This window comes from Bradyrhizobium sp. SMVTL-02, assembly GCF_051853005.1.
GTDB lineage: Bacteria > Pseudomonadota > Alphaproteobacteria > Rhizobiales > Xanthobacteraceae > Bradyrhizobium.
Window position 1 is genome coordinate 4,363,171 of record NZ_CP182469.1, and the last position, 900,703, is coordinate 5,263,873.

Below are 900,703 nucleotides of genomic sequence, written 5' to 3' on the forward strand. Positions count from 1 at the left end.
TACTCATGTGTTCGATCCCCGTCTTGCGGGTCGTGGGTCGTGACCCAGAGTAGCAACGGTCTCCACGCTCTTCAGTAGGGGTGCCGGTCCTTCTTGGCCATCCAGGCCTTGTATGCCTTCAGACCGGTTTCCCGCTCGAAGTTTTCGGCCACTTCGATCCGGCGTTGCGACCACGGCTTGGCGAAATCCTCATACTGAAAGGCATCGTCGAATCCGATCGCACTCGTGTCCTTCAGGCTGGCGGCGAAGTAGACGCGGTCGATGCGCGACCAATAGATCGCGCTCATGCACATCGGGCATGGCGCGCCGTTGATGTAGATCTCGCACCCTTTCAACATGCGCGCGCGATGCTCCACCGGATCGGGCGAACCCGCTTCACGCGGAATCATCTCGAGGATCGTGCCGGCTCCATAGTCGGTGCCGAGCAGCGCCTTTGGGTTGAGACGTGCGGACGCGTCCATGATTGCCGTGACTTCAGCGTGAAAGACTGGAATGCCGGTGAGCAGCACGCGGTTCTGCCCGCGCCCGATAATCTCTCCGTCCTTGACGATCACGGCACCGAATGGACCACCCCACCCTTTCTCCACCGACTCGATGGCAAGCCGGCTCGCCTCCTCCATGAACTTCGGATTGCCGGCCGGCATTGCATTCGCGGCTCGCGTCGTAAATTTTCGCATGAATCAATCCTCCGCTTAACAGGCTTTCGGCCCAGCCGTGTAATTGACAGTTATTAAGGCCTTGCAACCCCACGTTGTCAATATCGGAAACCTTCAATCCGTCCATACGCCCGCGCTGCTTCCCAAAGAAAGCCGCCCGAAGGCGGCTGTCATCTGGCCTTGTGCCCTTCACGGAATCCTCGCGCCAACGATCATCTTGTCGAGAAGTGGCACGGCGGCCAGCACCGCCGTCTCGTTGAGGCCGGAGACCGCTAGCCGCACGACGTAGGAATTGCCGTCCTTGTCGAGATCGGCGTCATGCGCGATTACTTCGATCGGCTGGTCCTTCAGGGACGGATTGTCGTAGCGGTTGATGATGACCTTGGGGTTCACCGAGGCACGCGTGGTGATCTTGGCATTCTTGCCGGATGTCGTCGCCCAGTCCCTATCGCTCGTTGCGACCCATTGAACCAATTCGGTCCGATCCTTGTTGTAGCGCCCTTCGGCATAGATGATCACTTCGGCGTTGCCGAAGCTCTTTCCGTTGGGCACGAACATCGAGGCGCCGTACTTGAGACTCGCGGCCTCGTCCCTCGTCCACCCATCGGGTGCCTTCACGCGTGGCCTGAATTCCGGACACACTCGGTCTTGCCGATCGCAGACATGGATGATCTTGTCGACTTCAGCCCGTACCGGAAACATCGCGCCGCAGGTAGCGGTAGCGAAAGCCATGCCGAAGATGAAGCGGCGCATCGCAGTTCAGCTCCCTCAGATCAAGCACGAAACAGAATAACAACTAAAACGTGCGTGCCGGCGCAATTCCGCTCGGTTCCTCAGCTCGCTCGATCGGAACCAGCTCCCCACATCAGGGCTCTAATCCTCCAATGGCCGCCATGGCGCATACGTTAGTTGTTGAATTTTTTCATGGGTTCAATTACTTGGGCCGCAAATCCTGACAATTCAGATGCAGACTCCAGGCGATTACATGGACAGAGCGCCGCGCATATCTTTCACGTCACTCGGGTGTCCCAAGGCATTGGTGGATTCGGAGCGCATCATCACGCGCCTGCGCGCGGAAGGTTACGAGCTCGCCCGCAAGCATGACGGGGCCGACATCGTCATCGTCAACACCTGCGGCTTCCTCGACAGCGCCAAGCAGGAATCGCTGTCGGCGATCGGCGAGGCCATGGCCGAGAACGGCAAGGTGATCGTCACCGGCTGCATGGGCGCTGAACCCGAACAGATCGAGCAGGCCTATCCCGGCGTGCTGTCCATCACCGGGCCGCAGCAATATGAGAGCGTGCTCGACGCCGTGCACCGCGCGCTGCCGCCGGCGCACAATCCGCATCTCGACCTGGTGCCGCCGCAGGGCATCAAGCTGACTCCGCGTCACTACGCCTATTTGAAGATCTCCGAGGGCTGCAACAACCGCTGCACCTTCTGCATCATCCCAAAACTGCGCGGCGACCTCGTCTCGCGCCCGGCCGACGACGTGCTGCGCGAGGCCGAGCGCCTGGTCGGCGCCGGCGTCAAGGAGCTCCTGGTGATCTCGCAGGACACCTCGGCCTATGGCGTCGATCTGAAATATGCAGAGAGCCCGTGGAAGGATCGCCAGGTCCGCGCCAAATTCCTCGACCTCGCGCGCGAGCTCGGCGAGCTCGGCGCCTGGGTCCGGCTGCAATATGTCTACCCCTACCCGCATGTCGACGAGGTCATCGCGCTGATGAACGAGGGCAAGGTGCTGCCCTATCTCGACATCCCGTTCCAGCATGCGAGCCCCGAAGTGCTGAAGGCGATGAAGCGTCCGGCGGCGCAGGACAAGACGCTGGCGCGGATCAAGCGCTGGCGCCAGGAATGCCCCGATCTCGCTTTGCGCTCGACCTTCATCGTCGGCTTCCCCGGCGAGACCGATGCCGATTTCGCCTACCTGCTCGACTGGCTCGACGAGGCCGAGATCGACCGCGTCGGCTGCTTCAAATACGAGCCGGTCGCCGGCGCCACCTCGAACGCGATCGCAAATCCCGTCCCCGAAGAGGTCAAGCAGGAGCGCTTCAATGCGCTGATGGCCCGCCAGCAGAAGATCTCGGCACGCCGGCTTAAGCGCAAGGTCGGCACGCGCCAGCAGATCATCATCGACGAGGTCGGCCCGACGGTGGCCAAGGGCCGCTCCAAGGCCGATGCTCCGGAGATCGACGGCGCGGTCTATCTGTCCAGCCGCCGCCCGTTGCGTGTCGGCGAGATCGTCACCGCGAAGATCGGGCGCGCCGACGCATACGATCTGCACGGCAGCGTCGCGGGGTTTTGAGGGCGCTCCGTCATTGCGAGCGCAGCGATGATAGCTCCGAAGGTGCCATTTCCGCGAGGTCAAGATGGCACGACAGCAGAAGATTTCGGCGCCGGCTGGGCGGCAGCGTCGCGGGATTCCGAGCTTCAGGATGCCGCCAGCCATTTCGGCACCCAGCGCTCAGGGCGTGGGGCGCGGGTGAGATCGGCCTTCGCCTCGGACAGCTTCGCCGGTTCGCCGTCGATGGTCGGGCGCAGATCGTACTCGAAGCTCGGCATGATGCGGCCGTCGGCATAGAGTCCGAAATTCATCACGTACCAGAGGCCAAGCTCGGGCTGCGCGCGGCGCATCTCCTCGCGCAGATCGCGCAGCAGGGATTCGATCGAGCCTGCTTCCTCGAACGGCTGCGGTCCGCGCGTCAGCACGCGGGCCTGGTATTGGCTACCTACGATCGCGATCTCGAAACGCGTCTTGTCCCAGGGGTTCTTGCCCTTGGGCAGATGGGCGGCAAGCCGCCAGCCGAGTTCGGCCATCAGGCGATGGTTGGCCCAATAGTCCTCGCGATCCCGGCTCCATTTCTCCACGAAGCCGCGGAAGTCGGGCAGCTCCCATGCGCCGTCGTCCGGCGCAGCCGGCCCGCCGGCCGGCCGTTCGGCGAGCCATTGCGCGAGCTCGACTGTCTGGCACTCGACCTCCTCATGCGGCTTGAGATCGCTCCAGGCCTTGTCGAATTGCTGCGAAGTCAGCTTGGCGAGCATCCCGTCGAGGTTCGGTGCGAGCAGCTCGTAGTGGCCCTCCGACCCCAGTCCGACGATCGGCGGGTTGTCGCGGTCGAGACCGGCGCCATACCAGCCACCGACGGCCGAGCCGTCGGGCAATCGCATGAACAGCGAGAACCTGTCGCGCAACGGGCTGCCGTCGACGATCGGCGCGGAATCGGAGAACTGGCCCTGCAGGGCGAAGCAGCCGACGCTGCCCCAGGGGCGCCCCTTGAGCCAGCCGGCAAAGTCGACCAGCAGCGGCGGCGCTTCTATGCCCGGCGGAAATGCGCCACGAATGCTATCGAGATCAATCGGGTAAGGGGTATCGGACAAGGCTGAAAACTATCTGGTTGGTCGCGTCTCCCTTGGTCTGAACCGCATCATGATCGGTTCGAACCAATTGGCGTCCGTTGATCACAAACGCGCTAGAGGCTCAATGGTTTCTGCGCGGCGATCGATGAAATACAATCACAAGGTTGGTATTCGGACCGGGCTGTGCATGATCGGCACATCGTTGATCCTGCTTTCGCTTCCCGCCGCGGCACAATCCCCATCACTTGCGCTGGCGCGGCAATGATGCCTCGGCAGCGACGCGGTCAGTGACGAGCAGCGCCTCGGCCGACCTCGCCGATGCACGCCGAGCGCGGCGTTTCGCGAAACGCCGGCTTGACAAGTGCGGCCGTTCGGCTGTAGGGACGCGCCCCATGATCAACTCTCGGACCCACCGCCGCGCAGCTTTCCGTCGTCGCACCCGCGACGATGATGGGTTGCGCCATGTCCGACGACGCCGCTGAAGCTACTTCATTCAGCATAGTTTTCGAGAAGGCCGCACCCGCAAAGTGCGGCCTTCTTGCTTTTTTGTCGCCTTTCCCACCGCCTCCAGAGGAGTTCGACATGACCGCCGCCACCCATCCGTACGACGCGCTGATGGACATCACCGCACGGCCCAAGGCCGTGTTCGTCCGCGGCGCGGGCTCCTATCTCTGGGATGACGGTCGCAAGCGCTACCTCGATTTCGTGCAGGGCTGGGCCGTCAACTGCCTCGGTCACTCCCCTCCTGCGATCGCCGACGCGCTCTCCGCGCAAGCCAAGCGGCTGCTGACCTCGAGCCCTGCCTTCTACAACGAGCCGAGCCTGAAGCTGGCGCAGGCACTGGTCGCAAACAGCGCGTTCGACCAGGTGTTCTTTGCCAACTCGGGTGCCGAAGCCAATGAGGGCGCGATCAAGCTCGCGCGCAAATATGGCAGCCTGCACAAGGGCGGCGCGTTCGAGATCATCAGCTTTGAAGGCGGCTTCCACGGCCGTACGCTCGCGACGATGTCGGCCTCGGGCAAGAAGGCGTTCGAGCCGCTGTTCGAGCCGAAAGTATCCGGCTTCAAGAAGGCGAAGCTGAACGACATCGCCTCGGTCGAGAAGCTGATCAACGCCAACACGATCGCCGTGATGCTCGAGCCGATCCAGGGTGAATCCGGCGTGTGGCCTGCGACCGATGCGTTCCTGAGGGAGTTGCGTGCGCTGACCGAGACACACGGCCTGCTGCTGATTTTCGACGAGATCCAGACCGGCATGGGCCGGACCGGAAAACTCTTCCACTATGAGCACGCCGGCGTCGCGCCCGATATCATGACGCTCGGCAAGGGCATCGGCGGCGGCGTGCCGCTCGCGGCGCTGCTGGCGACCGAACGTGCCTCCTGCTTCGCGCATGGCGACCAGGGCGGCACGTTCAACGGTAACCCGATCATGTGCGCGGCGGGCCTTGCGGTGCTGGAGGAAGTCTCCAAGCCCGATTTCCTGAAGTCGGTCGCGGAGACCGGCCTGTTGCTCGAAAGCGAGCTGCAGAAGGTCTCGGCCCGGCACGGCCTCGGCGGTGTGCGGGGACGCGGGCTGCTGCTGGCGCTCGATCTCAAGCTGCCGATCGCACCTGGCATCGTCGCGCAGGCGTTCGAGGCCGGCGTGCTGCTCAACGCCCCGCAGGTCGACACCCTGCGCTTCATGCCGGCGCTGAACGTCACGCGCGCGGAGATCGCCGAGATGATCGATTGTCTCGACGGCATCTTGACCAAGGCGGGAGCGGCGAGACGCGTTGCCTAGAGCGTCATTGCGAGCAGCCCTTGCGACGAAGCACTCCAGACTGCCGCGGAAAGATTCTGGATTGCTTCGCTTCGCTCGCAATGACGGGACGCTACGGCTTCAAAATCGACGCACCCGTCGTCTTGCGGCTTTCGAGATCGATATGCGCTTTCGCGGCGTCCTTCAGCGCGTAGGCATGGTTGATCGGCACGTGCAGCTTGCCGTTGATGACCGCAGCGAACAGCGTGTCGGCGCCCTCCAGCAGCTCCTTGCGCGTGCCGATATAGTCGTTGAGCTTCGGCCGGGTCGCGAACAGCGAGCCGTGATTGTTCAGCTCGGCGATCGAGAACGGCGGCACCGGCCCCGAGGCATTGCCGAAGGAGACGAACATGCCGCGCGGCTTCAGGCAGGACAGCGAGCCCGGGAAGGTCGCCTTGCCGACGCCGTCATAGACGACGTCGCAACCCCCGTTGCGGCTGATCTGCTTGACGCGGGCGACGAAGTCCTCCTCGTTGTAGAGGATGACGTGGTCGCAGCCGTTGGCCTCCGCGAGCTCGGCCTTCTCGCGCGAGCCGACGGTACCGATGACGTGGGCGCCGAGCGCCCGCGCCCACTGACATGCGAGCAGGCCGATACCGCCGGCCGCGGCGTGGATCAGCACGCGGTGGTGCGGCTCGACCTTGAAGGTCTTGTGCAGGAGGTACCACACCGTCAGCCCCTTCAGCATCAGCACGGCGCCCTGCTCGTGGGTGATGTGATCGGGCAGCTTGACCAGCTTCTCCCAGGGCAGGTTGCGCTCGCCGGTATAGGCGCCGAGATTGTGGTAGTAGGCGACGCGGTCGCCGGGATGGAAATGCGTGACGCCCGGCCCGACCGCAACCACCTCGCCCGAGGCCTCGTTGCCGGCGATGAAGGGCAGCTCGGGCGCCTTGTAGAGACCGGTTCGGTAATAGACGTCGATGAAGTTGAGACCCACCGCGTGCTGGCGGATGCGCACCTCGCCGGGGCCGGGCGCCGGTACGTCGACGCTCTCATAGACCAGGGCTTCGGGGCCTCCGACCTTGTGCACACGGACGGCTTTGGTCATCGCCTGACCTCCTCTTCTCCAAGGCTGAGCGAAAGGCATCGCGCCCGCCTTGTCAACTCAACGCCGACGGGAAGGGCTAGAGCGACGGGTTGCGCGCCTTCCTGCGGTTGCGCTTGGCCAGCACGTTGAAGAATTCGACCGCCGCCGAGAACGCAATTGCGAAATAGATGTAGCCGCGCGGAATGTGGAATTTGAATCCATCCGCGACCAGCGCGACGCCGATCAGCACCAGGAAGGCCAGCGCCAGCATCTTCGTGGTCGGATGCTCGGCGACGAATCGCGACACCGGCCCGGACGAAATGTACATGATCAGGCAGGCGATCACGACGGCCGCGATCATGATCTCGATGTCCTGCGCCATGCCGATCGCGGTGATGATCGAATCCAGCGAAAACACGATGTCGATGATCACGATCTGGACGATCACCCAGAAGAAGGCGCTGCCGCCGGATCTCTCATCGCCCTCGTCGTCATCGGCCTCGACTTCGGCGTGGATCTCGTGGGTTGCCTTCGCGATCAGGAACAGGCCGCCGCCGATCAGGATCAGGTCGCGCCAGGAGAACTCATAACCTGCAAACGAGAACGCCGGCGCGGTCAGGCCGATCAGCCAGACCAGCACGCTGAGCAGGATGATGCGGAAGACCAGCGCCAGCGCCAGCCCGATCTGGCGGGCGCGGTTCGCCTGCTGCTGCGGGATGCGCGAGACGATCACCGACAGGAAGATGACGTTGTCGATGCCGAGCACGATCTCGAGCGAGGTCAGGGTCAGCAGCGCGGCCCACGCCTCGGGGCTGGTGATCAGATGCATCATGCGAAGGATCTTGCGAAGCGGATGAACGCGTCGCTGAAGCTGATCCAGAGCGCGATCGCACACAGCGCGGCGGTCACGCCGATACCGACGTGAAAATCCATCTCCAGCGTGTAGAGGGACAGCACCGCCCAGATCGCGATCAGCGACATCGTCAGCCAGCGCAGCCGCACGACCCGGACCGGATGCAGCACGTGGAACGGCACGAAGGTCAGCACCACCAGGGCGGCGACCAGCAGCGTGGACCACAGCGGCGGCCAGTGCAGCAGGAAAAGGTAGAACGCCGCCGCATTCCACAGCGCCGGGAAACCCCGGAAATGGTTGTCGTCGGCCTTCATGCGCAGATCGGCGAAATATAGTGCGCTGGTGACGATGATGGCGACGCCGAGCACGGGCGCCGCGACCGGCAGCAACAGCCCGCTCGCCACGATCGCGTAGGCCGGCACGAACACATAGGTGACGAAGTCGACTACGAGATCGAGCACGTCGCCTGACCAGTTCGGCTGCACGTTCTTGACGTCGAGCCGGCGCGCGATCGGACCGTCGATCGCGTCGATGATCAGCGCAACGCCCAGCCACTGAAACATCGCCGCCCAATGCTCGCGCACGGCCTCGAGCATCGCGAGCAGAGCGATCGCCGCACCGAAGGCGGTGAAGATATGCACCGAGAACGCCGCGGCGCGGATCGCGGGTGTCGGCTTCAGGGAATCCTCTCGGCTGTCCATGGCTTCTGCTATCAGAACGGGGCCGATTTGCACATAAGCCATTGCGGCGCCCGGTCGCACAATTCGCCATAAAATCAGGGAAATATAGGTGGACTTGAAATTGTCGCGGGGCGTGTCAAATGTCGTTCCATGACAGAGGCATCGACACATCTTGACGCGGCCGTGATCGGCGGTGGACCGGCCGGACTCGCAGCGGCGATCGCACTGGCGCAGGCGGGAGCACGGACCGCGCTCGTGGCACGGCGCCTGCCCTATGCCGACAATCGCACCACTGCGCTGCTGGGGGCCTCCGTCGACCTGTTGGAGAGCCTCGACGTCTGGCAACACTGCCGGGACAAAGCGGCCGCGCTGGAGGTCATGCGGCTCGTCGACGACACCGGGAGGCTGTTCCGGGCGCCCGAGGTCCGTTTCTCCTGTCACGAAATCGGGCTCGACGCCTTCGGCTACAACATCGACAACCGCTCGCTGATGCTGGCGCTGGAAGAGCGCGCAGCCGAGTTGCACGGGATCGTCCGCTTCGACGACGAGGCCGAAAGCGTCGTCATCGAAGCCGACGATGTCGCGGTCCGCACCACCTCCGCACAATTCCTCTCGGCCCGGCTCGTGGTCGGCGCCGACGGCCGGCATTCGCTGTGCCGGCAGGCCGCCGGCATCGCAGTGACGAGGCGCGAACTGGCGCAGACCGCTCTGACCTTCAACGTCGGCCACGCGCGGCCGCACCGCAACGTCTCGACCGAGTTCCACACGCCATACGGCCCCTGCGTGTTCGTGCCCCTGCCCGGCGGCCGCTCCAGCATCGTCTGGGTCTCTGCGCCTGCGGAAGCCGAGCGGCTGCGCGGCTTGAGTGACGAGGAGCTGTCCGCCGCGATCGAGAAGCAGTCGCATTCGATCCTCGGGCGCATGACGGTCGAACCCGGGCGTAACCTGTTTCCGCTGGCGATCGAGCGTCCAAGATCCTTCGGCCGCGACCGCATCGCGCTGGTCGGGGAAGCCGCCCATGTGGTCCCGCCGATCGGCGCCCAGGGCCTCAATCTCGGCCTGCGCGATGCCGCCGACATTGCGCGGCTTGCGGGCCAAGCGCTCGCGGGAGGCCAGGATCCCGGCGCGGATGACGTGCTCAAGCGCTACGATCGCGCCCGGCGGCCCGACATCCTGAGCCGGACCTTTGCGATCGACATCGCCAACCGCTCTTTGCTCAACGATTTCCTGCCGCTGCAGCCGGTCCGCTCGATCGGCATGCACCTGCTCGGCGCCATCGGCCCGCTCCGGCGTTTTGCCATGCGCGAGGGACTGACGCCGACCTGGCGAAGGTAGTTTTGGAAGGTAAGGGAGCTCACGGAAACGCCAGCCGTCCCGTCTGGATCGCCCACATCACGCCGGTGAGCGTGACCACCGACGCGAAGGTTCCGAGCAGCACCGCGACGGAGGCGGATTCGATCCAGGCTTCGTTCTGCCGGGCGATCACGAACACATTCAATGCCGGCGGCAGCGAGGCCATCAGAACGGCGGTCGCGGCCCATGGCTGCGCGAACGGGCCGAACGCCAGCATCAGGCCGAACGCTGCGAGCGGATGGATCAGGAGCTTCACCGCGATCACGCCGGGCACCTCCCACGGCACGCGGTCGAACGGGCGGAGCGCCACCGTCACGCCGAGCACGAACAGCGCCGTCGGCGCAGCCGCGTTCTGGAGGAAGGTGATGGCGCGGTCGAGCGCGACCGGCAGCTCGATATGGAGCGCGGCCACCGCCGCGCCGAAGCAGGCCGACATGATCAGCGGATTGAGCACGATCTGCTTCAGCACCACGCCGAAGGCATGCACGATCGAGGGATGATCGCGGTCGGAGAGCTCGATCAGGAGCGGCACGATCGTGAACAGGAAGATGCTGTCGCAGCAGAAGATCAGCGCGGTCGGCGCCGCGGCCTTGGTCCCGAGCACTGCGAGCGCCAGCCCTGGTCCCATGTAGCCGATATTGCCGTAGCCGCCGGAAAGACCGGCGAGCGTCGCCTCGCGCAATGTCAGGCGTCCCAGCACCTTGCCGACGACCAGCGCCAGCGTGAACGCGCTCACCGTCGACAGCGTGGTCGCGATCAGGAACGGCGGGTTGTTCAGCTCCGCAAACGGCGTCTTCGACATGATCGCGAACAGCAGCGCCGGCAGCGAGACGTAGAGCAGGAAGAAGTTCATCCAGGCGAGGCCCGATTCCGGCAGGGCCTTGACCTTGCCGCAGGCAAAACCAACGAAGATCAGACCGAAATAAGGTAGAGCCAGATTGAGGATATCGACCATTGATGAAGTATTTTCTGAGCACTTTGGGGCTATCCGCCCCTTACGCGGAGGTTAATTCCAGCTAAGGCCACTAGCATCGGCCACAATCCTGGTCTATCGACGGGGAATGATTAAAGCGAGGACCGCCAAATTCCAGATCGGACAGGTCGTCCGCCACCGGATCTTCTCGTTCCGGGGCGTGATCTTCGACATCGATCCGGAGTTCAACAACACCGAGGAGTGGTGGCTGTCGATCCCTGAGGAGGTGCGGCCCCACAAGGACCAGCCGTTCTACCACCTGCTCGCGGAGAACGCGGAGTCGGAATACGTCGCCTATGTCTCAGAGCAGAACCTGCTGCCGGATGATTCCGGCGAGCCGGTCCGGCATTCCCAGGTCGCCGAGATCTTCATCAAGAACAAGGATGGCGGCTACCGCCCGCGCAATCCGTCGCTGAACTGATCTTCGCCCGGACATGGCGGGCCGGCAAAAAAGGCGCTCGAATGAGCGCCTTTTTCATGTCCGGGATTGGGTCCCAGTTATTTCTGGGCAGTCGGAGGTGCGCCGGGCGCGCCGCCCTGCTGCTCGAGCTTCTTGCGCTGCTCGTCAGCCTTCTTCTGAAGCTCTTCCTGGAGCTTCTTCTGGGTTTCCTCGAACACCTTCGGATCGGTCGGCGGACCGTCATAGGCCTTCTGGAATTCGCCGGCGAGCGGCAGCGGCAGGGTCAGCGGCGCGCCGTTGGCGTTGATCGCCTGGACAACGAGATTCTGGCCCTTCTTCATGTTGTTGATGAGCTCGGGCGTGGCCTCGTAATCGGACATGCAGCCGTTCTGGAAGCAGATCACATACGGTTGCTGCAAGGGCGCGTTGCTGTCCACGATGATGCGGGTGCCGTGCACGAGCTGCATGCCGAGCGGCAGCGTCACGCGCAGGATCTTCTTCGGCTCGCCTTCCGGCTCGATGATCACGGCGGCGATCACCGGCTGGCCCGATTCGATGCGGCCGTCCTTGCCGGTGAAGCAGACCTGCTTGGCGTTGGCGTCCTGGCCCTTGAGGCAGAACTTGGTCCAGGGCGCGTAGATCAGCTGGATCTGCTGGTCGGCCGGCTGAGCCGCACCCTGCTGCGCCGGAGCGCCCTGCGCGGGAGCCTGCTGGGCCGGCTGCGCCTGGGCGGGCGCCGGAGCCTTGGGGGCAGCCTTCGGAGCTGCCGCCTTCGGGGCCGGAGCCGCCTTGGGCGCGGCGGGCGCACCGGGGGCCGGCGCCGGGGTCTGGGCTTCGGCAGCAAACGGAACGGCCAACGCCGTCGCCGTCAACAAGGCGAGAAGTCGCCCGCGCGGCCGGACGGACGCGGCCAAATAACGGAAATTCATTGCAGAAAACCCTTTCTGAACGGGAAGTGCCCGAACCGCTCCGAAGCACCGAACCAAGCCGCCTTGGGCGCGGCTCTCTCCCCGTCAATTGAGGCGGATAAGTGACGGGCTCGGCGCTCTTGCGCGATTGGGTGCCTTCTTAACGTGGCCGACGAAAAGATCAATGCCGACAAGCGCCTTTGACCACATCCGCAGCCGCGCCCGGTGAAAATCCCTGTGATAGGATTCGGGCCCGCGGGTCCTCGAATCAACGTATGCCGATGTTCATGTTCCAGCGCCTCTTCGAGGGCCCCGGTCGCCGGCTCTGCGCGCTTGCCTTTGCGCTCGCTTGCGTGCTCACTTCTGCGCTCACTTGGGGCCTGTCGGCGGGTGCTGCACGGGCCGAGGAAGCCCATGCCATCGCCATGCACGGCAAGCCGGCGATGCCGGCCGATTTCAGCCACATGCCCTACGCCAATCCCGATGCCCGCAAGGGCGGCCGGCTGATCTGGGGCATTCTCGGAACCTTCGACAGTCTCAATCCCTTCATCGTGAAGGGATTGCCCGTGCATCAGATGCGCAGCTACGTCGTCGAGAGCCTGCTTGCGCGCGGCCAGAACGAGCCCTTCACGCTTTATGGACTGCTCGCGAGGACCGTCGAGACCGACGACAACCGGACCTATGTCACGTTCCGCCTCGATCCCCGTGCCCGCTTCTCCGACGGCAAGCCGGTAACGGCCGAGGACGTGCTGTTCTCCTGGCAGTTGCTGCGCGACCGCGGCCGTCCGAACCTGCGGCAATACTATGCCAAGGCCACCAAGGCTGAGGCAACCGATTCCCTCACCGTCCGCTTCGATCTCACCGGGGCCAATGACCGCGAGCTGCCGCTGATCCTCGGCCTGATGCCGATCCTGCCGAAGCATGCGGTCGATGTCGCGACCTTCGAGGAGACGACGCTGACGGGTCCGGTTGGCTCCGGCCCCTACCGCGTCACGGCGATGAAAGCTGGCGCGAGCGTGACGCTCACGCGCAATCCCGATTATTGGGGCCGCGACCTCCCCATCAATCGCGGGCTCTACAATTTCGACGAGATCAGGCTCGACTATTTTCGCGAGGCCAACGGCCAGTTCGAAGCCTTCAAGCGCGGCCTTTACGATTTCCGCGTCGAGCCCGAGCCCTTGCGCTGGCACGACGGCTACGATTTTCCGGCCGCCCGGAGCGGCGAGGTGATCCGCGACACCATCAGGCCAGGTACGCCGCAGCCGTCCGAATTCCTGGTCTTCAACACGCGCCGCCCGGTCTTCGCCGACATCCGCGTGCGCCGGGCCCTGACGCTGCTGTTCGATTTCGAGCTGGTCAACCGCAACTATTTCTTTGGCCTCTATTCGCGGGTCGCCGGCTATTTCGCCGGCTCGGAGCTGTCGGCCTATGGCAGGCCTGCAGATGCGCGCGAGCGCGAGCTGCTCAAACCCTTCGCCGCACGAATTCCGCCCGACGTCATGGACGGCAGCTACCGCCTGCCGGTAACCGATGGTTCGGGCCGCGACCGCACCACGCTGCGCGCCGCGCTGAAACTGCTGTCAGAGGCCGGCTACGATCTCGACGGCACCGTGCTGCGCAACGGCGCGACCAGGGCGCCCTTCACCTTCGAGATCATGGTCACCACCCGCGACCAGGAGCGCATCGCGCTCGCCTTCCAGCGCGACCTCAGGCGCGCCGGCATCGAGGCCAGCGTGCGCGCGGTCGATCCCGTGCAATTCGACCAGCGCCGGCTCGCTTACGAGTTCGACATGATCCAGAACCGCTGGGACCAGTCGTTGTCGCCCGGGAACGAGCAGTATTTCTATTGGGGCAGCGCTGCCGCCGACAATCCTGGCACCCGCAACTACATGGGCGCCAGGGATCCCGCCATCGATGCCATGATCGGCGCCCTGCTGGAGGCCCGTGAACATACGGAATTCGTCTCGGCGGTGCGCGCGCTGGACCGCGCCCTGATCGCGGGCTGCTACACAATCCCGCTGTTTAACGTATCCGAGCAATGGATCGCGCGCTGGAATCGGATAGAACGGCCAAAGGCCACCGCGCTGTCCGGCTTTTTGCCGGAGACCTGGTGGTCGAAGGGTGAGCCTCAAGCGACGCAAACGAAGTGACGCCGTGAACCAGCCAGCCGTATCGCCGACGCTCGACACGTTGTTTCAGCGCACGCTGATGCGGCAGCCGCACGCGACCGCTCTGCTCGACCCCCTCAACAAGGCGCGCATCACCGGACATCAGCCGCGGCGGATGAGCTATGCCGAGGCCGACACCGCCATCGAGGCGCTGTCGGCCCATTTCGTCGAATCGGGCCTGCCGGCCAATTCCGTCATCGCGATCCAGTTGCCCAGCACGGTCGAGTTCGTGCTCACCGTGCTCGCCGCTCATCGCGCCGGCCTCGTCGTCGCCGTGCTGCCGCTGCTGTGGCGGCACGCGGAGCTGACCGCGGCGCTCAACCGCACCGCGGCGCGCGCCATCGTCACCATGAGCACGGTCGATGGCGTCAGCTATGCCGACCTCGCGATGCACGCCGCCGCCGAGGCGTTCTCGATCCGTCATGTCTACGGCTTCGGACGCGACCTGCCCGAAGGCATGGCCTCGCTCGACGACGTGCTGGCACGACCGCCCGGCACCACGCGCGCCGTGATCCAGGACGGCCGCAAGGCGGCGATGATCTCCTTCGACGTCACCGCGGAGGGCTTTCGCCCGGTGCCGCGGCCGCATTTCAGCCTGATCGCCGGCGGTCTTGCGATGTCGCTCGAAGCCGACGTCAAGCAGGGCGCGACGGTGATGGCGGCGTTCACGCCGATGTCGTTCGCGGGCCTCGCCTCCTCGCTCGCGGTGTGGCTGCTGTCGGGCGGCACGCTGGCGCTGCATCACCCGTTCGATAACGACGTGCTGGAGCAGCAGATCAACATGCACGAATGCGGGGTGCTGATCGCGCCGGCGCAGCTCGCGCTGCGGCTCGGCGATGCTGATCTGGCGGCGCGGATGCCGACGTTGCGCAACGTCATCGGCCTGTGGCGCGCGCCGGAGCAGGTGGCGGCGAGCGATGCCTGGATCGCGCCGCATGCGCCGCTCACCGACGTCTATTTGTTCGGCGAGGCCGGATTGTTCGGCGCCCGCCGCGGCGAGGACGGCATGCCGGTGCCGGTGATGCCGGGGCCGCACGGCGCGCCGCGCGAACAGGCCGGCTCCTCCATCGCGGGCGAGATCCTGGTGACGCCGAAGGGCACGCTCGGCCTGCGCGGTGCCATGGTGCCGATCGCGGCGTATGCCCCGCCGCGGCCGGTCGGCGAGACACTGATCGCTCAGCCGCCGCGGGACTATGTGGACACCGGCTATGCGGCGCGGCTCGACCGGGCGAGCGGCGCGATCTGTATCACCGCACCGCCCTCCGGCATCATGGCCGTCGGCGGCTACCGTTTCCTCTCCAACGACCTCCAGGAATGGGCGCGCCGACTCGGCCAGGGCGCCCTGCTCACTGCGCTGCCCGACCGCCTCTCCGGGCACCGGCTGGCAGGACGGGCCCAGGACAATGCGCGCGCCCGCGAGGCGCTCAGCGAGCTCGGACTCAACCCCCTGATGGTCGAGGCTTTTCGCGACCGCTCCGGGCCGGCTTGAACACAGTTTCAAGGGCTCCGTTGAGGCCGCATTAAGGCTCCGTTGACGCCGCATTAAGGCGACCAAACTAGATTGCGCAGCACCTGTTGCGTGATCAGAGTTTTTCGATGTCCCAGGCGGGCCCTATCCTGTTTGTGTCCAATGCCGGGCGTCCCGCCTTCGTTGCGGCGCTGGACGAGGCCCGGCTCTTCCCCGTGGTCGACACCGACTGGGCCAGCGCGACGCGCGCGGTCGAGCAGGTGCAGCCGGCCGCGGTGCTCGCCGCGATGCACAGCGGACATGAGCCGCATCTGGCGTTGCTCGCCAGGAAGATCGCCGACCAATCTCCCTACCTTCCCTTCGTGGCTCTGGATGCGGCGGGCACGTTGCCGCACAACGCCTTGCCCTTCGCTTCGCGCGGCGGCCATCCCGATCGCCTGAGTGCGCGCTTACGCGCCGCGCTGCGCGTCCGCACCTTGCATTCGACCGTGCTGCGCCGGCTGCCCGAGGCGAAGGTTGCGCTGCCCGAGGGCGATCCGTCGCGCGATGCCACCGTGCTCCTGATCGGCCGCGGCGCGGCCTATCCCGCGCTCTCCGTCGCGCTCGGCGAGCGCGTTGGCGTGGTCGGCGCGCTCTCAATCGAGGCCGCAGCGAAGCATCTCAACACCCGCGACATCGACGGCGTCGTGCTCGCCGAAGGCTTCACCGCGCGCGTGACCGATGCCTTCCTCACCGTGCTCGCCGAGGACACCCGCTTCCGCACCCTGCCCGTGGTCGTGACCGCGCACCAGCTGACTGAGACCTACGACCTGCCCAATCTCGAGCTGATCGGGGGCGAGCCGACGAGGATCGCCGCCAACGCGCTGCCGCTGATCCGCCAGCACGCGATGGAGGCACAGCTGAGCCGCACCCTGCGCTCGATCGACGCCGGCGGCTGGCTCGATGCGCGCAGCGGCCTGCTCACCACGGAAGCCTTCGCCCGCGATTTTGCCAAGGCGGTCGAGCAGACGCAGGCCCGCGGCGGCGGCCTGTCGGTGGCGCGCTTCGCCTTCGATCCCAACAATCCCCGCGCCCAGCTCGATGCCGCCCGCATCCTCAGCCGCCTGATGCGGCAGATGGATTTCGGCGTGGCCCAGAAGGACGGCTCGGTCATCGTCGTGTTCGCGGAGACCGATTTCCGCACCGCGCACATGATCGCCCGCCGGCTGTCGGCGGTGATGCGGCATACGTCGAACGGCAAGCACGAGATGCGCAGCGATCCCGTGATCAGCGTCGACTCGCTCTCGCCATCGGACACGGCAAGGTCACTGCTGGCGCGGCTCTCGGCTGACCCATCAAGGGCGGCGTCCTAGCTCTCTCGCGAGCTGCCCTAACAACCACCGTCATTGCGAGCGCAGCGAAGCAATCCAAACTGTCTCCGTGGAAAGCTTCTGGATTGCGTCGTCGCAAGGGCTCCTCGCAATGACGTGGCGAGGCTGGTGCGCTAGGCCGCCTTCTTGCTTTCTGCGAGTTGCGCCAGCTGGCGCATGATCTCGGTGGTGCCGGCGAGGCGCTCTTCCGGCGTCTCCCAGTCCTGCAGGAACACCACCTTCATGTCGGGCCGCACCTTGGCGGCCTGGCCGTAGCTGCGGATGAAGGTGACGAGACGATCGGGATAGGCGAAGGAATTGTCGCGGAAGACGATGACCGCACCCTTCGGGCCGGCATCGATCTTCTCGACATTGGCCCTGCGGCAGAACGCCTTGATCGCAGCGACTTTGAAGAGGTAGCGCACCTCGTCCGGCAGCACGCCGAAGCGGTCGCGCATCTCAGCGCCAAAGTTCTCGATCTCCTCCTCGGTGTCGAGATCAGCGAGCCGCCGGTACAGCGACAGGCGCACCGAGAGGTCGCTGACGTAATCCTCCGGGATGAGCACCGGCATGCCGATGGTGATCGACGGCGACCAGCGGTCGGCGGCGGGCTCGGAGACGCCGGCCTTGAGGTTGACGATCGCCTCCTCCAGCATCGACTGATAGAGCTCGAAGCCGACCTCCTTGATGTGGCCGGACTGTTCCTCGCCCAGGAGATTGCCGGCGCCGCGGATGTCGAGGTCGTGCGAGGCGAGCTGGAAGCCCGCACCCAGCGTCTCCAGCGATTGCAGCACGGTGAGCCTGCGCTCGGCCTGCGCCGTGATCTTCTGCTGCGCCGGCAAGGTGAACAGCGCGTAGGCGCGCAGCTTCGAGCGGCCGACGCGGCCACGGAGCTGGTAGAGCTGGGCGAGACCGAACATGTCGGCGCGGTGCACGATCAGCGTATTGGCGTTGGGGATGTCGAGGCCGGACTCTACGATGGTGGTCGACAGCAGGATGTCGAACTTGCCGTCGTAGAACGCGGTCATGATGTCCTCGATCACGGCGGGCGGCATCTGGCCGTGTGCGACCGCGACCTTCATCTCCGGCACGTTCTTGTCCAGGAAATCCTTGACCTCCGCGAGGTCATCGATGCGCGGCACCACGTAGAACGCCTGGCCGCCGCGATAGCGCTCGCGCAGCAGCGCCTCGCGGATCATCAGGGGATCGTGCGGGGCGACGAAGGTGCGGACCGCGAGGCGATCAACCGGCGGCGAGGCGATGATCGAGAGCTCGCGCACGCCGGTCAGCGCAAGCTGCAGCGTGCGCGGGATCGGCGTCGCCGACAGCGTCAGCACGTGCACCTCGGCGCGCAGCGCCTTCAGCCGCTCCTTGTGGCTGACACCAAAGTGCTGCTCCTCGTCGACGATCAGGAGGCCAAGGTCGCGGAACTTGATCGCCTTGCCGAGCAGAGCATGGGTGCCGACGACGATGTCGACGGAGCCGTCGGCAATGCCCTTCTTGACCTCGTTGAGCTGTTTTGTGGGGATCAGGCGTGAGGCTTGTGCGACGTTGACCGGGAACCCTTTGAAGCGCTCGCTGAAGGTCCGGTAGTGCTGGCGCGCCAGGAGCGTGGTCGGCACCACGACCGCGACCTGCTTGCCGTCGAGTGCGACGGCGAAGGCGGCACGCAGCGCGACCTCGGTCTTGCCAAATCCGACGTCGCCGCAGATCAGGCGATCCATCGGGCGGCCCTTTTCGAGGTCCCTCAGCGTGGACTCGATCGCGCCGAGCTGGTCCTCGGTCTCGTCATACGGGAAGCGCGCGCAGAACTCGTCATAGAGGCCCTGCTGCACCGGCAGTTTCGGCGCCTCGTGCAGCATCCGCTCGGCCGCGATCTTGATCAGCTCGCCCGCGATCTCGCGGATCCGGTTCTTCAGCTTCGCCTTGCGGGTCTGCCAGCCCGAGCCACCCAGACGATCCAGCTCGACCGTGGTCTGGTCGGAGCCGTACCGCGACAACAGCTCGATGTTCTCGACGGGCAAGAACAGCTTTGTCTCAGCAGCATAATGCAGCTCGAGGCAGTCATGCGGCGCGCCGGCAACATCGAGCGTCTGCAGGCCGATGAAGCGGCCGATGCCGTGCTCGACATGGACGACGATGTCGCCGGCGGCAAGGCTCGTCACCTCCGAGATGAAATTGTCGAGCTTGCGGCTCGCCTTGCGCGGCCGCACCAGGCGGTCGCCCAGAATGTCCTGCTCGCTGATGACAGCGATCTCGTCGGTCTCGAAACCGCTCTCGAGGCCGAGCACGGCGAGCATGGTCTCGTTGCGCGGGGTCGCCTGCACCGTGCGCCAGCTGTTGACGCTGGTGGTATGGGCGAGCTTGTGGTCACGCAGCATGGAGGTCATGCGGTCGCGCGAGCCTTCGGTCCAGAGCGCGATCACGACCTTCTTGCGCTGCGCCTGCAGCGCCATGACGTGGCTGACGACGGACTCGAACACGTTGACGGTGGTGTCGTTGCGCTCCGGCGCGAAGTCGCGGCCCTTGCGCGCGCCGGCATCGACGACGCTGGTTCCGTCTGTCGGCACCGAGAACGGCGTCAGCCGGGCCAGCGGGATCTCGCCGAGGCGCTTGGTCCATTCCTCGTCGGTCAGATAGAGCCGGTCGGGCGGCAGCGGCTTGTAGATCGCGCCGGCGCCGGGATGTTCCATCGCCTCGCGGCGGGCCTGATAGTAGTCGAGAATCTGCTTGAAGCGCTCGCGGACGGCGTCCTCGGCCTGCGGCTCGATCGCAACGGCGGCGCCCTGCAGATAGTCGAACAGCGTGTCCATCCGCTCCTGAAACAGCGGCAGCCAGTGCTCCATGCCGGGATGGCGGCGGCCCTCGCTGACGGCCTCGTACAGCGCATCGTCGCGCTCGGGCGCGCCGAACTCGGCGACATAGCCCATGCGGAAACGGCGGATGGTATCGGTGACGAGCTGGAACTCGGAGACCGGCACGAGATCGAGCGAGCGCATGTCCAGCAGCGTGCGCTGGGTCTCGGCATCGAAAGAGCGGATCGATTCCAGGCTGTCGCCGAAGAAGTCGAAGCGGACCGGCTGCTCGAGGCCGGCCGGAAAGAGGTCCAGAATGCCGCCGCGCACGGCATATTCGCCGGGTTCGCGCACGGTGGACGAGCGATTGTAGCCGTTGTGCTCCAGCCAGGCGACGACGGTGTCCATGGGCACGACATTGCCCGGCGCGACCGACAGCGCCTGCGCCGCGACGAGCTCGCGCGCGGGCACGCGCTGCACCACCGCGTTCACCGTGGTCAGCACGATCAGCGGCTTGTCGCTGCCGGTCAGGGACGCAAGCCGCGCCAGCGTGGTCAGGCGCTGGGCGAGAATGCCGCCATGCGGCGAGACGCGGTCATAGGGCTGGCAGTCCCAGGCCGGAAAGGTCAGCACCGGAAGATCCGGCGCGAAGAACCGCAGCGCGCGTTCGAGCTGCTGCATCCGCCCGCCGTCGCGGCAGACGACAGCGAGGCTGACTGCCGGCTTCTTCGGCCGCGCCGCGATCGCGCGGGCGAGATCCGAGACCACGAGGCCTTCGGCGCCTTCCGCGACATTGGCGAGCGTCAGCGCGCGGCCGGGCGTAAGCAGCTCGGCCGGCGATTTCATTCCCTGCTTCATGCGTTGCCATCCGCGATCGGAAACGCCTTGATGCGGGCAAACAGCGCACCGGTGACGTCAGCCGGCAGCACCTTGTCGCCGGTGATGGCGGCATAGAGATCGGGATCGTTGACCTCGAGCAGCCGCTCGAGCTGCGTCAGCTCGGCGTCGGACAGCTTGCCGATCTCGGCGTCCGCGAAGCGGCCGAGGATCAGGTCCATCTCGCGCGTGCCGCGGTGCCAGCAGCGGAACAAAAGCCGCTTGCGGCGGTCATCCAGCCCGCTACTCGATCGTGTCGTTCCCGTCATGTCTCAAATCCAGTCAAACGCAGAAAGCCCGGACGTGCCGGGCGGGGCTGATATAGCCACTCGGGGTGGCCATGTCAGCCCTCGATTTGGCATGGCCGGAGCCCGCGAAGGGCTACGAAAAAAGACGTGGATGCCCCGCACAAAGCCGGGCATGACGGGCCGAAACGATCCTAGATTCGCTCTCATGCGCCCCAGCCTGCTCAATCCGCTGTTTGCTCCCGTGACCAGCCTGCCCGGCGTCGGTCCGAAGCAGGACAAGCTGTTGCAGTACCTGCTCAGCCGCAACGAGACGCCGCGGCTCGTCGACCTGCTGCTGCACCTGCCGAGCCAGGTCATCGACCGCCGGGCGCGGCCAAAAATCCGCGACGCGGCCGTTGGAACCATGGTGACGCTGGAGGTTACCGTCGATCGCCACCGCCCACCTCCGCCGCGCAATTCGCGCGCGCCGTATCTGGTCTATGCCAGCGACGAGACCGGCGACGTCGTGCTGACCTTCTTCCGCGCCAAGCCCGGCTATGTCGAGAAGCTTTTGCCGGTCGGCGAGAAGCGCTTCGTGTCCGGCACGCTGCAGATGTATGACGGCATCCCGCAGATCGTGCATCCCGATCGCGTGCTGGATGAGGAGGCGATCTCGAAGCTCTCCGGCATCGACCCCGTCTATCCGCTGACGGAGGGTCTTGCGCTCGGCTCGCTCCGCCGCGCGATCGCGCAGGCACTGCAGAAGCTCCCCGCCCTGCCCGAATGGATCAGCCCCGACGTGCTGCGCCGCTGCCACTTCCCGCCAATTGCGGAGGCGCTCAATCGCGTGCACCAGCCCGTCGAGCTGACGGACATATTGCCGGACCAGCCGTTCTGGTCGCGCCTCGCCTTCGACGAGCTCCTGGCCGGCCAGCTCGCACTCGCCTTGATCCGCGCGCAGCTGCGCCGCCCTGCCGGCGTGCGCAATGCCGGCGACGGGCATCTGCGCAACAAGATCATCGACGCTCTTCCTTACGCACTCACACCCTCCCAGCGCAGCGCCGCCGCCGCCATTGCCGAGGACCTGAAGCAGCCGGTGCGCATGCTGCGGCTGCTCCAGGGCGACGTCGGCTCCGGCAAGACAGTCGTGGCCCTGCTCGCGGCCGCAGCCGTGGCCGAAGTCGGCAAGCAGGCCGCGCTGATGGCGCCAACCGAAATCCTGGCGCGTCAGCACGTCAAGACCATTGCCCCGCTCGCCGAGCGCGCGGGATTGCGCGTCGCGATCCTCACCGGCCGCGAAAAGGGCAAGGAGCGGCGCGAGATCATCGCCCGGCTTGCCGAGGGCGAGATCGATCTCCTCGTCGGCACCCATGCGCTGATCCAGGACGACGTGCTCTTCAGGGATCTCGCGCTCGCCGTCGTCGACGAGCAGCACCGCTTTGGCGTGCGCGAGCGCCTTGCGCTGACCTCGAAGGGCGAAGCCGTCGACGTGCTGGTGCTGAGCGCGACGCCCATCCCGCGCACGCTGGTGCTGACCTATTTCGGCGACATGGACATCTCCGAGCTGCGCGAAAAGCCGGCCGGCCGTCAGCCGATCGACACCCGAGCGGTGCCGATGAGCCGGATCAGCGAGGTCATGGAAGGTGTGGGCCGCGCGCTCGAAGCCGGCAAGCTGGTCTACTGGATTTGCCCGCTGGTGGAGGAATCCGAGGCCGAGGGCACCGAGCACCTCACCAACGCGACCAAGCGGTTCGAGAGCCTGCAAAAACGTTTCGGCGACCGCGTGGGCCTCGTCCACGGCCAGATGAAGGGCACCGAGAAGGACCGGGTGATGGGCCAGTTCGCCGGGCACGAGATCGGCCTCCTGGTTGCAACCACCGTGGTCGAGGTCGGCGTCGACGTGCCGGCCGCCACCATCATGGTGATCGAGAATGCCGAACGTTTCGGCCTTGCCCAGTTGCACCAGCTGCGCGGCCGCATCGGACGCGGATCGGAAGCCTCGACCTGCATCCTGCTCTACGGCGAGCCGCTCGGCGAGATGTCGAAGGCACGCCTGAAAGTGATCCGCGAGACCACCGACGGCTTCCGCATCGCCGAGGAGGATTTGAAGCTGCGCGGCGAAGGCGACGTACTAGGGGTCCGCCAGAGCGGCCTGCCCGGCTACCGCATCGCGCGCCCGGAGGTTCACGGCCAGCTCATCGCCCAGGCCAGAGACGAAGCGCTGCGCATCCTCAAGGACGATCCGAAGCTGAAGGGCGAGCGCGGCGAGGCGCTGCGCTGCCTGTTGTATCTCTACGAACGCGATGAGGCGATCCCGCTGATCGGCGCGGGTTAGCCACCTGCCCTTCGTCGCCCGATCTCATACGCCGCCACATGCGCGCGGGCGAGGTCCAGCAGCGGTGTGTCGATGCCGAGCGTATGGGCCCGATTGGCCATGTCGCCCAGGATATGTTCTGCCTCGGTGATCGAACCGCGCTCGATATCGCGCAGCATCGAGGCCTTCAGCGGCGAATCCAGCGTGGTGAACAGTTTTCGGTCGAACTCGATGAACGGTGCGCGTGGCTCGAAACCTGAGGCCGACGCAACAGTGCAGCATTCCGCAAACAGGCGGAAGATGGACTGCTCGCCGTTCGGCACGGCCAGGATGTCTCCGATGCTTGCGCGCATCAGGCAGGTGATGCCGGCCAGCGTCGAGAGCTGGACGAACTTCTCCCACATGTCCTGCATGATCGCTTCGCTGGCGCGCACGTCGATGCCGGGAACCTGGAGCAGCTTCTCCAGGGCGAGCGCGCGCTCGGTGAGCGAACCCTCGACCTCGCCGAAGACAATCGTCTGGTTGGCCATGAACTGGACGACGCGGCCATCCGCATCGAGCCCGGCGCTGACATTCGCGAGCCCGCCGAGGACGCGAGCGGCGCCGAACCTGGCGGTCAGAGCGTCGATATGTTTCAACCCGTTCAGGATGGGCAGGATCATCGTGTTGGCACCGACGGCCGGCGCAAATTGGTTCATCGCCTCGTCGAGCGAGTAGGCCTTCACGCCGACGAGCACGACGTCGAACGGTTCCTTGAGATCGCTGGCCAGAAGGACCTTCGGCTGCAGGGCGAAGTCGCCGTGCGGGCTCACGACCTGCAATCCATTCCGCCGCAATTGCTCGGCCCGCTTCTCGCGCACCAGAAAGGTCACCTCGCGGCCAGCCCGGACAAGGCAAGCTCCGTAATAGCCGCCGATCGCCCCCGCGCCGATGACAAGCACTCTCATTCGAACTCCCCTTGCAGAGGAACTGCGTCTGCAGAGACAATAGCAGATGGCCTCCGCGCCGTCTCATCCTCGCCATTGCGAGCGCAGCGGTCGCGGTAGGGACGCTCATTGCTGGGCGCCCCCCGCACAGATCCGTACGTGCGGCTTTCCCGCATACGGCTCCCACCTCGGGTGAGTAGCGGTGAAGCGTGTTCGGGGCCAAGGATGGAGGATTTGTGGCTTGGGGAGCAAGTCGGAGGCAAGCCGCGCGACCCGCTGCCACGTGGTCCCGTCAATCTGGCTGCGGCGCCGAAGCATCCGCCTCCATTGTTCGGTGACGAAGTAGCGGAAGGCGCTGAGCGCTCGGCTGTTGGTCGGTACCGCGTGGTAGTTGAAGTACCCGGTAACGACCTGCCGCAGCCATTTGCCCTGTTCGAGCACCGACTGGTGCATACGCCGTCGCATTCCCTGCTTCACGGCTTGCAGTTTCGCCCGCATGCGGTCTTTGCGAGACTTGCGCCTGATCTGGAACTTGCCTTGCTTGGATCGGCTGCAGATGAAGGTGAAGCCGAGGAAGTTGAAGGTCTCCGGCTTGCCGAGCCCGCGCCGCCTGCGGTTGTCCTCCGCATGACGTCCGAACTCGATCAGCCGGGTTTTCTCAGGGTGCAGTGACAGCGCGAACTCCTGCAGCCGTTTGCGCAATTCTTCGAGGAAGTGCCGGGCCTCATTCTCATGCTCGAAGCCGACGATGAAGTCGTCAGCGTAGCGCACGATGATCATGTCACCCGCGGCCTCGCGCCGTCTGAAGCGTTCGGCCCACAGATCGAGGGCATAGTGCAGGTAGATGTTGGCAAGCAGCGGCGAGATCACCGCCCCTTGTGCCGTCCCCTGTTCGCTGACCCTGACCGTTCCTTCTTCGAGAACACCCGCCTTGAGCCATTTGCGGATCAGACGGATGATACGCTGGTCGCCGGTCCGATGTTCGACGAAGCGGATGAGCCATTCCTGGTCCACCATGTCGAAGAACGAGCGGATATCGGCGTCAACAATGAAGTTCACCCGCCGGCTCTCGATTCCGACCAGCAGCGCATCCATCGCATCGTGCGCGCTGCGCCCGGGCCGGAACCCATACGAGAACCCGAGGAAGTCCTCCTCGTAGATCGCGTTGAGCACCGTAGCGGTTGCCCGCTGAACGATCTTGTCCTCGAGGGACGCAATCGCCAGCGGCCGCTGCCGCCCATCCTGCTTCGGGATATGGACCCGCCGCGACGGCTGCGGCCGGTACGCTCCCCGGTGAACACGAGCATGCAGGTCCTCAAGATTGGCCTTGAGGTCTTGCTCGTAGTCCCGCCACATCATTCCGTCCACACCCGGCGCGGCATGCTTCTTCAGCGCGAAGAACTCCGCCTCGAGCAGTTCAGGCGTGATGTGGTGAAGCAGCGCAGTGAACCTCTCCTTCTTCCTTTCCCTTGCAGTTCGCCGTATGCGTTCCAACGCCTGTGTCACGCTTGTCCGGCTCGGCGTCCGGGGCGTGCTTTGCTGGTCCGCATTCCCCTTGGTCGCGGCCCTTCGCTCCACCAACTCCTCCGCGGATCGCTCCGCTTCGTTCGCAGGCTTCGACGCTACTACGGCCGCCTCCGACTTCCCGCATCCGTTCGTCATCGGCTTTGGCTCCTCGCCTTCCCGATGCGGACCTTGGGGGCATGTTGCCATCGGTCAGATGCGGGACCTCCCAGGTTCCGACGCGGTCCTTTGCTGCGTGATGGGGTCTTCGACCACGGCAGAGCGTCAGCGCCTCGCATAACGGCGCCGCACATGTTGCCTTCGACGTTGCTTACCGGCTCGGCCTCTGCGAGTTTCTGTCTTTCGCGGCTCAATAGCCCACCCCACAGCATCGTTGTGTACGCTTCGCAGCCGCCGTTGCCGACGGCCACGCAACACTCACTACCGGGCGCTCGCTACCGCTTACCCGGACCGGACTTCCACCGGTTGGACCACGCCAGCTTGCCTGGCGCACAAGCAATCCAGAATCCCTCCGCGGAAAGACTCTGGATTGCTTCGCTTTGCTCGCAATGACGATGGGGGCGGTGCTCGGCACACGTTGTACGCTTGAGACGCGACCGGGACATCCAGGGCTTTCCGGAGTCGGTTTCGGCAGCTCTGGACGACTAGGTCTTCTTCTGCGCGATGCTTGCCGCGAATGCCTTCATCAGCGCTGCATCCACAGCCTCGCCCTTCGCATCCTCCGCGAGGTGCTCGAACCAGCGCGCAAAACCCTCGTAGATCTGGCTGGCCGGGTGATCCGTACCGAGGAAGCCGGAAATCTCCCGCATCTCCGCGACCCAGCGATAGGCCTTCGGAATCATGTCCGGCAGCGCCACTTCGAGCCGCGCCAGAATTGCGGGCTGGCTCAGCGCGAGTTCATCACGCAGCGCATCGGCGGCGCCTGCCTTTGTCGCCGCAATTACCATGGCCGAGCCGATGCCGGCGAGGCCCTTGACGATGCCGGCATAGGACATTTTCAGGGCGGAGGCGGCGCCGACCGGTCCGTCGACGATCCGTATATCGAGGCCGAGATCCCTGAGCGCCGCGACGTCCTTCGCATGCTCGCCGGACATGTAGAAGGCCGGGCTCTTGCCACCTCGCTGCGGCGGAAAGCCGATGATGCCGCCGTCGACGAACGGCGCCTGCGCCGAGCCGATGATCTCCTCGATCCGTTGCACGGTATCGACATTGACCGCGTTGCAGTCGACCACGACCGGCTTCTTCGCGCGCCGGACGATCAGTGCGGCCAGACGGTCGGCGAGTGCAACGGCTTCACCCGGCGGCACGATCGAGAGGATGATGTCGGCGTCTGCGATCGCCTCGTCCTCGGCGCCAATCATGCCGGCGTCCGCAGCGCGTTTCTGCGTCGTCTCACTCCGCCCCTTCAGCGAGGTCAGCACCCGCGCGCCGTTTTCGCTGAGACGGCGGGCCACGGCGCTGCCCATGGCGCCGGGTGCGAGGATCGCAATGGTCTTTGACATGGTGCACTCCAGGTCGAATTCCGAGCGAGGCGCTCGGACCGACCGGAGACTAGCAGAGGATGCGAGTCCTTGCGTGAAAGTGGCCATCCCGCAGCGGAATGGCCCTACTCCACCTTCGCAGGCTGAGGCTTGAGCGTCGAGGCGTTGGCGATGCGCGCGGCATTGGCCATGCCTGCGAGCGCGGCCGCCTTCTTCGGGTCGGGCGCCGAGCCCGGCTGCACCACGCCCGCCGACATGATCAACGTTGCGGCATCCTCGGCGCTGAGATCGACCTCGATGATCTTGCTCTTGGGCACGTAGAAGAAGAAGCCGGTGGTCGGGTTCGGCGAGCACGGCAGGAACACCGAGACGTGCTCCTCCTGCCCCGGCAGGCTGCGGGCGATGTCCTCGCTGGGCGATTGCGAGATCAGCACGATCGACCACATGCCCGGCGAGGGAAACTCGACCAGGCCGACTTTGCGGAAGCTCGAGCCCTTGCCCGAGAACAGCGTCTCGAACACCTGCTTCAGGCCGCGATAGATGGCGCGCACCGCCGGGATGCGGCCGAGGAAGGTCTCGCCGACATCCACCAGCGTGCGGCCGATCAGGTTGGCTGCGAGGAAGCCGACCAGGGTCAGCGTGAAGAATGCGACAATCAGTCCCCAGCCGGGAACGCCGTAGGGCAGATAGGTTTCGGGCCGATAGGCCAGCGGGACGAACGGCCGCACCACGCCGTCGACCCATGTGACGAACCACCAGACGAGATAGAGCGTGATCGCGATCGGACCCGTCACCACGAGGCCGGTCAGGAAGTAATTGCGGAAGCGGCCAATCAGGCCGGTATGCGGTTCCGGAGCGGGATCAAGCGGCGCAGGGACGTCGTCGCGGGGGGTCATTCGGGTTCCAGGTCGGTCGCTGCACTCAAGCTACGGTCTTCTAGCAGGTTTTGGAAGAGTGCAGCCCGGTCCCTTCTGCCTATTCCACGGTCACCGATTTCGCGAGATTGCGCGGCTGGTCGACGTCCGTACCCATGATGACAGCCGTATGATAGGCGAGCAGCTGCACCGGGACGGCGTAGACCATCGGCGTGAACGCCGCCGCCATGTCGGGCATGACGATGGTGACGAGCGAGTCGACGGTCGCCTCCTCCGCGCCTTTGGCGTCGGTCATCAGGATGATCTTGCCGCCGCGGGCGGCGACCTCCTGCATGTTCGAGACGGTCTTCTCGAATACCTGGTCAAAGGGCGCGATGACGACGACCGGCATGGTCTCGTCGATCAGCGCGATCGGCCCGTGCTTGAGCTCGCCCGCGGCATAGCCCTCGGCGTGGATGTAGGAGATCTCCTTCAGCTTCAGCGCGCCTTCGAGCGCGAGCGGGAAGCTGGTGCCGCGGCCGAGATAGAGCACGTCGCGCGATTTCGCGATCTCGCGCGAGAGCTTCTCGATCTGCAGCTCGGTGGTGAGCGCATCCGACATCAGGCGCGGAACCTCGACGAGGCCATGGACCAGCTTGGTCTCCTCCTCGTCGGACAATTCGCCCCTGGCCTTGCCGGCCGCGATGGCAAGATTGGCGAGCACCATGAGCTGGCAGGTGAAGGCCTTGGTCGAGGCGACGCCAATCTCGGGGCCGGCCAGCGTCGGCAGCACGGTCTCGCTCTCGCGCGCGATGGTCGAGGTGGGCACGTTGACGACCGCGATCGTGTGCACGCCTTCGGCCTTGGCGTAGCGCAGCGCCGCCAGCGTATCGGCGGTCTCGCCCGACTGCGAGATGAAGATGGCGAGATCGCCCTTGCGCAAGGGGGCCTCGCGGTAGCGGAATTCGGAGGCGACATCGACTTCGACCGGCACGCGCGCAAAGCGCTCGAACCAGTACTTTGCGACGAATCCGGCATAGCTCGCGGTGCCGCAGGCGGTGACGTTGATGCGCTGGATGGTCTTGAAGTCGAACGGCAGCTTGACCGGCAGCGCAACCCGCTCGGCCGCCATGTCGACATAGCGCGCCAGCGTGTGGCCGACCACCTCCGGCTGCTCGTGGATTTCCTTGGCCATGAAATGGCGATAATTGGCCTTGTCGACCAGCGAGGTCGAGGCGGCGTGCCTGATCTTCTCGCGCTGGACGGCGTGGCCGTCCTTGTCGAAGATGGTGGCGCTCTTGCGGGTCAGCACGGCCCAGTCGCCGTCCTCGAGATAGCTGATCGTGTCGGTGAACGGGCCGAGCGCGATGGCATCGGAGCCGAGATACATCTCGCCGTCGCCGTAGCCGATCGCGAGCGGCGGACCATTGCGGGCGCCGATCATGAGGTCGTCGTCGCCGGCGAAGATGAAGCCGAGCGCGAACGCGCCGCGCAGGCGCCCCAGCGCGAGCTTGACCGCTTCCACGGGCTTGTTGCCACGCGTGAGCAAATCGTCGACGAGATGCAGCACGATCTCGGTGTCGGTCTCGGTGTGGAACACCGTGCCCTTCTTCTCGAGCTCCTCGCGCAGCTCGCGGAAATTCTCGATGATGCCGTTGTGGACCACGGCGACGCGCTCGGTCGCGTGCGGGTGCGCGTTGTTGACGGTCGGCTTGCCGTGGGTGGCCCAGCGCGTGTGGCCGATGCCGGTCGTTCCCCTGAGCGGCTCGGCCTCCAGCCGCTTCTCCAGGTTCTTCAGCTTGCCCTCGGCGCGGCGGCGCTCGAGATACTTGCCTTCGAGCGTGGCGACGCCCGCGGAATCGTAGCCGCGATATTCAAGACGTTTGAGCGAATCCACCAATTGCTCTGCAACCGGTTCGCGCCCGAGAATGCCGACAATCCCGCACATGCGGACCAATATCCCCCAAATCGTCGAAAAATCGCCAAAACGACGCGCTCGGTTTTTAGCGAAATTCTGACGGACCCATATACTCAATAATTATTGCTGATTGAGACAGCATTCGCATGCACCATTGCCTGGCCTGCGTCGATGTGGCCGGCCTTTAACCCCGCACATTAACTTGTTGTCAACACGTTTGACCAACGATTCCGGGGTAGGAGAACAAGGCCATGAAAGGCTCATCCGACCGCAAAGGGCTGTCGTCACTGTATCTGCGTGCCAGCGAGACCTCGGGCACGCACCTCGCACATTGGCCGCCGCCCCAGCGCGGCAAGGAAAGCAAGCCGGTCTTCGTCAAGCATAAGCAAGGCGAACCCGCCAAGCGTGCCAAGCCGCGCGGCTGGCGCCTGACCCGCGCGATCTTCTCCGAATTCGCCGACGAGGAATAGCGGCGCGTCTCACCACCCCAGCACCAGGGCAAAGACGAGAAAAACGACGAACGTCCAGAACGCCAGTCCGGTGACCAGTGATGCGATCTCGGTCGGGCGGGGATCGCCGACCTGTTCCAGCACCCATCGTCCCGGCGGCATCACGACGCGCTTGACCAGGAACGCAATCGTATCGTCAACGACGTCGTCGTCCATGAGCCCAGCCCTGGCAACACCGATCGGGGGCCGGCACTCGGCCGCTCACTTCCCCGGCTTCTTGCCGCCGGTCTTCATCTCGCGATACCGCGCCGCACCGCCTTCCCGGATGGTCTGCTGGTTGCGCTCCAGCGCCATGGCATCGTCGGGCACGTCGCGCGTGATCACCGAGCCCGAGCCGATATAGGCGCCATTCCCGATCTTGACCGGTGCGACCAGCGATGAGTTGGTGCCGACGAAGGCGCCCTGCCCGATCACCGTCTTGTGCTTCTTGAAGCCATCGTAGTTGCAGGTGATGGTGCCGGCGCCGATGTTGGAATTGGCGCCGACGGTGGCATCGCCAATGTAGGAGAGATGGTTGACCTTGACGCCGGCCTCCAGTGTCGCCGCCTTGGTCTCCACGAAATTGCCGATGCGCGCGCCGTCGCCGAGCGAGGTGCCGGGACGCAGCCGCGCATAGGGGCCGATCGAGACCTTCTTGCCGAGCGTGGTCTCGACGATATGCGAGAAGGAATGGATCACGGTGCCGTCGGCGATCGACACGCCCGGACCGATCACCACGAACGGCTCGATGGTGACGTCCTTGCCGAACACGGTGTCGGCGGACAGATATACGGTCTCCGGCGCGATCAGCGTGACGCCGGCCTCCATCGCCGCCTTGCGCAAGCGCGCCTGCATCACGGCTTCCGCTTCCGCGAGCTGCGCCTTGGTGTTGATGCCGCGCACTTCGTCCTCGCTGGTTTCGATCACCACGGACTCCCATCCCTGCTTGCGGACGATTTCGACCGCATCCGTCAGATAATATTCGCCCTTGGAATTGGCATTGCCGATTTGCCCTAGAATTTCAAGCGCGCGGCGGCCGTCGATCGCCATCACGCCGGCATTGCACAGATCGATCTTGCGCTCTTCCGCGTCGGCATCGGCCTGCTCGCGGATCGCGACCAGGCGGTCGCCCTCGACGATGAAGCGGCCATAGCCGGTGGGATCGGCGGCGCGGAATCCGAGCGCGGCAATGGCCGCGCCCCTGGCGAGCGGCGCGCGCAGCCGCGCAAAGGTCTCGGCCGAGATCAGCGGCGTGTCGCCGAACGCGATGAGGAGATCATCGGCCCCGCGCGCGATGGCCTCGCGCGCCGCCAACACCGCATGCGCGGTGCCGAGCCGTTCGCCCTGCACGAAGGTGAGCGCGTCGGGGCGGATGCGCTTCGCCTCGTCCGCCACCACCTGATGATCCGGTCCGATCACGACAGCGAGGGATGTGCCGGTTCCCTTCGGTGCGGCGGCGAGCACATGGGCGAGCAGGCTCTGGTGTGCAACCGGATGCAGCACCTTCGGCAGGCTCGATCGCATCCGCGTGCCTTCACCGGCGGCGAGCACGATCGTGAGGCTGGAACGGGCGGTCATCGCAATCCTGTGAGATACGGCCGAATCAATTGGCGCGGCAGGCGGTGCGCCGCCTCGTGAGCTGCCGCCTTGCTACCTCCGCAAACGCCCGGAATTCAAGTGCGACGGAGTTTTCCTGTTAATGTTTCCTGATTGATTCGTGGAAGCCGGACTGGGGCTGGGCATTTAGCGTTCATGGCAAAGGATTCCGACCCACTGGCGGATGCCTTCGGCGCCAAGGAGACCGGCGGGCTGTTCTCCGGACTTTTGGCCGACGAAGCCGCATTCGATCGCCGCATGCTGTGGCGGCTCGGCTCGTGGGGAGTGACCGCCGTCGGCGCCGTCGTCATTGCCGTGATGGCCAACCAGGCCCAGCTCGGCTGGCGCCGTGACCAGGTGGCCTCGGCCGATCTCGCGCGCCAGGCCGACCGGCTGCAGCTGCTGACCAAGGAAAGCCAGAACGAGGCGCGCCGCCTCGCCGCCGCCATCGAGACGCTGAACACCGATCGCGACCGGCTCTATTCGCGCGTCACCGTGCTGGAGCAGGGCCTGGATTCCGTCACCGGCGCCATCGCCAGGCAGAGCGCAAAGCCACTCGATGCGCCGGCGCCTGACGCCCAGCCCGCATCGGCTGCACCCAGCGTCGGGCCGGTGGCCTCGGTGCCGGCGCCGTCCGCCGAGAAGCCGCGCGCGACCGCCAAGGACCAGGCGAAGGAGCCCGCAAAGGACGCTGCAAAGGATCCGGCCAATCCGCCGCCGCAGACTGCTGCTGCCGCTTCGCTGGTGTCGCAGGCGCCGGCAACGACCTCGGCCCTGCCGATGCTTCCGCTTTTGCCGTCCAAGTCGATCATGGCCCCGCCCGATCCCGCCGCATCCAGGCTGGTTCAGCCGGAAGCAGCCGAGAAAGCCACCGAGAAGAAGCCCGAGGCCACGCCCGCCCCGACCGAAGTCGCCGCTGTCGCACCGGCCAAGCCGCCGGAGGCTGCCGAAGCCGAAGCGCCGGCGATCGCGGTCCAGCAGACCCGCTTTGCGATCGAGCTCGGCGGCGCCAACTCGATCGACGGCCTGCGCGCGCTCTGGCGCGGCGTGACCAAATCCAATCCGGAAGTGGCAGCGCTGCGTCCGATCATCATGATCAAGGAGGGCGGCAACGGCATGCAGCTCCGCTTGGGGGCCGGCCCGCTGATCAACGCCGCCGCCGCCGCAAAGCTCTGCGCCGGGCTATCCGAGAGCAACCGCCACTGCGAGACCACCGTCTTCGACGGACAGCGGCTGACGATGCGTGGCGGTTCGGAGAGGGGACAAGAGAAGGCACAAGACAAGTCTCAGGACCGCGTGCAGGAGAACAACTCCGAGAAGACGCAGGACACCGCGCCGCAAGCCGAGACTGCGCCAGCGCCGGCACCGAATGCAAAACCGGACAAGCGACGGCGCAGCTACTCCTCCAAGCGCTCGTCGAAACGAGAGGAGCCCGCGCCTGCCCCGGCGCCGCAGCAGCCCGCCCCGCAGGCAAAGCCGGAGACGGCGTCAACGGGATCGACGCTGACGTCGTTCTTCAGGCGGTAGCGGGCTTCCCACTTGGGAAGCAAAGTCGAAGCGCAGGCGATCGGCAACACATTCACGCTGTGAATTCGTTCCAGATTTTCTCACGCAGACTCGCCGAAAACCACACACCTGCCCGGTTGCCCCCTACCCTTTTCCCGACCATATTGCGGCCATGACCAAAAAGCCCTTCCGCCTCACGCCCTACCAGGTGCAGTTCCTGATCGTCGTCGGCTTCGCCTCCGTCGGCTATGCGCTTTACCTGCGCTATCTCGGCATCGAGCTCTCGACCGTCGGCCTTGCCTGCGACGCCGGCCTGCAGACGCTGATCTGCAAGGCGCGCTCGGTGTCGACCGTGCTGTTCAAGAATTCGGTGTTCGGCATCGTCGCGCTGGTGGTGGCGACGCTCAACCTGATGCGGCCGTCGATCGTGCTTCTGACCGTCGGCATCATCGCCGCCGGCCTCGGCATCGTGCTCTACAATGTCGTGCTGTCGGGCCTTGCGATTGGCCTGCTCATTCTTGGATTTGCTCGGCCCGCGCCCGCCACAGCGTGAGCGCTAACAACAGAAACATCGCGCAGGTCCACAGCGACTGCCAGTTGTCGCGCCCCTCGTTGATGAGCACATAGATCGCCGACAGCGCGAGCACGCCGGCGAATACCGCTTCCGCGATCGGACGTAGGCCGATCTGCGGCCGGTTCAGCATCAAGAGCGCGAACGGGACCACCGCCATCGTCAGCGAGGCGTAGGGGAAATCGTGGTAGCGCGGGTCGAAAACGAAGCCGAGCGCGGTCCCGGCCGCGATCACTGCGGTCACCGCGAGCGTCAGGCCGAGCACGGCGGTGAGCTTCGACCACTTACGGCCCTCGCGCGGACCGAGCAGATCGAGAAAGGTCGGCAGACTGCGGCCGATCACCATCGCCTGCGCACAGAAGATCGGCGACAGGATGCCGGCGAGCAGCAGCGCGCCCCAATGCACCCAGCCGCCGAGCCCGAGGCTCTCATAGTACATCTTGTCGGCGCCGATCCCGAGCAGGCTCCCCGCCGTCGTTGCCGAGATCGCGACACCGAGCCAGGCCGAGAAGCGCGGCGTCCACGGCCGCCGGCGCAGCGTGATCAGCGCCACTGCGAACACCAGCACGCACAGGCCCATGCCGGCGCCCATGTACCACTTCCAGTACGGGAAATTGCTGATCGGCTGCCCCGGCGGATATTTCAGATTCCGGCGCACCGAGTCATAGAGTCCCCAATAGCCGCCAACGGTCCCTTCCAGCTTGCGCTTCCAAGGCTGGTCGTAGGACTCGATCAGGTTGACGCGAAACTTGTTCGCCTTTGCAAGGCTGAGGATTTCCGAAACGACGCGCGCCTGGTTGGTGCGTGACGGCAGCGCGCCCTCGCGCATGCGCCCCGCGCTCGGCCAGCCGGTTTCGCCGATCAGGATCTCCTTGCCGGGGAAAGCCACCGCCATGCGCTCGCGGATCGCCTCGACATGGGAGGCGGCGAATTTCGCCTTGACCGGAAAGTCCTCCCAATAGGGCAGGATGTGGATGGTGACGAAATCGACGGCGTCATAGACCTCGCGGTTCTTCAGCCAGAACTCCCAGACATCGGCATAGGTGACGGGCACGCTGACCTGCGCCTTCACCGAGCGGATGATGGAGACGAGGTCGGCCGTCGTCATCTCGCCGCGCAGCAGCACCTCGTTGCCGACGATGACCGCGGTGATGACGTTGGGGAAGTCCTTGGTGAGACGGACGGCGAGCGCAGCCTGCTCGACATTCTTGGTGCGGTTGCTGGAGAGCCAGATGCCCTGCAGCACCTTCAGCCCGCCGACCTTGGCGGCGATCGCCGGAACCTGGTCGAGCCCGTTCTCCATCGAATAGGTCCGGACGCAGTCGGTGATCTCCTTGAGCTGGCGCAGGTCCTGCTCGATCTGGTCGGCCTCGATATGGGTCCATGCGTTCAGCGGCGACTGTTCACCGCGGAACGGCGCATAGGAGACGCATTGAACCTTCTCGGCGGGATCGATCGGAGCGCGCGCGAGCGTGATTGGCGTGGCCAGCCACCACCACACGGCAGCAATCGCACCCAGTGAAACGAGCAGAAGCGCCAGTGGCGTACGAAGAGAAATCGGTTCCGTCCTCCGCGAAGGGCAGTCGATTACCTGCTCGCACGCCGTCTGCCAAGGGGGCACTCCGGACGGATCCCTCCCTCCTCCGAGGAATTTACCTGCGGCCGTTCGACAGAGGCCTAGGATCGTGACTTTGCTGGACAAAATTCGAAATACAGGTCATGGGACTCCGCGGGAATTTTCCGCCGCATTGGAGACCCATTTGGACGCCATCAGGGCGCGTCCGCGGGATCCTGACGCGGGCGGTCAGTGGAGAAGTTGGGGAATTCATGCGGCAACGGGTGCGTCAGTCACGTAATGCGGTCCTGCGGCAGTTCGCCGCCACCTTGGCCGTCTCCGCCCTTCTCGGTCTGGCCGGCCTTGATGGTGCCTCAGCCCAGAGCGGCGCGCCGGCCCCCGACCAGGGCAAGGCCGCCGCCCAGCCCGCCGACGCCGCCAAGGACGCCGCCCAGAACCAGCGCCGCACCGACGAATTCGCCGAAGCCGCCCAGGTCATCAACGGCCCGGCCGGCAATCCTGAGTGCGTCTGGCTCGGCCGGCGCGTGGTGCGGCTGATGTGGCGGGATGACCTCGATACCGCGTTCCGCCATCTCGACCTCTACGACCGTTTCGGCTGCCCCGGTGGCCACATCCAGGCGGCTTTCCGCTGCCTGACCCGCTTCGGCGGCCAGATCGATCCCAAGGTCGCCGAGACCCTGGATAGCCGCGTGCACGCTTGCTGGATCAACCCGGCCTCCCAGCCGCAGCAGGCAGCCGCTGCTGCTTCCCAGCCGGCAGCGCCGGCCGCCGGCAATGCGCCGGCCCCGCAGCCGGCCGCGAGCCCCTCGCCTGCGGCAAGCCCGACACCCGCGCCCCAGAAATAGTCGCGTTCGTTTCAGCTCTCGTTCAGGAACGATCGGGCATAGTCGCGGTTGGCACTGCCGCGCGTTCGAAAAGCCCATGCCCTCATAAGGACATGAGCCCATGACAGTTGTGAAACCGCGCGGCAGAGGTATGCTCCATTTGCCGCGGACTCGGTCGGATCTCGGGGTCGGATCCGCTTCCCTGCCACCTCAGCCCCTTTTGGTTTAGCCGCGATGCGCGTTGTCGCCGCCGTTCTGTTGCTCGTGTCCGCGCTTCATGCTGGGCTCTGGGGAGTCTTGCGCGACAGGGAACCCGCTCCCGATTTCAGGGGCCTGTTGCCCAGCGTCTCCTACGCGCCGTTCGAAGGCTCGGCCCATCCCGACATCGACAACATCCCGAGCGTGGAGAAAATCCGCGCCGACCTCAAGACGCTGTCGACCATGACGCGCGCGATCCGCCTCTACTCATCCACGGGCGGCGTGGAGCTGGTGCCGCCGATCGCGGCCGAGTTCGGCCTCAAGGTCACCGTCGGCGCCTGGATCGACAAGGACAAGGATCGCAACGAGCGCGAGATCAAGGCCGCGATCGAGCTCGCCCGCAAGAACAGCAACGTCGTCGGCGTCGTGGTCGGCAACGAGGTGATCTACCGCGGCGAGCAGAAGGTCGAAGACCTCATCGACATGATCAAGAAGGTCAAGGGCTCGGTCCGCGTGCCCGTCACGACCGGCGAGATCTGGAACATCTGGCGCGACAATCCCGACCTTGCCTCCAATGTCGATTTCATCGCCGCCCACGTGCTGCCCTACTGGGAAAACTTCCGCTCGGACCAGGCGGTCGACCAGGCCGTGGACCGCTACAACCTGCTGCGCAATCTGTTCCCCGGCAAGCGCATCGTGATCGCCGAGTTCGGCTGGCCGAGCCAGGGCTACAATTTGCGCAACGCCGACCCCGGTCCGTTCCAGCAGGCGCTGACCCTGCGCAACTTCGTCAGCCGCGCCGAAGCCATCGGCATGGAATACAACATCGTCGAGGCGATCGATCAGCCCTGGAAATTCTTCGAAGGCGGCGTCGGCCCGTATTGGGGCATCCTCAACGCCAGCCGCGAGCCGAAATTCGCCTGGACCGGCCCGGTGGAGAACCCCGACTATTGGAAGCTGATGGGACTCGCGCTGCTCGTCGGCATCCTGCTGTCGCTGCCGATCCTGCGGCTTGAGAAGCCGACCGCGAAGCAGGCCTTCCTGCTGTCGGCGACCGCCAATGGCGTCGGCGCCTGGGCCGCGACCGTGTTCGCGTTCTGGAACAGCCACTATTTCATCTTCGGCTCGGCCTTCGCGCTGACGCTCGGCATGATCCTGCTCGTTCCGCTGGTGCTGATCGCGATGGCGCGCATCGACGAGATCGCGGCGGTAGCCTTCGGCCGGCCGCCGCAGCGGCTGCTCGCCAGGGGCAAGCCGGTCGAGAACGTGCCGGAAAACTATTATCCGAAGGTCTCGATCCACATCCCCGCCTACTTCGAGCCGGTCGACATGCTCAAGCAGACGCTCGATGCGCTGTCGCGGCTGAACTATCCGAACTACGAATGCGTCGTCATCATCAACAACACGCCCGATCCCGCCTTCTGGCAGCCGATCCAGGACCATTGCCGTGCGCTCGGTGAACGCTTCAAGTTCATAAACGCCGAGAAGGTGCAGGGCTTCAAGGCCGGCGCGCTGCGCATTGCCATGGACCGCACCGCGGTCGATGCCGAGATCATCGGCATCCTCGACGCCGACTATGTCGTCGAGCCCGACTGGCTCAAGGACCTCGTGCCGGCTTTCGCCGACCCGCGCGTCGGCCTCGTGCAGGCGCCGCAGGAGCATCGCGACGGCGATCTGTCGATCATGCACTACATCATGAACGGCGAGTATGCCGGCTTCTTCGACATCGGCATGGTCCAGCGCAACGAGCTCAATGCCGTCATCGTGCACGGCACGATGTGCCTGATCCGCCGCGCCGCGATGGACATGGCCGGCGGCTGGTCGAGCGACACGATCTGCGAGGATTCCGATCTCGGCCTTGCGATCCAGGAGCTCGGCTGGGTCACGCACTACACCAACACCCGTTACGGCGCGGGCCTGTTGCCGGACACCTACGAGGCGTTCAAGAAGCAGCGCCATCGCTGGGCCTATGGCGGCCTGCAGATCGTGAAGAAGCACTGGCGCCGCTTCCTGCCCGGCGCGAGCCGGCTGACCTCCGACCAGAAGCGCGAATACGGCCTCGGCTGGCTGAACTGGCTGGGCGCCGAAAGCCTCGGCGTGGTCGTGGCGCTGCTCAACCTCGTCTGGGTGCCGATCGTCGCCTTTGCCGACATCGCCATTCCCGACAAGATCCTGACGCTGCCGATCATCGGCGCCTTCATCGTCTCGCTGGTGCACTTCCTGTCGATGTACCGCGCCCGCGTCGCGATCAAGCCGGGCCAGATGCTGGGCGCCATGATCGCAGCGATGAGCGTGCAATGGACGGTGTCGCGCGCGGTGGCGCAGGGCCTGATCACCGAGCACATCGCCTTCGCGCGCACCTCGAAGGGCGGCCTCAGCCGGATGTCGATCGAGTTCCAGGCGTTCTGGGAGGCCGTGATCGGCATCCTGCTCCTGGTCGGCGCCGGCGTGCTGGTCGCGTCCAACAGCTTCCGGCAGATCACCGAGATCTACATCTTCGCCGGCGTCCTGGTGCTGCAAAGCCTGCCGTTCCTCGCCGCGGTCGCGATCGCCATCCTCGAGCTCAGCCGCATCAACTCCTTCCAGTTCTGGCGCGACAGCGCGATCCGCACCGCCGAGCTGATCGGCCTGCGCCCGGTCGCCCTGCCGACCCCCGCCGGCACGCCGCAAGCAGTGCCGAACGAGGTCCGGCGCGAGGCGAATTGACGAGCCGAAGCTCGCCTGCGGCCATCCTTCGAGACGCCCGCCTGCGGCGGGCCGTCAGGATGGGGTGAAGCTTCCCAGCAGGCTATCAGACCCTCATGGTGAGGAGCCCGCCAAAGCGGGCGTCTCGAACCATGCAGGCCGAACCCTTCCGGGCCCCCCGGCAGTTCGGCGTGGATGGCGGCCCGCCAATCGGGTCGAAAATTCCGCCTCAAGCCGCGGGCGCCGCAAGCAAATCCCAGCAACTGCCGCCAGTTTCGGCAAACACCCCCGCTATTGACCTCCGCAGCCACTCCCCCTACACAGCGCGGGCCGAAAGCATGTTCCGGAAACGGCCGGTTTTCCCCGCAACGCGAGTTCAGCGTGGCGGCAAGACATGCTTCTCGAATGTCCGAAGACGATGGCGATCTCTTCATCGAGCCATCCGCGGCCATGGGAGCGCGTAGCTCAGCCGGTAGAGCACGTGACTTTTAATCACGGGGTCCTGGGTTCGAGCCCCAGCGCGCTCACTAAGAAACCCCATAAAATCAAGAGCTTATTCAAAGGAAGCGCCTCATTGTTTCGGTAATTCCGGATCGCGGGGCGTATGGGGCGCAAGTCCATTATCGTCGCCGCGAACAAGCACGGTGGCGATTGGGGCAGATGTTGGCGGCGGTGGAACGCCAAAAGGTAAGCGGACCGGGCAGAGGTGGATCATCCTCGCGATGGTCAAGGAACGAGAGGCCGTGGTTAGGAAGACTGAAAAATGGTGGTGAGACGATATCAACAACCACAAGCCGCCCAAGCCGCCGTTCACGCTCGACCAGTTCAAGACCATCCTGATGTGCCTGCATCCGGATGGCGCTCGCACGCCCGAAAGACTGAGCGAGGCATTCAGCCTGTTCAACGGTAAGAAACGGTAGCTCACCGCAGCGAGACGGTGATTCAACCAACCGGGCGAGCGCCTTTGCATTAGCGCGGCAACGTGGGGATAACTGCACGCATCGGTTGCCGAATCTTCGGCTCGCGCTCATTCAATAGCTTCGCTTTGGAGCAAGCAATCGAGTCTCCTCCGATGACGGAAATGGTGGAAAAAAGCCCATTCTAGCTGAAGGAAATCGTTCTCGTTGTACCTGCAATCGCGAGTGCACTTGCCATAAGCTTCCAAGTCGGCAGGTTTATGCCGTTCGGCGGGTTCGCATACTTCACCCTTTCAGAGCACTTGCTTTCCGCGTTATCAGCGCTGCCCATCGCCATGGTCACGACCTTCTATCTCGGGACGGTATTCGCTATCGCTGATCAGTTCGTCGCATCGCCCGGCTTGCACCAGCCGGGACCACGCTTTTGCTCAAGGTCCTCCTGTCGTGGACGAAGAGCACGACCGGAGGATGAGAGTTGCGGATTCTTGTAGCCGAGGACGAAGACCTGATCCGTGATGTAGTCGTGGACATCCTGCAGACGCACGGGCACGAGGTTATGGAAGCGGATAGCGGCGAGCGCGCGCTACAGCTCTGCGCCGAGGCCGCACCCGATCTCCTCTTCACCGACATCAGGCTGGCGGGCGCATTGTCAGGATGGGATGTCGCCATTCAATGCCGCGAGGCACACCCACGCATCCCGGTCATCTACGCCACCGGCTACACCCACATTGCGCCGCGTCCGGTGTCGGGCAGTATCATGCTCCACAAGCCCTTCAGACTTGAACGCCTACTTGAGGCAATGAAGTCGCTGATTGGCAAGTAGCCGGGCCGACGCTTCGCCGTCTCGTCGGTGAAACCAACGGCGCGGCATCACGTATGCTTTTCATGAAGTTTTGCGCACAACATCCGCTGGGTTTGTGAAGTTCATCCAGATCCCCCCATCTTTGGCCATCGCGCTTGCCCATGCCGCGCTCCGGGCGAGCCATGCGCGGTCCGCAATCGGACCGAGTTGGGCAACCCCGACGACGTCCCCTGCCGGACGACCATATCGTTGACACGAAGCGCCGGACCTAAAACAACGGCCCCAGCTTGGCGGCGGGCTGGGGCCGTGGAACGCTCCGGACGCAGGGGGGCATGGGCCGGAGCAATACGCCAACCCACCGGATTGCCGATTGTTCCCGTTCCTCATACCAGGCCGCGCGGCCCTTGCCTTCGGCCTCACGCCTTGCACGCCTCCCTTTCGGCATCGACGAGACCGATGGTCCGTCCGAGTGTTTGGTTACGGTGAACCCTTGGGGCCTCGCTCCACGACGGCGCCCAACGCCGCGCCTCCTTGCCAAGGATGGTCTTCGGAAATGGTTCGTTAGCTCCTGTGTGCTTAGTCTAAACACGTGCCGCCTACCGCCGATGCGGCACATGGAATGGGAATGCCGGCCCCGGCTGTTTACCCCAATCCTGCGGCTGGGGCCGTTTGAACTTTCACAGCATCGTTCAACCCGGACCTACAACCATGTTTAGAGGCATTGCTATAGCGCTATTTGGAATGACCATTCTGTCACAGTTTGACAAGTTGGTTTTCTCTGGTCGCAATACCGACGCTGCACTCAAGTTAGCGCGGGAGATCAGTCGCGGGTTTGGCTTCTAGCCCTGGTCCGCAATACTTATGGACCTGAACTGATAGCGCGCTCGAGCAGCCTTGACACGCATCTGCCCAGCTGAGTGTCCGGGGAAGATATACCATTTCAATCAGTATAAGCGCGGGGTTGCTGGGTTTCGGCAGTCTCGTTCGAGGCCAGGCAGCGTCGCGCTCGTTCGATCTGTGCGTCGGTAGCGCCGTGACTACGGGCGTACATCTCAGCCACTGTCGCCGAATATTTGGCGACATAGTATCGGACCTCACCGCAAGAGATGCGCCCCGTAGGTCTGTGCTGTCGCGAAGCGAAGGCTTCCGATCCTAGGGCAGTTAGCAACAACGCAACAGTGACCCCAGCCCGTACGATCATCCTCGCCGTCTCCCAACATTCTGTATGGCTTGTAGACAGAACAGGCCTGAATCGCGCAGGCGACGCAAATTAACAATCATGCACTGCTGCAAAGTGCTGTGATACTGTTGCTCCAATGCCGCGATGCTGGACATCCCTAAAGCGATCGGATGCGAGCTTCCAACGATGTCGAGGCAGCAAATTCGATTGTCGCCTTGGAACGGCCAGCCTAACTATGACTGCCGACGAACGCTCCTTCTACGGGTCGCCTTAGGAATACGGCTGGCTCTAGTCATCCTCCTCGCCTGAGCGGCTTGCAGGGTACGCGTCCGGCGTAGGCCGCAGGCTAGTGGATCACTCCCGTTGCCAGCGCGTGAGCAGCTTGGGGTTTTCTTTGTAGAACCTGACGAGCTCGATCAGGTTTTCCATTCCACACCCAGACGAAGACCTCAGATCGTTGCGAGACCCGGCACGCGCGGAGACCTTCCACGCGCAGGACTATCAAATCTGGCCTGCCCGAGCTTCGAGCCCCGGCCGGTTTGGTGCTGGCTGGGCCGTGCCACTCATACGTGCCTATGCAGCCCCCAAAACGCTATGAGGAGAAGGGCCATGGCTCCGATCACGAGCAGAATGAGAATGGCTTCCAGCATGACGAATCAAGCTCCGCCCCGAGCCAGAGGCTACACCCGAGCAGAAAATTGTTAAGGCGGAGCTGGCGTATCCGAACAGTTTCGAGGTGGCGCCGGCGCGCGCCGTCCATATTCTCGGAATGCCACCCCATTGCGCTCACCGCCGCACCGGCGTTGATTAGCAAGCCAGCTCCGGCGTATGGACCACTCTCGACAATCGTGTTGGTGAAGGTGATCGCCGCGGCCCCGTAAGTCACCGCGACAGCCTTGGGTCTGCGGTGAGATCGAGTTTGTCGTACAAAAGAGCCCATCGGAAACGAAATTCGCGGCCCCACCGTATCGGCGTCGGCGAACACCCTACGCCATTACGCAATTAAACGTATTGAACCACCATCCCCTTCGGCCCCATCCATCGCCGTCGCGGCGCAATAGGAACCTTTCCGGACGCCGGGAATCTTACAGTCGCAATCGGTCCTTTTTTGCTCGTGGATCGAACGATGGACAAAGCCGTTGCCTATGCCATCTCAGCGCTCCTCGTGGGCTTCGGTGCCTCGATACTGATCGCTGGCCTTTCCTCTGGCTCGCCCGTGCTTTGGACGGTGGTGGCGCTGGTCCCGATCACGATCGGACTCGTAAGCGCTTTTGGTCCGGCGTGAGTCATGGGGAAAATCGGCGATGGGTCAGTGCGCCTGCATTTTCCGAATCGACATTCCGTGGTCGCTCCGCTCATGCGTCGCGTTCAGGGGTGTAGGCGTGAGCCAGTTTCTATCGATGCTGCTGCTAGTGGCCGCCGTCGTTCTCACCGTCTGCTTCGGGGTGGCGGCCTGGCGCGTCTCTGACGAGAAGGATCTCGACGTCACCGGCCAGATCGCGCGCCAGTCCTATGGATGGAAGGCGCTTCCGACCCGGTAACCCTTGCGCTCGCCCTCGGCCGTCACTCGGCTGCCAGAGGGGCCTTACGTTCCAGCGCCTTTGTGTCGCTCCAGCATCGCCAGCTCGACCTGTTCCGCGAGCACGGTCAGATGATTGGCCAGCCGCTCAAACAGCTCGCGCTTGGCTCTGTCGGTCGCAAGATCGCGGATCAGTGCGCACTCGGCCGCGTCCGTGCGCAACTTCTCCAGCTGAGCCTGGTAGTCTTTCATCGCTCACTGCCCGACTGCTACTTTTTCCCGAATAGTTCGACAGGGGAGCTGCAGAGTCAATCCAGCTTGCGGAGGAGGACCTGCCCTCCCCCAAAACGGCGCGAGACAACACGCAAGAAAGGTGTAGGATTCCAGAAAACAGGAGGGAGCGGCATGTTTGAAATCACCGGTTTCGACACGGCAGGCGTCGTCAGCCTCAAGCGGCTGTCACTTGCGGCCGCCCTCAAGAAGGCCAGAGAGCTTGTCGAGGACGGGTGCTGGGACGTTCAGATCGTGGATCCGACCGGCCGGGTCTACACCTCGTTCGAGGAGCAGGCTGCCTAGCCACTCCGCCTTCGCTCTTCGGAAATCGGTCCCATCGGATTGCTGGCGTGGCCTGACAACCCAACCGATTACAGTCGCCTTCAGCTTTCCGGCGCCGGCGCCGCAGTCGGCATGCTCAGCGGAGCTCCGCCAATCGACACCGGCCCGAGGGGCTTCGATTCCCGAGCCAGCCGTTTGCGCATCGCTGCGGACAGTCCATAGCGCGCATTCGCGCGTCGAATGGAGGATGTGACGTCCGACATCATCGTATTTTGCAGCGCGTCGACCTTCGCGATCAGCGTGGAGAGCTGCGAAGATATCTTCCTCACATCGACCCGTTCGTCCGTGATGCTCTGTCGCAGGGACAGCAGCACCATCGAATCCTGCTGCAGCAGGGCTGCATTTTGTTGCAAGGCCTGGTTGTTCTCCTGCAGCGAAGCCGTGTGTTGCTGCTGGGCCGACTGGATATCCTTCAAGGCGGCGACCACCGGATCCGGTTTTGCTGCGGACGATTCCGGACGCGGCAACAGTTCGGCCAACTTGCGGACATTCAGCGACGGAAGCTCGGACGGCCATGTATAGATGGCCGCCGAACCGTTGATGGCGAGTGCGCACACCGAGAGCGCCAGCACCGATTTCCGGCTGGACCGCCTGGTCGGCACCGGAGCTTCGAGAGCTGCGGGTTCGGGGACTGCTGCGGCGGCTGCAAGGGCTGCGGGATCGAGCTGTTCGACAAAGCCTTGCGCTTCGGACGTCCTGGTCATCTGCATTGACCTCGTGAGCGAGCAAAAGGAAGCCGTCGCCGGAACGTCGTCGTGACGCATCCTTTACGCAGCACCCATACACCTGCCTAGAATTGTAAGCTTTTTGGATTAATTCCACGTTAGCGGGCCGGCCGGCGACCCCCGCCGAATACGGGTCCATGCGACGGGATGACCGAGATAGCTGGGGGCTAAGCCGACAATGGGTGTCGCCGCGGCCGACCGAACCGGCTCCGCACGAAGCAGCCTTCGCCGCGGCGGATTTTCCGAAGGTGACAGAATGCCACTGTTTTGCCCGACGGGTCAACCGGCAGCGGGCCGGAAGTATGGCGTCGAACGATGCGACGTGCCGGAGAGAGGTTGAACCTGATGATGGGCCCGGGCCAGCCTTTCCGCCGGCTGCAGAACACATTGCGCCAGCAGCCCTTGGCTACTGTGCATGGGGTTGTTTTCAGATTTCAGGGCGCCCTACCCCTCGTCCAGCGCCTCGAACAACTCCTCCACCCGCTCGAAAGGCGCATCGCGCATCGGGCTGTGATAGACGACGCGGTCGCCGTCGCGCTGGAGCGACTTCCCTCTCGACTTCCGCAACCGCCCGGGCAGGAACGTTGCCGCCACCGCACCGGGGCCGACGTCGAGACGGATGATGCCGCGCCGCTTGCACTCGATCCTGAGCGTGGCCGCGGCGAAGAAGTCGCGGGCGACCTTCGGCAAGGGACCGAAGCGGCGGGAGGTTTCCTCCTCGAGATCCTCGAGATCGTCCTCGTTGCTGCACCGTGCGGCGCGCGCATAGAGCTCGAGCCGCACGGGCTCGGACTGCACATAGGCCTCGGGGAGCATGTCGCCGACCGGCAGGTTGAGGTCGGGCACCCACACCGCGGCACGCTCCTCGTCGACCTTCTCCGAGGCCATTTTCAGCAGGTGGCTGTAGAGCACGGGCCCGAACACCTGGACATGGCCGGATTGCTGCTCCGAGAACAGATCGCCCGCGCCCCGCAGATCCAGGTCGCGCTCGCTGATGGCAAAGCCGGCGCCCGGCCGGCTGAACTCCTCGAGCACGGCCAGCCGCTTCTCGGACTGCCCTGACTCCGTCTCGGTCAGGAGATGGGCGAAGGCGCGGATGCCGCCGCGGCCGACCCGTCCGCGCAGCTGGTGCAGCTGGGCGAGGCCGAACTTCTCGGGCCAGCACACCACAATGGTGTTGGCGCGGGGAATGTCGAGGCCGCTCTCGACGATGTTGGTTGCGAGCAGGACGTCGGCCCTGCCCTCGACGAAGCTCATCATGCGATCGTCGATCTCGTCGGCCGCCAGTCTGCCGTGCAGGCAGACGATGCGGAGGTCCGGTGCCACCGCCTGCACCCGGGCCAGCATCGGATCGAGATCCTGGATGCGCGGGCAGATCAGGAAGCTCTGGCCGTGGCGGCGCTGCTCGCGCAGCAGCGCGGAGGCGATGGCGGCATCCGACAAGGGCGCGATCCTGGTCGCGACCGGAAGCCGGTGCACCGGCGGCGAGGCGATCACGCTGAGGTCGCGGAAGCCGGCAAGTCCGGCAGCAAGCGTCCGCGGAATCGGCGTTGCGCTCATCATGAGCACATGGACGTTCTTGGCGAGGCCGGCGAGCTTTGCCTTCTCGGCCGCGCCGAAATGCTGCTCCTCGTCGATGATGACGAGGCCGAGATCGTCGAACTTCACGTCCTTGGCGGTGAGCGCCTGCGTGCCGACCACGACCTTGATCCGGCCGCTGCGCAGCCCCTCTCTCGTCTCGCGCAGCTCCGCGCCAGAGGTAGCCCGCGACAAATTCCCGACCTCGATGCCGAACGGGGCAAAGCGTTTCCGGAACGTTGCGACATGCTGCCGGGCCAGCACCGTCGTCGGCACCGCGATCGCCACCTGCTTGCCGGACAGCACCACGGCGGCCGCCGCGCGCAGCGCGACTTCCGTCTTGCCGAAGCCGACGTCGCCGCAGACCACCCGGTCCATCGGATGGCCGGAGGCAAGATCATCCAGCACGTCGTGGATCGCCTTGGCCTGGTCGGTCGTCGTGAAATAGGGAAACCGCGCGACGAACTTCTCGTAGGCAGATCCCGGCGGCACCAGCTTTTCCGCGCGCCGCCGACGGCGCTGGCTGATGTGCTTGGCCAGCACCTTGCCGGCGATCTGGATCTCGCGCTCGGCCTCGCTGCGCCGTGCCCACCATGTGCTGCCGTCCGCCTTGTCGAGCGCCAGCTTGCCGAGCTCGGCGGCGTAAGGCCACATCAAGGCGAGATCCGTCGGCGGCACCAGAACCGCATTGTCGCCTGCGAACTTGAGGCGGATCATCTCCCGCATGGCGCCGCCGCCGGTGTTGACGGTCTGCAGGCCGTCGAGCACGGCAAGGCCGCGCTGGAGATGGACCACCACCGTGCCCTGCTCCGGCACATCGGCGTGGTCGAAGGCCGCGCTCCAGGCGCGCGCCATCGGCTGCGCATGATGCGCCCGGCTGCCGAGCACGTCGGATGCCGTCACGACGACGAGAGGCTTTCGCCCCGGCACGACGAAGCCCGCATCGAGATCGGCCAGAAGCGCCGCCTCGCCGCTTCCCCCGCGCGCCGCCTCGTCCCAATCCTCGCAGCGCTGCGCCTTGACGCCGCTCATCCGCTCCATGACGCGCAGATCGTCCTCCTGCGCAGCGACGAGGATCAGTCGCGAACCGGCCCGCCGCGTCTCCTCGACGAAAGCCCGCAGCGCCTTCCTTGCGGAGGTCAGCTTCGAGAATTCGGGCACGGCCGGGAACGATGCGGTCCGCGGCAACACCTTCATGCCCCTGGAGAGCTGCTTCCAGTCGCGGCGTCCGAGATATTCGCGCTCCCGCTCCGCGCGCGGCGCAGCCTCCTCGATCGTATCAAGCCAGCCATCGGCATGCGCCGGGACCCCTGCATCGGCGATCCATTTGGCGCGTCCGCAGTAGTCGAACAGGCTGCCGCGCTTGCCGCCCTTGCCGGCAAAGCCAAGCCGCTCCGACATCGGATCGACCACGAGCTCCTTCGTCTCGAAGATGATGTCGTGCTCTTTCGGATCAAACGCCACGATCCGGTCGATCACGCGATCCGAATGTTCAACGCGGAACGGACCGAGCGCGCCTGCGGGAAATATCTCGAAGGTCTGTCCGTGAAACAGCGCCCCGCCTGGATAGTCCGGCTCGTCGTCGAGATCGTATCCGAGGGCTTCGAGACGGCTCTCGAGGTCCTGCTCGGAAAATGCGCCACCCACCTTCAAGCTGACGCTGAGGCGCAAGAGGCTCGGGGGCGGCGGCAGGCGCTCCATCACCGCTTCCGCGGTCGAGACGAGAAACAGCGGCTTCCTGGATCTTGCGAGGCGCCGCAGCACCGAGGCTCGGCGCCCCGCGAGTTCATGCGAGGGCTCGAGCTGATCGAACGGCAAGGTGTTCAGCCGTGGAAACACCAGCACCTCGCAGGATGGATCGAGCGCGTGAATGACGCTGCCCAGCCGCTCCGCCCTGCTCTCGTTCTCGGCGAGAAACACGATGCCGCTGGGTCCGGACTGCTTCCATTGCGAGAGCAGATGAAGCGCCATCGAACCGAGCGGCGACGAGGACGAGATCGTGGCGCGCTGCGCCCCTTCGCTCTTCCTTGGCGACGCCTTGGTCTTGAGCGATGCTTTGGCTTTGAGCGATGTCCTGGACTTGGGCGATATCCCGGTCTTTGGCGATGCCCTCTTTAGCGATGCCTTGGCCGCCCGCGCCTTCTTTGCAAGCCTCACGTGAATCCGTTTCTGGTCGTAAACCGCCGCCAACTGTACGCGCGCCGCCCGCGTTTCGATTCGGCGACGCGCCGCCATGCATATGGGATTTGCCCGGCGAACGCACGCCTCGCGGCAACGTTCCGTGCATGGAAAGAAGGGAACCGGGACCCCCTCCGCACCTTACAACGCGGCGTCGATCGTGTCTCACTTGAACAACGGCCGATGCGATCGAAGATCGCATCGCCAATACGAAAAACCCCGGCGCTTGGACGCCGGGGCGTTTCGTTGGAAAATGATTTGGTCAGGCAATGACGCTTTCATAGCAGCGAATTGGTGGAGCGCCCGTGAACTGGTTCACACGCCCTGTCAGCGCTGCCGCGGCGGAACGGGGTACCGCGCGGCTCCGGTTTGAGCCAGCGCGAATGCGCACTCAAGGCGGATCTCGAGAAGGTGCTGCCGAGAGATCGCACCGCATTTCTCAATCAGTGCCTGGAGACGATGGCGGCCAAGCAATAGCCTCGCCGCGCGCGTGACGCGAGCATCGCCGACATGCTCGCGCCCGCTGCATCGGCTTTGCGGCAAGCTGGTGGTGAATGCGCAAAAGCCCTTCAGGCTTTCTTCAGACATTTGCGATCAGCTGATGGTCCATTTCCATCAGTCATTGTCGGTCGCGCATGAGTTTCGTCCAGATTCAGTGCACGCGCTGCAAGGTCATGTTCCGCGATCGCGCCATGCGGTTGCAGGACGGCTATTCCCGGCAATGTCCGAGTTGCGAGGTGGTGCTGTATTTCGCCGAGGATTCGCAACACCCTTTCATCAAGCGTGCGATGCGCAGTGCGCGCAAGGCACGCAAGGAGCTGCGCGAGGCCGAGGCGGTAAGGCGCGCCGCGCCGGAGCCGCGCATGGCCCGATCATTCGCCGGGCGGGTGCGAGCGGCGGGACGAGAGGACTAGCTGCGCCGCCGCTTCCTCGGAAACAGGCGATCGCGGATGTAGCGCGAGGTCGGCGTAAGGCGGATGCCGCGCGGCTTCTGCCAGGCGGCGCGGTCGATCTCCTTCTTGTCGCCGATTGCCAGCCTGCCCTTGGCGCCCTTGGCGATGAAGATCGCGTCGCTCATCTTCCGGCCGGAGCGCTTGTTCCTGGCCTTCACTTCCTTCCACAGGCTGATCCGGCCGAGCTTCAGCTTGGGCAGCTCCTCCTTGATCTCCCGCCGCAGGCAGTCCTTCTGGGACTCGCGCGCGCGTTTGCGGCCGCCCGGGAACATCCACAGTCCGTCCGACCGGCGTCTGACCAACAATACCTTGCCGCGCTTGGCGGCAACCAGCTTGGAAGACTTCGCCATTGCTGTCGCAATCGAGAATAGAATCGTCCGCGATCGTAACTTGTCTAATTGCATAGACAAGTTCGGGGCGCCTCTTGATCAAAGGCTGCGAGATCACCCGTCGCCGGCGCCCGCTGCTGTGTCCTCCGTCCTGATCCAGGCCATCATCATCTCCCAAGCCACCGACAGGATGATCGGCCCGATGAACAGGCCGACGATGCCATGGGCAAGCGTGCCGCCGATCACGCCGACGAAGATGACGATGGTCGGCGTGGTCAGGCCGCGCCCCATCACCAGCGGCTTCAGCATGGTGTCGATGAAGCCGACCAGGACCAGAAACACCGTCAGCACCAACGCCGTGGTGACGTCCTTGGCGGTCCAGATCCAGATGATGACAGGCAGCAGCACGAGGAAGGCGCCGATCTGCACGATCGAGAGCAGCAGCACGATGAAGGCGAGCAGACCCGCGCTCGGCACGGCCGCAAGCTTGAAGCCGATGCCGGCCAGCAGCGCCTGCACGATCGCAACGCCGATCACGCCTTGCGCCACGGCGCGGATCGTCGCACCGGCGAGCGACAGGAAATGCTCGGTCTGCTCGGGCACGATGCGAAACAGGAAACCGCGGCCGGCCGCCACCAGCCGCGGCCCATGCGGGAACAGGAAGCCGGCCACGAATACCGAGACCAGAAACTGGAGCGTACCGACGCCGGCATCGCCCGCCAGCGACAGCAGCGGCCCCGCCAGCGGCTGAAGATACGGCGCCACTTCGCGCAGCACTGCGCGGATGTTGGTGTAGGCCTGGTCCCAGAGCTCATAGAGCCAGGGGCCGACCAGCGGCCACGATTTGAGCTGCTCCGGCGCCGACTGCAGCGCGAGGTCGCCGGTGCCGAGCTGGTGCGCGAGCTCGCGCACGCCGTCCACCGCGCTGATGCCAAGCCAGGTCGCCGGGCCGATGACGATACCGAGCGTGATGAGGGTGAGGATCGCCGCCGCAGTCTTGGGACGTCCCCCGAGGACTTTGGCGACCCAGCTGAAGGCCGGATAGAACGCAACCGCAAGCACCCCGCTCCAGGCCAGGATCGGCACGAACGGCCGGATGATCAGAAAGGTCCAGATGATCAGCAGGGCAAGCAAGCCAAGCCGGATCACGAGCTGGATGATGTCCTCTCCCGTGAGGAGCTGACGGAGGCTTTTCACGGGCACGACCTTCCTTGCGGCATCGACGCGGGTTCCGGCACTTGCACCGGCCGTTATTGCCAGCCCCGGGCCGGGCGTCAAGACGACCGCCGTTCGCTTCGGACCCGCCGACCGCCGGATCAGGAACGCATCGGCCGAAAAGCATTCCGTGACAATGCCGAGCCGCGCCCGAGCGCCCGATCAGCATGCGGGAATTCACCGCGGCGGCCGCTTTTCGATCAAGCCAAACGGCACTCCCGGCTATTGGGGCCATGCCTACGCTATCGATGACAAGGTCCGCACCGGCCGGGTGCAAAGCAGGCTGCCGTTGCTCGCCATCCGGCGCGTCCATCGACCGCGACATGCGGCCGGGTCGGACCGAGCAGTGACATCGGCGCGGTTTGGCTAACGGCGATTAACCGGATTTCCCCTGACAGGTTTACGCCGATGCAAACGCCCGTCTCTACCCTGCAGCGAGGTCCCAGGAAACATTCTGTGCAATGGCCAACAGCATCTGGACGATCGAAGAATTCACCTGCACCGGTTGCAGCATGAACTACACCGCGACAAGGGAAGAACATGCCGAAGCGCATGTCGGCAACTTCAAGTGCAACATCTGCAGCAGCGTGGTGCACAGCTGGTCCGGCAAGCATCACTTCTTCGGCTGGCAGGCGGTGAAGACGAAGCCGCCGGTGTTCGGACGCCGCTGGGCGGGCGTGGAGTGGTAGGCTGAAGACGGCCATTGCGGTCTGCACGAACGATGGCTTCTGCTGGTCTGCGGAGCAAGCTACAATTGCCTCCCCGCAACTGATGCCGACACGCGATGACCGCTCCTTTCATTCCGCAGATCGCCCTGTATCGCAACTGGCTGGCCGAGCAGCGCGGCCTGTCCTTCGCGAGCTACGAGGACATGCGGCAATGGTCGGTGCGCGACCTCGACGCCTTCTGGCGCAGCATCTGGGACTACTACGACCTGCAATCGCCGACGCCGTTTGCGGGCGTCATCACCGAGCGCAAGATGCCGGGCGCGGTCTGGTTTCCGGGTGCGCAGGTTAACTACGCCCGGCAGGTGTTCCGGCATGTCCAGGCGGCCGATGCCGCCGGCCTGACCGCGATCGTCAGCAGCGGCGAAGACGGCAAGCTCAGGGAAACCAGCTGGCCGGAGCTGCGGTGCAACGCCGCGGCGCTCGCGTTGCATCTGAAGGAGAAAGGCGTCAAGCCGGGCGACCGCGTCGCAGCCTATCTGCCCAACATCCCTGAGACCATCATCGGTTTTCTCGCCAGCGCCAGCATCGGTGCGGTCTGGAGCGTCTGCGCGCCCGACATGGCCGCGCCCGCCGTGATCGACCGTTTCAAGCAGATCGAGCCGAAAGTGCTGATCGCCTGCGACGCCGTCACCTATGCCGGCCGGCGCCACGATCGGCACGATGTGCTGGCCGAACTGCGAGCATCGCTTCCCACCGTCGAGCACGTCATCCTGCACAGCGAGGCCCAAGCGCCTGCCGCGCCGGACGCCCTGCTCACCGACATCCTGGCCAGGACGGGCGCGGCGATCGACGCGTTCGAGCCGATGTGGCTGCCATTCGATCATCCGCTCTGGATCGTCTATTCCAGCGGCACCACCGGCCTGCCGAAACCGATCGTGCACGGCCATGGCGGCATCGTCATCGTGGTGCTGGCGCTGCTCGGCCTGCACAACGACATCGGCTGCTCCTATCACCCGAACTCGTTCGGCGAGCGCTATCACTGGTACTCTTCGACCGGCTGGATCATGTGGAACAGCCAGGTCGGCGGCCTGCTCAGCGGCACCACCTGCTGCATCTTCGACGGCAGCCCCGGCGGCAGCAGGGACAAGCCGGACTGGACCACGCTGTGGCGCTTCGTGGCGCAGGCGAAAGCGACCTTCTTCGGCGCCGGCGCGGCGTTCTTCGCCAACTGCGCCAAGGCCGAGATCGACCTTGCCGCCGCCGGCGACCTGTCGCTGCTGCGCTGCCTCGGCTCGACCGGCTCGCCGCTCAGCGCCGACACGCAGGCCTGGTTCAACGCGCGCTTCGCAGCTCTGTCGAAGACCAACGGCAGCAAGGCGCAGGCCGACATTTGGTGGGCCAACATCTCCGGCGGCACCGACTTCGCCGGCGCCTTCATCGGCGGCAATCGCCAACTGCCGCAGACGCCGGGCGCGATGCAGTGCCGTCTGCTCGGCGCGGCCGTCGAAGCCTTCAACGAACAGGGGCGTGCCGTCATGGACGAGGTCGGCGAACTCGTCTGCACCGAGCCGATGCCGTCGATGCCGCTCTATTTCTGGAACGACAAGGACTGCGCGCGCTACCGCGCCAGCTATTTCGAGACCTATCCGGATAATTTCGACGGCAGCGGCCGCGGGCCGGTGTGGCGGCACGGCGACTGGCTCAAGGTCAATCCCGACGGCTCTTGCATCATCTATGGCCGCAGCGACGCCACCATCAACCGGCATGGCCTGCGCATGGGCACGAGCGAGCTCTATTCCGCGATCGAGGCGCTGCCGGAGGTGCTCGATAGCCTCGTCGTCGACCTCGAATATCTCGGCCGGGACAGCTACATGCCGCTGTTCGTCGTGCTGCGCGAGGGCGTCGCACTCGACGCCCCGATGCAGGCCAAGATCAACAAGGCGATCGAGGCTGGCCTATCACGCCGCTTCTTGCCGAATGAGATCTTCGCAGTCGCCGAGATCCCGCGCACGCTGTCGGGCAAGAAGCAGGAGCTGCCGATCAAGAAGCTGTTGCTCGGCCAGCCCGTCGAGAAAGTCATCAACAAGGAGGCGATGGCCAACCCGGGCTGCCTCGACTGGTACCTCGCCTTCGCCCGCGACTATCTGGCGCGAACCGCCGCGTAGCTTTGATCAGCCTCCGCCGAAATTGGAGGGATCGAGATTTCTGTTCTCCGACGGCGGGATCGGCGGCCACCCGGGAAACTTGTACCAACCGGGCGGCACCGGCGCGTCCTCGGACGGACGGATGACCACGGGATGGTGCGTGCGGGCGTGATGCGCCGGCGCGGCGGCGGCGGCCGCCGCGCATGCCGACATCAAGAGGATCACAATCGGGACAGACCGCATCACGTGGGCTCCAGTCGTTCACCCAGGCTGGCATGTGGTGCGGGAACCATGCTGCGCCCACGCGTGAGCGCCGTCACGACCGGTCACAACGGCGGCACCAGACCATGCGAACGATCGGCCCAATTGCGCCGATACCGTTTGCACTCCGTTCACCGATCGCCGCTAGATCAGGAGGAATTCACAGCGACGAACCACGGAAATGGCCGAACTCAACGCCGTCCTTGCCCGTCTCAACGATCGCCTGCTCCGCCTCGAGGGCGAGTTGTTCGTGCTGCGCTCGCTGGCGCGCGCGACGCTGACCGCAGGCGACGATCATGCCGAGCGCATGCGCAAGCTGGTCGAAGCCGCCAAAGTCGCGCTCGACGACGAGGCGCAACGGCCGCTGGACAAGCCGACACGGAGGTATGTCGAGGCCGCGAGCGCCATGGTCGAGGAGCTACTGGTCGAGCCGACCAAGGCCCGACCGCTGTTCACGGTGATCGATGGCGGCAAATCCTCCTAAGGCGTCCTAGCGCAGGTACATGCCGGGCGCGCGTGCGCCGTTCGGAAAGCACTGTCCGTTCGAATAATTGTAGTCGTAGCCATCAGGACAGCGGCCGCCACGGCCATAGTACTCGGGACCGTCGTAGTTGCCTCGATAGTAGCCCCTCCCTCGGTAGGTCGGCTGGGGGGCCGTGTAGTAACCCGGCGCGTGATAGTCGTTCGGATAGCAGCGGCCGTTCGAGTGGTTGAAATCATAACCATCCGGACATTGCCCGCCCGGCCCGCCTCTGAACTGGACCTGTTCCACCATCGGCTCCGGCGATGCCGCAGGCACGCTTGCAAACGCAATCAGGCCGGCCAGCGCGAGTTCAATCATAACGACTCTCCAATGATGGGGGACGAACCCGGCAGGATTCGCACCCCACGAAACGATCTGCCGATTGACGCATGGGCGGGCTGAACCCTGCATGAACCGGAATTGGGCTGCGACAACGCGTCGTATCCCGGCCCTTGCGACAAGTCCCCCTGGTCAGATCGCCGTGGAATTCGTCGCCTTCAGCCGGCTGAGACCCGCCTCGATGATCGCGATCTCTTCGTCGATCTGGCCGATCGACACGCTGAAATCGTAGCCGGACCTGCTCTTCAAATCGACCGCGAGCCGCTGCCTGTGCATCATCAGTGCGTCGAGTCCGCGACGGTTCTTCAGACGCACATAGGCGTCCACGATCTGCTCAATCGCGCTCGGCATGAAATCGGTCCCGGCGAAAAGGCCCGCGCGGCGCACCCACGCGGGCGGGAGATATTCGGTGTCGCGGTACGCAATACAAATCCGCGACGGATTGGTCGATACGACAAGCTGGTTGAGAACGTATTACCGTGAGATGATTTCGTGACGCACGGCATGAAAAAGCCGCTGGCATTTGCGCCAGCGGCTACAGCCGGGTTCGAAAATGGATCCGGATTGAAATGTGGCCAGCCCCGGTTGATATGTTCTAGCGGCAGACGGGGATCGCTTCGGTTCGGAATGAAACACAGGAACCGCATGACGCGATCTGCCGTCCGACCGTGGCCGCCTGGCAACGCTGGCAAAAACATGTTCGCGGCGATTGCGATAGGCGCTGTAGCGGTAGTAACGGCCGATAGGGGTAACCGCGGTAGATCGTAGGCGGCTCCTCGCCATAATAGGCGCCGTGGTAGAAATTGTAGGGCAGCCCTTCAGGACAGCGATAGGCATCCCAGGTGGGGCGCAATCAGCGTCGCACTCGCTCCAGACAGCTGCAATGGGCCATGGAGGGCACCGGAACGACCGGCTGCGCAATCTTGGAAATCAGCGTGTCCCGCCGCCCGGCGCATTGTTGATAACCGCCGCAAACGGCCCGCAGCTGGTGACAGGGCGCCCGGACGTGTTATCGGGTATGACGCAGTTGCGAGACGGATCGGACCCCATGCGCATTACCCTCGTCGGTTCCCGCCATTTCGGTGTGACCACCCTGAACATGCTCCGGGAGCACAGCGTCTCGATCGTACGGGTCGTCGTGGCGGACGCCGAGGATCGCCTGGCCGCGGCGGCCAAGGCCGCCGGCATCGAGGTCGTGGTGCAGGCCAATCCGAAGCTGGTGGTGGCTTCCGAGATCGCTCCCGACACAGATCTGATCATCACGGCGCATAGCCATGCCCGGATCGGCAAGGACGCGCTCGCTGCCGCCACGTATGGCGGGATCGGCTACCACCCCTCGTTGCTGCCGCGTCACCGCGGCAAGGCCGCCGTGGAATGGACCATCAAGGAAGGCGATCCGATCGCCGGCGGCACCATCTATCATCTCGCCGACCGCATGGATGCCGGCGCCATCGCCGCGCAGGACTGGTGCTTCGTCAAGAAGGGCGAGACCGCCCGCGAACTCTGGGAGCGTGCGCTCGCCCCGCTCGGGCTCAAATTGCTGGCCGACGTGATCGATTATATCAAGGTTCACAAGGCGCTGCCGTCGAGGGTCCAGGACGAACAGTTCGCGACCTCGGCGCCAAGCCTCTGCTGAGTCTTTGCCCTCAGTCTCTGCCGGCGTTTACCCTTAACGTGAGCGGGCCTTGATTCTGCTTTGAAAATTGGAGTCGAGAACGCAAATAAACCATTGTTTCCACAGGAACAATTTTCCATTTGGCATCGCAACAAATTTCCGTCACATTTCGTCCGAATAAGCGTCAGCATATCAGACAAATTCAAGGACGGAATTCATGCGTTTTGCTCGCATCGCGGCGTTCTGTGCCGCTTCAGTTTTCGCCGGCACCCTCGCCGCTCCCGCCATGGCCCAGAGCCCCTATGACGGCAACTGGCAGGTCACCATCGTGACCAAGAGCGGCTCGTGCGAGCCGACCGCGAGCTCGATGCTGACGGTTGCCGACGGCAAGATCACCGCGCCCGGCGCTAACGTTTCCGGGACCATCGGCAGCGGGGGACTTGTGAAAGTTTCGATCAATGGTGCATATGCCAATGGTCAACTCAACGGCAACGCCGGATCGGGGAAGTGGAATGGAGCATCTGCAGGCATACCGTGCAGCGGGCGGTGGGAAGCGTCGCGCCAATAAACCAATCGAGGCTCGCGCCCGGAACCGGCGGCTGCTGATGGCGGCCGCCGTTTTGTTTGCAGCGGGGATCATCAACTCTGAAAGCAAGGCCCAGTCCGGCCCGTTCGCCCCGATGGCGGGCAGCTGGAGCGGCGGCGGCACCGTCACATTGGATGACGGTTCGAGCGAACGGATCCGCTGCCGGGCCAAATACGCTCCGATCGGACCCACCATGGAGCTGTCGCTGACCTGCGCCAGTGACGCCTACAAGTTCAACCTCGCGGCCAACGTCAGGGCCGAGGGCAGCGCCATCACCGGCAGCTGGTCCGAGGCCAGTCGCAACATCTCCGGTGCGCTCCAGGGCCGCGGCGGCGGCGGAAACTTCGAGGTGGTCGCCTCCACCGCCGGCTTCAACGCCAACATCGCGCTCAAAACCAGCGGCAACAAGCAGACCGTCACAATCCGCGCGGACAGCCAGTTCCGCGGCGCGAACATCTCGCTGTCGAAGTAAGACAATAAGTGATGCGACAATCGATCCGGCCTCGCCGGGTCGATTTTTTTATGTGCCAGGGAGGAACGCGGTGACCTCGATCTCGACCTTGGCCCGCTCGTCCACGAGGCCGCCGATATAGAGCAGCGTCGAAGGCGGAAAATTGCGCCCGAGCGTCTGCTTCCAGGCCGCACCGATGCCAGGACCTGCGGCCTGGTATTCGCTGCGGCTGGTCAGATACCAAGTCAAGCGTACGATGTGCTCGGGGCCCGCGCCGGCTTCCCCGAGAAGCTTGACGATCCGCTTGAGGGCGGTCGCCACTTGCGCCGCCATGTCGGGCGCATAATTGCCCGCCTCGTCGCCGCCGGTCTGGCCGGCGAGCACCACCCAGCGGCCTGGCCCCTCGACCACGACACCATGGGAAAAGCCGCGTGGTTTTTGCCATTCGGCCGGCTGCAAGATGCGCATGGGCAATGTCTCCGCATTTTTCTCGTTGTTCGATGATGCATTAACATGCCGCCCTGCATCGCTGCATCCGCAGATTTGGCGGTTGCAAACGGCGATGATGTCGCGGATACCGGCCGTCCCTTCGGATTCCACCCTTCCGCATCCACTGCAATGAGCACGACACCGTCCAAAACGATGGCTGCACTGTGGATGGCCGGCTGGCTGTCGCTGATGCTGATCATGGCGGTGGCCGGGCGCGAGACCACACGCGAGCTCAACGTCTTCGAGATCATGGAGATCCGATCGCTGGCGGGCTTCGTCCTGCTGGCGCCGATCATCTGTCGCGCCGGAGGCTTCAAGGTGCTCAGGACATCGCGGCTGCAGCACCACGTCGCGCGCAACCTGGTTCACTATGTCGCCCAGCTCGGCTGGTTCTTTGCGCTGACGCTGATCCCGATCGGCCAGGTCGTCGCGATCGAGTTCACCATGCCTATCTGGACCGCAATCCTCGCGGCGAGCTTCCTCTCCGAGCACATGACGCCGTGGAAGATCGCCGCCATCGTGCTCGGCCTCGTCGGTGTGATCGTGATCGTGCGGCCGGCCACCGGCGAGATCAATCCGGGCCAGCTCATCGCGCTCGGGGCCGCCATGGGGTTCGGCGTGTCGATGGCGCTGGTCAAATCGTTGACCCGCACCGAAAGCGCGCTCTCGATCCTGTTCTGGATGCTGGTGGTGCAGTCGGTCGCGGGCTTCGTGCCGACGCTGCTGGTCTGGATCTGGCCGTCGGCCTACGCCTGGGCCTGGGTCGGCGTGATCGCCGTCTGCGGCACCTTCTCGCACTACTGCCTTGCCAGCGCGATGCGCTATGCCGATGCGACGATCGTGGTTCCCATGGACTTCCTCCGGGTTCCGCTGACAGCAACCGCAGGCTGGCTGCTGTATTCGGAGCGGCTCGACGCCTGGACGGTCCTCGGCGCGGCGCTGATCCTGTGCGGCAATCTCCTGAACCGAAGCCGGCGCCGGTTCCCGCTCGCGCGCAGTGAACCTCGCGCCGCCTCACGCGACAAAACGAAGTCGCCGTGTGATTCGGATCACGTTGGAGAGCCTCTCCCTCGTGCACATTCGGCCACACAGCAGCGGGTTGGACGCGACGTACCGCCGTTTTGGTGGTGCGAAGTCGGGCACTTCGTGTAGGTTCGCCGCCGATTTGTTGCTGCCTGCAATTCGATTCTGGGGATTTCAGAATGCGCTATCTCACCCTGCTCGCCTCGCTCGTATGCGTGGCACTGTCGGTTAGTGCCGCGAAGGCCGACCGTCGCGTCGCCTTCGTCGTCGGCAACGGCTCCTACAAGAACGTCGCGCAATTGCCGAACCCGCCCATCGATGCCAAGGCGATGGCATCCACGCTGCGCAATGTCGGCTTCGAGGTGATCGAGGGCTCCAATCTCTCCCGCGACCAAATGACGGAGAAGCTGCTCGACTTCGGCCGCAAGGCGCAGGGCTCCGATATCGCGCTGTTCTATTATGCCGGCCACGGCATCGCCGTCGGCGGCACCAACTATCTGCTGCCTGTCGATGCCGACATCAAGTCGGAGATGGACGTCAAGCTGGGGGCCGCCATCAACATCGACCTGACGCTCGAGCAGACCATGGGCGATGCCAAGGTCAAGCTCGTCTTCCTCGACGCCTGCCGCGACAATCCGTTCGCCGCCAAGATCAAGTCGAACTCGGCGACCCGCAGCGTCAACGTGCAGAGCGGTCTGGCCGAGATGAAGTCCGGCGAAGGCACGCTGATCGCGTTCGCGACTGGCCCGGGCCAGACCGCGCTTGATGGCCAGGAGGGCAACAACAGCCCGTTCACCCGCGCACTGATCGACAACATCACCAGGCCCGGCGTCGAGATCCAGCAGGCGATGACGTCGGTCCGCGCCCAGGTCAATGAAGAGACCCACAAGGGCCAGCTGCCCTGGGGCCATACCAACCTGATCGGCGCCGTCTATCTCAATCAGGCACCGACGACCCAAGTCGCCAATGCGGCACCGACAGCCGCTGGTAGCGTCCCCGTGGCGGCCGGCGGCAGCTCGGATGGCGTCGAGCTCGAATACTGGCGCTCGGTGAAGGAGTCGAACAAGCCGGAAGAGCTCAACGCCTACCTCACCGCCTATCCCAACGGCCAGTTCAAGGCGCTGGCGCTGGCGCGGCTTGCCGCGATCAAGAGCGGACCGTCGACGACGACCCGCACCCTCAATGCCGGCGTCGATCCCGCAGCCTTCACCGATGAGGCCTCTCAGCTCACCGAGGACCAGATCGGCCTCGACAAGAACCAGCGTCGCGACGTGCAGCGTCGCCTCACCGGGCTCGGCTTCGACACCAAGCAGACGGGCGTATTCAGCGACGAGACCCGCGCGGTGCTCAAGCGCTGGCAGGCCGCACGCGGCTATCCCGCCTCCGGCTATCTCAACAAGCCCCAGCACAAGGCCCTGCTCTCGGAAGTCGCGGCCACACCGCCAACGGCGAGCGACAACAGCCAGAAGGCGGCCCGGCGCGCCAGTACCCCCGCGCCCGGCAGCGCGCCGGCACCGGCGCCCCAACAACGCAGCAGCCCGGGCGATGCGGCCGGTGCGGCCTTCGTGGGTGGCGTCGTCGGCGGCATGATGGGCGGCATGTTCCGCCGGTGAGCCATGACGGCAGCGTCAAAAGCGAAAGCCCGGCTCACGCCGAGCTTTTTCGTTGGTGCGGACGGCGTCGCAGCATACTCCGTCATTGCGAGGAGCCCTTGCTACGAAGCAATTGAGGCTATCCCCGCGGAAAGATTCTGGACTCGCGGAGCTGTCATCGGGCCGCGCTTCGCGCGGACCCGTTGGCTCGCAATGACGAGTTCTCTTACTTCCCCGCCGCCTTTCGCAGCGCTTCGTTGATGCGGTCCTGCCAACCGGGGCCGCCCTCCTGGAAGAACTCCAGCACGTCCTGGTCGATGCGCAGCGTGACCTGCTCCTTGATGCCGGGAACGGCGTTCTGCTTTGGCGGCGCCGCGGCGACCTTGGCCGTCACCTTCTTGAACGCCGCCTCGGCCTCGGTCCTGGCATCGCCAAGCGTGCGTGGCCGCCTCGGTTGATCCGCCATATCCTAGATTCCCTCGAACAGAGCCGTCGAAAGATACCGCTCCGAGAAGGACGGCACGATCGCCAAAATGGTCTTTCCCGCAGCTTCCGGCCGCTTGCCGATCTGGAGCGCGGCTGCGATCGCCGCGCCCGAGGAGATGCCGCCCGGAATGCCCTCATGCCGCGCCAGCGCGCGCGAGGTCTCGATCGCGGTGGTCGAGTTGATCTTCACGATCTCGTCGATCACCGAGCGGTCGAGGATATCAGGCACGAAGCCTGCGCCGATGCCCTGGATCTTGTGCGGCGTATGCTGGCCGCCTGACAACACGGGGCTCTCCTCCGGCTCGACCGCGATCATCCGTAGCGAGGGCTTGCGCGGCTTCAGCACCTGGCCGACGCCGGTGATGGTGCCGCCGGTGCCGACGCCGGCAACGAAGAAGTCGATACTGCCGCCGGTGTCGTTCCAGATCTCCTCGGCGGTGGTGCGGCGGTGGACCTCGGGATTGGCGAGATTCTTGAACTGCTGCGGCATCACCGAGTTCGGCGTCGTCTTCAGGAGCTCCTCGGCGGCGGCGATCGCGCCCTTCATGCCTTGCGCGGCCGGGGTCAGCACCAGCTCGGCGCCGAGAAAGGCCAGCATCTTGCGCCGTTCGATCGACATGGATTCCGGCATCACCAGCTTAAGCCGGTAACCGCGCGAAGCCGCCACGAAGGCAAGCGCAATGCCGGTATTGCCGGAGGTCGGCTCGATCAGCACGGTGTCGGGCTTGATGATGCCGGCCTTCTCCATGGCAATGATCATGGCCGCACCGATGCGGTCCTTCACGCTCGCGGCCGGATTGAAATATTCAAGTTTTGCCAAAATCGTCGCGTTCACCCCGTCCTGGCCCGGCAGGCGTCGCAAGCGCACGATCGGCGTGTCGCCAAAAGCCTCGACGATTGAATCGTAGATCCGGCCGCGGCCGGGTTGGTGCGCTGCACTCGTTTTGGACGATGCGTCCATCATGAACTCCCTTTGGCGATAATTTTGACCGCTGTCGCAGCTGTTCCGCAGTTACAGACAGCTTGCGGCGACGCGCAAGCGGCAATCACGTGATCCGGCCGGCCGATGCGCCCATCTGCAGAAGGCACGAGTTTACCGCGCCGCCGGCTGCCGCTGTCAATCTGTTCACGATTGACATGCTGAACTGCCGGACCAGCGTCCAGCCTTCCGATCATCGCTTGTGCCTTAGCCAAATACCCTCCCGACAGGCGGCGTCCGTTGCGGGCGGCGGGAGCGCAGAGAACGCCTGATGCATCAACGGATCGCCTTCATCGATACACTGCGCGGCGTCGCCGTCTTGCCGGGGGTGGTTCAGCATGCGCTCGAGGTGATCGTGCGGGAACACCCGACCGGCGCGTACCGTTCGATCTTCCACCACGCGATCGGCTACTACATGAATTTCGGCCGGTTCGGCGTCGCGCTGTTCTTTTTCGTCAGCGGCTTTGCCATTCCCTTCAGTTGTTCCGCCGGCGCGTCCCCCCGGCTCGCCTTCGTCGCCGAGGTCGTGACATCCTCGATCCTTGTCGGCTGGATGACATAATCTCTCGTCGAGAAACCCTGGATTTCGCGCGCAGACTCCGCCACAGCAAGCCGGTGGCGCTTGAGCCTGCTCTCGGCCGGCAAAGTGCGGCGCAGTAGTGGCGCGCCATGAGGCGTGAAGCAGCGCAGCGAAGTATCGCAATGCACACGGATTCTTTGCGCTGCGGTACCGAGGGCGCGAAACAAGTCAGGAGTCACGTCGTGGTGACGGCAATTTTATAAAAGCCAGCGCATTTGTGTTGCGACCTCGTCAAGTACTTCTGCTTATGTTAGACTTACGTCTTAATCAAGCAGGGAGGTCACCGCGATGTCAGCAGTTGCTGAAGTGATGTCGACCGTCGCGCTGAACCGCGATCCGCGTTGCAGCGATTTGCCCACCTGTCCCGTCTGCGCCGACTCCATGGTGGCCGCCGAAGCATCTGCCTACGTCTCGGACCACATGATCAGCTATCTCTGGACGTGCGACAATTGCGGCTACGGTTTCGTGACCAAGCATGCCGTCAAGCAGCGGATCGTCTGCAATTGACGTATCAGCGCGGGGCGATATCGCCCCTCGCCCAATCCTCGCGCGTACGCTGATAGAACTCGTCGAACGTTCCGCGTGCGACAGCGTCCCTGATGCCCTGCATCAGGGACTGGTAGTAAGCGATATTGATCTCGGACAGCAGCATCGCCCCCAGCGTCTCGCCCGCCTTGACGAGATGGTGAAGATAGGCGCGCGCATAGTTGCGCGTCGACGGCCATGAGCTCTCTTCATCGAGCGGGCGCGGATCGTCGGCGTGGCGCGCGTTGCGCAAATTCACCTGACCGAAGCGCGTGAAGGCCACACCATGCCGGCCATTGCGCGTCGGCATCACGCAATCGAACATGTCGATGCCGCGCTTCACCGCTTCGAGGATGTCGTCGGGCGTGCCGACGCCCATGAGGTAGCGCGGCCGCTCTTTCGGCAGCATCGGCGCGGTCTCGTCGAGCATGGCCAGCATCACCTCCTGCGGCTCGCCGACCGCAAGACCGCCGATCGCATAGCCGTGGAATCCGATCTCGACGAGGCCTCGAGCGCTCGCATGACGAAGCTGCGGGATGTCACCGCCCTGCACGATGCCGAACAGCATGTAGCCGTCGGGCGCGCTCTCGAAGGCGCGCTTGGAGCGCTCGGCCCAGCGCAGCGACAGGCGCATCGCGCGGTCGATGTCGTCGCGCTCGGCGGGCAGCCGCACGCATTCGTCCATTTGCATGGCGATGTCCGAGCCGAGGAAGCGCTGCACCTCGATCGAGCGCTCCGGCGACAGCTCGACCTTGGCGCCGTCGATATGCGAGCGGAAGGTGACGGCGTGCTCGCTGACCTTGCGCAGGTCAGCCAGCGACATCACCTGGAAGCCGCCGGAATCCGTCAGCATCGGCCCATTCCAGCCGGTGAACCGCTGCAAGCCGCCGAGGGCTCCGATCCGCTCCGCGCCGGGGCGCAGCATCAAATGATAGGTGTTGCCGAGCACGATGTCGGCGCCTGCCTCGCGCACCTCGCGCCAGTGCATGCCCTTCATGGCGCCGGCGGTGCCGACCGGCATGAAGGCCGGGGTCCGCACCACGCCGTGCGGCGTGGTCAGGCGGCCGGTCCGCGCGGCGCCATCGGCGGCGAGCAGCTTGAAATGATTGGGAAGGTCGGTGTCGGGACGATTCATGGCCGTGCTTATTGCGTGCCGGGCGAGGCCGATCAACCCGCCCGAACCCCAGGATGCCGTCGGACTGGGACAGATTTGACGCGGACTTCATGTTCCGCTCGGCTTGCCAAATAAAACGATACAGTTTAGTTTTAACGCGGGGCTGAACGAGATGCCGCGGTGAATGTTCCGGCGGCCGTATTTGTGTGATCGCCAGCCGCCGACAATGCCCTCCGCCTCATGTTCGACCGAAACGTCCGGCCCTTCGCCTGACCGGATATGGCAGACCGCCGCCCGCCTGACCGGACTTCTGGTCCTTGCCTTAAGTCTGGCGCTCGGCGCGTGCACCTCCCTGCCCCGCACGCCCTATACCGCCGCCGAGGCCGGTGCCTCGCGCGTGCTCGATATCGACGGGCTCCGCCGCTACGCCGACGAGCCGGTCACGAAGTTCAGCTTCGAGAAGGACACCGGCACCGCGACGAAAACCTATCTGGCGCTCTCCGGCGGCGGCGCCGATGGCGCCTACGGCGTCGGCGTGCTCAACGGGTGGACCGCAGCCAGAACCCGCCCCACCTTCTCGGTCGTCTCGGGCGTCAGCACCGGCGGCCTGATCGCGCCGTTTGCATTTCTCGGCTCCCAATATGACGACACGCTGAAGGAGGTCTACACCAGCGGAATCGCGGAGAGCCTCCTGAACGATCCCAGCATCATGCGCGTGCTGTTCGGCTCCGGCCTGTTCGGCAATACGCGGCTGCGCGAGCTGGTCGCTCGCTATGTCGGGCCGGAGATCATGGCACAGGTCGCGCGTGAGAACGCCAAGGGTCGCAGGCTGCTGATCGTGACGACCGATCTCGACACCCAGCGCACCGCGATCTGGGATATGGGCAAGATCGCGGCTGTGGGCACGCCCGAGGCGCTCAAGCTGTTTCGCGACGTGATGGCGGCTTCCGCCAGCATTCCCCTGGTGTTTCCGCCGATCATGATCGACGCCGAAGGCCAGGGCCGCCGGTTTCAGGAGATGCATGTCGATGGCGGCGTGACGGCGCCGGTCTTGACGCTGCCCGACGCGCTGCTGTTCCAGGGCAGTCGCCTGCCCGGCAATGCGAAGATGGAAATCTACATCCTCGTCAACAAGAAGATCGAACGCAACTTCGAGCTCGTCTCCAACAGCACCATCGACGTGGCCTCGCGCAGCCTGTCGGCGATCACCCAGTCGCAGACCCGCTCGATCATCTTCTCGACCTATGATTTCGCCAGGCGCAACCGGCTCGGCTTCCATCTCTCCTACATCGCGCGCGACTATCCGGCGCCCCCATCGGAAGGATTCGACACCGGCTATATGCGAGCGCTTTATCAGTACGGATATGAGAAGGCCGCGTCGGGCGAGGCCTGGACTTCGACGCTGCCGTGACGCGGGTGACGGAACGGCGTCTTATCGAAACCGTTGACGATACGGCCAATTCGGCCAGATTCGCGATGACGCCCCGGCTCCTGCGCGATATAGAGCGAATGACAGGCAACGCGCAGGAATCATTGGGCATGGGATTGACTGCGACCAGATCACGATCGGCAGCGCCACGGCGCGAGGTGCCGAAATCGCGCGGCGGACGGCCGACCAAGACCGCCGCGATCGAGCGCGACCAGCGGCTGATCGAGGTCGCCACCCGCCTGTTCCTCGACCGCGGCTTTGACGCCACCTCGCTCGATGCGGTCGCGGAAGCGGCGCGGGTGAGCAAGCCGACCGTCTATTCCCGCTACGGCGACAAGCGCGGCCTGTTTGCGGCCGTGCTGAGGCGCGAGATCGCGCGCTGGCTTGCACCGCTGTCGGCTGCGGCGGAAACGCAGCTCTCCAGCGCCTCGGACATTTCGGTCGAGCAGCGGCTGGTCGAGATCGGCCGCGAGATGCTGACCTTCACCTGCGGGCCCGATGCCGTCGCCTTCAGCCGCATGATGACGTCACAGGCCATCAACTTCCCCGACGTCGCCAAGCTCGGCAAGGAGGAAGGCTGGCTCAAGGCCGTTGCCACCACGGCGCGCTTCTTCGATCATTTGGTGGCGCAAGGCGCGCTGCACATCGAAGACACCACCATCGCAGCCGAGGTGTTTCTCGACGTCGTCGTCGGTCACACCCACCGCATGGCGACATTCGGAACGGCGCTTGAGATGAAGTCCGCGGAAAAGCGGATGCGCACCGCGATCAAGCTGTTCCTTGTCGGTGCGCTTGGCCCCGCCGATCGCGTCAAGGACGTCGGCAAGGGCCCGCGGCGGCGCCGCTCCCCCCGCTGACAATTCCGTGAGCTGGCGATCTTTCCCCAAGGGGCCGGCGCAACCGCATTGACCAAAACAAAACGATACGGTATGGTTTAGTTATCGGTACGGGCCGCTTTTCACCAGCCCCAAAGAGGTTCGTGCCGCTTCGATCGCCGCGGTGGGTACAGCCCGCCGCGACGCTCCGCGGCCGGCCTTTGCCCAAGGGTCGGCCGCGAATTCTTTACGATCATCCGGCCACTCGCTGGCCGAGGGTTTCGAGCATGACGACAGCCAAACGATGGACCTCGCAACTGCTTGCGATCGCCTTGCCCGCGCTGCTCATCGCGGCCCCGGCAGAGGCAATCGTGAGCACGGGCACGCCGACCGCGCTTCACAGCGACACAGATGGTGATGCTGACGCGGATCGCCAGGCGGTGAGCCGCGAGATCGAACGATTCCGCAGCTCCGCGATCACGATCAGCCAGGCCATGGCGATTGCTGAAGCCCGCCATGCCGGCGCCACCACCGCCGATGTGAGTTTCGACGGCGGCTCGGGCGTGCCGGTCTACCGGGTTAAGACCCTGCACGACGACCGGATCTGGCGCCACACCATCAATGCCGCGACGGGCGAGCTCGTCGGCGGCGAAGCCGCCCTGCCCCTCGCCGAGCTCGACCACGACGACCGCAGCAACCTCTCAGCGCTCGGTGCCATCAGGCACCGCCTTTCCGATGCCGTGCGCGTCGCCGAGCGCGCAGCCTCGGGCAAGGCCATCAGCGGCGGCCTCGTGCGCGAGCGCGGCCGGCTCAACTTCGCGATCGTCGTGATCAGCGGCGACGACCTCAAGGAGGTCATCCTGGAGCCGCCGGGCGCCCGCGCCAAATAGCGGCAGGTCCCTCGCGCGGCCACATTCCCGTCGAAAGGCCATTGACGGGCGCAAAACTCTCCCGCATAAGTCGCCGCCATGTTCGCGACCACCAAACGCACGACCAAAACCACCACGGCCCCAGGGGCCCGGGGAGGCGTGCGCACGTAGGTCGTCGACTTAAACGCATCAGCTCTACCGAAGCCCCGCCCTCGATGGTCCGGGGCTTTTTGTTGTCTAGAACCCAATGGAGGAGAATGTGAGTAACGATCCCGTCGTCGCGATTGTCGGCGTCACCGGTGCGGTGGGCGCCGAATTCATCGCCACCATGGACAAGCGCGGCTTTCGCGTCGGCAAGCTCAAGGCACTCGCAAGCGCCCGCTCGGCCGGCAAGACGGTGTCGTTCCGCGGCCAGAACGTCGTCATCGAGGAGTTGACCGAGCGCGCCTTCGAGGGCGTCGACATCGCCCTGTTCTCGGCCGGCAGCGGCATCTCGAAGAAGTATGCGCCCATCGCGGTCAAGGCCGGCGCCGTCGTGGTCGACAACTCCTCGGCCTTCCGCATGGATCCCAACGTGCCGCTGGTGATTCCCGAGATCAACGCGAACCGCATTCGCGACCACAAGGGCATCATCGCCAACCCGAACTGCGCCGCGATCACCGCGCTGGTGCCGCTCTGGCCGATCCACCAGAAGAATCACATCAAGCGCGTGATCATCTCGACCTACCAGGCGGCAAGCGGCGCCGGCGCAGCTGCAATGGAGGAGCTCGTCGAATCCACCCGCGCCAATCTCAACGGGCAGGTCTATACGCCCAAGGTGATGCCGCACCCCTACGCCTTCAATCTCTTCAACCACAACACCGCTGTTGATCCGGAGACCGGCTACAACGACGAAGAGACCAAGGTGATCAAGGAGACCCGCAAGATCTTCGAGGACGAGAAGATTGCGATCGGCGTCACCTGCGTGCGCGTGCCGGTGCTCCGCGCGCATTGCGAGGCCATCACCTTCGAATGCGAGAAGCCGATTACCGAGGACCAGGTCCGCGCCATCATGGCGCAGGCCCCCGGCGTGAAGGTCGTCGACGATCGCGCCAAGAACTACTTCCCGATGCCGATCGACGCCTCGGGCCAGGACGACGTCCTGGTCGGCCGAATCCGCAAGGACCTCAGCGATCCCTCAGGGCATTCGATCTCGATGTTCGTCGCGGCAGACCAGCTGCTCAAGGGCGCGGCGCTGAACGCGGTGCAGATCGCCGAGCTCTTGCCGCAGCGGGTGATGGCGTAACGCACTCTCTATCCGTCATCGTGAGGTGCTCCCCGTGCAGCGCGAGGCGCTGCACGGGGAGCCTCGAAGGATGCAAGGCCGAGGTGTCGCGGCGGGGTCGACGCCCTTCGAGGATCGCCGAAGAGGCGAGCACCTCCAGCGACAATGGCTTCGCCATTGCGCGGGGGCGACGGTGATGGGTTTGCGCTGGTCGCCTACGTCCCTGCCCGGAACAACAAACACGCATCGCCATACGAATAGAACCTGTACCCGCTCGCAATCGCGTGCGCATAGGCGGCCTTCATCGCCTCGAGCCCGGAGAATGCCGACACCAGCATGAACAGTGTCGATTTCGGCAGATGGAAATTCGTCATCAGGACATCGACCGCGCTGAAGCGATAGCCGGGGGTGATGAAGATCGAGGTTTCGGCCGCGAACGGCTGGATGGTGCCGTCTTCGCTCACCGCGCTTTCCAGCAGACGCAATGACGTGGTGCCGACCGCGACGATGCGGCCGCCATTCTTCTTAGCGGTGTTGAGCCGCTCGGCCGTCTCGGCCGGGATCGTGCCCCACTCGGCATGCATCTTGTGGCCATCGGTGTCGTCGACCTTCACCGGCAGGAAGGTCCCTGCCCCGACATGCAGGGTGACGCGGTTGATGCCAATGCCGCGCGTGCGCAGTGCCTGCTCCAGCGCGGGCGTGAAATGCAGGCCCGCAGTTGGAGCAGCAACCGCGCCCTCGTTCGCCGCGAACATGGTCTGATAGTCCGCAAAATCCTGATCGTCAGGCGTGCGCTTGGAGGCGATGTAGGGCGGCAATGGGGGGCTGCCGAGATCGGCGATGGCCTGATCGAGCGCCGGGCCGTGGAACGAGAACGAGAGCGTCACCTCGCCCTCGCTGCCCTTGACCTCGACTTCGGCGTCGAGGTGGCCGAGCAGGCAGACCTTGCCCTCATTGCCGAAGCGGATGCGGTCGCCGGCTGTGAGCTTCTTCGCCGGCTTCACCAGCGCCTGCCAGCGAGAGCCGTCGAGGCGCTTGATCAGCGTCGCCTCGATCTTCGGCTCGGTCTCGCGGCCGATCCGCCGGCCCTTCAATTGCGCCGCGATCACCTTGGTGTCGTTGACGACGAGTTGGTCGCCGGGCCGCAGCCATTGCGGCAGGTCGGCAATGGTCTGGTCGCGCAGCGCGCCGTTCTCGACCACCAGCATCTTCGCGGAGTCGCGCGGGCTCGCCGGGCGCAAGGCGATGCGCTCGGCGGGCAGGTGGAAATCGAAGAGATCGGTGCGCATGTCGGGTTCAATGCCGTGCAGTCAGACCCTCATGGTCAGGAGGCGCGTCAGCGCCGTCTCGAACCACGAAGGCAAAGCTGCGGCAGCGGGCCCTTCATCCTTCGAGACGCGAGTTCCGCGCTCCTCGGGATGAGGGTCAAGGACTTATCCCTTGTCAGCAGCCATCCGCGCCTTGACGATCTTGTCCGGGTTCTGCACCGGCTCGCCCCGCTTGATCTTGTCGACGTTCTCCATGCCCTCGGTGACCTTGCCCCACACCGTGTACTGGTTGTCGAGGAAGCGGGCGTCGTCGAAGCAGATGAAGAACTGGCTGTCGCCGGAATCGGGGTTGGCGGCGCGCGCCATCGAGGCGGTGCCGCGCACATGCGGCTCCTTGTTGAATTCGGCCTTCAGCTTCTTGCCGGAGCCGCCGGTGCCGGTGCCGTGCGGGCAGCCGGTCTGGGCCATGAAGCCCTCGATCACTCGGTGGAACACGATACCGTCATAGAAGCCTTCGCGGACCAGTTCCTTGATGCGCGCGACGTGGTTCGGCGCGAGGTCGGGCCGCATCTCGATGGTGACAGGGCCCTGCGTGGTCTCGAGGATCAAGGTGTTTTCGGTGACGCTCATGCTCGTCTCTCTTGCGTTGGGGGTGAAGTCTTCCGGTTACGGAACTGGATCGCGAATGGACGCCCCGCAGCGGCGCCGGCCATCGCTTCGGTAAATGGCATCGGGGTGCAGCGTTGCAACGCCTCCATCACCGCGATCCGGTATTGCAGCCGGTCATTGTCGGAGGCCTCCGCGGATTCATAGGTAATCCTCGGATGGCCTAGAATGTTTCCGGCCCGGTTAAAGCTCACGACCACGGTGATGTCGAGTGGCCGAGCCTTGGCGGGCGGCGGCGGCTTCCAGCAGGTGCGCAGATGCCGGAAGACGTCCTGGATGGTGTTGACCTGTGCGTCCTCGGCCTTCGCGCCTGAGACACCGATCAGCAGCACCGCGGCAGCGAGCAGAAGCCTGTTGCCGCAGCGCGCCATCGCGCTTTCCTACTTGATGTCGGAAGCGACCTGCACCTTCACCATCTTGTCGGGATCGGTGACGGTGCCGCTGGCGGAGCCAGGAGGCGCCTTCTTCAGCTTGTCGACGACGTCCATGCCCTGCACGACCTCGCCGATCACGGTGTACTGGCCATCGAGGCTGCCGCCATCCGCGAACATGATGAAGAACTGGGAGTTGGCGCTGTCGACGCTGTCGCCGCGGCGGGCCATCCCCACGATGCCGCGGGCAAAATGCACCTTGGAGAATTCCTGCTTCAGGTTCGGATATTTCGAGCCGCCGGTGCCGTTGAATTTCTCGCCGTCGCCGGTCTGCGCCATGAAGCCGTCCATCACGCGGTGGAACGGCACGTTGTTGTAATAGCCCTCGCGCGCAAGCGTCTTGAGGCGCTCGGCGTGCTGCGGCGCCAGATCGGTGCGCAGCTTGATGACGATGCGGCCCTTGGTGGTGTCGATGACGAGCGCATTGGCCTTGTCGAGATTCCCAGGCAGTTGCTGCGCCATCGCCGGCGCCGCGCCAACGAGCGCGGCAAAGATCGTGGCAAGAATTGCGAGACGACGGATCATGAAAACTCCGGATGAGGTGAGATGAAGACGCGCGCCGTTATCCGGCGAATTTGGCCTTGAGCAGGGTGGCAACGAGCGGCGGCACGAAGGTCGAGACATCTCCGCCCATCCCCGCGATCTGGCGCACCAAAGTGGCGGTGATCGGGCGGACCATGGGAGAGGCCGGCAGGAAGACCGTGTGCACCTCGGGCGCCATGGCCTCATTCATGCCGGCAAGCTGCATCTCGTAATCGAGGTCGGTGCCGTCGCGCAGGCCCCGAATCATAATGGTCGCGCCGTGCTTGCGCGCCGCGGTCACCGACAGGTCGTCAAACGTCACCGCTTCGAGCACGCAGCCGGCCTGGGCCGCAATTGGACCGCAGACGTCCTCGAGCATCTTCAGCCGCTCCTCGGTCGAGAACAGCGGCTTCTTGCCGGGATGGACGCCGATCGCGACCACCAGGCGGTCGCACAGCGGAACGGCATGCCGGACCACGTCCAGATGGCCGTTGGTGATGGGGTCGAAGGAACCCGGATAGAAGGCGATGCGCGGCATGGCCCCCTCCTACCGCGCCCGGCCCGGCCCGGCAAGCCGGGCAGGTTCCTTGTCCGTTTTTCCCTCCCGCTTGCCCGGAAATGTCTGCTGGAGGTGTCGGCAATGCCCGGTTTGTTTCGTCCTGGGGGAGCCACGAAACAAAACAGAGTGCGAACGAAACCATTTCCGGCCTCCGCGAAGACGTCCGGAAACCGGCCGTGGTTACTGATCCGGCCAACGAACGACGGGCCGCGTACTGGGCGTAAGCGGCCGCATCACAGGGGACTGTCAATGATCAAGGCTCTTTCAGCGATCGCTCTGTCTGCGTGTGTTGCCGCGGCCCTCAGCCTCCTGCCCGGCTTTGCCCCCACGGTCGAAGCCAGCGTGCCGCAGCCGCTGGCCAAGAGCGACCGGCTCGATATCCGCACCCTCGGCCGTGACTGCTCGCAGCAGGCCTGGCCGAATTTCGAGGCGTCCTGCCTGCGCCGCGCCGGCACCAGGGCGGATGTCCGCGAGGCCCGCCTCGTGACCGCCGACCGCACGCCGTAGTCGGCCTTGTCAGCTTCGCGTCAGCTAAGCCCCTCAGGATAAACCCCATGGATATTTGCGACGTCCCGTCGCACACTGCGTGATGCTTGCGCCCGTCGGAATGGCCCGCGGTGCGCGATCCCATCGGGGGGGTTGCCATTGTCCAGTACGCCCGCGGTCGCTTCCGGCCATCATCCTGATCCGCTGCCGTTTGCCATGACCATGGGCGCCCTCGGGGTGGTCTATGGCGATATCGGCACCAGCCCCCTTTACGCCTTGAAGGAAGCCGCCAAGGCGGCCGCCCATGGCGGCACGATAAGTCACGACGCTGTCCTAGGGGTTGCTTCGCTGATCCTATGGGCGCTGCTGCTGATCATCTCGCTGAAATATGCGCTGCTGATCCTGCGCGCGGACAATCGGGGTGAAGGCGGCATCGTTGCCCTGCTGGCCCTGCTCCACGCGCGCAACGCCCAACCCGGCACATGGCGGGCGCATCTGCTCGTGGTCGGCCTCGTCGGTGCCGCCCTGCTCTATGGCGACGGCGCGATCACGCCGGCGATCTCCGTGCTCAGCGCCATCGAGGGCCTCAAGGTCGACGCGCCTTCGCTGGCGACGGCGGTCGTGCCCGTGACCGTTGCAATCCTGATCGGCCTGTTCATGATGCAGAAGCAGGGCACCGGCTTTATCGGCCGCATCTTCGGCCCGGTGATGCTGACCTGGTTCGTCGTGCTCGCCGCGCTCGGCATCCACGGTATCGTCAAGCACCCGGCGGTGCTGGCGGCGCTCAGCCCGCTCTATGCTTTCGACTTCCTGATCCACCAGGATTTCCACATCTCCTTCGCCATCCTCGGCGCAGCCTTCCTCGCAGTGACCGGGGGCGAGGCCATGTATGCCGATATGGGCCATTTCGGCCGCCTGCCGATCCGGCTCGCCTGGTTCGCGATCTGCCTGCCGGCGCTGGTGCTGAACTATTTCGGCCAGGCCGCGCTGCTGATCACCGATCCCACGATGATCGAGAATCCGTTCTTCCAGCTCTGCCCCGACGCCCTGCATTATCCGCTGGTCGCCTTCTCTGCGGTCGCGACCGTGATCGCCTCGCAGGCGATCATCTCCGGCGTGTTCTCGCTGACCCAGCAGTCGATTCAGCTCGGCTTCCTGCCGCGGATGCTGATCCGCCACACCACCAGCGATGCGATCGGCCAGATCTACGTGCCCTTGGTGAACTGGCTGCTCGCCGCGGCAACGCTCGGGGCAGTGCTGAGCTTCGGCACCTCGGACGCGCTCGCCGGCGCTTACGGCATCGCCGTGTCGCTGCTGATGGCGATAACGACGCTGCTGGCGGCCCTGGTTGCGATCCAGTGGGGCTATTCACCCTGGCTCGTGGTCGCCGTGAACGGCTTCTTCTTCGTGATCGACGTGATCTTCTTCTCGGCGAATTCGATCAAGCTGTTCGAGGGCGGCTGGTTTCCGCTGCTGCTCGCCGGTCTCGTCGCCTTCCTGATGCTGACCTGGCGCGCCGGCGTGAAGCTGGTCGAAGCAGCACGAGCCCGGCTGCGCCAGCCGGAGGAGGACCTGATCGAGACCGCGGTCAACAAATGCAGGGCCAGGCTGCCCGGAACGGCCGTGTTCCTGGCCTCCGCGCCGCGCGGCGTGCCGCTCGCGCTGACACAGTTCGTCAAGCACAACCACGTGCTGCACGAACGCGTCCTGCTGGTCACCGTGCTGATCGAGGAATTGCCGCACATTCCCGACGAGGAACGCGCAGAGGTGATCGAGATCATTCCCGGCATCACCCGCGTAATCCTGCATTACGGCTTCATGCAGAACCCGACCATCTATGAAGGACTGGAGCTCACTTGCCGCCAGGGCAAGCTGCCCGGCATCGACCTCGCCGAGATCACCTATTACGTCGGCCGCGAGACCATCATCCCGCGCGAGGACGTCCCGGGCATGTGGGTGTGGCGCGAAGGCCTGTTCGCCTTTCTGCAGCGCAACGCCGAACGCTCGGCCGCGTTCTTCGGCGTGCCGACCAAGCAGGTGGTAGAGTTCGGGACGGAGCTGGAGATCTAGGGAATGACGCGTCGCCCGGATGGCGCAGCGCAATCCGGGACTTTTGCCTTGCGAGAACCCGGATTTCGCTTCGCTCCAGCCGGGTTACGGGCCTTCCTACGAGCCGTTCTCGCCGTTGCCGCTCTCCGCCTCTTCCGTGATGTGCTCGACCGAGACGACGTGCTCGTCCTCGGCAGTGTCGAACACGATGACGCCTTGCGTCGAGCGGCCGGCGATGCGGATGCCTTCGACCGGGCAGCGGATCAGCTGGCCCTTGTCGGTGACCAGCATGATCTGGTCGGCCTCCTCAACGGGGAAGGATGCCACCAGGTTGCCATTGCGGTTGTTGACGCTCATGGCGACGATGCCTTTGCCGCCGCGGCCCGTGGTGCGGTACTCGTAGGACGAGGTCCGCTTGCCATAGCCGTTGACGGAGACGGTCAGCACGACCTGCTCCTGCGCCGACATCTCGACATAGCGCTCCTGCGGCAGCTGGAAGCTGCCTGAAGCCTCCTCGGCCTCGGCATCCCCCGGCGCCTCTTCCGAGGCAGCCTCGCCCGCGACAGCGCGGCGCATCTTCAAATATGCCGAGCGCTCGTCCGAGGTGGTCTCGACGTGGCGCAGGATCGCCAGCGAAATCACCTTGTCGCCTTCGCCGAGCGCGATGCCGCGCACGCCCATCGAGGTGCGCCCGGTGAACACGCGCACGTCGGTGACGGGGAAGCGGATGCACTGGCCGCCGGCGGCCGTCAGCAGCACGTCGTCGCGCTCGGTGCAGATCTGCACGTCGACGATCGCCTCGTTGTCGTCGAGCTTCATGGCGATGATGCCGGAGCGGCGGACGTCGACGAAGTCGGACAGCTTGTTGCGGCGGACGTTGCCGCCCGTGGTGGCGAACATCACGTCGAGCTGGCCCCAGGTCGATTCATCCTCCGGCAGCGGCATGATGGTGGTGATGCGCTCGCCCTGCTCCAGCGGCAGAATGTTGATCATGGCCTTGCCGCGCGCGTTCGGCGCGGCCATGGGCAGCCGCCAGACCTTTTCCTTGTAGACCTGGCCGCGCGAGGAGAAGAACAGCACCGGCGTGTGCGTGGAGGCCACGAACAGGCGGCTGACGAAATCCTCGTCGCGGGTCTGCATGCCGGAGCGGCCCTTGCCGCCGCGGCGCTGCGCCCGGTAGGCCGACAGCGGCACGCGCTTGACGTAGCCGGCGTGCGAGACGGTGACGACCATGTCCTCGCGCTGGATCAGGTCCTCGTCCTCGACCTCGCCTTCCTGCTCCATGATCACGGTGCGGCGAGGTGTCGCGAACTCCGCCTTCACCTCGGCAAGCTCGGTCTTGATGATGTCGAGGATACGGGCGCGCGAGCGCAGGATATCGAGATAGTCGCCGATCTCGCCGGCGAGCTTTCCGAGCTCTTCGCCGATCTCGTCGCGGCCCAGCGCGGTGAGACGGGCGAGGCGCAGCTCCAGGATCGCCCTCGCCTGCTCCAGCGACAGGCGGATGGTGCCATCCTCGTTGATGCGATGGCGGGGATCGTCGATCAGCGTGATGATGTCCTCGACGTCGCGCGCAGGCCAGTCGCGCGTCATCAGGGTCTCGCGCGCGGCAGCCGGCGTCGGCGAGTGCCGGATCACCTTGATGATCTCGTCGATATTGGCGACCGCGATGGCCAGGCCGACCTGCTCATGCGCGCGCTCGCGCGCCTTGCGCAGCTTGTACTTGGTCCGGCGGGTGACGACCTGCTCGCGGAAGCCGACGAAGATCGTCAGCATGTCCTTGAGATTCATGGTCTGCGGACGGCCGGAATCGAGCGCGACGGCGTTGACGCCGAAGCTCGTCTGCAGCGGCGTGAACTTGTATAGCTGATTCAGCACGACGTCGGGCACCGCATCGCGCTTGAGCTCGACGACGACGCGATAGCCCTCGCGGTCGGACTCGTCGCGCAGGTCGGAGATGCCCTCGATCTTCTTTTCCTTGTAGAGCTCGGCGATGCGCTCGACCATCGTCGCCTTGTTCACCTGATACGGGATCTCGGTGATGACGATCGCCTCACGCTCTTTCCGGATCGTCTCGAAGTTGACCTTGCCGCGCATCACGATCGAGCCGCGGCCGAGATGGTAGGCGCTGCGGATGCCCTGGCGTCCGAGAATGATGCCGCCGGTCGGGAAATCCGGGCCCGGGATGATGTTGATGAGCTCGTCGATGGTCAGGGACGGATTGTCGATCAGCGCGACGCAGGCGTCGATCACCTCGCCGAGATTGTGCGGCGGGATGTTGGTGGCCATGCCGACCGCGATGCCGCCGGCGCCGTTGACCAGCAGGTTCGGGAACCGCGCGGGCAGAACCACCGGCTCCTTCTCGGAGCCGTCGTAATTGTCCTGGAAGTCGACCGTGTCGTCGTCGATGTCCTCGAGTAGCTTCAGCGCGATCTTGGTCAGGCGGGACTCGGTGTAGCGCATCGCCGCCGGCGGATCGCCGTCGACCGAGCCGAAATTGCCCTGCCCGTCGATCAGCGGCGCGCGCATCGAGAAGTCCTGCGCCATGCGCACCAATGCGTCGTAGATCGCCTGGTCGCCATGCGGGTGGTACTTGCCCATGACCTCGCCGACGGCACCGGCGGACTTCTTGTGCTTCTTGTCCGGGGTGTCGCCGCGATTGTTCATCGCGAACAGGATGCGGCGATGCACCGGCTTCAACCCGTCGCGCGCATCGGGTAGCGCACGCGCCACGATCACGCTCATGGCGTAATCGAGATAGGACTTCTTCATCTCCTCGTAGATGGAAACGGGGCGAATGTCCGAGGGATGCGCCGGCTGGTCGCCGGGCCTGTTGTCGTCGTCAGCCAAGGGGGAATCCGGTGAGTTTTTGTCTGCGAATCATATAGCGCATCGCACCCCTGATAACCACCCTTGTCGGTGCTTCGGGAAGCCTTTTTCCGACAGTTTTTCCAGTGACTTACGCCCTACCCGGCACCGCCCGGCACGAGACCGGAACAAGCGCTGCGAAACCGGCTCTCACGCCCCGAAAATCACCCGGTGCATGACGCGCCCGGGCATCAGCGTGAACAGGCCCGCCACCACCAGCGCACCGGCGAAGATGAAGGTCATCATCCGCCGGTGATCGGCGATGCGATGGGTGTGCGCCCGCCACACCGCCAGCGGCAGAACCACTAGGGTGAAGATCGACAACAAATGGATCGGGCTGAACGGCCCGATGAGGCGGATCTGGTGGATCCAGAACGACGAGGCGGCCACGACCAGCATCAGGACCACCCAGATCCAGCCGATCGAACGGTGCGGCAGCGTACCCTTGGGGGCGGAGAACTGGACGAGGCCGAGCACGAAGGCGGCCATGGCGGCAAAGGCGTGCAGCGGGATTGCAGGCGCGGCCTCAAGCAGCGGCGCAAGGCTCATGCGGGGCTCCCCCTCACAGGTTGAGCGCAACCTATGTGAACAGGATTAACATGAAGTCAATACGGTTCACATCGCGCCTCGCCAACGACTTGAGGCAGCGCGTGAGGCGAACTCGGAAAACCGAGCCGTGCGGGTCAATTGGTAAGAAGTCCCGCCGCTTCACGCGAGCAGGCAACATCCGGCAGCAACTGCTCACCTGCCTCAGAACGGGATATCGTCGTCCATGTCGCTGTTGCGGCCGCCGCCCGCGGCAACAGGACGGCGCGGCGCGCTGCTCACCGGACCGGAGGAGCCGAAGTCACCGCCCGGCTCGTCGCCGAAGCTACCGCCTCCGCCGCCACCACCGCGGCCATCGAGCATGGTCAAAGTCGAGTTGAAACCCTGCAGCACGACCTCGGTCGAATACTTTTCGACACCGCTCTGGTCGGTCCATTTGCGGGTCTGGAGCGCGCCCTCGATGTACACCTTCGCGCCCTTCTTCAGATACTGCTCGGCGACCTTGCAGAGCCCCTCATTGAAGATCACGACGCGATGCCACTCGGTCTTTTCCTTGCGCTCGCCGCTGTTCTTGTCGCGCCACGTCTCCGAGGTCGCGATGCTCAGATTCGCGATCGGCCGCCCGTCCTGCGTGCGGCGGATTTCAGGATCCTTGCCGAGATTTCCAACCAGAATGACCTTGTTGACGCTTCCCGCCATCGCCGCTCTCCACTCCAAATGCTGAATTCGTAAGACTGCATGCGCAGGACCGCACCGCGCCCCGCGGTTCTCTGCAATCTGTTTGACCCGACCCTATACGCTTGCGCGGACCGATCAGCCCATCAGCGCTCGGGTTATCCCCACATATAGCATCGCCTGCCGACTTGTTCGAGATTTGTTCTTTTCGGGTGGATGCGGAATATTGGACCCGGACGGTGCCTGAATGCCTCTAAAATGGCCCGGAACTTTTTCGGGTTCCCTAAATCATCGAAAACCGCTTAACATTCATCCAGTTACATCCACGCACTTGCCTTGAGACTGTTGCATTTCGGAGACGGACTCCGCCTCCCGATTGAGCTAGGGTTGCTTCGGAATGAGTTCATACGGGCGTCGCGCCTGATCGGCCGCTTGGGGGACCCTCAAGAAGCGGACCTTACCCGGGGAGACTGCAATGAATAAGATTTTAATTGGTACAATCGGTGCTGTGGCGTTGGGCCTGTCTGCTCCTGCCAGCGCGGCGGATCTGGCGGCGCGTCCTTACACCAAGGCTCCGCCGCCGGTGGTCGCGACCATCTACGACTGGAGCGGCTTCTACATCGGCATCAACGGGGGCTGGGGCTCCAGCCGCAATTGCTGGGACTTCGTGACTCCAGTGACCGGCACGCTGTTCAACGACGGCTGCCATGACGCAACGGGCGGCACGATCGGTGGTCAGGTCGGCTATCGCTGGCAATCGGCCAATTGGGTGTTTGGCGTGGAAGGCCAGGGCAACTGGGCTGATTTCAGCGGACGCAACATCAGCCCGACCGCGCCAGCTCAGCAGAACCGTACGCGGGTCGATGCCTTCGGCTTGATTACCGGTCAGATCGGCTATGCCTGGAATAACGTTTTGCTCTACGTCAAGGGCGGCGCTGCCGTCGTGGACGACAGATACGACCTCATCGTCGCGCCGGGCTTTGTGGGTGCTGGCACGACCTTCGGTTCGACCAGCGGAACACGCTGGGGCGGAACGGTCGGCGCGGGCATCGAATTTGGCTTCGCTCCGAACTGGTCGGTGGGCTTCGAGTACGATCACATCTTCCTCGGCACCCGCAACGTCGACTTCACCGCGGGCGGATTCTTCATTCAAACCGAACGCGTCCGTCAGGACGTCGATCTCGCCCTCGTCCGCTTGAACTACCGTTGGGGCGGCCCGGCGATCGCCAGGTACTGATCGCCAGCAAGTCTCGTCTGACGAAAGGCCGGCCTCGCGCCGGCCTTTTTGCTGTCTGCGAGCGAACAGGACGATCCGTCAGCGATTATGACGTTTTGCCCCTGTTGTGGCTTTTTGGGTACACAACTTGCGGCTTCGTTCGTGTAAGCACCACGCCAGTAGGACCACAGCGTCCGATGCCCTTCCGTTCACGGAAGGCAAGAAGAGAAACTGGGACTGGGATTTAAGTTGAAAATGAAGAAGGTTTTGTTGGCTTCGGCCTGTTTGTTCGCTCTGGCTGCCCCCGCGTCGGCGGCTGATCTCGCGGCCCGCCCGTACACCAAGGCTCCGGTGGCTGTGGCTTCGGTCTACAACTGGACCGGGTTTTACATCGGCGCCAACGCCGGTGGCGGCTCCAGCCACAATTGCTGGGATACGACCGCTGTTGTCGGCGTGGCCGTCCCGGTCACAGCTGAAGGTTGCCACGGTGCGACCGGCGCAATCGTCGGCGGCCAGATCGGCTATCGCTGGCAGTCCGCCAGCTGGGTGTTCGGCCTCGAGGCACAGGGCGATTGGGCAGACCTGAAGGGCTCGAACACCAGTTCGCCCGCCGCCTTGTTCCCGCTGGTGAACAACACCAAGATCGATGCTATTGGCCTCTTCACCGGTCAGGTGGGCTACGCCTGGAACAACGTGCTCTGGTACGTGAAGGGCGGCGCGGCCGTCACCCACATGGCCTAATCGCACGCGCGAGACTGAGGCAGAATGTTCTCCTCAGTGCAAAAGAGGAGCATGTGATGACGCTTTATGTTGGTTTGGACGTATCGCAAAAGGAAACGGAGATTTGTGTCATCGACGGTGACGGTCGGCGCACTTGGCGGGGCAAATGCTCCTCGGAACCGGAGTGCATCGCAATGGCGCTGCGCGAGCACGCTCCAGACGCAGTTCGGGTCGGCATGGAAACCGGGCCGCTGGCGATCTGGCTTTGGCATGGGCTGCGCGCTGTCGACGTTCCAATCGACTGCATCCACGCGCGCCATGTCGCGGCGGCGCTCTCGCTACAAGTTAACAAGACGGACGTGAACGATGCATTTGGGATCGCGCAAGTGGTGCGCTCCGGTTGGTACCGGCCCGTCGCCATCAAGAGCCTGCAGAGCTGTCGTATCCGAGCCCTGCTCTCAGCCAGAAGCGAACTCGTTGCGATTCGTACGACGCTTTACAATCAAATTCGTGGTCTACTGAAGACCTTCGGCGTGGTGCTCGCAGCCGGTAAGGGCGGAACGTTCGAGCGCGCAGTGCTCACGCGATGTCCGGCGGACCCCTTGATCCGAAGCGCCATTGACGCGCTGCTTGAGGCTTGGCGTGTTGCGGGAGAGCGCAGGCAGAGGCTCGATTCGCAACTTCTACGTCTCGCGCGCTCCCATGAGGCCTGCCAGCGCATGATAACGATCCCCGGTGTAGGCGCGATTACTGCATTGACGTTCACGACGGCCATCGACGATCCTAACCGCTTCTCCCGATCCACCGATGTCGGAGCGTTTCTCGGCCTGACACCTCGGCGCTATCAATCCGGCGAGGTCGATATCTCTGGCCGGATATCCAAGTCAGGCGACCGCATGGCCCGAAGCCTTCTGTTCGAGGCGGCCAACGCGCTCATGACGCGCGTGCGCAAAGATAGTGCACTCCGCCGTTGGGGGCAGCAATTGATGGCTCGGATCGGGTCGCGAAAGGCGAAGGTCGCCGTGGCGCGCAAACTCTCCATCATCCTGCATCGTATCTGGCTGGATGGCACGGAGTTCGCAGCTGCGCCGGCTACCTGAGCCTAGCTAGCTAAGCCAATATCTCTGTAGATCGTCCTGGAAGGACGCTGGCTGGATTATCCCGTAACTTCTTGGGCGGCTTCAGACCGCGGGAATCACATGGGGAGATCCACTGGCGAGGGCCATGATGAGGCGGCACATTCTTCCGACCTCGAAGACGACAAGGTCCGGTACCCAGGGCAGTTGACAGCGATTAGACGACAACAAGTTCAGCGGCACTCTGGCCGGCGTCACGTTCGACACCGCCAACGAAACCCGTTGGGGCGGCACCGTCGGCACCGGCATCGAGTTCGGCTTCGCTCCGAACTGGTCGGTCGGAGTCGAATACAACCACCTGTTCATGGGCAAGCACACCGATACCTTCACCTTCCTCGGCGTGAACACCCGCAGCGACAGCATCAAGCAGGACGTGGACATGGCCACGGTACGCTTGAATTACACCTTCGGCGGCCCGATCGTCGCGAAGTACTAAGCTTCGTCTCCGACGCTCTTGCGTTTCGAAAGGCCGGCCCGCGCCGGCCTTTTTGTTTGGCGGCACGCCCCAGCGCAGTTCCGCACGCCCTGCTGCTGCCAGATGCCGCCAGCACGCCAACATTCCGTTGACGATTCGCAACTCCCTCTGGAAATCCGCCTCCGTTCTTCCTACGTTCGCTGCCATACCCATCGGCGCCGATCCCGGTTCCGGGCGCAGCGCGCCTTTTTTATTGGCGCGATCGCGCACCTTTGGGCTTCCTTGAGGGCAACTCGGATGGATGAAGTGATCAAGGCGAAGCGCCAACAACAGAACGCGGGCTCGAGCCTGCGCGCAATTACGATCCGCGGCGCGCGCGAGCACAACCTCAAGAACATCGACGTCGAGATCCCCCGTGACAAGCTCGTGGTGTTCACCGGCCTCTCCGGCTCCGGCAAGTCCTCGCTCGCCTTCGACACCATCTATGCCGAGGGCCAGCGCCGCTACGTCGAATCGCTGTCGGCCTATGCACGCCAGTTCCTGGAGATGATGCAGAAGCCCGACGTCGACCAGATCGATGGCCTGTCGCCGGCGATCTCGATCGAGCAGAAGACGACCTCGAAGAACCCGCGCTCGACCGTCGGCACCGTCACCGAGATCTACGACTACATGCGCCTCCTGTGGGCGCGCGTCGGCGTTCCCTATTCGCCGGCCACCGGCCTGCCGATCGAGAGCCAGACCGTCTCGCAGATGGTCGATCGCGTGCTGGCGCTGCCCGAGGGCACGCGCCTCTATCTGCTCGCCCCCGTCGTCCGCGGGCGCAAGGGCGAGTACCGGAAAGAGCTCGCCGAATGGCTCAAGAAGGGCTTCCAGCGCGTCAAGATTGACGGCACCTTCCACGAGCTGGCGGAAGCCCCGACGCTCGACAAGAAATTCCCGCACGACATCGACGTCGTGGTCGACCGCATCGTGGTGCGTCCCGACATCGGCCAGCGCCTCGCCGAGAGTTTTGAGACCGCGCTGAAGCTCGCCGACGGCCTCGCCGTCATCGAGTTCGCCGACGCGCCGGCGGCCGCAGCGACGGAGGAGAAAAAGAAGACCGCAAAGATCCACGACAAGAGCGGGCCCGAGCGCATCCTGTTCTCGGAAAAGTTCGCCTGCCCCGTCTCCGGCTTCACCATCCCGGAGATCGAGCCGCGGCTGTTCTCGTTCAACAACCCCTACGGCGCCTGCCCCGCCTGCGGCGGACTCGGCGTCGAGCAGCACGTCGACGAGGACCTCGTCATCCCCGACAAGGAGCTGTCCCTGCGCAAGGGCGCGATCGCGCCCTGGGCCAAGTCCTCCTCGCCCTATTACGAGCAGACGCTGACCGCGCTCGGCAAGCACTACAAGTTCGCGCTCGACACCAAGTGGAAGGACCTCGCCAAGAAGACCAAGGACGCGATCCTCTACGGCTCCGGGGAGGACGAGATCAAGTTCTCCTACCAGGACGGCGTGCGCTCCTACGACACCAAGAAGCCGTTCGAGGGCGTCATCACCAACATCAACCGCCGCTATCGCGAAACCGAAAGCGAATGGGCCCGCGAGGAACTGGCGAAGTATTTCCACGACGTGCCCTGCGAGGGCTGCAAGGGTTTTCGGCTCAAGCCCGAGGCGCTCTGCGTCAAGGTCGGGGCTAAGCATATCGGCGAGATCTCGGAGCTGTCGGTCAAGAAGGCCGGCGAGTGGTTCGAGACCGTGCCGGAGGCGCTGAACAAGCAGCAGAACGAGATCGCCGGCCGCATCCTGAAAGAAATCCGCGAGCGCCTGACCTTCCTGCTCGACGTCGGCCTCAACTATCTCACCCTCTCCCGCTCCTCCGGCACGCTGTCCGGCGGCGAGAGCCAGCGCATCCGCCTGGCCTCGCAGATCGGCTCGGGCCTGACGGGCGTGCTCTACGTGCTGGACGAGCCCTCGATCGGCCTGCACCAGCGCGACAACGCCCGCCTGCTCGACACTCTCAAGAGGCTGCGCGACCTCGGCAACACCGTGGTCGTGGTCGAGCATGACGAGGACGCCATCCGGCTTGCCGACTACGTGCTCGATATCGGTCCCGGCGCCGGCATGCATGGCGGCAACATCGTCGCCGAAGGCACGCCTGCCGAGATCATGCGCAACCCGAAATCGCTCACCGGCAAGTACCTGACCGGCGAGCTCGAGGTCGAGGTCCCGGAGCGGCGCCCGCCGAACCACCGCCGCACCATCAAGGTGGTCAACGCGCGCGGCAATAACCTCAAGAACGTCACCGCCGAGATTCCGCTCGGCCTGTTCACCTGCGTCACCGGCGTCTCCGGCGGCGGCAAGTCGACGCTGCTGATCGACACGCTCTACCGCGCCATCGCGCGCAAGCTGAACGGCGCCAGCGAAGGCGCCGCGCCGCACGACCGCATCGAGGGCCTCGAGCACATCGACAAGATCATCGATATCGACCAGTCGCCGATCGGCCGCACCCCGCGCTCGAATCCGGCGACCTATACCGGCGCCTTCACGCCGATCCGCGAATGGTTCGCCGGCCTGCCCGAGGCGAAAGCGCGCGGCTATGAGCCCGGCCGCTTCTCCTTCAACGTCAAGGGCGGCCGCTGCGAGGCGTGCCAGGGCGACGGCGTCATCAAGATCGAGATGCACTTCCTGCCCGACGTCTACGTCACCTGCGACGTCTGCAAGGGCAAGCGCTACAACCGCGAGACGCTGGAGGTCCTGTTCAAGGGCAAGAGCATCGCCGACGTGCTCGACATGACCGTCGAGGAAGCCGCCGAATTCTTCAAGGCGGTGCCGCGCGTGCGCGAGACTTTTCAGACCCTGCACCGGGTCGGCCTCGACTACATCCACGTTGGCCAGCAGGCGACGACCCTCTCGGGCGGCGAAGCCCAGCGCGTCAAGCTGGCAAAGGAGCTGTCCAAGCGCGCCACCGGCCGTACGCTCTACATCCTGGACGAGCCCACCACCGGCCTGCACTTCCACGACGTCAAGAAGCTGCTGGAGGTGCTGCACGAGCTGGTCGCGCAGGGCAACACGGTCGTCGTCATCGAGCATAATCTCGAAGTCATCAAGACCGCCGACTGGGTCATCGACCTCGGCCCCGAAGGCGGCGACGGCGGCGGCGAGATCGTCGCCTGGGGCCCGCCGGAGGACATTGCGAAAGCGCCGCGGAGCTACACAGGCAAGTTTTTGGAGCCGGTGCTGAAGAAGGCGAGGAAGCCGAAGCGGCGGAGCACGAGCGAGGCGGCGGAGTAGTGCAGCCTCAGACTCCCTATTCCCTCGCCATCTTCGACCTCGACGGCACGCTCGCCGACAGCTTTCCCTGGTTCCTGCGCACCATCAATGACGTCGCCGATCGCTTCGGCTTTCGGCGCGTCGCCCACGAGGAGATCGAAGAGCTCCGGCATGCTTCGAGCCGCGAGATCCTTACCCGGCTCGAAGTGCCGCTGTGGAAGCTGCCGGCGATCGCCCGGCATGCGCGGCGGCTGAAGGCGGAAGCAGCAGCTGAGATTTCGCTGTTTGCTGGCGTCGAGGCGATGCTGCGGACGCTGGCCGACAACGGCGTGCAGCTCGCGCTGGTGACCTCCGACAGCGAGGCGAATGCCCGTGAGAAGCTCGGCGAGGCCGCGGCGTTGTTCGCGCATTACGACTGCTCGGCATCGCTGTTCGGCAAGGCCGCGAAATTCCGCCGAGTCGTTCGCCGCGCCGGCGTGGAGCCGAACCGCGTCATCGCGCTCGGCGACGAGGTTCGCGACATCGAGGCGGCGCGCACGGTCGGTATTCCCTGCGGCGCGGTCAGCTGGGGCTATGCGGCGCCGGCGGCCCTGCGGGCGCTGGGGCCGGATCACGTGTTTGAACGGATGGACGATATTGCATCGACGCTGTGCCCCGGTGCCGTAGCCCGGATGAGCGAATCGATATCCGGGAACGCCTGGGGATGAGGTCTGCTCTGTCCCGCATGTCGCTCCGCTCATGCGGGCTACCGCCCCCTCCATCGGCTTCACTTGTATGCCGCTGTGCAGCTTCTCGTAGCGCAATTTTCGCACAGTGGACCGCGCGGGTGCCAGCCGGCACCCGGCCTTCCCTGCGCCCGCGGCACTTTTGAGGGCGGCAACTGAAGCAAAGCTCGGGCAGAACTCGCCGCGAGAACGGGAAAGTGTGTCAGCGACTTCGAAGGCCCGGATGGAAGGGAAGCATGTCGCCCAAACCGTCATTGCGAGCGCAGCGAAGCAATCCAGATTGTCTGTGCGCAGGGCTTCTGGTTGCTTCGCTGGTATGACGTCAAAAACGGCCAGAGCATCGGTCAGGGACAATCCCCTTTGCTCAACCTCTTCCAGGGATCAGGCTCAGGGATAAGTGACTCTACGTACCTGGCCATTGCCAAACTACGATCTCACTGATGATCGTTCGCCGAGATTAGCTCAACACTTCGAGCACCAATTCCATGGTCATCAGCACGGGATTGTCGCCACGGATCAGACGGCCCTCCGCGATGCGGCCGGTATAGTCGATCAGCGCAACGTCGATTGCAGCCTCCAGCGCCCCGGGCCCGGGCGCAATCGCCCCGGCCGTGATCGCGAGCTCCGTCGCGAACGGCTCGGTCACGCCGCCATGGGTGAAGCGAGCGCCGATGGTCGAGCCGACGCCGCCATGAATCTTCGCCCGCGCGATGCCGTGTGCACCACAGAAGTCTTCGAGACAGAAGGCAAAATCCTGATTGGGTCGCAGGCGGAGCGCGAAGGCGCGGCTGCTCGTACGCGCGCCGGTGCTCGCAGCCGGGACCGGTCCGAACAGCTTAAAATTGGTCTCGGGATCCGGCGCGGCCGTGAACATCGCACCGTCAAGGCCGAAAGCCTCGACCTCGAACGGCTCTGCGATGATGGTCTCGTCCGGCAGCATGTGGCCGCCGCTTGCCTTGCCGTCGGCCTCGGTCCAGAGCCCATGGCAATGAAAGAACGGCGCGCCCTCGCGCATACCGAGCGTCATGCTGCCGAGCTTCGTGCGCGTGATGCCTTCGGGCCGATAAGTGTCGCTGTAGAACGCGGCATTCTCGCCGGTCTTCGACAGCGCCGGCATGACATAGCCGAACGGCCCGAGCGCGCCGCGGCGGAAATTCAGCACACCGCCGGCAAAGCCCTCCGCCGCAAGGCCGCGCCGCGCAGCTTCCAGCAGCGGCAGGCCGGCTTGAAGCGTGAAGGAGAAGGCGCGCCCCCTCGCCTCCACCCATTGGATGCGCTCAGCGACGGGCGCGCCGGGCTGCTTGATACTTCGCATCACCCGCGCTCAGCCTGCCTTGGTCTTGTCGAAGTCGAGCAGCCCCCGCGCCTCGAGCTCGTCGCGCACCATCCGCTTCGGCACCTTGCCGTAGCCGGATTTCGGCAGCGCTTCCCAGAAGAAGAAGCGCTTCGGCATCTTGTAACGCGGCACTTTCGACAACAGGAACGCCGCCATCTCGGCCTCGCTCACCGCCTTCGCGCCTTCCCGCGCTACGCAGACGGCAACTCCGACCTCGCCCCAGGTCGCGTCGGGCACGCCGAGCACCGCGACTTCGCCGACCGCGGGATGGGTCAAGATCTTCTCCTCGATCTCGCGCGGATAGATGTTGGAGCCGCCCGAGATGTACATGTCGGAGGCGCGGCCGGTGATGTAGACAAACCCCTCCTCGTCCATATGGCCGAGATCGCCAGTGCGGAACCAGCCGTTGCGGAACGCCTTGGCGTTGGCTTCGGGGTTGTCGTAGTAGCCGGCGAATACCGCAGGTCCGATCACGCAGATCTCGCCGCTCTGGTTCGCCTCGAGCTCGCGGCCCTCGTCATCCTGGATCGACACCTGCATGCCGGTGCGCTCGAAGCCGCAGGTGCCGATCTTCGCATGCGGGCCATCCTCGGGATCGTGCAACGCTGCCGGCAGCACGGTGATGTTGCCGGTGACCTCGCCGAGGCCAAAATACTGCACGATGACCTTGCCGAGCTTCTTCAGCGCCGCCTTCTGGTCCTCGCGATACATCGGCGCGCCCGCATAGATCACCTGTCGCAGCGAGGAATGATCGTATTTGTCGGCGGCGGGATGCTCGACCATCATCTTCAGGATGGTCGGCACCGTGAAGAGATTGCTGACGCGGTGCGCCTCGATCAGGCGGAACGCCTCGTTGATGTCGAATTTCTCCGTCGGCAGCAGCACGGTACGCACGCCGCGTGCGGTCTGCACCAGTTGGTGCACGCCGGCGCCGTGCGAGAGCGGTGCCACCACCAGCGAGGCATCCACCTCGGTCACGCCCGGGGTGAGATCGGCCAGATGGTTGGTGATGACAAATCCCATCTGGCCGTGGGTCAGCACCGCCGCCTTGGATCGGCCGGTGGTGCCGGAGGTGAAGAAGAACCAGCAGGGATCGTCGTGTTCGACCTCGACATTGGCGACGTCAGCGCCGGCTTGCGCGGCAATGGCATCGGCCACCGAGCGCTCACCGAACGTGGCCTTGCCGTCGAGGCTCCAGGTGAATTCCAGCACGCCGCCGTTCACCGCCGCCGCATGCTCGGGAAAATCGACGTGGCACAGAAACGCCTTCGCGCCGGAAGCCTCTGCGAGATAGGTGACCTCATCCGGCATCAGGCGGAAATTGGTGGGCACCCAGACCGCACCCAGCCGGAACGCGGCGAACATCGAGAAGAACATCTCGTCGCCGTTCTTGGAATGGACGAGGATGCGGTCGCCTTTCGTGACGCCGCGTGCCGCCAGCGCCGCGGCCAGCGCCGAGACCTGCGCGTCGATCTCGCGCCAGGTCCACGACCTGGCACCCCAGACGAAACCCGGACGCGTCCCGTGCCGCCGCGCATTCTGGGTCAGCATATAGGCGAGATTCATGACGCGGCGGGACATGCGCAGGGGCTGCATCGCGTTTCCTCTTCGGGCGCGGACGGCGCCCAAGCCGCCCGCTTGAGCCCATTTATCGCCATCGCCGGGGCCCCTGCAAGACCGCCCGCCGCACACCTGTCCTATGGTTGCCTGAACGCGAATGGGCTTGCCGTGATCGCCTTCTCCTTGGAACAGGCCTGCGCACCAAAACCGCCGCAATAGCTCCCATGCAGATCAAATCGGACAACGCGCGCGGCGCCGCGCTTCATGGGCGGCGCCAAAATCTCGTAGCTGCGGACATAGCCGTCGAACACCGGACGCACGCTGCCATCCGGCAGCGCGACCAGGATGTTCAGGACGCAGCCGCCGGTTCCGCAATAGGTGGTCGTGCGTTCGCCGCATTTGGTGTCGCGGAAATCGACGATGTAATCGTCGCGGCCGTCGCCGGTCAGGTCGACCTTGCGCACCGTATCCGGCGCAAAGCTCACCGCGCCGCCGCCCTGGCTGTCGCATTCCTCATTGGCATAACGCAGCGCCTCCTGAACGCCGGGCGGATAGTCGGCCGGATCGAGCGGTTTTGCGTCGTCGGCGCGCGCAGTGGTCGAAAACAGCGCAAGCAAGAGGATCACGCATCTCATCTGCGTTGGTCGTGCGCCGGACTGCGATCGTTCAAGGAATATTGAACATGATCGGCGCAACCTCGCTCAGTTCTCGCGTACAGAGTGCCGCATCATGTCAAAGCGTCCGCCCTCCTCGTCTTGTCGCTGGCGCTCGCCGGATGTGCCGTCGCCCCGCAAGCGCATCTGGCCCCCGATCCAGCCTTCAAGCCTGCACGCTATGCCTGGGATGGCGCCGGCGAGGATCCCAATCGGTCACGCGCTGCCTCCGCAGCATCGCGTACGACACGTGCCGCGCTTGCGTCGGAGCGTAACGGCTCGCAAGCCGGCCTTCAGCCCTATTCGAACGAATGGTGGCAGGCGCCGGACGGTATCGAGGCCGAGCAGGACGCCAGGATCAATCGCTCCCTCGTCATCTGCCGCGGCTGCCTCCATCCGCAGCCGCAGGCAGAAGATTCCAGGCTCGCCAAAGCAAGCGATTGAACCGAACTGCCTACGCCACGGTCTACAGAGATGCGCCCGGCCCACCGCCGTGCGCCATCATCTCACGGACATCTCATGCTCAGCCGTCGCTCCTTCGTCGCCGCCGCTCTGCTCGCCGGCATCGCCCCGGCATTCGCCGAGCCCCCCGCCGCAAGCGATCCGCTCGCCATTCTGACTGCGATCTACACCCGTGCTGCAAAGGGCAAGGGCGATGGCGGCGGCGCCTTCATCATCGAGAACAAGGCGGCCAAGGCCAAATATCTCTCCAAGGGCCTGGTCGGGCTGTGGAAGGCCGATGCGCATACGCCGAAGGGCGACGTCGGGCCGATCGATTTCGATCCGGTCACCAATTCGCAGGAACCGGACGTGAAGTCGTTCAAGCTGGAGTCCGAGAAGATGGAGGCGGACAAGGCGACCGTCGCGGTGACCATCACCGGTCATCGCAACGACCGGAAACCTGCCGACCTGATCGTGCGTTACGACTTCGTGCGCGAGGCGGGTAGCTGGCGGATCGACGACATCAGGGGCGCCTCCGACGGCGAAGCCTGGTCGACCCGCAAGATGTTGACGGACTCGCTCAAGAGCTGACCGGAGACAACATGAGCGATGTCATCGACAACAAAGCCGACCACCGCTTCGAGCTCGAGGTGGAGGGCCACCTCGCGACCGAGCATTACAGGCTCGACGGCCATGTCATTACCTTCGAGCATACCGAGGTGCCGAAGGAGCTCGGCGGCAAGGGCGTCGGCTCAAAGCTGGTGCAAGGCGCGCTCGACCAGGTCCGCGCCGCCGGACTGAAGCTGATCCCGCAATGCCCGTTCGTGAAGGCGTGGATCGACAAGCACCCCGAGTATCAGGATCTGGTGAAGCGATGAGCGCAGGCCCGGCCGTAGCCGGGCCGGTCCGCCGACATCTGTGGTCTATTGCCCGTGCTTGAGCATGTCCTGGTCATTCAGATCCCAGTCCTGCCACAGTAGCAGCACGCCGAGAAGCACCACCGCCGCGCCGAGGCTCGTGTGATAGATGCGCAGGAACCCTTCACCGGAATAACCGAGGGTATAGGGCGAGGCGATGAGCCACAACCCGACCAGGATCGTCGCCACTTCCTGCCAGCGTTGCAGCGCCACGTATTCGAGCTGGCTGATGCCAAACACGATCAGGCCAACTGCGACCGCATTCAGGATGATCATCGAGTCTCCGACGATTGCGGGCTGATCCTGGATGGGAAACCACGGCGAGACGACAATCAATGCACCCAGCAGCATTCCGGACCAGTCTTCCCATGTGCGATGAGTATTCAAAAAACCAAAGTCCGACATCGTACCCTCCTCTGACAGAGGCACACGTCGGCGGCTGGCGATCACGACTTCCGAATGTCTGGCGACCCTGCCTGCCGCATTCGGACGTATGTCCTGGGAAACACGTGGGAACCGCCGGTCTCCGCGCAAGAGCGGGAGCAAGGATTTTTCGATGACCGCGCGATATTCGCCCGTCATCAGCTCATATCGCACCGCAGCTAGAGCGCTAGCACGATGGCCTGGTCGTAATCGGCGATGGCCCGATCGTAATCGCGCCTGAAGCTGTAGACGCCGCGGTTGTCGTAGGCGCAGGCATAGTCCGGTGCGAGCCTGACCGCAGCGTCGAGATCGGATAGCGCCGCATCGAACTCGCGCTTCTCGTGAAGCCATGGCCGCGATTGCAATAAGCGCCCGCGAGCCTGCGGCCGGTCTCGCTCCCGGCGTCAATGACGCTCGAGCAGGCCGTGATCCGCTGGTCCGGCGTGCTGGTCCGCCCGACGCACGCCTTTCCAAGCCGGACTGCCTTCGACCGCAGCCAGCACCGGGACCGTCGAAGCGAGCGCTGCGGGCAAGGCCATGACGCTGAGCGTGGCACGCATTTTCCGGATATCTCCCCTGCGGCAACCTTCCTTGGTCGCATCTTGGCAAGGGCCGGTTCAGGCGCCTAGATCAGAGGCCGACATCGGTTGGGAAGGATTTCGCATGGCGGCAGTGGTACGCGACAACAAGGACAAGAGGCGCTTCGAGCTCGATCTCGGCAGCGAGATCGCCTTTGCCAATTACCGGCTGACGCCGTCGGCGGTGATCATCACCCATACCGAGACGCCGCGCGCACTGCGCGGCCGCGGCATCGCCTCCGAGCTGGTCAAGGGTGCGCTGGATCTGATCCGCCGCGACGGCAGGAAGGTGATCGCCGGCTGCGGCTTCGTCGTCGACTATCTGGACAAGCATCCGGAGGATGCGGACCTCGTCGCCTGAACGCAAAAGGGCCCGCGCGGATCGCGGGCCCTTCGACGACCGAGAATCGGTCAGTGCTTGATCTCGGGCGGCAGCTTGCCGCCATTGGCGGCGAGCTTGGACATCACCTGCTTGTGCAGCCACACGTTCATACTGGCCGAGTCGTTCATGTCGCCGCTATAGCCGAGCTCCTTGGCGAGGTCCTTGCGCGCGGCCAGGCTGGAATCGATGTCCAGCGCCTTCATGAGGTCGACGATCGAGGTGCGCCATTCCAGCTTCTCGCCCTTGTGCGCGGCGACCGCAGCGTCGACGATTGCCGCAACATCCACCGTAGCGGTGGGCGCGGCGGCAGGCGCTGATCCGGCCGGGGCGGCGCTGGCGGGCGCGCTAGCTGACGGTGCGCCGCCTGCGGGGGCGGCGGAAGCCGAGTGGCTGCCGAAGATCGCGCCCATGATTTTCCCGAAAATGCTCATGTCTGCTCCCCGAAAAGGATCCGTTGGAAGGCCTTGAGTGGCACTTATAGACGAAGTTACTGCGTTGCGCCCGCGAAGTTCTGCGAACGGACAACCAGCATGAGCTTATCTGCGGCGAAATGACGGCCGAATGACACCGGCCAGGTTGCATTGCGGCATCAAATTTCACCCAAGCGTGCGGGACAGGACTCGGAATTGAGAGTAGCCTTCCAGTTCAACTCGCGATCCCGTCCGGAATTCGCGTCTGGTTGGAATCGCGAAACTCAGAGAAGAGCGGCCGCTTGCGCCGTTTGCCGGCGCCGAGTGCGGCTGCCCGGCAAGGGAGCTAGCGACCATGGCGACACTTTATCAGGGCAATGTCCCCACGATGGCCCAGCCCACTGATGCGGCTGGACCAGTCATTCGAACCATTCACCTGTCCGATCTGCACGAGGCGCTCCGGCGCGGCTGGGAGGATTTCAAGGCGGTTCCGAGCCACGCCATCATCCTGTGCGTGATCTATCCGGTGCTGGGCCTCGTGCTCGCCCGCGTGGTGATGGGCTATTCCGTCCTGCCGCTGCTGTTTCCGCTGGCCGCCGGCTTTGCCCTGATCGGCCCGTTTGCAGCCCTCGGCCTCTACGAACTCTCCAGCCGACGCGAGCGAAATGAGGAGGCCAGCGCCTGGGATGCCATGGAGGTGCTGCGCTCGCCTTCGTTCGGCGCGATGCTCGGCCTCGGCACGCTGCTGCTCGCGCTGTTCGTGACCTGGGTTGCGACCGCGCAGGCGATCTATGTCGCAGCGTTCGGCTATGAGGGCGTCACCGGCATCTCGGATTTCCTGACGCGCGTGCTGACGACCCAACAAGGCTGGTGGCTGATCGTGGTTGGCTGCGGCACCGGATTTCTCTTCGCCATCGCCGCGCTCTGCCTCAGCGCCGTGTCGTTCCCGCTCATGCTCGACCGCCATGCCGGCGCCTTCGAGGCCATGGTGACCTCGCTGCGCGTCGTCGCCAGGAACCCGGTGCCGATGGCAGCCTGGGGCCTGATCGTCGCCGTGCTGCTTGCGCTCGGCACGATCCCGGCGTTCCTCGGCCTCGCCGTCGTCATCCCCCTGCTCGGCCACGCCACGTGGCATCTCTACCGTAAGGTGATCGTATCCGATCCCGGCGCGCGGCCCGTACCGCCTCCGCCGCATCGTCCGCGCAAACCGGCCGCCGACTTCCCCGCCAACCTCTTCCCGTGGCGGGACGCTTAACGATCTCGTGACATCCCATCCTGCCGATCCTGCTCAGCTCCGCGCAGGATCGGCCTGTCATGCGCCTTGCTTTGGCCGCGGTTACAATCAAAATTGGCTCCGACGGTCAGATCACTTCACGGAATCCATTTCATCTGATGACCCCGACGATTTCTCGTCTCGCTCTCGCAGCCCTCGCCCTCTCCGCGTCAATCCTGTCCGCCCAGCCAGCACTTTCCGTTGTTGCCTGCGGCTCGGGCAATTTCGAGGCTTGGCTTGCGGATTTCAAAGCCGATGCCGCGGCCAAGGGAATCTCGCAGCAGGCTATTAACGCCGGGCTAGCCGGCGTAACGCTCGATCAGGGCGTGCTGAACCGTGACAAGTCGCAAAAGGTCTTCACCCAGACCTTTGAAGAGTTTTCCGGCCGCATGGTGCCGCCGCGCATGACGCGCGGCTCCAACATGATGAAGCAATACGGCTCGGTGCTCTCGCGCATCGAGCAGACCTATGGCGTCCCGGGCGAGGTGCTGGTCGCGATCTGGGGTCTGGAGACCGATTTCGGCGTCAACACCGGCAAGTTCGCTACCATCCGCTCGCTGGCGACGCTGGCTTACGACTGCCGTCGCTCCGAGCAATTCCGCGCCGAGCTGCTGGATGCGCTGCGCATCGTCCAGCGCGGCGACCTCGCGCCCGCCGACATGAAGGGCGCATGGGCCGGCGAGCTCGGCCAGACCCAGTTCATGCCGTCGTCCTGGATGAAATATGCCGTCGACTTCGACGGCAACGGCAAGCGCGACCTGCTGCACAACGCGCCCGACGTGCTCGCCTCCACCGCCAATTATCTCGCCGGCTATGGCTGGCAGAGGGGTAAGGATTGGCAGCCAGGCAGCCCGAACTTCGCGGTGCTGCAGCAGTGGAACAAGAGCGAGGTCTATTCCAAGACCGTCGCCTATTTCGCCACCCAGCTCGCACGCGCTCCTTAAAATCGCAGGCGGCAAAACGCATGGGCCGATCGCAAGGCGACCGGCCCTCGCTTGGGTGCGTTTTTGCCTACCCTTTACTTGCCCATGGTAGCTTGCATCGCCTTGTTCAGATGCGCGCCGCACGCACCCATTTTGCCGTTGAGCAGCGCGTCCTGCGCCGCCGCGATCTCCTTCTGCGCGACGAACTTGCTCTCGCCGTCGGCCATGTTCTCGATCGCGGTCTCCGTCTTCTCCAGATTGGCCCCGCTGCAACCTCCCATGGCGTGCTTGGCCGCCTGGGCCGGCGCGACGGCTAAAGCGACGGCGGCAACTGCGATAACCCCGAGTAACTTCGTCATGATGTTACTTTCCTTCTCTTGTTCTTGGGACAGACCCGGCGACATTGCCGGAAATCTGCGACATGACTTTCGTCCGGTTGCGGCAACTTGCCGCAATAAATTCCCCGCGAGAAGTGCGTGATGTTGCGCGCCGCGCAGAGCCGCATGCGGAACTTCTGATTTTCATTACAACTTGGTAATCACGGCCAGCACGCTTCGCGTGTGTGCACCGCATCAGCGAGGCGGTGGTCAGCCTCAGAGCCTAATGGCGGAAAAAATTCCCGGACTCGTTGAAGCCACGGCGGCGATCCTGCCGGGCGGCAAAGACGAATCGCGACGAAACCCAACTCAACTTTTGCACCTTTAATTCATTCTTACGTCTCGCGATTCATGCGCTTCACGCATGTGAGATTTGGGGCTTAGAAGCTAATGTGTCATGTTGCAGATCACGGGATCGCAACATATTTCAATCTTCGCCTAAACCACGCGATCAGCCATAACCTATTGTATTCACGATATTTTGTTGCCGAACGCGGTTACTTCCGCCGAGCGCTTGAGCAGGACTGCCCAGAGGTTAATCGCTCCTTACCAATGCTATGCGTTCTCCGCTTAGCTGCATCGCAACATCGGAACTTTCGCACTGCATCACTCTCACTTATATTCATTTCAACGATGACGCCTAAGGCAAAGGCTGAATCGAACTACAGGAGACTACAATGCTGCTCTCGCTCATCCGCATGATCCAGGCTTTCCGGGATTATCAGCGCAATGTTGCCGAGCTGTCCCAGCTCAGCGATCGCGAACTGGCCGACATCGGTCTTGATCGGTCGGATATCCCGCGCGTTGCCGCCGGTCAGTATCAGGGCTGATACCGTTCAGCCCCTTGCCGGAACGGACCGATAGCGCCCGCCTCGTGCGGGCGTTGTCGTTTCCGGAGGCAGAAAACTCGATCTCGGCGATTCCACTTGTCGCCGAAAAGCGCTACCTGTCCGCCCCATGACAGGACATTCCAATAGTGTGCACGTGATCGGGGCAGGCCTTGCCGGCTCCGAGGCCGCCTGGCAGGTCGCCAAAGCCGGCGTGCCCGTGGTGCTGCATGAGATGCGGCCGGACCGCATGACCGAGGCGCACCGCACCGACGGGCTTGCCGAGCTCGTCTGCTCCAATTCGTTCCGCTCGGACGACGCTGCCAACAATGCCGTCGGCCTGCTGCATGCGGAGATGCGCCGCCTCGACTCGCTGGTCATGCGCGCGGCCGATGCCAACCAGGTGCCCGCCGGCGGCGCCCTTGCGGTCGACCGCGACGGCTTCTCCGCGGCCGTCACCAAGGCGCTGAACGACCATCCCTTGATCGAGATCACCCGCGGCGAGATCGCAGGCCTGCCGCCGGCCGACTGGAGCAACGTCATCGTTGCGACCGGCCCACTCACTTCCGCCCCACTGGCCGACGCCATCCGCGAGCTAACCGACGAGAACGCCCTCGCCTTCTTCGATGCGATCGCGCCGATCGTGCATCGCGAATCCATCGACATGTCGGTGGCCTGGTTCCAGTCGCGCTACGACAAGGTCGGCCCCGGCGGCAACGGCGCCGACTACATCAACTGCCCGATGACCAAGGAGCAGTACGACGGCTTCGTCGCCGCGCTGATCGCCGGCGAGAAGACCGCGTTCAAGGAATGGGAGACCAACACGCCCTATTTCGACGGCTGCCTGCCGATCGAGGTGATGGCGGAGCGCGGGCCCGAGACGCTGCGCCACGGCCCGATGAAGCCGGTCGGCCTCACCAATCCGCACGATCCCGCCACGAAGGCTTACGCCATCGTGCAGCTGCGCCAGGACAACAAGCTCGGCACGCTCTACAACATCGTCGGCTTCCAGACGAAGCTGAAATATGGTGAGCAGCAGCGCATCTTCCGCACCATTCCCGGGCTGGAGAAGGCCGAGTTCGCCCGCCTCGGCGGCCTGCATCGCAACACCTTCCTGAACTCGCCAAAGCTGCTCGACGGCCAGTTGCGCCTGCGCGCACAGAAGCGGCTGCGCTTCGCCGGCCAGATGACGGGCTGCGAGGGCTATGTGGAATCCGCCAGCGTCGGCCTGATCGCCGGGCTCTATGCGGCAGCGGATGCGCGCGGCGAGGCGCTGGTCAGCCCGCCAGGCACGACCGCGCTTGGATCGCTGCTCGGCCACATCACCGGCGGCCATATTGAGACGATCGAGCCGGGCACGCGCTCGTTCCAGCCGATGAACATCAATTTCGGCCTTTTCCCGCCGCTCGCGAGCGTGCCGACCAAGAAGCCCGACGGCACGCGGCTGCGCGGCAACGAGAAGACGGTGGCCAAGAAGCAGGCGATGAGTGCACGGGCGCTCGCCGATCTCGATCGCTGGATCGCCGATCACCTGCGCATCGCCGCCGCTGCGTGAGTTTTCGATGAGCCTCCCCAAAGATGACGCCGCGGAGCTCTCGGCGCGCTGGACCGAGGGCGTGCTGCTCAAGCGCGACGTGTTCTCGACCGTCGAGCGCGGCCGCTTCCGTGCCGAGACCGGCGAGGTCGACGCGGTGCTGCGACGGCTGGACGAGGTGCCGTGGTGGTCGTTCCTGCTGGCCCGTCATCTGTTCGCGCGCGAGAAGCGTGCGCTCGCGCTCGCCAAGGGCCTCGATGTCGGTCCCGAGCTGCTCTGGGCCGGACGCCGCGCCTTGGTCCGCGGCTTCGTCGACGGCGTCGCGTTGCATCTGGCAAAGCCCCATGGCGATGTCGCCTATTTTCGCTCGGCCAAGGCGGCGCTGCGGCGGCTGCGCCGTGCAGGCATCTGCCACAACGATCTCGCGAAGGAGCAGAATTGGCTGGTCGGCCGCGACGGCCGCGCCTATGTGACGGACTTCCAGCTCGCTGCGTGCTTTGCGCGGCGCGGCCGACTCTATCGCGTCCTTGCCTATGAAGACCTCCGTCACCTGCTCAAGCACAAGCGCTCCTATGCGCCCGAAGCGCTGACGCCGCGCGAGCGAAAAATCCTGGCAAAGAAGTCGTTCGCTGCGAGCCTGTGGCTTGTCACTGGCAAGAAGGTCTATCGCGCCATTACGCGCGGCCTGTTCAATTTCACCGACCGCGAGGGCGGCGGCCGCCGCCTCGTCAACGACGCGCCGGTGCTGGCCCAGCTGATCCGCAAGAACCCGGCCGTGCGCGACACCGCCATCGTCGCCTTTGCCGATCGCCGCTCCGGCGTCGGCCTCTATGCCTTCGTCGAGGCGGATCAGGCCACGCTCGAAGACCAGCTCCGGAGCGAGCTTTCGGCGGCCAAGGGTCCGAAACCGCCGGAGCACATCCAGGTCGTGCATGCCCTGCCGCGCGATACCAGCGGCAAGCCGCGCACGGAGATCCTGCAACTTGTCGCCCAGAACCAGCTCGACCTGATCGAGCCGATGATGAAGAACGACCAGGACCGCGCCTTCCTCAAGGACATTCTGGAACGGCGCAAGAACCTGCGCGACCGCTTCAATTTCGAGGCGGACCTGCCGGCCGGCTAAAGCGGATCCGGAAAATTGCGAAACGGTTTTCCGGAAAGATCATGTCCAAACAACAGCCTAAAGCGCGATGACGATTGATCCCAATCCCATCGCGCTTTCGCGCGGCGGCTCGTGCCTTGAAGCGTCCACAATGCCGATAGAGAAGCGGTCGAACGATACGGGGTTGGCGGGGTCATGGGAACTGGGGGGACGACGATGCATGGTATGGTTGGCGCTCTGACTGCCAGCCTTCTGCTGCTGTGGGCGGCGCCCGCGATGGCCGACTCGCCGGCCGAGCTGATCTCGAGCTTCCGCCTAAAGCACGGTGAGGTCCGCGTCGTCCGCGATGCCACCCTCGACCGCATCGCCATGGACCAGGCCCGCGCGATGGCGGCGAAGGACGATCTCAGCCACGACGCACTCGGCCCGTTCAACCGGCGGGTCGCCCCGGCCGGCGCAGGCCGGGCCGCCGAGAACATCGCCTATGGCTACGACAATTTCGAGAAGACGCTGGGACAGTGGATCGACTCCTCCGGCCATCGCAAGAACCTGTTGCTGCACAACGCCTCCCGCGTCGGCATCGCGAGCGCCAGGAATGCCAGCGGCAAGCGCACTTATTGGGCGATGGTGATCGCCGGTGATTACGAGCCGAAGGGCAAGAAGAACAAGAGCACGGACAAGGAGCCGCTGGTTGCCGTCAAACGCGAGGCTACACCCGCCAGCGCCAGCAAGCCCCAATCCAGCAACTGCCACGTCAAGCTGCTCGGCCTCTGCATCTGAGACGAGGCCCGGCCATCTTGCCCGGATTCGTCGACGCATCTAATTCATGCACGAAGATCGCGGGATGCGGAGGCGTGGGTGATGCACATTGACCGAATTCGTGCCGACACGCCGGCTACCTCTCGGCTCGCCTATCTCCACAACGCAGGCGCGGCGCTGATGCCGGCGCCGGTTGTCGCGGCGATGAAAGACCACATCGATCTGGAGAGCGAGATCGGAGGCTATGCGGCCGCCGACCGCGAGGCGAGCCGGCTTGATGCAGTCTACGGCTCGGTCGCGCGTCTTCTAAATGCCGCGCCCGATGAGATCGCTGTCGTGGAGAATGCGACGGTTGCCTGGCAGATGGCGTTCTACGCGCTTCCGTTCCGCAAGGGCGACCGCATCCTGACCGCCGAGGCGGAGTATGCGGCTAACTATGTCGCGTTCCTGCAAGTCGTCAAACGTACGGGCGCAATCATCGACGTGGTGCCGAGCGACGCCAGCGGAGAGCTCGATATCCGGGCGCTCGAACGCATGATCGACGCACGCGTGAAGCTGATCGCCATCACCTGGGTTCCGACCAATGGTGGGCTGGTCAATCCAGCGGCGGCAATCGGCAGAATCGCGCGCGCGCACGGCATTCCCTATCTGCTCGACGCCTGCCAGGCGGTCGGCCAGATGGCGGTCGACGTCGAAGCCATCGGCTGCGACATGCTGTCAGCGACGGGGCGCAAATTCCTGCGCGGCCCGCGCGGCACCGGGTTTGTCTACGTTCGCCGTGCCCTGCTGCAGCAGCTCGAGCCCCCGATGATCGACCATTTCGCGGCGCCCTGGGTCGCGCGCGATGAATATCGGCTGCGCGACGATGCGCGCCGTTTCGAGACCTGGGAGAACAATTACGCGGCCCGGCTCGGGCTCGGCGCTGCCGTCGACTATGCGCTCGACATCGGCCTCGGTCCCATCGAGCAGCGCTGCCGCATGCTGGCGGACCGCCTGCGCAGCGGCCTCGTATCCATTCGCGGCATCACCATTCGCGACCTCGGTCGCACGCCGGGCGCCATCGTCAGCTTCACGGTCGAAGGGCATGAGGCTGACGCCATTGTTCGCAGCGCTGCTGCGGCGGGCATCACGATCGGCGCTTCGGATCCGGCGAGCACCCGCATCGACGCGGAAATTCGCGCGCTGCCGCCGCTCGTGCGGGCATCTCCACATTACTACAATACGGACGCGGAGATCGACCGGCTGATCGGTCACCTCGCCGATTTGGCGCCACCTTAGCGCGGCGCGCACTCACGTGCAGCGCGCGCTCAGCCCGGATGCGCTGAGCCTCGCCATGACCTCTTCGAGATGGGCGCTGTCGCGGGTCTCGATGACGAGTTGCAGCAGTGTCGCCTTGGCCGGCAGGTCGGAGAAGGTCCGCTGGTGCGAGACCTCGATGATGTTGGCGCCGGCTTCGGCCAGCAGCGCCGCCACGGCTGCCAACTGGCCGGGCCTGTCGGGAATGTCGAGCGAGAGCTGAGTGAGGCGCCCCTCGCGCGCGAGCTCGCGCGTCAGCACCGAGGCGATCAGCCTCGTGTCGATGTTGCCGCCGCTCAGGACGAGGCCGACCTTCTGGCCGGCGAAGCGGGACGGATCGGACATCAGCGCGGCGAGGCCGGCGGCGCCGGCGCCCTCGACGACGGTCTTCTCGATCGAGATCAGGGCCGCGACCGCGCGCTCGAGCTCGGCTTCGTTGACGAGCGCGATGTCATCCACGAGGCGGCGGACGATTTCGGTGGTGATCTTGCCCGGCGATTTCACCGCGATGCCTTCGGCGAGCGTGTCGCCGCGCGCCGGAAGATTGCCGTCATGGATGGCATTGTACATGGACGGGTAGAGCCAGGCCTCGACGCCCTGGATCCGCAGCGTCGGCTTGATCGACTTCGCGGCAATGGCGATGCCGCTGATCAGCCCGCCGCCGCCGATCGGGACGACCAGCGTGTCGAGCTCAGGGACGGCCTTTAGCATCTCGAGGGCGACCGTGCCCTGCCCCGCGATCACGACCGGATCGTCGTAGGGATGAACGAAGATCATGCTGCGGGCCTCGCCGTGGCTGCGCGCAAAGGCAGCCGCCTCCTCCAGCGTCGCGCCTGTCACCACCACCTCGGCGCCGTGATGCCTGGTGTTCTCGACCTTCACCATGGGCGTGCCGATCGGCATCACGATGGTGGCGGGAATGCCGAGCCGCCTGGCGTGATAGGCGACACCCTGCGCATGATTGCCCGCGGACATCGCGATCACGCCCCGCGCGCGCTCCTCCGGCGTCAGCGCGGTGAGCCGGTTGAGCGCGCCACGCTCCTTGAACGAAGAAGTGAACTGGAGGTTCTCGAATTTGAGCCAGATATCGCAGTCGCAGATGCTGCTGAGCGTGCGGCTGTAGCTGCAGGGCGTCTCGACGACGGCGCCCCGGATGGTCTCGGCGGCGGCGCGAATGTCGCCAGGCGCAACCGGAAGGCCGCTCACCTCGGGGGACGTGGTTTGGGACAACTCAGCCATGGGACAGCATAGAGCATTTGCCCGGCTCGGGCGATAAGCCAACCGCTATTTGGTAAATTCCCGGGAACGTGAAGCCCGCCACAGCGTCCACAGTGTCCGCAGCCGCGACGAAGACAGCAGCGCAAACGGATTGCGTCCGGGCTGCGACAGGCGCTTGAGGTCGGCCTGCGCCTGGCTGAGCGGCAGAAATGCCGGCCGCACCTGCGGCGGCACCTGCGCCAGCAGCGACAAGGCCGTCGTCACATGCTGCTGCGCCTCGCCCGCGAGCTGGTCGAGCACCGCGCGCAGCCTCGGCGTGTCCTTGCCGGCGAACACGTCCTCCATGCTGCAGCCATGGCTCGCCAGCACCTGCTGCGGCAGGAACAATTGCCGGTGCACTGCATCGCGCGGCAGATTGGCGATGATTTGCACGATGCCCTGCGCCAGCCCGGCATGCCTCGCCAGATGCTCGGCCGCCTCCGACGGCGGTCCCAGAACTTGCGCCGCCAGACCGAACAATGCCGATGAGGTCGCGGCCAGATAACCCTCCAGCGCCGCCATGGTCGGCATGGGATCGTTGTAGAGATCAAACTGGTGCTCGTCGGCGAGCAGCGACAGCGGCTCGACCGGCAGTTCGAAATCGCGGATTGCGCGCAGCAGCTCAGCCGCGACCGGATTGCCCTCGGCGCTGCCATGGACGTGGCCGGAGAGCATGTCGGTCCACCATTGCAGGCGGATCTCGCCGGGCAAGGGCTGGCTCACCTGGTCGCGGACACGGACAATCTCGACATTGAAGGCATAGAGAGCCAGCAGCGCGCGGCGCTCGGCCGCGGGCGCGAACAGGGTCGCGGCGTAGTGCGGAAAGTCGTGGCTGCGCACGAGATCGGCGCAGAAGGCAGCGGAATCGGACGGCGGCGCAGGGCTGCTCATGGCACGGCGATCAGCGCCGCGGCGACGCGCCGCCGCTCGCCGATCATGATGTTGTAGGTGCGCACGGCCGGGCCGGTCTGCATCGTGTCCAGCACCACCCTCACCGCCTTGAGCGCCTGGCGCAGCTCCTGCGGCGGCAGCCAGGGGCCGGTTCCGGTGCCGACCAGCAGCGTGTCGATGCTGTTGGCCGCCGCGAACACCCGATCCAGCGAGTAGCGGTCGATCTTCGTCGGATCCGCCACGTCCCAGGCGCAGATCGCGTCGGGCAGGCACAGCAGCGATCCCCGATGCGACATGCCGGCAAAGGCGAAGCCGCCCTTGCCATAGGCGTCGATCGGCGCCGAGCGCGGGAAATGCGGTGCGTTGGGATCGCCGGCCATCTGGTTCGTCCGAATGAGCTTGCTGCCCCCGCAAACGCCTGCGAGGGACCGCAGTTCGGATCATGCCTTGTTTTTCTTCGCCGGCGCAGCCGTCTCGGGCGCATCCTCGCGATGCTCGCCGACGCCGAGATAGATCAGGATCGGCGCCGCAATGAAGATCGAGGTGTAGGTACCGACCAGCACCACGCCGAACATCATTACCGCTGTGAAGCTGTGGATGGCGTGGCCGCCGAACAGCAGCAGCGCGAGCAAGGCCAGCGTCACCGTGACGTGGGTGATGATCGAGCGCGACAGCGTTGAGTTGATGGACTCGTTGAGCAGCTGCGGCATCGGCATCTTCTTGTAGCGCCGCAACATTTCGCGGATGCGGTCGTAGATGACGACGGTATCATTGAGCGAATAGCCGAGGATCGTCAGCAGCGCGGCGATGCTGGTCAAGTCGAAATCGACCTGGCTGATCGACATGAAGCCGATCGTCAGCACGATGTCGTGCACGTTGGCGATCATGGCGCCGAGCGCGAACTGCCACTCGAAGCGGAACCAGAGATAGATCAGGATCGCGACGATCGCGAGCATCAGGCCGAGCATGCCATAGGCCAGGAGCTCACCGGCTACGCGGGGACCGAGCACCTCGGTGCGCTGAATGTCGACGCTGTCGCCGAGCGCGCCACGAAGCTTCTGCAGGGCTGCCTGCTGTGCGGCGTCGCCACCCGGCTGTTCCGCAACACGGATCAGGACGTTCTCGGGGCCGCCGAACTGCTGCAACTGGACTTCGCCGAGACCCAGGGCGTCGAGCTTGGTGCGCATCGCCGCGATGTCGGCGGTGCCGGACTTCGCCTTCACCTCCAGCAGCGTGCCGCCCTTGAAGTCGATACCGAGGTTCAGCCCGTGGGTGAAGAACAGCGTGATCGCGAGAATCGACAGCGCGGCCGATATCGGGAAGCTGATGCGGCGGAAGCGCGTGAAGTCGAAATGCGTGTTGTCCGGTACAATGCGCAGCGAGGGCAACAGGCCGAGCGCCGCGACCACGGTGAGGATGGCAATCAGGATGCCGAGCCCGATGAGAACGGTCTGAGTCACGATCAGGCTCCTAGATCGGCACGCTCTGCGGCCGCTGCCACCGCACCCACCAGGCGACGATCAGCCGGGTCAGGGTGAAGGCAGTGAACACCGTGGTGATGATGCCGATGCCGAGCGTCACGGCGAAGCCGCGCACCGGGCCGGTGCCGATGTAGAACAGCACCGCGGCGGCAATGAAGGTGGTGATGTTGGAATCGAGGATGGTGGCGAGCGCCCGCTTGAACCCGGCATCGATCGCCGAGATCGCGTTGCGGCCGCCGCGCAGCTCCTCGCGGATGCGCTCGTAGATCAGCACGTTGGAGTCCACCGCGATGCCCACGGTGAGCACGATGCCGGCGATGCCGGGCAGCGTCAGCGTGGCGCTGAGCAGCGACAACAGGCCGAAGATCATGGCGACGTTGATGGCCACCGCGATGTTGGCGAACACGCCGAACAGGCGGTAGGTCAGCAGCATGAAGACGATGACGAGGATCGAGCCGACGTAAGCCGCAAGCTCGCCCTTCTCGATCGAGTCCTGGCCGAGGCCGGGACCGACGGTGCGCTCCTCGACCACCGTGAGCGGCGCCGGCAGGGCGCCGGCACGCAGCAGGATGGCGAGGTCGTTGGCCGATTGCACCGTGAAATTGCCCGAGATCTGGCCCTGGCCGCCGGTGATGGGCTCGCGGATGACGGGCGCCGAGATCACCTTGTTGTCGAGCACGATCGCGAACGGCAGTCCCACGTTCTCGGTGGTGGCCTGCGAGAACTTGCGCGCGCCCGAGGTGTTGAACTTGAAGCTGACGACCGGCTCACCCGTGCGCTGGTCGAAGCTCGCCTGGGCATCGGTCAGATCGCCGCCGGCGACCAGCACCTGCTTCTTGACCACATAGGGCGTTGGCGGCGGCGACGCGCTCATCAGCAACTCGGATTCCGGCGGCAACCTGCCCGCTTGCGCCTGATCAGGCGGCACGGAGGTGTCGACCATGCGGAATTCCATCTTCGCGGTCTTGCCGAGCAGCTCCTTCAGGCGCGTCGGGTCCTGGAGACCGGGGACCTGCACGAGGATACGGTCGTTGCCCTGGCGCTGAATGACGGGCTCGACGGTCCCGAGCTCGTTGACGCGGCGCTCGACGATCTGGATCGATTGCTCGATGGTCTTGCGCATGCGGTCGAGCATCGCGGCCTGCGGGATGCTCAGGCGGATCACGCCGCCGCCGGCGTCGGTCACCTCAAGGTCGCGCTGACCGCTGGATCCCATCAGTCCGCCCAGCGGCTGGGACAATTCGCGCAGCTTGGCGAGCGCCGGCTGCACGTCGGTTTCCTTGGTGATGCGAACCTCGGCCGCGTCGTTGCGCACGGTCACGCCGCCGGTGAAACCGATCTTGGCATCACGCAGCGTCCGGCGAACGTCGTCGCGGATCTGGTCCAGCCGCTCCTTCTTCACATAGTTTGAATCGACCTCGAGCAGCAGATAGGAGCCGCCCTGAAGGTCGAGGCCAAGCACGATCCGGCGCTGCGCCCAGGCGGGCCAGGTCTTGACCGTCGCCTCGGGAAAGAAGTTCGGAACCGCACAGAGGCACACGATCAGCGCTGTCAGGACAATCCCCAGCGCCCTCCACCGCGTGAAATACAACATCGACTGGACCTGTCAGATCAGGAGACTCGGGAGACTCGCGGAAGCGCTCACTTCGACGCGGCGTCGTCCTTGGCTGTTTCCTTCGCGCTATCCTTGGATTCTTTCGCCGGCTCGCCCTTGGCACGCACGCCGGAGATCATCTGGCGCATCTGCCGCACGCGCACGCCGTCGGAAATCTCGAACTCGATCTGGTCGTCATCGACCACCTTGGTGACCTTGCCGACGAGGCCGCCCGAGGTCACGACGGTGTCGCCGCGGCGGATGTTCTTCACGAGGTCGGCATGGTCGCGCACCTTCTTCTGCTGCGGACGCAGAATCAGGAAGTACATGATCACGAAGATCAGGGCGAACGGCAGCAGCGACATCAACATGCTGTTGGTGTCACCGGCGCCCGCGGCCTGGGCATACGCAGGGGTAATCAACATTCGGACGATCCTCGTGAGAACGGGGGAAAGCCGGTCAGGCCCTCAGGGGCGACCGGCTCGGTCAAATTCGCGCGGACTATAGCGGCCACCGCCCCAATTGCAACGCTGCCAGACCGTCGATTTGGCCACCTTGCGGCGCGCGGTCAGGCCCGATAAGGCTGCATTCTCAGGAACTTCGGACATGCCCAAAAAACCAAGCAAAAGCCCGCCCGGCAAAGGCCCCCGCACCCCTGCCGGCAAGCCCATCCACGTCGCGGCAAAACGCCCCACGGAGGCCGTCAAGGCGGCCGTCAAAGGGGCCCCGGACCTTTCCCAGGAGCGCCTGGTCCGCGCGCTGGAGACCATTGCAGCACACCTCGCTGCCCAGGGCAGTCCGCCCATTGAACCCGAGTCGTTCGAGCAGGCCGATGCCTATGTCTGGCACCCCAACGGCCGCCTTTCGGCCGTGCCGCGGGTGAGCCGCGTCGAGCTGTTCCTGCTCAAGGGCGTCGACCGGATGCGCGACATCCTGATGGAGAACACCGAGCGCTTCGCGGGCGGCCTGCCCGCCAACAACGCCCTGCTCTGGGGCGCGCGCGGCATGGGCAAGTCGTCGCTGGTGAAGGCGGCCCATGCCAGCATCAACGCGGACCGCAAGGCTGCCGACAGGCTGAAGCTGATCGAGATCCACCGCGAGGACATCGAGAGCCTGCCGGCGCTGATGGAACAGCTTCGCGCCTCACCCTTCCGCTTCATCGTGTTCTGCGACGACCTCTCCTTCGACGGCAATGACGCCTCCTACAAGTCGCTCAAGGCCGTGCTCGAAGGCGGCATCGAGGGCCGGCCCGAGAACGTCATCCTGTACGCCACCTCCAACCGCCGTCATCTGCTGGCGCGCGAGATGATCGAGAACGAGCGCTCGACCGCGATCAATCCCGGCGAAGCGGTCGAGGAGAAGGTCTCGCTGTCGGATCGTTTCGGCCTCTGGCTCGGCTTCCACCGTTGCAGCCAGGACGAATATCTCGCCATGGTGCGCGGCTATTGCAGCCATTTCGGCATCAGGGTCGAGGACGAGGCCCTGGAGCGCGAGGCGCTGGAATGGTCGACCACGCGCGGCTCCCGCTCGGGCCGCGTCGCCTGGCAGTTCGTGCAGGAGCTGGCGGGACGGCTCGGCGTGAAGCTGAGGGTGCAGTAGCGGTCGGATTGCAACCCGGTTACGGCTGTCTTTCCCCGAAGACGGGGAATCTCTGGCTCGCAGCAGCGCCGGAGGGGACACGCTGGTGTGGTAGGAGATGGTCCAGAGGGACCAGCCGGGGCGGGCGCGGCTGCCAGACTGCCGAACAGCCCCGGGACCCAGAACGAGATGCCGCTCTCATCGGCGTTCGCGATTTGCGGGGAAAACGCCAGAGCTGCAACCACAATCGCGCCGGAGCTCGATACGTTGGAACGTGATCCGTAGAATACGCGCGATTTGTCGTCGGAGCATCGCTGATCCTACTTAGTAAAAATGCGCCTCGCGGGTGTCGGCGGCGGTGCCGCCGCGGGCGAAAGATTGAACGTCAGCCAGAGGTTCCAGCCCGCTGGCCGATTCTCGTTGGCGAACTCGCCGTAAGCCTTCAGGTTGAGATAGCCTTGCAGTTTGTCATTGATCGGGAAGATATAGCCCACCTGTGGGCCGACACCTGCCACCCGCGACCGGAAGCAGCCGACGCGATCGCCGGAGCCGCTGTCGCAGCCGAGTTGCTGATAGAGGTAACCCACGAGACCGACCTGCCACTGCTTGGTCAGGAATTGCGAAGCGCCCCAGTCGAGGTGCATGTCGACGCCATTCTGATATTGAGTAGCGGGGTTCTTGAAGTTGTATGTAAAGCCGAGCACTGCCGAAGCTTCGTGCCCGGTCTTTGGATCGAAATAGGTATAGCCGCCGCCGGCGTCGATCGCCCAATGCCCGATGCCTAAATTGGCAAGGCGGGCTGAGTCGTACATCCCGACCGGAATGTCTCCAGTAATGTAGGTCATGTAGTTGTGAACACCGGCGTTCCAGCGCAGTGCGAACTGTGGGTATATGTCGCCGAAGCCAATGATCGAGCTGCTAATGCTGTCGGAGCGCGAGAAAGGAAATACGCCGCCGCCAGGTCCCGTCACTGTTCCCGTGAAGGTCCCCGCCAAGGATGTGCTGTTGGCGCCGTAGGCTGCAAGAAAGCCGGCAGACGCCTGACCGCCGAACACCGGCGTTTCGAAGGCGTAGTTTGCGATCAAGAAGCCGATATCTAGATCGGCATGGACGTTGGCATTCGCGGTGGCCGTCACATTCGCCGGGATATTACCAATGGTGATCTCGCGAGCGCGCGCCACGTCGGCGCCGGCGGAGACCGAGTCATGATAATAAATGGTGGTCGCCGACCACCCCGGCGCCTGCTGGGGCACGGCCGCCAAACTACCATAGAGGCCGGGCACCCAGAAGCTGACACCGCCTTCATCAGCTCGCGCCGCACCAATGGCGAGGACGAGTAAGGTGGCAGTTGCTGCCGCGCCCAACCGACAAACCAAACCAGCCCTCGATACCGATTTCCCGCTCTTCATCTGCCAATCCCCCACTTCTCTACGGCCCTACTGTCACAACCGAAGAATATCCGGCGTGTGTGAGGACCGGAATCTAGTAGACACTACCACAGCGCGTCTTCGTGATCGGCGCTTTCCCTGCTTGTGCATCCTTTAGCCAGAGGCTGTGCCTTCCACACCACAGTTTTGCCGATTCCGCATAGCGCGCACGGATCCGTTCTCTCAAAGTTCACTGCAGAAGCGATACCCCCCGCCCACCTCGCGTCATGCGCGGACGAGGGTTGCGCGACCAAGCATTCCGAAATCTTACTGTTGGCGGACACCCCTTACCTCTCGGGGAAGAGCAGAGACAATTCGGCCCGCAATTGCCAGTTCGGCGCGCCGGTTGGACGAACGACGTTGTAATAGGCGGATATATACGTACTCACTGGCTGGTCACCGAGCTTGAACACCCGACCAATGCCGCCGCCAATCGGTACGGTCCACCGCTGATCCGATGCCGCCAGCCAGTTCGCGGTAATAACGGGTGAGCTCGTCAGGAACCAGCCGTGCGCCATGTTGTAGTTGACAAATGGCTGCGCGAGAAACTCGTTCACATTCGGGCGCAATGGATTGCCGCCAACTGACCACTGGTTGTTGAGCAAAACGCCGATCACCCAATGTCCCGGCGTTGTTAAGAAGACCGCCGTGGGACCAAGCAGTACTTTTCCCTGTCCAAGGATAGGATCGGTCGCAGACGGTACTGTGAATATCGGACCGACGCCCCAGATCAGAGCGCCCGGATGGGTGGGCGAGAAAAAGAACTGCTGGGTAATGTCGCCAATGCCATTCGTGTTGCTGTTAAAAAACGGGCTAGGTTGACTGATCACGGGCATGATGGTGCGCGAGATCAAGTTCCAGTCCGCGTTGATGTGCAGCGGCACGACGGGCTGAATGTTAAGCACTTCCTGAGTACGGTTGAACGGCCCGGCGTTGAAATTCGTGTTGCTTTGGAATGGAACGCTGACGAGATCGGCAATAGGGTTCTGTGACTTCTTCGCCAGATCTTCGTGTTCTTCCGCCGGACTAGAAGGAGCGGCGGCGACTGTCCGTGCAGTTGCCTCAGAAGTGCCGCGCTCAAATTTGTAGTTTGCACCGAACTTGACCATTTGAAGGTCGCGGTTCAATTGGATTGGCGGGACGGTGGGCGAAGCCCAGCTTCCCAGCCCAATGTAATCGTATTCGAGTTTGAGCGTCCAATTCGGTTTGAAGCCGTACTCGACACCCACCCCAGCTAACCAGCCGGAGCTGGTGTTGGACCCCTGCCAAGTGACGCCGGGGAAGTTCAACGAGGCATTGCTTTGCACCCAGCCACCGCCAAGCTTGGCGTAGAGAAGCCAAATATCCTCCACGAGGCCGACCCGGGCTGCCACCGTTCCAATCCAGTTCTGGCTCACGGAGCCGAGCGTAGGAGTGGGAAGCGCGGGATGACCAAACGTCGCCCCATCGAAATCACCTTCCACGCCAAACAAAAGATGGCCGGCCTGGAAATTGTAGCCGGCCTGAACGCCACCGATGAATTCGGTGAGGCCGCCATACAGATTGTTGCCTCTGATGTTCAGGTGGCCCCTGGTCCACGCTCCACCGAGATTTGCGCCAACGTAAAACCCTGACCAATTGTACGCCGGTGCGGGAACCGGCGGAGCCTTCACCGGCATATCCGCAGCACGCGCGGTCACACAGATCGCGAAGAGAGCAACGCTTGCAGAGGAATGACTTCATGGCTCCCCCAGGAGTAGGGTAACGTCAATGCCAGACCTTCCCGATGCTGCTCATTCAACTACTAAGCGTTGCCGCTGGCTGTCTCTCGCAGGCAACACCTGGACGAATTCCGATTTGCATGAAGCCGTCTTGCGGTTGATTCAGATCAATCCGAACCCAGGTCACGGTGTCAGTTTCGATCTTTTCCTGGGACGGATTCACATCATGAAAATGCGCTTTGCACTTTTCGGATGTGCGGCACTGGTTGCGCTGGCGCCGCTGGCAAGGTCGGCAAGTCAGGCCGGCCGTTCTTCATGAACGTCAATTTCATGAAGGCGCACCAGCCGAACCTTCCGCACCCAGACTTCATTCACAAGTCGCTGTCCAAGAGCAAATACGCAGATTCTTTGGTCGAGAACGTGGCATCAAAGCCGGAAGCAAGAACTCCGATATCGTCGGTGGCCTCGACTACATGGCCACCTTCGCGTCGCTCGCCGGCGCGAAACTGCCGGAGAACGACCTCGCGGGTCACCGACCATCTTTGACAGCTACGACAAGTCGCCGATCCTGTTTGGAACGGGCAAGTCGGTGCGCAAGTCCTGGTTCTTCTTTACCGAGAACGAGCTGTCCCCCGGGGCAGTGCGCGTCAATAATTACAAGTTCCTGTTGAACCTGCGCGGCGACGACGGCGCGACGACGGGCGGGTATGCGGTCGACACCAATCTGGGCTGGAAAGGACCGGAGAAGTACGTCGCCACGATGTCCGTTGTGAATTGGCCACGACCTAAAACTTAGTTGGCGTGCTCTGCTCAAAACCGTGCATCGCACCGCATTCGCGCGGCCGGGAGCTCTACGATCTCGCCTTCTAATCAAACGAAAAGATCCTCTTCCAGTCCTTCTTCATGTCCACAACGGCCCACCTGTTCAGCGCTGCAGCATCGAGAGCGACATCGAGCTTGCCGAAATGTGATTGGCGATCGTAGGCATATTCGCGTTCCGCGTCGGTATGGTGGACGATCAGGCCGAACCGCGCGCCGCTGGCACCGAGCGTCGCCCATTGCAGCATTTCGAGGTCGCCATCCGAGTTCCCGAAGGCGGCGATCGGACGCCGGCCAATGTGGCTGTTGATCCCGATCGGCTTGCCGGCCTTGTCGTCGATGAAATCGATCTCGGGCAAGCGAAATAGAACCGGCGTGCTGTCGCGCATTTCATAGCGGGTCTTGATTGACGATCCGACGACCTGCTCGGGAGGCACTCCATAAATCGTCTCGGTCCATGGCCGCATGAATTCGATGCCGCCCCCCGACACGATGAAGGTCTTGAAGCCGTTGGTGCGGAGGTAAACGAGCAATTCGAGCATCGGCTGATACACGAGTTCGGTGTAGGCGCGTTTGAAGCGAGCATCACGCGCGCTCGCGAGCCAGTCTGCGACGATCTTCTCAAACTCCGCTGTCGTCATGCCGGCGTGGGTCACCGCCACCAGCTCGGCCACGCCCTTTTCTCCGAAAGCTGCGAGCGCCTTCAGGTCCCCGCTCAGCACTGCCGCGAAGGGCTGCTTGTCCTTCCATTCCGGATGCATGGGCGCAAGAACCTTCACGCGATCCAGCACAAAAGCAAGCTGCACATACATCGGCTGCTCGATCCAAAGCGTCCCGTCGTTGTCGAAGGTCGCGATGCGTTGATCGGGTGGTACGAAATAGGGCCCGCCACTCTCCGTGACCCGTGCGACGAAGTCGACGATCGAAGCTTTGGTCGGGCCTTCATTCCAAGAAGGCAGAGGACCGGCTTGCGTCTGGGCCATGGCGGAGGTGGAACGCAGGGCGGCGGATAGAAACGGAAGCGTCGCCAGAGACGAGAGCAGTGCGCGACGGTCAAGGCTTGGAAATCGCATGAGCTGTTTCATTGTAGATCCGCATCGATTGTGCGGTCCCTACCGGTCGACTTTGAAAGTGGGTGCGAGGCCGGTGTATCGCTGCTGTTCGTCGCACGCTTGCCGATATGCTGCTTCGTGAGCAGCTGGATTCTGACCGCAATGAATTGGCGGGTGCCGAAGTGACGCCCGCCAATGCAGTATCGAGCCATTAGTCGCTACGACCGGCCGTCTTCATATTCTTAACTTGCTGCATGACCTGTTCCAGGTTGTAGCTGGCCGGGTCCTGCAGCGGCGGGAATTTGATGAAGGTCTCGAGGTGCATCAGCCAAAGTTGCTGGCCGATGGGCAGCAAGTTCCAGTCATAGACATAGGCGGTCGACGGAGAAGCAATCGCCCCGCCCATGCCGAAGAGTGTCTTCTGTTGCTGACCCACCGAGGTCTCGAAGGGATCGCGCTTGATGTTGACGACCTGGGTCCAGGAGTAGGGCCGCACTCCGTTAACGAAGCCGGCCGGGTCGTCGGACACCATTGCGAAATACATCTTCCAGTTCTTGTAGCGGACCGCCGACGGATCCTTGCTGGAGTAGTACAAGAAGTGGTCGCGTGCCGACTTCTCTGACTTGCCGCTCAGGTAGTCGATCTGGTTGATGCCGTCGAGCGTGGTCTTGACGATGCCGGGATACTCGCCGGCCTCGATCCGTTGCTTCAGTGCGTCGCCTTTGGGCCCGCCGGCGATCTCGACGAGAGTCGGAAGCCAGTCAAGGGCGGAAAACATGTCGTTCTTCACCGTGCCGGGCTTGATGACGCCTGGCCACCGGATCACCATCGGGGCGCGCATGCCGCCCTCCCAGGTGCTCAGCTTGCCGCCCTTGAACGGCGTGACGCCGCCGTCCGGGAAGGTGATGGTCTCGGCGCCGTTGTCGGTAGTGAAGACGACGATCGTGTTGTCGAGTTGGCCCATGTCTTGGAGCTTCTTGAGCACCACGCCGATATTGTCGTCCATCTGCTTCATGCCGGCTTCATTGATGCCCCAATCCTTGCCGCCGGGCTCGCCCACCATCGCCAGGTACTTGTCCGACAGCACGGTCGTGATGTGCATGCGTGCCGGATTGTACCAGACGAAGAACGGCTTGTTGGTGCGCCGCGGGTCGTTGCGATCGAGGAAGTCGACGACCTTGGCCGAGATTTCCTCGTCGATACCCTTCGATCGATCGAGAGTCAGCGGGCCCTCGTCCTTGCATGTCATGTTCTTGGCGGTGCCATCTGAGGACTTGCACGCGAGCATTGGACGCGGTGGCGTCAGGCAGACCGTGGTCTTGGGGTCCACCGCACCGGGAACCTCAGGTACGCCGGGGATCGGCGTGTTCTTGCATGGCGGCGCGACGGTCTGCTGGGCCGGGCTCTTGTTGATGTCGGGGAAGCTCACCCCCTGCATCGCATCGAGGTGATACAGGTAGCCCCAGTACTCCTGGAAACCATGCGCAGTTGGCAGCGAATCGGTGTGGTCGCCGAGATGGTTCTTGCCGAACTCCCCAGTGTTGTAGCCGAGATCGAGCAGGAACCTGGCAAGCGACGGCGTCCCGGGCCGCAGATAGGATGGGCTGCCGGGAATCTCTGGCAAGGTCATGCCGACGCGGACCGGCTGCATGCCGGTGAGGAAGGCCGTACGCCCGGCCGTGCAGCTCTGCTCGGCGTAATAGTGCGTGAACATCGCGCCTTCGTTGCCGATGCGATCGATATTGGGCGTTTCTCCGACCATCAATCCGCGGTGGTAGATGCTCGGCTGCATCCAGCCGATATCATCACCCATGATGAAGAGGATGTTTGGTTTTTGCGCCGGCTGTTGGGCGCCTGCCGGAGTGCTGATCAACCCTGAGGATGGAATTAACATCGTCGCACCGAGCAGCGCTAGACAGGACCGCTTGATCCAGCTTTGTGTCTTGCGCGGCGTCGCAACCGAAAGCTTGTCTTTGAATACGCAATTCAACATGGCATTGCTCTCCCGTTATGATGCGTTAGAGACACGTCGCCTGATGCACCGAAATCCAAGATGACTTGTGGATGTGTCGACCGGCTCCGCATGCCGCGCAGCCGGCCGGTAGCGCCGGCAGTAGTTCGGCGCGCACAAATGCGAGCCGCCTTTGATGACCTTGCGTGGAATCTTGACGTTGGTCGTTCTGGGGTCGTAGCTATCGGCCTCGCGGCCGCCGCGCGGGTTCTCTGGAATGCAGCAGGCTTTCGCGGCGTCGGCCTCATGCCGAGGCGCGTACCAGTCGGACGTCCACTCCCAGACGTTGCCGATCATATCGTACAGCCCGTATCCGTTCGGCGGAAATGCGGTGACCGGCGATGTCCTCTCGTACCCGTCGTCCCCAGTGTTCTGGCGTGGAAATTCGCCCTGCCAGGTGTTGGCCATGTGACGGCCTCCGGGCGTAAATTCATCTCCCCATGCGAACTCGGCGCCGTCCAGCCCGCCCCGCGCCGCGAATTCCCATTCCGCCTCGGTCGGCAAATCCTTGCCGGCCCATCTTGCGTAGGCGATCACGTCGCTGAACGCCACATGCACGACGGGATGATCGTCCAGCCCACGGATGTTGCTCCCGGGTCCATAGGGATGCCGCCAGTCCGCGCCTTTGGCGAAGGTCCACCACTGGCTGAAGTCCCGGAGATTGACCGGATATGCGGGCGGAGAGAACATCAGCGAACCCGCGTAGATCATATGCGGGAGAATTCCGGGGTAATCCTTTGGATCAGGTGTGATCTCCGCAACGGTGACGTGGCCGGTAGCTCTGGCGAATGCCTTGAATTGCCGGTTGGTCACTGGATGGCGATCCATCCAGAACGCATCCACGGTGACGCGGTGGACCGGCGCTTCTTCCGGATAATGCCGATCCGAACCCATCCGAAACGTGCCGCCCGGCACGTATAGCATCCCCTCATCTGCGGGATGCTGGAACGATTGTCCGGGAGCAGGCGACGATGTCGTATCAGCCAGCTTCATGCCGTTCTCCGGACCCGTGCATCATAGGCCTGCGCCACCACGGAAACGGAACGCCACTCTTCCAGGTTGATCTAGATCAAAGGTTGAGGGTTGGGTCTTTCACGCCCGCTGGGTCGCTGGCAAGCCCAGCCATGCCCGTTGCGCCGTCGAAACCGAAGCAGACTCAAGGCACTAGAAGATCGCACCGACAGCCATCGGCTACTTTGCATGGGGTTGTTTTTCGAAATTTGATTTTCCGGTCGCAAAGGCTCGGTACGCCGTTGGTTCGAGGCAGCTTCTCGGCTTGGTGATCGCTGCCGCTGGAATACTGGATCGCCCGCTCGAGTGCGCAATGCGCACAAGACGGGCGACGACAGCATATTTGTGGTGATCGTGCGCCCTACTCCGGGCTCGCGCCTCACGCCCCGTTCAGGAATTGAAGCGGGTCAACCGGGCTCGATCCCTTGCGGATCTCGAAGTGGAGCTGCGGCGACGCCACCTCACCGGATTGACCCGACTTGGCAATGACCTGACCCCTCTTGATGGTATCGCCGCGCTTCACCAGCAGCTCGCTCGCATGGGCATATGCGGTGACGTAGCCGTTCGAGTGCCGAACCAGGACCAGATTGCCGTACCCCTTCAGCTCGTTGCCGGAATAGGCGACGACGCCGTCTTCAGCCGCCTTGACCGGCGTACCTTCGGGCACTGCGAGATTGATGCCGTCGTTGGACTTGCCGTTGGTCTTGGCGCCGTAGCTCGTGACCACCTTGCCGCGCACGGGCCAACGGAAGGTCGGCAGCGCACTGGTGGTCTCAGCGGCTTTCGCCGGAACCTCCGCGGGTTTCTCTTCGACGTTGGTCGTGGCCTGGGCCAGACGCGCGCTCTGCACGGGGGCAGCCGCTGCGGCCATCTTGGTGGCAGGCGCGGGAGCAGCCACGACGGGCTGAAGTGTACCCGGAACCGGAGCAGCGCCGGCCGAAGCCGCCGCGAGGGCGGCAGTCCTGGCACCGGGCACTGTCAGCTTGGTGCCAAGCTTGAGCTTGGCCGAGGAATCGAGGCCGTTGGCGCGAGCAAGCTCAGCCGCCGAGATATGGTTCTTGCGCGCGATGCTGGCGAGCGTGTCGCCACGATTGACGAAGTGGGAACTCGCTGGCGCAGCGACGGCTGCAACCGGCTTGCCAGCAGGCGCCATCGCCGGAGCTGCGGCGACAGGAGCCGCCGCAGGTGCGGCAGCCGTGGCCGGATGCGGGATGATCAGCTGTTGTCCGGGCGAGAGCGCACGCGGTCCCTTATAACCATTGGCGGCGAGGATCGCCTGAGGCGTCACGTGATAGCGCTTGGCGAGCACGTCGAGCGTGTCGCTGGTCCCCACGATGATCTTGCTTCCGCCGGCGGGCTGGGCGGCTGCGACCGAGCGCGGCGGCACGGTGGCCGTAGTCTCGAGATGTGGCTGCGCCGGCGGCGCGTACGAGCTGACGCCGCGGCCGCCTCCGGATACGCCGCCGCCCGAAGTGACGGGATAGGATTGCGGCGCGGCCACCGCCGGCGGCGGCAAGGGCTGCGACTGATAATAACCGGGCTGCGTCTGCGGCCGCGCATATTGCGGCAGCTCACGCGGCTGCTGCTGCGGCGGCGCCTGCTGCACCGAACCGGTCTGGTCGGAAGCAAAGGGATTGGAGAAATTCGACTGGGACAGCCGCGACGACATGTCGGCGCTGCACCCTGCAAAGCTGAAGGAGATCAGCGCCAGCACCGCGAGCTGCGGCACGCGGCGCGAGTAAAGCAACTCGGCGACGACAGACATGGTTACTCACTCGTACGCAACAGAACTGGTGTTTTAAGTAAACACGCGCCGAGTAAATAACGGCTTAACCCTCCCAATAAGATGTTGGCGGAACAGCCAATCCGGAAATCTACAGCTCCCGTGCCACGCCGGGCAGTGCCGGTACGAAGCGGACGTCGACGAGTTCCTTGCGCTCGATCCCGGCTTCGGTCCGGGTCAGGCGAATCAGCGTCTGCACGCCCTGATGCGGCCCGACCGGGGCGATCAGGATGCCGCCGACCTCGAGCCGGTCGACCAGGTTCTCCGGAAGCTGCTCCACCGCGGCGGTGACGATGATACGGTCGAACGGCCCGATATTGGGCGGCAGGTTGAGGCCGTCGCCGAGCATCACCTCGACATTGTGACAATCCAGCGTTTCGAGCCTGGCGCGTGCCGCATCGGCCAGCTTGCGATAGCGCTCGACGGTCAGCACGTGGCCTGCGAGCCGCGACAGCACCGCCGCCTGATAGCCGGAGCCCGCGCCAATCTCGAGCACACGGTGGTGCTTCTGGAGCTGGAGCTGCTCGGTCATGTAGGCGACGACGAAGGGCTGGCTGATGGTCTGCCCGCACGCGATCGGCAGTGCGCTATCGCGATAAGCCCCCTCCCGATCCGCCTCATCGACGAAAAGCTCGCGCGGCACCTCCTCCATGGTCCTGAGCACCGCCTGATCGCTGATGCCCCGACGCCTCAGCGTGAGCTGAAACATCATCTTTTCCGGCGGATGCTGATAGGGAGTCATCGCTGCTCGCATTGTCTCGACAGGTCCGGATCATCGCTCCGGAGCTCAAGGCCCGGGCGAGAATCTTGTTCCTCCCCCGGAACCCATGATATCCTTTTGCTGCAGTATTTGACCACAAATTGGCCTGCAGCGGGCTGGACGCAAAGGCCATTTTCAGGCGCTTGTTCGCCGAAACGCGCATTGCGTCGATTCGCGTTATCTGCGAACGTTTTCGCAAATGGGCAAGGACTCACCGACAATGACTGCGACAGGGCTTTCAGGCCGCTCTGTATTCCTCGTCGAGGACGAGGTGATGATCAGGATGATGGTCGCGGACATGCTCGAAGAGCTCGGCTACAAGGTCGCAGCCGAAGCCGGCGATATCAACGAGGCCATGCGGCTCGCCCAGGCCACCGAGTTCGACATCGCCATCCTCGACGTCAACGTCAACGGCAAGGTCATCTCGCCGGTCGCCGATGTCATCAAGGCGAAGGGCTGTCCCTTCATCTTCGCCACTGGCTACGGCTCCTCTGGCCTGCCCGAGCAGTATCGCGACCGGCCGGCGCTGCAGAAGCCGTTCCAGCTCGACGCGCTCGGCAAGACCATCGAAGCCGCCCTGCGTGGCGGGTAGCGGTCCATCCGTGCTTGCGCCTTTCTTCACCTCTCCCTTCGGGAGAGGAAGAACGCGCGCTCTGGCCGCTACTTCAGCGTCGCGCTCAGCTCTTCCGAGAACGCTTCGTTGGTACGGTCGAGCCTGAGCGGCGTGACCGAGACATAGCGATCGCGCAGCGCGGCGAGATCGGTGCCATCGGCCGGCGTGTCCATCATCGCCGCGCGCTCGAAGCCAATCCAGAAATAGGGGTTGTTGCGGCCGTCCCTGCGCTCGTCGATCCTGAGAAAGCCGAGATTACGCTTGCCCTGGCGTGTGACGCGAATACCGAGCACGTCCTCCGGCGCGCAGGACGGGAAGTTGACGTTGATGACCGTATCCTTGGGGATTCCGGCATTGATCACCTTGCGCAGGATGTCGGGACCGAATTTCCGCGCGGTGTCCCACGGCGGCCGTTCGCGGGTCTCGACGCTGAACTCCTGCGACAGCGCGAACGACGGCAGGCCCAGGATGGTGCCTTCCAGCGCGCCGGCGATGGTGCCGGAATAGACCACGTCCTCAGCGACGTTGCGGCCCTTGTTGACGCCCGACAGCACGACATCCGGCGGCCTGGTGCCGAGGATGTGCCGCGCCCCCATGATCACGCAGTCGGTCGGGGTGCCGCGCACGGCAAAGTGCCGCGGACCGACCTCGCGCAGGCGCAAGGGATCGTTCAGCGACAGCGAATGCGACACGCCGGACTGGTCCAACTCGGGCGCCACCACCCAGACGTCGTCGGACAATGCACGCGCAATCTCCTCCACGACCTCGAGGCCGGGAGCGTGGATGCCGTCATCATTGGTGCAGAGAATGCGCATGTGAGAGGTCGATTCCAGAAGCGGGGTCCAAGCCGTCTTATCCGGCTACGGCCGATCAGGCAAACCGGGCCAATTTCGGGGGCGGCCAGGTTCCCCGGCCCGGTCCAATTACCGGCGGATGCGCCATTGCGGCAGGAAGCGTGCGAGCCGGCCCTCGACACGCAGCTGCAGCGCCGGCAGGACTGGGCTTTCGACGGGCGCCGCGACCACGCCAAGCGCCGCAAGCTGCGCAACGATCGGGTCCGCGGTCGGTTCTTGCGGAAAACGTTCGCGCGCCACCGTCAGCGCCTTGTCGAAATCCACGGTGTTCACGCCGGGCTTGGCACGCCGGCCCTGCACGAGGTCATCGTCCCAGAGCCGCGCGATCTCGATGTCGAGCACGCCGCGCAAACGCTGGTCGACGGCCTGGATGCCGGCACCTGTCACCGCCAATTGTCTGCCGACCCAGAAGATGTCGCGGTGCAAGGCCATGGACGGGAGTTTCGCATTGACGGGTGGCCGGCAGGATAGCCGGCCGCCCGATCTTCGCAACCAAACGTTTACACGGTTTCAGACACGCGATGCGTTTACTCGCGCGCGACCACCTTCAACCCGCCCATATAGGGCTGGAGGACGCTGGGGACCGCAATCGAGCCATCCTCCTGCTGATAGGTTTCCATCACGGCGATCAGCGCGCGGCCAACTGCAGTGCCGGAGCCGTTCAGCGTGTGCACGAACCGCGGCTTGCCGTCAGGCCCGCGCGAACGCGCATCCATGCGGCGGGCCTGGAAGTCGCCGCAGACCGAGCAGCTCGAGATCTCGCGGAACATGCCGCCGTCGCCCTGCCCGGGCATCCAGACCTCGATGTCATAGGTTTTCTGCGACGAAAATCCCATATCTCCTGCGCAAAGCGTCATCACGCGGTAATGCAGGTCGAGCTTCTGCAAGACCTGCTCGGCGCAGGACAGCATCCGCTCCAGCTCGTCCCTGCTGGTCTCCGGTGTCGTGATCGAGACCAGCTCCACCTTGGTGAACTGGTGCTGGCGGATCATGCCGCGCGTGTCGCGGCCTGCGGCACCCGCTTCGGCGCGGAAGCAGGGCGTCAGCGCAGTGAGCCGCATCGGCAATTGCTTCTCGTCGAGGATGGATTCGCGCGCGAGATTGGTGAGCGAGACTTCCGCGGTCGGAATGAGGCCGAGGCGCTCGGTCTTCAGCCGCTCGTCTGGCGAAGCGAGCAGCTCGCCCTTGATCGCCCAGAACTGATCGTCCTCGAATTTCGGCAGTTGTCCCGTGCCGAACATCACTTCGTTGCGCACCAGCAGCGGCGGGTTGATCTCGGTATAGCCGTGCTCGGTCGTGTGCAAATCGAGCATGAACTGACCGATCGCGCGTTCGAGCCGCGCCAGCCCCTTCTTCAGCACGACGAAGCGCGCGCCGGAGAGTTTGGCCGCCGCCTCGAAATCCATGTAGCCGAGCGCGGTGCCGAGATCGTCATGCAGCTTCGGCGTAAAGCTGTAGTTGCGCTTGTTGCCGAACACGTGGTGCTGCACGTTGCCGTGCTCGTCGACACCATCAGGCACTTCGTCGAACGGAATGTTCGGGATCGCGGACAGCTCTTTGGTCAGCTCCTCGTCGGCAGCCTTCGCGGCCGCTTCGAGCTCGGGCATCGTGGTCTTCAGCTCGGCCACCTCGGCCATCAGCTTGGCCGCGCGCGCTTCGTCCTTGGCCTTCTTGGCCTCGCCGATTTCCTTGGAGGCCGCATTGCGCCGCGCCTGCGCCTGCTCCGAGGCCAGGATCGCCGCCCGCCGCTTCTCGTCGATCGCCAGCAGCGACGCCGACAACGGCTTCAGGCCCCGCCGGGCGAGGCCAGCGTCGAAGGCTTGCGGATTATCGCGGATCGATTTGATGTCGTGCATGGCCGTGGTCCTGGGTCAGCGCTTAAATAGTCAACTTTCATGCTGACAACTTACATTGGCGCGCTTTCCCCTAGCATTCTGTCCTCGCCCGCGAAAGCGCGCGATCCAGTATTCCAGGGCCATCAGTGTTTCCCCGAGGGGCCGCGCGCACTGGACCTACTCGGCCGGGTTAGCCGGCGTCGACACGTCAGTGCCAGTGGCTGCCGGCGAGGCAGCTGCCTTCTTCTCCACCATCCCCACGGCGATGATCGAGCCCTCATAGAGCGCCAGCAGCGGAATCGCGAGCGAGCATTGGCTGAGCACGTCAGGCGGCGTCAGCACGGCCGCGATCACGAAGGCGATGACGATGAAATACCGGCGCTTCTCGCGCAGCATTTTTGACGTGACGATGCCGATACGCCCGAGCAGCGTCAGGATCACCGGGAGCTGGAAGGCGATGCCGAAGGCGAAGATCAGCGACATCATCAGCGACAGATATTCGCCGACCTTGGGCAAGAGCTGGATCTGCGCGGTCTCGTCGCTGCCTGCCTGCTGCATGCCGAGCGAGAAGCGGACCAGCATCGGCAGCACGACGAAATAGACCAGCGTCGCGCCCAGCACGAAGAAGAACGGGGTCGCGACCAGATACGGCAGGAAGGCCTGCTTCTCGTGCTTGTAGAGCCCGGGCGCAACGAACTTGTAGATCTGGGTTGCCACGATCGGGAACGAGATGAAGCCGGCGCCGAACAGCGCGAGCTTGAGCTGCGTGATGAAATATTCGAGCAGCGCCGTGTAGATGAACTTGGAGTTCTCGGGCCCTGCGACCCACACGAACGGCCAGACCAGCACGTTGTAGATCTGCTTGGCGAAGAAGAAGCAGAAGATGAAGGCCACGCCAAAGCCGAGCAGCGCCTTGATCAGCCGCGAGCGCAGCTCGATCAGGTGGTCCATCAGCGGAGCTTTACTGGCTTCGATATCGGCGTCGGTCATGACGCTTTGGCGTCCTTGATCGCTGCGGATGGCGCGGTGTCCTGCGCCACCTTTGCCTGCTCGACCTCACGGGTGATGGCGAGCGGCTCGTTCACGGCCGCATGCGCCTCGGCTTCGACGAAGGTCTCTGGCGTCGGCGCTTCCGGAGTGGTCGGCGCGACAGGCGGTTCGACAGCCGCGGCAGCCGGCGTCTCGGCCGGCTTGTCCAGTGCATCGATGCGAAGCGCGTCGCTGACGTCCTTCTGAAGCGAGGTCAGCGGATTGAATCCCGTGGCGGCTTCCTTGACCTCATCAAAGCTCTTCTTGAGGTCGGCCATCTCGGCCTCACGCATCGCCTCCTGGAACTGTCCCTGGAATTCGGCGGCCATCTTGCGGGCCTTGCCCATCCACTGTCCGACCATGCGCAGCACGCCCGGCAGCTCTTTCGGGCCGATGGCGATCAGGGCCACGACCCCGATCAGGACCAGTTCACTCCACCCGATGTCGAACATGAGATCTTCCGTTCACGCGAAGCCGCAACCGGCCCAATCCCTTGCGCGCAGGATCGGGCCGCTACCCGCGTCTCGCGTGCTCTCTGGCTCAGACGGCCTTGCTGCCGACGTCGGACCGTGCCGCGGTCGGCGCGGCGTTGTGCTCGATGGACTTGGCCGGCTCCGGCTTCTCGGCAGGCTTGTCGTCGTCCTGCATGCCCTTCTTGAACGCCTTGATGCCCTGCGCCACGTCGCCCATCAGATCCGAAATCTTGCCGCGGCCGAACAGCAGCAGGACCACTGCGATCACCAAGATCCAGTGCCAAATGCTGAGTGAACCCATCCTGCAACCCTCCAAACGCGCATGGCCGGGGACCCGGCCGATCTTTACCCAAAACTAGGCTTGGCGGGTGTCAAAAACAAGGACCAAGGCAGCGCCAATTCGCTGTTGGCGCTACGTAATCTTGCTAGTGTTAACCTACCGCAGGGCCGGTCAACGGCCGGTACATCAGTCCTCGGAGCCGCCTTCGCGAGCAGCCTCGCCGCTGCCCTCGTTGCTGGCTTCCGGCGCCTCCGGCTCGACCGCCGGCGCGAGCGACAGATCGAGGTCCTCGCCAGGTTCCAGCGGATCCTCGTCCTCACGCAGCGCCGGATCGTCCGACGGCGTCGGCACGCTGAAGCCCGTCGGCAGGCGCGAATCCAGCAGGCCCGTGCCTTTCAGTTCTTCCAGTCCCGGCAGGTCGCCGAGCTGTTCCAGGGTGAACTGCGACAGGAAGTCCTCGGTGGTTCCGAACGTAAGCGGACGGCCCGGCGTCTTGCGGCGGCCGCGCGGCTTGATCCAGCCCGTCTCCAGCAGCACGTCGAGCGTGCCCTTCGAGGTGACGACGCCGCGGATCTCCTCGATCTCGGCGCGCGTCACCGGCTGGTGATAGGCGATGATCGCCAGCACTTCGATCGCGGCGCGCGACAGGCGGCGCGTCTCGGTGCTCTCGCGCGTCATCAGCCAGGCGAGATCGCCGGCGGTGCGGAAGGTCCATTTGTTGGCGACCCGCACGAGATTGACGCCGCGCGAGGCATAGTCGGCCTGGAGCTGCTCGAGCGCGACCTTGACGTCGACGCCGTCAGGCATGCGCTTGGCCAGCGTCGCGGTATCCAGCGGCTCGCTCGACGCGAACAGCAGCGCTTCCAGCAGCCGTAGCTCTTCGGGACGGGCCTGGGTCTCGTTCTCCATCGGCTCGGCCTCTTCTACCCGCACTTCAGCCAGGCTTGCCATGGCAGATTCTCCTTCTTGCAATTAGGCGACCGGCGCGTCGGGCGCAGGAGCTGCGTCCGGAACCGGTTTAGGACGTCCCTTCCGGAAATAGATCGGCGCAAACGCTTCTTTCTGATTCAGCTCGAGCTGACCTTCGCGCACCAGCTCGAGCGCGGCGGCGAAGCTCGAGGCGAACACCGTCGCGCGCTGCGTGGGATCGGCGACGTGCTGGATCAGGAAGTCGTCGAGAACGCCCCAGTCGTCCTGTTCGGTGATGCTGCCGACCAGCCGCTCCAGCGTGGCGCGCGCTTCCGCAAGCGACCACACCGTGCGCTTGGCCAAATGCACGCTCGCCAGCACGCGCGACTGGCGCTGCGAGGCATAGGCCGTGAGCAGATCGTAGAGCGTTGCGGTATATTTCGGATGCTTGATCTCGGCGATCTGCTCGGGCTCGCCGCGCGGGAAGATGTCGCGCTGCAGTTGCGGCCGGTTCATCAGCCGGTTGGCGGCTTCGCGAATGGCTTCCAGCCGGCGCAGACGGTTGGCGAGCGCGGTCGCCATCTGCTCGGCGCTCGGCCCCTCGGCGCTCGGCGGCTCCGGCAGCAGCAGGCGCGATTTCAGGAAGGCAAGCCAGGCCGCCATGACGAGGTAGTCGGCGGCGAGTTCCAGCCGGATCTTTCGCGCGGCTTCGATGAAGTGGAGATACTGGTCGGCCAGCGCCAGGATCGAGATCTTGGCGAGATCGACCTTCTGCTGCCGCGCCAGCGCGAGCAGCAGGTCGAGCGGACCTTCATAGCCCTCGACGTCCACCACCAACGCCGGCTCACCCTCGGCGAGCTCTGCGGGCCGCCCGGTTTCAAACGATAGGATTTCTGCGGTCATGCGGATGCCGTGTTTGCCCGTGCGATCAATGCGTCCAGCTCAGTTCGGGCGGCCACCCGATCGAACGGCTGCGGCGCCTTGCGCGCGGCGAGCGCGGCTGTCGCCCGCGCCAGGGCCTTGCCGGACAGCTCTGGCGTCTGACCAGCGACCTCGCGCATTTCGTCGATGTTGCCGTTGCAATGCAGGGCCACGTCGCAGCCGGCCGCGAAGATGGCGCGGGTCCGCTCGGCGATGCTGCCCGCCAGCGCGTTCATCGACACGTCATCACTCATTAACAAACCCTGGAACCCGATTGCGCCGCGAATCACCCGAGCAATCATTGTCGCAGATGTCGTCGCCGGTTGGGCGGGGTCGACGGCGCTAAACACAACATGTGCAGTCATGGCCATCGGCAGATCCGCCAGCGGCTTGAACGCCGCAAAGTCGGTCCGATCGAGCTCGTCCATAGGCGTATCAACTGTCGGAAGCTTGAAATGGGTGTCGGCGGTGGCGCGGCCATGGCCGGGGATGTGCTTGAGCACCGGCAGCACGCCGCCTTGCTCCAGCCCCTCGGTCACCGCGCGGGCGATCGCTGCGACCTTGGCCGGCAAGGTGCCGTAGGCCCGGTTCCCGATCACGGCGTCGGCGCCCGGCACCGGCACGTCAGCCAGCGGCAAGCAATCCACGGTAATGCCGAGATCGGCGAGATCGGCCGCGATCAGCCGGGCGCTGAGCCGCGCCGCGGTGAGCCCGAGCGCCGAATCAGTGTCGTACAAGGTCGCGAATACGGCACCCGGGGGATAGACCGGCCAGTGCGGCGGGCCCAACCGCTGCACCCGTCCGCCTTCCTGGTCGATCAGGACCGGCGCGTCGGCCGCATTCGCAACCGTCCGCAATTCCGCAACCAGCGCCGCAACTTGCGCCGGGGTCGCGACATTGCGCTTGAACAGGATGAAGCCCCATGGGCGTTCGGCGCGGATAAACTCCCGCTCGGCGGCGGTCAGTTCCGTTCCGGATACGCCGGTAATGAAGGCCCGCGTGCTCATAACGGCCGATTAACCCTGGCCCGTCTGGGGGTCAAGGAACGGGCCGTTAATTCCTCTGGATGAAGCAGGTCGGCAAGCCGGCAGCCTTCAGGCTGTTGCAGGCGTGTGTCGCTTCCTCGGCCGACGCATAGGGGCCAGCGAACGCGCGGTATACGACCCCCTTGCCCTTGTCGGTGAGATCGACCCGCTTGATCACGGGTGAGCGCGATCCAAGCACGCTGCCATATTTGCTCTGGAGCACCCGGTAGGAGGCCGCGGCGCTGTCCTCGCTCTGTTGCGAGGAGACCTGGACGATGAAGCCACCGCTGCTCGCGGGCAGAATCTGCGTCGAATTGGTTGCAGCCATCCGCTGCGGTGACTCGGCCGCGGGCGTCGATTGCGGCGTGAGCGAGAGCGGCTGGTTGGCGCTGGCATTGGCCGAGGTCGGCGGATTGCGCGGCGCAGCCGGCGCGGCAACAGGCTTCGGCGCCGCAGCTGTCGGCTTGGCGGCAGCCGATTGCGGCGTGGCGCTGTCGGTCTGATCACCCTTCACGGCCACGGTCCTGATCGGGCGCGGCGAGTTGTTCGGCATCGTCCCGTTGCTCGGGGGCGCCCCTGCGCTCGGCGGCGGCACCGTAGACGGCGACACGCTCGCCACCGACGGCGGATTCGCATTCTGGTTCAGTGGTGGGAACACCACGCGGGGACCACCCGCCCTGGCGTTGACGTCGACAGGCGCCTCCTCGCGCGGCACGATCTTCTCGGTGCCGTCACCGGTGACCATGCGATCCGGCACCTTGGCCGAGGAGTCCGTCGGCGCGGGCACGATCTTGGTCGGGGTGTTGTCGGCCTTGATGATCGGCGGCTCACCGCTGCGGGGCGAGCCCACATAGGTCTTGTAGGCGAAGGCCGCACCGGTGCCGACCACCGCGAGCGCGAGGATCGCCGCGACCGTCATCATGCCGCCGCGCTGCTTCTTCGGCTCGTCGAGATCGGCCTCGGGATAGTCGCTCTGGAACGCGTAAGGGTCGTCCGGATAGGCCGGATCGCGCTGAAACTCCTCCTCACCCGTCTCCAGCCGTCCGTACAGCGCATCGTCGTAGCGCGACGGATCGGGCTGCTGAGAAGGCTCGTGGTAGGCTTGGTCCTGCTGATCGGCGTGATCCTGGGATGCATGATCCTGATAGGCCTGCGGCTGATGGAAATCAGGCTCGGGCGCGGCCGGCGGGGCGGAATAGCGGTGCAACGGATGAACCGGGCTTACGGAAACGTGATAGTCCGGCTCCGGCGCGGGTGCCGGCTGCGGCTGCACGTTGGCGCGGCGCATCCATGACGGCGGCCCGGGCGGAGGCGGCGGAGCCGGCTCGGCATAGTCCTGTCGATAATCGCCCTGCCGATAATCGTCGTCCTGATAGCTCTGCGCGGAGGCTGCCGGCGGGCGCGCGGCAGGCCGGCCCTGCGCGGCGAACGGATCGGTCTGCCCGATCAGGCGGGCGAGCTCGGCCAACGGATCGTTGTCCGCCTTCCCATGCAGATCGCCGCCGCGACCATAGTCATCGGAAGGAAACGGTCTGTCGTGATATCGTTCGGCCATCGTGATGATGCGTCCCTTCGGGAAAGCCGCGCGCCCCTCGACCAGGCACGGCTTCCGACCCACAAGGCATTCAACCAAGTCTCAGCGATCCGGCTTCTGCCGGTTACCCCCGAATTCCCCTTAAGTAGTTCGCCCCAAACTACCGCATCTCGTCCGGAGCATGGACGCCGAGGATGGCGAGGCCCGATGCCAGGATAGAGACGACGCCCTGGACCATTGCCAGTCGCGCCTTTGTAAGATCTGCATCATTATTGATAATGAAGCGTAAATAGGGCAAATCGCGCCCTTTCGTCCAAAGTGCGTGAAATTCGCTCGCTAAGTCATAGAGATAGAAGGCGATTCGGTGCGGCTCATGGGCCGCGGCGGCAGCTTCCAGCATGCGCGGATAAATTGCGAGGCGCTTAAGAAGGTCGAGTTCGACAGGGTCGGACAGCCGTTCCACCGCCGACTCAGCGAGCCAGGCCATGCGTCTGCCGGCGTCCTCCGGCAGTTCCGGGAACACCTCGACCCGCGCGTTCCGGAAGATCGAGTGGCCGCGGGCATGGCCGTACTGGACATAGAACACCGGGTTGTCGCGCGACTGTTCCATGACCTTGGCGAGGTCGAAGTCGAGGACCGCGTCGTTCTTGCGGTAGAGCATCATGAATCGGACCGCGTCCTGACCGACCTCATCCACCACCTCACGCAACGTGACGAAGTCCCCGCTCCGCTTCGACATTTTCACCGGCTCGCCATTGCGCAAGAGCTTGACGAGCTGGACGATCTTGACGTCGAGCGAGCCCTTGCCGGACGTAATCGCCTTCACCGCCGCCTGCATGCGCTTGATGTAGCCGCCATGATCGGCGCCCCAGACGTCGATCATCTCCGCAAAACCGCGGTCGAACTTGTTCTTGTGGTAGGCGATGTCGGAAGCGAAGTAGGTGTAGGAATTGTCCGACTTGATCAGCGGACGATCGACGTCGTCTCCGTAGGCGGTCGCCTTGAACAGCAGCTGCTCGCGGTCTTCCCAATCCTCGACCGGCGCGCCCTTAGGCGGCGGCAGGCGGCCCTCGTAGATGTCGCCCTTGGCCTTCAGGAAATCGATGGTCTCGGCGACCTTGTTGGTGCCGGTCTCGATCAGCGAGCGTTCCGAGAAGAACACGTCGTGGCGGATGTTGAGGGCGGCGAGATCGTCCTTGATCTCGTCCATCATCATCGTGATAGCCTTGGCTCGCACAGTCGGCAGCCACTCGGCCTCGCTCTTCGCGAGCAGCTTGTTGCCGTGCTCCTTCGCGAGCGCCACACCCACCGGCTTCAGATACGCGCCGGGATAGAGCCCTTCGGGTATGGCACCGATGTCGTCGCCGAGCGCCTCGCGATACCGCAGGAAGGCGGAGCGTGCGAGCACGTCGACCTGAGCGCCGGCATCGTTGATGTAATATTCGCGCGTGACGTCGTGGCCTGCGAACTGGAGCAGGCTCGCCAGCGCGTCGCCGAACACGGCGCCGCGGCAGTGGCCGACATGCATCGGCCCGGTTGGATTGGCCGACACATATTCGACATTGACCTTGGCGCCGCCGCGCACGCGGCCGTAATCCGCCCCCTCGCGCAGCACCGTCCGCAGCGCTTCCGCCCAGGCGGCCGGCTTCAGCGTCAGATTGATGAAGCCGGGACCGGCGACATCGACCTTGGCGATCAGCGCATCGGCGCGCAGCCGCTCGGCAATCCGCTCGGCGAGATCGCGGGGCTTTGCCTTTGCCTCTTTCGCAAGCACCATCGCGGCGTTGGTCGCCATGTCGCCATGGGAGGCATCGCGCGGCGGCTCGACCACCACGCGCGAGAAATCGATGCCCTCGGGCCAGCTGGAATCCGCCGCGAGCGCGCGGCAGGCGGCGTGCACGCGTGCGAGCACGTCGGCGAATAAATGCAGGGATGAGGATGTCTGGGGCATGGGCGCCGCCTAACGCAAATCCGGGGTCGAGTCAAAAAGCCGCTGGTGCTCGGTCAGGGCGAAACGGTCGGTCATTCCGGCAATGAAATTGCCGACCCGGCGGGCCCGGTCGCCCTCGTCGTCCGCCTCCGCCCCGACCAGCCATTCCGGCGGCAGCTCGGCCGGGGATTTCAGGTATTTCGCGAACAGGTCGAACAGGATCTGCTCGGCCTCCCCCATCACCCGCATCACCCGCTTGTGGCGGTACATGTGCTGATACAGGAAGCCCTTGATGGCGGCCTCCTCCTCGGCGACCTCGGCGGGGAACGCGATCAGCGCCCGGCTCTGCTGGCGCACGTCCTGGGCCGATTGCGGCCTCGTGGCGGCGAGGTTTCTCTGCGCCTCGGCGAATACCGCGCCGATCAGGTGCGAGATCAGCTCGCGCACCAGCTCGGCGCCGCGCCTGACGTCTTCGAGATCGGGATAATGGGCGGCGATCCCGTCGATGATCTCCGCAGTGAGCGGCATGACCTTGAGATCGTCGAGAGCGAACAGGCCCGCGCGCAGGCCGTCGTCGATGTCGTGGGCATCATAGGCGATGTCGTCGGCGATCGCGGCGACCTGGGCTTCAAGCGAGGCGAAGCTCCACAATTCGAGATCGTAGACCTTGATGTAGTCGGCGATCCCGACGGGAACGCCATGCTCGCGATAGCGTCCGACCGGCGCGCCGCTGCGATCGGTCAGCGGCCCGTTGTGCTTGACGATGCCCTCCAGCGACTCCCAGGTCAGGTTGAGTCCGTCGAACTCGGGATAGCGGTGCTCCAGCGAACCGACGACGCGGAGCGTCTGGGCATTGTGATCGAAGCCGCCGAACTCCTTCAGGCAGGCGTCCAGCGCCCGCTCGCCGGCGTGGCCGAAGGGCGGATGGCCGAGGTCATGGGCGAGCGCCAGGGTTTCCGTGAGGTCCTCGTCCAGCCCGAGCTGCCGGGCCAGCGCGCGGGCGATCTGCGCCACCTCCAGCGAATGGGTCAGCCGGGTGCGGTAGTGGTCGCCCTCGTGGAACACGAACACCTGGGTCTTGTACTTGAGGCGGCGAAACGCGGTGGAATGGATCACCCGGTCGCAATCCCGCCGGAACGGGCTGCGGGTCCGGCTCGGGGGCTCGGCGACCAGCCGGCCACGGCTGCGATCGGGGTCGCAGGCATAGGGCGAGCGGGGGGCTGCCATTCCGACGGACACGGCGAATTTAGTCCATATGCATTTGATTCTGCTTATGGTGGCACTTAACTATGTCAGGCGCGGGATACCAAATGAATTGGGTATGACGCGGGACTATCGGAGACCAGCAATGACGACTGCCGTGACCATCAGTGACCGGGCCGCCCGCCGGATTGGGGAGATCCTCAAGGGCGAAGGGTCAGGCGCGATGCTGCGTATCTCGGTCGAGGGCGGCGGCTGCTCCGGCTTCCAGTACAAGTTCGACATCGACCGCGCCCGCACCGACGACGATCTCGTGATCGAGCAGGACAATGCGGTGGTGCTGGTCGATTCCGCCTCGCAGCCGTTCCTGGCGGGATCGCAGGTCGATTTCGTGGACGATCTGATCGGCGCCTCTTTCCGCGTCAACAATCCCAACGCCACGGCATCCTGCGGCTGCGGCACCAGCTTCTCGATCTGACCGGCTAGACGCCGGTCATCTGCCTTTCCTCGTCCGTCCACTCGACGTCGCCCGGCATCAGTTCCGGCTGCAGCGGCGCGTCTTCCGACGCCATGTGGTAGCCGTCCAGCGCGCGTAGCAAAGCCGCGACCAGCGCCGGCTTGCGCAGCGGCTTGGCCAGGAAGTCCGACATGCCCGCTTCGCGGCAGATCCTGACGTCTTCGGGGAAGGCGTTGGCGGTGAGCGCGATCATCGGCAGGCCATCGAAGCGGCCGCCTTGCGCGCGGATCGCGCGGGTCGCGGCGAGACCGTCCATGTCGGGCATGCGCACATCCATCAGCACGACATCGTAGTCGCCTTCCGAGGCCGCCGCGACGGCCTCGACGCCGTCGGTGACGACGCGCAGCTCGACCTCGAAGGCCCCCAGCATCTTGCTCACGACCATGCGGTTGACGGCATCGTCCTCCGCGACCAGCACCTTGAGCGGCCGATCGAGGTCGGCGATGCGGGCCTTCAGCTCCTCTGCCTCGTCGCGCTCGGCGGTCGCACCGGGGGCCTGCGCCTGGCTCCAGGGCAGTACAAGCGTGAAGCGGAAGGTCGAGCCCTCGCCCGGCGTCGAGGTGACACCGATCGTGCCGCCCATCTGCTCGATGATGCGCCTGCTGATCGCAAGGCCAAGGCCCGTGCCGCCGAAGCGGCGGCTGATCGAGGCGTCGGCCTGCGCAAAGTCGCTGAACAGCTGCCCGAGCTTCTCGGGCGCGATGCCGATGCCGCTGTCGGTCACCGTCCACTCGACGGTCGCCAGCAGGTCGCGGCGCGCCTGGCAGTTGGCCGATAGCGTCACCTCGCCGTCGTCGGTGAACTTCACCGCGTTGGAGGCGAGATTGAGCAGCACCTGCCTGATGCGCGCGACGTCGCCGCGCAGCATCGGCGGCAGGTTCGGATCGAGCTCGACCCTGACGGAGATCCCCTTGCTCTTCGCGCTCGCGCGTACCACGGTCGCAACCGTCTCGACCAGCGCCTGCGGCGCGAAGTCGATCGCCTCGAACTGGAAGCGGCCGGCCTCGAGCTTGGAGAGGTCGAGGATGTCGTTGAGGATGCGCTGGAGATTGTCGCCGGACTCGCGGATCGTGGTGACGGCCTCGCGCTGCTCCGGATCGAGTTTCGTTTCCAGCATCATGCTGGCGAGCCCGAGCACGCCGTTCATGGGCGTGCGGATCTCGTGGCTCATCACTGCGAGGAAGTCGGATTTGGCGCGGCTCTCCGCCTCGGCCTTTTCGGCGCGCCAGCGCTCGGTGACGTCGCGGCCGAAGCCGCGATAACCGAGGAACTGGCCGTCGCGGTCATAGGCGGGCTTTGCGGTCAGCGACCACAGCCGCGCCTCACCGCCGGCGACGACCTCGAGGTTCATCTCGTGCAGCGGCTCGTTGTGCTCCATCAGGCCGACGATGTTGTAGGCCGCGGTCTTGTCCTCGGGGCAGAGCATGTCGAGCACGTCGGCGAACTGCGAGCCCTTCAGCAGCGGAAGCGGCAGCTGTGCCACGTCGGCGAAGCGCTGAGGCACGTCGACCAGATGCCCGTCGGCATCGGTCTGCCACAGCCAGTCGCTGGCGTTCTCCTGGAAATCCTTCAGCAGCAGCGAGATGATCTCGGTCTGCCGCTCGAGCTCAAGCTGGGCCTTGAGGTTACCGAGGAACAGATTGCCCTGCGAGACGATGTTGCGCGCCATGAAGAAGGCGAACAGCAGCAGGAACACCGCGGTGACCAGATAGGGCCCGGTGCCGCACAGCAGCAGCGCGCCGGTGCAGGCGACCGTGATGGTGGCGAGATAGACGAGGCCTGCGCGGGGGAAGGTTGACAGCGTGAAGGCGCCGCCGGACATCATGCCGACCATCAGGCAGGCGAGGATGAGCTGGCTGGTCGGCTCGATGCGGCTGAACAGGGCGAGCGGCAGCGTGCCCCAGATCGCGGCAAGGAAGAACGCCTGCCGCATCATCTGCTGCGCACCGCGAGGCGATGCCTCCTGCGGCGGGTTCTGGTGCGACCGCCGCCAGACCCGCACCGCAAGCGAGGCACTGACGGCCAGCGTCATCGCCCAGATCGCGAGAAAGTCGTTCCAGCCCTGGCCCCAGCACAAGATTAGCACGATGGCGACGTTGAGCATCGTGACGCCCATCGTCACCGGGATAGCCTGCGTCACTGCACCGATCTGCTTGGCACGGATGCGGCGCAGTTGCCGTTCGCTGAGATCAGCGGTCAGGCCGTCCTCGATCTCGAAGCCGCCGAGCCAATACAGGAACGCGCCGACGAGGCCCTCGTGCGGCTCAGTGTGATGTGAAGTCTCGACCGGCCATTCCATAAGCGGAACCTTTTCCCCATAAGGCCTGCGGCCCGCTTAAGCCGGGTTAATTTTGTGGGAGATTTTGCGGCGTCCTTGACGGGCACGTTTGCATTTTGTTCTAACCATGGCCCCTGCCCGGAGCCCTTCCCCAATGCCCATCAGAGTTGCCACCTGGAACGTGAACTCGGTCCGGCAGCGGATCGATCTCCTGCTGACCTGGCTGAGGGAGTGCCAGCCGGACATCGTCTGCCTGCAGGAGATCAAATGTGTCGACGAGGCCTTCCCGCGGCTGGAGATCGAGGCGCTCGGCTACAACGTCGTCACCCATGGGCAGAAGACGTTCAACGGCGTCGCCCTGCTCTCGAAGCTGCGGTTCGACGAGACCAAGTCCGGGCTTGCCGGCGACGACGAGGACGCCCATGCCCGCTTCCTCGAGGGCGTGGTGACGCTCAAGTCCGGCGTGCTGCGCATCGCCTGCCTCTATCTACCCAATGGCAATCCGGTCGGGAGCGACAAATATCCCTACAAGCTGAAATGGATGTCCCGGCTTCTTGAGTATTCCAAGGAGCGCCTCAAGACCGAGGAACCGCTGATCCTCGCAGGCGACTTCAACGTCATCCCGCATGCCCGCGACGTGCACAATCCGGCCGCCTGGACCGAGGATGCCCTGTTCAAGACCGAGACGCGCGAGAGTTTTCAGTCCCTGCTCGGCCTCGGCCTCACCGATGCCTTGCGGGCAGTCACCGACGAGCCTGGGCTTTACACGTTCTGGGACTACCAGGCCGGCGCCTGGCAGAAGAACCAGGGCCTGCGCATCGACCACCTGTTGATGTCGCCACAGGCTAGCGACAAGCTCGCCAATGTCGGGATCGACAGCTATGTGCGCGGCTGGGAGAAGCCGTCGGACCACGTACCGGTGTGGGCGGATCTGGATCTGGAAGCGGCGTAGTCGTCCGTTAAGAAGGCGAATTGAGCGGGGCGGGACGGCCGAACGTGCGCCATAGCTGGAGCAGGATGAGGCACAAGAGTTCTCTGAGCCAGGCGAGGATGCGGCGGAAGTTGTGGCCCACGGCTGAGAGGATGACGTTAGCCGCATCGCCGGCGCGGCCTTTGAGGTAGCAGCGGCCGAGGTGACCATCGGCCTTCAGGTGTCCGATGATGGGTTCGATGGCGGAGCGGCGGCGCAGCTCGCGCTTGATGACACCGAAGACGCCGCGCTTCTGGCCGGAGATGAAGATCCGTCGGGGATTTTGTGCGTCGTGGCCGCGGTATCCCTTGTCGACATAGGCCCGCTCGATCGCGCAGCCGGTGAGTGTCTCGGTGCGGTCGATGACGTCCCGCAAGGTGTGACCGTCGTACGGGTTATCGGGTAGCGCCCTGGCGTGCAGCACGAACAGGCCCCCTGGAGAACGGCGGTTGTTGGTGACGATGGAGGCTTTGACGCCGATCTATGGACCACGCCCGCGTTGCAAGAGGAATCGACAAAGGGATGAAGCGGTTTGCGCCAATCTATCCGGCTTCAATTTGGGGCTGTTGCCCCGAGCCATCATGGATATCCGCTCACTTCTGTCCTCAATAACTCGCCGGCCTCAAGAAGGGCCATGGAGTCGAACCAGGCTTCAGAAGTGTCGGTGGAACCGTTTCTCCATTCGTCCTTTCCGTCTCGCAAACCTCGGCGGGTTATTGTGCCTTCTGATCCCGACCTTGGATTTTCCTTTCCGGCCCTGTTTCTTATGCGGTGCGGCCCAGGAGGTTGGCGTCGTAGTCACGGCCCTTTGCGAGCATGCTCCAGGCCATGCGCGCAAGTTTTGCGGCCAGGGCAACAACCAAGACATTGGAGTGGAGCCGCTTCGACGCTGCCTCTAACCAGGCTGCGAAGCCATGCCGAGGCCAACTCTGACGCTGCAGAAGTACGGCTCTGGCACCTTGAATAAACAGCGTTCGCAGGTACCGATTACCGCGCCTCGATATGCGCCCGAGAATGGTTCGATCGCCGGTCGAGATTTGCTTTGGTACCAGACCAAGCCATGCTGCAAAGTCTCGGCCTTTATGGAAGGCATCACCGGTTCCGATGGCGGCGACCATCGCGCTTGAGATGATCGGCCCGACGCCGGGCGCACTCATTAGGCGGCGACAGTGTGGATCTTGATCAGCGAGTTCGTCGATTTCTTTCGTCATTGACGCGACCCGTCGGTCGAGATAGCGCCAGTCCTCGGCCAAGTCCTGAATGAGCTGGATCACGCGAGGCGATAAGTTGTCGTTTGGCGCTGAGAGAATCTGAGGAAGTGCCAGTCGGAGTGCTGCCGCTCCCTGCCGCACTGGTAGCCCTCGCTCAAGCAAAAAGCCCCGGATTTGATTGATGACCGCCGTTCTCTGCGTCACCAATCGACTGCGAACTCTGTGTAGTGCCTGTAAATCAAGTTGTTCGGCTGACTTCACTGGAACGAACCGCATTGTCGGCCGCTGAGCGGCCTCGGCGATCGCTTCAGCATCCCGAAAGTCATTCTTGTGACCCTTGAGGTATGGTTTGACGTACTGCGCCGGCAAGAGCCGTACTTGATGGCCTAATTTCTCGAGCCTGCGCCCCAGATGATGTGCGCCTGCACACGCCTCCATTCCGATCAGACAACGCGGAATATTGCCCAGCGACTGGTCAAGCTGATTTCTCGACCGCTTCTTGCGTAGCGTAATTGCGCCTGTGGCATCGAGACCGACGACGTGGAATGTGTTCTTCCCGAGATCGATGCCGATTGTGACAAGGTTCGTATTCGACATGGCTTGCGCTCCTGCTGCTGCCCCCCGCCGGGCTGCACGTTGCCGCTGAGAGCGGGCGTGGTCCATGCCATTAACTCGTAAGGCGCGGCTGCTTTGCCCTTGCCGATGCACTCCACCTCCGGGGCGTGGAAGGAATAAAGCTTGAAGCCGCGCTGGCGTTGCTGCTGCGAGCGGATCTGCGAGGCCCGGCTGAGCGGGAGGGCGAACGTGTTCTCAAGCACAGCCTGACCTTCGATCTTGCGGCGGATATCGCGGATGATCCGGCCCAGTCGGCTGCGCAGGATGCGCAACTGCCGCTGATGCCGCTTGAATTGCTTGGCATGGCCGTAGCGTCCCGCCATCATTGTCGCGGTTTTGGCAATGCGCAGATAGGACTGCCGCAGCTTGACCCCGTGCTTCCTCGCCAGACGGTTGAGCCCCTTGATCGCCGCGTGCAAGAGCTTGGCATCGGTCGGGAAGGTGATCGCCTTCGGCTGCACGGTGGTATCGACTGTGACCCGCTTGATGTCCTGGCTGCGTAACGCGCCGGCCTCGTGTGCCACCCGCAAGCTCTCGGCCAGCAACAGCTCCAGCTTGTCGCCGAGCCGCTTGCGCCAGTGGCTCAGGTCCGAGCGCTCGTGCGGGAATGCGTGCTGGAAGAACTCTTCGCCGGTGAAGTACTGTCGAGTGGGCCGAGGGAGTTTCACCCTCAGCCCCTCACAGAACCGGACGTGATACTCTCGCATCATCCGGCTCTTGTCACCCAACCGTTGCGTGACCAAGGCGCGTCCAGTGGACGAAGAAAGAGGGATTGCGCTTCGCAATGCTGTTCAGTCGCCGCAAGCTCCGTCCCCGGTGCCTTTTGAGCGACTTGTACTTCCGCCGGAGCCAAGCCCCGAGACGTTCATCAAAGTACGTGAACAGCTTCCACATTTCCGTTGGATAGAAACGCCCATAATACTGCCACCATCCTTGAAGGATCGGATTGAGTATTCGGGCTATATCCGCCAACGGAAGCGGCGCGTGCTGTGGCAGGCGCCAGCTCCTTATCCGCTCCCGCATGCGTTTGAGCGCCTGCAGGCCAACTGCGGGAAGGAAGCGCGTGAAGAGCTTTCCCCAACGGTTCTTCGCCCTACGGGGTCGGAAGGTGAAGCCAAGGAAGGTGAAGTGGATCTGCGGATGCGTCCCGCGTCGATTACTGTCTCTGCAATAAACCACTTGGGTCTTCTGCGGGTGCAGCGTCAGATGACAATCGGCCAATCTCATTTCCAGCGCTGCCTTCAGATGCTCGGCCTCCTGCCGTGTCCGGCAATGGCAGATTGCATCATCGGCATAGCGTTCGAACGGAATGCGCGGAAACGTCCGACGCATCCACGCATCGAAGCTATAATGCAGAAAAAGATTCGCCAGCAGCGGGCTTACCACTCCACCTTGCGGTGTTCCGGCTTCCCGTTTCTGGATGGTCCCATCAGGCATCTCTACCGGAGCCTTCAGCCATCGTTCGACGTACAGCAAAACCCAGGGCTCCTGGCAGTGCTTCCGAAGCGCTCTAACCAAAAGGGCATGATCGATCGTGTCGAAAAAGCCTTTGATGTCGAGGTCCAAAGCCCACTCATAGTCCCAGCATCGCTTGCGCGTTTGCTCGATCGCCTGATGCGCTGATTTTCCCGGCCGATAGCCATAGGAGTCAGGATCAAACACCCGATCCAACCCCGGTTCCAGATACTGCTTGACCACCATCTGTGCGACGCGGTCCGCGACCGTCGGGATGCCCAGAGGACGGATGCCGCCATTGGCCTTGGGAATCTCCACGCGCCTGACCGCAGGCGGGAGATAGCTTCCCGACGCCATGCGATTCCAGAGCTTGTAGAGGTTATTCCCAAGGTTATGCGCGAATTCGTCCAGGCTCTGGCCATCGACGCCCGCCGCCTTTCCATTCCCTGCCACCAGCTGGTAGGCCTCCCAGACCATACGCTTGGTGATCGGCAACGGTTTGTCCGGCGTCATGACGCTCCTCCCGACAAAGCCGGTTGGCGTCCGATGTCGGACAGGATAACGCAGCCCCTTCGCTCCATAGCCATTACAGCTACTTCAGCGCTACTACAGGCTCCTCCGCCCCTGTCTCGGGTTTTGGTGTTCTCCCTCGTGGTGTGCACCACTTGCGGATTTCCCTTAACACCCCGAGCCAGGTTCCCTCGTTCCGGATTGAAGCCTGTGATGAGATCATGCCGCCTATACACCGGCTGCCGCGTGGACCGTAAGCAGGTATCGCCCACACTCTTCCGAGCATCACTATCCCCATGCTCGTTTTGACAGCGCCTGGACCCATTTCGATGCGTCATCGGCGGTTCGCTTGCGCTCATCTTCTCATCACTCACCTGACGGCGTAGCCTGCCGCCTTTTCCCCAGCGCTCACCACCACGTCTCTTAAACGCAGCAGCCTGGAGTGGTTTGAAGCCTGCCCCTGCAGGCCGGCTCCGGGAGACCAACTCCCATCTTCAACACAGTTGTGCCGGCAGATACGCACCGGCTACGAGGCACACGGAAATATGGGTCGTGGACCCAGCGCTCGCACACCCCTCATCGGACAGCCCGTAAATGTGCTTGAGCAGCAACAGCCCGATCATGAAGCGGCTCGCGATCCCGGGCCGACCATTCTCGCTATAGAGCGGCGCGATCTCGCCGTCGATCCAGTCCCAATCGACCTTGCCGGCGAGCTGAACCAGCTCGTGCTTCATATTGATGATTTGGTCCAGCCTGGCCCGGAACAGATCGCCCGATCCCGTCGTCCTGTGCTTCTTCGGTCGCATCGCCACCTCCGATGCGATGACGGAATCATGGTTGGCGATTCGACGGAATCTTGAGGGTTCTGTGAGGTCGCGTGGCAGGCGCGAGCCGCGCGCTCTGTGGTGCGTGCGACCTCATAGAAGCCGGATTGAACGAAGCTGCGGAGTTGTGGGCGCTATGGGAATAGTGCAGCGGGTGCGGCTGCGGGGAACGCTCGCCTGTGGTCGCCGCGCGTCCGCGAGTCATTCATCGGATGTGAGGGGCCCGATTGATCGGGCCAAGGGCGCGATCCAGCGAGCGATTTGCAGCGCTGGGATGCGCTACCGAACGATTGGCGGGGTGTTCGGTGACGAGCGCGGCCACGGCGACTTCGGACGTTGCCACCAAGAAGGTGATTACGGAAGGGGTGGATGGTACAGACGCTGGTCATGACGTATCACAATGAAACGGCTGGTCGCGCGCGCAGGCTCGCGGGACGATATCGACGCGCCGCATGGTGCCGCCACAATGCGGGCAGACGGGGATCTCGCATTTGGTGAGGGGATCGGCGCCGGCTTCTTGATCAGTCGGAGCGTTGCGGACAGCAAGGAGTTGACGGCAGAAAGCGATTTTATCGTTGCGTCCGCCATTGGCGAGGAAACCATAGTGGCGGATGCGGTGGAAGCTGTCCGGCAGGGTGTGCAGGAGAAAGCGACGAATGAACTCATCGGCCTTAAGCGTCATCACTTTGGTTTTACGATTCTGCCGATAGTCCTTCCAGGCAAAGCTCACCTTGCCGTCGGCAAGCGAGATCAGCCTACTGTTGGCGATGGCGACGCGATGCGTATAGCGGCCGAGATAAGCCAGCACCTGTTCGGGCCCACCGAATGGCGGCTTGGCATAGACGACCCAGTCGGTCCATCGAAGTTGAGCGAGGCGCTCGGCGAATGCGGCGGGATCGGCGAGACGGGCGAGATCGCCAAAGAAGCCCAACTGGCCAGCCGCGAAGGCAGCTTGCAGCTCTTGCAGAAACAGGCGGCGGAACAGCCTGGAGAGGACGCGCACCGGCAGGAAGAAGCCGGGCCGGCAAGCGACCCAGTGTGTGCCGTCGAGTGAAGGTCCACCACCAGGCACGACGCAGTGGATATGCGGATGGTGTTGCAGGGTTTGACCCCAAGTATGGAGGACGGCGGTCAGACCGAGCTGAGCGCCGAGATGCTTGGGGTCGGCCGCGATGGTGGTGAGCGTCTCGGCCGCGCAGCGGAACAGAATGGCATAGACCACCGCCTTGTTCTGGAAAGCAATCTCTCTGGCCGGCGCCGGCAAGGTGAAGACGACGTGGAAGTATGGCACGGGAAGGAGTTCGGATTGTCGCTCGGCAAGCCATTGCGCGCGCGCCGAGCCTTGGCACTTCGGGCAATGCCGATTGCGACAGGAGTTGTAGGCGATCCGGGTGGCACCGCAGTCGTCGCATTGCTCGATGTGGCCGCCAAGCACAGCCGTCCGGCATGCCGTGATCGCGCCCATGACGCGCCGCTCGACGCGACCCAGATGTCCGGCACGAGCTTGCCGAAACGCTTCGCCGTGGCGGCGGAAGATATCCGCCACTTCCAGAACTGGAGTCATCAGGTCCGCTCAGCCGGGCGGCACGACCTCCAGGCGGAGCCGGTCAAGCGGACTTGGCGTATTGCTGATGGTCTTTGTGGCGACTTGGGTATAGCGCGCCGTGCTCTGCAGACTGGCATGGCCGAGCAGCACCTGGATGATGCGCACGTCGGCCCCGTTCTCCAGGAGATGGGTCGCGAATGTGTGCCGCAGCGTATGCACTGTCACCGACTTGCTCAAGCCGGCCGCCGTACAGGCTGAACGGCAGGCGGCGTGCAGCACGTTAGGGACGAGCGGACGCTCGTCGTCGCGGCCGGGAAATAGCCATCGTTTGGGCCGAGTGAGCCGCCAATACGTCCGCAGAATCCTCAAAAGCTGCGGCGAGAGCATAACGTAACGGTCCTTGCCGCCCTTGCCGTGCTCGACCCGGATCAACATCCGCTGGCTATCAATGTCGACAACCTTCAAGAGGACCACTTCCGATACGCGCAAGCCTGCGGCATAGACGGTGGTCAGCGCGGTACGGCTCTTGAGGCTTGGGATTGCTTCCAGGAAGCGCACGACCTCGTCGGCGCTCAGCACCACCGGCAGTTTGCGCGGTTTACGCGCATAGGCGATGCGCTCCGGAACGGTGTCATGACCCAGCGTCACACCGTAGAAAAACCGCAGTGCGCAGACGATCTGGTTCAGCGCCGGCCAGGACATCCCCGTCGCAACCAGATGAACCTGGAAAGCACGGATATCCTCCAGGTCGAGGCGGTCAGGAGAACGACCGAAATATCGGCTCAACTTCGCTACGGCGTTGAGGTAGGATTGCTGCGTCGCCGGTGACAGATTGCGGACCGTCATGTCCTCGATCATGCGGCGGCGAAGTGGGCTGATCTCAGCCATCGGAAAACCTCCTGTCTAAAGGGTTGGGCTTCGAAAACCCGCAATCCTCTCAGACAGGAGGCAATCCTTGCTATGCCTCCCTACATGCCGCGCCAGCGGCTTCGTTCAATCTTGAAAATGAAATTGCAAGGTTCCGACGCCCGAAGCATCAAACCCCTGCAAACGCAAAACAGTCCACAACGACAAATGCGATTCTAGCTCAATCGCTTAGCCACTCTTCACGGACGACGGCGTAAGCGCCATCAGGTGGTGGGCACGACGCCAAGGCGCCTTTGCCACTCTACGAGACCATACTTACTCGCGGCGGCCCTGCACCCATTGTTCCAGCATTTGCAGGCACATGGCGCGGTCATCGTCGGAGGCCTTGGCGAACGCCCGGTTGTAGCTTTCCTTGATCCAGGTCTCCTCGGCACCGGCGCTGTCGCGCGCCAGGGTCAGCCACATCAGGCCGCGCGCGGCCTGCCGCGGCAGGCGGTCGCCGTTGAACAGCATCTGGCCAAGCAGCGCCTGTGCCTCATGCTGGCCCTTCTGGGCGGCAAGGCCGAGCCAGCGGGCGCCGTATCGGAAGTCCTCGCGCGAGGCGTCCGGCGTCTTCAGGTACAGCCGGGCGAGATCGTACTGGGCGTCCGCGTTGCCGAAATAGGAGGCGGCATAGGAGAACATCTCCCGCGCCCGGTCCGGATCGGCCTTGATTTTCGAGTTCGGGATGCCGCTGAGATAGTAGCGGCCGAGCGCGACGAAGGCGTTGGCGACGACCTGGGCCTGCGGCGCCGACGGGCTATCCTCGGCATGCGCGTTGGCGATCCGGCTGAAATATTCGAAGGCCCGCATATCGTCCTGGGCGACGCCGTCGCCATTGGCGTACATGCGGCCGAGCTTCCACTGCGCGATGGGATGGCCGCCCTCGGCGGCATATTGCAGGGCGCTGAGCGAGGTTTCCTGGGTCGCCGGCGGCACCTTGCCTCGCACCGCACCCGCGGCGCCCGGCAGGGTGGTCACGACGGGAATGGTCGCGTCCTTCTGGTTGACCGGCGCGCCGTCAAAGGCGAGCGCAGGCGCGGCCAGCGCACCGGCTCCCAACACAAACGCAACAATGGCACGCCTAGATGTCCGCATAGCACTGTTTCTCGTGCGCGCCGCCCGGATGGGTCACAGCCCCCCCGACCGCTGGTCCAACCTGCTGAGCATATTTCCAGAGCGCACCCGACGTGTGGTTAGTCGCGCGAGCGCTCCATTTGGTCTTGCGCTGGGCGAGTTCCTGGTCGCTCAATTTTACGTTAAGACTACCGGCGTCCGCGTCGATCTCGATGATGTCGCCGTCCTCGAGTAGCCCGATCGGGCCGCCGATGGCGGCCTCAGGCCCGACATGACCGATGCAGAAGCCGCGGGTGGCGCCGGAGAAGCGGCCATCGGTGATGAGCGCGATCTTGCCGCCCATGCCCTGCCCCGTCAGCGCCGCCGTGGTCTGGAGCATTTCCCGCATGCCGGGGCCGCCCTTGGGGCCCTCGTAGCGGATGACGATGACTTCGCCTTCCTTGTAGGTGCGGTTCTGAACGGCCTCGAACGCGTCCTCCTCCCGGTCAAAGCACCTGGCCGGACCGGTAAACTTGAGGTTGGACATTCCCGCGACTTTCACGATCGCACCTTCTGGCGCCAAATTGCCCTTCAGACCGACCACACCGCCCGTGACGGTGATGGGTTTGTCTGCCGGGTGCACCACGTCCTGGTGCGGATTCCATTTCACGCTTTTGAGGTTTTCGGCGATCGTTCGACCGGTGACCGTAATGCAGTCGCCGTGGAGAAATCCGTTGTCGAGCAGCGTCTTCATCAGAAGCGGTATGCCACCTACTTCAAACATGTCTTTGGCGACATAACGGCCGCCCGGCTTCAAATCCGCGACATAAGGTGTCTTTTTGAAGATTTCGGCGACGTCGAATAAGTCAAACTTGATGCCCGCTTCATGGGCAATCGCCGGCAGGTGCAGCGCAGCATTGGTCGAGCCGCCAGAGGCGGCGACGACTGCCGCCGCGTTTTCCAATGCCTTGCGGGTGACGATGTCGCGCGGCCGGATGTTCTCGGCAATCAGGTCCATCACCTTCTCGCCCGCCGTCATGCAGAAGGCGTCGCGGATCTCATACGGCGCCGGGGCGCCGGCCGAGTACGGCAGCGCAAGGCCGATCGCTTCCGAAACCGTTGCCATCGTGTTGGCGGTGAACTGCGCGCCACAGGCGCCGGCCGAGGGGCACGCCACGCGCTCGATCTCGTCGAGATCCTCGTCCGACATGGCGCCGACGGAATGCTTACCGACCGCCTCGAACATGTCCTGGACGGTCACCTGCTGCCCGCGAAAATTGCCGGGCAGGATCGAGCCGCCGTAGATGAAGATCGAAGGCACGTTGAGGCGGACCATCGCCATCATCATGCCCGGCAGCGACTTGTCGCAGCCGGCAAGGCCCACCAGCGCGTCGTAGGCGTGACCGCGCACTGTCAGTTCGACGGAATCGGCGATGCATTCGCGCGACGGCAGCGAGGAGCGCATGCCGTCATGGCCCATGGCGATGCCGTCGGTGACGGTGATGGTGCAGAACTCGCGCGGTGTGCCGCCGGCGGACGCAACACCCTTCTTCACCGCCTGCGCCTGGCGCATCAAGGCGATGTTGCAGGGAGCGGCTTCGTTCCAGCACGAGGCGACGCCAACGAAGGGCTGGTGGATCTGCTCGGTGGTCAGACCCATGGCGTAGAAGTAGGACCGGTGCGGCGCGCGCGCAGGGCCTTCCGTCACGTGACGGCTCGGCAGCCTCTGCTTGATGTTAGTCTTCGCGTCCATCGCAACCAGTTTCCCCGGCCAACCCTTTCAGACCCGAAAAATCAGAGCCAAGATTTGAATCGACCTTGGGATTTCCCGTCGCCTTCGCGGATCGCCGCTCCCGCTTAAACTTAGAGCGATTTTATTCATCTTCGGGTGTGGCCAAAAAGCGGCGGTGATGCAAACGGCTGGCCAAGAGGGCTTAATCCGGAATGAGTGTTGCATGAACAGCACGATCGTTACCAGGAAGACACGGGGATCGCTACTTTGATACCGTCGATAAGGTATGGGTCGACGGCGAATGGCTCATAGCAAGCAAAGTGCATCCGCTTGGGAACGATGGGGCCGCACACCCACGAAGTGAGTCGCTGGCCCCTCCTCGCGATTGAGGTGCATCACTCGTGTCCCGGACAATCTGCAACGCGGATAGCGTTGCAGCGCAAACCGGGACCCGCGCGAATGGCCGAGCGAAACGGGATGGTCGACACATACGATAAATCGAATTCGGTAAAACGGAATATCTTTCCGGCGGCGGGTGACCAGCTCGCAGGGTGTTTTGCCGTCGGGCAAATGCAGGACTTATCGAAGGATGAGCGAATCGACGCCCGGGAGCTTTGCGATTCCGGAGTGGCCGCTCAGGCCGACACCGCCTTGCGGCCGAACGGAGCGACCAGGCGGACGAGCTCGCAGACAGCGACGAGGCCGGCGAGCCAGACTGCGCTGATAAGGCCGAGACGCGGCACGATAGCCGCAGTGAAACCCGCCTCGCCACCGAGAGCTGGCGTCGCGGCGAACAGCACGAGCTCATAGGTCGTGTAGGCGACAGCGAGCGCGCTCGCCAGCATCACCGGCGTGCGCCGCTGGGGCAGAGCGCTGAGCACGGCGGAAGAGGTCGCCGTCGCGACCAGCGCAGCGGCGCCGATCACAAATCCCCAGGCGAGAGTGCTGCCATCGACCGGATAGTGCAGCAGCCCGAAGCCGATGCTCTGGTTCACCAGCCAGGCCCCGGTGACGACGAGCAGTGCCGGTCGCAGCGAAAGCATTGCGGCTGCGACGACGGCGAAGGCCGCGAACGGCGTTGCGCAGCCGAGCGCGAAGCTTGCCAGCGCACATGCCGCGGTCAGCAGTGCGAGGCAGAACGTCGGCGCAAGGCGCGGTGCGACCGGGTGACGGCGGAAACGATCAACGTCGGGCGAAAGCATCTCGGCAGGCATCATGGATCTCCTGGCAATCCTAGCACATGTGCCGACGGCTCGACATGACATGAACGCGAGAAGCGGACCGACTGGATCTACGCCGGCTCCTTCTCCGCAGGCGTCCTGATCATCGCCCGCTCGCCGGCATCGACGAGCTGGCCGATGCCGGTCCGGCCTGCCAGCGCGCAACGAATGATGTGTTCGGCGACCGATCTGCGGAAGCCGTGGTCCTCCCCGTCGGGGCGATTGCGGCAGACCCGGTCCAGTGCCAGTTTCATGTTGATGCGGGTGCGGGTGTCGAAATGCTCGCTGATCATTCGCACAGCCTCGATGGCGTTGATGTCGGAGGCGGAAACGCTTCGATGACCGGCCGGGTTCCAAAACGCAAGCGAACGATGTGCCGGCCGACTAGGTCCGCCCTCTCGGACGCTGCGCCTGAGCCCAGGCCACGGCAACGTCGCGCGGCGGAACGTCGACGCGCCGGATCGGCGTCAATTCGCCCGAGGCGGAGACGATCGCCGTCTCCTCGCGGCGGCAGCGCGGGCACACGAACCGGACCTCATGCGGGGACGCCGACCAGCTCGAACGTTTCACATTGGCCGCCATCGGCCAGGCCTCGCATTGCGAGCACGACACCAGAAACCGCCCGGGATCGAGCATACCCATTCCATCGGACTCCGCGTCCTGCCTGCACCTCAATGACTAACCCATGTGAATCGTTCCGGTGCTCGGGCACCGTCAGCCTGATGCCGTGTGGAGTAAATGGTCGCCAGTCCGGCTTCGAACGGCTCAGTGCGCGCCCTTGAGGGTGCAGGAGGTGGAACAGGTGACCGTGGTGCCGTGGTCGCAGGCCTTGCAGGCGGCCACGCACTGGTTCATGTCGCGGGGATTATAGGAGCTGTAGTTCCGCATCGGGCAGGTCGAGGTCGACCCGGTGATATCCTGCTCCTGGTTGCAGGCTGCCGTTGCGAGGGCGAGAACAAGGACTGCAAGAAGGCGCATCGGATTGCCCTGTAGGAGCAGCGAAGTGACGTCAGCGAGGCACGTTGCACCGCAACGGGCCCGGCATTCCCGCTGCGAGCAACCGTGATAGTCCCACGCTCGCATTCCCGGAGGATGCGCGCCAAAGATTAAAAACGGATTGCAGCTGGCGTCAGGCCGCAGCTTTGGTCGCGATCGCCAGCCGCATGTCCACCGCGAGTTGGCGGTACTGTTCTGATAGTTTCAGATAGAGTTCGCGCTTGGTGCTGTCGGTGGCGAGCTTGGCGATCAGCTCGCATTCGGCGGTGAGCGTCTCGAACCGCTCCAGCCTGTCCTCAAGTTCTGTCATCGGCGTGTCCCCATCAAACGCCTAAGGGACAATCAACCTAAGCCCGGGAAATAGGTCACGGCGAACATCGTTATGGACTAGCATCAATTTTCGTCGGCCGCGGTGACGCCGCGGCGGCTCATTTCTGCTCCAGCCGCCAAGCGCCGTCCCAGCCCGCATCCGGCGGATTGGCCTCGAATTGCGCGGCGCGATCGATCAGCGTGCGCGAGGGGCCGTCGCCAGGGACGGCTTCGAGCGCCGCGTTGAAGGCGCCGCGGGCTTCGGCGAAGCGGCAGGCGCGATAAGCGACGAGGCCGTCGGCATAATGCTTTCGCAGGCTCGCTTGCACCTCCGTCAGCGCGCCTGCCCTGCCCATCACCTCGAAGATGGCCTGCGGAACGTTCTGGCCGGCGACGGCCAGACGATCGATCTCGCGCAGCTCGAGCTGCGCGCCGATCGCATCCGCCGTCGCCTGAGCGATCAGGATGCGGGTGCCATAGACCTTGTTGACGGCCTCGAGGCGAGAGGCGAGGTTCACGGCATCGCCCATCACGGTAAAGCTCATCATCAGCTCGGAGCCGATGCTGCCGGTCAGGACCTCGCCGGTGGCGATACCGATCCGCAGGTCGCACGGCGCGGGCATGGCGCGGATGCCGAGCAGATCCGGCAGCTGCTTCTGCAGCGCGGGCACTTGGTCGGCCATCTCGATGGCGGCAAGGCCGGCGAGCAGCGCCGGCTCGTCCCCCTCGATGAAGGGCGGGCCCCAATAGGCCATGATGGCGTCGCCGATATATTTGTCGATGACGCCGCGATTGTCCCTCACGGGAGCGGACATGACCGTGAAGTAGTGGTTCATGACCTTGACGAGGCCGCGCGGGGTCATGCCCTCGCTCATCGAGGTGAAGCCGCTCATGTCGCAGAACATGATGGTCATGACCCGGCGCTGGCCGTCGATGGCGACCTCCGGCCGGTCGATCAGGCCTTGCACCACCTTGGGATCGATGTAGCGGCCGAAGGTCTCGCGAATGCGCTCGTTGTGCCTGAGCTGCTCGATCATGCGGTTGAAGGCGGCGGCGAGCTCGCCGATCTCGTCCTGGGTGGAGACGGTGATGGTCTTGTCGAACCGACCGGCCTCGACCTCGCGGGTGCCGGCGAGCAGCAGTCGCACCGGCCGCGTAATGCCGCTTGAGACGAGGAGCGCGAAGGCAAATCCGACTACCGCCGCGAGCACGGTCACGAGACCCGAGATGATGATCGCCTGATGCTGGTGGCCGATCACGGTTGCGGTGGAGGCAAACACCTGCTTCAGCATGTCGGCGCGGATTGCGTCGATCTTCTGGTTGAACTGATCGCGCAACAGGTCGATGTGCTCGAGCGTGTTGCGGGCGCCAACCATCTCCTTGGCGTCGATCTGTTTGAGCAGCCTTGCGTGGTCCTCGTTCTGATCGCGACGCAGCTCGCTGACGGCGGTCTCGATGCGCGTCTCGATCCGCGCCAGCGCCGCGTTGTCGGACGGCGTCCTGGTGTCGTCGATGATCGCATTGATCAGCTTGCGTGCGCGCTCGGCCTCTTCCTCGATCTTGCGGTCGGCCTCCTCGAACTCGCGCAGCCGCGCCGCATAGGCCTCCTCGTCGGTCGGCGACTGCATTCTCATCATCACCATGCGCCGCAGCGCCACCGCCCGCTCCAGCGAGCGGACGTTGGCGCGCGCCAGGTCGCCATAGGCCGGGATGTAGCGATTGGTCAGCTCGTCAAGGAGGACACCAACCTGGCTCGACATCACCATCGACAGGATCGAGGTGACCAGCATCAGGACGATGAGTCCGAGGGCGATGCCGACGATCTTGCGCCGGATCGACTGGTTGAAAATCGGCATAGGTGCGGGGCAAAGTCTGAAAGACGGTTCAGGGAACTCAATACACCGAATTGGGCGGCGGGAACACGCGCAATCTGGCCGCCTTGACGCGCCAGACAGCGCACAACCACCGCGCGAGTCCCAATCGTTAACAAAGGTTAAAGTGCCTGCCCTTTTCTCCTTTGCGGAAGTTCCCTTGTTTCATCCGTTTTTTGCCGCATTGTTGCGACAGCGTGAGAAATGCGAAACGATGCCGTGACATCGTTTTGGTGTCGACTTTGATTCTCAAGCCGCATGTCGTCGCGGACCTTGGTTTGTAGTGGTTTCGCAGGGGGACCATCCAATGAACCAGTGCCTACGCTCGCTCGCGTGTGTCGTTGCCGTGGCCGCTTTGGCCTTTTTCCCTTCCGAGCTGGCGGCGAAGAGCAGTCATAAATCTTCAGCGTCGAAAAAGACGCATGAGGCGAAAGCCGGCAAGCAGCGCCATGCCGCGGCGAAATCCCGTCACGGCAAGCATGCCGAGGCCAAACGCAAGGCGAAGAAGCCGGACGACGAGCCCGCGGACAAGCCGGCCGCCCCGCCGCTCACCGGCGATCTCGCCGCGCTGAAGGATGCGATCGATCTTACGCGCAGGGGCAAGACCGACGACGCGAGCGCGGCGCGCGATCGCATCGCCGACCCCGCCGGGCAGAAGCTCGCCGATTGGTTCTTGCTGCGCCATTCCGAGAGCACCGCGAATTTCAAGCGCTATGCCGGCTTCCTCGCCGCCAATCCGGACTGGCCGAGCAGCGCCCTGCTCCGCCGCCGCGCCGAGGCGCGGCTGTGGCAGGAGAAGGCCGACGCCGCCACCATTCACAAATTCACCATGGACCGCCCGACCAGCGCCAAGGGCAAGTTTGCACTCGCGCGCGTGCTGCTCATCGAAGGCGAGACCGACCGGGCCGCGCGTTTGGTGCGCGAGGTCTGGCGCACGGACGAATTGTCCGAGCGTAGCGAGGAAGATTCCTACGAGGCGTTCCGCGATCTGCTCACCGCCGAGGATCACCGCGCGCGCATGGACAAGCGGCTTGGCGCCAAGGACTATGCCGCTGCGCGGCGCGCGGCAAAACGGCTCGGCGAGGATGCGCTCGCAATCGTCAAGGCCTGTGCTGCGGTCACGGGCAAGGCGAACAAGGCCAAGGATTATCTCGACGATGTCGCGAGCGAGGCGCGCCGCGATCTCGGCTATGTGCTGTGCCGCGCGCAATGGAATCTCCAGAAAGACCGCATCGACGATGCGGCCGAGGTGATCCTCGCGGCGGCGCCCGAGACAATGGCGGCGCAGGACACCGACGCCTGGTGGCGCGAGCGCCGCCTGCTGGCGCGCAAGCTGCTCGATCAGGGCAAATTCAAGACAGCCTACGACGTGGTCCGCACCGCGGCCGTGCCGGCGATGGAGGTCTACCGGGTCGATTATCACTTCATGTGCGGCTGGATCGCGCTGCGCTACCTCGACGATCCCAAAACGGCGATGGTGCATTTCGCCGCGATCGACGCGGGCTCAGCCAACCCGATCGCGCTGTCGCGCGGGCATTACTGGCGCGGCCGCGCGGCGGAAGCGTTGGGCGCGACCGCCGACGCCCGCATGAGCTACAAGGCCGCGGCGCGCTATTCGACCGCCTATTACGGCCAGCTCGCCCGCGCCAAGCTAGGGCTCGACCGCATCGAGCTGCGTGCGCCCTCGCCTGTGCTGGCCTCTGCCGACACGCCTCCTGCCGACGAGCGCGTCCGCGCCGCCGACATGCTGTACGGGATCGGCGAGCGTGACATGGTGTTCTACTACGCCGAGGATTTCGCCAAGGAGAGCACCGACGTCGCGGCGCTCGAAGCGCTCGGCGAATTGGCCGGCCGGCGCAACGACGCGCGCGTGATGCTGGAGGTCGGCAAGTCGGCCCTGGCGCGGGGGCTCGCGCTCGACCATTACGCCTTCCCGACCATCGGCATCCCCGAGCACAAGCAGCTCGCCCCGCCGATCGAGACCAGCGTGATCTATTCGGTGGCACGCACCGAGAGCTCGTTCGACCAGCGCGACAAGTCGCCCGCCAATGCCGTTGGCCTGATGCAGGTGACGCCGGAAGCCGGCCGCGACACCGCAAAACGCTTCGGCCTGACCTATGACTGGGACAGGTTGGTCTCCGATCCCGTCTACAACACGCAGATGGGCGCGGCCGAGCTCAGCGCGCTGCTGTCGGAGTACCGCGGCAACCAGATCATGACGTTCGCCGGCTACAATGCCGGACGTGGCCGGGTACGCGAATGGGTGCAGGCGCGCGGCGACCCCAGGGATCCCAATGTCGATCCGATCGACTGGGTCGAGCGCATCCCGCTGTCGGAGACGCGCAATTACGTCCAGCGCGTGATGGAGAACGTGCTGGTCTACCGCGCGCGGTTCGAGGGCAGCGGCATGGTCGCATCGAAATCCGAGCAGCGCGTCACGACGCAGGAAGTGAGCGCGGAGCCAACCGTATCGGCCGCAGCCCCGTCGCCCTAGCCTCGCGACCGCCGGGGCTGGAACGCGGCGCGGGCTGGACGCGGTGACTGCGGCCGACGGCTCTGCGCGGCCGGCAACGGCAGTTAGCGGTCACCTCCTTCCGTGATCAGACGGTCGTACTCGCGCAGATAGACCTCTGCCAGCGCGCGCGACAGCGCGCCCATCTGAATCATCCAGCTCCAGCTTGCCATGGCCGACAGCACCGCGATCGCCTCGAACGGGCTGCGGGGCCTCAGCATGTCCATGGCCGTCTGCCGCCGGTAGCAATCGTAGTCGCAATACCGCTCTTGCTTGGACACATGCCGGACGTAACTCGAGCCCAGCGGCCGGGCGCATGCGCTGCAGGCGGCGCCGTGGCTGGGATGTTCCTGATTGACGAGCATGAACCTCAATGTCGTGTCCTCTCCTGCCCAAGGCACGTCCGCCGCTGCGTCTCGCCGGCCTGTCTGCTCAGGATGCTGCGCGCGTCCGCCCCTCGATCGACCGCCCTGCTTCCAGATGAGTCGCGTAGCATTCGTAGCCGCAGTAGGGCAGCAGCGTCCTGGCGTCGCGCAGATAGCCGCCCTCGATCTCCTCGCAGCACCACAGACACCGCGTCTCGCGGAATGGGGTTCTGCCGTTCACCAATATGAATCTCACGTGGCACCTCCCAGCGCGAAGCAGTAGACCGTGTCGACCAGAGAGGCGGACGGCGGTGGCGCGCAGATATGGTTGCGGCCGTCGGGATTGTCTCTGTTGCGCTCGACCTTCTGCGACGGGATCAGGATGTATTTCCCGTCTTCCCGGCGCCGCGCGTAGATCCTGCCGTCGACGTAGCGTACCTCGGTCGGGTAGCAATCCGCATTGTTGCAGCAGCTCAGAACCGGGTTGTCCGGCATGCGCCAACCCGAATAGAACTTCTCGTGCAGCAGCTGGTCCTGAGGCGGGTGGTGACGATGCGAACCATCCGGTGCGGCTTCCTCCGCCTTCACGCCCGTCAGCAGCGGAAGCGGCAGCGCGATCGCCAACAGGAGCTTGCAGCTAAGGTTCAACTCACAGCCTCCAGACGAAGAAATGACCTGACGGGCTAGGTGGGGCAGCCGATCTTCATGCCACCTGGCACCGGAACAACCAGCTGCGGTCGCGTTCGCGACGGGCCCTGAACCGGTCGAGGCATTTCCGCGAGCAGAGCGGGGTCCGCCAGGAGTAGTATCGGATCAGGCCAAACTTGCCGGCACAGACGGCACAGCCTTTGGACTCGGAACGGCGCTGGAAGTAGTCGGGGCTATCGCACATCATCCTCTCCTCTTGACCTCTTTGCAGTCTTGGCTTCCTCGCGCGCAAAAGCAGGGGTTGCCAGGTCGTCACAGAAAATGCGGCTTCTCAATCGTGACCGCCTGATTGATCGGCAAGTCAGGGGGGACGCAGAGCTTGGCTCTTTGGGCGCAACACGCCGGGCGCTCCGGCAATTTGTGCTCCGCAATCGTCTCCTCTCGATTGACCGCAAGACTAGGCTCCTTGCAACGCACCGCTCAATTGTACGGAGGTAAATGCGCGCTAGAACTTGGATTGTGCGAGCTATACGTAGGTTTGTGCCGTAGTCTTCCGGACCTCCTCCACCCACCTTGCGCAACGAGACGGCGCAACGCTCACAAGCTGCACGGCAATCGGGAATTTTGCGGAGAGTTCGACTTTGGTCGGAGGGAATTGCCCCTGTTATGGCAAAGTGCTCTACTCGCCTCGACGCTGGCGAGCCGGGACGCTTGCGATGATGCCTGGCCAGATCATGAAAATCGGGAATTCGGCCGTACAATTCCTGCTCGGCGGCCTTGCGGCGCTTCGATCATTCGGCAACGGCGAGAAGGACAGACCCGCGGTCGCAGACGTCTTGCGGCAGAACACCGATCTGCGTGAGGCCGTGAAGCAATGGCGCCAGGTGTTCGAGCACAATCCGGTCATGTACTTCATGGTCGATTCGGCCGGAACGGTGCTCAACGTCAATACGTTCGGCGCCGAACAACTGGGCTACACGACGGACGAGCTGATCGGCCAACCCGTGCTGAACGTCTTCTTCGAGGAAGACCACGACCTAGTTCGTCAATGCGTCGCGTTGTGCCTGACGACCGTGGACCAGTCGCACACCTGGGAGATTCGTAAATTCCGAAAGGACGGGTCGGTGCTCTGGGTCCGTGAAAACGCCAAGGCGATGCTGCGCGGCGACGGCACGCCGATCCTGCTGGTCGCCTGCGAGAACATCACCCAGCGCAGGGAGACCGAAGATGCGCTGCGGCAGAGCGAAGCCTACCTCGCCCAGGCTCAGGAATTGAGCCACACCGGCAGCTTCGGCCTGAACTTCGCGACCGGCGAGGCGGTCTGGTCGAGGGAGACTTTTCGCATCTTCCAGTGCGACCCGGCGAGGAAGCCGACTCTTCGCTTCGTCTTTCAGCGCATTCATCCGGAAGATCGCGACAGGGTCCGCAGCACCCTCGAGCGGGCTTACCGCCTGGCGGAGGATTTCGATCACCAATACCGTCTGCTGATGCCCGATGGATCGGTCAAATATCTCCATTCCGTGGCGCGCGCGGTGCGACATCCATCCGGGCGCATCGAGTTCGTCGGGGCCGTGACCGATGTCACGGTTGCCAAGGAAGCGGAACAGAGGCTGCGTCGCAGCGAAGCCTATTTGAGTGAAGCTCAACGCCTCAGCCATACGAGCAGCTGGGCCTGGGACGTTCATCGCCAGGAGTTCGCCTATCGATCGGCTGAACTCTATCGCCTGTTCGGGTTTGAGCCGGACCAGGTCGATCTCCCGGCCCGGGCTTTCCAGCAACGTATCCTGCCGGAGGACTTTCAGCGGATCATCGCGGTGGAACGTGAAGCGATCAGGCAGAAGCAGCCCTTCCAGATCGACTTCCGGATTGCCCGCCCCGACGGTTCGATCAGGCGCGTCCACACCGAGGGACATCCGGTGATGGGCCGCGACGGTGAGGTGATGGAAATCATCGGCACGCACGTGGACGTCACCGAGCAGTTTGCGGCAAAAGATGCGCTGCACAAGGCGTTCGACGAGCTGAAGGCTTCCGAGCAGCGATTCCGCGACTATGCCGAAACCGCATCGGACTGGTTCTGGGAGACCGGGCCGGACCACCGCATCACGCGGATATCTGAACATGCCGACACCTCCACCGCCCCGCCAACCGGCTTGATCGGCCTGACCCCTTGGGACATCCCACCCGATGCCGAACTCGAGCCGGAGAAATGGGAGCAGCACCGCGCGGCGCTTGATGCCCGTGTCCCGTTCCGCGATCTGATCTACCGCAGCAGGGACCGCAATGGATCTCCAATCTACGTGCGCACCAGCGGCAAGCCGTTCCATGATACGCAAGGCAATTTTCTCGGCTATCGCGGCGTCAGCAGCGACATCACCGCGGCGATCCGCGTCGAACAAGCGGAAGAGGCGTTGCGCAAGGCGCAAAGCGAACTCGCCCATGTCACGCGCGTCACGACCCTCGGCGAGCTGACCACCTCGGTTGCCCACGAAATCACCCAGCCTCTTGCCGCCGTGATCTCCAATGCGGACGCCTGCATCGCCTGGCTCGACCGCGAACCGGCCGACTTGAAAGCCGCGCGACGGTCCGCCGAATGGATTGTCGAGGACGCCAATCGGGCGATCGAGGTCATCCGTCGGATCAGGGCGCTTGCTAAGAAGACCGAGATCGAAGTCGTCCCACTCGACATCAACGAGGTCGTCAGGGAGGCCGTGGCGCTGGTTCGGCGCGAGCTCGCGACCCACGCGGTATCGGTGCGCATGGAGCTGGCGTCCGATCTGCCACGGATCTGCGGCGACCGAATCCAGCTCCAGCAGGTGCTGATCAACCTGGTCATGAACGGCATTGAAGCCATGCAAGGCAATGTCGATCGCCTCCGCGAACTGGCGATCCGCTCGTGCCGGGCGAACGACGACGACTGCCTGCTCCTCACCGTGACGGACCGCGGCGTCGGCCTTGCCAAAGACGTCAAGGAACGCATCTTCACCCCCTTCTTCACGACGAAATCGGGCGGTCTGGGAATGGGACTCTCGATCTGCCGATCGATCATCGAGGCTCACGCGGGCCGGCTTTCGGCCTTTCAAAACGAGGGGCGCGGTGCAACATTCCAGATCGCCCTACCCCTGCCACACAAGGACATGTCGTGACTGACCGTGCCAAGCAGGCCGAGGGGAGCACCGGTGATCCGATCGTCCTTATCGTCGACGACGATCCGTCGATGCGCCGTGCGCTGACCAATCTTTTTCAATCGGTCGGCCTCAAGGTCGAAGCCTTCAGCTCGGCGGCGGAGATCCTGGAAGCCAAACCGCCCGCGGTCCCCAGTTGCCTCGTGCTCGACATCCGCCTGCCAGGCGCGAGCGGCCTCGACCTCCAGGCCGACCTCGCCAAGGCCAATATTCACACGCCCGTCATCTTCATCACCGGTCACGGAGATATCCCCATGACCGTGAGAGCCATGAAAAGCGGTGCCGTCGATTTCCTGACCAAGCCGGTGCGCGACCAGGACATGCTGGACGCGGTGCAAGCGGCAATCGAACGGGATCGCAAGCGGCGCGATGCCGAGAAGTCCATCTCGGGCGTGCGATCCCGTTTCGAGGGGCTGACGGCACGCGAACGCGACGTCCTCGCCCTGGTTGCATCCGGCCTGATGAACAAGCAGGTCGCCGCCGAACTCGGATTAGCCGAAATTACCGTAAAGATCTATCGCGGGCAGATCATGCGGAAAATGGGGGCGAAGTCGTTGGCCGATCTCGTCAGAATGACGGATGCGCTCGGAATCCCGCGCAACAGAGGTCACCTGCAAACCTAAGTATGCTTTCCAAGCTCGCTCTGGTGGCCCACTTTCCCTGAAGCGGCTGAACCGCGGCCGGCGGCTCCCCGTTCAGGAGCGATCATTTTGTCAGTACCTTCGATCATTTCCGTCGTTGATGATGATGCCTCCGTTCGCCTTGCGACGAACAACCTCCTGACGTCGCGCGGGTACACGGTCTACACCTTTGGCTCCGCTCAGGAATTTCTCCAATCCGCCGAACTGGAGACGAGCTCCTGCGTGATCGCGGACGTGCAGATGGCGGCCATGAGCGGTGTCGAGCTGTTGACGCATCTGCGCGGCCTCGGCCGCACCACGCCCTTCATCTTCATGACGGCCTTTCCGGACGAGGCCGTGCGCGACCGCGCGCTGAAGGCCGGCGCGATCGGCTTCCTCGCCAAGCCGTTTTCAACACGAGCTCTGATCGAGTGCCTGGAGACGGCACTTTCGGACGCCGGTGACGCCACGATGTGATGCGGTGGCGCGTGCCACCGGTCCTGAGGGCAAGCACTGCGCGCCGCAGCCACAGCGAAGCGCTCAATCGACCTTGATGTTGGCCGCCTTGATGATCGGCCACCACTTTGCAATCTCGGCTTTTTGCCGCACACCGAGCGCCTCCGGCGTGAGCTGGTCCTGCGGCGTCATTTCCAGGCCCTGGCTTTCGAGCTGCTTCTTCACGCCGGGATCGTTCAGCGCCTCCACGGCTGCCGCATTCAGTTTGGTCACGATCGCCTTCGGCGTGCCCTTCGGCACCCACATGCCCGACCACAGCGTCATGTTGAAGCCCTTCAGCCCGGCCTCGTCGCGGTCGGGATATCGGGCGCGGAGGCGAGACGCTTGTTGTCAGTGATGGCGTAGGCGCGGATGGTGCCGGCCCGGACCTGGTTGATGGAGTTGGAGGTCTGGTCGACGATGATATCGATCTGGCCGGCGATCAGATCGTTCAGCGCAGGCGCGGTGCCGCGGTACGGGACGTATTGCAGCTTGATACCGGACACGCTCTCGAAATAGACGCCGGCGATGTGGCTGCCGGAGCCTGCACCTGCCGTGCCGGCGGTGGGCGGCGACGGCCGCGACTTCAGCCATTCGATCAGCTCTTTCAGCGAGGTCGCGGGTATCGCGTTCTTGCTGACCACGATCATCGGGTTGCTCGGCAGCAGCACCACGGGTTCGAGATCGGCGACGAGATCGTAGCTGAGCTTGTAGACGGCGCCGTTAGCGACATGGGTGCCCAGATGGCCGAAGGAGATGGTGTAGCCATCGGGCGGCGATTGCACAGCGCGGCCGACGCCGATCGAGCCGCCCGCGCCGGTGACGTTTTCGATCACCAGCGGCTGGCCCAGTGCGACCCGCATCCGCTCGGCGAGCACACGCGCCATCGCATCCGACGGGCCGCCGGCTGCAAAGGGAACGATGATGGTGATGGGCCGCGAGGGATAGTCATCGGCGCGCGCTGCGCCTGCAATAGCGAGAATACCGATCAGTCCGGCCCAGACAGCCTTCTTCATTGTGTTCTCCCCAGCGATGTCTTTGTTGTTTTGTCTGCACCTCGCCCCGCTCGCGGGGAGAGGTCGAATTGCGAAGCAATTCGGGTGAGGGGGTACAGGCCTCACGAATATCTCATTCGCGCAGAGAGGCCCTCACCCCTGCCCTCTCAAGAACGGGGAGAGGGAGAAGCAGGTCAGAACTGCGCGTAGTCGATCGGCTTGTGGCGATCGAGCGTGCGGGTGACCGGCGGTAGCGGGTATTTCAAGCCGGTCGCGCAGTTGAATAGCATCACGCGATCGGTCTTGCTGACGCGGCCATCGGCAAGGCTGTCCTTGTAGGCGGCGTAGGTCGCAGCACCCTCGGGGCAGAGCAGCAGCCCCTCCTCGCGCGCGACCTCGTTGAGCGCCGCCGAGATCTTGTCGTCATCGACCGCAATCGCAAAGCCCTTGCTCTCGCGCACGGCGCGCAGGATCAGGAAATCGCCGATCGCCTGCGGCACGCGGATGCCGGAGGCGATGGTGTGGGCGTCCTCCCAGCGTGTGGCATGCTCGGTGCCGGCCTCATAAGCGCGTACCATCGGGGCGCAGCCCGAGGCCTGTACCGCGACCATGCGCGGGCGCTTGCTTCCGATGAAGCCGATCTTCTCCAGCTCGTCGAACGCCTTCCACATGCCGATCAGGCCGGTGCCGCCGCCGGTCGGATAGAAGATCACGTCGGGCACGTCCCAGCCGAGCTGCTCGGCGAGCTCGAGGCCCATCGTCTTCTTACCCTCGATGCGGTACGGCTCCTTCAGCGTCGAGGTGTCGAACCAGCCGACCTTGGCCTTGCCCTCGCCGACGATCTTGCCACAATCATCGATATAGCCGTTGACCCGGTAGACGGTCGCGCCTTGGAGCTCGATCTCGCTGACGTTCACCTCAGGCGTGTCCGCGGGGCAGAAGATCGTGGTCTTGATGCCGCAGGAAGTGGCGTAGGCCGCCAGAGCCGCGCCGGCATTGCCGTTGGTCGGCATCGCCATGTGCTTGATGCCGAGCGCCTTGCCCATCGACACCGCCATCACCAGGCCGCGCGCCTTGAACGAGCCGGTCGGCAGGCGCCCCTCGTCCTTGACGATGACCTCGTCGCCCCCGAGCTTCTTGCCGAGCTTCGGCAGCCGGATCAGCGGCGTGGTGACTTCGCCGAGCGAGACGATGTCCTTGCATTTGCGCACCGGCAGCAGCTCGCGGTAGCGCCACATGTCGCCGGGACGTTGCGCCAGCGCGTCCTTAGTCAGCGCCTTCTTCACGCCGGCCAGATCATAACGCACCAAGAGCGGCTTGCCGGCTTTCGAGAGATTGTGGACCTGGTCGGCGGCGTAATGGTCGCCCTCCATCGCGCATTCGAGATGGGTGACGAAGGTCGGGCGCTCGATGCTGAGGTTGTCGTTGTCGTGCATGGGGTGATTTCCTTCTCATTTTGCAAGCAGCTCTCTCTGCTCGTCGTTGCGAGCGCAGCGAAGCAATCCAGAATCTTTCCGCAGAGGCAGTCTGGATTGCTTCGCTTCGCTCGCAATGACGGCGGTGGGCGGCGATGCCAACCATCAAATATTCAACACCCGCCCGTATGCGTCCAGCACGGCTTCCTTCATCATCTCCGACAGCGTCGGATGCGGGAACACCGTGTGCATCAGCTCTTCTTCCGTGGTCTCCAGGTTCATCGCGACGACGTAGCCCTGGATCAGCTCGGTCACCTCCGCGCCGACCATGTGGGCGCCGAGGAGCTGGCCGGTCTTCTTGTCGAAGATCACCTTGACCAGGCCCTGGTCCTCGCCGAGCGCGATCGCCTTGCCGTTGCCGACGAAGGGGAAGCGGCCGACGCGGATCTCGCGGCCGCTCTCCTTGGCCTTGGCTTCCGTCAGGCCGACGGAGGCGACCTGCGGATGGCAATAGGTGCAGCCCGGGATCATGTTCTTGTCCATGGGATGCGGATGCAGGTCCTTGATCGCCTCGACGCAGATCACGCCCTCATGCTCGGCCTTGTGCGCGAGCATCGGGGGACCGGAGACATCGCCGATGGCATAGATGCCGGGAACGTTGGTCTTGCCGTAGCCATCGACCACGATGATGCCGCGATCGGTTTTGACACCGAGCTTTTCGAGTCCCAGATTCTCGATGTTGCCGACGACGCCGACAGCCGAGATCACGCGCTCGAACTCGGTGGCCACGGGCTTGCCCTTGCCGTCATCGATGGTGGCAACGACACTGTCGGCCTTCTTCTCGAGCTTCGTCACCTTGGTCGAGGACATGATCTTGATGCCCTGCTTCTCGAAGCGCTTGCGTGCAAGACCTGCGATCTCGGCGTCCTCGACGGGAAGGATCTGTGGCAGCACCTCGACCACGGTGACGTCGGAGCCCATGGTGTGGAAGAACGAGGCGAACTCGATGCCGATCGCGCCGGAGCCGATCACCAGCAGCGACTTCGGCATCCGGTCCGGCACCATCGCCTCGAAATAGGTCCAGACCAGCTTCTTGTCGGGCTCGAGCCCGGGCAACACGCGCGGCCGTGCGCCGGTCGCGACGATGATGTGCTTGGCCTGGTAGGTCCCCTCGCCCAGCGCGCCCTTCGGGCCCTCGACGTCGGACTTCTTCACGGTGACCTTGCCGGGCGCATCGATCGAGGCCGCGCCCCAGATCACGCTGACCTTGTTCTTCTTCATCAGGAAGCCGACGCCGTCGTTCAGCCGCTTCGAGACGCCGCGCGAGCGCTGCACCACGGCGTTCGGATCGAACGAGACCTTCTCCGCCGACAGGCCGTAATCCTTGGCGTGCTGCATGTAGTGATAGATCTCGGCCGAGCGCAGCAGCGCCTTGGTCGGAATGCAACCCCAATTCAGGCAGATGCCGCCGAGATAGGATTTTTCGACGATCGCGACCTTGAAGCCGAGCTGAGCGGCGCGGATCGCGGTGACATAGCCGCCGGGACCGGAGCCGATGATGATGATGTCGAAGGATGTATCGGCCATGGCGGCTCCCATTCAACTCAAGCGGTCGTTGCGCCGCGGGCGCGGCGTTTGAAGATGTAGGTTCTGATCAGCCATTCGATGAGAATGACCGCCGCCATGATGGCGAAGATGGTGAGCGCGATCGGCTCCCAGATGTTGCGCGACAGCGCCTCGCCGGCAAAGAAGGCAGCCTCAATGATCTCGCGGCCGTGCGGGCTGAGCGCGAGGATCAGCGAGACCAGCATCGAGATCCAGGGCCAGCGCGTCCTCATGCGCCATCTCAGACCATCATCATGACGGGGTTTTCGATCAGCTGCTTGAACGCGCCGATCAGTTCGGCGCCGAGCGCGCCGTCGATGGCGCGGTGATCGCAGGACAAGGTCACGCTCATCATTTGCGCGATCTCGATCTTGCCGCTGCGCACGACGGGACGCTCCTCGCTGGTGCCGACCGCGAGGATCGTGGCATGCGGGGGGTTGATCACCGCGGTGAAGTGGCTGATGCCGTACATGCCGAGATTGGAGACGGCGGTGGTGCCGCCCTGGTATTCCTCGGGCTTGAGCTTGCGCGAGCGGGCTCGCGCGGCAAAATCCTTCATCTCGTTGGAGATGGCCGACAGCGTCTTGGTCTCGGCCTTGCGGATGATGGGCGTGATCAGGCCGCCCGGCATCGCCACGGCAACGCCGACGTCGGAATGGTGGTGCTTGACCATGCCGCTTTCGGTCCAGCTCACGTTGCAGTTCGGGATCTTCTGCAGCGCGACCGCCATCGCCTTGATGACGAAGTCGTTGACCGAGATCTTGTAGAGCGGCTTCTTCTCCTTGTCCTTCGGCGCGGCGGCGTTGATTTCCTCGCGCGCGGCGAGCAGCTTGCCGATGTCGCAGTCGATCGTCAGGTAGAAGTGCGGGACGTTCTGGATCGACGCGGTCAGGCGCTGCGCGATGGTGCGGCGCATGCCGTCATGCGGGACGATGTCGTAGGAGCCGGGCTCGAACAGCGACAGGATCTGCTTGTCCGACATGGTCGGCGCGATCGAGGGCGCGCCTAACGGCGCCGCCGCGGGCGCCTTGAGGCCCTTGCCGGACTTGGCCTGCTCGACGTCACGCGCGACCACCCGGCCATGCGGACCGGTGCCCGTGATCATCGATACATCGATGCCGGCATCCTTGGCCAGGCGGCGCGCCAGCGGCGAGGAGAACACGCGGCCGCCATGGCCGTTGCTTTGCGCGGCCGGCGCTGCGGCCTGTGGCGCAGCGGCGGGCGGTGGCGCGGCCTTTGGCGCGGCCGGCGCAGGCGCGGGAGCCGGCGCGGCGGCAGGAGCCTCCGCAGCCTTCGGCGGCGCGGCCGAAGCGCTGGGCTTGGCGCTGCCTGCGGCCTTCACATCCTCGCCTTCGCCGGCGAGCACCGCGATCACGTCGTTGACCGGCACATCCTGCGTGCCCTCCGGCACCAGGATCTTGGCGATCGTGCCCTCGTCGATGGCCTCGACCTCCATGGTCGCCTTGTCGGTCTCGATCTCGGCGATGACGTCGCCGGATTTGACCTTGTCGCCTTCCTTCTTCAGCCACTTGGCGAGGTTGCCCTTCTCCATCGTCGGCGAGAGAGCGGGCATCAGGATGTTGATGGGCATGCTGACCTCAAGAAGAACTTTGCAAAACGTCGTCTCCGACAGCGGAGACGAACAGACCAGGTTTAGTTGCCGATGTCGCCCTGCCAGAGGCGCTCATTGGCAGGGATGGAACGCCAATTCTTCATCATGGTGATGGAGCGGTCGTCGGCAAGGTCGATCCAGGGGATGCCGAACTTGTCGAGGATGTCCTTGGAGCCCGGGAATGTGACGGACTCCCCGATCACCACCAGCTTGACCTTGAACAGCGCCAGCGCGCCGGCGCACATCGAGCAAGGGGACAGCGTGGTGTACATGACGGTGTCGTGGAACGTGATCGCGCCGGCCTCGCGCAGGCAGCTCATCTCGCCGTGCAGGATGACGTTGTTCTCCTGCACGCGGTTGTTGTGGCCCCGGGCGATGATCTTGTTGTCGCGTGTCAGCACCGCGCCGATCGGCAGGCCGCCCTGCGCGATCGAGGCTTCCGCCTCGCGGATCGCCTCCAGCATGAAATCGAAGTGATAGGATTCGATCGCCACGTCAGTGCCCCTTCCCGCGCGGCGTCGTGGTGCCGGTGTCGGTGGGACGCTCGATCTCGGCCTGGAACATGTCGAGGATCCGGTTCAGCGCGTCCTCCTCGGTATATTCGCTCTCGCGCGCATAGGCGCGCGCGGCGTGGCGGGCGAGATCGACGAGCAGCAGGCCCCACATGTCGGGCTCCTCGAAAGCGCGCTGGAACGCCATCGACAGCCCGCCATCCAGCACGAACACGCGCAAGATCTCGACCGCGTCGTCGCGGGTCATGACGTCGGGCGGCAGTGGCTGCTCCTTGGGGCCCGCCATGGTCTACCTGTAGCAGACGGCTTTGGCGGCCTCGACGACTTCCGCAGCCGAAGGCAGCGCGAGCTTCTCCAGGTTGGCGGCATAGGGCATCGGCACGTCCTTGCCGGAGACGCGCGCGACCGGCGCATCCAGATAGTCGAAGGCATTCTCCATGATCCGCGCGGCGATCTCGGCGCCGACGCCGCTCTGGGCCCAGCCCTCTTCCACCGTGACGGCACGGCCGGTCTTCTTGACGGAATTGACGATGGTCTCGGTGTCCATCGGACGCAGCGTGCGCAGGTCGATCACCTCGGCCTCGATGCCCTCCTTGGCGAGCTCGTCGGCAGCCTTGAGCGCATAGGTCATGCCGTTCGACCACGAGATGATGGTGACGTGGCTGCCGGAGCGCACGATGCGCGCCTTGCCGATCGGAACGATGAAATCGTCGAGCTTCGGCACATCGCCGGTGTGGCCATACAGCACCTCGTTCTCGAGGAAGATCACCGGATTGGGATCGCGGATCGCGGCCTTGAGCAGGCCCTTGTAGTCGGCGGCGGAGAACGGCGCGACGACCTTGAGACCCGGGACGTTCGAGTACCAGGCCGAATAGTCCTGGCTGTGCTGCGCGGCGACGCGCGCAGCGGCGCCGTTCGGACCACGGAACACGATCGAGCAGCCCATCTGGCCGCCGGACATGTAGAGCGTCTTGGCCGCGGAGTTGATGATCTGGTCGATCGCCTGCATGGCGAAGTTGAAGGTCATGAACTCGACGATCGGCTTCAGGCCGGTCATGGCGGCGCCGACGCCGACACCGGCAAAGCCGTGCTCGGTAATCGGGGTGTCGATCACGCGCTTGGCGCCGAATTCCTGGAGCAGGCCCTGGGTCACCTTGTAGGCGCCCTGATATTCGGCGACCTCTTCGCCCATCACGAAGACGTCGGGGTCGCGGCGCATCTCTTCGGCCATGGCGTCGCGCAGCGCTTCGCGGATGGTCTGCCTCACCATCTCGGTGCCGGCGGGCACTTCCGGATCGGGTTCGGCAACGGCCTGCGGCGCGGGCGCGGCTTTCGGTGCAGGCGCTTCGGCCTTTGCTGCGGCAGGCGGCGCGGATTCGGCGGCCTTCGCTGCCGGTGCAGGCGCCTTCGCAAGATCGGCTGCGCTCTCGCCGTCGGCGAGAATGGTCGCGATCGGCGTGTTCACCGCGACATCGGCGGTGCCCTCGGGGATCAGGATCTTGCCGAGCGTGCCCTCGTCGGTCGCCTCGACCTCCATGGTCGCCTTGTCGGTCTCGATCTCGGCGATCACGTCACCCGACTTGATCGTCTCGCCCTCTTTCTTCAGCCACTTGGCGAGGTTGCCCTTTTCCATCGTGGGCGACAACGCGGGCATCAGCACTTGAATTGGCATATCTACTCCAAAAGAAAGCTTGCGCGCGTTCAGCGGTAAACGTCGGTCCAGAGCTCGGCGGCATCCGGCTCGGGATCATGCTGGGCAAAGTCGGCAGACGCATTGACGATGTCGCGCACCTCGGCGTCGATCGCCTTGAGATCGGCCTCGCTGACCTTCGCCGCCAGCAGGCGATTGCGCACCTGCTCGATCGGGTCCTGGTCGTGGCGGACCTTCTCGACCTCCTCGCGCGTGCGATATTTCGCAGGGTCGGACATCGAATGGCCGCGATAACGGTAGGTCTGCATCTCCAGGATGAAGGGACCCTTGCCGGCGCGACACCAGGCCGCCGCCTCCTCGCCCGCCGCCTTGACGGCGCGGACGTCCATGCCGTCGACCTGCTTGCCGGGAATGTTGAAGGACACGCCGCGCTTGGAGAAATCCTGTTGGGCCGAGGCGCGCGAGACGGCGGTGCCCATGGCGTAGCGATTGTTCTCGATGACGTAGATCACCGGCAGCTTCCAGAGCTCCGCCATGTTGAAGCTCTCATAGACTTGGCCCTGGTTGGCCGCGCCGTCACCGAAATAGGTGACGCTGACATTGCCGTTGCCGCGATAGTGGTTGGCGAAGGCCAGACCTGTGCCGAGCGAGACCTGGGCGCCGACGATGCCATGGCCGCCGTAGAAGTGCTTCTCCTTGCTGAACATGTGCATGGAGCCGCCCTTGCCCTTTGAATAGCCGCCGCGGCGGCCCGTGAGCTCGGCCATGACGCCGTTGGCGTCCATGCCGGTGGCTAGCATATGGCCGTGGTCGCGATAGCCGGTGATGACCTGATCGCCCTCTTTCAGGGCCATCTGCATGCCGACCACCACGGCCTCCTGGCCGATATAGAGGTGGCAGAAGCCGCCGATCGCGCCCATGCCGTAGAGCTGGCCGGCCTTTTCCTCGAACCGCCGGATCAGGAGCATCTCGCGGAGCGCCTTGAGCTCCTGCTCTTTGGTGAATTCCGGAGGCGATGCGCCGTCGGTTTTGTCCTGTGCAGCGCCTGCGGCGGCTTTCTTGGGTGCGGCCATGGGAATTCCGGGTCAGAGAAAACTTTCGTCCTCTCTAACCCAAGTCAAACGCCCTTGGAAAGCACCGCGGCGACATCGCACGACTTTCGTTATGCCGCACTGCAACGTGACCGTAATATTGGAAAATCTTTGGCGCCGATCGGGCAACAAATCTCTGCCGGGGACGGCACGCGCAGATCCGCGGCCGCGCCAAGAAACGTTGGGTCAACCAAGTCCCGACTGAACGGGCGACGCCGAAACGGCGCCGCCCCCTCCACCGATCAGATCTTGCCGATCAGAAGAAGCCGAGCTTCTTCGGGCTGTAGCTGACCAGGAGATTCTTGGTCTGCTGGTAGTGATCGAGCATCATCTTGTGGGTCTCTCGACCGACACCCGACTGCTTGTAGCCGCCGAAGGCCGCATGCGCGGGATAGGCATGGTAGCAATTGGTCCAGACCCGGCCGGCCTGGATCGCCCGGCCGAAGCGGTAGCAGCGGTTGGCATCGCGGCTCCAGACGCCGGCCCCGAGGCCATAGAGCGTGTCGTTGGCGATCGCGAGCGCTTCCTCATCGGTCTTGAAGGTCGTGACCGAGACGACCGGGCCGAAGATCTCCTCCTGGAAGATGCGCATTTTGTTGTGGCCCTCGAACACCGTCGGCTGGACGTAGAAGCCCTTGGCCAGGTCGCCGCCGAGCTCGGCCCGACCGCCGCCGGCCAGCACCTTGGCCCCCTCCTGCTTGCCGATGTCGATATAGGAGAGGATCTTTGCGAGCTGCTCGCTCGATGCCTGCGCGCCGATCATGGTGTCGGCCACGCGCGGATCGCCCTGCTTGATCGCGGCGACGCGCTTCAGCGCCCGCTCCATGAAGCGGTCGTAGATGTCGGCGTGGACCAGCGCCCGGCTCGGACAGGTGCAAACCTCTCCCTGGTTCAGCGCGAACATGACGAAGCCTTCGATCGCCTTGTCGAAGAAGTCGTCGTCCTCGGCGGTGACGTCCTTGAAGAAGATGTTCGGCGACTTGCCGCCGAGCTCAAGCGTCACCGGAATCAGGTTCTGGCTGGCATACTGCATGATCAGCCGGCCGGTCGAGGTCTCGCCGGTGAAGGCGATCTTGGCGATGCGCGGGCTCGACGCCAGCGGCTTGCCGGCCTCGAGGCCAAAGCCGTTGACGATGTTGAGCACGCCCGGCGGCAGAAGGTCGGCGACGATCTCGGCCCAGACCATGATCGAGGCCGGGGTCTGCTCGGCGGGCTTGAGGATCACGCAATTGCCGGCGGCGAGCGCCGGAGCGAGCTTCCAGCAGGCCATCAGCAGCGGGAAGTTCCAGGGAATGATCTGGCCGACCACGCCGAGTGGCTCGTGGAAATGATAGGCGACGGTGTCGTGATCGATCTCGCCGATCGAGCCTTCCTGGGCGCGCACCACGCCGGCGAAGTAGCGGAAATGGTCGATCGCGAGCGGCAGGTCGGCCGCGCGAGTCTCGCGGATCGGCTTGCCGTTGTCCCAGGTCTCGGCGACCGCGAGACGCTCGAGATTCTCTTCCATGCGGTCGGCGATCTTGTTCAGGATCGCGGCGCGCTCGGCGACGCTGGTGTGACCCCAGGCGGCCTTCGCCGCATGCGCCGCGTCGAGCGCGGCTTCGACGTCCTGCGCGTCCGACCGCGCGATCCTGCAGACGATCTGGCCGTTCACCGGCGAGGCGTTGTCGAAATACTTGCCGGCGATAGGCGGCACGAATTTGCCGCCGATGAAATTGTCGTAGCGTTCGGCGAAGGGGCTCTGGGTGACGCCGAGGAATTCCACCTTGTTCATTTGCTCACTCCCGATGTTGCTGTTTGCGATCCGTCGTGTGTTCACGACTTGCGCAAACGATGATGCGGGAGGTGATTTCTGTCAGCCCGGGTGGGAGCGATGGCAGCGCGGACCTGTCGCAGTTCTGCGACACGTGCGCGCGAGGCAAGTGCGAGATGGAGAGTTGAGGGCATCCACATCGTCGTTGCGAGCGCAGCGAAGCAACCCAGACTGTCCCCGCGGAGGGATCCTGGATTGGTTCGCTGCGCTCGCAATGACGGTTGAGGGACCAGCAGGGCTCAGTGGTTCAATCCGAACCGCTTGAGCTTCCTGTGAAGCGTGGCGCGGCTGACGCCGAGAGCCTTGGCGGCGGCGGAAACATTGCCGCCCGCGCGGAGCAGCGCCCGCTGCAATACCGCGCTGACCGCGGGCAAGGTGGTCATGCGCGACATCGCCGCCGAGCAGATCGGCCGCAGGTACTGGCCGTAACGGGCTGCCGGGCGCGATCCCAAGTCCAATGCCAAGTCCCACCCGGGCGGAGCGGGTCGCGCCGATCACGAGATCGTCCGCATCGACGGCCACGAGGCCGCCACACTGGCCGTCCGCAGCCGGCGTCAGCACGATACGGGCATGGGCGAAGGCGCGGCGGAACATGTCGGCCTCGATGCGTTTGGCCGCCTCGCCCGCCGCCAGTGCGATCAGGCTGGAGAACGCATCGGTGCGGTCGGCGCGGCAGGAGGAGACGTCGAGCACACCGGCAAAGGCCGCCTCGTGGTCGTAGATCGGAACCGCGGTGCAGCTCAGAAGCGTGTTGCGGGTGAAGAAGTGCTGGTCGCGGTCGATCGTCAGCGGCCGCTGCTCGACGACGCAGGTGCCGATACCGTTGGTGCCCTCGTGCTCCTCGCTCCAGAGCGCGCCGGTCCACAGGCCCCAGGATTGGAACGTTGCATCGTCCGCGGGCGTGCCGCGACGGTCGACCGGCACCCCCTCGCCGTCGGCGAGCAGCACGCAGCAGCCCGAAGCTCCAACCGCCTGATAGAGCCGGTCCATGGCGCCTTGCGCGGCGGCAAGCAGAGGTGCGATGCGCTCGCGCGCCGCGCGAAGTTCCGCCTCCGTCAGCCGCTTCGGCAGGCCGCGGCCCGAGGGGTCGAGATGATGCAATCGGGAAGAGCGGCGCCAGGAGGCCACGAGCGCGGAACGAGCCGCCTGGCCTGATGCGATGGCGGCCTCGACACGGGCCGCGTGATGCTGGGGGGCTTGCCCATTCATCACCGTTTCCTCCGGGTGGCATTCATAAGACGTGCCCGCACGGCCGGATTGATCCTTGTCAATCTTGGAAGCCGCGCGTCGAACAAGCCATGCCCCCGCCGGTAAAGCTCCGTCAAGGCGGCAAAGCGACCGCAGACTTGCGACGTTCGATGTAGTGGAGAAGCACGCCAGGAGTCCCGGCGCCGGCTTTCGATGCCGGTTTCGAATCGCGCGAAAGCGCTAGTTCTGCGGGATCATCCGGACGAGATCATGCGGATTGACGTAGTCGAGCTGGAACCGGGCCCGCTCGTCCAACATATCGGGATCGATCCTCGAGGTGCGCAGCAGCGAGACGCGCTGCTCGCTCCTGGCACGCTCGCGCTTGAGCTGCGCCAGCTCGCTCGTCAGCGCGATGATCTCCTGATCGAGCTCCTGGCGCGCGTTGAGGCCGTATTTGCCGGTATAGGCGTTGACGCCGAAATAGCCGACGATGGCGGCCGCCATCGCATAGAGGGCAAGACCGGTCAGGATCGATTTCAGGCGCGCGCGGGAGACCATCTTGGGAAGATGCGGCACCTTGGTTAAGGGAGCGCTAACGCACTCACCCTACCCGTCTCGTAATCATGGCCGGGGCAGGCCCGGCCATGACGAGGGCGCGCGCTCAGCCGTGGTGCTTCGCCACGTGGGCGGCGAAGGCATCGATGTAGGCCTGGAGCACGCCCTTCAGCGAGTCCTTGGTGAGGTTGCCCTCCGCATCGAAGGCATCGCCGACGGCGTTCAGGTAGGTCTCGGGCTGCTGCATGATCGGACCGGCAATGCCGGGCAGAATGTTCTGCAGCGTCTTGGCCGCGCTGACGCCCCCGAGCGGTCCCGGCGAGTTCGAAATGATGCCGACCGGCTTGCCGTTGAACGAGCTCTTGCCATAGGGCCGCGAGGCGACGTCGATGGCGTTCTTCAGGACGCCCGGAATGGCGCGGTTGTATTCAGGGGTGACGAAGATGACGCCGTCGGACTTCTGGAGCTTGTCGCGGAAGGCCAGCCAGTCCGCGGGCGGCGCGCCCTCGAGGTCCTGGTTGAAGAAGGAGATGCCCGCCGGCGTGATGACCTCGAGCTTGAGCGAGGCCGGCGCGAGCTTGGCGAGCGCATTGGCGATCTTCAGCGAAAAGCTGTCCTTGCGCAGGCTGCCGGCGATAACGACGATATTGTAGGGCATGGGGTGTCCTTGAAACCTTGAGGGGAAGTGCCGGCCGGCACTTAAGCGATCCGGGTCGATGGATGCAAGTGCATGGACCGGTCCGATTTGGAAACGCTGCGTTTCGCGAAAGGCGATGGTCGTCCAAACCAGTCAGGCCGCCGAGGGCGGCCTGATGTTCGCACAACATCTGCAACAGCGATCAGATCGTCGGATTCCACGCCGACGGGATCAGACGGTACTTGGCGCCGTCCTTCTCGACATGACCTACCGAGGGGAAGGTGAAGTGGAAGCCGATAACGGTGGCCTTCTCGGCGGCCGCCATGTCGTAGAACTTGTGGCGTGTCGCCTGCGCCATTGCGGCATCGTAGTCGAACATCACGTGCCAGTCCGGATTGCGCAGGAAAAACTCCGGGATGTTGGTGACGTCGGACTGGATCAGCACCTTGGCATCGCCCGAGGCAACCGCGAACGAGCTGTGGCCGGGCGTATGGCCGGGCGTCGCGATCGAGGTGATGCCGGGCGCCACCTCCTTCCCCCACTCGTACTTCGTCACCTTGGTCTCGAGCCCGGCGAATGTCTTCTTCACGTTGGCGAAGTAGTTCTTCATCATCGGGTTGGACTCGGTCTTGGCCGCGTTGTCCTCGCTGGTCCAGAACTCCCAGTCTCTGCCTGGCACCATGATCTCCGCGTTCGGGAAGGCGAGCGCGCCGTCGGCGAGACGGATGCCGTTGGTGTGGTCGGGATGCAGATGCGACAGCAGCACGACGTCGATATTCTTGGGATCGACGCCGGCGGCCTGGAGGTTTTGCAGGGTGCGGCCGACCGCGCCCTTGCTCGGCTCGAGATTGGCGACCCCGTTGCCGGCGTCGATCAGCACGAGCTTGGAGCCGGTGTTGATCAGCTGCGGATTGAACGGCACCGTGACCATGCCGTTGGGCATGTAGGCGGCTTCGGCGGCGGCAGCGGCTTCTTCCTTCGGCACGTTGACGACGAACTTGTCGGGCATCGGGAAAGTGCGCGCGCCGTCGTTGATCGAGGTGCACTCATAGCGGCCGACCTTGTAGCGATAGAAGCCCGGCGCCTGCGTCCCGACTGGCGGCACTGAGGCATTGGCAACGGTCGGGCGAAGTCCGGTGGCGGCTGCCGCCCCGACGGCGGCGACGCCTGCGAGCAGGTGACGACGATTGAGATCGGTCATTGAATGAAGTCCCCTTCTGAGCGCGCTTTGCGGTTTTTCCGCTTTCAACGGCGGCGGGAATAATCCCCCGCTTCGCTCAGAAGGCAAGTCCTTCTTTCGGTGATGCGCCGTCGCGCATCACGATAATTTATTTGGGTTGATGAGGAATTTTTCGCCGGTGGCGCGTTTGGCGTACACCGCGATGTTGGCGGGATCGAGTGCCTCCTGAAGCGACACCACCTTGGTGTAGTGGCTGGCGAAGGTGGTCTTCAGCTCATTCACCACGCGCTGGCGCAACCGTGCGATATCGGCCGGACCGATCTTCTGGAGGAACGGGGTGAGCAGCCAGCCGCCGACGCCCCAGGCCATGCCGAAGCCGCGCGGCAGCTCGATCGGGCGAACATCGAGCGCGCCGTAGACATAGACTTGCTTGTGCACGCTAGAGCCGTAGCGGCTGTATTCCTTGGCAGACTTGTTGATCGCGACTTCCATGCAATTGAGGATGTCGCCGGCAAGCTTGCCGCCGCCGATCGCGTCGAAGGCGATGGTGGCGCCGGTCTCCACCAACGCGGCCGTGAGATCGTCGAGGAAGCTCGGCATGCTGGAATCGACGACGTATTTGGCGCCAATCTTCTTCAGGATCTCCGCCTGCTCCTTGCTGCGCACGATGTTGACCAGCGGAATGCCGTCGCCGAGGCAGATCTTGTTCAGCATCTGGCCGAGATTGGAGGCGGCCGCGGTGTGCACCAGTGCCTTGTGGCCCTCGCGCCGCATGGTCTCGGTCATGCCGAGCGCAGTGAGCGGATTGACGAACCAGGATGCCCCCTCCGCCGCCGTCGTGCCCTCGGGCAGCGGCTGGCAGTCCCTGACCTTCATCGTCCGGTACTGCGAATACATGGCACCGCCGATCATCGCGACCGTCTTGCCCAGCAGAGCCTTCGCGGCATCCGACGAGCCGGTCTTGACGACGACGCCGGCACCTTCATTGCCGACCGGCAGGGACTGGTCGAGCCGCGCGCCCATCGCGCGCATCGCGCCGTCAGGCACCTTTGCGGTGATGACGGGCGCTTCCTTCGTGCCCGAAGCCTTGGCCGTGCTCATATCGGCGGCGCCGACGAGCAGGCCGAGGTCGGACGGATTGATCGGCGCCGCCTCGACGCGGACGACGACCTCGTCGTCCGCAGGCTCGGGGGTCGGCACGTCGACGAGCGAGATCTCGAGCTCACCGGTCTTCTTGATCAGCGAACGCAGTTGCAGTCCGGTCTTGCCGTCGCTCATGTCGATCTCCCCTGTGTTTGCTAAGGCGCCGGCTTATGCCAGCGCCTTCAGTGCCGCCTTGCCGCCGTACAGCGCCTGCTTGCCGAGCTGCTGCTCGATGCGCAGGAGCTGATTGTATTTGGCGGTGCGGTCGGAGCGCGCAAGGGAGCCGGTCTTGATCTGACCGCAATTGGTGGCGACCGCGAGATCGGCGATGGTGGAATCCTCGGTCTCGCCGGAGCGGTGCGACATCACCGAGGTGTAGCCGGCCTTGTGCGCCATCTCGACGGCGGCGAGCGTCTCGGTCAGCGTGCCGATCTGGTTGACCTTGATCAGGATCGAGTTGGCGCGGCCGGCCTTGATGCCCTCGGCGAGGCGCTTGACGTTGGTGACGAACAGATCGTCGCCGACGAGCTGGCACTTCTTGCCGATGAGGTCGGTGAGCTCCTTCCAGCCGTCCATGTCGTCTTCCGACATGCCGTCCTCGATGGTGACGATCGGATAACGCGAGACGAGGTCGCCGAGATATTTGGCCTGCTCGGAGATCGAGCGGGTCTTGCCTTCGCCTTCGTAGACGTACTTGCCGTCCTTGAAGAACTCGGTCGAGGCGCAGTCGAGGCCGAGCACGATGTCGGTGCCCGCCTTGAAGCCGGCCTTGCCGATCGCGTTCATGACGAAGTCGAGCGCGGCGTCCGCCGACGGCAGGTTCGGGGCGAAGCCGCCCTCGTCGCCGACATTGGTGTTGTGGCCGGCCTTCTTGAGCTCCGACTTCAGCGTGTGGAAGACTTCCGCGCCGTAGCGCAGGCCCTCGGCGAAGGACGCCGCGCCAACCGGAAGGATCATGAATTCCTGGAAGTCGATCGGGTTGTCGGCATGCACGCCGCCATTGATGATGTTCATCATCGGCACCGGCAGGAGACGGGCCGAGGTGCCGCCGACGTAACGGTAGAGCGGCATGTCGAGCGAGTTCGCCGCAGCCTTGGCGCAAGCGAGCGAGACGCCGAGGATGGCGTTGGCGCCCAGCCGGCTCTTGTTCGGCGTGCCGTCGAGCTCGATCATGATCTGGTCGATCTGGGCCTGCTGCTCGACGTCGAGGCCGCTCAGAGCCTCGAAGATCTCGCCGTTGACGGCACCGACCGCCTTGGTGACGCCTTTGCCGAGATAGCGGGCCTTGTCGCCGTCGCGCAGTTCCACCGCCTCATGGGCACCCGTCGAGGCACCGGACGGCACGGCGGCGCGGCCGAGCGCGCCATCTTCGAGCACGACGTCCACCTCGACGGTGGGATTGCCCCGGCTATCGAGAATTTCGCGGCCGATGATGTCGATGATGGCGGTCATGATGTGCACTTCCGTTCGTTAGGGCTGATCGGTGGGCCGGGTCTTACACGGGCCGCAAGCAAATGTGAACGCTTGGACGCCCGGCTTCGGCTGACGCGTGGAGCACCCGAGACTAAGCTCGAGAAGATCCGGTCCGAGCGTCCATCCTCAATCCCAAGAAGTCGAGGTAACGCCATGAATCGCCGCCAGTTTCTTGCTTCGACCGCCGCCGTCCTTGTCGCCCGCCCAAGTCGTGCGCAGGAGGCCCCGTTCCGGACAAAATATTTCCCGATCAGCGCCGGCATTGGCTTGCACGATCTTGCTCCCGCCCCTGACGGCACAGTCTGGTTCACCGCCCAGGGTAAGGGCCTGCTCGGCAGGCTCGATCCGCGGGATGGCAGTTTCAAGACGGTCAGCCTCGGCGAGGGCGCCGCCCCGCACGGTGTGACGATCGGCCCCGACGGCGCCCCCTGGATCACCGAAGGCGGCCAGAACGCGATCGCGCGGGTCGATCCCGGCGATCTCAAGGTCACGCTGTTCCGCCTGCCGGAAAAGTTCGCTTCGGCCAATCTCAACACCGGTGTGTTCGACAAGACGGGTACCTACTGGTTCACTGGCCAGTCCGGGTATTACGGCCGCCTCGCGCCGAGATCGGGCGAGATGAACGTATTCAAGGCGCCAAAGGGGGTCGGCCCCTACGGCATCACCGTGACGCCCAAGGGTGATGTCTGGTACGCCTCGCTCGCCGGCAGCCATATCGCCAGGATCGACCTTGCGACGGGCACCGCCCATGTCGTCGAACCGCCGACGCCCAATCAGGGCGCGCGGCGGGTCTGGTCGGACTCGAACAGCCGGATCTGGGTCAGCGAGTGGAATAGCGGCCACGTCTCCGTGCACGATCCCGCCGACGGATCCTGGAAGACATGGAAGCTGCCCGGCGAGCGTCCCCGCACCTATGCGGTCTATGTCGACGACCAGGACAAGGTGTGGCTGACGGATTTTTCGGCCAATGCCATTGTGCGTTTCGATCCCGCCACCGAGAAGTTCAACGTCTTCGCCAGCGACAAGGCCAACGCCAATGTCCGCCAGCTCGACGGCCGTCCCGGCGAGCTGTGGGGCTGCGAGTCCGGCAACGACCGCATCGTCATGATCCAGACGATCGCCTCGGGTTGACGACGGCCGCGATTGCGTCCATCCCGACATCCGTAACAGGATGTGACGACGATGGCGAAAAAATCCCTCCAGCTCGGCCGCGCGGTCGAATGGCCGCACACTCCGGAAGAAGCCCAGCTCGACCGCGTGCCAAATCCACAAGCCGGCACGGACTATCTGGTCCGCTTCACCGTGCCGGAATTCACCTCGCTCTGCCCGGTCACGGGCCAGCCGGATTTCGCGCATCTGATGATCGACTACGCGCCCGGCCAATGGCTGCTGGAGTCGAAGTCGCTGAAACTCTACATCGCGAGCTTCCGCAACCATGGCGCCTTCCACGAGGATTGCACCGTGATGATCGGAAAGCGCATCGCGAGCGAGATCAAGCCGAAGTGGTTGCGCATCGGCGGGTACTGGTATCCGCGCGGAGGCATCCCGATCGACGTGTTCTGGCAGACCGGCAGGGTGCCGAAGGGACTGTGGTTGCCCGAGCAAGGCGTCGCGCCTTATCGCGGGCGGGGCTAACAGGAGAAGAACAACGATGAAATCGATGTCGACATTCCGCAGCGCTGCCTTAGGCCTTCTGGCCGCTCTTTGGATGACCGGCGCATCCGATGCTGCCGAGGTCCGGGTGATGATCTCCGGCGGATTGACGGCCGCTTACAAGGTGCTTGTGCCGGAATTCGAGAAAGCGACCGGCAACAAGGTGCTGACGGAACATGGCCCGTCGATGGGGACCACCACCAACGCGATTCCCGTGCGGCTCGAGCGCGGCGAACCGGCCGATGTCCTGATCATGGTTGGCTATGCCCTCAACGATCTCGCGAGCAAGGGCAAGGTCGTTGCCGGCAGTCAGGTCGATCTCACCAAATCGCCGATCGGGATCGCCGTGAAATCGGGCGCGCCGAAGCCGGACATCAGCTCCGTCGAGGCGGTCAAGCGCGCGCTGCTGGCCGCGAAGACGATCGCCTATTCCGACAGCGCCAGCGGCGTCTACGTCTCGACCGAGATGTTCGACAAGCTCGGCATTGCCGACGTCATGAAGGACAAGGCGCGCAAGATCCCGGCAACGCCCGTCGGCGAGATCGTCGCGCACGGCGAGGCCGAGCTCGGCTTTCAGCAGATCAGCGAGCTGAAGCCCGTGAAGGGCATCGACATCGTAGGTCCCTTGCCGAACGAACTGCAGAAGATCACGATCTTCTCGGCCGGCATTGCGACCGGTTCGAAGGAGCCCGAGGCTGGCCGCGCTTTGATCAACTTCCTCGCCTCCCCCGCCGCACGCGAAGCAATCATCGCGAGCGGGATGGACCCGATCCCGGCTGGTGGAGCGAACTGAGGCACCAGCGCCTCGCTCATGTTCCGGCCGGGGTGCAGCGTGAAACGCTGCGCCGCTGGCTCGGACCAGAGCGACGATTTCTGGACCCAGGAGCAGATCGACGTTGCGCGCCTGGCTTGGCTCTGCGAGTTGGTATGCCTAAGCCCAGTACAGGAACGCTTAGCTATGCTCACAGTCTATGGCGAAGGTCGTGGCTTCCGTGTCGTTTGGCTGCTTGAGGAATTAGGGTTGGCTTATCGGCTGCGGCCGGTCGATCTGCTGGCCGGCCAGAAGGATCCCGATTTCCTCGCGATCAACCCCGCCGGCTTCATTCCTGCGCTGCAGGACGGCGAGACGATCATGGTCGAATCGATCGCGATTCTCGAGTACCTGCTTGCCCGCCACGGCTCAGGTTCGCTTGCGGTCGCCCCGGACGACCCCGCCTTCGCGTCTTATCTGCAATTTCTCCACTTGGGCGAGGCCGGGCTCGCCGGACCGATGAACGCCGTCTTGGTCGGTCGCCAACTGGCACCCGAAGGCGAGCGAAATGCGCGGGTTACCTGCTGGGCACTCGAGACCTTCGAGAGCCGCCTCGGGTTAGTTATCCGCCGCATTGAGGAGTGCCCCTATCTCGCCGGCGAGCGATTCACTGCTGCCGATATCTCGGTCAGCTACGCCCTCCTGCTCGGTCTGCGAACTGGCAACTACGTCCCCGGTTCGACCGAGCGGGACTATCTCACTCGCACGACGGCACGCCCTGCCTACGCCCGAGCAATGGAAAGCTGCCAGGCCACCAAGACTTGGGCGGCGAGATCACCGGGATTGTAGTGATCGAGCCGCTCCTCCCCAACAAGCTTGCGAGTCTACGGGCTAGAGCGTTTCACATTTTGATTGAAGCATAACCGGCGCTGGCGAAGTAGTTGGCGCATTCGCGAGGCTGGATGTCTTGGACGAGGTGACCGATATGGCGCCAAGTCTCCTCGATTGAGCGCTTCTGAGCTTGCCGCATCCAGTGTTTGATCTTGGAGAAGGCCTGTTCGATTGGGTTGAGGTCGGGCGAGTATGGCGGCAGGTACCAGAGTCTGGCGCCAGCAGCCTTGATCATTTGCCTGACGGCTTTCGACTTATGGCTTCCGAGATTGTCGAGAATGACGATGTCGCCTTCACGCAGGGTTGGCAGGAGAATGTGCTTTACGTAACCACGGAAGCATTCACCGTTGATCGGGCCATCGAAGACGCAGGGTGCCGTGAGTTGGTCATGGCGGAGCGCGCCGAGGAATGTGAGGGTACGCCAGTGACCGTGCGGAGCGAAGCCGCGCAGGCGCGCCCCTTTGGGTCCCCAGCCTCGCAAAGGGGCCATGTTGGTCTTGATCCAGGTCTCATCGATGAAGACGAGCCGGCCCGGATCGAGCCCGGCCTGCCAGGCTCGCCAACGCAAGCGCCTACGAGAGACGTCGGCGCGAGCCTGTTCGAGGGCGAACAGTGTTTTTTTTGAACCGCAGCCCTTCCCGGCGCAGGAACAGCCAGACCGCATTGTGTGAGACCTTGACCCCACGGGCTGCCAGTTCCGCCTTCAGACCATGCAGCGTCAGGTGCGGCGTCTGAGTGATCCGCTCGACGATGAAGGCGCGGTGCGGATCAAGCACAGGCTTGCGGTGACCACCCATCTTGCCAGGCGCTACCGAGCCGGTCGTTCGATAACGCTGTGACCACTTCACAACTGACGAGACAGCAACGCCAAACCGTTCCGCCACAGATCGGCAGCTCTCACCTTTGGCAACAGCGGATACCGCACGCTTACGCAAATCGTTGGAAATTGGTCGGACCATCGGATGCTGGCCTCCAGCCCAGCCAGCATCTTGAATCATATTCGTCCCAGACCCGGAATCCCTTCCGATTCAATAAATCCGTGAACCGCTCTAATACGCGCTGAGCAGATCGACCTTCGCATTGGCCGCGACCAGCCGCCGCGCCAGGATCGCGGCGAGGTTGCGCATGATCTTCAGCGACGTTTCGGGGTGCAGGCGGCGGTAGTCGGCAAAGCTGTCGAGCGGCAGCTCGAGGCAGGTGACGGGCGTATCGGCAAAGACGTCGGCGCTGCGGCTCTGCTCCAGCATCGCCATCTCGCCGAACTCCATGCCGGGGCCGAGGGATGCGAGGCGCACGCCGCTGCGAAGCTTCACGCTGACCATCCCCCTCTGGAGAAAGAACAGCGAATTGGCGGGCTCGCCGGCGCCGATGATGCGCTGGCCGGCGGCGTAGTGCCGTGTGGTCGAGAGCTTGACGATTGCGGCGATCTCCTCCGCATCCAGTTCGGCGAGGAGCGCCTGCTCGCCGAGATGCGCGCTCTCCTTGACGTCAGTGAAGCCACCGAACCGGTAGATCACCTGGTCCTCGGCCCATTCGATGGCATCGTCGAGCAGGACGAAGCGGCGCAGCCGTCGCGGCTCGGCCGTACGGGCGGCGATCGCGCCCCACACCGCGGAGGCCTCCTCGAAGCCGGACAGGATGCCGGTGACGCCGGCATTGCCGAGCGCGGTCAAGGTCTCGCCGAGCAGCTCCGCACCGGCCGCGGTGATGTCGGGAACGCGGCGGAAATCGATGATCAGCAGCGGCGCATTCGGCGGCTCGCTGGTAAGCCGTCGCGTGACGTAGTCGATCGTGCCGAAATTCATCGCGCCAACCAGCTCGAGCACGCGGATGTCGCTATGACGCTCGTCGAGGATCTGCTGCTCGTGCGGCTGGCGGCTGCGACGCGAGGAGATGCCGTAGACGTCGTAATCCGCCATGATGCTGGTGCGCACGTCCGCGTTGCGGTTGAGCATGTGCAGGTCGAACCGCGCCGACAGCGCCTCGCAGACCTTCAGGCCGCGCACGCTGTTGTAATGGTTGTCGAGCAGCGGCGAGAAGGTGCCGAGCCCGAGCTGCGAGGGCAGCGCCGCGACGATGCCGCCGCCGACGCCGCTCTTGGCGGGGATGCCGACGCGATAGGTCCACTCACCGGCATAATCATACATGCCCGAGCTCGTCATCACCGACAGCGTGCGCGCGACGATGTGCGGCGTGATGACCTGGACGCCCGTGACCGGATTGATGCCGCGATTGGCGAGGGTTGCCGCCATCACTGCGAGGTCGCGCGCGGTGACCAGGATCGCGCATTGACGGAAATAGACGTCGAGCACGGCATCGACGTCGTCGGGCAGCACCGCGTAATTCCGCAGCAGCCAGGCAATCGCACGGTTGCGGTTGCCGGTGGCGGTCTCCGAGGCGTGCACGGCCTCGTCGACGCCGAGCTCGCGGCCGGCGAACTGGCTGAGCTTTGAGCGGACGCGCTCGAAGGCGCCCTTCCCGTCCACCTCATAGATCAGCCCCGAGCAGGCGATCGCGCCGGCATTGACCATGGGATTGAAAGGACGGTTGTCGTTGGTGAGCCGGATCGAGTTGAAGGCTTCGCCGCTCGGCTCGACGCCGATGGTGGCAGCGACGCGCGCCTCACCGACCATCTCCAGCGCCAGCGCGAAGACGAAGGCCTTGGACACCGACTGGATCGTGAACGGCACGTCGCTGTTGCCGACTTCGTAGACGTGGCCGTCGATGGTGACGAGCGCGATGCCGAAATGATCGGGATTGGCGCGCTTCAGCTCGGGGATGTAGTCGGCAAGCTCGCCGGAATTGTCGGTGCGGAATTCGGCGTGGCAATCGGCCAGGAAACGCCGCAGCGGTGGCTTGGTGAGATATCCGGTCAAGCGGGGCGAACTGGCTTCGCTGGCGGAACGGCTGGTCTGGGCGTCCACGATCTCACACCTCAATTTGCCCAAAATCGAAGCAATTCGCGTGCCATGCATACTGGTGGTGTCATGGTGAGGGACGATGCCCCGCTTACGTCTCCGAATGGACTTCAGCGCGCGTCGGAGGGCGCCCGCGGCTTGAGCAGCCGGGCGCAGACGAGGCCCAGCACCACCATGATCGCAGCGCTCGCGAGCAGCGTCGGCATCTTGCCGGCATGCTGGAGGCCGACGCCGTAGGCGAGCGGCCCGACCGTCTGCCCCATGAAGAAGAAGAACGAATGCAGCGACATCGCGGTCGCCCGCGCCCCGATCGACAGCTCGCTGGCAAACACCTGCAGGCAGCCATGGATCATGTAGAACCCCCAGCCCAACGCCAGCATGCTGGCGAATTGCAGCTTCCAGCCGGGACCGAAAGCAAGCGCACAGAGCTGCAACGCCACGAGGCTGCCGCCCGTGATCATCATGCCCTTGACGCCGAGCCGCGGCAGCATGCGCGATACGGTGAGAGTGTAGAGCAACCCGCCGACCGCAAACCCCGCGATCACGATGCCCGCGATCGAGAGAGATTTCTCGCCGAGATCGAACAGGAACGCGGCGATGAAGGGAAACAGGCCGAACACGCAGCAACCTTCGACGAACACTGCCGAATAGCAGAAGCGCGTGTTGGGATTGGAGAAGATCGTGCGGTAGCCCTGCCGCAACGTCTTGAAGTCCGTCTTCGGCGGCGCCGTCAGCGCGGCACCGCGGAAGCCTGCCGCAACCGCCACGGCCGCAATCAGGCCGAGTGCGCCGAGGATCACGAGCACGCCGCGCCAGCCGATGAAATCGCCGATGATTCCGCTGGCGGATGAGCCGAGCAGATTGCCGGTCATCGAGCCCGCCATCGTGCGTCCGATCGCAACCTGCCGCTTGGCGGGCGCAACGAGATCGGCGGTCAGGCCGAGCGCAACCGGAAACACGCCGCCCGCGGCGATGCCGGCGAGGATGCGGCTTGCGAACAGGCCCGAGAAGGAGGTGGCGAGAGCGCCCAGGATGCAGGCGACGCCGAGCAGCGCCAGGCAGGCCGTCATCAATCGCGCCTTGCCGAACAGATCGGCGGCCGCCCCGATCGCCGGTTGAACCAGCGCGTAGATCAGGGCGAAGCCGGCCGCGATGCTCGCGGCCGTCGTGATGCTGATCGCGAAATCATCCGCAACATGCGGCAGGACAGGATCGAGCGCACGCGTCGACAGTGCGGCCGAGAAGCCGGCAAGCGCAATGATGTTGATCGCGGGCGGAAATTTTTGGTCGGACGACGGCCTGGTCACAGGCTGATGCATCAGCGCGTGCTGCCCTTTGAGGTACTATTTGACGTATTCTTGGCCAGGGCGTCGAATGCCATCAGCCTGGCGATCAGCCCTTCGAACTCCCGCAGCGGCACCATGTTCGGGCCATCCGAGGGCGCGCGATCGGGATCGGGATGGGTCTCGATGAAGACGCCGGCAACGCCGACCGCAACCGCGGCGCGCGCCAGCACCGGTACGAATTCGCGCTCGCCGCCGGAGGAGGTGCCCTTCCCGCCCGGCTGCTGCACCGAGTGGGTGGCGTCGAAGATCACGGGCGCGCCGGTGGTGCGTGCCATGATCGGCAGCGCACGCATGTCGGAGACAAGCGTGTTGTAGCCGAAGGACGCACCGCGCTCGGTGACGAGCACGTTGGGATTGTTGGCGCTCGTGATCTTGGTCACGACATTGGCCATGTCCCACGGCGCCAGGAACTGCCCCTTCTTGACGTTGACGACCTTGCCGGTCGCGGCCGCCGCCAGCAGCAGATCGGTCTGCCGGCACAGGAACGCCGGGATCTGCAGGACGTCCACGGCCTGCGCCACCTCGGCGCATTGCGTGGCTTCGTGCACGTCGGTCAGGACAGGCAGGCCGAGCGATGAGCGGATTTCGGCGAAGATAGGCAACGATTGCGCCAAGCCGAGCCCGCGCGCCGCCGAAGCGCTGGTGCGGTTGGCCTTGTCGAAGGAAGTCTTGTAGACGAGCCCGATGTTCAGCCGCGCCGCGATCTCCTTCAGCGCGGAGGCCACCTCCAGCGCATGCTGGCGGCTTTCGAGCTGGCAGGGCCCGGCAATGATGGCGATCGGCAGATCATTGCCGAATTTGACCCGGCCAATGGTGACGATCGGCGCAGCTGAATTCGAAGAGTTCAAGGCAAATCCCTCGTTTCGCCGCGACCATAGCCGCCGCGAAGGTCGGATCAACCCTATTCGGCCCGGGCCATCCGAATATCAGGGTTGCGCCGGGGCTGCCGGCGCCGCCCTTGAGGTTCCTACTTCACCGCCGAGAAGGCAGTCGGCGTCAGCAGCTGGCTGAAGATGTTGTCGACGATCTGGCCGTCCGCTTCGCTCTCGGCGCGCGCTGTCATCCAGTCCGGATCGGTCGCGAACTTGCCCCACTTCGTCTCGCGCTCGGCAAGCGACTCCCAGGCCAGGAAATAGGTCAGCTCCTGGTTGGATTCGCCGATCAGGGTGGTGAAGAACCCGGCCTGCCTGATGCCGTGCTTCTCCCACAGCTTCAGCGTCACGGTCTCGAACCGCTTCAACAGCGCCGGCAGGCGGCCGGGCACGCAGCGATAGACGCGCATTTCGTAGATCATTCATTCTTCTCCCTGAACAGGTCCGCGGTTATAGCGGCTGGCCCGGACGGTGTCTTGAGCCCCGCCCGGCCGCCCCCTGTGGCGTTCTGCGCATGGCTTGAGCTTCGGCGCTGCGCCAGCCTCCCGCAATGCTGCCGCAATGGTCGGGCCGCTAGAAAGGCTCGGTTGCGGTTCAGGTGCCTGTCACATGCGGATTTTGCTGGTCGAGGATGAAGCGGAAATGGCCTGCGCGCTGGCCTCGGCGCTGAAGCGCTACGACATGGTGGTGGACCATGCCCCGACGCTGGCCGAGGCGGAGGAGGCCATTTCGGCCGACGTCCATGCCGCGGTCCTGCTCGATCGCCAGCTTCCTGACGGCGATGGCTTGGCGCTGATCCCAAAGCTCCGCGCGCGCGCGGACGGCGTGCCGATCATTGTGCTGACTGCGCGCGGCGAGCTCGCCGACCGCATCGCCGGGCTCGATAGCGGCGCCGACGACTATCTGGCCAAACCGTTTGCAGTCGAGGAACTGCTGGCGCGGCTGCGTGCCGTCCTGCGGCGGCCCGCCGGCCTCTCCCCCGAAATCATCCGTGCCGGCCGCCTCGCCTTCGATCTCGGCCATCGCGAAGCCAGCATCGACGGCCAGCCATTCGAGCTGCCCCGCCGCGAGCTGCTGGTGCTCGAAGCCTTGGTCCGCCGCATCGGGCGGACCGTGCTGCGCGCGGCGCTCGAAGAGGCGGTCTACAATTTCGACGACGAGATACAGTCCAACGCGCTGGATACACATATCTCGCGACTGCGGCGAAAGCTCGCGGAGGCCGACGCGGGCGTCGAGATCCACGGCATTCGCGGCGTCGGCTACCTCCTCAAGAAGCTGCCAGCCTGAAGACGCCAACATGAGCAAACACGACGATCCCTATTGCCTGCGCTCGCGACTGAGCTGGCGCCTGCTCTCGCTCCAGGCCGCGATCCTGGTCGCGCTGGTTGCAGTCGTCCTGACCGCGCTTTGCGCCTCCGGCTTCGTTCTGGCCGGGCGCGACGAGGACCGTGTCATCGACGTCGTCCAGCACGCGCTCACGCGCGACGCGCAAGGTGGACTGGTCTTGCGATCGACCGCCGAGCTGCAGCAGTTGCGCAGCGAGACGCCTGACCTCTGGTTCCTGGTGCGCGACAAGCAGGGACATTCGCTCCGCGAAGGCGCCGTGCCGGCCGAATTCGCCGCGATCGGCAACGGCCTCGACCAGATCAGCCAGGCGCGGCTCGGCTGGCAGATGTTCGAGGACGATCCGCGCAAGCCGGCCGCGCGGCTGAAGCGGGTCGACACCGATGCGGGCAACGTGCAAATCATCACGGCGACACAAGGACGTCCGACCGGCGCCAAGGCGCTGTTCGCGACCTCCCTCGCGTTGCTCGGCATCGCCCTGCCCGGCCTGCTCCTGATGGGAACGGCGACGTTCATTGCGACGCCGATGATCGTGCGGCGCGCGTTCAGGGGGCTCGATACCGCAGCCGACGAGGCACGGCGCATCGACATCCATCAGCGCGGCGCGCGGCTCCCGGTGGAGCGTATTCCGCTGGAGGTCGTGCCGCTGGTGACCGCCATCAACGACGCGCTGGCGCGGCTCGACCAGGGCTATGCTCGCCACAAACGCTTCGTCGCCGATGCCGCGCACGAGCTGCGCACGCCGATCGCGATCCTGAACACGCGGCTGGAGTCACTGGCCCCTGGGCCGGACAAGACCCGTCTGCTGGAGGATGCCGCGCGGCTGGCGACGCTCGCCGAGCAGTTGCTCGATATCCAGCGGCTCGACCGCTGCGGCCATCCCTTCACACGGGTCGATCTCGTCGCCGTTGCGCAAAGCGTCGCCGCCGACCTCGCGCCGCTGGCAATTGCCGCCGGCTACGAGTTGGCCCTCCACGCGCCGGCGACACCGATCGAGACGATGGGCGATGCGGCGGCGCTGGAGCGCGCGCTCACCAATCTCGTGCAGAATGCGATCCAGCATGGCCCGCGCCGCGGCACGATCGGGATTCGCGTCAGCAGGCCGGCGAGTGTCGAGGTCACCGACGAAGGCGCCGGCATCCCCGTCGATCAGCGCGAGCAGATCTTCGAGCCGTTCTACCGGCTGACGCCGCTCGATCGCGGTGCCGGCCTCGGTCTCAACATGGTGCGCGAGATCGTGCAGCTGCATGGCGGCCACGTCTCGGTGACGGACCGACCGGACGGCGGCGCCTGTTTCCGGATGGCGCTGCCGGAAGTGCGGCAGAGCTGATTCAATTCGCATTCGCACTCCATAGCGCAATGCTCTCGCAATGCGCTCCCGCGACACTGCATCCGTACCACCTCCGTCGAGGTGCAAACCAAGATGCCGGAGTGCGCATGCCCAACGATTTTCTTTCGTTTTTCGTGTCCTGGATGTCGTCCCCGCGCCGGGTGGGCGCGATCGTACCATCGGGTGCGGCGCTCGCCGATCTCATCACGCGCGAGATCAGTGCAACGACGGGCCCGATTCTCGAGCTCGGGCCCGGCACCGGCGCGTTCACCTACAAGCTGCTCAAACGCGGCGTCCGTCCGCAGGACCTCACGCTGATCGAATACGGCTCCGACTTCATGAAGCTCCTGCAAATGCGCTTTCCCGGGTCGCGCGTGCTGTGGATGGACGCGGCGCGGCTTGCGAACGAGCGCCTCTATGACGGCGCGCCCGTGGGCGCCGTCGTGAGCGGCCTGCCGCTGCTCAAGATGAGCAGGCGAAAGGTGATCTCGATCCTCAGCGGCGCGTTCGGCTATGTCCGCCCCGGTGGCGCCTTCTACCAGTTCACCTATGGCATGAGCTGTCCGATCCCGCGGCCCGTGCTCGATCGGCTGGGCCTGCGCGCAAAGCTCGTGGATCGTGCCTTGCTGAACGTGCCGCCCGCCGCCGTCTACCGGCTGACGCGGCGGCCACAGATGAAGCTGATCACGGGATCGCTTGCGCCTGAGCCGTCAACGCGGGTCGCTTTGGCGCCGATGCATCACACGCGCGACTACTCCGCCGCGCGCTGAGCCGTCAGACCAGCCGGCTCTGCACCATGGCCGCCTGAATGAACGAGGCGAACAGCGGATGCGGCTCGAACGGCCGCGACTTCAGTTCGGGGTGGAACTGGACGCCGATGAACCAGGGATGATCCTCGTACTCGACGATCTCAGGCAGCACGCCGTCGGGCGACAGGCCGGAGAATTTCAGGCCATGCTGCTCGAGGCGATCCTTGTAGGCGGTGTTCACTTCGTAGCGGTGGCGGTGGCGCTCGGAAATCTCGGTGGCGCCGCCATAGACCTGCGAGACGCGGCTGCCGCGGTTGAGCGCGGCCGGATAGGCGCCAAGGCGCATCGTGCCGCCGAGATCGCCGGCCTGCGAGCGCTTCTCGAGCTCGTTGCCGCGCAGCCATTCCGTCATCAGGCCGACCAGGGGCTCCTTGGTCGGGCCGAACTCGGTGGAGTTGGCGTCCTCGATGCCGACGAGATTTCGCGCGGCCTCGATCACCGCCATCTGCATGCCGAAACAGATGCCGAAATACGGCACGTCGCGCTCGCGCGCGAACTGCGCCGCCTTGATCTTGCCCTCCGCGCCGCGCTGGCCGAATCCGCCCGGCACGAGGATGCCGTTGACGTGCTCGAGGAACGGCGCCGGATCCTCCTTCTCGAAGATCTCGCTCTCGATCCAGTCGAGATTGACCTTCACCTTGTTGGCGATGCCGCCATGCGAGAGCGCCTCGATCAGCGACTTGTACGCATCCTTCATGCCGGTGTACTTGCCGACGATGGCGATGGTCACGTTGCCTTCGGGATTGCGGATGCGCTCGTTGATCTGCTGCCAGCTCTGCAGAACCGGCGGAATCCGCGAGCCGATGCCGAAGGCGGCGAGCACCTCGTCGTCGAGGCCCGCGTTGTGGTAGGCCTCGGGCACGGCATAGATGTTGTCGACGTCGCGCGCCTCGATCACGGCGCTTTCGCGCACGTTGCAGAACAGGCCGAGCTTGCGCCGCTCTTCCTTCGGAATCTCGCGATCGGTGCGGCAGAGCAGGATGTCCGGCTGGATGCCGATCGAGCGCAGCTCCTTGACGGAGTGCTGCGTGGGCTTGGTCTTCAGTTCGCCGGCGCTCGGGATGTAGGGCAGCAGCGTGAGATGGATGTAGACGGCGTGATCGCGCGGCAGCTCGTTCTTGAGCTGGCGGATCGCCTCGAAGAACGGCAGGCCTTCGATGTCACCGACGGTGCCGCCGATCTCGACCAGCACGAAATCGTAATCGTCGTTGCCGTCGAGAACGAACTCCTTGATGGCGTTGGTGACGTGCGGAACCACCTGGATGGTCGCGCCGAGATAATCGCCGCGGCGCTCCTTGGTGATGATGTCCTGGTAGATGCGCCCCGTCGTGATGTTGTCGGCCTTGGTCGCCGGCCGGCCGGTGAAGCGCTCGTAGTGACCGAGGTCGAGATCGGTCTCCGCACCGTCATCGGTCACGAACACTTCGCCGTGCTGATACGGCGACATCGTTCCGGGATCGAGGTTGAGATAGGGGTCGAGCTTGCGGAGGCGGACCTTGTAGCCCCGGGCCTGCAGCAAGGCACCGAGTGCCGCTGAAGCGAGACCCTTGCCGAGCGAAGAAACCACGCCGCCGGTGATGAATATGTACCGCGCCATGGGACTTAACCTCTAATCCCTCGAATTCGATTCGCCAAAGCGATTCGTATTCCGCCCCAAACATTTTGCGGGCCTGTGGGTGAGCCAGAACTAAGAGTGGTGACAGTGCTTTGATGGGGATTGTTGATGCAGGACGGTAGCCGCCGCCCTGCATGGCCCCCCTGCTTTATTGCGAGCGCGGTACCTGCGGCCCGGTCGGGGCCGGCGGCGGCTGCTCATCGGCCTTCTTCAGCGTATCCAGGATGCCGCCCGAAGTCGGGGCTGTGATCGGCGATCCTCCGGCCGGCTGGCCCTGCGACGCGGGCGTGCCGATGATCGACGACGGCGCGCGGCTGTAGCCCGCGTGCCAGGACAGGAACATGCTGGTGAGGAAGAAGAGCCCAGCCAGGACCGCGGTGGTCCGCGTCAGGAGGTTCGCGGTACCGCGGCTGGACATGAAGCCCGCGCCGCCCCCCATGCCGAGGCCGCCGCCTTCCGACTTCTGGAGCAGGACGGCGCCGATCATGACGGCGACGATCATGAGGTGAATGACGATGACAACGGTCTGCATAGTGTCCTTCCGTCACAAGCGGGCGGCGCCTGACGGCGGCCTATCGCGCTTCGCGGGTTTTCCTGAAGTTGCGCGGTGTTACACGATCAGAGGGGGTATTGCCACCCCCGATCGGCCCAGAACCAAAGCTTTGGGTTAGCTAGGGACAGCCCTTGGCAATGGCAAGGAAATCGGCCGCCTTCAGGCTGGCGCCGCCGACCAGCGCGCCGTTGACGTTCTTCACGGCCATCAGCTCGGCCGCGTTTGAGGGCTTGACCGAGCCGCCGTAGAGGATCCGCATCTTCGTACCCTCGGCCTTGAACCGTGAGGTCAGGAGTTCCCGGATAAACCCATGAATCTGCTCGACATCCTGAGCCGTGGGGGTCAGCCCCGTCCCGATCGCCCAGACCGGCTCATAGGCCACGACCAGATTGGCGGCGGTCGAGGCATCCGGGAGCGAGCCGTCGAGCTGACCGCGCAGGATATCGAGGGTCTGGCCGGCGTCGCGCTGCCCTTGGGTCTCTCCAATGCAAACGATCGCCGTGACCCCAGCCCGCCAAGCCGCTTCGGCCTTGTGCCTGACCAGGGCATCGCTCTCGCCGTGATCGGCACGGCGCTCGGAATGGCCGACGATGATGGCCGTCGCGCCTGCATCTACCAGCATTTCGGCGGCGATATCGCCGGTATGAGCACCGGAGCTCTTCGGATGGCAATCCTGCGCCCCCACCGCAACGTTCTTGCCGTGTGCCTTCTGGGCAAAGGCGGCGATCAGCGTCGCCGGCGGGCAGACCAGCAAGTCGGTCTTCGCGACCACATCTGCCGCGCCATTGAGCATGGCGTCGAATTCGGCAGCCTGGGCCTTCAGGCCGTTCATTTTCCAGTTGCCGGCAATCAGCGGTCGGATGGCGTCGGTCATGTCAATTTCCAGCGATACGAGGTTGTTCATGCGCTAGCAGAGGACCTGCCGCAGTTCCAGATTCTTGTTCTGACGCGTTTTCTGACGAAAAACGCTTTGGGGCTTTTAACCGCAGCTTCTCGCCGTCGCATGACCCGAGGTTGCGGGGGGGAAGCCGCCACTTTATGATGATCTATCAATTTGGTGACGCGCTTTTGCGGAATCTGCATTAAGACGCGCTCCCGTTCCCCTCCTGACCAAACAAGTTGGACCAAATGCTTCGAGGAATGCGCAAGGCCTCATCAAACTGGCTCGGCAAGACCATTATGGCCGTGGTGATGGGTGTGTTGATCGTCAGTTTCGGCATTTGGGGCATCGCCGACATCTTCAGGGGCTTTGGCCAGTCCACTGTAGCCAAGATCGGCCGCACCGAGATTTCGCTGAACGAGTTCCGGCAGATCTACACTGACCGCCTGCAGCAGATCAGCCGCCAGTTCGGCCGTCCGCTGACGCCCGACCAGGCGCGCGCCTTCGGCCTCGACCGTCAGGTGCTGCAGCAGACGATCGCGGAAGCTGCCCTCGACGAAGAGGCACGCCGGCTCGGGCTCGGCCAATCCGACGAGCAGATCCGCCAGGTCATCATGAACGACCCCAACTTCAAGGGCGTCGGCGGCAACTTCGATGCGAACCGCTTCCAGGCCGTGATCCGCAATTTCGGCTACACCGAGCAGCGTTACGTCGCCGAGCAGCGCAAGGTGTCGCTGCGCCGGCAGCTCACCGGCACGATCGGGGCCGGCATCGAGCCGCCGAAGGCCATGATCGACGTGCTGACGCGCTTCCAGAACGAGCAGCGCTCGATCGAATTCGTCAGGCTCGACGCGGCCCAGGCAGGTACCATCGACGCGCCCTCGCCCGAGGCGCTCGCCGCCTATTTCGAGGACCACAAGGTCCAGTTCCGCGCGCCCGAATATCGCAAGATCGCCTTCGTCGTGATCTCGCCGGAAGAGATCGGCAAATGGTCCGAGGTCTCCGACGAGGACGCGAAGAAATTGTTCGAGCAGCGCAAGGACCGGCTCGGCACCCCGGAGAAGCGCAAGATTCAGCAGCTTGTGTTCCCCAACGCCGCCGAGGCGCAGGCCGCGCGCGAGCGCCTCGTCGGCGGAATGTCGTTCGAGGACCTCGGCAAGGAGCGCGGGCTGACCGCCTCCGACGTCGATCTCGGGCTCGTGACCAAGTCGGCGCTCGATGCCGCGGTCGGCGATGCCGCCTTCGCGCTGCCGGCAGGTGAGATCAGCCAGCCGATCCAGGGCGCCCTCGGCACCTCCATCGTCAAGGTCGACAAGATCGAGCCGGGTGTCGAAGCCGACTACGCGAAGCTTGCCGGCGACATCAAGCGCGAGATCGCGACTGAGCGCGCGCGCGTCAAGGTCGCCGACCTGCGCGACAAGATGGAAGACGAGCGCGGCGGCGGCTCCAGCGTGATCGATGCGGCGCAGAAGCTCGGCCTCACCGCCGTGACCATCGACGCCGTCGATCGCTCCGGCCGCGGCCCGAACGGCCAGCCGGTGGCCAACATCCCGCAGGGCCTCGACGTGGTGTCGCAGGCCTTCAACACCGATGTCGGCGTCGACAACGACGCGATCTCGTTCAAGGGCGGCTATGTCTGGTACGACGTGCTTGCGATCACGCCGTCGCGCGACCGTAGTCTCGACGAGGTCCGCGACCAGGTCGAGGCGCGCTGGCGTCAGGACCAGATCGCGACCAAGCTGAAGGCCAAGGCGACCGAAATGGTGCAGAAGCTCGAAGCGGGCGGCAAGCTCGCGGACGAGGCGGCCGCGATCGGCGCCAAGGTCGAAACCGCAACCGGCTTCAAGCGCGACGACTCGCCCGCCAGCGTGCCCGGCACCGTCGTGGCGGCCGCATTCCGTACCGCCAAGGATGCCGTCGCTCAGACGCCCGTGAGCGGCGGCAGCGAGGTGATCGTGTTCCGCGTCACCGACATCGTCGAGCCCCCGGTCGATGCCGCCTCGGAGGCGGTCAAGAAGCTGAAGGACAGCCTCGACCGTGCCCTGACCGAGGAGCAGGTCGCCTCCTACGTCAACAAGCTTGAAACCGACATCGGGACCACCATTAATCAGGCCGCCTTCGCGCAGGTGACCGGCGCGAACCAGTGAGTTGAAAGCACGCGATGGACGACCTGAAATCGATTATTGGAAAAGTGGCGACCGGCGCCAGCCTGTCGCGTGACGAAGCCGCATCCGCCTTCGATGCCATGATGTCGGGCGAGGCGACGCCCTCGCAGATGGGCGGTCTGTTGATGGCGCTGCGGGTGCGCGGCGAGACCGTGGACGAGATCACCGGCGCAGTCGCGGCAATGCGATCCAAGATGCTGACCGTGACGGCACCGCCAGACGCGGTCGACATCGTCGGCACAGGCGGCGACGGCTCGGGCTCGGTCAACGTCTCGACCTGCGCCTCCTTCATCGTCGCAGGCGCCGGTGTGCCGGTGGCCAAGCACGGCAACCGCGCGCTATCGTCGCGCTCGGGTGCCGCCGACGTGCTGGCTTCGCTCGGGGTGAAGATCGACCTCAAGCCGCAGCAAGTCGGGCGCTGCGTGCGCGAATGCGGCATCGGCTTCATGTTCGCCCCGGCCCACCATCCCGCGATGAAGAACGTCGGCCCGACCCGGGTCGAGCTGGCGACCCGCACGATCTTCAACCTGCTCGGCCCGCTGTCGAACCCTGCCGGCGTGAAGCGGCAAATGGTCGGTGTGTTCTCCAGGCAATGGGTGCAGCCGCTGGCGCAGGTGCTCAAGAACCTCGGCTCCGAATCCGCGTGGGTCGTGCACGGCTCTGATGGCCTCGACGAGATCACCCTCACCGGCCCGACCTTCGTGTCCGCGCTTCAGAACGGCGAGATCCGCAATTTCGAGGTGACACCGGAGGAAGCCGGGCTCTCATGCTGCGAGACCGGTGCGCTCAAGGGCGGCGATGCCGACGCCAATGCGATCGCGCTGCAAAGCGTGCTCAACGGCAAGCCGAGTCCCTACCGCGACGTGGCGTTGATGAACGCCGCGGCTGCACTGGTCGTGGCCGGACGTGCCAAGGACCTCAAGGAGGGCGTTGCGATCGGCGCAAAATCGCTCGACAGCGGCGCCGCGAACGCGCGGCTAAAACATCTGATCGCGGTCTCCAACGCCTGAGCCTGACATGTCGGACATCCTGACCAAGATCGAGGCGTACAAGCGCGAGGAGATCGCCGCGGCCAAGCGCGCGCAGCCGCTGTCCGAGGTAGAGGCCAAGGCCAAGGCGCAGCCCGCGCCGCGCGGCTTCGTACGCGCGATCAGGGCCAAGCATGCCAATCGCGACTACGCGCTGATTGCCGAGATCAAGAAGGCCTCGCCGTCGAAAGGATTGATCCGCGCCGATTTCGATCCGCCTGATCTTGCCAAGGCCTATGAGGCCGGCGGCGCGGCGTGCCTCTCGGTGCTGACGGACACGCCATCGTTCCAGGGCCATCTTGACTTCATGGTAGCCGCGCGCGCGGCAACCTCGCTGCCGGTGCTGCGCAAGGATTTCATGTTCGACACCTACCAGGTGGCCGAAGCCCGCGCACATGGCGCCGACTGCATCCTGATCATCATGGCCGCGCTCGACGACGCCACCGCCAAGGACCTCGAAGACGCGGCCCTCGCCTACGGCATGGATGTGCTGATCGAGATCCACGACCGTGCCGAGCTCGACCGGGCGCTGAAGCTGCGTTCGCCGATGATCGGCGTCAACAACCGCAATCTGCGCACCTTCCAGACTACGCTCGCGACCAGCGAAACGCTGGCGCCGCTGATCCCAAGGGACAGGCTGATGGTCGGCGAAAGCGGCATCTCCACCCCTGCCGATCTCGCCCGGCTCGAGCGGGTCGGCATGTCGACCTTCCTGGTCGGCGAGAGCCTGATGCGGCAGGCCGACGTGACCGCAGCCACGCGAACGCTGCTCGCGCGCGAGAACGCAGCGCGCGCGACGGGCACGCGCTGACATGGCGCGCAAGGCCTCCGCGACCAAGACTTCGAAGAAAGCCGGCCCCGCCCTCACCCATATCGGCACCTCCGGCGAGGCGCGGATGGTGGATGTCTCGGCCAAGCCCGCGACCGAACGGCTCGCGGTCGCGGAAGGCCGCGTCGTCATGACGAAGGCCACGCTTGATCTGATCGTGTCGGGCAACGCAAAGAAGGGCGACGTGCTCGGCACCGCGCGCATCGCCGGCATCATGGCGGCGAAGCGCACCTCGGAGCTGATCCCGCTCTGCCATCCGCTCGCGCTCTCCAAGGTCACGGTCGACATCGAGCCCGACGCGAAACTGCCGGGCTGCCTCGTCCGCGCCAGCGTCAAGGTGACAGGTCCGACCGGCGTCGAGATGGAGGCGCTCACGGCCGTGTCGGTCGCCTGCCTCACCATCTACGACATGATCAAGGCCGTCGAGCGCGGCGTGCGCATCGAGGGCATCCATCTGGTCGAGAAGCTCGGCGGCAAGTCCGGTCATTACCGGGCCTGAGGTGCAAGCCTATTTCAGCGACGTGCTGATCGATCCGAATTTCAGCTTCAGCGTCGAACCGAGGTTGTTGACCACGGCGATGGTCGCAAAGCGTGATGCCGGCGGCAATCAGGACGTATTCGATCGCCGTCGCACCGGATTCGGGAATGGATCTTCAAAACGGTTTTCACGATCAACCCCTCACCGTGTCGTTGGCAGCGATGTTCTCTGACCCACGTGCCAACGGCGAGTTGAGGATCGCCAACGCCTTAGATGGTTAAGCCTTGGTTGATTGCGGCCTGTCCGCAGGAACTGTCCAGCAGCGCAGGTGTCTTGCGGCAATTCCTGCACGGCTTGCCTCCGGGTTTCTGTGCGATGATTCATGTCGCATTAACCGCGCTTCCTAACTTCTGCTCCATACCGTTCCCGTAAACCAACGGATGTTTTGAGGATCAGGAGCTGATCCTGGCGTGTGCGCGGCAGCGATCGACATGATGACGAAATTCGGCAGTCGCCTTTACGACCATGCCTTCGCGCGCAGCGGAGCAATCCGATGGCTGGTCGTGGGCGGCACGCTGCTGATCGCCGCGATCGCCGTCGGCGCGACGCTGATGGCGCAGAACTTCCGCGAACGCGCGCTGCGCAATTCCGGCCGCGAGCTGGAAAACACCGTCTTGATGCTGGCCCATCATTTCGATCAGCAATTGCAGGATTTCGCGGTCATCCAGAAGGACTTCGTCGACCACGTCCGCGCGATCGGCGTTTCCAACGCGGACGACTATCGCAAGCGCCTCTCGGGCCAGGACATCCACCGCATGCTGCGCTCGAAGATCGAGGCGCTTCCTTACATCGGCGGGGTCAACATCATCGATGCCGACGGCAATCTGATCAATTCATCGACGGCATGGCCCGTCCCAAAGGTGAACGTTGCCGATCGTGCCTATTTCCGCACCTTCAAATACGACCCTCATTCGCCTGATGTCCTGATCGAGCCGCTGCACAGCCGGATCTCCGGCGCCTGGACCATCCTGCTTGTGCGCAGGATCGTGGGCTCGAACGGCGAGTTCATGGGCGTGGTCGGACGCGGCATCGAGCCAGCGAATTTCGAGAAATTCTTCGAATCCGTGGTGCTCGGCGAAGGCGCGACGATCTCGATGCTGCATCGCGACGGCACGCTGCTCGCCCGCTATCCCCATTCCAACGAATTGATGGGACGGAATTTCAAGACCGGCGCGTTCGAGCAGCAGCGGGTCTTCGGGCTCGATCACTTCGCCGGACGCTTCATGAGCCCGGTCGACCGCGAGGACCGCCTGATCGCTTCGCACGCCCTGCCCCACTACCCGATCCTCATGATGGCCACCACGACACGCGCGGCGGCCCTGACGGACTGGCGCGAGCAGATCGGCATCCTGGTCTCGGTCGCCGCCTCTTCCGCACTCGCCATCGCCGGCGTTCTGATCGCGATCGTGCGCAAGCTGCTGGAGCAGCATCGCCTCTCCAGGGAACGCCTGATGCTGGAGAAGCAGCGTCTCGACCGCGCCGTCAACAACATGACCCAGGGCTTGCTGCTGTTCGACGCGGACCGGCGGCTCATGGTGTGCAATCAGCGCTACATCGACATGTATGGCCTCTCGGCCGCCGTTGTGACGCCGGGCTGCAGCTTCCACGACATCATCGCGCATCGCAAGACGACCGGCTCGTTCACCGGCGACGTCGATCAATATGTCGAACGCGTGCTGCGCGACATCCATGTGCGCAATTCGATGGTGGTCGACACCGCGGACGGCCGCTCGATCCAGGTCCTCAACGAACCGCTCACGGACGGCGGCTGGGTGGCGACGCACGAGGACATCACCGAACGGCGGCGCATCGAGGAGCGCATCACCCGTCTTGCCCATTACGACGCGCTGACCGATCTGCCCAACCGCGCCATGTTCCACGAACATCTGCGACAGGAACTCGCCGCCATCGTCGATGGCGAGGAGGTCGCGGTGCACTACATCGACATCGACGAGTTCAAGGGGGTCAACGACGCGCTCGGTCATCTCGTCGGCGACGAGCTTCTGAAATCGGTCGCAACCAGCCTCAGCCGTTGCGCCGGCCCGACGGACTTCGTGGCGCGGCTCGGCGGCGACGAGTTTGCCATCGTGCAGAGCGCGGTGACGTCGCCGGACCAGGTCAACGATCTCGTCGCCCGGGTCTTCCAGGCCATTCGGACGCCCTTCGACTGCATGGGCCATCATCTCACCAGCGACGCCAGCATCGGCATCGCGCTGGCGCCGGGACACGGCACGGCGGTCGACCAGATCCTGAAGAACGCGGACCTTGCGATGTACGCCGCCAAATCCGCGGGACGCCGCACCTACCGCTTCTTCGAGCCCGAAATGGATGCCAAGGTCCGCGAGCGTCGGCAGTTCGAGATCGACCTGCGCCACGCCATCGCGCATGGGGGCCTCGAGGTCTATTACCAGCCTTGCCTGGGCTTGAAGGACGACCGCATCACCGGCTGCGAGGCGCTGGTGCGCTGGCGCCATCCCGAGCGCGGCATGGTCTCGCCGGCCGAGTTCATCCCCATCGCCGAGGATACCGGCCTGATCAACGAGATCGGCGAATGGGTCCTGGCGACCGCCTGCCGGGATGCGGCCGGCTGGCCCGACGACATCCGCCTCGCCGTCAACGTCTCGCCGGTGCAATTCAAGAGCGGTACGTTGGCGCTGAAGATCATGGCGGCACTCGCCGCCTCCAACCTTCCGGCAAGCCGGCTCGAACTCGAGATCACCGAGGCGGTTCTGATTCGCGACGACGACACGGCGCTCGCGATCCTGCACCAGCTCCGCGCCATTGGCGTACGCATCGCGCTCGATGATTTCGGCACCGGTTATTCCTCGCTGAGCTATCTGCACCGCTTCCCGTTCGACAAGATCAAGATCGACCGCTGCTTCGTCGACGATATCGCCGGCCCGGACGGCTCCGCCAGCATCGTCCAGGCCGTCGTCAACCTCGCCAGCGCCCGCCGCATGGCGACCACGGCCGAGGGTGTCGAGACCGAGGAGCAGCAGCGCCTGCTGCGCACGCTCGGCTGCACCGAGATGCAGGGATATCTATTCAGCGCCGCCAAGCCTGCCGACAAGATGCTGGAGCTGTTCGCGCTGCATCGCAGCCGGCTCGCCCGGCGCGAAGGCAGCGCGGGCCGCCGGCGCGAGGCCGGTTAGGTCGGAACGTCGCGAAGGCCAGACCCAACCCCACCGCGCGATTTTTCGCGTAGTGTGAATCCCGGACTGCGCCGCGCTCCATCCGGGCGACGGATCACCGCGACAGCCCGCAAGACGAATTCGCCCGAGAGCGGTCATCCGCTCCCGGGCGATCGGTTTCTGGAGATCGGAAAGTCTAGTTCGGCACTGCAGCCTTCGGCGCGGGCTTGGCGGCGACCGCGTTCGCGGTGACGCCGTGGAGGAAGTCGTAGGCCGCATGCAGGGCCTTGTCGTCCTTCTCCTCCGGCGGGACGTAGGATTGCGATCCGGTCTGCTCGGCGCCGTCGGCGGCCTGCAGATGGCCGCGCATCTGGGACTCCGCCATCGTGTCCATCCGGCCCTTCAGCTCGGGCGGCACCTCCTGGAGGATCTCGATGTCGGGCGCGATGCCCTGGGCCTGGATCGAGCGGCCTGACGGCGTGTAGTAGCGCGCCGTGGTCAGCGCCAGGGCGCCGTTGCCGGAGCCGAGCGGGATGATGGTCTGCACCGAGCCCTTGCCGAACGAGCGCGTGCCGATGATCGTGGCACGCTTGTGGTCATGCAGCGCACCGGCCACGATCTCCGAGGCCGAAGCCGAGCCGCCATTGACCAGGATCACGAGCGGCTTGCCCTTGGTGAGGTCGCCGCCATGCGCGGTGAAGCGCTGGGTCTCCTCCGGGTTGCGGCCGCGGGTCGAGACCACCTCGCCGCGCTGCAGGAACGCGCTCGACACCGAGACGGCCTGGTCGAGCAATCCGCCCGGATTGTTGCGCAGGTCCATCACGTAGCCGACCAGCTTCTCCTGCGGCACCTGCTTGGAGATCGAGGCAATTGCCTTCTTCAGGCCGTCGGTGGTCTGCTCGTTGAACGAGGTCACGCGGATGTAGCCGATGTCGCCGTTCTCGACATGGAAGCGGACGGGACGCACATGGATGATCTCGCGCGTGATCGCGACGTCGAGCGGGGCGTCCGCACCCTTGCGCACGATGGTGAGCTTGGTCTTCGTGTCGACCGGGCCCTTCATCTTGTTGACGGCCTGCTCGAGCGTCATGCCTTGCACGGCCTCGCCGTCGATCTTGCTGATGAGGTCGCCGGACATGATGCCGGCCTTGGAGGCCGGCGTATCGTCGATCGGCGAGACGACCTTGACGAGGCCGTCCTCCATCGTGACCTCGATGCCGAGCCCGCCGAACTCGCCGGAGGTGGTCTCCTGCATCTCGGTCCAGGCCTTGTCGTTCATGTAGCGTGAATGCGGATCGAGCGATGTCACCATGCCGGTGATCGCGCCTTCGATCAGCTTGGAGTTGTCCGGCTTCTCGACATAGCTCGCCTTCACCCGCTCGAACACTTCGCCGAACAGGTTGAGCTTGGAATAGGCATCGTCCGCACCTGCCGCCGCCCTCGCCGCCCATAGCCCGCCCTGCGGACCGGATACCAGAAGGGTCAGGCACACGCCGGTGAGCGCGCCAAGGGGGAACAGCAGGGATTTCCGCATGGATGAGTTAGCCTTCTTGCTCGGGGCTCGGGAGCCGCCATGCAAATGGCGATCCAGCCCGGTTCTCACAATACCATTCGGGTTTCTTCAAGGCCGGCCCGCAACGCCGGTGGGGCACCCGCAAAAATCCCTTCGTCCGGGCCTAAACTTTTGGCAACGTTCCGAAACCGCCACTGCACGAATGGCGGAAGCGGTCGGCCCGCGCTTCGCAGCTATGCGATTTTAGGATGGTTTTGCAGAGGCGGACGGGTTAGGCGATGACACAAGGCTTCAAATTCTCGGGAGGACAACAATGAACGAAGCGCCCCGCATCCGGCCGGAACGGAACGTCGAACTCGGCGCCAGCAACGAGCCGTTCCAGAATCTGCACGAATTCATCCGGAAGGCGCGCGCCAACCTCAACCAGAACGCCTGGGACTATATCATCGGCGCCGCCGAGACCGAGACCACGATGCGCCGCAACCGGATGGCGCTGGACGAGATCGCCTTCCGCCCGCGCGTGCTGCGCGACGTTCGCAAGGTCGATGGAAGCGTCGAGCAGTTCGGCCGCAAGATGCGCCTGCCGGTGGTGCTGGCCCCGGTCGGCGCGCTCGAGATTTTCGACCCGGATGGGGCCGCGAGCGTCGCGCGTGCCGCCGGCACTTTCGGTGCGGCGCACATGCTGAGCTCGGTGTCCGAGCCCGGCCTGGAGAAGACCGCCGAGGCTGCCCCCGAGGCGCTGCGTCTCTACCAGCTCTATGTGCGCGGCGACGACGCTTTCGTCGCTGATGTCGTCAGCCGCGCCGAGAAGAACGGCTACGCCGCCTTCTGCCTGACTGTGGACACCGCCCATTACAGCCGTCGCGAACGTGACATCGCCAAGCGCTACGTTCGCGAAAGCCGCCTGCGCGCCACCGGCGGCGACTACCAGAAGGGCCTGGAGTGGCGGACCGTGAAGATGATCAAGGACAAGTTCAAGATCCCTCTGATCCTGAAGGGCATCGCCACCGCCGAGGATGCACAGATCGCGCTCGATCACGGCGTCGAGTGGATCTACGTCTCCAACCATGGCGGCCGCCAGCTCGATCACGGCCGCGGCGCCATGCATGTCCTGCCCGAGATCGTCGACGTCGTGAAAGGCCGCGCCAGGATCATGGTCGATGGCGGCTTCTGCCGCGGCACCGACATCGTCAAGGCGCTTGCGGCAGGCGCCGACCTCGTCGGCATCGGCCGGCTGCAATGCTGGGCCCTGGCGGCGGCCGGGGAAGCAGGCGTGGCGCGGATGCTGGAGCTGCTGGAAGACGAAGTGCTGCGCTGCCTCGGCCTTTTGGGCGCTACTTCGTTCGCCGAGGTCGGCAAGTCCTGCCTGCATCCGGCCACCGCGACCAACGCGCCGAGCGTGTTCAGCGCGTTCCCGCTGTTCGACCACGATCCCTATCGATACTGAGGAAAGGATGCAGTTGACCGCGCTCTCTCCCGGCAGCGCCGACGCACTTCTGTTCGATCTCGGGCGCGTGGTGCTCGATATCGATTTCTCCAGGGCGATCGCCTGCTGGGCGGGCCATGCCGGCTGTAAGCCCGAAGCCATTGTCGCGCGCTATGTGCGCGACAGCGAAGCCTACCGGCTGCACGAGGTCGGCAAGATCAGCGACGAGGACTACTTCGCCTCGCTGCGCTCATCGCTCGGGATCGCGATTTCCGACGCGCAGTTCCTGGAAGGCTGGAACGCGATCTTCGCCGGCGAAATGCCAGACATCGCGGAGCTTTTGCCGCGCGCGGCCAGGCAGATGCCGCTCTACGCCTTCTCCAACACCAACCGGCCGCATGTCGACCATTTCTCGAAGGAATATGCCGGCCTGCTCGGCCATTTCCGCGAGCTCTACCTGTCGTCCAGCATCGGCCTGCGCAAACCGGACGCGGAGGCTTTCGACCATGTCGTGGCGGCAATGGGCGTACCGGCGCACCGCATCGTCTTCTTCGATGATCTCGCAGAAAACATCCGGGGGGCGCGGGCGCGTGGATTGACCACAGTGCACGTGACCTCGCCCCGTGACGTCGGCGACGCGCTGAGGCAGCTGGGGATTTGAGCGGATCAGCCTTCCGGCAAGGCGTTCCGCGGAACTTTTTGCTAAAAATGCGGAACCAAATCACTTTGTGCATTTTTGTACAAAGTTCCGGGAACGGAATGCGCCCCTTCGGACTCTTGAGTCCGTTGGGACTTCTACATTGGAATTGGACTGATCGACGTGCTGGGCAAATCCTACCTCACCAAGCAAGCCTCTCTCCTGCTCGAGTTCGCAAGAACCACCTCGGACTCCGACCTCTCCGCCAAGCTGATCAGCAAGGCTGCCGACCTGAAATCTCGGGCCGATCCGCTGGCCGACAAGGATCAGGGTCCCAAAGCGCCGGACGTCAGTCCGGACGCGCCGGCAGTGAGTTGACCGATGCTGGCCGTGGCGCTCGTTCTTCTTGTGCTTGCCATGGCCGTCCTCGTGCCGGTCTGTCTCGCCTTCCGGATCATGCCGCGGCGAATTTGACGTCTATCCTCACGACAGAGCGGATGGCGCAGGTTGAATCCTCTTGCGTCTCCAGTGTTTTGCCTCTGGGCCCGCACTCGGCTAGAACTCTGGCCGCCGATTTGCCGAACGTGCCCAGCAGGAGTTTTCAGCCGTGGCCTTGATGCCGGTTTCTGACGCGCTTGCCGCGGTGCTTGCCGGCGCGGAGCCGTTGCTTGAGGAGACGATCTCGCTCGATCAGGCCTACCACCGCGTGCTCGCCCGCGACGTCGCGGCGCGGCGCACGCAGCCGCCGGAGGCGATGTCGGCCATGGACGGCTATGCCGTGCGAGCGGCCGACGCGGCGACGATCGATTCTGAGCTGACGGTGATAGGCGAGGTCGCGGCCGGGCGGCCGTTTGCAGGCTTGGTTGGCGCCGGCGAAGCGGTCCGCATTTTCACAGGCGGCGTCGTTCCGGCCGGAGCGGACGCGGTCGTGATCCAGGAGGATACCGTCGCGGACGGCAAGCGCATCACGATCAAGGAAGCAGCAATTCCCGGACGGCACATCCGGCGCGCCGGGATCGACTTTGCCGAGGGCGACGTGCTGTTGCGCAAGGGAACCCGGCTCACCGAGCGCGATCTCGCACTCGCCGCCGGGATGAATCACCCGCATTTGCCCGTCCAGCGCCGTCCGAAGGTCGCCATCCTCGCCACCGGAGACGAACTGGTGATACCGGGCGTAGCGCCCGGGCCCGGCCAGATCGTCTACTCCAACGGTTATGCCCTGCACGCGCTCGCCCGCCAGGAGGGCGCCGATACCATCGACCTCGGTGTGGCCGCCGATACGCTGGAGGCCACCACCGCCGGGATCCGCGAGGCACGCCAGAGCGGCGCCGACATCCTGATCACGACCGGGGGCGCCTCGGTCGGCGACCATGATCTGGTCCAGCAGGCTCTCAAGGCCGAGGGGATCGCGATGTCGTTCTGGAAGATCGCGATGCGGCCGGGCAAGCCGATGATGCACGGCCGGTTAGGGGCGATGCGCGTCATCGGCCTGCCCGGCAATCCCGTGTCATCCTACGTCTGCGCTTTCCTGTTCATGGTGCCGTTGATTCGCGCGCTGTCGGGCCGCACCATGATTCACCATCGCCGCGAGCGCGCCGTGCTCGGCCGCGACCTCAATGCCAACGACCAGCGCGAGGATTATCTCCGCGCGCGCCTGGAGCGGCGCGACGACGGCACGCTGATCGCCCTTCCCGTCGATCACCAGGATTCTTCACTGCTTGCAAATCTCGCTGCGGCACAGGCACTTCTCGTACGCGCGCCGTTCGCGCCCAAGGCCGAAGCCGGCTCGGTCTGCGAGGTGCTGCTGCTGCCCGCCTGAGCGCTGTCATCTCACGCGGTCCGCGAACTTTGTCGCGTTCACAGTAAATTAAGCAGTTGCGGAACATGTATCGAACATATAGTGTCCGTTCATGATTTGTTTCGAGCATGCAGCGGCTTATCGCTGAACTGAGCGTCTCGGAATCGAACGACATCAACCGGGGGATTTTGGTCGAGATGTTAACGCGCAAACAATACGAGCTCCTGCGGTTCATCAGCGAGCGATTGAAGGAAAGCGGCGTGCCACCTTCCTTCGACGAGATGAAGGACGCGCTCGACCTGCGCTCGAAATCGGGCATCCATCGCCTGATCACCGCGCTCGAGGAGCGCGGCTTCATCCGCCGCCTGCCCAACCGCGCCCGCGCGATCGAGGTCATCAAGCTGCCCGAGCTCCAAGCGGCCGCCGGCAACCGCCGCGGCTTCACGCCGAGCGTCATCGAGGGCAATCTCGGCAAGGTGCGCACGACCTCCAGCCCGCCCGCGGACGAAGGTGAGCGTCCTGTCGCCGTGCCCGTCATGGGCCGCATCGCGGCTGGTACGCCGATCGAGGCGCTGCAGACCCGCAGCCACACCATCAGCGTACCGCCTGACATGCTCGGCTCCGGCGAGCATTATGCGCTCGAGGTGCGGGGCGATTCGATGGTGGAAGCCGGTATCCTCGACGGCGACATGGCGCTGATCCAGCGCAACGAGAGCGCCGACACCGGCGACATCGTGGTGGCGCTGATCGACGACGAGGAAGCCACGCTGAAGCGCTTCCGCCGCCGTGGCGCCTCGATCGCGCTCGAGCCAGCCAACGCCGCCTATGAGGTCCGCATCCTGCCGCCCAACCGGGTGAAGATTCAGGGCAAGCTGATCGGCTTGTACCGGAAGTACTGATTTGACCTCGCGATCGTTCGACACGCGCTTGAGCGCTTGTCCGCTCCGGCTGGATAGTCTTTCAGGTTCTGCTCAGATTATCCGGCCACCTGCCCCGCGTTAGATCCTCCGCACGCCGCGCAAAGCACACAATCGCTTTATGGGCCTGTCGAAAACCGGGGAGACAACCATGCGCAAGATCGTCTTGAGCACTGTCACGATGGCGCTGATCGCAACGTCAGTGTCACCGGCCGCCGCCGCACGATCGCATCATGTCCGCAAGACGACGCCGGCGACGCGCGAGCAATTCCGCAACGCACGCGACGCCGTTGCACTGCCGTCGCAACCCGCTTGGCCGTATTCGGGCTGGTCGGCCCCTGCTGGCCGTTGACGAAGAAGCACGCCCAATGCACGGGAGCGGGCTTTGTTCCTCATGCATCTGAAAAAGATATTGTGATGGCATCCTGCGGACCCAAGCCGCAGATTTGCCCACAACCCAGCAGACCGTTGTATGCTTCCACTCTGATAGAGGCCTGCGCCTCGACAGGAGGCGCGGGTCGCTATCTTACGAATGAGGAGCACCCCGATGTGTGACTACAGCCTGCACGCCGTCGCGACGCGTCCTGCCGAAGTCGGCGAGACGATCGTCACGACAACCTTCCGCGGCACCTCGACGCGCGGCTTCGCCTCCGAAGCCGACATGTCGGTTGCGGTATGCCTGCTGCCGGGAACGGAGCTCGCCTTCGCCGACAACGTCCGTTACGACAATCGCTGGATCTGGACGCGTACCATCAACTCGCGCGTCGGCAAGTTCGGCAAGATCGATCCGCACATTCCGGATCGCCATCACGATGCGATCGAATTCCCCGACGGGAAATACGTGCTGGTGACTCAGCTCGTCGAAGGCCAGCGCGCAACCGTACTGCAATTGCCGGTGACCCAGCCACTCGGCGAGCGCGAGCACAAGCCGCAGACCAGCGCAGACAGGCCGACGGTCACGCGCCTGCCGATCGGCTGACCTAGCTGCCTCGGGCTCGCAGGTCGGGGCCATGATTGAAATCGCCATCGCCGGCCGTGGCCGGCGAGATGGTGTGGTTTGTATCTTCGCAAATACCTTCGCCGGAGCACCTGCCGCAGCTCTTCGTCGCACGAAGTTTGCGCTGCCTTGCCTGAATTTTGAACGTCCGGTCCGCAAGCAAATGGCCGATGCTGCCAAAAAGGCTCGAGGCGGACGTTCGATGAAGACCTTCATTCGCGTCGTTGAACTCTGGGTGCCCGACCGGACGCGTATGCGGCTGGAATTCGGCGGCGGTCTTTATGGCGAAGGGCTGTCCGCGTTCAAGGCCGCAAGCGAAGATCTGCGCTTCGGTCGTGACGACGGGCTTCCCGGCAAGGCCTGGGCTTCCGGCCACCCCGTGATCCTCACCAAATTCGCCAATTCCCATTTCAGGCGGACCGACCAGGCGCTGGCGGCGGGCCTGACCTGCGGCGTGGCGGTGCCGGTGTTTTCAGGCGAATTCCTGCAAGCCGTGATGGTGCTGTTCTGCGGCGATGACGACGCGCATGTCGGCGCGATCGAGCTCTGGCACAACGATCCCGAGACCTCCCACGAGATGGGACTGGTCGACGGCTACTACGGCACCGCCGACATGTTCGAGTTCAACTCGCGCCACACCAGGTTTCCGCGCGGCTTCGGCCTGCCCGGACGCACCTGGAAAGCCGGCCTGCCACTGATCATCAAGAACCTGCACAACGCCAAGAGCTTTCTGCGCTGGAAAGACGCCGCACAGGTTGGCATCAATCTCGGCGTCGGCGTGCCCTACCGGACCGACGCCGACCAGACCTGGGTGCTGACCCTCCTCTCCGCGCAGGCGACGCCGATCGCACGGCGCTTCGAGATCTGGGTGCCGGACGAGACCCGCTCAGCGCTGGTCTTCCGCGCCGGCGATTGCAGCGCCCAGACCGACCTTGCCGCGCTCTATGCGGACAAATCCATCGCCAGAGGTGACGGCAGCATCGGCGGCGCCTGGGCCACCGGCATGCCCGCCCTCAACGATGATCTCGCGCACGACAATTCGATCGCGGCCATTGAAGCCCGCGCGTCCGGGCTGAGTCAGATGGTGGCCTTGCCGGTGATCGGGACAGCCCGGCTCGACGCCGTGCTGGCCTGGTACCTGTAGCCCGCCCCCTCAATCCTCGACCTTCATGTCTGCCTCGGACGGCGTCGCATCCCGGTTACCGGGCGCCGCCGCTGGCGGCGCAAGGCTCGCGCCGAAATCGCCCTCGCCCGCGATGGCCGGCGCCCACGGGCGGTCTGTGCCTCCAGTCTTCACCGCCTGGACCGCAAAGCCGTCGCCCCGCCGCGTCAGCGCCAGTGCGCCCTGCGCGGCGAGGCGCCGACGGTCGACCACCATCGCCGCGCAATCCGGCGCAGCCGGCCGGGCCGTCACCACCAGCGCGGCGCGGCTGCAATCGTCCGCCAGCGCATCGATGCGCAAGGCCAGCGCGACGAGGCGACCATCGGCAAGCGGCGTCACGCAGCCGGCCTCGTCGCACGACACGCCATCGGCGAGCGAGGCACTGCCCGCATCGCGTGGATCAGCGTCGGCAGCCAGCCACTCCTTCAGCAAAAAGCTGTCCTTGCTCGCCCGGATCATGTGCAGGTGTCCGTCCCGGCCCCGCACCGCGACGCTTTGGCCGTCCCCGGCAATCAGGATATCCGGCGGCCGCACCGACAGGCCCCAGAGGATTGCAGCCAGCAGCACGACCCCGCCCGACCAGCGCAACGGCGTGCGCAAGAGGCCCATGACAATGATGCCGAGACTGGCCACGATCAGCGGCGCGATGCCGAACGCCGGGATGCGCCCGACCGCGCCCGGCAGGGCCGCCACCCAGCGCGACACCACGACCATCCAGTCGATCCCGATGCCCATCAGCCACCAGAACACGCCGTCGAGGCCGAAGGGAGCAGCGAGCAGCCCCAACAATCCCGCGGGCATTACCAGCGCCGAGACCACCGGCATCGCGCCGAGATTGGCGAGCACGCCGTAGGGCGTGACGCGGTGGAAGTGGAAGGCGGCATAGGGCGTGGTCGCCAGCCCCGCGATCAGCGAGGCTAGGAACAGCATCGCGATCTCGCGGCCGCCCCACAGCGCGATGCGCGCGGTCGCGGAATGCTCGGGCGAGGCAAACAGGTTCGGCATGCCGATCTGCACCAGTGCGACCAGCCCGAGCGTTGCCGCAAACGACATCTGGAAGGATGGATGCACCAGCGCTTCCGGCGCCACCGCGAGCACGATGAGCGCGGCCACGGCCAGCGTGCGGAACGTGATGGCGCGGCGATCGACCATGACGGCGATCAGCACCACCGCGGTCATGAAGAACGAGCGCTGCGTCGCGACCTCCGCGCCCGAGAGCAGAAGATAAAACGCCGCCGCAACCAGCGCCGCGGCCGCCGACCATTTCTTGATGGGGAAGCCGACCGCCAGTCCCGGGATCAAGGCCAGCAGCGCGCGCACCGCGAAGAACACGACGCCGGCGACGACGGCCATGTGATAACCCGAGATCGACAGCACGTGGCCGAGCCCCGAGACGAACATCGCGTCGTTGACGGGCGCAGTGATCGCATCACGCCGACCGGTCAACAGCGCGGTCGCGATCGCGCGGTTGTCGCCTTCGAGCGTTGAGCGGATGCGCGCATCAATCGCATCGCGCAGGCCCTGCATGAAGGCGGCGTAGCGCAGCCGCAAGCCGCCGGCATCCGGCGGCACTGCGGCCGTGATCGTGCCCATCGCGAAACCGGAGGCCCCGATACCCTGGAAGAACATGTCGCGCGAGAAATCGTAGCTGCCGGGGCGCACCGGCGAGATCGGCGGCATCAGCCGCGCCTTGAGCTGCACGAAGCTGCCGACCTCGGGCGCCGTTCCCTTGCGTACCGACAGGCGCACGCGCTCGAGCGTGACGTCGCTGCGCTGCGCCTCCATCGCGGTGACGCGCAGCACGAAACGATCGGTGAGCTCGCGGATGTCGCGGGTCTCGACGAAGCCCGACAGCGACACCGAATAGAGGGGTTTGGCCAGGACGGCGTGCGCGATGCGTGCCGTCTTCCAGGTCGCGACCGCAAAGCCGGCCGCGACCGCCGCGATCATGATCGCAGGGGCAAACATCCGGCTCCGCCGCAACAGGACAGCCCAAAGCAGCAGCGCGACGGCCGTCGCGGCGGTCACCCACAGCACCGGCTCGTGGTTTGCCGCAAAGTAGAGCCCGACGCCGCCGCCGAACGCTACCGGGACCCACGGCAACAGCCGCCCGGCGCCGGCCTCGGCGCTGGCCCATTGGCGCAGGGTCCCGGCGATGGTGGACCAGAGGTCGAGGCCTGCGGGTGCAAGGCCGCCAGCGGACGCGGAGCTCCCCGCCGGCCAGGTCCCTGCGATCCCTTGCGAGGCACGCTGCGGCCGGCCCGGCTCCGTCATTCCCCTGCACCTTAAGATATGCAACTGGCTCAGAGGCTACCTGAACGTGCGGACGGACGAATAGCGGTACAGACCGGGAACGAAGAGAGTTCGCCCTACTTTTCCTCTTCCATCGTCGCGGCGACGTGTGCGGCGAGGCGTCAGATCAGCGGCACCTTCGACGAGGCATGGTGATTGACGATCTTCCAGTCGCCATCCTCGCGGATGATGACCCAGCTCATCTTGACGATGAGATCGTCCCGTTCGCCGGCGAGGTCGAACGAGATGGTCGCGCCCATATTGATCAGATCAGGACCGGCTTGCGCTACGTTCACCTCGGAAAACGCCGCGCTCGGCTTGCGCCAGCGCGGCAGGCCGTTGAAATAATCGGCGACGCCGTCCCGGCCTCTGAACAGCTTTGGGTTCGAGCCGAAGAAGAACGCGTTCTTCGAATACAGCGACGACAGCGCGACCGCGTCGAGCGTCGCGAAGCCGGCGCACCATTTCGCGATGATGGCGGCAACGATGGCGTCGGCTTCGCTGCTCATGCCATCCCTCAACCTTTCGCGACTTCCTTCGCGAAGGTGTCACGCAGGCCGATGGTGCGCGAAAAGACCGGCTTGCCCGGCGTCGAGTCCTTGTCGCGCACGAAATAGCCCTGGCGCTCGAACTGCATCGGCTCCGTCGAATTGCTCTCGGCCAACGCAGCCTCGATCCGCGCATCGGAGAGGATCTCCAGCGAATTCGGATTGAGATCGGCTGCGAAGTTCGAGGCGTCCGGGCTCGGATTGGAGAACAGCTGGTTGTAGATGCGGATCTCCGCGGGCTTCGACGTCGCCGCAGGCAGCCAGTGCATGGTCGCCTTGACCTTGCGGCCGTCGGGCGCGTTGCCGCCCCTGGTCGCGGGATCATACGTGCAGCGCAATTCCACGACTTCGCCGGCGTCGTTCTTGATCACACCGGTGCATTTGACGAAATAGGCGTAGCGCAGCCGCACCTCGTTGCCCGGCGACAGGCGGAAGAACTTCTTCGGCGGGTTCTCCATGAAGTCGTCCTGCTCGATATAGAGTTCGCGGCCGAACGTGATCTTGCGCGTGCCCGCGGAAGGATCATCCGGATGGTTGATCGCCTCGAGTTCCTCGGTCTGCCCTTCCGGATAGTTCTCGATCACGACCTTGAGCGGCCTCAAGACCGCCATGCGGCGCTGCGCGGTGCGGTTCAGCTCCTCGCGGATGCAGAATTCCAGCATGCCGACGTCGACGACGCTGTTGGCCTTGGCGACGCCGATGCGCTTGACGAATTCGCGCAAAGCCGCCGGCGGCACGCCGCGGCGGCGCATCCCCGCCATGGTCGGCATGCGCGGATCGTCCCAGCCCGCGACATGGCCTTCCCGCACGAGCTGGGTCAGCACGCGCTTGGACAGCACAGTGTAGGTCAGGTTCAGCCGCGCGAACTCGTACTGATGCGGCTCTGACGGCACCGGCAGCTTCTCGATGAACCAGTCGTAGAGCGGGCGGTGGTCCTCGAACTCCAGCGTGCAGATCGAATGCGTGATGCCTTCAATGGCGTCGGACTGGCCGTGGGCATAGTCGTAGCTCGGATAGATGCACCATGCGTTGCCGGTGCGCGGATGGTGCGCATGCAGGATGCGGTACAGCACGGGATCGCGCAGGTTGATGTTGCCCGCGGCCATGTCGATCTTGGCCCGCAGCACGCGCGCGCCGTTCGGGAATTCGCCGGCCTTCATGCGGCGGAACAGGTCGAGGTTCTCCTCCACCGAGCGGTCGCGGAATGGCGAGTTCTTGCCGGGCTCCGTCAGCGTGCCGCGCGAAGTGCGGATCTCCTCCTGGGTCTGGTCGTCGACATAGGCGAGCCCGTCCTGGATCAGCTTCTCCGCCCATTCGTACAGGCGGTCGAAATAGTCGGAGGCGAAGAACAGGTTCTTGCCCCAGTCGAAGCCGAGCCAGCGCACGTCGGCCTGGATGGAATCGATATATTCCTGCTCTTCCTTGACCGGATTGGTGTCGTCGAAGCGCAGGTGGCAGCGGCCCGGAAACTCCTGGGCGATGCCGAAATTGAGGGCGATCGACTTGGCGTGCCCGATATGCAGGTAGCCGTTCGGCTCCGGCGGGAACCGGGTCACGATCTCCTTGTACTTGCCCTGATCGAGGTCGGCCTGGATGATGTCACGAATGAAATCGCGCCCAACCTCAGTCGCCACCGGTTCTGTCATTACGAAAATCCTGTAGGGAAATCAGCGGTACTTCTGCCAAATTCGGGAGGCTGAGCCAAGGCCTCAAGCCGTCCGCCGTCGGGCTTTAGTTATGCTCCGGTCCTGCTATACACCACCGCCTCCAATGCATAGGCCCTGCCAAGAATGACCGATTCCGTCGTCACCCGCTTTGCCCCCTCTCCGACCGGCTTCCTCCATATCGGAGGCGCCCGCACGGCGCTGTTCAACTGGCTCTATGCCAAGAAGCATGGCGGCAAGATGCTGCTCCGGATCGAGGACACCGACCGGGAACGCTCCACGGAAGCCGCGATCGGCGCCATCCTCGACGGGCTGAAATGGCTCGAGCTCGGCTGGGACGGCGAGGTCATCTACCAGTTCCGCCGCGCCGCCCGTCACCGCGAGGTCGCCGAGCAGTTGCTCGCCGACGGAAAGGCCTATCGTTGCTACGCCACGGCCGAGGAGCTCGCTGCCATGCGCGAGAAGGCGCGCGCGGAAGGGCGCACCCGCCTCTATGACGGCATGTGGCGCGACCGCGATCCGGCCACGGCGCCGAGCGACGTCAAGCCGACCATCCGCCTGCGCGCGCCGCAGACCGGCGAGACCGTGATCGAGGACCAGGTCCAGGGCCGCGTGGTCTGGCAGAACGAGAACCTCGACGACCTCGTGCTTTTGCGCGGCGATGGCAATCCGACCTACATGCTCGCGGTGGTCGTGGACGACCACGACATGGGCGTCACCCACGTCATCCGCGGCGACGACCATTTGATCAACGCCGCCCGCCAGAAGCAGATATACGACGCGATGGGTTGGACGCTGCCGAGCATGTCGCACATCCCTCTCATCCACGGCCCGGACGGCTCGAAGCTGTCGAAGCGGCACGGCGCGCTTGGCGTCGATGCCTACCGCGCCATGGGATACCTTCCCGCCGCGCTGCGCAACTATCTCGTCCGCCTCGGCTGGAGCCATGGCGACCAGGAGATCTTCTCGACCGAGGAGATGATCGAAGCGTTCGATCTCGTCAGCGTCGGCCGCGCCGCCGCCCGCTTCGACTTCGCCAAGCTGGAAAACCTCAACGGCCATTACATCCGTCACGCCGACGATCAATCACTCGTGAGGATGTTCGAGGACGTGCTTGACCATGTCGTGCCCAGCCGGGACGAGATTAAGGCGAAGTTGAACGACACCACGCGGGCGCAGCTGCTCAAGGCCATGCCGGCCCTGAAGGAGCGTGCCAAGACGCTGCTCGAGCTGATCGACGGCGCCTGTTTCATCTTCGCCGACCGGCCGCTGCAGCTCGATTCCAAGGCGCAGGCGCTGCTGACGCCCGAGAACCGCAAGCTGATCGGCCAGCTTCATTCCGCGCTGGAGAAAGTCGAGACCTGGAGTGCGGCCAGCGCGGAAGCCGCGCTGCGCGCCTTCGCCGAGGAAAATAGTCTCAAGCTCGGCGCGGTCGCCCAGCCCTTGCGCGCGGCGCTGACCGGGCGGACGACATCGCCTGGTATATTTGAGGTTTTGGACGTGCTGGGACGCCAGGAAAGCCTGGGGCGGCTCAAGGATCAGGCTACGACGTAAGTAGGCCATGCGTGCGGCTGATCTTGCAGCGCACACAGCAATAATATACCCATCTCCCCCGTACATTCTGGAACATCCGGCCTGCCCCACGATCTCATCGGGGCCTTCCGGGTCCGGCCCGTTTCACCATACATCGGGGACCTCTGATGGACGCAAAAGAAAGCCCAAAGACCGCCACGCTGACGGTCGGAAACAAGAACTACGATCTCCCGATCCTCAGCGGCAGCGCCGGGCCCGATGTCGTCGATATCGGCAAGCTCTACGGCCAGTCGGGTCTGTTCACCTACGATCCCGGCTTCACCTCGACCGCGAGCTGCCAGTCCAAGATCACCTACATCGACGGCGATGCCGGCGTGCTGGAATACCGCGGCTATCCGATCGAGCAGCTCGCCGAGCACGGCGACTTCCTGGAGACCTGCTATCTCCTGCTCTACGGTAACCTGCCGACCGCTGAGCAGAAGAAGGATTTCGATTACCGCGTGACCCATCACACGATGGTGCACGAGCAGATGGCCCGCTTCTTCCAGGGCTTCCGCCGCGACGCCCATCCGATGGCGATCATGGTAGCCGCCGTCGGCGCCCTCGCTGCGTTCTACCACGACTCCACCGACATCAACGATCCCAAGCAGCGCATGATCGCCTCCATGCGCATGATCGCGAAGATCCCGACGCTGGCCGCGATGGCCTACAAGTACACGGTCGGCCAGCCCTTCGTGTATCCGAAGAATTCGCTCGGCTTCGCCGAGAACTTCCTGAACATGTGCTTCGCGGTGCCTTGCGAGGAGTACAAGGTCAGCCCGGTGCTCGCCGACGCGCTGGAGAAGATTTTCATCCTGCACGCCGACCACGAGCAGAACGCCTCGACCTCGACGGTGCGCATCGCCGGCTCCTCGGGTGCCAACCCGTTCGCCTGCATTGCAGCCGGCATCGCCTGCCTCTGGGGCCCGGCGCATGGCGGCGCCAACGAAGCCGCGCTCAACATGCTCTACGGCATCGGCACGGTCGACAAGATTCCCGAGTTCATCGCCAAGGTGAAGGACAAGAACTCCGAAGTCCGCCTGATGGGCTTCGGCCATCGTGTCTACAAGAACTACGATCCGCGCGCCAAGATCATGCAGAAGATGTGTCACGCCGTGCTCAGGGAGACCGGCCATGGCGACGATCCGATGCTGAAGGTGGCGATGGAGCTCGAGAAGATCGCGCTCAGCGACCAGTACTTCATCGACCGCAAGCTCTACCCGAACGTCGACTTCTATTCGGGCATCACGCTGAAGGCGATGGGCTTCCCGGTCTCGATGTTCACCGTGCTGTTCGCGGTCGCCCGTACCGTCGGCTGGATCAGCCAGTGGAGCGAGATGATCGAGGATCCGCAGCAGAAGATCGGCCGTCCGCGCCAGCTCTACACCGGCGTCACCAAGCGCGATTACGTGCCGATCAAGGATCGCAAGTAAGTCCTGAGCGGACACGGCTCTTCGAACGGCGGTCGCGCATCCTGTTCGACCTCAAGGCCGAAGGCCTGATCGAGGAAGTTCGGCGCCCTGCCCCTTACGTCGGCGGCCCGACGGGTCTTGTCGCGCTCGATGGCTCGGTGGCGCTCGCGGCCCTCGAGCTGACTGGCCAGTGGCTCAGCGTCGGCATCGGCAACCTCTCGGGCGAGCTGCGCTACACCGAGCGTGTTCCGCTGCCGCCAAAGCCGACAGCCGAATCGGTCAGCCGCGTGTTTGGCGAAGCGCTGACATTGTTGCGGGACTGGACACGGCGGCGACGGATCAGGCTCGCGCAGATCGGCATCACCATTCCGGGCCTCGGCCGCTTGAGCGAGTGCGGCAACCCGATCATTCCCTGCAACATCGCACGCATCAGCGACAGGCTCGGCGAGATGTACGCGAACGTCCCGGTCGAGTTCACCAATTCGGTGGTGGCCCACGCCACGTTTCATCGCTGCCGCACGGAAAACTATCCGTTCAGCGGCGCGCACCTGTTCGTCTTCGTCGGTCAGGGCGTCGCGGGCGCCTGGATGGACGATCCCATCGAGGCCGACGCCCTGCAACCGGTCGAGCTCGGCCACATGGTGTTCGAAGCCGACGGCCCGCTTTGCCGCTGCGGTCACCATGGCTGCGTCGAGGCCTATACCTCGTTGCCCGCGCTCGCCGAGCTGCTCAGCGTGGCGGAGCCGGAGCTGCTGCGGCTTGGCAGCGATTGGGTGAATACAATCCCGATCTCCACGCGCGTGCGGCAGGAGTTGCGATCTCGCCTCCATCGCCTGGGCCTTGCGATCGGCAACACGCTGAACGTCAAGCCCTGTCACGGCGTCGCCATCTCGGGCTGGCCGTCACTCCTCGCGGAGGATGATCGGAAGGCGCTGGTCGACGGTATCGATGCCAGCCTGCTCGGCGGCCGCAAGCATGCGCAGATGTCGCTCGCCTTCGTGGCGCCGTCGACCGGCAACGATCCGCAGGCCGCGCTTGCCTTCGCAGCCTTCTGTCTCGCCAGAAGCGGCGGCATGCCCGCCGCATCGACGGAGGCGGCCTGATATGCCCTGAGCCGCGCCGTCTGCACGCGCCACGAAAGTTCACACCGGGAGGAACTGCCATGATCACAACAACAAGGCGTCCTCTGCTCGCTGGATCCGTTGCCGCGCTCGCGCTGCCGGCATTTGCCCGCGCGCAAGGCGCGGTCAAGCCGCGCCTGACCGCGATCTCGCAATGGTCCGCCGGCAGCGACGGGGCTGCGATCACGGCGCTCGGCAAGAAATTCGAGGAAAAGGGCGGCGTCTGGCAGCACTCGCCCGTCCCCGGCTTCACCACCGAGATGATGAACAAGCTCCGTGCCCAGATCATCGCCGGCGATCCGCCGGCGTGTTCGCAGCTCAAGGGCCCCGAAATTGCGGCCTGGTCTAAGATTGCGCCGACGGTCGATCTCGACGCCGTCGTCGCGGCCGCTGGTTACGAAAAGGTGGTAGCTCCCGACCTTGCCAAATTGCACAAGCCGGCGGGCAAGTGGATCGCGGCTGCCGCTGCAGATCTACAGCACCAACATGCTATTCCTGTCCAAGCGCGCGATGGACAAGGCCAAGACCGACAAGGTTCCCGTCACCTGGGCCGAGTTCAATGAGCTCGCCGAAAAAATGAAATCAGGCGGCGTCGCCTATCCCGTCGCCAATGGCGGCACCCGCCCCGATGACGGGCAGAAGTTCGAGGCCGCTCTCGCCGGCATCAGCCCGACGGCATACCGCGCAGCGATCATGAATCTCGAGAAGAAGGCCCTGGAGGGGCCCGAGATCAAGGCTGCGTTCGTGCAGGTCCGCAAGATCGCCGACTGGATGGACCCCAATGTCGGCGCCCAGCACTTTTCGACCAATCTCAAGCGCTTCGTCGACGGCGACATGGGCATGATGATCATGGGCGGCTGGGCGCAAGGCGTGCTCCGCAACGCCGGTTTCAAGTTCGAAGACTTCATGATCGCCCCGGGACCGAGCGACAATGGCAAGCCTGTGTTCCTGCTGAATGCCGATGCCTTCATCTTCTGGCAGCGCAAGGAGGCGGACCTGCAAGCCGGTCAGACGCTGATGGCCCAGCTCGTCATGGATCCGGCGATCCAGACCATGTACTCGCAGATCACGGGGTCGATCCCCGTGCGCACCGATGTCGATCTGTCCGGTGAAGGCTGGTCGGATGGTCAACGGCGGACCGCAGCCGCCCTGAAAGACGCGATCGCCAGCAATCAGGCCGTCCTCAGTCTTGCGCACAACATGGCGCAGGAAAACGGTTTGACCGCAGCGATGATCGACGTGATCACGGAGTACGTGAAGAACAAGACGATCAAGCCGGAGCAAGCAGCCACACGCCTCGCCGAGGCCGTCGAGAGCGCACGTTGACCATCGCCGTCTCGACAAGACCGGGCCGGCCGCCGACTGCCGAGGTGGTACGCCGGCTGCCCGAAGTTCTGGCGATCTGGGTGCCGCTGCTGTTGTCCGCCGCGCACCTCATTGCATTTTCGCTGTGGACGATCTGGATATCGTTCACACCATCCACTTTGGTCCCTGTTACGGGCTGGGTGGGCTTGCGCAACTATTCGGCGGTCGCGGCATCGCGGAACTGGCAGATCGCCTTCGACAATCTGCTGCTGTTTGGCAGCGCGTTCGTGCTGCTCAGTCTGACGACCGGGCTCATCCTTGCGATCCTGCTCGATCAGCGCATTCGCGGCGAGAACCTGCTGCGATCCATCTTCCTCTACCCCCTGGCGGTGTCGTTCGTGGTCACCGGCACGGTCTGGAGCTGGTTGCTCAATCCCGGCCTTGGTATCCAGAAGCTGGTCCACGACCTCGGCTGGACCTCCTTCCGGTTCGACTGGCTGATCGACCGGGACATGGCGATCTGGACCATCGTCATCGCCGCGATCTGGCAATCCTCCGGATTTGCCATGGCGCTTTTCCTCGCCGGCCTCCGCTCCGTCGACGCCGACCTGATCAAGGCCGCGCAGATCGACGGCGCCGGAGCTATCAGGATGTACCGGCGCGTCATCCTGCCGACGCTGTGGCCGATCACCATCACCGTCATCGTCATCCAGCTGCAATTCACGATTTCGACCTTCGACCTCGTCCGCGCGCTCACCAATGGCGGCCCTGGCATCGCAACCCAGCTGCCGGCGCTTGTCGTCTATGACCTGATGTTCCAGCGCAGCCTGCTCGGACGGGGAGCGGCCGCAGCGGTCCTGATGTTGCTCATTCTCCTTGCGGTTCTGCTGCCCTATGCAGCGTGGCGTTACGTCCAGCGGCGGCGGGCGATCCATGCGTGAGCGAACCTTCGCGCCAAGCCGGATCCTGATCTATCTAATCGTTTCGCTGATCGCCGTGGCATGGCTCACGCCGTTGGCTGTCGTCGTGCTGAACTCACTCCGGACCAACGAGGAGATCGCGCAGGGTTCGATGATCGGCTGGCCGCAGCATCTGGCCTGGAGCAACTACGCCGCGGCGTGGAGTGGTTTCTGCGTCGCCGAGACGTGCGCCGGCATCCGGCCGTACATGCTGAACTCCGCACTGGTGACCATTCCGGCGACGATCTTCTCCACCCTGCTCGGTGCAGTCGCCGGTTACGCGGTTTCGCTCTGGCGCTTCCGCGGCGACAGCTGGATCTACGGTATCGTCACGCTGGGCATCTTCCTGCCGCAGCAGATGCGTCTGCTGCCCTGGACCATCGTGCTGCGCGATACGGGCCTGATGAACACGCTGACGGGACTGGTCCTGATCCACACGATCCAGGGCCTCTCCTTCACGACCCTGTTCTGCCGGAACTATTACGTTGCCATCCCGCAGGAATTGATAAGAGCCGCGCGGATCGATGGCGCAGGGTTCTTTCGCATTTTCTGGCGCATCATCCTGCCGCTCTCGCCGCCGATCCTGGTCGTCACCGTGATCTGGCAGTTCACGCACATCTGGAACGAGTTTCTCTACGGCGTGACGTTCACGACCGGTCAGCAGCAGCCGGTCACCGCCGCGCTGATCGCGCTCTCCGCCGCTGTCGCCGATATCCCGCAACATGGCGTGCAAAGCGCCGCGGTGATGATCGCGGCGCTGCCGACGCTTCTGATCTATCTGATCGGCGGCAAGTACTTCGTGCGAGGCCTCACCGCCGGGGCCGTGAAATGATGAGGCCGTCATGGCAGCACTGAGCATTCGCAGCCTGTCGAAGCGCTACGCCAATCTTGAGGTGCTGAAGGGCGTCGATCTCGACATCGAGAGCGGCGAGTTCACCGTGCTGGTCGGGCCGTCGGGCTGCGGCAAGTCCACGCTGCTCAACATCGTCGCCGGGCTCGATCGCCCCAGCGCGGGGACGATCGAGATCGGCGGGCGCGTCGTCAACGACGTCCCGCCCAAGGACCGCGACATCGCCATGGTGTTCCAGTCCTATGCGCTCTATCCCTCGATGACGGTGCGCCAGAACATCACCTTCGGCATGGAATGTCGCCACGTGCCGAAAGTGGAGCAGGAGAAGGCACTCGCAAACGTCGCTCGCCTGCTCCAGATCGAGCCGCTGCTCGGCCGCAAGCCGTCGCAACTGTCCGGCGGCCAGCGCCAGCGCGTGGCGATGGGCCGGGCCCTGGTGCGCAATCCACTGCTTTTCCTGTTTGACGAGCCGCTCTCCAATCTCGATGCGAAGCTGCGCGTCGAGATGCGGATGGAGATCAAGCGCCTGCATCAGCGCATCGGCGCCACCATCGTCTACGTCACCCACGACCAGATCGAGGCCATGACGATGGCGACCCGGATCGCCGTCATGCACCGCGGCGTGGTGCAGCAATTCGCCGACCCTGATACGGTGTACCGCTATCCCGCCAATCTGTTCGTCGCCCGGTTCATGGGCTCGCCGCCGATGAACACGATGCCGGCACGGCTCGAGGCAGACAGCAGCGGGCCAGTGGTCGTGATCGGCGCCGGGCGCTCCGACGAGGTGCGTCTGCACCTGCAGGGCTACGATGCCGCGGCATCCTATGTCGACCGCGAGGTGGTGCTCGGAATCAGGCCGGAATGCATCGCCGAAGGGGACCGCGCGTTCTCCGGCGCGACCGGCGCGCCGGTCGTCGTCACCGCGCCGGTCGAGATGGTCGAACCCACCGGAGCCGAGACCATCGTACTGCTGCGGCTTGGCGGCGAACCCGCTCAGGCCCGCATCTCGCCAGACGTCCGCCCCGCGCCGGGCACCTCTGCCCCCTTTGCACTCGACACCCGCCGCCTTTGCCTGTTCGACCCCGAGACGGAGCGACTGATCGCATGACAAAATCGAGCTATGCCGGCCTCGCCGACCGGGTGGTGTTGATCACCGGAGGCGCCAGCGGCATCGGTGCCGCCTTCGTGCGCGCCTTCGCTGGTCAAGGCGCCCGCGTCGCGTTCCTCGATATCGACGACGCGGCCGGCGGCGCGCTGGTCGCGGAGGTCGCGGCGGCGACCGGTACCGCGCCGCTGTTCGTGCCCTGCGATCTCCTCGACATCGACGCGTTGCGCGGCGCGATGGCGGAGGTGCATCGAAAACTCGGTGACGCCGCGGTGCTCGTCAACAACGCCGCCAACGACCAGCGCCAGCTGCTCGCGGAAGTGACGTCCGCCGCGTTCGACTGGATGATCGGCGTCAACCTGAAGCACGTCTTCTTTGCCGCCCAGGCCGTGGTGCCGCAGATGCAGGCGCGCGGAGGCGGCTCGATCATCAACATGTCGTCGATCGCCTGGATGCGCGGCGCGCCGGCGCTGCCGGTCTATGCCGCTGCGAAGGCGGCCGTCGTCGGCTTCACCAACTCGCTGGCGCGGTCGGTCGGTCCCGACCGCATCCGGGTCAACGCGATCGCGCCGGGCATGGTGATCACCGAACGCCAGCGCCGGCTGTGGTATCCGGACGAGCGGGTCATCACCGAGTTTCGCACCCGTCAGGCCATTCCCGACGCGGTGACGCCTGAGGATATCGCGCGGATGGCCCTGTTTCTCGCATCCGACGACAGCCAACGTATCACCAGCCAGTGTTTTCGAGTCGATGGCGGCTTGGCCTAATCTTGCAGGGACCGTCGCTTATCGCCGGCCCTTCCGCATCGTGGCGAGCACGACGTCGGCGGCAAGCACGCTCGGCGATTTGTTGCCGGTCGACATGATCTGATCGAGGCGGGCGAAAGCCTCGACCTGGCGCCTGCGCAGCGGCGTGTCGGTCAGCACCTCGATGAGTGCCGGCGCGAGCTTCTCCGGCGTGCAGTTCTCCTGCAAATACTCCGGAATGACATCGTCGCCGATCACGAGGTTGGCGAGGATCACCGAGGAGACGCGGATTGCACGACGCAGGATGAAGGCCTCTATCGCGCCGACACGATAGGCCGTCACCATGGGAATGCCTGACAGCGCGAGTTCGAGCGTCACCGTGCCTGATTTCGCCAGCGCGGCATGCGCGATGCGAAAGGCGGCGCGCCTCTCGGCTTCGCCAATCACGATCTGCGGTTTGACCGGCCAGCTTGCGATGCCTTCGCGCACGGTGGCTTCGAGATGCGGCATGGTCGGTAGCATCAGCTCGAAGGCGCGCCCCTCCGCCTGCAACCGTCCGAGCGCCGCGCCAAACACCTCGAGATGATGCCGGATCTCGCTGCGGCGGCTGCCCGGCAGCACCAGCAGCACCGGCGGCTCAGTGTTGCGGCGCTTCTGCTCCTCAGCATTCGGCCGCAGCGAGGACAATTGCTCGATCAGGGGGTGGCCGACATAGCTGCAGGGCGGCCCGCCGAGCTTGCGGTATTCCTCCGGCTCGAACGGCAGCAGGCCAAGCACGTGATCGACGTAGCCGAGCATGGTACGCGCCCGGCCCGGCCGCCAGGCCCAGAGCTGCGGCGAGACGTAGTCGATCACCGGCATCGCGGGATTGCGCGCACGCACGCGGCGGGCGACGCGATGGGTAAAGTCGGGACTGTCGATGATCACGAGCGCGTCCGGCGCGGACTCGATCGCGGCATCGACGGTCTGGCGGATCAGCCGCAGGATTTTTGGTAATTGCTGCGCCACCGCGGCGAAGCCGACGATCGACAGCTCCTCGATCGGAAACAGCGTCTCCAGCCCCTCGCGCGCCATGGTGCGGCCGCCGACGCCGACGAACTGCACGCCGTCGCCGAGACGCTGGCGCAGCACCTTCATCAGCGCACTGCCCAGCCGGTCGCCGGATTCCTCCGTGGCAATCAGGAAGATCTTCCGCTCGGGATCGCGGGTCTGCATCATTTGGCAAGGCCGATGACGAAGAGATATTTGGCATCGGCAAGCCCAATCATCGCCTGCGGCTCGGCGGCAATGGTGTTGCCGGCGATGACGGCGATGCCCGCAAGGCCGGCCTTCGCGACACCTTCGATGGTGCGCGGGCCGATGGTCGGCAGGTCGAAGCGCAGATCCTGGCCGCTCTTCGGGGCCTTCACCAGCACGCCGCGACCAGTGGCGGCGCGGATGCGGCCCTCTTCACGCAGGCGCGCGACGCGCGCGAGCAGCGCGTCGGTGCCCTCGATGTCCTCGACCGCCACCACATGGCCGTCGATCACGACGGCAGCCTGACCGATGTCGAACGGGCCGAGCGCCATCAGCACCGCGCGCCCGCGCTCGATGTCGGCCTTGGCATTGTCGTTTGGCCAGGCCCGACTGATGCAGCCCTCGGGCATCAAGAGGTCGGGCGCGACATCCTTGATGCCGACCATGCGAAAGCCGTCCTGCTCGAGGATGCGGCCGACGCCGGAGAGAAGATGATCATCGCCGCCGCGAAAGGCACGGATGACGTTGCCGAGCAGGCGCAATGTCTTGAAGTCGAACCGGATCTCTGACAGCGAGGGCCGCACCAATGTGCCGATGAAGATCAGGTCGCGGCAGCCCTCCTCGCGGAACAGCCGCATGGCGCGGCCGAGCTGGCCGACCGAGATCCAGCGGTGGCGGAATTTTTCCACGCGCGCCGGATCGCAGGCCCCGCGCAGCGGAAACAGCACCGGCGTGATGCCGCGCGCAGCGAGCGACTCAGCCACCGCGAACGGCATCGCGCCGCCACCGGCGACCACGCCGACCGGCGATGAAATCTCCGAAGCCGCCGAGGTCATGTCCGCGGCCATCCCAGCGTCACTTCGAGATGGCGGGCAGACAGAGCGGGCGCTTGCCCTTGCCGATGAAGTCGAGGATTTCTGCGATGGCCGGATCTTCCCCCGCGAGCGGCCGCGCCGCCTCGAGCCGCTCGGCAAACGTGCCGGGGCCATGGAAGAGCTTCTGATAGAAGCCGCGCACCGTCGCGAGCCGCTGCTTGGTGAACTTGCGACGCTTCATGCCGATCAGGTTGAGGCTCTCTAGCACCGCATATTGGCCGTTGACGAGCCCATACGGGATGACGTCGTCGCGCACGCCACAGACGCCGCCGACCATGACATAGGGGCCGATGCGCGTGAACTGGTGCACCGCGGACAGGCCGCCGATATAGACGGCGTCGCCGATCTCGCAATGACCGCCGAGCGTCGCGGAGGTCGCGAAGATCACGTTGTCGCCGACCATGCAGTCGTGGCCGACATGGCTGTTGTTCATGAAGTAGCCGCCGTTGCCGACGCGCGTCAGCCCGCCGCCCTTGATGGTGCCGACGTTCATCGTCGTACCTTCCCGGATGGTGCAGCCCGAGCCGATCTCGAGCCGGGTCGGCTCGCCCTTGTAGCTGAGATCCTGGGGCGCGCCACCGAGCACCGCGAACGGAGAGATCACGCAGCCGTCGCCGATCGACGTATGGCCAATGATCGTGACCTGTCCGATCAGCTTGCAGTTTTGGCCGATCACGGCGTTCGAGCCGATGATGCAGAAGGGCCCGACCTCGGTGCCCTCGCCGATCACGGCGCCGTTCGCGACCCGCGCGGTGGGATCAATCTTACTCATCAAGAAGGTCTGATTGTGTGTTGAAGTAGCTTGGTTTTCCGGTGGTTAGCGCGACTATGCCCGATCTGTCCAGTGACGTATCATCTCGGCCTGTTTCAAGTGCCGGATGAAGCGGCCCTCACCGCCTTTCAACGTGTTCACGTGGAGCTTGAACTTAACATGGTCAGGGCTCTGGTACTCCTGCTCACACACCTCGCGGCTGCGCCCGTTGTCTCCGAGCGGGTGGAGATCGGCGAGCGCAACCGCATCGATCTCGGCACATTCGAGTGCCGCGACATCACTCGGAGCACGGTGCTCCAGCGGGTCTGCTACGATCGCGCGCGGCAGGACCTCGTCGTCGTGGCGGGCGGCGCCTATGACCGCTATTGCCGCGTCACGGCCGAGACGGTCGACCGCCTTCTGGGCGCACCGTCCATGGGCCAGTTCTTCAACCGGAATCTCAGGCGCGAGACCGCTGGCAGCCGCTACGACTGCCACGCGTGAATCCATTCGCGCTGGCTGGCTCTTCAGTCCGTCAGCATGGCGCCGACGTCGGCCTCCGCAACCACCTGGCCGTTGACCTTGGCGTCGCCGTGAAACCACCACATGGTCTTGCGGCGGCCGAGCGAGCGCATGTGATACTCGATGGTATCGCCGGGCAGCACGGGCTTGCGGAACTTGCACTTGTCGATCGTGAGGAAATACACCGCGCGCGGCTTCTCGGTGCCCTCGACCGACTTGATGCCGATCACGCCCGCCGTCTGCGCCATCGCCTCGATCATCATGACGCCGGGATAGACCGGGCGCTCGGGGAAATGCCCCTGGAAGGCCGGCTCGTTGAAGGTGACGTTCTTGATGCCGATGCCGCTGTAATCGGCGCGGATGTTGATCACGCGGTCGATCAGCAGCATCGGAAAGCGGTGCGGCAGCGTCTGGAGGATGGCGTTGATGTCCACCAGTTCGAACTTGATAGGCGATTCCTCCGTCATTCCCGTCCCTCGTCCTTCGGATCGGCCTTGCTGTCGCGTACCAGGCGCTCCACCGCGATGATCTCCTTGAACCATTGTTTGGTCGGCTTGGCGAAATGCCCGCCCCAGCGGCCGCCCGGCGGAATGTCGTCCTTGACCGCGCTCATCGCGGTCACCTGGGCACCATCGCCGATCTTGAGGTGATTGTTGATGCCCACCTTCGCTCCGAGCGCCACGTTGTCGCCGATGGTCAGGCTGCCCGCGAGGCCGATCTGGGCCGCCAGCAGGCAATGCCGGCCGATCGTGACATTGTGGCCAATCTGGACCTGATTGTCGATTTTGGTCCCCTCGCCGATGACCGTATCCCGCAAAGACCCGCGGTCGATCGTGGTGTTGGCGCCGACCTCGACGTCGTTCTGGATCAGCACGCGTCCGGTCTGCGGCACCTTCAGATGGCCCTCGGGACCGAAGAAGATGAAACCGTAGCCGTCCTGCCCGATCGAGCAGCCCGGATGGATCAAGACATTGTTGCCAATCAGAGCGCACTGGATCGCGGTGCGGGCGCCGACATTGCAGTCCCGGCCGATCTTGACGCCCGGGCCAATCACCGCGCCGACACCGACCACCGTGCCGCTGCCGATCTCGACATCCGCACCGATGACGGCCAGGGGATCGACGATCACGCCGTCCTCGAGCCGTGCCGTGGGGTCGATGATGGCGGACGGTGCAATGCCGTCGCTGCCGGTCCAGGATTGCGGCCGCAGCGCGTCGCCGTGCCATTCCCGGGCGATCGCGACGAAGGCGCGGAACGGCTGCTTCGCCCGCAGCACGGCCACGTGCGCGGGCACCTCGGCCTCGAAGCGCGGACTGACCAGGCATGCACCCGCCCTGGTTGCCTTGAGCTCATCGGCATATTTGAGGTTGTCGAAGAATGTCAGATGCATCGGGCCGGCCTCGTCCAGCGAAGCCAGGCCCGTGATGACTTGGCCGCCCCTCGTGGGGTCGACCAATTGCGCCTTGGTCAGCGTGGCAATGTCGGCCAGCGCCGTGGCAGGCGGCTTTGTGAAGAAGGTCGGCTGCGCCATTCCACCCCGTCGCGGTCCGGCTTCGGCATGAAGCGGTCAGGCCGCATCATGCCTTATCTGTTGGATTGGCACGATCCCTTTCGGAAACCGGCTCCACTGATCCGGATCGTGCCGTGCTGATCGAACTAGAACGAGGTGCCGCCGCCGAACCTGAACTCCTGCACACGGTCGTACTTGCCCTTGGTGAGCGGCACGGCGTAGTCGAAGCGCAGCGGTCCGAATGGTGACTGCCAGATCAAACCGACACCAACCGACGAACGGACGGTATTGCCGTTGTCATACACCAGGCCGGTACAGGTGCCAGGCGTGGCCGGGTTGATCGTCGACGGCGTACAGTTCGAATTCCTGGTCGTGGTTATTTCGTTGGTCGCCAACCACGTCGTCGGTCCCTGATAGTCAAAGAGACCGCCGGCGTCAGCGTAGACCGCGCCCTTCAGACCCACTTCCTTCGGCAGGAACCAGAACGGCATCTGCAATTCGAACGAAGCGCCCCAATATTTGGTGCCGCCAAGCGCGTCCTGCGTGCCATAGGGATTCAAATCGCGCGGGCCGATGCCGTTCGGGGCAAAGCCGCGGACTAGATTCGGGCCCATCTGGAACTGATCGAGCATGCGCAGTTCTTTGTTGCCGATCTGGTTCAGAACACCACCCTGAAGGTGGACGAGGCCGACGATGTCGGACACCAGCGGAGTGTAGTACTTCGCATCAATGACGGACTTCAGGTAGGAGACGTCGCCGCCGACGCCGGCAAAATCCTGACGGAAGTCGACGATCAGACCGTCGGTGGGGTTCTTGTTGTTGTCCAGCGTGTTGTAGTTCAGCGAGTAGCCGAGCGCCGAGGTCAGCGTCCTGCCGCCCGCAAGTTCCTTGCGCACCGGCAGCGAAGCTTCGCCGTCGATGTAGCAACCCAGGCCATTGGTTGAGGCGAGACTCAAACCATTGGCATTGGCAAAGGCTGGGCTCGGATTGAAGGCGGGGTTCGGGGTGCCGTCAGGCGGCAGAAACTGCACGTTGTTACAGTTCGCCAGATAGGACGGCAGCGTGATTTCCTGCTGGTAGATCGAGTAGCGCAGCTGGAGCGACAGGTCTTCACGCAGGCTGAAGCCGAGGCGCGGCGAGAAGCCGAGCGTCTTGGTGCCGTAGGAGATGTAGCTGTTGGACAGTTGCTGGCGCTGGTAGAGGTCGAGGCCGAGCGCGACGCGATAGTCGAGCAGGTACGGCTCGACGAACGACAGCGAATAGCCGCGCGCGTACTGGCCGTAGGTCACCGACGCCTTGGCGAACAGGCCGCGGCCGAGCAGGTTGCGCTCGGAGACCGAAACTTCGGCCAGCGCGCCGTCGGTCGTTGAGTAACCGCCCGAGATCGAGAAGTCGCCGGTCGATTTCTCTTCCATGTCGACGATCAGGATGACGCGGTCGCTCGACGAGCCGGGCTCCGTCGTGATCTTGACGCTCTTGAAATAGTCGAGGTTCTTCAGGCGCCGCTCGGCGCGATCGACCAGCGCGCGGTTGTAGGCATCGCCTTCCGAGATGTCGAACTCGCGGCGGATGACGTAGTCACGCGTGCGGGTGTTGCCACGCAGGTTGATGCGCTCGATATAGGTGCGCGGACCCTCGTCGATGTTGAACACGACGGACACGGTGTGCGCCTCGAAATTACGGTCGCCGCCGGGACGGACTACGGCGAAGGCATAACCGCGGCGCGACGCCTCGATCTGCATCTCCTCGACCGACTTCTCGACCGATTCGACGTTGTAGAGCGAGCCGACACCGACGCGCGAATAGGCCCGCATCGAAGACGGATCGAAGTTCGGAATGCTGGAGCGGAAGTCGACCGCGCCGACGCGATATTGCGCGCCTTCCTCGATCTTGAAAGTGACGTTGAAGCCCTTCTTCTCCGGATCGTATTCGGTCAGCGCCGCCACGACCTGGACGTCGGCGAAACCGTTCTTGAGGTAGAAGCGGCGGATCAGGTCGCGGTCCGCCTCGACACGATCAGGGTCGTAGATGTCGCCGCTGGCAAGGAAGCTGAGAAGATTCGATTCGCGCGTCTTGATGACGTCGCGCAGGCGGTAGGACGAGAACGCGACGTTGCCGACGAACTCGATCGATTTCACGCCGGTCTTGGCGCCTTCCACGATCGTGAAGATGAGGTCGACGCGGTTGTTCGGCTGCTCGATGATTTCGGGCGTGACGCGCACGTCGTAGCGGCCGGAGCGGCGATAGATTTCGGCGATTCGCAGCGTGTCGGACTGCACCATGGCGCGGGAGAAGGTTCCGCGCGCCTTGGACTGGACCTCGGCGGTGAGCTGCTCGTCCTTGATCTTCTTGTTGCCCTCGAAGGCGATGCGCCCGATCACCGGGTTTTCCACCACGGAAACGACGATCTGGCCGCCGGGGCCGCGGTTGATCCTGACGTCCTGGAACAGGCCGGTCTCGATCAGCGCCTTGAGGCCGTCATCGATGGCGGCTTGATCCAGGCGCCCGCCCGGACCCGGCTTGAAATAGGAGCGGATCGTCTCCACCTCGACGCGGCGATTTCCTTCGACAGAAATCGACTGGACGGTCTGAGCAAGCGCAGACGAAGACACCAGGACAGCCCCGACGGGGGCAACCACCGGCGCGCCGAACATGATCAGGGTCGCGAGCAAGCCCCCCCGGAGTCGCAGTCCAAACTTCATGCGCAACGCGCCCTTATCATTCCGCACCAGACCCACCCCAACGCCGGTCTGGAGATTCCCCAAGTTTCAGGCCGCTTGTAGCCAATTTCGCCGACGCCGCAAACGGCCGAACGCGCCGCAATTTCAATTTCATTCCAAGACGTTGCTCAACAGCAACGCCACAAAAAAGCCCCGATCAGGAAGCGGCCATCCGCAGAATGTCGTTGTAGGTCGCAAACACCATCAACATCAGCACCAAACCCAGCCCGATTCGGAACCCCATCTCCTGAGTCCGCTCGGACAAGGGCCGGCCGCGAACGACCTCCGCCGCATAGAACATAAGGTGACCGCCATCGAGCAGCGGGATCGGGAACAGGTTCAAGAGCCCGATAGACACCGACAGCACCGCACAAAGATTGATCACGAACTGGAACCCGGCACTGGCCGCCTGCCCTGACATCTTCGCGATCCCAAGAACGCCGCTGACCTCGTTCGGGTTACCGTGTCCGACAAACAGCGAGCCCAGGAATTTGAAGGTGCTGGTGATGATGAACCAGACCTGTTCCACGCCGATCTTGACCGCTTCGCCCACACCGACCGGAACGGTGGAAGTCTCGCCGGCCTGGGTCTTGTGCTCGACGCCGAGCACGCCGACACGGTGGCTGTTCCCGAACGGATCCTTGCGCTCGAGCAGCGCGGGGGTCGCAGTCAGAGCCACGATGGCGCCGTCACGCTTCACCTGGAATGCAAGCGCCGAACCGGCGTTCATCGCAACGATTCGCTGCATGTCGGCAAAGCTTTCGATCGGCTTGCCGTCGATCTGAACGACGATGTCCCCGATCTTGAAACCGGCCGCAGCCGCAGCGCCATCGGCGACGACGCCGTCGACGCGAGCGATCGTGCTCGGCTTGCCGTAGTAGAGCGCCATGCCGGCGAAGATCAGCGCGCCCAGGATGAAATTGGCGATCGGTCCGGCCGCGACGATGGCCGCGCGCGGGCCGACTTTCTTGTGGTGGAAGCTGCCGGCGCGCTCCTCGGCGGTCATCGCCGCAAGCGTCTCGGCCGATGGGGTCGAGGCCTCGCTCTCGTCGCCGAAGAACTTGACGTAGCCGCCGAGCGGGATCGCCGAGATCTTCCAGCGGGTGCCGTGGCGGTCGTTGAAACCGACCAGCTCGGGTCCGAAACCGAGCGAGAAGGTCAACACCCGAACGCCCGCCCAGCGCGCGACCAGGAAATGGCCGAGTTCGTGGAAGAACACGACGATGGTCAGGACGAACAGGAAGGGAACCGCGTAGCCGAGGAGCCCATGGCTCAATGCATTGAAACTATGGACAAAAAAGTCGATCATCGATTTCCCTCATCCAGCGCCGCAAGGCCCTGGCCCCAACCAATTAAGATGCCTTTAAGGCAATTTGAGGCAATAGGGCGGCGGCTCTATTTCGAGCAACATGGTCAACAGAGATTGCATCGTCGGCGGACGTCAGGGGCGCCAGGTTCCCGCCGCGGATCCAATCGTCGAGGGTCGCCTCGACCAGCCGCGCAATCGCGCCGAAGCGGATCTTGCCGGCGATGAAGGCGGCAACGGCGACCTCGTTGGCGGCATTGTAGACCGTGGTGGCCCCCTTCCCGGTCCGGAGCGAATCGTAGGCCAGTCGCAGTCCGGGGAACCGCTCGAAGTCCGGTGCCTCGAAGGTGAGCTGGCCGATCTTCGCGAGGTCCAGCTTGGCCGCCGGGCCCTTGATGCGATCGGGCCAGCCGAGGCAATGGGCGATGGGCGTGCGCATGTCGGGCGCGCCGAGCTGCGCCATGACTGAACGGTCGGAGAATTCGACCATGCCGTGGATGATCGACTGCGGATGCACGAGGACGTCGATCTCGTCGGGCGAGAGTGCGAACAGATAGGAAGCCTCGATCACCTCGAGCCCCTTGTTCATCATCGAGGCGGAATCGATCGTGATCTTCTGGCCCATGCTCCAGTTCGGGTGCTTGAGCGCCTGCTCGAGGGTCGCCTGCTCGATGTCAGCCGGCTTCCAGGTCCGGAACGGGCCGCCCGATGCGGTGATGATGACGCAAACCAGCTCGTCGCGATTGCCCGATGCCAGTGCCTGAAACAAAGCGTTATGCTCGGAATCGGCCGGCAGGATGCAGGCGCCCGCCTTCGCCGCGCGCTGCATGAAGAAATCGCCGGCGCAGACGAGGCATTCCTTGTTGGCGAGAGCGACATGCGCGCCGCGATCGACGGCGGCGAGAGCCGGCTTCAGCCCGGCGGCGCCACTGACGGCCGCCATCACCCAGTCCGCGGGACGCGCGCCGGCCTCGATCACCGCGCTTTCGCCGGCGCCGCATTCGGTGCTCGTTCCCGCCAGTAGAGCCTTGAGCTCGCCGAGCTTGGAGCTGTCCGCGATCGCCACGAAGCGCGCGTTGAATTCCTTCGCGAGCTTGGCCAGCGCTTCGACATTGCCGTTCGCCGTCAAGGCCTCGACGCGGTAGCGCTCGGGAGAGGCGCGCAGCAGATCCATCGTGCTGTCGCCGATCGAGCCGGTGGCACCGAGGACTGTGACGCTGCGAATGTCGGACGCAGCAAGCCTGTTATTACGCAAGGGGACGGCGCTCATATCCTCACCAAACCATAAGACCGCTTCCGGCGCTATGCACACCGTGACGGAGAAAGCCGATAAACCAGGCCGCCAGGATGGCGGCAACAAAGCCGTCCAGACGGTCCATAAGCCCGCCATGGCCAGGAATTAAGTGACTGGAATCCTTGACGCCGAACCGCCGCTTCACCGCGGATTCGAAGAGATCGCCGAGCTGCGATACCACCGAGAGCACGGCGCTGACGAGCAGCAGCGGGATCGCCTTGCCGACCCCGCAGGCTGCAAAGCCGGCGGCAACTGCAAGACTCGCGGCAAAGCCGCCGACGGCTCCGGCCCAGGTCTTCTTCGGGCTCACCCGCGGCCACAGCTTCGGCCCGCCCATGCCGCGGCCAGCGAAATAGCCGCCGATATCGGTCGCCCACACCACCAGCAGCACGAACATCAGCGCTGAGAAGCCGTTGACGAGATCCTTCCGGACCAGGATCGAGGCCAGCAGCGCCGCCGATGCATAGGCGAAGCCGGTGGCTGCCCATAGGAACTTTCCCCGCGCGATCAGCGTCACGATCGCACCGCCGACGAGGCCAGTGACGACGGAGGTCTTGAGCGCGCCGGCGGCAACGCACAAGCCCATCGTGGCAATGACGATGGTCCCTGCCCCCGTCAGTGCGGCGGAGCCGGCACCGACCACGATCAACCATTCCGCGAACAGGCCGATCGAGACCAGCGTGACGAGAAGCGCCCACAGCCAGCCGCCGGCATAAGCGATGGCAATGGTGAGCGGCGCCAGCACCAGCGCTGCGAGGACCCGCATCACCAGATTGCTCGGGGCAGGCTTTGCGCCCGCCGGTGCGGTGTCGGATTCGCTCACGAGGCGGTTTTCGCGACCAAACCGCCGAAACGGCGCTCGCGCCTGGCGAATTCGGCGATCGCGCTTTCCAGCGCCGCCTTGTCGAAATCGGGCCAGTGGATCGGCACGAAGACGAGCTCGCTATAGGCGGCCTGCCACATCAGGAAATTCGACAGGCGCTGCTCGCCGCTGGTGCGGATGATGAGATCGGGATCGGGGATCTCGGGCGCATCGAGATGCGCCCCAAGCGTCTCGGCGTCGATCGTGGCAGGGTCGCGCTTGCCTTCGGCGACTTCGCGCGCCAGCTTCTGCGCCGCCTTCGCGATCTCCTGCCGCGAGCCGTAGTTGAAGGCGACGACGAGCGTGAGGCGCGTGTTGTCGCGCGTCAGCTCCTCGGCCTCGTTGAGCAGCGCACAGATGTCGCTTTCAAGCCCGTCCCGCTCGCCGATGATGCGAACCTTGACGCCGTCGCGATGCAGGCTCGCCAGATCGTTGCGGATGAAGCGGCGGAGCAGACCGAAGAGATCACCGATCTCGCTCGCCGGACGCGACCAGTTCTCCGATGAGAACGAGAAGATGGTGAGATAGCGGATGCCGAGCTCGTGCGAAGCGCGCACCACGCGGCGCAGGGCCTCGACACCGCGGCGATGCCCTTCTGCTCGCGGCAGGCCACGCGCGGCCGCCCAACGCCCGTTGCCATCCATGATGATGGCGACATGCGCGGGCGCCCCGGACCGGTCGGGTCCTTCCGTAGCGGGCGCGGCGGCGTTGGACATGGAGGCAGCCTTAAACGGTCAGGATTTCTTTTTCCTTGGCGGCCAGCAGCTGGTCGATCTCCGCGATGGTGCCGTCGGTCGCCTTCTGCACCTCGTCGGCGTGACGCTTCTGGTCGTCCTCCGACATCTCGTGATTCTTCTCGAGCTTCTTGAGCACGTCGAGACCGTCGCGGCGGACGTGGCGCGCGGCGACCTTGGCGGCTTCGGCGTATTTGTGCGCGACCTTCACCAGCTCCTTGCGACGTTCCTCGTTGAGCTCCGGAATGCGCAGGCGCAGCACCTGGCCTTCGGTCGCGGGGGACAGGCCGAGATTGGAGTCGACGATCGCCTTCTCCACCGCCTTGACCATCGACTTGTCCCAGACCTGCACCGAGATCAGGCGCGGCTCGGGCACGCTGACGGTGGCGAGCTGATTGAGCGGCATGTGACTGCCATAAGCGTCGACCTGCACCGGATCGAGCATCGAGGCCGAGGCGCGGCCCGTGCGCAGGCCGCCAAGCTCGTGCTTGAGCGAGGCGACGGCGCCCTGCATGCGGCGCTTCACTTCGTTGAGGTCGAAATTACCCGTGGCCATCAGTTTGCTCCTTCAAAATCCCGGCGACCTCACCTCGCCCCTTCCCTCGAGGGCGCGGCAGATGAGCCGTCAGCCGGCGACGATGGTTCCGTGACCGACGCCACGCAGAATCGCACCGATCGAGCCCGGCTCAGCGATCGAGAACACGATGATAGGCAGCGATGTCTCGCGGGCAAGCGCGAAGGCGGTTGCATCCATCACCTTGTAGCCGCCCTCGATCGCCTGCGCATGCGTCAGCCGGTCGAACCGCGTGGCGCTCGGATCCTTCTTCGGGTCGGCCGAGTAGACGCCGTCGACATTGGTCGCCTTCAGGACCGCCTCCGCGCCGATCTCGGCGGCACGCAGTACCGCCGTGGTGTCGGTCGTGAAGAACGGATTGCCGGTTCCGCCGCCGAGCAGCACGATTCGGCCTTCGGCGAGGTATTTGTGCGCCGCAGTACGGGTGAACAGCTCGGAAATCTCGGGCATGACGAAGGCCGACAGCGTGCGCGCCGGCGTGCCCTTCCGCTCGATCGCCCCTTCCAGCGCGAGGCAGTTCATCATGGTGGCGAGCATGCCCATGGTGTCGCCGGTGGTGCGCGAGACCCCCCTTGAGGAGACCTCGACGCCGCGGACCATGTTGCCGCCGCCGATCACGACCGCAACCTCGGTGCCGAGCTTGCGGGCGGCGATCAGATCGTCCGCAACCCGGTCGACGGTCGGCTGATCGATGCCAAACCCCTGCTGTCCCGCGAGATACTCGCCGGACAGCTTGATCACGACGCGACGATAGACCGGATCAGTCATGAGCACTTTCCTTGTCCGGGCGCCGCTTCCGGCGGCACGCCGGAAGGAACGTTCCGGCGCTTACTTCTTGCCGCTGGCCGCAGCGACCTCGGCTGCGAAGTCGCTTTCCTGCTTCTCGATTCCCTCACCGAGAGCATAGCGCACAAAACCGGCGATCTTCACTGCGCCGCCGACCCTGCCCTCGGCTTCCTTCACCGCCTGCGCCACCGACTTGCCGGTGTCGTGGATGAAGGCCTGCTCGAGCAGGCAGACTTCCTTGTAGTAGGTCTTCAGGCCGGACTCGACGATCTTCTCGATCACGTTCTCGGGCTTGCCCTGCTGGCGATATTTGTCGGCGAGCACGTCCTTCTCGCGCTTGACGACCGCCGGATCGAGGCCGGACGGATTGAGCGCCAGCGGGTTGGCGGCGGCGACATGCATCGCGATCTGGCGGCCGAGGGCGGCGAGCTCGTCGGCCTTGCCCGGCGATTCCAGCGCCACGATCACGCCCATCTTGCCGGCGCCGTCGATCACGGCACCGTGGACGTAGTGCGACACCACGCCCTGCTTCACTTCGAGGGCGGCGGCGCGGCGCAGCGTCATGTTCTCGCCGATGGTGGCGATCGCGTCATTGATGGCGGCTTCGATCGTGACGTCGCCGACCTTGGCGGCCTTGATCTTCTCGACGTCGGCGCCGACGTCGAACGCGACCTGCGCGATCATCTTGACGAGGCCCTGGAACTGGCCGTTGCGCGCGACGAAGTCGGTCTCGGAGTTGACCTCGACCACGACGCCCTTGGTCCCCTTGGTGAGCGCGCCGATCAGGCCCTCGGCCGCGACGCGGCCTGACTTCTTCGCAGCCTTCGACAGGCCCTTCTTGCGCAGCCAGTCCTGCGCCGCTTCCATGTCGCCATTGGTCTCGGTGAGCGCGGCCTTGCAGTCCATCATGCCCGCGCCCGTCGATTCGCGCAGGTCCTTGACCATCGCAGCTGTGATCGTTGCCATCGTTGAAAATCCTTTGTGCCTGCCGGTTTGCCGCGGCGTGGCATCAAATCGCCCCGCCGCGGTCCATCTCAGGAATTCGCGTCAACTGAAATGGTGGCCGGATCCCGTCCGGCCAACCCATCGCTCTTTTTGACTATTCCGCTTCCGCGGTCAGCGCCTTGGCCTTGGCCACCCAGGCATCCGCGCGGCTGGGCAGACCGACTTCTTCGCCGATCGTGTGCGCGGTGTCGTGGTCGAGCTCGGCGAGCTGCCAGTAGTGGAAGATACCGAGATCGTTGAACTTCTTCTCGATCGCACCCGACACGCCCGGGAGCTTCTTGAGGTCGTCGGCGGTGCCGCGGGGGCCTGCAAGGCCCTGGAAACCGCTCGACGAGGGCGCCGGCAGCTCTTCGGCGACCGGCTGGGCCGAGGCGCCGATGTCGATGCCCGAATCGCCCTGGGCGCGCGAGATGCCATCGATCGCCGCACGCGCGATGAGATCGCAGTACAGCGAAATGGCGCGGCCGGCGTCGTCATTGCCGGGGACCACATAGGTGATGCCCTTCGGGTCCGAATTGGTGTCGACGATCGCGGCGACCGGGATGTTGAGGCGCTGGGCCTCTTGGATCGCGATGTCTTCCTTGTTGGTGTCGATCACGAAGATCAGGTCGGGCAGACCGCCCATGTCCTTGATGCCGCCGAGCGAGCGGTCGAGCTTGTCGCGCTCGCGCTGAAGCGTCAGGCGCTCCTTCTTCGTGTAGGAATTGGCTTCGCCGCCCGAGAGCACGTCGTCGAGGTGACGCAGGCGCTTGATCGAGGCCGAGATCGTCTTCCAGTTGGTCAGCGTACCGCCGAGCCAGCGCGAATTGACGAAATACTGCGCGCAGCGCTTGGCAGCATCGGCAACGCCGTCCTGCGCCTGGCGCTTGGTGCCGACGAACAGGATGCGGCCGCCCTTGGCCACCGTATCGCTGACGGCCTGAAGGGCCTGGTGCAGCATCGGCACGGTCTGGGCGAGGTCGACGATGTGGATGTTGTTACGGGTACCGAAAATGAACGGAGCCATTTTCGGATTCCAGCGGTGAGACTGGTGACCAAAGTGCACGCCAGCTTCGAGCAGCTGACGCATAGTGAAATCGGGCAGTGCCATCGTTCTAGTTCTCCGGTTGGTTCCTCCGGAAACGTGTGAGCAAAACGGAGCGTTCACGCCCCGGTTGCCACCGGACGGCCTTGTGAGCCATGTTTCCGTGTGAGATGGCGCGCTCTATAGCGCAATTTCGGCCAGAAGCAAGGAAATAAGGGTCTTTCGGGGGCGGTTTTCGCCCGCGAAGACCCCTACTCCGTCAATACCGCCCTGCCATCTAGCATTTTTGCTGATTGGGCGCGCACTTCTTTGCCGGAGGCGCGGCCGCCGGGCGTGGCGGAGGGGCGGCCGAATGCGGTGGGGCCACGGCCACCCGGGGCGGCGGCGGTGGTGGTGGAGCCGGCCGGGCCACCGGAGGCTGCGCGGGACGGGCTGCAGCAACCGGCGGCGGAGCCGGTCGCGGCGGCGAAGGCGCAGCTATCCTCGGCGGCGGCGGCGCAGCGCCCCGGGGCGGCGGCGCGGATACATGCGGCGGAGGCGGCGGTGTGGGCCGCGCCACGGCATGGGGCTGCGGCGGCGGTGTGACCGGTCTCGCCGCCTGCGGCGGAGCGGCCGATGGCCGATTCTGCGGCCTGATCGGCTCATGCGCAGCCGGGGGTGGCGGCGCAACCGGCCTTCCGGCCGCGGGCGGAGGCGCGCCGAGAGACTCGCGGGTTGCGGATTTGGCGCGATCCGCTGGCCCGGCCCCCGGCGGGGTCTGTGCCACCGGCGGCTTCGGCGGCTGGCCGGGCGCGGCAGGCGGGCTTGTCGTGGTGGGCGCAGCCGTCGCAGAACCGGCAGCATTTGGCGCACCGGGATGGGCAGGCAGCGTGGTCGCGCCGGGAGCCGCAGCCGTCGGGGTCCCCGGATGAGCCGGCGGCGCACCGGGTGCAGTCGCGGTCGGCGCGGCCCTCCCGTTCGGCACCGGGCCAGCCCCCGCCGGCGGTGCAGGCGGAGCGCCATGGGCCCCTGGCACCGGCAATGTGTTGGCCGCCGGCAGCCTGGTCTGTGGTGCAGCGTTCGGGGCCGCACCTGGTGCGGCGGCGCCCGGCAAGGCGTTTGGCGTGACGTTCGCCGACGCCGCCGGCGGCGCCCCGGGCCTCGCGTTTGGCGCGACGTTCGCCGGCGTCGCCAGCGGCGCCCCGGGCCTCGCCGTTGGCTGGACCGTCGCGCTCGGCGGCAACGGCGCCTTGCCCTGCTGGATCAGGGCAGCACGCTGCATCACCGCCTGCGGCACGGCGGGCGCCACCGGATTGGCGCGGCCGGCAACCGCCGGTGCCAGGTTGGCCGGTCCCACGCCGGCTCCCGCGGCAGGCGCCGGTGCCGGCGCCTGGTTGATCACGGTGTTGATGACCGTGGTGTTATGGATGTTGTTGAAGATGATGTTGTTCGGCGGCGGCGCGACATAGACCGGCGGCCTTACGAACACCGGGATCGGCACGAACACCGGCTGCGGCAGCACGAATAGGCCGACCACGGGCAGCGGCGGCGGCAGCACGACGAAATCCGGCGGCGGCGGCGGCAGATAGTAGACCGGCGGCGGCGGTGGCGGTGCGAAGCCGAAATCGGGGTCGCTGAAATACAGCACCGGGCGATCGACATAGACCACCTCCTCCGGCGCCGGCGGCGGCACGTCGTACTCGATCATCGCAAAGCTCGGCGGCGGCTCGACCGGCGCGGTGAGGATCGCAAGCCGGCGCCGCGCATCGCCCGCGTGCGGGCCGCGCGGATAGCGGCGTAGATACGACCAATAGGCCTCCGGCGTGTCGGTCCGGTACGTGCGTCGCCAGGTGATCGCCTCGCGGCGCGCCGCGGCGATCACCGTCACGCGCTTGGACATCGGATCGTTCGGATAGGCCGCGAGAAATTCCTCATACGCCGGCAGCGTGTCGCGCGAGAGCGCAGCGGCATAGGCATCCTGCGCACCGAGATCGCGGATCGGCTTGCTCCGGATCGCGGCGACCTGGTCCGGCGCCGTCTCCGGCGGCGGCGCGTCGGGCCCGCGCTCGAAGAAGGAGAACGGCGCCGATATCTTCTGCTCGTTCCAGGGCACCTGCGCGCCCTTGCTGGCCTCGTTGACGCGCAGGCGGACGCGGTCGAACACGTCAGCCAACGACAATCCGCCGGTGCGGATCATCTCCGCCAGCGACTGCGCATAAATGCCGTACGGCCCCGGCTCCTCCGGCGCGACCGTGCCTGGCGCGGCGTTGAAGGCGATCAGCATGTTCGGATCGGGTTCGACCAGCGCCAGTCCGCTCGCGATCGGCTGCCCGCCCTCGATGAAGGGCTGCGCGCGGGCCGCATCGAGCACGACGATGTTGGCCTTGAGCGGAATCGCCGCAAGCTGGCGCGCGTAATCGCTGATGCGCAGTGCTTCGGTCGGAATGTCGGTGTCGCGGGTGATGTTGGAATCGACCGGGATGAAATAGTTCTCGCCGGCGAGCTGCAAGCCGTAGCCGGCCAGATAGACCATCGCGACCGTGCCGGGGCCCGAAGCCTGCGCCTTCTGGACGAAATCGCGAAAACTCTTGCGCAGCGTGTCGCCGTCGAGATCGCGGGCGCCGACGACGTCGAAGCCCGCTGCCTGCAGCGTCTGCGCGATCAGGCCGGCATCGTTCGCAGTCGTCGCCAGCGGCGATTTGGCATAGGCCCCGTTGCCGACCACAAGCGCGATGCGCTTTTCCTGCTGCTGCGCGCGTACTGGCCCCGGTCCGCCAGCGGCAAGGACCACCATCGGCAGAAGAAGGCAGATGAAGACTTTGAGCGTCCCACGCATGGCTTGTGCCCGCTTATGTTGTTGAGTTGGCCACCGCACATCAGGAGCGCGGCCGGCTGAATGGCGCTTGAACGAAAGGCTTGCGTCACGAAAGGCTTGGATTGAGGCGGTGACATGGCGTGCGCCGACAACAGCCTGTTGCGTCAGTTCCGCATCAGCCTCGCGACCATAAGACGGCAGGAGCACCCCGCTCGCTCAGCCCTGCGCAATCAGATCCACCGTTCCGGTCGTGAGGCGATAGATGCCGCCGAGAACCTTGAGCTTGCCCTGCTCAGCAGCTGCATTGAGGATCGGCGCGGCCGATTTCAGCTTGGCGACGGTGTCGATCACGTTCTGGCGGATCGCGTTGTTCAGCACGTCCCCGCCCTGCTGCATTGCAGCCTTGGCGGCAGGCGCGAGCGCATCAACCAGCGAGGGAATGTGTCCCGGCGGGGACGTATTGTCGTTGATCGCCTTCAGCGTCGCATCAATCGCGCCGCAGGCATCATGGCCAAGCACGAGGATCAGCGGTGTGTTCAGCACCGCCACCGCATATTCCATGCTCGCGATGGTCTCGGTCCCGGCAAAGTTTCCGGCGACGCGACAGACGAAAAGGTCGCCGCGGCCGGTGTCGAACGCATATTCCGGCGCGATGCGGGAATCGGCGCAGCTCAGCACGGCTGCGAACGGGTTCTGCCCGCCGGCCAGCGCCTCGCGCTCGTGCTTGAAATCGTGGCGCCGCGCCACACCGTCGACGTAGCGCGCATTCCCCTCCATCAGCCGCTTCAACGAAGCGTCTGGTGACAGCACGTTCTGTGGCTTGGGCGGCGCCTTGGTCTCCTTCGCGAAAGCTTTTCCGGCAAAAGCCAGGCCGATCGCGGAGACGGTGACGTGGACAAGCGATCTCCGCGAAGGACCAACGTGGACGCCGCGACCATTAGCGCAATTCTCGCACATGCCTTGCTCCTCCCCATCGCGCCGCCCTCGTTGATGGAGCGGCAATCGTGCCACGCATCTTACTCCACAGCCTGCAACTCCGCGAGCTTCGTTCGCGCGGTCGCCTCGTCCAGCGCGACGAGCTCGGCGGGCCCGGGATTGGCCTCGCCGGCCGTCGCGACGGAAACCACCGCAACCCCGGCCAGCCCGCCAAGCACCGCCCCGCCCATAGCGGCGTCGTGCCTCGCACTGCTCTTGATGAGGTAGAAAACGCCCCATCGCAGCAGCGCACACCCCAGCCCATTCCCCGGAGCATGCTACCCATAATCAGCGCAAGGTTGCAACCGATCGATTATGACACTTTGCCTACAACGAGGGGCGAATGCAGCTACAGCTGCTGCACGTCCACCACGCCGGCGACCGCCTTGATCGCGCCGGCGATCTGCGGCGAAACCTTGAAGCGACCGGGCAGCTTCATCTCCACCTCGGTCTCGAGGTCGAGCATCATCACCAGCGTGACCTCGCCGTCGCCGTTGGAGCGCGGCGCAATCCCGGGACTGCCGACCTTTGGCGCGGCGCCGTTCGCGGCGGCGGCATCGGGTCCGTCAAGACGCTTCTTGATCGAGTCCAGCGGCTTGGTATCGCGCAGGAAGATGCGCAGGCCCTTCTGCGTCTTGGCTGCGGCATCGTCGAGCGGCTCGGCATGCAGCACGCGGGCGCGCACGTCTTCGCCCTGGAGCTCCGCGCCGAGCTGGAGCAGCACGGCGGCGCCGGGCTCCAGCACGTCGCGATATTGCGCGAGCCCTTCCGAGAACAGCACCGCCTCGAAATGGCCCGTGGGATCGGAAAGTCCCATGATGCCCATCTTGTTGCCGGTCTTGGTACGCCGCTCCATGCGCGAGACCACCGTAGCCGCGACCTTGCCGGCGGTGGCGCCGGTCTTCACCGCGCGCGAGAACTCGGCCCAGCTCTGCACCCGCAGCCGCTTCAGGACGGTGGCGTAATCGTCGAGCGGATGTCCCGACAGGAAGAAGCCGATCGCGTCGTACTCGCGACGCAGCCGCTCGGCCGGCAGCCAGGGCTCGATCTGCGGCAGCATGATGGTCGGCGCGTCCGCCGACATGCCGAACATGTCGTTCTGGCCGATCGTCTCGGCCTGATGCGCGCGCTGGCAGGCGGCCATGATCGAGTCCGCCCCGGCGAAGACGCGGGCGCGGTTCGGCTCCAGCGTGTCGAAGGCGCCGGCGGCAGCCAGGCTTTCGATGATGCGCTTGTTGATCGCACGCGGATTGACGCGCGCGGCGAAGTCGGCGAGCGAGGTGAACACTCCCCGCTTCGTGCGCTCCTCGATGATCTGCTCGATCGCCTGGATACCGACGCCCTTGAGCGCTGCAAGCGCGTAGTAGATGACCTTGTCGCCGACCTCGAAGGTCGCACCGGAGCGGTTGATGTTCGGCGGCTCGACCCTGATGCCGAGGCGCTGCGCCTCGGAGCGGAATTCGGAGAGCTTGTCCGTGTTGTTGAGATCGAGCGTCATCGACGCCGCGATGAACTCCACCGGATAATGCGCTTTCATGTAGGCGGTGTGGTAGGACACCAGCGCATAGGCCGCCGCGTGGCTCTTGTTGAAGCCGTAGTCGGCGAATTTTGCCAGCAATTCGAAGATGGTCTCGGCCTGCCCTTTGGGCACGCCGTTCTTCACCGCCCCCGCGACGAAGATGTCGCGCTGCTTGTCCATCTCGGCGCGGATCTTCTTGCCCATGGCGCGGCGCAAGAGGTCGGCGTCGCCGAGCGAATAGCCCGACATCACCTGCGCGATCTGCATCACCTGTTCCTGGTAGATGATGACGCCGAAGGTCTCCTTCAGGATCGGCTCCAGAACGGGATGCAGATATTCCGGCTCCTCGTCGCCGTGCTTGCGCGCGCAATAGGTCGGGATGTTGGCCATCGGGCCCGGGCGATAGAGCGCGACCAGCGCGATGATGTCCTCGAAACGGTCGGGACGCATGTCGACCAGCGCGCGCCGCATGCCCGCACTTTCAACCTGGAACACGCCGACCACCTCGCCGCGCGCCAGCATCTGGTAGCTTTCGGCATCGTCGATCGGCAGCGTCGCGAGATCGACATGGATGCCGCGCGGCTTGAGCAGTTTGCACGCGACATCGAGCACGGTCAGCGTCTTCAGGCCGAGGAAGTCGAATTTGACGAGGCCCGCCGGCTCGACCCACTTCATGTTGAACTGGGTCACCGGCATATCCGATTTCGGATCGCGGTACATCGGCACGAGCTCGCTCAAGGGGCGATCGCCGATCACGATGCCGGCCGCGTGGGTCGAAGCGTGGCGGGTCAGGCCTTCGAGACGCTGCGCGATGTCGAAGGCACGAGCCACCACCGGGTCCTCGTCGCGGAACGCCTGAAGTTTCGGCTCGCTCTCGATCGCCGCCGCAAGCGTGACGGGCGCGGCCGGATTCTGCGGCACCAGCTTCGTCAGCTTGTCGACCTGGCCGTAGGGCATCTGCAGCACGCGGCCGACGTCGCGCAGCACGCCGCGCGCCTGCAGCGTACCGAAGGTGATGATCTGGGCGACCTGGTCGCGGCCGTAGCGCTCCTGCACGTACTTGATCACCTCGCCACGGCGGTCCTGGCAGAAGTCGATGTCGAAGTCCGGCATCGAGACGCGTTCCGGGTTGAGGAAGCGCTCGAACAGCAGGCCGAACTTGATCGGATCGAGGTCGGTGATGGTCAGCGCCCACGCGACCAGCGAGCCTGCACCGGAGCCACGGCCCGGTCCGACCGGAATGCCGTGCGCCTTGGCCCATTTGATGAAGTCGGACACGATCAGGAAGTAGCCCGCGTACTTCATGCGCGTGATGACGTCGAGCTCGAACGCCAGGCGCTTGTTGTAGTCTTCCTCCGTCGCGCCCTGCGACAGGCCGTGCACGCGCAGACGGTTGGCTAGCCCCTCCTCCGCCTGCCGCTTCAACTCGGCGGCCTCGACCGCGGCGGCGTCCGAGCTCGCCGCGGCGCCGACGGTGAAGAACGGCAGGATCGGCTTGCGCGTCATTGGGCGGAACGAGCAGCGCTCGGCGATCTCGATCGTCGAGGCCAGCGCCTCCGGAATGTCGGCGAACAGCACCGCCATCTCGGCGCGAGTCTTGAAGCGATGATCGGGCGTGAGCTGCACGCGATCGGTCTCGGCGATCAACCGGCCGCCAGCGATGCAGAGCAGCGCGTCATGCGCCTCGTAGTCGTCGGTCGAGGCGAAATACGGCTCGTTGGTGGCAACCAGCGGCAGGCCCTGCGCATAGGCGATGTCGATCAGGCCGCTTTCGACGCGCCGCTCCCTGTCGATGTTGTGGCGCTGCAATTCGACGTAGAGGCGATCGCCGAACAGATTGGCGAGCCGCTCGCAGCGCGCCGCCGCGAGTTCGGCCAGACCGCCGGACAGCGCCAGCGAGATCGGTCCGTCCGGACCGCCCGTCAGCGCGATCAGACCCTCGGTCTCGCCGTCCAACCAGTCGAACTTGATGAACGGCGCATGGCTGTCGGGCGATTCCAGGAAGGCGCGCGAGTTCAGCCGCATCAGGCTGCGATAGCCGCGCTCCTGGGCGGCGAGCAGCACCACGCGCGACGGAGCCATCGCATTGCGCGCGTTGGGATCCTGGTCGCCGAAATCGACCGCAAGCTCGCAGCCGACGATCGGCTGGATCCCGGAGCCCGCCATCTTGTCGGAGAACTCGAGCGCCCCGAACAGATTGTCGGTGTCGGTCAGCGCCAGCGCCGGCTGATGGTCTTTCTTCGCAAGCTCGGCGAGCTTGGCGATCTTGATCGAGCCCTTGAGCAGCGAATAGGCCGAGTGAACGTGAAGGTGGACAAATCCGGCGCTCGGCATGGTCGCGTGACGGCCTCTTGCAGATGGGAGGGAGCGGTCGCCGCTCCTCGAGGCATCATGCACTCGCGCGGCCGACTCGCATCACAATGGTGGGGTCTCGCGCCGCCAGAGTCCACGCCGGAGCGGCCGCTTCGCCGCGTCGTCCCGCTTTTCCCCAAGGGCACCTTCGAAGAGGAGCACCGGTTTACGAAACCGCCGGGCTAGAGCTGCGGTATGACCTGGGCCCAGATCGCGATCATACCGACGAACAGCGTGATGGACGCCAGTGCAGCCGCCTCTTCCACGAAGATCCTGAACATGGTCTCGCTCCCTTGCTAGAACGTATGAAGAACATTGTTCTCATTTCGTTCACGGAGTCAAGCCTGGCCAGTGACCTCGCAACACAATGGTTAACTAAATGAATTTACACAATAAAAAGCCCCGACGCAAAGGCCGGGGCTTTTGATGAGGGCTCGCAAGGAGCGATCGGTATCAGTAACGGCCGACGAGCGGGCCGCCGAACTTGTAGTTCAGGCGGACGAGACCCATGTCGACGTCCTGGCGGATGCGCTCGGTGCCGCCCAGACCAGCAAAGGTGACATCCTTGTCCGACAGGAAGATGTGGTTGTACTCGACGCCAACCGACCAGTTCGGCGCGAAGCCGTACTCGAGGCCGGCACCGACCGTACCGCCCCAGCGGGTGTCGCTGGTCGAGGCGAGCAGCCCGCCGCCGAGATTGTAGATCTCGTACTTGTCGCTGACCACAGCCGCACCGCCCTTCACGTAGATGAGGACGTTGTTCCAGGCGTAACCGACCTGGCCGGTGATCAGGCCGAACGCATCGATCTTGGTGCGGTTGCGAGTGGCGAACAGCGCGCTGAGATTGTCGCCGGAGAAGTCGGCCCAGTTGCCCTGGCCTTCCACGCCGAACACCCACTGGCCCGACTGCCAGCGATAGCCGATCTGGCCACCGACGGTCCCGCCGGTCGCATCATGCGAGCCTTCGCGACCAACGCCGACGATATCCCAGGTCGCATGCGACGAACCGCCGCCGCCGTTGATGCCGATGTAGAAGCCGCTCCAGTCGTAGATCGCGGCCACCATCGCCGGCGCCTTGGTGTACGGCCGAGCCGCGAGATCGGCAGCCAGCGCCGGTGCAGCTGCGCTGAGCGCGACGAGGCTCACAGCGGCAAGCAACAAATTCTTCTTCATTTCAATCCCATTCCACTTTCGTCGTTAGGCCCCCTGGCCGTGGCGTCGTCATAACAGCGATCGACGGAATTGCTGTAACCGCGACGCAACAGTTCACGCCAAAGCCCCGCCCTTCGTTAATGAAGATTTATCGGAGCGCCGGAAACCCTTTGAAACAAGTGTTTTCGAGAGTTCCAATGTCGGCGAGACCAGATAAACTGCACGCGCGCGTAATATCGTCGCGCGCACGATCGTGTGATTGGAGAATAGAGAAATGCGCGGGCGAATCGCCCTTCCCATTGTCGCCACACTTTCGCTCGCAATCGCCACATTCGCGCTCGCGCTGGATGCAAGCACGCCCGCACGCGCATTTGGTACGCGTCACGCGTTCTGCCTCACGGGTGATGAATGGCCGGGGCTGAGCAATTGCAGGTTCGACACTTACGCTCAGTGTCAGGCAGGCGCATCGGGCCGCGCGCTGACCTGCATCGCCAATCCCTATTTCGGCGGACAGAGTGATGATCCCTACGCCTATCAGAATCGTCCGCGCACGCTGGCGCCCGGCACCTTGTTGTCGCGCTGAGATGCGCCGCGTCTGGCTTGCACTCGTTGCGACCGGCTCCCTCTTCGTGAGCGCGCAGGCGCGCGCACAGACCTATGATCCCACCTATCCGGTCTGCATGCAGATCTACGGCCAGGTGGGTTATTTCGATTGCCGCTACACCTCGCTCGCGCAATGCAGGTTTCTTGCCCTCGGGCGCTCGGCGAGTTGCGTTGCGAACCCGTATTTTTCGCAGCAGAGAGCCGCTCCGCGGTCGAAGCGCTCCGGCTGATTGGTGGCAGACGCAAATGCGCGCTCGTGGAGGGATGCAGTTGCGTTCGAGGATGAAGGTCCTGACGACGGCGGACGCCGCCGCCGACAAGGAGGCCGGAGCATCACCGCTGCGATCCGGCAAATACGAGGTTTAGCGCGGCAGCATCGACGCCGACATGGTCAAGGCCATCCTGGCCTCCCGCTTCCTGCATGTCCGCGAAACCACGACCACGCCCGACAAGACGGACATGACCACGTTCGACGTCGACCTGACGGGCCTCGCGCCGGGCCTGGACGCAGCTCAAGTCATCCTGCGCCTTGTCGGCGCTCAATCCCGTCAGCCCCTGGCCCGCCACGGTGCCGAGCGCCAGCGCAACGCCTCCGGCTGCTGCGGCGCAGTAAGGGCAGCCCGCGCCGGAACGCCAAGCCGGCCCATCGCTCAGAAAGCGGCTGGCGATTCACATAGCCTAATGCGTTCCGCGCCGCAAAACTTCAAAATCCTGTCCGGGATGAGGGCAACACGATGACGATGGATCGCATCGAACGGGCATTCATCGCGACAGCGATGCTGGGTTTCCTGGTGATGCTGGTGGCGATCATATGGATGATGGTGAGCTGACGGGCTACTGCTTGCGACAAGCCTTGTTGCAGGCCCTATCTCGGGATCGCCCTTTGCCTTGCCATGGCTATGTGGCCGACCTGGAGCCGTCTGCTCTAAGCATGATCCGGACCCGAAGGGCCGCGTTAGCGCAAAGTGTGAAGCGGTTTTCCGGTAGGATCTTGCTCCAAGAACAACCTGAAGCGCGATGACGTTTCATCAATCTCATTGCGCTTCAGGCCGGATCGCCCTCCCCGCGAACCGGTTCGACCGCGAGCAGTTCATCGCGGACGCGCTGCGCCCGTGCGATGTGATCGCTGTCGCGCAGTATCTTGAGGGCATCGCGAACCAGACCGCGCGAATAGGACAGGAGCTGCGCGTCGCCCGCGCGGGGGGTGTAGATCATTCGAACCTCATTTGGATCATGAGCGGGTTGCGCAATGGCGCAACGCTGCGCCTTACGTCTTCGGCTTCTCGATCAACCCGGCCAGGCTGCGGACCATCGCTGCGATGTCGATCGGCTTTTCCAACAGCACCACATCGTGAAATTCCGGAGCAATGCTGACCTTGTCGTAGCCCGTCGTGAATACGAATGGCACCTGGCGCGCCCTGAGCTCCTGCGCAATCGGGAAAACCATTTCGCTGCGAATGTTCACGTCGAGCACTGCGCCGTCGAGAACACCGCCGTCTTTGATGATCGGGAGCGCATCGTCGAGCTCGCCGACCGGGCCGGCAATTTCCGCGCCCGCCGACCGCAGCGCCCGGCTGATGTCGTCGGCGAGGAAATACTCATCCTCGACGACGAGGATACGACGTCCGGACAAGAGAGCGCGCCCACGCGACAACGTTGGCGATAGCGCCATGTCTCCTCCAGCACCCAGCAACGGATAGGAACATAGGCCGCAAGGCCGTCTTGATGCAAACGAAGCATTGAATGGCGGGTTCCATGAGCAACCGCGACATCATTGTCGTCGGCGGTTCCTCCGGAGCCACGGCGCCGCTGAAACGGATCCTGGCAGATCTGCATCCGGATGTTCCGGCTGCCGTCTTCATCGTCCTCCACCTTCCCGCGCAGGGCATCGGCATTCTGTCCACTGTCGCCGCGGGCGTCGGCAGGCTCCCCGTGCACCAGGCCCAAGACGGCATGAAGTTCGAGCGCGGCCACGTTTATCTCGGCGCCCCCGACCATCATTTGCTGCTGTCAGGCGATCATATTCGCCTCGGGCGCGGCCCGCGCGAGAACATGGTGCGGCCGGCGATCGACCCGCTGTTCCGCTCGGCTGCCCTGCATCACGGTCCCCGCGTGATCGGAGTGGTGCTGAGTGGATTGCTTTCGGATGGGGCTGCCGGCCTCAACGCGATCAAGCGGTGCGGCGGAATGACGATCGTGCAGGACCCGCTGGAAGCGATCGCAGCGGAGATGCCGCAGCGCGCACTGGAGGCAGCCACCGCCGACCTCTGCGTCCCCGCCGCGCGGCTCGGCGACGTCCTGTCTGAGCTTGCCCGGGAACCGCCCGGGGCCACGCTTCCAATCGCGCCGGATATCCGCCTGGAGGTCGAGATTGCCGCGGGGGAGAGAATTGGCACCGCAACGCTGGCCAACATTGCCGATCCCGCCGCGGTGACCTGTCCCAGCTGCGGCGGGGTTCTTTCCCAGGTGAAGGAGGCCCGTCCGATGCGATTTCGCTGTCAGGTCGGCCACGCCTTTACCGCGGATGCCCTCGCCAAGGAGCAGGAAGGGCAAGTGGATGAAGCGCTGCGGGTCGCTCTCCGGATCATCGAGGAGCGGGCCGAGCTGGTGCATCGCATGGCCGAAGACGGCCGCCGCAGCGGCAGGCCGGCCGTGGCCGAAATGTACGCGCGGCGCGCGGCCGAGTATCGCGAATATGCCGACATGATCCGGCGCGTCGTGCTACAATCGCTCGATCCTCCGATCCAGCGAAGCAAGTGAAAGGCCGATATGGCGGTATCCCTTGCACAGCGCACGCAGCAGCTTCACGACGAGCGGCGCCTTCTGGAGAAGGCCAACCTCGATATCGAGGAAGGCTGGCAGCGCATCCACAGGCAGGAAGATCGGGTGCGGGACCTGCAGGCTGGCGGATATGACTGCCGGCAGGCGGAACGGCTGGTGGAGTTGCTGAAGCAGACCCTGGTGGAATGGGAACGGCACCGCACCCTCATCATTCAGAGGGTGGATTATCTCCAACAGGAGCTGAATCCGGTGCCACCGCTCGCTTAGCGCAAGCCCTGGTCCGCGCCACGATGCAGAGGCCTACGCCTCCCGGATCAGGGCTCGGCCAAGGCCGAACGTTTTCCGCTTTTAGCTGTTGGGATGATGTCGATTTCTGCTATTTGCAGAGACTGGAATCCGTCGGCCCAAGGCAATCAGAGTAGCGGCAACCATGGACGAAGTCGACACGACGGCGGGGGAGCCGGAGCCTCAGGCCAAGGCCCCGCTGATCATTGGCGTCGGAGCGTCGGCCGGCGCAATCGACAGTATCGAGCGGTTCTTCGCCAAGCTGACATTGGCCGACGACCAGGCGATCGTCCTCGTTCTTCAGAATGCCGAGGTGCTCGATAAGGCACGGCTGCGCAAAATCGTCCAGCGCGCCGACGGCGCGCGTCTCGCCGACATCCGCGATGCGATGGCGGTCGAAGGCGGCGCGATCTATCTCAGCCCGGCGGCCATGATCACGACGATCCAGGACGGGCGCTTTGCGGTACGAAAAGCCGAACAGGGCCCGGGAGAGCGGGCCACGATCGACAGCTTCCTGGTTTCGCTCGCCGAGGAGCGTGCCGAGCAGTCGATCGGCGTTCTCTTGAGCGGGACCGGCGGCGACGGCACGCTCGGCGCAGCCACGCTGAAGGACCATGGCGGGCTTGCGATTGCCGAAAGGCTCGCCAGCGAGGAGTCCGACCACCTGGTCGACAGCAACAGGCCCGCGGCGATCGCGGACTACGTCCTGCCGCCCGAGGACATCCCGGAGCACATCCAGGTCTATGCCCGCCATCTCCGAAGGCTGGAGGAGAAGCAAGGCTTCGACGAGGTCCTGGCCGCGGCGGCGAGCTCGCTGTCGCGCATCGCCGACATCCTGCGCAACAAGACCGGCAACGATTTCCACGGCTACAAGCAGAACACCTTCCTGCGCCGCGTGCAGCGGCGCATGCAGGTCGTGCAGCTGGACGAGATCACCGCCTATGTCGACTTCCTGCGCAACGACAAGGATGAGGCCCAGCATCTCTTCAACGACCTCCTGATCGGCGTCACCGAGTTCTTCCGCGACAAGCGCGAGTTCGAGGTGCTGGAGACGCAGATCATCCCGAAGATCTTCGAAGGCAAGACAAACGGCCAGCAGGTTCGCGTCTGGGTGCTGGGCTGCGCCACCGGCGAGGAGGCCTATTCGATCGGCATCCTGCTGCGCGAGCACGTGGCCACTCTCGATTCCGCGCCGCAGGTGCAGATCTTCGCGACCGACATCGACGGCCGGGCGCTCGCAACTGCCCGCGTCGGGCGCTACCGCACCAACATCGAGCAGGACATGTCTCCCGAGCGCCTGGCGCGCTGGTTCGTGCGCGAGGGCGACACCTATTGCGTGGTGAAGGAATTGCGGGAGATGTGCATCTTCTCCCAGCACAACGTGATCAAGGATGCCCCGTTCTCCAAGCTCGATCTCGTCTCCTGCCGCAACCTGCTGATCTATCTCAACGCGGAGCTTCAGAACCGGGTGATCCCGCTGTTCCATTTCGCGCTGCTGCCCGAGCGCTTCCTGTTCCTGGGCAATTCCGAGAACGTGACGCGGCATCCGAAGCTGTTCGCGCCGGTCGATCGTCGCGCCCGGATCTTCAAGAAGCTCGATACCGGCACGCGGCTTCCGCCGGAATTTCCGATCTCGGCCTCGGCAGGGCGTGCGCCGGTCGAGGTGCCGCCGGTCCGCTCGTTCGGGCCGGATGTGGGCCTCGAACGCCGCGCCCAGCGCATCGCCGAGCGCTACGCGCCGGCCTATGTGATCACCGACGACAATTTCCAGATCCTGCATTTCTCCGGCCGCACCGGACGCTACATCGAGCCGACGGCCGGCGCCGCCTCGCTCGATCTGCTCCAGCTGGTGCATCGCGATCTCAGGCTGGAGCTGCGCACCGCGCTCTCCCGCGCCTCGGAAACCAACGAATCTGCCCTTGCCGAGCACGTCCAGCTCGGCGTCAGCGGCCATCGCGTTCTCGTCGACATCACCGTGGAGCCGATCCAGGATGGCGCCGGCGACCATCGTAATTTCGTCGTCTTGTTCAAGGATGGACCGGCGCCCGTCGCCGACGCTCCCGAGAACAATCCGGGCGTGCTGGTGCGGACCGAGCATGTCGAACGTCTCGAAGGCGAATTGCGGGCGACCCGCGAGCGCCTCCAGGCAACGATCGAGGAGCTCGAAAGCACCAACGAGGAGCTGAAATCCTCGAACGAGGAATATCAGTCGCTCAACGAGGAGCTGCAGTCCGCCAATGAGGAGCTGGAGACCTCGCGCGAGGAGCTGCAATCGGTCAACGAGGAATTGACCACCGTCAATGGCGAGCTGGCACACCGGGTTCAGGAGCTGACCCGCGCCACCAGCGACCTCAAGAATTTCCTCGAAAGCACGCAGATTGCGACCGTCTTCCTCGACAACGATCTCCGCGTGATGAATTTCACTCCCGCGATCACGCACATCCTGCATCTGGTCGAGACCGACGTCGGCCGCCCGATCGCCCACATCAAGGCGCGCATTCCGATCGAGGAGCTCTACGAGGACGTGCGCCGCGTGCTGCGCACGCTTGCCAGCGCCGAACGCGAGCTGACCGCGCCCGACAGCGGCACGCGCTACATCGTCCGCATCCTGCCCTATCGCAGCATCGACAATTTCATCGCCGGCGTGGTGATCACCTTCATCGACGTCACCGCGATCACCCGCGCAGAGGAGCGGCAGCGCCTTCTCCTCGCCGAGCTTCAGCACCGCGTTCGCAATACGCTGGGTGTGGTGCGGTCGATCGCGCGCCGCTCCGCGGAGACGAGCTCCACGGTCGAGGAATATGCCGCCCATCTCGACGGGCGCCTCAATGCCTTCGCGCGCACCCAGGCGCTGGTGACACGGGATCCGGAGGGCGGCGTCGATCTCGAATATCTGGTGATCGAGGAGCTGCTGGCCTATAATGCCCACGAGGGCGAGCAGGTGCGCGCGTCCGGGCCAGCGGTGCGTTTCCAGCCGAAGGCTGCAGAGACCTTTGCGCTCGCAATCCACGAGCTTGCGACCAACGCACTCAAATACGGCGCGTTGAGTCAGCCCGGCGGGCGGCTCGAAATCTCGTGGCGTATCGACGGGGCGGTCGCGCCTCCGCAACTGCTGTTCGAATGGCGTGAACGGAGCGGTCCGGCGGTGACACCACCGCCGCGCAAGGGGTTTGGCACCGAGCTTCTGGAGCGCACCCTTGCGTTCGAGTTGAAGGGGCAGACGACCATGTCGTTCAACGCGTCCGGCCTCATGTGCCTGATCGCGATCCCTCTGACCAGGCGCACCTTCCATACGCCGTCGCTGGAGGGATGATGCGCTCTCACGGGGCCGATGGCGGTGTGGCGCAAGCGGTTCTCCGCCGCTTCAACGCCTTGCGCCGGCTGTCCGACGAGGACGCCGCTGCACTGGAGCGTGCCATTGTCGAAGGTTTGTTGCGTGCCGGGCCGGGCGAGGACCTGATCACCGAAAGCGATCCCGTCGACAGCGTCTGCATTGTCCTCTCGGGCTGGCTGCTTCGCCACAAGACGCTGGAGGATGGGCGCCGGCAGATCGTCAATTTCATCCTGCCGGGCGAGACCGGCGACGCCCACGCTTATCTCCTGTCCGCCATCGACCATTCGATCACGACGGCGACGCCAGTTGCTTATGCCGAGATCAAGCGCGCGCGCTTCGAACAGCTGATGGCGGCCCACCGCACGCTGGCCGAAGCCTTCATGTGCGAGACGCTGCTGAACAGCGCGATCCAGCGTGAATGGATCGTCAACCTCGGACGGCGGGCGGCCTTCGAGCGCGTGGCTCATCTGTTCTGCGAAATCTTCGAACGGCTGCGGCCCGTTGGCCTGGTCGACGGCAATTCCTGCGCCCTTCCGGTGACGCAAACGGATCTCGCGGATGCGACCGGCCTCTCGGTGGTTCATCTCAATCGCACGATCCAGGAATTGCGCGCCTCCGGTTTGATCGTCCTGAAGGACCGGACCTTGACGATCGGTGATCTCGAAGCGCTCAAGAACGCGGCAATGTACTCGCCCAACTATCTCAGGCTCTACCGGACGAAGTGAACGATCTCCGGGGTTGAAGCGTCGATGCGACCGCCCAGGATGTTCCCGGATGTTTTCAGAAAGCAGCACTGCCCGACCCTGTTGGATCGAATGTCGCACGGCCCTTGCATTTATTGCGAAAGGAACGAGTGTGCTGCCATTAGCTTTTGTTAAAGCGGATGCATCGGGGAGCTTCTCATGATGAGGCGGATGCGAGGCGCTGACGCCTTCGGGGGAACAGTGCCGCTCATGGAGGACGGAGCGCTCGATCCGCTCGCCATGGACACACGCGCACAGCTTGTGGCGGGGCGGCAGCGATCGGGCCAACAACGCGCGACGTGAAAAGTCGTGGTGCGAACCGCTGGCGAACGGCTGGCGTTGGAGATCAGGATGCCACGCTACTATTTCGATCTTCGGGACGAAGACGAGCTAGCGCTCGACGAGGAAGGTCTCGAGCTTTCCGGCCTCCGCGCTGCCCAGGTCGAGGCCGCCAGGTCATTGGTCGATATGGCGCGAGACGCAGCCTGCTCGTCCGTTCCCGCGAATGGCCAACACCGTATGGCGATCGAGGTCCGCGACGCGAGTGGCCCCGTGATGCAGGTCAAGTTCACTTTCGAGGTCGAGACGCTGAAGCATTGAGACCGCCGCGGGCGGCCGCCGCCGGAAGCCGGCGGTCGCCCCGTGTGTGTCTTCGCGCCTCACATCGGCGTGTAGATCACCAGCTTCAGCGCCGGATCGTCATTGGCCTGAAAGCTGGTGTGCTCGAAGTGCAGCACGCCCTTTGTCGGATGGGTCAGCGTCTTGCGACCCGACAGGGTGCCGTGCACCTCGTGCGCGTCCCACCATTTGACGAATTCGGGACTGCCATCGCGCAGCCGCGCCAGCAATTCCGCAAAAGCCGGATCGCCGGCCCAGACGTCATGGGTGGCGCGAAACATCGCCACCATTCGCTTGGCCACATCGGCCCAGCCCGCGCCGTAGGATTTCCGCGTGCGCTTGTTGGTCATCATCAGGAGCAGCGTGTTGCGATCCTCCTCGGGCAACCGGCCAAATGCGAAGACCTCCTCGGCGGCATCGTTCCAGGCCAGCACGTCCCAGCGCCGCCCGGTGATATAGGCCGGATGCGGCAGGCTCTCGACCATCCGCTGGATCGGCGGCGGCACGATCTCGCGCGTGAACGCGCCCCTCGCACCATCGCGCGCCAGCGCCTTGAGATGCGCGTGCTCGGTCTTCGAGAGGCGTAGCGCGCGGGCCAGCGCGTCGATCGTGCTGACCGACGGACTGATGGTGCGGCCCTGCTCGAGGCGGATGTACCAGTCGACGCCGATGCCGGCGAGTTGGGCGACCTCTTCGCGGCGCAGGCCCGCGGTGCGGCGCCGCCGGCCGACGGGCAGCCCGACGGTCTTCGGCGACAGCTTTTCACGGCGGGACCTCAGGAAGTCGCCGAACTCGACGCGGCGCGGATCGGCCATGATGTCGCTCCCGCGATGGAGGGCCTTGGGGATACTAGGATAATACCAGGCCTTCTTGTCGCTGCAAGGGCGAGGCATAACCCCTCATCCGTCCCTGAGGTAAAACACCATGAAAGCTGCCGTGCTCAAATCCTTCGGCTCGCCGCTCGCGATCGAGACTGCTCCCGATCCGGTGCTCGGCACCGGCGAGGTCGTCATCGACGTCGTCGCCACGCGGGTGCTGTCCTACATGAACGAGGTCTTCAGCGGCGAACGCAACTACGCGCTCGACCTTCCGATCGTTCCCGGTCCGGGGGGCATCGGCCGGGTGCGCGCGATCGGCCCGGATGCGACAAGGCTCGCGGTCGGCGACTGGGTGTTCTGCGACCCGACGGTGCGCTCGCGCGACGACGCCGTGGCGCCCGATATCGCCCTGCAAGGCCTCACCGCCGCCGGTCCCGGCGGCCTGCGCCTGCAACAGCATTTTCGTCACGGCTCGTTCGCCGAGCAGATGCGCGTGCCGACCGAGAACGTCAAACCCCTCGGCACGATCACATCGGAGGAGGCGACACGATGGTGCGCGCTGGGCACGCTGCTGGTGCCCTATGGCGGCTTCCTCGCCGCCAATTTGCAAGCGGGCGAGACCGTGCTGGTCAGCGGCGCCACCGGCAATTTCGGCAGCGCGGCAGTGTCGGTTGCGCTGGCGATGGGAGCGGCCTGCGTGGTCGCGCCCGGGCGCAACGAAAAGATCCTCGCCGACCTCGTCCGCCGCTTCGGCAGCCGCGTGAAGCCGGTCAGGCTCAGTGGGAACGAGGACGCCGACCGCGAAGCGATGAAGCGCACCGCGCCCGGGTCGATCGACTGCGTGTTCGACATCATGCCGCCCTCGGTGAGCCCGACTGTGGTGCGCGCGGCGATCATGACGGCGCGCGCCTATGGCCGCGTCGTGCTGATGGGCGGCGTCGGCATGGCCGGCGGCGCTGGACTCGAGCTGCCCTACCCCTGGATCATGCGTAATTGCATCAGCATCCACGGCGTCTGGATGTATCCGCCGGACGCGGCCGCGCGCCTGATCGCGCTGGTGCGCTCGGGGCTGCTGCGGCTGGAGGAATACCAGACCACGGCCTTTGACCTCGACCATGCCAACGATGCCGTGGCGCATGCCGCGGCCAATGGCGGGCCGTTCAGATTGACGGTGATCAGGCCGTAAGAGACACCCGCCCGGCGATGCGCCGTCGGCGCCGTTTTGCCCGGCCCATCAAACGCCTGGCAGGCGTCGGGCCGGCACTGGCGGAAACAGCCCGGCTACTGTGCATGGGGTTGTTTTCGCAGTATTCTTATTCGAGCTCGACCACGTGGCCGTTCGACAGCGAGACCCGTCGGTCCATGCGGCCGGCGAGTTCCATGTTGTGGGTCGCGATCAGCATGGAAACGTGGGTCGCCTTGACCAGCTGCATCAGGGCCTGGAACACGTGCTCGGCGGTGCCGGGGTCGAGATTGCCGGTCGGCTCGTCCGCGAACAGCACCCGCGGCGCGTTCGCGACCGCGCGCGCGATGGCGACGCGCTGCTGCTCGCCGCCCGACAGCTCTGCGGGTCGATGGGTGATGCGGTCGCCGAGGCCGAGATAGCCGAGGATCTCCTTGGCGCGCTTGACGCTCTCGGACTTCTTCAAGCCGCGGATCATCTGCGGCATCATCACGTTCTCCAGCGCCGAGAACTCCGGCAGCAGCCGGTGCGACTGGTAGACGAAGCCGATGTCGGTGCGGCGGAGCTGGGTGCGCTCGATATCGGGCAGCTGCGAGGTCGGCGCGCCGTTGACATAGACCTCGCCGGAATCCGGTGCTTCGAGCAGCCCGGCAATGTGCAGCAGCGTCGACTTGCCCGAGCCCGAGGGCGCCACCAGCGCGACCGACTGTCCCGCCCACAGCGCGAGCTTGGCGCCGTCGAGGATCGTCAGCGGCACCTCGCCCTGCAAGTACTGCCGCTTGATCTCGTGGAGATAAATGACCGGTACATCGTCAGCCCCCTGCTGCTGCTCCATCAGGCCCTCACTCGTACCGGAGCGCTTCGACGGGGTCGAGGCGCGCGGCGCGCCAGGACGGATACAGCGTCGCCAGGAACGACAGCGTCAGCGCCATGATGACGACAGCCGTGGTCTCGCCGATGTCGATCTCGGCGGGCAGCTTCGACAGGAAGTAGAGCTCCGGCGAGAACAGCTCGGTACTGGTCAGCCAGGAGAGGAATTGCCTGATGGATTCGATGTTGAGGCAGATCACGAGGCCGACGACGAATCCGACCAGCGTGCCGACCACGCCGATCGAGGCGCCCGTGATCAGGAAGATGCGCATGATCGAGCCCTGCGAGGCGCCCATTGTGCGCAGGATCGCGATGTCGCTGCCCTTGTCCTTCACCAGCATGATCAGGCCCGACACGATGTTGAGCGCTGCGACCAGCACGATCATGGTCAGGATCAGGAACATCACGTTGCGCTCGACCTGGAGCGCGTTGAAGAAGGTCGAATTGCGCTGCCGCCAGTCGACCAGGAACACCGGCCGCCCCGCCGCCTCCGTCACGGCCTGGCGGAAGGCAACGATCTGATCGGGATTGGTGGTGAACACCTCGATCGAGGTGACGTCGTTGCTGCGGTTGAAATAGGCCTGTGCCTCCGCGAGGGGCATGAATACGAAGCCGAGATCGTATTCGGACATGCCGATCTCGAACACGGCGACGATCTTGTAGGGTTTGATGCGCGGCGTCGTGCCCATGGGCGTGACCGCGCCCTTCGGCGCCACCAGCGTGATGCTGTCGCCGGCATGCAGCGACAGCTGGTCGGCGAGGCGCCGGCCGATCGCGACGCCCTGCCCCTCGTCGAAACCTTCGAGCGAGCCCTGCTTGATGTTCTTGGCGATCGAGGTGAGGTTGTTGAGATCATCGGAGCGGATGCCGCGCACCAGGACGCCCGAGGCGTTCCACGGCGAGGACGCCAGCGCCTGGCCGTCCACCACGGGTGCGGCGAGCCGGATACCTTTCACCTGGCTGAGGCGGTCGGCGACGTCCTTCCAGTCGGTCAGCGGCGACTCCAGCGGCTGCACCAGGATGTGGCCGTTCAGGCCCAGGATCTTGTCCAGCAGCTCCTTGCGGAAGCCGTTCATGACGGCCATGACGATGATCAGCGTCGCCACGCCCAGCATGATGCCGAGGAACGAGAACCCGGCGATGACCGAGATGAATCCCTCCTTGCGGCGCGCCCGCAGGTAGCGCGCCGACAGCATCCACTCGAATGGCGCGAAAGGCGCGGTTTGCACGGTTTCAGTCATGGTGTCGTCCATCGCTCGATAATCCCATGATTCGGGGTCAATTGTGGCCGGATTGGCGGCCGCGATATCGGGCGATGAACAATATTCAGCCGACCAGCCGGGCGACCGCGTCCGCAGGCGACATGGTCTCGCGGGAGCCGTCACTGCGCCGCTTGATCTCGACCTTGGCGTCGGCGAGCCCCTTCGGCCCGATCATGATCTGCCAGGGGATGCCGATCAGGTCGGCGGCGGCGAATTTGGCGCCGGCGCGCTGGTCGGTGTCGTCGTAGAGCACGTCGACGCCCTTGGCCTGGAGCTCGGCATAGAGCTTTTCGCAGGCCGCATCGACGGCGGCATCGCCCTGCTTGAGGTTGAGCACCACCGCGCGGAACGGGGCGACGGCCTCGGGCCATTTGATGCCGGCATCGTCATGGCAGGCCTCGATGATGGCACCCAGCAGGCGCGAGACGCCGACGCCGTAGGAGCCGCCATGGATCGGCACGTCGACACCATCAGGACCCGCCACCAAGGCCTTCATGGGCTCGGAATATTTGGTGCCGAAGTAGAAGATCTGGCCGACCTCGATGCCGCGGGTGTTCACCCGCTTGTCCGCGGGCACTTCCTGTTCGAACCGCGCAGCATCGTGAACGTCTTCCGTCGCGGCATACACCGAGGTCCATTGCTTGATGATCGGCGTCAGGTCGCTGTCGTAATCGACGTCCTCGCCGGGCACCGGCAGGTCCAGCACGTCGCGATTGATGAACACGCCGGATTCGCCGGTCTCGGCGAGCACGATGAACTCGTGGCTGAGATCGCCGCCGATCGGGCCGGTCTCGGCGCGCATCGGGATCGCCTTCAGCCCCATCCGCGCGAAGGTGCGCAAATAGGCGACGAACATCTTGTTGTAGGCAACGCGCGCCGCCGCTTCATTGAGGTCGAACGAATAGGCGTCCTTCATCAGGAACTCGCGGCCGCGCATCACGCCGAAACGCGGACGCTGCTCGTCGCGAAATTTCCATTGGATATGATAGAGATTCAGCGGCAGGTTCTTGTAGGACTTCACGTAGGCGCGGAAGATCTCGGTGATCATTTCCTCGTTGGTCGGCCCATACAGCAGCTCGCGCTTGTGGCGGTCGGCGATGCGCAGCATCTCCGGGCCGTAGGCGTCGTAGCGGCCGCTCTCGCGCCAGAGGTCGGCGAGTTGGAGTGTCGGCATCAGCACCTCGATCGCCCCGGAGCGGTCCTGCTCCTCGCGCACGATCTGCTCGATCTTCTTCAGCACGCGAAAGCCGAGCGGCAGCCAGGCATAGATGCCGGCGGCCTCCTGCCGGATCATGCCGGCGCGCAGCATCAGCCGATGCGAGACGATCTCCGCCTCTTTCGGATTTTCCTTCAGGATGGGCAGAAAGAATCGCGACAACCGCATGGCAATACTCTGGGAATCAGTGAGGGGTTGCAGTGAAACCGGATTAAGAGCGAAAATACAAGACCGGGAATGAGGAAAAGCCGCTAAGGCGGCGGAATTCCTGTCATTTTTCCGTTGCCGTCAAGTTTAGCTTGAATCTCAGCCTCACCCGTTACGGCGGCGCCACCTCGAGTTCGTCCTCGAGCGTGACCTGCTCGAAATCGGTCACCAGCGCATCTATCCGAACATGCCAGCGGCCGCCGAAGGGCAGCTCGACCTTGCGCACATGCCAGTAGCCGTCCTGCCCGAGCGAGGCGCCGCGCGCCATCGGCTCGATGCCCCGTTCCGGCAGGTTGAGCGTCAGGGTCACCTGCTTGGCCGTCAGCGGCATCCCCTCGCCGGTCATGAGCTGGAGCACGAAGTCGTCGACTCCAACCTTGCCCGGGGAGACCAGTACCTGGAACATCGCCTTGTCGGTGTGGATGTGGAGCGCCAGCGGCGTCTCGGGGACAATGGTCCGCGGCGGCGGCGTGAAGCGCCAGCCGGCGACAAGCGCGAAGATGCCGAGCGCGATCCCGCATTCGAGCAGGATCGAGCGTCTGAGCGCGGGCGCGGCTTTGTGGTCCCGCGCCAGGGCCGATGTCAGCCGGAACCGATTGAGCGCGGCAAGCGCCAGCAGCAGGACGGCGAGACCAAGCTTGATCGAGAGGATCGCCCCGTAGCGCGTGTCGATCAGCGCGGATGGCCTTTCGAGCTGAACGATGGCGAGACCGAGGCCGGTCAACGCCAACACACCGACGGCCAGCACGGCAATCCGCGAAAAGCGGTTCACGACCGGTAGCGCCGCAGTCGCCGGCTTCGACACCAGCGCGGCGAGCGGCGCGAGGGCTCCGGTCCAGAAGGCAACGCCGAGACCGTGGAGGAAGACGGCCGGACGCGTCAGCACCTCGGGCGGTGCCGTCGCTGCGTGCCCGGTCATGGCGAGCGACAGGCCAATGCCGATGAATGCGATCATCGCAAAGGCGCGCGCGTACCACGCGCTGCGCAGCGCCATGATCGCGAGCAGCATCGCCGCGATCGCCACGAGCAGCGCGGGGCCGGCGCTGGTCGCGAATGCGACATTCCACGGAGCAGCCGTCACGAGCGCCGCCGGCGGCAGCCCGAGAAGATCGAGGCCCAGCGCACCGAGGGACGCAACCGCGCCCGGAATGCCGATGAGGAGCGCCACGAAAGGCACTGTCGTGCCCGTCATCGACCACGCGAGCCACCGCGCGAAAAACACGCCGCCGACGCCGACGAACAGGCCGAGATAGAGACCGATCCGCGCCAGCCAGATCAGCGCGCTCAATCCGCCGGCCGCACCGGCAGGCGGCTTCGTTGCGGTCGGAGCGCCGACCGAGAAGATCACCGATCCCGCGACGGGATGGCCGTCCTGCGAGATCACGCGATAACTGACCACGGCCGTGCCTTTCGGCAGGTCCGGCGGGATCACAATCGAAATGATCTCGCCCGATGCGTCGATGCGCGCGTCCTCCCGTTCCTTGCCCGCACCATCGATCAGCAGAATTGCGCCCGACGTCACCGCCTCGTTGAAGCGCAGCTCCACCGCCTTCGGTGCGGCCTTCAAGATGCTGCCGCTCGCCGGATCGACCGAGACGAGCGCGGCATGCGCCATGGCGTCGGTCGCGAAGCCGACGATCAGAACCAGCGTCGCGAGCGCGGCGAAGAGGCGCATCAGGGTTTTGGCAGCAGCTTCACCCCGGGCGCCGGCGACTTGCTCTCATGCGAATCCCCTGCCCCTTCCCCCGGGATTTCAATCCAGCGGCTGACGCCGGTCTCGCATTCCTGCACAACCGGGAAATACAGCGTCGTGTTCGGCTTGAGCGTGTCGGTCAGCACCGTGTGCATGACGAACTCGTCATAGTTCTTGTCTGACAGCTTGCCGCCGGACCATGCGACCTCCTTGACGCCGGAGGAGAGCTTATTGCCGTGATAGTCGTACTCGGCGGCGTATTTGCCTTCGACGACGTCGATGGTCCAGCCCGGCTTCGGCATCGGCTTCACCGCGATCACCCCTTCCGGGACCTGCACGCGGATTTTGACGGTCGGCGAGCCCGCGCAGCCGTGCGGGACCGCAAACACGGCCTTGTAGGACGCTCCGACTTTGGCCTGCTTGCTCTCCAGAAAAACATGAGCCGCCGCAGGCGATGCGGCGAACAAGCCAGCAAAAATGAGCCAAGACATTTTCAGCATCTTCGTTCTCCCGGAAACGAGATCATGCTCGTCACATTTTCATTCCCGAATGGTCGTGCATCTTCTTCTGCCCGCCATCGCCCGGCCCCTGCGCGCCTACGGCCTGCACATCGAGAGACACGGCGACCTTGCCGGCCTTCTCGAACTGAAGCGTCAGCGGAACCTTGTCGCCCTGCTTGAACGCCCCCTTCAGCTCCTGCAGCATCAAATGATTGCCGCCGGGCGCCAGCTTCACGGTCTTGCCGGGATCGATCACCAGCCCCTTGTCGAGCGGACGCATCTTCATCACGCCATTGTCCATCGCCATCTCGTGAACCTCGGCCTTGCCCGCGATCTCGGCGGAAACGCTGACCAGTCTGTCCGCGGCCGTCCCCTTGTTCTCGATGGTCAGATAGCCGCCCGCGACCTTGGCGCCGCCCGGCGTCGCCCGGCTCCAGGCCTGCGAGATGACGAGATCGCCAGCCTTGACGTCCTCGGCGCGCACCGGGGCTGCGAACATTGCGGCGGAGAGCGCCACGAGCGCGAAGATGCGTGAGAACTTGTTCATGTCGTTTGCCTTTCTTGTCGTCAACATCGCCCCACCCGTCAGAACGTGTACTTGGCGGCGAGAACGAAGGTTCGCCCCGGGAATGGATGGAACAGGAAATACTGCTCGTCGAAGAGATTATCGATGCCGAAGTCGAATGCGAAGTTCTTCGTCGCGTTGTAGTGCACCTTCAAGTCCACAACGAGGAAGTTGTCGAACGCACCATAGACGTGGGAGACGCGATCGGTGTTGTCCAGCGTCGAATACTGCTTGCCGCTGTAACGTGCGGCGACCGTGTAGGCCCAGCTGTCGTTCGGCCGGTAGGTCACGCCGAACTTGGCGCGCCAGTCGGGCACGAAGGGGACGCGCTTGCCGATCACGGTCGTGGGCAGGTTCGTCAAGGGATCAAATCCCGCCCAGCCCGCGTCAGCCAGGATACGCGAGTCGACATAGGTCACGCTGCCGAACAGCTGTAGACCGCTGACCAGAACATTGTCCTTGTCGGCGGACAACTCGATTCCCTGCAACCTGATCGCATCAACGTTGCTGATCACTGTCGTCGGCGTTTGCACCTTCGTGACCGGGTTGGTGACGAGGTTGGTCTGAGAAATGATCGCATGATCGGTGTGCTCCCGGAACAGAGTCAACCGGACGCGGCCGTCGCTCCATGTGCGCTCGATGTTCAGCTCGCCCGTAAGATCCTGCTCGGGCAAGAGGTTGGGATTGGCGATCGTCGCCACGCCGCCGACCGTCAGGTTCTGATAGAGCTCCATGACGGTCGGGTAACGATAGGCCTGCCCGAAGTTTGCCGTGACATTCCAGTCCTTGTTCGGGTCAAAGGACAGCGAGGCTTTCGGTGAAAAATTCGTCGAGGCGAGTTGCGGTTGTTGGACCGCCGCGGTCGATGTAATCGCGCCGGCAGCGCTCGTCGCGGTGCTGATATTGAAGCCGTCCTGGGCTCGCCAGGTCTCGAATCGTCCACCGAGCGTGAGCTTCAGATTTGGAAGGATTCTCCAGGCATCCTGAAGCCAGATTGCACCGGTGCGGGTCTCACCTTGCCCTTGCGAATAGAGCGTGCCCGTCCCGGTGTCTGCCGTCGCATACCACACCGACGACGCATAGACCGGACTTTCGAGGCGGTAACGATCACCATGCAGGCCAAAGCTGACCTCGTGCGGTCCGTCGTAACCGAACGGCCGCCAGATTCCCCTGGCATCGGCATTCTGCCAGTTGGTGCCGTCCATCCTCGTGATCTTCCCGTTCTGGGAATAGCCGACGCCCGTTGGCGTGACGGTGAACGGATTGAGCTGGATGTCCTGGAGATAGTTGTAGCTCGAAGCCGAAAGGTCGAAATCGTAGGTGCCCTTGGTGTCGCTCTTGATCGCGACGGCATTGCTGACGTGGGTTTGGTCCCATACGTATTTGCCCGTGGCAAATCCCGACAGGCCCGCAAATGTCGGAGCGCTGGTCGCAGCGGATCTCAAGTAGGTCTGGGGATCGGAGACCTGGTGGTTGTTCCAGATCCCGAACGAATAGGTCGCCTGGACCTGCGCCGTCAGGTCATAGGCGACGCGGACGTTACCGGACGTCTGCTGTGAATGCGCGAGGATGCCGGTACCAACCACGTTGGCCGGGATGCCCTGCTTGTTCAGCGCGGGAAACGCACCGGTCGTACCAGCCGGGATGCCGCCGCTCGTCGTATAGGTGAGCGGCTGCTGGTAGCTGTCGAGATAGTTGGCGCTGACGAGCCAGGACAGCTGGCCCTCGCGATTGCCGGCGGCCGCGCTGGTCTGGCTGGCCACGTAGGTGTCCTTGGTGCCGTATTGATTCCACGGCATCACCGAGACTGTTTCCTTGGCGGCCGCAAACGGCTTGTCGGGCATCCTTGACGAGATCAGCAGCACGCCGCCGATCGAGTTGCCGGGATAGGCGGCCGCGAACGGACCGTTGAGGTAGTCGATCCGACCAATCGCTTCCGGCGAGATCAAGTTCCACTTCGGCGAGGCATTGGTGTTGTTGTTGCCGATCAGCGCCGAGATCAGGAGATCGTCGTAGTAGATCAATGTCCGCGAGCTGGAATTGAGGCCCCAGCTTCGCGTCGCGAGCACGGCATTGTTGTCCCCGTCATTGCGCTTCCGGACGAACAAGCTCGGCATGTATTTGACGGCATCCTCGGGGTCTTTGAGATTGATCGTCTCATCGACCTCCTTTGCCGTGACGCTGAAGGAGCGCTGTGGCAATTGATAGCGCGTCACAGCAGCCGGCGGCTCCAGCGACGGCCGGATGCTGCCAGCCCCCTGCTCGGACGCGATGACGGCAGCCGCGCGCACGGGGGCGGGCTTTGCCGACCGATTCCGGGCGACAGTCGTCTGCACCGACGGTTTGCGCGGGTTCGGCTTCACGGCGGCGGGCGCAACGACGGTGACCGGCGGCAGCACGGCGTCGCCGCTCTGGGCGAAAACTCCGCTCGACGACGCAAGCAGCGCCGCCTGGATGGCGACGACGCTCACGCCGCGAGGGGCATGGCAACGTAACATGGGGTATTCCTGACGCCGGCTTTCTTCCCGGCTGTTCGACAGCATCGATCGCCAGCGGACGGACCGCGGCAATCACGAGGGTGGTCAGGAAAAGTGCGGGGGTGCGCGCGCCCGGGCGTTTGAGCCCCGATGGCTTGCAAGAGCGGATGCGTCCGCTCGATGCCACGCCACGCGTTCAGCGTAGCGGAGGGGAATGGCGAACGCTGTCTGCGGCGGCGAATCGAGCGAAGCGTTTGCCTGCGCTAGACAGCAGAGGGCACAGGTGCCGGCATGCGCAGTCGGCGAGCCGGTCCGATCGTTCAGGCCACCCTGGTCGCCCGTGCTATGGCAGATGACGGCGGCGGACAGCGGATCGGCCACGGGTTGCCCTGCCGCGAGACAAGCGGCAATCGGCGCCAGCACCTGCATCACCAAAGCAAGCAGGACCAGAGGTAGGAATTTTTGCAGCCGTGCGCGCATCCGCCGAACCATTTGTTCGTGCGCTAACTAAACACCGCGCCGGCACCCAAGTCGAGGCCAGTTCCGCCGCCGGCTGGGTCCCGCGCAAATTTCCTCAAATCTGAGATCGGGACCCGCCGCCGAGGGGCGGGATCCGCCAATTGAGGCAGCCAAGCAACCCGCCCATCCACAGATTTCTCATATATGTCATATGGTTAGATGGCCAAAAGCCCGATCATTTCGTTAGCTGCTCTTATTTTGAACAATCGTTGCCGAAAATGATGACAAGTGAGAAAAGTTGATCTAGCATCCTCTTGCTCAGGCGCCGACCGCGAGGTCGAGGCCTGGTGGTCCAAGTCTCGGGAGGAGCCCCTGGCGCGCAAAATGCAGCGTCGCCCCGTCAATCAAGATCAAATCTTAAGATCGGGGATAATAGGGTCGACACAATTTTTGAGCGGGGCCAGGGCCCCGCTCTTTTTTTGCCCACATGGCTTCAAAGCCGATGAATGCTTCCCCCAATCCGATCGAGCAGAGTTTGGGATCGCGGCACGGGCTGCGCTGATCTCACGCCGCTCGCAGATTGAGTGCCAACAACTCTTGTGAGAGACTTTCGGACATCGGTCGCGCAGGCAATGACGCGCCGACGACAAGATATATGGGAGCGAGCGATGTCCGGGACGAAAGATTTCTCGACGACGAGGCGCGATCTTCTTCAGGCGGCGGCGGCCGCCGGCGCCGGGGCTGCCCTGTTCGGCAGCATGGGCATAAATCCAGCACTGGCCGCCGAAGTCGGACGCAGCGAGAAGCCGCTGAAGGCGGCATTCTCCAACGCCGGCCTTCAGGCCACCTGGTGCGCGCAAGGCAAGCAGGCGGCGGAATTCTGGGGCAAGCTGTTCAACGTCGAAGTCACCTGGTTCGACGGCCAGCTCGATGCGGTGAAGCAGCGCGCGGCGATCGACAACATGGCGTCCCAGAAATGGGACTTCGTCGCGATCCAGGCGTTCGGCATCGGCACCCTCACCCAGCCGGTGCAGAAGATGATCGACGCCGGCACGCCCGTGATCGACATGGACACGCTGATCGCGCCGCTGGACCAGATCAACGTCCACTCCTTCCTTGCCCCCGACAACGAGTTCATGGGCGCCTCGGTGACGCAGGCGCTGTGCAACGCCATGGGCGGCAAGGGCAAGATCATCATGACGCAAGGTGCGCTCGGACATACCGGCGCGCAAGGACGGGCCAAGGGCTTCAACTCGGTCGTCAAGCAGTTCCCGGGGATCGAGGTGCTCGACACCCAGCCGGCCGACTGGGACGTGTCGAAGACCGCTCGCCTCTGGGAAACATACCTCACGAAATATCCGCAGATCGATGCGGCGTTCTTCCACAATGACGACATGGCGCTTGCGGCGGCCAACATCATGAAGGCGCGGGGCCGCACCAACATCCTGATCGGCGGCGTCGACGCCATGCCGCCGGCGATCCAGGCGGTGAGCGAAGGTCGCATGTTCGCAACCGTGCGCAATCCGTCCTGCCGCATCCACGGCGGCGCCATCATCGCAGGCGTCTCCGCCGTGGTCGGCGGCGAGAAGAGCGGACAGGGCATTCCCAAGAACGTCGTCACGGACGGCCCCGTGGTGACCAAGGCCAACGCCGCCGGGATGCAGTGGATGCAGGATCACTTCCTGATCTGAGTCTCCAAGATCTGATCTTTCATGCCTGAGGTGCGTTCGCCCATCCTGGAACTGCAGGGCATCACGAAGAGCTTCGGCGGCGTCGAAGCGCTTCGTGGTGTCGACTTCGCGCTTCTTCCCGGCGAGATCCACGGTCTCGTCGGCGAGAACGGCGCCGGCAAAAGCACCCTGATGAAGATCATCGCCGGCGTGCACACCGAGTTCTCCGGCCGTTTCCTGATCGACGGCAAGGAGACGCATTTTCGTTCGGCCCGCGATGCGCATGCGTCCGGCATCGCGATGGTGCATCAGGAGCTCTCCGTCGCCCCCGATCTCACGGTCGCCGAGAACGTCTTCCTCGGCAACCAGCCGACCAACGCCCTCGGCCTCGTGCAATGGCGGCGGATGGCGCGCGAGGCCGGCGAGCAGCTCGCCCGTTTCGGCATCGACGTCGATCCGATGACCCGGCTCGGCGATCTCCCGATCGGGCTGCAGCAGCTGATCGAGATCGCGCGCGTGCTGTTCTCCGGCGCGCGCATCGTCATCCTGGACGAGCCGACCTCCGCCCTCTCCCCGCCCGAGGTCGAACGCCTGTTCACGACGCTCAGGCGGCTGCGCGAGGAAGGCACCGCCATCGTCTTCATCTCGCATTTCATCGAGGACATCCTGCTTGTGTCCGACACCGTGACCGTGTTCCGCAACGGGCGGAAGGTCGCGGAGACCGCGAGCGCGGCGACCAGCAAGGGCGCGCTGATCGAGGCCATGATCGGCCGCGGCGGCGAGGCGATCGAGCACAGCTACTCCGACGATCTGATGCTGCCCCAGCCGAGCGATAGTGCAGTGGTCCTGAAGGCTGACCAGCTCTCGCTCTCACGCAGCCTGAAGGACGTCTCCTTCGAGGCGCGCGCCGGCGAGGTGCTCGGCATCTACGGCTTCATGGGCTGCGGCCAGCAGGAGCTCTCGCGCATCCTGTTCGGCAAGCTAAGGCCGGACAGCGGAACGCTGGCGGTCGAGGGTACGCCAAAGACCTTCGCCAGCACGGCGGCGGCGCGGCGCGCCGGCGTGGCGCTGGTGCCGGAGAGCCGGCGCGACATGCTGTTTCACCAGGAGCCGGTCTACAAGAACATCTCGATCAGCATTCTCGACCGCATCTCCTCCCTGCTGCTCAAGCCGGCACAGGAGCGCGACATCGCGAAGCGGCAGGTCGAGCAGTTGCAGATCAGGCCGCCCGTCGTCGGCCTCGAGCTCGGCATGCTCTCCGGCGGCAACCAGCAGAAGGTCGCGCTGGCAAAATGGCTGACCTACCCGCCAAAACTGCTCGTGTTGTGCGAGCCGACCCGCGGCATGGACGTCGGCGCCAAGAACGATGTCATCAACATCGTCCGCGACCTCCGCGCCAGGGGGCTCGCGATCATCGTGCTGTCGACCGAGCCGGAAACGGTGCTGTCGCTGGCCGACCGCATCCTCGTGCTCAAGCGCGGCGCATTGGTGCGGGAGTTCAAGAACGAGCCGGTCAGCAAGGATCGCCTGCTGGAAGCGGCGTGACGGAGAAGCACAATGGCGAGCAGTGAGACGGCTTTCGCGACCGGGCGACGCGCGCGAGGCCCTGCGCCCTTCCTGCGCTCGCAGATGCGCAACATCGCGCCGTTCCTGACGCTGATCTTTCTCTCCGCCTTCTTCGCCTTCGCCAGCCCCTCCTTCGCGACGCTCGACAACCTCGGCAATATCCTGACCCAGGTGTCGGTGACAGGCATCATCGCCGTCGGCCTCACCTTCGTGATCCTCTGCGCCGAGATCGACCTGTCGATCGCGAGCATTGCCAACGTCACCGGCATCGCGGTCGCCTATTTCACGCTGCAGGAATCCTACGTCAACATCGCCAACATTCCCCTGCCAGGCGCGGTCGCGATCATCCTGTCCATCCTGCTTTGCGCCCTGCTCGGCCTCGTCAATGCGCTGGGACTGACCGTGATCGGCATTCCCTCCTTCATCATGACGCTGGCGATGATGCAGATCGCGGCCGGCATCTCGGCGCTGCTGGTGCGCGGCCAGATCGCCTACAAAGTCCCGGGCCTGATCACGACGCTCGGCTCGGGATCGATCGGCGGCATCCCGTGGATCGTCATCGTCGCCGCCATCATGCTGCTCGGTGGGCACCTCGTGCTGACCTACACGCGCTTCGGCCGTTACGTCTACATGGTCGGCGGCAATCGCGAGGCAGCCGAATATTCCGGCCTCAACGTCAAGCTCATCCTGGGTGCGGTGATGGTGATCTCCGCGGTCTGCTCCGGCATCGGCGGCATGCTCGGTGTTGCCCATTTCGGCAGCGCGCAGCAGAACGAGTTCGACACGTACCTGCTCGACTCCATCGCTGCCGTCGTCGTCGGCGGCACCAGCCTGTTCGGCGGCCGCGGCGGCATCGGCAACACCATCGTCGGGCTGTTCGTGCTCGGCGTGCTCAACAACGGCCTCGACCACGTCAACATCGACAGCTTTTTGAAGATCCTGATCCGCGGGCTGATCCTGCTGGCCGCGCTGATCATCAACGTCTACGCCCAGCGCTTGAGGGAAAAAGCGGCGGAGTAGACGGCGCTCGAAACATAAAGTGCGAAAACAACCCCATGCACAGTAGAAACTGTGTGGGAGTTCAGCCGTTTACCGAGCCCGCCATGGCGCGAGCGCGACTGCACCAAAAAATTGCGACGCGTCGGGCAAAACAGGGGTAGGATGTCATCATCGGCAGCCGGCTCGAAAAGGCCGGTCCATCCACGGTCATTGCGAGCGTAGCGAAGCAATCCAGAGTGTTTCCGCGGAGGGATTCTGGATTGCTTCGCTGCGCTCGCAATGACGATGTGGCGGCAGGAGTAAGGCCGCCTCAGTTGGCGGCCTCTTTCATTCAGCCAAGAGCCGACTTCCGCTTTTGAGCCCTTAACGGACCCATGGACGCTGTAGTGGATTTGTCTGCGGCTGACCCAACTGAGACATTGGCGCGAGGCTTCTTCCCCGCGTCTTGTGTTCAGGACCACGGCGGCTCTTCGCTCTTCCCGACCGCCTCGTGGTGGGTCGTGACACCCGCCGAACGCAAGCCGGTCAGCAATACGGTTCGCACGGAGGCCGGATCGAATCCGATATCCTTGGCGTTTGGCGGATGTGCTTCGCTGCCCTTCAATCGGAGCGCCAAGTGCAATTGCTCGCAAAGGTGCTGAACGACGAGATTGACCTGATCGTCAGTCATGATCTGCCTTTCCTGCTACATTTTGCTCGCGAACGTAGTAGCACACATGAAAATGGGGCGGTACGCGATTGGACCTCGCCAAGGATCAACCCCACGCGATTGCCCATGGGCGGGCTCAAAAAATCGTCCGCCCGTCAGGGCAACCGAAAGTGACTGGCGGGCCACTAGAATAGAGCGTCGCTCTTGTCCGCGACGGACGCGCCTTCCATCCTTAACGATGCCCGCCCTCGGTCGAAGCCAATTGCGTCCGTCCCGCAATCTCGTCCGCCCGCCAGCATCGCACCGCATGCCCGTCGGCTCGCGTCTCCAGCAACGGCCCTGGCTCGTGGCGGCACACGTCCACAGCATAACGGCAGCGCGGGCTGAAGGCGCAGCCATTCGGCGGATTGAGCGGGTTGGGAAGGTCGCCGCCTGTGGTCGCCAGGGGTGCATGGCGCAGCGGATCGGGGATCGCGGAGATCAGGGCTTGCGTATAGGGGTGCGCGGGGCGCTCGAAGATCTCGCGCCAGTCGCCATTCTCGACGATGCGGCCGAGATACATCACCGCGACGCGGTCGCTCATGTGCTCGACGACGCCGAGGTCGTGGCTGATCATGATGTAGGACAGGCCGAGCGTGTCCTTCAGTTCCAGCAGCAGATTGATGATCTGGGCGCGGATCGAGACGTCGAGCGCCGAGACCGGCTCGTCGCAGATGACGATTTTGGGATTGAGGATCAGCGCGCGCGCGATGCCGATGCGCTGGCGCTGGCCGCCGGAGAATTCATGCGGGTAGCGGTCGGCCTGCTCGGGGCGCAGGCCCACATGCTTGAGCATGGTCGCGACGCGGTCCTCGATCTCGCTCTTCGCGGTCACGCCATGCACACGCAGGGGATCCTCGAGCGTGCGGCGCACGGTCTGGCGCGGATTGAGCGAGGCGTAAGGATCCTGAAACACGATCTGCACGGTACGCGCCAGGGCCTTGCGATCGGCGGACCGGCTGTCCGTCACGACCTCCCGCCCGTCCACCACGACCCGGCCGCGCGTCGGCTTCAACAGGCCAAGGATCGACAGGGCGACCGTCGACTTGCCCGAGCCGGACTCGCCGACGAGGCCGAGGCACTCCCCTCGCCTCAAGCTGAGATCGACGCCGTCGACCGCACGGAGCAGCCGCCGCTCGCGACCGAACAAGCCGCCGCCGAGCGGAAAATGAACCGCGAGATCCTCGACCCTGACGATGAGATCGTCGTCCGGCTTCCGCTGCGGCTCATGCATGGTGGTAACACCTGACGAAACCGCCGGCCTCGAGGACATCCGTCTGAGGCGCGACCGTCCGGCAGATGTCGGTCGCCCGCGCGCAGCGCGGATTGAACCGGCAGCCGTCCGGAAAACCGGTGATCGCCGGGACGACGCCCGCGATTTCCTTGAGCCGGGTACGGCCAAGCGCGGCGCGGCTGCCCAGCCGCGGCAGCGAAGCGACGAGGCCCTCCGTATAGGGGTGCGACGGCGCACGGAAGATATCGGCCGAGCCACGCTCCTCGACGATGCGGCCGGCATACATGACGGCGACGCGGCGACAGACATTGGCGACGAGGCCGAGATCGTGGCTGATCATCAGGATCGCCGTTCCCCGCTCGGCACACAGATTCCGCATCAGCTCTATGATTTCGGCCTGCACGGTGACGTCGAGCGCGGTGGTCGGCTCGTCCGCGATCAGGAGATCCGGACCGCAGGCCAGCGCGATGGCGATCATGACGCGCTGGCGCATGCCGCCGGACAGCTGATGCGGATAGTCGTTGACGCGACGCTCCGGCGCGGGCACGCGGACGCTCGCCAGCGCCTCGACAGCCAGCTGGTTGGCTTCCCGCCAGCTCTTGCCCTTGTGCAGCACGAACATCTCGGCGATCTGCCGGCCCACGGGAGAGACCGGGTTCAGCGCCGTCATGGGCTCCTGGAAGATCATGGCGATGCGGTTGCCGCGCAGCTCCCGCCGCCCGGCGGCGGAAAGGTTCTGGATCTCCCGTCCCTCGAACCGGATGACACCGCCGCCGATCGACAAAGGCGACCGCAGCAGGCCGATCAAGGCGAGCGCCGTGATGCTCTTGCCGCAGCCGGACTCGCCGACAAGGCCAAACGTCTCGCCGCGATCGATGCGGAACGAAACGCCTTCGGCCGCCGCAACGCGCCGCGATCCGTCATCGAGATCGATGCGGAGATCCTCGACCTCGATCAGCGGGGAGGCCGTCATGTCCGCCGGCTCCGGGAATGGGGATCGAGGATGTCGCGCAGGCCGTCACCGAGCAAATTGAGGCCGAGCACCGTCAGGAAAATCGCAAGGCCCGGAAACAGCGAGAGCCAAGGCGCCGTGGTGATCTGGTCGCGAGCCTCGGACAGCATGCTGCCCCAGCTCGGGAAAGGCGGGCGGACGCCGAGGCCAAGGAACGACAACGCGGCTTCGGACAGGACCGCGCTGCCCATGCCCAGCGTGCCGATGACGACGATCGGCCCTAACATGTTCGGCAGCAGCTGCGTGATCATGATGCGCAGATCGCCGTAGCCGAGCACGGTTGCCGCCTGCACATAGCCCTGGTTCCGTAGCGACAGCGCGGAGGCGCGTGCGAGGCGGCAGGTGAAGGACCAGTTGGTCAGCCCAAGTGCGATCAACAGGCTGGTGAGGCCGGGGCCGAGCACCGCCATGATGGCGAGCGCGAAGATCAGCGAGGGGATCGCGAGCATCAGATTGGTCAGGGCGTTGACGACATCGTCCCACCAGCCGCCAAAATAGCCGGCGCTCAGGCCCAGCGCCACGCCGATGACGCTGTTGATGAGCTGGGAGACGATGCCGACCGTCAGCGAGACGCGCGCGCCGTACAGGACGCGGGAATAGATGTCGCGGCCCTGCCCGTCGGTGCCGAACCACCAGGTCCAGCTCGGAGGCTCCTCCGCGTTCATCAGATTGGCGTCCATGACGGGATCGGTGTGCGCCAGCCAGGGCGCGAGCAGGCCGACCATGATCGCGAGCGCGAACAACGACCCGCCGATGACGAGATTGGCGCGGAGCTTCATGCGTATCTAATCCTGGGATCGATCACGCCGTAGAGCACGTCGATCAGCAGATTGATCGCGAGAAAGAACAGCACCACCACGAGAATGGAGCCCTGGACGGCGGGAATGTCGCGCTGCAGGACGCTGTCCACGAGCAGCGAGCCGATGCCGGGCCAGGAGAACAGTTTCTCGACCACGACCGCCTGCCCCATCAGCGCGCCGAACTGCAGGCCCATGGTGGTGAGGATGAGGACGAGTGCATTGCGCATCACGTGCCACTTCACGACCCGGGTCTCGCTCATGCCCTTCGAGCGCGCCGTGCGGACGAAGTCGGCGGTCATGATCTCCAGGACCGCGGCGCGCGTCGTGCGCGCCAGCAGCGCCATCGGCGAGACGCCGAGCGTCACGGCCGGCAGGATCAGATATTTGAGGCCGCCGTCGCCATACCCGAAGCTCGGCAGCCACCCGAGCTTCAACGCAAACAGGTACATCAACAGCAGTCCGAGCCAGAATTTGGCCAATGACAGGCCGGACACCGCCAGGACCATCGACACGGTGTCGACGAGGCTGCCCGGCCGCAAGGCCGCGACGAAGCCGAGCGGCACGCCGAGCAGGACCGCAAACGCCATGGAGGCGAAGATCAGTTGCAGTGTCGGCCATGCCCGCTTGGCGATCATGATCGTCACCGGCTCACGCGTCCGGAACGAGGCCCCGAGATCACCGGTCGCGAGCCTCGCGACATAGGCGCCGAAGCGCATGTAGACGGGCTGGTCGAGGCCGAGCTGCTTCTTCATGCGCAGCTCGACCTGCGGATCGCTGTCGTCGCTCATGGTCGAGACGATGCTGCCGGGAACAACGCTGAACAGGACGAAGACCAGCAGCACGACGGCGAGCACGGTCGGAATGGTCTGCAGGAGGCGACGGATCAGGAACGCGAGCATCTCAACTTTTCCCCGCTCCCTCCCTCGCCCGTGGCGCTGGAGGGAGCGCGCGTGTCACTTCGCGGGCGAGGTCTCGTCGACCCAGAGGTCTTCGACGTTCTGGTGGGTCAGCTCCGTCGCGTTCAACTGAACTCCGTGGAGCCAGGGCTGCACGGCCATGACCGCCTTGTTGTAGTTGAAGAACCAGACCGGCGCCTCTTCGTAGAGGAGCGCATTGGCCTTCCGCAGCAGCTGGCCGCGCTCGGCGACGTCGTCGGCCTGTCCGGCCTCGTCCATCAACTTGTCGAAGTCGGCGTTCTTGTAGTTCATGTAATTGCAGGCCGATTGCGGCGTCGCCGAGTGGAAGCATTTCAACGCGGCCTGGGGATCCGGTCCGGTCTGCTGGGAATAGATGAAGGCCTGATAGTCGCCGGTGCGAACCACCTCCGCCAGCACCGCTGTCTCGACCTGCTTGACCTTCGCCTTGATGCCGACCTTGTCCAGCATCGGGATCACGGCCGTGACGATCGGCAGGCCCCAGCTCTCGTTCTGGCTGGTGGTCCATTCGAATTCGAAGCCGTTGGGATAGCCCGCCTCTGTCAGCAGTTGCTTGGCCTTGGCGGGGTCGTAACCGTACGGCTTCATGGTCTTATCGTAGAGCGGCGAAGTCAGCGGCAGCCAGCTGGTGGCGCGATAGGCCTTGCCCTTGACCAGCTTGTTGATGATCAGGTCGGTATCGATCGCATAGTTGATCGCCTGCCGGACGCGCTTGTCGGCGAACGGCTTGAACGAGGTGTTCATCCCCATGTAGCGCGTGAAGACCTCGGCGACCTCGACGATGGTGCCCTTGAGGTCGGCGTCGGACTGGTAGGCGACATACTGCGCAGGTCCCAGCACCGAGGTATCGATCTCCTTGTTGCGGAAGGCGACATCGCGTGCCGCGGCCTCGCCCATGACGGACACGATGACCTTGTCGGCGTAGGGCTTACCGGGCTTGTAGAACCGGTCCCACCGCTCCAGGACGACGCGCGATCCCGGCACGTGCTCGACGAACTTGAAGGGGCCGAGTCCGATCGGTTTCTGGATGAAGCTCTCCTTGGCGGCCTCGTCGGCGGGATAGATCGAGGTCAGTGCGGTGAAGAAATAGAAACCGGGATCGACCTTCTCGGTCAGCTTCATCTCGATGGTGAAGTCGTCGATCTTCTTCAGGCCGGAAATATCCTTGGCCTGGCCCTTCTCCACGGCCGCGCCCCCCTCGATCACGCGGACATAGCGCGCGCCGGGATAGGCCTTGGCGCCATCCATGATGCGGTTGTAGGACCAGATGACGTCGTCGGCGGTCATCCTGCGGCCATTGTGGAAATAGGCGTCATCGCGCAGCTTGAAGGTGTGAACGAGGCCCCCACCGGAGACGACGTCCTCCTTGGCGAGTTCCAGGACCGGCTTTCCTTCCGCGGGATTCCAGATGTAGAGCGAGCGGTGCAGCGCCTTGGCGTAGATCTCGTCCTGGGCGCGCTGGGTGGTATGAATGTCGAGGCTCGTGAAGCTGGAGCCGTAGGGCGCCGTCATCCGGATGGTTCCCCCCTTGCGCGGCGTCTGGGCCTCCACTGATCCGGCGAGCGCCAGTCCCAACCCGGCGACGATCGCAATCATCCTGAACATCGTGAGTCCCCCAACAAGCAGGTTTGTTCCGCAACAGATTTGATCATTCGTCGCCTGTCGAAAGCAAGCTTCCTTTTGGTGGCAATCGACGCCGGTTCCTGAGGCAGTCTTTCGACGGGACCTCGGGGGAAAGGTCAACGTGGCGGGCCGCGGTCAGTGAGGCTGGGCTCGGCTGCGGCTCAAACGGTTTCCTGCTGCCGATGCATCTCTATTGACGCGCCGGCGCCGGCCTCTCGCCTCGTCATTGCGAGCGCAGCTCTCTCCACCGTCATTGCGAGGAGCCCTTGCGACGAAGCAATCCAGAGTGCCGCCTCCGAAAGATTCTGGATTGATTCGCTACACTCGCAATGACGGAGCCTGGAGGCACAGCTCGCGCTACGCCTTGTTTGACAGCTCCGGCATCCAGTCGCGCAGTTTTCGTGCGGCGCCTGTGACGTCAGCGATCGTCCGAAATGTCCCCGTCTCCACCATCATCGTGCGCGCCAGCCGCACGGCGCGGGCTTCGGTGATCGCCCGCTGCCTGGGGTCCTCGATCAGCTCGAAATCGATGTTGTGGGCGAGGCCGAAGATGCGGCGGATGATCTTGGCTGCGGCGAAGCCGATCGCATCAGTGAACAGGCGCTGCATGGTGGCCTGCCGCTCGGCCTCCAGCCGCGCGGCGCCCTTCTCGCCCGGAAAGAGCGAGGGCGGATAGGCGTCACCGGCCGCGCCGGCGCGCCAGAGGTCGAGGAATTTGCCGGCGAACCCGGTCCAGACCTGCTCGACCGCCTCCAGCACCCAGCCCTCGAACGCGGCCCGCTCGCCCGGCGCGCGCTCGTGGCCGGCGGAGGCGAAATAAGCCATCAGCAGATTGGCCAGTACCGCGCCGACGTCGAACCCCATCGGGCCGTAGAATGCGAATTCGGGGTCGATCACCCGCGTCTGGCCGTCCGTCACCATGATCGAGCCGGTGTGCAGGTCGCCGTGGATCATGGCCTCGGGGCTCGCCATGAACTTCAGCTTCAGCCGGGAGATGGCGACATGCAGCTCCAGATCGTCGCGCAGCTCCGCGGCCAGAGCATCGAGATACGGTGCCGTCCAGCGGTTCTGTTCGGCAATGCGGTAGGGATCGGTAAAGATCAAATCTTCGGTGATCTTGCAGAGCGCGTGGTTGCCGGCGAAAGCGGCGATGCCGTCCTTCTTCTCGGCCGCAGAGAGTGCGAGGTCGGAGGTGAAGAACAGCGTGCGCGCCATGAAGGTGGTGATGTCGTCCACGAAGCGCGGGTACTGCGTTCCCGCGACCAGGCCCCTGCGCATGATGATGTGGGGCTCGAGCAGCTCCATCACCGTCAGCGCCAGCTTTTCGTTGTGATGCAGCAGGGCCGGCACGAGGCCGGGAGCGAGCTGGGCCTGCCGGGACAGCGCGAGATATTCGTAATGGGCCCGCGACAACGGCAGCGGCCAGCTCTCGCCGACGAGGCGGACGTAAGGAAGCGCCTGCTTCACCGCGATGCCGCCGTGCGCGCCCTTGACGATGAAAACGAGATTGAGATTGCCGTCACCGACCTCGGTGATCACCCAGGACGCAGGATCGCCGCCGAGCGGCGCCTTCAGGTCCGGAAGGCCCGCGAGATAGTCCCGCAAGGCCGCCTCATGCAGAATCCGATAGTCCCCTGCCCGGTCCCCGGTCATGACGATCCCACCCCTCATTTGAGCATGATCTGCGGAAGTCCGGATCATGCACTTGGCATGGGCCGGATCGTTACTCCCGCTCCAGGAAGCTCGAGCCGATCTCGGCCTTTCTTTTGATCGGATCGTAATCGCAATAGACGCTATCCGCCACCAGCGTGTAGCTGGCGACGACGTTGTATTTGTCCGGCTTGACCGAGTTCAGCCCGATCACCGAGGTGCTCTTGCCGCCGTTCCACTTGAACGGCGTCGAGCTCTTGGCCTGCTCGCAGGCCATCACCGCCTCGTTGAAGACATAGCCCTCGACGAACGCCTTCAGCGTCCGGGCCTGAACGGCGATCTTCCATTCGAGATAGCCGATGGCACTGATCCCGGCCACAATCAGCACCAGAAGCGCGACGACGATCCTCTGAAAAGTCATTGATGCCCCCGAACAATGAAACAAGCGCAAAAATCTAGGCGAGTGACGCAACGAAGCAAGCCCACGCCTCGAGACGACCGCTTCGCGGTCCCCCAGGAGGCTAACGGACATCGGAGCCCGTTGAAACTGTTGCCGCGCACTCCGCCCTCATCCTGAGGAGCCCGCAAAGCGGGCGTCTCGAAGGATGCGCCGCACGAAGAAACCTAAAACGGCATGCCCATCATTTTCGACAGGCGTTCGATCGAGAGATAGCCGGCATGGTAGGCCGCCAGGCCGACGCCGTAGATGACGGCCGAGATGATCGTGGTCCAGATCAGCTTGCGGCCCATCCGCGTCAGGATCGGCGCGCCGGGGTCGGTGCCGGGAGCGCCGACGCCGTCCTCGTGCTGGCTGCGCACGCCGAACGGCAGAGTCAGGAACAGCGCGATCCACCAGATGACGAAGTAGATCGCAAGGGCGGTCGAGATCTGGATGGCCATGGGGCCTTAAGCCTGCTCGATCTCGACGAGGGCGCCGGAAAAATCCTTCGGGTGCAGGAACAGCACCGGCTTGCCATGGGCGCCGATCTTCGGCACGCCGTCGCCGAGCACCCGGGCGCCCTCCTTCACCAGCGTGTCGCGCGAGACAATGATGTCGACGACCTCGTAGCAGACATGGTGGATGCCGCCGTCGGGATTGCGCTCGATGAATTTTGCGATCGGCGATGCCTCGCCGAGCGGCTCGATGAACTCGATCTTGGTGTTGGGCAGTGTCGCGAACACGGTGGTGACGCCGTGCTCGGGCAGCGGCACGGCCTCGGAAATCTGGGCGCCGAATGCCGCGCCGTAGATCTTTGCCGCCTTGACGGCGTCCTTGGTCGCGATCGCGACGTGGTTGAGGCGACCCAGCATGCTTCTTCTCCCTCAGGGCGTGATCCGCAAGACCACGCCTCATCTACACCGTCAGGACGTGTACCAGACAGGGGGGCTTTTTGCCCCAATGTTCGTTGATGACGGCCCGGACGGCGCGTCGCACCGACTCGGCCAATGCATCCGGATCCCGCCGGCGCGCCCGCGGTAGCCCCTCGATCGTGGACATGACGGCATCGAAGACCAGGTCGTCAAAAGTCTCGCCTGCCCTGTTCTTCTCGGGGATGCCGACGAGATCGAGCTCGGGCTCGTCGGCAAGCTCGCCCTGCGCAGTCATGGCGATGGCGACGAACGCACAGCCGGAGAAGGCCATGCGGCGGCGCTCGACCACGGCACGGGACTTCGAGTCCTCCAGGATCGTGCCGTCCTTGTAGAGCCGGCCCGAGGGCACCTCGCCGACGATGCCGGGATCCCCGGGGCCGAGCTTGACGAGGTCGCCGTTGCGGCAGACCAGCACGCGCGGCACGCCGACGGCGCGCGCGAGCTTCGCGTGCTCGTGCAGATGCAGAGCCTCGCCATGGACCGGGATCAGCAGCTGCGGCCTCACCCAAGAGATCAGGTCGCGCAGCTCGTCGCGGCGCGGATGGCCGGAGACGTGGACGAGCGCGTCGCGGTCGGTGATGATTTCGACGCCCTGGAGCACCAGATTGTTGATGATCGAGCCGACCGCCTTCTCGTTGCCCGGAATCGTGCGCGAGGAGAAGATGACGCTGTCGCCGCGGTTGAGCGTGATTTCAGGATGGTCGTCATTGGCAATGCGGGCCAGCGCGGCGCGCGGCTCGCCCTGGCTGCCGGTGCAGAGCGCCAGCACCTTGTCGTGCGGCAGGTGGCCGTAGACCTCGGGCGAGCGGAAGTTCTGCACGCCGTCGAGATAGCCGGTCTCGCGCGCGACCTGCACCACGCGCTCCATGGCGCGGCCGACCACGACGACCTCGCGGTCCGCCGCCCTGGCGGCGTCGGCCACGGCTTTGACGCGGGCGACGTTCGAGGCGAAGGTCGTGACCGCGACGCGACCCTTGGCCGATTTGACGAGCTCGATGATGGTCTTGGCGACCTCGGCCTCCGAGGGCGAGCGGCCGTCGCGCACGGCGTTGGTGGAATCGCCGATCAAAGCGAGCACGCCCTCCTCGCCGAGCTCGCGCAGCCGCTTCTCGTCTGTCGGTGCCCCCAGCGTCGGGGTCGGATCGATCTTCCAGTCGCCGGTGTGCAGCACGATGCCGACCTCAGTGTGGATCGCCAGCGCGTGCGCTTCGGGAATCGAATGCGCGACGGGAATGAACTCGACGTTGAACGGGCCGACATCGACCCGGCCGCCTGATGGGACCACGGTCACCGGGATCTCGGGCGCATTGCGCTCGGCGGCGCATTTGGCCTCGAACAGCGCGGCGCTGAACCTCGTCGCATAGATCGGGCATTTCAGCTTCGGCCAGAGATCGATGATGGCGCCGAAATGATCCTCATGGGCGTGCGTCAGCACGAGGCCCATCAGGTTCTTGCGTTCCTTCTCCAGGAAGCTGATGTCGGGCATGATCAGGTCGATACCGGGCAGATGCTCCTCGTCGCCGAAGGAGACGCCGAGATCGACCGCGAGCCAGGCGCGCTGCTGGCGGTTGCCGAGGCCGTAGATCGACAGGTTCATGCCGATCTCGCCGACGCCGCCGAGCGGCGCAAACACCAGTTCGTCCGGCTTTGCCATCACGCAGCTCCCACCGAGCGGACCGGGCCGAAGAACACCTCGCCCGCCGCCACAGGAATGCGCTGGCCGTCCACGGTGCGGACGATCAGGCAGCCGGTGTCATCGATGGTGTCGAAAATGCCTTCCAGTGTCGTCGTTCCCGTGTGGATCGCGACTTTCTCGCCGAGGCCGGCGGCGCGCATCAGCCACAGTTTACGAATATCGGCGAAGCCGCGGCCATTGTCCCAAATGCCACGGAACTCGACCCAGGCGTCCGACAGGGCCGCAAACAGCTCCTCCGCGCCGATCTGGACGCCGAGTGCGGCCAGCGACACGGCGGGCGTCGGCGTGCCCTCCGGCGCGGCGACGACGTTGGTGCCGATGCCGACGACGATGGCAAGATGATCGCCGACGGCCTCTGCCTCGAGGCCAATGCCGACGAGCTTCTTGCCGTCGGCGAGGACGTCATTCGGCCATTTCAGGGCGTAGCGGGGCCGGCCCTCGCCGAGCCGCAGCGCGGCCTCGAGGCTGACCTTCTCCAGCGCAGCCTCTTCCGCCAGCCCCGCCGCAAACCCGATGGTGGCGGCAACCGCGGGCGCGATGTCCAGGACTTCGAGGACGCTGGCGGCGAGATTGCCCTTTGGGGCGATCCAGGCGCGCTGGCGCCGGCCGCGACCGGCGGTCTGCTCTGACGTGACGAACCACATCGGGCCGCGCTCGCCGGCCCGCGCGTGCTCGATGGCGTCGGTGTTGGTCGAGCCGGTCCGCTCGAAAGCCGCGAGCTTGTAGCCCGCGGCCTGTGCGCGAGGACCGAGCGCGAACCCCATCCTAGAACAGCGACTTTGCCGCGGCCGAGGCGACGCTCACCACCGGCCCCGCGAACAGCGCGAAAAGGATGTTGAACAGGCCCGCAACCGCCAGCACCGTCTTCACCTCGACGCGAACCGGATCGACCTGGCCGGCGGGCTCGTCGAAATACATCGCCTTGACGATGGCGAGATAGTAGTACCCGCCGACGACGCTGGTCAGCACGCCGATGACGGCGAGCGTGAACAGGTTCGCCTTGATGGCGGCGACGAAGACGTACCACTTCGCGAAGAAGCCGGCGAGCGGCGGGATGCCGGCGAGCGAGAACAGCAGCATCGCGAACATGAAGGCGAGCAGCGGGTTGGTGCGCGACAGGCCGGCGAAATCGCTGATCTGCTCGACGGCCTGGCCGTTGCGCTTCATGGCGAGGATGATCGAGAACGAGCCGAGCGTCATCGCGACATAGATCACGATGTACATCAGCACGCCCTGTGCGCCCTCGACCGTGCCGGAGGCAAGGCCGACCAGGGCGAAGCCCATGTGGCCGATCGAGGAGTACGCCATCAGGCGCTTGATGTTGCTCTGGCCGATCGCGGCGAAGGAGCCGAGCGCCATCGAGGCGATCGCCACGAACACCAGGATCTGCTGCCACTGCGAGACGATGCCGGGGAATGCGGTCAGCGTGACGCGGGTGAAGACGGCGAGCGCGGCCACCTTCGGTGCCGAAGCGAAGAAGGCGGTGACCGGGGTCGGTGCGCCCTCATACACGTCAGGCGTCCACATGTGGAACGGCACGGCCGAGACCTTGAAGCAGAGACCGGCGAGCAGGAAGACCAGGCCGAAGATGAGGCCGATGTTCGAGACGGTCGCAGCCGCGGCGATGCCGGTGAAGCTGACCGTGCCGGTGAAGCCGTAAACCAGCGAAGAGCCGTAGAGCAGCATGCCCGAGGACAGCGCGCCCAGGACGAAATACTTCAGGCCGGCTTCGGTCGACTTGGCGTTGTCACGGTTTGAGGCCGCCACGACGTAGAGCGCCAGCGACATCAGTTCGAGGCCGAGATAGAGAGAGATCAGGTCGCCGGCCGAGATCAGCACCATCATGCCGAGGGTCGAGAGCAGCACCAGGATGGCGTATTCGAAGATGCGGCGCGAGGGGTCGGAGAGGAACTCGGTCGACAGCACCAGCGTCACCGCCGAGCCGATCAGGGCCAGGATCTTCATGAAGCGGGCGAAGTCGTCGACGATGAAGCTGCCGCCGAAGGTCACGGTCTTCCCCGCCGGCTGGAGATATTCGAGCACGCCGACCAGGATCAGGAGCAGCACTGCCAGGGACGTCACCGTCCTGGTCGTTCCCTGCCCGCGATAGGCACCGAGCATCAGAAGCGCCATGGCGCCGACCGCGAGCACGAGCTCGGGCAGCACCGGCGCCAGTTGATAACCTGCAGTCGAAAAGCTCATGGCGATATCCTGACCTGCCCGATCATTGGAGCAGTGCGGCGGCCTTCACGGCCGTCACGGCGGTGTTGTAATTGTTGACGAGTTGCTGGACCGAGGCGGCCGACATGTCGAGCACCGGCTTCGGCCAGACGCCGAACAGGATCGTCAGCGCGATCATCGGGAACAGCGTCACGCATTCGCGCACGGTGAGGTCCTTCATGCTCATCAGCGACGGCTTGACCAGCGCCCCGAACACGACCTTGCGGTAGAGCCACAGCGCGTAGCACGCCGAGAGGATCACGCCGAAGGTGGCGAAGAACGCGGTCGGGATCGACACCTTGAAGGTGCCGAGCAGCGTCATGAATTCGCCGACGAAGCCGCTCGTTCCGGGCAGACCGACATTGGCCATGGTGAAGACCATGAAGGTCATCGCGTAGAGCGGCATCCGGTTGACGAGGCCGCCATAGGCCGCGATCTCGCGGGTGTGCAGGCGGTCGTAGACGACGCCGACGCAGAGGAACAGCGCGCCGGAGACGATGCCGTGCGAGATCATCTGGAACATGCCGCCGGCGACGCCCTGCATGGTGCCGGCAAAGATGCCCATGGTGACGAAGCCCATATGCGCCACCGACGAGTAGGCGATCAGCTTCTTCATGTCCTCCTGCATCAACGCCACCAGCGAGGTGTAGATGATGGCGATGGCCGAGAGCGTGAAGATCAGCGGCGCGAAGTCGTGCGAGGCCAGCGGGAACATCGGCAGCGAGAAGCGCAGGAAGCCGTAGCCGCCCATTTTCAGCAGGATCGCGGCGAGGACCACCGAGCCCGCGGTCGGTGCCTCGACGTGCGCATCGGGCAGCCAGGTGTGCACCGGCCACATCGGCATCTTCACCGCGAAGGAGGCGAAGAAGGCAAGCCAAGCCCAGGTCTGCAAGGACCGCGGCACCGCGGTGTGCATCAGGGTCGGAATGTCAGTGGTGCCGCCGTTCCAGTACAGCGCCATGATGGCGAGCAGCATCAGGACCGAGCCGAGCAGCGTGTAGAGGAAGAACTTGAACGAGGCGTAGACCCGGCGCGGACCGCCCCAGACGCCGATGATCAGGAACATCGGGATCAGGCCGCCTTCGAAAAACAGGTAGAACAGCACGAGATCGAGCGCCGAGAAGGTGCCGACCATCAGCGTTTCCAGGATCAGGAACGCCATCATGTATTCGCGGACGCGGTTGGTGATCGCCTTCCAGCTCGCGATGATGCAGAACGGCATCACGGCGGTGGTGAGGATCACGAGCGGCAGCGAGATGCCGTCGACACCCATGTGGTAGGTGATGCCGGTGGCGAGCCAGTTCGCCTTCTCGACGAACTGGAAGTCGGCGCTGTTGGGGTCGAAGCGCATGACCAGGATCACCGACACCGCGAAGGTGATCAGCGTGGTCCAGAGCGCGATCCAGCGCGAATTGCGCTTGGCCGCCTCGTCATCGCCGCGGCTCAGATAAACGATCAGCGCGCCGACCGCCGGCAGGAACGTCGTGACCGAGAGAATGGGCCAGGTTGTCATTTACTGGCCTCCAAAGCCGAACATGAACCAGGTGATCAGGCCGGCGGCACCGATCAGCATGGCGAATGCGTAATGATAGAGATAGCCGGTCTGGATCTTCACGACGTTGCGGGTGACGTCCAGCACGCGCGCGGAGACGCCGTCGGGCCCGAAGCCGTCGATGATGAAGCCGTCGCCCTTCTTCCAGAGCTGATAGCCGATCCACTTCGCCGGACGGACGAAGATGACGTCGTAGAGCTCGTCGAAGTACCATTTGTTGAGCAGGAACTGGTACAGCATCGGCTGCTCTTGAGCGAGCCGAACGGGGATGTAGGGCCGGCTGATGTAGAACAGGTACGAGACGAGGAAGCCCAGCACCATCATCACCGTCGGCAGGAAGGCGATGTGCTCGGGGATGTGGTGCATCTCCTCGATGATGTGCGGGTTCATCTTCACGGACTCGCGGAAGAACTCCTCGACGCCGTGGCCGGCGAACAGCTCCTTGAACGGCAGGCCCGCGACAAACGAGCCGACCGCGAGCACCCCGATCGGGATCAGGATCCAGAGCGGAGCCTCATGCGCGGCCTCATAATGATGCTCGTCATGCGGCTCGCCGTGGAAGGTCTTGAAGATCAGGCGCCAGGAGTAGAACGAGGTCAGGCCGGCGGCGATGACCGTCATCAGGAAGCCGTACACCGCGAACGGATTGTGCGAGGCGTAGGCGGACTCGATGATCGCGTCCTTGGAGAAGTAGCCGGCGGTGAGCGGGAAGCCGGTCAGCGCCAGCGTGCCGACCACCATCACCGCATAGGTGTAGGGGATCTTCTTCCAGAGGCCGCCCATGTTGCGGATGTCCTGCTCGTGGTGCATCGCGTAGATCACCGAGCCGGAGCCCAAGAACAACAGCGCCTTGAAGAAGGCGTGCGTGAACAGGTGGAACATGCCGACCGAGTAGGCCCCTGCTCCCATCGCGACGAACATGTAGCCGAGCTGCGAACAAGTCGAGTAGGCGACGATGCGCTTGATGTCGTTCTGGACGAGGCCGATGGTCGCCGCGAAGAACGCCGTGGTGGCACCGATGAACATCACCACGGCCTGGGCGGTCGGGGCGAGCTCGAACAGCGGCGACAGGCGCGCCACCATGAACACGCCCGCGGTGACCATGGTCGCGGCGTGGATCAGCGCCGACACCGGCGTCGGGCCTTCCATCGCGTCCGGCAACCAGGTGTGCAGCAGGAACTGCGCCGACTTGCCCATCGCGCCCATGAAGAGGAGCAGACAGGTCAGGGTCAGCGCGTCGGCATGCCAGCCGAGGAAGTTGATGGTCTTGCCGGTGAGGCCGGGCGCGGCATGGAAGATGGTCTCGAAATCGGTCGAGCCGGCCAGCATGAAGATCGCGAAGATGCCGAGCGCGAAGCCGAAGTCGCCGACGCGGTTAACGACGAACGCCTTGATGGCGGCCGCATTCGCCGAGGGCTTCTGGTACCAGAAGCCGATCAAGAGGTAGCTCGCCAGACCCACGCCTTCCCAGCCGAAGAACAGCTGGACCAGATTGTCCGCCGTCACCAGCATCAGCATGGCGAAGGTGAACAGGCTGAGATAGCCGAAGAAGCGCGGCCGGTACGGATCCTCGTCCATGTAGCCGATGGAATAGAGGTGCACGAGCGAGGACACGGTCGTCACCACCACCAGCATCACAGCGGTGAGCGTGTCGACGCGCAGCGCCCACCAGACCTGGAGATCGCCGGAAAAGATGAAAGGCAACAGCTGGATGCGGGCATCGTGGTGCATGAAGCCGACGTCGACCAGCGTCATCCAGGACAGCGCGGCCGAGACGAACAGCAACCCGGTGGTGATCAGCTCCGCCGCGCGCGAGCCCGCCGCGGCCGGCTCGGTTGGACCGTGACCGTGATCGTCATGGCCGTCGCCGGGCTCATGATGGGTCTCGTGGATGGCGGACGCATCCTCGTTGATCTTATCGGACGCATGGGCGTGCGCGCCGTGACCATGGTCGCCGTGATGCTCGACCTCGTCACCCGAGGGGTTGCGGGCATGCGCGCCGACCAGCGAGATCAGGCCGGCCAGAATGGCGCCCAGCAGGGGAAGGAAAACGATCGCCTGAACCATTTGAGAGCTCAGCCCTTCATCAGATTGACGTCCTCAACCGCGATCGAGCCGCGGTTGCGGAAATAGACCACCAGGATGGCGAGACCGATCGCGGCTTCGGCGGCCGCGACCGTCAGCACCAGCAGCGCGAAGACCTGGCCGACGATGTCGCCGAGGAAGGTCGAGAACGCGACGAGGTTGATGTTGACCGAGAGCAGGATCAGCTCGATCGACATCAGGATGACGATGATGTTCTTGCGGTTCAGGAAGATGCCGAGGATCCCGAGCGTGAACAGGATCGCGCCGACCGCCAGGTAATGTCCGAGCCCGATCGTCATTTCACCCACTCCGCGGCATCGGCATCCTGGAGTCCCTGCCCCGGCGCCACCTTGCGCATCGCCATGGCCATCTCGGGCGTGCGCGCGTTCTGAACGTTGATGTCCTGCCGCTTCACGCTCGCCTTGTGGCGCAGCGTCAGCACGATGGCGCCGATCATGGCGACCAGCAGCACCATGCCCGCGAGCTGGAAGTAGTGGATGTACTTCGTATAGAGCACGAGGCCGAGCGCTTCGGTGTTGCTGACATTGGCCGGGATCGCCGCCGTGATCGTCTTGGCGACACCGGGGTTGATGACCCAGAAGCCGACGGTGAGCAGCAGCTCGAACATGAAGACGCCGCCGATCACGAGACCGACCGGCAGGTACTCGATGAAGCCCTCGCGCAGCTCGAGGAAGTCGACGTCGAGCATCATGATCACGAACAGGAACAGCACCGCGACCGCGCCGACATAGACGACGATCAGCATCATGCCGAGGAACTCGGCGCCCATCAGCACGAACAGGCCGGAGGCGTTGACGAAGGCCAGGATCAGGTACAGCACGGAGTGCACGGGATTGCGCGAGACAATCACCATCACGGCGGAGGCCACGCAGACGCCTGCGAAGAGATAGAAGAACAGCGCGGGAAGGATCATGCCCTCACCTCACCGGTACGGCGCGTCGAGCTCGATCGCTTTCGCGATCTCGCGTTCCCAGCGGTCGCCGTTGGCGAGCAGCTTGGCCTTGTCATAGAACAGCTCCTCGCGGGTCTCGGTCGCGAACTCGAAATTCGGACCTTCGACGATGGCGTCGACCGGACAGGCCTCCTGGCAGAGGCCACAATAGATGCACTTCACCATGTCGATGTCGTAGCGCACGGTGCGGCGGGTGCCGTCATTGCGGCGCGGGCCGGCCTCGATGGTGATGGCCTGCGCGGGGCAGACCGCTTCGCACAGCTTGCAGGCGATGCAGCGCTCTTCGCCGTTCGGATAGCGGCGCAGCGCATGCTCGCCGCGGAAGCGCGGCGAGATCGGGCCCTTCTCGAACGGATAGTTCAGCGTCGGCTTCGGCTGGAAGAAATAGCGCATGGCGAGGAAGAACGCCGAGACGAATTCCGACAGCAGAAGCGAGCGAGCAGTGGCGTTGATGTTGATACCCATGACGGCCCTCACTTCGGCGCGATGCCGGCGAAATGCAGCACGCCGGCCACCACGATCACCATCGCCAGCGACAACGGCAGGAACACCTTCCAGCCGAGGCGCATCAGTTGGTCGTAGCGGTAGCGCGGCACGATCGCCTTTGCCATCGCGAACAGGAAGAACATGAAGAACAGTTTCAGCGCGAACCAGATGATCCCGGGCACCCAGTTGAAGGGCGGCAGATCCACCGGCGGCAACCAGCCACCGAGGAACAGGATCGTGGCCAGCGCGCACATCGTAACGATCGCGACGTATTCGCCGAGCATGAACAAGAGGTACGGCGTCGAGCCGTATTCGACCATGAAGCCTGCGACGAGCTCGGATTCCGCTTCGACGAGGTCGAAGGGCGGACGGTTGGTTTCCGCCAGCGCCGAGACGTAGAACACCACGAACATCGGGAACAGCGGCCAGACATACCAGTTCAGGATGGTGAGCTGCGGCAGCCCGATCAGGCTGGCGAGACCGCGTGCGTGCTGGGCCTCGACCACGGCCGAAAGGTTCAGCGTGCCGGCGCAGAGCAGCACCGTGATGATGACGAAGCCGATCGAGACTTCGTACGACACCATTTGCGCCGCCGAGCGCAGCGCGGCCAGGAACGGGTATTTCGAGTTGGACGACCAGCCGGCCATGATGATGCCGTAGATCGACAGCGACGAGATCGCGAAGATGAAGAGGACGCCGACATTGATGTCGGAGATCACCCAGCCGAGATTGGTCGGGATCACCGCCCAGGCGGCGAGCGCAAGCACGCAGGACACCAGCGGCGCCAGCAGGAACACGCCCTTGTTGGCGCCGGCCGGGATGATCGGCTCCTTCAGCACGAACTTCAGCAGGTCCGCGAAGGATTGCAGCAGGCCCCAGGGGCCGACCACGTTCGGGCCGCGGCGGATCTGCACCGCCGCCCAGATCTTGCGGTCGGCGAGCAGGATGTAGGCGATCGCCACGAGCAGGACGACGAGCACCAGGACGCTCTCGGCGACCATGATGATCAGCGGCCAGAGGAACCCGGTCCAGAATGCGCTTTCGAAGAATTCCATCAGATCACGCTCACTCCGCTGCGGTCAGCATCTGCCCGGAGGCAAGCCGCGAGCATTCCGCCATCACGGCGGACGCACGCGCGATTGGGTTGGTCAAATAAAAGTCCTCGACCAGCGGCTTGAACGGCGCCTTCTCGGGCGAGCCGCCCTTCCCCGCCAGCTTCTTGACCTGGTCGGCGGAGCCGGCCTCGATCTGGTCGAGACGGATCAGATGCGGCACGGCCTTGAAGATCGCCTGGCGCAGCGCGGGAAGCGAGTCATAGCCGAGCTTCTTGCCGAGCGCTTCCGACAGCGCACGAATGATCGCCCAGTCCTCGCGGGCCTCGCCCGGCGGAAACGCGGCACGACCCGTCATCTGCACGCGGCCTTCGGTGTTGACGTAGATCGCGGACTTCTCGGTGTAGGTGGCGGCCGGCAGGATGACGTCGGCGCGATGCGCGCCGCGGTCGCCATGGGTGCCGATATAGACGACGAAGGTGCCGTCCGGCGCCTTGATCTCGTCGGCACCGAGCAGGAACAGCAGGTCCAGCGTGCCGAACGTCGTCATCTGCGCAGCGTTCAGGCCGCCTGCGGTCGCGGCGAAGCCGATGTCGAGCGCACCGACGCGCGAGGCGGTCTCGTGCAGCACGCCAAACCCGTTCCAGCCGTCCTTCACCGCGCCGACGTCGAGCGCGAGCTTGGCGGCGGCGGCGAGGATGCCGGCGCCGTCGTGACGGGCGGCCGCGCCGGCGCCGACCAGGATGATCGGGTGCTTGGCGTTCTTCAGCACGTCCATGAAGGAGTGCTTGCCGGCCGCGAGCTCATTGAGCGTCTCGGTGCCCGCGCCGAGATGATCGTAATGATAGGTCAGATCGGCCTTGGCGCCGATCACGCCGACCTTGAAGCCGCCGGCGCGCCAGCGCTTGCGGATGCGGGCGTTGAACACGGCCGCTTCCTTGCGCGGATTGGCACCGATGATGAGCAGCGCATCGGCCTGCTCGACGCCGACCAGGGTCGGATTGAAGATGTAGGAGCCGCGGCCGAGCGCGGGATCGAAGGCGTCGCCGCCCTGCACCGCCAGATTGCTCGAGCCGTATTTGGCGAGCAGGTCCTTCAGCGCGAACATCTCCTCGACACCCGCGAGGTCGCCGGCAATCGCGCCGATGCGCTTGCCGTCGGTGCGCGCCGCCTTGGAGGCGATCGCGGCGAAGGCCTCGGGCCAGGTCGCCGCGCGCAGCTTGCCGGCCTCACGGATGTAGGGTCGGTCGAGACGCTGGGTGCGCAGCCCGTCGACGATGTGGCGGGTCTTGTCGGAGATCCACTCCTCGTTCACGGCCTCGTTGATGCGCGGCAGAATCCGCATCACCTCGCGGCCGCGGGTGTCGACGCGGATCGCCGATCCCAGGCCGTCCATCACGTCGATCGACTGGGTCTTGCCGAGTTCCCAGGGACGCGCCGCGAACGCGTAGGGCTTCGAGGTCAGCGCGCCGACCGGGCAGATGTCGACGAGATTGCCCTGCAGTTCCGACGTCAGCGCGTGCTCGAGATAGGTCGTGATCTCCATGTCCTCGCCGCGGCCGGTGGCTCCCATCTCGGGCGCGCCGGCGACCTCCGCCGAGAAGCGGACGCAGCGCGTGCACTGGATGCAGCGGTTCATCGAGGTCTTGACCAGCGCGCCGAGGTACTTGTCCTCGACCGCGCGCTTGTTCTCGGCGAAGCGGCTGGTGTCGACACCATAGCCCATCGCCTGGTCCTGAAGATCGCACTCGCCGCCCTGGTCGCAGATCGGGCAGTCCAAGGGATGGTTGATGAGCAGGAATTCCATCACGCCTTCGCGCGCCTTCTTCACCATCGGCGAACGCGTCGAAATCTCCGGCGGCTCGCCCTTGGGGCCCGGACGGCAGTCGCGCACGCCCCAGGCGCAGCTGGCGACCGGCTTCGGGCCGCCCTTCACCTCGACGAGGCACATCCGGCAATTGCCGGCGATCGACAGCCGCTCGTGATAGCAGAAGCGCGGAATCTCGGCGCCGGCCGCCTCGCACGCCTGAAGCAGCGTGTACTCCGGCGGGACATCGATCTCTTTGCCGTCGATGATGAGCTTGGTCATGTCTCTTACTCCGCCGCGACCATGTTCACGGGATCGCGGACGCCGGCATCGTCGATGTCGGCCTTGTGCGAATACTGGTCGATGCGCGCTTCGATCTCGTGACGGAAATGCGCGATCAGGCCCTGGATCGGCCAGGCCGCCGCGTCGCCGAGCGCGCAGATGGTGTGGCCTTCGACCTGCTTGGTCACCTCGAGCAGCATGTCGATCTCGCGCTTGTGGGCGCGGCCTTCGGCCATGCGGGTGAGCACGCGCCACATCCAGCCCGTGCCCTCGCGGCACGGCGTGCACTGGCCGCAGCTCTCGTGCTTGTAGAAATAGGAGATGCGGGCGATGGCGCGGATCAGGTCGGTCGACTTGTCCATCACGATCACGGCCGCGGTGCCGAGGCCCGAGCGCAGCTTGCTCAGGCTGTCGAAATCCATCGGCGTGTCGATGATCTGCTCGGCCGGCACCATGCGCACCGACGAGCCGCCGGGGATCACAGCCTTGAGGTTGTCCCAGCCGCCGCGGATGCCGCCGCAATGCTTTTCGATCAGCTCACGGAACGGAATGCCCATGGCCTCTTCGACGTTGCAGGGCCGCTCGACATGGCCGGAGATGCAGAAGAGCTTGGTGCCGACATTGTTCGGACGGCCGATGCCGGCGAACCACGCTGCGCCACGGCGCAGGATGTCGGGCGCAACCGCAATCGACTCCACGTTGTTGACGGTGGTCGGGCAGCCGAACAGGCCGACGTTCGCCGGGAACGGCGGCTTCAGTCGCGGCTGGCCCTTCTTGCCTTCGAGGCTTTCGAGCAGCGCGGTCTCCTCGCCGCAGATATAGGCGCCGGCGCCGTGGGCGACGTAGAGGTCGAACGGCCAGCCGTTGACATTGTCCTTGCCGATCAGCTTGGCCTCGTAGGCTTGGTCGATCGCGGCCTGGAGACGCTCGCGCTCGCGGATGAACTCGCCGCGGACATAGATGTAGCAGGCATGCGCATTCATCGCGAAGCTCGCGATCAGGCAGCCCTCGACCAGGAGATGCGGATCGTGCCGCATGATCTCGCGGTCCTTGCAGGTGCCGGGCTCCGACTCGTCGGCGTTGACGACGAGATAGCTCGGCCGGCCGTCGGTCGATTCCTTCGGCATGAAGGACCACTTCAGACCGGTCGGGAAGCCGGCCCCGCCGCGGCCGCGCAGGCCCGACGCCTTCATCTCGTTGATGATCCAATCGCGGCCCTTGTCGATGATGGTCTTCGTACCATCCCAGGCGCCACGGCGCCGCGCACCCTCGAGCCCCCAGTCGTGGAGGCCGTAGAGGTTCTTGAAGATGCGGTCCTTGTCCTCGAGCATATCAGTGCTTTCCGATCAACGATTGGACTGCTTGTAGGCAAGTCCGGCGGCGCAGACGGCGAAGGTCAGCGCCCAGAGCAGACTGGATTCCAGCGACGCGTTCAGGCTGAAGCGTTGCAGGAGAAAGATGAAGGCAGCCGCCACGGCGGCATGCATCGCGATGAAGCCCCACTTCTTCATGGCACCGCTCCGCTGCACCGAAGGCTGCGAGAGACCACGCATCAGGTGATCTCCTTCAGCGTGCTCGGCCCGGTGATCGGCGCCGAGAACTGGCGGCCGTTCTGCGGGCCGGGCTTGGGCGGATTGCCGGAGGCAAAGCCGTCGAGCACCTTGCCGAAGCTTTCCTTGGTCAGGTCCTCATAGGTGTCCTTGCCGATCAGCACCATCGGCGCGTTCACGCAGGCCCCGAGGCACTCGACCTCCTCCCAGCTGAAATTGCCGTCCTTCGAGAGATGGAAGGGCTCGTGATGGATGCGGTGCTCGCAGACGTGGATCAGATCCTCGACGCCGCGCAGGCGGCACGGCGTGGTGCCGCAGACCTGGACGTGGGCCTTCTTGCCGACGGGCGCGAGCTGGAACATCGTGTAGAAGGTCGCGACCTCCAGCACGCGGATATAGGGCATGTCAAGCATGTCGGCGATGACGCGGATCGCGGCTTCCGATACCCAGCCCTCGTTCTGCTCCTGCGCCCGCCAGAGGATGGCGATGACCGCGGAAGCCTGCCGGCCGGCCGGATATTTCGCGATCTGCTGCCTCGCGAATGCGAGGTTCTCCTCCGTGAACGCAAAGCTCGCGGGCTGGACTTCCTTCGGTGCTAATCGGCGAACGGACATCTCTTGATCTCTCACTGCATGCGGCGCGCGGTCTTGGCGTTCAGAGTCTTGGCGTTCAGGGTCTTGGCATTCAGGGCATCGATCCTGTCCTGCCAGAACGCGCTTGCGGTGCCGAAAACGTTGTAGCCGACGTGGGTCGAGACCTTGATGCGATCGAGGATCGACAGCTCGGTCACGGTCTCCATCCGGTTGCTCCGCGGATCGAACACGATCAGCTTCAGCGGAGTCTGCTCGAGGATGTAGCGCGACACCGCGTGGCTGCGGTCGCTGCCGTGCTCCTCGCACATGATGACGCTGTCGGCCTGGAGCAGCCGAGCGCCCCCCTTGATCGCCTCGATCTCGACGCCCTCGACATCGAGCTTGATCAGGTACTTGCCGCTGGCAGCGATCTTGCCATCGTCGATCAGGTTGTCCAGCGCCAGGACCGGCACCTCTTCCCCACCGGCCGATGCGTCGCCGGCGATGCTGAAGGCCTCGTGCTTGGTGCCTGACAGCCGCGCGGTGCCGCGAGCGGCGCCGATGGCGCACTTCATGGTTTCGAAGCGGTTGCCGTTCACGCGGGCGTTGTTGGCGAGCTTCGGATAGTTCTGGCCCGACGGCTCGATCGCGATCGCCCTGTGCGAGCCGAACGGCTTGCTCGACACCAGCACCGACCAGTAGCCGTAGTTGGCGCCGCAATCGAGCAGCGTGTAGTCGACGTCGATGGAGTCGGCGAACAGCAGCTCGAGCTCGTCCTCATAGTTGTAGGAGCGGTTGAGCAGCTTGCTCCAGTAGCCGTCGCCGTAGGGGAATTCGAACACGGCGTCGGGGTTGAGCTTGATCGCGATGTTGCGCCTGGGCAGCGTCTTCGCCAGCAGATTGGCGCAGGCGATGTAGCCCATGTGCGAGAAGTGCGAGGAGATCTTCGAGCCCGTCACCAGCGCCAAGGCAGCCGTCCGCTCCCACAGGTTGGCCCCTTCAAGGGCCCCCGAGGCGCGGTCAAACTGGATTGGCGCCTGCGCCGTCACCGATCGACCTCTCCGAACACGATGTCGAGCGAGCCCAGGATCGCCGAGACGTCGGCGAGCAGATGGCCACGGCAGATGTGGTCCATGGCCTGCAGATGAGCAAAGCCCGGCGCGCGGATCTTGCACTTGTACGGCTTGTTGGTGCCGTCGGAGACGAGATAGACGCCGAACTCGCCCTTGGGCGCCTCGACCGCGGCATAGACCTCGCCGGCCGGCACGTGAACGCCTTCGGTGTAGAGCTTGAAGTGGTGGATCAGCGCTTCCATCGAGCGCTTCATCTCGCCGCGGCGCGGCGGGGCGACCTTGTTGTCGGCGACGACGACAGGGCCCTTGCCGTCGGGCGCGTTCAGCTTCTGGATGCACTGCTTCATGATGCGCACGGCCTGGCGCATCTCTTCCATGCGGATCAGGTAGCGGTCGTAGCAGTCGCCGTTCTTGCCGATCGGGATGTCGAAATCCATCTCGGCGTAGCACTCATAGGGCTGCGACTTGCGCAGGTCCCAGGCCGCGCCCGAGCCGCGCACCATCACGCCCGAGAAACCCCACTCCCAGGCTTCCTTCAGCGGCACCACGCCGATGTCGACGTTGCGCTGCTTGAAGATGCGGTTGGCGGTGAGCAGGCGATCGAGGTCGTCCACGACCTTCAGGAACGGGTCGCACCAGGCCTCGATGTCGTCGATCAGCTTCTGCGGGAGATCCTGATGCACGCCGCCGACGCGGAAGAAGGCCGCATGCATGCGGCTGCCCGAGGCGCGCTCGTAGAACACCATCAGCTTCTCGCGCTCTTCGAAGCCCCACAGCGGCGGGGTCAGCGCGCCGACGTCCATCGCCTGCGTGGTGACGTTGAGCAGATGCGACAGGATGCGGCCGATCTCGCAATAGAGCACACGGATGAGCTGGCCACGGCGCGGCACCTCGATGCCGAGCAGCTTTTCGGCCGCTAAGCAGAAGGCGTGCTCCTGGTTCATCGGCGCGACGTAATCGAGGCGGTCGAAGTAAGGGATCGCCTGCAGATAGGTCTTCTGCTCGATCAGTTTCTCGGTGCCGCGGTGAAGCAGGCCGATATGGGGGTCGACGCGGGCGACGACCTCGCCGTCAAGCTCCAGCACCAGACGCAACACGCCGTGCGCAGCCGGATGCTGCGGGCCAAAATTGATCGTAAAGTTGCGGAGATTTTCAGGTTGCTCGTTCATGATCAGACCTTCGGCCCCGCCTTCTCGTCACCGGGAAGCGGATAGTCCGCCCCTTCCCACGGCGAGAGGAAATCGAACTTGCGGAATTCCTGGTTGAGCCTGACAGGCTCGTACACCACGCGCTTCTCCTGGTCGTCGTAGCGGACCTCGACGAAGCCGGTGAGCGGAAAATCCTTGCGCAGCGGATGGCCCTCGAAACCGTAATCGGTGAGGATGCGGCGCATGTCGGGATGGCCGACGAAGAACACGCCGTAGAGATCGTAGGCCTCGCGCTCGAACCAGTCGGCGCCGGGGAACACGTCGATCAGCGACGGGATCTGCGTGGTCTCGTCGGCGGCGACCCGCAGGCGGATCCGCGCGTTCAGGGTCGGTGACAGGAAGTGATAGATCACATCGAAGCGCATCTCGCGCGAGGGATAGTCGACCGCGGTCACGTCGGTGATGTTGACGAAACGGCAGTTCGGATCGTCGCGGAGGTACTTGACCACCTCGACGATCTTGCCGGCCTCGACATCAACCGTGAGCTGGTTGAAGGCCACCGTGTGACCGATGGCGGCGCCCGGAAGCGCGCTAACGATCGTTTGCCCAAGGGCGTCGAGCTTGCCGTCGTCCATGACGTAAAACCTTAGCGTTCGATGGTGCCGGTGCGCCGGATCTTCTTCTGCAGCAGCAGCACGCCGTAGAGCAGCGCTTCCGCCGTGGGCGGGCAGCCCGGCACGTAGATGTCGATCGGCACGATGCGGTCGCAGCCGCGCACGACCGAGTAGGAATAGTGATAGTAGCCGCCGCCATTGGCGCAGGAGCCCATCGAGATGACGTAGCGCGGCTCCGGCATCTGGTCGTAGACCTTGCGCAGCGCGGGCGCCATCTTGTTGGTCAAGGTCCCTGCGACGATCATCACATCGGACTGGCGCGGCGAGGCACGCGGGGCGAAGCCGAAGCGCTCGACGTCGTAGCGCGGCATCGACACCTGCATCATCTCGACGGCGCAGCAGGCGAGACCGAAGGTCATCCACATAAGCGAGCCGGTGCGCGCCCAGGTGATGAGGTCGTCGGTCGCGGCCACGAAGAAGCCCTTGTCGGACAGTTCGGAATTGACCTCGAGGAAGAACGGATCATTGGCCCCGACCGGCTTGCCGGTCGACGGATCCAGAATGCCCTTGGGGGCCGGCGCGACGACCGGACCGGCGGACGGTGCAGGATTCAATCCCATTCCAGTGCCCCTTTCTTCCATTCATAGGCGAACCCCACCGTCAGCACGGCGAGGAACACCACCATGGACCAGAAGCCGGTGGCGCCAAGCTTGCCGAACGCCACCGCCCAGGGAAACAGGAACGCCACCTCGAGGTCGAAGATGATGAAGAGGATGGCGACCAGATAGAAGCGGACGTCGAACTTCATTCGCGCGTCGTCGAAGGCGTTGAAACCGCACTCATACGCCGACAGCTTTTCCGGGTCCGGCTGCTGGAACGCCACGATGAACGGCGCGATCAGCAGCACGAGGCCGATGAGGCCCGCCACCCCTATAAAGACGACGAGTGGAAGATAGTTCTGCAGAATGCCGCTCATTGGCGAGCCCTTGTTTCCCGCGACGTCGGGGGAGCCGCGGATTCGTCCCGATTTGGAATTATTCTGAGCCTTAGCGCAGTGCACCAATAGGTGCAAGACACGCTCTTTTCAGGCCCTTTGCCGCCCCCGGAACGGTGGAAATCCCGGAATCAACCCGCGGCTGGTATGGAGCAGATCGACCGCCCCAGCAAGGGCGATCCCGATCAGTGCTGCGCGCTTGGCCGGTAGGTCCGTCGTTCGGGAAGCTTACTCTATTTAGGCCGCGGAGCGGCGAAATCCAAATTACAAGGAGGATAGTGCCCTTTGTCATACCGGCGACTGGTGAGTGCGGCCCGATCGCCGCGACGGCGGATTAGGACAGCCATTGCGCCTGTGCCCAGGCGCCGCTGGTCAGACTAGCCATGCATCCCGACGGGTCCGGGCCCCGTCTGGCGAATGCGTCGCTCCGGCACCCACCTCCGGGTCGATCGCGAGCGCGGCGTCGGCGACTTGCTGGGCCGTCGCACGCGCCGCGCGAGCTCATCGATGTCGCGATGGGTGATCAGGGTCTGTGGAACAGGCCGCGCCCGGGCAGCTCGCGACCACGGGAGGTCACCTCGCCGGTCTGGTTCTGCGAGACCGTGTCACGAACGAACAGCTGGTAATCATCGATCTGGTAGCCCTTCAGGTCGACGCCGAACAGCATCGTGTGCCTCACCGGGCCGGTGTTGAAGCGATACTCCAGCTGATTGTCGAGATCGGTCGGATTGGGCGTGTTCTTCGCATACCCGCAATAGGTGATGTCGACATGGGCAAAGCGCGCGTTCTGCCGGAACGACACGTCGTCGGTGAGATGGCGCTCGCACTGGTAGCCGAGCATCTCCTGCTCGCGCGTGAACTTGTCGACACCGGGATCGCCGATGAAGAAGCTAGGTGGGATCTTGCCGAACGGCCCGTTCGTCACCGTGCCCTGATCGGGCAGGAAGTTGATGCCGCGGGTGTCCTGCTTCGAGGCCGAGGCCAGCACCGTGAACGTAGTCTCGGCGTACGGCTTCCAGGTCACCGGCGGTGCGATGAAGTAATTGTTGTCGTGCTCTCGGCGGCGGTCACGACCACGCTGGGCGCGCCCCTGTTCGTCCGGGCCGCCCGCTCGATCCGCAACGACATCGGCCGGTCCGCAGCCTGAGGCCCGCCCGGCGGGCGCATAGATGAAACCATTTTGCGGAAGCCGCGAAACGATCCGGAAACAGATGCTCCTTAGAAGATCACCGCATAGACGGCGGCGAAGCCCGTCGGGAGGCTCATATGAACCACTCAATTCACTCTGCTGATCGTGCGACCCACCTGAAGATCGTGGTGGTGGCGCTGATCGCCGGCATTGCAGTGGCCGGTTTCGGGATCGCGGCCCGTACCAATGCGGATTACAGCCAGAGCGCCCAGTCCAGCCAGGTGGTTAAAGCCGGCAAGCCTGTCGTGATAACCAGCGCGGGCACGTCGGAGCTTCGCTGACACAGCGGAATTCGGGCTGACCATTGGCCGCCTCCGGGCGGCCTTTTTCATTTTCCAGAGCAATGCTTAGCCGAGATGCGCTGGAGAAGCGCAACGTCCTTGACTTCACCCTATCCCCCCTTTAAGTCCCCCCTCGTTCCGCGCGCGTTCAGCGAGCCACGCGGGAGTAGCTCAGTTGGTTAGAGCGCCGGCCTGTCACGCCGGAGGTCGCGGGTTCGAGCCCCGTCTCTCGCGCCACTTTTGGCAATCCCTTCATAGCCTTAACCGCAACATCCCGACGCCTTTCGCGGCTGTGCGGGCCATTGTCGGGGTCGGTCGGGAACCCGTGGCATAGTCGGCCCGCGTCCGAATCGTCTACGCCTTCCAGGACTTAACCAAGGAACCCCTACGCTTTTCACGCTTTTCCGGGGGCTTCCCTGTGATCGAGGAGGCCAGACATGGCAAAGAAGGATTCGGCAAAGAAGGCAGCCCCTCCTGCCACCATCACGCTCAAGCACCTCGCCGCCGATATCGCGGAGAGCCAGGACCTGTCCAAGAAGCATGCCGAGGCCGTCCTGACCGACATGGTCGATCTGATCACAAAGCACCTGAAAAAGGGCGACCGGGTCCGCATCGTGGGGCTCGGCATCCTCCAGGTCCGCAAGCGCGCCGCCCGCACCGGCCGCAATCCCTCGACAGGCGAAGCCATCCACATCAAGGCCAGCAAGAAGGTCGCGTTCCGCCCGGTGAAGGAACTCAAAGAGGCGATTTAAGGCTACCATTCGTTAAGCCTGATCGGATCTCGTTCCCGGCCGCATCACGGCCCGCTTTTCTGATATACCGCCTGCATCCCCCAAAGACCCGGCGGTTTGACCAGAAATGTCCTCCCTCACCTTTTCGCACACCGTGACCGAGCGCTTCCTGCGCTACGTCACCATCGACACCCAGTCCGACCCGGAATCCCCTCGCTCGCCCTCGACCGAGAAGCAGAAGGATCTCGGCCGCGTGCTCGCCGCCGAGCTGAAGGCCATGGGTGTTGCGGATGCCCATCTCGACGATTACGGCTATGTCTACGGCACCATCCCGGCCAACACGACCAAGAAGGTGCCGGTGATCTGCTTCTGCTCGCACATGGACACCTCGCCAGACGTCACCGGCAAGGACGTCAAGCCGCAGATGGTGAAGAACTATCGCGGCGGCGATATCGTGCTGCCGGGCGACACCAGCCAGGTGATCCGCTTCGCCGAACATCCGGCGCTGAAGAATCAGATCGGCAACGACATCATCACCACGGACGGCACCACGCTGCTGGGCGCCGACAACAAGGCCGGCGTCGCCGAGATCATGGATGCCGCGCATTTCTTCATCAACAACCCTGATGTGAAGCACGGCACCATCAAGATCCTGTTCACGCCGGACGAGGAGATCGGTCGCGGCGTCGACAATGTCGACCTGAAGAAGCTCGGCGCCGATTTCGGCTACACCATGGACGGCGAGAGCGCCGGCTCCGTCGAGGACGAGACCTTCTCGGCTGATGGTGCCACCATCACCATCAACGGCGTCAGTGCCCATCCCGGCTATGCCAAGGGCAAGATGGAGCACGCGATCAAGATCGCGGCCGCCATCATCGAGCGGCTGCCCAAGGAAGGCTGTTCGCCGGAGACGACCTCGGGCAAGCAGGGCTTTCTGCATCCGATCAGCATCGAGGGCGCGCTGGAGCAGGCAACGCTTTCCTTCATCATCCGCGACTTCACCGAGGAAGGGCTGAAGGAGAAGGAGGCGCTGCTCGAGGGCATCGTCAAGGACGTGATGAAGGACTATCCGCGCTCGACCTACAGCTTCGAGGTGCGGGAGCAGTATCGCAACATGAAGCAGGTGATCGACCGTCACCCGCACGTGCTCGAATACGCCATCGAGGCGATCCGCCGGGCCGGCCTGCGCCCGATGCGCACCGCCATCCGCGGCGGCACCGACGGCTCGCGCCTGTCCTTCATGGGCCTGCCCTGCCCCAACATCTTCGCCGGCGAGCACGCCTTCCACTCGCGCCTCGAATGGGTCAGTCGGCAGGACATGGAGAAGGCGGTGCAGACCATCGTGCACCTTGCGATGATCTGGGAGGAGAAGGCGTAGGTCTTGCTCCGGAAGGGCACGAAGCGGCTGTCCCGGTCCCGCATGCTGTTGTCCGATCCGATCAAATTCGGGAGACCGCTGAATGAGCCGCATATGTTGCGAGCCGGTCGCAGTCGCATGAGGCGTGTGCGGGCCGCCAACACCCTGCCCGGCACCGCCTATGGCATGACCTAGTCGATCCAGATGCGCTTCAACGAGCTAAATGCCGGCGGCGTAGCGGTGCAGCGGCCGCTCGCGACCGTCGTGATCGGCGGCATCATCTCCTCGACCGTCCTGACGCTCTTGGTGCTGCCGGCGCTCTACGTGCTATTCCGGCGTGACGGGGCGCGTGAAACGCCTAGAATGGCCCCCGATTTGGCGGCGTCCTGGGAGTGCTAGATTGGGCAGCCACGACCACCACGGCCATCATCATGACCATGGCGGCCATTCGCATGATCGTGGTCATGACCATGATCACGGACACGATCATGGTCATGGCCACTCTCATGTCCATGCGCCCGCCAGCTTCGGCAAGGCGTTCGCGATCGGCATCACCCTCAACACCGCGCTGGTCGTGGCAGAAGCGGTCTATGGCTACATCGGCAACTCCACCGCCCTGCTCGCCGACGCCGGCCATAACCTGTCCGACGTGCTGGGCCTCGTCTTGGCCTGGGGCGCATCCATTGCTGCAAAACGCGCGCCGAGCGGCCGCTTCACCTATGGGCTGCGCGCCTCCACCATCCTGGCGGCGCTCGCCAATGCCGTGTTCCTGCTGGTCGCGACCGGCGCGATCGGCTGGGAAGCGATCTTGCGCCTGCGCGAGCCGGAGCCGGTCGCCGGCGTCACGGTGATGGTGGTCGCCGGCATCGGCATCCTCATCAACGGCTTTACCGCCATGCTGTTCGCGCGCGGCCGCAAGGACGACATCAACATCGAGGGCGCGTACTTGCACATGGCGGCTGATGCCGCCGTGTCGCTCGGCGTCGTCGTCTCGGCAGCGCTGATCGTCTGGACCGGCTGGCTCTGGCTCGATCCCGTCACCAGCCTCGTCATCTGCGCCACCATCCTCTGGAGCACGACCAGCCTCCTGCGCGGCTCGATCGACATGTCGATGGCGGCCGTCCCCAAGGGCACGGACCTCGTCGCGATCAGGACGCTCCTGCTGGCGCGCCCGGGTGTGTCCGCGATCCACGATCTCCACGTCTGGCCGATCTCGACCACCGAGACGGCGCTGACCTGCCACCTGGTCATGCCCGCAGGCAGCGGCGATGCGTTCCTGATGGAGACCGCGCAAATGTTGAAGACATCCTTCCGCATCGGCCACACCACGCTTCAGGTGGAGACGCATCCCGATAATGGCTGCGCCCTGGCGCCCGATGACGTGGTGTAGGAGTCCTCCGGACCATCCACGTCATTGCGAGTGCAGCGAAGCAATCCAGACTGGGTCCGCGGAGGGAGTCTGGATTGCCTCGCTGCGCTCGCAATGACGGCGTGGTGAGAGCCGCGGCTACCCCACCTTCGCCGTCACGATCCAGATCGCCCCCTGGAGCGCCACGCTCTGCCCCCTCAGGAACGGCGCGAGTATCTCGCGGATGGAGGCTTTGGCGGCCTCATGGGTTTCCGGCGGATGGCCCTGCAAAGCACGGCTGGCCGGGCCGATCTGCAGCGAGCCGTCGACCGCGGCGTCGAGGCCGCCGCCGATGGCGATATCCAGCGCCAGATTGTGCGGCTCCATTGCGACGTCGACGAAGCCCGCGCCATTCAGGATGCGCATCACGCGCTCCTCCGAAGCAAAGGCGAACGGGCCCGGCTCCTCAGGCCCGACCGGCGGCATCTTCGGCACATGCTTATAGACCGCCATCAGCGGCGCCATCATCCAGGGATTCTCCTTCGGCTCGCGCCAGCAGACGAACGCCAGCCGCCCCGATGCCTTCAGGGCGCGGCGGAGATTGGTGAAGGACGCGACCGGATCGGCAAAGAACATGACGCCGAAGCGCGAGGCCAGGAGATCGAAGCTCGCCGGCTCGAACGGATGTACCGTCGCATCCGCCAGCACGAAATCGAGCGGCAGGCCCTTTGGCGCCAGCGACCGTGCCTGCGACAGCATCGGCTCGGACACATCGAGCCCGAGTGCAAAGCCATCGGGCGCGACAGCCTTCGCGAATGCGACCGTCGTCGCACCGGAGCCGCAGCCGACGTCGATCACCCGCTCGCCCGGCTGCGGTTTGGCGCGGTCGATCAGCACATCGGCAATCGGCCCGAGCAGCTTTTCCTGCACGGCATGGCGGTCAGCCCAGCGCTGGCCGCCGGGGCCATTCCAATAGGCGATCTGGTCGGCATTTTGCTCGTGTCCGCTGGGCTGTTCCATTGAGGCCTCTCATTTTGCCGGCGGGTGATACCACGTCAGAAGCCGATCAAGCTGCAAATGAACCCGGTTTGCTGCGCGACCACCCCTTGCTCCTTGCCCCGCCGGAGGGCTAAAGAGGCGCCGTGGGGCGGTTAGCTCAGCTGGTTAGAGCATCTCGTTTACACCGAGAGGGTCCGCGGTTCGAATCCGTGACCGCCCACCAGCCTACGCTCGCACAGCGACGCGGGCTGCCGCGCCGAAGCCCAAACGGGCGAAGGCGGGCTTTTCGCAGCGAGCTACGGCTACGCGAGCCCCCTCAGTCCTGCGGCCGCCCCGGCAGCAGCGGCACGGCATCGATCCACACGGCCGCCGACTGGCACCAGATCTGCCTGACAGGCCGCAATTGGTCGCGCTGGCGGATGCTGCCCCAGCGGATACCCCAATCCTCGGCCTCCTCGCCCTCCCCGCTGGTGAACAGCGGGGAACCGCAGTCGGCGCAGAAGTGCTGGAAGCGCATCCGGCCGTTGTCGCCGCGCTTGCCGTAGACCTTTGGCGTGCCGGCGGTGAGCTTCACGTCGGCCTTGGTGCAGATCGCGGTCACCCGGAATGGCGAGCCGGTCAACGTCTGGCAATCGGTGCAGTGGCACACCGAGACCGCCTCGGGGTCAATTTCGGCCGCGAACGTGATCTTCCCGCAATGGCACTGCCCGTCGACCTGCATGACCAGCCTCAGACAAAAACGGCGCCCGAAGGCGCCGTTTTATCATCTTTTGCTCGAGATCAGTGAGCGGTCAGGCCGCCGGCGGCTTCATCGCCGTCCGGCTTCACCGTCACCTTGGTGTCTTCTTCCCAGACGATCGGCACCGGCTTCTTGACCAAGGCCTTGGCGACGACATCATCGAGACGGGAGACCGGGATGATCTCCATGCCGCCCTTGATCGCATCGGAAATCTCCGTGAGATCCTTGGCGTTGTCCTCGGGGATGAGCACCGTCTTGATGCCGCCGCGGGCTGCGGCCAGCAGCTTCTCCTTGAGGCCGCCGATCGGCAGCACGCGGCCGCGCAGCGTGATCTCGCCGGTCATCGCGACATCGTGGCGAACCGGGATGCCGGTCATGACCGAGATGATCGCGGTGGCCATGGCCACGCCCGCCGACGGACCATCCTTCGGCGTCGCGCCTTCAGGCACGTGCACGTGGATGTCGCGCCGGTCGAACAGCGGCGGCTCGACGCCGTAGTTGATCGCGCGGGAGCGGACGTAGGACGCCGCCGCTGAGATCGACTCCTTCATGACGTCGCGCAGGTTGCCGGTGACCGTCATCTTGCCCTTGCCGGGCATCATGACGCCTTCGATTGTCAGCAGCTCGCCGCCGACATCGGTCCAGGCAAGGCCGGTGACGATGCCGACCTGCGGCTCGCTCTCGATCTCGCCGAAGCGGTACTTCGGAACGCCGAGTAGCTCTTCCAGAGTCTTCTCGGTGACCTTGACCGACTTCTTCTTGGAGATCATCAGCTCCTTCACCGCCTTGCGGGCGAGTGTGGAGAGCTCACGCTCCAGGTTGCGCACTCCCGCTTCGCGGGTGTAGCGGCGGATCAGAAGCAGCAGCGCGTCGTCGTCGATCGAAAACTCCTTGGAGTCCAGGCCGTGCTTGGACACCGCGTTCGGGATCAGGTGCTTGCGCGCGATCTCGACCTTCTCGTTCTCGGTGTAGCCCGCGATCCGGATGATCTCCATGCGGTCCATCAGGGGACCTGGAATATTCAGCGTATTCGCGGTCGTGATGAACATCACGTTGGACAGATCGTAGTCGACCTCGAGATAGTGGTCGTTGAAGGTCCCGTTCTGCTCGGGGTCGAGAACCTCAAGCAAGGCCGAGGACGGATCGCCGCGGAAATCGGCGCCCATCTTGTCGATCTCGTCGAGCAGGAACAGCGGATTGGACGACTTCGCCTTCCGCATCGACTGGATGATCTTGCCGGGCATCGAGCCGATATAGGTGCGGCGGTGACCGCGGATCTCGGCCTCGTCGCGCACGCCGCCGAGCGAGACGCGCACGAACTCACGTCCGGTCGCCTTCGCGATCGACTTGCCGAGCGAGGTCTTGCCGACGCCGGGAGGCCCGACGAGGCACAGGATCGGTCCGGTCAGCTTGTTGGCGCGCGACTGCACCGCGAGATACTCGACGATGCGTTCCTTGACCTTCTCGAGCCCGTAGTGATCGGAGTCCAGGATGGCCTGCGCGGCCTCAAGGTCTTTCTTCACCTTGGACTTCTTGTTCCACGGGATCGACAGCAGCCAATCCAGATAGTTGCGCACGACCGTCGCTTCCGCGGACATCGGCGACATCTGGCGCAGCTTCTTCAATTCGTGCTGCGCCTTCTCGCGCGCTTCCTTGGAGAGCTTCGTCTTGGCGATCTTCTCTTCGAGATCGGCGAGCTCATCGCGACCGTCGTCGTCGCCGAGCTCCTTCTGGATCGCCTTCATCTGCTCGTTGAGATAGTACTCGCGCTGGGTCTTCTCCATCTGGCGCTTGACGCGCGAGCGGATGCGCTTCTCGACCTGCAGCACCGAGATCTCGCTCTCCATCAGGCCCAGCACCTTCTCGAGGCGCGTGGTGACGGACAGCGTCTCCAGGATGCCCTGGCGATCCGCGATCTTGACCGCGAGATGCGAGGCGACGGTGTCGGCGAGCTTGGCGAAATCGGTGATCGCCTGCACGACGCCGACGACCTCGGCCGAGATCTTCTTGTTGAGCTTCACATAGCTCTCGAAGTCGGACACAACCGAGCGCGCCAGCGCTTCCGCCTCGACCGATTTCGCATCGGTATCGGCGAGCGCCACGGCGGTGGCTTCATAGTAATCGGCGCGATCGGTATACTTCTGCACGCGCGCACGCTCGAGCCCCTCGACCAGCACCTTCACGGTGCCATCGGGAAGCTTCAGGAGCTGGAGCACGCTGGCGAGCGTACCGGTCTCGTAAATGGCATCCGGCGCCGGATCATCGTCGGACGCGTTCTTCTGCGTCGCGAGCATGATCAGCGCGTCGTTCTTCATCACCTCTTCAAGCGCGCGGATCGACTTCTCGCGGCCGACGAAGAGCGGAACAATCATGTGCGGGAAGACGACGATGTCGCGCAGCGGCAGCACGGGATAAGCGTGCGCTTCGCCGTGGGCGATGGTTGGCCGGGGTTTTGGATTAGTCATGGCCTTTTCCTTTTGCTTTGCCCCCTTGCACGCAGCCCGCCATGCTCATGCGCAACCGCCACAAGGTGCCGAGGTGATCCACAAAACCGGTCAGTCCTCTTGCAAAGTTGGACCGGCTCGCCGGATCGGAACAGAGGCGAATCCTGAAGAGAAATTCTCGCCCGCCGACATTAGGTGGCTATCGACCCGGGGGGTGTCAAGTCATTGAAATACGCGCGTCATCAGGCGCTTACGCACACAACAAGCGACGCAACACCGGCTGCGGAGATACACGTCCGCAGCTCAACTCGATGAGACGATTGGAGCGTTCCAGCGCCGGAAATCAGGCGCTGGCATTCTCGACGGCGCGATCCGTCCGATCGGCGTAGATATAGAGCGGACGCGCCGTGCCTTCCACGACTTCGCGGGAAATCACGACTTCTTCCACACCTTCCAGGCCCGGCAGGTCGAACATGGTCTCGAGCAGAATTGCCTCGAGGATCGAACGCAGCCCGCGCGCGCCGGTCTTGCGCTCGATCGCCTTGCGGGCGACCGCGCCAAGCGCCTCGTCGGCGAAGGTCAGCTCGATGTTCTCCATCTCGAACAGCCGCTGGTATTGCTTCACCAGCGCGTTCTTCGGCTCGGTCAGGATCTTCTTCAGCGAGGTCTCGTCCAGGTCCTCGAGCGTCGCCACGACCGGCAGACGGCCGACGAACTCGGGGATGAGGCCGTACTTCAGGAGATCCTCAGGTTCGACGTGACGGAAGATCTCGCCGGTGCGGCGATCTTCCGGCGCGAGCACCTGGGCGCCGAAGCCGATCGAGGTCGACCGGCCGCGCGCCGAGATGATCTTCTCGAGGCCTGCGAAGGCACCGCCGCAGATGAACAGGATGTTGGTGGTATCCACCTGCAGGAACTCCTGCTGCGGATGCTTGCGGCCGCCCTGCGGCGGGACCGAAGCCACTGTGCCTTCCATGATCTTGAGCAAGGCCTGCTGCACGCCCTCACCCGACACGTCGCGCGTGATCGAGGGATTGTCGGACTTGCGGCTGATCTTGTCGATTTCGTCGATGTAGACGATGCCGCGCTGGGCGCGCTCGACATTGTAGTCGGCGGCCTGGAGCAGCTTCAGGATGATGTTCTCGACGTCCTCGCCGACATAGCCGGCCTCGGTCAGCGTCGTCGCATCCGCCATCGTGAACGGCACGTCCAGGATGCGGGCGAGCGTCTGCGCGAGCAGCGTCTTGCCCGAGCCGGTCGGACCGATCAGCAGAATGTTCGACTTCGCGAGTTCGACGTCGTTGTGCTTGGTCTGGTGATTGAGGCGCTTGTAGTGGTTGTGCACCGCGACCGACAGGACCTTCTTCGCATGGCTCTGGCCGATGACGTAGTCGTCCAGCACCTTGCAGATTTCCTTCGGCGTCGGAATGCCGTCGCGCGACTTCACCAGCGAGGATTTGTTCTCCTCACGGATGATGTCCATGCAGAGCTCAACGCACTCGTCGCAGATGAAGACCGTGGGACCCGCGATCAGTTTGCGGACTTCGTGCTGGCTCTTGCCGCAGAACGAGCAATACAGCGTGTTCTTGGAGTCGCTCGTGCCGACCTTACTCATTCATGTCTCCGTCCGCGGTTCGATCCCGTTCCGCTCGATCGCTCCAGTCCGACACGATGGCCGGGATGAAGTTCAAATAGAGCAAATTCCGTACCAAAAAAGACCTACGCGTTACTACATACCGTGCGAATCACGGTCACTCGATTCTCCCGCGATCATAGCCGATCAGTCGTAGCCAACCATGCTGTCACCCGACTATCAAGAATTCGCTAATCGGGGGTCGCGCGCTACCCGTGACAATACCGTGATTTGCGGTCTTGGCACGGGAGAAGTGACCGAAATCACCTCTAGCGTTGCTGGATTACCACGAAAAAACAAGCACGAAAGCGGAACTTTCTGCCTGCCGCAGGGCGCAAAACGACGTTTTGCATTGCGTTCACGCGCCCCTGGCGTGAACGCCGCCCCGATGGGACGCCCGCGATCCCGGGGATCGCTGTGGGCGGTCCGGTAGTGCTAAGGGGCCTTCGCCTGCGCCGGCTCCTCGGCGCGCTTGTCGATGACCTTGTCGACCAGGCCGAACTCCTTGGCGTCGTTGGCGGTCAGGAACTTGTCGCGTTCCAACGCATCCTCGATCGTCTTGTAGGTCTGGCCGGTGTGCTTCACGTAGATCTCGTTGAGCCGCTTCTTCAGGTTCAGGATTTCCTGAGCGTGCAGCATGATGTCGGTAGCCTGGCCCTGGAAGCCGCCGGAAGGCTGATGCACCATGATGCGCGCGTTCGGCAGCGAGAAGCGCATGTCCTTCTCGCCGGCGGCGAGCAGCAGCGAGCCCATCGAGGCGGCCTGGCCAGTGCAGAGCGTCGAGACCGGCGGGCGGATGAACTGCATGGTGTCGTAGATCGCAAGGCCCGACGTCACCACGCCGCCCGGCGAGTTGATGTACATCGAGATTTCCTTCTTCGGATTTTCCGCCTCGAGGAACAACAGCTGCGCGACGATCAGCGTCGACATGCCGTCCTCCACCGGACCGGTCACGAAGATGATGCGCTCCTTCAACAGGCGCGAGAAAATGTCGTAGGCGCGCTCGCCACGGTTCGTCTGCTCGACCACCATGGGCACGAGGTTCATGTAGGTTTCAACCGGATCGCGCATGAGTCACCTAGGGTTTTAGAGGCGGACATCGCCAGTCTTGGCTGCCAGTTGGGCTGGATGTGCCGGAAGGCCGATGGACGTCCCGTGATGCAGGAAGTTGGTAGAAGTAGAACGCGTAGGTACAGGGTGTACCGACAGATATAGCCCAATTCGCGCCTGACAAGTGCGGAGCGCATTAAGGCTTAATCCGCCGGGCAGTTGAAGCTGATTCGTAGCAAGAGGCCCAGCCGACCATCTGGCTAGCTGGGCCTCTTCGCTGATGATCCTTAACAGGAGACTGTCCTGGAGGCCCACCCCGACGGAAGCGGAACGGGACTCCAGATTCCAGTTTCGACGCGTTTCCTCTACGCGAACCGTTACCCACTTCGCTCGAAAACGCTCCAGAGCCTTCAGGCGGCCGTCTTTTCCGCCTCGTCGTCCTTGTAGAGATCCTCACGCGAGACCTTCTTCTCGGTCACGTTGGCAAGTTCGAGGATGAAGTCGACGACCTTGTCCTCGTAGATCGGTGCACGAAGCTGGGCCAGCGCCTGGGCGTTGCTGCGGTAGTAGTCCCAGACCTCCTTCTCGCGGCCGGGCATCTGCCGGGCGCGCTCGACCACGGCGCGGCCGACCTCCTCATCGGTCACCGTGATCTTGTTCTTCTCGCCGATCTCGGAGAGCACGAGACCGAGCCGCACGCGGCGATCGGCGATCTTGCGGTACTCCTCCTTCGCCTTGTCCTCCGTGGTGTCCTCGTCCGCAAAGGTCTTGCCGGCGGAGTCCATCTCGGCCTTGACCGAGTTCCACATCAGATTGAACTCCTCGTCGACCAGCGAGGGCGGCGCCTCGAAGCGATGCGCTTCGTCGAGACGATCGAGCAGCGCGCGCTTGACGCGCTGGCGCGTCGCGGTGGCGAACTCGGCAACCAGACGCTCGCGCGCGGCTTCCTTCAGCTTGTCCAGCGATTCCAGGCCGAGCGTCTTAGCGAACTCGTCGTCGATGGCAACGTCCTGCGGCGCCTCGATCAGCGTCGCGGTGGTCTCGAACTCGGCCGGCTGGCCGGCGAGCTTCTCGCTCATGTAGTTCTTCGGGAACGACACCTTCAGCGTGCGCGTCTCGTTGGCGCCGATGCCGATGAGCTGCTCCTCGAAACCCGGGATGAAGGTGTTGGAGCCGATCACGACCTGGATGCCCTCACCCGCACCGCCCTCGAAGGCTTCGCCGTTGATGGTGCCCTTGAAGTTGATGGTAACGCGATCGCCGGAGGCTGCCTTCTCGCCCTCGCCCTTGGCGGCATAACCGCGGTTGCTGTCCGCGATACGCTTGATCGCCTCGTCGACGTCGGCCTCGGTCACTTCAGCAACGGGCTTTTCGACCTGGAAGGTCTTGAAGTCGGCGAGCGCGATCGACGGCACCACCTCGATCGCGACCGTGTAGGTCAGATCGGTCTTGCCGGTCAGCAGCTCCTCGACCGCGGCCTGCTCGGTCGGCATCGTGATCTTCGGCTCGGTCGCGAGACGGAAGCCGCGCTCGGAGAACAGCTGCGTGTTGGTGTCGCGGATGGTCTGGTCGATGGTCTCGGCCATCACCGAGCGGCCATAGACCTTCTTCAGGTGGGTGACCGGCACCTTGCCGGGACGGAAGCCGTTGATGCGGACCTTGTCCTTGAGATCGACGAGCTTGGCGCCGGCCTTGGCGTCGAGATCAGACGCGGGAACGCTGATCTTGAACTCGTGCTTCAAACCTTCCGAGAGGGTCTCTGTGACCTGCATGGCGTCCAATCTTCTTTTCGTTCGGCCCCGGCGCACATGCGTCGGGACGCTATCATTGATCGATCCGGCGCGAGGCAAACCCCTCAACGCCGGTGGTTCATCAGGCCGCTTCGGCGGACAACCATCCGCGAGGAGCAGGCCCTCGTAATCCGTGCAAACGCGATAAGCGCTTGGTGCGGGCGGAGGGACTCGAACCCCCACAACTTTCGTCACTGGAACCTAAATCCAGCGCGTCTACCAGTTCCGCCACGCCCGCGTGAATTTGCATCAAGACCGGCCGCGATGCCGCGGGCGGCCGGGCTTATAACATGTGCCTGATCGTTCGCAGCAAAAAAATGGCCCGATGGAGGCAAGCTTCAAGTAGGCACGATGGCTGGACTTATCCAGCGCGGCGTGGTCCGGATCACCCCATGAAACCGCCGATTTTTGACCCGACGAGGCGCGAGGTTTTGGCCGGGCTTGGAGCTTCCGCGGCGGGCTTGATCGCGGGCGGAGCAACCCCGCCCGTGACCGCCCAGATCGCCCTCCAGGCAAGGTCGGGGACCCTGCCCCTTAAGCCGGGTCAGCCAGCTACACCAATCTGGGAGCTGGCCGCCGTGAGCCATCTCAGGGACGTCCGTCTGAAGCGCGGCGATCGATGCGAGGTTGTCTTCCGCAACGACCTGCCTGTGCCACTTGCACCAGTCTGGTACGGCCTCAATGCCCCTGCTGCGACCGACCCGCTCCGGGGACGCGCGCCTGCCGCACCAAACGCGGTTGAAACATCTATTATTTCAATACCTAACGCAGGAACCCTGGTGGCCGACTTCCGGCTCTTCGAGGACGGCCTGAAGCAGCCGGCGCGCCCGCTTCCGATCATCGCGGCGGAGACCAGCCCGGTTGCCGTCGATCGCGACCAGATCCTCTTGATCGAGGAATGGCGGCTGCGGCAGGATGGCACCGCGGTCCCGCCGGGCCAGGATCCCAAGGACACGACGCCGCTCTATACGATCAACGGGCAGACTTCATTCGAACTCTCAGCCGCGGCCAATGAGCGGCTGCGGCTGCGCTTTATCAACAGCTCCCAACGTACTGTTCTGGCGATCAAATTGGAAAGCCATGAGGTCCGCGTGATGGCCCTTGGCGGGCAGCCCGCCGAGCCGTTCCCGGCCCGCAACGGCGCCCTGGTGCTTGCCCCGGGCGGACGGGCCGACGCGTTTGTCGATGCGGCCGCATCGGCCGCATTCCTGCTGCATGACGGCAAGGAGGCGCGCCAGGTCGGCAGCCTCAAGGTATCAGGCCAATCGGAGCGGCGCGCGCCGCTGTTGCCGCCGCAGCCACTCCCGTCGAACGACCTGCCCGAGAAGCTCGATCTGAAGGGCGCCCTGCGGTTCGATGTCGCTCCGGGCGCCCCCGATGCCGGCTGGGCCCGGCCGGCGAACTTCTCCACGGCCTCTGCCCCGGCCTTTCGCGTCAAGCCCGGCCGCACCGTCGTGCTGGCCCTGGAGAGCCCCGCCCCCAACACGACAGTCTTCCATCTGCACGGCCACCATTTCCGCCTGCTCGACAAGCTCGACGACGGCTGGAAGCCCTACTGGCTCGACACGCTCGCGATCGAGCCCGGCCAGACCCAGCGCATCGCGTTCGCAGCAACCTCGCCCGGACGATGGCTCATCGAATCCGTCGTCACCGACTGGGCCGCGCCGCGCCTGGTGCGCTGGTATGGGGTGGAGTGAGCGCTCAGTATTCTATGCCGAGCGCATCATAGATCCGCCGGTGCACGGCCGGCAGTGTCTCGGTGAGATCCTCCGCGATCAGCCCCGGCCCCGCTTCGCTTGCCGCCTCGCCATGCATCCAGACGCCGATGCTGGCGGCTTCGAAGGCCGGCACACCCTGCGCCAAGAGCCCGGCGATGATGCCGGAGAGCACGTCGCCGGCACCGGCGGTGGCCAGCCATGGCGGCGCGTTGGCGGCGATGGTGGCGCGGCCATCGGGCGCGGCGATGGTGGTATCCGGTCCCTTCAGCAGCACCACCGCGCCGGAGCGCTCGGCGGCCGCGCGGACGCGCTCGAGCTTGGAGCGGCCCGGATGCTTGTTGCTGAGATCGGAGAACAGGCGCGGAAACTCGCCCTCATGCGGCGTCAGCACCACCGCACTGTCGTGCGAGGACTTGATCGATCCAAACAGGCGTTCGGGGCTTGCGGCAAAGCTCGTCAGTGCATCGGCGTCCAGCACCAGGTGGCGCTGCGCGGTGAGCGCGGTGTGGACCATGTCGCAGGTGCGCTCGCCGATGCCGGCGCCGGGGCCGATGATGCAGGTGTTGTAGCGCTTGTCGCCAAGTAGTTCGCCGAACTCGACCACGGTATCGACGGGACGTACCATCACCGCGGTGAGCGCGGCGGCATTGATCGCGAGCGCATCGCGTGGGCTCGCGAGCGTCACCAGCCCCGCGCCGGCCCGTAGCGCGCCGCGCGCGGCGAGGCGCGCCGCGCCGGTCGCCGCTGCGTCGCCCGACACCACGAGCACGTGGCCTCGCGCATATTTGTGGCCGTCGATGCGCGGCACCGGGAACGCCGCGCCCCAGAAATCCGGATCGTTCTCGAAAATCTGCGACCCGATCTCGTCCAGAAGCTGCGCGTCGATACCGATGTCGGCAACCCGCACCCGGCCGCAATGCATCCGCCCCGGCAGCAGCAGGTGCGCCGGCTTCTTGCGGAAGAAGGTGACGGTCTCGGTGGCATTGACCGCAACGCCCAGGACGGCGGCGCTGGTGCCGTTGATGCCGCTCGGCAGGTCGACCGCGAGCACCGGCGCGCCGTTGGCATTGATCGCCTCGATCATCTCCCGCGCCTCGCCCTCGACGGGACGGCTGAGGCCCGCGCCGAACAGCGCATCGATGATCAGCGCAGGCCTTCCGATCGCCTGCGGATTGAACGGCAACACCGGATGCTTCCAGCCGCGCGCGGCCGAGGCCGCATCGCCCTGGAGCTGGTCGCGCTCGCACATCAGAATCACCGAGACCTCGCGGCCTTGCGCGGCGAGCTCGGCGGCTGCGACAAAACCGTCACCGCCATTGTTGCCGGGACCGGCCACGATCAGGATCGGCCCCTCCTCCACCAGCGCATTGGCGGCCTCCGCGACCGCCTGGCCCGCGCTCAGCATCAGCTTGAAGCCGGGCGTCCCGGCCGCGATCGCGAGCTGGTCGGCGCGCTGCATTTCGGCGTTGGTCAGAACTTCCATGCCACTTCCCTGTACAAACGCCTCTTCAACAGGCATCTTTTGTGCCGATCCGTCCGCGGCGACGCCAATCTGCACAGATACTGAACTGTTTGCCTATTTCGTAGTCTTCGGTATTTTGGCCCGGCGGCACCAGCTATCAGAGATGCTCGTTAAAAGGCTGATAACGCTCCAATAATCAGGGGATCGCAACTTGGCATAGACCCTGCTTTCAAGGAAGCCGCTTCGGTTCGTCGTGCTCACTGGCATTTTTCAGGGTGTGGCCGGCCGTTGTTGCCGGACAGGTCAGGGATCCCGGCATAGCGAAGACAACACCGTGCGTTAAGAAAAGCGCATCCTGACGAAGACGTTGCTATTTGATCGAAAGGCCGGGGAGGCGCGCAGTGAAGAAAATCGAAGCCATCATCAAGCCGTTCAAGCTCGACGAGGTGAAGGAAGCGCTTCAGGAAGTCGGCCTTCAGGGCATCACAGTCACCGAAGCCAAGGGCTTCGGTCGGCAGAAGGGTCACGCCGAGCTTTACCGCGGCGCAGAATACATTGTCGACTTCCTGCCCAAGGTGAAGATCGAGATCGTGATCGGCGACGATCTGGTCGAGCGCGCCATCGACGCGATCCGCCGCGCCGCGCAAACCGGACGCATCGGCGACGGCAAGATCTTCGTCTCCAACATCGAAGAGGCGATCCGCATCCGGACCGGCGAATCCGGGCTGGACGCTATCTGAGCCGGGTGCTATCCCGAATTTTGCGACACTCTGACAAGAAATAAGGCTGCTTCGGCGGCCTGATTTCGTTTGTGCGGTCGCGCGCGAACTCGCCAAAAGCGAGAACAATCTTGCTCACCTGGAAACCGACCCGCAGAGCCAAAAGGGGTATGCATGAAGACCGCCAAAGACGTCCTGAAATCGATCAAGGACAACGACGTCAAATACGTCGACCTGCGCTTCACCGATCCGCGCGGCAAGTGGCAGCACGTCACGTTCGACGTCAGCATGATCGATGAGGACATTTTCGCCGAAGGGACGATGTTCGACGGCTCCTCGATCGCCGGCTGGAAGGCGATCAACGAGTCGGACATGTGCCTGATGCCCGATCCGGTGACCGCGACGATCGATCCGTTCTTCGCCGAGACCACGATGGTCATCACCTGCGACGTGCTCGAGCCGACCACCGGCGAGCCCTACAACCGCGACCCCCGCGGCATCGCCAAGAAGGCCGAAGCCATGGTGAAGTCGATGGGCGTTGGCGACAGCGTGTTCGTCGGCCCCGAGGCCGAGTTCTTCGTGTTCGACGACGTGCGCTTCTCCTCCTCCCCCTACAACACCGGTTTCCGCCTCGACTCCTCGGAGCTGCCCACCAACACCGACACGGAATATGAGGGCGGCAATCTCGGCCACCGCATCCGCACCAAGGCCGGCTACTTCCCCGTCCCGCCGCAGGACTCGGTCCAGGACATGCGCTCCGAGATGCTCGGCGCCATGGCCAAGATGGGCGTCAAGGTCGAGAAGCATCACCACGAGGTCGCTTCCGCCCAGCACGAGCTCGGCATGAAGTTCGACACGCTGACGCTGATGGCCGACCACCTGCAGATCTACAAATACTGCATCCACCAGGTCGCGCATATCTACGGCAAGACCGCCACCTTCATGCCGAAGCCGGTCTACGGCGACAACGGCTCGGGCATGCACGTGCACCAGTCGATCTGGAAGGACGGCAAGCCGGTGTTCGCCGGCAACAAGTATGCCGACCTGTCGGAGACCTGCCTGCACTACATCGGCGGCATCATCAAGCATGCCAAGGCGATCAACGCCTTCACCAACCCGTCGACCAACTCCTACAAGCGTCTGGTCCCGGGCTACGAGGCCCCGGTCCTCCTCGCCTACTCCGCGCGCAACCGCTCGGCCTCCTGCCGCATCCCCTACACCGCTTCGCCGAAGGCCAAGCGTGTCGAGGTGCGCTTCCCCGATCCGCTTGCCAATCCCTATCTCGGTTTCGCCGCGATGCTGATGGCGGGCCTCGACGGCATCAAGAACAAGATCGATCCGGGTCCGGCGATGGACAAGGATCTCTACGACCTGCCGAAGGAAGAGCTGAAGCAGATCCCGACCGTCTGCGGCTCGCTCCGCGAGGCGCTGGAAAACCTGGACAAGGACCGCGGCTTCCTCAAGAACGGCGGCGTGTTCGACGACGACTTCATCGACGCCTACATCGAGCTGAAGATGACCGAAGTCGAGCGCTTCGAAATGACTCCGCATCCGGTCGAGTTCGACATGTACTATTCGGGTTGAGCGGCCCGAACTCTCTGCAACAAGCAAAAGGCGCCTCGCGAGGGGCGCCTTTTCGTTCGGGGAGGCGTAGGGTGGCTGAGCATTGCAGATGTGCGAAGCGCGTTTGCATTGCTAGCCCACCCAACGAGATGCGAGCCGGCCGCTACCACGTAGCCGTAAAGGCCTTCTGCAGCTCGGCCGGGGCCGTCACGCCGCTCGCGATCAGCAACTGGGTGAGCACCCGCGCCTTCTGCGGATTGAGATCCTCGGACACGACGAACCCGTTCTTGTCGTCGTCGACCTCGACGTTTCGCGTGACGAAGCCGGAGCGAACGCGGGTGGAACGGACGACGATGATGCCCTTCTTCGCGGCCGCTTCGAGCGCATCGAGTGCCGACTTCGACGTGTTACCGTCGCCGACGCCGGCCAGCACGATGCCCTTGGCGCCGTGCGAGATGGCGTCCTCGATCGGAACGGCGTCCATGTTGGCGTGCGAATAGACGATCTCTACGCGCGGCAATTGCTCGCCCGCGGGGAGCTGATAGGTCGCACGCTTGAAGCCGGGAGCCTGCGCCATGAAACGGATGCCGCCGGCGCTGTCGACATAGCCGATCGGGCCGTCATTGGGGGAGCTGAAGGTCTCGATGCTCGTGGTGTTGGTCTTCGTCACCGACCGCGCGCCCTGAATCTTGTCGTTCAGCACGGCCATGACGCCGCGGCCGCGCGAGCGCGGATCGGCGGCCACCTGCACCGCCTCGTAGAGATTGCCGGGGCCGTCGGCGCTGACCGCGGTGGCCGGCCGCATCGAGCCGACGATCACCACCGGCTTGTCGCCGCGCACCAGGTTGTCGAGAAAGAACGCGGTTTCCTCCAGCGTATCCGTGCCATGGGTGATGATGACGCCGTCGGCTTCGTTCTTGTCGAAGGCATCCTGGATGCGGCGGGCCAGCGCGAACCAGACCTTGTCGTTCATGTCCTGGGACCCGATCGACGAAATCTGCTCGGCGTTCAGCTTTGCCAGCTTGTCGAGGCCCGGTACCGACTGCATCAGCTGCTCGCCGGTGATCTGGCCGGATTTGTAGGCGCCGGTCGCCCGCGAATCGGCCTGGCCGGCGATGGTGCCTCCGGTCGCGAGCACGAGAATACGCGGCAGGCTGCCGGCCGCAGCGTCCTTGCCCGGCTCTGCCGCCCGCGCGACTGCGCCGAGGCCGCCGGACCAGAGCGCAAGGGACAGCAGTGGAATGGCGAGCATGGATGTTCGAATTTGGCGACAGCTGGCTGGGCTGGCGGTAGGCTTCGTCATCGAATTGTCCTCGCGTTAAAGTAGGGATCGACATTCGATACGCCCATTGAGGCCGAAGATGGGTCGGCCTGCTGCTATCCCTATGGGTTGTCCCGTCGTGGCATGAAATGATCGAGCAGACCCGTCGGTAGTGGAAAGACGACCGTCGACGACCGTTCGCCCGCGATGTCATGGAGAGCCGCGAAATAACGCAGCTGCATCGCCTGGGGCTCCTGCGCGAGAATCCGGCCGGCTTCGACGAGCTTTTCAGCCGCCTGCTGCTCGCCCATCGCGTTGATCACCTTGGCCCGCCGCAAGCGCTCCGCCTCAGCCTGTTTGGCAATCGCGCGAACCATGGTTTCGTTGATATCGACGTCCTTGATCTCGATGCCGGTGACCTTGATGCCCCAGACGTCGGTCTGCTTGTCGAGGATCTCCTGGATGTCGGCGTTGAGCCTGTCGCGCTCGGCGAGCATCTCGTCAAGCTCGTGCTTGCCGAGAACCGAGCGCAACGTGGTCTGGGCGAGCTGGCTGGTGGCGGCCATGTAGTCGCCGACCTTGATAATTGCCCGTTCGGGATCGACGATGCGGAAGTACAGAACGGCGTTGACCTTGACGGACACGTTGTCCCGGGAAATCACGTCCTGCGGCGGCACGACCTGCACCATCACCCGGAGATCGACCTTCACGAGTTGCTGCACGACCGGAATGAGGAGGATGAGGCCCGGTCCCTTCACGCCGGTAAAGCGGCCAAGCGTAAAGACGACGCCACGCTCGTATTCGCGCAGGATGCGAATGGCCTGGGATAGAAACATGACGACGAGCAGCACGAGTGCCGCATAAGTCAGATATTCCAGCATCATGATGGACCTCCCTCGCCGGTTCGGGCCGGCGCGCGCCGTATCAGCAGCGTCAGGTCGACGACGCCCGCGACTTCGGCCGTCTCTCCGGGCTTGAACGTTTCGGCACCGCGCGCCTGCCAGCGCTCACCGTGGGCGAAGACATGACCTTCGTTCCCGTTCCAGTCGAGAACCTCGGCGGGCAAGCCTCGCATGGCCTTCGCGCCGACCAGTGCAGGAGCCGTGCGGATGCGCCGGAGTGAACCAAGCACGACGAGCGCAAAGCCGGCGAATACGGCCGCAGTGGTGCCGATCACCCACCACGACAATTGGTAGCCAGGGGCCTCGCCCCTGAAAAGCATCAAGGCTCCCAGCACGAAAGCGATGATTCCTCCGAGACCGATCACCACGGTCGGATTGAAGGCTTCGATGGTAAGAAGCACGAGCCCGACCAGCATCAGGGCGAAGCCGGCATAATTGACCGGCAGCAGATTGAGCGCATAGAGGCCGATCAGCAGGCAGATCGCGCCGACGACTCCAGGGGCCACGGCACCGGGAGACATGAACTCGAAGATCAGGCCGTAGATGCCGACCATCAGGAGAATGAACGCCACGTTCGGATCGGTGATGACCGCCAGGAAGCGGGATATCCCTCCGGGGTCGATGGCTTCAACGACGGCATCCTTCGTCGCGAGGCCTTGCGTCCTGCCGCCGGCAACCTCCACCACACGGCCGTCGAGCTGCCTCAGCAATTCGGCCTGATCGCGCGCGACGAGATCGATGGCATGAGCCTCGAGCGCGCCGTTGGCAGAGAGTGTGGCAGCCTCTCGGACCGCCTTCTCGGCCCACTCCGCATTGCGGCCGCGCAGCTCCGCAAGACTGCGGATGAAAGCGACAGCATCATTGGTCGCCTTGGCCGTCATCGGATCCTTGAGCTGATCCTTCTCGCTCTGCTGGTCACCGTCCTTCTTGTCCTTGCCGCCCTTGTCCGGCGTACCGCCGCCGAGCGGCCCGCCAATCTGCACCGGCGTCGCGGCACCAATATTGGTGCCTGGCGCCATCGCCGCGATGTGAGTGGCGTAAAGGATATAGGTCCCCGCACTCGCCGCGTGGGCGCCGGAGGGAGCGACGTAACCGACGACGGGAATCGGCGAGGCGAGCACATCCGCGATGATCTCGCGCATGCTGGAATTGAGCCCGCCGGGCGTGTTCATTCTCAGGAGCACGACCTCGGCGCGCCGTTCGCTCGCCCTGGCCAAAGCCTCCTTCACGTAGCTGGCTGACGCAGGGCCAATAGCCCCGTCGATCGAAACAATCAGGGCGACGCGGCCGCTCTCCTCCGCTGAACTGGGAAGGAGGCAGCAGGTCAAAGCCACGACGGTGATCGCCGCAACGAGGGCCGCCTTCATGGTCTGCACGGCAAGGGCTCCCTTGCAGAGGATATGGTGTTCCTCTCGAGAACCTCAATCCTGCGTGGAGACCAACGATTGTGCAACGCAATGGAAAGGCCATGCGGGATGGTGATGTGATCGATTGAGCAGAGGCAGTGGCGGGCCACGACGACGGCTGATCCGCCCTGCGCCAGGCGCTGCTACCGTGCCACCCTCACGCCAGTGGCCCCGGTCGCGTTGAACGTGCTCGCGATGATCTCGCTCGTCGGCTGCATCCCTCCGAGCGACCGGTGCGATGGCTCCTGCTCCTCGATCCTGACCCGGACGTTGCGGCGAAAGTCGCGGCTGCCCTGCCCTTCGACCTCGACCATCAGGTCGGTGATGCGTCGAGCAGCGGCTTCTTCTGCTCGGGATCGATCCGGTGCGCAAGGCCTCAGCGAGCGTACACTGAACCGCAAGTTCAGGAGCTGACCACGAGTCGTCGCAAGCCTTCATCATGCGCCGCCCCGTCGAGCATGCGCGCATGCTCCTGGAGACGAAGACGCAGCCGGTCAAGACCATCGCCCGCGCCGCCGGCTACAAGGACGAAAGCAGCTTTCGCAAGGCCTTCCGCAGGATCGACACAATTCCGACGCGCGTGCGTCTCCATTGCCGATCCGGAAGACCGCTGATGCTACGTTCGATTAATATCTAGGAACGCTAAGGCACCCGGCCTTGTTACCAGCCGAACTGAACAGCCATTACCAGCGCTCGAAAAATTCATCGCTAGCCACGTCCGGAGGCGACGCTCTCTGGTGCCGGCCAAACCAGGAGCCAGGAATGCATCAGACCACGAAAAGCGGGACCGCGGATGGAAACGGCGGCAGGCGGGCGAAGCGTCATCCCGTGATCCTTCGAGCCTCCTCCCTTTTGATAGCGGGCGTTTTGTCGGTTCTGCTGGTCAGCGCTGTCGTTCCACCCATCATCGCCGATCAGTCCGATAGGGCAGTGGTCAACGCCCCCCTGACCCTGTTGACGGCGCCGATCGATGGCGAAATTGGCTCGCTCTCCAAGCAGATCGGTAACGCAGTGGAACCCGGGAATTCGCTGGCACTCATCTCCAATGCGAGGGTCGACAAGTCCGCGCTGATAGCGTTGGAGCAGAAAACCTCTGACGCGCGTGCGAAGCTGGAAGCAACGAAGCAAAAAAAGATCTCAGACAAAGCCTATGTAAAGGCACTGAATTCCGAGATCGACGGTCAGACCGCAATGCTGCAAGCGCAATTTCAGTCGCAGATCGTCGCATTGCGCGCGAAGGTGGCGGAGTCGGACTCCCTGAGCCAGGCAAAAAAGTCTCTGGTTGACCGCCAGTCAACTCTGGTTGCGCGCAACGCCGCAAGCATGGACATGCTGAATCCGACGAAAGCGCAGTATTCAGCGGCGCTACACAACGCCGATGTGGATAGAGCCAAGCTCAATCAGAAAATCGCGCAACTCGAATCACTGCAGAAGGGCATCTATGTCGGTGACGACCTTGTCAGCACCGGAACCCTGATTCAGAAGCGCCGTGACATCGAGCTCGATGCGACGCGAATGGAGATCGAAGAGAACGAGCTGTCGGCAGCACTGCGGGATCAACAGGCGCTCGTTGACCGGGAGCGCCAAAGGATCGCCAGCCTTTCTGGCGCAGACGTCGTGATTTCAACTCCGGGCACGATCTTGACCATGGGAGTGACACCAGGTCGGCGCGTCACTGCCGGCGATGCACTCGCCTCGCTCGTCGATTGCAACAAGCGCTTCGTTGTCGCGATATTTTCCTATCGGCAGGCCGAGAGCATGAAGGTCGGAACGCGCGTCCGTATCGACAATGCAGACTTCAAATCGGGAACCGTCGAATCCATTTTGCCAAAGACGACCGACAAGGTCGACGAACGATACGCGGTACCCTTCCCACAGACCGAGCGGCGCGAACTTTACGCGATCATTGCGCCCGACGAAGCTGGCAGCGGGGCAGCGAAGTTTGGGCAGGCCGCGTCCAGTGAAACGACGCCCTGCACCGTCGGCCAGTGGGTCACCGTCACCAAGGACAAGGCGCTGGTTCCGTCCCTGTCCGTGACTTGGAGCCGGGTCGAAAAACTCATCGCCTCTGTGAGTGCCGACGAGCGGCAAGCCCCTGCCGAAAGCGAGGAAACTGCGCGTCGCATGGGTATCGCCGCCCTGACCAGCGCATTCCGTTCTGTTGCAGCGGCTTCCCAGCCTTCGGTGCCATGACGGTGCGGCCGTCCGGGAGTTGCAACGTCGCCGCAAGGCGATGCGCCATTGTCGCAATTTGGCTGGCAATGATGACGCCCGCCGCCGCAGGTCCGAATGAGGATACAGCTTCCGGCCCTGGAGCCGATTGCGCGGCCCTGGCGAAGGCCGTGACATCGCAGGCGGCCGGCGCAGGCGCGGTGTTCGTCCGCAGCTATGAGCCTGGTGAGGACGAAAGCGGCTTGCCGGCAGGATTGGCCACGTCCGCGTTCGTCTACGACAACGCGCTCGCGGCGATTGCCCTTGTGGCTTGTGGCGACGTGAGCCGGGCAAACCTGGTCGGGAACGCCCTGACCCGCGCCGTTCGGAGAGATCGCACATTCACGGATGGCCGGGTGCGCAATGCGTATCGCGCCGGTCCGTTGGGTGAAGGAGCGCCAGCGCTCCCGGGGTGGTGGGACGAGGACAAGAAAATCTGGGCCGAGGATCCCACACAGGACGGCAGTTCGACCGGCAACGCCGGCTGGACCATTCTGGCGCTGCTGACGCTGCATCAAGCCACCGGCGAGGCGTCGTTGATAGCTGATGCCGAGCGCCTGATGGACTGGGTGACGGCCAACGTCTCATCGGACGCCGGCTTCCTCGGCGGTTTTCATGGTTATGACCCGCATTCGGTCCCCATCACCTGGATTTCGACAGAACACAACGTCGACATTTGCGCGGCGGCAGCCTGGCTCTACCGCCTCACCGGCAAAGTCAGGCACGCGGAAGCTGCATTGCACGCGCGGCGCTTCGTCGAGCGGGCATTCACCGGAGATCATTTCCTGTTGGGAACGAAGCCCGACGGCACCCTCGCCGATCCCTCAATGCTTGCCCTCGACGTCCAGCTCTGGCCATGGATGGCGATTGCCGATGGGCCGGCCGAATGGCGAGACGCGCTGAAATTCGCCGCCACCCACCTGAGCGTCGGCGACGGGTTCGACTTCAACGGAGACGGGGACGGCGTGTGGATCGAGGGCACCGCCCAGGCCTCGCTGGCGTACCGGATTGCCGGCGATTCCGTGAAAAGCGGCCAGCTGCTGAAGACGCTTGAGGCCGCCCGCACGACCTCCGGTTTTCTCAATGCAACGCGAACCGCGCGCGTGTCGACCGGCCTTTCGATTGATCCAACCAACACGGCGCCGGACTTTTTCTACTTCAAGCGACCGCATCTGGCAGCAACCGCATGGGCGGCTCTGGCCGCCACGAGATGGAATCCGTTTAACGGAAAAAGGATTGACTGATGTTCGAAGCCGCCACTGACATCTCGTCCATCCTGTCGATCGATAGCGGTCTGCTGATCGGATTGCTCGTCCTGGCGCGGTTGCTCGATCCTGCCCGCAGCGGCGAGCGTATTCTGTTCGGCACGGTCGCCGGAGCACTGCTCGTTACATACGCGCTGTGGCGCTGGCACGACACCCTGCCCCCGCTGTCGGTCTCGGTAGAGGCTTGGTGGCAATACCTGTTCTTTGGGTTCGAAGCCATCGCCATCGTATACACGCTGATGTCGATCATCATTCTCGTCCGGAGTATCGACCGATCCGCGCAGGCGGACACGGCACAGAGCAGCATGGAACACGCGGGCAACTATCCTCCCGTCGATGTCTTCATCTGCACATACGACGAACCGCTCGAGATCCTGGAAAGGTCCATCCCGACGGCGCTGGCGCTTGACTATCCCCATGTCACCGTCTGGGTTCTCGACGATACCAGGCGCGAATGGCTGCGCGAATATTGCGAAGATGCGGGTGCGCGCTACATCACGCGAGCCAGCAACGAGCACGCCAAGGCGGGCAATCTCAACCACGCTCTTGCACTCACGGCCATGCAGACCAACGCTCCGGTCATCATGGTGCTGGATGCGGATTTCGCGCCGCGTCCGAATTTCCTGCGACGCACGGTCGGGCTGCTTGCGGGCCCACGGGTCGCCGTGGTGCAGACTCCGCAATTCTACCACAACCCAGATCCCATCCAGCACAATCTGCTGGCGGCGCGGAGTTGGGTCGACGACCAGCGGTTCTTCTTCGATGTCTTTCAGCCCGCCAAGGATGCGTGGGGATGCGCGTTCTGCATTGGCACATCTTTCGTCATTCGCCGCGATCGCTTGACCGAGCTCGGCGGATTTCCAGACAAGACGGTCACGGAAGATATCCATCTGACCTATGCCCTGCTGGCAAAGGGTTACGAGACCTGGTGGCTGAACGAGAGGCTGAGTGCCGGCCTCGCTGCCGAAGGCTTGCCTGAATACGTCACGCAAAGAGCCCGCTGGTGCCTCGGAACCATCCAGCTCGCTCTGCTTCGCGATGGGCCGATCCGTGGCCGCGGATTCTCGCTGACCCAAAGATGGCACTATCTGCACGGCGTCCTGAATTGGCTGTGCAAGCCATTCCTGCTCTTGCTGCTGGCGGCACCGTCCATCTACTGGTTTACGGACATTCCCGCCTTCGAGGCCGACTATCTCTCGTTCCTGCGATATGGCGTGCCTGCGCTGCTCGGCCAGATGATCTATATGGCCTGGGTCTCGAGGTCGCGTACCCTGCCGCTGTTCATGGAAGCGGCACACGCCATCGCCGCATTTGCGATTTCCGCAACTCTCGTCAGCGCCGCCGTCAAGCCGTTCGGCAGGCCTTTCAAGATCACCAACAAGGGCGGAGACCGCTCGGACCCCAAGCCCCAATGGAAGTTCGCGGCGCTGTTCGGCTTCATCGCGTTCGGGTCCGCAACCAGCATCATCTGGGCATTTGTTTCACCCTATGCCGCCAGCGAGATTTCGCCTCTCGATTATTTCAATCTGCTGTGGGCGGGCATCGCAATGCTGATCGCCTTCATCGCGTTTCTGGTCTGCTTCGAGCAGGGGCGCGGTGAGATATTGTTCGACGTCAACGAGACCACCGAACTGCATACCGATGGCAAAGTCGTTCCCGGTCTGCTGACCAGTTTATCGATGTCGAGCGCCCGCGTGGCCTGCAGTGGAAGCCGGACAGTCGATTCGATGAGCGGACCAATGCGGCTGCATCTCGATTCATTGGGCTGGATCGACGCGGAGATCTCGGATCGCGACAGGCTCACTATCGGGGTGCGGCTCAGGCCAACTGTTGCGCAGCGCAAGGCGCTCGCGGTCCGGCTTTTCGGCGCGCTGGACGGCGACGTTGCCGATACCGCCAGCATCCGCGGGACAATTGCCGGCACGATCAGGAAGGGCCTGCTAGGCTGGTAGCTCAGCCCCCCTCGACGCGCTCCGCCCTACGCCGCCGCCTTCTGCCGCGCCACCAGCGCCTCGCCAAAGGCCTCGAACAGCTTACGGTTGATGGGATTGTGCTGCGGGTCGTATTCGGCGTGCCATTGCACGCCGAGCGCAAAGGTCGGGGCTTCCGCGATGCGGATGGCCTCGATGGTGCCGTCCTCGGCGATGCCCTCGATCAGCACGCGCTTGCCGGGATCGAGGATGCCCTGCCCGTGCAGCGAATTGACCCTGATCCTCTCGCAGCCGAGAATCTTTGCGAAGGCGCCTCCCGGCGTCAGGTCGACGTCGTGACGGTCGGCGAACACCACGGTCGGATCGGGGTGGATCTCGCCGTTCTCGAGCCTGGGCATGCGATGATTCATGCGGCCCGGGATCTCGCGGATTTCGGGATGCAGCGAGCCGCCGAAGGCGACGTTCATCTCCTGGAGGCCGCGGCAGATCCCGAACAGCGGCACGCCGCGGGCGACGCAGGCCACCGACAGCGCCAGTGCCACCTCGTCGCGATGGATGTCGTAGGGCTCGTGCTTCTCGCAAGGGTCGACGTTGAAGCGGGTCGGGTGCACGTTAGCCCGAGCGCCGGTGAGGATGATTCCGTCGACGGTGTCGAGCAGCGCCCCGATGTCGGTGATATCAGGGGAGCCCGCGAACATCACCGGCAAGCCGCCGGAGACCTCGGCCACGGCGCGCAAGTTTCGCTCGCCGACCATCTGGACCTGAAATCGATTCTCGACGCGATAGGAATTCCCGATCACGCCGACGACCGGCTTTCTCATCTGTCCTTCCGACCTCCTTGCCGAAGAAGATTCTCCAAACATGCCCCTGGCATGGAACAAATTCAACCGAAGGGATCGCGGGACGGCAATGCTATTTTCGCGCAAATGGCGGGGCCAGCGCGCGGATATGGCCCCTTTTGGCCCCCGGAGCGTTGATGCTTTCAGGCCGGGACGCATCAATCGGCACCAGGCCTGGGTTGATCCCTACCGGAATTTCGCGAGAGAGTGGCGGCCTGCAGCGTTCCCGAAAAGGACCCGATGTGACCATTTCCAGAGAAGAACGGCCCCGGACCCGCACCGATCTGGCCCAAGATCAGGCTCAAGGTCAGGCTCAAGGTCAGGCTCGAGCTCTGGCCTGGGCCATCTCGGTCGGCGGCATTGGCGTCGTGCTGTTCACCGCGCTGCTCGCCTTCGCCTGGTACTTCGCCGCCACCCTCCTTCTGATCTTCACCGGCATGCTGTTCGGCGTCGGCCTCAATGCGCTGACCAATGCGCTCGGACGGCGCGTTCACCTGCCCCACACTGTGCGACTCGCGATCGTCTGCCTCGTCCTTGCGGTGCTGCTCGCAGGCGTTGTCTATCTCGGCGGCGCCACCATCGCCGAGCAGGCCTCGCTGCTCAGCAAGACCATCAAGTCGCAGATCGGGACCGTGAAATCGTTCCTGGATAACCACGGGATCGACACCAGCTTCTTCGATTTCGGCAACGGCGCGTCCGACTCCTCGGCCACGACGCCATCGGACTCGACGCCTTCGCCGGCAGCGACGCAGCGCGGTCCCTTGCCCGCCGCTGGCGCGCTGGCCTCCAGCGGTGGAGCGATCGTGAGCCAGACTTTCAAGCTGCTGCTCGGCACCATCCACGGCGTTGGCAACATCTTCATCGTGCTGTTTCTGGGGCTGTCCTTCGCCGCCCAGCCCGCCGTGTATCACGACGGCCTGCTGTTCCTCGCGCCTGCGAAGCATCGCACCCGCGTCACCCTCATCATTGACCGCATCGGCGAAACGCTGGAGCGCTGGCTGATCGCGCAGATCGTGGTGATGATCGCAGTCGGCGTCGTGACCTGGATCGGGCTCGCCATCATCGGCATTCCCGGCTCGTTCATCCTGGGGATCCAGGCCGGCCTGCTGGCCTTCATCCCCACCGTCGGCGCCATCATCGCCGGCGTCGTCGTGGTGCTGGCGAGCCTCGCCTCGGGCTGGATCCCGGCGTTGTCGGCCTTCCTACTCTTCATGGGCGTGCACACCATGGAGGGCTACGTGCTGACACCGCTCCTGCAGCGCCAGGCGCTCGACATCCCGCCCGCCACGCTGTTTGCGTTCCAGATCCTGCTCGGCGTCGTGTTCGGAATCTGGGGTCTCGCGCTGGCGCTCCCGCTGGTCGCCATTGCCAAGGTCATGATCGACCACTTCAAGACGTATGAGGCGCCGCCTCTGGCAGCATGATCCGGGCCCAAAGGGCCGCGTTAGCGCAAAGTGCCCAGCGGTAGAGACGGCATGACCTCGCTCAGGTCGTCAGCACGGTCTCGGTGTGCTCGACCTCCGGCGGCGCTGCAAAATACTGGCCGACCAGGCCGCGCCATTCGGTGAAATTCTCCGAGCCGCGGAAATCGACGGTGTGGTTCTCCAGCGTCCCCCACTTCACCATCAACCGGTAGCGCTGCGGCTTCTCGATCGACTTGTGCAACTCGAAGCCGTGAAAACCCTTGGAGCGGCCGAAGGCGGCCTTGGCCTTGGCCACGGCGGCCTCGAAATCCTTCTCGCTGCCCGGCTTGACGTCGATTTGCGCGATCTCGGTGATCATCGGTTTCCACCCTTTTGTTGATGGCCGTGTCTACCGCAGACGGCGACAAAGAAAAAGGCGCCGAAACGGCGCCCTGCCGGGCCGAAAAACGCAGGCCTGTCAGGCGAACAGCAGGACCGTGCCCGCCACGATCAGCGCGCAACCGATGAAAAGAGCCAGCGGCCGGTAGCTGCGCCGCGGCGTGTAGCGCCCCTGCGCACGGCGCTCGCGCTCGTATTCGGCCGCAGTCGAGAACAGGCAGGCGAAGCCGCCACGTGCCGAAGCTGCTTGAGCTTCGAGCGAGATCAGGGCGGCCTGCGGGTTCTGTCGACGGATCGATTCCATGACCGCGATGGTAGGGATCGATTGGTAAACAGCGGATCACCGCAGGGCCGCCCTCGAGCTCACGCCGTGACCGGACGCGCGTGCGGCGCACCGACCCGCGCCGCGCTCTGGCGGCGCCAGTTCTCCAGCGACAGCGGCAGCTCCTCCGCCGCCTCCACGCGGTTACGACCGCCGCGCTTGGCCTGATAGAGCGCGGTATCGGCCGAGGCCAGCAGCACCTCGAGCTCGGTGCCGGCCGGACCGCCGGCGACACCGATGCTGACGGTGGTGTCGACCGGGCCTTCGTCGACGACGACGCCGGAGGTCTCGAACGCCTCGCGCACGCGCTCGGCCACCAGCACGCCCTCCTCCAGCGAGCACGGCAGGAGCGCGGCGAATTCCTCGCCACCGATGCGGCCCGAAAGGTCGGAGATGCGCAAATTGTTGACGACGACGGTCGAGAACAGCCGCAGCATCTCGTCGCCGGCGGGATGGCCGAAGCGGTCGTTGATCGACTTGAAGTGGTCGATGTCGAAGATCATCACGGTGACGGGCCGCCCGGCCTTGGCCTCGCGATCGATCACGCGGCCGCAGGCTTCGGAGAAGCCGCGGCGGTTGAGCATGCCGGTGAGCGGATCGGTCGACGCCGCGGTGCGGTGCGCGGTGACGGTGCGCTCCGACACCAGCATGAAGATCACGAACACGGTGCCGACGGCGTAGAGCACGAGCTCCACCGCGAACACGGTGACCCAGATGCTCGAAGAGAAGCCGGCATCGTGCGGCCGCAGGAAGCTGCCGATCAGGATCGGCAGCATCAGCACGCAGCCGTGCATCACCGGCACGACGAAGGCCGGCCAGCGCCGTTGCAGGCTCTTGCGCCGCTCGACCCAGAGCTCGCTCGCCGTCACCGCCGCATACAGCGAGACGATGCCGGCGCCGATGATCATGCGCAGCATGGACGCCGTCGGATCGAGCAGCGTCACGGCGGCGACCCAGGCGAGCGCGCCGAGCACGAGGCCTGGCCAGTTCGGCTTGCGGCCGTGGAAGACGCGCGCCGCATTCCACACCATGCCGCAGGCCACGAAGCCGACGGCATTTAACGCCAGATAGAGATGCGGCCCCAGCCTCTCGCCGGCCGCCGTCCACAGTGCAACGGAGGCGGCACCGAGCAGATAGGCGGTGCCCCACCATTTCAGCGCAGGACTGTTCTCCTGCTTGCCGAAGAACACCATCATGGCGCCGAGCAGTGCGGCAACCATGGTGGCAACCAAATAGAGCGTGATGCTATCGAGCGACATCATGTCGGCCCCCTTGAAAACATAGCAGTTACGCGATCGGCACATCCGATTTGCGCGCCCTTCCGAATGCGACGCTATGTCCCCGCGGGTTCCATTCAGGTTTTCGCGCGTCCGCAAGTTTTCCGGAAACTCGTCGTCAATTTGCATACAAACGAACAATAAAAAGGGCGCTGAAAATCAGCGCCCTTTTGCATCTCATTGAAGCCGCTTTCGCGGCGAATGCGACAAAAGCGATTAACGCTTCGAGAACTGGAAGGACCGGCGGGCCTTGGCCTTGCCGTACTTCTTGCGCTCGACCACGCGCGAGTCGCGGGTGAGGAAGCCGCCCTTCTTGAGCACAGAGCGCAGCTCCGGCTCGAAATAGGTGAGCGCCTTGGAGATGCCGTGACGGACCGCACCGGCCTGACCGGACAGACCGCCGCCGGCGACGGTGCAGATCACGTCGTACTGGCCCGAACGCTGGGCCACCGAGAACGGCTGCTCGATCATCATGCGCAGCACGGGACGGGCGAAATAGACCTCGACCTCGCGCGAGTTGACGGTGACCTTGCCGGCGCCCGGCTTGATCCACACGCGGGCGACCGCGTCCTTGCGCTTGCCGGTGGCGTAGGCGCGGTTGAACTTGTCGACCTTCTTCTCGTGCTTGGGCGCCTCGGGCGCTGCCGCCGTCTTGAGCTGCGAGAGCTGGTCGAGCGACTGGATGGATTCGGCCATGTTATGCGGCCCTCGTGTTCTTGCGGTTCAACTTCGCGATGTCGATCTTCTCGGGCTGCTGCGCCTCGTGCGGATGATCGGCGCCGCCGTAGACACGGAGGTTGCCCATCTGCACGCGACCGAGCGGACCACGCGGGATCATGCGCTCGACGGCCTTCTCGAGCACGCGCTCGGGATGACGACCCTCGAGGATCTGGCGCGCGGTGCGCTCCTTGACGTGGCCGACATAGCCGGTGTGCTTGTAGTAGGTCTTCTGCTCGCGCTTGCGTCCGGTGAGGACCGCATGCTGCGCGTTGATGATGATGACGTTGTCGCCGCAATCAACGTGCGGGGTGTAGGTCGGGAGGTGCTTGCCGCGCAGGCGCATGGCGACGATGGTGGCGAGACGGCCGACGACCAGACCCTTGGCGTCGATCAGCACCCACTTCTTCGTCACCTCGGCCGGCTTTGCCGAAAAGGTTTTCATGTCAGAATTTCCGTCAGGGAGACATCGGCGCGAACACCGCACCGGACTGGGCGGGTTTCTAGAGAAGAGACGCCCGATGGTCAATGCCCAGCGACGGAAAATACCCTCATAAAATCAGCAACTTATAAATATGGTGTGATATTACCTGCAAAAAGCTCAAACATTTGGAATGGAATAGGTCGAGGTGACATGGGCGATCGGATCGGGTGAGGTCCCGGATAACAGGTTCACCTCCCCGACCGCCAGGCGCTTGCCGAGCTTGAGCAGCCGCGCCTCGGCCAGAACATCCTGCCCGGGTTGGCCCTTGCGGAGGAAATTGATGTTGAGATTGGTGGTCACGGCGAGGCCGATCGGCCCGATCGCGGACAGCAGCACCACGTACATCGCGAAATCGGCCAGCGCCATCAGGGTCGGACCGGACACGGTTCCACCCGGCCGCAGCATCCTTTCGCTGTAGCGCTGGCGCAAAAGGCTGGTTTGGCCGTCCGCGCTCTCGATCGTGATGTCGTCTCCGCGGAAGGCTTGGGGAAACTCGTCACGGAGAAACTGCTCGAGCTCCGCCACGCTCATTTTCGCTAACGCCATGCCGTTCCCCACCCTCGCTTCGCTTGCCCTGTTACATTAAGTTATCAGCGTCATCCAATTGCAATCATTCCACGGAAGTCGCGTCAATGTCCGTCCCGGCCGCCCGCGCCCCCTCACCGCAACCGCCGATCCTGCTGCGCGAGATCGTCGGCAACGTCGCCGTGCTCACGCTGAACCGCCCCGCCGCACGCAACAGCCTGTCGGAGGCGATGATTGGCCAGCTGCATGCGAGCTTCAACGCGATCGCCGAGGACAAGCGCATCCGCGCTGCCGTGATCGCCGCCAACGGCCCGGCCTTTTCCGCCGGCCACGACTTGAAGGAATTGACCGCGCACCGCACCGACCCGGACCGTGGCCGCGCCTTTTTCGCCGAGATGATGAAGGCCTGCAGCGCGATGATGCAGGCGATCGTGCATCTGCCCAAGCCCGTGGTCGCGGCCGTCCAGGGCATTGCGACCGCGGCCGGCTGCCAGCTCGTCGCCAGCTGCGATCTCGCGATCGCATCGGTGGACGCGAAGTTCGCCACGCCCGGTGTCGACATCGGCCTGTTCTGCTCGACACCGATGGTGGCGCTGTCGCGCAACGTGCCGCGCAAGCAGGCGATGGAGATGCTGCTGACGGGCGAGCCTGTCACGGCCAACCGCGCCCGCGAGATCGGGCTCGTCAATCGCATCGTTCCCGCCGGCGCCGAACTCGGCGCCGCGATCGACCTCGCGCAACAGGTCGCGCTCAAATCCGCCTACACCGTCAAGCTCGGCAAGGAGGCGTTCTACCGCCAGGCCGAGATGAGCCTGGCGGACGCCTATCGCTATGCCGCAGAGGTGATGACCGAGAACATGATGGCGCGCGACGCCGAGGAAGGCATCGGCGCCTTCATCGAGAAGCGCACGCCGACATGGCGGGATGAGTGACCCCCGTCATTGCGAGCGCAGCGAAGCAATCCAGTATCTCTCCGCAGGTAGCAGTCTGGATTGCTTCGCTGCGCTCGCAATGACAACAAGAAAAGATAAGAGATGAACCACGACGCCTATCCCGACAATTACATCCGCGGCATCCTCAACAGCGTGAAGTCGATCGCGATGGTCGGCGCATCGCCCGTCAACGTGCGGCCGAGCTATTTCGCGTTCAAATATCTGGCGCAGCGCGGCTACGACATGATCCCGGTCAATCCCGGCCATGTCGGCAAGGATCTGCTCGGAAAGCCGTTCGTTGCCTCGCTGTCGGACATCGGCCGTCCGATCGACATGATCGACATTTTTCGCAACTCCAGCCACATCATGCCCGTCGTCGAAGAAGCGCTCACGCTCGACCCTCTGCCGAAGGTGATCTGGATGCAGCTCGGCGCGCGCGACGATGCCGCTGCGGCGAAGGCGGAAGCGGTGGGAATCAAGGTGGTCATGAACCGCTGCCCCAAGATCGAATATGGCCGCCTGTCGTCCGAAATATCCTGGATGGGCGTGAATTCGCGCACGCTCAGCTCCAAGCGCGCGCCGGCACCGACGCAGGGCATGCGGCTATCCCTGAGTCGGATGAGCGTCGGTGGTGGCGATACCGCAGCATCCGATCGCGCCGCGAAAAACAAGACCGGGCAAAGCTGACGCAGTTGCGGAGGTTTCGTTTCGCGAGCGCGACAATGGGTCCAGATGATCCTGATGTGAAGCGGCGCCTTGACGGCGGGCGCCTCGCCCATCAGCATGCCGCGCGATTTCAGGCCACAAGAACAGGACGCCTTCTATGAGCGATCGACTTCCGGGATTTTCAACCCTCGCCGTGCATGCCGGTGCACAGCCCGATCCGACCACCGGCGCGCGCGCGACTCCGATTTATCAGACCACCTCTTTCGTCTTCAACGACGCTGATCACGCCGCCTCGCTGTTCGGCCTGCAGGCGTTCGGCAACATCTATACCCGCATTGGCAACCCCACCAATGCCGTGCTGGAAGAGCGCGTCGCCGCGCTCGAAGGCGGCACCGCTGCGCTGGCCGTGGCCTCGGGCCACGCCGCGCAGGTCGTGGTGCTGCAGCAGCTGCTGCAGCCCGGCGACGAGTTCATCGCCGCGCGAAAGCTCTATGGCGGCTCGATCAACCAGTTCACACATGCGTTCAAGAGCTTTGGCTGGAACGTGGTGTGGGCCGATCCCGATGACATCGCAAGCTTCGAGCGCGCGGTGACGCCGCGCACCAAGGCGATCTTCATCGAGTCCATCGCCAACCCCGCCGGCAGCATCACCGACATCGAGGCGATTTCGACGGTCGCGCGCAAGGCTGGCGTGCCGCTGATCGTCGACAACACGCTGGCCTCGCCCTACCTGATCCGCCCGATCGACCACGGCGCCGACATCGTCGTGCACTCGCTGACGAAATTTCTGGGTGGCCACGGCAACTCGCTCGGCGGCATCATCGTCGATGCCGGCACCTTCGACTGGTCCACCGGCGGCAAATACCCGATGCTGTCGGAGCCGCGGCCGGAATATCACGGCATCCGTCTCCAGGAGACCTTCGGCAATTTCGCCTTCGCGATCGCCTGCCGCGTGCTGGGCCTGCGCGACCTCGGACCGGCGCTTTCGCCTTTCAACGCCTTCATGATCCTCACCGGCATCGAAACGCTGCCGCTGCGCATGCAGAAGCACTGCGACAACGCCAAGGCGGTCGCCGAATTCCTTGCCGGCCATCCGGCGGTGGCCTCGGTGAGCTATGCGGGCCTGCCGAGCGACAAGTACAACCAGCTCGCGCGCAAATATGCGCCGAAGGGCGCGGGCGCGGTGTTCACCTTCAGCCTGAAGGGCGGCTATGACGCCGGCGTCAGCCTGGTGTCGAAGCTGCAGCTGTTCTCGCACCTCGCCAATGTCGGCGACACCCGCTCGCTGGTGATCCACCCGGCCTCGACCACCCACAGCCAGCTCGACGACGCCGCGAAGGTGAAGTCCGGCGCCGGTCCCGACGTGGTGCGGCTCTCGATCGGCATCGAGGACAAGGAAGATCTGATCGCGGACCTGGAGCAGGCGCTCAGCGCGTAGTTTGCCCGGTCGCTCCGAGCCGGTGCGAAGCACCGAACCCGGAAGCTCGAGATTCCGGGCTCGAGCTCTCGCGCGCCCCGGAATGACGGCGGGCCGTTTTGGCCGCCGTCAGTTAATACTCATTAACCATATCTGCCGCATACATCGTCCTTGGATCGCCCCTTTGATTCGGAGCCGACGATGCTGCGCTGGATGGTGCCTGCCCTTGCGGCGATGCTGACGGTTTCAAGCGCGCTCGCCGCCGATCTGCCGGCGACGGCGAAGCGGCGCGTGGCCGTGCCGCCGCAGGACCCGCCACAGGTCTATGTCGAGACCGATCCGGATGCGCTGATCTCGCCGGCCTATGGCATCGGCAGCTACATTCGCAACCTGCCGGGCACGCCGCTCCTGCCCGGCTCCAGCACCTTGCCGGGCTATTATGGCCGACCTTGGAGCTACGATTATCAGGGCCCGTATTACGGCGGGAAGCAGGTCGGTTATTTCTGGCGCCTGCCCTACGCGTGCGGCGTCTACGGCTATTGCTGATCAGCCGGGCTGACCCACGGGCACCGCGCGCGGCTGCGCGTGCGCAGACTGCCGTGATGCCAGCCGCTCGACCTGCATCACCGCCAGCGTCAGCACCACGATCGCGACCGCCTGGTGCGCTAGCGCGAGGCCGGTAGGCACTTGGTTGAGCAGGGTCAGAATTCCGAACACCGCCTGCAGGCTGACCGCCGCAAACAGCCAGAGCGCGCCGCCGGCCGCCGTGCCCACACGCGAACGCACAGCATCGAACGCATGCAGCGCCGCCAGCAGGAACAGCGCGTAGGCCGTCATGCGATGCTCGAACTGCACGGTCAGCACGTTGTCGAACATGTTGCGCCACCACGGGGTCTCGAACCACAGCCGCTCGGCCGACGGAATGAACGCGCCGTCAATCTGCGGCCATGTGTTATAGGCGCGGCCGGCGCGCAGGCCCGCGACCAGCGCACCGAAATAGATCTGCACGAACGTCACGACGAGGAGCAGCGCGCTGGTGAAGCGCAGCCGCGCAGATGCTGCGATCGGCGGACGCTCCTCGAGCCGCCGCACCGTCCAGACGATGCCGGCGAAGATCAGCAGCGCCAGCACCAGATGCGTCGCCAGCCGATATTGCGACACCTCGACCCGTTCCGACAGGCCCGAGGCCACCATCCACCATCCGACAGCGCCCTGCAGACCGCCGAGCGCGAACAGCAGCCATAGCCGCCGCTTGAGCTCACTCGACAGCCCGCCGCGCCACAGGAAGAACAGGAACGGCAGCAGATAGGCGACGCCGATGAAGCGGCCGAGCAGCCGGTGGCTCCATTCCCACCAGAAGATCTCCTTGAACTCGGACAGGCTCATGCCTGAATTGAGCTCGCGATATTGCGGGATCTTCTTGTAGGCCTCGAACGCCTCGCTCCACTGCGCTTCCGAGAGCGGCGGGATACTGCCCGTGACCGGCTTCCATTCGACGATCGACAGGCCGGATTCCGTCAGCCGCGTCGCCCCGCCGACCAGCACCATCAGTGCGATCAGCGCGGCCACGGAGATCAGCCACCAGCGCGCGGCGCGGCTCGGCTCGGAGGGGGTGGAAATCATCGTCATTTCAGAGACAAAACCAAGCCTGTGCCTAAGAGACTTGAACCGGACTGCGTGCCCCTTATAGTCCCCCGCTCCCGCAGCGCAAGTTACGCGAAAGCCGCAAATAGTCCGCCATGACGATCCGCACCCGCAAGTTCCTCGGCGCCATCCTGCTGCTGGTGCTGGCCACCGTCTGGGCCCTGCTCGGCATGGCGGCGGCGCAGATACCGTGGATCGCCCAGTCCGGCTGGCGGCAGGCGATCTACTATGTGGTCGTGGGCATGGGCTGGGTGCTGCCGGCGATGCCGATCGTGAGCTGGATGCAGCGGCCCGATCGGGTCAAGTCTGGCTCGTAGCGCTGCCGGTCGGCCTCACCGGCGCAAAGGCGACACCCGAGACCAGCACGCGCAGCATGCGGAGCGAGCGCACCCGGCCGTCCCAGGAAATCCGCGGCAGCGCCCGCAGATTGGTGCGCCCCTCCGCCTCCACGATGCCAGGGATCGTCGACACCGCGCTGGCAAAGCCCGCCTGCTCCGCCATCAGGACGTGGCTGCGCCGGAAGGAAGAGCGGTCGCCGAACGGAAACGCCAGATGCCTGACGTCGCGATCGAGCGCGGATTCGGCCACGGCCTTGCCCATCGTCATCTCGCGCAGCGCGGCGGTGTCCTTCATGTTGGCGAGAACGGGATAGTTCACGGTCGCGCTGCCGATCGTGACCAGCGGGTCGGCAGCCAGCTTGGCCAGATCCTCCCAATCCATCGACGCTTGGCGCGAGAGCGCGGCGAGGTCGACCCGGTAGCGTGTGCAGAGATCGGCGATCGCAGCCGACAGCTCTGACGGGGGCAGCGACCGCAGCCAGCTCTCGATATACGAGAACAGCGCCCGCTTTTCGGCATTGCCCGTGACGGTGAAACGCTGCTCCCTCTCGCCCATCATCAGACTGATGCGGCTCTCGCGCGCGATCACCTGCTCGAGCCCGAGCCACCAGGCTTCGCCGACGCCGTCGGGAAACGCCGTGGGCACATAGATCGTGAAAGGCACGGCGTGGTGGGCCAGCACCGGATAGGCGAAGTTGATGAGATCCTTGGATGCGCCGTCGAAGGTCAGCGCCACGAAGCGCCGCTTCTCCGGCAACGTCACCGCGCGCCGACAGACCTCGTCCATGCCGAGGAAATCATACTTCCACCGCTTCAGCGCCCGAATGGCGCGATCGAGAAATTGCGGCGTGATCTCATGCGCGCGCAGCGGCTGAAACCCGCCGCGCCGCCGCGGCCGAACATGCGCAAAGCACAGGATGGCACCGGCACCACGGCTGCGCAGCGCAGCCCGGCCGCTGAACCAGGTCAGCTCGAGGCGCAGCCGTTGCAGCCATCTGTCGTCGGATGCCAATATCTCACCTTCGCGCTCGCCGGCGGCCCGTTCCCTCGCCCCTCCTCATTACTCTTTGTTGACATTTCTTTGCAAAGGTCGGCCACAGGCCGGACTACGCATTTTTCGTTTTCTCGACAGGTTTCGCGAATGACCATGGCTGCGGCGATGCAAAGCCGGACGGCAGAAGCGCCAGCCCGGTCGAAAGCGAGCCGTATCGCGCGTGTCGATATCCTCAGCGATCTCGGCGAGGCCGAGGCCGTCTGGCGCGCCTTCGAGGAGCCCGGTCATCTCTTCACGCCCTATCAGCGCTTCGACCTGCTCGGCCCCTGGCAGCGGCAGGTCGGCGCTCACGAGGGCGCCTGCCCTTTCATCGTCGTCGCCCGCGACGCCGATCGCCAGCCGCTTCTGCTGTTGCCGCTCTCGCTGCGCCAGAGCCATGGTGTGCGCACGGCCTGCTTCATGGGCGGCAAGCACACGACCTTCAACATGGGCCTGTGGAACGCCGAGTTCGCAGGCGAGGCCAGCACCGCCGATCTCGACGTGCTGCTCGCGCCGCTCGGCGCGCATGTCGACGTGCTCGCGCTGACACAGCAGCCGCTGCGCTGGAATGAGCAGCAGAACCCGTTCACGGCGCTGCCGCGGCAGAGCGCGATCAACGGCTGTCCGCTGCTGACGATGGAGCCGGGCGGCCCGCCCGCATCACGGATCAGCAATTCCTTCCGCCGCCGCCTGAAGAGTAAGGAGAAGAAGCTCCAGACGCTCGCCGGCTACCGCTATCACCTGGCGACGACCGACGCGGACGTCACCCGCCTGCTCGACTGGTTCTTCCGCGTCAAGCCGGCGCGGATGGCGGAGCAGAAGCTCCCGAACGTGTTCGCCGAGCCGGGCGTCGAACAGTTCGTGCGCAGCGCGTGCCTCGCGCCGCGCGGCGAAGGCCGCATCATCGACATCCACGCGCTCGAATGCGACGACGAGGTGATCGCGATCTTCGCCGGCGTCGGCGATGGCCAGCGCTTCTCGATGATGTTCAACACCTACACGATGTCCGAGCATGCCCGCTACAGCCCGGGCCTGATCCTGATGCGCTACATCATCGATCGCTACGGCGAGCGCGGCTACCGCTCGCTCGACCTCGGCATCGGCTCGGACGACTACAAGCGGATGTTCTGCAAGCACGACGAGGACATCTTCGACAGTTTCGTGCCGCTGACCTCGCGCGGCAAGCTCGCCGCGATGGCGATGTCATCGCTCAGCCACGGCAAGCGGCTGGTGAAGCAGAACCAGATGCTGTTCGATTTGGCCCGAAGGCTGCGGCAGGCGTTCGGGTAGTTCTCTTCCCTTCTCCCCATGTGGCCCCTTGTGGGAGAAGGTGGCGCGAAGCGCCCGACTCGACTATTCGTGAGGATAGAGACCCCTCACCCGGCTTCGCTTTCGCGAAGCCACCCTCTCCCACAAGGCGAGAGAGTAAGAGCGATCACGCCGCCACCACGCGCAGCGGCTCAGCCGCGCCTGGCGCCTGCACGGGCTTGCTCAGCATAGTCACCTCGCTGAAGCCGACGGCCTTCAGCTGCTCGCACATCTCCGTGCGCGCGTCCGGCACCATCGAGGCATCGGGCACCACGACGGCGCGGGCGTTGGTCGTCAGCAGTTCCGCCGGAAGGTCGGACGCACCGCCGGCATCGAGCAGCACGTGGTCGTAGGCGCGCAGCAGCGCGTCGATCGCGAGGCCCACGCGCGGCGATTGCAGTAGGCTGCGGTCGAAGCCGGGACGGCCCGCCATGACCAGGTGCAGCCGCGAGAGCTTGTCGCGGGTGATCACCTGGGCGAACGAGGCCTCGCCCTGCATCAGCTCGGCAAGGCCGGGCGCGGAGGCGTCGACCGACACCGCGGCGATGGTCGGCGAGGACGCGGCAAGATCGACCACGACGACGCGCGCGTCGCGCGCCAGATGCCGCGCCAGCGTCAGCGCCGACAGCGTGACGGAGTCGCCGGGCGCGGTACCGAGCACCGTGACCTTCTTCGCCACCGCACCCGCGGCGCGCAGGCTGGCCGCCAGATGCTCGATCTCGGCGAATTCGGTGGCCCCGGCATCGGCCGCCATCTCCGGCTGAAGCGGCGCGGGTTCCGCTATCACCGGCTCGACGACGTGTTCGACGAGGCGCTCGACCGCCGGCCGGACCAAAGGCTCCTGGCGGACCGCTGCGTGCGTTTGTGACGCCGCCGGCGCCGGGGTGAACACAGCCGCCGCGCGCGGCGCGGTCTGACGGAGCAGCTCGCCGGTGACGACGACGCCAGACGAGAGCAGCAGCGTCGCGATCGTCGCGATCAGCACGATCGGCAGCTTCTTCGGATAGGCCGGCGTGTTGGAGACGATGGCGCGCGAGATGATGCGGCCGTCGGTCGGCGCGGTGTCGATGGTCTCGCGGGTATTGGCCTCGCGATATTTGGCGAGATAAGTCTCAAGCAGGTCGCGCTGCGCCTTGGCTTCGCGCTCGAGCGCACGCAATTGCACGTCCTGGCCGTTGGTCGAGGTCGCCTGCTTCTTGAGCTGCTCGAGGCTCGCCGTCAGGCCGTCGACCCGGCCGCTGGCGATGCGCGCATCATTTTCGAGCGAGCGCGAGATCTTGGCCGCCTCATCCCGGATCTGGTTGTCGAGGTCGCCGAGCTGCGCCTTCAGCTCCTTGATGCGCGGATGGTTGCCGAGCAGCGTGGACGATTGTTCGGCGAGCTGCGCCCGCAGCGTCACCCGCTGCTCCGACAATCTACGCATCAGCTCGGAGTTCACCACTTCGGATGCCTCGATCGGCTTGCCGCTCTGGAGCATCTCCTTGATCAGCCGCGCCTTGGATTCCGCATCCGCCTTCATCGAGCGCGCGTTGTTGAGCTGGGTGTTGACCTCGCCCATCTGCTGGTTCGACAGCGTGGTGTTGTTGGTGCCGACGAACAGGCTCGACTTGGAGCGGAAATCCTCGACCCTGGCCTCGGCGTCGGACACCTTCTTGCGCAGATTCTCGATCTCGCCCGCGAGCCACTGGCTCGCGTTCTTTGCCTGGTCCTGGCGGGCGTTCTGCTGCAGCACGAGGTAGCCGTCGGCGATCGAGTTGGCGACGCGCGCGGCAAGGTCCGGATCGGCGGACTGGAATTCGACCACGATGACGCGCGACTTGTCGACGGCGTACGCCTGGAGCCGCTCGTAATAGGCATCCAGCACGCGCTCTTCCGGCGTCATCGAGAACGGATCGCGACCGATGCCGACGAGGGCCGCCAGCGACTTCAGCGGCGAGATGCCCTGCAGCACCGGATCGAATTCGGGGCGTTCCGCCAGCTTGTTCTTCCTGATGATCTCGCGCGCGAGATCGCGCGACAGCACGAGCTGCACCTGGCTGGTGACGGCCTCGGCGTCGAGCGCCTGCCGCTCCTCGGTACGGTCGCCGTTCGGGCGCAGGAACACGTTCTCGCGGCCGTCGATCAGGATGCGGGATTCCGACTTGTAGCGCGGCGTGACGAGGTTGACGGCGGCAATCGACGCGACGAGCGCCAGTACCGTGGGCAAGATGATCCAGCCGCGCTTGCGCGTCAGTGCCGCACCGAGCGCGTGCAGATCGATGTCACCGGATTCGACTGCGGCCTGCTTCGCGATAGCCGGCGCCGGCCTTGCTTCAACCTTGGCAGCTTCGACCTCGGGCGCGACTTCGGCCACCTCCGCTTCGGCCACCTTGGGTTCGGACACCTTGGGTTCGGACACCTGGGTTTTAGACACCTTGGTTTCAGGCTTGGACTTCGAAACAGCCCGCTCGATCACCGCCTTGTCCTTGCCGGCACGCCAGAACGCTAAACGCATCGAACACTCCCGCAGGGGCAACGCCACCAAGCTACCTCAACCGGGGCGATTACACTCCATTAAGGTTGCCGCTGGGTTAATCGCCGCATTCCGCGCCTCGCGCCCGAGCACCCGTCATCGTTTATTAACCACGAAGGCTCTTAATCCGTCTCGATATTTCCTGGAATTGTTCGGTACGCGCCGTCGAGCGCTGGTTTTGATCATGCCCCCCTCACCCGACCAGCCGCTTCGCATCCTGCACGCCGTGCGCGCTCCGGTCGGCGGGATCTTTCGCCACATCATCGACGTCGCCAACGGCCAGGTCGACCGCGGCCATCATGTCGGGATCCTCGCCGACAGCCTCACCGGCGGCGAACGCGCCGACAAGGCGCTGGCCGAGCTCGCGCCGCGCCTCAAGCTCGGCGTGTACCGCATTGCGATCCGCCGCGAGCCGTCGCCCGATGACTTCATGGTGTGGATGCGAATGCGGCGCCTGATCGCGAAGCTCAAGCCTGACGTCGTGCACGGCCACGGCGCCAAAGCCGGCGCCTTCATTCGCATGCGGCGGCGCACCGACGACACCATTCGTATCTACACCCCGCATGGCGGCTCGCTGCACTATCCGCTCAACACCTTGAAGGGCGAATTCTACGCGCGACTCGAACGCTCGCTGATGGGCGCGACCGACCTGTTCCTGTTCGAGAGCGCCTTCGCCCGCGACACCTATCAGCGCATCGTCGGCACGCCCAAGGGCGTGGTGCATTGCGTCTTCAATGGCGTCACGCCGGAAGAATTCGAACCCGTCGTCACCGCCGAGGATGCGACCGACCTCTGCTATGTCGGCGAGTTCAGGCACATCAAGGGCGCGGACCTGCTGGTCGATGCCGTGGCACGGCTGCGCGAAGGCGGCAAGAACGTCACGCTCACCCTCGGCGGAGACGGCGAGGAGACGGCGGCGCTGAAGGCGCAGGTCGACGGACTTGGTCTCTCAGGTGCCATCCGCTTCATCGGCCACGTGAAGGCGCGCTACGGCTTCTCGAAGGGTCGGCTGCTGGTCGTTCCCTCGCGCGGCGATTCCATGCCCTATGTCGTCATCGAGGCGGGCGCGGCCGGCGTTCCCATGATCGCGGCGAAGATCGGCGGCATCCCCGAGATCTTCGGCCCCGACAGCCCCGCGCTGTTCGCGCCGAGCGATCCGGAGGCCATGGCCGAGGCGATCGCTGCGGCGCTGGACGATCCGCAAGCGACCGCGCAACGCGCGGTGTCCTTGCGTGAGCGCATCTCCGCACATTTCTCCCAGCAGGCCATGGTCGACGGCGTGCTCGCGGGCTACCGCGACGCTTTTACCAATCATTAACCATCCTTAAGGCCGCTTTAGAAAATCTTCCGATTTGTTCGGTAATCGAGTGCCAGGGGATGCCTGCCCGGGGCCGCAAAGTGGCGCCCACGGGTTGTTGGAATGGACGTGGACGCCCGTGGAACCGCTCAACGCACGCTCGATGCTCGATGCCGCGACCGGCGCCGCGGCGAGGCCCGCCGACCAGCCCTTTGTGGAGCGCCGCCGCCGGCTCTCGCCGGCCGCACTCGAGGTCGTCAACCAGAAGGTCGCCCGCGCTTATTCGCCGATCGTGATCGCCGGTTTTGTTCGCCTCGCCGATTTCGTGTTGCTGAGCCTCGTCGGCATCGCGGTCTATATCGGCTATGTCATGCCGCTCGCCGGCGGCTTCAGCTGGGTCTATCCTGTGGAGATCGTGGCCGTCGCGATCGCAGCCGTGGTCTGCTTCCAGGCTGCCGACCTCTACCAGGTGCAACTGTTCCGCGGTCAGCTCCGGCAGCTGACGCGGATGATCTCGTCTTGGTCGTTCGTCTTCCTGCTGTTCATCGGCGTCTCCTTCTTTGCCAAGTTCGGCAGCGAAATTTCGCGGCTGTGGCTCGCCGCCTTCTACTTCCTCGGGCTCGCCGGGCAGATCGCGGAGCGTCTGGTGCTGCGCTCGCTGGTGCGCGCCTGGGCGCGCGAGGGCCGGCTCGACCGGCGCACCATCATCGTCGGCTCCGACCGCAACGGCGAGCAGCTGGTCGAGGCACTGAAGGCGCAGGACGATTCCGACATCCACGTGCTCGGCGTGTTCGACGACCGCAATGACAGCCGCGCGCTCGACACCTGCGCCGGCGCCCGCAAGCTCGGCAAGGTCGACGACATCGTCGAGTTTGCCCGCCGCACCCGCGTCGATCTCGTGCTGTTCGCGCTGCCGATCTCCGCGGAGACGCGCATCCTGGAGATGCTGAAGAAGCTCTGGGTGCTGCCGGTCGACATCCGCCTCTCCGCGCACACCAACAAGCTGCGCTTCCGTCCCCGCTCCTATTCCTATCTCGGCGAGGTGCCGACGCTCGACGTGTTCGAGGCGCCGATCACCGACTGGGACCTGGTGATGAAATGGCTGTTCGACCGCATCGTCGGCGGCATCGCGCTGCTCGCAGCGCTGCCGATCATGGGACTGGTGGCATTGGCCGTGAAGCTCGACAGCCCGGGTCCCGTGCTGTTCCGTCAGAAGCGCTTCGGCTTCAACAACGAGCGCATCGACGTCTACAAGTTCCGCTCGATGTACCACCACCAGGCCGACCCGACGGCGTCGAAGGTGGTGACCAAGAACGATCCGCGCGTCACCCGCGTCGGCCGCTTCATCCGCAAGACCAGCCTCGACGAGCTGCCGCAGCTCTTCAACGTGGTGTTCTCCGGCAATCTTTCCCTGGTCGGCCCGCGCCCGCATGCGGTGCAGGGCAAGCTCCAGAGCCGGCTGTTCGACGAAGCCGTCGACGGCTATTTCGCCCGCCACCGCGTCAAACCCGGCATCACCGGCTGGGCCCAGATCAACGGCTGGCGCGGCGAGATCGACAATGAAGAGAAGATCCAGAAGCGGGTCGAGTTCGACCTCTACTACATCGAGAACTGGTCGGCGCTGTTCGACTTGGTCATTCTCCTGAAGACGCCGGTCTCGCTGCTGACCAAGAACGAGAACGCATATTGAGTTTCCGTCATGCCCCGCGAACGCGGGGCATCGAGTACGCCGAGACGCCGAGGCTGGACCTCGCTGCCGAGAGTACTGGATCGCCCGGTCAAGCCGGGCGATGACAGCCGTGTTTGTGGTGTACAAGTTGCGTAAGCGTATGAGCGTGTGATGACGTATGCGGCGACAGCCGGTGGAGTGAAATTGGCCGCACCGGCTGCGCCCGGCGTGCTGGCGCTCCAGCGCGTGCTGGTGTGGCTGGTCGGCGCCTCCGGCGCCATCGTCTTCATCGAGCCCAGCCCCTACGAGATCGCGACGCTGCTCGCGACCGTCACCTTCTTCGCCACCGGCCTGCGCCTGCGGCTCGTGCTGATGCCGCTAGTGCTGATGCTGGTCCTGCTCAATGTCGGCTACACCATCAGCGCGATCCCGCTGTTCGAGCAGCCCGAGGTGGTGAGCTGGATCGCGACCTCCTGGTACATGGCGGTGACCGTCGTGTTCTTCGCCATGGTCACGTCCGAGGACACTGCCGCGCGGCTCGACATGCTGCGCCGCGGGCTCGTGGCCGGCGCGATGGTCGCCTCGCTCCTGGCGGTCGCCGGCTACTTCCGCCTGGTGCCGGGCGGCGACGACCTCCTCACGCTCTACGGTCGCGCGCGCGGCACGTTCAAGGACCCGAACGTGCTCGGCGCCTTCCTGATCCTGCCGGCGCTGTTCGCGCTGCAGAGCGTGGTCTCTGACAAGCTCGGCAAGGCGTTCCGCAACGTCATCGCCTTCGGCGTCATATCGCTGGCGATCCTGCTCGCGTTCTCGCGCGCCGCCTGGGGCGGACTGGTGCTGACCTCCGCCTTCATGCTGGCGCTGATGGTGCTGACCAGCCGCACCAACGCGCAGCGCTCGCGCGTCGTCATCATGGCGATCGTCGCTGCGGTGCTGGGTCTCGCGCTGATCGCGGTGCTGCTGTCATTCGATTCCACCGCCGAGATGTTCAAGCAGCGCGCGAGCTTCGATCAGAGCTACGACGAAGGCCGCTTCGGCCGGTTCGGCCGTCACATCCTGGGTGCGGAGATGGCGCTCGACCTGCCGTTCGGCATCGGCCCGCTGCAATTCCACCGCTACTTCCCCGAGGACACCCACAACTCCTACCTCAACGCCTTCATGTCCGGCGGCTGGCTCTCCGGCGTCTGCTATCCCGCGCTGGTCTTCACCACCGTCATCATGGGCTTCCGGCACATCTTCGTCCGCGTGCCCTGGCAGCGCGCTTATCTCGCGATCTTCTCGGCCTTCGTCGGCACCGTCGGCGAAAGCTTCGTGATCGACACCGACCACTGGCGGCACTTCTGGATGATGCTGGGCGCGATGTGGGGCATGATCGCCGCGGCGCAGGCCTATAAGGCTAGCGGAGCTTCTTCAGCTTGAGATTGGGACGCTTCTCCGGCGGCGTGTCGAGCAGGCTCTTCAGCGATTCCGTTGCCGCAACCACGCCCTTGTATCCCTCGGTCGCGAAGCGCAGCAGCAGGCGCAGTTCATCGTCGGAATAGCTGCCCAGGACCTTCTCCATCGCCTGCTGCATCGGGACGTAGAGTTGGCCGATCTTCATGGCTGCCTCCGGCACGACGGCGATGAACACCTTGCGGCGGTCCTTCTCGTCCCGCTCGCGGCGCACAAGGCCAGCCTTCTCGAGCCGATCGATCACGCCGGTGATCGCGCCCGTCGTCAGGCCGGTGACCTCGGCGAGCCGGCCGGCGGTGACGCGCCCCTCGAGATAGAGGATGTCCATGCATTCGAGGTCGGAGTTCGCAATTCCGGCAACATTCGCAACGGTTTGGCCATAGAGCACGCCCTGCGCCGAAGATCTGCGCATCGCCGCCTCGAGCTCCTGCAACAGCGCAGTGCGCGCCTTCGTCCTTGACAAGGTCGGCCTCTTATCTTATTCGACATATATCTTAGTCGCTAAGAGATTTAGCGACCGTAATTTCTCCTAGCACCACGGAAACGTCGGGAGCAAGCCATGTCCAGCCGTCCACGCAAGGCCCTCATCATCGGTGCCGGCATCGCCGGGCCCGTCGCCGCCATCCTGCTGCGCCGCGCCGGCATCGAGTCCGCGATCTACGAGGCGTGGCCCTACTCAAAGGGTATCGGCGGCGGCCTCCAGATCGCGCCGAACGGTATGCATGTGATGGACGAGATCGGGCTCGCCAACGAACTGATCAGCCGCGGCTCGGTGGCGGAGGCCTTCGACTTCTATTCGCAGGGCGGCGAGAAGCTGGGCTCGATCAACCGCGACATGGCACGGCGCTTCGGCCAGCCGGCCGTCAACATTTCCCGCGCCACGCTGAACGAGATCCTGATCGACAAGGCCTGGTGCGCCTGCGTCTCGCTCTACTTCGAGAAGCGCCTGATCAAGGTCGAGGATCGCGGCGACCAGCCGATCATCGCCTACTTCTCCGACGGCACCACCGCCGAAGGCGACTTCCTGATCGGCGCCGACGGCGTGCACTCGGTCGTGCGCCGCCAGGTCGTGCCTGATGGTCCGCAGCCGTTCGACACCGGCCTGATCGGCTTCGGTGGCTTTGTGCCGCATGCCGTCCTCGACGGCAGGCCGATCGGCCGGCATGTCGAGACGACGTTCGGCCAGAGCGGCTTCTTCGGCTACGGCTATTGCAGCCCGGATCCGAACGAAGGCGTGATGTGGTGGAGCACGCAGCCCGCGCACGGCATGGACGCGGCGATGTTCCGCGCGCTCGACCACGCGACGCTGAAGCAGCATCTGCGCGGCTTCCACCGCGGCTGGCACGATCCGATCCCCGACATCATCGAAGCGGCCGAGAACATCGTCGTCACCGACACGCTCGACGTCGCGACCTTGCCCACCTGGTCGCGCAAGCGCTCGCTGCTGATCGGCGATGCCGCGCATGCGACCAGCCCTCACGCCGGCCAGGGCGCCTCGCTCGCGCTCGAGGACGCGATGCGGCTCGCGCGCCTGATGCAGGAGGGCCAGGAGCTCGGCGCCACCTTCCAGGCCTTCGAGGCCGAACGCCGCCCGCGCACCGAGAAGATCGTCGCCATGGCCCGCCGCAACGGCAACAGCAAGCGCGAGTTCAGCGCCACCGGGGCGTGGATGCGCAATCAGATGCTGAAATGGCTATTGCCGCTGGGCGCCAAGGGCATGGAGTTCATGTATGCCTATGACGCGCGGGCGGCGTGATCCCTTCTTCCCCCTTTCCCCGTTCTTACCGGGAGAAGGTTGGGGTGAGGGTCTCCCGGCGTAAAACGGTGAAGCGTTGGACTCGCAGAGAGTCCCCCTCACCCGCCCCGCGTTCCGCGTGTCGGCCTCTCCCCGCAAGCGGGGTGAGGCGAAGGAGGCGCCTAGCCTTCCACCCTGAACGTCAGCCCGGCATTGTCCTGCAGCCGCTTGATCAGCTTGTGCTGCATCGCTGCGCCCGGCGTCCAGAAACCGCCCGGAACGTCCGTCGCATCACGCAGCAGGCAGATCGCGCATTCGGAGATCATCTTGGAGGTCGAGCCGTAGCCGGGATCGCGGTCGCCGGTGACGCCGGCACGGACCATGCGGCCATCCGGCGCGATCGCGACATAGAGCAGGTTGAACAGACCGTTCTCGCGCTCTTCCTTCGACGGTCCCTCTCCCGGCTTCGGCGCATTCGGGCCGGTCTTCTCGGCGTTGGCCGCCATCACGCGCTTGGCGTTGGCCTCGCCCTTCTCGCCGGGGCCGGTCAAAACCATCTCGTCGTAGACGAAGTCCTGGCCGTAGGGAAAGCCCATCAGCATGTTGGAGCGATGGACGTTGCGCGTGTTGATCAGCGCCATCATGAACGGCGCGGCCCAGGACTGCAGGTCCTCCTCGAAGACGGCCCTGTTGCCCTTCGGCTGCTTCGGTCCGGTGAAGCCGGGCGTCAGCGCGAAGTGATCGTTGAGGATGGCGACGAGGCTGAGATCTTTGGCGACGGCATCGAAGGTCGCTTTCGCGCTCGCCGCGGTGCCGCCCGACAGGGTGCCGCGCATGTCGCGCACACGGCCCTTCACGCGGGCCGCCGGCGCGCCGAACACACGCTTCGCCTCCTCCTGCACGAAGAACGTGCCGAGCTCGAACGGCACGGAATCATAGCCGCAGGAGAACACGATGCGCGCGCCGCTCGCCTTCGCCGCATCAGCGTACTTGTCGATCATCTGCCGCATCCAGACCGGCTCGCCGCAGAGATCGAAATAATCCACGCCCGCAGCGACGCAGGCTGCCAACAGGTCCTCGCCGTAGAACTGATACGGCCCCACCGTCGTGATCACCGACTTGGTCTGCGCCACCATCGCCTTCAGTGAGCCCGCGTCGGACGCATCCGCCACGATCAGCGGCGTGTCGGCCGGCGCGCCGATGGCATCACGCACCGATTTGAGCTTGTCGAGGCTGCGGCCCGCCATCGCCCATTTGAGCGCCTTGTCGTCCCTGTAGTGCGCCGCCAGATATTCGGCGACGAGCTGGCCGGTGAAACCGGTCGCGCCGTAGACGACGATGTCGAATTTCGCAGAGCTCATGACTGGCCTTTACTTCTTCGCGTAGCTCACGCCCATGCCGGCACGGACGTCGCTTTGAATACCATAGGGCGGGATCGGATAGCGCAGGCCGTTCTTCGACAGCGCCTTCATGCCCTCGATCGCCTTGGCGAGATGCGAAGGCTTCAGGGCCATCAGCATCTCCTCGTCCGGCACGCCGCCATAGCGCCGTTCGGCATAGCATGGCAAGGACAGGCTGGGCTCCCCCGTTTTCAGCGCCCGGCCCCAGGAATCCGCGCAGGCGGTCTCGCCGACCACGCCCCATTCGAATTTCCTGTAGCCGGTATATTGCAGCCCGTTGATCAGGATGATCATTTGCCCCGGCGTCGCGTAGACGAGGCAGATGTCGGGCGGATCGAGCCGGCCGCTCGCGAGCGGGCTGACCGCGAGCGCCTGATAGTGTCCGAACGGAACCACATCCAGCGCCTCCTGGCGCTTGCGGGCGTCCTCCGCGGTGCCGTGCCAGACCCCGACATAGTTCTCGCCGGCGAGCCATTTGTCGTCCTGTGGCGCAAGCCCGATCACCGCGCGGCACTGGCTGCCGACCAGATCGTCGGCGGTGATGCCGACGGTCCAGCCCAGACGCGCGGCCATGCTGACGATCTGGTCGGTGGTATGGATCGCGTTCGGGCGCCGGATCTTCGGGATCGCTTCCATGTCGGCAGCTTGTGCGAACAGCTTCATGCCGATCACCGTCGTCTTCAACCGCAACAGGCTGTTGAGATCGGCGACGAGGCCGGCAAGGTCGATCCTCTCTGCACTCTGCTGCTGCATCGCGTCCTCCCGACCGGCGGTCGCGCGCCGGTGCTGTGTTGTTGTTGTGCGACCCTCGTTCTAGTCCGTGCCCGGGCCCGGTAGCAACTCGCCGGTCCGGCCCATGATGCGGTAGGTCAGAAGACCGATCCACTCGCGCATGGCGACATCGGTCCTGCCGAGCCCCTCCTTGCCGAGATGGGTGAACGCGAAGAGATCGTCACGCCCGCCCATGCGCCAGTCCACCGGGTAGGCCTCGACCTCAAATCCGGCCTTGTGAAAGATCCCCATCGCGCGCGGCATGTGGAAGGCCGACGTCACCAGCAGCCAGCGTTCGCCGGGCTTCGGCGAAACCAATTGCCTGGTGAAGACCGCGTTCTCCCAGGTGTTGCGCGAGTCCCGTTCGACGATCAGGCGCTCCTTGGGGATCCCGAGGTTCTCCAGGATCGGCGCGGAGTAGTCGGCTTCCTTGGCATCGGTGGAGACCAGGTTCGCCGAGCCCCCGGTGAAGACGATGCGCGCATTCGGATAGCGGCGCGCGAGCTCGGCAGGTGCCAGCATGCGATCGGCTGCGGATGCGACCACCGGCGTGCGATGCGCCGCCGACAGATCGGTGTCGACGGAGCCGCCGAGCACGATGATGCCGTCGGGCGCGCCGCGCGCCGGGTCCCACTTCGGAAAGCGCGACTCCAGCGGATAAAGCAGCAGGTTGCCGAGCGGCGAGTACGCCGCCAGCGCCAGCAGGACGAGCGTCGTCACCGCAAGCTTGCGACCGAGCGCGGCAAAGCGCGTCAGCATCAGCACCAGCGACAGGATGCCGAGCTCGACCAGCAGATTGATCGGCAGCAGCGCCGTGCCGATTGTCTTGGACAGGACGAAATACAGGGGAGCCTCGTTCGAGTGAAGGTGCCATGCGCGGGCTTGACCAGCCCATCCATGATCGGAAATCTTCTTGAAAGAGGATCGCTCGCCGGGTCAAGCCCCGGGCATGACAAGCAAGAACCGATTGGACGGCCGCAAATGACCCATCACCACCTGCATTCCAGCCCCGAGACCTGTCATTGGGGCTTCTTCGAAGCCAAGCTCAAGCCGGTGCTGACGCTCAAAAGCGGTGACGAGGTGACGGTCGACACCATCAGCGGCGGTCCGGACATGCTGCCCGACCGCGACAAGTTTCACATTCCGCCCGAGATGTACGAGGTTCACGCGAGGAGTGAGCGCATGCTGCCCGGCCACATCCTCACCGGCCCGATCGCGGTCGAGGGCGCCGAGCCCGGCGACGTGCTCGCGGTCGAGATCCTCGACGTCCAGCTCCGGCAGGACTGGGGCTGGAACATGATCAAGCCGTTGTCCGGCACCCTGCCCGACGATTTCCACGAGACGCGCATCCTCAACATCCCGCTCGACCGCACGCGGATGGTCGGCCGCATGCCATGGGGGCTGGACCTGCCGCTAAAACCGTTCTTCGGCGTCATGGGCGTTTCGCCGCCACCTGCCTGGGGCCGCATCTCCTCGCTGGTCCCGCGCGCCATGGGCGGCAATCTCGACAACAAGGAACTCGGCGCCGGTGCGACGCTCTATCTGCCGGTATTCGTTCCGGGCGCGCTGTTCTCCTGCGGCGACGGCCATGGCGTGCAGGGCGACGGCGAGGTCTGCGTCACCGCGATCGAGACCGCGCTGCAGGGCCGCTTCCGCCTGACGCTGCGCAAGGACCTCAGGCTGGACTATCCCCGCGCCGAAACGGCGACGCACTACATGACCATGGCGATGGACCCCGATCTCGACAGTTGCGTGGTGCGCGCGCTGCGCGACATGATCGCCCTGCTCGGCGAGACGCGAAACCTGTCGCGCGAGGACGCCTACACCTTGTGCAGCCTGGCGGCCGACTTGCGGGTGACCCAGACCGTCAACGGCTCCAAGGGCATCCATTGCATGATCGAAAAGTCGATCGTGCACGGCTGAGCCGGCCCGCATCTGCTGACCTTTACACGCTACGCCGCCGCACGGGGTTCCGCGCAGCGCGTTGTCGCGCGCCAGAATTCAAAAGTGATTCCAATGCGTTGCGCGGAGGTCCGCGAGCGCATTTGACTTCCACCCCCGAACCTAAATAGAGTCTTAATCGTAACTTTTATGTACCCGAGTAAGAGGCTAGCGTTCGGCCATGGCCACCGAAAAAGCCGAGACTGACCGCATTCCTGTAACCTTGGCGCTCTCGACCATCACCTATCTGGAGAAACTGGTGAGACAGGGCACCCACGGCACCAGCGTTCCCGGCGTCGCACGAACCCTGATCGAGGAAGGCATCCGCCTCGCCATCAAGGACGGACTTCTGTCGATTCGCGACAATGGCAGGCCGTGAGCGCGCGCCGGACCTGATGCGGACGGATCTTGCGATGGCCGACATCTGCAACCTGGGACCGTACCAATGCCTGTTCTCTCACCAACCTGGACCGACGAACGAATTGAACTTCTGAAGCAGCATTTCGAGGCCGGCCTCTCCTGCCGCGAGATCGCGGCCGACATCGGCGTCAGCCGCAACGCGGTCATCGGCAAGCTGTCCCGGCTCAATCTGACGCGCAGCCGCGCGGTCGAACACCGCAGGCTCGAGCGGAGCCTGGCGCCGCCGGCGCGCGCGAGACGCGCCGTGCCGCGGCTGCAATACGAGATGCTCGCCACGATCTACGGCGAGAGCGACGCGCCCGCGGTTGCAGGTCCCATCGACGACGCCAATCGCTGCTCGCTGCTGGAACTGTCCGAGAACCGCTGCCGCTGGCCGATCTCGAGCCCGGGCGAGGACGATTTCTGCTTCTGCGGCAATACCGCGCCCGACGGCCAGCCCTATTGCACAGGTCACAGCCGCCTCGCCTACCGGCCGAACTCGCGCGCCCGCATGATGCGCGGCTAAAGCAAGATCCGGAAAAGCGCGAAGCGGTTTTCCGGAAAGATCATGCGTAAACAACAACCTGACGCGCGATGCCGATTCATCCACGCGCGTTAGCGTCTGCTTGACGCGAACCGGTTATCCACGTCGCTCGAAAACGCTTGCCCAAAAGAAAAACCTCCGGCGGGGCATCACCGGAGGTTCCTGGAGGCTTAGCGTGAAGCTAAGAGCCGCAACTTTCGTATCTGGCCGAGCTCTATATAGCTGATTAACTCAGGTAAGTAAATAAGTTTGAAGGGATCGAATCGCATGGCTCGTCTTCGTTCCCGGCAGAGGCCTCCTGTTTTCCCGAACTCCTTCTGTCAAGGAAAAGCCCCGGCGGTTTCCCCGCCGGGGCTTCATCGAGTCCGATGGACCCCAGCTTACCAGTTGCGCTGGGCGCGCAGCAGCATGCTGTAGGTGTCCTGGTCCTTCAGCTCGTAGGTGGCCGCCGGCTTGGCGACGCCCGTCAGTGCACCGGTCGTGATCACGCCGGAATACTTCTGGTCGAGATGGCTGTAGGTGAAGTCAGCCGAGAAGGTCAGGTTCTTCACCGGCGTCCAGCGGGTGATGACACCCACCTGGCCGATGTTGAAGTCCGGGTTGCAGGTGCCGGTCAGGGTAGCGAACGCGGCGCTGCCGCAGATCAGACCCTTGGCCGTGCTGCTGTAGTTGACCGCAGCCCACGCGCCGTAGAGCGCCGTGTTCCAGTACGGGCTCCAGTTGTGGGTGTAGGCGCCACGGAAGCCGTAGGTCTTGGTCAGCTCGAGGCCGCCGCCCGGACCGAACACCGCGTCAGACACGCCGGCGAAGCCGATGCTCTGATACGCCGCGTTCGAGCTGCCGAACATCGAGTAGCTGGTCGCGGCCAGTTCCTGGAAGTTGTAGCGGCTCGCACCGTCGGTGTAGACGCCCGAGATGTTGATCACGTCGCCGGCGCCGGTCGGGATGTTCTTGATCTGCAGAGCGAGCTGGACGGCCCAGCCCCACTTGTCCTCGGGATGGCCGGTGACTTCGGTGGCGCCATAGTAGCCGACATGGTTGTCGTGCGCGGCGACCGACGCCTGGAACAGGCCCCAGGCCTGGTCGACGCGGACCATGCCGACGATGTCGGGAGCGCGGGTACCGCCGAGGTTGTTCGAGCCGTAGGCACCGCCGAGGACGCCGGTGGTGCTCATGCCGGCAGTGTTCCAGATGTTGGTCTGGAACACCTGCGTCTGGTCCTGCACCGAGAACGCGGCCGTCACGCCCTGGCCGAAATCGGCCGTGTAGGTGGCCTGAACGACGCCGTTGGTGGTGCCGCTGCCGCCGACGAGCTGGTCGAAGTTGTTGCCGGGATAGTTGATCCAGGGCGCGTCGAACTGCGAGACCGCCTTACCCAGCGTGAAGCCTGCGAACTGGATGAAGGCGTAGTAGACGCCGAGCGCGCCGCCCGAAATCGCGCCGTCGGTGCCATTGACCGCGCCGCCGTTCGATCCGACCAGACCCGTGCCCGCAGCGTTGAGCCCGAGCGTGCCGCTGTACTGGGTGCCGCCCGTTCCCGAACCGGTGCCGACATAGTTGCCGGTCGTCCAGGTGAAGACCGCGTCGAAATAGGTGCGGACCACGCCGTACTCGGTCGCGGTGCGCGTGTCGATGTTGAGGTCTTCACGAGCGCGCATCGAGTAGTAGTTCGTCAGACGGTTGTTCGCCGCGAACACGTTGCTGTACTGGCCGTTGTAGTTGCCGCCGGCATTGAGCGCCACTTCGGCACGCAGATAACCGCCGAGCTTGATGCAGGTGTCGCTGCCCGGGATGTAGTAGAAACCCGCGCCGTAGAGCGAGCAGACCTTCACGTATTCGACCGCCTTGGCCTTGACCGGAAGATCAGCCGCCTGAGCTCCGCCGACGGCGATCAGAGCCGCCGCAGTGCCGAGCAAAAGGCTCTTCACCATTTTCATTTAAAACCTCCAAGTTGCTCATTTTACGGAGACTGGACCGTGAGGCCCCCCAGATCCCCGTCTCTTCAAATCCGCTCGGCCGCTTCGCGCTTTCGGACACACCCGCTTTCGACGCGAGGGACGTGAGCGAACCACCTGCAACGGGACGATCGAGTACCCCCCACCGTCGCGAAGCAATATGCCTGCTCCATTACACTAATCAAAATAGTTTATTAGATCAGCTTTGTGGTTTCACTAAACCTGTGCCCCGAACGCAACACCCGGAGTGGCCGAATATGCTGACCTGCTCATCTTTGTAGTTTTAGTGACAAAATTACCCTGCTCTGCACTTGCGTCAGGACAGGCTTGCGTGGACTATGCCCCGCACGAACACCGGCCTGAAGAATCGTTTCACGGGAGTGATGCTGTGTCCGCGACGAGGAAAGAAGGAGCGCGCCTGCGCTCCATCGGCAATCTGGATATCATCAGGCGCTTCACCTGGGAGATATCCTCGATCAACATGTATCTGGAGGAGCTGCGTCAGTTCTGGGCGAGAACGCTCGGCATCAGCGGCCCGCAATGGTTGATCCTGATGGCCATCTCCGACCTCGACAAGGACGACGGCGTGCCCGTCAACGTCGTCTCCAAGCTGCTCCACGTCGATCCCTCGTTCGTCACCACCCAGTCCAAGCTGCTGGAAAAGAAGGGCCTGCTCCGCCGGCGGCCCTCGCCGACCGACGCGAGGGTCGTGCGGCTGTCCCTGGTCGACAAGACCCAGAAGCACATCGCGAGCCTCAACGAGCAGTACAAGACGATCCGCGAATTCGTCTTCCAGGAGTTCGACGAGAACGAACTGACGGAATTCACCGCCAAGCTCGCGACGCTGAAGACGAGGCTGGAGAAGGCCTGCGTCAGGATCTCGCTCGATTTCTGAAACGCGAGGCGCTCAGGCGCGCCGTCCGGCGCCGAGCCGCGTCTCCAGCCAGTCGAAGATGTATTCGTTGGCAAGACTCGGATTGTCCGCATGGGCCTGCGCCGCGCCGGTCTCGGCCGCGGTGAACACCTTCAGCGCGATGTCGGAGCTGGCGAGCCGGGACTGCTGAACGATCTGACGTGCGCGGTCGGCCTTGAGCCAGCCTTCCTCGCCGAGCGTGATCAGCACCGGGCACTCGGCGCTGGAGGCCATCAGCGGCGCATGCGGCACCGGGACGATGCTGAGGTCGCTCATCGCAAAACGGCTGGCGAAGAAGGATCGTTCGTGCAGATCCCACAGGCCGCCGTCGCAGACCGCCGCAGCCAGCCGCGGCTCCTGCAACACCGCGCGCGCCACGAAGGAGGAGCCCCACCCGTCCGCCACGATGGCGACGCGGTCGAAATCGACGTCGTCGCGCGTTTCCAAATAATCCATGACGCTCGCAATCGAGCTCTCGAGGTCGCGACGCTGCAGAAGCGCATCGGTGTAGTCGTCGCGCTGGTCGCCGAGCAGGTCCAGCGCCAGCATCGACAGTCCGCGCTCGCGCGCATGCGGGGCGAGCTTGAACAGGAATTCTTCCTTGCGGTGTCCAGGCTCGCCGATGCAGATCACCGTCGGCGCCCGCCCTCGCACCGACGGCGCGGGCAGGAAGTAGCCCTGCAACGCATGATCCTCGACCCAGGGAATCGTCACGACCTCGCCCGCCGGCGCGCGCGCCGTGAGATAGCGGCGGGCACATTCCCGCATCGCCAGCACCGCAACCCAGCGGCGCTCGTCGGCCGGATCGAGCGGCATTGCGGCTGCGCCGTAGTAGTTGAGGGCGCGAAGCCAGTTGCGCTGCGCGGTCGCCATGTGGCCTTCGGCAAACGCGGCCTCGGCACGGTGGCGATTGGTCCGCGCAAGCTTCTTCCACTCGCGATGCCAGGATTGCTCGTCGCCCCGCTTGAGCTGGCGCGCGATCATCAGGCATTCCGCGATCGTGGCACCGCCCTCCTGGGCCGCGGTGAGGAGCCGCGTGAATTCAGCGGAGATGTCCTCTCTCTCCGGGCAAAGGGTCCAGGGGTCGGAGAGGCATGCGGGCATCATCGGAGCTACGCTCTATCATCGCGTTACTCCTGATTGAGTAAACTATTTTGCTTCGGCAACCAAGCTGCCGCGCGCGCCATTACAGGTGTTTGAGATCACCATCGCTTGAACGATGCTTGAACGATGGACCGTCTCGCATGCGTGACATTCCAATTCGTCATGCGGCTGCGAATATTTGGCAAGAGGTGGCACGTCAAATGACCTGCGCACCTCTTGTCATGACGATCATCATACCCATATCCGCGCGCCGCCGGCCGTCACGGCGAAGCAGACTCAACCGAGTCGCCAGCCGACCTCCTGCGTAAAGCTTTCGTAGAAGGCGCGGTCGTAGGCCTGCTCGGGCGTGGCGCGGACGCGCTCGTCGAGGCGCCTGGCGTCCTCGCCCACCAGGATGCGCCAGCGCTCCGCCTTGACGCCGTCGAGGATGATCTTCGCAGCCTGCGCGGCCGTCGTCGGCGCATCCTCCAGGAAGCTGCGGGCGCGCTCGGCGAATGCCGCCTGGATGTCCTCGTCCGACATCTTGTCGGCGTCCGGCACGCCGGCGGTGACCATGCGCTTGCGGGTCAGCGCGACCTCGTCGGCGTTGAGCCGCTCCGAGCCGTCCGCGCTCTGCACCTTGCGCGAATTGGAGACGATCGATGTGCCGATATGGCCGGGCATCACCACCGAGCATTTGACGTGCGGGGCGTGCAGGCGAAGGTCGTTGATCAGCGCTTCGGTAAATCCCTTCACCGCGAACTTGGCCGAGCTGTAGGCGGTGTGCGCCTGGTTCATGCCGATCGAGGCCCAGAAGCCGTTGACGCTGGCGGTGTTGACGATGTGGGCCTCGTCGGCCGCGACCAGCATCGGCAGGAAGGTGCGCACGCCGAGATAGACCCCGCCCCAGCAGATGTTGAAGGTGCGCTCCCACTGCTCGCGCGTGTTGGTGAACAGGCTGCCGCCGCCGCCGATGCCGGCATTGTTGAACAAGAGATGGATCCTGTCCGTCTTCTGCTGCTGGGCGAGCTCGTCGCGGAAGCGCTTGAGATGATCCTCGATCGCGACGTCGGCGACATGGGTCGTGACGCGCAGGCCCTGCGGCAGCTTCTCGACCTCGCACAGCCGCTTGGTCTCGGCCATGGCGGCCTCCGAGACATCGCACATCGCGACATTGCAGCCCTCGGCAACGAGCTGCCGCGCTAGCTCGCGCCCCATTCCCGTGCCGCCGCCGGTGATGACCGCGATCCTTCCAGCAAAATCCTTCATGGGACTTTCGGCCCCTCCCCTTGTCGGTATGTTTCTTGTCACTGCGCAGCTCACGCAGCCGCCCGCAAAATGTAGCAGCGTCGCATTCGCACGTAAAAGCAGAACGGCGCCGCCATGGGCCGGCATCCGTTATTTCGGCCTGCGGACTATTCGAAAGGCTCGAGTGCGGCACGTCGCCATCGATGATGACCGCATGCCATTCTCGTCCGCGATGGCGAGGACGCGCACGACCATCGCCTCGTCGTCATGCTGAACAGAGAATGCATCGGCGCGACGAGTACGGAATCGCCCTCGCGTATCCCGCGGTCTTGTGGCGGTCCCGCGCGCCCGGCGAGTATCCATACCAAACCGAGCCTATCGGCATGCCCACCCCCCGTGAGCGGCCTCACAGGCGGAAAGCGGCGCGGCGCTTACAAGTGCCCGCCCTTTCCGGCTCCCGTATTTGTCCGGCTTCGGTTTAGGGGCAATTTTTACAATCCGAATCGTCAAATGAAGGTGGACGCCGGGTCGAGTTGTCAGGGCCAGCGTGTTGTTTGTGTCACAGGCTCTGGCACTCCGCTTGCATCCTCTTTGTGGTCTGAAACTAGCGATGAGAGGTGACAGGAATGTTCGTGACAGTCGTTGCCGTGCTCTGCCGGCTGGGCGCATCCGCCTCGGGCGCTTGCGTCGAGGAAATCGTGACCGATAGCAACATGACGCCCGAAATGTCCATGATGCAGTGTGCGATCGGTGCACAGGCACCGCTGGCGAAATGGATGGGCGAGCATCCGATCTATCACGCCAACTGGCGTCTCGAGCGCTACAAATGCGTGCCGGGTCACTACGAGATCAAGGGCCACGCCTGAGGGCCCCGCAAAATTACTGGTGCCGGATCGACGGCTACCAGGACGACTGATCCAGGAGGAAACGCCCCGGGGGCCGCCTTATCCCTCCATGCGGGCACCGCCAGCGCCGGACCGTTCGCGTCAGCGCGCTCTGTGACGATGATCACGTCACATCCTTAAGCCACCTCACGAAAGATGATCGCACGTGCCCGCCGTCCCCCCCGGCGTCGGCATCAGCGCATAGTTCGCTCCTGATGTCGTCTTTCGCCCAGTCCCCGGCCCGACGATGAGATGTTCGATCCAGTTAAAGTCATTAACGGAACGCAGATTTCGCCTGAGGCATGCAAAGAGATGGAGGCGCGTCAAACGGCAGTCTGGGTCAGCGTAGAGAGCAACGGATACTGCCTCAGATACTACGCTGCAGGCTGGGTATTGCAGCGATGATCGAGCAATCCGAGGAGCAATTCAGACGATACGGCGTGCCGTTCATTTTCCTGGCCAGGCCTGGCACGTACCGACACCTTGACATCACGCTATCACATCGGCCGCTGGGTGCTTGGAGGGCATCGCGGAGGCGGGACGTTTGCGGCAGAGTTCCTTGCCCAGCGCAATGATCTTCAGTGCGTCGTCCTTTCTTCTCCGGCTGCGGCGTATCGCGCACGATTGACGGCGAGGGGATGGGTCAGCCGTTTGAAGACCGAAGTCTTTTTGATCCTTATGATTCCTTGAGGAAAATACCGGATAACCCGCGCAGGATATTCCTGATCTCCGACCCGCGCGACTCCAACATCCCGTTCTCAACACAGGAACTGTATTTCAATGGGCTGAGTCGCTTGGACATGCTGCTTGGCTTGCCCCACTCGCGAAGGCCCGAGGCCCGACGTATCATAGCCTCGTCGATTTTGGCCAAGCGGCCGAAGGAATGTGTGCAGGCGGTGTGGCGACTGACGTCTTGCTGCAAACCTTGCGTGCGATGCCAATGCAGTCAGATCGCATATCAAACCAGGCTGACGCCACGGCCTCAAAAAGCGTCGCCCGTTCGTTAGCGACAACACTCGCGACATCAAAAGCCGCCGGGCGGCTGCGCTTGCACATATCGCGCCTTCAACGAACGCCGCCACGATCGAGGCCGTCGCGCACAACTCGGTGCTGAGCCAGGCCGAGATGCTGTCGGAGAAGACGGTGATGGTGCTGGCGGAAGAGACGACAAGGATGGTGGGGCATCTGAGGTAGCTGAAGCGGTGCCCCGAGCTGCGGACGCTATTTGCTGGCCACGAGGCCCATCCACAATCCGGCACGATGACGCCACATCCTGTTTTGCCCGACGCGTCAAATGGATTCGGAAAAACGTCATTCAGCCGTTGGCATCGCTACCGTGCATGGGGTTGTTTTCGGCATTTTGGTTTCCGGCGTCCGCCGTCGCGACGGACCGTCGTGCACATGTCACCGGCGGGAGCAGGCTCCGCGCCGACGACCGACCGACAAATGAGTTGAGAAAAAATGGTCGGAGCGAGAGGATTTGAACCTCCGACCCCTAGTCTCCCAGTGATGCCGAGGCCGAACAGCGACAAACATCGGCAATGCCCACGGATGACCAATAATCTCCACTTCTCAATCGGATAGCTCAGCTCTCTAATGCGCAGTGGTTACCAACAGATACCACCAAACCCCAGGCCAATGTTTCCCAAAAGTTTCCCAAATTGGCTATAACCGCCTCCGGCACATCATTACAGACTAGGGCGCTAGAGGGGCGAAGGGCATGGCTACCGGTCGAAATAGGCTCGCGAGTAAGGCGGTCGAAAAAGCCATTGCGGAGGCCAAGGACGGCCGGAAGCGGATTGAGCTGAGCGACGGCGGCGGCTTGGTCCTGCGCTGCCCGCCGTCTGGCGTGGCCAAATGGACCTTCGCCTATCGCTCCCGCGCCAAGGGCGGCATGCGCCGCGTGACGCTCGGCCTCTATGGCGCCAAGGCCCCGGGCCTCAGCCTCAAGCTCGCCCGGGAGGCTCGCGACCGGGAAGAGGCCAGGAATGGCCAGGGCGAGGACCCCAAGGCCGCACAAGAGCGCCAGCTTGTCGAGCACAGGAAGGGCATCCTCACGTTCGGGGAGCTGTGCGACCAATACCTCGCGTACATCAAGGCCGTCGACCCCCGTACCGGCAAACCGCGCAAGAGCAGTTGGAAAAACGACGAAGGATACCTGAAGCGCCCCAGGGCGAAGTTCGGTAAGCGCTCAGTGGGCTCGATTACCCGGGGAGAGATTAGGGAGTTCCTCGAAGAGATCGCTGAGACCTCTCCGTCTTCGGCAAACCGGACCCAATCAGTTATCCGCACCATGTGGGGGTATGCGAACGACCGGGAGATTTTGACTGAGAACTTTCTGCACGGCATGAAGAAAGTTGGCGGCAAGGAAGTCGAGAAGGACCGCGTTCTCACGCTCGACGAACTGAAAGCCTTCTTTGCGATCCTCAACGATGAGAAAGCGGGCATCACGGACGGGACGCGCTTAGCGCTGAAAGTCGTATTGCTGACAGCCCAGCGCCCGGGCGAAGTCGCGGGCATGATGCGTTCCGAGCTTCACGGTCTCGACGGGGAAAAGCCCCACTGGATCATTCCCGCTGTACGGACGAAGAACAAGAAAGCCAAGCACACAGTCCCGCTCTCCCCGACGGCGGTCAAGTTGATCGAAGCGGCCTTGGAGATCGGCAAGCCAGAGAAGGGAGAGGACAAAAGTGACAGACCCGTGTTCGCCAGTCGCTTCGAAAGCGTTGGGGTGCTTGCGCGCCACTCTATGAGCCAGGCTGTGCGGCGCTTGTTGGAAGACAAAGAGCTGGTAGCCTTCACGCCCCACGACCTCAGGCGAACGGCCGCGACAATCGTTCAGGCAGCACGGCTGCCAGTCGATTACGTCAAGGCGTTGCTGAACCACAACGATAAAGGTGTGACCGGCGTGTATGCCCGTTGGCACATGTTCGAAGAGAAGCGAGAGGCAGTTGCAGCGATTGAACAACAGGTAACACACGTCGTGGGTTGACAACGGCTGCGAAGCAGAGCGCGTCCCGCCTCTACTTCTTTCCTTTTGCTCGCTCCGCCTGCCGTTTTCTATACAGCTCCGGCTGCTCGCGTTCAAAGCGCTGCTACGTGATCTAGCGTTGGTGACCAGCCCCTTCCTCGAAGGTTGGGGCTGGTCCCCTTTGCCGCTTGGCGCGGCTCGACGCAGCCGATCAGTTCTGATTCGCCTAGGTTTTACGGCGGTCCCTGAGGAGAAAATAGAGGTTGTCATGGCGGCTGGCGTCGTGTCTCGCACAGAAGTCGGCGAAGATCGTAGCCGCGTCCTCCGGCGAAAACTGCTCTACGCGGTCACGTAGCCCGATTGAGGGGCCGTTAACTAACGAGTCGGCGACAGTCCCAACGTTGCGCATTTTTTTGTACTCCATAGGTGATGAAATCGACGCACACTGAAAGTCTGCACTTAAGGTTGTCGGAGTGGCTAAACTGCGGCGCGTTCACCCCGCACCCTCTAGAAGATCGCGTATGCGCGCAGCGATCCGCCGCGCGTCCTTCGGCCTAAGATTGGGCTTCACGTTATCGAGTATGCCCAACACTGCCCGAGCCTCCTCTGCATCAAATGTCGCGACTTGGCGATCTGCCAGGCTCAAAGACTGATCGGCCGCGCGGGCCTGATTGGCTGCAAGCACCTCAAGCGCTTGCAGCCGTAGGGCTGTGATGTGCCGCTCGAATATGTGCATCCTTTGGTCTGTACCCTACAGGCGTCTCAAGCGGTGGTGGCTAGCCCGTCTCTGGGCACGAGCTAGCCACCTTTGCTCCCGAGAGGCTGCGTTCTCAAGGTGCGACCGCTTTGTATCGCTGAGAAGTGGCCTTGGAACCTATCAAAATTGGTGGGGACGAGAACTGGCACAACTACCTGAATTGGTCGGCAGCATGGTCCGCCACTGAACGCTAAGCTGGTTGCTCTTTTTGCATGCGGAAGAAGAGGACCCCCGTGGCCAGACTCGCACGCGTTCGTTGCATCAGTAAAACCGACAGGACGAATCCACACGAGAGAATCAGCAGCATCGGCGGGGTATATTCGAACGGAAGTCAGTGGAAGCAATCTGTCGTTCAGACTATCAGAGACATCGAAAGCGGCGCGTGGGAATTCTATATCCAGGAAGACGGGCTCACGGCTGGTTTGATCGTGGCCAAACACGAAGGGCACAAGTACATCAAGACAACAGCGGACGGAATTCAGCCGAACAATCTCCTCTCGCTCCCTGAGTGTCCGTGATGGTTATAGACCCCAGATCGCGCTCACCGGCCTGCACGTCTAGAAGCCAGCCAGTCTGCCAGCGGATCGCTTGAAGCGCCATCGGTAGCAAGACCAGACGCCCGGTCCAGATACCAATCAATCGCCTTGCGATCCCAACGCTGAGTGCCGGGGATAGCCTCCGGCACCAAGCCCTTCTTAATCCACGTATTGAACGCGTCCTTGGAGCAGCCACAATAGGCGGCCGCGTCGGCCTTAGTGAGGCCCCGAGGCGCGATCTGATCGGCGCGTAGTATCCGCTCCGAACGTCTCAGCTCTGCGGGCGAAGGTTTGTCACGCTGATGATCACCGTCCATTTGGACCTATTGTAGAAGTTAGCGGCAACGTGACTCGGCGCCCCGAGCTGGAACTAGAGGCGCTGTCCCTACCACGCCCCGCTAACTTCAACACGGCCAGCCTCAAGCGTCTGAAGCTGACGGCGGAAAGTATCGTCCGGAAAGCCCGTGGCACAACTACCAGAATCGGTCGGCCCCACGTCGTCAGGCACTCTCTAATCTGGTCCGACAGCTTGCCGAAACAGGAGACACCCAGCATGCCCAAACGCGTGCGCATTCGTTGCATAAACAAGACCGACCGGCGAAGCGCTCATGAGAGAATCAAATACGTCGGCGGGCTGAATTCAGACGGAACGCGATGGAAGCTATCCGTTAAGGAGACTATCCGAGACCTCGAAAGCCGCGAGTGGGAGTACTACGTCGAAGAATCAGGCGTCACTGTCGAAGTCATCGTCGCCACTGACGGCCGACACAAGTACATCAAGACAACAGTGGATGGAATTCAGCCGAACAACCTCCTCTCCCTCCCTGAGTGTCCGTGAGGAATTATGCGTGCTAGATCGCAGGCAGTGCGGGCGCGACTCGGCGCTGTTCGGTTGCGTTGGATCAGACGCTGTCCCTACCGCACCCGCGCTGCGATTGAGATTAGCGGTGACGTGACTCGGCGCCGGACCGTTCTGGTTAGATAGCGCTGTCCCTACCACATACCGCTAATCTCAATGTGGCTGTGTATTCGGGCTAGCTTTCCAAAAGCTGACGAGGCCCGCGTGCGGCAATTTACAAACGAAAAGCGGCCCGTGTGTGGGCCGCTCGCCGCTAAGCTAAACTCATACGCCTACAGGCGGTCTTTCTTGCCGGTTTTCTTTCTCGCGCGAAGCCGATCTTTTTCAGCCGTCAGTTCGCGCACTTTTTTACTAGTATCTTCTAGTATTGCTTCAAGCTTGGCGTTGCTTATACGCCCCGGTATCGGTTTTGGAGCCGCGCGCGGGTGACGTAATCGGTAAAGTTGGATGGTCAATCCGTAGTACTTGTTCAAAAGTCCCGTAAGTTCAGCATCCAAACCGCTAAGGTGACCGTACTCACAGAGCTTTATGTGTTCGAAAACTTGTGCCTGCACTTCATTGGACTGTGCCACGGATAAGCGCTTCTTTTTGAACAGCAACTCCGAGAGTCGGTCGCGAATATGCTTTTCCACGTCTTCACGTTGGCTAATCACGGTACGCATGGTTCCCTTGCTCCTTTGAAATATTCGGTCAGCTCGTTGGTGCGCACGCACTCAGGCCGCAGACAAAAGCCGTTCAGCGCGCTCGCGCTCAGCGGCGGCTGTACCCGGGCGACGCGCCGGGTGGTTGATCAGCCAAGCTATTGCATGCTTGCGGCTGATAGCCCTTACGACTTCACGCTTCCGCCCCTCGTCGGGCTCGACCTCATGAGTACAGCCGAGGCCGCATCCCCCCGTGCAATTGGGGTAGGTTGGGCATCGCGCCCCGTAGAAGGCCGGAGCGGCCCCCGGCTCTTGCGTCTCTTCGATCAGATAGAGCTTGCCGTTCGGTTTGTGCATCAGGCGGGAGTGAGTCTCGCACCAAGCCCCGTCTACCGGGTCGCGCTCAAGGCTGATGCGTGTGACGATGGCTGTATCGACTGCGGTGTTGAAGGTCTTCGAGTTCGAGACGTTGCGGATGACTTCCATTTTAGTTCCCCTACAGGCTTCTTAGTGAAACGCCGCAGAGACTGATGGAAGCCCCCGCTGGCGGCGGGAGGCTAAGAACCTGTAGAGGACAGGCGCGCTTATTCGTGCTGTTTCCAGCCTTATTTCGCGGCCCTCCCGCCATAGCTGAACGTCAAACGGAAATCCGGACACAAAAATAGCGCCGTTGACGTTCGGCGCTTTGGGCGCCTCTAATGGGGTTCTTAGGCCCCACACGATCTATCGACCGTGCAACCATACAATGCACAACCGTGCCGTTTCTGTCAACGCCAAATCCGATCTACGTCACTGATTTTACGGGATTTTTGTAAGGTTACGCTCATTACAAAACTGACGCCCATTGCGACCTAGAACGATCAGAGCGCAGCGAACGGCCCGCTGATCTCCCCGTATCTCTGCTTCAGTTGCCGCAAGCGCTGAAGGCCAAGCGCTCTCTCAAGCATCGGCTCGCCGCAGCATTTCATCACGACCCGAATGGCGCGAGCCGGAATGTCCTGCCGTCGTGAAGCCGCCCACGCTAGGAACGGCAACACGACTTCGGGAAGTTCGTCAGTGAGGCGAAGCACGTTGATTGCATCGCCCCCACATTGCCTCAGCTTCGCGAGCGCGTGTGCGAGGACATCGGGCGTATCAGCCTCGACGGCCGCAGTGCGCGGCGCGAATTGCAGTTTGACTACACTGCTCACTCTACGCCCCTGCCGAGCCGAACGACCTTGACTTCGATACGCGCAACGCTGTCAGACTTGATGTCTGTTACCTCGAAGGCTTCACCCGTGCGAATGAGCGTGATGCGACATCCTTGCAGCAACGGCCATGGCAGCGTCTTGCGATCGAAAGTGAAGATGGGGACGCTTGTGGTTATGAGCGGGCTCAGCGAATGGCCGCGCGCATGCACCTTGTTATCGCCCATCACCACGGTCTCAGGCTTCGCCATGAAGACAGCGGTCACAGTCACAGCCCTGTCAGGCTGAGGCGCTCCGGGGAAGTTAGGCCTCCCCGGAGTCACGGGCATAACCAGAACGGGTTCGCCCATGTTGTCGTCAATGGCTGCGCTGACACGCTGCATGCCTGCGCGCCACGTTTGTGGGAATAGCATCGTCATTGTTGCTCCCCTGTCGGCGGCCCCTGTGTGGGCTTGACCGAATTGTCGCCAGGTCCCTGCATTCCAGTGCCGAGCTGGCCGTTGAGTTGAACGCGTGCAGCCGCTTCAGCACGAGCCACGACGGCTTGAAGGTAAGCGGACGGCTCGACGGTGACCGTGATGTTCTGATGCATCTCAGCCTCGCCGCTCACAGTCCCGTGGACTTCGGTCGACGTTGATACCTTGCCGTCGCCCCATCCCTGCGAGGGCCGCGTTGAGCCCGCAATGATGGAGTCCTGCCAGCCCTGAGACTGAATGATGCGCGCAGTATCGGCCGAAGGCAGACGACCGATGTCCGATCTCAGGATAGCGTCGCTCATTCCCTGCGGGAGCCGCGCTAATCCCGCTATGATAGAGTCCTGCCAGCCCTGAGACTGAATGATGCGCGCAGTATCGGCCGAAGGCAGACGACCGATGTCCGGCCTCAGAATAGCGTCACCCCATCCCTGCGAGGGTCGTGTTGAGCCTGCTATGATGGAGTCCTGCCAGCCCTGAGACTGAATGCCCATATCGACTGATGGCAACCGACCGATGTCAGGCCTCAAAATAGCATCAGGCCGCAGCACTCTACGCCCGCCACCAGTCCTGGGGTTCGGGTTGTCGGAGTCGTATTCCCACGGGATGTCTGTATTAATCATTCCGGGGATAACTCTACGCCCGCCTCCAACTCTTGGGTTGAGGTTGCTGTTTGAAGGCGGAATGCTCTGCAAGAACAGGATTGTCTCAAGGACACCCGCACCGAGTAGCGTAGCCGCCGTGCCGACGCTAGCGATCTTGCCGAGCTTACTGGCGGCCCCTGCCGCACCTCCGGCTGCGTTTGCACCACCCGCAATCGCAGCGCTACCCGCCAACCTCTGCAAGGCTGCGGACGCTTCGACCGCCGACGTGGTGAGCGTCGCGAACGCTTTGACGAACATGCCTCCCGCCGTCAGCCCAGCCACGGCTGTAGTCGCCGCAGCGAACTGAGTGGCAAAGGACTGCATGGACGGGCTGAGCGTATTGAACGCATTCGCGACCGCCGTGGCCCCGTTTACCAGCGGGGTGATCCAGCCCTCTGAAGCTTTCACGAGAGTATTTTGCAGAGCATCGAACGAGGCGCTTAACCTGTCCGTCGCGGCTGCAAGACCTTTCGACATTTCCTCAAAGACTCTTTGACTGTAGCCGTCAGCGTGGAGCTGATCATTCTTCGCTTCGTTGTACTGATCGCGGGCACCCAATAGCGCATTTGCGCGAGCGCCCTGCTTGTCGCCAAGGAACGCCTGCAACAGCATGGGGTTGTTCGCGTTCAGCATCGCGTCGAGCAGCTCGCCGCCGCGAATGCCGCCCTTGGTCAGGTCGAAGTAATCGTTCGCGGTTTTGGTGAGATGCTTTCTGTCGGTCTCTGAGAGCTTTTCGCCATCAGACGTTCGGGCCTTGACTACGGCCTCAGCGAACTTACCGCGATCAGACAGTAGCTTGTCGCCTTGCTCTTCAATGGTGCGGTTGAACGTGTCGATTGCCTGCTTCGACAGGCTCTTGCCGAACTTACGGGCCAAGCTCGCGCTCAGACCCTCGCCGGAGATCGTTCCATGCGACGAATATTCGTCCAAGTTGATCCCAGCTTGCGCGGCAGCCTCACGACCTTTCGCTGTCGGCGCCATCATGCGCGCGAAGAATTGTCTGGCGAAGACGCCACCTTCACTGCCCACGATGCCACTGCGCCGAAGGGCCATGCCCATGGCGAGGTTCTGTTCGGGCGACACGTTGACCGTATGGGCCGCCGCAGCGGAATAGCGGGTGTAGTCGAGCACGTCCTCAAAGGACATGTTGGATTTCTTCGTGGCTACCGCCGCTAGGTCGTTCAGGTGTTTGACCTTACGCTGTGCGTCTGCCGGGCTTTCGAAATGAACGCCGTATTGGGAAATCATCGCCTCCATGAGTTCCGCGTTGTGCTCCGCCGTAACGCCCATGGCCTTTGCGCCAACCGCAGTCGGGTCGGTGATTGCAAGGTTGGTCCGCGCGTCGTACTTCAGGCGCCCAAATATCTCGTGGGTCTTCTGAGTGGACTCCACGCTGTTGCCCGTACGCGCTGCGAGCGCGTTCTGTTGCTTGCGAAGCTCTTTCATCTCGGCTTCGCTGTAGCCGGTGCGCGCCTTAATCGACTGATCTTCTCGCAGGTATGGAATTGCGTGTTTGATCGCGTCGACGCCAGCGTGTGCGACTCTCAGGCTCGCGTATCCCGCAACCGTCGCAGCGATGGCCTTATGCGCCGAGTGGATTTGATGCAGGACGCCCAGATGCTTTTGCGCGGCAGCCGTAGCGGTGTTGATGCCCCCAGCGTGTTTACCCATGCCGTCGCCGCTGAAGGCCTCTTTGGCGACACGCTCGGCTTGCTTTAGCGTCGCGATCAGCTCGCGCAGCTTTGGCGACGCGAGATCGTTTGCACTGATCGTTGCTGTAACTGAAGGGTTGGACATTGCGTCGTCCTTTACATATTTTTCTGTGCGCGGTACGCATCAAGGTCCGCGAACATGTCCGCGTATTTTATGAGTTTTGAGAGCCGCATAGACTCAGCGTCGCTGACGCTGAGTCCCCGGTCGCTAATCAACGCTGCGATTAGACGGCGGGCGGCGCGGAAGGGTTTCTGTCGGGCACAACCTGCACGATGATCTCAGCGATCTTGTTCCTGAGGCGCATGAAGTCCGAGACCGAAAGGTCCGACAAGATCAGGTCGTCCACGCCCGTCATCGCGGCGGCGAACTGCATGATGGACTTATTGTCGAACACGTACTCGAAACCGTCGCTGTCTTTGGACGGTTTGATCTGGAACGGGTCGTTGTATTTGACCAACAGCCCCGCTTTTGGTTCTTTCAACGTCAGCTCGCTAACGTCGCCATTGTGGGTCTTGAGCGGCTGAGACAGTGCGAAAGTGATAGTCATGGTGAGTGTCCTTTGGGTTAGGAGTTTGGGATCAACTTCAAAGCGTCAAAGCCGCAATGAGGGACTTGCAGCACGAGCTTGTCCCCCTTGGACATGCGGGTAATCCTGCCGGGCTGCAAATTTACCTTCTCACAGTGAGCAGCTCGCGCTTTAGGTTTCCGCAGCGTCAGCTCATCGCCCTTGCGGAGGTCAAACTTGTAGGTCATACCGCGTGTCCTTTGCGGTTAGGGGTTGGGGATCAGCTTCGAGGCGTCGAAGCCGAGCTGAGCGAAGGCCTGGGCCAGCGGCGTTCCCACATTCTCGTGGGTATCGAGAGCGAGCTTGATCTGCTTCGCTTCTTGCGTCATGCCCTTGCCGTTCGTGTACAGCGTGCTGTAACGAATCTCAGCGAGGCGCTTGAGCTTCGCGGGCTCGACGGCGCTTGCATCTGCGCGCGGCGCCTTGACCTTGTACCCGTTGTTTTTGTTGAATGCGTTCATGGTGCTGCGAATTTCGGCAAGGCGTGCAGCGCGCGGGTCGTCATTGGTCATGGTGGTCTCTTCTACGGTGTCAGTGTCAGTGGTTTCGGTAGGCAGGCCGCGCAAGAAAGCGATGGCCTGATCGACTGAAAGGCTTTCAGGTCCGCGCGACGTAACAAGCTCGGCCGTCGCGGCCGGTCTGTCTTTTGCCTCGGGTGAAGTAAAAATGGCCGTGCGCCATGCGGCGGACGAGTCGGATCGCAGTGCAGTTCGCTTCGCCCCGTCTTTCGTGATGGCAAAGCCTAGTGTCTTCGCGGTGGTTTCGGTGACGGTCAGCCCGAAAGGAGGTAGGACTGCCAGGTCGAGATGGTCCGAATGTCGAGTGGCGATGCGCTCGGCCGGTTTGAGCAGATCGGTATAGGCGGCAATCTCGTAACCGAGCGCCTCAGCGTCCGCGCGAGACATCGTCTCACCGGATGAGAGGAGTACGTCTCGGCGGGAAGCCGGGTGGGTGTAGACGGTAGTCATGCGTTGACCTCAGTATCGGTGATGGCGTCGTGCGCCCATCGGGACATACGGCCCGACCCGGACGGCTCTTCCGGCCCCACCTTCGCAGATGGCTTCGAGGCGGCGGATTTCGTGTTGCAGCGTCTTGGCGTCTGAGCGGTGCCAGGTCGTCCACATGTCCCCGTTGCGGACTTGTGCTGTGGCTTGCCCAGCTAGGAGTTGGTAGTAGGCCGCGCGCAACGCGGATAACATCGCACAGGGACTGTCTACGGTCGGTGTGTAGTTAGTCATCGTGTTGCTGTCCTGGTTTTGCGGGCGGCTCGTCCCTTTCGGGCTCGAAGTCGTCGCGATTCTTTGGCACGGGGTACGGCAGGCCTGCCGCTTCGAGTTGCTCGCGCTCTGCTTTTCGTTGAGCAAGCACCTCTTCAAAATCGAGGCCGCGCTCACCAAGCTTCGCTTCGAGCGTGGACAAGCCATTTTCAACCTCAAGGATATCTGCCATCGCTGCCTTCAGCGGATCGGCGACTGGCTTACCTTCGCCACGCCACACAGCGTTACTGTAAGCGTCGGTAGCCTGCCAGAATGCGGGGGCGCCGTTCGGAAGACGGATGCGGCCCGTCTCGCAAGCCTCTTCGAGCCAAGCAGCAAACACCGCTTGGTAGAACGGCTCAACGATGGCACTGCGTCTGCGCTTATTGATCCGCCACGGCAGCTCTTGCGCAAGGCGCGAAGCGCTGAACGAAGTTTGCGAGTAGTCACCGCTCACGTCTTCTGCCGATGAGCCTGCAGCCTTCGCAGCCTCTCGGCTGAGCGACTTGTCAAGCACGTCATGAACCATGTTCGGGCTGTTTGGCCGGTGCATGACCAGCTTGTCGCCCTTATACATATGGGTGACTAAACCCGGTTGGAGGTTGACCCTGACGTTCTCGTAATATGACGCCCGCGCCTCCGCCCAGGCCTCCGGCGAAACGCCAGCGGGAGCAGGAACATCCATCGCGTCGACGGTAGTGAGCGACCGCAACGCTGCATCGCGGGGCAAGTCGGATTCCACTGTCGCGGCGACCATAGATTGAACAAGCGCAGCCGCAAGTCCGAACTCTCTTAGCGTCGACTTTGAGTGCGCGGGGGTGAGTGCGGCAGCTAGCGGCGAGATGCCACGTATCTGGCCGGGCACGATGATGTCAAAAAAATGCGCAACCCTCGTGCGCCCCCACGATGTACGAGCTTTGACGAAGACAGCCTGAGGCGCCGAACTGAAGTTGCCAAGCACGAAAGGCCTGACCCAATAGCCCTCAACCCTGCCGTTCTTATCGAACTGCACGCCCTGCATGATGCTACCCCCGCCATTGCCTTCCGCGACCCGGGTGATGGTCTGGTCTAGCTGACGAACGTCCAGCATGTTGACCTTCGTGCGCGAGACCGCGCCCACTGATTTCTGCCAGTCAATAGCAAACAGGGTCTCGCCCGTGAGCAAGAAGCTCTTATAAGCAGCGACGGCCAACTGATGCAGCGAGTGACGGCCGGACGCGTCGCACTCTGCGCCGTTCTTTGCCCATGCTTGCCAGGCCGTTTCGATCTGGTGCGACAGCTCGCGTGCGGCTTCCTTCGAGATACCGAGGGCGCCATAGTTGGGCCGCGACGAAAGCGTGAGCCCGTTCCCCACTGCATATGTCGCGAAGCCCTCGACCAGCGCAGCAATGACGGGGTTGCACATCAACAGATCAAGCGTGATCGAAGAGACCAGGGACCGCTCGCGGCTGATCTCCGAACCCGGCATTCCCCAATAGGGCTGCCAGCCAAGATTTCCAGCCGTGAAGGGCGCACCGTCGTATCGTGCCCATACCAGCGAGGGCTTGCCATCAGTGCCGGACATGATTCCGGCCTTTTCCGATACACCCACCATGCTGGATATCGCCGTGGCGGGGCTGATCGCGCTCTGTGCGGCAGACGCCGCAGCGGCAATAGACCGTGACGGCCGACTGCGCGTGGATCGCTTAGCCATTTTCGGTTAGCCCTTCTTGCGGCTGGCGTTGAAGGCCTTCATGCCGACTTTGATCTCAGCGAGGCGCGCAGCCTTCGGATCGGCCGCGATGTTGACAGTCGAAGGGCTGACACCGATGGGGCCTTCGCGGTCCATCGCGGCGAGGTACGGGTTAGCGGCCGGGGCCTCAGCAAGAATGCTGCGAGCGGTCTCTGCATCAAGAGCCGAGCCGAGCGCGAGCTTTTGAGCCATTGCCGGATTGCGCTTGCCCTCGGGGCTTTCGAGAATAGCCGCGATGCGCAGGCGCTCGGCTGCGATAGCGGCATTGCGATCTCCGCTGACAGTTGCGGCGACGGTGGGTTTTTTAGACATAGTTACCTCGTGGGTTGGGATGAAAGAGCCGCGAGTCTTTTCGCGGCCTCTAGGAACGATGACGATTTGCCGGGCTGTGCAAACGGCTTTGTGGTCGCGGCCTGCACGTGTGGGTGTTTCGCTATGGCCGTCGCGTAAACCAAGCAGTCGAGAGGCTCATTGCGTTTGACTATGCGATGGTAGGCGTATCGCGGCGCGCCCTTCACCACCTTGATTCGCAGCTCTTCGGAGGCGAGGCCCTCGAAGTAGTCAGCGTCCAAATGATCGGGCAGCCTGATGTAGCCTGGTCCGATCTCTTGCAGCGCCAGCGCTTTTTGCACCGCGAGCTTGCCTGCGTCAGACCCCACGATGAGCAAGCGCATTTGGCCCTTGAGCCGCCCACCTTGGGTGAGCGGCAGCCGGTCGAAACCTTCCTTGCCCTTCACCGCGTATGACGCTCGGGACTTCCGGCGTTGTGCCAGCACGAACTTGACGACTTGATCGGCATTGAAGCCGGAGTCGATGGCCTGTATCTGAACGGGCAACGTGCGCCCGTCTGTCGTCTTGAATGTCGACCCCATCGCTTCGTCAAGCTGACGCCAGACTGCATCGCCGCTTGTATCGCCCATCAACTTGATATGGTTGAGAACGCTGAACGTCTGATCGCTGTGCACTCCGAGAAAGGTGGCCTCAAGCCGGTCAGCCTGAACGTCAACGCCCGCTGAGACGAAGAGCAGGTTCGCCGCATAGGGCGGCCCGATCTTCTCGGCGCGCTGTTGCAACTCAGACGAGCTTAGCTCAACCTCTGTGCCCGCGTCGTACACCTGAGCAAGCGTTGTATTGTAGAAGGCCTGCTTCTGCTCTGGCGTCGCGGCCCCTTCGTATTGTTGCGCAACCGAGGCCATGGTGCTGAAGAGCGATGTCAATTCGGTCAGGTGATAGGATCGAATGCCCTTCTCGCCTGTCGCCGTGGCTTGCCAGCGCCCAGCTTCGATCATTGATCGGCGAGCGCGTTCATCGTGGATGACGCCGCACTCTTCGCAAACGAGGTGGGCGGTCTCGGGCTTGCCCGGCTCCCATTTCAGGTTCTCAAAGTCGATTGGCGCTGAGTGCTGACAGTCGGGACAAGCAACAAAGAACTTCCGTTGATCTCCCCGCAAATACCAAGCATTGATGCGGGAGCCGACCCGAGTAGTCGGCGTGCTGACGATGATGATCTTGCGGCCTTTGCCTTCGAACGTCTTCGTTCGCTTGACTGCCAGGCCGATAGGATCACCCTCAACACCTGCTGACGTTGCGAACCTATCGATCTCATCGAGAAACAGGTATTTAATAGCGCGCGCCGCGAGTTCGTCGGCCTTGAAGGAGGACGCGAAGCTCAACTGCCCACCCGGGAATGTTTTCGCAGATACGGAATCAATCCCGCCGCTGCTTCCCTTGCGTGTGTCTTGACCCTTGCCGATAAGCGCCCTCAACGCAGGCGACGAGGCCACGAGCGGGTCGAAGCGTTCGCGTACAAACTCCTCCGAACGCCCTCCGGTCGGGGAGACGTGGAGCAGTGGCCCCGGGTCGCTCGCGATGCAGTGGCTCATAATTGCGTTGATAGTGGTCGACTTGCCGGTTTGCGATGCCAGCATAAGCACGATGATTTCAACGGCATCTTCAGCGACGGCGTCGATTGGCTCGCGCTGGTATGGCGCGAGACGCAACGGCCCCGGCAACGCGTTCGCACTGGCGGGAAGGATAATCTCGCTTTCAGCGAATGCGGTAGGCGCGACAATCGGCGGCGGCGCCCAAGCGTAGAGCCACGCCTGCGCCAGTGCGGTGTCGGGCATGGCGGTAGATACTTTCAGTTATGACAGCGCTTCGGCCTCAAGCGCGGCTAGAAAGCGGTCGCTATCGGAGAGCACGCCAAGCACGTCCCTCACCTCTTGGGTGACGATGCGCGCGATGTCTTTTGTGTCGGTCTTGCCCACTGCCTTGTCAGCAATGCGCGGACCAAGCGAAAGCAAAGCGGTTCGAACTTCGGCGATAAGGCGGATGCCGGTCTGTGTGACGGCCTCGCGTGATATAAGCGAGCCCCGGAGCTTCCCGTTCTGTATGCGCATCTTTTCGACGCGCTCCCGGTCTAACTCGGCCCTTGCCGCTGTGTAATCACTACTGGTCCCGCCCTCGCCCCTGCCGTTCGCGGCATGACCAAGCGTCTTATCTTTGTCGTTGAACGTCCGCGCGATCTCGACGGCGCGCTCGAAGTCCTGTTCGGCCTCTTGCTCCGACAGGCCAGCTTCCGCTAGCGCGCGGCGCACGCTGGTGCGGCTGATGCCGATCTCGTCAGCGATCTTGCTGAAGATACCCTTGGGGCGTCCCATGTCGGGCTGTCCTTTCTGTGCACGTCCGCCGCGTTTTGGGTAACGGACGATCAAAAATTCAATGATTTCAATGCGAAACAGTGCGCGCAGTGGACCGCTCGGCCCTTCGGAGGGGCTCGGAGGGGACCCATGAAGGCGCTTGCCATGGCCTCACGGGCTTCCGCGTGGGTGCTGCTTGTGATCGGCGCGCAGTTAGTCCGCGCTGTGAGCTGATCGCCCGCGCGGTCGTGTGCGCCCATGCTGCGTCGGTGACATAGTCGACGCGCGCTTCCTAGGCCGCACGGGCGATGCTGACGCGCGCAGTCGCGAGAGCTAAGCTGCTCGGCCTGCCGCGTGGGATAGATGCGCGCGGCGCCCTTGCGGAGCCTGCCAAGACGCACCAAGGCGCCGCGCGCTGCGCCCGCACTCCGGGTGGCGCACAACCCATCAAGCGGCATGTCCAACCGCGAAGGCGTGCGCCCGTCCTAGGCGGGCGGGTCTTAGGTCAGAACTCGCTTGGCATTTTCTCTGGCAGTTGCCGAGCGAGTAGGAGGTTGTGGGTTCGTCGGAGCTTGGCAGCGATAGAGGTGTGTCTGCGCGATACCGAAAAGGCCCGCTTACGATAGGCTGACGAGGCACGCTCGTCATGCCAGGCCGCGACCGCTTGCAGGTCGCCCCATGTGTGGTCGGTCATTGTGTCCCATCTCAATCGTTGTCTGGCGGCGCCACGTAGGGCAAGCCTTCGGCCAATAGCTGTTTCTGAATCTCGGTCGGCAGTCGTTCAGCGATTTGCTTGTTGGCTTCCTTTTCCCACGCTGTGCGAGCCGCTGCGCCCTCTTGACCCATGGCTGTGCCTGGGTGCTCTGCGTAAACGCCCTTGATCGGCAGCCGCTCGCGGCTCTTCCTAAATGCGACAAACGTGCCACCATTGGCATGCACGAGGAACGCGTTCCTGATCTTCAACGAGGCAGAGCCGCCACCCGTCAGGCGATGCGTAGAAGCAGTCAATCCGCCCGCACCGATCTTAGCTCCTGACACGTTCAGGATGCCGATGCGCAGCTTGTCTGCTGTGAACGAGGCGCTTAAGTCGCCTTGAGTCGTCCGCCTGAGCTTTGTGACGCCAGGCTTAATCCTAGCGACGGGGACACCCACGTCTTGCGCGATGATCTTCAGAGCAACTTTGCGTGCTGCCGTCGCTGACTTGTCTACGGCGCGTCGGATTGCATTCTTCAGGCCACGCGTCGACAGGATGTCGGCCCACGCTTCGAGCTTGCTGCCGTCTAAATCTACCTTCAAGATTGACACCGCGTGCCCCTGTCTTTTGTGTGTTACTTCTCCGCGCGTCTTTCCCGCGCGATGCGATCCAACTCCATCTCGGAGCGAATACGTTCGCGCGCCGCATTTTCCATCACGGCAAAGCCGATGACCGCAAGCTGGGTCACGCTGTCGGCAGCAATGTGATGTGCATTCGTCGCGAGTACGGTTTGGGCGAGCGCGATGAAGTCACTCGGCATCGTCGTCCCGATCTGGCTTGAAGCTGTTGCCCGTTGAGGACGCCCTGAAATAGTTGACAGGTTCGCTGGTCCAAGAATCGGAAGAGCACTGTCCCGGCCCGCTCGCGGAGCCACGGCCGACGCATGACGCGAACAGCGCCACAAGCGTTTCAAGAGCGTTGGCTTGCCTCTCGGCTGCTTTGGCCGTTCGGAGTTGCGCTGCGAGCTGATGCTCTGCGGTCTCGGCCAGGCTCTCAGCAGCCTGAATTAGGCGTAGGCGCTCGTCAGCGCGAATCGCGTCAATGTCTAGGGTGATCGTTTCAGCCTCGGGCGCGATGGTGCGCGGTCGCAGGCCTTCAATCAATCCGGCAATCACCGGATCGGTGGTGTGTTTCATGGCAGTCTCGTGTATGGCGGGGATGAGGGAAATCACGGCCAGTGCGACGCCGGACCTCTAGGCCACAGCGCCGCACCACCGAAAGGGACATCGCACTGCCCGCAACAGCGCGCTCCCACCCATAGGCAGACTCGCCGCCACTAACTCTACGATTTCCCGGTAAGCCATTGACCTGAAAGACTGAACGACTTTCCGGCCGAACGACTGAGCGCCTTAAAGCTCCGAGAACGACTCGCCCGCCCGACTAAACGACTTGTTCGGCCAGAAGGCTGTTAGTTCGAGCGCGGTTGTTTGAGAGTGTAGGGGCGACGGCGCGTGCGGGAGGCCCATCTATATTGGTCCCAAAGCCGTTGAGCTATGCTCTGGTGCGTGAAGACGCGTTCCCCGCTCTCTTCGAGCACCAGCTCGCGAGTAAGCCACTCTAAACGCAGCTCGGCCTCCAACGGGCATTTGCCATCGCAGATAGCCGCCGCGACGGCTTCAATCTGTTCTTCGATAAGACCCCGGAGGACTTGGATGCGGGGTAATGCGTCCATTGTGCTGCTCTCCGGCTGATGAAAAATGGCGCGCCATTCTACGCTCTAAGTTCCGGCTGGCACCTACCAGAACTGGTCGGTCTGCCATTACCCGAAGCGCCCCACTAGCCCAGGTAGTACCTCCGCGAGTTTTTAGCCCTACGCTGTCTTGGCGTCGGTAGACTCAATCCGGAGGGACGGCCATGTACTTCCATCTCTACCGGGACGTGAATAATCAGTGGCGTTGGTCGCTACATGCGCGAAATATGCGCAAGGTCGCTGAGTCCGGCGAGGGCTATCACCACAAGGCCGACTGCTTCGCGGCTATCGAACTTGTAAAAAGCACCGACCGCGACACGCCTATCCGCGAGTAATCCCACCTCTCTCATTTCGGTTTGACTGTCGGGCTTTCAGTCTCTCAGACCTGCTAGCCTTACCCCCGCCCACTGCCATCGCCCCGTTCTAAAGAACGGGGGCGGAGAGATGGCAATCAAGATGGGAAAATTTCTGGCACTTTCTAGCACTTTCTGGCACTCGCCGAATTCACCAATGAAATCAGCACTTAAGGTGCCAAAACGAGGTGCCAGACAGCTGCCAGAATGAGGTGCCAGCCAGGTGCCAGAATGGGTGCCAGAATGGGTGCCAGACCGATTTGCATTGGCACCTATTCTGGCACCCATTCTGGCACTTGTTCCACTTGGCGGTTCGGCCTTCGCCGCTGATTTTAAACCTTTGCTTCCAGCCGCCGTCCTGACCGCCTGAGAGCCTTTCAGCCCGCGTTGGGCTCAACGGCTGGAGGTCGTTCAGGCGATCAGCGAGGCACCCGCCCTGCCTTCTCGCAGCGCTGGAAGCCAACGCAAAAGGGGCGGCCGGACATTGGTCCGACCACCCTGATTCGCCCCCGGAGAATGTGGGCGCCCGAAGTCGTGGAGACCTCGGGTCGACAGCAATCAGGCTGCCAACTTATAGAATGGCAGCGCCTTGGTCCCGCAGATGGTCAGTAGGTCGGCCTCCACCGCTTCCCGCACGCAGGCCTGTACTGAAGCCCGCCCCAGCTGTTCCAAGCCTGCCGATTTGCGCCGCGTGTTGACCGCAGTCACGATCTCCCGCATTTGCAGCTCAAGGCGCTCGCGTGCTGATCTCAGTGACTCGTCGTCGGCCTTCTGCCGCTTAGCCTCGTCGTCGAAGATCGCTAGCACGTCTTCCATTCGGTCTTCGCGCCTGTCGGGCATTTTGACCGTGGGCGCTTCCTCTTCGTCGGTAGAGCCCTCATCGCTGACGGCGCACATCGCTGTGTATTCCTCGACAACGCAGCTCCCCACGTCGTTGCCCCAGCGGTTCTTTCCGAGCACCACTTCGCGCAGCTTGAACTTCAAGTGCTCGCCCTTCGCGCCGTCGCGGACCTTGTCGCCGGAGATGCGCTTCACGCCAGCCTTCTCTTCGGACAAGTCGAGGACCGAGTCGACCGCCGCGCGAATTGCGAACGTACCCGCTCCCTTGCCGCTTTTATTCCAATGGTGGAGGACCACGACGCAAAGGCTGAACTCCTGAGCGATGTCTTCCAGCGCCGAGAACATTTCACTGACGCCGTGGGTGACGTTCATGTCGGCGCCCCCGATGAGGCGTGTCAGGTTGTCGAGCACAAGCAGCCTCAGAACATGCCCTTGCTGATCGTTGTATCGCGCAATCATCGCCCGCAGCTTTTGCGCTGCGGCCTGAACGCCTGCACCGAAATTGGGTAGGTCAGTGCGCACAGCGATACCACGCCCCTCGCTGGGGCGCTCGCGATAAAGGGCTGTTAGACGCTTAGACATACCCTGTCGGCCTTCACCGGCAACCAGCATCGCGCCGCCCTGAATGACGTTGCGCCCTAAGAATTTGACGCCGCGTTGCACGCAGTCTGCCATGTGCAGAGCGAGGAACGTCTTGCCGGTGTTAGAGTCACCTTGGAGCGCGACTACGCCTGAGGCGGGCAGCACGTCTTCAATGAGGTCGTCTGTGACCGTGAAGGCCTGAGCTACCTCCGCCTGCCACAAAAAACCGGCATCCAGCTTAGCCGCCTCCTTGTCTTGCTTCTCTAACTGCCGGGCTTTCTTGTAACGCTGCTCTTCTAGCGCTTTCACGGCATCGGCCGCCCCCTCAACTTCAAGAGTAACGTCATCTGCGAGCGCTTCGATAGCGCGGTCCAGGTCGTCAATATCGTTTTGCAGTTTATTCGACTGCTCGGCCATGGCCTTAACCTTGTTTCTTTCCGCTCTTGCAACGCGCTCGGCCTTTTCGGTTTCAAGCCGCTCCTTCCACGCGTCCCACTTTGCTTCGGTGCCGCCATTCGTGATGTACGCATCCCGCTCAGCGACTTCGTCCTCATCGTCCACCGACGCACCGAACGCGGCGCCCGTCGAGCTGGCGTTTCGAAACCACTCACGAGCGATCTGCCTTGCATTATATTCTCCGGAGCGCGGCTTGCCCCCAACGAACTCGCCCGCCCCGTCCCACGACTGGAAGAAGGAAGCCAGGTGCTCGACCGGCATGGTGGGCCACTCACGTAGGACGTGCCTTGCGGCCTTGAAGCGGTTAGCGGAGCAGTCGTCGGACGGTTCGTCATAGAGCTGGGCGAATTCAGCGTTCGCGCTCTTGAGGCCTTCGAAGTCGTAGTCACCGAGCGGCGCGCACAGCTCTTCCCACCCCGGAATGTCGGCCTGTTCGATGCGTTGGATTACATCGCGTTCCTTCGTCGCGGGAATGTCATTGACAGCCGACGACGATGCGCCGATCAGCTCGACGATGTAATCCGGTAGCGGGGGGATGGTGCCAGCCGTGTACGCTGCGATGAACGCGTTCAGCGTCTTGGTGTCACCGTATGTTTTCCCGTTTTCGCGCACTGAGCCAGGTGCAACGAACTGACCGCCGCGCCCGCGAACGTCGCAGCCGTATTCGGTTTTCAACTTACCGGCCGAGTTTGTGAACGCGTTGTCGGGGTCGCTGAAGATATAATGGCGTCCGCCTGATTGCGTCGTTATTACCTGAACGCCCTCAGGCACGCCGCCGCGCTCCGCGAACAACGCAGCGATCTTCTCGGGGCCGTTGAACTTCGTATCTGCGTCGATCACGACCAACTTCGCAGGGCCGCACGCGACGCTGGGGACCGCATCCCTGTTTTTGTCGCGCCACATCCTCTTCACTACGGCCTCATTCGTGGTGGCGCCAACAAACACCGTCAGCGAAGTATTTCCGTCTTCGCGTGCCTTCTCTACCGCCGCAGCGCGCTCGCCCGCGCTGATCTCGGTGTCGAGTTTGTTATAGCACTTCACCAAGGGCACCTTTCCCGACGAAGGGAATACGGGTACACCGCTGCGCGCAAGACGCATCGCGTTCTGCTTATTCATCACGCGGCGTGCGTCATCTCGGTTAGCCGTCTTTTTTACTTCAGACATTCCCGTCACCCGTCTCAGCGCTGAAGCCGAACAACTCTTCGTAGAGAGCCGTGTTGGCGTAATGTGCTGCCTTCTCGTCGAGGGCTTTGACCGCGCTCATGCGATCAGCGACGAGCGCGGCAACTTCGGGGTATTTGATACCCATCCCCCGCACGTCGATTTCTGTTCGAAGGTCGTCCAAGGCGTCTTGGTACTCTGCCTTCTGGTCGGCAAAACTCTGCTCTAGATTGAAAAGTCGCTCGGCATATTCCGCTAGGTCGCGATCCCGCTCGTGAGCCAACCGGGCGTCCCGGCTGGCCTCGTTTTCAACGAACTGCAATTCGACTTGCGAGGGTAAAAGGCCCGCCGCCAATATCGCGAAGACCATCTCATTACGGTGGTCTGCGCTGATCACGATCATACCCGCTTTGCATGTCGCAGGAGCGATCAGCGTCCTTTCGAGTCCATCGATACCTTTGAATTTCGCGGTTGCGGTGCCGTGTCGTGTGTACGTCATTGTCTGTGGTCCTTTACGCTGCGGCCCTGGTGGCGGCGCGTTTGTGGTTGCGGGTAGGCCCACGCTTGGTGGTGTTTGTCCTCGTGGGGGACATGATACCGGCCATCAGCCTTGTTAGTTCGGCCTTCGACTGGCCGACGCGCCCTTCAAGCTCATCAGCTCTGGCTGAGATCAGTAGCGCCACAAGACGCTGAGCCTGATCGGGATCGAGCCTACCGATTAGATCACGGTTTGCCTCGTCATTACGCCCCAACTCGTCGAGTGCTCTCAGAACGCCACGCGCAAGCGGTCGAATGCGCCTGGACTTCGCCTCGGCATTGGCATCGTTGATACCCGCGTCAATGAACCGGCTCTCGATAGCGTGCATTAGTGCATGCTGGGCGTCGGGCTTCAGCGCGGCGATAGCGTGAGCGGAGGTCTCGCCATCGAACAGCGATCCCACCTCAATCTCGCGGAGGTCCGGTTTGGTTCGGCCGCGTCGCTTTGTGCTGAGCGACTGACCGACTTCACGATGAGCGGATTGCAGTTCGGCGCGCCCTCGGGCGATCAACACACGGGCCTGCTCGACGCTCACAGCTGCGGCCATAGCGATCTGATCGCGCGCATCGGTGAAGCCCAGCGCTCTTAGGTTATCGTCTGCCCAGGCTGCGAGAATCGGCCGCTCAAGCTTCGAGGCTCGCTGCAAGCGCTTAAGGCATTCCCGCGCGACGTATTCGCTCGCAGGCGACGGGTTAAGCGCCGCTTCGATCAGGCGGCGGCGGGCGCGAAGCTCAGCGAGCTGTAAGCGCTGCACATGCCTCTCAGGGCCGAATAGCTCAACGTTGGTTTCGTCAGCGGAGCCCATGATCGCGTCGCCACGAGCGTCCGCAATCGCTGTTAGCGGCGCGTCGCCGCCTTCCTCAGTGGGCAGCGGACTAATAGGCTTCTCGCGCTCGACGCGCTGCCCTGTCCTTGGGCTAACGAAGCTTTCGGGCTCAAGGCCGATGCCGGTGAGACGCGTCACCTCAGCGTCGCGCTCTGCCTGTGACATGGACAGGAAACCTGCGCGGCTGATCGCGCACTTAGTGGTGTCGGACATGGATCATCTCATCGCCGCCCAGGATCAGGCTGCGCATTCGGGTTGATCGGGTGGGTTCAGCCGCTAAGGCTCACTCGGAAACGAGGAGCGCGTCACGGGCTGCGGCCATTTCGGTTTCAGGCCAGCGATTTTGTTTTCCGAGCTTACGTGGTTTCGGGAGGGCCCCGGCCGAAAGCATACGGGTGAACGTTGTCACGCTCGGATTGCCGAGAATCTCAATGAAGAGATCGCGACCGCCAAGTCGGTGCGGGTGGGGGAAATCGTGGGGGATGGTAGCGCGTGACGTGCGCCCTTCGTGGTCGTGCATTGTCGTGGCTCCGGGTTTGTTGGGTTCTCGGAGCCCGCCTGCGCATGCGGGTAGTATTGCTTGTTAAGCGCTTCGTGGGGTCCGCTAAGCGGACGGCCTGCCTCTCGGCAATACCTGCGACTGTTCGCCGCTACACAGCCGGGGAGGACAATTCGAGATTGTCGAGTCCCCCGCTCGGCGCCGTGTTCGTCTCCGTTGCACGACGCTTGCAGAATTAGGTGTACGCGCAACTCCTGCGCCTTGTCGATTAAATAGCCTATCTGAGAGCTACGGAGCGCCAAGTTGAGCCGTACTGAGTATTACAACGCGCAACAGGGCTGGAAGTTTTCTCGGATTCCATTCGTTGAGCCGCAAAAATCTTCTTCCAGGACGCCCCCCCCCCCGGGCCGTTGTTTCCCAGGTGTTTCCCGAGCTGAATTTTGAGAGTGAAGGACCTCCGGCTAAGTCCTTGATTTTATTGGTCGGAGCGAGAGGATTTGAACCTCCGACCCCTAGTCTCCCAGACTAGTGCGCTAACCGGGCTGCGCCACGCTCCGAACGCCGTTCCATTAGCTAGGATCGCCGCTTTGCGCAAGGCGAGGTCGCACCATTTTGGCGTACCTTCCAAAATCTCCCCGGAACTGGCCGGAAAGCAGCGGCCCCCTACCCGTCCTTCAGCGCCTGATCCAGCATCTCCCGGCAGGCGACGAGGTCGGCGAGTGCCCGGCCGAGGCGCTCCCGGTCCAGCGCGCTGGGGCTGGCGGGCGCGGCCGGGGTGCCGCCCTTGCGGAAGGTGGTGAGGATTTCCTCGTCGTCGACCTCGGTGAAGCGGAAGTCGATGCCTTCCTCCTCATCGCCGTGGTAATCGTCATCGTCGGCATCAGTGATGCCCTTGATGGGGCCCTCGTCCTCCGGCTCCATCAGGCTCGCGCCGATGGCATCCTCGATCGCCCCGAACGAGACCGCGGCCGCGCCGTCGGCAAGGCTCTGCACCGACTTGACGCCGTGCTCCTTCAGGATGCGCTGCACCCCGCGGATCGTATATCCCTCCCCGTAGAGCAACCGGCGGATGCCCTTGAGCAGGTCGACGTCGTCAGGGCGGTAGTAGCGGCGGCCGCCGCTGCGCTTCATCGGCTTGATCTGGGAGAAGCGGGTCTCCCAGAACCGCAGCACGTGCTGCGGAATGTCGAGTTCCTGCGCTACTTCGCTGATGGTTCGGAACGCATCCGGCGCCTTGTCCAAATGCCAATCCTTTCCGAAAGGCGGTTATGCCTCGGGTTGAACCTTGCTGCCGTCGCCGTTGGTGCGGTGCTGCGCATTGATCCGCTGCTTCAGGATCGCCGACGGCTTGAACACCATGACGCGGCGCGGCGAGATCGGCACCTCGGTGCCGGTCTTCGGATTGCGGCCGATACGCTGGCCCTTCTTGCGCACCATGAAGGAACCGAACGAGGACAGCTTCACCGTCTCGCCCTTCTCCAGGCAGTCGGTGATCTCCTTCAGCACGAGTTCCACGAATGCGGACGACTCCGTCCGCGACAGGCCCACCTTCTGGTAAACGGCTTCGCAGAGATCGACACGCGTTACGGTTTTACTGTGATCGGTCATCGCCCTGCCCCACATCACGGCGAACAATTGTTGTCTGAAATTATGAGGTTACGATACGGCGGTCAACAGCGCTCATCAATGCAGACGCATCGATAATCGGCGCCGACCCCGGCAAAATTTTATTGACTGTGGCGCTACCAGCGCACCAGCGCCGAGCCCCACGTGAAACCGCCGCCCATCGCTTCCAGCAAAACCAGGTCGCCCTTTTTGATGCGGCCGTCCTTGCGCGCCACCGCCAGCGCCAGCGGGATCGAGGCGGCCGAGGTGTTGCCGTGACGGTCCACGGTCAGCACCACCTTCTCCGGCGCGATGTGCAGCTTGTGGGCGGAGGCGTCGATGATTCGCTTGTTGGCCTGGTGCGGCACGAACCAGTTGATGCCGTCGGCATTGAGCCCGGTCGCCTGGAAGGCATCGACGATCACGTCGGTGATCATGCCGACCGCGTGCTTGAAGACCTCGCGGCCCTCCATGCGCAAGTGGCCAACGGTCTGGGTCGAGGACGGCCCGCCATCGACGAACAGTTTTGCCTTGTGGCGGCCGTCGGAGCGCAAATGCGTGGTCACGATGCCGCGGTCGGTCGCGGCATTGCCCGGCTGCTCCTGCGCCTCCAGCACGACCGCGCCGGCGCCGTCGCCGAACAGCACGCAGGTGCCGCGGTCGTTCCAGTCGAGGATGCGCGAGAAGGTCTCCGCGCCGATCACCAGCGCGCGCTTGTAGGCGCCGGTGCGCAGGAAATTGTCGGCGGTCGCGAGCGCGAACACGAAGCCCGAGCACACCGCCTGCAGGTCGAAGGCCGCGCCATGGTTGATGCCGAGCCCGTGCTGCACGGCCACGGCCGTTGCAGGGAACGTGTTGTCGGGAGTCGAGGTCGCCAGCACGATCAACTCGATCGACTGCGCGTCCACCCCGGCATCGCTGAGCGCCGCCTGTGCCGCCTTGATGGCGAGATGCGAGGTGAACTCGCCCTCGGCCGCGATGTGCCGCTCGCGAATGCCGGTGCGCTGGACGATCCACTCGTCGGAGGTGTCGATACGCGCCGCCAATTGGGCGTTGGTCACCACCTGCTCGGGCAGGTAGGAGCCGCAGCCGAGCACGACCGAACGAATTTTCGTCACGAAACAGCCTCCTGCGCGGCCTGCACGGAATTGAGTGCACCACCCTCGCGGTTGAGCATCTGATTGATCTTGTTCAGGAGATCGAATTTGACCATGTCATAGCCAACATCGATCGCGTAGGCAAAGCCTTCGGCGTTGATTCCGCCATGGCTCTTGACCACGACGCCTTTCAAACCCAGGAACACCCCGCCATTGGATTTATTGGGATCCATCTTGTCGCGGAGGGCCTGGAAAGCATTGCGGGCGAAGAGATAGCCCAGCTTTGACAACCAGCTTCGCTGCAATTCGTTGCGGAGCAGCTCCGCCATCTGCCGTGCGGTTCCCTCGGCGGTCTTGAGCGCGATGTTGCCGCTGAAACCCTCGGTCACGATCACATCGGCCAGCCCCTTGCCGATGCCGTCACCCTCGACGAAGCCGACATAGTCGAGCTCCGGCAGGTTCCGCGCACGCAGGATCTCGCTGGCCTCGCGTATCTCCTCGTGCCCCTTGATCTCCTCGGCCCCGATGTTGAGAAGGCCGACCGTGGGCCGCGTCTTGTTGAACAGCACGCTCGCCATCGCCGCGCCCATCACGGCCAGTGACACCAGATGGTGCGCATCGCCGCCGAGGGTGGCGCCGAGGTCGAGCACGACGGACTGGCCGCGCTTGGTCGGCCATATCGCGGAGATGGCCGGGCGATCGATGCCGGGCAGCGTGCGCAAATGAAAGCGCGACATCGCCATCAGCGCCCCGGTGTTGCCGGCGGAGACCGCAACGTCGGCCTCGCCCTTCTTCACCGCGTCGATGGCCAGCCACATCGAGGAGGTCCTGCGGCCGCGGCGCAGCGCCTGGCTGGGCTTGTCGTGCATGCTGACGGCAACGTCGGTATGGATGATCTTCGAGGCGGCCTTGAGCTGGGGATGCTTCTCGAGCTCGGGCTCGATCTTGGCCCGGTCGCCGACCAGCAGGAACTCGGTGTCGCGATGCCTGCCAAGCGAGATGGCCGCGCCTGGAATGACCACGGCGGCGCCGTCATCGCCCCCCATGGCGTCAAGCGCGATACGAACCTTGCTGGGCATGAAAGTCCTGGAAACCTGGTCTGGTGCGGTCATGAACGAGCGGGGCCGCAAAATGGGTTCGCCATGGACATGGCGACCGGCCCAGCGCCACGCCGCACCCGGACCGGGGCGCGACAATAGCGTTTTGTTATCCCGAAACAACCTCTTGCCCCCAGCCTTTTGCTTTCAGGGCGATCCGGCGGCGGATCAGCAAATCCGCCGGAAATTGCATCAAAATCAAACAGATAAATCTGAATCTCAAACCACTGCCGCAGACGCCTCCTGCGCCGTGGCAAGCGGTCTTACGGGGAATCGGCAGCTACCGGTTCTTTTTGTTGTCCTGAAGCGCCTTCAGCACCGCGAACGGATGGTCCTCCGGATCGGGGGCGGTGACCTCCGCCTCGAACACGGCCCCCTCCCTGCGCGGATAGGGATTGATCGCCAGGAACAGGGCATCGGTGGCGAGCCGGCCGAGGTCGATGACACCATTGAGAATGGCCTCCGGCGGATCTGCGACCTCCGGCGGCTCCTCATCGTCCTGCCCCTCCGCGATCAGGTCGGCGAGGCGCCGCGCCTCGGCCTCGGGGGCGAACATCAGGTCCACCTCCTCGTCGATCTCGCTCTCGATCGGATCGAGCGTGACCACGCAGGTCTGGCCGATCCGGGCCCGGACCTGCCCGGTGACCTGAACCCGGCCGCCGCTCTTCGGCACGACGTCGAAGCTGGCGTGCGCGGACAGGATCTCCCGGAGGCCCGCGAGCTCCGCCATGGCCTGCCGCTCGGCCGCCGATGCCTCGAGCTCGCGATGCAGCCCGGTGTCAGGGATCTGCGCCACGATGACGGGCGCCCGCCACGGATCGGGCGAGGATGTGGTGTTGGCTCGGCTCATGGCGTGACATCCTCCCTGAACGCCGGCGGAAATTTGAACGACGCACCGAGCAGTGCGGCCTCGTCGGTCCGGCCGAGATCGGCCTCGGTGGCCCTGGCATAGGCTGCGAGCTGCCGAGCCTGGTTCATGCCGGCGCCATTCAAGATATTCTTGCAGATCGCCGCCGCCAGCGCGTCGCCCTCGCTCTCCACGGCCTGGTCGTACGCCTGGACGCGGCCGTAGAATGCCTCGCCGAAGGCCCGCATCCGCTTCGGCACGGTCTGGTCGCCGACCCCCATCTCGCGCAGATTGTCGTCCATGTCCTCGCAGAAGCGATCGAACAGCGCCTGAGACAGCTCCGTGGCGTGCTGGACCGTGCGCAGGCGGCGCAAGAGCAGCCACAGATGCAGCAGCAACAGGTCGAAACGCCCGTTAACCGTGTCCGGGACGCCCAAGTCGCGGTAAAATAGGGGTTCTCGCGCCTGCGTCACGATCATGCCATAGATGGCTTCAATGGTGCCCGGCGGGGTTAGCCGGGGTTTCCTGAAGTGATTGAACGGCCAAAGCATTGTGGTTTCCGCAAGCGGGCGCGCGCGTGTTGCATTCAGAGCCTCCGCCCGGTACTTCAGCGCCTCGCGCGACGCAAGGGGACGGAATCAGTTCCGCTATGACGATAACGAATCAGACCGGCCTGCGCGCGGACACGCGGCGCGGCCTTCATGCACGCTGGCGCGGCCTGCGCCTGGCGGCCGCGGCGGCATTGGTCGGCGTGGCGCTTGCGGCATGCACCGGCGAGCAATTCCAGAAAGGGTACATCCTGCCGCCCGGCGCGCTGGAGCAGATCCCGATCGGCGCGAGCCAGGACCAGGTGCTGATCGTCATGGGCACGCCTTCCACCGTCGCGACGCTCGATGGTGAGGTGTTCTACTACATCTCGCAGCGCTCGGAGCGTCCCGTGGCGTTCATGAACCAGAGGGTGGTCGATCAACGCGTCATCGCGATCTATTTCGACAAGAACCGGCGCGTGCGCCGGCTGGCGAATTACGGCCTCCAGGACGGCAAGATCTTCGACTTCATCAGCCGCACCACGCCGACGTCGGGCCAAGAGATGAGCTACCTCGCGCCGCTGTTCAAGCTGCTCAGCTTTAACTGAGCCTTCAGCCTGCGGCGTCGTGCCGCCGGTCGCGACTTGCCGTTGCGCAGCGGGTTCCCTAGGCTCCCAGCAAAACAAGAAGCTGGGAGTGGATTCGTGTCCAAGAAAATTCAGAACATTTTGTTGTCCCGCCGCCGCGTGCTTGCCGGCGTTGCCGGCCTGTCGGCGGCGGCGATTCTGCCGCGATCGAGCCTGGCGGACTGGAAGCCCACCGAAAACGTTCGTCTGATCGTGCCGGCCGCGGCCGGCGGCTCGACCGACGTGATGGGCCGGCTCCTGGCCGCGCACCTGCAAACCGCCTGGGGCCAGTCGGCCGTCGTGGAGAACCGCTCCGGCGGTGGCGGCACGATCGGAACCGCCGAGGTGGTCCGCGCCAAGCCCGATGGTCACACCATCCTGATCGGCAACCCCGGCCCAAACGCGATCGCCTACAGCATCTTCAAGAACCTGACCTACAAGCCGGACCAGCTTCAGCCGGTCTCGAACATGATCCGGATCCCGAACATCGTGTCGGCGCATCCGAAGACCGGCATCAAGTCGATTCCCGAGCTGATCGCGTATCTGAAGGCCAATCCGGACAAGCTCAGCTACGCCTCCTCCGGCGTCGGCCAGAGCCCTCACCTCACCGGCGCCTGGTTCCTCCAGCTCACCGGGCTGAAGATGACGCATATCCCCTTCCGCGGCGCCGGACCCGCACTGCAGGCGGCCCTCGCCGGCGATATCCAGATCCTGTTCGACAATCTCTATCCGAGCCTGCCGCAGGTGCAGAACGGCACGCTGAACGGTCTCTGCGTCACCACGACCGAGCGCAGCGACCTCGCGAAGGATTTGCCGACCATGCGCGAGAGCGCGCCGGAGCTGGCGAACTTCGACGTGTCTTCCTGGTTCGCCGTCTTCCTGCCCAAGGGCGTCTTGCCCGAGGTGCTCAATGCGCTCAATCTACAAATCAAGGCGATGCTGGAGCGCGAGGACGTCAAGAAGCAGATCGCCACCATGGGCGCGCGCGCCGACTACGGCACGCCGGAGCAGTTCGCCGCCTTCGTGGACGCCGAGACGAAGAAGTTCGCCGGCATTATCCAGAAGGAAGGCTTGCAGATGGATGTGCAGTAGGCACGCGCGAACACTACTGCCTCCTTCGTCGTTGCGAGCGCAGCGAAGCAATCCAGAATCTCTCCAGGGAAAGACACTGGATTGCGTCGTCGCAAGAGCTCCTCGCAATGACGGAGGTGAGAGCGCGCAGCCACCAAACAAAAACCCCGCGGCTCGCGCCGCGGGGTTTTCTCTTGTCTCGCTATTGCCGCTCAGTGCGCCAGGATCGCGAGCAGCAGCAGGGCCACGATATTGGTGATCTTGATCATCGGGTTCACCGCGGGGCCCGCCGTGTCCTTGTAGGGATCGCCGACGGTGTCGCCGGTCACCGCGGACTTGTGGGCATCACTGCCCTTGCCGCCGAAATGGCCGTCCTCGATGTACTTCTTGGCGTTGTCCCAGGCGCCACCGCCCGATGTCATGGAGATCGCGACGAACAGGCCCGTCACGATCACGCCGAGCAGCATTGCGCCGACGGCAGAGAACGCCGCCGACTTGCCGGCCGCGCCGCCGCCCGCGATCGCGTAGATCAGGAAGTAGACGACGATCGGCGACAGCACCGGAAGCAGCGAGGGGATGATCATCTCCTTGATCGCCGCCTTGGTGAGCAGGTCGACCGCCTTGCCGTAGTCCGGCTTGTCGGTGCCCTGCATGATGCCCGGCTTCTCGCGAAACTGGCGTCGCACCTCCTCGACGATCGCGCCGGCCGCACGGCCCACCGCGGTCATGCCCATCGCGCCAAACAGATACGGCAACAGACCGCCGAACAAGAGGCCCACCACCACATAGGGGTTGTTGAGCGAGAAGTCCGGATTGACGCCGGCGAAGTAGGGATGCTGCCCGGACCCCGCAACGAAGAACTTGAGGTCCTGGTTGTAGGCCGCAAACAGCACGAGGGCGCCGAGACCGGCGGAGCCGATCGCGTAGCCCTTGGTCACCGCCTTGGTGGTGTTTCCGACCGCGTCGAGCGCGTCGGTCGACTTGCGCACCTCCTTCGGCAGGCCAGCCATCTCGGCGATGCCGCCGGCGTTGTCGGTGACGGGACCGAAGGCGTCGAGCGCCACGATCATGCCCGCCAGCGCCAGCATGGTCGCGGTCGCGATCGCGATGCCGAACAGACCGGCCAGGCTGTAGGTGATCAGGATGCCGGCGATGATGACGATCGCGGGCAGGGCGGTCGCCTCCATCGAGACGGCAAGACCCTGGATCACGTTGGTGCCGTGACCGGTCACGGAGGCCTGGGCAATCGACTTCACCGGCCGATAGTCGGTTCCGGTGTAGTATTCGGTGATCCAGATGATCAGCGCGGTGACGACGAGGCCGACCACGCCGCACTCAAACAGCGCCATGCCGGTGTAGTCGACGCCGTCTAGCTTGCCGAAACCGATCAGGGCGTAGATCACGCCGCCGATGCCGATCAGCGACAGGATGCCGGTCGCGATCAGGCCCTTGTAGAGCGCCCCCATGATCGACTGGCTCGGCCCGAGCTTGACGAAGAAGGTGCCGATGATCGAGGTGATGATGCAGATCCCGCCGATGGCGAGCGGCAGCGTCATCATGTTGGCGAGGATCGGCGTCTTGGCGAAGAAGATCGCCGCGAGCACCATGGTGGCGACCGCGGTCACCGCGTAGGTCTCGAACAGGTCGGCGGCCATGCCGGCGCAGTCGCCGACATTGTCGCCGACATTGTCGGCGATGGTCGCGGGGTTGCGCGGATCGTCCTCGGGAATGCCGGCCTCGACCTTGCCGACGAGGTCGCCGCCGACGTCTGCCCCCTTGGTGAAGATTCCGCCGCCGAGACGGGCGAAGATAGAGATCAGCGAGGCGCCGAAACCGAGTGCCACCAAGGCGTCGACCACGGTGCGGCTGTCGGGCGCGAGCTTCAGGGAGTGGACGAGGAAGCCGAAATAGAGGGTCACACCCAGCAGCGCGAGACCGGCTACCAGCAAGCCCGTGATGGCACCCGCCTTGAAGGCGAGTTCGAGACCGCCGGCCAGCGACGTCGTCGCAGCCTGGGCGGTGCGCACATTGGCGCGGACCGAGACGTTCATGCCGATGAATCCGGCCGCCCCCGACAGGACGGCGCCGATGGCAAAACCGATCGCGACATAGAGGCCGAGGAAATAGGCAAGCAGCACGAAGATGACGATGCCGACGATACCGATCGTGGTGTACTGGCGCCGGAGATAGGCCTGTGCGCCTTCGCGCACCGCGCCTGCGATCTCCTGCATGCGCGGCGACCCCGCATCCGCGCCCAACACCGAAGACGTCGCCCAAATCGCGTAGACGACGGAAAGCACTCCGCAGAGCACTATCAACCATAATGCAGTCATGTGATTTTTGCCTCAGATCCTTGATGTACCCCCGGCGCCTTTTGTTGTCCGTCGTGCGGTGCGGCGCCTTGATGTTGAACAAAGCCGCCCCTTTCCCGAAGGGGCGGCTCCAGTCGGTCACAAGCTTGCCAAAATCAAATTGAGCGTGCAACGCCGGATCAGGCCGAAAAGACCGATCTCGGCAAGTATTTAGACCGGTCCTTAGAACAAGGATGCCGGTTTCGAGCAATTTGCTAGAAGTGACTGTAGGACAGCCGCTTCAAGGTCAGTTGCCGCCCCTGCCCGTCCAGGAAGCGTGGCCGCTCGTGGCCTGCGACGATCCTGCCGATCGCGGCAACAGGAAGGCCCACCGCCCGGCCGGCTGCGATCAACGCATCGCTTTGCGCCGGTGGAACAGTGCACAGGACCTCGTAATCGTCGCCTCCGGCAAGCCACGTCTCGACACCAACGACGTCCCGGGCAATCAGTCCCGCCGCGGCAGCCGAGAGCGGCACGCTCGCCACGTCGACCGTGGCCGAGACGCCGGACGCCGCACAGAGTTTCGTCAGATCGCCGGCGAGGCCATCGGAGACGTCCATCGCGGCCGACGCATGGTCGCGCACGGCCTGCGCCAGCACGTTGCGCGGCTGCGGCACGCGATAGCGCGAGACCAGCAAATCCCGTGCAGCGGGATCAGACATGAGTGCCGCAGCCACCGCGCCGCCGGTGAGCGCGTCGAGACCGAGCGCGGCATCGCCGATCGTACCCGTCACCAGGATGCGGTCGCCGGCCCTGGCGCCGGTGCGGCCGACCATCCGTCCCTTCGGCACGCGGCCGAATGCGGTGATCGAGATCATCTGCGGTCCCGGCGTCGACACCGTGTCGCCCCCGAGCAGCGGGCAGCCGAACGCCGTGGCGTCCTCGCCCAGCGCGTCCGCAAACGGCCGGAGCCAGGAGTCCTCCTTTCTGCGCAGCGCCAGCGTCAGCACGAAGCCGGCAGGCGCAGCGCCCTTGGCGGCGAGATCGGACAGGTTCACCCGCAGCGCCTTGCGCGCGATCGTGTCGGGAGGGTCGGTGGCAAGATAATGCACGCCCTCGACCACGGCATCGGTGGTGACGACGACGTCGTCGCCGGATGAAGACAGGACCGCCGCGTCGTCGACCAGCCCGAACGCGCCGGGATCGCTCGCCAGCGGCTTGAAATAGCGCGCGATGAGGGAGTCTTCGGCGGAAATTTCCGGTGTGTTCGTCATCGGCGCTAGCCCCAAACTCCACTGTCATCGCCCGGCTTGACCGGGCGATCCAGTAGGCCGAGACGCCTGATATCAATAACCGCTGCCGCGGCGTACTGGGTCACCCGCCTTCGCGGGTGATGACAGGGGACTGAAGGTCTACCCCCGCCCGAACTCGTCGCCGCGAAACTGGCGGCCGATCTGGTCGAGCACGGCGTTGACCATGCCGGTCTCCTCGCGGTCGACGAAAGCGTTGGCGACATCGACATATTCGGAGATGACGACGCGGCCCGGGACGTCCCTGCGATGCTCGAGTTCGTAAGCCCCGGCCCGCAGCACTGCACGCAGGATCGCCTCGATCCGCTTGAGAGGCCAGCCTTTCGACAGCGCCTCGTCGATCAGGGGATCGAGCTTCTTCTGGTCGCGCACGACACCGGAGACGACGTCGCGGAAGAAGGCGGCTTCCGCCGGCAGATATGTGTCGCCCTCGACCTCGTTGCCGAGCCAGTGGCTCTCGAACTCGGCGAAGATGTCGTTGATGCCGGCCCCGGCGATGTCCATCTGGTACAGCGCCTGGACAGCCGCAAGCCGCGCGGCACCGCGCCGGTTCGCCTTCTTCTCGTTAAGCCCCGCCGGCTTCTTGATGTTGTCAGCCATCTCTTTAGGCCCGCGCCAGGCGGCGTTTGATACGCAGCATCGCAAGCGCCGCGCGCGCGGCATCGCCGCCCTTGTTGAGCTCGCTGGCACGCGCCCGCGCCCAGGCCTGGTCCTCATTGTTGACGGTGAGGATGCCATTGCCGAGCGGCAGCTTGCGCGCCACGGCGAGGTCCATCAGCGCGCGCGAGGATTCCTGCGAGACGATCTCGAAATGGATGGTGTCGCCGCGGATCACGCAGCCGAGCGCGATCACCGCGTCATAGGGCTTGCCGTTCGCCGCCGCGGCATCCACCGCGATGGCCACCGCCGCCGGGATCTCCAGCGCGCCGGGAACCGTGATGACGTCGTGCGTCAGGCCGGCTGCCTTCAGCTCGGCCACCGCGCCCTCCAGAAGCGCGTCCTGGAGATCGTCGTAGAACCGGGCCTCGACAATCAGCGCCCGTGCGCCGGAAATGTCGGTCTGGTCCTTCAGGGGTGCGCGCCGCGCGTCTGCCATCGTTCCATCCGTTTCGAAAGGGGTCGGCGCTATGTAGTCGCCGGAAGCATGTAAGCCAAGTTTTAAAGACACTGTCATTCCGGGGCCGCTCGGCGAGCCGAACCCGGAATGACGGCTCTGCCGTCACTTCATTTCCGTTAGCCGCGCCGCGTAGCGGGCCATCAGGTCGACCTCGATATTGACCTCGGCCCCCGCCTTCCAGCTGCCGATGGTCGTGACCGTCAGCGTATGCGGGATGATCAGCACCGAAAAGGTCACGTCGTCGACCGCATTCACCGTCAGCGAGACGCCGTCGAGCATGATCGAGCCCTTGGTGGCGATGAACCGTGCCAGCTCGCGCGTGGTCGAGAGCACGAACCGCGCCATATCGGGCAGGTCCTCTCGGCTGACGATGGTCGCGATGCCATCGGCATGGCCGGCAACGATATGGCCGCCGAGCTCGTCGCCGATCTTCAGCGCACGCTCGAGGTTGAGCTTCGTGCCCAGCTTCCAGTGCTTTGCCGTCGTCAGCGCCAGCGTCTCGGCGGCGGCATCGACGTCGAACCAGGTCCTTTGCTTGGAGTCCCTGCCGTCCGCAACGCCCGAGGCAACCACCGTCAGGCAGACGCCGTTGCAGGCGATCGAGGCGCCGTCGGCGATGGTGGTCTGATCGTAGCTGCAGGCGATGCGCAGCCGGTGCAACTGGCCCTGTGCCGTCGGCGTGAAGCTGACGATCTCGCCGATATCGGTGACAATGCCGGTAAACATGTTAGGCGCGCTCGTAGATGGTGAGAGTATCGTGGCCGAATGTCTCGCTAGCATGAACCTTGTAGGCCTGCGACTGCGTGATTTTCGACAGGGGCGATGCATCGAGCGCATCGACGCCGCCCTCGCCGACCGCTTCCGCCCCGCGGAACAGCCAGATCTCGTCGACGAGATCGGCCGCGACGAACGAAGCCGCAACGCGGCTGCCGCCTTCGACCATCAGCCGCGTGATGCCCTTCTCGGACAGCGCATGCAGCACGGCCGCCAGATCGAACCCGGATGCACTGCCGGGAGGCATGCGCATGATTTGCGCACCGGCCGCGCCAAGGCGCGTCGCGGCGGCCGCTTCCGCAAGCTCGGAAGCGATCACCCAAAGCGGTGTCTCGCGCGCGGAGCGCACAAGCTGGCTCGATGCCGGAATGCGCAGGTTCCGGTCGAGCACCACGCGCACCGGCGAGCGGTCCGCCATGCCCGGCAGGCGACAATTGAGCTGCGGATCGTCCGCCAGCACCGTGCCGATGCCGACCAGGATGGCATCGCTGTGCGCGCGCAAGAGATGCACGCGATTGCGCGCCGCCTCGCCGGTGATCGCAAGCGGCTTGCCGCCGGCCGCGCCGATCTTGCCGTCAGACGAGACCGCGAGCTTCAGGATCACATGCGGGCGCTTGTCGCGGATGCGGCGGAAATGGCCGGCGTGGTCGAACGCGGCCTCGGCCGCGCAAAGACCGACATCCACCGTGATGCCGGCGGCGCGCAGGCGCGCATGACCCTTGCCCGCCACTTCCGGATTGGGATCCTCGATCGCCGCAACCACCCGCTTGATGCCGGCTGCAATCACCGCATCGGCGCACGGCGGTGACTTGCCGAAATGCGAGCACGGCTCGAGCGTGACGTAGAGCGTGGCACCGCGTGCCGCCTCGCCCGCGCGCCGCAGCGCTTCGGGCTCGCCATGCGGCCGTCCTCCTGGCTGCGTCCAGCCGCGGCCGACGATGGCGCCGTCCTTCACGATCACGGCGCCCACGGCCGGATTGGGCCAGGTGCGCCCCTGCCCGCGTCTACCCAGCGCCAGCGCAAGCTCCATGAAACGGCGGTCAGCGTCCTTGGCCTCGCGGGCCTTCTGCGCAAACTGATCCTCCAGGATGCGGAAGATCATTTGCGGATCGCGGCGAGCCGCGCTTCCTCCTCACCGGAGAGCTCGCCGAGCACGTCGGCGAAATCCTTGGCTTCGCGGAAATTGCGGTAGACCGAGGCGAAGCGCACATAGGCGACGTCGTCGAGCGTGCGCAGATGCTCCATCACGGTCTCGCCGATCACCTCCGAGGAGATCTCGGCCTCCCCCCCGGTCTCGAGCTCGCGCACGATGGTGGAGACCATCTTCTCCACCCGTTCCGGCTCCACCTGCCGCTTGCGCAGCGAAATCTGCACCGAGCGCATCAGCTTGTCGCGGTCGAACGGCACGCGGCGGCCGTTGCGCTTGATCACCGTAAGCTCGCGCAGCTGCACGCGCTCGAAGGTGGTGAAGCGGAAATTGCAGGCGACGCACACGCGCCGCCTGCGGATCACGGACGAGTCCTCGGTCGGACGCGAGTCCTTTACCTGCGTATCGAGACTGTTGCAGTTCGGGCACCGCATCCGCTTGCCTTGATCAGTTTACCTTGGGGTTATTGGTAGATCGGGAACCGGTCGGTGAGCGCCTTGACCCGTTCCTTGATCGCCGCTTCCACCAGCGGCGCCTTGCCGTCGTCGGACTGCGCGATCGCGTTCAGGACCTCTGCGATCATGCCGCCGACCTGCTGGAATTCGGCGAGACCGAAGCCGCGGGTGGTCGCGGCGGGCGTGCCGAGACGCAGGCCCGAAGTGACGAAGGGCTTCTCGGGATCGAACGGAATGCCGTTCTTGTTGCAGGTGATGGCGGCCCGGACCAGCGCCTTCTCCGAGACGTTGCCCTTCAGGCCCTTCGGCCGCAGATCGACCAGCATCAGGTGATTGTCGGTGCCGCCGGAGACGATATCGAACCCGTGGCTCTTCATCGCCTCGGCCAGTGCCTTGGCGTTCTCGACGACGTTCTTGGCATAGACCTTGAAATCAGGACGCAGCGCCTCGCCGAAGGCCACCGCCTTCGCCGCGATCACGTGCATCAGCGGGCCGCCCTGCAGGCCCGGGAAGATCGCCGAGTTGAGCTTCTTGGCGAGCGTCTCGTCATTGGTGAGGATCAGGCCGCCGCGCGGACCGCGCAGCGACTTGTGCGTCGTCGTGGTGGTGACGTGCGCATACGGCACCGGTGAGGCGTGCACTCCACCTGCGACGAGGCCGGCGAAGTGCGCCATGTCCACGAGCAGATACGCGCCGACGCTGTCGGCGATCTCGCGGAAACGCTTGAAATCCCAGGCGCGCGAATAAGCCGAGCCGCCGGCGATGATCAGCTTCGGCTTGACCTCCTCGGCCTGCTTCTGCACCGCATCCATGTCGATGATCTGGTCCTCGCGGCGCACGGTGTAGTGCGCGGCCTTGAACCACTTGCCGCTCATGTTGACGGGCGAGCCGTGGGTGAGATGGCCGCCGGCCGCGAGGTCGAGGCCCATGAAGGTGTCGCCGGGCTGGAGCAGCGCCAGGAACACCGCCTGATTCATCTGGCTGCCGGAGTTCGGCTGCACGTTGGCAAAGTTGGCGCCGAACAGCTTCTTGGCGCGATCGATCGCGAGGTTCTCGGCGACGTCGACCCACTCACAACCGCCGTAGTACCGCGCGCCCGGATAACCCTCAGCATACTTGTTGGTCATCACCGAACCCTGCGCTTCCAGCACGGCCCGGCTGACGATGTTCTCGGAGGCGATCAGCTCGACCTCATGGCGCTGCCGGCCGAGCTCGCCCTTGATGGCGGCGGCGATTTCCGGGTCGGCCTGCTCGAGCGTGGCGGTGAAAAAAGAATCGGGCGCGGAGGCGGTCTTTGCTAGGGTCATCTTGCGAATATCTCCACCGCCGCAGCCTTTTGGCGGGCTCCGGGCGGGTCTGGTGTGGCGATCGGAAGCACGCGCGATCTACCACATCGCCCGCCCTCGGCCAAGCATTTGCGGGTCGGGCCTGATATTTATGCAAGATATGGTGGGGACCGGGAATTTGGACGGCAGGACGGTTTTCTGGAACCGCCCTGGTCGTCGTTCTCCCGGAAGGGACCGTTTTGGACCCCAAAAAGCTATAGGCCGGTATACCCCGCCTTCACGGGGTCCACGCTGCCGTCGAGCTGGCGCAAATAGGTCAGGCCACAGACCGTCAACCTGTGCGGGTCCGTCTCGCCCGCTTCCATCAGCGTAGCGAGGTAGTTCGTCACCTTTTCGCGCGCCTCCTCGCTGGCCGCCGCCGTGCGGTTGGCGAGCAGGTCATAGGTCTGCATGATGCGGTCGATGGCAGCTTCCATTGCACCCTCTGGTTCTGTCGGATCTCGGGAGTCTTGATCAGGCAACCGCGCGGGCCTCGGATTGCGTTTCGAACCGGGCGATCGCCTTGTTGGCCAGCCTGATCTTGTTGAATTCGCCGTGCTGGAGCAGCTTGATGATGATCTCGAGCAGACGTTCGTTGGTGACGAGTGTATCCGGGATTGCGCCGGAGCGGCGGAGGTAATTCGCGGCGATGGCGTAGGCATCGCTCACGAGTTCGACGTTCATGGCCTGCAACCCGCGCCCGCCCGGCATGGCATCCTCCGATCCAGAGAACTAACGACAATGCGGCGACCCGGTTCCGCACGCGCGGGCATTTTTTCGCACCTGCACAACGTCAAAACGCACCGGTCCGGGCAAGCCGGGCCGATGCGCTGGGGGAAGTCAGGCAGGGAGGCTGGCCGGTCTTGTTGTCGGGCCGGCTTGGCCTTCCCCTGGAACTCAGAGGCGGTACAGGATCTGGTCGGTCCAGAACCGCTCGAGACGGTGCAGCGACTTGTTGAGCGTCGAGAACTCCTCGCCCGAGATGCCGCCGACCTGCTCGACCGTCTTGACGTGCTTCTGGTAGAGCGCGTCGACGATGCGGCGGACTTCCTGGCCCTGCGGGGTCAGGCGGATGCGCACCGAGCGGCGATCAACGCGCGAGCGCTGATGATCGAGGAAGCCGAGCTCGACGAGCTTCTTCAGATTGTAGGAGACGTTGGAGCCGAGATAGTAGCCGCGGGTGCGCAGCTCGCCGGCGGTCAGCTCCTTGTCGCCGATGTTGTAGAGCAGCAGCGCCTGCACCGAGTTGATGTCGGCGCGGCCGCGGCGATCGAACTCGTCCTTGATGACGTCGAGGAGCCGGCGATGCAGCCGCTCCACCAGAGTCAAAGCTTCCAGATAGAGCGACTGCACCGAACCCTGCTGGCCGGAGACGCGCTCTGCGGTATCTGCCGCAGTTGCGACGGCTTTCATCATGACACTTCCCCTGTTGTCGTTTTTATCGACACTTATTCGACGAAACTTGTGTCCCGTCCGATAGGTGCAACTTAAGGGGCTCGTTTGAAGATCGGCTTAAATAAGAGAATAAAGAGATCATGAATTTAAGACAGTGAATTGCGGATTAAGCCTGTGCGACAAGGACTTTTCGCAACCCTCTGTTGACCTTCACAAGGTCCTGTTCACCCTCCGTCCGCCGCAACTGTCGCATTCCAGAACAGCCCCGCCCCGTTTCGAAACGGGCGCGTAACGGCTGTGGCGGAACCGGCTGGTTAGTGAAAACTTACCGCAAATTCGAGGCAACCGGCGGTCAACCAATCGCAACACTCTCGTGTCCGGGACAAGCGCAGCGCCGGGACGAAGCAAGCCCTAAAGCGAGATCGCGGAGACATGGCCCCCGGCCCTGCAACGCATCACGCCGCAAGTGCGGCGCGCTGCGCCGCGTCCGGGACTCGAGAGCATTTGCGTATCGTAAGGTGTCTTCCTACGGCGGCCGTTCGCGCGCTGCCATCCAGGCGAGCGCGAGATAAGCAGCGAGCATGAAGACCTCGACTCCAACCACGACCAGGCTGCCGCCGTAGATTCCCGGGAACATCAGCTCGATCACCGCCATCGACACCACGGTCGTCAGCCACACCACCGCGCCCCATGGCGTGGCGAGCCACAGGCCGACCGCGGCGACGAGCTCGATCACGGCGAAGTAGACGGTTGCGCCCTGCCAAGCCATCGACTGGTTCTCGAACGCCTCGTCCTCGCCGCCGACGAAGCCCGTCACCTGCGCCCAGTGATAGAGGCCCTTGAGGATCGAGAGCAGCGCCATCACCCGCAGGAACAGCACCAGCCGCCGCGTCCAGACATTGTCGTCGGACTCGGGCCGCTCCGACGAGATCGCCGCCACCGAGAGTGCGCTCTCTCTGGCATTGTCTCGGGCAGCGTCCCTGGCATTGTCACGGGCCGCATCGCGGGTGGAGATCTCGGACATGGGACCCTTGTGACTGCTCCGGTCCGCAAAATCAATCGGCTGCCACAGGTGAAGCCGCGGTGACGGGAACCATGCGAGCTGGTATAAGAATAATTCCAGCTGGAGGAAGAATGATGGCGATCAAATACGGGCGTCCGATCGAATTGCGCGAGGTGTCGCGCCGGGATGGCGGCGCAGCCTCTCCTGCCCTCGATCTGACCGTCCGCCCGCGCCGCAACCGCAAGGCTGAATGGGCCCGGCGGATGGTGCGCGAGAACGTCCTCACGACCGACGATCTGATCTGGCCGCTATTCCTGATCGACGGCAACAACAAGCGTGAGCAGGTTGCCTCGATGCCGGGCGTCGACCGTCTCAGCGTCGACCAGGCCGTGCGCGAGGCCGAGCGCGCCATGGAGCTCACCATCCCCTGCATCGCGCTGTTTCCCTATACCGACCCCTCCTTGCGCGACGAAGAGGGCTCGGAGGCCACCAATCCAGACAATCTGGTCTGCCAGGCGGTGCGCGCAATCAAGAAGGAATTTCCGGAGATCGGCATCCTCTGCGACGTCGCGCTCGATCCCTTCACCAGCCACGGCCATGACGGCCTGGTCTCCGACGGCAAGATTTTGAACGACGAGACGGTCGCGGTGCTGGTGCGCCAGGCCTTGGTGCAGGCCGAAGCCGGCTGTGACATCATCGCCCCCTCCGACATGATGGACGGTCGCGTCGCCGCGATCCGCGAGGGGCTGGACCGCGCTGGCCTGCTCGACGTGCAGATCATGGCCTATGCGGCGAAATATGCCTCCGCCTTCTACGGTCCGTTCCGCGACGCGATCGGCTCGGCCAAGACGCTGACCGGCGACAAGCGCACCTACCAGATGGACAGCGCCAACACCGACGAAGCGCTGCGCGAGGTCGAGCTCGACATCGCCGAGGGCGCCGACATGGTGATGGTGAAGCCGGGCATGCCCTATCTCGACGTCGTCCGGCGCGTGAAGGATACCTTTGCGATGCCGACCTTCGCCTACCAGGTCTCCGGCGAATACGCGATGATCGCGGCGGCGGGCAACAATGGCTGGCTCGACGGCGAACGTGCGATGATGGAGAGCCTGCTCGCCTTCAAGCGCGCCGGCGCCGACGGTGTGCTGAGCTATTTTGCACCGCAGGCGGCGGAGAAGCTGCGCAGCCAAGGATAAGGTGCCGTCGGGTGGGCAAAGCGACTTGTCCGCCATAGCTCGAAGAGCGAAAGCGTGCCCACCGCTCCACCCATCGTGCACGACAGCGGGCAATGGTGCGCGCACGGCGCTACGCGCCTTTGCTCCCCTACAGGACTGCCGACCCGCCGCCCCCGAATCGCCGGAAATTTTCGGCTTGTTGACGCCCGCGCGCCCTTGGCAGGGGGATAGCCTGTTCCCATGTGCTGCGACGGGGCTTCGCTGGAGAACGGACGATGGCGTACGACTCGGGTAATTCAGGCGCCTGGCGCAATGACGGCGCCATGCAACCGCACGCCTACGATCCGTACCTGCACCCGGAACTGTTCCGCGGCGTCGCGACGCGGCGCGTGTTCGCGTTCCTGATCGACATGGTCGTGATCTCCGTTCCCGTTATCCTCGGCTACATCTTCATCGCCCTGTTCGGCGTGGTCACGCTCGGCCTCGGCTGGGCGCTGTTCTGGCTGGCGTGGCCGGCCTCCGTGATCTGGGCCATCATCTACTACGGCGCCTGCATCGGCGGGCCGTCCTCGGCCACCATCGGCATGCGGGTCATGGATCTGGAACTGCGCACCTGGTACGGGGCATCAGGCTATTTCGTGCTGGGCGCCACCCATGCCGTGCTGTTCTGGGTGACGGTGTCATTCCTGTCGCCCTTCGTGGTGCTGCTGGCCCTGTTCAACGGCCGTCGGCGCCTGCTGCACGATTTCGTGCTGGGAACGGTCGTGATCAACAATTCCGTCCGCGCACCCGTGCCGCAAACGGCCAGACCGTATTGATCAAGGACCTGTCAACCAGCACCGACTAAGCTGACGTATCTGACCTGCCGAGCAGACCGATTGACCGAGAGCTTCCGTAGCGCGATGCTGATACTCACTTCGGAGGCCCACGACGTCCCTTGACCCAACACTCGCGCGACACCCCCCAGTTTTACCTCACGGCGCCCTCGCCCTGCCCGTATCTGCCGGGCCGGCATGAGCGCAAGGTGTTTACGCACCTCGTGGGGGACCGCGCCGGTGACCTCAACGACCTCCTGACCCATGGCGGGTTCCGCCGCAGCCAGTCGATCGCCTACCGGCCGGCCTGCGACCAGTGCCGTGCCTGCGTCTCGGTCCGGGTCATCGCCAATGAGTTCCGCCCCTCGCGCAACTTCCGCAAGGTGATCGCACGCAACGCCGACATCATCGGCGAGCAGCGCAGCGCGGTACCGACCTCCGAGCAATATTCGGTGTTCCGCGCCTATCTCGACGCCCGCCACCGCCATGGTGGCATGGCGGACATGACCGTGCTCGACTACGCCATGATGGTCGAGGACAGCCATGTGGAGACCCGTATCATCGAGTACCGCAAGCGCGGCCCCGACAGCGGCATCACCGGCCGCGGCGAGGAGCTGATCGCGGTGGCGCTCACCGACGTGCTCAGCGACGGCCTCTCGATGGTCTATTCCTTCTTCGAGCCGAGCCAGGTCAGCCGCTCGATGGGCACCTTCATGATCCTCGACCACATCGCCCGCGCGCGACGTCAGGGCCTGCCTTACGTCTATCTGGGCTACTGGATCGAAGGCTCCAAGAAGATGGACTACAAGGCCCGTTTCCTGCCGCAGCAGCGCCTTGCCCCGTCAGGCTGGCTGCGGATCGACGCGCAGGGCGATACGGCATCCGAGCCGCAGGATTAGCTTTCTGTGATCCCCGGCTTGACCGGGCCTGACCGGGCATCCAGCACGCCGCGGCTTCTCGGTCCAATCACGACTGCCTCTACTGGGTCGCCCGGGCAGCGACAGCGCTGCGTGGTCATCCGAACAACGTATCGGCCAGCAGCTTCACATTCAGAATCACGATCACGCCCGCGACGATCCAGGCGATCGCGGCGACGGACACCGGTATCGCGAACTGGCCCATCTTGCGCCGGTCGGACACGAAGCGCACCAGCGGGATGACGGCGAAGGGCAGCTGCATCGACAGCACGACCTGGCTGAACACCAGCAAATCCGCCGTGCCGCGCTCGCCATAGATCGCGGTGACGATGATCACCGGAATGATCGCGATGCCGCGCGTCAAGAGGCGGCGCGCCCAGCTCGGCAGGCGCAGGTCGAGAAAACCCTCCATCACGATCTGGCCGGCGAGCGTCGCCGTCACCGTCGAGTTGAGGCCCGAGGCAAGCAGCGCCACCGCGAACAGCGTCGAGGCAATGCCGAGGCCAAGCAGCGGCGACAGCAGCTCGAACGCCTGCCCGATCTCGGCGACGTCGGAATGGCCGCTTCTGTGGAAGGTCGCGGCAGCGACGACGAGGATCGCGGCGTTGATGAACAGCGCCAGCATCAGCGCGATGGTGGAGTCCGTCGTCGCCCATTTGATCGCTTCGCGGCGGCCTTCGTCGTTGCGCTGATAGGCGCGCGTCTGCACGATCGAGGAGTGCAGATAGAGATTGTGCGGCATCACGGTGGCACCGATGATGCCGATCGCAATGTAGAGCATCTCCGGATTGGTGAAGATCTCGCTCTTCGGCACGAAGCCGCGCAGGACCTCCGCGACCGGAGGAGCCGCTGCTGCGATCTGCACCACGAAGCACGCCGCGATCACTGCCAGCAGCGCGATGACGAAGGCTTCCAGGAAACGGAAACCGCGGTTCATCAGGATGAGGAGCAGGAACGCATCGAGCGCGGCGAGCAATGCGCCGCCGATCAGGGGAATGCCGAACAGCAGCTTCAGCGCGATCGCGGTGCCGATCACCTCGGCGAGATCGCAGGCGATGATCGCGGCCTCGCAGGCGAGCCAGAGCAGGAAGTTCACCGCCGGCGAGTAGGTGGCGCGGCAGGCCTGCGCGAGATCGCGGTCGGTGACGATGCCGAGCCGCGCCGCGAGCGACTGCAGCAGGATCGCCATCAAATTCGAGAGCAGGATGACCGAGAGCAGCGTGTAGCCGAACTTCGAGCCGCCAGCGAGGTCGGTCGCCCAGTTGCCGGGGTCCATGTAGCCGACCGAGACGAGGTAGCCCGGACCGACGAAGGCGAGCAGCCGTCGCCACCACTGGGCCGCGGCCGGAATGGCGACCGTGGCGTTCACCTCGGCGAGGCTCTTGGTGGTTGGCGCGTCGGTGCGCCAGCCGGCGGTCTCGGGGGTCAGGTCGGGCGAGCGGGCATCCATGCGGCCAGAATACCGAAGTCAAACCTTATTGCAACTCATTTGCAACTGCATCTAGCCGCATCAGTTCCCCGGGACGGCCGCTTTTTGCCCGCCCTGTCGGAAACCGGGTGGGTTTGGCCGTGCCGGAAGCGAATGCTGGCGCCGTTCCGACTTTGCAGGAAATGAGCCATGTCAAATTCGCCGCGCCTCCCTGACATCTTCAGCCGCCTCGCCTGGTCCAATCTCGCGGCGCAATCCGCCGAGCAGATCGCACTGGCCGCCGCCCCGATCGTCGCCGTGCTGACGCTCGGGGTCGCCGAGGGCGAGACCGGCGTGCTGCAGACCGCGCTCACCCTGCCCTTCGTGCTGTTCGCCATTCCGGCCGGCCTGCTCGCCGACCGCATCTCGCGGCGCGCGCTGATGGCGGGGGCCGAGGCGCTGCGGGCCGCAGCCCTTGGGGCCATCGTGCTCCTCCTCGCGCTGAGCGCGCTCAATCTGCCGCTGCTGGCACTGCTCGGCTTCGCTGCCGTGTGCGGCACCGTCGTCTACAGCGTCGCTGCGCCGGCGCTGGTGCCCTCGCTGGTCAGCGCGGACCTGTTGCCCGCAGCGAATGCAAGGATCGAGCTTGCACGCACCATCGCCTTCGCAAGCGGGCCGGCGCTCGGCGGCGCGCTGGTCGGATGGTGGGGAGCAAGCCTCGCCTTCGGCTTTGCCGCGGCCCTGTCGGCGATTGCCGTGGTGCTGCTCTCAGGCATCTACGAGCCCGCCCGCGCGCCGATGCCACGGCGCCATCCATTCCAGGAGATCCGCGAAGGCGCGGCTTTCGTGTTTCACCATCCGCTGCTGCGACCGGTGTTCATCACTCAGTTCATCTTCAACACCGGCTGGTTTCTGCAGATCGCGGTGTTCGTGCCGTATGCCGTGCGTCATCTCGGCCTGACCGCCACCGGCGTCGGCACGGTGCTCACGATGTACGGTGTCGGAATGGTGATCGGCGCGCTCTTCGCCACGCGCGTGATGCAGCGCATTGCCTTCGGCACGGTCGTCGGCCTCGGCCCGGTCACGGGCTTCATCGCCTCGGTCGTGATGGCGCTGACGGTGCTGGTCCCCTCGCCCTGGCTTGCGGGCGTGAGCTTCTTCCTGCTCGGCGTCGGCCCGATACTCTGGGTGATCTCGACCACGACGCTGCGCCAGTCGGTGACGCCGCCGCGCCTGCTCGGCCGCGTCTCCGCCATCAACATCATGAGCTACGGCGCCCGCCCGCTCGGCTCGGCCCTCGGCGCAATCGTCGGCGGGCTCTGGAGCGCGGAGGCGTGCCTTTATCTCGCAGCAGCCGTGTTCGGCGCGCAGGCGCTGGTGATCCTGCTGTCGCCGGCGGCAACCCTCGACCGGCAGCCGGATATGGTGGGGGATGAGGTGGCGATGGGGTGTTAGGCGCCACCGTCATTGCGCGCGCAGCGACTTGTCCGCCGAAGCTTTAGCGAAGGCGAAAGCAATCCAGAACTCCGCGGAAACAGTCTGGATTGCTTCCTCGCAAGGGCTCCTCGCAATGACGGGAGTAGGCGCAAGCAGTCGGGCCTATCCCGCCAGATACCGCTCATAGCTCCCCGTCACCGGCTCACTGGCCTCGACCTCGGGATCGAGCGTGTAGAGGTCCTGCGCACGGCCGATGCCGCGCAGTGCGTAGCGGCCGGTGGAGACGAGATAGCGACGGCCGGCGGCATCCAGGCCCTTGTAGAACTCCGCTGATGCCAACAGCTCGCGATCGACCGAGCGGCTCATCGAGGCGATGCGGCTGACCTCGTTCACGGTCGGGCCCACCACCGTGAAATCGAGCCGGTCCTCGCTGCCGATATTGCCGTAGAAGACCTCGCCGACATGCAGGCCGATATAGGCGGAGGTGGTGGGACGGCCGGCGGCCGCCCGGCGCGCGTTCAGCGCCGCGACGTTCTGGCGGAACAGATGCTCGGCGCGAAGCGCCGCGCGCCGCGCATGCGCCATGTCCTCGCCCGTGAACATCGCGAGCACGCCGTCGCCGATCAGCTTCAGGACGTCGCCGCCGGCGTCGTGGATCGCGTCGATCACGGCCTGCGCATAGTCGTTGAGGAAGGGAATGATCTCGTCCGGGCCGATGCTCTCGCTGATCCCGGTCGAGCCGCGCAAATCCGAATACCACAGCACGGCGTTGATGCGCTCGGTGACGCCACGTGAGATGCGGCCGCCAAGCACCTGCTCCGAGGCGCCTCGGCCGAGATAGACCCGTCCCAGGGTGCGCGCGATGTCAACCTGCTGCGCCGACTTGATCGCGAGCCCCAGCACCGGCACCAGATCGCGCAGGGACTCCAGCTCGGCTTCGCTGAAGCCGCTGTCGCGGCGCGTGGTCCAGCAGGAATAGAGGCAGTCCATCAGGCCGAGCGCGCCGTTCTCGCCGAAGCGATGCACGAAGGCGAGATAGTGCTTGTGGCCCTTCTCGGCGAGCTCGCCGATCTGCGAGAAATCCAGCGCCGCCGCGTCGGCGAGATCGATCAGCATCTCGTCGTGGCCATGCTCGAGCATGTGGAAGAACACCGAGCGGCGCCAATGCTTGGCCGCGTCGCCCTCGGCCGTCGAACCGTATTCGAAGGCGTCGCGTTCGTTGCTGGGACGGTCGCTCCAGCGGAAGCCGCGGCCCTCATAGATCGGATGCAGCGTGTCGATCACGACCATCCCGCGCGACAGTTCCAGGCCCTCGGCGCAGCAGCGCTCGCAAAAGCCGCGGAGCAGTTCGTTTTCAGGCAGGCCCGTGAGCCCCTGGCCGGTCAGCCAGTTCATCAGCGCGAGGCGCGAGGTCAATTGCATACGCCATTATGCCGTGCATTCGTGACCAGCGAAAGGCGCTAGCCTCGCGCGGGCCGAGCGTAAGGTTCCCCGTCCCGCGCAGGTCGAATATGCCGCAGCTGCGGTTGACGCGTTCGCGACGCGGGCGGCAAATGCTTGCGATGATGACGTTGTCGGCCAGAATCGAGAGCACGCGCGGATGAGCCAGCGCCAGCTTCCGATCATCCTGGCGCTCGGCACCACGCAGACGCTGGCCTGGGCGTCCAGCTACTACCTGCCGGCGCTGCTTGCCGATCCCATGGCGCACGACCTCGGCATGTCCTCCAACTGGATCTTCGGCGCGTTCTCGGCCTCGCTGGTGATCTCGGCGATGCTCGGCCCGCGCATCGGGCGGCAGATCGATCTCGTCGGCGGGCGGCAGGTGCTGTCGGTCTCCAACCTCACCATCGCCGCCGGCCTCGTCCTGCTCGGCGTCTCGCAGTCCGTCGCCGTGATGGCGATCGCCTGGCTCGTGCTCGGCATCGGCATGGCGATGGGTCTCTATGATGCCGCCTTCGCCGCGCTCGGCCGCATCTACGGCACCGAGGCGCGCCGGCCCATCACCGGCATCACGCTGATGGCGGGCTTTGCCTCCACGGTCGGCTGGCCGCTTACCGCCTGGGGCCTTGCCCATATCGGATGGCGCGAGACCTGCTTTGCCTGGGCCGCCGCCAACATCCTGATCGGCCTGCCGCTCAACTTCTTCATGCTGCCCGCGATCAAGGGCGCGAGGCAGGCGGCAGCGACCGCCGAAAAGCCGCATCTGCCGCTCGATCGCACCATGATCCTGCTCGCCTTCGTCTTCGCCGCGGTCTGGACCGTCACCGGGGCGATGGCCGTGCATTTTCCGCGCATTGTGGAGGCAACGGGCGCGACACATGTCGAGGCGATCGCGGCCGGCGCGCTGATCGGCCCGGCGCAAGTGGTGGCCCGCATCCTCGAAGCGAGCGTTCTGAGCCGATTTCATCCGCTGTGGTCGACGCGGCTCGCCTGCCTCACCCATCCGATCGGCGCTGCCGTCGTCGCCATCTTTGGCGGTGCCGCCGCAAGCGCCTTTGCGCTGTTCCATGGCTCCGGCAACGGCATCCTGACGATCGCCCGCGGCACGCTGCCGCTATCCATCTTCGGCCCCAAGGATTTCGGCTACCGCCTCGGCATCATCGGCGCGCCGGCGCGGATGGCGCAGGCGGTGGCGCCCCTTGTGTTCGGCCTGCTGATCGACGTCATGGGCGCCAAGGTGCTGATCGTGTCGTCCGCGCTCAGCCTCTCGGCGCTGGCGGCGCTGTTCCTGATCCGCGCCGAGCGGCGGCCGAATTGACTGCACTGCCGCTTTCGCGCACAAGCGGGCCATGACCAATGACAACAGTCCGCCCCGCACCTTGAAGGGCCTCTTGCGCTGGGCGACCACGCCGCCGCAGGCCTGGGGCGTCTATCTCCTCGCCGTCCTCCTGGTGTGGCTGCTGTCGTTCTATGCCGGCACGCTGAAGCCGAAGAAGACCCCCGAAGCAAGTCCGCCCGCAGCGACCGCGCCGAAGAGCTGATTCAAGCGTCAGTCGTAAAACTCGGGCGCCATCTTCTGGCCGTCGCGCTGGGCCTTGTCGTGGTTGATCCAGAGCTGCGCCTTCTCCCTGGTGACGGTGTCGGCGATCTTCTGCATCGAGGCCGCGCTCATCTCCTTGTTGACGTTCATGCTGGGCACGCGGCGGTTGTCCCAATTGTCCTTGAAATGGACGGCGTCGCCGGAGAGGACCACCGCGCCGGTCTTGGGCAGCTTCACCAGCAGCGACTGGTGCCCCGGCGTGTGGCCGGGCGTCGACAGGATGGTCACGCTGCCGTCGCCGAAGACGTCCTTGTCGCCTGCGAGCAGCTCGACCGGATGCGACGCCTTGAAGCGCGGCTCGTTGTTGGCACCGGGCCAGTCATATTCGGCCTTCTGCACATAGAGTGTCGCCTGCGGGAACAGCTCGACATTGCCTGAATGGTCCGGGTGCGTGTGCGAGACGGCCATGGCCTTGATGTCATCGGGCTTGAGGCCGATCTGCTCGAGCTGGGCGGCGAGTGTCTTCGGCCGGCGCCAGGTCACGGCCTTGGGGTCGGCCGGTACCAGGCCGTTGGGCATGGAAGCGACGGCATCGGCGATGCCGGTGTCCCACAGGAACCAGCCAGTGGCATGCTTGACGAGGTAGCAGCTGTCGACGAAGTCCATCGTCTTGCCCTCGTTGATGGCGGGCGTCCAGCGCGAGATGTCGCCGGCAGTGCCCTCGCCGCAATTGAGGACGTAGAGCCTTTCGACGCCGGTCTTCTCCGACTGCGCAATCGCTGCATGACTGAGCAAGGCGAAAGCGGCGGCGGCGAAAGCGAGCTTGATCCTGGACGTCATCCGTGGTCCCTCCTTGGCAAGCGTTTGGGAAGCTGCGACCGAGGATCAACCCCGGCCACACCGCAGAATTCCGCGGCCGCCGATCACGTCAATGCGGGCAGGTCTCGACCTCGACCGTGACGTGGCTGAGGCCCTTCAGCCCGGCGAGCCGCTTCTTGTAGGCGGCCGGCTGCTTCGGCTTGTCCGACACCACCGACACCAGCACGGCGCAATGACCGGGGCCGACCTGCCAGAGATGCAGATCGGTGACGCGATCCTCGCCAACCTCGATGCGGGTCCGGATCACCCGTTCCAGCTTCTCGTCGGCGCGCACGTCGAGCAGGACCGCGCCTGACGCCTTGATCAGGCCGAACGCCCAGCTCGCTATTACCACGCCGCCGATCAGGCCCACGGCCGGATCGGCCCAGACCCAGCCCGAATACATCGCGACCACGAGGGCGCCGATCGCCAGCACCGAGGTCGCCGCGTCCGCCATGACGTGGACGTAAGCGGCACGGAGGTTGTTGTCGTGATGATGGTGGTGATGATCATGATCATGATGCGCATGGCTGCGGTCATGGTCATGGCCGTGACGGTGATGGTCGTGGCTGTCGCGCAGCAGCCACGCGCTGGCGAGATTGACGCACAGCCCCAGCGCGGCGACCGCGATCGCCTCGCCATAGACGATCGGCACCGGCGTGATCAGCCGCAGCACGCTCTCATAGGCGATCTCGACCGCGATCACTCCGAGGATGATGGCGCTCGAGAAGGCGGCGAGATCGCCGAACTTTCCGGTGCCGAAGGTGAAATGCGCATTCCCCAGATGTCGCCGCGCGAAGCGGTAGGCGAAGGCGGCAATGCCGAGCGCCGCCGCATGTGTCCCCATGTGCCAGCCGTCGGCCAGCAGCGCCATCGAGCCGAACAGCGAGCCGGCGACGATCTCGCCGACCATCATGACCAGCGTCAGCACAACCACCAGCCAGGTGCGCCGCTCGTTCTCGTCGTGCTTCTCGCCGAGAAAGGCGTGGTCATGAGTCCACTGCTCGATGGAATGGGAGTGCATCGGTCAAATCTCCGGAAAACGGAATCCGAGGGCCAATATAGGCCCCGGAAGCATATCTTTCTAACGTAAATGCCGGTGAAACCGGCGATTGACAGTTCTGCCTAGTTTCGCTGTAATCAGCCCATGGGGATTTGAGCGATCTCCCCACGAGGCGACATGCCCAAGTATCGCGTCCCGTTCAGTTCCTACGAGGACGCATCAACATGTCTACTTTCACGACCATATCATCCGACAAATTGGCGCGCCTGATCGGCACGGCCAATGCTCCTGTCCTGATCGACGTCCGCACGGAGGAGGATTTTGCCGCCGACCGGCGGCTGATTCCCGGCTCCATCAGACGCAGCCACGAGACCGTTGCGGAATGGGGCGGCGAATTTGCCGGCCGCTCGGCCATCGTTTCCTGCCTGCGCGGCGCCAAGCTCGCGCAGGGCACGGCCGCCTGGCTGAGGCAGCTCGGCATTGAGGCCGAGACGCTCGATGGCGGCTTCGAGGGTTGGAAGGAGGCCAAGCTGCCGCTGCTCGACACGCGCAAGCTGCCGCCGCGCGATGCCAGGGGACGCACGGTCTGGGTCACGCGGGCGCGGCCGAAGGTCGATCGCATCGCCTGTCCCTGGCTGATCCGCCGCTTCGTCGATCCCAACGCGGTGTTCCTGTATGTGGCGCCGTCCGAGGTGGTCGCCGTCGGCGAGCGCTTTGGCGCAGCCCCCTTCGACGTCGAGAACGTGTTCTGGAGCCACCGCGGCGAGCTCTGCACCTTCGATGTCATGATCGAGGAGTTCGGCATTGCGACGCCGGCCCTGCTCCACCTCGCGACATTGGTGCGCGGCGCCGACACCGCGCGGCCCGATCTGGCGCCGGAGGCACCCGGCCTGCTCGCGGCCTCGCTCGGGCTGTCGCGGATGTACGATGACGATCTCGAGCAGCTCGAGGCCGGCATGACGCTCTACGACGCGTTCTACCGCTGGTGTCGCGATGCGACGGCCGAGACCCACAACTGGCCGACCAACAAGGTGAAGGCGTAATGGATATTCGCGCCGATCAAACGGAAGCTGATGCCGGTCACGGCATCAGCTTCAACGAGGCCTTCCGTGTCTGGCTGCGCGTCGCCTGCCTGAGCTTTGGCGGCCCAGCGGGCCAGATCGCGGTAATGCACCGTATTTTGGTCGAGGAGAAGAAGTGGATCTCCGAGGGCCGTTTCCTGCATGCGCTGAACTATTGCATGCTGCTGCCGGGGCCTGAGGCGCAGCAACTGGCGACCTATGTCGGCTGGCTGATGCATCGCACCGCCGGCGGGCTGATGGCGGGCGGGTTGTTCATCCTGCCCGGCATCATCGCCATCATGGCCTTGAGCTACATCTACGCGGCTTTCGGCAATGTCAGCTTCATCGAGGCGCTGTTCTTCGGCCTCAAGGCCGCCGTGCTCGCCATCGTGGTCGAGGCCGTGGTGCGCGTCGGCAAGCGCGCGCTGAAGAACCACATCATGATCGCGCTCGCGGCAATCGCCTTCGTCGCAATCTTCTTCTTCGCCGTCCCCTTCCCGATCATCATCATCGCCGCCGGCGTGATCGGATATATCGGCGCGCGGCAAGGCCGTCCGGAATTTGCCCCGGCCGGTCACGGTCATGGCGGCAGCAGCGCCCTGATCGACAGCATGCTCGGGGACGCCGTGCCCGATCACGTCAAACCCGACACCGGCCGCGCGATCCGCGTGGGCGCGTTGTGGCTGGCGCTCTGGCTGGTGCCGGTGATCGCGCTGCTCGCCGCGCTCGGACAGGCCAACGTGTTCAGCCAGATCGCGCTGTTCTTCTCGAAGATGGCGCTCGTCACCTTCGGCGGCGCCTATGCGGTGCTGGCCTATGTCGCCCAGCAGGCGGTCGAGCATTATCACTGGCTGAAGCCGCACGAGATGCTCGACGGCTTGGGCATGGCCGAGACCACGCCGGGCCCGCTGATCATGGTGCTGCAGTTCGTGGGCTTCATGGCGGCCTATCGCGATCCGAGCGGTCTGTCGCCGATGGTCGCGGCCACGCTCGGCGGCCTGCTCGCAACCTGGGTCACCTTCACGCCCTGCTTCCTCTGGATCTTCGTCGGGGCCCCCTACATCGAACGCCTGCGCGGCAACACCGGCCTTGCCGGCGCGCTCAGCGCGATCACCGCCGCGGTCGTCGGCGTGATCCTCAACCTCTCGATCTGGTTCGCGCTGCACACGCTGTTCCGCGAGACCGTGCCGGTGCACACCTTCCCGTTCGCGTTCGACAGACCGGTGCTGACCAGCGTCGACATCCCGGCGCTGCTGCTGGCGATCGCGGCCGCGACCGCGATCTTCCGGTTCAAGCTGGGGATGCTCACGGTGCTGGCGGGGAGCTGCGCGGCGGGCGTGGTGCTAAGGCTGGCGGGGGTGATCTAGTCCGGGAGCAGCCGCGAGAACCGGAAATTGCAGTGTCTCGCGCCGCCGGCGAGCGTTTGTGTCCTCTCCAGATTGATGCCCCTCGTCGCATAGGCGTCGAAATCAAGCCCGCAAATGTTCGGCAGAATGTCCTTGTCGCCATGGCGCGCCGCGAATTTGCAGAAGCCGCAAGCCTTGTAGGGCGGAAGCAATCCAGACTGTCTCTGCGGAAGGATTGCTGTTTGAAGTGTGAATTGGGGAGCGAGGGCCTCCCCACTTGCTCCGTCATTGCGAGCGCAGCGAAGCAATCCAGACGGTCTCCGGGGATGCATTTCTGGATTGCTTCGCTTCGCTCGCAATGACGGAGGTCGCCGCGAGCACCATCACCCTCACTCCGGATGACGAGATCAGCGAGTTCGCCGCGGCAGGACTACCGCATCATCATCCGTGCGATCGCCTCGCCGATCACCACCGTCGTGAAGTGCGTGTTGGCGCGGCAGTCGGACGGCATGATCGAGGCGTCGGCGACGCGCAGGCCGCTGATCCCCTTCACGGTGCCGTCGGGATTGACCACGCCATCGGGCTCGCCAGCGCCGCTCATGCGACAGCCGCCGGCGGCATGCTGGATGTCGCCGGTCTCTCTCCGAAGCAGCCCATCGAGCTCGTGATCGGGCAGGCTAGCTGCCTGGGGCAGCGTCAGGTCGGTATCGGCCAGCCTGATCCAGTCGGCGATGCCTGACAGCGCCGGCTGCGAGGTGATCACGGCGAGGCGTTTCACCGCATCCATCATCCGCAGCATGTCGCGGGGATCGGCCAGCATGTTCTCCTCGATCACCGGATCGATCGACGGATCGGTCGAGGCAAGCTTGAGGGTGCCGCGCGAGTAGGCGTTGAACAGCCCGGCGCCGATCGCACCCGGCATGCCGATGCCGCGATGGTTGAAGGCAATCAGGATCATGTCGCGCTTGCCGCCGTTGGCGAGGCCCGAGGAATAGGTCACGCAGCAATTGGTGTGGCGGGTATCCGGATCGGTCGGCCGCAGATTTTCATGAAGCTGGATGGTGGCGCGAAACAGCGGGTGGTCGAAGAAGTGGCGGCCGACCGGCAGATCGCGCTCGACCGCGATGCCCATTGCCTTCAGCTCCTCTGCAGGTCCAATGCCCGAGCGCAGCAGGATCGCCGGACTGTGGATCGCACCGGCACACAGCACGATCTGACGCGCGCCGATCTCGTGGGTGCCCTGCCCCTCGATGTGCACGCGGACGCCGGTCGCCCGTCCGTCGCTGATCAGCACGCGATCGACCAGCGCGTGCCCGCGGATCTCCAGATTGGCGCGGCTGCGCGCGGGTTCGAGATAGCCCTCGTTGGTGGTGATGCGGCGCAAGTTGCGGCTGTTGATGGGATAGCACGCGACGCCCTCGCCGTCGGGGCCATTGACGTCGGCGCACCAGGGATAGCCGCTCGCCAGCGCCGCATCGCGCAGGCCGCGATCGATCGGGCCCCATGTCTCGGGCGGCGCACGATAGACCGGCAGCGGCCCGCCGCGACCGTGGCCTGCGGCGTCGCCGAACTCCAGATCGTCCTCGATCACCGAGAATAGCGGCATCACTTCCTTCGCCGACCAGCCGGTGCAGCCATTGGCAGCCCATTCGTCGAAGGCCTCGGCAACGCCGCGGATAGCAATCTGGCCGTTCATCATCGATGAGCCACCAAGCCCCCTCCCGCGCCAGTAGAAGCGCGGCTCCTGCCCTGCCACGCGGCGCGTCAGGAGATCAGGCCACTGCCATTTCTCCTGGTACTCGCGCTTGTGGATGATCGGAATCGGGTTGGGCGTCCTCACCTCCCAAGGCGCTTCATCCGCGCGCCAGTCGAGACCGGCCTCCAACAGCAGGACGCGGCGTGCGCAATCTTCGGAGAGCCGTGCGGCCACCGCGGCACCAGCGGACCCGCCGCCGACAACAATGACATCGTACATCGCGTTACTTCTCAACGTTCCAGAACACCGGGATGGCGGACGGTATCAGACCGCGCAAAGTCGCGCGATAGGCGACGGGTGGGGCGAACTGACTCCACGGAATTGCGGGCGCCTGATCGTACATCACGGCTTGAATCTCGCCCGCGATCTTCTTGCGGTCCTCCTCGGCGGGGGCCTTGGCAAACGCTTCCATCAGAGGGGTGATGCGCCTGGATGATCGGCCTTGCTGTAGACGAACGGACCGGAGCCGACGATTGACGATGGAGGAGACAGGTCCGCGCTACACTCTCGCCGTCGTCGCCCAGATTGACCGCACGACCCAAGATTCCAGAGACAGCGACGCATGCGGAGAAGCCGCGGCGTACTGGATGCCGTGCCTTCGCGGGGCATGACACCGGGATTGTGGCGGCAGGGGCGGCCCGCGCCCTACCCGATCACGCGGCCGAACTTGTTCGACTTCGGGAAACCCTTCGGGGCCAGCCGGCCCGCGTCGGCGCGGGTGCCCTGCCACTCCGCGAGCTCCTTCATGGTCGCACTGAACTCGCGGCCAGCGGAGTCCTTCCAGGTCAGGCCGGCCTTGGCTTCGAACACGGCGACGTCGGAGAGGCCGCCATCCTTGTACTTCTGCAGGCGCACGCCGCGGCCGCGTGCCATCTCCGGCACCTGGTCGAGCGGGAACACCAGCATCTTCCGGTTCTCGCCGATGACCGCGACGGTGTCGCCTGTGACCTCGGTGATCGCGCGCGCCTCGTTCGGCATGTCGACGTTGAGGACCTGCTTGCCCTTCTTGGTGGTGCCGACGCAATCGTCCTCGTTGACGACGAAGCCCTGGCCCTCGTGACTCGCGATCAGGAACTTGCGTCCGCCCTTGTTGACGAACAGCGCGACGGGCGCGGCCTCCTGCTCGAGGTCGATGAAGAGGCGGATCGGCTCGCCGTGGCCGCGGCCGCCCGGAAGCTTTGCAACGTCGAGCGAGTAGAACTTGCCGTTGGTGGCGAACAGCAGCAGCTTCGAGGTCGTCTCGGCGAAGAAGGCGAAGCCGAGCTTGTCGTCCTGCTTGAAGGCAAGGCCCGAGAGATCCTCGACATGCCCCTTCATGGTGCGGATCCAGCCCTTGTCGGAGACGACGACCGTCACCGGCTCGCGCTCGACGAAGGCTTCCTCGATCGCGGCGAGATCGTGCTCGGGTGCGTCGGCGAAGGTGGTGCGGCGCTTGCCGAGCGGCGTCTTCGGTCCGAACATGTCGCGGACCTTGCCGATCTGCTCGCCCACCTTCTTCCACTGCTCGGCTTCGGAGGCGAGCAGTGCGTTGATGCCCTTGAGCTCGGCACGGAGGTTCTTGTCCTCGGTGCGGATCTCCATCTCCTCGAGCTTGCGCAAGGAGCGCAGGCGCATGTTGAGGATGGCTTCCGCCTGCACCTCGGTGAGCTTGAACGTCTTCATCAGCTCGGGCTTCGGCTCATCCTCGGTGCGGATGATCTTGATCACCTTGTCGATGTTCAGATAGGCGATCAGCAAGCCGCCGAGGACCTCCAGCCGGTGCTCGATCTGCGTCTTGCGGTAGTTGCTGCGGCGGATCAGCACGTCGCGCAGATGGTCGAGCCATTCGCGCAAGCACTCCGCGAGCCCCACCACCTTGGGGATGCGGCCCTTGATCAGCACGTTGAGGTTCAGAGGAATCTTGCTTTCCAGCTCGGTCAGCCGAAACAGCGATTCCATCATCAGGGCGGGATCGACGTTCTTCGACTTCGGCTCGATAACGATGCGGACGTCTTCGGCCGACTCGTCCCTGACGTCGCCGACCAGCGGCAGCTTCTTCTGATCCTGCAGCTCGGCGATCTTCTCGATCAGGCGCGACTTCTGCACCAGGAAGGGAATCTCGGTGACGACGACGACCCAGGTGCCGCGCGCGCCCTCTTCCTGCTCCCAGCGGGCGCGGACGCGGAACGAACCGCGGCCTGTGGTGTAGGCTTCAGCGATCGCCTGCTTGGAATCGACGATGATGCCGCCGGTCGGGAAATCCGGGCCCTTGACCCACCTCAAGAGCGCCTTGGACTTCGCGTCGGGCTTCTCGATCAGATGCAGCGCGGCGTCGCAGAGCTCGGCGGCGTTGTGCGGCGGGATCGAGGTCGCCATGCCCACCGCGATGCCTTGCGCGCCGTTGGCGAGCAGGTTCGGGAAGCCGCCGGGCAGAACCACCGGCTCCTTCGATTGGCCGTCGTAATTGGCGCGGAATTCGACGCCGTCCTCGTCGATGCCTTCGAGGAGAAGCCGCGCGACGTCGGTCATGCGCGCTTCGGTGTAGCGGTAGGCGGCGGGGTTATCGCCGTCGATATTGCCGAAATTGCCCTGGCCGTCGACCAGCGGATAGCGCGAGGAGAAATCCTGTGCGAGGCGGACCATGGCGTCGTAGATCGCCTGGTCGCCGTGCGGATGGAACGAGCCCATCACGTCGCCGACGATCTTGGCGGACTTCTTGAACGCCGTGCCGGGGTCGAGCCTGAGGAGGCGCATGCCGTAGAGGATGCGCCGGTGCACCGGCTTCAGGCCGTCGCGCGCGTCCGGCAGCGCACGGTGCATGATGGTGGACAGCGCATAGGCGAGATAGCGCTCTTCCAGCGCTTCCCGCAGCGGCACCTCATGGATTTCGGCCGGCTCTTCCGGCGGAACTATTCGTTTGCCCATATGGCCTTTTACTTTCAAAGACTTCCGGCTGGGCCTCGGGCAATTCCCCAAAAACCTGGCCAATTCTCCCCCGCTGGGGCGCGATTCGGGCGGATATATAGCAGGCTGGGCCGCGACATGCGCCCCCTGCCCCGCGTCAGGGCCATGGCACGAGTTATCCACAGGGCGCCCGCCGCCGCTCCGGGCGGTCTGTCGTGGCCCCCTCGCATACGCTCCCCAGCGCCTGCGATGAAAGCCTCGCCCAGTGCGCTATCGTCTCGGATGCCGGCCTGGCGCCGCCTCCCGAATGCCGAGCGGCGACCGCACCACGCAGCGGAAGCCGACATGGCTGGTCGAAGTATCGATCGCCTCGGCATGCCGCGCCGCCGGGCGATACCGGCGGCAGCAATTCGGCGCGCAGAGGTGCGAGCCGCCCTTCAGCACCTTTCGCCGAATCCTGATGTCCGGCAGGCTCGGGTCGTGGCTTGCCTCCTCGTCGCCGCCACGCGGATTTCTCGGAATGCAGCAGGGCTTCGCCGCTTCGGCCGGATGCCGCGACGACCACCAGTCCGAGGTCCACTCCCAGACGTTCCCGATCATGTCGTGGAGGCCGTAGCCGTTCGGCGGAAAGGCCATGACCGGCGAGGTACGCTCGAACCCATCCTCGCCGACGTTCTGGACAGGGAAGTTTCCCTGCCAGACGTTGGCCATGTGCCTGCCGCCCGGCATCGGCGCATCACCCCAGGCAAACTCCTCGCCGTCGAGCCCGCCGCGCGCAGCGAACTCCCACTCCGCTTCGGTGGGCAGGTCCTTGCCCGCCGGCGCCCATAGAAGGAGACGTGCACGACCGGGTGGTCGTCGAGTCCCTTGATATCGCGGCCGGGCTGTAAGGATGGCGCCAATTGGCACCGCGCATGAAGGACCACCACTGGCTCCAGTCGGCAAGATCCGTGATGCGCGGCAGCGCCGAGAATACCAGCGAGCCGGCGTAGAGCATCTCCCTGAGCGCACCGGGATAGTCCTCGAGATCAGCGACACCTGCGCCTGGCCGGTGGCGTTGACGAACTTCTTGAACTGCCGGTTGGTCACCGGCGTGCGGTCGATCCAGAAACCGTCGACGCAGACACGATGGCTCGGCGCTTCCTCGGGATAGTGGTGATCGGATCCCATCCGGAAGGTGCCGCCGGGAATGAAGACCATCTCGCCGGTCTTCATGTCGTCCGGCAACCACTCGCAGTGATCCAGATCGGCCCGCAGCATGCAGCACACCACCCCTTCCCGCCGCGATCCGCAGCGCGTTTCGACTCATATCGCTTAGGTTGCAAAGGGTATCCGGAGTTGCGGCGGCTGTGATGTGCAGATTGTGCCAGCACGCCGCGGCAATAGCCGAGATCGGGCGATGCAACGCCTCATATCCGCTCAATTCACCCCTCCTAACGCCGGATTTGTCTCGCGTCGCATTCGATCAGTAGGATCAAAACGCGAACTCAATTCACAGCACCTCTTCGCGTTATGGTGGTATTTCATTTGTCCCTGCCGCACAAATGTCGCGCTTCAAGACAAGTGTACGACCATGTCGCAGTCTCTTCTGGTTGATTCACGGAAGCTCGACGATTTCGAGGGCCTGCACCAGGCCGTGCACGGCTCTCACGTCGACGTCATGCAGCTCGGACGCGGGCGGCTACGCGGGACGCTGTCCCATGTCGGCATCGGCGATTTCTCGCTCAGCATCGGCGCCTTCAACATCGGAATGCGCACGCAGCGCACCTCGAGCGACGACAAGCTGATCATCGGGATGCTGCTGGCGGCCGAGCGGCGCGTTGCCCATTGGTCCTTCGACATGCAGCTCAACGACGTGCTCGTGATCCCGCCGCTGCTCGAGCATGACGGCGTCTTCCACGGCGCATCCGCTTATGCGGCCATGCGGTTCGATCTCGATGAAGTGGCGGCGCTGTTCGGCGGAGAGGGGCGTCTGAGCGATCCCGACACATGGCGCAAGCGCGGTCATTTCCGGGCGGACCTCGCGACCGGCGCGGTGGCCTCGCGTCGCCTGGTCCGGATCATGTCCCATCTGAGCGCCCACAAGGACGGCCTGACGCCCTCGACGGCCGATTTCTGGAGACGATCGATCGTCGAATGCATGGCTGCCAACGTGATGTCGTCGCTGCCGCCCGATGATAGCGGCAGACTTCGTTCTGCAAGGCGGCTCATCCGCAAAGTCGAGGAGTATCTTGACCGGGCTGGCACGCGCCCGGTGCATGTTTCGGAAATATGCGCCGCGTTCATGGTGTCGCGACGCACTCTGCATCGTGCCTTTCAAGAGGTATTCGGGCTCGGCCCCGTCACCTTCCTGCGCCACAAGCGGCTGTGCGCCATTCACTCCATCTTGCGCAAGAGCAGGCCGGGTTCGACCACCGTGGCGACGGTCGCGATGCAGCAGGGCTTCTACGAGCTCGGGCGCTTCTCGCAGTATTATTCGATGATGTTCGGCGAGCGTCCCTCACAAACTCTGGGAGCCACATCATCCACTCACTCGGACGATGGGCACGCTCAGGCAACCTCCATCCTCTTTGACAGATGAAGCGACGAGCGGATCGCGCGACTTTGTCCAGTTGAGGATCGATCGGCTCCTTCTAGCGGGCTACTCCCCGGCTGCGGCAAATGGAAACAAAAGAGGCCGCCCTACCGAGGCGGCCCAACTGCCGTCGCCCCCCAGCAGGACGGCGTCACGATGCCGGCGATACCTTCATCCCTGTGGTGGCCCTTTCGTCGCCGAAGGTCGCCGCTCCCTGACATGCAGATCGGAGAGTGCTTGTAACCGACTTACGCGCGACCTTACGCCGGTGGACGATACGGATATGCGCACCGCGAATGGTCCGCCAGCTATGGGAAATCCTAATCCGAGTCATTTAGCCTCCGAGGTTCAATGAATAGCGACGGTTGGCTCAGCAGCGTGCTTTCCAACTCACGCCCGGGATAGCCGATCGCAAGGTCAATGACCGTGATGCGCGTCACGGGAACTTCGAGAATTAAATTGGCTGATGGCTGCCTAGATTGGGGCGGCGGGTGGGGTCGGTGCTCTCGGCCCGCGCTCTCAGCGCGTCTATGCTGCACAAATCGACGCGTCCATGTTCTAGCGGATTCGGACGCCCGCTGGTGATCAATGGGGCCGAGCGGCGGTCGCCGGGCTTCTCAACAAGAAGCCGGTCAACTATCGGGCCGCAAGGCAGCCAACAAGCACGCGCGTCTTGCAACATGTGATTAGGATCACGGCCCTAGCGTACGACTTGTAAGATTGTCGCGCCTATCAGTTGTTTGCTGTTCTTTGAGGAAGCACACTATGAACGTCGTGATTAAAAGACTTAATGGCCTGTGGCACCTCGTCGTCGGATCGTGCCAGCTCCGAACCCCCTTCGTTGAGACTCAGGACCGGGAGCTGGTCGTAACGTACGCCCGGAGGATTTACCCTGGCGCCAAAGTCTTCGAACGCAGCTGACCTCAGAGCGACGCACTCGAGCGGATGTTGTCTGATACTCGAGCTGACTGGCAGGTGCGTAGAAGAGACCGCTCGCGCGGAGCACTCGGCGCACTCCTTGAGCGCGTCTGGAGAGTGTTCCGATCCGGTCACGGTCGGATGGCTATTGTTGTGTCGAGCTTCAATCGAGAGTGTCCCGGACACACCGTGAAGTGTGCAGACGAGATCGCGGAGCGACACTCTCGCGCAATCGGCGGAGCCTGGCGCTAGAGCACAGCCCTACTCGCCCGGCGGGCAGATCGGCTATCTGCACGACTGGGAAATAACGGGTAATCTAGCGAATGCGGTTACTCGTCTCGGTGCAGACTATTCAGGGACGATCACGCTGCGCCGGGTTGGCCCGTGTAGCGTCAATGGCTTAGAGCAGAAGCAGGCGCGCATGCAGCTGAAAGTTTCGTCCCGGCGGCTGGAAGGCACGTTGATCATGGACGAGGATCAATGCCGCATCGTCGCATCTGGATCATCGGCGCGGGACTGTTGAGCTGCGGCAGCGGACAAGACGTTCCGATCAATCTCCTGATCGGCAAGGCGGTCGAGACCGAGGCGGCTGATGGCGCGCGACTTTGCAGCGCCGCGATTCCGAAGTGCTGCTTGCTCGCGGCGCGACGTCCGCGACTGCTGTGATGCCGGCGCAGCGCCAACGCACGCTCCTGCGGCCGCGACTGGCTCGGCTGCTCCACCTAATCCGCAAACTATCAGAGAGGCGCTGCACGACTCTGGGAGGCGAGAGCTTTGCGTGGCCTTTCCCAAATGTACAGTTTGGAGCCGCAAGCTGTTCTTGAGATTGTGTCCGGGCTGCGACGGAACTGCCGTCGGGCGAGCATCGCTCCGGCGAAGGCGCGCCGGATGATTGCTGTCGCGATCGCATTCACCCTCTGCCGCAGAAGTGTGAATGATGGCAGCTCCGACAGCACGGCATCCTCTCAGTGCGGCCTGCCGAGCACGAACGCGAATGGCAGGACGAAGATCTCGTCGCCGGCCTCATCGCTGACATGCAGGGCCCACTGACGCCAATCTTCCAGGTTGGTGGCGGTGATGAGGGACTGCACCCTGCGGGTGGCCTCTTCACACGCCTCGATCAAGTCGGATACGAATGTACCGCGACGATCCATCAGTACGCCCTTAGCGTTCGAGCAATGAAAATGAACCTGAGCCATGTACGCCTCCTTGCAACATCCGGTGAGCAAGCTCGACCCTGCATGTCGGAGTCATACTAGGCTGCAAGGGATTGTCCGTGATCATCCGCACATGTGCGGCTTGCCCGCCTCGCCGAGCCGTGATCGGTCCGGCCTCAAATCACGCACACCACACATCGGCGGACAAGACATGATCCAACGTCAGCGTTAGACCAATGGCGGGCGTCAGCGGTGCCTGCCGGGTCGGTAGCCGAAGCCTCCGCGGCAGCTGTGTATCGTACCCACGTCCCGTCGGGCTCGGCCCGCCCGCTGCTGCTGAAGCGGCGCATTGCTGGCAGAGACGGCAACAGAACGCGGCATCATCTCGCAGTGCCTGCAAACGCGACGGAAGAGGCTCGGAACTCTATCTCATTATAGTGGCGGGGCTGAATTGCCCCGCCCTTGACCCGCTGAGGTCCGTCCGAGCATCTCTACATTTATCGGCTATTCTACTCGCTACCCGCGGCCGTAAATAGAACCGACGGCCGTTTCGGAGTGATGCAGTGGCGGCCTTAGGTTGGTTATGAACGCCACGAAGCACAGCGCTCCGATCGCGAAGATGATAGGACTGAAAATGTAGTTCAGGTTCATCTGTCTTCCTCGCCGCCTTTTATGGTTCTAGGACTGCATCATGCAGGCATGAACTGGACCATGAGCAGATCAACCCCAATCGTCCGTGACGGCGCTCACAATCCCGAAAATTGCTTCCTCTGCCTCCCCGGAGTCACGCAGCGGCCCTTTGCCTGGCTATCTTCGCGATGATGGCGCGGCTGCACGCCGCGGCGGACTGGACAGCGTTCCACGACATCTTGACCGGCAGCATGCGGAAAAGCCTTGTTGCGGTCGACATCGGCGGCCCTCTGTCCTGGTCTTGGGCTACCCTTGCGCCTGTCGGCAGCGGCGGTCGTTGCGTGCGATGGGCGCGAGCATGTGGAGCAGCATTCCGTTGATGACATCGAACACGCGGCCCGTGAGCGCGTTGGCATTGCCACGCGTGATTTCCGTCACAGATAGAAATGTCGCCCTTCAGTATGGTTTGAGCCACATGTTGGTCATTGCAACCCCTGAGGAGGGAACTCATGAGTGGAATGCGCGAGCTGATCGATACGGAACTCGACGCCGTGAGTGGAGGATGTCACGGGCATCATGGGCATCATCATCATGGGCTCAGCTTCGGAAATTTCGGCAATATCGGCAATTTTGGGAATATCGTCATAGAGCAGAACATAGCCGTGCAGATTGGTGTGGCTATCGGCAATAACGCTAGCGTCACGCAGCAGCTCGCTCAGCTGAACGTCAGTTCTATCCACTAAACCGCGGATGTCCGAACACTTCTTGCCCGCTTCCGATGGTGTTTGGATACGAATTCAATCGAGAATTCTCATGGACATGGGCACCGTCGCTCAAGGCGCTCGGGAAGGTGTCGACACGGTGTCGATGCCCAACGAGCGTACCTGTTGCTCATCTCGCCGCGCGCAAGCTCGTGTCCATTCCTATTCCCTCACCGCCCAAGCCGGCGGCCGTTAGCAATTCGTACGATGTAATGACCACTTCCTACAACCGCTGTGTTCGCCGTCGCCGGATCACAGTCATGAACGCGCTTGCGTCGGCCAATGAGGCCGCTGCCCAGATGATCGTCATCTCTGTGCGTCACCCGGAATAAGGTGCAGTCGGTGGGACGCTCCAAGGTTGGGTCAACGCGCAGGATCCCGCTCGGCCCGACGCCCACGACTCGGGAACCTCCTGTCTCGCCTCAGGGTTCGGCCGGTATTGCTTGTCGACCTCGGGTACGACGCCGATTTGGATCAACTCGTCATCAGGAGGGGCGCCCGGGCTTACATCCGGCCGAAAAGCAACCGCAAAAAACGACCTGTTTTTTGGCCCATAACTCTTCCGAACTCGCAATGTCGCTGAACGCTTCTTAAGCAGGATCAAGCAATCTCGTCAGGTCGCAAAGCTCTACGACAATCTCTCGGCCACCTGGCGCGCGTTCGTTCAGCTTGCGCCAAATAGACGTTGGCTCCGCGCTCAATCTTTACAAGTCGTGTCGTGCCTCAGAAGTGCCGTTGGGGCAAAAGTCACACACACGGCGTGGATCAAACGAGTCATATCCTGGCCAAAGCTGACTGCCCTGTCGGGCGCTCGTGATTTTCATCACAGATTCTGAAACCATCCTCCAGTATCAACACGCGTAGGGAAGCACTGGCTTGCTGTGGGCCAGATGTTGTTCACCCGCAACCCCTGAGGAGGGAATCATGAATGAAGTGCGTGAACTGATCGATATGGAACTCGACGCTGTGTCCGGTGGCGGGCTCTTCGACGTGAGCAACTTGTCCGGCAACATCGTCGTGCAGCCGCAGATTGCTACGCAGGTTGGTGTTGCCATCGGCGGCTTCAGTGTCTTCGGCAATGGTGGTGGCGCCAACCTCACGCAGCTGCTCGCTCAGGCGAATGTCAGTTCGATCGGCTAAATCATAGATGCCCGCACACTCCTTGGCTGCTCCCGGGGGTGTGCGGGTACAAGTCGATCACGGAACCGTGCCCGTCGTGAGGCGTCCCGCCATCGCCTGAACGCCCAGGACAGATCAATCCGGCAACGTAAAGCGGATACATCCGCTGCCGGCTTTTGTGACCAACCGATCCAGGAATGGCTTCGGCCAGCGTTCGAGCTCGTCTCTCCATTTCACCGCGGTCAACCCTCCAAGCGCCGCCCCCGCATTGCATTTCATCAGATCGGCGCGCTGTCGTCGTACAGTCCTCTTCAAAAACGTCCTTTCGTTGGTGAAGTGATCAAGGTATCGGCTGAGTAGCAACTTGGCTGAGACCCTCTACTGGGCCGCAGCGTCGGACGAAACAAGACGGCTGGTGAGTCGGTCAAGAGGGGGACGACTTTTCGCGCCCCGATTGTCCCACGCTCGATCTCAGTAATGACCGGCCAACGCGTCCGCGGAGTTGGAGAGCTGGCTCACCTTGCGGCCGGCCTTACAATCAATCGCTGCTGGCAGTTCGTATCAATTCCGATTCGCCTGACCGCTGAAGCTAGCGGCGGCGATAGCAATCTGCACGACACGAGGATGAGTCGTCCCATCCGACAAGCTCGCAGAAATTGTTGGCGCCAGTCTGTGGGGATCACGACCTCCATAGGTGCCCTGCACTTGCCGTCACACGAAGCAGACCGCTGCGGTGGTTACAACGCCGATTGGATCGGAGAACTCGCCATCAGGAATAGCGGTTGGGCCAACATCCCGCCGAAGGTAGTCCATGCGTCTACCGAGCCCGCAATATCGTCGAACGCGTCTTCAACAGGATCCAGCAATGTCGTCGGGTCGCAACGCGCTACGAGAACGTCGGCGGTCAACTGCCGCGCATTCGTTCAGCTTGCGGTGGCTCCGCGCTAATCGCCCCCTGGATGATCGACGTGCCTGAGACGGCCAGAGTCGTTTGAGGCTTGCGCTAGATCATGCCGGATAAATCAGAAGCGCCGTGGAAGCAAAAGTCGGACACGCCTACAGCGGAAATCAAACGGGTGATATCGCAGCCGGAGCTGACCGCCACGTGCGGCGTGCGTGAGGTTTATCACAGATAGAAAAACGACCATCCGGTAAGAACACGAGCAGTGAGGCACCGGTTTGCTTTGAACCAGATGTCGTTCACACAACCAGAGGGAAGTCATGATTGAAGCATGTGAACTGATCGATATGGAACTTGACGCCGTGTGTGGAGGGTTCTTCGACCTGAGCAATCTGTCCAACAACATCGTCGCGCAGGCGAACACTGCCACGCAGGTTGGTGTGGCTCAGGGCGGCTCGAGTGTCTTCGGTGCCGGTGGTGCCGCTGCCGTCACGCAGCTGCTCGCCCAGTCCAACACCAGCTCGATCGGCTAAGTCAACCTGAGGAGGGAAGTCATGATTGAAGCATGTGAACTGATCGATATGGAACTCGACGCCGTGTGTGGAGGGTTCTTCGACCTGAGCAATCTGTCCAACAACATCGTCGCGCAGGCGAACACTGCCACGCAGGTTGGTGTGGCTCAGGGCGGCTCGAGTGTCTTCGGTGCCGGTGGTGCCGCTGCCGTCACGCAGCTGCTCGCGCAGTCCAACACCAGCTCGATCGGCTAAGAGGAGGGAAGTCATGATTGAAGCGTGTGAACTGATCGACATGGAGCTCGACGCCGTGTGTGGAGGGTTCTTCGACCTGAGCAATCTGTCCAACAACATCGTCGCGCAGGCGAACACTGCCACGCAGGTTGGTGTGGCTCAGGGCGGCTCGAGTGTCTTCGGTGCCGGTGGTGCCGCTGCCGTCACGCAGCTGCTCGCCCAGGCCAACACCAGCTCGATCGGCTAAGTCAACCTGAGGAGGGAAGTCATGATTGAAGCATGTGAACTGATCGATATGGAACTCGACGCCGTGTGTGGAGGGTTCTTCGACCTGAGCAATCTGTCCAACAACATCGTCGCGCAGGCGAACACTGCCACGCAGGTTGGTGTGGCTCAGGGCGGCTCGAGTGTCTTCGGTGCCGGTGGTGCCGCTGCCGTCACGCAGCTGCTCGCGCAGTCGAACACCAGCTCGATCGGCTAAGTCACCGTTGCCCGCACACTCCCGAGCGGCTCCCGGGGGTGTGCGGGTCCTAATTTCAATCGAGAATCCTCATGGACACAAGCAGCCCTACTAACGCAAGCGGTGGATCTGGCAGAGCCGCACGATGCGCGGTTTGTGATGGCAAATTTGGACTCGTCCGGCACCACTCGTGGCGAACCTCTCTCTGTTCCAAGAAGTGCGTCGATCGCTTCAGAGCTCGCCGGGAAAATGATCGCAATTGGCTATCCTGGCTTCGAATCGCTTTGGACCAGGCGCCAGAGAATCGAGCGAGGGCTTGATGACTTCCCAGATTTCAGAACGAGGCAAGGAATACTTAACAGCAGCACAGAGCTTGTTCCGCGCTGCCCAATCCATGACCGACCGAGTGATTGCGGGCCAGCTTAAGGCTCTCGCCGACGACTACGAGCGGCGAGCCGAGAAGGCGTCGCATGCTGACGCGGCCAAGGCCATTGCGCGATCGGCCCCCGCTTCTGAACGCGAGTGACGTACGTGACCTGACGGGCAGGTTCCCAAGGTGATGAGCCACTCCTCTCCAGCGCCGTCGCTCGCCCGCTGCGCTTCCGCGCCGTGGGAGCGCGCCCACGCCTCTGCGGCCGCCGCGGAGTATTTCGCCAAATAGTACAGCACGAGCGTGCAGGAGGCGCGGCGAAACAGGCCAGGTTGCGGCTCGCCAGCCGTCGCGTCCGGCGCAAAGGCAAACGGCGCCGCCGAATGCGCGAGTCCTCTGATCAAGATTTTGGGCTTACCCCGTTGTTCCGGGCAACTCCGTGCCCCAGGCATCATGGCCCCGAAATCACTGCCCTCGCCTGCTGCCGTAGCAGCGCATTGACGAAGCCGGCGCGGGCGTCGGAATGGCCCTGCCCGCGTGGCTCCAGCACGTGGCGCAGCAGGAACAGGCCGGTGAGCCGGAATCCGTCCTGGAGATCCTGCTCGGTGAGTTCGCTCGCGGTTTCGCCATGCCGCAGGAACGGCGGCAGCCGCAGCAGCCGGTCGCGCCACGGCTCGCCCGCGCCGCGCGACACCGCTCCGCCGGATTTGGGCGAGACGTAGATCAGGTCGGTGGTCTCGCCGGTCACCGCGCAATTCTCCAGCGCGAGCCCGAAGCCGAGCTCGGCGAGCATCGCCAGCTCGAAGTGAATGAGATGCACCGCCGCACTGCCGATGTCGTCGAAATCATCGAGCGAATGTTCGAGCAGCGCAAAGATCTCCTCATGCGGATCGCGCTCCGGCAGGAGCCGCGCGATCGAGGCGAGATGGGTGACACCATAGACCCCATGGGACGATCCCAGCAGCGTGGCCGCCCGCAGCTTCAGCCCTTCGATGGCGTAGGTGCCGAGATGCTCGTCGAGCCGTGCCCGCCACACCGCACTGACGCTGTTGCCGGGCTGCAGCAGCGGCCGCAGCCGCGAGCTGGCGCCACCGCGCACGAGGCCGAGATGCCGGCCGTGCGCGCGCGTCAGCAGCTCGACGATGGCGCTGCTCTCGCCATGCCGGCGCACGCCCAGCACGATGCCTTCGTCGGTCCATTCCATGGGATAAGTGTAGCGCAATTCGGGCTATCGTGGGGTAGGCAAAGCGAAGCGTGCCCGCCAATTTTCATTCACGGAACATTGGCGATTGCGGTGGGCGCGGCGCGGCAAGGCGCGCCTTTGCCAACCCTGCGGCATCGCGCAAGACGTCACGCGTTGAACCAGCCCCGGGCGTCGCCGGTGAAGGAGAAATACAAGCCCATCGCCGTCAGCACGCACGAGACGATCTCGATGGCACTATCGAGCTCCATGCCCTTCTCGCCGATGATCTGGCCGAGCGAGATCACCGACAGTACGAGCGCTGCCGCCAGCACCCATCGCGGCCAGTTCTTGCGCCACCGCGCGGCCAGCCAGACGAAATAGACGAGAAGCAGGATCATGCCGCCGGCGAGCAGGGTCGCCGTCATGATCATCTGCTCGGTCATCTCGGCGTTGGGCGTGCGGTCCTGCACGGCAACCGAGACGGCATCCAGCATCAACGATGCATAGAGCAGCGCCTCGAAGCGCTGGACGTTGGCGGGCAAGCTCATCGGTGATCGATCTTTTCTTGGTTATTCTTTGGGGAAGTCGAGGCCCATTTCGCGGTAGCGATCGGGATCGTCACCCCAGTTCTCGCGCACCTTGACGAACAGGAACAGATGCACCGGCACGTCCAGGATCTGCATCAGCTCCTTGCGCGAGTCCGCGCCGATCGACTTGATGGTGGCGCCGCCCTTGCCGAGCACGATCTTGCGCTGGCTTTCGCGCTCGACGAAGATTGTCTGCTCGATCCGCACCGAATGATCCTTGCGCTCCTCCCATTTGTCGGTCTCGACCGTGGACTGGTAGGGCAATTCCTGGTGCAGCTTCTGATAGATCTTCTCACGCGTGATCTCGGCCGCCAGCTGCCGCATCGGCGCGTCCGACATCTGGTCCTCGGGGTAGAGGAACGGGCCCGGCGGCACCATCTCGGCGAGCGCCGTGCGGATGTCGTCGACGCCGTCGCCCGAGATCGCCGCGATCATGAAGGTCTTGGCGAACTTCATGCGCTCGTTGGCGGCCTGCGCCAGCGCCAGCAGCTTGTCGCGCTGGACCAGGTCGACCTTGTTGATGACGAGGATCTTCTCGTGGTTGACGCTGGCCGCCTTGGCGAGGATCGCCTCGGCCTCCTCGTCGATCCCGGTCTTGGCATCGAGCAGCACGCAGACGAGGTCGGCGTCGTGCGCCCCGCTCCAGGCGGTCGACACCATGGCGCGGTCGAGCCGGCGCTTGGGCGAGAAGATGCCGGGCGTGTCGACCAGGATGATCTGCGCGTTGTTTTCGATGACGATGCCGCGGATCAGCGCGCGCGTGGTCTGCACCTTGCGCGAGACGATGGTGACCTTGGCCCCGACCAGCGCGTTGACCAGTGTGGACTTGCCGACATTGGGCGCGCCGATCAGCGCGACGAAGCCACAGCGCGTTGCGGCAGGCGCCTCGCCGCTTGCTTCAGCCGTCATTGCCGCCGCCAACGCCTTCACGTTCAATCATCACCGAGGCCGCCACCTTCTCTGCCGCGCGCTTGCTGCCGCCGACGCCTTCGGCAGGCGCCAGGCCCGGCAGATCGACGGCGACGCGGAATTGCGGATCGTGATGCGGGCCGGTGCGCTCGACCTCGCGGTAGACCGGCGTCGGCAGCCCCTTGCCCTGCGCCCATTCCTGCAGAACCGTCTTGGGATCGCGCAGGGGGCGCCGCGGCTTGTGCATGCGCTCGGTCCAGTTGCGCCTGACGAACTCGGCCGCCGCGGCATGGCCGCCGTCCAGGAAGATGGCGCCGATCACGGCCTCGCAGATGTCACCGAGGATGGATTTGCGTAGGCGCGCATCGGCGCTGGAGCCGACCGAGCCGAGCTTGATATCGTCGAGCAGGCCGAGCGACTTGGCGACGTCCGCGCAGCTCTCCTTGCGCACGAGCTCGGCGAGCCGCTTGGACAGCTCACCCTCATCGGCATTCGGGAAAGCATGATAGAGCATGTCAGACACGACCAGACCGAGCACGTGGTCGCCGAGGAATTCGAGCCGCTGATAGCTGTCGCCGCGCTTGCGTCCGGACTTCAGCGCCGAGACATGCGTGATCGCCTGCATCAAGAGGTTCGGATCAGTGAAGCCGTGGCCGATGCGCGCCTCGAGCGCGGCGTTCGCGTCCGCCGCCTTGGCCTTGCTGCTCCGCGCCCGCTTCTTCTTCGCCGGCTTCTTGGTTTCAGGAGTCTTCGTTTCAGGAGTCTTCGTTTCAGGCGTCTTGGTCGCAAGCGTCTTGGCGGCAGCTTCGCCGTCGGGGACGGCTTGCGCGTCGATCGGTTCGGTCGTGATGTCCTTGGCTTCGTCTTTCATCGGACGATTTTGAAGAAGCGGTTCCAGCGCACCGCCCACGGCCAGCGCCAGAACATCCAGGCATGCTCGCCTTCGGCGATCGAGAAGAAGATCATCTGGGCGCGACCGATCAAATTCTCCTGCGGCACGTAACCGACCTGGCCGAGGAAGCGGCTGTCCGTCGAGTTGTCGCGGTTGTCGCCCATCATGAAGAAGTGGCCGGCCGGCACGGTGTAGACGTTGGTGTTGTCCATGTAGCCGTTGTCGGCGCAGTCCAGCGTCTCATAGGAGACGCCATTCGGCAGCGTCTCCTTCCAGCGCTTCACCCGGGAGATGCCGCCGCCTTCCGAGCCGCACGGATCCTCGCCGACATATTCGCTCATGCGCTGACGCTCGACCGGGGTATCGTTGATGTAGAGCAGGCCGTCCCGCATCTGGATGCGATCGCCGGGAAGGCCGATGACGCGCTTGATGTAGTCGGTGGAGTCGTCCTTGGGCAGGCGGAACACGACGATGTCGCCGCGGTTCGGGTCCGAGCCCCAGATCCGCCCCGAGAACAGCGGCGGCGAGAACGGGATCGAGTAGTGGCTATAGCCGTAGGAATATTTCGAGACGAAGAGATAGTCGCCGACCAGCAGCGTCGCCTTCATCGACCCCGAGGGAATGTTGAACGGCTGGAACAGGAAGGTGCGGATCACGAGCGCGATCAGGAGAGCATGGATCACGACCCGGATCGTTTCGCCGACGCCGCTCTCAGTTTTCGTTCCCGAAGTCACGCTCATTGCTCTCTCAATTCCGGCCGGCGATCACAGAGCGCCCTCCTCCCGCGAACGGCCCATCGGTTCGCGGCGCAAGGAGATTGTCCTGATTCTGATAATGAGGGCCAATTCCGGCGTAAAGCCGAATTCGCCCGCCTGATTGCGTCGGCGGACTTTTAGACGGTTGTCGGGAGCCACGCAATCAAGGATCGCACTGAAACTGCCCAAGCTATTGATTTGCAGCACGAATTTTAAATAGGGCCACCAAACGGTCAGGGCTTGGCCAGCGGCACGGCGGAAATGACGACGAAGGCCTGCGCGAGCGGCCAGTCGTCGGTGATCGACACGTCGATCCGCGGCTCGAATCCCTCCGGCGTCAGGGCCTGAAGCCGGGCCAGGGCCCCGCCGGTGAGTTGCATGGTCGGCCGCCCCCCCGGCAGGTTGACCACCCCCATATCGCGCCACCAGACGCCGTGCCTGATGCCGGTGCCGAGCGCCTTGGAGCAGGCCTCCTTGGCGGCGAAGCGCTTGGCATAGGTCGCCACCACCATCTTCTCGTTCTTGGCCCGCCGCTCCGCCTTTGCCCGCTCGGCCGCGGTGAAGATGCGGTCGAGGAAGCGCTCGCCATGGCGCTCGATCACCTTGGCCACGCGGGTGATGTCGATCAGGTCGGAGCCGATGCCGATGATCATGCCCGGCTCCGGCCGCGGTCCATCGCAGCGCGCATGCTGCGCACCGTCTCGGCAAGGCCCACGAACAGCGCTTCGCCGATCATGTAGTAGCCGATGTTGAGCTCCATGATCTCCGGCAACGCCGCGATCGTCTCGGCCGTGGCGTAGTCCAGCCCATGGCCGGCATGGACTTCCAGCCCCGCGTCCTTCGCCAGCTTCGCCCCCGCCACGATCCGCTGCCATTCGGCCGCGGCCTTGTCGGTATGGCCATCGACGACGGCATCGCACCAGGCGCCGGTATGGATCTCGATCACGGGCGCGCGCAGGCGCGCCGCCATCTCGATCTGCGCCGGATCGGCGGCGACGAAGAGCGAGACGCGGATGCCGGCATCGCTCAGCCGCGCGATATAGGGCGCGAGCGCATGGTGCTGCCCGACCACATCCAACCCGCCTTCGGTCGTTACCTCCTGGCGCCGCTCCGGCACCAGGCACACCGCATGCGGCTTGGTCGCCAGCGAGATCCGCACCATGTCGTCGGTCGCAGCCATCTCGAAATTGAGCGGCTTGGAGATTTCCGCCTTCAGCCGCGCCATGTCCTCGTCGCGGATGTGCCGGCGATCCTCGCGCAGGTGCGCCGTGATGCCGTCAGCGCCGGCCTCGATCGCCAGCAGCGCAGCGCGCACCGGATCGGGATGGCGGCCGCCGCGCGCGTTACGCACGGTTGCAACGTGGTCGATATTGACGCCGAGGCGGAGCGGGGTTGCGGGCATTTCAGGACTCACGAAATCAGAGGGACAGACGCATGCGAGAGACGTCTATCCATTAACACGTTCGACGCGGGCGACGACCGCCTTGGCGCGCAGCTGCGCCAGGATCGCGCTCAGGTGCTTCAGGTCGTAGACTTCCAGGTCGATCGTCGTCTCGGTGAAATCGGGCGAGCGGCGCTGCATGCTGATATTGTCGATGTTGCCGTCGTGCTCGGCGATCACGGTCGCGATCTGCGCCAGCGCGCCTGGCTCGTTGACGTTCTCGACCTTGATGCGGGCGGGGAAGCGCTGCGGCGCGGTGTCCTCGATGTCCCAGCGCACATCCAGCCAGCGCTCCGGCTCCTCCTCGAAATCCTTCAGGGCCGGCGCCTGGATCGGATAGATCGTGATGCCTTCGCCCGGGGTGACGATGCCGACGATGCGGTCGCCAGGCACCGCGCCGCCGTTCGGCGCGAACTTCACCGGCAGGTCGGAATTGATGCCGCGGATCGGGATCGCGACCGGGCTGCGCGGCGGCTCGGACGACTTCTCCTTGGGCTTGGCGGCGAGGCCCTTCTTGATGCCGTAGCGGGCGACGCGCTCCTCCTTGTAGTCGGGGTACATCGCGCGCGCGACGTGCGAGGCCTTGATCTCGCCACGGCCCACGGCCGCCATGACGTCCTCGATCGAGGTGCGCGCCAGCCGCGGCAGCGCGCCCTTGAGCTTGTCGTCGGCGTATTCGATCTTGGCACGCTCGAACAGGCGCTCGACGATGCGCCGGCCGAGACCGACATATTGGTCGCGCACGGCGGTGCGCGTGGCGCGGCGGATCGCGGCGCGCGCCTTGCCGGTGACCGCGAGCGTCTCCCAGGCGGATGGCGGCGCCGACTGCGCCTCGGAGGTCAGCACCTCGACCTCGTCGCCGTTCTGCAGCTCCGAGGACAATGGTGCGAACTTGCCGTTGATCTTGCAGCCGACGGCGCTGTTGCCGACGTCGGTATGCACGGCATAGGCGAAGTCGATCACGTTGGCATGGCGCGGCAGCGCGATCAGCTTGCCCTTGGGGGTGAAGCAGAACACCTGGTCGTGGAACAGCTCGAGCTTGGTGTGCTCGAGGAATTCCTCGGGATTGGCGCTCTCCGACAGGATGCCGACGGTGTGGCGCAGCCAGGCGAACGCGTTGGATTCGCGCTTGAGGTATTCGGTCGGCGAGCCCGCGCCTTCCTTGTAGAAAACGTGCGCGGCGATGCCGCGCTCGGCGATCTGGTCCATCTCCTCGGTGCGGATCTGGAGCTCGGCGCGCTGGTTGCCCGGGCCGATCACGGTGGTGTGGATCGAGCGGTAGTCGTTCTGCTTGGGCGTCGAGATGTAGTCCTTGAAGCGGCCCGGCACGACCGGCCAGGTGGTGTGAACGATGCCGAGCGCGCGGTAGCACGCCTCGACGTCGTTCACGACGACGCGAAAGCCGAAGATATCCGACAATTGCTCGAAGCCGATCGACTTGCGCTCCATCTTGGTCCAGATCGAGAACGGCTTCTTGCGGCGGCCGTAGACCCGCGCCCCCAGGCCCCGGTGGCGCAGATTGTTGGAGAGCTGGTCCTCGATCTCGCCGATCAGGTTACGGTTGCGCTCGGCGAGCGCATCGAGCCGCTGCATCACCACCGAATAGGCCTCGGGGTCGAGCGTGCGGAAGGACAGATCCTCCAGCTCCTCGCGCATTTCCTGCATGCCCATGCGGCCCGCGAGCGGCGCATAGATGTCGAGCGTCTCCTCGGCGATGCGCCGGCGCGATTCCGTCGGCACGAATTCCAGCGTGCGCATGTTGTGCAGACGGTCGGCGAGCTTGACCAGCAGCACGCGGACATCGTCGGCAATCGCCAGCAACAATTTGCGCAGGTTCTCGGCCTGCTTGGCCTCGCGCGACACCAGCTCCAGCCGCTTCAGCTTGGTCAGGCCCTCGACCAGCGCGCCGATCTCGGGCCCGAAGATCTGGTCGATCTCGGCCCGCGTCGCTTCGGTGTCCTCGATGGTGTCGTGCAGCAGCGCGGCCACGATGGTGGCATCGTCGAGCTTGAGGTCGGTGAGAATCGCCGCGACTTCCAGCGGGTGCGAAAAATACGGATCGCCCGAGGCCCGCGTCTGCGAGCCGTGCGCCTTCATGGCGTAGACATAAGCGCGGTTCAGCAGGTCTTCGTTGGTGTTGGGATTGTAGGACCTGACGCGCTCGACGAGGTCATATTGGCGCATCATGCGCGCGCGCGGCCTTGCCGGGCGCATCACCGGCGCAGTCGGGGCCATGGCAACCGATTCGGTTGCGGCCTGCATCTGCGTTGATCTCCGGCGCCGATATGCCATGCCGTCCTGCCTTCAAACGGGCCATGAAGCGACCCGTTGTATACATCCTAGCTCCGATCGCGTGCGCGTCCGATCAATTCGGTGACAGGTGCGCGGCGCCAACCGACAACACCATGGTAACCACGAAAACGCCAACAAAAGCAAAGGCCCGAACAGCTGTTCGGGCCCCTGATAAGATCACAAGAAGTCGATGATTGCGACGGGACGATCTACTCGTCCTCCTCGGGCTGCTCTTCCGGCGGCGCGAGGCCTTCGAGGCCCTTCAGGAGCTCTTCTTCGGTCATGCGCTCAACAGCAACTTCGGTATCGTCCGCATCGACGCTGGCGCCGGCGGAACCGATCAGCGGCACCGTATCCGGCTCGGGCTCGTCGACCTCGACAAACTTCTGGAGCGAGTGCACCAGCTCCTCGCGGAGGTCCTCCGGCGAGATGGTCTGGTCGGCGATTTCGCGCAAGGACACAACAGGGTTCTTGTCGTTATCGCGGTCAACCGTTAGTTGTGAACCAGACGAGATCATGCGGGCGCGGTGGGCGGCCAGCAGGACCAGGTCAAACCGGTTGTCGACCTTGTCGATACAATCTTCTACGGTGACGCGAGCCATGGACTGTCGCTCCGTTGTGGGTGAGGCGAAATATGTGGATGATTGGGGCTAGTTATAGGGGCCAAGGCGGTTTCGCAAGGCCAATTTGTGATTTGGCCTCGCCAAATGGCTCTGGTACCCCCACATTAGGGCTGGGATGGGTGATTTCCCGGGCTGCCAGCGAGGGCGGCGCCGGGCGTATGAGAGTCCGCCATAACTATACCTTGATTGCCCCGACTTCTCCGGATTTGCGGATTCGACGGGTTTAGGCGCCAGCTTGGGACTGCGCGACTGGCTGCCGCCGCGCCAACAATAATCGATCAATCACGACACACTACGCGAGCAAACTGAATGTCACCTTCTCCTACCAACAAGATCGCGCTCTTCATCGACGGGGCCAATCTCTACGCGACGGCGAAAACCCTGGGCTTCGACATCGACTACAAGCGCCTGCTGAAGGAGTTTCAGAGCCGCGGGACGCTGCTCCGGGCGTTCTACTACACCGCCATCATCGAGGATCAGGAATACTCCTCGATCCGCCCGCTGATCGACTGGCTGGACTACAACGGCTACACCGTCGTCACCAAGGCGACCAAGGAGTTCATCGACGCCTCCGGCCGCCGCAAGGTCAAGGGCAACATGGACATCGAGCTGGCCGTCGACGCCATGGAGCTCGCCGAGCACATCGACCAGATGGTGCTGTTCTCCGGTGACGGCGACTTCCGCTCCCTGGTCGAGGCGGTCCAGCGCCGTGGCGTGCGGGTCACCGTGGTCTCCACCATCGCCAGCCAGCCGCCGATGATCGCCGACGAGCTGCGCCGCCAGGCCGACGTCTTCACCGACCTCGTCGAGCTGCAATCCAAGCTCGGCCGTGACCCGTCCGAACGCCCCGCCCCGCGCGACCGCGGCGAGCGTGGTGAGGGACGCCACCATGCCCCGCAGTTCCTCCAGCGCGCGACAACCATGGCGCCGAGGGGCGATGACGACTTCGAGGAGTGAGGCGGCACGGTCAAGCCGCCAGCCTCCCACCCTCGTCCCCGACCGTGACTGTCCGCTCTGCCCGCGCCTGGTCGCCTTTCGTCAGGCGAACCGCGCGCGCGAGCCGTTGTGGCACAACGCTCCGGTCCCGCCCTTCGGCGACATCACGGCGCGCCTGCTGATCGTCGGCCTCGCGCCGGGCATGCAGGGCGCCAACCGTACCGGCCGCCCGTTCACCGGCGACTATGCCGGCGACCTGCTCTACGCCACGCTGCTCGAATACGGTTTTGCCAAGGGGACCTATCAAGCGCGGCCTGACGACGGGCTGAAGCTGGTCGACTGCCGCATCGCCAATGCGGTGCATTGCGTGCCGCCGCAGAACAAGCCGCTGCCGGTCGAGATCAATACCTGCCGCCAGTTCCTGGTCGCGAATCTCGAGACGATGCCGAAGCTGCGCGCCATCGTCGCGCTCGGACGGATTGCGCACGACAGCGTGCTCAAGCCGCTGAAGCTGAAGGCCTCGCAAGCCCCCTTCGGGCACGGCGCGGTGCATCAGGCCGGCCCGTTCAAGCTGTACGACAGCTATCATTGCTCGCGCTACAACACGAACACCGGCGTGCTGACCGCCGACATGTTCCGGTCGGTGTTCGCGAGGATCAAGGCCGACCTCGACTAGAGCGGTTCACGGATTTATTGAATCGGAAGGGATTGAACGAAGCCGCTGGCGCGGCATGTAGGGAGGCATAGCAAGGATTGCCTCCTGTCTGAGAGGATTGCGGGTTTTCGAAGCCCAACCCTTTAGACAGGAGGTTTTCCGATGGCTGAGATCAGCCCACTTCGCCGCCGCATGATCGAGGACATGACGGTCCGCAATCTGTCACCGGCGACGCAGCAATCCTACCTCAACGCCGTAGCGAAGTTGAGCCGATATTTCGGTCGTTCTCCTGACCGCCTCGACCTGGAGGATATCCGTGCTTTCCAGGTTCATCTGGTTGCGACGGGGATGTCCTGGCCGGCGCTGAACCAGATCGTCTGCGCACTGCGGTTTTTCTACGGTGTGACGCTGGGTCATGACACCGTTCCGGAGCGCATCGCCTATGCGCGTAAACCGCGCAAACTGCCGGTGGTGCTGAGCGCCGACGAGGTCGTGCGCTTCCTGGAAGCAATCCCAAGCCTCAAGAGCCGTACCGCGCTGACCACCGTCTATGCCGCAGGCTTGCGCGTATCGGAAGTGGTCCTCTTGAAGGTTGTCGACATTGATAGCCAGCGGATGTTGATCCGGGTCGAGCACGGCAAGGGCGGCAAGGACCGTTACGTTATGCTCTCGCCGCAGCTTTTGAGGATTCTGCGGACGTATTGGCGGCTCACTCGGCCCAAACGATGGCTATTTCCCGGCCGCGACGACGAGCGTCCGCTCGTCCCTAACGTGCTGCACGCCGCCTGCCGTTCAGCCTGTACGGCGGCCGGCTTGAGCAAGTCGGTGACAGTGCATACGCTGCGGCACACATTCGCGACCCATCTCCTGGAGAACGGGGCCGACGTGCGCATCATCCAGGTGCTGCTCGGCCATGCCAGTCTGCAGAGCACGGCGCGCTATACCCAAGTCGCCACAAAGACCATCAGCAATACGCCAAGTCCGCTTGACCGGCTCCGCCTGGAGGTCGTGCCGCCCGGCTGAGCGGACCTGATGACTCCAGTTCTGGAAGTGGCGGATATCTTCCGCCGCCACGGCGAAGCGTTTCGGCAAGCTCGTGCCGGACATCTGGGTCGCGTCGAGCGGCGCGTCATGGGCGCGATCACGGCATGCCGGACGGCTGTGCTTGGCGGCCACATCGAGCAATGCGACGACTGCGGTGCCACCCGGATCGCCTACAACTCCTGTCGCAATCGGCATTGCCCGAAGTGCCAAGGCTCGGCGCGCGCGCAATGGCTTGCCGAGCGACAATCCGAACTCCTTCCCGTGCCATACTTCCACGTCGTCTTCACCTTGCCGGCGCCGGCCAGAGAGATTGCTTTCCAGAACAAGGCGGTGGTCTATGCCATTCTGTTCCGCTGCGCGGCCGAGACGCTCACCACCATCGCGGCCGACCCCAAGCATCTCGGCGCTCAGCTCGGTCTGACCGCCGTCCTCCATACTTGGGGTCAAACCCTGCAACACCATCCGCATATCCACTGCGTCGTGCCTGGTGGTGGACCTTCACTCGACGGCACACACTGGGTCGCTTGCCGGCCCGGCTTCTTCCTGCCGGTGCGCGTCCTCTCCAGGCTGTTCCGCCGCCTGTTTCTGCAAGAGCTGCAAGCTGCCTTCGCGGCTGGCCAGTTGGGCTTCTTTGGCGATCTCGCCCGTCTCGCCGATCCCGCCGCATTCGCCGAGCGCCTCGCTCAACTTCGATGGACCGACTGGGTCGTCTATGCCAAGCCGCCATTCGGTGGGCCCGAACAGGTGCTGGCTTATCTCGGCCGCTATACGCATCGCGTCGCCATCGCCAACAGTAGGCTGATCTCGCTTGCCGACGGCAAGGTGAGCTTTGCCTGGAAGGACTATCGGCAGAATCGTAAAACCAAAGTGATGACGCTTAAGGCCGATGAGTTCATTCGTCGCTTTCTCCTGCACACCCTGCCGGACAGCTTCCACCGCATCCGCCACTATGGTTTCCTCGCCAATGGCGGACGCAACGATAAAATCGCTTTCTGCCGTCAACTCCTTGCTGTCCGCAACGCTCCGACTGATCAAGAAGCCGGCGCCGATCCCCTCACCAAATGCGAGATCCCCGTCTGCCCGCATTGTGGCGGCACCATGCGGCGCGTCGATATCGTCCCGCGAGCCTGCGCGCGCGACCAGCCGTTTCATTGTGATACGTCATGACCAGCGTCTGTACCATCCACCCCTTCCGTAATCACCTTCTTGGTGGCAACGTCCGAAGTCGCCGTGGCCGCGCTCGTCACCGAACACCCCGCCAATCGTTCGGTAGCGCATCCCAGCGCTGCAAATCGCTCGCTGGATCGCGCCCTTGGCCCGATCAATCGGGCCCCTCACATCCGATGAATGACTCGCGGACGCGCGGCGACCACAGGCGAGCGTTCCCCGCAGCCGCACCCGCTGCACTATTCCCATAGCGCCCACAACTCCGCAGCTTCGTTCAATCCGGCTTCTATGAGGTCGCACGCACCACAGAGCGCGCGGCTCGCGCCTGCCACGCGACCTCACAGAACCCTCAAGATTCCGGGTCTGGGACGAATATGATTCAAGATGCTGGCTGGGCTGGAGGCCAGCATCCGATGGTCCGACCAATTTCCAACGATTTGCGTAAGCGTGCGGTATCCGCTGTTGCCAAAGGTGAGAGCTGCCGATCTGTGGCGGAACGGTTTGGCGTTGCTGTCTCGTCAGTTGTGAAGTGGTCACAGCGTTATCGAACGACCGGCTCGGTAGCGCCTGGCAAGATGGGTGGTCACCGCAAGCCTGTGCTTGATCCGCACCGCGCCTTCATCGTCGAGCGGATCACTCAGACGCCGCACCTGACGCTGCATGGTCTGAAGGCGGAACTGGCAGCCCGTGGGGTCAAGGTCTCACACAATGCGGTCTGGCTGTTCCTGCGCCGGGAAGGCTGCGGTTCAAAAAAAACACTGTTCGCCCTCGAACAGGCTCGCGCCGACGTCTCTCGTAGGCGCTTGCGTTGGCGAGCCTGGCAGGCCGGGCTCGATCCGGGCCGGCTCGTCTTCATCGATGAGACCTGGATCAAGACCAACATGGCCCCTTTGCGAGGCTGGGGACCCAAAGGGGCGCGCCTGCGCGGCTTCGCTCCGCACGGTCACTGGCGTACCCTCACATTCCTCGGCGCGCTCCGCCATGACCAACTCACGGCACCCTGCGTCTTCGATGGCCCGATCAACGGTGAATGCTTCCGTGGTTACGTAAAGCACATTCTCCTGCCAACCCTGCGTGAAGGCGACATCGTCATTCTCGACAATCTCGGAAGCCATAAGTCGAAAGCCGTCAGGCAAATGATCAAGGCTGCTGGCGCCAGACTCTGGTACCTGCCGCCATACTCGCCCGACCTCAACCCAATCGAACAGGCCTTCTCCAAGATCAAACACTGGATGCGGCAAGCTCAGAAGCGCTCAATCGAGGAGACTTGGCGCCATATCGGTCACCTCGTCCAAGACATCCAGCCTCGCGAATGCGCCAACTACTTCGCCAGCGCCGGTTATGCTTCAATCAAAATGTGAAACGCTCTAGGGCCTGATGGGGCTGGGCCGGTCGGTCGGGGTTCACCTCTCCTCGGCGGGGAGTCGACGCCTGATTGCAACCAAACCTCATCCAACCTTAGCTGGCGATCTAGGCCCTGGTCGGATTGGCCTTCAGCCAATCCAGGACGTCGCCGGCATTCCGGTCGGGCGGAAACACCGGATAGAACACATGCGTGATCCTGGCGTCGTCGATGATCAGCGCAAGGCGCTTGATCAGCGTCAGGCCCGCGACCTCCATGGTCGGCAAGTTCAGTGCGCGCGTCAGTGCCAGCTTCTCGTCCGATAGCACGGGGAACGGCAGATGCAGCCGCGAGGCCATCTCGGTCTGGTATTCGTTGCTCTGGGTCGAGAGACCGAACACCTGCGCGGCGCCGGCGGCTTTCAGCTCGGCGAACAGATCGCGGAACGCGCACGTCTGCGGCGTGCAGCCGCGCGCGCCCGGGATCATGTCCCAATCGTCCACCAGCGCGATCTTGCCGGGCTCGCCGGTCCGCGGATAGGCGAACACCACGGTCCGGCCGGGCAGCGTCGACAGCGTCACTGACCTGTCGTCGGTCGCGAGCAGGCCGATCGGCGGCAGCGTCATGCCGGTCAGATGCGCGGCACGGCCGTCATCGGCAGGCGCCGGAATCTGGCTCCAGTCCACCTCGAGCAGGTTCCGTTGGTTCATCGCGTTAGCCCCTCGCCCGCATCAGCCGGCCCTTCTCGCGGCTCCAGTCGCGCTTCTTCTCGCTCTCGCGCTTGTCGTGCAGCTTCTTGCCCTTCGCGACGGCGAGCTGCAATTTGGCCCGGCCGCGCTCGTTGAAGTAAAGCTTGAGCGGGATCAGCGTCATGCCCTCGCGGTCGACCGCGCCCATCAGCTTGTTGATCTGCCGCCGATGCAGCAGCAGTTTTCGCGGCCGCTTCGGCTCGTGATTGAAGCGGTTGCCCTGGAGATATTCGGGAATGGTGGCGTTGATCAGCCAGATCTCGCCGTCCTTGGAGTCGGCGTAGGATTCGGCGATCGTGCTCTTGCCGTTGCGGATCGACTTGACCTCGGTGCCGGTCAGCGCAATGCCCGCCTCGATCGTGTCCTCGATCGCATAGTTGAAGCGGGCCTTGCGATTCTCCGCCATGACCTTGATCGGACGTTCATTCTTGTCGGCCATGACCTACAAAACCTGGCAAAAGACCTGATCGAGATACGCGCGTAAGCTAACAGTTTGCACGAAGCGGGCGCGTCACTTCTTGAGGAGATCGCGGATCTCGGTGAGCAGCACGACCTCCGCAGACGGCTTCGGCGGCTCCGTGGGCGCCGCCTCCTCCTTGCGCTTCAGCGTGTTCATGGCGCGGATCACCAGGAATAGCACGAAGGCGACGATGATGAAGTTGATCGTCAGCGTGAGAAAGCTACCGTAAGCAAGCACCGCGCCTTGCTTTTTCGCATCCGCTAAGTTGGTGGCGGTAACCGCCTTAGACAAGGGGATGAAGTAGTTCGAGAAGTCGAGGCCGCCAGTCGCTGCGCCGATGATCGGCATGATGACGTCGCCGACCAGCGACGTGACGATGGCGCCGAAGGCCGCGCCGATGATGACGCCGACCGCGAGGTCGACGACATTGCCCTTCATGGCGAACTCGCGGAACTCCTTGAGCATCCGCATGCCCTTTTCATCGACCCCCATGAAAAGCTCCCCGGGGTTGGTTAGCGCCTCAGTTGATCAATCCGGCGTGCACCATGGCACTGCGCACCGCAACGCGCGTCGGCTCGGAGACCGGCACCATCGGCAGCCGCAGCGTCTCATCGAGCTTGCCGAGCAGCGACATCGCATACTTGATCGGCGCCGGATTGCTCTCGATGAAGAGATTGTTGTGCAGCGGCATCAGCTTGTCGTGCAGCCTCAGGGCGGTGGCATGATCGCCCTTCTGCCAGGCGGCGTGGAACTCCGAGCACAGGCGCGGCGCGACGTTCGAGGTCACCGAGATGCAGCCATGGCCGCCATGGGCCATGTAGCCGATGATGGTGGCGTCCTCGCCCGAGAGCTGGTTGAAGTCCTCGCCCAGCGCTGCGCGCTGCTGCGACACGCGAACCATGCTGGCGGTGGCGTCCTTGACGCCGGCGATGTTCTTCAGCTCCCACAGCCGCTTCATGGTGTCGACCGACATGTCGATCACGGAGCGCGGCGGGATGTTGTAGATGATGATCGGAATCCCGATCGCATCGTTGATTGCCTTGAAGTGCTGATACATCCCTTCCTGGGTCGGCTTGTTGTAGTAGGGCGTCACGATCAGCACGGCGTCGGCGCCCGCCTTCTCGGCGTGCTGGGAGAGCTCGATCGCCTCCTTGGTCGAGTTGGAGCCGGCGCCCGCGATGACCGGGACGCGGCCCTTGGCTTCAGCGATGCACCATTCGACGACCTTCTTGTGCTCGTCATGGCTCAGCGTCGGGCTCTCGCCGGTGGTGCCGACCGGCACGAGGCCATTGGTGCCCTCCGAGATCTGCCAGTTCACCAGGGAGCGGAACGCCGCCTCGTCCAGCGAGCCGTTCCTGAACGGCGTGACCAAGGCGGTGAACGATCCCCGGAATTTCGTCTTGGCTGCCATGGACTTCCTCCGTACGCGGCAATCTTGAGAGCAAGCCCCATACATATCGGGTCTACCCCGCCGGTAAAAGGGCCGCAGCCCGGCGACGCACCGTTTAGGCCGCGATTTTGCCGCGGTGGTGGTGCAAACCCGCCGGAAGTAAGCGGCTGTTGGTAATTTGTCCGCATATTCAATCAGATTCAGCTAGATCTTGAGCCATTTCACTGATTCGGGGCGAACACCGCCGTGACCTCCTTTCCTCGTGCCGCCTGGCGATCCGCAGGTCTGGTCGTGAGCCTGATGGCAGGGCTCTCGGTCGGCTGCGTCGCCCTCGCCAAGTCCAACGAGACGCCCGTAGACGGGCCCAAGGAACCAGCGAAGCAAGCTGCCAAGGACACCGCAAAAGGATCCGCCAAGGACACATCCAAGGGAACCGGCAAGGACGCAACGACGGGCGCGAGCAAGGGGGCGGCTGGCGCCCAGACCAATGACGCAGCAAAGAAGCCGGCCAAGGAGGCAGGGAAGGATGCTGGCAAGAACGGGGGCAAGGATTCCGGCAAGGACAAGCCGAAGCCAGCGGCCGCAGCCCCCGGGCCAAAATCAGCCAACAGTGCGCCGCCCAAGACTGCCCCCGCCCCGGCGGTGACCGCCACCATCCGGCCGACCGCCCCGGCCCCGGCAAAACCCATCGCAGCTCCCGTGCTCGCGCCGGCAACCCGCCAGCACGCCGCACCGCGCAAGCCGGTCACGCCAGCCGCGGTCGCCGCGACCTCGTCGACGTCGCAGGCCGACAAGGACACGCTGGAGAACGTCATCGAGCTCGTCCGCAAGCGCAAGCCGGGCGATGCCACCAATTATGCAGCCTCGATCTCGGATCCCGTTGCCCGCAAGCTTGCGGAATGGATCATCCTGCGCAGCGAGGACAATGGCGCGACCGTCGAGCGCTACCGCGCCTTCCTCTCGGCCAATCCGACCTGGCCGTCGCAGACCTTCCTGCGCCGCCGCCTCGAAGCGGCAATGTGGGACGACAGGCGCGACGATTCCGTCGCGTGGTCGTGGTTCGAGAACGAGTCCCCGGTGTCCGCCAAGGGCCGCTTCACGCTCGCCAAGGCGATGCTGGCACGCGGCGACCGCGCCAATGCCGAGCGGCTGGTGCGTGAGGCCTGGCGCAGCGATCCGATGTCGGAGGACACCGAGAACAATGCGCTCGACCAGTTCGGTGCCCTGCTGACGGCGGGCGACCAGAAGGCGCGAATGGACACCCTGCTCTACGGCAGCGAGAACGAGGCCGCGCTGCGCGCCGCGAGGCGCCTCGGCGCCGGCTATGTCGCGCTGGCCAGGGCCCGCATCGCCTCCGTCAAGAAGGCGCCGAACGCGCGGGCATTGCTCGAGGCGGTGCCGCACGAGCTGCACAACGATCCCGGCTTCCTCTTCAGCAAGATCCAGCTGCTGCGCCGCGAGGAGAAGTTCACTGAGGCCGCCCAGCTGATGCTGTCGGCGCCGAAGGATCCGAACCGGCTCTACAATCTCGACGAATGGTGGATCGAGCGGCGCCTTTTGGCACGCAAGATGATCGACACCGAGGAATTCCGCAGCGCCTATCTGATCGCGCGAGATGCCGCCCTGCCCTCGCGCGACATCTACAAGACCGAGCAGGAATTCACCGCGGGCTGGATCGCGCTGCGCTTCCTCAACGACCCCACGACGGCCGCGCAGCACTTCGCCCGCATCGGCGTCGGCAGCGTCAACCCGACCACGCTGGCGCGCGCCGGCTACTGGCAGGGCCGCGCTGCGGAAGCTGCGGGCCGTCAGCAGGAGGCGCGCAACGCCTACGCGCGGGCAGCAGAGCAATCCACGAGCTATTACGGTCAGCTCGCGCGCGCAAAACTCGGCCTGCCGCAGATCGAGCTCAACAGCCAGCCGCGCGGGCGCGGCGCCGAACGATTGGAGATCGTGCGTGCGGCCCAGTTGCTCTACGAGCTCGACGAGCGCGAGATGGCGGTGCCGATGCTCGCCGACATGGGCGAGAACGGCGATCCCGAGGCGCTTGCCGGCCTCGGCGAGCTGACCCAGCGCTACGGCGACGCGCGCGGCATGCTGCTGGTCGGCAAGGCCGCGCTCAACCGCGGCCTGCCGTTCGACTTCTATGCCTACCCCGTCAACGGCATCCCGCAGTTCACCCCGATCGGCCCCGAGGTCGAGCGCAGCATCATCTATGCGATCGCGCGGCAGGAGAGCGCGTTCAACCCGTCAGTGGTCTCGCCGGCGCAGGCCTACGGGCTGATGCAGGTGACGCCGGACGCCGCCCGCTACGTCTGCAAGCGGCATGGCGCGACCTACGATCTGGGGCGGCTGAAGAACGATTCGGTCTACAATGCCACGCTCGGTTCGGCCGAGCTCGGCGGGCTGCTCGAGGATTATCGCGGCTCGTACATCATGACCTTTGCCGCCTACAATGCCGGCCGCGGCAGCGTGAAGAAGTGGATCGACCGCTACGGCGATCCGCGCGACCCCAAGGTCGACGCGGTCGACTGGGTCGAGCTGATCCCCTTCTCCGAGACCCGCAACTACGTGCAGCGGATCATGGAGAACCTTCAGGTCTACCGCGCCCGGTTCGGCGGCGGCACGCGACTACAGATCGAGGCCGATTTGCGCCGCGGCACCGGCAGCGTGGAATAGAGACGGCCCTACTCTGAGTCGCTGCCGGGAGGAGCGGGCGACCATAGGAGGCGGCCCGCAAGTGGTCCACGCTTATTTCGCCATCGCCGCCCGCGCCGCTTCGATCTTGGCCTTCACCGCGTCTAGATTGAAGCTTGCCCCCCTCTGCATCGGCGGAAACTCGATCGCCGTCATGGCCAGTTTCTCGACCTCCTGCTGAACGAACACGAAGCGCCAGAATTCATATTTGAACCAGTCGAAGTATTGCTGCGCGCCAAATTTGGTCCCGCTATCGGGCCAGCCCGTCCGCTCGAACGGATCGAGGCGAAGGTTGATCAGGTAGGGAACGTCAACCTTGGTCTTTTCGCCCAGCCATCCCCCGGGCTGGTCGATGAAGCGATACTTGAAGTCGTCGATGCGCACGGCTCCCAGCTCGCTCTCGCCGAAGTACCAGATTTCGTGCCGCTTCGAGGGCCCTTTGCCGGTGATCATGTCCATCTGATTGTAACCGTCCAGATGGCACTTGTAGGTGCGGTCCACGATGTGTTTGCCCTTCTTCAGCTCCTCGACAATGTTCGGGTTGCCGGCTGCGGCTAGCAAGGTCGGGAACCAGTCCAGCCCGGAGATGATGCCGTTCTCAACCTTGCCGGCCGGCACCTTGCCCGGCCAGCGGATCATGGCCGGCGCGCGGAAGCCACCCTCCATGACCGTGCCTTTGCTCTGCGCAAAAGGCGTCTGTCCGCCATCCGGCCAGGTGAAGACCTCTGTGCCGTTGTCGGTAGTGAAGATTACAATGGTGTTGTCATCCACGCCCATGTCCTTGAGCTTCTGCATGACGATGCCGACATCGTCGTCGAGCTGCGCCATGCCCGCTTCATGAATCGTCCAGCCGTTCTTGGAATTGCGCATCGCCTGGTATTTTGGCGACAGGTGCGTGACGATGTGCATGCGGGTTGGATTGAGCCACAGGAAGAACGGCTTGTTGTCGGCCTTGGCCTTTTCAATGAACTTCAAGGCAAGGTCCCGGATTTCGTCGTCCACGGTTTCCATCCGCTTCGGATAGAGCGTGCCTGCGTCCTCGATCCTTTGCTTGCCCACCTTGCCCCAGCGCGGATCCACGGTGGCATCATCGACATCGGTCGCCCACGAGTGGACCATGTTGCGCGGACCGACGACGTTCAACAGGTCCTGCGGATAACCGGGGTGGGCCGGATCTTCCATCGCATCGAGGTGATACAGGTAGCCGAAGAATTCATCGAAGCCATGCACCGTCGGCAGAAACTCGTTTTTGTCGCCAAGGTGATTCTTGCCGAACTGGCCGGTGGCGTAGCCCATTCCTTTCAGCGCCGTCGCAATGGTCACGGCCTCCGCCGGCAAGCCGGTGGGAGCGCCGGCCTGGCCGACTGTGGTCATGCCGGTCCGGATCGGCAGCTCGCCGGTGATGAAGTTGGCGCGACCCGCCGTGCAACTCGCCTCGGCGTAGTAATCGGTGAACAGCATGCCTTCGGCGGCGATCTTGTCGAGGTTTGGCGTCCGCCCGGCCATCATCCCGCGGTGGTAGGCGCCGATATTCCAGATGCCGATATCGTCTCCCATGATGACGACGATGTTCGGCCGCTGGCCGGCCGCGGCTGGCGCCGGTGCCGGTTGCTGCGCTTGTACCGGGCTCGTCAATCCGACGGCCGAGAGCGCCGAAGCGGCGACGAGAGAACTACCACTCAACAAGAGATCGCGGCGCTTCAATTCTCCGCCGCTTGGTCTCGTGCTCATCTCAGGCTTTTCCGGAATCCTATCTGTACTCATGACGTGATCCTCTTCCTGGTGATGCACCTGAAGCCGAGATGGCTTGCTGAGGTGTCGATCGGCTCGGCATGACGCGCGGCCGGACGATAGCGGCGGCAGTAGTTGGGAGCGCAAAGATGCGAGCCGCCTTTGAGCACCTTGCGCGGAATCCTGAGGGTCGGCTGACAAGAATCGTAGCTCGCGCCCTCGGGCCCACCGCGAGGATTTTGCGGAATGCAGCAGGATTTCGGGGCGTCGGCTTCGTGCTTCTGCGAATACCAATCGGCCGTCCATTCCCAGACATTGCCGATCATGTCGTGCAGGCCGTAACCGTTGGCCGAGAATGCGGTGACGGGCGAAGTGCGTTCGAAGCCATCAGCCGCAAGGTTCTGGTGCGGGAAATTGCCCTGCCAGGTGTTTGCCATATGCCTCCCGCCGGGGAATTGCTCGTCACCCCAGGCGAATTCCGCGCCGTCCAGTCCGCCGCGTGCGGCGAATTCCCATTCGGCCTCGGTCGGCAATTCCTTGCCGGCCCATTTGGCATAGGCTTCGACGTCGCGGTAGGCGACGTGGACGACCGGGTGGTCGTCGAGCCCGCTGATATTGCTGCGCGGACCATAGGGGCGGCGCCAGTTGGCGCCGAATTTGAACCTCCACCATTGCGCCCAGTTGCGCAGGTCCACAGCCCGCTTGGGCGGCGTGAAGACCAGTGAGCCGGCCTTGAGCATGTGCGGCAGAGCGCCCGGATAGTCCTTCGCATCAGGTGTAATTTCGGCGAAAGTGACGTAACCGGTTGCGTTCACGAATTTGCGGAATTGGCGGTTGGTGACCGGCGTGCGATCCATCCAGAATCCGTCAACGGTAACGCGGTGGGCTGGCGCTTCCTCCGGATAATGTCGATCCGAGCCCATTCGAAACGTGCCGCCCGGCACGTAAAGCATCCCCTCGGCTGCTGGATCTTCGAACGATTGTCCGGAGCCAGACAACGACTTCGTATCAGCCAGATTCATGACGCCCCCGGCCCGTGCATCAGCGGCCTGCGTTGCTTCACACCGCGCGACGAGTTGCTTCGGTTGTTATGCGCTTTTCGATAGTGGGGTCTTTGACCAACCGTGAGGCGTACAGAAGCGAGGCGCCACTCCTCTGGGTTGATCCAGATCAAAGGTCCGTTTCGGATCAAGCAGACGCGCGGAGAGGCTGGGACCTGAGCCCTAGCGAGCAAAGGTCACGGAAGCGGGGGCGCTGGCTCGGCTGACATCGTCGGGTCGGAAGCCCGTTCGCCAAAACAAAACCCCCGGCAGTTTCCTGCCGAGGGCCTTGGAGGTTAGGTCGTCAGACCGAACTTACCAGTTGCGCTGAGCGCGGAGGAGCAGGGTGAACGTGTCCTGATCCCTCAACTCGTACGCCGCGGCCGGCTTGGCCGGGATGGCGATAGTCGCGGGGTTGAACACGACACCCGCCATCTTTTGGTCGAGATGGCTCCAAGTGAAGTCAGCCGAGAAGGTCAGGTTCTTCACAGGCGTCCAGCGGGTGATGATACCGACGTTGCTCAGGTTGAAGTCGGGGTTACAGCTCGTGAGACCCGGGGTAGCTCCGAAGATACCGCCACCGATCCCGAGAGGACCGCAAATCGCGGCCTTGCCAAGCGAGCCATACTGCGCCGCAGCCCAGGCACCGTAAATCGCGGTGTTCCAGTAGGGATCCCAGTTGTGGGTGTAAGCACCGCGGAAGCCCCAGGTCTTGATGGTTTCCTGGCTGCTACCGTTGATATACACCGTGTCCGGTGCGGTCGCGAAGCCGACGCTCTGGTAGGCCACGCCCGAGCTACCGAACATCGCGAACGTGCTGCCCGAGAGGTTCTGGAAGTTGTAGCGGGTCGCACCGTCGGTGTAGACACCCTGGATGTTGATCACGTCACCCGCACCGGTCGGGATGTTCTTGATCGACAGAGCGAGCTGAGCCGCCCAACCCCACTTGTCGTCGGGGTGACCGGTCAGTTCGGTCCCACCATAGTAACCAACGTGGTTGTCCTTCGCGGCAATCGACGCCTGGAACAGACCCCAAGCCTGATCGACACGAACCATAGCGACGAGGTTCGGCGAGCGCGAGCCACCGATGGAGCCGGTACCGAACGAACCGGAGAAGAAGCCGACCACGCTCCCGCCGCTCAGGTTGAGATTACCAGCCTGATAGTACTGGGTGGCATCTTCCGCCGAGAACGCCGCCGTCACGCCCTGACCGAAGTCAGCGGTGTAGGAGAACTGGTTGACACCAGTGACCGTGCCGCTGCCGCCGGCGAGGCCGTCGAAGTTGTTGCCCGGATAGTTGGTCCAGGGGGCGTCGAACTGCGACACTGCCTTACCCATCGTGAAGCCGGCGAACTGGATGAAGGCGTAGTACACGCCGAGCGAACCAGCCGAGGTGTTGCCGTCGGTGCCGTTCACCGAGCCACCACCCGAGCCGAAGAGCGCCGTGTTGCCGTTGCCGAGGACAAGGGTGCCGCTGTAGGCGGTTCCACCGAATGCGCTGTTGGTGCCGACGAAGTTGCCGGTCGTCCAGGAGAACACGCCGTCGAAGAACGTGCGGACCACGCCGTACTCGGTCGCGGTGCGCGTGTCGATGTTGAGGTCTTCACGAGCGCGAGCGGTGTAGTAGTTCGTCAGACGGTTGCGTGCACCGTTGGCGCCCTGGGTCGAGATGTTATACTGGCCGTTGATATCCGAGTTGGTGTTCAACGCGACTTCAGCGCGCAGATAACCACCCAGCTTGATGCAGGTATCGGTGCCCGGGATGTAGTAGAAACCCGCACCGTACAGGGAGCAGATCTTCACGTATTCGACCGCCTTGGCCTTCACGGGGAGATCGGCTGCCTGCGCTCCGCCCACGGCGATCAGACCCGCCGCTGAGCCGAGCAAAAGGCTCTTAACCAACTTCATGTTAAACCTCCAAGTTGCTCTTCAGGGATGGTCACTGACCCGTACGGCCAATTCCCCAACCCGCTCTAAATCACCGCTGTTGGTCCCTTCGCGCCTTCGGACACACCCGCATGAACGCGAGGGACTTAAGCGAAAGACCTAAACGGGACGACCTCGGGATGCCCCCCTCCGTCGCTCAGTCACAATTACCGAACGTCCTTGCACACACAACAACAGAACGCTCCGAAACGGGCCTATGAAGCTTGTTTTCCGACGGGTGTTGCACAAATAACACGCAGATGTGATCGCGACGCCCGTGTAAGCCTCTGTTTACGTTAGATTTTTCGAGACGGTTCCGCTTGCCCCGAAAATTCCCCACTTAAGGAGCGCCGGCCAACGCACTCCTCTCCACAGGCGCTGGCATGAGCGAATCGTGGAATCAGAAAGGAGACTCAAAGGATGAGTCATGGCTTGATTCCGCGGCTCTTTTTCTGATCCAGGTCTTCCCGCGTGCGCGCGCAAAGTGGCGCTCGGCCGCGGCGTGCTCTTGGCGTCCGCTTAAGGATCGGGCCAGCAACTAACCAGGCGGATCTGGAGGAAACACAGTCAGGCGCCCACGCCCGCAATTTTTGAAAATTCATCGATGATTCAGTGGCTTGCATGAGAAGAAACGCATTCATCCGGGAAAAATATCCTTGCTAAGGGACGGAAGGCGCTTCCAGCACCAGGTCCGTTCTCGCGGCACCAAGTTGGCGCCCCGGGAAGAGATCGGCTTGTTTCGAAAATCGCTGGGAATATTCGAGCGCAATCACGCGCTTACAAATTGACCGGCCCAACTAATTAGAGGCATAAGGCTCGCACCGGAGAGGTGGCCGAGTGGCTGAAGGCAACGCTTTGCTAAAGCGTCATACGGTCTCAAGCTGTATCGAGGGTTCGAATCCCTCCCTCTCCGCCACGCGCCAGCAGATTCAAGGTGTCTGGGATCTTTCACCTGAAAGCGACCGCCGAATGGCTGCGTGGGACCCGTGCGCCAAATCAGCGACGCCGGGCTCAGCGCCGATTCGCGATGACCTTATATATGTGCGTGTCCGCACCTAGCGCTCGGACCGCCAGATGCGCCAATGCGACGGCGAAATCAGCACCGGCTCGTTGGCCCAGACGTTGAACCAGACGCCGGACCTGCGGCGGGCCGGAAAGGTCCAGGGCACGATGCCTGTCTTGTTCGGCCGTGCGAGTTCCAGATCGCAGTCGTCGGGCGCGATCTGAATCGGCAGCCATTGTCGATTGGTGTCGTGGGTGTCCATGCCGCGGAGATTCTTAAGTGGCGGCACGACCAAAGATTTGATCCAGCGCAACAGGTCCGCCGTGAAAACGCCGGGTCGGATGCGATTCTCAGTTCAAAGCGGTTTCGCGCGTAGTTGATACGGGCTCGCGCAAGGACCGGTATCCAACCGACCGAGAGCCCCGGTCCGGTTCCATCGGACCGGAAACGGCTCTAGTGGGCGGAAAGCCAGGCCCTTGCCTCGCGCTGCGCGGCCGAGATCTCGGCATCCGACATCTGCCCGGCAACTTCCTGGCGGAGCGCCACGGCGTCCTTGCGGCCCTTCAGGGCAGCGAGGTTGAACCATTTGTGCGCGGCGACGAGATCAACGAGGCCGGAGCGGCCGCTCGCCCAATAGATTCCGCGCTCGAACAGCACGTCCGACAGCGCGCTGGCGTCGATCGGCGTCGCCGTCTCCAGATCGAAAGTACCCTGAAACATAACGCATCCCCTTTTTCTTGTGCCGCCTCGCTCCCCTGAGCGCGGCTCCCGTCCAACTCCGATGTGCATGGTCCCCTCTGGGATCGTGCACTGTTCAACTCTCCCCACGCCGCTTGCCGGCTTGTTGGAAGCGATGATGGCGGGCAAATTTGAATGGCAGTTTAAGTATCGCGATGAAGCAGACGTAAACGCGCGTGCGCGCCCCTGTACGCAAAATTCAAAAAGTCCCTGCTTTCCAGGCACTTTTGCCATTCGTCGGATTCTGTTTACCGCTGGATTTTGGGATCTCGATAACCATCGCGCGCGGTGGTGCGCGACCTGCGGTTACAATTCGTGGGAGTGGTTCACGGGAAGAGCTCCGTGGCCGCCTCATGCGGCGGCACCATGCGCAGCCGCCAATGCTGGCCGGCGCGAAGCTCGGGATCGGAAAATGGGAGTTGGTGGCTTTGCACAGCCGCCCGAGCAATGACCGTTACGGCAATCGCCGCTTTGCCGCACCCCTCGCCTGCCCCAAGGCAGCACGACAGAAGCGGCGCGGCCACGTCTCGGTCAGATCAGCAATGTCGGGAAAGGGAATGCCGGCAATACCCCGGCCTCAGGAGAACGAGGGCGTCGGCGAACACGTCAGGACCATATTTCACGTTGACCCGAAGGCCGCTTGTGAAATTGCGGAGCCCCGGAAGGCGAACCGCACCGAACGAAGAAACTCGTTTCTTCTGCCGGACCGTGAAACAAAACGGCCCGACCGTTGACCTGATGTCTCGCCGACACCCTCTATCGTCGACCAGAACCTCTGGGAGGCGCTGATGACGTGCCGGCTGCTTTAAGAGCCGGCGACTTCAGAAGCGAAGTTACTTCTTCTTCTTCGCGACCTTGCGGGTCTTCTTCGCAGTCTTCTTCACTGCGCTCTTCGCCTTCTTCGCCTTCTTCGCTTTCTTGGCCATGTTGCCCTCCGATGTGTGAGATGGCTTTAATCGCTGCGTGCACTCGGGGATCGAATGCACTCCCCCCAAATACACCAACACGACGAAAAAAACATCTTCTCACTTAAGGAAGTGTTGACGGCGCGGTGCGCGTGCGCCAGCCGCGCTTGATTTGCCGAGACGCAGAGACACGCGTCTGGAATTGCAAATGTTTCTCGCAGCATCGACGTCGCCCGGCGCAGCGATTGCAAAAAAACTCTATGCAGCAAGTACTATTCTGCGCACACACATCACGCGTGATCAGTGCGACGAAATGCGCTGCAATGCGCGCTATCGCCGCGCAGAAGCGAGTCGCGGACTCTGAGTCGCGAACTTTGGCAACGAAATTATTTTCATGCTTAACGGCGCAACCGCTCGTCAGAGCCGTACAAGTCGCCGTTTTGCGCGAATCGCGCGACGGCGATTCGGTGGCGCTGCGCACCCCAAGCGGGTGATGTTGCCGCCAACGATGCGCGCGAACGTCGCATCGGGCCCCCCGCGAGGTGTCCGTCACCCCGTTCGAACGCGCGAGGCTAGATGCCGAGCTTGGACTTGAGCAGGTCGTTGACGCTCTGCGGGTTGGCCTTGCCGCCGGACGCCTTCATCACCTGGCCGACGAACCAGCCGAGCGACTGCGGCTTGTCCTTCACCTGCGCGGCCTTGTCCGGATTGGCCGCGATGATGTCGTCGACCACCTTCTCGATCGCCGAGAGATCGGTGACCTGCTTCATGCCGCGGCTTTCGACCAGCGCGCGCGGGTCTCCGCCTTCCTGCCAGACGATCTCGAACAGGTCCTTCGCGATCTTGCCGGAGATCGTGCCCTCGCCGATCAGGTCGATGATCGCAGCGAGCTGCTCGGCATTGACTGGAGAGCCAGTAATATCCCTGCCTTCCTTGTTGAGACGGCCGAACAGTTCATTGATCACCCAGTTCGCCGCCATCTTGCCGTCGCGCGCGCCATTGGCGAGCTTGTCGAGCACCGTCTCGTAGAACACCGCGCTCTCGCGCTCGGCGACGAGCACGCTCGCATCATAGGCCGACAGGCCGAAATCGGCAACGAAGCGCGCTTTCTTCTGGTCCGGCAATTCCGGCAGCTTCGCCTTCAGCTCGTCGACGAACGCCTGGCTGAACTCCAGCGGCAAGAGGTCGGGATCGGGGAAGTAGCGATAGTCGTGCGCCTCTTCCTTCGACCGCATCGAGCGCGTCTCGCCCTTGTCGGGGTCGAACCGACGCGTCTCCTGCTCGATCTGCCCACCATCCTCGATGATCTCGATCTGGCGCCGCGCTTCATACTCGATCGCCTGGCCGATGAAGGTGATCGAGTTCATGTTCTTGATTTCGCAGCGCGTGCCGAGCGGCCCGCCAGGCTTGCGCACCGAGACGTTGACGTCGGCGCGCAAGGATCCCTTCTCCATGTCACCGTCACACGTGCCGAGGTACCGCATGATCGAGCGCAGCTTTGTCACATAGGCCTTGGCCTGCTCGGCGTCGCGGATGTCCGGTTTTGAGACAATCTCCATCAGCGCCACGCCACAGCGGTTGAAGTCGATGAAGGACAGCGACGGCGACTGGTCGTGCAGCATTTTGCCAGGATCCTGCTCGATATGCAGGCGCTCGATGCCGATGGTGACGCTGCGGCCGCCGTCGAGTTCGACCAGCACCTCGCCCTCGCCCACGATCGGCGACTTGTACTGGCTGATCTGGTAGCCTTGCGGCAGGTCCGGATAGAAGTAGTTTTTGCGATCGAACACCGAACGCAGATTGATCTTCGCGTTGAGACCAAGCCCGGTCCGGACAGCCTGCCTGACGCATTCCTCGTTGATGACGGGCAGCATGCCGGGCATCGCGACATCGACCAGCGACACATGGCTGTTCGGCTCGCCGCCGAAAGCGGTCGAGGCGCCCGAGAACAGTTTTGCGTTCGAGGTCACCTGGGCATGGATTTCCATGCCGATGACCATTTCCCAGTCACCGGTGGCGCCCTTGAGAAGCTTGTGCGTGGCCGTGCTCATGTTGTGCTCCCGAGCAGCGTGGCAGCGATCCGCTCCCACTCCGCTTCCAATGAATCCTTTGCCGCGGGCTGGCCGGCCTGACGGTACCAGTAGCCGGCATTGCCGAGATCGCCTTCGACGCGGTGCAAGTATGCGTGCACCCACGCCGCATCGCGGCTGCTCTCGTCCTGGACGATCTTGTGCGCGCGGTCCCAGTCGCCCTTGCCGGCCCACCAGAGCCCTCTGAGCGGCGCGTTCAGCTCCGACGCGGGCGCCGCGCCGTCGAGGCTCGCGATGAAGCCGGCGACATTCACCACCACCTCGCGGGCGTGAAGCGGCCTGCCGCCTGCTCGATCACCTCGCCGAGCGAGAACAGCGTCTCCTCTTCGAACGGACGGCCGATCAGCTGCAGGCCGAGCGGCAGGCCCTGCATATCCTTGCCGGCGGGCACGGCGATGCCCGGCAGGCCCGCCATGTTCACAGTCACCGTGAAGATGTCATTGAGATACATCTCGACCGGATCCGCGCCGCCCTTCTCGCCGATGCCGAAGGCCGCCGACGGCGTCGCCGGCGTGAGGATCGCGTTGACGCCCTTGGCGAAGCAATCCTCAAAATCCTTCTTGATCAGCGTGCGCACCTTCTGAGCGCGCAGATAGTAGGCATCGTAATAGCCGGCCGAGAGCACATAGGTGCCGATCATGACGCGGCGGCGCACCTCGGCGCCAAACCCTTCGGCGCGGGTGTTCTCGTACAGCTCGATGATGTTCTTGGCCTGCTCGCGCAGGCCATAGCGGACGCCGTCGTAGCGCGCGAGGTTCGAGGACGCCTCCGCCGGGGCCACGATGTAATAGGCCGGCAGCGCATACTTCGTGTGCGGCAGCGACACTTCGACGAGCTCGGCACCGGCCGCCTTCAGCCACGCCGCGCCCTCGCTCCACAGTTTCTCGATCTCGGCCGGCATGCCGTCGAGACGATACTCCTTGGGGATGCCGATCTTCATGCCCTTCACGGACTTGCCGATCGCGGCCTCGTAGTCCGGCACGGGGATGTCGACCGAGGTCGTGTCTTTCGGATCGTGACCGGCCATCGAGCGCAGCAGCATCGCGGCATCGCGCACGCTGCGTGCGATGGGACCTGCCTGGTCGAGCGAGGAGGCGAAGGCGACGATGCCCCAGCGCGAGCAGCGGCCATAGGTCGGCTTGATGCCGACGGTCGCCGTGAACGCCGCCGGCTGGCGGATCGAGCCGCCGGTATCGGTCGCAGTCGCACCCATGCACAGCAGCGCCGCCACCGCCGAGGCCGAGCCGCCGGACGAGCCGCCCGGGACGAGCGTCGTGTTGCTCCCCTCGCGCCGCCAGGGATTGCCGACGGGGCCGAAGCACGAGGTCTCGTTGGCCGAGCCCATCGCAAACTCGTCATTGTTGAGCTTGCCGAGCATCACCGCGCCGTCGCGCCAGAGCTGCGAGGTCACGGTGGACTCGTAGGTCGGCACGAAATTGCCGAGGATCTTCGAGCATGCCGTGGTGCGTACGCCCTTGGTCGCGAACAGATCCTTGATGCCGAGCGGGATGCCGGCGAGCGGCCCCACATCGCCCTTGGCGATTCTGGCGTCGGCCTCGCGCGCCATGCTGCGCGCCTGGTCGGGCGTCTCCAGCACGAAGGCATTGAGCACGCGCGCAGCTTCGATCGCGCTCAGATGCGCATCGGTCAGCTCGAGCGACGTGAAAGTCTTGTCGGCGAGACCCTTGCGGGCCTCGGCGAGCGTCAGCGATGTCAAATCGGTCATTTATTGATCGGGCTGCAGAAGAACGGAGACAGGGTCTTGTCGTTGGCCGGGTCGTCTTTTTTGGCGGCGCCTTTCGCGGCCGCCTCGATCTCGTCGAGCACGGCATTGACGGCGACATTGGGGTCGGCAGCCTTGCCCTGCCGCTCCATCTTGTCGAGGTAATTCATGTAGGCCTGGTAGGCCTTCTCGTCGTCGCAAAGCAGACACATCGGACCACGTCCTAAAAGTTTACTCTACGACCTTCGGCACAACAAAGAAGTGACCTTCGGTCGCCGGTGCATTGGCGACGATATCGTCGGCGATCTCGCCGTCATTGACCACGTCCTGCCGCTTCTTCATCTGCATCGGGGTGACCGAGGTCATCGGCTCCACGCCCTCGACATTGACCTCCGAGAGCTGCTCGACGAAGGCGAGCATGGCGTTGAGCTCTCCCTGCAGATGCGGAACCTCGTCCTCGGAAACCGCGATGCGCGCCAGATGCGCGATGCGGCGGACGGTAGCGGCGTCGACGGACATTATATAAGGCCTCTCACGGCAAAACCCATGTGCCGTATAGCAGAGGCCGCTTTTGCGCCGCAACCGGCCTAGCCGGCCAGCGTCTTCATGCGGGCCAGCGCCGATTGGGCCAGATTCCGGGTCAATTCGGCCGCAGGGACCTCGCGGCCGAGGGCAATCGCCTGCCCCGCCCAGAGATTGGTGAAATCCACCCTGCCCTGCTTTTCGGCCGCCGCCTTGAGGGGCGCCAGCGCGGTCGCCGCATGAGGGAACGGCGGCGCATCCGGCGAGATCGGGCCGGCCTCGCGCATCAGGCGGTTCTGCACCCCGCGCGCCGGCCGGCCGGTCATGACATTGGTGATCACGGTGGAATCGTCCCGTGCCTCCGCCAGAGCCCTGCGTCCGCCCGCGCTGACCTTGGATTCCGGGCAGCGCAGATAGGCGCTGCCGATCTGCACGCCGGAGGCGCCGAGCGCGAAGGCCGCAGCAATGCCGCGCCCATCGGCGATGCCGCCCGCCGCGATCACCGGCACCTTCACGGCATCGGCAACCTGCGGCACCAGCGCAAACGTGCCGGGCTGCTCGGCGATCTTGTCGGTCAGGAACATGCCGCGATGACCCCCGGCCTCGGCGCCCTGCGCGATCACGGCATCGACGCCATGCTGCTCGAGCCAGACCGCTTCCTCGACAGTCGTCGCGGACGAGATGACGAGGCAGCCGGCCGCCTTGACGCGCCTCAGCAGCGCCTGCTCCGGCAGGCCGAAATGGAAGCTGACGACCTCCGGCTTCAGCTGCTCGACGACATCGCAGAACGCCGCATCGAACGGTGCGCGGTTCGCCGCGGCGATCGGCGCGGCCGGATCGAGACCATGCTCGGTGTAATAGCCCGTCAGCCGCTGCTTCCAGCGCGCTTCGGCCTCGCTCGTGAGCTCGACGGGCGTGTGGCAGAAGAAGTTCATGTTGACCGGCGCCTTCACGCGCTGGCGGACCAGACCGACCTGCTCGCGCGCCTTCTCGGCCGAGATCATCGCACACGGCAGCGACCCCAGCGCCCCGCCCTGCGCCGCCGCGATCACCAGCTCCGCATCCATCACACCGGCCATCGGCGCAAGCACGATCGGGAATTCGGTCTTGAAGAGATCGATCAGTCGACGGTCAGGCCACATTGTTCTTGCCTCGTATTCGCTCTTCCCCTCCCTTGTGGCAGAGGGTGGATCGCCGCGATAGCGGCGAGACGGGTGAGGGGTATCTCTCCTCAAAGACCATACTAAGTTTGCGGAGAGATAGCTCTCATCCGGCGCTTCGCGCCACCGTCTCCCACAAGAAGGGGAGAAGGGAAGGCACCGCTCACCGAATTGCGCTTTCCCTCCAGCAACTGCTCTGCCTCCACCACAATCCGCTCGACGATCTCCGCCGCCGGTGGAATATCATGGATCAGTCCGACTGCCTCGCCCGCGATGACAGCGGCGATATCGAAATTGCCGCTTTCTTTCGCCGCGGCATACTCGGCCGCGACTGCGGCAACATTCTGCATCAGCTCGACCTCGCGCCCGATCCAGCGCCTGGCATGGTCGTTGACCAGACACCGTCCCGTGAACGGGGCCGGCCAGACATTGTTGCGGGAGAGATCGAAGATGATGCCGCGCACCGTGGAGCCACTGTTTGCTGCGCAGATGCGCCGCTTGGCTTCCTCCGCACCGTCGGCCTCCAGGCTCGCATAGAAGCGCGTGCCGAGCAGCACGCCGCCCGCACCCAGCATCATCATCGCGGCGAGCCCGCGCCCATCGGCGATGCCGCCGGCCGCGACCACGGGCACACGGCCCGCGGCGAGATCGACCATCGCGGGCACGAGATCGACGGTCGTGCGCGAGGCGCCATGACCGCCCGCCTCCGTCCCCTGCGCGATCAGGATATCGGCGCCGGCATCAAGCGCCTGCCGCGCCATCGCCTCGTCCTGCACCTGGCAGATCAGGCGCGCGCCGGCGGACTTGATCCTCGGCGCGAACGGGGTGGGATCGCCGAACGACAACATGATCGCGGACGGCTTTGCGGCGAGCGCAACGCCGAGAAGCTCGGGCTTTCTGGCGAGGCTCCAGGTGATGAAGCCGATCCCGAACGGCGCACGCAGTTTGGCGAGCTTCGCCGTCTCCCGCTCCAGCCACGCCCGCTCGCCATAGCCACCACCGAGAATGCCGAAACCGCCGGCGCGGCTCACGGTCGTCACCAGGCGGCTGCCGGCGATGATGTCCATCGGCGCGAGCAGGATCGGATGCTCGATCTCCAGCAGCGTGGTCAGCGGCGTCACAATCGACATGGCTCCTCCCGGATCTGGACAGCGACAGTAAGCGCGACTAGCATTCTCGAAAAATGAATTGTTGCGAACGCTACCATCTCAGAAGCGAAACGAGGCCATGGAACTCAGCGATATCCAGACCTTTGCCGCTGTCGCCCGTACCGGTGGCATCACCCGCGCCGCTGAAGAGCTCAACACCGTGCAGTCGAACGTCACCCAGCGCGTGAAGGCGCTGGAGGCGGAGATCGGCACGTCGCTGTTCGAGCGCCACAGCCGCGGCATGACGCTGACCGGCGCCGGCAAACGCCTCCTCCCCTACGCGCAGCGGATGGCCGCGCTGTTACGCGAGGCCGTGCTGGCCGCGCGCGACGACGGCGAACCGAAGGGACCGCTGGCGATCGGCTCGATGGAGACGACAGCGGCCGTGCGATTGCCACCACTGCTCGCCGATTTCCACCGCCGCTTCCCCGCCGTGCGCCTCTCCTTGCGCACCTCAACGACGGCCGACCTCGTCGCCGGCGTGCTCGAAGGCACGCTCGACGGCGCCTTCGTCGCTGGGCCCATCGCACATGCCGACCTCACCGCGACCAGCGCCTTTCGCGAAGAGCTGGTGCTGGTCAGCGCGCGGCGCTGGACTTCGCTCGCCGAACTGCGCGCCGGCACGCCGGAGTCCGGTCCGACCGCCCTGGTGTTCCGCACCGGCTGCACCTATCGCCAGCGGCTCGAGCAGGTGTTCGTCGAGTTCGGCTGGCCCTCGGCCGCACGCTTCGAGCTCGGCACGCTCGACGGCATGATCGGCTGCGTTGCCGCCGACATGGGCGTGACGCTGCTGCCGCGCGCGGTCGTCGAACGCAGCGCGATGAACGCCAGCGTATCGATCCACACGCTGAGCCCCGCGCACGCGCGCGCCGAGACGCTTTTCATCCAGCGCAGCGCCGGACATCAGTACAGCGCGCTGCAAGGTTTCATCGCCTGCCTGAAGAAGGACGAGGATGTCATCGCGGCCTGAGGCAAGCGCTGGTGTTCCGTCACGCGAAAATTCCAGGGCATAGCAGACCAGCATCGGAGGCCGAATAGTGTCGACGCATCCATGTTCCGGGTTCACCCCGCAGCGCGACGCGTGCTATGCGCTGGAGCCATGCCGGCTCCTATCCTCCCCCTCACCGATGCTGCAACCCATTGGCCTGAACGCGGTGCGCTGGTCGGGCTTGATTTGGGCACCAAGACCATCGGCGTTGCCGTGTCCGACCCGGACCGACGGCTGGCCACCGGCGTCGAGACGATCCAGCGCAAGCAGTTCAAGCAGGACGCGGCCCGGCTGCTGGTGATCGCGACCGAGCGCAAAGTGGTCGGCTTCGTGCTCGGCCTGCCCATCAACATGGACGGCAGCGAGGGCCCGCGCGCGCAATCGACGCGCGCCTTCGCCCGCAACCTCGCCGGCCTCACCGCGCTTCCTATCGGCCTCTGGGACGAGCGCCTGTCGACCGCGGCGGTCGAGCGCGAGCTGATCGGCATGGACGTCAGCCGCGCCAAGCGCGCCGAGGTGATCGACGAGCACGCCGCGATCTTCATCCTGCAAGGCGCGCTCGACCGGCTGGCCAATCTGCGCACCGGCTGATCCATGGCGGTCGTGATCGCGGCGCTGCTGCCGGTCTTCATCCTCATCGTGCTCGGCGTCGTGCTCAGGCACAGCCTGATGCGGCTGGACACGCAATGGCACGGGCTGGAGCGGCTGACCTATTTCGTGCTGTTCCCGATGCTGCTGATCCAGACGCTGGTGAAGGCGGACCTCACAAAGGTGCCGGTCGCAGGGGTCGGCGGCGCGCTGCTGCTGTCGGCCCTGGCGATGTCGCTGCTCTGCCTCGCGCTGCGCCCTGCGCTGTCGCGGCTCGACATCGACGGCCCCGCCTTCACCTCGATCTTCCAGGGCGCGACGCGCTGGCAGACCTATGTCGCGCTGTCCGTCTCCGCCAACATGTTCGGCGAGGTAGGGCTGGCGCTCGCCTCCGTGGCCATGGTCGCGATCATTCCCCTGGTGAACGTCTTCAGCGTCGCCGTGCTTGCGCATTATGCTTCGCCCGAGAAGCAGTCGGGTCCCACCGTCGCCATGACAGTGATCCGCAATCCCCTGATCTGGGCCTGCGTGATCGGCCTCATCATCAACGTCGTCCATCTGCCGCTGCCAAAGATCTGGCACGAGGTGGCAGACGCGCTCGGCCGCTCCTCGCTCGCCATCGGCCTGCTCGTCACCGGCGCCGGCCTGCAGCTCAAGGGCCTGCTCCGCCCCAGCATGAGCGCTGGCCTCGGCGTCGCGTTCAAGCTGGTCCTGATGCCCGTGCTCGCACTGATTCTTGCCACCTGGTTCGGGCTCGCAGGCAAGAGCCTCGCGATCGTCGCGATCTGCGCGGCCGTACCGACGTCACCCAGCGCCTATGTGCTGGCCCGCCAGATGGGGGGCGACGCGCCGCTCCTGGCGCAGATCATCACGCTGCAGACGATCCTGGCGGCGATCACGATGCCGATCGCGATCGCGCTGGTGGCCTAGCCCCCGTCATTGCGAGCACGCCTCTCACCACCGTCATTGCGAGGAGCCTTTGCGACGAAGCAATCCAGAATCTTTCCGCGGAGGTAGTCTGGAATGCTTCGCTGCGCTCGCAATGACGGAGCAAGAGGCCTCAGCTCCCAAGCCACATCGTCAGCACCACCGCGGTCATGTTGTTCAGCGCGTGCAAGATGGTCGTCAGCCAGAGCGAGCCCGCGCGATGGCGCATGTAGCCGAACCACAGGCCGATGGTGAAAACCTCGGCGAGGAAGTACATGTCGTATTGCAGGTGCACGATTGTCCACACCAGCGACGACAGCAGGATCGCGCCCGGCACGCGCAAGAAGCTCGCCGACCAGCCGCGAAACAGGAAGCCGCGCGCCAGGACTTCTTCCGAAATCGGCGCGGCCACGCTGAAGGCCACCAGCAGCAGGAGCGCGGCGCCCTTGTCGCGCCCCGATTTCAGCAGATCGGTCATGAAGCCCGGTGTCGCCTCGCGGCCGAGCGATCGCGACACCACCTCCCAGGCCAGAACGATCAGGACGAGACCGATCACGCCGAACAGCAACTGCTTCCAGGACGGCCAATAGAGCGCGAGATAGTCGACGAAGGACGCCTTCTTGATGCGGATGGCAAGCCACACCGCAGCCAGTGTCGCCGGCAGGCCCATGATTACCGACAGCGCCAGCGCCTGAGGCTCGTGACCGATCGACTGCAGCGACGCCATGTTGAAGGGCACGCCGCGGAGCACGACCAGCAGAACGATCGCCCCGACCTGGCCGACGAACATCGCGAAGAAGATGAAGAGGCCCCACAGGGCCGTGCCCCAGAACTTCCAGACGCGCGGCGGCGCCGGCGTCATGACGAGCGGCGGATGATCGGGATTGAGGGAGTCCATCAGGAGGCTTTCGTTGGGGAAGCTCACGGCAACGCCCGCTCGAGCAATGCCTGCACATCGGCGCGATCCAACTCGACGGCGCCATACATGCTGGCGTGGCTCGTTGCGAGGCGCGTCGTCGCGAACAGTTCGGCCTGACGAGGCGACACGCCGTTGAGCGCGGCGGCCGCGGCCAGCAGCGCCAGCTTCTCGACCGCAAGGCGCGCGACACGTTCGCCATCGGCGCGGCGAAAGGTCTTGCCGATGAACGCGGCCGCCTCGCCTGCGCCCGGCAGGCCTTTGGTCTCGGCCGCCAGCGATTGCAGCACCGCGACCGCCGCCTCCGGCTCGCGCGCGAGCGCGCGCAGCACGTCGAGGCACATCACGTTGCCCGAGCCTTCCCAGATCGCGTTGACCGGCGACTCCCGGTAGTGGCGCGCCAAAATGCCGTCCTCGACATAGCCGTTGCCTCCCAGGCACTCCATCGCCTCGTAAAGAAACGCTGGCGCGCTCTTGCAGGTCCAGTATTTGATCGCGGGCGTGAGCAGCCGCATATAGGCGGCCTCGGACGCGTCGTACGGGGTGCGGTCGAAGGCGCGGCAAAGCCGCATCACCAGCGCCACGCTCGCCTCCACATGCAGCGCCATGTCCGACAGCACGGCCTGCATCAGGGGCTGATCGGCGAGATGCTTCTGGAACACGCTGCGGTGACGGGCATGATGCAGCGCATGGGCGAGGCCCGAGCGCATCAGGCCGACCGAGGCGATGGCGCAATCCTGCCGCGTCAGCTGCACCATCTGGATGATCGTGCGGATGCCCTTGCCCACCTCGCCGACCGCTTGCGCATAGGCGCCGACGAACTCGACCTCGGAGGAGGCGTTGGAACGGTTGCCGAGCTTGTCCTTCAGCCGCTGGAACTGGATCGCATTGACCGAACCGTCAGGCGCAAACCGCGGCATGAAGAAGCACGTCAGCCCGCCATCGGCCTGCGCCAGCACCAGGAACGCATCGCACATCGGCGCCGACATGAACCATTTGTGGCCGGTGATGCGATAGGCATCGCCGTCGCGCACCGCGCGCGTCATGTTGGCGCGGACGTCGGTGCCGCCCTGCTTCTCGGTCATGCCCATGCCGAGCGTCATGCCGCGCTTCTCCCACCATGGCGCGAAGCAGGGATCGTAGCTTCTGGTCGACAGCACCGGCATCACGCGCGCGAGCAGATCAGGCTGCATCGCGAGCGCGGCGACGGAGGCGCGCGTCATCGTGATCGGGCAGAGGTGGCCGGTCTCGACTTGCGCGGCGATGTAGAACCTTGCGGCCCGGATGACCTCGGCGGCATCGCCCGCAGGCTTGCCGTCCGCCGTCCACGTCGAATTGTGCACACCGGCATGCGCACTGTGCGCCATCAGCTCGTGATAGGCCGGATGAAACTCGACCTGGTCGCGGCGATTGCCTTTTGCATCGAAGGCCCGCAGCTTCGGCGTGTTCTCGTTCGCCACGCGGCCGCGATCGGCCATCGTGGCCGAGCCCCAATGCCTGCCGAACTCCGACAGCTCGCGTTCCGCCGCCGCACCGCCATTGGCCTTGACCGCGTCGACCAGCGGCCGATCCACGGCGAACAGGTCAACGTCCTCGAATGGCGGCGACTGGTTGAAGACGTCATGGGTCGCAAAACTGGGCTGGGTCATACGCGTTCCGATCAAATCCGTGTCCGCACGGGCTGCCACGTCTCCCGACGAGAGGTCGCGCCGGAGGCGCGGGTGAGGGGTTACGCATTACCGAGGGAGTTGATCCCCTCACCCGGCGCTTAGCGCCGACCTCTCCCCTCGGGAGAGGTAATCCGACTCGCGGCTGCATCTGCTTCAATCAAACTCTACCTTGTTCGCGGCTGGATCGGGAAATCATAGGCCGCCCCGCCCGCCCCCGGCAGGGAAAAGTGCCACCACTCCTTCGAATAGTTCACAAAGCCTTGCCTGGCCATCGCAGCCACCAGCCGCCTGCGCCAGGCCCGCTGGCCCGGTGTGATCGACGGTGCCGCAGTATGGCCCCTGGCGTCGGTACAGTCGTAGCCGGTGCCCATGTCGACGCTGCCCTCAGGCGCCCGCGCCGCGACCGGCGCCGTGCAGTCGGCGTAGGTCTTGGTCGGATCATATTTGCCGGAATTGTCGGCCATGAGATCGACCAGCGTGAGGTCGAGTGCCGCACCGGTGGAATGCTGCGAGCGGCTCGCGATGTAGCCGAGGCGAAACAGCTCGGTCTTCGGGATCTTCGGGTTGTAGCGCCGCTCGGCAGCGGTCTCGTGGCCGTTCTGCGACCACCTGACCATGTCGAGCGAGGCCCGCGCCGGCCGGTAGCAGTCGAACATCTTGAGCGACAGATTTTGCGCCGCGAGCTCCGCTTGCACCGCCTTCAGCCGCAGCCCCACCTCCCGTTTCACCACGCATTCGCCGGCGCCGTAGCCGGTGAGCGGACGGCCGACGAAGTTGTTCGACGTGGCGTAGCGGATGTCCTGGACGATGCTGGGATCGATGTCGCGCAGATAGACGAAGCCGCCGGGGAGCGATTGGGCTGTCGCGGATGAGATTGCGACGATTGATACAAATGCAGCGAGAATTGGTTTCACAATGCCTCCGCGTCCTCGGGCGTCATTCCGGGGCGGCTCGAAGAGCCGAACTCCGGCGCGCCCCTGCGCGCCTGAGGATCTCGAGATGCGGGGTCTGGCGCTTGCGCGCCATCCCGGAACGACCGTGCGGGAGACAGATCAGGGGATAACTCCGGTCCCGCTCTTTGCCCCTTGCCCCACCACCGGTCCGCGCCTATAGCTCTGCTTTTAATGACATCGAAATCGACCTTCGTCCTCGGCCACCGGCATTTGCTGGGTATCGAGGGCCTTTCCGCGGCCGACATCACCGGCCTCCTCGACCTGTCCGAAGAATATGTCGAGCTCAACCGCCAGGTTGACAAGAAGCGCACCGTCCTGCGTGGACGGACGCAGGTGAACCTCTTCTTCGAGGCCTCCACCCGCACCCAGTCCTCGTTCGAGCTTGCGGGAAAGCGGCTCGGCGCCGACGTCATGAACATGTCGGTCGCCTCCTCGTCCATCAAAAAGGGCGAGACGCTGGTCGACACCGCGATGACGCTCAACGCGATGCACCCGGATATCCTGGTGATGCGCCATCACGCCTCCGGCGCGGTGGAACTGCTGGCCCGCAAGGTTGACGGTTCCGTGATCAACGCCGGCGACGGCGCGCATGAGCATCCGACCCAGGCGCTGCTCGACGCGCTCACCATTCGTCGCAACAAGGGCCGCATCGAGGGGCTCGTTGTCGCCATCTGCGGCGACGTGCTGCATTCGCGCGTTGCCCGCTCCAACATCATCCTGCTCAACACCATGGGCGCCCGCGTCCGCGTCGTCGGCCCCTCCACGCTGCTGCCGCCCGGCATCGAGCGGATGGGCGTCGAGGTTGCGCGCGACATGCGCGAGGGCCTCAGCGGCGCCGACATCGTCATGATGCTGCGGCTCCAGCGCGAGCGCATGAACGGCTCCTTCGTGCCGTCGACCTCCGAGTACTTCAACTATTTCGGGCTCGACCAGAAGAAGCTCGCTTACGCCAAGCCGGACGCCCTCGTGATGCATCCCGGCCCGATGAACCGCGGCGTCGAGATCGACACGGCGGTTGCCGACGGCGCGCAATCCCTGATCCGCGAACAGGTCGAGATGGGGGTCGCCGTGCGCATGGCGGTGCTGGAAGCGCTCGCCCGCAACCTGCCGAACGCGTGATGCCCATGCTGACCGACCGCCGCCCCGTCCTGCTCGCCAACGCCCGTGTCGTCGATCCCTCGAGGGATTTCGACGGCGTCGGCGACGTCCTGATTGCCGACGGCACCATCCGCGAGACCCGCCGCGGCATCGGCGCGGCCGGCGTCCCCGAGGGCACCGACATCGTCAACTGCGCCGGCAAGGTCGTCGCGCCGGGCCTGATCGACATGCGCGCCTTCGTCGGTGAGCCCGGCTACAGCCATCGTGAGACCTTTGCCACCGCGAGCCAGGCGGCTGCGACCGGCGGCATAACCACCATCATCTGCCAGCCCGACACCCTGCCCGTTGTCGACAATTCGGCGACCGTGGACTTCGTGATGCGGCGCGCCCGCGACACCGCGATCGTCAACATCCAGCCGATGGCGGCGCTCACCAAGGGCATGCACGGCCAGGAGATGACCGAGTTTGGCCTGCTCAAGGCCGCCGGCGCCGTGGCTTTCAGCGATGGCGACAGAAGCGTGACCAATGCGCAGGTGATGCGCCGCGCGCTGACCTACGCCCGCGATTTCGACGCGCTGATCGTGCACTACACGGAGGACCCCGATCTCGTCGGCGAAGGCGTGATGAACGAGGGCGAGTTCGCATCGCGGCTGGGCCTGATGGGCATCCCGAGTGCCGCCGAGGCGGTGATCCTCGAGCGCGACATGCGCCTCGTCGCGCTGACCGGCGGCCGCTATCACGCAGCCTCGCTGTCCTGCATCGACTCGCTCGAGATCCTCAAGCGCGGCCGCGATGCCGGCCTCCCCGTCAGCGCCTCGGTCTCCATCAACCATCTTGCGCTGAACGAGAACGACATCGGACCCTACCGGTCCTTCCTGAAACTGTCGCCGCCGCTGCGCACCGAGGACGACCGCCGCGCGCTGGTCGCCGCCGTCGCCTCCGGCCTCGTCGACGTCATCATGTCCGACCACAATCCGCAGGACGTCGAAGTCAAGCGCCTGCCGTTCGCGGAAGCGGCCAGCGGCGCCGTCGGGCTCGAGACCATGCTGCCCGCCGGCCTGCGGCTGGTGCACAATGGCGAGCTGGAACTCAAAACGCTGATCCGGGCGATGTCGACCCGGCCGGCCGAGCTGCTTGGTTTGCCGGGCGGAACCTTGCGCGCGGGTAGCCCTGCGGACGTCATCGTGATCGACCCCGATGTGCCCTGGGTGGTCGATCCCGCCGACCTCAAATCGCCTTGCAAGAACACCCCGTTCGACGAGGCCCGCTTTACAGGCCGAGTGGTGCGCACCATTGTCGGCGGACGGACGGTGTACGAACATGTCTGACGTGCGGGATCATGCGTGGCGCCTCGGTCCGACATGCGGATGCGGCCTTTGGAGATCCAGCCATGGGGCTTGAAGCCTTCCTGCCGGTGGCCTTCGTCATCGGATACCTCCTCGGCTCGATTCCGTTCGGACTGGTGCTGACAAAACTCGCCGGAACGCAGGATATCCGCTCGATCGGCTCCGGCAGCATCGGCGCCACCAATGTGCTGCGCACGGGGCGCAAGAGCCTTGCCGCGGGCACCCTGCTGTTCGATGCGCTCAAGGGCACCGTGGCCGTGGTGATCTGTGGCTACATCGCTGGGCCCAACGCGGCGATGGTGGCGGGACTTGGCGCTTTCCTCGGGCACCTGTTTCCGGTCTGGCTCAGGTTCAAGGGCGGAAAAGGTGTCGCGGTCTATATCGGCATCCTGATTGGACTGTTCTGGCCGGCCGCGGTGGTGTTCTGCCTGCTTTGGCTCGCCACCGCCTTCACCACCCGCTACTCCTCGCTCTCGGCGCTGGTGGCGTCCTTCATCACGCCGATGTTCCTATGGTGGTTCGGCCATCTCGCTTTGTCCGCGCTGTTCGCGGTGCTGACACTGCTGCTGTTCTACGCGCATCGCGAGAACATCAAGCGGCTGCAATCAGGCAAGGAAAGCCGGATCGGCGAGAAGGCCTAAGGCCTGATCCGAAAAAGTGCGGATACCGCCGCACCCTTTCCGCATTATATGCCGAATCCTGTTCGCAACTTCCGCACCACTCGCCTCAGGCTGTAGCGGACGGGTTCCATGCCTGTCATCCTGACGTGGAAGATGGCGTTACGCGGTTGCTCAGAATGAGCGAGAAGATTGTCGGCGCGCAGATTGACGGTGGTTCGCAAGGTGCAGCCCGCACCGCTGCAAGCCTGCTGCTCTTTGCGACGGACATCTGGTCCGGTGCTCCCTCGCCGCCTCCCGAGCCTGCCTCCGTTGCCCCGCCGGCGACGCCGCCCGTTCTTGTTGCGCAGCCTCCGCTTTCCGTCGCGGTGATCACCGTCGCCCCACCCGTTGCGCCGACTCCATCCAGACAATGGCCGCCGCGAAAACTTTCGCTGGCCCTCCAGGGCGGCGGCACCTTCGCCGCCTTCACCTGGGGCGTGCTGGAGCGGCTGCTGGAAGAGCCGGATATCGAAATCGACACCATCACCGGCGCAAGTGCCGGCGCGATCAATGCGCTCCTGCTCGCCTCCGGCCTCGCCGAGGGCGGCCGTGAAGCCGCGCGCAATCGGCTGAACCGGTTCTGGGTCCGCCTGATGCACGAAGCATCGTTCCGCTCATTGATGCTGGTCGGCGGATTTTCGCCCGCAGGAAGCTCGGTCGCGTTCGGGCCGACGCTGCGCTCCGGCCACTTCGATCCGTTCGATCTCGACCCGCTCAGGCAGGCGTTGTCGCGCGACATCGATTTCGCGGCGCTGCGCGCCGCAAACGCGCCAAGACTTTTAATCGCGGCAACGCGGATCCGCGACGGGCAGCAGCAGATCTTCCGCAACGAGGCCATCACCCCCGACGTTGCGCTGGCCTCGACCTGCCCGCCGCTGGTGCACTGCGCCGTCGAGATCGACGGCGAGGCCTATTGGGACGGCGGCTTTGGCGGCAATCCGCCGCTGGTGCGGCTGGTGCAGGAAACGTCTGCGGCGGACGTGCTGCTGGTCCAGGTCACGCCGTCCCGCGACAGCTACGTGCCGATCACCCTCGCCGCGATCGACCGCCGTCTCGACCAGATCGCGGCAAACGCTGCGCTCAACGCCGAGGTCGCGGCCATCGAATGGGCACAGTCACGCGCCGCGCCGTCGCTGCGGCTCTCCAGGATCGCCGCGGAAGATGCCGTTGACGGGCTGGCGCAGCGCTCATCGACCGATCTCGGCCGCGGCTTCATCCGCGCGCTGCACCGGAGCGGCCGCGAGGCTGCCGAGCGCTGGCTCGGGCAAGGCGCGTCCGGCGCGGACGCCCAACACACGCTGCCCGCCGCCGAAGCGGCGCTAGCCTGATTTCGCCAGCGCGTTCTCCAGGAACCAGGCCGACGACAACGCCACCGGATCATTGCCGAAGCGCGCGATCACCTGGACGCCGATCGGCAGGCCATTGGCTTTCAGCACCGGCACGTTGACGCAAGGATTGCCCATCAGCGTCCAGACCCGGTTGTAGCGGGGATCGCCTGTCGTTGCGAGTTCCTTGGCCGGCGGCGTGCCCGGCGCCGAATAGGTCAGCAGCACATCGAAATCCTCGAACAGTTCTCCGAGTTCGCGGCGGCCGCGACGAGCGATGCGGCGGGCCTCATCGTAGTCTTTCGGCGTCAGCCCGACCGTCGCATCGAGGCTGGCGCGCAGCATCGGTGCGATCTCGTCGTGATGTTCGTCAAACTCCCAGGCGAGCGCGCGATGCGCCTCGAAATCCTGGATGATCGGGTGGACGCGCCAGGCTTCCGCCAGCGACTCCGGCGTGGCGAGCGTCTGCACGCTGGCGCCGGCACGTTCGGCCGCCTTTATCGCAGCTTGCAGCCCCTCTTCCGCCGCCGGCTCGACGGCACCGGCGAATTCCTGCCTGACCACGCCGATGCGCGGCGCCTTCGCCGGAGCGATGCCGGAGAATTCGTTGCGGCCCGTCATCGCCGAAAGTCCGCGCGCGAGATCCTCCGCGCGCGCGCCGAACAGGCCGACGGTGTCGAGCGCCCACGAATAGCATTTGACACCAACCGTCGGCAGCATCCGGAACGACGGTTTGATCGCGGCGGTGCCGCAATAGGCCGCAGGCCGGATCACCGAGCCGCCGGTCTGGGTGCCCAGTGCCAGCGGGATCATGCCGGCGCCAACCGCTGCCGCCGAGCCCGCGGACGAACCGCCCGGCGTGTGACCGAGATTGTGCGGATTGAGCGTCGGCGTCGGGTCGCGCGAGGCGAACGCGGTCGTGGTGGTCTTGCCGATGATGGTCGCGCCTGCCCGCTTCAGCATCATCACGACCGGCGCATCCGAGCGCGGCTGCCAGCCGCGATAGATCACCGAGCCCATCTCGGTCGGCATGTTGGCGGTGTCGATGATGTCCTTGATGCCGACCGCGATGCCGCGCAGCGGGCCGGAGGCTTGCGCCTTGGCGGATTTGTCGTGCCGGACGAAGGCGCGGACGTCCTTCTCCCTGGCCTCGATCGCCGCGTGCGACTGGGCGATGGCGGCCTCGGGCGAAAGCTCGCCCGCTTCGATGCGGTGCTGGAGGTCGGCGAGTGAGATCATGGCGAAACCCTTCTTATTGGCATCGCTTTTAGCATCGCGAAGGGGCCACGCAAGCGCACGACGCTGTTGCCCACCCCCTCAGGTTGTTCCATGCTGCGCTCACAAGGAGACGCCGTGGACGCCATCAACCCAAGCGTGGAGCTGACCGAGGCTGAGCGGATCGACCGCCTGCGGCTGATCCGCTCCGACAATGTCGGGCCGCGCACCTTTCGCTCGCTGGTCGATCATTTCGGCACGGCGCGCGCCGCGCTGGAGCGGCTGCCGGATCTCGCCCGTCGCGGCGGTGCGCAGCGATCGGGGCGCATCTGCAGCGCGGATGAAGCAAAGGCCGAGCTCGCGGCGAGCCGCAAGTTCGGCATCGCCTGGCTCGCGCCCGGCGAAGACGGTTATCCAGCGCGCCTCGCGATGATCGACGATGCGCCGCCGCTGCTTGCGGTGCGCGGCGACACGAAGACCCTGATGCGGCCGATAATCGCGATCGTTGGCTCGCGCAACGCCTCCGGCGCCGGCTTGAAGTTTGCCGGCCAGCTCGCGCGCGAGCTCGGGGAGGTCGGCTTCGTCATCATCTCGGGCCTCGCCCGCGGCGTCGACCAGGCCGCGCATCGCACCAGCGTCGAGAGCGGCACGATCGCGGTGCTCGCCGGCGGCCATGACTGTATCTATCCGCCCGAACATGGCGATCTGCTCGGATCGATCCTCGATCACGCGGGCGCGGCGATCTCCGAGATGCCGCTCGGCCACGAGCCGCGCGCCCGCGACTTCCCCCGCCGCAACCGCCTGATCTCCGGCGCCGCGCTCGGCGTCGTCGTGGTGGAGGCGGCGCACCGCTCCGGCTCGCTGATCACCGCGCGCATGGCGGCCGAACAGGGCCGCGAAGTGTTCGCCGTCCCCGGCTCGCCGCTCGACCCGCGCGCCGCCGGCACCAACGACCTGATCAAGCAGGGCGCAACGCTCGTCACCGAAGCCGCCGACATCGTCAACGCGTTGCAGCCGATCATGGAGCGGCCGCCGATGCACCCCGTCGGCGAGCCCGACAGCGATCCGTTCGAAAGCGATCCGCAAGGCCATGACCGCGACCAGATCACCGGCCTGCTCGGCCCTGCCCCGATTTCGATCGACGATCTCGTCCGGATGTCCGGCGCCTCGCCCGCGATCGTGCGCACCGTGCTGCTGGAGCTCGAGCTTGCCGGCCGCCTCGAACGCCACGGCGGCGGCCTGGTGTCGCTGCTGAAATGATGAAGTTTGGTTCGTGCGGCTGTCGTCACCGCGGGGCCCCCGGCGGGGAGAGGTGTTGGAGCTCGCCGCTCGCAGCTTTTCAACCAAAGCTCTCGCTGATCTAGCCGTCGTTGCGCCGGTCGAACCGGGTGCGCGCGGCCTCGATCTGATCGAGATGATCCTTCGCCCATTTGCCGAGCGCCTCGACCGGCCGCGACAGCCCGTGTCCGAGATCGGTCAGCTCATAATCCACGCGCGGCGGAATGGTCGGGAAGATCGTCCGCGTGACGAGGCCATCGCGCTCGAGGCCGCGCAGCGTCAGGGTCAGCATCCGCTGCGAGATGCCGTTGATCATGCGCTTCAGCTCATTGAAGCGCTTCGGCCCGTCACTCAGCATCATGATGACGAACACGCTCCATTTGTCGCCGACGCGGGACAGCACGGAAGCGACCCCGCGGCAGTCCGCGTGGTTGGGATCCGGCCTTTGATCCGGACCTGGACCCAGCCTCTGATCTAGCCTTGGCGAGGCAGGTAAATCGGTGTGAGCAGGTTTCAATAATGTGTCCATGGCTCAAAAAAGTGCGTTCTTGCGGGGATTTCAACAGTCACTCATGTAGTCCGGGTTACAAATCTATACCAGGGTGACCCCAAATGAAACTCCTCCATATCGACTCCAGCGTGCTCGGCCCCCACTCCGTCAGCCGGCAGGTCTCCGCCGCCATCGTCGACCGCCTCAAGCAGGCGACGCCGTCCCTCGAGGTGGTCTATCGCGACCTGAGCCAGACCCCTCTCGCCCACCTGTCCGGCTCGCACCTGGCAGCCGCGCAGGGCGCGCCGGCGCCGGCGGAACTCGGACCCGACCTCGCCGCGAGCGCAGCCGCGCTGGACGAGTTCCTGGCCGCCGACATCGTCGTGATCGGCGCCCCCATGTACAATTTTACGATTCCCAGCCAGCTCAAGGCATGGATCGACCGCATCGTCGTGGCGGGCAAGACGTTCAGCTACGGGGCGAATGGGCCGCAGGGTCTTGCCGGCGGCAAGCGCGTGATCCTGGCCATCTCACGCGGCGGCTATTATGGCGCAGGCTCGCCGGCGGCGGCGCTCGAGCATCTCGAGACCTATTTGCGCGGCGTGTTCGGCTTCATCGGGATCAATCCCGAATTCATCAGCGCCGATGGCATCCAGGTCGGACCGGAGCACCGCGAAAAGGCGATTGCAGGCGCGCTCCAGGCGGCGACCAATTTGCGCGCTGCGTAAAGTTCGCACCGACGACCCCAGCCGCTGCCGGACTCCGGCGGCGGCTGACAGTCAACATCGCTAAAACCAGGCGCCCTGCATGCCGAGGATGACGGCCACGAGCGAAATGAACAGGCCGATCCCGGAGAAAAGAGCCACGCCGATGAACTCCGAGATGTCAGAGTGCTTGGCGGGAATGGCGGAACGTTCGGTGAAAATACGCGGTGCTGAAATCGATGAAAAAATGCGAGCTGCCTTTGGCATCACGGGCTCCCTTGAAATCGGGTCTTGTGACCCCCGCCCGTAGAAATGTCTTTGCAGCGCAAGCGAAGGTTCAACGCCTCACGCAAAGGTTTAGACAATACGCCGCACAACGCGAGGGAACCGGCCGGCGCAACCGACGAAGGCGACGCCGACCGATTCAATTTTCACTTCACTTGATCAACCGCGATAGATCGGCGCGCCGCTCGGCGATGCCACCGCGCCGCCATCGACGAAGATCTCCTGGCCCTGCACGTGCGCGGCATCATCGGAGGCGAGGAACAGCACCGTCTTCGAGATGTGATCGGGTTCACCAATACGCCCCAGCGGCGTCGACAGCGCGATCCGCTTCTCGAAGGCCTTCTCGGCTTCGGGCGTCGCGATCGCAGGCCCCCAGATGGGCGTGCGGATCGCACCGGGGGCGACGACGTTGACGCGGATACCGCGCGGTGACAGCTCCGAGGCCATGATCCGCGCCATCGCACGCACACCGGCCTTCGCGGCACCGTAAGCGGAATAGCCGGGAATGCCGAGCACCGAGATCACCGAGCCGTTGAGGATGATCGAGGCATTGTCGTTGAGATGAGGCAGCGCCGACTGCACGGTGAAGAACACGCCGGTCAAATCGGTGCTGATGACCTTCTCGAACACATCCAGCGTCGCTGCGCCGAGCGGCGTGCTGCCGGGAATACCGGCGTTGGCGAACACGATGTCGAACTTGCCGAATTTTTCGGCGCCCTGCTTGATCGCCGCCTCGGTCGCGGCGATGTCGGTGGCATCGGCTGCGAGCGCGAGCGCGTTCGCCCCAAGCTCCTTGGCGGCGGCCGCCAGTGTCTCCTTGTTGCGCCCGGTGATCACCACCTTGGCGCCCTCGGCCACGAACAGTTTTGCCGTCGCAAGCCCGATGCCGCTGTTGCCGCCGGTGATCAAGGCCGTCTTGTCCTTCAGTCTCACGCTCGCCTCCAAGTAGTTGCATTATGAAACTACATTGCCATCTAGGCCATTTGGTTTTATAATGCAACCACACAAGCGCGTGATCGGCGGCCGGACCGTGCGAACGCGAAAGGACAGACGACGATGGTGAAACGAACGAGCTTCGAGGGCGATTCCTGCCCGATCGCGCGCTCGCTGGACGCGCTCGGCGACTGGTGGTCGCTGCTGATCATCCGCGAGGCGCTGTTCGGCCTGCGCCGCTTCGGCGAGTTTCAGAGCAAGCTCGGCATGGCCAAGAACATCTTGTCAGTGCGGCTGCGCGCACTGGTCGACCACGGCATCCTGGAAACCGCCCCCGCCTCCGACGGCAGCGCCTATCAGGAATATGTGCTGACGCCAAAGGGCCGCGGCACCTTCCCGATCCTGGTCGCATTAAGGCAATGGAGCGAGGAGTTCGACGACCACCCCGACGAGATCGCGACGATCCTGGTCGATCGCGAGAAAGGCCGCCCGGTGAAGAAGCTCGAAATGCGCGCCGAGGACGGCCGCGTGCTCAGCCCCGCCGACACCACGCTGAAACCGCGACCGGCGCGACGGCGGCGGTCGGGGTGACGACGCATGCCAGCCACCCCTCCGTCATTGCGAGCGCAGCAAGGCAATCCAAACTACCTCGGAGGAATGACTCTGGATTGCTTCGCTGCGCTCGCAATGACGACGTAGTGCCACTTGTAGTAAGTATAACGGCCTCAAGATGGCTAAAGGCCCGACGACATCATGTCAGGCCGCTTCCAAAATGAGAGCGTATTGGAAACGATCGACCGCGCCACCGCGGTCGCGTTTGGCAGCCCGACCTACATGGGCGGACCCGCGGCGCAATTCAAAGCCTTCGCGGACGCTTCGAGCGACCGATGGAGCCAGCATAGCTGGACGCAAGGGCTGACCACCGCGTCATTGCGAGCGCAGCGAAGCAATCCAGACCACCACCCCGGAACGACTCTGGATTGCTTCGCTGCGCTCGCAATGACGACGTAGTGCCACTTGTAGTAAGTATAAAGGCCTCAAGATGGCTAAAGGCCCGACGACATCATGTCAGGCCGCTTCCAAAATGAGAGCGTATTGGAAACGATCGACCGCGCCACCGCGGTCGCGTTTGGCAGCCCGACCTACATGGGGCGGACCCGCGGCGCAATTCAAAGCCTTCGCGGACGCTTCGAGCGACCGATGGAGCCAGCATAGCGCGACGGCCCCGCTGGCACCTCGGCCGTGCATCCTTCGAGGCTCCCGGCGCGATGCCTGGCATCGCGCCACTCGCGCCTCAGGATGACGGGACTAATAGAGACCCGCTCCTCACGACAGCTTGCGCCTCGTCCGCAGCCGCAAATGCTCATCGGCTTCCAGCTGCGTCATCCCTAGGAGATAATGCAGCACGTCCAGCTTGTGGCGCTCGGTGAGCTTGCGCAACGCAGCCACCTGCTCGGCGATGAAGGCCACCGCCTCATCTGCCCCGCCCTCTCCCGGTTCGTCGTTGCGCGAGCCTCCCGGCGCGCCTGCCACGGCGCGCGCTCGCTTCTTTCCCCGCCTTGTCACCCGTCCCCACCCCGAATCCATGCCCCCACAGAGACACTACGCCTACATGGATCGCAACTCCAAGGTGGTACTTTGCAACTTTCTCGATATGAAACTTTTCTCATTCGGAGCGCTTCCAACACCGCCCGATTTGACAGCCGGGGTCTCACCACCCATGTTCGGGGCGAAACGGCCGACCCGAGTCCTTTCGTTTTCGGCCCCAGATTTTCCCGTAAGCCACTGGAACTAAATGAATATCGTCATTGTGGAGTCGCCGGCGAAAGCCAAGACGATCAACAAGTATCTGGGCTCGTCCTACGAGGTTCTGGCCTCGTTCGGCCATGTCCGCGATCTCCCGGCGAAGAATGGTTCCGTCGATCCCGACGCCAATTTCAAGATGATCTGGGAGGTCGACCCCAAGGCGGCCGGCCGGCTCAATGATATTGCGAGGTCCCTGAAGGGCGCCGACCGCCTGATTCTGGCGACCGACCCTGATCGCGAGGGCGAGGCCATCTCCTGGCACGTGCTCGAAGTGCTCAAGGAGAAGCGTGCGCTGAAGGATCAGAAGATCGAGCGCGTGGTGTTCAATGCCATCACCAAGCAGGCCGTCTCCGAGGCGATGAAGCATCCGCGCCAGATCGATGGTGCGCTGGTCGATGCCTATATGGCGCGCCGCGCCCTCGATTACCTCGTCGGTTTCACCCTCTCCCCCGTGCTGTGGCGCAAGCTGCCGGGCGCCCGCTCGGCCGGCCGCGTGCAGTCGGTGGCGCTGCGCCTCGTCTGCGACCGCGAGCTCGAGATCGAGAAGTTTGTGCCGCGCGAATACTGGTCGCTGATCGCGACCCTGCTCACCCCGCGCGGCGATGCCTTCGAGGCCCGCCTCGTCGGCGCCGACGGCAAGAAGATCCAGCGCCTCGACATCGGCACCGGCGCGGAAGCCGAAGACTTCAAGAAGGCGCTGGAAGCGGCCGCCTATGCCGTCACCTCGGTCGATGCCAAGCCGGCCCGTCGCAATCCGCAGGCGCCCTTCACCACCTCGACGCTGCAGCAGGAAGCCAGCCGCAAATACGGGTTTGCGCCGGCGCACACCATGCGCATCGCCCAGCGCCTCTATGAAGGCATCGACATCGGCGGCGAGACCACCGGACTCATTACTTATATGCGTACCGACGGCGTGCAGATCGCCCCCGAGGCGATCACGCAGGCGCGCAAGGTGATCGGCGAGGATTACGGCAAGGCCTATGTGCCGGACTCCCCGCGCCAGTACCAGGCCAAGGCCAAGAACGCCCAGGAAGCGCACGAAGCCATCCGCCCGACCGATCTCTCCCGCCGTCCCGTCAGCATGAGCCGCAAGCTCGATGCCGATCAGGCCCGGCTCTATGAGCTGATCTGGAAGCGTACCATCGCGAGCCAGATGGAGGCGGCCGAGCTCGAGCGCACCACCGTGGACATCACCGCGAAGGCCGGCGGCCGGACGCTGGAGCTGCGCGCCACCGGCCAGGTCGTCAAGTTCGACGGCTTCCTCGCGCTTTACCAGGAAGGCCGCGACGACGAGGAGGACGAGGATTCCCGCCGCCTTCCCGGCATGAGCGCCGGCGAGGCGCTGAAGCGGCAGTCGCTCGCCGTCACCCAGCATTTCACCGAGCCGCCGCCGCGCTTCTCCGAAGCGTCCCTCGTCAAGCGCATGGAAGAGCTCGGCATCGGCCGTCCCTCCACCTATGCCTCGATCCTCCAGGTCCTGAAGGACCGCGGCTACGTCAAGCTGGAGAAGAAGCGCCTGCACGGCGAAGACAAGGGGCGCGTCGTGATCGCGTTCCTGGAGAGCTTCTTCAGCCGCTATGTCGAATACGACTTCACCGCCGCGCTGGAGGAGCAGCTCGACCGCATCTCCAACAACGAGATCTCCTGGCAGCAGGTGCTGAAGGACTTCTGGCGTGACTTCATCGGCGCCGTCGACGACATCAAGGACCTGCGCGTCGCGCAGGTGCTCGACGTGCTCGACGAGATGCTGGGGCCGCACATCTATCCGCCGCGCGCCGACGGCGGCGACGTGCGCCAGTGCCCGAATTGCGGCACCGGGCGCCTCAACCTCAAGGCCGGCAAGTTCGGCGCCTTCGTCGGCTGCTCGAACTATCCGGAATGCCGCTACACCCGTCAGCTCGCCGCTGACGGCGAGGCGACCGCCGACCGTTCGCTCGGCCAGGATCCTGACACGGATCGCGATGTCTGGGTCAAGGCCGGCCGCTTCGGCCCCTACATCCAGCTCGGCGAGCAGAAGGATTATGAGGAAGGCGAGAAGCCGAAGCGCGCGGGCATCCCCAAGGGCACCTCGCCCAGCGATGTCGATCTCGAGCTCGCGCTGAAGCTGCTGTCGCTGCCGCGCGAGATCGGCAAGCATCCGGAAACGGGCCAGCCGATCACGGCAGGTCTCGGCCGCTTCGGGCCGTTCGTGAAACACGAGAAGACCTATGCGAGCTTGGAGGCCGGCGACGAGGTCTTCGATATCGGCCTCAACCGCGCCGTGACGCTGATCGCCGAGAAGGCCGCCAAGGGTCCGAGCCGCCGCTTCGGCGCCGATCCCGGCAAGGCGATCGGCGACCATCCGACGCTCGGCACGGTCACCGTGAAGAGCGGCCGTTATGGTGCCTATGTCACCGCGGGCGGCGTCAACGCGACGATCCCGGCCGAGTTCGAGAAGGACGCCATCACGCTGCCGCAGGCGATCGCGCTGATCGACGAGCGCGCGGCCAAGGGCGGCGGCAAGACCAAGGCGAAGAAGGCGGCGAAGCCCGCCAAGGCCAAGAAGGCTGCGGAGACGGCCGACGGCGAGGATGCCGCGCCAAAACCGAAGAAACCGGCAGCGAAGAAAGCCGCGGCCAAATCCAAATCCGAATCCACCAGCAAGGCGCGCGCCGCCGTGTCGTCGACCGCAAAGACGTCGCCGACCAAGGCCGCCGCCACCAAGGCTCCGGCCAAGAAGAGCGCCGGCAAGAATTAGAGGTTAAGTGAAACCAAAGAAAGACCGTGGCTTTCCCGACAGGCAAGCCATCGTCGCCTTCATCAAGGCAAATCCAGGAAAGGTCGGGACCCGCGAAATTGCGCGCGAGTTCGGCCTCAAGAACGCCGATCGCGTCGAGCTCAAGCGCATGCTGCGCGAGCTCGCCGACGACGGGATCATCAAGAAGAAGCGCCACAAGGTTTCCGAGCCGGACGCGCTGCCGCCGACGCTGCTCGCCGACATCACCGGCCGCGACTCCGATGGCGAGCTGATCGCCTCCCCCGCCGAATGGGACGAGGTCGAGAGCGGCGAGCCGCCAAAGATCCTCATCGAGATGCCGCGCCGGGCCAAGCCCGGCACCGCCGCCGGTGTCGGCGACCGTGCGCTGCTGCGCGTCGAGCGCTCGGACGATGACGAAGGTCCCGCCTATCGCGGCCGCATCATCAAGGTCATCGACAAGGCCAAGAGCCGCATCCTCGGCGTCTTCCGCAGCCTTCCCGAAGGCGGCGGACGGCTCGTCCCCGTCGACAAGAAGTTCGCCGACCGCGAGCTCAACATCGCCAAAACGGACACGCAAGGTGCACAGGACGGCGACCTCGTCAGCGTCGACATCGTCCGCAGCCGCGGCTTTGGTCTCGCCTCCGGCCGGGTCAAGGAGAAGCTCGGCTCGGTCAAGTCGGAGAAGGCGATCAGCCTGATCGCGATCTACGCCCACGAGATTCCACTGCAATTCTCCTCCGCAGCGGAGCGCGAGGCGGAAGCCGCCGAGCCCGCGAACCTGAAGGGCCGCGAGGACTGGCGCGACGTCCCGCTCGTCACCATCGATCCGCCCGACGCCAAGGATCACGACGACGCGGTGCATGCGCGCCCCGACGACGCCCCCAACAACAGAGGCGGCTTCATCGTCAACGTCGCCATCGCCGATGTCAGCTTCTACGTTCGGCCGGGCACCGCGCTCGACCGCGACGCGCTCGACCGCGGCAACTCGGTCTATTTCCCCGATCGCGTCGTGCCGATGCTGCCCGAGCGCATCTCCAACAATCTCTGCTCGCTGGTGCCGGGCGAGCCGCGCGGCGCGCTCGCGGTGCGCATGGTGCTCGGCCCCGATGGCCGCAAGCGCTCGCACAGTTTTCATCGCATCCTGATGCGCTCGGCCGCAAAGCTCAGCTACGCGCAGGCGCAGGCCGCGATCGACGGACGGCCCGACGACACCACCGGCCCGCTACTCGACCCGATCCTCAAACCGCTCTACGCCGCCTATGCCTGCGCCAAGCGCGCACGCGACGAGCGCGATCCGCTCAATCTCGATCTGCCCGAGCGCAAGATTCTCTTGAAGAGCGACGGCACGGTCGACCGCGTGGTCGTGCCGGAACGTCTCGACGCCCACAAGCTGATCGAGGAGTTCATGATCCTCGCCAACGTCGCGGCGGCCGAGATGCTGGAGAAGAAATCGCTGCCGCTGATCTACCGCGTCCATGACGAGCCGACGCTGGAGAAGGTCCACGCGCTCGCGGAATTCCTGCAGACGCTCGACGTTCCCTTTGCGAAGTCAGGCGCGCTGCGCCCGACGCTGTTCAACCGCGTGCTGGCCCAGCTCGAGGGCCACGACTACTACCCGCTGGTCAGCGAGGTCGTGCTGCGCGCCCAGGCGCAGGCCGAGTACTCATCGGAGAACTACGGCCATTTCGGCCTGAACCTGCGCCGCTACGCCCACTTCACCTCCCCGATCCGCCGCTATGCCGACCTCGTCGTGCACCGCGCGCTGGTCCGCGCGCTCGGGCTTGGCGAAGGCGCTCTGCCCGACAGCGAGACGCCGGAGAGCTTAAGCGAAGTCGCCGCGCATATTTCGCTGACCGAACGGCGCGCGATGAAAGCGGAACGCGAAACGGTCGACCGCCTGATCGCCCATCATCTCGCCGACCGCATCGGCGCCAGTTTCCAGGGCCGCGTCTCCGGCGTCACCCGCGCCGGCCTGTTCGTCAAGCTGAACGAGACCGGCGCCGACGGATTGATCCCGATCCGATCCCTTGGCACGGAATATTTCAACTATGACGAGGGCCGCCATGCCCTCGTCGGCACGCGCAGCGGCACCATGTATCAGCTCGGCGACGTCGTCGACGTTCGCCTGATCGAAGCAGCTCCCATCGCAGGCGCACTACGCTTCGAGCTGCTGTCCTCGGAAAGCGACACCGGCCCGCGCGAGCGCAGGCCGTTCCGCGCGCAGCGCAAATCGTCGAAGGCGCATCCCGGACGCAGCCCGGAGAGAAAACGCAAGCCGGAGAAGCAAAAGTCCGGCAAGGGGAAGAAGGGCAAGAACAAGGGAAAAGGCAAGGGGCAGAAGGGCAAGGCGTGGTGACGATGAGCACGGCCCCGAAGATCTGGACGCGCGAGACTGGCCTCGTCGAGAAGCGCGACGTCTGGTCGGCGATGAAACGCGGCTTTCGCGGCCGCTGCCCGCGCTGTGGCGAGGGAAAACTGTTCCGCGCCTTCCTGAAGACCGCCGACAATTGCTCGGTCTGCGGCCTCGATTTCACGCCGCACCGCGCCGACGACCTGCCCGCCTATCTCGTGATCGTCATCGTCGGCCACATCGTGGTGCCCGCGATCCTCTGGATCGAGACCAATTACACCACGCCGGTCTGGATCAGCTTTGCGGCCTATCTGCCCTTCACGTTCTTTGCCTCGCTCGGACTGCTGCAGCCCGTGAAGGGCGCCGTGGTCGGATTGCAATGGGCTCTGCGCATGCACGGCTTTGACGAGAATCCTCCGGATGGTATTCCGCCGGTCTAAGCAATAAGCAAGAAAAGGTTTGGGTGAGGACATGACGGATATTTCGCAGGCAGAAGAGAAGGCCAAGATCCACGAAGGCAAGGAAGCCGATCACCATCCCTATTTCCGCCCGAAGGATGCCGCGACGCTGATCCTGGTCGATCGCAGCGGCGCCGTTCCAAAAGTCCTGGTCGGCAAGCGCCACGACAAGGTGGTGTTCATGCCCGGAAAGTTCGTCTTCCCCGGCGGCCGTGTCGACAAGGACGATTACCGCGTGCCGGTTGCAGCGCCCATCACCGCGGAGCTGGAGGCCAATCTCGCCAAGGGCAGCCCGAAGACGCCGGCCTCACGCGCAAAATCGCTGGCGATCGCCGCAATCCGCGAGGCCTGCGAGGAAACCGGCCTCTGTCTCGGCCGCAAGGCCGAGGGCAAGGCCAGGCTCGAAGGTCCGTGGAAGCCGTTCGCGGATGCAGGCCTATTGCCCGATCCCTCCAGCCTGTTCCTGATCGCGCGCGCGATCACCCCGCCCGGCCGCGTCAAGCGCTTCGACACCCGCTTCTTCACCGCGGATGCCTCCGCGATCACCCACCGCGTCGAGGGCGTGATCCATGCCGATGCGGAGCTGGTCGAGCTGGTCTGGGTCGAGCTCGGCTCGAAGCCGCTCGCCGATCTGCATCCGATGACACGCAACGTGCTCAACGAGCTCGACACCCGCCTTGCCACCGGCCCGCTGCGCCACGACGCGCCGGTGCCGTTCTTCCATTTCTACGGCGGCAAGATGCAGAAGGATGTTTTGAGCTGATCGAAGCGGGATGAGCCTGGCTGGGGTCACCTCTCTCCACTGGGGGAGGCGAGCCGAGGCGGCCTATCGAGCTATTCATCAGCTGGCGTCATCGCTGTCCGGCTCGGTACCGACATAGCTGCGCGCCGGCAGCTTGAGAACGCGGGCGATTTCGCTCGCCAGCCTGTCCGCGTCATCACGCTTCGTGAAGCTCATCAGGTTGATCGGCTCGGTACCCTTGCTGCCGCACAGATTGACGTCGTAGGCCGTGAGCTCCGGGTCATAGTCCTCGGTGATGCTGATGAACTGGTAGTCGCCGAGATTGCGATGCCTGCGAATATTCAGCGGGCCGAACTGCCTGGTGATGACGATCTGGCGCAGCGCCTCGTTGAGCACGACGAAAGTGCGGAAGGTGAGCAGGATCAGGCCGGGAATGCCAACGAGCAGTCCGAGCCCCGTGAACACCAGCACCGGCAGGAGGTCGTCGGCGAGCCGGCCGAAGCCGGAAAAATCCTGACGCAGGCCGAGCGCGACATTCCACAGCAGATAACCGCTCGCGCCGAGCAGCGGCAGCGACAAGAGCCGGCCGACCCAGGGCATGGGACGGTCGATGCGAACCATGCTGCCATCCACTGTCATTGCGCCGGCCATTGAAGTCTCCTCACGGGGTCATGGCTTGGTCGGGCTAAGCGGCAGCTTGGTTCGATGACCCTCCCCCTAATTCCGCGTCGCGCGCAGCGTGAACCCGGAATGACGCGATTGTGCTGAGCACCTCGCGAAAAACAAAAAATTCTTCCCGCCTCCCCCAATGGCGCAGTTCCCGGCCGTGCCTATGTCTTTGCGAACGACACCCAGAACGGATACGGGGCGATGGCACAACGGCAACTCAAGCTTGGCGCGTTCATGCGCCCGATCAGCATCCACACCGGCGCCTGGCGCTATCCCGGGGCCTGGCCCGACGCCAATTTCAACTTCGGTCACATCAAGCAGCTGATCCGGAAGCTCGAGGCCGGCAAGTTCGACGCCTTCTTCATGGCCGATCACCTCGCGGTCCTGAACATGCCGATCAATGCGCTCAAGCGCAGCCACACCGTGACCTCGTTCGAGCCGTTCACGCTGCTGTCGGCGCTCTCGGCGGTCACCGAACGGATCGGCCTGATCGCCACGGGCTCGACCACCTTCGACGAGCCCTATCACGTGGCGCGGCGCTTCGCCTCGCTCGACCATCTCAGCGGCGGCCGCGCCGGGTGGAATATCGTCACCACATCGAACCCTGACGCGGCGCTGAATTTCGGGCTCGACGACCACATGGAGCACGCCGAGCGCTACAAGCGCGCCCGCGAGTTCTACGACGTCGTCACGGGCCTCTGGGATTCCTTCGCCGACGACGCCTTCGTGCGCGACGTCGAGAGCGGGCTGTTCTTCGATCCCGCCAAGATGCACACGCTCGACCACAACGGTAAATATCTGAAGGTGCGCGGCCCGCTCAACATCGCCCGCCCCGTGCAGGGCTGGCCGGTGATCGTGCAGGCCGGCGCCTCCGAGGACGGCAAGCAGCTCGCGGCCGAGACCGCGGAAGCCGTGTTCACCGGCGGCGGCAGCCTCGCCGACGGGCAGAAGCTCTATGCCGACATCAAGGGCCGCATGGAGAAGGTCGGCCGCGATCCTGAACACCTCAAGATCCTGCCCGGCGCCTTCGTCGTGGTCGGCGACAGCGTCGATGAGGCCAAGGAGAAGCGCGCGCTGCTCGACAGCCGCGTGCACTACGACAGTGCCATCGCCTCGCTGTCGGTCATCCTCGGCACCGACGCCTCCGGCTTCGATCCAGATGGCCCCCTCCCCGAGATCCCCGAGACCAATGCCAGCAAGAGCGGCCGCCAGCGCATGGTCGATCTCGCCGCCCGCGAAAAGCTCACCGTGCGCCAGCTCGCCCAGCGCGTGGGCGGCTATGGCGGCCTGTCCTTCGTCGGCACCGCCAAAACCATCGCCGACCAGATGGAGGAATGGCTGGTCGGGCGCGGCTCGGACGGCTTCAACATCATGTTCCCGTTCCTGCCCGCCGGCCTCGACGATTTCGTCGACAAGGTGGTCCCGGAGCTGCAGAAACGCGGGATCTTCCGCCAGGAGTATGAAGGGGCCACTTTGAGGGAGAATCTGGGTCTGCCGCGGCCCAAAAACCGCTTCTTCGAGGCCTGATCGGCCCGATTTGAGTGGTTTATGCCCCCTAAAACCTTGACATCAGGCGGTTTCTGGCTAGGTTGCCGGCCAACGCGGGCCGTTTGGCCGGCTCCAGATTCCCCAATTTTCTGAGGTTCAGAACATGGCCAAAGCGGTCACCATCAAGGTCAAGCTCGTGTCCTCGGCCGACACCGGCTTCTACTACGTCGCCAAGAAGAATTCGCGCACCATGACCGACAAGCTGGTCAAGAAGAAGTACGACCCGGTCGCGCGCAAGCACGTCGAGTTCCGCGAAGCCAAGATCAAGTAAGAAGATCAAGTAAGATCGCGGACTACGCTACGGACTTTTGACGGGGCCTCGCGGCCCCGTTTTTCTTTTGGCCGCTCAGGGGTGACGGCGAGACCCTGCGTCCGGCGCACGAGAGCCGAGGACGCTGCATCGCTTCAAATCAGCAAGTCATGAGCCGCATGTCCAACGGGATGCGAGCCGCTATTGCCGTGGTAGGCCGCGTGGTCGTCCAGGGCGCCGGAAGTTATCTGGACGATGATCTCGATGTGCTTGTCCTGACCGGGCGGTACGTGCGCATCGAGCGGACCATTGAGCACTTGATGCACAACGACCGTGACCGGAGTAGAAGGAGCTGCCGCGCTGTCGAAGCGGAACACCAGGTCCTGATCCGCGGTCTCGGACGCAGCTTGAGCCGGCTGCGGGGCTTCTGATGCGATTTCAGCAGATTGCGCCACCTGCTGCGAGTTTCCGTGTCCGGCGTTACCGCCGCCTGCGGCGCTTGGTTCGACAGTCTCGGCTGCGTCCGGCGCGGTGGTTGACCGTGAATCGTGCCCCGAATTGCCGTGCTCGACGGCGACCGGCGCTGCCGTCTTCTTGTCATTGCCGTCACCGTTGCCCGGCGTGGGGTCAACTTCAGCCAGCTTCTTGACAACCGCGTCTACAGGCCTCGGCTCGGGATCCGAGTTGCCATTGCGCGTGCTATCGGCGGTTACCGCTTCGACGACGTCGGCTGCTTGCGGTCCGTTTGCGGAATTAGGGTGTAAGTCGTGCCCGGAGTTGCCGTGGTCCAGGTCGGCCGGCTCTGCCGTCTTCTTGTCATTGCCGACACCGTTGCCCGGTTTGGAGTCAGCTTCAGCCAGCTCCGGGGCATCGGCCGTTGCAGGCTCCGGCTGCGAAGCGTGGTCCGAGTTGCCATGGCTCGCGCTCTCCGCCGTTGCGACGACCAGCGCGACGACGTCGCCTGCTTGCGGTCCATTTGCAGAGGCTGGGTGTAAATCGTGCCCCGGGTTGCCGTGCTCCACGGCCGCCTCTGCCGTCTTCTTGTCGTTGCCGACACCGTTGCCCGGCTTGGAGTCAGCTTCAGCCAGCTCCGGGGCATCGGCCGTTGCAGGCTCCGGCTCCGAAGCGTGGTCCGAGTTGCCATGGCTCGTGCTCTCCGCCGTTGCGACGACCAATGCAACGACGTCGCCTGCTTGCGGTCCATTTGCAGAGGCTGGGTGTAAATCGTGCCCCGGGTTGCCGTGCTCCACGGCCGCCTCGGCCGTCTTCTTGTCATTGCCGACGCGGTTACCCGGCTTGGAATCGTCTTCAGTCGAATCCGTAGCTGCCAGCTTTGCAGACTCCGGCTTTGAATCGTGCCCGGCGTTGCCGTGTTTCTCGTCAGCCGCCTCGGCCGTCTTCTTGTCGTTGTCGGCACCGTTACCCGGCTTGGAGTCGTCTTCAGTCGAATCCGTGGCTGCCAGCTTTGCAGACTCCGGCTTCGAATCGTGCCCTAAGTTGCCGTGCTTCTCCTCAGCCGCCTCGGCCGTCTTGTCATTGCCGACGCCGTTGCCCGGCTTGGGATCATCCTCAGTCGAATCCGTGGCTTCCAGCATTGCAGACTCTGGCTTCGAATCGAGCCCCGAGCTGCCGTGATCCACGGCCGGCTCTGCCGTCTTCTTGTCATCGGCGGCGCCGTTGCCCGGCTTGGGATCATCCTCAGTCGAATCCGAGGCCGCCAGCTTTGCAGACTCTGGCTTCGAATCGAGCCCCGAGCTGCCGTGATCCACGGCCGGCTCTGCCGTCTTCTTGTCATCGGCGGCGCGGTTGCCCGGGTTGGAATCATCTTCAGTCCAATCCGAGGCCGCCAGCTTTGCAGACTCTGGCTTCGAATCGTGCCCTAAGTTGCCGTGTTGCTCGTCGGCCGCCTCGGCCGTCTCGTCGTTGCCGACGCCGTTACCCGGTTCGGTGTCAGCTTCAGCCGACTCCGTGGCGGTGGCCTTTTCAGCTCCTTGCTCCGAAACGCGCTCGGAGTTGCCGCGGCCCCCACTGTCGGCCGTTGCGACGCTCGGCTGAACGTTCTCGTTCAGCCCCGACGAAGCGCCGGTGCCCGCATCGATCGGCTCGCTCTTCGATGTGGGACTTTCAACTGCCGTAACCTTCACGTTATGAGCAAGCACGATCGATGATGCATGAGCCGACGCGGCAGACGCGCCATCGCTCTCTTTCGTTGCATCCGCCGAATCGATGGCGACACTTTTCGACCTCGTCGACTCCCCTAATCCGGTCCGGGTCTGCCCGAATTGAAACCTCAGGCCATCGTCGGCCCGAATGTTCCAGACTCCAGCCGTCTCGACTGTGCTCTCGCCCGCCCCGCCAACGGCATGGACATTGTCCGTGCTCGGAACGGTCTCATCGGTTGCGGCCGCCGATGTCAGCGCTGCCTCGAGCTGCTCCAGGGTGATCGCGACGGCCGTGCCTTCCGGCTGGCCGACCAGATCCGACTCGGCAACGGATACCAGCCCCTGCACATGGATTTCCACCAGGCCGCGATCGCCGACATCGAGACTATGATTGGTCGGATTGACATAGACGATCGTTTCATTGCTTGCGGCGTTGTAGATCCAGGCGAGCGTATGCGGCGGTACGGACTTGCTTGCCGCAGTCATATGCAGCCAGGCAAGCGCCCCGAAAGCCGCAAGATTGATCCTGCTCGACCCGGATTCGAAATCGAAGCCAGACTGGGAAGAGGTAGAAGGGGAATCGGTCGAGGAGCGATGAACAATGTTTTCGTCGACGTTGCTGCCCGTCGGTTGATCGCGGCCATCGCCGCCAAGGCTGGCATCGTGACCAGGGTCCACCAAGCCAGGCGTTTTTTGGAGGTTGTCACCCGCGGCGCCATCACTCATCTGGCCCCGAGCGCCTTCTCCAGCGACGCTTTCGTTTCCGGTGGTCACAAACACCGAAGGGGCGTGGGACGCGTGCGAAGGGAAAGCCGGGGCTGAGTTGTCGGCATGATGAGCCCCAGCATCGGTGATCGCGGCCAGTTTCGTAGTCGCATTCTCTCCGGTGACGGCCAGGAAGCTGTCGATCGACGCATGACCCGCGTCATGCGTCTTTGCGGCGGCGAGATGCGGGTCGTGCAGTGCGTAGATCAACGCGCCGGCGAGAGTGGCGAAGGTGCCATATCCGCCCTGAAGCGACATCGGATTGGAGGCAAGCCGCGGGACGAGATGGTCCGGGGCCGGGTCAGCTCCCATCTGTGTGTCGCTCGTCCCTCGCGGTAAAGCCGCGGGAAGACTGGGCGAGCTCGATCCGACGGGACCGTGGTCTTTCCACAGCTTGGAGCCCACGGACTGCCCCGCGGCCCGTAGCCCTTCCATGGCCGCCGCCGGGCTCGTGACCTCGCTGGTGACCTCGCCCACCTTGGCAAGAAAGTCTCTCAGCGCGAGCGGGGACGTCTGGGCGGATTCCCAGGCGATGCGGTGCCGGAGAATGGCCTTTTTCCAGGGCTCATATTCGGCGTGCTCGCCCGCATGGCCGATGCTGTCGTCATCCGGAAGCAAGTCGTTCGCCTCCGACGCCTTGAGTTCGTCCGCAATGGCGAGCACCAGGAGGGCCAGCGAGAGCGCCCCGAAGCCGGAGGCACGTTGCATCAATGCGATGGTCGCGAGCACCGTTCTGTTGGTGATCTCGAGCTTCTGGAAAATGTTGTACAGATGGACTTTGACTGTCCCATGGGAAAGGTCGAGCTGGCGCGCGATCTCCTTGTTCGACAGTCCCTCCGACACCAGTCGAACGATCTGACGTTCCCGGTGCGTCAGCTGCTCCAGCAGCTTTTCAATCTTGCCGCCGTCAAATTCCTTGCCGCTCGGCGAGAGATCGGACTGCTCCAGCGACACACCGCTATTCGTCATCAGCCTCAGTGATCGCAGCATCGTGGCCGGAGAGGCAAACTTCGAAATTGCGCTGCAGGTGCCGGCAGCAATAGCCGTGGTCAGATGGTCGTGGGTGTCGGAGTCGGTAAAGAACACCAGCCGCGTGGAAAACTTCTCGGCTTTCGCGATCGCGAGGATCTCGGAGACCGTCAGATCCGGCAGGGTATCGGCAACAAGCGCGACGTCGGGGGTGAATTTCCTGATGGCTTCGAGGCACCTTGTCCCGTCGCTGGACGATGCAACGAGGTCGAAGTCCTGCTGTGCCGCGAGTACCGACTTCAGTCCCTGCAGAACGATCGGTTGTCGATCTGCGATCACAAGCCGGATGCGCTGAAATATCCCCTGCTTCGCAATGACGTCCAACATGAAATATGCCTCCCCGGTTCTATGTCCTTCGCCATATGGCCGGGGCCGGGTACGGGGTATTAAAATACAATTAACCGTTTCGAGAAAGAGGTTTAGCGGGGTTAACCCGGTCTAAAATTGCGATTTTGACGGTATGATTTTGACGGTATGCAGGTGAAAAGTATGTCGTTTGACCCGATGGGCGTTGCGGTTGACTGGCTCGATGCCTACCGCGCAGGCGATATCGAAACGATCCTGGATATGTATGCCGACGATGCCGTGGTTCACTGCGGCTGCGGCTGCGTCAAAACCATTACCGGCCGCGAGGCCCTTAGGGCCTACTGGGTCGATCGCCTCCGGGAATATCCGGCAGGCACCTTGGACGATCTCAATCCCTGGCACGACGGGACCATTCTCTCCTACGTCACCAGTGCCGGCGTCATGAGTGCGCTTTTTGCGTTTGACGCCGCCGGGAGGATCAAGGAACTCGACTGCAGTCCTCCCCATCACTAGATCCGCGGCGTGTTCCACGCCCGCCCTGGACCACCAGCGATCATTCTGCCTAACGCAGTGCAACAACGCCCAGCGCTCGAACCCTGGCGTCGGGGAAGCTCGCCAGGCCGGCGATACCCGCCGTCAGGCGTCGATCTTCGCGAGAGCGCCACGATCGACCAGTTCGAGCCGCCGCTGCGTATTTCCGTCAAAGCGCAGCAGTCCTTCGTCTCGAAGGATTGAAAGAGCCCGGGACACGGTTTCCAGGGTCAGCCCGAGATAATCGGCGATGTCGCGCCGATTCATCGGCAGGCTCATCACGTCCGGATGCTGCAGCCGTTCATCCATCTCGAGAAGAAATGCCGTCACCCGCTCGAGTGATGTCTTTCGGCCGAGGAGAAGCATGTGGCTCTCGGCGTGCTGAAGATTCTGGGTGACGAATTTGATGAGGTCCCTGGTACCCGCGCGCCCATTTCGTACCGCTTCCAGAATGCTGGCGCGCCGCATGAGGTGGACATTGGTCTCGACGATCGCTTCGGCCGTGAAGCGGTGAGTTGTCTCGTTCTCGAACCCGAACATGTCGCCGGCCAGGTGGAACGCGTTGATCTGACGGCGACCGTCGGGCAGAAGCTTGTAGGTGCGCACCGCGCCGGAGATGATCTGGTAGACATATTCGGGCTCTTCGCCCTCGCCAAAAATCTCGGCGCCCCTGCGATAGCTAAATTCAGAGCAGGACATCTGCTCGCCTGCCAGAGCAGCAAGCTGCCCGTCGATTTGCATGCGGGGGGCGGTAGTGATCCTCACCAGCATCGTTCGACCTCCCTGAAGGTTCAACACATGCTAGGCAGATACGCCAAGGCGAGATTGATCGAACGCAAACTCGGGAAAATGTAGCAACTACCCGGAGCGTTTCCAAGGCCCTCCCGGAGAACGCGCGCAAAAGGAAGCCGTCAGCCCTTGGGGAAGCCGACGGCCTTCGGTGGGGCGCGTAGTGGGGCTACGCACCCCTTCCCTAGCTCAGCAAAAAGGCCGCCTATTGATCGAGATCAAACAACGTCGCGATGGTCTCTTGGCCAGCCTCGCGATTGGCTCATGGGCCCGGCATCATCATGGTCGGCGTTTCCAGCAAGGAAAAGTCATAGCCCTCGCAGCTGACATTCGGGTTGGTGGGCGCAAACATGCCGAGCGGGTTGTCCTTGAACAACCAGGCATGCAGATCATAATGTACAAACTCCTTTGGAATGAGCGGCCAGTGTCCTTCCATCGGGCCCATGAAGGGTTGGTCGAAGAGAGAGGGGCGCTGCTTGGTATCTGCCGTTAGAGGCACCAGCCACTCGACAGCCACGAGTTTCAATTCCTTGCCCACGGGTTCGTAGATCAACACGTTGGGCTTCATCGGATCGGGAGCGCCCTGCACTGTGACATTGGCAAAGTGCACTCCCATGGCGCCTTTGGCATACTCCATGTGGTGCGGTATTTTCTCGCCGGAATAATGCACGCAGCCCACCGTCGACAGGTAGCGGTCGCGCACGGCAGCCTTGTAGTCCTGATATTTCTCCAGCGATTTTCGCAACGCGTCGAGTTGAGCCTTGTAAGGCTCTTCTGCTGCAATTGGTCTGAGGGTTGCGCCGATAAAGGCAAGACCTAGCACGGCGACAAAGGTACCACGGACAGATTTGCGCATGTTCCCTCCTAGCTTTGCTTTTCATCAATGCGATGTAGGAATGAGCTGGCGTAACCAAGGGTGGGCGTTTTTGCCATTTCCAACAAGACGGCGACAACCTCGTGGCCGCCAATCGCGGTGGAAAAATGGTGGTACTCCCTGTCGGGTCGTACATGGGCCTTTGATCTCTCAGCGGATCGCGTTCTGCTACCGGCGCTGCGCCTGAATTTTCGCGTCTGCTATCGCGCCGAAGACGACCTTTCTGCCCGGTCGCTCCACGTCAACGTTGGGTCGATAGCGGAAGTGACGAAATGGGTTATAGTGGATGCCGTGGAGGCCGGAGGGACGGACAATGATCAATCGGCTCTCATTCATTGTTGCTCTCGTCGCATCGACGGCAACAGGCGCGACGGCCGCATTGGCGCATCATCCGGGCATCGGTGGTATCGGTGGTGCAGGCGGTATCTTTACGATAGGCGCTGGCACCCTCGACCAGGGCCAGTTCGCGTTTTCAACCTTCGTCGATTATCTTCGGCTCAAGCAACTGAGCGAACCGACGCTGCTCGCGAACGTCGGCAACGACGTCCATGGTTTGCAAACGGTCGAGAGCTACGCTCTTGCGCTTGCCTATGGCATCACCAACGATCTCACGGTGTCGGTGCGTCTGCCATGGGTGCGCCGCACGGGCATCCTGGAAGCTGTGCGGGAAGACCCGGCTGATCCCGCCACGGTGCGTGACCGTGGCAGTACGTCGGGTTTCGGTGATGTCACCGTACTTGGCCAATATCGCTTCCTGAACAATCAGGTAAGCGGAACGCAGGCGGCAGTGCTGTTTGGTGTCAAGGCTCCAACGGGTACAACCGACCTGGTTGATAGGTTCGGTGAAATCTTCGAGGCCGAATTTCAGCCGGGCTCAGGCTCTTGGGATGGGCTTTTCGGCGCTGCGATAAGCCAGCGTCTAAATCCCGCGCTGAGCTTCCATGCCAACGTGCTGGCGATTGCCACTGGCACCGGAACGCAGAATACCAACCTCGGCAACCGCTTCCTTTATAACGCCGCGCTTTCCTACCGGGTCTTCGGCGAGACCACGAGCGAGCCGCATACGCACGATCCACGGAACGCTTATGCGCATGCTGGTCATGACCACTCGAGGATGATCACGAAGGCTTCAACGGTGACTGCGCCGCACGGTCACGTTGCGGTCGACGCATTACTCGAGATCAACGGCGAATGGCATGACAAGCAGCGAATTGCCGGGATCAGTGATCCCAATTCGGGCGGCAACACGGTCTTCGTTTCGCCGGGTGTTCGGCTGACCATGGATAACTGGTCGAGCTACGTGCTTGTCGGCATTCCGGTCATCAACAACTACAACGGTGTGCAAGCCACCCCCTCATGGCGGACTTTGGTGGGAGTCTCCGCCGTCTTCGGACCCTGATCGGAGACGAAGTCTGCCGGGGGTCAAAGCGGTCTGCCGGCTGATAGCCGGAGATTGTCGGCTGAGAGCCAACAAGGGACGTCGCAGTTGCGGAGCAAATCGCAACGACGATCTCATATCTGAGGCCCCGCTGTCTCGAGAGCATTCAGAGCCTCCACCACCGAATTGTAGATGAATTGGTCATGCGGCTTACGGTTCTCTTTGAGCTTCTCCACGTTCGCGCGATCAACCCACAGAGATTCTGACACTTTGTCGGTTTCCAGAGCTGGATTTGTGAGGTCCCCGTCGACGGTCACGATGAACTGTCGTTCCTCGTAGGGTGTCGACCCATCGCTCCAATACTTGGGTGTTAGCTCAAGAACGATGTTTTCGAGCTGCCAGCCTGTCTCCTGCGTTCCCCCAGCGCGGTTTCCTCCTTTGGAGGCTTTCGGACGCCGGCTGCCGAATACGCGGCGCCTCTCTCAAGCGGCCGGCATCCGAAACCCTTCACAAAAAGGAGACCCTGTTCCGGTGGCACACCGAATTGATTTCTCACCTCGAGTGACCGGCGATGATCATGACGGAAACATTGCTTTTTGCTCTTGAACCGCCTGCATACACGTGCAAATTGTAAGTGCGCGATTGAGCGGCCGCCAACGCACAAGTAGCCGTCATGCCGGAGCGCAACTCTTTGATGCCGACGCTATTTTGCGATCGGCGTTTGGGGGGCGTTCCGGGGATTCTCTGATACGCAAGGAGAAGAACATGACAGCCAAGACCTTAATAAGCTCGTTGCTTCAATACAAAGCCGCCTCGAATGCGGAGTTGCTTCTCGCCTTGAACACCGTCGATGCTGAACCGCACACAACGGAATATCGGGCAGCACTGCGTGTTCTGAATCACGCCCACGTGGTCGACCGAATATTTGCCGCCAATCTTCAAGGCGAACGTCACTCGTACGCGGCGAATTGGAGCGCTGACACGCCCGTTCTTGCTCAACTCGCCCCCACCATTCGACTAACGGACCAGTGGTACATTGATTACATTTCGCGAGCGACTTCTTCTGACCTCGAAGAACTGGTCGATTTCACCTTTACAGACGGAACGCAGGGGCGGATGTCCCGTGAGGAGATGCTTGCCCATGTGGTTACCCACTCCGGGTATCATCGAGGTGAGGTAGGTCGTCTCCTACCGAAAATTGAAAGTACGGCGATGCGTGACGTGTTCGCTGGATATCTGCATAGGTCCGATCCCCCGCGTACCCAGCGGTGATTGCATCTGCACCCCTGAAAGTGAGACACGGTAACTACAGTGACAGTTCGCAGGGACGACAGCGGAGTATGTGGCGAAAGCAACGGCACCTGACGAAGCTTCAGAACCATTTCGCGACCCTGCCAATATGCCCCTGTTTTGCCCGACAGGTCAAATGACGCCGCTGCCGGCGCGAGTCTTATGGTCACTCGCATAACCCGTTGATCCGGCTCGCGCCGGCTACTGTGCATGGGGTTGTTTTCGCAACTTTTGTGTCGCGGTGGCCTCACGCCGCCTGCGACACCACGCGATTGCGGCCGTCGTGCTTGGCCCGGTAGAGCGCGGTGTCGGCGCGCTTGAGGACGTCGGCGACCGCCTCGCCCTTCTGCTCCAGCGTGGTGAGCCCGATCGAGATCGTGACCTCGATGCGCTTGGTGCCCTTGTGGATCGCGAACGGCTCGACGGCGATCGAGCGGCGCAGGCGCTCGGCGACCATGCCGGCGACGTGCAGATCGGTCTCCGGCATCACGATGACGAACTCCTCGCCGCCATAGCGGCAGGCCAGATCAATGCCGCGGATCGACTTGCGCACCCGCACCGCGAATTCGCGCAGCACGTCGTCGCCGGCGTCGTGGCCGTAATTGTCGTTGATCGACTTGAAGTAGTCGATGTCGAGGATCATGAGCGCCAGCGGCTTGCCGCGGGTCGCGGCCTGCTCGGCGAGCGTCGCCAGATGGCTCTCCATGTAGCGGCGATTGTGCAGGCCGGTGAGCGCGTCGGTGATCGCCATCTCGATCGAGTTCTGCACGTTGTCGCGCAGATGATCGGTGTAGCGGCGGCGGCGGATCTGGGTGCGGGCGCGCGCCAGCAGCTCGGTCCTGTCGATCGGGCGCAGCAGATAGTCGTTGACACCGATCTCGAGGCCGCGGAGCAGCCGCGTTGAATTCTCGGGATCGGCGATCGCCAGGATCGGCACATGGCGCGTGCGCTCCAGCGAGCGCGCCTGGCTGCACAGGCGGAGGCCGTCGAAATTGTTGAGGTCGAGCGAGACGATCAGGAGATCGTAATTGCCCTCGGCCGCGTTGAACAGCGCCTCGGTCGGGTTCAGCTCGACGTCGATGGTGTGCTCGGCGGCGAGGATCGTCGCCAGCCGCTGATGGGAGGACTCGCGATCGTCGACCAGGAGGATGCGGCCGCCCTTGCCGGTGTCGGCGACCGCGCTGCGCTCGGGCGCCTGCATGCCGATCTCGAGCGAGGTGATGGCGCGCATGCGCAATTCGTCGGTCATCATCTTCAGCCGCGTCAGCGAGCGCACGCGCGCGATCAGCACGACGTCGGAGACGGGCTTGGTCAGGAAATCGTCGGCGCCGGCCTCGAGCCCGCGGTTGCGGTCGGCGGGACTGTCGAGCGCGGTGACCATCACGACGGGAATGTGGTGCGTGGCCGGATCGGACTTCAGGCGGCGGCAGACTTCGAAGCCGTCCATGTCGGGCATCATCACGTCGAGCAGGATGATGTCGCATTCGGCTCTGCGGCTGATCGCCAGCGCCTCGGCGCCGTTCGAGGCGGTCATCACGTCGAAATATTCGGCGGACAGACGGGCCTCTAGCAGCTTGACGTTTGCAGGAACGTCATCGACGACGAGGATACGCGCGGACACTGTGCACTCACTTCCTATCCGATGAAACGCCGGACCGTCTCTATGAATTTGCCGACCGAGATCGGCTTGGACAAATAGGCCTCGCAGCCGCCCTCGCGGATGCGTTCTTCATCGCCCTTCATCGCGAACGCCGTGACCGCGACGACGGGAATCGTGCGCAGCTCCGGATCGTCCTTGATCCAGCGCGTCACCTCGAGCCCTGAGACCTGCGGCAATTGGATATCCATCAGCACGAGGTCTGGCCGCATCTTGCGCACCAGATCGAGCGCCTCGTAGCCGTTGCTGGTGCCCGTAGTCTGGTAGCCATGTGCTTCCAACAGGTCGCGGAAGAGCTTCATGTTGAGCTCGTTGTCTTCCACGATCAGGACGGTCTTAGCCATCCCGCCCTCCTGATTGGCACGAAGCCGGATACATGTGACGCCTCAGGCGCCGCTCGCCGGCGCTTCGAAAACTGGATTCAAACTAGCCTCAGATTCGCTCTAGTTTCGTTAAACCCGAGGCACACTTTCTGCGATGTGGTTTCCAGTTGCTTGCACCGGGATCGCAAGACTCAAGGCGGAGACTCGGGCATGATGCAAAGTAGACACCGAAAGTTAACGGAAAGGCAAACCGGGCCCGTGAAAAAGCCTGTTCACAACCCTCGCGAAGTCGCTGAAATCGTTGCGATTCAGGCCCTGTCCTTCGTCGCGGGCGAGCCCGAGCGGCTCGGCCTGTTCCTGGCCGAGACAGGGGTCGGCCCGGAGACCCTCCGGAACGCCGCCGCGGACCCGAATTTCCTCCTCAGCGTGCTCGATTTCGTGCTGCGCGATGATGCCACCGTGAAGGCCTTCGCCGCCGCCGCGGAGCTGCATCCGACCAACGTTGCCGCAGCGCGGCAGGTCCTCGGCGATGCGCTCGGCGACCCCAAGTGGGAGCGCGACGTGCCGTGAGCACACCCGACCCGGCCGGACCCCGCTGCTTCTGCCGCGATTGTCTGGCCGACCTGGATGTGGGCGTCCGTCGCTGTGGGACGTGCGGTTCCCCTCGCCTCGTCCGCCACCGGGCGCTGGCGAGCTTGACCATCGCCCATATCGATTGCGACGCCTTCTATGCGACGGTCGAGAAGCGCGACAATCCCGAGATCGCGGACAAGCCCGTCATCATCGGCGGCGGCAAGCGCGGCGTGGTGTCCGCCGCCTGCTACATCGCGCGCACCTATGGCGTGCGCTCGGCAATGCCGATGTTCAAGGCACTGGAGGCCTGCCCGCATGCTACCGTGATCCGCCCCGACATGGCCAAATACGTCCGCGTCGGCCGCGAGGTCCGCCAGGCCATGCAGGCGCTGACGCCGCTGGTCGAGCCGCTCTCGATCGACGAGGCCTTCCTCGATCTCTCCGGCACCGAGCGGGTGCACGGCATGATGCCCGCCAAGGTACTGGCGCGCTTTGCCCGCGAGGTCGAGCGCGACATCGGGATCACCGTCTCGGTCGGCCTGTCCTGCAACAAGTTCCTGGCCAAGATCGCCTCCGACCTCGACAAGCCCCGTGGTTTCGCCGCGCTCGACCAGGATGAAGCGCGGTCGATGCTGGCGGAAAAGCCGGTCGGCTTCATCTTCGGCGTCGGCCCTGCGACCCAGGAGCGCCTCGTGCAGCGCGGCTTCCGCATCATCGCCGACCTGCAAAAGGCCGATGAGATCGAGATGATGCGGCAGTTTCCGGGCGACGGTCGCAGGCTGTGGCGGCTCGCCCGCGGCATCGACGACCGCCGCGTCGAGGCCGATCGCGGCGCCAAGACCATTTCCAGCGAGACCACCTTCGAAACCGACATCCGCGATTTCGCGACGCTGGAGAAGATCCTGTGGCGGCTCTGCGAGAAGACCTCGTCGCGGCTGAAGAGCAGCGAACTCGCCGGCTCGACCGTGACGCTGAAGCTGAAGACCGCCGATTTCCGCCAGCGCACCCGCTCGCAATCGATCTCCGCGCCGACGCAGCTCGCCGCAAAGATCTTCTCGATCTGCCGCGAAATGCTGGCGAAGGAAATCGACGGCACCGCCTTCCGCCTGATGGGCGCCGGCGTCAGCGCCCTGCGCGAGGGCTCGCCCGCCGACGACACCGACATGCTCGACCGCCGCGCCGCCCACGCCGAACGCGCGGTGGATCGCCTGCGCAAGAAGTTCGGCAGCGCCGCGGTGATCCGCGGCATTGCCTATGACGGACCGGCGAAGGCGCAGGAGTGATCTGATCCTGCTCGGCTCAGTCGCGTTCGAAGATCCGTGCTCCCGGATAGACGCGCCTCGCATACTGAACGACCAACTGCCGATCCTGAGTTTCCAGGAACGGAGTTCGGATCTGGCAAGACCCGACAATGAGGTGCCACAGGCCGTTGAGCTTTCGAATGACGACATTCATTGAGCTTCCTCGCAGTGACCGAGTGGACTCAAATTGTAAGAATCTCCCGCCGTCACTCAATTGTACCAGCGTAAGATCGGCGTAATCGAAATATTGGAGGAGATATACGAAGGTATGTTGGTTGAGGCTTCAACAGCCGCTGCCGCGGATGGCTTCGCAGCGGCTCAAACGGTCTTGCCGGTTCGGGGGCTGCCATGGTGACGGGCGAACGCGATCTCGGCGCGCTGCTGAGTAAGATGAAGCCGGAGATCCTGGACGGCATCTTCGTGTTTTGCACGCTTGCACCGGGCGCGAGCATTCCAGCCACCATCAGCGCGATGCTGACGTTCCGCGAACGCCAAGGAACAACGCTGGTTGTCCTGCGCGAGGAGGCCGAAGCAGCAGGCCTGCGCTACGCGTTCCCCTCACGCCTGATCACCCTGACGGTTCACTCCGCGCTTAATGCGGTGGGCTTCCTCGCTGCGATCACGGCGCGCCTGGCCGAAGCAGGCATCAGCGTGAACGCCGTTTCGGCCTTTCACCACGACCATCTCTTTGTACCCGTCGACCGGGCCGATGAGGCGATGGCCGTTCTGCGAGAAATGTCTGCCGCGTAGTCCGGATGGCGCTTCGCTCCATTCGGACTGCAAGATCACATTTCAATCCGCCACCGCCACCGCCTCGATCTCGATCAGCCATTCCGGCGCGGCGAGCGCGGAGACGCCGACCAGGGTAGAAGCCGGCGGCTCCATGCCCTCGAAGAAGGCCGAGCGGGCCTTGCCGATAATCGGGCGCAGCTCCGGCTTGTAGTTCACGACGAAGGTCGTGATCTTGACGATGTTGGAATAGCTCGCGCCGGCCGCCTTCAGCGCATGCCCGAGATTCTGCATCACCTGCGTCGTCTGCGCGGCGATATCGCCCTCGCCGACGATCCGTCCCTCCTCGTCGGTCGATACCTGGCCGGAGATGTAGATGGTGCGCGCGCCGGTGGCGGTGACGACGTGGGAATAGGCGGGATTGTGATGCAGGCCGCTGGGGCGGAGATGGTCGAGCTTGGGCATGAAGGGCCTCCCGGAGTTTGTGGTTGGGAGAGAGCCTAGCTGGAGAGTATGACGAGAGCTAGCCCCGTCATTCGCGAGGAGCTCTTGCGACGAAGCGATCCAGAATCTTTCCGCGGAGGGATTCTGGATCGCTTCGCTACGCTCGCAATGACGGAGCAGCCGTCAATTACAGGGCTTGCTGTCCTTGGCGTCGAACTTGCCCATCGCGCCCGAGATGACGAAATCGTTGTAGTCGAGCACGAGCTGGCGCGAGACGCCGTTCTCGTAAAGCTCGAACGCCATCGCGTAGACCGGCGTCTGCTCGCCTTCCTTCTGGTGGGCCTCGCGGTCGAAATAGCTGACGGTGACCGGCCAACGCTTCAATGACTTCATGTGCTCGTCGGACGTGGACGGGTCGGATGAGGTGGCGCGGTCGGCGGCAATCGGCTGGCCGATCACGGTCAGCGTGTTGTAGACCTTCTGGCCGTCGTCGGAGCCGTCATAGACCGAGAGCTCGAGCAGCGACTTGCCCTCCTTGGCGGCGGCGATGATGCGCTGGATCTGCTCGGTCGGGAACACGATCTTGCCGTCGAGCGTGAAGCTCTTCGGCGCCGGCAGCTTCAGCTTGACATTGATGTGGTCGCCATCGCGCTCGGCCGAGCCGTCGACCCTGCCGGCATCGGCCTCGTTCATCCGCGTCTCGATCTTGAAGCGGTAGCTTTTGCCCGCAGCGTCCTCCCAGGAATTGGAACGGAGGTCGCTGACCGTGACCTTGCCCTCGCCGCTGTCGAGTTCGGACACTTGGCGGAATTCGGAGGTGTAGCCCTCGCAGGCGCTGCCGGTGAAGTTGTAGAGGATGCGGCCGCGCGCGCTGTTGACCGAATTGGAGCGCGACTTGAGGAGGCTGAGATCATAGAGCGCCTGGTGCGCCAGGAACGGGCCGTTGGCGGCAAGCGCCCCGCCGCCTGGGCCGAAAGCGGCCGCCGCAAGCGCCATCACACCGAGCGAAGTCCGGAAAAGGTGCACCATGTCTGTTCCCTGAGGAAAGCGCAGATTCGACATTTTAATGACCGTTCCATTGCGTCGCAACTGAGGCCGTTTCACGTAAAGTTGCGGCCGCCACTTTGAACCTGCTGGCCTGTCTAAACAAATGCGGCCCGTCCGGTTGCTTGCATGTGGCGGCTCGATGGGCGAAACAGGTCGCGCCCGGCCGCCTGCGGACGAGCCGGAGCGAAATGATTTTGGACAACGAGGTCGTGGACATGGCGGGCACGGTCGAGCAGAAACTGGCGGAACAGGGCATCAAGCTGCACGAGGCACCCACGCCTGTGGCCAATTACGTCCCGTTCGTGCGAACCGGCAACCTCCTGTTCGTCTCCGGCCAGGTTTGCTTCGGCCCCGCCGGCAAGCTGATCGCAAAGGGCAAGCTCGGCGCCGGCGTCTCCATCGAGGAGGGCGCCGCGGCCGCGCGCGGCTGCGCGGTCAACCTGCTGGCCCAGGTCAAGGCGGCGCTCGGCGACCTCGACAAGGTCGTGCGCGTGGTGCGGCTCGGCGGCTTCATCAACTCGGCCCCGGACTTTCTGGATGGGCCGAAGGTGCTCAACGGCGCCTCCGACCTGATGGTCGCCGCCTTTGGTGACAAGGGCCGCCATGCCCGCACCACGGTCGGTGTCGCCTCGCTGCCCGCGGACGCGGCGGTCGAGGTCGAAGGCGTGTTCGAGGTCGCCTGACGCGCATGCGCGCTCCGGATTGGCTGACAGCCCGGCCGGTCGCCCATCGCGGCCTGCACGACATTTCACGCGGCATCGTCGAGAACATGCCGGGGGCGGTGCAGGCTGCGATCGCGGGCAATTTCGCAATCGAGGTCGACATCCAGCTCTCCGCCGATGGTGAGGCCATGGTGCATCACGACCATTCGCTCGGCCGCCTCACCGAGGCCACCGGCGAGGTGATCGGGAAGACCGCCGCTGAGCTGAAAGCGGTCAGGTTCAAGGACACCGACGAGCGGATGATGTCGCTCGCCGACCTCTGCGCCATGGTCGCCGGCCGCGTGCCGCTGGTGATCGAGGTCAAGAGCCGGTTTGGCGGCGACCGCAAGCTGGTGCAGCGGATGGCCGAGGTGCTGGCATCCTATGACGGCCCGGCCGTCGGCATGTCCTTCGACCCCGACCTGCTGCTGGCTATGCGCGAGCTGTTGCCCAACCGCCCGCGCGGCATCGTCGCGCAGCGGAGCTATCAGGACGAACACTGGGCCACCCTGACGCAAGAGCAGCGCGACAGCATGCTGTACCTGCGCCACGGCTTGCAGACCCAGCCGCATTTCGTCGCCTTCAAGGTCGACCACCTCCCGGCTCCCGCCCCATGGCTCGCCCGCAACGTCTTCGGCTGCGCCCTGCTCGGCTGGACCGTCCGGACGCCGGAGCAGCGGACGCGGGTCGGGCACTATGCGGACCAGATGATTTTCGAGGGGTTCGTTCCGTAGGGCTCGCTCCTTCCAGCATCCTTTCGCGGTGACAGTCTGGATGCACTCGCAATGACGGCGGTTGCGACCGCCAGACCTGAGCTCCCACCCCTTGAAGTCGCTGCTGCAATGCACGATCTTGGGCGGAATGGCATCATCCGACATTACGCTCGAGGCCGTACCGTCCATTGGCGAAGTCTCGCCGGAGGATTGGGACGCCTGCGCCAATCCCGCCAAGGCTCTTAAGGCAAAGGCTTGCAACGGGCATGGCGCGGGAACCTCATCCTCGCTTCCAGGCCATTCCCCCGGCCTCTCAAGACCAACCTATAACCCGTTCGTCTCGCACGCATTTCTATTCGCGGTCGAGAAATCGGGTTCGGCAACGATCCGGACCGGCTGGGGCCCGCGGCACCTCGTCGCCAAGCTCGACGGCCGCGTCGCCGGAGTCGTGCCGTGCTATCTGAAATCGCACAGCCAGGGCGAATACGTCTTCGACCGCGGCTGGGCGGATGCCTATGAGCGCGCCGGCGGACGCTACTACCCGAAGCTCCAGGTCTCGGTTCCCTTCACCCCGGCGACGGGACCGCGGCTGCTGGTCCGCGACGGCGTCGACCGCGAGCGGATCAGGGAGGCGCTGGTAAGCGGGCTGGTGGCGCTGTGCGGCGTCAGCAAGGCTTCGTCCGTGCACGTCACCTTCGCGCGCGAGGACGAATGGAGGCTGCTGGCCGAGCACGGCTTCCTCCAGCGCACCGATCAGCAGTTCCACTGGCACAACCAGGGCTTTGGGAGCTTCGACGATTTCCTCAGCACGCTGAACTCGCGTCACCGCAAGTCGATCAAACGCGAGCGGCGCGACGCGCTCGCGGCCGGCATCACCATCCACTGGCTCACCGGAAAGGACATCACCGAGGATGCCTGGGACGCGTTCTTCGAATTCTACATGGAGACCGGTTCGCGCAAGTGGGGCCGGCCGTACCTCACCCGCGAGTTCTTTTCGCTGATAGGCGAGACCATGAGCGAGGACGTGCTACTGGTGATGGCCCGCCGCAACGGCCGCTGGATTGCGGGCGCGATCAACTTCATCGGGTCGGACACGCTGTTCGGCCGCAACTGGGGCGCGGTCGAGCATCATCCCTTCCTGCATTTCGAGGTCTGCTACTATCAGGCGATCGATTTCGCGATCAAACATGACCTCACCCATGTCGAGGCCGGAGCGCAAGGCGAGCACAAGATCGCGCGCGGCTACCTGCCGCGCACGACCCATTCCGCCCACTTCATCGCCGATCCCGCCCTCCGCCGCGCCATCGACGATTACCTCAAGCGCGAGCGCGCCTATGTCGCGGAAGCCGGACGGGAGCTCGCCGAGCTCGGCCCGTTCCGCAAAGGCATCGACGAGGCGCCTTGACGGCCCGCCATGGCTGGTGACAGTAAGCGCAAAATTCTAAGCGCAAATTTCTTGGGAGCGCCGCCATGACCGCCTACGATACCAACAACATCTTCGCAAAGATCCTGCGCGGCGAGTTTCCCTGCCACAAGGTCTACGAGGACGAGCACGTCTTCGCTTTCCTCGACATCATGCCGCGCGTCCCCGGCCACACCCTGGTGATCCCGAAGGCGCCTGCCCGCAACATCCTCGACATCAAGCCGGACGACTACGCTCATGTCGCCCGCGGCGCGCACAAGATCGCGGCGGCTGCGATGAAGGCGTTCAACGCCGACGGCATCACCGTGCAGCAATTCAACGAGCCCGCCGGCGGACAGGTGGTGTTTCACCTTCACATGCACGTGCTGCCGCGCCACGACGGCGTCGCCATGCTGCCGCCCGCGAGCCGCAAGGAAGACGTCAAGGTGCTGGAAGAGAACGCGACCAAGCTGATCGCGGCGCTGAAGGCGGGGTAGATCTCTCCACTCGTCATTGCGAGCGAAGCGGTCGCGGTAGGGACGCTCATTGCTGGGCGCCCCCCGCACAGATCCGTACGTGCGGCTTTCCCGCATACGGCTCCCACCTCGGGTGAGTAGCGGTGAAGCGTGTTCGGGGCCAAGGATGGAGGATTTGTGGCTTGGGGAGCAAGTCGGAGGCAAGCCGCGCGACCCGCTGCCACGTGGTCCCGTCAATCTGGCTGCGGCGCCGAAGCATCCGCCTCCATTGTTCGGTGACGAAGTAGTCGTCCGTTAAGAAGGCGAATTGAGCGGGGCGGGACGGCCGAACGTGCGCCATAGCTGGAGCAGGATGAGGCACAAGAGTTCTCTGAGCCAGGCGAGGATGCGGCGGAAGTTGTGGCCCACGGCTGAGAGGATGACGTTAGCCGCATCGCCGGCGCGGCCTTTGAGGTAGCAGCGGCCGAGGTGACCATCGGCCTTCAGGTGTCCGATGATGGGTTCGATGGCGGAGCGGCGGCGCAGCTCGCGCTTGATGACACCGAAGACGCCGCGCTTCTGGCCGGAGATGAAGATCCGTCGGGGATTTTGTGCGTCGTGGCCGCGGTATCCCTTGTCGACATAGGCCCGCTCGATCGCGCAGCCGGTGAGTGTCTCGGTGCGGTCGATGACGTCCCGCAAGGTGTGACCGTCGTACGGGTTATCGGGTAGCGCCCTGGCGTGCAGCACGAACAGGCCCCCGGGAGAACGGCGGTTGTTGGTGACGATGGAGGCTTTGACGCCGATCTATGGACCACGCCCGCGTTGCAAGAGGAATCGACAAAGGGATGAAGCGGTTTGCGCCAATCTATCCGGCTTCAATTTGGGGCTGTTGCCCCGAGCCATCATGGATATCCGCTCACTTCTGTCCTCAATAACTCGCCGGCCTCAAGAAGGGCCATGGAGTCGAACCAGGCTTCAGAAGTGTCGGTGGAACCGTTTCTCCATTCGTCCTTTCCGTCTCGCAAACCTCGGCGGGTTATTGTGCCTTCTGATCCCGACCTTGGATTTTCCTTTCCGGCCCTGTTTCTTATGCGGTGCGGCCCAGGAGGTTGGCGTCGTAGTCACGGCCCTTTGCGAGCATGCTCCAGGCCATGCGCGCAAGTTTTGCGGCCAGGGCAACAACCAAGACATTGGAGTGGAGCCGCTTCGACGCTGCCTCTAACCAGGCTGCGAAGCCATGCCGAGGCCAACTCTGACGCTGCAGAAGTACGGCTCTGGCACCTTGAATAAACAGCGTTCGCAGGTACCGATTACCGCGCCTCGATATGCGCCCGAGAATGGTTCGATCGCCGGTCGAGATTTGCTTTGGTACCAGACCAAGCCATGCTGCAAAGTCTCGGCCTTTATGGAAGGCATCACCGGTTCCGATGGCGGCGACCATCGCGCTTGAGATGATCGGCCCGACGCCGGGCGCACTCATTAGGCGGCGACAGTGTGGATCTTGATCAGCGAGTTCGTCGATTTCTTTCGTCATTGACGCGACCCGTCGGTCGAGATAGCGCCAGTCCTCGGCCAAGTCCTGAATGAGCTGGATCACGCGAGGCGATAAGTTGTCGTTTGGCGCTGAGAGAATCTGAGGAAGTGCCAGTCGGAGTGCTGCCGCTCCCTGCCGCACTGGTAGCCCTCGCTCAAGCAAAAAGCCCCGGATTTGATTGATGACCGCCGTTCTCTGCGTCACCAATCGACTGCGAACTCTGTGTAGTGCCTGTAAATCAAGTTGTTCGGCTGACTTCACTGGAACGAACCGCATTGTCGGCCGCTGAGCGGCCTCGGCGATCGCTTCAGCATCCCGAAAGTCATTCTTGTGACCCTTGAGGTATGGTTTGACGTACTGCGCCGGCAAGAGCCGTACTTGATGGCCTAATTTCTCGAGCCTGCGCCCCAGATGATGTGCGCCTGCACACGCCTCCATTCCGATCAGACAACGCGGAATATTGCCCAGCGACTGGTCAAGCTGATTTCTCGACCGCTTCTTGCGTAGCGTAATTGCGCCTGTGGCATCGAGACCGACGACGTGGAATGTGTTCTTCCCGAGATCGATGCCGATTGTGACAAGGTTCGTATTCGACATGGCTTGCGCTCCTGCTGCTGCCCCCCGCCGGGCTGCACGTTGCCGCTGAGAGCGGGCGTGGTCCATGCCATTAACTCGTAAGGCGCGGCTGCTTTGCCCTTGCCGATGCACTCCACCTCCGGGGCGTGGAAGGAATAAAGCTTGAAGCCGCGCTGGCGTTGCTGCTGCGAGCGGATCTGCGAGGCCCGGCTGAGCGGGAGGGCGAACGTGTTCTCAAGCACAGCCTGACCTTCGATCTTGCGGCGGATATCGCGGATGATCCGGCCCAGTCGGCTGCGCAGGATGCGCAACTGCCGCTGATGCCGCTTGAATTGCTTGGCATGGCCGTAGCGTCCCGCCATCATTGTCGCGGTTTTGGCAATGCGCAGATAGGACTGCCGCAGCTTGACCCCGTGCTTCCTCGCCAGACGGTTGAGCCCCTTGATCGCCGCGTGCAAGAGCTTGGCATCGGTCGGGAAGGTGATCGCCTTCGGCTGCACGGTGGTATCGACTGTGACCCGCTTGATGTCCTGGCTGCGTAACGCGCCGGCCTCGTGTGCCACCCGCAAGCTCTCGGCCAGCAACAGCTCCAGCTTGTCGCCGAGCCGCTTGCGCCAGTGGCTCAGGTCCGAGCGCTCGTGCGGGAATGCGTGCTGGAAGAACTCTTCGCCGGTGAAGTACTGTCGAGTGGGCCGAGGGAGTTTCACCCTCAGCCCCTCACAGAACCGGACGTGATACTCTCGCATCATCCGGCTCTTGTCACCCAACCGTTGCGTGACCAAGGCGCGTCCAGTGGACGAAGAAAGAGGGATTGCGCTTCGCAATGCTGTTCAGTCGCCGCAAGCTCCGTCCCCGGTGCCTTTTGAGCGACTTGTACTTCCGCCGGAGCCAAGCCCCGAGACGTTCATCAAAGTACGTGAACAGCTTCCACATTTCCGTTGGATAGAAACGCCCATAATACTGCCACCATCCTTGAAGGATCGGATTGAGTATTCGGGCTATATCCGCCAACGGAAGCGGCGCGTGCTGTGGCAGGCGCCAGCTCCTTATCCGCTCCCGCATGCGTTTGAGCGCCTGCAGGCCAACTGCGGGAAGGAAGCGCGTGAAGAGCTTTCCCCAACGGTTCTTCGCCCTACGGGGTCGGAAGGTGAAGCCAAGGAAGGTGAAGTGGATCTGCGGATGCGTCCCGCGTCGATTACTGTCTCTGCAATAAACCACTTGGGTCTTCTGCGGGTGCAGCGTCAGATGACAATCGGCCAATCTCATTTCCAGCGCTGCCTTCAGATGCTCGGCCTCCTGCCGTGTCCGGCAATGGCAGATTGCATCATCGGCATAGCGTTCGAACGGAATGCGCGGAAACGTCCGACGCATCCACGCATCGAAGCTATAATGCAGAAAAAGATTCGCCAGCAGCGGGCTTACCACTCCACCTTGCGGTGTTCCGGCTTCCCGTTTCTGGATGGTCCCATCAGGCATCTCTACCGGAGCCTTCAGCCATCGTTCGACGTACAGCAAAACCCAGGGCTCCTGGCAGTGCTTCCGAAGCGCTCTAACCAAAAGGGCATGATCGATCGTGTCGAAAAAGCCTTTGATGTCGAGGTCCAAAGCCCACTCATAGTCCCAGCATCGCTTGCGCGTTTGCTCGATCGCCTGATGCGCTGATTTTCCCGGCCGATAGCCATAGGAGTCAGGATCAAACACCCGATCCAACCCCGGTTCCAGATACTGCTTGACCACCATCTGTGCGACGCGGTCCGCGACCGTCGGGATGCCCAGAGGACGGATGCCGCCATTGGCCTTGGGAATCTCCACGCGCCTGACCGCAGGCGGGAGATAGCTTCCCGACGCCATGCGATTCCAGAGCTTGTAGAGGTTATTCCCAAGGTTATGCGCGAATTCGTCCAGGCTCTGGCCATCGACGCCCGCCGCCTTTCCATTCCCTGCCACCAGCTGGTAGGCCTCCCAGACCATACGCTTGGTGATCGGCAACGGTTTGTCCGGCGTCATGACGCTCCTCCCGACAAAGCCGGTTGGCGTCCGATGTCGGACAGGATAACGCAGCCCCTTCGCTCCATAGCCATTACAGCTACTTCAGCGCTACTACAGGCTCCTCCGCCCCTGTCTCGGGTTTTGGTGTTCTCCCTCGTGGTGTGCACCACTTGCGGATTTCCCTTAACACCCCGAGCCAGGTTCCCTCGTTCCGGATTGAAGCCTGTGATGAGATCATGCCGCCTATACACCGGCTGCCGCGTGGACCGTAAGCAGGTATCGCCCACACTCTTCCGAGCATCACTATCCCCATGCTCGTTTTGACAGCGCCTGGACCCATTTCGATGCGTCATCGGCGGTTCGCTTGCGCTCATCTTCTCATCACTCACCTGACGGCGTAGCCTGCCGCCTTTTCCCCAGCGCTCACCACCACGTCTCTTAAACGCAGCAGCCTGGAGTGGTTTGAAGCCTGCCCCTGCAGGCCGGCTCCGGGAGACCAACTCCCATCTTCAACACAGTTGTGCCGGCAGATACGCACCGGCTACGAGGCACACGGAAATATGGGTCGTGGACCCAGCGCTCGCACACCCCCTCATCGGACAGCCCGTAAATGTGCTTGAGCAGCAACAGCCCGATCATGAAGCGGCTCGCGATCCCGGGCCGACCATTCTCGCTATAGAGCGGCGCGATCTCGCCGTCGATCCAGTCCCAATCGACCTTGCCGGCGAGCTGAACCAGCTCGTGCTTCATATTGATGATTTGGTCCAGCCTGGCCCGGAACAGATCGCCCGATCCCGTCGTCCTGTGCTTCTTCGGTCGCATCGCCACCTCCGATGTGATGACGGAATCATGGTTGGCGATTCGACGGAATCTTGAGGGTTCTGTGAGGTCGCGTGGCAGGCGCGAGCCGCGCGCTCTGTGGTGCGTGCGACCTCATAGAAGCCGGATTGAACGAAGCTGCGGAGTTGTGGGCGCTATGGGAATAGTGCAGCGGGTGCGGCTGCGGGGAACGCTCGCCTGTGGTCGCCGCGCGTCCGCGAGTCATTCATCGGATGTGAGGGGCCCGATTGATCGGGCCAAGGGCGCGATCCAGCGAGCGATTTGCAGCGCTGGGATGCGCTACCGAACGATTGGCGGGGTGTTCGGTGACGAGCGCGGCCACGGCGACTTCGGACGTTGCCACCAAGAAGGTGATTACGGAAGGGGTGGATGGTACAGACGCTGGTCATGACGTATCACAATGAAACGGCTGGTCGCGCGCGCAGGCTCGCGGGACGATATCGACGCGCCGCATGGTGCCGCCACAATGCGGGCAGACGGGGATCTCGCATTTGGTGAGGGGATCGGCGCCGGCTTCTTGATCAGTCGGAGCGTTGCGGACAGCAAGGAGTTGACGGCAGAAAGCGATTTTATCGTTGCGTCCGCCATTGGCGAGGAAACCATAGTGGCGGATGCGGTGGAAGCTGTCCGGCAGGGTGTGCAGGAGAAAGCGACGAATGAACTCATCGGCCTTAAGCGTCATCACTTTGGTTTTACGATTCTGCCGATAGTCCTTCCAGGCAAAGCTCACCTTGCCGTCGGCAAGCGAGATCAGCCTACTGTTGGCGATGGCGACGCGATGCGTATAGCGGCCGAGATAAGCCAGCACCTGTTCGGGCCCACCGAATGGCGGCTTGGCATAGACGACCCAGTCGGTCCATCGAAGTTGAGCGAGGCGCTCGGCGAATGCGGCGGGATCGGCGAGACGGGCGAGATCGCCAAAGAAGCCCAACTGGCCAGCCGCGAAGGCAGCTTGCAGCTCTTGCAGAAACAGGCGGCGGAACAGCCTGGAGAGGACGCGCACCGGCAGGAAGAAGCCGGGCCGGCAAGCGACCCAGTGTGTGCCGTCGAGTGAAGGTCCACCACCAGGCACGACGCAGTGGATATGCGGATGGTGTTGCAGGGTTTGACCCCAAGTATGGAGGACGGCGGTCAGACCGAGCTGAGCGCCGAGATGCTTGGGGTCGGCCGCGATGGTGGTGAGCGTCTCGGCCGCGCAGCGGAACAGAATGGCATAGACCACCGCCTTGTTCTGGAAAGCAATCTCTCTGGCCGGCGCCGGCAAGGTGAAGACGACGTGGAAGTATGGCACGGGAAGGAGTTCGGATTGTCGCTCGGCAAGCCATTGCGCGCGCGCCGAGCCTTGGCACTTCGGGCAATGCCGATTGCGACAGGAGTTGTAGGCGATCCGGGTGGCACCGCAGTCGTCGCATTGCTCGATGTGGCCGCCAAGCACAGCCGTCCGGCATGCCGTGATCGCGCCCATGACGCGCCGCTCGACGCGACCCAGATGTCCGGCACGAGCTTGCCGAAACGCTTCGCCGTGGCGGCGGAAGATATCCGCCACTTCCAGAACTGGAGTCATCAGGTCCGCTCAGCCGGGCGGCACGACCTCCAGGCGGAGCCGGTCAAGCGGACTTGGCGTATTGCTGATGGTCTTTGTGGCGACTTGGGTATAGCGCGCCGTGCTCTGCAGACTGGCATGGCCGAGCAGCACCTGGATGATGCGCACGTCGGCCCCGTTCTCCAGGAGATGGGTCGCGAATGTGTGCCGCAGCGTATGCACTGTCACCGACTTGCTCAAGCCGGCCGCCGTACAGGCTGAACGGCAGGCGGCGTGCAGCACGTTAGGGACGAGCGGACGCTCGTCGTCGCGGCCGGGAAATAGCCATCGTTTGGGCCGAGTGAGCCGCCAATACGTCCGCAGAATCCTCAAAAGCTGCGGCGAGAGCATAACGTAACGGTCCTTGCCGCCCTTGCCGTGCTCGACCCGGATCAACATCCGCTGGCTATCAATGTCGACAACCTTCAAGAGGACCACTTCCGATACGCGCAAGCCTGCGGCATAGACGGTGGTCAGCGCGGTACGGCTCTTGAGGCTTGGGATTGCTTCCAGGAAGCGCACGACCTCGTCGGCGCTCAGCACCACCGGCAGTTTGCGCGGTTTACGCGCATAGGCGATGCGCTCCGGAACGGTGTCATGACCCAGCGTCACACCGTAGAAAAACCGCAGTGCGCAGACGATCTGGTTCAGCGCCGGCCAGGACATCCCCGTCGCAACCAGATGAACCTGGAAAGCACGGATATCCTCCAGGTCGAGGCGGTCAGGAGAACGACCGAAATATCGGCTCAACTTCGCTACGGCGTTGAGGTAGGATTGCTGCGTCGCCGGTGACAGATTGCGGACCGTCATGTCCTCGATCATGCGGCGGCGAAGTGGGCTGATCTCAGCCATCGGAAAACCTCCTGTCTAAAGGGTTGGGCTTCGAAAACCCGCAATCCTCTCAGACAGGAGGCAATCCTTGCTATGCCTCCCTACATGCCGCGCCAGCGGCTTCGTTCAATCCTGAAAATGAAATTGCAAGGTTCCGACGCCCGAAGCATCAAACCCCTGCAAACGCAAAACAGTCCACAACGACAAATGCGATTCTAGCTCAATCGCTTAGCCACTCTTCACGGACGACGAAGTAGCGGAAGGCGCTGAGCGCTCGGCTGTTGGTCGGTACCGCGTGGTAGTTGAAGTACCCGGTAACGACCTGCCGCAGCCATTTGCCCTGTTCGAGCACCGACTGGTGCATACGCCGTCGCATTCCCTGCTTCACGGCTTGCAGTTTCGCCCGCATGCGGTCTTTGCGAGACTTGCGCCTGATCTGGAACTTGCCTTGCTTGGATCGGCTGCAGATGAAGGTGAAGCCGAGGAAGTTGAAGGTCTCCGGCTTGCCGAGCCCGCGCCGCCTGCGGTTGTCCTCCGCATGACGTCCGAACTCGATCAGCCGGGTTTTCTCAGGGTGCAGTGACAGCGCGAACTCCTGCAGCCGTTTGCGCAATTCTTCGAGGAAGTGCCGGGCCTCATTCTCATGCTCGAAGCCGACGATGAAGTCGTCAGCGTAGCGCACGATGATCATGTCACCCGCGGCCTCGCGCCGTCTGAAGCGTTCGGCCCACAGATCGAGGGCATAGTGCAGGTAGATGTTGGCAAGCAGCGGCGAGATCACCGCCCCTTGTGCCGTCCCCTGTTCGCTGACCCTGACCGTTCCTTCTTCGAGAACACCCGCCTTGAGCCATTTGCGGATCAGACGGATGATACGCTGGTCGCCGGTCCGATGTTCGACGAAGCGGATGAGCCATTCCTGGTCCACCATGTCGAAGAACGAGCGGATATCGGCGTCAACAATGAAGTTCACCCGCCGGCTCTCGATTCCGACCAGCAGCGCATCCATCGCATCGTGCGCGCTGCGCCCGGGCCGGAACCCATACGAGAACCCGAGGAAGTCCTCCTCGTAGATCGCGTTGAGCACCGTAGCGGTTGCCCGCTGAACGATCTTGTCCTCGAGGGACGCAATCGCCAGCGGTCGCTGCCGCCCATCCTGCTTCGGGATATGGACCCGCCGCGACGGCTGCGGCCGGTACGCTCCCCGGTGAACACGAGCATGCAGGTCCTCAAGATTGGCCTTGAGGTCTTGCTCGTAGTCCCGCCACATCATTCCGTCCACACCCGGCGCGGCATGCTTCTTCAGCGCGAAGAACTCCGCCTCGAGCAGTTCAGGCGTGATGTGGTGAAGCAGCGCAGTGAACCTCTCCTTCTTCCTTTCCCTTGCAGTTCGCCGTATGCGTTCCAACGCCTGTGTCGCGCTTGTCCGGCTCGGCGTCCGGGGCGTGCTTTGCTGGTCCGCATTCCCCTTGGTCGCGGCCCTTCGCTCCACCAACTCCTCCGCGGATCGCTCCGCTTCGTTCGCAGGCTTCGACGCTACTACGGCCGCCTCCGACTTCCCGCATCCGTTCGTCATCGGCTTTGGCTCCTCGCCTTCCCGATGCGGACCTTGGGGGCATGTTGCCATCGGTCAGATGCGGGACCTCCCAGGTTCCGACGCGGTCCTTTGCTGCGTGATGGGGTCTTCGACCACGGCAGAGCGTCAGCGCCTCGCATAACGGCGCCGCACATGTTGCCTTCGACGTTGCTTACCGGCTCGGCCTCTGCGAGTTTCTGTCTTTCGCGGCTCAATAGCCCACCCCACAGCATCGTTGTGTACGCTTCGCAGCCGCCGTTGCCGACGGCCACGCAACACTCACTACCGGGCGCTCGCTACCGCTTACCCGGACCGGACTTCCACCGGTTGGACCACGCCAGCTTGCCTGGCGCACAAGCAATCCAGAATCCCTCCGCGGAGGCAGTTCTGGATTTGCTTCGTCGCAAGAAGTCCTCGCAATGACGAACAGACGACAGTGCGCCCTCACTCCGTCTGAAAATCCCCCGGCTGCGGCGCCGCCAGCGGGGTGAACTCGCAGCGGTCCGGCTTGATATCGATCAGCGGCGTATTGTCGATGCAGTCGAGACCGCGAACGAGGATGGCATTGCCCTCGATTCCGACGAGCTTCACGATCGAGGTGCCGATCGGATTGGGTCGCACCGGCGAGCGCAGCGAAAAGGTGCCGCGGGTCTTCTCGTTGTTCTTCGGGCTCTGCAGGATGATGTCGCGGCGCGACCGGTCGAGCCAGTACAGCACTTCGAGATTGCTGTAGAAGTCGACCCCCTTGATGGCGGGCACGAACGGCTCGAAGATCTCGAGGCGGCAGATCGGGCCGTCCTGACGGCCCTGCCGCGGCGTCTCCAGCCGTGAGGTCCAGGGTGTGCGGATGCGGCCGATGAAGACGAGGCCCGCATCCTCGGTGGACGGCAGCTCGATGGCGATTTCGCCCTCGCGGAGCTCGTTTTCGCGAACCATAATTCCTGTTCCTCAAGCCTGTTCGGCGGTGAATTTAGCCCAACCACCACTTGCCGGCCAGCATGAAGACTTCGCCGGTCAGCACGCCCGCGAAGATCGAACGGCGCGTCAGCAGGAAGACGACCAGTCCGGCGCCGACCGCACCATAGCGCAGGACATCGGGCACGCTGGCCAGCGCGCCGGGCGGCTCGACCACGATCTGGGCGATGACGCCGGCCAGGATCGCGGTCGCGACCGCCCTCACCCAGACCAGCAGCTCCGAGCCCTCGTCGATGCCGCCGCCGAACCACAGACCCAGCATGCGCCAGATTTGGTTGGGAACAACGCCGGCGACGAACAGCACCGCGAGCGCATGCCAGTCGCCGATGATCTGTGCGAAATTCATGCGCGCACCTCCCGCCACCAATGCACGCCGTAGGCGATGGTGCCGGCCACCACGCCGCTGACGAGGATGTCTAGGCCGGAGTTCATCTTTGCAGCCAGCGGATAAAGCAATATCCCGAGCGTCAACGCCACGACGTCGGCGACCTCGCGGCTGTTGCGCGCGGTCGAGAACAGGAACGACAGCGGCGTCAGCAACAGGATCGCCGCGCCAAGCGTCTGCGTCAGATTGGCGGCAAGGAAATAGCCGACCGTGTTGGCGGTAAGGCACACCGAGACCAGGCCGCAGCCGAGCCCATGCACGAAGGCGATGCGCCGCTCGCGCGGAACCTGCGGCAGGAAGCGATGACATTCGACCCACAGCGTCACCGCGGTGAGATGCGCGGCGAAGACCAGCTCGCGCCGTTTCGTGCTCGGCGTCCGCATCAGCGGCAGCACCGAGACCACCATCGGAAACAGGCGGATGGCGCTGACGGTCACGGCGATCGCCGACTGGATGATGGTGGCGCCCGAGCCGAGCGTGGTGATCAGGATGATCTGCGCCGGCCCCGCCCAGACGAACAGCGTCGAGCACAGCGCCCAGAGCAGGCTGAAATGGGTGTCGTGGGCGAGCGCACCGATGCCGAGATAGGTCACGAACAGCACGATCGTGAGGATCGTCTGCGTGATCGAGCGCAGGCCCCACGCAAAGGCGCGCCACTGACTTTGCCATTGAGGTGAATCGAGCGGGGGGAGCGCCACGGGAGGATTGGCCGGGGTTACGGAATCGTGGCTGCATAACGGGCAATGCGGCCGTCCGCGTCAAGGAAGCGCGCGGCGGGGCTGGCATGCGTGCGGAGAGACGCCCCTACCCCGCACCCCGATTCCTCAGCACGAAGCAGGCGCCGCCCGCCTTGCGGATTCGGTTGCACAAATCATCCGCTTCGCTGCGCGTATCCGCCCCGATGCGCACCTGGTAGAATGCACGCGTGCCGCGGCTGCGCATCACCGAGCTCAGCAGGCTCGGATCGCGCTCGCCGATCACCGCGCTCAGGCGCGTGACCGCGCGGGAATACATCGCCAGCGCCTTGTTGCGGTCGAACCCGGCGGCGAGCTGCACGCCCCAGATCTTCGCCGCGGCAAGCTCGACATGCTGCTCGAGCTCGGCGACGAACGGATTTGGCGCGCGCTTCAACAGGGCCATGAGATCGCGACAGCTCGTCGGCGGCGAACTCGGCGGGCCCTTGCCGGTGCTGCCCGCCTTCGCCCATGCCTCGACGCTCGCGCCGGTGATGGCGTAGACATAGTTGCGGGTCTGCTCAGGCATCGGACCGGTGCCGGCGAGCCATTCCTGCACACGGCGCGGCCCGGCATTGTAGGCGGCTGCGGCAAGGCCGAGATTGCCGAACTGATTGCGCAGCTCGTTCAGGAATTCGGCCGACTTCGGCAATGCCTGCACCGGATTGAAGGGATTGAGCAGCCCGCGCTCGCTCGCGGTCCCCGGCATGAATTGCGCGATGCCCTGCGCGTGCTCGCCGCTGCGCGTCATGGGCCCCACCGCATCGGCCTGGAAGCGGCTTTCCTGCCAGATGACGCGGGCGAAGAATTCCAGCGGCAGATTGGCATCGCGCGCGGCCGCCTCCACGATCAGGCAGATCGATTCCCGCGTGTCGCTCTCGCGCGCATTGGCCGGCTTCGGCGGCGACATCGCGAGCTCCTCGACGCTGGGGACTGCGACGTTGGTTTTCGCGGGCGAGCTGTCCCATGCCGCCTGTGTCGCCGACGCGGCCGGCGCGACAAGAATGAGTGCTGCAATCCGCGCCGACACTGCCCAAGCAACGCTGTAGCGCCTGCCGGCGCGGCATGCGACAAGTTGTTCTGCCATGTGGCATCGTGCCATGGTTTGACGAGTTGCCAATATATGCTGCCTGACCTGCTTCTCCCAATGCGTTCCCCCGCCAGACGGATCCGCGCGATCCTGGCCCTCGCCGCCTTCGTCCTGTCCACTGCTCCGGCCCTGGCGCAGGTCAACTGGCGGATGACCACGGAATACCCGCAAAACAACATTTCCGGCATCGGCCTCACCACTTTCGCCGATCGCGTCGCAGCGCGCACAAACGGTTTCGTGACCGTGACGAGCGCCTTCGACAACGAGCTCAAGATCAATTCGGGCGAGATGCCGCGGGCGGCGCTGGATGGCCGCATCGCCGGGGGCGATGCCTTTGCCGGCGCACTGTCCGGCCTCGACCCGGTGCTCGGCCTCTCCACCCTGCCCTTTCTGGTGCAATCGGCCGACGTCGCCCACGCCACCAATGCGCGGGCCCGCCCGCTCTACGAGAAGGCGTTCGCGGCCCGCGGTCTGAAGCTGCTCTATCTGACGATCTGGCCGGCGACGGGCCTCTGGTCCGATCATGCGCTCGCCGGCACCGACGATCTGCCGAAGCTGAATTTGCGCGCCTACGACGCCAATTCCAGCGCGGTGATGCGCACCGCCGGAGCCAACGCGCAGTTCCTGCCGATGGACAAGGCGCTTGCCGGTCTGAAGGAACACCAGCTGAACGCGTTCCTCACCTCCGGTGATGGCGGTGCGGGACGCAAGCTCTGGGACTTCCTGCCGCATTTCACGGCCATCAATTATGCGATGCCGATCTCGATCGCCTTCGTCCGCAGCGAGGCGTTCGCAGAGCTGTCCGAGCCGATGCAGCGGGAGGTCATGGCGGCCGCTGCCGAGACCGAGCAGAGCCAGTTCGTGCTGCTCGCCCATCGCACCGCCGAGAATTACGCACGCATGCGCGACAACGGCGTCACCATCGCCGAGCCCGCGCCGCATTCTCGTCGCAGCGCTCCGCAACGCAGCGACCAGCACGATCGCCGCCTGGGAAGCCCAGGCCGGCCCGGACGCCGCGGCGATCGTCGCATGGGCCCGGCAGCAATGATGCGACGGGCCTTGACTTGAGAGCCCGGCCGTCTAGCAACGGGCGGCAGTCTCAACGCCGGTTCCGCCCTGATGGCCACAATCTATTTTGACCTCGACGGCACGCTGACCGACCCGAAGCCCGGAATCACCCGCTCGATCCAGTACGCGCTGGAGCGGTTGAGCCTGGCGGTGCCAAGCGAGGACGAGCTGACCTGGTGCATCGGGCCGCCGCTGCTTGCCAGCCTGAAGAAACTCGCGGGAAGCGACGAACTCGCCGACCGGGCGCTGCTGCTCTATCGCGAACGTTTTGCCGATATCGGCCTGTTCGAGAACGAGGCCTATGCCGGCATCGTGGACACGCTGACGACGCTCGCCGCGACGACGCCGCGCATGTTCGTGGCGACCAGCAAGCCCGCGGTCTATGCTACCCGCATTGTCGATCATTTCGGCCTGAAACCCTATTTCGAGCGCGTGTTCGGCTCCGAGCTCGACGGCACCCGCGCCGACAAGCGTGACCTGCTGCGCTACGCGCTCGCCGAGGCCAAGGTCGATCCCGCCAGCGCGATCATGATCGGCGACCGCAGCCACGACGTCGTCGGCGCCCGCACCAACGGCATGACCGCGATCGGCGTGCTCTACGGCTATGGCAGCGAAGCCGAGCTGCGGGACGCCGGTGCGCATCACATCTGTGCGGCGCATCCCGAGTTGCTCGGTCACTGCCTCGCCTAGTGGCATCGTCCAGGCGGCACAGACATCAGCCGCAGCCTTCGTGTACGACGAAGGCAAGGCTCGCCAATTCCAGATTGTCTTGTCACACCGCGTGCCTCAGGCTGGTGCGCATGAGGACTCACGCGACGACAGGCGGATCAGAGCTGCTGCTGAGCATGATCGCGATCCGGCTCGCGGTGCTGGTCGTGGTGGGATGGGGTTTGACGCTGCTGCCGCAGCAGGATCGCAACACTGACCTCGCCTGCGTTTCCCCATCCGTAGCAAGGCGCGCGGCAAATCCTCCGGCGAAGATCGTCGGCCCGCGCATCGTCGACGCCGCGCTCGACGACATGCTTGGGCATGACTAGGGCGTTCCCAAGCAAGGCCGCTATGTGAGCGCGTGATAGGACAAGGCGCCCGCTTGCGTTAGTTTCGGCACCAAGGCCGCACCAAATCAATCAGCGGCCAGCCGAGGAGCCTATCGATGGAATACCGACGCTTGGGCGGGTCCGGCCTGATGGTGCCTGCTTTGAGCCTGGGAACGGGCACTTTCGGCGGCGTCGGCCGCCTCGCCGCCTGGGGTACGACGGACGCGACCGAAGCTCGGCGTCTTCTCGATGTCTGCCTCGAGGCCGGCGTGTCGATGTTCGACACCGCCGACGTCTATTCGCTCGGCGAGTCCGAGCGCGTTCTGGGTGAGGCCATCAAGGGCCGCCGCGACAAGGTGCTGATCTCGACCAAGGCGACTTTCCGCTTCGGCGACGGTCCCAACGACATTGGCTCGTCACGGCAGCACCTGCTCGCGGCCATTGACGGTTCGCTGAGCCGGCTCGGCACGGATTACATCGATCTGTTCCAGCTGCATGGTTTTGACGCCTTCACTCCGCCGGAAGAAGTGCTCTCGACCCTCGACGTGCTCGTGCGCGCCGGCAAGATCCGCTATGTCGGCGTCTCGAACTTTTCGGGCTGGCACCTGATGAAATCGCTCGGAATTGCCGACAAGCACGGCTTCCCGCGCTACGTCGCCAACCAGACCTACTATTCGCTGATCGGGCGCGACTACGAATGGGAGCTGATGCCGCTCGGCCTCGACCAGGGGCTCGGCGCAGTGGTCTGGTCGCCGCTCGGCTGGGGTCGCCTGACGGGAAAAATCCGGCGCGGTCAGCCGAAGCCGGACGTCAGCCGCCTGCCCAAGACCGCCGAGTTCGGCCCGCCCGTGCCCGACGAGCACGTCTATCGTGTGGTCGACGCGATCGATGAGATTGCCAAGGAGACCGGCAAGAGCGTCTCGCAGATCGCCCTGAACTGGCTGCTGCAGCGCCCCACCGTCTCGACGCTGATCATCGGCTCACGCAACGAGGCGCAGCTGCGCGAGAATCTCGGTGCGGTCGGCTGGTCCCTCACCAAGGATCAGGTCGCAAAGCTCGACGCCGCCAGCAAGGTGACGCTACCCTATCCCTATTGGCACCAGCGCACGACCTTCACCGACCGCAATCCCCCGGCAGTGTGACGAGCGCCCTTGAGCTGCTCTATCTCTCAGAAGAGCCGAGCGGGAGAGGACCGCTGGGATCGCCGCAAATATCAGCATCTCATCGACACCTTCAGGCGTGGTAGCCCTGGTCAGCGGAATGGATGTTCCGACCACCTGCACGACGCCCTGCTCGGCGGGGCCGCCGGCTTTGCCGGCAACCCCTGCCGGGCGGCGTGGTCGGCATGGGCGTCGATGCTGCGACCGGCGCGGCAACCGAGCGCAACCCCCCGGTCATCGTGACGATGCAGTCATCTGTCCGAGCTCGAAGCGCGCGACCGCCCGCGAAGCGGCCGCGGCGACCGGCGGAGCGGCGCCCGAGGCAGGAACCTGAGGATCGCTCGCAACTCAGAACAAAAAGGCCGGCTTCGCAGCCGGCCTTCTCGATTTCATCACATGCCGATCAAGCCTTGACCAGCGGTCCCTTGGAGGTCGGGCCCTTCGAACCGCCGGGGCCTCCCGGCTTTGACTTGCCCGGCGGGCGCTTGCGGGTGCCGGGCAGCTTCTCCTGCTTCGGCGTGACCGGGCCCTCGACGAACTCGAAGCCGATCTTCTCCTTGGTCTCGTCGGCTTCGTCCTTGACGAGAACGACGCGGACGTGGCCGCCGCCCTTGAGCTTGCCGAACAGCACCTCGTCGGCCAGCGGCTTCTTGATGTGCTCCTGGATCACGCGGGCCATGGGACGCGCGCCCATCTGCTCGTCGTAACCGTGCTGGACCAGCCACGCCTTGGCCGGCTCGGACAGCTCGATGGTGACGTCGCGGTCGCCGAGCTGCGCCTCGAGCTGCAGCACGAACTTCTCGACGACGGTGCCGATCACCTCGACGCTGAGATGGCCGAACGAGACGATGGCATCGAGACGGTTGCGGAATTCCGGCGCGAACTGCCGGTTGATCGCCTCGTGGTCGTCGCCTTCCCGCTTCGAGCGAGTGAAGCCGAACGCCTGCTTGGCGAGATCCGCCGCGCCGGCATTCGTGGTCATGATCAGGATCACGTTGCGGAAGTTGACCTGCTTGCCGTTGTGGTCGGTGAGCCGGCCGTGATCCATGATCTGGAGCAGCACGTTGTAGAGATCGGGATGCGCCTTCTCGATCTCGTCGAGCAGCACCACGCAATGCGGATGCTGGTCGACGCCATCGGTGAGCAGGCCGCCCTGGTCGAAACCGACATAGCCGGGAGGCGCGCCGATCAGGCGCGACACGGTGTGCCGCTCCATGTACTCGGACATGTCGAAGCGCAGCAGCTCGACGCCGAGCGTCGCCGCGAGCTGCTTGGCAACCTCGGTCTTGCCGACGCCGGTGGGGCCCGAGAAGAGGTAGCAGCCGATCGGCTTCTCCGGCTCGCGCAGGCCCGCGCGTGCGAGCTTGATCGAGGCGGCGAGCGACTCGATCGCCTTGTCCTGGCCGAACACGGTGCGCTTCAGGGTCTGCTCGAGATGCTTGAGCACCTCGGCATCGTCCTTCGACACGCTCTTCGGCGGGATCCGCGCCATCGAGGCGATCGTGGTCTCGATCTCCTTGATGCCGATCGTCTTCTTGCGCTTGTTCTCGGCGACCAGCATCTGCGCCGCGCCCGACTCGTCGATCACGTCGATCGCCTTGTCGGGCAGCTTGCGGTCGTGGATGTAGCGCGAAGAGAGCTGCACCGCAGCCTCGATCGCCTCATTGGTGTACTTCAGCCGGTGGTAGTCCTCGAAGTACGGCTTGAGGCCCTTGAGGATCGCGATCGCGTCCTCGACCGTCGGCTCGTTGATGTCGATCTTCTGGAAGCGCCGCACCAGCGCGCGGTCCTTCTCGAAGTGCTGGCGATATTCCTTGTAGGTGGTCGAGCCCATGCAGCGGATCGTGCCCGAGGCAAGCGCCGGCTTGAGCAGGTTCGACGCGTCCATTGCGCCACCCGACGTCGCGCCCGCACCGATCACGGTGTGGATCTCGTCGATGAACAGGATGGCGTTCGGATGCGCCTCGAGCTCCTTCAGCACTTGCTTCAGGCGCTCCTCGAAGTCGCCGCGATAGCGCGTGCCGGCGAGCAGCGTGCCCATGTCCAGCGAGAACACGGTTGCAGCCGCCAGGACCTCCGGCACTTCGCTATCGACGATGCGCTTGGCGAGGCCTTCGGCGATCGCCGTCTTGCCGACGCCGGCTTCACCGACGAACAGCGGATTGTTCTTCTGCCGGCGGCACAGCACCTGGATCGCGCGGTTGATCTCGGAATTGCGTCCGATCACCGGGTCGATCTTGCCGTCGCGCGCCTTCTTGTTGAGGTTGACGCAATAGGTCTCGAGCGCCTCGCCCTTCTTCTTGGCGTCCTCGCTGCCCTTGGTCTCGGTCTCCTCGTCGACGCCGCGCACGGGCCGCGCCTCGGAGACGCCCGGCCGCTTCGCAATACCGTGACTGATGTAGTTGACTGCGTCGTAGCGCGTCATGTCCTGCTCTTGCAGGAAGTAAGCGGCATGGCTCTCGCGTTCGGCGAAGATCGCGATCAGCACGTTGGCGCCGGTCACCTCTTCGCGCCCCGACGACTGCACATGGATCACCGCGCGCTGGATCACGCGCTGGAAACCGGCGGTCGGCTTGGCGTCATCGGCGCCATCCGTCACCAGGTTCTCGAATTCGGTCTCAAGATAGTTGACGAGGCTCGTGCGGAGCTTGTCGAGGTCGACGCTACAGGCGCGCATGACGGCGGCTGCATCGGAGTCGTCGATCAGAGAGAGCAAGAGATGCTCAAGCGTCGCGTATTGGTGATGACGCTCATTTGCGATCGCCAGCGCACGATGCAGGGATTGTTCAAGGCTTTGGGAAAAAGTCGGCATTCGCGTCCTCTATGGCCCCCACCATCATGGTCGTGATCGCCCGGTCAGGCAACAACAACCTTTGTCACATATAGTTATACAAGATCGCGGCGAAAGACCGGTTCCGCGACACGACACCTAGCCATCTGGGCAATCTTCGATGCAAAACCCGTTCCGATTTGGGCGGGATTGGCGCTGGTGCAGAATTAATCTTGCCGGCTGCAGCAGACGTCGCGCGCAGGCATCACGAGACAATCACACTGCGACAGACACGAGAGCCGGCCCCGAGAGGCGCCGTAAGGTGACCTACTTCTTTTCCATCACGCATTGCAGCGGATGCTGGTGCTTGCGGGCGAAGTCCATCACCTGCGTCACCTTGGTCTCGGCAATCTCGTAGGTGAACACGCCGCACTCCCCGATGCCGTGATGGTGAACGTGCAGCATGATCTTGGTGGCCGCCTCGACGTCCTTCTGGAAGAACTTCTCCAGCACGTGGACCACGAATTCCATCGGCGTGTAGTCGTCGTTCAGGATCAGTACCCGGTAGAGGTTCGGTCGCTTGGTCTTCGGCTTGACCTTGGTGATGACAGAGGTGTTCGGACCCGTCGGACTGCCGGAACGGTTCTCGTCATTGCTCATCCGGGGAGCGGGAGCGGCGATGGCCGCGGACAGGTCGAGTCTGGACAACAGTTGCGGCATGGCTCAGGCGTTCAAATTCCCCACGGAAGCGTATGACGGTCCGCCGCGGAGCCCCGGACCTCGGAGCTTCACGCGGGCGCGCCGCCTCGTTGGATCGCCGCTTCCAACCGGTCCGGTCAAGCCGTATCGGTCATCAACAATATGGGCCCGACCCCGGCTCGCCGCAAGCGTGCAAAGGTCCGGCCGATGCGGCCGCGACGGTCCCGATTCCCGATCCGGACGATCCCGACCGAGGTTAGTCAATCTGGGCCGATTTGACAAAAATTTCCGCGCCGCCTGGTCAGGACATGTTGATCAGGAACCGGCCGGCCAACTGAGCTGTGACGGTTCGCGCGTGCATCTCCGGACTTCTACGGTTCAGTCGAGCTTCCGCCTGAATTGCCTGGCGCAAAATCGGGCAAGGAAGAAGCCGGGCGAAACGCGGGGACCCATCAATCATCATGATCTTCGTGCGCGCAAGTTCGCCCCGAGCAGCGAACCCAATCGGCCACACATTCAGTACGATCGAGTCGGCCGTGCTGCGCGTGGCGCGCCGAGACGGACCCGGGCGACAAACGAAAAGCCCGGCTGTTCAGCCGGGCTTTTGCTTTCAGGATATCCGAGAAAGCTTAGTTGCCGGCAGGGGTGAACTTCGACACGATGGTCTCGACCGGCTTGAACGCCTGCTTGGCGAGGTCGTTGTAAAGGCCGGCGATCTTCTGCGATTCCGCGACGAAGGTCTCGTAGGCGGAACGGGCGAAGTCGGTCTGGGCTTCCATGGCCTTGTCCAGCGACTTCACGCCGGAAAGCTTCTCGACGAAGGACTTGGTGTCTTCGAACGACTTCTTGGTGTAGTCGCCATAGGCGCTGGCGATCGCCTGGAGGCCGTGCTGCACGGAGGACGCGGAGGCAACGCACTGCTCGAAGTGCTCTTTCCCGTAGTTCTGAAAGTCTTCAACCTTGAACATTTCGGAATCCTTTTCCCTGGCTCTCGTCGGGAAGCCCCGGCTCCCTGACTACTGCCCATAATTAGTGCAACGCACAATAAAGTCAAGAATCTTGTGCGATGCACAAAACTAAATGCGGATCACGGCAATTTCCAGTTATTCCCGCAAGGGTTCCTTAAGCTTTTGGAAACCGCAGGCCCCTACCCTGATTCCCTGGACGTGTTCAGCTTCTGCAAGCGGCCAAAGCCGTTTGAGAACATCACCTTAGCCAGAACAGCGGCTCAGGCCCAACGTCCCCCGCAGCGAACACAAGCGGAGGAACAGCCTGAGCAGGTAATGATCCCGGGTCGCATGGGCACAATTTCGCCTCACGGGCCGGTGATCAAGTCAGAAACGGGGACGGGGTTCCATGCTTCGTAAAAACTTGTCTTCCTCGCGCTTGGCGCGGGTTGGCGTTTTCGGGCTTCTTACGGTCACCACCGCAGTCATCTTCACCACCGATGCTGCCGAGGCGCGGCGCCACCGGCGGCACTACGCGCACAACCGGGTGCAGCGCGACGTATCCGAGAGCTCCAGCCCGAAATTCGCGTCCATCATCGTCGACGGCAATTCCGGCGCGGTGCTGCAGTCGAACAACCCGGACGGAATCCGCCACCCCGCCTCGCTCACCAAGATCATGACGCTCTACCTGCTGTTCGAGCGTCTCGAGTCAGGCAAGATGAAGCTCGATACCGAGATGCCGGTGTCTCAGCACGCCGCCGATCAGGATCCGACCAAGCTGAACCTGCGCGCCGGCCAGACCATCCGCGTCGAGGACGCGATCAAGGGCCTCGTCACCCGCTCCGCCAACGATGCCGCCGTGGTCATCGCGGAAGCGATCGCCGGAGACGAAGATGACTTCGCCCAGATGATGACGCGCAAGGCGCGCTCGCTCGGCATGTCCCGTACGGTCTACCGCAATGCCAACGGCCTTCCCAACGACGAGCAGGTCACGACCGCGCGCGACCAGGCCACGCTCGGCCGCGCCATCCAGGAGCGCTTCCCGCGCTATTATCGCTATTTCGCCACTTCGACCTTCAACTGGCGCGGCCAGTCGATCCGGAACCACAATCACCTGCTCGGCAGCGTGGAAGGCGTGGACGGCATCAAGACCGGCTACACCCGCGCCTCCGGCTTCAACCTCGTCACCTCGATGCGCCGCGGCAACCGCCATTTGATCGGCGTGGTGCTCGGCGGCCGCAGCGGCGGCTCGCGCGATGCCATCATGCGCAACCTGCTCGCGGAGAACCTCGAGAAAGGCGCGACCACGCACACCGTTGCTGCCGTCACCGAGCGCAATGGCGCTGACGCCTCTGCCGAGGTTGCCGATGCGTCGGATACGCCGGCCCGCCCCGCTCCGCAGGTCCAGGCCGCCGCTCCTGCTCCCGAACCCGCCCAGTCTCGTCTTGCTGCGCGCCTGTCGACGCTTGCCGCGGCGACGGCCGCGGTGCCGCCGGCCCCGCCCAAGCCGGAAGCCAGCAAGCCCGAGGTCCGGCCGACTGAATCCAGGATCGAGCCCGCCCCGCTCACCAATGGTGTGATCTCGAGCCAGCCGCTCTCCATCATCCCCGGCTCGTCCGAGCCGATGAAGCCGGTTCGGGTCAAGACCGTTCAGGTCAAGGCCGGCGCCGTGAAGGTCGCCTCCGCAGCCCCGGCTCCGGTTGCTCCGCAGGTCACGAGCACGATCGCCTCCCGCTCCGACGTTGCGGAGACCTCCGGCGCCGTCGTCGCCCGCGCCGATCTGATCAACAGGCCCGAGCCCCAGATTCAGCCGGAACCGCCGAAGGCGGACGTCGCGCGCGCCGAGCTGCCGCGCCAGCCGGCTGGCTTTGGCACCGGCAACGGCATCCTCGGCGTGCTGCCGGCCACAACCGGCGCCGCGGCCGCACCGGCCGCTCCGAAGCTTGCGTCCGCCGATCCGGCGCCGCAGCCGATCCAGATGAGCGCCACCAGCAAGCCGGCCGTCCACAGCGGCTGGATTGTCCAGGTCGGCGCGCTGGAAAGCGAGAACGAAGCCCAGCAGCGCATCGACGCGGCGCGCAACTCGGCCCGCGGCCTGCTCAGCAAGGCTGATCCGTTCACCGAGCCTGTCGTCGCCAAGGACAATCGCAAGCTCTACCGCGCCCGTTTCGCCGGGCTCGAGCGCGACCAGGCCGAAGCCGTCTGCCGCGCCCTGAAGCGCGCCGACATCTCCTGCATCACCGTGCGCAACTGATCGTCGCACCGCTCCGATCAAAATGCCCGCGCCTTGCGCGGGCATTTTTGTTTTCGGCCCTGCGTCCGGCCTGTTCCGCGACAACCTCTCGTCAACAATTTACGGTTAAATTTTTACTCAACGGATCGACCACGCCGACAATGGCGGGCATCGGGGCGACAGACAGAGCAACGGAGCTCACGCGGTACGGGCGTTTGTAGCGTAGTGCCGGAGTTAGCCGTTATGCGTGCGAAGCAGAGTATCCTTGGCCTCGTTTACCCGGGCAGCGAGATACGTCGAGCCCCCCTGGTCGGGATGGAGTTTCTTCATCAGGGATTTGTGGGCCCGGCTGATGTCGTCGCGCCCCGCCCCCGGCTGCAGGCCAAGGATCTGATAGGCTTCCTCCGCCGTCATTTTGCCACTCGCCGCCGTGCGGCGCTGCCTCCCTGCCGCATCACCCTGCGCGTTCTGACGCCAAGCGGGAAACCGGCGGTCCAGATAGCTTTCAAGTAAGGCCACGCTCTCGGCGTCGAACGCCGGGACCATCGCCAGGAGGCCCGCGAGATCGAACTCGTCGAGATCGCGCCCCGCGTGAGGTCCGGCGACGATGCGGCCTCCGAGCTGGCCGGAATCGTGGTCGAGCCGCATGTCGAGGAATTGCGAGCGCACGCGCGAGGCCTGCCCGGACGCGGGCGCAGCGCCGCCGCCAAAGAGTCCGCCGATGTTGCCGAAGCCGGCGTTCGCCAATGGCGTCCAGCCGAGCAGCCCGGCCCCGAAAATTCCGAGCGGGATCGCAACCGCCAGTTCGCCGCGCAAGCCCGTGAAGGCCGCGACCGCCAGCGCCACAACGCCACCGCCAAACTTGATGGTGCGCGCCAGCACCGCCGGATTGGCGGAACGGAACATCTGGAGCAGCAGATAAAGCGTGATAACGGCGACGACGCCGGCGATCAGGGTCATGGCCGGAATATAGCCGTCCTGCCGGCAAAATGCATGGCGTTCACCGCTGAAGGCCTGATCTCTTACTTCATCTGGCCGATCAACATCGCCGCACCGTTCGCGCTTCTGGCTAATTTCAGCAGCGCCTCGCGGCCGCCCGCGGCATAGGCCGCCGCCGCACGCAACAGCTCGCGCAACTGCGCCGCAGCGCCCGGATCAAACCGGCACCAGGCGCCGCCGGTCAGACGCGCGATCTCGCGAAAGGCCTTTTCAGCCACCGCATCGTGGCCCTCCTGAAACAGGAAGACGGGCACCTTGAGCATGCCGAGCTCGCCGGCCCTGGCGCAGAGCTCGTCGATCTTCTCCTCCATGGCGTCGCCGACGAAGACGAGGGCGCGCACGCCGGACGCGATCGCCTCGCGCCGTGCCTCGCTCAGCACCTTGCCGATCTGGGTGTCGCCGCCGCGGCAATCGATCTTGCTCATCAGCGTCGCCAGTTTGGTGCTGTCGGAGATCCATCCCGAGGCGCGGCACTCGTTGAAGCCGCGATAGTAGACCAGGCGGATCTCGAGACTGCCGAGCGCCGCGGTCTCGCGAAACATGTCGGCCTGGAGCGCGCAGGCCATGTCCCAGGTCGGCTGCCGGCTCATCGTCGCATCCAGCGCGAAGATCAGCCGCCCCTTTGCGTCGGGCGCATGCGGCGATAGGGCACGGGCCTTCGCGACGAAGGCAGCAATGTCCTCCGAAGTCGACGTGCCGGCCTGCACAGCTCCGCCGGGCTTCGTGGAAACGGCATCATCGCGCGGCTTGATGGGTTCGCCCGACATCGCTGCTCAACCAAGGCGTGGGCGACTAATGTGGTGAACGCAGGCAGCCCGGTCAATGTGCAAAGCCTCCGCGGGCGGACGCCGGCGGAGGCATTGCACAGATCGGCATCGGCCGGTCAGTGAGGTGTCAGCTCTTGGCGGGGGCCATCAGGGCGACCGGGCCGGGCTCGAGGATCTTGGGCGGGGACGACTGCGTATCGACCGGCGCGACCTCGCTGTCCGTCGCGCTCAGGAACTTGTCGAGCATGCCCTGGATCGAATTCTTGGCCGCATCCGGACCGGTGTCACGCATGTCGTTGTGCTGGAATTCGGTCTTCACGACCTGGATGCCCGCCTTCTCGCATTCCTCATCCGTCGGGATCACGCCCGCGTCGGCCTTGAACTGCGGATCGGTGGAGCGGAACGACAGGATCTTGAACTTGCCGGCAGTGACGAAGGGCACGCGCAGATTGTCGAGCGTGACGACCTTCTTGACCTCATCCGGATACTGCTTGGCGAAGTACATGGTGATGTCGCCGCCCATGGAGTGGCCGACCATCGTCACCTTGTCGTAGTCGGCGTTGGGCTGAACCTTCTTCATCTCCTGCATGGCGAGATGGATGTTGGCGACGCCGCGCAGGATCTGCGGCAGCCGGCCGACATAGAGCTCGCCGGGCTTGGTCACCATGGGAGGATCACTCGGCAGATCATGCTGCGGGCTCACGACCATGTAGCCGCGCGCAGCAAAGATGTTGGCGAGGAAGCCGTACTCGGTGTTCTTGACGGTGTTGCCGTGATTGATCACCGCAACCGGCAGCGTGATCATGCCGGCATTGGCCTGCATTTCCTTGTCGCGGCGCACCGCGATGTCGACAGGTACGGGACGATTGTCGCGCGAAGCATCGTAGAAGGTGATGGTCTCGTGCTTGATCGCCCACTTGCTCGCCGTGAAATAGGCGATGCCGCAGAGGGCACTGACCGAAACCAGAACGGCAATTCCACGCTTCATTTTCGTCCTCAGCCTCAGGCTCTTACGGCCTGAATCCCTGTTGAAAATCGTGTTCTTCCGAGGCTCTTCGGCCCCTGGTCGCCTATCCCCTAATATATGTCACAGCAGCGTGACAGGAAGGCTAAATATTGTGAACCGTCAGCCCTTTCATTGTGCGGCGCACTCGTTTCTTGGGCAGCCCATTCTAATACCGTACGTCAGGGTGCAGGCTACCATCTGACGCACTGGCCGCGATGGGGCTCAATTTCGCAGTAAACAGGGGGTGAAACGGCCTAGCACCGCCTTGGTTCCGGGCAGGAACCGAGCTCCCGGTGGACCGGACGTAGCGATATACCGCTCAGGCGCTGATGATGTCGTGAACCTCGAGCGGCTTGTCGACCTGGCTGAACCATTCGGCGCGATTTGCCGCACGGCGGCGACCGCGCTCGTCGAGCGGCAGTTTGAGCTGACGGAGCAGACTCGTCACCTCCTCCCGCGCAGTGAGATGGCCGAGATTGGGCCGCATGCCGAGCGTGGCCTCGTCGATCTCGTCGAGGGCGGTCAGGCCGCGCGGGAAGAATTCGCGGTAGACGACACGCTCGGCGAACCCGTCGACATAACGGAAGCCGAGCCGCAGCGACAAATCCTTCAGTCCGTCGGCGACGAGCTGCTTGTTGCGGGAGCCGAGCATGGACAGGCGGTTGCGTACCACGATCCAGTCGGCGGTCGAGCCGTCGAGCTGGCGGCGCTTGCGCCTGACGTCCCTCACCATCTCGGCATAGTGACTCTCGCCCGTCACCGCGTAGTTGGCGGGATCGACGGTGCCGAGCACATCGAAATCGAGGAAGCTGTCGTTGATCGGCGTGACCAGCGTGTCGGCCATCGAATGGGCGAGCCGCATCAGGTAGCTGTCGGTGCCGGGCGTATCGATGACAATGAAATCGAAACTGCTCTCAACCTCCGACACCGCTTCCATGAACTGCTGGAACTCGGAGTTCTCGTTCTCGGCAATCTGCATGGTCTCGCCGAGCTTGATGCAGCGATGCACCGGCAGTTCGAGATCGAGCTTGGTGCGGCGGGCCCAGGCGGCGCGGTTGTCGATGTAGCGCGTGAAGCTTTGCTGGCGGCAATCGAGGTCGATGGTGGCGACGCGCTGACCGGCCTTCAGGAGCGCAACGGCGATGTGCAAGGCGGTGGTCGATTTGCCGGAGCCGCCCTTCTCGTTGCCGAGCACGACAACATGCGCCGAGCCTGACTGGCCTTGGCTAGCTTGCAGGAGCATAGCGATCCTCAACACCCTGACGAATATCTTCGAGTTGGCCGCGTCTGCGGTCAAGTGAAATGCGTGACAGGTAATGCAAATCGCAGCGCCCCGTTCTTCATCGTGAATTGGCGGCGCCATTCATCGTCTGTGATCCAGCCTACAATGTCGCGACATCGCGCGTGGTCTTGCGCACGATGCTGTGCCGCGTCCGGGTGCATGGCGTCGACGACTGCCACTTGTTAAGGTTAGCCAGCCAGGCGTCGCGGCCTTCCCCGCTGATTTCCAACCCAGTCGAGTCCTGATGTCGTCAAGCCCTCTGATCGCCCGCACGGTCCCCGCACTCCGGCGCGCCGTCGACAATCTTCGCAAGCGAAAGGCCACGATAGCGCTGGTCCCGACCATGGGGGCGCTCCATGACGGGCATGTGTCGCTGGTGCGTCTCGCCAAGCGGCGGGCCAGCCGCGTCGTGGTGTCGATCTTCGTCAACCCGACCCAGTTCGCTCCGACCGAGGACTTCGGCGCCTATCCGCGCACCTGGAAGTCGGACATCGCCAGGCTCGCGGCCGAGGACGTCGACATTGTCTGGCATCCCGGCGTCGAGGCAATGTACCCGGAGGGCTTTGCCACCCGCATCGTGCCGGAGGGGCCGGCGCTCGCCGGCCTCGAGGACCGTTTCCGTCCGCACTTCTTCGGCGGCGTAGCCACCGTCGTCGGCAAGCTGTTCACGCAGTGCCGGCCGGATGTTGCGATCTTCGGCGAGAAGGACTTTCAGCAGCTGCGGGTGGTGACGCAGATGGCACGTGACCTCGACCTCGGCGTGAAGGTGATCGGCTCCCGCACCGTGCGCGAGCGTGACGGGCTCGCGATGTCATCGCGCAACGTCTACCTCTCGGCGGAGGAGCGGCAGACCGCGACCACGCTCTATCGCGCCATGAAGGAGAGCGCCGGCCGCATCCGTGGTGGCGAAGCCATCGCACCCGCGGTCGCGCGCGGCGCCGAGATGATCAAGGCGGCGGGCTTTGCGCTCGACTATTACGAGGCCCGCCATGCCGCGACGCTGGCACCCGTCACCTCGCGCAAGGACGGCCCGTTGCGGATCCTGGTCGCAGCCAAGCTCGGTACCACCCGGCTGATCGACAATATCGCGGTTTAGAGCAATCCGAGATCCCGTAGCTCGCGCCGCATCGGCTCCGGCATGGCCGCGATCGAGCCGGCGGCGGACTTGCCGAGATCGGCCGGCACGGAATCCTCGGTGAGATAGCGCCAGCCCTGGAACGGGCGCATCGGCCGCGGCGAGACCGAGATCACCTTCGGCTGCATCACGATCCGGCAGCGTCCGATGCCGTCCTTGTCGCGGAACGGCTCGATGCCGATGATCTTTTCGCGTGCCGCGATCTCCCCCTTGATGACCCAGTAGAGCGACCCGCCGGCGAGGATCTCGGCATCGCGCTTGGGTACCATGCGGGTGATGTGGATGTGATGTTGCGGCAGACCCTTCTTCTTGGCGGTCTGCATCCGTTCGGCCACCCACTCCTTCAATTCCTTGACGGAGTCGCAGCCGACGGCGAGCTTGATCAGATGGAGTGGCATGCCCCAGCATTAGCCGGGCAGCCACGCATTTGGAATGCCGAACTACTCTTTATCCGCAGCCGGAGCAGCCGGACCAGCCGGGCCAGCCGGAGCAGCCGGAGCAGCCGGAGCAGAAGCCGGCGGCGCGAGCGGAACCGGTGTTGCAGCGGGCGCACGCGCAGCCTTCGGCGCCGGCGGCTTCTTGGCAGCCGGTGCCGCGGGCGCGGCAGCCTGCGCGGAGGTCGCGGCCGGCGCGCGCGGCGCCGCTGCTGCGTTGGCGGCAGGCGCCGCCTGGCGCGAGGCCGCAGTGGGCGGCTCCGGATTCATGATGCTCACCGGAGGCGTGGACGAGGCGCTCGGGAACTCCGCATTGGTCGGCTTGCCCGTCGGCATCGACGGCGGCAACCCCGCGAGCGCGGCAGTGGCCGGCATGGCCGGCGACGGCAGCGCCGCGGGCGCATTCCAGGTCGGGGCGTAGCGTGCGACCAGCGTGTCGTAGAGATGGGAATCCATGTTGGCGGCGACCTGCTGCTGATCGGTCAGCGAGCGGAAGGCGGCACAATCGGACTGCGTGCAGCCGTCCCGCGCGACCAGCACCTGCGCGAGAAGGCCGTAGCGGTCGCGCTCCAGCGACCTGCGCAGCACCTTGATGTCGAGCGTCAGGCTCTTGTCGGCGGTCGCGGCATCACCGAGTGCGGTGAGCCGGTCGATCCTGGCCGCGGTGTAGGCAACTGCAGCCGCCGCGGTGTCGGGTGCGCCGAACAGCACTCGCTCACAGCCAGCGGCCACGGCATCGCCGGCTAGTCCGTCGAGACAGGACAGGGCCGGCAGGCTCGGGGCGAACGCGGCCTGTGCTCGCGACTGGGTCGGCGCGTCCTGCCCCGCCGTTCCATAGGCGTGAACCATGGCAGCCCCGGCGATCGCGATGGACAGCAGCGTAATCACCGTCAGCGCACCATTGGCGACCGACCTCTCGGCGCGCAGCAGCGTGATCATCAGGATCAATCCGAAGAATCCAGCCGCCACCAGCGTCATCCACATCGGAAGTGCCGGCGCGCGCCAGATTTGGTCGAGCGAAGTGGCCGATGCCCAGTTCATGCGCGATGTCCCCCTCACGCGAGCGAAGAGCAAATGGTCAAGCGAGCACCGCGACTCGGCAACTGCCCCGCCCCACCCTGTGAAGGCGAAGCGGGCCTTTTGACGGCGATCGGAGCAAATTCGTCCGCGACAGCAATGGGCGGTGTCGGCGGCGCGTCAGGACAGCGCCAGCTGACTTTCCTTGGCGACCCGTTCGAACGCTTCCGTCGAGCTCTTGATCCGGTACTGGCAGTCGTCGCCTTCCGTCGGCAGCAGGCGGATGACCTCGTACGAGCCGCTGGCAGCGGGGCGCGCGACGTTGCTGGCCGTGAACAGAACGCGCGTTCCAACGGGGAATTTGTGCTTCAACACCCTCTCCATTACTCAAACAACGCCTGCCTCGCCCATGGTCCCACTGCGATGGCCGGCCGGAAACCCGGGTGCTATATAGCATGCATGCGGCGTTTTTGACCAGCCTCATGCGAGCGCGGTGAATACACAAATTTTCAAGTCTTTTCAGGACGATAAGAGGGAGCCGGCGCCCACTTTGATACCGCTGGAACCAACCCCTAGGCGTTATGGGGCAGATGGCCTTGCGGGCTCGCCTGGTCGACAGCCTTGGGCAGCTCCTGGGCGAGGATCTCACCCAACTGGTCGACCGGGATATTGTAGCGTGCGGCGAGCTGGCGGACGGTGTCGTTGCCGAGCACCGCGCGGAGCTGGTCGGCCGAGATCGGCAGGTTCTGGCCGTTGCCCAGCCAGGATTTGACCTGGTCGCCGAAGCCGGCCTGCTGGAGTTTGGCGACGATCGTGCTGAGCCCGCCCTGGTTGTTGCTGCCGAGCACCTCGTTGAGCACGGCCGGCAGCACGGCGGCACCGAGCTGGCCGACGCTGCGCAGCGCGGGATTGTTTTCCAGCGAGTCCAGGATTCCCATGGCGTGCCTCTTCTTGCCGATCGTCCCGCGATTGAGCGCCGTCGTCTTGTGCATCGTCAAGCGGCGCCCGATCGCATTCCAGGCGAGCATGATTTATCGAAGAACCGGTACCCACTTCTTCGGATCATGCTCCGCCGGTCAGGCGTCCTCGAACTTCGCAATGACGAGCGTCTCGGCGATCCCCTCGCGCGTCCATTCCTGGAATGCCGGCAGCGCCATCATCGTATCCATGTAAGCCTTGGTGTCCGGCGCAACGTCGATCGCATAGGTGCGGAAGCGGTGCACGACCGGGGCATACATCGCATCGGCCGCGCCGAAGCGGCCGAACAGGAACGGTCCCTTGGCACCATAACGCGCCCGGCACTCGCGCCAGATCTCCTCGATGCGCGCGACGTTGGCCTTGGCGTCGGCCGACAGCGCTACGGAGCGGATCGGCCGGTGCAGGTTCATGCCGCACTCGCTGCGCAGCGGCACGAAGCCGGAATGCATCTCGGCGCAGACCGAACGGGCATGGGCGCGGGCCGCGGCATCGTCGGGCCACAGCTTCTTCTCCGGATAACGCTCGGCGATGTATTCGATGATGGCGAGCGAATCCCACACCGTCACGTCGCCATCGACCAGCACGGGCACCTTGCCGGCGCGGCTGAAGGACAGGATCTGCTCCTTGTCGGCGGGATTGTCGGTGTAGAGCGGGATCAGGGTCTCCACGAAAGGGATGTCGTTCGCGCGCAGCGCGAGCCAGGGCCGCATCGACCATGACGAGTAGTTCTTGTTGCCGATCGCGAGCTTGAGCGTTGCCATGTCACCAGTCCTTCCCGAGACGTCTTGAAGCGAGCTGCTTTTAACGCCATCGCATGCCGCCAATCAATCGTTGCTGCGCCCGGCCGTGCGTGGCAATCGTTGCGATCTCTCTAGGAGCAACACATGAGCAGGCACTGGGTCGACATCACGGCGGTCGGCTTCTTCATCATCGAATGGGCGGCCTATGCCCTGACGCTGGAACACTCGGCCTATGGCCGCGACAGCCTGTCGGCGCGCATGAACCGCTATCGCGAGGTCTGGGTGCGCCGCCTGCTCGACCGCGAGACGCGCATGGTCGACATGCAGATCATGGCCTCGCTCCAGAACGGCACCGCCTTCTTCGCCTCCACCAGCCTGTTCGCACTCGGCGGCGCGCTGGCGCTGCTGCACGCGACCAACGACGCGATCACGATTCTGAGCAAGCTGCCGATCGACCTCAGCACCTCGCCCGCGATGTGGGAGCTGAAATGCGTCGGCCTCGTGCTGATCTGCGTCTACGCCTTCTTCAAGTTCGCCTGGGCCTATCGCCTGTTCAACTATGTCGCGATCCTGTTCGGCGGCATGCCGCCGGCCTCGCAACGCGATACGCCGGCGGCCGAAGCCCACGTCATGCGCACCACGCGCGTGTTCGAGTCCGCCGGCCGCCATTTCAACCGCGGCCAGCGCGCCTTCTTCTTCGCGCTCGGCTATCTCGGCTGGTTCGTCAGCCCCTGGGTGCTGTTCGTGACCACGGCCGCAGTCGTGGTCGTGACGTGGCGGCGCCAGTTCGCCTCCAGCGCCTGGGCGGCGATGGCGCCGGAGGCGGTGGATGGCGATACGGCGATGAAGAAGCGCGGCCGTTGAGCCCGGCTCTCTCCACCTCCTCATTGCGTGCGGAGCGAAGAAAATCCAGAGTCTCTCCGCGGTGGGAATTCTGGATTGCTTCGCGGCGCTCGCAATGACGGAGTATGAGGAAGCAGCGCAATTCTCCTACGGCGTCACCGACGCGCGGGCTACGGTGGGCTACGACGCGAAATCCCGCGGCGAGAACGGCAGGTCCAATACCTTCCATTCCTCGTATTTGGCGGCCGGCAGCATCTTGTAGGGCTGGCAGGCCTGCAGCGCGCTCGTTGCGGACTTCACGATGGCAACGCCCTTCGCGGATGGCGGGGCTTCGAGCAGGATCGGCGGGCGCGCCAGCGTGCCATCGGTGGCGAACACCGTGCGCAGCTTGATGTGGACGTTGTCAGTCGGCTCGACCCCGGCTGGTAGCTTGGCGCAGCTCCTCAAATGACGGCGAAGCTCTGCGATGACCTCGGGCGAAAGCTTGGCAGCGATCGAATCCTTGGCGTCGCCGCCATCGGCCCTGGGCAGGTCACTCGGCAGTTCGGGCGGCAGCCCGAGCATGACGCCATATTTGACGGTGACGTCGGGCTCCGGCGCCTGATAGGCCGGCGGCGGCGCAGCCTGCGGCGGCTGCATCGCCAGTGGCGACGGTTGGGGCTGCGATTGCGGCAGTGGCTGCTGCGGCGGCAGTTGCGACGGCTGAGGCTGCGGTTGCGTCGGCTGTGGCTGTTGGGCCTGAGGCTGCGCGGTGGCCTCGCGTTGCTTGGGCGCCTGTGAGGGTTGCGGCTGTGGCTGTTTCTGCTCCGGCTCGGGCGACGCCTTCTGCTGCGACGATTGCGACGCGGCCTGCTGCTTGGCCGCAGGCTTCGGTGCCGTTTCCGCCTTGTCGGTAAAATCCAGCTTCGGCAGCTTCAGGTCGGGGAGCGGCTCCGGCGGCTTCTCCTTTGCTTCTTCCTTGGCCTTCTCTGCCTTGACCTCCTCCTGCTTCACCTGCTCCGCGGTGACGATGTCCACCGAAACGGACTCAGGTGCCGCGGCGTGAAAGGGACGGACCTCGCTGATCACGATGATCAGCGCCACCAGCGTCAGATGCGCGATCGCCGACGCTGCAATGTCCGTCCGTATGATCTTCCTCTGTTCCATCGCCCGGTCTTGGGTTGCCGCCCTGCTGTTAGCATACCGCGATCTCCTCTCAATCCCATTTCGGCGCGAAGCCGAAATCGGTCAGGCGGCCCTTGGGGCTGGCCAGCGCGGCGACCTGCGCCATCTCCTCGTCCGACAGCTCGAAATCGAAGATATCGATGTTCTCCGACAGGCGTTCGACGCGCGAGGTGCGCGGGATCGCAGCGACATTCTGTTGCAGCAGCCAGCGCAGGCACACCTGCGCCGACGTCTTGCGATGCGCGCGGCCGATGGTGGCGAGGGCCTGGTCGGACTTGATGCGGCCCTTGGCAATGGGACTGTAGGCGACCAGCGCGAGGCCGTGCTGGTCACAGGCCGCCCTCACCTTCGCCTGGTCGAGATAAGGATGATATTCGACCTGGTTGCAGACGAGCGGCTCTGATGACAGCGCAACCGCCTGCTCGATCAGCGCCACCGTGAAGTTGGAGACTCCGATGTGGCGGGCGAGGCCCATGCGCTTGGCATGCGAGAGCGCGCCCAGCGTCTCGGCCAGTGGTACGTGCGGATTGGGCCAGTGCAGCAGCAACAGATCGACCGTGGGAAGCCGCAGGCGCGCCAGACTCTCCTTGACCGAGCGCTCGAGATCGTGGGGCGCGAAACGGTTGGTCCAGACCTTCGTGGTCAGGAAGATGTCGTCGCGGCGCACGCCGGAGGCGCGCAAGCCGTCGCCGACCTCGCGCTCGTTGTCATAGACCTGGGCCGTGTCGATGTGGCGATAGCCGAGCCGCAGCGCCTGCTCGACCACGCGGGCGCAGGCGCGCCCTTCCAGTTCCCAGGTCCCTAGCCCGATTGCCGGAATCCTTGCGCCATTGGCCTCGACGAACAGCATGAGGAATCCTCTCTGTGACGCAGCCCCGGCCGACATTATGGACCTTACCCGTGGTGGTTGCCAACGGACGTCGGTGCCTGCGGCACGTATCTTCAGGGGCAATGCTAACAGGAGGTTCGCGCGACGCGTCAGGCCTCGAACTCAGACCTTGGCCAGCGCCTGGAACACGGTGTCGGGCGCATGCGCGATCACCGCGAGTAGCGCGCGGGCGGGTCCCCGCGGGGCGCGCTTGCCCTGCTCCCAGTTGCGGATGGTCTCGACGGGAACGCCGAGCTTGGCGGCGAACTCCATCTGGGTCAGGCAGGCGCGGCGCCGCAGGTCGCGCACCGCGAGCGAACTGGTGTCGCTTGACGCAGCATTGGCCGCCGGCTGGACCGGAAATTCCTGTCCGTCCCGCAACTCGACGATCCGTCCATCCGCCTTCAGCCGCAACCGCATGCCCATTCCCCCAAGCAGGGGCGATGATGCGGCAGGTCGCTTAAGGTGGGATTAAAGGCGCACCGCGCTTGCGGCACGAGGGTTGGGATGCCCCCGCCGCCTCCTCCGTCATTGCGAGGAGCCTTGCGACGAAGCAATCCAGAATCCCTCCGCGGCGGCAGTCTGGATTGCTTCGCTTCGCCCGCCATGACGAGGAGAGAGCGTGCACCTCCCCTACTTCAACCCGAACCAGAGCGTCGCAATGCCGAGGAAGGAGAAGAAGCCGACCACATCCGTCACCGTGGTGACGAACGTGCCCGACGCCACCGCGGGGTCGGCCCTGACGCGTTCGAGTGCCATCGGGATCAGGATGCCGCCGAGCGCGCCGGCAACGAGGTTGCAGATGATGGCGAGCCCGATGACGATACCGAGGCCCGGGATCTTGAACCAGGCGACCGCGGCGATGCCCGTGATCACGGCGAAGGCAAGACCGTTGACAAGGCCGACGAGCGTCTCGCGCAGCACCACGCGCCACGCATTGGAGGAGCCGAGCTCGCGGGTGGCGAGCGCGCGCACCGCGACCGTCATGGTCTGGGTCGCTGCATTGCCGCCCTGGCTCGCCACGATCGGCGCCAGCACCGCGAGCGCGACCATCTTCTCGAGCTGCCCCTCGAACAGGCCGAGCACGGAGGACGCCAGGAACGCGGTGGCGAGGTTCACCAGCAGCCAGTTGAAACGGCCGCGGGCGATGGTGAGGACCCTGTCCGACAGCTCTTCGTCGCTGGTGACGCCGCCGAGCGCCTTGAGGTCCTCGTCGGCCTCCTCCTCGATGACGTCCACGACGTCGTCGACTGTGATGACGCCGACGAGGCGATCCTGGGTGTCGAGCACGGGGGCCGCGACGAGATTGTACTTGCCGAACATGCGCGCCACCTCCTCCTGGTCCTCCAGGACGGAGACGCGGCGGCGGTCCTCGTCGGTGAGTTCAGCGAGCGGCACCGGACGGCGGGCGCGCAACAGCACGTCGAGGGGGACCGCGCCCTGCCAGTGCTGGTCCTTGTCGACGACGTAGATCTCGTAGAAGCGGTCGGGCAGGTCAGGCGTCTCGCGCATGTAGTCGATCGCCTGCCCCACGGTGAAATCCTGGGGCACGGCAATGAACTCGGTCTGCATGCGGCGACCGGCGGAATTTTCCGGATAGAGCAGGCTGCGCTCGAGCGCGACGCGCTCCTGCAGCGGCAGCTTTTCGAGGATCTCCTCCTGCTCGTCCTGGTCGAGGGTCTCCAGCAGCTCGACCGCGTCGTCGGATTCGAGCTCGCGGACGCCTTCGGCCACCGTCTCCGGCGGCAGCTCCTCGAGGATCTCCTCGCGCACGGCCTCGTCGACCTCGTTCAGCGCCGAGAAGTCGAAATCGCGCCCCGTGAGCTCGACCAGTCGGACGCGGTCGTCGGGCGCGAGAGCGCCGATCAGGTCGCCGAGGTCGGCCTCGTGCAGTTCGGCAACGCAGGCGCGCAGCGCGGCGCTGTCCCCGGCCTCGATCGCACGGGCAATTTCCGCGACGAACTCGTGACGAATTTCGCCGTCTTCATTGCGCATCGGCACGTGGTCGAGTACCGAATCCGCGGCGGGGGCACCGTCCATATGTTCATCCATGGCGCGCCTCGCCGTTTGACAGGTTGGAACGAGTCGTCTCAGCTGATCGTTCAGGCAATACCCACAAGGCAACTGCAAGCGCAATGGCAAAGATGCTTCGGCTGAAATGGATGTCGATATCGGCGGGCGCGGTCCTTGCGACACTCGCCGGCATGGCCTCGGCGGATGCTGCCGAGTGCCCACGCAAGGATGCGCTCGGCACGGCGCGCATCCTGAGCGTCGACGCCAGGACCACACCGCGCGTCGGCTTGAAGAACTTCCCGCAGACGCTGCCGCTCGCCGATCACGAGGTCGTGCTGACCTTCGACGACGGTCCGCATCCGCCGACGACGTCGAAGGTGCTGGCGGCGCTGGCGCAGGAATGCGTGCGCGCGACCTTCTTCCTGATCGGCCTGCACGCCTCAGAGCATCCCGAGATGGTCAAGCGGATCGCGCGCGAAGGCCACACCATCGGCCATCACACCTTCTCGCATCCATTCATGGCGCGGATCCCTTTCGACAAGGCCAGGAGCGAGATCGAGCGCGGCATCGCAGCCGACGAGCTGGCGCTGCACGGGGTGTCGACGACGACGCCCTCGACGCCGTTCTTTCGCTTCCCCTATTTCGAGGCGACGCAAGGACAGCTCGATCTGCTGCAGTCGCGCGGCATCGCCGTGTTCGGCGCCGACCTCTGGGCCAGCGACTGGAACGAGATGACGCCGGAGCAGGAGCTGAAGCTCGTCACGGAGCGCCTTGCCGCGAGCGGCAAGGGTATCATCCTCTTCCACGATCCCAAGGCGCGCACGGCGGCGATCATGCCGGCCTTCCTGCGGTATCTGAAGGAGAACGGGTTTCGCGTGGTTCACGTGGTCCCGGCCGGCACCCCCCAAAGGAATGCCGATGCGCGCTGATGCCGGAATGTCACGGCGGCGCAAAATGGGGTGATTTTGGCCCTATTAACACTCTGTTCATGCTACGGAATGCAAAGATGGAAGGGGACTTGCGCCTGAACCGTTCCAGTGCAGCTCCGACCTACAATGGCGGCAATTGATGAGGGCAGACCGGGTTGATGATCGGAAGTAGCGTTGTGGTTCGGACGCGATCGTGGATCGTCCTCTGTCTGGGTTTGCTGACAGTGGGCGCATCGGCGGCCTATGCGGCCGATTGCCCCGGCCATCCCGACGCGCTCGGCACATCCCGCACCCTCGTGGTCGACCCGCGCGAGCATCCGCGCATCGGCACCATGCAATACCGCGAGACGCTGCCCCTGAAGGATCACGAGGTCGTCCTGACCTTCGACGACGGTCCGCTGCCGAAATATTCCAACCAGGTCCTCAAGATGCTCGACGACGAGTGCATCAAGGCGACCTTCTTCATCATCGGCCAGCAGGCCAAGGCGAACCCGGAAGGCGTACGCAAGCTGGTGGCGGCGGGACACACCGTCGGCACCCACAGCATGACCCATCCGCTGACGTTCGACCGGATGGTGGTCGAGAAATATGAGCCCGAGATCAACGGCGGCATCGAGTGGACCTCGGCCGCGATGATCGACCCGTCAAAACTCGCGCCGTTCTTCCGCATTCCCGGCCTGATGCGCGCCGAGGGCGTCGAAAATTATCTGATCTCGCGCGGCATCCAGGTCTGGAGCGCCGATTTCCCGGCCGACGACTGGCGGCACGTGTCGTCCGATCGCGTCTATCAGCTCGCGATCCAGCGACTGGAGGCCAAGGGCAAGGGCATTTTGCTGCTGCACGACATCCAGGCGCGGACGGTTGCAGCGCTGCCGAAGATCATCCGCGACCTCAAGGCGCGCGGCTATCGCATCGTGCATGTGGTGCCGGCGACCGCGGACCGCCCGAAAACGCCGACCACACCGGTCGAATGGCTGCTGCATCCGCCGACCGAGACGACGCCGATCGCACGCTGGCCGGCCGTTCCGAATTTCGTGTTCACCGAGACCAGGACGCTGCCGGCGCCCGCGCTGGCCGATCTCAATGCGCAGGCCGAGCATCAGCCGCTGCTGCCAGGCCGGACCAAGGGGCAGACGGATATCGCATCCACCCTGCCCGTGCCCGGCCGCGATCTGTTTGCCATTCCGGAAGGCTCGGTCGAGGTACTGCTGTCCACGACCTTGTCGCGGCGCGCCGCGGCGCGGATGGCGATGGCCGCCGAGACCCCCGGCGCGGCCAAGGATAAGGCCGCAAAGGGCAAGGCCATCAAGCCGCACGCGGCTCGGACGGCGCATGCGGCGCCTGCCGCACCCAGGCATGCCGCGCAGGCCAAGAGCACTGCATCCAAGGGCACGGCGTCCCGCCCGAACAGCGTGAAGAAGCGCGCCTAAACCGTTTATTGCCGCATGATCGCGGCGACGCAGAGCAGCACGATGAGCGCCAGGAAGAACAGGTCCATATAGGATTTGAGCTCGCCGTCGCGGCGCAGCCGCGCAACGTCGGCCACGATCTGCTTGCGCGCATTCGTTCCGCCCGAGCCGTCATTGATCGGGGCCTGGAGACGCTTCGTCTCGACCTCCAGCTTGTCGATCTTCTGGAAGAAGTAGAACGCTCGCAGCGTCGAGGCCGCGCGCATGCCGGCATAGACCAGCACCAGGATCGCGAGGATCGCCCGGTTCGGATACTTCTCCATGAAGTTCAGGCTGAAATAGACCACAGCCAGGAACGCGAAGTTGGTGACGAAGCGGTAGACGAAGCTGAGAAAGACCATACTGGCTTGTGCCTTGAGGGTGCGCAGGCGGAAGCGTGCTGCGAATGCGGGTCAATGGAGCCAGACCGGAACTGCCGGCTGGATCCCTGCAGGCGCCCGTCTACGCCAATAGTCGTTTCAACAAAGATACCGCAGCGCTGCAATTTGCCGCCTTTTGGCCACGCGCTGCCATAATGCAAGGGCGCGCCTGCCGGGCCGGGGGCGACGGCTCAATGGCGATTTGACGCAAGTCGCGTTAGAGTGGGCAGCGCCGCCATAGCTGGGGTCTGCCGATGCCGAAGAAGGGAATCACGGGCCACGACGAATGGGTTCTGACCGAGGCCCTCGCGACCGCGCTGGTCGCGCTGGAGCAGCTCGCGCCGAAGCACCAGCCGACCGCGCATATGGACGACATCCGCAAGATGCTCGCGAACGGCAAGGAGCCGGCGGCGGTGAGCCTGCACCTCGCCCAGGCCAAATGCCGCCTGTTTCCCGACATGGATCCGCTGGAGATCTACAAGGAGTACGGCATCGGCGAGGAATACGGCTAAACGAGGCCCACCCGCGCGAGCTAGGGTCCGCCCGCAACCGATCCCGCGATCACCATGACCAAAGCGGCAAGATCGATCTTGCCGTTGACGGTCAGCTGTTCCGAGCGGTTCGCCTCGCTCGCGCCCTGGACCTCGAGAGCTTGCGGCCGGTCGGCCGCCTGGCGTTCCAGTTCGCCGATGATGGCTTCCTTGAGCTTGTCTTCCAGCATGGGCATCGGCTCAGGCCGCTTCGCTGCAGATTTCGGCGCATTCGCCGCAAGCATGCCGATGATGCGGCGTGTTGATCAGCATGAAATGCGCGGCTGTCCGGCACATTTCTGCGCAGGCCATCATCAGGCGAAAATGGCTGGGCTCGACGTGCCTGCCGCCGGTCTCGAGGCAATGGTTCATCGCGGTGCCGAGGCAGCTCTGGTAGCAGCTCATGCACTGCGCGATGCAGCGCCTGATGTCTTCCGATTGCGCCATGCGGTCTCTCCAGATCGTGCAGACGTCGTCCTCGCCCGCTCAACCAAGGCCAGCCACCGCGCTTGGTTCCTGGTTGCCGCGATTGTGAGACTTGACCGAGGTCAGTCACGCCAGACGCCGCGGCAGGCCGTGATGGATCGCGCAGGCGGCAACCGCCGCGTGGCCGAACGCGACCGAGATCTGATGCAGGTCGGTGACGACGTCGCCGATGCCAAAGAGCCCATCGACCGAGGTGCGCTGGTGGTCGTCGACTTTGAGATAGCCCTCCCCGGTATGCTCGGCGCCCAACGACATCGCGAGCTGCGAGCGCACTTGCGCTCCCATCGCGGGATAGACGACGTCGAAGCGCGCCGTCCGGCCGCCGGCGAAGACGGCTTCCAGGCTGTCGTCGCTCCGTCGCAAACGCAGGTCGGGCGCGGCCATGACCTGGACCCCCGCCTCGGCCAGTTCTGATGTTGCGGCCGTCTCTTCATCCCACCGGGTTGCGAGCAGCGTCACGTCGCGCGAGTAGCCGCGCAGGAACAGCGCCTTGCCGGCGGCACGGTGAAGCGGTCCGATGACACCGATGCGGCGGCCGCTCGCCTCGAACGCGTCGCAGACCGGACAGTAGCGCAACAGACCTTCGGCGACAGCGGCACGCCATTGCTCGAACGGTGGATGGGTATCGACGATCCCGCAGGCGAGAATGATGGTGGCGGCGCCGTGCGCGCCGCCGTTCCAGCTCGCCCGAAAAACGTGGTCGTGACGCTGCAACGCCGTGACCTCGGCCTTAATGCGCATAACGGCAAGATCGTCCAGTTGCGCCGACATGCGCGCGATCAACTCGTCACCCGACAGGCCATGCACGAAGCCGGGGACATTATGACTGCGTGGAATCAGTGCGGCCCGGCTCGCACCCGCGTCCACGACGCCGACTCGGCGACGGAAGCGCGCCAGATAGATCGCCGCCATCAACCCTGCCGGGCCGCCCCCGATGATGAGGCAATCGAACGCCTGCGTGCCGCTCATTTGGAGGGTGGATCCCGAAGCGTTGCGCCGGCCTCCTCGAGGCTTCTCATCGCTGCGCGCGTGGCCTTTCGCTCCAACGCCAGGCTGACCGGCCGAATTCCATCGCGCAAGTCGATCACCATCATGCCGGCTCCTCCTCGGATCGATCCCCTGTGACCAACCTTGAGGTGCGGCTCGCGGTTCCAAGCTCGACGAACCGGGCTGCGGGCCGCGATCATCACCCATGTCCGCCGTAACGTCGTCCGAGATCAATCATGCTGCATGTCAGCGTGTGTTTGACCTGCGAGCTAATCGACCGAGCGCGGTTGAGGAGGTCGTGAACGTCCAGATCAAGCGCGCTTATCGAGACGCCTGGCATGAGACGCTTCCTACATTGCTCGCACGTGATCGCGATATCGAGATGTGGAGCCGCTCTGTTAGGCGCCACCGAACGAGCGGCCGCGCAGGATCTGGCGACATCATCAGAGGGTTTGAGGGTATGCGTCGCACAGACTGGCGATCGACCATCTCAATCAGGCGCCCGAAAGCGATTGCGACAAGATCGATTGGGGACCGCCGCCGCGCCAGGCTGCCGTGGCCAATCCCGGCACAAAAGGATTGGTTGAGTCGCTTCGCCCGGAGGCATCTCTCCGACGCCGCGACTTTCGTGATCAGATCATTGATTTCATCTGCGAGAGCATTCGGCACAAACAGGCCGCTACGTCGGCTCACGCGGCGCGATCCGCGATATGGTGCGCTCGGAGGGACTCGAACCCCCACGGTGTTACCCACTGCCACCTCAAGGCAGCGCGTCTACCAGTTCCGCCACGAGCGCTAGGAGATGCCGGCCTGAGGTCGTTCGGGTGGCCGGATCAGCGGCGCCGATCTAACAAATCCACCAGGGGGATACAAGCCTGCAAAAGCCCTGAATTCCACAAGCTTGGCATGAAAAACGCCGCGCTCCCCAGGAGATGGGCCTTATCGGATACCCAGGTCGCTACCGCTTGCCCGCCCCTTGCCGTGTAACCCGGGGCCTTACCGGGTCCCCGGCGAGCGCGGCAGCATCTGCTTGACCTCGACCGCGATCCGGTTGCGGTCGACCAGCACGACGCCGGAGGCAACCGGGAGGTTGTTGGCGAGAACCTTGACCTCGTCGGCCTCGGTTGCGTCCAGCTCGATGATGGCGCCGCGGGAAAGACGTAATACTTGATGGATCGGCATCGTGGTCGTCCCGAGGACGACCATGAGATCCACGCTGACTTTATCGAGAGTGGGCACTGTCAGAACCGCCGCAACTTGGGACTTGCGCCAGAGGCTTGGCATTTGCTCCCGGGATCATCACCACGTTATGGTTAGCCAATGGTTAATTCGCCCCAAAACCCCCGCCAAAACCCACGTCAAGACCTCGATTTGACGTGGTTTTCCGCCTGCGGCGGCGATCCCGTCGAATGGCGAATCTCGGACGCGCCGGTGCCCTATCCGGATGCGGTGGCCGCCATGGAGGCGCGCGTCGCGGCCATTGCGGCGGGCGAGGCGCCGGAACTGGTCTGGCTGCTCGAGCACCCCCCGCTCTACACCTCCGGCACCTCGGGCAAGGAAAGCGACCTGCTCGATGCCCGATTCCCGACCTTCGCCACCGGGCGCGGCGGCCAGCTCACCTATCACGGGCCAGGCCAGCGGGTGGCCTACATCATGCTCGACCTCAAGCGCCGCCGGCCGGACGTGCGGGCCTATGTCGCCAGCCTGGAGGAGTTGATCCTGAAGACGCTCGCCGCCTTCAACGTCCGCGGTGAACGGCGCGAGGACCGAGTCGGCGTCTGGGTGAAGAGGCCCGACAAGGGGCCCGATTACGAGGACAAGATCGCGGCGATCGGTGTCCGGCTGAAGCGATGGGTGTCGTTCCACGGCATCGCCATCAATGTCGAGCCGGAGCTGTCGCATTTCGCCGGCATCGTGCCCTGCGGCGTCAGCGACCCCCGCTACGGCGTCACCTCGCTGGTCGATCTCGGTCAGCTGGTCACCATGACCGATGTCGATATCGCGCTGCGCCAGGCATTCGAGGAGCTGTTCGGGCCGACCCGCGCGCTGCTGCCAGAGGCGGCCGTCTGACCTTTCCTGCTCGCCGTACCTGGCTCTCGTTCTCCGAGGCTGCGGAATCAGCTATCCTTGTTTCGGTGCCGCCCACGCCTCCCCCCTCCGCCGGGAAAGCAGACTTCATGCCGGGCGAGTTGATCATCGGCCGACTGTTCGAGCGCCAGGCATAAGGAGGGGTTGCGATCCATGCTCGCAATGGGAGGTTTTCACGATGAAACTGTCTGCGCCCATCTACCATCTCAAGCGCAAGGCAAAGCGCCTGTCGCGCGAAGCCAGCATTCCGCTCCACGACGCGCTTGACCGCGTCGCTGCGACGGAAGGGTTTTCGGCCTGGAGCATGCTCGCGGCGAAAGCCGCCGCCGCACTGACGCCGGCGATGTCCGGTTGCCGAACCCGCTGGACCTGAAGCTGTTCGACAAGACGTGCTTCATCAACAACGCCGAGGTGCAGTTCCGCGCCGCAAGCTGATGGCCTCAGGCCGCGGGTGAGATCGTTCAGCCGCGGCCTGCAACATCACGCCGCCTCCAGCGCAACCTCGAGCTTGCCGGCGATGTAGCGCCGCTCCTGCGTCAGGCCGCCGAAACCGTAGGCATCGCCTCTGACCTCGTCGACATGCAGGTAGGTCTCGGGATGCAGCGGGCCCAAAATCCCGGCCATGCGCTTGAACATGGCTGCGAGATAAGCCGCCTTCTCGTCCTTGGTGTTGGTGCCCTCGGTGACGTGGATGTCGATCCAGTAGCTGGCGAGCTTCTGTTCGGCGAGCGACTTGCCGCCGGCGAACCAGTCGCCGGGATCGACGGACTTCACGATGATCGCGGTCACCTTGGGATCCTTGTGCAGTATCTCGGCGGTGAGCTCGGACACCGCGTTCGCGATGTCGGCCGTGAGCGAGGGCGACTGGCGGGAGGTGGTGTAGGACACAGTGATCAGGGGCATGGTCTTTCTCCTCGATTGCCGCGGCATTTCCTGCAGCGTTGGTGAGAAACTAGACCTCCGGCTGTCATTTTGGTATCTTATCTATGTTGATAACAGTGATAATGATTTGTAATGACAACCACGCTCGACATCGCCACCGTCCAGGCCTTCCTTCTGGTCGCCGACCTCCAGAGTTTTACGCGCGCCGCCGAGGCGCTCGGCGGCACGCAAGCGGCCGTCAGCCTGAAGCTGCAGCGGCTGGAGACACTGCTGGGAAAACGTCTCGTCGAACGCTCGCCACGCGCGGTCCGGCTGACCGCCGAGGGCGCCGCGTTCCTCGATCGCGCCCGCGCGCTGATGGAGGCGCATGATCGCGCGCTCTCGGGCGAAGCTTCAGCCGCCCAGTCGCTCTCGCTCGGCATCTCCGATCACGCTGCCGGCCCCGAGCTGGTGCCGCTGCTCGAACGCCTGCACGCGATGTCCTCAAACCTCACCCTCGCCGTCACGATCGGCTTCTCGCGCGAGATGCAGGACGCCTATGACGCGGGCGAGCTGGATGCGGTGATCATCCGCCAGGAAGGCAGCCGCCGCGGCGGCGAGAAGCTGGCCGAAGACGAGTTCGGCTGGTTCGCGTCACGGCGCTTCACCCTGCCGAAGGGTGAGCCGCTGCCGCTCGCGACCCTCGCCCCGCCCTGCGGGGTGCGCGCCGTCGCCGTGCGCGCGCTCGACAAGGCCGGCCTCGCCTGGCGCGAGCGCTTTGTCGGCGGCGGCGTCACCGCGGTGGTCGCCGCCGCGCTGGCGGGACTTGCGATTGCACCGCTGGCGCGGCGGATCGCGCCGTCCGGTCTGGTCGACATCGGTCCTGCGCACAGGCTGCCGAAGCTCGGCAGCTCCAAGGTAATGCTGCATTCGAAGGTCAGCGCCCCCGCCAAGCTGGCCGCGCTACGCACGGTGGCCGCGACGTTCAAGAGCGCCGCCGCTTGACGCTGCGAGCGCCTACAAGATCGCCTCGAACGCGCTGCGCAATGTCTCATGGCGGAACACGAAGCCACGGCTCAGCGCCTTGTTCGGCAGCACGCGCTGACCGCCCAGCAACAGCTCGTCGGCAAAGCTGCCGCCGATCCGGCGCAGCAGGCCGCCGGGAATGCGGAACACCGCGGGCCGGTGCAGGCGGCGGCCGAGCTCTTCGGTGAACCTTGCGTTGGTGACGGGGATCGGCGCCGTGGCGTTGACGGGACCACCGAGATCGGGCGTTGCGATCACATAGGCGATCAGCCGGATCAGATCGTCGCGCTCGATCCAGGACATCCATTGCCGCCCGGTGCCGAGCGGACCGCCGAGGCCGAACTCGAACGGCGTCAGCATGCGCGTGATGAAGCCGCCTTCGGTGCCGAGCACGAGGCCGATGCGCAAATAGACCACGCGGACGCCAAGCTCCTCCGCCGGCCGCGCCGCCGTTTCCCAGGCCGCGCACAGCTCGTGGCTGAAGCAGGCATGTGACTTCGCCGATTCCGTCAGCACCTGGTCGGCCCACAGGCCGTACCAGCCGATCGCGGAGCCGCTGACCAGCACCTCGGGCTTGCGCTCCAGCCGCGCGATCAGCTTGACCACTTCGCCGGTCATGTCGACGCGTGAGCCGACGATCCTCGCGCGCTTTGCCTCGGTCCAAAGACCGTTGCCGATCGGCTCGCCGGCGAGATTGACGATGGCATCGATTGGCGTGTCCGCGGCGAGCTGATCGAGGCTGGTGATCAGCGTCACCGGCGGCAGCAGCATCTCGGCCTTCACGGGATTGCGGATCAGCGCGATGACGTGATGCCCTGCCCCGCTGAGGCTCGCGGCGAGCCGGCTGCCGATGAAGCCGGTCGCGCCAGTGATCAGCACGGTCTTGCGGCCGTGCAGCTTCTCGACGAGTCCGGCCGCCGGAACGCTCCGCATCCGGCCGAGCCGGCGCATCGCCGCAAAATCCCTGAGGCCGCACAGCGCCGCGCCGACCGCGCAGGCACTGGCGGCCATGCTGAGCAGAGCGTGATTGACGACGGTCACGCCGACGGGCTGCATCGCCCAGGCGATCAGCACCGGCAGCAGCAGCACGAGGATGGCGCCGTAGTTGATCGCCAGCAGCGTGTGATTGATGCGCTCGCTTGGCGGCAGCTTTCGGCTCAGATCCTCCTCGACGAAATCCATCAGCGTGATGACGATCTCGGCGATCAGCACGGCGGCCATCAAGAGCGCCAGCAAGCCGTAAACCTCGAGCCAGCCGAGCAGCAGGAACAATAGCGCATAGAGAATGTTGCGGATGCCGTGCAGCTTCAGCTCGAAACGCTGCGACACCCGCCAAGCCAGGCGCTCGGTGAATTCGTGGTGATAGAAGGTGTCGAACGCGCCCATCACGATCTGGACCGCGATGAGAGTCCACAACAGCGGCGTCATGATACGGCCTCCCTGAAGACGGCGGACTGGTGGATCAGCGCGCCGTAGCGCGGGTGAGTGACATCAAGAGTGAAGCGGAAGGCGCCCCAGCCGAGATCCGTATGCGTCACCGTGAGGTCGCCCGGCGTGAGCGATTGCGGCAGCGGAATCCAAAGCCGTCCGAGCTGGAGGCCGTAACCGGCGCTGCGGAAGGTCAGCGCCTGTCCCTCGACCGCAATGCGTAGCGCCATCGACACGCCGAAGCCGACATATTCCTGGAGTCCGGTAGGGCCGGCGAAGCATTTTGCCGAATGGATCACCCGCGGAAAGCCGCGCTTGCGCGCGCAGATGCGCGTCCAGGTCTGGCCGCCGGTGGCGCCGTCCTCGGTAACGGTCACGATCATGGGCACGCCGGTGTCGCGGCCGGTCGGCAATGGCCCGCCGATCAGCCGTGCGGCCTGCGCGATCCACCAGCCGATATCGCTGAAGGTGACCTCGTCGACGACACCGACATAGATCACGCTGTCACCATCGTCGACCCGCTTGGAAAACCGCCGCCAGGTCGCGAGCGGCAGGCGGCCCCAATCCTCGTCCGGCAACAGCGCACGGAAGCGGCGATCGTCGAGCAGTCTGGTGTGAGCGGAGGGAGATGCGCCTAAGCCTGGTAATCGAGCCGACGTCATCGCCCCCTCCTCAACGCTATTTGGCCTTGCCCAGCGGCAGCAGGTTGGCGATCTTCTCGCCAAGCCGCATCAGCGCGACCAGCCGCGGCCGCGGCACCTTCAGCATCTGCATGAACCAATGGTCGGCGAGCTCGGTGAAGGCGAGCATCTCCTTCAGCCGTTTGCTCGCGACCGGATTAATGGCCGGATCGTCGGCGGCATCGGACACGCAGGCCCGGAGCGCCGCGATGGCCGGATCGAGCTCCCGCTCCTTGCGCCGCGCCGCGATCCGGACCGCGACCTCCCAGATGTCGGTCTCGGCTTCGAAATGATCGCGGCGATCGCCGAGGATCGGCACCCGCCGGATCAGGTTCCAGGCGAGCAGCTCCTTCAGCGAATTGGAGACATTGGAGCGCGCCATGCCGAGCGTGTCGGCGATGTCCTCGGCCGTCATCGGCGCCTCGGACAGATAGAGCAGCCCGTGGATCTGGCTGACCGAGCGATTGACGCCCCACTCGTCTCCCATGTCGCCCCAATGCAGGATAAAGCGCTCGACGGCAGCGGGAAGTTTCTTCTTTCCGGGCATTTCTGTCATAACAGAAATATCTGACGGGCGCGACTGTATGTCAAGGGCATTTGCCGGGCGCCCCCCTGCATCCCGTCTGCGGCATTTGCCTAAAAAGTTCCCAGAGAGCCGGAACCAAAGCGCTGGCCTGAGCGTTTGCTCCTGTCGAGGCGGGGTCTAGGAATGGTAAAAAAGTTCAGTCAGCAGAGAGACTTGTTCGAAAGCGAGCGCAGTTTCCGGCTGCTGGTTGAAGGAGTTGCCGACTACGCCCTCTACATGCTCGATCCCAGCGGCACCATCACCAGCTGGAACATCGGCGGCGAGCGCATCAAGGGCTACGCGCCCGACGAAATCGTCGGCCAGCATTTCTCCCGTTTCTATACCGAGACCGACCGCGCCAACGGCAAACCCGCGCGAGCGCTCGGCATTGCGCGGGAAAAGGGCCGCTACGAAGAGGAAGGCTGGCGCGTTCGCAAGGACGGGACGTTCTTCTGGGCGAGCGTGGTGATCGATCCGATCTACGAGGATGGAACCCTCGTCGGCTTCGCCAAGATCACGCGCGACATCACCGAACGCCGCAATGCCCAGCTCAAGCTCGAGGCGATGCAGAAGCAGCTCGCCGAATCCCAGAAGTTCGATGCCCTCGGCCAGCTCACCGGCGGCGTCGCCCATGACTTCAACAACCTCCTGATGATCATCAGCGGCAGCCTCCATATCCTGAAGAAGGGGTCCATCGAAGACGCCAGGCTTCAGCGCGCGATCTCCGCGATCGAGACCGCGACCAGGCGCGGCGCCGCGCTGACCAACCAGCTCCTCACCTTCGCGCGGCGACAGAGCGTCAACCCGCAGGCGATCGATCTCGCCGAACGCGTCGCGGCGATCCGCGCGGTGCTCGACGCCGGCGTCGGCAGCTCCGTGCGCCTCACCTTCGACATCGCGTCCGAGGTCTGGCCGGTCAGGACCGACGTCTCGGAGCTCGAGACGGCGCTGCTCAATCTCGTCATCAATGCCCGCGATGCGATGCCCGACGGCGGCACGGTGACGATCAGCGCCCGCAACGTGGTGCTGGACGAGATCCCGCTCACCGGCGAATTCGTGGCGATCGACATCGCCGACACCGGCGTCGGCATTCCCGCCGACGTCGTCGACAAGATCTTCGAGCCGTTCTTCACCACCAAGCCGATCGGCAAGGGCACCGGCCTCGGCCTCTCGCAGGTGCACGGCTTCGCTCATCAGGCCGGCGGCACGGTGAAGGTTGCAAGCGAACTCGGCAAGGGCACGACGTTCACCATCCTGCTGCCGCGGGGCACGGATGCGCCGGCACGTGACACCGCGGAAGCGATGCCGTTCCGCGGCAGCGGAACGGTGCTTCTCGTCGAGGACAATCCCGAGGTCGCGCTCGTCAGCATCGGCCTTCTGGAGCAGCTCGGCTACCAGGTGCGCCGGGTTGCCGACGCCGAAGCGGCATTGCGGGAGATCGAGACCAACGGCGTCGACTTCGTGTTCTCGGACATCGTGATGCCCGGCAAGATGGACGGCCTCACCCTCGCCCATCGCCTGCGTCAGATCCGCCCCGGCCTGCCGATCCTGCTCGCCACCGGCTACAGCGAGGTCGCCGCCGGCGTGCGCGGCGACTTCCCGATCCTGCGCAAGCCGTATGAGATCCACGAGCTGAGCGAAGCCATCGCCAAATTGCCGAGATGATGACTTCTGCACCTCTCCCCGTAAGAACGGGCGAGGGAGCGCACCGCTCGCGCCGAAAGAGAATTGGCTCTCAAACCGTCGGCAGCACCGAAAACTTCTCCCCTGCCCTGCGCAGATCCAGCTCGTCCGCACTCGCCGTTTCACTGGTGACGCTGTCGACGCGTGAGGATGGGGGACCGTGACGGCACAGTGCGACCATGTCGGCGACGTGGTTCGGCGCCCCCGCGAACAGCGCTTCCACGCTGCCGTCGCGGCGATTGCGGACCCAGCCTTCGAGACCGCTCGCGGTGGCCTGGCTTTCGACCCAGGCGCGATAGCCGACCCCCTGGACGCGGCCGCGGATCATGACCTGGAGGATCGCCCGGCTCATGTCTTCAATCCGAGAAATTCGGCGCTGCGCGCCTTCGTCTCGGCCTCCCGCATGACCCGATTGGTCAGCTCCGCGGATGCCAGACCGTTGAGTGCCTTGGGCGGCGCGCCTTCGCGGAGCGCCTTCAGCGTCTCGTAGACGGCCTGCGTCGCCGCGGCGATCGGCGCATGGCCCTGCAGCGCGATGCGCACCCGCTGGCTGGCGAGATAATCGAGCGCGCTCAAATCGTCCGGCGCGCCACCAAGCACGATAGGCAGATGCGTCGCCGATGCGACCGCTTCCAGTTCGGCACGCGACCTGATGCCGGTGAAGAACAGCGCGTCGACGCCGGTCGTCTCATAGGCCTTGGCGCGGCGGACCGCATCCTCGATCGAGGTGATCGAGGCCGCACCGGTGCGGCCCATGATCACCAGCGACGGATCGCGGCGGCCGCCGAGCGCGGCCTTCATCTTGCCGACGCCCTCCTCCAGCGAGATCAGCTGCGTCTTTGCTTCACCGAAGGCGGCCGGCAGCAAAGTGTCCTCGATGGTAAGGCCGGCAGCGCCGGCGGTCTCCAGCTCCTGCACCGTGCGACGCACGTTGAGGGCATTGCCGTAGCCGTGATCGGCATCGACCAGCACGGGCAGTGTGGAGGCCCGCGACATCCGCCGCATCTGCTCGCAAAGCTCGGTGAGCGTGATCAGGGTGATATCGGGATCGCCGAGCACGGCGAGCGAAGCCACCGAGCCGCCGAACATCCCGAGGGGAAAGCCGAGATCCTCGGCGATGCGGATCGAGATCGCGTCATAGACCGAGCCGGGATGGACGCAAGTCCCGCTCGACAGGATGGAACGCAGTTTCTCGCGGCGGGATCGAAAGGCCATGATGATGTCTCGGTTAGGTCAAGAAGGCCGCAGCATACCCCGTCATTGCGAGCGAAGCGAAGCCATCCAGGGTCTTTCGGCGGAGGCAGTCTGGATTGCTTCGCTGCGCTCGCAATGACGGTGTTCGTGGAGCCCGACGAGGGCCCACTCACATCTCTTACGCAAACTCCAAGATCAGCGCGTCGACCGCGAGCGTCGCGCCGGCACTGGCGTGGATCTTCTTCACGGTGCCGTCCTGCTCGGCGCGCAGCACGTTCTGCATCTTCATGGCTTCGACCACGGCGAGCGTCTCGCCGGCCTTGACCTCCTGCCCCTCGCTCACCGCGATCGAGACCACGAGGCCCGGCATCGGACAGAGCAGTTTCTTGCCGGTGTCGGAGGCTGCCGTCACCGGCATCAACCGGGCGGACGTCGCTTCTGTCTCGGTCCAGACATAGACCGGCACCTCGACGCCCTGATGCGCAAGACGGACGCCGTTGGCAATCGGCCGCACCTGCACCGCGATGAAGTGGCCGTCGATGGTGCCCTGCCAGACCGGATCGCCCGGCTTCCACGGCGACTGCAGCAGATGCGGATTGCCGGCCTTGCCCTCGGGATCGATGAAGCGGATCGCGATCGCCTCGCCCTCACGTCCGACCTCGAGCGAAATCTCCTGCCGGTCGAGCCAGACCGCGCGGCGGCGTTCGCGCTGCACGACGCGCCCGCCCATCTGGCCCGAGATCTGCCGCTTGCGCTCGCCGAGCACGTGATCGATGGCGGCACCGACGGCGGCGATCCGCCGCGCGACCTCGCCTTCGGGCACGCGCACCGCAAAACCCTTGGGGAACTCCTCGGCGATGAAGCCGGTCGAGAGCCGCCCCTCGCGCCAGCGCGGATGATGCATCAAGGCCGACAGGAACGGGATGTTGTGCCTGATGCCGTCCACATAGAACGAATCCAGCGCAGTGGCCTGCGCCTCGATCGCAGCCGCGCGCGACGGCGCATGGGTGACGAGCTTGGCGATCATCGGATCGTAATGGATCGAGATCTCGCCGCCCTCCTGCACGCCGGTATCGTTGCGCACGGTGATGCCGTCCTTGCTGGCTTCGGCCGGCGGGCGATACTTCACGAGACGCCCGATCGACGGCAGGAAGTTGCGGAACGGATCTTCCGCATAGAGGCGCGACTCGACCGCCCAGCCGGTGAGCGTGACGTCCTTTTGCGCGATGGCGAGCTTCTCGCCGGCGGCCACGCGGATCATCTGCTCGACCAGGTCGACGCCGGTGACGAGCTCGGTGACGGGATGCTCGACCTGGAGACGCGTGTTCATCTCCAGGAAGTAGAAGCTCTTGTCCTGGCCTGCGACGAACTCGACGGTGCCGGCGGAATCGTAATTCACGGCTTTCGCCAGCGCGACTGCCTGCTCGCCCATCTTGCGGCGGGTGGCCTCATCCAGCAGCGGCGACGGCGCTTCCTCGATGACCTTCTGGTTGCGGCGCTGGATCGAGCATTCGCGCTCGCCGAGATAGATCACGTTGCCGTGCTTGTCGCCCAGCACCTGGATCTCGATGTGGCGGGGATCGACGATGAATTTTTCGACGAAGACGCGGTCGTCGCCGAACGAGGCCTTGGCCTCGGCCTTGGCGAGGTTGAAGCCCTCGGCGACCTCGGCCTTGGAATGCGCGATGCGCATGCCCTTGCCGCCGCCGCCGGCGGAGGCCTTGATCATCACGGGGTAGCCTATCTCGTCGGCGATGCGGACCGCGTGCTTGTCGTCCTCGATGACGCCGAGATAGCCGGGCACGGTCGAGACCTTTGCTTTTGCGGCGGCCTTCTTGGACTCGATCTTGTCACCCATCGCGGCGATCGCGCCGGGGTTCGGGCCGATGAAGACGATGCCGGCCGCCTCCAACGCGCGCGGAAACGCCTCGCGCTCGGACAGGAAGCCGTAGCCGGGATGCACGGCCTCGGCGCCGGTCTTGCGACAGGCCTCGACGATCTTCTCGATCACCAGATAGCTCTCGGCCGCGGCCGGTGGGCCGATCAGCACCGCCTCATCGGCCATTTCGACATGGAGGGCATCGCGGTCGGCCTCGGAATAGACCGCAACCGTTTGAATTCCCATCTTGCGGGCAGTCTTGATGACCCGGCAGGCGATTTCGCCGCGATTGGCGATCAGAATGCGTTTGAACATGCTTTTCTTGAGTCTCGACCTTGGGCGGGACCCTTCCCCGGCCGTTGGGGCCTATGGGACGGGCCGTGTGGCTCCCGTGGTACATCAAAATGGGCCGGAGGCAACGGTCTAAATCCGGCCCGCTCTGGCGTACCAGCGCAAGACCGAAACAGGCGCGAGGTGCCCTTGGGACTGCCTACGCCTTCCGCGCCTTGGCCGCGTCCCGGACAAGGCCGTGAATGAAGCCCAGTTTGCCGACCACCGCCGGCGACAGGATGAAGGGGTAGAGGTCGCGCAGGCCCATGGCCCGGTTGACGCTGTTCATGGCGAAGGTGAAGGGCAGCCATGCGTCGATGAGCGCCTGGACGTCCCTGGCCTCGTAGGGGTTGAAACGGATGCGCGCCGTCAGCTCCCCGTCGCGATCGACCTTGGGGCGCACCTCCATGCCGAACTCGGAGGCCATCTCAAGGGTGTCGACGATGTGGAGATAGTGCGCCCAGGTCTCGGCGAAGTCTTCCCAGGGGTGCGTGGTGGCATAGGCCGAGACGTAATTCTGCTGCCAGTCAGCGGGGGCGCCTTCGGCGTAGTGGCGCTGCAGGGCTTGGCCGTAATCGGCTCTATCGTCGCCGAACACCGCGCGGCATTCGTCGAGCTTGCCGCCGCCCTCAACCAGCACGTCCCAGAAATAATGTCCGACCTCGTGGCGGAAATGCCCGAGCAGTGTCCGGTAAGGCTCGCCCATCTCCAGCCGGCGCCGCTCGCGCTCGATGTCGTCGGCCTCGGTCAGCGCGATCGTGATCAGGCCGTTGTCATGGCCGGTCATGATCTTTTGTCCGCTGTTCGGATCGTCGGCGAGGAAGTTGAAGATGAGGCCGTGCACGGCATCGTCCTGACGGTTCTGCAGCGGCAGCTTCCAGCGGATCAGGGAATAGAACAGCCGGTGCTTTGCCACCTCCAGCTCACGCCAGCGGGCGAGCTGCGCGGGGTCCGACAGGTCCGGCACGATGCCGTTGTGGCGGCAGGCGCGGCAATAGCCGTTGGTATCGCCGGTGTCCGTCAGCCAGTTGCAGGCATCGTACTCGGCATTGCGGCACAGCATGCGCCCCCTGCCGTTGTCGGCCAGGGTCCTCCAGGCCCCGCTTTGAGCCTCGCCGTCGGGCTCGAGCGCCGACATCGTCTCCTTCTCCGGGAGGAAGGCGACGCGGTGACCGCAACGTTCGCAGGCGCGGTTCTCGAAATAGAGGACGTTGCCACAGGACTGGCAGACAAAGAGCTTCAAGATCTAGCCTCTTCGAAAAGGGGGTTCTATGAATGAGAGTTGTGGCGCCTCGCGAAGACGCGTCCGCAGCCGCATCGTTCCAATATCAGGAACAAAATGCCAGACTTGGCGTTGGTTGACCGCATTTTCCCGCGTTCTGGCTGGCCGCGGGGTTCTTCCAGACAGTCTATTTCCTTGAAGCAATGGCCATCGCGCTCCGTCTGTGTGAATATCGGTCCGGCACGTGCGCATACGCCTCACAACGGCCGACGCCTTGAACGATCCTTTGCCCGAGACCATCGCCGCCGAAAGGCTGCGCCAGCACCTCGAAGACGTCGCGCGCGAGCGCGACAACGCCTATCGCGCGCTCCAGGAGCGCGAGGCCGAGCTCGCGCGCATCCAGCGCATCGGCAAGGTCGGCGGTCTCGAGGTCGACTTCCGCGAGGGCTTCAAGAACCGCCGCTCGCCGGAATATCTGATGATCCATGGCCTGCCGCCGGAGGCCGCCGACGAGTCGCATGAGGACTGGGTCAACCGTATCCATCCTGATGACCGCGACGCGGCGGTGAAACACTTCCTGGAGGCGCTTTCCGGGACCAGCGAGGACTACACCGCCGAATACCGCATCATCCGTCCGAGCGACGGCGAGATCCGCTGGATCCGGGTCGTCGCCAAGATCGAGCGTGACGGCGACGGCCGCGCCGTCCGCCTCGTCGGTGCCCATATCGACATCACCGACCAGGCGCTGGCGCGCGAGACGCTGCGCGAGAGTGAGGAGCGCTTCCGGCTGATCGCCGACAGTGCGCCGGTGCCGATCTGGGTCACCAAGCTCGATCGCAAGCGCTCCTTCGCCAACCAGGCCTATGTCGACTTCGTCGGCCTGCCCTACGACCAGGCGATCGATTTCGACTGGCGCAAGGTGCTGCATCCCGACGACCTGCCGCATGTGCTGCAGCAATCGGTGCAAGGCGAAGCCTCGCTGAAGCCCTTCGTGCTGGAAGCGCGCTACAGGAACGCCAGCGGCGAATGGCGCTGGCTGCGCTCGGAATCGCAGCCGCGCTGGGACCCGACCGGCAAGCATATCGGCTTCATCGGCGTCGCCCACGACATCACCGTTGCCAAGCAGGCCGAGATGGAGCTTCGGCGGCTCAACGAGACGCTGGAGGAACGCATCGCCGAGCGCACCGCCGAGCTCGAATCCAACGAGGCCCGGCTGCGCGCGATCCTGGAGACCAGCAACCAGTATCAGGGCCTCGTCGATCTCGAGGGCGAACTGCTCTACGCCAACAAGAACGCACTCGACGGCATCCGCGCCGAGGCGCGGGATGTCATCGGCAAGCCGTTCTGGGATACGCCGTGGTTCACGGGAACGCCTGGCATGAGCGATGTCGCGCGCGACGCCTTCATGACCGTCCTGAAGGGCGAAGCCGTGCGGCTCGAGATGCGGCTGCGCCTGCCGATCGGCGAACGCGATTTCGACTTCGGCATGCGCCCCGTGCTCGACCGCCACGGCAACATCACCGGCGCAGTTCCCGAGGCCGTCGACATCACCGAGCGCCGCCTCGGCGAGGAGGCGCTGCGGCAGTCGCAGAAGATGGAGGCGATCGGCCAGCTCACCGGCGGCGTCGCGCACGACTTCAACAACCTCCTCACCATCATCCGTTCGGCGACCGACTTCCTGCGCCGGCGCGAGCTGCCGGAAGAGCGCCGCCGCCGCTATGTCGACGCCATCTCCGACACCGTCGAGCGCGCCTCCAAGCTGACCGCGCAGCTGCTGGCCTTCGCGCGCCGGCAGCCGCTGAAGCCGCAGATCTTCAATGTCGGCAGCCAGGTCGAGGGCGTGGCGCAGCTGGTCCGGCCGCTGGTCGGCGGGCGCATCGAGATCAGCGTCGAAATTCAGGACGCGGATTGCTTCACGGTCGCCGACATCGCACAGTTCGAGACCGCGCTGATCAACCTCGCCATCAACGCCCGCGACGCCATGGAGGGTGAAGGCCGCCTCACCATTGCCGTGCGCAAGGTCCAGGGGATTCCCAGCCTGCGCGCGCAGTCACCACGTGGCGGTGACTATGTCGCGATCTCGGTCAAGGATACCGGCAGCGGCATCGCACCGGGACATCTCGACTCCATTTTCGAACCGTTCTTCACCACCAAGGAAGTCGGCAAGGGCACCGGCCTCGGCCTCAGCCAGGCGTTCGGTTTCGCCAAGCAGTCCGAGGGCGACATCGCGGTGACGAGCGCGCAGGGCGAAGGCGCAACCTTTACCATCTACCTGCCGCAGGCTCAAAGCCCAGCGACCGAGAAGGAAGCCGCGGCGCTGACCAGCGAGGCTGCGACCACTGGGCGCGGCTACCGCGTGCTCGTGGTCGAGGACAATGACGATGTCGGCCAGTTCTCGACCGAGCTTCTGGAAGACCTCGGCTACGTCGTCCGCCGCGTCGCCAACGCCAACGCCGCGCTCGCGATCCTCGGCGAGAACGAATTCGCCGTCGACCTCGTCTTCTCCGACGTGATCATGCCCGGCATGAACGGCGTCGAGCTCGCCGGTATCATCCGCGAGCGCTATCCGGGCCTGCCCGTCGTGCTCACCTCGGGCTACAGCAACGTGCTCGCCGAAAACGCCCATCGCGGTTTCGAGCTGATCCAGAAGCCGTATTCCGTCGAATCGCTCTCGCGCATCCTGCGCAAGGCGATCACGGAGAAGCTGTCCATGGCAAGGTGAGTGCTTTAATTGCACGAGGCAGCCACAAACTCCGTCATTGCGAGCGCAGCGAAGCATTCCAGAATCTTTCCGCCGAGACAGTCTGGATTGCTTCGCTGCGCTCGCAATGACGACGCTGCGCGCGGCCCTGGAAACAACGGATATCGATGATATGAAACCCGCCCTTCTCTCCGCCTGGCAAACCTGGGCACTGCTTTCGGCCTGCTTTGCGGCGCTGACCGCGATCTTCGCCAAGGTCGGCGTCGAGAACATAAATCCGGATCTCGCCACTTTCATCCGCACCATCGTGGTGCTGCTCGCCTTCTCGGCGCTGCTGTTCTTCACCGGACAGTTCGTCGTGCCCTCGGCGGTCTCCTCAAAAACCTGGCTATTCCTGGTTTTGTCGGGACTTGCGACCGGCGCTTCATGGCTCTGCTATTTCCGTGCATTGAAGCTTGGCCCCGCAACACTGGTCGCCCCCATCGACAAGCTCAGCGTCGTCCTGGTCGCGCTGTTCGCCTTCGCCTTTCTCGGCGAGCGGCCGACGGCGCAGGGCTGGCTCGGCATCGCCATGATCGGCGCCGGCGCGGTGCTGCTGGCCATGAAATTCTGAGGCGGAACAAAGATGCCATGACGTCCGTTTCTGCGCGGACGTTTCCGCGCCTCGATCGAGACACCGATGTCGAGCCAGGACCCCGATCTGACGAGGCGCGCCGGGTGATGGTGCCGTTCGCGATGCTGGTCGGCGCGAGGGCCGACCGGTGGGGACACAAGCGCTTCTTCCTCGCGGCGCTCCTGATCCTTCCCGTTCGCGGCACGCTCTATACGCTCTCCGACAATCCATTCTGGCTGGTCGGCGTGCAGCTTCTCGACGGCGTCGGTGCCGGCATCTTCGGTACCATCTTCCCCGTCATCGTTGCCGACCTCATGCGCAACACCGGGCGCTTCAACGTCGCGCAAGGCGCGGTCATCACCGCTCAGGGCATCGGAGCCGCGCTGTCGACGGCGCTCGCCGGCTTCGTGGTGGTCGGCGCGGGGTACAGTGCGGCCTTCATCGCGCTCGGCATGGTCGCGGCGATCGGCGCCGTCATCTGCCTCCTCGCCTTGCCCGAGACGCGGCATGGCGCCTTGCGACCGCAGGGGAAGACAGCGCCGGTGACATCGGATATCGCTGCCGAATGAACCCGTTCCACATCGAGGACTGAACGTGCCGTCTGACGCCATCTGGGCCTGGAGCATCATCGTCGCTGCGACCGCAGGCGTCGTCATCCGCCCGTTCCGCCTGCCCGAGGCGATCTGGGCGGTCATCGGCGCCGGCACCCTCGTGCTGTCCGGTTTGCTGCCGTGGCAGGATGCGCTTGCCGGCATCGAGAAGGGCCTCGACGTTTATCTCTTCCTGATCGGCATGATGCTGATCGCCGAGCTCGCCCGGCTCGAGGGCCTGTTCGACTATCTCGCCGCGCTCGCGGTCGAATATGCAGGCGGCTCGCCGCAGCGGCTGTTCCTGCTGATCTATCTCGTCGGCACGATGGTCACCGTGCTGCTCTCGAACGACGCCACCGCGATCGTGCTGACGCCGGCCGTCTATGCGGCGACGCGCGCGGCCGGCGCGAAACCGCTGCCTTATCTGTTCGTCTGCGCGTTCATTGCCAACGCCGCAAGCTTCGTGCTGCCGATCTCCAATCCCGCCAACCTCGTGGTGTTCGGCGCGCGCATGCCGCACCTGACCGAATGGCTGCGCCTGTTCGCCCTGCCCTCGGCGGTCTCGATCCTGCTCACCTATGTCGTGCTGCGCCTGACCCAGCACCGCGCGCTCAAGGAAGAGACCATCGCCCGCAGCGTGCCGCATCCAAAGCTCGGCCGCGGCGGCAAGCTGACGGCAATGGGCATCGTCGCAATCGGCGTCGTGCTGGTCACGGCCTCAGCGCTCGACAAGCAACTGGGCCTGCCGACCTTCATCTGCGGGGTGGTGACATCGGCGCTCGTGCTGCTGCTCAGCAGTCAGTCGCCGTTGCCGGTGCTCAGGGGGGTGTCGTGGAGCGTGCTGCCGCTGGTCGGCGGACTCTTCGTCATGGTGGAAGCGCTGATCGAGACCGGCGTGATCGGGCAGCTCAGCGCGCTGCTGCACCAGGCCGTCGCACAATCGGTGCCGAAGGCTGCCTGGAGCGTCGGCATCGCCACCGCGATCGGCACCAATATCGCCAACAATCTTCCGGTCGGTCTTATCGCCGGCTCGGTCGCGGCCAGCGATCATCTGCCGGCGCCGGTCGTCAGCGCGATCCTGATCGGCGTCGATCTCGGACCGAACATGTCGGTGACGGGATCGCTCGCCACCATCCTCTGGCTGGTTGCGCTCCGACGGGAGAAGATCGAGCTCAGTGCCTGGCCGTTCCTCAAGCTCGGTATGCTGGTGACGCCCCCCGCTCTGATCGCGGCGCTGGCGGCGGCGATCAGGTAACGGCAGCGAATTCACTGCGATTGTTTGCGATGCCTCAGCCCCCAGGGCAAGGAGCCCGATCGCGGCCATGAGGCCGCGATCGGGGCTCACGCATCGTCAATCGTTCTCGTAGCCGTAGACTTCCGGCAGGATGAAGATTGCGGCGAGCAATCCGATCAGCGGGAAGATCGCGACGAACAGCGTGGCGTTGGCCTGCCCGATCGCGGCGAACAGCGAGGGGAACAGGAAGATCGCCAGGAACGACGGCAGCTTCACGAACATGTAGGCGAAACCGCTGGCGGTGCCGCGATATTTCGGCTTGGCGACCATGGTCGGAATCGTCATGCAGTTCGAGGCGTCCCAATAGTGGCCCCACAGCATCGCGGCGGCCGCGAACGGCAGCAGGATCTTGTTGTCGGTGTAGAGCGCGAAGGCCGCGACCAGCAGCGAGGCCAGCACGATGCCGAAGCCTGCGATCGCGATGCCGCGATGGCCGATCTTCGGCGTCAGCAGCGGACCGACCCAGCCCGACAGAGCGGCGAAGCAGAACAATCCCATCGTCACGAGGTTGTTGCCGAGCACGCTGGACACGCCGACCATCACGAACAGCACCGGCAGGTAGAAGGCGAAGGTCGAGAACTCGCTGCCTTGCGCGAAGCAGGCGATCCAGCCGTACAGCGTGGCGCGCCAGCGGATCGGATCCTTCTTGAGGTCGGCGAGGAAGGCGCGGGTCGAGACCTTCGGCACTTCCACGTCGTGGTCCGGCAGCATGTCGAGATTGTCGTTGAACATCTCGCGCGCGACCTGCTTGGCCTCGCGGTAGCGTCCCTTCTGCACCAGCCATACCGCAGTCTCCGGCACGTCGTGGCGCATGATCAGGATGATGAGCGCCGGCACCGCGCCGAGACCGAGCGTCACGCGCCACAGCATCTCGTGCTGCATGTCGACCAGCAGGAAGATCACGATGACGCCGATGGTCAGCACCTCGCCGACGGCGAACATGAACTGCCAGCGGTTGCCCATGACCTCGCGCTCACCCTTGGCCATGGATTCCATGATGTAGGTATAGCCGGTCGAGATATCAGAGCCGAGCGGGATGCCGAGCAGGAAGCGGATCACGACGAGCCAACCCACGCTCGGCACGAAGGCCTGCGCCAGCGCCAGCACGATGAACAGCACCATCGTCACCAGGAACATGACGCGACGGCCGATCTTGTCGGACATCCAGCCGCCGAGCAGCGCGCCGATCAGCGCGCCGCCTTGCGTGCCCGCCGCGGCAAGGCCCAGCATCAGCGGATCGGGATTGTACTGCTCCTTGATGAAGATCAGCACGAAGGCGATCGAGTAGAGATCCCAGGCCTCGACCAGGATCGAGGCCATCATCAGCCAGCCGACCTTGTTGCCCTTGGGACTGTAGTTGGTGATGAGGTAGCGGACCGCGGCTTCGCTCGCGGTCGGTTGTGGCAGCGCCATTGTTGTCATTCTTCTTCCTTTCTTCAAAACTCTCTACGAGCCGAGCAGCGGCTCGATACTGCAATCGAGCAGTCGCGGATCGATTCCCGCCTCCATGCCCGTGAACATCTCGCCCATGTAGTCGATCAGCGCATCGCTGGCCTTCACGGCGTCCTCGACGCGGCGGTTGGCGACGGCACTGAGAATGGCGAGATGATGATCGATCGTGCCGGACAGATCGGCCTGCCCCGGCATGAAGCGGTGGTGGATGTAACCGATGCGGCGATACAGCGTGTGCAGTGGGCGCAGCGTGTGGACCAGGAAGGGCTCGCCGGCCGCCTCCAGCACCAGCGCGTCGATGCGGCGGTCGAGGCTGTTGAATTCATCGAGTGTCAAACTGGCACGACGTTCGCGCAGCAAACGCTCGATGTGCAGCGCCTGATTGCGGTGGGACAGGCTGGCGCGATCCGCCGCGAGGCGAATGACAAAACGCTCAATGTCGCGGCGCAGGCCCAGCAGCATGCGCTCGCGCGCGAGATCGATCGGCGCGATGTGCAGGCCATGGCGCGGACGGATGATGATGAGCGTATCGGCGGAGAGACGATTGACGGCGTGATGCACCGGCGTGCGGCCGAAGCCGGTGATCTGCTGCAACTCCAGCATCGTCATGAACTGGCCAGGCTTGAGCTCGCAATGAACGAGCAGCTCCTCGATCCTCTGATAGGCGAGCTCGAAGAAGTTGAGACGGTTACGGCGGGAAGGTCTGCCCTCACTGTCGTCCTCGTCTCTCACCACCTCGAGCGCGCGCTTGCGCCGTGCCATGTCGTCCTCTCCCGTCAGCCCGCGCTCTCGTTGCAGGGTGGCGCCTTGTTTGTGGCACACTTAAAACATGTTGTGATATATTACAAGCAGGCGTAAGACTCCCGCGCGATCTGCGACATGCTGCAGCGCGAAAAGAGACGTCGGGCGCGAGGCGCCTTTCGAGGGAGGAGAGTTGTCGTGAGGATCACGTCGATCGAGACACTGCGCACCGAGGAATTCTCCAACGTCATCTGGGTGCGCATCCACACCGACACGGGTCTGATCGGTCTCGGCGAGACCTTCTACGGCGCCGGCGCGATCGAGGCGCAGATTCACGACACCTTTGCCGGCCGCCTGCTCGGCCGCAATCCCCTGCACATCGAGGCGATCCATCGCGACATGCTGAACCTGCCGATGGCGCAGTCCTCGACCGGCGTCGAATATCGCGCGGCCTCCGCGATCGACATCGCGCTGTGGGACCTGTTCGGCAAGGTCTGCGATCAGCCTGTGCACCAGATGCTCGGCGGCCTCTGCCGCGACAAGCAGCGCATCTACAACACCTGCGCCGGCACGCAGTACGTTCGCTCGACCAATATCAGCCCGGTCGCGAACTGGAATCTCGGCGCCTCCAAAGGCCCCTATGAAGACCTCGACGGCTTCATGAACAACGCCGATGCGCTCGCCGAAAGCCTCCTGGAAAGCGGCATCTCGGCCATGAAGATCTGGCCGTTCGATCCGGCGGCGCAGGAGAACAAGGGCCTCTACATCACCGCCGCGCAGATGAAGCAGGCGATCGAGCCGTTCGAGAAGATCCGCAAAGCCGTGGGCGACAAGATGGAGATCATGGTCGAACTCCATTCGCTGTGGAATCTGCCGACGGCAAAGCAGATCGCGCGAGCGCTCGAGCCCTACACGCCGACCTGGTACGAAGACCCAATCCGCATGAACTCGCCGCAGGCGCTGGCCGAGTATGCCCGCTCGACTGATGTCTGGGTCTGCGCCAGCGAGACGCTGGGCTCGCGCTTCCCCTACAAGGACATGCTCGACCGCGACGCCATGCATGTGGTGATGGCGGACCTGTGCTGGACCGGCGGTCTCACCGAAGGACGCAAGATCGCGGCGATGGCCGAGACCTATCACAGGCCCTTCGCACCGCATGATTGCATCGGGCCGATCGGCTTCATCGCCGCCATCCACATGTCGTTCAGCCAGCCCAACACCTTGATCCAGGAATCGGTGCGCGCCTTCTACAAGGGCTGGTACAATGAGCTCGTCACCACGATGCCCGTGATCAAGGACGGCTATGTCTTCCCGATGGAAGGCCCCGGCCTTGGCGTCGACCTCCTGCCTGCCGTCTTCGAGCGCACCGATCTCACGGTGCGCCGCTCCAACATCTGAGGATTTCTTAAGATGAGCACCTCCCTTTTCGATCTCTCCGGCCGCACCGCGCTCGTGACCGGCTCCTCCCGCGGCCTCGGGCGCGCCATCGCCGAGGGCATGGCCAAGGCCGGCGCCAAGATCATCATCAACGGCGTCGATCCCAAGCGCGTCGAGCAAGCCGTCGCCGAGTTTCGCGCCGCCGGGCATCAGGCCGAAGGCGCCGCCTTCAACGTCACTGACGAGCCCGCGATCGTCGCGGCGTTCAACGACTTCGATAAGAGCGGCCTTGCGGTCGACATCGTCGTCAACAACGCCGGCATCCAGCACCGCAAGCCGCTGGTCGAATTCACCACCGACGAATGGCGCAAGGTGATCGAGACCAACCTTACCAGCGCCTTCGTGATCGGGCGCGAGGCGGCCAAGCGCATGATCCCGCGCAAGCGCGGCAAGATCATCAATATCGGCTCGCTCGGCAGCGAGCTCGCGCGCCCCACCATCGCGCCCTACACCGCCGCCAAGGGCGGCATCAAGAACCTGACGCGATCGATGGCGGTGGAGTGGGCCCAGCACGGCATCCAGGCCAATGCGATCGGCCCCGGGTACATGCTGACCGACATGAACGAGGCGCTGGTCAACAACGCCGATTTCAACAACTGGCTGATGGGCCGCATCCCCTCCAAGCGCTGGGGCAAGCCCGACGAGCTGGTGGGCGCCGCGATCTTTCTCGCCTCCGACGCATCCACTTATGTCAACGGCCAGATCATCTATGTCGATGGCGGCATGATCGCCGCGATGTGACCGCCAAGACAGCGAAGGAGCAAGCCATGCGCGCCGTCGTCATTCACGCCCCGAAGGACCTGCGGATCGACACCTACCCCGATCCGGCGCCCGGCCCGGGCGAGGTCCGCGTCAAGATCGCCAATGGCGGCATCTGCGGCTCCGACCTGCACTACTACCATCACGGCGGCTTCGGCGTCGTGCGCATCCAGCAGCCGATGGCGCTCGGGCACGAGATCGCCGGCGTGGTGGCTGCCGTCGGTGATGGCGTCACCGGCGTGAAGGCTGGCACCCGCGTCGCAGTCAATCCGAGCAAGCCGTGCGGGGCGTGCCTGCATTGCCGGGAGGGCATGCGCAACCAGTGCCTCGACATGCGTTTTCTCGGGAGCGCGATGCGCTTTCCCCATGTGCAGGGCGGCTTTCGTGAGTTCATCACGATCGATGCAGCACAGGCGGTGCCGATCGCCGACAAGCTGTCGCTGGCGGAGGCTGCCGTCGCCGAACCGCTGGCGGTCTGCCTGCATGCCGGCAAGCAGGCCGGCCCCCTGCTCGGCAAGCGAGTGCTGATCACCGGCTGCGGCCCGATCGGTGCGCTGATGATTTTGGTCTCGCGCTTTGGCGGTGCGTCCGAGATCGTTGTCACCGATGTTGCCGATGCCCCGCTGGCAGTCGCTAAAAAGCTCGGCGCCACGCATGCCATCAACGTCGCGACCGATGCCGCCGCGCTGGATCCCTGGCGCGCCGGCAAGGGCGTGTTCGACACGCTGTTCGAGGCCTCCGGCAATCAGGCCGCGCTCCGCACTGCGCTCGACGTGCTCCGGCCCGGCGCGACGCTGGTGCAGCTCGGCCTCGGCGGCGAGATGACGCTGCCGATCAACTCCATCGTCGCCAAGGAATTGCAGCTGCGCGGCACCTTCCGCTTCGATCCCGAGTTCGAGCTAGCGGTGCGGCTGATGGGCGAAGGGTTGATCGACGTCAAGCCGCTGATCACGGCGACCATGCCGTTCGAGAACGCGGTCGCCGCCTTCGAACTCGCCAGCGACCGTTCGCAGTCGATGAAGGTGCAGCTGACGTTCTGATCGCGATGCGGCTTGCTTCGCCTCTCCCGCAGGCGGAGCTTGAGACCACGCAGCCGTGACTGTCCCGACGAACGCCGGGAAATCTTCACGAGGTTGCACTGCGGTACGGCAGGAACGCTTCCCGCCGCCTGCGTTCTGCCGTTTAATGCGCAAGCGACAATTCCGTCGTAGCAGGTGCCTGCCGATGTGGAACCGTCCGAGGTTCGATCTCAAGGTCCGTCTGACGTTGCGCGTGGCCGCGATATCGGCCGCCTGCTTCGCCGCGATCTCCACCTACTTCCTTGTCACGGCTGATCGCGCGGCGCATGCGCGCATCGACGGTATCGCCGCGATCGTGGCGAAGTCGCTGGAGCTGCAACAGGGCAAGGTCCAGTGGGTGGCGAGCCCGCGCTCGGACTTTCCGAACCTCGATCCCGTTTCAGCCTATGTCATGACCCCCGGCCTGTGCCTGGCATTCCGCGACACCGATAGCGACATTCTGCAGCGCTTCTGTAGTGGCGTGCCTCCGGCGCCCCCGCCGGCGCAGGCCTTCACCGCCTTCTATCGCAGCCTGTTCGACCCCGGTCGCGAGGCGGCACGGCCGGTGATCGTGCGCGGTGCGAAGATCGGCGAAGCTGTCGTCTGGCTCGATCCGGCGGTGCAGAGCGCGGAAGCCTGGCACGAGGCCGGCCGCCTGATGCTCGCCCTCGCGATCGCGTTGCCGCTGCTCTGCGTGTTGGTCTACGCGGCATTGGCGCGCGCACTGCGCCCGACCCGCATGATCCGCACCGGCCTCGAACGCATCGCCGCTGGTGACCTCACGGCACGGCTACCCCCGTTCGACCTCGCCGAGCTCTCCGCCATCCGCGACGTCTTCAACCATCTCGCCCAAAGCCTCGACACCGCGCTTGCCGAGCGCGCCGAGCTGACGCGGAAGCTGATCGCGCTTCAGGACGAGGAGCGCCGCCATCTCGCCCGCGAGCTGCACGACGAGTTCGGCCAGTCGCTGGCCGCCATCCGCGCGCTGGCCTCCTCGGCCCGCCAGACCGCCACGCAGGAGTGCCCGTCGCTGCTGTCCGAATGCGACGGTATTTCGCGGACCGCAACCGGCATGATGGAGACGCTGCGCGGTGCGCTGTTCCGGCTGCGGCCGCCCGACGTCGAGGAGCTCGGGCTCGTCGGCAGCCTCGAAGGGCTGGTCGCGGGCTGGAACGGGCGCAGCCGCGGCCAGACGAGGTTTTCGATCCGTTTCGACGGCGCCTTCGAGACCCTGCCGGCCGCGGTCAGCGCCAACCTCTACCGCATCGTGCAGGAGGCCCTCACCAACGCTGCCAAACACGCGGACGCCTCGAGGGTCAGCCTGGAATTGACGATGCGAGCCGACGAGATCGCGCTTGCGATCGACGATGACGGACGGTCGAACGAGCCCGCTGCGAAATCGGGAATGGGCCTGCTCGGCATGCGCGAACGCGTCGCGGCGCTGCGCGGCCGCCTGAGTTTCGAGGCGGGGCCGAACGGCGGCTCCGCATTGCGTGTCGTCATTCCGCTCGAAGCCGCCGATCGGCAGCGATTGGATCACGCGGCATGAGCGCGGGCGATGCGACCATCCTGCTGGTCGACGACCATTCCGTCGTCCGCGAGGGCTATCGCTCGGTGCTCGAGAAGCAGCCGGGCCTGCGTGTCGTCGCCGAAGCGTCCGACGGCGCGGAGGCCTACCGGCTCTACAAATCCGAGGCACCGGATCTCGTCATCATGGATCTGAGCATGCCCGGCATCGGCGGCATCGAGGCCGTGAGGCGCATCCGGCAGCGGGACAAGGGCGCAAAGATCCTCGTTTTCACCATGCATCAGAATGCGGGCTTTGCCGTGCAGGCGATCCGCGCCGGCGCGAGGGGCTATGTCACCAAGACCAGCCCGCCCGAGACCTTGGTGCGCGCGGTGATGGACGTGCTCGCCGGCCGGATCGCGATCAGCCCCGACATCGACCACGAGCTGGCGCTGAGCCGGCTCGCCGGCGAGAGCTCGGCGGCCGATGTGCTCACGCCGCGCGAGTTCGAGGTGCTGCGGCTGCTGCTCGCCGAAAGGACGACGGACGAGATCGCCGAGACGCTGCATGTCAGCCCGAAGACGGTGGCGAACCTGCATTCCCTGATCAAGGACAAGCTCGGCGTCGGCTCCGACATCGAGCTGGTTCGCCTCGCGCTGCGCCAGGGGTTGCTGACGCAGGTCGACCTCGGCGAGGCGTGAACTGCGCCGGGGAGCGACCGTTCATTCGCGCGCGACGACCTGGTCCAACCATGCGCAGTTCAGCGGCGGCACGCGCGGATCGGCGACGCGAACGCCACGCGCGGCTGCATCCAACCGCATGTCGCGCAGGCGCTTGCGCTGCTCTTCCGGCATGTTGAGCCGCTCGTGCCCCCACAGCGACGGGCCGTCGAAGGTCTCGTGCGGCTGCCAGGTCTGGGGATCGATGATGCGCCCGCCCCAGCCATATTCGATGAAGAATCCGGACGGCGTGTTCACGTAGAACGATGTCATGTGGTCGTTGGTATGCCGGCCCAGCGTATAGACGACGCGGCCATCTTCGAGCTGCGCGAGGTCATAGCCCTGCCCGACATCGTCGAGACTGCCGAGCTCCACCATGAAATGATGCATCGCCTTCCGCCCGGAGCCGACCATCGCAAAGGAATGGTGGCGGCCGTTGACGTGGAAGAAATAGAGCCCGTAAGGCTTGAGTCCGAAGTCCGAGACGTGGAAGCCGAGCACGTCGCGATAGAACGGCAATAGCGGCCCGACGTCCTCGACATTGAGCACGACGTGCCCCATGCCGAGCGCTCCGGTGCGGAAACCCGAGATCGGCCGCCCCGGCTTGAACGGCTCGCTCGCGAGCTCCGGCTTGCAGAAAGCCTCCAGCCGGTTGCCGGCAGGATCGGTGAACGTGATCAGCTCGGCCACGTGCCGCTCATCGGCCAGCGCGCGCGAGCCGCGCGTGACCTTGACGCCGTGGCTTTCCAGTCGGCCCGCCAACTGGTCCAGCTCAGCGGTCGACGGCACCTCCCAGCCAATCACGGCCAACCCAGCATCGCTGCTGCCGTCGACGATCAGCCGCTGCTTGCGATCGTCCATGCGGAAGGCGCGCATCTTGCCGCCTCGATCGACCTGCTGCATGCCGAGCAGCCCGGTTGCCATCCGGCCCCATTGGTCGAGCTGCGACGAGTTGATCCCGATATAGCCGAGCGCGGTGATTTCCATCGACGTTCTCCCAAAGGCATCGCACCCGCCGCACTGCGGCGAACTTGATACCGGCCGCGCACGATTTTACGGTAACATCCCGCAATCGCTGCGCGTTCGCAGAGACGATAGTCGCGCATCCGCGCGCCACAAGGGAGGAAATACGAAGTGTCCAAGGAGCGGACGCGGAACGGACAGCCGCGGCAGCCGGAGGGCGTCCGCGCCTTCAAGCGCGGGCTGGACGTGCTGCAGGAGGTCAACCGCTCCGGCGGCATCCGCGCCGGCGATGTCGCCCGCGCGCTCGACCTGCCCCGCCCCACCGTCTACCGCCTGCTCGAGACGCTCGAGGAACTCGGCTATGTTGCCCGCAGCGCCAGCGACGATCGTTTTCGCGTGACCCGGCTCGCCCTGAGCCTCGGCGATGGCTACGACCCCGGCGTTTTGATCTGCCAGGCGGCGGCGCCCTATCTCGCCGAACTCAGCAAGACCCTGGTCTGGCCAGTCGATCTCTCGACTTACGAGAACGCGGCGATGGTGGTGCAGGAAACCACGCATTCGCGCAGTCCGCTCTCGATCGACCGCGGCATGATCGGCAAGCGCCTGCCGATGCTGCGGACGTCCGCGGGCCGCGCCTATCTCGCCGCCTGCCCGGCGCGCGAGCGCGATTTGATCGTCAACCATCTGCGCCGCATCGACGAGGTCGACGACCGCCCCTTCCTCGAACCCGGCCGTTTCGATCGCATGATCGCGGAGACGCAAGCCCGCGGCTACGCGATCCGCAGCGAAGGCGAATACAATCCCAAGACAGCCTCGATCGCAGTCCCGATCGTGCGGGCCCGCGCCGTGTTCGGCTGCATCTCCATCATCTGGATTCGCTCGGCGCTTGGGATCGAGGAAGCGGTGAAGCAATTTGCAGCGCAGCTTCAGGAGACGGCACTGGCCATCCCGGTCGAGGTCTAGCCTCCGTCCGTCCGCAGGGCGGACACTTGGCGCAGCGGCGTTGATGCTGCGGCGCGGCTTGGGGAAGAGATAGCCCCATGCAAGATAAAGACACCCCCGAAGAATTCGATGTTGTCATCGTCGGCCGCGGGCCGGTCGGCGCGACGCTCGCCAATCTGCTCGGCCTTTGCGGCGTGCGGACGCTGGTGCTGGAGCGCGAGGCGCAGACCTATCATCTGCCGCGAGCGGTGCATTTCGACGACGAATGCATGCGCGTGTTCCAGACCGTCGGCCTTGCCGATGCGATCCTGCCGCATGTCATCCTTAGCCCCGGCATGCTCTTCCTCGACGCCGCCGGCAAGAGGTTGCTGGATTGGTCGCGGCCACAGACGCTGACGCCCATGGGCTGGCATCTCAGCTACCGCTTCCACCAGCCCGATCTGGAGGACGTGCTGATCGGCGGCCTCGCCCGCTGGCCCCACGTCACCTTGCGCAACCGCTGCGACGTGTTCGCGCTGGACCAGGACGAGACCGGCGTGCGCGTGCGCTACGAGGACCTTTCGAACGGCAAGCTCAGCGAGGTCCGCGCCGGCTATGTGATCGGCTGCGACGGCGCGCGGTCTCTGGTTCGCCGCTTCATCGGTTCCGGCATGAACGATCTCGGCTTTCACGAGCGCTGGCTGGTGATCGACGTGCTGCTCAAGCGCGCGCGCGACGATCTCGGCGACTACAGCCTCCAGCATTGCGATCCCAAGCGGCCGGCAACCTATGTGCGCGGCACCGGCACCCGGCGGCGCTGGGAGATCACCGTCCTGCCGGACGAAGATACACAAGAGGTCGCGCAGCAGGCAAAGGTCTGGGAGCTGCTGTCGCGCTGGGTCACCCCCGACGATGCCGAGATCGAGCGCGCCGCGGTCTACACCTTTCATTCCGTGATCGCGCAGCAATGGCGCAGCGGCCGGCTGCTGCTTGCGGGCGATTCCGCGCACCAGACCCCGCCCTTCCTCGGCCAGGGGATGTGTGCCGGCATCCGCGATGCCGCAAACCTGGCCTGGAAACTCGCGGACGTCATCCGTGGCGGCGCCGCGCCGGATATGCTCGACACCTATCAGAGCGAGCGCCAGCCGCATGTGCGCGAGTTCATCGAGCTCGCCATTCGCCTCGGCGGCGTCATCAACACCAAGGCGATAGAGGCCGGCCTTGCCGCCGGCGAAGCGCGCGAGAACGCGCCGGTCAAGCTGGAAGTGAAGAAGCCCCTGCTCGGCCCCGGACTCGCGTTTGGTGACCTGCCGCTCCTCGGACATCTCGCCCCGCAGTTCATGCTGGGCGACGGACGTCGCAGCGACGACCGGACCGGCTATCATCATGCGCTGCTCGTCGAGACTGCGGCCGCATTGCCGTCGCGCCTCGCACTGTCACAGGCCGGGATCGAGATCCTCACTGGCGACGACGCCGAAGGCCTCGCAGACTGGCTGCGCGAGCACGGCATCATCGCCGCACTGGTTCGTCCCGACCGTTACATCCGAGGCTCCGCCCGCGACGAGTCCGACCTCGAGCGGCTCATCGCCGCGGTCATTCCCGCAACCCCAATTACTCCAGCCCAAGCGCCGTCCGCGGCCTGATCGAACTCAAAGGACATCTCATGAAGCTGCTCTCATTCGTCGCCGGCGGACGCGCCTCCTTCGGGGCCCTCAAGGACAATGGCATCGTCGATCTTGGCACGCGCATGGCACCCTGCGCCACGCTGCGCGAGCTGCTCGAAGCCGGTCGCGTTGCCGAGGCCGCGAGGATCGTGGCGTCCGCCGCCCCGGATCATCCGCTCGACAGGATCGCCTTCGCCCCCGTCATTCCCGATCCCGGCAAGATCATCTGCGTCGGCCTCAACTACCGCGACCACGTCGCCGAGACCGGACGCACCGTGACCGAGAAGCCGGCGCTGTTCGTCCGCTTCCCCTGCAGCCAGGTCGGCCACCTCCAGCCGATCGTGAAACCCAAGGTCAGCGACGATTTTGACTATGAGGGTGAGCTCGCGCTCGTCATCGGCAAGGGCGGCCGGCACATTCCCGCGAGCCGTGCGCTCGACCACATCGCCGGCTATGCCTGCTACAATGAGGGCAGCATCCGCGACTGGCAGCGCCATACCAGCCAGTTCCTCTCCGGGAAGACTTTTGCCGAGAGCGGCAGCTTCGGCCCGTGGCTGGTGACCGCGGACGAAATCCCCGACCCGTCGAAGCTCACCTTGCAGACGCGGCTCAACGGCGCCGTGGTGCAGGACACCAGCACCGATCTCCTGATCACCGCCATCCCCGAACTGATCGCCTACATCTCCACGATCTGCCCGCTCGCCCCCGGCGACGTCATCGTCACCGGCACTCCCGGCGGCGTCGGCGCCAAGCGCACGCCACCCCTGTGGATGCGCCCGGGCGACACCGTCGAGGTCGAGATCTCCGGCATCGGCATCTTGCGCAACGAGGTCGTCGCCGAGCAGGCCTGACCACCCATTCCAATCAACGATACAATTAGGAAACGCCATGCATCCCCTCCGCACGACATCCACCGCCATGCTGCTGACCGCACTGGCGCTCGCAGGTCCCGCCGCGCGCGCCGAGATCAAGGGCGACGCCATCCGCGTCGGCGTGCTCACCGACATGAACGGCGTGTTCGCGACCGCGATGGGCCCGGGCTCGGTCGAGGCGGCGCGAATGGCGGCGGAGGAGTTCGCCGGCAAGATCGACGGCAAGCCGATCGAGATCTTGCAGGCCGATCACCAGAACAAGCCGGACCTTGCGGCCTCCCTCGCCCGCAAATGGTTCAGCGACGGCGTCCAGGCAATCGCCGACGGCGGCAGCTCCGGCGCTGCGCTCGCGGTGCAGGAACTGGTGCGCGGCAACGGCAAGATCTTCCTCGTCTCCGGCGCCGGCGCCAACCAGCTTACCGACGACGCCTGCGCGCCGACCAGCGTGCAGTGGACCCAGGACGCCTATTCCACCGCGACCGCGGTCGTCTCCGGCATCATGCAGACCAGCAAGGAGCCATGGTTCTTCATCACCGGCGACTATGCCTTCGGCCATTCGATCGAGGCGACCGCGCGCGATCGCATCGCCGCCCTTGGCGGCAAGGTCGCCGGCAGCGTCAAGGCGCAGCTCGGCACACCCGACTACAGCTCGTTCCTGCTCCAGGCGCAGTCGTCAGGCGCGAAGATTCTCGCGATCAACGTCGCCGGCGACAATGCCACCGCGATCAAGCAGGCCGAGGAATTCGGCCTTGCTGCGCAGGGCATGAAGATCGTGCCGATGTCGTTTCAAAACGTCGACATCGAAGCGGTCGGCCTGAAGGCGACGCGCGGTGATCTCATCGTCACCTCGTTCTTCGAGGACGTCTCGCCGGCAGCACGGAAGTTCTCAGACGCGTTTTATGCGCGGCGCAAGGCGATGCCCTCCCAGATCCAGGCCGGCGTCTATTCCGCCGTGCGCCACTATCTGCAAGCGGTGAAGGATACCGACTCCGACGACGGCGGCGTCGTGATGGCCAGGATGAAGGCGACACCGGTGTCGGATGCCTATACCAGCAACGGCCGCATCCGCGAGGATCAGCGCATGGTGCACGATCTCTATCTGGTGCAGGTCAAGACGCCGGAGGAATCCAAGGGCCCCTGGGATTTCGTCAAGCTGGTCGCGACGATCCCGCCCGACCAGGCCTTCCGCCCGCTCGACCGCAGCAAATGCAGCCTGGTCGGCAAATAAAGTGTCTTCGAGCGAAGTGGATACCGGTTCGCGTGAAGAAAACGCGTCAAAACAAGAAGCAACTCAGGCGAGATAGCGCGTCAGATAGCCTTCCATCGCATAGAGCGCGCAGAGCGCGAGGCTCGACCACACTGCGGCGCTGAAATACAGGAACATCCAGGTCAGCTCGCCCTTCCAGTGCGCGATGTCGTGGGTCACCACCCAGCGCGTCGAGACGTCATGCAGGCCTTCGAGCAGGCCGAGAAACCTGTTGCCCTCAGCGTGCCCTGCGCGCCAGCGGCTGAGATACATCGGCACGTCGACGGTGACGAGGAAGGCGAGGAAGCAGGCGATGCCGACGATGCCCGACATCAGCGCCCAGCGCACCACGCCCTGGAATTCCGGCACCAGGCGGCACAGCGCGATTCCGGCAAGGAAGAAGGTCACCGCCCACAGCGAGTTTTCGATCGCGTTGTAGAGGAAGTTGGTCGTTACCACCGCGTACCAGGAGAAGCACTCCGCGATGATGATGATGGGCACGATCACGAGCGCGATGTTCACCGCGGTTTCCGCACCGGTCATTTGACCCAGCTGATGCAGGATGATCGCCCATTGCGCGACGAAGCAGAGCTCGGCCACGGTCGCAACGGTGCGGCCGACGACGACGCTGGAGAGCCAGGTGTCGAACAGGCAGATGCGCTGCACGTCCGCGCGCGGCAGCACGGATCTGAAGGCACAGCCGAACACGTAGCCGGCGCAGAGCAGGAACATCAGTCCGATGTCCGAGCCTCCACCGACGCTGCTCGCAACCGTCGGATAGAACTCGCGGTACAGCATGAACCAGACGAGGATGTTGGCACCGCTCACAAGCGTCAGCGACCCCCACCACCATGCGAGGGGATTTGACCGCGCCCGCCACTGCAACATGATGAATCGCTCCGCTGTAATCGACGTGACATCTGGCGGTAGCAATTCTGTCATAATTCAGTAGCGCGACGCGACAGAAATCGATGTCATGATACTGTCATAATAGCGCTGCGCGCTGTCATGATCCCGAGAGCGGCTGCGTTCCTCCATTTCAAAGTTGATTCCGGGAGCGCCGATGCGGAGCCCCTGGAATCATGCGACGGACTTACCTCTTCATCCCACCCAGATACGCCGCGAGCTTGTCCAGCGTCTGATAGCCGTATTCGACCGCGCCGAAGCCGATCATGCCATCGCGCTGCTCCGTGCTCGAGGCCAGTTGCCGCATCATCAGCACGGTCTTGCCATTGCTCTGCTCGGCGAAGGTGACGGTGAAGCGGAACATGCCGGGATCCTCGTCCTGGTCGACGCCGTGGTCCATCTCCATCAGCGACGGGCGCTCGATCCGCCGGAAACGCATGCGGTTCGGATAGACCGCGCCGTCGGGACCGATCATGTTGAAACGCCAGACGCCGCCGACGCGGACGTCGATCTCGAAGGTCTCGACCCTGAAGCCTTTCGGCCCGAACCATTGTGGCAGGTGCTTCGGGTCGGACCACGCCTCGAACACCAGATCGCGCGGCGCGTCGATTACGCGCGACATCACGATCTCGCGGTCGAGCGACCATTGCGAGAGGGCGGGATTGGCAGAATTCGTCATCACTCGGAACCTTTCTTCTTGGTTTTACGCGACGGCCGCTTGGCGGCCGCCCTCTCCTTCTTCAGCTTCATCACATAGGCTTCGAACCGGTCGAGCCGCGCCTCCCAGATCGCGCGCTGCTGCTGGAACCAGTCCTCTGCGCCGACAAGTGCGTCCGGGCTGAGCCGGCACGTGCGCACCCGGCCCGATTTCTCCGACTGCACCAGCCCGCTCGTCTCCAGCACGTGGATGTGTTTCATGAAACTCGGCAGCGCCATGTCGAAGGGATCGGCAAGCTCGCCGACCGACGCTTCGCCGGCGCACAGCCGCATCACGATCGCCCGCCGCGTGGGATCGGCGAGGGCTGCGAAGACATGGTCGAGTCGGTCGAATTGGTTAGCCATGCAGCTAACTATAGACCTCGGACCCTGAATGTCAATGATTGTTAGCCTCTCGGCTAAGTTTAAAGCGCGTCGCGACAGGGTGCGGCGGAATCCGCGCGCCGTGTCAGACCGAGCGCGTCAGTCCGCCGTCGACTCGAATGTTCTGGCCGGTGATGTAAGCCGCACCGTCGGACGCCAGGAACGCGATCGTCGCCGCGATCTCCTCGACCTTGCCGTAGCGCTGCATCGGCACGCTGTCGCGGCGCGCATCGGTCTGCGGCAGGCTGTCGATCCAGCCCGGCAGCACGTTGTTGATGCGGATGTTGTCGGCGGCATGGGTGTCGGTGAAGATCTTCGTGAACGCGGCGAGCCCGGCGCGGAACACCGCGGAGGTCGGAAACATCGCGCTCGGCTCGAACGCCCAGGCGGTCGAGATGTTGATGATGGCCCCGGCCTTCTGCGCCTGCATTACCGGCGTCACCAGCCGGGTCGGACGGATCACGTTGAGCAGATAGGTGTCGAGGCCGGTGTGCCACTGCTCGTCGGTGATCTCCGTGATCGGCGCGCGCGGCCCGTGGCCCGCGCTGTTGACGAGCACGTCGATGCGTCCCCATTTGGCAAGCGCACCATCGACGAGGCGCTTTAGATCGTCGTTCGACTTGTTGGAGCCGGTAATGCCGAGGCCGCCGAGCTCGGCCGCCAGCGCCTCGCCCTTGCCGGAGGACGACAGGATCGCGACGCGAAATCCGTCCGCCGCCAGCCGCCGCGCAGCCCCTGCCCCCATGCCGCTGCCGCCGGCGGTGACGAGTGCGACCTTCTCTGCTGCCATGACCGTTCATCCCTTGAGTTGAGTTGAGGCGAGCCCGAGGCCCGGCCTATCATGAAGCGCTTCTACCGCCGGACCGGCCGGCAGGTCCACCGCCCGAAGGCATCCGTCATGAGCGAATTGCAGATCCGCAGCCTGCGCCCGGAGGAGATCTCGCTGGCCGTCGACTGGGCCGCGGCCGAAGGCTGGAATCCGGGCCTGTCGGATGCCGCCTGCTTCGCGATTCCCGATGCGCAAGGCTTCCTCGTCGGCGAGATCGACGGCGCGCCGGTCGCGACCGTCTCCTGCGTCAATTACGATGACCGTTTCGCCTTTCTCGGCTTCTACATCGTGCGCTCCGACCTTCGCGGTGCGGGCCACGGCCTGCGCATCTGGAATGCGGCGATCGCGCATGCAGGCGGCCGCGTGATCGGGCTCGATGGCGTCGTCGCACAGCAGGACAATTACAAAAAGTCCGGCTTCCAGCTTGCTTATGCCAACATCCGCTACGGCGGGATCGTCGCCGCGCCGAAGCCGCCCGTCGGTGTCATCGCGCTCGACAAAGTCCCGTTCGCACTTGTCGAAGCCGACGATGCGACGGTCTTCCCGGCTGCACGCGCGGCCTTCCTACGCGCCTGGATCAACACACAAGGTCACGTCGGCCACGCGCTGATGCGCGACGGCAGGCTCGCGGCATGGGGCGTGATCCGGCCATGCCGGACGGGCTGCAAGATCGGCCCCCTCGTCGCCGACGATCGCGCGGCGGCGGAAGCGATCGTGCGGACCCTGCTGGCGAGTGCAGGCGGCGGCGAGATCTTCCTCGACACCCCCGCCGTCAATGGCCAGGCCATCGCACTGGCGGAAGGACTCGGCCTCGAGCCGGTGTTCGAGACGGCGCGAATGTACACGGGGCCGATCCCGCCGCTGCGGATCAATCGCGTCTTCGGCGTGACCAGCTTTGAACTCGGCTAGCTCAGTAGCAGCGCATGATGTTGACGGTGTGCTCGCCACCGCCACGGCCGGGCACCGTCACCTGCTCCGTCGGGCAGTTCGGCACATAGGGCCGGTCGGACGGCACCACGTTCGGCGGGAGGCGATGCGCCCAATCCCAGGGCACGTCATAGGTGTAGGTGTAGCGCACGTCGTTGGAGGGCGGCTGTCCGGCATCGAGGAAGGGCGGGCTGTACGTCGCACCGTCGTAGAGAAACCCGCCTCCGCCCGGCCAGTAGACGAAGGCATTGTTGCGGCGGTGGAAGCGCGCCCCCGGCGCGATCGGCGGACGCGCAGCAGTCGGCCGGACGGCAGCGCCAGCCAAGGCCGGCGCGGCACCGGCCGGCCTGGCAAAACTGTCGCTGGGGCCAAGGAGCAGCGCGGCCGCGCTGAGCGAGGCAAATAGCGCCGCAAACGATCTGCCAAGGGCTCTGCGATGTGATCTGGACATCATGATACGCACCAACTCGTTTGGCTTCGCTGCTCCCCACCACACGCTAGGCCGGGCTGACGCCCGGCCGCAAACGTATAATTAATTGTTGGTTAAGGCACGCAATTAACGGGAAACAGGCTGCGGCAGAACGCCCGGAATTCCAGGTCAGGTTTCTGCGCTCGCGACAGCCCCGCGTCCGCTGCGGCGCGATCTCACCGGGAATCGGCCCGCCCCGGCCCGACGGTGAAGCCGGCACAGGCGCTGGCGTCTGATCCGCTTGTGCCGACCGCGCCGGAATAACCACAAGTCCTTGCGCAGCCCGGCGGGCGAAACACCCAAGCCCGGGGTCAAGGGACTGGCATCGAAATATTCTCTTTATTCGAATTCGGATTTTTGTTAGAACTTCTTCACTCCGGCCCGAGGAAGAGGGGCGTATCGCGATCGTCACGAACGCGGGCCGGGCGGCGGTGGACGCAGATGGCGTTGGCGCGAAGAGCTTTGCAGGGCGGGAAACCGTGAGCGAAGTCGGCGCGCATACGACCGGTGCCATCAGCGTACGGCAAAATCGTGTGGTCCTGACGCCCGGGGTCTGTGCGTCAAGTCTTGCGGTGATGTTGCGGCCCGACCGGGCCCGCGCATCAGTCATCTACAAGGCGACGGGGGCAATAGTGCATCGCTCCCCGGGGAGTTCACGACATAAGCCGTAAAACCACTGCACAGGGAAGGCCGGATGTTTGGCTACACCTGTATGCCGCTGTGCAAATTCTTTGTTGCCACCTTTCGCACAGTGGACCGTGGGTGCCCGGCCGGCACCCGGTCTTCCCTGCACCCTCTTTCGCTGGGGGCAGCCAAGCAAAGCTCGGGCGAAATGCGCCGCGAGGATGCGAAGGTATGTCTGCGAATGGCAATGCGAATTGAACAAGCGATGCTGCCACCACGTCATTGCGAGGAGCCCTTGCGACGAAGCAGCCCAGAGTCCCTCCGGAGGCACTCTGGATTGCTTCGCTGCGCTCGCAATGACGATGTGGATGCAGGTGTGCGCGAAAACTTGGGTCTCGCGACCCGGACGCTGTGCGCTGCGTCCCGTCCGGGACACGGCAGGCCCCATCCCCTTGGATCGGCAACAGGCCCTTGTAACAAAACCGTCATGCAGCAAAACTAAACGATTGCCGGGGGCCGCGGTCGGCGGCCATGCCGCCTCACCGCCAGGAGACTTCCATGCGCCGCTCACTGCTGTTGCTGTCCGCCGGACTGACAGTGCTGTCCACCGGACTTGCTTCCGCCCAGAACAATACCCCGCGCAACCTGATCCTGTTCATTCCGGACGGTCTGCGTGCCCTGAAAGTCACCCCTGACACGGCCCCCGCGATGGCCGAGCTCCGCGACAAGGGCGTCAACTTCAAGAACCCGCATTCGCTGTTCCCGACCTTCACCATGGCCAACGGGTCGGCGATGTCGACCGGCCATTATCTCGGCGACACCGGCGTGTTCTCCAATACGATCTGGACCAACTACACCTCGGTCCCGGCCGGTGACACCGTGGTCCCCTTCATCGAGAACGATGCCGTGCTCGGCGACATCGACGAGCATTTCAAGGGCGACTATCTCAACGAAGAGACCATTCTGAAGATGGCCCGCGACAAGGGCTACAGCACCGCCGCGCTGGGCAAGCATGGTCCGACCTACCAGTTCGACCACACCGACAAGCCCGAGAAGGCGGGCCTGCATTCGATCGTGTTCGACGACGCCACCGGCGGCAAGAACGGCGTCGCGCTCTCGGACGAAGTGATGGCGGCGCTGACCAAGGCCGGCCTGCCCCTCGCCACGCCGCCGCGCGGCGACAATTCCAAGGCGGGCGATGCCAAGACGCCGGGCACCACGGTCGCCAATGTCGCGCAGCAGGCCTATTTCGCCGATGTCGCCACGAAGGTGGTGCTGCCGATGTTCAAGGCGCGCAACAAGTCGTTCGTGCTGGTGTTCTGGTCGCGCGATCCCGACGGCAGCCAGCACAACACCGGCGACAGCCTCAACCAGATCCTGCCCGGCATCAACGGGCCGACCTCGATGGCCGGCATCAGGAACGCCGACAGCAACCTCGCCCAGCTCCGCAAGGCGCTCGAGGAGCTCGGCCTTGCCGCCTCGACCAACATCATCGTCTCGGCCGATCACGGCTTCTCGACCATCTCCAAGGAGAGCAAGACCAGCCCCTCGGCCAAGGTCAGCTATGACGATACGCCGAAGGACTTCCTGCCGATGGGCTTCCTGGCGCTGGACCTTGCGAAAGCACTCGACCTGCCGCTGTTCGATCCCAACGACAAGAATGCGAAGATCGAGGGCAACAAGCATCCCAAGGCCGGCAACGGCGTGCTCGGCAAGGATCCGGAAAAGCCCGACCTCGTCGTCGCCACCAATGGCGGCTCGGACCTGATCTATCTCCCGAGCAAGGACAAAAGGCTGGCGGCGAAAACCATCAAGGCCCTGCTCGAGCAGGATTACGTTTCCGGCCTGTTCGTCGAGGACTCGCTCGGCCGCTTCCCCGGCACCCTGCCGCTGTCTAGCATCAATCTGCGCGGCAAGTCGGCGACGCCGACGCCGTCGATCGTCGTCAACTTCCGCTCCTATGCCAGCGATTGCGGCGAGGCGCCGACCAATTGCTCGGTGCAGGTCGCCGACACCGTGCTGCGTCAGGGCCAGGGCATGCATGGCAGCTTCAGCCGCGGCGACACCATGAACTTCATGGCCGCGATCGGTCCGGACTTCAAAGCCGGCTTCGTCGACCAGCTGCCGGTCAGCAATGCCGACGTGGGCATGACTGCCGCGCAGCTCATGGGCCTGAGCGGCGCACATAACGGGGGCCTGGTCGGCCGGGTGATATCGGAGGCCCTGCCCAACGGCATCGTGCCGAAAGCGTACAAGGCGGTTGAGAAATCCAAGATGTCCGAGAACGGCCTTCAGACCGTGCTCAACGTCCAGCGCGTCGGCAGCCAGCGCTATTTCGACGCCGCGGGCTTCCCGGGCCGCACGCTGGGCCTCGAGCTCGAGGCCGGCAAACAAAAAACGGCGGGGAAATAACCCCGCCGCTTCGCTCGCGCCCCGCAAGGGGCGCGAAAATCCTACATGCCCGGAACCTTACATCCCAATGTCGAACACGTTCGGCAATTGGCCCGCCAGGGGCAGCGCGGTGGCGCCGAGGAACGTCGCCACCATCGCCATCAGGCGGCGGTTGTTCTGGCGCTTGCCGCGCATCTGGCCGGCGATCCATTCCAGCATCTCGCTGTTGACCTTGGAGGCGTAGGACGGCGCCCAGCTCTCGATCTCGGCATCGGCCGAGAGCGCGACGCTGCGCGGCGGCACTTTCAGGCCCGACGCGCTTGCGGCGTAATGGGCAACGGCCTTGGCGAGCAAATCGTCGAAGCGGCCGCCATCGGTGCGCTCGGTCGCGGCCTCGTTGATCTCGAACAGGACTTCGGCTTCAGCGCGGCTGACCGGCTGGTCGTTGACGGCGTTCGCGGTCAGGATACGGGCGCACCAGGCGGTGTCATCGGCATCGAGCGAGCGGGAAAAGTGGACCCGGCCCTTGGTGGTCGGGCCTTCGCCCGTGATCACGCCGTCGCGCACGATGGAGAGTGCATGGGCCGCGGTATCGCGGCAGGACGGTTCGAGGGACGGCGACTCACCGGACTTATCAACGGATTTGGGCGCAGCGGCAGACATAGTTCACTTCCAGATTTCTTCTGATCGGCCAGCATTTTCATGCCGGCGTAAAGGGGTGGTTAATGATTCGATACGGGGATCACGACTTTTCTCAATGGTTGCCGATTAGTCGTTACGAGGACCATCTCGGTTCCGGAGAGCGTCGGGCGAGCGTGATGCGGGTCATAAAAGGCTTTATCGGGGCAATCGAGACCGCGTGGCCCCGGTGGAGATGTTTCGCCGCACGTGCGGCTGTAACAGAAAAGTGCTAGGAGATCGGCTCTTCAGAGAAGAAATTCACATTTTACTTGAAGCGGTTCAGTCAGCGTTCACTTAAGCCTGCCAAGCCCCTATAGTGGCGGCAACGGCCCGAGAAAAATTATCCAGTAGATTCAATAAGATGAGGTAGAACCATGACACTTCCGATCGGCACCACCGCCCCCGACTTCGAAGCCGAGACCACCGAAGGGAAGATCAAGTTCCACGACTGGATCGGCAACAGCTGGGCCCTCCTGTTTTCGCACCCGAAGGACTTCACGCCGGTTTGTACGACCGAGCTCGGCACGCTCGCCAAGCTGAAGCCGGAATTCGACAAGCGCGGCGTCAAGCTGATCGGCCTCTCGGTCGATCCGATCGATCGCCATGCCAAATGGGCCGAGGACATCAAGGAGACGCAGGGCGCCGCGCCGAACTATCCCTTGATCGGTGACACCGACTTCAACGTCTCGAAGCTCTACGAGATGCTGCCGGCCTCGACCTCGGGCGATCCCCTCACCCGCACCCCGGCCGACAACCAGACCGTCCGCAACGTCTTCATCATCGGACCTGACAAGAAGATCAAGCTGGTGCTGGTCTATCCGATGACCACGGGCCGGAACTTCCAGGAGATCCTGCGCGTCATCGACTCGCTCCAGCTCACCGCCAAGCACCGCGTCGCCACCCCGGCCGACTGGACGCAGGGCGAGGACGTCATCATCGCGGGCTCGGTCTCCAACGACGAGGCCAAGACGATCTACCCGCAGGGCTGGAAGGAGCCGAAGCCTTACATCCGCATCGTGCCGCAGCCCAAATAGGCCAACGTCATCCCGGGGCGCGCAATGCGCGAACCCGGAATCCCGAGATCCCACGGTGCGCAAATTGCGCACCTGAGGTCTGGTCGTTCGGACCATCCCGGGATGACTGCGTCGAATTACGCCGCGCGCACGCGGTCGAGAAAGCTGTCGACCTCGGCTTTCAGGTGCAGACGACGGTTCACAGCGCCGCGAGTGGCATGCTTTCCAAATCGCAAACGAGGTCCCGCCTGACCACGCCAAGCTCGCCGCCCATCATCGTCTGGTTTCGCGAAGACCTTCGCCTGTCCGACCATCCCGCCCTGAACGCCGCCGCGAAATCCGGCGCGCCGCTGATCTGCCTCTACGTCCTCGACGACACGATCGGACGCGCCCCGGGCGGCGCGGCGCGCTGGTGGCTGGCGCAATCGCTGCGAACGCTGAGCACCGAGATCGCCGCGCGTGGCGGATCGTTGATCCTGCGCCGGGGAGCTGCCGTCAGGCTCATCCCCGATCTGGCGCGCGAGAGCGGCGCCCGCGCCGTTTACTGGAACGGGATCGCGCAGGCTCCGCATCAGGCGGTTGAGCGGCAGCTCGAAGCTGCGCTTTCAAAGCTCGGCGTGGCCTCGCAAAGCTTCCCCGGCGATCTCCTGGTTTCGCCCTCGGCGATCCGCAACAAGGAAGGCCGCGGCCTGCGCGTGTTCACGCCATTCTGGCGGCGGGTACTGTCGCTGGGCGACCCGCCAAAGCCTCTGCCCGCGCCGAAGGAGCTGGGTCCGGGCGAGAAGATCGCGAGCGAGGCACCGGAGAGCTGGAAGCTCGAGCCGAGCAAGCCCGATTGGGCCGGCGGCCTGCGCGAGACATGGACGCCGGGCGAGGCCTCGGCTCGCACGCGCCTGCGCGATTTCCTCGAGCACACCGCCCGGACTCATATCAGCGACCGCGACCGGCCGGACCGCAATGGCACCTCAGGCCTTTCGCCGCATTTGCGGTTCGGCGAGCTCAGCCCGCGACAGGTCTTTCACGCCGCGCGGTTCGCCGCGGCCGAGGATGCGGCGCTCGGGCCCGGCGTCGAAAAATTCCTGACCGAGCTCGGCTGGCGCGAGTTCTGCCGGCACCTCCTCCACGATCATCCGAACCTCGCCACCGACAATCTGCAAACGAATTTCGACGGCTTCCCCTGGAAGCCGGACAGAAAGGCGCTTGCCGCCTGGCACCGCGGGGCTACCGGCTATCCGATCGTCGATGCGGGCCTGCGCGAGCTTTGGCACACCGGCGTGATGCACAACAGGGTGCGGATGGTGGTGGCGTCCTTCCTGGTCAAGCATCTCCTGATCGACTGGCGCAACGGCGAAGCCTGGTTCTGGGACACGCTGGTCGATGCGGATGCCGGCAGCAATCCCGCCAACTGGCAATGGGTCGCCGGCTGCGGCGCCGACGCCGCGCCCTATTTCCGCGTGTTCAATCCACAGCTGCAGGGCGAGAAGTTCGATCCTGACGGGGCCTATGTCCGGCGCTGGGTGCCGGAGCTGAAAGCCCTGCCGGCGAAGTTGATCCACCAGCCCTGGCAGGCGACGCCGATCGAGCTGGCGAGCGCCGGCATCACGCTCGGCAAAACCTATCCGCGACCGATCATCGATCATGCAAGGGGACGCGAGCGGGCGCTCGCTGCCTACGCAAAGATCCGCAAAGGTTGAGCGTTGCTTTGACACAATTAGGAAACCCGCTATCGTCATCACACCATACAAACCGTGGGGGACGATATGGACGACGAGAAGCCGATCACCGAGCAGACGATGGAGACGATAACCAACGCCGTTGAAGCGACGAAGGATGCCGCAGTTACCGCCGTCAAGAAGGTGAAGAAAGCCGCCAGGAAGGTCGCGAAGAAAGTCGCACCGAAGAAGGCAAAGAAGGCCAAGACCTCTTCGAAGAAGGCAGCCAAGAAGTCGTCGAAGAAGGCGGCCAAGAAGAGCGGGAAGAAGGCGGTGAAGAAGTCCGCGAAAAGAGGCGCCAAGAAGAAAAAGAAGGCCGGGAAGTCCAAGCGCTGAGCGCAGCACTCAGGGCAGGTCTCCGGGTGCGGGCGCGCCCGGAGATGGCTCCTCTCCACCCTCACTTTTTGGCGGCGCGCCGGCCCGGGTGATGCTCGCCTTGCGGATCTCGGAATTCGCTGCGATGACCGCGCCGGTCCTCGCGATTGAAGCGCCGCCGCTTTGCCGGCGAGCCGAACGCCTTGACCACCTTCCTGCCGTTGACCTTCTTGATGACGTAGCCTCCCTCGGTCATCGAGAAGGGCTCCTTCAGCGTCCCCTTGTGGTCGAACTTGGTGCCGCGCGGATGCTGGAACGGCTCGAACCAGGACGGATAGACGAAGTTCGACATCTCGAAACGGCCGACGCGGAAGGAGTCCTCCTCCACGGCGTCGCAGACCTCATAGGCGTATTGGGTGTTCGGGTTCTTGTCGGCCCAGAGATTGGCCATCGGGTCGAGCACCATCTCGAACAGCTCATGCGAGGCCGCCACGCTGAGCGGCTCATCGCCCAGCGCCTTGACGAAGATCTTCGAGATCGGCTGACCGCGATGGGTCAGCTCGTGGCGGCCCAGCATCTTCTTGTGCGAGGCGTCGTCGAAATAGACGAGTTGCCAGTCGCTCGGCCTCGGCTTCCGGGTGACGTAAAGGTCGACAGGATAGCCCCATATCGGGAGGAAATGCCTGTCGTAGCATTTTTGCAGTGCCGCGGTGAGCTCGGCCATTTTGCGGCCGCTGATCGACTCCTCCGCGTAGTTGATGCAGGCAATGCGGACCGGCTTCAGGGACCGGCCAAGCAGCGCGGGTCTGGCCTTCTTCATGGAAATCACCCCGTGAAAGGGAAAGCTGAATGCAGCCAGCCTAGCACGCCGCTCCGCGCACGTCAGGGATGTATTCCGCCGCCGCGCCTGCCCGACTAGAACCGCCGGTTGACCACGAACACCGCGGCTGCGCACATCGCCATGCCCGCGATTGCCAGCCCATCGAGTTTTTCGCCGAACAGCAGATAGGCCATCAGCGCGGTCACCGCGGGCACGAGGTAGAACAGGCTCGCCACCGACGTCGCCGCAGCGTGGCGGATCAGCCAGTACAGCAGCCCGATCGATCCGATCGAGAGCGCGACCGCGAGCCAGGCCAGCGCGAGCACGAACTCCCGCGTCCAGTGCACCACGCGGTCCTCGAACAGGAAGGCGCCGATCGCGAAGAAGATGGTGACGGCGACGTATTGCACGAGATTGCCGGCGCGCCAGTCGATGTGATTGCAGTAGCGGCGCTGATACAGCGTGCCGAGCGTGATGGAGATCAGCGAGACCACCGATGCAAGCCAGCCGAGCCCGGCCTCCCCTGTCATCGGACGGTTGTGCAGGATCATCACCACGCCGCCGAGACCGAGCAAGAGGCCGCCCCATTGCACCGGCGTCACCTTTTCGCCGAGCCAGCGGTTGGCGATGGTCGAGGTCAGGATCGGCTGAAGGCCCGGAATGAGCGCGGAGAGCCCGGCCGGAATCGAATGCGCGATCGCGATCGCGGTGCCTCCGAGATAGAAGCCATGGACGAGGATGCCGGCGACCGCGCTGTGCGCGATGCCAATCCGGTCAGGCCATTTCGGCCGGGCAATGCCTGCGATGATTACCATCAGGCCGACCACGATCGCCATGCGGATCGCGAGATAGGTCAAGGGATCGGCGTTGTTGACGACGTATTTGGTGCCAATGAATCCGGTGCTCCAGAGCAGCACGAACAGGATCGGCGCGGCGCGGGCGGTCAGGGCTTCTTGATTATGGTTCATTGCCGCCTCATTGCCCCATGGGGGCCTATGCGGCAATGCGAATTTCTTGGCGGGCGATGCTGCGCTGCGACGGACGGCGGCTCAGCTCAGCCGCTCACCATTCTTCCGGGCAGGGATCGATGATCTTCCAGAGCTCGACACCGTTCTTGATCTTCTTCATGTCGGTGGTGAGCCCGCCATTGCGGCGGATCCAGTCCTTCACCGTGTCGGGGTAGTAGGACATCAGGTCGGACGTCCCCTCCGCGCTGGTGACCTTGATGCCGAAGGTGAAGGCCTTGTCGTAATAGGCCTGGTGGAAGCCGAGGCTGGCCCGGGGGGTCACACAGATCTTGTTCATCGGCACCATACCGAGCACAAGCGTGCAGGCCGAGTTGCAGATGCCGTCGATGATGACGCGCTCGCCCTTCTCGCGGACGCGCTTATACTTGGCCTTGTACTCCTCGACATAGCCCCCGTGGTCGCGGGTGATGTGCAGTTCGGCTCGCGCCGGCGTCGTGGCGGCGAAGCAGAGCAACAGCAGGCTCAGAAGCGTGATGCGCATGGCAAGGTGACGGTGAAACCTTCAGGAATGGACCGGCCTCGAAGGACCCCCAAAGGGCCGGAAACAGGATTCTAAACCGAAGTCTCTTTGGTCATAGTTGTGTGGGGAATTCGTTAAGCATCCCGAAAAGGCCAAAAATGGGCAGCCTTCGCCCTCACTTCCGGGCAATTCTGTCACACTCACTCCGGAATCTACGGGTTTGGCTCCGATTTGAGGCCTGCGGACGGGTGTCCTCACCGCTCGAAATGGCTATAAACGGCTAGCCTATTCGCGCGGGTTCCGGAGAATCGAGATGAGCAAGTTGAAGCTTGTAGCCGCAGTTGCCGCCCTGTCAGCCGCAATCCTGACCCCTGGCTTTGCGGAGGCACGGGGACACCACCGGTATCACCGCTATTACACCAACCCGCTGCCCTACCCGATCAGCTACCTGCACAATTACGGCCCGGGCCTCACCCCCGGGACCTTCGCCTATTACGACGGGCCTGCGACCAACCACTGCTACCAGAGCTCGGCCACCTATATCGGCCAGGACCGCCGCCGGCACCCCTGCTACTGAGAGACACCGGCGCGTCCGCTGCGGGCGCCCCTATTTCGCGGCGCCCGACCGCAACAACTGCCTCTCGATCTCATAGACGGGCAGCTTGACGAGGTCCTTGCCTACCTCGCCGTGAAGTGCCTTGCGCACCACGTCGGAATAGTCCGCGCGGATCATGCCGAGCGCCCGTGGCGAGGCCACCATGGTCAGGGCCGAGGTCTCGCCCGAGCTGACGGCGGCGTCGAGCCGGCCGGCGAGGCTGCGCAGGAAAGCGCGCTCGGCCTCGTCGTGCCAATCGGTCTGCTCGACCGAGCTGCGCGCGCCGCCGGCCGCGCCGTGCAGCCGGCCCGGCGCATCGCTTCCTTGTGCGCTGGTCGACGGATTGGGCTGCTCATGCACCTCCCTCGTGTGGAGGTTCGGAAACATCTCGTCGCCGAGGTTTTCCAAAATGAGCGCCTTGCGCCCATCGCAAACGACCAGCCAGTCACCCTTCTCAATTCTCATCTTGCCCATTGCACAGCTCCAAACAACAGTGGGCTCCGGACCGATGCGAACCGCCGGACGCGCTTCGCATTCCGCGAAGGACTGCCCACGGCGACGAAACTAGGGACGAAGCCGCCGGCGCGACTTGCGCAGGATCAAGGATCGTGGCGGTGTCAGGCAAGGCAGGCGCAGCATGGCCAGTAGCGCAAAGCTCAGGTAGTCTGATGGAGCTGGATCAGGCCCGCGGCGGAGTGGCCGAAGATCTGTTCATCAGCATTACATTTCGGTTCCGCCACAATTTGATCAGAACAACTTCGATATCCTGTATTGCGTAAGCGGAGGAAGATATCATGAAGCTTAAGATTGGCCTCGTCGTCGCGTCCATGTTCGGTGCCCTTGCGGCATCGCCGGCGGCGTCCGCCATGCCCGTCGCGCCTGCACCTGTCGTCCCTGAGGTCTCCAACGTCGAGCAGGTCCGCATGGTCTGCGACGCTTGGGGCCGCTGCTGGTGGCGTCCGAACTATTATGGCCCGCGGCCGTATTACGGGCCCCGCTATTATGGGTATGGGCCCCGGGTCTACGGACCACGCTATGGATACTACGGCTACCGCCGCTGGTGATCAGAAGGGGCCCCCGGGGCCCCTTCGCTTCTGCGAGATCGCCCGTTCGGCGGACTATTCCAAAACTGATCTGGATCAAAGTGGAAATCCGCGGCGCCATTCTACGCCGATGGCCGATTTGATCGTTTTTCGCTGCTCCCAGACGGGCATGAACGTGCAGACGCATCTGGAAAAGCAGCAGCGCCCCGAAGGGCGGAGCTTCGAGTCCGTCGCCTGTTCCGCTTGCACGCGCCTTCATTTCATCGACCTCGCGTCCGGGCAATCAATGAGGCGGGACTGTTGATGGTGGCAATGATCAGACGACGTCATGGCATGATGTCCGCAATACTACGGCCCGGAATCCGATTTACTGAAGCGGAGTGTTTCGCCATTGATGGCAATGTACTGGCGTTCATTTCATTGTCACATTGCAGCAGTCGGCCAGACGCATGTTCGACGCCCTCGTCCCGTCCTCCGCGCTTCAGCTGATCGGCTTTGCCGATGTCGATGCCTTCCGGCCTATCGAGTCGATGGAGGATGCGAGAAGCATTCCGCTCGACGTCCAGAACTTCGCGGCCGCCCGCGCCGTCGTCTCCCTGCCGGCATGCCGCATCATCGTGATGCGGTCCTTCGCGCGCATCCTCGACACCGCCTATCGGATGCCCGGCGGCATGGTGATCCTGCCCATGACTGACGACCTTCAGGTCAATTCCAGGGGCATGGATCTCGACGCCCGCTTTTTCGTGGCGCTCCGCGGCAACGACGAGTGTCATTTCGTCGAGCCCCGGACCAATCATTATGCGATGATCATCCTCTCGCCCGGCGTGAAAGACCGGGGCTGGTTCGATCACGCCGACGATTTGCGAGCCTATGTCGCCAACCGGGCCGCCCTGCTCCATACGCGCCAGCTTGTGCTCGACATCCTGCGAACCGCGTCGGTGCAGCCGTTCCTGTTCGAGACCACCGAGGCCGCCGCCCATCTCCAGGAAGGCCTGCTGCTCGCGCTCGACGATCTGTTTCGGATCGCTGGAGGCCCCGACCGGAGCACCTCGGTCCAGGGCGGCCGGTCGACCAGGCTGGTGCAGCGGATCGATGACTACGTGGCGGCCTATCCGACCGCTCCGATCTACACGGCCGATCTCGCCGGTGAGTTCGGCGTCTCGATCCGGACGCTCAGCGGGGCCGTCAGCAAGGTGCGCGGCATGAGCCTGCACCAGTACATTCGGTTGAAACGACTGTGGGCGACCCGGGCCCGGCTCCTGAAGGGCGGCGGTGCTACCGTCGCCACCTGCGCGCGCGCCCAGGGCTTCCACCACATGGGCGAGTTCGCGGCGGCCTACCGTGCGACCTTCCACGAGTCCCCCTCGGACACGCTGGCGCGCGGGCGGCAGAGCCGGGTTTCGGCAGGCCGAGGCTGCTAGATTCGAACCAGCGTGATTTCAATGACTTAAGTTGATTATGTTGCAACGGTGCTGCTGGCGGCACGAAGCCATTTTCCTGGCGGCTCGAAGCATGCCTGAAACAAAGCAGGCCTAGCGTTTCATTATTGGACGAAGGGGGATTGCCATGTGGGCATTCATTGACAGTCTGTACCGCGAGTTTTGCCTGGCCCGGCTCCAGGAGATGAGGAAGCTCGAATCGACGCTGTAATAGCGGCGGCCTTCCGGCTCCGTCATCAGCCTGTGGCATAGCCGTTGCATCCTAAACGCCAACTGGGATTTCAGTGCTCAGTTTGAAAATAGGCGGTGCCGAGACACGTATTTCGAGCTCGGCACCGCTCTTTTCGGGGCTCAAAGGATCGGGACTTAGCTCATGGCTTACGACGCAGCCACGGTGCAAATGCTTCGTGATGTTCTCGACGAAGTTCTCTCGAGCCCGACGTTTACCCTTCAGCGTCAGAGGACTGCAGTAGAGGTCGCCGAGCGCGTGCTTAAGCTCGCTGCCCAGGGAGAGCGTCACCCCGAGAATATCAAGCGGCACCTGAGGAACGAGTTTCTTACCGCGGATATCCAGCGGCACTGAGAGACCCGCTCGCAGGTCGCCTCGGCCGCAGCTCGCGCACGTCGCGTGTCACTGCGCGTGTGAGCGGCGTCACTTTCCTCGCTGCTACCCAGTCCATTGCCGCGCCACTCGCGAACCAAGAAGGACGACCTTGCAGCTATGCGGGTGGCCCGGTCGATTCCACGAATCGGTGGCGGTCGAGCAGTCGATGTACTCGTGGTAATCGGGATTACCGACTATTCGCGTGCGCTGGGTTGGCGTGCCGGGGCCGACTCGCGTGTCGCTTGGTGGCGTGCTCGGCGTGTCGACTCGCGCCGAGTGCGCCGCGTGGCTTGGTGGTTGGCTCGTCGTGCCCGGGTTGCTCCTGCCGACGAACCAGCAGAGAATCAGCAGAACGAGGATCACGGCCCCGCCAACCTTCGGAGCCAGACGCCGACCGCAATCCAGATGCCGACGATGCGGCCGCGTTGCACAGCCATGCCAGCCTCCTCTGCCGTCCGCTGCCGATAGAGTAGGCTCAGATCGCCCTCGTCCATCCCATACTTGGTCATGAGTTCGGCGATCTTGGCGGCGGCGGATGCCGCCTCCTCCAGCGTGCAGCCTGCGCCGGTCGTCATCTTCCGCAGCTTCTTGATCCTGGCTTTCGCTAGCTCCCTGCCGATCATTTAAACTTCCCCCTGGAGGACTTGCCGGTGGTGGTGCGTGCCTCACCGGCAAATTGATCCCACCACGTCACGATCTCCTCCCACTCGGGCGGATTCCATGTCGCGAGGGCGTCCTCGGAGGAGAGCGGTTTTCACAAGTCGACCATGTTGGGGATGATGACTGACCTAACCAACTGGATCACGATGAAGAACGCGAGGATTCGGATGCGCGCTTTTACACGCCGCGCTGGGATGGTCCCTTGCTATTACACGCCAAACATTTGTTAAGATAGGCCAAAGTGCCGCGCCCGAAGCGCGGTACGATGGCTCCGAATCCGAGGCAGGCCGATGGTCGCGAGATTCAGCACGCTTGAGGTGCGTGGCGGCCCTTCGTTAAGGGCATGAAAAAGACCGGCGGCCGCGGTGAATGTCCAGAGCAAAGCGATCAAGGAGATGATTGCCGCCGCGGCGCGTGGGCTGGGCGGGCCGCCCCGACTGATTGAATGGGCCAAGGAGGACCCGAAAAACGAGTACGCGTTCTGGGTCCATATCTGGCCGAGGTTACTGCCGCTGCAAATCGCGGGCTCGGGTGCCAACGGCGAACTCGAGCTAATGGCATGGACCACGCCCGCTCTCAGCGGCAACGTGCAGCCCGGCGGGGGGCAGCAGCAGGAGCGCAAGCCATGTCGAATACGAACCTTGTCACAATCGGCATCGATCTCGGGAAGAACACATTCCACGTCGTCGGTCTCGATGCCACAGGCGCAATTACGCTACGCAAGAAGCGGTCGAGAAATCAGCTTGACCAGTCGCTGGGCAATATTCCGCGTTGTCTGATCGGAATGGAGGCGTGTGCAGGCGCACATCATCTGGGGCGCAGGCTCGAGAAATTAGGCCATCAAGTACGGCTCTTGCCGGCGCAGTACGTCAAACCATACCTCAAGGGTCACAAGAATGACTTTCGGGATGCTGAAGCGATCGCCGAGGCCGCTCAGCGGCCGACAATGCGGTTCGTTCCAGTGAAGTCAGCCGAACAACTTGATTTACAGGCACTACACAGAGTTCGCAGTCGATTGGTGACGCAGAGAACGGCGGTCATCAATCAAATCCGGGGCTTTTTGCTTGAGCGAGGGCTACCAGTGCGGCAGGGAGCGGCAGCACTCCGACTGGCACTTCCTCAGATTCTCTCAGCGCCAAACGACAACTTATCGCCTCGCGTGATCCAGCTCATTCAGGACTTGGCCGAGGACTGGCGCTATCTCGACCGACGGGTCGCGTCAATGACGAAAGAAATCGACGAACTCGCTGATCAAGATCCACACTGTCGCCGCCTAATGAGTGCGCCCGGCGTCGGGCCGATCATCTCAAGCGCGATGGTCGCCGCCATCGGAACCGGTGATGCCTTCCATAAAGGCCGAGACTTTGCAGCATGGCTTGGTCTGGTACCAAAGCAAATCTCGACCGGCGATCGAACCATTCTCGGGCGCATATCGAGGCGCGGTAATCGGTACCTGCGAACGCTGTTTATTCAAGGTGCCAGAGCCGTACTTCTGCAGCGTCAGAGTTGGCCTCGGCATGGCTTCGCAGCCTGGTTAGAGGCAGCGTCGAAGCGGCTCCACTCCAATGTCTTGGTTGTTGCCCTGGCCGCAAAACTTGCGCGCATGGCCTGGAGCATGCTCGCAAAGGGCCGTGACTACGACGCCAACCTCCTGGGCCGCACCGCATAAGAAACAGGGCCGGAAAGGAAAATCCAAGGTCGGGATCAGAAGGCACAATAACCCGCCGAGGTTTGCGAGACGGAAAGGACGAATGGAGAAACGGTTCCACCGACACTTCTGAAGCCTGGTTCGACTCCATGGCCCTTCTTGAGGCCGGCGAGTTATTGAGGACAGAAGTGAGCGGATATCCATGATGGCTCGGGGCAACAGCCCCAAATTGAAGCCGGATAGATTGGCGCAAACCGCTTCATCCCTTTGTCGATTCCTCTTGCAACGCGGGCGTGGTCCATAGATCGGCGTCAAGGTCGGCGGCGGCGGCCGGTCTTACGCTACCTGAGCCGGTGCTGAACGATGCCGGGGAGCCTGTCGTCAACAACGCCGGGCAACCGGTCATGCGAGAGGTGGCCAAGTACGGCCGCACTCTCTCCTTCACGCCTGCGCGTCCCTCTGGATCGAGAACGGCATGAACCCGAAGCGTATTCAGATCCTCATGGGCCACAGCACGATCCAGATGACCTTCGACACCTATGGCCATCTCTTTCACGATGTGGAGGCCGACCAGAATGCTGCAGAGGATATTCAAGCCGGGCTTTTGGGGTCGTCCAGAGAGCGACGCAACTGTTCGCTGTTTGATTTCGACCCTCAGTATGAAGGAGGCCGCCAATGAGCGGCCCCCTTTAAACGCGCTGGTTATGACTTACCAGTGGTGATGCCGCCAGCCGTAGTGATGACCGCGGCCTCTGCCCCATCCGTAGTGATGGCCTCGCCCGCCATGATGGCCCCAGCCGTGGCCGCCGCCATGACCATGACCGCCTTTAACTTGTATAACTTCGCTATCCGAGTTTCCCAGCGTACTTGGCGACGCCGCCGGCATCGCTGACGCTGATACGATTGAATAGAACGAGGGTGCTGGCAGCAAACCCACTAAGCAGTAGCCGCTTCATCTGACATTTTTCTCCGATGTGGCGCCGCATTGGCGACCGAAGTAGTCAAGCTGGACGAAGATTCGAAGTTCCCCCTTCGGCCGGGAAAACTTGGCAATAACCGGCTGCCTTGAGCGCGCCTGCTCGCAAGAGCAGACCGCGAATTGCCATCTCGCGCCCGTGTTGCGTGGAGTGATTGATAGTCGTTAGTAACCCGTTGATTTCGTTCGTATCGATTTGCAGCAACGCGCAACACGAAAAGAGCCGGCAGAACGAATCTGGTGCGGCATAAGTCATCCAGCGAATGGCTGGCGCGCTCGGAGAGATTCGAACTCCCGACCCTCGGAATCGAAATCCGATGCTCTATCCAGCTGAGCTACGAGCGCCCCGTTAGCCACGAAGCGCCAGACCCCGGCTGGCAAGCCAGCGCACCGGGCGGCGTTCGGACAGGTTCGAATTAGCAGAGAGGCTGGCCAATAAAAAGCCCTTCCCGCCTCCGCGGAGGCGGGTCGCAGCGGGCTTGTCACCAGGTCGTGTTGAAGAGGCCGAAATGCGGTTGCTGGGCCACCATCATCGGCCGGCCATACTGCGGCCCACCGAACTGCGGCCCACCATAATACTGCGGCGCCGGATGCGCTCTAGCGACCTTACGCTTGGGCTGAGCCTGGGCCTGCGGCTTCCTGGCGACGTCGGGCTTCGAACCAGGGGTAAACTGGGCGAAGGTCTCGCGCACCCGCGCCTTGGCCGACATCTCCGCGAGGGCCGCTGCCGACGCGGTATCCGGCGGCTGCGGCGCCGCGACAGCGGTCTTCACCGCAGGCAGGGCAATCGTCGGCTGGCTGGTATCGAGCACGACACGTTCGGGCAAATGGCGATCGGACCGGATCCGGATCGTCGGCTGGTCGTTGCTTGCGCTCGCGACGACTGGCGTCACCGGCGAGGCCGGCACAACGAAGTTCACTGCAAACAGCAGTGCGAGCAACGCTCCGCCGACAAACACGAAATACCGAAAAATGGGCATTGGCCGCACTCCGCCCCCCGCAATCCCCGCGTGGGCTCTCCGCCTTAACAGGCGATACTCTGATTGGTTCCTGGCCCTGCCCTTTGGTTCAAATGGCGACGCCAAGTTTTTTGGCCAAGGCCAGAACAAGCCCTGAAACGGTAACTTTTCCGCTACCAAAGAACGCCGCCCGCTAAGCCCGCCGTGCGGCAACCAGCGAGCACTTCGCCTGGTCGGCATTAACGTTGACGTAGCCGACCGAAATGCGCGCGAAGGTCTTGCGGCTCTTCATGCTGACGGTGTCAGGCAACACGCGGCTGCGAGCGGTGAGAGGCGTGCCGTCGCGACGCACGAAAGCGCAGCTGATCTCGACATCCCTTACGGCGTAGTCATTGTCGTTTCGCAGCGTGAACGTCACCAGCGCTTTCGAGCCGAGGCCACCACGACGCCAGGTCTGCGATGAAATCCTGAGACGATCGAGTTCTGCTGCAGCGGAAGCCGGGACATCGGCCGCCGGCGAGACCGCCGCGGCGGCATCCCCCGGAGCAGCCGGCTCGACAACGGCCATATCCGACCTGATCGGCTCGGTGCTGTGCCCCCTGGAGAACGGCAGCAGCATCCAAATGCCCCCACCGGCGATGACGGCCGCCAGCAGCCACAGCAAGCCTCGGCCGAACGAGACGCTCGCGACCGTCATGACCCGTGCGAGTCGCTCGCCGGTCCCGGCCCAGCGTCGTAATCCGATCCGGTCAAACCTGGCGCTCATGGATGCACCACTGAGGGCGGCCGAACTGCGTTTGCACGATGAACAGACTACCGCTTACCTCAACCCGGAAGAGGAACTAAGGTTCCCGCGCGTCAGGCGAGTCGGCAGGGACGTGGCGACAACCGGCCGGTGGCGCTAGTCTAACATGCGCCACAACATCGCGAGACCCGTTGGGAGACTATGAAATGCCAATCGCCGTCACTTGGGATCACGTCCATCTGCGCAGCCCCGATCCGGAGGCTACAGCGGCCTGGCTGCGAGAGATCCTCGGTGGCGAGATCGTGCGCGCGCCGGGACGGATCGACGTGAATCTCGGCGGCGCCAAAATCTTCATCGCGCCGCTCGAGGGCGACAATGCGGTCAATCCGCCGCCCCCGCACCCGCATCAGGGTCTCGACCATTTCGGTCTGACGGTGAAGGACATCGACACTGTGGCGGCCGAGATCAAGGCCAAGGGTGTCACCTTCACGCGCGAGCCGACCACGATCCGACCTGGCGTGCGCATCTGCTTCATCCGCGGCCCCGAAGGTATCTCCATCGAACTGCTCGAGCGCGACAAGAAATACACCTGACGCTGCGGAAGCCGCGTCAAGCAACGCGAGACCAGGCGGAGTGCCGCCTGGCGCGCTTACGTCATGCTGCCAGGCATGAAGCAGCGGATGGTGACGCCCATGTAGCCGTAGATCGGCCACACCATGGTGCGCCCCACCCGGTTCGGCTCCGAGATCACGGCCTCATCGGGCACATCGACCCACACGAGTTCCTGCTGCTGGCCGTCAAGCACGTAGCCGAGGCGGGGGACGCGCACACGATAGTGCCCATCCTTGCTCTCCCAATCGGTATCCGAGAGCGCCGAGCCGTCGGCATCGGAGCAGCATGGCCCCTTGCCGCTTCGCAGGCTGTCGAACCAGGCCTTCAAGTCGGCATTGGTGTTGACGAACTGGCCGCGGTCACGGGCATGCCCAAAGGGAGCCGCGAGCCCAATCAGGGCTACGGCGCATGCCAGCCTCGTCACGCTTCGCCAGCGTGTCGCGCTGCCAATCTTACGTCGTTCACTTTTGCAATTCGTGGGACGCGCACTGTACAGACGCGGCTCATCGCCGCCGGAATCGATCCAGTTGCTCACGTTCGTCTTGCTCCAGCACCCCGCGGCCAGTGCAACAATGGTTATGCATTTCGCGGGCCAAGTTGATTCGCAACGACTGGCCTCGCCCGGTGATGAGACCGTCACATCGGCGTCACAGACAAGCCGGGACGAATACGGTCCCCGCGACAGAGGTACTCGCCGGCCGGCAAACTGCCGCGTTGCGCGAGGGGATGTGCTTTGGCATAAAAGCTGGACCGGTGACGCCATTGGGCGATGGCGGCCGGCCTACGGGGCGTAATGAAGAACGGCCTCTATTCGATCCACGTTACGCTGCTCGACGGTCGAGTCGGCAAAGGCAGCGGCGTGATCCTTTTTCGCGACGGCAAGATTCTTGGCGGCGATGCCTATCTCTATTACACCGGCAGCTATGTGGTGAAGGATGCGCGCACCTTCAAAGGCGAGGTGCTGGTGCAGCGGCACACGTCACCTCGGGGGGACGACAATCCGCTGTTCGGCGGCCCTGCCCCGGTCGGCATCGGCGTCAGCGGGACCTACACGGACACCCGCGCGGAGATGACGGGGACGGCGCTGGTCGGCAAGGCCAGCCTGATTTTCGGCGCCACTTTGCACAAGCTCGTCGAAGCCGACTAGCTATTCGGCCGCCTGCTCCAGCGGCGCCGTGCGCGGCAAGATCATCTGGATGCGCGTACCGCCGCCCGGCTCGGAATCGAGATCGAGCCGGCCGCCAAGCCGGTTCGTGACGATGCTGTAGACGATATGCAGGCCGAGGCCGGTACCGCCCTGGTCCCGTCTTGTCGTAAAAAACGGATCAAATGCGCGGCGGCGGACGTCGAGCGACATGCCGCAGCCATTGTCGGAAAAGATGATCTCGACATTGTCCTTGCCGGACTCGCGCACCTGGATGTCGATCATCCCCGGACGGCCGTCCGGGAAGGCATGCGCGACCGAATTGAGGAACAGATTGGTCAGAACCTGCCCGTATGGCCCGGGATAGCTGTTCATGGTCAGATCCGGCTGGCACTCGACGTTGAGAGTCAGGTTGTGCTTGCGAAGGCCCGGCCGCAGGCTCATCACCACCTGCTCAGTGAGATCGCCGAGGTCGAAGTTGCGCTGGTCCGAATAGTTGCGGTCGGCCGCGACCTGCTTGAACGACTGGATCAACTCGGCGGCGCGGTTGAGATTGGAGACGAGCTGCGAGGACGCATCTCGGCTGGTGTTGAGGAAGTCGTTGAGCGTGGAGCGGCGAAGCTCGCCACGCTCGACTTCGGAGGTGAACATCGCGGTCTTGCGCTCCAGCGCGGAGGCGACCGTGAGACTGATGCCGACGGGATTGTTGACCTCGTGCGCGACGCCGGCGACCAGCCTTCCGAGCGCGGCGAGCTTCTCCGCCTCGATCAGCGAGGCCTGCGTCTCACGCAGATTGCGCAGCGCGGTCTCCGCCGCTTCCTTGGCCTTCCGCATCTCCTGCTCACCGCGCTTGCGCTCGCCGATGTCGAGCGCAACGGTGACGATCCGCTCGATCTCGCCATCGGCATCGAGCAGCGGCAGCTTGTTGACCAGCCATTGCCGCATGTTGCCGGCGGCGTCCTCGTACTCCTCCTCGTAGAAGCCTAGACCCTTGCGCAGCTTGAGCACGCGCTTGTCGTTCTCGTCGGTCTTGGCCGCACCGTAGCGCGACATCAGGTCGGCCGTGGTCCGGCCGAGCGCGTCACCGGGCTCGATGCCGAAGATGCCGGCCATGTAGCGGTTCATCAGCACGTAGCGCAAATCGCGGTCCTTGACGTTGATGACAGCAGGCACGGTGTCGATGACCTGCTGCAGCAGGCGCCGGCCTTCCGCGATGGCGTCTTCCGCCCGCTTCTGATCAGTGATGTCGCGCAGCGTGCCCTCGTAGCGGACGATGTTGCCCTGCTCGTCCCGCACGCCGGTGGCGCTGTCGGAGAGCCAGAGGATGTCGCCGCTGCGCTGGCGCACCTGGTACTCGAACTCGCGCACCATTCCGTCCCGCGCCATCAGCCGCTGGTATTCCTCACGCGCCTCGGGATGGACGTAGATGGTGTGGGCGATGTCGTTGATGCTGTCGATCAGGTGCTGCGGGCTGTCATAGCCCATCATCCGCGCCAGTGCCGGATTGGCATTGAGGAGGTCACCGGCCGGCGTCGTGACGTAGATGCCGTCGACCGAACCCTCGAACAGTTTGCGATAGCTCTCTTCGGCCAGCCGCTGCTCGGTCAGCGCGCGCACCGCCGCCTCGCGCGCGGTGTCGGCCTCCTCCAGCGCGCGGCGGAACACTTCAGCGGCACGCGCGATGTCGCCGATCTCGTTGTCGAGATCGGCGGACGGGATCGAGGTGTCCTTCTGGCCGGCCGCAAGCGCGCGAATCGAGCGCGCGATCTGGGCCAGCGGCCGCACCGTGCGCCGCACCACGAAGGCGGCCGCGAGAATGCCGATCAGCACGCCGATGGAGCCGAGCACGATGCTCTGCCAGCGTGCTTCCGTCAGCGTACGGGCAAAATCGCGCGACAGCACGTGGCCGCGCCTTGCGCTCACCTCGCGCAGCAACTCGGTGACGCGGCCGATCAGCCGCCCCTCGGTGCCCAGCACCTCGCGGTCGATGTCGGCGATCTGACGCTCGCGGACGGCGACCGCCATGATCGCCTCGGCATAATCGTTCACCGCCGCCCTCAGCCTGGGATCGGCGATATCCATTGCGCGCATGCCCTGTGCGGCCTGCTCGGCCGCCGACGGGTTGCGCGCGAGCAGACCGAGCGCGATGCGGCTCTGCGCCTCGGACAGGCGGGAGGCGAGTTCGCGGTCGGCAGCGCCGGCGACCGCTACGTCGAACTGCTCGCGCAGCGGCGGCAGGCCGGCAAGCAATTGGGCGCGGCGGTCGATCAGCGTCGAGATCCGTTCGAGGCCATTGCGATAGGTCGCAAGCCGCTCGGTGACGCCGTCGATCATGTCCTGCTGCTCGGGCGCGAGCTCGATGCGGGTCTTCTTCAGGATGTCGCTGAGCGTCGAGGCCGCCTCGCCCACCTGCTTGAACTGGATGCCGGCGCCGGGATCGGTGACGAAGTCGCGCGCGGCGAGCCGCAGCTCGTTCATGCGGCGGTCGATGTCCTCGGCGAGGTCACCGACGCTCTGCAGCCGCTGCAACTCGGCGAAGGTGGTGTCGATGTGCCGGATCGCAATCACGCTCGCGGTCGAGGTGACGATGATCACCGCCAGCACCAGGATGAAGCTTCCGAACGTCAGTTGACCGATGGACAGCGAAAAGATTCGCTTTTTCTCGGGGGGCGGCGTCAATTCGGCGGACATTGGTGCGTTGAGAACCGGGCTATTGGCGGCCCAATATACGACGTATTGCGGGCCCGGGGAAACATGCCTCCCGCCGCAGAACATCCTTAATATCGCTGGTTTCGGCCGGCCTCCACGCCGGATTGTGACTTACGCTTGCCCGCCACCCGGGCGGGATCGTCATGGCGGCGACGCCGAGAACGACGCAGGCGAGCCCCATGCAGGCGGTCCGGCTCAAGGTTTCGCAAATAGGCCTGCGCTGTGGTGCTGACCGACCCCAGGGTCTGGACCAGGCGGAAGGTGCCGCGCCCGCATGACGACGAGCAGCAGCAGGCCCGCGATCACGGTGCGCGCCGCGATCAGCGTGATCGGCGGGATGGTGGCGACGCCGAGCTTGATGAAGGTGTAGGAGCCGCCCCAGAGCGCCGCGAGCACGACCAGCAGCGCCAGCTCGGCGGCGACGTTGACATCCTGCCGGTTGCCCGTCGTATGCGTCCCGTCCATTCCGCGATGGACGGAACCTAGCGCGTCAGCGCTCCGCCGATACTTCGTTGCGTGTCGAAGTGTCTCAGCCGACCGCGCCGACCTCGAACACCTCGCCATCGTAGCCAGCCTCGCGGGGGATGCGGAGCTGGCGGCCGGTTGCGGTCTTGGTCATGACCGGCATCACCGTGACGATCGACATGCTCTTGGCATGGTCGAGCGCGGACTTCACCGTGGGCTGCTTCGCCAGCCGGATGAGATTTCGCGTGGTCGGGAAAGGCAGCTTGAAGCGGCCACTGTCACCGCCCTCCACGGCCTCGCGCGCAGAAACCCAGATCGAGTCGGTGGATTCGCGGCCATCATGGGCGCCAAGCTGATCGGGGGGCGCCGCTGCAAGGAAGAACCAGGTATCAAAACGCTTCGGCATGCCCTCGGGCGTGATCCAGTGAGCGTAAGGCACGAGAGTGTCGAGCACGAGCTGGAGGCCGTTATCGACGAGGATGCTGAGGAAGCTGATCTCGTGCTCGTTGAGCGCGATGCGATGCTTGTCCGCGATCTCCCCTGCACGCCTGGCATCGACAGGCGTGCCCGTGTCCTTCGAGCGCGCCAATAAAATGCCGCTCTCCTCAAACGTCTCGCGGATCGCGGCGATACGAAAGCCGCGGTCCGCTTCGCTCAAGCCCTCGCCGCCTGAATACAGCTCGGCGCGGGCGACGATCTCCTGATCGCCGGCATCGACGCTGCCGCCGGGAAACACCAGCGCGCCCGAGTTGAACTCGATCTGATGATGGCGGACCATCATGAAGACTTCGACTTCCCTGGGGCCGTCACGCAGCAGGAGGATGGTCGAGGCCGGGCGTGATGCTGATGTCTCGGCCATGCGACTAGCCCGCGGCGCTGGATTGCGGGGCGAGATTGGCGCGCTTGTCGAAGCGAGCAACGCGCGACAAGAGATAGTCGACCTCCGCCTTCGCCGTCGCCGTCATCGTCGCGCCGGGCTTGCGCTGGGCGCTGGAGGCGATGATGCCGCGCTTCTGCAGCACGTATTTGCGCACGGTCAAACCGACGCCGGGCTGCTGCTCGTAGCGGATCAGCGGCAGATGCGCGTCGAACAGGTCATGCGCGGCGTCGCGCTTGCCGGCGTTGGAGAGATTCACGACGTCGATCAGGAGCTCGGGGAACGCGTAGCCGGTCATGGCGCCGTCGGCGCCACGCTCCATCTCGAAGTCCAGGAACGTACCGCCATTGCCGCAGAGGATCGAGAGCGGACGGAGCGAGCCGTCCTTCTGGAAACCGCGCAGCGTCGAGATCTTCTCCAGGCCCGGCCAGTCCTCGTGCTTGAGCATCACGCAGTTCGGATTGTCCATGACGATCTTGCGGATCACCGCCGGGGTAAACACCACCGAGAGGGTCAGCGGATAGTCCTGGAGCACCCAGGGCACATCAGGCCCGATGGCTTCCGCGGCCTGCTTGAAATAGCCGACGATCTGGTCGTCGGTGCGCAGCGAGGGCGGCGGCGCGATCATCACCCCGGCCGCGCCCGCGTCCATCGAGGCCTTCGCCAGCGAGCGCATGGTGGCAAAGCCCGGCGCGGAGACGCCGACGATCACCTGCATCTTCCTGGCGCGCTTGACGTAGCGCACCGCCACCTGCTCGGCCTCGGCGGCGTCGAGCTTGGGGGCCTCGCCGAGGATGCCCAGCACCGTGACGCCGTCACAGCCGACTTCCTCGTAAAAGTCGGTCAGACGGTCGATCGAGCGCTCGTCGATCCGGCCGTCATCGTGGAACGGTGTCGGCGCGATTGCGAAGGTGCCCTTGGCGTCGGCGGTCAGTTTCATCTAGTCCTCGTCTCTCTCTATTGTCATTCCGGGGCGCGACGCGGTCGCGAGCCCGGAATCCATAACCACGATCCGGAGTATGGATCCTCAGATGCGCAATTGCGCATCATAGCTCAGGCTTCGCGTGCCCCGGGATGACGGCCGTCAAAACCGCCGCGCCCCCATCTTGATCTGCTCCTCCGAGAAGAAGATCTCCTTGGCATGATCGACGATGTCCTGAGCCTTCCAGCCCGAGTGCGGCGGCTTCCAGCCTTCCATCTCCATCATCCGCATTTCGCGCACGCCGCGGGGCCCGGACACGCCCAGCACCTTGCCGGTCTGGTCGCCCGACAAGTCGCTGACCATGTATAGCACGGCCGGCGCGATGCCGTCCGGCCCCAGCGCCGCGCCGGGGTTCTCCTTATAGCGGGGCAGGTCTGCGGTCATGCGGGTCAGGGCCCCCGGGGCCAGCGTCCAGATCCGGATGTTGTATTTGCGGCCCTCGATCGCCAGCACGTTGGACAGGCCCCAGATGCCGCCCTTGGCAGCTCCATAGTTGGTCTGGCCGAAATTCCCGATCAGGCCCGAGGTCGAGGAGGTGTTGACGATGACGCCGCCGCCGTTTTCCCGCATCCAGCGAAACACCGGCATGGTGCAACAAAAGGTACCCTTCAGATGGACCTTGATGACCTTGTCCCAGTCGGATTCGGAGGCCTTGTGAAAAGTCTGATCGCGCAAAATACCGGCATTGTTGACGAGGATGTCGGCCCGGCCGAAGTGCTTGATTGCATCGTCGAACACCGACTGGCCGCCCTCCATGGTGGAGATGTCGGCGCCGTTGGCGACCGCCTTGCCGCCCTCGGCCTTGATCGCGTCCACCACCTGCTGGGCCATGGACTTGTCGGCGCCGGAGCCGTCGCGGGGCCCACCGAGATCGTTGACGACGACCGAGGCCCCTTCCCGCGCGAACAGCTTTGCATAGGCCTCACCGAGCCCGCCGCCGGCGCCGGTGATCAGCGCAACCTTGCCGTCGAGTAGTCCCATGGTGGCTTCTCCCTGATTTTGTTTCTTTCCTTCACCTCTCCCCGCTTCCGGGGAGAGGTCGGATCGCCTTTGCGATCCGGGCGTGGAGGTACAGGTCTCAATACCGTCACAGCTCGTGGTGAGAGCCCCTCACCCCACCCTCTCTCCGCATCCGCCTTCGCCCGAAGGCGGGCTTCGGCGGACAAGAGCGGGGCGAGGGAGTGCACCGGCGGTGCCCGCCTAACCCAGCACCGTCTTGCCGTTCTTGATCACGGTGACGCCGCGCGACTTCACCCTGGCTTCGAACGAGATCGTGTTGCCGTCCTTCCAGAGGTCCATGGTCACGGTCTCGCCGGGATAGACCGGGGAAGAGAACCGCGCGACGTGCTGGCGGAAGGCGGAAGCGTCGTAGTCGGCATAGGTCTGCAGCACGCCGCGGCAGGTGATGCCGTAGGTGCACATGCCGTGCAGGATCGGGCGCGGGAAGCCGGCCTTCCTGGCGAACTCGGGATCGGAGTGCAGCGGGTTGCGGTCGCCGCAGAGGCGGTAGACCAGCGCCTGGTCGGGACGCGTCGTGATATCGATGCTCCTGTCCGGGCTGCGCGACGGGATCTTGTGCGGATCGGGCTGCGTCAGGTTCGGCCCGCCAAAGCCGCCATCGCCGCGGGCAAAGCGCGAGGCGACCAGCGTTGCCAGCTTCTCGCCCTTCTCGTTCTTGAGCACGGTCTGGTGGCTGATGACGACGCCCTTGTCCTTGCCCTTGTCGTAGACCTCGAGCACGGAGGAGTCCGCGGTGATGTGGGCGGCGACCGGTAGCGGCTGATGAAAGGTGATGTCGCGCTCGCCGTCCACGACCATGACGCGGTTGAGGTTCATCTCGCCCGGCCCCGAGCCCCACGCGGCCACCGACGCAAAGGTCGGCACCACCTTCAGCGGCCGCGGCGTGAACGTGCCCTCGTTGACGAAAGCGAGCTCGTTCTCGTCCATGGGATCGGCGCCGAGGCCGATGCCGTAGGCGTAGAGCATGACCTCGCGATCGGTGTAGGCGTATTTCTGCCCGAGGTTTTTCAGGCCCTTGAGCTCTTCGTATCTGGCGGACATGCTTCTGGTTTCCTCCCGGAATTTCACCGGCGCTCATTGATGCGCCCTCTCCCCTTGTGGGAGAGGGCAGCGAAGACGGTGCGGCAAACTCGTTTGGGTGAGGGGTCGCTTCCGCACAAAGACTCTTTCCATAAAAAGAACCCCTCATCCGGCGCCAAAGCCGAAGCTTCGCTTCGGCGTCTCTCAAGGACGGCGGCTGAAGGCCGCCTATGCCACCTTCTCCCACAAGGGGAGAAGGAAGAAAGCAATCAAGCGGGCGTGAAGAACGGCAGCGGGGCGCCATCGGTCGGCTTGAACACCACCTTCACCTTCTGGCCGATCTTGAGCTTCTCGAGATCGCAATCGACGAAGTTGGTCTGCACCGACGGCCCCTCCTTCAGCGTGACGTAGCCGATGGCGTAGGGACCGGTCGGCGACTTCCGCATCAGGCTGTACGTGTAGATCGTGCCCTCGCCCGACGCCTCTTCCCACACGGTCTTGTCGGAGTAGCAGAACGGGCAGATCGAGCGCGGGAAGTAATGCGCTTCACCGCAAGCGGTGCAGCGCTTGATCATGAACTTGCCCTGCTTGGCCGCGTCCCAGAACGCAGCGGTCTCGGGGTTGGTCACCGGGGCGGGATACTTTTTCGCTTCGCTCATCACACGCGCTCCAGAATGGCCGTCGAGGCCGCGTGGCGGACGCCCAGAAGGCCGCCGGTGCCGTGGGCGATCGCGAGATCGCAATTCCTGACCTGCACCTTCGGATGCGCCTCGCCGCGCAGCTGGCGGACGGCTTCGATGATCTTGGTCATGCCGCCGCGGTTGACGGGATGGTTGCTGCAGAGGCCGCCGCCGTCGGTGTTGAACGGCAGCTTGCCGACGCCGGAGATCAGGTTGCCGTCGGCGACGAACTTGCCGCCCTCGCCCTTCTTGCAGAAGCCGAGGTCCTCGAGCTGCATCAGCACCGTGATCGTGAAGCTGTCGTAGATCGAGGCGTATTTGATGTCCTTCGGCGTGATGCCGGCTTCCTCGAACGCACGTGGGCCGGACCAGACACCGGCGGAATATGTGAGGTCGAGATCCTTGCCGCCGCGCGGGCCCTTCATGGCCTCGCCATGGCCGATCAGGCGCACGAGCGGCTTCTTCAGGCTCTTCGCAATCTCGGGCGTCGTCACGATCAGCGCTCCGCCGCCGTCGGAGACGACGCAGCAATCCATGCGGTGCAGGGGATCGGAGATCATCGGCGAGTTCAGCACGTCCTCGACGGTGACCACGTCCTTCAGCATCGCATGCGGATTGTATTGCGCGTGATGGGAGGCCGCGACCTTGATCCAGGCGAGCTGCTCGCTGGTGGTGCCATAGTCGTGCATGTGACGCATGGCACACATGCCATAGGCATTGTGCGTGGTCGCGCCGTAAGCGGACTCGAAGTCGGCTTCCGCGCCGGCCGCGCGCGGCGGCATTGCGCCGGTACGCGGTTTGCCCGCGAGCGTAACCAGCGCGATCGAGCACTTGCCCGCTGCGATGGCTTCAGCGGCGTGGCCGAGATGGATGATGTAGGAGCAGCCGCCGGTCTCCGTGGAATCCACGTGGCGAAGCTTCTTGGTGTTCAGGCCGAGATAATCCACCATCGGCCAGGCGCCGCCGGGCGCATCGCCCGCGCAGAAATAGCCGTCGACATCGTCCTTGCTGATCCCGGCATCCTCGATCGCGCCCTTGGCGACCTCGGCATGGAGCTGGGCGGTGGATTTGTCCGGCGCATGCCGGGTCGGGTGTTCGTAGATCCCGGCAATGTAGGCCTTGCCCTTGATGGTCAAAACAGAGGTCTCCGCTCGCGTTTCTTCTTGCCCCCTTTTTTCTGAACCGCTGATGCCCGGTTGGCAAGCGCGGAAATATTCCGTCGGGCGAGAGAGCCGCGGGTTGGCGCAAGGACAGGAAGCGAACCTGCCTGCCCCGTCGTCATTGCGAGGAGCCCTTGCGACGAAGCAATCCAGCGTCCCTCCGCGGACGGATTCTGGATTGCTTCGCTGCGCTCGCAATTACCGAGTTCGCGGATGCCGAGGTCGTTCTTTCCACTCACAGCTGAATCGCAGACACACGCCCGCATCCTCGCAGCGGGTTCGCCCGAGTTTTGCTCCCGTCTTGCTCCTCCGAAAACAGTGGGCGCAGGGAAGACCGGGTGCCGGCTGGGCACCCACGGTCCGCTGTGCGCGAATGCGCGAAGAACAGATGCACAGCGGCATACAGGTGCGGCCAAACATCCGGCCTTCCCTGCGCAGTGGCTTTACGGCTTATGTCGGGCTCTCCCCGGGGAGCGATGCACTATTGCCCCCGTCGCCTTGCGAGTGACCGCAAGACTTGACGCACAGACCCCGGGCGTCCCGAGACCGCGCCCGTCGTGCACGTGAGACAATCCCCCGTGCGACGCAGCCCGCGTCCACCGCCGCTCACCCCGCGTTTCGCGACGATCGCGATACGCCCCTCTGACTGGGATGAGGTGGTGGATGGATACGACAACTCCGAATTTCGGTAAAACTGAATATTTTTGCGCGCGAGAATTGACCCGCCGCATGGGTGTTTTGCCTGACGGGCGACGCAAGGGATGGTGTCGCAGGGTTGCAACCCGGATGAAGCGAAGCTCCATCCGGGCTACGGGGGGCTACTCCGCTGCGATCTGCCTTGGCGCGGCCGGCGGGTTTGCCAAGTCCGCGGCGAGCTGGGCGTAGCGCGCCTTGGCGTCCTGAACCGCCTTCTCCTTCACCGGGCCGTAGCCGCGGATGCGGTCGGGCAGCGAGAGCAATTCGACCGCGGTGTCGATCGTGACCGGCGACAACAGGCCGAGCACAGTGGCGACGTCCTTCTCGTAGCCGGCGATCAGGTCGCGCTCGAGCTTGCGGTCGGCGCTGCGGCCGAAGATGTCGAGCGGGGTGCCGCGCAGGAACTTGAATTTCGCCAGCACGCGGAAAACCTTCAGCATCCACGGGCCGAAGGCGCGCTTCTTGGGGCGCCCCAGGGCGTCGACATCGCGGCTGAGGATCGGCGGGGCAAGATTGAAGCTGAACTTGAAGTCGCCCTCGAACTGGTCGCGCAGCTGCTGCTCGAAGGCGCCGTCGGTGAACAGGCGCGCGACTTCGTATTCGTCCTTGTAGGCCAGCAGCTTGGCGTAGTTCACCGCGACCGCGCGCGGCAGCGCATCGCCATAGCCGCCCTGCCTGGCGGCGTCGCGGACCTGATCGACCAGCTTGCGATAGCGCTTGGCGAGACGGGTGTTCTGATAGGCGGTGAGATGCTTGGCGCGGTGCTCGATGACCTCGTCGAGCGTCATGGCGTCCAGCGTCTTCGGCGCAGCCACCTCGTCCGTCCCCTTCAGCATGTCGGCGAGGCGCTGGGGATCGGCAGCCGCGAGGCGGCCGAGGCGGAAGGCTTCCTTGTTCATCTTGATCGAAACGCCATTGACCTCGATCGCCTGCTCGATCGCTTCAGCCGACAACGGGAACAGCCCCTTCTGATAGGCATAGCCCATCATCATCATGTTGGTGGCGATGCTGTCGCCGAGCAGCTGCTCGGCCGGCCTGGTGAAGTCGAAGAACACCGAGTCCTTGTGCAGCGCAGTCTCCAGCACCGCATTGAGCGTGCGGGTCTGGAAGTTGAAGTCGCGGTTGAGGATGAAGTCGGCGGTGGGAATGACGTGGCTGTTGATGATGCCGCGGGTGCGGCCGGAATCGCATAGCGAGATGGTGTCCTTGGCGACCGCGACGACCTCGTCGGCGGCGAGCACGAGATCGGCCGTGCCGGTGACGATGCGCGAACAGGTCACTTCGGCGGGATGATCGGATAGGCGGACATGGCTCAGCACCGCCCCGCCCTTTTGCGCCAGGCCCGACATGTCCAGGATCATCGAGGCCTTGCCCTCGATGTGCGCGGCCATGCCGAGCAGCGCGCCGATGGTGAGAACACCGGTGCCGCCGACGCCGCCGATCGCGATGTTATAGGGCTTGTCGAGCGACGGGCGCGAGGCCGGCTCCGGCAGCTCGCCGATCTCGGCAAGCTCGGCTGGGGCGCGATGACGCGGCGCACCGCCGTCGATAGTGACGAAGGACGGACAGAACCCCTTGAGGCAGGAATAATCCTTGTTGCAGGCGGACTGGTTGATGGCGCGCTTGCGGCCGAACTCGGTCTCCAGCGGCTCGACCGAGATGCAATTCGACTGTACCGAGCAGTCGCCGCAGCCTTCGCAGACCGCCGGGTTGATCATGACGCGGCGCGCCGGATCCTCCATCAGCCCGCGCTTGCGGCGGCGGCGCTTCTCAGCGGCGCAGGTCTGCACGAACACGATGGCCGACGTGCCCTTGTATTCGCGGCACATCTTCATGACGTTCTGGAGCTCGTCGCGGTGATATTTCTTCACGCCCGGGGCGATGCTATCACCCGGATACGCGTCCGGATTTTCCGAGACGAGATAAATCTCGCTGATGCCCTCGGCATGAAGCTGGGCCATGATCTTCTGCGGCGAGAGATCGCCGTCATGGCGCTGGCCGCCGGTCATGGCGACGGCATCGTTGTAGAGGATCTTGTAGGTAATGTTGGCCTTGGAGGCGATCGCCTGGCGGATGGCGAGAATTCCAGAGTGGAAATAGGTGCCGTCGCCGAGGTTCGCAAAAATGTGGTTCTCGTTGGTGAAAGGCGCGATGCCGACCCACGGCACGCCCTCGCCGCCCATATGCGTGAAGGTTTCGGTCGAACGGTCCATCCACAGCGCCATGAAATGGCAGCCGATGCCGGCCATGGCACGGCTGCCTTCGGGGACCTTCGTGGATGTGTTGTGCGGGCAGCCGGAGCAGAAATAGGGAGTGCGGGAGACGGGTGCGACCGCCTGCATCTGGGTCGCCTGACGGCCGTTGAACCAGTCGGCCTTGACGCGAAGCATCTCCGCGATCTCGGGGTTGAGATTAAGTCGAAGCAGTCGCTCGGTCAGCGAGGTCGCAAGCGAGGCGACGCTGAGCTCGGCGGCGAAGGTCAGGAAGCGCTTGTCGTGCTCGTCCATCTTGCCGACGATGCGCGGGCGGACGTCGTCGCGCCAGTTGAACAGCTCCTGCTTGACCTGGTTCTCGACGATCTCGCGGCGTTCCTCGACGATGAAGATCTCCTCGAGCCCGACCGCGAATTGCCGCACGCCTTCCGGCTCCAGCGGCCAGGGCATGCCGATCTTGTAGAGACGAAGGCCGATCTTGGCCGCGACCTCCTCGGTGATCCCAAGCTCGTGCAGCGCCTGACGCACGTCCTCATAGCTTTTGCCTGATGCCATGATGCCGAAGCGGGCATTCGGCGAATCCATGGTGACGCGGTTGACCTTGTTGGCGCGCGCAAAGGCGATCGCGGCGAAGCCCTTGTAGTCCTGCAGGCGACGGTCCTGCTCGAAGCGGTCGTCGGGCCAGCGCAGATTGAGGCCGCCGGGCGGCAGCTCGAAATCGGTGGGGATGACGAAGGGCTTCATCTCGTCGGTGAGATCGATCTCGGCGGTGGTCTCCACCGTCTCGGTGATCACCTTCATGCCGACCCAGCAGCCGGAATAGCGCGACATCGCGATGCCGAGCAGGCCCATCTCGATCATCTCGTGGATGCTCGAGGGATAGAGATAGGGCATCAGCGCCGAGATGAAGGCATGATCGGACTGATGCGGGACGGTCGAGGATTTCGCGCCGTGGTCATCGCCGGCGAGACACAGCACGCCGCCGTTCTTGGCCGAGCCGGCGGCATTGCCGTGGCGGAACACGTCGCCGCAGCGGTCGACGCCGGGGCCCTTACCGTACCAGATGCCGACCACGCCGTCGTATTTGGCGCCGGGGGAGAGGTTGAGCTGCTGCGAGCCCCACACGGCAGTCGCAGCGAGGTCTTCGTTCACGCCGGGCTGGAACTTGATGTTGTACTGCTCGAGATGTTTTCGCGCGGCGAACAGCTGCTGGTCGTAGCCGCCGAGCGGCGAGCCGCGATAGCCGGAAATGAAGCCCGCGGTGTTGAGGCCATTGGCGCGGTCGCGCCGGATCTGCGCCATCGGCAGGCGGACCAGGGCCTGGATGCCCGTGGTGAAGACGTGCCCGGTCTGCTGGGTGTATTTTTGATCGAGACTGATCGGACCCTGGTTGATGCCCATTCTTGTCCTCATCCGCCTTTTGAGACTGCTTAAGCCGTTGCCTGCCCGTCGTTTTTAGCTAGGGCGCGCCGACCACCTCGGCCACTCTATGTCGGATACTTAACGCGGCGCATCAGAAATCTGGGCCAATGGGAGCGCCGGGTAAAAATCGCAATTTCGTGGCTGCAAAGGCATCGGGCATTTTCAATTTGTGTCACCATACCCCGGCCGTCGCGAAATGAATTGATGCTCCTTTCACGCGGGTACTGTCGCCTGGTCGCAGGAGAGGCTTTCGATGCGGACGATTCTGGCCGGTCTGGTTCTTGCGGGTCTGGCGTTGTGCAGTGCGGTTGCAGGTACGGTCACAAGCCTGGCCCGTGCCGCCGAACCATCGCCGGAACTGATCGCCTATGGCAAGACGCTGGTCGAGGCCGGTGACTGCGCGGGCTGCCACACCGCCGATCCGGCGAGGCCCTTCGCGGGCGGAAAGCGCATCGACACGCCCTTCGGCGCGATCTATGCGCCGAACCTGACGCCCGACCGCGACACCGGGATCGGCGCCTGGACGGACGCCGATTTCACCCGGGCGCTACGCTATGGCATCGCGCCGGATGGATCGAACTATTATCCGGCCTTCCCCTACCCTTACTTCACGCGGATGACGAAGGACGACACGCTGGCGATCCGCGCCTATCTAGGCTCGCTCGCACCGGTGGTGAGCCGTAACAAGCCGCCGGAGCTGCGCTGGCCGTTCAGCTACCGCGGCCTGATGCGGATCTGGAACGCCATGTATTTCAAACCCGGCCTGTTCGAGCCGGACCAGGACCAGAGCGCGGCGTGGAACAGAGGCGGCTATCTCGTCACCGGTCTTGGCCATTGCGGCGCCTGCCACACGCCGAAGAACTATTTTGGCGCCGACAAGCAGGGGCAGGCGCTGTCGGGCAACGAGGTCGGCGGCTGGTACGCACCAAGGCTCGATGGCGCCGCGCGCACCGGGCTGAAATCCTGGAGCGAGGCCGATATCGCCGAGTATCTGCAGAGCGGACGCAACGCGAAGAGTCATGCCGGCGGCCCGATGGCCGAGGTGATTGTCAATTCCACGGCGAAGATGAGCGATGCCGATGTTCGTGCGATCGCGTTGTACCTGAAGAGCCTGGCGCCGGCGCGGCGCGAGACGATCGTGACGCCGCCCGACGATGCCGAGATGAAGGCCGGCCAGGCGGTCTACGCCAAGCTCTGCATCGCCTGCCACGAGGCCGACGGCACGGGAGCGCCGCGGATCTATCCGCCGCTGCCGGGCAATGCGCTGCTGCAATCAGTCAATCCATCCTCGACCCTGCGCATCATCCTCGACGGTGCCTACACCGTGACGACACGGCGCGCACCGAACACCGGCGAGATGCCGGGCTATGCCAAGACATTGTCCGACGCCGAGATCGCCGCGGTGACCAACTACATCCGCAATTCATGGGGCAATTCCGGTCCGCTGGTGACGCCGTCTCAGGTGGCGAAGGCAAGGCGGGAGCGGTAACCCGCCGCTGCCTCCCCGTCATTGCGAGCGTCGCGGTCGCGGTAGGGACGCTCATTGCTGGGCGCCCCCCGCACAGATCCGTACGTGCGGCTTTCCCGCATACGGCTCCCACCTCGGGTGAGTAGCGGTGAAGCGTGTTCGGGGCCAAGGATGGAGGATTTGTGGCTTGGGGAGCAAGTCGGAGGCAAGCCGCGCGACCCGCTGCCACGTGGTCCCGTCAATCTGGCTGCGGCGCCGAAGCATCCGCCTCCATTGTTCGGTGACGAAGTAGCGGAAGGCGCTGAGCGCTCGGCTGTTGGTCGGTACCGCGTGGTAGTTGAAGTACCCGGTAACGACCTGCCGCAGCCATTTGCCCTGTTCGAGCACCGACTGGTGCATACGCCGTCGCATTCCCTGCTTCACGGCTTGCAGTTTCGCCCGCATGCGGTCTTTGCGAGACTTGCGCCTGATCTGGAACTTGCCTTGCTTGGATCGGCTGCAGATGAAGGTGAAGCCGAGGAAGTTGAAGGTCTCCGGCTTGCCGAGCCCGCGCCGCCTGCGGTTGTCCTCCGCATGACGTCCGAACTCGATCAGCCGGGTTTTCTCAGGGTGCAGTGACAGCGCGAACTCCTGCAGCCGTTTGCGCAATTCTTCGAGGAAGTGCCGGGCCTCATTCTCATGCTCGAAGCCGACGATGAAGTCGTCAGCGTAGCGCACGATGATCATGTCACCCGCGGCCTCGCGCCGTCTGAAGCGTTCGGCCCACAGATCGAGGGCATAGTGCAGGTAGATGTTGGCAAGCAGCGGCGAGATCACCGCCCCTTGTGCCGTCCCCTGTTCGCTGACCCTGACCGTTCCTTCTTCGAGAACACCCGCCTTGAGCCATTTGCGGATCAGACGGATGATACGCTGGTCGCCGGTCCGATGTTCGACGAAGCGGATGAGCCATTCCTGGTCCACCATGTCGAAGAACGAGCGGATATCGGCGTCAACAATGAAGTTCACCCGCCGGCTCTCGATTCCGACCAGCAGCGCATCCATCGCATCGTGCGCGCTGCGCCCGGGCCGGAACCCATACGAGAACCCGAGGAAGTCCTCCTCGTAGATCGCGTTGAGCACCGTAGCGGTTGCCCGCTGAACGATCTTGTCCTCGAGGGACGCAATCGCCAGCGGTCGCTGCCGCCCATCCTGCTTCGGGATATGGACCCGCCGCGACGGCTGCGGCCGGTACGCTCCCCGGTGAACACGAGCATGCAGGTCCTCAAGATTGGCCTTGAGGTCTTGCTCGTAGTTCCGCCACATCATTCCGTCCACACCCGGCGCGGCATGCTTCTTCAGCGCGAAGAACTCCGCCTCGAGCAGTTCAGGCGTGATGTGGTGAAGCAGCGCAGTGAACCTCTCCTTCTTCCTTTCCCTTGCAGTTCGCCGTATGCGTTCCAACGCCTGTGTCACGCTTGTCCGGCTCGGCGTCCGGGGCGTGCTTTGCTGGTCCGCATTCCCCTTGGTCGCGGCCCTTCGCTCCACCAACTCCTCCGCGGATCGCTCCGCTTCGTTCGCAGGCTTCGACGCTACTACGGCCGCGTCCGACTTCCCGCATCCGTTCGTCATCGGCTTTGGCTCCTCGCCTTCCCGATGCGGACCTTGGGGGCATGTTGCCATCGGTCAGATGCGGGACCTCCCAGGTTCCGACGCGGTCCTTTGCTGCGTGATGGGGTCTTCGACCACGGCAGAGCGTCAGCGCCTCGCATAACGGCGCCGCACATGTTGCCTTCGACGTTGCTTACCGGCTCGGCCTCTGCGAGTTTCTGTCTTTCGCGGCTCAATAGCCCACCCCACAGCATCGTTGTGTACGCTTCGCAGCCGCCGTTGCCGACGGCCACGCAACACTCACTACCGGGCGCTCGCTACCGCTTACCCGGACCGGACTTCCACCGGTTGGACCACGCCAGCTTGCCTGGCGCACAAGCAATCCAGAGTCCCTCCGTGGAAAGATTCTGGATTGGTTCGCTTCGCTGGCAATGACGGCGTGGACGGAGCTACCGCTCCTCATCCCCGGTAAACACGAATTTCGGCATCTCCCATTTGTAGCGCACCGCGAGCAGGCGGAAGCTGACGCCGAGGACGAAGGTCAAAATAGTCCAGAGCCCGGCATTGAGGTTGAGGCCGAAGGCGGTGGCATAGAACAGCCCCGTCACCACCGAGACGCTGGCGTAGAGCTCGGAGCGGAACAGCAGCGGCACGTCGTTGCAGAGCACGTCGCGGAGCACGCCGCCGGCGCAGCCCGTCACCATGCCGGAGACGATGACGATGGGCAGCGTCGCATCCATCTGCCAGGCGACATCGCAGCCGGTCATGGTGAAGACGACGAGCCCGATGGCATCGAGCACGATGAAGGCGACCTTCAGCCGGTGCACGAGGCGCGCGATCAGGATGGTGACGAAGGCGGCGCCACCGGCAAGCGCGAGATAGATCGGGTTCTGCACCCAGGCCAGCGGATAATGTCCGAGGAAGAGATCGCGCAGCGTTCCGCCGCCGAGCGCGGTGATGCAGCCGAGGAAGCAGACACCCAGCCAATCCATGCTGCGGCGTCCGGCAGCGAGCGCAGCCGTCATGCCCTGTGCGGCCACCGCGACCAGCGACAGGAAATGCAGCACGCTATCGGTCGGTGGCAGGCTCCACATCGCCGTGTTCCGTCCTCCCTTGCAAAATGGAACTCACGCGCGGTTCCCCGTGGAACAGGTTCCCGATTCCCGAGATCGAGGCAACATCAGACGAAAGCATAAAGGGGGCGGAACAGAATCTCGCACCTGACGGTTGTCTCGCCGCATAACCGAGGAGACCAATCGATGGCTGACGAGCGTTTTCCCAACGATCCGTATCGCCCGAACCTCGCCGACGATGAGCATCTTCGCGCGGCACGCCGGGATGCCGACCTTCAGGCCGATCCCGAGCTTGGCGAAGGCCCTGCCTCCAGCGGCAAGATTGCGCTGTTTGCCGTAGCCGTGGCCCTGGTGCTCGGCGCCGTGTTCTACGGCCTGAACAACAGCACCACGGGCAACCAGGCGAGCAACGAACCGGCGTCGCGGACTGCCCAGCAGACGGCGCCGGCCAATCCGGCCGCCCCTCCCGGCATGCGTGACGTGACGCCGCGCAACAACGCCGAGCCGGGCACGACCACGGGTGCTGCGCCGAGCAAGCCGGCCCCGGATACGCAGAAGCCGTCTGACGGCGCGAAGTAAGGTCACGAGGAAGAGCGGCGGGCCTCAACATCCCGCCGCTCTTCGTCTGTCTCGCTGCGGCTCTAGCTGAACATCTTGTTGAGCTCGCCGCCCGGATACCCGCTGCCGAGCTCGGTGAACGTCCCCTTCTCCGCCATCTCCTTCGTGGCGCGCATGAAGCCGCCCCATGCGACCCGGGCGAGCGAGCCGCCGACGCTGATGCGGCGCACGCCAAGGTCTTCCGCTTCCTTGAGCGACAGGCCCGAGCCGCCGATCAGAAGGTTGAACGGTTTTGGTGCGACAGCCTTCACGGCCGCGGCGATGTCCTCGCGGCTCTTCAGACCCGGCGCGTAAAGGCAGTCGGCGCCGGCATCGGCGTAGGCGGTGAGCCGGTCGATGACGAGCTTGAGATCGGTGACGCCCCAGAGATACGCCTCGCAGCGGCCGACCAGCAGCGTGCCGCTGTCGCGGATCGCCTTGCGCGAAGCCTTGATGCGCTCGACCGCAAGCGCGCGGTCAAACAGCGGCTTGTCCTTGTCGCCGGTGGAATCCTCGATCGACAGGCCGGCGACGCCGGTCCGCACACAGCGCTCGACATTGTCGGCGACCTTGTCCGGCTCGACGGCAAAGCCGCCCTCGAAATCGGCGTTTACGGGAATGTCGACCGCCGAGCTCAATGCTGCCAGATGCTGACAGACATCCTCGACGGTGACGTGGTTGTCGGCCTTGCCGATGGTCCAGGCAAAGCCGGCGCTCGATGACGCGATCGCCTTGAAACCGAGATGCTGCAAGGCCTTGGCGCTGCCGACGTCGACCGGATTGGGCAGGATGAAGCAGCCGCTCTCGTGCAGCTTCTTGAAGGTCGCGCGCTTGTCGGCGGTCGTCACATGCATGTTTCTCTCCCTTGTTGGCACGCAGAGATAGGCACGCGTGATCGGACGCGCTAGTGCGCATCATGCACCGCGCGGCTGTCCTTCGGCGCCTCCTCGCGATCGTTCATGCCGTAGTCGCGGATGACGCTGGCAATGCGCAGATGATAGTCGGCGAAGATCTGCGCCCTGCCTTTGGCCTGGGTGCGGCGATGCTCCATGGTGTTGCGCCAGGCCTGCACGGCCGCCTCGTCCCGCCAGAACGACACCGACAGGATCTTGCCCTTCTCGGTCAGGCTCTCGAAACGCTCGACCGAGATGAAGCCGTCGATGGTTTGCAGGAGCGGCTTCAGATCGGCTGCGAGGTCGAAATAGGTCTGGCGGTGTTCCGGCTTGGGCCAGACCTCGAAGATCACGGCGATCATGGGCGTCTCCTCTCATGTGAGCATGATCTCCTCCGGAAAACCGGGTTGCCGGATCATGCTGGCGTGGCGCTACAATACCACCTTGCGCAAAAACGTGCGCTCTTCGGCGAGGATGAATTGGTGTTCCTCGGCGAAGTGGAAGTTCGCCATGCCGTCCGTATCCTGGCGCAGCCGGGCGCGGTAGGCCTCATAGGCGGCGAGGCTTTCGAAGGTGATCAGCGCGAACGCGATGTTGTTGGTGCCCTCGTGCGGCATGAAATAGCCGATCAGGTCGCCGCCGCATTTCGGGATGATGGTGAGCCAGCGTTTTGAATATTCCTCGAACTGCGCGCGCTTGAACGGATCGAGCTGGTAGCGGATGAAGACGGTCACGGACATGGTGGGCTCCTGTTTCCACAGCGTCATTGCGAGCGCAGCGAAGCAATCCAGGAATCCCTCCGCGGGGACAGTCTGGATTGCTTCGTCGCTGCGCGCCTCGCAATGACGAGTTGGTGAGAGGCTACGCGCTTGCCCGACCTCAATGCTTCGGCTACCATCGAAGCATGAAATCAGGACCCGACATCGCCATGGTCGCCTCGCTGGTCGGCGACCCCGCCCGTGCCAACATGCTCACGGCGCTGATGAACGGCCGCGCGCTGACCGCGAGCGAGCTGGCGCAGGAGGCCGGCATCACGCCGCAGACCGCGAGCTCGCATCTTTCCAAGCTCGAGGCCGGCGGGCTGGTCGAGCCGCAGAAGCAGGGCCGCCACCGCTACTACCGCCTTACCGACGACGATGTCGCCGGCGTGCTCGAAGGGCTTGCTGGCCTTGCCGCGCGCACCGGCCACATGCGCGTGCGCACCGGACCGAAGGATCCGGCGCTGCGGCGCGCGCGGATCTGCTACGACCATCTCGCCGGCGATCTCGGCGTGCAGATGCTCGACTCCTTGCGCGAGCGGCATCTGGTCAGGCAGAAGAAGCAGGAGATCGAGCTGACCGCCGAGGGCGAGCGCTTTCTCACAAGACATCTGCAGATCTCATCCGACATGCTGGCCCATCCGCGCCGCCCGGTCTGCAAGGCGTGCCTCGACTGGAGCGAGCGACGTCACCATCTCGCCGGCACGTTGGGGGCCGCCATGATGCAGCGCTTTGCCGAACTGAAATGGGCCGCGCGCGATCCGACGCCCGGCAGCCGCGTCGTGAATTTCACCCGCACCGGCGGGAAGCAGTTTGCGGCACTGTTCGGGGATAGGAAGGACTGATCACGCCGGGCGCGTGAAATCGCACGTTTGCGTGCGAACTCCGGTTGTCGCCATGGCCGGGCTTGACCCCGCTATCCATCCCTGTATGCGCGCTGTCATTCCGGGGCGATGCGAAGCATCGAACCCGGTCTCCAGGTTCCGGGTTCGCGCTGCGCGCGCCCCGGAACGACGCCGCCAGACACGAGATCCCCAATGAACCGCCTCCTCTCCGCCGCACTCGCCGCCGCCCTTCTCGCTTCCCCACTCACATCCACCCACGCCGCCGAGACCGCGCCGCGCGAACCTTACGGCATCGCGCTGGAAGGCTTTGCCTATCCCTATCCCGTGCACTTGCTTCCCGTGGTCAATGACGGCGAGCAGCTCAACATGGCCTATATGGACGTGGCGCCCGCGCAGCCGAACGGCCGCACCGTGGTGCTGCTGCACGGGCGCAATTTTCCGTCGAGCTATTGGGCGCCGGTGATCAGGATGCTGAGCGAAGCGGGTTATCGCGTCGTGGTGCCGGACCAGATCGGCTTCGGCAAATCCTCCAAGCCGGCGGGCGAGCTGCATTTCGACAATCTGGCGCGCAACACCATCGCGCTGCTCGATCATCTCAAGATCGACAAGGCGGAGGTCATCGCGCATTCGCTCGGCGGCATGCTGGGCGTTCGCATCGCGCGCGCCTATCCGGACCGCGTCGCCCATCTCGTGCTCACCGCGCCGATCGGGCTCGAAGACTATCGCCTCTACGTGCCGCCGACTCCGACCGAGAAGATGATCGAGACCGAGGACAAGCTCACCGCGGATGGTTATCGCAAGCAGCTCCAGACCAACTACGCGATCAAGCTGCCGCCTGAGGCGGTCACGCCGTTCGTCGATGCCCGCTTCAACATCAAGGGCAGCCCGGACTATCCGCGCTGGCTGCGCGCCTTCGTCTCTTCCGGCCAGATGATCTATCGTGAGCCGGTCGCGCACGAGATCCCGCTGATCGCGCTGCCGACACTGTTCATCATGGGCGCGGACGACCACAACGCGCCGGGCCGGCCGCTCGCGCCGGAGGCGCTGCGCGCAAAAATGGGGCAGAACGCCGAGCTTGCAAAGCAGCTCGCCGCCAAGATGCCGAATGCGCGGGCCGAGGTGATCCCCGACACCGGGCATCTCGTCTTCCTGGAGTCGCCGCAGAAGTACAAGGAGCTTGTGCTGAGCTTCCTCGGCCGCTAGCGACAGTTGCGTGTCGCCGGAGGCAGGAAGCGGGGCACGTTCATGCCGCGGGAGCGAGACAACAGCCACGAATCGAACGGGGACCGCGATTGCGATCCCCGTCGAAAGCCTGGCCTTGCGCGAAGCCTACCAGTGATGACGGTGCCCGTGCCGGCGACGCCAGCCCCAGTGGCGGTGGCGGCGGCGCCAGCCCCAGTGGCGATGGTGGCCATGCCAATGCACCTGCTCGGGCTTCAGCTGCGCGGCCTCATCGCCGCTGGTGACGGCCGGGTGAGCGTCGGGATTGCCTTCAGGCATCCGGTTCGGACCGACAGGCTGCGGTGATAGCGGCGCAGCGCTCGCGGCAGTAGTGAACGCGGCAGCTCCCGCCGCAGCACCCAATGCAAGTTTCAAAAAGTTCCGACGCTCCATGAGATGTCCTCTAGGCTATCGCGCAAGTGATGCAGGGGAAGTGTCGCGGTCAGGACATGAACCCAAGCTGAATCGCGCATTCAGACTCCTTGCGAAGTGGAATGGCCGTAGGGGGAATGGAGCGCAGCGCAATCCGGGGAACTGTTGCTGCGGATGCACTGTCCCCGATTACGCTGCGCTCGATCCGGGCTACAAAGATCGCAACTACTTCACGAGTTCCTGGGCCAGCACCAGCGTCTCGCGCGAGCGCTTCACGTCGGGCCAGTCGCGGTTGAAGTCGGCCACGAGCTTGTTCAGCGCATCGCCCTTCAGCATCGCATCGAGCTTCGCCTCGTCATCGAACTGATACATCGCCTGGTGCAGCGAGGGATCGTCGAGGCTCCAGAACCGCCAGGCTTTGCTCACGCCGAACGCGTTCACCGCATCGGGCACGTGCTCGGTCTCGTACCATCTGTCGAAGGCGGCGCGCTTGCTCGCATCGGCGACGATGGCGCGGACGACGAAGAAGGCTGCTGGCATCGGATTTCCTCCTGTTGTTTGCCCTCAGGATAGCCGGTAATAATCGCCGCAACAAAAAGCCCGCGTGGCGGAACTTGCCGTCGCGCCAGGCAAGGGAAGGACACCATGCACGGGATCATCTCGGCTCTCATCGCGATCACCTGCCTATGGCCTGCGGCCTCGCCCGCCGAAATCGTCCGCTTCGACATTTTGGAACGCGTGCCCGCCTTCGCCGGAAGAAGTTTCGGCACTGTCGGCACCTATGAGCGCATCACCGCCCGCGCGACCTTCGCGCTTAACCCGTCCGACGACCGCAACGCCGTCATCACCGATCTCGCGCTCGCACCGCGTGGCGCCGACGGCAAGGTCGAAGCCAGTGCCGACGTCGTGATCCTCAGGCCCAGCGATGCCAGCCACGGCAACGGCACGCTGCTGCTGGAAGTCCCCAATCGCGGCCGCAAGCTGGCGCCGCAGCTGTTCGACGATTCCGCACAGCCCGGCGCCAACATCGCGGACAAGGCCGAGGACGCCGGCATCGGCTTCCTGCACCGCCAGGGTTTTACGATGGTCTGGGTCGGCTGGCAGGGCGACATCCCCTCCAAGCCGGGACAACTTGCGATGACGGCACCGGTGATCAAAGCCGTCACCGGCCTCGCGCGCGAAGAAGTGATCTTCGACACCACGATCAATCCCGCGCGCGCGACGCTGACATGGCCCGCCACCGACACCGCCAATCTCAATGTCACCGTACGCGCCGCCTGGGCCGACGCGCGACAGACGCCATCAGGCCTCACGGCAAGGCTGATCGATCCCTCGACAGTGGAGATCACCAGACCCGAGGGCTTCGATGCCGGCGCGCTCTACGAGATCACCTACACCGCGCGCGATCCGGTGCCGCTCGGCATGGGCTTTGCGGCCGTGCGCGATGTCGTCAGCTTCCTCCGCCACGACGAAACGCAAGCGAACCCGCTGCTCAATGGCCTGCATCCCTCCGTCAGCCGCGCCATCGGCTTCGGCGTCTCGCAGTCCGGCCGTTTCCTGCGCGACTTTCTCTATCTCGGCTTCAACGAGGATCTCCAGGGCCGCACCGTGTTCGACGGATTGATGCCGCATGTCGCAGGCACGCGGCGCATGGCGACCAATGTCCGCTTCGGCCAGCCCGGCCGCAATCCGCGCCATCCGCAGGATCCGGCGTGGCAGGCCGATCTGTTCCCGTTCACCTATGCGACGTTGAGTGATCCCTATTCCGGCAAGACCGACGGTCTGTTGCGGCGCTGTTCGCTCTCGGCCACCTGTCCGAAGGTGATGCAGACCGACAGCGAGCACGAATGGTGGGCCTCACACGCCTCGCTGCTGGTCACCGATCTCGCCGGCAACCATCTCGACCTCCCCGACAACGTCCGCGCCTACATGATAACGGGCACACCGCATTTCGCCGAAGCTGGGGAGATCATGCGCAAGGGCCTGCCGGCGATGTCGCTGCCGCAGAACCCGATGCATGCGGGCATGCCGATGCGCGCGCTCCTCACCGATCTCAACGCCTGGATCAGCGACGGCATCAAACCGCCCGCAAGCCGCATCCCCATGCGTGCCCACGGCACGCTGGTGCCGGCGCCAGGCGCGGTGCCGACCGACATCCCCGGCCTGCCCTACGCCGGGATCCACACGTTCGCCGTCTTCTCCGACCAGAGCGTGCTGCCGCCCAAGGAGATCGGCCGCTATCCCGTGTTCGTGCCGAAGGCGGACATTGACGGCATGGCCATATCAGGCATCCGCCAGCTTGCGCTCGCCGTGCCGCGCGCGACCTACACCGCCTGGAATCCGCGCGCGCCAGGGTTTGGCCCAACCGCGCTCTATCCGCTGCAAGGTGCGATGGTGCCGTTCGCACCGACCGAGGCGGCGCGGAAGGAAGTGCACGATCCCAGGCCGTCGATTGCGGAGCGATATGCGGATGATGGGGCGTATGTGGCGGCTGTGAAACGTGAGGCGGCTCGGCAGGTGGCGGAACGCCTGCTGCTTCCGGAAGATGCGGAGCGCGCGGTCGAGGCCGCGAAGCAAGGGAAGTTGGCGAAGCTCGGGCAGTGAGCGAAACGTTGCGATCGTAGGGATGGCGGACGTGCTGCGCCCGGTCTCGTTTCGACGGGCTCAGGGACCATCCGGCCTGCCGCGCCTATCTCGCGCGCGCCACCGCCGCCCCGCTTCATCTAGGCCCGCGCGGACCAGATGGCCCATTTCGCCGCGGCGGATGCAAGACGCGGAGTGTGATGCGCCTCACACAAACAATCCAGCGGCCGGCATACAGTCGCCACCACCGGAACGACGCCATTCGCAAGGTGACACATGGTCCGCATCGAATATCTCAAGCAACAGATCGCCCGCGCCGAACGGCTGGCCAAAGCCATCCTCGACCGGCAGACCGCCGAGCGGCTCCAAGCCTTCGCCGCCGCTTGCCGCACGGAATTGTCGGAGCTGACGCTCAAGTCCGCCGCGTGAGGCGTGGGTGACGCTGGATGCGTCACACCAGCTTCAAGGGTGCATCGGCGACGACCCTGAGGTCGATGCTGCCGATCAACGCCGAACGTCGCGCCTCCGCAGCACCGATGGCCTCGTCCGTCTGCCGCAGCGTGCTGACGTTCGAGCCGAGCGAGACGATCCCGCCCAGCACCAGTGCGATTGATCCAAGCGCGGCGGTGTGACCGAAGCCAAACAGACCGAGGATCGTAACCAACAGCAGCGCTGCCCCGCCAGCGATGGCGATCTTGGACGCCAGGATGTACTTGCGGCAGCGCTCGGCGATCTCGGCGAGCCGCTCGATCCGATCTTCGATCTCGGAGATTTCGTCGGTTGGATCGTCTTCGGTCATTGGATCGAGGATGTCAAATCAGAAGGAGCCAGAAGCCCGCATGAGCGAAACGATATGCGCACCCTGTCGCTTTCGCTCATCCGGGCTACGCTATCTCACAACGGCAAATTGTCGTGCTTCTTCGCCGGCATTTCCGTTTTCTTGTCCTTGAGCATCGCCAGCGCGCGAGCGATGCGCTTTCTCGTCGAGTGCGGCATGATGACGTCGTCGATGTAGCCGCGCTCGGCGGCGATGAAGGGCGACAGGAAGCGATCTTCGTATTCCTTGGTGCGGGCGGCGATCTTGTCGGGATCGCCGATGTCGCTGCGGAAAATGATCTCGACCGCGCCCTTGGCGCCCATCACCGCGATCTGGGCGGTCGGCCAGGCGTAGTTCATGTCGGCGCCGATTTCCTTGGAGGCCATGACGTCGAAGGCGCCGCCATAGGCCTTGCGGGTGATGACGGTGACGAGCGGCACAGTGCACTGCGAATAGGCGAACAGCAATTTTGCGCCGTGCTTGATCAGGCCGCCATATTCCTGCGCGGTGCCCGGCAGGAAGCCCGGCACGTCGACGAAGGTGACGATCGGGATGTTGAAGGCGTCGCAGAAGCGGACGAAGCGCGCCGCCTTCCGCGAGGCGTCGCTGTCGAGCACGCCGGCCAGCACCATCGGCTGGTTGGCGACGAAGCCGACGGTGCGGCCGGCGATGCGGCCGAAGCCGGTGACGATGTTCTTGGCGAAGGCTTCGGCGATCTCGAAGAAGTCGCCCTCGTCCACGACCTTCAGGATCAGCTCCTTCATGTCGTAGGGCTTGTTCGGATTGTCGGGGATCAGCGTGTCCAGGGATTCATCGAGGCGCTCGATCGAATCGAAGCTCGGCCATTCCGGCACGCCGTCGGTGTTGTTGGAAGGCAGGAAGTCGATCAGGCGCCGCATCTGCAAGAGCGTCTCGACGTCGTTCTCGAAGGCGCCGTCGGCGATCGAGGAGCGCGTGGCGTGCACCGAGGCGCCGCCGAGCTCTTCCGCCGTGACGACCTCATTGGTGACGGTCTTCACGACGTCCGGGCCAGTGACGAACATGTAGCTGGTGTTCTTCACCATGAAGATGAAGTCGGTCATCGCCGGCGAATAGACGTCGCCGCCGGCGCAGGGGCCCATGATGACGGAGATCTGCGGGATCACGCCGGAGGCCAGCACGTTGCGGCGGAACACGTAGGAATAGCCGGCGAGCGCAGCGACGCCTTCCTGGATGCGGGCGCCGCCCGCGTCATAGAGGCCGATGATGGGCGCACGCGCCTTCATCGCCATGTCCTGGAGTTTCGTGATCTTCAGCGCGTGGGTCTCGGACAGCGAGCCGCCGAACACCGTGAAGTCCTTGGCGAAGACGAACGTCTTGCGACCGTTGACGGTGCCCCATCCCGTGACGACGCCGTCGCCGGGCACCTTGGTCTTGTCCATGCCGAACTCGGTGGAGCGGTGCTCGACGAACATGTCGAACTCCTCGAACGATCCCTTGTCGAGCAGGAGCTCGATGCGCTCGCGCGCGGTCAGCTTGCCGCGGGCGTGCTGCGCTTCGATGCGCTTCTCCCCGCCGCCGAGCTTTGCGCCGGCACGACGATCTTCAAGGGCGTCCAGGATGTGTTTCATTTGCTCCCGCCAGGTCTTAAGTGATGCGGGGTTCTAACACGGCATTTTGCGGACCGGAAAGCCGCTTTCGCCGTCGCAGGGCTGCCCTGCCGTAGCGGGAAAGCGCAAGGGATTACAAAGTTTTGTCCGGGAGAGGAGCATGACGGAAGGAACGGCCGAGACGGGCGCCGCGACAGGCGGCGTCAACATCCTGCTGCGGCTGGAGGGCCTGACCCTGTTCGCCGGCATGGTGATGCTCTACTGGGCCTGGGACGGGTCGTGGCTGGTGTTTGCCCTGCTGTTCTTCGTGCCCGATCTGAGCTTCCTGGCATACCTGTCCGACGCCAAATTCGGAGCGATGGTCTACAACGCCGCCCACAGCTACATGGCGCCGGTGGCGCTGCTGACGCTCGGCTTCGGCCTTGCCTCGCCCCTCACGCTATCCATCGCCTTGATCTGGCTCGCCCATATCGGCATCGACCGGGCGCTCGGCTACGGCCTGAAATATTCCGCGGGCTTCGGCTTCACCCATCTCGGCCGGATCGGGCGGCAGAGGGACGCCTGATCCGGCCCGCAAGATTGCCGCGCCGACCGGTTGGCCGGCTTTCGCGCGTCAAATTGACAGCGCACAGGCCCGTTGCTCTACTCTCCGAAAAACAGGGGAGGACCTGATGCCGACGGCATTCCGCGCCGCCATGGTGCTCATTGCGCTCTGCGTTTCCAGCGTGCTCGCCAATGCGCAGGCGCTTCCCAAGGAAGTCGCAACGCGCGCCGAGATCTACCCGATCTCCTCGCTCACCCTCTCCGATCAGCAATTTTTGAGCGGCGATGCAGCCGCGGGCAAGGCAGTGACGGTTGCCGGTGAATTCCGCGTTGCCCAGGGCACGGGCAAGCTGCCGGTCGTAGTGCTGATGCACGGCTCCAGCGGTGTCGGCGCCACCACCGAGGCCTGGGTGCACACGTTCAATGCCATGGGCATCTCGACCTTCGTGATCGACGGTTTTACCGGACGCGGGCTGACGGTGGTGGGACCGAACCAGGCCCTGCTCGGCCGGCTCAACCTGATCGTCGACATCTACCGCTCGCTGGAGATCCTGGCGAAGCACCCGCGGGTCGACCCCGACCGCATCGTGCTGATGGGTTTTTCGCGCGGCGGACAGGCGACGCTGTATGCGAGCCTCGAGCGCTTCAACAAGCTCTGGAACAAGTCCGGCATCCAGCTCGCAGCGTACATCCCGTTCTATCCGGATTGCTCGACGACCTATGTTGGCGACACCGACGTCGCGGCGCGCCCGATCCGCATCTTCCACGGCACGCCCGACGACTACAATCCCGTCAGGAGCTGCAAGGCCTTCGTCGAGCGGCTCAAGAGCGCCGGGCGCGACGTGGTGCTGACCGAATATCCCGACAGCGCGCACGGGTTCGACAGCGGCCTGCTCGGCGTCAATACCGTTGCGGTCTCCGCCAACGCGCAGACCGTGCGCAACTGCAAGATCAGGGAAGGCGACGGCGGCGTGCTGATGAACGGCGATACGAATGCGCCCTTCACCTACAAGGATTCCTGCGTCGAGCTCAATCCGCATGTCGGCGGCAATCCGGCGACCGCCGCGGAGTCGCGCAAGGCGGTGGAGGAGTTCTTGCAGGTGTTGTTCAAGCTGGGATGACTGCCTGCTCCACACGCGCCGCCGTGGAGTGGGCAAAAGCGCCGCATACTCCGTCATTGCGAGCACAGCGAAGCAATCCAGGGTCTTTCCGCGGCAGCAGTCTGGATTGCTACGTCGCAAGAGCTCCTCGCAATGACGGTGGGCCGGGCGGCGACAGCGCTATATCGCGCCGATCTCGGCGAGGCAGGCTTGCGTCAGCGGCATGCGCTCGCCGACAAGGCGAGGCTCCCCGCAATCCATGTTGAGCGCGAACACGGTATGCGCCTCGCCCTTTTCCGCCCAGCCGACCATCCAGCCGAGCGACGGCTCGCCGCGCTCGGCGCCAAGCAGGCCGGACTTGGCGCGGATGATGCTGTCGCCGACCTTGGTCACCGGCAGGATGTCGGCGACGAGGTCCTGACTGCGCTTTGAGATCGGCAGCGCGCGGCGGCGCAGACGGTCGACGAAGTCGATCTGCTCGACCGGATCGATGCGCAAATTGCCCGTGAGCCAGAACTGATCGATGCCGCCGCCGATGTCGCGATTGCCGTAGTCGAACGCGTCGACATATTTTTGCATGCGCTCCTGCCCGATGCGGCGCGCGATCTCCTGATAGACCGGCACCGCGCTCACCGCGATCGCGCTGCGCAGCGTGTGATCCTTGTTCCAGGCCTCGATCGGCCGCTTGACGCCGTCCCAGGGAAGCACGTCCTTGTCGGGATCAGTGACGACACCGGTCTCCAGCGCAATCAGCGAGTTCGGAATCTTGAAGGTCGAGGCCGGCAGCTTCCCCTCGCCCGAGCGCTCCTTGTCGCTGGCGACGATCAGATAATCCTCGACCTTGTAGCCGACGAAGGTACCTGATGTGCCGAGGTCGGTGAAACGTTTTGCAAGGCTGTCGCGGATCTCGTTGCGCGGCGGCGCGACATGGGCGAGCGCGCGTGATGGCAGGGTGGCGGCTGCGGCGAGAAGGCAGAGGGTGGAGCGGCGGGTGAGCAAGATTGGGTGACCGTTGAACGATGAAGGCACGCGCGACCATGCAGCCGCTACGTGGTGAAACGATGACAGGCTATCTCGCCCGGCCCGAGAGCCGCAGCACGAACACCAGCACTTCCGCAACCGCCTTGTAGAGATCCGGCGGGATCTCCTCGCCGAGCTCGACCTTGGAGAGCGCACCGGCCAAAACTTCGTTCTCCTCGATCGGGATGTCGTTGGCTTTCGCGATCTCGACGATCTTTTCGCCGATCGTGCCCTTGCCCTTGGCGACGACGACGGGCGCGCCAGATCCCTTCTCGTAATGCAGCGCGATCGCGAGCCTGGATGGATCGCTCATGTGGCGCGGTCCAGGAAATGGCCGACGCGGGCCGGCGCCGGCTGCGGCGGGGTGCCGTCGCGCACCACGATGTCGCCGGGCTTGAGCTCCGCGCGCGTCAGCGCCTGATTGAGTTCGCCGATGCCGGCGCGGAGTTGCTGCGCGGTGGCCGGCCGCTCCGCCCACATCCGCACGAAGGTCTTGTCGCCGTTCAGCGTGATCAGCGCGTGCACGGGCCCGGCCGGCTCGACATTGAGCGTGAAGCGCGCACGCCAGGCGCGCCTGGCGGGATCGGCAGATTCACTGCCGCCGTCGCGCGAGATCTCGAACTGCGCCATCGCGGTGCCCTGCGGGGTCGCGAGCGGGATCTCGAAATTCCACTGCGGCCCGGTCGGATCGACGCGGTGACCGCTGGCGTTGGTGCGATCGGGGAGCGAGGCGACCTGCAACAACGTCTGCCGCGCGATCGCGGCATCGGTGTCATCGAGCAGGCGATGCACCGTTGCGGAGAGGGGTGTATCGGGCGCGAGCGACGGCGCGGCAATGGCCTGCGGCGCCGGCAGCGCGCCGCGGAACGGTGGTGGTGTGGTCGCGCGCGCGGCGGCCTCGAAGATGTGGCCATCCGGCACGGCCTTGTTGGAGCCCGGCACTTTGCCGAGCATGCGCGGCAGGTTCTGCGTGACCTCTTGCAGCAGGCTCGCGGCAACGCCTGCGGACATGGTTCGCGGCGCCGGGCCTGGCGGATTGCCGCCCGCCATCTCGGCCAGCACGGCGGCGGCAAGCGCGCCCCGCGACGATTGCATCGGTTGGGTGATCTGCGCTTCGGGCGACGGCAATACTGCGTGCGTGGCCTCACTTGCCGGCGGAGCTGCGGAAGCTGCGGCCTGTGGCGTGGCCGCGACACTCCTCGGCGCAGCGCCTTGCGCCGGCGCCTGCGGCACGGTGGTCTCAAGAGTGGCCAGTGTCTGGCGCAGCACCAGCAGCGCGGCCTTCAGGTCCGGCGTCGCGCCAGCAGACGGCGTTGTGCCCGCGGCCAATGAGGCTTCGAGGAAGAGCCCGGACTTCTGGAACGCGGATTCGATATCGCCGCCATCGAGCGCGATGTTGAGCGGCGTCTGCTGCGCGAGCACGTGGAGCATCGCCTGCTTCAAGCCCGCTGGCAAATCGCTGCCGGTGACGACGGAGGCGAGATTGGCGAACAGCGGCGCCTGGCTGCCCTGTTTCGTGACGGCCTCGGCCGAAGCGGCAGTGACGGCGACCTGCTCGGACGGGGTCAGGGTATTGCGCACCGCGACTGCCAACGGCGCAAGCGGCGCGCTGTCCACCAGCGAAGCCGCCCGCGGCGTCAGCGTGATCTGATCGGCAGTCGCCTCGCCTGCCCCGTTCATCATGGCGAGTCCGATCGTGCCGTCGTTCTGCGAGACCGCGAGCTGGAGGTTTTGCCCCGGCGTCAGCGCCACCGCCGACATCACGTCCATGGACACGTTGGCGATCGCGATCCGCACCAGATTGTCGGCCATCACGCTGACGACCCTGGCATCGACGACGCTGCCGGCCTGGAGCACGAGATCGGGCGTCGCCGCATCAGCCAGGGGGCTGGCGGCACTGACGGGAACGATCGAGCTTATCGGCGTCGGCATCTCAGGGGCCCGGGGACTGCAATTCCCACCCTAAGGCCCCCTCGTAAACCTCTCGTTAAGAACCTTCGGGCGCGGGCGGCGTCACCGCCGCCAGAACCGTCACGGCGGCCTGAAAATCCATAAGGCGGGCAGCGCGGCGGGCGGCCGCTTCCTCGTCAACGCCCCATTGCTCGGCGTTCCAGTCCTCGTCGACATGGGCGGCGGCCCAGACCTGGTCCGCATTGCGCACGCCATGGGCGAGCGCCAACGCCAGCAGCGCCGAGCCGGTCAGGGTGGTCACCATGTGGAGGGCTGCGACCGACCAGGGATCGCCGAGCAGCGCGGCCCGTGCGGCCTTCAGCGCCTCGTCCGGCTGCTTCACATGCATGACGCCCTCGGACAGGATGAAATGCGCCCCCAGCGTCTCCGCAGCCCAGAACAGCACCGGGTCCCAGTGCGCGGCCTCGCGGGCGACCAGCCCTTCGGGATGGCCGGCGCGATAGAACAGCAGGTCGGACTCGAAGTATTTTGCGAGATCGTCGCTGACGAGCGCGACACGATCGATGACGCCCTCGACCACGCTGTTGGCGATCCTGGTCAGCGGCATGGTGACGGGATCGATCGTCTCGCCCTGCGCCGCCCATTCGGCGGCCACAGCATCGGCGAGAGCGCGCGCGGGGATCACCACCTGACGGCCGGACGGCGTGCGGATCGGCTTGCCATCGAGCGTGATGGCAAAACCGCCGTCGGCATCCGCGACGCCGGCCGCCTTGTAGAAGCGCTTACGCAGCGGCGTGCGGGTGGACTGGCGCGCCGATTCCCGGGGATCCGGCGGGGGCTGGCTTGCCGCTTCTTCGAACAATTCGCGCATGTGAGTTTTCGGTCCCGGTCACTGGATGCTAGGCTTGTAAGATAAGACCGGTGGCCGATAAAGCGAGCGGCGGGCATGCGGGAACTTGCGGGCATTGGGGCCGTGTTGGCAGGATTTTGGCTGGCCGCGGCCGAGGCCGGCTTCCGCAGCCCGGAATCGCTGGTCCGCAACGTCTACGCCCATTACGGCGAAGGCGCGCCGGAGCTGTCGAAGGGCCTGCCACGCGACGCCGTGACCGCCCGCCAGTTCTTCGATCCGCCGCTGCGCAGGGCCTGGAGCGCGCCGAGAATCGAGCCGTACGATTTCCTGGTGCAGAGCCCGAGCTGGAAGCTCGGCGCGGTCGCGATCGCAGTCGTCCGCAGGCAATACGACAAGACCTATGTCGCGGCGAATTTCGACAATCATGGCCGCCGGGTGGTGCTGAACTTCGTCCTGGTCAACGGCCCCGAGGGTTGGCTGATCACGGATGTCGAGAGCCCGCACGATTCTTTGCGGATGTTTCTGGAGCAGTTTCGGAATTGAGGGCGTGAACCACTAGAGCGGTTCACGGATTTATTGAATCGGAAGGGATTGAACGAAGCCGCTGGCGCGGCATGTAGGGAGGCATAGCAAGGATTGCCTCCTGTCTGAGAGGATTGCGGGTTTTCGAAGCCCAACCCTTTAGACAGGAGGTTTTCCGATGGCTGAGATCAGCCCACTTCGCCGCCGCATGATCGAGGACATGACGGTCCGCAATCTGTCACCGGCGACGCAGCAATCCTACCTCAACGCCGTAGCGAAGTTGAGCCGATATTTCGGTCGTTCTCCTGACCGCCTCGACCTGGAGGATATCCGTGCTTTCCAGGTTCATCTGGTTGCGACGGGGATGTCCTGGCCGGCGCTGAACCAGATCGTCTGCGCACTGCGGTTTTTCTACGGTGTGACGCTGGGTCATGACACCGTTCCGGAGCGCATCGCCTATGCGCGTAAACCGCGCAAACTGCCGGTGGTGCTGAGCGCCGACGAGGTCGTGCGCTTCCTGGAAGCAATCCCAAGCCTCAAGAGCCGTACCGCGCTGACCACCGTCTATGCCGCAGGCTTGCGCGTATCGGAAGTGGTCCTCTTGAAGGTTGTCGACATTGATAGCCAGCGGATGTTGATCCGGGTCGAGCACGGCAAGGGCGGCAAGGACCGTTACGTTATGCTCTCGCCGCAGCTTTTGAGGATTCTGCGGACGTATTGGCGGCTCACTCGGCCCAAACGATGGCTATTTCCCGGCCGCGACGACGAGCGTCCGCTCGTCCCTAACGTGCTGCACGCCGCCTGCCGTTCAGCCTGTACGGCGGCCGGCTTGAGCAAGTCGGTGACAGTGCATACGCTGCGGCACACATTCGCGACCCATCTCCTGGAGAACGGGGCCGACGTGCGCATCATCCAGGTGCTGCTCGGCCATGCCAGTCTGCAGAGCACGGCGCGCTATACCCAAGTCGCCACAAAGACCATCAGCAATACGCCAAGTCCGCTTGACCGGCTCCGCCTGGAGGTCGTGCCGCCCGGCTGAGCGGACCTGATGACTCCAGTTCTGGAAGTGGCGGATATCTTCCGCCGCCACGGCGAAGCGTTTCGGCAAGCTCGTGCCGGACATCTGGGTCGCGTCGAGCGGCGCGTCATGGGCGCGATCACGGCATGCCGGACGGCTGTGCTTGGCGGCCACATCGAGCAATGCGACGACTGCGGTGCCACCCGGATCGCCTACAACTCCTGTCGCAATCGGCATTGCCCGAAGTGCCAAGGCTCGGCGCGCGCGCAATGGCTTGCCGAGCGACAATCCGAACTCCTTCCCGTGCCATACTTCCACGTCGTCTTCACCTTGCCGGCGCCGGCCAGAGAGATTGCTTTCCAGAACAAGGCGGTGGTCTATGCCATTCTGTTCCGCTGCGCGGCCGAGACGCTCACCACCATCGCGGCCGACCCCAAGCATCTCGGCGCTCAGCTCGGTCTGACCGCCGTCCTCCATACTTGGGGTCAAACCCTGCAACACCATCCGCATATCCACTGCGTCGTGCCTGGTGGTGGACCTTCACTCGACGGCACACACTGGGTCGCTTGCCGGCCCGGCTTCTTCCTGCCGGTGCGCGTCCTCTCCAGGCTGTTCCGCCGCCTGTTTCTGCAAGAGCTGCAAGCTGCCTTCGCGGCTGGCCAGTTGGGCTTCTTTGGCGATCTCGCCCGTCTCGCCGATCCCGCCGCATTCGCCGAGCGCCTCGCTCAACTTCGATGGACCGACTGGGTCGTCTATGCCAAGCCGCCATTCGGTGGGCCCGAACAGGTGCTGGCTTATCTCGGCCGCTATACGCATCGCGTCGCCATCGCCAACAGTAGGCTGATCTCGCTTGCCGACGGCAAGGTGAGCTTTGCCTGGAAGGACTATCGGCAGAATCGTAAAACCAAAGTGATGACGCTTAAGGCCGATGAGTTCATTCGTCGCTTTCTCCTGCACACCCTGCCGGACAGCTTCCACCGCATCCGCCACTATGGTTTCCTCGCCAATGGCGGACGCAACGATAAAATCGCTTTCTGCCGTCAACTCCTTGCTGTCCGCAACGCTCCGACTGATCAAGAAGCCGGCGCCGATCCCCTCACCAAATGCGAGATCCCCGTCTGCCCGCATTGTGGCGGCACCATGCGGCGCGTCGATATCGTCCCGCGAGCCTGCGCGCGCGACCAGCCGTTTCATTGTGATACGTCATGACCAGCGTCTGTACCATCCACCCCTTCCGTAATCACCTTCTTGGTGGCAACGTCCGAAGTCGCCGTGGCCGCGCTCGTCACCGAACACCCCGCCAATCGTTCGGTAGCGCATCCCAGCGCTGCAAATCGCTCGCTGGATCGCGCCCTTGGCCCGATCAATCGGGCCCCTCACATCCGATGAATGACTCGCGGACGCGCGGCGACCACAGGCGAGCGTTCCCCGCAGCCGCACCCGCTGCACTATTCCCATAGCGCCCACAACTCCGCAGCTTCGTTCAATCCGGCTTCTATGAGGTCGCACGCACCACAGAGCGCGCGGCTCGCGCCTGCCACGCGACCTCACAGAACCCTCAAGATTCCGGGTCTGGGACGAATATGATTCAAGATGCTGGCTGGGCTGGAGGCCAGCATCCGATGGTCCGACCAATTTCCAACGATTTGCGTAAGCGTGCGGTATCCGCTGTTGCCAAAGGTGAGAGCTGCCGATCTGTGGCGGAACGGTTTGGCGTTGCTGTCTCGTCAGTTGTGAAGTGGTCACAGCGTTATCGAACGACCGGCTCGGTAGCGCCTGGCAAGATGGGTGGTCACCGCAAGCCTGTGCTTGATCCGCACCGCGCCTTCATCGTCGAGCGGATCACTCAGACGCCGCACCTGACGCTGCATGGTCTGAAGGCGGAACTGGCAGCCCGTGGGGTCAAGGTCTCACACAATGCGGTCTGGCTGTTCCTGCGCCGGGAAGGGCTGCGGTTCAAAAAAAACACTGTTCGCCCTCGAACAGGCTCGCGCCGACGTCTCTCGTAGGCGCTTGCGTTGGCGAGCCTGGCAGGCCGGGCTCGATCCGGGCCGGCTCGTCTTCATCGATGAGACCTGGATCAAGACCAACATGGCCCCTTTGCGAGGCTGGGGACCCAAAGGGGCGCGCCTGCGCGGCTTCGCTCCGCACGGTCACTGGCGTACCCTCACATTCCTCGGCGCGCTCCGCCATGACCAACTCACGGCACCCTGCGTCTTCGATGGCCCGATCAACGGTGAATGCTTCCGTGGTTACGTAAAGCACATTCTCCTGCCAACCCTGCGTGAAGGCGACATCGTCATTCTCGACAATCTCGGAAGCCATAAGTCGAAAGCCGTCAGGCAAATGATCAAGGCTGCTGGCGCCAGACTCTGGTACCTGCCGCCATACTCGCCCGACCTCAACCCAATCGAACAGGCCTTCTCCAAGATCAAACACTGGATGCGGCAAGCTCAGAAGCGCTCAATCGAGGAGACTTGGCGCCATATCGGTCACCTCGTCCAAGACATCCAGCCTCGCGAATGCGCCAACTACTTCGCCAGCGCCGGTTATGCTTCAATCAAAATGTGAAACGCTCTAGTGTCTCTACACGGTCATTGCGAGCGCAGCAAAGCAATCCAGAGTCTCTCCTCGGAGGTAGTCTGGATTGCTTCGCTGCGCTCGCAATGACGGGGCTACCCTACTCCTCCGGCGCGTTCTCGATCGGGTCGAACCGGCTTGCATCGAGCCCCAGCAGATTCCACGACTGCTGCATGTGCGGCGGCAGCGGCGCGGTGGCATCGATCACGCCGCCGCGCGGATGCGGAATGACGATGCGACGCGCGAGCAGATGCAGGCGGTTTTGCAGGCCCCCCGGCAGTTGCCAGTTCTCGATGTTGAAATATTTGGGATCGCCGACGATGGGATGACCGATATGCTCCATGTGGGCGCGCAGCTGATGGGTTCGGCCCGTCACCGGCTTCAGCGACACCCAGGTCAGCTTGTTGCCGGCGGTCTCGACCACGGCATAGTAGGTCACCGCGTGGCTGGCGCCCTCATCGCCATGCTGGGCGATGCGCATGATGGTGTCGTCCTCGCTCTCTTCCTTGGCGAGGAAGGTCGAGATCCGGCCCTGCTTCGGCTTCGGCAGCCCCGGCACCAGCGCCCAATATACTTTTCGCGCCGAACGCGAGCGGAAGGCGCCGGTCAGATGCGAGGCGGCGAAGCGCGTCTTGGCGATCAGGAGACAGCCCGAGGTCTCGCGATCGATGCGGTGCACGAGGCGCGGCTTCTGGCCCTTGGCATCGCGCATCACCTCCAGCATCTGGTCGATGTGCCGTGTCATGCCCGAGCCGCCCTGCACGGCGAGGCCGGCGGGCTTGTTCAGGACGAGGACGTCGTCGTCCTCCCAGATTGTCATCTCCTTCAGCGCCTTGAGCGTCTTCTGCGCGGCTTCCGACAGCTCGCCGACCGCCTTCGGCGCGTCGAGCTTCAGCGGCGGAATGCGGACGCTCTGGCCTTCCTCCAGCCGGTCCTTGCTGTCGACGCGCCTGCCATCGACCCGCAGCTCGCCTTTGCGGACGACGCGCTGGATGTGCGAGAACGACAGGCCGGGAAAGCGCGCCTCGAGGAAGCGGTCGACGCGCATGTTGTTCTCGTCGGCCGTGACCGTGACGGTCTGCACCTTGGTCGGCAGCAGCGCCTCGACCGGCTTCTCCGGCGCAGGCCTTTCCTGGGCGGCTTTGGGCGGCCGCCGCTCGGCACGCTGTCCGGCAAGGCGCGGCGCCTTACTGCCCGGCTTGCCGCCCGGACGCGGTCCGGCCTTCTTTGCGCTACGCGCCTTAAATGGGCGGGCGTCATCGCGCTCGTCACGCGAACGGGGCCTTGGATTCATTCTCTTGATGCGGCGGCTCATGAATGCCTGCGTACCCTAAAAGCGGCCTTCCGTCACGGCGAAATGGCCGCCTCTAGCTCGAGCCGCCCCGCTCCTTGCGCAGCTTGGCCCAGTAGTCCAGCCGCTTCCTGATCTCGCGCTCGAAGCCGCGCTCGGGCGGGTCGTAGAAGGTCTGGCGGCCCAGGGCTTCCGGGAAGTAGTCCTGGCCGGAGAAGGCGTCGGGGGTGTCGTGGTCGTATTCGTAACCCGAGCCGTAGCCTTCCGACTTCATCAGCTTGGTCGGCGAGTTCAGGATGTGCTTTGGGGGCAGCAGCGAGCCGGCCTGCTTTGCGACCTGCATCGCCGTGCCGAAGGCGGTGTAGACCGCATTCGATTTCGGCGCGGTGGCAAGATAGACAACGGCCTGAGCGATGGCGAGCTCGCCCTCGGGGTGGCCAAGGAAGTCGAAGGCATCCTTCGCCGCATTGGCAATGACGAGCGCCTGGGGATCGGCAAGCCCGATGTCCTCGACCGCCATGCGCACGACGCGGCGGGCCAGGAACAGCGGGTCCTCGCCGGCATCCAGCATGCGCGCAAGATAATACAGCGCGGCATCGGGATCGGAGCCACGCACGGACTTATGCAGCGCCGAGATCAGGTTGTAGTGGCCGTCGGCCGACTTGTCGTAGATCGGCGCACGGCGCTGCAGGATCTCCTGTAACTGCGCGGCGTTGAAAATCTCGTCCGCCCGGGCCGAACGCCAGACCTCTTCGGCGAGCGTCAGCGACGCGCGGCCGTCACCATCGGCCATGCGCACCAGCACCGCGCGCGCCTCGGCATCGAGCGGCAGTTTCCTGCCCTCGACCTGCTCGGCATGCGCGAACAGCTTTTCGATCGCGGCGGCATCCAGAGAGCGGAACACCAGCACGCGCGCGCGCGACAAAAGCGCCGCGTTGAGCTCGAAGGACGGGTTTTCGGTGGTGGCGCCGACCATCACCACGGTGCCGTCCTCCATCACGGGCAGAAACGAGTCCTGCTGGGCGCGGTTGAATCTGTGCACCTCGTCCACGAACAGCAGCGTGCCCTTGCCCATCTCGCGGCGGGCGCGCGCGGCATCGAACGCCTTCTTGAGGTCCGCGACACCGGAGAACACCGCGGAGATCTGCTCGAAGTGCAGATCCGTGGCGTCCGCCAGCAGCCGCGCCACCGTGGTCTTGCCGGTGCCGGGCGGCCCCCAGAACACCAGCGAGCCCAGCGTGCGCGTCTCCAGCATGCGCGTCAGCGCGCCGTCGGGACCGAGGATGTGATCCTGGCCGACGACCTCCGACAGCACACGCGGACGCAACCGGTCCGGCAGCGGATGCGGAGCCTCGTGATCGAGCCCCGCCGCGGCAAAGAGAGTTGGCGTCTCCTGTGGTCGCTTCGGACTCATCCGCCCAGCGTAACGTTGATCTGCTGACCGCCGCGCACCACCGTGATGCGCCAGATCCGCGGGCGCTCGCTCGCCGCCTTTTCGAGATCGCCGGTCTTGCTGATCTTCTGGTTGTTGACGGCGAGGATGATGTCACCCTTCTGGAAGCCCACGCTCGCCGCCGCACTGTCGCCGCCGAGATCGGTGATCACGACGCCTTCGGTGTCGGCGTCCAGATGCAGCTCGTCGGCCACCGCCGGCGTGATGGTCGAGACTTTCGCGCCCTGGAACGGCGAACGTGCGGTGACGACCAGCTCGTTGCGCCCGGTGTCGGGCGCGGTCTCCAGCGCCACCGTCAGCTTGATCGGTTTGCCGCCGCGCTGCACGTCGATCTGCGCCGTGCCGCCCAGCGGGCGCGTCGCGAAGCGATAGTCGAAGGCGTTCGGATCATCCACGGCCTGGCCGTCGATCCCGGTGATGAGATCGGAGGATTTCAGGCCGGCCTTCGCCGCGGGGCCGTTCGACACCACGCTCGCGACCAGCGCGCCGGTCGGCGAACGCAGGCCGAGGCTCTCGGCGATTTCCGGCGTCACCGCCTGCAATCTCGCACCGAGCCAGGGACGCTTCACCGCCTTGCCGCCGCCCCTGGCGGAGGCGACGACGACACGCACCATGTTGGCGGGAATCGCAAAGCCGATGCCCTGCGAGCCACCGGAACGCGAATAGATCGCGGTGTTGATGCCGGCGAGCTTGCCGCTCATGTCGACCAGCGCGCCGCCGGAGTTGCCGGGATTGATCGCCGCATCCGTCTGGATGAAGAACTGGTAGTCGGTGATGCCGACCTGCGTGCGCGCCAGCGCCGAGATGATGCCGTGCGTCACCGTCTGGCCGACGCCGAAGGGATTGCCGATCGCGAGCACGACGTCGCCGACCAGCAGCTCGTCGGAATTGGTGAAGTCCAGCGTCGGGAACTTCTCCCTGGTGTCTTTCAGGCGGAGCACGGCCAGATCCGTGCGCGGATCCTTGAGCAGGATCTCGGCCTCGAACTCGCGCTTGTCCGACAGCGACACCCTGACCTGGTCCGCGCCCTCGATGACATGGACGTTGGTGACGACGAGGCCGGAGGCATCGACGATCACGCCGGAGCCGAGCGAGCGCTGCATCTGCTCCGGCTGCTGGCCCGGCACGCCGAAGAAGCGGCGGAAGATCGGGTCGTCCAGCAGCGGATTGCGGTTCTGCACCACCTTGGCGGCATAGACGTTGACGACCGCCGGCTGCACCCGCTGGACGATCGGCGCATAGGACAGCCGCAGTTCAGCCGGCGACGACGGGACCCGACGGTCCTGCGCCGCGGCCGGATCGAAGTGGGCCGAAAAGACTATGCACAATGCCGCGACGGCAGCAGTCCAGGTCGATCGAAACATTCCTACCTCTCGGAAAAGACGACGGAATATAGGCGCGTTCGCCCCCCAATAGAAGGGCGCCCGGCGGCAATATTCGGTCCCCTCCCCGGTGTGTCCGGCCTGCAAGACCCGCATGCGAATCGGCAATTAGGCCGGACTGTCCATTGGCATGATGCGCATCATCCAGCATTCTGGTGAGAAGCGGATTCGGTTGCAGCGAATTTGCATCAGTGGGAACCGCGCAACCGGGCGCAGCGTCGCGGGGCAGTCGTCGATCACACCTAGCTCTCCGTTCGCGACTTGGGAAGAGACGTGGGGAAGTTCGTTAAACGATGGAGGCATAAGGTGAGAAGGACAAGAATTGCAGCCACGGCGATTGGTCTCGCCGGCGCGCTGGCGGCCTCGCAGGCCCAGGCCCAGTCGGCCAGCAGCAGCGAGCAGGAAATCGCGCTGCTGAAGCAGCAGCTGAAGCTGCTGGAGCAGAAGCTCGACAAGCTCCAGAGCCAGACCGCCGCGAACACGGCGGCCACGGCGAAGGCGAAAGCCGAAGCCAAGGCCGAGGCGAAGGCCGAAGCGCGTTCGGAAGCGAAGGCAGCGGTGGCCAACGCGAACGCGGCAATCCCTCTCAAGGGGCCGGCGCATCCGTCGGGAGTCGTGGTGACGATGCCGAACAACCGGCCGACCATCTGCACCGCCGACGAGGCCAACTGCGTTGCCATCACCAGCCGCGTGCACTGGGATGTCGGCGGCTACGACTACCGGCCCAACACCGCGGCCACCGTGCCGCAAAAGCTCGACAGCGGTGAGAACGTTCGCCGTGCCCGCATCGGGGTCACCGGCAAATTCCTCAATGACTGGAATTTTGCCCTGATCTACGATTTCGGAGGCTCGTCCGACGGCTTTGGCGGCACCGGCGCCGCCGGCGCAACCCCTGTCGGCTTCCTGCCCGGCGGCGGCACCTCCGGCATCGAGAACGCTTATATCAGCTACACCGGGCTGAAGCCGTTCGGCGGCAAGATGGCGATCGAAGCCGGCGTCATGGATATTGCGTGGACCATGGATGAATCCACGAGTTCCAACGACATCGCCTTCATGGAGCGCGCCTCGGTCGGCGTCATCGCGCAAAATATCGCCGCCGGCGATTTCCGTTCTGCCGCCGGTGCCCGCTGGTACAACGACGTGTTCTATGCCGGCGCCTATGTGACCGGCCCGACCACGGGTGCCATTCACTCGGCCTCGAGCGTTTCACCTCCCGGCACCAGCGAGCAATACGGCGCGACGGCCCGCGTCGCAGGCCAGGTCGTGAGCGGCAACGACTACTCGGTGCATCTCGGCGCCGACGCCGAGTGGCTGATCCAGCCGCCGCGCAATCTGGTCGCGAACACGCAAACGCTCACGCTCAGCGATCGTCCCGAGCTGCGCATCGATCCCACGACGCTCATCTCGACCGGGGCGATTGCAAATGTATCGGGCGCGCAGGTTTATGGCGTGGAAGCCGCCGCGACCTATGGACCGCTCTGGGTCCAGGGCGAATACTACTGGTTCAACATCGATCGTGGTGCGAACACCGCCGTGGCGCCCATCGGTACGTCGAGCCTGAAATTCCAGGGCGGCTATGCTCAAGCGGCCTATGTCCTGACCGGTGAATCGCGCAAGTACAATCCGGGCAACGCGGCCTATGGGGGTATCAAGCCGAACGATCCGTTCTCGATCAACGGCGGCGGCTGGGGTGCATGGGAGATCGCCGGCCGCTACTCGACCGTGGATCTGAACGATCAGCTGGCGACCGCTGCCGGAATCGCCGGCGGGCGCCAGACCGTCTACACGCTGGCGCTCAACTGGTACGTCAACGGCAACGTCCGCTTCATGCTCGACTACCTGCACGGCACGGTGTCGAAGCAAGCCTCGGCGGTGTCGGCGGCGGACACCGGCTCGAAGTTCGACGCGGTTGCGTTGCGCACGCAGTTTGCGTTCTGACTTTACACCTCTTCCGCACAGAGAGGTCGCGCCGAAGGCTCTGAGGGGTTACGGTCTATCGAGGATGCTGCGCCCCCTCACCCGAATTGCCCTGGACGATGCTTCGCATCGCCAGGCGCAATTCGACCTGTCCCCGTCGGGCAGAGGTAACGGCACTGCCCGTCACCTTCATCACGCAGCGCGCTTCGGCTTCTTCACGACCACGGCCGGCGGCGCGCAGGACAGGCGCTGCTGATGGCTCTCGCCCCAGGCCTTGAGGATGTCGATGACAGGCTTGAGGCTCTCACCCAACTCGGAGAGGCAATACTCCACCCGCGGCGGCACCTCCGCATAGACCTTGCGGATGACCAGCTTGTCCTCCTCCAGGGCGCGCAGCTGTTTCGTGAGCATGCGCTGGGTGATGCCGGGCATCCGGCGGCGCAATTCGCCGAAGCGCTGGGTTCCGCTCTGCAGGTGGTAGAGGATCACGCCCTTCCACTTGCCGTCGATCAGGTCCAGCGTTGTCTCGACGGAGCAGCCCGGACGACGGGCAAAATTGCGCCGTTTCATGCATGTTTTCCCGATAGTATCCAAACAGGGACTATATCCCCGAATTTACAGTACTTGCCAAATGGACGCCAGCGGGACAGTTAGCAGGCAGGCGCACATCCAAAGCTATCGCGCCAACTGATGGAGACACGCCATGAAGGCCGTCGGCTACAAGAAATCGCTCCCTATCGACGACGCGGATTCACTGATCGATTTCGAGACCGCAAAACCCGAGCCCAAGGGACGCGACATCCGCGTCGCCGTGAAGGCGATCTCGGCCAATCCGGTCGACTACAAGGTGCGCAAGCGCGCCGCCCCGCCCGAGGGCGAGACCAAGGTCCTCGGCTATGACGCAGCCGGCGTGGTCGACGCCGTCGGCCCCGAGGTCACGCTGTTCAAGCCGGGCGACGAGGTGTTCTACGCCGGTTCGATCCTGCGCCAGGGCACCAACGCCGAATTCCACCTGGTCGACGAACGCATCGTCGGCAACAAGCCGACGTCGCTCTCGTTTGCGCAGGCCGCAGCCCTTCCCCTCACCTCCATCACCGCCTGGGAATTGCTGTTCGATCGGCTCGGCGCCGTCCCCGGCAAGAGTGTCGATCCGCGCACGCTGCTGATCACCGGCGGTGCCGGCGGCGTCGGCTCGATCCTGATCCAGCTTGCGCGCCGCCTCACCGGGCTCACGGTGCTCGCGACCGCGACGCGGCCGGAATCGCAGAAATGGTGCCTCGATCTCGGCGCACACGCGGTGGTCGATCACGGCAAGCCGATGAAGGAGCAGATCGAGAAATTGAAGCTGCCGCCGGTCGCGCTGGTGGCAAGCCTCACCTTCACCGACCAGCACTACAAGGCGATCGCGGAGTTCATGGCCCCACAGGGCAGGTTCGGCCTGATCGACGATCCGGCCGAGTTCACCATGAGCACATTCAAGGGCAAGGCGATCTCGGTGCACTGGGAAACGATGTTCACGCGCTCCTCGTTCCAGACCCCTGACATGATCGCGCAGCATCATCTGCTCAACGACGTGGCCGACCTCATCGATAAGGGCGTGTTGCGCACGACGCTCGACCAGACCTTTGGCACGATCAATGCCGCCAACCTCAAGCGTGCGCATGCGCTGCTGGAGAGCGGCAAGTCCCGCGGCAAGATCGTGCTGGAGGGGTGGTGACGAAGACCTCGTGGGGTGGGCAAAGGCGCACTTGCGCCATGCCCATCTTGCCATTTCGATGCTCTAGGCTGGCATCACGCCCTCGACAAAGATCAATCGCCGCTCGAGCGCAGCGGCGCGGATCTTCAACGCCTCGGCATATTCCGGCGAGGCGTACCATTCCTTCAGCCGCGCCATCGAGGGGAATTCGACGATGACGATGGCCTTCGGCGGAAGGTTGCCTTCCGCCAGCTCGGCCTTGCCGCCACGAACGAGATAGCGCCCGCCAAACTACGCGATCGTCTTCGCGGCGAGCGCCCGATAGGCGTCGAAACCCTCGAGATCGCGCATCTCGACTTCGGAAATCACATAAGCGGTCATAGGCGGCTCTTACGCGATGGTATTGACGATGCCGCCCTCTGCCCGCAGCGCCGCACCGTTGGTCGCGGACGCCTCCTTCGAGGCGACGTAAACAACCATGTTGGCGATCTCGTCGACGCTGGCAAAACGCTGGATCAGCGAGCTCGGCCGATGCTGCTTGACGAAATTGGCCGCCGCCTCGTCCACAGACTGTCCGTTTTGCTTCGCGAGATCCTTCACGAAGGTCTCGACACCCTCCGACATGGTCGGGCCCGGCAGCACGGAATTGACGGTGACCCCGGTGCCGCGGGTGAGTTGCGCGAGGCCGCGCGCGACCGACAGCTGGGCCGTCTTGCTCATGCCGTAGTGGATCATCTCGACGGGGATGTTGAGCCCGGACTCCGAGGAGATGAAGACGATGCGGCCCCAGTTGCGTTTGAGCATGCCCTTCATGTAGGCCCGCGACAGCCGCACGCCGCTCATCACGTTGACCTCGAAGAAGCGGGTCCAGTCCTCGTCGGGGATGTCGAAAAAATCCTTCGGCTCGAAAATGCCGGCGTTGTTGACGAGGATGTCGACCTCCGGCAGAGCCACCACCAGCGCCTTGCAGCCCGCAGCGGTGGAGACGTCGGCAGCGATGCCGCGGACCTTGGCGCCCGTCCCTTCCAGCCTGCGCACCGCGGCGTCGACTTTGTCCTGGCCGCGCCCGTTGATCACGACGCTGGCGCCGGAGGCAGCGAGGCCCTTGGCGACGGCGTGGCCGATGCCGGCGGTCGAGCCGGTCACGAGTGCGGTCTTTCCGGAAAGGTCGATGTTCATGCGATATCTCCCTCGGTTCGGTGCTGGTGATATCGGACGCGGCGGATCGGGTTGCAATCGGCGCTCACCAATCGGTGAGGCGCTGCAAAGCCATTCCGACGGCAACATCGACGCCCTGCCTACTCCCCCGATGGAACGATTATTGCTAGGTTGCGCCGAGCACTCTTGCTCGTGTGAACACGGAACACCTCTACAGAAAATCAACGGCTCTCACGGTTGTCCTCGGGTTGACCGGCCTGATCGGCGGCACTTCGCTCGCATCGGCTCAAGCGGTCTATCCGGAAAAGTCGTTGCAATTGCTCGTCCCGTTCCCGCCCGGCGGCGGCTTCGGACGTGCTCGCGCGCATCTTCGGCGGCGAACTCGAAACCCGGCTCGGCAAGCCCGTGGTCATCATGAACCACCCCGGCGGCGGCACCACGATCGCGGCCAAGGAAGCCGCGCGCGCGGCACCTGACGGATACACCCTGTTCTACAGCTCGAACTCGAGCTTCACCCTGCCGGCCGCCGTGAAGGAAAGCGTGCCCTACGACGCCGCCAAGGATTTCGAGCCGATCGGACGGAAAGGCCAAACCACCTTCGCGCTCGTCACCTACCGCGACAATCCGATCAACGTTGCCTCGTTGGTCACTGAAGCGAAGGCCAATCCGGACAAGCTGTCGCCGGCCTCCTTCGGCGTGGCGACCGTCTCGCATTTCGCCGGCGAGCTGTTCAAGTCGGCCGCCGGGATCAAGATGGTGCACCTGCCCTACAAGGGCAGTGCGCCGGCGATGAACGACCTGATCGGCAAGCACATCAGTATCAAGTCGACACGGTGACCGCCGTGAAGCCGCAGATCGAGGCCTGCACCGTCAAGGTGCTCGCGGTGTTCTCGGGCAAGCGCACGCCATTCTTGCCCGACGTGCCGACGCTCGCCGAGCTCGGAGCTGACGACCACGCTGGAAGAGATCGTCAACACCCCTTCAGTCATCGAGCGCTTCACCCAGGTCGGCTTCGAACCGGGCTTCGTGCGCTACAGCAACTGGGCAGGCACCATCGGCAAGGAGACGGCCGAGATGAAGGAGATCGCACAACGGGCGGGGATCAAGGAGGAATAGCCTCGCGGATCCGCATCATTGCAGGAATGAAAAACGGCGCCCGAGGGCGCCGTTCTCAATCCGTATCCGCTGAAACGGCTTACGCCGCCTCGGCTTCCTTCTCCTGCACCGGACCGGAATCCTGGCCCTTGGCGTCGACGTCGCGATCGACGAACTCGATCACGGCCATCGCGGCGTTGTCGCCGTAGCGGAAGCCCGCCTTGATGATGCGGGTGTAGCCGCCCTGGCGATCCTTGTAGCGGGTCGCGAGCGTATCGAAGAGCTTCTTGACCATGTCGACGTCGCGCAGCTCGGCGATCGCCTGGCGGCGCAGCGACAGGCCGCCCTTCTTGCCGAGGGTGACGAGCTTCTCGACGATCGGACGGAGCTCCTTGGCCTTCGGCAGCGTGGTGACGATCTGCTCGTGCTTGATCAGCGCGGCCGCCATGTTGGCGAACATCGCCTTGCGGTGCTCGGCCGTGCGGTTGAGCTTCCGATGAACCTTGCCGTGACGCATGTGTCTATTCCTTACATATGAACTGCCGCGACGGTTGGTCGGACCAGTTGCTCAGGTGGGCTTCCTGCGTTCGCCCATAAAAATCGCGGCCAGATCTCTCCGGCCGCGACGGTGAAGTCGATCAGTAGTGATCCTCGAAGCGCTTGGCGAGCTCGTCGATGTTCTCCGGCGGCCAGCCCGGCACTTCCATGCCGAGGTGCAGACCCATCTGGGCCAGCACTTCCTTGATCTCGTTCAGCGACTTGCGGCCGAAGTTCGGGGTCCGGAGCATTTCCGCCTCGCTCTTCTGCACGAGGTCGCCGATGTAGACGATGTTGTCGTTCTTCAAGCAGTTGGCCGAACGAACCGACAGCTCGAGCTCGTCCACCTTCTTGAGGAAGGCCGGATTGAAGGCGAGGTCCGGGATGATCTCCTGGGCGACTTCCTTGCGCGGCTCTTCGAAGTTGACGAACACGTTGAGCTGATCCTGCAGGATGCGGGCGGCATAGGCCACCGAGTCATCCGGCGAGATCGCGCCGTTGGTCTCGATCGTCATGGTCAGCTTGTCGTAGTCGAGAATCTGGCCCTCGCGGGTGTTCTCGACCTTGTAGGAGACCTTGCGGACCGGCGAATACAGGCTATCGACCGGGATCAGGCCGATCGGCGCGTCCTCGGGACGGTTGCGCTCGGCGGGCACGTAGCCCTTGCCCGTGGAGACCGTGAACTCCATGCGGATCTCGGCGCCCTCGTCGAGGGTGCAGATCTGCAGGTCCGGATTCAGCACGGTGACGTCGCCGACGGTCTGGATGTCGCCGGCGGTGACGACGCCCGGGCCCTGCTTCTTCACGACCATGCGCTTGGGGCCTTCGCCCTGCATCTTGATCGAGATGTCCTTGATGTTCAGCACGATGTCGGTAACGTCCTCACGGACGCCCGCGATCGAGGAGAACTCATGCAGCACGCCGTCGATGTGCACCGACTGCACCGCCGCGCCCTGGAGCGAGGAGAGCAGGATGCGGCGCAGCGCGTTGCCGAGGGTCTGGCCGAAGCCGCGCTCGAGCGGCTCGGCGACGATGGTCGCGAAACGCGAGGAGTCACTGCCGGGCGTGACCTGGAGCTTGTTCGGCCGAATCAGTTCTTGCCAATTTTTCTGGATCGTCACTGTTTCACCCATACAGGCCAGTCGAACTGCCGTTGCAGACACTGGCGTTGGAGAAAGGCCGCAGGTTGCACCCGCGGCTTCTTAGTAAAGTCATTGCGGGTGCCGATGCGCCCGCAACTTGGTATCAAACGCGCCGACGCTTGCGGGGACGGCAACCGTTGTGCGGGATCGTGGTCACGTCGCGGATCGAGGTGACGGTGAAGCCCGCGGCCTGCAGCGCGCGGAGCGCCGACTCGCGGCCCGAACCGGGACCGGCGACTTCGACTTCCAGCGTGCGCATGCCATGCTCCTGCGCCTTCTTCGAGACGTCCTCGGCGGCGACCTGGGCGGCATACGGGGTCGACTTGCGCGAGCCCTTGAAGCCCATCGTGCCGGCGGACGACCAGGCAATCGTGTTGCCCTGCGCGTCGGTGATGGTGATGGTCGTGTTGTTGAACGACGAGTTCACATGCGCAACGCCGGAGGCGATGTTCTTGCGCTCACGACGGCGAACGCGGGTGGCTTCCTTGCCCATTGAGTCCCTTTCCTGAAGATCTCAAACGCCGCCGTAATGCCAGCGGCTACACCTGTGGAACGAAAAGCGCGTGGCGAAGGGGTCATTCCCTTTCGCCACACGCCGCGATTGGATGCGAAAACTTACTTCTTCTTGCCGGCGATGGCCTTGGCCGGACCCTTGCGCGTACGCGCATTGGTGTGGGTACGCTGACCGCGCACCGGCAGACCGCGACGATGGCGCAGGCCGCGATAGCAGCCGAGGTCCATCAGACGCTTGATGTTGATTCCGACCTCACGACGCAGGTCGCCCTCGACGAGATAGTCGCGGTCGATCACTTCGCGGATCTGCAGCACTTCGGCGTCGCTGAGCTGATTGACGCGACGATCCTCGGGGATCTTCACCTTCTCGATGATGTCACCGGCGATCTTCGGGCCGATGCCATGGATGTACTGAAGCGCGATCAGCACGCGCTTGTTGGTGGGAATGTTCACGCCGGCAATACGGGCCACGGCCTTCTCTCCTGTTGCCGATCCCTCGTCAGGAATCGGGCTTAAGTGCTTGCTTTCTCGGGCAGGTGTTCACAAACGCGAACACGACGCCCACCCCCGGTCTTCCTGGGGCCCGGCATCGTCTGAAACTATCCGACTTGGATGCGGGGCTTATTAGGGGATTCCAGGGGCTTTCGTCAACCACTGCTAGCGCTTGGATCGCTTTTTCGTGACCTTTTTTGGTCCCTTCTTCGAACCTTTTTTGACGGTCTTCTTGGCGGTCTTTTTGACCGTTTTCTTGGCTGTTTTCCTGGCTGTTTTCTTGGCGGTCTTCTTCGCCGCCTTCTTGGTCCCCTCCACGGCCTTCTTGGCCGCCTTTTTGGAGGTTTTGGCCGCTTTTTTAGCCGATATTGCCGGCTTTCTGGCGGCCTTGGCCTTCTTGGCGGGGCCCGATTTGGCCGCGCTGCGGGCGTGGGTCTTGGGTTCCACCGCCCCGAGCGCCAGGAGCTGGCGGTGGATCGCGCGGGTGACCTCGTCGATCGCCATCATGCCGTCGATGGTGGAGAGCTTGCGCCGCTCGGAATAGTAGTGAATCAGCGGTTCCGTCTGGCTGCGGTAGCTGGCCAGGCGCTTGGTTAGAACCTCCGGAGTGTCGTCGACCCGGACCTCCTCCCCGCGCTCGCGCATCTGGGCGACGCGGGTCTCGACCCGGCTCAGAAGCGCACTCTCGTTGACGCGGAGCTCGATCACCGCATCGAGCTTGAGATGCTTGTGCTTCAGCAACTCATCCAGCGCCTCGGCCTGCGGCACGGTGCGCGGGAAGCCATCGAGGATGAAACCGTTCTTGGCGTCGGGCTGGTCGATCCGATCGGAGATGATTCCGACCACGACGTCATCAGGCACGAGACCGCCGCCGGCCATGATCTCCTTGGCCTTGAGCCCGACCGGCGTTCCCGCCGCGACGGCCGCGCGCAGCATCTCGCCGGTCGACAGCTGGACGATGCCATAGCGCTGCACCAAGAGCTGCGCCTGGGTCCCCTTGCCTGACCCCGGCGGTCCCAGAAGTATAATTCTCATCGGCGTACGCCCCCCCGGATTGGTGAGCGATACCTCGCGCACCTGTGTTTGAAGATCGAGAATAGTGCAAACCACAATCAGCGCCGCACCACCACCCATTTTATAAACCAGCGCGTTCCCGTAGGCCAAGAACACCTCGGGAATCAGCGATAGGGCCGCCAGGTAGCCGGCGCCGATCACGGTGCTCGGCGACACCATGCGATCGAGATAACTGGCTGTTGCCTCGCCCGGCAAGACGCCGGAAATCACGCCGCCCTGCCGGGCAAGCGATTCGGCGACATGATCGGGGTCGATGACAAAGGCCATGTAGACGAAGGCCAACGCGAATACTGCGATCGATCCGAGAACGATGTGGGCCTTGTCGCCGTACTGCAGATGCGCGCTGATGGCTTCGACCCGGAATCTCCATGATCAGCGTGAGCTTGCGCCGGCCGGCTTCGCCCGATCGTTCGAGCGCCCTCGGCCTGCGCCACACCGCAGCGCGAGCTGAACGAGAATTGCTGCAGCAGATAGGGAAACAGAGACAGGGAGAAGATCGAAACCGGGGCCATCCTGTCCGTCGCGCCCCCGCCATTCACCGCGACTCCCGCGATCGGGGATCTGGGCGCCGAGCCTGAAAAGGAGCAGCGCGCCGATCGTGAAAGCGATCCGGCGCGCGAGCTCCTGCTCAACTGGAGCGACGCCGCAGCTAGCGGCGGCGACCGCGCAGCTTCGACTTGCGGATCAGGCCTTCGTATTGATGGGCCAGCAGATAGCCCTGCACCTGCGCCACCGTGTCCATGGTGACGCTGACGACGATCAGCAGCGAGGTGCCGCCGAAGTAGAACGGCACCGAGGCGTAGGAGATCAGGATCTCCGGGATCAAGCAGACGATGGCGAGATAGATCGCACCGAGCACGGTGATACGCGACAGCACGTAGTCGATGTATTCGGCGGTGCGCTCGCCGGGGCGGATGCCCGGAATGAAGCCGCCATGCTTCTTCAGATTGTCCGCCGTCTCGGTCGGGTTGAACACGATCGCGGTGTAGAAGAACGCGAAGAACACGATCAGCGCGAGATAGAGGATCAGGAACAGCGGACGGCCATGGCCGAGCTGGGTGGTGATCCACTGGAACCATTCCGGGCCGCTGCCCGCGTTGAAGTTCGCAACCGTGGTCGGCAGCAGGAGCAGCGAGGACGCGAAGATCGGCGGGATCACGCCCGAGGTGTTGAGCTTGAGCGGCAGATGCGAGGACTGGCCCTCGAACATCTTGTTGCCGACCTGACGCTTCGGATACTGGATCAAGAGCCGGCGCTGGGCGCGCTCCATGAACACGATGAAGGCGATCACGGCGACGGCCATGATGATGACGACCAGGATCAGGCCGGTCGACATCGCGCCCTGACGGCCGAGCTCGAGCATGTTGGCGAGCGCCGCGGGCAGCTCCGCGACGATGCCGGACAGAATGATGAGCGAGATGCCGTTGCCGATGCCGCGGGAGGTGATCTGCTCGCCCAGCCACATCAGGAACATGGTGCCGCCGGTCAGCGTGATCGCCGTGGACAGGCGGAAGAACATGCCGGGCTCGCTGACGACGTTGCCTGCGCCTTCGAGACCCACCGCGATACCGTAGGACTGGAACGCAGCCAGGATCACGGTCAGGTAGCGGGTGTACTGGTTCAGCGTCTTGCGGCCGGCCTCACCTTCCTTCTTCAGCGCCTCGAGCTGCGGCGAGACGGTGGTCAGGAGCTGGATGATGATCGAGGCCGAGATGTACGGCATGATGTTCAGCGCGAAGATCGCCATGCGGTGGATGCCGCCGCCGGCGAACATGTTGAACATGCCGAGGATGCCGCCCGCCTGGGACTTGAACACCTGCTCCCAGATGTTGGGATCGATGCCCGGCAGCGGGATGTAGGTTCCGAGCCGATAAACGAGCAGCGCACCCAGGGTGAACCAGATGCGCTTCTTCAGTTCGTCGGCCTTGGCGAACGCGCCGAAATTGAGATTGGCTGCCAGTTGTTCCGCTGCAGAGACCATCTTGGACTTTCTCCCGCCGCCTGTTGCGCCGTCATGCCCGCGGCCGGGCTACTAGAGCGCGATGAAACCAGGAGGCCTCATCATCGCGCTTTAGGCTGTCGTTCGAGCATGATCTTTTCGGAAAACCGCTTCACACTTTTCCGGATCATGCTTTAGCGGACGCCGGACATTATCTGGGGCTCGGCTTCGATAAGTCCACGTCCCGCATGCGTAAAGGCCCGCGAGCCGCGGGCCAATGACGCAGTTGTTACGCCGCCTCGCCTTCTTCCTTGGCCGGGGCGAGGATCTTCACCGAACCGCCGGCCTTCTCGACGGCCGCGATTGCGGTCTTGGTGGCGCCATGCACTTCGATGTTGAGCTTGGACTTGAGCTCGCCACGGCCGAGCAGCCGCAGACCGGCCTTGGCGCGGCGCAGCACGCCGCCCTTCACCAGGGCCTCGACGTTCACGACGCTGCCGGCGTCGATCTTCTTGGCATCGACCGCTTCCTGGAGCCGGTCGAGATTGATCTCGGCGAACTCGACGCGGAAGATGTTGTTGAAGCCGCGCTTGGGCAGACGGCGATGCATCGGCATCTGGCCGCCTTCAAAACCCTTGATGCGCACGCCCGAACGCGCGGTCTGGCCCTTGCCGCCGCGGCCGGACTGCTTGCCCTTGCCCGAACCGATGCCGCGGCCGACGCGCATGCGCTTCTTGCGCGAGCCGGCGTTGTCGGCGATATCGCTGAGCTTCATCGCCCTTCTCCTTGTCTCTTACTTCTCGTCGACAATGCGGACGAGATGGTGAACCTTCTCGATCATGCCACGAACCGCCGGAGTGTCCGGCAGTTCGCTGGTGCGGCCGATCTTGTTGAGCTTGAGCCCGATCAGCGTCGAGCGCTGCGAGTGATGGCGGCGGATCGCGCTGCCGGTCTGCTCGAGCTTGATCGTCTTGCTGGACTTAGCGGCGTCCTTGGCCATGGGAGTCTACTCCAAAGCTTCCGTTAGTCGGCAGCCGCCTCGGCATCGCCACCGATACGGCGCGACTGCAGAGTGGACACCTTGATGTTGCGGCGGGCTGCGACCGAACGCGGCGAATCCTGATGCTTCAGCGCGTCGAAGGTCGCGCGAACCATGTTGTACGGGTTCGACGAGCCGATCGACTTCGCCACCACGTCCTGGACGCCGAGGGTCTCGAACACGGCGCGCATCGGGCCGCCCGCGATGATGCCGGTACCGGCCGGAGCTGCACGCAGGTAGACACGGCCCGCGCCATGACGGCCGGCGATGTCGTGATGGAGGGTGCGGCCCTCGCGCAGCGACACCCGGGTCAGGTTGCGCTTGGCGGACTCGGTTGCCTTGCGGATCGCCTCGGGCACCTCGCGCGCCTTGCCGTGACCGAAGCCGGCGCGGCCCTTCTGGTCGCCGATCACGACCAGCGCTGCGAAACCGAAGCGCTTGCCGCCCTTGACGACCTTGGCCACGCGGTTGATGTGGACCAGCTTGTCGACGAACTCGCTGTCGCGCTCCTCGCGCTCCTTGCGTTCACGTCCGCCGCCGCGTTGATCGCGTCCACCACGTTGTTCGCGTTCTGCCATTTTTCCAATCCTTCAGAGGCTTACGCCTCAATCCTCAAATTCTGTTAGAAGCTCAGCCCGCTCTCACGCGCGGCGTCGGCCAGAGCCTTGACGCGCCCGTGATAGAGGTAGCTGCCGCGATCGAACACGACTTCCTTGACGCCCTTCTCGGCGGCGCGCTCGGCCAGCAGCTTGCCGACCGCCTTCGCCGCATCGATGTCGGCACCGGTCTTGCCGCCGTCGCGCATCGCCTTCTCGAGCGACGAGGCCGAGGCCAGCGTCTCGCCCTTCAGGTCGTCGATGACCTGGGCGTAGATGTGCTTGGACGAGCGGAATACCGACAGACGCGGACGGCCGCCACCGGAGCGGCGCAGCTTCAGCCGCACACTCCGCTTGCGCCGGGCATTCGTAACCTTGGCTTTGGACATGACCGGCTCCGTTACTTCTTCTTGCCTTCCTTGCGGAAGATGAATTCGCCCACATACTTCACGCCCTTGCCCTTGTAGGGCTCCGGCGGACGATAGGCGCGGATCTCCGCGGCGACCTGGCCGACGCGCTGGACGTCGCTGCCCGCCACCGTGATCTCGGTCGGCTTCGGCACGGTGATCGTGATCCCTTCCGGGATCGGATAGATCACGTCGTGGCTGTAGCCGAGCGCGAGCTGCAGGTTCTTGCCCTGCATCGCGGCACGGTATCCGACGCCGGTGATCTCGAGCTTCTTCTCGAAGCCCTTGGTGACGCCTTCGACCAGATTCGCGACCTGGGCTCGAGCGGTGCCGTACAGGGCGCGCGCGCGGTTGGTCTCGGCACGCGGCTTGACCTTGATCTGTCCGCTCTCGAGCTTCACCTCGACGTCGTCGTGGACGACGAACTGAAGCTGGCCCTTCGGCCCCTTCATCTTGACGGTCTGCCCATCAACGGTCGCGGTAACGCCGGACGGCACCGTCACAGGCTTTTTGCCAACTCGTGACATGGATGAAAAATCCTTCTCAGAACACCGTGAAGAGGACTTCACCGCCCACATTCGCGTCGCGCGCGCTGTGGTCGGCCATGATCCCCTTCGGCGTCGACAACACCGAAATGCCGAGCCCGTTGTTGACCCGCGGCAGATTCTTCACCGAGGCGTAGACGCGACGCCCGGGCTTGGAAACGCGTTCGATCTCGCGGATGACGGGCTCGCCGTCGAAATACTTCAGCTCGATCTCGATCTCGCTGCGGCCCGAGGGATGCTCGAGCGTGGCGTAACCGCGGATGTAGCCCTCGGACTTCAGCACCTCGAGCACGTTCTCGCGCATCTTCGAACCAGGCGTGGAGACCTTGGTCTTGGAGCGCATCTGCGCGTTGCGGATGCGGGTGATCAGATCGCTGATTGGATCGTGCGTAGACATCTAAACGACCCTCCTTACCAGCTGGACTTCACGAGGCCCGGGACCATGCCCTTGGAGCCAAGGTCGCGCAGCGCGATACGGGACAGCTTGTTCTTGCGATAGTTCGAGCGCGGGCGGCCCGACAGCTCGCAACGCAGGCGGATGCGGGTCGCCGACGAGTTGCGCGGCATCTCTGCCAGCTTCAGCGTCGCAGCGAAACGCTCTTCCATCGGCAGCTTCTTGTCGGCGATGATCGCCTTCAACCGCTCGCGCTTGGCGGCGGCGTTCTTCACCATCCGCTTGCGCCGGTTGTTCTTCTCGACTGAACTCTTCTTTGCCATGCTTGGCTCCTGGGTATCCGCGTTTGAGAGGCTTTAGGTCAGCGTCTCACTGCCGGAACGGGAAATTGAAAGCGGTCAACAAGGCCCTCGCCTCTTCGTCGGTCTTGGCCGTGGTGCAGACGGTGATGTCCATACCGCGGGCTTCCGTGACCTTGTCGAAGTCGATCTCGGGGAAAATGATGTGCTCCTTGATGCCGAGCGAGTAGTTGCCGCGGCCGTCAAAGCTCTTCGGGTTCAGGCCGCGGAAGTCGCGGACGCGCGGCAGCGCGACCGTCACCAGGCGATCGATGAACTCGTACATGCGGGCCTTGCGCAGCGTGACCTTGCAGCCGATCGGCTGGTTCTCACGCAGCTTGAAGGTTGCGATCGCGATGCGCGAATAGGTCACGATCGCCTTCTGGCCGGCGATCTGGGTCAGCTCGGCAGCGGCGGTCTCGGCCTTCTTGCGGTCGTTGACGGAATCGCCAACGCCCATGTTCAGCACGACCTTGTCCAGGCGCGGAACCTGCATCACGTTCTCATAACCGAACTTCTCGGTCAGAGCCGTGCGGATCTTCGCGTCATATTCCGCGCGCAGGCGCGGCGTGTAGGCGGTCTCAGCCATCGATCTCAGCTCCCGAGCTCTTGGCGATGCGGACCTTCTTGCCGTCCGCCAGAATCTTGAATCCGACGCGGGTCGGCTTTCCGTCCTTGCCGACATACGCGATGTTGGACAGTTGGATCGGCGCCTCTTTCGAGACGATGCCGCCCTCCTGGGCCTGCGTCTGCTTCTGGTGACGCTTGACCATGTTGATGCCGCGCACCAGTGCGGTGCCGGTGTCGGGGCGAACCTCGAACACTTCGCCGGTGCGGCCCTTGTCGCGGCCGGTCAGCACGACGACCTTGTCGCCCTTGCGGATCTTCGCAGCCATCACAGCACCTCCGGCGCGAGCGAAATGATCTTCATGTGGTTCTTGGCGCGCAGCTCGCGCGGCACGGGCCCGAAGATACGGGTGCCGACCGGCTCGGACTGGTTGTTGATCAGAACGGCGGCGTTGCGGTCGAAGCGGATGACCGAACCGTCGGCGCGGCGGATATCCTTGCGGACGCGCACCACGACGGCCTTCATCACGTCGCCCTTCTTCACCTTGCCACGCGGAATCGCTTCCTTGATCGAGACGACGATGATGTCGCCGATCGTGGCGTAGCGGCGCTTGGAGCCCCCGAGCACCTTGATACACATGACACGGCGTGCGCCAGAATTGTCGGCCACGTCGAGGTTGGTCTGCATCTGAATCATTGATGCACCTCGTCCTCTTTCTCTTTGCGCCAGCCCAGCCGGCGCTCAACATTTCCCTGAAGTCAGTCGGCCAAAGCCAACAGATCAGGCGCTTTTCTTGTGTTCGCCCCGGATCACGACCCAGCGCTTCAACTTCGAAATCGGCTTCGATTCCTCGATCCACACCACGTCACCCGGCTTGAACTGGTTGCTCTCGTCGTGGGCGTGATAGTTCTTGGAACGGCGGATCGTCTTCTTGTAGATCGGGTGCGTGAAGCGGCGATCGACGCGCACCACGATGGTCTTGGCTTGCTTGTCGCTGACGACCACGCCCTGCAAAGTACGTTTCGGCATCTTCGTAAGCCTCTTACTTCTTCTTCGCGCGCGTCTGCGCGGCGACGGTCTTGATCCGGGCGATGTCACGGCGGGCCTCGCGCAGGCGCGAGGTGTTCTCGAGCTGCCCGGTGGCACGCTGGAAGCGCAGGTTGAAGCGCTCCTTCTTCAGGTTCAGGATGGCATCATCCTGCTGGTCGGGGCTCATCGCGCGGATGTCTTCGATCTTCATCTGGGCCATGGCCATTACTCCGCAATGCGCTCGACGAAGCGCGTCTTGATCGGCAGCTTGGCGGCCGCCAGGGTCAGCGCCTCACGCGCGGTCTGGGTGTTGACGCCGTCGATCTCGAACAGCACCCGGCCCGGCTTGACGCGGGCCACCCACAGCTCGGGCGAACCCTTGCCGGAGCCCATGCGGACTTCGGCCGGCTTCTTCGACACCGGAACGTCGGGGAACACGCGGATCCAGACGCGGCCGGCGCGCTTCATGTGGCGGGTCAGCGCGCGTCGGGCGGCCTCGATCTGGCGCGCGGTGACGCGCTCAGGCTCGGTCGCCTTCAGGCCGTACTGGCCGAACGCCAACGTCGCGCCCGAAGACGCAACGCCGTGGATGCGGCCCTTATGCGCCTTCCGGAACTTCGTTTTCTTAGGTTGCATCATGGCTTTGAGCCCTCAAATTCCTGTCTGGCTTCAGGCCGCAGCCGTGTCGCGGCGCTGACGGCCACCACGATCGCTGCTGCCGCCCGTCTCGCCTTCGGCCATTCTCTTGTCCTGGGCCATCGGATCGTGCTCGAGGATCTCGCCCTTGAAGATCCAGACCTTGACGCCGCAGGTGCCGAAGGTCGTGAACGCGGTCGCAACGCCGTAGTCGATGTCGGCGCGCAGCGTGTGCAGCGGCACGCGACCTTCGCGGTACCACTCCATGCGCGCGATTTCCGCACCGCCCAGGCGACCCGAGCAGTTGATGCGGATGCCTTCCGCGCCGAGACGCATCGCCGACTGCACGGCGCGCTTCATGGCACGGCGGAACGCCACGCGGCGCTCCAGCTGCTGCGCGATCGACTCGGCCACCAGCGTCGCATCGAGCTCCGGCTTGCGGATCTCGACGATGTTGATGACGACGTCGGACGAGGTGATGTCCGCAACACGCTTGCGCAGCTTGTCGATGTCGGCGCCCTTCTTGCCGATCACCACGCCCGGCCGGGCCGAGTGGATGGTGACGCGGCACTTCTTGTGCGGACGCTCGATGACGATGCGGGCGACGGCCGCCTGCTTGAGCTCCTTGTGCAGGATCTCACGGATCTTGACGTCCTCGTGCAGCAGCTTGCCGTATTCCTGCTTGCCGGCGAACCAGCGGGAATCCCAGGTCCGGTTGATGCCGAGACGCAGACCGATCGGATTGATCTTTTGACCCATCGTGTTCTCCTGCGCCCTTACGCCGCTGCTTCGGCTTCGACCTGACGAACGATGATCGTCAGCTGCGAAAATGGTTTGTAGACACGGCCCGAACGGCCACGACCGCGGGCGGCGAAGCGCTTCATCACGAGGCCGTTGCCGACGAAGGCCTGCGCCACGACGAGATCGTCCACGTCGAGGTCGTGGTTGTTCTCGGCGTTGGCGATCGCCGATTCCAGGCACTTCTTCACGTCGACCGCGATCCGCTTGCGCGAGAACTGCAGGTCGGCGAGCGCAGCGGAAGCCTTCCGGCCGCGAATGAGCTGGGCGACCAGGTTGAGCTTCTGCGGGCTCACCCGCAGCATCCGGGCGACCGCCTTGGCCTCGTTGTCGGCGAGGCTCCGTTCGCGCTTAGGTTTGCTCATCGTTTAATCCTCAAGCCTTCTTGGCTTTCTTGTCGCCGGAGTGGCCATGGAAGGTCCGGGTCGGCGAGAACTCGCCGAACTTGTGACCGACCATTTCCTCGTTGACCGCCACCGGCACGTGCTTCTGACCGTTGTAGACGCCGAAGGTCAGGCCAACGAACTGCGGCAGGATCGTCGAGCGACGGCTCCAGATCTTGATGACGTCGTGACGGCCGGACGCGCGCGCGGCATCTGCCTTCTTGAGCAGAGAACCCTCGACGAACGGGCCTTTCCAGACTGAACGAACCATGTCCGGCGTTCCTTACTTCTTCCGCTTGTGGCGGCTTAGGAGAATGAATTTGTTGGTCGACTTGTTGGTGCGGGTCTTCTTGCCCTTGGTCGGCTTGCCCCACGGGGTGACCGGGTGGCGACCGCCCGAGGTACGACCTTCACCACCGCCGTGCGGATGGTCGATCGGGTTCATTGCGACACCGCGGTTGTGCGGGCGACGGCCCATCCAACGCTTGCGACCGGCCTTGCCGATCGAGGTGTTCATGTGATCCGGGTTCGACACCGCGCCGATCGTGCCGCGGCAGCGGCCGTGCACCAGGCGCTGCTCGCCCGAGTTCAGGCGGATGATGACGTAGTCCTGGTCGCGGCCGACGAGCTGAGCGTAGGTGCCGGCGGAACGGGCGAGCTGGCCGCCCTTCCCGATCTTGACCTCGATGTTGTGGATGATCGTGCCGACCGGCATGTTGCCGAGCGGCATGACGTTGCCCGGCTTCACGTCGACATAGTTGCCGGCGATGATGGTGTCACCCACGGCCAGGCGCTGCGGCGCCAGGATGTAGGCCTGCTCGCCGTCCTGGTACTTGATCAGGGCGATGAAGCCGGTGCGGTTGGGATCGTACTCCAGCCGCTCGACGGTCGCGGGCACGTCGACCTTCTCACGCTTGAAGTCGACGGTACGCAGCGTCTGCTTGTGACCACCGCCGCGGAAGCGCACGGTGATGCGGCCGGTGTTGTTGCGACCGCCCGAGGACTTCTTGCCCTCGGTGAGCGCCTTCAGCGGCTTGCCCTTGTAGAGGGCCGAACGATCGACCATCACCAGCTGGCGCTGGCCCGGCGTCGTGGGATTGAATGTCTTCAGTGCCATCGTCGTACGACCTTACAGACCGGTGGTGACGTCGATCCGGTGGCCCTCTTCGAGGGTCACGATCGCGCGCTTGCTGTTCGACTGCGAGCCGAGATTGCCGCGGAAGGCCTTGACCTTGCCCTTGCGGACCAGCGTGTTGACGCTCTTGACCTTGACGTCGAACAGCTTCTCGATCGCTTCCTTGATCTGCGGCTTGGTCGCCTTCGCGGCCACCTTGAACAGCACCTTGTTGTGCTCCGAGGCGATCGTCGCCTTTTCGGTCACGACCGGCGACAGGATCACGTCGTAGTGGCGAGGCTCGATGTTCTTCGTCATTTGAAGCGCGCCTCCAGCGCATCGATGGCGGCCTTGGTCAGAACGAGCTTCTGACGGCGCAGGATGTCATAGACGTTGATGCCCTGGATCGGCAGCACGTCCATGTTCGGGATGTTGCGGGCCGCAGCGGCGAAGCCGTTGTTGAGCTCGGCACCGTCGATGATCAGCGCATTGGTGAGGCCGAGGCCCGAGAAGTGACCGAGCAGCGCCTTGGTCTTGGCGGCTTCCAGCGCGGCCTTCTCGATCACGACGAGATCGCCGTCCTTGGCCTTGGCCGAGAGCGCATGCTTGAGAGCGAGCGCACGGACCTTCTTCGGCAGGTCGGTGGCGTGCGAACGCACCACCGGACCGAAGGCACGGCCGCCGCCACGGAACTGCGGCACGCGGGCCGAGCCGTGACGAGCACCGCCGGTGCCCTTCTGCTTGTACATCTTCTTGCCGGTGCGCCAGATCTCGGCGCGGCCCTTGGCCTTGTGCGTGCCGGCCTGGCGCTTGTTGAGCTGCCACTGCACGCAGCGCGCGATGATGTCCTCGCGCGGCTCGAGACCGAAAATGGCGTCGGAGAGCTGAACGGAGCCAGCTTCCTTACCTTCGAGGGTGGTGACCTTCAATTCCATCTCACGCCTCCTGCGCAGCCGGAGCGGCGTCCGCGTCGCCAGCAACCTTGAACTTGCCGGGCTTCGGAGCTTCCTTCGGCAGCGGCTTCTTGACGGCGTCGCGCACACGGATCCAGCCGCCCTTGGAGCCGGGAACGGCGCCTTCGACGAGGATCAGGCCGCGCTCGACATCGGTCTGGACGACGCGAAGGTTGAGCGTGGTGATGCGATCGACACCCATGTGGCCGGGCATCTTCTTGTTCTTCCAGGTCTTGCCGGGGTCCTGACGACCACCGGTCGAACCGATCGAGCGGTGCGAGATCGACACACCGTGCGTGGCGCGCAGACCGCCGAAGTTCCAGCGCTTCATGCCGCCCGCAAAACCCTTACCGACCGACGTGCCGGTGACATCGACGAACTGGCCGACGACGAAGTGATCGGCCTGGATCTCGGCGCCGACCGGGATCATGGCGTCCGCGGTGACACGGAACTCCTCGACCCGGCGCTTCGGCTCGACCTTGGCGACCGCGAACTGGCCGCGCTCGGCCTTGGGCATGTAAACGGTCTTGCGGCTGCCCGAACCGAGCTGGAGCGCGACGTAACCGTTCTTCTCTTCGGTGCGGTGGCCTACGACCTGGCAATTGCCGAGCTTCAGCACGGTCACGGGGATATGTTCGCCGGCCTCCGTGAAGACCCGCGTCATCCCGACCTTTTGTGCGATCACTCCGGAGCGCATCGGCTTGCTTCCTGTTCTCTTTGTCCGCTTTCGCGAACGGGATCCAAAATCTTAGAGCTTGATCTCGACGTCGACACCGGCGGCCAGGTCGAGCTTCATCAAAGCATCGACGGTCTGCGGGGTCGGATCGACGATGTCGAGCAGGCGCTTGTGGGTGCGCATCTCGAACTGTTCGCGGCTCTTCTTGTCGACGTGGGGCGAACGGTTGACGGTGAACTTCTCGATGCGGGTGGGCAGCGGAATGGGTCCGCGGACCTGCGCGCCGGTGCGCTTCGCCGTGTTCACGATCTCACGGGTCGACGTATCGAGGATACGATGGTCGAACGCCTTGAGACGGATACGAATGTTTTGGCCGTTCATTGCCGTGGTCTCTCTTCAGTGGGTGGCGAATAGCGAATAGCGAATGTTGCCATTCGCTACTCGCCGTCCCTTTTCTCGTAATTACTCGATGATCGAGGCGACGACGCCGGCGCCGACGGTGCGGCCGCCTTCGCGGATCGCGAAGCGGAGCTTCTCTTCCATCGCGATCGGCACGATCAGGTGCACTTCCATCGCGATGTTGTCGCCCGGCATCACCATCTCGGTGCCTTCCGGCAGGTGCACGACACCGGTCACGTCGGTGGTGCGGAAGTAGAACTGCGGACGGTAGTTGGTGAAGAACGGGGTGTGGCGCCCGCCCTCTTCCTTGGTGAGGATGTAGGCCTCAGCCTTGAACTTGGTGTGCGGCTTGACCGAACCCGGCTTGGCCAGAACCTGGCCGCGCTCGACGTCCTCGCGCTTGGTGCCGCGGAGCAGAGCGCCGATGTTGTCGCCGGCCTGGCCCTGATCGAGCAGCTTGCGGAACATTTCGACGCCGGTGACGGTGGTCTTCTGGGTGGCGCGCAGACCGACGATCTCGATTTCCTCGCCGACCTTGACGACGCCGCGCTCGACACGGCCGGTCACGACGGTGCCGCGGCCCGAGATCGAGAACACGTCTTCAACAGGCATCAGGAACGGCTGGTCGATCGGACGCTCCGGCTGCGGGATGTACTCGTCGACGTTGCGCATCAGCTCGAGGATAGCGTCGTGGCCGAGCTTCTTGTCCGAGTCTTCGAGAGCGGCGAGCGCCGAACCCTTGATGATCGGGATCTTGTCGCCCGGGAATTCATACTTCGAGAGCAGCTCGCGGACTTCGAGCTCGACGAGCTCGAGCAGCTCCGGATCGTCGACCATGTCGCACTTGTTGAGGAACACGACGAGCGCGGGCACGCCGACCTGGCGGGCGAGCAGGATGTGCTCGCGGGTCTGCGGCATCGGGCCGTCAGCGGCCGACACGACCAGGATCGCACCGTCCATCTGGGCGGCGCCGGTGATCATGTTCTTCACGTAGTCGGCGTGGCCGGGGCAGTCGACGTGGGCGTAGTGGCGGTTCGTGGTCTCGTACTCGACGTGCGCGGTCGAGATGGTGATGCCGCGGGCCTTCTCTTCCGGCGCCTTGTCGATCTGGTCGTACGCGGTGAACGTCGCACCGCCGGTCTCGGCGAGGATCTTGGTGATCGCCGCGGTCAGCGACGTCTTGCCATGGTCGACGTGACCGATGGTGCCGATGTTGCAGTGCGGCTTGTTACGTTCAAACTTTGCTTTGGCCATTTGACTCTCCGTTCAATCGTCAGCTTGAGACCGACGACAATCAGGCAAACTTCTTCTGGACTTCTGCCGACACGTTGGCCGGCGCTTCTGCGTAGTGATCGAACTGCATGGTGAAGGTCGCGCGACCCTGGCTCATCGAGCGCAGGTTATTCACGTAACCGAACATGTTCATGAGCGGCACCATCGCGTTGATGACGTTGGCGTTGCCGCGCATGTCCTGACCCTGGATCTGGCCGCGCCGGGAATTCAGGTCGCCGATGACCGAGCCGGTGTAGTCTTCCGGGGTCACCACTTCGACCTTCATGATCGGCTCGAGCAGGACGGACTTGCCCATCTGCAGCGCTTCGCGGAAGCAGGCGCGCGAAGCGATTTCGAACGCCAGCGCCGACGAGTCGACGTCGTGATACTTGCCGTCGACGAGCTGCACCTTGACGTCAACCACGGGGAAGCCCGCGACCACGCCGGACGACAGCACGCTCTCCAGGCCCTTCTCGACGCCGGGGATGTATTCCTTCGGCACCGCGCCGCCGACGATCTTCGATTCGAACTCGAAGCCCTTGCCGGGCTCGTTCGGCTCGACGATGAACGACACGGCCGCGAACTGGCCGGTACCGCCGGTCTGCTTCTTGTGGGTGTAGCTGTGCTCCACCCGCTTGGTGATACGCTCACGGAACGCCACCTGCGGCGCGCCGATGTTGGCGTCGACCTTGTAGGTGCGCTTGAGGATATCGACCTTGATGTCGAGGTGGAGTTCGCCCATGCCCTTGAGGATGGTTTGGCCGGACTCGTGGTCGGTCGACACGCGGAAGGACGGATCCTCCGCGGCGAGCTTGGCCAGCGCCACGCCCAGCTTCTCCTGGTCGGCCTTGGACTTCGGCTCGATCGCGATCTCGATGACCGGCTCGGGGAACTCCATCTTCTCGAGGATCACCTGGTGGTCGGGATCGCACAGCGTGTCACCGGTGCGCGCTTCCTTCAGGCCGGCCAGCGCGACGATATCGCCGGCATAGGCTTCCTTGATGTCCTCGCGGTTGTTCGCATGCATCAACAGCATGCGCCCGATGCGCTCCTTCTTCTCGCGGGTCGAGTTCACGACGCCGGTGCCGCTCTGCAGAACGCCGGAATAGATGCGGCAGAAGGTGATGGTGCCGACGAACGGGTCGTCCATGATCTTGAACGCGAGCAGCGCCAGCGGCTCCTTGTCGTCCGCCTTGCGCACGACTTCGTTGCCCTTGTCGTCGGTGCCTTTGATCGCGGGCACGTCGAGCGGCGACGGCAGGTAGTCGACGACGGCGTCGAGCAGCGGCTGCACGCCCTTGTTCTTGAAAGCCGAGCCGCACAGCACGGGATAGAACGCGCCGGTCAGCACCGCCCTGCGGATCAGGCGCTTCAGGGTCGCCTCATCCGGCTCCTTGCCGTCGAGGTAGGCGGCCATGGCGTCGTCGTCGAGCTCGACGGCGGCTTCCACCATCTTCTCGCGGTATTCCTTGGCCTGGTCGACGAGATCTTCCGGAATGTCGACATAGTCGAATTTCGCGCCGAGCGCTTCGTCGTTCCAGACGACGCCCTTCATCTTCACGAGGTCGACGAGACCCTTGAAGTTGTTCTCGGCACCGATCGGAAGCTGGATCGCGACGGGCTTGGCGCCCAGGCGATCGACGATGTCGGAGAGACACTTGAAGAAGTCCGCACCGATCTTGTCCATCTTGTTGGCGAAGACGATGCGCGGAACCTTGTACTTGTCGCCCTGGCGCCAGACGGTCTCGGTCTGGGGCTCGACGCCCTGGTTGGAGTCGAGCACGCAGACGGCGCCGTCGAGCACGCGCAGCGAACGTTCGACTTCGATGGTGAAGTCCACGTGGCCGGGAGTGTCGATGATGTTCAGGCGCTTGCCATTCCAGAAGGCGGTGGTCGCAGCCGAGGTGATCGTGATGCCACGCTCCTGCTCCTGCTCCATCCAGTCCATCGTCGCGGCACCTTCGTGCACTTCGCCGATCTTGTGGCTCTTGCCGGTGTAATAGAGGATGCGCTCGGTCGTCGTCGTCTTGCCGGCGTCGATATGCGCCATGATACCGAAGTTACGGTAGTCCTCGATGGCATGTTGGCGGGGCATGGGGTGTTCCTTGCGAGTCCGTTTGTTTCGCCGTTACCAGCGATAGTGCGAGAAGGCGCGATTGGCTTCCGCCATGCGGTGCACGTCTTCGCGCTTCTTGACGGCGTTCCCCCGGTTGTTCGAAGCGTCCAAGAGCTCCGCCGAGAGCCGCTCGGTCATCGTCTTCTCGTTGCGCTCGCGCGCAGCCGCGATCAGCCAGCGAATGCCCAGGGCCTGCCGGCGGGTCGAGCGAACCTCGACCGGAACCTGGTAGGTCGCGCCGCCGACGCGACGGGAGCGAACCTCGATCGTCGGCATGACGTTCTCGAGCGCCTGCTCGAACACGCCGAGCGGGTTCTGCTTGGTCTTGGATTCGATGATGCCGAACGCGCCGTAGACGATACCTTCGGCGACGGACTTCTTGCCGGCGTACATCACCGAGTTCATGAACTTCGTCACGATGATGTTCCCGAACTTCGGATCCGGGAGAACTTCGCGCTTTTCCGCAGAGTGGCGACGAGACATAGGCTTGGTTCCCGCTTACTTCGGACGCTTGGCGCCGTACTTCGAACGACGCTGCTTACGGTTCTTGACGCCCTGGGTGTCCAGGACGCCGCGGAGGATGTGGTAGCGCACGCCGGGCAAGTCCTTGACGCGGCCGCCGCGGATCATGACCACCGAGTGCTCCTGGAGGTTATGACCCTCGCCGGGGATGTAGCCGATCACCTCGAAGCCGTTGGTCAGGCGCACCTTGGCAACCTTACGAAGCGCCGAGTTCGGCTTCTTCGGGGTCGTGGTGTACACGCGGGTGCAAACACCACGCTTCTGAGGCGACTGCTGCAGCGCCGGCACCTTCTTGCGCGACTTCTGCACTTCCCGCGGTTGAGCGATCAGCTGGTTGATCGTCGGCATCCTGGCCTTACCCTTTGTTCTGCCGCGGCCCCTTGCGGGCCCGCTGTCTTGGCGCGGCCCGTTCCCGGGACCGCAAATTCTGTTCGGGCCACCCGCCCGACGAGGCCGCCTCGCGCGGAACAATCCGCGCAAAGCGAAATTGCGCCAACCGCTCCATCAACGAGCGGAAAGCGCTTCGACGCCACAGAGGACCGCGATATTGAGGCCGATCAGCGTAAAGCTGCGGCCCGCGTACCGAGGTCATGCATCCGAGTTCGATCTCAAGAGAACCTGCTCAAGAGAACTAAAATCGCACTGGCATTGCCTAGCTATGATCGACAGCGTTTGAGCGGCATTCGTCGAGGTTGGTGCCCGTCTTGCGATCCCAAAGGATCAAACGGGTGGCCCGTTCCGACGCTGGCGATGCTCACCGCCTGTCGTTAAGTGAGGCGCTTTCTATAAGTGAGAATCGGTCAAGTCAAGGTGAAACGACAGTCCCAAAACGCTTCTCGCGCCTATCGAAATCAACGTTTACCGCCTCACCACGCCTGCCTGATATGGGAACACCGGGCGTCCTCCGCTAGCCCAGCAGCCTATTTATGTCCGGACGAAATATACTTTTATGACGCGCGCTAAGGCTTTTTTTCCTGTTGATGCGGCAATCTGCCGGCTTCGGCAGAGATTTGCGCCATGCGGTACACCGACATTGCCATCATCGGCGGGGGATTGTCCGGCTCGACCGCCGCCGCGATGCTCGGCCGCGCCGGCGTTTCGACCGTGCTGATCGATCCGCATGAGACCTATCCGGCCGACTTCAGGGTCGAAAAACTCAGTGGCGAGGTGCAGGTCGAGCGATTCCTGAAGACCGGAATCGCAGAATCAGTGCTGCGGCGCGCGACCTATTCGGGCGAGAACTGGATCGCGAGATTCGGCCGGCTGCTCGACAAGGCACCGAGCCGGCAGTTCAACATCCTCTACGATTCCCTGGTCAACGCCATCCGCGCCGAGATTCCTGCGAGCGTCGAGCGAATCTTTGCCAAGGCGATCGCGATCGAGACGAGCGAGGAGCGGCAGAGGATCACGCTGTCCGACGACGAGACCATCTCGGCCCGCCTGGTCGTGCTCGCCAACGGGCTGAATGTCGGCCTGCGCCACCAGCTCGGCATCGCGCGAAAAACCGTCAGCGCCTGCCATTCGATCTCGATCGGATTCGACGTTGTCCCGGCCGGGCGCAATGCGTTCGATTTTCCGGCCCTCACCTATTTTTCGGAGCGGCCGAGTGACCGCATCCCCTACATCACGCTGTTTCCGATCGGCCCGCGGATGCGCGCCAATTTGTTCGTGTATCGCGGCTTCGACGATCCCTGGCTGCGCGAGCTGCGCCGCGTCCCGGCCGAGACTCTGCATGCCGCCCTGCCCCGGCTCAAGCGCATCACCGGCCTCTTCGACATCCCCGGCGAGCTGAAGATCCGCCCGGTCGATCTCTATGTGAACGATGCAAGGGGCCAGCCCGGCCTCGTGCTGGTGGGCGATGCCTTCTCGACCTCCTGCCCGGTCGCCGGCACCGGCTGCGACAAGGTCTTCACCGACGTCGAGCGGCTCTGCAACGTCTACATCCCGCGATGGCTGGCCTCCGACGGGATGGATGCCGCCAAGCTCGCCTCGTTCTACACCGATCCGGTCAAGCGGGCTTGCGACGAATGGTCGGCGGCGAAGGCGTTCGACTTCCGCTCAGTCTCGACTGAGAGGAGCCCCTACTGGGCGGCGCAGCGCTGGGCGCGCTTCATCGCGTGGTCGGTCCAGGGGCTGCTGCGGCCGCTCGGAGGCGCCTTCGATCTGGAGCCGAACTTCCTCGGTCACTCCTCCTCGTCGTCCTCGTCCTCATCATCCGCGAGGTCGTCTTCATCCTCGTCGTCATCGTCACTGTCGTCGTCGGCCTGAGCCACAGCGCCGTGCGGCTGGTGGATCTGGTCGTTCCACAGCTGGCGATAGGTGCCGTTTTTGGCGAGCAGCTCGGCGTGCGAGCCGCGCTCGATCGCCCTGCCCCCTGAAATCACGATGATCTCGTCCATCTCGACCACCGAGGTCAGGCGGTGGGTCGACCAGATCATGGTGCGGCCTTTGGCGACCTTCAGCAGCGTGCGGTTGATCGCGGCTTCCGTGGTCTGGTCGAGCGCCGAGGTGGCCTCGTCCAGCAGCAGAACGGACGGATTGCGGATGATCGCACGTGCGATCGCGATACGCTGGCGCTGGCCGCCCGAGAGCGTGTCGCCGCGCTCGCCGACCTGCGTGTCGTAGCGCTGCGGCAGGCTCATGATGTAGCGGTGGATCTCGGCCTTCTTGGCCGCCTCCTCCACCTCCGCGTCGGTCGCGCCTTCCTTGCCGAGCCGGATGTTCTCGCGGATCGACATGTTGAACAGCATGTTCTCCTGGAACACCACGGCCATGCTCCGGCGCAGCGAATCCAGGGTGACCTTGCGGACATCGACGCCGTCGATGGTGACGCGCCCCTCGTCCGGCACGTACAGCCGCAGGATCAGGTTGAGCAGCGTGCTCTTGCCCGAGCCCGACGGGCCGACGATGGCGATGCTCTTGCCGACGTTCAGCTTGAGGCTGAGATTGTCCAGCACCGGCGTCTGGCTGCCCTCGTACTGGAATGTCACGCGGTCGAAAGTGATGTCGTGGGTAATGCGCGGCAGATCGGGCGCGCCGGGCCGATCGGCGCCGCGGGTCGGCTCGTCGAGCAGCTCCTGGATGTGGCGGATTGCGGCGGCCGAGGAGATCGACACCGGGATGAAATGCATTACGTGGGCGATGTTGTAGGAGACCTCCCAGAACGCGCTCTCGAAGGTGACGAAGGTGCCGATGGTGATCTGGCCCTTGGTCGCCAGATACGCACCGATCGCAAGCACCACGAGGTGCAGCAGCAAGACCGAAATGGTGACCGTCCGCTCCACCATGGTCGACAGGAACGCGGCCGAGGCGATCCTGTTGCGGGTCTCGTCGTTGCGGAACCTGAAGAAGCTGAACATCTTGCGCTGGAGACTGAACGCCTTGATCACCGCCTGGGCGCCGATGTTCTCCTGCACCATGCCGAGCAGCGCGGCTTCGTTCTGCTTCTGCTCGTAATTGGCCTGCACCGCCTTCGGAGTGAGGATGCGCGGGCCGATCAGCGTGATCGGGAATACCAGCAGCGCGACCACCGCGAGCTGCCAGTTCAGGAACACCATCAGGATGATGCCGGCGATCAATTCCAGGAACGGCAGCGCGGCGCTGTTGGCGAAGCTTTTCACCGAGCTCTCGAAGGCCGAGAGGTCGACCGAGAAACGCGACAGGATCTCGCCGCGCTTGGTGCGGCCGAAATAGGCTGCCGGCAGGTCCTGGACGTGCTCGAACAGACGCTTGCGGACGTCGGAGATGATGCAGGCAGCCAGCCGCGCGTCCCAGCGCTCGTACCAGACGGCGACGATCGAGGTGAAGATGCCGGCGGCCGCGAGCACGCCGAGGATCTTGTACAGGGCCTGGAAATCCTCCTCGCCGAGCGCGTCGTCGATCAGGTACTTCAGGCTGAGCGGCATGATGACGTTGAACAGCGTCTCGACGACGACGCCGAACGCCACGAATGACAGCATCCGCTTGTAGTTGGTCAGATAGGGCCTGACGAAACCCAGGATGGTCGCGAGCGCGCCGGCGGCCTCGCGTGCGGTAAAGACGACGAGGTCCTCGTCCTCATCGTCGTCGTCGAGCTCCAGCTCGTCATCCGCCTCGTCTTCGTCGTCCTCGGCCTCTTCGAGATCGGGCTTGGCGGTGGAGGCGAGCTTGTCGTCGAGCTCGGCCGCCTCTTCGGCGGCGAGCTTCTGTTTGTCGGGCGAGAGAGGCTTGGACGCCATGAAACCAACCGATGCTGACGGCCGGCATGACCGCAGAGAAAGCATGAGACAGCAGAGAGCCGCTATCGCACCGATTCTATGCGATCATGATGAATTCGGCAAAGCAATTGGCGAATTCACCCGATCTTGAGGGCTAGTCGTCGTCCTCGTCCTCGACCTTGTCGAAGAACGAATAACGCAAAGAGTCCGCGTCGGCGTACCACTGGCCCGGGCCCTTGCCGGCGGCGAGCGTCGCCTCCCAGAGCGCATCCGTGCAGTCCTTGCGGTGCATCGACAGATCGAAGCCGTTGCCGAAGAACAGCTCGGACCACTCCCACCAGGTGCCGAGCTTCTTGACCCCGCGCAGCAGGTCGTAGCGGTCGATCAGAGCCGGCGCCATGTCCGAGGTGACCGAGCCGAACACGAGGCCGGTCTTGACTACGCGGTTGAGCTCGCGGATCGCGCGGACCACCTGCTTCGGGGGCACATGGCACAGGCTGGTCTCGAACACGAAATCGAAGCTGCCGTCCTTGAACGGCATGTCGGTGACCGACCCGAGCTTGTTGTACTTCTTCAGCGCCTTCGGCGTCTTGGCATGGACGGCACGGTTGTTCTCGATGCCCCAGGCATCGATGTCGCGCTCGCGCAGCGCGCCGACCAGTTCCCCACTCGCCGAGCCCGCGACAAGAAGCTTCGAGCCCTTGGCCTTGCCCCAGACGATGCCGATCAGCTTTGTCAGATAATCGGGATCGGTGAAGTGCTGCCACACCGCGTGATAGGGACCGATGCCGCGATAGTTCTCGAAATAGTCGCGGTCGATCTTGTCGGAGAGCGGCTTATCCTGCTGCGCGCGTTCGCGGCGCAGGCGCATCATCTCGGTCAGGATGATGTCGGTGGCCGCATCCGAGGAGTCGAGCAGGCCGTTCAGCGTCGAGTCGAACAGGTAGTCACCGACCACGACGATGCCGGGATGCTCCTTCGGCTCCGGCCGGTGATTGGTCATGACGTCGCGCACGGGCAGACCGCCAGGCAGCGCATTCACCGACGACAGCCAGCGGTGGATCTTGCCTTCGATGAAATGCGCGCGGGCATCGCCGAGCGAGGCCGGCAGCGATTTCAGCGCGGCGTCGATCAGCTCCTGATCAGAGAGATTGGCGAAGGCCAGCGCGTCGGAGCCGGGAATCAGCCAATTCAAGACGCCATGCTTGCCGACATCGTGACGCGCGCCCTCGTTGTAGACGCAGCAGCCGCCGAAGGCTTCCGACATGAACCAGGCGCCGGGAATCTTCTCGCCCCAGAACGGCTCGTCGAACAGGATCGAGACGCGCAAATAGTGCGCCGGACGGTCGAAATACGAGACGTGCTTGACCATCGACTTGCGCAGCTGCTCGCCTTCCCACCCCATGGTGGCGAGCCAGGAATGCGGCAGGCAGACCAGCACGAGGTCGAAGTCGCGCGTCTCCGGGCCCTTGCCGTTCATCATCTTGAGCTGGTAGCGGCCGGTCGGCGCCTTGCCGACGGTGAGCACGCGATGATTGAGCTCGATGTCGGCATTGACCTCCGACTGCAGGCACTCGATCAGCTGTTCGTTGCCGTTCTGGATGGAATAGAGGCCGATATAGCCGTCGACGTCCATCAGATAGTTCTTGAGCGCGTTGAGGCCGTTGGTGTTGTGGCTTTCGGTCGCGATGTCCGAGCGCGCCATCACCTTGAAGAAACGCTTTGCAGTGTCGTCCTCGACCTCCTCGTCGAGCACCTGCTCGGCGGTCTTGTAGGCCCAGGGATTCTCGTTGTCGTGTGCGCCGACGCCTTCGTAATACTCGATCGGCGACATCACTTCGGTGCAGCGCTTACGGAACGCCTCGATCGCGGCCGCGGTCTTGGCGCCGTATTTGCGGCGCATGCCGGGCACGTCGTCGAGCAGCTCGCCGCCGAACAGCACCTGCTCGGCATCCATCGGAATCGTCTGCAGGCCGAAATGCTGGATCAGTTCGCGCAGCGGATCCGGACCCGTCATCGAGTAGTCGTAGATCTCGGCAACACCGGCCTCGTACATCGCGGGCGCGGAATCGAACTTTCGCGTGAGGATCTTGCCGCCGAGCCGGTCCGACGCCTCGAAGATGGTGACGCGGCAGAGGTCGCCGAGCTTACGTTTCAGATACCAGGCGCTCATCAGCCCGCCGGGGCCGCCGCCTACGATTGCGAGGTCAAGCACATCAGTTCCGTGGTCTCCGGCCCTGCCCCCGTCACGGGATCCACCGGTCTAAGCTTCCCTAGCAGAAGCGCTTTTGCTTCTGAAGGAAAGATGAACAAAGGTTGATCCTGCAACGCAGCAAGCAAAGAAAGCAGCAAAAAGGCCGGCTTGCGCCGGCCTTTTCATTGTCCTCGGTATTCCTACGGATGAACGATCATTCCGCGGGCGGCAGCGCAGGAAGCTCCGCCTCCGGCGCGGGCGGCACGACAGACGCCTGCTTCTCGCGCTCGTCCAGGATCAGCTTGTCGCGCTTCATCGCGACTTCGCGGATCTTGGCCATGGAGGCGCCGGTGCCTGCCGGAATCAGCCGGCCGACGATGACGTTCTCCTTGAGGCCTTCGAGCGGATCGATCTTGCCGTTGACCGCCGCCTCGGTGAGGACGCGGGTGGTCTCCTGGAACGAGGCCGCCGAGAAGAAGGAGCGGGTCTGGAGGCTCGCCTTGGTGATGCCGAGCAGAACCGGCGTTCCCGTGGCGGGCTTCTTGCCCTCTTCCCTGGCCTTCTCGTTCAGCGCGTCGAACTCGATCTTGTCGACCTGCTCGCCGGAGATCATGTCCGTATCGCCCTGATCGGTGACTTCCACCTTCTGGAGCATCTGACGGACAATCACCTCGATGTGCTTGTCGTTGATGAGCACGCCCTGGAGCCGGTAGACTTCCTGGATCTCGTTGACCAGATAGGCCGCGAGCTCCTCGATGCCCTTGATCGCCAGGATGTCGTGCGGCGCCGGGTTGCCTTCCACGATGAAGTCGCCCTTTTCGACGACGTCGCCGTCCTGAAGGTGGATGTGCTTGCCCTTCGGGATCAGGTACTCGCGCGGCTCCTCGGTCTTGTCCATCGGCTCGATCGAGATGCGACGCTTGTTCTTGTAGTCGCGCCCGAACCGGATGGTGCCCGCGATCTCGGCGATGATCGCCGCATCCTTCGGACGCCGTGCCTCGAACAGCTCCGCCACGCGCGGCAGACCGCCGGTGATGTCACGCGTCTTGGCGCTTTCGGTCGAGATACGGGCGAGGATGTCGCCCGGCGCGACCTTGGCTCCGATGTCGACCGAGAGAATGGCATCGACGGACAGCATGTAGCGGGCATCGCCGCCACGGGCGAGCTTGAGCACCTTGCCGTCCTTGCCCTTGACCACGATGGCCGGACGCAGGTCCGAGCCGCCGCGGGTCGAGCGCCAGTCGATGACCACGCGCTTGGCGATACCGGTGGCCTCGTCGAGCGTTTCCGAGATCGACTGCCCCTCGACCAGATCCTCGAAGCCGATCGTACCTTCGACTTCGGTGAGGAGCGGACGGGTGTAGGGATCCCACTCGACGATGCGCTGGCCGCGCTTGACCATGTCGCCTTCGTCGACGTGCAGGCGCGAGCCGTACTGGACGCGGTGCGTCGCACGCTCGGTGCCGTCGGCATCGACGATCGCCACCACCATGTTGCGCACCATCGCGATCAGGTGACCTTCGCTGTTGCGGGCGATGGCCTTGTTCCTGATCACGATCTTGCCGTCGAAATTGGCTTCGACGAACGACTGCTCGTTGAGCTGCGCCGCACCACCGATGTGGAAGGTGCGCATGGTCAGCTGGGTGCCCGGCTCACCGATCGATTGCGCCGCGATGACGCCGACCGCTTCACCGTGGTTGACCGGCGTGCCGCGGGCGAGGTCGCGGCCGTAGCACTTGCCGCAGATGCCGTTGACGAGTTCGCAGGTCAGCGCCGAGCGGATCTTCACCTCCTGCACACCACCCTGCTGGATGGCGTCCAGATGGCTCTCTTCCATCAGCGTGTCGCGTTTGATGATCACCTTGCCCGAGCTGTCACGGATGTCCTCGCAGGCCGTTCGTCCGAGGATGCGCGAGCCGAGCGAAGCGACCACCGTGCCGGCGTCGACGATGGCGCGCATCTTGATGCCGAGCTTGGTACCGCAGTCGCTCTGCGTGATGATGCAGTCCTGCGCGACGTCGACGAGACGACGGGTCAGGTAGCCCGAGTTCGCGGTCTTCAACGCGGTGTCCGCGAGCCCCTTGCGGGCGCCGTGGGTCGAGTTGAAGTACTCGAGGACCGAGAGGCCTTCCTTGAAGTTCGAGATGATCGGCGTCTCGATGATCTCACCCGACGGCTTGGCCATCAGGCCGCGCATGCCGGCGAGCTGGCGCATCTGGGCCGGCGAACCGCGGGCACCGGAGTGGGCCATCATGTAGATCGAGTTGATGTCGGCATCGGCTCCGCTCGCCGTCTTCTTGGTGGCGGAGATCTCCTTCATCATCGCCTTGGCGATTTCTTCCGTGGCCTTCGACCAGGCGTCGACGACCTTGTTGTACTTCTCGCCATGGGTGATCAGACCGTCGTTGTACTGCTGCTCGAAATCCTTCGCCAGCGTACGGGTGGTGTCGACGATCTTCCACTTGCCGTGCGGCACGACCATGTCGTCCTTGCCGAACGAGATGCCGGCCTTGAACGCGTTGTAGAATCCCAGCGCCATGATGCGGTCGCAGAAGATCACGGTCTCCTTCTGGCCGCAGTGACGGTAGACCTGGTCGATGACGCCCGAGATCTCGCGCTTGGTCATCAGCTTGTTGATGATCTCGTACGAGATGCGCGGGTTCTTCGGCAGCAGGTTGCCGAGCATGACTCGGCCGGCGGTGGTTTCGATCCAGCGCTTGGTGACCTTGCCGGTCTCGTCCATGCCTTCCCACCGGTACTTGATCTTGGTGTGGAGGTGGATGACCTTCGCATGCAGGGCGTGCTCGAGCTCGGCCATGTCGCCGAACACCTTGCCCTCGCCGGGCAGGCCTTCGCGCATGATCGAGACGTAGTAGAGACCGAGCACGATGTCCTGCGACGGCACGATGATCGGCTGGCCGTTCGCCGGATGCAGGATGTTGTTGGTCGACATCATCAGGACGCGCGCTTCCAGCTGCGCTTCGAGCGACAGCGGAACGTGCACGGCCATCTGGTCGCCGTCGAAGTCGGCGTTGAACGCCGAGCAGACCAGCGGGTGAAGCTGGATCGCCTTGCCCTCGATCAGCACGGGCTCGAACGCCTGAATGCCGAGGCGGTGCAGCGTCGGCGCGCGGTTCAGCAGCACCGGATGCTCGCGGATGACCTCGTCCAGGATGTCCCAGACCTCGGGCCGCTCCTTCTCGACCAGCTTCTTGGCCTGCTTGACGGTGGTGGACAGGCCCTTGGCGTCAAGCCGCGAGTAGATGAACGGCTTGAACAGCTCGAGCGCCATCTTCTTCGGCAGGCCGCACTGATGCAGGCGCAACTCGGGACCGACCACGATCACCGAACGTCCCGAATAGTCGACGCGCTTGCCGAGCAGGTTCTGACGGAACCGGCCCTGCTTGCCCTTGAGCATGTCGGCGAGCGACTTCAGCGGACGCTTGTTGGCGCCGGTGATGACGCGGCCGCGGCGGCCGTTGTCGAACAGCGCATCGACCGCTTCCTGAAGCATGCGCTTCTCGTTGCGGATGATGATGTCCGGCGCGCGCAGCTCCATCAGCCGCTTCAACCGGTTGTTGCGGTTGATGACGCGGCGGTAGAGGTCGTTGAGATCAGAGGTCGCGAAGCGGCCGCCGTCCAGCGGCACCAGCGGACGCAGGTCTGGCGGGATCACCGGAACCACGGTCATGATCATCCATTCCGGCTTGTTGCCGGAGTGGCGGAACGCTTCCACGATCTTCAGGCGCTTGGCCAGCTTCTTGTGCTTGATGTCGGAATCGGTCTCCTGCATCTCGACGCGCAGCGAAGCCTCGAGCTTCTCGAGGTCCATGCCCTTGAGCAGTTCGCGGATCGCCTCGGCGCCGATCATGGCGGTGAAGCTGTCCTGGCCGTACTCGTCCTGCGCCTTCAGGTACTCGTCTTCCGACAAGAGCTGACGGTCCTTGAGCGCGGTGAGACCCGGCTCGAGGACGACGTAGTATTCGAAGTAGAGGATCCGCTCGAGATCCTTCAGCGTCATGTCCAGCAGAAGGCCGATGCGCGAGGGCAGCGACTTCAGGAACCAGATGTGGGCGACGGGGGCTGCGAGCTCGATATGGCCCATGCGCTCGCGCCGGACGCGCGACAGCGTGACCTCGACCGAGCACTTCTCGCAGATGATGCCCTTGTACTTCATGCGCTTGTACTTGCCGCACAAGCACTCATAATCCTTGATCGGCCCGAAGATGCGGGCGCAGAACAGGCCGTCGCGCTCGGGCTTGAAGGTACGGTAGTTGATGGTCTCCGGCTTCTTGATCTCGCCGTAGGACCAGGACAGAATCTTCTCTGGAGACGCGATCGAGATCCGGATCTGGTCGAAGACCTGAGCCGGCGTCGTCGGGTTGAAGAGATTCATAATTTCTTGGTTCATCGTCTTCTCCTCGCGTGCCGGTCGCCTCCGGCCGCAAATTCGAAAATCACTTCTGCAGGGCGCCCTGCCCTCAAGGCCTCGGGCGGGGCGCCAATGCCCGGCCGCGAGGGCCGGGCATGAAAGGTCGAATTACTCGGCCGCCTCCGACGTCGGCGCCGGTCCCATCTTGGAGTTGTGCAGGTCGACGTTGAGGCCGAGCGAGCGCATTTCCTTGACCAGCACGTTGAACGATTCCGGAATACCGGCCTCGAACGTGTCGTCGCCGCGCACGATCGCCTCGTACACCTTGGTGCGGCCGGCGACGTCGTCCGACTTCACCGTCAGCATTTCCTGGAGCGTGTACGCCGCACCGTAAGCCTCGAGCGCCCACACCTCCATTTCGCCGAAGCGCTGGCCGCCGAACTGCGCCTTGCCGCCCAGCGGCTGCTGGGTGACGAGCGAGTACGGACCGATCGAACGCGCATGGATCTTGTCGTCGACGAGATGGTGCAGCTTGAGCATGTAGATGTAGCCCACCGTCACCTTGCGATCGAACGGATCGCCGGTACGGCCGTCATAGACGGTCGACTGCCCCGAAGCGTCGAGACCGGCGAGCTTCAGCATCTCCTCGATGTCGGCTTCCTTGGCGCCGTCGAACACCGGGGTTGCGATCGGCACACCTCGGCTGAGGTTATGACCGAGCTCGAGCAGCTCGTTGTCGTTGAGCGACTTGATGGTCTCGTCCTCGCCGTAGACCTTCTTCAAGGTTTCCTTCAGCGGCTTGATGTCCTGCTTCGACAGGTAGGCATCGACCGTCTGGCCGATACGCTTGCCGAGGCCGGCGCAGGCCCAGCCGAGGTGCGTCTCGAGGATCTGTCCGACGTTCATCCGCGAGGGCACGCCCAGCGGATTGAGCACGATGTCGGCGTGCGTACCGTCCTCGAGGAACGGCATGTCCTCGATCGGCACGATCTTCGACACCACGCCCTTGTTGCCGTGGCGGCCGGCCATCTTGTCGCCGGGCTGGATCTTGCGCTTCACCGCGACGAAGACCTTGACCATCTTCATCACGCCGGGCGGCAATTCGTCGCCGCGCTGGAGCTTCTCGACCTTGTCGAGGAAGCGCTGCTCTAGCCCCTTCTTCGACTCGTCGTACTGCTTCCGCATGGCCTCGATCTCGGCCATCAGCTTGTCGTTCGGCGAGGCGAACAGCCACCACTGCGACTTCGGGTACTCCTCGAGCACCGCGCGGGTGATCTTGGTGTCCTTCTTGAAGCCCTTGGGACCCGCGATGCCCTGCCGCCCTTCGAGCAGCTCGGCAAGACGGTTGTAGACGTTGCGGTCCAGGATCGCCTGCTCGTCGTCGCGGTCCTTGGCCAAACGCTCGATCTCTTCCCGCTCGATCGCCAGCGCACGCTCGTCCTTGTCGACGCCGTGACGGTTGAACACGCGGACTTCCACGATCGTGCCCTGCACGCCCGGAGGAACGCGCAGCGAGGTGTCGCGGACGTCCGAGGCCTTCTCGCCGAAGATGGCGCGCAGCAGCTTTTCTTCCGGCGTCATCGGGCTTTCGCCCTTCGGCGTGATCTTGCCGACCAGGATGTCGCCGGCGCGCACTTCCGCACCGATGTAGACGATACCGGCTTCGTCGAGGTTCTTCAGCGCTTCTTCCGAGACGTTCGGAATGTCGCGGGTGATTTCCTCGGGTCCAAGCTTGGTGTCGCGGGCCATCACCTCGAACTCCTCGATGTGGATCGAGGTGAAGACGTCTTCCTTCACGATCCGCTCGGAGAGCAGGATCGAGTCTTCGAAGTTGTAGCCGTTCCACGGCATGAACGCGACCAGCACGTTGCGGCCGAGCGCGAGTTCGCCGAGATCGGTCGACGGACCGTCGGCGATGATGTCGCCCTTCTTGACGATGTCACCGACCTTCACCAGCGGACGCTGGTTGATGCAGGTCGACTGGTTCGAGCGCTGGTACTTCATCAGCCGGTAGATATCGACGCCCGACTTGGTCGGATCGAGATCTTCCGTGGCGCGGATGACGACGCGGGTCGCGTCGATCTGGTCGATCACGCCCGAACGGCGCGCCGCGATCGCGGCGCCCGAGTCACGGGCAACCACGCCTTCCATGCCGGTGCCGACGAACGGCGCCTCGGCGCGAACCAGCGGCACCGCCTGGCGCTGCATGTTCGAGCCCATCAGCGCGCGGTTGGCGTCGTCGTTCTCGAGGAACGGGATCAGCGCCGCGGCGACGGAGACGAGCTGCTTCGGCGACACGTCCATGTAGTCGACCTTGTCCGGCGTCACCGGCAAGACTTCGCCGGCGTGACGGCAGACCACGAGGTCTTCGGTGAAGCGGCCCTTCGGGTCGAGCGGCACGTTGGCCTGCGCGACCGTGTAGCGGCCCTCCTCCATCGCCGACAGGTACACGACCTCGTCGGTGACGCGACCGTCCTTGACCTTGCGATACGGCGTCTCGACGAAGCCGTACTTGTTCACGCGCGCGAAGGTCGCGAGCGAGTTGATCAGGCCGATGTTCGGACCTTCCGGCGTCTCGATCGGGCAGATCCGGCCGTAATGCGTCGGATGCACGTCGCGCACCTCGAAGCCGGCGCGCTCGCGGGTCAGACCGCCCGGTCCAAGTGCCGACAGGCGGCGCTTGTGGGTGATCTCCGACAGCGGGTTGGTCTGGTCCATGAACTGCGAGAGCTGCGAGGAGCCGAAGAACTCGCGCACCGCGGCGGCCGCGGGCTTCGCGTTGATCAGGTCCTGCGGCATGACCGTGTCGATATCGACCGACGACATGCGCTCCTTGATCGCGCGCTCCATGCGGAGGAGACCGATGCGGTACTGGTTCTCCATGAGCTCGCCGACCGAACGCACACGGCGGTTGCCGAGATGGTCAATGTCGTCGATCTCGCCCTTGCCGTCGCGAAGGTCCACCAGCGTCTTGATGACGGAGAGGATGTCTTCCTTGCGCAGCGTACGCTGGGTGTCGGGCGCATCGAGGTCGAGGCGCATGTTCATCTTGACGCGGCCGACCGCGGAGAGGTCGTAACGCTCGGCGTCGAAGAACAGCGACTGGAACATGGCCTGCGCCGATTCCAGCGTCGGCGGCTCGCCCGGGCGCATCACGCGATAGATGTCGAACAGCGCATCCTCGCGTGTCATGTTCTTGTCGGCCGAGAGGGTGTTGCGGATGTAGGGGCCGACATTGACGTGGTCGATGTCGAGCAGCGGTAGCTCCTTGTAGCCCTGCTCGTTGAGCGCCTTCATCAGCTTGTCGGTGATTTCCTCACCGGCTTCGGCGTGGATCTCACCGGTCTTCGGATTGACGAGGTCCTCGGCGACGTAGTTGCCGACCAGCTCCTCGTCAGCCATGCGCAGCGCCTTCAGCCCCTTCTCCTGGAGCTGACGGGCGGCACGGACGGTGAGCTTCTTGCCGGCCTCGAGCACGACCTTGCCGGTGTCGGCGTCGATCAGGTCGTTGACGGTCGAGTAGCCGCGGAAGCGGTTGGCGTCGAACGGAACGCGCCAGCCTTCCTTGGTCCGCTTGTAGAGGATCTTCTTGTAGAACGTGGACAGGATCGCTTCGCCGTCGAGGCCGAGGGCGAACATCAGCGACGTCACCGGAATCTTGCGGCGACGATCGATACGCGCATAGACGATGTCCTTGGCGTCGAACTCGATGTCGAGCCAGGAGCCGCGATACGGGATCACGCGGGCGGCGAACAGCAGCTTTCCAGAGGAGTGGGTCTTGCCCTTGTCGTGGTCGAAGAACACGCCGGGTGAACGGTGCATCTGCGAGACGATGACGCGCTCGGTGCCGTTCACGATGAAGGTGCCGTTCATCGTCATGAGCGGGATGTCGCCCATGTAGACGTCCTGCTCCTTGATGTCCTTCACCGACTTCGCGCCGGTTTCCTCGTCGATATCGAACACGATGAGGCGCAGCGTCACCTTGAGGGGGGCCGCGAAGGTCATGCCGCGCTGGCGGCACTCGTCGACGTCATATTTGGGCTGCTCGAACTCGTAGCGGACGAATTCCAGCATCGAGGTGCCCGAGAAGTCCGAGATCGGGAACACCGAGCGGAACACCGCCTGCAGACCCTCGTCAAGACGACCGCCCTGGGGTTCGTCGACCATCAGGAACTGGTCATAGGACGCCTTCTGAACCTCGATGAGGTTCGGCATCTCCGCGACTTCCTTGATGTGTCCGAAGAACTTGCGAACGCGTTTGCGACCGGTGAATGTCTGCTGCGCCATCGTGGCCTCTCATTTCGTCGCCCACTCTGGGCGCGCCGTCCGGAACGCGGCTGCCACCGCTCCCCGGGTTGAATTTTTCGAACCCGTTTTGGGCCGGAAACTCAGGCTCAGGCGGGAATGCCCTGAATCTGTTCTTCAGACCTTCAAAACGCAAAACGACGCGCGGGGCGCTGGTGTGCGCGCCCGCCCGTCACAACGATTGTCTTCACGGACTGCAAAAGCCCGAAATAGCCTGCTCTCCCAACGGCTTACAGGGAAGTCCGGCCTCCCTGCCACCGCGCTTTCGTGCTGTCGACCCGATATGGGGCGACAATAGTGTAGATTCGAGGGACAAACCCTCAAATCCCCACACTTTTTCGTGTTTGACCTGCGTCAGGGCGCCCCGTCGCACGCCTTTTGCATCCGGTCCACCGTCTCAAGTGGACCAGGATCCCGGGCTGAGCCGATGCTTGCCCGAGATCCCGCCAGTAAACAGTGCTTACTTGAGCTCGACCTTGGCGCCAGCCTTCTCGATCTGGGCCTTGATCTTCTCGGCTTCTTCCTTGTTCACGCCTTCCTTCAACGGCTTCGGAGCACCCTCGACGAGGTCCTTTGCTTCCTTCAGGCCGAGACCGGTGATGGCGCGGACTTCCTTGATGACCTCGATCTTCTTCTCGCCAGCGGAGGCGAGAACGACCGTGAACTCGGTCTTCTCTTCGGCCGGAGCGGCGGCAGCGCCACCACCAGCCGGGCCGGCCACGGCGACAGCCGCGGCAGCCGAAACGCCCCACTTCTCTTCGAGGAGCTTCGCGAGTTCGGCAGCCTCGAGCACCGTGAGGCTCGAGAGGTCGTCAACGATCTTCTGCAAGTCAGCCATTGTTCAGTTTCCTTACGTGTAAGTCTGGTTCGGGTTTGAGTTTTGCGAAGGGCGTCAGGCCGCTTCGCCCTTTGAGGCATGAGCCTGGATGACGCGCGCGAGCTTGCCCGCGGGCGCGTTGGCGAGCTGGGCCAGCTTGGTCGCCGGGGCCACGATGAGGCCGACGATCTTGCCGCGCAGTTCGTCAAGCGACGGCAGCGAGGCAAGCGCCTTCACGCCGTCGACATTCAGGACGGTCTTACCCATCGATCCGCCGACGATGACGAACTTTTCGTTCGCCTTGGCGAAGTCGATGGCGACCTTCGGCGCCGCTACCGGATCATTGGAAGTCGCGATCACGGTCGGCCCCTTCAGCATGGGGCCGATGGCAACGACGTCAGTGCCTTCAAGAGCAATTTTGGCGAGACGGTTCTTCGAGACCTTCACCGATGCGCCAGCCTGCCGCATCTGCTTGCGCAGAGTCTGCATCTGGGCGACGGTGAGGCCGGAATATTGAGCAACGATCGCGACGCCCGTGGCCTTGAAGACCTCATGGAGCTGTTCGACCGCTTCTTTTTTTGCCGCTCGTTCCACAGCAAGCTCTCTCCGGTTGGCGGTCATCGCGAGAAGCGGGACCGCCGGGTTGCACCCATCGTCCCGCCCAAACCTGAACCTCGGGGTCAAAAACCCTTCGGACACGCCGGGCAAGACGACAATTCAAAGCCTGCCCTCCGAGAACCCGCCTTAAAGGGCTCGCGGCGTGTCGAGGTCCGAACCAGACCCGTTTCGCGAAGCCAGCCCTTAGAGCTGGGAGCGAAGTGAAATCCGGTCTTCACCCGTCTATGCAGGCTATGCGATTAAGCCTTTGAGAAATCGGAACTTCCCGCAGGCGCCTGCAGTCTTGGACAGGACAAGGTCAGTCGGCGAACCGCCCGACCTCTGCCCGCACCCCAGCCAACCGACGGGTTTTCCTTCCTTTTCGGGCAAATCCTTACGGACGTCCTGAAAAGGAATGATCTCCTGTCGCGTCGGGTTTTCGGAATGCGTGCACGGACGCGCCAGCCGAGGCCGGCACGTCCGGAGGCGGTTCCTTTAACCGCTCCGGGCCGGCTTGCCAAGAGCAAAATTCACACCAGTTCCAGTCCGTTGCCGGCGGGGCTTGAGATGGCCCAACAAGGACCGATTCAGGCCGATTTCACCGCATAAGGCAGCGGCTTGCCCGCGAAGAACGCCGTCAGGTTCGCCACCACGCAGTTCTGCATGGCGACGTGCGAGTCCAGGGTGTGGCCACCGATATGGGGGGCGAACACGACGTTGGGGAGCGCGGTCAGCGCGTCGGGCGCGTGCGGCTCCTTCTCGAAGACGTCGAGGCCGGCGCCGGCGATGGTCTTGTCGGCGAGCGCCGCGACCAGGGCCTTCTCGTCGATGACAGAGCCGCGGGAGATGTTGACCACGTAGCCGTCGGCGCCGAGGCGCTTGAGGATGTCGGCATTGACGACATGTTGGGTCTCGGCCCCCGCCCGCACGGCGATCATCAGTAGGCTGCACCAATCAGCCAGCGCTTCCAGCGACGGGAAATATTGATAAGGTAGATCGTACCGGGTGCGGCTGAAATAGCCGACCTCGCTCTCGAAGGCGACGCAGCGTGCCGCGATCTTGCGGCCGATCTCGCCCATGCCAAAGACGCCGACGCGGCGGCCGGGCATGCCGGCTTGCGGGCGCATCATCGGCGACTGCTTCGCCGCAGCCCAATCACCGCTGCGGACATACTGGTCGGCCACCAAAATCCGCCGCGTTGCCGCAAGCATCAGGGTCATCGCGATATCGGCGACGGAGGCTGCATTGGCCCCGGGGCTGTGGCCGACCGCGATGTTGCGCGCGGCCGCCGCCTTCAGGTCCACGCCGTCATAGCCGGTACCGTAGCAGACGATGGCGCCGAGCTTTGGAAACAGGTCCATCGCTTCCGCGCCCAGCGGCGAGCCGCCCGCGGTCAGCATCGCACGGATGCCGCTGAGCTCGTCCGCCGAAAACACCTCGCGCGCCGGCTTGCCGCCGGTGTCGAGCAGCTCGAACCGCTCCGCGAAACGCGCCATCATCGTCTTGGGAAAGCGCGAGTAGATCAGGACCTTGTCAGCCATCGTTCTTGTTTCCTGTCAGCGCCCGCAAGAACGACGAGGGGCGGAATCGGTCGCCCGATTCCGCCCCTCGCCTCATGCGATTGCCGGTCCTTAGCCGAGAATGGTGCCCGGCTCGACCTTCACGCCGGGGCCCATCGTCGAGGACACCGCAACGCGCTGGATGTACGTTCCCTTGGAGCCAGCCGGCTTCGCCTTGGAGACAGCGTCCGCGAGAGCCTTGATGTTCTCGACAAGCTTCTCTTCGGAGAACGAGGCCTTACCGACCCCGGCCTGCAGGATGCCGGCCTTCTCGACGCGGAACTCGACCGAGCCGCCCTTGGCACCCTTCACCGCGCCGGTGACGTCCATGGTCACGGTGCCGATCTTCGGGTTCGGCATCAGGCCACGCGGGCCGAGCACCTTACCGAGGCGGCCGACCAGCGGCATCATGTCGGGCGTGGCGATGCAGCGGTCGAAATCGATCGAGCCGTTCTGCACCTTCTCGACCAGGTCCTCGGCGCCGACGACGTCGGCACCGGCGGCCCTGGCCTCGTCGGCCTTGGCGCCGCGGGCGAACACGCCGACGCGGAGCGTACGGCCGGTGCCGTTCGGCAGGGTCACGACGCCGCGAACCATCTGGTCGGCATGACGCGGATCGACGCCGAGATTGATGGCGACCTCGATGGTCTCGTCGAATTTCGCTTTCGCGCGCTCCTTGACCATCTTGATGGCGTCCGCGAGCGGGTAAAGCTTTTCGCGGTCAATGCCTTCGCGGGCTTTGCTCAAACGCTTTCCGATTGTCATGGCCGCTTACCCCGCAACTTCCAGACCCATCGAACGGGCGGAGCCCTCGACCATCTTCATGGCCGATTCGATGGTGTCGCAATTCAAGTCCTTCATCTTCTTCTCGGCGATCTCGCGCACCTGCGCCTTGGTCACCTTGCCGGCCTTGTCACGGCCTGGCGCCTTCGAGCCGGACTGGATCTTGGCAGCCTGCTTGAGGAAGTAGGACATCGGCGGCGTCTTCATCTCGAAGGTGAAGGAACGGTCCGCATAGATGGTGATGATCACCGGGATCGGGGTGTTCTTCTCTTCCTTCTGGGTCTGGGCGTTGAACGCCTTGCAGAACTCCATGATGTTGAGACCGCGCTGACCGAGCGCGGGACCGATCGGGGGCGAAGGATTCGCCGCACCGGCCGGGACCTGAAGCTTCAGGTATCCGGTCACTTTCTTTGCCATGTATCACTCCTGTTGTGCCGGCGGGGCCGGCGGTTTCAGGTTCGTGGTCTGGGTCGGATGCGGCTGGCAACCGCCCTCTCCCTCCCACGGCCTCTTGCTGCGTAAGACCCAAGGCCTCACGCGTTACCCGGTCAGACCTTCTCGACCTGACCGAATTCCAGCTCGACGGGCGTTGCGCGGCCGAAGATCGACACCGCGACCTTCACGCGCGAGCGTGCCTCGTCGATTTCCTCGACCACACCCGAGAACGAGGCGAACGGGCCGTCGGCCACACGCACGTTCTCGCCGATCTCGAACGACACCGACGCCTTCGGCCGTTCCACACCCTCCTGCACCTGGTGCAGGATGCGCATGGCCTCGGCCTCCGAGATCGGCATCGGCTTGTTTTCCGCGCCGAGGAAGCCCGTCACCTTCGGCGTGTTCTTGATCAGATGAAACGCCTCGTCGGTCAGCTTCATCTTCACCAGCACGTAGCCAGGGAAGAACTTGCGCTCGGCGTCGATCTTGCGGCCGCGGCGCACTTCCGTGACCTTCTCGGTCGGAACCAGCACCAGCTCGAACAGCTCCTCGAGCCCGCGCTGCTTGGCCTGCTCTCGGATCGATTCGGCGACCTTCTTCTCGAAGTTCGAATAGGCGTGGACGATGTACCAGCGCTTGTCGGACACTTGAGCGGTTGCTGTAGCCATCAGTGGATGCCCAGAAGGAAGGTGATGAGGACACGGATGATCTGGTCGGCGGCGAAGAAGAAGATCGAGGCCACCGCGACCATGACGAACACCATGATGGTGGTGATCGTGGTCTCGCGGCGGGTCGGCCAGGTGACCTTGGCGGTCTCCGAGCGCACTTCCTGCAAGAACTTGAACGGGCTGACTGCCATCGTTTGAGGTCCAGCGTCCGTCGACAGACGCACATGAATTTCAGGGATCCGAACAGCCGCCGTTGGCCCAGCCCTCTGTCTCGAAGGATGAGCCGGGAACCGGGCTCGATTGTTCGGGGATTTAAAGCCGCGCCGGAGATCCGCGTCTAACGGGCCGGCTGCGAGTGCGGGGTATCTACTGCGGATGGGACCAAAGGTCAAGATATAGAGGGCTTGTGCGGGCTAGCCGCCCTCCCCCGGAGGCCATGCAGAGGCCATGTGGATCAAGAACTTATCCACCGTCTGCAAGGCGTCATCCCGGGGAGCCCTTCAGCCCCGCCGGCCTGGTCAGTCGGCCCGCTCCACCATGGTAATGCCCGGCAGCGGCACCACGAACCTGCCGCCCTCGGCGAAACAGCGGGCATGCTTGGCCCGGATCGAGTCGACATAGCGCCAGGCGAAGACGACGACGAAGGCTGGCTTGCGCTCGTAGAGGGCGGCGGGCGGCAGGATGGGGATATCATAGCCCGGGCCGGCCATCACATTCGCCTTTTTGGGATCGTCGTCCACCAGGAAGTCGATCTTGTTCTCCAGGCCGAACTGCGGCAGCAGCGTCGTGGTGGCCACGGAGACGCCATAGCCGGCAACCAGTTGACCGCGCGCATGGGCCGCGTCGGCCATCGCGACCAATTCGTCATGGATGGCAGCGATCTTCTTCACATAGGGCGCATAATAGGCCGGCTGGTCGACCCCGAGCCGCTCTTCCTCGGCAACGAACCGCGCGACTTCCGCCGACGGCTTCTTGGCGCCACCGGCGCGCTGCACGGTCACGCGAATCGAACCGCCCTTGGTCCCGATGTGCTGGACGTCGATCAGCTCCATGCCGAGCCGGTTTCGCTGCCAATCCCGCCTGCCGCGTCGTTGCGATCGCTGATCTCCGGCCCGATCTTGCGGCCGCCGCCGCGCAGAAATTCGGCATCTCGCCGATCTACGGCACGCAGCGGAGCTGCTCGCGGATGGCGAGGTGTCCGCCGTCGTCGTCGTGACGAAGCGCCGCGCCACCGGCCCGATCGTGTTGGACGCGCTGAACACTGGCCGCCATGTGCAGTCGGAGAAGCCGATGGCCTGCACGATCGTTCAGGCCGCATCGCTGGTCGAAGCCGCGCGGCGACAGCGCCTCATCTACAGCATGGGCTACGTGAAGCGCCACGACGCCCGCGTGGCGCGCGCGCTGGACCTTGTGAACGGGTCAGAGGGCGCCTGGCGCGAGGACAATTTCGAGCGCGGTACCCTCACCATCGAATTGCGCTCCTTTCGCCGAGGGAGAGGCACAGGTCGTTGTCGATCACGAGGGTGAAAGCACGCGACTGACAAGAGCGAACAGCCGGGCATTCCGGCGCCAGGCCGATGCCTTTGTCTCTGACGTCATTGAAGGCAAGAAGCCGCTGGCCTCCGGCGAGAACTCGCTGACCGACATCGCGCTCGTAGAGACGGTCTGGAAGCGATGGGCTGGCGGCTAGGCATGATCGGGAACAGTGCGAAGCGGTTTTCGAGCCGCGGTCGCGACAGGTCGGTTTCAGGGATACAGGTCCGGCTCAGCGATGGAAACGCGGCATACATCGTCCTCGTCCCGCCAGCACCCCATTTAAGTCATTGATTTTGCTGGCAGGAGTGGCAGGGCTCGAACCTGCGACCCCCGGTTTTGGAGACCGGTGCTCTACCAATTGAGCTACACTCCTACGAACCTGCGTCGCCGCGGCTCCGGGCCGCTTTCAAGCACAGGGGGCGACCGGATTGCAAGGGAGAAGCGCACCAGGGCCGCTTGTTCACACCGCGACTCCTGGGCGACAGTCCAACCCGAACGACAAGAACAACCCGGGAGCCCGCATGAACGCCGCCCAAGCCGCCCGTAATCCCGCCGCCGCAGCCCAGACGCCGCCTTTGCCCGAGGCCCGCCCCGAAACGCTGGGGCTGTCGCGTCCTCGCCTGCAGGCCATGTCCGACGCCCTCAAGCGCGAGATCGACAAGGGCACCGTCCCCGGCGTCACCGTGCTGGTGGCGAGGGGCGGCCAGATCGGCTGGTTCGAGGCCCTCGGCAGGCAGAACCCGATGGGCGCAGCGCCGATGGCGCGCGATTCGATCTTCCGGATCTTCTCGATGACCAAGCCGATCGTCTCGGTTGCTGTCATGGCGCTGGTCGAGGACGGCCGCCTCCTGCTCAGCGATCCCGTGGCCAAGTTCATTCCGGAATTCGCCGACCAGAAGGTCGGCGTGGTCAGCGGCGGCAGGCTCGAGCTGGTTCCGCCCAGACGGCCGATGACGGTGCAGGACCTGCTCCGCCACACCTCCGGGCTCACCTATGAGCACCAGGGCGACGGGCCCGTGCACAAGCTCTACCAGGAGTCCCGCGTCCGCAGCCGCAAGATCAGCAATGCCGAGCACGCCGCGCTGGTGGCGAGCTTACCGCTGGTCTGCCATCCCGGCGACGAGTTCAACTACAGCCGCTCCACCGACATTCTCGGCCGCATCATCGAGGTCATCAGCGGCAAGTCTCTCGGCGCGCTCCTGACCGAACGCATCCTCTTGCCGTTGCAGATGGCCGCGACCGGCTTTGCGACCTCGGAGGCCAATGCCAACAGGCTCGCCGAGCCGTTCGCGACCGATCCCTGGACCGGCGACAAGGTCGCCCTCTTCAACATGCTCGAGCAGCCGGTGATGGAATCCGGCGGCGGGGGTCTGGTCTCGACCACGATGGACTACGCCCGCTTTGCGCTGATGCTGCGCAACGGCGGCACGCTCGACGGCAACAGGATCATCGGCCGCAAGACGCTGGAGCTGATGGCGTCCGATCATCTCGGACCCGGCGTTCCCACCAACGGCACCCTGCTGTCGCCGGGACACGGTTTCGGCCTCGGCTTCGCGGTACGCACGCAGGCCGGCATCGCGCCCTTCCCCGGCAGCGTCGGCCAGTATTTCTGGAGCGGCATTGCGGGCACGTTCTTCTGGATCGATCCGAAGGAGGACCTGTTCGCGGTGTTCATGAGCCAAGGGCCAGGCCAGCGCGACTACACGCGGACCCTGGTGCGGGATCTGGTTTACGCGGCGGTGGAGTGAGGGCCTTCGCTCCGTCTCCTCAGTCGCAAAGCGCCTCCCCACACTCGCTGTCATGCCCCGGCTTAACAGGGCATCCAGTACTCCGCGACGGCAGTTCGTTCGCACAACTTCAGCCGCGGAGTACTGGATCGCCCGCCTTCGCGGGCGATGACACCCGTTGTAATCTCAACTGATCGTCGCGCCGCCGTCGATCACCATGGTCTGACCGGTCATGAAGTCGCCGGCCTTCGAGCCCAGGAACACGGCCGCGCCCGCGATCTCGTCGGGAATGCCGATGCGCAGCAGCGGCGAGCGCGAGGTCGAGGCTTTCAGGTTCTCCGGATTGTCCCACAGCGCCTTCGCGAAGTCGGTCTTGATCAGGCCGGGCGCGATGCAGTTCACGCGGATGTTGTGCTTGCCGTATTCGCAGGCGAGGTTGCGCGCGAGCTGCATGTCGGCGGCTTTCGAGATCGCGTAGGCGCCGAGGATGGTCGAGCCCTTGAGGCCGCCGATCGAGGAGACGATGATGATCGAGCCGTCCTTTCGCTCGATCATCTGTGGCACCACCATCGAGATCAGCCAGTTGTTGGCGACGATGTTGTTGTCGAGAATCTTGCGGAACTGATCGTCGGAGATGCCGGCGAGCGGACCGTAATACGGGTTCGATGCCGCGTTGCAGACCAGCACGTCGATCTTGCCGAAGGCGCGGTTGCTCTCGTCGACGAGGTTTTGCAGATTCTCCTTCGAGGAGATGTTGGCGGCAACTGCGACGGCGGTGCCCCTGCCGAACTTGTCGTTGATGCCTTTCGCCACCTGCTCGCACACATCGGCCTTGCGCGAGGAGATCACCACCTTGGCGCCGTGCTCGGCCATGCGCTCGGCGATCGCAAGCCCGATGCCGCGCGTCGATCCGGTGATGACGGCGACTTTCCCCTTCATGTCGAACAAGGTCATGTTTCTCTCCCTGGATTGATCGTATTCACATCGAGATTCCGGGTCCGGTCCTGCGGACCGTCCCGGAATGACAGCTCATTCAGGCGAGCTTCTTGACTTCCGGCCCCGCCGGCTGATGCATCGCCGCATGCGCGTCGTCCGCGATCCACGGCTGCTGATTGACCATCGGCAGCCGCCAGACGGTGCGCTCCGGGCTTGCGAAATAGTCGAGCCGCGTCACCGACACGTTGTCGATATCGAACGCCAGCCCCTGCTCCGGCAAGTCACCGAGTGCGAGCCCCACCGCCGCCTTGATCGTGCCGCCATGCGCGACCGCGATGATGTCCTGTCCGGCTGCCTCATTGTTGATCCGTTCGATGGTGCGGCGCGTGCGGTTGTAGAGATCCGTGAAACTTTCGCCGCCGGGCGCGGGCTCGTTGATGTCCGCAAACCAGCTGGTGCCGACGGGGCGGCTCGCGATGAACGCGGCGCGGTTCATGCCCTGCCAGCGGCCGAGATTTTGCTCGGCGAAGTCCGCTTCCCACTTCATCGAGGCAGGCCGCGGGAAGCCGGCTGCCCAGATCGCCTCGGCGGTCTGATGCGTGCGCCTTAGATTGCTCGAATACCAGACCGCCTTGCGTGGGAGGACCTTGGCAACGGCGTTGAACACATAGGTGTCGCTGGTGTCACAGGCGATGTCGGATTGACCGTAGATGTTGCCGCCGTCGTTGCGCACCGGCGCGTGACGGACCCACCACCACCGTGTCGTCACCACATTGGGCTTGTCTTCGGCTGGCATCGAAACCCTTCCATCCCGTCTGATGTCGCTGTACGTCAGTAGGCAACGTGTCTCAAGACACTTTACCGTTTGAAATCTTGTTTGAAATTCCGTCGCGCGGCAAGCGTCGCGCGAGGCACCACAGGGAGAAACGCATGGGCCGTCTGCAAGGCAAATCCGTCATCATCACCGGCGCCGGCAGCGGCATCGGCCGTGCGGCTGCGCTGCTGTTCACGCGCGAAGGCGCAAAACTGATCGCGGTCGATCGCACCGAGGCGGTGAAGGAGACCGTCGAGGAGATCAAGTCGGCCGGCGGTGTCGCGGAAGCGATGGTTGCGGATGCCGGCTCCGAGAAGGACGTGATCGCCGTCATCGACAAGGCGGTGGCGATGCACGGCCGTCTCGACGTGATCTGGGCCAATGCCGGCGTCTCCGGCGGACTCGTTCCGCTGGCCGAGCAGACCGTCGAGCATTGGCAGGAGATTTTGCGCGTCAATCTGATCGGGCCGTTCCTCGCGGTGAAGTACGCGATGCCGCATATGGTGAAGCAGCAGTCCGGCGCGATCGTGCTCACCGCCTCCGTCGCGGGCCTCAAGGCCGGCGCAAGCGGGCATCCCTATGCGGCGAGCAAGGCCGGCGTGATCAGCCTGGTGCAGACCACCGCCTATTCGCTCACCGGCACCGGCGTGCGCATCAACGCTGTCTGCCCCGGCTTGATCGAAACAGGGATGACGAAGCCGATCTTCGACCGCGCCAAGGAGCGCGGCACCCAGGACAAGATCGGCCAGCTCAACCCACTCAAGCGCGCCGGACAGCCGCACGAGCTCGCAGCGATGGGACTGTTTTTGGCAAGCGACGAGGCGTCGTATGTCAACGGACAAGCGTTCCCGGTGGACGGCGGCCTCACGGCATCGATGCCGTATACGGGGAAACCGGTTTAGGCACGTGCCCGACCCAGCGCTCCGGGGCACGAGAGCGGAGTTTTCGCGCACACCTGCATCCACATCGTCATTGCGAGCGCAGCGAAGCAATCCAGAGTGCCTCCGGAGGGACTCTGGGCTGCTTCGTCGCAAGGGCTCCTCGCAATGACGTGGTGGCAGCATCGCTTGTTCAATTCGCATTGCCATTCGCAGACATACCTTCGCATCCTCGCGGCGCATTTCGCCCGAGCTTTGCTTGGCTGCCCCCAGCGAAAGAGGGTGCAGGGAAGACCGGGTGCCGGCCGGGCATCCACTGTGCGAAAGGTGGCAACAAAGAATTTGCACAGCGGCATACAGGTGTAGCCAAACATCCGGCCTTCCCTGTGCAGTGGTTTTACGGCTTATGTCGTGAACTCCTCGGGGAGCGATGCACTATTGCCCCCGTCGCCTTGGAGATGACTGATGCGCGGGCCCGGTCGGGCCGCAACATCACCGCAAGACTTGACGCACAGACCCCGGGCGTCAGGACCACACGATTTTGCCGTACGCTGATGGCACCGGTCGTATGCGCGCCGACTTCGCTCACGGTTTCCCGCCCTGCAAAGCTCTTCGCGCCAACGCCATCTGCGTCCACCGCCGCCCGGCCCGCGTTCGTGACGACCGCGATACGCCCCTCTTCCTTGGGCCGGGTTGCGGCGGCACATACGCCATTTCCGAATTTCGATAAAGTAGAATGTTTTTGGCGCCGCGGGTTGACCGATGGCTTGGGTGTTTTGTCCGACGGGCAGCAAGGCCTCGTAGCCTGATGAGCGAAGCGACAGCCGGGATTCACGGCACGAGCTTTCCCGGGTATCGCTACGCTCACCCGGGCTACGGAACTGTGTTGATTTGCTCGATCGGCCATCGCATTGGTATGGTTCCTGCAGGCAACTCTCCAATCTCCTGACAAGACCGTGACAATGCCAAGCTCAAGACCCGATCGTATCCGAAAACTCCTCGCCGACCTGGTCGGCTTCGACACCATCAGCGACCGCACCAACCTGCCCCTGATCGCCCATATCGAGAGCTATCTCGCCTCGTTCGGCACCAAGGGCGAGCGCATGACCGACGGGACCGGGCAGAAGGCTTCGCTCTGGGTGACGATCGGGCCGGAGGACCGGCCGGGCTTCGTGCTGTCGGGCCACACGGACGTCGTGCCCGTGGTCGGCCAGGACTGGAGCCATGATCCGTTCAAGCTGGTGGAGCGCGACGGCAAGCTCTATGGCCGCGGCACCACCGATATGAAGGGCTTCGTCGCGGTGTGCCTCGCCATGGTGCCGGAGATGCTGGAGGCCGGGCTCAAGACGCCGATCCATCTGGCGATCTCCTACGACGAGGAGATCGGCTGCGTCGGCGTGCGGCCGATGCTGCGCGAGGTCGCGAAAAAGAAGGTCAGGCCGCTCGGTGCCTTCATCGGCGAGCCCACCCAGATGCAGGTCATCATCGGCCACAAGGGCAAGCACGGCGTGCGCGCGACCTTCCGCGGGCTCGCCCGTCATTCCTCGATCGCGCCCGACGGCGTCAACGCGATCGAATACGCGGCCGAGCTGATCGTCGAGATCCGCCGCCGCGCCTTGGCGCTCGCGGCCGCGCGATCGACGGACGGCCTCTACGACGTTCCGCATTCGACGCTGCTCACCAGCATCGTCCACGGCGGCGCTGCGCTGAACATCGTGCCTGACACCTGCACGGTGGATTTCGAATGCCGCGGCATCGGCATCACCGAGTCCAAGGAGGTGACCGATGCGATCGTCGCCTGGGCCAAGGCGGAGATCGAGCCGGCGATGAAGGCGAGGCATCCGGACTGCGGCATCGATTTCGAGGAGATCCTCGACTATCCCGCGCTGGACACCGCCGCCGATGCGGCGATCGTCACGCTGGCAAAGAGCCTTGCAGGCCGCAACGACCACGCCAAGGTCGCCTTCGGCACCGAGGCAAGCCTGTTCGCCAGCATCGCCGACATCCCGTCGGTGGTGATCGGCCCCGGCGCGATCGCGCAGGCGCATACGCCTGACGAGTTCGTGGAGATGGCGGAGCTGGAGAAGTGCGCGGGGTTCGTGGAGAGGCTGATCGCGCATTGTGTGAAGACGGAGTCGTAGACGACGCTGCCGTCCGGTCGGCAAAGCAAGGCGTGCCCGCTATTGTCGCGCGATCGCCGAGGGTTGGCGGGCGCAGCGCTACGCGCTTTCGCCCACCCTACGAGAATTGTGCCTCGTCATTGCGAGGAGCTCTTGCCGACGAAGCAATCCAGACTGGTGCCGCGGAGACTCTCTGGATTGCTTCGCTCCGCCCGCAATGACGGGTGCCGCGACCTCGCGTCTTTACCGATGTCATGTCCCGGCTTGACCGGGGCATCCAGTACGCCGCGGCTTCTCGATTCAAGCACAGGGGTCTCTGGAATACTGGATTGCCCGCTTTCGCGGGCAATGACACCGGTTGGTGCGAATAGCGACCGACCGAACAAGAAGGCGCGGCCACCAGCCGCGCCTTCGTTCGTCCTAAACCGCGCCCGCCTTCTGCGCATACTCCCATGACGCCTGCGACAGCGGCACGGTGCGCTTGGCGGATTCGAGCGCCTTGGCGTTGGCGGCGGTGCCGTCGCGGATACGGCCGGCGATGCCTTGGGTGATGCCCGCGAGGCGGAACAGATTGTAGGAGAAGTACCAGTTGAGATCAGGCACGCTCATCTGCGTGACGTTGCAGTAGATCTGTGCGGCCTCGTCCAGACTCGGGATGTTGAGCGCCTTCAGATCGACGCCCTGCAGGCCCGGCATGATCCACTGCATCAACAGATACGTGAAGTCGGCCATGGGATCGCCAAGCGTCGACAGCTCCCAGTCCAGCACGGCCTGCACGCGCGGTTCGCTCGCGTGGAAAATCATGTTGTCGAGGCGATAGTCGCCGTGGACGATCGAGACGCGCGCCTGCTCCGGCACGGTCTTGGGCAGCCATTCGGCGACCTTCTCGAATTCAGGGATGTGCTGGGTCTCGGAGGCCCGGTACTGCTTGGTCCAGCGATCGATCTGCCGCGCGAAATAGTTTCCGGGCTTGCCGAAATCGCCAAGGCCGATCGCAACAGGATCGAACATGTGCAGCTTCGCCAGCGTCTCGATCTTGCTGGTGAAGATCTTGCGGCGCGCATCGGCCTCCTGGCTCGGCAGGGTCGGATCCCAGAACACGCGACCCTCCTCCATCGACATGATGTAGAAGGCGGCTCCAATGACGCTGTCGTCCTGGCACAGCGCATAGGCGCGTGCGACCGGAAAGCCCTGCTTTCCAAGGGCCGCGATGACGCGATATTCGCGATCGACCGCATGCGCCGAGGGCAGCAGCTTGCCGAACGGCTTGCGGCGCATCACGTAGGAACGCTTCGGCGTGTTGAGGCGGTAGGTCGGGTTGGACTGGCCGCCCTTGAACTGAAGGACGACCAGCGGGCCTTCAAAACCTTCGACGTTCTCGCGCATCCATGCCTCGAGGCGGAGCTCGTCGAAACGATGCCGCTCCTCGACTGGCTTGGTGCCCGAGAACTCCTCGTCTTTCCTGACGCCGTCAGTCACGGTGACGCTCCCTCTTCAGTCCTGACCATTTCAGGTCGAGCACGATCCTAGCCGGCCACAGCTGATGCACTTGCGTCAAGCCGTCGTCCGGCGCGGATCATGCCTTGTCGTTTCTTCAAGTCGGGAGCGCCGCAGGGCTCTCCCTCTCAATGACTGGCAGAGTTTGCATACTTCCGAAGTTCAAGTCTGGCAATGGCGCGATTGTGCACCTCGTCCGGACCGTCGGCGAGACGGAGCGTACGGATGTGGGCGTAGTCCTTGGCAAGACCAGCTTCGTCCGAAACACCGGCGCCGCCAAAGGCCTGGATCGCCTGATCGATGATCCTCAAGGCCATGTTGGGACCTGCGACCTTGATCATGGCGATCTCGAGCTGCGCGGTCTTGTTGCCGACCTTGTCCATCATGTCGGCGGCCTTGAGGCACAGCAGGCGGTTCATCTCGATGTCGGTGCGCGCCTCGCCGATGCGCTGCTCCCACACACTGTGCTCGATGATCTTCTTGCCGAAGGCGGTGCGCGAGGCGAGCCGCTTCACCATCTTCTCCAGCGCCTCCTCGGCCTTGCCGATCGTGCGCATGCAGTGGTGGATACGGCCGGGGCCAAGGCGGCCCTGCGCGATCTCGAAGCCGCGGCCCTCGCCGAGCAGGATGTTCTCCTTCGGCACGCGCACGTTCTCGAGCAGCACCTGGGCATGGCCGTGCGGCGCGTCATCGAAGCCGAACACCGGAAGCATTTTCTCGACCTTGATGCCGGGCGTGTCGAGCGGAACCAGGATCTGCGACTGCTGCTGGTGCTTGGCAGCCTTGGGATCGGTCTTGCCCATCAGGATCGCGATCTTGCAGCGGGGATCGCCGACGCCGGACGACCACCATTTGCGGCCGTTGATGACGTAGTGGTCGCCGTCCTTCTCGATGCGGGTCTCGATGTTGGTCGCATCGGACGATGCGACCGCCGGTTCCGTCATCAGGAAGGCCGAGCGGATCTCGCCGTCCATCAGCGGACGCAGCCATTTGCGCTTCTGCTCCTTGGTGCCGTAGCGCATGAACACTTCCATGTTGCCGGTGTCGGGCGCGGAGCAGTTGAACACTTCCGAGGCCCAGGTGATGCGGCCCATCTCTTCCGACAGCAGCGCGTATTCCAGATTGGTCAATCCCGCGCCGCGGAATTCATCATCTTCATGCTCGTTCGGCGGCATGAACATGTTCCAGAGTCCCTCGGCCTTCGCCTTCTTCTTGAGGTCCTCCAGCACCGGGATCACCTTCCAGCGCTCGCCGCTGCGATCCTGCTCGTCATAGACGGGCACCGCCGGGCGCACGTGCTTGGCCATGAAGGACCGCACGCGGTCGAGCCATTCCTTCTGCTTGGGGGACAGGTCGAAATCCATGGGACGCTCCTCGTTTCTCTCTCGCTGATCGTTTTGCGCCGGACTGTCCTCCCGCCGCGCGCCGCCCGCAAGCGCGAATGCGCACTTGGCGAGCCTCGCGGAACCGATCGCAGTTGCGAACGAGTCCCGATTGCGGATTGACTTTTCCCGGCCCTCAAACGATAGTTTCATACAACTGTTTGAATTGCAACTCCCCTCCCCGAGGGCATCCATGGCCAGCGATCATACGAGGTCTGCCATTCTCGCCGCCGCCGAACGGCTCTATGCCGATCGTGGCTTCGGCGACGTCACCCTGCGCGACATCGTCGCGGAGGCCGGCGTCAACCTTGCCGCGGTGAACTATCATTTCGGCTCCAAGGACGAGCTGATCGCGGAATTGTTCGTCACACGCTCGATCGCCACCAACCGCGAGCGCCTGCGCGAGCTGAAAGCGGCGGAGGAAGAAGGCGGCGGCCGCGCGCCGATCGAGGTGATCCTGCGCGCGCTGGTGGGGCCGACCTTGCGCGGCTGCCTGGGACCGGAGAACCAGCGCTCGACCGCCGCGCGCTTCATGATCCGCGCCTCGATCGAATCCGTACCGCCGATCCGGCGCATCAAGAACCGCGAGATCGATCATTTGCGCAAATTCGCCGGCGCGATGCGCAGGTCCCTGCCCGACCGCAGCGACGTCGATATCTATTGGGGCCTCAACTTCGCGCTCGCCATGGCGCACCACACCATTCGCGAGAGCGAGCGCCTGACGAAACTGTCTGAAGGCAAATGCGACCTCGACGACGTCGAGGACGTCGTCGCGCGCGTCGTCAGCGTGGCGACGATGGCGCTGACGGCGGGACGGACGGAGACAAAGTCGCCCGCGCGCGCATTGGTGCGGGATGCGCGTTGACGAATGCCTTGATCTCGTCGAGTGCACGCCTCGTCCTTCGAGACGCCCGCTTCAGGCGGGCTCCTCAGGATGAGGCTGATCGGCACCGACGCCCCTCGAGCGTGCAGCCGCGTGCTCGGCCCTCATCCTGAGGAGCCCGCCTAAGCGGGCGTCTCGAAGGATGGCCACAGGGGGAAGCGGGGTGGCCGTTTCCTCACATCATCGCGATGCAGTCGATCTCGACGTCGAAGGGAGCGAACCATTCAGGCGTGCAGACGAAGATCCGCGCCTTACGCCCGGTGCGGCATCTCCTCGGCCTCTTCCTTGGCCAGCAGCAGCAGCATCTCGATGCCCATCTCGCCTTCCTGCGGCGAGCGGATAAACTTGATTTCGTCGGCGCTTTGCCGCAGCGCGGCAATGATGGCGACCGCCTGATTGGCGGTTGCCGCCTCAGTCGCCAGAATGGACTTCTGGTTCTTGGACTGAAACCCGATGGTGTAGGACATTCGTTCCCTCCCGCGCTCAAGTAAAGAGATCGAATCAGAGTCCCGCGCCGAGTGGAAGCCTGCTCGACTACGGACCGGGATTATCTGGGGATTGCGCGCAAGCTCCGCGCAAGGCCGCGCGAGCGCCACGTTGTCGTCACCAGCCTATGGTTACCGATCCGGTGCAGGCACAGTGTTCGCGGGAGCAAGAAAGCAAAGCTAAATAATCCCCTGCTGCTTAAGCTCCTCGATCTTGCCCGCATCGTAGCCGAGCTTGCCGCCGAGCACCTCCTGTGTGTGCTCCCCGAGCAGCGGCGGGGCGCGGTAGGTCTTGATCGGGGTCTCCGAGAAGGTCAGCGCATTGCGGATCAGCGACAGCTCCGGCTCGAACTTGTGCTCGGTCTTCACCCGCATGCCGCGCGACTGCACGTGCGGATCGGAGAACACCTGCTCGAAATTGTTGATGGGCCCCGAGGGCACGCCGGCCTCCTCCAGCTTGTCCAGCCAGTAGGCCACCGGCTTCCTCAGGAACAGGCCGGCGAAGATCGCCATGATCTCCTTGCCGTGCACGACGCGGTCGTTGTTCTTGATGAAGCGCTTGTCATTGGCGAGTTCGGGCTCGCCGAGCACCGCACAGGTGCGCTGGAACTGGCCGTCATTGCCGACCACCAGCATCAATTCGCCGTCGGTGCAGCGGAACACGCCGGCCGGCATGCCGCCATTGCCCCAGGTGCCGCGGCGCGGCGGCGTCTTGCCGTTGACGAGGTAGATCTGCAGCCAGTGCGACAACGAGGCGATGACGGTGTCGAACAGGCACACGTCGATGTGCTGCCCCTGCCCGTCATTGGCATCGCGGTGGTAGAGCGCCGAGAGGATGCCGATCGAGGTGTTCATGCCGGTCATGTAGTCGACGATGGACGGACCGACCTTCATCGGACCCTCGCCCGGCTCGCCGTCCATATGGCCGGTGACGCTCATCAGCCCGCCCATCGCCTGAAGGATGGCGTCATAGCCGGCGCGGGGCGCGTAGGGGCCGGTCTGGCCGAAGCCGGTCACCGAGCAATAGATGATGCCGGGATTGATCGCCTTGATCGTCTCGTAGTCGAGGCCGTAGCGCTTGAGATCGCCGACCTTGTAGTTCTCCATGAAGACGTCGACGTCCTTGGCGAGTTCGCGGATGATCGCCTGCCCTTCCGGCTTGGCGATGTTGACGGTAACCGACTTCTTGTTGCGGTTGGCGCAGAGGTAGAACGAGTTGTTGTTGTTGGCCTTGCCCTCGGGATCGGTCAGATAAGGCGGGCCGAAGGCGCGCGCGTCGTCGCCGGTGCCCGGCCGCTCGATCTTGATCACCTCCGCACCGAGATCGCCCAGCATCTGGGCCGACAAGGGCCCGGCGAGGACGCGGGTGAGGTCAAGGATCTTGATGCCTGAGAGCGGCAAGGCCGACATGTCGGTTTCCTCCGGGGAACTGGTGTTGGCGCGGCAGCCTCGGCCAAGCCGCGCTCTCTGCCGATACACCATTTTCGTTCCCCTAGCACTGCGCTCCGGGCATACGGCCATCCCTGCCCCCCCGGCAGCAGTGGCGGCCCTGCGGAGGCGAATTTCCGCGCCGCGAAGATTGCCCCGCCGAACTCAGGTGGCGACCGCTGCGACCACGCTTGGCCTCCGCCGCCCGAGCAGGACCAGGATCAGCACCGTCGCGCAGGAGCAGACGAAGGTGAGACCGAGCGCACTGCGGCTGCCGAACTGGGTGAGCAGGCCGGCCAGCAGCGGCGGAGACAGCGCGGAGGCGAGATTGAGCGGCAGCGCGATCATCGACATCGCCTTGGCGAACTCGGCCTGGTCGTAGAACACCAGCGGGATGGTCGCCCGCGCCACCGCCATCGCGCCGCTGCCGGCGCCGTAGAGCAGGATGAAGACCGCAACCGCCCACGTCGCGCCCTCGCTCAGCATCAAAAGCAGCATGGCGACGGGCAGCGCCGTGCCGGCCACCAGCCCGGTCGTGATGCCGTCCCACCGCCCGCCGCCGAGGAAGTCGAGCCCGCGGGCGCTGACCTGTATGACGCCGAGCATCGAGCCGAACGCGACCGCCTGCGCCGGCGCCAGCCCCTCCGCCCGCAGCAGCTCGATGAACACGGCGCCGAGACCGAAATTGACGAAGGCATTGAGGGTGATTGCGGAGACGACGAGGCCGAAGGTGCTGCGCGCAACCGGCGGCACATCCGCGTGCTTTACTGGCGTTGGGCCCTCGTCCTTCGCGACGCTCCGGCGCGGCGCCGCCAACGCATAGAGCGGAAGCGAGACCACGATCAGCATGGCGGCGTAGACCAGACACGTCCAGCGCCAGCCGACGAGAGCATTCAGGAACGATGTGGCCGGCCAGAAGATGCTGCTCGAAAGCCCCGTCACCAGCATGAGCGCGCCGATCGCGCTCTTGGCCTGCCGCCCGGCGACCTCGTTGAGCATGATATAGGCACCCGTCGAGAGCGTGGCGCTGCCGGCAAGGCCGAAGACGATCCAGGCGGCGAAATAGAGGGCTGGGTCGCGCGCGAAGAACAGCAGCACGAATCCGGGCACGCTGACGACCGTGCCAAGCATCATGACCTTGCGCGCACCATGCCGCGCGAAAGCCTTGCCGAGCCAGGGCGCGCACAGCCCCATGGTGACATAAAGCGTCGAGGTGCCTGCGAACACCATCGGCAGGCTCATGCCAAGATCGGCCGCAAGGTCGCGGCCGATGATGGGCGGAAGGCCGATCGTGCCCCATCCAATGAGCTGGGTGATTGCAAGCACCAGCAGGACCCCGATGAGCCTGCCGCCAGATTTCAAGAACCGCATTCCAAACGTCGCCTGCCCCAGCTGCGTGCCTGTGCACGGACCCCGTCATAGCGGGAGTCTTGGCGCTGCGGAACGCCGGCCGCCGAATGGCAGAAGGCAGCCGGGAGCATGTCAGGAGGAGGCAGTAGCCCCTATCGCGCGAGACCGAGCAGGGATCGCGCCTCGGCGGCGGTCGCGACGCGCCGGCCGTGGCGCGCGACTGCCTCGCAGGCGACGGTCACGAGCTCGGCGTTGCTCGCGGCGAGGCGCGTCTTGTCGATCCTGATATTGTCCTCGAGCCCGGTGCGAACCGCGTCGGCGCCCCGCGCCAGCGCCCAGCCCATGACCTCCGCCTGATGGCGTCCGATCCCGGCCGCGGTCCACGTCGCTTGCGGAATCAGGCGCTTGAGCTCTCCCAGAAGGATGTCGAGGACATGCTCGTCCGCCGGCATCGCGTTCTTGACGCCCATGACGAACTGCACATGCGGGCGCGCATCGATCAGCCCCGCCTCGATCAAGCGGCGGGCGCCATGCAGATGCGACAGATCGAAGATCTCGATTTCCGGCCGGATGCCATTCGCCTTCATGCCGGTCGCGAGCGTTTCGACGAGAGCACCACTGTTCTCGTAGACGATGGTCGGAAAGTTCACCGAGCCCGTGGAGAGCGAGGCCATGTCCGGCTTGAGATAGAGCGACGAGCCGCGCGCCGAGGGATCGCGCCCTCGCCCGCCGGTCGAGAACTGAACGATCATCCCCGGACAATGTATCTTGATGCCCTCCTGCACCACGGCAAAGCGCTCGGGATCCGAGGACGGCGTCTCGTCATCGTTGCGAACATGGATATGGGCAAGCGTGGCGCCGGCCTCGAAGGCCTGGTGTGTGGATTCGATCTGTTCGGACGGCAGGATGGGCACCGCCGGATTGTCCTTCTTGCGCGGAACTGAGCCGGTGATAGCGACAGCAACGACGACGGGGTTCATCCCTGGGCCTCTGATGATGGCGCTCGCGCGCGCCGAGTTCGACTAGGCGGTTACATAACAAATCGAGCCCTGCCGCTGCAAACATCATCGATCGCAGCGGCAGGGCTTTCTCAGAGTCAGGTCGGGACTGCGGTCGCACCACTCGCCGCTTCGGCACGCTGCCGCTCATAATCGGCCAGTGGCATCGGAACGGCCTTGGGATTACCGAGATCGTCGATGCGGATCCGATAGGTTTCCCGGGCCGTGACGGCCGCCAGCGCCGCGATGACCGTGATGCCGAAGGCGATCGCCCCCACCGTCAAGGGGATGTTGGCCGAGCCGGGAGGCGCTACGGTCGCAAACAGGGCGGGAAGCAACGCGGTGATGGTCGTACCGATGTTCTGCGAGATCGCCATCGCCGACACCCGGGTGCGGGTCGGAAACAGCTCCGGATAGAAGCTGGGGAAGATCGCGTTGTAGCCCTGATAGACGACGCCCCACATCAAAAGCGAGAGCAGGATCGCGAGCGGCACGTTCCTGATGCTGATGGCGTAGAGATAGCCGAAGGCAAGCAAGCCGGACAGCAGCGCGCCCACGATGATCGGAGGTTTGCGGCCGACCTTGTCAGAGAGATTGCCGACGAAGGGAATGACGAACACTGCCAGCATGTTTCCGAGGACCGGGATCCACAGATAGACGTCCTTGGCAAACCCGATGCCATAGGCCGGCTGGACCGCATAGGCCGCACCGAAGATGGTCGCGACCACGGGGATGACGTTCATCAGGGCCATGCAGACGACCCTCAGCATGTCGCGCCAGCTCAGCTTGATGGCCTGGACAATGGGCGACCGCGGCGTCTCTCCGCGCTCGCCCTCGCGCGCAAAGGCAGGCGTCTCGTCGACTTCGCGGCGGATGATGTAGCCGGCGACGATGACGAAGAAGCTGAGCAGGAAGGGAATCCGCCAGCCCCAGCTGTTGAAGGCCTCGGCCGGCATATAGGCGGCCAGCGGCAGGAACACGGCTGCTGCGAGAATTTGGCCAGCCTGGACGCCCTGAAGCGCGAAGCTCGCATAGAAGCCGCGCCGGCCGAACGGCGCATGCTCCAGGATCATCGAGCTCGCGCCGGAGATTTCACCGGCCACGGCAAATCCCTGCACGAGGCGCAGGATGACGAGCAGGATCGGCGCGAGGATGCCGACCTGCTGATAGGTCGGCAGAAGGCCAACGGCCATGGTCGAGATGCCCATCAGGAACATGCAGACGATGAGCACGGTCTTGCGGCCATGGGTGTCGCCCCAATGTCCAAGCACGAAGGCGCCGATCGGCCGGGCCACGTAGCCGACGCCATAGGTCGCCAGCGATGCGATGATGGCGACGGTGGGATTTTCCGACGGAAAGAAGATTTGGGGGAAGATCAGCGAAGCGGCGGTGGCATAGATGAAGAAGTCATAATATTCGAGAGCCGAGCCAATCCAGCCGCTCGCGGCGGCCTTCTTGGACTGACTCCTGTCATGGATCGCGCGAGTCGTGGTCATCTCAGAGATTCCTCCTCTGGGGTTATCGACGTCCCGTTGGCGGGCTTCGTTCGAAATCGGACAGCACTCTCCGGGCGCCCTGCGGTAGCTTCGCGGAGCGCTTGTCATTGCCGATGGCTGTCTGATTGGTCCCAACAATAGGCTTTCGCCGGGCTAACACAATTACCCAGTTATGCGATAAACCTAACATGATGTTATCTAGGCCGGAGCGTATACCTCCGGGCGAAGGGGCCATCGCATATGCCACGCGGAGGCTGCCGGACGAGCTCGGGCTGCATAGTTCCAGACGCCCGCTTTGGCAGGCTCCTCACCATAAGGGTTCTTGCTGCAAAACGCGACGTCATACTGAGGGCCGCCATTCGCAGACCAGTCTCGTCTGCGGCCGGCTCGCTCCCAGGGAGCAATTACGCATCCTCTCGCTGATGGCGGAAAATGGCGTCATCTCCAGCGACGGCGTCGAGGCCGACCGGCTCGATTTCAACGCCGGCGCCGAGGTCACGACCGGGATCGCCGCGCGGCGCGGGCGGCTGATGATGTGACGCTGTTGGTCGCGAACGGCTCGCCGGCGTCAAGAGGTGTGGCCGGGATCGACGTGCTTCGGCGTCTTCTTATCGCGCTGGGGCGTCATCTTGGCCGGATCAGGCGCGTCTGGCACGCCGCGCGGTCCGAGCTGGTCACGCTGGATGTCGTCTTCGGAGCGGGATGGTTCGATGCCGTTCGGCTCACGAGGCTTGGTCATCGCGGCTTCTTTCTCAGATTCTGTTCCGCGGCCCGTTATCCGCGACGCCGAGCGCATTGTCTCCGGCTTCGCGACCGGGCACGCTGACATGCACCTCGTGTCCCTCGCGCAGCGCCAGGGACGCCGCGGCGACCGCCGACTCGAACGCGGCCTCCTTGGTGGCGTATCTGCTCCTGACCTCGCCGTCATGCAGCACGCCCCATTCGTCCTGCACCGGCACGATCGCGTATTGAGCAAGGCCCATGGTCTCCTCCTCCAGCTCTCTATTGTTGCGTGAGCTGCGGGTGCGTCGCGCTCACCCGCCACACGGTGTTGCCGCTGTCGTCGGCGACCAGCAACGCGCCGGTCTTGTCGATGGCGACGCCGACCGGACGGCCGCGCGCGTGATTGTCGCTGTTCAGGAAACCGGTGACGACGTCCTGTGCCGGTCCGCTCGGCTTGCCGTCACTGAACGGCACGAAGACGACCTTGTAGCCGTTCAGGTTCTGCCTGTTCCAGCTGCCATGCTCGCCGACGAAGGCGCCGCCGCGATAGGCGCTCGGCAGGCTTGTGCCGGTGTAGAAAGCCATTCCGAGCGGAGCGACATGCGAGCTCAGGGCGTAGTCGGGCACGATCGCCTTGGCGACGAGGTCGGGCCGCTCCGGCTTGACGCGGGGATCGACATGCTGACCGTAATAGCTGTAGGGCCAGCCATAGAAGCCGCCGTCCTTCACCGAGGTCATGTAGTCAGGGACGAGATCGGGGCCGAGCTCATCGCGCTCGTTCACCACCGTCCACAGGGCGCCGGTCTGCGGCTCGAAGCTGAGGCCGTTCGGATTGCGCAGGCCGCTCGCAAAGATGCGCCAGCGGCCGCTGTCGCGGTCGACCTCGAGGATCGCGGCGCGATTGTGCTCGGCCTCGATGCCGTTCTCGGTGATGTTGCTGTTGGAGCCGACGCCCGCATAGAGCTTTGAACCATCGGGGCTGGCGACGAGGCTCTTGGTCCAGTGATGATCGATCGGCCCGCCCGGCAGTGGCGTGAGCACCGTGCCTGGCGCGGTGATCTTCGTGTCCCCTTCCGTATAGGGATATCTGACGATGGCGTCGGTGTTGGCGACATAGAGATCGTTGCCGACCAGCGCGACGCCGAAGGGTGAATTGAGGTGATCGAGAAAGACGCTCTGCGTATCGGGCACGCCGTCGCCGTTCGCGTCGCGCAGCAGCGTGATGCGATTGCTCTCGCCGGTATCGCCGCCTGACGTCGCCCAGGACTCGACGTAGCCGATCACGATTTCCTTGGGCCGCTTGATCGGAGCGCCCTTCGGCGCCTTGGATTCCACCACCAGCACGTCGCCGTTGGGAAGCACGTAGAGAAAGCGCGGATGCTGCAAGCCCGTTGCGAAGGCCTTGGCCTGCAAGCCCCGTGCGACCGAGGGCGTCTCGTCCTTCTTCCACCCGACGATGCGCGCAATGTGCATCGGCGGCAGCAGGTATTGCTGGATCTCGGGGAGCTTCGGGTTGGCGCCGATTTGCGCATTGGGATCGCCGCTACCGTCGTCGCAGCCGGCGAGGCACAGCAGCGAGGCGCACACAAGCACGCGAGCAAGCATCGACGTCATCGCGCAACTCCCACGCCGTGGCGGTACACCATGGCCCAGCCCAGCCAGCCGGTGACCGGCAGGATCAGGACGGTGATGATCGAAAGGATGAGCCCGGTCGGCCATACCGAGGTCCAGGCATCGCGGGTGTGGATCAGCGCATTGAGGATGGCGAGCACCAGCGCCACCGCGTTGCCGATGAGATGCGGCCAGGCCGGCGGCTGCGCCCGCACCAGGCGGTTGCCGAGGAAATCGGTCAGGCCCGCGATCGCCGCCAGCACGCCGAAGATGACGCCGACGAGCAGAAGCCAGGCGGAGAAATTCGCCCACATGATCTCGGCGCTGACGACATAGGCGATGTCGGTCAGCAGCGCCCCGATGAAGCACGCGATCGGAATCGGCACCAGCATCGGATGAATCGGATGGCCCGCGATTTGCGCGGTGCTGCGCACGCGCACGTCTTCCTGCACGGTCGGCCTCGTGTGGCTTATCGCCTGCCCGACCGGCCAACTCATGCGTGCAGTGAAGGTTCCTAGCCTCTGTGCAGTGCAAAGCGCATGCAGCGGCCGAGCAATCTCGCGGAACCGACGGAGTTTTGTCGCCTTGAAGTCAACCAAGTGATTTCCGGAGACCTTCAAAGTGGATCAGCCTGGCGATGGCGCCTCCTTCAACCCTGCCTCAAAGCTCGACGGCGTCTCGCCTCGTCAGACCAAGCAGATCGAATCGCAGAGCCGGCCAAGCGCCGCGCTCATCCATGAGACCATCCGCGCCGAGGGCGAGCAGGAACTGGAACGGCTATGGTGGGCGATCGTGCTGTCCGGTCTTGCCGCCGGCCTCTCGATGGGATTGTCCCTCGTCGTCGAGGGCGAGTTTCACGCGCTGATTTCCGACGATGCGACCCGCCGCCTGGTGGCCCCGCTCGGCTATACCGTCGGCTTTCTGGTCGTGGTCCTGGGGCGGCAGCAACTCTTCACCGAGAACACGCTGACCCCGATCCTGCCACTGTTGCACCACCGCGATCTCGCCACCTTGCGAAGCGTGCTCAAGCTGTGGGGCCTTGTGCTGGTTTCGAACATCGCAGGAACCTGGGCGGTCGGATCCGTGCTCGCCCACACCAGCATTTTCGAACCGCGCATCGTGGACGCCTTCGTCGATCTCAGCCGCCGCACCGTCGAGGGAACGTTCGTGACGACCCTCGTGCGCGCGGTCTTTGCCGGCTGGTTGATCGCCCTGATGGCGTGGCTTCTTCCAGCCGCCAAGGGGACGCGCGCGCACATCATCGTCGTGATGACCTATGTGGTCGCACTCGGCGAGTTCGCACACATCATCGCCGGCTCGGTCGAGTGCGCGTTCCTGGTGCAGAGCGACCGGGCATCGCTCGCCCAATATGCCCTGGACTTCTTCATGCCGACCCTGCTCGGCAACATCCTGGGTGGAACGACCCTGGTTGCACTGCTGAATTACGGGCAGGTCGCCGCCGAAATCAACGACCACAGGGAATAGATCGCGCGGATGCCGCTCCTTGCACAGGAACGATGAGCGCGAGCCCCGCTTGCGTGAGTAGCGAAGTTCAGCGGACAGCCTCAGGGCGGTGCAGTCGACCGTGCCCGGAAGGAACGCGAGAAGAAGGAGGCGAAAGAGAGCAAGCCGGGGCTATCGGGACGCTGTTTCGGCAAGATAAGATTGATATGCCCGCCTCAAGCCGTCGTGAAGCGAGGTCGTCGCGCGCCAGCCGAGCTTGTCGAGACGGCTGACGTCGAGCAGCTTGCGCGGGGTGCCATCGGGCCGCGAGGTGTCGAAAGAGATCTCGCCGCTGTAGCCGACGATGTCGGCGACGAGGCGCGCGAATTCGGCGATGGTGATGTCCTCGCCGGTGCCGATGTTGACCAGCTCCGCACTGGAATAGGTCTTCATCAGGTGCACGCTGGCATCCGCCATGTCGTCGACATAGAGGAACTCGCGCCGCGGCGTGCCGGTGCCCCACACCACGACGCTTTTGGCGCCTGCCATCTTCGCCTCATGGAAGCGGCGGATCAGGGCGGCGACGACGTGGCTCATCTCGGGATGATAATTGTCGCCAGGGCCGTAGAGATTGGTCGGCATCACGCTGATGAAGTCGCAGCCATACTGGCTGCGATAGGCCTCCACCATCTTGATCCCTGCGATCTTCGCGATCGCATAGGGCTCGTTGGTCGGCTCCAGCGGGCCTGTCAGCACCGAGTCCTCGCGCAAGGGCTGCGGCGCCAGCTTCGGATAGATGCAGGAGGAGCCCAGAAACATCAGCTTCTCGGCGCCGTTCTGACGCGCAGCCTGGATCACGTTCGCGGCGATCGCGATGTTGTCGTAGATGAACTCGGCCCGCAGCGTGTCGTTGGCGACGATGCCGCCGACCTTGGCCGCGGCGAGGAACACCACCTGCGGCCGCACCCTTGCGAACCAGTCGAACACGGCGGCCTGGTTGCGCAGATCGAGCTCGCCCCTGGCCACCGTGACGAGCTGGACGTCCTCCGCTGCGAGCCGGCGCACGAGCGCGCTGCCGACCATGCCGCGATGGCCGGCGACATAGACCCGTCTGCCTTTCAGTTCAAACGGTGCCTTTACCATGGCCTGCATCCCGCTTCGCCTCGGCCAGATCGCTTCTCATCATCTCCGCGACCAGCTCTGCGAACGTCCGCTTCGGCGTCCAGCCCAGCACCTCGCGCGCCTTGCTGGCATCGCCGACCAGGACATCGACCTCGGTCGGGCGGAAATAGGTCGGGTCGATCTTCACGACGGTCTTGCCGCTCTTTTCGTCGATGCCGGTTTCCTCGACGCCCTTGCCCCGCCATTCGATGCGGCGGCCGACCTCCGCAAAGGACAGCTCGACCATCTCGCGGACCGAGTGCATCTCGCCGGTGGCGAGCACGAAGTCGTCAGGCTTGTCGGCCTGCAGGATCCTGTGCATGCCCTCGACGTAGTCCTTGGCATGGCCCCAGTCGCGCCTGGCCTCGAGATTGCCGAGATAGAGCGTGTCCTCGATACCGACCTCGATCCGCGACACGCCGCGCGTGATCTTGCGCGTGACGAAGGTCTCGCCGCGGATCGGGCTCTCGTGGTTGAACAAGATGCCGTTGCTGGCGAACATGCCGTAGGCTTCGCGGTAGTTCACCGTGATCCAATAGCCGTAGAGCTTTGCGACGCCATAAGGCGAGCGCGGATAGAACGGCGTCGTCTCCTTCTGCGGGATCTCCTGCACGAGGCCGTAGAGCTCGGAGGTCGAGGCCTGGTAGAACCGCGTCTCCTTCTCCATGCCGAGGATGCGGATCGCTTCCAGCAGACGCAGCACGCCGATGGCGTCGGCATTGGCGGTGTATTCGGGGCTCTCGAAGCTGACGGCGACGTGGCTTTGCGCGGCGAGATTGTAGATCTCTGTGGGGCGGATCTGCTGCACCAGGCGGATCAGATTGGTCGAATCCGTCATGTCGCCATAATGCATCAGGAACGGCACGTTGCCGACATGCGGGTCCTGGTAGAGGTGGTCGACCCGCGCCGTGTTGAACGAGGACGAGCGCCGCTTGATGCCATGCACGACATAGCCGAGCGACAGCAGATATTCGGCGAGATAGGCGCCGTCCTGGCCGGTCACGCCGGTGATGAGAGCGATCCGCTCAGCCATATCTGCTACCCACTCCCAACACGCCCCGAGGGGCCGCCTGTTTTCCAGTTCCGGCCACCATCTTCTCTGACAGATCGGCCGCCGGGGTCAACCCAATATAGGAAAAGGGTTACCGGCTTTGTTGGGCGATTCCGGCACGCGGGGGGCCGCGGGCTTACTGAGCACCCCGACAGCCGCCACATCGGATGATATCTTCGCGTTCGCCAATGTGGTGCTGATATTGGGCGATCGCGCGATTGGCCATCCGGATGCGATTGGTCTGTCCTTCGTCGACCATCGTCGCGATGCGCTGCGCGAGGAATACGCACGCCTCGAATTCATCCTGGATGGCTCCCGCGCGCGCGAGAAAGTCCCACGCGATATCATATGCCTGCTCGGCGGCCGGATTGCGGTAGTCGCTGAAGATGATATGCGTCATCAAATCACACTGTCGTTCGACCTCTTCGTTGCCGAACCGCAACCCGGCTCGATCGTTCCTAAGCTGCCTTCCTCCATTGTCCGTTGCAGGCCCGTCCGGTTCCTCCACGATGACCGCCAGGAACGCGAGCAGGTTGCCAGCGTTCAACTGGATGGCGCGACATTATCCAGGATCTCGGATGGCGGTGATTTCTCGGGACAGCGACAAGCTCAATCAGGTGGTCGGACTGAGATGCAGATAGGTCGGGTCGAAGCCCGCCAGCTCTTCCATCTCCTTTGCCTTGAGGATGTGAAACTCCGATCTGCTCACCACCACCAATCCTTCCTTGCGGAGGTTTTGGAGGACCCGGTTGGTGTGCACCACCGACAATCCCAGGCAATCTCCGAGGTCGGCTTGCGTAATGGGCAAGCCGAACTCGCCGTCTCGCGTATGCCCGATCGCCTTGAGCCTCTGATGCAATTCAATCAGGAGGTGGGCCATTCTCGGTGTCGCCTCCCTTCGTCCGACGTTGACGATCCATTCCCTGAAGATAGCTCCATCAATCAGCGTTTCGCGCCACAGTGCCGACGCCAGGTTCGGACGCTGCAGATTGACCGCTCTCAGATCCTCGTGGGAGATGAAGCCCAGCTTGCAGCGCGTGACGGCGACGAGGTCATGATCCATGACCTTGAGATGAAGGCTTTGAAGGTCGGGGATTTCGCCGGGTATGTGAATGGAGAGAACCTGTCGATCTCCATCCGCCGTCGTCTTCGACCGGAACGCGAATCCATCCGCGATCAGGCAACAGTCCGTGGGCCGCTCTCCGTCGGCCACGATGATTTCGCCAGCGTCGAGATGCCGCTCGTGAATCCGAAGGCCCTGAATGGCGCGGATGTCCTCGGCATCCAGCTCGTTGGACACCGTCAGCTTCGTGATCAGCGCGGAAACGAGGTTTGCCGGCATCGGATGCTCCTTTTGAGACCCGACATGGCGCAAACCACTCCGGCCTGTTAGGCGGGAGCGCTACACTCTCAGCACCGGCGCCCGAGGATATCTGCCGGCGATCCAAGACAACGCAAAGTTACACGATCGTTCCAAAATATCCCATCGAGCAACTTTTGACGGAAAAACATAACGTTGACGTGCTTATAGGTGCGATTCGGCAAGTCTCACCCCTGCCATCGCCGCTAAGCCTCACCGAGCGTGTGCAGGACCGGCCGAAGCTCGGCACCATCATCGAGATCGAGTGTCGCAAGTGAGATCGGGAGCTTGAAGCGCCTCGGTCCCGCGCTTCCGGGATTTAGATAAAGGACGCCGTCCTGCGTCCTGATGCTCGCGCGATGCGAATGACCGTAGATCACGGCGTCGATGCCGTCGGGGGCAGGCTTGCTCTCGAGTTCGGTCAGATCATGCAGGACATAGAAGACGTACCGGCCGAGGCGGATGGTTTCCGTATCGCGATAGTTCCGCGCCCAATCGCCGCTATCGACATTGCCGCGGATGGCCGTGACCGGCGCGATCCTGCGCAGCCCCTCGAGCACATGCTCGCCGCCGATATCGCCGGCATGAATGATATGGGCGACTCCGGCAAAGCACTGCCCGACTTCCGGCCGCAACAGCCCGTGCGTGTCCGAAATCACGCCGATCGTCGTAACCGGGGGACGGCGTTGCGACTCGCTGTCCGGACGAGCGGCAGCACCGCTCTGCGAAGAAACGATCGAGGCAGAATAAGCACTTGAAATCATTGGAGCGGGTGAAGGGAATCGAACCCTCGTATTCAGCTTGGAAGGCTGCTGCTCTACCATTGAGCTACACCCGCGTTGGCGATCCCCTAACACGGCCGGGCGGCGGTCTCAACTGCCTCCGGGCGGTCTTTCCCCGCGTCAACAGCACCCCTGTTCCCGGCGTTTTGCCCGCCCCTTAACGGCCGGGCGATGCCGCCCTATATTGAAGTCTCCCGAAACCAACGAAAGGAGGTGATCCAGTGTCTTATCTCGAGCGCTGTCACCTCGCTGGGATCGCCCGCTAGGCCTTGAAACGGGCTTGGCATCGGGGCGTTCTCAGCCCTGGACCAGCGAGCAAGAAATCGGGCGCGGCGGGGCCTCCCCGCCGCGCCTTTTTCGTCTGTCGGCACGGCTCAGGCAGCCGGCTCGCCCGCAAGGACCTCGCGAATCTTCTGCGACAGCTCCGACTTCCTGTATGGCTTCTGAAGCAGCGCCACGCCGGGATCGAGATGCCCTTCATGGACGATGGTGTCGTCGGTATAGCCGGAGGTGTAGAGCACCTTCACCCCGGCCCGGCGGAGCCGGACGGCGTCGGCCAATTCGCGGCCGTTCATGCCTCCGGGCATGATGATGTCCGTGAACAGGAGATCGAATTTGGCGCCCTGGTCGACCAGAACGAGCGCGGATGCGCCGTCACCGGCAGCGAGCGTGCGGTAGCCGAGACTGCCGAGCTGGGCGATGACATAGCCCTGCACCAGCGGATCGTCCTCGACCACGAGGATCGTCTCATGCCCGCGCGCTGCGACGAGCGGGTGCACCGGCGCCGTCCTGGCCGGCGCCTCGCCCTCCGACCTCGGCAGGAACAAGCGCACAATCGTGCCGTGCCCCTCCTCGGTCTCGATGGCGACGGTGCCGCCGGTCTGGCGGGCGAAGCCGTAGACCATGCTGAGCCCGAGCCCGGTGCCGCGGCCGACGCCCTTGGTGGTGAAGAACGGCTCGAACACGCGCTCGCGGATGTCGGCCGGAATGCCGTGGCCGGTGTCGCCGACCGCGACCATCACGAAGGCGCCGCGGACCACATCGCCCTCGTCGGCCCCTTCCGCGCCGTCGAGTTCCCGGTTCGCGGTCTCGAGCGTCAGCCTGCCGCCGCCAGGCATCGCGTCACGGGCGTTGACCGCGAGATTGACGATCGCGGACGAAAGCTGCGACGGATCGACCATCGCCGACCAGGCGTCGTCCGCGAGCCGGGTCACGATCTCGACATGCTCGCCCAGGATCGGCTTCAGCAGCTTTGCGGTCTCCAAAACAAGGGCGTTGACGTCGATCCCGCGCGGCTCGAGCGGCTGCCGGCGCGCGAAGGTCAGGAGCTGCGAGGTGATCTCGGCGCCGCGTGTGGCGGCATCGTCGATGAGCTGCGCGATGGCGGCGAACTGGGGCCTGTCCGCGAGCCCCTCCTGGATGATCTCGATGGTGCCGGTGATGACGGTGAGCACGTTGTTGAAGTCATGCGCAACGCCGCCGGTGAGCTGGCCGATGGCGTCCATTTTCTGCGATTGGCGCAGCCGCTCCTCGGTCTCGTGCTGCGCGGTGACATCGGTGGCGGAGCCCCGATAGCCCATGAAGCGTCCGTCTGACGCGAACACCGGCCGGCCGTTGACGCTGAAATGGCGCATGCGCCCGTTCGCATCGCGACCGCGATATTCGAACTTCCGGAACGGCTCGTGACGGTCCAATGTCGCCATGTGCGCGCGCCATTTCTCCGGCTCGGCCTCGTGGTCGAAAGCGGCGTCGACGCGGCGCTTGCCGATCACCGCCTTGTGGTCCATGCCGAAGGTGCCGGCCCGCTCCGATATGTAGGTGAACCGATGATCCGGTCCGGTTTCCCAGAACCAGTCGGACGCGGTCTCGGCATAGTCGCGGAAGCGCTGTTCGCTCGCGCGGGCGTCTTCTTCGGCGCTGCGGCGGATCTTCAGGTCACGCTCGAGATTGGCGTTGGCCTCGCGCAGCTCGCCATAAGCGCGCTCGAGATTGGCGCACATGGAGTTGAAGGCGACGATCACCTTGTCGAGCTCGTCGGGATCGTAGGTCGGACGGCGCTCCAGCTGCAAAGGCGCCGGCGGCCGCGCCAGGCTGTATTTGCTGACGAAGTCGGCGATGGTGACCAGATGCCGCGTCACCAGCAGATGGAACATGTAGATGATGAACAGCGAGACGACAAAGGTCTTTGCCGCCTGGCTCGCCAGAATGACAAGGGCACGGTTCAGCAATTGCCGATAGACCTCGCTCAGCGTCGCCTCGACGTGGAGCACGCCGATCGTGCGCACGGTCCCCTGCACGGTGGTGGTCAGCGGATAGTCGCGCGTCACGATCGAACGGGTGTTCGGCTCGCCGATCGCGACACGGATCGGATTGGGACGATCGGCGATCTCGCGCACTTCGGCGGCGCGGATGTCGGGCAGCCGCAAGATACCGTCGAGCAGGAGCCTGAGCTGGTTCTGATCGAGATTCCACAGGCTCTCGCCGAGGCTGCCGGTGGTGCTGCGGCCGATCTCCTCGAGCCGCGTCTCGATGACGCCGACCTCACGGTTGTAGTCGAGATAGAGCTGAAGCGCGGTCAGCACGAGCGTCACGACCGAGGAGAACAGCAGCACGGCGGCCAGCAGGCGCGGCCCGATGCCGCCGCGCGACCAGTTGAAGATCCGCGACAGCAGCGCTCCCATCATCGCCGGCGCGAATGCAGCGCCGATCCCGCTCAGATCCTGCTTCGCGGCCGCCGGGGCAACGGCGCGGCTGCGCTTGGAATTCTCATCGCCTGAGTTACCCATGCACCATGTCCCCGGAATGGCGGCCGCTTCGGCCCGCGGGACGCGGCCGCGAGCATTCGATAGTTGAGATTCTCTTCACGCGAGGCGCGTGGCGATCCTGTCGGCCCATGGGCGGCTTGAGGTCGGCAGGGTCATATCTTGCGCCCAGCAGCAGGATTCTCGGGCAAGCTAGCACCTCGCGTGCTAGAATGACACCGGTGAAAGTCCGGAGTCGCCTCACGTCGCGGGCGAGCGTTGCCGGCCCGCGGGCGCGACCCCCGGTAGATCGCGCGGGCCTCCGAATCCACCGGTAGCAAGTTCGAAAGGAAAGCGTGATGTGGCGGATTGCCGTCGCCTGGCTGTCTTTGCTCGCAGCCGCTCCATCGCAGGCGCAGGACCTGATCCGGCTGGCGCGCATCGCCGACATCCCCGATCAATATGTCGGCGGCGAGATGCTGCGGGCTGTCTACGCCAAGCTGAACATCAAGCTCGAATTCGAGGACGTTCCCGGCAAGCGGGCGCTCGCGCTGTCGAGCGCCGGCGAAGTCGACGGCGAGATCCAGCGGATCGGGACGCTCTCCCGCGACTATCCGACGCTGGTCCAGGTCACGCCGGCGATCAACTACATCGAGCCCGCGGTGTTCACGACGAAGCTCCATTTCGATGTCGCCGGTTGGGATTCAATTCGAGACTACAGCATCGGCATCGTCCGCGGCGTCGGCTCATCGGAGGCCGGCACGCGCGGCATGGCCCGCGTCACGGCGACGACCAACCTGGAGAGCATGGTCAGGATGCTCGATGCCGATCGTTTCGACCTGATGGTCACCGACCTCTTCAGCGGGCTCGTCGCCGTGCGAAAGCTCAACCTGCAGGCCAGGATCTACCCGCTCTCGCCACCGCTCGAGCGCATCCAGATCTATCACTACTTGCACGAACGCCATCGCGCTCTGGTGCCTGAGGTCGGCAAGGTGATCGCGCAATTGGAGGCGAGCGGCGAACTGGCAACGCTGCGTGAGAGGCTGGTCACGCAGATCCTGAGCGCACCGTAACGGTCGCCGGCTCAGGTCGTGTGAAGCCGTTCGCGAAAGGCGACGGCGGCAATGAGCACGCCGACGCACCAGGCCACGACCGCCCGGTGGGGCTCTTCGGCGAGCAGCACAGTGAATATGCTCGTGACCAGGCATGGCGCGATCGCATTGCCGTTCCGGCTCGCCAGCGAGAGCAGGAATGGTAATGCGGCGATCGAGATTTGCAGGACGCTCATCTGCGAAACCGGTGTCGCCAGAGACTTCAGGAGCCGCAGACATTGCGCGGGCGCTTGCCGCGGCGGCTCTCGACAATGCGTTCGCGGCCATTCTCGGCCGAACTGCCGTAATAGCGGTGGTGACCGCTCTGGTCGTGCAGATCGGCCTGCCCCGATCGGGCCGCCCGCCGCGCGTCGGAGATGATGTTGATGGACTGACCAAACATTGCCGCCTCCAAATTCCTCAGCCTTCTTGGTGGTCATCAGTCGCATCGGCTTCAGGCGGCGTTCACGCCGGCCGGTCGCAATCGGGTTTCAGGATGGTTTCGTCGAGGCCTGCACGACGCAATATTTTGTCGAGGGGGATTGTCGGCTGCGGGCGTGGTGATACGTCCTTTGGACGCGCGCAGCAAGTTCAACGAGGTGACGATGTTTTACGCGATCCTGGCCTATCATGTGGAAGACGAGCTTTTGTCCTGGACGCCGGAGCAGGATGCCGCGGTGGTGGCCAAAGTCATCGAGGTTCAGGCGCCCCTGCGGGCCAGCGGACACCTTGGGCCCGCTGCCCGCCTGGATGACACAAAAAAGGCGCGCACCTTGCGCGGCCCCGGCGCTGGCATGGTGCTGGACGGCCCGTTTGCCGAGACCAAGGAGCAGCTTCTCGGTTTCCACCTCGTCGAATACGACACGGATGAGGAGGCGATCGCGGCGGCGCGGAAGCTGCGCGAGGTCAACCCGACCGCGGTCTACGAAATCCGGCCGGTCAAGCTTTACGTGCCGGCCGATGGGTTCGGCGCGACAAAGAGGTGAGCCAGCGTCTTACGCGTCCGTCCTGGCCGGCGCGGCATAGAAGCGTTGGATCAGGAGTCCGCCGAAAGCGACGAACCACACGAAGGGCGCGACGTGCGGCGCGAATGCCGCCACGACGGTGCCCGGGATGAACACGAGTAGCGGAAACAGCGACGCCATGATCTCGGGGCGCCAGCCGCCCAGGATCGTCCACCACAGCCAGGCATTGAGCCCGGCGATCGCGGTCAGGTGCAGCCCATAGAGCACGGCGACGGCGCTGCTCATGCCATAATTCGTGTAGAGGCCGTTGGTCACCGGCAGCAGCACGATCGAGAGCAGGAAGAACAGGTTGAGGATCACCACGCCACGGCTGCCGAACGGCTGGCGCGCCAGCCGCCGGTGATGGCTGATCCAGAACACACCGGCGATGATGAAGCTGAGCGCCAGGCCGGCGAGCTTGCCGGAATAGACACGGGCAAGATCGTCCCAACCGGGTACGCTGGTGAACACAGCGGCCTTGGGCAGGTCATAGGCCAGAAGCGTCATGGCGACGCCGAAGATGGTGTTGCTGAGCGATTCCAGCCGCCGCATCTCGAACTGGTCGGGCTTGAGCTCGGTCATGCCGGGCGTGCTCTTCTCGGGCTGGAACCGTGGGCCGTCTTCCCCCTAAATCCTAATGCCGGTTCCGTCCAGCCGCATTGCGATTCGCGCCGGGATCGCCGACTCTGCTCCTTTCACCGGGGCGATTCGTGGCAACATATCTGGACACGCTCAATGCGGAGCAGCGCCGCGCCGTCGAGCATGGCGTGGCCGATGGCGCGACCGTGGGAAGCCCCCTGCTCGTCATTGCCGGCGCCGGCTCCGGCAAGACCAACACGCTGGCCCACCGCGTCGCACACCTGATCGTCGCCGGCGCCGACCCTCGCCGAATTCTGCTCATGACGTTTTCGCGCCGCGCCGCAGCCGAGATGGCCGGGCGGGTCGAGCGTATCGCCCGCAAGGTGCTCGGGGAGAACAACGCCGCGATCATGCGCGACGCCCTCACCTGGGCCGGCACCTTCCACGGCATCGGCGCGCGCCTCCTGCGCGAGTATGCCGAGCGGATCGGCGTCGATCCCGCCTTCACCATCCACGATCGCGAGGATTCCGCCGACCTGATGAACCTGGTCCGGCACGAGCGCGGCCTGTCGAGAACCGAGAGCCGCTTTCCGGCCAAGGGCACATGCCTGTCGATCTATTCGCGCTGCGTCAACGCCGAGACGGAGATCGAGAGGGTGCTGGGGCAGCACTATCCCTGGTGCGCCGGCTGGGCCGCCGAGTTGAAAGGCCTGTTCGCAGCTTACGTCGAGGCCAAGCAGTCCCAGCACGTGCTCGATTACGACGATTTGCTGCTGTACTGGTCGCAGATGATGAGCGATGCGCTGGTCGCCGAGGAAATCGGTGGCCGCTTCGATCACGTGCTGGTCGATGAATATCAGGACACCAACCGCCTGCAATCCTCGATCCTGCTGGCGCTGAAGCCGGACGGCCGCGGCCTCACCGTGGTCGGCGACGACGCGCAGTCGATCTACTCGTTCCGCGCCGCCACCGTGCGCAACATCCTGGATTTTCCGCAGAGCTTTTCGCCGCGCGCGGACATGATCACGCTCGACCGCAATTACCGCTCGACGCAAACGGTGCTGGCGGCCGCCAACGGAGTCATCGGCCTCGCCCGCGAGCGCTTCACCAAAAACCTCTGGACCGACCGGACCTCCGGACAGAAGCCGCAGCTCGTCACGTTGCATGACGAGGCCGACCAGGCCCGCTACATCGTCGAGGCGGTGCTGGCCAATCGCGAGCAAGGCGCCCTGCTCAAGCACCAGGCGGTGCTGTTCCGGACCTCCTCGCATTCCGGTCCACTCGAGATCGAGCTGACCCGCCGCAACATCCCGTTCGTGAAGTTCGGCGGGCTGAAATTCCTCGATGCCGCGCATGTCAAGGACGTGCTGGCCTTACTGCGCTTTGCCGAAAATCCGCGCGACCGCGTCGCCGGTTTCCGCATCCTGCATCTGGTGCCGGGCATCGGCCCTGCGACGGCGCAGCGCGTGCTCGACCAGATGGCGGAGAGCACCGAGCCGCTGCACGCACTCGGCCAGCTTCCGGTGCCGCCGCGCGCGGGCGCGGACTGGACCGACTTCGTCCGCACGGTCGCAAATCTGCGCTATTCGGAATGGCCGGTCGACCTCGAACGCGTGCGGCTCTGGTACGAGCCGCATCTCGATCGCATCCACGAGGATTCCGAGACGCGCCGCGCCGATCTGATGCAGCTCGAGCAGATCGCCAGCGGCTACTCCTCGCGCGAGAAATTCCTGACCGAGCTAACGCTCGATCCGCCGGATGCGACCAGCGACAAATCAGGTCCACCCTTGCGCGACGAGGATTATCTGATCCTCTCCACCATCCATTCCGCCAAGGGCCAGGAGTGGAAATCGGTGTTCGTGCTCAACGTCGTCGACGGCTGCATGCCGTCCGATCTCGGCGCCGGCACCAGCGCCGAGATCGAGGAGGAGCGCCGCCTGCTCTATGTCGCGATGACCCGCGCCAAGGACGATCTGCACCTCGTCGTGCCGCAACGCTTCTTCGTCCACGGCCAGGCCGCCAAGGGCGACCGCCATGTCTATGCCTCGCGTACCCGCTTCATCCCGGAATCCCTGGTCTATCTGTTCGAGCGCACCGCCTGGCCCAAGGCCGCCCCGGGCGCGGCGCGCACCGCGGCGCAAGGGCCGAAGATCGACATCGGCGCGAAGATGCGCGGGATGTGGCGGTAGTTACGCGCCCAGCCGGTCGAACTGGACCTTGCCTGCCTTCATCACCATTGGAATGTACTCGCCCTGGCCGAGCAGGCAGGCAACTTCGCGCAGCGGGTTGCCGTCGACCACGAGCAGGTCCGCAATAGCTTCGGGCGCGATCCGACCGAGCTTGCCCTCCATGCCGAGCACCTCGGCGCCGATCAATGTCGCGCTGGCGATGACGGCGCGCGGGCCGAGAATCTCGGCACGGATGCGGAATTCGTCGCTCTGCAGGCGCTGCGACGGCCCGAGCAGATCACTGCCGAAGCCCATCTTCACGCCGGCATCGCGATAGATCGCGAGCGAGCGCAGGCCGGCGTCGCGAACATCGGCAATCTTGGCGACGCTCTCCGGCGGCAGGCCATATTGGGCGCCCTCGTTGGCCAGCGCCTCGTAGGTGACGAGCGTCGGCACCACATAGGCGCCGTTCTCGGCCATGAAACGCGCGGTCGGCGCATCGACCAGGTTGCCGTGCTCGATCGTGCGCACGCCGCAGCGGACCGCGCGCTCGATTGCGGCAGCAGTATAGGCATGCGCAAGCACATAAGTCTGGCGCCCGCGCGCCTCCTCGACGATGGCGCGGATCTCGTCCTCGGAGTAGCCGAAGGCGCCGACCGGATCGGTCGGAGAGGCAACGCCGCCAGAGGCCATGATCTTGATCTGGTCGGCGCCCATCTGGAGCTCTTCGCGCGCGGCCTTGCGCACGCCGTCGACGCCGTCGGCAACGCGCGCCAGCGCGCCGACACGCACGCAGCACGGACATGGCGCATCGCTCGCGAGGTAATCGGAACGTGCGCGCATGTCGCCATGCCCACCGGTCTGGCTAAGCGCGCGGCCGGAGACGAACAGCCGCGGTCCGTCGGTGAGACCGGTCTCGATTGCCTGCTTCAGCGCGTGGCCGGCACCGCCGGCATCGCGGACGGTGGTGAAGCCCCGCCGCAGCATGCCGCGCAAGAGCAATGTCGAGCGCAGCGTGACCAGCACGTTCGGCATGTGCACCTGTTGCGCCAAATTGAGCTCGACGGCGATGGCGTGCACGTGAAGATCGATCAGGCCGGGCATCAGCGTCTTGCCCTTGAGATCGATGGTGCGATCAGCAGCGGCCTGGATCGGCCGGTCGGAGACCTCCTTGATCAGATTGTCTTCGACCAGTACGTGCTGTCCCTCCAGCAGTTCCGGCTGGAGCGGGTCGAGCAGAGCGGCGTTCTTGAAGAGGATGCTGGGCATCGCGACAGTCCTATCAGAGATCGGCCGGCGCGAGCAGCGCCGGCAAGGTGAGCTGGGCAAAGGGAAGGCACGCGGCGACATCATCTTCGCCATACCACCCCGCCTCGTGAAGCAGATTGAGCGAGCCGAGCGTGCGCCCGCGCCAGCGCACGGGCATGTTGAGCACGCTCTCGCAGCCGAGCGAAGCGATCAGCTCGTGGTCGGAGAAGACCGTGCGCAAATCGTCCCGGGTTCGGCCGATATAGGCCTCGCCGCGATCGAGCACGGCCTCGGTCCACGGTCCGGGCGCGAGCCGTTTGCGTCCGCCGGTCGGGTACGGACCGGGCAGATTGGAGTAAATGCGAGCCAGTTCGCTGGTCGCCTCGTCATAGGTGAGGATCGTGAACAGCTTGTGCCCGATCGCCGACTTCACGGCCTGGTCCAGCGCCACGAACAGCGCATCCGGCTGCAAGCAGCAGCACCGCGGTGGTGACACCGAACACCGACCAGGATCGGCGACACGATCGCGCCGATGCGGCCGATTGCGGAAGCGAGCCCCGCGCCCGTGGTCCTGACCGGCGTCGGGAACACTTCGGCGGTATAGGCATAGACGCCCGCATAGGTGCCATTCATGAACAGGGACAGGAAGATTCCCGCCGCCATGATCTGCTGGTCGCTCTGCGCGAAGGCGAGCCCGAGCGCGCTGAGGCCGCCGAGCACCATGTAGGTCGCGATCGTCGCCTGCCGGCCGATGCGCTCGTTGAAATACGCGGCGCTGAAATAGCCAGGAATCTGCGCGCAATAGATCGCGATCGAATAGGCGAAGCTCTTGGTGATGCTCATGCCGTTCTGGACCAGCAGGCCGGGGATCCAGACGAAGAAGGAATAATAGCTGAAGGTGATCGCCAGCCACATGATCCAGGTCATGACGGTGATGCGCGCCTGCCGGCTCGCCAGCAGCGCCGTGAAATTGGCGAGCAGCGTTCCGCCAGCGCACGCTGGCACGGCTGCTTCGACCACCGGCCGCGGCAGGACATGGCCCGCGCGCGCAAAGCCCGCCTCGATCCTGTCCAGCAAGGCTTCGGCTTCCTTGCCCCTGCCCCGGCTTTCGAGCCAGCGCGGCGATTCCGGCAGCGCCCTGCGCCACCACAGCAGCATGACGACCGGCACTGCCGTGATGACCAGCACGATGCGCCAGCCATTGTCGGAAGTGGGAACGATGAAGTAGCCGAGCAGGGCCGCAGCGACGAAGCCGAAGGAGAAGAAGCCCGCGAGCGCCCCAGTGAAGCTGCCGCGATAGCGCCGCGCGACGAATTCGGCGAGGTAAGGCGCGATGATCGCGCTCTCCGCGCCGGTGCCCATGCCGGCCACGACGCGCGCGGCGAAGAAGGACGGCCATGTGTCGACCATCGCGCTCACGATCGACGCCGCGCAATACAGCGCCAGCGCCGACATCATCACCGCACGGCGGCCGATCAGGTCGCCCAGCGTGCCCGCCAGCAACGCGCCGAACAGGAAGCCGATATAGGTGCTGCTGCCGAGCACGCCGATCTGCACGCTCGTCAGATTCCACGCCGTGCGCAGCACCGGCAGGATGAAGGCCAGCACGGCCGCGTCCATCGCGTCGAACATGTAGCCGAGCCCGCCCATCAGCAACAGGTGCGTGTGAAAGCGTGCGAACGGAAGGCGCTCGATGCGCGCCGATATCATCGACATGAAAAGTCCCCTCTGATGTCACGGGCCCGGCGCGCCGCTCGGGAGGGAACCATAGACAAAGTGACATTATCGTCATAATTTATAATCATGATCTGATGTATCACCATGGTGAATGTTCGTGTCGTTCCGCGCGCTCGACCTCAACCTCCTGAAAGTGTTCGAGGCGCTGATGACGGAGGGCAGCGTCACGCGTGCCGCGACTGCGTTGCGGATGACACAGCCCGCGGTCAGCAACGCGCTGGCGCGGCTGCGCGACGCGCTCGGCGATCCCCTGTTCGTGCGGGCCGGCACCGGCATCCGCCCGACCCAGCGAGCGGCTGCGCTGTGGGAGCCGATCGGCGAGGCGCTGGAAAGCGTGCGCGGTGCGCTCGACGAGCAGGTGTTCGATCCTGCACGTGCACAGACCGAATTCAGCCTGTCGATGTCGGACTACGTCTCCTCGCTGGTGATGCCGGACCTGCTCGGCCATCTCGGCAAGGTTGCGCCGAAGTCGCGCGTCCACACCGTGCCCAATACCGTCGTCGAGATTGCCGACCAGCTCGAGGACAACAGGGTCGACTGCGTGCTCAGCGTCTATGTCAATGAGGCGCAGCAGCCGGCCTCCATCCGCTCGCGCTCGCTGTGGACGGTCGACTATGCCTGCTTCATGCGGCGCGGCCATCCGCTCGCCACCCAGAAACGGCTGAGCACGCGCACCTTCCTCAACGCTGGACATGTGGACGTGAGCCTCGCCGGCAAGACCATGCCGTCCTACGACCTCTTCCTCGCCTCGCGCGGGCTGTCGCGCAACCTCGTCGCGACCGTGAATCACTACAGCGCCGCCTACGAGGTCGTGCGCCAGTCCGACCTGATCGCCGTGCTGCCGAGCGACCTGCGCTCGCAATCACGGCACGCGCCGCTGCTGCACGCCATGCCGCTTCCACTCAAGGCGCCGCCGCGCATCGTCAGCCTGTTCTGGCACCAGCGCAACGACACGGTGCCGGCGCAGCGCTGGCTGCGCGAAACCCTGGTCGAGATGTTCGCCGGATCCAGTTGAGGTCGCCGGTCGATGAAGAACCGGAAACGATGCCTTTCCCGGATCAGCATTGTCGAAACGGCTTCCATCTCCTAGCTCCACCGCAACGCTTTCCTCCCACACGACGCGCCTGTCGCGCCCCGCAGAGACCCCATCGATGACCGCACCGCTTGAATTCGGACTGGATACCTTTGGAGACGTCACCAAGGACGCCTCCGGCGCGATGCTTCCCCACGCGCAGGTGATCCGCAACGTCGTCGACGAGGCCGTGCTGGCCGACGAGCTCGGCCTCGGCTTCATCGGGCTGGGCGAGCATCACCGCGCCGATTTCGCGATCTCCTCGCCCGAGACCGTGCTGGCCGCAATCGCATCGCGCACGAAGCGCATCCATCTCGGTTCGGCCGTGACGGTGCTGAGCTCGGACGACCCGATCCGCGTGTTCCAGCGCTTTGCGACGCTGGATGCGCTCTCCAACGGGCGCGCCGAGGTGATCCTCGGCCGCGGCTCCTTCACCGAATCCTTTCCGCTGTTCGGCTTCGACCTGCGCAAATACGAAGAGCTGTTCGAGGAGAAGCTCGAACTGTTCGCCGCCCTGCTGTCGCAGCAGCCGGTGACCTGGCAAGGCAAGCTGCGCCCGCCGCTCAGGGATCAGCTGGTCTATCCGCCGGTCGAGAGCGGCCGGCTGAAGACATGGATCGGCGTCGGCGGCAGTCCGCAATCGGTGGTGCGCGCGGCGCACTACGACCTGCCCTTGATGCTCGCGATCATCGGCGGCGATCCCGCGCGCTTTGCGCCCTACGTCGATCTCTATCACCGCGCTTTCGAGGAGTTCGGCCGCCCGGCGCAGCCGATCGGCGTGCACTCGCCCGGCTATGTCGCCGAGACCGATGCGCAGGCGCGCGAGGAGCTATGGCCCGACTACAAGGTGATGCGCGATCGCATCGGCAAGGAGCGCGGCTGGCCGCCCATGGGGCGCGACGAATTCGTGAACGAGGCCGAGCACGGCTCGCTCTATGTCGGCTCTCCGGAAACCGTAGCGCGCAAGATCGCGAAGACCACGAAGGCGCTCGGGATTTCACGGTTCCAGCTGAAATATTCGGCGGGGCCCCTGCCGCACGAGAAGCTGATGAAGAGCATCGAGCTCTATGGGCGCAAGGTGGTGCCGCTGGTACGGGAGATGATGGTGTAGCACTCGTGGTTACTTCATCAGCCCGAGCCGGCTTGCGCCGACATAGAGCGAGAGCACGGCGGCGTTGGAGACGTTGAGGCTCTTGATCTCGCCGGGCATGTCGAGCCGTGCCACCACGCTGCAGGTCTCGCGGGTCAATTGCCTGAGGCCCTTGCCTTCGGCCCCTAGCACCAGCGCAAGCGGTTCGCGCAGCGCGACGTCCGAGAGGTTCTCGGTGCCCTCGCTGTCGAGGCCGACGGTCTGGAAGCCGCGCTCGTTGAGCGCGATCAGCGCGCGGGCGAGGTTTTGCACGGTCACCATTGGTACGAGTTCGAGCGCGCCCGAGGCGGCTTTTGCAAGCACGCCGGTGGCTTCCGGGCTGTGGCGCGCGGTGGTGACGATCGCCTTCACCGCAAAGGCCGCGGCCGAGCGCAGGATGGCGCCCACATTGTGCGGATCGGTGATCTGGTCGAGCACCAGCACCATGCCTTCCTGCTTCAGGCTTTCGATGTCAGGCGAAGGCAGAGGATCGGCTTCGGCGAGCAAGCCCTGATGCACGGCGTCGGGCGACAGCAGGCGGTCGATCTCCTGGGGTCGGACGATCTCGGGCGCGACGCGGGTCGCGATGTTTTCCTCCGCGAGCCGCCTTGCGGCGTTCTCGGTCAGTGTCAACTTGCGGATCCGCCGTTTTGGATTGGCGAGCGCCATGGTGACGGTGTGCCAGCCATAGAGGATGACCGGGCCGTCGGATTGCGAATCGCGGTCGCGCCAGGCCGGGCGGCCAGCCGATTTTCCGGGCCTGTTGAAGGGCTTAGTCCCGCCGCGGGGGCCCCTCGGGGCGAATTTTTTGTCCGTCATGGGCTCGCTTGTGTCACGGGCGCCGGAATATGGCAATTTGGGTGCCTCCAGCGGTGATTTTAGCTGTTCGCCTCGGTTGACTTTGCCCCACCGCTTCGCCCATAAACGCGCCCGGTCGCGCCCCCATCCGGGCTGTCGCGGCCTTCACGTTCCATGGCCGTCTTCGGTCCGCCGGCAAGGTCCGGCCCGATTGTGCTGCCGTCGAGCGGGGGAGTGTCCCGAGTGGCAAAGGGAGCTGACTGTAAATCAGCCGCCTCATGGCTTCGCAGGTTCGAGTCCTGCCTCCCCCACCAGCCTTCGCTCGCTTCGCGAGCTTCGGCTTGGCAAGCCACCTCGAACACGACGAACTTTTCTTAGCTGGATTGTGTGAACGCTCGTGCGACACGGGCACATCAGAAAAGCAAAACGCCCGTCCGCGTTGTGCGAACGGGCGTCTCGTAACTCAACCGATCAAGCGATCAGTAGGAGCGGCGCAGCGCGCGATGGCCGCCGTAGTACGGGGCGTAACGGTGGGCGTAGCCATAGCGCGGGCCGTAGCCATAATGCACGCGCGGCAGATAGCCGTAGCGCGGACCGTAGCCGTAGCGATACGGGCGGTGATAGGGGGCGGCGCGGTAGCCATAGCCGTAGCCGTAATTGGCGGGCGCGACGACCGCGTCCTCACGATAGGTCGGATACGGCGCGAAGGCGCCCGGGCCGGTATAGGTCGGACCCTGGTTGACATAATAGTACTGCGTGGCCGGCTCGGCGAGACGCTCAAAGGCGCCATAGCTATAGCCGTAGCCATAACCATAGCCTCCGCAGCCGGTATTGCAGCCGGTATAGACAGGTGCAACGGGTGCGCACGTGGTGAAGCCGCACGCCGCGGCAGGCGCAGCCCCGACGAACATCACGGCAGCCGCCGCGACCCCTCCCGAAATCATTTGACGCATTACTCTCTCCTGTTGATTTCCGTTTGTTGGATTTTGTCTTGGATGCTTGATGCTTCTTAACCCGGCGGCTTGCCGGGGATTTCGACGTGCGGCCGAGGCCGGGGGCGCCGCGGACGATCGTTGATCTCGGGTGCGTAGATCACCGGCGGCGGATCGACCGGCACGTCCATCTGCGCCGGCAGCGGCGCGGACGACGCGCCCCAGCTCTGGTGGTAGCTCTCGGCGGGTTTTGGCAATCTGCGGTTCGCGGGCGGCTCGACCTCGAGCCGGCCGTAGCCGGGCCGCAAGCCCAGCGTCGGATAATAATGGCCGACGTCGGAAGGCTGCCGCTCGGCGATATAGCGCCCGCCATAGATAGTCGGCTGCACCTGGACGTTCTTGCCCAGGCCCCAGACACCGACGACGACGCTATAGGACGCATCGATGTTGTTGATGATGATGGGCACGCCGGGGCGACCGGGCACGACAATGTCGAAGCCGCCGCCGGCCAACGCCGTCGCAGGCAGTCCGATCAAGAAGGCAGCGAGCGCCACAGCGCGCATGAGAAGGTTCCGGTTATCCGGAACACAACCTAACCGATCGCGACACCGAGAGGGTTAAGGCCCGCTCACCAAATTCCGGTAAGCCTAACGCGTAAGGATCGGTAGCTGCTCAAATGCTGCGCCACGGGCTAGTGAAGCATTAACGGCGCCGGACCGCGGCACCGGAACACGTGACATGCTCACATCCGTTTGACCGTCGATGTGCAAATTCGGCTGGTTTGATCGGAACGCGCGGCATCGTCAGCGTTTAAGCACCCGTCCAATCAAAACGGGAGATCAACAACCATGAACATCAAACTCCTTGGAGCCACCGCGATTGCAGCAACCATGCTGGCTGGCTCCGCCATGGCGCAAGCGGTGATCAACAATCCCGGCCGCTGCTCCGCGCAATTCCCCAACGCCAATTGCCAGAACCTCGGGCCTGGCAACCCCTATACCGAGCGCGGCTATCGCCACCGCCGCGTCGGCTACCGCCAGACCAACGGCGACTGGGACAACGACTGGAACAGGAGCCCCACCGGCTTCTGGCCGACCGACGTTGCGGCTGGCGTAGCCGGCGCCGCGATCGGCACAGCGGGCGCGATCGCAACCGCGCCGTTCCGCGCGTGGGACAATTCCTACGCCTACGACCGTTCATGGGACAATCGTGGCTGGGACACCCGCACCTACGCCCAGCGCAACGGCTTCGTCTGCACACCCGGCACCTGGTTCAAGGGTGAAGACGGGCGGCGGCACATCTGCCAGTAAGACGGCTCAAGTCGAGCGCGACCTGTCAGGCGGCCCCAAGGGCCGCCTCAATGATGTCCTCGAGGATCGTGCGCGGGTTCTGGCACTTTCCAATCAAGTCTGGTATTGCGGCGCCCACGGGTGGACAGCCCCGGCGCAGGCCGGCTGCCCACGTCCCAGCGTCGCCGGCTTAGCTCAGCGGTAGAGCAGCGGTTTTGTAAACCGAAGGTCGGGGGTTCAATCCCCTCAGCCGGCACCATGGGTTTAGCCGACACCGCGTCGTGGCCTGACGCAAGAACCAAATCACCAGTTCGGCGTTATCGTTCTACCGTAGACCGACCTCGCGGAGGTCTCGCGATGGACCCGAATGATCGAGCAGCCTTAGCCCTATCCGCTGTCGCCTTGGCCATCGCCATCGTGGTTGCCTCGACGGTGACGCTAGAGCGCGTCAATACCCGCACTGCCAGCAACGACGCACCTCCCGGAACGGTCGGCCTCGCCAGGCCTCACCCGCCGCTCGACCGTGCTCCCGGTGAACCGATACAGACAACTGGGACGCCGTCCAACGCGAGGCAGCGTCCCTAACCCAGCACCGCAACCGGCACCAGCGCTCGATGCCGGCGCGTCCGCCTCAACTCTTGCGCAGGCTGCTCTGTTCGAAGCGCTCGACACCCGAGCCTATCTCGACCCAGGCATGTTTCGATTGCTCGAACAGCGATCTGACCGGCGCCGGGAAATCCGGGTCCGCGATGGCGCCGATGGCGACGCCGATCATGTCGGGCAGATTGTCGGCTTGCCAGTAGACCGTTGAACCGCAGTCAGGACAAAAATAGCTGCGGACCTTGCCGCCGCTCGCGCCGGCGCGAACGTACTCCCTCGGTGCGCCGGAGATCGTGACGGCGTCCGCCGGATAGAACGCACCGACACCAAACGGTGCCCCGGTTCGCCGCTGGCAGTGGATGCAATGACAGGCCGCGACCAGCCTGGTCGGCCCTGGAAGCGAAAGTGAAACAGCGCCGCAACTGCAGCTGGCTTCGATCATCGAATTTGCCTCCCACTGCCGATTGCATTGAAAGAGCAGCGCCGCTCACTCTGCGCCGTCGATGAGGTAACCTCGAGCCGGGTCCGGCAGGGAAAGATTCCGTGAGGCTCTCACTCCGTCCCCGCCTCGAACGCCAGCAGCACGTTGCCGGCGACGCCGCTCCACTGGCCGTAGCCGGCATTGGTGTAGAGCATGCCGCCTGCGATGACCGGCCCGGGCCCGTCGATCGCGCCACCATGGGCGGGGACGCCGTTCACGGCCTTGAAATCCTGCGCGGTGTCGAACTCCCAAAGCAGCTTGCCGTCCGTGGCGTAGGCGCGCAGGAAGCCGCTGACGCTACCGGAGAACACCACCCCCGGGATCAGGCTCACCGCCGCCGAGAGCGCGGGACTGCATTGACGACGGTCGCCGCAGGGGACCGGGGGCACTTCCATTTCGATCTTCCCGCTGGCGAGGTCGAGGCCGAACAAGCCGCCTCCTTGCGTGGGATCGAGTTGCCGCGTTCCGTCGCGGGTAAAGCGCACGTCGGAGTTGGCGACATAGATGCGCTCACCATCCGCGGCGGAGCCCCACTCGCTGCCGCCGAGCGCTCCGCCCTTCCCGATCCGCGTCTGCCACAGGATTTTGCCGCCGTCATCGGGATCGAGCGCGTGCACGACGCCGGATTTCTGCGCGATGGCGAGCACGCGCCTGCCGTCACGCAAGGTCGCAAGAATAGGCGACTGGCCGAAATCGTGATCGGGTCCGTGATCGTCGGGACAATTGGTCTTGTCCACGCCGTAGCATGCCACGACATAGGCGTCCTTGGGCGTGGCCTGCCGCTTCCAGAGCAGTTTCCCCGTTCCGAGCTCCAAAGCGAGGATCGCATCTGCGGTTGCGGCCGGCGGGTTCGAATAGGAATTGCTGGTGGCGACATAGACGGCGTTGCGCTCCGGATCGATCGTCGGCGCCGACCAGATGGCGGCGCCGGACGGGCCGAACAGCTGCGTGCCTCTCGCATTCCTGCTCGTCGGATGCGGCACCTCCGGGATCGTATAGGCCTGCCACACCAGCTTGCCGGTCGCGGCCTGCAGCGCCACCACACTGCCGCGGAAGGTGCAGCATTCGTAACCGGGTTGCGAGCCGGCGGCTTCCTCGAGCGAGGACACCGGAACGTAGAGCACACCGGAATGCAACGTCGGCGCGCCGGTGATGCGCGCGGCGGCATGTTCCTCGACCTTGGTCTTCCAGACCAGCGCGCCGGTCAGCGCGTTCACGGCATAGGCGTTGGCGCGCAAATCGCCGAAGAAGACCACGAACTGATCGGAGCCTGGAAGTTGCCCGAAGCTGATCGCGGCGCGCACGGCCCCGTCTGTCGCGAATGTCCACAGCGTGCAGCCGCTTTTCGCGTCGAGCGCATGCACCTTGCGATCGGTGCCGCCGATGAACAGCACTCCGCCCATAATGGTCGGCGGCGCAAAGGAGACCGAGGCGCCAGGAAACGCATAAGCCCATTTCAGCCGGAGGTTAGGCACCTCGTCCGCCGTCAGCCCCGCCATGTCGGCGGGCTGGAAACGGCTGTTGTTGAGGTCGACGCCCCACCCGTTCCAGCGCGGACCATCGAGAGCCTGCGGAAAGCCGCTGAGCTGCTGCGTGCAACGGCCTTCCGCGTCGGCTGCAACACCGCTCCCTGCGGCCTTGCTGGTGACGAAGGCCGCAATCGCGCGGCGTTCGGCCTCGCTACGGTCCTTCGCCATCGGCGCCATGCTGCCGGAGGTCAAGGTCCCCAGCACATGATCGAACGACATCGACTGCATGGCGGTGCGGCCCGGTACACGGCTCTGCGCATCGCCTTCGTGGCACTGCGCGCAATGCGTGGCGTAGAGCGCGGCGCCGTCCTGCTGCTGGGCCAGGGCCGGAGCGCAACACCAGGTCAACAACGCGGCCAGGACGGCACTTGCTCTCATGGGTGAGCTCCGGCGGGGTCATTGCGATACCGAGATCGCGGCACAACCGAAAGTCTATCGCCGGGACGATCACGTGCGCAATGGACGTTCGACCCGCGTCTGTCACACATCCGTGGCAATGCGGACGCGATCGCGCGCAGCGGAGACGGCTACTGACAGGTTGGGTCAGAGTTCAACATGAGGTAGCATGCCCACCCATGCGTCCCGCCACCGCCGAGGAAAAGGCCAAGATGGTCGCCGGTGCGGCTACGGCCCTCATCATGACGGCCGTGCTGTTCGTAATCGCTCTTGCACTACTGCTGCCGCAATAGGCGCAATCGGCGCCGCGGACGACAGCCGCCGCGCTGGGCTTATGCCGCGCGCACCGTGCGCAGGAATTTGCCGACTTCGTCCTTCAGCCGGTTGCTGTCGGTGGCCAGCATCTTGGCGGTCGAGAGCACCTGCGAGGAGGCCGAGCCGGTCTCGGCGGCGCCGCGCTGCACATCGGTGATGTTCGCGGAGACCTGCTGGGTGCCGTGGGCGGCCTGCTGCACGTTGCGCGAGATCTCCTGGGTCGCCGCGCCCTGCTCTTCCACCGCTGCGGCGATGGTCGAGGACACCTCCGAGAGCCGCTCGATCGTCGCGGAGATATCGCGGATCGCATTGACGGATTCCTGGGTCGCGGTCTGGATGCTGGAAATTTGCTGGCTGATTTCGCCGGTCGCCTTCGCGGTCTGCTCGGCCAACGTCTTCACCTCGGAGGCAACGACCGCGAAGCCGCGACCGGCCTCGCCGGCGCGCGCCGCCTCGATCGTGGCATTCAGCGCCAGAAGGTTGGTCTGGCCGGCAATGGTGTTGATCAGCTCGACGACGTCGCCGATGCGCGTGGCGGCGACAGAGAGCTCGCTCACCCGCTCGGTCGTGGTGCGCGCCTGGGTCACGGCTTCGCCCGCCATCCGCGCCGATTCCTGCACCTGGCGGCTGATCTCGTTGACCGAGGAGGACAGTTCCTCCGTCGCGGTCGCAACCGACTGCACGTTGCCGGTGGCTTCGCCCGAAGCGGCCACGACGACCGAGGTCAGTTCCTGCGCGCGATGCGCGGTGGTGGCCAGCGTCGAGGACGAGGCCTCGAGCTCGGTGGATGCCGATCCAACCGTCTCGATGATCTCGCCGACCGCCCGCTCGAAGCCGTCGGCAAGGTTGATCATGTCGCGGCGGCGCTGCTCGGCCGCCTGCTTCTCCGCTTCGGCCTGGGCCGCCTTGAGCCGCTCGACTTCGAGACCGTTGGTCTTGAAGATTTCGACGGTCCTGGCCATGTCGCCGATCTCGTCGCGGCGCTCCTTCTCGGGCACCTCGATCTCGAGATCGTTGCGGGCGAGGCCCTCCATCGCGAGCTTCAGGCGGGCGATTGGCCGGGACATCGCATTGAGGCCGATGAACAGCGCGATCGCGATGCCCAGGACCAGGCCGCCGGCGCTGACGCCCATCACGGTCCGGGTCGCGGACCTGGCATCGCGGTTGATCGCTTCCTTGCGCTTGCCGGTCGCCTGCGCCGTGTCGGTCACGAACTGGACGATGCGTGCGAGCGCTGCGTCCAGCACCGGATCGCACTCCTTGTGCGCACGTTCGGCAGCCTTGGCGTTGTCCTCCACGCTGCTCGCCTGCGCGCCGGCCTGGAGCACGGGATCGCAGCTTACGAACGCGGCCTTGAGCTGATCACCGATGCTCTTGATCTGGCTCGCGCGGGACTGATCGTCCTGCTCCGCTGCGTCGAGGTATTGAGCGATCTCGTTGCGGTTCTGGTTGGCGGTCTTCAGGCGGGCGCCGTTGCCGGCCTCCGTCGCCTCGGTGAAGACCGCATAGAGCGCCGCGTGATAGGTCTCGGCGCGACGCTGGGCGCGCGTCAGGTTGAGGGCCGAGGATTGCGCGGCAGCGAGCTCGCTGAACCCGTCGACGATCGCTGAGAGTTCGCGCGTGCCGAAGCCCGCGACGGTGATCATCGCGCAGCCCATCGCCGCCACGATCAGGGCAACCTTCCACACGATCTTCAGATTGTTCAAAAACCTCATCTCAGCGGTCCAATGATTTCAGGGCAAATCCCAGCAGCGTGCATTGGAACCCGCGGAGGTTAAAATTTGATACCACCTGCCCGGGTAGTCTTACGGAAAAGCGGTATGGAGCATTTCCGTAAGCCCTCGCGTAAGCTTCGGCCTTTATGTACGGCCTTTGGCCCCAGGTTTGTGCCGGTCCGGAACCATTCGGGCGCGCCAATCGTTCTCGGCCTGATGCAGATCCGTGAAGAAAATCGAAACATGTTCCTGCTGGGGACGGTGGCGCTTTGCTGCGCCATCATGGCCGGCACGGTTGCGCTGCTCGAGCCCGTCTTGGGACGGGCGCCCGCGAGGCAGGTCGCGGAGAGCAAACCTGTCGATGTCGCAGCGCCGGCGGCGGTCCGGGTGGTCGGTGCGCCGTTCGCGCCCAACGTCAAACCGCGCGAGCGATAGCACTCACCTCACCTCGCCGGCGTGCCTTCGGCGTCCTCGGCCTCGGCATGAACACGGACCAGCTCCTCAACGAACGCGATCACCTCCGCCCGCTTGTCAGGCGGTAGCGAGAGGAAGGCGCGCACGAGCCTCAAGCCCTCCACTTCGAGCGACTCTTCTTCTTTCCCGGCATCCATCCGCCTACTGTCGGGCGACCGGGAAGAATATGCAATCCCCTTGCCGGATTACCTCCTTGATTCGCACCGCGAGCTTTGGTGGAATGACCCAACAGGGGGCGCCAATGAAGTGGATCGCGGAGCGCGACGCACTGATCGCGCAGACACTGGCCTTCGTCCAATCCGTTACCGGCAGGAAGGATGAGCTCCATCCGCCGGAGCTCCCGCCTGCTGCATGCGGGGTCACCACGGACATCGTGGCCGTGCAGGCTGTTGCGGTCGAAACCAACCTGCCGCCGGCCGCATCTTCGCCCGAACCCCAAGCCCGGCCTGTCCAGATCCCGCCGCGCCGCACCGGTGGCGATTTCCGCACCGAGATGCAGGCCAGGATCGCGAATTTCCGCAAGCATCAGGAGCGATTCGAGCGCGAACGCGAGGAATATTGCACGGCGACCCTGACAAAGCTTCGCGCCTCCCTCCGCGAATTCGGCCCTCCTCCGCCGGCCGAAAAATAGGGCACCGCCCGTCCGTCAGGGATTTAGAGCCAGGACCACACCAGCCACAGATTGGCTGCGCAGGCGCCGAACAACGCCAGCGTCAGCGGCAGGAGCATGTGCCCGCAGGAGGTTTTCAGGTCGCTCGTCATGACCAAAACATCCGCTGATTCCAGCCGGAGAGTCCCAGGGATTCTTTTTTTGGGGATTCAGGACTCCTTTACGACTCAAGGCCTGACCGCCTCGATCACGGCCCCGTGATCGCGGTGCCGGCCGGAACCCCTCCCGGGGCAATTCGTTAATGCGATTTCCCGGAGCGGAAAGAATGCCGTACGCTTTGTTCTGTAACGACGCCCAAATCAGCAAGGCCTATCCAGATGAGTCCGACGTCTGGAAATTGGCGCTGCGGAGCGGTCTGGTCGTCGATGTCAGCGCAGACGAAGAGCGCGCCGGGCCGCGCCGGGTGCTCGACAACGACTACGAGATCAAGCCCTGCTTGGCGGCCCAGGGCGAGGATCCTGCCCGGAACAAGGCCGAGGCCGAGCGTCAATCCACGATGGAGCTGGAGCTAAATTCCTGAGGTCCGGCCGCGAGGCCGGCGGATGGCTCAGGGCGTGGCGGTCGCGAGCGAGGCCTGCTCGCCAGCCAGCACCACGCAGGCCTTGCGGCGGTGCAGCCCGCGGATCGCGCCGGTGACCTTCAGCACCTTGCCGGAGGGACAGGAGGCGTCCTTGACGAAGGCGACCTCATAGGGTGCCAGCATCAGAGGCTCGGATTTGAGGATTGTTTGAGCAGAGCACGGCGAGGCGAAGAAGCACGAGAGCGCTACTGCCGACATCAAGATACGCATGACCGTCGTCCCACCAGCCCGGGAAATCCCATAATAACGCGTTCCGGAGCGCGAGTTCCGTAAGCGGCAAAAATTATTTTTGCTTTACGCCAGCCCCATGACACGCGTGAGAAAGCGCGTGCCGGAATGTTTGCTTGCAAATGACGCGCCAGATGGTTCACGCGAGGCAAACAGCGGACCGGCTCGCCAGAGACCGCAAACGAAAGGCCAGCTGGAAGCCGGCCTTTTTCAGATCTGGGATCGCCTTTGGCAGGTCAGTAGCGCGTGGCTGCCGGACCGCCCCAGCCGAAGCGGTAGTTCACACCGACCTTGACGGTATGCTCGTCTTCCCTGCCGCGAACGCCGACGATGTCAGCCGGCCCGGAGGTGAAGGTCGTGTTGCCAAAGTTGTAGTACTGGTACTCGGCCTTGGCCGACCAGTTGGGCGCGAACATGTATTCGAGGCCGGCGCCGACGGTGTAGCCGTCCTTGTTGTTGCCGGTCGCGGTGAAGGTCTGCGGGACCCCGGCGACGTTCACACCAAGGCCGCCATTTCGCCAGGCGTAGCCGCCCTTGGCGTAGAGCAGCGTCGGGCCCCAGGTGTAGCCGATCCGGCCGGTGACCGATCCGAGCTGGTCGGTGTTGGACGTCACCTGCGTGCCCAGCGGAAACGTGACACCATTGTTGTTGGTCGGCAGCCAGGAATACTGGGCCTCGACACCCACCACCCAGTTGGGCGCGAACTGGTAGTCGAAGCCGCCCTGCACGCCGCCTAGAAAGCGAGCGTCGCTCGACTGGAAGCTGCTGTCGCCGGAAAACGCGCCGCCGACGTGGCCGCCAATGTAGAAACCGGTCCAGTTGTAGATCACCTGCGGCGGCGTCGGGGCCGGCGCCCGGGTGTAGGTGCGCGGCTGCATGTCGGCCGCGGCGACCGGCGCTGCCAGCGCAAGCAAGGCGACTGCGCCCAGCAAGATCGTCTTCATGTCCATCCCCGTTCTTTCAAAATCGACCCTCAGCAAACAACGTGGCGCGAATTTGGTTGCTTCGCGGCGATGCCGGAACGTTGACCGTTCGTAACTGTAACGGGGCGGCAACATCGCGATTTTGTTCCGTCACGCGTTCTTGTGCCGACAGATTTCATCGTTTGCGCAAGACCTGCCGTAACGATTAGTCGCAAGGCGAATCCGCCCGTTCAAAGCTCGCCGAAATGTGATCCCGCGGCTCCCGGCGGCCCTGTCCTAGCACCCGCCGATGAAGGCGGGCTTTGCGCTAACGCGCCATCTTTTCCAGTTCCGGAAAGGGTGTGTAAACCGCGCCAGCGCAGAGCTCGCCGGCGCGGTCGATGATGCGGTCGCCCCGCCCGTTGACGAAGACAGCGGCCCGTTCGCGCAGGCCCTTGTAGCTGCCGTCGCTCTCACGTGGCGTGAAGTGCAGGCAGGCGACATAGAACTGGCGTCCGCCGATCTCGCGCAGCACGGGGTCGGCCATGCTGGCCTCGCGCACGCCGACCGGATTGTTGAGATAGGTGCGCATCAAGGCGAGCGTGTCGCTGCGGAAATTGTCGGGAAAGGGCTGCGGTCCTCCTGCCTGGGTCCCGCCAATCAGGCTTGGACGGTCGCCGTCGCTGCCGAAGCACGCCGCGAGCACCAGCGGCAATGCCAGGACCAATGTCGCGCCCGCCGCACGTTTTACCAACCGCCCCACAGGTCACGCTCTCCGCTCGCCCAGACTCGGGAGGTGTTCTAGCCCCATGGTCGCGAGAAGGGAATTCACCTGCAGGCGCACCGGCCCCCTGCCGGTGCCTTGCGCTATCGCGCAGGACGCCGAACGGCGGGCCGGGCCTGAATTCCGCACGCGGCAGCAGGGCAATGCCAGGGATGCCGCCGCGCGGGATCAGTCGTTAGCTGCGCTTCTCGGTCGTCACCGGCTTGGTGACGTCCGGCTGCGTCTTCAGCGACTTCTTCGCCGACAGATGCTTGTGGTGATGACGATGCTTCCGCACGGTCTTGTGCTCGTCGGGCGTGACCGCCGCGTTCGCATTCATCGCCTTCGACTTGCTGTGGACCTTGGCATCGGCCTTGGCGTCAGCAGCCTTCGCACCGGAGGTTTTGACATCGGAGGTCTTGGCATCGGCCTTGACACCGGCATCCGGCTTCACGGCCGTGGTCGATGCCTTGGTCTGGGTCTGGTCCGCCTTGATTACAGGAGCGGTCGTGGTGCTCTTGCCGGTTTCGGCGGCGAAGGCCGGGGCTGCGATCACGGAAGCGGCGAGCAAGGCTGCGGAAATGGTCTTCAACATGGTGGTCTCCTCTTGGAAGGATCTCGAGGCGGCGCCCTCTCGCCGACCCTTCGATCGTAGGTGGGAGCCTAGGCGCCGCGCACTGAACCCAGTCTGAAGCCCATTGCAGGCTTCCATTCATCTGGATGACAAGTTTGTCATCTGCCCACGGGGCGAATAGATCGTGCGACGCGGGAATGTTTTCGCCTCCTGGGTGTTCCGGTCTTCGGGCAATCGTGTAGGATCGCCACGTTCCATACGGGAGAACTTAGATGCGCAAACTCTCAATGCTTGTTGTGCCGGGCCTCGTCGCCATGACGCTGGCGGCCGCGCCGGTGCTGTCCAGCGCCTACGCCGCTGGCAGCGACGAGCCGTCCTCGCCGCCGAAATCGGATTCCTCGTCCAAGAAGGGCAAGAAGAAGAGCTCCTCCGTCAGCGATCCCAAATTCCTCGCGGCCTATCGCACCGCCTACACCGCGATCTACGACAATCACGACTACACGGGCGCGATCGACCAGCTGAAATCGCTCAAGCGCGACGACGTTGCCGACGTCGCCAACCTGATCGGTTACTCCTATCGCAAGCTCGGCGACTACCAGTCATCGAAGGTCTATTACGAGCTGGCGCTGCAGGACGATCCGAACCACGTCCGCACCTGGCAGTATTACGGCCTCTGGCAGCTCGAGCAGGGCAACCGCGAGCAGGCGCAGTATCACCTCAACAAGATCGCATCGCTCGCCGGCACCGACAGCTCCGAGTATCGCTCGCTTGCCGCAGCCCTCGACAAGCCGACCGGCGCGACGCTCGTCTACTGAAGTCTGCGCATCTTCGAATGAAGCGAACGGGCACAACCCAGGGATTGTGCCCGTTCTTCGTTCTCGGCTACCCTTCGCGCACGAATCCTCCCTCACAAACGGTGTGCAATGGATACGTGGCTGCGGTCCGCGATCGACTACATCGGCTCCTGGATCGAATTCCAGCAGGCGACAATTCAGCAGCCCGGCGTCATCATCGCCTTCGCCCATCGCGGCGAAATCGTCGCCGAGCACGCATTCGGCCTCGCCAATCTCGACACCGGCGAGAAGCTCACCCCGCGCCACCGCTGCCGCATCGCCTCACACTCGAAAAGCTTTACCTCAGCCGGCATCATGAAGCTGCGCGAGCAGCGCAAGATCCGGCTCGATGATGCGGTCGGCCAATATGTCAGCGGCCTGCACCCGCGCGTCGCCGAGACGACGATCGCACAGGTGCTCTCGCACAGCGCGGGGCTGACCCGCGACGGTGCCGATTCCGGCCAGTTCATCGACAGCCGTCCGTATCTCCATGCCAAAGAGCTGCTCGCGGAGCTGAAGTTGCCGACTGCGATCGAGCCCGGCACGCGCTTCAAATATTCCAATCACGGCTTTGCCCTGATCGGTCTCGTCATCGAAGCGGTGACGAAAGAGCCCTACTCCGTCTGGATCAAGCGCGAGATCATCGAGCCCGCTGGGCTGCGCGAGACCGAGCCGAATGCGCCGCTGCCGCGGGGCGCGCTGTTCGCGCGCGGCCATACGCGAAAACTGCCGTTCGGCGAACGCTGCGTGATTCCCGGTGACAACCCCGCATATGCCATGGCCTCGGCCGCCGGCTTCGTCGCCACCGCCGCCGACACCGCCCGCTTCTTCGCGCAGCTTGCCCCCAACGCGAAAAAGAGCGTGCTCTCGGTCGCAAGCCGCCGCGAGATGACGCGGCATCATTGGCGCATCCCGCAAAGCTTCGAGGCCTATTACGGTCTCGGCGTCAATGCCGGGAAGACCGACGGCTGGGACTGGTTCGGCCATGGCGGGGGCTTCCAGGGCTACATCTCGCGCACCTGCACGATCCCCACCTGCGAACTTTCGATCAGCATCCTCAGCAACTCCCTCGACGGCGCCGCGCCGTTCTGGATGGACGGCGCGATGCAGATCCTGCGGGTCTTCAAGACCCGCGGTGCGCCCGACCGTCGCGTGCGTGACTGGACCGGCCGATGGTGGACGATGTGGGGTGCGACCGAGCTGGTGCCGGCCGGCAACCGCGTGCTCGTCGCCAACCCGCAATTCAACAATCCGTTCATGGATGCCGGCGAGATCGAGGTGACCGGCCGCGACACCGGCAAGCTCGCCTGGGCCGCCGGCTATTCCAGTCACGGCGAGCCGGTACGCCGCGTGCGCGACAAGCGCGGGAGGATCAGCGACATCTGGCTTGCCGGCGCCAATGTGAAGCCGGAAAAGGTGGTCGCACGCGAGATCGCGCGCAGATATCCGCCGCGCAAGCGGCGACCTATTCCCTGATCAATCCCTCGACCTCGCCGCGCAGGGCCTGCCGTGAGCCGTCGCGCGAATAGAACATGTGACCGCCGGGATAGACGGCGAATTTCACGCGTCGGGCCGCGAATCCAGGCAATTGGTCGAGCACCCGCTTCGTTCCGAAATAGGGCGTGGCGAGATCGAAGAGGCCGTGCGCGACAAGCACGTTCAGCTTTGCGTCGGTGGCGAGGATCTGGCGCAGCTCCGACACGGATTGCGGCGGGTTGATGCCGCGGCCGAAATCCCAGTTGCCCTCGACGCTACCGTTCAGGACCTCGTAGGAGCCGTCGGGCCGCCAGTTCAGCTTGCGCGTGAGGACATCGACCGCGGCGCTCGTCAGCGGGGCCTGGAGCGCATCGCCGGAAGGGTCGCCGAAACGGGAATTGCCCGAATCCGGATAGGGATCGTAGCCGCGCACCGAGCCGTCGTAACGTCCCGTCACCTTGCCGTTCTTGCGATCGAACTCGCGGCAGAATTCGCCGACGTCGAAGCGGCCGGCGAGCCTGCGGCTCACCGCCTGGTCGATGCCCGTGAGCTCGGCGACCTTGTCGGCCAGGCGCGTGGTCGCTTCCTTGTCGGCCTCCCCCTTGACGAGGTCGGCCAGGAATTCGCCGCGCGCATAAGCCTCGACGTCGGCGAGATCTGAGCGCTTGACCGGTCCTCTGGCTTCGCGCGCCACCGCGACATAGCTCGGCAGCGTCGCGACATATTGCAGCAGGCTCGTACCGGTGAACTCGCGGAAGTCGAGCAGCGGCGACACCAGGATCAATCCCCTGACGCCGACGCCGTGCTGGAGCTGCAACTGGCGGACCACCTTCGGCCCGCGAATGCCGCCATAGCTTTCACCCGCGACGTATTTCGGCGAGGTCAGGCGGTCGTGTTTCTCGAGCCAGCGGCGGATCACGAGCGCGATAGAATTGACGTCGCCATCGACGGAGTAGAAGGATTTTCGCGCGTCGTCACCGCTCGCGACGAAGCGGCTATAGCCGGTGCTGACAGGATCGATGAAGACGAGATCGGTGAAGTCGAGCCAGGTTTCCGCGTTCGGCTTCACCTCGGGTGAAGCCGAAGGTGACAGCGCTTCGCCCTCGAGCGGCAGCCGCCAGGGACCCGCAGCGCCGAACTGGAGCCAGGCCGAGGATGCGCCGGGTCCACCGTTGAACAGGAAGGTCACCGGGCGCGTCGCGCGGTCGGCACCGTCGAGCTCGTAGGACGTGTAGGCGATGTCGGCCAGCGGCTCGCCCTTGCCGTCGAACACGCGGATGGAGCCGGCGGTCGCGGCGAAGTTGAGGGCACGGCCGGGCAGATCGAGCGTTTGCTTCGTCGTCGAATCCGGCGGCAGACGGTGCGGCTCGGCGGACGGCGGATTTTGCGACGTGCTTTGCGCGCCACCACCGCGCCCGCCCTTCTGTCCGGCTGGCGCCGTCGTTTCCGAGCGCGGCTGCGGCGGATCATCCGCGCGTGCAGATCCTGCGAGTGCAAAAACCCACACCGCCAGCACCAAGGCCGCGGAACGCAGCGCCGGCAAGCTCGTGACCATGATCGTTCTCCCTGACCGGCTGTGAGAGCCGGTGAGGCCGCAAGGCTAGCGCGGAATTGCGACGGTTTGGGGGATCATTGACGAAGCCCCCTGAACAGGCCGATCGGGCTCGAAACGCCCCGGTTTGCCCCTGTCGAGCCATCGGCCGTTTGCCTTGAAGGGTGGTCATCCTCGACAATGGAGCCCAACCTCGTATAGACGAGCCCGGCGGAACTTTCTCGAGCCAGCGAGCCTGCCCGAAAAGCCATGACCAAGCCCTCGCGATATGAACGGATCGCCTTCGTCGCCAGCCCGAGCAGCGAGGCCCAGGCCGCTTTCGGCCAGCTCACCGCGCAATATGGCAATTGCGATCCTGACGAGGCCGACGTCGTGGTCGCGCTCGGCGGCGACGGGCTGATGCTCCAGACGCTGCACCATCACATGCGCACGGGAAAGCCTATCTACGGCATGCACCGCGGCACGGTCGGCTTCCTGATGAACGAGTACGCGACGCATGATCTGCGCCAGCGGCTCGAAACGGCGCATGAATCCGAGATCAATCCGCTCTTGATGCGCGCGACCGACGTCAACGACCGCGTTCACCTGCACCATGCCATCAACGAGGTGTACCTGTTCCGCCAGACCTCCCAGGCGGCACGCTTGCGGATCCTGATCGACGAGCGCGAGCGCATGCCCGAGCTGATCGCAGACGGCATCATCGTGGCGACGCCGGCAGGCTCGACTGCCTACAATCTCTCCGCGCAGGGCCCGATCCTGCCGATCAACGCCGCCCTGCTCGCCCTGACCCCGATCAGCGCCTTCCGGCCGCGGCGCTGGCGCGGCGCCCTGCTGCCCAATACCGCCTACGTCGTGATCGAGGTGCTGGAAGACGACAAGCGCCCCGTCGCCGCGGTCGCCGACCACGAGGAGGTGCGCAGGGTGCGGCGCGTCGAGGTGCTCTCGGACAAGAGCATCTCGATGCGGATGCTGTTCGACCCCGGCCACAGCCTGGAAGAGCGCATTCTGCGCGAGCAGTTCGGCTACTGACCCCGCCCGCCGGCAACCCTTCATTAACTCCCGGCGCGATATGGTTAACGAAGGTTGACCGCTTTGGCCCGGGCGTCATGTTTCGCATCGATTTCAACAAGCTGCGCTTCCTCGTCTGCGACGACAATCCGCACATGCGCCGCATTCTGCGCACGCTGCTGCATTCGTTCGGCGCGCGCGAAGTCTATGAAGCCGAGGACGGCGCCACCGCGCTGGAAATGTACAGCCATTACGTCCCCGACATCGTCATCACCGACTGGGCGATGCCGATCTTCGACGGGCTCGAGCTTGCGCAGATGATCCGGCAGCCGGAGTCCAAAGGCAATCCCTACGCGCCGATCATCATGCTGACCGGGCATTCCGAGAAGCGCCGCGTCACGGTCGCGCGCGATGCCGGTGTCACCGAATTCCTGGCCAAGCCGATCTCGGCCAAGGGGCTGTACCAGCGCATTCTCAACGTCGTCGCCAATCCCCGCCCCTTCATCAAGACCAAGACCTATTTCGGCCCGGACCGGCGCCGCAACACCAACTCCGCCTATATGGGTCCCGAGCGCCGCGTCGGCGAAAAGCACGAGGTGCTGCAGCAGCCCTCGCTGCTCGACAAGGCCCGCTCCTCCATCTAGCGCAACGTCTTCAGACGAGGCAGGCATCATGGCGAAGAACAGCGCAAAGGACATCGAGGTCACGGCCTTCGCCACGCACCAAATCATCACGCAGCCCAATCCGCTGCGCAAGGTTCTGCGCCGCGTCGAAGACAAGGACATGGACGATCCGGTCAGCCGTGCCGAGCAGGCGCTTGCGGGTCTCTGCGGCGAGTTCAAGGACTGGATGGCCACCGAGGTCAACCGCCTGTCGGCCGCCTACGTCGCCATCCGCAATGACGGCTTCACCAACGAGCGTCGCGACGAGCTGTTCCGTGCCGCGCACGACATCAAGGGCGATGCCGCAACATTCGGCTTCCCGGCGGCGGCGGGAATTGCCGAGAGCCTGTGCCGCGTCATCGAGCACGCCCCTGATCTGGAGAAGGTGCCGGCCGAGCTGTTCACGCACCACATCAATGCCATCCTGGCCATCGTGCACCAGAACACCAGGCTCGACAGCATCAGCGTCTCCGCCGAGCTGAGCCGCCGCCTGCGCAAGGTCGCCGACGACTATCTTACCCAGGTCAACCGCGACCGCCCCGAGCATCTCGAAGCGATCCTGGTGCCCAGCATCGTGCCGGCGGAGTAGGGACTCCGCACTCCCCTCTCGTCATTTGCGAACGCAGCGAAGCAATCCAGAATCCCTCCGCGGGAACAGTCTGGATTGCATCGCTACGCTCGCAATGAAGGAGTTTTGAACGCCCGCTCTCTATCAACACGAACAGGAGAATATGTGGGTTGGCTTGGAGTAACCCACCTCTTTGCGATCTGTGGAAATAGACAGTGGTGGGTTACGGCTTCGCCTCACACACCCTACGACGTCTGGTTACGCCGCGATCAGATCGCCGTAAACCGGCTCGATCGCATCATCCGCAACGATCTCGTCGCAGAACAGCCGCGCCTCTTCGCGAGCCGACTCGGTGGCGAAGCGGCGGAGCAGGACCATCAGCGGCTCGGTGGCGCCGCGGTCGGTCTCGCAATGGGTGAGCACACGCTCGACCATGCGACGGCGCAGCCGCGCCGCGCCGTCGTCGCTGTCGACAAAACCCTGCTCATGGCAGGCATCGAGCGCGACCTGGAACGCCGCGAACGTCGCCTCGGGCAGGCCGGCGCGGCGCAGCAGCGCGTGCAGGCTGTTGCCGCCGCGATCGTGCAGCAGCGCGGTGACGCGCGCCAGCGGCATGTCGGCGAGCTCGGCCAGAGCCGCATCGAACAGGTCGAGATTGCTCGACAGCAGCGCGCGCAGGATGAGACCGGCGGTCAGCTGGCCGGTGACGCGCAGATGATGCACCAGGCCCTGCATGTCGTCGCCGCGCGAACGCGCCGCAATGTTGATGGTGGAGCGGTCGCGCGCCTCGATCGTCGCGCGCTCGGCGCGGGCGGCACTCAGCCAGTTCCGCGCCACGACGAACCGCGCCAGCGTCTCGGAGAGCTTTGCCACCAGCGCCGCGCGCGTTGCGGCCGGCAGATCGTCCAGCACCAGCATCGCCTCGCGAATCGCGGCGAGATGGCCGTGACGTTCCACGATGCGAGTCCACGAGAACGGCGCAAGCTCGGCATGCGGATTTTCGATCAGCTCGAGCGCTGACGCCGCGCAGCCGACTTCGGCGATGGCGGCGCAGACCGAGACCGGCAGGGCAATGCGGCGGGCGACCGCGCATTGCACCTCGTCATTGCCGGTCGCGACGATGTCGACGAGATCGGCATCGATCAGCAGGGGTGAATGTTCGAGCACGGGCAGCGCGACGGTCGGCTGGTCCGCCGACAGCGCCCGCACGATCGACGCCGGCGCATCAGGGCTGCGCGCAAAAGCCTCGGCCATGGCCTGCCGCACCAGCGGCGAGGGATCGTCGAGGAGCATCAGAAGCGCGCCTTCGGCGGCGATGCGGTCGTCACGGGAGAGATCCGAGACCAGCCAGGCCCGGGCCAATGCCCGTGTCGCTTCGGCCCGCTCGCCGGCGGGCGCGGTCCTGATCCAATTGATAAACTGCCGAACAATCATGCTGCTTCCGGCTTACACTACAAACGAAAACGGTGACGGCTGGTCACCTGCAACACAAAATAAACCACGACGCTTAACAAAGCGTTCACCATAACTGGCTGGTTTTATTGACGTTTTATTAAGGGAACCGAGATGCCCTGCTGGCCTGTCCGGACGCAGGACAGCGCCTCGTCAGCAATGCGCCGCGCGGAAGGCTAGCTCGAGAACGTGCCGCTGCGATCACTGAAGAGATCGAGCGGCTGCGGCGGACGCACGTCCGGCGTTGCCGATGCGATTGACGTAAGCGAGGCGTTGTTGCCCCACAATTTCTGCACCGTCGCCGAGACCGGCTGCGTGACATCGCCAGGCTGATAGATCGAGCGAAACACGGGCGTCGACGGCGCATTGTCGGCGACCGTCGTCGACGACATCGCGCTGACAGGCGTCACAGCGCGCGTGTTGGGAAAGGTCTGGAGATAGGCCGCGTTATCGACCACGGGCACGGCGGGCTGCACGCCGTTGGCGCTGGCGACCTCAGCGGTCGAGGGCGCGCCGCCATACATCGCCATCGCGCTGCGCGTCAATTTCGAATTGGCCGCGCTGGCGTAGCGCGCATCCAGCACCGCATAGACCTCGGAGACGCTGCGGGCGCGGCCGTCTTTGGCGTAGAAGATCGAGCGGTTGGCTGCTGCCGCGTTGGGAAACAGCCGCGCGCCGACTGCTTGCGCATTGTCCTCGGCGTTGGCGATGAGCTTTGCAGCTCCGCCAACGCCCATGAAATGCGCCATATAGAGCTCGCTGTCGCTCGGCCTGCGCCCGAGCAGGCCGGTGAGCTTGAAACTGTTCGACTGCGCCAGCGCCGCCGCCATGCTGGATGCGGCCTCCGGATCGTCACGCAGCTTCATGATCGACCGCTTCATGAAGGGGTCCTCGACGGTATAGGTACCGAACGACGTCCTGGTGATCGCGTCGGCGTAGTTGCCGTAGCCGAGCTGGCTCCCCGCCTCTTTCACGGTGCCGAGCCAGGTCTGGTCGATGAACTGGTAGAGCCCGTGCGCGGAGGACGTGGTGGCACCCGCGGTCGGGTCGAAATCCGATTCCATCTTGGCGGTGGTCAGCATGTACTGGAAGCTGATGCCGGAGATGTTCGAGGCCTGCTTGATCGCGCCGGCGACGCGCGCCCGCGACGGATCGAGAACCACCGTCTGTGAGGCACTGGAATTGTCGACCGACATGATGGAGTGCCCGCCCCGCGCGGCGTTGAGCGACACCGGCAATTCGGCGCCCTGTCGTCTCACCGTGGGACAGGTATGGTTAATGCGGGGTTAATTCAGGCCTCGCCGCCTGCTCCGCGTCATTCCGTGGCGCACCGCAGGTGCGAGCCCGCAATCCTCCAGCCACGCGCGATGGATTCCGGGCTCGCGCTTTGCGCGCCCCGGAATGACAGGTTGCTACTTCTTGTAGACCTCGTTCGGATCGAACAGTCGCTCTGTGTCGACCAAGACGAGCTTCGCCCCGCCGCCCTCCGCCTCGATCTTGCGGTAGAAGCACGACCGGCGGCCGGTGTGGCAGGCCGCGCCGATTTGCTCGACACGGATCCAGACCGCGTCCTGGTCGCAATCGGTGCGCATCTCGACCACGCGCTGGGTCTGACCTGAGGTCTCACCTTTTCGCCACAACGCCTTGCGCGAGCGGCTGAAGTACCAGGCTTCGCCGGTCGCGATCGTCTTGCGCAGCGCCTCGTCGTTCATGTGCGCAACCATCAGCACGTCGCCGGTGGCGACATCGGTCGCAACGACCGTCACGAGGCCGGCGGCGTCGAAGCGCGGCTGGAAGGAAAGACCTTCCTCGATCTCATGGGAGTGAGCGGACACTGGACCCTCGCGAGTTGATTTGCGAGGTCAGCGCTGCAGGCCTCGCACCAGGGACAGGAAACGGGCTTGCTCCGCCGGATTGTCGCGGAACATGCCGGTGAAGCGGCTGGTGAAGGTGGAGGCGCCGTGCTTGGCGACGCCGCGCACCGACATGCAGGTATGCTCGGCCTCGATCAGCACCGCAACGCCGCGGGGTTTCAGGATCTCGTCGATGGCCGCCGCGATCTGCGCCGTCAGATGCTCCTGGGTCTGGAGCCTCCGGGCGAAGATGTCGGTCAGGCGGGCGAGCTTGGACAGGCCGACGACGCGCTCCACCGGCGTATAGGCGATATGCGCCTTGCCGTAGAACGGCATCATGTGATGTTCGCACTGCGAGGTGAACTCGATGTCGCGCACCAGCACGAAATCGTCATAGCCGGCGGTCTCGCCGAAGGTGCGGTCGAGCACTTCGGCCGGGCACTGGTGGTAGCCCTGATAGAGCTCGTCGAAGGCCTCGACCACGCGGCGCGGCGTGTCGAGCAGGCCCTCGCGCTGGGGGTTCTCGCCGATATAGGCGAGCAGCGTCTTCACCGCTTGTTCGGCCTCGGCGCGCGCCGGGCGCGGCTGGTCGGCGCGGACGGCGGCCGCAAGGAATTCGGCAGGATCGAGCTCGGCGGGGCGGCTCTCCAGCTGCTTGTTGGGGCGGATCGGCTTGATTGTAGCGTCCATGTCTACTCCGTTCGACGGCCTTGTGGCCGGAGTGTCACCGGCAGACGGGGCGGCGAGCCGCCGGACGCCTGAAGAGAACAATTTGGCGAAAAGGCCCTTCGGAGATAACGTCGACAGTGCTGATCTGGATCACAGCCGACGCACCGCTGGACTGTTTTTCCGCCACTTCCGACCCTATATAGGACCGTGGACGCCGCCCGCCAAGGCCGATCCGGCCCGGAAGTGGGTACGGAAGTGTTGGACTCCATCACATGCTGAACGACATTTATAACAAGCGGATCATCGAGCTGGCCGGGAATATTCCGCGCCTCGGGCGGCTGCCGGACCCTGATGCCAGCGCGACCGCCCACTCCAAGCTGTGTGGCTCGACCGTGAAGGTCGATCTCAAGATGGATGGCGACACTGTCACCGACTTCGCCCATGACGTGAAGGCCTGCGCGCTGGGACAGGCCTCTTCATCCATCATGGCAAGTCACGTGGTCGGCTCGACTGCGAGCGAACTCCGTCAGTTACGCGAAACCGTTCGCAAGATGCTCAAGGAGAACGGCACGCCTCCTCAAGGTAAATGGGAGGAGATCAAGTTCCTCGAGCCGGTGCGCGAGTACAAGGCGCGGCATGCCTCGACGCTGCTGACCTTCGATGCGGTGGTCGACGCGATCGGTCAGATCGAGGCCAAGGCCAAGCAACCGGCCGCGGCACCGGGCTGATTCCGGAGCGGTGCGCAGCATCGAACCCGAAATCCAGAGATTGCGATCGAGATTATAGGTGCGCAATTGCGCACCGTAGTTGGCGCCTCGCGCGCCCCGGAATGACTGCCAGGATTTAAGAGTTTACTTCTGCGCCGCGGTCGCCGGCGTCGCCACACCGCCCGTGGGCGCCAAGGCTTCCGCCGTCTTGGTCGACCTGGCCGGCTGCTCCGGTTCCGTACCGAACCTCGCCTGCGTCTTGGGTGCGAGTTCCGCCATCGCCGGCGCCGTGACGTCCACGTGCGGCAGCACGTCGGCGACGAGATCCGTCGTCACGAGATTGGTGAGCTTGAGCTCGCCGGCATTGAGCTCATGCAGATCTTCCCAGGGCGGCACGCTGAGCGCGAGCGACAGCAGGTCGCCGGCGCCGCCCATATCGAAGGTGTATTTGGCGAGGCGGCCAATGTCGCGTTCCACGATCATCAGGTCCTGCGCACTGTAGCTCGCCGCCTTGGCATCGTCGGCGCGGTCGCCCATCCAGATCTGGTGGACGCGGACATGCGCCGCTTCCGGCACGTAGCGCTTCTTGCCGGCCAGCAGCAGGAACGCGCACATGGATTCGCAATAGGCCTCGGGCGCGACCGCCGGACGGGCCGATTGCCCGCCGCGGTTCGGAAGGCTGACTCCGACCGTCGTCAAAAGCCCGAGATTGCGGAAGCGTCGGCCGAGCGTGATCGCGTCGTTGACGGAGCCCCCGCTGGAATCGAGTACCACGGTGGCACCGCCGAGCTGGCGTCCGCGCGCGAATTCCTCAAATTCCTTAGGGGTGTCCGCGGTGATGATACCGACCGCGCTGACCCAGCCGCGGCAGTTCGGCTCGCAAGCGATCCAGCTGAATTTCATCGGCAGCTTGCGCTCTTCGAGCGCTGCGCCGGCTCGGGCCGACGACCCGAACGTCGCGATGGCGCCGGCCAGCGCAACTCCACAGACGGCGGTTCCCACCAACAACCAGCCGCGAAGATCAAGGGAGTTCAGAAGTTTCAATCTGGTTCCTTCCCCAAAGCCCCAAGGTCGCCAAACAATCCCCGGCAGCGCCCTCTGAGTCGATCATACAGGCGTATGTTTCTACACACGGGCGTCATAAAAATGGTATCCGGGCGAATACAGATCGTCCACAGATACTTGCTGCACTGCTCCCAGAAAGCAGGCAAAATATGGCGCGCGCACAACACCTTACAGTTCCCTGCTTAGGAACAGCGCAACACATCGCTCAACCACGCGGCAACGCGCCCATGAAGCATTCAACCTGCGAGCATTGTTCCGTTCCCGTCGAGGGCATGCTTCGCGTTCCGCGAAGATTCGCCCGCGGGCTGATCTGGCTCTATCGCCACACGCTCTCGCCCCTGGTCGGATACAATTGCCGGCATCTGCCGACCTGCTCCGTTTATGGCGATGAGGCGATCGAGCGCTTCGGGCTCTGGGCCGGGGGGTGGATGACGCTCGCGCGCCTGCTCCGCTGCAATCCGTACGGCACGTCTGGAATCGACAATGTGCCGCTCGTCGCACCGCAAAACGCGCGCTGGTATCTGCCTTGGCGATACGCCCGCTGGCGCGGCGTCAACGCGCCCTAGACCGGCGGCCCTGTCGGAACAGGAACTTCCCGCATCGCGTTGTTGTGATGCTCCCACGGGGAGGAAACAACATGCGCTGGAAAATCAGCCCTCATCACTTCAGGTCTGGCCCTGGTCCCAGGAAGCCTCACGATCCCAGAACCCTCGATATGCTCGCCATCATCGCCCTGCTGGTGCTCGCGGCCGGCTCCGGCTGGTATCTGGCGACGAGTCTTGCAACGCCCCCCAGTTCGACGGCCTTCATCGTGCCGAGCCAGAGCGTGCACTGGTAGTTAGCGGAACCAGAAGAAACGTCCCGGCGGCGGGATCGGCTCGGGCGGGCGCGGTCGCTTCGGGCGCGGCGGTCGTGGGGGCTCGGCGGACGAAGCGGTCTCAGCCACTGGCGCGCTCTCGCTTCCCGGCACCTTCACCGCCAGCAGCAGATTGGATTCATGCATGCGCCAGCGATAGCCGACCCCGAAATCGATCGGCTGGGCGCGCGTGAACAGTTCGGCGTAGCGCTCCTGGTAGCGTCCGGGGAATTCGTCGATAGGCCCGAGATAGCGCCCGAACGGGAAGAAACGCCATTGCCGTGCATTGTAGTTGGCAAGCGGAATCCCGGAATCGTCCTGGACCATGGTGGCACTGTTGGCGAGCAGCCAGTCGCGGACGACCGTGAAGTTGCCGGAGTGCAAGAGATAGGACGCGCTCTTGAGCAGACTGTTGCCGGGGCCGAGCGTCTCGCAGAACTTCAGGAAGCCGGTTGCGCGTGCGCCGGAATTCGAAAGGTCGGTCGAGAAGTAATACAGCGTGCGCACCTCGCCGTCGCTGCCAGCGAAGGTGATGCGGACACCGCGCGTCGCGTTCGGTCCCGGATTGTCGTTCCCCGCATTCATCCCGCCCTTGTTGTCGAGCGCGACCATCTCGACGTTGCGGATGGTCTTGCCGGAGCGGGCGAGGAAAACATAGAGGATCGGCAAGGTGCCGCTGACCTGGTTGGTGTGCAGGTCGACCTTCATCTGCTTGGTGATGAAGAAGGAGAAGCTCAGGATCGAGCCGAGCGAGCGCTCAACATTGTAGAGCGCCGCGCCGACCGAACCTCGCCCCAGCTTCGTCAAGTCGGGCACGGCGCCGACCGGCTCCAATGCGCCGAGCACGTAGGTGCTGGCCTTGGAATAGAAGGCATCGGCGTAGAGGAAGTCCGGGCCGCTGAACATGTAGAACATGGTCGGCCGCGGCGCGGCCAGATTGACGTCGGCCCAGGCGCGGATCTTCGAGATTTGCCGCTGCTCGAGCTGGGCGAAGGCGCCGTCGAAGAATTTTGCGTGATGCTGCCAGTTTGGGTCCCTGGTCAGCGGCACCAGCGGCGAATCCGCCGAAGGCTGCATACCCGCCAGGAAGCGCGCGGTATCGTCGAAGGTGACGTCGGCGGCACGCGCGGACGAGACGGCCGCGGCCAGGATGGCAAGAGCGACGGCCGCAATTCTCATGGGTCGAATCATTGTCTATCCGCGGTGTGATGAATGGCCAGCGGCGACCGGCCGCCTGCGGAAAACTGCATAGATCAACAGGCCCGAGAGCATGACGAGCATCCCCGAGAGCGACTGCACGGGCCGCTCGGTCAGGAGGTAGTACATCATGAACGCGGTCACGAGCAGGAAAACGAGCGGCGTGAACGGGTACCCCCAGGCGCGATACGGCCTGGGCACATCGGGATCGGTAATGCGCAGCTTGATGACGCCGGCGACCGTGAAGAACGAGCAGAACAACAGCGCGAACTGGATGAAGTCGAGCACGGCCTCGAAGCTGCGCGTGAACAGCAACAGGGTCGCGACCGCGAGCTGGAACAGGATCGCATAGGCCGGTGCACCGCTGACCGATCGCTTCGAGAACACGCGCAAGGCGGGAATGTCCTCCCCCATCGTCATCATCACGCGTGGTCCGATCCACATCATCGCGCTGATCGAGGAGATCAGGCCGACGCAGATCATGGCGCCGACGATCCGGCCGCCAAGGCTGCCGAAGATGGCGGTGCCGGCGACGCTGGCGACGTCGAGCTGACCAGCGAGCGCACTGACCGGCGTCGAGTAGAGAAACACCGCATTCAGCGCGACGTAAAGCGCGAGCACGCTGAGCGTGCCCGCGAGCAGCGCGCGCGGAAGGCTTTGTTGCGGCGTTTTCATCTCGCCGATGATGTAGGTCGCGGCATTCCACCCGGAGAAAGAATACATCACGAAGACGAGCCCGATCGCGAAAGGCGCGCTGACGATGTGGGCGATGTCGCCCGGCTGCGGCGTGAAGGCGATCGGCTGCGGCGCCCCGATGATGAAGCCGGCGACCAGGAAGGCGACGATCAGCACGACCTTCAGGATGGTCGAGATCAGCTGGAAGGTCGATGAATGCCTGACGCCGGTCAGCTGCACGATCGAGACCAGCCATACCACGCCGATGGCGAGCGGGATCGGCGGCAGATCGGGAATGACCGATTTGGCGTATTCGCCGAAGGCCATCGCGGCGAGCGCGACGGGCGCTGCAAAGCCCACCGTCGCCGAGACCCAGCCGGCGAGAAAGCCGAAGGCGGGATGATAGGCGCGGCCGAGGAAATTATACTCGCCGCTCGAGCGCGGAAACATCGCGCCCAACTCGCTGTAGGCGAACACCCCGCATAGCGCGACGATGCCGCCAACGGTCCACAGCAGGAGAATCGAGAAGCCGGAAGGGATGTCCTTGACCTGGAAGCCGAGGCTGGTGAAGACGCCGACCCCGATCATGTCGGCGACGACGATGGCGGTTGCGACCAGAGCGGAAACCCCGGGCCCGCTCCCGGTCAGCCGGCCAGTCCAGGGCGCGGTACCCGCATCTGATGCCGTCATCGGGGATCCTTTACCTCAGGCGTCACGCCTCGTGGGAAGCATCGTGCAGTTTGGTCAGTCAATTCAAGCAGGGTTAACAAGGGCTAAATGAGGCAAAGAAAATCGGTATTTTCGCACCGCCATGCATGGTCGTGGGCAATAAACCGGTGCAAACACCGGAATATCCCGTTTCCCATCCCCACAATCACGACACGATTGCATGGTCCTTTCGAGTGTTCCGGACGTGGGGAAGTTTCTCCGGATGCTTAACGTCGCCTAAACGCCCCTCGGCTCAATTGTCTAGAGATTGCCGATGGACGTGACTTTGGGGTCTTGGGTGAATGGTCGGGGCCGTTCCGAACATGAGAGCTGACATTCGTGCCCACCGGACCTCGTCCGGTCGGCACGGTCGTGCGCTCCGGGTCGGCCTGATCTCAGCCTTGGTGCCACTGTCGCTCGCGCTGGTTCAATGCGGCAATGGGCCCAATCCGGCGGCTCTCGCGGCAAACTCGAAGGCCAATGGCCAGGTGGTCGCCAAGACCAATACTCAACAAGTTGCCAGCGCCGACACATTCGAGGATCGCTTCCCCGCCCCGCAGTTCAGGGAGCGCTTCCCGTCGGCGAGCGAGAGCTTCCTGCAACGGCAGATGTCGGACTTCTCGCCCAAGCGCGCTGTGCAACAGCAGCCGGAGCAGGCGCCCTACAAGGTCGCCTCGCTCGCGCCGCAAGTCCCCTACCAGCGTCCGCCGCGCGACGACCTGACGACCCTCGTCAGCATGAAGTCGTCGGCCTTCCCTTATTTCGGTAACAACCCCGCCTCCGACGCGCCGTTCCTCAACATCTCCAAGGGCGACCGCCGCGGCCATCGCAGCTATTCCGGGCGCGTCTACTGGCAGGACGAGACCTACAGCGACAGCCGCGTCCTGGTGCACGTGCCCGAGCATTTCGACGTGCGCAAGCCGGGCGTGATCGTCGTATTCTTCCACGGCAATGGCGCGACGCTGGAGCGCGACGTACGTGATCGGCAGCTGGTGCCGAGGCAGATCACCGATTCCGGCGCCAATGCCATCCTGCTTGCACCGCAGATGGCGGTCGATGCCGCCGATTCCAGCGCCGGCAAGTTCTGGCAGCCCGGCGGCTTCAAGCGCTTCATGGAGGAATCGGCGAGCCATCTCGCCCGCCTCACCGGTGATCCCGACAGCGCGCGCGCCTTCGCCAATATGCCGATCGTCATCGTCGGCTATAGCGGCGGCTTCCTGCCGACGGCCTGGAGCTTAGAGGTCGGCGGCATCAGCGACCGCGTCCGCGGCGTGGTGCTGCTCGACGCCATCTATGGCGAGATGGACAAGTTCGCGTCCTGGATCGAAAGCCACCGCTCCGGCTTCTTCGTCAGCTCCTACACCCGTTACACCGCGCGGCGTGACCGCGAGCTGATGAGCATGCTCAGGCAGAAGGGCATCAGCGTCTCCGAGGACATGGACGGCCCCTTGCGCCCCGGCAGCGCGGTGTTCGTCGAGACCGGCGAGGGCATCAGTCATCGCGATTACGTGACCCGCGCCTGGACGCGGGATCCGCTCAAGGACGTGCTGGTGAAGATGTCGGCGACGCCGGCGCTGGCGCTGACGCGCGTTGCGTCAAGCCGTTAGCATATTGCGCCAGCCGGTATTTGCCCGCGCTTGCCGGCAATCGTCTCACCAGCTGATCGAAAAGCGATGTTGATGGGCTTTCGTCCCCGGGAGCCCGTTCCACACGGTTCACGGGAACGGGTGCGGCGTCCTCTATGTGATGGACGGCAAGACGCGCGGCGGCAATTCCGCGTTCGCCTTCATCGGCACCTGCACAGGCGAAGGCGACAGCATGAAGGTCAAGATCTCGACCTGAAGTTAGGTCTTGGGGAGCTTCGGAATGCTTTCGGCGAAGCCGTTGAAGCAGGCCAGCCGCTCGTCCTCTTCTTTGAAGAACCGGCAATCGGCGTAACCCTTGGCCTTCGCCGGCTTCGGCTTTGGCGCCGGCGGGATCACGGCGTCGTAGCAGTTGAGACGGTCCTTGGTACCATCATCGATCTCGAGGCAGGCCTGAAGCCGCGCCGCGACCGATTGCGGGTTGCCCTTCGGCGCGGGCGCGGCGGTTGCGGCCGTCGCCTTGGCCCCTTTCGACTTGACCTGCACCAGCGGCTTGTCCCCGATCATCGGTGGCTTGTCGGCTTGTGCGAACGCGGAGGTGGAATAGAGCACCGCAGCAACCGCCAGAATCATCCTCATCTCAGTCAACTCTCTTTGGTCCTCATGACCGGCCTTCTAGCGCTCTGACGCGCCATTTGCCAAGCACCTTGCGCGCACGAAAACGCGGGATTTCAGGCCGTCGCTGCCGCCGCCGGCCGGGGCCGGGTCAGGATCACCAGGACCAGCGCCAGCAGGACGAAGCCGACCGCCACGAACCCGATCGTGTGCAGGAGCTCGCGGGCGAACAGCAGTCCGCCGGTGGCGGACCCGACGGCCTGGCCGATATAGAGGACGGAGGTGTTGAGCGCGACGGTCGCCGGTGCCAGCGGCGGCGCGGCCGCGACCAGCCGCACCTGCTGCATCGAATTGGTCGAGGCAAAGCCCAGGCCCCAGGTCGCGACTGCGATCGCCATCAACGCGATGGTGCCCGCACCCAACGCCCAGGTGGTGATGCCCGCAAGCACGAGGCAGGTGAAGAGCAGCGAGGTCCGGTAAGGGCCCCAGGTGTCGACGATGCGTGTCGCAATGGCGACGCCAAGGAAGCCGCAGACGCCATAGATGGCGAATACCATGCCGACCGTATCGGGGCTCGCCCCGGTCAGCTTATTCAGCAGCGGGCCCATGAAGGTGAACACCGCAAACTGTCCGGACATTTGCAGCATGGTGATCGCCAGCAATAGCAAGATCGCCCTGCTGCGGCCGACCGCGCTCCAGGTCTTCAGATCCACCGGCGTGCCCCTCAAGCCTGCCGGCAGGCGCAACAGCAGCAACAGGAAGCCGATACAGCCGAGCGCGCCGATCCCAGCATAGGCGGCGCGCCAGCCATAGCGGCTGGCGATCAAGGTGATCAGCGGCAGAGCGACGGCGGCCGCCAGCGACCAACCGAGGAAGATATAGGCGATCGTGCTGCCGCGCCGCTCCGCCGGCACGATCAGCGCCGCCGTGCCCGCCGCCTGCGGCGTATAGAGCGCGCCGACCGCAAGCATGACCAGCCGGATGACAAGGAGGCTCGCATAGTCGGGCGCAAACGCCGAGGCGAGATTGCCGAGCGCGAGCACCGCCAGCGTCGTGGTGAGCAGCGTCCGCCGCTCGATGCGGCTGGTCAGCCACGCCGTCAGCGGCGAACCGATGCACAGCGTCACCGCGCCGAAGGTGATCAGCAGGCCGGCCGCGTGGATGCTGATCCCAAGCCCCGCCGACAATTCCGGCAGCATGCCAGCCGGCGCCAGCACCGAGCAGCCGGTGACGAGATTGCCAAGCATCAGGGCGGTTGGCGCGAAACGGCCGGCGGCGGGGGCTTTTTCCATGCAAATGCATGTAGCGGCGGCGTGTGACGAGTTAAAGGGCACAACGCCAAATAGTTGGAGCTGCGCCCGGATTTTGCGCGTCAGCTTCTTGGAAATGCCGGATTGCACAGGCCGAATCGCCTGTTATATCGCTCGTTCCCGCTTACCTGCGCTCGTTCGCAGGAGTGAGCCCCAGGAGAAAAGCAATGTCCGACCAGCCCAAATCCGAGTCCGGCTTTCAATACAGCCTGTCCAACCTGAAGCCCGTGACCCCCGCTCCCAAAGTCACGCTCACCTTCCCCGACGGCGCCCAGCGCCAGTTCGACAAGGGCATCACCGGTCTCGATATTGCCAAGGGCATCTCGCCGTCGCTGGCCAAGCGCACGGTTGCGATGGCGCTCGACGGCGCGCTCGCCGACCTCAACGATCCCATCGAGGCCGACGCCAGGATCGAGCTCGTCAATCGCGACGACCCGCGCGCGATCGAATTGATCCGCCACGATTGCGCGCACGTGCTGGCCGAAGCTGTGCAGACGCTGTGGCCGGGCACCCAGGTCACCATCGGTCCGGTGATCGAGAACGGCTTCTACTACGACTTCTTCCGCAACGAGCCGTTCACGCCGGAAGACTTTGCCGCCATCGAGAAGAAGATGCGCGAGATCATCGCGCGCGACAAACCCTTCACCAAGGAAGTGTGGGATCGCGAGAAGACCAAGCAGGTGTTCCGCGACAAGGGCGAGGCGTTCAAGGTCGAGCTGGTCGACGCCATTCCCGGCAACGAGCCGATCAAGATCTATTACCAGGGCGACTGGTTCGATCTCTGCCGCGGCCCGCACATGACCTCGACCGGCAAGGTCGGCAATGCCTTCAAGCTGATGAAAGTAGCCGGCGCCTATTGGCGCGGCGACAGCAACAACCCGATGCTGACGCGCATCTACGGCACGGCCTTCGCCAGGCAGGAGGACCTCGACGCCTATCTGAAGCAGATCGAGGAGGCCGAGAAGCGCGACCATCGCAAGCTCGGGCGCGAGCTCGACCTCTTCCACTTCCAGGAGGAAGGTCCGGGCGTCGTGTTCTGGCATCCGAAGGGCTGGACCATCTTCCAGCAGCTGATCGCCTATATGCGCCGGCGCCTGACCGGCGACTACAGCGAGGTCAACGCGCCGCAGATCCTCGACAAGGTGCTGTGGGAGACCTCGGGCCATTGGGGCTGGTACCGCGAGAACATGTTCGCGGCGCAGTCGGCCGGCGACGAGGCCGAGGACAAGCGCTGGTTCGCGCTGAAGCCGATGAACTGCCCCGGCCATGTCCAGATCTTCAAGCACGGCCTGAAGAGCTACCGCGACCTGCCGCTGCGCCTCGCCGAATTCGGCGTGGTGCATCGCTATGAGCCCTCCGGCGCCATGCACGGCCTGATGCGCGTGCGCGGCTTCACCCAGGATGACGCGCACATCTTCTGCACCGAGGACCAGCTCGCCGAGGAGTGCCTGAAGATCAACGACCTGATCCTGTCGACCTATGCGGATTTCGGCTTTACCGGCGATCTCACGGTGAAGCTGTCGACCCGCCCCGACAAGCGCGTCGGGACCGATGCGATGTGGGATCACGCGGAGCGGGTGATGGCGACGGTGCTGCGCGAAATCCAGTCGCAGAACAATCACATCAAGACGGAGATCAATCCGGGCGAAGGCGCCTTCTACGGGCCGAAGTTCGAATATGTGTTGCGCGACGCCATCGGCCGCGACTGGCAGTGCGGCACCACGCAGGTCGACTTCAACCTGCCGGAGCGGTTCGGTGCGTTCTACATCGACCATGACGGCGGCAAGAAGCCGCCTGTCATGGTGCATCGCGCGATCTGCGGCTCGATGGAGCGCTATATCGGCATCCTGATCGAGCACTATGCCGGCAACTTCCCGCTCTGGCTCTCGCCGGTGCAGGCGGTGGTCACGACCATCACCTCGGAAGGCGACGAATACGCCAAGCAGGTGCTGGAGCAGGCACGGCGCGCCGGACTTCGGGTCGAGATCGATCTGCGCAACGAGAAGATCAACTACAAGGTCCGCGAGCACTCGCTGGCCAAGATCCCGGCCCTGCTCGTGGTCGGCAAGAAGGAGGCCGAGACGCATTCGGTCTCCGTCCGCCGCCTCGGCAGCGACGGCCAGAAGGTGATGACGACCGCCGAGGCGATCGCCGCCCTGGTCGACGAGGCGACTCCGCCCGATGTGAAGCGGGCTCGCGGCGCGCTCTGATCCCTGAAATCGATCTAAACTCGCTTCCGGTTGCCGGCGTGCATGCTTATCTCGGTATTGCACGCCCGACGACCAGCCGAAGAGGACCATCCCGTGCCCGACGCCATCGAACTCCTGAAGACCCGCCGCTCGGTCAAACCGCGCGAGATGACCGGCCCCGGCCCGTCCGCGGCCGAGCTCGAGACGATCCTCACCATCGGCGCGCGCGTGCCCGATCACGGCAAGCTCGCGCCCTGGCGCTTCATCATCTTTGAAGGCGATGCCCGCCAGCGCGCCGGCGAGGTGATCGCGAAGGTGTTTGCCCGGAAGAATCCCGGCGCGCCCACGGCCGACGTCGAGACCGAGCGCAAGCGCCTGATGGATGCGCCGCTGGTGATCGGCATCGTCAGCTTTACCAAGCCGCATCCGAAGGTGCCGCCGTTCGAGCAGGAATTGTCGGCGGGCGCCAGCGCCATGAACATCGTCACGGCCGCGACCGCGCTCGGCTATGGCGCCTGCTGGTTGACCGGCTGGTTCGCGTTCGATCGCGACGTGCTCGACGGCCTCGGCCTCAAGCCGGACGAAAAGCTCGCAGGCTTCGTCCATATCGGCACGCCCAGCAAGCCCAGCGAGGACCGTCCGCGCCCCGCGCTGTCCGATATCGTGACCAGATTCTAGGCCCGAAAGCTTGCGCCTCCGATTCCTCGCGGGCGTTCGTGCCATGTGGTCGGGTGCTCGCAGGCCGACCGAGCTCGGCGAACCGTCCGCGACCGTTCTTTTCGGAAATCGTGACGCGATTTTAATCGATGGCTTGTTGACGCCTTCGGCATCTTGCGGCTTTGATCCCGGCCGCGGAGGAAGCCCGGATGAAGCGTCGTGAATTTCTGGTCGGAGCCGCACTGCTCGCCGGCACGATGGGGCGCAGCCGCGCCGTGGACATCCCTACCCCGTCGCCCGACGGCCTCGAGCGCATCACCGCCTATTTCGACAACGAGGTCACGAGCGGCCGGCTGCCGGGCGCCGTGATCCTCGTGCAGCAGCACGGCAAGCCGGTCTACCTCAAGACCTTCGGCGTGCGCGACACCAGGACGGGCCTTGCCATGACGCCGGACACGATCTTCGCCATCCACTCGATGACCAAGCCGATCACGTGCCTCGGCGCGATGATGCTGATCGACGAGGGCAAGCTCGCGCTCACCGATCCCGCGTCGAAATACGTCCCGCTCTTTGCCGACACCAAGGTCGGCATCGAGATCACTAATCCGGACGGCAGACTGGAACTCGACCTCGTGACGCCGGTCCGCCCCGTCAACATCGAGGATCTGCTGCGGCACACCTCGGGCATCAGCTATGACTATATCGGCGGCAAATGGGTCGAGCAGGCGTACAAGGCCGCCAACATCTTCGAGGGCCAATTCAACAACAGGGAATTCGCCGATCGTATCGCAAAGCTGCCGCTGGCGCGGCAGCCGGGAACGCTGTGGCGCTATGGCCATTCCACCGACGTGCTCGGCGCCATCATCGAGATCATCTCGGGCCAGACGCTGTACGATTTCCTCAAGCAGCGCATCTTCGATCCGCTCGGGATGAGCAGCACCAAATTCGCGCTGGCGACGGAAGACGAGCTGGCGCGAATGGCGCGGCCGCTGCCGAACGATTTCATCCTGCTCGCCGGTGAGCGCGACCGGCTCGATCATCCGGAATGGCAGTCCGGCGGCGGCGGCCTGCTCTCGACCATCACCGACTATCAGCGCTTCTCGCAGATGCTGCTCAATGGCGGCGAGTTCGAGGGCAAGCGCTATCTGAGCCCGGCCGCCTTCAAGGCGATGACAACCGATCACGTCGGGCCGGGCTCCGGTGTGGGGCGCGACTATTTCTATTTTCCCGGCGACGGGTTCGGCTATGGCTACGGCCTTGCCGTACGCACCGATCCCGGCAACGCCAAACCGCCGCCGGCGGGATCGATTGGCGAGTTGAAATGGGACAGTGGCAGCGGCACCTATTTCGGCGTCGATCCCAAGCTCGACATGGTCTACCTCATGATGCAGCAGACCCAGAACGAGCGCAGCCGCATCACGCCCGCCTTCAAGGCGCTGGTCTACGACTGCTTCCCCGAGGCGCTACGCCGCCCGTGAGGCGCGCCGGCCGAACTCGGCCAGCAATGTTGCGATCTGCGCCCCCGGCCGCGCCGCCGGGCGCGGGTTCCATAATTGCGCTTATGACTGTTTCAAGTCAGGTGTTGGTTAGTAGCCGCTAGAGACTATGGCGGTTTGGCTTTCCGTGTGTGCGAACACTGGCGGCCACATCGCACCAAGACAATGCTGACCGGGGTAATCGGTCCTGGCTTTCGCCAGGACAACGTGGGAGAGGTCTTGCGCGCCTGATTCAACACCGTCATTGCGAGCGCAGCCAAGCAATCCAGAATCTTTTCGCGGATACATTTCCGGATTGCTTCGCTGCGCTCGCAATGACGGAGTGTGAGCAAGAGCGCCGTTCTTTCAATTCGCATCTCGTTCGCAGACACGCTCTCTCGTTTTCTGGGCTTGTTCGCCCGAGCTCTCCCTCCCTGCAAACCCGTTCGCGCCAACGCCATCTGCGTCCACCGCCGCCCGGCCCGCGTTCGTGACGATTGCGATACGCCCCTCTTCCTCGGGCCGCAGTGCGCGCACTATCCGTCATTTCCGAAGTTCGGCAAAGTAGAATATCTCGCAGTGATGGATTGGCCGACGGTTTGGGTGTTTTGCCCCACAGGCAACGCAAGGTGTTGTAGCCGCGCGGCTAGTCTTCGCTGGGCGCCGCGAAGCGGTTGCGCAAATTGGCTTGCGACAGCAGGAAAAACAACGCGCGCTCGCCTTGATATTTGGCGGCCGGCCGGCTGCGCTCGAAACCGTCGGCAAAGATCTTGCCGGACTGGTCGCACACCTGCCACCGCCAGCCGAACCGTTTGCGCCTGGTAAGGATCACTTCGAACATGCCGACGGGCTTGGTCCCTGCTCCTCCGGTCTCGCAGGCAACCAACCTGCCCCGGCGTCCCCATTGGACGGATGCCCGACATATAACGCAGCAGGATGGAAAGAGAATAAATTTGATTATGGGAATTAGTATCTTCCACCGGCCGCGACGACGCGCGACGTCCGCGGAATAAGTCGACGCTATCGGTGTTGAAGGGCCTTGCGACGACGCTTGATAGCGCTCGCACGCGTATTCAAGCCGGAAGACACGACGTGAAGCCCGGTAAGCAAACGCTCACCAGGGCCCACATCAGCATCTGTAACTGGCCAACCCGCGCCCGGAAGATGGGCGGGATAGCGGTCACGCTGCACGCCACCTTGGCCAGCACCGCTGGAATCGCAGCGAGATCGGCCTTGGACAACGTTACCACCGACGCGCCGAGATTCTCCTCGAGCCGGTTCAGCTTGGTGGTGCCGGGAATCGGCACGATCCACGGCTTCTGCGCCGACACCCAGGCCAATGCGATCTGCGCCGGCTTCGCCTGCTTCGCCGTCTCAATCTCGCCGAGCAGCTCGACCAGCGTCTGCTGGCCTTTCGTGCGCCGGATGAGAAGCGGGGTAAGATGTTGCGAACCGCAGTCGGCGTTGATCGGCTCGTGATGTCTCGTCCTCGTCATTGCGAGCGCAGCGAAGCAATCCCAGAGTGCCTCCGCGGATTCTGCAATGCTTCGCTGCGCTCGCAATGACGATGTGGGGTGATCCGACGCTGCATCGATCAGAGCGACTCGCGGAGAGTCTCCCCCTCACCCGGAAGACTACCGCGCCACCACTTCCACTTCGCCGTCGACGCCGTTGACGACGTTGAAGCCGCGCTCGTAGACCTTGCCCTCGTTCTTGGCGATGGCGCGGTATTCACCTTCGGACAGCACGACGCGCGGGAAGGCGCCGATCGATTCCTTGATGACGTCGCCGCCGGGGGTCAGCACCGACCAGGCGGTGTTGGCGAGCGCCTCGCCGCCCCGGTCGCTGACGAGCTTGAGCGTGATGACGGCGGCGCGGTGGGTGATGGTAACGTCGGTGAGCTTGCCGGCCTGGACGCGGATATCCGAGCGCACCACCGAATTGGCATCGCCATAGTTGGAGACGATGTAGTAGGTGCCTTCCGGGATCAACACGACGTCGCCGGCGGCGACGTTGGGCACCAGCGAGGCGCGCTCACCGGATTCGAACTGGCTGCCCTTGTAGATCGCGAACGAGATCTGGTTCTGCGGAATGCGGCTGGTGCCGACGCGGCCCTCGATGCGCAGGCCGCCGGCCGGCAGCACGAAGGATTCGCGATCGGTCTCGGCCTTGAGGCTGACGGTGCGTACCGCGCTGACGAGGCCGAAGGCGACGTGGACGACGTAGTTGCCGGGCGGCAGCACGATGTTGGGCGTGGCGCTGCGGTCCTCACGGATCAGCTTGAAGGTGCCGTTCTCGTCGGGACGGTCGGCAAACACCCGCCACACCAGGCCGCTGGTGATCGGAGCGGAATCCTTGCCGTATCTCGCCGTCAGCGACAGCACACCCTGGCCGGGCACGGCCGCATTGAGCGGCGCTGCCGGTGGCACCGTCGTGACGGCGGGCGGCGGCATGCTGGGGGTCACCGGCTGAATCAGGGTGGGCGGCAGACTCGGCGGGCCGGCACCCGGGCCGGAAGGGGGCGCCAGGCTGACGGCTCCGCCGGGATCTGGCACCGAGGCCGGGGGCACCGGCGGCGGGCGATCGGAGAAAAGCTGCGCTTGCGCAACGTTTTGGCCTGATGCGACGAGGCAGGCGGCAAGGGTCAGCGCCGGCAGCAGCCTGCCGCTGCGCCGCCATCCGATGATGCCGTCACCCCCGCGTGTCATGTTCCCTGGTTTTCACCGAAAACGCGGCAAATTCAAGCCTCGGATATCCCAGGAAATACGGCCCCGATGCGATCTATGGAACCCGCTGACGGCTGCGTGATTAGACTTGAGGCAACCGTCCCTCGCCATACTCCTGCCCAGTGCCCTCCCCAAAGCGGCATAAACCATGCTTCGTGCCTGATATGGCGGAGCGCAATTGGGGTGCCTAGTCTGACGGCGGGCTGTCCCAGCGTAGGAGAGTTTTAGTGCTGGAGATCTTGAAGGGCCGCGGCTCGAACGGCTCCAACGGCGAGAAGGCCGGCGAAAAAGTCGGCGAGAAGGTCGGCTTGGGCAGCATCCGTCGGCCAGTCATTGGCCTCGCGCTCGGCGGCGGCGCGGCGCGCGGCTTTGCCCATATCGGGATCCTGAGGACCCTGATTGCCAACGGCATCGTGCCCGACGTCGTGGTCGGTACCTCGATCGGCGCCGTGGTCGGCGGCCTCCATGCGGCCGGTCGACTCGATACGTTCGAGGAGTGGGGGCGCAGCCTGCAGGGCATGCGCAACATCCTGGGCTATCTCGACATCCGCCTCAACGGCTCCGGCCTGATCGGCGGCGAGAAGCTCGCAACCCGGCTCGAGACAGCGATCGGCCAGACCCTGATCGAGGACCTGCCCGTCAAGTTCGCCGCCGTCGCGACCGAGGTCCGCACCGGCCACGAGATCTGGCTGACGCGCGGCCGCATGGTCGACGCGATGCGGGCGTCCTACGCCCTGCCCGGCATCTTCTCACCGGTCCTGATCGGCGACCGCTGGCTGGTCGACGGCACGCTGGTCAATCCGGTGCCGGTCTCGGCGGCTCGCGCGCTCGGCGCCGAAATCGTCATCGCCGCAAATCTTTCCAGCGACATCTTCACCCATTCCACGACGATCCATGCGCATGGCGCTGGGCCTGCCCCGGTCGCTTCCGAGGCCGAAGCGACGCCGGCCAAGCGGCGCTTTCCGCGCCTGTTCTCGCCCGAGAAGACCATGAAGCGCGAGTTCTTCGGCGGCGGCGGACGACCCGGCATCTCCTCGGTGATGGTCGATGCGTTCAACATCATGCAGGACCGCATCACCCGCGCGCGCCTTGCCGGCGATCCGCCCGATATGCTGATCACGCCGCGGGTCGGCCATTTCGGCTGGTTCGACTTCCACCGCGGCGAGGATCTGATCGCGCACGGAACGCGCGCCGCCGAGCGCGCGCTGGAGTCGATCCAGGAGGCGATCGATGTGCTCGCGCCGGCGCCCGCCGGTCACGCGCCCAAAGCGGACGAGTAAAGCGGACCGCGTGAGGCCCGTCAGGCCGTCTTGATGTAGTCGCGCAGGGCTTCCTGCTCCGCCTCGTATTCGCGGACACGCCATTTGACGATGTCGCCGATCGAGATCAGCCCGACCACCTTGCCTGTCGATGACGGGCAGATGGCGGAACTTGCCTGTCGTCATCCTCTCCATCAGTTCGGCGACGGTGTCGGTCTCCTTGCAGGTGACGACCTTGCGGGTCATGACCTCCGAGACCGGCTCTTCCAGCACGCCGGCGCCGCGCTCGCCGAGCACGCGCACGATGTCGCGCTCGGACAGGATGCCTTCCAGCCGGCTCTGGTTCATCACCAGCACGGCGCCGATCTTCTTCTCGCCGAGCAGCTTGATGGCGGCCGACAGCTTGGCGTCGGGCTCGACGCTCATGATCTGGTGGCCCTTGGTGTTGAGAATGGAACGTACCGTCATTGTCGCCTCCCTGAATCGGAGCCGTCCGCCTTTGGCGGTTCGGACTTGTTCGCGAGTCTTCAACTAACAGTTTTGGCGCGGTTTCACGCTCGCGCACTTGTCGAAGCGTTGCCTCCAGGGGCTTGTCGCTTCGGAACATTCTTCACGCGAATGATGGATGAATTCGGGCCGGGCCGCAAGCACAGCTTCAAATGCGGTCCGAAACGTCCTGCGATGACGCATCCGCAGCATCGCTTCGCACGCGCGGCACGGGATCGAACAGCGCGAACAGCAACAGGCCGGCGAAGAACCCGCCGATATGTGCCTGCCAGGCAACGCTCGTGGTCTCCGCATCGATGCCGATTGCGCCGACGCCGAAGATGATGTTGACGCCGAACCACACTGCGAGGAAGCCGACCACCCGCCCGTCGCGCAGCGCACGCGACAGCGGCAGCGCGGGAACCTTTGCGGCGGTATCGGCGTCCGAACGGCTGAAGGACAGGAAGCTGCCACGGGCGAAGGCAAAGCGGATCGCGGCTGCCATCGCGCCCGACACCGAGGCCGAGGCGCCGATCATCGGCGCCACCGCATGCTCGTGGGTGAGGAGATGGGCGAGCGCGCCGGCCGCTGCCGTCACCGCCATGAAGACGAAGAACCTGATCGCGCCGAAGCGCCGCGCCAGCGCGCTGCCGAACGGCAGCAGCCACAGCACGTTGAAGCCGAGATGGGTCAGGTTGGCATGCAGCAGCGAATAGGTGACGAAGCTCCAGATCTTGGCGCCGGCGCCGCCGGGGATCTGCAGGTTGAGCAGCGAGGAATCGTAACGCTTCGGGATGAAGCCGAAGACGTCGATGGTCCAGTTCTCGAACTCCGGCGGCAGCAGCACCCGCAGATGGATCAGCGCCAGCACCGCGATATAGGCGGTCAGCGCCACCGGCAGCGTCAGGATCGGCTCGCGCGGAGCCTCCTCATGGACGGCCGGGCCCGGTTGAGAACCTTGCGGCGTCGAATCTTGCGGCGGGGAATCCAAGGCAGCTTCGCTTTCAGGCGCGATCGGAGCGACAGGCTTGGAGATAGTCGCCTTTGCCGGCCTTGCGCAAGTGCACAAAGGGAAAAGGCAGGGCCTTGGAAAGCCCTGCCTGTCCGTGTCGGCCTTCCGACGCCTGAGGGAATGAAGTTGTATCCCCACCCCTCCCCGGCCCGTGGCCAAACTGTTTGACGCCCTGTGTACAGGCCGCGCCGAGAACCTGGAGAAAAGCGGCGAGGCTTGCGACCGCGGTCACCATAGCAGGGCCGCGCGAGGCGCAAAGCGCGTAGTTAATTTAACGTTAACGACGCAAAGACCAGGTTAACAGCCGTGAAAACGCCCCTGCGGCATGGACGCTGCAAATCCCCTCCTGCACAACAACAGAAGGGATCGCGGGTGCACTGAAGCGGGACAGATCTGTCCCGCGAGGTTGCGCCCCGGGTTAGCGTCAGCCATGAAACATCCGTCGAGCCGCGCATTTTTCGCGTATTGGGACACGAAGCGCGGTACTGCACGGGCCCCTGACCGGGCCGACATCGATCCGGCCGCGGTTCGCGGCCTGCTCGGCGATATCTTCGTGCTCTCCTGCGAGCCCAATCTCGGCTTCCCCTTCCGCGTTGCCGGTACCCGCGTCTGTGCGCTGGCCGGGATCGACCTCAAGGACCAGAGCTTTGCGGCGCTGTTCACGCCAGCAAGCCGCAGCGAGATCGAGGACATCACGACCATCGTCTCCGACGAGACGCTTGGTGCGATCGCCGGCGTCACCGCCACGCGCGAGGACGGCAGCAAGGCGCATCTCGAGCTCCTGCTGCTGCCCTTCAACGCGCGCCCGCATACGCCAGTGAGCGTCACTGGCGTGCTCGCGCCTTTCGACGAGGAATGCGGTGCGCTTTCAGCCTTCACCCTCACCTCCTGGCGCTACCTGCACCAGCCGGAGAAGCTGCTGCCGCGCGCGATCCGCAAGCTGCAGATCGCACGCGGGCTGATGGTGTATGAGGGGCTGCGCTAGCAGCGGCGCTCGCGTCAGGCGCGCAAGACTTGCAAATGGCTGGCCCGATCTTCAAGGGTTTGAACACGATGAGGCACACTCGCGTGCCAGCTTGCCAATGCGTCAGAGGAACCTTAGTTTTTAAGTCGAGTTTATTTCGTTTGCCATGGCAAGCGGCAGCGCAGCGCGATCAGTGAAGATGCGTCTGCCGGGCGTCCGTCCAGGGACCATTCCCGTGATGGAGCACGTGACCAGAGTTGGAAATCGGTTGTTAGCTGCGTTGCCGCCAGCCGATTTCGCGTTGCTTGCTCCTCATCTGCGAAAAGTGGAGCTCCAGCACGACGCAGTCCTGGTTCGGTCAGGCGACAAGATCGACCATCTCTCCTTTCCCTGCAGCGGCGCGATCGCTCTCATCATGGAGTTGCCGAACGGACAGACCGCGGCAACTGCCGTGATCGGCAACGACGGGGCGGTTGGAATCATGACGGCGCTCGGCCCGATCCGATCACCCATGACTGCGGTCGTCCGCGTGGCCGGGACGGCGCTGCAGATCTCGCCCGCACGATTTCACCATGCGCTCGAGCGAAGTCCGGCCATTGCAAGTTCGGTTCAGCTTCTCACCCGGACACTGCTGACGCAATTCCAGCACGTCGCAGCCTGCAATGCTCTGCATTCGGTCGAGGCGCGCCTCGCCCGCTGGCTGCTGCACATCCACGACCGGACGGATGGTGGTGACATCCTGCCCCTGACACAGGAGACGCTGTCGGAATTGCTCGGCGTCCGCCGCACCACGGTCACGCACGTGGTGAGCGCTTTGCGCTCATCCCGGGCAATCAAGTCCAACCGGCGCGGCCAGCTGGAGATCGACAGGCACCGCCTCGAGATCATCGCCTGTGAGTGCTACAAGGTGATGAGCCGCAGGATCGATCGGATCGTTTCGCAGGATGCGCCAAGGGTCCTTCAGGCCGCGCCGGCGCGGATTGGCTGCCTCCCCCCGTTCGCCAAGACCGACTCGTAGACCCACGCCTCTCTGGCAAACCATTCGTGCGTCGCGGCGCACATCCTGCAATAGGTGCGCGAAAAAAACACCGCGCTGCACCGAAACCTCTCGCCATCCATCTCGATGCCCGTCGGAATGGCGTTGCCCGTTTCCGGGCACTTGATCATGACCATACCCATCGTGATTTCCTCCACTTGGAATCACCTCAACAGTGAGGGAGGCCGCAATCGGCTGGACGGCTTCTCTTCTTGCGGAGACGCTCGCCCAGCCGATCCGCGCGGCCAACCGCTTCGATTCAAGCAGCGCTACGCAAAACCCGGTTGAGGCTCTGCTTGATCGGCTCGGCCGTTTCCGTCGCGACCTTCTGGGCGAGGTCCCAGAGTTCGCGGTTCTGAGCCGAAGTTGCTTCCAAGGTCTTGCGACCGTGGGCGGTGGAGAGGTTGACGAGATCGGCAAACGACCTCGCATCGGCAAGCTGAGAAATGAAATCCAGCGTGGAGGTGGTATTGGTGTGGGAAATTTCGGCGAGCTTGATGCCGTAGTCGGCGGCACGCTTGGCATTGGTCGAATAGGCATCGCAGAGAGCTGCCGTGACTTCCTCCGAAGTCGCCCTCACCTTCGCAAAATTTGCCTGGGCCCGTGTGGCGCCCTGCTCGGCGAAACTGCCGAACATCGTCTGCATGTTGAAGAACGGTACGTCGAACTGGAACTTTGCGCTTCCGTTGGCCCCCACCTTTTCCGGGGCTGCATTCGTCTCGACTTTCACATTGGCATCACTCACGGGCTTTCATCCTTTCAGGCGAAACTAGATCACGGATTGAAGACTCCCCGAGGCGTCGCGGTGCATGCCGCACCAGGACACCAATAGCTACTTTTCAACATAGTGGGATTGTTGCTGCGGATAACCGCCCCGTCCCCCTTGCAAGGCCAACTATGACCGAAGAATGTGCCCGGTTCGGTTCGCTTTCAGACTCTCAGCGCGAATTTGTTCAATTGACGCGGCGCAGCGGCGCAGATTGCGTTTCTGCATCATTGAAGTTGCTGCGGTCGCATGCGCCAACTTGAGATGAGCGCACCAATGCGCTGCGGCGAAGCAAATGATCGCGCGGGCGACATGATCCTTCTTGCCGGATTTGCGTCAATTCCCGCTCCGCTCCGGCCCGATGCGCCCGCCTCCGCAAGACGGCGCACCGGGTCTGTGCGCCAACCGTCAGGGCATCGCCAGATGCCAGGCACCGTTCAAGAAGCCATCGCCGGTGATGTCGCCGGGCTTCTGATCCTTGGCGAATGTGTACAGCGGCTTGCCCTTGTAGGCCCATTGCCGCGAGCCGTCGTCGCGCGTGATGATGGTGTAGCCGTCGCCGGGGGCGTCGCTCGCCTCGGCCTTCAGCACCGGCCAGTTCGTCGCACACGGCCCGTTGCAGGCCGACTTGCCGTCCGCATCCTTGTCGAAGGTATAGAGCGTCATGCCCTTCGCGTCGGTGAGCACATTGCCCTTGTCGGTCTTGCCGGTCTTGGTCGGCGGCGCGGCGAAGGCAGCGGGAACGATCGCGAGCGAGACGGCGAGCGTGAGTGCGAGTCGGATCGAAGACGTCATGGTATCTCCTGTCATGCAATTGGCTTGCATGGGTAGGACGCCGCGCGAGGTGCCGTATTCCTGCGCGAGCGGCAACGATATTTTTCGCTGCGCACACGAGCGCGGCGGAATAAACTGGAATGGGTGAGACGAAACGGCGACGGACATGAGCAAGCCGCATTGGCGTCCCGCGCGCGCCTCCGACCTTTCCGCGATCAGCGCGATCGCGGCGCGCATCCATCCCAACCTTCCGGAACGACCCGAGGTGTTCGCGGAAAAGATGCGGCTCTATCCCGATGGCTGCCGCACGCTCATTGCGGACGACGAGACCGTTGGTTATGGCCTCGCGCATCCCTGGAAGCAGCACCCGATTCCGCCGCTTGATGTCTTCCTCGAACTCATCCCAGACGATGCCGATTGCATCTATGTGCACGACGTCGCCGTGCTGCCCGATTTCCGCGGCGGCGCGTCGCGGGCTTACGTTGCCGATATCGAGACACTGGCTCGTGCGTCGGGCATCGCGGCGCTCGCGCTGGTCTCGGTCTACGCCACGCGGCCGCTGTGGGAGCGGTTCGGCTTTCGGCCGGTAGCAGCGGATGCGCAATTGCGCGCAAAGCTCGCATCCTACGGCGACGGTGCGACCTACATGCTCCGCGACCTCGCCGCGACGTAACGCCCAGGCCCATCCGGGCTCACGCGGGCGTGAAGCAGCGCCTCGAACCGCTTTGGGCCAAGTCCCGTCGAAGAACCGTGCGGACCGTTCCGGTCTCGCCGAACCGAGACTGGAGAACGTCCATGAAACTCACACTGTCCGAAGTTGCCTTGATTGCGTTCGCCGCGACGGCTGCGTTCAGCGCGACCAGCGCCAACGCGGCGCAGTATCGCACCTATGGCTGCGAGTTCGCCTTCTTCGAGGGCTGTGCCGGCCTGATCGATGTGCCGAACCAGGGCGGCGGGCGCCGCGTCGCTCGCCTCACCCATGATGTCTCACCGATCTACATGAAGCAGACCGATCCTCGCTACAATACGTCGCTGCGGGAGGCCGGTGGAGGCGGAGGTGGCGGAGGTGGTGGTGGCGGCGGTGGCGGCGGCCGCTGAGCTCACACCGGGCTTTTCGGGTGATGCCGCCGATCCAATCCGACGGCATCATTGCTGTTTGCCTCGCCTGGCGCCGCTCAGCCGCGACGCTTCTTCTTTGATTTCTTTCCGGGCGCGCCCTTGACCGGCCACGGCGTGACCGAGGGCTCTGCGCGGCCGGGCTTGTTCTTGTGCCGCTTTTTCTGTCCGAAAGACGATGCATCGTCGAGTTTCGGCTTGCGTTCGCCGTCCCGCGGGTTGAATCCCGTGTCGCGCGGCCTATCGTCGCGACGTTCACGATGAGTGCCGTCGCCTCTCTCGTGCCGGGGTGCATATGACGGCTCCTCCGAAGGGGCGTGCCTTTGCGGTGCCTCCGCCATCGGCTCGATGCGGATGCTGTCCTCCTTGTCCGGACGCTTGATCTTCGCGGCAAAGGACTCAGCGACCCGCTCGGAAATCTCGAACTCGGTGGTGGTGTCCATGATCTTGATGGCGCCAATGTCGCGCTTGTCGATGCCGCCGCGGCGGCAGATCATCGGGAGCAGCCAGCGCGCCTCCGCATTCTTGCGCCGTCCGATCGCGGCGCGGAACCAGACGCTGCCCTCTGCCATGGCGTGCTTCGAGGACGCTTTTCCGGATTTTGATCGCGGCTTGGCGGGACGATCGTCGCCACCTTCAAACCTCTCGCGATCGTGACGCGGCCGGCCGGCCCGTTCGCCGGCATCGATGATGTCCTCGGGCGACGGCAACCGCGCACGATAAAGCCGCGCCAGCGCGGCGGCGATGTCCTCGGCCGACCTCTCGGCGAGCAGCGCCTGCGCCAGGGTCAGATCGTCGGGAGTCGTCTCGTCGGTGAACAGCACGTCCTTCATGCGCTCGTGATCGAGCTTGCGGATTTCGTCTGGCTGAGGCGCCGTGCCCCACTCGGCGTCGATGCCCGAGAGGTTCAGCAACAGTTCCGCACGCCGCCGCCGCGCGGGCGGCACCAGCAGGACGCTCGTCCCCTTCCGGCCCGCGCGCCCGGTGCGACCCGAGCGATGCTGCATCACTTCCGCATCATTGGGCAGGTCCGCATGGATGACCAGGTCGAGGCTCGGCAGATCGATGCCGCGGGCGGCAACGTCGGTCGCGACGCAGACGCGGGCGCGACCGTCGCGCAGCGACTGCAGCGCCAGGGTCCGCTCGTTCTGCGTCAGTTCGCCCGACAGGGCGACCACGGCAAAGCCGCGCTCCAGCAGCGCTGCCTGCAAATGCCTGACGGCGTCGCGCGTGCTGCAGAACACCAGCGCGCTCGGCGCTTCGTAGAAGCGCAAAACGTTGACGACGGCATGCTCGACATCGGCGGGCGCGATGCGGATCGCGCGATACTCGATGTCGGCATGACCGCCCTCGTCGCCGGCGACCTCGATCCGGAAGGCGTCGCGCTGATACTGCTTCGCCAGCGCGACGATGCCGCGTGGAAACGTCGCCGAGAACAGCAGGGTGCGGCGCGTCTCCGGCGTGGTCTCGAGGATGAATTCCATGTCTTCCCGAAAGCCGAGATTGAGCATCTCGTCGGCCTCGTCGAGCACCACGGCGGCGAGTTCGGATATGTTGAGCCGGCCACGCCGCAGATGATCGCACAGCCGCCCGGGCGTGCCGACGACGATGTGCGCGCCGGCAGCGAGCTCGCGCTGCTCGCGCCGCGGATCCATGCCGCCGACACAGGAGACGACGCGCCCGCCTGCATGCCCATACAGCCAGGCCAGCTCGCGCTGGACCTGAAGCGCGAGCTCGCGGGTCGGCGCGACGATCAGCGCGAGCGGCGCACCAGCCTGCCCGAACTGCTCGGCATCATCGAGCAGATTCTTGGCAATCGCCAGTCCATAGGCGACAGTCTTGCCGGAGCCGGTCTGGGCCGAGACCAGAAGGTCGCGGCCGGTGGCTTCGTGGGCGAGCACCGCGAGCTGGACCGGCGTCAGTGAATCATAGTTCCGCTCGGCCAAAGCTCGGGCGAGCGGCGGGGTCAGGGCCGGAAGAGACACGGGATGAAGAACCTTGGTTGATTCAGGCGCGCAAAAGGTGATCTGGCGGACCTGAGCTGGCATGCGCGGCAATGGGCCTGGCCGCACGCTGGCGATTTGATTGGGGGCTCTTTACGCCATGTGTTCTGAAATCACCATGCCTGTGATGCATGGCTTTCCGGAGAGAACCGCGCCTGAAGGTTGCGTGGATTTTTGTGACCACCTGAATTGACCTCGGATGCAACCGGGTTCTGACGCCGGGTCCCGGGACCCGAGGGAGGCTGGATTCCGTTGCCATATACTCCGTCATTGCGAGCGCAGCGAAGCAATCCGGAGTTCCGCCGCGGAAAGATTTTGGATGCTTCGCTGCGCTCGCAATGACGACGTTGAGACACTGTCGGGAATGACCGCGTGACGTCCTCCGTCGAACGCACCTGCGGCGACTGCACGCTCTGCTGCAAGTTGATGGCCATCGAGGCGCTGGCCAAGCCAGCGAACGCCTGGTGCCAGCATTGCAAACCCCGCCACGGCTGCGCGGTCTACGCCGCGCGACCCGCTGAATGCGCGGATTTCACTTGCCTGTGGCTGGTCAACGATCTCCTCGACGAACGATGGAAGCCAAAGCGGTCGAAGCTCGTCCTGACCACCTCGGAGGACGGCATCGAGGTTCGGTGCGACCCGGGCGCTCTCAACGCCTGGCGCAGGGAGCCCTACGCCAGCGACATCCGCGCCTGGGCGGCTGAAGGCGAGCGCAACGACATGACGGATCGTGCGAGAGATCGAAGGCACCAAGGTCGTGGGCGCGAGGGTGGTGAAGGAGAGCGATTGACCGGCTGCGAGCCCTTGTCGCGTCCGGGCGAGCTCTCTGTGGTGCCCAACGGTGTCGAACATCGCCCGGTCGCGCGCCTAATCCCTGGAGGCGGCCAGCTTGCTGAAGCTGCCGACCAGCCGGGCTTTCGCGCGCACAACAGTGTCCTTGGCCGCGCGGGCCAGGGCCCGGATGGCACGCCAGGCCTCGGTCGCCTGCAGCCACGCCTTCGCCGCGGCGTATTTTCCGTACGCCCAGGCAAAAGCGGGAATTCGCATCAGCTTGTCGCGCGTGAGATGAAACAGGCGCTCGACCAGCACGAGCTTGAGCAATTCGCCGACGATGAATGTCGCCGCACCGCTCACGAACTGACCCGTCGCAGCGAAGTAGGCTGCCAAGGGCTTGATCGGCTCCAGAATGATGACGGGTACTGAAAACAGGGCGAGCGAGGGATACGGCGGCAGCGATTTGATCCAGGCGCGCAATCGCCTGAATTCGAGATGCCGCCCGATCCAGCGGGCGATCGGCCTTGCCACGGCCATGAAGACCGCATCCACCAGGAAGTAGATCGCAGCCAGGATGTAAGTGACGGGTTTCAGGATTCGCTTCACGATACCTCTCCCGCGAAATGAAAGCCGGAACTTGGGCCTAAGTTTCACCTGGGCGTGAATAGTTCGGGGATATCCGGTGGAACTTTTTGGGCGTCGGCTCTCGGTCAGATCTCCGCATAGACCTCCAGAAGGTTGCCGTCTGGGTCGCGAAAGAACAGCGTGCGATGCCCGAAGGACTGGTCCGTCGGCGGCGAGAGCAGCGCCACGCCCTGCCGCGCGAGCTCGTCGGCGCATTGATCGACCTCGGCTGCGGAGACCCTGAAGGCCAGTTGCAGCGAGGCGCTACCCGCCGGGGTCGGCGGATCGGACGCGGTCCGGCTCGGTCTTGCCAGCGCCAGCGTATTGGGCCCCAAGGTGTACTCGATCCAGTTCGGCGAGAGCTCGCGCGAGAGCGGAAAGGCGAGGATGTCTTCGTAGAAGCGGCGCATCGCGGCCATGTCGCGGACGAAGACGACGGTGTAGTCGATCGCGCCGATGGCGTGGAAGGGAGAGCGGCGGTGTGGGCCAGCAGTCTGCTCGTTTGTCATTTCATCGCTCAATCCAAACTCAAAGGCGTAGCCCGCATGAGCGAACCGACATGCGGGAAATCATCCACAAGCTCCCTGGATCTCGCTCCCGCCTTCGCTCGTGGAGCTACGGCGGACAAGTCGCTTCATCCGGGCTACAGCCTTTACTTCACTCCACCAATTCCGGCCAGGGCACGATGGTAGACTTCACCGTCTTCATTGTCATCGCATCCTTCACCGCCTGCGCGACACCCTCTTCCGTGAACGGATAGATCGTCTGCATCTTCAGCCACGGATATTTGTCACGCGCGCGGTAGAGCATGTCGACGCCGAGCGGCAGATCGTTGCCGGTGAAGCCCCAGGATCCCAGCACGTTGAGATCCTTGGTGCAGATGCGATGCCATGACGTGTCGATCGAGCCGGCGTCGGTGAACTGGCCCATCTCGACATAGGTGCCGCCGTCGCGCAGCATCTCGATGCCTTCGGGGCCGGCGGTGGGATGGCCCGAGCAGTCCATCACGAGGTCGGCGCCGAATCCGCCGACGATGTCGCGCACACGATCGATGCGCTCCCGAGGTGATTTCAGCTCCTCGATGTTGACCGTCGCCTCCGCGCCGAACTCGCGCGCGAGCTTGAGCCGCGGCTCCTCCGGGGCGCCGACGCAGATGACGCGCCCTGCCCCCATCTCCTTTGCGGCGGCGACCGCGAGAATGCCGATCGGACCCGAGCCCTGTATCACCACGGTGTCACCCCAGGAAAAACCGCCGGCGCGCGTAGCGCGGTTGAAGGCCCGGATGCAGGAGGTCAGCGGCTCGGACAGCGCGCCGAGGCGCAGCGACATGTCGTCGGGCAGCTTGTAGATCTTGGTGCCCGGCAGCATCTCGAGATCGACATAGACATATTCGGCCCAGCCGCCCCACATGTGCGGCGCCTTGTCGAAGCCGAGATAGCGGCCGTAATAGACCGGCGTCAGGCACTTGTTCGCGGTCTGCGGATAATGGATGCAGTAATAGCAGCGACCGCACGGCATCAACGGGGGGATCATCACCTTCGAGCCGACGGTCAGCGGCTTGCTCATGAAGTCTTCGGTGAATTCCTCGCCGCATTCGACGATGACACCGCCGAGCTCGTGGCCGAGCGTGAACGGCCAGGGCAGCGGCTTCGGCCAGTGTCCTTTCAGGATGTGCAGGTCGGTGCCACAGACCCCGCAGGCGCCGACCTTGATCAGCGCCGCCTTGCGGCCGACCTTCGGCCAGGGCACGGTGCGGATGACGGGTTCGCTTCCCGGCCCGGCGTGGGTGCAGACGCGGATTTGCTCCATGGTGTGTCCTCGCTGCCCGTCTGTTATGATTGATGATGCGGGCTGAGGCGAAGCGTATGTGAGATGCGCGGTCGTGCCAAGATGCAGTACCCGCATGAGCGAAGCGACAGGCGGGTAGATGTGTTTCCGGATATCGCTTCGCTCATCCGGGCTACAGCAGCAACGCTGCATAGCCGCTGTTCGAGCCCACTTAAGTGTCTTGAGCCTCCACCTGCGACCGTGTACGGACGGTTGAAATTCCGCCCAGGTGCCCGCTTGAATCCCCTTCCGAAAAACCCCGTGGCCGCGTCCGGATCGTTCGCGGCGATGAAGTCCGTGCCGTACCGGCTCCAGTTCATCGCCTATGTGCTGGCGATGATGGCCGACAATATCGAGCATGTGATCAGCTATTGGGTGGTGTTCCAGAAATTCCATTCGCCGACGCTGGGAGGGTTTGCCGTGCTGTCGCACTGGCTGCCGTTCCTGCTGTTCTCGGTCGCCGTCGGCGGCCTCGCCGACCGGTTCGATCCGCGCCGGATCATCCAGTGCGGCATGCTGCTGTTCATTGTCGCTTCGGCCGGATGGGGCTTCTTCTTCCTGACCGACACGATCCAGATGTGGCACGCGATGCTGCTGCTGGTGATCCATGGCTGCGCAGGCGTGTTGTGGCAGACGCCGAACCAGCTGCTGCTCTACGACCTCGTCGGTCCCGCCGACCTGCCGAGCGCAGTGCGGCTGAACGCGATGGCGCGCTATCTCGGCATCCTGGTTGGGCCCGCGGTCGGCGGAATCATCATGCTGACGCTCGGCCCCTCGCACGGCATCATCTTCAACACGCTGTTCTATCTGCCGATGCTGCTCTGGCTGTTCTGGGCGCCGGCGCGGGACAAGAGCCTGGCGGCGCGACGCTTCGCGGTGCGCGGCCTTGCCGACATCATGCTCACGATCCGTGCCATCGGCACGCAGCCGGTGCTGACGGCGATGACATGCCTCGCCGGCCTCACCTCGTTCATGATCGGCAATGCCTATCACGCCCAGATGCCGGGCTTTGCCGGCGATCTCGGCCATGGCGATCCCGGCGTTTCCTACAGCGTGCTGCTCGCAGCCGATGCTGCCGGCGCGCTGCTCGCCGGCATCGCGCTGGAGTCCTGGGGACGCCTCAAGGGTACGCCGCGCACCGCGATCACCCTCGCGATGCTCTGGAGCGTGGCGCTGCTCGGCTTTGCCGCGGTGCGGATCTATCCCGTCGCGATCATGCTGCTGTTCTTCGCGGGCTTCTTCGAGCTGTCTTTCAACACCATGGCGCAGGCCCTGGTTCAGCTCAACGCGCCGCACGACATCCGCGGGCGTGTCGTCGGCCTTTATAATATGGCCGGGCTCGGGATGCGGGCCTTCAGCGGCATCACCGTCGGTGTGTTCGGCGCGGCGATCGGCATCCACTGGTCGCTCGGGCTGTCGGCCGCCGTGCTGTTGACGCTGCTGCTCCTGCTGTATCGGCGGGGGACATCGACGGCTTGACCGGTCCGCTCGGGAGGTGGCTTTTCGATCGTCTGTCGGTAACAGGCGCGCCCGATCCTAACGCGGCATTAACCCTGTGCACCTTAGGGTCGTGCCGGACTCCGCCCGGGCGGGGGGTCGGGTGTTGAAAATGGCGTTGGCGAACAAAAAATTTCTTCCGGCCGCCGAGGAACGTCGGCGTTTCCAGCGGGTGAAAGTGCACCTGCTCGGCCGTTACATGCTGCCCGACCGCCGGGAATTCCCCTGCCAGGTCATCAACATGTCGCCGGGCGGCCTTGCCCTGCTCGCCCCCGGCATCGGCAATGTGGGCGACCGCGTGGTCGCCTATCTCGACCATATCGGCCGCGTCGAGGGCAAGATCACCCGGATCATCGACAATGGCTTTGCCATGACGATCGGGGCGACGCCCCGGAAACGCGACAAGCTCGCGGCACAGCTGACCTGGCTCGCAAACCGCGACATCCTCAACCTGCCGGAGGACCGCCGCCACGACCGTATCGTGCCGCGCAACCCGATCGCGGTGCTGACGCTCGAGGACGGCACCAAGATGACCTGCCGCATCATCGACCTGTCGCTGTCGGGCGCAGCCATTGCCGCGGAGAACCGCCCGCCGCTGAAGTCGACGATTTACCTCGGCCGGGTCCAGGGCCGCGTGGTCCGAAACCTCGAGGACGGCTTCGCGCTGGAGTTCATGCACGAGCAGCCGGCCGAGACACTCGAAGAGAGCGTTACCGCGCGGTAAAGCGCAACTGCGTCAAAACCACCGGTTTTCCAGCCCTGAAGGCGGCCTCCCTGACACGGATGCCGCCTTTTTCATGCGTTGGCGGCGTCGCCAAGCCGGTTAACGCTGGCCGCCCGTGCGCGTGCAAAGGGCGGTTCCGCCAGCGTTTCCGCGTTAATCGATAAAGTTTGAATCAATTGCAGTAATATCGAATTTTACGTGAATTCTATTCAAGTATAGGTCAAATTCGCCGCGCATTTTACTTGTATTCGTCTCGACTTGACTTGGTCGACTTAGCGGCAGCTCAAAAGCTCCGTGCCAAATGTGGCCCAACAAGAAACGGGGGCCGCAATGTTTGATTTCAGGGGACAGGGGAAGGGACTGGCGATCGCCGCCATGCTCTTCGGGATCAGCGCGACGGTGCAGGCCGGCGAAGGCCGACTGCTCTACGCGAGCCTCGGCGACACCACGCGTGCGCCGATCGGCTGGGTCGAATTCTGTGCGGACAATGCCGCGCAGTGCCAGGGCGGGCCGACGCAGCCGCGCGACATCGTGATGTCGCAGACGGCGTGGCGGGACCTCGTCAAGGTCAATCGCTGGGTCAACGAGACCGTCAAGCCTTTGACCGACCAGGAGCACTGGGGCGTGATCGAGAAGTGGTCGCTGCCATCGGACGGTTACGGCGACTGTGAAGACTATGTGCTGTTGAAGCGCAAGATGCTGATGGATGCCGGCTGGCCCCGCGAGGCCCTGCTCATCACGGTGGTGCGCGACAAGAAGGGCGAAGGCCACGCGGTGCTGACGGTGAAGACCGACAAGGGCGAGTTCGTTCTCGACAATCAGAACGAGAACGTCGTTGCCTGGACGGAGACCGGCTACCGCTTCGTCAAGCGCCAGTCGCAGAGCGATCCCAACGTCTGGGTCTCGCTGGGCGATACCAAGCCGGCGGTCTCCACCGCCAGCGCGAAAGATCAGTAGAGACAAAAGAACGAGTTACGCGACCCGGTCACATCCCCACCCCTCCCCGTCCCTGACCGGTTCGCGCGCGGCCAGGCTTCCCCCAAAGCCTGGCCGCAACTTTTTTGGGATGGGCGATCAGCCCGACCACGGCACGCGCGCCGCGGTGAAGTCCCGCCAGCTGTCCTGCAAGGACTGGTGCGCGTCGATCGATGCGCGCGCCTGCCAGCCGGCGACCGCGGCGGCCGCAACGGCGCTGTCGCGATCTTCGGCGCCGAGCCCGTCGAGCAATGAGGCCGTCACCGCCATGTCGTTGAAGGCACCGAGCTCCTCCTGCAGGCTGGCGAGCCTGCGGGCGAATTTTCGCGCGGACTTTCGATCGTCGAATAGCGGCAGCAGGAACTCGCCGAGATAGCGCAGGCGCTTGGCCGCGAGCCGCAGCCGGTGCACCTCGTCGACCGAGAGCGACTTGAAGCGGCGGCCGCGCTTGAGCACCTTGGCGTGCTGCTCCGACAACACGCGCTGGGCGAAGTTGACGGCGGGCTCGGCGAGCCGGCCGAGGTCTTCCGGCGCGATGTCGTTGCGCCAGCCGCGCGTCTCGATCCAGCCGCCGAGACTGATCAGGAAGACGGCACAGCGGCGATCATCGAGCGCAAGGTGCGCCTTGCGATAGGCCTCCGACTGACGCTGGGCTGCGAGCCGCTCCAGCGCATCGAAGCCTGCGACCGAAGGACAGGCTCTTGCGATCGCCGGCAAGGTGTCGAGCTGGAACACGTCCCAGTCGCGGGCGGCGGACAGGTTCTGCGCCAGCCATTTGGCTTCCGACCGCAGCGTATCGAGATTGGAGAGCGCGCCGGCCGAGCGCATCAGATCGAGCGCCGACCGCAGCCGACGCAGCGAGACGCGCAGCTGATGCACGCCTTCGGGATTGCGGGCGTCTTCGGCCGCCGGCAGTGACTCCAGCAGATGAAGGAAGCACGAGCGCAGGATCGTCGCGAAGGCCTCGTCGAGCGTCACCGACGGACCGAGCCGAAGCTTGCGCGGCCGGCCCGCAGGAGGCGCCTTGTTGGCTGCGAGATCGAAGCCGCGCGCGGACTTGCTGCGGATGGACGGCTTCACCGCGCCATGCTCCGCAAGCCGCAACGCGATCTCGTAGATCGTGCTCGCGCTGCCGCTCTTGAGCTCCAGCTCGATCTCGCTCACCGGCAGCAACCGGTCACCTGCGGTCAGCTGGCCCTGGTCGAAGGCGATCTCGACCGTCCCTGACGGCAGGTCGACCATGCGCGTATGCCGATGAATATCGGCCGTGAAGACTGCTTCGAGCGGCTGCGTTTCGAGCTGCCCGCGAAGCTTCTCCGGAATGAAAGGCATCGCCAGAGCGGGATCGGGGTCGAGCGAGGGCACACTCGCTTCCCACTCGCCGCGGCGCAGCGGATCGTCAGCGGCGTCGGTCTTCACGGTTTGCACGAAGCGCGTGCCGCTCTGGCGTACGCGCAAGCTCAGCCCGGCGCGACGGAGTGCCCGCTCGGGCGTGTCGTAGTAGATGGACTTGAAGCGTTTTTTCGTGCCCTTGTTGCGTGCGTTCGCCGCGATGACCGGCGCAGTGCAGAAATGGGCCATGCGATCGGCATCGACGAGAAGCTTGAGCTCGATTTCGCTGGCGGGACGCGCGATGGCGCTTGCCTGAGGTGGCTCCGATGCGGGCGCCGCGTCTTGCAATGGCGCCCGATCGATCGCAGCGCTCTCGACGTTCGCAGGTTGCGCGCCAGACTCGGCTGCGTCACGTTGCCTGACGAAGCCGGCGATGACTTGCGTTCCCTTACCGTCCTTAGGGACAGGATTCCCGTCCGGCACGCTCATGGTCTTGCGAGCCGGCGTAGCGTCTGATTTTAGCGTTTCCGGTGACATGACAGTTCTATGACAGAGCGCCAGCATATAGCTCGCGCGGTCCGCGATGAATAGTAACCTTGCGCTGCAATGTGTGATCGTCCACGTGAGGTGCCGGGAGCAACCCGACGAGGTTTGTCACAAACCGGTTCCACGACCGAAATTTGATTTCGGTCAAGTGCAGGCAATCAAATTCGAATTTCCAAAGGAGCTGAACCCGTCAGCGAGGTTGACTCATGGTGGCGAGAAATCCTTATGTTCTGGAGACGCGGCTCGTTCCCCACGATCGGGGCTGGGACCGATCTGAATTTCGCCAGGGCGCACCATGCGAAACGTCAGCGCGCGAGACTATTCCTGTAGATCTTGCCGGCCTTCATGATCACGACGAAATTCTTGGCGGGATCTTCGATGAGGGCGATGTTGTCGAGCGGATTGCCGTCGACGAGCAGGAGATCGGCCAGCGCGCCCCCCTCCACCACGCCGAGCTTGCCGGGATAAGGATTGCGCAGGCCCGACAGGCTCAGCAACTCCGCGTTCGCCGACGTCGCCATCGCCAGCGCTTCGGCGGGCGTGTACCAGCGCGTCAGCGAGGCCAGCATCGCGCCTTGCCTGTCGGCCAGCGCCTTGGAGAACAGCACGTCGGTGCCGAACGCGGTCTTGATCTTGTACTTCTTCGCCAGTGTGTAGACGCGATCCATGCCGGCAACCACCTGCCGCATCTTGGCCTGCTCCGCAGGCCCGAGCGCCGCAGCACCTGAGAGATCGAGGAATGGCTGTGTGCTGAGCCAGACGCCCTTCTCCGCGATCAGCTCGGCGCTTGCCTCGTCCATGAGGTGACCATGCTCGATGCACCTCACACCGGCCGCGATGGAGCGCTGGATCGCGACCGGCGTGTAGGCGTGCGTGGCAACGTAGGTACCCCAGTTTTCGGCGGCTTCGACGGCCGCGCGCAGCTCGGGCTCGGTGAAGGTGGAGACGTCGAGCGGGCTGAATGGCGAGGCGACGCCACCGCCAGCTGTGAGCTTGACCTGGGAGGCGCCCTGCATCAGTTGCTCGCGCGCCCGCACGCGCACTTCGTCAGGACTGTCCGCGACCATGCTGCCGCCGATCCGCTCCATGCGGGTCAGCATGCCGCCGATCGTGCGCGGCAGATCGGAGAGCTGACGGAAGTCGCCGTGACCGCTGGTGATGGTGATCACGGCGCCGGATGGATAGATGCGGGGACCGGCGACGAGCCCCTCGTCGATGGCCTGCTTGAGGCCGAAGCTCGGCCCGCCCATGTCGCGCACGGTGGTGAAGCCGCGCATCAGCGTCGCCGTCGCTTCACTCGCGGCAAGCAGATTGTTGTAGCCGACATCGCCGGCGAGGACGGCCATCGGCGTTGGCCGCACCAGCATCGCATGCCAATGCGCATCGATCAGCCCCGGCATCAGCACGCGCCCGCCACCGTCGATGACCTGTGCGGAGCTCGTATCATCCGCCGTCGAAATCTTCTCGATGAGGCCGTTTCTGACCAGGACGCTGGATGGCGCCGAGAGCGCGCTGCCCTTACCGTCGAAGATCCGGACATTGCGGAACAGGATCGCCGCGTCCTGAGCCGGTGCGGATGACAGGCTGCCGGGCACCACCGCAGCGCCGGCAAGCAATGCCGCGGTGGCGAAGACTTTGGCCGACATCCTCAGACCCGACATATCAGCCTTCCGCACAGGTTCAGGCTAGGCGAGGGGTGATGGCAGGCACGCGACGTCCGGCGACAGTTGATGCCAACGTTTAGCGTCTCGTCAACTTACAACCGTGGCGGCCATATGCAGCTCTGCCATCTCGTTTGTTGAGGGACCGGCTCGTCTGGCAATTGATTCAAACAACTGAAATCAAGGAGGTCGCCGGGGCGTCAGGCCCCGGGCGCTCAGGCGCCCGGCACATCCGCCAGCCGAAGCTCGGCGGCGGCAAGCCACCAGCCGCAAGTCGTCGTCGGGAGTTCCTCGAAGCCTCACCGCCACATGTTGCTGATTGCCGCGACCGCATTCATTAGGAACCTTCATCGCGCTCAGGCTTGAACCCGCATGAACGATCCATCTCCCGGAATGCGCAGGGCATTGCGTCAGGCCCGATTGTACGGCCACTTGCTCGTTCGAAACGACAGGCTGTATTACCCGGGAGGCAGCCATCCGGTCTGCTCGGTGCAGCTTGCCCGAGAGATGGTCAGATCAGGATGGATGACAACGCGAGACGGCGACTACGAGATCACACCAGACGGGCAGCTCGCAGCAGAACGCGAGCTCGGCCACCGATGAGGCCCCGCAGCTCCGGCCGAAGCGTTCTCGGTAACGTCACGCGCCCAGCACGTCCGCCAGCCGCAGCTCGTCGGCGGCGGGATCCTTCAGGAACAGCTCGGCCTCGATCTCTCGCAGATGCGACAGCATCTGCGTGCGGGCGGTCTCTCTGTCCCGCTTGCGGATCGCATTGACGATGCCGGCGTGATGATCGGTGCCGCAGGCCGGCGTGTCGTGGCGACGATAGAGCAGGATGATGAGCGAGGAGCGTGCGATCAGCTCCTTGAGAAAGCCGAGATAGATGCCGTGGCCGCTCATCTCGGCGACGAGGCGGTGAAACTCGCCGGACAGCCGCACCGAGGCACGCGCGTCGCCGCGCAATTCCGCCTCGCGCTCCTCGGCAAGATGCTGGCCGAGGCGATCGAGCCAGGCCGGCGACACCGCGTCGATCGCGTGGTCCACGATCGTGGGCTCAATCAGGCGGCGCGCCTCGAAAACTTCGCGGGCATCGACGGGGGTCGGGCGCGCGACGAAGGCGCCGCGGTTCTTCTCGATATTGACGATGCCCTCGTGCGCGAGCTGCTGCAGCGCGGTACGCACCAGCGTACGGCTCGCACCATAGATCTCGCCGATCTCGTCCTCGCCGAGCTTCGTGCCCGGCAGCAGACGGTGCTCGAGGATGGCCGCGGTCACACCCTCCCTGATACGGCTGACGCGATCGCTCGCGTCTGGCGCATCGGGTTTCTGGCGGGTCTTGGCGGCCATGGGTTGAGAGGCTCGATGGGCGAACGTTCAGCCTCGGACATTAGTCGACGAGCTGTATCCAATCACAGGCGAAACTTTATACAATCTTCGCCCAGTTTGTGTGCAGGTGACTGCGTATGCGGTAGGCGACCGAATTGTCCCGGATTCGATCTAACGATCTGACTCCGCTGCACAGTTTCGGGATTTTGCCGACCAACGCCTGTTGGCACGGACCTTGCGGAGAGAGGCGGAAGCACTGCCCTCCTCTCGGACACGCCATGGCCACTCCCGCCGCTCTCGAACTGGTCGCCGTCACGAAGCGCTACGACACCACGCTGGCGGTCGATACCGTCAACCTCAAGATCCCCGCCGGGACCTATTGCTGCCTGCTCGGCCCCTCCGGCTGCGGCAAGACCTCGACCCTGCGTATGATCGCCGGCCACGAGGCGGTCAGCGAGGGCGACATCATCCTGGGCGCGCAGAACGTCACCGATCTGCCGCCGGCCGAGCGCGGCACCGCGATGATGTTTCAGTCATATGCGCTGTTTCCGCATCTCACCGTGATCGACAATGTCGCCTTCGCCCTGAAAATGCGCGGGGTGGACAAGCCCACGCGCCACAAGCGCGCCGGCGAACTGCTCGAGCTCGTCGCCATGAGCCCCTATGCCGGCCGCCTGCCGGCGCAGCTCTCCGGCGGCCAGCAGCAGCGCGTTGCACTCGCCCGCGCGCTGATCACCGAGCCGCAGATCCTGCTGCTCGACGAGCCGCTGTCGGCGCTCGATCCGTTCCTGCGGGTGAAGATGCGCGGCGAATTGAAGCGGCTACAGCGCGAGCTCGGCATCAGCTTCATCCAGGTCACCCACGGCCAGGAAGAGGCGATGGCGCTCGCCGACCACATCGTGGTGATGAACCACGGCAAGATCGAGCAGCAGGGCTCGGCGCGCGACATCTTCCATCACCCCCGCACCGAGTTCGTGGCGCGCTTCATCGGCGGCCACAACGTTCTCAACGACGCCGGCAACCTCATCGCCGTGCGCGCCGATCAGCTCGGCATCGTGCCGTTCGCCGACGGCGCGTTCGGCGCGCCGGCGCTGCTGACCCAGACCGAGTACCAGGGCTCCTACATCGCCGTCTCGCTCACCCTCGACGATGGCACCGCCCTGTTCTCCCACGTTCCGGAAGCCACCTTCGACGTTCACCCGTTCCGTCCGGGCGACCGCGTGCTGGCGACCTGGGATCCCGCCAAGGCGCAACGCCTGCAATAGCGCCGATCGATCACTGGAATGCGCAACAGAGGAGTGACTGATATGACCGAGACCACTGGGAAGAAGGGCGTCAGCCGTCGCACGCTGCTCAGGGGCACCGCGAGTCTCGCCGGCCTTGCCGCCGGCTCCGGCGCCATCACCGGCTTTCCCTATGTGAAGTCGGCCGACGCGAAGGTGCTGCGCTATCTCGGCACCGCCGTGAACGAGGGGGACGACATCTCCAAGCAGTGCCTGAAGGACACCGGCATCAAGATCGAATACATCACCGCGACGACCGACGACGTCACCAAGCGCGTGATGACCCAGCCGAACTCCTTCGACGTGCTGGACACCGAATATTTCTCGCTGAAGAAGCTGGTGCCGTCGGGCAACATTCTTGCCCTCGACGCCAAGAAGATCAAGGAATTCGACAACATCACGCCGGTCTTCACCAAGGGCGAGACGCCCGGCGGCAAGAAGATCGGCGGCCAGGGCACCGCACCCTGGAAGGTGCTCTATCTCGAAGGCAAGGACTCCAAGAAGTTCGCGACGTCGGCGACCGAGTTCGTCACGCTGATCCCGACCGTCTACAACGCCGACACGCTCGGCATCCGTCCCGACCTGATCAAGCGGCCGATCAACACCTGGGCCGAGCTGCTCAACCCCGAGTTCAAGGGCAAGGCATCGATCCTCAACATCCCCTCGATCGGCATCATGGATGCCGCAATGGTCGTGGAAGCCAGCGGCAAGTACAAATATGCCGACAAGGGTAACATGACCAAGGAAGAGATCGATCTCACCATGAAGGTGATGACGGAAGCCAAGAAGGCCGGCCAGTTCCGCGCCTTCTGGAAGGACTTCAACGAGAGCGTCAACCTGATGGCCTCGGGTGAAACCGTGATCCAGTCGATGTGGTCGCCGGCGGTGACGAAGGTCCGCTCGATGGGCATCCCCTGCACCTTCCAGCCGCTCAAGGAAGGCTACCGCTCGTGGGCGTCGGGCTTCTGCGTCTCGAAGGGAGTGTCGGGTGCGAAGCTCGAATGGGCCTACGAGTTCGTGAACTGGTTCCTGTCCGGCTATGCCGGCGCCTATCTCAACCGCCAGGGCTACTACTCCGCCGTGCTCTCCACCGCCAAGGCGCACATGGAGCCCTACGAGTGGGCCTACTGGATGGAAGGCAAGCCGGCCGAGAAGGACATCAAGGCGCCCGACGGCTCGCTGCTGGAAAAGGCCGGCGCTGTGCGCGACGGCGGCTCCTACGAGGACCGCATGGGCGGCGTTGCCTGCTGGAACGCCGTGATGGACGAGAACGACTACATGGTCCGCAAGTGGAACGAGTTCATCGCGGCCTAAATTGATGGACACGTCAGCGGACACCCTGCATCACGGATCCCCGGACCTCGTCCGGGGATCGGAGACGAAGCGCGCCGTGAAAGCGGCGCGCCTGTCGCCGTCCTTCATCTCCTGGCTCCAGGCCGGGCCGATGATGCTGGTGTTTCTCGCCTTCTTCCTGATCCCGCTGGTGTTCGTCGTCATCGTGTCCTTCTGGGACTACAACGAATACCAGCTGCTGCCTGCCTTCTCGGGCCGTGGCTATACCGACACCTTCGAAGGCTGCATCGCGCAGCTTCCCGAGTTCTGCACGATCGGCAAGACCTATGTGATGACTCTGAAGCTCTGCTTCATGGTCTGGGCCATCACCCTCTTCATCGGCTTCTGGGTCGCCTACTTCCTCGCCTTCCACGTCAAGTCCAAGACGTGGCAGATGGGATTGTCGCTGCTCTGCACGATCCCGTTCTGGACCTCGAACGTGATCCGCATGATCGCCTGGATTCCGCTGCTCGGCCGCAACGGTCTCGTCAATTCCGGTCTGATCAAGACCGGCTTGATCAATCATCCGTTGGAATGGCTGCTGTTCTCCGAATTCTCCGTGGTGCTGGCGCTGGTGCACCTCTTCACCTTCTTCATGGTGGTGCCGATCTTCAATTCGATGGTGCGCATCGACAAGTCACTGATCGAGGCCGCCTATGACGCCGGCGCCACCGGCTTCCAGACCCTGGTCAACGTCGTCATTCCGCTCGCCAAGCCCGGCATCGTGATCGGCTCGATCTTCGTCATCACCATCGTGATGGGCGACTTCATCACCATCGGCGTGATGGGCGGCCAGCAGATAGCGGCTGCCGGCAAGATCATCGAGACGCGTGTCAACGCGCTGCAGTTCCCGGCAGCCGCGGCCAACGCCGTGATCCTGCTCGCGATCACCTTCCTGATCATCACCATGATGTCGCGCATCGTCGACATCAAGAAGGAGCTCTAGAGCATGAAGGAAGGACGTCCGCGCTCGTTCTACGTGCTCGCGATCTTCTTCGCGGCCTACGTGCTGTTTCTCTACGGGCCGATGATCGCGATCTACGTTCTCTCGTTCCAGGGGCCTCAGGGCGGCCTCACCTTCCCGATGAACGGGGTGTCGACATTCTGGATCGCAAAACTGTTCCAGGGCACCGGCATTGTCGATCTCGGCGCGGCCTTCCGCCGCTCGCTGCTGCTGGGCGTGATCGTGATGATCGTCACCGTGGTGCTGTCGGTTGCCGCCGGCATGGCCTTCCGCCGGAGATTCAAGGCGCAGAGCATCCTTTTCTACTCGGCGATCGCCAGTCTCATCGTTCCCTCGATCATCACCTCGCTGGGCATCTCGCTTGAATTCCGCATCATCGACGACCTGATCAAGGCGCACTGGAACGAGAATTTCGAGACCTCGATGGGCCTGCTCACATCAGGGCTCGGCGCGCACCTGACCTGGACGCTGCCGTTCGGACTGCTCATCATGTTCGCGATCTTCAACCGCTTCGACCCGCGCCTCGAGGAAGCCGCGCGCGATCTCGGGGCAACGCCGTGGCAGACCTTCCGTCACGTCGTGCTGCCGATCATCCTGCCCTCGGTGATCGGCATCGGCCTGTTCGGCTTCACGCTGTCCTGGGACGAGCTCGCCCGCTCCAGCCAGGCGATCGGCGCGGTGAATACATTGCCGCTCGATCTCCAGGGCCTCACCACCACCGTGACCAACCCCGACATCTATGCACTCGGCACCGTGATCTCGGCAGTCTCGTTCACGGTGATCACGCTTGCGCTCGGGACCATCCACGTGCTCAACAAGCGGCAGGCGGCCAAGGGCTCGGACGCCGGCCAAGGGCTTGTCTGATCGAGATGCGGCTTCACGTCGTCAATCCCAACACAACGGCCTCCATGACGGCGAAGATCGCCGCTGCGGCGCGCAGCGCTGCCCTGCCGGACACCGTGATCGACGCGCGCCAGCCCGCGATGGGCCCGGTCTCGATCGAGGGTTTTTACGACGAGGCTTTCGCGGTCCCCGGCATGCTCGGCTGCATCCGCGACGCTGACCGCGACGGCGCGGACGCGCACATCATCGCCTGCTTCGACGACACCGGCCTCGATGCCGCACGCGCCGTTGCGAAAGCGCCGGTGATCGGCATCGGTGAGGCCGGCTTCCACATGGCGAGCCTGATCGCGGCGCACTTTGCCGTGGTGACGACGCTGGGCGTCTCCATCGTGCCGATCGAGCACAATCTGAAGAAGTACGGCCTCGCCGGGCGCTGCGCCCGGGTCCGCGCCGCCGAGGTCCCGGTGCTCGCGCTCGAGGAGCGCAACACCGACGCGCTCGGCAAGATCTCGGCGGAGATCACCGCCGCCATTCGTGACGACCGGGCAGAAGCCATCGTGCTCGGCTGCGCCGGCATGGCCGATCTCGCCGCCGAACTTGCCGCCACCCACGGTCTGCCCGTGGTCGATGGCGTCGCCGCCGCGGTGACGCTGGCGGAGTCGCTGGTGCGGCTGGGGCTGAAGACGTCGCGGCTGGGACCCTACGCACCGCCGCGTCAGAAGACCTATTCCGGGCCGTTTTCGCCGTTCCAGCCCGAATCCTAATGTCGTACCTTTTTGGTCCTTAGCCTCTTTTTGGTCCCAATTGTTGCCGAACAGTAACACTTTCGGGACATCCCGGTCGCCCTTTCTGGCTGCCGGTCTTCGCCGCTCACCAAGTTTCAATTTGGGTTTTGTCAGCGATGATCGATCTCGCAGAGGACACACGGTCCACCCCCCTGTTTCGCCTCGGCGCCCAGCCCATCGCGCTGACCGCCGCAGCCCTTCTCTTGCTGATCGCCGGCGCGACTTCGATCGCAATCTGGCGCGCCTATACCGGCTCTGCGCCGGAGACCGACCGGGTGGTGGCGTCGCGGCAGCTCCAGGCGCGCACCGCCCAGGCTTCCGAGCAGCTGGTCGAGAAGACCAAGGGGCTGGAGGCGACCCAGCAGGAATCGATCGACCAGCTCCAGGTCGTGCAGGACCAGCTCCAGACCGTGAAGCGGCTGCTCGCGGCACAACAGGCCGATACCAAGCGTCTGTCGGAGCAGGTGACGACCCTGAACGAATCCATCGACGGCTTGCGCCAATCCTTCGCCAGCGCCCGCGCCACCGAGGCCGAAACGCCCTCGGTTACTCGCAGGAAACCGGCTCGTTACCACCATGCCAGCGCGCGCAAGCGCTCGCGTGGCTGAATTGGCCTCTCGCCCGCGCCTTTAATTTCGCCAGTTGTGAACTGGATCACATTCGCCCGAATGATTCCGCGCGATGCTGGCCGTCACCGGATGGCGTGAGCCGATTTCAATATCCGGGGCTGGCAAGGTCGTTGACGGTATACTGCGTCAACGACCTTGTTCTTTAACGGGCCGGCAGGTCTTCCCGCCTCATTCGCAGACATCGACACGACGGTATCGCCATCCCCAAGGCGTCATCACGCGCTTGCGTACGACATAGCAGCCGCCGTAACCGCCATCGTCATAGCCGGCGCCATAATCGTAGGGATCGCCGTAATAGGGGGAGCCATAGCCGTAATAGGCGCCGTAATAGCCAGCGCCGGCGAGGCCTGCGCCGATCGCCACACCGGGCCAGAAGCCGCCGCCGTGCCAATGGCCGTGGCCGCCATGACCCCAGCCGCCGCCACCGTGACCCCAGCCGCCGCCATGTCCAAACCCCCGCGCCTCTGCCATCTGCGGCATCGACAGTCCGACCGCCGCAACGGCCAGCGCCGCCATCATCGCCTTCCGCAACATCACTCGATCCTCCGCGTGGACACGCTCCACGCTTCAAGCGGGATCAAGCTAGCGTCGGCACGGCAATCCGGACAGCCACACTGTCTCACTTCCGCGCGAGCCTAAGCTGAGCTCAGCCGATCCGCCTCAGGCCTTTCTTGAAACGTGGGCCGTTGGCGACGTAGAACTTCGCCGCGCTTCCCATCCTCTGCACCTGGGCGTCGTCGAGCGTGCGGATCACGCGCGCGGGCGAGCCGATGATCAGCGAGCGTTCGGCAAACTCCTTGCCCTCGGTGATGACGGAACCGGCGCCCACGATGCTGTTGCGGCCGATCTTCGCGCCGTTCATCACGATCGAGCCCATGCCGACCAGCGCACCCTCCTCGATGGTGCAGCCGTGCAGGATGACGTTGTGGCCGACGGTGCAGTTCCTGCCGATGACCAGCGGAAAGCCGAGATCGGTGTGGCAGGTCGAGCCGTCCTGCACGTTGGCGCCCTCGCCGATCTCGATCCACTCGTTGTCGCCGCGCAGCACCGCGCCGAACCAGACGCTCGCCCCCGGCTTCAGGCGCACGCGGCCAATCACGGTCGCGGTCTCCGCGATGAAATAGTTGCCGTCGGCTGGAAGTTCGGGCGCCTGCCCATCGAGCTCGTAGATCGCCATCGAGGTCTCCTGTCGGGTTGACCCAGCCATAGCGAAACGGCGGCCCTGACGCAAAGGTCGCGCGCGGCGTGCGGGACGAACGTCAGGTCAGGACGCCGGCGGCGCGCAGCGTCATCAGGAAGAAGGTGCCGCTCATCATGCTCCAGAAGCCGGCGATGACGGTCGCCATCATCACGAATTCGACGCGGCGGCTCTCCACCTGCATGCCGCGCAACGTGTTGCGCATGATTAGAAAGGGAGCGGCAAACACGAGGAACGGAACCGCCGCGAAGGTCTTCGGAGCCACGCCGTCCTGCAACAGGCCGAAGCCGGCCGGCCGCTGCGCCACCGCCTGGTATCCGTTCACGAGGGCGCCGGCCAGCGCGAAACCGATGCAGATCGAGAAAAAGGAATTGAGAGCTTCAGGTGTCATCGGAAACTGTCCGCACTTACGCAACGCCGGAGCCTTCCTGTGACAAATCGTGCTGGTTAACGCTACATTATCCTTAAGAGAAGGTTAACGGTGCCGGTCGATCCGCGCAGGGCCCTCCCCCTTCCCCTGCGGCCGGCAAGGCTGCGCGAATTCGCCGCCGCATGGCATATTCGCCGCTGATTCGTCGGCCAGCGGCCGACCTCGGGTCTTCACGCGCGCATCATGACGGTGTTTTCGGCAGCTCCCCTCAGGTCCTCCAGGACGCGCACCTGGGCGCATGTCGTCCCGATCGTGCTCGGCGGCGCTGCGGCGCTGGGCGCGGTCGCGCTGGTCGCCTATCTGTTGTGGCCGACCTGGGGAGCCGGCGGCGCCAGTGCCCCGGACAAGCTGCCGGTGAGCGTCGGCGGCACGCTGTTCAACCTGCCGGTGGCTGCGATCCGGATGAAGATCCAGCGGCACTCCGGACCACAGGAGCGCATCGATCTCGACTTCCTCTATCCCTCGCTGGAGCCGCCCGGCGCGCCCAGGCACGTCACCGCCGATACGGTGGAAACGGCGGTGCAATCGATCGACCGCATCTTCCTGTCGATCGCGGCCCATCACGATGCGCTCTCGCCCGAGCAGCGGACAGCCACGATCTATCCGCGCTATCTCGACCAGGCCGCGACCCAGCCCGAGGACGGGCTGACGATGCGGATCTTCCGCGGCGACACGCCATACGGCAGCGAGGACCTCTATTCCGCCGCAAGCCCCGCGCTGACCGCACGCTGCACGCGCGATGCCGCGACGCCCGGCATGTGCCTTTCCGAGCGACGCGTCGGCGGCGCCGACCTCACCTTCCGCTTTCCGCGCAGCTGGCTGTCGCAATGGCGCGAGGTGATCGAGGCGATGGAGAAGCTGACGGCGCAATTGCGCGGACCGAAGAGCTGAGCGCGGCGTTTCGCCCAGCGGCAAAATCGGCGCGCAGGGATCGGCAGGGACTCCCCGACAAAAAGTCGAAAACAACCCCATGCACAGTAGCGAGGGGCCTGTCGCGACTTCGTATTTTACGAAGTCCAGTTGACCCGTCGGGCAAAACAGGGGCATAATGGCATCATCGGTGATCTCGGCATCCGACGCGCTCCCGGATGAAGAATCTCCTTCAGCAGACGCGGCAAGAACTTCACTGCCGTGAAGCACTCACCTCCCCGCGAGACGTAATCGTGACGCCGACGCCCTCCTGGTCGACGCTCGCGTTCACCTCGAACTTGCATTGTTTGGCCTGGTGGCAGCCGGTTCGCCACGTCTCGTCAAATCGCTGTAGAGCCCCGCCCGGAATTACTTCGGCGGGGCTCGTACATTGCAGCTGATCGCCTTTCCCCGTCAGCATATTGCCGCCCGTTGCGCCATCCAACCGCGCCCGCCCAGCCTCAATCACTGCGATGTCTTCCTCAATCTGCTGGATAGTACTCGTGCAGTCGATCCCAGTGTGCGACAAGTTTCCGGCGCTGTGTCCGAAGCTCATCGAGCGCCTTCCGGTCCTTGAGGGAAACGTAGCCCTCCACGATCAGCTCAATAGCTCCTGACATCCTCCCCATCCCCCTTATTCTTACCCTGAGCGCTTCTGACCAAGCTGGGTTTCGAAGCGCGCAAACAGAGTTACGGCACGCAATCACGCGCCCGGAGTTCGCCGAAAACAACGTCTCTACGCAAATTGTGTGCAGCGGCCGTCAAATGGAAGCCTACGATCAAACCGAGCCGCCTTAAGGTCAGGAGAGCAACGGGGTCACACAGCTCGATAGAAAGTCCGGCGCCCAATATTGCAATGGCGCGTTGCTCATCCGCGTCGAGGTCAGCCCATGAGATGCCTTCCATCACGCGCCTCAAAATCGTCCCAGAGCGGTATCTCAAAACCCAAACGCGAGCCTGATTTGCCGCAGCATAGCCATGGCCGCGTCGGTGTACCGACCGTTGGTTAGGTATCGATCTAGCTGCGCTGTACTAATCAGCGCCACAACTGCCGCCGTGAAGCCCTTGAACATTGGGCCTCTCCTGCAAGAGACCGCCAAATTGGGCGTGCCTAAAACCGTTTTCAGAATGCCTTGCCGCGAATGGCGGCCAATACGCAGATGGTGACAGCGACCAGTAACCAATTCCTTAACCTGCGGCTTCAAGCGCGCCCCGCCGAACAGTACGGGATTGATCGTTGTGGCCTACTCGACGCCCGCGATGCCCCCGATAGCGACTAAATTCCGCGGCGCAGCGAAATGACGTGATGGGCCAGAACGGACTGGCGCTCCGCAACGAACTAGCTCTATTCGATCACCTCGTCGGCAATTGCGAGCAGTGACGAGGGGATGTCGATGCCAAGTGCTTTCGCGGCCTTCAGGTTGATAGTTAGCTCAAACTTGGTCGGCTGTTCGACCGGAAGGTCGGCCGGAACTGCGCCCCTTAAAATCTTGTCAACGTAGTCCGCAGCGCGGCGGCACATCTGCGGCCTGTCCATGCTGTACGACATCAAGCCGTTTGCTTCCACATAATCTCTCAATCCATAAATAGCCGGCAGCCGGGCGTCTGCTAGAAGTTGGATGATTTGCTGCTTGGCGCTGAGCCAGCAAGGGATCGTCTAAAGTCATCAGACCAGCTGCCCCTGATTTGACCGCAGCCTTGATGCTGGCAGATACCTCGTCGAGGATTCTGGCTTCGAACACTGCAAGTGGCTGATGATTTGCGGCGGCTGCCGTTTTGACTTGCTTCAGTGCCAGGGCGGTAAAAGGCGTGTCGGGATTCCCCAGCACCGCTATGAGCTTTTGGCCGGGGATCAGGTTTTGCAGGAGCTGTAGTCGTTTGGCGGCGAATTCGCTGGCCAGGTCGCTGAAACCGGTGACATTTGCGCCGGGCCGGCCCAAGCTCACCACTAAGCCTGCGCCAATCGGATCACCGACCATGGTAAAAACCACGGGGATCGTGCTGGTCGCGCCCATTGCTGCCTTTGCCGCGAGCGTCCCAAATCCGGTAACCAACACGTCCGGTCTGGCTTGCACCAGCTCAGCAGCGAGCTGTGGCAAGCGCTCCGGTCGGCCATCAGCAGACCGGTACGCCAACGTGATGTTCTTGCCCTCGTCGTAGCCCAACTCCCGCAATCGTTCTAAAAATGGCTTAGCCAACGTCGTGTCCTCGTCGGGGAGCAGAGCGAGGTAGGCGATCCGATAGGATCTCACTGGCTGTTGCGCCCCAGCAGACAACGGCAACGCAACGACGCCACTCAAAACACCGATGAAATCTCGCCTTCTCATGCAGGCACCAAAACTCCGGTGGTGGGTATCCTACGCGCTGAATTGAGGGCTAGCTAGGGCATCGATGCATTGCCTTGAGCATGCTCAGTTGAGTCACACGACTAAACCGCTCGCGCGGTAGAATGCCGCGGCTGGCGACACGGCGAGGCGACGGCTCATCGCGACGCGCGGTGCAATTAGCCATTTGCTGGCGATGATCCGATGATCGAGCACCCTCTGGAAGTTCGGGCGGAGCATTCCCAATGCGCAAGAGCCAACTCGAACTCGGTATTCTCGACTGCGATTGTTGCGCTCGTTGGAGCTAGCCGAGGAACCTCGACGCAAGCAGAGTTATAAATGCGGTGATGCTCTTGACGAGCAACTCGAAAGAGTTTCGGCTCAGTAGCTTCGGGGCTTTCCAGATCGACAGAGATCAGTTGCCTCATGAGATTCGAATATCGAGGAACTCACGTTTAGATTGTGTGGTGCGGTATTTTTACGACGGCCAAGTCCATGAAAGTACAGGTGCCGCCAAACTTTAAATCCCCATAGACGACCCTATTGATCGTCTCAAGGTTGCTTGACGCGACTTTAACTCGGTCCCCCCAGCGCGGTTTCCTCCTTTGGAGGCTTTCGGACGCCGGCCGCCGAATACGCCGCGCCATCCCTCAAGCGGCCGGCATCCGAAAGCCTTCACAGAAGCGGACACGCATTGTGAATGAAAGAGGCCGCCGACTGAGGCGTCCCGGAGCAATCTCCCCGCCCATCTGGTGGTCTAGGCCGAGGCATGGACGGGGAGACGCGCGCCGGGCCCCGTCGCATGACAAAGCTAAAAACGTGCCATGACAGTTATGTGAAACTGCCGGCGGGCGTCAGTGGACGTTGATCTTATCCAGAGGAAGGCGAAGTTCCGCAGCGCGCTCTTGCCGGTCCTTCTTGCGGAACTCCTTCTCTCGTCTCTCGAATTCGATCAGCTCTTTCTTAGCTGCTTCCAGCAGGCGATCTTTCGAGGTCGGGCTTAGGTCGGTGTGTTCCGTCATCGCTCACGCTCCCGTCTTCGCTGATCCTAGAAAAGATCGGGAACAGCGGGAAGGTTCGATGCAGTATGATTACGGATTTATGACGGCAAGATGAAGCCCGGAGGCGCGATCACCCATGGCCCAGCAGCAATAAAATCCCCGCCAGTAATACTGCCGCGAACACAGCGGGTACAACGATCCAAGCAGTCTCATTCCTCATGGGTATGTAGGGTCTCATGCCTTGTACCGAGCCGCTACCTATACCTGGGGATATGGGCCTTGGTTCATCCCCGGGCGTTCGCGAGGGCGCCTCATCGAAGATGCGCGGCTGCGTCGTGCCCGCCTAAGTCTTGTCGGCTTGCATTTTGACTTGGTTTTTCTCGGACATATGGAGGTTGCTGCCGGTCTGCCCTCGGCAGCAAGCGAATCCTCAGAGTTCGGCAAACCCACCATCGACTACCACCTCCGATCCAAGCATGTAGCTGGATGCGTCGCTGGCAAGAAATAGCACCGCCGCAGCAATCTCATCGGGCTGCCCGAGGCGGCCAAGCGGAACTAGCTTGCTGGCGCCGTCGAGGTAGCCGCGAAACTGCGCATCAGTCTGGCCGGGGTGTTCGGATTGACCGACGCCACGGAGGATCGGCGTCTCGATCAGGCCGGGGCTGACCGCGTTGACGCGAATGCGCCGGGCCAGCAACTCCGCAGACAAAGTGCGGACGAATGAGCGCACAGCCGCCTTCGAAGCCGAAAGCACCGCGCGCCCCGGCACGCCGACCTGATTCAGCCAAGCCGTCGTCGCGATGATCGAGCCGCCCTCACGCATGATCGGCTCGACCGCCTGGATCGAGAAGAACACCGACTTCACATTGGTGTCCATCAGGCGGTCGTATTGCGCCTCGTCGATCGTCGCCAGTGGTGTGACATAAGCCACGCCAGCGTTGGCGAAGAAAATGTCGAGCGCGCCGAAAGCCCGGTGCACGTCGGACGCCATCGTACGAAGCGCGTCCCGGGATAGCACGTCGGTCTGCAACGTGAGCACGTCGGCGCCGATGATCTCGCGCGCACCGTCGAGTTCCTGCGGCTTGCGGCCCGTGATGGCCACCCGCGCGCCGTTGGCGTGCAAAAGCTTCGCTGTAGCGAGTCCAATACCCGAAGTGCCGCCGGTGATCAGCGCCGTTTTTCCGTCAAGCATTTGCGTTCTCCTGTGATTCAGTTGGCGTGGGCGTGGTTACGCGTCCCGGCGTGTTCCGGTACGATGAACGACAGCGTCTTCACTTGGTCCGGAAAGACGTTGTGGTCGGCATCAACCAGCGAGATCGTCACCTTGTGCGGGCCAGGTGGCAGCCCGGCGATGTCGACCGTGTTGTTGTCGCTGGCGTCCGCCCACCACCACGGCAGGTCGTCGACTATGATGTGCAGATGACCGATGCGCGGCGATACCTGCCTGGCGCCGGCGCCGAACGCCTGCACGATGCCAATATTTTCAACCCGGTACTGGGCCCAGAATACGCCTTGAGCCAGCGCATCGGCACGCGGCGGATCCACGATCAGCTTCGGCGGTGGCTCGTTTTCGACGGCGATGTACGGTGAAGCACCGCGGATGTCCCTCGCGCTCTGGGCGAACGCGCTGACGACGAGTGCACTCTCAAGATCGTCGGGGAGGAAGAGATTGGAGGCCTGCGCTGGCGTCGAACTTGCCAGCGCCAGGCCCTCCGCGGCTGCGCCGCGCGCGTCGACGAGAGTCATGGCAATTGTCTCCGTTGTTGGGCACTGGTTCATGGTTGTCAGGTCGATTTGCGGAGCGGTCTGAATGCTGCACGAAGCTCAGCGGCCAACAGGCCCGGCACTTCCCACGCGGCGAAATGGCCGCCTTTTTCGAGTCGGTTGTAATGGATGAGTTTGGGATAGGCGCGCTCTGCCCAGCTCCGTGGGGCCTCATACTGCTCGCTGGGGAAGACGCTCACGGCCACGGGAATGGTGACGCCCTTGGCGTTGAAAAAGCCGCCCTTGTATTCCCAATAAAGACGCGACGCCGACACCCCGGTGTTCGTCAGCCAATAAAGCGTGATGTTGTCGAGAACCTCATCACGCGTCAGTTCTCCCGCGTTGCTCGTGGTCCGGTTCAGGGCGGAGGCTACCGCCGCGGCCGGCTGCGCTTCGGCATCGTTATGGTCGAGAAGCCAGGCGGCCAGGCCAACGGGTGAATCCGCGATGCCGTATAAGGTCTGCGGACGAGCCGCCATCATCCTAGCGTATTCGACCTGCTTGAACGTTCTGACCAGCTGTTGGTATGCGCGTTGTTCGTCGTCCGAGAGGCCGGATGGTGGCGGGGCGCCGGCCAGCAGAGCCTTGTTTACGTCGGCCGGAACGGTGGCGGGCATGTTGGTGTGGATGGCGAGCAAGCCCGCTGGCGCCTGCAAGCCCATCTGGTCGACAACAAACGCCCCCCAGTCGCCGCCCTGGGCGACGTAGCGGGTGTAGCCGAGGTGCGTCATCAATTCGGCCCAAGCTCGGGCCATCCGCTCGGGACCCCAGCCTGTGCCCGTCGGCTTACCCGAAAAGCCGTAGCCTGGCATCGACGGGATCACCACGTGGAAGGCGTCCGATGCGCTTCCGCCATGGGCCGTCGGATTGGTGAGCGGGTCGATGATCTTCAGTTGCTCGATGATCGAGCCGGGCCATCCGTGTGTGACGACGAGCGGCAGCGCGTTTTCGTGCTTCGATCGGACGTGAATGAAATGGATGTCGAGGCCTTCGATCTCCGTGATGAACTGCGGGAAGCTATTGAGCCGCGCTTCGGCCTTGCGCCAGTCGTAACTGCTCTGCCAGTGCTGCACGAGCTGCTTCATGGTGGCCAGCGGCACACCTTGGGAATCATCCGCCACGGTCTCCTTCTCGGGCCACTGGGTCGCTGCCAGCCGTCTGCGGAGGTCGACGAGTTGTTGCTCCGGGATGTGGACTTTGAAGGGCCGACTGCCGACCGGCGTCGCCCCAAATGCCGAGTTGGTGGCAAACATGCTGGCCCCACCGACAACCGCAATAGCGGTTGCCGCGGCGGCCAGAAGGCGGCGACGATCGATGTCAACCGTTCCGGCTGTAGGAGGCTTTTCCATGAGTAGATTTCCTGGTGCGATCGGACGGAGCGACCCGAGGCCGCCCACAACTCGGCAAGTAGAGAGCTGGCGGATTATTCACCAGGTAGTAAAGTCAAGAATTACCGTCTCAAAATCTGGACAATATCGTCATGGATGCAATCGCAGTGTTCGTGAAGGTCGTCGAGACCGGCAGCTTCTCGGCTGCCGCAAGACAATTGAGAATGCCCAAGGCGACGGTGAGCGCTAAAGTGGCGGGGCTGGAAAACCGACTCGCCGTCCGCCTGATCCAGCGCACAACCCGCAAGCTGCGGGTGACCGAAGCGGGCGAGAAGTATTTCCATCATTGTGCAATTGCGATTCGCGAAGTCGAGCTCGGCGAAGCCGCGCTCCAATCCGCGAAGGCGAAGCCGTCCGGAGTTCTCAAGGTCACGGCGTCCGTGGATTTAGGGCAAGCTCTTCTGCCGCGCATTGCACGGGTCTATGCGACCAAATATCCGGATGTATCCCTTGAGCTCATCATCACGAACCGGATCGTTGATTTGGTCGAAGAAGGTATCGACCTTGCTCTTCGATGGACTGCGGCCATGAAGGATTCGTCGCTCATCGCCCGGCGCTTCTTCGAGACCGAATCGGATTTGTGGGTCTCGCCGAAATATCTAAAACGGCTTGGCAGCATCACTCATCCGCGTGACCTGGCGAATGCAGCGTTCGTGATACATCCCAGCTGGAAAGGGGCAGTATTGCTCACGAACGGAAAATCGGACTTCGAGGTTCAGAGGAGCGGACGTCTGCGCGCCGACGACCTCCAGGCGATCAAGACCCTGGCTGTTATGGGAGAGGGTATCGCATGGCTGCCGGACTACCTGGTCGAGGATGAGGCTAGATCCGGAAAGCTCGTGCGGGTGCTATCGCAGTGGAGGCCGAAGCTGCAGCAACTGGGAACTTGCTACTTCGTCTACGCCGGCCGCCAATACGCGCTGCCGAAGGTAGAGAGTTTCATACACACAGCCTTGGAGCAGGTGCGGTAGAATATGCGCACACCGCTATGGATGTCGGCTCCGGGTCTTGGCTGTGCGAAAACGGCAGGATGCTTGACCGCGATAGAAGAAGTTATTCGTTCAAGACCGTCTTAGCGGACAACCTTGCAGGCGCATCAAACCAAGAGAACGCCCTGAAGAATGTAATTCTAGCCGTGTTTCGATCCTTCGCGTTTTTGCACAGCCAGGTCAGACAGCGAAGAACTCAGGTCGAGCCAATCTCGTCCGCTCTAGCGCAGTGAGGACCTGGGTCAGACCCGACGCAACTTCGCAAATGGCCAGAGGACTAGCTAAACCGCTCGCGCGGTAGAATGCCAAGGCTGGTAGGCGACGGCTCATCGTGACGCGCGGTGCAATTAGCCCGTTGCTGGCGATGATCCGATGATCGAGGACCAGCTGATCTGGAAGTTCGTGGCGGAGCATTCCCAACGCGCAAGAGCCAACTCGAACTCGGTATTCTCGACCGTGATTGTGTGCACCTTGCGCTCGTTGGACCTAGCCGAGGAACCTCGACGCAAGCAGAGTTATAAATGCGGTGATGCTCTTGACGAGCAACTCGAAAGAGTTTCGGCTCAGTAGCTTCGGGGCCTTCCAGATCGACAGAGATCAGTTTGCCTCATGAGATTCGAATATCGAGGAACTCACGTTTAGCTTGTGTGGCGTGGTATTTTTACGACGGCCAAGTCCATGAACGTACAGGTGCCGCCAAACATTAATCCCCCATAGATGACCCTATTGAGTTGTTTGACGCGACTTAACTCGATCACGCGGCATCGTCCTACGTCCTCCCGGCGCGGTTTCCTCCTTTGGACGTTTTCGGACGCCGGCCGCCGAATACGCCGCGCCATCCCTCAAGCAGCCGGCATCCGAAAGCCTTCCCGGAAGCCGACATCACGTTTCAGATGCTGCTCAGGTACCGTGCCGATTGCAATAGCCTGCACGATAGCCAGAAGGTTATCCAGGCCCGCGCCCAGTGCAGGTGTATCGAGTGCAATCCTGGTAGACATTCCGGCATTCGAAGGAAGGTATATCTTTTCGACCAAGACAATCCCTATATCGAGCCCGGCAAGCATTAGCACATTGCTGTTTCGCCCCCTGTGCCGCTGCCACTTGTAAAGGAGCCGTCTTGATCTGCTCCGCGGCGAGGCTGGTCGTGTTCAGTAAATACGGAAACAGCAGTAGGGAGACTGCGACCAGATGCTTGACTTGCAACATCAAAAACTCCTCCGTTGTTTGATCTTCGAAAAATTCATTTGCAATTTGACATCTCGCGCCAGCCGAGTGTGCATAAGAAGAATACGAGGCACCGGCGCGATGGCTCAACGCATCCCCGCCAGGAAATCGAGGTTAAAAGGTCGCGTCGGAGCAGTATACGAGCGGTCTCATACCACGGCACCTTATTCGTGTCCCGGGCAGCCTTTCAAGATCGACTCCGTTCAGCCGATAATCCCGGTGAGGCGCTCGATGAACCAAAATGAGGAAATGATACCGATCGCATAGCTCGCGACGGGCACGGCAGCCCCCGCAATCCGTGACGGGACCTGATGACGCCGGATCAGAACAAATACCCCGAGCACGGCGCCAATGAAGAGCAATTGCCCAATCTCCACGCCGACATTGAACGAGAGCAGTGCGAGGGGAATATCGCCGTGCGGCAAACCGATATCCATCAAAGCGCTTGCAAAACCAAATCCGTGTAACAGCCCGAACGAGAACGCCACGATCCATGGCCATCTCGAGGTCAGTCCAATTTGGCCGCAACGTGAGCGAACGATCTCGCAAGCGAGCAACATGATGCTCAATGCAATCATCGCCTCCACGGGTGGCGCAGGGACATGGACGAGCCTCAGCGTCGCCAGGCTCAGGGTGATGGAATGGGCGAACGTGAATGCGGTAATCGTCCAAAGGAGAATCCGGCGGTTGGGTACGATTAAGATAAGGGCGCAGACGAACAAGAGGTGGTCGAATCCGAACAGAATGTGCTCGATTCCATGGAGATTGTAGCCGATCGCGATTTCTGTGATGCCGGACGCGGGGACTACTTCGAACCAAGGACGACTTGGCCTCACCAGCACGGTCGAAACGGTGCCGTCCAGTCTCTGCAGGCGCACCAGTACATCTGTGATCGTCAATTGCAAGCCGGAGAAAACGATGCGCTCACCCGCGAGCCTGGTCGGGCCCGCGTCAATCCAGCGACGCTCGACGAGCGAGTCCGATAATTCGCTGACAACCGGCTCCTTGCGATCCCTCACACTTCCTGGGAAGTTGAGGGCGACCGGCAGGCGCATGCCCGCAAGCACGGGTGTGCGCCACAACACGCTGAACTGGCCAGGCGCAGTCTCGTTCAAGGCAAGATAGGCCGGCCGCGACTCGTGCCCTCGTGCCGCAAGCGGCATCAGCACGATCGCAAGCAGGTTCACTGCGAGCCCCAGCTGGACGATGCTCCGTTGCAGCTTCATGAGCTCCGCCTTGACGACGACACCGGCGGCGCAGTGCGCTGTGAAGTCTCCCCGTTGCTCGGCGAGTCGTTGCCTGGGACGCGCTCTGCAGGCAAGAGCACCTCGTACTTCGAACGCATCTCTTCGTAGGCTTTTTGCCAGGCCTGAACCTTTTGCTCGGCGAGCCAAGCGGTCTTGACCTCCGCTTCGACCTCTTCGAACGCGGGCAGTCGGCCGGAGGTCACCGTGTCGACGAACAACAGATGCCAACCGAATCCCGACTCGACGGGCCCCTGCCACGATCCTGCCGGCAGTTTCGCGGCGGCAACGGCGAAACCGGGACCGAACTCCTTGGCCAGAAACTCCGGCGTACGATCGCGATAATACTCCTGGAACATAAAGGCATCGCCAAACCCGGCAACAAGCGGGAGTCCTCAGGCTCTTGTGTCAGCCCCACGAGCGCGGCTGCTGCGTCGGCGCGCGCGCGATTCGCACGCCGGTCTGGCGAAAAATAGAGGTGGCGGAAGCTCAGGCGAGGAGGCAGCGCGAAACGTTCCCTGTTCGTCGCGTACCATGTCGCGAGTTCTTCTTGCGCAGGTTCGCGCGCAGCAGCGACATCTTCAGCGAGAAATTGCATCTTTTGCGCCATGCGGCGCCTGACGATGGTGTCGTCCTTGTCGATGCCGAGCGCGAGCGCCTCGCGGTAGAGGACCTCCTCCTGCACCTTGTCTTCAATGAGCAGGCGCATCTCGTCCGCGGTCGGGTCGCGTCGCCATTGCGATCGGAACACCAGAACCAGCTGCGAAAGATCTTCGATTGAAAGCGCGATCTGACGCGACCGCTCGGTGGCGCCCGGGCTTTTGCCTGCGTAGGCATACACGGCGAACAGAATAGCGCCCGCCAAAAGGAAGTGTGCAAGCGGTTCACGAACAAGCCGCTGGAGAAACCGACTGCTGAACAGGCGCCCACCGCTGGCCCAAGTGGCGCGCTGTCCCGGCTCGACGGACGTCATTTGACGCTCTTGTCCGGGAACCAGGTTTCCAGGCGAGATTCGGCTTTATCCTTGGCGTCCGTGGCGATTTTTTCCACCAACCGTTTGCGGAGTGCCTCCCGGATTTCCCGAAATTTGGCCTGCTGGCTTGGATTGATCAGCGGAGTCTGGGGGCTCAGCCACGATCTCGTAATTGACGTAGCCGAATTCGTTGCTACGCGCAGCGTAGGTGACGTCTCCCAGCTTGTAAAATGTGAGCGCATAAGGATCCTGCGAGACGAAGGTGACGAGCTTGCCATCCTGGATCTTGTAAGGGCTGGTCGTGCCTTGGTATCCGTCACGCCCGACGTTGCCGTACCCGCTCGGCATTGTGGCATTTTGTCCAATTCGGAAGAGATTTGTATGGCCTTCGGCCGTAAACGTCTGCCAGAACTGCTCTCCGGTCACGTTGTTGCGCAGCCAAAGAGCCTTTCCGACGATCAAGGCATTGAGCTGCGAGTCGCTCAGAGCCGTGGCGCCCTTCTTGTTGAGGTCGGCAACCATCATGCCCGGGGGCGCATTCTTGCGAGCCTCCGGGGAAGGCGTGTACCAGATCGGCGACGTCCACGCCCGCTCCTGTCCCGTCAGGGGCACGACATCGGGCGGTGGCAGTCCGGATTTGACCGCCTGAATCAGCGTCCAGCGTGGCGTCGGAATTTCAAGCACGCGGACATAGTAAAATGCATGCAAGCTCGCGTGGAAATCGGGGTCGCTCCAGGCGGCCTTGAGCTCCACCGCCCCGACGCTGTTCGTATAGGTAGCTGTCCTGACGTCGACAGTGCTCTGGATTGCCGGCACACGGCCGGTCCATTTGTCGGGCTGGCGATCGCCAGACCAGGCAACGTCGTAGATCTTTTCGAAGCTCTGGCCGTTCTGCGTCCAGCCCTTGACCACCTGGATCCGATCGAGATTGGCCGAGGTCGGATCCTTGACCGCCCACAAGAGGAATGTCGGCGCCGTACCCTGTCCGCCCGCAGGCATGGGGGCGAGGTCCGCGCCCATCGGCACACCGCCTGCGTAGGCTCGTTTGACCCAGTCCGTGTCATTCACGAGTTCCCTGTCGTAGCCCCAACCGCCAAAGAAGCGAACCTTGATATGCGGTCCGCTGACGCCGAACGTCTCCTTGCGATACATCGCATCCCAGATTGAGGCGCGCGTATTCTCCTCAGCCCACACGCCCGTTAATCCGCCGGGATTTTCCAAACGGACGTCCATGGTTCCGCCGATAAGCACACCGGCAAAGCGTCGCTCCACTGACGCATCGGCATCGGCGTGAAGACCGAAAAAATTATCTTGACGATACGGGCTCGCACTGTTGTGCGCATCTGAGCCGCCGCCCATGCCGAGCTTGTAGGGGTTGTAGCCACGCACATCCTGCATAGCGATCCCATCCTTCAGCGCCTGTCGCGCGAAGCTGCCAGTAATGTGGTCAATCCGGCCGACATTCGCCGGCTGGCCAAGGATAGCCTGAAACAGCTCGTAATTGGCGAACTCGTCCGTGGGGGAGAGCAATGGGTGCGTTTCCGATTATCCCTTGCCCTGCTTGATCTCGATCAGGCGCTCGTTACGATCACGCGCGGCCGCCCAGGCGGCATCGATTGGCCGCCCAGTCGTATTGTCGACATCAACCGGATACATCCAGCCATCGCTCACATTGGCGTTGTGCGAGATGGCGAGCAGTTCATTGCCTGCTTTGCGCTGGGTATCCATCCAGCTCCAGAGATCGGTCGGGCGCTTGGAATCGAGCGCACTGAACGGATAATCCGGCACCTTTTCGCAATCACGGAAGAAGATGTTGCGGTGGAGGTTTCGCTGCCCAGGCATCGACGTCCATTCGTAGGAACAGAACGCTGTAAACTTGCCGGGTTGATTGTTCTCGTTGGCGATCCTGACGTTGTCCTTCCACACGGACGAAGTCACCTTCGGGTCCATGAAGGCTTTGACGGGTGGACTGGCCGCAAGTTTCAGCAAGTACGAGAACACCCGATTTTGCTCGGCCGAACTGTTCGGGTCCTTCATGATCATGGGCTGCGCTTCGGGCAGCTTGCTCACATAGGAGCCGGGCTTGTTGGCTTCTCTGGTTACGCCGACATACTCGGAGTGATCGGTCACGCCCATGAAATCCAGTGGTGTGTCGATCTTGATATCGAACCCGGTCGGATGCTTGATAGTCTGGCCCTGCGCGTACTTCAGTGCATCGTCGGGGCCGGTGAGACGATTGCCCATCACCCACGCATCAACCGACCAGCTGGTGTGCAGGTGGGTCTCACCGAAATATGCGTTGCGCTCGGGATTCCGCTGCTGAGCCAAGACCGGCAGGGAGGTGAAGATGAGCACAGCTGTTGCCAGAATTCCCGCCTTGAATTGACTCTGCTCGCAGCGCATGTTCGCCCCCGCTTGGCCAGAAGCTTCGTCGTGAGGTGATTTGAAAAGCAGCAACTCCCCAATTGGCTCAAGTCAACTCAGGAAAACCCGCGGCCACTTGATCTGAATCAAGAAAAGCTTGTACTCAATCAATGAGCGACCCGATCTTGAATGTCTGGGACGGTCAAAGGCTGACGGCCGGCGAGCTGCGCTACCACGCCGGCAACGGGCCGTGAGCAGACTTGGTCTACCCAGCTGAGTCTGTTTCTCCACGGCGGCTAAAGGCAAAGCAAGCGTGGCGGGGCCCTGCCGACAACGGAATTATTGGCTTGCCGCCGCAGCGGCAGTCGCCACATATTTGGTGTAGAACTCGGCGACCCGGCCGCGCCACATGCCGACGAACGCCTCTGACGTCACGTTGTCCACCGATTTCCAGGCGCGCTTGAAGGCCGGAAGTGCATTGCCCCAAATCGCGCGTTTGCACCACCTCTCACCCTTCTCCTTGCCTTCGCTGGTGGCGCACATCGATTTCCATGCGGCGCGGGCGGGCCGGCTGATGTGCTCGGCGGCGCCTTCCCAGCCCTGCTGATGGATCAGGTAAAGATCGCTCAGGTCCGGCGTCCGGTGCGTGATCCACTCGAACTGGACGCCTTCGGTAATGATCTTGTAGGCGGCCGCAACGGCGTTGTCCCGCGGACTGCGAATCTGCCCGAAGCCGAACTTCCCGAACTCATATTGGCTCAGCTGAAACAGCCCGATATACGACCCGGTGCGTTGATTGGGGTTGAAACCGGATTCGATCTTGGCAACCGTCATCATGAAATTGAAGTCGAGACCAAACGCGTCGGAAGCGCGCTTGATCTCCTCGGCCGGCGTTCCGACTGGAATGTCCTTGAACGCACGCAGGACGATCTCCGCCGGTTTCCCGGCGGGCGGCAGTTCGGACCAGACGTAGTAAACCAGATAACGGAAATCCTGCGTCGACGCCGCTTTCGGAGCATCGTTGGACGCATTGCGTTCTGGGGGCAGCGGTTGGACGACATCCTGTCCCAACGACGCCAATTTTGGCGCGGCGGGTTCATCGACGATCCCGGCTTCGGTGCTCAAAGGCCCGGGACCTGCCGACGTCACCGAGCCAAGCTCTGCTCTTTCCGCCCGAAGCGCTGCCGCAAGCCTCGCGGATGCCTCTGCGTACAAGGCAGGCGTCACCATGTTCGCAGGAGCCGCCATGCTCGCTGCCGCTTCCGGCATGACATCCGGCAAAGTTGCGGCCGGTCTGTTACCAGCGGCCAGATAGAGTCCCACGGATGCGATAGCAGCCACGATGCAGCTGGTCTGCCAAACCTTCATTGCCCGAAGTCCACGGGTGGCTTCTGTAAGAAGGCTGTTCGCATGTTCCTTCGGCCTGTGGGTGAGGAGTCTTCGTAGAATCTTAAGGTTTAAATGTGGTGAACGAGAGCAGGCTTTCTGGCCTCGCAACTCGACGTGCCCCACTTTGGTCACAAGCGGCCCCGGGCGGGAGGCCCTCGTGGGCTCGGCAATGGGTCGCGATCAGGTATTCCGGACTTGCCCGAGCCTGGTCCCCTCATGGCCCAAAAGCGGAGCGCTCGGATTTATCAGGACACGCCGTTGATGAAATATGATCGCCAATCCCGCGCGCTCGGTCCCGGCCCTTCTGCGCCCTACAGACTTGGCGTCCCGACCGCCTTGCGGAAGGCGCGGTTGAAATTGGCCGGTGTCATTGCGAGCGAAGCGATGCAATCCGGAAAAATTCCTGGATTGCTTCGCTTCGCTCGCAATGACGATCGGGAGAGAGCGCACCTCCATCATCCATGCGTGCCCTGGGCAGCGTAGCGTCTCCTCGACGGTGCGCTGCTGAGCCCGGGGCCATGTTGCAGAGACGTGCTGTGTGGCGTCTCGGTTCCGGCGCTGCAGTGCGTCCGGACACGAGAGAACGCCGCGCGCGGCGAAGATCCGCCTCGCCCGCGACGACGGCGTGACAACAACTATTCCTGATCGACGAGATCGTCCTCGAGGATCGCCATCTGGAACTGGAACGAGCGATCATCGTCCTCATCGTCGACGAAGAGCACGCCGATGAATTCCTCGCCGATATAGACCTCGGCGGAATCATCCTTCTTCGGCCGCGGCACGACGCGGATCTTGGGATTGCCGAATACGCGCTTCAGATACGCGTCCAGCTTTCTGACTTCTTTGACGTCCACGGCTAGTCTCCGATCGAAATTGGTCGGCGGGTTTTAGGACGAGACGCGACGAACCGCCAGCATGAATTGCCAAAGAATTTGGGAACGAAAAGGGCCGGAGAATCCAGCCCTTAACTCGCGAGATCAAAGCCCCATCGCGTTGATCATCTGATCCATGGTGCGCGACGGCTCGGCGCAGCCGGCTTCGCCGACGACCTTGGCGGGGACGCCCGCGACCGTGACGTTGTGCGGCACGGGCTTCACGACGACCGAGCCCGCCGCAATGCGCGCGCAATGGCCGATCTCGATGTTGCCGAGGATTTTCGCGCCGGCGCCGATCAGCACACCGTGGCGGATCTTGGGATGACGGTCCTCATTCTCCTTGCCGGTGCCGCCGAGCGTGACGCCGTGCAGGATCGAGACGTCGTCCTCGATGACCGCCGTCTCACCGCAGACGAAGCCGGTGGCGTGATCGAGGAAGATGCCGCGGCCGATGCGCGCGGCCGGATTGATGTCGGTCTGAAACACCGCCGAGGCGCGGCTCTGGAGATAATACGCAAAGTCCTTGCGGCCCTTGAGATAGAGCCAGTGCGCCAGGCGATGGGTCTGGATCGCATGAAAGCCCTTGAAGTAGAGCAAGGGATCGATGAAGCGCGAGGTGGCGGGGTCGCGATCGTAGACGGCGACGAGATCGGCACGGAAGGCGTTGCCGAGATCGGGATCGTCGCGCAGCGCCTCGTCATAGGTCTGGCGCACGAGGTCGCCCGACAGCGCGGAGTGATCGAGCCGGTCGGCCAGACGATGGATCACCGAATCCTCGAGGCGGCTGTGATGCAGCACCGTCGAATAGATGAAGGTCGCAAGCTCGGGCTCGCGATGGACAATGTCCTCCGCTTCGCCCCGGATCCGGTCCCAGATCGGATCGAGCGAGGCGAGCTTTCCTCCCGGATTGACCTGATGCACTGCCATGGAATTTGCTCTTTCGAATTGGCTGGTTTTGCGGGCTCTATAGCACAGTCTAGACGACAAAGTCCTGACCGGCTTGCCTGAGAGTGAACAGCACCTTGCCCCGCGAAAGCATGCCAACACCTTGAAACACAACGATTTATTCTGGCGCCCCCAAGCGACGAGGTTGGCTCAACGTGGTCAGCTTTTTACCAAATTCAAGCCGGGGCGGGTCAAACTATTGGTGAATTCTCTCCCAAGCCTTGTTGCGGGCATGGTCCCGGCGACGACGGAGCGGTTTTGAGCATCACCACCGAACAATTGCGCGCAGGCGCCGCAGGATCGCTTTGGCTGCGGCTGGCGGCCATCTTTCTGCCCCTCCTCATGATCGCGCCGGCGTTCTGGAACGGCTATCCGCTGTTGCAATGGGATACCGGCGGCTACCTGGCGCGCTGGTACGAAGGCTATCTCGTCCCCAGCCGCTCCACCGTGTTCGGCCTCTATCTGCACTACGGCGAAGGCTTCGGCTTCTGGATCAATCTCGCGGTCCAATCGCTGGCCGCGCTCTGGCTGCTGCAGCTCACCTTACGCGTGCTCGGCCTGATGCAGACGTCCCGCTTCGTCGCGATCAGCCTGCTCCTGATCGTATCGACTGCCCTGCCCTGGCTCGCCAGCATGCTGCTCACGGACATCTTCGCCGGGCTCTCGATCCTGTCGTTGTTCCTGCTGGTCATCGGCGGGAAACGGACATCGACGCTCGAAAAGATCTCGCTGTTCGGCTTCACCGCTTTTGCCGCCGCAACCCACAGCGCCACGCTCGGTGTGCTGCTCGGCCTCTGCGTCGCAGGCTGGATGGGGCGGCCGTTCCTGGGCCGCAGGCTTCCGCGCGCGGGACTGGCGCAGGCGAGCCTGACCATCGTCGTGGGCGGCCTGATGCTGGTGTCGGCGAACCACGCCCTGTCCGGGAGATGGGCCTGGACACCCGGCGGCTATGGCGTTGCCTTCGGCCGCATGATGCAGGACGGCATCGTCACGCACTTCCTCAACGACCATTGCCCGCGTGAAAACTTCAAGCTCTGTCCCTATCGCAACCAATTGCCGGCGACCGCCGACGAGTTCCTGTGGGGCAAGAGCATGTTCAACACGCTCGGCCGTTTCGAAGGCATGAACGACGAGATGAGCTACATCGTCGTGCATTCGCTCGCCGACTATCCTGCCTGGCAGGTCGGTGCGGCCTTGCGGGCGATGGGCCAGCAATTGCTGCATGTGGCGACCGGCGAAGGCACCAATGGCTGGATCCCGCACACTTATGGGATCATCGAGCGCTACATCCCCGCGCAGCTCGCGCCGATGCGCGCCGCGCGCCAGCAGCACTGGGGCGTCGATTTCAACGACGTCAACTGGCTGCACGTCCCCGTCGCGCTGGCCTCGATGCTGGCGCTGGTCGCGCTGCTTGTGCATGGGCTCGCGTACCGCCGGCTCGACGATCTGACGCTGCTGGGGGCGACGGTGACGCTGGCGCTGCTCGGCAACGCCTTCATCTGCGCCGTCATCTCCGGCCCGCACGACCGCTACGGCGCACGCATGGTCTGGGTGGCGACATTCGTGGTGCTGATGGCACTGTCACGTCTGCTGAGTGCAGAGCCGGCGGACGCCCCTCAGCCGCGGCGTGACAGGAAATCGAGCACGCCGGTCTTGTAGACCTTGTCGCCGACCGCACGCATGTGATCGCGCCCCGGAATATCGAGCACTTCCGAACCCGGAATGATGGCGCCGAGCGCGCTGGCGGATCCCGCGACGTCGTCGGCGGAGCCGACCGCGATCAGCACGGGCACGTCGATGCGCGCGGCCTCCTGCCGCGTCATGAGATCGCGGGTGCCGCGCAGGCACGCGGCGAGCGCGCGGCGGTCGGACCGTGTCTGATCGGCGAAGGCACGAAACGTCCGGCCGACGGGATCGGTGACATCGTCGAGCGCAGGCGCTTCCAGCGCCTTCGCCACGTTCTCGCCGGGACCGGTGCCCTCGATGAGGCCGCCGATGCCGATGCCGCCGAGGATCGCCGAGCGCAGGCGTTGCGGCTCGTTGAGGCCGAGCCAGGCGGTCATCCGTCCGCCCATCGAATAGCCCATGATATCGGCCTGCGGGATGGCGAGATGGTCCATCAGCGCCAGCACGTCGCCGGCCATGACGGGAATCGAATATTGCGCGGGCTCATAGAGTTTTGCGCTGTCGCCATGGCCGCGATTGTCGAGTGCAATCACCCGGCGGCCGTTCTTGCGCAGCTCCGAGACCCAGGTCGGATAGACCCAGTTCACGTTCTTGCTCGAGGCAAAGCCGTGCACCAGGATGATCGGATCGCCCTCGCCTTCGTCGAGATAGGCAATTTCAACGGCGCCGTTGTGAAAGCTCGGCATCATCAGTTCCAGAGGTCTTGAGGGGGACAACCGATCTTAGAGCACGATCCGGAACAGTGTGCAGCGGTTTTTCCTCGCGGCAAACGCGGAACGCGTTTGCGCGGAGATCATGCCCAAACAATAGCCCAACGCACGACGACGAATGACCTCAATCTCGTCGCGCTTTAGGCCTTAAGGGCTGCATCCGCCAGAGCGGCTTCGGCGGCGACCTGCGCGCGGCGAAGCCGCTGCGCCCTCTTGCGATCGCACCAGGCCTGGGTCAGGCGCTCGGTGGTCGCCTTGATCGAGGACAACAGGCCGAACAATGTCACCGCCGCGCCGAACAGCCAGATCGCCAGATCGAACGCGCCGCCGACGAGCAGCAGCGCGCCGCGCCCCAGCAGCTTCATGATCGCACGTGTCTTGCTGCCTTGCGCTTCGGCGAGCCGCGCCGCGCGCGCGACGTCCTTGGGGCCTTCGGCGATCCGCAGCGTGTCCATGGCACCACGCGTGCCGGTCTTCTCGGCGACGCGCGTCACGTCCTTGCCGAGCCGGACCAGCGCCCCCGCCTTCTCGGCCCGGAACGCGGCCCTGATCGCGCTCACGGTCTCGCCCGGGCGGAACACGGAACCCTTGGCGACCGCGTTCTGAAGCATCGGGGTGTCGACGATCTCGCGTGCGGAACGGCCGGCCCATGCAGCCAGCCCTTTGCCGAGCCGTCCGACCTTTCGCGCATCCTTCACCAGCGTCAGCCCGGCTCGCACCGGCGCTGCGCCGCCGACGGAGACGTAGGTTGCCGCCGTGACCGCAAGGCCCGCGGTCGCAAGGCCCAGTACCAGACGGTCGGTCTCCTCGCCCATCGCCAGATGCTTGCCCTCGCGCACGACGTCCCTGACGTCGCCGATCACGAAGAGGTCGCCGGCAACAGTCCCGGACAGGCTCGCGACGTCGTCGGCATTGCCGGTGACGAGGCCGGTGGCGAAACGTTTTGCGAAATGCGAGGTGGAGCTCTCCGCCTTGACCGCATCGCTCACGCGATTGAGGACGTCGTCCGGAAGCGCGATGTTGCGGTCACGCGCCAGCGCCACGAAACTGTCGGCGAGATCGGCGTCGCCGGCAACGAGCGCGGCCTCGATGTTGTCCTGAACCAGGTGGTCGTTCTGCCGCAGCAGCGCGTCGAGCCTGAGCTCGGAGAGCGCAGCCGGGTCGTCCTGGGCGGCGAAGACCGCGCCGGCGTCACGGGCCTGCGGCGCTACCTGTGCCAGTAGAAGGCTGCAAGCCGCGATACCGATCAATGCAGCGCTGATTCGCAGCCATTTCATGCGGAAAAGCCCGATGGTCCCAAGGTCGCCAGCGCCCGATGATTCGTCGTTCGTCTCAAACTGCGCGCGTCCACAGACATAGGATGCCAAAATTGCGACACAACGTCCCCGACGAAAGAAGGGCTTCTCTGGGGCGACAAGATTGTGTCGAATTTGGATGAGCAAATGAGCATGGGGCAGTTGCAACCTTTCGGTTCCACTGGGCTAGCAATCATCCGTACCCCCCAGTATGGTCCGCGGCGTCTCATAGGATACCCGCGTCAGCGTCGATTGTGTCTGCCGCCACTGCCACTCCAGGATGAACTACGATGTCCGACCATGTCGTTCCACACTTCCACAACGATGCCGGTGTCCCCGTCATCGAGATCGGCTCGCAAGAGTTCATGTGCGTGGGCGCCAACCCTCCGTTCGATCATCCGCACGTTTTTCTCGACCTCGGCAACGACAACGAGATCATCTGCCCTTACTGCTCGACGCTGTACCGCTTCGCGGCCGACCTGAAGGCGGGCGAAGCGCGGCCGCCGGAATGCGTCCTCAAGGACAAGGTGGCTTGACCGCGTCCATCGGTCAGGGGTGGCGCTCTCCCGAACGATTGTCATTGTCGGTGCCGGCATCGGTGGACTGACGGCCGCCCTTGCGCTGGCCGCCCGCGGCTTCCGCATCGTCGTGCTGGAAAAGGCCGAGCGCCTCGAGGAAGTCGGCGCGGGCCTGCAGCTCTCTCCCAATGCCAGCCGCGTGCTGGTCGAGCTCGGCCTCACTGAGCGCCTCAAGCTGCGCGCCGTCGTTCCCGAGGCGGTCTCGATCATGAGCGCGCGGGCCGGCGGCGAGCTGCTGCGCATGCCGCTCGGCGAAGCCGCCTCCCTGCGCGCTGGCGCGCCCTATTGGGTGGTGCACCGTGCCGATCTGCAATCGGCGCTCGCCGGCGCGGTCTCCGACCATCCCGATATCGACCTGAAGCTCGGAGCAACCTTCGAGGACGTCGCACCTCATGCCAAGGGACTGACCGTGGTCCATCGCAGCGGCACCATCCGCCGCAACGATCTCGCCAGCGCCCTGATCGGCGCCGACGGCATCTGGTCGACCGTACGCCAGCATCTGTTTCCCGAAGTGCAGCCGCGCTTCTCCGGGCTGATCGCCTGGCGCGGCACGTTTGATGCCACGCAGCTGCCGAAGGACTACACGGCCCGGCGGGTGCAGCTCTGGATGGGGGCGAACGCTCATCTCGTCGCGTATCCGATCACAGGCGGACGCCAGGTCAACGTGGTCGCGGTCCTGCCGGGCACCTGGAACAGGCCGGGCTGGAGCACGCCGGGCGATCCGCGCGAGGTGATGGACGCGTTCGCCGCTCCCCGCTGGCCGCCGGCGGCGCGGATGATGCTCACCGCGGTCGACGGCTGGCGGAAATGGGCGCTGTTCGGCGTGCCCGACGGCTGTCCCTGGAGCAAAGGCCCGGTCGCCCTGCTCGGCGACGCCGTCCATGCGATGCTGCCCTTCGCCGCGCAAGGCGCCGGCATGGCGATCGAGGACGCCGCCGTGCTCGCGCAGCTCGTGAGCCTCGAGGCAGCCGAGAGCACCGCGGGCATCACCGCCGCGCTGAAGCATTATGGAGCCGCGCGCCAGGCCCGCGTGCGGCGGGTGCAGCGGACCGCGCGGCGGCAGGGCCGCATCTATCATTTCAGCGGGCCGCTCGCGATCGCGCGCGATCTTGCGATCCGTGCGCTCGGCCCGGACCGCATGCTGGCGCGGCAGGACTGGATCTACGGCTGGCGGCCCTGAGGCTGGCGGAGTCTCAGCGCGCGGCGCTGCCGGGTCTCGTCGGGGCGGGCTTGATCACCGGCGGCTGCGGCGTGGCGGGCTGCGGTTTTGCGTCGGGCGGCGTCTCGCGGCACCTGTTGCGGCGCCAGGCGTCCTCGGCGAGCTGCGCCTGCCCGCGCACCGAGACGTAGTCGTTGCGATAGGCGAGCTCGGACACGACGGCGCCGCCGGCCCCGGTCTCGGCCTTGTCCATCAGTCTCTGCAAATCGCCGGTCCGGTTGGCAAGCGCCTTGCGCTCGGCCTCGAGCTGCTTGCAATCGTACAATTCGTACCTGGCGGGATCGGCAAAGGCCGGTGCGACCGTCTCGCTGATGCCGGCGCAGCCGCCCAGGGCGGCGCTGCCTGCGAGCAGCACGAGAAGCGCGCCGCAGGAACGCAGCGAAGCGGAAAACGAAGCAGCCATGCGCGACGAATAGTCCCCGTGGATTGAGAATGCCTAAAGCAGCAACAGATGTCCGGATTGAGGCTTTGCCTTGTGCGCCCGGCTCGCTTAAGGAAGAGCACCCGCCGGGCCGGCGAGACGCCAATTCCAGACGGCCGCAGGTGGACTTAAGTGTTTGATCTCGTTGGATCAAGCGGGCATGGCGGAATTGGTAGACGCAAGGGACTTAAAATCCCTCGGTGCGCAAGCGCTGTGCCGGTTCGACCCCGGCTGCCCGCACCACGAGAGCTGACGGGGCGAGAATGGTGGATGGTGCCGTCTGCAATCGCGTCGCCTGGTCCCGTTGCGCCGAATCCGGGCGTGCTCAGATGGCGAGCTTTCGCTCGACCTGAAGCTCCCTGAAAACCTTGGTCACCGGCAGGTGAAACGGCAAATCCGTGTTGGCGTGGTGCCAGCAGAACGGGCAGTTCTTCTCGATCGAGATTCCCGGCGTCGATTTGAGCACGCCGAAGCCGTCGATCGTGCCCATCACGTCGACGATCTTCCTGTACCGCGGCGGCGTCGCTACCGCGGCCGACACCGTGACGATCCAGAACTTGTCGGCGGGAATCCCCTCTTCGATCGCCGGCGCCTCGCGCAACGGCGTCCGGGATTCAAAGATCTCCTCGAAAACTGCTGCGGCCAAGCTGGGCCGTCGCGAGTGTGCGTTGCGTCGAGAGCATCATGGTTCTCCGCAGCCAATCCAGCGAGAACTGCGCAGCAAGAATCCTGCCACCCTGGGTAGTGTTACCGCGCCGTTCCGCCGGCACGCGCTTGCGAGAGGATCCGCAAGCAGGTCCGTACCCACCCACGTCGCGCAACCATTGGTTTACCAACTCCTCCGTCGCCTTGCGGAACCCCCCGGATACAACCGACCTTTACTCGGCCTTAGACCGTCGTCCCCTAAATCGAACGATGTCTGCCGCAGGTCGCCGCAGACGTCAGGCGAAACGCTGAGGCCTGCAGCGCCGGCTTCGAGGTGAGAGCTCTCATGGACGCGCGCGAGAATTGGTCCCGGTCCGGGATTGGCGGGGCGCCCACGGCGTTCGGACGTGACCTGCACGGGCGTGAGATCTACCTCGTGCTGATCGCGTTCCTGTCGGTGTTCTACATTTCGAACGGACCGGTGCAGCTCAGCCATTACGACCTCGGCTGGCACATCGCCGCGGGAGACCTGATCAGGGAGCGTGGCGAGATCCCGTTTCAGGATCCGTGGGCGTTCACGCTCGCAGACAAGCGATGGTACAATCTGTCGTGGCTCTGGGACGTGATTGCCAGCGTGCTTTATCAGCACACGGGGCTCGCCGGGATCATCCTGGTGGTCGTCGCCTGCGGCGCGGTCATCGTCGCCTACCTCACCTCATGCGGCCTGCGCAGCGGCGCGTCGGTGCCGGCGGTCTGCATCACCGTCTTCGCCGCGTGCCTGCTGTACCCCTGCTACGAGGCGGCGCCCAACACCTATCTGGCAGCATCGCCGAATGTCGCGACCATGCTGTTCGCGGTGATCTTCTACGGGGAATGCCTGCAGCGGCGCAGATGGTTCCTGCTGCCGGTGTTGATGGTGCTGTGGGTCAATCTGCATGGCGGCTTCATGCTCGCCTTTCCGATCATCGGCGTCTTCGCCGGCGTGGCCCTGCTGCGGCGGGACTGGACAAACTTCAGGAAATATTGCCTCGCGGGCGTCGGGTGCGTCGCTGCGATCTTCGTCAATCCGCTGGGATGGCACATCCATGACGGCGTGATGGCGACGCTCGGCCATTTCATCCAGGCCAATATCGGCGAGTGGCGTCCCTACTTCCACAACATGGAGCTGCCCGGAAGCATTCCCGCCATCGTCTATGCGTTGACGTTCATTGCGCTGGAGCTGCGCGACCGAAACTCGAGACCCATTCCGGTGGAGCCGTGCCTCTTGGCATGGCTGTTTCTATTCCTGGGCCTCTACCAGTTCAGGTACATCGCGTTCTTCTTCATCTTCTCGGCAGTCCCGATGGCGCTGCACGTCGACCGGCTGCTGCCCGCGCGCCTGTCGAGGCTCGACATCCGCGGTGCGATGCTCGCGGCGGGGATCGTCGGGGTCTTCGTGCTGCCGCTCAGCTTCCTGCAAGTGCGACCGGCGCTGGCGCTGCCGGACATGCTCTCGGAGCAGGATGCCGCCTATCTGCTCGCGCATTCCACGCATTCGCGCGTGCTGAACCACTGGAATGCCGGCGGGCTCCTGATCTTCCGCACCCACGGCGCTGTGCCCTTGTTCGTGGACGGCCGGGCCGCGACCGCCTATCCGGACGAGCTGCTGCGCGACTATCTCAAGCTGGTGCGCTGGGACATCGACGAGGCTGCCTGGGATACGGTGATCAGGAAGTACAAAATCGATGCGGTGCTCTGGGTCGGAGGACATGAGCAGCTCAGGCAGTTCCTGGTCGGCCGGAGAGGCTGGAGAGAAGACTACAGCGGCGCCTACATGAGCCTCTACACCGCGCCGCCTGAGGGAGCGAACGCGGCCGCGTCAAAATAGGATCACGTCCCCTGCTGCTCGTGCGGAAGCAGGATCCAGAAACAGATCAGCGCGAGCGCGAGCTGGCCGTAGCCGCCCATGAACGCGGTGACCGAGGCTGACGCCAGGATCGGGATGGCGACCGCGACCGTGAGCACGGCGACCATCATCATCGCAGGCAGATCGGCGACGAGGACGGCCGTGTAGAGCGCCACCTGGAAGAAGGTGTACTCCTTCGGTCGGGGCGTGCAGAGATAGAGGGCATACATCGCAAGCACGGTGATGCGCATCGCCGCGGCGGGATGATCGACCAGCCAGTGGTCGAGCGCCTGCAGCCGCGAGGCGTTGCCGGCGCGCCCCTGCGGCCTGACCATGCGCCACGCCGAGACGGCGAACGGCGCGAGCACGAGCGTGATCGCGATTGCCGCGTACAGGCCGATGACGAACAGCTTGCTGCCGGCAAGGCCAATTCGGCCCGCAAATGTCGAGGCAATCAGGAGCAGCGACGGATTGACCTCGCTTGCGGGCGAATGCTGTCCGGGAATCTGGCCGGTGATCGCGCTGTGCCAGCTCCGGGACAGATCCGGGTAGAACGCCAGCGAAGCCAGGATCGGCAGGACGAACGCGCCCGCCGCCGCTGCCATCAGAAGCAGCTTGCGACGTCTCGGCTGCGGCAGGAAATAGAGCGCGGCGAGGATCGGCAGGAACACCAGCTTGAACGCGGTGACGAGGCCGAGCACGGCCGCACCGGCGAGCTGCGGCACGAGGCTCGCCTCACCCCGCCCCCCGGACCGCAGGGGACGCAACAACAATGCGAGCGAGACCGCCGTCAGCAGGCCGCTGAGGATCTCGAAATTACCGGTTGCAACGACCCAGTCGAAGCCGAGGAAGCCACCGAGCACGACTGCGCCGCGCAGCACGGTGTCCTGCCAGCGCCGGCAGGTCGTGCCGAGACCTGGCAGCAGCAGGGCGCAGATCACGGCAAGCACAAGATAGATCGGCTTGTAGTGAGCGACCAGAAAACCGCCGGTGCAGAGTGGCCGAAAGGCGTCGAGTGTGACCGGAAGATAGGGATAGGAGAGCTTCGTATCCTTCAGGTTCTTGACGAAGTAGGGATCGAGCCCCGCCAGGTGAGCGTCCACCGCAGCGCAATTGATCCGCACGTCCCAGCCAAAGGTATTTTCCGCGGCGAGGTCGACAGTAACGGAATCTGCGACCAGTGCCGTCGCGAGCAGGATCGACCAGGTCGGCCAGCGGCCCCCCGACGCGTTCGCGGCCGGGGGTCCGGCATCTGCGGACGAGGCGATGCCCGTCATGAACGCACGCCCTGCGCCTCAAGTCGCATCGGCTCCGCGCGAAAATCCAGCAGCAGGATCCAGAAGCATGCCAGCGCGACAATGAGGAGGATGAAGCCGCCTTCGACGGTGTGCCCTGTGATCGAGACCAGGCCGGGAGCGATGAAGCCGACGGTGAGCATGGCGGCGAGTGCCAGGGCCGGAAGATCGGCAATGAGGACCGCGGCATAGACCGCGAGCTCGAAGAAGGCATATTCCTTGAGGCGCGGCGAGCTGACATAGAGTGCAAACATCGCGAGCACGGTGAGGCGCGAGGCCACGCGGGGATGGTCCATCAACCAGCGATCGAGCCGCGTCAGAAGCGATCCCCCTGCCCGAACCGGTCCGCTGCCGACCGTGCGCAGGACGGACAGCACGAACGGCACCAGCACGAGCGCGAGTGCTGCGAGCGCATAGGTCGCGAACATCGCCGGCTTGCTGTCGCCGAGCCCGACCTGCTGCAGGAGACTGCGTGACAGCAGCAGTAGAGACGGATTGGTTTCCATCAGCTCGACCGCATGCTGATCGGGGATCTGCTTCGTCAGCACCCCCACCCAGCTCGAGAACAGATCGGCGTAGAACACCTTCGAGATCAGGATCGGCCATGCGAATCCGAGCGCGGCCACCGCGATCAGCACCAGCTTGCGCGGGCGCGGCAGCGGCAGAAAATACAGCGCGGCGATCACGGGACAGAACACCAGCTTGAACGAGGTCACGAGACCAAGCAGTGCGGCGCCGCCGACGCGCAAGGCGAAGTCGCGGTCCCATGCGCCGCTTGCCGTTGGGCGAAGCAGGAGCCTCAGCGCGAGCGCGATCAGCACGCCGCCCAGGATCGCGAAATTTCCCGACGCCCAGACCCATTCGAAGCCGATGAACGCGCCGAACACGCAGAGCAGCCTGAGCGCGACGTCGCGCGGGCTGGTTCGCGTCCGGCCAAGCCCCGGCAGGAGCAGGCCACAGACCGCGGCGAGGACGAGATAGACGCCCATGTGATGAGCGACGAGGACGCCGCCCGCGCACACCGCGCGGAAGACGTCGAGCGTCACGGGCAGATAGGGGTAGGAGAACCTGGTGCCTTTCAGGTTCTTGACGAAGTAGGGATCGAGCCCGTCGGCATAGGCATCGACCGCGGCGCAATTGACGCGAACGTCCCAGCCGTAATTCAGGAGAAGCGTGCCGTCGCTGAGGAGATTGCCGAGCACCAGCAGCACCGTCAGCCCGATCAGCCAGGCAAGCCAAGTGTTTCGCCCTGTGTTTCGCCTTGCGGTGATGTCGAGCAAGGGCCCCAACCCTCGTGCTATGCCGGTCACGTCGGACATCGCGAAATACCTGCCTTGCCGGGTTCCTCCGGGAGGCCTGCGCGGCGCCCCGTCCGGCCACAATGGACAGGATGCGTTGCGGATTCATCTCCCCGGCGCGGCGTCCGCAATCTCATGGTGAATGACTGGTTGCCGGCGCGCCCGCGGGCGCCGCCGCCGGGTGACGGGCGACCTCACCAACTCGTGTCCGCCTTCGTCCCGCCTGACAGCCATCCCGAAACATGGGTTGTGCGTCGCAGCATGGACGCTAGAAAAAGCCCTGAATTTCAGAGGTGAGCTTCTTGTCCGACGTCAATGCCGACGGCTGGGTGTCCTCCGGACATCGGCCCATGGGGTTTCCCGAATTCGTCATCGTGATCGCGTCCATCATGGCGCTCAATCCGCTCGCGATGGACATGATGCTGCCGGCGCTGCCCAATATAGGGGCCGCGTTCAAGATACCCGTGGCCAATCATCTCCAGCTGGTGCTGTCGACCTTCCTGGTCGGCTTCGGCGCCGGCCAGTTCGTCATGGGCCCCTTGTCCGACCGCTTCGGCCGTCGCCCGGTGCTGCTCGGCGGCATGGCGGTCTATGCGGTGGCGAGCGTGCTGGCGGTCGCCGCGCCTTCTTTCGAGACGCTGCTGCTGGCGCCCGCGCTGCAGGGGCTCGGCACCTCGGCAACGCGCGTGATCGCGACCTCGATCGTTCGCGACTGCTATGTGGGCCGCCGCATGGCGAGCGTGATGTCGCTCGCGATGATGGTGTTCATCGCCGTGCCCGTGATCGCACCGTCATTCGGACAGGCGGTGCTGCTGGTGACCGCCTGGCGCGGCATCTTCGTCGTGCTGATGCTCTACGGCCTTCTCGCGCTCGCATGGTGCGTGCTGCGGCTGCCCGAAACCCTCCCCGAATCGGAACGCCGGTCGCTCGCGCCCGCCGACGTGCTCTCGGCCTTCCGCCAGACCGTCACCAACCGCCAGACCATCGGCTATGCGACGGCCGCGGGCAGCGTCATCGGCGCGCTGTTTGCCTATGTGTTCTGCGCCCAGCAGGTCTTCACCGACATCTATCATCTCGGCCATTACTTCCCGCTCGCCTTCGCTGCGATCGCGGCCGGCACGGCTGTGGCCGGCTTCCTCAATTCCCAGCTGGTCGGGCGGCTCGGCATGCGCGTGATCTCGCACGGCGCGCTGACGCTCTACGCGGTGGTGGCAGGGTTGATGCTGCTGACGGAGATCCTCGGCGTGCTGCCGCTTGCGCTGTTCATGGCGCTCTCGGCGCTGATGATGTTCTCGTTCGGCATGATGGTCGCGAACTTCACCGCGCTCGCCATGGAGCCGCAGGGCCACATCGCCGGGACCGCTTCATCGCTGTACGGCTCGATCACGACCCTGATCGGCATCGTGGTCGGCATGGCGATCGGCCAGAGCTTTGACGGCACGCTGCTGCCGTTCTCGGTCGGCTTCTTCCTGTCGACCGTGGCGGCGCTTGCGATCGTGCTCGTGGCGGAAAAGGGACGGCTGTTCAAGCCGCATCATCGACCCGTGGCGTAGGAACTTCGCGGCGGCCTCGATGTTGTACTGCAGCAATTCGAAAGGCCGCTGCTATGGAACTGGAACTCCGCAAAGACCACCACGCCTCGGAGCCGACCGACTCGAAGCGTCCCGAGCCGAATGCGGAGCAGGCCGCGTTCACCGCGCCTTTCGCCAGCGAAGGGCTCGAGCAGGTGCGCGACAGTCACTGTTGAGCGCGCCCTACTTCGGAGCCCGCCTGCTGGCGCTGAAATCCTCGGCAGGGCTCTGCGGTGCCCCGCTTCTTCCACGCGGCGGCACCATCAGCACCACCACCTCACGCGTCAGGCCCGGCTTGCCCCAAAGCGTTGCCTGCACCGCGAACTCGGGCTTGACGGAATGCTCGGCGCGCGAGGACAGCCCCTCCATCCAGAGAGTGCAATGGTCCTGGTCGCGGAAACAGAGCGCAGCCCAGCCGCGGTCCAGCGTCGTCCCGCTGGGTAAGTCCCAGCTGTATTGATATTCGAACGGCCGTGCATAGCGCGGATGGTCGGGGCTGTAGAATGCGGTCGCGAACGCCAGTGAATCGTCACCGCTGACGGCGCTCAGCGGCTCGCCGGTCAACTCTCGCCATTGACGGGTCAACTCGTTCGCCATCTGCGCGTAGAAATTCCGCCCTTCTTCATAGCCGTTGTCGTTGCGATAGAAGGCATGGATCGGGGCCGCGACCAGAACTGCGGCGAGCGCGACGCCCGCCACGATCATCGTGAGGTTGACGGTGTAGAAGCGCTCGATCGGATAGCCGGTGCCGCAGACGATGAGCACGACGAACAGGAACAGCCCCTGCAACGCCCACAGCGAAGGCAGATCGGTTCCGAACGCGAGCGACGTCAGCACCGGCAGCGCGATCGTTCCGATCGCAACGTAGAAGAGAAGTCGCAGGCCCGGGCTCATCGCGGCGAAGTCGGCCTGGAACTGCTTCAGCCGCGTTCCGGCGATCAACGCCCAGCACACGGCCGACACGCTCATGGCCGCCGCCAGCCCCAGCAGGAAGTTTTTGACCTCGCTGAGCGAGTTCACGACGTTGCCGTTTGCGTGGGCCAACGCGTAGGAGAAGGCCGATGCGCCCGTCGTCGCGAGCCAATACAGATGTGGCGACAGCACCGCGAGACCGACGACGACCGAGATCCAGGGCGATGCAGAGGAGAAATAGGCGCGCCGCCGCGAATGCGCCAGCGCGGCAAAGGCGAAGCTCGCGACGAGGAAGATAGAGTAATATTTGCCGACCATCGCCAGCGCCGTCGTGCATCCCGCCGCAATCGCCCACAGGGCGGTGCGGGTCTCGAACGCGCGGAGGAAGCACCAGGTCGCCAGCGGCCAGGTCGCAAGCAGCACCGCATTCGCGTTGAAGCGCTGGGCGTGGAATTGATAGGCCGGCGTCAGCATCAACAGCAGCAGCACCAGCACGCGCTTGTGCCCGGTCACGAACTGCCGTGAGATCAGATCGACAAAGAACAGCGCGAGTCCGGCATTGGCCATCGCCATCAATTGCAGCGACCAATCGCTGAGCGGAAACAGCGAGGTCCACGCCGCCGCAACCCACCCCATCAACGGCGGGTGCTTGTGATAGCCGAAGGCGAAATTCCGCCCCAGCGTCCAGGCCTCGAGCGTATCGGGATGCAGGCCGCTGCCGGCATAGGCGATGGTGAGATAGAGCGTCCACATCGCGACAAAGCAGGTGATGAGAAGCGGCACGGCCCAGCCTGCCTCGATGCCATCGAGCCAGCGCAGGAAAGGCCAACGCCAGCGCGCCGGCGCTCGATCGGAGCGTTCGGCCATCGCCTGGAATGCAAAATCGAACGGCACGGGAATCAAATGGGACAAGGAAGTGATGTACGAGGACGACACATCTATTTCAGGATGGAAACAAATAGCAACAATTGGAAACTGGAACAGTTAAAAGGCGTCTCCCTTCTCAGCGAGAAGCTCAACAAAGGGCAACGGCGCCGCTGGTGACAGCGGCGCCGCATAATGATCCGGACGACAGGTGCGAGAAACGCCCTCGCCTTACTCCGTCTTGTCGATGTTCCAGAACACCGGGGTCGCCGGGCCGTCGAGCACGCCCGTGAGCGACTTCCGCCACGCGCTCGGCGCCTGATATTGACCCAGCGGCATGTAAAGCACCTGGTCATAGGCCTCCTTCTGAATCTCGGCCGCGATCTTCTTCCGATCCTCCGCCGAGGACGCGCGAACGAAGGCATCCTTGAGCTGCTCGATCCTGGCGTCTTCCGCCCAGCCGAACCAGCCGCCTTTCTTGCCCTGCCCGCCGACGGCGACGTTGGAGATCGGGTTGTCCGCGTCGGCGCTGACCCAGTTGGTGATGAACATGTTCCAGCCGCCCTCCTTCGGGGGCTTCTGGCTGGCGCGCCGGCTCACCACCGTCTGCCAGTCGGTCGCCTGCAGGTCGACCTTGAAGCCGGCCTCGCGCAGTTGCTGAGCCACCACGATCGGTTGCGCCTTCAGCGTCAGCACGTCACCCGGCGCCATCAGCACGACCGGGGTCCCGTCGTAACCGGACTCGGCGAGCGCCTTCCTGGCCGCAGCCATGTCGCCGCCCTTCGCGAGGGTCTCGCCGCCAACATCTGTCGCGAACGGGGTGTCGCAAATGAAGGCCGCAGCGCAAGTCTTGTAGTATTTGGGATTGCCGATCAGCGCATCGAGCACGTCCTTCTGCTTGACCGCCAGGAATGCGGCGCGGCGGACCTTGACGTTGTCGAACGGCGGATGAAGGAAGTTCATCCGGGCGCCCGTCTGGAATCCGAACTTGTTCAGGATATCGATCTTGAGATCCTTGTCGGCTTCAATGGCGGGCAACATTTCGATAGCGGGAAATTCCATGAAATCGATGTCGCCCGACTGCAGCGCGTTCAACGCCGTCTGCGCGTCCGGCATCGTGATCCATTCGACGCGGTCGACCTTCACCACCTTGCCGCCGGTGGTCCAGTTCGCCGGCTCCTTGCGCGGCACGTAATCGGTGTTCTTGACGTAGACCGACTTCACGCCGGGCTGGAATTCACCCTGCACGAACTTGAAGGGACCGGAGCCGATCTGCTCGGGGATCTGCTTGTCCACCGGCGTCTCGGCAAGACGCCTCGGCATCATGAAAGCGACGCGCGAGGACGGCTTGCCGATCGATTCCAGCACGAGCGCGTAGGGCTCCTTCAGCTTCAGCGTGATGGTCTTGGGATCGGTCGCCTCGATGCCGGCCGTGAACAGCATCATCTGCTGCCCCATCCCGTCGACGGCGGCCCAGCGCTTCAGGGAGGCGACGCAGTCTTCCGCCGTGACGGGCGTGCCGTCATGCCACTTCAGACCGTCGCGAAGCGTGAAGGTGTAGGTCAGCTTGTCGTCGGAGATCTCCCAATCCGCCATCTGCGGCTGGATCTTGAAGTTCGAATCCGTCGAGATCAGCGTGTCATAGACCATGTAGCCATGGTCGCGCGAGATGTAGGCGCTGGTGAAGATCGGATCGAGGATGCGCAGATCCGAATGCATCACGGCAGTGATAGTCTTGCCTGCGGCGAGAACCGGCGAGGCCAGCGCGGAAAGGGCCGCCACCGAAAGCGCAAGCCTTGAAGCGAACGCGAGACGTCCCCGGCGCATCAGTTGGAACATCGAAGGTCTCCTGACGGTTCTTTTGGCAGTTCTCTTTGGCAGTTCTCTTCGCAGTTCTCTTGGCAGTTCTCTTGGCAGTTCTCTTGGCAGTTCTCTTGGCAGTTCTTCCGGCAAGCGGCGCCGCCGATGACGGCGGCGCCGCGCGATGGTCGAAGCGAAAGGCGCGAGAAGCGCCCTCGCCTTACTCCGCCTTGTCGACGTTCCAGAACAGCGGCGTTGCCGGACCGTCGAGCACGCCGGTGAGCGATTTGCGCCAGCCGCTCGGCAGCAGATACTGCCCGAGCGGGATGTAGATCACCTGCTCATAGGCTTCCTTCTGGATGTCGGCTGCGATCTTCTTCTGCTCGTCGACCGAGGAGGCGCGGACGAAGGCGTCCTTGAGCTGCTCGATCTTGGCGTCTTCCGCCCAGCCGAACCAGCCCTTCTTGCCCTGGCCGCCGATCGACAGATTGGCGATCGGGTTGGAGACGTCGGCCGCGACCCAGTTGGTGAAGAACATGTTCCAGCCGCCCTCCTTCGGCGGCTTCTGGCTGGCCCGGCGGCTCACCACCGTCTGCCAGTCGGTTGCCTGCAGGTCGACCTTGAAGCCGGCCTCGCGCAGCAGCTGGGCCGCCACGATCGGCTGCGCCTTGAGCGTCGTGACGTCGCCAGGAGCCATCACCACAACCGGGGTGCCGTCATAGCCGGACTCGGCGAGCGCCTTCTTGGCCTCTGCCATGCCGTTGCCCTTCACCAGGGTTTCGGCGCCGATTTCGGTCGCGAACGGGGTGTCGCAGACGAAGAACGCGCCGCAGATCTTCTGGTACTTGGTGTTGCCGACGAGCGCGTCGAGAACGTCCTTCTGGTTCATCGCCAGCAAAGCAGCACGGCGCACCTTCACGTTGTCGAACGGCGGATAGAGGAAGTTCATCCGACCGAGCGTCTGGAAGCCGAACTTGTTGGAGACCTCGATCGTGAGTTCCTTGTTCGCTTCCAGCACCGGCAGCATGTCGTAGGGAAGATTTTCCATGAAGTCGATGTCGCCCGACTGCAGCGCGTTCACCGCGGTCTGCGAGTCCGGCATCGTGATCCACTCGACGCGGTCGACCTTCACCACCTTGCCGCCGGAAGTCCAGCTCGCCGGCTCCTTGCGCGGCACGTAATCGGTGTTCTTGACATAGACCGCCTTCACGCCGGGCTGGAATTCGCCCTGCACGAACTTGAAGGGGCCCGAGCCGATCTGCTCGGGGATCTGCTTGTCCGGCGGTGTCTCGGCAAGACGCTTCGGCATCATGAAGGCGACGCGCGAGGACGGCTTGCCGATGGAGTCGAGGACGAGGCCGTAGGGCTCCTTCAGCTTCAGCGTGATGGTCTTGGCATCGGTCGCCTCGAGGCTCGCGGTGAAGTCCCAGAGCTTCTGGCCCATGCCGTCGACCGCCGCCCAGCGCTTGAGCGAGGCGACGCAGTCTTCCGCCGTCACGGGCGCGCCATCGTGCCACTTCAGGCCGTCGCGCAGCGTGAAGGTGTAGGTAAGCTTGTCGTCGGAGATCTTCCAGTCCGCCATCTGCGGCTGGATCTTGAAATTCGAATCGGTGGCCACCAGCGTGTCGTAGACCATGTAGCCGTGGTCACGCGTGATGTAGGCCGTGGTGAAGATCGGGTCGATGATGCGAAGGTCGGAATGCATCACCGCGGTGAGGGTCTTGCCGGCCGCAAGCACCGGCGAGGCCAGTGCGGTTGAAAGCGCGACGACCGACAGCGCAAGTTTGGAGGTGAACGCGCGAGGCCCCCGGCGCATGAAGTTGGACATAAAAGTTTCTCCTGACGTGAAACTGGTCAAAGGCAGGTTATTGGTTGAGCATCCGGTTCGTTCCTTGGGCGAACTAACCTCATGCAATGCCTTTATCTTTTCGAGACTTGCAGACAGTGTTGAGCGCGTCAATCCGGTTTCGTCGCAAGCCCTCGCGGCGCGCGCACGGGCTCCACAAACATCGGTTTGGCTCTACAACGCTCTCCACTTGTCCTGCCGCGCCGATGCAATGCGCGTTCCATCTTTCGCAGCTTGAGAGACATTGAAATGAATCCAGCCAATCTTCCCTTCGATTCCGAGGCCATGCTCGCGGGCCTGCGCACCTGGGTGGAATGCGAGAGCCCGACCTGGGACGCGAACGCGGTGAACCGCATGCTCGATATCGCAGCGCGGGACATGGCGATCATGGGTGCGACGATCGAGCGCATCGCCGGTCGTCAGGGTTTTGGCGGCGTGATCCGCGCGCGCTTTCCGCATCCGAAACAGGGCGAGCCGGGGATCCTGATCGCCGGTCACATGGATACCGTCCACCCCGTCGGCACCATCGAGAAGCTGAAATGGCGGCGCGAGGGCGGCAGGTGCTACGGCCCCGGCATCTACGACATGAAAGGCGGCAATTATCTCTCGCTGGAAGCGATCCGGCAGCTGGCGCGCGCATCGTTCACGACGCCGCTGCCGATCACCGTGCTGTTCACGCCGGATGAAGAAGTCGGCACCCCTTCGACCCGCGACATCATCGAAGCGGAAGCCGCGCGCAACAAATACGTGCTGGTGCCCGAGCCCGGCCGCGCCGACAACGGCGTCACCACCGGACGTTACGCCATTGCACGTTTCAATCTGGAGGCGACGGGACGGCCGAGCCACGCCGGCGCGACGCTGTCGGCGGGACGTTCGGCGATCCGCGAAATGGCGCGGCAGATTCTCGCAATCGACGCGATGACGACGGAGGACTGCACCTTCTCGGTCGGCGTCGTGCATGGCGGACAATGGGTCAATTGCGTTGCCACGACCGCGACCGGCGAGGCGCTGCCGATGGCCAAGCGCCAGGCCGATCTCGACCGCGGCGTCGAGCGGATGCTGGCACTCTCGGGCACCAACAACGACGTCACCTTCAAGGTCACGCGCGGCGTGACGCGGCCGGTGTGGGAGCCGGATGCTGGCACCATGGCGCTGTATGATAAGGCGCGCGGCATCGCCAAATCCCTCGGCGCGGAATTACCCCATGCGAGTTCCGGCGGCGGCTCCGACGGCAATTTCACCGGTGCGATGGGCATTCCGACTCTCGACGGCCTCGGTGTGCGCGGCGGCAACGGCCACACGCTGGAGGAGTTCATCGAGGTTGATAGCCTCGTCGAACGCGGGCGCCTGATGGCGGGATTGCTCGCGACGCTGGAGTAAGTTGAATCAACTTCGCACTGCACAATGCATTGGCAGGTGCGGTCTAAATTTAGCCTTGTCTAAAAATGAGGCGTATCGTACTGCTCGATGGTCCGCGCGACGATGCGGGAGAGATCGCGGCGAAGGTTTTCGGCTTTCGTTGCGGCGCCGACGGAGCAACCGCCCCGGAAACTCTCAGGCAAAAGGACTGTGTCGTCAGGACAATCTGGAGAGAGGCGACGCGATTTCAGGCAATCGTGACGTCCACCGAAGGGGATCGTCCGTTGCGTGATCCGCAGCGGATCAAGCTCTCAGGTACCCGTGACAGATGGGGCGCCGCCAACGGCCTTTGGCCGGCGGTCAGCCTATCCTAACTCACGGGAGCCCCGAACCTGCCATGACCCATATCGCCATCATCGGCGCCGGCATCACCGGCGTGACGACCGCCTATGCCCTGCTCGAACGCGGCTACAGAGTAACGGTCCTCGACAAGCACCGTTACGCCGCGATGGAGACATCGTTCGCCAATGGCGGACAACTCTCGGCCAGCAATGCCGAAGTGTGGAACAGCACCGCGACGATCCTGAAGGGCCTGCGCTGGATGTTCCGGCGCGATGCGCCGCTGCTGATGAACCCGCGGCCGAACTGGCACAAATATTCGTGGATGAGCGAGTTCGTCGCCAACATCGGCAACTACCGCGCCAACACGATCGAGACCACCCGGCTCGCGATCGAAGCCCGCAAGCATTTGTTCGAGATCGCGGATCGCGAAGGCATCGACTTCGATCTCGAGCTCCGCGGCATCCTCCACATCTATCACGACAAGACCGGTTTCGAGTCCGGCCTGCGCGTCAACGCGCTGCTGCAGGAAGGTGGCCTCGATCGCCGTCCGGTCACGTCGGAGGAGATCCGCGCGATCGAGCCGACGCTGCGCAAAGCGTACTATGGCGGCTTCTACACGCCGTCGGATGCGACCGGCGATATCCACAAGTTCACCCGCGGACTTGCGGACGCCTGCAAGCGGCGCGGCGCGACCTTCATCCACGAAGCCCATATCGATTCAATCGCGCGCGCCGGCAGCGGCTTCGTGCTCGGCTGGGCCGATCTTGCTGCAAGCGATGCCCTCGCCTCCGCGCGCGGCATGCTGAAGGCGGACGGGGTCGTGGTCTGCGCCGGCGTCGCCAGCCGCCACTTCGCCGCCCTCCTCGACGATCGCATCAACGTCTATCCCGTGAAGGGCTACTCGATCACCGTGCAGCTCGACACTGCCGAGAGCCGCAACGCGACGCCGACCGTGAGCCTGCTCGACGAAGCCGCCAAGATCGTCACCAGCCGGCTCGGCGCAGATCGTTTTCGGGTGGCCGGCACGGCCGAGTTCAACGACTTCAATCGCGATATCCGAGCGGACCGCGTGCAGCCGCTGGTCGACTGGGTCCGCAGCAACTTTCCCGCCATCGAAACGTCGCGCGTCGTGCCCTGGGCCGGGCTGCGCCCGATGATGCCGAACATGATGCCGGTGGTGCGCGCAGGGAGGATACCGGGCGTGTTCTTCAATACCGGCCACGGCCATCTCGGCTGGACCCTGTCGGCCGCGACCGCGCAGATGATTGCCGGGACCATCGACAGCTGGCGTGGGCTCAATGCGCCGCCGACCGTGCCGTCACTTGGGGTTGAGCGCGAGCTGCGTCATGCATCCTGACTGGTTCCAATCGGGCGCTGGGCGGCCTCTTGCGACCGCCTTGCCCTTGGCACACAATTTGCCCCGAAAGACCGGCATCTCCGGCCGGCTTTCCCAGCCCGAGTGACAGGCGCGCATGATAGACACGTTCGAATCCACGGGCGGCCCAGGGCCCCGCAAGTTCCGCAGCCGGAGATAGGTGCATGCTAGGTTATCTCATTCGCCGCGTTCTGGCTGCGGTGCCCGTGATGGGCGTCGTCGCGCTGTTCGTGTTCCTGCTGTTGCGGCTGACGCCGGGCGATCCCGCCGCGATCCTCGCCGGCGACAATGCCACGCCCGAACGGCTCGAGCGGATCCGCGAATCGCTCGGCCTCAACGAGCCCCTGATCGTGCAGTTCATCACCTGGGTGAACAAGCTGCTGCACGGCGACCTCGGAACGTCGCTGATCTCCAACCTGCCGGTGATGAAGATGATCGGCCAGCGCGTCGAGCCGTCGATCTCGATCGCGCTGTGCACCATCATCCTCGCCGTCGTCGTCGCAGTCCCCTTGGGCGTGATCGCCGCGTGGAAGCACGGCACCTGGATCGACCGCTTCGTCATGGGGCTGTCGGTGCTCGGCTTCTCGGTGCCGGTGTTCGTGGTCGGCTATGTCCTGATCGAGATCTTCGCGATCGATCTGCGCTGGGTACCGGTGCAGGGCTTCCGCAGCATCTTCAACGGCTTCGGTCCGTTCTTCGAGCGCATGATCCTGCCGACCTGCGCGCTGTCCTTCATCTACATCGCGCTGATCGCGCGCATGACGCGCGCGGCGATGCTCGACGTTCTGGGCGAGGACTATGTCCGCACCGCGCGTGCGAAAGGCATCAACGAAGTCGCCGTGATGATGCGGCATGCGCTGCGCAACGCCGCCGTGCCCGTGATCACCGTGATCGGCACCGGCTTTGCGCTGCTGATCTCCGGCGTCGTCGTCACCGAAAGCGTGTTCAACATCCCCGGCATCGGGCGCCTCACCGTCGATGCGGTGCTGGCGCGCGACTATCCGGTGATCCAGGCGATGATCCTGCTGACGTCGCTGATCTACGTCGTCGTCAATCTTCTCATCGACGTCGCCTATACCCTGCTCGATCCCCGGATCCGGTACTGAGGCAAGGACAAGAACAAATGTCGGTCGATACCCTTCCCCAGTCGTCCATTCCGATCACGTCGCCGCTGCGGCCGCGCTTCGGATTCCTCACCTCGACGCCGATCATCGCGACGGCGACGTTCCTGCTCGCCCTGATCGTGGTGATCTCGATCCTCGCGCCGCTGATCGCCCCGCATGATCCGATCCAGCTCGCACCGTCGCAGCGATTGAAGCCGGCCTCGGCGCAATTCCTGCTCGGCACCGACGCCTACGGACGCGACCTGTTGTCGCGTGTGGTCTATGGCGGCCGCATCTCGCTGCTGATCGGCATCGGCTCGGCGATCCTGTCGATCGTCATCGGCCTTTCGATCGGCCTCGTCTCCGGCTTCTTCAAGCTGGTCGATTCCGTGATGATGCGCATCATGGACGGCCTGATGGCGATGCCGAGCATCCTGCTCGCGATCGCGGTGGTCTCGCTGTCCGGAGCCAGCATCTGGACCGTGCTGATCGCGATCACGATCCCCGAGATTCCGCGCGTGGCGCGCCTGGTCCGCTCGGTCGTGCTGTCGGCGCGCGAGGAGCCTTACGTCGAGGCCGCGATCTCGGTCGGCTCCAGCCTGCCGAAGATCATGTGGCGGCACCTGATGCCGAACACGATCGCGCCGCTGATCGTCCAGGGCACCTATGTCTGCGCCTCCGCGATCCTCACCGAGGCGATCCTCTCCTTCCTCGGCGCCGGCATCTCGCCGGAGACGCCGACCTGGGGCAACATCATGGCCGAGGGCCGCCAGTACTTCCAGATCAAGCCCTCGCTGATCTTCTGGCCGGGCCTTTTGCTTTCGATCGCCATCCTCAGCATCAACCTGATCGGCGACGCCGCCCGTGACGCCCTCGATCCCCGCATGAAGCAACGGGAAGGGAAGTGATTTGTTTCGCCGGCCCATCCCCTTGTTCCGTCATTGCGGGCGAAGCGAAGCAATCCAGTCTGCCTCCGCGGAAAGATTCTGGATTGCTTCGTCGCTTCGCGCCTCGCAATGACGACGGAGTGACCTGATGACCAACCCCGTTCTCGACATCAACAACCTCGTCGTCTCCGTCGGCAAGAAGCCGAAGGGCGCGAACATCATCGACGGCATCTCGATCCAGGTGCACGAGCGCGAGACGCTGTGCCTCGTCGGCGAAAGCGGCTCGGGCAAGTCGGTGACCTCGCTCACCACGATGGGCCTCTTGCCGAAGGGCACGCTGGTACCGACCTCCGGCAGCGTCAAGCTGGTCGGCGAGGAGCTGCTCACCGCGACCGACCGCCGCCTGCGCCAGCTCCGCGCGACGCAGATGGCCATGATCTTCCAGGAGCCGATGACCGCGCTCAATCCGGTGGTGCCGGTCGGCCGGCAGATCGACGAGGTGCTGCGCGCCCACACCAAGCTCGATGCGAGGGCGCGCAAGAGGCGCATCCTCGACATGATGGAGCAGGTTCGCCTGCCTCAGGTCGAGCGCATCTTCGCCTCCTACCCGCACCGTCTCTCCGGCGGCCAGCGCCAGCGCATCATGATCGCGATGGCATTGGTGCTGGAACCGAAGCTGCTGATCGCGGACGAGCCGACCACCGCGCTCGACGTCACCACGCAGAAGCAGATCCTGACCCTGATCCGCGACCTCCAGCGCGACCACGGCACCGCCGTGCTGTTCATCACGCATGACATGGGTGTCGTCGCCGAGATCGCCGACCGCGTCGCGGTGATGCGGCAGGGCCGCCTCGTCGAAACCGGCCCGCTCGAGACCGTGCTGCGCAATCCGACCATGGAGTACACCCGCAACCTGCTCGCCTCGGTGCCGAGCCTGTTGCCGCGGCCGCCCCGCGAGGAGAGCCGCGAGCCCGTGGTGCTCGAGGCCAACGAGCTCAGCAAGGTCTACAAGGAGCGCGCGTTCTTCGGCAAGGGCCGCGAAGTCGTTGCCGCCGACAAGGTCACGCTCACGCTGCGCAAGGGCCGCACGCTCGGCATCGTCGGCGAAAGCGGCTCGGGCAAGTCGACGGTGGCGCGCTGCATCGTGCGCCTGATCGACCCGACCTCCGGCGGGGTACGCCTCGCCGGCCGCGAGATCGCCGACGTCTCGCGCCGCCTGCTGCAGCCGCACCGGCAGAAGATCCAGATCGTGTTCCAGGATCCCTACCGCTCGCTCAACCCGCGCGTCACCGTCGGGGAGAGCATCGCCGAAGGCCCGATCAATTACGGCACCTCGCATGCCGACGCGATGAAGCGCGCCCGCGAGCTGCTCGAGCTTGTCGGCCTGCCGGCCGATGCGGTGTCACGCTATCCGCACCAGTTCTCCGGTGGCCAGCGCCAGCGCATTGCGATCGCGCGCGCGCTTGCGCTCGACCCGGACGTGCTGGTCGCGGACGAAGCAGTCTCCGCGCTCGACGTCTCGGTGCAGGCGCAGGTGCTGGAACTGCTCGACGAGATCCAGAATCGGCTCGGCATCGCCATCCTGTTCATCACTCATGATCTGCGCGTCGCAGCCCAAATCTGCGATGAGGTCGTGGTGATGCAGCACGGCCGCGTCGTCGAACAGGGCCCCGCCGCAGAGGTGCTGACGCATCCGAGGGAGGCCTACACCAAGGCGCTGCTGGATGCGGCGCCGGGGCGTAACTGGGATTTCGCGAACTTCCGGCCGGTGGCGGAAGGCGTGGCGGCCACGGCTTGATCCGCATACTCCGTCATTGCGAACGAAGCGAAGCTCCACTCTGCCGCCGCGGAAAGATTCTGGATTGCATCGCTGCACTCGCAATGACGGCGACCGCTGCAAGCATTCCCAAAACAGCTTGAGGCCATGCGTGGCGCGATTGTCTGCCTTGCTTGCGCTTGCCGCAAAGGCGGGTAACGTCGCGGCATTCTTTGTCTGGGACTGGAATTGATGACACGTATCGCCGTCGGCGGCTTCCTGCACGAGACCAACACCTTCGCCCCGACCAAGGCGACCTTCGCGGACTTCCAGCATGGCGGCGGCTGGCCGGCCATGACCGAAGGTGCCGATGTCCTGAAGGTCATGCGCCGCATCAATGTCGGCCTTGCCGGTTTCGTCGACAGCGCCGAGGCGAACGGCTGGGAACTCATCCCGACCATTGCCTGCGGCGCGAGCCCGATGGAGATGGGTCCCTCCGCGGCCTTGCGCATCGACAACGTCCGCGTCGTCGTCTCCTCGCACAAGGCGCAGCTCGCCGATCAGGCGATGTACCGCTATGTCGGCATCGAGCCGACGCAGGAGAAGATCCTCGTCAACAAGAGCTCGGTGCACTTCCGCGCCGATTTCGAGCCGATCGCAGAGAAGCTGATGATCTGCGCCGCGCCCGGCGCGATGCCGGCCGACACTGGATCCCTCCCCTGGACGCGGCTGCATCCAGGCATCCGCATCAAGCCGAACGGACCCGTTTTCAATCCTCCTTCACGCTAACCGGACAGGACACATGCCCACAATCGACCGCATCGACGGCTACGCCGACGAACTCACCGCCATCAGGCGCGACCTTCACGCCCATCCCGAGATCGGCTTCGAGGAAGTCCGCACCTCCGGCATCGTCGCCGACAAGCTGAAGAGCTGGGGCATCGAGGTGCATCGCGGTCTCGGCGGCACCGGCGTGATCGGCGTCATCAAGGGCAAGGGTTCGGGCGGCAAGCGCATCGGCCTGCGCGCCGACATGGACGCGCTGCCGATGGAAGAGAACACCAATCTGAAATGGAGCTCGAAGATCCCCGGCCGCTTCCACGGCTGCGGTCATGACGGCCACACGACCATGCTGCTCGGCACCGCGCGCTATCTCGCCGAGACCAGGAACTTCGACGGCACCGTGCATCTGATCTTCCAGCCGGCCGAGGAAGGCCTCGGGGGCGCCCGCGCGATGATCAAGGACGGCCTGTTCGAGAAGTTTCCCTGCGACGAGCTCTACGGCCTGCACAACGCGCCCGATCTCAACCACGGCGAGATCGCGATCCTGCCCGGCCCGGCGATGGCCAGTGCCGACTTCTTCGACCTCCGCATCACCGGCTACGGTGCCCATGGTGCGATGCCCGAGCGCTCCAAGGACGCGGTGATCATCGCGACCACGTTGGCGCAGGCGATCCAGACCATCGTCAGCCGCAACGTCGAGCCGCTGCAGGCCGCGGTCATCTCGATCACCCAGATCCATGCGGGTTCCGCCTACAACGTCATCCCTGGCGAAGCCCATCTCTGCGGCACCATCCGTACCTTCTCGAATGAAGTCCGCGCCCTGATCGCCGAACGCATCCGCACGATCTGCGCCGGCATCGCGGCCGCGTATCAGTGCACGATCGAAGCCGACATCCGCGACACGTTCGGCGTGCTGGTCAACCAGGTCGAGCAGTCCAAGGTGGTCGAGGAGGTCGCGCGCACCATCGTCGATCCCGCCAACGTGATCACCCGGGCCCAACCGAAGATGGGCAGCGAGGATTTCGCCGACATGCTGCAGACCATTCCCGGCGCCTATTTCTGGGTCGGCCATGACGGATCGGTGCCGGTGCACAATCCCGGCTTCGTGCTCGACGACAAGATCCTGCCGATCGGCGCCAGCATGTTCGCCCGGATCATCGAGACGCGCATGCCGGTGAGCTAGCAATGCACAAGAAGACCCCTGAGGAAGCGGTCACCTCACTGCACGATCTGTCCGCGGTCGACCTGATCGCGGGCTATCGCGCGAAACAGTTCTCGCCGAGCGAGGTGCTGGAGGACGTGTTCGCGCACGTCGCCGCGTGGGAACCGCATCTGAAGGCGCTCTATGCGTTCGACCCCGACGCCGCGCGCGAGGCCGCAAAGGCCTCGACCGCGCGCTGGACCGGCGGCGAGCCCTCTGGCCCGCTCGACGGCGTGCCTGTCACGGTGAAGGACAACATCGCGACCAAGGGCGTGCCGGTGCCGCTGGGCGCGGCCAGCGTCAAGCTGGTGCCGGCCGAGAGGGACGCACCGCCCGCCGCGCGGCTGCGCGAGGCCGGCGCAGTCATCTTCGCGAAGACCACCATGCCCGATTACGGCATGCTGTCGTCCGGGCTCTCCAGCTTCCACGCGCTCGCGCGCAACCCCTGGGACCTCAGCAAGAATCCGGGCGGCTCCAGCGCGGGCGCTGGCGCCGCGGCCGCGGCCGGCTATGGTCCCCTGCATCTCGGCACCGATATCGGCGGCTCGATTCGCCTGCCCGCAGGCTGGTGCGGCCTCGTCGGCCTGAAGCCGAGCTTTGGCCGCGTGCCGATCGATCCCACCTATGTCGGCCGTGTCGCCGGTCCCATGACCCGCACCGTCGATGATTGCGCGCTGATGATGAGCGCGATCGCCAAGCCCGACCGGCGCGACGGCATGAGCCTGCCGGCCGAGCCGCTGAACTGGAAGGGCTTGGAAAAATCTCCACGAAAACTGCGCATCGGCCTGATGCTCGATCCCGGCTGCGGCCTGCCCTTGGAGAAGCCGGTGCGCGAGGTCGCGGTGAAGGCCGCGAAGGCATTTGAATCCGCAGGCAGCGTCGTGACCGAAGTCGACGGCATCCTCACCCGCGAGATGCTCGACGGCCTCGACAATTTCTGGCGCGCCCGGATGTGGGACGATCTGTCGAAGCTGACGCCGGCCGAGCAGGCCAAGGTGCTGCCCTATATCTTCATATGGGGCGAGTCCGGCGCGAAGCTCTCAGGCGTGGATGTCATCCGCGGCTTCAACCAGACCATGGCGATCCGCGCGGCGGCGTCAAAGCTGTTCTGCGAGCTCGACTACGTGATCTCGCCGACCGCCCCGAACGTGAACTATCCGGCGGAGTGGGCCTCGCCGACCAACGATCCCCTGAAGCCGTTCGAGCACATCTGCTATACCGTGCCGTGGAATATGTCGGAGAACCCGGCGGTCTCGATCAACGGCGGTTTCGACGCCAAGGGTTTTCCAATCGGCGTGCAGATCGTCGGCCGCCGCTTCGACGACATCGGCGTGCTCGGCATGGCCAAGGCATTTGAAGGCCTGCGCGGCGCGCAGCGGCCCTGGCCGAAGCCGCCAGGGCAGTAAGACGCTCTCGTCATCCGGGGAAGCGCGCCCTTTAGGCGCAAGCCCGAATGACCTGAGACAGGTAGCATGCGGAGCCTCTTGCTTACCCTCCTCTGGAGGGCCTCCAGGGCAGGGTAAAGAAAACTCGAACCCTGCCATCTGCGCAGCGAAAAACCAAAGGAAGGAAACCACCATGGCGTATGAGACGATCAAGTACGAGGTCGCCGAGCAGATCCTCACCATCACGCTGAACCGGCCCGACAAGCTCAACGCCTTCAACGCGCAGATGCAAGCAGAGCTGATCGACGCGTTCGACGCCGCCGACAAGGACGACAATGTCCGCGCCATCATCGTCACCGGCGCCGGCCGCGGTTTTTGCGCGGGCGCCGATCTGTCGTCGGGCGCCGACACGTTCGATCGCGACGCCCGGCGCGGGCCCGTCAAGCGTTTTGCCGACGGCAAGGTCGACTACAGCGACCCGCAGGTCCGCGACGGCGGCGGCCAGGTGACGTTGCGCATCTTCAAGTGCCTCAAGCCCGTCATCGCAGCGGTGAACGGCCCCGCGGTCGGCATCGGCGTCACCATGCAGCTCGCGATGGACATCCGTATCGCCTCGGAGGCTGCACGCTTCGGCTTCGTGTTCTCCCAGCGCGGCATCGTGCCGGAGGCGGCCTCGAGCTGGTTCCTGCCGCGCATCGTCGGCATCTCGCAGGCGCTGGAATGGTGCTATTCGGGACGCGTCTTCCCGGCGCAGGAAGCTCTCGCCGCCCGCCTCGTCAGCAAGGTCGTTGCGCCGGACGATCTGCTTCCCACCGCACGTGCATTGGCAAAAGAGTTCACGGCCAAGACCGCGCCGGTATCGGTGGCACTCATCCGCCAGATGATGTGGCGCATGATGGGCGCCGACGATCCCATGGAAGCCCACAAGGTCGACAGCCGCGGCATCTATGCGCGCGGTCGCTCTGAGGACGTGAAGGAAGGCGTGGTGTCATTCCTGGAGAAGCGTCCCGCACAGTTCAAGAACAAGGTCTCGACGGACATGCCGGACTATTTCCCGTGGTGGACGGAGCGGGACTATAAGTGACGCTCTCAAGGGTGGGCAAAGGCGCCCTTGCGCCGTGCCCACCATCTTTCAACATTGGCAATGGTGGGCTCGCTTGGCTTTGCCATCCTACGGCACCGTCACTCCATCACCAGCGCCACACGCCCGATCGCCTTGCGCTCGATCAGCAGCCGCATCGCTTTTGCATAATCTTCCAGCGGCAATCGGTGCGAGACGTTGGGGCGCAGCTTGCCCTCCTCGGCCCATTGCAAAAGCGCCTTCAGGCGGACCTCGCCGAGCGCAGGGTTCTTCCGCACCGCTTCGCCGGCGCGCACGCCGAGCACGCTTGCGCCCTTGATCAGCAAGAGATTGGTCCTGGCCGAGCCGATGCCGCCGGTGAAGCCGATCACCAATAGCCGTGCGCCCCAGGCGATGCAGCGCATCGAGTCTTCGAAAACCTGCCCGCCGACGGGATCGAAGACGACATCGGCGCCGCGGCCATCGGTGATGCGCTTGACGGCATCGCGGAACGGCTCGCGGTCGTAGCGCACGAGATGATCAGCGCCGCGCGATTTCGCGATCGCGAGCTTCTCGTCACTCGAAGCCGTCGCGACCACGGTTGCGCCCAGCATTTTGCCGATCTCGACGGCGGCAAGGCCGACACCGCCGCCGGCGCCGTGCACCAGCAGCACCTCACCCGGCTCGACCCGGCCGCGATCGATCAGCGCATGATAGGCGGTGCCATGACCGGCCAGATAGGCCGCAGCCTCCGCGTAGTCGAACGTGGACGGCTTAGGCGTGAGCTGCGCCGGCGTCACCACGGCTTCATCGGTGAAGGCGCCATGGCGCATCTTGACGATGACCTTGTCCCCGACGGCAACGCCCCTCGCCTCCGCGCCGACCTCGGTGACATCGCCGGCAGCTTCCATGCCAGGCGTGAATGGCAGCTCGGGCTTGAGCTGATATTCACCGGCCGCCATCAGCACGTCGGGAAAATTCAAGCCTGCGGCGCGGATGGCGACGCGCACCTCGCCCGGCTTCAGCGCGCGCGACGGAAACTCCTCCAGCCGCAAGGTCTCGGGCGCACCAAGCGCGCGGCAGACGACAGCGCGCACCATCAGGCCGCGCTCGCCTTGCTGCGCTGAAGTGCCTCACGGATCAGCGGCAGGCGGTCGTTACCAAAGTACATGTCGGTCTTGTTGACGAAGACCGTCGGCGAACCGAAGCCGCCGCGCGCCACGACCTCCTCCGTATTGGCCTTGAGTTGGTCCTTGATGCCCTGCTCGGAAATGCCGGCAAGGAACTTCTGCGCGTCGATGCCCACCTTCCTGCAGATCTCGGCCAGCACCGTGTCCTGCGAGATGTCCTTGTCGTCGCCCCAATAGGCCTCGAACACGGCGGTTGCGAACGGCACCATGTCCTTTCCGAGCCAGATGCAGCCGCGCATCGCCTTGACGCTGTTCACCGGAAACACCGTCGGCGGCATCTTGATCGACAGGCCCGCCGAGCGCGCCCAGTCGGCGAGATCCTTTTTCATGTAGCGCGCCTTCAGCGGCACCGGCTTCTCGCGTTGCGCGTAGACGCTGGGGTTGACCGTGTTGAAGATGCCGCCGACCAGGATCGGCCGCCAGACGATCTCGGCGCCGAGCTCTTTCGCCAGCGGCTGGATGTTGTGGAAGGCGAGATAGGTCCAGGGGCTGGAACAGTCGAAGAAGAATTCGATCATGGCGTCTCCTTGTTACGTTAGTCGCGCTCACCTCGTCATTGCGAGCGCAGCGAAGCAATCCAGAGTGTCTCCACGGAACGATTCTGGATTGCTTCGTCGCAAGGGCTCCTCGCAGTCAGGGGTGTGGCAAACAGCGCCAGAAACTCAGGATTGAACTGCTCGCCGGTTCGGATGTTGACCGGCTTCACCGTGTAGGGAAGCGCGAGTTCCTCCAGCATGATCGAGATTTTCCAGCCGTTCGGCGTCGGTGCGCAATAGAGGTCGATCATGACCTGTCCCCTGGTCTTTCCTTTGGCCTTTGTTTCGGCCTTCCCCATCGCCGCCGCCGGAATAGAGAGCGACTTTCGTTGTTCTGTACCTCGACGTTAGGACATGGCAGGAAGGGGCGCAACTCAACCCGCCGGGAGGGCCGCCATGCTGTTTCCAACCACGATCGCCGGCTCCTTGCCCAAGCCGGAATGGCTCGCCGAGCCCAACATGCTCTGGGCGCCCTGGAAGTCGCAGGGCGACGAACTTGCTCGCGCCAAGCGCGATGCGACGCTGATCTGGCTGAAGGTCCAGGAGGACGCCGGCATCGATATCGTCACCGAGGGTGAGCAGGCCCGGCAGCATTTCGTGCACGGTTTTCTGGAGAAGATCGAGGGCATCGATTTCGCCCACAAGGTCGAGATGGGCATCCGCAAGGACCGCTACAAGGCGATGGTGCCGCAGGTGGTCGCGCCGCTCCGCCTCAATAGCCGCGTCCATGACTTTGAGGCGCGCGTCGCGCGCACGCACACGAAGAAGAAGCTGAAATTCACCCTGCCCGGCCCGATGACCATCGTCGACACCATTGCCGACCGCTACTATGGCGACCGCGTCAAGATGGCCTTTGCCTTCGCCGAGCTGCTGAATGAGGAGGCCAAGGCGCTGCAGGCCGACGGCGTCGATCTCGTGCAGTTCGACGAGCCCGCCTTCAACGTCTACATGGACGAGGTCAACGACTGGGGCATCAAGGCGCTGGAGCGCGCCGCGCAGGGTCTCACCTGCGCCACCGCCGTGCACATCTGCTACGGCTACGGGATCAAGGCCAATACCGACTGGAAGGAGACGCTCGGCGCGCAATGGCGGCAATACGAGCAGATTTTCCCGGCGATCGATGCGAGCCCGATCCAGCAGGTCGCGATCGAGTGCCGCAATTCGAAGGTGCCGCTGGACCTGCTCGCACTGCTCAAGGCCAAGATCGTGCAGGCCGGCGTGATCGACGTCGCCAGCGACACGGTCGAGACCGCCGAGGACGTCGTGAAGGTGATCGAGGCGGTGTCGAAATTCGTGCCGAAGAGCAACATCATCGCCACCACCAATTGCGGCATGGCGCCGATGCGGCGCGAGATCGCAGAGGCCAAGCTGATGGCGCTCGGCGCCGGCGCGGCGCTGGCGCGCGAGAAGCTGGGATGATGGCGATGCGCGTCGCCTGTATCGTCGCTGCGCTGGTGGTCGGCGCGTTGCCGGCGCGCGCGGAGGATCGCTCCGTGCTCGTCAACTGCAAGGCCATTGTCGAACGGGCGTCGAAGGATGCGCATGCCGCCCGCGAAGCCGAGTTGACCGGCTGCCGTCAGCTGATCCGCGAATGGGCGCTGCGCGATGCGCGGATGACCGTCGATGAAGAGGGCAAGCCGCTGCGCTAGCTGCGCGCCGTCGGATGCAGCACCGGCTGATATCCGGCAATGATCGCACGCAGCGTCGACGGCGGCGTCAGCAACATCGGACGATCGAGAGCGCGCGCATGCGGGGCGTAGCCCGCGAACGACCACAGCAGCGTCCTGCCCTGCATCACCAGAAAGCTCTGGTCACCCTGATGCACCATTGCCCCGTCGGGCAATTGCGCGAGCGGCATCGGCAATTCATGCAGCCGTTTCCTGCCACGATCGAGCCGCTCCTGATGCAGGACGGCATCCATCGCCTTCGCGCTGATGCCGCCGACACCGTTCCCCTTCTCCCACGCCGCGCGAAAGCGATTGGCGTCGTCGCGGCGGCAGAAGAAGCAGGGCCGGTGCCCTGCGGCAAACGCGGTCGCCTCGTCGAGGAAGAACAGCTCGGTCCAGCTCCGCCGAGCCATCACCGGACGCCGCCATCCCCGGAATTCGCACAGGCAGGTAATCCAGGCCGGTGACGACCAGCGCTTGTTCAGCAGCGTCTTCGTTGCGGGATCGTGGATGATGCCGCGATTGCCGGTGAAGAGGCCCCGATGTGGCGTTGCGATGATGTCCCCGGTGGCCGTGACGCGGTTTTGCAGGGGCATGGTGCTGCGCCGTCATTGCGAGCGCAGCGAAGCAATCCAGACTGCCGCCGCGGATACATTTCTGGATTGCTTCGCTTCGCTCGCAATGACGGCGTCCCTCACGCCGCCCCATCGCGCAGTGGCGGGTGGTAGGAAAGCGCGGTGTCCCAGGGGAAGAAGATCCAGGTATCCTGCGACACCTCCGTGATGAAGGTGTCGACCAGTGGGCGGCCCATCGGCTTGGCATAGACCGTGGCGAAATGCGCATCGGGCAGCATCTCGCGCACCAGCCTGCCGGTCTTGCCGGTGTCGACGAGGTCGTCGACGATCAGGAGACCCCTGCCGGTACCGTTGCCGAGCTTCATGGCAGCCTCGGAAATGCCCTTGAGCACCTGCAGCTCGCCCTGCTTGTTGTGATCGTAGCTGGCGATGCAGACCGTATCGATCACGCGCACCCCTAGCTCGCGCGCGACGATCGCGGCCGGCACCAGGCCGCCGCGGGTGATCGCGATCACCGCGTGGAACGGGCCGACCTCGTTGAGTCGCCAGGTCAGCGCCCGGCAATCGCGGTGGAACTGGTCCCACGAGACCGGAAAGGCTTTGCCTGCCCGCTCCTGCGCGCTCAGCTCCGGTGCTTCACCAGCCATTGTCCTCTCCTGCTTCATCTGCCGGCAAACTCTCTGCTAGCGAGTGATGTTCAATCCCGCCAGCATTTCCTTCACCGCCGCCATCGCTGCTGCCAGCTTATCCGGATCGCGCGAGCGCACCACCAGATTGGTGTTCGGCTTCTGCTCCTCGTCCATGAAGGGATAGCTGCCGATGATGGTGTCGGGATGGGCGGCGGCAATCGCCCGCAGCGGGCTGCCGATGTCACCCTCCCGCGCATTGGCGCGGACCGATTCGGACAGCATGCGCACGCCGGATTTCAGCTTGGGCGAGACGATGTCCATCATCGCCTGCATGATCGAGGGCACGCCCGCCATCACGATGACATTGCCGATCTTGAACCCCGGGGCGAGGATGGTGGCGCTCTGGATCAGCTCCGCGCCGTCGGGGATGCGGGCCATGCGCAGGCGGGCCTCATTGAGGTCCTGCTCGCTCCAGCGCTCGCGGAAGCGGGCGACCACCTCCGGGTGATGATCGATGCCGACGCCGAAGGCCTTGGCGACGCTGTCGGCGGTGATGTCGTCATGCGTCGGCCCGATGCCGCCGGTGGTGAAGACGTAGGTGTAGCGATGCCGCAGTGCATCCAACGCGGCGATGATGTCGGCCTCGTCGTCGGAGACGATCCGGACTTCCTTCAGGTCGATGCCGATGTTGGTCAGGTATTCGGCGATGAAGCCGATATTCTTGTCCTTGGTCCGGCCGGACAGGATTTCATCCCCGATGACCAGAATGCCCGCCGTGACGATCTCGCTCATAAACTCTGTCCCTCACCTGTGGTCCGACTTTGCCGAGGTAACGCGTTGAAGTCACGCGGTTTTGCTGCCGAAATAAGCAGTCCTCAGCCATTTTTTCAGGCAAGCCACCGGTCATCCCCGGCAAATCCTGCCAGTCCATGCTTATCGCGCTGGCCCGGCCCTTGCTACCACATGAAAGTCATGCACTCTTGCCGCATGGCCAGGACGTTGCGGTCTTCACCAAGGCCTGACGACCTGTCCAATGGCGCAAGGCCTTGCGGAGACAAGTCGGGATCTATGGCAGTCGCGTTTGATGAAATGAATATTCCCGGCGGGGACCTTCGCCCCGCCTATCAGGAGCTGGCACGCTGGCTCAAGGAGACGCCTCCCGAGGCGCTCGAATATCGCCGCCAGGAGGCCGAGCTCCTGTTCCGCCGGATCGGCATCACCTTCGCGGTCTATGGCGATTCCGAATCGACCGAGCGCCTGATCCCGTTCGACGTGATCCCCAGGATCATGTCCGGCAAGGAATGGGCGCTGCTGGAGAAGGGCCTGAAGCAGCGCGTGCGCGCGCTCAACATGTTTCTGCGCGACATCTATCACGGCCGCGATATCATCCGCGCCCAGGTCGTGCCCGACGATCTGATTTTCCAGAACCCGGTCTTCCGCCCCGAGATGAACGGCCAGCAGGTGCCGCACGACGTCTACGTGCACATCGCCGGGATCGACATCGTCCGGGTCGACGCCGAGGACTTCATCGTGCTGGAGGACAATGCACGCACGCCCTCGGGCGTGTCCTACATGCTGGAAAACCGCGAGATCATGATGCGGCTGTTTCCGGACCTGTTCGCCCGCCACAAGGTGGCGCCGGTCGAGCGCTATCCGGACGAGCTGCTCGCGGCCCTGCGCTCGGTCGCGCCGCAGAGCGCCTCGGGCGAGCCGACGGTCGCCCTGCTCACGCCGGGCGTCTACAACTCCGCCTATTACGAGCACTCGTTCCTGGCCGACAAGCTCGGCATCGAGCTGGTCGAGGGCCGCGACCTCATCGTCAAGAACAACGAAGTGTTCATGCGGACGACCGAGGGTGTGAAGCGGGTCGACGTGATCTACCGCCGCGTCGACGACGACTTCCTCGATCCCCTCACCTTCCGTCCCGATTCCGTGCTCGGCGTGCCCGGGCTGATGTCGGCCTATTCCGCCGGCAACATCACGCTCGCCAACGCCGTCGGCACGGGCATCGCCGACGACAAGGCGATCTACTCCTACATGCCTGACATCGTGAAATTCTATCTCGGCGAGGAGCCGATCCTGAAGAACGTGCCGACCTGGCGCTGCCGCGAGCCGAAGGATCTCGCCTATGTGCTGGACAATCTCGGCGAGCTCGTCGTCAAGGAAGTGCACGGCTCCGGCGGCTACGGCATGCTGATCGGCCCCGCCGCGACCAAGGCGACGATCGAAGCCTTCCGTGAAAAGCTCAAGCGCGAGCCCGAAGGCTTCATCGCCCAGCCGACCCTGGCACTCTCGACCTGTCCGACCTGCACCGCGAGCGGCCTTGCCCCGCGCCATGTCGACCTCCGCCCCTTCGTGCTCACCGGCAGCAAGAGCACCACGATCGTGCCGGGCGGCCTCACCCGCGTCGCGCTGAAGGAAGGCTCCCTGGTGGTGAATTCGAGCCAGGGCGGCGGCACCAAAGACACCTGGATTTTGGACGAGTAGAGAGAATGCTGTCGCGTACCGCCGAAAACCTCTACTGGCTCGCCCGCTACGTCGAACGGGCCGAATATCTCGCGCGCACCATCGATGCGACGCTGCGTGTCACCGCGCTTCCCGCCGCCTATATCGGCAAGACCAATGAATGGGACTCGGCGCTGCTCACCGCCGGCGTCGCGGCGAGCTTCTATCAGGCCTATGAAGAAGCCAACGAGCACAACGTCGTCGAGTACCTGTCGTTCTCGCCGAACAACCCGTCCTCCATCAGGAACTGCATCGAGGCGGCGCGGCTGAACTCGCGCTCGGTGCGCACCGCGCTCACCAGCGAGATGTGGGACACCATCAACTCGGCCTGGATCGAGCTCCAGGCGGTCTGGAGCAAGGGCACCTCGACGCGCGAGGATCTCGCCAAATTCCTGCGTTTCGTGCAGGAGACCTCGCTGCGCTTCGACGGCTCGGCCTACCGGACCATGCTGCGCAACGACGCCTACTGGTTCTCGCGCATGGGCGTGCACCTCGAGCGCGCCGACAACACCGCCCGCATCCTCGACGTGAAGTACCATGTGCTCTTGCCCGAGGAAGAGCATGTCGGCGGTCCGCTCGACTTCTATCAGTGGAGCTCGATCCTGCGCTCGGTCTCGGCGCTGACGGCCTATCACTGGGTCTATCGCGAGACGCTGAAGCCTTGGCTGATCGCGGATCTCCTGATCCTCAACGACACGCTGCCGCGCTCGCTCGCCAGCTGCTACGGCAACCTCGTGCGCAATCTCGACCAGATCGGCGTCGCCTATGGCCGCCAGGGTCCCGCCCAGCGCCACGCCCGCGGCATCCGCAACCGGCTGGAACACAGCAACATGAACGACATTTTCCAGCATGGGGTGCATGAATTCATTCAGGAATTCATCGCGGACAATTCCAGGCTGGGCGAAATCATCACGAAGCAGTATTTGATCTAGTCAGGACCGAACCACTCACCCTTCGTCATTCCGGGGCGATGCGCAGCATCGAACCCGGAATCTCGAGATTCCGGTTCCGGCGCACCGGGCCGCTTTGCGGTAACGTCGCGCCTCCCGGAATGACCGATCTAGAAACACCATGCGCCTGCGAATCCAGCACACCACGACCTATCGCTACGAGCCGCCGGCCACTAGCGTGATCCAGATCCTGCGCATGACGCCGTGCAGCCATGACGGACAATATGTGGCGGAGTGGCAGATAGACGTCTTTACCGACACCAGGCTCGACACCCACGAGGACGCTTTCGGCAACGTCACCCATGTGCTGTCCTGCGGCCCCGTCGGCGACATCAAGATCACCGCCGAAGGGCTGATCGAGACCCACGACACCGGCGGCGTGCTGCGCGGCGCCGACGAGCGCTTTCCGCCCGGCATGTTCCTGCGCCCGACCGATCTCACCTCGGTCAATCCGGCGATGACGGCGGTCGCACGGCAGCTGCGCAGCGAGGCGGAGAGCGACACGCTCGGCTTCCTGCACACGCTGATGAGCGAGATCAGCGACCACATGACCTTCGACGAAGACCCGACCAACAGCGGCACCTCGGCGGCCGAGGCGTTCACGCTCAAGCGCGGCGTCTGCCAGGACTACGCGCACATCTTCATTGCCTGCGCCCGCACCGGCGGCGTGCCGGCGCGCTTCGTCTCCGGCCATTTCCTGCGCTCCGACGGCACGGTGCACCAGGACGCCGGCCACGCCTGGGCGGAGGCCTATGTCCCTGATCTCGGCTGGGTCGGCTTCGATCCCGCCAATTGCATCTGCACCACGGACGCCCATGTTCGCGTCGCGATCGGGCTCGACTATCTCGGCGCCGCCCCCGTGCGCGGCACCCGCTATGGCGGCGGCGCGGAGACGCTGACGGTCGCGGTCAAGGTCGAGCAGGCCGGCCGCGGCGGGCAATCGCAGTGGCAGTCACAGCGGCAGAGCTAGGCACAGCCAGCCGGACAGCTGAGCCGTGTTACAATCGCAGGATTCAGATCAGACCCTGCGAGGGATACCCATGGCGACCGTGAAGCTGCTTTCGGACGATGAGCTCTCCAGCGAGGCGCGCGCCGTTTTCGACGACATCCGCAAGGTGCGGCAGTCGGATTTCGTCAACAATTTCTGGCGCGCGCTGGCGCATGATCCGAAGACGCTGCGGCGGACCTGGGAGAGCCTCAAGGAGGTGATGGCTCCGGGCGCGCTCGATCCCAAGGTCAAGGAGATGCTCTATGTCGCGGTCTCGATCGCGCATGGCTGCAGCTATTGCATCCATTCCCACACCGCTGCCGCCCGGGCCAAGGGCATGACCGCGGCCGAATATGGCGAGCTGCTCGCCATCGTCGGGATGGCGGCGGAAACGAACCGGCTGGTCACAGCGCTCGGCGTCCCCGTCGACGAGGCATTTCTGGTCGATGCCGTCGACTGAGTCGGACTACCGTCGCGCCCCGGATTGACGACCTCCCCCCGCGGGATTCGGGGGTTGGAGCGGCCGGCGAAATTGGCTACTAGTTTGGCGCTGGCAAAAGCGCTCGCGTTCGAGGACTTGAAATGACCTATTGTTGCGGAATCCTGGTTCGGGACGGTCTGGTGATGATCGCCGACACCCGCACCAATGCCGGTCTCGACAACGTCTCGACCTTCCGCAAGCTGCACATCTTCTCCAAGCCCGGCGACCGCATCATGGCGATTGCCAGCGCCGGCAACCTCGCCATCAGCCAATCGGTGCTCTCGACGCTGACCGAAGGCCTCGAGGACCCCAACACGGGCGAGATCGAGACGCTGATGAACGCGCCGACCATGTTCCAGGCCGCCCAGCGCATCGGCCGGGCGATCCGGGCGGTGCATGCAACCGAAGGGCCCGCGCTGAAGTCCGAGGACGTTTCCTTCGACGTCTCCTTCCTGTTCGGCGGCCAGATCAAGGGCGCGCGCATGCGCCTGTTCATGGTCTACACCGCCGGCAACTTCATCGAGTGCACCACCGACACCCCCTACCTGCAGATCGGCGAGCACAAATACGGCAAGCCGGTACTCGACCGCGCCATGCATTACGACGTCGAACTCTATGAGGCGCTGAAGACCGGCCTGATCTCGATGGACTCGACGATGCGGTCCAATCTCGGCGTCGGCCTGCCGATCGACGTTCTGGTGGTGCGCACGGACGCCTGCGAAGCCGATCTCAACCACCGCATCGAGGCGGGCGAGCCCTATTTCCACGATCTGCGCTCGCGCTGGTCGGCGGCCTTGCGCGCCGCGCACCAGAACATCCCGCGCCCGCCCTACAAGAACGAAAAAGAATCCAAAACCTGACAGAAGAGAAAAGGCAGGAAACGATGAGTGAAGCGAAAAAGATCGCAGTGGTGACGGGCGCGGGCACCGGTGTCGGGCGCGCGGCATCGCTGGCGCTGATGAACACCGGCTTCACCGTGGTGCTTGCAGGCCGTCGGCTCGACATGCTCGAGGAGACCGCCAAGCTCGGCCCGGCGGGAAAGAGCCTGTGCGTCACCGCCGACATGACCAAGCCGGACCAGATCGCCGCGCTGTTCGACAAGGTGAAGGCGACCTATGGCCGGCTCGACGTGCTCTTCAACAATGCCGGCATGGGCGCGCCCGCCGTCAACTTCGAGGACCTCAGCCTCGAGCAGTGGCAGGCGGTGGTGAACACCAACCTCACCGGCCCGTTCCTGTGCACCCAGCACGCCTTCCGCATCATGAAGGACCAGACCCCGCGCGGCGGCCGCATCATCAACAACGGCTCGATCTCGGCGCATGCGCCGCGGCCGTTCTCGGCGGCCTACACCTCGACCAAGCACGCCATCACAGGCCTCACCAAGGCCAGCAACCTCGACGGACGCGTGTATGACATCGCGGTCGGCCAGGTCGATATCGGCAATGCCGCAACCCCGATGACCGACCGCATGGTCAACGGCCCCGGCGTGCTGCAGCCCGACGGCACCACCAAGCACGAGCCGCGCATGGACGCCAAGGCGGTCGGCGATGCGGTCGCCTACATGGCCGGCCTGCCGCTCGATGCCAACGTGCTGACCATGACGGTCATGGCGACCAAGATGCCGTTCGTCGGACGGGGCTGACAAAAATTGCGAAAACAACCCCATGCACAGTAAGCGGCAAGAGGCGCCGACTTCTGCCGGCTGCTGGGATGGCGCGAGTTAAGTCCACGAGCTGCTTCAACAATCCTCCTTGCGCGCGCCTTGTCCGCCATAGCTCGAAGAGCGACGGCGGAAGCCAAGCAATCCAGGCTGCCTCCGCGGCGAGATTCTGGATTGCTTCGTCGCAAGGGCTCCTCGCAATGACGTCGAGAGGGGTATCCCCTACTCCAGGCTCTCCACCTGCCGCAGGCTCGGAAACAGCTTCATCCAGAGCAGCGCCACTGCAACCGTGCAGACGCCGCCGAGCACGGCGGCGGGCATGGTGCCGAACAGGGCGGCCGTCAGCCCGCTCTCGAACTGGCCGAGCTGGTTCGACGCGTTGATGAACAGGAAATTCACCGCACCGACCCGGCCGCGCATCTCGTCCGGCGTCGACAGCTGCACCAGCGAGAAGCGGATCACGACGCTGATCGTGTCGGCTGCGCCGAGGATCGCGAGCGACAGCACCGACAGCCACATCCATGACGACAACGCGAACACGATCGTGGCGATGCCGAACACGATCACGGCCTGGAACATGCGCAGGCCCACATGGCGCGAGATGGCCTGACGGGCCAGCACCATGGTCATCAGCAGCGCGCCGACCGCGGGCGCCGCACGCAGCACGCCGAGACCGACCGGGCCGGTCTGCAGGATGTCACGGGCGTAGATCGGCAGCAGCGCGGTGACGCCGCCGAACAGCACCGCGAACAGATCGAGCGAGATGGTGCCGAGAATCGCGGGATTGCTGCGGATGAATCGGACCCCGGCGAAGATATTGTCCGCGTCGTCCATGTCCTTGGTGACGGCCTGCGGGCGCGGCCGGATGAAGCCCGTCAGGATCATCCCAAGAATCCAGAACAGCAGCATCAAGGCATAGGCGAAATGTGGCGCGATCGCGTAGGCGAAACCGCCGAGTGCGGGACCGGTGATGGTCGCGACCTGCCCCGCACCGCTCGCCACCGCGGTGGCGCGCTGGAGCGATCCCTGCGGCGCGATCAGCGGCAGCAGCGCCGCGGTTGTCGGGCTCTCGAAGGCGCCGGCAATGCCGAGCACGAAAGTCGCGATGAAGATCTGCACCTCGCTGACCGCGCCGAGATAGGTGATGGTTGCGAGATAGAGCGCGGTCAGAGCTTCCACGAGCTGGCAGAGCTGGACGACGCGCTTGCGCTCGAAACGGTCGGCGGCATGGCCGGCGACGAACACCAGCAGCGCGGTGGGCAGGAACTGCACGAGCCCGACCATGCCGAGATCGAAGGCCGAACCGGTGAGATCGTAGATCTGCCAGCCGATCGCGACCGCCGCGATCTGGCTCGAAAAGCGCGACAGGCTGCGTGAGAGCAGGAAGAACAGGAAGGCGCGGTGGGCGAGGAGCGCGCCGGCGCTGACCGGCGGATTTTGGGATCTTCGCTGCTCTGGCATCGCCTCTTCGGTCACCTCGGACTGTCCGCTCCTTGATCTGATGGGCCTTCCCGCGTGGCTGAGACGGCTCCGCTTGTCAACAACGGGGCACTTCGGTGACCGGTCGGCATTGCCTTTGCAACGCACGCGCGGCCATAATCATTGGGGGTTTTGGGGACATCATGCTTCGCCTGCAATCGGCACTCGGCATTTTCGCATTGCTGCTGATCGCCTTCGCGCTGGCAGAGAATCGCCGCGCGGTCTCGCTGCGCCAGGCGGCGATCGGCCTCGCCGCGACCTTCATCACCGCGGTCGTGCTGTTGAAGCTGCCGGTCGTCGCCCATGCCTTCGGCGCCATCAACGACGCCGTCGGCGCGATCTCGGCGGCCTCGCGCGCCGGCTCCGCCTTCGTGTTCGGCTATGTCGGCGGCGGCCCCCTGCCCTTCGACCTGAAGGTGCCCGGCGCCGACTTCATCCTGGCGTTCCAGGCGTTGCCGATCGTGCTCGTCATGAGCGTGCTGACGACGCTGCTGTTCTATTGGCGCGTGCTGCCGCCGGTCGTGCGCGGCATGGCCTGGCTGCTGGAGCGCACCCTCGGGGTCGGCGGCGCGGTCGGCCTGTCGACCGCGGCCAACATCTTCCTCGGCATGGTCGAGGCGCCGCTGTTCGTGCGGCCGTATCTTTCGCAAATGTCCCGCAGCGAATTGTTCCTGGTCATGACCGGCGGCATGGCCGGCATCGCCGGAACGGTGCTGGTGCTCTATGCGACGCTGCTGGCTCCGCTCATCCCCGACGCCGCAGCCCATTTCGTCATCGCCTCGGTGCTGGGCGCACCGGCGGCGATCCTCGTCAGCCTGATCATGGTGCCGGAAACCTCCGACAAGCGCACCGGCGGCGCGCTGGACGATCCGGAGATGGAGGTCGCCAACACGATGGACGCGATCGTGAAGGGCACGAGCGCAGGGATCGAGCTGCTGATCAACATCGTCGCGATGCTGCTGGTGCTGGTGGCGCTGGTCTATCTCGTCAACGCCATTCTCGGCCTGTTGCCAAACATCGGGGGCGCCGCGATCTCGCTGCAGCGCCTGCTTGGCCTCGTCATGGCGCCGGTGTGCTGGCTGATGGGGTTGCCGTGGGACCAGGCGGTGACGGCCGGAAGCCTGATGGGCACCAAGACCGTGCTCAACGAGCTGATCGCCTATGTCGACTTCTCGAAGCTGCCGCCCGATGCGCTCGACCCGCGCTCGCGCCTGATCATGCTCTACGCGATGTGCGGCTTCGCCAATTTCGCCAGTCTCGGCATCATGATCGGCGGCCTGGGAGTGATGGCGCCGGAGCGGCGCGAGGAGATCAACGCGCTGGGACTCAAGTCGATCGTATCGGGGACGCTGACCACGTGCTTGATCGGGGCAGTGGTGGGGGTGTTGAGTTAGCTCTGTCCACCCATCATTGCGAGCGAAGCGAAGCGATCCAGAAATGCGTCTACGGAGTTAGTCTGGATTGCTTCGTCGCAAGGGCTCCTCGCAATGACGAGCGAGAGACCTGGGCGCCCCCTCCGACACCTACGCCTCTAAGCCTTCAGCTCCACCGTCTTGAATTCCGCCGGCAGGATCACCTCCAGCAATTCGACATCGTCCGAATAATCCAGGATCATGTGCTTGATCTTTGGCGGCTGGGTCCAGGCGCTGCCTTGCTTCATCAAGGTCTCGCCCTGCCCATCCATGTAGGTTTTCACCCAGCCCTTGAGCACATAGACCATCTGGAATTCGACGTCGTGGAAATGCAGCTTTGAGACCTCTGCCGGATCGCAGGGGCCTTGCAGGCGGATCACATGCGCCTGCGCGAGGCCATGGGTCGCATCGGCGATGCCGAGGTCGCGGTATTTTGCGTAGGCGCGCAAGCCGTCGGCCTTGAAGTCTTGTTCGCGGTGATGGCTGATCGCGATGCGCTGCTTCCGACGTGCGGGCCTCTTCGGTGCGGTGGTGCGCGCCTTTGCCTTCACCGCCTTGCGCGCCGAGGACCGCGCCGCGGCCCTGGCGCCGCTCCGCTTCTTCACCGCGGTCTTGGTTGCGGGTCTTGATGCCTTTTGCCTGGCCATTGTCTGCCTCCCTGATCCGGGCCGCGCCCGCCGGACGGGTGCAACCCGACGGCAGACTAGCCAGTCCTGGACCAGGCAGCAATTGCGGGCTCGGGCCAGCAGACGCGATGGAGCCGACCGCTCGTAGCTTGTCCGAAGCTGTCGTGGCGAACGGCCGTCGTCTCGTATCCGTTCCCCCGCCGACTTAATCTCCCGCATGATGAGCCAGGAGTAGCAGCGTGTTCGTGGGGTGGGGAAAGCGAAGCGTGCCCGCCATATCGGATGCGATCGCGGAGCAATGGCAAGCCCGGCGCGCGCGAGGAGCGCGCCTTTGCCCACCCGACGAGACCACGCCTTAAATCAATTTAGCCGGAACACGCCGTCGACGGCGCGCAGCTCGGCCGGCTTGATCAGCTTGGAATGCGCCACGGTGACCGAATGGAGCGGACCGTCGAGCTTTTCCTGCCAGAAGGCCAGGAAATCCGTCAGCGCCGGGAATTTTGGAAACATGTCGTAGTTCTGCCAGACATAGGTCTGGAGCAGCGAGGGATGATCCGGCATCCGGTAGAGAATTTGTGCCGTCGTCAGCCCGTAGCCCAGCATCTGTTTCCGGAAGTCTTCGGAAACACCCCCAACGCGCAGTCCCATGCCAAACCTCCTTTGCAGGAGCGCATACAGGGGGTGGCTTGATCCATGCCCCGGGAGCCACCCGGAATCGATGCGCTCACATGAGAGAAATGTGACGCAAACTGACAACCCAGCTCAAGCCCAAAAGTTTAACAAGCTGTTGAAGTTCAATGCGTTAGCAGCAGACATGTCTCCGTGCTAATACGGTCTCCCAAGGGGGCCTCGAAGAGGCCTCCAGGCTGGTTAACGATGGAAAAGAGATTCTGGCAGTCCCCGCTTCCGGGTGCTGATTTTTCTGCTAGAAGCCCTTGCCCCCGCAAAAATCCTGTCCTATTTCAACCTCGCTCGTGCTAGCACTCGCGGGCATCGATTGCTAACAATCCAAAATCCTCAACTCGTGCAAATGTTTAGGAGGACTGCATGAAATTCCGTCCGCTTCACGACCGCGTCGTGGTCAAGCGCATCGACGCAGAAGAGAAGACCGCAGGCGGCATCATCATTCCCGACACTGCCAAGGAAAAGCCCTCCCAGGGCGAAGTCGTCGCCGTTGGCCCGGGTGGCCGCGACGAAGCTGGCAAGCTGATCCCGATCGACCTCAAGGTCGGCGACCGCGTGCTGTTCGGCAAGTGGTCCGGCACCGAGGTCAAGATCGACGGCCAGGACCTGTTGATCATGAAGGAGAGCGACGTGATGGGCGTTCTCGAGGTCAACGAGTCCAAGAAGAAGGCGGCTTAAGAGCCCCTCTCCTCCCTCCAGTCAAACATTATCCAAGGAAAATTCCAGATGGCAGCCAAAGAAGTCAAATTCTCGGTTGAAGCGCGCGACAAGATGCTGCGCGGCGTCGACATCCTCGCCAATGCGGTGAAGGTCACGCTCGGTCCGAAGGGCCGCAACGTCGTGCTCGACAAGTCGTTCGGCGCGCCCCGCATCACCAAGGACGGCGTCACTGTCGCCAAGGAGATCGAGCTCGAGGACAAGTTCGAGAACATGGGCGCGCAGATGGTGCGCGAAGTCGCCTCCAAGTCCGCTGACGCGGCCGGCGACGGCACCACCACCGCGACCGTACTCGCGGCCGCGATCGTGAAGGAAGGCGCCAAGTCGGTCGCCGCCGGCATGAACCCGATGGACCTCAAGCGCGGTATCGACCTCGCGGTCGAAGCCGTGGTTGCTGACCTCGAGAAGAACTCGAAGAAGGTCACCTCGAACGACGAGATCGCCCAGGTCGGCACCATCTCGGCGAACGGCGATGCCGAGATCGGCAAGTTCCTCTCCGACGCCATGAAGAAGGTCGGCAACGAGGGTGTCATCACCGTCGAGGAAGCCAAGTCGCTCGAGACCGAGCTCGACGTCGTGGAGGGCATGCAGTTCGACCGCGGCTACATCTCGCCCTACTTCGTCACCAACGCCGACAAGATGCGCGTTGAGATGGACGACGCCTACATCCTCATCAACGAGAAGAAGCTCTCCTCGCTGAACGAGCTGCTGCCGCTGCTCGAGGCGGTGGTGCAGACCGGCAAGCCGCTGGTCATCGTCGCCGAGGACGTCGAAGGCGAAGCGCTCGCGACCCTGGTCGTGAACCGTCTGCGCGGCGGCCTGAAGGTCGCGGCCGTCAAGGCTCCGGGCTTCGGCGATCGCCGCAAGGCCATGCTGCAGGACATCGCGATCCTGACCGGCGGCCAGGCGATCTCGGAAGATCTCGGCATCAAGCTCGAGAACGTGACGCTCAACATGCTCGGTCGCGCCAAGAAGGTGATGATCGACAAGGAGAACACCACGATCGTCAACGGCGCCGGCAAGAAGGCCGACATCGAGGCGCGCGTGGCCCAGATCAAGGCGCAGATCGAGGAGACCACCTCGGACTACGACCGTGAGAAGCTCCAGGAGCGTCTCGCCAAGCTCGCCGGCGGCGTCGCGGTGATCCGCGTCGGCGGCGCGACCGAGGTCGAGGTGAAGGAGCGCAAGGATCGCGTTGATGACGCGATGCATGCGACCCGCGCGGCCGTCGAGGAAGGCATCGTCCCGGGCGGCGGCGTCGCCCTGCTCCGTGCTTCCGAGCAGCTCAAGGGCCTGCGCACCAAGAACGACGACCAGAAGACCGGCGTCGAGATCGTGCGCAAGGCGCTGTCGGCGCCCGCTCGCCAGATCGCGATCAACGCCGGTGAAGACGGCTCGGTGATCGTCGGCAAGATCCTGGAGAACAAGGCCTACAATTACGGCTTCGACTCCCAGACCGGCGAATATGCCGACCTCGTCAAGAAGGGCATCATCGACCCGACCAAGGTGGTCCGCACCGCGATCCAGAACGCTGCCTCGGTGGCCGCGCTCCTGATCACCACGGAAGCCATGGTCGCCGAGCTGCCCAAGAAGGGCGGCGCCGGCCCGGCGATGCCCCCGGGCGGCGGCATGGGCGGCATGGACTTCTAAGGTCCGGCTACCTCGAGGACTACGAAACCCCGGCAGCGATGCCGGGGTTTTTGTTTTGAGCGATACACGCCAAAGTAGTGCAATTGGTCATTCCGGGGCGCGACGAAGTCGCGAGCCCGGAATCCATTTCACTACTTGCACATGGCCTATTACGTCTATCTCCTTGCCAGCAAGAAATACGGTACGCTCTACATCGGCGTGACGAACGACATCGTCCGCCGCATCCATGAGCATAAGAGCAAAGCCGTCGCCGGTTTCAGCAAAAGATACTCTGTCGACAGGCTCGTTTGGTTCGAGATTTACGACGATCTCCTCACCGCCATCGCACGCGAGAAGGAATTGAAGAAGTGGCGAAGGGAATGGAAGGTCCGGCTTATTGAGGAGAAGAATCCTCAGTGGATCGACCTATATCCAGAAATTGCGAGCTGAGCCAGATTGATGGATTCCGGGCTCAGCGCTTCGCGCTGCCCCGGAATGACAGCCGGATATAGCGTGGCGCAACCAGGCGTCCCGCGCCGTCCCGGACGACGGTCCCCTCACTCCACCTTCCCCAGCCTCTCCATATGCGGATCGCCGTTCTCGTCCAGCGACCAGAAAATTCGCGTCACCTTGCCGATCAGATTGTCCATCGGGATGAAGCCCATCGCACTCATCATGCGGCTGTCGGTGGAGTTGTCGCGGTTGTCGCCGAGCACGAACAAATGGCCTGGCGACACGGTGTAGACGCTGGTGTTGTCGAGGAAGCCGTTGTCGATGCAGTCGTAGGTCACATAGTTCGCGCCGTTCGGCAGCGTCTCGCGCCAGCGTTTGGCCTTCGCCTGGTCATCGCCTCCGCACGCGGCATCGGCGAACACCTCCTTAAGACGTAGTCGCCGACCACCAGCGTCGGCCTCATCGAGCCGGACGGGATGTTGAACGGCTGGTAGAGGAAGAAGCGAACCAGGAACGGCGGCGACCACGGCACCGGGATCAGCAGGATCAGGACGACGATCGCCTTCCATTCGCTGGATCGCGCCGCGGGCCGGATGCTCTCCTGAAAAGTGCTCATGCGCCTGCCCCGATCAAGACAATAGTCGTCGCGAGAGTACGCAACCTGCGCGCGCGTGCAATCCCCCGCGAACCTGCGAATTGGTCGCGCGTCGCGCGGATCGCGTTCACCGCAAGCGACGCGCATGTGAAGGGCCGCCCGTGGGCGGCCCTTCGGTTTCATGCGCTGTCGGGCGCCTTCAGGCGCACGAGCCGGGTCAGGAGGGCATCGAGGCCCTGGCCGTCGCCGGCATGGAGGTCGATGCGGCCGACCTTTTCGACCAGCCGCTCCAGCGACTCCAGCTCCTTGAGCCGCAGCAGCAGGGGGTTCTCCTCCATCAGGCGGGCGGTGTTCAGGAGCGAACGCGTCGCCGCGGTCTCCTCCTGGCGGCGGATCAGGTTCGCCTTCGCGACCCGCTCCGCCTCCACCACCTTGTTCACCAGCTCGCGGATTTCGCCGGGCAGGATCACGTCCTTGACGCCGAGCTCCGTCACCTCCACGCCGGACTCCGCGACGCGTGCGCGCACATAGTCGCGCAGCTCCGCATCCAGCGCCGCCTTCGCAGACAGCACCTCGTCCAGCGTCCGGCCCGCGACCGCTTCGCGGATCGCGAACTGCACCAAGCGGTACAGCCACGCATCCACGTCGGGCACGGTCGCAACCGTCCGCTCGGGATCGACCACCTTACGGAACGCCGTCAGCGTCACCCGCAGCGCGATGCGGTCCTTGGTCAGCATCTCCTGCGCGGTGATCTCGACCGCCTGGGGCCGCAGGTCGAGGCGCTTCACCTCGATCTTGCGGCCGACGGTCCAGAAGGCGTGCCGGCCGGGCGCGAGCCGCTCGACGAGCCGGCCCTCGACATAGAGCAGGCCCGCCTCGTGGTTCTCGACCACCGTTTCGGACGTCACGGCCGAGCGGTTGCGCTCGATCATGGCCAGATGCCGCGCGCTGACCTTGGGATCAGCAGACACATCGATGCGCTCGACATCGATGCGCGTTGCGACCTTCCAGTAGACGCGCACCTGCCAGGGCGTCATCAGATGCACGGGCCGGCCGTCGAGGCTGACGATGGCGATCTCGTCCGCCCTGGTCTCGACCGCCTCGAACAGCTCGGCGGCAAGATCGGGCCGCGCGGCCTTCAGCACCGCGTAGTGCTCCGCAGAAAATTCGCTGCGGACCACGTCGAGCACCTCGGCCTTCAGCTCGTGCAGTGGATCGAACAGCCGGTGCTTGCCGGGCGCGAGCACGCGCACGAGCTGCCCGTTGCGCGTCAGCAACGCACGCTCGCCATCCTTCACCGTCACGTTCAGCGTCAGCAGATGCCAAGTCTGTTCAGAAGTCATCGCACGCCTCCATCATGTTGCCTCCGGCCGAACGCGGCCGGATGGCGGGTTGCGTTTGCAAAGGACGTGAGGACACGGACGACGCTTCCTGAAAAATCGGCGGGCCGGGGCTTGAGCTTGCGTCGCGACGGGCGCACGCGCGCGATCGCGCGACGCCTGTCGCGCGGCCGTGCGGAGCCACCCGGCATCGGCGCAAGCGGTATCTACCCGCGGCGCAAAGCCGGTCTCACAGTGTCGTTGTTCGGACGAAAGCCTTTTGGGCAATGCGGCCGGACGGCGACTGAAGCGCGCGTCCGGTCCCCTTCAGAGGTATCAGCTTATCAGGCTGAAACGGAGCGCTGGAGCGGGATTCGAACCCGCGACAGGATGAGTAACAGTCATCTGCTCTACCAAACTGAGCTATCCTTTGTGCAAGAGACCGGAATCGAACCGATGCCTTCGGGTGTTCAGCCCGACGCTCTCCATGAGCTACGTCCTGCGTTTCTCCTTCATTCGGCGGAACACGAAACCGGAGACCGGCCCGCGCCAGTCGGGATCCCAGGAAGCCCGAACCCATGGCCTAGCGAAGGACGGCGCTAATAGACCAGGCACGTTCGGGTTGCAAGAGGGGTGGCAAGATTTTTCCTCGCACCTTGCGCGCTGTGACGCGATCGTCACACCGAGGCATCGCGTCAACCGCGCGACATCTCGTGGAAACACGCCCTCACCCAGTCAATGGTCACGCGCGCTGCAGCGTCGCGCTTGAGATGGTTCTGCACCAGCAGCCAGACGTCGCGCCGCTTCGGCAGCAGCGTGGCGCGCAGGCGGCGATCGCCGAGCAGGTCCGCGCAAACATATTCCGGCAACACACCGGCGGCCTGATGCGCGCGGATCAGGTTACGAATGACGCGAACGTTGTCGGTGACGCAGCGCGCGCGGGCCTTCTTCGTGCGCAGGAATTGCGTCTCGGGAATGGCACCGAGCTCGTCCGGATAGGCGCACAGCATCGGCTCGCCCCCGGTCGTATCAGGCTCGAAATAATAGATGCGGATGTCGCCGAGCCTCGAGATCGCGAAGTCGCCCTTGTCGGGTTTGCGCAGGCGGATGGCGAGATCGGCCTCCCAGCGCGAAAATTTGACGTTCTCGCTCGAGGTGAGGAATTGCAGCGTCAGGCCGGGATTTGCACGCAGGAAGTCGCTCGCGCGCGGCGACAGCACCTCCTCGGCGACCGTGTTGGTGGAAGCGATGCGCAGGCGTCCCACCGGACCTTCCAGGCTCGCGCTGAGACGGCCGATCTCGGCGGCATGGGCGGCCATCGCCTCGACATGCGCCAGCACCGCCTCGCAACTGCGCGTCGGTCTGCGGACGCCGTCGGCGGCCTCGAACAGACGCAAACCGAGCGCACGCTCGATGCGCGACAGCCTGCGCCCGACCGTCGTCTCGTCGATGCGCAGCCGCGCGCTGGCACCGGCATAGCTGCCCTCGTCCCTGACGGCGGCGATGATGCGCAGATCGTCCCAATTCATCGTGCGAGGTTATACCGGGCGGGAGGAGCCTGCAATATCGCAGCCACCCGCTGCAATATCCCTGCATATCGGCAGCCATCGCCGGGGCTATGTTGGTTCGGCCTCTTGCTCCGGAGATTTCAAACACCATGACGAACGCCAAGACCCTGCTGCAGCTCGCCGGCGCCGATCTCAACCCGCCGCGTCTTGCCGACGCAGCGCTGGTGCTGATCGATATCCAGAACGAATATCTCGCAGGCCCTCTCGCATTGGCCGACGCACGACCTGCGATCGCGCGGGCAGCCGCGCTGCTGGCGCGGGGACGCGAGAGCGGAGCCGCGATCATCCATATCGCCCATCGCGGCAAGGCCGGCGGCCTGTTCGATCGCGGCGCTGAGCGCGGCGCCATCGTCGCCGAACTCAGCCCCGTTGCGGGTGAGCTGGTGATCGAGAAGGAGCTGCCGAACGCGTTTGCCGGCACTGATTTGCGGGCGCGCCTCGCCGCGACCGACAGGAAGAACATCGTGCTGGCCGGCTTCATGACGCATATGTGCATCAGCTCCACGGCGCGCGCCGCGCTCGACCTCGGTTTTCGCACCACGATCGACGCCGACGCCTGCGCCACGCGCGACCTGCCGGACGGCCGCGGCGGCACGCTGGACGCTCGGACCATTCATGAGGTTGCGCTCGCCGAGCTATCCGACCGCTTCGCCATCATCGCGCGCGGCGATGCACTGAAATAATGGAGCAACGCAATGCTGCAACTCTATTTCTCGCCGATGGCCTGCTCGCTCGCGAGCCGTATCGCTCTGATGGAAGCAGGCTTCGACGCGCGCTATCATCTGGTGCATCTCAGGACCAAGATGATCGCGGACGACGACAGCGATTTTCACGGCGTATCGCCGAAGGGAGCCGTGCCGGTCCTCGTGCTGGAGAACGGCGAGCGGCTGACTGAAAGCGCGGCGGTGCTGCAATACATCGCCGATCTGAAACCGGAGACGGGTCTTGCGCCGCGGCTCGGCGATCCCGATCGCTATCGCCTGCAGGAATGGCTGAGCTTCATCGGCGCCGAGATCCACAAAGCGTTCCTGTTTCCGACCTTCTGGTACAAGGACGACGGCTCGCTCGCCAAGCCCCGGGCACGAATCCCGCAGACCTTGTCGGTGCCGTCAGCGCACCTTGCGAACCGCGAATTCCTCGTCGGCAACAGCTTCACCGTCGCGGATGCCCATCTCACCTGGGCGCTGCTGCTGCTCCGTCCCGCAGGGGTAGACGTCGCCCAGTGGCCGTCGCTGGCGGCCTATCTCGAACGCATGCAGGCGCGGCCCGCGGTGCGGGAGGCGATCGCGACCGAGATGGCGCTGCGCAAGAGCGTGGCGGCCTAGGCGCGGATCAATCCACCCGCGCCAACACCGCGAGCTTGCGGATGCCCTTGTTGCGGTAGGCGTCGAGGAACGCGTAGTAGTCCTTGAATGACACGCAGCCGTTGGAGTCGCCGTTCGGCCCGAGCATGAAGGTGTGCGCGAGCAGGCCGTCGCGGCCGTAGATCGCGCTCTCGCCGCCGATCGGGGTCAGGCGCAGCGCCGGCACGCCGTGGAACAGCGCCTCGCGCGGCTTCAGCGTGTAGATGTGCGGCGGCGTCACGCCACGCATGCGGATTTTGGAGGAGCGCGGATCGTCGAGATTGGAGCCGAGGCCGGAATGCGCCTCGAGCCTGGTGCCATCGGGCAGATACACCATCTTGGCGGTGATGTCGTACACCGCAGTGTCGCGCTCATAGGGCGGCGCGCCGCCGAGCATCGGGTTCTGCTCCCTCGGCGCGATGGATGCGGTCACGCTGGCATCGGCCGAGGCATAGGCGAGCAGCCCGCCGGACGGCTCACGCTTGCCCCAGAGCTTCTCCACCATCGACTGGCGCGGACCGGTGATCGACATCACCGCGGCCTTGGCGCGGTCGGCGAAGGACTTTGGTTTTGCCTCCGGCGCCGGCACGATCTCGGCCGGATCCGCCGAGGCGAGTTGCACCTGGCCCTCCGGCGCGCGCTTGGCCTTGGCGGCATCCGCGACCTTGGCAGAAGCCGGCTTCAGCGCTTCCGCGACCTTCGCGATCACGCTCTGCTTCGGGGCGTCTTTGGCCGCAGCAACCTGGGTCGCCGGCGCGGCGCTCGCCGCACTCGACGGCACGCCCTGCGTGGCAGCGGCGGCAAAGCGCTCGTTGAACATCTCGCGCGAGATCGGCGCTGCGACCTGGAGCCGGTCCGGCAGCAGGGCGAAGGTCTCGTTGATGGCCTCGCTGGCCTCGCGCAGCACCACCTTGGGCGCACGCTTGATCACGGGCTCGTCGTAGCCAATGCTGCCGACGGTCGGATAGACGCTCGCGCCGAAGATGTTGCTGTGGATGGTCCAGGCGGCGCCGATCACGGCGCAGCCGATCGCGGCGGCGCCAAGCCAATTGGTGGTCGTCATTTTCCGGGAAGGCTTCCGAAGAGAATTCTTGCCAGGATTTTTGGACTTTCGTGCCGCGTTACTCTGCGCAGCGATACTCGTACTCATTCGCCTTGCGTCCAGGACGGTGTCACTCAGTCCCCCTTCGAAGCGCCGCTGGTCACGATCCGGGAACAGCATCTCGCAGAGGGTCGGAGCGTCATTAAGGCGACTTTTAGTTAAATGCGGATTAAGTTCGGGCAGATGTGGGGCAGCTCGTTAACGCTGTCTCATTGTTAGAAAAAAGCCCGCAGAACTGCGGACTTAGTCGCGTTTGTTAACCATAATTCTCGGCTGGATCTGGCGATCAACCGATCGTCTTACGGCCACCTCTCTAGGACATCCAACCAAGTCATTTTCGTGGTCTTCAATGCCCCGATCATAACGGGGAAGCTTGCGCGAGGCTGGTGCGCGCCATGTCCCATTCGCACCCCGACCCTCTCCCGTCAGAACGGGGAGAGGGAGAAGAGTCGGTGCTCACGCAGCGCGCCTGCCCTGACTGAAAGTTGATTGCATCGGATCTGGAAAATGCCGCAGCGCGAAAATACCTGCGAGAGGCGGCACTGTTCAGCAGCCTCCGCGGGTGATACGGTACCGTATCAACATCGCCTTGAACTGTGCCGAGCACGCAAAACGGAGGCTGGCATGAAAGGGGTCGCACGCGCCGGATTCATTGCCCTGGCGTGGACGTTGTCGTTGACGGGACGCGCGGCGGCGCAGCCGGCCAACGCAGGTTGCACGCCGTCGCCATCCGCAGCCGGAACGCAAGTCTGGCGCTGCGACAACGGCATCACGATCGTTGCGGAGAATGGCGCCAGGTTTGAACTTAAGGACGCCAACCGCGACGGACATATCGACTCCGTCGAGTTGAGCAGCAAGGCGCTGCTGGTCGATGTGCCCAAAAAGCCCGGCGGCAATCCTTTCAAGGTGTTGACGCCACGGGCGATCGCCGCGGTGCGCGGCACGAAATGGGCCGTCGATGTCGCGGAGGCCAAAACCGCGGTCTTCGTCGCCGATGGCCGTGTCGGCGTCTCCCGCAGGAGTGGCGGGCGCGGCGTCGTGCTCGGAGCGGGCGAAGGCGTCGACGTCGAGGCGACCGGCCCGTTGACCGTCAAGACATGGGGCCAGCCGCGCGTCGACGCGCTGATGGCAAGACTGGGTCAATAAGACTGGGCCAATGAGGCCCCGAGAATACGATTAAGGTTCGCGCAGCAAGGCCCGGGCGACAAAGAAGATTGCATGACGTCATGACGAGACGCGTTCAGATTCTGGTGGCTCTTGTCCTCACCGCGCTGTGGGGCGCCGGCATCTATGCGGCTCACGCCAACGGTCATCTGCGCTTTCTCGATCGCCTCGAGGCGACGCTGACGGATTGGCGGACGCAGGTCCGCGGCGTGCAGGCGCCGCCAGATCTCGTCACCATTGTCGCAATCGACGACACCGTGGTGAAGCGCGGCGGCAGCTATCCGCTACCGCGCGCCGATCTCGCCCGTGTCGTCGACAGCATCGTGCAGTTCAAGCCCAAGGTCGTCGCCATCGACCTCCTGCTGGTCGACCCCAGCGCCGCGATCGGCGATGCCACGCTCGCCAATACGCTCGCCACCGGTCCCATGGTGCTTGCCGCCGCGGCGATCTTCCCGAGCGCCAGCGAGACCGTGGAGTCCGGCAGCCGGGGCCCCCTCGCCGTGCTGCCGCAGGCCGAGCGCTTCCTGCTGCCGTTGCCGGCGTTTGCCGACCACGCCGAGGTCGGCGTCGTCAACGTCGCGACCGGGCAATCGGGCTCGCCGCTTTCGGTGCCAATGCTGTTCCGGACGAACGACAAGGTCGAGCTCTCATTCCCCTTGCGCGTGGCGACCCGCGCGCTCGACAAGCCGCTGACGATCGCGCCGGATCGCTTGATGCTGGGCGATCGCGCGGTGCCGACCGACAGCGACTTCGCGCTGCCGATCACCTATTACGGTCCGCGCCGCACCATCCGCACCGTGAGCGCACAGAGCATCTTCGACGGCACGCTCAACCGCGCGGCGATCGAGAACCGGATCGTGGTGATCGGTGCCTCGGTCGCCGGCGGCGGTGACTTCTATCCGACGCCGTTCGATTCCCTCATGCCCGGCGTCGAAGTGATCTCCACTGCCATCACGCATCTCGTCGCCGGCGACGGCATCGTGCGCGACCACAAGGTTCATATCGCCGACGCGCTGACCGCGATCCTGCTGCCGGTGCTGCTGGTCGGCCTGCTCGCCTGGCGGCGCAGCGCGCTCGGGCTCGTCGCGGCCGCCGTCGTGATGATCGCCTGGGCCGGGCTCAACCTGTTCGCTTTCACGCACGGCCTGTGGCTCAACGCTGCGACCACGCTCGCGGCGACAGTGCCGCCGGTTGCGGTCTTTGCCGGCGTGCAGCTCTGGGCCGGCGGCCGCAAGGCGCAATATCTCACTGCCAAGAGCAGGTCGCTGGCGCAGTTCCAGGCGCCGGCGGTGCAGGAATGGCTGGCGCGGGATCCCGATTTCCTGGCGAAGCCGGTGCGGCAGGATGCGGCCGTCGTCTTCATCGATCTCTCGGGCTTCACCGCGCTCAGCGAGCGGACCGATTCCGATGCGTTGCGGGACATCCTGAATGCGTTTCACGCGCGGATCGACACGGCTGCGACCGCGTGCGGCGGCATCGTCACCAGCTTCCTCGGCGACGGCGCCATGATCCTGTTCGGCCTGCCCGGCGCGATGCCTGATGATGCGGCGCGCGCGCTCAAATGCGCCATCGAGCTGCATCGCAGCGTCGATCGCTGGATCGCTTCGCTGCCGCCCGTAATCGGGGATCAGCTCGGCTTCAAGATCGGCGCGCATTGCGGCCCGATCGTCGCCTCGCGGCTCGGCGGCAGCCACCAGCACATCACCGCGACCGGCGACACCGTCAACGTCGCGAACCGGCTGATGGAGGTCGCGGCCCAGAACGGCGCGTGCCTCGCGCTGAGCGATACGCTGCTGGATGCGGCCGACTACCTCGGCGACCCCGACAGCACGTTGAGAGGCCCGCTGCGCACGCAGGTCCGCGGCCGCTCCGGTACGGTCGCGGTCTGGTTCTGGCGCGACGAGAGCAAGCCGGGCGCGGCGGCCCCCGGAGCCGAGATGATCGACTGAATAACCGCCGCTATGCGTCCAACATTCCGCTGTCGTCCCGGCGGAGACAGCGCGGCCGCCTACCGCGCTTCCGGCGGCGGCGAGCGGTCGAGCACGTCGCCCCTGGCGCCTTCCAGCAAATCGATACCGTAGGTCTCGACCACGAGCGGGCCGCGCTTGCGCTGCAATTGCGCGATTTGCGTCACCTTCGCAAAGAGCTCGTCGAGCGCGGGATGACCGCCTGCGCGCAGCTCGTCGACATAGAGCAGCTTGCCGGCGAGCAGCCTGGGATCGGGCTCGGGCATGTTGACCCAGCGGATGCGCTGGTTCTGCTGCACCACGCAGGTGCCACGCGGAAGATAGAAGGCGAGCCAGCCCGTGGTGCCGTAATCCGGCGCGAGCAGACAGGTCGCACCATTGCGCGCGCGCTCGGCTTCGATTTGCGCGGCGAGCTCGCGCCAGCCGACGCCGACACTGCGCACGGTCGCGTCGCGGCGATAGCCCGACAGCCAGCCGGTGTTCGCCTGCACGATCAGCGCCGCAAACATCACGATGCCGGTGGGCGCGGCCCAGCGCAGGCAGAAGTCCGCCAGGCGCCGCTGGCGCGGCGGCCATTGCACGAGATTGGCGGCGGCCGCGGCCGCAATCACGAAGGGCGGATAGACCGGCGCGAACCAGTTGGCCTCGACGCGGGCATGCAGCGAATGCCAGACGAAATAGGCGACGATGGTCCAGAACATCGCCTCGATCAGCACGCGCGAGGCCAGCGCGCCGGCCCGGTGCCAGGTCAGCGCGTGCAGGCCCATCGCCCCTAGAATGAAGACCAGCGGGGTCGCGAACGCGACCTGGGTGGGGATCAGCTCGGCGATGAAGACGGGACGGAAGTCCTCGATCCTGGCGCGGCCGAGCTGCTTTGCGAACGAGACCCATTGGTGGTCCGCGTTCCAGTGGATCACCGGCGAGAACAGCGCCAGCGCAACGAGTCCGCCGAGATAGGGCCAGGGCGAGAGAAACCACCGCCAGAGCTTCGGCACGGACGCGAGCCAGATCAGGATGGCGGCGCCAAAGAACATCGCGGTGTATTTCGACAGCAGCGCCGCGCCGACCGCGGCGCCGACCGCAAGCCACCAGACGCCGCGACCGGTCTCCAGCACTTTTGCGAGGAAGAACAGCACGAAGCTGGAGGCGACCAGCAGCGGCGCATCGGGGGTCACGATCAGCGTGCCGACCGAGGCCAGCAGCGTCACGTTGAGCAGGATGGCGCTGGTCGCTGCGACACGGGCGCCGCCGAACAGGATCGCGGCCGAGCGGTAGATCGCATAGCTCATCGGCAGCGCGAGCAGGATCGAGACGAGGCGGACGCCGAGCTCGGTGTCGCCGGCGATCATGGTGCCGGCGCGGATGACGTAGGCGACCATCGGCGGGTGGTCGTAGTAGCCACCGGCCAGGTTCTTCGACCACATCCAGTAATAGGCTTCGTCGAAGGTAACAGGCGTGAAGGCGGCCGCGACGAGCCGCAGGGCGACCAGCGCGAGAATCGCCAGCGCGGTGTTGCGGACGATCCGCGCGTCAGCTCCGCCCATCTCGCGCTATTTCTTGCGCCAGACGAACAGTCCGGACATCGCGTAGTTCCACACCACGCCCATCAGCGCGCCGGCCAGGCCGGCCAGCCACCAGATCGGCTCCTGGTCATAGACCGAGAAGGCGACGCCGACATTGGCGAGCAGACCGACGCTGCACACGATGTAGAAGGCGATCAGGCCGCGCAGCAGCGCAAAGCCCTTCAGCCGCTGGTCGCGATAGGTGAGGAAGTTGTTGAGGATGAAATTGCTGGTCATGGCGACCATGGCGCCGGCGGCCTGCGCCTCCGCGAACGGGGCCTTGAACAATTGGAGTGCGATGAACAGCGTGGTGAGATGCACCACAAGGCCGATGCCGCCGACCATCGCGAACAGGATGAAGCGCAGCGAGACGATGTCGTTGGTCAGCTTGGCCAGCACGAGGCCGAGGAAATCAAGCGCGACCATGGAATCCAGCTTGCTCTCGCCGTGCTGGCGGGCGCCGAAGGTGTAGGGAATCTCGACGGTGCGCAAGCTGCCATGGGCGGTCGCGACGACGTCGAGCAGGATCTTGAAGCCGTGCACCGACAGCTTTGGCGCGAGCTGCTCAAAACGGTCGCGGCGCATCATGAAGAAGCCGCTCATGGGATCGGCGATCTCGACCCGCAGCACCTTCTTTGCCACCTCGGTCGCCAGCGCGCTGGCGCCGGCGCGCTGCTTGTTGAAGCCCTCGCTCTTGTAGCCCTCGATGTAGCGGCTGCCGACCACGAGCTCGGCCTGGTCGCTGGCGAGCAGCAACAGCATCTTCGGCAGCTGCGTCTCGTCGTGCTGGAGGTCGGCGTCGATCACGGCCACATACGGCGCGCTGGAGGCCAGGATGCCCTCGATGCAGGCGCCCGACAGGCCGCGGCGGCCGATGCGGCGGACGCAGCGCACGCGGCTGTCGCGCTGCGCCAGATCACGCACCACGTCCCAGGTGCCGTCGGGCGAATTGTCGTCGACGAACACGACTTCCCAGGCGATATTGACGAGTGTCGCCTCAAGGCGCCGGTACAGCACCGTGACATTGTCGCGCTCGTTGAAAGTCGGGACGATGACCGACAGTTCCGGCCCTTCTTGAGCCTGCGGCGGATGGTCGGAGCCCGGTCTGATCGCTTCATTCATGACGGCAGCGTATATCCGCCGCGTCCTGCGCTGCCAAGCCGGGGTTTTTGAGGAGGAACGGGCCAAAAGCGGCCCTAAAATGCCAACGACCCCGGAACGGCAGACCGCGCGTACATCCGGCGCAGGCCCAAGCTATTCCAAGGTCGTCCCAGCGCCGGAGTATCTCTCTCAACGTCGCCGTTGATGGCTAGATAGGAACGACAAAAGCGCTTCGCAAGGGGGCAAAAGGGCCGATTCTCGCGCCCTTATTGGTTGGGCACTTCCCGGATCACCGGGCCTCGCGGCGCGGGCGCGGCGGGGGCTGCGGGCGCCGCAGCTGGGGCCGGCTCGACCCTGGCCGGCTTGGGGGGCTTGCCGTACTGGCCAATCGGCCCGAAGACGACGGCGACCGCGAGCACGACAGCCGCCACGATCGCGCCCAGAATGCCACCCACCGACTCAGACGACATGGAAGCCCGTCCCTGTTCCAGATGCGGCGAGTGATACCACGGATGCGCGCGGTGCCGGAAGGGCCACGGGGCCACAGTGGTCAATCGTACTATTTCTGCGGCGGCCTGTGCTTGACGAAGGCCGTCACGATGTCCTTCTGCGCCGACTCCACCGCCCTGTTCGCGGTCGCAAGATGGGCGCCCGCATCGATGTTCGGATATTGTGTGGTGAGATAGTCGAGCAAGGCGACGCGGTAGTATTGCCGCTCCGACGGACAGGCGCCGGCGACCGAGCGGCCGAAATCCTGCTCCGACAGGCCCTGATTGGAATCGCGCGAATATTCCCGCGCCAGGCAATGCCAGTAATCGTCGCGACCCTGCAGGGCGAGCTTCTGCGCGTTCTTGTCGTCGTCATCGTCCGCCATCACAGCAGACGTCATGGCAGCAGTTGTCATCATGATGAGCGCCGCTCCCAGCCTCAGCATCCGCATCTTGTTCTCCTTCTGCGCAGATGATCTCCGCAAGCTTAGACGGGACGCGGCAACTGGCCAATCACAACTGGTTTGACTAGGATGCCGACCTCCCCTCCACGTCGATGCGAGATCCTTCCGTGGCCAAAGCAAAAACCGTGTCCAAAAAATCCGGCAAGATCTTCATCGGCGTCGGCGGCTGGACCTTCGAGCCCTGGCGCGGCGTGTTCTATCCGGAGAAGCTGACGCAGGCGAAGGAGCTGTCCTATGCGGCATCGAAGCTGACCTCGATCGAGATCAACGGCACCTATTACGGCTCGCAGAAGCCGGAGAGCTTTCGCAAATGGGCGAGCGAGGTGCCCGATGGCTTCGTGTTCTCGGTGAAGGGACCGCGCTTCGCCACCAACCGCCGCGTGCTGGCCGAGGCCGGCGACTCCATCAAGCGGTTTTATGATTCCGGCGTGCTGGAACTCGGCGACCATCTCGGCCCCGTGCTGTGGCAGTTCGCGCCGACCAAGAAGTTCGACGGCGCCGATTTCGGCAAGTTTTTGGAGCTGCTGCCCCGCAAGCTCGACGGGCGTGCGCTGCGCCATGTGGTCGAGGTCCGCCACGACAGCTTCTGCACGCCTGACTTCGTCGCGCTGATCCGCGAATTCGAGACGCCCGTGGTGTTCGCCGAGCACGGCAAATATCCAGCCATGGCCGACGTTGCCGGCGATTTCGTCTATGCGCGGCTGCAGAAGGGCAACGACGACATCAAGACCTGCTATCCGCCGAAGCAGCTCGATGCCTGGGCCGAGCGCTTCAAGGATTGGGCTTCGGGCGGTGAACCGGACGACCTGCCGAAGGTTGACAAGGCAAAGCCGAAGAAGGAACCGCGCGACGTGTTCGCCTATGTCATCCACGAGGGCAAGGTGCGCGCGCCGCACGGCGCCATGGAACTGATCGCGCGGGTGAGCTGAGGATGCTTCATGGCAAAGGCGAAGAAGCTGTTCACCATCGGCTATGAGCAGACGCCGCCCAAGGCGGTGCTGGACGAGCTCGAAGACGCCGGCGTCAAGCTCGTCGTCGACGTGCGCGCGGTGACGTCGTCGCGCCGGCCGGGCTTTTCCAAGAAGCAGCTGTCCGCAGGCCTCGACGAACGCGGCATCGCCTATGTCCATCTCGCCGCGCTCGGCACGCCCAAGGAGGGGCGGCTAGCCGCCCGCAGCGGGCAATACGACGTGCTGGAGAAGATCTATTCAAAGCACCTGAAGACGCCGCAGGCGAAGGAAGAGATGGACGAGCTCTCGGCGCTGGTGAAGAAGGCCGGCCCCGTCTGCCTGCTCTGCTACGAGCGCGATCACACCCACTGCCACCGCCAGATGATCGCGGAAATCATCGAGGAGCGCGCCGGGGTGACGGTGAAGAATCTGGCGGGGCGGCAGGCGTAGGCGTCGTTGGCACCGGCCTTCACCGTAGCCGTCATCCCGAGGCGGCCGCTTCTTCAGCGGCCCTCGAAGGAGGACGGCGTGCCCGGGGCTGCACCCCGGCAGTTCATCCTTCGAGGCTCCCAGCGCGATGCTTTGCATCGCGCTCTCGCACCTCAGGATGACGGGTTTACGTGGTGCGAGTTTGGACAGGCGCGCCTATCCTTCCCCCGCCAACCTAAACGTCCCCTCCATCATCTGCACGCAGCTGCCGCCGACATGAGCTGAGACGATCTTGCCGTCATGCTTGCGCACGCGCGTCAGGAGGATGCTCGGCCGGCCCATGTCAAAGCCCTGGCCGATGGTGAGCTTCAATTCGCCGTCGCGGGTGGGATCGAGATCGGCGAACAGTGCGGCGGCGGCGACCGTGGCGCTGCCGGTGGCCGGATCCTCGGCGAAACCGCTGGCGCCGCGCATGAACATCCGCGCCTGGATGTCGCAAGGCGCCTCCGTCGCGACCACGTCGCGCGTGTAAAACCAGACCGAGAAGGCACCGTCGCGCGGAAGCACGCTGCCGAATGCGGCCGCATCGGGCCTCGCCCGCTCCAGCGCATCGCGTGAATGCAGCTCCGCCACCAGGAACGGCGTCCCGACGCCGACGGCCTGCGGGGCGTGGCGATCGGTCCTGATGTCATCGGCCGTCAGGGAGATGCAGGCCGCGACATCGACGGCGGACACTTCCGCCAGTCGCGACAGCGGCTGCGGCGCGGTCAGCTCGGTGCTGACAACCCTCCCCTGCTCTCTTCGAATGTCGACCGGCACGAGCCGCGCCTTCTCCTCGAACCGCAGGCACGGCTTCGGCTCCCTGGCGAGACTCGCCAGCACGAAGGCGGTCCCGACATTGGGATGGCCGGCAAAGGGAAGCTCCCTCACCGGCGTGAAGATGCGCACCTCGGCATCATTGGCCTTGTCGCGCGGCGGCAGCACGAAGGTGGTCTCGGAATAGTTGAACTCGGTGGCGATCGCCTGCATCTGCGCGGTCGACAGGCCGCCGGCATCGAGCACCACGGCGAGCTGGTTGCCGCCGAAGGCGCGGTCGGTGAACACGTCGACGGTGATGTAGCGGCGCTGCATCGTCACTTCCCCATGCAAATGGCGGCCAGGACCGGCCGCATCGCGCAGCACTCTACAAGTCGAAAACATCGCTCGTCATGCCCCAAAATTGAGTGCAATCGGAGCAATGGCGGAAAGAGATTCTAGAAGCGAAAGAGCTGACGGGGCGAGGCGAGCACTTGCGCGCGCTCGCTGTTGTCGACGATCAGCGCATCGAGAAATTCGCGGTTCTTCGCGTAAGTCTGCGTTGCCTCGAACTGCGTGTGCGGCCAGTCGCTGCCCCACAACAGGCGATCGAGGCCGTAGGCGTTGCGCAGCAGCGGATAGGCCTGCTTCGCAAACTCCTCGCCGGCCGCGCCGTTGCGATAGGGCGCCGAGATCTTGACCCAGACGTTCTTCGTCGCGCCCAGCTTCAGCACCGACTGGAAACCGGGATCGGCTACGCCGAGCTTCGGATCTGGCAACGTGTAGTGATCGAGCACGATGGTGAGGCCGTGATCGAGCAGTTGCGGCGCAAGCACGGCGAGATCGGCCGCGTTGCGCTGGATCTCGACCTGCCAGCCCATCGCTTTCACTTGCCCGAGCAGCGCCTTCCATTCGCCGGCCGCGAGGTCCGGCAAGGGCTGCCCGACGAGATTGAGCCGAATGCCGACGACGCCGGCACGATCGAGTGCGCGCAACTCCTCCGCAGACACTGCGGGATCGACCACGGCGATGGCGCGCAGGCGGCCATTGGCCTGTTTCAGGCAGTCGACCAGGTAGGAATTGTCGGTGCCGAGAAAGCTCGGCTGCACCAGCACGCCATTGCTCATGCCGCTCCGGTCGAGCTGCTCCAGGTAGAGCGCCAGCGGCGCGTCATAGTCCGGCGCATAGCGCCGGCCGGGTGCGAGCTTGAGACCGCGGTGGAAGACATGGGCATGGGTATCGATCGTCGGCAAGGCCGCCTCACTCCTGGCTGTGGCCGCGGCCACTGTGACGAGCGACGCGAGACCCGCGCCGAACTGGCGGCGCGTGAGGCCGCGCTGTGCGAATGTCATGGTTGATGCTCCCCATCCGTCGTCAGGCGCGCGTCGCCGCGGTCTGTTCAAAGACCTTGCCGCGGGTTTCGGGCAGCAGCAGCACCGCGATCAGCACGAGCGAATAGGCGAAGGCGGCATCGATGCCGATCGCAGGTCCAAGCCCGATGTGATCGCTGAGGAATCCGACCAGGAACGGAAACGCGGCGGAGACGATGCGGCCGAAATTGTAGCAGAAGCCGACGCCGGTGCCGCGCACGCCGGCTGGATAGAGCTCGCTGAACAACGCCGCCATGCTGGCCGGGATCCCGGCGGAGAAGAAGCCGAGCGGAAAGCCGAGCACCAGCATCTGCCCATCGGTCAGCGGCGCGAAGATGTAGACCAGCACCGTGATGATGCAGGCGGTGGCGAAGAAGGCGACGTTGGCCCGACGCCCGATGCGGTCGCTGATGATGCCGCTTGTCACGCAGCCGCAGAAGAAGGCGACGATGATGACGGCGAGATAGCCGCTGGAGCCCAGCACCGACAGGTGCCGCACCTCGCGCAAATAGGTCGGCAGGAAAGTGGTGAGCGCGGCATAGCCGCCATGGGCGCCGATGCCGAACAGGCCGCCGATCAGGGTCGAGCGCAGCACGTCACGATGGAAGATGCCGGAGAGCGTGGCGAAGAACGGCGTCTTCTCGGCTGCGACCGCGCGCGGCGGCTCCTTCAATCCGCGGCGGATGAAGATGATGAGCAGCGCGGGCAATAGCCCGAGCGCGAACAAGAGCCGCCAGGCGATGTCGGCCGGTGCATAGGTGAAGACCAGCGCCGAGAGCAGCACGGCGGCGCCCCAGCCCACGGCCCAGGCACTCTGCACCGAGCCGAGCGCCTTGCCGCGATGCTCGGGCCGGATGATCTCGGCCATCAGCACCGCGCCGCAGGCCCATTCGGCGCCGAAGCCGAGGCCCTGGATCGCTTTCAGAACCAGGAGCTGGGTGTAGGTCATCGCGAAGGCGCAGGCGAAGGTCGCGAGCGCAAAGGTGGCCACCGTGATCTGCAGCGCCTTGACGCGGCCGAAGCGGTCACCGAGCGCGCCGCCGAACCAGCCGCCGAACGCGCCGAAGAACAGCGTGATCGAGCCGAGCAGACCCGCATCGGCCTTGCTGATGCCGAACGCCGCGATCAGCGCGGGGATCGCGAGGCCGAACATCTGGACGTCGAGCGCATCCAGCGCCCAGCCGCCAAAGCTAGCCCAGAACGTGCGCCGCTCCAGCGGCGAGCTTTCGCTGTACCAGTTCGACATGTGTTCCTACCCTGTACTCGTTATTGCTTGATGACGTTGAAGAGCCGCTTCACCGGATCTCGGCGTAATAGCGGAAGCGGTCGGCCGGCCCGCGCGACCTGCGCCATTCGATCGGCCGCCGCTCGAGGTCGAGCGCGAGGCGCTCGATCACGATCAGCGGCGCATCGGCCTCGAGCCTGAGCAGGCGGGCCTGCATCTCGTTGGCGGTCTCGACGGTCAGGATTTCCTCGGCCGACACCACGACCTCGCCGCAGCGCTCCTCGTAGAGCGGATAGAGGAGGTCGCCGAAATCGGCCGTGTCGATGTCGAGGATCGGCGCGAAACGCGACTGCTGCAGCCAGATCTCCTCGGCGAGCAGCGGCACATCGTCGATCAGCCGCAGGCGCGACAGGCTGATCACGGCTTCGCCGACGGGAATGCGCAGCGCGGACGCCACCGCCGACGTCGCCGGCAGGCTTTTGCGGCGGAGGATGCGGCTTTTCGGCACGCGCCGTTCGCCTCTTTCGGACTGGAAGCGGAAGAAGCGGAACAGCGAGGAATTGAAGCGCGCACGGCGCACGAAGGTGCCGCGGCCCTGCTGCCGTTCCAGCACGTTATCGCTGACAAGCTGATCAATCGCCTTGCGCACGGTGCCGATGGCAACACCGTAATGCGCACCGAGCTCAGCCTCCGATGGGATCGGCTCGCCTGGCCGCCATTCATTGCGGTTGATCCGCGCGGCGAGATCGTCGCGCAGGCGCTGGTAGCGTGGTAGGCGGTCGTCGAGGGGCGATGAATTCATATAGTCATATAGATGACTAGATGAGACCGATGTCAAGCGCCTCCTTGATAACGCGGTGCGCGAGACTGGATCGTGGAGAACGCGAGGTCGGGGGGCGGCAATCAAGGCGGCCCGGACAAGGGTCAATCGGGTGTTGGTTTCCCCCGTAGAACAAACGGAAAGCCGATGGTTCGGCTTCCAGAGTGCATGAGCGGAACAAGGCCTCGCGATATTTGCTCACGTCCCTTCAACGGAACGCGACCGGCGCCTGAACGCGCCTTAGCCCAGCTGAAACACCGCCACCTTCTGCTCGTAGCCGCGCACCTCGACCTCGCCGAGCGCGACGGCATCGTCACCGTCCTTCCCCAGCGCTTCGCGCACGGATGCGGAGATCAGGAGCTGCGAGCCGAACTCCTTGTTCAGGGCTTCCAGGCGCGACGCAAAATTCACGGTGTCACCGATGACCGTATATTCCTTGCGCCGGGGCGAGCCGATATTGCCCGCGACGACCTCGCCGAAATGGATGCCGATGCCGATCCGCAGCGGCCAGCTCGTCCCCGCGTTGATGTGGTCCATGGCGGTCAGCATCTCGCGGCCTGCGGCGACCGCGCGGTGCGCGGCGTCGGAGGCCTCCAGTGGCGCGCCGAACAGCGCGAGAAAGCCGTCGCCCAGGAATTTGTTCACGATGCCGCCCTGGCGATCGAGGATGTCGACCAGCACCGCGAAGGCGCCGTCGAGCCGGTCGACCACCTCCTGCGGGGTGCGCGACTGCGCGCCGGCGGTGAAGCCGCGGAAATCCACGAACATCACGGCGACGCGGCGAACGTCGCCGCTTGCGCTGGTTCCCGCCGCCATCAGCCGTTCCACGACCTGTGGTGAGACGTGCTGGCCGAACAGGTTCGTCACGCGGTCGCGCGCGGTGGCGGCTGCGATGCTCGCGGCGAACTGGCGGCGGAGCTGCGCGCCGACGGAGCCTGCGAGCACGCCGCAGACCAGGATCACGGTGCTGCGCACAACGTGGAAGTAGATCAGCGGCTCGCCGGCGTCGTTCACCGAGTTGTAATACAGCGCGACAGCCAGGAGCTGGGCTCCAGCCACAAATCCCGTAAAGGTCGACAGCCAGAAATCGAGCCGCAGCGTCGAAAGAATGACGAAGATGAAATAGGCCAGCGGCAGCACGAAGCCGAGCGCCTGGGCCGCACCCATGCTGCGAATCTGCAGGATCAGAATGATGGTCGGCAGCGACGTTTCGATGAAGGCGCCGACATAGCGCCTGATCACCGGGAGGTCGCGATCGAGCCTCAGGTTTCGCCTGATCTGGCCGTGAACCCAGGCTTCGAAGAGGATGAAGCCTCCCAGCAGGACGTATTCGCGGACGAGGCCCTCCGTCCCGCGCCAGACCCGGTTCACGAGAGCAGGGTCGATCAGGTAGGTCGAGGTGAGGAACATGACCATGACGCAGCCGGTGATGATCAGTGTCCGCACCCGCAACAGCTCGGTGCGCAGCACTTCCCTCGTCAGCTCGCGCTCGAAATCCTCCGATAGCACGGCGTGCTGACGCGACTTCCTGCTCGCAAACCGGACCATCATTCCCCCTGGTCATTCCGGGGCGCGACCCAGGCGCGAACCCGGAATCTCGAGATTCTCAGGTGCACAATTGCGCACCATAGCTCACGCTACGCGTGCCCCGGAATGGCTCCCGAGGGCTATTTTGCCTCAATCCAGCGTGCGGCGGAAGCGCGTCACGGCGATGGTCATGGCGATCAGCATCAGGGCGGCCAGCGCCAGCGCGTCGAAGCGCAGGTTCTGCATGCTCGCGCCCTTCAGCATGATGGCGCGGACGATGCGCAAATAATGCGTCAGCGGCAAGGCCTCGCCGACATATTGCGCCCAGGCCGGCATTCCTGCGAACGGGAACATGAAGCCGGACAGCAGAATGCTCGGCAGGAAGAACATCATCGACATCTGCATCGCCTGGAGCTGGTTCTGCACCAATGTCGAGATGGTGTAGCCGATCGACAGATTGGTGGTGATGAACAGCGTCGAGAGCAGCGCCAGCAGGAACAGATTGCCGAGCACGGGCACGCCGAACAGGAACACGCCGATGCCGATGATCAGGAAGGCCTGGACGAAGCCGACCAGCACGTAAGGGATGATCTTGCCGAACATCACCTCGACCGGCTTGATCGGCATCGATAACAGGCTCTCCATGGTGCCGCGCTCGACCTCGCGCGTCACCGAGAGCGCGGTGAAGATCAGCATGGTCATGGTGAGGATGGTGCCGACCAGGCCCGGCACGATGTTGAGGCTCGACGACGCGGCCGGATTGTAACGCGCATGCGCGCGGATCTCGAACGGCATCTCCGGGGGATCGCCGATGTAGAGATCGTGCTTGAGCGCGGTCTGCACGACCGTACCGAGCGAACCGATCGCCGAGCTCGCCGCAACCGGATCGGTGGCGTCGGCCGCGACCAGCAGCGCCGGCTTGTCGCCGCGCCGCACCGCCCGCTCGAAGCCGCGCGGGATCTCGACGCCGAACAGCACCTTGCCGGATTTCAAGAGATTGTCGAAGTCGTCGACGTCGCGCACCTCGTAGAGGAAACGGAAATAGGCGGTGTTCTCCAGCGCCTTCAGGATCGAGCGGGCGAGATCGGAATCCTCCTGCAGCAGCACCGCGCTAGGCAGGTTGTGCGGCGTGGTGTTGATGGCATAGCCGAACAACAGGAGCTGCATCACCGGCAGCATCACGATCATCGCGAACGAGACGCGGTCGCGCCGGAGCTGGATGAACTCCTTGATCAGCATCGCATAGGAGCGCCTCCAGAAGCCGAAGTGCTCGCGGATTTCGTGCGTCGGGGCGGGTTGATCGGCTGCGCTCATTGGAAATTGTCCCTGGAGCGGCTCATCAGCTCGATGAAGACGTCTTCGAGCGACGGCGATGATTTATGCCAGTGCAGGCCGCTCTTGTCGCGCCAGGGCGCGATGCTGGCCTCTAACGCGGCGACGTCGCGGCCGGAGACGTGCAGCGAGGTCCCGAACGGCGCCACCATGTCCACGCCCGGCTTTCCGGTGAGCGCGGCCTGAAGCCCGTTCAGATCCTCTCCGGTGACGGTGTAGGTGGTGAGCGCCGACTTCGCGATCACCTCCTCCACCGTGCCGTGCGCGAGCAGATGGCCGTAGGCGATATAGGCGATCTCGTGACAACGCTCGGCTTCGTCCATGTAGTGGGTCGAGACCAGGACGGTGAGGCCGTCGGCCGCGAGCGCATGGATCTCGTTCCAGAAATCGCGCCGCGCCTTGGGATCGACGCCCGCCGTCGGCTCGTCCAGCAGCAGCAGCTTTGGGCTCGGCAGCGTGCAGGCCCCGAGCGCCAGCCGCTGCTTCCAGCCGCCGGAGAGCTCGCCCGCAAGCTGCTCCTCGCGCCCCGACAGCCCTAGCCGCCTGATCATGTCCCGGGCCGCGCCGCGCGCGTCAGCGAGGCCATAGAGCCGTGCGACGAATTCGAGATTCTCGCGCACCGACAGGTCCTGGTACAGGCTGAAGCGCTGGGTCATGTAGCCGACCTGGCGCTTGATCTTCTCGGCATCGCGCCGGATGTCGTAGCCGAGGCAGGTGCCCTCGCCGCTGTCGGGCGTGAGCAGACCGCAGAGGATGCGGATGGTGGTGGTCTTGCCCGAGCCGTTCGGCCCGAGGAAGCCGTAGATCGAGCCGCGCTTCACCTGCATCGACAGATCGTGCACGACCTCGCGGCCGCCGAACGACTTGGACAGGCCCTTGACGTCGATCGCGATGCCGCTATCGCCGTTCATCGCTTGTCCGCCACGGGTGTCTTGATTTCAGAAGTCTTGGGGTTGAGGTAGACGTCGATCGGCTGCCCGACGCGAAGAGCGTCGGGACGCGAGGGCCGCGCCTGGATCAGATAGACCAGCTTGTTGCGCTCCTCGAGGCTGTAGATGACAGGCGGGGTGTATTCCGCCGAGGTGGCGATGAAGTAGATCTTTGCCGTGAGATCGGCGGCGCAATTGTCGCAGGCGATCCGCACCGTGTCGCCGATCGCAAGCTTCGGCAGCTCGGTCTCCGGCACGAAGAAGCGCAGCTTCATGTTGCCGGGGGGCATGATCGAGAGCACCGGCCGCTGCGCCGCGACCATCTCGCCCTCGCGGAAATAGATCTGCTGGATGGTGCCGGCGACCGGCGCAAAACCCTTGCGCCGTGCCATCCGCGTCTCCGACGTCGCCACCCGCGCTTCCGCGACACGCAGGGCGGAGACGGCCGAGTCGAGATTTGCCTGCGTGCCCGCCCCGGTCTTGCTGAGCGAGGCCGCGCGGTCGTAGGTCTGCTGCGCATTCGCCAGCGTCGCCTTCTGCTGGTTCAGATCGGCGAGCTGGAGGTCGTCGTCGACGGAATAGAGCTGATCGCCGACCTTGACCTCGTCGCCCTCGCGCACGTTGAGCTTCGTCACCCGGCCCGCTTCATCGGGGCTGACATAGATCATGTCGGCCTCGACCCAGCCCTGGAAGCCAGGTTCACGCTTCTCCTTGCAAGCAGCAAGGCCGGTCGCGAGCACGAGAACTGCGATGGAGCAGAGCCGCGTCAGATACTTCTGTCGATCCCTCACCGTGAGGAGTCGCGAAGCGGCGTCTCGAAGGGCGAGGAGCCACAGCCGGGCCCGCATCCTTCGAGACGCGCGTTCCGCGCTCCTCAGGATGAGGTGAGAGATGGTTCGCGACGACCTCATGTCGTCCTCCGTTCGCCAAAAATCAAATCAAGATGGACGCGCAGCAAATCCTGTGCGTCGAGCGGCGCATGCCGCGCAAAAAGGCTCTGCCAGATCACCGCGATCATCGCGGGCGCGACCAGGATCTGCGGATAGCGCGCGAGGTCCTTCTCGCGGATCTCGCCGCGGGCGATGCCGAGCTCGATCAGCGCGCGCATGGCGGCGATCCCGCGCGAGACCACCTCGCGGTAATAGAAGTCGGCGACCGCTGGAAAACGTGGCCCCTCCGCCACGATCAGGCGCACCAAATCGCCGCGCCTCGTGCCGATCACTTCCTTCAGGAAATTGCCGGCGAAGGCCTCGATCAGGTCGCGCACCGAGCCCGCCGGAGGCGGCAGCGTGGTCAGCCGCGCCACGACAGGCACGATGACGATGCGCACGAGCTCCTCGAACATCGATTCCTTGTCCTTGAAGTGCAGGTAGATCGTGCCCTTGGCGACGCCGGCGCGCTTGGCGATGTCGTCGAGCCTGGTCGCGGCAAAGCCGCGGGCGATGAATTCCTCCATCGCAGCCTCCACGATCGCCGTACGCCGCTCCGCCGCGCGCGTGGCGCGGTTCGAGGCGGGTACCTCCATGGTGCCGGCAGGCGCCGAGCCCTTCGCGCTGGCGCGAGTTGCAGACGGCGGATCGGATTCAGTCGGCTTCTTGTTCATTTGAAGATTATGACTGACCGGTCAGTCATCGTCAAGACGGTGAGGCAGTCCAGGAATGAATTAGCATTGACTAATGCATTAGCCACCGCTAATTAATTTACATGCTTGAAGCCACCCCAAACCCCGTCACCACCGTCATGCGTGCGCTCGCCGATCCGACGCGGCGCGCCGTGTTCGAGCGTGTATTCGAGAGCAAGGAGATCAGCGTCGCCGAACTGACGCGCGGCAGCGGCGTGACCCAAGGAGCCGTCTCGCAGCACCTGAAGTCGCTGAAGCAGGCCGGCCTCGTCGCCGAGCGCGCCGAGGGCCGCAACGTCTACTACCGCGCCGCGCCGCAAGGACTCGAGCCACTGGTGACCTGGATGGATCATTACGGCGTCTTCTGGCGCGAGCGCTTCCAGAATCTGCGGGACCTCTTGAAGGAGATCGATCCGTGAGTGCAGCCGCGTTGCAAGCCGAAACAAAAGACATCGTCATCGACGAGGTGTTCCCTCACACGGCCGAGACGATCTGGAAGGCGCTGACCAGCGCGCAACTGATCGCGCGCTGGCTGATGCAGCCGACCGGCTTCGAAGCCGTCGAAGGCAACGCCTTCACGTTCCAGACCAAACCGGGCGGCAATTGGGACGGCGTCATCCATTGCCGGGTCATCGAGGTCGTGCCGAACCGCCGCCTCGTCTACGCCTGGAAGGGCGGCGATGAGCGCAACACCGGCTACGGCGCGCCGCTCGACACCGTCGTGACCTGGTCCCTCACCCCGGTCGAAGCCGGCACACGGATCCGCCTGGTTCATGCCGGCTTCGTCCTGCCCAGGAACGAGTCGGCCTACACGGTGATGAGCGGCGGCTGGAAGAAGGTCGTCCGCCAGCTCGACGAGATCAGCGGCGAGTAAGGAGTTATTGCGATGGACAAGCCCTATACCGGCGGCTGCGCCTGCGGCGCGATCCGCTATTCGATCGTCGGTGAGCCGCTGTTCAGCAATCACTGCCAGTGCCGGGACTGCCAGCGGGAAAGCGGCAGCGGCCACGGCTCTTACGCGACCTTCGCGCGCGCGGGCGTCACGCTGAGCGGCGAGGCGAAGCACTGGGACATGGTCGGCGACAGCGGCAACGTGAAGACGCGCGGCTTCTGCCCGCAATGCGGCCTGCCGGTCTACCTGACCTTCGCCGCCATGCCCGACATCTTCACCATCCGCGCCGCAAGCCTGGACGAGCCCGCCCGTTACAAGCCGCAGGCCGTGACCTACGCCGCGCGCGGGCACGGCTGGGATCAGTTCGACCCGGACTTGCCGAAATTCGAGGGCATGCCGCCGGGATGAGCAGCGATAGCACCCCGTCTGCGGGCTTGCTTCGCCTCTCCCGCTTGCGGGAGAGGCCGGCGCGCTCGCAGAGAATCGATCTTCGCCGGCAGCTTGGCCGGGAAGGCGGCCGAGGCGATGACATATTCGGCGAAGCCGCCGTTCGATGCCGGGTGACAGCGCCGCGACGGATAGCTGGACGGCCGGGTCAGCTATGGAACTTCAAGCCATCGACGATCTTGTCGATCACCTTGCGTTCGGCGCGCAACGCGATGCCGGCGAGATTGAGATCGGTACGCGCGACCGCCCTCACCGCCTCGCGATTGGCGGCATCATGCGTGGTCTTGAACATGTCGTCGGTGTAGACGGCGGGCTTGACGTTACGCGTCAGTGCACGATCGAGTGCGCGCGACAAGGCAGGACCATCGGCACCGTAGATCAGGATCGGCTGGCCGATCAGTGAAAGATATTTCGTGCCCGAAGCATCCTCATAGGGATCACCGATACATTCGGGAAACGCAGCCGCGATGCCGCTGGTGAGAAAGGACGCAACGTTGAGCTTCTGCCAGGCCTGAAGATCGGTGCGGATCACGACGGCGATCTTGGTGTCGAACTGCATATCGTTCCTCAACTGTCATTCTCGAAGCTTGATGCTACGCATCGCCCCGGAACGACAGCAAGAGAAATCAGCCCTTGGCGTCGCAGGCCCAGGCGCGGATCACGCATTCCTTGCCGCCATATTTGTAGCATTCGCGCGTGGCGGCATTGAGCGAAGCAGAGATCTTCGGCTTCACCGCATAACCATAGGCACCGCAGGGATTGGCGAGATCAACCGACATCGCCGCGCAGGCACGCTTCATCGTCACGGTCGTGCAGTCGCCCTTGCACTGCTTCTGCGCCGCGGCGCGAGCTTCGTGCTCCGCGCCGTAGTCAAAAGCCTGGCCATAGGCACCGCACTTGCCGACAGCAAAGGCACCGGCGGCATGCGCATTCGTGATGTGGCGGGCACCGGCAACACAGACCGACAGCGCAAAGAAAAACATCGCGCAACGGCGCGCGACGACATTCGAAGCCATGGAAAACCCCTCACCCCCAAGGCAGGTGGCGGCAACTCTAAGCGGCGGTCGTTTCCAGATGGTGAATGGCTGGTTGAAAGCTTGGATGCACCTTTTAGTTGTGTTACCAAACCGCATTATTTAAGGTGGTTGCAGCTGGAAGCGCCAGGCAAACGGCCGGAGGAAACCGCCATGCATCGAATCAATGGAATGCTCTTTGGAATAATCGCATCGACGTGCCTGATCGGATCGGCGCATGCGCAGTCGGTGAACTGGACCTGGACCAATCAGTACGGCTCGACGCTGGCCATCACCAGCTTCAACCAGAGCACGGGCGCGATCGCTGGGACCTACACCAACAACGCGGCAAGCAGTTGCGATGAGGGCAAGCCGCAGGGCGTAACGGGCTGGCTGGCCTCCGGCAACAACGGCACCGCGATCAGCTTCTCGGTGAATTTCCTCGGCTGCGGCTCGACCACCGTCTGGACCGGACAGCTCAATAACTCATCTGGATTCCAGGGACTGTGGTATCTGTCGCTCGCCGAGGCCGTCGCATGGAACGGCATCAGCGCGGGCGCCGACACCTTCACGTTCTCGAGCGGCGACAAGGCCCTGCTGACGGGGAGTGGCGTCGAGCTGAAGGCCGCCAGCGAGAAGCTGTCGAACACGAAGAAGTAGCGAGCGGCGAAGGTGGTGAGCAGGGTGGATCAGCTCGCGGCTGCGCGAAGCGCAGTCCGCACGGCGTAATCGACCACCTTCGTTCGGCAAACGCGGAAATATGGTGGGTTATGCCCAGCGCGTGCGCTTCGCGCAGCCGCAAGGCTAACCCACCCCACGGCATCACGGCACAGTCATCCCCGTCTCGCCGCTTCCAATGCCTGCGGCGTGTCGATGTCGAGGAAGGCGCTCTCACCATCCACCGGCACTTCGGCGACGGCCTCGGTGTGCTTGGCGATCAGATGCCGCGCGCCGACGTCGCCGTCCAGCGTCATCAACTCCTTGAAGAAGCGGCGCGACCACAGCACGGGATTGCCGCGGCGGCCTTCGCTGACGGGCACGACGATGAGATTGCCACGGTCCGGCGCAAAGCTGTCGATCAGGCGATCGATCAGGCCGGCATCGATCAGCGGCATGTCGCCGAGGCAAACCAGGGCGCCATCGCAGGTCTCGGGCACGGCCGCGATGCCGGCCTTGACCGAGCTCGCGATGCCGCCGGCGAAATCCGGATTCCTGACGAACTTCAACTTGAGGCCTTGCAGCGCCTGCTCGACCAGCTCGGTCTGGTGGCCGGTGACGACGATCACCTCGGATGCTTTCGACGCGAGCGCCTGCTCGGCCGCGATCCGCACCAGCTTCTTGCCGTCGAGCTCGGCGAGCAGCTTGTTCGGTCCGCCCATGCGCGTGGAACGCCCGGCCGCGAGCACGATGGCCGCGACCTGGCTGTTGCCCTCGGTCTCCGGCTGGGCGCGCGGCTGTGGTCGCGTCACGATCTCCATCAAGAGGCCGCCGACGCCCATGCCCATCAGCTCGGAGCGCGTCACCTTGATGCCGGCGAGCAGCCGCATCAGGACCCAGTCGAACCCGTTCTCGACCGGCGAACGCGCACAGCCCGGCGCGCCCAGCACCGGCACATTGCCGGCGCGGGCGATCAGCAGGAGATTGCCGGGATCGACCGGCATGCCGAAATGCTCGATCTCGCCGCCGATGCCGGTGACGGCCGCGGGGATGACATCGCGGCGGTCGGCGATCGCGGAGGCCCCGAACACGATGACGAGCTCGGCTCCCAAGCCGAGCAATTCCTTGATCGCGGCCGACAGCGCGCGCTCGTCGTGCTGGACCCGCCGCTCGGCGATGATGCTGGCGCCGGCCGGCGCGAGGCGCTCGGCGGTGACGCGCAGCGTCTTGTCGATCACCTTGGACGACAGCCCTGGCAGCAGCGTCGAGACCACGCCGACGCGCTTGATCACGTAAGGCGCGATCTTCAGGACGTCCTTGCCCGCCGCCTTCACCGCGGCATCGCGCAAGCTTCCTTCGACGCCGAACGGAATGATCTTGACGGTGCCGACCATCTCGCCCTCGACCACCGGCTTGTAGGCGGTGAGCGTCGCAAAGGTGATGGCCTCGTCGATATTGTTGATGCGATCGACCGCGGCGCGATCGATCACCAGCACGCCCGGCTGCGCGGCGAACAGGTTGGCGCGGCCGGTGAAGGCGCGCTCGACATGGATGCCCTCCCCGCCGACGGCAAGCGCGATGCTGGCGGCCGCGACGTCCTCGGAGACGTCGCCCTCTTCCATCCGCACCACGACGATGTCCTTGATCCCGGCGCGCGTGAGCTGCTCGACCTCGGCAGGGCCGATCGTCGTGCCTTTCTTCAACACCAGCGGTCCCTGGCGCAGGGTGTGGACGGTCACCCCGCCGATTGCATCCCTGGGGCTCGCCGGGCCGAACTTCATGCCGCTTCTTCTTTTTCTTTGGGTGGGAGGCGGAGCACCGCGGTGATCTCGGCCATGATCGCCACCGCGATCTCGGACGGTGAGACCGCGCCGATTGCCAGCCCAATCGGCGCGTGGATGCGCGCGATGTCGTTCTCTTTGGCGCCCTGCGCCCGCAGCCGGTCAGCGCGCTTGGCGTGCGTCTTCCGCGAGCCGAGCGCGCCGATGTAGAAGCAGTTGCGCTCGAAGGCATGCAGCAGCGCTGGATCATCGATCTTGGGATCGTGTGTCACTGCGACGAACGCCGTATAGGCATCGACGTTGAGCGGCGGCAGCGCGGTATCAGGCCATTCGGCAACAAGCGGAATGTCGGGGAAGCGCTCGGGGCTCGCAAACGCCGTGCGGGGATCGACGACGGTGACGTCGTAGCCGAGCGAGCGCGCCAGCGGCGCCAGGGCCTGGCTGATATGGACCGCGCCGATGATGACGAGCTTTGCGGTCGGCGCGTAGACATTGAGGAAGAGTTTCTTGCCGCCGGCCTCGACATTGGCGCTCTTGCCCATGCGAAGCTGCTTTTCCAGCTCGGCGCGCAGCGGGTCCTTGGGAAAGTCCGCGGCCTTCACCAGGCGCTGCTCGCCACTCTCGGTGTCGGTAACAAGGATCACTGGCCGACGCGCGGCACGCTCGGCATTGAGTTCGTGCAGGATCGCGAGCTTCACGGCTAGCCGACCTTCTCGACGAAGACGCGGATGGTGCCGCCGCAGGACAGCCCGACATTCCAGGCGGTCTCGTCGGCGACGCCGAATTCCAGCATCTTGGGCTTGCCGCTCTCGATCACGTCCATGGCCTCGGTGACCACGGCGCCCTCGACGCAGCCTCCGGAAACGGAGCCCAGGAAGGTCCCCTCGTCGTTGATGACGAGGCTCGAGCCGGCCGGGCGCGGCGCCGAGCCCCAGGTCTCGACCACGGTGGCGAGCGCGACGCCACGGCCGGCCTTCTGCCAGTCCTCCGCCGCCTTCAGGATGTCCTCGTCGCGATCGAGCATGGCTGGCCTCTCAAGCTGCGGAGCGGATCAGACTGCGGTGATGCGGCGGCAGCGGCTCGGAGAGCGTGGTGATCAGCTCCTGGATCGAACTCAAATTATGTACCGGGCGGAATTCGTCAACGTGCGGGAGCATCATTTTGATGCCCTGGGCCTTGGCCTCGAAGCCGCCGAACCGCAGCAGCGGGTTGAGCCAGATCAGCCGCCGGCAGGACCGGTGCAACCGGTCCATCTCGAAAGCGAGCCTGGAATCGGCCTCCCGCTCCAGCCCGTCGGAGATCAGGAGCACGATGGCGCCCTGGCTCAGCACACGCCGCGCCCACAATTTGTTGAAGTTGTGCAGCGAGGCCGAGATCCGCGTGCCGCCGGCCCAGTCCTCGACCGACGCCGAGCAGCTCGCCAGCGCCTCGTCCGGATCGCGCTGGCGCAGCGCGCGGGTGACGTTGGTGAGGCGGGTGCCGAACAGGAACACCGAGACGCGCTTGCGCGCGTCCGTGATCGCATGCAGGAAATGCAGGAACAGGCGGGTGTATTCGCTCATCGAGCCCGAAATGTCGAGCAACGCCACGATCGGTGCCGGCTTCTCGATCCGGCCGAGACGGTGGATGTCGATGATGTCGCCGCCGGTGCGTAAGGATGCGCGCAGCGTCCGGCGCAGGTCGAGGCGCAGGCCGCGAGCATCAGGCCGATGCCGGCGCGTCAGCAGCTCGGCCTGCGGCAGGTGCATCCGCTCGACGGCATGGAGCGCCTCGGTGATCTCCGCCGCGCTCATCTGCGCGAAATCCTTCTTCTGAAGGATCTCCTTGTCGGAGACCGACAGGCGCAAATCCTGCTCCTGGTGCTGCGGCGTCTCGGTCATGCGCGGCTGCGACATCGCCTCCTGGACGCGGCGGGAGCCGGCCTGCGGCTTCTTCTTGGCCTGCTCCGGCAGCGGCACCGAATCCAGCATGTGCTTCCATTCTTCGGAAGGCCGGAAGAACAGGTTGAAGGCCTGCTTGAAGATCAGCGCATGCTCATGACGTTTGACGAAGATCGCCTCCAGCGTCGTGAAGACATCGGAGCGGTGGCCGATGTCGATCACCTGCAGCGCGCTCATGGCGTCGATGACCGCGCCCGGTCCAACCGGCATGCCCGCCGCACGCAGCGCGCGGGCGAAGCCGACGATGTTGTCGGCGAACTGCTCGGTCTGCTCGGGGGCAAGGTGGTTGATGGCCATGGGTCTCGTATCCATCCCCTCGTCATTCCGGGGCGCGCCACTTGGCGCGAGCCCGGAATCCATGCTCCCGATCGTGGTTATCGATTCCGGGCTCGACGCTTGCGCGTCGCCCCGGAATGACGGGAGTAGTGATGACGCGCGCGCTTCAATTCTCGCTCGTCGCTTCCTTCAGCACCTTCTGCAAGGCATCGCCCTGCATGCGGGTGATGTCGTCCTGGTACTTGAGCAGCGCGCCCAGCGTGTCGCCGACCACTTGCGGCGTCAGCGAGCGGGCATCTAGCTCGGACAGCGCGGTGGCCCAGTCGATGGTCTCGGCGACACCAGGCGACTTGTAGAAGTCCTGGTTGCGCAGCGCCTGCACGAAACGGACGACCTGCTGCGAGAGCTTTGCCGAGATGTCGGGCACGCGCGTCTTGACGATGGCCAGCTCGCGCTCGGCGGCGGGATAATCGACCCAGTGATAGAGGCAGCGCCGCTTCAGCGCGTCGTGGATCTCGCGGGTTCGGTTGGAGGTGATGATGACGATCGGCGGATGCGGCGCCTTCACGGTGCCGAATTCGGGGATGGTCACCTGGAAGTCACTGAGGATTTCGAGCAGGTAGGCCTCGAACGCCTCGTCGGCGCGGTCGAGCTCGTCGATCAGCAGAACCGGCGGCCCGGCGACGTCGGGCTCCAGCGCCTGGAGCAGCGGCCGCTTGATCATGTAGCGGTCGGCGAAGATGTCGGAGGAGAGCTGATCGCGATCGGTGTCGCCGGCGGCTTCCGCCATCCGGATCGCGATCATCTGCGCCGCGCTGTTCCACTCGTAGACCGCCGAGGAGACGTCGAGGCCCTCGTAGCACTGCAGACGGATCAGCTTCCGCCCCAGCGCTGCCGACAGCACCTTCGCGATCTCGGTCTTGCCGACGCCGGCCTCGCCCTCCAGGAACAGCGGCCGGCCCATCCGCAGCGACAGATATGTCACCGTCGCCAGCGACCGCTCGGCCAGATAGCCGCGCGAGGTCAAGAGTTCGAGCATCGCATCGACCGATGTCGGCATGGCACCGGAAGTATTGGCCGCTGAAGTCATGAAAGGCCAGTCTCGTTTACGCCCCTCACGGGGCAAGTCTTTGTGCCGAGGGGTGAGATCACCTCACCCCTTGGCGTTGGCGGCATCAAGGGCGCGCCGTGTCAGGACGCCGATGAGATGCGCGCGATATTCCGCGCTGCCGTGGATGTCGCTGTTGAGCCCTTCCGCCGGCACCTCGATGCCTTCGATCGCCTTCGACGCGAAGCGCTTCTTCAGCGCCTCCTCGAATGCGGTGACACGGAACACGCCTTCGGACCCGGCGCCGGTGACGGCAACACGCACGTCCGATGGACGCCGCGCGACGAACACACCGACCAGCGCGTAGCGCGAGGCCTGGTTGCGGAATTTGACATAGGCGGCCTTCTTCGGCAGCGGGAACATCACCCTGGTGATGATCTCGTCGGCTTCCAGCGCGGTCGAGAACAGGCCCTGGAAATACTCCTCGGCCTTGAGGCGACGCTTGTTGGTGACGATGGTGGCGCCGAGCGCGAGCACGGCAGCCGGATAGTCCGCGGTCGGATCGTTGTTGGCGAGCGAGCCGCCGATCGTGCCCCGGTGGCGCACGGCGGGATCGCCGATCCCGCCGGCAAGGCTCGCCAGCGCCGGGATCGCCTCACCGACGATCGCGGAGGTCGCGACCTCCGCGTGCTTGGCGGTGGCGCCGATCACGAGCGAGCGGCCCTTCATCTCGATCGTGTTGAGCCCCTCGATGTGGGAGAGGTCGACCAGATGCGGCGGGCTTGCGAGGCGCTGCTTCATGACGGGAATCAGCGTGTGGCCGCCAGCGATCACCTTGGCGTCCTCGTTCTTCACCAGGAGGTTGGCCGCCTGACGCACGGTGCCAGGGCGATGATATTTGAATTCGTACATCTGAATGTCCTGATCGCGGGAGGCGCGTTACGCGAGATCGGATTTCGCCATCGCCCTGGCGCCGGCGGAAATCGAGGCGACGATGTTCTGGTAGCCGGTGCAGCGGCAGAGATTGCCTTCCAGCTCCTCGCGGATGGTGTGGTCGTCGAGTTCATGGCCCTTGCGGTGCACGATGTCGATCGCGGTCATGATCATGCCCGGCGTGCAGAAGCCGCACTGCAGGCCATGGTGCTCGCGGAAGGCTTCCTGCATCGGATGCAGCGGCGCGCCGTCGGCGGCCAGTCCCTCGATCGTCTTGACCTCGTGACCGTCGGCCATCACGGCGAGCGTGGTGCAGGACTTCACGGCCTTGCCGTCGAGATGCACGACGCAGGCGCCGCACTGCGAGGTGTCGCAGCCGACATGGGTGCCCGTCAGCCGCAGATTCTCGCGCAGGAACTGCACCAGAAGCGTGCGGGGATCGACGTTGGCCGTCACAGGATTGCCGTTCACGATGAGGGAGATTTTTGCCATAAGCACTCTCTATCAGCGCCCCGACGGGTCCCGTCGAAGCGGTTCTTATAATTATTCCAACCCATCATATGGGCCATTGTCCCCCGGGGCAACATCACCACGGACGCAAGCCGCCATGCCGAAAGGCGATAGGTTTCAGCCCTGTACAGCTTTGGCGAAGTTCGCGAAAAACTCGTCGGCCAGCTTCTTCGCCGTGCCGTTGATCAGGCGCTGTCCGAGCTGCGCCAACTTGCCGCCGATCTGCGCCTCGACGTCGTAGGAGAGCAGCGTGCCGCCGTCCTTCTCCGCGAGCTTGACCGCCGCCCCGCCCTTGGCGAAGCCGGCGACCCCGCCCTCGCCTTCACCCGAGATCTTGTAGCCGTTCGGCGGGTCGAGATCCGACAGCATCACCTTGCCCTTGAAGCGCGCCGATACCGGCCCGACCTTCATTTTTGCCGTTGCACGGAAGCCGCCGTCGTCGGTCCTCTCCAGCTCCTCGCAGCCGGGGATGCAGGCCTTCAGCACCTCGGGATCGTTGAGCTTGGCCCACACGGCCTCGCGCGGCGCTGCGAGCTGGACTTCGCCGTTCATCGTCATGGCCATGGGGTGCCTCCCGAGATCGCATCAGAATAATGTTGCTCAAGTAACGCACGGACGGCGCAAAGGAAAGGCCACCCCCGGTCACGTTCAATGCATATTCGCAACTGCAAAAAGCTTGCGCGAGCGGATTTGGATTGGCAGAGGCGGCCCATGATGGTTAGGTCCCGCGCAACATGAGCACATCCCTCTCCCCCCTGCTCGCGCCGATGCTGTCGAGCCCAGCCATGCGCGCCGTCTGCGACGACCAGTCGACCCTGCAGAACATGCTCGATTTCGAGGCAGCGCTGGCACGGGCGGAGGCCGCCACGGGCGTGATTCCCGCAGCCGCCGTCGGGCCAATTGAAGTCGCCTGCAAGGCGACTTCCTTCGACATCGCGGCCCTGGCCGACGCCGCGACGCGATCCGGCAATCTCGCGATTCCCCTGGTCAAGGCGCTGACCGCCAATGTCGGCAAGGCCGATGCGGAGGCCGCGCGCTACGTGCATTGGGGCGCGACCAGCCAGGACGTCATCGACACAGCGACCATGCTCACCGTTCGCGCCGGCATCGATGCACTCGATGCCGACCTCAGCCGCGCGATCAAGGGGTTTGCGGCGCTCGCCCGCGCCCATCGCAACACTGCCATGGTGGCGCGGACCTGGCTCCAGCACGCGCTGCCGATGCCGTTCGGGCTGAAGGCCGCGGAATACGCATCAAGCCTCGCCCGCGCCCGCTGCCGTCTGCGGCGGCTCCGCCGCGAGGGCCTGGCACTGCAGTTCGGCGGCGCCGCCGGCACGCTCGCAGCCCTCGGCGACAAGGGGCTCGTCGTTGCGGAAAGATTGGCGCAGGAGCTGGACCTGCCGCTGCCGGAAGCGCCCTGGCACACCCATCGCGACCGTATCGCAGAGGCTGCCTCAAGCTTTGCGATTCTTGCCGGCAGTTGCGGCAAGATCGCGCGCGACGTCTCGCTGCTGATGCAGACCGATGTCGGCGAAGCTTTCGAGCCCGCCGGCGAAGGCCGCGGCGGCTCCTCGACCATGCCGCACAAGCGCAACCCGGTGGCCGCGGCGAGCGCGCTGGGCGCAGCCACCATGGCGCCGCAACTCGCCGCGACGATTCTTGCTGCCCAGGTGCAGGACCACGAGCGCAGCGCCGGGCCCTGGCACGCGGAATGGCCGACGCTGCCACAATTGATGCTGGTCGCCTCCGGGGCGCTGGCCGCCATCGTCGACATCGCCGAAGGCCTCGACGTCGATGCCGCGCGGATGCGCAGCAATCTCGACGCGACGCACGGATTGATCATGGCCGAGGCCGTCACCTTTGCGCTGGCGGACAAGATCGGCAAGAGCGATGCCCATCATCTCATCGAGGCCGCGAGCAAGCGCGCGGTCGCCGAGAAGAAGCATCTGCGCGAGGTGCTGTCAGCCGATTCGCAGGTCACCGTGCATCTGACGCCGGAAAAAATTGCGGCATTGTTCGAGCCGATGGCCTATCAAGGGGCGTCGCAGGCCTTGATCGACCGGCTGCTCGGCAGCCTTGACAGCGAATAGATACGGAGACGCCGCATGCCCATGATCGATGCCGACGGTTGCCTTCTCAATGTCTCCGTCGAAGGCCGCGACGGCGGGCCGACCTTGATGCTGTCCAACTCGCTCGGCTGCACACTGCAGATGTGGGAGCCTCAGATGAAGGCGCTGACGCAGGTGTTCCGCGTCATCCGCTACGACCGCCGCGGCCATGGCAAGTCGAACGTCCCGCCCGGCCCCTACACGATGGAGCGCTTCGGCCGCGACGTGCTCGCGATCCTCGACGACCTCAACATCGAGAAGGTGCATTGGTGCGGGCTGTCGATGGGCGGCATGGTCGGGCAGTGGCTCGGCGCCAACGCGCCGGAGCGCTTCGGCAAGCTCATCCTCGCCAACACTTCCTGCTATTACGCCGAGCCGACCAGATGGCTGGAGCGCATCGACGCGGTGAAGAAGGGCGGCATCGCAGCGGTCGCCGATACGGTGCTCGCGGGCTGGCTCACGCAGGATTTCCGCGAGCGCGAGCCCGAGATCACCGCACGGATGAAATCGATGTTGCTCGCTTCGCCCGTCGAAGGCTATCTCGCCTGCTGCGAGGCGCTGTCGACGCTCGACCAGCGCGCGCTGTTGCCGAAGATCAAGAGCCCGACGCTGGTGATCGCCGGCCGCCACGACATGGCGACGCCGGTCTCGGCGGGCGAACTGATCCGCTCCAACATCCCGGGCGCCAGCATGACCATCATCGACGCCGCCCATATTTCGAACGTCGAACAGCCGCACGCATTCACGGATGCGGTGGTGGGATTCCTGACGCAGCCTTAGCCACAGCCGTCATTGCGAGCGCAGCGAAACAATCCAGACTGCCTCCGCGGAAAGATCCTGGATTGCTGCGCTCGCAAGGCGAAGGAGGATAGAATGGACGACCAGAAGCGCCGCGATGCCGGCATGAACGTGCGCCGCAAGGTGCTGGGCAATGCCTGGGTCGACAAGTCGATCGCCAACCGCAATGCGTTCAACACCGATTTCCAGGACCTGATCACGCGCTACGCCTGGGGCGAGATCTGGACCCGGCCACATTTCGACGAGCGCACGCGGCGGGTGCTCGTGATCGGCACCATGGTCGCGCTCGGGCAATGGGACGAATTCCGCCTGCATGTGCGTGCAGCGCTCGCCGAGGGCGGCTTCACGCCCGATGACATCAAGGAAGTCCTGCTCCAGCAGGCGATCTATTGCGGCGTGCCGGCGGCGAACCACGCCGTCAAGGAAGCCTCAGCGATTGTGCAGGAGCTCGGCCTGCTCAAGTCCTAGCGGCTGAAGACTTGGCGGCGCGGCGGCCGCGACGGCCTTTGGTGCCGCCTCCGGCCGTTCGATCACCAGCACGATCGCGGCCCCCAGCAGCAGCAGCAGCTCGGTGGCATGCAGGCGGAGGGCGGCCATCTCGCCGACCTTCGAGGCCATGACCATGCTGGCAAACGAGATCAGGCTGCCGATCAAGAGCGCGATGGCGAGCGCCTCGTCACTGCCGCCGTTCTTGCGGGTCCGGGGAATGCACACCAGCGCGAGATGGATCGCGAAGAACGCCACGACGGTCAGCCGTCCCAGCGCCAGCAGCCAGGCGGCACGCACCGTGTCCATCCCCGCCATCTGGAGATGATCGCTCAGGAACAGCGCCACCGCGACGCTCGGACGCTCGTAGAGGCCGTGCACCGGTTCAACAAAGATGTTGAACGCGACCAGCGCCCAGGCCGGGATGAAATAGGCCCCCAGCAGCGCGCCATTGACTGAGCCGATCCGCCAATTCCTGAACATGCCGCTACCCGCTTCGCCTGCCATCCGCCTTCGAGGGGAAGGCTTTGCCGGGAGCTAACTCGCATGAGAGGCTGGCGGCAATTTAAACCCTTTGTTTACCTTAACTGGGCTGATCCACGCCGTCCTTGCGGCAGGATCGCCAGCACCAGACCCGGAATCTTGAGTTCAAGGTTCGGCTCTTCAAGCCGTCTCGGAATGACGCCAGGCAAAGAAAAGGGCCCCGCCTTTCGGCGGGGCCCTCCCACTCCGGGGCTCCCGAACTACTCGTCCTCGCTGCGCTGGCCACCCGGCTGCTGGCCGGGGCGATCGCCCTGGCGCATCGGGTCCTGCTGCTGCTGTCCGGGTTTCTGGCCGCCGCCCTGTTGCGGGTTGCGCTGGCCGGGGTTCTGCTTCTGCTGACCCGGATTCTGGTTCTGCTGCTTCGTCATCGGGGGAAACTCCCTTGTTGGACGTCAGAGAACGATGATAACGGCCGATCCCGGCTTTGGTTGCCCTGGAACCCGGGTTCCTCGCAGCTGCGGAACCCGGAAACGAAAATGACCTCTGTACAAGACCTTCTGCCAAGGGGTGAGCTGTTGCGGCAGCCAGTTCCCTCCTGTTACAAAACCGGCAGAACGCTCGAGGGCTGCCGGGGCCCGAGAAGAAACTCAATCACTCTCTCTCGAAGAGCTCCGCGTCAGGTTTGGTAACGGCAGCCTATGGATTATTTCGCCCAGCAGCTCATCAACGGCCTCGTGCTCGGCTCTATCTACGGCCTGATCGCGATCGGCTACACGATGGTCTACGGCATCGTCGGCATGATCAATTTCGCCCACGGCGACGTCTTCATGATTGGCGGTTTCATCGCCCTGATCACCTTCCTGATCCTGATTTCGCTCGGCCTCACCGCGATCCCCGTGATCCTGCTGGTCGTGCTGCTGGTGTCGATGGCGATCACCGCGCTCTACGGCTGGACCATCGAACGCATCGCCTACCGGCCGCTGCGCCATTCCTTCCGCCTCGCCCCGATGCTGTCGGCGATCGGCATGTCGTTCGTGCTGACCAACTACTCGCAGGTCGCGCAGGGCGCCCGGGTCAAGCCGATCCCGCCCTTCATCACCGGGGGCTACACCTTGCACGAGAGCACGGACGGCTTCGTGATCCAGCTCTCGAACATCCAGATCATGGTGGTCATCATCACCATCGTGCTGCTGGCGATCTTCACCTGGCTGGTGTCGCGCACCCGGCTCGGACGCGACATGCGCGCCTGCGAGCAGGATCAGACCATGGCGGCACTGCTCGGGGTCAATGTCGACCGCACCATCTCCATGACGTTCGTGATCGGCGCGGCGCTCGCCGCGGTCGCCGGCCTGATGTACCTGCTCTATTACGGTCTGGTCGACTTCTTCATGGGCTTCGTCGCCGGCATCAAGGCATTCACCGCCGCCGTGCTCGGCGGCATCGGCTCGCTGCCGGGGGCCATGCTCGGGGGTCTTGCGATCGGCCTGATCGAGACGTTCTGGTCGGCCTATTTCTCGGTCGAATACAAGGACGTCGCGGCGTTCTCGATCCTGATCGTCGTGCTGATCTTCATGCCGACCGGCCTGCTCGGCCGTCCCGAAGTCGAAAAAGTCTGACGGTCGCGCGTGACAGCTCCCTCGATCAACACGGCCAAACCTGCAACGGGCATCCCAGCCCTCTTCAAGACCGCCTTCATCAACGCTGCGATCGCGCTGGTGCTGTTCTCGCTGATGGTCGGCATCCGTACCGAGGCGGGCCCCGACGGCCAGCTCACCTACTGGACGCGTTTTGGCGAGCTCGCCTCCCTGGTCGCCATCGTGTTCAGCGGCTCGATCGTGATCGAGCTGCTGCGGCAGTGGATCGGCCCGACCGGAACCGAGAAGCTGGTGCCGCCGGCGGTGCAGAGCGGCCTGTCGTTCGTCGGCCGCTATCTTGCGCCCGCGCTCCTAATCTTCACCCTGCTGGTGCCGGTGATCTTCTATAACCAGCGCTACATCCTCGACCTCGCGATCCTGGTGCTCACCTACGTCATGCTGGGCTGGGGATTGAACGTGGTGGTCGGCCTCGCCGGCCTGCTCGATCTCGGCTATGTCGCCTTCTATGCGGTCGGCGCCTATTCCTACGGGCTGCTCGCCACCAATTTCGGCTGGTCGTTCTGGATCTGCCTGCCGCTCGCCGGCATCCTGGCCGCGTTCTGGGGCGTGCTGCTCGGCTTTCCCGTGCTACGGCTGCGCGGCGACTACCTCGCCATCGTGACGCTGGCCTTCGGCGAGATCATCCGTCTCGTCATCATCAACTGGCAGAGCCTGACCGGAGGCCCGAACGGGGTCTCAGGCATTCCGCGTCCCACCCTCTTCGGCATCCCGCTCGACAACAGCGATGACGGGTTAGCAGCAAAACTCGGCATCGAGTACTCCTCGACCCACCGCATCATCTTCCTGTTCTACCTGATCCTTGCGCTGGCACTGCTCACAAACTGGGTGACGATCCGCCTGCGCCGCCTGCCGATCGGCCGCGCCTGGGAGGCGCTGCGCGAGGACGAGGTCGCCTGCCGCGCACTCGGCATCAACACCACGACGACGAAGCTCACCGCATTCGCGACCGGCGCCATGTTCGGCGGCTTCGCCGGCGCGTTCTTCGCCACCCGCCAGGGCTTCATCAGCCCGGAATCCTTTACCTTCCAGGAATCGGCGCTGGTGCTCGCCATCGTCGTGCTCGGGGGCATGGGATCCCAGCTCGGCGTCGCGCTCGCCGCGCTCGCCATGATTGGCGGCTTCGAGCTGTTCCGCGGCCTCGAGACCTATCGCATGCTGGTGTTCGGCTTGGCCATGGTGCTGATCATGATCTGGCGGCCGCGCGGCCTGATCGGCCATCGTGCCCCGACCGTATATCTGACCAAGGCCCAGGCGATCTCTTCCGACCTCGTCAAGGAAGGGCACGGATGAGCAGCGACGAGACTGGCGATAAGATTCTTGGCGTCGACCGGCTGACCATGCGGTTCGGCGGCATCGTCGCCGTGCAGGACCTCTCCTTTGCCGCCGAGCGGAAGAAGATCACCGCGCTGATCGGGCCGAACGGCGCCGGCAAGACCACCGTCTTCAACTGCATCACCGGCTTCTACAAGCCGACCGGCGGCACCATCCGCCTCACCCATGACGACGGCCGGGTCATCGCGCTGGAGCGGCTGAACGATTTCCGCATCGCCAAGCAGGCCAAGGTCGCGCGCACCTTCCAGAACATCCGCCTGTTTCCCGGCATGACCGCGCTGGAAAACCTGATGGTGGCGCAGCACAACGCCTTGATGCGCGCCTCCGGCTTCACCTTGCTCGGCCTCGTCGGCGCGCCCGTGTATCGGGATGCCGAGAAGCACGCGATTGATCTGGCCACCGACTGGCTGAGGCGCGTCAACCTGCTCGACCGCGCCGACGACGCTGCCGGAAACCTCGCCTATGGCGACCAGCGCCGGCTCGAGATCGCGCGCGCGATGTGCACCGAGCCCGCGCTATTGTGCCTCGACGAGCCGGCCGCCGGCCTCAATGCGCGCGAGAGCGCCGCCCTGAGCGAGCTCTTGCTCTCGATCCGTGACGAGCTCGGCACCTCGATCCTCCTGATCGAGCACGACATGTCGGTGGTGATGGAGATCTCCGACCACATCGTGGTGATGGACCACGGGGTCAAGATCGCGCAAGGCACGCCGCGCGAGGTCCGCGACGATCCCAAGGTGATCGCCGCCTATCTCGGCACCGACGAGGAAGAGGCGGTGGCCGTGATGGAGGGCGGGACGTGACGGCGGCACCCACTCCCCTGCTCGCGATCCGGTCCTTGCGCGCCGCCTACGGCAAGATCGAGGCGCTGAAGGGCGTCGACGTCGAGATCAATGCCGGCGAGATCGTGGCGCTGATCGGCGCCAACGGCGCCGGCAAGTCGACGCTGATGATGACGATCTTCGGCAAGCCGCGCGCCCGCGCCGGCCAGATCCTGTACGAAGGCCGTGACATCACCGACGTGCCGACCCATGAGATCGCGCATTTGCGCATCGCGCAATCGCCGGAGGGCCGCCGCATCTTCCCGCGCATGAGCGTGGCGGAAAACCTCCAGATGGGGGCCGATGCCACCGAATGCACCGATGCGGAGCGCGAGGCGACGCTCCAGCGCGTCTTCACGCTATTTCCGCGGCTGAACGAACGCTACGCCCAGCGCGGCGGAACCCTGTCCGGCGGCGAGCAGCAGATGCTGGCGATCGGCCGTGCCTTGATGAGCCGCCCCCGCCTGCTCCTGCTCGACGAGCCCTCGCTCGGGCTCGCGCCGCTGATCGCCCGCCAGATTTTCGACGCGATCCGCACCCTGAACCGGCAGGACGGCCTGACCGTCCTGATCGTCGAGCAGAACGCCAACCATGCGCTCAAGCTCGCCCACCGCGGCTACGTCATGGTCAATGGCCTGATCACGCTGGCCGGGACCGGCGCCGAGTTGCTGCAGCGCCCCGAGATTCGCGCAGCCTATCTGGAAGGCGGCCGGCACGGCTGAGCGCGGCCATCTGCAGCGCAATGCGGCGAGATATCTCCGCCAATGCCCGTATTTTGCCGGTGACTTCTCCTCGAATTCATTCAAGAATGGTGCCGGTTTGGACCGGGCATGCCCGGCGACTTCCACAGGCGACCACCCGCGAGGTATCTCATGAAATCACTGAAGCTCATCGGTCTGGCATTCGGCGCGTCGATCGCGCTGTCGAGCGCGGCATTCGCGCAGGATGTCACCATCGCAGTCGCAGGCCCGATGACCGGCGGCGAGTCCGCCTTCGGCCGCCAGATGAAGAACGGCGCCGAGATGGCGGTGGCCGATATCAACGCCGCCGGCGGCGTCAACGGCAAGAAGCTTGCGCTCTCCGTCGAGGACGATGCCTGCGATCCGAAGCAGGCGCGCTCGATCGCCGAGAAGATCGCCGGCGCCAAGATCCCCTTCGTCGCCGGGCACTATTGCTCGTCGTCGTCGATCCCCGCCTCCGAGGCCTATGCCGACGGCAACGTCCTTCAGATCACCCCGGCCTCGACCAACCCGCTCTTCACCGAGCGCAAGCTCTGGAACGTGGCGCGCGTCTGCGGCCGTGACGATCAGCAGGGCCTGATCGCTGCGCAGTACATCGCCAAGAACTACAAGGGCAAGAACATCGCGATCCTCAACGACAAGACCACCTACGGCAAGGGTCTTGCCGACGAGACCAAGAAGGCGCTCAACAAGGCGGGCATCACTGAGAAGATGTACGAGTCCTATAACAAGGGCGACAAGGACTTCAACGCGATCGTCTCGCGCCTGAAGCGCGACAACATCGACCTCGTTTATGTCGGCGGCTACCATCAGGAGAGCGGCCTGATCCTGCGCCAGATGCGTGACCAGGGCCTCAAGACGGTGCTGATGGCCGGCGACGCGCTCGCCGACAAGGAGTACGCCTCCATCACCGGCCCCGCCGGCGAAGGCACCCTGTTCACGTTCGGCCCCGATCCGCGCAACAAGCCGACGGCCAAGAAGATCGTCGATGCCTTCAAGGCGAAGAACATCGATCCCGAAGGCTATACGCTCTACACCTACGCGGCGATGCAGGTGTGGTCGCAGGCGGCCAAGAAGGCCGGCACCACTGATGCCAAGAAGGTCATGGAGGCTATGAAGGGCGGCAAGTGGGACACTGTGATCGGCCCGATCGAGTACGACGCCAAGGGCGACATCAAGCAGATCGACTACGTCGTCTACAAGTGGGACGCCAAGGGCGGCTACGCCGAGATCAAGGGCAACGGCACCTGACGCGCTTTCGGGCCTCAGGCTGCCATCCAACCGTCACAACGCCCCGGCTTGCGCCGGGGCGTTTCTTCTTGCGCCGAGGTCAGACGGCTGCGGGCAGCTCGCCGCCCGTCTCGGCCTGGGCCTTCCGCAGTGCTTGCAGGAGGTCGTTCGGCCGAAACGGCTTTTGCAGGCAGACCACATTGGCGAGGTGAGGCGCCTGGTGCAGGAAATCGAGCGTCGTCATCCCCGACACCGCAATGACGGGAAGTCCCGGCGCACGCTCGCGCAGGCTCGCGATGACGTCGACGCCGCTGGTGTTGCCAAGGAAGATATCGACGATTGCAGCGTCACACGGGCTTTCCGCGAAAGCTTTCAGCCCGTCCGCGCCGCTGTCGGCCTCCACGACCTCGAAACGATGGACCCGGAGCACGATCGCGACCATCGCGCGGACGTCCTTCTGGTCGTCTATGATGAGAACGCGGGGCATAGGGAACTACTCCCGGATATCGAGATCAGATCAAAGGATTCAAACGTGGAACCCGCCACGGCCGAAGGGCATTATGACACCGTCCAGTAAAGCCCATCTTACCGACCCTATTCCTCGTCCCCCCTAAAATTAAGTAAGCTGTAACCTTCGGTTGAGTCGCGGCCGTAACGGTGCACGATACGAGCCTATAACCCGCTACCATGGAGCTGGCCCAAGGCAATCCAAATGACGTCGATGACGATGGCGAAGACCGGTCTGCGAGAGATGGACGTGCCCGCAACGATCGACCGCAGCACATTCCTTTCGACGCTGCCGGCCAACTCAACCGACCGCACCGCCGCATTGGCGATCGTCGGCGTGTCCGCAATCCTGTTCGCGCTGGCCGTGCCTTTCGCAGGTATCCGGCTCCTGCCCGTTCCCGCCTTTGTCGCGAGTTATCAATCCGCCCTCGCCGTCAGCGACATCGTCACCGCGGTGCTGCTGCTGTCGCAGTTTTCGGTCTTGCGGACCCGCGCGCTGCTGTGGCTCGCGACCGGCTATCTGTTCACCGCCGCCGCCGCGGTGGTCCATGCCCTCACCTTCCCCGGCCTGTTCACGCCGACCGGGCTTCTCGGCGCGGGCCCGCAGACCACGGTCTGGCTCTACATGATCTGGCACGCCGGCTTCCCGATCTGCGTGCTGGGCTACGCCTGGTTGAAGGAGGCCGATGGCAGCGCCAGGATTCGCGGCACGACGGCCGGCGCGATCTGCAGCATCGTGTTCGGCGTCATCGCCGCCATGGTCGTCTTCGCCTGGATCGTTACCGCCCAGCACGAGCTGCTCCCGGTCCTGCTGCGCGACGGCCGCTACACGCCGACCATGATCGGCGTCGTGGCCTTCGTGTGGTCGCTGAGCTTTGCCGCCCTCGTCTCGCTGTGGTTTCGCAAGCCGCATTCCGTGATCGACATCTGGCTCATGGTCGTGATGTGCGCCTGGCTGTTCGACATCGCGCTCTCGGCGATCGTGAACGTCGCACGCTTCGATCTCGGCTTCTATGCCGGCCGCCTCTATGGCCTCTGCTCGGCGACCTTCGTGCTCGCGGTGCTGCTTGTCGAGAACGTCCGCCTCCAGGCCCAGACCGCGGGCATGGTCGGCGCCTTGAAACGCAAGTCGGACGCCGAGCGCGACTACCACGCCGAGCGCGAGCGGCTGTTCACCGCCGTGGTCGAATCCTCCAACGACGCCATCATCACCAACTCGCTCGACGGCACGATCACGACCTGGAACCACGCGGCCGAGCGCGTCTTCGGCTACTCCGCCAGCGAGGCGGTCGGCCGCTCCATCGACATCATCATGCCGGACGACCAGCTTGAGGACATCGCAGAAAATTTGGCGCGCACCCGCAATGGCGAGGTCATCGACCAGCAGGAAGCGGTGCGGCTGCACAAGAACGGTCAACCGATCGACGTGGTGCTGAGCCAGGTCCCGCTGCGCTCGACCGACGGCAAGATCATCGGCGCCTCCAAGGTGGCCCGCGACGTGACGGAGCGGAAGCGGGCCGAGATGGCTCTCAATCGCGAGATCGAGGAGCGCCAGCGCATCTTCGAGACCTCGCAGGACCTGATCCTGGTCACCGACGGTTTTGGCAATTTCATCCAGGTCAGCCCCAGCGTGAAGACCATCCTGGGCTTCAGCCCGGAGGACATGGTCGGGCACAGCGCGATCGAGTTCATCCACCCTGATGACCTCGAGAAGACCCGGGGCGAGATGCGCGCGGCGCGGCGCGGCGCGGTCAAGCGCAGCTTCGAGGCGCGCTACTACCACCGCGACGGTCACGAGGTCACGCTGAACTGGATGGGCACCTGGTCCGAGCCCGTGAAACGCCATTTCTTCATCGGCCGTGACCTCACCGAGAAGCAGGCTGCCGAGGCCCAGCTCAGGCAGGTCCAGAAGATGGACGCCATCGGCCAGCTCACCGGCGGCGTCGCCCACGACTTCAACAACGTGCTGACGGTGATCACCGGCACGATCGGCATCCTGGCAGACGCCGTGGCCGACCGGCCGGAGCTTGCCGCCATCACCAAGCTGATCGACGATGCCGCCGAGCGCGGCGCGCAACTGACCAAGCATCTGCTCGCCTTCGCCCGCAAGCAGCCGCTCCAGCCGCGCGAGATCGACGTCAATGCGCTGGCGCTCGAGGCTGCCAAGCTCTTGCATCCGACGCTGGGCGAGCAGATCACCATCATGCCGCAGCTCACCGAGGATGCCTGGCCGACCCTGGTCGATCCCGGCCAGCTCTCCACCGCGATCCTCAATCTGGCGCTGAACGCGCGCGATGCCATGCCCGACGGCGGCACCCTGGTGCTGGAGACCCGCAACGTCTTCCTCGACGACGGCTATGCCAGCATGAACCCCGACGTCACCGCCGGCAATTACGTGATGATCGCGGTCAGCGACACCGGCAGCGGCATTCCGGCCGACCTGATCGACCGGGTGTTCGACCCGTTCTTCACGACCAAGGAGGTCGGCAAGGGCACCGGACTCGGGCTCAGCATGGTGTTCGGCTTCGTCAAGCAGTCCGGCGGACACATCAAGATCTACAGCGAGGAAGGTCACGGCACGAGCGTGAAGATCTACCTGCCGCGCTCGAACGGCGTGCAGGAGACCGAGTTCGAGGCGCTGCAGAGCGTCCCCCTCGCCGGCGGCGACGAGAAGATCCTGATCGTCGAGGACGACGCCCTGGTGCGGCAATATGTGGTGACCCAGGTCAAGAGCCTCGGCTATGCCGCGCTGGAAGCCGCCAACGCGGCAGAAGCCCTCACCATCATCGATGCCGACGAGGAGATCGACCTGCTGTTCACCGACATCATCATGCCGGGGGCCATGAACGGCCGCCAGCTTGCCGACGAGGCGGCCCGCCGCCGCCCCGACCTGAAGACGCTGTTCACCTCCGGCTACACCGAGAATGCCATCGTCCATCACGGCAGGCTCGATTCCGGCGTGCTGTTGCTGGCAAAGCCCTACCGCAAGTCCGAGCTCGCCAAGATGCTGAGGACCGCGCTCGCCAGTTGAGCCGGCGGCATCCCTGCGCTATCGCAAGGACGAACTCCTTCAGCGCACGAGGCCTGTCTTGAAGAATCTGCTCACCGACATCGCCGGCGTCCGCGTCGGCCATGCCGTGGACGCCAAAGTCGCCTCCGGCACGACCGCGATCATTTTCGACCAGCCCGCGGTCGCGGCGATCGACGTCCGCGGCGGCGGCCCCGGCACGCGCGAGGACGCACTGCTCGATCTCGCCAACACGGTCGAGCGCGTCGACGCGATCGCGCTGTCGGGCGGCTCCGCCTTCGGCCTCGATACCGGCGGTGGCGTGCAGGCCTGGCTCGCCGAGCAGGGACGCGGCCACCGCGTCCGCGAGGCGCTGATCCCGATCGTTCCGGGCGCGATCCTGTTCGACCTCCTCAATGGCGGTGACAAGGCCTGGGGACGCTTCTCGCCTTATCGAGACCTCGGCTACGCCGCGGCGGCCGCGGCCGGCGCGGACTTCGCGCTCGGCAGCGTCGGTGCGGGCTTCGGTGCCACCACTGCGACGTTCAAGGGCGGGCTCGGCTCGGCCTCCGCGATCACGCCCGACGGCGTGAAGGTCGCGGCGATCGTCGCCGTCAACGCGGTCGGCACCGTCACCGTCGGCGACGGGCCGTGGTTCTGGGCAGCGCCGTTCGAGCTGGGAGGCGAATTCGGCGGACGCGGCCTGCCCGAGAAGTTCACCGACGACATGCTGCGCATGCGCATCAAGGGCGGTCCCGCGGCGACCGCGCGCGAAAACACCACCATCGGCGCCATCGTCACCGACGCGGTGCTGACCAAGCCCCAGGCCAAGCGGCTGGCGATGATCGCGCACACCGGCTTTGCCCGCGCGATCTATCCGGTGCATGCACCGACCGACGGCGACGTGCTGTTTGCGGCGGCGACCGGCGAGAAGCCGATCGAGCCGCTGGCCGGCCTCACCGAGCTCGGCACGGTCGCCGCCAATGTGGTCGCGCGCGCGATCGCCCGCGGCGTGTACAGCGCGACGGCGTTGCCGTTCCCCGGCGCTCAGCCGGCGTGGAAGGATCGGTTCGGCAGATAGCCGCGGCAACGGTGCGCTCCCTCGCCCCGCTTGCGGGGAGAGGGTTGGGGTGAAGGGGAATCTCCGCGGGGGCGGTGAGAGTTAGACTCGCGGAGAGCTCCCCACCCGAATTCGAGCTCTCGCCGCAAGCGGGGCGCGGTGAAAAGTCACACGCTCATCGACATCGAAGAGGACGCGGTCGCGGTGGCGGCCTGCGCCTGGCGCTGCATCATCTGGCCGAACCAGTCATAGGGCGAGTTGCCGCCACCGTTCGCCTTCGAGCTGCTGGAGGCACCCGGCACCGTGGTCGACATCTTGAAACCGTCGGCATAGGTGACGGTGGTGGTGGTCGAGCCGTCGGCGTTGGTCGTCGTGGTCGAGGTCGATCCGCCGCTCGACGACGACGAGGAATTCGAGCCGCTGCCCGACGCATCGCCCGCATCTTGCGCGTGATGTCCGCGATGGCCGGCCCTCAGCGCCTTCGTCATCTCGCCGAGATCGATGCTGCCATCCCCATTCGCATCCATCCTCGAGAACACGTGGTCGGCCTGCGCGAGGTTGGTGCCGCCGGCTCCGAGCGCGTTCTCGAACTCGGGTTTGGTGATCTTGCCGTCGCCGTCCGCGTCGATCTTCGAGAACAGGTTCTTGAGCGCCGCCTGCCGGCTCGTCGAACTCGACGAAGTCGAACCGGTCGCGCCGCCGATGCCGTCCGAGGACTGGCTTTGCGCGGCGAACAACGCGTTCATGGTCTCCGGCGAGATCTGCGGATATTTGCCGGCATTGACCGACGAGGTCGCCCCACTGGTCGCGCTGCTGCGGCTGTCGATCGCGAACGGATTGGTCGGCGCGCTCTGGGCGGATCCCGTCTTCTGCGCCGACGACGATATCGAGTTCGTCAGCGACTGGATCGCGTCGAGGGCACTCGAGACGGCGCCAAGGGCGAACAGCATTGCACAACTCCGACCGATGCGGCATGCCGCAGCCAACGTTCTGCAGATGAAGTCAGCAAGCGTCGTGCCAGCGCGAAAAGCTCAATGAAATCCGCATCAGCCACGCTTGGCGGGTCGCGGGAACATCGGCAATTCATGCCGGTCGCGGCAGAAATTTCCGCCCACAGGAAGCGCGCCCCTCCTCATTGCCCGCCACGGAGACCCATGTTAGGCGAGGCCCATTCGTCGTCCGGCCGCCACGGGAAACAGCGCCATGACCCAAGCCTTCGCCCCCCGCCCCCTGGCCATCGCGCCCTCGATCCTGGCCTCGGATTTCTCGAGACTCGGCGAGGAGGTGCGCGCA

Annotated in this window: 858 protein-coding genes, 15 tRNA genes, 30 pseudogenes and 2 riboswitches (1 of these 905 cut by a window edge); of the genes and pseudogenes, 339 read left to right on the forward strand and 564 right to left on the reverse strand. The window is 64.4% G+C overall.

Annotated features, from left to right (window positions below):
- Positions 1–71: 71 nt before the first annotated feature.
- Together ACNJYB_RS20595 and ACNJYB_RS20600 are read right to left on the reverse strand one after the other, a co-directional pair.
- Positions 72–644: a nucleoside deaminase gene (locus ACNJYB_RS20595; RefSeq protein WP_439368123.1), complete on the reverse strand. Its 573-nt coding sequence runs from the start codon at positions 642–644 to the stop codon at positions 72–74.
- Positions 645–845: 201 nt separating this feature from the next.
- On the reverse strand, positions 846–1,409 hold the full coding sequence (locus ACNJYB_RS20600) for a hypothetical protein (RefSeq protein ID WP_439368124.1): 564 nt from the start codon (positions 1,407–1,409) through the stop codon (positions 846–848).
- A gap of 232 nt (positions 1,410–1,641) precedes the next feature.
- Here ACNJYB_RS20600 and rimO point away from each other — a divergent pair, with 232 nt between their 5' ends.
- Entirely contained in the window at positions 1,642–2,961 is a 1,320-nt protein-coding gene (gene rimO / locus ACNJYB_RS20605) for a 30S ribosomal protein S12 methylthiotransferase RimO (protein WP_439368125.1), read from the forward strand.
- A gap of 125 nt (positions 2,962–3,086) precedes the next feature.
- Here the strand turns inward: rimO and ACNJYB_RS20610 are convergent, their stop codons facing one another.
- Complete coding sequence (locus ACNJYB_RS20610; RefSeq protein ID WP_439368127.1) at positions 3,087–4,034, reverse strand: hypothetical protein; 948 nt, start codon at positions 4,032–4,034, stop codon at positions 3,087–3,089.
- A gap of 561 nt (positions 4,035–4,595) precedes the next feature.
- Here ACNJYB_RS20610 and ACNJYB_RS20615 point away from each other — a divergent pair.
- On the forward strand, positions 4,596–5,792 hold the full coding sequence (locus ACNJYB_RS20615; protein WP_439368128.1) for an acetylornithine transaminase: 1,197 nt from the start codon (positions 4,596–4,598) through the stop codon (positions 5,790–5,792).
- A gap of 91 nt (positions 5,793–5,883) precedes the next feature.
- Here ACNJYB_RS20615 and ACNJYB_RS20620 read toward each other — a convergent pair whose 3' ends face one another.
- The 3 genes from ACNJYB_RS20620 to pcsA all read right to left on the reverse strand — a co-directional run bounded on the left by ACNJYB_RS20620 (position 5,884) and on the right by pcsA (position 8,433).
- Entirely contained in the window at positions 5,884–6,858 is a 975-nt protein-coding gene (locus ACNJYB_RS20620) for a quinone oxidoreductase family protein (RefSeq protein WP_439368130.1), read from the reverse strand.
- Between the two features lie 76 nt (positions 6,859–6,934).
- The gene (locus ACNJYB_RS20625; protein ID WP_439368131.1) at positions 6,935–7,669 is read right to left on the reverse strand and encodes a TerC family protein; all 735 of its coding nucleotides are present in this window, start codon (positions 7,667–7,669) and stop codon (positions 6,935–6,937) included.
- Positions 7,666–8,433 carry a phosphatidylcholine synthase gene (gene pcsA, locus ACNJYB_RS20630; protein WP_439368133.1) on the reverse strand — a complete coding sequence of 256 codons (768 nt, stop codon included), beginning with the start codon at positions 8,431–8,433 and terminating at the stop codon, positions 7,666–7,668. The genes ACNJYB_RS20625 and pcsA overlap by 4 nt, the downstream gene beginning before the upstream one ends.
- A gap of 87 nt (positions 8,434–8,520) precedes the next feature.
- Here pcsA and ACNJYB_RS20635 point away from each other — a divergent pair, with 87 nt between their 5' ends.
- Positions 8,521–9,705: a UbiH/UbiF family hydroxylase gene (locus ACNJYB_RS20635; RefSeq protein ID WP_439368135.1), complete on the forward strand. Its 1,185-nt coding sequence runs from the start codon at positions 8,521–8,523 to the stop codon at positions 9,703–9,705.
- Positions 9,706–9,724: 19 nt separating this feature from the next.
- Here ACNJYB_RS20635 and ACNJYB_RS20640 read toward each other — a convergent pair whose 3' ends face one another.
- A complete protein-coding gene (locus tag ACNJYB_RS20640) occupies positions 9,725–10,678 on the reverse strand; it encodes an AEC family transporter (RefSeq protein ID WP_439368136.1) in 954 nt (317 codons plus the stop codon).
- 106 nt (positions 10,679–10,784) lie between these two features.
- On the opposite strand from ACNJYB_RS20640, the gene hspQ reads away from it, so the two are divergent.
- Entirely contained in the window at positions 10,785–11,117 is a 333-nt protein-coding gene (gene hspQ, locus ACNJYB_RS20645) for a heat shock protein HspQ (protein ID WP_126257599.1), read from the forward strand.
- 77 nt (positions 11,118–11,194) lie between these two features.
- Here hspQ and ACNJYB_RS20650 read toward each other — a convergent pair whose 3' ends face one another.
- On the reverse strand, positions 11,195–12,025 hold the full coding sequence (locus ACNJYB_RS20650; protein ID WP_439368137.1) for an invasion associated locus B family protein: 831 nt from the start codon (positions 12,023–12,025) through the stop codon (positions 11,195–11,197).
- Positions 12,026–12,285: 260 nt separating this feature from the next.
- Here ACNJYB_RS20650 and ACNJYB_RS20655 point away from each other — a divergent pair, with 260 nt between their 5' ends.
- From ACNJYB_RS20655 to ACNJYB_RS20665, 3 genes are all read left to right on the forward strand, one after another.
- Positions 12,286–14,154: an extracellular solute-binding protein gene (locus ACNJYB_RS20655; RefSeq protein WP_439375607.1), complete on the forward strand. Its 1,869-nt coding sequence runs from the start codon at positions 12,286–12,288 to the stop codon at positions 14,152–14,154.
- Positions 14,155–14,158: 4 nt separating this feature from the next.
- On the forward strand, positions 14,159–15,661 hold the full coding sequence (locus tag ACNJYB_RS20660) for an AMP-binding protein (protein ID WP_439368138.1): 1,503 nt from the start codon (positions 14,159–14,161) through the stop codon (positions 15,659–15,661).
- A gap of 107 nt (positions 15,662–15,768) precedes the next feature.
- Complete coding sequence (locus ACNJYB_RS20665) at positions 15,769–16,992, forward strand: GGDEF domain-containing protein (RefSeq protein ID WP_439368139.1); 1,224 nt, start codon at positions 15,769–15,771, stop codon at positions 16,990–16,992.
- A gap of 131 nt (positions 16,993–17,123) precedes the next feature.
- Here ACNJYB_RS20665 and mfd read toward each other — a convergent pair whose 3' ends face one another.
- Both mfd and ACNJYB_RS20675 read right to left on the reverse strand, forming a co-directional pair.
- Positions 17,124–20,642: a transcription-repair coupling factor gene (mfd, locus tag ACNJYB_RS20670; RefSeq protein ID WP_439368140.1), complete on the reverse strand. Its 3,519-nt coding sequence runs from the start codon at positions 20,640–20,642 to the stop codon at positions 17,124–17,126.
- A complete protein-coding gene (locus ACNJYB_RS20675; protein WP_439368142.1) occupies positions 20,639–20,929 on the reverse strand; it encodes a succinate dehydrogenase assembly factor 2 in 291 nt (96 codons plus the stop codon). Before ACNJYB_RS20675 ends, mfd begins: the two co-directional genes overlap by 4 nt.
- 184 nt (positions 20,930–21,113) lie before the next feature.
- On the opposite strand from ACNJYB_RS20675, the gene recG reads away from it, so the two are divergent.
- Positions 21,114–23,222, forward strand: a complete 2,109-nt coding sequence (gene recG, locus ACNJYB_RS20680) for an ATP-dependent DNA helicase RecG (RefSeq protein ID WP_439368143.1) — start codon at positions 21,114–21,116, stop codon at positions 23,220–23,222.
- Here the strand turns inward: recG and panE are convergent.
- The 5 genes from panE to glmS all read right to left on the reverse strand — a co-directional run bounded on the left by panE (position 23,219) and on the right by glmS (position 29,934).
- Entirely contained in the window at positions 23,219–24,148 is a 930-nt protein-coding gene (gene panE / locus ACNJYB_RS20685; RefSeq protein ID WP_439368144.1) for a 2-dehydropantoate 2-reductase, read from the reverse strand. The two genes, recG and panE, sit on opposite strands and share 4 nt — an antisense overlap.
- 105 nt (positions 24,149–24,253) lie before the next feature.
- Positions 24,254–25,633, reverse strand: a complete 1,380-nt coding sequence (ltrA, locus tag ACNJYB_RS20690) for a group II intron reverse transcriptase/maturase (protein WP_439368145.1) — start codon at positions 25,631–25,633, stop codon at positions 24,254–24,256.
- A gap of 662 nt (positions 25,634–26,295) precedes the next feature.
- The gene (locus ACNJYB_RS20695) at positions 26,296–27,153 is read right to left on the reverse strand and encodes a DUF1932 domain-containing protein (RefSeq protein ID WP_439368146.1); all 858 of its coding nucleotides are present in this window, start codon (positions 27,151–27,153) and stop codon (positions 26,296–26,298) included.
- 104 nt (positions 27,154–27,257) lie between these two features.
- Positions 27,258–28,028 (reverse strand): DUF502 domain-containing protein, encoded by a 771-nt coding sequence (locus ACNJYB_RS20700; protein ID WP_439368147.1) that lies wholly within the window; start codon positions 28,026–28,028, stop codon positions 27,258–27,260.
- A 79-nt stretch (positions 28,029–28,107) separates the two neighbouring features.
- Positions 28,108–29,934, reverse strand: coding sequence for a glutamine--fructose-6-phosphate transaminase (isomerizing) (glmS, locus tag ACNJYB_RS20705; RefSeq protein WP_439368148.1), 1,827 nt, complete (start codon positions 29,932–29,934; stop codon positions 28,108–28,110).
- A 221-nt stretch (positions 29,935–30,155) separates the two neighbouring features.
- Here glmS and ACNJYB_RS20710 point away from each other — a divergent pair, with 221 nt between their 5' ends.
- Complete coding sequence (locus ACNJYB_RS20710) at positions 30,156–30,374, forward strand: hypothetical protein (RefSeq protein WP_439368149.1); 219 nt, start codon at positions 30,156–30,158, stop codon at positions 30,372–30,374.
- Positions 30,375–30,383: 9 nt separating this feature from the next.
- Here ACNJYB_RS20710 and ACNJYB_RS20715 read toward each other — a convergent pair whose 3' ends face one another.
- The gene (locus tag ACNJYB_RS20715) at positions 30,384–30,569 is read right to left on the reverse strand and encodes a hypothetical protein (RefSeq protein WP_439368150.1); all 186 of its coding nucleotides are present in this window, start codon (positions 30,567–30,569) and stop codon (positions 30,384–30,386) included.
- Positions 30,570–30,614: 45 nt separating this feature from the next.
- Positions 30,615–31,970 carry a bifunctional UDP-N-acetylglucosamine diphosphorylase/glucosamine-1-phosphate N-acetyltransferase GlmU gene (glmU, locus tag ACNJYB_RS20720; protein ID WP_439368151.1) on the reverse strand — a complete coding sequence of 452 codons (1,356 nt, stop codon included), beginning with the start codon at positions 31,968–31,970 and terminating at the stop codon, positions 30,615–30,617.
- Between the two features lie 174 nt (positions 31,971–32,144).
- On the opposite strand from glmU, the gene ACNJYB_RS20725 reads away from it, so the two are divergent.
- Positions 32,145–33,515 (forward strand): hypothetical protein, encoded by a 1,371-nt coding sequence (locus tag ACNJYB_RS20725; RefSeq protein ID WP_439368152.1) that lies wholly within the window; start codon positions 32,145–32,147, stop codon positions 33,513–33,515.
- Between the two features lie 151 nt (positions 33,516–33,666).
- Positions 33,667–34,047, forward strand: a complete 381-nt coding sequence (locus tag ACNJYB_RS20730) for a hypothetical protein (RefSeq protein WP_439368153.1) — start codon at positions 33,667–33,669, stop codon at positions 34,045–34,047.
- On the opposite strand, the gene ACNJYB_RS20735 is transcribed toward ACNJYB_RS20730, so the two are convergent.
- Complete coding sequence (locus tag ACNJYB_RS20735; RefSeq protein WP_439368154.1) at positions 34,007–35,566, reverse strand: beta-(1-6) glucans synthase; 1,560 nt, start codon at positions 35,564–35,566, stop codon at positions 34,007–34,009. The two genes, ACNJYB_RS20730 and ACNJYB_RS20735, sit on opposite strands and share 41 nt — an antisense overlap.
- Before the next feature lie 326 nt (positions 35,567–35,892).
- Here ACNJYB_RS20735 and ACNJYB_RS20740 point away from each other — a divergent pair, with 326 nt between their 5' ends.
- The 6 genes from ACNJYB_RS20740 (at position 35,893) to ACNJYB_RS20765 (ending at position 43,788) form a co-directional block, all read left to right on the forward strand.
- Positions 35,893–36,486: a beta-1-3, beta-1-6-glucan biosynthesis protein gene (locus ACNJYB_RS20740; protein WP_439368156.1), complete on the forward strand. Its 594-nt coding sequence runs from the start codon at positions 35,893–35,895 to the stop codon at positions 36,484–36,486.
- 213 nt (positions 36,487–36,699) lie between these two features.
- Entirely contained in the window at positions 36,700–39,369 is a 2,670-nt protein-coding gene (locus tag ACNJYB_RS20745) for a glycosyltransferase (RefSeq protein ID WP_439368157.1), read from the forward strand.
- A 433-nt stretch (positions 39,370–39,802) separates the two neighbouring features.
- Positions 39,803–39,875 (forward strand) — tRNA-Lys (locus ACNJYB_RS20750).
- A gap of 865 nt (positions 39,876–40,740) precedes the next feature.
- Complete coding sequence (locus tag ACNJYB_RS20755; protein ID WP_439368158.1) at positions 40,741–41,088, forward strand: response regulator; 348 nt, start codon at positions 40,741–40,743, stop codon at positions 41,086–41,088.
- 2,285 nt (positions 41,089–43,373) lie between these two features.
- Positions 43,374–43,532 carry a hypothetical protein gene (locus ACNJYB_RS20760; RefSeq protein WP_439368159.1) on the forward strand — a complete coding sequence of 53 codons (159 nt, stop codon included), beginning with the start codon at positions 43,374–43,376 and terminating at the stop codon, positions 43,530–43,532.
- A gap of 97 nt (positions 43,533–43,629) precedes the next feature.
- Positions 43,630–43,788: a hypothetical protein gene (locus tag ACNJYB_RS20765; RefSeq protein ID WP_439368160.1), complete on the forward strand. Its 159-nt coding sequence runs from the start codon at positions 43,630–43,632 to the stop codon at positions 43,786–43,788.
- A gap of 44 nt (positions 43,789–43,832) precedes the next feature.
- Here ACNJYB_RS20765 and ACNJYB_RS20770 read toward each other — a convergent pair whose 3' ends face one another.
- Positions 43,833–44,018 (reverse strand): hypothetical protein, encoded by a 186-nt coding sequence (locus ACNJYB_RS20770; protein WP_439368161.1) that lies wholly within the window; start codon positions 44,016–44,018, stop codon positions 43,833–43,835.
- A 153-nt stretch (positions 44,019–44,171) separates the two neighbouring features.
- Between ACNJYB_RS20770 and ACNJYB_RS20775 the strand changes: the two genes are divergently transcribed.
- On the forward strand, positions 44,172–44,342 hold the full coding sequence (locus ACNJYB_RS20775; protein WP_439368162.1) for a hypothetical protein: 171 nt from the start codon (positions 44,172–44,174) through the stop codon (positions 44,340–44,342).
- Between the two features lie 80 nt (positions 44,343–44,422).
- Here ACNJYB_RS20775 and ACNJYB_RS20780 read toward each other — a convergent pair whose 3' ends face one another.
- From ACNJYB_RS20780 to ACNJYB_RS20790, 3 genes are all read right to left on the reverse strand, one after another.
- Positions 44,423–45,091 carry a hypothetical protein gene (locus tag ACNJYB_RS20780; protein WP_439375608.1) on the reverse strand — a complete coding sequence of 223 codons (669 nt, stop codon included), beginning with the start codon at positions 45,089–45,091 and terminating at the stop codon, positions 44,423–44,425.
- Between the two features lie 459 nt (positions 45,092–45,550).
- Complete coding sequence (locus ACNJYB_RS20785) at positions 45,551–48,655, reverse strand: DEAD/DEAH box helicase (protein WP_439375609.1); 3,105 nt, start codon at positions 48,653–48,655, stop codon at positions 45,551–45,553.
- Positions 48,656–49,189: 534 nt separating this feature from the next.
- A complete protein-coding gene (locus ACNJYB_RS20790) occupies positions 49,190–49,450 on the reverse strand; it encodes a hypothetical protein (protein ID WP_439375794.1) in 261 nt (86 codons plus the stop codon).
- Between the two features lie 47 nt (positions 49,451–49,497).
- Here ACNJYB_RS20790 and ACNJYB_RS20795 point away from each other — a divergent pair, with 47 nt between their 5' ends.
- Positions 49,498–49,776 carry a hypothetical protein gene (locus ACNJYB_RS20795; RefSeq protein ID WP_439368164.1) on the forward strand — a complete coding sequence of 93 codons (279 nt, stop codon included), beginning with the start codon at positions 49,498–49,500 and terminating at the stop codon, positions 49,774–49,776.
- On the opposite strand, the gene ACNJYB_RS20800 is transcribed toward ACNJYB_RS20795, so the two are convergent.
- Positions 49,773–50,165: an NUDIX hydrolase gene (locus tag ACNJYB_RS20800; RefSeq protein ID WP_439368165.1), complete on the reverse strand. Its 393-nt coding sequence runs from the start codon at positions 50,163–50,165 to the stop codon at positions 49,773–49,775. The genes ACNJYB_RS20795 and ACNJYB_RS20800 overlap by 4 nt on opposite strands.
- Before the next feature lie 93 nt (positions 50,166–50,258).
- Positions 50,259–51,347: an AI-2E family transporter gene (locus ACNJYB_RS20805; RefSeq protein ID WP_439368166.1), complete on the reverse strand. Its 1,089-nt coding sequence runs from the start codon at positions 51,345–51,347 to the stop codon at positions 50,259–50,261.
- Positions 51,348–51,820: 473 nt separating this feature from the next.
- Here ACNJYB_RS20805 and ACNJYB_RS20810 point away from each other — a divergent pair, with 473 nt between their 5' ends.
- A complete protein-coding gene (locus ACNJYB_RS20810) occupies positions 51,821–52,048 on the forward strand; it encodes a hypothetical protein (RefSeq protein ID WP_439368167.1) in 228 nt (75 codons plus the stop codon).
- A 95-nt stretch (positions 52,049–52,143) separates the two neighbouring features.
- Positions 52,144–54,192 (forward strand): acetoacetate--CoA ligase, encoded by a 2,049-nt coding sequence (locus ACNJYB_RS20815; RefSeq protein WP_439368169.1) that lies wholly within the window; start codon positions 52,144–52,146, stop codon positions 54,190–54,192.
- 6 nt (positions 54,193–54,198) lie between these two features.
- On the opposite strand, the gene ACNJYB_RS20820 is transcribed toward ACNJYB_RS20815, so the two are convergent.
- Positions 54,199–54,414, reverse strand: a complete 216-nt coding sequence (locus ACNJYB_RS20820) for a hypothetical protein (RefSeq protein ID WP_439368170.1) — start codon at positions 54,412–54,414, stop codon at positions 54,199–54,201.
- A 199-nt stretch (positions 54,415–54,613) separates the two neighbouring features.
- Here ACNJYB_RS20820 and ACNJYB_RS20825 point away from each other — a divergent pair, with 199 nt between their 5' ends.
- Positions 54,614–54,916 carry a hypothetical protein gene (locus ACNJYB_RS20825; protein ID WP_439368172.1) on the forward strand — a complete coding sequence of 101 codons (303 nt, stop codon included), beginning with the start codon at positions 54,614–54,616 and terminating at the stop codon, positions 54,914–54,916.
- A 6-nt stretch (positions 54,917–54,922) separates the two neighbouring features.
- Here ACNJYB_RS20825 and ACNJYB_RS20830 read toward each other — a convergent pair whose 3' ends face one another.
- Together ACNJYB_RS20830 and ACNJYB_RS20835 are read right to left on the reverse strand one after the other, a co-directional pair.
- On the reverse strand, positions 54,923–55,273 hold the full coding sequence (locus ACNJYB_RS20830; RefSeq protein ID WP_439368173.1) for a hypothetical protein: 351 nt from the start codon (positions 55,271–55,273) through the stop codon (positions 54,923–54,925).
- 153 nt (positions 55,274–55,426) lie between these two features.
- Entirely contained in the window at positions 55,427–55,645 is a 219-nt protein-coding gene (locus tag ACNJYB_RS20835) for a hypothetical protein (RefSeq protein WP_439368174.1), read from the reverse strand.
- A 697-nt stretch (positions 55,646–56,342) separates the two neighbouring features.
- Between ACNJYB_RS20835 and ACNJYB_RS20840 the strand changes: the two genes are divergently transcribed.
- From ACNJYB_RS20840 to ACNJYB_RS20850, 3 genes are all read left to right on the forward strand, one after another.
- Positions 56,343–56,930: a formyltransferase family protein gene (locus ACNJYB_RS20840; RefSeq protein WP_439368175.1), complete on the forward strand. Its 588-nt coding sequence runs from the start codon at positions 56,343–56,345 to the stop codon at positions 56,928–56,930.
- A 196-nt stretch (positions 56,931–57,126) separates the two neighbouring features.
- Positions 57,127–57,477, forward strand: coding sequence for a hypothetical protein (locus tag ACNJYB_RS20845; RefSeq protein ID WP_439368176.1), 351 nt, complete (start codon positions 57,127–57,129; stop codon positions 57,475–57,477).
- Positions 57,422–57,967: a hypothetical protein gene (locus ACNJYB_RS20850; protein ID WP_439368177.1), complete on the forward strand. Its 546-nt coding sequence runs from the start codon at positions 57,422–57,424 to the stop codon at positions 57,965–57,967. Before ACNJYB_RS20845 ends, ACNJYB_RS20850 begins: the two co-directional genes overlap by 56 nt.
- Before the next feature lie 48 nt (positions 57,968–58,015).
- On the opposite strand, the gene ACNJYB_RS20855 is transcribed toward ACNJYB_RS20850, so the two are convergent.
- Entirely contained in the window at positions 58,016–58,414 is a 399-nt protein-coding gene (locus ACNJYB_RS20855) for a RidA family protein (RefSeq protein ID WP_439368178.1), read from the reverse strand.
- A gap of 150 nt (positions 58,415–58,564) precedes the next feature.
- Between ACNJYB_RS20855 and ACNJYB_RS20860 the strand changes: the two are divergent.
- A pseudogene (locus ACNJYB_RS20860) lies at positions 58,565–59,436 on the forward strand (DMT family transporter).
- A 201-nt stretch (positions 59,437–59,637) separates the two neighbouring features.
- On the forward strand, positions 59,638–61,071 hold the full coding sequence (locus ACNJYB_RS20865; RefSeq protein ID WP_439368179.1) for a caspase family protein: 1,434 nt from the start codon (positions 59,638–59,640) through the stop codon (positions 61,069–61,071).
- Positions 61,072–61,276: 205 nt separating this feature from the next.
- Here ACNJYB_RS20865 and ACNJYB_RS20870 read toward each other — a convergent pair whose 3' ends face one another.
- On the reverse strand, positions 61,277–61,516 hold the full coding sequence (locus ACNJYB_RS20870) for a BrnA antitoxin family protein (RefSeq protein ID WP_027575366.1): 240 nt from the start codon (positions 61,514–61,516) through the stop codon (positions 61,277–61,279).
- Positions 61,517–61,519: 3 nt separating this feature from the next.
- On the reverse strand, positions 61,520–62,497 hold the full coding sequence (gene cysK, locus ACNJYB_RS20875; protein WP_439368180.1) for a cysteine synthase A: 978 nt from the start codon (positions 62,495–62,497) through the stop codon (positions 61,520–61,522).
- Between the two features lie 289 nt (positions 62,498–62,786).
- On the opposite strand from cysK, the gene ACNJYB_RS20880 reads away from it, so the two are divergent.
- Complete coding sequence (locus tag ACNJYB_RS20880) at positions 62,787–63,077, forward strand: heparan-alpha-glucosaminide N-acetyltransferase domain-containing protein (protein WP_439368181.1); 291 nt, start codon at positions 62,787–62,789, stop codon at positions 63,075–63,077.
- Positions 63,078–63,383: 306 nt separating this feature from the next.
- Positions 63,384–63,602 carry a hypothetical protein gene (locus ACNJYB_RS20885; protein ID WP_439368182.1) on the forward strand — a complete coding sequence of 73 codons (219 nt, stop codon included), beginning with the start codon at positions 63,384–63,386 and terminating at the stop codon, positions 63,600–63,602.
- A 4-nt stretch (positions 63,603–63,606) separates the two neighbouring features.
- On the opposite strand, the gene tgt is transcribed toward ACNJYB_RS20885, so the two are convergent.
- Positions 63,607–64,755 (reverse strand): tRNA guanosine(34) transglycosylase Tgt, encoded by a 1,149-nt coding sequence (gene tgt / locus ACNJYB_RS20890; protein WP_439368183.1) that lies wholly within the window; start codon positions 64,753–64,755, stop codon positions 63,607–63,609.
- A 205-nt stretch (positions 64,756–64,960) separates the two neighbouring features.
- Here tgt and ACNJYB_RS20895 point away from each other — a divergent pair, with 205 nt between their 5' ends.
- From ACNJYB_RS20895 to ACNJYB_RS20910, 4 genes are all read left to right on the forward strand, one after another.
- Complete coding sequence (locus ACNJYB_RS20895; RefSeq protein ID WP_439368184.1) at positions 64,961–66,145, forward strand: patatin-like phospholipase family protein; 1,185 nt, start codon at positions 64,961–64,963, stop codon at positions 66,143–66,145.
- A gap of 128 nt (positions 66,146–66,273) precedes the next feature.
- Entirely contained in the window at positions 66,274–67,020 is a 747-nt protein-coding gene (locus ACNJYB_RS20900) for a TetR/AcrR family transcriptional regulator (protein ID WP_439368185.1), read from the forward strand.
- Between the two features lie 245 nt (positions 67,021–67,265).
- The gene (locus ACNJYB_RS20905; RefSeq protein ID WP_439368186.1) at positions 67,266–67,868 is read left to right on the forward strand and encodes a PepSY domain-containing protein; all 603 of its coding nucleotides are present in this window, start codon (positions 67,266–67,268) and stop codon (positions 67,866–67,868) included.
- 226 nt (positions 67,869–68,094) lie between these two features.
- Positions 68,095–69,132, forward strand: coding sequence for an aspartate-semialdehyde dehydrogenase (locus ACNJYB_RS20910; protein ID WP_439368187.1), 1,038 nt, complete (start codon positions 68,095–68,097; stop codon positions 69,130–69,132).
- 194 nt (positions 69,133–69,326) lie between these two features.
- Here ACNJYB_RS20910 and queA read toward each other — a convergent pair whose 3' ends face one another.
- The 5 genes from queA to coaD all read right to left on the reverse strand — a co-directional run bounded on the left by queA (position 69,327) and on the right by coaD (position 72,536).
- Complete coding sequence (gene queA / locus ACNJYB_RS20915) at positions 69,327–70,400, reverse strand: tRNA preQ1(34) S-adenosylmethionine ribosyltransferase-isomerase QueA (RefSeq protein WP_439368188.1); 1,074 nt, start codon at positions 70,398–70,400, stop codon at positions 69,327–69,329.
- Between the two features lie 144 nt (positions 70,401–70,544).
- Positions 70,545–71,009: a peptidylprolyl isomerase gene (locus tag ACNJYB_RS20920; RefSeq protein WP_439368189.1), complete on the reverse strand. Its 465-nt coding sequence runs from the start codon at positions 71,007–71,009 to the stop codon at positions 70,545–70,547.
- Positions 71,006–71,416, reverse strand: a complete 411-nt coding sequence (locus ACNJYB_RS20925; RefSeq protein WP_439368190.1) for a hypothetical protein — start codon at positions 71,414–71,416, stop codon at positions 71,006–71,008. Before ACNJYB_RS20925 ends, ACNJYB_RS20920 begins: the two co-directional genes overlap by 4 nt.
- A 9-nt stretch (positions 71,417–71,425) precedes the next feature.
- The gene (locus ACNJYB_RS20930; protein WP_439368191.1) at positions 71,426–72,001 is read right to left on the reverse strand and encodes a peptidylprolyl isomerase; all 576 of its coding nucleotides are present in this window, start codon (positions 71,999–72,001) and stop codon (positions 71,426–71,428) included.
- 37 nt (positions 72,002–72,038) lie between these two features.
- Positions 72,039–72,536 carry a pantetheine-phosphate adenylyltransferase gene (gene coaD / locus ACNJYB_RS20935; RefSeq protein WP_211411167.1) on the reverse strand — a complete coding sequence of 166 codons (498 nt, stop codon included), beginning with the start codon at positions 72,534–72,536 and terminating at the stop codon, positions 72,039–72,041.
- 270 nt (positions 72,537–72,806) lie between these two features.
- Between coaD and ACNJYB_RS20940 the strand changes: the two genes are divergently transcribed.
- Positions 72,807–73,064 (forward strand): hypothetical protein, encoded by a 258-nt coding sequence (locus tag ACNJYB_RS20940; RefSeq protein WP_439368194.1) that lies wholly within the window; start codon positions 72,807–72,809, stop codon positions 73,062–73,064.
- Between the two features lie 195 nt (positions 73,065–73,259).
- Positions 73,260–75,113, forward strand: coding sequence for a potassium transporter Kup (locus ACNJYB_RS20945; RefSeq protein WP_439375610.1), 1,854 nt, complete (start codon positions 73,260–73,262; stop codon positions 75,111–75,113).
- 96 nt (positions 75,114–75,209) lie between these two features.
- Here the strand turns inward: ACNJYB_RS20945 and gyrA are convergent, their stop codons facing one another.
- The 3 genes from gyrA to ACNJYB_RS20960 all read right to left on the reverse strand — a co-directional run bounded on the left by gyrA (position 75,210) and on the right by ACNJYB_RS20960 (position 79,205).
- Positions 75,210–77,942 carry a DNA gyrase subunit A gene (gyrA, locus tag ACNJYB_RS20950; protein ID WP_439368196.1) on the reverse strand — a complete coding sequence of 911 codons (2,733 nt, stop codon included), beginning with the start codon at positions 77,940–77,942 and terminating at the stop codon, positions 75,210–75,212.
- Positions 77,943–78,110: 168 nt separating this feature from the next.
- The gene (locus tag ACNJYB_RS20955; RefSeq protein ID WP_439368197.1) at positions 78,111–78,509 is read right to left on the reverse strand and encodes a DUF2306 domain-containing protein; all 399 of its coding nucleotides are present in this window, start codon (positions 78,507–78,509) and stop codon (positions 78,111–78,113) included.
- A 201-nt stretch (positions 78,510–78,710) separates the two neighbouring features.
- The gene (locus ACNJYB_RS20960; protein ID WP_018642151.1) at positions 78,711–79,205 is read right to left on the reverse strand and encodes a single-stranded DNA-binding protein; all 495 of its coding nucleotides are present in this window, start codon (positions 79,203–79,205) and stop codon (positions 78,711–78,713) included.
- A 451-nt stretch (positions 79,206–79,656) separates the two neighbouring features.
- Between ACNJYB_RS20960 and ACNJYB_RS20965 the strand changes: the two genes are divergently transcribed.
- The 6 genes and pseudogenes from ACNJYB_RS20965 to ACNJYB_RS20990 all read left to right on the forward strand — a co-directional run bounded on the left by ACNJYB_RS20965 (position 79,657) and on the right by ACNJYB_RS20990 (position 86,627).
- Positions 79,657–80,418 (forward strand): outer membrane protein, encoded by a 762-nt coding sequence (locus ACNJYB_RS20965; RefSeq protein WP_439368199.1) that lies wholly within the window; start codon positions 79,657–79,659, stop codon positions 80,416–80,418.
- A 234-nt stretch (positions 80,419–80,652) separates the two neighbouring features.
- A pseudogene (locus ACNJYB_RS20970) lies at positions 80,653–81,129 on the forward strand (outer membrane protein); the annotation flags it as partial.
- A gap of 65 nt (positions 81,130–81,194) precedes the next feature.
- Positions 81,195–82,217, forward strand: coding sequence for an IS110 family transposase (locus ACNJYB_RS20975; protein WP_439368201.1), 1,023 nt, complete (start codon positions 81,195–81,197; stop codon positions 82,215–82,217).
- A gap of 205 nt (positions 82,218–82,422) precedes the next feature.
- A pseudogene (locus ACNJYB_RS20980) lies at positions 82,423–82,689 on the forward strand (outer membrane protein); the annotation flags it as partial.
- 276 nt (positions 82,690–82,965) lie between these two features.
- Positions 82,966–85,941, forward strand: coding sequence for an excinuclease ABC subunit UvrA (gene uvrA, locus ACNJYB_RS20985; protein WP_439368203.1), 2,976 nt, complete (start codon positions 82,966–82,968; stop codon positions 85,939–85,941).
- Positions 85,941–86,627, forward strand: coding sequence for an HAD family hydrolase (locus ACNJYB_RS20990; RefSeq protein WP_439368204.1), 687 nt, complete (start codon positions 85,941–85,943; stop codon positions 86,625–86,627). The genes uvrA and ACNJYB_RS20990 overlap by 1 nt, the downstream gene beginning before the upstream one ends.
- 475 nt (positions 86,628–87,102) lie before the next feature.
- On the opposite strand, the gene ACNJYB_RS20995 is transcribed toward ACNJYB_RS20990, so the two are convergent.
- From ACNJYB_RS20995 to ACNJYB_RS21005, 3 genes are all read right to left on the reverse strand, one after another.
- Positions 87,103–87,960 carry a PCC domain-containing protein gene (locus ACNJYB_RS20995; protein WP_439368206.1) on the reverse strand — a complete coding sequence of 286 codons (858 nt, stop codon included), beginning with the start codon at positions 87,958–87,960 and terminating at the stop codon, positions 87,103–87,105.
- A 9-nt stretch (positions 87,961–87,969) separates the two neighbouring features.
- The gene (locus ACNJYB_RS21000) at positions 87,970–89,577 is read right to left on the reverse strand and encodes an acyl-CoA synthetase (RefSeq protein WP_439368208.1); all 1,608 of its coding nucleotides are present in this window, start codon (positions 89,575–89,577) and stop codon (positions 87,970–87,972) included.
- Positions 89,578–89,678: 101 nt separating this feature from the next.
- The gene (locus ACNJYB_RS21005) at positions 89,679–90,176 is read right to left on the reverse strand and encodes a hypothetical protein (RefSeq protein ID WP_439368211.1); all 498 of its coding nucleotides are present in this window, start codon (positions 90,174–90,176) and stop codon (positions 89,679–89,681) included.
- Positions 90,177–90,260: 84 nt separating this feature from the next.
- On the opposite strand from ACNJYB_RS21005, the gene ACNJYB_RS21010 reads away from it, so the two are divergent.
- The 3 genes from ACNJYB_RS21010 (at position 90,261) to ACNJYB_RS21020 (ending at position 91,513) form a co-directional block, all read left to right on the forward strand.
- Positions 90,261–90,638 (forward strand): hypothetical protein, encoded by a 378-nt coding sequence (locus ACNJYB_RS21010; RefSeq protein WP_439368212.1) that lies wholly within the window; start codon positions 90,261–90,263, stop codon positions 90,636–90,638.
- A gap of 75 nt (positions 90,639–90,713) precedes the next feature.
- The gene (locus ACNJYB_RS21015) at positions 90,714–91,226 is read left to right on the forward strand and encodes a DUF3828 domain-containing protein (RefSeq protein ID WP_439368214.1); all 513 of its coding nucleotides are present in this window, start codon (positions 90,714–90,716) and stop codon (positions 91,224–91,226) included.
- A gap of 11 nt (positions 91,227–91,237) precedes the next feature.
- A complete protein-coding gene (locus tag ACNJYB_RS21020) occupies positions 91,238–91,513 on the forward strand; it encodes a GNAT family N-acetyltransferase (protein ID WP_439368216.1) in 276 nt (91 codons plus the stop codon).
- A gap of 45 nt (positions 91,514–91,558) precedes the next feature.
- Here ACNJYB_RS21020 and ACNJYB_RS21025 read toward each other — a convergent pair whose 3' ends face one another.
- The 3 genes from ACNJYB_RS21025 to ACNJYB_RS21035 all read right to left on the reverse strand — a co-directional run bounded on the left by ACNJYB_RS21025 (position 91,559) and on the right by ACNJYB_RS21035 (position 92,535).
- On the reverse strand, positions 91,559–91,957 hold the full coding sequence (locus ACNJYB_RS21025) for an SPW repeat domain-containing protein (RefSeq protein ID WP_439368219.1): 399 nt from the start codon (positions 91,955–91,957) through the stop codon (positions 91,559–91,561).
- Between the two features lie 197 nt (positions 91,958–92,154).
- Entirely contained in the window at positions 92,155–92,340 is a 186-nt protein-coding gene (locus ACNJYB_RS21030) for a hypothetical protein (RefSeq protein ID WP_439368221.1), read from the reverse strand.
- A gap of 39 nt (positions 92,341–92,379) precedes the next feature.
- Positions 92,380–92,535 carry a hypothetical protein gene (locus ACNJYB_RS21035; RefSeq protein ID WP_439368223.1) on the reverse strand — a complete coding sequence of 52 codons (156 nt, stop codon included), beginning with the start codon at positions 92,533–92,535 and terminating at the stop codon, positions 92,380–92,382.
- A gap of 103 nt (positions 92,536–92,638) precedes the next feature.
- Here ACNJYB_RS21035 and ACNJYB_RS21040 point away from each other — a divergent pair, with 103 nt between their 5' ends.
- Positions 92,639–92,914 carry a GNAT family N-acetyltransferase gene (locus tag ACNJYB_RS21040; protein ID WP_439368225.1) on the forward strand — a complete coding sequence of 92 codons (276 nt, stop codon included), beginning with the start codon at positions 92,639–92,641 and terminating at the stop codon, positions 92,912–92,914.
- A gap of 50 nt (positions 92,915–92,964) precedes the next feature.
- On the opposite strand, the gene ACNJYB_RS21045 is transcribed toward ACNJYB_RS21040, so the two are convergent.
- Positions 92,965–93,366, reverse strand: coding sequence for a DUF3597 domain-containing protein (locus ACNJYB_RS21045; protein WP_439368226.1), 402 nt, complete (start codon positions 93,364–93,366; stop codon positions 92,965–92,967).
- A gap of 334 nt (positions 93,367–93,700) precedes the next feature.
- Here ACNJYB_RS21045 and ACNJYB_RS21050 point away from each other — a divergent pair, with 334 nt between their 5' ends.
- Both ACNJYB_RS21050 and ACNJYB_RS21055 read left to right on the forward strand, forming a co-directional pair.
- Positions 93,701–94,600: a DUF2189 domain-containing protein gene (locus tag ACNJYB_RS21050; RefSeq protein ID WP_439368228.1), complete on the forward strand. Its 900-nt coding sequence runs from the start codon at positions 93,701–93,703 to the stop codon at positions 94,598–94,600.
- 137 nt (positions 94,601–94,737) lie between these two features.
- Complete coding sequence (locus tag ACNJYB_RS21055; protein WP_439368231.1) at positions 94,738–95,562, forward strand: lytic murein transglycosylase; 825 nt, start codon at positions 94,738–94,740, stop codon at positions 95,560–95,562.
- Between the two features lie 74 nt (positions 95,563–95,636).
- Here the strand turns inward: ACNJYB_RS21055 and ACNJYB_RS21060 are convergent, their stop codons facing one another.
- The gene (locus tag ACNJYB_RS21060; RefSeq protein WP_439368233.1) at positions 95,637–95,900 is read right to left on the reverse strand and encodes a hypothetical protein; all 264 of its coding nucleotides are present in this window, start codon (positions 95,898–95,900) and stop codon (positions 95,637–95,639) included.
- Between the two features lie 695 nt (positions 95,901–96,595).
- On the opposite strand from ACNJYB_RS21060, the gene ACNJYB_RS21065 reads away from it, so the two are divergent.
- The 5 genes from ACNJYB_RS21065 (at position 96,596) to ACNJYB_RS21085 (ending at position 101,418) form a co-directional block, all read left to right on the forward strand.
- Positions 96,596–96,748, forward strand: coding sequence for a DUF1127 domain-containing protein (locus ACNJYB_RS21065; protein ID WP_007590701.1), 153 nt, complete (start codon positions 96,596–96,598; stop codon positions 96,746–96,748).
- Between the two features lie 127 nt (positions 96,749–96,875).
- On the forward strand, positions 96,876–98,300 hold the full coding sequence (trmFO, locus tag ACNJYB_RS21070; RefSeq protein WP_439368235.1) for a methylenetetrahydrofolate--tRNA-(uracil(54)-C(5))-methyltransferase (FADH(2)-oxidizing) TrmFO: 1,425 nt from the start codon (positions 96,876–96,878) through the stop codon (positions 98,298–98,300).
- Positions 98,301–98,307: 7 nt separating this feature from the next.
- Positions 98,308–99,402, forward strand: coding sequence for an AMP-binding enzyme (locus ACNJYB_RS21075; protein WP_439368236.1), 1,095 nt, complete (start codon positions 98,308–98,310; stop codon positions 99,400–99,402).
- Positions 99,403–99,597: 195 nt separating this feature from the next.
- A complete protein-coding gene (locus ACNJYB_RS21080) occupies positions 99,598–100,161 on the forward strand; it encodes a CAP domain-containing protein (RefSeq protein WP_439368237.1) in 564 nt (187 codons plus the stop codon).
- Between the two features lie 78 nt (positions 100,162–100,239).
- Positions 100,240–101,418 carry an aminotransferase class V-fold PLP-dependent enzyme gene (locus ACNJYB_RS21085; protein WP_439368240.1) on the forward strand — a complete coding sequence of 393 codons (1,179 nt, stop codon included), beginning with the start codon at positions 100,240–100,242 and terminating at the stop codon, positions 101,416–101,418.
- A 12-nt stretch (positions 101,419–101,430) separates the two neighbouring features.
- Here the strand turns inward: ACNJYB_RS21085 and ACNJYB_RS21090 are convergent, their stop codons facing one another.
- Genes ACNJYB_RS21090 through yajC form a run of 6 tightly spaced genes read right to left on the reverse strand, consistent with a single transcriptional unit; the run spans position 101,431 to position 107,084 of the window.
- Positions 101,431–102,675, reverse strand: a complete 1,245-nt coding sequence (locus ACNJYB_RS21090; protein ID WP_439368241.1) for a threonine ammonia-lyase — start codon at positions 102,673–102,675, stop codon at positions 101,431–101,433.
- Positions 102,676–102,720: 45 nt separating this feature from the next.
- A complete protein-coding gene (locus ACNJYB_RS21095) occupies positions 102,721–103,584 on the reverse strand; it encodes a phytoene/squalene synthase family protein (RefSeq protein WP_439368243.1) in 864 nt (287 codons plus the stop codon).
- A complete protein-coding gene (locus ACNJYB_RS21100; RefSeq protein ID WP_439368246.1) occupies positions 103,581–103,964 on the reverse strand; it encodes an Mth938-like domain-containing protein in 384 nt (127 codons plus the stop codon). The genes ACNJYB_RS21095 and ACNJYB_RS21100 overlap by 4 nt, the downstream gene beginning before the upstream one ends.
- Positions 103,965–104,024: 60 nt before the next feature.
- Positions 104,025–105,044, reverse strand: coding sequence for a protein translocase subunit SecF (gene secF, locus ACNJYB_RS21105; RefSeq protein ID WP_439368247.1), 1,020 nt, complete (start codon positions 105,042–105,044; stop codon positions 104,025–104,027).
- 10 nt (positions 105,045–105,054) lie between these two features.
- Complete coding sequence (gene secD, locus ACNJYB_RS21110; RefSeq protein ID WP_439368250.1) at positions 105,055–106,659, reverse strand: protein translocase subunit SecD; 1,605 nt, start codon at positions 106,657–106,659, stop codon at positions 105,055–105,057.
- 47 nt (positions 106,660–106,706) lie between these two features.
- Positions 106,707–107,084 carry a preprotein translocase subunit YajC gene (gene yajC / locus ACNJYB_RS21115; protein WP_028171851.1) on the reverse strand — a complete coding sequence of 126 codons (378 nt, stop codon included), beginning with the start codon at positions 107,082–107,084 and terminating at the stop codon, positions 106,707–106,709.
- A gap of 181 nt (positions 107,085–107,265) precedes the next feature.
- Here yajC and ACNJYB_RS21120 point away from each other — a divergent pair, with 181 nt between their 5' ends.
- Entirely contained in the window at positions 107,266–108,258 is a 993-nt protein-coding gene (locus ACNJYB_RS21120) for an ATP-binding protein (protein WP_439368252.1), read from the forward strand.
- A gap of 299 nt (positions 108,259–108,557) precedes the next feature.
- On the opposite strand, the gene ACNJYB_RS21125 is transcribed toward ACNJYB_RS21120, so the two are convergent.
- Together ACNJYB_RS21125 and ACNJYB_RS21130 are read right to left on the reverse strand one after the other, a co-directional pair.
- On the reverse strand, positions 108,558–109,646 hold the full coding sequence (locus ACNJYB_RS21125) for a SphA family protein (RefSeq protein ID WP_439368253.1): 1,089 nt from the start codon (positions 109,644–109,646) through the stop codon (positions 108,558–108,560).
- A gap of 305 nt (positions 109,647–109,951) precedes the next feature.
- Positions 109,952–111,316, reverse strand: a complete 1,365-nt coding sequence (locus ACNJYB_RS21130) for an outer membrane protein (protein ID WP_439368256.1) — start codon at positions 111,314–111,316, stop codon at positions 109,952–109,954.
- A gap of 97 nt (positions 111,317–111,413) precedes the next feature.
- Between ACNJYB_RS21130 and ACNJYB_RS21135 the strand changes: the two genes are divergently transcribed.
- Both ACNJYB_RS21135 and ACNJYB_RS21140 read left to right on the forward strand, forming a co-directional pair.
- The gene (locus ACNJYB_RS21135) at positions 111,414–111,683 is read left to right on the forward strand and encodes a hypothetical protein (protein ID WP_439368259.1); all 270 of its coding nucleotides are present in this window, start codon (positions 111,414–111,416) and stop codon (positions 111,681–111,683) included.
- Positions 111,659–112,136, forward strand: a pseudogene (locus tag ACNJYB_RS21140) (hypothetical protein); the annotation flags it as partial. The gene ACNJYB_RS21135 and the pseudogene ACNJYB_RS21140, both read left to right, overlap by 25 nt.
- 94 nt (positions 112,137–112,230) lie before the next feature.
- Here ACNJYB_RS21140 and ACNJYB_RS21145 read toward each other — a convergent pair.
- The 5 genes from ACNJYB_RS21145 to ACNJYB_RS21165 all read right to left on the reverse strand — a co-directional run bounded on the left by ACNJYB_RS21145 (position 112,231) and on the right by ACNJYB_RS21165 (position 118,782).
- Positions 112,231–113,268 (reverse strand): HAD family hydrolase, encoded by a 1,038-nt coding sequence (locus tag ACNJYB_RS21145; RefSeq protein ID WP_439368262.1) that lies wholly within the window; start codon positions 113,266–113,268, stop codon positions 112,231–112,233.
- Positions 113,269–113,446: 178 nt separating this feature from the next.
- On the reverse strand, positions 113,447–115,129 hold the full coding sequence (locus tag ACNJYB_RS21150; RefSeq protein WP_439375611.1) for an arylsulfatase: 1,683 nt from the start codon (positions 115,127–115,129) through the stop codon (positions 113,447–113,449).
- A 114-nt stretch (positions 115,130–115,243) separates the two neighbouring features.
- Positions 115,244–116,239, reverse strand: coding sequence for a formylglycine-generating enzyme family protein (locus ACNJYB_RS21155; RefSeq protein WP_439368264.1), 996 nt, complete (start codon positions 116,237–116,239; stop codon positions 115,244–115,246).
- A gap of 397 nt (positions 116,240–116,636) precedes the next feature.
- Positions 116,637–118,022 (reverse strand): peptidoglycan DD-metalloendopeptidase family protein, encoded by a 1,386-nt coding sequence (locus tag ACNJYB_RS21160; protein WP_439368266.1) that lies wholly within the window; start codon positions 118,020–118,022, stop codon positions 116,637–116,639.
- A gap of 109 nt (positions 118,023–118,131) precedes the next feature.
- Positions 118,132–118,782 carry a protein-L-isoaspartate(D-aspartate) O-methyltransferase gene (locus tag ACNJYB_RS21165; protein ID WP_439368268.1) on the reverse strand — a complete coding sequence of 217 codons (651 nt, stop codon included), beginning with the start codon at positions 118,780–118,782 and terminating at the stop codon, positions 118,132–118,134.
- Positions 118,783–119,020: 238 nt separating this feature from the next.
- Between ACNJYB_RS21165 and ACNJYB_RS21170 the strand changes: the two genes are divergently transcribed.
- Positions 119,021–119,392 (forward strand): response regulator, encoded by a 372-nt coding sequence (locus tag ACNJYB_RS21170; protein ID WP_439368269.1) that lies wholly within the window; start codon positions 119,021–119,023, stop codon positions 119,390–119,392.
- 68 nt (positions 119,393–119,460) lie between these two features.
- Here ACNJYB_RS21170 and surE read toward each other — a convergent pair whose 3' ends face one another.
- The 12 genes from surE to ACNJYB_RS21230 form a co-directional block, all read right to left on the reverse strand.
- Positions 119,461–120,228, reverse strand: a complete 768-nt coding sequence (gene surE / locus ACNJYB_RS21175; RefSeq protein WP_439368270.1) for a 5'/3'-nucleotidase SurE — start codon at positions 120,226–120,228, stop codon at positions 119,461–119,463.
- Between the two features lie 108 nt (positions 120,229–120,336).
- A complete protein-coding gene (locus ACNJYB_RS21180; RefSeq protein WP_439368271.1) occupies positions 120,337–120,699 on the reverse strand; it encodes a hypothetical protein in 363 nt (120 codons plus the stop codon).
- Between the two features lie 95 nt (positions 120,700–120,794).
- The gene (gene serS, locus ACNJYB_RS21185) at positions 120,795–122,123 is read right to left on the reverse strand and encodes a serine--tRNA ligase (RefSeq protein ID WP_439368272.1); all 1,329 of its coding nucleotides are present in this window, start codon (positions 122,121–122,123) and stop codon (positions 120,795–120,797) included.
- 156 nt (positions 122,124–122,279) lie between these two features.
- The gene (gene tatC / locus ACNJYB_RS21190) at positions 122,280–123,092 is read right to left on the reverse strand and encodes a twin-arginine translocase subunit TatC (RefSeq protein WP_439368273.1); all 813 of its coding nucleotides are present in this window, start codon (positions 123,090–123,092) and stop codon (positions 122,280–122,282) included.
- Positions 123,089–123,583: a Sec-independent protein translocase protein TatB gene (gene tatB, locus ACNJYB_RS21195; RefSeq protein ID WP_439368274.1), complete on the reverse strand. Its 495-nt coding sequence runs from the start codon at positions 123,581–123,583 to the stop codon at positions 123,089–123,091. Before tatB ends, tatC begins: the two co-directional genes overlap by 4 nt.
- 88 nt (positions 123,584–123,671) lie before the next feature.
- A complete protein-coding gene (locus tag ACNJYB_RS21200) occupies positions 123,672–123,905 on the reverse strand; it encodes a twin-arginine translocase TatA/TatE family subunit (RefSeq protein ID WP_018642198.1) in 234 nt (77 codons plus the stop codon).
- Positions 123,906–124,070: 165 nt separating this feature from the next.
- Positions 124,071–124,835 (reverse strand): SMC-Scp complex subunit ScpB, encoded by a 765-nt coding sequence (gene scpB / locus ACNJYB_RS21205; protein WP_439368275.1) that lies wholly within the window; start codon positions 124,833–124,835, stop codon positions 124,071–124,073.
- A gap of 21 nt (positions 124,836–124,856) precedes the next feature.
- Entirely contained in the window at positions 124,857–125,696 is an 840-nt protein-coding gene (locus ACNJYB_RS21210; protein ID WP_439368277.1) for a segregation and condensation protein A, read from the reverse strand.
- Positions 125,693–126,721, reverse strand: coding sequence for a beta-N-acetylhexosaminidase (gene nagZ / locus ACNJYB_RS21215; RefSeq protein WP_439368279.1), 1,029 nt, complete (start codon positions 126,719–126,721; stop codon positions 125,693–125,695). Before nagZ ends, ACNJYB_RS21210 begins: the two co-directional genes overlap by 4 nt.
- A 46-nt stretch (positions 126,722–126,767) precedes the next feature.
- A complete protein-coding gene (locus ACNJYB_RS21220; RefSeq protein ID WP_439375612.1) occupies positions 126,768–128,294 on the reverse strand; it encodes an SPOR domain-containing protein in 1,527 nt (508 codons plus the stop codon).
- Positions 128,295–128,433: 139 nt separating this feature from the next.
- Entirely contained in the window at positions 128,434–130,224 is a 1,791-nt protein-coding gene (argS, locus tag ACNJYB_RS21225) for an arginine--tRNA ligase (RefSeq protein WP_439368280.1), read from the reverse strand.
- 9 nt (positions 130,225–130,233) lie between these two features.
- A complete protein-coding gene (locus ACNJYB_RS21230) occupies positions 130,234–131,430 on the reverse strand; it encodes a deoxyguanosinetriphosphate triphosphohydrolase (RefSeq protein WP_439368281.1) in 1,197 nt (398 codons plus the stop codon).
- Positions 131,431–131,551: 121 nt separating this feature from the next.
- Between ACNJYB_RS21230 and erpA the strand changes: the two genes are divergently transcribed.
- Positions 131,552–131,881: an iron-sulfur cluster insertion protein ErpA gene (erpA, locus tag ACNJYB_RS21235; protein WP_025036472.1), complete on the forward strand. Its 330-nt coding sequence runs from the start codon at positions 131,552–131,554 to the stop codon at positions 131,879–131,881.
- A gap of 4 nt (positions 131,882–131,885) precedes the next feature.
- On the opposite strand, the gene ACNJYB_RS21240 is transcribed toward erpA, so the two are convergent.
- Positions 131,886–134,219, reverse strand: coding sequence for an ATP-binding protein (locus ACNJYB_RS21240; RefSeq protein ID WP_439368282.1), 2,334 nt, complete (start codon positions 134,217–134,219; stop codon positions 131,886–131,888).
- Between the two features lie 133 nt (positions 134,220–134,352).
- On the opposite strand from ACNJYB_RS21240, the gene xth reads away from it, so the two are divergent.
- Positions 134,353–135,150: an exodeoxyribonuclease III gene (xth, locus tag ACNJYB_RS21245; RefSeq protein ID WP_439368283.1), complete on the forward strand. Its 798-nt coding sequence runs from the start codon at positions 134,353–134,355 to the stop codon at positions 135,148–135,150.
- 7 nt (positions 135,151–135,157) lie between these two features.
- Here the strand turns inward: xth and ACNJYB_RS21250 are convergent.
- The 15 genes and pseudogenes from ACNJYB_RS21250 to ACNJYB_RS21320 form a co-directional block, all read right to left on the reverse strand.
- A pseudogene (locus tag ACNJYB_RS21250) lies at positions 135,158–135,646 on the reverse strand (IS5/IS1182 family transposase); the annotation flags it as partial.
- A gap of 286 nt (positions 135,647–135,932) precedes the next feature.
- Positions 135,933–136,976 (reverse strand): IS110 family transposase, encoded by a 1,044-nt coding sequence (locus ACNJYB_RS21255; protein ID WP_128944741.1) that lies wholly within the window; start codon positions 136,974–136,976, stop codon positions 135,933–135,935.
- Between the two features lie 23 nt (positions 136,977–136,999).
- A pseudogene (locus ACNJYB_RS21260) lies at positions 137,000–137,647 on the reverse strand (IS5/IS1182 family transposase); the annotation flags it as partial.
- 67 nt (positions 137,648–137,714) lie between these two features.
- A complete protein-coding gene (ltrA, locus tag ACNJYB_RS21265; RefSeq protein ID WP_439368284.1) occupies positions 137,715–138,962 on the reverse strand; it encodes a group II intron reverse transcriptase/maturase in 1,248 nt (415 codons plus the stop codon).
- Between the two features lie 534 nt (positions 138,963–139,496).
- Positions 139,497–139,765, reverse strand: a pseudogene (locus ACNJYB_RS21270) (transposase); the annotation flags it as partial.
- 403 nt (positions 139,766–140,168) lie between these two features.
- Entirely contained in the window at positions 140,169–141,350 is a 1,182-nt protein-coding gene (locus ACNJYB_RS21275; RefSeq protein WP_439375460.1) for an IS91 family transposase, read from the reverse strand.
- A 6-nt stretch (positions 141,351–141,356) separates the two neighbouring features.
- Positions 141,357–142,217, reverse strand: coding sequence for a tyrosine-type recombinase/integrase (locus ACNJYB_RS21280; RefSeq protein WP_439368084.1), 861 nt, complete (start codon positions 142,215–142,217; stop codon positions 141,357–141,359).
- A 294-nt stretch (positions 142,218–142,511) separates the two neighbouring features.
- Entirely contained in the window at positions 142,512–143,333 is an 822-nt protein-coding gene (locus tag ACNJYB_RS21285) for a tetratricopeptide repeat protein (RefSeq protein ID WP_439368285.1), read from the reverse strand.
- Entirely contained in the window at positions 143,320–145,044 is a 1,725-nt protein-coding gene (ilvD, locus tag ACNJYB_RS21290) for a dihydroxy-acid dehydratase (protein ID WP_439368287.1), read from the reverse strand. Before ilvD ends, ACNJYB_RS21285 begins: the two co-directional genes overlap by 14 nt.
- A 614-nt stretch (positions 145,045–145,658) precedes the next feature.
- Complete coding sequence (locus tag ACNJYB_RS21295; protein ID WP_439375613.1) at positions 145,659–146,237, reverse strand: hypothetical protein; 579 nt, start codon at positions 146,235–146,237, stop codon at positions 145,659–145,661.
- A 77-nt stretch (positions 146,238–146,314) separates the two neighbouring features.
- Positions 146,315–146,536, reverse strand: a complete 222-nt coding sequence (locus ACNJYB_RS21300; RefSeq protein WP_439368288.1) for a hypothetical protein — start codon at positions 146,534–146,536, stop codon at positions 146,315–146,317.
- A gap of 91 nt (positions 146,537–146,627) precedes the next feature.
- Positions 146,628–146,885: a hypothetical protein gene (locus ACNJYB_RS21305; RefSeq protein WP_439368289.1), complete on the reverse strand. Its 258-nt coding sequence runs from the start codon at positions 146,883–146,885 to the stop codon at positions 146,628–146,630.
- Positions 146,886–147,008: 123 nt separating this feature from the next.
- Positions 147,009–147,221, reverse strand: coding sequence for a hypothetical protein (locus ACNJYB_RS21310; RefSeq protein WP_439368290.1), 213 nt, complete (start codon positions 147,219–147,221; stop codon positions 147,009–147,011).
- A gap of 151 nt (positions 147,222–147,372) precedes the next feature.
- Complete coding sequence (locus ACNJYB_RS21315) at positions 147,373–147,549, reverse strand: hypothetical protein (RefSeq protein ID WP_439368291.1); 177 nt, start codon at positions 147,547–147,549, stop codon at positions 147,373–147,375.
- Positions 147,550–147,667: 118 nt separating this feature from the next.
- Positions 147,668–149,404: an adenylate/guanylate cyclase domain-containing protein gene (locus tag ACNJYB_RS21320; RefSeq protein WP_439368292.1), complete on the reverse strand. Its 1,737-nt coding sequence runs from the start codon at positions 149,402–149,404 to the stop codon at positions 147,668–147,670.
- A 322-nt stretch (positions 149,405–149,726) separates the two neighbouring features.
- On the opposite strand from ACNJYB_RS21320, the gene ACNJYB_RS21325 reads away from it, so the two are divergent.
- Positions 149,727–151,913 carry a lytic transglycosylase domain-containing protein gene (locus ACNJYB_RS21325; protein WP_439368293.1) on the forward strand — a complete coding sequence of 729 codons (2,187 nt, stop codon included), beginning with the start codon at positions 149,727–149,729 and terminating at the stop codon, positions 151,911–151,913.
- Positions 151,914–151,996: 83 nt separating this feature from the next.
- Here ACNJYB_RS21325 and ACNJYB_RS21330 read toward each other — a convergent pair whose 3' ends face one another.
- The 3 genes from ACNJYB_RS21330 to ACNJYB_RS21340 form a co-directional block, all read right to left on the reverse strand.
- Complete coding sequence (locus ACNJYB_RS21330; RefSeq protein WP_439368294.1) at positions 151,997–152,296, reverse strand: hypothetical protein; 300 nt, start codon at positions 152,294–152,296, stop codon at positions 151,997–151,999.
- Positions 152,297–152,363: 67 nt separating this feature from the next.
- Positions 152,364–152,552 (reverse strand): hypothetical protein, encoded by a 189-nt coding sequence (locus ACNJYB_RS21335; RefSeq protein WP_439368296.1) that lies wholly within the window; start codon positions 152,550–152,552, stop codon positions 152,364–152,366.
- Positions 152,549–152,920 (reverse strand): hypothetical protein, encoded by a 372-nt coding sequence (locus tag ACNJYB_RS21340; RefSeq protein ID WP_439368297.1) that lies wholly within the window; start codon positions 152,918–152,920, stop codon positions 152,549–152,551. The genes ACNJYB_RS21335 and ACNJYB_RS21340 overlap by 4 nt, the downstream gene beginning before the upstream one ends.
- Before the next feature lie 740 nt (positions 152,921–153,660).
- Here ACNJYB_RS21340 and ACNJYB_RS21345 point away from each other — a divergent pair.
- The 3 genes from ACNJYB_RS21345 (at position 153,661) to ACNJYB_RS21355 (ending at position 157,223) form a co-directional block, all read left to right on the forward strand.
- The gene (locus ACNJYB_RS21345) at positions 153,661–156,087 is read left to right on the forward strand and encodes a PAS domain-containing sensor histidine kinase (RefSeq protein WP_439368298.1); all 2,427 of its coding nucleotides are present in this window, start codon (positions 153,661–153,663) and stop codon (positions 156,085–156,087) included.
- Positions 156,084–156,749, forward strand: a complete 666-nt coding sequence (locus ACNJYB_RS21350; RefSeq protein ID WP_439368299.1) for a response regulator transcription factor — start codon at positions 156,084–156,086, stop codon at positions 156,747–156,749. Before ACNJYB_RS21345 ends, ACNJYB_RS21350 begins: the two co-directional genes overlap by 4 nt.
- Positions 156,750–156,836: 87 nt before the next feature.
- On the forward strand, positions 156,837–157,223 hold the full coding sequence (locus ACNJYB_RS21355; RefSeq protein ID WP_439368300.1) for a response regulator transcription factor: 387 nt from the start codon (positions 156,837–156,839) through the stop codon (positions 157,221–157,223).
- 63 nt (positions 157,224–157,286) lie between these two features.
- On the opposite strand, the pseudogene ACNJYB_RS21360 reads toward ACNJYB_RS21355, so the two are convergent.
- The 16 genes and pseudogenes from ACNJYB_RS21360 to eno form a co-directional block, all read right to left on the reverse strand.
- Positions 157,287–158,257 (reverse strand): annotated as a pseudogene (locus ACNJYB_RS21360) (tripartite tricarboxylate transporter substrate binding protein BugD).
- Between the two features lie 173 nt (positions 158,258–158,430).
- The gene (locus tag ACNJYB_RS21365) at positions 158,431–159,672 is read right to left on the reverse strand and encodes a threonine synthase (protein WP_439368301.1); all 1,242 of its coding nucleotides are present in this window, start codon (positions 159,670–159,672) and stop codon (positions 158,431–158,433) included.
- Positions 159,673–159,816: 144 nt separating this feature from the next.
- The gene (gene lpdA, locus ACNJYB_RS21370) at positions 159,817–161,238 is read right to left on the reverse strand and encodes a dihydrolipoyl dehydrogenase (RefSeq protein WP_439368302.1); all 1,422 of its coding nucleotides are present in this window, start codon (positions 161,236–161,238) and stop codon (positions 159,817–159,819) included.
- 17 nt (positions 161,239–161,255) lie between these two features.
- The gene (locus ACNJYB_RS21375; protein WP_439368304.1) at positions 161,256–161,489 is read right to left on the reverse strand and encodes a hypothetical protein; all 234 of its coding nucleotides are present in this window, start codon (positions 161,487–161,489) and stop codon (positions 161,256–161,258) included.
- Positions 161,490–161,497: 8 nt separating this feature from the next.
- A complete protein-coding gene (locus tag ACNJYB_RS21380) occupies positions 161,498–162,847 on the reverse strand; it encodes a pyruvate dehydrogenase complex dihydrolipoamide acetyltransferase (RefSeq protein ID WP_439368305.1) in 1,350 nt (449 codons plus the stop codon).
- A 62-nt stretch (positions 162,848–162,909) separates the two neighbouring features.
- Positions 162,910–163,362, reverse strand: coding sequence for a nucleoside deaminase (locus ACNJYB_RS21385; protein WP_080137508.1), 453 nt, complete (start codon positions 163,360–163,362; stop codon positions 162,910–162,912).
- Between the two features lies 1 nt (position 163,363).
- The gene (locus ACNJYB_RS21390; RefSeq protein WP_008547332.1) at positions 163,364–163,666 is read right to left on the reverse strand and encodes a DUF5076 domain-containing protein; all 303 of its coding nucleotides are present in this window, start codon (positions 163,664–163,666) and stop codon (positions 163,364–163,366) included.
- A gap of 3 nt (positions 163,667–163,669) precedes the next feature.
- Positions 163,670–165,052 (reverse strand): pyruvate dehydrogenase complex E1 component subunit beta, encoded by a 1,383-nt coding sequence (locus ACNJYB_RS21395; protein WP_439368306.1) that lies wholly within the window; start codon positions 165,050–165,052, stop codon positions 163,670–163,672.
- A 29-nt stretch (positions 165,053–165,081) separates the two neighbouring features.
- Positions 165,082–166,104 carry a pyruvate dehydrogenase (acetyl-transferring) E1 component subunit alpha gene (gene pdhA, locus ACNJYB_RS21400; protein ID WP_439368307.1) on the reverse strand — a complete coding sequence of 341 codons (1,023 nt, stop codon included), beginning with the start codon at positions 166,102–166,104 and terminating at the stop codon, positions 165,082–165,084.
- Between the two features lie 274 nt (positions 166,105–166,378).
- Positions 166,379–167,896 carry an aldehyde dehydrogenase gene (adh, locus tag ACNJYB_RS21405; protein WP_439368308.1) on the reverse strand — a complete coding sequence of 506 codons (1,518 nt, stop codon included), beginning with the start codon at positions 167,894–167,896 and terminating at the stop codon, positions 166,379–166,381.
- A gap of 278 nt (positions 167,897–168,174) precedes the next feature.
- Positions 168,175–169,144, reverse strand: a pseudogene (locus ACNJYB_RS21410) (GAF domain-containing protein).
- Between the two features lie 219 nt (positions 169,145–169,363).
- Positions 169,364–169,681 carry an FtsB family cell division protein gene (locus ACNJYB_RS21415; protein WP_129271678.1) on the reverse strand — a complete coding sequence of 106 codons (318 nt, stop codon included), beginning with the start codon at positions 169,679–169,681 and terminating at the stop codon, positions 169,364–169,366.
- A gap of 103 nt (positions 169,682–169,784) precedes the next feature.
- Positions 169,785–170,336: an NADPH-dependent FMN reductase gene (locus tag ACNJYB_RS21420; RefSeq protein ID WP_439368309.1), complete on the reverse strand. Its 552-nt coding sequence runs from the start codon at positions 170,334–170,336 to the stop codon at positions 169,785–169,787.
- Positions 170,337–170,517: 181 nt separating this feature from the next.
- Positions 170,518–171,516: an MBL fold metallo-hydrolase gene (locus ACNJYB_RS21425; RefSeq protein WP_439368310.1), complete on the reverse strand. Its 999-nt coding sequence runs from the start codon at positions 171,514–171,516 to the stop codon at positions 170,518–170,520.
- A 117-nt stretch (positions 171,517–171,633) separates the two neighbouring features.
- Complete coding sequence (locus ACNJYB_RS21430; RefSeq protein WP_439368311.1) at positions 171,634–172,773, reverse strand: zinc-binding dehydrogenase; 1,140 nt, start codon at positions 172,771–172,773, stop codon at positions 171,634–171,636.
- A 33-nt stretch (positions 172,774–172,806) separates the two neighbouring features.
- The gene (gene eno, locus ACNJYB_RS21435) at positions 172,807–174,090 is read right to left on the reverse strand and encodes a phosphopyruvate hydratase (RefSeq protein ID WP_439368313.1); all 1,284 of its coding nucleotides are present in this window, start codon (positions 174,088–174,090) and stop codon (positions 172,807–172,809) included.
- 174 nt (positions 174,091–174,264) lie between these two features.
- Between eno and ACNJYB_RS21440 the strand changes: the two genes are divergently transcribed.
- The 4 genes from ACNJYB_RS21440 (at position 174,265) to ACNJYB_RS21455 (ending at position 177,364) form a co-directional block, all read left to right on the forward strand.
- Positions 174,265–175,242 carry a Vgb family protein gene (locus tag ACNJYB_RS21440; protein WP_439368314.1) on the forward strand — a complete coding sequence of 326 codons (978 nt, stop codon included), beginning with the start codon at positions 174,265–174,267 and terminating at the stop codon, positions 175,240–175,242.
- Between the two features lie 51 nt (positions 175,243–175,293).
- Positions 175,294–175,746, forward strand: coding sequence for a preQ(1) synthase (gene queF, locus ACNJYB_RS21445; protein ID WP_439368316.1), 453 nt, complete (start codon positions 175,294–175,296; stop codon positions 175,744–175,746).
- 16 nt (positions 175,747–175,762) lie between these two features.
- Positions 175,763–176,557, forward strand: a complete 795-nt coding sequence (locus ACNJYB_RS21450; protein ID WP_439368318.1) for a substrate-binding domain-containing protein — start codon at positions 175,763–175,765, stop codon at positions 176,555–176,557.
- 165 nt (positions 176,558–176,722) lie between these two features.
- Positions 176,723–177,364, forward strand: a complete 642-nt coding sequence (locus ACNJYB_RS21455; protein ID WP_439368319.1) for a glutathione S-transferase family protein — start codon at positions 176,723–176,725, stop codon at positions 177,362–177,364.
- Positions 177,365–177,416: 52 nt separating this feature from the next.
- On the opposite strand, the gene ACNJYB_RS21460 is transcribed toward ACNJYB_RS21455, so the two are convergent.
- From ACNJYB_RS21460 to ACNJYB_RS21480, 5 genes are all read right to left on the reverse strand, one after another.
- Positions 177,417–178,365, reverse strand: a protein-coding gene (locus ACNJYB_RS21460) for an IS630 family transposase (RefSeq protein ID WP_439368321.1) whose coding sequence is annotated in 2 segments (ribosomal slippage) — positions 177,417–178,028 and positions 178,030–178,365 — 948 coding nt in all. Because the reading frame shifts where the segments join, the coding sequence is not laid out codon by codon here.
- A gap of 90 nt (positions 178,366–178,455) precedes the next feature.
- Positions 178,456–180,330, reverse strand: a complete 1,875-nt coding sequence (gene glsA, locus ACNJYB_RS21465; protein WP_439368323.1) for a glutaminase A — start codon at positions 180,328–180,330, stop codon at positions 178,456–178,458.
- 104 nt (positions 180,331–180,434) lie between these two features.
- Positions 180,435–181,643, reverse strand: coding sequence for an MFS transporter (locus ACNJYB_RS21470; protein ID WP_439368324.1), 1,209 nt, complete (start codon positions 181,641–181,643; stop codon positions 180,435–180,437).
- Positions 181,643–182,518 (reverse strand): 3-deoxy-8-phosphooctulonate synthase, encoded by an 876-nt coding sequence (kdsA, locus tag ACNJYB_RS21475; protein WP_439368325.1) that lies wholly within the window; start codon positions 182,516–182,518, stop codon positions 181,643–181,645. The genes ACNJYB_RS21470 and kdsA overlap by 1 nt, the downstream gene beginning before the upstream one ends.
- 119 nt (positions 182,519–182,637) lie before the next feature.
- Positions 182,638–182,964: an NIPSNAP family protein gene (locus tag ACNJYB_RS21480; RefSeq protein WP_439368326.1), complete on the reverse strand. Its 327-nt coding sequence runs from the start codon at positions 182,962–182,964 to the stop codon at positions 182,638–182,640.
- Between the two features lie 187 nt (positions 182,965–183,151).
- Here ACNJYB_RS21480 and ACNJYB_RS21485 point away from each other — a divergent pair, with 187 nt between their 5' ends.
- The 3 genes from ACNJYB_RS21485 (at position 183,152) to ACNJYB_RS21495 (ending at position 185,986) form a co-directional block, all read left to right on the forward strand.
- Positions 183,152–183,829, forward strand: a complete 678-nt coding sequence (locus ACNJYB_RS21485) for a response regulator (protein WP_439368328.1) — start codon at positions 183,152–183,154, stop codon at positions 183,827–183,829.
- Between the two features lie 10 nt (positions 183,830–183,839).
- Positions 183,840–185,216: a sensor histidine kinase gene (locus tag ACNJYB_RS21490; RefSeq protein WP_439368329.1), complete on the forward strand. Its 1,377-nt coding sequence runs from the start codon at positions 183,840–183,842 to the stop codon at positions 185,214–185,216.
- Between the two features lie 107 nt (positions 185,217–185,323).
- The gene (locus ACNJYB_RS21495) at positions 185,324–185,986 is read left to right on the forward strand and encodes a class I SAM-dependent methyltransferase (protein ID WP_439368331.1); all 663 of its coding nucleotides are present in this window, start codon (positions 185,324–185,326) and stop codon (positions 185,984–185,986) included.
- A gap of 4 nt (positions 185,987–185,990) precedes the next feature.
- Here the strand turns inward: ACNJYB_RS21495 and ACNJYB_RS21500 are convergent, their stop codons facing one another.
- The 3 genes from ACNJYB_RS21500 to tpiA form a co-directional block, all read right to left on the reverse strand.
- Positions 185,991–187,622, reverse strand: a complete 1,632-nt coding sequence (locus tag ACNJYB_RS21500) for a CTP synthase (RefSeq protein ID WP_439368332.1) — start codon at positions 187,620–187,622, stop codon at positions 185,991–185,993.
- Between the two features lie 166 nt (positions 187,623–187,788).
- Positions 187,789–188,172 carry a preprotein translocase subunit SecG gene (gene secG / locus ACNJYB_RS21505; RefSeq protein WP_439368333.1) on the reverse strand — a complete coding sequence of 128 codons (384 nt, stop codon included), beginning with the start codon at positions 188,170–188,172 and terminating at the stop codon, positions 187,789–187,791.
- 139 nt (positions 188,173–188,311) lie between these two features.
- Positions 188,312–189,067 carry a triose-phosphate isomerase gene (tpiA, locus tag ACNJYB_RS21510; RefSeq protein WP_439368334.1) on the reverse strand — a complete coding sequence of 252 codons (756 nt, stop codon included), beginning with the start codon at positions 189,065–189,067 and terminating at the stop codon, positions 188,312–188,314.
- Between the two features lie 254 nt (positions 189,068–189,321).
- Between tpiA and ACNJYB_RS21515 the strand changes: the two genes are divergently transcribed.
- The 4 genes from ACNJYB_RS21515 to moaC are packed head-to-tail and all read left to right on the forward strand — an operon-like array spanning position 189,322 to position 193,594.
- Positions 189,322–191,220 carry a SurA N-terminal domain-containing protein gene (locus ACNJYB_RS21515; protein ID WP_439368336.1) on the forward strand — a complete coding sequence of 633 codons (1,899 nt, stop codon included), beginning with the start codon at positions 189,322–189,324 and terminating at the stop codon, positions 191,218–191,220.
- A gap of 14 nt (positions 191,221–191,234) precedes the next feature.
- Entirely contained in the window at positions 191,235–192,248 is a 1,014-nt protein-coding gene (gene trpD, locus ACNJYB_RS21520) for an anthranilate phosphoribosyltransferase (protein ID WP_439368337.1), read from the forward strand.
- Between the two features lie 7 nt (positions 192,249–192,255).
- A complete protein-coding gene (trpC, locus tag ACNJYB_RS21525; RefSeq protein WP_439368338.1) occupies positions 192,256–193,077 on the forward strand; it encodes an indole-3-glycerol phosphate synthase TrpC in 822 nt (273 codons plus the stop codon).
- A gap of 1 nt (position 193,078) precedes the next feature.
- On the forward strand, positions 193,079–193,594 hold the full coding sequence (gene moaC / locus ACNJYB_RS21530; protein WP_439368340.1) for a cyclic pyranopterin monophosphate synthase MoaC: 516 nt from the start codon (positions 193,079–193,081) through the stop codon (positions 193,592–193,594).
- Positions 193,595–193,603: 9 nt separating this feature from the next.
- On the opposite strand, the pseudogene ACNJYB_RS21535 reads toward moaC, so the two are convergent.
- Positions 193,604–193,764, reverse strand: a pseudogene (locus tag ACNJYB_RS21535) (Flp family type IVb pilin).
- A gap of 300 nt (positions 193,765–194,064) precedes the next feature.
- Between ACNJYB_RS21535 and ACNJYB_RS21540 the strand changes: the two are divergent.
- A complete protein-coding gene (locus tag ACNJYB_RS21540) occupies positions 194,065–196,785 on the forward strand; it encodes a bifunctional diguanylate cyclase/phosphodiesterase (protein WP_439368342.1) in 2,721 nt (906 codons plus the stop codon).
- A 175-nt stretch (positions 196,786–196,960) separates the two neighbouring features.
- Here ACNJYB_RS21540 and ACNJYB_RS21545 read toward each other — a convergent pair whose 3' ends face one another.
- On the reverse strand, positions 196,961–198,298 hold the full coding sequence (locus ACNJYB_RS21545) for a S41 family peptidase (protein WP_439368344.1): 1,338 nt from the start codon (positions 198,296–198,298) through the stop codon (positions 196,961–196,963).
- A gap of 292 nt (positions 198,299–198,590) precedes the next feature.
- Between ACNJYB_RS21545 and ACNJYB_RS21550 the strand changes: the two genes are divergently transcribed.
- The 8 genes from ACNJYB_RS21550 (at position 198,591) to ACNJYB_RS21585 (ending at position 205,196) form a co-directional block, all read left to right on the forward strand.
- A complete protein-coding gene (locus ACNJYB_RS21550; protein WP_439368345.1) occupies positions 198,591–199,724 on the forward strand; it encodes an alpha-hydroxy acid oxidase in 1,134 nt (377 codons plus the stop codon).
- A 7-nt stretch (positions 199,725–199,731) separates the two neighbouring features.
- A complete protein-coding gene (locus ACNJYB_RS21555; protein ID WP_439368347.1) occupies positions 199,732–200,364 on the forward strand; it encodes an HAD family hydrolase in 633 nt (210 codons plus the stop codon).
- A 159-nt stretch (positions 200,365–200,523) separates the two neighbouring features.
- Entirely contained in the window at positions 200,524–200,718 is a 195-nt protein-coding gene (locus tag ACNJYB_RS21560; protein WP_439368348.1) for a hypothetical protein, read from the forward strand.
- Positions 200,719–200,947: 229 nt separating this feature from the next.
- Entirely contained in the window at positions 200,948–202,159 is a 1,212-nt protein-coding gene (locus tag ACNJYB_RS21565) for a molybdopterin molybdotransferase MoeA (RefSeq protein WP_439368349.1), read from the forward strand.
- A gap of 176 nt (positions 202,160–202,335) precedes the next feature.
- Entirely contained in the window at positions 202,336–203,037 is a 702-nt protein-coding gene (gene lexA, locus ACNJYB_RS21570; protein ID WP_027559402.1) for a transcriptional repressor LexA, read from the forward strand.
- 169 nt (positions 203,038–203,206) lie between these two features.
- A complete protein-coding gene (locus ACNJYB_RS21575) occupies positions 203,207–203,407 on the forward strand; it encodes a hypothetical protein (RefSeq protein ID WP_439368350.1) in 201 nt (66 codons plus the stop codon).
- A 195-nt stretch (positions 203,408–203,602) separates the two neighbouring features.
- Positions 203,603–204,034, forward strand: coding sequence for a hypothetical protein (locus ACNJYB_RS21580; RefSeq protein WP_439368351.1), 432 nt, complete (start codon positions 203,603–203,605; stop codon positions 204,032–204,034).
- Between the two features lie 220 nt (positions 204,035–204,254).
- Entirely contained in the window at positions 204,255–205,196 is a 942-nt protein-coding gene (locus ACNJYB_RS21585) for a GAF domain-containing protein (RefSeq protein ID WP_439368353.1), read from the forward strand.
- Between the two features lie 9 nt (positions 205,197–205,205).
- Here ACNJYB_RS21585 and ACNJYB_RS21590 read toward each other — a convergent pair whose 3' ends face one another.
- The 3 genes from ACNJYB_RS21590 to ACNJYB_RS21600 form a co-directional block, all read right to left on the reverse strand.
- The gene (locus ACNJYB_RS21590) at positions 205,206–207,488 is read right to left on the reverse strand and encodes a ComEC/Rec2 family competence protein (RefSeq protein WP_439368354.1); all 2,283 of its coding nucleotides are present in this window, start codon (positions 207,486–207,488) and stop codon (positions 205,206–205,208) included.
- Positions 207,489–207,628: 140 nt separating this feature from the next.
- Positions 207,629–208,015: a nuclear transport factor 2 family protein gene (locus tag ACNJYB_RS21595; protein ID WP_439368355.1), complete on the reverse strand. Its 387-nt coding sequence runs from the start codon at positions 208,013–208,015 to the stop codon at positions 207,629–207,631.
- An 8-nt stretch (positions 208,016–208,023) separates the two neighbouring features.
- A complete protein-coding gene (locus ACNJYB_RS21600; protein WP_439368357.1) occupies positions 208,024–209,700 on the reverse strand; it encodes a glutamine--tRNA ligase/YqeY domain fusion protein in 1,677 nt (558 codons plus the stop codon).
- Positions 209,701–209,844: 144 nt separating this feature from the next.
- Between ACNJYB_RS21600 and gltX the strand changes: the two genes are divergently transcribed.
- The 8 genes and pseudogenes from gltX to ACNJYB_RS21640 all read left to right on the forward strand — a co-directional run bounded on the left by gltX (position 209,845) and on the right by ACNJYB_RS21640 (position 218,809).
- A complete protein-coding gene (gene gltX / locus ACNJYB_RS21605) occupies positions 209,845–211,272 on the forward strand; it encodes a glutamate--tRNA ligase (protein WP_439368359.1) in 1,428 nt (475 codons plus the stop codon).
- A 146-nt stretch (positions 211,273–211,418) separates the two neighbouring features.
- Positions 211,419–212,723, forward strand: coding sequence for a citrate synthase (gltA, locus tag ACNJYB_RS21610; RefSeq protein ID WP_439368360.1), 1,305 nt, complete (start codon positions 211,419–211,421; stop codon positions 212,721–212,723).
- Between the two features lie 32 nt (positions 212,724–212,755).
- Positions 212,756–213,805 (forward strand): annotated as a pseudogene (locus tag ACNJYB_RS21615) (ROK family protein); the annotation flags it as partial.
- A gap of 59 nt (positions 213,806–213,864) precedes the next feature.
- Positions 213,865–215,149 (forward strand): annotated as a pseudogene (locus ACNJYB_RS21620) (ABC transporter substrate-binding protein).
- Positions 215,146–216,069 (forward strand): carbohydrate ABC transporter permease, encoded by a 924-nt coding sequence (locus ACNJYB_RS21625; RefSeq protein ID WP_439368361.1) that lies wholly within the window; start codon positions 215,146–215,148, stop codon positions 216,067–216,069. Before ACNJYB_RS21620 ends, ACNJYB_RS21625 begins: the two are co-directional and overlap by 4 nt.
- On the forward strand, positions 216,062–216,919 hold the full coding sequence (locus ACNJYB_RS21630; protein ID WP_439368362.1) for a carbohydrate ABC transporter permease: 858 nt from the start codon (positions 216,062–216,064) through the stop codon (positions 216,917–216,919). Before ACNJYB_RS21625 ends, ACNJYB_RS21630 begins: the two co-directional genes overlap by 8 nt.
- A gap of 10 nt (positions 216,920–216,929) precedes the next feature.
- On the forward strand, positions 216,930–218,045 hold the full coding sequence (locus tag ACNJYB_RS21635) for an ABC transporter ATP-binding protein (RefSeq protein WP_439368363.1): 1,116 nt from the start codon (positions 216,930–216,932) through the stop codon (positions 218,043–218,045).
- Complete coding sequence (locus ACNJYB_RS21640; protein WP_439368365.1) at positions 218,042–218,809, forward strand: SDR family NAD(P)-dependent oxidoreductase; 768 nt, start codon at positions 218,042–218,044, stop codon at positions 218,807–218,809. The genes ACNJYB_RS21635 and ACNJYB_RS21640 overlap by 4 nt, the downstream gene beginning before the upstream one ends.
- Positions 218,810–218,827: 18 nt before the next feature.
- On the opposite strand, the gene lpxB is transcribed toward ACNJYB_RS21640, so the two are convergent.
- The 3 genes from lpxB to lpxA are packed head-to-tail and all read right to left on the reverse strand — an operon-like array spanning position 218,828 to position 221,671.
- A complete protein-coding gene (gene lpxB / locus ACNJYB_RS21645) occupies positions 218,828–220,006 on the reverse strand; it encodes a lipid-A-disaccharide synthase (protein ID WP_439368366.1) in 1,179 nt (392 codons plus the stop codon).
- A complete protein-coding gene (locus tag ACNJYB_RS21650; protein WP_439368368.1) occupies positions 220,003–220,860 on the reverse strand; it encodes an LpxI family protein in 858 nt (285 codons plus the stop codon). Before ACNJYB_RS21650 ends, lpxB begins: the two co-directional genes overlap by 4 nt.
- A gap of 19 nt (positions 220,861–220,879) precedes the next feature.
- On the reverse strand, positions 220,880–221,671 hold the full coding sequence (gene lpxA / locus ACNJYB_RS21655) for an acyl-ACP--UDP-N-acetylglucosamine O-acyltransferase (protein WP_439368369.1): 792 nt from the start codon (positions 221,669–221,671) through the stop codon (positions 220,880–220,882).
- A gap of 159 nt (positions 221,672–221,830) precedes the next feature.
- Here lpxA and ACNJYB_RS21660 point away from each other — a divergent pair, with 159 nt between their 5' ends.
- Positions 221,831–222,154 (forward strand): KTSC domain-containing protein, encoded by a 324-nt coding sequence (locus ACNJYB_RS21660; protein ID WP_439368371.1) that lies wholly within the window; start codon positions 221,831–221,833, stop codon positions 222,152–222,154.
- A gap of 23 nt (positions 222,155–222,177) precedes the next feature.
- On the opposite strand, the gene fabZ is transcribed toward ACNJYB_RS21660, so the two are convergent.
- The 16 genes from fabZ to ACNJYB_RS21740 form a co-directional block, all read right to left on the reverse strand.
- Positions 222,178–222,639, reverse strand: coding sequence for a 3-hydroxyacyl-ACP dehydratase FabZ (gene fabZ, locus ACNJYB_RS21665; protein WP_183238958.1), 462 nt, complete (start codon positions 222,637–222,639; stop codon positions 222,178–222,180).
- Complete coding sequence (gene lpxD, locus ACNJYB_RS21670; protein ID WP_439368372.1) at positions 222,636–223,703, reverse strand: UDP-3-O-(3-hydroxymyristoyl)glucosamine N-acyltransferase; 1,068 nt, start codon at positions 223,701–223,703, stop codon at positions 222,636–222,638. Before lpxD ends, fabZ begins: the two co-directional genes overlap by 4 nt.
- Before the next feature lie 125 nt (positions 223,704–223,828).
- A complete protein-coding gene (gene bamA, locus ACNJYB_RS21675) occupies positions 223,829–226,384 on the reverse strand; it encodes an outer membrane protein assembly factor BamA (RefSeq protein ID WP_439368373.1) in 2,556 nt (851 codons plus the stop codon).
- Between the two features lie 175 nt (positions 226,385–226,559).
- Positions 226,560–227,711 (reverse strand): RIP metalloprotease RseP, encoded by a 1,152-nt coding sequence (gene rseP, locus ACNJYB_RS21680; protein ID WP_439368374.1) that lies wholly within the window; start codon positions 227,709–227,711, stop codon positions 226,560–226,562.
- Positions 227,712–227,754: 43 nt separating this feature from the next.
- Positions 227,755–228,978: a 1-deoxy-D-xylulose-5-phosphate reductoisomerase gene (gene dxr, locus ACNJYB_RS21685; protein WP_439368375.1), complete on the reverse strand. Its 1,224-nt coding sequence runs from the start codon at positions 228,976–228,978 to the stop codon at positions 227,755–227,757.
- A gap of 4 nt (positions 228,979–228,982) precedes the next feature.
- Positions 228,983–229,825: a phosphatidate cytidylyltransferase gene (locus ACNJYB_RS21690; RefSeq protein ID WP_439368376.1), complete on the reverse strand. Its 843-nt coding sequence runs from the start codon at positions 229,823–229,825 to the stop codon at positions 228,983–228,985.
- The gene (locus tag ACNJYB_RS21695) at positions 229,822–230,580 is read right to left on the reverse strand and encodes an isoprenyl transferase (protein WP_439368377.1); all 759 of its coding nucleotides are present in this window, start codon (positions 230,578–230,580) and stop codon (positions 229,822–229,824) included. Before ACNJYB_RS21695 ends, ACNJYB_RS21690 begins: the two co-directional genes overlap by 4 nt.
- Positions 230,581–230,590: 10 nt before the next feature.
- Positions 230,591–231,154, reverse strand: coding sequence for a ribosome recycling factor (gene frr, locus ACNJYB_RS21700; protein ID WP_057756077.1), 564 nt, complete (start codon positions 231,152–231,154; stop codon positions 230,591–230,593).
- Positions 231,155–231,223: 69 nt separating this feature from the next.
- On the reverse strand, positions 231,224–231,940 hold the full coding sequence (gene pyrH, locus ACNJYB_RS21705) for a UMP kinase (protein ID WP_439368378.1): 717 nt from the start codon (positions 231,938–231,940) through the stop codon (positions 231,224–231,226).
- A gap of 60 nt (positions 231,941–232,000) precedes the next feature.
- Positions 232,001–232,924, reverse strand: coding sequence for a translation elongation factor Ts (gene tsf / locus ACNJYB_RS21710; protein WP_439368379.1), 924 nt, complete (start codon positions 232,922–232,924; stop codon positions 232,001–232,003).
- A gap of 133 nt (positions 232,925–233,057) precedes the next feature.
- On the reverse strand, positions 233,058–234,053 hold the full coding sequence (locus ACNJYB_RS21715; RefSeq protein ID WP_439368380.1) for a 30S ribosomal protein S2: 996 nt from the start codon (positions 234,051–234,053) through the stop codon (positions 233,058–233,060).
- 211 nt (positions 234,054–234,264) lie between these two features.
- Positions 234,265–236,802, reverse strand: a complete 2,538-nt coding sequence (locus ACNJYB_RS21720) for a caspase family protein (protein ID WP_439368382.1) — start codon at positions 236,800–236,802, stop codon at positions 234,265–234,267.
- Positions 236,803–236,997: 195 nt separating this feature from the next.
- The gene (locus tag ACNJYB_RS21725) at positions 236,998–237,738 is read right to left on the reverse strand and encodes a carbonic anhydrase (RefSeq protein WP_439368383.1); all 741 of its coding nucleotides are present in this window, start codon (positions 237,736–237,738) and stop codon (positions 236,998–237,000) included.
- Between the two features lie 59 nt (positions 237,739–237,797).
- Positions 237,798–237,947, reverse strand: coding sequence for a hypothetical protein (locus ACNJYB_RS21730; RefSeq protein ID WP_439368384.1), 150 nt, complete (start codon positions 237,945–237,947; stop codon positions 237,798–237,800).
- 158 nt (positions 237,948–238,105) lie between these two features.
- The gene (gene dnaE, locus ACNJYB_RS21735; RefSeq protein WP_439368385.1) at positions 238,106–241,609 is read right to left on the reverse strand and encodes a DNA polymerase III subunit alpha; all 3,504 of its coding nucleotides are present in this window, start codon (positions 241,607–241,609) and stop codon (positions 238,106–238,108) included.
- Positions 241,610–242,080: 471 nt separating this feature from the next.
- On the reverse strand, positions 242,081–242,800 hold the full coding sequence (locus ACNJYB_RS21740) for an outer membrane protein (protein WP_439368387.1): 720 nt from the start codon (positions 242,798–242,800) through the stop codon (positions 242,081–242,083).
- A gap of 253 nt (positions 242,801–243,053) precedes the next feature.
- Here ACNJYB_RS21740 and ACNJYB_RS21745 point away from each other — a divergent pair, with 253 nt between their 5' ends.
- The 3 genes from ACNJYB_RS21745 (at position 243,054) to ACNJYB_RS21755 (ending at position 244,120) form a co-directional block, all read left to right on the forward strand.
- Entirely contained in the window at positions 243,054–243,362 is a 309-nt protein-coding gene (locus ACNJYB_RS21745) for a DUF3551 domain-containing protein (protein ID WP_439368388.1), read from the forward strand.
- Between the two features lies 1 nt (position 243,363).
- Positions 243,364–243,612 carry a DUF3551 domain-containing protein gene (locus tag ACNJYB_RS21750; protein ID WP_439368389.1) on the forward strand — a complete coding sequence of 83 codons (249 nt, stop codon included), beginning with the start codon at positions 243,364–243,366 and terminating at the stop codon, positions 243,610–243,612.
- Between the two features lie 157 nt (positions 243,613–243,769).
- Positions 243,770–244,120 (forward strand): hypothetical protein, encoded by a 351-nt coding sequence (locus tag ACNJYB_RS21755; RefSeq protein ID WP_439368390.1) that lies wholly within the window; start codon positions 243,770–243,772, stop codon positions 244,118–244,120.
- Between the two features lie 306 nt (positions 244,121–244,426).
- Here ACNJYB_RS21755 and ACNJYB_RS21760 read toward each other — a convergent pair whose 3' ends face one another.
- A complete protein-coding gene (locus tag ACNJYB_RS21760) occupies positions 244,427–244,597 on the reverse strand; it encodes a hypothetical protein (RefSeq protein ID WP_439368392.1) in 171 nt (56 codons plus the stop codon).
- 52 nt (positions 244,598–244,649) lie between these two features.
- The gene (locus tag ACNJYB_RS21765; protein WP_439375614.1) at positions 244,650–245,054 is read right to left on the reverse strand and encodes a response regulator; all 405 of its coding nucleotides are present in this window, start codon (positions 245,052–245,054) and stop codon (positions 244,650–244,652) included.
- Between the two features lie 83 nt (positions 245,055–245,137).
- Here ACNJYB_RS21765 and ACNJYB_RS21770 point away from each other — a divergent pair, with 83 nt between their 5' ends.
- From ACNJYB_RS21770 to ACNJYB_RS21790, 5 genes are all read left to right on the forward strand, one after another.
- Complete coding sequence (locus ACNJYB_RS21770) at positions 245,138–246,142, forward strand: chemotaxis protein CheB (RefSeq protein WP_439368393.1); 1,005 nt, start codon at positions 245,138–245,140, stop codon at positions 246,140–246,142.
- Positions 246,143–246,151: 9 nt separating this feature from the next.
- Positions 246,152–246,430, forward strand: a complete 279-nt coding sequence (locus tag ACNJYB_RS21775; RefSeq protein ID WP_439368394.1) for a hypothetical protein — start codon at positions 246,152–246,154, stop codon at positions 246,428–246,430.
- Between the two features lie 163 nt (positions 246,431–246,593).
- On the forward strand, positions 246,594–249,761 hold the full coding sequence (locus ACNJYB_RS21780) for a CheR family methyltransferase (protein ID WP_439368396.1): 3,168 nt from the start codon (positions 246,594–246,596) through the stop codon (positions 249,759–249,761).
- Positions 249,758–250,507 carry a Crp/Fnr family transcriptional regulator gene (locus ACNJYB_RS21785; protein WP_439368397.1) on the forward strand — a complete coding sequence of 250 codons (750 nt, stop codon included), beginning with the start codon at positions 249,758–249,760 and terminating at the stop codon, positions 250,505–250,507. The genes ACNJYB_RS21780 and ACNJYB_RS21785 overlap by 4 nt, the downstream gene beginning before the upstream one ends.
- A gap of 369 nt (positions 250,508–250,876) precedes the next feature.
- A complete protein-coding gene (locus ACNJYB_RS21790; protein ID WP_439368398.1) occupies positions 250,877–251,125 on the forward strand; it encodes a DUF6894 family protein in 249 nt (82 codons plus the stop codon).
- 59 nt (positions 251,126–251,184) lie between these two features.
- Here the strand turns inward: ACNJYB_RS21790 and ACNJYB_RS21795 are convergent, their stop codons facing one another.
- Positions 251,185–251,958, reverse strand: a complete 774-nt coding sequence (locus tag ACNJYB_RS21795) for a helix-turn-helix transcriptional regulator (RefSeq protein WP_439368399.1) — start codon at positions 251,956–251,958, stop codon at positions 251,185–251,187.
- 109 nt (positions 251,959–252,067) lie between these two features.
- Between ACNJYB_RS21795 and ACNJYB_RS21800 the strand changes: the two genes are divergently transcribed.
- Positions 252,068–253,147 carry a zinc-binding dehydrogenase gene (locus ACNJYB_RS21800; protein WP_439368400.1) on the forward strand — a complete coding sequence of 360 codons (1,080 nt, stop codon included), beginning with the start codon at positions 252,068–252,070 and terminating at the stop codon, positions 253,145–253,147.
- Between the two features lie 127 nt (positions 253,148–253,274).
- On the opposite strand, the gene ACNJYB_RS21805 is transcribed toward ACNJYB_RS21800, so the two are convergent.
- The 8 genes from ACNJYB_RS21805 to ACNJYB_RS21840 all read right to left on the reverse strand — a co-directional run bounded on the left by ACNJYB_RS21805 (position 253,275) and on the right by ACNJYB_RS21840 (position 262,414).
- On the reverse strand, positions 253,275–253,979 hold the full coding sequence (locus tag ACNJYB_RS21805; RefSeq protein ID WP_439368402.1) for an ABC transporter ATP-binding protein: 705 nt from the start codon (positions 253,977–253,979) through the stop codon (positions 253,275–253,277).
- 7 nt (positions 253,980–253,986) lie between these two features.
- Positions 253,987–255,267, reverse strand: a complete 1,281-nt coding sequence (locus ACNJYB_RS21810) for a lipoprotein-releasing ABC transporter permease subunit (protein ID WP_439368403.1) — start codon at positions 255,265–255,267, stop codon at positions 253,987–253,989.
- 73 nt (positions 255,268–255,340) lie between these two features.
- Positions 255,341–256,660 (reverse strand): proline--tRNA ligase, encoded by a 1,320-nt coding sequence (gene proS / locus ACNJYB_RS21815; protein ID WP_439368405.1) that lies wholly within the window; start codon positions 256,658–256,660, stop codon positions 255,341–255,343.
- A 151-nt stretch (positions 256,661–256,811) separates the two neighbouring features.
- The gene (locus tag ACNJYB_RS21820) at positions 256,812–258,374 is read right to left on the reverse strand and encodes a copper resistance CopC/CopD family protein (RefSeq protein WP_439368407.1); all 1,563 of its coding nucleotides are present in this window, start codon (positions 258,372–258,374) and stop codon (positions 256,812–256,814) included.
- On the reverse strand, positions 258,374–258,892 hold the full coding sequence (locus ACNJYB_RS21825; RefSeq protein ID WP_439368409.1) for a YcnI family copper-binding membrane protein: 519 nt from the start codon (positions 258,890–258,892) through the stop codon (positions 258,374–258,376). The genes ACNJYB_RS21820 and ACNJYB_RS21825 overlap by 1 nt, the downstream gene beginning before the upstream one ends.
- A gap of 31 nt (positions 258,893–258,923) precedes the next feature.
- The gene (locus tag ACNJYB_RS21830; protein ID WP_439368411.1) at positions 258,924–259,439 is read right to left on the reverse strand and encodes a copper chaperone PCu(A)C; all 516 of its coding nucleotides are present in this window, start codon (positions 259,437–259,439) and stop codon (positions 258,924–258,926) included.
- Positions 259,440–259,477: 38 nt separating this feature from the next.
- Positions 259,478–261,955, reverse strand: a complete 2,478-nt coding sequence (locus ACNJYB_RS21835; RefSeq protein ID WP_439368412.1) for a TonB-dependent receptor — start codon at positions 261,953–261,955, stop codon at positions 259,478–259,480.
- Positions 261,956–262,039: 84 nt separating this feature from the next.
- Positions 262,040–262,414 (reverse strand): DUF2946 domain-containing protein, encoded by a 375-nt coding sequence (locus ACNJYB_RS21840; RefSeq protein ID WP_439368413.1) that lies wholly within the window; start codon positions 262,412–262,414, stop codon positions 262,040–262,042.
- A 647-nt stretch (positions 262,415–263,061) separates the two neighbouring features.
- On the opposite strand from ACNJYB_RS21840, the gene ACNJYB_RS21845 reads away from it, so the two are divergent.
- Genes ACNJYB_RS21845 through ACNJYB_RS21855 form a run of 3 tightly spaced genes read left to right on the forward strand, consistent with a single transcriptional unit; the run spans position 263,062 to position 266,649 of the window.
- Complete coding sequence (locus ACNJYB_RS21845; RefSeq protein ID WP_439368414.1) at positions 263,062–264,084, forward strand: sugar ABC transporter substrate-binding protein; 1,023 nt, start codon at positions 263,062–263,064, stop codon at positions 264,082–264,084.
- Between the two features lie 21 nt (positions 264,085–264,105).
- Positions 264,106–265,608, forward strand: coding sequence for a sugar ABC transporter ATP-binding protein (locus tag ACNJYB_RS21850; RefSeq protein WP_439368415.1), 1,503 nt, complete (start codon positions 264,106–264,108; stop codon positions 265,606–265,608).
- A gap of 12 nt (positions 265,609–265,620) precedes the next feature.
- Positions 265,621–266,649 (forward strand): ABC transporter permease, encoded by a 1,029-nt coding sequence (locus ACNJYB_RS21855; RefSeq protein WP_439368417.1) that lies wholly within the window; start codon positions 265,621–265,623, stop codon positions 266,647–266,649.
- Positions 266,650–267,079: 430 nt separating this feature from the next.
- Here the strand turns inward: ACNJYB_RS21855 and ACNJYB_RS21860 are convergent, their stop codons facing one another.
- From ACNJYB_RS21860 to ACNJYB_RS22000, 29 genes are all read right to left on the reverse strand, one after another.
- A complete protein-coding gene (locus tag ACNJYB_RS21860; protein ID WP_063982993.1) occupies positions 267,080–267,298 on the reverse strand; it encodes a hypothetical protein in 219 nt (72 codons plus the stop codon).
- 211 nt (positions 267,299–267,509) lie between these two features.
- Positions 267,510–268,550 (reverse strand): ABC transporter ATP-binding protein, encoded by a 1,041-nt coding sequence (locus tag ACNJYB_RS21865; protein ID WP_439368418.1) that lies wholly within the window; start codon positions 268,548–268,550, stop codon positions 267,510–267,512.
- On the reverse strand, positions 268,543–269,523 hold the full coding sequence (locus tag ACNJYB_RS21870; protein WP_439368419.1) for an ABC transporter ATP-binding protein: 981 nt from the start codon (positions 269,521–269,523) through the stop codon (positions 268,543–268,545). Before ACNJYB_RS21870 ends, ACNJYB_RS21865 begins: the two co-directional genes overlap by 8 nt.
- Positions 269,520–270,341, reverse strand: a complete 822-nt coding sequence (locus ACNJYB_RS21875; RefSeq protein WP_439368420.1) for an ABC transporter permease — start codon at positions 270,339–270,341, stop codon at positions 269,520–269,522. Before ACNJYB_RS21875 ends, ACNJYB_RS21870 begins: the two co-directional genes overlap by 4 nt.
- On the reverse strand, positions 270,338–271,261 hold the full coding sequence (locus tag ACNJYB_RS21880; RefSeq protein ID WP_439368421.1) for an ABC transporter permease: 924 nt from the start codon (positions 271,259–271,261) through the stop codon (positions 270,338–270,340). Before ACNJYB_RS21880 ends, ACNJYB_RS21875 begins: the two co-directional genes overlap by 4 nt.
- Before the next feature lie 54 nt (positions 271,262–271,315).
- On the reverse strand, positions 271,316–272,902 hold the full coding sequence (locus ACNJYB_RS21885) for an ABC transporter substrate-binding protein (RefSeq protein ID WP_439368423.1): 1,587 nt from the start codon (positions 272,900–272,902) through the stop codon (positions 271,316–271,318).
- Positions 272,903–273,277: 375 nt separating this feature from the next.
- Positions 273,278–274,573 (reverse strand): S-methyl-5-thioribose kinase, encoded by a 1,296-nt coding sequence (gene mtnK, locus ACNJYB_RS21890; RefSeq protein ID WP_439368424.1) that lies wholly within the window; start codon positions 274,571–274,573, stop codon positions 273,278–273,280.
- A 70-nt stretch (positions 274,574–274,643) separates the two neighbouring features.
- Positions 274,644–274,991, reverse strand: coding sequence for a hypothetical protein (locus ACNJYB_RS21895; protein ID WP_439368425.1), 348 nt, complete (start codon positions 274,989–274,991; stop codon positions 274,644–274,646).
- Positions 274,992–275,194: 203 nt separating this feature from the next.
- Positions 275,195–275,470 carry a DUF1467 family protein gene (locus ACNJYB_RS21900; protein ID WP_439368426.1) on the reverse strand — a complete coding sequence of 92 codons (276 nt, stop codon included), beginning with the start codon at positions 275,468–275,470 and terminating at the stop codon, positions 275,195–275,197.
- A gap of 6 nt (positions 275,471–275,476) precedes the next feature.
- Entirely contained in the window at positions 275,477–275,881 is a 405-nt protein-coding gene (gene mce, locus ACNJYB_RS21905) for a methylmalonyl-CoA epimerase (protein WP_439368427.1), read from the reverse strand.
- Positions 275,882–275,924: 43 nt separating this feature from the next.
- The gene (locus ACNJYB_RS21910; protein WP_439368428.1) at positions 275,925–277,595 is read right to left on the reverse strand and encodes a ribonuclease J; all 1,671 of its coding nucleotides are present in this window, start codon (positions 277,593–277,595) and stop codon (positions 275,925–275,927) included.
- Positions 277,595–278,401 (reverse strand): biotin--[acetyl-CoA-carboxylase] ligase, encoded by an 807-nt coding sequence (locus ACNJYB_RS21915; RefSeq protein ID WP_439368429.1) that lies wholly within the window; start codon positions 278,399–278,401, stop codon positions 277,595–277,597. Before ACNJYB_RS21915 ends, ACNJYB_RS21910 begins: the two co-directional genes overlap by 1 nt.
- Position 278,402: 1 nt before the next feature.
- Positions 278,403–279,839: an NADH-quinone oxidoreductase subunit NuoN gene (nuoN, locus tag ACNJYB_RS21920; RefSeq protein WP_439368430.1), complete on the reverse strand. Its 1,437-nt coding sequence runs from the start codon at positions 279,837–279,839 to the stop codon at positions 278,403–278,405.
- Between the two features lie 22 nt (positions 279,840–279,861).
- Complete coding sequence (locus ACNJYB_RS21925) at positions 279,862–281,370, reverse strand: NADH-quinone oxidoreductase subunit M (RefSeq protein WP_439368431.1); 1,509 nt, start codon at positions 281,368–281,370, stop codon at positions 279,862–279,864.
- Positions 281,371–283,476, reverse strand: coding sequence for an NADH-quinone oxidoreductase subunit L (gene nuoL, locus ACNJYB_RS21930; protein ID WP_439368432.1), 2,106 nt, complete (start codon positions 283,474–283,476; stop codon positions 281,371–281,373).
- Between the two features lie 8 nt (positions 283,477–283,484).
- Complete coding sequence (gene nuoK, locus ACNJYB_RS21935; protein WP_008547737.1) at positions 283,485–283,793, reverse strand: NADH-quinone oxidoreductase subunit NuoK; 309 nt, start codon at positions 283,791–283,793, stop codon at positions 283,485–283,487.
- Entirely contained in the window at positions 283,790–284,428 is a 639-nt protein-coding gene (locus ACNJYB_RS21940; RefSeq protein ID WP_439368433.1) for an NADH-quinone oxidoreductase subunit J, read from the reverse strand. Before ACNJYB_RS21940 ends, nuoK begins: the two co-directional genes overlap by 4 nt.
- A gap of 9 nt (positions 284,429–284,437) precedes the next feature.
- Positions 284,438–284,926: an NADH-quinone oxidoreductase subunit NuoI gene (gene nuoI, locus ACNJYB_RS21945; RefSeq protein ID WP_026232873.1), complete on the reverse strand. Its 489-nt coding sequence runs from the start codon at positions 284,924–284,926 to the stop codon at positions 284,438–284,440.
- Between the two features lie 14 nt (positions 284,927–284,940).
- Positions 284,941–286,008 carry an NADH-quinone oxidoreductase subunit NuoH gene (nuoH, locus tag ACNJYB_RS21950; RefSeq protein ID WP_018642373.1) on the reverse strand — a complete coding sequence of 356 codons (1,068 nt, stop codon included), beginning with the start codon at positions 286,006–286,008 and terminating at the stop codon, positions 284,941–284,943.
- Between the two features lie 10 nt (positions 286,009–286,018).
- Complete coding sequence (nuoG, locus tag ACNJYB_RS21955; protein WP_439368434.1) at positions 286,019–288,094, reverse strand: NADH-quinone oxidoreductase subunit NuoG; 2,076 nt, start codon at positions 288,092–288,094, stop codon at positions 286,019–286,021.
- 5 nt (positions 288,095–288,099) lie between these two features.
- The gene (gene nuoF, locus ACNJYB_RS21960) at positions 288,100–289,425 is read right to left on the reverse strand and encodes an NADH-quinone oxidoreductase subunit NuoF (RefSeq protein WP_439368435.1); all 1,326 of its coding nucleotides are present in this window, start codon (positions 289,423–289,425) and stop codon (positions 288,100–288,102) included.
- Between the two features lie 15 nt (positions 289,426–289,440).
- Positions 289,441–289,647, reverse strand: coding sequence for a hypothetical protein (locus ACNJYB_RS21965; RefSeq protein ID WP_439368436.1), 207 nt, complete (start codon positions 289,645–289,647; stop codon positions 289,441–289,443).
- Entirely contained in the window at positions 289,647–290,258 is a 612-nt protein-coding gene (gene nuoE, locus ACNJYB_RS21970; RefSeq protein ID WP_439368437.1) for an NADH-quinone oxidoreductase subunit NuoE, read from the reverse strand. The genes ACNJYB_RS21965 and nuoE overlap by 1 nt, the downstream gene beginning before the upstream one ends.
- 11 nt (positions 290,259–290,269) lie before the next feature.
- Positions 290,270–291,265 carry an FkbM family methyltransferase gene (locus tag ACNJYB_RS21975; RefSeq protein WP_439368438.1) on the reverse strand — a complete coding sequence of 332 codons (996 nt, stop codon included), beginning with the start codon at positions 291,263–291,265 and terminating at the stop codon, positions 290,270–290,272.
- The gene (locus ACNJYB_RS21980; protein ID WP_439368440.1) at positions 291,262–292,458 is read right to left on the reverse strand and encodes an NADH-quinone oxidoreductase subunit D; all 1,197 of its coding nucleotides are present in this window, start codon (positions 292,456–292,458) and stop codon (positions 291,262–291,264) included. Before ACNJYB_RS21980 ends, ACNJYB_RS21975 begins: the two co-directional genes overlap by 4 nt.
- 2 nt (positions 292,459–292,460) lie before the next feature.
- Entirely contained in the window at positions 292,461–293,072 is a 612-nt protein-coding gene (locus ACNJYB_RS21985; protein ID WP_439368441.1) for an NADH-quinone oxidoreductase subunit C, read from the reverse strand.
- An 11-nt stretch (positions 293,073–293,083) separates the two neighbouring features.
- Positions 293,084–293,665, reverse strand: a complete 582-nt coding sequence (locus ACNJYB_RS21990; protein WP_371740171.1) for a NuoB/complex I 20 kDa subunit family protein — start codon at positions 293,663–293,665, stop codon at positions 293,084–293,086.
- Complete coding sequence (locus tag ACNJYB_RS21995; protein WP_008136158.1) at positions 293,662–294,027, reverse strand: NADH-quinone oxidoreductase subunit A; 366 nt, start codon at positions 294,025–294,027, stop codon at positions 293,662–293,664. The genes ACNJYB_RS21990 and ACNJYB_RS21995 overlap by 4 nt, the downstream gene beginning before the upstream one ends.
- 541 nt (positions 294,028–294,568) lie before the next feature.
- Positions 294,569–295,069, reverse strand: a complete 501-nt coding sequence (locus ACNJYB_RS22000; protein ID WP_439375795.1) for a hypothetical protein — start codon at positions 295,067–295,069, stop codon at positions 294,569–294,571.
- Between the two features lie 242 nt (positions 295,070–295,311).
- Between ACNJYB_RS22000 and ACNJYB_RS22005 the strand changes: the two genes are divergently transcribed.
- From ACNJYB_RS22005 to ACNJYB_RS22030, 6 genes and pseudogenes are all read left to right on the forward strand, one after another.
- The gene (locus tag ACNJYB_RS22005; RefSeq protein WP_439368442.1) at positions 295,312–295,515 is read left to right on the forward strand and encodes a hypothetical protein; all 204 of its coding nucleotides are present in this window, start codon (positions 295,312–295,314) and stop codon (positions 295,513–295,515) included.
- Positions 295,516–295,675: 160 nt separating this feature from the next.
- Positions 295,676–295,752, forward strand: a tRNA-Asp gene (locus ACNJYB_RS22010).
- A 200-nt stretch (positions 295,753–295,952) separates the two neighbouring features.
- Positions 295,953–296,267 (forward strand): HU family DNA-binding protein, encoded by a 315-nt coding sequence (locus ACNJYB_RS22015; RefSeq protein ID WP_439368444.1) that lies wholly within the window; start codon positions 295,953–295,955, stop codon positions 296,265–296,267.
- 106 nt (positions 296,268–296,373) lie between these two features.
- Positions 296,374–297,624 carry a peptidase T gene (gene pepT / locus ACNJYB_RS22020; protein WP_439368445.1) on the forward strand — a complete coding sequence of 417 codons (1,251 nt, stop codon included), beginning with the start codon at positions 296,374–296,376 and terminating at the stop codon, positions 297,622–297,624.
- A gap of 210 nt (positions 297,625–297,834) precedes the next feature.
- A pseudogene (locus ACNJYB_RS22025) lies at positions 297,835–298,002 on the forward strand (efflux RND transporter permease subunit); the annotation flags it as partial.
- A 1-nt stretch (position 298,003) separates the two neighbouring features.
- On the forward strand, positions 298,004–298,993 hold the full coding sequence (locus ACNJYB_RS22030; RefSeq protein ID WP_439368446.1) for a cation diffusion facilitator family transporter: 990 nt from the start codon (positions 298,004–298,006) through the stop codon (positions 298,991–298,993).
- Between the two features lie 117 nt (positions 298,994–299,110).
- On the opposite strand, the gene ACNJYB_RS22035 is transcribed toward ACNJYB_RS22030, so the two are convergent.
- Complete coding sequence (locus ACNJYB_RS22035) at positions 299,111–299,971, reverse strand: class I SAM-dependent methyltransferase (protein ID WP_439368447.1); 861 nt, start codon at positions 299,969–299,971, stop codon at positions 299,111–299,113.
- 125 nt (positions 299,972–300,096) lie between these two features.
- Between ACNJYB_RS22035 and ACNJYB_RS22040 the strand changes: the two genes are divergently transcribed.
- Positions 300,097–300,173: transfer RNA gene (locus tag ACNJYB_RS22040), tRNA-Val, on the forward strand.
- Positions 300,174–300,266: 93 nt separating this feature from the next.
- Here ACNJYB_RS22040 and ACNJYB_RS22045 read toward each other — a convergent pair.
- From ACNJYB_RS22045 to ACNJYB_RS22070, 6 genes are all read right to left on the reverse strand, one after another.
- Positions 300,267–300,671: a GFA family protein gene (locus tag ACNJYB_RS22045; RefSeq protein ID WP_439368448.1), complete on the reverse strand. Its 405-nt coding sequence runs from the start codon at positions 300,669–300,671 to the stop codon at positions 300,267–300,269.
- A gap of 59 nt (positions 300,672–300,730) precedes the next feature.
- Positions 300,731–303,154, reverse strand: a complete 2,424-nt coding sequence (gene lon / locus ACNJYB_RS22050) for an endopeptidase La (RefSeq protein WP_439368449.1) — start codon at positions 303,152–303,154, stop codon at positions 300,731–300,733.
- Between the two features lie 322 nt (positions 303,155–303,476).
- Positions 303,477–304,748, reverse strand: a complete 1,272-nt coding sequence (gene clpX, locus ACNJYB_RS22055) for an ATP-dependent Clp protease ATP-binding subunit ClpX (protein ID WP_211402163.1) — start codon at positions 304,746–304,748, stop codon at positions 303,477–303,479.
- A gap of 453 nt (positions 304,749–305,201) precedes the next feature.
- Positions 305,202–305,837, reverse strand: coding sequence for an ATP-dependent Clp protease proteolytic subunit (locus ACNJYB_RS22060; RefSeq protein ID WP_439368450.1), 636 nt, complete (start codon positions 305,835–305,837; stop codon positions 305,202–305,204).
- A 389-nt stretch (positions 305,838–306,226) separates the two neighbouring features.
- On the reverse strand, positions 306,227–307,588 hold the full coding sequence (gene tig / locus ACNJYB_RS22065; RefSeq protein WP_439368451.1) for a trigger factor: 1,362 nt from the start codon (positions 307,586–307,588) through the stop codon (positions 306,227–306,229).
- Positions 307,589–307,759: 171 nt separating this feature from the next.
- Positions 307,760–307,844 (reverse strand) — tRNA-Leu (locus ACNJYB_RS22070).
- A 154-nt stretch (positions 307,845–307,998) separates the two neighbouring features.
- On the opposite strand from ACNJYB_RS22070, the gene ACNJYB_RS22075 reads away from it, so the two are divergent.
- Positions 307,999–309,303 carry a multicopper oxidase domain-containing protein gene (locus tag ACNJYB_RS22075; RefSeq protein ID WP_439368452.1) on the forward strand — a complete coding sequence of 435 codons (1,305 nt, stop codon included), beginning with the start codon at positions 307,999–308,001 and terminating at the stop codon, positions 309,301–309,303.
- Positions 309,304–309,307: 4 nt separating this feature from the next.
- Here ACNJYB_RS22075 and ACNJYB_RS22080 read toward each other — a convergent pair whose 3' ends face one another.
- A complete protein-coding gene (locus tag ACNJYB_RS22080) occupies positions 309,308–310,807 on the reverse strand; it encodes an NAD(P)H-hydrate dehydratase (RefSeq protein WP_439368453.1) in 1,500 nt (499 codons plus the stop codon).
- Between the two features lie 380 nt (positions 310,808–311,187).
- Between ACNJYB_RS22080 and ACNJYB_RS22085 the strand changes: the two genes are divergently transcribed.
- Together ACNJYB_RS22085 and glnA are read left to right on the forward strand one after the other, a co-directional pair.
- Positions 311,188–311,526, forward strand: coding sequence for a P-II family nitrogen regulator (locus tag ACNJYB_RS22085; protein WP_007603495.1), 339 nt, complete (start codon positions 311,188–311,190; stop codon positions 311,524–311,526).
- 153 nt (positions 311,527–311,679) lie between these two features.
- Positions 311,680–313,089 carry a type I glutamate--ammonia ligase gene (gene glnA / locus ACNJYB_RS22090; protein WP_014494828.1) on the forward strand — a complete coding sequence of 470 codons (1,410 nt, stop codon included), beginning with the start codon at positions 311,680–311,682 and terminating at the stop codon, positions 313,087–313,089.
- A gap of 142 nt (positions 313,090–313,231) precedes the next feature.
- Here the strand turns inward: glnA and ACNJYB_RS22095 are convergent, their stop codons facing one another.
- From ACNJYB_RS22095 to ACNJYB_RS22110, 4 genes are all read right to left on the reverse strand, one after another.
- Positions 313,232–314,320: an asparaginase gene (locus tag ACNJYB_RS22095; RefSeq protein WP_439368454.1), complete on the reverse strand. Its 1,089-nt coding sequence runs from the start codon at positions 314,318–314,320 to the stop codon at positions 313,232–313,234.
- 131 nt (positions 314,321–314,451) lie between these two features.
- Complete coding sequence (locus tag ACNJYB_RS22100) at positions 314,452–315,213, reverse strand: slipin family protein (RefSeq protein WP_439368455.1); 762 nt, start codon at positions 315,211–315,213, stop codon at positions 314,452–314,454.
- A complete protein-coding gene (locus ACNJYB_RS22105; protein WP_439368457.1) occupies positions 315,210–316,607 on the reverse strand; it encodes an NfeD family protein in 1,398 nt (465 codons plus the stop codon). Before ACNJYB_RS22105 ends, ACNJYB_RS22100 begins: the two co-directional genes overlap by 4 nt.
- 173 nt (positions 316,608–316,780) lie before the next feature.
- Positions 316,781–316,951 (reverse strand): hypothetical protein, encoded by a 171-nt coding sequence (locus ACNJYB_RS22110; RefSeq protein ID WP_439368458.1) that lies wholly within the window; start codon positions 316,949–316,951, stop codon positions 316,781–316,783.
- A gap of 125 nt (positions 316,952–317,076) precedes the next feature.
- Between ACNJYB_RS22110 and ACNJYB_RS22115 the strand changes: the two genes are divergently transcribed.
- The 4 genes from ACNJYB_RS22115 to ACNJYB_RS22130 all read left to right on the forward strand — a co-directional run bounded on the left by ACNJYB_RS22115 (position 317,077) and on the right by ACNJYB_RS22130 (position 322,065).
- On the forward strand, positions 317,077–317,274 hold the full coding sequence (locus tag ACNJYB_RS22115) for a helix-turn-helix domain-containing protein (protein WP_439368459.1): 198 nt from the start codon (positions 317,077–317,079) through the stop codon (positions 317,272–317,274).
- A 125-nt stretch (positions 317,275–317,399) separates the two neighbouring features.
- On the forward strand, positions 317,400–318,830 hold the full coding sequence (locus ACNJYB_RS22120) for an HlyD family efflux transporter periplasmic adaptor subunit (RefSeq protein WP_439368460.1): 1,431 nt from the start codon (positions 317,400–317,402) through the stop codon (positions 318,828–318,830).
- A 68-nt stretch (positions 318,831–318,898) separates the two neighbouring features.
- Positions 318,899–320,092 (forward strand): hypothetical protein, encoded by a 1,194-nt coding sequence (locus ACNJYB_RS22125; RefSeq protein WP_439368461.1) that lies wholly within the window; start codon positions 318,899–318,901, stop codon positions 320,090–320,092.
- Positions 320,092–322,065 carry a glycosyltransferase family 2 protein gene (locus ACNJYB_RS22130; RefSeq protein WP_439368463.1) on the forward strand — a complete coding sequence of 658 codons (1,974 nt, stop codon included), beginning with the start codon at positions 320,092–320,094 and terminating at the stop codon, positions 322,063–322,065. Before ACNJYB_RS22125 ends, ACNJYB_RS22130 begins: the two co-directional genes overlap by 1 nt.
- A 26-nt stretch (positions 322,066–322,091) precedes the next feature.
- Here the strand turns inward: ACNJYB_RS22130 and ACNJYB_RS22135 are convergent, their stop codons facing one another.
- Positions 322,092–322,865: a gamma-glutamyl-gamma-aminobutyrate hydrolase family protein gene (locus tag ACNJYB_RS22135; RefSeq protein ID WP_439368464.1), complete on the reverse strand. Its 774-nt coding sequence runs from the start codon at positions 322,863–322,865 to the stop codon at positions 322,092–322,094.
- Positions 322,866–323,125: 260 nt separating this feature from the next.
- Between ACNJYB_RS22135 and ACNJYB_RS22140 the strand changes: the two genes are divergently transcribed.
- Positions 323,126–324,307: an AI-2E family transporter gene (locus ACNJYB_RS22140; protein WP_439368465.1), complete on the forward strand. Its 1,182-nt coding sequence runs from the start codon at positions 323,126–323,128 to the stop codon at positions 324,305–324,307.
- A gap of 61 nt (positions 324,308–324,368) precedes the next feature.
- Here the strand turns inward: ACNJYB_RS22140 and ACNJYB_RS22145 are convergent, their stop codons facing one another.
- The 6 genes from ACNJYB_RS22145 to ACNJYB_RS22170 all read right to left on the reverse strand — a co-directional run bounded on the left by ACNJYB_RS22145 (position 324,369) and on the right by ACNJYB_RS22170 (position 328,031).
- Positions 324,369–324,665, reverse strand: coding sequence for an antibiotic biosynthesis monooxygenase family protein (locus ACNJYB_RS22145; protein WP_439368466.1), 297 nt, complete (start codon positions 324,663–324,665; stop codon positions 324,369–324,371).
- Positions 324,666–324,764: 99 nt separating this feature from the next.
- Entirely contained in the window at positions 324,765–324,989 is a 225-nt protein-coding gene (locus ACNJYB_RS22150; RefSeq protein ID WP_439368467.1) for a hypothetical protein, read from the reverse strand.
- Positions 324,990–325,048: 59 nt separating this feature from the next.
- Positions 325,049–326,269, reverse strand: coding sequence for a diguanylate cyclase (locus ACNJYB_RS22155; RefSeq protein ID WP_439368468.1), 1,221 nt, complete (start codon positions 326,267–326,269; stop codon positions 325,049–325,051).
- A 231-nt stretch (positions 326,270–326,500) separates the two neighbouring features.
- On the reverse strand, positions 326,501–326,980 hold the full coding sequence (rpsI, locus tag ACNJYB_RS22160; protein WP_018642439.1) for a 30S ribosomal protein S9: 480 nt from the start codon (positions 326,978–326,980) through the stop codon (positions 326,501–326,503).
- A gap of 1 nt (position 326,981) precedes the next feature.
- The gene (gene rplM / locus ACNJYB_RS22165; protein ID WP_018642440.1) at positions 326,982–327,446 is read right to left on the reverse strand and encodes a 50S ribosomal protein L13; all 465 of its coding nucleotides are present in this window, start codon (positions 327,444–327,446) and stop codon (positions 326,982–326,984) included.
- A 156-nt stretch (positions 327,447–327,602) separates the two neighbouring features.
- A complete protein-coding gene (locus tag ACNJYB_RS22170; RefSeq protein WP_439368469.1) occupies positions 327,603–328,031 on the reverse strand; it encodes a PaaI family thioesterase in 429 nt (142 codons plus the stop codon).
- Positions 328,032–328,117: 86 nt separating this feature from the next.
- On the opposite strand from ACNJYB_RS22170, the gene ACNJYB_RS22175 reads away from it, so the two are divergent.
- The 4 genes from ACNJYB_RS22175 to ACNJYB_RS22190 all read left to right on the forward strand — a co-directional run bounded on the left by ACNJYB_RS22175 (position 328,118) and on the right by ACNJYB_RS22190 (position 331,571).
- Positions 328,118–328,942: an enoyl-CoA hydratase gene (locus tag ACNJYB_RS22175; RefSeq protein WP_439368471.1), complete on the forward strand. Its 825-nt coding sequence runs from the start codon at positions 328,118–328,120 to the stop codon at positions 328,940–328,942.
- A gap of 102 nt (positions 328,943–329,044) precedes the next feature.
- Entirely contained in the window at positions 329,045–329,629 is a 585-nt protein-coding gene (locus ACNJYB_RS22180) for a CoA-binding protein (protein ID WP_439368472.1), read from the forward strand.
- A gap of 136 nt (positions 329,630–329,765) precedes the next feature.
- On the forward strand, positions 329,766–331,046 hold the full coding sequence (locus ACNJYB_RS22185; protein ID WP_439368474.1) for an O-acetylhomoserine aminocarboxypropyltransferase: 1,281 nt from the start codon (positions 329,766–329,768) through the stop codon (positions 331,044–331,046).
- A gap of 180 nt (positions 331,047–331,226) precedes the next feature.
- On the forward strand, positions 331,227–331,571 hold the full coding sequence (locus ACNJYB_RS22190) for a hypothetical protein (protein WP_439368475.1): 345 nt from the start codon (positions 331,227–331,229) through the stop codon (positions 331,569–331,571).
- Here ACNJYB_RS22190 and ACNJYB_RS22195 read toward each other — a convergent pair whose 3' ends face one another.
- The gene (locus ACNJYB_RS22195) at positions 331,572–332,654 is read right to left on the reverse strand and encodes a COX15/CtaA family protein (RefSeq protein ID WP_439368476.1); all 1,083 of its coding nucleotides are present in this window, start codon (positions 332,652–332,654) and stop codon (positions 331,572–331,574) included.
- A 110-nt stretch (positions 332,655–332,764) separates the two neighbouring features.
- Here ACNJYB_RS22195 and ACNJYB_RS22200 point away from each other — a divergent pair, with 110 nt between their 5' ends.
- Positions 332,765–332,986, forward strand: coding sequence for a DUF2842 domain-containing protein (locus tag ACNJYB_RS22200; RefSeq protein ID WP_439368477.1), 222 nt, complete (start codon positions 332,765–332,767; stop codon positions 332,984–332,986).
- Here ACNJYB_RS22200 and ACNJYB_RS22205 read toward each other — a convergent pair.
- A complete protein-coding gene (locus tag ACNJYB_RS22205) occupies positions 332,970–334,019 on the reverse strand; it encodes a polysaccharide deacetylase family protein (protein ID WP_439368478.1) in 1,050 nt (349 codons plus the stop codon). The two genes, ACNJYB_RS22200 and ACNJYB_RS22205, sit on opposite strands and share 17 nt — an antisense overlap.
- A 129-nt stretch (positions 334,020–334,148) precedes the next feature.
- On the opposite strand from ACNJYB_RS22205, the gene ACNJYB_RS22210 reads away from it, so the two are divergent.
- Positions 334,149–335,330 (forward strand): GNAT family N-acetyltransferase, encoded by a 1,182-nt coding sequence (locus tag ACNJYB_RS22210; RefSeq protein ID WP_439368479.1) that lies wholly within the window; start codon positions 334,149–334,151, stop codon positions 335,328–335,330.
- Positions 335,331–335,475: 145 nt separating this feature from the next.
- Here ACNJYB_RS22210 and ACNJYB_RS22215 read toward each other — a convergent pair whose 3' ends face one another.
- Positions 335,476–337,842, reverse strand: coding sequence for a GumC family protein (locus ACNJYB_RS22215; RefSeq protein WP_439368480.1), 2,367 nt, complete (start codon positions 337,840–337,842; stop codon positions 335,476–335,478).
- 202 nt (positions 337,843–338,044) lie between these two features.
- Here ACNJYB_RS22215 and ACNJYB_RS22220 point away from each other — a divergent pair, with 202 nt between their 5' ends.
- From ACNJYB_RS22220 to ACNJYB_RS22230, 3 genes are all read left to right on the forward strand, one after another.
- Positions 338,045–339,178: a glycosyltransferase family 4 protein gene (locus ACNJYB_RS22220; RefSeq protein WP_439368481.1), complete on the forward strand. Its 1,134-nt coding sequence runs from the start codon at positions 338,045–338,047 to the stop codon at positions 339,176–339,178.
- 118 nt (positions 339,179–339,296) lie between these two features.
- On the forward strand, positions 339,297–340,847 hold the full coding sequence (locus ACNJYB_RS22225) for an undecaprenyl-phosphate glucose phosphotransferase (RefSeq protein ID WP_439368482.1): 1,551 nt from the start codon (positions 339,297–339,299) through the stop codon (positions 340,845–340,847).
- Positions 340,848–340,997: 150 nt separating this feature from the next.
- Positions 340,998–342,245 (forward strand): O-antigen ligase family protein, encoded by a 1,248-nt coding sequence (locus ACNJYB_RS22230; protein ID WP_439368484.1) that lies wholly within the window; start codon positions 340,998–341,000, stop codon positions 342,243–342,245.
- On the opposite strand, the gene ACNJYB_RS22235 is transcribed toward ACNJYB_RS22230, so the two are convergent.
- The gene (locus tag ACNJYB_RS22235; protein ID WP_439375615.1) at positions 342,223–342,690 is read right to left on the reverse strand and encodes a MarR family transcriptional regulator; all 468 of its coding nucleotides are present in this window, start codon (positions 342,688–342,690) and stop codon (positions 342,223–342,225) included. The two genes, ACNJYB_RS22230 and ACNJYB_RS22235, sit on opposite strands and share 23 nt — an antisense overlap.
- A 147-nt stretch (positions 342,691–342,837) precedes the next feature.
- Between ACNJYB_RS22235 and ACNJYB_RS22240 the strand changes: the two genes are divergently transcribed.
- Entirely contained in the window at positions 342,838–344,034 is a 1,197-nt protein-coding gene (locus ACNJYB_RS22240) for an FAD-dependent monooxygenase (RefSeq protein WP_439368485.1), read from the forward strand.
- 161 nt (positions 344,035–344,195) lie between these two features.
- Here the strand turns inward: ACNJYB_RS22240 and ACNJYB_RS22245 are convergent, their stop codons facing one another.
- The 3 genes from ACNJYB_RS22245 to ACNJYB_RS22255 are packed head-to-tail and all read right to left on the reverse strand — an operon-like array spanning position 344,196 to position 346,943.
- Positions 344,196–345,374: a saccharopine dehydrogenase family protein gene (locus ACNJYB_RS22245; protein WP_439368486.1), complete on the reverse strand. Its 1,179-nt coding sequence runs from the start codon at positions 345,372–345,374 to the stop codon at positions 344,196–344,198.
- A 9-nt stretch (positions 345,375–345,383) separates the two neighbouring features.
- Complete coding sequence (locus tag ACNJYB_RS22250; RefSeq protein ID WP_439368487.1) at positions 345,384–346,166, reverse strand: DUF169 domain-containing protein; 783 nt, start codon at positions 346,164–346,166, stop codon at positions 345,384–345,386.
- Between the two features lie 60 nt (positions 346,167–346,226).
- On the reverse strand, positions 346,227–346,943 hold the full coding sequence (locus tag ACNJYB_RS22255) for a YdcF family protein (protein ID WP_439375616.1): 717 nt from the start codon (positions 346,941–346,943) through the stop codon (positions 346,227–346,229).
- A 222-nt stretch (positions 346,944–347,165) separates the two neighbouring features.
- On the opposite strand from ACNJYB_RS22255, the gene ACNJYB_RS22260 reads away from it, so the two are divergent.
- The 3 genes from ACNJYB_RS22260 to ACNJYB_RS22270 all read left to right on the forward strand — a co-directional run bounded on the left by ACNJYB_RS22260 (position 347,166) and on the right by ACNJYB_RS22270 (position 349,050).
- Positions 347,166–348,107, forward strand: a complete 942-nt coding sequence (locus ACNJYB_RS22260; RefSeq protein ID WP_439368489.1) for an acetamidase/formamidase family protein — start codon at positions 347,166–347,168, stop codon at positions 348,105–348,107.
- Positions 348,108–348,306: 199 nt separating this feature from the next.
- Positions 348,307–348,504 carry a hypothetical protein gene (locus tag ACNJYB_RS22265; protein ID WP_439368490.1) on the forward strand — a complete coding sequence of 66 codons (198 nt, stop codon included), beginning with the start codon at positions 348,307–348,309 and terminating at the stop codon, positions 348,502–348,504.
- A gap of 66 nt (positions 348,505–348,570) precedes the next feature.
- Complete coding sequence (locus ACNJYB_RS22270; RefSeq protein ID WP_439368491.1) at positions 348,571–349,050, forward strand: GcrA family cell cycle regulator; 480 nt, start codon at positions 348,571–348,573, stop codon at positions 349,048–349,050.
- Between the two features lie 398 nt (positions 349,051–349,448).
- On the opposite strand, the gene ACNJYB_RS22275 is transcribed toward ACNJYB_RS22270, so the two are convergent.
- Positions 349,449–351,005, reverse strand: a complete 1,557-nt coding sequence (locus ACNJYB_RS22275) for a porin (RefSeq protein ID WP_439368492.1) — start codon at positions 351,003–351,005, stop codon at positions 349,449–349,451.
- Between the two features lie 406 nt (positions 351,006–351,411).
- Here ACNJYB_RS22275 and ACNJYB_RS22280 point away from each other — a divergent pair, with 406 nt between their 5' ends.
- A complete protein-coding gene (locus tag ACNJYB_RS22280) occupies positions 351,412–351,918 on the forward strand; it encodes a MarR family winged helix-turn-helix transcriptional regulator (RefSeq protein ID WP_439368493.1) in 507 nt (168 codons plus the stop codon).
- Positions 351,919–351,930: 12 nt separating this feature from the next.
- Here ACNJYB_RS22280 and ACNJYB_RS22285 read toward each other — a convergent pair whose 3' ends face one another.
- Together ACNJYB_RS22285 and ACNJYB_RS22290 are read right to left on the reverse strand one after the other, a co-directional pair.
- Positions 351,931–353,043, reverse strand: coding sequence for an alpha/beta hydrolase family protein (locus tag ACNJYB_RS22285; RefSeq protein ID WP_439368494.1), 1,113 nt, complete (start codon positions 353,041–353,043; stop codon positions 351,931–351,933).
- 273 nt (positions 353,044–353,316) lie between these two features.
- Entirely contained in the window at positions 353,317–354,288 is a 972-nt protein-coding gene (locus ACNJYB_RS22290) for an SDR family NAD(P)-dependent oxidoreductase (protein ID WP_439368495.1), read from the reverse strand.
- 605 nt (positions 354,289–354,893) lie between these two features.
- Between ACNJYB_RS22290 and ACNJYB_RS22295 the strand changes: the two genes are divergently transcribed.
- The 4 genes from ACNJYB_RS22295 to ACNJYB_RS22310 all read left to right on the forward strand — a co-directional run bounded on the left by ACNJYB_RS22295 (position 354,894) and on the right by ACNJYB_RS22310 (position 360,253).
- On the forward strand, positions 354,894–355,133 hold the full coding sequence (locus ACNJYB_RS22295) for a hypothetical protein (RefSeq protein ID WP_027547402.1): 240 nt from the start codon (positions 354,894–354,896) through the stop codon (positions 355,131–355,133).
- Positions 355,134–356,871: 1,738 nt separating this feature from the next.
- Positions 356,872–358,143, forward strand: coding sequence for a tyrosine-type recombinase/integrase (locus ACNJYB_RS22300; protein ID WP_439368496.1), 1,272 nt, complete (start codon positions 356,872–356,874; stop codon positions 358,141–358,143).
- A gap of 948 nt (positions 358,144–359,091) precedes the next feature.
- Complete coding sequence (locus ACNJYB_RS22305; RefSeq protein WP_439368497.1) at positions 359,092–359,397, forward strand: DUF3892 domain-containing protein; 306 nt, start codon at positions 359,092–359,094, stop codon at positions 359,395–359,397.
- 571 nt (positions 359,398–359,968) lie between these two features.
- Entirely contained in the window at positions 359,969–360,253 is a 285-nt protein-coding gene (locus ACNJYB_RS22310) for a DUF3892 domain-containing protein (RefSeq protein ID WP_439368498.1), read from the forward strand.
- A 293-nt stretch (positions 360,254–360,546) separates the two neighbouring features.
- Here the strand turns inward: ACNJYB_RS22310 and ACNJYB_RS22315 are convergent, their stop codons facing one another.
- The 14 genes from ACNJYB_RS22315 to ACNJYB_RS22380 form a co-directional block, all read right to left on the reverse strand.
- The gene (locus ACNJYB_RS22315; protein WP_439368499.1) at positions 360,547–360,936 is read right to left on the reverse strand and encodes a hypothetical protein; all 390 of its coding nucleotides are present in this window, start codon (positions 360,934–360,936) and stop codon (positions 360,547–360,549) included.
- 51 nt (positions 360,937–360,987) lie between these two features.
- On the reverse strand, positions 360,988–361,401 hold the full coding sequence (locus ACNJYB_RS22320) for a hypothetical protein (protein WP_439368501.1): 414 nt from the start codon (positions 361,399–361,401) through the stop codon (positions 360,988–360,990).
- Positions 361,402–362,101: 700 nt separating this feature from the next.
- Positions 362,102–362,521 (reverse strand): hypothetical protein, encoded by a 420-nt coding sequence (locus ACNJYB_RS22325; protein ID WP_439368502.1) that lies wholly within the window; start codon positions 362,519–362,521, stop codon positions 362,102–362,104.
- On the reverse strand, positions 362,518–365,016 hold the full coding sequence (locus ACNJYB_RS22330) for a phage tail tape measure protein (protein WP_439368503.1): 2,499 nt from the start codon (positions 365,014–365,016) through the stop codon (positions 362,518–362,520). The genes ACNJYB_RS22325 and ACNJYB_RS22330 overlap by 4 nt, the downstream gene beginning before the upstream one ends.
- A 139-nt stretch (positions 365,017–365,155) precedes the next feature.
- Positions 365,156–365,479: a phage tail assembly protein gene (locus ACNJYB_RS22335; protein WP_439368504.1), complete on the reverse strand. Its 324-nt coding sequence runs from the start codon at positions 365,477–365,479 to the stop codon at positions 365,156–365,158.
- Between the two features lie 17 nt (positions 365,480–365,496).
- Entirely contained in the window at positions 365,497–365,685 is a 189-nt protein-coding gene (locus ACNJYB_RS22340) for a hypothetical protein (protein WP_439368505.1), read from the reverse strand.
- An 18-nt stretch (positions 365,686–365,703) separates the two neighbouring features.
- Positions 365,704–366,465: a hypothetical protein gene (locus tag ACNJYB_RS22345; RefSeq protein WP_439368507.1), complete on the reverse strand. Its 762-nt coding sequence runs from the start codon at positions 366,463–366,465 to the stop codon at positions 365,704–365,706.
- Positions 366,466–366,727: 262 nt separating this feature from the next.
- On the reverse strand, positions 366,728–368,347 hold the full coding sequence (locus ACNJYB_RS22350) for a phage portal protein (RefSeq protein ID WP_439368508.1): 1,620 nt from the start codon (positions 368,345–368,347) through the stop codon (positions 366,728–366,730).
- Between the two features lie 105 nt (positions 368,348–368,452).
- Positions 368,453–368,797 (reverse strand): hypothetical protein, encoded by a 345-nt coding sequence (locus tag ACNJYB_RS22355; protein ID WP_439368510.1) that lies wholly within the window; start codon positions 368,795–368,797, stop codon positions 368,453–368,455.
- A gap of 2 nt (positions 368,798–368,799) precedes the next feature.
- A complete protein-coding gene (locus ACNJYB_RS22360; RefSeq protein WP_439368511.1) occupies positions 368,800–370,611 on the reverse strand; it encodes a phage terminase large subunit family protein in 1,812 nt (603 codons plus the stop codon).
- A gap of 18 nt (positions 370,612–370,629) precedes the next feature.
- Complete coding sequence (locus tag ACNJYB_RS22365; protein ID WP_439368512.1) at positions 370,630–371,145, reverse strand: hypothetical protein; 516 nt, start codon at positions 371,143–371,145, stop codon at positions 370,630–370,632.
- A gap of 684 nt (positions 371,146–371,829) precedes the next feature.
- A complete protein-coding gene (locus ACNJYB_RS22370) occupies positions 371,830–372,429 on the reverse strand; it encodes a phage tail protein (protein WP_439368513.1) in 600 nt (199 codons plus the stop codon).
- Positions 372,430–372,452: 23 nt separating this feature from the next.
- Entirely contained in the window at positions 372,453–372,638 is a 186-nt protein-coding gene (locus ACNJYB_RS22375; protein ID WP_439368514.1) for a hypothetical protein, read from the reverse strand.
- Entirely contained in the window at positions 372,628–373,014 is a 387-nt protein-coding gene (locus tag ACNJYB_RS22380) for a hypothetical protein (RefSeq protein WP_439368515.1), read from the reverse strand. The genes ACNJYB_RS22375 and ACNJYB_RS22380 overlap by 11 nt, the downstream gene beginning before the upstream one ends.
- Before the next feature lie 718 nt (positions 373,015–373,732).
- Between ACNJYB_RS22380 and ACNJYB_RS22385 the strand changes: the two genes are divergently transcribed.
- Positions 373,733–373,903, forward strand: a complete 171-nt coding sequence (locus ACNJYB_RS22385; RefSeq protein ID WP_439368516.1) for a YegP family protein — start codon at positions 373,733–373,735, stop codon at positions 373,901–373,903.
- Positions 373,904–374,479: 576 nt separating this feature from the next.
- Here ACNJYB_RS22385 and ACNJYB_RS22390 read toward each other — a convergent pair.
- From ACNJYB_RS22390 to ACNJYB_RS22440, 11 genes are all read right to left on the reverse strand, one after another.
- Positions 374,480–376,963 (reverse strand): AAA family ATPase, encoded by a 2,484-nt coding sequence (locus ACNJYB_RS22390; protein WP_439368517.1) that lies wholly within the window; start codon positions 376,961–376,963, stop codon positions 374,480–374,482.
- Positions 376,956–377,459 carry a hypothetical protein gene (locus ACNJYB_RS22395; protein WP_439368518.1) on the reverse strand — a complete coding sequence of 168 codons (504 nt, stop codon included), beginning with the start codon at positions 377,457–377,459 and terminating at the stop codon, positions 376,956–376,958. The genes ACNJYB_RS22390 and ACNJYB_RS22395 overlap by 8 nt, the downstream gene beginning before the upstream one ends.
- Before the next feature lie 13 nt (positions 377,460–377,472).
- The gene (locus ACNJYB_RS22400; protein WP_439368520.1) at positions 377,473–378,537 is read right to left on the reverse strand and encodes a hypothetical protein; all 1,065 of its coding nucleotides are present in this window, start codon (positions 378,535–378,537) and stop codon (positions 377,473–377,475) included.
- Between the two features lie 70 nt (positions 378,538–378,607).
- The gene (locus ACNJYB_RS22405) at positions 378,608–378,844 is read right to left on the reverse strand and encodes a hypothetical protein (RefSeq protein WP_439368521.1); all 237 of its coding nucleotides are present in this window, start codon (positions 378,842–378,844) and stop codon (positions 378,608–378,610) included.
- A 458-nt stretch (positions 378,845–379,302) separates the two neighbouring features.
- Positions 379,303–379,380, reverse strand: a tRNA-Pro gene (locus ACNJYB_RS22410).
- Between the two features lie 106 nt (positions 379,381–379,486).
- The gene (locus ACNJYB_RS22415) at positions 379,487–380,065 is read right to left on the reverse strand and encodes a MerR family transcriptional regulator (RefSeq protein WP_439368522.1); all 579 of its coding nucleotides are present in this window, start codon (positions 380,063–380,065) and stop codon (positions 379,487–379,489) included.
- A gap of 24 nt (positions 380,066–380,089) precedes the next feature.
- On the reverse strand, positions 380,090–380,431 hold the full coding sequence (locus ACNJYB_RS22420) for an integration host factor subunit alpha (protein WP_439368524.1): 342 nt from the start codon (positions 380,429–380,431) through the stop codon (positions 380,090–380,092).
- Between the two features lie 134 nt (positions 380,432–380,565).
- Positions 380,566–381,546 carry a beta-ketoacyl-ACP synthase III gene (locus ACNJYB_RS22425; RefSeq protein ID WP_439368526.1) on the reverse strand — a complete coding sequence of 327 codons (981 nt, stop codon included), beginning with the start codon at positions 381,544–381,546 and terminating at the stop codon, positions 380,566–380,568.
- Positions 381,543–382,604 (reverse strand): phosphate acyltransferase PlsX, encoded by a 1,062-nt coding sequence (gene plsX / locus ACNJYB_RS22430; protein ID WP_439368527.1) that lies wholly within the window; start codon positions 382,602–382,604, stop codon positions 381,543–381,545. Before plsX ends, ACNJYB_RS22425 begins: the two co-directional genes overlap by 4 nt.
- A 298-nt stretch (positions 382,605–382,902) precedes the next feature.
- Positions 382,903–383,472, reverse strand: a complete 570-nt coding sequence (locus tag ACNJYB_RS22435) for a YceD family protein (protein WP_439368528.1) — start codon at positions 383,470–383,472, stop codon at positions 382,903–382,905.
- Positions 383,469–384,020, reverse strand: coding sequence for a ubiquinol-cytochrome C chaperone family protein (locus tag ACNJYB_RS22440; protein WP_439368529.1), 552 nt, complete (start codon positions 384,018–384,020; stop codon positions 383,469–383,471). Before ACNJYB_RS22440 ends, ACNJYB_RS22435 begins: the two co-directional genes overlap by 4 nt.
- Positions 384,021–384,118: 98 nt before the next feature.
- Here ACNJYB_RS22440 and ACNJYB_RS22445 point away from each other — a divergent pair, with 98 nt between their 5' ends.
- Positions 384,119–384,604: an outer membrane protein assembly factor BamE gene (locus tag ACNJYB_RS22445; protein ID WP_439368531.1), complete on the forward strand. Its 486-nt coding sequence runs from the start codon at positions 384,119–384,121 to the stop codon at positions 384,602–384,604.
- Positions 384,605–384,712: 108 nt separating this feature from the next.
- Positions 384,713–385,714 carry a Bug family tripartite tricarboxylate transporter substrate binding protein gene (locus ACNJYB_RS22450; RefSeq protein ID WP_439375617.1) on the forward strand — a complete coding sequence of 334 codons (1,002 nt, stop codon included), beginning with the start codon at positions 384,713–384,715 and terminating at the stop codon, positions 385,712–385,714.
- Between the two features lie 191 nt (positions 385,715–385,905).
- Here ACNJYB_RS22450 and ACNJYB_RS22455 read toward each other — a convergent pair whose 3' ends face one another.
- The 12 genes from ACNJYB_RS22455 to ACNJYB_RS22510 all read right to left on the reverse strand — a co-directional run bounded on the left by ACNJYB_RS22455 (position 385,906) and on the right by ACNJYB_RS22510 (position 396,531).
- The gene (locus ACNJYB_RS22455) at positions 385,906–388,026 is read right to left on the reverse strand and encodes a sodium-translocating pyrophosphatase (RefSeq protein ID WP_439368532.1); all 2,121 of its coding nucleotides are present in this window, start codon (positions 388,024–388,026) and stop codon (positions 385,906–385,908) included.
- Between the two features lie 233 nt (positions 388,027–388,259).
- Positions 388,260–389,258, reverse strand: coding sequence for a thiamine-phosphate kinase (thiL, locus tag ACNJYB_RS22460; RefSeq protein ID WP_439368533.1), 999 nt, complete (start codon positions 389,256–389,258; stop codon positions 388,260–388,262).
- Positions 389,259–389,396: 138 nt separating this feature from the next.
- Positions 389,397–389,894: a transcription antitermination factor NusB gene (gene nusB / locus ACNJYB_RS22465; protein ID WP_439368535.1), complete on the reverse strand. Its 498-nt coding sequence runs from the start codon at positions 389,892–389,894 to the stop codon at positions 389,397–389,399.
- Between the two features lie 4 nt (positions 389,895–389,898).
- Positions 389,899–390,390, reverse strand: a complete 492-nt coding sequence (ribH, locus tag ACNJYB_RS22470) for a 6,7-dimethyl-8-ribityllumazine synthase (protein WP_211411519.1) — start codon at positions 390,388–390,390, stop codon at positions 389,899–389,901.
- Between the two features lie 123 nt (positions 390,391–390,513).
- Positions 390,514–391,137 carry a riboflavin synthase gene (locus ACNJYB_RS22475; RefSeq protein ID WP_439368537.1) on the reverse strand — a complete coding sequence of 208 codons (624 nt, stop codon included), beginning with the start codon at positions 391,135–391,137 and terminating at the stop codon, positions 390,514–390,516.
- Position 391,138: 1 nt separating this feature from the next.
- Positions 391,139–392,287: a bifunctional diaminohydroxyphosphoribosylaminopyrimidine deaminase/5-amino-6-(5-phosphoribosylamino)uracil reductase RibD gene (ribD, locus tag ACNJYB_RS22480; protein ID WP_439368538.1), complete on the reverse strand. Its 1,149-nt coding sequence runs from the start codon at positions 392,285–392,287 to the stop codon at positions 391,139–391,141.
- Positions 392,284–392,766 carry a transcriptional regulator NrdR gene (gene nrdR, locus ACNJYB_RS22485; RefSeq protein ID WP_011087793.1) on the reverse strand — a complete coding sequence of 161 codons (483 nt, stop codon included), beginning with the start codon at positions 392,764–392,766 and terminating at the stop codon, positions 392,284–392,286. The genes ribD and nrdR overlap by 4 nt, the downstream gene beginning before the upstream one ends.
- A 29-nt stretch (positions 392,767–392,795) precedes the next feature.
- A complete protein-coding gene (gene glyA / locus ACNJYB_RS22490; RefSeq protein ID WP_439368539.1) occupies positions 392,796–394,094 on the reverse strand; it encodes a serine hydroxymethyltransferase in 1,299 nt (432 codons plus the stop codon).
- Positions 394,095–394,327: 233 nt separating this feature from the next.
- Positions 394,328–394,549, reverse strand: a complete 222-nt coding sequence (locus ACNJYB_RS22495) for a hypothetical protein (RefSeq protein WP_439368541.1) — start codon at positions 394,547–394,549, stop codon at positions 394,328–394,330.
- A gap of 37 nt (positions 394,550–394,586) precedes the next feature.
- Entirely contained in the window at positions 394,587–394,823 is a 237-nt protein-coding gene (locus ACNJYB_RS22500; protein WP_439368542.1) for a hypothetical protein, read from the reverse strand.
- A 186-nt stretch (positions 394,824–395,009) separates the two neighbouring features.
- Positions 395,010–395,528 (reverse strand): transcriptional regulator LdtR, encoded by a 519-nt coding sequence (ldtR, locus tag ACNJYB_RS22505; RefSeq protein ID WP_018320040.1) that lies wholly within the window; start codon positions 395,526–395,528, stop codon positions 395,010–395,012.
- A 505-nt stretch (positions 395,529–396,033) separates the two neighbouring features.
- Positions 396,034–396,531, reverse strand: coding sequence for a DUF6163 family protein (locus ACNJYB_RS22510; RefSeq protein WP_439368544.1), 498 nt, complete (start codon positions 396,529–396,531; stop codon positions 396,034–396,036).
- Between the two features lie 113 nt (positions 396,532–396,644).
- Between ACNJYB_RS22510 and hemB the strand changes: the two genes are divergently transcribed.
- From hemB to ACNJYB_RS22525, 3 genes are all read left to right on the forward strand, one after another.
- The gene (gene hemB, locus ACNJYB_RS22515) at positions 396,645–397,706 is read left to right on the forward strand and encodes a porphobilinogen synthase (RefSeq protein WP_439375618.1); all 1,062 of its coding nucleotides are present in this window, start codon (positions 396,645–396,647) and stop codon (positions 397,704–397,706) included.
- Positions 397,707–397,960: 254 nt separating this feature from the next.
- Positions 397,961–398,503 carry an RDD family protein gene (locus ACNJYB_RS22520; RefSeq protein WP_439368545.1) on the forward strand — a complete coding sequence of 181 codons (543 nt, stop codon included), beginning with the start codon at positions 397,961–397,963 and terminating at the stop codon, positions 398,501–398,503.
- A 119-nt stretch (positions 398,504–398,622) separates the two neighbouring features.
- Positions 398,623–399,399, forward strand: a complete 777-nt coding sequence (locus tag ACNJYB_RS22525) for an arginyltransferase (RefSeq protein ID WP_439368546.1) — start codon at positions 398,623–398,625, stop codon at positions 399,397–399,399.
- A gap of 115 nt (positions 399,400–399,514) precedes the next feature.
- Here ACNJYB_RS22525 and ACNJYB_RS22530 read toward each other — a convergent pair whose 3' ends face one another.
- A complete protein-coding gene (locus tag ACNJYB_RS22530) occupies positions 399,515–400,867 on the reverse strand; it encodes an Nramp family divalent metal transporter (RefSeq protein WP_439368548.1) in 1,353 nt (450 codons plus the stop codon).
- Between the two features lie 168 nt (positions 400,868–401,035).
- Between ACNJYB_RS22530 and ACNJYB_RS22535 the strand changes: the two genes are divergently transcribed.
- Complete coding sequence (locus ACNJYB_RS22535) at positions 401,036–402,280, forward strand: MFS transporter (RefSeq protein WP_439368550.1); 1,245 nt, start codon at positions 401,036–401,038, stop codon at positions 402,278–402,280.
- Between the two features lie 144 nt (positions 402,281–402,424).
- Here the strand turns inward: ACNJYB_RS22535 and ACNJYB_RS22540 are convergent, their stop codons facing one another.
- The gene (locus ACNJYB_RS22540; protein WP_439368551.1) at positions 402,425–403,684 is read right to left on the reverse strand and encodes an adenylate/guanylate cyclase domain-containing protein; all 1,260 of its coding nucleotides are present in this window, start codon (positions 403,682–403,684) and stop codon (positions 402,425–402,427) included.
- 178 nt (positions 403,685–403,862) lie between these two features.
- Between ACNJYB_RS22540 and ACNJYB_RS22545 the strand changes: the two genes are divergently transcribed.
- Both ACNJYB_RS22545 and ACNJYB_RS22550 read left to right on the forward strand, forming a co-directional pair.
- Entirely contained in the window at positions 403,863–405,020 is a 1,158-nt protein-coding gene (locus ACNJYB_RS22545) for an MFS transporter (protein WP_439368553.1), read from the forward strand.
- 31 nt (positions 405,021–405,051) lie between these two features.
- A complete protein-coding gene (locus ACNJYB_RS22550) occupies positions 405,052–405,243 on the forward strand; it encodes a hypothetical protein (RefSeq protein ID WP_439368554.1) in 192 nt (63 codons plus the stop codon).
- An 8-nt stretch (positions 405,244–405,251) separates the two neighbouring features.
- Here the strand turns inward: ACNJYB_RS22550 and ACNJYB_RS22555 are convergent, their stop codons facing one another.
- Together ACNJYB_RS22555 and dmeF are read right to left on the reverse strand one after the other, a co-directional pair.
- A complete protein-coding gene (locus ACNJYB_RS22555; RefSeq protein ID WP_439368555.1) occupies positions 405,252–406,082 on the reverse strand; it encodes an N-acyl homoserine lactonase family protein in 831 nt (276 codons plus the stop codon).
- Positions 406,083–406,170: 88 nt separating this feature from the next.
- A complete protein-coding gene (dmeF, locus tag ACNJYB_RS22560) occupies positions 406,171–407,124 on the reverse strand; it encodes a CDF family Co(II)/Ni(II) efflux transporter DmeF (protein ID WP_439368556.1) in 954 nt (317 codons plus the stop codon).
- Positions 407,125–407,327: 203 nt separating this feature from the next.
- On the opposite strand from dmeF, the gene ACNJYB_RS22565 reads away from it, so the two are divergent.
- Positions 407,328–408,146 carry a chromate resistance protein ChrB domain-containing protein gene (locus ACNJYB_RS22565; protein WP_439368557.1) on the forward strand — a complete coding sequence of 273 codons (819 nt, stop codon included), beginning with the start codon at positions 407,328–407,330 and terminating at the stop codon, positions 408,144–408,146.
- Positions 408,146–409,531, forward strand: coding sequence for a chromate efflux transporter (chrA, locus tag ACNJYB_RS22570; protein ID WP_439368559.1), 1,386 nt, complete (start codon positions 408,146–408,148; stop codon positions 409,529–409,531). The genes ACNJYB_RS22565 and chrA overlap by 1 nt, the downstream gene beginning before the upstream one ends.
- Here the strand turns inward: chrA and ACNJYB_RS22575 are convergent.
- The 5 genes and pseudogenes from ACNJYB_RS22575 to ACNJYB_RS22595 all read right to left on the reverse strand — a co-directional run.
- Positions 409,528–409,710 (reverse strand): annotated as a pseudogene (locus ACNJYB_RS22575) (L-2-amino-thiazoline-4-carboxylic acid hydrolase); the annotation flags it as partial. The gene chrA and the pseudogene ACNJYB_RS22575 overlap by 4 nt on opposite strands.
- Positions 409,711–409,940: 230 nt before the next feature.
- Positions 409,941–411,485, reverse strand: coding sequence for a GMC family oxidoreductase (locus ACNJYB_RS22580; protein WP_439368560.1), 1,545 nt, complete (start codon positions 411,483–411,485; stop codon positions 409,941–409,943).
- Positions 411,486–411,489: 4 nt separating this feature from the next.
- A complete protein-coding gene (locus tag ACNJYB_RS22585; RefSeq protein ID WP_439368562.1) occupies positions 411,490–411,678 on the reverse strand; it encodes a hypothetical protein in 189 nt (62 codons plus the stop codon).
- Positions 411,679–411,911: 233 nt separating this feature from the next.
- Positions 411,912–414,170 (reverse strand): DNA topoisomerase IV subunit A, encoded by a 2,259-nt coding sequence (gene parC / locus ACNJYB_RS22590; protein WP_439368563.1) that lies wholly within the window; start codon positions 414,168–414,170, stop codon positions 411,912–411,914.
- Positions 414,171–414,419: 249 nt separating this feature from the next.
- The gene (locus ACNJYB_RS22595) at positions 414,420–415,409 is read right to left on the reverse strand and encodes a formylglycine-generating enzyme family protein (protein WP_439368564.1); all 990 of its coding nucleotides are present in this window, start codon (positions 415,407–415,409) and stop codon (positions 414,420–414,422) included.
- A gap of 313 nt (positions 415,410–415,722) precedes the next feature.
- Between ACNJYB_RS22595 and ACNJYB_RS22600 the strand changes: the two genes are divergently transcribed.
- Both ACNJYB_RS22600 and ACNJYB_RS22605 read left to right on the forward strand, forming a co-directional pair.
- Positions 415,723–416,730, forward strand: coding sequence for a helix-turn-helix domain-containing protein (locus tag ACNJYB_RS22600; protein WP_439375619.1), 1,008 nt, complete (start codon positions 415,723–415,725; stop codon positions 416,728–416,730).
- A gap of 1,392 nt (positions 416,731–418,122) precedes the next feature.
- A complete protein-coding gene (locus ACNJYB_RS22605; protein WP_439368565.1) occupies positions 418,123–418,308 on the forward strand; it encodes a hypothetical protein in 186 nt (61 codons plus the stop codon).
- Between the two features lie 299 nt (positions 418,309–418,607).
- Here ACNJYB_RS22605 and ACNJYB_RS22610 read toward each other — a convergent pair whose 3' ends face one another.
- A complete protein-coding gene (locus ACNJYB_RS22610) occupies positions 418,608–418,841 on the reverse strand; it encodes a DUF6894 family protein (RefSeq protein WP_439368566.1) in 234 nt (77 codons plus the stop codon).
- 1,070 nt (positions 418,842–419,911) lie between these two features.
- On the reverse strand, positions 419,912–420,169 hold the full coding sequence (locus tag ACNJYB_RS22615) for a hypothetical protein (RefSeq protein WP_439368567.1): 258 nt from the start codon (positions 420,167–420,169) through the stop codon (positions 419,912–419,914).
- Between the two features lie 945 nt (positions 420,170–421,114).
- Here ACNJYB_RS22615 and ACNJYB_RS22620 point away from each other — a divergent pair.
- From ACNJYB_RS22620 to ACNJYB_RS22650, 7 genes and pseudogenes are all read left to right on the forward strand, one after another.
- The gene (locus ACNJYB_RS22620) at positions 421,115–421,330 is read left to right on the forward strand and encodes a hypothetical protein (protein ID WP_439368568.1); all 216 of its coding nucleotides are present in this window, start codon (positions 421,115–421,117) and stop codon (positions 421,328–421,330) included.
- A gap of 699 nt (positions 421,331–422,029) precedes the next feature.
- Positions 422,030–422,257 (forward strand): annotated as a pseudogene (locus ACNJYB_RS22625) (IS5/IS1182 family transposase); the annotation flags it as partial.
- Between the two features lie 273 nt (positions 422,258–422,530).
- Positions 422,531–422,743, forward strand: coding sequence for a hypothetical protein (locus ACNJYB_RS22630; RefSeq protein ID WP_254118190.1), 213 nt, complete (start codon positions 422,531–422,533; stop codon positions 422,741–422,743).
- A gap of 21 nt (positions 422,744–422,764) precedes the next feature.
- The gene (locus ACNJYB_RS22635) at positions 422,765–422,977 is read left to right on the forward strand and encodes a hypothetical protein (protein WP_254118190.1); all 213 of its coding nucleotides are present in this window, start codon (positions 422,765–422,767) and stop codon (positions 422,975–422,977) included.
- A gap of 13 nt (positions 422,978–422,990) precedes the next feature.
- Positions 422,991–423,203 (forward strand): hypothetical protein, encoded by a 213-nt coding sequence (locus tag ACNJYB_RS22640; RefSeq protein WP_439368569.1) that lies wholly within the window; start codon positions 422,991–422,993, stop codon positions 423,201–423,203.
- A gap of 21 nt (positions 423,204–423,224) precedes the next feature.
- Complete coding sequence (locus ACNJYB_RS22645) at positions 423,225–423,437, forward strand: hypothetical protein (protein WP_254118190.1); 213 nt, start codon at positions 423,225–423,227, stop codon at positions 423,435–423,437.
- A 298-nt stretch (positions 423,438–423,735) separates the two neighbouring features.
- A complete protein-coding gene (locus tag ACNJYB_RS22650; RefSeq protein ID WP_439368570.1) occupies positions 423,736–423,942 on the forward strand; it encodes a hypothetical protein in 207 nt (68 codons plus the stop codon).
- 295 nt (positions 423,943–424,237) lie between these two features.
- Here ACNJYB_RS22650 and recO read toward each other — a convergent pair whose 3' ends face one another.
- The 9 genes from recO to rpoZ all read right to left on the reverse strand — a co-directional run bounded on the left by recO (position 424,238) and on the right by rpoZ (position 432,447).
- On the reverse strand, positions 424,238–424,990 hold the full coding sequence (recO, locus tag ACNJYB_RS22655) for a DNA repair protein RecO (RefSeq protein ID WP_439375620.1): 753 nt from the start codon (positions 424,988–424,990) through the stop codon (positions 424,238–424,240).
- 146 nt (positions 424,991–425,136) lie between these two features.
- A complete protein-coding gene (locus ACNJYB_RS22660; RefSeq protein ID WP_439368571.1) occupies positions 425,137–425,517 on the reverse strand; it encodes a hypothetical protein in 381 nt (126 codons plus the stop codon).
- Between the two features lie 21 nt (positions 425,518–425,538).
- A complete protein-coding gene (gene era, locus ACNJYB_RS22665; protein ID WP_439368573.1) occupies positions 425,539–426,465 on the reverse strand; it encodes a GTPase Era in 927 nt (308 codons plus the stop codon).
- Complete coding sequence (gene rnc / locus ACNJYB_RS22670; RefSeq protein ID WP_439368574.1) at positions 426,455–427,336, reverse strand: ribonuclease III; 882 nt, start codon at positions 427,334–427,336, stop codon at positions 426,455–426,457. The genes era and rnc overlap by 11 nt, the downstream gene beginning before the upstream one ends.
- Complete coding sequence (gene lepB / locus ACNJYB_RS22675) at positions 427,333–428,097, reverse strand: signal peptidase I (RefSeq protein ID WP_283025868.1); 765 nt, start codon at positions 428,095–428,097, stop codon at positions 427,333–427,335. Before lepB (ACNJYB_RS22675) ends, rnc begins: the two co-directional genes overlap by 4 nt.
- 248 nt (positions 428,098–428,345) lie before the next feature.
- Positions 428,346–428,765, reverse strand: a complete 420-nt coding sequence (acpS, locus tag ACNJYB_RS22680) for a holo-ACP synthase (protein WP_439368576.1) — start codon at positions 428,763–428,765, stop codon at positions 428,346–428,348.
- The gene (locus tag ACNJYB_RS22685) at positions 428,762–429,514 is read right to left on the reverse strand and encodes a pyridoxine 5'-phosphate synthase (protein ID WP_439368578.1); all 753 of its coding nucleotides are present in this window, start codon (positions 429,512–429,514) and stop codon (positions 428,762–428,764) included. The genes acpS and ACNJYB_RS22685 overlap by 4 nt, the downstream gene beginning before the upstream one ends.
- 45 nt (positions 429,515–429,559) lie before the next feature.
- A complete protein-coding gene (locus tag ACNJYB_RS22690) occupies positions 429,560–431,845 on the reverse strand; it encodes a RelA/SpoT family protein (protein WP_439368579.1) in 2,286 nt (761 codons plus the stop codon).
- Between the two features lie 209 nt (positions 431,846–432,054).
- Positions 432,055–432,447 (reverse strand): DNA-directed RNA polymerase subunit omega, encoded by a 393-nt coding sequence (gene rpoZ / locus ACNJYB_RS22695; RefSeq protein ID WP_027522935.1) that lies wholly within the window; start codon positions 432,445–432,447, stop codon positions 432,055–432,057.
- A 330-nt stretch (positions 432,448–432,777) separates the two neighbouring features.
- Between rpoZ and ACNJYB_RS22700 the strand changes: the two genes are divergently transcribed.
- The 5 genes from ACNJYB_RS22700 (at position 432,778) to ACNJYB_RS22720 (ending at position 437,631) form a co-directional block, all read left to right on the forward strand.
- A complete protein-coding gene (locus tag ACNJYB_RS22700; protein WP_018644573.1) occupies positions 432,778–433,425 on the forward strand; it encodes a LabA-like NYN domain-containing protein in 648 nt (215 codons plus the stop codon).
- On the forward strand, positions 433,406–434,080 hold the full coding sequence (locus tag ACNJYB_RS22705) for a uracil-DNA glycosylase (RefSeq protein WP_439368582.1): 675 nt from the start codon (positions 433,406–433,408) through the stop codon (positions 434,078–434,080). Before ACNJYB_RS22700 ends, ACNJYB_RS22705 begins: the two co-directional genes overlap by 20 nt.
- Before the next feature lie 141 nt (positions 434,081–434,221).
- Positions 434,222–435,082 carry a tyrosine-type recombinase/integrase gene (locus tag ACNJYB_RS22710; RefSeq protein WP_439368084.1) on the forward strand — a complete coding sequence of 287 codons (861 nt, stop codon included), beginning with the start codon at positions 434,222–434,224 and terminating at the stop codon, positions 435,080–435,082.
- Positions 435,083–435,088: 6 nt separating this feature from the next.
- Positions 435,089–436,270 carry an IS91 family transposase gene (locus tag ACNJYB_RS22715; protein ID WP_439375460.1) on the forward strand — a complete coding sequence of 394 codons (1,182 nt, stop codon included), beginning with the start codon at positions 435,089–435,091 and terminating at the stop codon, positions 436,268–436,270.
- A 413-nt stretch (positions 436,271–436,683) separates the two neighbouring features.
- Entirely contained in the window at positions 436,684–437,631 is a 948-nt protein-coding gene (locus ACNJYB_RS22720; RefSeq protein WP_439368583.1) for an IS630 family transposase, read from the forward strand.
- 109 nt (positions 437,632–437,740) lie between these two features.
- Here the strand turns inward: ACNJYB_RS22720 and ACNJYB_RS22725 are convergent, their stop codons facing one another.
- The 4 genes from ACNJYB_RS22725 to dapA all read right to left on the reverse strand — a co-directional run bounded on the left by ACNJYB_RS22725 (position 437,741) and on the right by dapA (position 440,232).
- Positions 437,741–438,322 (reverse strand): peroxiredoxin, encoded by a 582-nt coding sequence (locus ACNJYB_RS22725; protein WP_439368584.1) that lies wholly within the window; start codon positions 438,320–438,322, stop codon positions 437,741–437,743.
- A 4-nt stretch (positions 438,323–438,326) separates the two neighbouring features.
- On the reverse strand, positions 438,327–438,800 hold the full coding sequence (smpB, locus tag ACNJYB_RS22730) for an SsrA-binding protein SmpB (protein ID WP_035709956.1): 474 nt from the start codon (positions 438,798–438,800) through the stop codon (positions 438,327–438,329).
- Positions 438,801–438,872: 72 nt separating this feature from the next.
- Positions 438,873–439,286 (reverse strand): large conductance mechanosensitive channel protein MscL, encoded by a 414-nt coding sequence (mscL, locus tag ACNJYB_RS22735; protein WP_439375621.1) that lies wholly within the window; start codon positions 439,284–439,286, stop codon positions 438,873–438,875.
- Between the two features lie 55 nt (positions 439,287–439,341).
- Entirely contained in the window at positions 439,342–440,232 is an 891-nt protein-coding gene (dapA, locus tag ACNJYB_RS22740) for a 4-hydroxy-tetrahydrodipicolinate synthase (RefSeq protein WP_439368585.1), read from the reverse strand.
- A 279-nt stretch (positions 440,233–440,511) separates the two neighbouring features.
- On the opposite strand from dapA, the gene ACNJYB_RS22745 reads away from it, so the two are divergent.
- Positions 440,512–442,890: a lytic transglycosylase domain-containing protein gene (locus ACNJYB_RS22745; RefSeq protein ID WP_439375622.1), complete on the forward strand. Its 2,379-nt coding sequence runs from the start codon at positions 440,512–440,514 to the stop codon at positions 442,888–442,890.
- A gap of 72 nt (positions 442,891–442,962) precedes the next feature.
- Here the strand turns inward: ACNJYB_RS22745 and ACNJYB_RS22750 are convergent, their stop codons facing one another.
- The 3 genes from ACNJYB_RS22750 to ACNJYB_RS22760 all read right to left on the reverse strand — a co-directional run bounded on the left by ACNJYB_RS22750 (position 442,963) and on the right by ACNJYB_RS22760 (position 447,587).
- Positions 442,963–444,672: an arylsulfatase gene (locus ACNJYB_RS22750; protein ID WP_439375623.1), complete on the reverse strand. Its 1,710-nt coding sequence runs from the start codon at positions 444,670–444,672 to the stop codon at positions 442,963–442,965.
- Positions 444,669–445,661, reverse strand: a complete 993-nt coding sequence (locus ACNJYB_RS22755; protein ID WP_439368586.1) for a formylglycine-generating enzyme family protein — start codon at positions 445,659–445,661, stop codon at positions 444,669–444,671. Before ACNJYB_RS22755 ends, ACNJYB_RS22750 begins: the two co-directional genes overlap by 4 nt.
- Before the next feature lie 333 nt (positions 445,662–445,994).
- Positions 445,995–447,587 (reverse strand): porin, encoded by a 1,593-nt coding sequence (locus ACNJYB_RS22760; protein ID WP_439368587.1) that lies wholly within the window; start codon positions 447,585–447,587, stop codon positions 445,995–445,997.
- Between the two features lie 841 nt (positions 447,588–448,428).
- Here ACNJYB_RS22760 and ACNJYB_RS22765 point away from each other — a divergent pair.
- Positions 448,429–448,521, forward strand: a tRNA-Ser gene (locus ACNJYB_RS22765).
- 139 nt (positions 448,522–448,660) lie between these two features.
- Here ACNJYB_RS22765 and ACNJYB_RS22770 read toward each other — a convergent pair.
- The 9 genes from ACNJYB_RS22770 to ACNJYB_RS22810 all read right to left on the reverse strand — a co-directional run bounded on the left by ACNJYB_RS22770 (position 448,661) and on the right by ACNJYB_RS22810 (position 456,876).
- Entirely contained in the window at positions 448,661–448,870 is a 210-nt protein-coding gene (locus tag ACNJYB_RS22770) for a hypothetical protein (protein WP_439368588.1), read from the reverse strand.
- A gap of 191 nt (positions 448,871–449,061) precedes the next feature.
- The gene (locus tag ACNJYB_RS22775) at positions 449,062–449,328 is read right to left on the reverse strand and encodes a hypothetical protein (protein ID WP_439368589.1); all 267 of its coding nucleotides are present in this window, start codon (positions 449,326–449,328) and stop codon (positions 449,062–449,064) included.
- A gap of 1,495 nt (positions 449,329–450,823) precedes the next feature.
- Positions 450,824–452,302 carry an Asp-tRNA(Asn)/Glu-tRNA(Gln) amidotransferase subunit GatB gene (gatB, locus tag ACNJYB_RS22780; RefSeq protein WP_439368591.1) on the reverse strand — a complete coding sequence of 493 codons (1,479 nt, stop codon included), beginning with the start codon at positions 452,300–452,302 and terminating at the stop codon, positions 450,824–450,826.
- Positions 452,299–452,601, reverse strand: coding sequence for a hypothetical protein (locus ACNJYB_RS22785; RefSeq protein ID WP_439368593.1), 303 nt, complete (start codon positions 452,599–452,601; stop codon positions 452,299–452,301). Before ACNJYB_RS22785 ends, gatB begins: the two co-directional genes overlap by 4 nt.
- Positions 452,592–454,067 carry an Asp-tRNA(Asn)/Glu-tRNA(Gln) amidotransferase subunit GatA gene (gene gatA, locus ACNJYB_RS22790; RefSeq protein WP_439368594.1) on the reverse strand — a complete coding sequence of 492 codons (1,476 nt, stop codon included), beginning with the start codon at positions 454,065–454,067 and terminating at the stop codon, positions 452,592–452,594. The genes ACNJYB_RS22785 and gatA overlap by 10 nt, the downstream gene beginning before the upstream one ends.
- Positions 454,064–454,276: a hypothetical protein gene (locus ACNJYB_RS22795; RefSeq protein ID WP_439368595.1), complete on the reverse strand. Its 213-nt coding sequence runs from the start codon at positions 454,274–454,276 to the stop codon at positions 454,064–454,066. Before ACNJYB_RS22795 ends, gatA begins: the two co-directional genes overlap by 4 nt.
- A 19-nt stretch (positions 454,277–454,295) precedes the next feature.
- A complete protein-coding gene (gene gatC, locus ACNJYB_RS22800) occupies positions 454,296–454,583 on the reverse strand; it encodes an Asp-tRNA(Asn)/Glu-tRNA(Gln) amidotransferase subunit GatC (protein ID WP_439368596.1) in 288 nt (95 codons plus the stop codon).
- Between the two features lie 68 nt (positions 454,584–454,651).
- On the reverse strand, positions 454,652–455,728 hold the full coding sequence (locus ACNJYB_RS22805; protein WP_439368597.1) for an NAD(P)H-dependent flavin oxidoreductase: 1,077 nt from the start codon (positions 455,726–455,728) through the stop codon (positions 454,652–454,654).
- A gap of 101 nt (positions 455,729–455,829) precedes the next feature.
- Complete coding sequence (locus ACNJYB_RS22810; RefSeq protein WP_439368598.1) at positions 455,830–456,876, reverse strand: NAD(P)H-dependent flavin oxidoreductase; 1,047 nt, start codon at positions 456,874–456,876, stop codon at positions 455,830–455,832.
- Between the two features lie 97 nt (positions 456,877–456,973).
- Here ACNJYB_RS22810 and ACNJYB_RS22815 point away from each other — a divergent pair, with 97 nt between their 5' ends.
- The 3 genes from ACNJYB_RS22815 (at position 456,974) to ACNJYB_RS22825 (ending at position 459,400) form a co-directional block, all read left to right on the forward strand.
- Positions 456,974–457,864: a LysR substrate-binding domain-containing protein gene (locus tag ACNJYB_RS22815; RefSeq protein ID WP_439368599.1), complete on the forward strand. Its 891-nt coding sequence runs from the start codon at positions 456,974–456,976 to the stop codon at positions 457,862–457,864.
- 129 nt (positions 457,865–457,993) lie between these two features.
- Positions 457,994–458,473, forward strand: coding sequence for a Holliday junction resolvase RuvX (gene ruvX / locus ACNJYB_RS22820; RefSeq protein ID WP_439368600.1), 480 nt, complete (start codon positions 457,994–457,996; stop codon positions 458,471–458,473).
- 3 nt (positions 458,474–458,476) lie between these two features.
- Complete coding sequence (locus tag ACNJYB_RS22825; protein WP_439368601.1) at positions 458,477–459,400, forward strand: AEC family transporter; 924 nt, start codon at positions 458,477–458,479, stop codon at positions 459,398–459,400.
- 130 nt (positions 459,401–459,530) lie between these two features.
- On the opposite strand, the gene ACNJYB_RS22830 is transcribed toward ACNJYB_RS22825, so the two are convergent.
- The 3 genes from ACNJYB_RS22830 to ACNJYB_RS22840 form a co-directional block, all read right to left on the reverse strand.
- Complete coding sequence (locus ACNJYB_RS22830) at positions 459,531–460,295, reverse strand: lysostaphin resistance A-like protein (RefSeq protein WP_439368603.1); 765 nt, start codon at positions 460,293–460,295, stop codon at positions 459,531–459,533.
- Between the two features lie 23 nt (positions 460,296–460,318).
- Positions 460,319–461,962: an acyl-CoA dehydrogenase family protein gene (locus ACNJYB_RS22835; RefSeq protein ID WP_439368604.1), complete on the reverse strand. Its 1,644-nt coding sequence runs from the start codon at positions 461,960–461,962 to the stop codon at positions 460,319–460,321.
- Positions 461,963–462,147: 185 nt separating this feature from the next.
- Positions 462,148–462,888, reverse strand: a complete 741-nt coding sequence (locus tag ACNJYB_RS22840) for a M15 family metallopeptidase (RefSeq protein WP_439375624.1) — start codon at positions 462,886–462,888, stop codon at positions 462,148–462,150.
- A gap of 219 nt (positions 462,889–463,107) precedes the next feature.
- Between ACNJYB_RS22840 and ACNJYB_RS22845 the strand changes: the two genes are divergently transcribed.
- The 4 genes from ACNJYB_RS22845 (at position 463,108) to ACNJYB_RS22860 (ending at position 467,367) form a co-directional block, all read left to right on the forward strand.
- Positions 463,108–464,055, forward strand: a complete 948-nt coding sequence (locus tag ACNJYB_RS22845) for an aspartate carbamoyltransferase catalytic subunit (RefSeq protein ID WP_439368606.1) — start codon at positions 463,108–463,110, stop codon at positions 464,053–464,055.
- Between the two features lie 5 nt (positions 464,056–464,060).
- Positions 464,061–465,362 (forward strand): dihydroorotase, encoded by a 1,302-nt coding sequence (locus ACNJYB_RS22850; protein WP_439375625.1) that lies wholly within the window; start codon positions 464,061–464,063, stop codon positions 465,360–465,362.
- A gap of 62 nt (positions 465,363–465,424) precedes the next feature.
- Positions 465,425–466,021, forward strand: a complete 597-nt coding sequence (plsY, locus tag ACNJYB_RS22855; RefSeq protein WP_439368607.1) for a glycerol-3-phosphate 1-O-acyltransferase PlsY — start codon at positions 465,425–465,427, stop codon at positions 466,019–466,021.
- Positions 466,022–466,176: 155 nt separating this feature from the next.
- Positions 466,177–467,367, forward strand: a complete 1,191-nt coding sequence (locus ACNJYB_RS22860) for a patatin-like phospholipase family protein (RefSeq protein ID WP_439368608.1) — start codon at positions 466,177–466,179, stop codon at positions 467,365–467,367.
- Here ACNJYB_RS22860 and ACNJYB_RS22865 read toward each other — a convergent pair.
- A complete protein-coding gene (locus ACNJYB_RS22865; RefSeq protein ID WP_439368609.1) occupies positions 467,359–468,603 on the reverse strand; it encodes an amidase in 1,245 nt (414 codons plus the stop codon). The genes ACNJYB_RS22860 and ACNJYB_RS22865 overlap by 9 nt on opposite strands.
- 90 nt (positions 468,604–468,693) lie before the next feature.
- On the opposite strand from ACNJYB_RS22865, the gene dprA reads away from it, so the two are divergent.
- Entirely contained in the window at positions 468,694–469,839 is a 1,146-nt protein-coding gene (dprA, locus tag ACNJYB_RS22870; protein WP_439368611.1) for a DNA-processing protein DprA, read from the forward strand.
- Between the two features lie 100 nt (positions 469,840–469,939).
- On the opposite strand, the gene ACNJYB_RS22875 is transcribed toward dprA, so the two are convergent.
- On the reverse strand, positions 469,940–470,386 hold the full coding sequence (locus ACNJYB_RS22875; RefSeq protein ID WP_439368612.1) for a winged helix-turn-helix transcriptional regulator: 447 nt from the start codon (positions 470,384–470,386) through the stop codon (positions 469,940–469,942).
- Between the two features lie 83 nt (positions 470,387–470,469).
- Here ACNJYB_RS22875 and ACNJYB_RS22880 point away from each other — a divergent pair, with 83 nt between their 5' ends.
- Positions 470,470–471,075, forward strand: coding sequence for an FMN-dependent NADH-azoreductase (locus ACNJYB_RS22880; protein ID WP_439368613.1), 606 nt, complete (start codon positions 470,470–470,472; stop codon positions 471,073–471,075).
- Between the two features lie 60 nt (positions 471,076–471,135).
- On the opposite strand, the gene ACNJYB_RS22885 is transcribed toward ACNJYB_RS22880, so the two are convergent.
- Together ACNJYB_RS22885 and ACNJYB_RS22890 are read right to left on the reverse strand one after the other, a co-directional pair.
- Positions 471,136–471,318 carry a hypothetical protein gene (locus ACNJYB_RS22885; RefSeq protein WP_439368614.1) on the reverse strand — a complete coding sequence of 61 codons (183 nt, stop codon included), beginning with the start codon at positions 471,316–471,318 and terminating at the stop codon, positions 471,136–471,138.
- Between the two features lie 177 nt (positions 471,319–471,495).
- On the reverse strand, positions 471,496–472,269 hold the full coding sequence (locus ACNJYB_RS22890; protein WP_439368615.1) for an SDR family NAD(P)-dependent oxidoreductase: 774 nt from the start codon (positions 472,267–472,269) through the stop codon (positions 471,496–471,498).
- A gap of 123 nt (positions 472,270–472,392) precedes the next feature.
- On the opposite strand from ACNJYB_RS22890, the gene ACNJYB_RS22895 reads away from it, so the two are divergent.
- Both ACNJYB_RS22895 and ACNJYB_RS22900 read left to right on the forward strand, forming a co-directional pair.
- Positions 472,393–472,860 (forward strand): winged helix-turn-helix transcriptional regulator, encoded by a 468-nt coding sequence (locus ACNJYB_RS22895; RefSeq protein ID WP_439368616.1) that lies wholly within the window; start codon positions 472,393–472,395, stop codon positions 472,858–472,860.
- A gap of 162 nt (positions 472,861–473,022) precedes the next feature.
- Positions 473,023–473,280: a hypothetical protein gene (locus ACNJYB_RS22900; RefSeq protein WP_439368617.1), complete on the forward strand. Its 258-nt coding sequence runs from the start codon at positions 473,023–473,025 to the stop codon at positions 473,278–473,280.
- A gap of 315 nt (positions 473,281–473,595) precedes the next feature.
- Here ACNJYB_RS22900 and ACNJYB_RS22905 read toward each other — a convergent pair whose 3' ends face one another.
- Positions 473,596–473,802, reverse strand: coding sequence for a hypothetical protein (locus tag ACNJYB_RS22905; RefSeq protein WP_439368618.1), 207 nt, complete (start codon positions 473,800–473,802; stop codon positions 473,596–473,598).
- Between the two features lie 262 nt (positions 473,803–474,064).
- Here ACNJYB_RS22905 and topA point away from each other — a divergent pair, with 262 nt between their 5' ends.
- From topA to ACNJYB_RS22925, 4 genes are read left to right on the forward strand one after another with little or no spacing between them, the layout of a single operon-like run.
- On the forward strand, positions 474,065–476,812 hold the full coding sequence (topA, locus tag ACNJYB_RS22910; protein ID WP_439368619.1) for a type I DNA topoisomerase: 2,748 nt from the start codon (positions 474,065–474,067) through the stop codon (positions 476,810–476,812).
- A gap of 7 nt (positions 476,813–476,819) precedes the next feature.
- Complete coding sequence (gene rnr / locus ACNJYB_RS22915; RefSeq protein ID WP_439368621.1) at positions 476,820–479,168, forward strand: ribonuclease R; 2,349 nt, start codon at positions 476,820–476,822, stop codon at positions 479,166–479,168.
- Positions 479,162–479,602, forward strand: a complete 441-nt coding sequence (locus tag ACNJYB_RS22920) for a DUF983 domain-containing protein (RefSeq protein WP_439368622.1) — start codon at positions 479,162–479,164, stop codon at positions 479,600–479,602. The genes rnr and ACNJYB_RS22920 overlap by 7 nt, the downstream gene beginning before the upstream one ends.
- 31 nt (positions 479,603–479,633) lie before the next feature.
- Positions 479,634–480,383 carry an NUDIX hydrolase gene (locus ACNJYB_RS22925; RefSeq protein ID WP_439368624.1) on the forward strand — a complete coding sequence of 250 codons (750 nt, stop codon included), beginning with the start codon at positions 479,634–479,636 and terminating at the stop codon, positions 480,381–480,383.
- Between the two features lie 78 nt (positions 480,384–480,461).
- Here the strand turns inward: ACNJYB_RS22925 and ACNJYB_RS22930 are convergent, their stop codons facing one another.
- A complete protein-coding gene (locus ACNJYB_RS22930) occupies positions 480,462–481,013 on the reverse strand; it encodes a hypothetical protein (RefSeq protein WP_439368626.1) in 552 nt (183 codons plus the stop codon).
- A 219-nt stretch (positions 481,014–481,232) separates the two neighbouring features.
- On the opposite strand from ACNJYB_RS22930, the gene ACNJYB_RS22935 reads away from it, so the two are divergent.
- Positions 481,233–482,558, forward strand: a complete 1,326-nt coding sequence (locus ACNJYB_RS22935) for an LLM class flavin-dependent oxidoreductase (protein WP_439368627.1) — start codon at positions 481,233–481,235, stop codon at positions 482,556–482,558.
- Between the two features lie 124 nt (positions 482,559–482,682).
- Complete coding sequence (rpmG, locus tag ACNJYB_RS22940) at positions 482,683–482,850, forward strand: 50S ribosomal protein L33 (RefSeq protein ID WP_007603295.1); 168 nt, start codon at positions 482,683–482,685, stop codon at positions 482,848–482,850.
- A 134-nt stretch (positions 482,851–482,984) separates the two neighbouring features.
- On the opposite strand, the gene ACNJYB_RS22945 is transcribed toward rpmG, so the two are convergent.
- A complete protein-coding gene (locus ACNJYB_RS22945; protein WP_439368629.1) occupies positions 482,985–487,112 on the reverse strand; it encodes a LuxR C-terminal-related transcriptional regulator in 4,128 nt (1,375 codons plus the stop codon).
- Positions 487,113–487,274: 162 nt separating this feature from the next.
- Between ACNJYB_RS22945 and ACNJYB_RS22950 the strand changes: the two genes are divergently transcribed.
- Entirely contained in the window at positions 487,275–487,604 is a 330-nt protein-coding gene (locus tag ACNJYB_RS22950) for a nuclear transport factor 2 family protein (RefSeq protein WP_439368630.1), read from the forward strand.
- A gap of 123 nt (positions 487,605–487,727) precedes the next feature.
- On the opposite strand, the gene ACNJYB_RS22955 is transcribed toward ACNJYB_RS22950, so the two are convergent.
- Both ACNJYB_RS22955 and ACNJYB_RS22960 read right to left on the reverse strand, forming a co-directional pair.
- Positions 487,728–488,393: a helix-turn-helix domain-containing protein gene (locus ACNJYB_RS22955; protein ID WP_439368631.1), complete on the reverse strand. Its 666-nt coding sequence runs from the start codon at positions 488,391–488,393 to the stop codon at positions 487,728–487,730.
- Between the two features lie 280 nt (positions 488,394–488,673).
- Positions 488,674–489,267, reverse strand: coding sequence for a hypothetical protein (locus ACNJYB_RS22960; RefSeq protein ID WP_439368632.1), 594 nt, complete (start codon positions 489,265–489,267; stop codon positions 488,674–488,676).
- Between the two features lie 331 nt (positions 489,268–489,598).
- Between ACNJYB_RS22960 and ACNJYB_RS22965 the strand changes: the two genes are divergently transcribed.
- Together ACNJYB_RS22965 and ACNJYB_RS22970 are read left to right on the forward strand one after the other, a co-directional pair.
- Complete coding sequence (locus ACNJYB_RS22965; protein ID WP_439368633.1) at positions 489,599–490,684, forward strand: transporter; 1,086 nt, start codon at positions 489,599–489,601, stop codon at positions 490,682–490,684.
- Positions 490,685–491,428: 744 nt separating this feature from the next.
- Positions 491,429–491,935 (forward strand): DinB family protein, encoded by a 507-nt coding sequence (locus tag ACNJYB_RS22970; protein ID WP_439368635.1) that lies wholly within the window; start codon positions 491,429–491,431, stop codon positions 491,933–491,935.
- A 265-nt stretch (positions 491,936–492,200) separates the two neighbouring features.
- Here ACNJYB_RS22970 and ACNJYB_RS22975 read toward each other — a convergent pair whose 3' ends face one another.
- Positions 492,201–493,574 carry a PleD family two-component system response regulator gene (locus tag ACNJYB_RS22975; RefSeq protein ID WP_439368636.1) on the reverse strand — a complete coding sequence of 458 codons (1,374 nt, stop codon included), beginning with the start codon at positions 493,572–493,574 and terminating at the stop codon, positions 492,201–492,203.
- A 14-nt stretch (positions 493,575–493,588) separates the two neighbouring features.
- Complete coding sequence (locus ACNJYB_RS22980) at positions 493,589–493,954, reverse strand: response regulator (protein ID WP_027573612.1); 366 nt, start codon at positions 493,952–493,954, stop codon at positions 493,589–493,591.
- Between the two features lie 237 nt (positions 493,955–494,191).
- On the opposite strand from ACNJYB_RS22980, the gene ACNJYB_RS22985 reads away from it, so the two are divergent.
- From ACNJYB_RS22985 to ACNJYB_RS22995, 3 genes are all read left to right on the forward strand, one after another.
- Positions 494,192–494,503 (forward strand): DUF3572 domain-containing protein, encoded by a 312-nt coding sequence (locus tag ACNJYB_RS22985; RefSeq protein ID WP_439368637.1) that lies wholly within the window; start codon positions 494,192–494,194, stop codon positions 494,501–494,503.
- Entirely contained in the window at positions 494,500–495,789 is a 1,290-nt protein-coding gene (locus tag ACNJYB_RS22990) for a DNA polymerase IV (RefSeq protein ID WP_439368638.1), read from the forward strand. The genes ACNJYB_RS22985 and ACNJYB_RS22990 overlap by 4 nt, the downstream gene beginning before the upstream one ends.
- A 369-nt stretch (positions 495,790–496,158) precedes the next feature.
- Entirely contained in the window at positions 496,159–496,557 is a 399-nt protein-coding gene (locus ACNJYB_RS22995; RefSeq protein ID WP_439375626.1) for an ACT domain-containing protein, read from the forward strand.
- Positions 496,558–496,599: 42 nt separating this feature from the next.
- Here the strand turns inward: ACNJYB_RS22995 and ACNJYB_RS23000 are convergent, their stop codons facing one another.
- Positions 496,600–497,001 (reverse strand): RidA family protein, encoded by a 402-nt coding sequence (locus tag ACNJYB_RS23000; protein ID WP_179738631.1) that lies wholly within the window; start codon positions 496,999–497,001, stop codon positions 496,600–496,602.
- Between the two features lie 162 nt (positions 497,002–497,163).
- Complete coding sequence (locus ACNJYB_RS23005) at positions 497,164–498,009, reverse strand: cell envelope integrity EipB family protein (RefSeq protein ID WP_439368639.1); 846 nt, start codon at positions 498,007–498,009, stop codon at positions 497,164–497,166.
- Positions 498,010–498,242: 233 nt separating this feature from the next.
- Here ACNJYB_RS23005 and ACNJYB_RS23010 point away from each other — a divergent pair, with 233 nt between their 5' ends.
- From ACNJYB_RS23010 to ACNJYB_RS23025, 4 genes are all read left to right on the forward strand, one after another.
- Complete coding sequence (locus tag ACNJYB_RS23010) at positions 498,243–498,710, forward strand: RidA family protein (RefSeq protein ID WP_439375627.1); 468 nt, start codon at positions 498,243–498,245, stop codon at positions 498,708–498,710.
- Positions 498,711–498,715: 5 nt separating this feature from the next.
- A complete protein-coding gene (locus tag ACNJYB_RS23015) occupies positions 498,716–499,462 on the forward strand; it encodes a glycerophosphodiester phosphodiesterase (protein ID WP_439368640.1) in 747 nt (248 codons plus the stop codon).
- A gap of 127 nt (positions 499,463–499,589) precedes the next feature.
- Positions 499,590–500,846 carry a GNAT family N-acetyltransferase gene (locus tag ACNJYB_RS23020; RefSeq protein ID WP_439368642.1) on the forward strand — a complete coding sequence of 419 codons (1,257 nt, stop codon included), beginning with the start codon at positions 499,590–499,592 and terminating at the stop codon, positions 500,844–500,846.
- A 65-nt stretch (positions 500,847–500,911) separates the two neighbouring features.
- Positions 500,912–501,340: an HIT family protein gene (locus ACNJYB_RS23025; protein WP_439368643.1), complete on the forward strand. Its 429-nt coding sequence runs from the start codon at positions 500,912–500,914 to the stop codon at positions 501,338–501,340.
- 273 nt (positions 501,341–501,613) lie between these two features.
- Here the strand turns inward: ACNJYB_RS23025 and ACNJYB_RS23030 are convergent.
- From ACNJYB_RS23030 to ACNJYB_RS23085, 12 genes and pseudogenes are all read right to left on the reverse strand, one after another.
- Positions 501,614–502,102: pseudogene (locus ACNJYB_RS23030) on the reverse strand (IS5/IS1182 family transposase); the annotation flags it as partial.
- Positions 502,103–502,388: 286 nt separating this feature from the next.
- Positions 502,389–503,432 (reverse strand): IS110 family transposase, encoded by a 1,044-nt coding sequence (locus ACNJYB_RS23035; protein ID WP_128944741.1) that lies wholly within the window; start codon positions 503,430–503,432, stop codon positions 502,389–502,391.
- Between the two features lie 23 nt (positions 503,433–503,455).
- Positions 503,456–504,103, reverse strand: a pseudogene (locus ACNJYB_RS23040) (IS5/IS1182 family transposase); the annotation flags it as partial.
- Positions 504,104–504,170: 67 nt separating this feature from the next.
- Complete coding sequence (ltrA, locus tag ACNJYB_RS23045) at positions 504,171–505,418, reverse strand: group II intron reverse transcriptase/maturase (RefSeq protein ID WP_439368284.1); 1,248 nt, start codon at positions 505,416–505,418, stop codon at positions 504,171–504,173.
- Between the two features lie 534 nt (positions 505,419–505,952).
- Positions 505,953–506,222, reverse strand: a pseudogene (locus tag ACNJYB_RS23050) (transposase); the annotation flags it as partial.
- A 403-nt stretch (positions 506,223–506,625) separates the two neighbouring features.
- Positions 506,626–507,807 (reverse strand): IS91 family transposase, encoded by a 1,182-nt coding sequence (locus ACNJYB_RS23055; RefSeq protein ID WP_439375460.1) that lies wholly within the window; start codon positions 507,805–507,807, stop codon positions 506,626–506,628.
- A gap of 6 nt (positions 507,808–507,813) precedes the next feature.
- A complete protein-coding gene (locus ACNJYB_RS23060) occupies positions 507,814–508,674 on the reverse strand; it encodes a tyrosine-type recombinase/integrase (protein ID WP_439368084.1) in 861 nt (286 codons plus the stop codon).
- A gap of 199 nt (positions 508,675–508,873) precedes the next feature.
- Complete coding sequence (ltrA, locus tag ACNJYB_RS23065) at positions 508,874–510,142, reverse strand: group II intron reverse transcriptase/maturase (protein ID WP_439368644.1); 1,269 nt, start codon at positions 510,140–510,142, stop codon at positions 508,874–508,876.
- A 528-nt stretch (positions 510,143–510,670) separates the two neighbouring features.
- Complete coding sequence (tsaA, locus tag ACNJYB_RS23070; RefSeq protein WP_439368645.1) at positions 510,671–511,162, reverse strand: tRNA (N6-threonylcarbamoyladenosine(37)-N6)-methyltransferase TrmO; 492 nt, start codon at positions 511,160–511,162, stop codon at positions 510,671–510,673.
- Between the two features lie 34 nt (positions 511,163–511,196).
- A complete protein-coding gene (locus ACNJYB_RS23075) occupies positions 511,197–511,547 on the reverse strand; it encodes an AzlD domain-containing protein (RefSeq protein WP_439368647.1) in 351 nt (116 codons plus the stop codon).
- Positions 511,544–512,284 carry an AzlC family ABC transporter permease gene (locus ACNJYB_RS23080; RefSeq protein ID WP_439368648.1) on the reverse strand — a complete coding sequence of 247 codons (741 nt, stop codon included), beginning with the start codon at positions 512,282–512,284 and terminating at the stop codon, positions 511,544–511,546. Before ACNJYB_RS23080 ends, ACNJYB_RS23075 begins: the two co-directional genes overlap by 4 nt.
- Positions 512,285–512,390: 106 nt before the next feature.
- Positions 512,391–513,422 (reverse strand): lytic transglycosylase domain-containing protein, encoded by a 1,032-nt coding sequence (locus tag ACNJYB_RS23085; protein WP_439375628.1) that lies wholly within the window; start codon positions 513,420–513,422, stop codon positions 512,391–512,393.
- Between the two features lie 21 nt (positions 513,423–513,443).
- On the opposite strand from ACNJYB_RS23085, the pseudogene ACNJYB_RS23090 reads away from it, so the two are divergent.
- The 4 genes and pseudogenes from ACNJYB_RS23090 to ACNJYB_RS23105 all read left to right on the forward strand — a co-directional run bounded on the left by ACNJYB_RS23090 (position 513,444) and on the right by ACNJYB_RS23105 (position 516,657).
- Positions 513,444–514,458, forward strand: a pseudogene (locus ACNJYB_RS23090) (TRAP transporter substrate-binding protein).
- A 71-nt stretch (positions 514,459–514,529) separates the two neighbouring features.
- A complete protein-coding gene (locus tag ACNJYB_RS23095) occupies positions 514,530–515,168 on the forward strand; it encodes an HAD family hydrolase (RefSeq protein WP_439368649.1) in 639 nt (212 codons plus the stop codon).
- 110 nt (positions 515,169–515,278) lie between these two features.
- The gene (locus ACNJYB_RS23100; RefSeq protein ID WP_439368650.1) at positions 515,279–515,515 is read left to right on the forward strand and encodes a hypothetical protein; all 237 of its coding nucleotides are present in this window, start codon (positions 515,279–515,281) and stop codon (positions 515,513–515,515) included.
- A 116-nt stretch (positions 515,516–515,631) separates the two neighbouring features.
- Positions 515,632–516,657, forward strand: coding sequence for an aldo/keto reductase (locus tag ACNJYB_RS23105; RefSeq protein WP_439368651.1), 1,026 nt, complete (start codon positions 515,632–515,634; stop codon positions 516,655–516,657).
- 421 nt (positions 516,658–517,078) lie between these two features.
- Here the strand turns inward: ACNJYB_RS23105 and clpA are convergent, their stop codons facing one another.
- The 3 genes from clpA to ACNJYB_RS23120 all read right to left on the reverse strand — a co-directional run bounded on the left by clpA (position 517,079) and on the right by ACNJYB_RS23120 (position 521,112).
- The gene (gene clpA, locus ACNJYB_RS23110) at positions 517,079–519,487 is read right to left on the reverse strand and encodes an ATP-dependent Clp protease ATP-binding subunit ClpA (protein ID WP_439368653.1); all 2,409 of its coding nucleotides are present in this window, start codon (positions 519,485–519,487) and stop codon (positions 517,079–517,081) included.
- A 285-nt stretch (positions 519,488–519,772) separates the two neighbouring features.
- A complete protein-coding gene (clpS, locus tag ACNJYB_RS23115; RefSeq protein ID WP_027548135.1) occupies positions 519,773–520,105 on the reverse strand; it encodes an ATP-dependent Clp protease adapter ClpS in 333 nt (110 codons plus the stop codon).
- Between the two features lie 668 nt (positions 520,106–520,773).
- The gene (locus tag ACNJYB_RS23120) at positions 520,774–521,112 is read right to left on the reverse strand and encodes a phasin family protein (protein ID WP_439368654.1); all 339 of its coding nucleotides are present in this window, start codon (positions 521,110–521,112) and stop codon (positions 520,774–520,776) included.
- Between the two features lie 388 nt (positions 521,113–521,500).
- On the opposite strand from ACNJYB_RS23120, the gene ACNJYB_RS23125 reads away from it, so the two are divergent.
- The gene (locus ACNJYB_RS23125; protein ID WP_439368655.1) at positions 521,501–523,345 is read left to right on the forward strand and encodes a serine hydrolase; all 1,845 of its coding nucleotides are present in this window, start codon (positions 521,501–521,503) and stop codon (positions 523,343–523,345) included.
- A gap of 213 nt (positions 523,346–523,558) precedes the next feature.
- Here ACNJYB_RS23125 and ACNJYB_RS23130 read toward each other — a convergent pair whose 3' ends face one another.
- The 4 genes from ACNJYB_RS23130 to ACNJYB_RS23145 form a co-directional block, all read right to left on the reverse strand.
- The gene (locus tag ACNJYB_RS23130) at positions 523,559–524,284 is read right to left on the reverse strand and encodes a DnaJ domain-containing protein (RefSeq protein WP_439368657.1); all 726 of its coding nucleotides are present in this window, start codon (positions 524,282–524,284) and stop codon (positions 523,559–523,561) included.
- 62 nt (positions 524,285–524,346) lie between these two features.
- Entirely contained in the window at positions 524,347–525,090 is a 744-nt protein-coding gene (locus tag ACNJYB_RS23135; protein ID WP_439368658.1) for a VWA domain-containing protein, read from the reverse strand.
- Between the two features lie 127 nt (positions 525,091–525,217).
- Positions 525,218–526,078 (reverse strand): alpha/beta fold hydrolase, encoded by an 861-nt coding sequence (locus ACNJYB_RS23140; RefSeq protein WP_439368659.1) that lies wholly within the window; start codon positions 526,076–526,078, stop codon positions 525,218–525,220.
- Between the two features lie 337 nt (positions 526,079–526,415).
- Positions 526,416–527,339 (reverse strand): division plane positioning ATPase MipZ, encoded by a 924-nt coding sequence (locus tag ACNJYB_RS23145; RefSeq protein WP_439368660.1) that lies wholly within the window; start codon positions 527,337–527,339, stop codon positions 526,416–526,418.
- A gap of 283 nt (positions 527,340–527,622) precedes the next feature.
- Between ACNJYB_RS23145 and panC the strand changes: the two genes are divergently transcribed.
- Positions 527,623–528,474 carry a pantoate--beta-alanine ligase gene (gene panC, locus ACNJYB_RS23150; protein WP_439368661.1) on the forward strand — a complete coding sequence of 284 codons (852 nt, stop codon included), beginning with the start codon at positions 527,623–527,625 and terminating at the stop codon, positions 528,472–528,474.
- On the opposite strand, the gene ACNJYB_RS23155 is transcribed toward panC, so the two are convergent.
- The 5 genes from ACNJYB_RS23155 to ACNJYB_RS23175 form a co-directional block, all read right to left on the reverse strand.
- Positions 528,471–528,911 (reverse strand): DUF1489 family protein, encoded by a 441-nt coding sequence (locus tag ACNJYB_RS23155; protein WP_018647395.1) that lies wholly within the window; start codon positions 528,909–528,911, stop codon positions 528,471–528,473. The genes panC and ACNJYB_RS23155 overlap by 4 nt on opposite strands.
- Positions 528,912–528,953: 42 nt before the next feature.
- On the reverse strand, positions 528,954–529,988 hold the full coding sequence (locus ACNJYB_RS23160; RefSeq protein WP_439368663.1) for a hypothetical protein: 1,035 nt from the start codon (positions 529,986–529,988) through the stop codon (positions 528,954–528,956).
- Between the two features lie 156 nt (positions 529,989–530,144).
- Positions 530,145–530,348 carry a hypothetical protein gene (locus tag ACNJYB_RS23165; RefSeq protein ID WP_018647393.1) on the reverse strand — a complete coding sequence of 68 codons (204 nt, stop codon included), beginning with the start codon at positions 530,346–530,348 and terminating at the stop codon, positions 530,145–530,147.
- A gap of 188 nt (positions 530,349–530,536) precedes the next feature.
- The gene (locus tag ACNJYB_RS23170) at positions 530,537–530,902 is read right to left on the reverse strand and encodes a YidB family protein (RefSeq protein ID WP_439375629.1); all 366 of its coding nucleotides are present in this window, start codon (positions 530,900–530,902) and stop codon (positions 530,537–530,539) included.
- Positions 530,903–531,040: 138 nt separating this feature from the next.
- Positions 531,041–531,703, reverse strand: coding sequence for a glutathione S-transferase family protein (locus ACNJYB_RS23175; protein WP_439368665.1), 663 nt, complete (start codon positions 531,701–531,703; stop codon positions 531,041–531,043).
- 123 nt (positions 531,704–531,826) lie between these two features.
- On the opposite strand from ACNJYB_RS23175, the gene ACNJYB_RS23180 reads away from it, so the two are divergent.
- The gene (locus ACNJYB_RS23180) at positions 531,827–532,546 is read left to right on the forward strand and encodes a DUF599 domain-containing protein (protein ID WP_439368667.1); all 720 of its coding nucleotides are present in this window, start codon (positions 531,827–531,829) and stop codon (positions 532,544–532,546) included.
- Positions 532,547–532,705: 159 nt separating this feature from the next.
- Here the strand turns inward: ACNJYB_RS23180 and ACNJYB_RS23185 are convergent, their stop codons facing one another.
- From ACNJYB_RS23185 to mgtE, 4 genes are all read right to left on the reverse strand, one after another.
- Positions 532,706–533,671 (reverse strand): hypothetical protein, encoded by a 966-nt coding sequence (locus ACNJYB_RS23185; protein WP_439368668.1) that lies wholly within the window; start codon positions 533,669–533,671, stop codon positions 532,706–532,708.
- Positions 533,672–533,720: 49 nt separating this feature from the next.
- Complete coding sequence (locus ACNJYB_RS23190) at positions 533,721–534,539, reverse strand: aldo/keto reductase (RefSeq protein WP_439368669.1); 819 nt, start codon at positions 534,537–534,539, stop codon at positions 533,721–533,723.
- A 141-nt stretch (positions 534,540–534,680) separates the two neighbouring features.
- Positions 534,681–534,983, reverse strand: a complete 303-nt coding sequence (locus ACNJYB_RS23195; RefSeq protein WP_439368671.1) for a helix-turn-helix domain-containing protein — start codon at positions 534,981–534,983, stop codon at positions 534,681–534,683.
- A 207-nt stretch (positions 534,984–535,190) separates the two neighbouring features.
- Positions 535,191–536,609, reverse strand: coding sequence for a magnesium transporter (mgtE, locus tag ACNJYB_RS23200; RefSeq protein WP_439368672.1), 1,419 nt, complete (start codon positions 536,607–536,609; stop codon positions 535,191–535,193).
- Positions 536,610–536,692: 83 nt separating this feature from the next.
- On the opposite strand from mgtE, the gene ACNJYB_RS23205 reads away from it, so the two are divergent.
- Together ACNJYB_RS23205 and ACNJYB_RS23210 are read left to right on the forward strand one after the other, a co-directional pair.
- The gene (locus ACNJYB_RS23205; RefSeq protein ID WP_439368673.1) at positions 536,693–537,499 is read left to right on the forward strand and encodes a polysaccharide deacetylase family protein; all 807 of its coding nucleotides are present in this window, start codon (positions 536,693–536,695) and stop codon (positions 537,497–537,499) included.
- Positions 537,500–537,657: 158 nt separating this feature from the next.
- A complete protein-coding gene (locus ACNJYB_RS23210) occupies positions 537,658–538,929 on the forward strand; it encodes a polysaccharide deacetylase family protein (protein WP_439368674.1) in 1,272 nt (423 codons plus the stop codon).
- Between the two features lie 5 nt (positions 538,930–538,934).
- On the opposite strand, the gene ACNJYB_RS23215 is transcribed toward ACNJYB_RS23210, so the two are convergent.
- Positions 538,935–539,309 carry a hypothetical protein gene (locus ACNJYB_RS23215; protein ID WP_439368675.1) on the reverse strand — a complete coding sequence of 125 codons (375 nt, stop codon included), beginning with the start codon at positions 539,307–539,309 and terminating at the stop codon, positions 538,935–538,937.
- A 272-nt stretch (positions 539,310–539,581) separates the two neighbouring features.
- Between ACNJYB_RS23215 and ACNJYB_RS23220 the strand changes: the two genes are divergently transcribed.
- On the forward strand, positions 539,582–539,839 hold the full coding sequence (locus ACNJYB_RS23220) for a hypothetical protein (protein WP_439368676.1): 258 nt from the start codon (positions 539,582–539,584) through the stop codon (positions 539,837–539,839).
- Between the two features lie 20 nt (positions 539,840–539,859).
- On the opposite strand, the gene ACNJYB_RS23225 is transcribed toward ACNJYB_RS23220, so the two are convergent.
- The 6 genes and pseudogenes from ACNJYB_RS23225 to ACNJYB_RS23250 all read right to left on the reverse strand — a co-directional run bounded on the left by ACNJYB_RS23225 (position 539,860) and on the right by ACNJYB_RS23250 (position 542,569).
- A complete protein-coding gene (locus tag ACNJYB_RS23225; protein WP_439368677.1) occupies positions 539,860–540,048 on the reverse strand; it encodes a hypothetical protein in 189 nt (62 codons plus the stop codon).
- A 13-nt stretch (positions 540,049–540,061) separates the two neighbouring features.
- A pseudogene (locus ACNJYB_RS23230) lies at positions 540,062–540,304 on the reverse strand (four-helix bundle copper-binding protein); the annotation flags it as partial.
- A gap of 105 nt (positions 540,305–540,409) precedes the next feature.
- Positions 540,410–541,312 carry an NAD(P)/FAD-dependent oxidoreductase gene (locus ACNJYB_RS23235; RefSeq protein WP_439368678.1) on the reverse strand — a complete coding sequence of 301 codons (903 nt, stop codon included), beginning with the start codon at positions 541,310–541,312 and terminating at the stop codon, positions 540,410–540,412.
- Positions 541,309–541,437, reverse strand: coding sequence for a hypothetical protein (locus tag ACNJYB_RS23240; protein ID WP_439368679.1), 129 nt, complete (start codon positions 541,435–541,437; stop codon positions 541,309–541,311). Before ACNJYB_RS23240 ends, ACNJYB_RS23235 begins: the two co-directional genes overlap by 4 nt.
- Before the next feature lie 604 nt (positions 541,438–542,041).
- Positions 542,042–542,126 (reverse strand) — tRNA-Leu (locus tag ACNJYB_RS23245).
- A gap of 200 nt (positions 542,127–542,326) precedes the next feature.
- Positions 542,327–542,569, reverse strand: coding sequence for a FliM/FliN family flagellar motor switch protein (locus ACNJYB_RS23250; RefSeq protein ID WP_283042900.1), 243 nt, complete (start codon positions 542,567–542,569; stop codon positions 542,327–542,329).
- Positions 542,570–542,650: 81 nt separating this feature from the next.
- On the opposite strand from ACNJYB_RS23250, the gene lipB reads away from it, so the two are divergent.
- Complete coding sequence (gene lipB / locus ACNJYB_RS23255) at positions 542,651–543,400, forward strand: lipoyl(octanoyl) transferase LipB (RefSeq protein WP_439368680.1); 750 nt, start codon at positions 542,651–542,653, stop codon at positions 543,398–543,400.
- Between the two features lie 196 nt (positions 543,401–543,596).
- Positions 543,597–543,761: pseudogene (locus tag ACNJYB_RS23260) on the forward strand (DNA helicase); the annotation flags it as partial.
- A gap of 137 nt (positions 543,762–543,898) precedes the next feature.
- Here the strand turns inward: ACNJYB_RS23260 and ACNJYB_RS23265 are convergent.
- Entirely contained in the window at positions 543,899–544,321 is a 423-nt protein-coding gene (locus ACNJYB_RS23265; RefSeq protein WP_439368681.1) for a tautomerase family protein, read from the reverse strand.
- Between the two features lie 111 nt (positions 544,322–544,432).
- Here ACNJYB_RS23265 and ACNJYB_RS23270 point away from each other — a divergent pair, with 111 nt between their 5' ends.
- The gene (locus ACNJYB_RS23270) at positions 544,433–545,284 is read left to right on the forward strand and encodes a LysR family transcriptional regulator (RefSeq protein ID WP_439368682.1); all 852 of its coding nucleotides are present in this window, start codon (positions 544,433–544,435) and stop codon (positions 545,282–545,284) included.
- A 12-nt stretch (positions 545,285–545,296) separates the two neighbouring features.
- On the opposite strand, the gene ACNJYB_RS23275 is transcribed toward ACNJYB_RS23270, so the two are convergent.
- From ACNJYB_RS23275 to ACNJYB_RS23285, 3 genes are read right to left on the reverse strand one after another with little or no spacing between them, the layout of a single operon-like run.
- Positions 545,297–546,733: a TIGR01777 family oxidoreductase gene (locus tag ACNJYB_RS23275; RefSeq protein ID WP_439368684.1), complete on the reverse strand. Its 1,437-nt coding sequence runs from the start codon at positions 546,731–546,733 to the stop codon at positions 545,297–545,299.
- Positions 546,730–547,395 (reverse strand): DUF4166 domain-containing protein, encoded by a 666-nt coding sequence (locus ACNJYB_RS23280; protein ID WP_439368685.1) that lies wholly within the window; start codon positions 547,393–547,395, stop codon positions 546,730–546,732. The genes ACNJYB_RS23275 and ACNJYB_RS23280 overlap by 4 nt, the downstream gene beginning before the upstream one ends.
- 16 nt (positions 547,396–547,411) lie before the next feature.
- A complete protein-coding gene (locus tag ACNJYB_RS23285) occupies positions 547,412–547,969 on the reverse strand; it encodes a GbsR/MarR family transcriptional regulator (RefSeq protein ID WP_439368687.1) in 558 nt (185 codons plus the stop codon).
- Between the two features lie 153 nt (positions 547,970–548,122).
- On the opposite strand from ACNJYB_RS23285, the gene ACNJYB_RS23290 reads away from it, so the two are divergent.
- Positions 548,123–549,643: an ATP-binding protein gene (locus tag ACNJYB_RS23290; RefSeq protein WP_439368689.1), complete on the forward strand. Its 1,521-nt coding sequence runs from the start codon at positions 548,123–548,125 to the stop codon at positions 549,641–549,643.
- Positions 549,644–549,713: 70 nt separating this feature from the next.
- On the opposite strand, the gene ACNJYB_RS23295 is transcribed toward ACNJYB_RS23290, so the two are convergent.
- The 4 genes from ACNJYB_RS23295 to ACNJYB_RS23310 all read right to left on the reverse strand — a co-directional run bounded on the left by ACNJYB_RS23295 (position 549,714) and on the right by ACNJYB_RS23310 (position 554,307).
- On the reverse strand, positions 549,714–550,013 hold the full coding sequence (locus ACNJYB_RS23295) for an acylphosphatase (RefSeq protein WP_439368690.1): 300 nt from the start codon (positions 550,011–550,013) through the stop codon (positions 549,714–549,716).
- Positions 550,010–550,876: an isocitrate lyase/PEP mutase family protein gene (locus ACNJYB_RS23300; RefSeq protein ID WP_439368691.1), complete on the reverse strand. Its 867-nt coding sequence runs from the start codon at positions 550,874–550,876 to the stop codon at positions 550,010–550,012. The genes ACNJYB_RS23295 and ACNJYB_RS23300 overlap by 4 nt, the downstream gene beginning before the upstream one ends.
- Before the next feature lie 157 nt (positions 550,877–551,033).
- Positions 551,034–553,049: an acetyl-CoA carboxylase biotin carboxylase subunit gene (locus ACNJYB_RS23305; RefSeq protein WP_439368692.1), complete on the reverse strand. Its 2,016-nt coding sequence runs from the start codon at positions 553,047–553,049 to the stop codon at positions 551,034–551,036.
- 175 nt (positions 553,050–553,224) lie between these two features.
- Positions 553,225–554,307 (reverse strand): zinc-binding metallopeptidase family protein, encoded by a 1,083-nt coding sequence (locus ACNJYB_RS23310; protein WP_439368694.1) that lies wholly within the window; start codon positions 554,305–554,307, stop codon positions 553,225–553,227.
- Between the two features lie 223 nt (positions 554,308–554,530).
- On the opposite strand from ACNJYB_RS23310, the gene ACNJYB_RS23315 reads away from it, so the two are divergent.
- From ACNJYB_RS23315 to ACNJYB_RS23330, 4 genes and pseudogenes are all read left to right on the forward strand, one after another.
- Positions 554,531–557,008: a PAS domain S-box protein gene (locus ACNJYB_RS23315; RefSeq protein WP_439368695.1), complete on the forward strand. Its 2,478-nt coding sequence runs from the start codon at positions 554,531–554,533 to the stop codon at positions 557,006–557,008.
- A 151-nt stretch (positions 557,009–557,159) separates the two neighbouring features.
- A complete protein-coding gene (locus tag ACNJYB_RS23320; protein WP_439368696.1) occupies positions 557,160–557,600 on the forward strand; it encodes an EamA family transporter in 441 nt (146 codons plus the stop codon).
- Positions 557,601–557,695: 95 nt separating this feature from the next.
- Positions 557,696–558,169 (forward strand): annotated as a pseudogene (locus ACNJYB_RS23325) (MFS transporter); the annotation flags it as partial.
- A gap of 25 nt (positions 558,170–558,194) precedes the next feature.
- Positions 558,195–559,445, forward strand: coding sequence for an arsenic transporter (locus ACNJYB_RS23330; RefSeq protein ID WP_439368698.1), 1,251 nt, complete (start codon positions 558,195–558,197; stop codon positions 559,443–559,445).
- A gap of 96 nt (positions 559,446–559,541) precedes the next feature.
- Here ACNJYB_RS23330 and ACNJYB_RS23335 read toward each other — a convergent pair whose 3' ends face one another.
- Together ACNJYB_RS23335 and ACNJYB_RS23340 are read right to left on the reverse strand one after the other, a co-directional pair.
- Complete coding sequence (locus ACNJYB_RS23335; RefSeq protein WP_439368699.1) at positions 559,542–560,906, reverse strand: MFS transporter; 1,365 nt, start codon at positions 560,904–560,906, stop codon at positions 559,542–559,544.
- A gap of 24 nt (positions 560,907–560,930) precedes the next feature.
- Complete coding sequence (locus ACNJYB_RS23340) at positions 560,931–561,698, reverse strand: GntR family transcriptional regulator (protein ID WP_439368700.1); 768 nt, start codon at positions 561,696–561,698, stop codon at positions 560,931–560,933.
- A gap of 177 nt (positions 561,699–561,875) precedes the next feature.
- On the opposite strand from ACNJYB_RS23340, the gene ACNJYB_RS23345 reads away from it, so the two are divergent.
- The 5 genes from ACNJYB_RS23345 (at position 561,876) to ACNJYB_RS23365 (ending at position 567,139) form a co-directional block, all read left to right on the forward strand.
- Positions 561,876–563,075 carry a mandelate racemase/muconate lactonizing enzyme family protein gene (locus ACNJYB_RS23345; RefSeq protein WP_439368701.1) on the forward strand — a complete coding sequence of 400 codons (1,200 nt, stop codon included), beginning with the start codon at positions 561,876–561,878 and terminating at the stop codon, positions 563,073–563,075.
- A 12-nt stretch (positions 563,076–563,087) separates the two neighbouring features.
- Positions 563,088–563,855, forward strand: a complete 768-nt coding sequence (locus tag ACNJYB_RS23350; protein WP_439368702.1) for an SDR family oxidoreductase — start codon at positions 563,088–563,090, stop codon at positions 563,853–563,855.
- Between the two features lie 26 nt (positions 563,856–563,881).
- Positions 563,882–564,913 carry an L-idonate 5-dehydrogenase gene (locus ACNJYB_RS23355; RefSeq protein ID WP_439368703.1) on the forward strand — a complete coding sequence of 344 codons (1,032 nt, stop codon included), beginning with the start codon at positions 563,882–563,884 and terminating at the stop codon, positions 564,911–564,913.
- 184 nt (positions 564,914–565,097) lie between these two features.
- Positions 565,098–566,480, forward strand: a complete 1,383-nt coding sequence (locus ACNJYB_RS23360) for a HAMP domain-containing sensor histidine kinase (RefSeq protein ID WP_439368704.1) — start codon at positions 565,098–565,100, stop codon at positions 566,478–566,480.
- Positions 566,477–567,139 (forward strand): response regulator, encoded by a 663-nt coding sequence (locus ACNJYB_RS23365; protein ID WP_183245131.1) that lies wholly within the window; start codon positions 566,477–566,479, stop codon positions 567,137–567,139. Before ACNJYB_RS23360 ends, ACNJYB_RS23365 begins: the two co-directional genes overlap by 4 nt.
- A 21-nt stretch (positions 567,140–567,160) precedes the next feature.
- Here the strand turns inward: ACNJYB_RS23365 and ACNJYB_RS23370 are convergent, their stop codons facing one another.
- Positions 567,161–568,144 (reverse strand): VOC family protein, encoded by a 984-nt coding sequence (locus tag ACNJYB_RS23370; protein WP_439368706.1) that lies wholly within the window; start codon positions 568,142–568,144, stop codon positions 567,161–567,163.
- Positions 568,145–568,291: 147 nt separating this feature from the next.
- Here ACNJYB_RS23370 and ACNJYB_RS23375 point away from each other — a divergent pair, with 147 nt between their 5' ends.
- The 4 genes from ACNJYB_RS23375 to ACNJYB_RS23390 all read left to right on the forward strand — a co-directional run bounded on the left by ACNJYB_RS23375 (position 568,292) and on the right by ACNJYB_RS23390 (position 572,805).
- Positions 568,292–569,083: a DNA-binding transcriptional regulator gene (locus ACNJYB_RS23375; protein ID WP_439368708.1), complete on the forward strand. Its 792-nt coding sequence runs from the start codon at positions 568,292–568,294 to the stop codon at positions 569,081–569,083.
- Between the two features lie 77 nt (positions 569,084–569,160).
- Positions 569,161–570,684: a bifunctional 3-(3-hydroxy-phenyl)propionate/3-hydroxycinnamic acid hydroxylase MhpA gene (gene mhpA / locus ACNJYB_RS23380; protein ID WP_439368709.1), complete on the forward strand. Its 1,524-nt coding sequence runs from the start codon at positions 569,161–569,163 to the stop codon at positions 570,682–570,684.
- Positions 570,685–570,704: 20 nt separating this feature from the next.
- Positions 570,705–571,556: a fumarylacetoacetate hydrolase family protein gene (locus ACNJYB_RS23385; RefSeq protein WP_439368710.1), complete on the forward strand. Its 852-nt coding sequence runs from the start codon at positions 570,705–570,707 to the stop codon at positions 571,554–571,556.
- 37 nt (positions 571,557–571,593) lie between these two features.
- On the forward strand, positions 571,594–572,805 hold the full coding sequence (locus ACNJYB_RS23390) for an ABC transporter substrate-binding protein (protein WP_439368711.1): 1,212 nt from the start codon (positions 571,594–571,596) through the stop codon (positions 572,803–572,805).
- 63 nt (positions 572,806–572,868) lie between these two features.
- On the opposite strand, the gene ACNJYB_RS23395 is transcribed toward ACNJYB_RS23390, so the two are convergent.
- The 4 genes from ACNJYB_RS23395 to ACNJYB_RS23410 form a co-directional block, all read right to left on the reverse strand.
- Complete coding sequence (locus ACNJYB_RS23395; protein WP_439368712.1) at positions 572,869–573,711, reverse strand: hypothetical protein; 843 nt, start codon at positions 573,709–573,711, stop codon at positions 572,869–572,871.
- A 205-nt stretch (positions 573,712–573,916) separates the two neighbouring features.
- Positions 573,917–574,408 carry an SRPBCC family protein gene (locus ACNJYB_RS23400; RefSeq protein WP_439368713.1) on the reverse strand — a complete coding sequence of 164 codons (492 nt, stop codon included), beginning with the start codon at positions 574,406–574,408 and terminating at the stop codon, positions 573,917–573,919.
- On the reverse strand, positions 574,408–574,791 hold the full coding sequence (locus ACNJYB_RS23405) for an ArsR/SmtB family transcription factor (protein WP_439368714.1): 384 nt from the start codon (positions 574,789–574,791) through the stop codon (positions 574,408–574,410). Before ACNJYB_RS23405 ends, ACNJYB_RS23400 begins: the two co-directional genes overlap by 1 nt.
- A gap of 103 nt (positions 574,792–574,894) precedes the next feature.
- Positions 574,895–575,599, reverse strand: coding sequence for an SDR family oxidoreductase (locus ACNJYB_RS23410; RefSeq protein ID WP_439368716.1), 705 nt, complete (start codon positions 575,597–575,599; stop codon positions 574,895–574,897).
- Between the two features lie 108 nt (positions 575,600–575,707).
- On the opposite strand from ACNJYB_RS23410, the gene ACNJYB_RS23415 reads away from it, so the two are divergent.
- Positions 575,708–576,547, forward strand: a complete 840-nt coding sequence (locus tag ACNJYB_RS23415; RefSeq protein ID WP_439375630.1) for a GNAT family N-acetyltransferase — start codon at positions 575,708–575,710, stop codon at positions 576,545–576,547.
- A 1-nt stretch (position 576,548) separates the two neighbouring features.
- Here the strand turns inward: ACNJYB_RS23415 and ACNJYB_RS23420 are convergent, their stop codons facing one another.
- A complete protein-coding gene (locus tag ACNJYB_RS23420; RefSeq protein ID WP_439368717.1) occupies positions 576,549–577,019 on the reverse strand; it encodes a hypothetical protein in 471 nt (156 codons plus the stop codon).
- A 1,197-nt stretch (positions 577,020–578,216) separates the two neighbouring features.
- Here ACNJYB_RS23420 and ACNJYB_RS23425 point away from each other — a divergent pair.
- Positions 578,217–580,070 carry an alkaline phosphatase family protein gene (locus ACNJYB_RS23425; RefSeq protein WP_439368718.1) on the forward strand — a complete coding sequence of 618 codons (1,854 nt, stop codon included), beginning with the start codon at positions 578,217–578,219 and terminating at the stop codon, positions 580,068–580,070.
- Positions 580,071–580,127: 57 nt separating this feature from the next.
- Here the strand turns inward: ACNJYB_RS23425 and ACNJYB_RS23430 are convergent, their stop codons facing one another.
- Entirely contained in the window at positions 580,128–580,712 is a 585-nt protein-coding gene (locus tag ACNJYB_RS23430; protein ID WP_439368719.1) for a hypothetical protein, read from the reverse strand.
- Between the two features lie 392 nt (positions 580,713–581,104).
- Between ACNJYB_RS23430 and ACNJYB_RS23435 the strand changes: the two genes are divergently transcribed.
- The 3 genes from ACNJYB_RS23435 to ACNJYB_RS23445 all read left to right on the forward strand — a co-directional run bounded on the left by ACNJYB_RS23435 (position 581,105) and on the right by ACNJYB_RS23445 (position 583,791).
- The gene (locus ACNJYB_RS23435; protein ID WP_439368720.1) at positions 581,105–581,764 is read left to right on the forward strand and encodes a peroxiredoxin; all 660 of its coding nucleotides are present in this window, start codon (positions 581,105–581,107) and stop codon (positions 581,762–581,764) included.
- A gap of 197 nt (positions 581,765–581,961) precedes the next feature.
- Complete coding sequence (locus ACNJYB_RS23440; RefSeq protein WP_439368721.1) at positions 581,962–583,437, forward strand: cryptochrome/photolyase family protein; 1,476 nt, start codon at positions 581,962–581,964, stop codon at positions 583,435–583,437.
- Positions 583,438–583,503: 66 nt separating this feature from the next.
- Positions 583,504–583,791 (forward strand): histone, encoded by a 288-nt coding sequence (locus ACNJYB_RS23445; protein ID WP_439368722.1) that lies wholly within the window; start codon positions 583,504–583,506, stop codon positions 583,789–583,791.
- Between the two features lie 61 nt (positions 583,792–583,852).
- Here ACNJYB_RS23445 and ACNJYB_RS23450 read toward each other — a convergent pair whose 3' ends face one another.
- The 3 genes from ACNJYB_RS23450 to ACNJYB_RS23460 all read right to left on the reverse strand — a co-directional run bounded on the left by ACNJYB_RS23450 (position 583,853) and on the right by ACNJYB_RS23460 (position 586,099).
- Positions 583,853–584,590, reverse strand: coding sequence for a hypothetical protein (locus tag ACNJYB_RS23450; protein ID WP_439368723.1), 738 nt, complete (start codon positions 584,588–584,590; stop codon positions 583,853–583,855).
- Between the two features lie 95 nt (positions 584,591–584,685).
- Positions 584,686–585,558 (reverse strand): DMT family transporter, encoded by an 873-nt coding sequence (locus ACNJYB_RS23455; RefSeq protein WP_439368724.1) that lies wholly within the window; start codon positions 585,556–585,558, stop codon positions 584,686–584,688.
- Positions 585,559–585,652: 94 nt separating this feature from the next.
- Entirely contained in the window at positions 585,653–586,099 is a 447-nt protein-coding gene (locus ACNJYB_RS23460; protein ID WP_211413988.1) for a hypothetical protein, read from the reverse strand.
- Positions 586,100–586,391: 292 nt separating this feature from the next.
- Here ACNJYB_RS23460 and ACNJYB_RS23465 point away from each other — a divergent pair, with 292 nt between their 5' ends.
- Positions 586,392–586,655, forward strand: coding sequence for a hypothetical protein (locus ACNJYB_RS23465; RefSeq protein ID WP_439368725.1), 264 nt, complete (start codon positions 586,392–586,394; stop codon positions 586,653–586,655).
- A gap of 30 nt (positions 586,656–586,685) precedes the next feature.
- Here the strand turns inward: ACNJYB_RS23465 and ACNJYB_RS23470 are convergent, their stop codons facing one another.
- Complete coding sequence (locus tag ACNJYB_RS23470; RefSeq protein WP_439368726.1) at positions 586,686–587,147, reverse strand: host attachment protein; 462 nt, start codon at positions 587,145–587,147, stop codon at positions 586,686–586,688.
- Positions 587,148–587,467: 320 nt separating this feature from the next.
- On the opposite strand from ACNJYB_RS23470, the gene ACNJYB_RS23475 reads away from it, so the two are divergent.
- The gene (locus ACNJYB_RS23475; RefSeq protein WP_439368727.1) at positions 587,468–587,737 is read left to right on the forward strand and encodes a hypothetical protein; all 270 of its coding nucleotides are present in this window, start codon (positions 587,468–587,470) and stop codon (positions 587,735–587,737) included.
- Positions 587,738–588,165: 428 nt separating this feature from the next.
- Complete coding sequence (locus ACNJYB_RS23480) at positions 588,166–589,137, forward strand: helix-turn-helix domain-containing protein (RefSeq protein WP_439368728.1); 972 nt, start codon at positions 588,166–588,168, stop codon at positions 589,135–589,137.
- A 280-nt stretch (positions 589,138–589,417) separates the two neighbouring features.
- On the opposite strand, the gene ACNJYB_RS23485 is transcribed toward ACNJYB_RS23480, so the two are convergent.
- Positions 589,418–589,735, reverse strand: coding sequence for a hypothetical protein (locus ACNJYB_RS23485; RefSeq protein WP_439368729.1), 318 nt, complete (start codon positions 589,733–589,735; stop codon positions 589,418–589,420).
- A 383-nt stretch (positions 589,736–590,118) separates the two neighbouring features.
- On the reverse strand, positions 590,119–590,382 hold the full coding sequence (locus ACNJYB_RS23490) for a DUF2786 domain-containing protein (RefSeq protein ID WP_439368731.1): 264 nt from the start codon (positions 590,380–590,382) through the stop codon (positions 590,119–590,121).
- A 662-nt stretch (positions 590,383–591,044) separates the two neighbouring features.
- Between ACNJYB_RS23490 and ACNJYB_RS23495 the strand changes: the two genes are divergently transcribed.
- Both ACNJYB_RS23495 and ACNJYB_RS23500 read left to right on the forward strand, forming a co-directional pair.
- On the forward strand, positions 591,045–592,088 hold the full coding sequence (locus ACNJYB_RS23495; RefSeq protein WP_128944741.1) for an IS110 family transposase: 1,044 nt from the start codon (positions 591,045–591,047) through the stop codon (positions 592,086–592,088).
- 415 nt (positions 592,089–592,503) lie between these two features.
- A pseudogene (locus tag ACNJYB_RS23500) lies at positions 592,504–592,746 on the forward strand (hypothetical protein); the annotation flags it as partial.
- 565 nt (positions 592,747–593,311) lie between these two features.
- Here the strand turns inward: ACNJYB_RS23500 and ACNJYB_RS23505 are convergent.
- From ACNJYB_RS23505 to ACNJYB_RS23515, 3 genes are all read right to left on the reverse strand, one after another.
- Positions 593,312–593,388 (reverse strand) — tRNA-Arg (locus ACNJYB_RS23505).
- A gap of 137 nt (positions 593,389–593,525) precedes the next feature.
- The gene (locus ACNJYB_RS23510) at positions 593,526–594,023 is read right to left on the reverse strand and encodes a hypothetical protein (protein WP_439368732.1); all 498 of its coding nucleotides are present in this window, start codon (positions 594,021–594,023) and stop codon (positions 593,526–593,528) included.
- A gap of 172 nt (positions 594,024–594,195) precedes the next feature.
- On the reverse strand, positions 594,196–594,768 hold the full coding sequence (locus ACNJYB_RS23515; RefSeq protein WP_439368734.1) for a hypothetical protein: 573 nt from the start codon (positions 594,766–594,768) through the stop codon (positions 594,196–594,198).
- Between the two features lie 185 nt (positions 594,769–594,953).
- On the opposite strand from ACNJYB_RS23515, the gene ACNJYB_RS23520 reads away from it, so the two are divergent.
- Positions 594,954–595,340, forward strand: coding sequence for a VOC family protein (locus ACNJYB_RS23520; protein WP_439368735.1), 387 nt, complete (start codon positions 594,954–594,956; stop codon positions 595,338–595,340).
- A gap of 56 nt (positions 595,341–595,396) precedes the next feature.
- Here the strand turns inward: ACNJYB_RS23520 and ACNJYB_RS23525 are convergent, their stop codons facing one another.
- A complete protein-coding gene (locus ACNJYB_RS23525) occupies positions 595,397–595,894 on the reverse strand; it encodes a hypothetical protein (protein WP_439368736.1) in 498 nt (165 codons plus the stop codon).
- Between the two features lie 258 nt (positions 595,895–596,152).
- Between ACNJYB_RS23525 and ACNJYB_RS23530 the strand changes: the two genes are divergently transcribed.
- Positions 596,153–596,506 carry a GrlR family regulatory protein gene (locus ACNJYB_RS23530; protein ID WP_439368737.1) on the forward strand — a complete coding sequence of 118 codons (354 nt, stop codon included), beginning with the start codon at positions 596,153–596,155 and terminating at the stop codon, positions 596,504–596,506.
- Here ACNJYB_RS23530 and ACNJYB_RS23535 read toward each other — a convergent pair whose 3' ends face one another.
- The 9 genes and pseudogenes from ACNJYB_RS23535 to ACNJYB_RS23575 all read right to left on the reverse strand — a co-directional run bounded on the left by ACNJYB_RS23535 (position 596,507) and on the right by ACNJYB_RS23575 (position 609,726).
- Positions 596,507–599,194, reverse strand: coding sequence for a PAS domain S-box protein (locus ACNJYB_RS23535; RefSeq protein ID WP_439368738.1), 2,688 nt, complete (start codon positions 599,192–599,194; stop codon positions 596,507–596,509). It lies immediately after the preceding gene.
- 273 nt (positions 599,195–599,467) lie between these two features.
- A pseudogene (locus ACNJYB_RS23540) lies at positions 599,468–599,677 on the reverse strand (EamA family transporter); the annotation flags it as partial.
- A gap of 64 nt (positions 599,678–599,741) precedes the next feature.
- Positions 599,742–600,536: an NUDIX hydrolase gene (locus ACNJYB_RS23545; RefSeq protein WP_439368739.1), complete on the reverse strand. Its 795-nt coding sequence runs from the start codon at positions 600,534–600,536 to the stop codon at positions 599,742–599,744.
- Between the two features lie 4 nt (positions 600,537–600,540).
- Positions 600,541–601,494 (reverse strand): dihydrodipicolinate synthase family protein, encoded by a 954-nt coding sequence (locus ACNJYB_RS23550; protein WP_439368741.1) that lies wholly within the window; start codon positions 601,492–601,494, stop codon positions 600,541–600,543.
- Positions 601,495–601,638: 144 nt separating this feature from the next.
- Positions 601,639–602,517: an SDR family oxidoreductase gene (locus ACNJYB_RS23555; RefSeq protein ID WP_439368742.1), complete on the reverse strand. Its 879-nt coding sequence runs from the start codon at positions 602,515–602,517 to the stop codon at positions 601,639–601,641.
- A gap of 219 nt (positions 602,518–602,736) precedes the next feature.
- The gene (locus tag ACNJYB_RS23560; RefSeq protein ID WP_439368743.1) at positions 602,737–603,597 is read right to left on the reverse strand and encodes a MaoC/PaaZ C-terminal domain-containing protein; all 861 of its coding nucleotides are present in this window, start codon (positions 603,595–603,597) and stop codon (positions 602,737–602,739) included.
- 248 nt (positions 603,598–603,845) lie between these two features.
- Entirely contained in the window at positions 603,846–604,235 is a 390-nt protein-coding gene (locus ACNJYB_RS23565; RefSeq protein WP_057198968.1) for a Zn-ribbon domain-containing OB-fold protein, read from the reverse strand.
- Positions 604,235–605,392, reverse strand: a complete 1,158-nt coding sequence (locus ACNJYB_RS23570; RefSeq protein ID WP_439368745.1) for a thiolase domain-containing protein — start codon at positions 605,390–605,392, stop codon at positions 604,235–604,237. The genes ACNJYB_RS23565 and ACNJYB_RS23570 overlap by 1 nt, the downstream gene beginning before the upstream one ends.
- Positions 605,393–606,234: 842 nt before the next feature.
- Positions 606,235–609,726, reverse strand: coding sequence for an indolepyruvate ferredoxin oxidoreductase family protein (locus ACNJYB_RS23575; protein WP_439368746.1), 3,492 nt, complete (start codon positions 609,724–609,726; stop codon positions 606,235–606,237).
- 274 nt (positions 609,727–610,000) lie between these two features.
- Between ACNJYB_RS23575 and ACNJYB_RS23580 the strand changes: the two genes are divergently transcribed.
- The gene (locus ACNJYB_RS23580) at positions 610,001–611,236 is read left to right on the forward strand and encodes a c-type cytochrome (RefSeq protein ID WP_439368748.1); all 1,236 of its coding nucleotides are present in this window, start codon (positions 610,001–610,003) and stop codon (positions 611,234–611,236) included.
- 51 nt (positions 611,237–611,287) lie between these two features.
- Here ACNJYB_RS23580 and ltrA (ACNJYB_RS23585) read toward each other — a convergent pair whose 3' ends face one another.
- A complete protein-coding gene (gene ltrA / locus ACNJYB_RS23585; protein WP_439368749.1) occupies positions 611,288–612,667 on the reverse strand; it encodes a group II intron reverse transcriptase/maturase in 1,380 nt (459 codons plus the stop codon).
- A 584-nt stretch (positions 612,668–613,251) separates the two neighbouring features.
- A complete protein-coding gene (locus tag ACNJYB_RS23590; protein ID WP_439368750.1) occupies positions 613,252–613,896 on the reverse strand; it encodes a trimeric intracellular cation channel family protein in 645 nt (214 codons plus the stop codon).
- Between the two features lie 165 nt (positions 613,897–614,061).
- Between ACNJYB_RS23590 and ACNJYB_RS23595 the strand changes: the two genes are divergently transcribed.
- Positions 614,062–614,454 carry a hypothetical protein gene (locus ACNJYB_RS23595; protein ID WP_439368751.1) on the forward strand — a complete coding sequence of 131 codons (393 nt, stop codon included), beginning with the start codon at positions 614,062–614,064 and terminating at the stop codon, positions 614,452–614,454.
- A gap of 62 nt (positions 614,455–614,516) precedes the next feature.
- On the opposite strand, the gene ACNJYB_RS23600 is transcribed toward ACNJYB_RS23595, so the two are convergent.
- The 3 genes from ACNJYB_RS23600 to ACNJYB_RS23610 form a co-directional block, all read right to left on the reverse strand.
- Positions 614,517–615,326 carry an isocitrate lyase/PEP mutase family protein gene (locus ACNJYB_RS23600; RefSeq protein ID WP_439368753.1) on the reverse strand — a complete coding sequence of 270 codons (810 nt, stop codon included), beginning with the start codon at positions 615,324–615,326 and terminating at the stop codon, positions 614,517–614,519.
- 50 nt (positions 615,327–615,376) lie between these two features.
- Positions 615,377–615,727 (reverse strand): antibiotic biosynthesis monooxygenase family protein, encoded by a 351-nt coding sequence (locus ACNJYB_RS23605; protein WP_439368755.1) that lies wholly within the window; start codon positions 615,725–615,727, stop codon positions 615,377–615,379.
- 69 nt (positions 615,728–615,796) lie between these two features.
- Positions 615,797–616,105 (reverse strand): NIPSNAP family protein, encoded by a 309-nt coding sequence (locus tag ACNJYB_RS23610; protein WP_439368757.1) that lies wholly within the window; start codon positions 616,103–616,105, stop codon positions 615,797–615,799.
- A 164-nt stretch (positions 616,106–616,269) separates the two neighbouring features.
- On the opposite strand from ACNJYB_RS23610, the gene ACNJYB_RS23615 reads away from it, so the two are divergent.
- Together ACNJYB_RS23615 and ACNJYB_RS23620 are read left to right on the forward strand one after the other, a co-directional pair.
- Positions 616,270–616,968, forward strand: coding sequence for a metalloregulator ArsR/SmtB family transcription factor (locus tag ACNJYB_RS23615; RefSeq protein WP_439368758.1), 699 nt, complete (start codon positions 616,270–616,272; stop codon positions 616,966–616,968).
- Positions 616,969–617,160: 192 nt separating this feature from the next.
- The gene (locus ACNJYB_RS23620) at positions 617,161–618,171 is read left to right on the forward strand and encodes an alpha/beta fold hydrolase (protein ID WP_439368759.1); all 1,011 of its coding nucleotides are present in this window, start codon (positions 617,161–617,163) and stop codon (positions 618,169–618,171) included.
- 126 nt (positions 618,172–618,297) lie between these two features.
- On the opposite strand, the gene ACNJYB_RS23625 is transcribed toward ACNJYB_RS23620, so the two are convergent.
- Positions 618,298–618,582, reverse strand: a complete 285-nt coding sequence (locus tag ACNJYB_RS23625) for a twin-arginine translocation signal domain-containing protein (RefSeq protein WP_439368760.1) — start codon at positions 618,580–618,582, stop codon at positions 618,298–618,300.
- A 204-nt stretch (positions 618,583–618,786) separates the two neighbouring features.
- Positions 618,787–619,101, reverse strand: coding sequence for a hypothetical protein (locus ACNJYB_RS23630; protein ID WP_439368761.1), 315 nt, complete (start codon positions 619,099–619,101; stop codon positions 618,787–618,789).
- A 105-nt stretch (positions 619,102–619,206) separates the two neighbouring features.
- Between ACNJYB_RS23630 and ACNJYB_RS23635 the strand changes: the two genes are divergently transcribed.
- Both ACNJYB_RS23635 and ACNJYB_RS23640 read left to right on the forward strand, forming a co-directional pair.
- Positions 619,207–621,165, forward strand: coding sequence for an alpha/beta hydrolase domain-containing protein (locus tag ACNJYB_RS23635; protein ID WP_439368763.1), 1,959 nt, complete (start codon positions 619,207–619,209; stop codon positions 621,163–621,165).
- Positions 621,166–621,420: 255 nt separating this feature from the next.
- Positions 621,421–621,573, forward strand: a complete 153-nt coding sequence (locus tag ACNJYB_RS23640; protein WP_439368764.1) for a hypothetical protein — start codon at positions 621,421–621,423, stop codon at positions 621,571–621,573.
- A gap of 22 nt (positions 621,574–621,595) precedes the next feature.
- On the opposite strand, the gene ACNJYB_RS23645 is transcribed toward ACNJYB_RS23640, so the two are convergent.
- Together ACNJYB_RS23645 and ACNJYB_RS23650 are read right to left on the reverse strand one after the other, a co-directional pair.
- A complete protein-coding gene (locus ACNJYB_RS23645) occupies positions 621,596–621,943 on the reverse strand; it encodes a hypothetical protein (RefSeq protein WP_439368765.1) in 348 nt (115 codons plus the stop codon).
- 95 nt (positions 621,944–622,038) lie between these two features.
- The gene (locus ACNJYB_RS23650; RefSeq protein ID WP_439368766.1) at positions 622,039–623,571 is read right to left on the reverse strand and encodes an acyl-CoA carboxylase subunit beta; all 1,533 of its coding nucleotides are present in this window, start codon (positions 623,569–623,571) and stop codon (positions 622,039–622,041) included.
- Positions 623,572–623,710: 139 nt separating this feature from the next.
- Here ACNJYB_RS23650 and ACNJYB_RS23655 point away from each other — a divergent pair, with 139 nt between their 5' ends.
- Positions 623,711–624,115, forward strand: coding sequence for a DUF4260 domain-containing protein (locus ACNJYB_RS23655; protein WP_130369898.1), 405 nt, complete (start codon positions 623,711–623,713; stop codon positions 624,113–624,115).
- Positions 624,116–624,221: 106 nt separating this feature from the next.
- Complete coding sequence (locus ACNJYB_RS23660) at positions 624,222–625,214, forward strand: dienelactone hydrolase family protein (protein ID WP_439368767.1); 993 nt, start codon at positions 624,222–624,224, stop codon at positions 625,212–625,214.
- A gap of 159 nt (positions 625,215–625,373) precedes the next feature.
- Here the strand turns inward: ACNJYB_RS23660 and ACNJYB_RS23665 are convergent, their stop codons facing one another.
- The 4 genes from ACNJYB_RS23665 to ACNJYB_RS23680 all read right to left on the reverse strand — a co-directional run bounded on the left by ACNJYB_RS23665 (position 625,374) and on the right by ACNJYB_RS23680 (position 628,995).
- Positions 625,374–626,192 carry a penicillin-binding transpeptidase domain-containing protein gene (locus ACNJYB_RS23665; RefSeq protein ID WP_439368769.1) on the reverse strand — a complete coding sequence of 273 codons (819 nt, stop codon included), beginning with the start codon at positions 626,190–626,192 and terminating at the stop codon, positions 625,374–625,376.
- A 70-nt stretch (positions 626,193–626,262) separates the two neighbouring features.
- Positions 626,263–626,526 carry an EscU/YscU/HrcU family type III secretion system export apparatus switch protein gene (locus ACNJYB_RS23670; RefSeq protein WP_439368771.1) on the reverse strand — a complete coding sequence of 88 codons (264 nt, stop codon included), beginning with the start codon at positions 626,524–626,526 and terminating at the stop codon, positions 626,263–626,265.
- The gene (fliK, locus tag ACNJYB_RS23675) at positions 626,523–628,145 is read right to left on the reverse strand and encodes a flagellar hook-length control protein FliK (protein ID WP_439368772.1); all 1,623 of its coding nucleotides are present in this window, start codon (positions 628,143–628,145) and stop codon (positions 626,523–626,525) included. The genes ACNJYB_RS23670 and fliK overlap by 4 nt, the downstream gene beginning before the upstream one ends.
- 55 nt (positions 628,146–628,200) lie before the next feature.
- Entirely contained in the window at positions 628,201–628,995 is a 795-nt protein-coding gene (locus ACNJYB_RS23680) for an ATP12 family chaperone protein (RefSeq protein ID WP_439368774.1), read from the reverse strand.
- 75 nt (positions 628,996–629,070) lie between these two features.
- On the opposite strand from ACNJYB_RS23680, the gene ACNJYB_RS23685 reads away from it, so the two are divergent.
- The 4 genes from ACNJYB_RS23685 to ACNJYB_RS23700 all read left to right on the forward strand — a co-directional run bounded on the left by ACNJYB_RS23685 (position 629,071) and on the right by ACNJYB_RS23700 (position 633,085).
- Complete coding sequence (locus ACNJYB_RS23685) at positions 629,071–629,517, forward strand: hypothetical protein (protein WP_439368775.1); 447 nt, start codon at positions 629,071–629,073, stop codon at positions 629,515–629,517.
- A gap of 157 nt (positions 629,518–629,674) precedes the next feature.
- Positions 629,675–630,535, forward strand: a complete 861-nt coding sequence (locus ACNJYB_RS23690; protein ID WP_439368084.1) for a tyrosine-type recombinase/integrase — start codon at positions 629,675–629,677, stop codon at positions 630,533–630,535.
- A 6-nt stretch (positions 630,536–630,541) separates the two neighbouring features.
- Entirely contained in the window at positions 630,542–631,723 is a 1,182-nt protein-coding gene (locus tag ACNJYB_RS23695; protein WP_439375460.1) for an IS91 family transposase, read from the forward strand.
- 413 nt (positions 631,724–632,136) lie between these two features.
- Positions 632,137–633,085 (forward strand): IS630 family transposase gene (locus ACNJYB_RS23700; RefSeq protein WP_439368321.1). Its coding sequence is split into 2 segments (ribosomal slippage): positions 632,137–632,472 and positions 632,474–633,085, totalling 948 coding nucleotides; the frame shifts between segments, so codons are not numbered across the junction.
- A 109-nt stretch (positions 633,086–633,194) separates the two neighbouring features.
- Here ACNJYB_RS23700 and ACNJYB_RS23705 read toward each other — a convergent pair.
- The 3 genes from ACNJYB_RS23705 to ACNJYB_RS23715 are packed head-to-tail and all read right to left on the reverse strand — an operon-like array spanning position 633,195 to position 637,202.
- A complete protein-coding gene (locus tag ACNJYB_RS23705; RefSeq protein WP_439368776.1) occupies positions 633,195–634,409 on the reverse strand; it encodes an RluA family pseudouridine synthase in 1,215 nt (404 codons plus the stop codon).
- 52 nt (positions 634,410–634,461) lie between these two features.
- Positions 634,462–635,799 carry a replication-associated recombination protein A gene (locus ACNJYB_RS23710; RefSeq protein ID WP_439368777.1) on the reverse strand — a complete coding sequence of 446 codons (1,338 nt, stop codon included), beginning with the start codon at positions 635,797–635,799 and terminating at the stop codon, positions 634,462–634,464.
- Complete coding sequence (locus ACNJYB_RS23715; protein WP_439368779.1) at positions 635,796–637,202, reverse strand: DegQ family serine endoprotease; 1,407 nt, start codon at positions 637,200–637,202, stop codon at positions 635,796–635,798. The genes ACNJYB_RS23710 and ACNJYB_RS23715 overlap by 4 nt, the downstream gene beginning before the upstream one ends.
- A 324-nt stretch (positions 637,203–637,526) precedes the next feature.
- On the opposite strand from ACNJYB_RS23715, the gene ACNJYB_RS23720 reads away from it, so the two are divergent.
- Positions 637,527–639,158, forward strand: coding sequence for an OprO/OprP family phosphate-selective porin (locus ACNJYB_RS23720; RefSeq protein WP_439368781.1), 1,632 nt, complete (start codon positions 637,527–637,529; stop codon positions 639,156–639,158).
- Positions 639,159–639,329: 171 nt separating this feature from the next.
- On the opposite strand, the gene ACNJYB_RS23725 is transcribed toward ACNJYB_RS23720, so the two are convergent.
- On the reverse strand, positions 639,330–639,707 hold the full coding sequence (locus tag ACNJYB_RS23725) for a winged helix-turn-helix transcriptional regulator (RefSeq protein ID WP_439368783.1): 378 nt from the start codon (positions 639,705–639,707) through the stop codon (positions 639,330–639,332).
- Positions 639,708–639,840: 133 nt separating this feature from the next.
- Between ACNJYB_RS23725 and ACNJYB_RS23730 the strand changes: the two genes are divergently transcribed.
- Complete coding sequence (locus ACNJYB_RS23730; RefSeq protein ID WP_439368784.1) at positions 639,841–640,854, forward strand: zinc-binding alcohol dehydrogenase family protein; 1,014 nt, start codon at positions 639,841–639,843, stop codon at positions 640,852–640,854.
- Between the two features lie 63 nt (positions 640,855–640,917).
- Here the strand turns inward: ACNJYB_RS23730 and ACNJYB_RS23735 are convergent.
- Positions 640,918–641,214, reverse strand: a pseudogene (locus tag ACNJYB_RS23735) (DUF1330 domain-containing protein).
- A gap of 9 nt (positions 641,215–641,223) precedes the next feature.
- Positions 641,224–642,012, reverse strand: a complete 789-nt coding sequence (locus tag ACNJYB_RS23740) for an SDR family NAD(P)-dependent oxidoreductase (protein ID WP_439368785.1) — start codon at positions 642,010–642,012, stop codon at positions 641,224–641,226.
- 333 nt (positions 642,013–642,345) lie between these two features.
- Between ACNJYB_RS23740 and ACNJYB_RS23745 the strand changes: the two genes are divergently transcribed.
- Positions 642,346–642,828, forward strand: coding sequence for a Bug family tripartite tricarboxylate transporter substrate binding protein (locus ACNJYB_RS23745; protein WP_439368786.1), 483 nt, complete (start codon positions 642,346–642,348; stop codon positions 642,826–642,828).
- A 358-nt stretch (positions 642,829–643,186) separates the two neighbouring features.
- Here the strand turns inward: ACNJYB_RS23745 and rplQ are convergent, their stop codons facing one another.
- The 32 genes and pseudogenes from rplQ to rpsL all read right to left on the reverse strand — a co-directional run bounded on the left by rplQ (position 643,187) and on the right by rpsL (position 662,916).
- A complete protein-coding gene (gene rplQ / locus ACNJYB_RS23750) occupies positions 643,187–643,603 on the reverse strand; it encodes a 50S ribosomal protein L17 (protein WP_080137232.1) in 417 nt (138 codons plus the stop codon).
- A gap of 121 nt (positions 643,604–643,724) precedes the next feature.
- Positions 643,725–644,756 carry a DNA-directed RNA polymerase subunit alpha gene (locus ACNJYB_RS23755; RefSeq protein WP_018647259.1) on the reverse strand — a complete coding sequence of 344 codons (1,032 nt, stop codon included), beginning with the start codon at positions 644,754–644,756 and terminating at the stop codon, positions 643,725–643,727.
- A gap of 112 nt (positions 644,757–644,868) precedes the next feature.
- The gene (gene rpsK / locus ACNJYB_RS23760) at positions 644,869–645,258 is read right to left on the reverse strand and encodes a 30S ribosomal protein S11 (protein ID WP_007603045.1); all 390 of its coding nucleotides are present in this window, start codon (positions 645,256–645,258) and stop codon (positions 644,869–644,871) included.
- A gap of 122 nt (positions 645,259–645,380) precedes the next feature.
- The gene (gene rpsM, locus ACNJYB_RS23765; protein ID WP_018647258.1) at positions 645,381–645,749 is read right to left on the reverse strand and encodes a 30S ribosomal protein S13; all 369 of its coding nucleotides are present in this window, start codon (positions 645,747–645,749) and stop codon (positions 645,381–645,383) included.
- A 186-nt stretch (positions 645,750–645,935) separates the two neighbouring features.
- On the reverse strand, positions 645,936–646,805 hold the full coding sequence (locus tag ACNJYB_RS23770) for an adenylate kinase (protein ID WP_439375631.1): 870 nt from the start codon (positions 646,803–646,805) through the stop codon (positions 645,936–645,938).
- A 111-nt stretch (positions 646,806–646,916) separates the two neighbouring features.
- Positions 646,917–647,111, reverse strand: a pseudogene (locus ACNJYB_RS23775) (preprotein translocase subunit SecY); the annotation flags it as partial.
- 382 nt (positions 647,112–647,493) lie between these two features.
- Positions 647,494–648,825, reverse strand: coding sequence for a preprotein translocase subunit SecY (gene secY, locus ACNJYB_RS23780; protein WP_439368788.1), 1,332 nt, complete (start codon positions 648,823–648,825; stop codon positions 647,494–647,496).
- 247 nt (positions 648,826–649,072) lie between these two features.
- Positions 649,073–649,558, reverse strand: coding sequence for a 50S ribosomal protein L15 (rplO, locus tag ACNJYB_RS23785; protein WP_018322273.1), 486 nt, complete (start codon positions 649,556–649,558; stop codon positions 649,073–649,075).
- Between the two features lie 18 nt (positions 649,559–649,576).
- Positions 649,577–649,783, reverse strand: a complete 207-nt coding sequence (gene rpmD, locus ACNJYB_RS23790; protein WP_439368790.1) for a 50S ribosomal protein L30 — start codon at positions 649,781–649,783, stop codon at positions 649,577–649,579.
- Positions 649,784–649,806: 23 nt separating this feature from the next.
- Positions 649,807–650,400: a 30S ribosomal protein S5 gene (gene rpsE, locus ACNJYB_RS23795; protein ID WP_008136332.1), complete on the reverse strand. Its 594-nt coding sequence runs from the start codon at positions 650,398–650,400 to the stop codon at positions 649,807–649,809.
- A 44-nt stretch (positions 650,401–650,444) separates the two neighbouring features.
- Positions 650,445–650,807 (reverse strand): 50S ribosomal protein L18, encoded by a 363-nt coding sequence (gene rplR / locus ACNJYB_RS23800; RefSeq protein ID WP_008549238.1) that lies wholly within the window; start codon positions 650,805–650,807, stop codon positions 650,445–650,447.
- Positions 650,808–650,818: 11 nt separating this feature from the next.
- Complete coding sequence (rplF, locus tag ACNJYB_RS23805; RefSeq protein WP_439368791.1) at positions 650,819–651,352, reverse strand: 50S ribosomal protein L6; 534 nt, start codon at positions 651,350–651,352, stop codon at positions 650,819–650,821.
- Between the two features lie 16 nt (positions 651,353–651,368).
- Positions 651,369–651,767: a 30S ribosomal protein S8 gene (gene rpsH, locus ACNJYB_RS23810; protein ID WP_018647252.1), complete on the reverse strand. Its 399-nt coding sequence runs from the start codon at positions 651,765–651,767 to the stop codon at positions 651,369–651,371.
- Between the two features lie 14 nt (positions 651,768–651,781).
- Positions 651,782–652,087 (reverse strand): 30S ribosomal protein S14, encoded by a 306-nt coding sequence (gene rpsN, locus ACNJYB_RS23815; RefSeq protein WP_018647251.1) that lies wholly within the window; start codon positions 652,085–652,087, stop codon positions 651,782–651,784.
- 46 nt (positions 652,088–652,133) lie between these two features.
- Positions 652,134–652,691, reverse strand: coding sequence for a 50S ribosomal protein L5 (rplE, locus tag ACNJYB_RS23820; RefSeq protein ID WP_211406466.1), 558 nt, complete (start codon positions 652,689–652,691; stop codon positions 652,134–652,136).
- Positions 652,684–652,998 (reverse strand): 50S ribosomal protein L24, encoded by a 315-nt coding sequence (rplX, locus tag ACNJYB_RS23825; RefSeq protein ID WP_439368793.1) that lies wholly within the window; start codon positions 652,996–652,998, stop codon positions 652,684–652,686. The genes rplE and rplX overlap by 8 nt, the downstream gene beginning before the upstream one ends.
- A complete protein-coding gene (gene rplN / locus ACNJYB_RS23830; protein WP_007603030.1) occupies positions 652,998–653,366 on the reverse strand; it encodes a 50S ribosomal protein L14 in 369 nt (122 codons plus the stop codon). The genes rplX and rplN overlap by 1 nt, the downstream gene beginning before the upstream one ends.
- An 84-nt stretch (positions 653,367–653,450) precedes the next feature.
- Positions 653,451–653,699, reverse strand: a complete 249-nt coding sequence (gene rpsQ / locus ACNJYB_RS23835) for a 30S ribosomal protein S17 (RefSeq protein ID WP_008549247.1) — start codon at positions 653,697–653,699, stop codon at positions 653,451–653,453.
- A 13-nt stretch (positions 653,700–653,712) separates the two neighbouring features.
- The gene (rpmC, locus tag ACNJYB_RS23840) at positions 653,713–653,919 is read right to left on the reverse strand and encodes a 50S ribosomal protein L29 (protein WP_011088144.1); all 207 of its coding nucleotides are present in this window, start codon (positions 653,917–653,919) and stop codon (positions 653,713–653,715) included.
- Positions 653,920–653,924: 5 nt separating this feature from the next.
- Complete coding sequence (gene rplP, locus ACNJYB_RS23845) at positions 653,925–654,338, reverse strand: 50S ribosomal protein L16 (RefSeq protein ID WP_018647247.1); 414 nt, start codon at positions 654,336–654,338, stop codon at positions 653,925–653,927.
- Between the two features lie 30 nt (positions 654,339–654,368).
- Positions 654,369–655,094 carry a 30S ribosomal protein S3 gene (gene rpsC, locus ACNJYB_RS23850; RefSeq protein ID WP_080137238.1) on the reverse strand — a complete coding sequence of 242 codons (726 nt, stop codon included), beginning with the start codon at positions 655,092–655,094 and terminating at the stop codon, positions 654,369–654,371.
- Between the two features lie 17 nt (positions 655,095–655,111).
- Positions 655,112–655,498, reverse strand: coding sequence for a 50S ribosomal protein L22 (rplV, locus tag ACNJYB_RS23855; protein WP_008549264.1), 387 nt, complete (start codon positions 655,496–655,498; stop codon positions 655,112–655,114).
- 10 nt (positions 655,499–655,508) lie between these two features.
- The gene (gene rpsS, locus ACNJYB_RS23860; RefSeq protein ID WP_008136357.1) at positions 655,509–655,787 is read right to left on the reverse strand and encodes a 30S ribosomal protein S19; all 279 of its coding nucleotides are present in this window, start codon (positions 655,785–655,787) and stop codon (positions 655,509–655,511) included.
- A gap of 12 nt (positions 655,788–655,799) precedes the next feature.
- Positions 655,800–656,633 carry a 50S ribosomal protein L2 gene (gene rplB / locus ACNJYB_RS23865; protein ID WP_060736369.1) on the reverse strand — a complete coding sequence of 278 codons (834 nt, stop codon included), beginning with the start codon at positions 656,631–656,633 and terminating at the stop codon, positions 655,800–655,802.
- Positions 656,634–656,645: 12 nt separating this feature from the next.
- On the reverse strand, positions 656,646–656,948 hold the full coding sequence (locus ACNJYB_RS23870) for a 50S ribosomal protein L23 (RefSeq protein WP_183245047.1): 303 nt from the start codon (positions 656,946–656,948) through the stop codon (positions 656,646–656,648).
- Positions 656,945–657,565, reverse strand: coding sequence for a 50S ribosomal protein L4 (gene rplD / locus ACNJYB_RS23875; RefSeq protein ID WP_018647243.1), 621 nt, complete (start codon positions 657,563–657,565; stop codon positions 656,945–656,947). The genes ACNJYB_RS23870 and rplD overlap by 4 nt, the downstream gene beginning before the upstream one ends.
- Position 657,566: 1 nt before the next feature.
- Entirely contained in the window at positions 657,567–658,280 is a 714-nt protein-coding gene (gene rplC, locus ACNJYB_RS23880) for a 50S ribosomal protein L3 (RefSeq protein WP_008549275.1), read from the reverse strand.
- A gap of 51 nt (positions 658,281–658,331) precedes the next feature.
- Positions 658,332–658,640 carry a 30S ribosomal protein S10 gene (gene rpsJ, locus ACNJYB_RS23885; RefSeq protein WP_002712302.1) on the reverse strand — a complete coding sequence of 103 codons (309 nt, stop codon included), beginning with the start codon at positions 658,638–658,640 and terminating at the stop codon, positions 658,332–658,334.
- A gap of 81 nt (positions 658,641–658,721) precedes the next feature.
- Positions 658,722–659,912 (reverse strand): elongation factor Tu, encoded by a 1,191-nt coding sequence (gene tuf / locus ACNJYB_RS23890; protein ID WP_235545631.1) that lies wholly within the window; start codon positions 659,910–659,912, stop codon positions 658,722–658,724.
- Positions 659,913–659,952: 40 nt separating this feature from the next.
- Complete coding sequence (gene fusA, locus ACNJYB_RS23895) at positions 659,953–662,025, reverse strand: elongation factor G (RefSeq protein ID WP_439368797.1); 2,073 nt, start codon at positions 662,023–662,025, stop codon at positions 659,953–659,955.
- A 33-nt stretch (positions 662,026–662,058) separates the two neighbouring features.
- Positions 662,059–662,529 carry a 30S ribosomal protein S7 gene (gene rpsG / locus ACNJYB_RS23900; protein WP_018647239.1) on the reverse strand — a complete coding sequence of 157 codons (471 nt, stop codon included), beginning with the start codon at positions 662,527–662,529 and terminating at the stop codon, positions 662,059–662,061.
- A 15-nt stretch (positions 662,530–662,544) separates the two neighbouring features.
- A complete protein-coding gene (gene rpsL / locus ACNJYB_RS23905; RefSeq protein ID WP_007603006.1) occupies positions 662,545–662,916 on the reverse strand; it encodes a 30S ribosomal protein S12 in 372 nt (123 codons plus the stop codon).
- A 669-nt stretch (positions 662,917–663,585) separates the two neighbouring features.
- On the opposite strand from rpsL, the gene ACNJYB_RS23910 reads away from it, so the two are divergent.
- Positions 663,586–664,836 (forward strand): FAD-dependent oxidoreductase, encoded by a 1,251-nt coding sequence (locus ACNJYB_RS23910; protein ID WP_439368798.1) that lies wholly within the window; start codon positions 663,586–663,588, stop codon positions 664,834–664,836.
- Here the strand turns inward: ACNJYB_RS23910 and ACNJYB_RS23915 are convergent.
- The 12 genes from ACNJYB_RS23915 to ACNJYB_RS23970 all read right to left on the reverse strand — a co-directional run bounded on the left by ACNJYB_RS23915 (position 664,752) and on the right by ACNJYB_RS23970 (position 683,546).
- Positions 664,752–666,785 (reverse strand): ABC transporter ATP-binding protein, encoded by a 2,034-nt coding sequence (locus ACNJYB_RS23915; protein WP_439368799.1) that lies wholly within the window; start codon positions 666,783–666,785, stop codon positions 664,752–664,754. The genes ACNJYB_RS23910 and ACNJYB_RS23915 overlap by 85 nt on opposite strands.
- 133 nt (positions 666,786–666,918) lie before the next feature.
- On the reverse strand, positions 666,919–668,979 hold the full coding sequence (locus ACNJYB_RS23920; protein WP_439368801.1) for an FAD-dependent oxidoreductase: 2,061 nt from the start codon (positions 668,977–668,979) through the stop codon (positions 666,919–666,921).
- A gap of 193 nt (positions 668,980–669,172) precedes the next feature.
- Entirely contained in the window at positions 669,173–673,369 is a 4,197-nt protein-coding gene (gene rpoC, locus ACNJYB_RS23925) for a DNA-directed RNA polymerase subunit beta' (protein WP_439368803.1), read from the reverse strand.
- Between the two features lie 129 nt (positions 673,370–673,498).
- Positions 673,499–677,617: a DNA-directed RNA polymerase subunit beta gene (gene rpoB, locus ACNJYB_RS23930; RefSeq protein WP_183245041.1), complete on the reverse strand. Its 4,119-nt coding sequence runs from the start codon at positions 677,615–677,617 to the stop codon at positions 673,499–673,501.
- Positions 677,618–678,095: 478 nt separating this feature from the next.
- The gene (gene rplL / locus ACNJYB_RS23935) at positions 678,096–678,473 is read right to left on the reverse strand and encodes a 50S ribosomal protein L7/L12 (protein WP_018647233.1); all 378 of its coding nucleotides are present in this window, start codon (positions 678,471–678,473) and stop codon (positions 678,096–678,098) included.
- 54 nt (positions 678,474–678,527) lie between these two features.
- The gene (gene rplJ / locus ACNJYB_RS23940; protein WP_439368805.1) at positions 678,528–679,046 is read right to left on the reverse strand and encodes a 50S ribosomal protein L10; all 519 of its coding nucleotides are present in this window, start codon (positions 679,044–679,046) and stop codon (positions 678,528–678,530) included.
- 590 nt (positions 679,047–679,636) lie between these two features.
- The gene (locus tag ACNJYB_RS23945) at positions 679,637–680,590 is read right to left on the reverse strand and encodes a 2-hydroxyacid dehydrogenase (RefSeq protein WP_439368806.1); all 954 of its coding nucleotides are present in this window, start codon (positions 680,588–680,590) and stop codon (positions 679,637–679,639) included.
- A 90-nt stretch (positions 680,591–680,680) separates the two neighbouring features.
- Positions 680,681–681,373 (reverse strand): 50S ribosomal protein L1, encoded by a 693-nt coding sequence (gene rplA / locus ACNJYB_RS23950; protein WP_439368807.1) that lies wholly within the window; start codon positions 681,371–681,373, stop codon positions 680,681–680,683.
- 6 nt (positions 681,374–681,379) lie between these two features.
- The gene (rplK, locus tag ACNJYB_RS23955) at positions 681,380–681,808 is read right to left on the reverse strand and encodes a 50S ribosomal protein L11 (RefSeq protein ID WP_011088164.1); all 429 of its coding nucleotides are present in this window, start codon (positions 681,806–681,808) and stop codon (positions 681,380–681,382) included.
- Between the two features lie 131 nt (positions 681,809–681,939).
- Complete coding sequence (gene nusG, locus ACNJYB_RS23960; RefSeq protein WP_018647229.1) at positions 681,940–682,494, reverse strand: transcription termination/antitermination protein NusG; 555 nt, start codon at positions 682,492–682,494, stop codon at positions 681,940–681,942.
- Positions 682,494–682,685 (reverse strand): preprotein translocase subunit SecE, encoded by a 192-nt coding sequence (gene secE, locus ACNJYB_RS23965; protein ID WP_007602984.1) that lies wholly within the window; start codon positions 682,683–682,685, stop codon positions 682,494–682,496. Before secE ends, nusG begins: the two co-directional genes overlap by 1 nt.
- A 327-nt stretch (positions 682,686–683,012) precedes the next feature.
- A complete protein-coding gene (locus tag ACNJYB_RS23970; protein ID WP_439368808.1) occupies positions 683,013–683,546 on the reverse strand; it encodes a methyltransferase C-terminal domain-containing protein in 534 nt (177 codons plus the stop codon).
- 142 nt (positions 683,547–683,688) lie between these two features.
- Between ACNJYB_RS23970 and ACNJYB_RS23975 the strand changes: the two genes are divergently transcribed.
- A complete protein-coding gene (locus ACNJYB_RS23975; protein WP_439368810.1) occupies positions 683,689–684,021 on the forward strand; it encodes a Gfo/Idh/MocA family oxidoreductase in 333 nt (110 codons plus the stop codon).
- A 306-nt stretch (positions 684,022–684,327) separates the two neighbouring features.
- On the opposite strand, the gene ACNJYB_RS23980 is transcribed toward ACNJYB_RS23975, so the two are convergent.
- A tRNA-Trp gene (locus ACNJYB_RS23980) sits at positions 684,328–684,403 on the reverse strand.
- Between the two features lie 148 nt (positions 684,404–684,551).
- Between ACNJYB_RS23980 and ACNJYB_RS23985 the strand changes: the two genes are divergently transcribed.
- Positions 684,552–685,778, forward strand: a complete 1,227-nt coding sequence (locus ACNJYB_RS23985; protein ID WP_439368811.1) for a serine hydrolase domain-containing protein — start codon at positions 684,552–684,554, stop codon at positions 685,776–685,778.
- A gap of 165 nt (positions 685,779–685,943) precedes the next feature.
- On the opposite strand, the gene ACNJYB_RS23990 is transcribed toward ACNJYB_RS23985, so the two are convergent.
- Together ACNJYB_RS23990 and ACNJYB_RS23995 are read right to left on the reverse strand one after the other, a co-directional pair.
- Entirely contained in the window at positions 685,944–686,711 is a 768-nt protein-coding gene (locus ACNJYB_RS23990; protein WP_439368812.1) for an SDR family NAD(P)-dependent oxidoreductase, read from the reverse strand.
- A gap of 79 nt (positions 686,712–686,790) precedes the next feature.
- The gene (locus tag ACNJYB_RS23995) at positions 686,791–687,489 is read right to left on the reverse strand and encodes a histidine phosphatase family protein (RefSeq protein ID WP_439368813.1); all 699 of its coding nucleotides are present in this window, start codon (positions 687,487–687,489) and stop codon (positions 686,791–686,793) included.
- Positions 687,490–687,623: 134 nt separating this feature from the next.
- Here ACNJYB_RS23995 and ACNJYB_RS24000 point away from each other — a divergent pair, with 134 nt between their 5' ends.
- Positions 687,624–688,409, forward strand: coding sequence for an SDR family NAD(P)-dependent oxidoreductase (locus ACNJYB_RS24000; protein WP_439368814.1), 786 nt, complete (start codon positions 687,624–687,626; stop codon positions 688,407–688,409).
- Positions 688,410–689,347: 938 nt separating this feature from the next.
- The gene (gene argE, locus ACNJYB_RS24005; RefSeq protein WP_439368816.1) at positions 689,348–690,526 is read left to right on the forward strand and encodes an acetylornithine deacetylase; all 1,179 of its coding nucleotides are present in this window, start codon (positions 689,348–689,350) and stop codon (positions 690,524–690,526) included.
- Between the two features lie 399 nt (positions 690,527–690,925).
- On the opposite strand, the gene ACNJYB_RS24010 is transcribed toward argE, so the two are convergent.
- Together ACNJYB_RS24010 and ACNJYB_RS24015 are read right to left on the reverse strand one after the other, a co-directional pair.
- The gene (locus ACNJYB_RS24010; RefSeq protein WP_439368818.1) at positions 690,926–691,984 is read right to left on the reverse strand and encodes a phosphotransferase family protein; all 1,059 of its coding nucleotides are present in this window, start codon (positions 691,982–691,984) and stop codon (positions 690,926–690,928) included.
- Positions 691,985–692,130: 146 nt separating this feature from the next.
- Positions 692,131–693,366 (reverse strand): acyl-CoA dehydrogenase family protein, encoded by a 1,236-nt coding sequence (locus ACNJYB_RS24015; protein ID WP_439368819.1) that lies wholly within the window; start codon positions 693,364–693,366, stop codon positions 692,131–692,133.
- Positions 693,367–693,577: 211 nt separating this feature from the next.
- Here ACNJYB_RS24015 and ACNJYB_RS24020 point away from each other — a divergent pair, with 211 nt between their 5' ends.
- Complete coding sequence (locus tag ACNJYB_RS24020; RefSeq protein ID WP_439368821.1) at positions 693,578–694,249, forward strand: TetR/AcrR family transcriptional regulator; 672 nt, start codon at positions 693,578–693,580, stop codon at positions 694,247–694,249.
- A gap of 193 nt (positions 694,250–694,442) precedes the next feature.
- On the opposite strand, the pseudogene ACNJYB_RS24025 reads toward ACNJYB_RS24020, so the two are convergent.
- The 10 genes and pseudogenes from ACNJYB_RS24025 to ACNJYB_RS24070 form a co-directional block, all read right to left on the reverse strand.
- Positions 694,443–694,517: pseudogene (locus tag ACNJYB_RS24025) on the reverse strand (RidA family protein); the annotation flags it as partial.
- A 1-nt stretch (position 694,518) separates the two neighbouring features.
- Complete coding sequence (locus ACNJYB_RS24030) at positions 694,519–694,734, reverse strand: hypothetical protein (RefSeq protein ID WP_439368822.1); 216 nt, start codon at positions 694,732–694,734, stop codon at positions 694,519–694,521.
- Positions 694,735–694,932: 198 nt separating this feature from the next.
- Positions 694,933–696,162, reverse strand: coding sequence for a CaiB/BaiF CoA transferase family protein (locus tag ACNJYB_RS24035; RefSeq protein ID WP_439368823.1), 1,230 nt, complete (start codon positions 696,160–696,162; stop codon positions 694,933–694,935).
- 183 nt (positions 696,163–696,345) lie between these two features.
- Entirely contained in the window at positions 696,346–697,551 is a 1,206-nt protein-coding gene (locus tag ACNJYB_RS24040; RefSeq protein ID WP_439368824.1) for an MFS transporter, read from the reverse strand.
- A 131-nt stretch (positions 697,552–697,682) separates the two neighbouring features.
- A complete protein-coding gene (locus ACNJYB_RS24045) occupies positions 697,683–698,510 on the reverse strand; it encodes a 3-keto-5-aminohexanoate cleavage protein (RefSeq protein WP_439368825.1) in 828 nt (275 codons plus the stop codon).
- A 116-nt stretch (positions 698,511–698,626) separates the two neighbouring features.
- Positions 698,627–700,024 carry an MFS transporter gene (locus tag ACNJYB_RS24050; protein WP_439368827.1) on the reverse strand — a complete coding sequence of 466 codons (1,398 nt, stop codon included), beginning with the start codon at positions 700,022–700,024 and terminating at the stop codon, positions 698,627–698,629.
- Between the two features lie 568 nt (positions 700,025–700,592).
- Positions 700,593–700,763: a hypothetical protein gene (locus ACNJYB_RS24055; protein ID WP_439368829.1), complete on the reverse strand. Its 171-nt coding sequence runs from the start codon at positions 700,761–700,763 to the stop codon at positions 700,593–700,595.
- A gap of 13 nt (positions 700,764–700,776) precedes the next feature.
- On the reverse strand, positions 700,777–701,007 hold the full coding sequence (locus tag ACNJYB_RS24060) for a hypothetical protein (protein WP_439368830.1): 231 nt from the start codon (positions 701,005–701,007) through the stop codon (positions 700,777–700,779).
- A 19-nt stretch (positions 701,008–701,026) separates the two neighbouring features.
- The gene (locus tag ACNJYB_RS24065) at positions 701,027–702,361 is read right to left on the reverse strand and encodes a PQQ-dependent sugar dehydrogenase (protein WP_439368831.1); all 1,335 of its coding nucleotides are present in this window, start codon (positions 702,359–702,361) and stop codon (positions 701,027–701,029) included.
- On the reverse strand, positions 702,358–702,810 hold the full coding sequence (locus ACNJYB_RS24070) for a DUF2231 domain-containing protein (RefSeq protein WP_439375632.1): 453 nt from the start codon (positions 702,808–702,810) through the stop codon (positions 702,358–702,360). Before ACNJYB_RS24070 ends, ACNJYB_RS24065 begins: the two co-directional genes overlap by 4 nt.
- A 169-nt stretch (positions 702,811–702,979) precedes the next feature.
- Here ACNJYB_RS24070 and ACNJYB_RS24075 point away from each other — a divergent pair, with 169 nt between their 5' ends.
- Complete coding sequence (locus tag ACNJYB_RS24075; protein WP_439368833.1) at positions 702,980–703,843, forward strand: formate/nitrite transporter family protein; 864 nt, start codon at positions 702,980–702,982, stop codon at positions 703,841–703,843.
- A 150-nt stretch (positions 703,844–703,993) separates the two neighbouring features.
- Here the strand turns inward: ACNJYB_RS24075 and fcl are convergent, their stop codons facing one another.
- The 7 genes from fcl to ACNJYB_RS24110 all read right to left on the reverse strand — a co-directional run bounded on the left by fcl (position 703,994) and on the right by ACNJYB_RS24110 (position 710,941).
- Entirely contained in the window at positions 703,994–704,944 is a 951-nt protein-coding gene (gene fcl, locus ACNJYB_RS24080) for a GDP-L-fucose synthase (protein ID WP_439368835.1), read from the reverse strand.
- A complete protein-coding gene (gene gmd, locus ACNJYB_RS24085) occupies positions 704,925–705,995 on the reverse strand; it encodes a GDP-mannose 4,6-dehydratase (protein WP_439368837.1) in 1,071 nt (356 codons plus the stop codon). The genes fcl and gmd overlap by 20 nt, the downstream gene beginning before the upstream one ends.
- Positions 705,996–706,149: 154 nt before the next feature.
- A complete protein-coding gene (locus tag ACNJYB_RS24090; protein ID WP_439375633.1) occupies positions 706,150–706,413 on the reverse strand; it encodes a hypothetical protein in 264 nt (87 codons plus the stop codon).
- 213 nt (positions 706,414–706,626) lie between these two features.
- Complete coding sequence (locus ACNJYB_RS24095; protein ID WP_439368838.1) at positions 706,627–707,355, reverse strand: Crp/Fnr family transcriptional regulator; 729 nt, start codon at positions 707,353–707,355, stop codon at positions 706,627–706,629.
- Between the two features lie 224 nt (positions 707,356–707,579).
- Positions 707,580–708,032, reverse strand: coding sequence for a metallophosphoesterase family protein (locus tag ACNJYB_RS24100; protein ID WP_439368839.1), 453 nt, complete (start codon positions 708,030–708,032; stop codon positions 707,580–707,582).
- A 105-nt stretch (positions 708,033–708,137) separates the two neighbouring features.
- Positions 708,138–708,211: transfer RNA gene (locus ACNJYB_RS24105), tRNA-Gly, on the reverse strand.
- Positions 708,212–708,529: 318 nt separating this feature from the next.
- Complete coding sequence (locus tag ACNJYB_RS24110; RefSeq protein ID WP_439368841.1) at positions 708,530–710,941, reverse strand: ATP-binding protein; 2,412 nt, start codon at positions 710,939–710,941, stop codon at positions 708,530–708,532.
- 314 nt (positions 710,942–711,255) lie between these two features.
- Between ACNJYB_RS24110 and ACNJYB_RS24115 the strand changes: the two genes are divergently transcribed.
- On the forward strand, positions 711,256–711,969 hold the full coding sequence (locus ACNJYB_RS24115; RefSeq protein ID WP_439368843.1) for a substrate-binding periplasmic protein: 714 nt from the start codon (positions 711,256–711,258) through the stop codon (positions 711,967–711,969).
- 11 nt (positions 711,970–711,980) lie between these two features.
- Here ACNJYB_RS24115 and ACNJYB_RS24120 read toward each other — a convergent pair whose 3' ends face one another.
- Positions 711,981–712,184: a hypothetical protein gene (locus tag ACNJYB_RS24120; RefSeq protein WP_439368844.1), complete on the reverse strand. Its 204-nt coding sequence runs from the start codon at positions 712,182–712,184 to the stop codon at positions 711,981–711,983.
- Positions 712,185–712,210: 26 nt separating this feature from the next.
- Positions 712,211–712,390: a hypothetical protein gene (locus ACNJYB_RS24125; RefSeq protein WP_439368846.1), complete on the reverse strand. Its 180-nt coding sequence runs from the start codon at positions 712,388–712,390 to the stop codon at positions 712,211–712,213.
- A gap of 202 nt (positions 712,391–712,592) precedes the next feature.
- Between ACNJYB_RS24125 and ACNJYB_RS24130 the strand changes: the two genes are divergently transcribed.
- Positions 712,593–712,973: a YciI family protein gene (locus tag ACNJYB_RS24130; RefSeq protein WP_439375634.1), complete on the forward strand. Its 381-nt coding sequence runs from the start codon at positions 712,593–712,595 to the stop codon at positions 712,971–712,973.
- A gap of 9 nt (positions 712,974–712,982) precedes the next feature.
- Here ACNJYB_RS24130 and ACNJYB_RS24135 read toward each other — a convergent pair whose 3' ends face one another.
- The gene (locus tag ACNJYB_RS24135) at positions 712,983–713,573 is read right to left on the reverse strand and encodes a TMEM175 family protein (protein ID WP_439368847.1); all 591 of its coding nucleotides are present in this window, start codon (positions 713,571–713,573) and stop codon (positions 712,983–712,985) included.
- A gap of 128 nt (positions 713,574–713,701) precedes the next feature.
- Between ACNJYB_RS24135 and ACNJYB_RS24140 the strand changes: the two genes are divergently transcribed.
- A complete protein-coding gene (locus ACNJYB_RS24140; RefSeq protein ID WP_439368848.1) occupies positions 713,702–715,759 on the forward strand; it encodes an ATP-dependent helicase in 2,058 nt (685 codons plus the stop codon).
- Here ACNJYB_RS24140 and ACNJYB_RS24145 read toward each other — a convergent pair whose 3' ends face one another.
- From ACNJYB_RS24145 to ACNJYB_RS24155, 3 genes are read right to left on the reverse strand one after another with little or no spacing between them, the layout of a single operon-like run.
- Positions 715,760–717,007, reverse strand: coding sequence for an amidohydrolase family protein (locus tag ACNJYB_RS24145; RefSeq protein ID WP_439368849.1), 1,248 nt, complete (start codon positions 717,005–717,007; stop codon positions 715,760–715,762).
- Between the two features lie 13 nt (positions 717,008–717,020).
- Entirely contained in the window at positions 717,021–717,437 is a 417-nt protein-coding gene (locus ACNJYB_RS24150; protein ID WP_439368851.1) for a GAF domain-containing protein, read from the reverse strand.
- On the reverse strand, positions 717,416–718,702 hold the full coding sequence (locus tag ACNJYB_RS24155) for an MFS transporter (RefSeq protein WP_439368852.1): 1,287 nt from the start codon (positions 718,700–718,702) through the stop codon (positions 717,416–717,418). The genes ACNJYB_RS24150 and ACNJYB_RS24155 overlap by 22 nt, the downstream gene beginning before the upstream one ends.
- Positions 718,703–718,814: 112 nt before the next feature.
- Here ACNJYB_RS24155 and ACNJYB_RS24160 point away from each other — a divergent pair, with 112 nt between their 5' ends.
- Both ACNJYB_RS24160 and ACNJYB_RS24165 read left to right on the forward strand, forming a co-directional pair.
- The gene (locus ACNJYB_RS24160; RefSeq protein ID WP_439368854.1) at positions 718,815–719,738 is read left to right on the forward strand and encodes a LysR family transcriptional regulator; all 924 of its coding nucleotides are present in this window, start codon (positions 718,815–718,817) and stop codon (positions 719,736–719,738) included.
- 136 nt (positions 719,739–719,874) lie between these two features.
- On the forward strand, positions 719,875–720,906 hold the full coding sequence (locus tag ACNJYB_RS24165) for an LLM class flavin-dependent oxidoreductase (RefSeq protein ID WP_439368855.1): 1,032 nt from the start codon (positions 719,875–719,877) through the stop codon (positions 720,904–720,906).
- A gap of 9 nt (positions 720,907–720,915) precedes the next feature.
- Here the strand turns inward: ACNJYB_RS24165 and rlmB are convergent, their stop codons facing one another.
- Positions 720,916–721,743: a 23S rRNA (guanosine(2251)-2'-O)-methyltransferase RlmB gene (gene rlmB / locus ACNJYB_RS24170; protein WP_439368857.1), complete on the reverse strand. Its 828-nt coding sequence runs from the start codon at positions 721,741–721,743 to the stop codon at positions 720,916–720,918.
- 207 nt (positions 721,744–721,950) lie between these two features.
- On the opposite strand from rlmB, the gene ACNJYB_RS24175 reads away from it, so the two are divergent.
- Positions 721,951–722,036: transfer RNA gene (locus ACNJYB_RS24175), tRNA-Tyr, on the forward strand.
- A 165-nt stretch (positions 722,037–722,201) separates the two neighbouring features.
- Here the strand turns inward: ACNJYB_RS24175 and ACNJYB_RS24180 are convergent.
- Both ACNJYB_RS24180 and ACNJYB_RS24185 read right to left on the reverse strand, forming a co-directional pair.
- Positions 722,202–722,675 carry a hypothetical protein gene (locus ACNJYB_RS24180; RefSeq protein ID WP_439368860.1) on the reverse strand — a complete coding sequence of 158 codons (474 nt, stop codon included), beginning with the start codon at positions 722,673–722,675 and terminating at the stop codon, positions 722,202–722,204.
- Positions 722,676–722,731: 56 nt separating this feature from the next.
- The gene (locus tag ACNJYB_RS24185) at positions 722,732–723,217 is read right to left on the reverse strand and encodes a hypothetical protein (RefSeq protein WP_439368862.1); all 486 of its coding nucleotides are present in this window, start codon (positions 723,215–723,217) and stop codon (positions 722,732–722,734) included.
- A 285-nt stretch (positions 723,218–723,502) separates the two neighbouring features.
- Here ACNJYB_RS24185 and ACNJYB_RS24190 point away from each other — a divergent pair, with 285 nt between their 5' ends.
- On the forward strand, positions 723,503–723,964 hold the full coding sequence (locus tag ACNJYB_RS24190; protein ID WP_439368864.1) for a hypothetical protein: 462 nt from the start codon (positions 723,503–723,505) through the stop codon (positions 723,962–723,964).
- Between the two features lie 163 nt (positions 723,965–724,127).
- Positions 724,128–724,202, forward strand: a tRNA-Thr gene (locus ACNJYB_RS24195).
- A 372-nt stretch (positions 724,203–724,574) separates the two neighbouring features.
- Here the strand turns inward: ACNJYB_RS24195 and ACNJYB_RS24200 are convergent.
- From ACNJYB_RS24200 to ACNJYB_RS24210, 3 genes are all read right to left on the reverse strand, one after another.
- Positions 724,575–724,985, reverse strand: a complete 411-nt coding sequence (locus ACNJYB_RS24200; RefSeq protein ID WP_439368866.1) for a GFA family protein — start codon at positions 724,983–724,985, stop codon at positions 724,575–724,577.
- Between the two features lie 110 nt (positions 724,986–725,095).
- Positions 725,096–726,931, reverse strand: a complete 1,836-nt coding sequence (locus ACNJYB_RS24205; RefSeq protein ID WP_439368869.1) for an outer membrane protein assembly factor BamB family protein — start codon at positions 726,929–726,931, stop codon at positions 725,096–725,098.
- 350 nt (positions 726,932–727,281) lie between these two features.
- Positions 727,282–728,979 (reverse strand): methyl-accepting chemotaxis protein, encoded by a 1,698-nt coding sequence (locus ACNJYB_RS24210; RefSeq protein ID WP_439368871.1) that lies wholly within the window; start codon positions 728,977–728,979, stop codon positions 727,282–727,284.
- A 105-nt stretch (positions 728,980–729,084) separates the two neighbouring features.
- Here ACNJYB_RS24210 and ACNJYB_RS24215 point away from each other — a divergent pair, with 105 nt between their 5' ends.
- Positions 729,085–729,414 (forward strand): hypothetical protein, encoded by a 330-nt coding sequence (locus ACNJYB_RS24215; RefSeq protein WP_439368873.1) that lies wholly within the window; start codon positions 729,085–729,087, stop codon positions 729,412–729,414.
- Between the two features lie 8 nt (positions 729,415–729,422).
- Here the strand turns inward: ACNJYB_RS24215 and ACNJYB_RS24220 are convergent, their stop codons facing one another.
- On the reverse strand, positions 729,423–729,590 hold the full coding sequence (locus ACNJYB_RS24220) for a hypothetical protein (protein ID WP_439368875.1): 168 nt from the start codon (positions 729,588–729,590) through the stop codon (positions 729,423–729,425).
- A gap of 104 nt (positions 729,591–729,694) precedes the next feature.
- On the opposite strand from ACNJYB_RS24220, the gene ACNJYB_RS24225 reads away from it, so the two are divergent.
- Positions 729,695–730,084 carry a hypothetical protein gene (locus ACNJYB_RS24225; protein ID WP_439375635.1) on the forward strand — a complete coding sequence of 130 codons (390 nt, stop codon included), beginning with the start codon at positions 729,695–729,697 and terminating at the stop codon, positions 730,082–730,084.
- Positions 730,085–730,388: 304 nt separating this feature from the next.
- Positions 730,389–730,643: a hypothetical protein gene (locus ACNJYB_RS24230; protein ID WP_439368877.1), complete on the forward strand. Its 255-nt coding sequence runs from the start codon at positions 730,389–730,391 to the stop codon at positions 730,641–730,643.
- A gap of 27 nt (positions 730,644–730,670) precedes the next feature.
- On the opposite strand, the gene ACNJYB_RS24235 is transcribed toward ACNJYB_RS24230, so the two are convergent.
- The 4 genes from ACNJYB_RS24235 to ACNJYB_RS24250 all read right to left on the reverse strand — a co-directional run bounded on the left by ACNJYB_RS24235 (position 730,671) and on the right by ACNJYB_RS24250 (position 733,191).
- The gene (locus ACNJYB_RS24235; RefSeq protein ID WP_439368879.1) at positions 730,671–730,913 is read right to left on the reverse strand and encodes a hypothetical protein; all 243 of its coding nucleotides are present in this window, start codon (positions 730,911–730,913) and stop codon (positions 730,671–730,673) included.
- 254 nt (positions 730,914–731,167) lie between these two features.
- A complete protein-coding gene (locus ACNJYB_RS24240; protein WP_439368881.1) occupies positions 731,168–731,875 on the reverse strand; it encodes an outer membrane protein in 708 nt (235 codons plus the stop codon).
- A gap of 286 nt (positions 731,876–732,161) precedes the next feature.
- Positions 732,162–732,596 carry a hypothetical protein gene (locus ACNJYB_RS24245; protein ID WP_439368884.1) on the reverse strand — a complete coding sequence of 145 codons (435 nt, stop codon included), beginning with the start codon at positions 732,594–732,596 and terminating at the stop codon, positions 732,162–732,164.
- 196 nt (positions 732,597–732,792) lie between these two features.
- Entirely contained in the window at positions 732,793–733,191 is a 399-nt protein-coding gene (locus ACNJYB_RS24250; protein WP_439368885.1) for a His-rich protein BRANT, read from the reverse strand.
- A 251-nt stretch (positions 733,192–733,442) separates the two neighbouring features.
- Between ACNJYB_RS24250 and ACNJYB_RS24255 the strand changes: the two genes are divergently transcribed.
- Entirely contained in the window at positions 733,443–733,985 is a 543-nt protein-coding gene (locus ACNJYB_RS24255; RefSeq protein WP_439368888.1) for a tetratricopeptide repeat protein, read from the forward strand.
- Positions 733,986–734,093: 108 nt separating this feature from the next.
- The gene (locus ACNJYB_RS24260; protein WP_439368891.1) at positions 734,094–735,479 is read left to right on the forward strand and encodes a serine hydrolase domain-containing protein; all 1,386 of its coding nucleotides are present in this window, start codon (positions 734,094–734,096) and stop codon (positions 735,477–735,479) included.
- Here the strand turns inward: ACNJYB_RS24260 and ACNJYB_RS24265 are convergent.
- Positions 735,469–737,034 (reverse strand): S10 family peptidase, encoded by a 1,566-nt coding sequence (locus ACNJYB_RS24265; protein WP_439368894.1) that lies wholly within the window; start codon positions 737,032–737,034, stop codon positions 735,469–735,471. The genes ACNJYB_RS24260 and ACNJYB_RS24265 overlap by 11 nt on opposite strands.
- Before the next feature lie 246 nt (positions 737,035–737,280).
- Here ACNJYB_RS24265 and ACNJYB_RS24270 point away from each other — a divergent pair, with 246 nt between their 5' ends.
- The 3 genes from ACNJYB_RS24270 (at position 737,281) to ACNJYB_RS24280 (ending at position 739,290) form a co-directional block, all read left to right on the forward strand.
- A complete protein-coding gene (locus ACNJYB_RS24270) occupies positions 737,281–738,060 on the forward strand; it encodes an NAD kinase (RefSeq protein ID WP_439368896.1) in 780 nt (259 codons plus the stop codon).
- A 77-nt stretch (positions 738,061–738,137) separates the two neighbouring features.
- Positions 738,138–738,683, forward strand: a complete 546-nt coding sequence (locus ACNJYB_RS24275; RefSeq protein ID WP_008549760.1) for a response regulator — start codon at positions 738,138–738,140, stop codon at positions 738,681–738,683.
- A 28-nt stretch (positions 738,684–738,711) separates the two neighbouring features.
- The gene (locus tag ACNJYB_RS24280) at positions 738,712–739,290 is read left to right on the forward strand and encodes an Hpt domain-containing protein (RefSeq protein WP_439368898.1); all 579 of its coding nucleotides are present in this window, start codon (positions 738,712–738,714) and stop codon (positions 739,288–739,290) included.
- Between the two features lie 237 nt (positions 739,291–739,527).
- Here ACNJYB_RS24280 and ACNJYB_RS24285 read toward each other — a convergent pair whose 3' ends face one another.
- From ACNJYB_RS24285 to folE, 4 genes are all read right to left on the reverse strand, one after another.
- The gene (locus tag ACNJYB_RS24285; RefSeq protein WP_439368901.1) at positions 739,528–740,703 is read right to left on the reverse strand and encodes a DUF2336 domain-containing protein; all 1,176 of its coding nucleotides are present in this window, start codon (positions 740,701–740,703) and stop codon (positions 739,528–739,530) included.
- Between the two features lie 194 nt (positions 740,704–740,897).
- The gene (locus tag ACNJYB_RS24290; protein ID WP_439368902.1) at positions 740,898–741,980 is read right to left on the reverse strand and encodes a transglycosylase SLT domain-containing protein; all 1,083 of its coding nucleotides are present in this window, start codon (positions 741,978–741,980) and stop codon (positions 740,898–740,900) included.
- A gap of 153 nt (positions 741,981–742,133) precedes the next feature.
- Positions 742,134–742,556 (reverse strand): phosphoribosyl-AMP cyclohydrolase, encoded by a 423-nt coding sequence (gene hisI / locus ACNJYB_RS24295; protein ID WP_439368905.1) that lies wholly within the window; start codon positions 742,554–742,556, stop codon positions 742,134–742,136.
- Positions 742,557–742,583: 27 nt separating this feature from the next.
- The gene (gene folE, locus ACNJYB_RS24300) at positions 742,584–743,264 is read right to left on the reverse strand and encodes a GTP cyclohydrolase I FolE (protein WP_439368906.1); all 681 of its coding nucleotides are present in this window, start codon (positions 743,262–743,264) and stop codon (positions 742,584–742,586) included.
- Between the two features lie 251 nt (positions 743,265–743,515).
- On the opposite strand from folE, the gene ACNJYB_RS24305 reads away from it, so the two are divergent.
- Complete coding sequence (locus ACNJYB_RS24305; RefSeq protein WP_439368907.1) at positions 743,516–743,971, forward strand: iron-sulfur cluster assembly scaffold protein; 456 nt, start codon at positions 743,516–743,518, stop codon at positions 743,969–743,971.
- A 123-nt stretch (positions 743,972–744,094) separates the two neighbouring features.
- On the opposite strand, the gene ACNJYB_RS24310 is transcribed toward ACNJYB_RS24305, so the two are convergent.
- Positions 744,095–744,994, reverse strand: coding sequence for a hypothetical protein (locus ACNJYB_RS24310; protein WP_439368909.1), 900 nt, complete (start codon positions 744,992–744,994; stop codon positions 744,095–744,097).
- Positions 744,995–745,242: 248 nt separating this feature from the next.
- Between ACNJYB_RS24310 and yidD the strand changes: the two genes are divergently transcribed.
- Together yidD and ACNJYB_RS24320 are read left to right on the forward strand one after the other, a co-directional pair.
- The gene (gene yidD, locus ACNJYB_RS24315) at positions 745,243–745,581 is read left to right on the forward strand and encodes a membrane protein insertion efficiency factor YidD (protein ID WP_439368911.1); all 339 of its coding nucleotides are present in this window, start codon (positions 745,243–745,245) and stop codon (positions 745,579–745,581) included.
- Positions 745,582–745,652: 71 nt separating this feature from the next.
- Entirely contained in the window at positions 745,653–745,853 is a 201-nt protein-coding gene (locus tag ACNJYB_RS24320) for a hypothetical protein (protein ID WP_439368914.1), read from the forward strand.
- Here ACNJYB_RS24320 and ACNJYB_RS24325 read toward each other — a convergent pair whose 3' ends face one another.
- Complete coding sequence (locus tag ACNJYB_RS24325; protein WP_439368916.1) at positions 745,854–747,062, reverse strand: hypothetical protein; 1,209 nt, start codon at positions 747,060–747,062, stop codon at positions 745,854–745,856.
- Between the two features lie 3 nt (positions 747,063–747,065).
- Positions 747,066–748,433, reverse strand: a complete 1,368-nt coding sequence (locus ACNJYB_RS24330) for an APC family permease (RefSeq protein ID WP_439368918.1) — start codon at positions 748,431–748,433, stop codon at positions 747,066–747,068.
- A 320-nt stretch (positions 748,434–748,753) separates the two neighbouring features.
- On the opposite strand from ACNJYB_RS24330, the gene ACNJYB_RS24335 reads away from it, so the two are divergent.
- Positions 748,754–750,058: an alpha/beta hydrolase gene (locus ACNJYB_RS24335; protein ID WP_439368921.1), complete on the forward strand. Its 1,305-nt coding sequence runs from the start codon at positions 748,754–748,756 to the stop codon at positions 750,056–750,058.
- A 237-nt stretch (positions 750,059–750,295) separates the two neighbouring features.
- Here ACNJYB_RS24335 and ACNJYB_RS24340 read toward each other — a convergent pair whose 3' ends face one another.
- Both ACNJYB_RS24340 and ACNJYB_RS24345 read right to left on the reverse strand, forming a co-directional pair.
- Positions 750,296–750,673 (reverse strand): hypothetical protein, encoded by a 378-nt coding sequence (locus ACNJYB_RS24340; RefSeq protein WP_439368922.1) that lies wholly within the window; start codon positions 750,671–750,673, stop codon positions 750,296–750,298.
- 92 nt (positions 750,674–750,765) lie between these two features.
- Positions 750,766–751,941, reverse strand: a complete 1,176-nt coding sequence (locus tag ACNJYB_RS24345) for an MFS transporter (protein WP_439368924.1) — start codon at positions 751,939–751,941, stop codon at positions 750,766–750,768.
- 185 nt (positions 751,942–752,126) lie between these two features.
- Here ACNJYB_RS24345 and thrS point away from each other — a divergent pair, with 185 nt between their 5' ends.
- From thrS to ACNJYB_RS24360, 3 genes are all read left to right on the forward strand, one after another.
- Positions 752,127–754,169: a threonine--tRNA ligase gene (thrS, locus tag ACNJYB_RS24350; RefSeq protein WP_439368926.1), complete on the forward strand. Its 2,043-nt coding sequence runs from the start codon at positions 752,127–752,129 to the stop codon at positions 754,167–754,169.
- Positions 754,170–754,262: 93 nt separating this feature from the next.
- Entirely contained in the window at positions 754,263–754,826 is a 564-nt protein-coding gene (locus tag ACNJYB_RS24355) for a nitroreductase family protein (RefSeq protein WP_439368928.1), read from the forward strand.
- Between the two features lie 188 nt (positions 754,827–755,014).
- A complete protein-coding gene (locus tag ACNJYB_RS24360; RefSeq protein WP_439368931.1) occupies positions 755,015–756,283 on the forward strand; it encodes a serine hydrolase domain-containing protein in 1,269 nt (422 codons plus the stop codon).
- A gap of 643 nt (positions 756,284–756,926) precedes the next feature.
- Here the strand turns inward: ACNJYB_RS24360 and ACNJYB_RS24365 are convergent.
- The 3 genes from ACNJYB_RS24365 to ACNJYB_RS24375 form a co-directional block, all read right to left on the reverse strand.
- The gene (locus ACNJYB_RS24365; protein WP_439368933.1) at positions 756,927–757,121 is read right to left on the reverse strand and encodes a hypothetical protein; all 195 of its coding nucleotides are present in this window, start codon (positions 757,119–757,121) and stop codon (positions 756,927–756,929) included.
- A 232-nt stretch (positions 757,122–757,353) separates the two neighbouring features.
- On the reverse strand, positions 757,354–757,842 hold the full coding sequence (locus ACNJYB_RS24370; RefSeq protein ID WP_439368935.1) for an aldo/keto reductase: 489 nt from the start codon (positions 757,840–757,842) through the stop codon (positions 757,354–757,356).
- Between the two features lie 72 nt (positions 757,843–757,914).
- On the reverse strand, positions 757,915–758,988 hold the full coding sequence (locus tag ACNJYB_RS24375; RefSeq protein WP_439368937.1) for a hypothetical protein: 1,074 nt from the start codon (positions 758,986–758,988) through the stop codon (positions 757,915–757,917).
- 245 nt (positions 758,989–759,233) lie between these two features.
- On the opposite strand from ACNJYB_RS24375, the gene ACNJYB_RS24380 reads away from it, so the two are divergent.
- Positions 759,234–760,286 (forward strand): patatin-like phospholipase family protein, encoded by a 1,053-nt coding sequence (locus ACNJYB_RS24380; RefSeq protein ID WP_439368939.1) that lies wholly within the window; start codon positions 759,234–759,236, stop codon positions 760,284–760,286.
- A 20-nt stretch (positions 760,287–760,306) separates the two neighbouring features.
- On the opposite strand, the pseudogene ACNJYB_RS24385 reads toward ACNJYB_RS24380, so the two are convergent.
- Together ACNJYB_RS24385 and ACNJYB_RS24390 are read right to left on the reverse strand one after the other, a co-directional pair.
- Positions 760,307–760,733 (reverse strand): annotated as a pseudogene (locus ACNJYB_RS24385) (CBS domain-containing protein).
- 187 nt (positions 760,734–760,920) lie between these two features.
- Complete coding sequence (locus ACNJYB_RS24390) at positions 760,921–761,742, reverse strand: rhomboid family intramembrane serine protease (RefSeq protein ID WP_439368940.1); 822 nt, start codon at positions 761,740–761,742, stop codon at positions 760,921–760,923.
- A gap of 451 nt (positions 761,743–762,193) precedes the next feature.
- Here ACNJYB_RS24390 and ACNJYB_RS24395 point away from each other — a divergent pair, with 451 nt between their 5' ends.
- Together ACNJYB_RS24395 and ACNJYB_RS24400 are read left to right on the forward strand one after the other, a co-directional pair.
- Positions 762,194–762,748 (forward strand): PAS domain-containing protein, encoded by a 555-nt coding sequence (locus ACNJYB_RS24395; protein ID WP_439368942.1) that lies wholly within the window; start codon positions 762,194–762,196, stop codon positions 762,746–762,748.
- A gap of 178 nt (positions 762,749–762,926) precedes the next feature.
- A complete protein-coding gene (locus tag ACNJYB_RS24400) occupies positions 762,927–763,745 on the forward strand; it encodes a Crp/Fnr family transcriptional regulator (protein ID WP_439375636.1) in 819 nt (272 codons plus the stop codon).
- A gap of 277 nt (positions 763,746–764,022) precedes the next feature.
- On the opposite strand, the gene ACNJYB_RS24405 is transcribed toward ACNJYB_RS24400, so the two are convergent.
- Positions 764,023–764,508, reverse strand: coding sequence for a phasin (locus ACNJYB_RS24405; RefSeq protein ID WP_439368944.1), 486 nt, complete (start codon positions 764,506–764,508; stop codon positions 764,023–764,025).
- Between the two features lie 429 nt (positions 764,509–764,937).
- Positions 764,938–765,324, reverse strand: a complete 387-nt coding sequence (locus tag ACNJYB_RS24410) for a COG4315 family predicted lipoprotein (protein WP_439368945.1) — start codon at positions 765,322–765,324, stop codon at positions 764,938–764,940.
- Between the two features lie 145 nt (positions 765,325–765,469).
- Between ACNJYB_RS24410 and ACNJYB_RS24415 the strand changes: the two genes are divergently transcribed.
- Both ACNJYB_RS24415 and ACNJYB_RS24420 read left to right on the forward strand, forming a co-directional pair.
- Positions 765,470–765,976: a GNAT family N-acetyltransferase gene (locus tag ACNJYB_RS24415; protein WP_439368947.1), complete on the forward strand. Its 507-nt coding sequence runs from the start codon at positions 765,470–765,472 to the stop codon at positions 765,974–765,976.
- A gap of 122 nt (positions 765,977–766,098) precedes the next feature.
- The gene (locus ACNJYB_RS24420; protein WP_439368949.1) at positions 766,099–766,401 is read left to right on the forward strand and encodes a hypothetical protein; all 303 of its coding nucleotides are present in this window, start codon (positions 766,099–766,101) and stop codon (positions 766,399–766,401) included.
- Between the two features lie 77 nt (positions 766,402–766,478).
- Here the strand turns inward: ACNJYB_RS24420 and ACNJYB_RS24425 are convergent, their stop codons facing one another.
- From ACNJYB_RS24425 to ACNJYB_RS24445, 5 genes are all read right to left on the reverse strand, one after another.
- Positions 766,479–768,404, reverse strand: a complete 1,926-nt coding sequence (locus ACNJYB_RS24425; protein ID WP_439368950.1) for a DEAD/DEAH box helicase — start codon at positions 768,402–768,404, stop codon at positions 766,479–766,481.
- A 285-nt stretch (positions 768,405–768,689) separates the two neighbouring features.
- Positions 768,690–769,274: a hypothetical protein gene (locus tag ACNJYB_RS24430; RefSeq protein ID WP_439368951.1), complete on the reverse strand. Its 585-nt coding sequence runs from the start codon at positions 769,272–769,274 to the stop codon at positions 768,690–768,692.
- A gap of 15 nt (positions 769,275–769,289) precedes the next feature.
- Positions 769,290–769,802 carry a hypothetical protein gene (locus ACNJYB_RS24435; protein WP_439368953.1) on the reverse strand — a complete coding sequence of 171 codons (513 nt, stop codon included), beginning with the start codon at positions 769,800–769,802 and terminating at the stop codon, positions 769,290–769,292.
- Positions 769,803–769,906: 104 nt separating this feature from the next.
- The gene (locus tag ACNJYB_RS24440; protein ID WP_439368954.1) at positions 769,907–770,329 is read right to left on the reverse strand and encodes a VOC family protein; all 423 of its coding nucleotides are present in this window, start codon (positions 770,327–770,329) and stop codon (positions 769,907–769,909) included.
- Between the two features lie 148 nt (positions 770,330–770,477).
- The gene (locus ACNJYB_RS24445) at positions 770,478–771,629 is read right to left on the reverse strand and encodes a zinc-binding dehydrogenase (protein WP_439368956.1); all 1,152 of its coding nucleotides are present in this window, start codon (positions 771,627–771,629) and stop codon (positions 770,478–770,480) included.
- 306 nt (positions 771,630–771,935) lie between these two features.
- Between ACNJYB_RS24445 and ACNJYB_RS24450 the strand changes: the two genes are divergently transcribed.
- From ACNJYB_RS24450 to ACNJYB_RS24460, 3 genes are all read left to right on the forward strand, one after another.
- A complete protein-coding gene (locus tag ACNJYB_RS24450; protein ID WP_439375637.1) occupies positions 771,936–773,126 on the forward strand; it encodes an MFS transporter in 1,191 nt (396 codons plus the stop codon).
- Between the two features lie 130 nt (positions 773,127–773,256).
- Entirely contained in the window at positions 773,257–773,868 is a 612-nt protein-coding gene (locus ACNJYB_RS24455) for a PilZ domain-containing protein (protein WP_439368957.1), read from the forward strand.
- Positions 773,869–774,198: 330 nt separating this feature from the next.
- Positions 774,199–774,825 carry a transglutaminase-like cysteine peptidase gene (locus ACNJYB_RS24460; RefSeq protein ID WP_439368959.1) on the forward strand — a complete coding sequence of 209 codons (627 nt, stop codon included), beginning with the start codon at positions 774,199–774,201 and terminating at the stop codon, positions 774,823–774,825.
- A gap of 117 nt (positions 774,826–774,942) precedes the next feature.
- Here the strand turns inward: ACNJYB_RS24460 and ACNJYB_RS24465 are convergent, their stop codons facing one another.
- The 3 genes from ACNJYB_RS24465 to ACNJYB_RS24475 form a co-directional block, all read right to left on the reverse strand.
- A complete protein-coding gene (locus ACNJYB_RS24465) occupies positions 774,943–776,664 on the reverse strand; it encodes a CYTH and CHAD domain-containing protein (RefSeq protein WP_439368960.1) in 1,722 nt (573 codons plus the stop codon).
- Between the two features lie 362 nt (positions 776,665–777,026).
- Positions 777,027–778,382, reverse strand: a complete 1,356-nt coding sequence (locus tag ACNJYB_RS24470; RefSeq protein WP_439368961.1) for an amidohydrolase family protein — start codon at positions 778,380–778,382, stop codon at positions 777,027–777,029.
- A gap of 639 nt (positions 778,383–779,021) precedes the next feature.
- Entirely contained in the window at positions 779,022–779,729 is a 708-nt protein-coding gene (locus ACNJYB_RS24475; protein ID WP_439368962.1) for a GntR family transcriptional regulator, read from the reverse strand.
- A 257-nt stretch (positions 779,730–779,986) separates the two neighbouring features.
- Between ACNJYB_RS24475 and ACNJYB_RS24480 the strand changes: the two genes are divergently transcribed.
- The 6 genes from ACNJYB_RS24480 to ACNJYB_RS24505 all read left to right on the forward strand — a co-directional run bounded on the left by ACNJYB_RS24480 (position 779,987) and on the right by ACNJYB_RS24505 (position 785,523).
- Positions 779,987–780,973 (forward strand): ABC transporter ATP-binding protein, encoded by a 987-nt coding sequence (locus ACNJYB_RS24480; protein WP_439368963.1) that lies wholly within the window; start codon positions 779,987–779,989, stop codon positions 780,971–780,973.
- Positions 780,974–781,015: 42 nt separating this feature from the next.
- Positions 781,016–782,305 carry an ABC transporter substrate-binding protein gene (locus ACNJYB_RS24485; RefSeq protein WP_439368965.1) on the forward strand — a complete coding sequence of 430 codons (1,290 nt, stop codon included), beginning with the start codon at positions 781,016–781,018 and terminating at the stop codon, positions 782,303–782,305.
- 4 nt (positions 782,306–782,309) lie between these two features.
- On the forward strand, positions 782,310–783,269 hold the full coding sequence (locus ACNJYB_RS24490) for an ABC transporter permease (RefSeq protein WP_439368966.1): 960 nt from the start codon (positions 782,310–782,312) through the stop codon (positions 783,267–783,269).
- A gap of 3 nt (positions 783,270–783,272) precedes the next feature.
- Positions 783,273–784,151 carry an ABC transporter permease gene (locus tag ACNJYB_RS24495; protein ID WP_439368967.1) on the forward strand — a complete coding sequence of 293 codons (879 nt, stop codon included), beginning with the start codon at positions 783,273–783,275 and terminating at the stop codon, positions 784,149–784,151.
- A gap of 5 nt (positions 784,152–784,156) precedes the next feature.
- Positions 784,157–784,894, forward strand: a complete 738-nt coding sequence (locus ACNJYB_RS24500) for an aspartate/glutamate racemase family protein (RefSeq protein WP_439368968.1) — start codon at positions 784,157–784,159, stop codon at positions 784,892–784,894.
- Between the two features lie 137 nt (positions 784,895–785,031).
- Complete coding sequence (locus ACNJYB_RS24505) at positions 785,032–785,523, forward strand: hypothetical protein (RefSeq protein ID WP_439368969.1); 492 nt, start codon at positions 785,032–785,034, stop codon at positions 785,521–785,523.
- Positions 785,524–785,712: 189 nt separating this feature from the next.
- On the opposite strand, the gene ACNJYB_RS24510 is transcribed toward ACNJYB_RS24505, so the two are convergent.
- The 3 genes from ACNJYB_RS24510 to ACNJYB_RS24520 form a co-directional block, all read right to left on the reverse strand.
- Complete coding sequence (locus ACNJYB_RS24510; RefSeq protein ID WP_439368971.1) at positions 785,713–786,078, reverse strand: hypothetical protein; 366 nt, start codon at positions 786,076–786,078, stop codon at positions 785,713–785,715.
- Between the two features lie 112 nt (positions 786,079–786,190).
- Entirely contained in the window at positions 786,191–786,721 is a 531-nt protein-coding gene (locus tag ACNJYB_RS24515) for a gamma carbonic anhydrase family protein (RefSeq protein WP_439368972.1), read from the reverse strand.
- Between the two features lie 82 nt (positions 786,722–786,803).
- A complete protein-coding gene (locus ACNJYB_RS24520; protein WP_439368974.1) occupies positions 786,804–787,133 on the reverse strand; it encodes a DUF6949 family protein in 330 nt (109 codons plus the stop codon).
- Between the two features lie 222 nt (positions 787,134–787,355).
- On the opposite strand from ACNJYB_RS24520, the gene ACNJYB_RS24525 reads away from it, so the two are divergent.
- Positions 787,356–788,063, forward strand: a complete 708-nt coding sequence (locus ACNJYB_RS24525; RefSeq protein ID WP_439368975.1) for a hypothetical protein — start codon at positions 787,356–787,358, stop codon at positions 788,061–788,063.
- 1,363 nt (positions 788,064–789,426) lie between these two features.
- On the opposite strand, the gene ACNJYB_RS24530 is transcribed toward ACNJYB_RS24525, so the two are convergent.
- The 6 genes from ACNJYB_RS24530 to ACNJYB_RS24555 form a co-directional block, all read right to left on the reverse strand.
- Positions 789,427–789,660 carry an ABC transporter substrate binding protein gene (locus tag ACNJYB_RS24530; protein ID WP_439368976.1) on the reverse strand — a complete coding sequence of 78 codons (234 nt, stop codon included), beginning with the start codon at positions 789,658–789,660 and terminating at the stop codon, positions 789,427–789,429.
- Positions 789,575–790,408, reverse strand: coding sequence for an ABC transporter substrate-binding protein (locus ACNJYB_RS24535; protein WP_439368977.1), 834 nt, complete (start codon positions 790,406–790,408; stop codon positions 789,575–789,577). Before ACNJYB_RS24535 ends, ACNJYB_RS24530 begins: the two co-directional genes overlap by 86 nt.
- Positions 790,409–791,259: 851 nt before the next feature.
- On the reverse strand, positions 791,260–791,427 hold the full coding sequence (locus ACNJYB_RS24540; RefSeq protein WP_439368978.1) for a hypothetical protein: 168 nt from the start codon (positions 791,425–791,427) through the stop codon (positions 791,260–791,262).
- A gap of 409 nt (positions 791,428–791,836) precedes the next feature.
- Entirely contained in the window at positions 791,837–792,598 is a 762-nt protein-coding gene (locus ACNJYB_RS24545; RefSeq protein ID WP_439368979.1) for an SDR family oxidoreductase, read from the reverse strand.
- 17 nt (positions 792,599–792,615) lie between these two features.
- On the reverse strand, positions 792,616–793,152 hold the full coding sequence (locus ACNJYB_RS24550; RefSeq protein WP_439368980.1) for a DUF6130 family protein: 537 nt from the start codon (positions 793,150–793,152) through the stop codon (positions 792,616–792,618).
- Between the two features lie 38 nt (positions 793,153–793,190).
- Complete coding sequence (locus tag ACNJYB_RS24555; protein ID WP_439368981.1) at positions 793,191–794,519, reverse strand: epoxide hydrolase family protein; 1,329 nt, start codon at positions 794,517–794,519, stop codon at positions 793,191–793,193.
- 131 nt (positions 794,520–794,650) lie between these two features.
- On the opposite strand from ACNJYB_RS24555, the gene ACNJYB_RS24560 reads away from it, so the two are divergent.
- A complete protein-coding gene (locus ACNJYB_RS24560) occupies positions 794,651–795,529 on the forward strand; it encodes a LysR substrate-binding domain-containing protein (RefSeq protein ID WP_439368982.1) in 879 nt (292 codons plus the stop codon).
- Positions 795,530–796,389: 860 nt separating this feature from the next.
- On the opposite strand, the gene ACNJYB_RS24565 is transcribed toward ACNJYB_RS24560, so the two are convergent.
- The 8 genes and pseudogenes from ACNJYB_RS24565 to cysE form a co-directional block, all read right to left on the reverse strand.
- Positions 796,390–796,611, reverse strand: a complete 222-nt coding sequence (locus tag ACNJYB_RS24565) for a hypothetical protein (protein WP_439368983.1) — start codon at positions 796,609–796,611, stop codon at positions 796,390–796,392.
- A gap of 363 nt (positions 796,612–796,974) precedes the next feature.
- Entirely contained in the window at positions 796,975–797,997 is a 1,023-nt protein-coding gene (locus tag ACNJYB_RS24570) for a HupE/UreJ family protein (RefSeq protein WP_439368984.1), read from the reverse strand.
- Positions 797,994–798,335 carry a peptidylprolyl isomerase gene (locus ACNJYB_RS24575; protein WP_439375638.1) on the reverse strand — a complete coding sequence of 114 codons (342 nt, stop codon included), beginning with the start codon at positions 798,333–798,335 and terminating at the stop codon, positions 797,994–797,996. The genes ACNJYB_RS24570 and ACNJYB_RS24575 overlap by 4 nt, the downstream gene beginning before the upstream one ends.
- Complete coding sequence (locus ACNJYB_RS24580) at positions 798,218–798,988, reverse strand: hypothetical protein (protein ID WP_439375796.1); 771 nt, start codon at positions 798,986–798,988, stop codon at positions 798,218–798,220. The genes ACNJYB_RS24575 and ACNJYB_RS24580 overlap by 118 nt, the downstream gene beginning before the upstream one ends.
- 45 nt (positions 798,989–799,033) lie before the next feature.
- Positions 799,034–801,391 (reverse strand): annotated as a pseudogene (locus ACNJYB_RS24585) (DUF3604 domain-containing protein).
- Between the two features lie 300 nt (positions 801,392–801,691).
- Positions 801,692–802,720: a transglycosylase gene (locus ACNJYB_RS24590; RefSeq protein WP_439368985.1), complete on the reverse strand. Its 1,029-nt coding sequence runs from the start codon at positions 802,718–802,720 to the stop codon at positions 801,692–801,694.
- Between the two features lie 656 nt (positions 802,721–803,376).
- Positions 803,377–803,595: a DUF3126 family protein gene (locus tag ACNJYB_RS24595; RefSeq protein WP_007602550.1), complete on the reverse strand. Its 219-nt coding sequence runs from the start codon at positions 803,593–803,595 to the stop codon at positions 803,377–803,379.
- Positions 803,596–803,718: 123 nt separating this feature from the next.
- Positions 803,719–804,543, reverse strand: coding sequence for a serine O-acetyltransferase (gene cysE / locus ACNJYB_RS24600; RefSeq protein WP_439368986.1), 825 nt, complete (start codon positions 804,541–804,543; stop codon positions 803,719–803,721).
- 276 nt (positions 804,544–804,819) lie between these two features.
- On the opposite strand from cysE, the gene ACNJYB_RS24605 reads away from it, so the two are divergent.
- Complete coding sequence (locus ACNJYB_RS24605; protein ID WP_439368988.1) at positions 804,820–806,220, forward strand: hypothetical protein; 1,401 nt, start codon at positions 804,820–804,822, stop codon at positions 806,218–806,220.
- Here ACNJYB_RS24605 and ACNJYB_RS24610 read toward each other — a convergent pair.
- Together ACNJYB_RS24610 and ACNJYB_RS24615 are read right to left on the reverse strand one after the other, a co-directional pair.
- Positions 806,178–806,933 carry an alpha/beta fold hydrolase gene (locus ACNJYB_RS24610; RefSeq protein ID WP_439368989.1) on the reverse strand — a complete coding sequence of 252 codons (756 nt, stop codon included), beginning with the start codon at positions 806,931–806,933 and terminating at the stop codon, positions 806,178–806,180. The genes ACNJYB_RS24605 and ACNJYB_RS24610 overlap by 43 nt on opposite strands.
- Before the next feature lie 164 nt (positions 806,934–807,097).
- A complete protein-coding gene (locus ACNJYB_RS24615) occupies positions 807,098–808,234 on the reverse strand; it encodes a hypothetical protein (RefSeq protein WP_439368990.1) in 1,137 nt (378 codons plus the stop codon).
- Positions 808,235–808,542: 308 nt separating this feature from the next.
- Here ACNJYB_RS24615 and ACNJYB_RS24620 point away from each other — a divergent pair, with 308 nt between their 5' ends.
- Positions 808,543–808,788: a zinc-finger domain-containing protein gene (locus tag ACNJYB_RS24620; RefSeq protein ID WP_007602543.1), complete on the forward strand. Its 246-nt coding sequence runs from the start codon at positions 808,543–808,545 to the stop codon at positions 808,786–808,788.
- Positions 808,789–808,807: 19 nt separating this feature from the next.
- Positions 808,808–810,010, forward strand: a complete 1,203-nt coding sequence (locus ACNJYB_RS24625) for an FAD-dependent oxidoreductase (protein ID WP_439368991.1) — start codon at positions 808,808–808,810, stop codon at positions 810,008–810,010.
- Between the two features lie 13 nt (positions 810,011–810,023).
- Here ACNJYB_RS24625 and ACNJYB_RS24630 read toward each other — a convergent pair whose 3' ends face one another.
- A complete protein-coding gene (locus tag ACNJYB_RS24630) occupies positions 810,024–810,452 on the reverse strand; it encodes a twin-arginine translocation pathway signal (RefSeq protein ID WP_439368993.1) in 429 nt (142 codons plus the stop codon).
- 172 nt (positions 810,453–810,624) lie between these two features.
- Between ACNJYB_RS24630 and ACNJYB_RS24635 the strand changes: the two genes are divergently transcribed.
- Positions 810,625–810,713, forward strand: a tRNA-Leu gene (locus tag ACNJYB_RS24635).
- 82 nt (positions 810,714–810,795) lie between these two features.
- On the opposite strand, the gene ACNJYB_RS24640 is transcribed toward ACNJYB_RS24635, so the two are convergent.
- Positions 810,796–811,116 (reverse strand): hypothetical protein, encoded by a 321-nt coding sequence (locus ACNJYB_RS24640; RefSeq protein ID WP_439368995.1) that lies wholly within the window; start codon positions 811,114–811,116, stop codon positions 810,796–810,798.
- Between the two features lie 345 nt (positions 811,117–811,461).
- Between ACNJYB_RS24640 and ACNJYB_RS24645 the strand changes: the two genes are divergently transcribed.
- Positions 811,462–812,982 (forward strand): hypothetical protein, encoded by a 1,521-nt coding sequence (locus tag ACNJYB_RS24645; protein WP_439368996.1) that lies wholly within the window; start codon positions 811,462–811,464, stop codon positions 812,980–812,982.
- Between the two features lie 2 nt (positions 812,983–812,984).
- Here the strand turns inward: ACNJYB_RS24645 and ACNJYB_RS24650 are convergent, their stop codons facing one another.
- Both ACNJYB_RS24650 and ACNJYB_RS24655 read right to left on the reverse strand, forming a co-directional pair.
- Positions 812,985–814,277 (reverse strand): hypothetical protein, encoded by a 1,293-nt coding sequence (locus ACNJYB_RS24650; RefSeq protein WP_439368998.1) that lies wholly within the window; start codon positions 814,275–814,277, stop codon positions 812,985–812,987.
- Positions 814,274–815,614, reverse strand: a complete 1,341-nt coding sequence (locus ACNJYB_RS24655) for a hypothetical protein (RefSeq protein ID WP_439368999.1) — start codon at positions 815,612–815,614, stop codon at positions 814,274–814,276. The genes ACNJYB_RS24650 and ACNJYB_RS24655 overlap by 4 nt, the downstream gene beginning before the upstream one ends.
- Positions 815,615–815,895: 281 nt before the next feature.
- Here ACNJYB_RS24655 and ACNJYB_RS24660 point away from each other — a divergent pair, with 281 nt between their 5' ends.
- Both ACNJYB_RS24660 and ACNJYB_RS24665 read left to right on the forward strand, forming a co-directional pair.
- Positions 815,896–817,146, forward strand: a complete 1,251-nt coding sequence (locus tag ACNJYB_RS24660) for a multidrug effflux MFS transporter (RefSeq protein WP_439369000.1) — start codon at positions 815,896–815,898, stop codon at positions 817,144–817,146.
- A 53-nt stretch (positions 817,147–817,199) separates the two neighbouring features.
- Positions 817,200–817,340, forward strand: coding sequence for a hypothetical protein (locus ACNJYB_RS24665; protein ID WP_439369002.1), 141 nt, complete (start codon positions 817,200–817,202; stop codon positions 817,338–817,340).
- 7 nt (positions 817,341–817,347) lie between these two features.
- On the opposite strand, the gene ACNJYB_RS24670 is transcribed toward ACNJYB_RS24665, so the two are convergent.
- From ACNJYB_RS24670 to ACNJYB_RS24680, 3 genes are all read right to left on the reverse strand, one after another.
- Positions 817,348–818,943 (reverse strand): glycosyltransferase family 39 protein, encoded by a 1,596-nt coding sequence (locus ACNJYB_RS24670; protein ID WP_439375639.1) that lies wholly within the window; start codon positions 818,941–818,943, stop codon positions 817,348–817,350.
- 228 nt (positions 818,944–819,171) lie between these two features.
- On the reverse strand, positions 819,172–820,779 hold the full coding sequence (locus ACNJYB_RS24675; RefSeq protein ID WP_439369003.1) for an ABC transporter substrate-binding protein: 1,608 nt from the start codon (positions 820,777–820,779) through the stop codon (positions 819,172–819,174).
- A 181-nt stretch (positions 820,780–820,960) separates the two neighbouring features.
- A complete protein-coding gene (locus ACNJYB_RS24680) occupies positions 820,961–822,568 on the reverse strand; it encodes an ABC transporter substrate-binding protein (protein ID WP_439369004.1) in 1,608 nt (535 codons plus the stop codon).
- Positions 822,569–822,835: 267 nt separating this feature from the next.
- Between ACNJYB_RS24680 and ACNJYB_RS24685 the strand changes: the two genes are divergently transcribed.
- From ACNJYB_RS24685 to ACNJYB_RS24725, 9 genes are all read left to right on the forward strand, one after another.
- Positions 822,836–823,966 (forward strand): M20/M25/M40 family metallo-hydrolase, encoded by a 1,131-nt coding sequence (locus tag ACNJYB_RS24685; protein ID WP_439369005.1) that lies wholly within the window; start codon positions 822,836–822,838, stop codon positions 823,964–823,966.
- Between the two features lie 95 nt (positions 823,967–824,061).
- A riboswitch (glycine riboswitch) is annotated at positions 824,062–824,166 on the forward strand.
- A gap of 1 nt (position 824,167) precedes the next feature.
- A riboswitch (glycine riboswitch) is annotated at positions 824,168–824,277 on the forward strand.
- A gap of 65 nt (positions 824,278–824,342) precedes the next feature.
- A complete protein-coding gene (locus ACNJYB_RS24690) occupies positions 824,343–825,644 on the forward strand; it encodes a D-amino acid dehydrogenase (protein WP_439369006.1) in 1,302 nt (433 codons plus the stop codon).
- A gap of 182 nt (positions 825,645–825,826) precedes the next feature.
- Entirely contained in the window at positions 825,827–826,768 is a 942-nt protein-coding gene (locus ACNJYB_RS24695; RefSeq protein ID WP_439369008.1) for an ABC transporter permease, read from the forward strand.
- Positions 826,769–826,785: 17 nt separating this feature from the next.
- Positions 826,786–827,673 carry an ABC transporter permease gene (locus ACNJYB_RS24700; RefSeq protein WP_018647026.1) on the forward strand — a complete coding sequence of 296 codons (888 nt, stop codon included), beginning with the start codon at positions 826,786–826,788 and terminating at the stop codon, positions 827,671–827,673.
- A 127-nt stretch (positions 827,674–827,800) separates the two neighbouring features.
- Positions 827,801–829,450 carry an ABC transporter ATP-binding protein gene (locus ACNJYB_RS24705; protein WP_439369011.1) on the forward strand — a complete coding sequence of 550 codons (1,650 nt, stop codon included), beginning with the start codon at positions 827,801–827,803 and terminating at the stop codon, positions 829,448–829,450.
- 210 nt (positions 829,451–829,660) lie between these two features.
- Positions 829,661–830,197, forward strand: coding sequence for an MlrC C-terminal domain-containing protein (locus tag ACNJYB_RS24710; protein ID WP_439369013.1), 537 nt, complete (start codon positions 829,661–829,663; stop codon positions 830,195–830,197).
- Between the two features lie 13 nt (positions 830,198–830,210).
- Positions 830,211–831,374, forward strand: coding sequence for a M20 aminoacylase family protein (locus ACNJYB_RS24715; protein ID WP_283025492.1), 1,164 nt, complete (start codon positions 830,211–830,213; stop codon positions 831,372–831,374).
- Positions 831,375–831,376: 2 nt separating this feature from the next.
- Positions 831,377–832,798 (forward strand): amidase, encoded by a 1,422-nt coding sequence (locus tag ACNJYB_RS24720; protein ID WP_439369014.1) that lies wholly within the window; start codon positions 831,377–831,379, stop codon positions 832,796–832,798.
- A gap of 172 nt (positions 832,799–832,970) precedes the next feature.
- Entirely contained in the window at positions 832,971–833,861 is an 891-nt protein-coding gene (locus ACNJYB_RS24725; RefSeq protein WP_439369016.1) for a crotonase/enoyl-CoA hydratase family protein, read from the forward strand.
- 98 nt (positions 833,862–833,959) lie between these two features.
- On the opposite strand, the gene ACNJYB_RS24730 is transcribed toward ACNJYB_RS24725, so the two are convergent.
- The 3 genes and pseudogenes from ACNJYB_RS24730 to ACNJYB_RS24740 all read right to left on the reverse strand — a co-directional run.
- Positions 833,960–834,937, reverse strand: coding sequence for an NADPH:quinone oxidoreductase family protein (locus ACNJYB_RS24730; RefSeq protein WP_439369018.1), 978 nt, complete (start codon positions 834,935–834,937; stop codon positions 833,960–833,962).
- Positions 834,937–835,545, reverse strand: a complete 609-nt coding sequence (locus tag ACNJYB_RS24735; RefSeq protein ID WP_439369020.1) for a 2-hydroxychromene-2-carboxylate isomerase — start codon at positions 835,543–835,545, stop codon at positions 834,937–834,939. The genes ACNJYB_RS24730 and ACNJYB_RS24735 overlap by 1 nt, the downstream gene beginning before the upstream one ends.
- 131 nt (positions 835,546–835,676) lie before the next feature.
- A pseudogene (locus tag ACNJYB_RS24740) lies at positions 835,677–835,814 on the reverse strand (thiol:disulfide oxidoreductase); the annotation flags it as partial.
- A 145-nt stretch (positions 835,815–835,959) separates the two neighbouring features.
- Here ACNJYB_RS24740 and ACNJYB_RS24745 point away from each other — a divergent pair.
- Both ACNJYB_RS24745 and ACNJYB_RS24750 read left to right on the forward strand, forming a co-directional pair.
- Entirely contained in the window at positions 835,960–836,982 is a 1,023-nt protein-coding gene (locus ACNJYB_RS24745) for a methionine synthase (protein WP_439369021.1), read from the forward strand.
- Positions 836,979–837,212, forward strand: coding sequence for a hypothetical protein (locus ACNJYB_RS24750; RefSeq protein WP_439369022.1), 234 nt, complete (start codon positions 836,979–836,981; stop codon positions 837,210–837,212). Before ACNJYB_RS24745 ends, ACNJYB_RS24750 begins: the two co-directional genes overlap by 4 nt.
- Here the strand turns inward: ACNJYB_RS24750 and ACNJYB_RS24755 are convergent.
- The 3 genes from ACNJYB_RS24755 to ACNJYB_RS24765 form a co-directional block, all read right to left on the reverse strand.
- Positions 837,209–837,826 (reverse strand): hypothetical protein, encoded by a 618-nt coding sequence (locus ACNJYB_RS24755; RefSeq protein WP_439369023.1) that lies wholly within the window; start codon positions 837,824–837,826, stop codon positions 837,209–837,211. The two genes, ACNJYB_RS24750 and ACNJYB_RS24755, sit on opposite strands and share 4 nt — an antisense overlap.
- Before the next feature lie 98 nt (positions 837,827–837,924).
- A complete protein-coding gene (gene gpt, locus ACNJYB_RS24760) occupies positions 837,925–838,452 on the reverse strand; it encodes a xanthine phosphoribosyltransferase (protein WP_439369024.1) in 528 nt (175 codons plus the stop codon).
- A gap of 36 nt (positions 838,453–838,488) precedes the next feature.
- Entirely contained in the window at positions 838,489–839,226 is a 738-nt protein-coding gene (locus ACNJYB_RS24765) for a competence/damage-inducible protein A (RefSeq protein ID WP_439369025.1), read from the reverse strand.
- 276 nt (positions 839,227–839,502) lie between these two features.
- Between ACNJYB_RS24765 and ACNJYB_RS24770 the strand changes: the two genes are divergently transcribed.
- From ACNJYB_RS24770 to ACNJYB_RS24795, 6 genes are all read left to right on the forward strand, one after another.
- Positions 839,503–840,921: a circularly permuted type 2 ATP-grasp protein gene (locus tag ACNJYB_RS24770; RefSeq protein ID WP_439369027.1), complete on the forward strand. Its 1,419-nt coding sequence runs from the start codon at positions 839,503–839,505 to the stop codon at positions 840,919–840,921.
- Positions 840,922–840,926: 5 nt separating this feature from the next.
- Positions 840,927–841,871: an alpha-E domain-containing protein gene (locus tag ACNJYB_RS24775; protein ID WP_122402567.1), complete on the forward strand. Its 945-nt coding sequence runs from the start codon at positions 840,927–840,929 to the stop codon at positions 841,869–841,871.
- Between the two features lie 139 nt (positions 841,872–842,010).
- The gene (locus ACNJYB_RS24780) at positions 842,011–842,859 is read left to right on the forward strand and encodes a transglutaminase family protein (RefSeq protein WP_439369028.1); all 849 of its coding nucleotides are present in this window, start codon (positions 842,011–842,013) and stop codon (positions 842,857–842,859) included.
- A 70-nt stretch (positions 842,860–842,929) separates the two neighbouring features.
- Positions 842,930–843,337: a carboxymuconolactone decarboxylase family protein gene (locus ACNJYB_RS24785; RefSeq protein WP_439369030.1), complete on the forward strand. Its 408-nt coding sequence runs from the start codon at positions 842,930–842,932 to the stop codon at positions 843,335–843,337.
- Between the two features lie 122 nt (positions 843,338–843,459).
- Positions 843,460–844,218 (forward strand): peptidase, encoded by a 759-nt coding sequence (locus ACNJYB_RS24790; protein WP_439369031.1) that lies wholly within the window; start codon positions 843,460–843,462, stop codon positions 844,216–844,218.
- Positions 844,219–844,241: 23 nt separating this feature from the next.
- Positions 844,242–845,000: an SDR family oxidoreductase gene (locus ACNJYB_RS24795; RefSeq protein ID WP_439369032.1), complete on the forward strand. Its 759-nt coding sequence runs from the start codon at positions 844,242–844,244 to the stop codon at positions 844,998–845,000.
- Positions 845,001–845,240: 240 nt separating this feature from the next.
- Here ACNJYB_RS24795 and ACNJYB_RS24800 read toward each other — a convergent pair whose 3' ends face one another.
- The gene (locus ACNJYB_RS24800; protein WP_439369033.1) at positions 845,241–846,479 is read right to left on the reverse strand and encodes an MFS transporter; all 1,239 of its coding nucleotides are present in this window, start codon (positions 846,477–846,479) and stop codon (positions 845,241–845,243) included.
- Positions 846,480–846,640: 161 nt separating this feature from the next.
- Between ACNJYB_RS24800 and ACNJYB_RS24805 the strand changes: the two genes are divergently transcribed.
- The gene (locus ACNJYB_RS24805) at positions 846,641–847,891 is read left to right on the forward strand and encodes a NupC/NupG family nucleoside CNT transporter (protein WP_439369034.1); all 1,251 of its coding nucleotides are present in this window, start codon (positions 846,641–846,643) and stop codon (positions 847,889–847,891) included.
- Between the two features lie 137 nt (positions 847,892–848,028).
- On the opposite strand, the gene ACNJYB_RS24810 is transcribed toward ACNJYB_RS24805, so the two are convergent.
- Both ACNJYB_RS24810 and ACNJYB_RS24815 read right to left on the reverse strand, forming a co-directional pair.
- On the reverse strand, positions 848,029–848,556 hold the full coding sequence (locus ACNJYB_RS24810; RefSeq protein WP_439369036.1) for a cupin domain-containing protein: 528 nt from the start codon (positions 848,554–848,556) through the stop codon (positions 848,029–848,031).
- Between the two features lie 339 nt (positions 848,557–848,895).
- The gene (locus ACNJYB_RS24815; RefSeq protein ID WP_212301796.1) at positions 848,896–849,183 is read right to left on the reverse strand and encodes an usg protein; all 288 of its coding nucleotides are present in this window, start codon (positions 849,181–849,183) and stop codon (positions 848,896–848,898) included.
- 399 nt (positions 849,184–849,582) lie between these two features.
- Here ACNJYB_RS24815 and ACNJYB_RS24820 point away from each other — a divergent pair, with 399 nt between their 5' ends.
- The 3 genes from ACNJYB_RS24820 (at position 849,583) to ACNJYB_RS24830 (ending at position 852,015) form a co-directional block, all read left to right on the forward strand.
- The gene (locus tag ACNJYB_RS24820; RefSeq protein WP_439369038.1) at positions 849,583–849,897 is read left to right on the forward strand and encodes a co-chaperone GroES; all 315 of its coding nucleotides are present in this window, start codon (positions 849,583–849,585) and stop codon (positions 849,895–849,897) included.
- 48 nt (positions 849,898–849,945) lie between these two features.
- Entirely contained in the window at positions 849,946–851,586 is a 1,641-nt protein-coding gene (groL, locus tag ACNJYB_RS24825) for a chaperonin GroEL (RefSeq protein ID WP_247458406.1), read from the forward strand.
- A 141-nt stretch (positions 851,587–851,727) separates the two neighbouring features.
- Positions 851,728–852,015 (forward strand): GIY-YIG nuclease family protein, encoded by a 288-nt coding sequence (locus ACNJYB_RS24830; RefSeq protein WP_439369040.1) that lies wholly within the window; start codon positions 851,728–851,730, stop codon positions 852,013–852,015.
- Positions 852,016–852,122: 107 nt separating this feature from the next.
- Here ACNJYB_RS24830 and lepB (ACNJYB_RS24835) read toward each other — a convergent pair whose 3' ends face one another.
- The 6 genes from lepB (ACNJYB_RS24835) to ACNJYB_RS24860 all read right to left on the reverse strand — a co-directional run bounded on the left by lepB (ACNJYB_RS24835) (position 852,123) and on the right by ACNJYB_RS24860 (position 855,461).
- Positions 852,123–852,440 carry a signal peptidase I gene (gene lepB / locus ACNJYB_RS24835; protein ID WP_439369042.1) on the reverse strand — a complete coding sequence of 106 codons (318 nt, stop codon included), beginning with the start codon at positions 852,438–852,440 and terminating at the stop codon, positions 852,123–852,125.
- Complete coding sequence (locus ACNJYB_RS24840) at positions 852,353–852,796, reverse strand: S26 family signal peptidase (RefSeq protein ID WP_439369043.1); 444 nt, start codon at positions 852,794–852,796, stop codon at positions 852,353–852,355. Before ACNJYB_RS24840 ends, lepB (ACNJYB_RS24835) begins: the two co-directional genes overlap by 88 nt.
- The gene (locus tag ACNJYB_RS24845) at positions 852,793–853,956 is read right to left on the reverse strand and encodes a slipin family protein (protein WP_439369044.1); all 1,164 of its coding nucleotides are present in this window, start codon (positions 853,954–853,956) and stop codon (positions 852,793–852,795) included. Before ACNJYB_RS24845 ends, ACNJYB_RS24840 begins: the two co-directional genes overlap by 4 nt.
- Positions 853,957–854,295: 339 nt before the next feature.
- Positions 854,296–854,361 (reverse strand) — tRNA-Asn (locus tag ACNJYB_RS24850).
- 4 nt (positions 854,362–854,365) lie between these two features.
- Positions 854,366–854,435: transfer RNA gene (locus tag ACNJYB_RS24855), tRNA-Phe, on the reverse strand.
- 192 nt (positions 854,436–854,627) lie between these two features.
- Positions 854,628–855,461: a LysR family transcriptional regulator gene (locus ACNJYB_RS24860; protein WP_439369045.1), complete on the reverse strand. Its 834-nt coding sequence runs from the start codon at positions 855,459–855,461 to the stop codon at positions 854,628–854,630.
- Positions 855,462–855,589: 128 nt separating this feature from the next.
- Here ACNJYB_RS24860 and ACNJYB_RS24865 point away from each other — a divergent pair, with 128 nt between their 5' ends.
- Both ACNJYB_RS24865 and ACNJYB_RS24870 read left to right on the forward strand, forming a co-directional pair.
- Entirely contained in the window at positions 855,590–856,183 is a 594-nt protein-coding gene (locus ACNJYB_RS24865) for a cysteine hydrolase family protein (protein WP_439369046.1), read from the forward strand.
- A gap of 12 nt (positions 856,184–856,195) precedes the next feature.
- Positions 856,196–856,825, forward strand: coding sequence for a glutathione binding-like protein (locus ACNJYB_RS24870; RefSeq protein ID WP_439369047.1), 630 nt, complete (start codon positions 856,196–856,198; stop codon positions 856,823–856,825).
- A gap of 7 nt (positions 856,826–856,832) precedes the next feature.
- Here the strand turns inward: ACNJYB_RS24870 and ACNJYB_RS24875 are convergent, their stop codons facing one another.
- Entirely contained in the window at positions 856,833–857,906 is a 1,074-nt protein-coding gene (locus ACNJYB_RS24875) for a DUF2778 domain-containing protein (protein WP_439369048.1), read from the reverse strand.
- Positions 857,907–858,569: 663 nt separating this feature from the next.
- Here ACNJYB_RS24875 and ACNJYB_RS24880 point away from each other — a divergent pair.
- Together ACNJYB_RS24880 and ACNJYB_RS24885 are read left to right on the forward strand one after the other, a co-directional pair.
- Positions 858,570–859,091, forward strand: coding sequence for a FecR domain-containing protein (locus ACNJYB_RS24880; RefSeq protein WP_439369049.1), 522 nt, complete (start codon positions 858,570–858,572; stop codon positions 859,089–859,091).
- An 80-nt stretch (positions 859,092–859,171) separates the two neighbouring features.
- The gene (locus tag ACNJYB_RS24885; protein WP_439369051.1) at positions 859,172–861,058 is read left to right on the forward strand and encodes a CHASE2 domain-containing protein; all 1,887 of its coding nucleotides are present in this window, start codon (positions 859,172–859,174) and stop codon (positions 861,056–861,058) included.
- A gap of 59 nt (positions 861,059–861,117) precedes the next feature.
- On the opposite strand, the gene ACNJYB_RS24890 is transcribed toward ACNJYB_RS24885, so the two are convergent.
- The 4 genes from ACNJYB_RS24890 to ACNJYB_RS24905 form a co-directional block, all read right to left on the reverse strand.
- Positions 861,118–862,620: a glycosyltransferase family 39 protein gene (locus ACNJYB_RS24890; RefSeq protein WP_439369053.1), complete on the reverse strand. Its 1,503-nt coding sequence runs from the start codon at positions 862,618–862,620 to the stop codon at positions 861,118–861,120.
- A gap of 6 nt (positions 862,621–862,626) precedes the next feature.
- Positions 862,627–863,760: a glycosyltransferase family 2 protein gene (locus tag ACNJYB_RS24895; RefSeq protein ID WP_439369055.1), complete on the reverse strand. Its 1,134-nt coding sequence runs from the start codon at positions 863,758–863,760 to the stop codon at positions 862,627–862,629.
- Positions 863,761–864,005: 245 nt separating this feature from the next.
- Positions 864,006–864,209: a hypothetical protein gene (locus ACNJYB_RS24900; RefSeq protein WP_439369057.1), complete on the reverse strand. Its 204-nt coding sequence runs from the start codon at positions 864,207–864,209 to the stop codon at positions 864,006–864,008.
- Positions 864,210–864,298: 89 nt separating this feature from the next.
- Positions 864,299–864,679, reverse strand: a complete 381-nt coding sequence (locus ACNJYB_RS24905; protein WP_439369058.1) for a hypothetical protein — start codon at positions 864,677–864,679, stop codon at positions 864,299–864,301.
- 104 nt (positions 864,680–864,783) lie between these two features.
- Between ACNJYB_RS24905 and ACNJYB_RS24910 the strand changes: the two genes are divergently transcribed.
- Positions 864,784–865,620 carry a DUF72 domain-containing protein gene (locus ACNJYB_RS24910; RefSeq protein WP_439369059.1) on the forward strand — a complete coding sequence of 279 codons (837 nt, stop codon included), beginning with the start codon at positions 864,784–864,786 and terminating at the stop codon, positions 865,618–865,620.
- 9 nt (positions 865,621–865,629) lie between these two features.
- The gene (locus ACNJYB_RS24915; protein ID WP_439369061.1) at positions 865,630–866,091 is read left to right on the forward strand and encodes a DUF488 domain-containing protein; all 462 of its coding nucleotides are present in this window, start codon (positions 865,630–865,632) and stop codon (positions 866,089–866,091) included.
- A 195-nt stretch (positions 866,092–866,286) separates the two neighbouring features.
- On the opposite strand, the gene ACNJYB_RS24920 is transcribed toward ACNJYB_RS24915, so the two are convergent.
- The 9 genes from ACNJYB_RS24920 to ACNJYB_RS24960 all read right to left on the reverse strand — a co-directional run bounded on the left by ACNJYB_RS24920 (position 866,287) and on the right by ACNJYB_RS24960 (position 875,671).
- Positions 866,287–867,201 (reverse strand): PhzF family phenazine biosynthesis protein, encoded by a 915-nt coding sequence (locus tag ACNJYB_RS24920; protein WP_439369062.1) that lies wholly within the window; start codon positions 867,199–867,201, stop codon positions 866,287–866,289.
- 122 nt (positions 867,202–867,323) lie between these two features.
- Entirely contained in the window at positions 867,324–868,217 is an 894-nt protein-coding gene (locus ACNJYB_RS24925; RefSeq protein WP_439369064.1) for an amidohydrolase family protein, read from the reverse strand.
- Between the two features lie 22 nt (positions 868,218–868,239).
- On the reverse strand, positions 868,240–869,481 hold the full coding sequence (locus tag ACNJYB_RS24930; protein WP_439369065.1) for an MFS transporter: 1,242 nt from the start codon (positions 869,479–869,481) through the stop codon (positions 868,240–868,242).
- Positions 869,482–869,530: 49 nt separating this feature from the next.
- Positions 869,531–870,262, reverse strand: a complete 732-nt coding sequence (locus ACNJYB_RS24935; RefSeq protein WP_439375640.1) for a GntR family transcriptional regulator — start codon at positions 870,260–870,262, stop codon at positions 869,531–869,533.
- A 258-nt stretch (positions 870,263–870,520) separates the two neighbouring features.
- Positions 870,521–871,828: an adenylate/guanylate cyclase domain-containing protein gene (locus tag ACNJYB_RS24940; protein ID WP_439375641.1), complete on the reverse strand. Its 1,308-nt coding sequence runs from the start codon at positions 871,826–871,828 to the stop codon at positions 870,521–870,523.
- Between the two features lie 129 nt (positions 871,829–871,957).
- Positions 871,958–873,121, reverse strand: coding sequence for an ABC transporter permease (locus ACNJYB_RS24945; RefSeq protein WP_439369066.1), 1,164 nt, complete (start codon positions 873,119–873,121; stop codon positions 871,958–871,960).
- Positions 873,118–874,050 carry an ABC transporter ATP-binding protein gene (locus tag ACNJYB_RS24950; RefSeq protein ID WP_439369067.1) on the reverse strand — a complete coding sequence of 311 codons (933 nt, stop codon included), beginning with the start codon at positions 874,048–874,050 and terminating at the stop codon, positions 873,118–873,120. The genes ACNJYB_RS24945 and ACNJYB_RS24950 overlap by 4 nt, the downstream gene beginning before the upstream one ends.
- On the reverse strand, positions 874,047–874,979 hold the full coding sequence (locus ACNJYB_RS24955) for an HlyD family secretion protein (RefSeq protein WP_439369068.1): 933 nt from the start codon (positions 874,977–874,979) through the stop codon (positions 874,047–874,049). The genes ACNJYB_RS24950 and ACNJYB_RS24955 overlap by 4 nt, the downstream gene beginning before the upstream one ends.
- On the reverse strand, positions 874,976–875,671 hold the full coding sequence (locus ACNJYB_RS24960; RefSeq protein WP_439369069.1) for a TetR/AcrR family transcriptional regulator: 696 nt from the start codon (positions 875,669–875,671) through the stop codon (positions 874,976–874,978). Before ACNJYB_RS24960 ends, ACNJYB_RS24955 begins: the two co-directional genes overlap by 4 nt.
- 101 nt (positions 875,672–875,772) lie before the next feature.
- Between ACNJYB_RS24960 and ACNJYB_RS24965 the strand changes: the two genes are divergently transcribed.
- The 3 genes from ACNJYB_RS24965 to ACNJYB_RS24975 are packed head-to-tail and all read left to right on the forward strand — an operon-like array spanning position 875,773 to position 876,989.
- Positions 875,773–876,108: an ArsR/SmtB family transcription factor gene (locus ACNJYB_RS24965; protein ID WP_439369070.1), complete on the forward strand. Its 336-nt coding sequence runs from the start codon at positions 875,773–875,775 to the stop codon at positions 876,106–876,108.
- Positions 876,105–876,563: an SRPBCC family protein gene (locus ACNJYB_RS24970; protein WP_439369071.1), complete on the forward strand. Its 459-nt coding sequence runs from the start codon at positions 876,105–876,107 to the stop codon at positions 876,561–876,563. The genes ACNJYB_RS24965 and ACNJYB_RS24970 overlap by 4 nt, the downstream gene beginning before the upstream one ends.
- 12 nt (positions 876,564–876,575) lie before the next feature.
- Positions 876,576–876,989 (forward strand): GFA family protein, encoded by a 414-nt coding sequence (locus tag ACNJYB_RS24975; protein WP_439369073.1) that lies wholly within the window; start codon positions 876,576–876,578, stop codon positions 876,987–876,989.
- A gap of 187 nt (positions 876,990–877,176) precedes the next feature.
- On the opposite strand, the gene ACNJYB_RS24980 is transcribed toward ACNJYB_RS24975, so the two are convergent.
- Both ACNJYB_RS24980 and ACNJYB_RS24985 read right to left on the reverse strand, forming a co-directional pair.
- Complete coding sequence (locus ACNJYB_RS24980; RefSeq protein ID WP_439369075.1) at positions 877,177–877,587, reverse strand: DUF2000 family protein; 411 nt, start codon at positions 877,585–877,587, stop codon at positions 877,177–877,179.
- A gap of 67 nt (positions 877,588–877,654) precedes the next feature.
- Positions 877,655–878,044 carry a DUF4189 domain-containing protein gene (locus ACNJYB_RS24985; RefSeq protein WP_439369076.1) on the reverse strand — a complete coding sequence of 130 codons (390 nt, stop codon included), beginning with the start codon at positions 878,042–878,044 and terminating at the stop codon, positions 877,655–877,657.
- A gap of 171 nt (positions 878,045–878,215) precedes the next feature.
- On the opposite strand from ACNJYB_RS24985, the gene ACNJYB_RS24990 reads away from it, so the two are divergent.
- The gene (locus ACNJYB_RS24990; RefSeq protein WP_439369077.1) at positions 878,216–878,701 is read left to right on the forward strand and encodes an avidin/streptavidin family protein; all 486 of its coding nucleotides are present in this window, start codon (positions 878,216–878,218) and stop codon (positions 878,699–878,701) included.
- A gap of 173 nt (positions 878,702–878,874) precedes the next feature.
- Here the strand turns inward: ACNJYB_RS24990 and ACNJYB_RS24995 are convergent, their stop codons facing one another.
- The 8 genes from ACNJYB_RS24995 to ACNJYB_RS25030 all read right to left on the reverse strand — a co-directional run bounded on the left by ACNJYB_RS24995 (position 878,875) and on the right by ACNJYB_RS25030 (position 885,750).
- Entirely contained in the window at positions 878,875–880,479 is a 1,605-nt protein-coding gene (locus ACNJYB_RS24995) for an NTP transferase domain-containing protein (protein ID WP_439369078.1), read from the reverse strand.
- On the reverse strand, positions 880,476–881,177 hold the full coding sequence (locus tag ACNJYB_RS25000; protein ID WP_439369079.1) for an XdhC family protein: 702 nt from the start codon (positions 881,175–881,177) through the stop codon (positions 880,476–880,478). Before ACNJYB_RS25000 ends, ACNJYB_RS24995 begins: the two co-directional genes overlap by 4 nt.
- 2 nt (positions 881,178–881,179) lie before the next feature.
- A complete protein-coding gene (locus tag ACNJYB_RS25005) occupies positions 881,180–881,503 on the reverse strand; it encodes an XdhC family protein (RefSeq protein WP_008564652.1) in 324 nt (107 codons plus the stop codon).
- Between the two features lie 10 nt (positions 881,504–881,513).
- Positions 881,514–882,716: a vWA domain-containing protein gene (locus ACNJYB_RS25010; protein ID WP_439369080.1), complete on the reverse strand. Its 1,203-nt coding sequence runs from the start codon at positions 882,714–882,716 to the stop codon at positions 881,514–881,516.
- Between the two features lie 145 nt (positions 882,717–882,861).
- Entirely contained in the window at positions 882,862–883,785 is a 924-nt protein-coding gene (locus ACNJYB_RS25015) for an AAA family ATPase (RefSeq protein ID WP_439369082.1), read from the reverse strand.
- Between the two features lie 63 nt (positions 883,786–883,848).
- Positions 883,849–884,655 carry an FAD binding domain-containing protein gene (locus tag ACNJYB_RS25020; protein ID WP_439369084.1) on the reverse strand — a complete coding sequence of 269 codons (807 nt, stop codon included), beginning with the start codon at positions 884,653–884,655 and terminating at the stop codon, positions 883,849–883,851.
- Positions 884,656–884,682: 27 nt separating this feature from the next.
- Positions 884,683–885,168, reverse strand: coding sequence for a (2Fe-2S)-binding protein (locus tag ACNJYB_RS25025; protein ID WP_439369085.1), 486 nt, complete (start codon positions 885,166–885,168; stop codon positions 884,683–884,685).
- A 135-nt stretch (positions 885,169–885,303) separates the two neighbouring features.
- Entirely contained in the window at positions 885,304–885,750 is a 447-nt protein-coding gene (locus ACNJYB_RS25030; RefSeq protein WP_439369086.1) for an SRPBCC family protein, read from the reverse strand.
- Between the two features lie 170 nt (positions 885,751–885,920).
- On the opposite strand from ACNJYB_RS25030, the gene ACNJYB_RS25035 reads away from it, so the two are divergent.
- The 3 genes from ACNJYB_RS25035 to pcaC all read left to right on the forward strand — a co-directional run bounded on the left by ACNJYB_RS25035 (position 885,921) and on the right by pcaC (position 888,560).
- Complete coding sequence (locus ACNJYB_RS25035; RefSeq protein WP_439369087.1) at positions 885,921–887,276, forward strand: 3-carboxy-cis,cis-muconate cycloisomerase; 1,356 nt, start codon at positions 885,921–885,923, stop codon at positions 887,274–887,276.
- Between the two features lie 15 nt (positions 887,277–887,291).
- Positions 887,292–888,074 carry a 3-oxoadipate enol-lactonase gene (pcaD, locus tag ACNJYB_RS25040; protein WP_439369088.1) on the forward strand — a complete coding sequence of 261 codons (783 nt, stop codon included), beginning with the start codon at positions 887,292–887,294 and terminating at the stop codon, positions 888,072–888,074.
- Positions 888,075–888,167: 93 nt separating this feature from the next.
- Positions 888,168–888,560, forward strand: coding sequence for a 4-carboxymuconolactone decarboxylase (pcaC, locus tag ACNJYB_RS25045; protein ID WP_439369089.1), 393 nt, complete (start codon positions 888,168–888,170; stop codon positions 888,558–888,560).
- Here the strand turns inward: pcaC and ACNJYB_RS25050 are convergent.
- Together ACNJYB_RS25050 and ACNJYB_RS25055 are read right to left on the reverse strand one after the other, a co-directional pair.
- Positions 888,522–889,061: a hypothetical protein gene (locus tag ACNJYB_RS25050; RefSeq protein WP_439375642.1), complete on the reverse strand. Its 540-nt coding sequence runs from the start codon at positions 889,059–889,061 to the stop codon at positions 888,522–888,524. The two genes, pcaC and ACNJYB_RS25050, sit on opposite strands and share 39 nt — an antisense overlap.
- A gap of 260 nt (positions 889,062–889,321) precedes the next feature.
- Positions 889,322–889,489 carry a hypothetical protein gene (locus ACNJYB_RS25055; RefSeq protein WP_439369091.1) on the reverse strand — a complete coding sequence of 56 codons (168 nt, stop codon included), beginning with the start codon at positions 889,487–889,489 and terminating at the stop codon, positions 889,322–889,324.
- Positions 889,490–889,759: 270 nt separating this feature from the next.
- Between ACNJYB_RS25055 and ACNJYB_RS25060 the strand changes: the two genes are divergently transcribed.
- The 5 genes from ACNJYB_RS25060 to ACNJYB_RS25080 all read left to right on the forward strand — a co-directional run bounded on the left by ACNJYB_RS25060 (position 889,760) and on the right by ACNJYB_RS25080 (position 894,857).
- Positions 889,760–890,677: an ABC transporter permease subunit gene (locus tag ACNJYB_RS25060; protein ID WP_439369093.1), complete on the forward strand. Its 918-nt coding sequence runs from the start codon at positions 889,760–889,762 to the stop codon at positions 890,675–890,677.
- 9 nt (positions 890,678–890,686) lie between these two features.
- The gene (livM, locus tag ACNJYB_RS25065) at positions 890,687–892,006 is read left to right on the forward strand and encodes a high-affinity branched-chain amino acid ABC transporter permease LivM (RefSeq protein WP_439369095.1); all 1,320 of its coding nucleotides are present in this window, start codon (positions 890,687–890,689) and stop codon (positions 892,004–892,006) included.
- A complete protein-coding gene (locus ACNJYB_RS25070) occupies positions 892,003–892,848 on the forward strand; it encodes an ABC transporter ATP-binding protein (RefSeq protein WP_439369096.1) in 846 nt (281 codons plus the stop codon). The genes livM and ACNJYB_RS25070 overlap by 4 nt, the downstream gene beginning before the upstream one ends.
- Positions 892,845–893,588 carry an ABC transporter ATP-binding protein gene (locus ACNJYB_RS25075; protein WP_439369097.1) on the forward strand — a complete coding sequence of 248 codons (744 nt, stop codon included), beginning with the start codon at positions 892,845–892,847 and terminating at the stop codon, positions 893,586–893,588. The genes ACNJYB_RS25070 and ACNJYB_RS25075 overlap by 4 nt, the downstream gene beginning before the upstream one ends.
- 150 nt (positions 893,589–893,738) lie before the next feature.
- Positions 893,739–894,857, forward strand: coding sequence for a branched-chain amino acid ABC transporter substrate-binding protein (locus tag ACNJYB_RS25080; protein WP_439369099.1), 1,119 nt, complete (start codon positions 893,739–893,741; stop codon positions 894,855–894,857).
- A 79-nt stretch (positions 894,858–894,936) separates the two neighbouring features.
- On the opposite strand, the gene ACNJYB_RS25085 is transcribed toward ACNJYB_RS25080, so the two are convergent.
- Complete coding sequence (locus ACNJYB_RS25085; RefSeq protein WP_439369101.1) at positions 894,937–895,323, reverse strand: response regulator; 387 nt, start codon at positions 895,321–895,323, stop codon at positions 894,937–894,939.
- Between the two features lie 225 nt (positions 895,324–895,548).
- Here ACNJYB_RS25085 and ACNJYB_RS25090 point away from each other — a divergent pair, with 225 nt between their 5' ends.
- Together ACNJYB_RS25090 and ACNJYB_RS25095 are read left to right on the forward strand one after the other, a co-directional pair.
- Entirely contained in the window at positions 895,549–898,374 is a 2,826-nt protein-coding gene (locus tag ACNJYB_RS25090; protein ID WP_439369102.1) for a PAS domain S-box protein, read from the forward strand.
- Between the two features lie 58 nt (positions 898,375–898,432).
- Positions 898,433–899,431, forward strand: a complete 999-nt coding sequence (locus tag ACNJYB_RS25095; RefSeq protein ID WP_439369103.1) for a P1 family peptidase — start codon at positions 898,433–898,435, stop codon at positions 899,429–899,431.
- A 146-nt stretch (positions 899,432–899,577) separates the two neighbouring features.
- Here the strand turns inward: ACNJYB_RS25095 and ACNJYB_RS25100 are convergent, their stop codons facing one another.
- Positions 899,578–900,360: an EF-hand domain-containing protein gene (locus tag ACNJYB_RS25100; protein WP_439369105.1), complete on the reverse strand. Its 783-nt coding sequence runs from the start codon at positions 900,358–900,360 to the stop codon at positions 899,578–899,580.
- Between the two features lie 253 nt (positions 900,361–900,613).
- Here ACNJYB_RS25100 and rpe point away from each other — a divergent pair, with 253 nt between their 5' ends.
- Positions 900,614–900,703, forward strand: the start of a protein-coding gene (gene rpe / locus ACNJYB_RS25105) for a ribulose-phosphate 3-epimerase (RefSeq protein ID WP_439369106.1). 612 nt of this gene lie beyond the right edge of the window; only the first 90 of its 702 coding nucleotides appear in the window; its start codon is at positions 900,614–900,616; its stop codon lies beyond the right edge, outside the window.

Coding starts and splice junctions, on each gene's coding strand:
- ACNJYB_RS20595 (WP_439368123.1), bottom strand. CDS start 644: ATGCCGGCCGGCAATCCGAAGTTCATGGAGGAGGCGAGCCGGCTTGCC.
- ACNJYB_RS20600 (WP_439368124.1), bottom strand. CDS start 1,409: ATGCGCCGCTTCATCTTCGGCATGGCTTTCGCTACCGCTACCTGCGGC.
- rimO (WP_439368125.1), top strand. CDS start 1,642: ATGGACAGAGCGCCGCGCATATCTTTCACGTCACTCGGGTGTCCCAAG.
- ACNJYB_RS20615 (WP_439368128.1), top strand. CDS start 4,596: ATGACCGCCGCCACCCATCCGTACGACGCGCTGATGGACATCACCGCA.
- ACNJYB_RS20620 (WP_439368130.1), bottom strand. CDS start 6,858: ATGACCAAAGCCGTCCGTGTGCACAAGGTCGGAGGCCCCGAAGCCCTG.
- ACNJYB_RS20625 (WP_439368131.1), bottom strand. CDS start 7,669: ATGATGCATCTGATCACCAGCCCCGAGGCGTGGGCCGCGCTGCTGACC.
- pcsA (WP_439368133.1), bottom strand. CDS start 8,433: ATGGCTTATGTGCAAATCGGCCCCGTTCTGATAGCAGAAGCCATGGAC.
- ACNJYB_RS20635 (WP_439368135.1), top strand. CDS start 8,521: ATGACAGAGGCATCGACACATCTTGACGCGGCCGTGATCGGCGGTGGA.
- ACNJYB_RS20640 (WP_439368136.1), bottom strand. CDS start 10,678: ATGGTCGATATCCTCAATCTGGCTCTACCTTATTTCGGTCTGATCTTC.
- hspQ (WP_126257599.1), top strand. CDS start 10,785: ATGATTAAAGCGAGGACCGCCAAATTCCAGATCGGACAGGTCGTCCGC.
- ACNJYB_RS20650 (WP_439368137.1), bottom strand. CDS start 12,025: ATGAATTTCCGTTATTTGGCCGCGTCCGTCCGGCCGCGCGGGCGACTT.
- ACNJYB_RS20655 (WP_439375607.1), top strand. CDS start 12,286: ATGTTCATGTTCCAGCGCCTCTTCGAGGGCCCCGGTCGCCGGCTCTGC.
- ACNJYB_RS20665 (WP_439368139.1), top strand. CDS start 15,769: ATGTCCCAGGCGGGCCCTATCCTGTTTGTGTCCAATGCCGGGCGTCCC.
- mfd (WP_439368140.1), bottom strand. CDS start 20,642: ATGAAGCAGGGAATGAAATCGCCGGCCGAGCTGCTTACGCCCGGCCGC.
- ACNJYB_RS20675 (WP_439368142.1), bottom strand. CDS start 20,929: ATGACGGGAACGACACGATCGAGTAGCGGGCTGGATGACCGCCGCAAG.
- recG (WP_439368143.1), top strand. CDS start 21,114: ATGCGCCCCAGCCTGCTCAATCCGCTGTTTGCTCCCGTGACCAGCCTG.
- panE (WP_439368144.1), bottom strand. CDS start 24,148: ATGAGAGTGCTTGTCATCGGCGCGGGGGCGATCGGCGGCTATTACGGA.
- ACNJYB_RS20695 (WP_439368146.1), bottom strand. CDS start 27,153: ATGTCAAAGACCATTGCGATCCTCGCACCCGGCGCCATGGGCAGCGCC.
- ACNJYB_RS20700 (WP_439368147.1), bottom strand. CDS start 28,028: ATGACCCCCCGCGACGACGTCCCTGCGCCGCTTGATCCCGCTCCGGAA.
- glmS (WP_439368148.1), bottom strand. CDS start 29,934: ATGTGCGGGATTGTCGGCATTCTCGGGCGCGAACCGGTTGCAGAGCAA.
- ACNJYB_RS20710 (WP_439368149.1), top strand. CDS start 30,156: ATGAAAGGCTCATCCGACCGCAAAGGGCTGTCGTCACTGTATCTGCGT.
- ACNJYB_RS20715 (WP_439368150.1), bottom strand. CDS start 30,569: ATGGACGACGACGTCGTTGACGATACGATTGCGTTCCTGGTCAAGCGC.
- glmU (WP_439368151.1), bottom strand. CDS start 31,970: ATGACCGCCCGTTCCAGCCTCACGATCGTGCTCGCCGCCGGTGAAGGC.
- ACNJYB_RS20725 (WP_439368152.1), top strand. CDS start 32,145: ATGGCAAAGGATTCCGACCCACTGGCGGATGCCTTCGGCGCCAAGGAG.
- ACNJYB_RS20730 (WP_439368153.1), top strand. CDS start 33,667: ATGACCAAAAAGCCCTTCCGCCTCACGCCCTACCAGGTGCAGTTCCTG.
- ACNJYB_RS20740 (WP_439368156.1), top strand. CDS start 35,893: ATGCGGCAACGGGTGCGTCAGTCACGTAATGCGGTCCTGCGGCAGTTC.
- ACNJYB_RS20745 (WP_439368157.1), top strand. CDS start 36,700: ATGCGCGTTGTCGCCGCCGTTCTGTTGCTCGTGTCCGCGCTTCATGCT.
- ACNJYB_RS20760 (WP_439368159.1), top strand. CDS start 43,374: ATGGACAAAGCCGTTGCCTATGCCATCTCAGCGCTCCTCGTGGGCTTC.
- ACNJYB_RS20770 (WP_439368161.1), bottom strand. CDS start 44,018: ATGAAAGACTACCAGGCTCAGCTGGAGAAGTTGCGCACGGACGCGGCC.
- ACNJYB_RS20775 (WP_439368162.1), top strand. CDS start 44,172: ATGTTTGAAATCACCGGTTTCGACACGGCAGGCGTCGTCAGCCTCAAG.
- ACNJYB_RS20780 (WP_439375608.1), bottom strand. CDS start 45,091: ATGCAGATGACCAGGACGTCCGAAGCGCAAGGCTTTGTCGAACAGCTC.
- ACNJYB_RS20785 (WP_439375609.1), bottom strand. CDS start 48,655: ATGGCGCTTCATCTGCTCTCGCAATGGAAGCAGTCCGGACCCAGCGGC.
- ACNJYB_RS20790 (WP_439375794.1), bottom strand. CDS start 49,450: ATGTCTGAAGAAAGCCTGAAGGGCTTTTGCGCATTCACCACCAGCTTG.
- ACNJYB_RS20795 (WP_439368164.1), top strand. CDS start 49,498: ATGAGTTTCGTCCAGATTCAGTGCACGCGCTGCAAGGTCATGTTCCGC.
- ACNJYB_RS20800 (WP_439368165.1), bottom strand. CDS start 50,165: ATGGCGAAGTCTTCCAAGCTGGTTGCCGCCAAGCGCGGCAAGGTATTG.
- ACNJYB_RS20810 (WP_439368167.1), top strand. CDS start 51,821: ATGGCCAACAGCATCTGGACGATCGAAGAATTCACCTGCACCGGTTGC.
- ACNJYB_RS20815 (WP_439368169.1), top strand. CDS start 52,144: ATGACCGCTCCTTTCATTCCGCAGATCGCCCTGTATCGCAACTGGCTG.
- ACNJYB_RS20820 (WP_439368170.1), bottom strand. CDS start 54,414: ATGCGGTCTGTCCCGATTGTGATCCTCTTGATGTCGGCATGCGCGGCG.
- ACNJYB_RS20825 (WP_439368172.1), top strand. CDS start 54,614: ATGGCCGAACTCAACGCCGTCCTTGCCCGTCTCAACGATCGCCTGCTC.
- ACNJYB_RS20830 (WP_439368173.1), bottom strand. CDS start 55,273: ATGATTGAACTCGCGCTGGCCGGCCTGATTGCGTTTGCAAGCGTGCCT.
- ACNJYB_RS20835 (WP_439368174.1), bottom strand. CDS start 55,645: ATGCCGAGCGCGATTGAGCAGATCGTGGACGCCTATGTGCGTCTGAAG.
- ACNJYB_RS20840 (WP_439368175.1), top strand. CDS start 56,343: ATGCGCATTACCCTCGTCGGTTCCCGCCATTTCGGTGTGACCACCCTG.
- ACNJYB_RS20845 (WP_439368176.1), top strand. CDS start 57,127: ATGCGTTTTGCTCGCATCGCGGCGTTCTGTGCCGCTTCAGTTTTCGCC.
- ACNJYB_RS20850 (WP_439368177.1), top strand. CDS start 57,422: ATGGAGCATCTGCAGGCATACCGTGCAGCGGGCGGTGGGAAGCGTCGC.
- ACNJYB_RS20855 (WP_439368178.1), bottom strand. CDS start 58,414: ATGCGCATCTTGCAGCCGGCCGAATGGCAAAAACCACGCGGCTTTTCC.
- ACNJYB_RS20865 (WP_439368179.1), top strand. CDS start 59,638: ATGCGCTATCTCACCCTGCTCGCCTCGCTCGTATGCGTGGCACTGTCG.
- ACNJYB_RS20870 (WP_027575366.1), bottom strand. CDS start 61,516: ATGGCGGATCAACCGAGGCGGCCACGCACGCTTGGCGATGCCAGGACC.
- cysK (WP_439368180.1), bottom strand. CDS start 62,497: ATGGACGCATCGTCCAAAACGAGTGCAGCGCACCAACCCGGCCGCGGC.
- ACNJYB_RS20880 (WP_439368181.1), top strand. CDS start 62,787: ATGCATCAACGGATCGCCTTCATCGATACACTGCGCGGCGTCGCCGTC.
- ACNJYB_RS20885 (WP_439368182.1), top strand. CDS start 63,384: ATGTCAGCAGTTGCTGAAGTGATGTCGACCGTCGCGCTGAACCGCGAT.
- tgt (WP_439368183.1), bottom strand. CDS start 64,755: ATGAATCGTCCCGACACCGACCTTCCCAATCATTTCAAGCTGCTCGCC.
- ACNJYB_RS20895 (WP_439368184.1), top strand. CDS start 64,961: ATGCCCTCCGCCTCATGTTCGACCGAAACGTCCGGCCCTTCGCCTGAC.
- ACNJYB_RS20900 (WP_439368185.1), top strand. CDS start 66,274: ATGGGATTGACTGCGACCAGATCACGATCGGCAGCGCCACGGCGCGAG.
- ACNJYB_RS20905 (WP_439368186.1), top strand. CDS start 67,266: ATGACGACAGCCAAACGATGGACCTCGCAACTGCTTGCGATCGCCTTG.
- ACNJYB_RS20910 (WP_439368187.1), top strand. CDS start 68,095: ATGGAGGAGAATGTGAGTAACGATCCCGTCGTCGCGATTGTCGGCGTC.
- queA (WP_439368188.1), bottom strand. CDS start 70,400: ATGCGCACCGATCTCTTCGATTTCCACCTGCCCGCCGAGCGCATCGCC.
- ACNJYB_RS20920 (WP_439368189.1), bottom strand. CDS start 71,009: ATGAGCGTCACCGAAAACACCTTGATCCTCGAGACCACGCAGGGCCCT.
- ACNJYB_RS20925 (WP_439368190.1), bottom strand. CDS start 71,416: ATGGCGCGCTGCGGCAACAGGCTTCTGCTCGCTGCCGCGGTGCTGCTG.
- ACNJYB_RS20930 (WP_439368191.1), bottom strand. CDS start 72,001: ATGATCCGTCGTCTCGCAATTCTTGCCACGATCTTTGCCGCGCTCGTT.
- coaD (WP_211411167.1), bottom strand. CDS start 72,536: ATGCCGCGCATCGCCTTCTATCCGGGTTCCTTCGACCCCATCACCAAC.
- ACNJYB_RS20940 (WP_439368194.1), top strand. CDS start 72,807: ATGATCAAGGCTCTTTCAGCGATCGCTCTGTCTGCGTGTGTTGCCGCG.
- ACNJYB_RS20945 (WP_439375610.1), top strand. CDS start 73,260: ATGACCATGGGCGCCCTCGGGGTGGTCTATGGCGATATCGGCACCAGC.
- ACNJYB_RS20955 (WP_439368197.1), bottom strand. CDS start 78,509: ATGAGCCTTGCGCCGCTGCTTGAGGCCGCGCCTGCAATCCCGCTGCAC.
- ACNJYB_RS20960 (WP_018642151.1), bottom strand. CDS start 79,205: ATGGCGGGAAGCGTCAACAAGGTCATTCTGGTTGGAAATCTCGGCAAG.
- ACNJYB_RS20965 (WP_439368199.1), top strand. CDS start 79,657: ATGAATAAGATTTTAATTGGTACAATCGGTGCTGTGGCGTTGGGCCTG.
- ACNJYB_RS20975 (WP_439368201.1), top strand. CDS start 81,195: ATGACGCTTTATGTTGGTTTGGACGTATCGCAAAAGGAAACGGAGATT.
- uvrA (WP_439368203.1), top strand. CDS start 82,966: ATGGATGAAGTGATCAAGGCGAAGCGCCAACAACAGAACGCGGGCTCG.
- ACNJYB_RS20995 (WP_439368206.1), bottom strand. CDS start 87,960: ATGCGAAGTATCAAGCAGCCCGGCGCGCCCGTCGCTGAGCGCATCCAA.
- ACNJYB_RS21000 (WP_439368208.1), bottom strand. CDS start 89,577: ATGCAGCCCCTGCGCATGTCCCGCCGCGTCATGAATCTCGCCTATATG.
- ACNJYB_RS21005 (WP_439368211.1), bottom strand. CDS start 90,176: ATGAGATGCGTGATCCTCTTGCTTGCGCTGTTTTCGACCACTGCGCGC.
- ACNJYB_RS21015 (WP_439368214.1), top strand. CDS start 90,714: ATGCTCAGCCGTCGCTCCTTCGTCGCCGCCGCTCTGCTCGCCGGCATC.
- ACNJYB_RS21020 (WP_439368216.1), top strand. CDS start 91,238: ATGAGCGATGTCATCGACAACAAAGCCGACCACCGCTTCGAGCTCGAG.
- ACNJYB_RS21025 (WP_439368219.1), bottom strand. CDS start 91,957: ATGTCGGACTTTGGTTTTTTGAATACTCATCGCACATGGGAAGACTGG.
- ACNJYB_RS21035 (WP_439368223.1), bottom strand. CDS start 92,535: ATGCGTGCCACGCTCAGCGTCATGGCCTTGCCCGCAGCGCTCGCTTCG.
- ACNJYB_RS21040 (WP_439368225.1), top strand. CDS start 92,639: ATGGCGGCAGTGGTACGCGACAACAAGGACAAGAGGCGCTTCGAGCTC.
- ACNJYB_RS21045 (WP_439368226.1), bottom strand. CDS start 93,366: ATGAGCATTTTCGGGAAAATCATGGGCGCGATCTTCGGCAGCCACTCG.
- ACNJYB_RS21050 (WP_439368228.1), top strand. CDS start 93,701: ATGGCGACACTTTATCAGGGCAATGTCCCCACGATGGCCCAGCCCACT.
- ACNJYB_RS21055 (WP_439368231.1), top strand. CDS start 94,738: ATGACCCCGACGATTTCTCGTCTCGCTCTCGCAGCCCTCGCCCTCTCC.
- ACNJYB_RS21060 (WP_439368233.1), bottom strand. CDS start 95,900: ATGACGAAGTTACTCGGGGTTATCGCAGTTGCCGCCGTCGCTTTAGCC.
- ACNJYB_RS21065 (WP_007590701.1), top strand. CDS start 96,596: ATGCTGCTCTCGCTCATCCGCATGATCCAGGCTTTCCGGGATTATCAG.
- trmFO (WP_439368235.1), top strand. CDS start 96,876: ATGACAGGACATTCCAATAGTGTGCACGTGATCGGGGCAGGCCTTGCC.
- ACNJYB_RS21075 (WP_439368236.1), top strand. CDS start 98,308: ATGAGCCTCCCCAAAGATGACGCCGCGGAGCTCTCGGCGCGCTGGACC.
- ACNJYB_RS21080 (WP_439368237.1), top strand. CDS start 99,598: ATGCATGGTATGGTTGGCGCTCTGACTGCCAGCCTTCTGCTGCTGTGG.
- ACNJYB_RS21090 (WP_439368241.1), bottom strand. CDS start 102,675: ATGGCTGAGTTGTCCCAAACCACGTCCCCCGAGGTGAGCGGCCTTCCG.
- ACNJYB_RS21095 (WP_439368243.1), bottom strand. CDS start 103,584: ATGAGCAGCCCTGCGCCGCCGTCCGATTCCGCTGCCTTCTGCGCCGAT.
- ACNJYB_RS21100 (WP_439368246.1), bottom strand. CDS start 103,964: ATGGCCGGCGATCCCAACGCACCGCATTTCCCGCGCTCGGCGCCGATC.
- secD (WP_439368250.1), bottom strand. CDS start 106,659: ATGTTGTATTTCACGCGGTGGAGGGCGCTGGGGATTGTCCTGACAGCG.
- yajC (WP_028171851.1), bottom strand. CDS start 107,084: ATGTTGATTACCCCTGCGTATGCCCAGGCCGCGGGCGCCGGTGACACC.
- ACNJYB_RS21120 (WP_439368252.1), top strand. CDS start 107,266: ATGCCCAAAAAACCAAGCAAAAGCCCGCCCGGCAAAGGCCCCCGCACC.
- ACNJYB_RS21125 (WP_439368253.1), bottom strand. CDS start 109,646: ATGAAGAGCGGGAAATCGGTATCGAGGGCTGGTTTGGTTTGTCGGTTG.
- ACNJYB_RS21135 (WP_439368259.1), top strand. CDS start 111,414: ATGCCAGACCTTCCCGATGCTGCTCATTCAACTACTAAGCGTTGCCGC.
- ACNJYB_RS21145 (WP_439368262.1), bottom strand. CDS start 113,268: ATGAAACAGCTCATGCGATTTCCAAGCCTTGACCGTCGCGCACTGCTC.
- ACNJYB_RS21150 (WP_439375611.1), bottom strand. CDS start 115,129: ATGTTAATTCCATCCTCAGGGTTGATCAGCACTCCGGCAGGCGCCCAA.
- ACNJYB_RS21155 (WP_439368264.1), bottom strand. CDS start 116,239: ATGAAGCTGGCTGATACGACATCGTCGCCTGCTCCCGGACAATCGTTC.
- ACNJYB_RS21160 (WP_439368266.1), bottom strand. CDS start 118,022: ATGTCTGTCGTCGCCGAGTTGCTTTACTCGCGCCGCGTGCCGCAGCTC.
- ACNJYB_RS21165 (WP_439368268.1), bottom strand. CDS start 118,782: ATGACTCCCTATCAGCATCCGCCGGAAAAGATGATGTTTCAGCTCACG.
- ACNJYB_RS21170 (WP_439368269.1), top strand. CDS start 119,021: ATGACTGCGACAGGGCTTTCAGGCCGCTCTGTATTCCTCGTCGAGGAC.
- surE (WP_439368270.1), bottom strand. CDS start 120,228: ATGCGCATTCTCTGCACCAATGATGACGGCATCCACGCTCCCGGCCTC.
- ACNJYB_RS21180 (WP_439368271.1), bottom strand. CDS start 120,699: ATGGCCTTGCACCGCGACATCTTCTGGGTCGGCAGACAATTGGCGGTG.
- serS (WP_439368272.1), bottom strand. CDS start 122,123: ATGCACGACATCAAATCGATCCGCGATAATCCGCAAGCCTTCGACGCT.
- tatC (WP_439368273.1), bottom strand. CDS start 123,092: ATGACCGACGCCGATATCGAAGCCAGTAAAGCTCCGCTGATGGACCAC.
- tatB (WP_439368274.1), bottom strand. CDS start 123,583: ATGTTCGACATCGGGTGGAGTGAACTGGTCCTGATCGGGGTCGTGGCC.
- ACNJYB_RS21200 (WP_018642198.1), bottom strand. CDS start 123,905: ATGGGTTCACTCAGCATTTGGCACTGGATCTTGGTGATCGCAGTGGTC.
- scpB (WP_439368275.1), bottom strand. CDS start 124,835: ATGGCAAGCCTGGCTGAAGTGCGGGTAGAAGAGGCCGAGCCGATGGAG.
- ACNJYB_RS21210 (WP_439368277.1), bottom strand. CDS start 125,696: ATGACCGCAGAAATCCTATCGTTTGAAACCGGGCGGCCCGCAGAGCTC.
- nagZ (WP_439368279.1), bottom strand. CDS start 126,721: ATGAGCACGCGGGCCTTCATTACCGGCGTATCCGGAACGGAACTGACC.
- ACNJYB_RS21220 (WP_439375612.1), bottom strand. CDS start 128,294: ATGGCCGAACGATATCACGACAGACCGTTTCCTTCCGATGACTATGGT.
- argS (WP_439368280.1), bottom strand. CDS start 130,224: ATGCCCCAGACATCCTCATCCCTGCATTTATTCGCCGACGTGCTCGCA.
- ACNJYB_RS21230 (WP_439368281.1), bottom strand. CDS start 131,430: ATGGCAGCCCCCCGCTCGCCCTATGCCTGCGACCCCGATCGCAGCCGT.
- erpA (WP_025036472.1), top strand. CDS start 131,552: ATGACGACTGCCGTGACCATCAGTGACCGGGCCGCCCGCCGGATTGGG.
- ACNJYB_RS21240 (WP_439368282.1), bottom strand. CDS start 134,219: ATGGAATGGCCGGTCGAGACTTCACATCACACTGAGCCGCACGAGGGC.
- xth (WP_439368283.1), top strand. CDS start 134,353: ATGCCCATCAGAGTTGCCACCTGGAACGTGAACTCGGTCCGGCAGCGG.
- ACNJYB_RS21255 (WP_128944741.1), bottom strand. CDS start 136,976: ATGTCGAATACGAACCTTGTCACAATCGGCATCGATCTCGGGAAGAAC.
- ltrA (WP_439368284.1), bottom strand. CDS start 138,962: ATGACGCCGGACAAACCGTTGCCGATCACCAAGCGTATGGTCTGGGAG.
- ACNJYB_RS21280 (WP_439368084.1), bottom strand. CDS start 142,217: ATGGCTGAGATCAGCCCACTTCGCCGCCGCATGATCGAGGACATGACG.
- ACNJYB_RS21285 (WP_439368285.1), bottom strand. CDS start 143,333: ATGCGGACATCTAGGCGTGCCATTGTTGCGTTTGTGTTGGGAGCCGGT.
- ilvD (WP_439368287.1), bottom strand. CDS start 145,044: ATGGACGCGAAGACTAACATCAAGCAGAGGCTGCCGAGCCGTCACGTG.
- ACNJYB_RS21295 (WP_439375613.1), bottom strand. CDS start 146,237: ATGCCTGCCGAGATGCTTTCGCCCGACGTTGATCGTTTCCGCCGTCAC.
- ACNJYB_RS21300 (WP_439368288.1), bottom strand. CDS start 146,536: ATGATCAGCGAGCATTTCGACACCCGCACCCGCATCAACATGAAACTG.
- ACNJYB_RS21305 (WP_439368289.1), bottom strand. CDS start 146,885: ATGGGTATGCTCGATCCCGGGCGGTTTCTGGTGTCGTGCTCGCAATGC.
- ACNJYB_RS21310 (WP_439368290.1), bottom strand. CDS start 147,221: ATGCGCCTTCTTGCAGTCCTTGTTCTCGCCCTCGCAACGGCAGCCTGC.
- ACNJYB_RS21315 (WP_439368291.1), bottom strand. CDS start 147,549: ATGACAGAACTTGAGGACAGGCTGGAGCGGTTCGAGACGCTCACCGCC.
- ACNJYB_RS21320 (WP_439368292.1), bottom strand. CDS start 149,404: ATGCCGATTTTCAACCAGTCGATCCGGCGCAAGATCGTCGGCATCGCC.
- ACNJYB_RS21325 (WP_439368293.1), top strand. CDS start 149,727: ATGAACCAGTGCCTACGCTCGCTCGCGTGTGTCGTTGCCGTGGCCGCT.
- ACNJYB_RS21330 (WP_439368294.1), bottom strand. CDS start 152,296: ATGCTCGTCAATCAGGAACATCCCAGCCACGGCGCCGCCTGCAGCGCA.
- ACNJYB_RS21345 (WP_439368298.1), top strand. CDS start 153,661: ATGATGCCTGGCCAGATCATGAAAATCGGGAATTCGGCCGTACAATTC.
- ACNJYB_RS21365 (WP_439368301.1), bottom strand. CDS start 159,672: ATGCACGACAACGACAACCTCAGCATCGAGCGCCCGACCTTCGTCACC.
- lpdA (WP_439368302.1), bottom strand. CDS start 161,238: ATGGCCGATACATCCTTCGACATCATCATCATCGGCTCCGGTCCCGGC.
- ACNJYB_RS21375 (WP_439368304.1), bottom strand. CDS start 161,489: ATGAGGACGCGCTGGCCCTGGATCTCGATGCTGGTCTCGCTGATCCTC.
- ACNJYB_RS21380 (WP_439368305.1), bottom strand. CDS start 162,847: ATGCCCATCAACATCCTGATGCCCGCTCTCTCGCCGACGATGGAGAAG.
- ACNJYB_RS21390 (WP_008547332.1), bottom strand. CDS start 163,666: ATGGCGGGCCCCAAGGAGCAGCCACTGCCGCCCGACGTCATGACCCGC.
- ACNJYB_RS21395 (WP_439368306.1), bottom strand. CDS start 165,052: ATGCCAATTCAAGTGCTGATGCCCGCGTTGTCGCCCACGATGGAAAAG.
- pdhA (WP_439368307.1), bottom strand. CDS start 166,104: ATGGCCGCACCCAAGAAAGCCGCCGCAGGCGCTGCACAGGACAAAACC.
- adh (WP_439368308.1), bottom strand. CDS start 167,896: ATGAACAAGGTGGAATTCCTCGGCGTCACCCAGAGCCCCTTCGCCGAA.
- ACNJYB_RS21415 (WP_129271678.1), bottom strand. CDS start 169,681: ATGGTCTCCCGCGCGCGCCTGAAATCGATCCTGACCGGTCTTGCCCTC.
- ACNJYB_RS21420 (WP_439368309.1), bottom strand. CDS start 170,336: ATGCCCTACAATATCGTCGTTATCGCCGGCAGCCTGCGCAAGGACAGC.
- ACNJYB_RS21425 (WP_439368310.1), bottom strand. CDS start 171,516: ATGACCGATCTCAATCGTCGTCACCTGCTCGCAGGCGTCGCCGCCGTC.
- ACNJYB_RS21430 (WP_439368311.1), bottom strand. CDS start 172,773: ATGAGCGACGGCAAGACCGGACTGCAACTGCGTTCGCTGATCAAGAAG.
- eno (WP_439368313.1), bottom strand. CDS start 174,090: ATGACCGCCATCATCGACATCATCGGCCGCGAAATTCTCGATAGCCGG.
- ACNJYB_RS21440 (WP_439368314.1), top strand. CDS start 174,265: ATGAATCGCCGCCAGTTTCTTGCTTCGACCGCCGCCGTCCTTGTCGCC.
- queF (WP_439368316.1), top strand. CDS start 175,294: ATGGCGAAAAAATCCCTCCAGCTCGGCCGCGCGGTCGAATGGCCGCAC.
- ACNJYB_RS21450 (WP_439368318.1), top strand. CDS start 175,763: ATGAAATCGATGTCGACATTCCGCAGCGCTGCCTTAGGCCTTCTGGCC.
- ACNJYB_RS21455 (WP_439368319.1), top strand. CDS start 176,723: ATGCTCACAGTCTATGGCGAAGGTCGTGGCTTCCGTGTCGTTTGGCTG.
- ACNJYB_RS21470 (WP_439368324.1), bottom strand. CDS start 181,643: ATGCATCAGCCTGTGACCAGGCCGTCGTCCGACCAAAAATTTCCGCCC.
- ACNJYB_RS21480 (WP_439368326.1), bottom strand. CDS start 182,964: ATGATCTACGAAATGCGCGTCTATCGCTGCGTGCCCGGCCGCCTGCCG.
- ACNJYB_RS21485 (WP_439368328.1), top strand. CDS start 183,152: ATGCGGATTTTGCTGGTCGAGGATGAAGCGGAAATGGCCTGCGCGCTG.
- ACNJYB_RS21490 (WP_439368329.1), top strand. CDS start 183,840: ATGAGCAAACACGACGATCCCTATTGCCTGCGCTCGCGACTGAGCTGG.
- ACNJYB_RS21495 (WP_439368331.1), top strand. CDS start 185,324: ATGCCCAACGATTTTCTTTCGTTTTTCGTGTCCTGGATGTCGTCCCCG.
- ACNJYB_RS21500 (WP_439368332.1), bottom strand. CDS start 187,622: ATGGCGCGGTACATATTCATCACCGGCGGCGTGGTTTCTTCGCTCGGC.
- secG (WP_439368333.1), bottom strand. CDS start 188,172: ATGCAGACCGTTGTCATCGTCATTCACCTCATGATCGTCGCCGTCATG.
- tpiA (WP_439368334.1), bottom strand. CDS start 189,067: ATGACCGACGCCATCCGACCGCTGATTGCCGGCAACTGGAAAATGAAC.
- ACNJYB_RS21515 (WP_439368336.1), top strand. CDS start 189,322: ATGCTTCGAGGAATGCGCAAGGCCTCATCAAACTGGCTCGGCAAGACC.
- trpD (WP_439368337.1), top strand. CDS start 191,235: ATGGACGACCTGAAATCGATTATTGGAAAAGTGGCGACCGGCGCCAGC.
- trpC (WP_439368338.1), top strand. CDS start 192,256: ATGTCGGACATCCTGACCAAGATCGAGGCGTACAAGCGCGAGGAGATC.
- moaC (WP_439368340.1), top strand. CDS start 193,079: ATGGCGCGCAAGGCCTCCGCGACCAAGACTTCGAAGAAAGCCGGCCCC.
- ACNJYB_RS21540 (WP_439368342.1), top strand. CDS start 194,065: ATGATGACGAAATTCGGCAGTCGCCTTTACGACCATGCCTTCGCGCGC.
- ACNJYB_RS21545 (WP_439368344.1), bottom strand. CDS start 198,298: ATGCGGAAATCCCTGCTGTTCCCCCTTGGCGCGCTCACCGGCGTGTGC.
- ACNJYB_RS21550 (WP_439368345.1), top strand. CDS start 198,591: ATGAACGAAGCGCCCCGCATCCGGCCGGAACGGAACGTCGAACTCGGC.
- ACNJYB_RS21555 (WP_439368347.1), top strand. CDS start 199,732: ATGCAGTTGACCGCGCTCTCTCCCGGCAGCGCCGACGCACTTCTGTTC.
- lexA (WP_027559402.1), top strand. CDS start 202,336: ATGTTAACGCGCAAACAATACGAGCTCCTGCGGTTCATCAGCGAGCGA.
- ACNJYB_RS21575 (WP_439368350.1), top strand. CDS start 203,207: ATGCGCAAGATCGTCTTGAGCACTGTCACGATGGCGCTGATCGCAACG.
- ACNJYB_RS21580 (WP_439368351.1), top strand. CDS start 203,603: ATGTGTGACTACAGCCTGCACGCCGTCGCGACGCGTCCTGCCGAAGTC.
- ACNJYB_RS21585 (WP_439368353.1), top strand. CDS start 204,255: ATGAAGACCTTCATTCGCGTCGTTGAACTCTGGGTGCCCGACCGGACG.
- ACNJYB_RS21590 (WP_439368354.1), bottom strand. CDS start 207,488: ATGACGGAGCCGGGCCGGCCGCAGCGTGCCTCGCAAGGGATCGCAGGG.
- ACNJYB_RS21595 (WP_439368355.1), bottom strand. CDS start 208,015: ATGAGCAGCGAAGCCGACGCCATCGTTGCCGCCATCATCGCGAAATGG.
- ACNJYB_RS21600 (WP_439368357.1), bottom strand. CDS start 209,700: ATGACAGAACCGGTGGCGACTGAGGTTGGGCGCGATTTCATTCGTGAC.
- gltX (WP_439368359.1), top strand. CDS start 209,845: ATGACCGATTCCGTCGTCACCCGCTTTGCCCCCTCTCCGACCGGCTTC.
- gltA (WP_439368360.1), top strand. CDS start 211,419: ATGGACGCAAAAGAAAGCCCAAAGACCGCCACGCTGACGGTCGGAAAC.
- ACNJYB_RS21630 (WP_439368362.1), top strand. CDS start 216,062: ATGCGTGAGCGAACCTTCGCGCCAAGCCGGATCCTGATCTATCTAATC.
- ACNJYB_RS21635 (WP_439368363.1), top strand. CDS start 216,930: ATGGCAGCACTGAGCATTCGCAGCCTGTCGAAGCGCTACGCCAATCTT.
- ACNJYB_RS21640 (WP_439368365.1), top strand. CDS start 218,042: ATGACAAAATCGAGCTATGCCGGCCTCGCCGACCGGGTGGTGTTGATC.
- lpxB (WP_439368366.1), bottom strand. CDS start 220,006: ATGATGCAGACCCGCGATCCCGAGCGGAAGATCTTCCTGATTGCCACG.
- ACNJYB_RS21650 (WP_439368368.1), bottom strand. CDS start 220,860: ATGACCTCGGCGGCTTCGGAGATTTCATCGCCGGTCGGCGTGGTCGCC.
- lpxA (WP_439368369.1), bottom strand. CDS start 221,671: ATGAGTAAGATTGATCCCACCGCGCGGGTCGCGAACGGCGCCGTGATC.
- ACNJYB_RS21660 (WP_439368371.1), top strand. CDS start 221,831: ATGGTCAGGGCTCTGGTACTCCTGCTCACACACCTCGCGGCTGCGCCC.
- fabZ (WP_183238958.1), bottom strand. CDS start 222,639: ATGACGGAGGAATCGCCTATCAAGTTCGAACTGGTGGACATCAACGCC.
- lpxD (WP_439368372.1), bottom strand. CDS start 223,703: ATGGCGCAGCCGACCTTCTTCACAAAGCCGCCTGCCACGGCGCTGGCC.
- bamA (WP_439368373.1), bottom strand. CDS start 226,384: ATGAAGTTTGGACTGCGACTCCGGGGGGGCTTGCTCGCGACCCTGATC.
- rseP (WP_439368374.1), bottom strand. CDS start 227,711: ATGATCGACTTTTTTGTCCATAGTTTCAATGCATTGAGCCATGGGCTC.
- dxr (WP_439368375.1), bottom strand. CDS start 228,978: ATGAGCGCCGTCCCCTTGCGTAATAACAGGCTTGCTGCGTCCGACATT.
- ACNJYB_RS21695 (WP_439368377.1), bottom strand. CDS start 230,580: ATGTCCAACGCCGCCGCGCCCGCTACGGAAGGACCCGACCGGTCCGGG.
- frr (WP_057756077.1), bottom strand. CDS start 231,154: ATGGCCACGGGTAATTTCGACCTCAACGAAGTGAAGCGCCGCATGCAG.
- pyrH (WP_439368378.1), bottom strand. CDS start 231,940: ATGACTGATCCGGTCTATCGTCGCGTCGTGATCAAGCTGTCCGGCGAG.
- tsf (WP_439368379.1), bottom strand. CDS start 232,924: ATGGCAACGATCACAGCTGCGATGGTCAAGGACCTGCGCGAATCGACG.
- ACNJYB_RS21715 (WP_439368380.1), bottom strand. CDS start 234,053: ATGGCACTGCCCGATTTCACTATGCGTCAGCTGCTCGAAGCTGGCGTG.
- ACNJYB_RS21720 (WP_439368382.1), bottom strand. CDS start 236,802: ATGCGTGGGACGCTCAAAGTCTTCATCTGCCTTCTTCTGCCGATGGTG.
- ACNJYB_RS21725 (WP_439368383.1), bottom strand. CDS start 237,738: ATGTGCGAGAATTGCGCTAATGGTCGCGGCGTCCACGTTGGTCCTTCG.
- ACNJYB_RS21730 (WP_439368384.1), bottom strand. CDS start 237,947: ATGGGCGGGGCGGTGCTTGGCGGGCTGGCCGGGGTTGCGGTGGTTTCC.
- dnaE (WP_439368385.1), bottom strand. CDS start 241,609: ATGCCGAGCGCCGGATTTGTCCACCTTCACGTTCACTCGGCCTATTCG.
- ACNJYB_RS21740 (WP_439368387.1), bottom strand. CDS start 242,800: ATGAAGAAGAATTTGTTGCTTGCCGCTGTGAGCCTCGTCGCGCTCAGC.
- ACNJYB_RS21745 (WP_439368388.1), top strand. CDS start 243,054: ATGCGCGGGCGAATCGCCCTTCCCATTGTCGCCACACTTTCGCTCGCA.
- ACNJYB_RS21750 (WP_439368389.1), top strand. CDS start 243,364: ATGCGCCGCGTCTGGCTTGCACTCGTTGCGACCGGCTCCCTCTTCGTG.
- ACNJYB_RS21755 (WP_439368390.1), top strand. CDS start 243,770: ATGGTCAAGGCCATCCTGGCCTCCCGCTTCCTGCATGTCCGCGAAACC.
- ACNJYB_RS21760 (WP_439368392.1), bottom strand. CDS start 244,597: ATGATCTACACCCCCCGCGCGGGCGACGCGCAGCTCCTGTCCTATTCG.
- ACNJYB_RS21765 (WP_439375614.1), bottom strand. CDS start 245,054: ATGGCGCTATCGCCAACGTTGTCGCGTGGGCGCGCTCTCTTGTCCGGA.
- ACNJYB_RS21770 (WP_439368393.1), top strand. CDS start 245,138: ATGAGCAACCGCGACATCATTGTCGTCGGCGGTTCCTCCGGAGCCACG.
- ACNJYB_RS21775 (WP_439368394.1), top strand. CDS start 246,152: ATGGCGGTATCCCTTGCACAGCGCACGCAGCAGCTTCACGACGAGCGG.
- ACNJYB_RS21780 (WP_439368396.1), top strand. CDS start 246,594: ATGGACGAAGTCGACACGACGGCGGGGGAGCCGGAGCCTCAGGCCAAG.
- ACNJYB_RS21785 (WP_439368397.1), top strand. CDS start 249,758: ATGATGCGCTCTCACGGGGCCGATGGCGGTGTGGCGCAAGCGGTTCTC.
- ACNJYB_RS21790 (WP_439368398.1), top strand. CDS start 250,877: ATGCCACGCTACTATTTCGATCTTCGGGACGAAGACGAGCTAGCGCTC.
- ACNJYB_RS21795 (WP_439368399.1), bottom strand. CDS start 251,958: ATGGCCGATCCGCGCCGCGTCGAGTTCGGCGACTTCCTGAGGTCCCGC.
- ACNJYB_RS21800 (WP_439368400.1), top strand. CDS start 252,068: ATGAAAGCTGCCGTGCTCAAATCCTTCGGCTCGCCGCTCGCGATCGAG.
- ACNJYB_RS21805 (WP_439368402.1), bottom strand. CDS start 253,979: ATGGAGCAGCAGCAGGGGGCTGACGATGTACCGGTCATTTATCTCCAC.
- ACNJYB_RS21810 (WP_439368403.1), bottom strand. CDS start 255,267: ATGGACGACACCATGACTGAAACCGTGCAAACCGCGCCTTTCGCGCCA.
- proS (WP_439368405.1), bottom strand. CDS start 256,660: ATGCGGTTGTCGCGATTCTTTCTGCCCATCCTGAAGGAAAATCCGAAA.
- ACNJYB_RS21820 (WP_439368407.1), bottom strand. CDS start 258,374: ATGCGCCTCTTCGCCGCGCTCGCGACGCTGGTTCTGATCGTCGGCTTC.
- ACNJYB_RS21825 (WP_439368409.1), bottom strand. CDS start 258,892: ATGCTGAAAATGTCTTGGCTCATTTTTGCTGGCTTGTTCGCCGCATCG.
- ACNJYB_RS21830 (WP_439368411.1), bottom strand. CDS start 259,439: ATGAACAAGTTCTCACGCATCTTCGCGCTCGTGGCGCTCTCCGCCGCA.
- ACNJYB_RS21835 (WP_439368412.1), bottom strand. CDS start 261,955: ATGTTACGTTGCCATGCCCCTCGCGGCGTGAGCGTCGTCGCCATCCAG.
- ACNJYB_RS21840 (WP_439368413.1), bottom strand. CDS start 262,414: ATGCGCGCACGGCTGCAAAAATTCCTACCTCTGGTCCTGCTTGCTTTG.
- ACNJYB_RS21845 (WP_439368414.1), top strand. CDS start 263,062: ATGTCCGGGACGAAAGATTTCTCGACGACGAGGCGCGATCTTCTTCAG.
- ACNJYB_RS21850 (WP_439368415.1), top strand. CDS start 264,106: ATGCCTGAGGTGCGTTCGCCCATCCTGGAACTGCAGGGCATCACGAAG.
- ACNJYB_RS21855 (WP_439368417.1), top strand. CDS start 265,621: ATGGCGAGCAGTGAGACGGCTTTCGCGACCGGGCGACGCGCGCGAGGC.
- ACNJYB_RS21860 (WP_063982993.1), bottom strand. CDS start 267,298: ATGACTGACGATCAGGTCAATCTCGTCGTTCAGCACCTTTGCGAGCAA.
- ACNJYB_RS21865 (WP_439368418.1), bottom strand. CDS start 268,550: ATGCATGAGCCGCAGCGGAAGCCGGACGACGATCTCATCGTCAGGGTC.
- ACNJYB_RS21870 (WP_439368419.1), bottom strand. CDS start 269,523: ATGACGGCCTCCCCGCTGATCGAGGTCGAGGATCTCCGCATCGATCTC.
- ACNJYB_RS21875 (WP_439368420.1), bottom strand. CDS start 270,341: ATGAAGCTCCGCGCCAATCTCGTCATCGGCGGGTCGTTGTTCGCGCTC.
- ACNJYB_RS21880 (WP_439368421.1), bottom strand. CDS start 271,261: ATGCTCGCGTTCCTGATCCGTCGCCTCCTGCAGACCATTCCGACCGTG.
- ACNJYB_RS21885 (WP_439368423.1), bottom strand. CDS start 272,902: ATGTTCAGGATGATTGCGATCGTCGCCGGGTTGGGACTGGCGCTCGCC.
- mtnK (WP_439368424.1), bottom strand. CDS start 274,573: ATGACCGGGGACCGGGCAGGGGACTATCGGATTCTGCATGAGGCGGCC.
- ACNJYB_RS21895 (WP_439368425.1), bottom strand. CDS start 274,991: ATGACTTTTCAGAGGATCGTCGTCGCGCTTCTGGTGCTGATTGTGGCC.
- ACNJYB_RS21900 (WP_439368426.1), bottom strand. CDS start 275,470: ATGGCCATCCAGATCTCGACCGCCCTTGCGATCTACTTCGTCATCTGG.
- mce (WP_439368427.1), bottom strand. CDS start 275,881: ATGCTGGGTCGCCTCAACCACGTCGCGATCGCGACCAAGGACGCCGTC.
- ACNJYB_RS21910 (WP_439368428.1), bottom strand. CDS start 277,595: ATGGCAAAGCCGGACGAACTGGTGTTTGCGCCGCTCGGCGGCGTCGGC.
- ACNJYB_RS21915 (WP_439368429.1), bottom strand. CDS start 278,401: ATGGGGTTCGCGCTCGGTCCTCGCGCACAGGCCGCGGGCTACAAGCTC.
- nuoN (WP_439368430.1), bottom strand. CDS start 279,839: ATGAGCTTTTCGACTGCAGGTTATCAACTGGCGCCGGTGCTGCCCGAG.
- ACNJYB_RS21925 (WP_439368431.1), bottom strand. CDS start 281,370: ATGACAACCTGGCCCATTCTCTCGGTCACGACGTTCCTGCCGGCGGTC.
- nuoL (WP_439368432.1), bottom strand. CDS start 283,476: ATGGTTCAGGCGATCGTTTTCCTTCCCCTGCTGGGCGCCATTCTGGCC.
- nuoK (WP_008547737.1), bottom strand. CDS start 283,793: ATGACGATCGGGCTCGGACATTACCTGGCGGTCGGCGCGATCCTGTTC.
- ACNJYB_RS21940 (WP_439368433.1), bottom strand. CDS start 284,428: ATGATCCTTCCCGCGCTGTTCTTCTATCTCTTCGCAGGCGTCTGCGTG.
- nuoH (WP_018642373.1), bottom strand. CDS start 286,008: ATGGAATTCTTCGAAAGCGCATTCTGGACCGGGTTCCTCTGGCCGCTG.
- nuoG (WP_439368434.1), bottom strand. CDS start 288,094: ATGACCAAGCTCATCATCGACGGCAAAGAGATCGATGTCCCGCCGGAG.
- nuoF (WP_439368435.1), bottom strand. CDS start 289,425: ATGCTCGAGGACAAGGACCGCATCTTCAAGAACCTCTACGGCCTCCAC.
- ACNJYB_RS21965 (WP_439368436.1), bottom strand. CDS start 289,647: ATGCGTGGTCTCTCGCAGCCTTCGGTGCAGCGGAGCGGTGCCATGAAG.
- nuoE (WP_439368437.1), bottom strand. CDS start 290,258: ATGTCCGTTCGCCGATTAGCACCGAAGGAAGTCCAGCCCGCGAGCTTT.
- ACNJYB_RS21980 (WP_439368440.1), bottom strand. CDS start 292,458: ATGAACGAGCAACCTGAAAATCTCCGCAACTTTACGATCAATTTTGGC.
- ACNJYB_RS21985 (WP_439368441.1), bottom strand. CDS start 293,072: ATGGACGACGGCAAGCTCGACGCCCTTGGGCAAACGATCGTTAGCGCG.
- ACNJYB_RS21995 (WP_008136158.1), bottom strand. CDS start 294,027: ATGAGCGGCATTCTGCAGAACTATCTTCCACTCGTCGTCTTTATAGGG.
- ACNJYB_RS22005 (WP_439368442.1), top strand. CDS start 295,312: ATGAACCACTCAATTCACTCTGCTGATCGTGCGACCCACCTGAAGATC.
- ACNJYB_RS22015 (WP_439368444.1), top strand. CDS start 295,953: ATGGCAAAGAAGGATTCGGCAAAGAAGGCAGCCCCTCCTGCCACCATC.
- pepT (WP_439368445.1), top strand. CDS start 296,374: ATGTCCTCCCTCACCTTTTCGCACACCGTGACCGAGCGCTTCCTGCGC.
- ACNJYB_RS22035 (WP_439368447.1), bottom strand. CDS start 299,971: ATGGAACAGCCCAGCGGACACGAGCAAAATGCCGACCAGATCGCCTAT.
- ACNJYB_RS22045 (WP_439368448.1), bottom strand. CDS start 300,671: ATGCAGGTCGACGGGCAGTGCCATTGCGGGAAGATCACGTTCGCGGCC.
- lon (WP_439368449.1), bottom strand. CDS start 303,154: ATGACTAATCCAAAACCCCGGCCAACCATCGCCCACGGCGAAGCGCAC.
- clpX (WP_211402163.1), bottom strand. CDS start 304,748: ATGAGTAAGGTCGGCACGAGCGACTCCAAGAACACGCTGTATTGCTCG.
- ACNJYB_RS22060 (WP_439368450.1), bottom strand. CDS start 305,837: ATGCGCGATCCGGTTGAAACCTACATGAACCTCGTGCCCATGGTGGTC.
- tig (WP_439368451.1), bottom strand. CDS start 307,588: ATGCAGGTCACAGAGACCCTCTCGGAAGGTTTGAAGCACGAGTTCAAG.
- ACNJYB_RS22075 (WP_439368452.1), top strand. CDS start 307,999: ATGAAACCGCCGATTTTTGACCCGACGAGGCGCGAGGTTTTGGCCGGG.
- ACNJYB_RS22080 (WP_439368453.1), bottom strand. CDS start 310,807: ATGGAAGTTCTGACCAACGCCGAAATGCAGCGCGCCGACCAGCTCGCG.
- glnA (WP_014494828.1), top strand. CDS start 311,680: ATGAAGACCGCCAAAGACGTCCTGAAATCGATCAAGGACAACGACGTC.
- ACNJYB_RS22095 (WP_439368454.1), bottom strand. CDS start 314,320: ATGCTCGCCATTCCACTGCTGTCCCTTGCGCTCTGGTCCGGCGGCCTC.
- ACNJYB_RS22100 (WP_439368455.1), bottom strand. CDS start 315,213: ATGATGCTGGAATATCTGACTTATGCGGCACTCGTGCTGCTCGTCGTC.
- ACNJYB_RS22110 (WP_439368458.1), bottom strand. CDS start 316,951: ATGGTCGAGGTCGAAGGGCAGGGCAGCCGCGACTTTCGCCGCAACGTC.
- ACNJYB_RS22115 (WP_439368459.1), top strand. CDS start 317,077: ATGCGCCGCCCCGTCGAGCATGCGCGCATGCTCCTGGAGACGAAGACG.
- ACNJYB_RS22120 (WP_439368460.1), top strand. CDS start 317,400: ATGCATCAGACCACGAAAAGCGGGACCGCGGATGGAAACGGCGGCAGG.
- ACNJYB_RS22125 (WP_439368461.1), top strand. CDS start 318,899: ATGATGACGCCCGCCGCCGCAGGTCCGAATGAGGATACAGCTTCCGGC.
- ACNJYB_RS22130 (WP_439368463.1), top strand. CDS start 320,092: ATGTTCGAAGCCGCCACTGACATCTCGTCCATCCTGTCGATCGATAGC.
- ACNJYB_RS22135 (WP_439368464.1), bottom strand. CDS start 322,865: ATGAGAAAGCCGGTCGTCGGCGTGATCGGGAATTCCTATCGCGTCGAG.
- ACNJYB_RS22145 (WP_439368466.1), bottom strand. CDS start 324,665: ATGATCACCGAGATCGCGCAAATCGACGTCAAGCCGGGCAGCGAGAAG.
- ACNJYB_RS22150 (WP_439368467.1), bottom strand. CDS start 324,989: ATGGAATCGATCCGTCGACAGAACCCGCAGGCCGCCCTGATCTCGCTC.
- ACNJYB_RS22155 (WP_439368468.1), bottom strand. CDS start 326,269: ATGATGTCGCTCGATAGCATCACGCTCTATTTGGTTGCCACCATGGTT.
- rpsI (WP_018642439.1), bottom strand. CDS start 326,980: ATGGCCGAATCCATCCAGTCGCTCGACCAGCTCTCGCAGCTCAAGACG.
- rplM (WP_018642440.1), bottom strand. CDS start 327,446: ATGAAAACCTTTTCGGCAAAGCCGGCCGAGGTGACGAAGAAGTGGGTG.
- ACNJYB_RS22170 (WP_439368469.1), bottom strand. CDS start 328,031: ATGGCGTTAGCGAAAATGAGCGTGGCGGAGCTCGAGCAGTTTCTCCGT.
- ACNJYB_RS22175 (WP_439368471.1), top strand. CDS start 328,118: ATGTCCGTCCCGGCCGCCCGCGCCCCCTCACCGCAACCGCCGATCCTG.
- ACNJYB_RS22180 (WP_439368472.1), top strand. CDS start 329,045: ATGAACCACGACGCCTATCCCGACAATTACATCCGCGGCATCCTCAAC.
- ACNJYB_RS22185 (WP_439368474.1), top strand. CDS start 329,766: ATGAGCGATCGACTTCCGGGATTTTCAACCCTCGCCGTGCATGCCGGT.
- ACNJYB_RS22190 (WP_439368475.1), top strand. CDS start 331,227: ATGCTGCGCTGGATGGTGCCTGCCCTTGCGGCGATGCTGACGGTTTCA.
- ACNJYB_RS22195 (WP_439368476.1), bottom strand. CDS start 332,654: ATGACGATGATTTCCACCCCCTCCGAGCCGAGCCGCGCCGCGCGCTGG.
- ACNJYB_RS22200 (WP_439368477.1), top strand. CDS start 332,765: ATGACGATCCGCACCCGCAAGTTCCTCGGCGCCATCCTGCTGCTGGTG.
- ACNJYB_RS22210 (WP_439368479.1), top strand. CDS start 334,149: ATGACCATGGCTGCGGCGATGCAAAGCCGGACGGCAGAAGCGCCAGCC.
- ACNJYB_RS22215 (WP_439368480.1), bottom strand. CDS start 337,842: ATGCGTTTAGCGTTCTGGCGTGCCGGCAAGGACAAGGCGGTGATCGAG.
- ACNJYB_RS22220 (WP_439368481.1), top strand. CDS start 338,045: ATGCCCCCCTCACCCGACCAGCCGCTTCGCATCCTGCACGCCGTGCGC.
- ACNJYB_RS22230 (WP_439368484.1), top strand. CDS start 340,998: ATGACGTATGCGGCGACAGCCGGTGGAGTGAAATTGGCCGCACCGGCT.
- ACNJYB_RS22235 (WP_439375615.1), bottom strand. CDS start 342,690: ATGCGCAGATCTTCGGCGCAGGGCGTGCTCTATGGCCAAACCGTTGCG.
- ACNJYB_RS22240 (WP_439368485.1), top strand. CDS start 342,838: ATGTCCAGCCGTCCACGCAAGGCCCTCATCATCGGTGCCGGCATCGCC.
- ACNJYB_RS22245 (WP_439368486.1), bottom strand. CDS start 345,374: ATGAGCTCTGCGAAATTCGACATCGTCGTCTACGGCGCGACCGGTTTC.
- ACNJYB_RS22250 (WP_439368487.1), bottom strand. CDS start 346,166: ATGCAGCAGCAGAGTGCAGAGAGGATCGACCTTGCCGGCCTCGTCGCC.
- ACNJYB_RS22255 (WP_439375616.1), bottom strand. CDS start 346,943: ATGCTGACGCGCTTTGCCGCGCTCGGTCGCAAGCTTGCGGTGACGACG.
- ACNJYB_RS22260 (WP_439368489.1), top strand. CDS start 347,166: ATGACCCATCACCACCTGCATTCCAGCCCCGAGACCTGTCATTGGGGC.
- ACNJYB_RS22265 (WP_439368490.1), top strand. CDS start 348,307: ATGGCCACCGAAAAAGCCGAGACTGACCGCATTCCTGTAACCTTGGCG.
- ACNJYB_RS22270 (WP_439368491.1), top strand. CDS start 348,571: ATGCCTGTTCTCTCACCAACCTGGACCGACGAACGAATTGAACTTCTG.
- ACNJYB_RS22275 (WP_439368492.1), bottom strand. CDS start 351,005: ATGAAAATGGTGAAGAGCCTTTTGCTCGGCACTGCGGCGGCTCTGATC.
- ACNJYB_RS22285 (WP_439368494.1), bottom strand. CDS start 353,043: ATGATGCCCGCATGCCTCTCCGACCCCTGGACCCTTTGCCCGGAGAGA.
- ACNJYB_RS22290 (WP_439368495.1), bottom strand. CDS start 354,288: ATGAAGGATTTTGCTGGAAGGATCGCGGTCATCACCGGCGGCGGCACG.
- ACNJYB_RS22295 (WP_027547402.1), top strand. CDS start 354,894: ATGTTCGTGACAGTCGTTGCCGTGCTCTGCCGGCTGGGCGCATCCGCC.
- ACNJYB_RS22300 (WP_439368496.1), top strand. CDS start 356,872: ATGGCTACCGGTCGAAATAGGCTCGCGAGTAAGGCGGTCGAAAAAGCC.
- ACNJYB_RS22305 (WP_439368497.1), top strand. CDS start 359,092: ATGCGGAAGAAGAGGACCCCCGTGGCCAGACTCGCACGCGTTCGTTGC.
- ACNJYB_RS22310 (WP_439368498.1), top strand. CDS start 359,969: ATGCCCAAACGCGTGCGCATTCGTTGCATAAACAAGACCGACCGGCGA.
- ACNJYB_RS22315 (WP_439368499.1), bottom strand. CDS start 360,936: ATGCGTACCGTGATTAGCCAACGTGAAGACGTGGAAAAGCATATTCGC.
- ACNJYB_RS22320 (WP_439368501.1), bottom strand. CDS start 361,401: ATGGAAGTCATCCGCAACGTCTCGAACTCGAAGACCTTCAACACCGCA.
- ACNJYB_RS22325 (WP_439368502.1), bottom strand. CDS start 362,521: ATGACGATGCTATTCCCACAAACGTGGCGCGCAGGCATGCAGCGTGTC.
- ACNJYB_RS22330 (WP_439368503.1), bottom strand. CDS start 365,016: ATGTCCAACCCTTCAGTTACAGCAACGATCAGTGCAAACGATCTCGCG.
- ACNJYB_RS22335 (WP_439368504.1), bottom strand. CDS start 365,479: ATGACTATCACTTTCGCACTGTCTCAGCCGCTCAAGACCCACAATGGC.
- ACNJYB_RS22340 (WP_439368505.1), bottom strand. CDS start 365,685: ATGACCTACAAGTTTGACCTCCGCAAGGGCGATGAGCTGACGCTGCGG.
- ACNJYB_RS22345 (WP_439368507.1), bottom strand. CDS start 366,465: ATGACTACCGTCTACACCCACCCGGCTTCCCGCCGAGACGTACTCCTC.
- ACNJYB_RS22350 (WP_439368508.1), bottom strand. CDS start 368,347: ATGGTGGGTGTATCGGAAAAGGCCGGAATCATGTCCGGCACTGATGGC.
- ACNJYB_RS22355 (WP_439368510.1), bottom strand. CDS start 368,797: ATGTCTAAAAAACCCACCGTCGCCGCAACTGTCAGCGGAGATCGCAAT.
- ACNJYB_RS22360 (WP_439368511.1), bottom strand. CDS start 370,611: ATGCCCGACACCGCACTGGCGCAGGCGTGGCTCTACGCTTGGGCGCCG.
- ACNJYB_RS22365 (WP_439368512.1), bottom strand. CDS start 371,145: ATGGGACGCCCCAAGGGTATCTTCAGCAAGATCGCTGACGAGATCGGC.
- ACNJYB_RS22375 (WP_439368514.1), bottom strand. CDS start 372,638: ATGCCGAGTGACTTCATCGCGCTCGCCCAAACCGTACTCGCGACGAAT.
- ACNJYB_RS22380 (WP_439368515.1), bottom strand. CDS start 373,014: ATGAAACACACCACCGATCCGGTGATTGCCGGATTGATTGAAGGCCTG.
- ACNJYB_RS22385 (WP_439368516.1), top strand. CDS start 373,733: ATGTACTTCCATCTCTACCGGGACGTGAATAATCAGTGGCGTTGGTCG.
- ACNJYB_RS22390 (WP_439368517.1), bottom strand. CDS start 376,963: ATGTCTGAAGTAAAAAAGACGGCTAACCGAGATGACGCACGCCGCGTG.
- ACNJYB_RS22395 (WP_439368518.1), bottom strand. CDS start 377,459: ATGACGTACACACGACACGGCACCGCAACCGCGAAATTCAAAGGTATC.
- ACNJYB_RS22400 (WP_439368520.1), bottom strand. CDS start 378,537: ATGTCCGACACCACTAAGTGCGCGATCAGCCGCGCAGGTTTCCTGTCC.
- ACNJYB_RS22405 (WP_439368521.1), bottom strand. CDS start 378,844: ATGCACGACCACGAAGGGCGCACGTCACGCGCTACCATCCCCCACGAT.
- ACNJYB_RS22420 (WP_439368524.1), bottom strand. CDS start 380,431: ATGACCGATCACAGTAAAACCGTAACGCGTGTCGATCTCTGCGAAGCC.
- plsX (WP_439368527.1), bottom strand. CDS start 382,604: ATGCCCAGCAAGGTTCGTATCGCGCTTGACGCCATGGGGGGCGATGAC.
- ACNJYB_RS22435 (WP_439368528.1), bottom strand. CDS start 383,472: ATGAGCCGAGCCAACACCACATCCTCGCCCGATCCGTGGCGGGCGCCC.
- ACNJYB_RS22440 (WP_439368529.1), bottom strand. CDS start 384,020: ATGCTTTGGCCGTTCAATCACTTCAGGAAACCCCGGCTAACCCCGCCG.
- ACNJYB_RS22445 (WP_439368531.1), top strand. CDS start 384,119: ATGACGATAACGAATCAGACCGGCCTGCGCGCGGACACGCGGCGCGGC.
- ACNJYB_RS22455 (WP_439368532.1), bottom strand. CDS start 388,026: ATGACTGCATTATGGTTGATAGTGCTCTGCGGAGTGCTTTCCGTCGTC.
- thiL (WP_439368533.1), bottom strand. CDS start 389,258: ATGACGAACACACCGGAAATTTCCGCCGAAGACTCCCTCATCGCGCGC.
- nusB (WP_439368535.1), bottom strand. CDS start 389,894: ATGGCTGACAACATCAAGAAGCCGGCGGGGCTTAACGAGAAGAAGGCG.
- ribH (WP_211411519.1), bottom strand. CDS start 390,390: ATGGCAGACGCGCGGCGCGCACCCCTGAAGGACCAGACCGACATTTCC.
- ACNJYB_RS22475 (WP_439368537.1), bottom strand. CDS start 391,137: ATGTTTACCGGCATTGTCACCGATATCGGCGAGATCGTCAGCTTCACG.
- ribD (WP_439368538.1), bottom strand. CDS start 392,287: ATGATCTTCCGCATCCTGGAGGATCAGTTTGCGCAGAAGGCCCGCGAG.
- nrdR (WP_011087793.1), bottom strand. CDS start 392,766: ATGCGGTGCCCGAACTGCAACAGTCTCGATACGCAGGTAAAGGACTCG.
- glyA (WP_439368539.1), bottom strand. CDS start 394,094: ATGACCCTAGCAAAGACCGCCTCCGCGCCCGATTCTTTTTTCACCGCC.
- ACNJYB_RS22495 (WP_439368541.1), bottom strand. CDS start 394,549: ATGGAAGCTGCCATCGACCGCATCATGCAGACCTATGACCTGCTCGCC.
- ACNJYB_RS22500 (WP_439368542.1), bottom strand. CDS start 394,823: ATGCCGGGCGGGCGCGGGTTGCAGGCCATGAACGTCGAACTCGTGAGC.
- ldtR (WP_018320040.1), bottom strand. CDS start 395,528: ATGATGAAAGCCGTCGCAACTGCGGCAGATACCGCAGAGCGCGTCTCC.
- ACNJYB_RS22510 (WP_439368544.1), bottom strand. CDS start 396,531: ATGTCCGAGATCTCCACCCGCGATGCGGCCCGTGACAATGCCAGGGAC.
- hemB (WP_439375618.1), top strand. CDS start 396,645: ATGGCGATCAAATACGGGCGTCCGATCGAATTGCGCGAGGTGTCGCGC.
- ACNJYB_RS22520 (WP_439368545.1), top strand. CDS start 397,961: ATGGCGTACGACTCGGGTAATTCAGGCGCCTGGCGCAATGACGGCGCC.
- ACNJYB_RS22530 (WP_439368548.1), bottom strand. CDS start 400,867: ATGGATGCCCGCTCGCCCGACCTGACCCCCGAGACCGCCGGCTGGCGC.
- ACNJYB_RS22535 (WP_439368550.1), top strand. CDS start 401,036: ATGTCAAATTCGCCGCGCCTCCCTGACATCTTCAGCCGCCTCGCCTGG.
- ACNJYB_RS22540 (WP_439368551.1), bottom strand. CDS start 403,684: ATGCAATTGACCTCGCGCCTCGCGCTGATGAACTGGCTGACCGGCCAG.
- ACNJYB_RS22545 (WP_439368553.1), top strand. CDS start 403,863: ATGAGCCAGCGCCAGCTTCCGATCATCCTGGCGCTCGGCACCACGCAG.
- ACNJYB_RS22550 (WP_439368554.1), top strand. CDS start 405,052: ATGACCAATGACAACAGTCCGCCCCGCACCTTGAAGGGCCTCTTGCGC.
- ACNJYB_RS22555 (WP_439368555.1), bottom strand. CDS start 406,082: ATGACGTCCAGGATCAAGCTCGCTTTCGCCGCCGCCGCTTTCGCCTTG.
- dmeF (WP_439368556.1), bottom strand. CDS start 407,124: ATGCACTCCCATTCCATCGAGCAGTGGACTCATGACCACGCCTTTCTC.
- ACNJYB_RS22565 (WP_439368557.1), top strand. CDS start 407,328: ATGTCTACTTTCACGACCATATCATCCGACAAATTGGCGCGCCTGATC.
- chrA (WP_439368559.1), top strand. CDS start 408,146: ATGGATATTCGCGCCGATCAAACGGAAGCTGATGCCGGTCACGGCATC.
- ACNJYB_RS22580 (WP_439368560.1), bottom strand. CDS start 411,485: ATGTACGATGTCATTGTTGTCGGCGGCGGGTCCGCTGGTGCCGCGGTG.
- ACNJYB_RS22585 (WP_439368562.1), bottom strand. CDS start 411,678: ATGGAAGCGTTTGCCAAGGCCCCCGCCGAGGAGGACCGCAAGAAGATC.
- parC (WP_439368563.1), bottom strand. CDS start 414,170: ATGGGCAAACGAATAGTTCCGCCGGAAGAGCCGGCCGAAATCCATGAG.
- ACNJYB_RS22595 (WP_439368564.1), bottom strand. CDS start 415,409: ATGCTGCGGGCCGATCTGGATCACTGCGAGTGGTTGCCGGACGACATG.
- ACNJYB_RS22600 (WP_439375619.1), top strand. CDS start 415,723: ATGTCGCAGTCTCTTCTGGTTGATTCACGGAAGCTCGACGATTTCGAG.
- ACNJYB_RS22605 (WP_439368565.1), top strand. CDS start 418,123: ATGCCGCATCGTCGCATCTGGATCATCGGCGCGGGACTGTTGAGCTGC.
- ACNJYB_RS22610 (WP_439368566.1), bottom strand. CDS start 418,841: ATGGCTCAGGTTCATTTTCATTGCTCGAACGCTAAGGGCGTACTGATG.
- ACNJYB_RS22620 (WP_439368568.1), top strand. CDS start 421,115: ATGAATGAAGTGCGTGAACTGATCGATATGGAACTCGACGCTGTGTCC.
- ACNJYB_RS22630 (WP_254118190.1), top strand. CDS start 422,531: ATGATTGAAGCATGTGAACTGATCGATATGGAACTTGACGCCGTGTGT.
- ACNJYB_RS22635 (WP_254118190.1), top strand. CDS start 422,765: ATGATTGAAGCATGTGAACTGATCGATATGGAACTCGACGCCGTGTGT.
- ACNJYB_RS22640 (WP_439368569.1), top strand. CDS start 422,991: ATGATTGAAGCGTGTGAACTGATCGACATGGAGCTCGACGCCGTGTGT.
- ACNJYB_RS22645 (WP_254118190.1), top strand. CDS start 423,225: ATGATTGAAGCATGTGAACTGATCGATATGGAACTCGACGCCGTGTGT.
- ACNJYB_RS22650 (WP_439368570.1), top strand. CDS start 423,736: ATGACTTCCCAGATTTCAGAACGAGGCAAGGAATACTTAACAGCAGCA.
- recO (WP_439375620.1), bottom strand. CDS start 424,990: ATGGAATGGACCGACGAAGGCATCGTGCTGGGCGTGCGCCGGCATGGC.
- ACNJYB_RS22660 (WP_439368571.1), bottom strand. CDS start 425,517: ATGAGCTTGCCCGCCAACGTCCAGCGCTTCGAGGCGCTGCTCTATGCA.
- era (WP_439368573.1), bottom strand. CDS start 426,465: ATGACGGCTGAAGCAAGCGGCGAGGCGCCTGCCGCAACGCGCTGTGGC.
- rnc (WP_439368574.1), bottom strand. CDS start 427,336: ATGAAAGACGAAGCCAAGGACATCACGACCGAACCGATCGACGCGCAA.
- lepB (WP_283025868.1), bottom strand. CDS start 428,097: ATGAGCGTGACTTCGGGAACGAAAACTGAGAGCGGCGTCGGCGAAACG.
- acpS (WP_439368576.1), bottom strand. CDS start 428,765: ATGATCATCGGCATCGGCTCCGACCTGATCGACATCACCCGCGTGGCC.
- ACNJYB_RS22685 (WP_439368578.1), bottom strand. CDS start 429,514: ATGCCCGCAACCCCGCTCCGCCTCGGCGTCAATATCGACCACGTTGCA.
- ACNJYB_RS22690 (WP_439368579.1), bottom strand. CDS start 431,845: ATGGCATATCGGCGCCGGAGATCAACGCAGATGCAGGCCGCAACCGAA.
- rpoZ (WP_027522935.1), bottom strand. CDS start 432,447: ATGGCTCGCGTCACCGTAGAAGATTGTATCGACAAGGTCGACAACCGG.
- ACNJYB_RS22700 (WP_018644573.1), top strand. CDS start 432,778: ATGTCACCTTCTCCTACCAACAAGATCGCGCTCTTCATCGACGGGGCC.
- ACNJYB_RS22705 (WP_439368582.1), top strand. CDS start 433,406: ATGACGACTTCGAGGAGTGAGGCGGCACGGTCAAGCCGCCAGCCTCCC.
- ACNJYB_RS22710 (WP_439368084.1), top strand. CDS start 434,222: ATGGCTGAGATCAGCCCACTTCGCCGCCGCATGATCGAGGACATGACG.
- ACNJYB_RS22720 (WP_439368583.1), top strand. CDS start 436,684: ATGGTCCGACCAATTTCCAACGATTTGCGTAAGCGTGCGGTATCCGCT.
- ACNJYB_RS22725 (WP_439368584.1), bottom strand. CDS start 438,322: ATGAACCAACGGAACCTGCTCGAGGTGGACTGGAGCCAGATTCCGGCG.
- smpB (WP_035709956.1), bottom strand. CDS start 438,800: ATGGCCGACAAGAATGAACGTCCGATCAAGGTCATGGCGGAGAATCGC.
- mscL (WP_439375621.1), bottom strand. CDS start 439,286: ATGCTCAAGGAGTTCCGCGAGTTCGCCATGAAGGGCAATGTCGTCGAC.
- dapA (WP_439368585.1), bottom strand. CDS start 440,232: ATGGCAGCCAAGACGAAATTCCGGGGATCGTTCACCGCCTTGGTCACG.
- ACNJYB_RS22745 (WP_439375622.1), top strand. CDS start 440,512: ATGGCAGGGCTCTCGGTCGGCTGCGTCGCCCTCGCCAAGTCCAACGAG.
- ACNJYB_RS22750 (WP_439375623.1), bottom strand. CDS start 444,672: ATGAGTACAGATAGGATTCCGGAAAAGCCTGAGATGAGCACGAGACCA.
- ACNJYB_RS22755 (WP_439368586.1), bottom strand. CDS start 445,661: ATGAATCTGGCTGATACGAAGTCGTTGTCTGGCTCCGGACAATCGTTC.
- ACNJYB_RS22760 (WP_439368587.1), bottom strand. CDS start 447,587: ATGAAGTTGGTTAAGAGCCTTTTGCTCGGCTCAGCGGCGGGTCTGATC.
- ACNJYB_RS22770 (WP_439368588.1), bottom strand. CDS start 448,870: ATGGACACCCACGACACCAATCGACAATGGCTGCCGATTCAGATCGCG.
- ACNJYB_RS22775 (WP_439368589.1), bottom strand. CDS start 449,328: ATGTTTCAGGGTACTTTCGATCTGGAGACGGCGACGCCGATCGACGCC.
- gatB (WP_439368591.1), bottom strand. CDS start 452,302: ATGAGCACGGCCACGCACAAGCTTCTCAAGGGCGCCACCGGTGACTGG.
- gatA (WP_439368594.1), bottom strand. CDS start 454,067: ATGACCGATTTGACATCGCTGACGCTCGCCGAGGCCCGCAAGGGTCTC.
- ACNJYB_RS22795 (WP_439368595.1), bottom strand. CDS start 454,276: ATGTGTCTGCTTTGCGACGACGAGAAGGCCTACCAGGCCTACATGAAT.
- gatC (WP_439368596.1), bottom strand. CDS start 454,583: ATGTCCGTCGACGCCGCTACCGTCCGCCGCATCGCGCATCTGGCGCGC.
- ACNJYB_RS22805 (WP_439368597.1), bottom strand. CDS start 455,728: ATGTGGCCTGACCGTCGACTGATCGATCTCTTCAAGACCGAATTCCCG.
- ACNJYB_RS22810 (WP_439368598.1), bottom strand. CDS start 456,876: ATGTCGATTGTGACGCCGCTGACCACGCTGCTGGAGATCGAGCATCCG.
- ACNJYB_RS22815 (WP_439368599.1), top strand. CDS start 456,974: ATGGAACTCAGCGATATCCAGACCTTTGCCGCTGTCGCCCGTACCGGT.
- ruvX (WP_439368600.1), top strand. CDS start 457,994: ATGCCGGCTCCTATCCTCCCCCTCACCGATGCTGCAACCCATTGGCCT.
- ACNJYB_RS22825 (WP_439368601.1), top strand. CDS start 458,477: ATGGCGGTCGTGATCGCGGCGCTGCTGCCGGTCTTCATCCTCATCGTG.
- ACNJYB_RS22830 (WP_439368603.1), bottom strand. CDS start 460,295: ATGGACTCCCTCAATCCCGATCATCCGCCGCTCGTCATGACGCCGGCG.
- ACNJYB_RS22835 (WP_439368604.1), bottom strand. CDS start 461,962: ATGACCCAGCCCAGTTTTGCGACCCATGACGTCTTCAACCAGTCGCCG.
- ACNJYB_RS22845 (WP_439368606.1), top strand. CDS start 463,108: ATGACATCGAAATCGACCTTCGTCCTCGGCCACCGGCATTTGCTGGGT.
- ACNJYB_RS22850 (WP_439375625.1), top strand. CDS start 464,061: ATGCTGACCGACCGCCGCCCCGTCCTGCTCGCCAACGCCCGTGTCGTC.
- plsY (WP_439368607.1), top strand. CDS start 465,425: ATGGGGCTTGAAGCCTTCCTGCCGGTGGCCTTCGTCATCGGATACCTC.
- ACNJYB_RS22860 (WP_439368608.1), top strand. CDS start 466,177: ATGAGCGAGAAGATTGTCGGCGCGCAGATTGACGGTGGTTCGCAAGGT.
- ACNJYB_RS22865 (WP_439368609.1), bottom strand. CDS start 468,603: ATGATCTCACTCGCCGACCTCCAGCACCGCATCGAAGCGGGCGAGCTT.
- dprA (WP_439368611.1), top strand. CDS start 468,694: ATGCTGCGCTCACAAGGAGACGCCGTGGACGCCATCAACCCAAGCGTG.
- ACNJYB_RS22875 (WP_439368612.1), bottom strand. CDS start 470,386: ATGGACACATTATTGAAACCTGCTCACACCGATTTACCTGCCTCGCCA.
- ACNJYB_RS22880 (WP_439368613.1), top strand. CDS start 470,470: ATGAAACTCCTCCATATCGACTCCAGCGTGCTCGGCCCCCACTCCGTC.
- ACNJYB_RS22885 (WP_439368614.1), bottom strand. CDS start 471,318: ATGCCAAAGGCAGCTCGCATTTTTTCATCGATTTCAGCACCGCGTATT.
- ACNJYB_RS22895 (WP_439368616.1), top strand. CDS start 472,393: ATGGTGAAACGAACGAGCTTCGAGGGCGATTCCTGCCCGATCGCGCGC.
- ACNJYB_RS22900 (WP_439368617.1), top strand. CDS start 473,023: ATGTCAGGCCGCTTCCAAAATGAGAGCGTATTGGAAACGATCGACCGC.
- topA (WP_439368619.1), top strand. CDS start 474,065: ATGAATATCGTCATTGTGGAGTCGCCGGCGAAAGCCAAGACGATCAAC.
- ACNJYB_RS22925 (WP_439368624.1), top strand. CDS start 479,634: ATGACGGATATTTCGCAGGCAGAAGAGAAGGCCAAGATCCACGAAGGC.
- ACNJYB_RS22930 (WP_439368626.1), bottom strand. CDS start 481,013: ATGGCCGGCGCAATGACAGTGGATGGCAGCATGGTTCGCATCGACCGT.
- ACNJYB_RS22935 (WP_439368627.1), top strand. CDS start 481,233: ATGGCACAACGGCAACTCAAGCTTGGCGCGTTCATGCGCCCGATCAGC.
- rpmG (WP_007603295.1), top strand. CDS start 482,683: ATGGCCAAAGCGGTCACCATCAAGGTCAAGCTCGTGTCCTCGGCCGAC.
- ACNJYB_RS22945 (WP_439368629.1), bottom strand. CDS start 487,112: ATGTTGGACGTCATTGCGAAGCAGGGGATATTTCAGCGCATCCGGCTT.
- ACNJYB_RS22950 (WP_439368630.1), top strand. CDS start 487,275: ATGTCGTTTGACCCGATGGGCGTTGCGGTTGACTGGCTCGATGCCTAC.
- ACNJYB_RS22955 (WP_439368631.1), bottom strand. CDS start 488,393: ATGCTGGTGAGGATCACTACCGCCCCCCGCATGCAAATCGACGGGCAG.
- ACNJYB_RS22960 (WP_439368632.1), bottom strand. CDS start 489,267: ATGCGCAAATCTGTCCGTGGTACCTTTGTCGCCGTGCTAGGTCTTGCC.
- ACNJYB_RS22965 (WP_439368633.1), top strand. CDS start 489,599: ATGATCAATCGGCTCTCATTCATTGTTGCTCTCGTCGCATCGACGGCA.
- ACNJYB_RS22970 (WP_439368635.1), top strand. CDS start 491,429: ATGACAGCCAAGACCTTAATAAGCTCGTTGCTTCAATACAAAGCCGCC.
- ACNJYB_RS22980 (WP_027573612.1), bottom strand. CDS start 493,954: ATGGCTAAGACCGTCCTGATCGTGGAAGACAACGAGCTCAACATGAAG.
- ACNJYB_RS23000 (WP_179738631.1), bottom strand. CDS start 497,001: ATGCCCAAGCTCGACCATCTCCGCCCCAGCGGCCTGCATCACAATCCC.
- ACNJYB_RS23005 (WP_439368639.1), bottom strand. CDS start 498,009: ATGGTGCACCTTTTCCGGACTTCGCTCGGTGTGATGGCGCTTGCGGCG.
- ACNJYB_RS23010 (WP_439375627.1), top strand. CDS start 498,243: ATGGCGGGCACGGTCGAGCAGAAACTGGCGGAACAGGGCATCAAGCTG.
- ACNJYB_RS23015 (WP_439368640.1), top strand. CDS start 498,716: ATGCGCGCTCCGGATTGGCTGACAGCCCGGCCGGTCGCCCATCGCGGC.
- ACNJYB_RS23020 (WP_439368642.1), top strand. CDS start 499,590: ATGGCATCATCCGACATTACGCTCGAGGCCGTACCGTCCATTGGCGAA.
- ACNJYB_RS23025 (WP_439368643.1), top strand. CDS start 500,912: ATGACCGCCTACGATACCAACAACATCTTCGCAAAGATCCTGCGCGGC.
- ACNJYB_RS23035 (WP_128944741.1), bottom strand. CDS start 503,432: ATGTCGAATACGAACCTTGTCACAATCGGCATCGATCTCGGGAAGAAC.
- ltrA (WP_439368284.1), bottom strand. CDS start 505,418: ATGACGCCGGACAAACCGTTGCCGATCACCAAGCGTATGGTCTGGGAG.
- ACNJYB_RS23060 (WP_439368084.1), bottom strand. CDS start 508,674: ATGGCTGAGATCAGCCCACTTCGCCGCCGCATGATCGAGGACATGACG.
- tsaA (WP_439368645.1), bottom strand. CDS start 511,162: ATGGTTCGCGAAAACGAGCTCCGCGAGGGCGAAATCGCCATCGAGCTG.
- ACNJYB_RS23075 (WP_439368647.1), bottom strand. CDS start 511,547: ATGAATTTCGCACAGATCATCGGCGACTGGCATGCGCTCGCGGTGCTG.
- ACNJYB_RS23085 (WP_439375628.1), bottom strand. CDS start 513,422: ATGGCACGATGCCACATGGCAGAACAACTTGTCGCATGCCGCGCCGGC.
- ACNJYB_RS23095 (WP_439368649.1), top strand. CDS start 514,530: ATGGCCACAATCTATTTTGACCTCGACGGCACGCTGACCGACCCGAAG.
- ACNJYB_RS23100 (WP_439368650.1), top strand. CDS start 515,279: ATGAGGACTCACGCGACGACAGGCGGATCAGAGCTGCTGCTGAGCATG.
- ACNJYB_RS23105 (WP_439368651.1), top strand. CDS start 515,632: ATGGAATACCGACGCTTGGGCGGGTCCGGCCTGATGGTGCCTGCTTTG.
- clpA (WP_439368653.1), bottom strand. CDS start 519,487: ATGCCGACTTTTTCCCAAAGCCTTGAACAATCCCTGCATCGTGCGCTG.
- clpS (WP_027548135.1), bottom strand. CDS start 520,105: ATGAGCAATGACGAGAACCGTTCCGGCAGTCCGACGGGTCCGAACACC.
- ACNJYB_RS23120 (WP_439368654.1), bottom strand. CDS start 521,112: ATGTTCAAGGTTGAAGACTTTCAGAACTACGGGAAAGAGCACTTCGAG.
- ACNJYB_RS23125 (WP_439368655.1), top strand. CDS start 521,501: ATGCTTCGTAAAAACTTGTCTTCCTCGCGCTTGGCGCGGGTTGGCGTT.
- ACNJYB_RS23130 (WP_439368657.1), bottom strand. CDS start 524,284: ATGACCCTGATCGCCGGCGTCGTCGCCGTTATCACGCTTTATCTGCTG.
- ACNJYB_RS23135 (WP_439368658.1), bottom strand. CDS start 525,090: ATGTCGGGCGAACCCATCAAGCCGCGCGATGATGCCGTTTCCACGAAG.
- ACNJYB_RS23140 (WP_439368659.1), bottom strand. CDS start 526,078: ATGAAGCGTGGAATTGCCGTTCTGGTTTCGGTCAGTGCCCTCTGCGGC.
- ACNJYB_RS23145 (WP_439368660.1), bottom strand. CDS start 527,339: ATGCTCCTGCAAGCTAGCCAAGGCCAGTCAGGCTCGGCGCATGTTGTC.
- panC (WP_439368661.1), top strand. CDS start 527,623: ATGTCGTCAAGCCCTCTGATCGCCCGCACGGTCCCCGCACTCCGGCGC.
- ACNJYB_RS23155 (WP_018647395.1), bottom strand. CDS start 528,911: ATGCCACTCCATCTGATCAAGCTCGCCGTCGGCTGCGACTCCGTCAAG.
- ACNJYB_RS23160 (WP_439368663.1), bottom strand. CDS start 529,988: ATGAACTGGGCATCGGCCACTTCGCTCGACCAAATCTGGCGCGCGCCG.
- ACNJYB_RS23165 (WP_018647393.1), bottom strand. CDS start 530,348: ATGGAGAGGGTGTTGAAGCACAAATTCCCCGTTGGAACGCGCGTTCTG.
- ACNJYB_RS23170 (WP_439375629.1), bottom strand. CDS start 530,902: ATGGGAATCCTGGACTCGCTGGAAAACAATCCCGCGCTGCGCAGCGTC.
- ACNJYB_RS23175 (WP_439368665.1), bottom strand. CDS start 531,703: ATGGCAACGCTCAAGCTCGCGATCGGCAACAAGAACTACTCGTCATGG.
- ACNJYB_RS23180 (WP_439368667.1), top strand. CDS start 531,827: ATGAGCAGGCACTGGGTCGACATCACGGCGGTCGGCTTCTTCATCATC.
- ACNJYB_RS23185 (WP_439368668.1), bottom strand. CDS start 533,671: ATGGAACAGAGGAAGATCATACGGACGGACATTGCAGCGTCGGCGATC.
- ACNJYB_RS23190 (WP_439368669.1), bottom strand. CDS start 534,539: ATGCTGTTCGTCGAGGCCAATGGCGCAAGGATTCCGGCAATCGGGCTA.
- ACNJYB_RS23195 (WP_439368671.1), bottom strand. CDS start 534,983: ATGGGCATGCGGTTGCGGCTGAAGGCGGATGGACGGATCGTCGAGTTG.
- mgtE (WP_439368672.1), bottom strand. CDS start 536,609: ATGGATGAACATATGGACGGTGCCCCCGCCGCGGATTCGGTACTCGAC.
- ACNJYB_RS23205 (WP_439368673.1), top strand. CDS start 536,693: ATGGCAAAGATGCTTCGGCTGAAATGGATGTCGATATCGGCGGGCGCG.
- ACNJYB_RS23210 (WP_439368674.1), top strand. CDS start 537,658: ATGATCGGAAGTAGCGTTGTGGTTCGGACGCGATCGTGGATCGTCCTC.
- ACNJYB_RS23215 (WP_439368675.1), bottom strand. CDS start 539,309: ATGGTCTTTCTCAGCTTCGTCTACCGCTTCGTCACCAACTTCGCGTTC.
- ACNJYB_RS23220 (WP_439368676.1), top strand. CDS start 539,582: ATGCCGAAGAAGGGAATCACGGGCCACGACGAATGGGTTCTGACCGAG.
- ACNJYB_RS23225 (WP_439368677.1), bottom strand. CDS start 540,048: ATGCTGGAAGACAAGCTCAAGGAAGCCATCATCGGCGAACTGGAACGC.
- ACNJYB_RS23235 (WP_439368678.1), bottom strand. CDS start 541,312: ATGAGCGGCACGCAGGCGTTCGATTGCCTCATCATCGGGGGCGGCCCG.
- ACNJYB_RS23240 (WP_439368679.1), bottom strand. CDS start 541,437: ATGATGGTGATCGACTTGCGCGATGGAATTCGGCCGGTCAGCCTGGCG.
- lipB (WP_439368680.1), top strand. CDS start 542,651: ATGGTTAATTCGCCCCAAAACCCCCGCCAAAACCCACGTCAAGACCTC.
- ACNJYB_RS23265 (WP_439368681.1), bottom strand. CDS start 544,321: ATGCCCCTGATCACTGTGTCCTACACCACCTCCCGCCAGTCGCCCTCG.
- ACNJYB_RS23270 (WP_439368682.1), top strand. CDS start 544,433: ATGACAACCACGCTCGACATCGCCACCGTCCAGGCCTTCCTTCTGGTC.
- ACNJYB_RS23275 (WP_439368684.1), bottom strand. CDS start 546,733: ATGACGCCGCTGTTGTGGACTCTCATCGCGGTCCAGATCGTGATGGGC.
- ACNJYB_RS23280 (WP_439368685.1), bottom strand. CDS start 547,395: ATGACGTCGGCTCGATTACCAGGCTTAGGCGCATCTCCCTCCGCTCAC.
- ACNJYB_RS23285 (WP_439368687.1), bottom strand. CDS start 547,969: ATGACAGAAATGCCCGGAAAGAAGAAACTTCCCGCTGCCGTCGAGCGC.
- ACNJYB_RS23290 (WP_439368689.1), top strand. CDS start 548,123: ATGGTAAAAAAGTTCAGTCAGCAGAGAGACTTGTTCGAAAGCGAGCGC.
- ACNJYB_RS23295 (WP_439368690.1), bottom strand. CDS start 550,013: ATGAGCCGGGCGATCCTCCAGGTCATGATCCGCGGCCGCGTCCAGGGG.
- ACNJYB_RS23300 (WP_439368691.1), bottom strand. CDS start 550,876: ATGGCCTTTCGATCCCGCCGCGAGAAACTGCGTTCCATCCTGTCGAGC.
- ACNJYB_RS23305 (WP_439368692.1), bottom strand. CDS start 553,049: ATGTTCAAACGCATTCTGATCGCCAATCGCGGCGAAATCGCCTGCCGG.
- ACNJYB_RS23320 (WP_439368696.1), top strand. CDS start 557,160: ATGAAACCCGCCCTTCTCTCCGCCTGGCAAACCTGGGCACTGCTTTCG.
- ACNJYB_RS23335 (WP_439368699.1), bottom strand. CDS start 560,906: ATGACAACAATGGCGCTGCCACAACCGACCGCGAGCGAAGCCGCGGTC.
- ACNJYB_RS23340 (WP_439368700.1), bottom strand. CDS start 561,698: ATGGCACGGCGCAAGCGCGCGCTCGAGGTGGTGAGAGACGAGGACGAC.
- ACNJYB_RS23350 (WP_439368702.1), top strand. CDS start 563,088: ATGAGCACCTCCCTTTTCGATCTCTCCGGCCGCACCGCGCTCGTGACC.
- ACNJYB_RS23355 (WP_439368703.1), top strand. CDS start 563,882: ATGCGCGCCGTCGTCATTCACGCCCCGAAGGACCTGCGGATCGACACC.
- ACNJYB_RS23360 (WP_439368704.1), top strand. CDS start 565,098: ATGTGGAACCGTCCGAGGTTCGATCTCAAGGTCCGTCTGACGTTGCGC.
- ACNJYB_RS23365 (WP_183245131.1), top strand. CDS start 566,477: ATGAGCGCGGGCGATGCGACCATCCTGCTGGTCGACGACCATTCCGTC.
- ACNJYB_RS23370 (WP_439368706.1), bottom strand. CDS start 568,144: ATGGAAATCACCGCGCTCGGCTATATCGGGATCAACTCGTCGCAGCTC.
- mhpA (WP_439368709.1), top strand. CDS start 569,161: ATGCAAGATAAAGACACCCCCGAAGAATTCGATGTTGTCATCGTCGGC.
- ACNJYB_RS23385 (WP_439368710.1), top strand. CDS start 570,705: ATGAAGCTGCTCTCATTCGTCGCCGGCGGACGCGCCTCCTTCGGGGCC.
- ACNJYB_RS23390 (WP_439368711.1), top strand. CDS start 571,594: ATGCATCCCCTCCGCACGACATCCACCGCCATGCTGCTGACCGCACTG.
- ACNJYB_RS23395 (WP_439368712.1), bottom strand. CDS start 573,711: ATGTTGCAGTGGCGGGCGCGGTCAAATCCCCTCGCATGGTGGTGGGGG.
- ACNJYB_RS23400 (WP_439368713.1), bottom strand. CDS start 574,408: ATGACGAATTCTGCCAATCCCGCCCTCTCGCAATGGTCGCTCGACCGC.
- ACNJYB_RS23405 (WP_439368714.1), bottom strand. CDS start 574,791: ATGGCTAACCAATTCGACCGACTCGACCATGTCTTCGCAGCCCTCGCC.
- ACNJYB_RS23410 (WP_439368716.1), bottom strand. CDS start 575,599: ATGGCAGCAGAGAAGGTCGCACTCGTCACCGCCGGCGGCAGCGGCATG.
- ACNJYB_RS23415 (WP_439375630.1), top strand. CDS start 575,708: ATGAGCGAATTGCAGATCCGCAGCCTGCGCCCGGAGGAGATCTCGCTG.
- ACNJYB_RS23420 (WP_439368717.1), bottom strand. CDS start 577,019: ATGATGTCCAGATCACATCGCAGAGCCCTTGGCAGATCGTTTGCGGCG.
- ACNJYB_RS23425 (WP_439368718.1), top strand. CDS start 578,217: ATGCGCCGCTCACTGCTGTTGCTGTCCGCCGGACTGACAGTGCTGTCC.
- ACNJYB_RS23430 (WP_439368719.1), bottom strand. CDS start 580,712: ATGTCTGCCGCTGCGCCCAAATCCGTTGATAAGTCCGGTGAGTCGCCG.
- ACNJYB_RS23435 (WP_439368720.1), top strand. CDS start 581,105: ATGACACTTCCGATCGGCACCACCGCCCCCGACTTCGAAGCCGAGACC.
- ACNJYB_RS23440 (WP_439368721.1), top strand. CDS start 581,962: ATGCTTTCCAAATCGCAAACGAGGTCCCGCCTGACCACGCCAAGCTCG.
- ACNJYB_RS23445 (WP_439368722.1), top strand. CDS start 583,504: ATGGACGACGAGAAGCCGATCACCGAGCAGACGATGGAGACGATAACC.
- ACNJYB_RS23450 (WP_439368723.1), bottom strand. CDS start 584,590: ATGAAGAAGGCCAGACCCGCGCTGCTTGGCCGGTCCCTGAAGCCGGTC.
- ACNJYB_RS23455 (WP_439368724.1), bottom strand. CDS start 585,558: ATGAACCATAATCAAGAAGCCCTGACCGCCCGCGCCGCGCCGATCCTG.
- ACNJYB_RS23460 (WP_211413988.1), bottom strand. CDS start 586,099: ATGCGCATCACGCTTCTGAGCCTGCTGTTGCTCTGCTTCGCCGCCACG.
- ACNJYB_RS23465 (WP_439368725.1), top strand. CDS start 586,392: ATGAGCAAGTTGAAGCTTGTAGCCGCAGTTGCCGCCCTGTCAGCCGCA.
- ACNJYB_RS23470 (WP_439368726.1), bottom strand. CDS start 587,147: ATGGGCAAGATGAGAATTGAGAAGGGTGACTGGCTGGTCGTTTGCGAT.
- ACNJYB_RS23475 (WP_439368727.1), top strand. CDS start 587,468: ATGAAGCTTAAGATTGGCCTCGTCGTCGCGTCCATGTTCGGTGCCCTT.
- ACNJYB_RS23480 (WP_439368728.1), top strand. CDS start 588,166: ATGTTCGACGCCCTCGTCCCGTCCTCCGCGCTTCAGCTGATCGGCTTT.
- ACNJYB_RS23490 (WP_439368731.1), bottom strand. CDS start 590,382: ATGATCGGCAGGGAGCTAGCGAAAGCCAGGATCAAGAAGCTGCGGAAG.
- ACNJYB_RS23495 (WP_128944741.1), top strand. CDS start 591,045: ATGTCGAATACGAACCTTGTCACAATCGGCATCGATCTCGGGAAGAAC.
- ACNJYB_RS23510 (WP_439368732.1), bottom strand. CDS start 594,023: ATGCCCATTTTTCGGTATTTCGTGTTTGTCGGCGGAGCGTTGCTCGCA.
- ACNJYB_RS23515 (WP_439368734.1), bottom strand. CDS start 594,768: ATGAGCGCCAGGTTTGACCGGATCGGATTACGACGCTGGGCCGGGACC.
- ACNJYB_RS23520 (WP_439368735.1), top strand. CDS start 594,954: ATGCCAATCGCCGTCACTTGGGATCACGTCCATCTGCGCAGCCCCGAT.
- ACNJYB_RS23530 (WP_439368737.1), top strand. CDS start 596,153: ATGAAGAACGGCCTCTATTCGATCCACGTTACGCTGCTCGACGGTCGA.
- ACNJYB_RS23535 (WP_439368738.1), bottom strand. CDS start 599,194: ATGTCCGCCGAATTGACGCCGCCCCCCGAGAAAAAGCGAATCTTTTCG.
- ACNJYB_RS23545 (WP_439368739.1), bottom strand. CDS start 600,536: ATGGCCGAGACATCAGCATCACGCCCGGCCTCGACCATCCTCCTGCTG.
- ACNJYB_RS23550 (WP_439368741.1), bottom strand. CDS start 601,494: ATGAAACTGACCGCCGACGCCAAGGGCACCTTCGCAATCGCGCCGACA.
- ACNJYB_RS23555 (WP_439368742.1), bottom strand. CDS start 602,517: ATGGGACTACTCGACGGCAAGGTTGCGCTGATCACCGGCGCCGGCGGC.
- ACNJYB_RS23560 (WP_439368743.1), bottom strand. CDS start 603,597: ATGTCCGCCAGATACGAAGAGCTCAAGGGCCTGAAAAACCTCGGGCAG.
- ACNJYB_RS23565 (WP_057198968.1), bottom strand. CDS start 604,235: ATGAGCGAAGCGAAAAAGTATCCCGCCCCGGTGACCAACCCCGAGACC.
- ACNJYB_RS23575 (WP_439368746.1), bottom strand. CDS start 609,726: ATGGGCATCAACCAGGGTCCGATCAGTCTCGATCAAAAATACACCCAG.
- ACNJYB_RS23580 (WP_439368748.1), top strand. CDS start 610,001: ATGCGGACGATTCTGGCCGGTCTGGTTCTTGCGGGTCTGGCGTTGTGC.
- ACNJYB_RS23590 (WP_439368750.1), bottom strand. CDS start 613,896: ATGTGGAGCCTGCCACCGACCGATAGCGTGCTGCATTTCCTGTCGCTG.
- ACNJYB_RS23595 (WP_439368751.1), top strand. CDS start 614,062: ATGGCTGACGAGCGTTTTCCCAACGATCCGTATCGCCCGAACCTCGCC.
- ACNJYB_RS23600 (WP_439368753.1), bottom strand. CDS start 615,326: ATGCATGTGACGACCGCCGACAAGCGCGCGACCTTCAAGAAGCTGCAC.
- ACNJYB_RS23605 (WP_439368755.1), bottom strand. CDS start 615,727: ATGATCGCCGTGATCTTCGAGGTCTGGCCCAAGCCGGAACACCGCCAG.
- ACNJYB_RS23610 (WP_439368757.1), bottom strand. CDS start 616,105: ATGTCCGTGACCGTCTTCATCCGCTACCAGCTCGATCCGTTCAAGCGC.
- ACNJYB_RS23615 (WP_439368758.1), top strand. CDS start 616,270: ATGAAATCAGGACCCGACATCGCCATGGTCGCCTCGCTGGTCGGCGAC.
- ACNJYB_RS23620 (WP_439368759.1), top strand. CDS start 617,161: ATGAACCGCCTCCTCTCCGCCGCACTCGCCGCCGCCCTTCTCGCTTCC.
- ACNJYB_RS23625 (WP_439368760.1), bottom strand. CDS start 618,582: ATGGAGCGTCGGAACTTTTTGAAACTTGCATTGGGTGCTGCGGCGGGA.
- ACNJYB_RS23630 (WP_439368761.1), bottom strand. CDS start 619,101: ATGCCAGCAGCCTTCTTCGTCGTCCGCGCCATCGTCGCCGATGCGAGC.
- ACNJYB_RS23635 (WP_439368763.1), top strand. CDS start 619,207: ATGCACGGGATCATCTCGGCTCTCATCGCGATCACCTGCCTATGGCCT.
- ACNJYB_RS23640 (WP_439368764.1), top strand. CDS start 621,421: ATGGTCCGCATCGAATATCTCAAGCAACAGATCGCCCGCGCCGAACGG.
- ACNJYB_RS23645 (WP_439368765.1), bottom strand. CDS start 621,943: ATGACCGAAGACGATCCAACCGACGAAATCTCCGAGATCGAAGATCGG.
- ACNJYB_RS23650 (WP_439368766.1), bottom strand. CDS start 623,571: ATGAAACACATCCTGGACGCCCTTGAAGATCGTCGTGCCGGCGCAAAG.
- ACNJYB_RS23655 (WP_130369898.1), top strand. CDS start 623,711: ATGACGGAAGGAACGGCCGAGACGGGCGCCGCGACAGGCGGCGTCAAC.
- ACNJYB_RS23660 (WP_439368767.1), top strand. CDS start 624,222: ATGCCGACGGCATTCCGCGCCGCCATGGTGCTCATTGCGCTCTGCGTT.
- ACNJYB_RS23670 (WP_439368771.1), bottom strand. CDS start 626,526: ATGAGCGATCCATCCAGGCTCGCGATCGCGCTGCATTACGAGAAGGGA.
- fliK (WP_439368772.1), bottom strand. CDS start 628,145: ATGCCGACGCCGATAAGCTCGATCGTTCCCGTCAGTGCCGCCAGCCCC.
- ACNJYB_RS23680 (WP_439368774.1), bottom strand. CDS start 628,995: ATGCGCGAATTGTTCGAAGAAGCGGCAAGCCAGCCCCCGCCGGATCCC.
- ACNJYB_RS23685 (WP_439368775.1), top strand. CDS start 629,071: ATGCGGGAACTTGCGGGCATTGGGGCCGTGTTGGCAGGATTTTGGCTG.
- ACNJYB_RS23690 (WP_439368084.1), top strand. CDS start 629,675: ATGGCTGAGATCAGCCCACTTCGCCGCCGCATGATCGAGGACATGACG.
- ACNJYB_RS23705 (WP_439368776.1), bottom strand. CDS start 634,409: ATGAGCCGCCGCATCAAGAGAATGAATCCAAGGCCCCGTTCGCGTGAC.
- ACNJYB_RS23710 (WP_439368777.1), bottom strand. CDS start 635,799: ATGAGTCCGAAGCGACCACAGGAGACGCCAACTCTCTTTGCCGCGGCG.
- ACNJYB_RS23715 (WP_439368779.1), bottom strand. CDS start 637,202: ATGTTTCGATCGACCTGGACTGCTGCCGTCGCGGCATTGTGCATAGTC.
- ACNJYB_RS23725 (WP_439368783.1), bottom strand. CDS start 639,707: ATGAAACGGCGCAATTTTGCCCGTCGTCCGGGCTGCTCCGTCGAGACA.
- ACNJYB_RS23730 (WP_439368784.1), top strand. CDS start 639,841: ATGAAGGCCGTCGGCTACAAGAAATCGCTCCCTATCGACGACGCGGAT.
- ACNJYB_RS23740 (WP_439368785.1), bottom strand. CDS start 642,012: ATGAACATCGACCTTTCCGGAAAGACCGCACTCGTGACCGGCTCGACC.
- rplQ (WP_080137232.1), bottom strand. CDS start 643,603: ATGCGTCACGGCAAGGTTCATCGGAAGCTCAACCGCACGGCCGAGCAC.
- ACNJYB_RS23755 (WP_018647259.1), bottom strand. CDS start 644,756: ATGGGTGAAACAGTGACGATCCAGAAAAATTGGCAAGAACTGATTCGG.
- rpsK (WP_007603045.1), bottom strand. CDS start 645,258: ATGGGCAAGGAAGCCACCCGCGTTCGCCGTCGTGAGCGCAAGAACATC.
- ACNJYB_RS23770 (WP_439375631.1), bottom strand. CDS start 646,805: ATGAGAATTATACTTCTGGGACCGCCGGGGTCAGGCAAGGGGACCCAG.
- secY (WP_439368788.1), bottom strand. CDS start 648,825: ATGGTCTCTGCAGCGGAACAACTGGCAGCCAATCTCAATTTCGGCGCG.
- rplO (WP_018322273.1), bottom strand. CDS start 649,558: ATGAAGCTCAGCGATATCGCCGACAACGCCGGCTCGCGCAAGAAGCGC.
- rpmD (WP_439368790.1), bottom strand. CDS start 649,783: ATGGCCAAGGACGCCGCTAAGTCCAGCAAGACGATCAAGCTCGAGCAG.
- rpsE (WP_008136332.1), bottom strand. CDS start 650,400: ATGGCAGAACGCGAACAACGTGGTGGACGCGATCAACGCGGCGGCGGA.
- rplR (WP_008549238.1), bottom strand. CDS start 650,807: ATGTCCAAAGCCAAGGTTACGAATGCCCGGCGCAAGCGGAGTGTGCGG.
- rplF (WP_439368791.1), bottom strand. CDS start 651,352: ATGTCACGAGTTGGCAAAAAGCCTGTGACGGTGCCGTCCGGCGTTACC.
- rpsH (WP_018647252.1), bottom strand. CDS start 651,767: ATGTCTACGCACGATCCAATCAGCGATCTGATCACCCGCATCCGCAAC.
- rpsN (WP_018647251.1), bottom strand. CDS start 652,087: ATGGCAAAGAAGAGTTCAGTCGAGAAGAACAACCGGCGCAAGCGGATG.
- rplE (WP_211406466.1), bottom strand. CDS start 652,691: ATGGCTGAGACCGCCTACACGCCGCGCCTGCGCGCGGAATATGACGCG.
- rplX (WP_439368793.1), bottom strand. CDS start 652,998: ATGGCTGCGAAGATCCGCAAGGGCGACAAGGTCGTCGTGCTGACCGGC.
- rplN (WP_007603030.1), bottom strand. CDS start 653,366: ATGATTCAGATGCAGACCAACCTCGACGTGGCCGACAATTCTGGCGCA.
- rpsQ (WP_008549247.1), bottom strand. CDS start 653,699: ATGCCGAAACGTACTTTGCAGGGCGTGGTCGTCAGCGACAAGCAAGCC.
- rpmC (WP_011088144.1), bottom strand. CDS start 653,919: ATGGCCCAGATGAAGATCGAAGACATCCGCGCGATGAGCCCCGACCAG.
- rplP (WP_018647247.1), bottom strand. CDS start 654,338: ATGATGCAACCTAAGAAAACGAAGTTCCGGAAGGCGCATAAGGGCCGC.
- rpsC (WP_080137238.1), bottom strand. CDS start 655,094: ATGGGTCAAAAGATCAATCCGATCGGTCTGCGTCTCGGCATCAACCGG.
- rplV (WP_008549264.1), bottom strand. CDS start 655,498: ATGAGCAAACCTAAGCGCGAACGGAGCCTCGCCGACAACGAGGCCAAG.
- rpsS (WP_008136357.1), bottom strand. CDS start 655,787: ATGGTTCGTTCAGTCTGGAAAGGCCCGTTCGTCGAGGGTTCTCTGCTC.
- rplB (WP_060736369.1), bottom strand. CDS start 656,633: ATGGCACTGAAGACATTCAATCCCACGACGCCGGGCCAGCGCCAGCTG.
- ACNJYB_RS23870 (WP_183245047.1), bottom strand. CDS start 656,948: ATGACGAAGAACATCGAGCCTCGCCACTACGACGTGATCCTGTCGCCG.
- rplD (WP_018647243.1), bottom strand. CDS start 657,565: ATGGAATTGAAGGTCACCACCCTCGAAGGTAAGGAAGCTGGCTCCGTT.
- rplC (WP_008549275.1), bottom strand. CDS start 658,280: ATGCGCTCCGGAGTGATCGCACAAAAGGTCGGGATGACGCGGGTCTTC.
- rpsJ (WP_002712302.1), bottom strand. CDS start 658,640: ATGAACGGCCAAAACATTCGTATCCGTCTCAAGGCGTTCGACCATCGT.
- tuf (WP_235545631.1), bottom strand. CDS start 659,912: ATGGCCAAAGCAAAGTTTGAACGTAACAAGCCGCACTGCAACATCGGC.
- fusA (WP_439368797.1), bottom strand. CDS start 662,025: ATGCCCCGCCAACATGCCATCGAGGACTACCGTAACTTCGGTATCATG.
- rpsG (WP_018647239.1), bottom strand. CDS start 662,529: ATGTCTCGTCGCCACTCTGCGGAAAAGCGCGAAGTTCTCCCGGATCCG.
- rpsL (WP_007603006.1), bottom strand. CDS start 662,916: ATGCCGACGATCAACCAGCTGATCGCTCAACCGCGGGAAGTGCAGAAG.
- ACNJYB_RS23910 (WP_439368798.1), top strand. CDS start 663,586: ATGCGGTACACCGACATTGCCATCATCGGCGGGGGATTGTCCGGCTCG.
- ACNJYB_RS23915 (WP_439368799.1), bottom strand. CDS start 666,785: ATGGCGTCCAAGCCTCTCTCGCCCGACAAACAGAAGCTCGCCGCCGAA.
- rpoC (WP_439368803.1), bottom strand. CDS start 673,369: ATGAACCAAGAAATTATGAATCTCTTCAACCCGACGACGCCGGCTCAG.
- rpoB (WP_183245041.1), bottom strand. CDS start 677,617: ATGGCGCAGCAGACATTCACCGGTCGCAAACGCGTTCGCAAGTTCTTC.
- rplL (WP_018647233.1), bottom strand. CDS start 678,473: ATGGCTGACTTGCAGAAGATCGTTGACGACCTCTCGAGCCTCACGGTG.
- ACNJYB_RS23945 (WP_439368806.1), bottom strand. CDS start 680,590: ATGGCTGACAAGGTCCTGATCTACTCGCGCTTTCCCAAGACGATGATG.
- rplA (WP_439368807.1), bottom strand. CDS start 681,373: ATGACAATCGGAAAGCGTTTGAGCAAAGCCCGCGAAGGCATTGACCGC.
- rplK (WP_011088164.1), bottom strand. CDS start 681,808: ATGGCAAAGAAAGTGACCGGATACCTGAAGCTTCAGGTCCCGGCCGGT.
- nusG (WP_018647229.1), bottom strand. CDS start 682,494: ATGGCTACAGCAACCGCTCAAGTGTCCGACAAGCGCTGGTACATCGTC.
- secE (WP_007602984.1), bottom strand. CDS start 682,685: ATGGCAGTCAGCCCGTTCAAGTTCTTGCAGGAAGTGCGCTCGGAGACC.
- ACNJYB_RS23970 (WP_439368808.1), bottom strand. CDS start 683,546: ATGGAGCTGATCGACGTCCAGCACATCGGGACCAAGGGCGGTTCGATT.
- ACNJYB_RS23985 (WP_439368811.1), top strand. CDS start 684,552: ATGAACGCCGCCCAAGCCGCCCGTAATCCCGCCGCCGCAGCCCAGACG.
- ACNJYB_RS23990 (WP_439368812.1), bottom strand. CDS start 686,711: ATGACCTTGTTCGACATGAAGGGGAAAGTCGCCGTCATCACCGGATCG.
- ACNJYB_RS23995 (WP_439368813.1), bottom strand. CDS start 687,489: ATGCCAGCCGAAGACAAGCCCAATGTGGTGACGACACGGTGGTGGTGG.
- ACNJYB_RS24000 (WP_439368814.1), top strand. CDS start 687,624: ATGGGCCGTCTGCAAGGCAAATCCGTCATCATCACCGGCGCCGGCAGC.
- argE (WP_439368816.1), top strand. CDS start 689,348: ATGCCAAGCTCAAGACCCGATCGTATCCGAAAACTCCTCGCCGACCTG.
- ACNJYB_RS24015 (WP_439368819.1), bottom strand. CDS start 693,366: ATGGATTTCGACCTGTCCCCCAAGCAGAAGGAATGGCTCGACCGCGTG.
- ACNJYB_RS24020 (WP_439368821.1), top strand. CDS start 693,578: ATGGCCAGCGATCATACGAGGTCTGCCATTCTCGCCGCCGCCGAACGG.
- ACNJYB_RS24030 (WP_439368822.1), bottom strand. CDS start 694,734: ATGTCCTACACCATCGGGTTTCAGTCCAAGAACCAGAAGTCCATTCTG.
- ACNJYB_RS24035 (WP_439368823.1), bottom strand. CDS start 696,162: ATGTCGGCCTTGCCGCTCTCAGGCATCAAGATCCTTGACCTCACCCGC.
- ACNJYB_RS24040 (WP_439368824.1), bottom strand. CDS start 697,551: ATGCGGTTCTTGAAATCTGGCGGCAGGCTCATCGGGGTCCTGCTGGTG.
- ACNJYB_RS24045 (WP_439368825.1), bottom strand. CDS start 698,510: ATGAACCCCGTCGTCGTTGCTGTCGCTATCACCGGCTCAGTTCCGCGC.
- ACNJYB_RS24050 (WP_439368827.1), bottom strand. CDS start 700,024: ATGACCACGACTCGCGCGATCCATGACAGGAGTCAGTCCAAGAAGGCC.
- ACNJYB_RS24055 (WP_439368829.1), bottom strand. CDS start 700,763: ATGACCAAGCCTCGTGAGCCGAACGGCATCGAACCATCCCGCTCCGAA.
- ACNJYB_RS24060 (WP_439368830.1), bottom strand. CDS start 701,007: ATGGGCCTTGCTCAATACGCGATCGTGCCGGTGCAGGACGAATGGGGC.
- ACNJYB_RS24065 (WP_439368831.1), bottom strand. CDS start 702,361: ATGACGTCGATGCTTGCTCGCGTGCTTGTGTGCGCCTCGCTGCTGTGC.
- fcl (WP_439368835.1), bottom strand. CDS start 704,944: ATGGTAAAGGCACCGTTTGAACTGAAAGGCAGACGGGTCTATGTCGCC.
- gmd (WP_439368837.1), bottom strand. CDS start 705,995: ATGGCTGAGCGGATCGCTCTCATCACCGGCGTGACCGGCCAGGACGGC.
- ACNJYB_RS24090 (WP_439375633.1), bottom strand. CDS start 706,413: ATGACGCATATCATCTTCAGCGACTACCGCAATCCGGCCGCCGAGCAG.
- ACNJYB_RS24095 (WP_439368838.1), bottom strand. CDS start 707,355: ATGCCGGCAAACCTCGTTTCCGCGCTGATCACGAAGCTGACGGTGTCC.
- ACNJYB_RS24110 (WP_439368841.1), bottom strand. CDS start 710,941: ATGGGTAACTCAGGCGATGAGAATTCCAAGCGCAGCCGCGCCGTTGCC.
- ACNJYB_RS24115 (WP_439368843.1), top strand. CDS start 711,256: ATGTGGCGGATTGCCGTCGCCTGGCTGTCTTTGCTCGCAGCCGCTCCA.
- ACNJYB_RS24120 (WP_439368844.1), bottom strand. CDS start 712,184: ATGAGCGTCCTGCAAATCTCGATCGCCGCATTACCATTCCTGCTCTCG.
- ACNJYB_RS24125 (WP_439368846.1), bottom strand. CDS start 712,390: ATGTTTGGTCAGTCCATCAACATCATCTCCGACGCGCGGCGGGCGGCC.
- ACNJYB_RS24130 (WP_439375634.1), top strand. CDS start 712,593: ATGTTTTACGCGATCCTGGCCTATCATGTGGAAGACGAGCTTTTGTCC.
- ACNJYB_RS24135 (WP_439368847.1), bottom strand. CDS start 713,573: ATGACCGAGCTCAAGCCCGACCAGTTCGAGATGCGGCGGCTGGAATCG.
- ACNJYB_RS24145 (WP_439368849.1), bottom strand. CDS start 717,007: ATGCCCAGCATCCTCTTCAAGAACGCCGCTCTGCTCGACCCGCTCCAG.
- ACNJYB_RS24155 (WP_439368852.1), bottom strand. CDS start 718,702: ATGTCGATGATATCGGCGCGCATCGAGCGCCTTCCGTTCGCACGCTTT.
- ACNJYB_RS24160 (WP_439368854.1), top strand. CDS start 718,815: ATGTTCGTGTCGTTCCGCGCGCTCGACCTCAACCTCCTGAAAGTGTTC.
- ACNJYB_RS24165 (WP_439368855.1), top strand. CDS start 719,875: ATGACCGCACCGCTTGAATTCGGACTGGATACCTTTGGAGACGTCACC.
- rlmB (WP_439368857.1), bottom strand. CDS start 721,743: ATGACGGACAAAAAATTCGCCCCGAGGGGCCCCCGCGGCGGGACTAAG.
- ACNJYB_RS24180 (WP_439368860.1), bottom strand. CDS start 722,675: ATGCGTCAAATGATTTCGGGAGGGGTCGCGGCGGCTGCCGTGATGTTC.
- ACNJYB_RS24185 (WP_439368862.1), bottom strand. CDS start 723,217: ATGCGCGCTGTGGCGCTCGCTGCCTTCTTGATCGGACTGCCTGCGACG.
- ACNJYB_RS24190 (WP_439368864.1), top strand. CDS start 723,503: ATGAACATCAAACTCCTTGGAGCCACCGCGATTGCAGCAACCATGCTG.
- ACNJYB_RS24200 (WP_439368866.1), bottom strand. CDS start 724,985: ATGATCGAAGCCAGCTGCAGTTGCGGCGCTGTTTCACTTTCGCTTCCA.
- ACNJYB_RS24205 (WP_439368869.1), bottom strand. CDS start 726,931: ATGAGAGCAAGTGCCGTCCTGGCCGCGTTGTTGACCTGGTGTTGCGCT.
- ACNJYB_RS24210 (WP_439368871.1), bottom strand. CDS start 728,979: ATGAGGTTTTTGAACAATCTGAAGATCGTGTGGAAGGTTGCCCTGATC.
- ACNJYB_RS24215 (WP_439368873.1), top strand. CDS start 729,085: ATGGAGCATTTCCGTAAGCCCTCGCGTAAGCTTCGGCCTTTATGTACG.
- ACNJYB_RS24220 (WP_439368875.1), bottom strand. CDS start 729,590: ATGGATGCCGGGAAAGAAGAAGAGTCGCTCGAAGTGGAGGGCTTGAGG.
- ACNJYB_RS24225 (WP_439375635.1), top strand. CDS start 729,695: ATGAAGTGGATCGCGGAGCGCGACGCACTGATCGCGCAGACACTGGCC.
- ACNJYB_RS24230 (WP_439368877.1), top strand. CDS start 730,389: ATGCCGTACGCTTTGTTCTGTAACGACGCCCAAATCAGCAAGGCCTAT.
- ACNJYB_RS24235 (WP_439368879.1), bottom strand. CDS start 730,913: ATGCGTATCTTGATGTCGGCAGTAGCGCTCTCGTGCTTCTTCGCCTCG.
- ACNJYB_RS24240 (WP_439368881.1), bottom strand. CDS start 731,875: ATGAAGACGATCTTGCTGGGCGCAGTCGCCTTGCTTGCGCTGGCAGCG.
- ACNJYB_RS24250 (WP_439368885.1), bottom strand. CDS start 733,191: ATGTTGAAGACCATTTCCGCAGCCTTGCTCGCCGCTTCCGTGATCGCA.
- ACNJYB_RS24255 (WP_439368888.1), top strand. CDS start 733,443: ATGCGCAAACTCTCAATGCTTGTTGTGCCGGGCCTCGTCGCCATGACG.
- ACNJYB_RS24260 (WP_439368891.1), top strand. CDS start 734,094: ATGGATACGTGGCTGCGGTCCGCGATCGACTACATCGGCTCCTGGATC.
- ACNJYB_RS24265 (WP_439368894.1), bottom strand. CDS start 737,034: ATGGTCACGAGCTTGCCGGCGCTGCGTTCCGCGGCCTTGGTGCTGGCG.
- ACNJYB_RS24270 (WP_439368896.1), top strand. CDS start 737,281: ATGACCAAGCCCTCGCGATATGAACGGATCGCCTTCGTCGCCAGCCCG.
- ACNJYB_RS24275 (WP_008549760.1), top strand. CDS start 738,138: ATGTTTCGCATCGATTTCAACAAGCTGCGCTTCCTCGTCTGCGACGAC.
- ACNJYB_RS24280 (WP_439368898.1), top strand. CDS start 738,712: ATGGCGAAGAACAGCGCAAAGGACATCGAGGTCACGGCCTTCGCCACG.
- ACNJYB_RS24285 (WP_439368901.1), bottom strand. CDS start 740,703: ATGATTGTTCGGCAGTTTATCAATTGGATCAGGACCGCGCCCGCCGGC.
- folE (WP_439368906.1), bottom strand. CDS start 743,264: ATGGACGCTACAATCAAGCCGATCCGCCCCAACAAGCAGCTGGAGAGC.
- ACNJYB_RS24305 (WP_439368907.1), top strand. CDS start 743,516: ATGCTGAACGACATTTATAACAAGCGGATCATCGAGCTGGCCGGGAAT.
- yidD (WP_439368911.1), top strand. CDS start 745,243: ATGAAGCATTCAACCTGCGAGCATTGTTCCGTTCCCGTCGAGGGCATG.
- ACNJYB_RS24320 (WP_439368914.1), top strand. CDS start 745,653: ATGCGCTGGAAAATCAGCCCTCATCACTTCAGGTCTGGCCCTGGTCCC.
- ACNJYB_RS24325 (WP_439368916.1), bottom strand. CDS start 747,062: ATGATTCGACCCATGAGAATTGCGGCCGTCGCTCTTGCCATCCTGGCC.
- ACNJYB_RS24330 (WP_439368918.1), bottom strand. CDS start 748,433: ATGACGGCATCAGATGCGGGTACCGCGCCCTGGACTGGCCGGCTGACC.
- ACNJYB_RS24335 (WP_439368921.1), top strand. CDS start 748,754: ATGGTCGGGGCCGTTCCGAACATGAGAGCTGACATTCGTGCCCACCGG.
- ACNJYB_RS24340 (WP_439368922.1), bottom strand. CDS start 750,673: ATGAGGATGATTCTGGCGGTTGCTGCGGTGCTCTATTCCACCTCCGCG.
- ACNJYB_RS24345 (WP_439368924.1), bottom strand. CDS start 751,941: ATGGAAAAAGCCCCCGCCGCCGGCCGTTTCGCGCCAACCGCCCTGATG.
- thrS (WP_439368926.1), top strand. CDS start 752,127: ATGTCCGACCAGCCCAAATCCGAGTCCGGCTTTCAATACAGCCTGTCC.
- ACNJYB_RS24360 (WP_439368931.1), top strand. CDS start 755,015: ATGAAGCGTCGTGAATTTCTGGTCGGAGCCGCACTGCTCGCCGGCACG.
- ACNJYB_RS24365 (WP_439368933.1), bottom strand. CDS start 757,121: ATGTTCGAAGTGATCCTTACCAGGCGCAAACGGTTCGGCTGGCGGTGG.
- ACNJYB_RS24375 (WP_439368937.1), bottom strand. CDS start 758,988: ATGACACGCGGGGGTGACGGCATCATCGGATGGCGGCGCAGCGGCAGG.
- ACNJYB_RS24395 (WP_439368942.1), top strand. CDS start 762,194: ATGAAACATCCGTCGAGCCGCGCATTTTTCGCGTATTGGGACACGAAG.
- ACNJYB_RS24400 (WP_439375636.1), top strand. CDS start 762,927: ATGCGTCTGCCGGGCGTCCGTCCAGGGACCATTCCCGTGATGGAGCAC.
- ACNJYB_RS24410 (WP_439368945.1), bottom strand. CDS start 765,324: ATGACGTCTTCGATCCGACTCGCACTCACGCTCGCCGTCTCGCTCGCG.
- ACNJYB_RS24415 (WP_439368947.1), top strand. CDS start 765,470: ATGAGCAAGCCGCATTGGCGTCCCGCGCGCGCCTCCGACCTTTCCGCG.
- ACNJYB_RS24420 (WP_439368949.1), top strand. CDS start 766,099: ATGAAACTCACACTGTCCGAAGTTGCCTTGATTGCGTTCGCCGCGACG.
- ACNJYB_RS24430 (WP_439368951.1), bottom strand. CDS start 769,274: ATGTTCGACACCGTTGGGCACCACAGAGAGCTCGCCCGGACGCGACAA.
- ACNJYB_RS24440 (WP_439368954.1), bottom strand. CDS start 770,329: ATGACAAACGAGCAGACTGCTGGCCCACACCGCCGCTCTCCCTTCCAC.
- ACNJYB_RS24445 (WP_439368956.1), bottom strand. CDS start 771,629: ATGGAGCAAATCCGCGTCTGCACCCACGCCGGGCCGGGAAGCGAACCC.
- ACNJYB_RS24450 (WP_439375637.1), top strand. CDS start 771,936: ATGAAGTCCGTGCCGTACCGGCTCCAGTTCATCGCCTATGTGCTGGCG.
- ACNJYB_RS24455 (WP_439368957.1), top strand. CDS start 773,257: ATGGCGTTGGCGAACAAAAAATTTCTTCCGGCCGCCGAGGAACGTCGG.
- ACNJYB_RS24460 (WP_439368959.1), top strand. CDS start 774,199: ATGTTTGATTTCAGGGGACAGGGGAAGGGACTGGCGATCGCCGCCATG.
- ACNJYB_RS24465 (WP_439368960.1), bottom strand. CDS start 776,664: ATGAGCGTGCCGGACGGGAATCCTGTCCCTAAGGACGGTAAGGGAACG.
- ACNJYB_RS24470 (WP_439368961.1), bottom strand. CDS start 778,382: ATGTCGGGTCTGAGGATGTCGGCCAAAGTCTTCGCCACCGCGGCATTG.
- ACNJYB_RS24475 (WP_439368962.1), bottom strand. CDS start 779,729: ATGGCCGCCAAGACCCGCCAGAAACCCGATGCGCCAGACGCGAGCGAT.
- ACNJYB_RS24480 (WP_439368963.1), top strand. CDS start 779,987: ATGGCCACTCCCGCCGCTCTCGAACTGGTCGCCGTCACGAAGCGCTAC.
- ACNJYB_RS24485 (WP_439368965.1), top strand. CDS start 781,016: ATGACCGAGACCACTGGGAAGAAGGGCGTCAGCCGTCGCACGCTGCTC.
- ACNJYB_RS24490 (WP_439368966.1), top strand. CDS start 782,310: ATGGACACGTCAGCGGACACCCTGCATCACGGATCCCCGGACCTCGTC.
- ACNJYB_RS24495 (WP_439368967.1), top strand. CDS start 783,273: ATGAAGGAAGGACGTCCGCGCTCGTTCTACGTGCTCGCGATCTTCTTC.
- ACNJYB_RS24500 (WP_439368968.1), top strand. CDS start 784,157: ATGCGGCTTCACGTCGTCAATCCCAACACAACGGCCTCCATGACGGCG.
- ACNJYB_RS24505 (WP_439368969.1), top strand. CDS start 785,032: ATGATCGATCTCGCAGAGGACACACGGTCCACCCCCCTGTTTCGCCTC.
- ACNJYB_RS24510 (WP_439368971.1), bottom strand. CDS start 786,078: ATGTTGCGGAAGGCGATGATGGCGGCGCTGGCCGTTGCGGCGGTCGGA.
- ACNJYB_RS24515 (WP_439368972.1), bottom strand. CDS start 786,721: ATGGCGATCTACGAGCTCGATGGGCAGGCGCCCGAACTTCCAGCCGAC.
- ACNJYB_RS24520 (WP_439368974.1), bottom strand. CDS start 787,133: ATGACACCTGAAGCTCTCAATTCCTTTTTCTCGATCTGCATCGGTTTC.
- ACNJYB_RS24525 (WP_439368975.1), top strand. CDS start 787,356: ATGACGGTGTTTTCGGCAGCTCCCCTCAGGTCCTCCAGGACGCGCACC.
- ACNJYB_RS24535 (WP_439368977.1), bottom strand. CDS start 790,408: ATGAGAAGGCGAGATTTCATCGGTGTTTTGAGTGGCGTCGTTGCGTTG.
- ACNJYB_RS24540 (WP_439368978.1), bottom strand. CDS start 791,427: ATGACGGAACACACCGACCTAAGCCCGACCTCGAAAGATCGCCTGCTG.
- ACNJYB_RS24545 (WP_439368979.1), bottom strand. CDS start 792,598: ATGCTTGACGGAAAAACGGCGCTGATCACCGGCGGCACTTCGGGTATT.
- ACNJYB_RS24550 (WP_439368980.1), bottom strand. CDS start 793,152: ATGACTCTCGTCGACGCGCGCGGCGCAGCCGCGGAGGGCCTGGCGCTG.
- ACNJYB_RS24555 (WP_439368981.1), bottom strand. CDS start 794,519: ATGGAAAAGCCTCCTACAGCCGGAACGGTTGACATCGATCGTCGCCGC.
- ACNJYB_RS24560 (WP_439368982.1), top strand. CDS start 794,651: ATGGATGCAATCGCAGTGTTCGTGAAGGTCGTCGAGACCGGCAGCTTC.
- ACNJYB_RS24565 (WP_439368983.1), bottom strand. CDS start 796,611: ATGCTTGCCGGGCTCGATATAGGGATTGTCTTGGTCGAAAAGATATAC.
- ACNJYB_RS24570 (WP_439368984.1), bottom strand. CDS start 797,997: ATGAAGCTGCAACGGAGCATCGTCCAGCTGGGGCTCGCAGTGAACCTG.
- ACNJYB_RS24580 (WP_439375796.1), bottom strand. CDS start 798,988: ATGACGTCCGTCGAGCCGGGACAGCGCGCCACTTGGGCCAGCGGTGGG.
- ACNJYB_RS24590 (WP_439368985.1), bottom strand. CDS start 802,720: ATGAAGGTTTGGCAGACCAGCTGCATCGTGGCTGCTATCGCATCCGTG.
- cysE (WP_439368986.1), bottom strand. CDS start 804,543: ATGGCAGTGCATCAGGTCAATCCGGGAGGAAAGCTCGCCTCGCTCGAT.
- ACNJYB_RS24610 (WP_439368989.1), bottom strand. CDS start 806,933: ATGCCGAGCTTTCACAACGGCGCCGTTGAAATTGCCTATCTCGACGAA.
- ACNJYB_RS24615 (WP_439368990.1), bottom strand. CDS start 808,234: ATGAAATGGCTGCGAATCAGCGCTGCATTGATCGGTATCGCGGCTTGC.
- ACNJYB_RS24620 (WP_007602543.1), top strand. CDS start 808,543: ATGTCCGACCATGTCGTTCCACACTTCCACAACGATGCCGGTGTCCCC.
- ACNJYB_RS24630 (WP_439368993.1), bottom strand. CDS start 810,452: ATGGCTGCTTCGTTTTCCGCTTCGCTGCGTTCCTGCGGCGCGCTTCTC.
- ACNJYB_RS24645 (WP_439368996.1), top strand. CDS start 811,462: ATGGACGCGCGCGAGAATTGGTCCCGGTCCGGGATTGGCGGGGCGCCC.
- ACNJYB_RS24650 (WP_439368998.1), bottom strand. CDS start 814,277: ATGACGGGCATCGCCTCGTCCGCAGATGCCGGACCCCCGGCCGCGAAC.
- ACNJYB_RS24655 (WP_439368999.1), bottom strand. CDS start 815,614: ATGTCCGACGTGACCGGCATAGCACGAGGGTTGGGGCCCTTGCTCGAC.
- ACNJYB_RS24665 (WP_439369002.1), top strand. CDS start 817,200: ATGGAACTGGAACTCCGCAAAGACCACCACGCCTCGGAGCCGACCGAC.
- ACNJYB_RS24670 (WP_439375639.1), bottom strand. CDS start 818,943: ATGGCCGAACGCTCCGATCGAGCGCCGGCGCGCTGGCGTTGGCCTTTC.
- ACNJYB_RS24675 (WP_439369003.1), bottom strand. CDS start 820,779: ATGTTCCAACTGATGCGCCGGGGACGTCTCGCGTTCGCTTCAAGGCTT.
- ACNJYB_RS24680 (WP_439369004.1), bottom strand. CDS start 822,568: ATGTCCAACTTCATGCGCCGGGGGCCTCGCGCGTTCACCTCCAAACTT.
- ACNJYB_RS24685 (WP_439369005.1), top strand. CDS start 822,836: ATGAATCCAGCCAATCTTCCCTTCGATTCCGAGGCCATGCTCGCGGGC.
- ACNJYB_RS24690 (WP_439369006.1), top strand. CDS start 824,343: ATGACCCATATCGCCATCATCGGCGCCGGCATCACCGGCGTGACGACC.
- ACNJYB_RS24695 (WP_439369008.1), top strand. CDS start 825,827: ATGCTAGGTTATCTCATTCGCCGCGTTCTGGCTGCGGTGCCCGTGATG.
- ACNJYB_RS24700 (WP_018647026.1), top strand. CDS start 826,786: ATGTCGGTCGATACCCTTCCCCAGTCGTCCATTCCGATCACGTCGCCG.
- ACNJYB_RS24705 (WP_439369011.1), top strand. CDS start 827,801: ATGACCAACCCCGTTCTCGACATCAACAACCTCGTCGTCTCCGTCGGC.
- ACNJYB_RS24710 (WP_439369013.1), top strand. CDS start 829,661: ATGACACGTATCGCCGTCGGCGGCTTCCTGCACGAGACCAACACCTTC.
- ACNJYB_RS24715 (WP_283025492.1), top strand. CDS start 830,211: ATGCCCACAATCGACCGCATCGACGGCTACGCCGACGAACTCACCGCC.
- ACNJYB_RS24720 (WP_439369014.1), top strand. CDS start 831,377: ATGCACAAGAAGACCCCTGAGGAAGCGGTCACCTCACTGCACGATCTG.
- ACNJYB_RS24725 (WP_439369016.1), top strand. CDS start 832,971: ATGGCGTATGAGACGATCAAGTACGAGGTCGCCGAGCAGATCCTCACC.
- ACNJYB_RS24730 (WP_439369018.1), bottom strand. CDS start 834,937: ATGGTGCGCGCTGTCGTCTGCCGCGCGCTTGGTGCGCCCGAGACCTTG.
- ACNJYB_RS24735 (WP_439369020.1), bottom strand. CDS start 835,545: ATGATCGAATTCTTCTTCGACTGTTCCAGCCCCTGGACCTATCTCGCC.
- ACNJYB_RS24745 (WP_439369021.1), top strand. CDS start 835,960: ATGCTGTTTCCAACCACGATCGCCGGCTCCTTGCCCAAGCCGGAATGG.
- ACNJYB_RS24750 (WP_439369022.1), top strand. CDS start 836,979: ATGATGGCGATGCGCGTCGCCTGTATCGTCGCTGCGCTGGTGGTCGGC.
- ACNJYB_RS24755 (WP_439369023.1), bottom strand. CDS start 837,826: ATGCCCCTGCAAAACCGCGTCACGGCCACCGGGGACATCATCGCAACG.
- gpt (WP_439369024.1), bottom strand. CDS start 838,452: ATGGCTGGTGAAGCACCGGAGCTGAGCGCGCAGGAGCGGGCAGGCAAA.
- ACNJYB_RS24765 (WP_439369025.1), bottom strand. CDS start 839,226: ATGAGCGAGATCGTCACGGCGGGCATTCTGGTCATCGGGGATGAAATC.
- ACNJYB_RS24770 (WP_439369027.1), top strand. CDS start 839,503: ATGGCAGTCGCGTTTGATGAAATGAATATTCCCGGCGGGGACCTTCGC.
- ACNJYB_RS24775 (WP_122402567.1), top strand. CDS start 840,927: ATGCTGTCGCGTACCGCCGAAAACCTCTACTGGCTCGCCCGCTACGTC.
- ACNJYB_RS24780 (WP_439369028.1), top strand. CDS start 842,011: ATGCGCCTGCGAATCCAGCACACCACGACCTATCGCTACGAGCCGCCG.
- ACNJYB_RS24785 (WP_439369030.1), top strand. CDS start 842,930: ATGGCGACCGTGAAGCTGCTTTCGGACGATGAGCTCTCCAGCGAGGCG.
- ACNJYB_RS24790 (WP_439369031.1), top strand. CDS start 843,460: ATGACCTATTGTTGCGGAATCCTGGTTCGGGACGGTCTGGTGATGATC.
- ACNJYB_RS24795 (WP_439369032.1), top strand. CDS start 844,242: ATGAGTGAAGCGAAAAAGATCGCAGTGGTGACGGGCGCGGGCACCGGT.
- ACNJYB_RS24800 (WP_439369033.1), bottom strand. CDS start 846,479: ATGCCAGAGCAGCGAAGATCCCAAAATCCGCCGGTCAGCGCCGGCGCG.
- ACNJYB_RS24805 (WP_439369034.1), top strand. CDS start 846,641: ATGCTTCGCCTGCAATCGGCACTCGGCATTTTCGCATTGCTGCTGATC.
- ACNJYB_RS24810 (WP_439369036.1), bottom strand. CDS start 848,556: ATGGCCAGGCAAAAGGCATCAAGACCCGCAACCAAGACCGCGGTGAAG.
- ACNJYB_RS24815 (WP_212301796.1), bottom strand. CDS start 849,183: ATGGGACTGCGCGTTGGGGGTGTTTCCGAAGACTTCCGGAAACAGATG.
- ACNJYB_RS24820 (WP_439369038.1), top strand. CDS start 849,583: ATGAAATTCCGTCCGCTTCACGACCGCGTCGTGGTCAAGCGCATCGAC.
- groL (WP_247458406.1), top strand. CDS start 849,946: ATGGCAGCCAAAGAAGTCAAATTCTCGGTTGAAGCGCGCGACAAGATG.
- ACNJYB_RS24830 (WP_439369040.1), top strand. CDS start 851,728: ATGGCCTATTACGTCTATCTCCTTGCCAGCAAGAAATACGGTACGCTC.
- ACNJYB_RS24840 (WP_439369043.1), bottom strand. CDS start 852,796: ATGAAACCGAAGGGCCGCCCACGGGCGGCCCTTCACATGCGCGTCGCT.
- ACNJYB_RS24845 (WP_439369044.1), bottom strand. CDS start 853,956: ATGACTTCTGAACAGACTTGGCATCTGCTGACGCTGAACGTGACGGTG.
- ACNJYB_RS24860 (WP_439369045.1), bottom strand. CDS start 855,461: ATGAATTGGGACGATCTGCGCATCATCGCCGCCGTCAGGGACGAGGGC.
- ACNJYB_RS24865 (WP_439369046.1), top strand. CDS start 855,590: ATGACGAACGCCAAGACCCTGCTGCAGCTCGCCGGCGCCGATCTCAAC.
- ACNJYB_RS24870 (WP_439369047.1), top strand. CDS start 856,196: ATGCTGCAACTCTATTTCTCGCCGATGGCCTGCTCGCTCGCGAGCCGT.
- ACNJYB_RS24875 (WP_439369048.1), bottom strand. CDS start 857,906: ATGACGACCACCAATTGGCTTGGCGCCGCCGCGATCGGCTGCGCCGTG.
- ACNJYB_RS24880 (WP_439369049.1), top strand. CDS start 858,570: ATGAAAGGGGTCGCACGCGCCGGATTCATTGCCCTGGCGTGGACGTTG.
- ACNJYB_RS24885 (WP_439369051.1), top strand. CDS start 859,172: ATGACGAGACGCGTTCAGATTCTGGTGGCTCTTGTCCTCACCGCGCTG.
- ACNJYB_RS24890 (WP_439369053.1), bottom strand. CDS start 862,620: ATGGGCGGAGCTGACGCGCGGATCGTCCGCAACACCGCGCTGGCGATT.
- ACNJYB_RS24895 (WP_439369055.1), bottom strand. CDS start 863,760: ATGAATGAAGCGATCAGACCGGGCTCCGACCATCCGCCGCAGGCTCAA.
- ACNJYB_RS24900 (WP_439369057.1), bottom strand. CDS start 864,209: ATGTCGTCTGAGTCGGTGGGTGGCATTCTGGGCGCGATCGTGGCGGCT.
- ACNJYB_RS24905 (WP_439369058.1), bottom strand. CDS start 864,679: ATGCGGATGCTGAGGCTGGGAGCGGCGCTCATCATGATGACAACTGCT.
- ACNJYB_RS24910 (WP_439369059.1), top strand. CDS start 864,784: ATGCGAGATCCTTCCGTGGCCAAAGCAAAAACCGTGTCCAAAAAATCC.
- ACNJYB_RS24915 (WP_439369061.1), top strand. CDS start 865,630: ATGGCAAAGGCGAAGAAGCTGTTCACCATCGGCTATGAGCAGACGCCG.
- ACNJYB_RS24920 (WP_439369062.1), bottom strand. CDS start 867,201: ATGCAGCGCCGCTACATCACCGTCGACGTGTTCACCGACCGCGCCTTC.
- ACNJYB_RS24925 (WP_439369064.1), bottom strand. CDS start 868,217: ATGACATTCGCACAGCGCGGCCTCACGCGCCGCCAGTTCGGCGCGGGT.
- ACNJYB_RS24930 (WP_439369065.1), bottom strand. CDS start 869,481: ATGTCGAACTGGTACAGCGAAAGCTCGCCGCTGGAGCGGCGCACGTTC.
- ACNJYB_RS24935 (WP_439375640.1), bottom strand. CDS start 870,262: ATGAATTCATCGCCCCTCGACGACCGCCTACCACGCTACCAGCGCCTG.
- ACNJYB_RS24940 (WP_439375641.1), bottom strand. CDS start 871,828: ATGGTCCGGTTTGCGAGCAGGAAGTCGCGTCAGCACGCCGTGCTATCG.
- ACNJYB_RS24945 (WP_439369066.1), bottom strand. CDS start 873,121: ATGAGCGCAGCCGATCAACCCGCCCCGACGCACGAAATCCGCGAGCAC.
- ACNJYB_RS24950 (WP_439369067.1), bottom strand. CDS start 874,050: ATGAACGGCGATAGCGGCATCGCGATCGACGTCAAGGGCCTGTCCAAG.
- ACNJYB_RS24955 (WP_439369068.1), bottom strand. CDS start 874,979: ATGAGGTCGTCGCGAACCATCTCTCACCTCATCCTGAGGAGCGCGGAA.
- ACNJYB_RS24960 (WP_439369069.1), bottom strand. CDS start 875,671: ATGAACAAGAAGCCGACTGAATCCGATCCGCCGTCTGCAACTCGCGCC.
- ACNJYB_RS24965 (WP_439369070.1), top strand. CDS start 875,773: ATGCTTGAAGCCACCCCAAACCCCGTCACCACCGTCATGCGTGCGCTC.
- ACNJYB_RS24975 (WP_439369073.1), top strand. CDS start 876,576: ATGGACAAGCCCTATACCGGCGGCTGCGCCTGCGGCGCGATCCGCTAT.
- ACNJYB_RS24980 (WP_439369075.1), bottom strand. CDS start 877,587: ATGCAGTTCGACACCAAGATCGCCGTCGTGATCCGCACCGATCTTCAG.
- ACNJYB_RS24985 (WP_439369076.1), bottom strand. CDS start 878,044: ATGGCTTCGAATGTCGTCGCGCGCCGTTGCGCGATGTTTTTCTTTGCG.
- ACNJYB_RS24990 (WP_439369077.1), top strand. CDS start 878,216: ATGCATCGAATCAATGGAATGCTCTTTGGAATAATCGCATCGACGTGC.
- ACNJYB_RS24995 (WP_439369078.1), bottom strand. CDS start 880,479: ATGAAGTTCGGCCCGGCGAGCCCCAGGGATGCAATCGGCGGGGTGACC.
- ACNJYB_RS25005 (WP_008564652.1), bottom strand. CDS start 881,503: ATGCTCGATCGCGACGAGGACATCCTGAAGGCGGCGGAGGACTGGCAG.
- ACNJYB_RS25010 (WP_439369080.1), bottom strand. CDS start 882,716: ATGGCCATCAACCACCTTGCCCCCGAGCAGACCGAGCAGTTCGCCGAC.
- ACNJYB_RS25015 (WP_439369082.1), bottom strand. CDS start 883,785: ATGACTTCAGCGGCCAATACTTCCGGTGCCATGCCGACATCGGTCGAT.
- ACNJYB_RS25020 (WP_439369084.1), bottom strand. CDS start 884,655: ATGTACGAATTCAAATATCATCGCCCTGGCACCGTGCGTCAGGCGGCC.
- ACNJYB_RS25025 (WP_439369085.1), bottom strand. CDS start 885,168: ATGGCAAAAATCTCCCTCATCGTGAACGGCAATCCTGTGACGGCCAAC.
- ACNJYB_RS25030 (WP_439369086.1), bottom strand. CDS start 885,750: ATGGCCATGACGATGAACGGCGAAGTCCAGCTCGCAGCGCCGCGCGAG.
- ACNJYB_RS25035 (WP_439369087.1), top strand. CDS start 885,921: ATGAGCACATCCCTCTCCCCCCTGCTCGCGCCGATGCTGTCGAGCCCA.
- pcaD (WP_439369088.1), top strand. CDS start 887,292: ATGCCCATGATCGATGCCGACGGTTGCCTTCTCAATGTCTCCGTCGAA.
- pcaC (WP_439369089.1), top strand. CDS start 888,168: ATGGACGACCAGAAGCGCCGCGATGCCGGCATGAACGTGCGCCGCAAG.
- ACNJYB_RS25050 (WP_439375642.1), bottom strand. CDS start 889,061: ATGTTCAGGAATTGGCGGATCGGCTCAGTCAATGGCGCGCTGCTGGGG.
- ACNJYB_RS25055 (WP_439369091.1), bottom strand. CDS start 889,489: ATGACGAAGCAGCAGAACCAGAATCCGGGTCAGCAGAAGCAGAACCCC.
- ACNJYB_RS25060 (WP_439369093.1), top strand. CDS start 889,760: ATGGATTATTTCGCCCAGCAGCTCATCAACGGCCTCGTGCTCGGCTCT.
- ACNJYB_RS25070 (WP_439369096.1), top strand. CDS start 892,003: ATGAGCAGCGACGAGACTGGCGATAAGATTCTTGGCGTCGACCGGCTG.
- ACNJYB_RS25080 (WP_439369099.1), top strand. CDS start 893,739: ATGAAATCACTGAAGCTCATCGGTCTGGCATTCGGCGCGTCGATCGCG.
- ACNJYB_RS25085 (WP_439369101.1), bottom strand. CDS start 895,323: ATGCCCCGCGTTCTCATCATAGACGACCAGAAGGACGTCCGCGCGATG.
- ACNJYB_RS25090 (WP_439369102.1), top strand. CDS start 895,549: ATGACGTCGATGACGATGGCGAAGACCGGTCTGCGAGAGATGGACGTG.
- ACNJYB_RS25100 (WP_439369105.1), bottom strand. CDS start 900,360: ATGCTGTTCGCCCTTGGCGCCGTCTCGAGTGCCCTCGACGCGATCCAG.